Origin of the sequence: Microbacterium sp. 77mftsu3.1 (assembly GCF_900100525.1) — a bacterium.
Lineage (GTDB): Bacteria > Actinomycetota > Actinomycetes > Actinomycetales > Microbacteriaceae > Microbacterium > Microbacterium aquilitoris.
Map to the genome: position 1 here is coordinate 55,148 of NZ_FNCR01000001.1, position 905,492 is coordinate 960,639.

Consider the following 905,492-nt stretch of genomic DNA (forward strand, 5'->3'; position numbering starts at 1 on the left):
GATGCCCCTCCCCCGCCAGTCGATCGGGGATGCCGGCCACGCGCACCGCGTTGACGGTCACGTCCTCGCCGATGCGGCCGTCGCCTCGGGTCGCGGCCGAGGTCAGGACCCCGTCCTCGTATCGCAGCGAGATGGCGAGACCATCGATCTTGAGTTCGGTGAGCCAGCGCACCGGGCGTCCGGCCGAGGCCTCGGCCTTCGTGCACCACTCCCGCAACTCCTCCGGCGAGAACACGTTGTCGAGGCTCAGCATCCGCTCCGCGTGCTCGACGGGGGCGAACATCGACGATTCGGCCGCGCCGACCGTCTGCGTCGGCGAGTCCTGGCCCTGCAGCTCCGGATGCGCGCGCTCGATGGCCTCGAGCTCGTGCATCCACCCGTCATAGGTCGCGTCGTCGACGAGCCCGACGTCGCCGCCGTAATACGCCTCGCGCGCACCGAGGATCTTCTCGGTGAGGCTCTCGGCGGCGGCGCGCGCCTCATCGAGTGTCAGTGCGGGAAGTTCTGCGTCAGCCACATCGACAGTGTAGGGAGGGCGGCCGACACTCCCGAGCCGCTGTCGTCGTCGCGCACGATGCGGTAGGCGAACGATCCCGAGTACCGGAAGACCTCGCCGAGGAGAGGCATCCGGAGCCGGACGTCGACGCGCTGACGCCCGTCGCCGCCCTGGCCCGCACTCTCCCGCACGGTGACCGAGGCGACCCGGGGCAGAGGGACGCGGATGCCGCGCACCCGCCACGCGAGTCGTCCTGAGCGCAGCACCATACGGCGGTCCTCGATTGCGGGACGAAGGCGTACCTCCAGCCCGCCGCCACGGCCGAGCCGCTCGATGACCTCCCCGTCACCGGCACGCATCGTGTCGCGCATGACCCGGAGCCGGCCGGGGAACGCGAACCACCGCGATCCGGCGAGACCGTCCGCGACGGGACGGTTCTCGACCAGGAACGGCACCTGCTCACCCGCCTCGGGGAAGAGCATGTCGTGCCGCGTCGACCAGGCCAGCAGCGGCCACGCGATCAGGCGGTAGCGGGATCCGACGGTGTCGTACGTCCCCTCCCCGACCCCGACGTGCCCAGGAGGGATGGGGCCGAAGTACCGCGCCAGCACGGGCGGCAGATCGCCGTACGCGTCGCCGAGCACGCGTTGGTAGACGGATGCCGGGGCGTCCTCGGCGGCGGTGGTCATGCTCGGAATCTACCGCGGGCCGGGGGTGAGGGCGGGTGCCTGTACCGTCGAGGCATGAGCACCGACCGCCCCCGTGCCGTGGTCGCCGGAGCCGGCGGGTTCATCGGGGAAGCTCTCGTCGCCTCTCTCCGCGCCGACGGCTACGACGTCGTCGAGGTGGGGCGGACCTCCCGCGTGTCCTGGAACGACACGGAGGCACTCCGTGCAGCGATCGAGGGCGCGGACCTTCTCGTCAACCTCGCTGGAAAGTCCGTGGACTGCCGCTACACCGATGCGAACCGCGACGCGATCCTGGCCTCCCGGGTCGACACGACGCGGGCACTGCACGACGCGGTGGCGGCGGCATCCGTCCCGCCGGGACTCTGGGTGAACTCGTCGACCGCGACCATCTACCGCCACGCGATGGACCGGCCGAACACCGAGACGACCGGCGAGCTCGGCGCCGGGTTCTCGGTCGACGTCGCGAAGGCGTGGGAGCGCGCCTTCTTCGCCGGCGACCTCCCCGCGACGAGGCGCGTCGCGCTCCGCCTGGCGATCGTCGTCGGCGACGGTCCCGCGACACGCATGCTGCTCACCCTCGCCCGGACCGGCCTCGGCGGGCCGCAGCACGACGGCTGGGTTCCGCCGCACCGTCGCTATCGCGGCATCGGCGACGAGCCCACCGGCGGCCGGCCGCCCTGGTACCGCACGCGCGGCCGTCAGCGGTTCAGCTGGGTGCACATCGACGACGTGCTCGACGCGATCCGGTTCCTCGTGCGGCGCGACGACATCGCGGGGGTCGTGAACGTCGCGGTGCCCGAGGCGTCCGACAACCGGTCGCTCATGCGCTCCCTCCGGAGCGTCGTCGGGATGCCGGTGGGAATCCCCTCGCTCCGCTGGATGCTCGAGATCGCCATGTGGGTCCTCCGCACCGAGCCCGAGCTGATCCTGAAGAGCAGATGGGTCGCGCCCGAGCGACTGGTCGAGGCGGGTTTCCGCTTCTCGCACACCGACCTGCGCGAGGCGCTCGCGTCCGTCGAACGCGAGCGGAGGCTCAGGCGTCCTGCGGCACGGCGGACACGGTCCGCGCGATCGTGAACTGACCGATGACGCGCGTTCCGTCGTAGAGGACCGCCGTCTGACCGGGGGCGACCCCGTCGAAGGGCTCGTCGGGGACGACCGTCACCGAGCCTGCGGCCACCATGGCACGCGCCGGCACCGGGTCGGCGTGTGCCCGGATCTGGACGTGGCACGCGAACGCGCCGTCTTCAGGCGCACGGCCGGCCCAGCTGTGCCGTTCCCCGGAGATCTCCGCCGTCGCGAGCGCCTCCTTGGGGCCGACGACGACGGTGTTCGAGACGGGACGCACCTCGAGGACGAAGCGCGGCTTGCCGTCCGCGGCCGGCACGCCGAGCTGCAGGCCGCGACGCTGACCGACGGTGAAGGCGTGCGCACCCTCGTGGCGGCCCACGACGGCGCCGTCCCGGTCGAGCACGTCGCCCTGCTCGGCGCCGACCTTCTCGGCCAGCCAGCCGCGGGTGTCGCCATCGGGGATGAAGCAGATGTCGTGGCTGTCTGGCTTCTGGGCGACGGTCAGGCCGCGCTCAGCGGCCTCAGCGCGGACGACCGCCTTGGACGGGGTCGTGCCGAGCGGGAAGTACGTGTGCGCGAGCTGATCCGCCGTCAGCACACCGAGGACGTAGGACTGGTCCTTCGCCTCATCCGACGCGCGGTGCAGCTCGCGGCCCTCGGGGCCGTCGACCAGGGTCGCGTAGTGGCCCGTGCAGACGGCGTCGAATCCGAGCTCGATCGCGCGCTCGAGGAGAGCCGCGAACTTGATCTTCTCGTTGCAGCGCATGCACGGATTCGGGGTGCGCCCCGCCCGGTACTCGCTGATGAAGTCGTCGATCACGTCGTCACGGAAACGCTCGGAGAAGTCCCACACGTAGAACGGGATGCCGAGCAGATCCGCCGCGCGCCGCGCGTCGAGGGCGTCCTCGATCGTGCAGCAGCCCCGGCTGCCCGTGCGCAGCGTCCCGCCCGCACGCGAGAGCGCGAGGTGGACGCCGACGACGTCGTGTCCGGCGTCGACGGCTCGGGCCGCGGCAACCGCCGAATCGACCCCACCGCTCATCGCTGCCAGTACGCGCATCTTTCCAGTCTACGAGCGGGCGGCCGCACGGGCGCTGGATGCCGCGGCTCGCCGGTGCGCATCCGGGAGCGCCGCGAGGAACGCGTCGACGTCGTCCGCCGTGCTCGATCGCCCGAGGGTGATCCGCAGGACCGAGCGCGCTTCGCGGTCGCCGTATCCGAGCGCCATGACGACGTGGCTCGGTTCCGCGATCCCGGCCTGACACGCGGACCCCGTGGAGACCTCGACGCCGGAGTGGTCGAGCAGGAACAGCAGGGTCTCGCCCAGCGCGTCGGGGAACAGGACGTGAACGTGGCCCGGCAGCCGCCGGTCCGGCGAGCCCAGCAGGCGCGCCCCGGGGACGATGCGACGGATGCCGTCGGCCAGCCGACCCGCGAGCGCCGTCAGTCGCGGCGACTCGGCGTCCCGCTCAGCCGCTGTGAGCTCGAGGGCGACGGCGAGGGCAGCGGCACCCGCGACGTCGGGGGTGCCGGAGCGGAGACCTCGCTGCTGTCCGCCGCCGTGGAGGACGGCGCCGATCCGGGCGAACCGAGAGACCACGAGTGCCCCCGTACCGACGGGAGCGCCGACCTTGTGACCCGAGACGCTGACGGCGACGAATCCGTGCGGCGCATTCCCCGTTCCGCGGAGCGCGGCGAAGTCGATCGGTGTGTGGGCGATCGCGCCCACCGCGTCGAGGTGCAGCGGCACGGCGGCATCCGCTGCGGCCGCGGCGAGACGCGCCACGTCGGACACCGTCCCCACCTCGTTGTTCGCGACGAGCGCCGTCGCGAGGGCCGCACCCGGCAGCACCGCGGCGAAGGCGTCGGCGTCGATCGCCCCCTCCGGGTCCAACGGCACCGGGCGGACCTGTGCCCCCTGGGCTGCGGCGAGCCACTCGACCGTGTCGAGGGTCGCATGGTGCTCGCCGTCGGGCAGGACGATCGCCGAGCGGTCGGGCTCCCGCGCCCACCACAGGCCCTTCACGCCGAGGTTGACGGACTCCGTGCCCCCCGAGGTGAAGACGACCTCGATCGGATCGCAGCCGAGGACCGCCGCGATGCGCTCGCGCGCATCCTCCAGGACGCGGCGTGCGGCTTGCCCCGCACCGTGCACCGAGGACGCGTTCCCGGTCAGCTCCGCCGCAGCGAGCCACGCCTCGCGCGCTTCGGGCCGCAGCGGCGTGGATGCCGCGTGGTCCAGATAGACCCCCATCGCCCTCCGCCTGCCGCTGTCGTCCATCACCTGCTCACTACTGTAGAACGCATGATCTCCGCCCCGGCCGACCCGACCACCGCGGCATCCGTCTCCCCCGCCGCAGACCTCCTCTCGGACACGCACGACCGTCTCGGGGTACGTCTGCACGACGGCGTCGCCACCCTGCGCATCTGGTCCGGCGACGCGAGCGCCGTCGAGGTGGTCGTGTTCGACGACGACGACCCCGACTGGATCGTCGAGACTCTGCCGCTCTCGCCCGCGGGCGGCGGCGTCTGGGAGGTGACGACACCCGTGCTCCGCCCGGGCGTCCGATACAGCGTGCGCGTCGACGGACCGCACGGCCCGGGGATGACGTTCAATCCCGCGACCCTCCTCATCGACCCGTACGCGCGCGGGCTGGCGGTGCCCGGCATCCATTCCTGGAGATCGGTCGTCGTGGACGAGTGCTTCGACTGGGGTGGCGTGCGCAAGCCCGAGACGCCCCTCGACCGCACCGTCGTCTACGAGGCGCACGTCAAGGGGCTCACCAAGCGGCATCCCGGGGTCCCGGCGGCGCTGCACGGCACGTACGCCGGCATGGCGCACCCGGCGATGATCGAGCACTACCAGCGCCTCGGCGTGACCGCCGTCGAGCTCCTCCCGATCCACGCCTTCGCCAGCGAGCCGCGCCTGCTGCAGCTGGGCTTGACCAACTACTGGGGATACAACTCGGTGGGGTTCTTCGCGCCCCACGCCCCGTATGCGACCGCGGCGGCGCAGGCCGAGGGCGCAGGCGCCGTGCTCCGCGAGGTCAAGGGCATGGTCAAGCTGCTCCACCAGGCCGGCATCGAGGTGATCCTCGACGTGGTCTACAACCACACCTCCGAGCAGGGGCTCGGGGAGCCGCGGTCGAGCTTCCGCGGCATCGACAACCGCGCCTACTACCGGCAGGCCGAGGACGGTACCTACATCGACGTGACCGGATGCGGGAACTCCGTCGACACCTCGACGGACGCCGCGGCCCGATTGGTCCTCGACTCCCTCCGCTACTGGGCGAATGAGGTGCAGATCGACGGGTTCCGATTCGATCTGGCGCCGACCCTGGGACGGGATGCCTCGCACACGTTCACCGCTGACCATCCGCTGCTGCGCGCGATCATCGACGACCCCGCGCTCACCGGCGTGAAGAAGATCGCCGAACCGTGGGACGTCGGCCTGGGCGGATGGCAGACCGGCGGATTCGGCACGGGGTGGAGCGAGTGGAACGACCGGTACCGCGATCGGGTCCGGAACTTCTGGCTGAGCGACATCGATTACTCGCGGCGCGCGGACGTGACGCCCGTCGGCATCGGCGGATTCGCCACCCGCCTGGCCGGCTCCGCCAACACGTTCAGCGCCGAGCGGGGACCCCTCGCGAGCGTGAACTTCGTCACCGCGCACGACGGCTTCACGCTGCACGACCTCGTCTCCTACGACGTCAAGCGCAACGATGCCAACGGCGAGCACGGACGCGACGGCGCGGACACCAATCGATCCTTCAACCACGGCTTCGAGGGCCCGACCGACGACGAGGCGGTCTTGCGCACGCGGCGGCGGGCCATGCGGAACCTCATGGGCACGCTCCTGTTGTCCGCAGGTGTCCCGATGATCACCGCGGGCGACGAGATCGGCCGGAGCCAAGACGGCAACAACAACGCGTACTGCCACGACTCGGACCTGACCTGGTACGACTGGGACCTGAGCGGCTGGCAGGAGGAGCTCCGCGCGCACGTCGAGCTGCTCACGCGCATCCGCCGCGAAAACCCCGCGCTCCGCCCCGTGCGGTTCGCGCATGCCGACAAGACGGTACCGAGCGCCTCGGTGATCGACTGGTACGACGAGCACGGCCAGACGATGTCGGTGGAGCAGTGGACGGATCCGTCCCACCGGACCCTGCAGTACGACGCCCAGTCGACTCCGGAGCACGAGGCGCCGAACCGCATCCTCCTGGTCGTCCACGGTCGCGAGCGGGGGACGGACATCACGCTGCCCGCGCTGGAAGGGGTCACCAGGTTCGTCCCGCTCTGGTCGAGCGTCGACGAACGGCCGTCCGATCACGCGGACGTCCGAACCCCCGGCGAGACGTTCCCGGCGGCGGGGACGTCAATGTACCTGTTCCGGGCCGAGTGATCCAGGGCCGTTTCCGGGTCCGCCCGGCAACGGTAGGTTCGGAACGTGGCCTCACCGATCTCCCCCGCTTCCGTCCGCAGCTCCGCAGAGATCCCCCTTCGCCCGGCGAAGGCGACGAAGAAGGATGCCGGAATCCGCAACGGCCGCATCCCGATCGCCTCGCATCGTCCGAGCGTTCCCGGCGGCAGGTTCGCCCCGTCGGCCTTCGTGGGCGAGGCGGTACCCTTCACGGTCGCCGCGTTCCGTGAAGGACACGACCGGATCGGGGTGCACCTGCGGCTGACGTCACCCTCCGGCGCTGCCAGTCTGCACCGGCTGCATCCGCTGGACGACGGCTTCGACACCTGGCAGGTGCACGTGGCACCCCTCGAACAGGGCACCTGGCGCTTCCGTTTCGAGACATTCGCCGATGACTACGCAACGTGGCGGCATGCCGCGGAGGTGAAGATCGCGGCCGGAGTCGACCCGATCCTCATGCGCGAGACGGGTGCTCGCCTGTTCGAACGCGCAGCCGCGGAGAAGACCCGACCGGCAGACGAACGAACCGCCCTCGCGGCCGCCGCCCGCGCGCTCCGGGACGACTCCGTCGATGACGCCGCCGCACTCATCGTCGTCCGCGACCCGGGACTCGCCGACGCCTTCGCCGACCGGCCCGCCGTCTCGCTCCACACCGTCCACGAGGAGAACACGCTCCTCGTGGAGCGCGAGCGCGCGGGTGTGGGCGCCTGGTACGAGTTCTTCCCCCGCTCCGAGGGCGCCGAGCGGATGCCGGACGGCACCGTCCGCAGCGGCACCTTCCGCACAGCGGCGAAGCACCTTCCCGGCGTCGCGGCCATGGGCTTCGACGTCCTCTACCTCCCCCCGATCCACCCGATCGGCGAAGTGAACCGCAAGGGTCCGAACAACACCCTCGATGCCGGTCCTGGCGACCCGGGTTCCCCCTGGGCCATCGGCTCCGCCGCCGGCGGCCACGACACGGTCCACCCCGACCTCGGCACGCTGGAGGACTTCCGCGCGTTCGTCGACGCGGCCGCCGCCCAGGGACTCGAGGTCGCGCTCGACCTGGCCCTCCAGGCCGCGCCCGACCACCCGTGGGTCACGGAGCACCCTGAGTGGTTCACGACCCTCCCGGACGGATCCATCGCGTTCGCGGAGAACCCGCCGAAGAAGTACCAGGACATCTACCCGGTCAACTTCGACAACGACCCGGAAGGCATCCGCGCCGAGGTCCTGCGCATCGTCCACCACTGGATCCGCCAGGGCGTACGCATCTTCCGCGTCGACAACCCGCACACCAAGCCGTTGCAGTTCTGGGAGTGGCTCATCCGCACGGTGAACGCGGAGCACCCCGACGTCATCTTCCTCGCCGAGGCCTTCACGCGCCCGATGCCGATGCGCGCGCTGGCTCAGAGCGGCTTCCAGCAGAGCTACTCGTACTTCACCTGGCGCAACACGAAGACCGAGATCGAGGAGTTCTTCGCGTCGATCTCCGATGAGACAGCCGACTTCATGCGGCCGAACCTCTTCGTGAACACCCCCGACATCCTCACCGAATACCTCCAGTTCGGCGGTCGGCCGGCCTACCGCATCCGTGCGGCGCTCGCCGCGACCGCGGGCGCCAGCTACGGCGTCTACGCGGGCTACGAGCTCTACGAGAACGTCGCGCGCCCCGGCTCGGAAGAGAACATCGACAACGAGAAGTACGAGTACAAGTTCCGCGACTGGGAGGCCGCGGAAGCCGCGGGCGACTCGCTCGCGCCGTACCTGCGCCGGCTCAACGAGATCCGACGCGCGCATCCCGCGCTCCGGCAGCTCCGCGGGCTCCACGTGCTCGGGTCCGACGACGATGCAATCGTGGCCTACGCGAAGCACCTGCCGGCTCCCCTGTCACCGACCGGCGAATCCGACACGATCATCGTCGTCGCCAACGTCGACCCGCACTCGGCGCGCGAAACGACGGTCCACGTCGATTCGGAGCTCTGGGGTCTGCCCCGCGGCCACGATTACGACGTCGAGGACCTCGTCACCGGCGCCCGCTGGACCTGGAACGAACACAACTACGTCCGCCTCGACGCGTTCGCCGAACCCGTCCACATCCTCCACGTGAAGGCACGCTCATGACCCGTCCCGACGATTCGATCCTGGATGCCGTCGGTGCCGGCTCCTACCACGCCCCGCACGACGTGCTCGGCCCCCACCAGGACGGCGACGAGTGGGTGGTGCGTGCGCGCCGTCCCTTCGCGCAGACCGTGACCGCCGTCCTCTCCGACGGCGCCCGCGTCGAGCTCCGACACATCCGCGCGGGCGTCTGGGAGGGCGAGACGACGGTCCAGCCCACCGCCTACGACATCGTCGCCACCTACGAGGGGGCGCCCGACTACCGTGTCGACGACCCCTATCGCCATCTGCCGACGGTCGGCGAGGTCGACCTCCACCTCATCCGCGAAGGACGCCACGAGCAGCTCTGGAAGGTGCTCGGTGCGCACGTGCGCCACTACGACGCGCTGAGCGGCGTGTCGTTCGCCGTCTGGGCTCCCAACGCCCGGGCCGTCCGCGTCGTCGGCGACCTCAACGGGTGGGACGGCACGCAGCACGCCATGCGTTCCCTGGGCTCCACCGGCGTCTGGGAGCTGTTCGTCCCGGGCATCGGGGTGGGATCCGCGTACAAGTTCGAGATCCTCACCGCCGACGGTCAGTGGGTCATGAAGGCCGACCCGATGGCGCGTCGCGCGGAGGTCCCGCCCGCGACGGCATCCGTCGTCACCGAGAGCGAGTACACCTGGTCGGACGACGAGTGGCTCGCCGACCGCGCGAGCGGGTCGGTGCACGACCGGCCGATGTCGACGTACGAACTCCACCTCGGGTCCTGGCGTCCGGGACTCGGCTACCGCGAGGCCGCCGACGAACTCGTCGACTACGTCGGCGGGCAGGGCTTCACGCACATCGAGTTCCTGCCGCTCGCCGAGCACCCCTTCGGCGGCTCCTGGGGCTATCAGGTCACCGGCTACTACGCCCCGACGAGCCGCTTCGGTACGCCCGACGAGCTCCGCTACCTCATCGACCGCCTCCACCAGGCGGGCATCGGCGTCATCATGGACTGGGTCCCGGGGCACTTCCCGAAGGATGCGTTCGCTCTCGCCCGCTTCGACGGAGCGCCCCTGTACGAGCACCCGGATCCGCGCCGCGGTGAGCACCGCGACTGGGGCACGTACATCTTCGACTACGGCCGCAACGAGGTGCGGAACTTCCTCGTCGCCAACGCGCTGTACTGGTTCGAGGAGTTCCACGTCGACGGGCTGCGGGTCGACGCCGTCGCCTCGATGCTCTACCTCGACTACTCCCGCGAAGAGGGCGAGTGGGAGCCGAACATCCACGGCGGCCGCGAGAACCTCGAAGCGATGCGTTTCCTGCAGGAGGTCAACGCCACGGCCTACAAGCGCTACCCCGGCATCGCGATGATCGCCGAGGAGTCGACGAGCTTCCCGGGAGTGACCGCGCCGACCAGCCAGGGCGGTCTCGGCTTCGGCTTCAAGTGGAACATGGGCTGGATGAACGACTCGCTCGTCTACATCGGCCGCGACCCGCTGTACCGCGCTCATCACGAGGGTGAACTCTCGTTCTCGTTCGTCTACGCCTTCAGCGAGAACTTCGTCCTGCCGATCAGCCACGACGAGGTCGTGCACGGCAAGGGATCGCTGTTCACCCGGATGCCGGGCGACCACTGGCAGCAACTCGCCAACATGCGCGCCTTCCTGGCGTACATGTGGGGGCACCCCGGCAAGCAGCTGCTGTTCATGGGCCAGGAGTTCGGGCAGATGTCCGAGTGGTCCGAAGGACGCGGTCTCGACTGGTGGATGCTGGACCAGCCCGCGCACCAGCAGCTGCAGCACTTCGTGTCAGCCCTCAACCACACCTACCGTGCTGAGGCGCCCCTGTGGTCGCGGGACAGCGACGGTGAGGCGTTCTCCAGGGTCTGGCCGCACTCCCCCGACAGCAACGTCCTCGGGTTCGCACGGCGCGACCACGACGGCGGAACGGTCGTGGTGCTGTGCAACTTCGCCGGGTCACCGCGTCACGACGTGCGACTGACGCTGCCCGAGACCGGTGCATGGGCCGAGGTGCTCAACTCCGACGCGGCCGAGTTCGGCGGTTCGGGCGTCGGCAACTTCGGAGGCGTGACGACGGATGCCGACGGCACCGCGCACGTGACTCTGCCGCCGCTGGGCGTCCTCTGGCTCCGCCACCGCCGGGACGCATGAGAAACCGCCGCGAGGCGTAAGAAACAGCCGCGAGTCGTGAGAAAGGGGTCCGGGGCTCAGCCCCGGACCCCTTCTCCGTCGTCTCCGGAAGCCGTCAGAACAGCAGACTCGCCAGACGACCGCGCGCCCGGATCACCCGCGCATCGGCGTCTCCGACGACACCGAACAGCTCGAGCAGGCGCTCCCGCACGGGAGCACGCTCCTCGGCGGGAAGAGCCGCGAACAGGTCCAGCAGGCGCGCGAACGCGTCGTCGACGTGACCACCCGCGAGATCGAGGTCTGCGACCGCGAACTGCGCGTCGACGTCGGTCGGCGCTGATGCGGCAGCCGCGCGGGCCTCGGCGAGATCGAGGTGCTGCACGCGGGCGAGCAGGTGGACCTGCGCCAGCCCGGCTTTCGCATCCTCGTCACGGGGATTCTCCGTCAGCGCCTGTTCGTACGCGGTCGCGGCAGCGGCATAGTCGCCGGCCTCGATCGCATCGAACGCCGCCTGATGCAGGGGCGGGAGCGCGGGAGCAGCGTCATCGCCCTCGGCCGCCGGTGCCCCCTCCATCGGAATGGTGCCGGTGACGCCGTGCTGGGCGGCGAGCTGCAGAAGCTGCGTGAACACCTCGCGCACCTGCGCCTCGGGGACCGCACCGGTGAACAGCTGCACCGGCTGCCCCGCGACGAGCGCGACGACGAGCGGGATCGACTGGGCACGGAAGCTCTGGGCGAGCTGAGGATTCGCGTCGACGTCCACCTTCGCGAGCACGAGTCGACCACCGAGCTCGGTGACGAGCTTCTCGAGCACGGGACTCAGCTGCTTGCACGGACCGCACCATTCGGCCCAGAGGTCGACGACGACGGGAACCGTCTTCGACAACTCGAGCACCTGCCCGAAGTCCGCATCCGTGACGTCGAAGACGAGGCGGGATGCTGGTGCCTGCCCGTCCGGCGAGGGCGCGGTGCCGCCGGCGGGCGCCGGGCCGGCGGGCCGGTTGCGGAGGGACGAAAGGTCGACGGCGCCGCGCAGGACGGCACCGGGGGCGGGGGTACTCACTCTTTCTCAACCACCTTGGCGTCGAGGACGTTGGAACGGGAGGCGAGCAGCTGGATCTTGTCGTTCGACCCCTGCGCGGGGACGAAGAAGTACAGCTGATCGGTGTAACGGGTGCGGAATCCGGTGCTCGATTGCGAGACGCCGGACAGCGCCTTCACGACGACGTTGTCGCCGAGCTTGATCACGGCGTCCTCGTCGGTCGGCACGATCGTCTCATTCTCCGTCACCGTGACCGCGACGATCGCGCCGCTGTCGAGCGTGACGAGTGAGAGTGGCTCGGACGGGCCGGGCTCGGCGAGGAAGGAGACGCGGCCGGTCTTCTCACCGGTCTCGTTGAAGTTCTTCAAGAGCGTCGCGCGGTTCTCCGCCACCAGCGGGCGGAAGGTGTCGCTCTTCTCGTCGAACATGCCGGCGAAGTCGCTCTTGGCACCCTTGTCGAGAACGTCCGCATACGCGGCCGCGAGGTCCTTGGGCGGCATGAGGAGGAACGGCGAGTTCGGCTCCACGGCGACGGCGCCCACGTACTTGGCCGCGAGGTTCATGCTGGCGTCGGCCCGGAGACTGGAGATGTAGGCGACCTTGTACTCGGCCCAGGGATTCTCCTGCGTGGCGGTCAACACCGTCCCGACTCCGTCGGCGTCCTCGACGACGGCGAGGAACATGCGGGGCCAGTCGTTCTGGGCCTGCGGGAGGAACGCCGTCATGTCACCGGAGGGGATCGCCGGGAGGGCCTCCGCCTTCGGAAGTGCCGTGCGCAGGCGGTAGTTGGTCTCCCGTTCCACGAGGGCGGGGCCTGTCAGCCTGGCCGCCGCCGCCTTCGGGTCGTTGGCCTTGTCGGCGGCTTGCACCTGCTCGGAGATCCTCGTCAGGATCCGTTCGGCCTGCGTCTGGGTGACGGCCGGAGCACCCTGACCTTCCGGGACGATGACCGACGGAGTCGGAGAGGGCGTCGTCCCGGGCTGCAGATCGGGCCATGCCTCGGGCGAGCAGCCGGTCAGAGCGATGCCCCCTGCCACGAGAGCAGACAGCGCGACCACGCTGCGCCGACGGCCGATCATCAGGCGCCGCCGGGTGGGGGCTGAGGTGATCACGCCCTTCTCCGCTTCTTCGACCGCGAGGTCGATCGGCTGGGTCTGCGTGAGCGGCAGACCCTTCCGGCGGGGACCGCGGGAGCGCCGTACATGACGGAGAGCGAGGATGTAGAGGACCAACCCCACGACGGCCATTGCGATGCCGCCCGCCAGGAGAGGACCCGCCCAGGGGGTTGTCGCGCCCGTAGGCCAGGAGACACTCATGGCGGAGGGGGCGGCCGCCGAGCCGTCGGAGGCGACCAGGACGCTCATGTCCTCGGGCAGCCGCAGCGTCGTCGCCAGCGAACCGTCCTGCTGGAACTCGTCCAGCCACAGGTCGGATCCGGCGGGAGACGCCGTCGGCGACGCACCTTCGACCGGAGCCGAGGCGGGGACCGTTTTCGACGTCGGTTCGCCGTCCTTCCCGAGGGTCACGTGCACGTACGGCGTCGGTGCGAGCCACGCCGTGACATCCTGGGTCCGCCCGTAGGCGGCAAAGACCTGACCGGTCCCGTCGATGCGAACGGTCTGCGCACCGGGATGACTCGCGAGCACGGCCCCGTCGATCAGAACGTACGGCTCTGCACCATCCGTCGAGATCTTCGCCGTCTCGGTCGTGGGAGCCTCGAGGATCGTGCGCTGTGCGATGCCGGCACCGATCATCACCGTGGCCAGTACGAAGGCGATGATCGCCCACACGAATCTCACGAACCGCCGCCCTCCTCCGACCTGCATCAGGGGGTGCATGGCCGATCGACATTCCAGCCTAGCGAACGGCGCTGGCAAACGCGTGGGAGCGTGTGTCTGCTCATGAGGTCGCTATGAGAGAACTAGGGTGAGTGCAGACCTGGGAAAGGGCCGACGTGAAGATCCAGCATCCGTTCCGTACTGCACTGATCGCCACGCTCGGCGTGGGCGTGGGCATCCTCATCCTGACCGGTGTGCAGACGCTGTCGACGGTGTTCCTCTACATCGGCACGGCATTGTTCCTCGCTCTTGGACTCGACCCCGTCGTCTCCTTCTTCGAGCGCCGCGGCCTCCCGCGCTGGGGAGCCCTGGTGGCGACCTTCGCAGGGCTCCTCGCTATCGCGTCCGCCCTCGTGCTCATCGTCGTGCCCGTCCTCGTGGACCAGATCGCCAAGCTCGTCCAGCAGACTCAGCGCCTCGTGGACAGCGCGATCAACGGCGAGTGGAACCCGATCACGGTCGTCAGCAAGTGGCTGGCCGACACCTTCCCGCTCCTGCAGGTCGACATGGTCCTCAACTACGTGAACGACTGGTGGAACGGACTCGATTTCACCGACATCGGCGCGTCCCTCGGATCCGGCCTGCTGTCCTTCGGCGCGGGGATCGTCGCCTTCGCCACCGGGACGATCATCGTCCTGATCCTCACCATCTACTTCACCGCGTCGATGCGGTCGCTTAAGCGCTCCGTCTACCAACTCGCCCCGGCATCCAAGCGGGAGCGGTTCGTCGACCTCTCCGAGCAGATCACCGCCTCGGTGGGCTACTACGTCATGGGGCAGGTCATCCTCGGTGCCATCAACGGCATCCTGAGCGCCGTCTTCCTCTCGATCATCAAGGCGCCGTTCCCGGCCGTTCTGGCCGTCATCGCCTTCTTCTTCTCTCTGATCCCGCTCGTCGGTACGCTCACCGGATCTGCCATCATCGTGATCGCATGCCTCGGGCTCGCCTCTCCCCTGACCGCCCTCGTGGCACTCATCTGGTACCTCGTCTACATGCAGGTCGAGGCGTACTTCATCTCGCCGCGCATCATGAGCCGCGCGGTCTCGGTCCCCGGCGCCGTCGTCGTGATCGCGGCGCTGGCGGGCGGTTCGCTCCTCGGCCTGTTGGGCGCCCTCATCGCCATCCCGGTCGCCGCGAGCGTGCTGATCATCTACCGACAGGTCCTGATCCCGCGTCAGAACGAACTCTGATCAGGCGATCCGCCAGCAGGCGGTGTGCCAGTGGCGCCGCGCCGCCAGATCCGCGGCATCCCCCAGCACACCGTCGGCACGCCAGACGACGACGTGCGCTGTTCCCCGCGGCACCGTGCGGCCGCAGCCGGGGCAGGTGTACTCCTTCTGCGCCTGGACGGCCGACACCGGTTGAACGGTCCATTCCACACCGCGTCGCTGCTCGGTCCGTTTCCAGCCGGCCAGCAGGCGATCGAAGGATGCGTCGGAGCCGGTGGGCTTCCGGCGGTGCGAGCGGGGCATCGGCTCAGTACCAGCCCGAACGCTGCGACTTCCCCCACGCGCCGCACGGGGTGCCGTACCGGCCCTGGATGTAGCCGAGTCCCCACGTGATCTGTGTCGCCGGGTTCGTCTGCCAGTCAGAGCCCGCGGACGACATCTTGCGTCCGGGAGTGGCCTGGGCGATCCCGTAGGCACCGCTCGAGGCGTTGTACGCGTTGACGCGCCAGCCCGACTCCTTCTTCCACAACGCGACCAAGCAGGCGAACTCCGAGTCGCCCCAGCCGCGCGCGGTCACCATGTCGTAGGCGATGGCCTGCGCGCTCCCGGGATTCGGGGTCACGAACGGCGGGCTCCACCCGGATGACGAGCCCGAGCCGGACTTCTTCGCGGGGGTGGGAGTGGGCGTCGGAGTGGGGGTCGGCTTGACGTACACCGTGTACTCGGTCGCACGGTCGAGTTCGAGGACCGGGGCCTCGCCGGCGTGATACTGCTGCGCGTCGTGGACCGTGGAGGCGTAGAGCGACATCGGGTCGAGTTCGGTCGCCTCAGCGGTGTTCGGGAACGAGACGAGCGGGACAAGGGATGCCGCCACGAACCCCGCCGTCGCCATCACCGCGAACGCCCCGAGCACACCGCGACGACGCGACCAGCGGGAAGCAGGTGCGACGCGTGCCGAGTGCCGGCCCGACCGCGCGGCGACGCCGGTGCGGGACGGGAGGATCTCGTTGCCGGAAGTCACAGTGCACCGATCATATCCGCGGCGGGGAACCGCCGCCACGCGGTCATCCGACGGACTGCATCACGTCGACCACCGCGTCCAGCACGGCATCCACCTGCGCCTCGTCGTAGCCACGGAGCTGCATACGGAACGCCACCGTGCGCACCTGCTCGATCGTGAGCCCGTCGCCTGCCTCGAGGTACCGCGCGACGCGACCCGCGACGAGGTCGACCTCGTCGACGCGATACCCGAAGCGAAGGGGCGAGACGCGCCGGAACTTGTGGTGGGCGGGGCGGGACAGCCTGTCGAGGATCTCCTGGGCGAGTGCACGGGACGCGCCCACCCACGCGCGCGCGCCGCGCTGCGACATCGCCGCGGCCCGCTCCCGCTGCGCGAACGCATCCTCGATCCGTGCCAAGGCGGCGTCGACGGCCTCGACGGCGTACCCGTCCCGGACGATCGGGAAAGCCGCGCTCCGGATGTCCTCGGACGTCACCGTCGTGCCCTCGGTCTCGAACGCCGCGCGGGTCGACGAGAGGAACTCGTCGACGGGCTGACGCGCGTAGCCCTTGCGACGGCCGGAGGCGGGGAAGGCAGCGGGCGAAGTCAGTTCGGTCATGTCAGTGCGCTCAACGGATTCAGGAGGATGTACAGGGCGAGGCCGGGGACGAGCGACGGGAGGATCGAATCGAGGCGGTCCAGCACTCCCCCGTGGCCGGGGAGGAACGAGCTCATGTCCTTGATGCCGAGGTCGCGCTTGATGAGGGACTCGCCGAGGTCGCCCACCGTCGCGGAGACGAGGATGGCGAGTCCGAGGATGAGGCCGGCCCAGAGCGGGATCTGCAGCATCAGGACACCGAGCAGCCCGCCGGCGACGAGGCTCGCGACGACGGCGCCGCCGAACCCCTCCCAGGTCTTGTTCGGGCTGATCCGAGGGGCCATCGGGTGCCGACCGAGCGCGACTCCGCTGGCGTACGCACCCGTGTCCACCGCCACGGCGATGACGAGCACGGCGAGCAACCACAGCTCGCCGTGATCCTGACGCAGGATCACCAGTGCGAGGCTGCCGTGGAACACGACGTACACCTGGATCAGACCGCTGGCGAGGACGTCGCTGACCACATCGCCGTACCGCCGCCCGTCATGAGCCGCCATCTGGGCGACGAGACGCCACACGACGACGAGGACGACGGCGGCGAAGATGACGAACCACTGCGTCAGGTAGCCCACGAACGCTGCGCCGAGGACCAGGACACCGCCCGACAGCTGGGCGGCGAGGTCGATCCGACGCCCCGCGGCCTGGAGAGCACGGGTGAACTCGAGCGCTCCCATGAGGCACAGCGGCACCGCGAAGGCGATGAACGCCCACTTCCAGAACAGCAGCGACCCCAGCACCACCGCACCGATCGCAAGACCGATCAGGGTGGCGACGAGGAGATTGCGCCCGGAGCGCGCGTTCAGACGCTCGTTGGCCTCTTCGAACTCGACACGGGCACGTTCGATCTGGCTCTCGAACTCGCTGCGCGCCGCACGCACGTGAGCTTGGAACGACGACGAGTCCGCTGTGGCATCCCCGCCACGGCGCGAGTCGGATCGGCTCGGGGAGGCGTCCGGTCCGGGCGCCTTCCCCGATGCGTCTTCGGACATGACGATCTCAGACCTCGAGGAGTTCTGCCTCTTTGCGCTTCAACGCCTCGTCGATCAGGTCGACGTGCGTCTTGGTCACCGCGTCGAGCTCCTTCTCGGCACGAGCGAGGTCGTCGTCGCTCACTTCGCCCTTGAGGGCGTCGAGCTCGTCCTTCGACTTGCGACGGATGCCGCGGACATGCACCTTCGCGTCCTCCGCCTTGGTCTTGACGAGCTTGACGTACTCCTTGCGGCGGTCAGCCGTCAGCTCGGGCATCGTGACGCGGACGACGTTGCCGTCGTTCGACGGATTCGCGCCGAGGTTGGGCATGTCGCGGACGGCCTGCTCGATGCCCTTCAGCGCGGACTTGTCGTACGGGGTGATGACGAGCGTGCGAGCCTCGAGCGCGTTGAGCGATGCGAGCTGCGCCAGCGGGGTCGGGGTGCCGTAGTACTCGACCATGACCTTCTGGAACAGCTGCGGGTTCGCGCGCCCGGTGCGGACGGTCGAGAAGTCCTCTTTCGCGGCCTCGACGGCGCGGTCCATGCGGGTCTTCGTGTCGGCCAGGATCTCGGCGATCACGGTCTCTCCATTCGTCGGTACGTCCTGTTGAGTCTAGTCGTCGGCCGGGGTGGACCTCAGACGCTGACGAGCGTGCCGATCGATTCTCCGAGGAGTGCACGGGTGACGTTGCCGGCCGGCTCCATACCGAACACGCGCATGTCCATGCCGTTGTCCATGCACAGGCTGAACGCCGTTGAATCGACGACTTTGAGGCCACGCTGCAGAGCGTCGCGATAGGTGATCGTGTCGAGCTTCTGCGCCGAGGCATCCGTCTTCGGGTCGGCGGTGTAGACGCCGTCGACGCCGTTCTTGGCGACGAGGACCTCGACCGCTCCGATCTCGAGGGCGCGCTGCGCGGCCACCGTGTCGGTCGAGAAGTACGGAAGTCCGGCGCCGGCGCCGAAGATGACGACGCGGCCCTTCTCGAGGTGACGCTCGGCGCGGCGCGGGATGTAGGGCTCGGCGACCTGTGTCATGGAGATCGCGGACTGCACGCGTGTGGCGGCGCCGGCCTGCTCGAGGAAGTCCTGAAGGGCGAGCGCGTTCATCACCGTGCCCAGCATGCCCATGTAGTCGGCGCGGCCGCGGTCCATGCCGCGCTGGCTCAGCTCAGCGCCGCGGAAGAAGTTCCCGCCGCCGACGACGACGGCGACCTCCACGCGGTCGACGGCCGCCGCGATCTCTCGGGCGATCTGGCTGACCACGTCGGGGTTGACGCCGAGCTGGCCGGCACCGAACGCTTCGCCGGAAAGTTTCAGAAGGACGCGACGGCGTCCGGTGTTCTCATCGATCACGCGGGGATCCTCTCGTCTAGGGGGAGACTATCGAACGGCACGGAAAAGGGGTCCGCATCTTCCGATGCGAACCCCTCGTCCATCTGCTTACGCGCCGACCTTGAAGCGGGCGAAGCCGGTGATCGTGATCCCGGCGTCGGCCGCGACCTTGGCGACGGACAGCTTGTTGTCCTTCGCGTAGTCCTGGTCGAGCAGGGCGACCTGCTTGAAGAACGCGTTCACGCGACCCTCGACGATCTTGGGAAGGGCGGCCTCGGGCTTGCCCTCGTTGCGGGAGATCTCGGTGACGATCTCACGCTCCTTGTCGACGTCGGCCTCGGGGACCTCGTCGCGCGAGAGGTACGTCGGGTTGGCGAACGAGACGTGCTGCGCGATCGAGCGAGCGGTCTCGGCGTCGTCACCCGAGTAGGCGACGACGACGCCGACCTGCGGGGGCAGGTCCTTGCTCGTCTTGTGCAGGTAGACCTGGAACGCGTCACCGGACAGGGTGCGGACGCGGCGCAGCTCGACCTTCTCGCCGATGATCGCGGCCTCGTCGGAGATGAGGTCGGCGACCGTCTTGCCACCGGCGTCGGCGGCGAGAGCAGCCTCGGCCGAGTCGGCACCGGCTGCAGCAGCCGCGTCGAGGACCTTCTCGGAGAGCGCGATGAAACGCTCGTTCTTCGCGACGAAGTCGGTCTCGGTGTTCAGCTCGATGAGCGTGACCTTGCCGTCCTGCTCGCGCGCGGCGATCAGGCCCTCGCTCGTGGAGCGGTCGGCACGCTTCGCGTTGCCCTTCGCGCCCTTGAGGCGGAGGATCTCGACGGCCTTCTCGAGGTCGCCCTCGGCCTCCTCGAGCGCCTTCTTCGTGTCGACCATTCCCGTGCCGAGCTGCTCGCGCAGCGCCTTGATGTCGGCGATGGTGAAGTTTGCCATGGGTGGCGGCTCCTCAGTAGTTGGGTGGTTGTATCCGGACGTCGGCGCCCCGCGGGTGGCGGGGCGCCGACGGGAAGATCACTCGGCGGACTTGGCCTCGGCGGGAGCCTCGGTCGCCTCGGCGGCCGGAGCCTCCTCGGCAGGAGCCTCGGCAGCGGGAGCGGACTCCTCCGCAGCCGGAGCGTCGGCCTGCTCGGCGGGAGCGGACTCGAGGAGCTCGCGCTCCCAGTCGGCCAGCGGCTCGGCCTCGGCCGACTCATCGGTCGGGTTGTGGCGCTGGATGAGACCCTCGGCGGCGGCGTCGGCGATGATGCGCGTCAGCAGGCTGACCGAGCGGATCGCGTCATCGTTGCCCGGGATCGGGAACTGGAACTCGTCCGGGTCGGCGTTCGTGTCGAGGATGCCGATCACGGGGATGCCGAGCTTCTGCGCTTCGCTGACCGCGAGGTGCTCGCGCTTCGCGTCGACGATCCAGATGGCCGACGGCGTCTTGGTCAAGTTGCGGATACCGCCGAGCGACTTGTGCAGCTTGTCGAGCTCGCGCTTCTTGAGAAGCAGCTCCTTCTTCGTGAAGCCGCTCTCCGAGGGGTTGTCGAAGTTGAGCTCCTCGAGCTCCTTCATGCGAGCGAGGCGCTTGGAGACCGTCGAGAAGTTGGTGAGGAGGCCACCGAGCCAGCGCTGGTTGACGAAGGGCTGGCCGACGCGCGTCGCCTGCTCGGCGATGATCTCCTGCGCCTGCTTCTTGGTGCCGACGAAGAGGACGGTGCCGCCGTGGGCAACGGTCTCGCGGACGTACTCGTACGCCTTGTCGATGTAGCCGAGCGACTGCTGCAGGTCGATGATGTGGATGCCGCTGCGCTCGGTGAGGATGAAGCGCTTGACTTTCGGGTTCCACCGGCGGGTCTGGTGTCCGAAGTGGACGCCGCTGTCGAGCAGCTGGCGAATGGTGACGACGGCCATGGCCGTTCTCCTGTTCTATGTGGTTGATCGCGCCGGACCGTTGGTCGCGACGAGCCTGGTGCCCGGCACGCACCCGCTCCCGGAGGAGACCGTTGGGTGGGATGCCGCGATGTCGATCGACGTGGTCGGATCGAGCCGCTCAGGGCACGCGTAGTCACCCCGACGAGCGAGGTGCCCCATCAGCATAGCAAGAACGGGGCTTCTCCCCCGCGCCGCGGAACGACGGATCATCCCCCGGATGGCGAACCCGTCGTCGCGCGGTTGTCGCACCCGTCGACGATCGGGGGATGCACCGCATCCTTCGCTCCCCCGCGTCGACCGCGGCTCTCGCCCTTCTGCTCGCTCTGGCGCCCTGGGGCGCGGCTGCCGCGGAGGACCCGCCGCCCTCCTGGCGGCTGCCGGTGAGCGGAGCCCGTGTCCTCGTTCCTTTCGAAGCCCCCGCGCACGACTACGGACCCGGGCATCGGGGCATCGACATCGGGCCCGCCGACGACGTGGTCGCGGCGCCCGCGGACGGGGTCGTGGCGTTCGCCGGCACCGTCGTCGATCGCGGGGTGGTGAGCATCGATCACGGGGGCGGATGGGTCACGAGCGTCGAGCCCGTGACGCCGACCGTCGCCCCCGGTGACGTCGTGCGTGCCGGCGACCCCATCGGCCGGATCTCCGAGGGCGGTCATGCAGGGCCGGGCTCCCTCCACGTCGGCGTACGGCACGACGGTGAGTACGTGAACCCCCTCGCGCTGATGGGTCGCGTCCCACGGGCCGTGCTGCTGCCCTGCTGCTGAGCGCCCTAGGCGCGCGGGTGGGCCAGCCGGTAGGCAGCGGTCAGTCGTTCGGTGGATACGTGCGTGTAGATCTGCGTCGTCCCGAGGCTCGCGTGCCCGAGGAGTTCCTGCACCGCGCGGAGGTCGGCACCGCCGTCGAGCAGGTGCGTGGCAGCCGAGTGGCGGAGGGCGTGGGGGCCGACGGCATCCGCTCCCACGACGGGGCCGACGATGCGGCGGACGACGTCGTACGCGGTGCGCACGCCCAGGCGGCCGCCGCGCGCGCCGAGGAAGAGCGCGGATGCCTCCGTACCGGCGAGGAGGGCGGGGCGTCCACGGACGATCCAGGCGTCGAGCGCGAGAGCTGCGGGCGCCCCGTAGGGCACGACGCGTTCCTTGCCCCCTTTCCCGAACACCCGGACGGTCGCCGCTCCGCGGTCGAGTGAGTCGAGATCGAGGCCGCAGGCTTCGGACACCCGCAGGGCCGACCCGTAGAGGAGTTCGAGGAGCGCGGCATCGCGGAGGACGATCGGGTCCCCCGCGGCGTCAGCCTCGACGCGCAGATCGTCGAGGGCGTGCTGAAGCGACGACGACGACGCGACGGCGGGGAGGGTGCGGCCGCGCTTGGGGGTCACGAGCCGTAGGGTCGGGTCGTCCTCGCGCAGCCGCTCTCCCGCCGCCCACGCGAAGAAGCCGCGCACGGATGCGGTGCGCCGAGCAAGGCTCGCCCGCGCAGTGCCGCGCTGGGTCGCCGCCCACAGCCACTCCCGCAGGTCTTCCACGTCGATGCGATCGAGCTCGGGGTCGCCCAGGAAAACGGCGAGGTCCGCGAGGTCGGAGCGATACGCCCGCACCGTGGCCGCGGAGAGCCGGCGCACGCGTTCCGCGTGCTCCGTGTAGAGCAGGACCGCCGCCGACATACGCACCTTCCCAGGATGCCGCGCGATGACCGTGTCGGCGAGAGGCGTGCCGATGCGCGGCGGAGGCGCCGCCTCATCCCGGGGACGCTGAACGCCGCCATCCGTCCGGACCGCGCCGAGCCCGCCCCTCGAGCTCGAGCACCGCGAGGAGCCCTCGGGCCTCTTCGGGCGCGAATCCCGCCCGGAGCGCGACATCCTCCGGCGTCCTCGGACTCCGGAAGCTCAGGGCGTCGAGGACGCGCGTCCGATCGTCCGTCCTGTCCGGCGACGTCGATCCGGATGTCTCTGCGCCGCCGTACAGTTCCGCGGCATCGTCCGCCGACGTGATGCAGCGCGCGTCGTACTCCCGCAGCAACCGGTGACATCCCGCCGACGCCGCGCTCGTGACCGGTCCCGGGACGGCCCCGAGCGGTCGGCCCAGCGCCGCTGCATGACCTGCGGTGTTGAGCGACCCGCTGCGCCAGCCCGCCTCCACCACGACGGTCGCGCGGCCGAGCGCAGCGATCAGCCGGTTGCGCTGGAGGAACCGCCACTTCGTCGGCGCCGTCCCGCACGGGACCTCGGCAACGACGACCCCGGGACCTCCGGCGATGCGCCCCAGCAGATCGGCGTGACCGGCTGGATATGCTCGGTCGACGCCCCCTGCGAGCACGGCGACGGTGACTCCGCCCGCTGCGAGGCAGGCGCGATGCGCCATGCCGTCGATGCCGTACGCGCCCCCCGACACGATCGACGCGCCCCGGTGGGATAGTTGTGTGGCGAGCTCAGCGGTGACGTGCTCCCCGTAGGCGGTCGCCGCACGGGCTCCGACGAGGGCGAGGGCGGAACCGCCTCGGCGCAACGCCTCCGCGTCGCCCCGGGTCCAGAGTGCATGAGGCGAGTGGATGCCGAGATCCTCCACCGCCGCGGGCCATTTGGCGCTTCCCGGCACGATGAGCGACGCGCGGACGCGCCTCGCGCGGTCGAAGGCGTCGTCGACGGTCCCCCAGCGCGCACGCCAGCGGCGTCGCCCGGCGTCGACAGCCGCGTTCCCGGTGTCGGCGTCCCTGACGGCGACATCCAGTGCCTCGACCGCCCCCATCTCCGAGATGAGGGCGCCGGCCACGCCGTCGCCGGGCTCGGTGAGACACGACCACACTGCGGCTGCGTGATGTCGGGCGACGGCCTGGGCGTCCTCGAGCACCGCGGCGGGCACGAGGCCCGCCAGACGACCGCGCCAGGCGGTGACGTCGGAGCTCATCGCGGCGACGCTCCTCTCTTGAGGTACAGCGCACCGCCGATGTCCGCAGCATTCGGACGGCCCCGACCGGCGAGGTCGGCGAGCGTCCACGCCACTCGGAGGACTCGGTCGTAACCCCGCAGTGTGAGAGAGCCACGGTGCAGCGCGTCGTCAAGGGGGCGCGTGATCGACGGCTCTGGGCGAAGCGGTCCGGCTCGGAGCCACGTTCCCTCCACCTCGCTGTTGGTGCGCCAGGGGGTGTCGGACAGCCGGTGACGTGCGCGGTCGCGTGCACCCGAGACTCGCTCGCGCGCCTCGTCCGTCGTCATCCCTGCGACCACGCTCTGCGTCGCGGACACGCGCTGCAACCCCAGTTCGATGTCGATCCGGTCGATGAGGGGACCCGACAGTCTGCCGAGGTAGCGCCGGATGGCGAGCGAAGGGCAGGAGCAGGCACCTCCCGGGACGCCGTAGTTGCCGCAGGGACACGGGTTCGTCGCCACCACGAGTTGGAACCGCGCGGGCAGAACCGCGCGGAAGCCGACCCGGTGGATCTCGATGCGGCCCGACTCGAGGGGCTGGCGGAGGGCGTCCAACGCATGCCCGCTGAACTCTCCCGCTTCGTCGAGGAACAGGACTCCCCCACTCGCTCGAGCGATCGCCCCCGGCTGCAGGATCCGACTCCCCCCGCCGACGAGAGCAACGGCCGACGCGGTGTGATGAGGCGCTTCGAACGGCGGTCGACGACGAAGCGTCGTGACGGGCAGACCTGCGAGCGAGCGGATCGACGCCACTTGCAGGGCCGTCTCGTCGTCGAGGTCGGGCAGGAGGCCTGGCAGACGCTTGGCCAACATCGTCTTCCCCGCCCCCGGCGGGCCGCTCATCAGCAGGTGATGGCCGCCGGCCGCGGCGACGATGAGGGCTTCGACGGCGTCGCGCTGGCCGATCACGTCAGCGAGTTCGGGCGTCGCCACCTCATCGGTCTCGACGTCGCCCGGGCCTGCGACCGGCTCGGTCTCGACGTCGGGCACGTCCAGCCCGTGCGCCCGAGCGACGTCGCGCAGGCTGGCGGCGCCTCGCACCTCGATCCCCTCCACGAGCGCCGCCTCGGCGAGGTTGCCGTGGGGGACGATGACCCGGCGGAAGCCGGCCCGCGCGGCCGCCAGGACGGCCGGGAGGATCCCCGAGACGGGGCGCAGCCTGCCGTCGAGACCCAGTTCGCCCAGGTGGACCGTCTCGGCGAGCGACTGCCGATCCAGCGGGGCCTCGGTCGCCACTGCCGCGATGGCCACGGCGACGTCCAACGCCGAACCCCGCTTGGGAAGGTTCGCGGGCGACAGGTTCACCGTCACATGGCGACGAGGCAGCGCGAGGTCGCTGTTGGCGCAGGCGTTGTGGACCCGCTGCTGCGCCTCGCCGATCGCCTTGTCCGCCAGACCGATGATGGAGAAGCCGGGGATCTGGTTCGAGAGGTCCGCTTCGACCTCCACGATGTCTCCCACCAACCCGGTGAGGACGACGGACCACGTACGGCCGAGGCTCATCGGAGGTCCTCCAGGTGCTCCACGACCGCCGACTCGGGATCGGGGCCCGTGACGCCGATCACATCGAGCCGCAGTCGCCTCCCCCGAGCTGCGTCAGGGTGCGCGACGACCCAGGCGACGCCCAGGCGCCAAAGGCGATCCCGCTTCCTCGCATCCACGGCGGCGAAGGGATGGCCGAACCATTCGCCGCGTCGCGTCTTCACCTCGACGACGACGAGGTCCCTTCCGCAGGCGGCGACGATGTCGATCTCGCCGCTGCGGCTTCGCCAGTTCCGATCGAGGATGCGGTAGCCGAGGGTGCGAAGGTGCCTCTCGGCACGCTCTTCGCCCGCTCGGCCGAGGTCGTCTTTCGCTGCCATTCCCCCACTGTCGAGGGCGCGCGATCCGTTTCCCGCCGCCACTGCCGGACCCGTGGAGCCACGCGACGGAACCCGACCTGGGGAGGAGGCTCAGCCGTCGAGCGAGAGCTCTTCAGGGAGCTGGAAGTCCCGACGCTGCAGTTCCTCCACGTTCACATCCTTGAAGGTGAGGACGCGGACCGACTTGACGAAGCGATCGGCACGGTAGATGTCCCACACCCAGACGTCGGTCATCGAGATCTCGAAGTAGAAGTCGTGCTCGGTGTCCCGGCGGACCACGTTCACATCGTTGGCGAGGTAGAACCGTCGCTCGGTCTCGATCACGTATTGGAACTGACCGACGACGTCGCGGTACTCCTTGTACAGAGCCAGTTCCAGCTCGCGGTCGTAGTCCTCGAAGACTTCGTCATCCATGGTGATTCCATCCTAGGCGGGCGCTCGGCGCGCGCGGACCTAGAACAGCGTCGGCGCCGACGCGATGGCCCACGACGCTCGATGATGCACGCTCAGACCGTGGGTCTCGATGGCTGCGCGATGCTCTGCGCTCGCGTAACCCTTGTTCCGCGACCAGCCGTAGACGGGAGCGTCTCCGTCGAGTCCGCTCATGTACTCGTCGCGTGAGACCTTCGCGATGACGGATGCCGCCGATGCCGACGCGCAGTCCCGGTCCGCCTTGATGACGGGCCGGACACCGCGACCCACCGCGGAGACGGGGGTGATGTAGTCGTGGTTGCCGTCGAGGATCACCAGGGCGTCGTCGATGTCGACCCCCTGGGCACCCAGTCCTTCGATCGCCCTCACCGCGGCGAGGCCGAGCGCCCGGATGATGCCGACGTCGTCCACCTCGGCCGCCGACGCCCACCCGACGGCGTGCGCGGGAACCCATGCGCGCGCCCGCTCGGCGATGCCCGCGCGTCGGGGTTCGACGATGAGCTTGGAGTCACGGAGCCCCTCCGGTATCCGGCGGCGGCTGAAGGCGGCATCCGCTGCCACCGCCCCGACGGCGACCGGTCCTGCCAGCGCGCCCCGACCGACCTCGTCGCACGCGATGACGAGCGAGTGCTCTTTCAGCAGGCGGCGCTCCAAGGTCAGCGTCGGCGCGACCGCCGCCATCACGGCGCCGGGACCCCTCTGAACACCTCGTGGTGGAAGTCGATCGTCCCGAACCGGTCGAACGGCCAGGTGATGAGGAATGCCCGCCCCACGATGTTGTCGATCGGGACGAAGCCGTGACCGGGCTGATCCTGCTGGTATCGGGAATCCTGAGAGTTGTCGCGGTTGTCGCCGAGAACCCAGACGGAGCCCTCGGGGACCGTGACGTCGTAGTCGAACTCCTCGGGGGCGGACTGCGAGGGGCCGAGATCGAGGTACGGGGTCTCGTCGATCGGCACGCCGTTGACCGTGACCTGCCCCAGTGCGTTGCAGCAGATCACGTGATCGCCGGGTAGGCCGATGATGCGCTTGATCAGGTGATCCTCGCTGTCGGACGCCGTCAGGCCCACGAGGGATCCCAACCAGTCCAGCGCAGCCGTCAGCGGGGGCTGCTCGGGCTCGTAGGTCGTCGGAAGCCACCCGCCCGGGTCGCGGAAGACCACGACGTCGCCGCGCTCGTACGCACCGAAGCGGGGCGTCAGCTCATCGACGAGGATCCGGTCGCCCTTCAGCAGCGTTCGCTCCATCGAGCCCGACGGGATGTAGAACGACCGCACGAGGAACGTCTTCACCAGGAAGGAGACGAGCACCGCGACCAGCAGGATCACGAGGAGGTCGCGGATGAAAGGCCACGGTCCGCGACGGGGACGCGTGTCGCTGTCGACGGCGGGCGACGAGGAGTCGGTGGTCATGCTGTCCTTCACCGGCGCCGGGGTTCGGCGACCATCCACCAGCGTCGCACATGACGGCTGGACCGGGCATCGAAACACCCGGGAACGACGGATGCCCCGGGACAGTGTCCCGGGGCATCCGTGGAAAAGCGCTCAGCGGTCGCGCTTCTCCTTGATCTTCGCCTTCTTGCCGCGCAGCTCGCGCAGGTAGTACAGCTTCGCGCGACGCACGTCACCGCGGGTGACGACCTCGATGTGGTCGATCACGGGGCTGTGCACCGGGAAGGTACGCTCGACGCCCACCTGGAAGCTGATCTTGCGAACGGTGAACGTCTCGCGGACGCCGTCACCCGAGCGACCGATGACGACACCCTGGAACACCTGGATGCGCGAGCGGTTGCCTTCGGTGATGTTGACGTGGACCTTCACGTTGTCGCCGGCGTTGAAGACGGGGATGTCGGACCGCAGCGAGGCTGCGTCGACGGAGTCGAGGATCTGCATGATCGTCACTTCCTGCGACCGCCCCAGGTCGATCGCGAGAGTTAGAGGAGAAAGGATGCGGTGCCCTGTCGGCGCCGATGCGGCTCCGAACTCCCCCGAGGCAGAGATCTGTCAGGGCACAAGCGTCCATTCTGCCATGGATGCCGACCCCCTCCAAACGCGCCCGGATCAGACGAGGGGGTCGCCCTTCTCCTCGAGGACGACCACCGAAGGATCGCGACGTCCTGCCGTGGCCGGGGCCGTGTAGCGACGGAGGATCACCGAGGGGCGGGCCTCCTGGAACAGCTGCCGGAGCGAGGACCAGAAGACGGCGAGGTACACAACGGTCGCTGCGATCAGGAGCGGCCAGAACCAGGTCTGGTTGAACAAGCCCACCGCAATGGTCAGGACGTGCCAGAGGCCGACGCCGGCGGCATCCCACCATGACACCGTCCGCGTGTGCCGGACGGTCCCTCGGGAGCGGATGAGGAGGGTCAGGATGAGCTGACCGACGAGTACGGACGGGATCGCGATCACGAGGACCCAGGCGAGCGCCCACCCGCCGGCGTCCGAGACGATCCAGCCCACCAGGAGCCAGAGCGGCAGGATGGCCGCGCTCGGGAGGAGCCAGAAGAAGAATCCACGACGCAGGGGCATCCTCCGATGCTACGCCGACGAGGACCGACCGGCCTCTGCGGGTTCCGGCTACTCGGGCAGGAGGTCGGGGCGACGCGTCCTGGTGCGCTCGACCTGCTGGTCGCGACGCCACTGCGCGACACGTCCGTGGTGACCGCTCAGCAGGACGTCGGGAACCTCGTACCCTCGCCACGACGCGGGCTTCGTGTAGGAGGGGTATTCGAGCAGCCCGTCCTCGTGCGACTCCTCGACGAGACTCTCGGGGTTGCCGACAACGCCCGGGACGAGCCGCCCCACGGCTTCGATCATCGCCATGGCCGCGACTTCACCGCCGTTCAGCACGTAGTCTCCGAGGCTCACCAGGCGCACGCGGCCGATCGTCGCGGCGTACGAGAAGACGCGCTCGTCGATACCCTCGTACCGTCCGCAGCCGAAGACGATGTGCGGCTCGTGGCTCCACTCGCGGGCGAGGGACTGCGTGAACCGTTCCCCCGCAGGCGACGGGAAGACGAAGAGCGGTCCGGATGCCGCATCCTCGGCGTCGTGACCTGCGGCGGCGATCTCATCCAGCGCCAGCGCCCAGGGTTCGGGCTTCATCACCATCCCGGCGCCACCGCCGTAGGGCGTGTCGTCGACGGTGCGGTGACGATCGGTCGCGTGCTCGCGGAGATCGTGGACGCGGATGTCGAGGAGGCCGGCTCCGCGCGCTCGACCGAGCAGCGAGACCTCCAGGACGTCGAAGAATGCGGGGAAGATCGTGACGACGTCGATGCGCACGTCAGGCTCCGCGGACGTCCTCATCGGCGACCTCGTCCAAGGATCCCTCGGAGTGGTCGTCGTCGGCGGGAAGCTCTTCGAACAAGCCTGGCGGCGGGGTGACGATCAGCCGGCCGGCAGCCATGTCCACCTCGGGAACGATGGCCTTCACGAAGGGGACGAGCACCTCGCGGTCGCCGTCCTGCGTCAGCTGGACTCCGAGGAGATCCTGGGCCGGGAAGTGGTCGACACGGACCACTTTGCCGACGACATCGCCGTCACGCACGACGTCGAGCCCGACGAGCTGGTGGTCGTACCAGGCGTCGTCTTCGACGACCGGAGCGGAGGCATCCTGCTCGATCCACAGGATCGCCCGCACGAGGGACTCGGCCGCGCTGCGATCGTCGATCCCCTCGAGGAAGACGACGGGGTGCGAGTTCATCCATTTGAACTCGCGGACGGTCACGGTCTTGCCGTGCCAGGGCGAGGACTCCGGGACCTGCAGCGTGAAGACGGCACCGGTGACGAAACGCCCGTCCGGGTCATCCGTGTAGAGCTCGAGCTTGAGGGCGCCCTTGAGACCATGCGCCTTGACCAGGCGCCCGACACGCAACTGCGTTCGGGCCGATTTCGCCGACATCTCAGTCGTCCGCAACGTCGACGCGGACGCGCGAGCCGTCGGCCAGCGCGGAGATGAGGGTGCGCAGGGCTTTCGCCGTGCGTCCGCCGCGCCCGATCACACGACCCCGATCATCGGGGTGCACACGCACTTCGAGCACCTCGCCGCGAGGCGAGGAGCTGGAGGCGATGGTGACGTCATCCGGGTGATCGACGATCCCCTTGACGATGTGTTCGAGCGCGGCGGCCAGCAAGGTCTTACTCGGACTCGGTCGCGTCGGCGGCCTCGGCGTCGGCGGCGGGCGCCTCGGCCTTCTTCTCGGCCTTCGGCTTGACGACCGACTTCTTCGACGAGTCGAGCTCGAAGGGAGCCTTCGGCTCGGCGGTCTTCACGGTCGAGACCGCGTCCTTGTCGCCCTTGAACTTGCCCCAGTCGCCCGTGAGCTTGAGGATGGCGGCGACCTGCTCGGTCGGCTGCGCGCCGACGGAGAGCCAGTACTGCGCGCGCTCCGAGTTGACCTCGATGAACGAGGGCTGCTCGGTGGGGTGGTACTTGCCGATCTCCTCGATCACGCGACCGTCGCGCTTGGTGCGCGAGTCGGCGACGACGATGCGGTAGTACGGCGCACGGATCTTGCCCATGCGCTTCAGACGGATCTTGACAGCCACAATTCTCCTGAATGGTGTTGCGAATGATGATGAACGTCGCCTGGAGCGTGGGGTGCACACCCGGCGGGAGCTCTGCGGTGGACCTCCGAGCCGGATAGAGGGTCGGGCAAGGCGGTCCAACCGTCCATTCTGCCAGATGGAGAGGGATGCCGCGAACCGCCGGATCGGCGTGCCACACTGGGCCGATGACGGTGACCTTCGCCACATCCGCCCGTTCGTCCGTCGGTATCGAATGGGAGATCATGTTGGCCGACAGGTCGACCGGTGATCTCGTCCCGGCGGCCCCCGGCATCCTCGACCAGGTCGAGGAGCAGACGCGGCACGAGCGTCACACGGTCACGGGCGAGCTCCTGACGAACACCATCGAGGTGACGAGCGGCGTCGGCGACACCGTCGCGGCGGCGGTGGACGACATCGGGGATGCGATCGATCTCGTCCGCACGGTCACCGATCCCCTGGGCGTCGAGCTCCTCTGCGCAGGCAGCCACCCGTTCGCACGCTGGTACGACCAGCAGGTCACGGACAAGACGCGCTACCACAAGCTCATCGAGCGGACCCAGTGGTGGGGGCGCAACATGATGATCTGGGGCATCCACGTCCACGTCGGGGTGGAGGACGTGTCGAAGGTCTTCCCCATGATCAACGCGCTCTCGGCGTATCTCCCCCACCTCCAGGCGCTGTCCGCCTCGAGTCCGTTCTGGGCCGGCGACCGCACGGGGTACGCGTCCAACCGCGCTCTCGTCTTCCAGCAGCTCCCGACTGCGGGGCTCCCCTGGCCGCTGGAGTCGTGGGCCGAATACGAGGCCTACCTGGGCGACATGGAGCGCACGGGGGTCATGGCCGATGCGACCGAGGTGCGGTGGGACATCCGCCCGGCACCACGGTGGGGCACCATCGAGATCCGCGCGTGCGACGGCATGTCCACGCTCCCCGAGCTCGCGGCGGTCGCCGCCCTCGTGCAGGTCCTCGCCGAGCACTTCTCGCGGATGCTCGACGAGGGACGGGCCCTCCCGACGATCCAGCCGTGGTTCGTCCGCGAGAACAAGTGGCGGGCCGCACGCTACGGACTGCAGGCCGACGTCATCGTCGACCGCGAGGGACGCCAGCGCCCCGTCGCGGACCATCTCCGTGAGATCGTCGACTCGCTCTCGCCCATCGCCGCGGAGCTCCACTGCGCGAAGGAATTCGCCGGCGTCGCCCAGATCCTCGACCAGGGTGCCAGCTACGAGCGACAGATCCGGGTGGCGGATGCCGCCGACGGCGACCTGCGCGAGGTGGTGCACCACCTCATCCGGGAATTCCGCGGCGGACCCAGCCTCCGGGACGTCGTCTCGGTCGGCTGAGCCGGTTCAGCCCTTGCCGAAGAGCTTCTGGATCTCGGCGAGATCGGCCTCGCTCGGCTGAGCGGGTGCGCCGAGCCCGAACCCGGAGCCGGATGCCGTGGTGCTCGACGACGTGATGCCCGCGTTCTCGGCCGCGCGCTTGGCGGGATTGCCCGAGCGCGATCCGCCACCGCTCTTCTGCTTCTTCCCGCGCTTGCTCGAGGCGCCCGGCTTGCCGCCGACAGCACCCATCCCCGGCATCGAGGGGACGCCGCCGCGAGCCACGGTCTTCATCATCTTGGCCGCCTGGTCGAAGCGCTGCACGAGCTGGTTCACGTCGGTGACCGTCATGCCCGAGCCGCGGGCGATGCGGAGGCGACGCGAGCCGTTGAGCACCTTCGGATTGCGGCGCTCTCCCGGCGTCATGGAGCGGATGATCGCCTCGGTCCGGTCGATCTCGCGCTCGTCGAAGTTCTCGATCTGCTGCTTCATCTGCCCCATACCGGGCAGCATTCCGAGCATCTTCTTCATCGAGCCCATCTTGCGGACCTGCTGGAGCTGCTCGAGGAAGTCCTCGAGGGTGAACTGCTCGGTCGCGAGCTTCTCAGCGACGCGCTGCGCCTCCTCCTCATCGAAGGCCTGCTGAGCCTGCTCGATGAGGGTGAGGATGTCGCCGAGGTCGAGGATGCGGCTCGCCATGCGGTCGGGGTGGAAGGGCTCGAGGTCGTCGAGGCCTTCACCCGTCGACGCGAAGATGATGGGGCGACCGGTCACGGAGGCCACGGACAGCGCGGCACCACCGCGTGCGTCGCCGTCGAGCTTGGAGAGCACGACACCGGTGAAGTCGACGCCGTCCTGGAACGCCTTGGCCGTGTTCACGGCATCCTGACCTATCATCGCGTCGATGACGAAGAGGACCTCGTCCGGCGCGGTCGCCTTGCGGATGTCGGCGGCCTGCTTCATGAGCTCGGCGTCGACGCCGAGGCGGCCGGCCGTGTCGATGATCACGGTGTCGAACTGCTGACGTCGCGCGTGCTCGACGCCATCGCGGGCGACCTTGACCGGGTCACCGACGCCGTTGCCCGGCTCGGGCGCGTAGATGGCCGCGCCGGCACGCTCCGCGACGACGGTCAGCTGGTTGACGGCGTTGGGGCGCTGGAGGTCGCACGCGACGAGGAGCGGAGTGTGACCGTCCTTCTCGAGCTGCTTGGCGAGTTTTCCCGCGAACGTCGTCTTACCGGACCCCTGGAGACCGGCCAGCATGATGACCGTGGGGGGCTGCTTGGCGAACTGCAGACGGCGCTGCTGCCCGCCGAGGATGGCGACGAGCTCCTCGTTGACGATCTGGACGACCTGCTGAGCCGGGTTCAACGCCCGGCTGACCTCGTCACCGAGTGCGCGCTCGCGCACCTTGCCGGTGAACTCCTTGACGACCTGCAGTGCGACGTCCGCGTCGAGCAGTGCGCGACGGATCTCGCGCACGGTGCCGTCGATGTCGGCGGGCGACAGCTTCCCCTTCGTGCGGAGGTTGCGGAAGGTCTCGGTGAGACGATCGGAGAGCGTGCCGAAGGTAGCCATGATGGATCGAGTTTAGTCGAGAGAGCGGGAGTCCCCCGCCCGGCTCCACGGGAGAGTGACCTCCGCCACCACCAGGGCGTGCGCCAGCTCCATCGCCAGCGTCGCGCGGGCCACCCCGCCGCGCGCCCATCGTTCGATGGCGACCATCACGGCTCCGGCGTGCGCCGCGCCGCACACTGCAGCCTCGACCTGATCGGCGCCGTGTGCGATGACGGATGCCGCGACGGCTCGCGCGATCCTGGCGTGGCGCACCGCGGCGCCGCGCTCGAGCTCGTCGGTCAGCCCCATGGCCTCGGTGTTGACCAGAGCGAGGGCGAGACTGTCGGGCTCGAGGTCGCGGCACAGCGTCGTGAGAGCAGCGGCCGGGTCGATGAACGGGACGTCGCCGCGAAGGCGGTCGATGCGCTCGTCCAGGGACGACCAGAGGATCGCTTCCTTCGACTCGAAGTAGTTGAAGAAGCTGGACCGGCTCACGCCCGCGCGACGGGAGATGTCGGTGATCGAGGTCGCGTCGAAGCCGCGCTCGAGGAAGAGCTCGCAGGCCGCCTCGGACAGGACTTCCCGAGACGACGCGCGGGGCCGGCCGGACGTCATGCGACGAGCTTACCGGGGGCGTATTGTTGCACGCAGTCCAACAACCCCTGAGGAGGCTCACGTGATCGAGATCCGGACGGTCGGCTTGTCGCCCGACCTCGTGCCCTACCGAGAGGGCTGGGCGCTGCAGCGTCAGCTGCATTCCGAAATCGTCGATGGCCGCCGCGGAGACACCCTGCTGCTGCTCGAGCACGACGCCGTCTACACCGCGGGCGCGCGCACCGCGGCCCACGAGCGGCCGATCGACGGCACGCCCGTCGTGGACGTGGACCGAGGGGGCAAGATCACGTGGCACGGTCCTGGCCAGTTGGTGGGCTATCCCCTCGTTCGCCTGACGGAGCCCGTCGACGTCGTGGCTCACGTCCGTCGGCTGGAGAGCATCCTGATCCGCGTGACCCGATCCTTCGGCGTCCCGGGGATGCGCGTGGACGGCCGCAGCGGGGTGTGGGTCGAACACCGGGGAGCTGTCGAGAAGATCGCGGCGATCGGGGTCCGGGTGCAGGCCGGCGTCACGATGCACGGATTCGCCCTCAACTGCGACAACACGCTCGAGCCGTTCAGCCGCATCATCCCGTGCGGGATCGCGGACGCCGGCGTCACGACCCTCAGCACGGTCCTCGGTCGGGACCTGACCCCCGCCGAGGTGCTGCCGACCGTCAGCGCGGCGTTCGCCGAGGAGTTCGGGGCGGAGGTCGCCGCATGAGCGGGTCCGCGTCGCCGGAGGGCCGTCGGATGCTCCGTCTGGAGGTCCGCAACGCGCAGACCCCGATCGAACGCAAGCCCGAGTGGATCCGGACGAAGGCCCGCATGGGCCCTGAATACCAGGCCCTGCAGACACTGGTGAAGGACGAAGGCCTGCACACCGTCTGCCAGGAGGCGGGCTGTCCGAACATCTTCGAATGCTGGGAGGACCGGGAGGCGACGTTCCTCATCGGCGGCTCCCAGTGCACGCGCCGCTGCGACTTCTGCCAGATCGACACCGGCAAGCCGGCGGACTACGACACGGATGAGCCTCGGCGCGTGGCCGAGAGCGTCAGCCGTATGCGATTGAGGTACGCCACCGTGACCTGCGTGGCGCGCGACGACCTCCCCGACGGCGGCGCCTGGCTGAACGCCGAGACCGTCCGCCGTATCCACGCGGACAATCCCGGAACCGGGGTCGAACTGCTCGCGACGGACTTCAACGGCGATCCGGGACTCCTCGACGTCGTGTTCGAGGCTCGGCCGGAGGTCTTCGCCCACAACGTGGAGACGGTGCCGCGCATCTTCAAGCGGATCCGACCGGCATTCCGGTACGACCGGTCGCTGGGAGTCCTGACCCGGGCACGGGATGCCGGATTGATCACGAAGTCGAACCTGATCCTCGGAATGGGTGAGGAGCGACACGAGATCGAAGAGGCCCTCCGGGACCTCCACGCCGCCGGAACCGACATCATCACGCTGACCCAGTACCTGCGCCCGACGCCCCGGCACCTGCCCGTGGACCGTTGGGTCACGCCGCAGGAGTTCGTGGAACTCCGCGAACTCGCCGAATCGATCGGTTTCCTGGGCGTTCTGGCAGGCCCGCTCGTGAGGTCGTCCTACCGGGCGGGCCGGCTGTGGGCACGATCGATGCGATCGAAGGGGCGAGAGATCCCGGCCGCCCTGGCGCATCTGGCCGCGGAGGCCGACGAGGCCGGCTTCGCCCAGGCGGTGTGACCCGCTTCCTCCACAGCTGCCCTCAGCGCGACGGTGTCCGCCGGGTCGGTACCGGCAGGACGTGGTGGAGCAGGGCGCCCGTACCTTCATCGGGATGCCGGACCTCGGCATCCCGATGAAGGAGAATCATGCGCACACCCCTCACCGTCACCGCCGCCCTCGGGCTGGCCCTCTCGGCGGCAGTCCTCCCCCACGTGACGGCCTCGGCGCCCACCGCGGAACCACCCGCCGACACCGTGGTCTCGGTCACCGGCGACGCGGAGAACGGCTTCGAGATCCACTACTACGACGGCTCAGCGGAGTACCCGCCCACCGATTCGGAGGCACTCGCCGAGTGCGGTGAGTACGACACCCGCATCGAGCGGGTGCGATGCCGTGTCGAAGTCCGCACGTGGTACCGCGACCTCGCGACGCTGCGGGACGCCCTCGAATGGGCCCACGCGTCGAAGGGGTGACGGGGTCAGTCGGCGCTGGTCACCGACTGCACCGCGCCGGAGACATCGAGGTTCACGAGAAGCACATCGTCGGTCGAGTCGGGGTCGAGCGCGTACTCGAGGACGGCGAACGGATCCTTGCCCCCGTGCTCGTCGGCGAGGATCGTCATGCTCATCAGCTGCAGGGAACGAATGACGTCCATGTGCGTGTCGCCGGAGACGTCCACGAGGAAGTCCTCGATGTCCTCCCCGAGGATCTCCTGCTGTTGCAGGATGAACTCGGTCACCTCGCTCGTCCGGTCGTCGAGCTCGGACACCATCGCGTTACGGGCACGGAGGTCGATCGACTCGAGCGCGGCGATCATCGCGGCGGCCACGTCGAGGGCGTCGATGGAGACGTCATCTTGATCGGGCGCGGTCAGGTCGACGGTGACCCGCTGATCACCGAAGTCCACGACCTCAGACCAGAAGATCGACCCGTCGGGTCCGGACTCGAGGAGTCCGAAGTAGTCGTGCTCGATCGCCATGTCTCAATGAAACCAGCCTCGGGGCCCGCGCGCGACCGACTCGCTCAATCCACGAGCGCCGAAGCGAACACGTGAGGCGTGAATCCGGTCAGGTCGCCGACCCCCTCACCCTGCCCGAGGAGCTTCACCGGGATACCGGTGCGCTCCTGCACGGCGAGGACGAAGCCACCGCGAGCCGACCCGTCGAGCTTGGTGAGCACCAGGCCTGTGACACCCGCGTGCTCGAGGAACGCCTCAGCCTGCATCAAACCGTTCTGCCCCGTCGTGGCGTCGAGCACGAGCAAGACCTCGCTGATCGGAGCCTGCTTCTCGATCACCCGACGGATCTTCGTGAGCTCGTCCATGAGACCCGCCTTGGTGTGCAGCCGACCCGCCGTGTCGACCAGGACGATCTCGGTCCCGGTGCGGATCGCGTAGTCGATCGTCTGGAACGCGACGGATGCCGGGTCCTGCCCCTCCTGCTGAGGCCGCACGATCGCCGCCCCGCCGCGCTCGGCCCACGTGGCGAGCTGGTCGACGGCCGCAGCGCGGAAGGTGTCGGCTGCGCCGACGACGACGCTTCGGCCGAAGCGCCGGAGGTAGTGGGCGAACTTGCCGATCGTCGTCGTCTTACCGACCCCGTTCACGCCGACCACGAGGACGACGGCCGGACGCTCGCTGAGGCGGAGGGTCGTGTCGAACTTCGCGAAATGCTCCTCGAGGGTCTCGCGCAGCATCCGCTGGAGGTCCTTCGGATCCGTGGTCCGGAACCGTTCCACCTTCTCGCGGAGCTCGTCGAGGATGCGCTCCGTGACGTCGGGACCGAAGTCAGCCGTCAGGAGAGCCGTCTCGAGGTCCTCCCACGTGTCGTCATCGATCGTCGGCTTGACGAACAACCCGCGCAGTGCGCGACCAAGGGACCAGGAGCTCTCCGCCATGATCCCAGGCTAGTTGACAGGGTCAGCCCTTCTCGCAGGCGATGCCGTCCTTGTCGCGGTCCATCTTCTTGTTGGCGTTGTACAGCACCGTCGAGAACGTCGGCCGCACCCCGAAGGCCCGCTTCTTCCCGTTGACCTTGTTGTGCGTGACGCCGGCCTTCGCGACACCGCCCCGATGCACCTTGTTGAGCGCCGTGCAGTTCTTGTAGGTCTTCACGACGGGCTTCGCCGCCGGGACCATCCGCGCCGCCGTCACCGACGCCGCCGGCCCCGGTGCTGCGACGGCTGCCGTCGCCGGTGCTCCCGCCAGCCCGACGGCCAGAACCGCGGTCATCGCCATCCGGCGCACGCTCGTACGAACCTTCATTCCCACCCCTGTCGATCGTGTGGGATACGTCGTGTTCCCCCGCTCACAGGCTACACACAGGACGCGGTCGATCACGCCGTCGCGCGCTCGCGCACCCGCTGTCCCACGACGGCCGAGACGCCGTCCTGCCTCATCGAGACGCCGTAGAGCGCATCAGCGATCTCCATCGTCCGCTTCTGATGAGTGATCACGATCAGCTGGCTCGACTCCCGTAGCTGCTCGAACACCCCGAGCAGTCGACCCAGGTTCGCGTCGTCGAGCGCCGCTTCCACCTCGTCGAGGATGTAGAAGGGACTCGGACGCGCTTTGAAGATGGCGGTGAGCAGGGCCACGGCGGCGAGAGAACGTTCACCGCCCGAGAGGAGCGAGAGTCGTTCGATCTTCTTCCCGACGGGGCGCACTGCCACATCGATCCCCGTCGTCAAGGGGTTGTCCGGATCGGTCAGGGAGATCGATCCCGTGCCTCCCGGGAAGAGGATGGGGAAGACCTCGCCGAACGCGACCTTCGTGTCCTCGAATGCCGCGAGGAAGATCGTCTGCATCCGCTCGTCGAGCTCGTCGATGATCATCAGCAGATCCGTCCGGGTACGGACGAGATCGTCGAGCTGAGCAGTGAGGAAGGAGTGCCGCTGCTCGAGCGCCGCGAACTCCTCCAACGCGAGCGGGTTCACGCGTCCGAGCTGCGAGAGCTTGCGTTCCGCCTCCTGGAGTCGGCGTCGCTGAGCGGCCCGATCGAACGATTCAGAGGCCCCCTCGTCCGAGGTGGGGATGGGGACATCCGGACCGTATTCCGCGAGGAGAATACTCTCGTCGAGACCGAGTTCAGACTGGACCCGCTCGAGGAGGCTCTGCACGTGAAGACGCTTCTCGTGCATCTGCAGCTCGAGACCGTGCACCGACTCGGTGACCCGCGACAACCGCTCGCGGACCCCCGCATCCTCCTTGCGGAGCTCCGCCAGTTCCGCCGTCAAGGCCGTTCTCGTCTGCTCCGCACGCTCCAGCTCGACCCGTGCTTGCGCTGTTGATCGATCGATCGAGTCGAGGACGGGCGGCAACGCGGCCACGACCTCCGATGCAACGGCGCGCTGCGCCCGTCGGACCACGGCACGCCGTGCCGCGGCTTCGGCGGCTGCACGCTCGCGCTCACGCTGGCGCTCGAGCTGGGCGACGCGCGACTCGGCCGCGCGGACACGCTCGCGAAGGGTCTCGACGTCGAGGCGCGTATCCATCTCACGCGTCCGAGCCGACTCGAGCGCGTCGAGCAGGCCATCGCGAGCCGACGCGTCGAGGATCGGCCGCGGTGACTCCTCGGCGGCGCGATACGCCTCCCCCGCGGCCCGGGCGGCCGTCTCGGCGTCCCGGGCCGCGGCCTCGGCTTGGCGGAGCCCGGCGTCGAGACGTTCGCACTCGGCGGCGGCGGATTCGAGGCGGACGGTGGCCCGGTTCATCTGCTCCGCGTGAGCTGCGAGGGCGGAGTCGTGCTCGCGGAGCGCGGTCAGCGTCTCGCGGGTGCGCTGGCGCGCGGCATCCCACGCGGCCTGGGCGTCGGTGAGGGCCTCCCGCAGCGAATCGGCGACCACCGTGACCTCGGTGAGCCTCTCGCTCGCGGCATCCCGCTCGGCCCCGAGTTCGATGCGCGACCGGGACTGTCCGGACCCGGCTTGGACGGTGCTGGCCGTGACGGTCTCGCCTGCGCGCGTCACGACGATCACGTGGACGCCCGAGTCCGCCGCGGTCCGCGCTGCGACATACGCGTCTTCGAGGTCTGCGGTGATCGCCACCCCCGCGAGGGCGGCGCGAACACCCGAGGGCGCGTCGACCACGTCGGCGGCCCAGGTCCATTCCCCGGGCACCGCTGGTCCGGGCGCGGCGGCGCCGTCCGCCACCGCGATGTCGACCACGCCGAGGTCGTGCTCGCGGACAGTCTCGACGACGCCGCGGGCGGTCTCGAGGTCGTCCACCAGGACGCCGTCGGCAAGCGCACCGAGCGCTGCGGCGACCGCCGCTTCGAAGCCCGGCGTGACCCGGATGGCATCGCTGACGATTCCACGGATGCCGGGGCCTCCGCGGTCGACGACCGCGGCCGCCGCATTCCGTATGTCGAGGGCTCGACCGAGCGCTGCCGTCTCTGCGAGGAGGGACTCCCGTTCGCGTTCGGCGGCGTGGAGCCGTTCACGGATCCCGCCCACCCCGCTCTCGGCCTCCGTCGCCTCCCGCTGCGCGCGATCGTATGCGGCCGCGAACTCCGCTGCGGAGTCCGCAGGTCCTTCCGACGCGGGCTCGATCTCGGCGAGAGCCGCTTCGGCCTCGTTCCGACGTTGCTCCGCGGCATCGAGCGCGCGCTGCTGACGTTCCACCGCGGCGCGCAGTGCCTCCGCTTTCGATGTGGCGGCCTCGAAACGCCCGCGCAGGGATGCGAGCCGCATGTCGTGTTCCGAGACGAGGGCGCTCTGGGCGGCGATGTCCGTGTCGAGGGCATCGAGCTCGGCGCGGGCGCGGATGACCTCGCGAGCAGCGGCAGCAGCGGCATCCTGCGCAGTGCCCAAGCCGGAGCCGATCTCATCGATCTCCGCGCGCGCCTCGTCGATGACCGCTTGGGTGACCGTCGCGCCGGCCTCGGCGGGCTGCGTGTCGTCCTCGAGAAGCGACAGACGCTGTCCTGCCAGCGAATAGAGCCCGCGGAGCCGCTCCTGAACGCGGCCGAGCTCGAACGTGATCGCGCGAGCGCGGTCGACCGCTTCGGCACGCTGGTCGTTCTCGAGCTCTTCGATGCGGCGGCGGAATCCCTCGGCGCGGTCCTGCAGCACCAGTCGCTCGGCGTGACGCTCCTGCTCGTTCTGCGAGTGATCGGCCAGTTCGGCGCGGAGCCGCGCGAGCTCGTCCGCGTGCAGTCGTGCCTTCGCATCGCGGACGACGGCGGCGATCGTCGCGGCTTCACGGGCGATCTCGGCCTGCTTGCCGAGCGGTTTGAGCTGTCGGCGGAGTTCACCGGCGAGGTCGCTGAGCCGCGTGAGATTGGCCTCCATGGCATCGAGCTTGCGGAGGGTCTTCTCCTTGCGGCGGCGATGTTTGAGGATGCCCGCCGCCTCTTCGATGAAGCCACGTCGATCCTCGGGGCTCGCCTGGAGAACCGTGTCGAGGCGCCCCTGACCGACGATGACGTGCATCTCACGGCCGAGACCGGAGTCGCTCAGGAGCTCTTGGACGTCGAGAAGCCGGCAGGTCTCGCCGTTGATGGCGTATTCGCTCGACCCGTTCCGGAACAGCGTCCGGCTGATCGTCACTTCGCTGTACTCGATCGGCAGGACACCGTCGGAGTTGTCGATCGTCAACTGCACTTCCGCACGACCGAGGGGACCACGGGTCGCCGTGCCCGCGAAGATGACGTCCTCCATCTTGCCGCCGCGGAGCGTTTTCGCCCCCTGCTCCCCCATCACCCAGGCGAGCGCGTCGACGACGTTCGACTTACCTGACCCGTTGGGGCCGACGATGCACGTCACCCCGGGCTCTAGGGCGAACGTCGTGGGCTGCGCGAAGGATTTGAACCCCTTGAGCGTCACGCTCTTCAGGTGCATGAGGGGCCTCCGGTGTCGTCGTCGCGTCCACGCTAGCGGACGAATCGTCGCCGTCTCTTGACGGCGCGCCCGGGGCGACGCTAGTGTCGGGGCTCGCGTCAGAAGTCTGAGAAAGGAGGTCCTCGACATGATTATCGACATGATGCCCACTGGAGAAGCGTTCATCGCGTTCCCGTTCGCCTCGGGGACCGTCTCCTTCGGCGCCGCTGCGGACACCCGCGCTCACACCGGCCACTAACCGCCGCCTCACGTGAGCTCCGTCTTCGGACGGAGTGCGCCTCCCTGCCCCCGGACGTTCCGCGTCCTCACCACCCCGTGTTCGCCGGGCCACCGGCCGCGGACACGGACGTGCTCCTTCGTGCTGCGGCACGATACTCCGCCGCGCTCGCGGCACCTCACTGCAACGATCGAAATGAGATCACCTCATGCGCACTCTCACCGCGCCGCAGCGCACCTCGGCGGTCATCGCCGCGCTGCAGCATCCCACCCCGACGGGCATCACCGCCCGTCAGACGATCATCGACCGACTGGCCCTGCGGCTCGCGTTGGCACTGCTCCTGTGGAGCACCCGTCCCGGCGCCGATCGCGAACAGATCGACTCCCGCCGCCGAGAGCGGCTCGCCCGCGATGCGCGCGAAGCCGAATGGGACCGCCGCCGTGCGCTCCTCGCCCCGCGTCGATGACCCTCTCGGGGGCTGCGACACCGTCGCAGCCCCCGACCACACTCCGTCCCGGAAGAAGACCATGACGACCGCACCCTACGAACTCCGTCCCCTTACCGTTCCCGCATCCGTCAATGCGCCCGACGCCGCCGACTTCCTCGCGATGGTCGACGTCCGTAACGAGATCTATCGAGAGATCAGCGACAACGACGACGAAGCCGCGACCGCGGCGCAGCTGTTGCCGCACTTCCAGGAGAACCCCGACAACGACAAGCGCAGCTGGATCGTCATCGTCGGCGACGACGTCGTCGGCCGGGTCATCGTCGACATCCCCGCAGAGGAGGGGTCGCAGGTCGCCTACTGGATCATCGAGCTCCTCGAGCGCGTCCAGGGTCGCGGCATCGGCAGCGAGCTTCTCGGCGTCGTCGAGGACACCGCGCGGAAGGCGGGTCGCACCGTCCTCGAGTCCTGGGCGGAGCATCCCGAACCGCACCCCGGGGCCCCGACGGAACGACTGGCCGCTCCCACCGGCTTCGGGACCATCCCGCTCGATCGTCCGGCGCGCTACTACCGGCGCCACGGCCACACCCTCGAACAGGTCGACCGCAAGAGCATCCTCGAGATCGAGCCGTCGTTGTCGACGGTCACGGCGATGCAGGCAGAGGCGTTGGTTCACGCGGCCGACTACCGGGTCGAGCAATGGACGCTGCCCGTGCCGGACCGGTATCGGGAGAGCTTCGCGTGGGCGAAGTCCCGCATGTCTACGGATGCTCCGGCCGCCGGCCTGGAGGTGGACGAGGAGGTATGGGATCTCGAACGCCTCGGACGGCACGAGGCTCGCTACCTCGAGGCCGGACAGACCGTGCTGGTTACCGCGGCGGTCCACGAAGCCTCCGGTCAGGTGGTCGCCTTCAACGAGCTGTGTTCCGGCGCGGACCCGACCGCGACAAGCCAGCAGATGGACACCCTGGTGCTCCGCGAACACCGGGGACACCGACTCGGGCAGCTCATCAAGTGCGCCGGGATCCTCCGCTGGCGGGAGATCGCACCCCAGTCACCGAGGATCATCACCTGGAACGCCGAGGAGAACCGTCCCATGCTCAGCATCAACGAGGCGATCGGGTTCGCACCCGCCGCGTACATCGGAGCGTGGAAGAAGGTGCTCGGCTAGCCCCGGCGCTGACACCTGGGGCAGTAGTGGCTCGAGCGGTTGGTGAAGCTCACGCGGACGATCGGTGTGCCGCAGCGGGGACAGGCTTCGCCGGTGCGGCCGTACGCGTTGAGGGAATGGGCGAAGTAGCCCGCCTGCCCGTTGACGTTCACGTACTGTGCGTCGAAGCTGGTCCCCCCTTCGGCGAGGGCTCGGTGCAGCACTGCCCGAACCTCGTCGAGGAGCCTGCGCACCACGCGTGACGAGAGGTCGTCAGCCGAGCGCTCCGGGTGGATCCGCGCCGCCCAGAGCGACTCGTCCGCGTAGATGTTCCCGATGCCGCTCACCACGGTCTGGTCGAGCAGCACCCGTTTGATGGCCGAACGCGTGCGTGCCAACCGGGCACGGAACACGGTCTCCTCGAAAGCGGGGTCGAGGGGGTCCCGCGCGATGTGCGCCACCTGAGTCGGGACCAGGGGTGCCTCGCTCCCCCAGCCGCCGGCCGCGGCGTCAGGTGTGGGGATCAGCCGGTCCAGGGCCAGCGAGCCGAAGGTGCGCTGATCGACGAAAACCACAGCGACATCGGCATGGGTGGGATGCCGGATGTCGAACCGGATCCGTTCGTGGCGGAGCTCCGGCGTGCCCCAGGAGCGCAGCAGCATCTGCCCGCTCATGCCCAGGTGACCGACGACCGCCTCGGACTCGGCCCGGCCGTCGCCGTCGCCGAGCGGCATCCACAAGAACTTGCCGCGACGGACGACGGCGTCCACCCTCCGCCCGGTCAGGCGGTGCTCGAAATCTGCTGCACTGCCATCGTGTCGGGTCAGCGATCGCGGATCGAGGACCGTGACGGCCTCGATCCACGAGCCAGCCAGGGCGGGGGCGAGGCCCGCGCGGACGACCTCGACTTCGGGGAGCTCGGGCACGTCTGCTCAGGACCGAGCCGACAGCTCGCGCCAGACGGCGAGAGCAGCCGCCATCTCGGCCTGCTTCTTGCTGGAGCCGCGGCCGCTTCGTGACACATCGCCGACGGCGACGGTCGCGGTGAACACCCGGTGGTGATCGGGCCCCTCGGCCTCGACGCTGTACGAAGGGACCGGACGCCCGGATCGTGCCGCGAGCTCCTGGAGCGCCGTCTTCGGGTCCATCGCCGCACCGTAACGCTCGGGATCCGCCATCAGCGGCGACACCAGGCGGAGGACGAGTGCGGTGGCCTCCTCGATTCCCGCAGACAGATAGGCGGCGCCGATGAGCGCCTCCGTCGTGTCGGCGAGGATGGAGTCTTTGTCGCGTCCGCCGGTCTGGTCCTCACCGCGGCCGAGCCGCAGATGCGTTCCGAGCCCCATTCCGCGGGCGACCTCCGCCAAGGCGACCGTCGACACCACGCTCGCACGACGCTTGGCCAACGACCCTTCGTCGAGGCCGGGGTGCGAACGGTAGAGATGGACGGTCACCGCCATCCCGAGGATGGAGTCGCCGAGGAACTCCAGACGCTCGTTGTGAGCGATGCCCCCGTGTTCGTAGGCGTACGACCGGTGGGTGAGCGCGAGCGACACAAGCTCGGGGTCGATGTCGACCCCGAGCTTGTGTGTGAGCACCGAGTGATCGGTGGTGGCGTCTGTCACGACGCGCCGATCAGATGTCGGCGACCTTGCGGCCCTTGTATTCGAGGAACAGCTCCGTGCCCTGCGAGTCGGTGACGACCTTCGCCTGGTGGGGACGGCTGTAGACGACCTTGCCGTTCTCGATGGTCTTGACGAGCGTGGGGGCCTCGGCCTTCCACTGCGCGCGACGCGAACGGGTGTTGGAGCGGGAGACCTTCCGCTTCGGGGGGTTACCTGCCATGGTCAGCTCTTCTCTGTGTCGTCGGCGGCGGGGCGTGATGCTTCGCCGTCGTGGTCTGTGGGTGGGGCCGACAAGGCGGCCAGCGCAGTCCAGCGCGGGTCGATCTGAGTCTCCGTGACCGGTGCTTCGGTCAGCTTCTCACCCGTGGACGGATCAAGTCCGGGGCAGTCCGGCTGACACACCGGCTGGAACGGAAGCGACAGGACGATCGCATCCCTGACTCCTGTTTCAAGATCCACGTGGTCGTCTTGAACCTCGAAGTCAGTCGCTTCGTCCCCAGAATACCCGAAGAGCTCCTGAAACTCGACTTCGAGGGGGCGTGTCAGGTCCGTGAGGCACCGGCTGCACTGTCCGTCGTAGGTCGTGGAGATCTCCGCGGTGACGAGGATGCCCTCGTGGACGGATTCCAGACGAGCGTCGACATGGACGTCTTCACCCGCCGGAACCCAGGCGAGTCCCTCGCCCCATTTCTCGGCGACAGGCACCGTCAGCTCGAATTCGCGCATCTCGCCGGGAGCCCGGAGGATGTCGCGGACGGGAAGGACGAAGGGACCGCTCACACGCTTTCTGACCACGGTCGTCCATCGTACGCGGGACGGGGAGCTCCCGGGCCGGATCAGCCTTCGCGAGCACCGGTGTCGAGGAATCGAGCCACCGGCGCGGGCACGAACGGCGACACATCCCCGCCGAGCGACGCCACCTGACGCACGAGCGAACTGGACACCAGGGCGTGAGCGGGGTCGGGCAACAGGAACACGGTCTCGATGTGCGCAAGATGCCGGTTCACGATCGCCATCGGGGTCTCGTAGGCGACGTCGACTTGGGAGCGGATCCCCTTGACCAGGACTCCGGCGCCGACGTCGGTCGCATAGTCGACGAGGAGGCCGACGCTCCAGGCGGCCACGATGACGTCGCCGTCGATGTCGCTCTCGGAGATCGACTGTTCGAGGAGCGACAGTCGCTGAGCGATCGGCAGCATCGCCTCTTTGCCGGGGTTGTGCACGACGAGCACGTGCAACTGGTCGTAGAGGGCTGCGGCGCGCCGGATGACGTCGAGATGCCCGAGCGTCGGCGGGTCGAACGAGCCCGGCACCACGGCGATCCGGTTGTTCATGCCGTCGAGCCTAACGACAGAGAGCCCGCGCCGCGCCCCGGCTCAGTTCTTCGCGAGCGCCGCGCGTTCCCGCTGACTCACGCGACCGGCGATCGCCGCAGCGAGTCCAGGGGCTCCGTCGAGGGTCGGGTCGTCGGCGAGAAGACGCTCCGCCTCGGCGCGGGCCGTCGCGATCAGGTCCGCATCGGCGACGACGCGCAGCAGCCGCAGCGACGACCGCACGCCGGATTGCGCGTCACCGAGGACGTCACCCTCGCCGCGCAGCTCGAGATCGACCTCGGCGAGTTCGAAACCGTCCGTCGTCGCGGCGACGGCCTCGACGCGCTGTCGTGCCGGCGTGAACGGGTCGGCCTCGGTGACCAGCAGGCAGAGCCCGGGAACTGAGCCGCGGCCGACACGCCCGCGGAGCTGGTGGAGCTGCGAGACGCCGAATCGATCCGCCTCGAGGATCACCATGGTCGAGGCGTTCGGGACGTCGACACCGACTTCGACCACCGTCGTGGCGACCAGCACGTCGATGTCGCCTCGCGCGAAGGCCTGCATGACGGCATCCTTCTCGTCACCGGGCATCTTGCCGTGGAGGATCTCGACGCGGATGTCCCGGTAATCGGGATGCCCCGACAGCAGCGCGGCCGCCTGCACGACTCCCCAGCGCGTCCGGGCGGGCTCCTCGGTCTCGGGCCTCTCCTCGTCGGTCGCGTCGGTCGCAGCGTCGATCGCCGGACACACCACGAACGCCTGCCTCCCGAGTCGGACCTCCTCGGCAACGCGCTCCCAGACGCGCGCGAACCACGCGGGCTTCTCCCCCACGGGCGCGACGAAACTCGAGATCCCGGCACGGCCCCCGGGCATCGTCCGAATCGTCGACACGTCGAGGTCACCGAACACGGTCATGGCGACCGTACGAGGGATCGGGGTGGCGGTGAGGACGAGGACGTGCGGCGAACTCCCTTTGGCGCGCAGCGTCTCGCGCTGGTCGACCCCGAAGCGATGCTGCTCGTCGACCACGACGAGACCCAGATCCGCGAACGTCGTGGACTCGCTCAGCAGCGCGTGGGTTCCCACGACGATGCGCGATTGCCCCGAGGCGACCCGCAGGGCCGCCCGTCGCCGCTCGGCCGCGCCCAGCTGCCCGGTGAGCAACGTGGGCATGAGTTCGGGTGCGAGCTCGGGTCCCAGCATCCGAGCCATGGAACGCACGTGCTGGGCGGCCAGGACCTCCGTCGGGGCAATCAGCGCGGACTGCCCGCCCGACTGGGCGACCTGGAGCATGGCTCGGAGCGCGACGAGGGTCTTGCCGGACCCCACCTCGCCCTGCACGAGGCGGTTCATCGGCCACGGGGCGACGAGGTCCGCGGCGATGCGGTCACCGACGCTCAGCTGGTCGGGTGTGCGCTCGAACGGCAGCCGTGCGTCGAATCGGGCGAGAAGGTCGCCGGGTGGCCGGGCGGTCGCGGACATCATCCGGACGAAGTGACGCTGTTGCAGGAGGGCTGCCTGAAGGACGAACGCCTCGTGCATCCGGAGGGTCTCGCGTGCCGGATCGATCTGGTCGAAGGACTCCGGATCGTGGATGCGGGTCAGCGCCGTGCGGGCGTCGAGAAGGCCCTGAGCGGCGCGGAAGGCGTCGGGGAGAGGCTCGGGCACGCCCGTCAGCGCAGGGAGCACCAGGTCCACGCACTTCTTGACCTGCCAGCTCGAGAAGGTGCTCGTCGCCGGATAGATCGGGATGGGGCGATTCCGCCACGCCTCCGCGGTGAGCCGCGCCGTTCCCTCGTCGTCGAAGAGCTGGTAGTCGGGATGCGTCAACTGCTTCTGACCGCGGTACTCCCCCACCTTGCCGGAGAAGATGCCCTGCCGGCCGGCCGTGAGGTCCTTCACGCGCCAGGACTGCCCGAAGAACGTGAGCGACATGGTCCCCTCGCCGTCGCCGATGACGACCTCGACGAGTTCCCCCCGGCGGCCCCTCATTGGCCTCGTCGACGCGGAACGGACCTCGGCCACGATCGTGACGAGCTCGCCGACCGGAAGAGCGGCGATGTGTGTCAGCTCCCCGCGGTTGGCGTACCGCCTCGGGTAGTGCCCCAGCAACTCCCCTACTGTCGTCATGTGGAAGGCGCGCTTCAGCCCCTTCGCCAGGTTGTCGCCGACCGCCTCGTGCAGGGGCGTGTCGAGCGAGTACGAGGCCATGCGATGAGTCTACGAGCGACCGCCGACGCGGATATCGTGTGGGGGTGACGAGGATCATCGCCGGGGCCGCCGGATCGCTGCCGCTCGCCGTCCCGAGCGCCGGGACGCGGCCGACGAGCGAACGTGTGCGGGAGTCGCTGTTCGGCGCTCTGGAATCCGCGAACCTCATCGAGTCCGCCGCCGTCCTCGATCTCTACGCCGGGTCGGGTGCGCTCGGGCTCGAGGCCGTGAGCCGCGGGGCGTCGTCGGCCGACCTCGTCGAGCGGGCGCCGCGCGCGGCATCCGTCATCGAGCGGAACGTCCGAGCCGTCGCCCGCAGTCTCCCGGATCGGCGGGTGACGGTGCACCGGTCCTCCGCGGATGCGTTCCTCCGCGCCGGCGGACCGTCTTTCGACCTTGTGTTCGTGGACCCGCCCTACGACATGACGGATGCCGAGGTGTCCACGACGCTCGCACTCCTGACTCCTCGGCTCACCGACTCCGCGGTCGTCGTCGTCGAACGGGCCACGCGCTCCGGCGAGCCCGATCTGCCCGCAGGCCTCGTCGTGGACCGCGTGAAGAAGTACGGCGACACGACCCTCTGGTGGCTAGCCCCCGCCGATGCCGCGGACGCGGGTCAGCCGAGCGCCGAGTCCCAGTCGGCGTAGGGATCCCAGCCGCCTCGCGCCGAGGGGACGGCGCCCTGCACGAGGACGGCGGCGTCGCCGCGCACCCGCACGTGGCCGATGACCTCGAAGCCGGTCGGCGTGGACCCGGCCGGGAAGCAGGCGAGGAGAGCGTGGTCCTCGCCGCCCGAGAGTGCGTCGTCATCGAGATCGACATCGATCGACAGCGTCACGCGCGAGGCGTCCGCGATCCGTGAGGCATCGAGCAGGAGCCCGTCGGAGACGTCCATGAGCGCCGTCGCTCCCGCCCGCGCGGCGAGAACGCCGAGTTCGATCGGCGGACGAGGGCGCAACTGCGCGTCGAGGTCGTGCTGCTCGGCAGGCGCGAGGACGTCGCGATCGATCGGGACGGGTGTGCCGGCGGCATCCCGGAACCGGTCGAACAGGATCCGAAGGCCCCGCGCCGCCGCGCCCAGCTCACCCGCCACCGCGATCTCGTCTCCGGGACGCGCGCCGGACCGGCGGACGGGTTCCACTCCGTCGAGCACGCCGAGGGCGGTGACGGCGACCGTGAGCGTCTCGGAGACGGCGAGGTCGCCCCCCTCGACCGCGCAGCCCGGCGCGAGTTCGGCGAGGGCGTCGCGGAAGCCGGTCGCGAGAGCCTCGACGAAGGTCGCCGGCAGCCAGTCCGGCAGCGCCAGGGCGACGAGCAGCGCTGTGGGCCTCGCGCCCATCGCAGCGACGTCGGCGATGTTCACCGCAGCGGATTTGTAGCCGAGATCGTAGGGCGAGGTCCAGGCGAGGCGGAAGTCAGGCCCGTGTACGAGGGTGTCGGTCGTGGCCACGATCCGCCCGCCGGCAACGGCGAGCACGGCGGCGTCGTCCCCGGGGCCGATCTCGGCACGCGACGCCGGTCCCAGCACACCGAGGATGCGGGCCAGGAGCTCCTTCTCGGACACATCGCGCACACGGAGCTCACCCATGCGTCCACGGTAGCCTGGAGCGATGCCCCGGACCCGCTCGACCACCGCGCTCGCCCTGCTCGTGGCCGGGGTCGCCGCCTTGTCCGGCTGCTCCTCGACCGTCGCCGTCAATGCCGCTCCGAACGCCGACGATCCGCGCTGCGCACAGGTGATGGTCCTCCTCCCCGACGTCCTGGGAGATCAGTCGCGGCGCTGGACCGACGCGCAGTCCACCGCGGCGTGGGGCGACCCGACGACCGTCCAGTTCACCTGCGGCACACAACCGACGGGACCGACGACGCTCCCGTGCTTCACGGTCGACGGCGTCGACTGGGTCGTGGACGACTCGCGCGCGCCGTTGTACCGGATCGCCACCTACGGGCGGACGCCCGCAGCGGAGCTCATCCTCGACTACGACGCCGTCTCGTCGAGCGGTCCCGTCTCGGCGCTCAGCCGACTGATCACGAAACGGTTCGAGGTCACCGGTAAGTGCGTGGCGCCGACCGAGGGGCAGCCCTGACCCGGTTTACCGCGCCAGTTCGATGAGCTCGGTGATCAGGTCGGGATAGCTGAGCCCACTCTGGATCCAGCACGTCGGGAACATTGAGATCGGGGTGAACCCGGGCATCGTGTTCACCTCGTTCACGAAGAACTCGCTGCCGGTGTAGAAGAAGTCGACGCGCGACAGCCCCTGTCCCCCGACCGCCTCGAACGCCTGCGCCGCGACCCGCTGCATCTCGCGCAACTCACCGTCGTGCAGCTCGGCGGGACAGACGAGATCGATCCCGGGAGCGCCGAGATACTTCGCCTCGAAGTCGTAGAAGTCCCGCCCGCTGACGACGATCTCCCCCGCCACGCTGACGCGCGGCTCGGCGCCGTCTCGGCCCTGCAGGACGCCGCACTCCACCTCGCGCCCCGTCACGGCCTGCTCGACGAGAACGCTGGAGTCTTCGGCGAAGGCGGTGTCGAGGGCGGCATCCAGGCCCTCCCATTCGGACACCTTCGACACGCCGACGCTGGACCCGGCGCGGGCCGGCTTCACGAAGACCGGAAGACCGAGGGCACGGATGCGGCGTCGCCACAGGTCATCGTCGCGCTCGAGCGCTGCGCGGGTGACGGTCACCCACGGCACGACGGGAACGCCGGCCGCGCGGAGGACGCTCTTGGTCGTGTGCTTGTCCATGCCGATCGCCGACATGAGCAGGCCCGCTCCGACGTAGGGCAGGTCGAGGAGCTCGAGGAAGCCCTGGACGGTGCCGTCCTCGCCGAAGCGGCCGTGGAGGATGGGGAAGACCACATCGATCTCACCGAGGGACTCGACCGCCCCGTCGGGGCGACGCACCGACAGCGTCCGGTTCGCCGTCGACTCCGGCCAGACGATCCGCGTGCCGTTGTCGACGACCTCGGGGAGCCGCTCGGGATTCAGCGCGAACTTGTCGGGATCGTCGTCCTCGAGGACGTACGCTCCCTCGCGCGTGATCCCGACGGGGATGACGCGGTACCGCTCACGATCGATCGCGCGCAGCACCCCGCCCGCCGTGGCGGAACTGATCGAATGCTCGCTGGAACGCCCTCCGAAGAGAAGAACCACTACCGCCTGAACCATTCTGAGTCCTCTCCTCCGTGGGCTCATCGTCATCCGTTGTGAGGTGCGGTGCGATGTCACGGGGGTTCATCGTGCCGTCGAGCACCATCTTGACCTGCTCGACGATGGGCATCTGGACGCCGGCTTCCTTGGCGAGCTGGAGGACGGGGGCGACGGAGGCGAGGCCTTCGGCCGTCTGGTCCATCTGCTTCACGACCTCCGTGAAGCTGTAGCCCTGTCCGAGCAGGCGGCCGGCGGTGTTGTTGCGGCTGAGGGGCGACTGGCACGTCGCGATCAGGTCGCCGAGTCCGGCGAGTCCCTGCAGCGTCTCGGGCTGCGCCCCCTGGGCGACGGCGAAATCCGTCATCTCGACGAGGCCTCGCGTGATGATCGACGCCTTCGTGTTCTCGCCGTAGCCGACACCGTCGACGATGCCGATCGCCACCGCGATCAAGTTCTTCAGCACACCGCCGAACTCGGTGCCGATGACGTCCGTGTTGACGAACGTGCGGAAGTAGGAGTTGCGGGCGATGCGCGCAACGGCTTCGGCTGTCTCCTGGCTCGACGACGAGATGACCGCGGCGGTCGGCTGCTCGCGGGCGATCTCGAGGGCGAGATTCGGGCCGGATGCCACGGCGATGCGGTCGGGGTCGCAACGGAGCTCCTGCTCGAGGACCTGACTCATCCTCAGTCCGGTCTTCTTCTCCACGCCCTTCATCAGCGACACGATGGGCGCGTCGCCGGCGGCGAGGATGGGGCGGACGGCCTTGAGGTTCTGGCGGAGCGCTTGGCTGGAGATGGCGATGTAGACCTGCGTCGCCCCGTCGAGGGCCTCGGCGAGGTGGTGGGTCGCGGACAGACCGCGCGGCAGGTTGATGCCCGGGAGGTACTGCGAGTTCCGCTTGCCCTCGCGGATCTCGTGAGCGAGCTCGGCGCGTCGCGCCCACATCATGACGTCCGCGCCGCCGTCGGCGAGGACCTTCCCGAACGTCGTTCCCCAGCTTCCGGAACCGAGGACCGCGACCCGGGGAGCCGCGGCGTCGCGGCGCGACGATTCCCTAGGAGTCAAGACGTCCCGTTTCGTTCTGCCCGTGCTTGGCCGGATTCCAGCGCTCGGCGGGCGGCTCCTCGCCGCGGAGGCGACCGAGGAGGATCGAGATGTCCCGCATGACCGCATCCGTCGCCGCGACGAGCGTGGCGGGGGTCGTGTCGGTGAACGCGGACAGGTCGACGGGAGGACCCACGAGCACGCGCACCCGGCGACGCGGCGGCCACAGCCGCAGGCGCCCGTACCGCGGCAGGATCTCCTGCACACCCCACGTCGCGACAGGGATGACGGGGAGTGTCTCGGCCGCGGCGAGGGCGAGGCGCACGGCGCCCGTCTTGCCCCGCATCGGCCACATGTCGGGGTCGCGGGTCAGCGAACCCTCGGGATACACGATGACGCCGCGCTGCTCGGCGACGAGGGCGTTCGACTGCGCGAGCGTCTGCGTCGCCGCCGCCGAGTTCGAGGCCCGGGCCACGGGGATCATGCCCGTCGCCCGCAGGAGGGCACCCAGGACCGGGACCTTGAACAGACTCTCCTTGGCCATGAACCGAGGCGCCCGGCCCATCCGCCAGGTCGCGACGGCGACGATCACCGGATCGAACTCGCTGTAGTGGTTCGGCGCGAGGACGTAGGCGCCCTCGAGCGGCAGGTTCTCGGCGCCCTCGATCTCGATCTTCGCGAACCATCCCGTGGCGGGGATGACGATCATGGCGGCGGGCCAGAAGACGCTCGGGCGGGTCTTCTCAGCCGACGCGTGACGACGAGGGCTCACCCGGGTCACTCCGTGACGTCGAAGTCGGCGCCGAGGTCCGTCAGCTTCTCGAGGAACTTCTCGTAGCCGCGACGGATGATCCCGATGTTGCGAACGGTCGACTCGCCCTCGGCCGCCAGCGCGGCGATGACGTAGGAGTAGCCGCCGCGGAGGTCCGGGACCACGACGTCGGCACCGTGGAGGGGCGTCGGACCGTTGATGACAGCGGCCTGCTCGAGGGCGCGGCGGGGAACGCGTCGCTCGGAGCTCGCGATGCCGTCGGGGTGCACGACGATGTCGGCGCCCATCTGGACCAGAGCGCGGGTGAAGCCGAGCCGGTTCTCGTACACGGTCTCGTGGACGACGGACTCACCCTCGGCCTGCGTCAGGGCCACGATGAGCGGCTGCTGCCAGTCGGTCATGAACCCGGGGTGCACGTCGGTCTCGACCATGACGGGCTTGAGCGGACCGCCGCGGCGGAAGCGGATGCCGTCCTCGGCGATGTCGAAGTCGCCACCGACCTTGCGGAATACGTTGAGGAAGGTCAGCATCTCCTGCTGCTTGGCGCCGCCGACGAAGATGTCGCCGTCGGTGGCCAGGGCGGCGGCGGCCCACGAGGCGGCCTCGTTGCGGTCGAAGATCGCCCGGTGGTCGTAGCCGCGGAGAGATTCGACGCCCTCGATGAAGATCACTCGGTTGGGCTCGTAGGAGATGATCGCGCCCATCTTCTGCAGGACGGCGATCAGGTCCATGATCTCGGGCTCGATGGCCGCGTTCCGAAGCTCGGTCGTCCCCTTCGCCCGGACCGCGGTGAGCAGGACCTGCTCGGTCGCGCCGACGCTCGGGTAGGGCAGCTCGATGTTGGCGCCGTGAAGGCCGCCGGGCGCCGACAGCCGGATGCCGCTCGGGAGCTTGTCGACGATGGCGCCGAACGAGCGGAGCGCGTCGAGGTGGAAGTCGATCGGGCGGTCGCCGATGCGGCATCCGCCGAGGTCGGGGATGAACGCCTGGCCGAGCAGGTGCAGCAGAGGTCCGCAGAAGAGAATCGGGATGCGGGACGCACCGGCGTGGGCGTCGATCTCCTCCATGTGAGCCGAGACCGCTCCGCTCGGGTCGAGCCGGAGGACGCCGTCCTCGAGGTCCTCGACGTGGACGCCGTGGACCTCGAGGAGCGAACGCACGACATGGACGTCGCTGATGTCCGGCACATCCCGGAGGATGCTGGCGGTCTCACCCAGGAGGGCGGCGACCATCGCCTTCGTGGCGAGGTTCTTCGCCCCCTTCACTTCGACCCGGCCGCGCAACGGTCGTCCGCCGCGGATCCGGAGCGTCTGACCCGTATTACCGCCGCCGGCGGGGGTGGACGCGGAGTCGCTGAGAAGTGTGTTCATGGGTGGGACCTCATTACTGGTGTCGAGGAAGCGTGGTCGGCCCCGTTGTGCGGGGCGCTGGCCGATCAGCGGACGGGGAGCGTCCGCGGCCGCCACGCCTCGCGGCGCGCCTCGAACTGCGCGATCTGATCTTCGCTGCGCAGCGTGAGCCCGATGTCGTCGAGCCCTTCGAGAAGCCGCCACCTAGTGTAATCGTCGATCTCGAACGAGGCCTGGAGGTCGCCGACCGCCACCGTTCGTGTCTCGAGGTCCACGGTGATCTCGCGGCCGGGGTCAGCCTCGAGAGCCGCCCAGACGGCCTCGAGGACGTCTTCGGTGACGACGCCGGTGACGAGGCCCTGCTTGCCGGAGTTGCCGCGGAAGATGTCGGCGAATTTCGTGCTGAGGACGACGCGGAATCCGTAGTCGCGAAGAGCCCAGACGGCGTGCTCACGGCTCGATCCCGTCCCGAAATCCGGGCCGGCGACGAGGACGGACCCGCCGCGGTAGGCATCCTGGTTGAGGACGAACTCGGGGTCCTGTCGCCAGTTCGCGAAGAGCGCGTCCTCGAAACCCGTCTTCGTGACGCGCTTCAGGTAGACGGCCGGGATGATCTGGTCCGTGTCGACCGCGGAGCGCTTCAGGGGCACGCCGACGCCGGTGTGGCGGGTGAACTTCTCCATGTCAGGCCTCCGTCAGGGTCAGTGCGTCGAGGTCGCTCGGGCTCGCGAGGCGGCCCAGGACCGCCGTCGCCGCAGCGACCAGCGGCGACACGAGGTGGGTGCGGCCGCCCTTGCCCTGGCGGCCCTCGAAGTTGCGATTGCTCGTGGAGGCGCAGCGCTCCCCCGGGGCGAGCTGATCGGGGTTCATCCCGAGGCACATCGAGCATCCGGCGAAGCGCCATTCGGCACCGAAGTCCGTGAAAACCTTGTCCAGGCCCTCGGCTTCGGCTTCGAGGCGGACGCGGGCGGAACCCGGGACCACCATGACGCGGACGCCCGGGGCCTTGGTGCGACCCGCCACGATCGATGCGAACTGGCGGAGATCCTCGATGCGGCTGTTCGTGCACGAGCCCATGAAGACGGCATCCACCGCGACGTCCTTCAGGGCGGTGCCCGGCGCGAGATCCATGTACTCCAGAGCCCGCTCCGCGGCCGCGCGTTCGTTCGGGTCGGCCATCTCGGCGGGTTCGGGGATGACGCCGTTCAGCGAGACGCCCTGGCCGGGGTTTGTGCCCCACGTGACGAAGGGTTCGAGCTCGTCGGCATCGAGGTAGACCTCCGCGTCGTAGACGGCTCCCTCATCGGAGGGCAGCGTCCGCCAGTAGGCGACCGCCTCGTCCCAGTCGGTCCCCTGCGGGGCGTGCGGCTTGTCCTTCACGTACGCGAAGGTGGTCTCGTCCGGCGCGATCATCCCCGCGCGGGCGCCCGCCTCGATCGACATGTTGCAGATCGTCATTCGCCCCTCCATAGAGAGGGAGCGGATGGCGGAGCCGCGGAACTCGAGGACGTAGCCCTGCCCGCCGTTCGCGCCGATCTTCGCGATGATCGCGAGGATGATGTCCTTCGCGCTCACGCCTGGCTTCAGGGTTCCCTCGACGGTGATCGCCATGGTCTTGAAAGGCTTGAGCGGCAGCGTCTGCGTCGCGAGGACGTGCTCGACCTCGCTCGTGCCGATGCCGAATGCCATCGCCCCGAACGCGCCGTGGGTCGAGGTGTGGGAGTCGCCGCAGACCACGGTGATGCCCGGCATCGTCAGACCCAGCTGGGGTCCCACAACGTGCACGATCCCCTGCTCCTTGTCGCCCAGCGAGTGCAGGCGGACGCCGAACTCCTCGGCGTTGCGGCGGAGGGTCTCGATCTGCGTGCGGCTCGTGAGGTCGGCGATCGGCTTGTCGATCTCGAGCGTCGGCGTGTTGTGATCCTCCGTCGCGATCGTGAGGTCGAGACGGCGCACCGGTCGTCCCTCCGCGCGGAGACCGTCGAAGGCCTGCGGGCTCGTCACCTCGTGGACGAGGTGCAGGTCGATGTAGATGAGGTCGGGGCTGCCGCCCTCGCCCTTCACGACGAGGTGGTCGTCCCACACCTTCTCAGCGAGGGTCCGGGGACGGTCGGGAATCGTACTCATGTTGTCTCCTGATGTCGGATGGCGCCCGCGACAGCCTCCGCGACGAGAGAGGGCTCAGAACGAGGTCTCGTCGCGGCCGATAAGGAGTCGAGCGGTCCGCACGGCGTCAGACTATCACCGGCCTCCCGGCGACGTGCGCGACCGCGCCCCGGCCAGGGACGGACGCGCGGCGATCCTCACCGGGCGTCGTCAGAGGGACGCGTCTCGACCGTGGGAGGGGTCCCCTGTTCGGCGGCGACGTCCTCCGCGTGGCGGACGGGCGTCGGCCCGGTTGCGGGGAGCGGTTCCCGCAGCCCCTCGCGGCGCGCCGCGATGAGACTGGCGATCGTCGCGACCGCCATTGAACCGACGATGACCCCGAGAGACACCCAGGTGGAGATCTCCGGAGCCCACTCCACGTGCTCACCGCCGTTGATGAACGGCAGCTCGTTCTCGTGGAGGGCGTGGAGGACGAGCTTGACGCCGATGAACGCCAGGATGAACGCGATGCCGAAGTGCAGGTACTTCAGCCGGTCCAGGAGTCCGCCGAGCAGGAAGTAGAGCTGGCGGAGCCCCATCAGCGCGAAGATGTTCGCCGTGAAGACGATGAAGGCGCTCTGCGTGATGCCGAAGATCGCCGGGATCGAGTCGATCGCGAACAGCAGATCTGTCATGCCGAGAGCCGCGAACACGATGATCATCGGCGTGAAGACCTTCTTGCCGTCGATCACCGTCCGCACCTTCGCACCGTCGTACTCCTCGGACACCTTCATCCGGCGCCGGAGGAGCCTGACGAGGAAGCTCTCCTTCTTCTCCTCGTCCTCGTCGTCCTCCCCGTCGAAGGCCTGCTTCCAGGCCGTGTAGATGAGGAAGGCGCCGAACAGGTAGAAGACCCAGCTGAACTGCTCGATGATGGCGGCGCCCAGCAGGATGAAGATGCCCCGTAGGACGAGCGCGATGATGATCCCGACCATCAGCACCTTCTGCTGCGCCGCCCGCGGCACCGAGAACTGGCTCATGATCAGCACGAACACGAAGAGGTTGTCGATGGAGAGGCTGTACTCGGTCAGCCAGCCCGCGACGAACTGCCCGGCGTACTCCCCGTTCGTGACGACGAGCATCAGGAGCGCGAACAGCAGGGCGAGCGCCACGTAGAACACGACCCAGAGGGTGGATTCCTTGGTCGACGGGACGTGCGGGCGCTTGATGATCAGCAGCAGGTCGGCGACGAGGATGAGCGTCAGACCGACGAGCGAGCCGACCTCGAACCAGAGGGGGAGCTCCATGGGGGCCTTTCGTGCGGGGGCGACCCTAAGAGTACCTTTCGAGTTGTCTGAGACGATCCCTCACGCGGCGACACTCCCCCATCGACAGGACGAACGAGGATGCCATGGCCGACCCGCTCGCACGGCGTGACGCGGACCTGGTGGCAGCCGCCGCACGGGGCGACCAGCAGGCCTTCCGCGAGCTGTATCGCGCCTACGCGCGGCCCGTGTACTGGCTCGCCCATGGGCTCCTGGGCGACACATCGGATGCGGAGGACGTCATGCAGGAGACCTTCCTCGTCGCGTGGCGACGCCTGCCGACGCTCGATCTCGTGAGCGATTCGCTCCTTCCGTGGCTCGTGACGATCTGCCGGTTCCAGAGTGCGAATCGGATGCGGCGACAGCGGCGCGACCGGCTGAACACCGCCGCGGGGGTCGATGAGACCATCCCCGGCACGGTCGACGTCGAGGATCAGGTCATCGGCTCGGCGTTGGCGGAGCGCGTCGTCGCGGAACTCGGGACCCTGTCGCCGCTCGATCAGCAGATCTTCCGCTTGTGCGCCACCGAGGGATACGCCTACGCGACGGCGGCCGAGGAACTGGGGATCTCGCACGCCGTCGTCCGCAACCGCCTCTCGCGGGTCCGAACCCGCCTGCGCACGGCCCTGAGAACGGAAGGATCATGACCACGGAGGACATCGCACTGCCGGAACTGACCCGCTCGCGTCAGGACGACATCGAGAGGGCGCTGTTCGCCGAGATCGCTGCGACGGAGAGCCCCGCCCGCAACGGAGCGACGCGGCGTCGTCGACGCGGATGGGCCTATGCCGCCGCAGCGGCTGCGGTCCTCGTCGTGGCCGGGTTCGTCGGCCCGGCCCTCGGGAGCGGCGCCGGCGCCGGATCCATCGCCGACGGCACCGGGTCGCAGGAGTCGATGGCACGACCGGATGCCGAGGGCACCGAGATGAGCGGTGGCCTGCAGGATCTCGGCGACGCCGGCGCGGCCGCAGCGCCCGTCGACGAGCGAGCCGTGATCGCCCGCGCCGAGGCGCGCCTCGAGGCCGACGACCCCGCCGATGCCGCCGATGAGATCGGGGCGAGAGCCCAGGCATCCGGGGGGTACGTCGAGTCCTTGACCGTCAGCGACGCGGCGACGGATGACGCTGCAGCCACCGGGGATGCCCGCATCACGGTGCGCGTCCCCGCGACGGGCCTCACGGACTTCCTCCGCGACCTCGACGACCTGGGCGCCGTCCGAGCCACCGACATCTCACGGGACGACGTCACGGCCGAGACGACGGACCTCCGCGCACGGATCGCGTCGCTCGAGACGTCCGTGGAGCGCCTCCGCGGACTGATCGCGGATGCCGCGAGCACGGCGGACGTCCTGGCGGCCGAGGACGCACTCGCCCAGCGTCAGGCGGATCTCGACGCCTTGCGCGCACGGGAGAAGACCTTCGCCGACGATGTCGCGCTGTCGAGTGCGACCATCACGATCTCGCGCCACGGCCAGGCGGTGACCGACGAGCCGGACGGGTTCGGTGATGGGTTCGCCACCGGCTGGAACGCCCTGCTCGTGACCCTCAACGGGGTCGTGATCGGCCTGGGGTTCCTCCTCCCCTGGCTCGCCGTCGCTGCGGTGGTCATCCTCATCGTCCGGGTGGCGCGGGGTGCGCGTCGGCGGCGACGCACCGACGCCACCGCCGACGACGCCTGAGAACGCATCGGAAACGACGAAACCCCCGACCTGTCGGTCGAGGGTTTCGTCATGTGGTGACCCCAGCGGGATTCGAACCCGCGTTACCGCCGTGAGAGGGCGGCGTACTAGGCCGCTATACGATGGGGCCGTACTTTTTCGTTCCCTCCCTGCGGAGGCAACCGTTCAATTATGCACGACGTTCACAGTCGTGCAAAATCGGCGCGCCCTTGCCAACCTCGCGGCGTCGTGGGTTGACTGGACGCATGCGCGTTACGAAGCACGAACATGCCTGCCTCCGTCTCGACAGCGAGGGCAGGACCCTCCTGATCGACCCCGGTTCCTTCACCCTCCCCCTCGACGACCTCGGCACCCTGGTCGGCGTCGTCCTCACGCACGAGCACCCCGATCACTGGACACCCGCGCAGCTCGACGCGATCCGTTCGCAGGCGCCGGCAGTGCCGGTGTTCGGCCCGGCCGGCGTCGCGGCTGCGGCATCCGACTACGACGTCACCACGGTCGGCGTCGGGGACGAGGTCGAGGTCGGCCCGTTCCGGATGCGGTTCTTCGGCGGGACGCACTCCGTGATCCACGAGTCGATCCCCGTCATCGACAACCTGGGTGTGCTCGTCAACGACGAGTTCTACTACCCCGGTGACTCCTACGCCGTCCCCGAGGGCGTCGATGTCGGCCTCCTCGCCGCACCCGTCGGGGCGCCCTGGCTGAAGATCGGCGAGGCGATCGACTACGTCCTCGCGGTGAAGCCTCGTCGTGCGTTCGGAACTCACGACATGACGCTGTCGCGCGCGGGTCTCGCGATGCACCGCGACCGCCTCAAGTGGGCGACCGAGCAGAACGGCGGCGAGTTCCTGGAGCTCGAGCCGGGCGAGTCCGCCGACACCTGAGCACCTCGACGGAATGACGGATGCCGCGGGGCTTTCGCTCCGCGGCATCCGTCATTTGTGAGGGTCGAGACTCACTCGGCGTCGTGGTCCGTCTCGATGAAGGCGACGAGCTTGTCGAGCGCCTCGTCGGCGCCCTCGCCCTCGGCCTTGAGCGTGACGACGGTGCCCTGCGTGGCACCCAGACCCATGAGGGTGAGGATGCTGCCGGCGTTCTGGTCAGGACCGCCGGGGACGGCGATCGTGACGGGCACACCCGTCTCCTTGACCGCCTGCACGAAGAGCTTGGCGGGGCGGGCGTGCAGTCCGGAGCTGCTCGCGACGGTTGCGGTCCGTTCGGCCATGGTGATTCTTCCTCCTTGAGTCGGTATGACGAGACTATGCCGTGACGGCCACGGCGGGCGCATCGACCTCGAGGGGGCGACGGCGCGCGTAGCGCTTGAGCAGGACCACGGCGACCGCGCTGACAACGGTGCCGACGGCGATCGACAGCAGCCACAGCCAGAAGTTGTCGATGGCGAAGAAGACGAAAACGCCGCCGTGCGGGGCACGCGATGTGACGCCGAAGAACATCGACAGCGCGCCCGTCACGGCGCCGCCCAGCATCGCCGAGGGGATGACGCGGAACACGTCGGCCGCGGCGAACGGGATGGCACCCTCCGAGATGAACGCGGCACCGAGCAGCCACGCCGCCTTGCCGTTCTCACGCTCCGGGGCGGTGAAGAGCCCGCGTCCGAGGACGGTCGAGGCGAGCGCCATCGCGAGGGGCGGGACCATTCCGGCTGCCATGACGGCGGCCATGATCTGGAGGTAGCGCTCGTCGCCGGCGATGCCCTGCGCGAGGTTCGCCGTGGCGAAGCCGTAGGCGACCTTGTTGAGCGGCCCACCGAGGTCGAAGCACATCATGAGCCCGAGGATGACGCCGAGCAGGATGACGCCGGCGCCGGAGAGTCCGGACAGCCAGTCGTTGAGGAGCCTCGTCAGCGCCGCGATCGGACCGCCGAAGACGAACAGCAGCAGCCCCGACGCGAAGATCGAGCCGAGCAAGGGGATGATGACGACCGGCATGAGGCCGCGCAGCCAGCGAGGGACCGACAGGCGGTTGAGCCACCACGCGGCGAGACCGGCGAGCAGACCGCCGACGATGGCGCCGATGAAGCCCGCACCCATGAAGGTGGCCGCGGCACCGGCGACGAAACCGGGGGCGATACCCGGCCGGTCCGCCAGGCCGTACGCGATGTAACCGGCCAGGGCGGGGACCAGGAACGCGAACGACAGCTGACCGATCTGGAATGCGGCGGCGCCGAGGTAGTAGACGAGACCCTCGGGCGGCAGGTTCCAGAGGGTGAAGTTCTGGAGCGTGAAGATCGCGTTGTTGACGGTGTGACCGTCCGCGGTGTTCGCGATCTCGTACCCGGCGAGGGCGAATCCGAGGGCGATCAGCAGACCGCCACCGGCGACGAACGGGATCATGTAGCTCACACCGGTGAGCAGCGCCCTGCGGATGGCGCCGCCGAGCGAGGTCGGCGCGGCTTCGCTGGCGGTCGCGGCACCCGACGCGGCGGGAACGCGGGGAGCGTTCGGGTTCTTCGCGGCGGCGACGGCTTCGCGGAGCATCTGAGCAGGCTGCTCGATGCCGCGCTTCACACCGGAACGGACCACGGGCTTGCCGGCGAACCGCGCCTGCTCGCGGACGTCGACGTCGACGGCGAAGATGACGGCGTCGGCCTCGTCGATGATCCGCTGGTCGATGGCCTTGTAGCCGCTCGAGCCCTGCGGCTCGACGGTCAGGTCGACGCCTTCCTTCTGACCGGTCGCCGTGAGTGCGTCCGCCGCCATGAAGGTGTGGGCGATACCCGTGGCACAGGCCGTGACGGCGACGATTCGCGCCGGGCGCCCGTCGATCATCAGTCCGTCGTCGGTGGCCGACGCGGACGGGCCAGCGGCGCGAGCCTCGGCGCGCGAAGCGGGTGCCGGTGCATCGGCGGCTGCGGCGGCCGGAGCGTCCGAGATCGCGTCGCGGACGATCGCAACGACCTCGTCGGCGGTCGTCGCGGCGCGAAGACCGGCGGTGAAGTCGTCGCGCATGAGGCTGCGCGCGAGCTTCGAAAGCACGGCGAGGTGCTCCTCGGCCGCGGTGTCGGGAGCCGCGATGAGGAAGACGAGGTCCGCCCCGCCGTCCTCAGCGCCGAAGTCGACACCCGGGTTCAGCCTCGCGAAGGCGAGCGATGCCTGGGTGACGGCGGCGCTCTTCGCGTGCGGGATGGCGATGCCGCCGGGCAGGCCGGTCTCGTCCTTCTCCTCGCGGGCCCAGGCGTCGTCGGCCAGGCGGGCACCGTCGGTGGCCCTCCCCTGCGCGGCGACGCGCTGCGCGAGCGCGTCGATGACGGCGCGCTTGTCGGCGCCGAGCGGCTCGTCGATACTGACGAGTTCCGCGGTGATGATCTCAGTCACGGTGACCTCCAGTGGTCGGGTTGTCCTGCTGCAGGAGTCGTCGGACCGGCACCTCGCCGGTCGACAGGTCGTTCGGGGTCGGGGGTTGCGTGCCGGGCAGGGCCGCGGCGGCGGATCCGTAGCGGATGCCGGAGCGCAGCCGCTCCTCGGGTGCGGCGCCGGCCGTCTCGGCCAGCAGGTAGCCGGCGAGGGAGCTGTCGCCCGCGCCCACCGTGCTGCGGACGCGGGTCGGCGGCGGCGTACCGTGCCAGGACCCGTCGTCGGTGACGAGGACGGCGCCGTCACCACCGAGGGTGACGAGTGCGGCGCCTACCCGTGCGGGCACGAGGCCGGCGGCGATCGCGGCGACGGCGTCGGCGAGGGCGACCGTGGTGTCGAGGTCTCGCTCCGCGAGCTCGACGAGTTCCTCGTCGTTCGGCTTGATGAGGTCGGGGTGTCCCGAGGCGACGGCGGCCGCGAGCGCCGGTCCCGAGGTGTCGACGGCGATGCGAGGAGCCGCGGCGCCCCACGCCGAACGGACGGCCTCGATGACGGTGACGTAGTAGTCGTCCGGCAGTCCCGGGGCGAGCGAGCCCGCGAGGACGAGCCAGGAGGCGCCCTGCGTGGCGGCGACGACCGCGGCGGTGAGGGCCGCGGCATCCGCTTCGGTGAACGCCGCACCCGGCAGGTTGAGCTTCGTCGTCGTACCGGCCTCGTCGGCGATCGTGACGTTGGCGCGGGTGGCGCCGTCATGCGGAACGATCCTGGCGGGGATGCCGGTGGCTGCCAACGCGACGGCGAAGGGGTCGGCTGCGTCGAGCGGTAGGACCGCGAGAGTGGGGCGGGATGCCGCGGCGACGACGCGTGCGACGTTGATGCCCTTGCCGCCCGCATCCTCCCGTGCGCCGAGCGCCGCCTGCACCTCGCCGACGCGCAGCGGCTCGCCGAGGGCGATGGTGCGATCGAGCGAGGGGTTGGTGGTCAGGGTGACGATCATGCGAGCTGGACCTCCACATCGGCCTCACGCAGGGCGCCCGCGAGATCTCCCGTGGGCGCGGTGTCGGTCAGGAGGACGTCGACGTCCGAGAGCGACGCGAACGACACGAGCAGCTCGGCGTCGAACTTGTCCCCGTCGGCGACGACCACGACGCGACGCGCGGAAGCGACGATCGCGCGCTTCACGGCCGCCTCGTCGGGGTCGGGGGTGCTGAGGCCGAACCCTGCCGCGACGCCGTTCGTCCCGATGAAGGCGATGTCGGGCCGCAAGCGTCCGATCGCCTCGACCGTCTGGGCTCCGACGGCTGCGGCGGTGAGTCCGCGGACCCGTCCGCCGATGGCGGTCAGTCCGATCCCCTGCGCACCGGCCAGGATGTGGGCGACGGACATGGAGTGGGTGACGACTTCGAGGTCGCCCGCGGGGTGGGACCCGGTCGCGAGAAGCTGGGCGATGGCGCCCGTCGTGGTGCCGGCATCCAGGTACAGAGCACCGTCGAGCTCCTCGCCGAGCAGGTCCACGGCGGCGCGGGCGATGGTCTGCTTGGAGCCGCTACGCTGCGACGCGCGCTCCGCGACGGAGGCCTCGGCAGTGCTGGCCCGGGTGCGGTGGACCGCTCCGCCGTGGACGCGTCGGACCACCCCGGACCGCTCGAGGGCTGCCAGATCACGGCGGACCGTCTCGGTCGTGACCCCGAAGCGATCGGCGAGGTCGACCACGGCGACACGACCGTCAGTGGCGATCAGCTGCTCGATCTGCTGCTGGCGCTCCGTTGCGTACATGTGGTCCTCCTCGAACAAGACCACACGTTACAACAGAAACCAACACGAAACAAGAATGGGATACAGCACGACGCCCCCGGCCGGAACCGGGGGCGTCGTCGAGGTGGAGGAAGGCTCAGGCCTCGCTCATGGCGAGGACCTCGCGCTGACCACGGGCAGCGAGCGCGGCGGCACGAGCGGCGATGCGGCGCTCCTGCTCGGCCTGGCCGGCGTCGATGGTCTCCTGGTCGAGCGGGACGCTCTCGACCTTGTTCACACCGTTGTACTTCTCCATGTAGGCGTCGAGCTCGGGACCCGACTCCCACGACGTGATGAGGCAGTACCGGGGCGCGTCGCCCGGGTGGTAGGCGGCGTGCCAGAGACGCTGCGTGTCGATGACGAGCTGCGCCCCGGCAGGAAGGGCGATGCGGGTCTCGCCGTTCGGGTCGGTGCGGTTGTCGCGAAGGACGAAGAAGCTGTCCTTGTCATCGGTGAGGTTGAAGAAGCTGCGGACGACCCACCCGGTGCCGTCGGGGTTCAGCCGGTTGTTGTCGTCCTGGTGCAGGTTGTACAGCGCGTCGGCGTACGTGTTCGGCTGCAGCTCGATGATGCGGCAGCGTCCGACGTTCGAGCCGGGCTCGAGGGCGCGCTCGGTGAGAGTGGGCGCCTTCTCGGTCTGCGACGGGATCCAGACGCCGTCCTTGTCGGTGCGCGGCGGCTGGTGGTTCCAGAAGCCGTTGCACTCGATCTCACCCTTGGCGGACGCGAGCGGCGCGAACCGGGTGTCGCCGGAGGACTTCCAGTCGACGTATTCGATGTCGAGCCATTCCTTGGGATCGATTTCCTTGCCGTACATGTCGAGGACGACGTATCCGGTCTCCTCGAGTAGAGCACTCTTGATGTAACCCATGCGGATCAACCTTTCTGTCGGACGAGCGAAGTTTTTACAGGCCCGACTTAGGTCAGCCTACCTAGCAGCTCTGAGACCGTCAGTAGACTCGACCGGGGAAATTCGAGGAGCGATTCGAGGAACATGAGCAGCGCCACGAACGTCGATGCGACCGCCGTCAACACGATCGAGTGGCTCTCCGCCTCGGACACCACGATCGTCGTGCCGGTGTACCAGCGGCAGTACCGATGGGACATCGGAGGGTGCGAGCAGCTCCTCGGCGACATCCGCGCCGTCGCCGCCAGCGAGGACGGTCAGACGCACTTCATCGGGTCGATCCTGTCGACGGCGAGCACCACGGTCGATGACGACGCGCATCTCGTCCTCATCGACGGACAGCAGCGGGTGACGACACTGATGCTGCTCATCGCCGCTCTTCATCACACGCTCCGCACCGACGATCCGGCACTCGCGAAGGAGCTCGAAGCCGTCCTCGTGCGCCGCGACGATCCCCTCCGGACGAAGCTCCGTCCGCACCGGGCATGGGCGGACGTCTTCGAGAGCGTGGTCCTCGACCGCCGCTCCCCCGCCGACACCGACCGTACGTCACGGTTCGACGACAACTACGCGTTCTTCCGCAGCCAGATCCGTCCCGACGAAGCGGCGGGCATCTGGCGCGGTCTGCGCAAACTCGAGCACGTGTCGATCACCCTGGGCGCTGGCGCCAACGCCCAGCAGATCTTCGAGAGCCTCAACTCGACGAGTGAGCCCCTCCGCGACCACGAACTCATCCACAACTACGTCCTCATGGGACTCTCGCACGCCGAGCAGAGCGAGATCGAGAACGAGTACTGGCTCCCCCTCGAAGCGAACACCGGCGAGCAGATCGGCGCGTTCTGGAGGGACTACCTCGTCATGCTGACCGGCCGCGAGGTCCTCGTCGAAGGCGAGCGCGGTGTCTACGACGCGTTCCGGCACGAGTTCCCCCGCCTCGACCGCGCCACCCTCCTCGAGAACGCGACGCAGTGGCGGGAACTGTCGGAGATCTATCGGCTCCTGCTCGAACCCGCCACGGCGACGGATGCCGCCATCGCCCGCCACTTCGGGGCGATCAACGTCCTCGGTCGCGGCATGTACCCCATCGCGATGCGTCTGTACCGCGACCACCTGCGGGGTGAGCTGTCGGCATCCGATCTTTCCCTGGCTCTCACCCACGTGGAGTCGCTCCTGCTGCGCCGGACCGTCGTCGGCCTGCCGATCGACCGTCTCGTCGCCCGGTTCTGCCGGGCCGCGGACGAGGGCATGGAGTCCCTCGTCCTCGCGATCGCGCGCATCACGCCGTCCGACGAGCGCACGCGGGTCGGCCTCCGCTACGGCGAGCTGCCGCACGCGGCCTTCGTCCTCGAGCGACTCGCGGGGATCGACGCCGATGCGGGCCTCGTCCTCGATCACGTGCTGCCCGCGGCTCCCTCAGACGACTGGAGCGGCGACGGGGTCCGCCGATGGGCGGATCTCACCGACGACGAGCAGAACGCGCACCGGGCGCTCGTGAACACCCTCGGGAACCTCACGCTCCTCGAGGAGGACCTCGCGGACCGCGTGTTCGACGCGTCGTTCCCCGCGAAGCGCACGGCGTACGCGACGAGCTCGCTCCCGCTGACCCGTGAGGTGGCGGATTCCGCGGCGTGGTCGACGGCGCAGATCGCCGCGCGCACCGAGCAGTTGACCGCCCGTTTCATGGATGCCTGGCGCCGCCCCGCCGTCGTGGGCATCGACGACGACAACCTCACGCCGATCCTCGACGCCAAGAAGCGCCGCGGGTGGCCCCGTGGGTGGCAGCGGGAGTTCGACTACGTCGAGTACCGCGGTGAGCACTGGGACGTCCGGGACGTCCGCTACCTGTTCAACCGCGTCTTCGCCCGGCTGTGGGCGGACTCGCGTCAGAGCGTCGTGGATTACAGCGCCCGCCAGGGCGGCCCGGTGTATCCCGAGATGGCGTGGAACGGCCAGTGGGACGAGCTGGGCGAGGGTCAGTACCTTTACCTCGGGTGGGATTCCAAGTACATGCTCTCCGCGGTCCAGGGCGTGCTCGAAGAGGCCGGCTGGGCGTCGGAGGTCTTCGTGAAGTACTCCTACATCGGCGACGCGATGCGCTGAGACTCAATCGCCGTCGGCGCCGCCATCCGCCTCGGGTGCGGGATCGACCGGGATCTCGATCCAGGTCGCCGTCACGGGTGCCTGCGACAGCAGGTCGGGCGTCCACCCGCCGAGCGCCGGGCCCTCACCGAGACGGTCGACCGGGTTCGTCGGCTCCAGAGGTTCGGAGGGAAGACCGCCCCATTCCGACGGTTCTTCGGGTCGCTGCGTGAAGAGTCCCATGGGACCATTGTGCGCCTGCGCGGCGAGCCGCGACAGCTCTCGCAGGAAAAGCAAAACCCCCGCCGGAGCGGGGGTTTTTCATCTTGCTGGGGTACCTGGACTCGAACCAAGAACAACGGAACCAGAAACCGCCGTGTTGCCAATTACACCATACCCCACTGGATCCGGCCGGAACCGTTCCGAGGGTCAAGCTTAGCCCACGGCGCGGTCCCGGCCAAACCGAGGCATCAGCCGCGTGTCGCCCTCAGCTTCTCGAGGCGGGCGATCGACACGTCCTTGCCCAGGAGCTCCATCGACTCGAACAGCGGCGGCGAGACACGCCGGCCGCTGAGCGCGACGCGGGCAGGGCCGTACGCGACACGAGGCTTGAGCCCCAGTCCGTCGATGAGCGAGCCCGCGAGCGCCGCTTGGACGGCCTCCGCGTGGAACGCGTCGGCGGGCACACCCTCGAGAGCCTCGATGGATGCGGCGAGGACCTCCGCCGCGTTGGCGGGAAGCCCCTTGAGAGCGTCCTCGTCGTACGTCTCGACGTCGCGGAACAGGAAGCCGAGAAGGCCCGGTGCCTCACCGAGCATCTGCATGCGCTCCTGGACGAGCGGTGCGGCCTTGGCGAGCATCTCGCGCTGCGCGTCGGTGGGAGGCGTGCTGACGACGCCGGCGCCGACAAGGTAGGGCACCAGACGCGACGCGAAGTCGTCGGGCTCCAGCATCCGGATGTGGTCGCCGTTGATGGACTCGGCCTTCTTCTGGTCGAAACGGGCCGGGTTGGGGTTGACGTTCACGATGTCGAACGCCTCGATCAGCTCCTGACGCGTGAACACGTCGCGGTCGGAGGCGATGGACCAGCCGAGGAGGGAGAGGTAGTTGAGCAGACCCTCGTGGATGAAGCCCTTCTCGCGCTGCAGGAAGAGGTCGGCCTTCGGGTCGCGCTTGGAGAGCTTCTTGGTGCCCTCCTCCCCCAGCACCAGCGGCATGTGCGCGAAGCGCGGCACGAAGTCCGTCACGCCGGCGTCGATCAGTGCGCCGTACAGGGCGAGCTGGCGCGCCGTCGAGGGCATCAGGTCTTCGCCGCGGAGAACATGGGTGATTCCCATGAGCGCGTCGTCGACGGGGTTGGTGAACGTGTAGAGCGGGATGCCGCCGGCGCGGACCACCACGAAGTCGGGGAACGACCCGGCGGGGAAAGTGACCTCGCCGCGGATGAGGTCGACGTAGGTCACGTCCTCCTCGGGCACGCGCAGGCGCCAGGCGGGCTCGCGTCCCTCGGCGCGGAAGGCGGCCTTCTGCTCGTCGGTGAGTGTGCGGTCGTAGTTGTCGTACCCGAGCTGCTTCGCGCGGCCCGCCGCGGCGTTCCGAGCGTCGATCTCCTCGGCCGTCGAGTAGGACTCGTAGACGGCGCCCGAGGCGATGAGCTTGTCGAGGACCTCGCGGTAGATGTCGTGGCGCTGCGACTGGCGGTACGGCTCGTGCGGTCCACCCTTCTCCACGCCCTCGTCCCAGTCGATCTCGAGCCAGGTGAGCGCGTCGACGAGCTGACGGTAGCTCTCCTCGCTGTCGCGTGCCGCGTCGGTGTCCTCGACGCGGAAGATCATCTTGCCTCCGGTGTGCCGCGCGTACGCCCAGTTGAACAGGGCGGTGCGGACCATCCCGACATGCGGGAGGCCGGTCGGCGAGGGGCAGAAGCGGACGCGGACGTCCGAGCCGGAAGCGGTCGTGGTGAGGGGGTGCGGTGCAGTCGACATCACCGTCCAGTCTACGGCCGCGCCTTCGACCGGCCCGCTCGGTCAGCGACGCGCGTAGGGAGAGAGCACGGTGATCGCGATGACGACCGCGAGAGCGACGAGCGCGAGCCCGCCGTACCCGATGAGACTGAGGATGCCGCCGGCCAGCACGGACCCGATGGCCGCCGACAGCGTCATCGCCGTGTCGCTGCGCCCCTGCCGGCGAGGCCGGAGCTCGGTCGGCGTGGCCTCGGTCAGCAGCGCCGCGCCGCCCACCGTCGCCGCGCTCCACCCGAGTCCCAGGAGCAGGAGAGCGATGAGCACCGCGGTGGGCGAGTTCGGAGCGATCGCCGCGGTGACGAGCGACGCGGCGAGGATCGCCTGTCCGAGGAGGATCGTCTGCAGCCGACCCCAGCGATCCGCGAGGATGCCGAAGACCGGCGACAGGCCGTACATCCCGAACACGTGCAGGGCTATGGTGACGCCGACGATCGTGGTCACGTTCCGAGGGTCGAGGTGCGACAGGTGGACGGGGGTCATGGCCATGACCGACGCCATCGTCACGTGCGAGCCGGCCACGGCGAACACCGCGTAGCGGGCCACGATCGGTCGGTCCACTTCCGCGACGCGGGTCGCACCGGCATCCCTCGTGCGAGCGAGCTGCTGCGCGACCTTCAGGGGGTCGGGCCGGAGGGCGACGAGGTAGAGGATGAGGGCGAGCGTCTGCGCGACGATCGAGAACGCGTACGAGCCGGTGAGGGGCGGCATCCCGAGCCACTGACCGACCGCCTCGCCGGGCGTCAGCATGAGCGGGCCGACGACCCCGCCCACGGTCGTCGCCCACACCACGGTGCCGAGGTCGCGTCCGCGACGCCCCTGACCCGAGAGGTCGGTCGCCGCGAACCGGGACTGCAGGTTGCCCGCATTGCCGGCACCGATGAGGATGACGCCGACGAGGAGCAACGGAAAGAGGCGGAGCGCCGCCGCGGTGATGACGACCGCGATCCCGACGAGGGCCAGCAGGTTCCCGAGGGTCAGCGCACGCCGGCGCCCCTGCGCCGAGGCGAGTCGTGCGAGCGGGATCGCGCACAGGGCGGCACCGAGGGTGACGGATGCCGTCGCGAACCCCGACAGCGACTCCTCACCCGACAGGTCGGCCGCCAGCAGCGCCCCCAGTGAGACCGTCGAGCCGAAGGCGACGCCACCGAGGACCTGCCCCGCGGCGAGGACGCCGACCGTCCGCCGCTGGATGCGGGCAACGTCGGTGGAGGAGAGGGTGGGGTCTGTCCCGTCAGGCATTCCGCGCCGTGTTGCGCAGGATGCCGAGACCCGTGATCTCGACCTCGAGCACGTCACCGGCGTGGAACTCGCCGATCCCCGCCGGCGTGCCCGTGAGGATCACATCGCCCGGGAGGAGCGTGAAGGCCGCCGACGCATAGGCGATGATGTCGGGCACGGAGTGCACCATGTCGGAGATCGGACCGTCCTGACGGACCTCGCCGTTCACCCGGGAGACGATGCGCGCGCCGCCGTCGAGGTCGAACTCGGTCTCGATGATCGGACCCAGCGGGCAGAAGGTGTCGAAGCCCTTGGCACGCGACCATTGACCGTCGGAGCGCTGCAGGTCGCGCGCCGTGATGTCGTTGCCGATCGTGTAGCCGAAGACGTAGTCGAGGGCCTTCTCAGCGGGGACGTTCTTGGCGACGCGGCCGATGACCACCGCGAGCTCGCCCTCGTAATCGGTGCGCTCGGACTGCGGCGGGCGGACGACGGCGTCATCGGGACCGATGACCGACGTGTTCGGCTTCAGGAACAGCAGCGGTTCGCCGGGGGCCTCGCCGCCCATCTCGGCGGCGTGGTCCCGGTAGTTCTTGCCGACGCAGACCACCTTGGAGCGTGGGATGGACGGGGCGAGGAGGGTGATCTCGGCGAGAGGGATCCGCTCCCCCGTCGTCTCGAACCCGGCGAACATCGGGTCGCCGGCGAGCTCGACGACCTCCTTCTCGTCGATGATCCCGTAGCGGATGGCCTCGTTGCGGCGGTAACGGACGATGCGCACGGCTCAGCCGTCCAGCCGCGTCAGCCAGCCGTGCACGTCTTCGGCGCGACCGTACTGGATGTCGGTGAGGTGCTGACGGAGCTCGAGCGCGAGAGTGCCCGTGGGCTGCACATCCTCGAACCCGGACGCCTTCAGCGCTCCGATCGGGGTGACGACGGCGGCGGTTCCGCACGCGAACACCTCGACGATGTCACCCGAGGCGACGCCCTCGCGCCAGTCGGTCAGCGAGACGGGACGGCGCTCGACGCGGTGCCCGCGGTCCTCCGCGAGCTGCAGGATCGAGTTGCGGGTGATGCCGGCGAGGATCGATTCCGACTCGGGCGTCACGAGCGTCCCGTCCTTCATGACGAACACGACGTTCATGCCGCCGAGTTCTTCGACGTTGCCGTCCTCGTCCAGGAACACGACCTGGTCGCAGCCCTTCTCGTAGGCCTCGGCCTGAGGCAGGAGGCTCGCGGCGTAGTTGCCGCCGGTCTTCGCCGCTCCCGTGCCGCCCTTGCCGGCACGCGCGTAGTCCTCGCTCAGCCAGATCTTGACGGGGGTGACACCGCCCTTGAAGTAGGCGCCCGCGGGGCTGGCGATCACGTAGTAGGCGACCTTCTCGGCCGGGCGAACCCCGAGGAAGGCCTCCTTGGCGAACATGAACGGACGCAGGTACAGGCTCTGGTCGTCACCGGACGGAACCCAGGCGCCGTCGACGGCGATCAGCTCGCGGAGCGACTGCAGGAAGTACTCGGCGGGGAGTTCGGGCAGAGCCATCCGTCGCGCCGACCGCTGCAGGCGGGCGGCGTTCTCGTCGGGCCGGAACGTGTGGATGGAGCCGTCCGCGTGGCGGTACGCCTTGATGCCCTCGAAGATCTCCTGGCCGTAATGCAGCACGGAGGCCGCCGGCGACAGCGAGATGGGTCCGTAGGGCGAGACGCGCGGGCGGTGCCAGCCGCCCTTCGAGGACCAGCAGATGTCGACCATGTGGTCGGTGAAGTTCGTGCCGAACCCGGGGTTCGCGAGGATCTCCTCGCGGGCGGACGGCGACGCCGCAGCCAGGTTCTTCGTCACCGAGAAGGTGAGCGGGGCGGCGGTCGAGTCGGTGAGGGTCATGTCATTCCTGTTCCTCGCGCGGTGTCTGCGCGACGCGCATCCCCTCAGATTACGCCCGGAGGCGTGCGGTGATGGCGTCGCCGACCTGCGCGGTCGTGCGGGCGGAGCCGTCCCTCGCCTCGATGTCCTCTCGGGCCGCGCGGGTGACGCGCTGGGCCTCGTCACCCAGCCCGAGGTGCTCGAGCAGGAGGGCGACGGAAAGGATCGCGGCGGTGGGATCGGCGATCTGCTGTCCGGCGATGTCGGGCGCGGAACCGTGCACGGGCTCGAACATCGACGGGAACGCGCCGTCGGGGTTGATGTTCCCCGAAGCGGCGAGGCCGATGCCTCCGGTGACGGCGCCGGCCAAGTCGGTCAGGATGTCGCCGAAGAGGTTGTCGGTGACGATCACGTCGAAGCGGCCCGGGTTCGTGACCAGGAAGATCGTCGCCGCGTCGACGTGCAGGTAGTCTACGGCGACGCCGGGATGCTCCTGCGCGACCTCGTCGACGATCCGCTTCCACATCCCACCCGCGTGGACCAGCACGTTCGTCTTGTGGACGAGGGTGAGCTTCTGGCGACGCTTCTCGGCCTGCGCGAAGGCGAACCGGACGACCCGTTCGATGCCGAACGCCGTGTTGACCGACGTCTCGTTCGCGATCTCGTGCGGGGTCCCCGTGCGGATGGAACCGCCGTTGCCGACGTACGGCCCCTCGGTCCCCTCACGGACGACGACGAAGTCGATGTCTCCGGGATCAGCGAGCGGTCCGGACGCCCCCGGGTACAACACCGACGGGCGGAGGTTGACGTAGTGGTCCAGGGCGAATCGGAGCTTGAGGAGGAGGCCCCGCTCGATGTTCGCGTCCTTCAGGCGCGGGTCGCCCGGCATCCCGCCGACGGCCCCGAGGAGGATCGCGTCGTGCGACGCGATGGCAGCGAGGTCCTCGTCGGTGAGCGTGTCGCCCGTCTCGAGGTAGCGCGCGGCGCCCAGCGAGAATCGGGTCTTCTCGAAGGCGACATCGGCACCGTCCGTCACGGCGTCGAGGACCTTCTCGGCCTCTGCGACGACCTCCGGACCGATGCCGTCTCCGGGGATGACGGCCAGCTTCACGACGCGCGACATCGCTCTCCTCGTTGTCGGGGTGGACCGCGCGTCGTCAGTGCTCGACGTGCGCGGTGCGGGTCCCCTTCAGCGTAGTGGCCGCGATCACGGCGGCGCAGACGACCAGCACCGCCCCGATGATCGAGGTGACTCCGACGCCGGAATCGAAAGCGGATGCCGCGGCCTCGAGCACGCGCTCGCCGAGACCCGCCGGCAGCCCGTCGGCGGCGGTGACCGCTCCGCCCAGGGTCTCGCGCGCCGCTGCCGCCGTCTCAGCGGGCACCCCGTCGGGCAGCACGATCCCGGAACGGTACAGCGCGGTGAGGATGCCGCCCAGCACCGCCGTGCCGAGAACGGCCCCGAGTTCGTAGGCCGTCTCGGACACGGCACTCGCCGCGCCCGCCTTGGCCGGCGGAGCCGTCGCCAAGATCAGCTCGTTCGACACGGTCTCGGCCGCGCCGATACCGAGGCCGAGCAGCCCGAAGGCGGCGATGAGCGTGCCGAGGGCCGCGGCATCCGTCGACATCGCGATGATGAGATACGCCGCGACAGACAGCGACAGCGCCACCGGCACGACGACGCGCGGCGATACCCGGCGCGAGACCGGGACGACCGTGAGCCCCGAGACGATCATCAGCACGAGCCCGGGGACGAGCGCGAGGCCCGCCTGCAGCGGGCTCAGCCCGACGATGAGCTGCAGGTGCTGCGTCACGAAGTACAGGAACCCGACGAGGGCGACGACGCTCAAGAGGTTGACGAGGAGCGCGCCGGTGAACGCGCCCGTCCGGAACAGTCGCATGTCGAGCATCGGCGCGTCGGACCGGAGCTGACGACGCACGAAGATCAGCCCGAACGCCAGACCCGCGACCACGAGGACGACCGGCAGGATGCCCGGACCGTGAACGGCGAACTCCTTGATGGCGTAAACGATCGGCACCATGGTCGCCATGCTGAGGGCGATGCTGACGGGGTCGATGCGGCCCGGCTTCGGGTCACGACTCTCGGGGACCAGGATCGGCGCGAGGACGAGCAGCGGGATGAGGACGGGGACCGCGAGGAGGAACACCGACCCCCACGCGAAGTGCTCCAGCAGGAGTCCTCCGACGATGGGTCCGAGAGCGGAGCCCGCAGAGAACATCGACGCCCACACCGCGATCGCGAGTCGGCGCTGGTCGCGGTCGGTGAAGATGCTCCGCAGCAGCGACATCGTCGACGGCATGAGCATGGCACCGAAGAACCCCATGGCGGCGCGGGCGGCGATCAGGAGCTCGGACGAGGGGGCGAAGGCAGCGACGGCGGAGATGCCCGCGAAGCCGGTCGCTCCGATCATGAGCAGCCGGCGGCGTCCGAATCGGTCCCCGAGGGATCCCATCGTGACGAGGAGCCCTGCCAGCACGAGCGGGTAGACGTCGATGATCCAGAGCTGCTGCGCGCTCGTGGGGGTCAGGTCGCGTGCGATCTCGGGCAGCGCGAAGCTCAACACCGTGTTGTCCACCGACACCAGCAGCACCGGCAGCATGAGCACCGCCAGCGCAGCCCAGCCGCGCCACCCCTGTCGCACACCCGCCGCGTCGGCGACGCGGATCTCTTCCGTCAACGTCATGATTTATACACCGTCCAGCCGGTATAGTAACAGAGTCGACCGACGAGAGGGAAGAGACGTGAGCAGACCACCGCGGGCGCGAGAGAGCGTGCTGGACGCGTTCGAGGCCGCCTTGATCGACGGCGGTGCCCGCGGCGCGACGATGGATGCCGTCGCCGCAGCGGCGGGCGTCTCGAAGGGCGGTCTGCTCTACCACTACGCCTCGAAGGAAGCGCTCGAGTCGGCGCTCATCGAGCGGATGCGGCGCCTCGTCGACCTGGACGTCGAGGAGATGCTGCGCTCCCCCGACGGGATCGTGGCGGTGTTCGTCCGCACGTCCGTGCAGTCCGACACCCCGCTCGACCGCGCGATCGTCGCCACGTCACGTCTGGCGCAGACGGGCCACGACGCGGCGTCCGTCGCCCTCCGTGACGCGCGACGCGTCTGGGAGGATGCGCTCCGTCCCCACACTCGCGACGAGAGCGCGCTGCAGCTCGTCCTGCTCGTGAGCGACGGGCTCTACTTCAACAGCGCGCTCGCCACGCAGGGCGTCCCGGGCCCCATCCCGCAGGGCGACGACCTCGACGCGCTCATCGCGCTCGTCGAGCGCGCGGCACGCTGACCCGCTCCCCTGTCACGAACGACCGCCGCACGCGGCGTGATGCGACAGGGGAACGAGGGATGCCGGTGCGTCAGACCTCGGTGAGCTCGATCTGGCGGAACAGGTCGGCCTGGACCGAAGCGCGGAGCTCGTCGAGCATCGGCTCGGGGATCGGCGAATCGACGGTCAGGACCGACAGTGCGCGGCCGCTCGCGTCGGGCCGCGCGACCTGGAGCCCCGCGATGTTGATGCCCGCTTCGCCGAGCTTCTGACCATAGATCGCGACGATGCCGGGCCGGTCGGCGTAGCGCATCACGACGTGGTACCGGTTGATCGGCACCTCGACCTCGTAGCCGTTGATGCCGACGACCTTCGGCACCATGCGCGTGCCCGCGAGGGTGCCCTCCACGGTGAGCACCGTGCCGTCGGACAGCGTGCCGCGGAGGATCGTGATGTTCCGGTATAGCGGGCTCTCGGACTCGACGATCAGTCGGGTCTCGATGCCGCGCTGCTCGGCGAACAGCGGCGCGTTCACGTAGGAGACGTTCTCGCTCACGATGTTCGTGAAGATGCCCTTCAGCGCCGCCAGGCGGTAGACGCTGACGTCGTAGTCGGCGAGCTCTCCGCGGACCTCGATGTCGAGGCTCGTGAGGGCGCTGGGCGCGAGCCCCGTGAAGATCTGACCCAGCTGCTCGACGAGCGCGATGCCGGGACGCACGAACGGGTCGATCACGCCGCCGGCGACGTTCACGGCGTCCGGGACCAGGTCGCCTTCGAGCGCGAGCTTGACGGACTTCGCGACCGAGACACCCGCCTTCTCCTGAGCCTCTTCGGTCGAGGCGCCCAGGTGGGGCGTGACGATGACGTTCGGCAGGGACAGCAGGGGGAACGCCGTGCCGTCCTCCTTCGGCGGCTCGCTCGTGAAGACATCGAGTCCAGCGCCGGCGATCTGGCCGGTGGTGAGCGCCGTGTGCAGCGCCTCTTCGTCGATGAGACCACCGCGGGCGACGTTCACGACGTACGCCGTATCCTTCATCATCTCGAACTGCGCGGCGCCGATCATGCCGGTCGTCTCGGGGGTCTTCGGCATGTGGATCGTGACGAAGTCGCTGGTCTTCAGCAGCTCGTCGAGCCCGAGGAGCTGCACGCCCAGCTGCTGCGCGCGGGTCGGCGTGACGTAGGGGTCGTACGCGACGACCGAGACGCCGAACGCCTGCAGTCGAGCGGCGATGAGGGCGCCGATGCGGCCGAGGCCGATGATGCCGACCGTCTTCTCGAACAGCTCGGTGCCCGTGAAGGAGGAGCGCTTCCACGCGCCGGCCGCGAGCGAGGCGTGGGCCGCCGGGATGTGGCGCGCGAGGCTCAGGATGTGACCGACGGTGAGTTCGGCCGCGGAGATGATGTTCGACGTCGGGGCGTTGACCACCATGACGCCCGCGCTCGTGGCGGACTTGATGTCGACGTTGTCGAGACCGACGCCGGCACGGGCGATGACCTTGAGCGACGGAGCCGCGGCGATCGCCTCGGCATCCATCTTCGTTGCGGAACGGATGAGGACGGCGTCCGCATCGGCGAGGGCCGGGAGGAGGGCGGCACGGTCGGCACCGTCCACGGATCGGACGTCGAAATCGGGGCCCAGGGCCTCGATCGTGGCGGGAGAGAGTTCTTCGGCGATCAGGACGACAGGCTTGGGCACGGCAGACCTTCGGGTACGCGAGTGTGGATCGCCACGCGGCCGGCCGGGCTGGGACCGACGACGGTACGCGGCACGGCCAGCCTAGCGAATCCGACCGCACGGCCCCGACCGTGTGACGGACCTCAGGAGCCGAAGAGCGAGTTGCCGTTCGTGATCGCGAACGTGAGGACGTTGAGCCAGAAGACGCCGACCAGCCCGAGCCCCACGAGCAGAATCGCGGCGAGGTGCAGCAGCGGACGCCGACGGCCGAGGACCACCCCCGCGACGAAGACGATGATCGGGAAGACGACCGGGAAGAGGAGGAAGGCCCAGCCGGCGCCGGTGAGACCCTCGACCGCGGTGGCCTGCGCGACGAGGAAGGCCACAGCGGTCCACACGGCGTAGGCGTAGAAGAGCCCGAACACGCCGGCGACCGTGGCCCGCAGCCACGACGGTGCGCGGCGAACGGTGGGGGAAGACGTCGTCACGGGGTCACACTCCGCTCACGAAGGGCCAGGGCACGAGCAGGAACGCACCGACGATGAGCCACACGAAGCGCACCCACGTCGCCGAGGCGCGCGTGAGGAGCATCGACACCCCGAACCAGAGGACGGGAGCCGCGACCGCCGCCCATTGCGCCGGGACGACAGCCCAGGGCGCGAGGAACGCCGAGATCACGAGCGCCGTACGAGCGCCACCCAGCGCCCAGCCGACCGTGTACAGCAGGTAGATCCCGCCGAGGAGACCGAGCGTGACGAGCGCGACGTTCCCGAGGGATGCCGGCGGTCCCGCCTCGGCGCGGTCCTCCCCCGCCCCCTGCTCCTCTGCCGGCGGCACGGGATCCTGCTCGGCCGCCGGAGCGGCCGGCTGCGGCGCACTCCCCTTCCCGACCGCGCGGAAGCCGCGCGGCAGGGACGTCTCGCTCCGCTCGGGGCGGGGTGGACGGGTCGGCGAATCGTCGCCCTCCCAGCGGAAGGCGTCCTCGTCGTCTCGGGGCTCGGAAGGCACGGATCGAGTCTACCGACGCCGAAGGCCCGACCCCTTGTAAGGGCCGGGCCTCCGTGGCTCATATCAAGCCGGTCTCGGCGGATGCGCCGAGGGCGGGATGCCGAGGGTCAGCGCGCGGCGGAGCCTTCGGTGTAGTCCGAGTCCTGCTGCTTCCACGCGAAGAGGGCGCGCAGGTCCTTGCCGACGGCCTCGATCGGGTGTGCGGCGGCCTTGGCACGGAGCTCTTGGAACTCCACGGCGCCGTTGTCCTGGTCGTCGATGAAGCGCTTGGCGAAGGCACCCGATTGGATGTCGCCGAGGACGGCCTTCATGTTCTCCTTGACGCTCGGGTCGATGACGCGCGGGCCAGAGACGTAGTCGCCGTACTCCGCCGTGTCGGAGACCGACCAACGCTGCTTGGCGATGCCGCCCTCCCACATGAGGTCGACGATGAGCTTCAGCTCGTGGAGCACCTCGAAGTAGGCGATCTCGGGCTGGTAGCCCGCTTCGGAGAGAGTCTCGAAGCCGTACTGGACCAGCTGCGACACGCCACCGCAGAGGACGGCCTGCTCGCCGAACAGGTCGGTCTCGGTCTCTTCGGTGAAGGTCGTCTTGATGACGCCCGCACGGGTTCCGCCGATGGCCTTCGCGTACGAGAGCGCGACGCTCCAGGCCTGGCCCGAGGCGTCCTTCTCGACGGCGATGATGTCGGGGATGCCGCGGCCCGCGACGAACTCGCGCCGCACCGTGTGGCCGGGGGCCTTCGGGGCGACCAGGATGACGTCGACGTCGTCGGGGACCTCGATGTAGCCGAAGCGCACGTTAAAGCCGTGCGCGAAGGCGAGCGTCTTGCCGGCCGCGAGGTGAGGCTTGATCTCGTCGTTGAAGATGCCGCGCTGGTGCTGGTCGGGCGCGAGGATCATGATGAGGTCGGCCCACTCGGCAGCATCCGCGACGGACTTCACCTCGAAGCCGTCCTCTTCGGCCTTCGGAGCGGACTTCGAGCCGTCCTTGAGGGCGATGACGGCCTCGACGCCGGAGTCGCGGAGGTTCTGGGCGTGGGCGTGGCCCTGCGAGCCATACCCGACGATGGCGACCTTCTTGCCCTGGATGAGCGAGATGTCGGCGTCGGCGTCGTAGAGGATCTCAGCCATGTTCGTGTGTGTCTCCTTGTAGATGTCGGTAGAGAAGTTGTGGGGTCAGCCGCGCAGGACGCGCTCGGTGATGCTCTTGCCGCCGCGGCCGATGGCGACCATGCCGGACTGCGCGAGCTCCTTCACACCGAAGGGCTCGAGCGCCCTGAGGAAGGCGTCGACCTTGCCGCGATCGCCGGTCACCTCGACCACGAGGGCGTCGGTCGCATAGTCGACGACGGACGCGCGGAAGAGGTTGACGACCTCGATGACGTTCGAGCGCGTCTGGTTGTCGGCGCGGACCTTGACGAGCATGTGCTCGCGCTGGACCGAGGTCGAGTAGTCGAGCTCGACGATCTTGATGACGTTCACGAGCTTGTTCAGCTGCTTCGTCACCTGCTCGAGCGGCAGCTCCTCGACGTCGACGACGACCGTGATGCGGGAGAGCCCCGGCACCTCGGTGACGCCCACGGCGAGCGAGTCGATGTTGAAGCCACGTCGGGCGAACAGGCCCGCCACGCGCGTCAGCAGACCGGGCTTGTCCTCCACGAGGAGGCTCAGGACGTGCTTGCTCATCGTCAGTCCCCCTGCTCGAATGCCGGCGCGTGTTCGCGCGCGTACTGGATGTAGCTGTTGCTGACGCCCTGCGGCACCATCGGCCACACCATCGCGTCGGCGCTCACGACGAAGTCGATGACGACGGGACGGTCGTTGGTCTCCAGTGCCAGCTGGATGGCGGCATCCACGTCCTCGGCCTTCTCGACCCGGATGCCGAGGCAGCCGTACGCCTCGGCGAGCTTGACGAAGTCCGGGATGCGGATGCTGTCGTGACCCGTGTTGAGGTCGGTGTTCGAGTGGCGGCCGTCGTAGAAGAGGGTCTGCCACTGGCGCACCATGCCGAGGGACGAGTTGTTGATGATCGCGACCTTGATCGGGATGTTGTTGATCGCGCAGGTGGCGAGTTCCTGATTGGTCATCTGGAAGCAGCCGTCGCCGTCGATCGCCCACACCGCCCGGTCGGGCTGGGCGACCTTCGCCCCCATCGCGGCGGGGACGGCGTAGCCCATCGTCCCGGCGCCGCCGGAGTTCAGCCACGCGTTGGGGCGCTCGTAGCCGATGAACTGCGCGGCCCACATCTGGTGCTGACCGACACCCGAGGCGAACACGCCCTCGGGTCCGGTGATCTCGCCGATGCGCTGGATCACGTGCTGCGGCGACATCAGACCGTCCGTCGTCGGCGCGTAGCCGAGCGGGAACTCGGTCCGGAGGCCGTCGAGGTACGACCACCACTCCGAGATGTCCGACCCCTCGACTCCGGCGAACGCGGCATCGAGGTCGACGAGGACGTCCTTCAGGTCGCCCACGATCGGAACGTCTGCGGCGCGGATCTTGCCGATCTCGGCGGGGTCGATGTCGACGTGGATCACCTTGGCGTCGGGGGCGAACAGCGCCGCCTTGCCGGTGACACGGTCGTCGAACCGTGCGCCGAGTGCGATGAGCAGGTCGGATTCCTGGAGCGCGAGGACGGCCGGAACCGTGCCGTGCATGCCCGGCATGCCGAGCTGCTGCGGGTGGGAGTCGGGGAACGCTCCCCGTGCCATGAGGGTCGTGACGACAGGGGCTCCGGTGGCCTCCGCGAAACGGCGGAGCTCAGCGGCAGCTCCCGCGCGGACCACGCCGCCGCCGACGTACAGGACGGGCTTCTTGGCCTCGGAGATGAGCTGCGCCGCGGCCTGGATCTGCTTGCCGTGGGCTTTCGTCACCGGCCGGTACCCGGGGAGGTCGACCTTCGGCGGCCAGATGAAAGGCGCCTTGGCCTGCTGCGCGTCCTTCGTGATGTCGACGAGGACGGGGCCTGGGCGACCGGTCGAGGCGATCTCGAACGCCGCGGCGATCGCGCCGGGGATCTCGGCGGGGTCCTTCACGAGGAACGAGTGCTTCGTGATCGGCATGGTGATGCCCACGATGTCGGCCTCCTGGAAGGCATCCGTCCCCATCAGGGTCGAGTACACCTGCCCGGTGATGCAGACGATCGGCATCGAGTCCATGTAGGCGTCCGCGATCGCGGTGACGAGGTTGGTCGCGCCCGGGCCGGAGGTCGCGATCGCGACGCCGACACGACCGGATGCCGCGGCGTACCCCTCGGCGGCGTGACCGGCGCCCTGCTCGTGACGGACCAGGATGTGGCGGAGGTCCGTGGAGTCCATCAGGGGGTCGTAGACCTCGATGATGGCTCCACCCGGGAGGCCGAAGACGTCGGTGACGCCCAAGAGCTCCAGTGAGCGGACGACGGCCTGCGCTCCGGTGAGCACGGGGTGGGACGCGCCTCCGGCGGGTGGCCGGGGCACAGCGGCAACGGTGTCAGAAGACATGAGAGAGACCTCTGTGGTGATGGATGACGAGTGTGTGGGGCCTAGCCCGTCGTCGCGCCCTCCGCAGCGGAGCGCACGAGCTTCGAGTACTTGGCCAACACGCCACGGGTATAGCGCGGGGGAAGGGGCTCCCAGCCCTCACGGCGGGAGTTCAGCTCAGCTTCGTCGACGAGTAGGTCGAGAGAACGAGCCGCGATATCGACCCGTATCAGATCACCATCGCGCACGAAGGCGATGGGACCAGCGTCCACCGCTTCGGGTGCTATGTGGCCGATGCACAGGCCGGTTGTGCCGCCTGAGAATCGTCCGTCCGTCAACAGTAGTACATCTTTTCCGAGGCCAGCGCCCTTGATGGCGGCGGTCACCGCGAGCATCTCGCGCATGCCCGGACCGCCCTTGGGCCCCTCGTATCGGATGACGACGACGTCGCCGGCGGCGATGCGTCCCTCCTCGAGGGCGTCCATCGCGGCGCGCTCGCGTTCGAACACCCGGGCGGGTCCCTCGAAGACGGCGGCATCGAACCCCGCGGTCTTCACAACGGCACCTTCGGGCGCCATCGAGCCGTGCAGGATCGTGATGCCGCCGGTCGCGTGGATCGGGTCGTCGAAGGTGTGGATGACGGTGCCGTCGATCGGGTCCGGGTCGAGGTCGCGCAGGTTCTCGGCGAGCGTCTTGCCCGTGACGGTGAGCGCATCGCCGTGCAGGAGGCCCTCGTCGAGCATGGCCTTCATGATGACCGGGATGCCGCCGTGCCGGTCGACGTCGTTCATGACGTAGGTGCCGAACGGCTTCATGTCGGCCACGTGCGGGACCTTGTCGCCGATGCGGTTGAAGTCGTGGAGCGTCAGGTCGACCTCGGCCTCGCGCGCGATGGCGAGCAGGTGCAGGACGACGTTCGTCGAACCGCCGAGGGCCATCGCGAGCGCGATCGCGTTCTCGAAGGACTCCTTCGTGAGGATGTCGCGGGTCGTGATGCCCTGGCGGAGCAGGTTGACGACGGCCTCGCCGGAGCGGTGGGCGAAGTAGTCGCGGCGACGGTCGGCGGAGGGCGGCGCCGCGGAGCCGGGAAGACTGAGCCCCAGAGCCTCGGCGACCGATGCCATCGTGTTGGCGGTGTACATGCCGCCGCATGCGCCCTCGCCGGGCGCGATCGCGCACTCGATGCGCTTGAGGTCGGCCTCGCTCATCTTGCCGGCCAGGCACGCCCCGACCGCCTCGAAGGAGTCGATGATCGTGACGTCCTTCTCGGTGCCGTCGCTGAGCTTGACCCAGCCCGGCGCGATCGAGCCCGCGTAGAGGAAGACGCTCGAGAGGTCGAGGCGGGCGGAGGCCATGAGCATGCCGGGGATCGACTTGTCGCAGCCGGCGAGCAGGACCGAGCCGTCGAGGCGCTCGGCCATCATGACCGTCTCGACCGAGTCGGCGATGACCTCACGGCTCACGAGGGAGAAGTGCATGCCCTCGTGGCCCATGGAGATGCCGTCCGAGACCGAGATGGTGCCGAACTGGAGGGGGTAACCGCCTCCGGCGTGCACGCCTTCTTTGGCTCCCTGCGCGAGCCGGTCGAGGCTCAGGTTGCAGGGCGTGATCTCGTTCCAGCTCGAGGCGATGCCGATCTGGGGCTTGTCCCAGTCCTCGTCGCCCATGCCGACCGCGCGGAGCATTCCGCGGGACGTCGTGGCTTCGATGCCGTCGGTGACCGCGCGACTGCGGGGCTTGATGTCGATGTTCTCGTCGGGAGAGGGCATTCTCGAAGTCTATTGCCGCGAAGCGACGCGCTCGTGTGCGACAGTCGACAGCACTGCGGCGAGTTCTTCGATGTCTGCCACACGGACGGATGCCGCGGTCTCCCCCGCACCGACACGGATGCCGAGATCGTCGGGTCCGAGCGAGCGGAGGGCGTCCTCATCGGTCAGGTCGTCCCCGGCGAAGACGACGGCGGTCGCGCCGACGACCTCGCGGAGGTGGGAGACGGCGGCATCCTTCCCGGCGTCGGTGAACGCGTACTCGACGATGTCGTGGCCCTGACGCCGGCGCCAGTGCGGGGCGGCATCCGCCATCAGCGCCTCGACGGATGCCCGGAGCCGCTCCGCAGCGGCCGCGTCGGTCACGGTCCGCAGGTGCACCCCGAAGCCGAACGTCTTCGGTTCGATCCAGGAGCCGGGGGCTCCCTCGGCCAGCTTCTCGACGTCAGCTCGCAGCCGGTCCCGCACCTCGATGTCGGCGGGGTCCAGGGCCTCGTCCGCGGGCGCGCCGGGGATGAGGTACTCCGCACCGTGCGAGCCGGCCAGCAGAATCGGCGAGTCGTCGGAGTGCTCGGCGATGATCCGCAGGTCGCCGAGCGACCGGCCCGACACGAACGCCACGGCGGTGTCGGGCGCCGCGAGCAGCGCCTCGACGGCGGAGCGGGCCGCCGGAGCCATCCGCGCGCTCATCGGGTCGTCGACGAGCGGCGACAGGGTTCCGTCGAAGTCCAGCGCGACCAGCAGCCGATGGGCACGTGCGATGTCGGTGAGATCGGTCACGGGTGTTCCTTCCGGGCGGCGTTCAGATCCGAGATGAACCTCTCCGACCATTTCGCGACGTCGTTCTCACGGACCCGACGGCGAAGAGCCCGCATCCGGCGGTCCTTCTCCTTCTGCGGCATGTCGATCGCCTGCATGATGGCGTCCTTCAGTCCGGTGATGTCGTGCGGATTCACCTTGATGGCCTGCGTGAGCTCGTCGGCCGCCCCGGTGAACTCGCTGAGCACCAGCGCCCCGCCGCCGTCGACGCGACTCGCGACGTATTCCTTGGCGACGAGGTTCATGCCGTCGCGGAGAGCCGTGACCAGCATGACGTCCGCCGCGAGGAAGAGCGCGACCATCTCCTCGCGCGGGTACGAGTGGTGGAGGTATTGGATCGCGCTGTAGCCGAGTTCATCGGCATCGCCGTTGATGCGCCCGACGGTGAGCTCGATCTCGTCGCGGAGCTCCATGTAGGTCTGCACGCGCTCGCGGCTGGGACTCGCGACCTGGACGAGGATGACGTCGTGCACCGACAGGCGGCCGTCCGCCAGCAGTTCGCCGTACGCCTTCAGCCGGTGTCGGATGCCCTTCGTGTAGTCGAGCCGGTCGACGCCCAGCAGGATCGCCTTCGGGTTGCCGAGACTCGAGCGGATCTCCTCGGCCCGAGCCCGGATGTCGGGACGCTTCGCGAGCTCCTCGTACTCGGCCGCGTCGATCGAGATCGGATAGGCGCGGGCGACGGCGGTCCTGACGCCCCCGTCTTCCGTCGGGACGGCGATCGCGCCGGCCTTGGTGTCGAACCCCAATTGGCGGCGCACGGCACGAGCGAAGTTCCCGGCATCCGCCACCCGCTGGAAGCCGATGACGTCCGCACCGAGCAGGCCCTCGAGGACCTGGCGTCGCCACGGCAGCTGCGCGTACAGGCCGTATGCGGGGAACGGAATGTGGTGGAAGTAGCCGACGGTCAGGTCGGGACGGAGCTCGCGGAGGAGCTTCGGGACGAGTTGCAACTGGTAGTCGTGGACCCAGACCGTCGCGCCCTCGGCGGCGTGGGTCGACGCCGCCTCCGCGAATCGCTTGTTGACCCTGACGTAGGCGTCCCACCACGTGCGGTGATACGTCGGCGCCGCGATGACGTCGTGGTAGAGCGGCCAGATCGTGTCGTTCGAGAAGCCCTCGTAGTAGAGCTGCATGTCGTCGGCCGACAGCGTGACGGGGACGAGCTGGAGGCCGTCGAACTCGAACGGCTCGAGCTCCATGTCCGCTTGTCCCGGCCAGCCGACCCAGGCACCGTGGGTGCTCCGCATCACGGGATCGAGCGCCGTCACGAGGCCGCCGGGCGAGCGCCGCCAGGGTTCGTTCTCGTCGTCCGTCCGGTCGACCGGAAGGCGGTTGGACACGACGACGAAGTCAGAAGCCACGGTCACGCTGTTCCTCTCGATGGATGACTTCAGGCTAACAACCGCCACGCCATGCGTCGGGCGCACTAGCGTGGGTGGTATGCGCAAATACCTGTTCGGAACCGGTCTTCTCTCGGCCCTCACAGGAGGCGTCACTCTCTTGCGCTCCGCGCGCAGCCCCGAGCCGTTCACCTGGCGCACCGCGCTCGCCTGGCTCAGCTGGGGCATCACCCTCGCTCTCGCGGTCGGATCGGTCGTCGACACCCGTCGCGCGTCGCGCGGCAAGCTCATCCCGATGGACTCGCCGCGCGACGGCGAGAAGAAGAAGCTGCTGAAGCGCCGCCTCTCGCGCTGATCTTCCGTTAGCGGGTCAGGATGAGCGCCTCGCCCTGACCGCCACCGCCGCACAGGCCCACCGCGGCCGTGCCACTCCCCCGTCGCTGGAGCTCACGCACGGCGTGGACGACTAGGCGCGCACCGGACGCTCCGATCGGATGCCCGATGGCGATCCCGCCACCGTGGACGTTGACGATCGACTCGTCGATGCCGAGTTCCCGCTGCGATTGGGCGACCACGGCGCCGAAGGCCTCGTTGATCTCGACCAGGTCCAGAGCGGATGCCGCGATGCCCTGACGTCCGAGCGCCTGCGCGATCGCGCGCGCGGGCTGGGAGTGCAGGGAGTTGTCGGGTCCGGCTACCTGACCCGCCGCACCGACCGTCGCGAGAATCGCCCACCCCTCCGCTTCGGCGCGGGACCGCGTGGTCACGACGACCGCGGCGGCGCCGTCGGAGATCGGCGAGGCGTTGCCTGCCGTGATGTCGCCGTCGGTGGAGAACGCGGGGCGCAGCCGGGCCAGGGTCTCGACGGTGGTGTCCGGGCGGACGCCTTCATCGGCGACCACACGGACCGGGTCGCCTCGCCGCTGCGGCACCTCGACGGGGACGATCTCGTCGTCGAAGACACCCTGCTCGGCCGCGGCAGCGGCACGCTGGTGGGACAGCGCGGCGACGTGGTCCTGCGCCTCGCGCGTGAGCCCGAGCGCGGGGTTGTGCTGCTCGGTCGACAGACCCATCGAGATCCCCTCCGCGGCGTCGGTGAGACCGTCGAAGGCCATGTGGTCGAGCACCTCGACCGAGCCGTACGTCCAGCCGTCGCGTGAGCCGGTGAGGAGGTGGGGCGCGCGCGACATCGACTCCATCCCGCCGGCGACGACGACCGCGGCATCCCCGGAAGCGACCAGCCGCTTCGCATCGATGATGGCGGTGAGTCCCGACAGGCAGACCTTGTTGACAGCGGATGCCGGGACGTCCCACCCGATGCCGGCGCCGAGAGCCGCCTGCCTCGCCGGATTCTGGCCCGACCCGGCCGGGAGCACCTGGCCCATGATCACGGCGTCGACCGCGGTGGGATCCACTCCGCTGCGCTCCAGCGCACCGCGGATCGCGATGGCCCCCAGCTGCGGGGCGGACAGGGACGACAGGGCGCCCATGAGCTTGCCCTGCGGCGTCCGGGCGGCACCGACGATCACGATCTCTTCACTCATGACTCCACCTTCGCATCGCTCGGGACGATCAGTTCGGGCTCCGTCGCCTCGCGGACCTCGGACACGCTCACTCCGGGCGCCGTCTCGACGAGAACGAGCCCGCGCGGCGTGACGTCGATGACAGCGAGGTCGGTGATGATGCGATCGACCACCCCGCGGCCCGTGAGGGGAAGCGAGCACTCGGCGACGATCTTCGGCGACCCGTCGCGAGCGACGTGCTCCATCAGGACGATGACGCGTCCGGCACCGTGGACCAGGTCCATGGCCCCGCCGGGCCCCTTGACCATCTTCCCCGGGATCATCCAGTTCGCCAGGTCTCCGGCGGCGGACACCTGCATCGCACCGAGGATGGCGGCGTCGATCTTGCCGCCCCGGATCATGCCGAAGCTGAGCGCGGAGTCGAAGAAGGCCGCTCCCGGAAGGGTCGTCACCGTCTCCTTGCCCGCATTGATCAGGTCGGGGTCGACGTCGGCCTCCCGCGGGTACGGACCGACGCCGAGGATCCCGTTCTCGGATTGGAGGACGACGGTGACGCCTTCCGGGACGTGGTTGGGCACGAGGGTGGGCAACCCGATGCCGAGGTTCACATAGGAGCCGTCGCTGAGCTCCGCGGCAGCACGGGCCGCCATCTCATTCCTGGTCAGCGCCATGTCACTGCCCTTCCGCCGTGATCGTCCGTCGTTCGATGCGCTTCTCGATGCCGGTGCCGACCTCCACGACCCGATGCACGTAGACGCCCGGGAGGTGAACGGCATCCGGATCGAGCTCGCCCGGCTCGACGAGCTCCTCGACCTGCGCGATGCACACCCGCCCGGCCATGGCGGCGAGCGGGTTGAAGTTGCGGGCCGCTTTGGCGAAGACGAGGTTGCCGTGCCGGTCGCCGCGGCGCGCGTGGACGAGCGAGAAGTCGGTCGTGATGGCCTCCTCGAGGACGAACTCCTTCGCGGAGCCGGCCACATCGAAGACCCTGACGTCCTTCGGTGCGGACGCCACAGCCACCCCGCCGGCGCCGTCGTAGCGGCGCGGCAAGCCGCCCTCGGCGACTTGCGTCCCGACTCCGGTCTGGGTGTAGAACGCGGCGATGCCGGCGCCGCCCGCGCGGAGCTTCTCGGCCAGCGTGCCCTGCGGCGTCAACTCGAGTTCGAGCTCGCCGGAGAGGAACTGGCGCTCGAACTCCTTGTTCTCGCCGACGTAGGAGGAGGTCATCTTGCGGATGCGATGTGCGCGCAGCAGCACGCCGAGCCCCCAGTCGTCCACGCCGCAGTTGTTCGAGACCACCGAGAGGTTGGCCGTCCCCTGTTCGAGAAGGGCCTCGATCAGGGCGGTCGGATTGCCGGAGAGTCCGAATCCGCCGACGGCGATGCTCGCTCCGTCCGGGATGTCCGAGACCGCCTCAGCCGGTCCGGCCACGCGTTTGTCGATCACTGCGCACTCCTTCGTGTCGTCTCCCTCGAGCATCGCCGCACCCGCGTCCCCGGTCGAGGATGTCGTTGCCATGTGGACCGCTCGACCCGTAGGGTCCACGATGTGGAACGACCCACGGCATCCGTCCCCGGCGCACAGGCGATCGCCCGTGCCGCGCTCCTCCTGCGACTCGTGAGCGCAGCCGGCATGACCGGCAAAGGACTTCGCGAACTGGCCGCGGATGCGGGGCTCACCCGGACGACGGCGCACCGGCTGCTCTCGGCCCTGCGCGCGGAGGGGCTCGTCGACCAGGACGACCGCACCGCCCGCTGGCTCGCCGGCCCGGAGCTGTTCCTCATGGGGGCCGCAGCCGCACCTCGCTACGACATCACCCACATCGCCGCGGACATCGTCCGCTCCCTCGCGGTGAAGACCGAGGAAAGCGCGTTCCTCTCCGTGCGCCGCGGCGACGAAACGGTCTGCCTCGTGCGGGAGGAAGGATCCTTCCCCATCCGGTCCTTCGTCCTGAGCGAGGGTGTCCGCTTCCCGTTGGGCGTCGCATCCGCGGGCCTCGCGATCCTGTCCTTCCTTCCGCAGGGCGACGTCGACGCGTATCTCGACCGCCATCCCGACCTGCCGGGACGATGGGGCGGTGCCCACGATGCGGCAGCGCTCCAGATGCGCATCGCCGAGACGCGTGACCGGGGCTACGCCGTCAATCCGGGGCTCATCGTCCCCGGTTCGTGGGGCATCGGTGCGGCCGTCTTCGACCACGCCGGACACCCCGCATGGGCGCTGAGCCTGACCGGCGTCGAGTTCCGCTTCGGCCCCGATCGGCTCGCCGACCTCGGGCGCCTGCTCCTGGCCCACGCGCATCAGCTGACGACGCGCGTCCAGTCGGCCCGGCGGGCGTGAGGCGCCTCAGAGCCCGGCCGACTCCAGCCAGCGGAGCCAGACCTCGCTCACGGTCGGGTAGGCCGGGACGGCGTGCCACAGTCGGTGCAGCGGGACCTCGCCGACGATCGCGATCGTGGCGGCGTGCAGGAGTTCGGCGACGTCCGGGCCGACGAAGGTGGCACCCACGAGCACTCCGCGCTCGGCGTCGATGATGGCCCTCGACATCCCCTCGTACCGGTCCGAATGCGTGCTCGCCCCGGCGACCCACGACAGGTCGTAATCGACGATCTTCACGTCGATCCCGGCCGCACGAGCGGATGCCTCGGTGTGCCCGACGGCGGCGACCTCAGGCTCGGTGAACACGACCTGCGGGACGGCGGCGTGGTCGGCCGTCGCCGCGAGGGGACCCCACGGGGAGGTGTCGACATCCGTCGAGGCCGCGCGCCGGGCGATGACATCACCGGCGATCCTCGCCTGATACTTGCCCTGATGCGTGAGCAGGGCGCGGTGGTTGACGTCGCCGACGGCGTACAGCCAATCGCTCCCGGGGACCCGCAGCGTGTCGTCGACCTCGATCCAGGCGCCCGCCTTCTGGCCGATGACGTCGAGACCGACATCCTCGGTCCGGGGCACGCGCCCCGTCGCGACGAGGATCTCCTCGGCGCGGACCGACGACCCGTCGTCCAGCGACACGGTCACGCCGCCGTCCGAGCGCTCGACGCCCGTCACGCCGACCCCGGTGCGTACGGTCGCGCCGGCCGAGGTAAGCGACTTCTGCACGGCTTCGCCGGCGAAGCCCTCGAGCCCGCTGAGGAGCGACGACCGGGCGATCACCGTGACGTCCGTTCCGAAGGCGGTGAACGCCGTCGCCATCTCGACGCCGACGACGCCCCCGCCGAGCACGACGAGGGACGAGGGAACGTCAGTCACGCCGGTGGCCTCGCGGCTCGTCCACGGCGCGGCATCCCGAAGACCGGGGATGTCGGGAAGGAGTGCGGCCGACCCGGTGCACACGGCGACCGCGTGGCGTGCCCGCAGGACCGTCGTCGAGCCGTCGGCCGCTTCGACCGTTACCTCCCTCTCGGCAGACAGTCGGCCGTGGCCCCGCACGAGATCGATGCCCGCGCCCTGCAGCCACTCGACCTGGGAGGTGTCCTGATAGTCGTGCACCATGCGATCGCGCCTCGCGAGGACGGCCGCGACGTCGACGCCGCCGTTCACCGCCTCGGCCGCTCCCGCGACGTCCCGAGCCGCGCGCAGTGCGGCGGGTGCGCGCAGAAGCGCCTTCGACGGCATGCACGCCCAATACGAGCACTCGCCGCCGACGAGCTCGCTCTCGACGATCGCGGCGGTCAACCCGCCGCGGACGGCCCGGTCCGCGACGTTCTCGCCGACGGGGCCGGCTCCGATGACGATGAGGTCGTACTCGCGTGTGCTCATGCCGACACCGTAGCGAGCGCCCGGCCGTAATGTCCCGCCCTTGCCATACCCGGGGAAAGACGTCAATGGACGCCGGAGACTGCCGGGATGTCGGGGGTCTGTGGTTTGCTGAAGCACCGGCCGAAAGGACGCCCATGGCCATCGAATTCCGATCCGTCACCAAGCGCTTCGGCGACGGCCCCGCCGCCGTCGACGACGTCTCGCTCGAGATGCCCGCGCGCAAGACGACGGTCCTGGTCGGATCCTCGGGCTGCGGCAAGACCACGCTGCTGCGGATGATCAACCGCCTGATCGAACCGACGTCCGGTGACATCATGATCGACGGCGAGTCGATCCGCTCCCGTGACGCCGTCCAGCTGCGGCGCAGCATCGGGTACGTCCTGCAGAACGCCGGACTCCTGCCCCACTACACGGTGGCCGACAACATCGCGACCGTGCCCGTGCTCACCGGCCAGACCCGCGCGACCGCGCGTCGGCGCGCGATGGAGTTGATGGAGGTCGTCGGCCTCGACACCGCGTTCGCCGATCGCTACCCCGCTCAGCTCTCCGGCGGCCAGCAGCAGCGCGTCGGCGTCGCACGTGCGCTCGCTGCGGACCCCAACATCCTGCTCATGGACGAGCCGTTCGGCGCCGTCGACCCCATCGTCCGCAAGGAACTGCAGGCCGAGGTCATCCGACTGCAGCGAGAACTCGACAAGACGATCGTGTTCGTGACCCACGACATCGACGAAGCCTTCCTGCTGGGTGACCAGGTGGTCATCCTGCAGAAGGGCGCCCGGATCGCCCAGCACGGAACGCCCTCGGAGATCATCGAAGCCCCCGCCGACGAGTTCGTCGCGAGCTTCATCGGCGCCGATCGCGGCGCGCGTGCCTTCCACGCGAAGCAGACCGACCGCGGGACGGTGCTCGTGGACGGATCCGGTCGGACCCAAGGCGTCCTCCTGCCGGGGTCGCCGGAGGACGAGGGGTGACGGCTCCATGAACTGGGTCGTCGAGAACCTCGACCTGATCGGGCAACTCACGCTCGCCCACCTGCGGCAGAGCGCCATCGCGATCGTGCTCGGTTTCGTCCTCGCGATCCCGCTCGGCTGGGCGGCGTTCCGATTCACGCGCCTGCGCGGCACACTCCTGGGCGTGGTGGGCATCCTCTACACGATCCCCTCGTTCGGTCTGTTCGCCCTCATCAGCGCGACGACGGGCATCGGCCTCCTGTCGGAGACCAACCTGGTCGTCGCGCTCACGATCTACGCCGTGGCGATCATGACGCGTTCCGTCACCGACGGTCTCGCGTCGGTGGATGCCGCGGTCCGCAGCGCCGCGGTGGCTGTCGGCTTCGGCCCGGTCAGGCGATTCTGGACGGTCGACTTCCCCCTCGCCGGGCCGGTCATGCTGGCGGGTCTGCGCGTGACGGCGGTGTCGACCATCTCCCTGGCCACCGTCGGAGCCCTCATCGGTGTGCAGAACCTGGGATACCTCTTCACGAACGGGTCGCAGCGACGCATCATCCCCGAGGTGCTGGCGGGCGTCCTCGCCGTCGTCGTCATCGCCCTCGTGATCGATCTGGCGCTCGTCCTCGCGGGACGCGCGCTGATGCCGTGGACCCGACGGATCCGCGTGCCGCGGCAACGCGCCCGTGCGGCGGAGGTGACGGCATGAACGTCTTCCTCGACGCGTTCGCGTGGATCTTCTCCCCCGACCGCACCACCGGGTACCTCCCCCTCTGGGAAGCGATCCTGCAGCACCTCGGTTTCACCTTCGGGTCGGTCGCGATCGCGGCTGTCATCGCCATCCCCGCCGGGTGGGCGATCGGTCACACCGGGAAGGGCCGCGAGATCGCGGTGTTCCTGTCCGGCGCCGCCCGCTCCCTGCCATCCCTCGGTCTCGTCGTCCTGCTCTACCTGGTGATCGGCGTCAACTTCAAGGAGCAGGCCGCGGTCGTCGCCTTCGTCCTCCTCGCGATCCCCTCGATCCTCGCCGGCGCGTACGCCGGTATCGAGGCGATCAACCGCTCCACCGTCGAGGCGGGCCGCGCCGTCGGGATGACTCCGATGCAGATCCTGTGGAAGATCGAAGTCCCCCTCGGTCTGCCGCTTCTCATCGGCGGCATCCGCTCCGCAGTCCTGCAGGTCGTGGCCACCGTCACCATCGCCGCGTACGTGGGGCTCGGCGGACTGGGGTTCGCCCTCATCCAGGGCATCCAGACCCGCAACGCCGCACAGATCCTCGGCGCCTCGATCGTCGTCGTCATCCTCGCCCTCGTCCTGGACGGCGCTTTCGCACTGTTCCAGCGCATCGTCGTTCCCCGCGGCGTCGCCGTGCAAAACTCTTCCCCCACGCGTCGTCGCACCCGGCGCGCCCCCGTCCCGGCCACCTGAGACCGGGCATCCTGACCACCACCCCATCCGGAGGCATCCATGTCCATCACACGCACCCGCATCCTTCCCGTCGTCGGCCTCGCCGCCGCGGCCGTTTTCGCGCTGTCCGCCTGCGGCTCGAGCGATTCCCTCCAGGGCAGCGGTTCGAGCAGCAACGAGGGCGGCGGCGAGCAGTCCAAGACGATCGTCGTCGGCTCGCAGTCCTACCCGTCGAACGAGATCATCGCCGAGATCTACTCCCAGGTGCTGGAGAAGGACGGCTTCTCCGTCGAGCGGAAATTCGCCATCGGCCAGCGCGACGCCTACATGCCGTCGCTCGAGGACGGGTCCATCGACCTCTTCCCCGAATACACCGGCAGCCTGCTGCAGTACTACGACAAGTCGGCCACCGCCGGGTCGTCCGACGAGGTCTACGACGCAATGGTGAAGGTCCTTCCGGACAACCTGAAGGCTCTCGACTACTCGCCGGCGACCGACCAGGATTCCTACAACGTGACGGCCGCCTTCGCGAAAGAGAACAACCTCACCGAGATCGGCGACCTGGCCAGCATCAAGGACCTGACGTTCGGCGGCGCCCCCGAGCTCGAGCAGCGACCGTACTTCACCGACCTGAAGAAGGTCTACGGCGTCGACGCCAAGTTCGAGGCGACGGCCGACACGACCGTCGACGAGCTCGTCGCGGGGAACATCCAGGTCGCCAACGTCTACAGCGCGGACCCGCGGATCAAGACGGAGGATCTCGTCACGCTGGAGGACCCGAAGGGACTGTTCCTCGCTGCGAACGTCGTGCCGATCGCGAACGCCGACAAGGCCGACGAGATCGCGGATGCGATCAACAAGGTCAGCGAGGCGATGAGCCCCGAGGAGCTCGTCGCGATGAATGTCGAGTCCACTGTCGACCAGCGTTCGAGCGCTGACATCGCCAAGAAGTGGATCGCCGACAACCTCGGCTGACACATGACAGCTCTGGGCCCGCAGCCCACCGTCGAATCCGTCACCGTCGTCATCCCCGTGAAGGACGACGCCGACGGACTCCGGCGGTGCTTGCGGGCCCTTGCGCTTCAGACCCGTCGGCCCGATGAAATCGTCGTGGTCGACAACGGCTCGTCGGACGATTCGGCCGGTGTCGCGCGCGAGGGCGGGACGCGGGTCGTCTCCTGCGACCAGCCCGGCATTCCCGCAGCGGCGGCAGCCGGGTACGACTCCGCGGAGGGCGACCTCATCCTCCGCCTCGACGCGGACTGCATCCCGGCGGCGACCTGGGTGGAGGTCATGAGCGCACAAGCCCGCGAGCGCCCCGAGGTGGATGTCTTCGCGGGCGCTGCTCGGTTCATCGACGGCCCGCGCTTCCTCCGGTCGCCGTTGGCGGTCGCCTACCTCGGCGCCTACGCCGCCGTCCTCACGCCGACCCTCGGACACCTCCCCCTCTTCGGGTCCAACCTCGCCATGCGCCGGTCAGCCTGGCGGCGGGTGAGCACGGTCGTCCACCGCACGGACCCCGAAATCCACGACGACCTCGATCTCTCGTTCCATCTCGGAAGGGAACATCGGATCCGGTTCGTGCCCTCAGCGGCGATGGGCATCTCGATGCGCCCCTTCGCGTCTGCATCCGCTTTCCGCCGCCGTGTGCGCCGCGGCATCCGAACCGTCGTCCGGCATTGGCCGGAGGAGTTCGCACCGATCCGGTGGGCGCGGTCCGCACGTCGACGCGCGGACCGCCGCAGCACAGCATCGAGGATGTCGGCATGAACCCCGTCCTCGGCGAGGTGGGCGGTGATCTCCTGCACGTGGCGACGCTGAACGTGCGCAGGCCGCTCCCGCGCGGGCTCTCCCGCGGTGCCGATCGATGGGAGCGGCGCCGCCCCGCGCTCCTGGCGTCGCTCTCGAGGGAATCGCCCTCGGTGATCAGCCTGCAGGAGGTGCTTCCAGGTCCCGCTCGTGACATCGCCCGGGCATTAGGAGGCGAGTACGGGCGCATCGGCGTGGGACGCGGACGCGGCGGACGCGGCGAGGGGTGCCCGATCTTCTTCGATCGATCGCGGCTCGAGCTCATCAATCATCAGCAGCTCGCCCTATCGGCCTCGCCCGAGGTCGCCGGTTCCCGGTCGTGGGGCAACCCGCTGCCTCGGGCGATGGTGATCGGAGTCTTTCGGGACCGACGCGCACGAGCGTCCTTTGCCGTGATCAACACGCACCTGGATCCGTTCTCGTCGCGGTCTCGCGTCCGCGCCGCCGAGCAGATCCGTCAGGTGGTGCGACGGCGAGGGCTCCCCACCGTCGTGATGGGTGACATGAACGCAGCCGAAGGTTCGCCCGCGCTGGAGGCCCTCACCCGCGGCAACCTGCTGACGGATGCCTGGACCACGGCGGCCGAGCGGGTGACGCCGCCCTGGGGCACCTACAGCGGGTACCGCCCCCCGGTGCGCGGGGGTAAGCGCATCGACTGGATCCTGACGACGCCGGATGTCGCTGTGGAGCGCGTAGGCATCGACGCCCGCCTGGAGGACGGACGGGCGGGGTCCGACCACCTCCCGGTCCATGCCGCCATCGAGGTGCCGCGATGAGATCGGATTTCCTGCGGCCGCCTCGATCGACCGCCGAGTGGGCGGCCGACGGTATCCGGGTCCTGGGTCTGCTGAGCGTGGCAGCGGCTTTTCTCTGGTGGACGCCGACGGACGCCGGGATCCTGGCGCTCGCTCTGCCCGCCCTCCTCGTGCCCCGAGCGATCGGCGCACGGCCCGGTCTCGATGTCCTGTACGGCGTCACGGTCACCGTCGCGGCATGGAGCAACGTCCTGGACCTGTACCGTTCCATCGCGTGGTGGGACATCGCCGTCCACTTCGTGGCCACCGGTGTGATCGCGACCATCGCCTTCCTCGTCCTCCGGCGCTTCGAGGTCGTTCCGGCACGCGCCGACCGGCGATCGAGCGTCGTCCTCGTCCCGACGATCGGCCTCGCGATCAGCGCGCTGTGGGAGATGGTCGAGTGGGCCGGCAAGACGTTCCTCGCGCCGGACATCTTCGTCACCTATCAAGACACCATCGGGGACATGGCCGTCGGCGGGCTCGGTTCTCTCGTCGCCGGCATCCTGATCATCCGAATCCCCATCGAGAGGACCGCGCTCGTCGCGGCAGACAGGAAGGAACAATCATGGCGGACCTGAAGAAAGGCGATCGCGTCAGCTGGAACACGTCGCAGGGACGCACCCAGGGCAAGATCACGGAACGCAAGACGAGGGACTTCACCTTCGACGGGCAGGACTTCACCGCGTCGACGGATGAGCCTGCATTCATCGTCGAGTCGGAGAAGACGGGGGCGAAAGCCGCCCACAAGGGTTCGGCCCTGAACAAGCTGTCGTCCTGAAGGGACGCCGCACACCCCGCTGCCGTCCTTCTCACCGGATCCGGCGAGGGTGTGCGGCGCGGCGCGCGGCATCCGCTCATCCCGCAGGGCGCAGAATCTACGCATGCCCATCGTCGACAACGCCGTGTACGTCCACGGCCGCCGTATCCAGGACCCCTCGAATCTGAGCGAGACGTTCGAGCACATGCGCGATCACAATGGCATGGCGTGGATCGGTCTGTACCGCCCCACCGAGGCGGAGGTGGCCGCGGTGGCGGCCGAGTTCTCGCTGCACCCGCTCGCCGTCGAGGACGCTCTCGCCGGCCACCAGCGGGCGAAGCTCGAGCGTTACGGCGACGTGTTGTTCGCGGTGCTCCGTCCGGCCCAGTACGACGACGAGAAGGAGTCCGTGGTGTTCGGCGAGCTCCACGTCTTCGTGGGCCCGGACTTCGTGGTCACGGTCCGACACGCCGACTCCCCCGACCTCGCGCGGGTCCGCGGCCGCATGGAGGAGCAGCCCGAACTGCTGGGCATGGGACCCGAGGCGATTCTTTACGCGATCCTCGATCAGGTCGTCGACGAGTACGCGCCGGTCATCGCGGGCGTCGAGAACGACATCGACGAGATCGAGGAGAAGCTCTTCAGCGGCGATGACGTCGGTCTGTCGCAGCGCATCTACGCCCTCGCCCGCGAGGTCATCGCCCTCCACAAGTCCACCCTGCCGCTCGACGACATGCTGCAGCGACTGCTGCAGGGGTCGGACAAGTACGGTGTCGACATCGAACTCCAGCGCTCGCTGCGGGACGTGTTGGACCACGTCATCCGCGTCAACGAACGGATCGCCGCCTTCCGTTCCATCCTCGACAACGCCCTGACGGTGCATTCGACGCTCGTCACGCAGCGGCAGACCGACACCTCGCTCGAGCAGAACGAGCAGGTCAAGAAGATCTCGGGGTGGGCGGCGATCCTCTTCGGACCGACCCTCGTCGGCACGATCTACGGCATGAACTTCGACAACATGCCCGAGCTCCACTGGACGTTCGGATACCCCATGGCCCTCGGCCTGATGGTCGCGAGCTCGGTCGTCCTGTACGCCGTCTTCAAGCGCAAACACTGGCTCTGAGGCCGCCTCTGCGCCCAGGAAAAGCAGAAGGCCCCGATCACTGGCGAGAGTGATCGGGGCCGTCCGTGCACCCCCCGGGACTCGAACCCGGAACCCACTGATTAAGAGTCAGTTGCTCTGCCGATTGAGCTAGAGGTGCGTGATTCGAAGAACTCGAACCGAGGGTCAACACTAGCATCACGATCGCGCGCTGCGCCAATCGAGGCCCCCAGGCACACGCCGTATCCTGGACAGCGTGACGCCCCCTCCCTCTTCGACGCCCTGGCTCGCGCCGTACGACGGTGACCTCCGCGACGATCTCGCCTTCGCGCTCCGCCTCGCGGATGCCGCGGACAGCGCATCGATGGAACGCTTCGACGCCCCCGATCTCGAGGTCAGCACGAAGGCCGACGCGACGCACGTCACCGAGGCCGATCTGGCGACGGAGCGAGCGATCCGCGATCTCCTCGCACGCGAGCGTCCCGAGGACGGGATCCTCGGCGAGGAGTACGGCACGAGCGGAGACACCCGCCGCCAGTGGATCATCGACCCGATCGACGGCACCGCGAACTACCTCAAGGGCATCCCCATGTGGGCCACTCTCATCGCCCTTGTGGTCGACGGCGTTCCCCGGGTCGGGGTCGTCAGCCAACCGGCGATCTCGCGTCGATGGTGGGCCGCCACCGGTGCCGGCGCGTGGACCCGGGGCGCCGACGGCACGACGAGGCGCGTCCGCACGTCGGACGTCGCGACCGCCGCAGACGCGAGCATCAGCTTCCAGAGCATCGGTCAGTGGGATGCCGCGGGCCGCACAGACTCCCTCCTCCGTCTCACGCGGGCCGTGTGGCGCGACCGGGGGTACGGAGACGCCTGGCCCTACATGCTCCTGGCGGAGGGCCGTCTCGAGATGGTCGCGGAGTTCGACGTCCGCGAGTACGACATCGCCGCCCACGTGCCGATCGTCCTCGAGGCGGGTGGCCGTTTCACCGACATCGACGGCGTCGAGCGCCTGGACGCCCGTTCGTCGCTGGCGACCAACGGCATCCTGCATGACACGTTCCTCGGGATGTTGCGAACGTGAGGTCGAACCTCTCGCACCGGAAGCGGACCGCGGTCGCCGTGCTCATCGCGGCCGTCGTGGCGGTGACGACGGCGTGCGCTCCGACGTCAGGCTCGGGTGGTGATCCGAGCGGCGCTGCGGCACCCGGGGCATCCGGGTCGTCACCGTCCGCTGCGGCCACGATCGTCCCCGAGGACGTCACGTGCGAGAACATGCTCTCCTCGGACACCATCGACACCTTCACGTCGACGGGCTGGACGGTTCGCGAGGACCCGTTCGTGATCCTCGACCTCGAACTCCCGAAGGGGATCTCCTGCACGTGGGGAGACTTCGCCTCGCCGACGAACGATGATCTGGTGCTCTTCGGATGGTCGCCGATCAGCGAGGCCGACGCGTCCGCGACCCAGGCGGCGCTGCAGGCCGAGGGATGGATCCGAAAGGACGATCCTCGGGGCGTGCTGATCACCGAGGATCCCGCGGGCGCCCTCCGTCTGGATGACGAGGGGTACGGGATGACCTACCTCTTCCGCAACGGCTGGGTGGAGGTCTCGGACACGAGACAGGGCCTCGACCTGATCGAGCTCGGCTGAAGAGACGACGAAGCCCCCGCATCCGCGAACGGACCGGGGGCTTCTGCTCCGTGACAACGGTTCGTGGAGATGGGGGGAATCGAACCCCCGTCCATCGCTGAGAGACGGCGTCTTCTCCGGGCGCAGTCTGTAAATGGCGTTCTGCTCGGCCCCGACCCTTAGTACAGACACGTGAGTCGACGAGCCCAGCCTGAAAAAGTCCCGCGTGACGCTCAGGCGACGCCGCGCAGCGAGATCCCTTAAATGACGCCAGGGACCATGAGGGGATCACTCACGGACTGACGGACTCGAGCTGGCTGCTTACGCAGCGAGGGCGAAGTCGGACTGCTTCTTATTGGCAGTTATTGGTTCGCAGAGATCGTTTACGAGATAACCCTGCATCCTCGGCCCGCTTCTCGCAGAGTCACAGGCGATGTCGAAACCGATCATCCCCGAGACACCTGGCGGTGTGTGGACCGTTGTCACTCTGTGGAGTTGTCAACACTCGGATGCCGGAGCGTCCGAGCATCCCAGACTACCACCGACCGGGGCGGTGTCACCCGCGGAGGAAGTACTCGACCGCCAACGGCGCGACCTCGAGGGCCCCCGCCTCCTCCGCCGCGACCCACCGGATCTCGGCGATCTCGGCAGCCGCAGCGGGTTCCTGACCGGCGATCGAGACGTCGAACACGTGGGCGACGACCACGTGCCCGGGTTCGTTGGCCGCGGCGGCGTGGAACACGCCGAGCGATCGGAGTGCAGTGACCGACACGATCACTCCCAGCTCTTCCGCGAGCTCGCGCACGAGCGTCTCGTCCGGCGTCTCGCCGGGCTCAGGCTTGCCGCCGGGCTGCATGAACGCGGTCGTCCCGGCTTTGCGCACGAGGAGCAATCGGCCCGTGTCATCCCGGATGACCGCGGCCGCGACGCGGATGGACGGTACGGATGCGGCGTCAAGCGGGGTCACGCGAGAACGCTAACAGGCGACCCGACGTACAATCTCATGTGCTTCCCGACATCTCCCCCGACGACCAGGGGATCGATCCCGCCGACCTCGCCACGACGCTCCGCGTCCTCTCAGAGCTGTCGTCGCTCCCCCGGACGCACCCCGATTTCATCACCGTCCGTCAGGCGACCGCCGCGATGTTCAAGGCGGCGAAGAAGGAGCGCCGTCGCGAGATCCGCGCCGCGATCGCCGACGCCGACCGCGCCGTCGTGCACGCCACGGCGACGGGCGCCCCCGACCGCATCGACGACGAGACGCGCGGCATCCCGATCGCGACACGCACCGCCGCGCCGATCGCGGGCGTCCTGCAGAAGGCGCGCGGCTGCTACATCTGCAAGGAGCCGTACACGGTCGTGGACGCCTTCTACCACCAGCTCTGCCCCGAGTGCGCGGCCCTCAGCCACGCCAAGCGTGACGCACGCACCGATCTCACCGGACGACGCGCGCTGCTGACGGGCGGACGCGCCAAGATCGGCATGTACATCGCCCTTCGGCTCCTCCGCGACGGAGCCCACACGACGATCACGACCCGCTTCCCCCGCGACGCCGTGCGGCGCTTCCGCGCCCTGCCGGACTCGCCGGAGTGGATCGATCGGCTGAAGATCGTCGGGATCGACCTGCGCGACCCGGCCCAGGTGATCGCCCTCGCCGACGACGTCGCCGCATCCGGACCGCTCGACATCCTGATCAACAACGCGACGCAGACCGTCCGGCGCTCCCCCGGCGCCTACCAGCCGCTGGTCGACGCCGAGCTGGCGCCCCTTCCCGACGGTCCCCTCCCGGCGCTCGTCACCTTCGGGCACACGAACGACCGGCACCCCGAGGCCCTCGAGCGCTCTGTGAGCGCCCACCCGATCCTCGCGGCGGCCGCGGACCGCGCCGACACCCTGACCCGCGAGGCGATGGCCGCCGGATCGACCTCGCTCGACCGGCTTGCCGCGGGAACCGCGATCGACGCCGGCGGACTGATCCCCGACCTCGACCACTCGAACTCATGGGTTCAGCGGGTGGAGGAGGTCGATCCGCTCGAGATGCTCGAAGTGCAGTTGGCCAACACCACGGCACCCTTCCTCCTCGTCTCCAAGCTCCGCCCTTCGATGTCTGCGAGCCCTGCACGCCGCACCTACATCGTGAACGTGAGCGCGATGGAGGGCGTCTTCGAGCGCGGATACAAGGGTCCGGGGCATCCGCACACCAACATGGCCAAGGCCGCCGTCAACATGCTGACCCGCACCAGTGCGCGCGAGATGTTCGAATCGGACGGCATCCTGATGACGAGCGTCGACACCGGCTGGATCACCGACGAGCGCCCCCACCCGACCAAGGTCCGTCTCGCCGAGGAGGGCTTCCACGCCCCGCTGGACCTCGTTGACGGCGCTGCGCGCGTCTACGACCCGATCGTGCGCGGAGAAGCGGGCGAGGACGTCTTCGGGGTGTTCCTCAAGGACTACGCCCCCAGCCGATGGTGACGCGGTTCCCAGCCCCGGGGACCCGCGTCGTGGTGCGCTACCTGTTGCCCGATGGCCGCGCGACCGACGCGCTGGGCGAGCTGATCTCGATCGATGTGGATCTCGTGGTCGTCGACGGCAAGCGCGGCGTGGAACGCATCCCCCGAGCAGCCGTCATCGCGGCGAAGGCCGTTCCCCCGCCGCCGGAACCCCGACGCCGGACCGGGTCCGCCTGAGCGTCACTCGCCGAGGCGGTTGCGGCCGCGCATGGCCCGCTCGGCCTCGCGCTTGTCTTCGCGTTCGCGGATCGTCTGCCGCTTCTCGAACTCGCGCTTGCCCTTCGCAACGGCGATCTCGACCTTGGCGCGACCGTCCGAGAAGTAGAGCTTCAGGGGGATGAGCGTGTAGCCGCCTGCGGAGATCGCGTGCGAGAGCTTGACGATCTCCTCCTTGTGCAGCAGGAGCTTGCGCGTGCGCTTGGTCGAGTGGTTCGTCCAATGGCCCTGCGAGTACTCCGGGATGTGCACGGCGTCGAGCCATGCCTGTCCCCCGTCGATGAACGCGTAGCCGTCGCTGAGGTTCGCGCGCCCCTGCCGGAGCGACTTGACCTCGGTGCCGGTGAGCACGAGGCCCGCCTCGTAGGTCTTCTCGATGGCGTACTCGTGGCGCGCGCGACGGTTGGTCGCGATGACCTGTTCCCCGCGTTCCCTGGGCATGATGACTCCTCGACACGACGGCGCTCCGCGCGCAGCCGGTCTGCCAGTCTAACGGAGCAGGGTCGCCGCGTGGGCAGGGCTCAGGTGCGCAGCCATCTGCGGATCGCGAAGCTCGCCGACAGTGCAGCGAGGACGAGCCCCAGTCCGACGATCACCGGGATGACCAGGAGCGCGTCGCTTCCGTCGATCCAGGTGGTCACGAAGTCGATCTCGTTCACGAGGTACCCTCGGACGCCGTACTGCACCCCCAGCCAGATCGTCACGCTCGCGAGCGCCGAGCCGAGGAGGGCCGCGAACACGCCTTCGAGGATGAAGGGGGTCTGGATGAAACGATTGGATGCCCCGACGAGACGCATGATGCCGAGTTCCTTACGTCTGGCATACGCGGACAGCCGGATGGTGGTGGCGATCAGGAGGACGGCCGCGACCAGCATCAGCCCGGCGATGGCGACGGCGAAGTAGGTCGCGATGGTCAGCGCCGAGAAGAGCGGCTGCAGGTACTCCATCTGGTCCTTCACCTGCTCGACACCGTCCATACCGCTGAACGCTTCGTCGATGACCTCCGTCTGAGTGGGGTCGACGAGGTTGACCCAGTAGGTCTCGTTGAGCTGGGCCGGGGTGATGAAGTCCTTGTAGTCCTCGCCCATGAGGTCGAGCACGTTCTGATAGGCCTCGTCCCGGGTCTCGAAACGGACGCTCCGGACGATGCCGTCGAGGGCGGGGCTCTTGAGCTTGTCGGCCACGGCCGCGAGCTGGTCCTTGGAGGCCTCGCCGCCGCTGCACGTCGTCTGCGTCGAACCGTCCCGGCACATGAAGACCGCGACCTGGGCGCGCTCCGCCCAGTACCCCTGCATCTTCGCGATCTGCATCTGCATGAGCATCGCGGCACCGACGAAGGTGAGCGAGACGAAGGTGACGAGGATGACCGAGATCACCATCGAGGCATTGCGGCGAAGGCCGGTGAGCGCTTCACCGAGGACGAGACGAGCTCTCATGCGGTGGGCCCCACTTCGTCCTCGTCACGGCGCCCGAGCCCGAGTCGGTCGGCCGCCCCCAGTCCGTCGATACCCGCCAGGTCGATCTCGGCAGGCGCGATCGGGATGCCGCGGGTGCCGGTGTCGGGCTCCGATGCGGCTGCCGGGGTCGCGGCATCCTGCGTCTGCTGTTCGTTCGGAGGCGAGTCCGCAACCGGCGGGTCGTTCACGACCGGGACAGCGGGGAGCACCGCCTCGGGCTGCGGCGCCGGGGGCTCCACGACCTCCGGCAGCGGCTCGACGGCTCCGGTGTCGCCCGAGGAGACGATCTGCTTCTGCAGCTCGAGGACCGCCGTCAGCGCCGCGGTCGCCGCAGCGCCCTTGACGGTCTCCGGCCGGAGGACGGGAAGACTCGAAGTGTCACCGTAGCCGCCACCGCGCTCGTCGCGGACGATGACGCCGCCGCGGAGCTCGATGACGCGGCGCTGCATCTGGTCGACGAAGCCGGCTTCGTGGGTGGCCATGACGACCGTCGTCCCGCCGGCGTTGATGCGAGCGAGCAGCTGCATGATGTCGATCGAAGTGCCGGGGTCGAGGTTTCCGGTCGGCTCGTCAGCCAGGAGGATCTGGGGGCGGTTGACGATCGCGCGCGCGATGGCGACGCGCTGCTGCTCACCGCCGGAGAGTTCGTGCGGAAGGCGCTTCTCCTTGCCGTCGAGACCGACGAGGGCGAGCGCCTCGGGCACCGACTGCTGGATGAACGCGCGGCTGGACCCGATGACCTGAAGCGAGAAGGCGACGTTCTGGAACACCGTCTTGTTGGGGAGCAGGCGGAAGTCCTGGAACACCGACCCGATGTGGCGGCGGAAGTACGGGACCTTGCGGGTGCTCAAACCCCGCACGTCGCGCCCGAGGACGACGACGCGTCCGTCGGAGGCCGTGTCCTCTCGGAGGATGAGACGGAGGCACGAGGACTTCCCCGAGCCGGAGGCGCCGACGAGGAACACGAACTCACCGCGCTGCACATCGAATTCGACGTCGCTGAGGGCGGGTTTGCTCGTACCGCGGTAACGCTTGGAGACCTTTTCGAACCGGATCATGGCCAGATGAGCCTAAGCGCGATGCCCGCGGCATCCGTCAGCGACACTCCCGGGCACTCAGGGGGCTGACAGGGTTCCCCGCACGATGGAGTCCCCCGAGTGTCCCGGATCGCCGTCGACGTTCTCCTGCGAGATGTCGACGACGGTGAACTTCGAGAGGTCGATGTCATCGGGGATGTCGAACGTCCCGGACGAGCCGTCCAGGATGCCGAGACTCACCAGGTCGCTGGCGTCGCCCGTCAGGAGCCAGACCTCGCGGTAGCCGTCGTCGGGGACGGATGCGTCGAGGTCGACACTCACGCGGTCGTGCCCGTCCACGCGTTCGAGGAGAGCCTCCCCCACAGCGCCCGACCACGACGGGAACCCGTCCAGTCGAGCCTCGGAGATCACCTGCGGACGCGGCACGATGCCCCCGGACGCCCACACGGCGGTCACGATCGCGACGACCGCCGCGACGGCACCGGCGAGGACGAAGAACACGGGGCGCCGACTCATCCGCCGACGTCTCGGTGCGACGTGCGGGCGAGCGGGGGCGGCGACGGATGCCTCTCGCGGGTGAGCCGCGGGCTCGGCCGTGTCGTCCGGCAGGGAGAGCTCGGAACGGATGGACTCCCACACGCGATCGGGAGGCGTCAACAGGGCTTCGCCCTCGCCGGTGGCGCGGCCGGCGAGGACGGCGCGCGCGAAGGAGGCGACCTCCGCCGCGCAGTCGGCACAGGCATCCAGGTGGCGGCGGTCCTCGTCGGACGCCTGCTCACCCATCGCGAGGAGAGCGGCGACCTCGGGGTCAAGATGTGACATGGTGCGCCTCCAATCGGCTTCGCAGACGGGTGAGACTTCGGCGGATGTGACTCTTCACGGTACCCAGCGGCATCCCGAGCCGTTCGGAGATCTGCTGATGGGTGAGGTCCTCGTAGAACGCGAGGGCGAGCACCGCACGGGCGTCGGGTTCGAGCTGGGCCACCTCGTCGGCGACGAGCATCGCATCCGAGAGGTCGTGCTCGACCGTGGACTCGGGCACGACCGACTTGAGGGCCTCCTCGAGGCGCGCCGCGCGCGCACGGGCCTCGTGGGCGTCGGCGATGCGGCGCCGGGCGATCGTGATGAGCCACGCGCCCAGCGGTGCCCGGCCCGGCCGGAACGACGAGCGCGAGGTCCAGGCCGACACGAAGGTCCGCTGCGTGACGTCCTCCGCCTCGGCGGTGTCGCCCAGAGAGCGCACCGCCAGGGTGTAGACGATCCTCGACCAGCGGTCGTACATGGCCTTCACCGCCGTCTCGTCGCCGGTCGCGAACCTCTCCGCGAGCTGCATGTCGTCGTCTACGGCCTGCTCCTTCCGTGCAGCGAGCCGGGGCTCGGTGGTCAGACTCATGACCGGGCCCGTGCAATGAGCACCACGTTATCGCTGTAGGTCCGGGTCTGCTGGTCGAAATCACCACCGCAGGTGATCACGGCGAGCATGCGGGGTCCGTCGCGGGTGAACAGCCGGTCGACCGGAAGCTCGGCCCGAGGGATGTAGGTCACGGACTCGGTGACGTAGTCGGTGGCGGCACCGTCGGCATCCGTCACCGTGACGACGTCACCGGCACGGGCTTCGCGGAGCTTCGCCAGCGGACCGATGCCGAACTCCCGGTCGTCGACGTGCGCGGCGATCACCGTGGTCCCTGCGTCATCGGCCGGCGCGACACCGAAGCGGTACCACCCGGCTGTCGACGGCCGCTCCGGGATCTGCATCTCGCCGCCGGCTTGGACGCCGACGGGCTCGACCGGCATGTCGACGCCCAGAGCGTCCAGCCTGAGGCGCTCGGGCGCAGGCACCGGGTCGAGGGCTACCGGGGTGGCCGGTGCGACCGGGACGGAGACCTCCGGCGTGGGGGTCGCCGGAGTCGGGGAGACCGTCCCGGTCGCACCGGTGCCGGTCCCGGAGGAGGGATCCGCCTCCGGGACCGGCGCGCAGGCCGCGAGCATCATGACCGTCAAGACGACGGTGGGCGGGAGCAGGCGGCGCATCTCGGTGACCTCAGCGGCGAGCCTTGGCGGCTCGGGTCGCGTAGACGCCACCGGCGAGCAGCCCGGCGATGAGCGCGGCACCGCCGGCGAACACCCAGCCATTCGTACCGTTCTCGGCGACCAGCCCGGCCGAGCCGGTGTTGACCCCACCGGGGCCCGAGTGCAGGCCGTCGATCGTCTGCGTCGCGAGCGCGAGGTTGCCGGCCTCAGCCGATCCCCACGCGTAGACGACCGTCAGCTCGCCCTCCGCGACGTCGACGTCTGCCGGCCCGATAACAGGGTCGGTCGTGCCGGCGAGGGCGACGGACGCGCTGACCGTTCCGGCGGGCAGGTCGAGCGACTCCTCGTTCGGGTTCTCGAGCCCGCTGATGACCGCTTCCCCACCGGCCAGCACATCGACGGCCGGGGCGGCGGCGACGTGCCGGACCGTGAGCCGGCCTTCGCCGGCGGCGGTCTTCGACGTGTCGTTGGTGAAGAGGTTCGCCGCGGGCTGGCCTGCGGCGTCGAGGTGCGCGACCGCGGTGTAGTTCTTTCCCGCCTCGAGAGTGAGGTCGATGGGTCCGAGGACGGGCGCGGAGTCATCCGTCGCGTCCGCCGCCGTCAGGGCGACCGAGTAGGTGCCGCCGGGCAGCTGCAGCGGACCACCGAGGTCGCCGGGCTGGAAGTCGTCGATCGTCAGCTTGCCGTCGACATAAACGTCGACCGGGGTGTCGGGGATCGCGTGCAGCACCGCGAGGTCTGCATCGTCCGACGTCGCGGCCGATGCGGGGACGAAAGCGGCGAAGGCCACGGCGGCACCGAGAGCCACGCCCGCAGAGAGTGTCTTGCGCATGAGGAACTCCTTCTGATCCGGCGCGAGCTGTTCGCGCTGTCACAGAGGTATTCCGGCTGTCCGCCCCGTATGGATGCAGGTGGATGAAAATTCTTTCAGCCCACCCGGCGTGGATCAGTCGTCGTCTTTGCGCTTGCGCCAGCGGATGCCGGCCGCGATGAACCCGTCGAGGTCTCCGTCGAAAACGACGGCGGGGTTTCCGACCTCGTGGCCGGTCCGAAGGTCCTTGACGAGCTGCTGGCCGTAGAGGAAGTAGGAGCGCATCTGGTCGCCCCAGCTCGCCGTGATCGTACCGGCGAGTTCCTTCTTCTTCGCCGCCTCCTCTTCCTTCTGGAGGAGCATGAGCCGCGTCTGCAGCACGCGCATGGCTGCGGCGCGGTTCTGGATCTGGCTCTTCTCGTTCTGCATCGAGACGACGATGCCGCTCGGGAGGTGCGTGAGGCGGACCGCGGAGTCCGTCGTGTTGACCGACTGACCACCGGGGCCCGACGAGCGGAAGACGTCGACGCGGATGTCACCTTCGGGGATGTCGACCTCCTGGGCCTCCTCCATCACCGGGATCACCTCGACGGCGGCGAAGCTCGTCTGACGCTTATCGGCTGAGCCGAACGGGCTGATGCGGGCGAGACGGTGCGTGCCGGCTTCGACCGACAGCGTTCCGTACGCGTAGGGGGCGTCGACTTCGAACGTCGCGGACTTGATGCCCGCGCCCTCGGCGAAGGACGTGTCCATCACCTTGACGGGGTACTTGTGGCGCTCGGCCCACCGCAGGTACATGCGCATGAGCATCTCGGCGAAGTCAGTGGCGTCGTCGCCACCGGCACCCGAGCGGATCGTGACGACCGCGCCGCGATCGTCGTACTCGCCGTCAAGGAGCGTCTGCACCTCGAGCTGGCTGATGACCTTCTCGAGGTCGACGATCTCGCGGCGAGCCTCTTCGGCGGATTCCTCGTCGTCCATCTCCTGGGCGAGCTCGACGAGCACCTCGACGTCGTCGAGTCGCTGCTCGACCTCGGTGACGCGCTTCAGCTCGGACTGACGGTGGCTCAGGGCGCTGGTGACCTTCTGCGCCTTCTCCACGTCGTCCCAGAGATCGGGAGCGCCCGCCTCGTCGGAGAGACGGGCGATCTCGGCGGTGAGCGCGTCGACATCGACGACCGCCTTGATCTCACCGAAGGTGGAACGGAGGGCCTGGATCTGCACAGACGGATCGAATTCAAGCATGACACTCCAGAGTAACGTGGATGGCGATGACCGACCGACCCGACTCCCCCACTGCCCGGGAGGTGCTCTGGCGTTTCGGCCCCATGGTCTACGCGCCGACCGTCCTCTTCGCGATCGGCGAGGGAGCGGTGCTCCCCCTCATCCCGATCCTCGCAAGCAACCAGGGGGCGGATGTCGCCCTGTCGGCCCTCATCGCCTCGTTGCTGGTCGTCGGGCAGCTCGTCGGCAATCTGCCCGCGGGCTGGGCGGTCGCCCGGTTCGGCGAGCGAGTGACGATGATCGCCGCGGGCTCTCTTGCACTCGTCGTCTCGCTGACCGCCGCCCTGGTGCCGTCCCTGCCGGTATTCGCCGGTGCGGTGTTCCTCATCGGCTCCTGCGCCGCCGCGTTCGGCCTGGCGCGCCACTCCTTCATGACCACCCGTGTGCCGGTCATGTTCCGCGCTCGTGCGCTGTCGCTTCTGGGCGGGACGTTCCGCCTCGGGATGTTCACGGGTCCCTTCATCGCGGCGGCACTCATCGGACTGTTCGGCGACGAGCGGTCGACGATCTGGTTCTTCGCCGTCTGCCTCGTCGCCCTCATCGTGCTGGTGACCTTCGGACCCGACCCCGAGAAGCAGTTCGTCGCCGAGACGGTCCGCAGCCACGAGGCCGAGGACTCCGGTGAACCCGTGACCGGCTCGATCCCCATCGCCGGGCGGGTGGGCGTGTTCCGCACAATGTGGCTGCACCGTCGGGTGCTGTCGCGTGTCGGACTGGCTGCGGCGAGCCTCTCGGCGGTCCGGTCCGCACGTCAGGTCGTCCTGCCGTTGTGGGGCGTATCGATCGGGCTGGACGCACAGTCGATCGCCCTCGTCGTCGGCATCTCCGGCGCGCTCGACTTCGCCCTCTTCTACGCGAGCGGGCAGGTGATGGACCGGTTCGGACGACTCTGGGCCGCACTTCCGGCGATGGTCCTGATGGGGAGCGGCTTCCTCGCCCTCTCGGTCACGCACGACGGCGCGAGTGCCGAGATGTGGTTCGCGATGTTCGCGGCGGTGCTGGGCGTGGGCAACGGCCTGTCCAGCGGCATCCTGCTGACGATCGGTGCAGATCTCGCACCGAAGGATGATCCGGCGCCCTTCCTCGGGTCGTGGCGCACATTGACGGATGCCGGCGGTGCCACCACCCCGCTGATCGTCACGGGCATCACGGCCGTCTCGTCGCTGTCGTTCGCGGCGGGGGCCGTCGGCGTCATCGGGCTGCTCGGAGCCCTCGCCTTCATCCGCTGGCTGCCGCGGTTCCTCCCGCACGTGAACCGCTGACCGCTCGCCCTTCTCGTCCGCAACTTGGGTACAGACCTCGAGAGCGTCATCCAATCGGTCGACGACAAGGGCCAGCGACCATGAGCGCGTGGAACACGAACCGTTCGTCGAACCTCCAGCAGCTCGTCGACATCGCCACAGACCCCGCCGACATCGTCAACGTGCCATGACGGGCCGTTCCCTCGAGATCGCGGTGCGCCGCGGGGAGGAGACCGTTCCGGCGACCATCGGCTGGCGGCGCGAGGGGTGGCGGTACGCCGTCACGATCTCGAGCGCCCGGTTCGACACGATCGACGAGATCGCCGACGACGCGTTCGAGGCGCTCTGCCGTGTACGCGGACACCTCGAACCGCTCGGGTGGCGCATCAGTGTCGTGGGTGCGCAGATGGATGTGTGGCCGAGCGGGATGGTGCGCGACCAGGGCGGCGGGCTCCGCGCCTACCGCGTCGGAACGGACCGGATCGGTGATCTCGTCGACGTCTTCGAGCCGGCCGACCCGGAGACCGTGACGACCGTCGAGGCTCAGCGAGCCGAAGCCGATCGGCGGTTCGAGCTCATCCGGAACGCGGACGCGCACTGACATCCGGACTCCCGCGGCCGCATGCGGCTCAGTCGAGCGCCGTCCGGCTCGTGGCGGTCGCGTCGAGCACCACCCCGGCGGGAACGAAGAGCGAGGATATCGGCGGATGCCACGTCGTCGACACCGTCACTCGCGCGGATACTCCGTCCGGTGAGCCCGCGGTCACGAGCGTCACGTCGTCTTCGACCGCGACGATCGCCCCAGCCTGTTCCCGCACCCCTTCATCGGTGAGCTGCGCGCGCGGCTGATCAGCCACGACGTCGAGCGTGAACCCGTCCGCGCCCGCGAGAGCCGCGGCATCCGCTGCGGCCTGCGTGCGCTTGTGCGCGAGGTACAGACTCGTGGCGTCCACCGAGACGAACACGAGGACGAGCGCGAGAAGCGCGTAGCCGATCGTGAGCAGGAGCACGCTTCCTTCTTCGTCGCGGCGGATCATCCGTCTCTCCAGTAGCGCGAGACCTTCTGGACCGACGACGACTCGACGCCCACACGGGCCGCCTGGTCGAGGCCGAGGACCGGCGGCACGAGAGGCAACGGGACGGACGAGGCGACGGTCACCCGGACGATCGCGCCTGCGGCCGGGCACGACGCAGCAGTTCCGACGCACGAGACGTCGACAGCGAGCGAGTCCCTCGGGATGTCGTACTCGCGCGCCAGGGCGTCCAAGATGGTCGCGGCACGGTCGTCGGCGTCCTCCGCGCTTTCGGCGGATGCCACGGCCCGCACCACGTGCCTCGACGCCGCTTCGACTCCCAGCGCGTGCGACTGGATGAGCCCGAGGGTCACGACGAGATAGACGATGGGGACGAGCAGGACGACGCCGCCGACGATGAACTCCAGTGCCGCGGACCCGCGCTCGTCCTCCGCGAAACGCTCAGTCGAAGCTCTCGGCCGGAGCATGGACGGTCACCTCCCACCCGTGCGGAACGCCGAGGAGGCCGACGAGCGGGAGCGCGGTCGTCACCGTCACGGAAACGGTGTCGTATCCCAGACCCCGTGAATCCGTCGCCGTCACGCTTTCCAGGAAATCCCCGCCCACGGTGCGCTCGACGATGTCGCGCGTGCGGGCCGCTCCCGCTTGCGTGTCGACGTCGGCCAGGGCGGCGTAATAGGCGCCCTCGACAGCAGCATCGTGCACGACGTTCCGGACGTAGACGGCGAGCCCCAGCTGCAGGACACCGAGGGTCAGGACGGTCAGCAACACGCCGACGAGCACGAACTCGACCGGAGTCGAGCCGCGTTCATCGGAGAGCAGCCGCCGCATCCTTCGCCCTCAGAAGCTGGAGACCTGGTCGATCGCCTGCTGGAACAGCTGCGACAGGGCAGGTCCCGCGAGCGCCCAGATCACGACGACCAGGCCGGCGGTCATGAGGGTGATCAGCACCCAGCCGGGGACGTCGCCGCGTTCGTCATCGCGGAGGCGGGTGAGGACGGCACCCCACGCGGTGCGGAGTCTCGCCAGAGAGGGACGGATCATGATGTTCTCCTTTCGGATCAGGTGGTCAGCCGACCCCGAGGCGCAGCATGACGATGCCGGGGAAGACCGCGAACAGGACGCTCATGGGGAGGAGGAGGAAGACGATCGGGAAGAGCATCGCGATCTCCTTCTTCCCTGCCTGCTCGATGAGCGATCGTTTGGCGTCCTCGCGCGCGTCGCCGGCCTGTGCCTGCAGCACACCCGCCAAGGGCGCGCCGCGGTCGATCGCCGCGACGAGGTGCTCGATCGCACGGGAGAGCGTGGGAACGTCGAGGCGCCGCCCGAGATCGAGGAGCGCGTCGGACAGGTTCGAGCCGGTGCCGCTGTCGAGGACCGCGCGGCGGATCTCGACCGTGAGCTCGCCGGTGCCGATCTCCCCCACCCGCCTGAGTGCGTCGCGCAGACCCTCGCCCGCCGCGAGGCAGAGGGACAGGAACTCGAGAAGTGTCGGGAGCTCCTCCTCGACGCGCGCACGCCTGCGGCGGGCCGCGGACGTGAGCCGCAGATCGAGCACCGCGGCGGCCGAGAGCGCCAGGACGGGCGGCAGGAGCGCGGACCCGGGAGTGAGCCGGCCGGCGAGGGCGAGGACGACCAGCACGACCCCGCCGAAGAGCCCGCCGAGGAGGACCCAGGTGAGCTGGCGGGCGCGGAATGCCGCGGCATCCTGCGTCCACCCGGCCTGACGGAGACGGTGCTCGAGTCGGGCGGCGCCGCCGAAAGAGGAGATGACACGGTCCCGGCGGGTGCGCCAGTCGCCGCGGGCGGATGCCAAAGGGGTGAGGCCCCGCGGATCGGCGATGTCGCGCAGATACGGTGCGATCCGACGTGAGAGCGTCGGCGCCGCCAGACGCGGGATCCGGGTTGAGACCAGGACGAGGCCGGCTGCGAAAGCGCCCCCGAGCACGATGGCGAGCGCGAGTTCGGTCAGCCCGCTCATGCGAACCACCGCCGCGGCTCCGGGAGGCGGCCGATGCCGACCATGAGGCGGAAGGCGACGACGGACACCGCCGCTCCCAGGAGGATGACCGCGACGCCTTCGGGACTGCTGTATGCGGCGGCGCCCTCGGGGCGCAGCGCGAGCAGACCGAGGATCACCCATGGCGCGACGACACCGAGAACCGCAGCGCCGCGGATCCAGGACTGCCGGGCTTCGATCTCGGCCCGGAGCGCGGCCTCGGCGCGCACGGACGCCGAGAGGGCGCGGAGGACGCTCGTGAGCTCCGTGCCTCCGACCTGGCGCGCCATCCGCAGGGCTTCGATGATGCGGTCGGCGACGGGGTCGGCGAGCCGCGCCTTCAGGCGGAGAGCGCTCGAATCGAAGTGACCGGAGGCCGACACGTCCGAGGAGAACGCGCTGAACGCGGGACGCAGCGACGGCGGACCGACCTCCCCCAGCGCCGACACCGCGTCGGGCAGGGACATGCCCGACCGGACGGAGGCGACGAGGAGGTCGCACACATCCGGCCACATCTGACGGCGGCTCTTCTGCAATCGCCGCGCGCGCCCGCGGAGCCATCCCGCAGGCGCGAAGAATCCGGCCACCGCGGCGACGGCGGCGAAGGCGGGGAGTGCGGTGATCAACCAGATGATCGCCCCTGCGACGGCGGCGGCGGCCAGACTGATCGAGGCGAGGTGGCCCGTCGTCGCGTGGCCGAATCCCGCGGCTTGCAGGAGCCGGGCGACGGTGCCATCGCGCTGCGGCGCCTCTGCACGGCGCGCACGCGGAGGCCAGAGCCAGGGTGCGAGCGTGAGCAGGATGCCGGCGGCCAGGGTGAGCCCCAGGATGGTCGTCACACGCCCTCACCCCCGAACACGCGACGCGTCTCGACGGCGCCGTCGACGACCCGCCCGGTGGGCGCAATGATCTCGACGACGGCTCGCCGACCGGCGACATCCCGTCGGCAATGCACGACCAGGCCGACGGACGCGGCGATGGCCGGCAGGAGGAAGTCGCGGTCGATGTTGCGACCGGCCAGGAGCGGCAGCGATGCCAGCTTGCGCAGCGCGTCGCCCGCGGAGTTCGCGTGGATCGTCGCCGCGCCGGGCACGCCGGTGTTCAGCGCGAGCAGCAGATCGAGCGCCTCGGCATCGCGGACCTCTCCCACGACCAGGCGGTCGGGCCGCATACGGAGAGCCTCCTTGACCAAGCGGCGGAGCGGCACCTCACCCGTTCCCTCGAGGCTCGGCTGACGACCTTGGAGGGCGACGAGGTCGGGAGCCTGGGCGTTGAGCTCGAACGTCTCCTCGACCGTGACGATGCGGTCCTCGGCAGGAGCGGACGCGATGAGCGCGCCGAGTAGGGTCGTCTTCCCTGCGTGCGTGGCTCCGGAGACGATGACGCTCGTGCCGTCGCGCATCGCGGCTCGCAGCACCGAGGCCGCCTCGGGGCGGACCGACCCGGCTGCGACCAGATCGTCCAGGGTGCGGAAGCGGGTGAGGAACTTCCGGATGTTGACGGCCCAGTGCCGACGGGTGATATCGGGGATGACGACGTGCACGGTGTATCGCGAACCGATATGAGCCCGGAACGACGAAACGCCCCGCCATCCCAGAAGGGCGGCGGGGCGTGAAGGGGCGGGTCAGGCGATGCGCTGAGCAGCGCGGCGTCGCGAGTCAGCGCGATCGCGGAGACGTCGAAGCCGGTGAGTCAGCATCGGGTCGAGGTTCGCAGCTGCAGGGTCATCGACGACCCGGCCGAGCAGTTGGTAGTAGCGCGCGGCTGTCACGCCGAACTCGCGCTCGATGGCGGTCTGCTTGTCGGGCGGATGGTTCGGGTGGCTGGCCTCGAACGCTAGGAGTTCGCGGGTGGATGGGACTGACATGAGGCGAGGTTCGCACGTGCCTCCGACACTCCCGCTGGGCGCCGGCCTAGTTTAGATAGTCGACAGTCGTCGTCGCGGTGTTCGTTTCCTCATTGAGGACCACAGTGCATCCGAACGATGAGCGAATCATCGCGCCGAATCCATTCTCGGAGTCGACAGTCCCGGTCACCTTGAGCGTTCCACTGCCCGAGGCGGACGAATTGAAGCGCGCTGTGGATGGTGATTTCAGCAACCGCTCGATGCGGTTCTCGCACTGAGCAATCGCCTCGGCCGAGTCGCGTGATCCGCCGCCCGAGTTAGCGCCGGTGATCCCGAAGACTACGACTGCCACGAGGACAACCCCGAGGCATCCGAGGCATCCCCAGAACCCGGATCCTTTGCCCTGCTTCTGCAGATCAGGTGCGGCGGCTTTGTCCATCGCGGCGTTCCACTCGGTCCCGGGTGTGGGGGGTGGAGGCGTGGATGGTGGCGGTGGCGTGGTGCCAGGCTTGTCTTTCCACGAGTCCGTCCACCGCTTGCCGTCGTACCAGCGGAGACGGCCAGAGCCGTCCTCGTACCACCCAGGTTTCGCTTCCCCCATGCTGGGACTCTAGCGATAGGTCGAGCGCGGAGGGCACCGGACCGGTGCTCGGGCGAGATGTCGGCGTACCATGGCAGTCTCTCGGCCGGAGGAAGGATCATCCGGCTTTGGGAACGAACAGGCGCTACGCCACCGCGGTCGACGCACGCATGAACGATCGCGCACTGCAGGTAGCAGCGAGAGACGCTCCCCTGCAGACGCTCACTCCGCTCGAGCTACGCCTCGACGAGGTGCCACTGACCGTCGACCCGAAGCCGCGCCGCAAGGTGAAAGCGTGGGTGCGGTTCGGGGACACGCCCGTCCGTGTCGATGCGATCGCCGCGCGCTGGACCCCGTCCGCGGTTGGCATCACGTTCACCGTTGAGGGGCAGGAGCACCGCTGCTGGGTGTGGGTCGGGGCCGTCGACGAGCAGCTATGAGGTGAGCGTCGGCGGGTCGTGTTAGCGTCAGCCCTCCCAGCCAGGGGGGGTCGTCCCAAACAGAGAGAAGATCCCCGATGGATTTCCGCATCATTCCGAGTATGTCCCCCGCCGAGCTTTACGCCCAGGAACGAGCGATCAAGGCCGACCCGGACTCGTTCGACCCGTCTTTCACGTTGCTCCTCACCGAGGCCCTCGACCGTCATGAGACCGAGCAGCTACCTCCCACCCAACGGGTCTTGGAGATCCCGCCCCGCTCGTAGGCTGGTGGTCATGTACATCGGCACGATCCGCCCCGACGAGACCCGCACCGCTGACCTGACGGGGAACTCGCTCGAGGAGATCCACGCCGCCGCAGTCGCGCAGCTCCCCACCGGGTTCGAGCTCGTGTCCGCACCCGTGCGGATGATCAAGGGCAGCACCGCGCTCACCGCAACCGCGACGTTCCGCCGAGTCGACGGCATCCGCGAAGTCGAAGCCGACACCCGGGACGGGCTCGACACCATCGTCCCCGCCGGCTGGCAGCTCCTCACCGTCCGCACCGTCTAACGACGAAACGCCCCCGGCCACCTCGTGAGAGGCGCCGGGGGCGTTCTGTACATATGCGTTCGTTCGAGCGGAATCGCTAACTGGGCCGAACCCCGCGCGGCGTGGGTTCCGTGTTCTTGCTCCAGGAATCCCCACAGTCCAAGCATCCGACGTCGCCGGTGTGCGCGCTCAAGGCGTACTCCCTGTCCGTTCGCGGATGCTCACAGTACGGCTTTCCGTCCTCGACCCATCTCTTCTCGATCTCAGCGAGCTCTTTCATCTGCACCATGCGCGAAACGTACACCCTCGGGCCTCGGATAGGATCGCGCGCATGGGTCATCGGGGGAAACGACGTCGCCGGAACGCCAACGCTTGGTGGCGTCAGCAGTACGGCGGCATGCCCGTCTGGGGTATCGGTGCCGCGCTGGCGTTCCTGGTCGTCGCGGCGGTTGCCGCTATCCCGGCCATCGTGTCGCAGCCGACGACGTCCTCGGCGGTCGAGCTCCGGCCCGTCGCTCCTCTGTCGACCGGGGTGGCCTCGCCATCATCGTCGCCCGTCGCGGCGGATGGCGCGCTCGGAGAGGTCCAGGCGCTCCTCGCTGGCGATGATCCGATCGTCATCAGCGTCCTCGGCGACTCGACAGGCAACGGCCCCAACGAATGGGTAGCTCGCTGGGCGAAGCGCATCGGCGAGACCGGCAGCACCGTCACCGTCCACTACTGGGATGACGTCGACGAGACGTACGCCGAGGACGTCACCTACGGGAGCGGGTCGCGGGCCGTCGAGATCTGGAACGGGTCGATGCCCGGGAAGAACGCGATGAACGCGCTCGAGATCCGCGATCAGTTGCAGCCCGCCGAACCCGACCTGATCGTCTACAACTTCGGGCACAACATCGGCCCCGAGCCGGTCGACGTGACCTACAGCAAGATCCAGAAGGCCGCCGAAGAGCAGTGGGGCGGACGGATCCTCCGCGTGGCGATGCTGCAGAACCCTGCGCACGGGACCCGTGAGGCACCGACCGAGGGCTCTCAGCGGCGCGTGTCGGCTTGGGCGTCCCGCAACGGTGTCCCCCTCGTCAACATTCGTGACGCGTTCACCGCGAACCCGGAGTGGGTGGCCGACTACATGCTCGACGAGGTTCACCCGAACGACGCCGGCTCGCAGGTGTGGGTCGAGCAGGTCATCAAGACCCTCGGCCCCTGATACCCGGAGGCACCAGGGGCCGGTCAGGTCAGCTCGAGCGGAAGACGACCGCGGGAGCCTTGTAGCTTCCCGTGCCGCCGATCACGACCGTCTCCGGAAGCGGGAACGCTCCCGAGATGAGACGGACGTAATTGCTTCCGTCCTTCATCTTCAGCAGCGACATGAACCCGGAGTTGCCCGCCGCGAACCCGCGTGGAGCGCCCGTCGTGTTGTCCGCGGTGAACGCGAGCCAGTACCGGGTACCGGCGAGCATCGCGACCGCAGGGCTCACGGTCTCGACCTGGCCCGCGTTCGCAGCCGGGAACGCCGACGATCCCTTCGACCAGACGCGGGCGCCACTGTCGTCGTAGATGCCGATGTCGTAGTTCCCGGACTGGACAGCGCAGACCCATTCGAGGAACGCGACGCTGATATCCGTCGACGGCTTCACCGGAACCAGGATCGCCTGATTCGCCGACAGCATCGTGACCGACCCTCCCGCCAGTGCGGTCAGGAACGGGTCCGTGCCGATCGTCGACATATGCGGCACCGCCGACGGGTCGCCCGAGCCGGCCGGTCCTGCAGGGCCGGGAGATCCCTGCGATGCGAGTCGCGGCAGGACGCCCTCGACGACAGAGATGATGTCGATCGTGATGTCGGCGGCGGCGGACGCCGCCGTGTCGCCGTAGACGATCGCTCGCAGATACGCGGCGTTGTCCGCCACCTTGATCGTGAGGATCTTGTGGTGGAAGCCGTCGCGCGCGTGCGAGAGCGCCGAGGATGAGGTCACGTTCGTGACGCCATCGGTGAGACTGATCCGCCCTCGCGTGCCGCCGGCACCAGCAGGGAGGCGCATCTTGACCGCGAGGGTGACGTACTTACCCCGCAGCGGAGCGACCGGGATGTCGCCTCGGATGAGAGACTGCGCCGGCCCCGTTGCCTGAAGGCGAAGCGCATACCCGTTCGGCGACTCGAAGTAGCCCGCCCGCGTGTCTTTCGACACGGTCGCGCCCGAGACCACGAATCCGTCTGGCACCGCCCCGCCGAAAGCGGCGAAGTTGCCGTTGCTGAGCAGCTGCGGGGCGGACGAGGTCAGCGACGACGTCTGCTGCGCGTGCACGGCGCCCGTGCGGATGTCGAGCTGCATCGCGGCGAGCAGGCACTCGGCCATGAGCTGCGACCCATTCGGGGCGGGAGCGTCAGCGGAGGTGGTGGGGTGGATGCCGTCCGCCTTGATGTAGGCGTTCGGATTCCCGGTGGCGAGGAACGCGTCGTGCGTGTTCACGACGCCGTAGCCGCGGAGCTGCGCGATCTCCTCGTAGACACGGTTCTTGAGCGCCATGTCATTGTCGCCCGTGTTGGGCGGCTCGAGGACGAGGACAATGCCCGCGTACGGAAGCGCGGCGGAAAGAGCTTCGGTGAGCGCGAGGTACTGACCGCGCCACATGATCGGACCCGCCGCCGCGAGGGACCCTTCGTTCTTGCCGTGCTCAACGAATACAAGATCGGCATTCGTCGCGACGACCGCGGCCTGCCAGCGTGAGCCGAGCAGGTAGTCGGTGCGCATACCGGCGGCGCACGCTCGCCAGATGTGGACGGTGCGCGGTCCAGTTCCGACCTGGATCGTCGTCGCCGGGCCTGCGGAACCGGTGTCGTAGGCCGCGCCACCGGTCTCATCCCACCCGTGAAGGATGAAGGTGTGCGACGGGAATCGTGGCGCGAACTGCGTCCAGAACAGGTTGACGTACTCGATCGGCTCGTTGCCCAGCGACGTGCCGGGATGCAGGACGTTCGCGTCCTCGACGCCGCGGTAGAGCTTTGTGAGGAACCGCTGCGTGTTCGCCGCGGTGGCCGCCGGACCCGGGACGATCTTGGCGGTGAGTGCAGAGTCGGCGAGGCGATCCGGGAGATTCGCATCGGGGACCTTCTTGTCGGATCCGATCGGAGCGACCCCGCCCGGCGCGTCCCGCCTCTGCTCGATCCGAGCGTCCATCGCCTCAACCGTCGGCGCCTGAGCGGCCTCCGCGGCGGCGACAGCGAGGTCACGGGCGGACTCTGCGCCGCCCTTCGCCGCCACAGCGTCCGTGACAGCACCCTCGGCGGCAGTCGCAAAGTCGCCCGCAGCGGTGGCGGAAGTCGAAGCTTCCCCCGCCGACGTAGCGGCGTCGTCCGCGAGACCAGCGACATCCGACGCAGCCTGCAGCACCTCGGCGACGACCTCAGGGCCCAGCCCGGCATCCGCGACAGCCTGCTTCGCCGCACCGAACACGGAACGCAAACGCACCTCGAACTGCCCCGACTTCAGGATCACGTACTCGGGGTCGCCCTCCACCCGGAACTGCGGCAGCTGGCCGATACCCGACGAGCGCAGCGTGCTGATCTCTGAACCTGAGACGGCCTCGTAGACCGCGAGGGGTGTCGTGAAGGACAGGTCGTCCCCTGCGAACACCTCGAACTCCGCGCTGGCGACGAGAGCGCCCTCCCCGTCGTTCGCAGTCGGGTCAACCGCGATCGGCTGATCGAAGTAGTCGACCATCAGACCCCCTTGGAGATGTAGGCCGTCGTCGAGAGCACACGGGTCTCGTTCGGCACGATGTACACACCGATGGCAGCGAGAGACGCGATACCGATCTGCATCCACTCGACCAAGGAGATGCCGTCTGTGAGGAACGAGATCGCCAGGAGGATGCCAGCGGTCGCCGCGGTCGCGATGGTCTTCGCATACTTGCCCACGGCAGTCGAGAAGTTCGGGACGAGGTAGACAACGACCGCGCCGATCACGGCCACAGCGAGGTTCAGAAGCTCCTCGACGGAGAGGGCGTCGTCCGAGAGGGCGGTGACGAGGAACATCACCGCGGTCAGGGCGATGTAGACGATGGACTTTGCGTAGCGCGTGATCATGACGGCTCCTTGGGTGAGTGGGGGTTGAGGGTGTCCTCGAGGCCGTCTGGAAGCGGGTCCGGGACGACGCCGTTGACGCGCAGCTGGTAGCGGAGCACGCCCGAATACTCCTGGAAGGCGATGCGCCGGTCGCGCTCCGCTTCGGCGGCTCGAACAGCGGAGTCGCGCTGGGCGATGATGTCGTTCTTCCGGTTCGTCTCCTTCGTGGAGACGCCCCGCTTCACCTTCGAGATGATGTCGACGATCTCTCGCGCAAAAGCACCGAGACCACCAGCCCCCAGGAAGGCGACGATGATGGGGACGAGGTCGAGATCGGCCACGCCTACTCCTCTCCAGGAGCGACGTTCCCCGTCCGTCTCCGTAGGGCTTCTGCGATGCGATCGGCGAAGCCGTGCACATCGGGGTCCGTGCCGAAGATCTGTAGTTCGACGTACCGGCGGAGCATCTGGATGCCGGCGTAGAACACCAGCGATGTCGCGACGCCCGCGGTGACCGACTCGAAGAGGGTGTTGCCGAGGACGATGAAGTAGATCGCCACCCCGGCGATTCCGAGGACCAGTGCGGGCGGTTCGAGGATCCAGATGCGGGTGATGCGCCCTACGGCCCCACCGACCCCGCCAGCGAGCAGGAACGTCGCCCACATGGGGACGAGCCATTCCGCGCTGGCCAGGCCCTCCACGACGCTCGTCGGGGTGAACAGCGCCGCGTACAGACCGCCGATGATGACGATCCCGTACGCGACGATGTCGATGATGCGGATGAACGCCTCCAGTACGCGCCGCTTGTTGGGCGGCACCGGGTGGCGCTCCATCACTTCGCTCGCGTCGGGATCGCGTTGACCTGCTCGACGGTCAGCTTCTCGCTCGAGTAGGGAAGCTTCCAGCCGGCGGCCGCGAACGCCGTCTTGATCGCCGCCCACTCGGGCACAGACAGCTGACGCTTGAACCCATCCTTGACTTCGTAGACAGGGTCCGACTTCTTCGCCTTCACGTACACGGTGGCGGCCATTTCGATCTCCTCAGGGTTCGGGGTGCGTGCCGGCTTCCCGGCGGGCTTGGGGGTGGGCTTGGACTTCTGCTGCGCGGCGATCGCACGGCGAATGAACGGGACCGGGTCGATGACCTTGCGGCTCGTGTTCCACGCACCGTCGCTGTAGTACGAGAAGACGAGATGGTCGTGCATCCCGTCCCACGTGATCGACAGCCCGGGGCGCTTCACGCGTCGACCGGTCCACTTCTCGTCGTCACCCCAGGACGCGTTGCGGCCGAGGCGCTGCCCGGATCGGACCTTGTCCCCGACCTTCACGGCCGGGAGCGTGTGCGAGTGGAACTCGTAGACGGTGCGGAGGAGGTAGCGGCCCTTGATGACGACGGTCCCGCCGAGCGCGCCGCCCGGGGCGGTGCCCGCGTAGACCACGGTCCCATCGAGGATCGCGACGACGTCGGTGACGACCGATGCCGTCTTGGACGCGTTCTGCTCGCGGTAGTCCGCGCCGCGGTGGTAGCCGCCGGAGTAGCGCGAGCTCTTCTTCCAGAAGACGTTGGAGCTGGTACGCGCGGGTCCGTAGACCTCGGCGAGGTCAAGCGTGGTGGGGGTCATCGGTGCTCCTCGGGGACGCAGGAGCCCCCGGTGGTTAGCCGGGGGCTCCGTGACTGATGGGGTTACGCCGCGGCCTCAAGGGCTGCCACGCGCGCCACAAGGTCGGTGTGACTCGACTCGAGAGCACGGACGCGTTCGATGGCGCGCTGGAAGGGCGGGAGCATCGCGAGCCACGCACGCTCGTAGTGGATGCCCTCGACCTCGCCGTCCTCGTTGTAGAAGACGGCCCAGCCGAGACCCGCCGCGTCGAGCGCGTCGGCGATCATTCCGGCATCCACCGGAGCGGCGTCACCGTGCTGGGCGACCTGCTCCCGATACCGGTACAGGACGAACGCGATCGACAGGATCTGCTCGTCCGAGATCTCCATCTCGGCGATGTCCTGCTTGTACTTCGCAGCCGACGACTGGTGGCCCAGGTAAGTCGGCTCCGCACCTTCGTTCGTGATGTACGCGGCGCGGCGGGTGCCGGTGAGGTTCCGGTTCCAGACGTCCCCGTTGAACCCACCGCTGCGAACGGCGGGCAGGTCGGCCGTCTTCTGGTCGACGTACCGCTTGTTGGCCCCGTTCTCCGGGGTAGCGGGGTCGGCCATGTCGAGGCGCCCGCCCGAACTCCACCGTGCGAGTTGCCCCCCACCGGACGGTCCCGACGTGGAACCGGCCGTGGCGTTGTCGACGTAGCGCTTGTTCGCGCCGTTCTCAGGTGTCGCGGGGTCGGCCATCTCGATGCGTCCACTCGCGGACCACCGAACCAGCTTGTTCCCACCCGACGGGCCGGAGACGGATGCTTCGGTCGAGCTGTCGGTGTACGCCTTCGCGACGGCCGCGGCGACGTCCGTGTAGGCCTTCGCTGCGGCGGCGGCTGTGTCCACGGTGCGCTTGTTCGCGGCGCTGTCCTGGTCGGTCGGGTCGGCGACGATGAGGCGGCCACCGCCCGTGAACCGGGCGAGCTTCCCCGGCCCTGTGAGGCCCGAGGTGGACGAGTCGGTCGCGTTGTCGACGTACCGCTTCGTCGCGCCGTGCTCGAGCGCGGTGGGCTCGGACATGCCCAGGCGACCCTCGGGGGTGTACCGGGCGAGCTTCCCTCCCCCACCGCTGGCACCCGACGTCGTCGAGTCGGTGAGGTTGTCGACGTATCGCTTCGTCGCGCCGTGGCCCAGCTGCGTCGGGTCGGCCATCAGCAGGTTCCCGGTGGGGCTCCACTGGACGAGTTTCCCGCCGCCCGTGCCCGTCCCGATCGCGGTCGCCTTCGTGACGGCGTCTGCGGTCGGCTTCAGGGTCGCATCCACGTACCGCTTGTTGGCGACGTGCGCGTTGATCTCCGGGTCAGCGACCGCGAGACGACCCTCCGGGGTGAACTTCGCCAGCTTCCCGCCGCCGCCGTCCGTACCGGTGGTCGTCGCCTCGGTGATCTCCGCGCGCGCGTCCACCCACGTCGGGACGCCAGCAACGATCTGCCGCACCCACACCGCCGAGCCGACGGTGACGCGAGTACCGATCCGCTCGAGGAAGAGGCGGACGGAGTCGCTATTCGCTGCAGCGCCGCCGTCGCCGTTCCACACACGAAGGTCGACGACCTCCTGTGCGGACGCCTGGCCGGCGGTGAACCGCACCAGCGCGAGCGGGTGGTCATCGATCACACCAGGCACGGTCTGCCGCGTCGACGCGAGCGCCTTCGTCGAGTTGCCCTTGAGCACCATGACGGTCGTCGTCTTGTCCGCCCAGTTGCGGCGGAGCACGACAGTATCCCAGCGGCTGCCAGAGGCCACCGCGGCGCCACCGACGATCTCGACGTCGTAGGACACATCGACGATCCCCCGCCCGGAGGCGCGGCCCGGCTGGACGTTCAGGGTCCGGTCGGCGGGGTTCGGGACCACCTCGAACGAGGACGCACCGAACACCGAGAAGGATGCCCCTGCGTACGTGAGAAGCTCGCCGAGCTCCGCGTAGGTCAGAGCACGCTCGTACCCCTTGGAGACGATCGCCATGATTACCTTCTTTCCAAGCTGCGCACGGACTTCGCGATCGACGCGACGTACTTCGTGAGGCGGGTCTGCGGTTCCATGTCGGCGAAACCGAATCGGGGCGTGACGGTGAAGCCCGCTTCGTTCGTGTGCGCGACCGTGATCTCGCTGACGATGTCGTGAATGGCGGCGGGCCCGACCTGCACAGGCACGCGGGTGCCGAGGTCGTAGGAGGTCGGGTAACGGAACCAGGACGTCTCACGTAGCTCCGCGGCCACGCTCCCCTTCTCAGCGTTCGCTGCGAGCGCCTCCAGCCCGTACGGGGTGAGGTCAGCGCCCGGCTCAGCGTCGGAAGCGTCCACGTACACCTCGAGCACACGGCCGAGCTCAGCTTCCAGCGCCGAGTTGATGACCGTCTTGTACTCGCGCGCGACGCCTTGGCCGGCGCCGCCGACGACCACGCGTGTCGCGGTCGCCGGCTGCCGCGCGATCCTCCAAGAGGAGATCACTCCGGACAGAGCGGTGAGCGCTCGGGTGTAGACGGCGCCCGTGCGGATCTCGACCACCCACCTACCGGTCTCCCGGTTGCGTTCGATGGTGAGCTGCAGGCGGGCGTCTGTGAGCATGTCGACCACGGTCGCGACCTGGTCCATCCGGAACCGGCTCACACCGACCGGGCCGCGACCCTCCGATGCGGGCACGTCCACCGGCAGGTTGAGACGGTCCACGGCCGCAGCGATCACGGCGAGTGCCCGCGTCTCCGCCGGACCGGTGTAGGTCGCGAACTCGGAGGTCTGCGCGGTCACGGCGGCGTCAGGCTTCTGCCACGCGAGCATGCTCGTGAACCACGAGAAGTCGTCGACCACGCTCGCTGTCAGATTCCCGTAGGGTCCTGCGCTCTCGATCTGCCCGACGCGACCCTCGACCAGCCGGCGCTGAGTGAGCAGGCCCTCGTCGAGGGTGATCAGCCAGACCGTCGCGCGGGCGCCTGGTGCAATTAGTGCGGGAACGGCGGGGTCGGAGTCGCGGACGGTGATGCTCGCGGTTGACGCCTTGTTGTAGCGGAGGGTGCACGTCGTTGCCGACGGCAGCAGCTGCTTCACGAAGGACGACGACGCTGTCTGCAGCTCGACGAGGATATGTTCGAGCTGCATCAGTAGGCCCGCCAGTACAGAGGTGTCAGCTCCGCCACGACCGACCCGGTGCCTTCCGCCTGGATGACCAGCGGCGAGGTCCCACCCGCGGGGACGGGTCCGAAGAGCTGGAACCCAAGCTCCGCGGTCACGTCGTCACCATCGAGGGTCGCGAACTGTGCGGCCGGGTCCGTGTCGATCGTGAGAGCCGACCCTTCGGGCACCGGGATCGCGACCTCGATGATCGCGCCGTCGACCCCGAGCTGGATGCTCGTGAGCGGGCCGTTCACCGTCCACGTGAGGTAGGCCGGCTCGTTCCCGGGGTTGTCGATGTTCGCCAGGGCGAACGACGAATCCGAGGAAAGGTAGTAGACGTCGCCCGGCTCGTCCGGGATGAAGTCGACGCCGGCTTCCGCGCCGAGGAAGGTCTGCCGGACCGCCTGGCCCCGCCACAGCGGGCGGGGCGCAGACAGCTCGAGCCCGATGTTCGCGTAGCCCGTGAGGAACGGGTCGACCTGGAACACGTGGTTGCCGTCGAAGACGCCGACGAGCGCGAGGGTCCGCGCGTCATCGCCCTCCCCGACGGTCCACGTGCCCGGGACGATGGGGTGGAACGAGTCGAAGAACGCGGCGTGCTGTGTGCGCCACTCGCTCGCCGACCGCGCCTGGAACATCAGCGGCCAGAACACCCGACGGGACGGGATGTGGTAGCTCCGCAGGTCCTCACCGTGCACCAGAGGCGACGACGACGACCGGACGTCCATCTGCGGCATGTGCAGGCCCTGCACGCCCGGGAGCATCGAGGGGAACGTGCCGTACGACAGGACGAACGTCTCACCGTTCACCCCGGTCCACGACATGAACCGGCCCTCTGCGACCTCACGCGGATCCGGCTGAACCGCTGGTGCGGCGAAGACGATCCCCATTCACGCCTCCTCAGAAACTGGCATCCATCGCCCGCTGAAGCGCGAGCGCGTTCTCCTTGGACACCTGGGTGGGGTCGTAGGAGTAGTAGGTCGCGCCGCGGTTATCGACGTGGATCGGGGCGCGCTCCGAGGAACCCCTCTGCGCACCGAGTCGCATGAGCGCGTTCTCCGCGATCGCGATGTTCCGCTCACGCTGATCCGGCTTCCCCGATACGTACGCCTCCCAGACCGTCTCCGGCTCAGCGAACTTGTGGATCCCGGCGGCTCGACCCGCGTAAATGCCTGGCTCGAACCCGCCGTTGGCGAACGCCTTGTAGTCGTACAGGCCACCGTTGGCGTTGTACGCCGCGGCGACCTCGCCTCGTGCGGCGCCGGTCTGCTTGACCATCTGGTTGATGACCACGTCCCTGCGCCCCGGGATGTCGCGGATGGCCTGAGCGACCTCGCGCGCGTTGTCCATCGCCGCTTCCCACCCGTTGAGAGTTACGGCGGTGCCGATGTTCTTCGGGATCAGGCCTAGGTCGTCGGCGTAGTCCTCCGCGGCGTCGCCCGTGATGTTGAACGCGCCGAGCATGTCGATGACACGCCTGCGTCCCTCGGCGAGGACCTTCGCGGCGTCCTCTTCCGAACCTGTCCGGATGGCCGTCGCTGCCGCGTAGTCGAGGGCGCTCTTCGCGGCGGAGTCGATTGCCGCCTCGTTGTCGCGCCCCTTCTGGGTCGTGTTGTCGAGGGTGGAACCGTTCTTCTTCGCGGACTCAGTGAGGTCATCGAGCGCTTGCTCGAACTCGCGCGCTGCTGCACGCGAATCGAGCTCCACGGACCCGAAGCCCCGGATCTGGTCCGCGAGCTTGTCGACCTCGGTCCCCGTGCCTTGCGCGGCGCCCTCAAGCTCCTGCAAGGCTGCAGCGTTGTCGAGCGCGCCTGCCGATGCTTCGTCAGCGGAGGGCTTGATCTTGCCGAGCGCGATGTCCAGGAGGACGTTGTCGTCGGCCGCGAGGCCCGCGACATCCGCCTGTTGGATGAGCGCGTTGCGCAGATCCGAGGAGCTGTTGATCAGCGTGAGGATGTCTTCGTCGGTCAGGTCGTACTGCTCGCGGATGGCCGCCAGTGCGCCGACGAGCTCATCCGGCGAGACGCCGGCGAGGGCGTCGCCGAGGTTCGTGACGGACGCGCTGAGCTGGTCGAAGTAGATGTCGATCGGGTCGTCGCTGTTCGACGACGGAGCGCCCTGACGGATCTGGTCCAGGACACCGCCGAGGTCCTGCAGGGTCTCTTTGACCCGCTCTACCTCCCACGGGAACGAGGTTCCCTCGACGGACTGCGCGAGCGCCTTGTCGAGGCTGCCCTTCGTGAGCGTGTTCTGCAGCTCCGTCGCGTCGGCCTCTACGCCACGCAGCGCCCCGCCGATCGCCTCGAGGCCCGCCACAGCGGCGCCCGCGACAGCGAAGGCTCCGAGGAGTCCGCCGAGAGTGCTGAGCCCGCGAGAGAGCCGCTGGACGCCGGGGGGCATGCCGTCGAGCGCCGACCGGAACTCTGCGATCTTCGGGACCGCGGTGAAGAAGAGCCCCCCGGCGATCGACACGGCCGCCCCGGCAGCGCCGATCCAGAAGACCGCCGACTGCCCGGCGTCGGGCATCTCGTTGAACCCGTCGACCAGGCCGGTGAGGAACTGGACGAAGAAGCGCCCGGGACCGTTCGCGGACTCCCCCATCTGGATGAGGCCGGTGTCGATCGCTCCGCTCAGACCCTCGACGTCACCCTTCAGGTTGTCGAGTCGCTTCGCAGCGGTCTCCGCGGCGTACCCCTGGTCGTCGACCATCCGGGTGTACTCCTGGATGCCACCCTTACCCTCCTGGAGGAGGATCGAGGCGCCACGGATCGCGTCCTGACCGAAGATCATGGCCAGGTTGGACTGCTTCTGCTCCTCGGTCATCCCGGCGAACGCAGTCTCCAGCTCGCCCGCGAGACCGGCGAGGCCGATGAACTTGCCGGTGGAGTCGTAGGCGTTGATGCCCAGCGACTCCATCAGTTGGGCGTTCTCCTTCGTCGGGTTCGCGAGACGCAACAGCATGGTGCGGAGCGACGTGCCCGCGTCCGAGCCGAGCATGCCGGCGGAAGCGAACGCGGACAGCGTGCCGACGGTCTCCTCTACGGGCACCTGGAACTGGTGCGCGACGAGGCCGGCCTGGTTCAGGGCCTGCGCCATGTCCTCGACGTCACCCATCGCCTTGCCCGCGCCGGCAGCGAGGAGGTCGGCGACGTGGGAGGCGTCCGTGCCGTCGAGCTTGAACTGCTGCAGCGTGGTCGACATGACCTCCGCCGACCGGGCGACGCCGAGGCCACCAGCAGCAGCCAGGTCGAGCGACCCGGTCAGGCCGCCGCCGAGGATGTCCTTCGCGCTGAGACCGGCCTTCGCCATCTCCTCGATGGCGTTCGCGGACTCCGTCGCGGAGAACACCGTCGCGGCGCCCGCCTCGATCGCGGCGTCACGCAGGGCGACCTGGTTCTCCGTCGCGTCGTCGCCTGTCGCGATGACGTTCGACATGGCCTGGTCGAACTCGACGAACTTGCCTATCGCCAGGCCGACGCCAGCGGCCATGACGCCACCCGCGACGAGCATCCCGCGGCCGAGGAGCTCGAACTCCTGCTTCTTCTGGGAGAGCCGTTCGACCTCGGACCCTGTGTCCCGGACCGACTTCTGCGCGGTCGCGAACGCCTGGTTCCAGTCGTTGACCTGAGCGGAGAGGGAGACACCCACGGGACGGTTCGACAAAGGGACCTCCGTGGGTGTGTCCTGTGGCTGCTAGCCGCCGTTCGCGGGCTCGCCGAACGCCTCGTAGCGGACGACCCACAGGAGGGGCCAGTCGTCGTCGCCGACGGCGTCTCGACGCGCCTTCTGCGCCTTGTTGAGCGCGTCCTGCGCGAAGTCCGAGAACGGTTCCGCGACGAAGTGCCCGGTCGACTCGGTCGAAGCCGGGTTGTTCAGCGGGTTCGTCGCTTCCGCGATGGGGACGCCGTGGGATCCGCGGGGCGTGTGCTCACGCTCGTAGTCCGCGAGGATCAGTGCCCGGTCGCGGTCGTTGAACTCCGGTTCCCGGGTCGTGATCGACGTGCCGGTCAGCTGGCCTTCCGCGTCGTAGTGGCGCGTGACTTCCGCGGGCTCCCAGCCTTGGAAGCGGCGGGGCGAGATGCCGAGGGAGCGGGCGAGCTTGACGCCGAGCCCGCCGCCGCTTTTCCCAGCTCACGCAGCTCCTTGACGGCCGCGTAGTGGTTGAGGCCCCAGATGACAGTGCCGACATTGTTGCGGTGCACGGATTCGAGCACGGACCAGAGGTCGGCCCACTCCTCGCTCGTGACGGGTTCCCCCTGAACGCGGAGATGCTCTGCGGGGTAGAGGCGAGGGAGCATCGCCTGGTCGTAGCCGATGTTCGAGTCGCCGGGAACGGCGGTGCGAGGCGGGCAGCTCGCGACGAGCTGCTGCCAGGCGTCGGGGAGGAGCTTGACGGCGGTGACCGTGACGAGCTCACCTCCGAGCACGATGTCGACGGTCGCGATCTTCTCCTGCGCGAGCTCGGCGCGCTGCTTCTTGATCAGTTCCTGGATGTTCACGTTCTGCTCCTCACCATGTCTCACCATGCGGAAGGGGGGCCGGGGTGGGGCCTGGTGAGGGAAACCCCACCCCGGGGTCGGTCAGGCCGCCTGGACCGTGATCTCGTGCTCGCGGCGCACCTTGTCGCGGACGTTGAGCTTCTGGATCTTCATCAGCTCGCTGTTCGCGGTCGGGGGCACATCGCGAGGGATCGACGTGGTGACCGGGATGATCGCGTTGATCTTCGTGTCCTCGTCGATCTCGTGGTCGTTCGGGTAGCCGAGGATGTGGACGATGTTGCCGTCGACCCCCGGGGTGCCGAGCACCGTCTCGACCTGGGTCGGGGTGGTGCGGTTGTAGACCCAGCGGACCTCGACGGTGTCGGTGACGGTGCCGTCGAGCTCGAGCGCCTGGTCGAGGGTGTACCGGCCGGCGGTGATCGTTGCGATGGTCATCGAGTGGTTGAACCCGTCAGGCGCGAGCCCGTAGGTCAGCCGCTTGACGCTCGCGGCGTTGAGCTCGGCGACGGTGGGCTTCGTGGGATCCGCGATGGTCGGTGCCCACAGGACGATTCCACGCCCATCGGCGGCCTGGCCGCGCTGCACTGCTTCCTGCAATGCGTCCTCCTAAGAGTCGGCCCCCGCGGGGGCGGTTGATGTGTCCTCACCAGGACGGTTCGAGGTGCGCTTCTTCGCGGTCCTCGTCGCGGTGCGCTTGCGCGCGGGCCGCGGGGCCTTCACCACTCCGGCGACGAAGGTCGCGGCGCGGGCGTTCTGGACTGGGATCGGGTCGATCACCTCGTAGATGTCGGGGTTCGCTGCCGCCTCGGGGACGGCGACGTCGTACTCGTGCAGCGGGTCGCCGGGCTTCTTGCCTCGGACGCGAACGAACGGCATGGGGCTCCTCACGCGAGGTCGGAGACGACCTCGAACGCGAGATCGCAGAAGTACAGGTCGGCCTTCGGGTCGTAGTCGACGTCGTTGCCCTCATCGAGCCGGATCGGCCACACGTACCGGCCATCGACCGCGAGGTCCTGGCCGACGATGGCGAGCGCGGTGTCGGCGATGAGCGCGCACCCGGTCGCGTCCACAGCGACGGCGCGGAACTGGAAGATGTACGTCGCGCGCGAGTTCGCGGTGACGCGTTCGCTGTAGCGCGACTGCGTGAGGGTGTCCGGTGTGGACGGCCACAACACCCAGTAGTTGTCCTGCACGAAGTCACCCGGCCCGCGCAGGCGGACCGCGTCGTGCCCCGATCCGGTGAGGATAGGGAACGAGTCCAGAAGCGCCTTCATCGCGGCGTGGTGGGCCTGAGAGGTCATCAGTAGATCCCTCCGCGGAGCAGGCCGGACACGGCGCCGGACAGGGTGGACTGGAACCGGGTGCGGGCGAGGGAGCGTTCGATCGCGACCTCTATCCCGCGGATCAGGTCCTCCGCGGCGAACTTCTCCGCCTCCCGGCGGGACCGGTCGGGCCGGGCTCCCATCGGCGTGACGAGGGGGTCGTCGAAGATGCCGGCGGACGGGACCAGGCCGCCCTTTCCGGTCTTGCCGCCGTAGCGTTCGAGGTTCGGGCCGATCTCGACGTAGAGGACGCCCTGCCCGAAGGCACCGACGCCCCGCGTCTCGTAGTCGATCGTTGCCGTGTACTGGCGGCCGAGCGGGTTCCTCGCGGCCAACTCGATCCACCGGGCCTTCGTGCGGGCTCCGACCTGCTGCATCACCGCCGGCACCTCCGCCGGCACGAGGTCGGCGAGCTCGGTGAGGTCACGTTCGAGGTCCCGCAGCTCGGAGATGTCGAACGCGTCCGCCACCGCTCACCCCCTGTCAGCTGAGGATCTGCACCGGGTATCGCGCGGCCGAGGTCTGGCCCGCCTGAGGCTTGCCGGACACCCTGTAGCGGGTGCCGACGAGCGACTGATCCACACGAGAAGCGTTGACGAGCACTTCGGCGTCCCGGGACACGACCGTGCCCGACGGCAGCTTCACCACGGGCGACTGGTCGGCGAGGTCCTGAGCGACGACGTCCCTGTCGGAGACCGCGAGAGTGGCGAGAGCGATCTGCGCCGGCCCCTCGTACTCGACCGTCGCTGGGACTCGCTCCGCCTTCCCCGTGGTCGGGTTCGTCTGGAGCTTGAACGTCCCGACGACGACGTCCTCGGTGAACCGTGTCTCCGCGGTGCGTGCTCGGGCGCGAGCGAGGATCGATTCGACACTCACGACGACCCCAGCACGATCGAGAACGCCCCACGCTTCGGCCGGCGCCGCGGGACCAGCTTGTCGATCTCCGCATCGGTGACGTACACCGCGCCGGACGATACGGCGCTGTCACGGCGTCGCGTGATCCGGTAGTCGTCGATGCCCTCCGACTCCTCGAGCCACCCTTCGGTGTTGACGAGGTAGCGGCGGACCATCTCGACGACGGTCGAGGTGTAGAGCGTCTTCCACAGGTCATCGGTCGGCGGGACGAGGATGCCTCGCTGCTGCAGCTGGTACTGCACCTCAGCTTCGGCGTCCCCGATCCGCGTCTCCGCGACCGGCTTCTCGTCGTCGGTGAGCGCCCGCCACCGCGACTCGAGATCATCGACGGTGACGGGCGGCCACACGGTCAGGCCGTCGCGATCTTCGCGTCTTCGAGCGCCTGGATGATGTCGCCGCGCTTCGCGTCCTCGGCGAAGTCGACGTTCAGCCCTGCGGCCTTCGTCGCCTTCACCGCGTAGTCGCGCCACGCGTCGGCACCCGAGCCAGCGCCCACCTTGGGCGGAGGAGTCAGCGAACCGGCATCCTCCGACTCCGTGGAGCCCGCTGCCGGTGGTTCCGGCGTCGCGGCGGTGCCGGTGCCGCTCGGGTTCTCCGGCGTCTCCTGCGAGTCGCTGTCCTCATCCGGGCTGGTGGTCCAGACGTTCGGGTTCGTGATCTTGTCCTTCGCCCACTTGGGGAGCTTGTCCCCGGGGCCGAAAGTGTGGGCCGCGAAGTCCTCGTCGTGGACCGTGACGAAGGTGTTCAGCTTCTTGCTCATGCTCTTCTCCTCTGATGAGGGAGGGAGACGACCGAAGCCGCCTCCCTCCCAATCGGTCACGCGGTGACGACGGCCTGGAAGGTCAGGTCGGGGTTCGCGAGGACCGGGAGCGCGATGCCCGCGGCCTTCGTCCACACCGCGACCGGGTCCTTCGTGGAGTAAGCGCCCGCGACGATCCCCGGCTCTTCGCCGGTCAGCTCGTACTCGGGCTCGAGGGACTCCGCCGTGGTGCCCCAGAACGTGCCACCGAGCTGCGTGTCGCCGGCGGCGGGCAGCAGGATGACGTTCGACTCCGGGATGACACGCGACGCCGTGACGACGCCGGAGCTCGAGTTGCGGACGTTGATCTGCGCGTCGTTCAGGACGATCGGCGGCAGGTTGTACGCGGCGAGCAGCGTGTTCAGCGCGGCGGGCGACACGATCGACGGCGCCGTGGCACCGACCGACACCAGGTTGCGCACCTCGGCGGCACGGAGGATGTGCGCGAGCACGGTCTCCGACGTGAGGATGGCGCCCGGGTTCGTGCCGCCGTTGTTCGCCCGGTACGTCTTGCGCCAGGCGATCAGGTCCGCGATGGGCGTCGCGGATGCCGCGACGGACCAGAGGGTGCCGGGAGCGACGTTGGTGTGAGCGGACCGACGACCGAAGTCGACCTCACCGATCACACCGTCCTCGTTCAGCGTCACCTTGCCGGTCGCCAGGGCCGCGCCTCGGGCGAGCTCGATGCGGGCCGCGACGGCCTGCACCATCCGGTCGGTGTCGTTGAAGATCGAGTTGCGGATCGACTCGTCCAGCGAACGCTGCCGCAGACGGTCGTACTCCGACAGCTTGATCTTGCGCGACACCGGGGGCAGCTCACCCGTAACGCGGGTCGCACCGGGGCGGCTCGCGATCGACGACTCAGCGTCATACGACCGGAACGAGGCCGCCTCCGCGAGACCCTGGCCACCGCGGGTGAATCGGTACTGCAGGTCGTCGACGGGCTCCGAGGGGAGGAACGCCGACAGGGTGAACTGGTTCTGCTCGATGTCGGCGAGGGCCGCGCGAGCGTACCCCGTCAGCTCAGCAGGAGTGATGTAGTCCGTGGTGATGAGCATGGCTCACTCCTCTCAGATGAACTGGATACGGCCGGCAACGTCTGCCTTGCCGTTCGCGTCGACGGTGAACGGGAGAGCGGCCTCGTTGATCCGACCGTGGACGAGGAGCGGGCCGACGACGTCGTTGCTCCCGATCTTCTGGGCGGTCAGCAGGAAGCCGACGAGGGTCTGGCGGCCATCGGTCGCCGTGTCGTCGTACAGGCCGTACTTACCCGACGCGGTGATCTTGCCGAGCTTCGTGCCCGACGGGAGGTGACCGACGGGGTAGTGCGTGCCGGAGGTGAAACCACCACCGGCACCGGGGACGATCGTGACGCTGATCGCAGCGTCCTGACCGTGCGCCGAGTCCAGCCAGGACTGGTCGTCCCCGCCGAACGTCTCGGTCTTGAGTCCGAGATCCATGAGGTATTCCTTTCGTGAGGGTCAGCCCCGGCGCTTGCCGGCGACTAGTTCTTCTTGGGGTGTCGCTTCTCGTACGCGGACTTCCCGCTTTCGAGGCCGCCGTCCGCATCGCCCCGTTCTCCCTGGCCGGGGAGTCGACGGTTCGGTGCGGCACCCTCCTCCGAGTTCTCGTCGACCCAGCTCTGCAGCTTCACGGTGTCGACGGACTTGCCGTCTTCCGCGACGAACTGGGATCGATCGAGAGTGAGGAGCTTCGAGGCGGTGTACTTGCGGCCTTCGAGGGCCTTGTCCAGCTGGTCCGCAATGCGCTCGATGGCGAGCTCGCGGTCCTTCGCTGCGAGGGCATCCTGAATGCGCTTGTCGACGTCCTCCTCGGATACTCCCGAGGCATGGTCACCGGCCTTCTCGTCGCCCGGCTTCGGTGCGTCACCCGGCTTGGGGTTCGACTTCGACTCTTCGAGCTTCCGACGCTCGTCGGCCCGCGCGCTACGGTCCGCTCGAGCAACGCGAGCAGCGACAAGCCGCTCGAACTCTTCCTGCGATGCCGGGGGCTTGAATCCGGTGTCTCCACCGTCGCCCCCATTCGCACCGTCGCCACCGGCTCCGTCGCCGCCCCCGCCGGCCGCGTCGTCGACCGGCGCGAAGTAGCGCAGGAAGGGGCGGTGGAAGGTGGGGGCGAACCCGGTACCGGTGATCTGTCCGAAGGCGTTGCTCTTCATGATGTCCTCTCCCGTTTAAGGCCCGTGCGGCCACCGTTTAAGGCCCGGACGGCCGCCGCGACACGCTCGCGTAGCGCCTCCACCGCAGCGGTGGGAAGAGTGAGGGGGTGTGATCGGACCGGATTCGAACCGGTGTTACCGCGCCGGGGCCACTGCCGCTGAGGGCTTCGGCGAGTGTGATTACTCGCTCTGGGGACTCGAACCCCACGGATCGCAGCGTCCTCGGCCGCTAGACGACCGATCGCACCTCAGCCGAGCCCGAGCGCGCGCGCCAACCGGCGGACGCTGTCGGGGGTGCCTGAACGATTCAGGCCGTTGAGCTGCACCTGCAGCGCCTGCCGAAGCTCGGCGATCCGCTCAGGTGTCGCAGGGATCGTGTTCGCGAACCGGTCAGCCGACGAAGGCCCGATCGAGCGAGGAACCGTCCCGGTCCGGAGTGCGTAGTCCAGCCGGTACTTCGCGTCGTACAGGTTCCGCTCCGCGACGGTCATCGTCGAACGATTCAGGACATCGCGCTGGCCGGTGGCCGCGGCGTCGAACCGTGCAGCGCGGGCCGTGGTGACCCGCTGTCCGCCGATCGTGACCGCTCCCCTACCGCGACCCGCGGCGAGGATCTGGGCGTCAGTGCGGACCCCAGGAGACAGCGGGACGACGACCTGGCCACGGTCCCGGATGAAGCCCCGATCGCGGAGAGCGCTGATCGCTTTCGACCGGGTGCCGGCCGTGCGATAGATCTGATCGATCTGCGACTTCGCGGTCGGGAGCTTCCGGACCTGCTGGTTCACGACACCGTAGATGTCGGCGCCCTCACGGATCGCGCGCGCCTCGGACCGGCCGAACGTCTTCTCCTGCTGCTCGGGGGTGAGCGACTGAAAAGCCTCGTACGGGTCGGTGCGCATGTCGCCGGCGATGTCCTCGCGCGCAGGGATGTGCGAGCAGTCGCAGCGCGGGTGCCGCTGGAAGCCTTCGTTCCACCGGAACCACTTCCCCGCGAGGATGACGCACCGGCTGCACGAGGGCGGGTTCAACATCCGCACGTACCCGGTGATCGAGGGGCGCTGGATGATGTCGGCCTGGTAGACCATCCGCCGCGTGTCGGCGAGGACCGTCAGCGTCGTCATCGTGAGCCAGCGGCCCGACTGCGCGAGCGCTTCAGGGGCCGTCGCGCCGCCCGCGACCGCGCTCTTCGCCTTGATCACCGACTCGTCGAACAGCGACCCGAGGTCGCGGCCGTCCGGCGCCGTAGCGAGGAATGCGGCCGGGACGAGCGAGCCCGTCGCCGGAGCATCCTGGCCCGTGTCTCGCAGCACCGCCGCGGTGTACGGGACCGCCTGCGTCACCGCGGCCAGTCGTCCACGGTCCACGACGTCGAGGAGCGTGCCGCGAGTGCCCGCCCACGAAGCGTCGAAGTCGTCGCTCATGCGACGCCACACCCGGCCGACCGCGGCCGCCGTCGTGGCCGCTACGCCCTGCTGGAGCCGGTACTGCTCACTGGCCGACCTGGGCAGCATCATCGAGACCCCTCATCGCCGCGTTCAGCTGCGAGTCCTGGATCGCCGTGTCATCCCAGTCCCGCATCCGGTCCTGCTCGACAGCCGTGTACCCGAGGTCCTCACGTGCCTGCTCGATCGGGAGGATCGACCGACCCGAGTTGTCCTTCGCCTGCACGAGCTTCACGATCGCGTCGGCCTTCTGCGCGATCGTCGGAGTCGACGCGTCACGCCAGGACGTCTCGATCATCCGCGGCCGAGCATCGGCGCCGCGGCCGAGCTCCATGAGCACCAAGCGCTGCACCTGCTCCCACCGGGTCGACAGGGTCGTCTGCTTCCGCTCCGCCCGCTTCACGAGCTCCGACTCCGAGGAGCGGATCGCGTCGGCCGAGGGCGGGTTATCGCCCTGGAAGAGCAGGTAGTGCGCGGGCAGGCCGAGCTGCATCGCCACGATCTGCATGAGCAGCTTGATCGTGTTGTGGAAGTTGGTGAGCTCCGCTTCGGGGAACTGCCCGAACTTCGCATCCTTCTGCACCGTGCCCCACATGCGGCCGGCAACGAGGGAGAACGTGTCGATCGGGTTGCCGGTCTCGTCCATGAAGTCGTTCTCATCGAGACCGGTTGCCCAGCGCCGCGGGAGGGCGTGGAACTCGGCGGACACCATCATGTCGCTGGCGATCTTGTTCAGCGCGTCGAGCGGGCTGATGATCGGGTAGAAGACGGAGCGGCCGAAGCGCTGGTCGACCTTCCCGTTCCGGTACCGGCCGAGGACACGCGGGTCGTTGATGAGCGGGACGAGCGCGCACAGGCGCTGCTCGTTCGGCCCAGTCGCGTCGCCCTCCTCCTCAAGCCACTCGCTGCCCTTCTGCCGCCAGGTGATCGACGAGCCGTCAGAGCGGAGGTAGGTCATCCACTTCGTCTTGTCGAGGTCCGTCCAACGCTTCAGACCGTGACGCACCTGATGCGTGCGGGGGTCGTCCTCGTGGATCGCGTCGAACGGGGACTCGATCGTGATCACCGGAGCGTCGTCCGCGGCTTCCCCGCCGCCGACCATCGCGTACGCACGGCCGAGGGCCAGCGACTCGCGGTGCGCCTGCTGCGAGATGAACGGGCCGTCGTTCTCCTGCCACACGTCCCGCACATCCGCGTCCGCTGACGTGTTCCCCACGACCTCACGCACGAACGAGCCATCCGCGCTGACCACGGTCCGCTGCGCCGACTGGACCCGAAAGTCCTCGATGTCGAGCCGGTTGTCGTACACGTCGACCGCGAACAGGGCGAGGTTCAGGACGATCGGTGACAGCCGGTAGCCGAGCTGCTCCTCGAGCTGCTGCGACACGAACCGGAGAGGCTGCTCACCATCGAAGTACAGGTCGTTCTTCGCGAGCGGCTTCTGCTCACGGGACAGCAGTCGCGCCAGCCGGCGAGCCTCGTCGAGATCGGTCACAGCCCGTCTCCTCTCAGCGCCACACGCGCACCTTCGGTCGAGCTTTCGGGGGTTCCCACCCAGCGGCGAGCGAGTCACGGACGGCAGCGTTCGCGAGGATGGTCGTCATCGCGAGGTCGATCTTCTGCGTCTCGTTCGGCTTGCCGAGGATGTACTTCTGTCCGGGCTTCGCGACCTTCTTCGCGTGGCCCATGTGCGCCTCGGTGACGGGGCACCCGTCCTGGGTGATCAGGCCCTCGCGGAGGTCAGCCTCGAACCGGCGGATCTCCGGGTACATGCGCGAGACCTGGTTCGTCGGCCAATCGATGACCTTCTCCTCGCCGTGCTTCGCGGCCCACGCTTCACCGTCGGTCGTCCAGTCCTCGGGGTCGTAGTAGAACCGCGCGACGACGAACCGGTCGAAGATCTCGTCGATCGCGAGAGCGACCTCGCTGTGCGGGATGCGGTCGCCGTGCTCGCGCGGGTTCCAGATCGTCGGGGTGTTCGGGTTCGGTCCCCATCGAGGGGTGAACGAGAACCCGGTCATGGTCTGCGCTCGGATGACGGTGAAGTCGTTGTTCACGCTGCCGTCGAACGCGAGCCCGATCGGTGTCCCATCGGGAGGGTTCGGGAGCCACGTGCGATCCACGTCGACCTCCTCGGGAACTGCTGGGAGGGGCGCAGATCCGCCTAACCGTTGGAGCCGGCATCATGAGCGGTCTTCGCGCACACAGCAGAGACGCGTTGACGCCCCTCCCACATCTCTTCGCTGAAAGCCGCTACGCTCGCGCCGTGAATCCCGACTTGATCATCCAGGCTGGCGTGTTCGTCGCAACTGCAGTGGCGACAGCTATCGCCTGGGGTCAAGCGATCATCGCGGGACGGCGCCAGGAGGCGGCTGAAGAGGCGAGTGTCACAGCTGTCGCCGCTCGCGACGCCGCTGTGCTGGCGCAGCAGAAAGCCGCCGAAGCACTAGAAGAAGCCAACGAAATCGCGCGCGACGCTCTCGAGGCGCAACGGAGCCTCCGCCCGCCAAGCTGGGGTGAGATCCGCGAAATCGATCAAGGCATCTACGCCGTGGCCAATACCTCCGGACGTACGGTCGAGGTCACCGCTGTTAAGCCGCTAAGCAGGTCGCTACCGATCTTCGATCCCGGCGATCTTCCTATAAAACTGCAGCACGGCGAATCACTAACGTTCTTCGCGATCATTGGCCACAACAAGGAGATGACTGGCAACCGTGTCGCAATAACCTGGCGGTCCTCCGACAACCCGTCAGCGGTCCCCGCTACGGATGAACGTCGGTTCTGAGCGTCACGCTGCGAGCGCTGCAGGGGCAGCGTAGGCCGATTCCCAGAGACCGTCCGGAAGCCACGTTCCCATGCCACGGACTAGCTTGTTGCCGTAGAACCGTTCGGCCTGCGCCGGGTCTTGCTCGAGCAGCTCGGCGGCCTCCGCTTCGATCGAGTCGAGGTCGACGTGGCCGGCGCCGAAGTAGACGTACTGGTGGATCTTCCGCCGGTCGCGCTTGTTCTTGTAGCTGAGGTTCTTCGGCGGCTGCCGGTAGAAGCGGAAGATGTCCTTCGCGCGCGACTCGTACGTCGCCCGCGCCGTCGACTCCTCAGCGGGATCCCACGTGTTCGTGAGCTCGACGCCGCGGCCGCCCATGCCCGACGTGCCTCGACGCATCGTCTGCGCCGTGCCCATCAGGCCGTTCGTCTTCGTGTAGATCCCAGTCTCGTCCTGCACGAACCCGGTCGTCGGGTTACCGAGGCGGGATGACTCCGCCGACGTGACCTTCTCGATCACACCGTCGTCACCGATGCGCATCAGCTTCTCGCCGACACGCACCCGCTCAGCCAGCGGCCCGCGGAGCACCATCTGCTGCAGCGGACGCCACGTGTTGTTCACCTGATCCTCTGACGTCGCCATCAATTGGATCAGCGGAGTCGGCCACGGCATGCCCATCGGCTCGCCCTGCTCGTACTCGTACACGAACCCGCACATGCATCCGTACCGGGCGCAGTCGTACACGTCGTCGTCGCCGGCCCACCCGGCGAACAGGTCCGGGCCGAGCGCCATGACCGTGGTTGTCGCCGCAGCCCATGGGCTCTTCCCGTACTTCTGCGGCCCCACGATCAGCGAACGCCGGTACTCGAACGCCTGGTTCTTGATCGGGTCGTCCGGGCGCCACGGTGTCTCCGGGCGGACACGGCCGTGGTTCGCGGTGCACCAGAGCTGCCAGTCCGAGAGGACGAACGGCTGGCCCTTCTTGAACCCGTCCGGGATCGGCAGGTGCCACGCAATCCAGTCGGCCTGCAGGTATCCGAGCGTCGGCCATGCGACGTCGAACTCAGGGGTGATCGTCTCCGACATTCGGCAGCGCCCTCAGCCTTCCCCTCGATGACGGCACCTGCCGCTTCGCGGCCGTCGGCTTCGACGACGCGACGGTCGGCGCCGCGACGGGGTTCGTCGAGATCCGGAAGCCAGCGCGCAGCAGCGCCGCGTGAGACAGCATCAGGTCGTTCTCCTGCCGGAGCAGCAGGCCACGCAGCGCCGCGGTCGCGCCGGGCTCCTCAGCCTCGACCGAGGTCCGCACATACATCGCGACCTGCCGGTGAGAGGACTGCTCCTCCCAGATGATCGCCTGCGGTCGCTTCCACATCTGACCCCACACGGTCCGCTCACGCGCCGACGCCTTCGACAGCGGCCATGCCGGCGCCGCACCCGTCCGCGCTTTCGGGAGAGTCCGGATCGCGCCGGCCTCGATCCGCAGCGCCTCAGCGAGCGACCCCGGGTCTGGCGGGCGACCAGCGCCCGTACGCGCACCACCTCGAGGCATCCGTCATCCTCTCGTCAGCGAGCCGACCCTGACGATCGGAGCCCGATTCTGAGCACAATGCTCGTCGCCGCCGATTCCCGCCGGTGGGGAAAGCTCACATCTGCACAGCCGAGAGACCCGATCCCGAGCAGAACGACTAGCCCAGACCCAGCGAGCAACACCCCGGGGCGAAGTCTTTGATTCCGCCGCGCATCGGAGCCACCTCCCCGGCGGTCCGGTCGGGTTGTGTGGCTGGGGGTCCCTCCCCACCCCTGTTGTCCAGCTGTGTGGGGCTCGGGGGCGGGTGTTCGTGTTGTGGGTGGGGCTCGGTGCCTACAGGCTGTCGAGGTCGGCGAGGAGGGCGGGTGTGTGCACGTAGGTGGGGTCGGTGTGGGAGGGGTGTGGGTGGTCACCGAGCGTCGCGCGCTGGGGTTCGGTGAGGTAGTCGAGGAGTTGTACTCGCTGCTCGTCGGTGAGCTGGAGGGATCCGGGGGCGTCGAGGGTGGCTTCGTGGGCGATGATGCTCGCGGCTCCGGTCTCGTGTCGGAGGATGTCGAGCATCATGTCCGACCAGTCCTCGGTGGTTCGGTCCACCTGGTCGAGGATGAGGATGAACGGGGTGTGCTCGTAACCGTTCGCCTTCAGGGTGGGGATCGGGAGGACCTGGATGCGTGCCACGGTTCAGCCCTCCGTCACGGCCGGGTGGTTGTCGAGCCATTCCATGAGCGCGAGTCGGTGGCGTTGCAGCTCTCCGCGCGCCTGAGCCTTCTGGTCGATCTCCCGCGTGAGCAGGTCGATGCGGTCAGTGGTGTCAGCCAGCGCGAGCTCGACCTGTTCGCGGACGTCCTTCTCGACGTCGGAGACGCTCTTCGCGGGCCGGTCGATCGGGCTGTTCAGGATGGGCGTCAGGGACATGCCGTGTTCTCCTCACCTGTGGGCGGCGCGGCCGCCGGCTGCTCGGTTGCAGCGGTTGGCGTGCTCGGGTCCGCGGTACTTCGTGCGGTCGTGGTCGTCGTGACCCAGGTCCCATGGCTCTGTGGCCGTGATGATCCCGCGGCAGCGAGCGCAGCGTATGGTGCCGGTCGCTACTTTCGGCGCCCACTCGGCGCGGAGCCGGTCGTGCTCGGCGTTGTAGCCGCGGGCTTGCCTGCTGCCGCGCGCACGGTCCCGTTCGCGTTCGTGCGCGGGGCAGCGGGACCCTGATGGGACGAGGGTGGGGCATCCGGGTTCGAGGCACACCTTCATGCCCATCGCCTGGCACCTCTACTCTCGGATAGTGCTCGCGTTCCTGGCTGCCCTCGTCCCGACGATCACCTCACTCGGTGTTGCCGTCTGGTACCTCACTGATGCGATCTCACATCGGGCGTTGCGTCGGCGGCGGTACGAGCTCAGCGAGAAGCTCGAGGAGGCGTCCGCGGCGTCGCGCCGTCGCAATGACCCGAACCTCAACATGGACCAGCGGATGAAGGATCTCGCCGAGGAGCAGAACCGACTGCGCCGGGAAGCTGGACTGCCCGCCGGGCTCAGCATCCGGGACCACCAGATCGATGCGGAGTTGGGGCGTGCGCTTCCTGTCGCGGAGATCGTGCGGCAGCTCGTCCTCATCGGCGGCGCCGTTGCCGGGATCATCCTGCTCGCAGCGGATACCGCAGCCGCCTGACGACGAGTGGGGGGCTGGGAGGAGCGGCGCAGCACTTGGCTCCCCGCGGGGTGCTGCTGATGCTCGAAACTCCCAGCCCGGTCTAATCGGCGTCGCCGTTCGCCGTGGTGTCGCAGCAGATGCCGAGGAGCAAGCTCCACGTGTACTGCGTCCCGCAGACGGGGCAGGTGACGACGCTCAAGGTTCGCTCCGGCGGTAGTGGCAGACGCTCGTCCTGGCGCACCGTTCCAGAAACGAGGGATGCGCCTGGTAGATGACGAGCGCCGCGATCATGGAGTCGAAGCCGCAGCTTGGGCACGTCTCGCCAGTGAGGAACGGTTCCCCGATCACGATGCGGACGCTCAGTGAGGCCTGACCATCGCTCATGTGCGCTTCCGTCCGTACAGTTGCGGGTCTGACCGGCGGACGTCGGCGAGCCAGATCCAGCGGACGAACCGACGGTACGTGTGGGTCCGGGTGATCGCGGCCAAGAGGAGCGCGATCGCGAGGCCGGTGAGCAGTCCGAGAAGGAACATCACAGCAGCGCGATCCGTGCGGTCGTGAGGTGCTCGTCCTGGTCGAACTCGGGATGCTCGAGGAGGAACGCGCCGATCTCGTCGAGCGCGTTCTCCATGCACGTGTTCTGCGCGCTGATGTGGTCGAGCGCACCGTCGAGGACCACGGCTCGGGTGATGCCGTACGCCATGACTACACGAGCGCTCTCGTGACGAGGGCGGCCAGGATCTCCGGGCCCGTGGTGAGGCCGAGGCCATGGGGACTGTCCGTCCACCGGGGGTAGGTCGGCCGCTTCGGCGCCTTGTAGAACGGGACGCCGGCGCGCTTGCGGGCCTTGCGAGCTGCGTTGCCCATGACCGTGTCCCATCTCGAGGTGTGCGTCCCGGTCGGGAGGAGATGTCGTCTCGCGCGTCGCATGGGTGGTGTGTGCGCGGCGTCTCGACTCCCGACCGGGACGAGGTGCGGCCGGACTGCTACTCCCCCGCCAGGAGTCGGGGTGTGTTCGCGTCCGGCCGGTCATGCCGAAGGCCCCTGACCACTGGGAGGTGGAGGGGCCTTCGCTGTTCGGAGAACTGTCTGATCTTGAAGTTAGGGCTGGAAACCACTCTGTCGAAGACATTCGCGAGAAACCGGGCGTGTCGCGCCCTCTGAGCCTCGTGAATGCGAACATGAGCGGTCCCGGGAGTCAGGGTGCCCGATCCGCGGAGCCCCTCCTCAGATCGCCCTGAGCGGCCTCGGCATTCCGCTGCGCCCGTAGCCGGTACTGGTGGGCGGGGTCGTTCTTCATGCGCTCGCGCCACCACTTCAGGAGGACGCTTTTCTCGACGACGCGGCATCGTTGACCGTCGCGGATCTCCCACCCCATCGGCATCCCGTGCTGCCGCCAGTAGCGCACAGCTCTGGGGGTGCGGTGAACGAGCTTCGCCGCTTCCCTGTAGGTGAGAGTGGGCACCGTTCAGCCGTTCGCGATCTCGAGAAGCACGTCGGCGTGGCAGGGCTGGTCCAGAGGGCAGAAGCACATGAGGTTCTTCCCGGCGAGCTCGGCACGAACTTCATCCGCGGCCGGGCCGATGGCTATGCGGTAGAGCTCGACCGCGAGCACTGCCGTGACGGGCACCTCTCGCACCTGGACGGGGGTTCCCGTCGGCGCGGCGTAGGGCCACTCAATGAGCGCTGACTGGCCGACTCGCCACGGGTTCCCCCACGGGCCCGGGCGGGCGACGCTGACGGTGTTCTCCGGCTTCCGCCACCCAGCGGTGCGGCGCTGCTGAATGCGTTCAGGCATCAGGTGTCCTTCCTGATCGGGATGAGACGGGCCGGGCACTGGGTGCAGATGGTTGTCGTCGGGCCCATGAAGTCCTGGAGGGTAGCGACCAGGTGGCCGACGTGCTCAGCCTCGACGAACGGGGCGTGCTCGAACGTGCGGGCGACCAGCGACCGATACTCGCGTTCCCACCAGGCGGGCGTCTGATCCAGCTCGGCGCGGATGGGCACCGGGATAGATGCCGTCCGCGAGGGATGGGGCTCGAAGGGTGGGTCAGCACGGCCGCTCATCGAGGGATCCTGTTGGCGTAGTGGTTCTGGATCATCCGGTCGATGTCCTCGTCTGTGAAGCCGTGCGCGATCATCCGGGCTCCGACCATGAGCGCCGGCTCCGCGTCCTCAACGCTCGCGAACCCGGATTGCATGGCGATCGTGCCGAGACGAGTGTGATCTGCCCGGGTCCAACCTTGTGCGCTCACTGCTCCCCCTCTCCGGCGTACCCCGTGGCAGTGTCCCAGAGGGTGCGTGGCACGTTGTCGGCCTTGTTGGCGCGTCTGCGGCTAGGCGTGTCCCATCCGGGCCGCGGTGGGCGCTGGGCCACGACGCGGAACCCGGCCGCTCTGAGGCTGGCGCCCGTCTCATCGGCCTGTGTGTAGGTGATGAGGCGGTCGTAGCCAAGAGCGAATGCCGCCCGCCGAGCAGCGCCGTAGAGCATGCTGTTCGCGTTGCGTGTCCCGTCCGTGGCGGTTCGGATCACCTCGAGGGTTGCTCCCTCCGACTGGATCACGCGCGACACGGGACGACCGACGATCGCGACGCCGACCAAACTGTCGCCATCGGCGACGCCCACGGAGAACTTGTGCCCGATGGGCGGCTCGTTGTGGCGGTGGTGCGCGGCCACGAATGCCCGTGCGGCCTTCAGGTCGACAGGGACGATGCGCAGGCTCACTGCTCCCCCTCTCCGACAGGCACGTGGCGCGGGCAGTAATCGGGCTCGTCCGGCTTCAATCCGGTAACCCATCCCTCTGCGGCCGCGGCCTCGCGCGTGGTCCTCAGGTTGGTGGTTCCGTATCCGAACGATCCCCGACAGATGGGCGGGGGCGCGTCGCAGTGGAGGACCACAGACCGGTCGACGCTCATCAGGTCACCGTCCGCAACGTGACTTCGGTCCCGCACTCGCACCTCACGACATTGCCGTCCGGGTCCAGTTCGATCCCGTCGTACAAGGCACCGCACTCCGGGCATTCCCATGAGTACGTGGCGTACACGTCGGCTTCGGCGGTCACGGCTGCTCCCCCTCTCCGACAGGCATCCACGGGCCAGCGGGTACGCCCTTCGTTCGCGCCCGGAGCAACGGGTTCCGCGCCACGGCGGCGAACTCGCGCGCCTTGGCCAGGTCGGTCATCACGCCGGAGGTGCGTCGTAGCGCGTACCCGTCCACGCTCGATGCGTTCGCCGAGGAGTAGGTGACTTCGTACTCCATCTCGGGTTCCGAGTGCTTCCGGGCGAGCACGTCGAGCACGGTGGGCACCAGCCATTCGGCCAGCGTCTCGACCTGGACCTCGTGCATGAACGTCTCGTACTCGCCGCTGTCCGCGGTCTCGTGGTTGCGGGCACGGGGATGTTCACCGAGCCGATCCGCCAGAGCCTCGAAGATCGCGCGTGCCTCGCGTTCGTCGTCTCGTGCTTCCTGTCCGGTCATCGCTGAACCTCCTTCGCTTCTGCGGCTTCCTTGGCGACGGCGCGGGCTAGACCAACGCTCATCGCTTGATGCATTCCTGTGACAGCAACAGCGGCCGCTGCTCCGATCGCGGAAAACTTCTGCGAGAGCGTGCGCATCTGGCGCCGCTTCTTGCGGATTGCACGCCCACGGCGGCGTCGGTCTGGGCTGGTCATGGTGTTGTCTCCTTGCAAGTTGGGTGGTGGTCAGGTGTCGGTGGGTTCGCCGTTGAGGTAGGTCTGCCCACAGCCGCGGCACACACCCACCCGGGCAACGGTCCCGTCTGCGAGGTCGGTGTAATCGTTCTCGACCTTCCATTTCCCGCACGTGTCGCACCGTTCCCGGCGCGGGTGCGGGTGGATGCCGTGGACGGTCTTCAGCCGGCGGACGGTGCGGAAGAGCTCTTCGACGTCGAGCTCGAACTCGTCGAGCGTGTAGATCGTGGCGGCGTGACCGATGAGCCATCCGACGGTGACGAGCGCCGTGTCCCTGGCGGTCGTGGCCGTCGACAGGGCGCCCGTGGGGAGCGTGGGCGCGTCCTCCCGGGTCTGCTCCGCCTGCTCCCAGACGGTCGCCGCGTATCCCGCGAGGAGGCCCCACAGGTGCTCCGCGTCTCGGCTCATCGCGTCGTCGATCGTGTCGGACAGGTCGCGGTGGTCGTTGCCGCCCGTGATCTGCAGTCGGTCGAACGCGGACCCGCCGCGGGATACACCGATGCGGGGTTGGGCGAGGGTGACGAGCATGCTGAGCACGTCGGGGATCTGGCCGAGGTGGTGTTCGAACGAACGCTCCCAGGCGTGGAAGTTGATCTCCGGGTGGATCGCGTCGAGAGGGATAGTCATCGTCTCGTCTCCTTGCTCGTAGACTCCGGCGCATGGCTACCGTGTATCCGCTTGATCCCCCGCGCTCCGGCGAGACCGCTGCGTTCGCGATTCACCCCGACGGCCCGCGCCGGACCCTCACCGCCCAGGACGACGACTGGTGGACGACTGACACCGTGGGCGGCGTCCAGTCGGAAGTGCGACGGACCGAGAACGGCTTCTCCGTCCTGACGACCACCGGCAAGGCCAAGGTCGAAAGCGAGTGGGGTACATGGCGGGAAGCGATGATCCACGGTCTCGTGTGACCTCATGACGCCACCGCCAGGAGGAACTCGGCGACCGCGTGGCCGAGGTCGCGCGCGGCGGGCGGCGTGACGGCGTTGCCTGCCTGCTTGACCTTGTCCCGCTTCGATCCGACGAGATGGTAGTCGGCGGCGAAGCCCATGCCCATCTGGATCTCGTGGGGTTCGAGCATCCGGAAGCCGGCGTCATCGACGTCGAGCGAGATCGGGGCGGACGGTTCGAGCAGCGACTGGTGCCCGCCGGTCGTGAGGGTGCGGATCGGCTCGGTGATGGGCGTCGTCATCTCGGCGCCGCCTTGGTTGTTCCGCATGACGAGCGCGTGGTGGTTGCCCTCCGCGCTTACCGTGTCGATCGGGTGTGAGGTCGGCTTCGCGACACCGTGGTTGCGGAGCGGGACGACGAGCCCGTCTGCCTCGCGCGTCGTGAGGGCCGACATCGGCGCCGCAAGAGGCGATGCCTCGGAACGCCACGTTCCGCCCGCCGGGACAAGCAGGCCGGTCTCGTTGCGCGTCGACTGGGTGCGCAGCGGCTCAGCGGTGGATGCCGCGCTCTTACCGTCGCGTCCCTCGACGGGGATGAGGAGCGACGCGTGCGTGCCGCCAGCGACGAGGGACGGTAGCTCTCGCGAGATGGGCTGCGATCGGGAGTCGTCTGCGCCGCTGACATGGTTGACGATGAGCGGCGGGATCGCGAGGCCGTGCTCGGCGGAACCGGTCTGCACTGGCATCGGCTCGTCGACCCCGTTCACACGGAGGTAGTTGGATCCGGTCGTGATGCCGTCGTAGGTGTTCCCCGCAGCCTTCGCGATGATCGGCGCCCAGTGACGCTCGATACCGCGGCGGATCCGCTCGCGCGTCTTCTCCGCGAGGGGCTTCGCACGGTCTCCGATACGCTGCGCCGGGATCGACCAGTCGATGATGCTCGACGCCGGGAGCCAGCCAGGCTCGACGACGGACCAGCACTGGGGGCACCGGTAGAGGTACTGCGCCCGGTACCGGCCCCATTCCTCGCGCTTCTTGAACGCCTGCACGGCCTGGATCTCGCCGTGCTCGAGGCAGAGCGCCATCGGGCGGGTCCACTTCGCAACGTCGGGCGCCGGGTTCTCCTTCGTGGCGAGGTCCTTCCGCCACATGACGATGTACATGCGGTCGCGTGACTGCGGCGCCGGGAGACCGCCGACCTGAGCGTGCATCGAGTTGAGCCACACGATGCGCAGGTGGTAGCCGAGGGACTCCATGGCGAGCTGCCAGGCGGGGAACTGGTCCCACCGGGCCGCGTCCACGACGTTCTCGAGGATGATCGCCATGTACCGGTGGTGCTCTGCGAAGCGGGGGATGTCCCACATCGTCGCGCGGGATCGATTCGCGGCCTCGTCGTCCTGCGGGCGGGTGCCGTCGAGCTCGAACAGTGCGAGCTCGCGCGCCTGGTGCCGCTTGACGCCCTTCGCGATCGAGTGGTTCGTGCACTCCGGGCTGCCCCAGAGGACGTGGGTGCGGGGGAAGTATCGCGGGTCGACCTGCGAGATGTCGGCCTGCGAGTGGTCGGTGTCAGGGTGGTTGATCTGGTGTGACTCGATCGCCTTCGCCCAGTGGTTGGCCGCGATCACGACCCGGTAGCCAGCTTCGACGAGGCCGGAGGAGGATCCGCCGGCACCGCAGAACAGGTCCGTGACGGTCAGCCCGTTCCAGGGGACGGCGGGGTGCTGGTATCCGACGGCGGGACGGTCGAGCAGTGCGGGGGTCATGCTGCTGCGCTCCTCATGGTTCGGCGTTCACGGGCGGACTTCCCGCCCCAGATGGACTCCGTCTGGTTCGTGCGGAGTGCGTATGCGAGGCACTCGGCCTGGACGGGGCAGTCGGCGCAGATCTTCTTCGCTTCCTGGCTGGACCCGCCGACCGGTGGGTGGAAGAGTTCGGGATCGGTCTCGGCGCAGCGTGCGTCGGCCACCCACGGTTCGGGGGTGATGAGACTGGCGATCCCGGTCCACCGGGTGCTGGCGGGTGATGCGCTGACGGCGACGACCCTCTCCCCCGCGCTCACGATGCGACTCGCTTCCACCACGGCTGCTGTGCCTTGAGTTGCTCGTTCTCCGTGCGGAGCCGGCGGATCTCGTCGTGGTTGCGGCGGATCTCATTGGCGTAGTCGTCGAGGATCTGCTCGTTCGTCTCCTCCCGGGCACTCGCGCTCTCGAGCAGTCGGGTGTGCATGTTGAGGGATGCCCTCATCACCCGGGTGGCCACTCTCTCGCCACGCAATTCCCGGACCGACTCGTCCCACTTCCGCAGCGTGAGTGCGAGCGCAGCTTCGGCGGTGTCGCGTTCCCGGATCAGCGCCATGATGTCGACGGCCTGCTGAGGGTCAGCCTGGATCGAGATGTCTGCACCTACCGCGGTCAAGCCGACCTGCGTCCAGTCAATGGCAACCTCGCCCACGAAGACCGACGCCAAGCCGTCCTCTCCGACCGCGTGCGCCTCGTCCTCAGGCGTTCCTGTCTCCTGCGGCTCATCGGTCAACTCGGCGGGCTCGGGTGCCTCAGCGGGCGTCTCCTGGCGGCCTCCCGGAAGGAGGCTCGCGTCTTGCTTCAGGAACGCGTATGCCACCTGGTCGGGCAGTCGGCCGCGGGAGCCGATGTTGACGCCGTTCTCGCGGGCCCATGCGCGTGCCTCGTCGCGGCGACGCTTCTCGTACTGCGCCGTCGTCTCGACCGTGTCCCGCTGCTGGGCGGGCTTCTTCGGCGGGGCGGGCTTCGGTGCTGGCTTCTTCGCCTTCGGCTTCTCCGCGGGCGTCGGCTTCTGCGTGATGGTGCTCATGGTCGGTTCCTCCGGTTCGACGTCCACGACGTCATCCGTGTCGTCCTCCTGGACGGCGGGCTTCCTCTTCGGGGGTTGATGGGTTTCGGGGGCCAGGCCGAGCTGGTCGGCGATCTGCCCCGGGGTGAGGTCCTGCTTCACGAGCCGCTGGTACCGGTAGTCGCCGGCCGCGAGCTGCTTCGCCCGCTTGCAGGACAGGCCGTGCGCGTTGCCCTCGGGGCACCAGCCGCCACGGCATCCCTGCTCGTAGCCCTGCGTGGTGCCGTGGGGGAAGCCGTCCTCAAGACGGTCAGCGCCGCTCATGGTCGGGCCTCGATCCCCTTCGGGTAGAACCCGAGGTACCCATCGCCGTGCGGGGCGAGCTCTCCGGCTACGTCGTCGATGTCGCCGTCCTGGTTCCAGATGGTGACCCTCAGGCCCCAGCGCCAATCACCATCGGGCAGTTCGCCGTCCTCCGGGTTGACGAAGGCGAGGACCTCGTCGACCTTGTCCGCGATGTGGCGGAGGTCGGATGAGGTGAGGGGGTAGTCGCGTCTCATCGCTGCTCCTGGTCTGCTCGTAGCGCCGCAGCGCAGTCCTGACACGTGACCCGGTCCGGGGCCTCGGTCGTGTTCGTGGTCTTCCGGCCGCAGTACGCGCGGCCCGTGGTCTCGTTCAGCGCCTTACCCGTGGCGTGGACGATGTCAGCGGCGGCCATCAGAGGGGCCTCAGTTCCACGGCCTCGTCGAACGACCAGCCGCTGATGTCCGCCTTGCAGAAGCCGCACACGACGAGCGCGTGCCGTGCGAGGAACCTCTGCGATACCTCGATGTGGTGCTGGCAGATCGGCCGCGACGTCTTGCAGCAGCGAGTAGTCGCAATCGCTACCGCCGGCTGCTCGCAGCCCTGGCACGTCACCTCGGCGTCGGCGTGCTCCGAGATCTCCCGGAACGCTTCCTCGTCGTGGATGCCGAACCGGGTAACCTCCTGCTGCTCAGCCGGCGACAGACCGACGCTCACGATGCGTCCTCCGGCCAGATGCGACGACCCGCAGTCGCATGGTCCACGTCGGCTCGTCGTCCGTCCATGTGCGAGGCGAGACCGGGACGGAATGCGACCGGGCTCTCGTCGCCATCGATGGTCAGGATCCAGACCTCGCCGATCTTCGCGTCGTGCCACGGCTTCGACTCCGGGTGAGCATCGAAGTAGGCCGCGGCGGCCTCCGTCTCAGCGGTCTTGAAGCGGTCATCTTGCTCACCGCGGTCTCGGTACGACGCGGTTCCCGCAGCTTCGTCGATGACCAGGACGCGATCGGGGTTCTGCTGGATCGGATAGACGACGATGTGCCGATTGCCCTCATAGGGCCACCGCCACCGTCCGAGGCGTTCGTCCTCCTCAGCCCGGAAGAACTCACGAAGGGCCTGAACGTCGTCGCCCGCTGCTGCCTGCGTCGGGTACGTGCCGTCAGGCATCGACGTGAACAGGCGGATCGCGCCGCTTTCTTCCTCGTGGATGTGGACAGGGATGCCGTTGCTGGCGACGAAGTCGGTCATGACGCCACCGGCCCGTCCGAGTCGAACCCGTGCCGACGCATCGGGCTCACCCGACCTCCCACCGACTCGCTCAGCGCGTCCAACGCCGCCTTCTGCGCCTTCGAGATCTGGTCAGCGAGCTCCGCGCTGTCCGCGAGGCTGAAACCCACCTCGACCGACGCGTGCGTGTTCGGGTCCGTCAGCTTCACGACGACCTTGAAGTCGTCCGTCCAGTCGACCTCCGCGACCGTGGTCGTGTGGGTCTGTTCGATGGTGCCCATCAGGCACCCCCTTCCAGGTTGAGGCGGTCGCGGATCTCCGCGCGGACCGCGTTCCGGCGGTCCTTCCGTTCGATCGCGGCCGGCGTCTTCGCAGGCGTACGGTCGTCGTGCTCGAGGGCGCTCACACCCATCGCGACCGCAGCGAGGAGGTTCGCTGTGCGCTGCTCGTACGCCACCTCACGCATCGCAGCGGCGAGATCGTCGAGCGCCTCGACCTGCGTGCGCCGCCTCGGCGTCGCCGCGGCCATCAGAAGTCACCGCCCGTCGACCACGGCTGGCCCGCGGACTGCTGCTGCCGCGGCGCATCCCGGACCACGGTGCCGACGGTGCGCGCCCGGAGGATGATGCGGCTGACCTTCTTGCCCGTCTGCCGGTCCTCGTACGAGCCGTCGCGCTCCTCGCCCTCGACGATCACGAGCGTCCCCTGAGCGAGCTGCGCGATCGCGTCCGCGTTCTGCCACGACTCGACGTTGTGCCAGATCGTGAAGTCGTCGACCCACTGGTTCGAGTCGCGGTCGAACTTCCGCTTCGTCTCCGCGACGCTGAAGTTCACGACGTGCTTGTCGCCCGCCGCGCGAACCTCCGGGACCTGCCCGAGCCGGCCCACCACTGTCTTGCTGGTCATTGCTGTACTCCTCCGTTGTCGTCGATCAAGGTCGTTGGTGACCATGTGCGTGACACCACGCGGGAGAAGGTGCCCTCCCACTGCAGCGACACACGCCCTTGCTGCCCTTGCCGGTTCTTCGCGATGTCCACGTCGAGCCGGTTCGGTGCGTTCTTCTCGTCCCGGTGCAGCAGCAGCACCGAGTCCGCGTCCTGTTCGATCGCGCCCGACTCGCGCAGATCCGCGAGCGTCGGCCGGTTCGACTTCCTCGTCGTCGACCCGCGGTTGAGCTGCGACAGAGCGATCACCGGAGTCCCGAGGGACTGTGCGAGGAGCTTCAGCGACCGGGAGAACCCCGACACCTCCACCTGGCGGGACTCGACCCGCTCCCCCGACGACAGGAGCTGCAGGTAGTCGACGACCACCCCAGCGAGCCGTTGCCCCTTCGGAGCCTTCCGTGCCACCGACCGGGCGAACGCCCGCACCTGCGTGATCGTCGACACCTGGTCCGACGTGGACACGTAGATCGGCATCTGCTCGATCTGCTGCCGGACCATCGCGATGTTCTGCCAGCCCGCCTTGGTCACCTCGTGGTTCACGAGTGAGTGCAGTGACACCTGCCCGAGTTGCGCGACCATGCGCGCCATCAGGTCGTCCCGCGACATCTCGAGCGAGATGAACGCGACCGGACCTTCCTTCGCGAGGCGCATCGCCGCCTGCAAGCCGACGATTGACTTGCCCTGTCCGGGACGCGCGCCGACGACGTAGAGCCCGCCGGCACGGAACCCACCTAGGTGGTTGTTGATGTCCCACCACGGGGTCGGCACGTACTTCGGTTTGTGCTCGAGGCCTTCGACGAACGAGGTGAACGCTGCGCGCCCGAACGTTTCGATCGCGGGTGCCGTGGTCGCGCCGATCCCGTCGACCCGCTCCCGTGCCATCTCGACCGCTTCTAGGGGTGCGACCGCGGTGTTCGATGCGATCTGCGCGATCGCTGTCGACGCTTCGAGAAGCTGCCGGCGGACCGCGTGCTCGTGGACGATGGTGCCGTGGTAGGCGCCGTTCGCCGCCGTCGCGACCATCGATGTCAGCCCGTGCAGGTACGCCGGGTCGATCGCGCCCCGCAGCTCGCCGGCCGCGGCAAGCTCGTCACCGACAGCGACGACATCGGTCGGGGCATTCTGGTCGTGGAGGCGCCGCACGGCGGAGTAGATGGTGCGGTGCTTCGGGTCGTACATGTCGTCGGGTTCGACGATCGCGAGCACCTGGTCGAGCACGTCGAGGTCGGTCATGATCGCGCCGAGGACCGCCTGCTCCGCTTCCAGGTCGAACGGCACCAGAACCTCAGACATCGCTCGTCACCCCCAGCTCGCGCAGCACACGGGCCGGACGCTCCCCCGCCTCGATACGGGCCTGAAACTGCTCCGGGTCGACACCGTTACGCCGGAGCCATTCGGGGCCGTCTGTGAGGCGCACACGGTCGGGCGTGACCGCATCCGCGACAGCGACGATGTCGGCGGGCATGACGGGGCGGGTCTCATCCCGGTAGTGCTGCTGCAGCGCAGCCATCCCGACCTGCAGAGGAACGTCGCTGAGGATCTGAGCCCACGCCGTCGCCATCTGCGCGCGCTCCTCCGGCTCACGACGGAGCCGGGCGTCCAAGAGTGCCGCGTTCGTCAACAGCACGTTCACTTCGCGGGGGCTCATGCGCCGACCGCCCGCTGCTCGTGCTGCGCGAGAAGCATGTCTGCCGCGCGCCCAGCGTCGACCACGGACAGACGACCGCCGCTTCGAGGAAGGGGACGAGCGCCGCTCCATCGCTCCTGGTTCAGCCACGTGCTCAGCAGAGGGACGAAGTTGATGTCACCCGCCGGCCACGTCTGCCAGACCAAAACGTGATCCCGCGCAGCAGACTCGATGGTCGACCATGAGGCAGCCTTCAGCGCCGCACGCAGGCTCTTCTCGACGACCTTCCTCGTCGAGCGTCGAGGTGTCGGCCACAGGTTCCACAGCGCCTCGAACGCTCTATCTACCTGAGAGTTATCTACCTCTAGGTTCTCTACCTCTATAAGAGGAGTGATCTGCTCGCTGGTGCCGGAACCGGCGGCACCACGTGCCGGAACCTCGGTCGTGCGTGCCGGAACCGAATAGGTACCGGCAGGAGATGCCGGAACCCCAGGAGGGCGACCATTCGGGTGCAACGTGTACCCGTTCGACGCCCGCCCGACACTGCTCGTCCGGCGCTCACGACGGATCACACCGAGCTGCTCGAGCTCGTTCAGCGCATCCCGGACCTTCCGCTCCGAGCACCGCGCCTCAGTCGCGAGCGTCGTCTGCGACGGGTGGATCTCCTCGAACCCTGCCCTCGACGCCAGCGACGCGAACACTGCGATCGCGTGCACACTCACCCGGGTGTCGCGGATCATCCACGTCGGCACCGCTGCGAAACCTTCTGCCCTGCTCACCAGGACGCCTCCACTTCTCGTGCCTGGCCGCGCTCCGTGAGCAACCACCAGGTTTTGTCCTCCCGCCGCACCCGCACCCGGGCCGGCTCGTACTCCTCAGTCGTCGCCAGCCGGCGGATCGCGAGGCCCAGCTCGAACGCCTCCTCCGGGTGCTCCGTCACCCACCCGTGGCATCCGGTCGTCCCGGTGCCGCACAGGATCAGCGCGTTCGGGTACGAGGTGTCACCCGCACGGCGTCCCTTCCTGTGGTGCAGGGACCATCCGCCCGCGAGCATCGATCCCCGCAGCGACCAGGACAGGGACCGTCCGCAGTAGAAGCAGCACTGCCCCTCCCGGTCGAAGAACAGGTAACGGACCTGCTTCGGCGTGTACTCGGCACCCATCAGGCACCCCCGCCGAAGCCTTGCGACGCGGCACGGTCCACCGCGCGCGCGTCCGCACGGTCTGTCCGGTGGTTCTCGAGCGCCGCGTCGAGCGCGTCGAGGAACTTCCTCATCGCCCGTTCACGCTGCTCCGCCACCAGGTAGGTGAGCTTCTGCTCGTACGCGTCCTTCTCCGCCATCGCCTGAGCGAGACCGAGCGACACCCGCTTCTCCTGCGCGACCGCGGTCTCCGAGATCTCCACGACCCGCACCGCGACAGCGTGCTCGTAGTTCGCCTTCGCCTCGCCGTACACACGGCCGGCGTCACGCAGCTCCCACGCGAAGTCGAACCGGAGCGCCACGATCCGCTGCCCGTACGACGCCGCAGGGCCGAGGTTCGTGATCGTCTCCGCGAGCTTCAGGTGCAGCGCATCCGACGGGTCGACCTCGAGGCCGATCATCTGACGCAGCACCGCGCGGACGGGCGTGGGGATCTCGGTGACCATCAGGCGTCGTCCCCGTTCGGGATCTTCGCCGTCGTCCACTCCGTCACCGGGGTGTCGTCGTCGACCACGACAGCGTCGACAACGTCCTCCGACGGGGTGTGGTCGGGCAGGCTGTCGCGCAGCTCCCACAGGTAGGCACCGAGCTCGCGGCCGTCACCGAGTGCGACGTTCAGGTCGCCCGCCGCCTGCGCCTCCTGGAAGATCGGCCGCAGTTCGTCCTTCGACTTCGCCGCGTTCGCGAGCTTCAGCCAGTCCTTCTGCGGGGCGCGTGCCTCCGGAGCCGGCGCGTCAGCCGACGGCGGATTCACCGCAGCAGCACCACGGGCGTCCGACGAGACCGGCTGCTCCTGCGCAGCGGGCGGTGTCGCCTGCGCCATCTCCTCGGACGAGTACAGACCCGACAGGTCCTGCGGGAATGCCTTGCGGAGCGCGAGCATTTCGGCGCACTTCGCCAGCATCAGCGGGCCCATCTTCTGCCACATGTCGGAGACGATGACCTTGCCCGTGCGGGAACCGTTCTCCCACTCGTCCTTGGTCTGCACGTACGCGTCCCACAGGGCCACCGCGTACAGGGCCTCCCGGAACCCGCGACGGTAGACGCCGACACGGGCTGCCTTCGGCGGCTCCGAGCTCAGCCACACCTGCGTCCACGTGATGCCGTCAGCGGTGAACTCCGGGGTCGTCTGTCCCTCGTACTGACCGGTCCGCTCAGCGACGAGGCGGGCGCCGTCGATGCTGATCTGGATCTGCCACTTCAGCTGCCCCTTCGACTTGCGAGCGATCGAGTAGATCTGTCGTGCGATCGGGTCCAGCCCGGTGCGGGCGCAGTGCTGCAGGAACGCCGCGACCGTGGCGCGCTCCGCGAGCGTCTTCGTCCCCGACCGTGCGTCCGTGTGCACGAGACCCGCGGCCTCGACGAGCGCCTTCTCCTCCTCGGTCCAGAGGCTGACATCGCTGCTCTTCGGCAGCGTCGCGACGACGTTGCTCACTTCTTCGTCCCCTTCCCGGCCGTCACGGTCACCCGTGCCGGTGTTCCCTTGCTGGTCGCGATGACCGTCTTCTTGTGCGCGGACGCGAGCGCATCCCAGTCGGCCTGCAGTTTCACTACGCGCGCCTTCGCCCGCTCGAGCGCGGCGGTCTCCTTCGGGTGAGCGGCAGCCGCCGCCTCGAGGTCGATCACCTCGTCCTTGAACTCCCCCGCGGGCGCGCCCGGCGTGAACGTCACCCGCGCCAGCGGCGACTCCTGCGATACCCCCGCGGCGACGAGCGCCCGGTACGCGGACTCCTTGAGCGCCTTGCCCTCCTTCTCGGCAGCGAGGCCACGGAGGTAGTTGATGGCGTGCGTGTCCACGTCCTCATCGATCACCGGGCCGTCGCCGTCACGCTGCCGGTCGAGCTCGGCCAGGAACTCGTCAGCGATCGCGACGAGCTCAGCGATAAGGGCGTCATCCCGTTCGATCCAGTGACGGTGCAGGGTGCCCGGCTCGAACGAGCCATCCGGCATCTCGATCCGCTCCTCGACCGCGAGGCGACCGCGGACACCGCCGAGGACGAACATCACCCACTGCATCTGGGCGACGTACCCCTTCTTCGCCAGACGCGGCGAGCCCGGGGGAAGGTCGTACGCGGCGGTCTTGATCTCAGCGATCTCGACCTCCTCGTCGAACGAGAGGCGGATGCCGTCGGGTGACGCGAGGTACCGCGAGTTGCTGGCGGCGTGGATGACTCGCGACTCGGCGACGAACCCCTCACCAGCGAGCACGGCGGCGACGATCGGCTCCCGAGCGTTTCCCCAGTCCGTGTACCGGTTGCCGGAGAACGTGTCGACCTTCCGGCCGAGCTTCAGATCGACGAGGTCCTGCACGGTGATCGTGCGCAGGTACAGGTCGCGGACCTCCGTCGCGGTGACACCGCTGCGGCGTTCGGCGAGCCACTGCTCACGGTCCTCGTCGGAGGCGCCGGCACGGGACTCGAGGTCTGCGAGAACCGGCGACGTCGTCAGGGCGCTCATCGGCTGACCGCCCGGTACTTCCGGTGGAGATCAGCGCGGCGGATCGACGCCGTCTTGCCGGCACGGTGCGGGTGTGCGTCGTTCCGGATGATGAGGTAGTTCACCGGCGACGACAGGGTCGGGCGGCCGATGAACTCGATGACGCGCACCTTGCTCGAGCCATCCTGGAAGCGGGCGAACTGCTCGAAGCGCTGCCCGACCTTGATCGCGGGTTCGATGATCTCGGTAGCCATCACTCGCCGTCCTCGTCGCCGAGGTCCAGCGCGTCCTGCGAGGTGCGCGACTTGTACTGCTCGTCGCGGAGCTGTAGCGCGGTGGCGATCGCCTTCGCGTCGTGGAGGGGTTCGATGTGCAGCGCCTTCACGACGGGCCAGGTCTCCCCCGCGTTGCGCTTCTCCATCACCTCTTCGACCGAGTAGGTGACGATGGCGACGATCTGCTCGCCGCTGGGACGAGCGATCAGCTCCTCCTCGATGCCGTAGAAGCCGTTGGCCTGTTCGGCGGGCACTCCGCGCTGGAACGCGGTGGGCTTGATTTCGGTCATGCTGTTCTCCGTTTCTGGACCGCTCAGGCGGCGGTCTCGGTGGGCCACGGCACCTTCGAGTGCGCGAGGGTCTGCTTCTTGGACATGGGGACCGGCCACGGCATCCCGAGCCGGTGGGCGCCGGCCGCGGCGAGGACCGCGGCGTCGGCGACGTCGTAGCGTCCAGCGCCGGTCGCGGGGATCTCGGCGGCGGGGAAGAGCTGCAGCGCAGCGGCGTGCACGGATGCCTTGTCGGCGTTGCCGTTGTCGGTGGCGAGGATCGTGCGCGTCTTCGGTGAGGCGAGGACCACGGGACCGCGCGGCAGCAGCTGATCGATGAGCATCCACCGGAGGCCGGCGCGCTCGTCAGCGAGTCCCGAGTGCTTCCCGTACGACATCGCCGCGCCCTCGACGACGGCGAGGTCGAATGTCTCGGGGACGAGCGCGAGGATCTCGCGGAGCATCTGCCGCTGCCGACGACGAGTCGTCAGGACCGTGCCGTCCTCGACGACAGTCGTGCGGGGACGTGCCCACAGCCACTGGACCGGCTCGATCTGACCGTCCGCGCCGACGCCGAGGTCGATCTGCGCGACGCCCGTGATGGTGAGGCTGGTGTCGAACCCCATGACGACGCTCACGACATCACCGCGATTCCGACGGCAGCGAACACCAGGGTGATGACGCAGAGGATGCCGGTGACGATGGCGAGGGTCTGGTCGTTGCGGGTCATGCGGACCACGCCCGTCCGGTGTCGGCGCGGTGCAGGCCGGGGTGAGCGGGCGGGAAGATGCACGCCTGCTGGTGAGCGTTGACCGACTGGCACCGTGTGATCACGTACGTGCCCGAGAGGGGAACGACCTTGCCGTCATGCAGCGCGTGCCCCGCGGGGATCTCACCCGATGCGGGGAGGTCGAGCTGGTTCGGTATGGCGTTTAGGTCGCCTTTCGCTCGCTGACGCAGCGCTTCAACGCCCCACGAGTTGCGGCCTAGCTCGAACGCGGCGACGTGCTCGGGGTAGATCGTGGCCAGGCGGTCGAGCTCGTCCTGCGTCGCCGCGGAGAGCAGCTGGAAGAGACGACGCTCGAAGTGGTCCGGCTGGACGCCGAGGTTCGAGTCGCCGAAGAAGTAGAGCGCGTGCTGGACGACCTTGAACGAGATCCGCGTGCGCGGCTTCGTTGCGGCCTGCGTGGTGGTCATCGGTTCGTCTCCTCGGGTGAGAGACCCGCCGGGTGAGCGACGAGGGGGGAGGTCGTCGCAGCGTTGGGGGGAACGGTGTCCCCGGCGGGAGGTGTGTGTCGCGGCCAGAGCAGCGCGACGAAAGTGATGGGGCCGAACATGACGATCAGGTCGGCGGCGTTGATGCCAGGCGTGAGCATCGGTGGGACGCAGAGGACGGTGGCGGCGGCGACTGCGACGGCAGCGACGGCACGGCGCGCGCTCATGCGGCGGCCTCGTGTTCTGCGTGCTCGGTCGCTTCGGCGATCGCGCGTTCCGTCTCGATGCGGATCTTTGCCTCGAGGTAGATCTCCGCGGCGGCGCCGATGGCTTCCCCGCGAGTGGGCTGAGTGCTCATGATGCGAGCGCCTTCTCGCCGGCCTCGGACTCCGCAGCCTCGATGACCTGAACGACCTCTCCGAGGCCCAGACCGAACGCCGTCGCGATGCCGATAACCGATCGAAGCGTCGGCTCCTCCCCCGCACGAAGTCGCTGGAGAGTCGGGCGGCTTACGCCGATCAGACGGGCGAATGCCTCATCGCTCTTCACACCGGACTGGAGACGGAGACGGTCGATCAGACCCGGGCGAATCATCGCCGTCTGGATCGCCTGCTCACCACTTGGAATCTGCATGCACCAAATGTCACCCCAGCGTTCCAATCTGTCAAGCCTGCGTTCAAATTGGTTTGCGTGCGTTCCGGAAATGGTTCATAGTTGAGCCATGAACGACTCGACGAAGTGGCTTGACGACGTGCGCGGGAAAGACTCGATCCGCGAAGTGGCGCGCAAGGTGGGCACTACCCACGCCACCTTGAATCGACAGGCGGCCGAGGATGCGATGTCCTTCGAGATCGTCCGAGCGATCGCTCGCGTCTACGAACGTCCCGTGCTCGCCGACCTCGTCCGACTCGGACACCTCGACCCGAGTGACCTGGGTGCGAGCGACGCCACCACGGCGCTTCGGGCGGCTCGCGAAGAGGACCTTGTGGCAGAGGTCGGACGCCGGCTTGGGCTGAGCGGCTCGATCCTCCTCGACCTACCGATCACCAGAGCTATCGCGACCTCCAATGTCGTTCAGGGGCCGTTCGGTGTCGGTGCCTCCGACGAGGATGAGCCTTCGATCAAGCAGCCCCCGGCTAAGCAGCGCACGGCGGCGAAAAAGGGCACCCGCAAGGGAGACGCTGCGCCGCACGCCGACTGAACTGAGGATGGGGGGATCGTGAAGGAACTGCTGAAGCTGGCCGCCCGGATGGGAATCTCCGTCCACGGTGCCCACCTCGAGCCGGGGGTGTTCGGCGAGTGGTACGAGGACGAGCGAGAGATCTACTTCGACCTCAAGCTGTGCCCATCGGAGCGCGACACCACGATCGCCCATGAGCTCGGCCACGCGCACTTGGGCCACGCCTGCGAAGACGACCCACGCGCCGAGGAACAGGCAGACGTCTTCGCCGCTCGGCTTCTCATCGACCCTGCCGCCTACGCGCAGCTAGAGCGGAGCGGTCTGCTCCCCCACGACATCGCCGACGAGCTCGGCGTCACGCTCGACCTGGTGAACGTGTTCATGCAGCACTGCATCGTGAAGCTCCGGGGCGTCACGTACGTCGGCTCCCGACTCGGAATGGGCATGTGGAGGCACCGGGAGTGGGTCGCATGACCCTTTCTCCGACTGCGTGCGCCTCGCTCGCGACCGCTCTCGCCCGACAGGTGTCACGATGAGCCCCCGGCCCGTCGCGCGCCTCAACCGCCGCCGAGCGGTTCTCTACCTTCGGCAGTCGACCTACCGGGAAGAGTCCATCTCGCTCGAGCTGCAAGAGGCCGCCGGGCGGGACTACTGCGCACGGCAGGGCTATGACGTCATCGCGGTCGAAGCCGACCCGGGCATCTCCGGGCGAACCTGGCAGCGTCCAGCAGTGCAGCGCGTCATGGGCATGATCGACGACGGTTCAGCCGACGTCGTCGTGCTGTGGCGATGGTCGCGCCTATCCCGCTCACGGAAGGACTGGGCGCTCGCGGCAGACCGCGCCGACCTCGCAGGCGGCAGCATCGAGTCCGCGACGGAGCCGAATGACGCGACGGCCGCGGGTCGGTTCGCTCGAGGCGTGATGACCGAGCTCGCAGCGTTCGAGTCCGAACGCATCGGCGAGCAGTGGAAAGAAACCCACGACCGGCGCCGACGTCTCGGGCTGCCCTCCGACGGCGCAGATCGTTTCGGCTACGAGAAGCGTGACGGCTGGTACCACCCCCACCCCGTGCAAGCACCACTCCTCGCTGAGATGTACCGGCGGTACCTCCGCGGCGAGGGATTCACCCGCATCGTGAAGTGGCTCAACGAGTCAGGGCATACGACCCGCCGCGGTGGGACATGGTCGCGCGTCACGCTCACCCATCTCCTCGACGCTGGCTTCGGCGCAGGCAAGATCATCCAACGGCCGACGACGAAGGATCGACGGGACTGGCGCATCAGCGAAGCGACCTTCCACCCCGGAGCGCAGACGCCCGTCATCACGCCCGCCGAATGGGACGAATACGTCGCGCTCCGACTCGACGCCCCGAAACCCGCGACCGTCGTCGAACCGAAGTACGCACTCACCGGGCTGATCGTCTGCGGCGACTGCGGCGCACCGATGCACGTCGGGAATCAGGGACTCAAGGACTACAAGTGCTCACGAGCGGCGCAAGTCCGCGATGTCTCAGGCATGTACATGACACGAGCGCTCGTCGAGCAACGGGTCCGCGAGTGGGTGGAAGAGATCGCTGCCGATGTCGACGGTGAGATGGAACGCCGTGCGAAGCAACGAGAGAGACGAGTCGTGCAGCTCGACAACGCTGGCACCGTCGATCGGAAGATCGCGGACCTCACTGACCGGATGGGTCGTATCACCGTCCGCTGGTCCTCAGGTGACCTCCCAGACGCCGCGTACACGTCGTCGATCGCTCTCCTCGACGCTGACCTCGCCGCGCTGAGAGAACGTCGCCGACGGGCCGCGCCCATCCCCCGGATCGAGATCAACCCGCAGCGAGTCGCCGCCGACCTCGCGGGCGACTGGGAAGCCCTCACTGTCATCGAGCGACGCAACCTCCTGCGCGCGCTCATCCACCAGGTACGGATCGTGAAACCCACCCGGCCAGGCACAGGGGTCTGGCGCGAACGCGTGCAGATCATCCCGTCGTGGGCGGCTCCTATCGGTTGACGCACACGCATGTGCAGACGCGAGCCGTCGGGCAGCGACGCGTCGACGAACGGCTGGCTGAGGTCGACGCGTCGGCCGGTCGCGTGCAGCATCCGTTCGACGAGGTCACGCACCGCCGTGTCGCTGAGCACGATCGGCGCCCGCTCACTCCGCCCTTCTCGCGCGATGAAGACCTTGTCGGGGGCGTTGATCCAGATCTCTTCGATGTCGGGGTCGTCCAACAGCGCCTGGAGGGGGCCGTACCCGGCGACGGTCGAGAGGATGTCGCGGACGGATGCCGCTTCGTCCTCGATGACGTCGACTCCCCGCGCGAGGGCGAAGTCGTTGTGACGGCGCACCTCGGCCCGGGCGATCCGGGCCGCGCGGTCGGGGTCTCGGGAAGGATCAACGTCCTCGCTGCGCAAGCGTTCCCGCACCCGCTCCGCGACCGCGGCGAGACCGCGGGTCGGCGCAAGGGGGGACGCGATGCTCATGGCCTGGGATCATCGCAATCCCCCGCACCTCGGCGTGGGAGTTATCCACATCGCCGGCAGTCCTCAGAGATCGAGGAAAGCGAGCGCGACGCTGACGAGACTGTCCTTCGTGAGCCGGCCGTCCTGCCCCCAGCGCGAGTCGCTGATGACGATGTCGACGCCGGGCACCAGGACAGAGCCCGTTCCCCCGCCGACGGCGGCGGAATCGGCATCCATCCAGAGCCCCACGCCGCCGACCTTCTCGAGACGCGGGTCGTCGAAGTACATGTCCATGCCGAGGCCGGCAGCCTCATCCGCATCGGGCACCTCGTCCATGCCCTCCGAGATGTCCACGGTGAAGGATTGGATGTCGGAGAGCTCGCTGACCGCGTCCGCAGGGGTCACCCAGGCGCAACCGATGGCATCCGGCTGGACGTAGGAGTTCTCCTGGTCGAGCGGGATGCCGTCGATGTAGTCGCCGACGACGGCGGCGACCTGATCGCAGCTCGAGATGCCGGGAAGATCCCGGACGGCCGCCGTCCCGCCGTCGCCCGCAGCGGCGGGTGCGGTCGGCCTTGCGGATCCCTCGCCGGAGACGGCGGGGGCGGCGGGCGCGCATCCGGCGAGGAAGCCGGCGAGGGCGAGGAGCGGGATCACGGGGATGAGAGATCGAGGCGCAGTCACGCGACAGAGGTTACCGATTCGGGGGTTATCCCTCCCAGGTCCCTCCCACCCGGCGCCCTAGACTGAACCCACCAGCGGGAGTGGTGAAATCGGCAGACACGCAGGATTTAGGTTCCTGTGCCTTCGGGCGTGGGGGTTCAAGTCCCCCCTTCCGCACGAGGCACCGTCGTGTCTCACACCTTGCGCCCATTCCGCCGGCCGGCCAGCCGTCGCGACCTGAAGGACCTACGTGCACCCCTTCGCACTGATCCCCTGGCTGGATCCCGAGACCATCATCAACGCCGCAGGTCCGTGGGCGCTCGTCGTGGTCTGCTTCATCATCTTCGCCGAGACCGGCCTGCTCGTCGGGTTCCTCCTCCCGGGCGACACCCTCCTGATCATGGCGGGGCTCCTGTCCAACCCGGTGACGCACGCCCCCAACGGCGTCTTCGGCATCAACGTGTGGATCGTGGGCCTGCTCATCGGCCTCTCGGCCTTCCTCGGCGGCGAAGTCGGGTACCTCATCGGGCGCAAGGGCGGCCCCGCGGTCTTCGAACGCAAGGAATCCGGACTCTTCAGCCGGAGCAACGTCGATCGCACGAACGCCTTCTTCGAGCGCTACGGCGGCGTCACCGTCATCCTCGCTCGCTTCGTGCCGATCGTCCGCACCTTCGCGCCGGTCGCTGCAGGCGTCGGCAAGATGGCGTGGCACAAGTACTCGCTCTACAACCTGATCGGTGCGGTCATCTGGGGCTTCGGCCTCACCGTCATCGGTTACCTCGTCAGCCTCATCCCCGGCGTCGGCGAGTTCGTCGCCTCGTACATCGACGTGATCCTCCTCGCGGCCGTCGCCGGGACCCTCGTCTTCATCGTGTGGCACTACTTCGCCGAGAAGCGCAAGGTCAAGCGAGAGATGGCAGCGGGCTCGGACGGCGTCATCGACCCGAAGGAAGCACGCGACCTCGTCCTCGAGCCCGAGGCGTTCGACGAGAAGCAGGACGGCTCCCGCGGGGACGCTCCCCGGCTCTGATCAGGACGCCTTCTTCTTCGCGGGCTTCTTCTTCGCCGGCGCCGACCCCGTGTCGGCGCCGGCGTCCTTTTTCGCGGGGTCCGACCCCGACCGCGCGGCACGGCTCTTCTCGACGCTGGCGCGGAGGGCCGCCATCAGGTCGATGACCTCGCCGCCCTCGGCATCCGCCTTCTCCCCGAAGGTCTCGGTGGTGTCGAACGCCTCACCCTTGTCGAGCTTCGCCTCGATGAGGGTGCGCAGTTCCTTCTGATAGTCGTCGGTGAACTCGGTCGGATCGAAGTCGCTCGAGAAGCTGTCGACGAGGGATGCCGAGAGCTCAAGCTCCTTGCTCGAGATCTTCACCGGCTCGTCGAGCACGGGGAAGGATGCCTCGCGCACCTCGTCCGCCCACAGGAGCGTCTGCAGCACGAGGACGTCGCCGCGCACGCGGAGTGCCGCGAGGCGCGTCTTCTGCCGCAGCGCGAACCGCACGATCGCCGTGCGATCGGTCTGCTCGAGCGTCTGACGCAGGAGGACGTACGCCTTCGGACTCTTCGAGTCGGGTTCGAGGTAGTAGGCCTTGTCGAGGGTGAGCAGATCGATCTGCTCGGTGGGGACGAACTCGACGACCTCGATCTCGCGACTGCGCTCGCTGGGCAGCGCCGCGAAGTCATCGGAGGTGAGGACGACGGTGCGCTCGCCGTCGTCGTAGGCCTTGTCGATGTCGGAGTACGGCACGACCTCGCCGTCGATCTCGCAGATGCGCTGATACCGGATGCGGCCGCCGTCGGCCGCGTGCACCTGGTGGAGGGACACGTCGTGGTCCTCCGTCGCCGAGTACACCTTGACGGGCACATTGACGAGCCCGAAGGTCAGCGCGCCTTTCCAGATCGATCTCATGCCCCCAGTAGACACCCGCGCTGCGGTGGCGTCATAGGGGTTGCACACTAATCTGGCCCCATGCCAGCCGCACCGCAGGAGGTCGTCGTCGACGGCCGCAGGCTGCGGTTGACCAACCTCGAGAAGGTGATGTACCCCGAGACGGGGACCACCAAAGGCGAGGTCATCGACTACCTGACGCGGATCGCTCCGGCGATGCTGCCGCACCTCGATGGTCGCCCGGTCACCCGCATCCGCTGGCCAGACGGCACCGGCGAAGGCTCGTTCTTCGCGAAGCACCTCGAGGCGGGCGCGCCGTCGTGGGTCGCTCGGAGGCCCATCGAGCATTCGACCGGGGCGAAGGACTATCCGCTCGTCGACGGGGTCCCGACCCTGGTGTACCTCGCACAGGTCGCGTCGATCGAGCTGCACGTGCCGCAGTGGCGCTTCGACGCGGACGGGGCGAGACGGAACCCCGACCGTCTCGTGCTCGACCTCGATCCTGGCCCCGGCATCGGCCTCGCCGAGTGCGCCGAGGTCGCGCGATGGGCGCGCGCGATCCTCACCGATCTGGGGATGGAGCCGCTTCCCGTGACGAGCGGCAGCAAGGGCATCCACCTCTACTCCCCGCTCGACGGCAGCCGGACCAGCGACGAGATCAGCGCCTTCGCGAAGGAACTCGCCCGAGTGCTCGAGACCGACCATCCCGACCTCGTCGTGAGCCAGATGTCGAAGGCGGCCCGGCCCGGCAAGGTGTTCCTCGACTGGAGCCAGAACAACGGCAAGAAGACGACCATCGCGCCCTACTCGCTCCGTGGACGCGAGCGGCCCACGGTCGCTGCTCCCCGCACGTGGGCAGAACTCGGCGACCCCGACCTGCGGCAGCTGCTCGTCGACGAGGTGCTCGATCGGGTCGCGGCGGACGGCGACCTCCTCGCCGCACTCGCACCGACGGATGCCGGTCCCCTGCGCTCCTACATCGCGAAGCGGACGGCTGCGAAGACGCCGGAGCCGGTCCCCCCGTCGCCCGCGGGCTCCGCCGTCCCCGCGGGCTCCCGGTTCGTGATCCAGGAGCACCACGCTCGGCGGCTGCACTACGACCTGCGACTCGAGCACGACGGCGTTCTCGTCAGCTGGGCCGTGCCGCGCGGCATCCCGGAGTCACCCTCGACCAACCACCTCGCCGTCATGACCGAGCCGCATCCGATGGAATACCTCGAGTTCTCGGGCGTCATTCCCGCCGGGGAATACGGTGCGGGCTCGATGTCGATCTGGGACTCGGGCACGTTCGAGCTCGAGAAATGGCGCGCCGACGAGGTGATCTTCACCGCCACCGGGCGCGGCGACGGGCCGCTCGGAACAGCGAGGCTCGCCCTCATCCGCACGAGCGGCGACGGTGAGAAGTCGCAATGGCTGCTGCACCGCATGAAGGCGAAGGCCCCGGGGCCTGCCGCCACCCCGCCGTCATCCGCACCCGCACCCGCACCTGCACCGATGCTCGCGACGTCGTCGAACGCGGCGCTCGCCCGGCATGCGGCCACCCGCTGGGGTCCGTGGGTCGAATTCAAATGGGACGGCGTCCGCGCCCTCGGCATCTGGGACGGCCAACGACTGAAGCTCCGCGCGCGAAGCGGCGCCGACATCACCGCGCGGTATCCCGAACTGACCGGCGGCGACCCCGGGTTCGGCGCCGCCCCCTGCGTCGTCGACGGCGAGATCGTCGCGCTCGACGATCGGAACCGGCCGAGCTTCTCGCTGCTCCAGCACCGCATGCACCTCACGAAGGCCGGCGAGATCGACCGCGAGTCGGCCCGGATCCCCGTGCAATTCCTGCTGTTCGACGTCCTCGAGGTCGACGGGACGGATGCCGCTCCACTCCCTCTGTCGCAACGACGAGAGCTGCTGGAGGGCGTCGCCAAGGGCACGATCGATCCCATCGTCGTACCTCCCGTCGCGAGCGACGTGGACGATGCCCTCGCGACGGCGCAGCAGCTCGGACTCGAGGGCGTCGTCGTGAAGGACCCCGCGTCCACCTACCGCCGGGGGGTGCGCAGCGAGCAGTGGCTCAAGGTCAAACTGACCCTGATGCAGGAGGTCGTGATCGGAGGCATCCGACCGGGCAAAGGCGGCCGCACCGGCGAGATCGGTTCGCTGCTCATGGGAATCCCCACCGACGGCGGGCTGCGCTACATCGGTCGCGTCGGGTCCGGTTTCAGCGAAGCGACGCTCGCACGTCTGGATGCCGAGCTCTCACCCCTCCGCACCGCCGAGAACCCTTTCGTCGACATCGGTCGTGCCGAGGCATCCGATGCGCTGTGGGTCAGGCCCGAGGTCGTCGGCGAGGTGGAGTACGCCGAGGCGACGCCGAGTGGGACCCTCCGTCATGCCCGTTGGCGAGGGCTCCGCCCAGACAAGGCTCCGACGGAAGTCCGCGCCGAGGGCTGACGACCACCGTCACCGGTTCTCGACTCAGGCGTGGGCTTCGTGCTCGACGTGCCCCGCCGGTTCGAGCTGGAACGTCGAGTGCTCCACGTCGAAGTGGCGTGCGAGGCAGGACTGCAGCTGGGACAGAAGCGCACCGGCGCGATCATCCGCGAAGTAGTCCGTCGCGACGACGACGTGCGCCGTGAAGACCGGCGCGCCGCGCGTGAGCTGCCAGACGTGGACGTCGTGCACGTCCACGACCCCCTCGGTGCCGAGGATGTGGTCGCGGATGTCGGTGACCTTCGTCCCCGCCGGTGCGCGCTCCCCCAACACGGCGAACACCTCTTTCAACAGGGTGATGGCGCGCGGCACGATCAGGGCGGCGATGACCAGCGAGGCCACGGCGTCAGCCGGCATCCATCCCGTCACCCAGATGACGCCGGCCGCGATGATCACGACCACCGACCCGAGCAGGTCGCCGAGGACCTCGAGGTAGGCGCCGCGCACGTTGATGCTCGTGCGCTGCGCGACGCTCAGGACGTAGAGCGAGACGCCGTTGGCGATGAGGCCGATGACGGCGACGACGAGCATCGGCAGGCCCTGCACCTCGGCGTCCGCGGGTCGCATCAGTCGGCCGACGGCTTCGACCGCGATCCACGCTCCGAGGGCGATGAGGATCACGGCGTTCAGCAACGCGCCGAACACCTCGGCGCGCTGGTAGCCGTAGGTCTGCCGTTCGTCCGCGGGGCGCGCCGCGACCGACGCGGCGATGAGCGCGATCACAAGTCCCGAGCTGTCGGTGAACATGTGGCCGGCGTCGGCGAGGAGGGCCAGCGACCCGGTGAGGATCGCACCGACGAGCTGGACGACGAGCACCGTCGCGGTGATCCCCAGGGAGACCGCGAGCAGACGCCGCGGGTGTCCTCCCCGGATGCCGGTGGGTGCGTGATCGTGCATACCTACGAGGTTAGGACGGCACGCCGGGGCGGGCGGCCTCATCCCGCAACTCGGGAATGAGTCCGATTCTCAGCCTCAGCGGAAGAGCCCGCGCGGCGTCACAGTGCCGTCAGCAGGGGGCCGAGCGCGTCGAACGCCCGCGCTCGGTGTGACGACGCGTTCTTCTCCGCCGGCGTGAGCTCCGCCGCGGAACGGCCTGCGGCGTCGTCCGGCAGGAACACGGGGTCGTAGCCGAAGCCGTTTTCTCCCGTCGGTGCGGTCGCGAGACGACCGGGCCAGACTCCGGTCACGACGTGCTCCTCGCCACCGGGGACGACGAGCGCGATCGTCGAGACGAACTGCGCCGTCCGGTGCGGATCGGCGATGTCGGCGAGCTGATCGAGCAGGAGCTCGTAGTTCGCGACGCCGTCCTTCTTGTGCCCCGCCCAGTACGCGGAGAACACCCCGGGGGACCCGCCCAGCACATCGACGGCGATCCCGGAGTCGTCCGCCATCGCCGGGAGGCCGGTGTGGGCGGCCGCGGCGCGCGCCTTGATCAGAGCGTTCTGCGCGAACGTCACACCGTCCTCGACGGGCTCTGGGCCGTCGTATCCGACGACCTCGAGATCGGGACGGGTCGACGCGACGATCGCTCCGAACTCCTCGACCTTGTGCGCGTTGTGCGTGGCGAGGACGATGCGGCGCGTCGTCACGCGAGTTCCTGCGCCAGCGCGGCGAGCTGCGCCTCGCGGAGGTCGCCGCAGCCGTTCACGCCGAGCTCGAGGAGGGCGTCGAGCTCGCGCTTGTCGAAGGGCGCACCCTCGGCGGTGCCCTGGACCTCGACGAACAGCCCGCGACCGGTCACGACGACGTTCATGTCGGTCTCGGCGCGGACGTCCTCGACGTAGGCGAGGTCGAGCATCGGCTCGCCGTCGATGATGCCCACCGACACTGCTGCGACGGAGTCGTGGAGGGCCTTGGCGTTCTTGCCGACGAAGCCTTTCGCGCGACCCCACTCGATCGCGTCTGCCAGGGCCACATACGCGCCCGTGATCGCGGCGGTGCGGGTGCCGCCATCGGCCTGCAGGACGTCGCAGTCGATGACGATCGTGTTCTCGCCGAGGGCCTTCGTGTCGACGACCGCCCGGAGCGCACGGCCGATGAGGCGCGAGATCTCGTGGGTGCGACCGCCGACCTTGCCCTTGATCGACTCGCGGTCGTTGCGGGAGTTGGTCGCGCGCGGGAGCATCGCGTACTCGGCGGTGACCCACCCCTTGCCCTTGCCGGTCAGCCATCGCGGGACGCCGTTGGTGAAGGATGCCGTGCACAGCACCTTCGTGCCGCCGAAGGAGATCAGCGCAGACCCTTCGGCGTGCGCACTCCAGCCGCGCTCGATCGTGATGGGGCGGAGCTGGTCGACGGCACGGCCGTCGGCGCGGGTGGTCTCGGTCATGGGGTCCCCTTCGGTAGGTCGATGGCACCGGTCTGGACGAGACGCACGGCGCTGACGCCGCGTCCCATCAGCCGGTCGGCGAGTCGGAGGAAGTCGTCGGCGGAATCGCCGGTGGCCTCGTAGACGTGGGTCGCGGTCGCGTCGTGCCCGGCGAGCAGGTCGCGCGAGACGAGCTGGCGGTAGACGTCCTTGGCGGTCTCGGTGTCGCTCGAGACGAGCGACACATCGGGACCCATGACGTAACTGATCGCGCCCTCAAGGAACGGGTAGTGCGTGCATCCGAGCACGACGGTGTCGACGCCGGCATGGCGAAGGGGCGCGAGGTACTCCTCCGCGACCCGGAGGACATCCGGGGAGTCGGTCACCCCCGCCTCCACGAAGTCGACGAACCGCGGGCACGCCTGAGCGAACACGCTGAGGCGCTCGTTGACGCCGAGCATGTCCTGGTAGACGCCGGATCCGATCGTCCCCGCCGTCCCGATCACGCCGACGCGGCCGTTGCGGGTGGTGGAGATCGCGGTGCGGACAGCAGGACCGATGACCTCGACGACGGGCACGTCGTACCGTTCGCGGGCATCGCGCAGGAGCGCGGCGGATGCGGTGTTGCAGGCGATGACCAGCATCTTCACGCCCTGGTCGACGAGGGTGTCGAGCACCTCGAGACCGTACCGGCGGACGTCCGCGATGGGCTTCGGCCCGTAGGGCGAATGCGCCGTGTCGCCGATGTAGAGGATCGACTCCCGCGGCAGGAGCTGCGAGACGGCACGGGCGACCGTGAGCCCGCCCACTCCGGAGTCGAAGATCCCGATCGGTGCGTCCGTCACGATCGACCAGCCTAGTCTCGGTCAGGCCCTCGTCCGCGCCTGGATAGAGTGACCGCATGGGCATGTCCACAGCATTGCTGACCGACCGCTACGAGCTCACGATGCTGGATGCCGCCCTGCGCGACGGCACCGCGAGCAGGCGCTGCGTCTTCGAACTGTTCGGGAGACGCCTGCCCGGCGGCCGTCGTTTCGGCGTCGTCGCCGGCACGGGCCGGCTGCTGTCGGAGATCGCCGACTTCCGTTTCGACGATGCCGAGCTCGCCTACCTCCGCGACAACGACATCGTGAGCCCGGCCACGGTCCGCTACCTCGAGGGGTACCGGTTCGGCGGAACCATCAGCGGCTATCGCGAAGGTGAGCTGTACTTCCCCGGCTCCCCCATCCTCACGGTCGAGGGCACGTTCGCCGAAGCCGTGATCCTCGAGACCCTGGCCCTCAGCATCCTCAACCACGACTCGGCCGTCGCCACGGCCGCGGCCCGCATGAGCATCGCCGCCGGTGACCGCCCCCTCGCAGAGATGGGCTCGCGCCGCGCCGCCGAGCGCTCCGCCGTCGCGGCGGCCCGCGCCGCCTACATCGCGGGGTTCTCCGCCACGAGCAACCTCGAGGCCGGCCGCTCCTGGGGCATCCCGACCATGGGAACCGCCGCCCACGCGTGGACCCTGCTGCACGACAGCGAGGAGGACGCATTCCGCAGCCAGATCGACGCGCTCGGAACCGACACCACCCTGCTCGTGGACACGTACGACATCCGCCAGGGCGTAGAGACCGCGATCCGCGTCGCCGGCACCGGGCTCGGCGGCGTCCGACTGGACTCCGGCGACCTTCCTACCGTCGCCGCCTCCGTGCGCCGGCAGCTCGACGAACTCGGGGCGACCGAGACCAAGATCACCGTGACGAGCGATCTCGACGAGTTCGCGATCGCGGCACTGGCGGCATCCCCCGTCGACGCCTACGGCGTCGGTACCTCCGTCGTCACCGGGTCGGGTACGCCGACGGCCGGCATGGTCTACAAGTTGGTCGCCCGCCAGGGTGTCGACGGCGGCTGGGTCCCGGTCGCGAAGGCCTCCACGTCGAAGGCGTCCATCGGAGGCCGGAAGGCCGCGTTCCGGCGACGGGCGGACGGTGTGGCGACGGCGGAGGTCGTCGCCGTCGCCGATGGGTTCGACGAGGTGGACGCACCTTCCGCGCACCCCGACGCCCGGCCGCTGCAGACCGTGCTCGTCGATCACGGTGACGCGGATGCCGCCCACCTGGGTGCCGACGGTGTCGCCGCTGCTCGGGCCCACCACCTGCGCGTGCGGGAAGAACTCCCGGTCACGGCGCTGGCGCTCAGTCGCGCCGACCCCGCCCTGCCGACCGTTTACGAGGTCAGCGAGGCGTAGATCTCCTTGCACGTCGGGCAGACCGGGAACTTCTCCGGGTCGCGACCCGGCGTCCACTTCTTGCCGCAGAGTGCGCGCACGGGCTTGCCCGTGATGGCCGACTCGAGGATCTTGTCCTTCTTGACGTAGTGCGAGAACCGCTCATGGTCGCCCGGCTCGATCGCCTCCTCGCGGATGAGCTCCTCGAGCTCACGGTCGAGTGTGGCGAGGCCGCCCTGATCCGGGCTGTCGATCGGCGTGCTCATTCCCCCGAGTGTACTGCGACGCGGCGCCGCGTGGTCGGGTCAGAGCGTCTCGGCGAATTCCATGGTGCGGCTGGTGCGACGCTCGAAAAGGGCGCCTCCGACGCCCACGCCCACGACGAGGACCGTCGTCCCGACGCCGACACCGCTCCAGAAGGACGTCCACGCCTCATCCTCGTCGCCGGTGAGGGACAGCCACCCCCACCAGAGCGCCGGCGCGGAGAGCAGGATCGCACCGAGCAGGACGAGCGCCTGCGTCATCGAGCCGCCCGTGCGCTGAGGCTGCTCGAACGGTCCCTCCCCCGGTCGTGAGACCGCGTACGGGGCGGCCACCGATGAGATGGAGCTCAGACCCAAACCGGTGGCGAACAGGCTCACGCACACTCCGACGAGCGCCGGCAGCACGGCCCATCGCCCGTGGATCCAGATCGACGCGGTGATCGCCAGCGCCAGGAGCGGGACACCCACCAGGACGATGGGGACGAGGCGTCCGAGGCGATCGGCGACGCCGCGGACTCCGGCCGAGATGTGCAGCCAGACGCCCGTCGAGTCGTAGGCGAGGTCGTTGTGCACGAGCCAGCCCAGGAACAAGGCGAGGATCGGGGGTGGGATCAGCGCGACGGTCTGCAGAGGGACGCCCACTACCAGGAGGGGTGTCACGATGAGGACCGAGGCGACCGGGACGACGATGACATTCGCGAGGTAGCGAGGATCGGAGAACCAGTAGACGATGCTGCGGGCGGCGATGGCTCCGCCCGGCGTGCCGGGCATGACGGCGAACCAGCCGAGTCCGCGACGTTCCCCGACCGGCACGACGCGCTCGGTCGAGGTCATGAGAGTCCGGACGAGCACCTGCCACAGCGCCGCCAGGGCGAGGAGTGTGCCGACCGCGACGAGCATCGATGCGACGAGTTCGCCCCCGCTACGGACCGCGATGGCGGATGCCGCACCGAACGGGGTGACGGCGAGCACCTGCGCCGCCTCCGTCAGTTGGGACGGCAGTCCGCCGGACCACTCCAGTGAGAATGCGAAGGCGGCGACGGGGATCGCGACGACACCAGCCGCCGTCACCATCAGGCCGGTGAGCTGAGGCGACCGCCGGTCGCGAAGGGCCACGGCCGACACCGCCATCGCGCACCGGGCCGCGAGCACAGAGGTTCCGACGAGCAGGAGCGCTGCCAGAACGGCGAGACCGGCCGGAGAGCCGTGGCCGGTCCACGCCGCGATCATCGCCGCCGCGATCGCGACGACGACCAGACCCGGGATGCCGAGCGGCGATGCGAGCGCGACCGACCAGGCCACCCGTCCCGGCTCTTCACCCGTGACCACGAACCGACGCGGATCGAGCGGGTCCTCGACGCCGCTGAACAGCGGAATCAGGAAGAAGCCCGCGACCAGGAGGGAGCTTCCCACCACCGTGAGCGTCGCCGCCTCGCCGTCGGGAACACGGTCGAGTCGGATGAGGGCCACGCAGACGGCCGCCACCGCGAGGGCGAGGACGGCGAAGCCCGCGAGCCGTCGCAGCAGGACCAGAGGCCGCGCGTTGAGCGCGCCGACCAGCAGCGCGAGCCTCAGTCGGAGTACGTGTGCAACCACTCCAGCCCCTCCACGTCGCTGAGGCCGCCGGAGAGCTGCATGAAGCGCTCCGCGAGGGTGTGATCCCCGCGCACCTCGTCGACGGTGCCCTGCGCCAGCACCTGACCCGAGACGATGACCGCCACCCCGTCGCAGACGCGCTCGACGAGCTCCATGCCGTGACTCGAGAGGACGACCGTGCCGCCTCGGGCGACATAGGCGGAGAGGATGTCGAGGATGACCTCGCTCGAGACCGGATCGACCGCTTCGAAGGGCTCGTCGAGCACCAGCAGACGGGGGGCGTGGATCATCGCCCCCGCGAGCATGATCTTCTTCGTCATGCCGGCGGAGTAGTCGGAGACGGGACGGGCGAGGGCGGCCGTGAGGTCGAACGCCCGGCCGAGGTCTTCCGTGCGCTCGGCGACGACGGCTCCGCGAAGACCGCGGAGGACCCCGTAGTAGTGGAGGAGCTGTCGCCCCGTGAGCCGCTCGAAGGTGCGGAGTCGATCGGGCAGGACCCCCATGAGCGCCTTGGCGCCCCGGGGGTCGCGTCGCAGATCGATCCCGCCGACCTCGATGGTCCCCCCATCGGGACGCAGGAGGCCCGCGATCATCGAAAGGGTCGTCGTCTTACCCGCACCGTTGGGCCCCACGATCCCGTAGAAGCTCCCCGCGGGGATCTCGAGGTCCACCGCATCCACCGCGCGCGTGCGGCCGAACGACTTCGAGACATTCGTCATCCGCAGGGCGGGCGTCGGCCGCGTCGTCTCTTCGGAGGCCTCGGTCTCGACCTCCGCCTCCATCTGCGGCATAACGGCGGTCGCGGGCGCTTCCGGAGCGAGCTCCTCCGCCTCCTCGACCTCGAACGCGACGGTGGGAGCGTCCGCGTCCGTCGGGCCGGGACCTTCCTGGGGGTCGACCGTCACGTCCGACGGCTCTTCGACCTCTGCGGCATCCGCAGGCACGGAGACACCAGCGACATTCGAAACCTCGATGTCCTCGGTCTCCTGGGGGACCTCGATCACCTCCGGATGCGTATCCGCGGGCGACTCGGGCTCAGGCTCGATGACGGGCTCGGGCTCGCCCTCCGGCTCGGGTTCGGGCATCGGCTCGGGCTCGGCTTCCCTCACCGGCTCGGGCTCTGCCTCGGCGACCGACTCTGTCTCGGGGATCGGGTCCGAGTCGCCGTTAGCGACATCCGTTCCCTCATCGAGGTCCTGCGGCTCCTCGTCGGGGACGATCGGCTCTTCGAAGCGTGCCGCCGCAACGGATGCCGGGATCTCGGGCTTCGGCGGAACCCCGGGAGCGTCGGCATCCACAGGCGTCCCCGGCAGCTCGGCGGCGGCCACGGCGGCGGGAACCTCGGGCGGCGGCGGGACGGCGGTGCCGGCGCCGGACACGGGCGCCTTTTTGCGGGGCGGTCGTGTCTTGGGAGGCGTCACCGGATAAACCTATCAAGCCGACATGCGCCGCTCCTGAGGGAGTGTCACGCTGCGTGAGTTATCACGAATGCGCAACGTCGGACCTGGATACGGGCCCTTTTCAGGCACCCCGGATAGCATTGACCCGGCACGAAGATGTGTCTTTCCGATGAACGGACATTGACCACATCGTCAGGAGCACCACGTGACCAAGATCGTCATTCTCGCAGCCGGCATGGGCTCGCGGCTCGGCCGCAGCCTGCCCAAGCCGCTGACGACCCTGAACGACGGCCGCAGCATCATGGGGCAGCAGCACGACAACATCCACGCTGCATTCGGACCTGCCGCCCCCATCACGACGGTCGTCGGCTACCGCGCCGAGACCATCGTCGAGGCGTTCCCGGACGTCGACTACGTCTACAACGACCGGTACGACCAGACGAACACGTCGAAGAGCCTTCTTCGCGCACTCAAGGCCACCGGCAAGTCGGGCGTGCTGTGGATGAACGGCGACGTCGTTTTCGACCCCCGCGTACTCGGGCGCGCGCTCGCCCTGGTCGAGGCCGAGCAGTCCTTCGTGACCGTCAACACCTCGAAGGTGAGCGACGAAGAGGTCAAGTACACCGTCGACGCGGAAGGCAACATCGCCGAACTGTCGAAGACGGTCGTCGGCGGCCTCGGCGAAGCCGTCGGGATCAACTACATCTCCCGTGCCGACAAGCCTGCGCTCATCGCGCAGCTCGGCAACGTCGACAACCAGGACTACTTCGAGCGTGGACTCGAGCTCGCCGTGGCCGAGAACGGCCTGAAGCTGCGCCCTCTCGACATCTCCGACCTCTACGCCGTCGAGGTGGACTTCGCCGAAGACCTCGAGCGGGCCAACTTCTACGTCTGACGCGCCGCGCGAGCGGCCGAGGGCCGCGAGCACACACATGACCGACGTTCCCCGCATCCACTCGCTCCCCGAAGACGCCGCCTGGGTGGGGGGTCTCCCGCCGGTCGGCTCGCCGGAGCACCCCTGGCTCATCCGCGTCCTCGATCGGGTGCTCGCTGTCCAGCAACCGGCGGTCGGAGCGCACCTCCACGCGATCCGGTCACGTCATCCGGAGGCGACTCCCGCCGACGTCATCCGGATACTGGAACGGCGCTACCTGGCAGCCGTGACCACCGGTGGGGCCGCTGTCGGAGCGACTGCCGTCGTCCCCGGTATCGGCACGGCGGTCACCCTGGCGCTGAGCGGAGCCGAGACCGTCGGGTTCCTCGAGACGACCGCGCTGTTCGCACAGTCCCTGGCGGAGGTGCACGGCTTCCGCGTCACCGATCCCGACCGCGCCCGCGCTCTCGTGCTCACGCTGATGGCGGGCAAGGAGGGCGTCGATCTCGTCAGCCAGTTTGCCGGCCAGGTGCAGGGCGTCGGCCCAGGACGCGACGCCTACTGGGGCAAGCTGGTGACCACCTCGCTGCCGAAGGCCATGGTCGGCCCCCTCATCGATCGGCTCAAAGCCTCCTTCATCCGACGGTTCGCCGCGCAGGGCGGTGCGTCGCTCATCGGACGGGCGCTCCCGTTCGGCGTCGGGGCGGTCGTGGGGGGCAGCGGCAACCACATCCTCGGCCGCCGCGTCGTCGTGGGCGCCCGACGCGCCTTCGGCCCGCCGCCCCTCGCCTTCCCGAGCGAACTCGCCCCCCGTCCTCGCGACGCCGTGCGCCCGCCGTCGGTCCGACGCGGTCTCCGCGGCCGACGTCGGCGTGGAGACGGCGGCGCCGGGGCCCCGGACAACGAGTAGCGTGGCCGCGTGCTCCCCCTTCTCGTCACGTTGTTGATCCTGAACGCCGCCTTCAACGTGATCGTCTGGCCGACGTTCTACCGCCGTGTCTCCCGCGATCCGCGGGCACGTGACGCGAACGGCCGTCCCACGAGGTTCCTCACCGTCCATGCGATCCTCATCGGAGCGGCGCTGCTGCTCGCGGCGGCATCCCTCGTCGCCGCCATCGTCGCGGCGACCGGCACGGGGAACTGACGACGTCCGGTCCTGCACACGGCCCCGCCCCGGCGCAAGTGGTGTGGGGCTCTGTTCGACAGTGACTACCGTTGTCGAGTGGTCACGACTCCCCCGAAGCAGCCGACAGGCCGAATCCAGAGCCTCGACGGGCTGCGCGGGGTCGCCGCGCTGGTCGTCCTTCTGCACCACTGGCTGCTGATCGCGGAACCCCTCCTCGAGGGAACCGTCAGCTGGGCGGTCATCTCCGAGTCCCCGGTGAAGCTCCTCACCGCCGGCAATGAGGCGGTCCTCGTCTTCTTCGTGCTGTCGGGTCTCGTCGTCGTCCTCCCGGTGTTCCGAGAGAACTTCTCCTGGATGGGCTTCCTCTCGGCTCGCGTCGTCCGCCTCTACGGGCCGGTGATCGCCTCGCTGGCGCTGAGTGCCCTCCTCATCTTCCTCGTCCCCCGCGATCGCTCCGCGATGCCGGCCGGATCATGGATGGCCGAGACGCACGCCGAGTCGGTATCGGTCGGTTCCTTCCTCGCGCAGGCATCGCTCGTGCCGCGCCAGTACCCGCTCAACAATCCCCTGTGGTCGTTGCACTGGGAACTGCTGTACTCGATCGTCCTGCCCCTGGCGACGGCGCTCGCCCTCCTCGTGCGGCGTCACGCGCTCGCAGCGGTGATCGTCTGCTGCGGCCTGAGCGTCGCTGGTCGCATCTTCGAGCAGAGCGAGCTGCTCTACTTCCCGGTTTTCATCGTCGGCACGATCATGGCGGCGCGGATGCCGGATCTGCTGGCGTGGGTGGAGCGTCCGCGGCCCCGATGGTTCATGCCCCTGTTCACGCTGGTGAGCGTCGCGATGCTCATCGCGAGCTGGCTGGCCCGGCCGATCGTGCCCAGCGGGACAGACCTCAGCACCGTGCTTTGGGCCTTCGCGGCTCCGGGTGCCGCGGGCATCGTCCTGGTGGCGCTCGCCTGGGGCCCGGCCATCCGACTGTTCGAGACGCGACCCATCCAATGGCTCGGGAAGATCTCGTTCAGTCTCTACCTCGTGCACGTGCCGGTGCTCGCGACCCTCGCATTCGCCTTCGGTTCGGAGGCCTGGCTGCTCGTCGGAGTGCTCGGGATCCCGATCAGCCTCCTAGTCGCCTGGGGGTTCTACGAGGGAGTCGAAGCTAGAATGCATACGTTGGCGCGACGCGTCCACCGAGCTGTCGCGGCGCGAGCGCGTCGCCGGGCGGGTGAAGTCGCGCCCTGATCTGCCGTCGACGAGAGCACAGCACACCTACATGCGTTCGCCCCTTCCGCCTGCCGTCACCCGCGCCGTCCGCTGGGCCCTCACCCGCGCGAAGCGCATCCCGACGTCCGAGCAGATCGCGTGGGCTCGCTCGCTCCCGATCCGTCGCCGCACCGTCGTCTACGAGTCGTTCGCCGGCAACGGCGCCCTCTGCAACCCCGAGGCGATCTTCCGTGCGCTCCTGGCGGACCCGGAGTTCGCCGACCTGACGCACATCTGGGCGATCAGTGACACGGATGCTGCAGCCGCCGTGCGTGCCGAGTTCGCCGGTTCGTCGAACGTCGTGGTCGTCCGCCGCGGCAGCGGCGCCTATTGGCGGGCCCTCTCGACCGCGGGCTACCTCGTCAACAACGCCACGTTCCCGCCGGCGTTCAGCAAGCGCACGGGTCAGGTCTACCTGAACACCTGGCACGGCACACCGTTGAAGCTGATGGGGTTCGACATGCCCGGCGGCGCGCGCGAGTCGGCGAACACGCTTCGCAACCTGCTGAACGCCGACTACCTGCTCGCTGCCAACCCCTTCATGGCCGAGACCATGTACGAAGACGCCTACCAGCTGCGGAACGTCTATCGCGGATCGATCATCGAGGAGGGCTACCCGCGCATCGACCGGCAATGGATGTCGGACGTTGAACGCGCACAGCGAGTCGCCGAACTGGGCTCCGCGCTCGGGACGGACCTGACCGGGAAGCGGATCGTCCTGTTCGCGCCCACCTGGCGCGGATCGTCTTTCCAGGCGCCGGACGCCGACCTCGCGCACCTCGCCGAGCAGGTCGCCGGCATGCAGCGAGAGCTGGGCGACGACACGGCCGTCCTCCTCAAGACGCACCAGGTGGTGCACCGCGCGGCGACGCGGATCCCCGCTCTGAAGCGTCTCCTCGTCCCCAACACCACGGCGACGAATGTCCTGCTCGGACTCGCGGACGCCCTCGTCACGGACTATTCGTCGATCTTCTTCGACTACCTCGCCACGGGCCGTCCCGTGGGCTTCCTCGTCCCGGACGGCGACGACTACTCGGCTGTCCGCGGCACCTACATGCCGCTCGACGAGCTGCCAGGCCCCGTCCGCACCGACCCCGTCGAGCTCGGCCGCGACCTCGCCGGACTGATGGCGGACGACGCGACGCCGCACCCCCGCTACGCGGAGTGGGCCGAGCGCTTCGTCCCCTTCGACGACGGTCGGGCGACCTCACGGGTGATCGACATCGTCTTCCGCGGACTGACGGACGGTCGCCGCGTGCGGCCGGTCCGCCGCGACGACCGACCTCGGTTGCTGTTCTACCTCGGCGGGATGCGGCTGAACGGCATCACGACCGCCGCGGTCAACCTCCTCAACTCGCTCGACACCCAGCGGTACGACGTCACCGCTCTCATGGCCTACCCGCGCGGCGCGACGACGCAGCACAACCAGTCCCGGCTCGACTCCGGCATCCGACAGGTCTTCCGGGTCGGCGGCATGAACGGGCTCAAGGTGCGCCAGGTCCTGCGCCGCGTGGCGGACGTGAGCACCGATCCGCTCCGGGCGCACCGGCGACTCGGCCACAAGTCCCTGTGGCACGACGAGTGGACGAGGATCTTCGGGTCCGCGAAGTTCGACTGGGTCGCCGACTTCAGCGGCTACAGCCCGTTCTGGGCACACCTGCTGCTCCACTCGCCGCGGGCGACCCGTGCGATCTGGCTGCACAACGAGATGGCCGCCGACCGGGATCGGACGGTTCACGGCAAGCAGGCCTTCCGCCGCTCGCTCGGACGCGTCTTCGCGATGTACCGGGCCTACGACCAGCTCGTCTCGGTCTCCCCCGCCCTCACTGACCTCAACCGCGCCGAACTCGCGGAGTTCGCCTCCACCGACCGGTTCGTCACGCTCCGGAACCTGCCCGACGTGGTCTCGACGGCACCGACAGCGGACAGCGGCCCGGAGAGCGAGGATGCCGGACTGGGCGAGGCCGTCGACACCGCGCTCGCCGTGCCCGGCATCCGCCGATTCGTCACCGTCGGACGCCTCTCAACGGAGAAGAACCACGCGCGGTTGATCCGGGCGTTCGCGCGCCTGGCGGACACAGCCCCCGACACGCAACTGTTCATCGTGGGCGGCGGGCCGCTCCGGAACACCCTGGAGCAGCAGGTGCGCGACGCCGACCTCACCGGACGGGTGTTCCTGACCGGGCCGTTGCGCGACCCGGTCTCGGTCATGCAGCGCTGCGACTGCTTCGTCCTCTCGAGCGATTACGAGGGGCAGCCCATGGTGCTGATCGAGGCGGCTCAGCTGGCTCTGCCGATCGTGTCGACGGCCTTCGGCTCGGCCCGGGGCGCGCTCCCGGGCGACGACATGCACATCGTCGACCGAGACGATGACGCCCTCGCCGACGGGATGCGGGCGTTCCTCGAGGGCCGTGTGACCCCCGCATCCCTCGACGTCGACGCCTATACGGCGGAGGTCCTCGCCCAGTTCGACGCGCTCGTCCCGCGGACGGCGCCGGCCCAGCCTGCCCGACGATCGCCCGGAGCACGGTGACTCTCGACGCGCCGGTGCCCGCTCCCGGTGCGGGGGTCACGTTCGTGATGCCCGTGCTCAATGAACGGGACTACCTGGAGCGGGCCGTGGAGACGGTCCTCCAGCAGGACGTCGACGGCCCGGCCGAGCTCGTCCTCGCCCTCGGACCCTCCACCGACGGCACGACCGAGCTCGCCCATCGCCTGGCCGACGCCGACCCGCGGATCCGCCTGGTCGACAACCCCCGCGCCGATATCCCCGTGGCCTTGAACCTGGCGATCCGCAGCGCCCGGCATCCGACGATCGTCCGCGTCGATGCGCACTCCGAACTCGCGCCGGGATACACCCGCCAGGCTCTCGCGACCCTCGATCGGGTCCGCGCCGCCAACGTCGGAGGCGTCATGCGGGCGGACGGCCGGACGCCCTTCCAACGCGCCGTCGCCATCGCCTACAACTCCCCCATCGGGCTCGGCGGAGGGGCGTACCACGGCGGCGCGCCCGAAGGACCCGCAGAGTCGGCCTACCTCGGGGTGATGCGCCGCGCGGTCCTGGAGGAGGTCGGACTCTTTGACGAGACCATCCGACGCGGCGAGGACTGGGAGCTCAACCTCCGGATCCGCCACGCGGGATATCGCGTGTGGTTCGATCCGCGCCTGTCCGTCACGTACTGGCCGCGCGAGAGCTGGGCTCGCTTGGCGCGTCAGTTCGTCGCCACGGGGACGTGGCGCGGAGAGCTCGTCCGGCGCCTCGGACGGCAGAACTCGCTCCGCTTCTTCGCCCCGCCGGCTCTCGTCGTCGCCGTCGCCGCGAGCATCGTCCTCGGGATCCTGCAGGTGACGGGCCTCCTCACGGGCGTCGCGTCCGCGATCCTGTCCGTCGTCCACCTGCCACTGGCGCTCTACGTCCTCGGCATCCTCGGCTTCAGCGTGACGGCCGGCCGCAGCGTGCGGGAGCGCGCGTGGCTCGCCCTCGTGCTTCCGACGATGCACCTGTCCTGGGGCGGCGGGTTCCTCAGCGGCCTGCTCCGCGGGGCGAAGGACACCGTCGACACCTCCCGGTTGGACCGCAACACGCCGCTCCCGTGACGAGCGGATGCCGCGGCCTCAGTCGCGGGCGATCATCCCCTGATCGAGCAGACGGGCGACGACCCGCTCGGCCGCTCGGCCATCGTCACGCGCGTTGAACCGCGCGACCCACGACGCGTACCGCTCCGCGTGACCCTTCGTCGCCCCGGGATCCGCCAGCGCCGCGGTGAGCTCGTCCTGCGTCGAGGTGAGCGGGCCGGGCGCCCGCTCGATGAGATCGAAGTAGAACCCACGGAGCTTGCCCCGATAATGCGCGAGGTCGGGGACGAAGAAGTAGATCGGCTTGCCGGTCGCCGTGAAGTCGAACATGACGGACGAGTAGTCGGTGATCAGGGCGTCGGCGGCCAGCAGCAGCGCCGAGATGTCGGGATACGCCGTCACATCGATGACGCGCGACCCGCCCGTGTCGGCGCCGGGCAGGAGCGTACGGGAGTGCCCGCGCACGAGGATCACGGCACCGGCATCCGCTGCCAGCCGCTCGAGGTCGAGGTAGTCGACCATCTGCTCGCGATCGTCCCGCCAGGTCGGCGCGTACAGGAGCACCCGGTCATCGGGCTCGAGCCCCAGACCCCGGCGAACCGCGTCCCGGTCGCCTGAGGCGAGCACGTCGTTCCGCGGGTAGCCCTCCACCCACACCGGACGGCGCCAGAATCCGTACGCCTTCGACAGGATGCGGGCCGCGTACGGATTCTGTGCGAGGAGAACGTCCCAGCGCCGGCTCTCACGGATCACCGCGAGCGCGCGGCGCGGGTCGAAGCCAGGCCGATCGAGGGCCAGACGCTTGAGCGGCGTTCCATGCCAGGTCTGCAGGATGCGCTGGCCGGGGCGGCGGACGAAGCGGCGCCGCAGCCAGTCGTTGACGACAAGGAGACGGGAGACCCCCCGGGCGTGCCACCACTCCGGCGAGCCTTCGACGACGGCGACGGCACCCTCGGGAACCTCCACCGAGAGGTCGACGACGCTCCAGTACCTCGTGACGGCAGGCGCGACGCGGGAGATCTCCGCGTCGATCGCCCGCGGGTTGCAGCTGGCGTTGCGCCCGTAGAAGCTCTCGAAGAACACCGCGTTCTCGAGCGGTCCGCGAACGGTCGCATAGTCACGCTCGAGCGCCGCTTGGCCCGCCGGCGACGTGTCTGCGTCCCGCAGCGGCGGCGAGACGACCACCGCACCATCGGCGAGCTCCACCGCCAGCGACTCCCCCGTCGACCGCCCGAGGTCCACGACGTCGCCCCGGCTCTGGACCCGACCGTCGACCTCGAGGCGGTACCGACCGCGGGGAAGAGCGAGGACCGGCCCGCCCCACCGAGCGACCCGAAGGGGCAGGACAGCCCGCCACCCGGCATCCGTCGTCGAGATCACGGCTGTCACCGTCGCACGGGGACCGATGGCGCGGATGTCCGAGGGAGCGGCCCCGGATGCGTTCAGGACGAGGCCGTCGCCCGCCTGCAGGGCGGCGTGGATCATTCGTTCCCCCTCGACGGATGCGCCGACGCGAGCGCGCGCCGGATGGCACGATACACGCGCTCGGCACTTCGGCCGTCCCGGTAGGCGTGCACGCGGCGGCTCAGCTCCTCGGCGCGGGAGAGGCGCCGGGCTCGTTCGGAGTCGTCGTGCAGCACGCCGTCGAGGTGGCGCATCACCTCGGCCCAGCTCGTCGCGACGTCCTCCCCGGCGACATCGCGGTACCGGCCGTAGAAACCGCGCTCCGCGGCGTACTGCGCCTCGTCCGGGGCGAAGAAGACGACCGGCAGCGGGATCAGCGCGGTGTCGAACACGAGCGAGGAGTAGTCGGTGATGAGCGCATCGAACGCGCGGAGGACGGGGGTCACGTCGGGGAGCAGATCCGCCCCGAGGAGGCGTACCCGTCCGTCCGCGTCCGGCGGCGAGTATTCGCCCGCGCCCAGTGGGTGCGAGCGGATCACCAGCACGGCATCCTGCGCGGCCAGGGACGCTGTGATCGCGTGCCTCTCCTCCGCCGTGGGGACGGCGGGGTCGGGTGCGCCGTCGCGCCACGTCGGGGCGTACAGCACGAGGCGGGAGGACCCCACGGAGCCGACGAGGGACTCGACTGTGCTCCGGGCCTCCGCTGCCGAAGGGCCCGTCGAGAGCACGTCGACGCGCGGTTCGCCCGTGACCACGATCCGGTCGTACCCGAGCCCGAACGCGGACTCGAGGCGGCCGCGGACGAGGTGCGACGCGGCGGGCAGGAGCCGGATGCGGCGCTGGGTCCGCTCGTAGGCGACCCGGAGGAGCCGCGCCAAGCCCGGGATCGGGAGCGGAGCGCGCGCGGTCACCGGGGAATCCAGACCGAGCCGCTTCAGCGGGATGCCGTGCCAGAGCTGCACGAGGAAGGATCCCGCCGTCGCGTATCGGTTGACGTCACCGGCGCCGTGCGTGACGACGACCACTCGTGCGCGCGCCGTGAGCCAGAAGCCGCGGAAGCCCTGCTTGCGGGCCGAGGGGATGCCGGCACGCCGAGCCATCTCGTCGTCACGCGCCGACCCGGTCAGCCAGACGGCTCGCTCACCCTGCTCCGCGGCGACCTGCCAGAGCGCCCACGCACCCTCGCCGACGCCGGCAGCCGAACCGAACACCCACAGGTCGGTCGACCTCGGGATGATCCGCGTCGCCACGAGGCCCAGCACATGGAGCGGGAGCCGGGCCACCTGCGCGCCGTTGCCCGACGAGAACGAGAACGACCCCATCCCGCGAGCCTATCGCGGGGTGGGGTCGTGACTCGGAAGGTCGCGTCGGAGCGGTCAGTCGGTGAGCTTGCCGAGCGTCACGTCGGCGGTGAAGGACTTCCCGCCGCGGACGTAGACGACGCTCGCGTCGGAACCGGCGGCCAGGGCGCGCACCTGAGCGGTCAGGTCGGTCGCGTCGCGGACCGGCACGCCGTTGAACTCGGTGACGATGTCGCCGGCCTTCAATCCCGCCTTCGCCGCTGCCCCACCCGAGGTCACATCGCTGACGAGGGCACCGGCCACGGTGCTGTCCTTCTGGTCCGCCGAGTTGCCGACCATGGCGCCGAGCAGACCGTGCGTGGCGGAACCGTCCTTGATGATCTCGTCGGTCACGCGCTTGACGACGCTCGAGGGAATCGAGAAGCCCACGCCGATGGACCCGGCTTCGCTGGAGGACGACGACCCGCCGCCGGCGGTGGCGATGGCGACGTTGATGCCGATCAGCTTGCCCTCGTCGTCGACGAGCGCGCCGCCGGAGTTGCCCGGGTTGATCGCGGCATCCGTCTGGATCACGGCGATGGAGATGGTCCCGGCCGATCCCGAACCCTGCTGCTGGCCCTGACCGAAGTCGAACTGGAACGGGGACTGTCCGTTCTGCCCCTGATCCTCCTGCTGCTCGCCCGAATCGGGCACCGCCGACGAGGCGATCTGGATCGAGCGGTTGAGCGCACTGACGATTCCGGTCGTGACGGTGTTGGACAGGCCGAGCGGCGCGCCGACCGCGACGGTCGTGTCGCCGACGTTCAGCTTGGTCGAGTCCGCGAAGTCGATCGGGGTCAGTCCGGTCGCGCCCGTCAGCTTGATGACGGCGAGGTCGTAGATCGGGTCGGTGCCGACGACCTTCGCGTCGTAGACGCGACCGTCGGAGGTCGTCACCCGCAGGGCGACGTCCGAGCTCGCACCGTCGAGGGTGACGACGTGCGTGTTGGTCACGACGTAGCCGTCCTCGCTGAGGATCACGCCGGAGCCGGTGCCGCCGCCGTTCGACGATGTCGCACTGATGGTGACGACGCTCGGCAGGGTCTTCGCCGCGATTCCGGTGGTCTGGTTGACGTTGTCGGGGTCGTTGACGGTGACCTGGGTCGTGCCGTTCGAGGACGCGACCGTGCCGTTCTGGTGGAACACGTCGCTGCCGATCGCCGCGCCGCCCAGGCCCGAGACGGCGCCGACGATCGCGGCGGCCACGAGGACGGCGACGATCTTGCCGGAGCCGATCTTCGCGTCGTGCGGACGCGCGTGGCCGTCGTCGGCGACCGCGCCAGCCGGCTGCGACGAGAACGCCGCGCCCGGGGCGTGCTGTCCGCGCGAATCCGCGCCCTGGGGGTGCTGGCCGTGCGGCTGCGCGTACCAGCCCTGACCGGCCGGCTGCGCGAGGGGCGTCGTCGGTGCGGTGGGCTGCGAGGGCGCGCCGGAGTCGGGCATCGGCGGACGCGGCGGCACCGCTGCGTCAGGCGTGTGGGGGTCGGGGGTGTTCGAATCGCTCATGGGACTGCTCCTTTTCCGAGGCGTCTTCAGAGTGCTCCCGGAGTCTGTGGACCAGCTATGCCGACCCTCCGATCAGCCTATGGGAGCAGACGCCGCCGCGGGTCGCCCACGAGGGCGTCCCGCGAGGCGGAGCGTTACGCTGGCCCCGTGCTGCACATCCCCGGCGCCTGGCAACGCGCGGCGCGCGGCGCAGGCCTCCTCTCCCCCGCCGGCGAACTCGCCCCGACGATCTTCGCCGAGATCACCGCCGCCGCCGTCCGCCACGATGCCGTCAACCTCGGCCAGGGGTTCCCCGACGAGGACGGACCGCCCGAGGTGCTGGATGCCGCGATCGTCGCCATCCGGGACGGAGTGAATCAGTACCCGCCCGGACGAGGGATGCCGGTCCTCCGGGAGGCGGTCTCCGATCATCAGCACCGCTTCTACGGCATCGACGTCGACCCCGAGCGCGAGATCCTCGTCACGGCCGGCGCCACCGAGGCGTTGACCGCCGCCCTCCTCGCCCTGCTCGATGGGCCGGACGACGAGGTCGTGGTCTTCGAGCCGTACTACGACTCGTATGCGGCCGCCGTCGCCCTGGCCGGTGCACGCCTCGTGCCCGTGCCGCTGCGCTGGCCGTCGCTCGAACCCGACCTCGACGAGTTGCGTGCCGCCGTCCGCGACCGAACCCGGATCATCCTCGTCAACGACCCCCACAACCCGACCGGAACGGTGTTCTCGAACGAGGTCCGCGACGAGATCGTCCGACTCGCCGAGCGTCACAACGCGCTGATCGTCACGGACGAGGTGTACGAGCACCTCGTCATGGACGCCGACCACGTCCCCCTCGCGACGCTGCCCGGCGCCGCCGAGCGGACCCTCACCATCTCGTCGGGCGGCAAGACGTTCCGAACCACGGGGTGGAAGGTCGGCTGGGTGAGCGGGCCGGCAGACCTCGTCGACGCGGTGCTGGCCGTCAAGCAGTACCTGACGTACGTCAACGGAGCACCCTTCCAACCCGCCATCGCCGTCGGTCTCGGCCTGCCCGACACCTTCTTCGACGACCTCGCCGCGACCCAGCGTGAGCGCCGCGACCTGCTCGGCGCGGGCCTGCGCGCCGCCGGGTTCGAGGTGTCCACGCCCGCAGGGTCGTACTTCACGGTCGCCGATGTGCGTTCGATGCTCGCCCCCGGCGAGGATGCCGCCGCGTTCTGTCGCGCCCTCCCCGAACGCGTCGGTGTCGCCGCGATCCCGCTCACCGCGTTCGCGACGCCGGAGCACCGGGAGCGGTACGAGACCCTGGTCCGATTCGCGGCCTGCAAGCGGACGGACGTCATCGCCGAGGCGGCGCGGCGGCTGGCGGCATCCGCGTCGTGACCCTCCGGAGGCGGCTCACTCGCGCGGAGCGACCGTGTACCGCCGAAGGGCCAGCGCAGGATTGACACGGCGGACGCGGGCGACGGTCGCCGCGTCGACGTGGGCGACGGCGACATCCGTGCCCGTGCCGATCGTCACGACGGGCACTCCCTGCGGGTCGATGACGACCGAGTGCCCCACGCCCAACGGCGGCGGGTGATCGGCACCCGCGACGTAGAGCGTGTTCTCGATGGCCCGAGCCTGGAGGAGCGTTCGCCAGTGATCCTCCTTCAGAGGCCCGCGCACCCACTCCGCGGCGACGAGGAGGACGTGCGCTCCCGTGTCGGCGAGCACGCGGGAGACCTCGGGGAACCGCAGGTCGTAGCAGGTCATGAGGGCGAAGCGGATGCCGCCGGCCTCGAACGTCTCGGGTTCCTCCAGCGCTCCCGGCTCCACCCAGTCCGACTCGCGCTGTCCGAACGCGTCGTAGAGGTGGAGTTTGCGGTAGCGCGCGATGAGCCCACCGGCATCCACCGCGACGACGGTGTTGCGCACGAGCCCGTCCGTGTCGGAACGTTCGACGAGCCCCGCGACGATCACGACGTCGTGGTCACGCGCCAGTGCCGTGAGGGCGGTCACGAACGCGCCGTCAAGGTCCTGCGCGTGCGCGGCGAGCGACGCGTCGAACGGGTCGACGAAGTAACTGGAGTACTCGGGGAACAAAACGACCCGCGCACCTCGGCCGCGGGCGCGGGCGACCAGTTCCGAGATGGCCTCGAGGTTGGCGGTCTCGTCGGCGGACGGCGCGAACTGCGCCACTGCGACGCCGAGGGGCGAGTCGGTCATGGGGTCCTTTCCGACCGCAGGCGGGTGATGACAGGGACGACGAGCCAGAGGGCGACGATGACGATCCCCAGAGCGACGCCTGCGATCCAGGATGCCGCACCCCCCACCACCACGTCGAAGACGAACGCGACGACCCCCACCAGGAGCGCGGAGACGAGACCGAGGGCGGCGAGCATGCAGCCGTGGCCGAAGCGGACGATCGTGGACTTCGCACGGCGTGCGAACAGGATGCGGTGCACCGAGACGGGCGCAAGGGCGACGACGGCGCTGAGGGCAGACAGGAGGACGAGGACGAGATAGCCGATGCGCTGCGCCCCGGCGAGATCCCCGAACGACGGCTGGAACGCGAGCGCGAGGAGGAAGCCCGTGAGGATCTGAGTCCCGGTCTGCAGCACGCGGAGCTCCTGGAGAACCTCGTTCCAGTTGCGGTCGGCCCGCTCGTCTCGCGTCTCGTCGCGCCCGTCCGTCTGTGCGTCGGCGGCGGCGTCGATCTCACGCGGAAGCATGTCCTCATCCTGCCGAACTCGGGGCTTTCCGGCACCGATTCGCGTCCGCCTGAAACGCGTGCTAGTGTTTTCTCTTGTGCCGCGGGGTGGAGCAGTTCGGTAGCTCGCTGGGCTCATAACCCAGAGGTCGCAGGTTCAAATCCTGTCCCCGCAACGAAAAGAAGAAGGCGTCCCCTCTCCGGAGGGGGCGCCTTCTTCGTTGTACGGCTCGGTCAGGCCGGCAGCATCGCGCGCTCGATGTCGGCGAGGAAGCGCACGATCGCGCGCAATTCGTCGTCGGTGTAGGCGTCTGCAGCGTCACGCATCCGCTGGAGCCGCTCGCCGAAGTGGCGACGGAAGGTGACTCGCGCTTCATCCGTGAGCGCCACGATGCGGGCGCGGCGGTCATGCGGATGCGGCTTGCGGACGAGGTAACCGGCGGCCGTCAAACGGTCGAGCAGCTTCGTGGTCGACGCCGTCGAGATGGCGAGGTGGGTGGCGAGATCGTTCGGCTTGACCACCTCCCCGTGCTGCTCGCGGATGATGAGCATCCGGAGCGCGGCGAGGTCGGTCGTGTTCATGTCCATGTCACCGCGCATACCCGCGTACATTCGATCCAAGGAGTCGGAGAACGCGCGGATCGCTTCGAGGGCGCTCATCACGATGGCATCGCGCTCACTGCCCGGAACCCATGGATTGGCCACCATTGGACACCTCCTCGCTCGATAGGTAGCATGACGATTGATTGCTAGATAATCTAGCAAAGTACGGAGGACCTGTGTCAGACATCGAGTACGTCATCCTGCTGGACGACGACGGACGCGACATCGGCACCGCTCCGAAGGCAACGGTCCACGGTACCGACACGCACCTCCATCTGGCGTTCTCCTGCCACGTCTACAACTCGCGCGGCGAGCTCCTCGTCACCCGCCGCGCCCTGAGCAAAGCCGCCTGGCCGGGCGTGTGGACGAACTCGTTCTGCGGGCACCCGGGCCCTTCGGAGTCGATGGTGGATGCCGTCCACCGCCGCGCGGCCCACGAAGTGGGACTCACCCTCCGCGACGTCACCCTCACGCTGCCGCAGTTCCGCTACCGCGCCGTCGACGCGTCGGGAATCGTCGAGAACGAGATCTGCCCGGTGTACGTCGCCTACACGGACGACGAACCCCGCCTCAACCCCGACGAAGTCGCGGAGGCGCGCTGGGTCGACCCCGCCGACCTGGACACGTCGATCAGTGCCGCCCCCTGGGCCTTCAGCCCGTGGCTCGTCCTCCAGGCGCAGCAGCTCGAGCTGGTGCCAGACGCCCGCAGGAGAGCCTCGTGATCGCCCTGTCATCGATCGCCCGACGCGAGATCGATGACGCTCTCGCGGTCGCACTCGACCGCCTGCGCATCCGATCGGCCGCCCTCGGCGAAGCCTCCGCGGCGCTCGGCGAGGCGACCGCGGCATCGGCCACCGGTGGCAAGCGCCTGCGGCCCGCGCTCGTGGTCGCCGCGTTCGAGGCGTTCGGCGGCGACATCCGACACTCCCCCGGGCTCTGGCGCGTCGCCGCGGCCTTCGAGCTGCTCCACGCGGCGTTCGTGGTCCACGACGACCTGATCGACGGCGACGTCGAACGGCGCGGCATCCCGAACGTCGTCGGACGGTTCCGTGAACGCGCACACGCCCTCGGCGGCGACCACGACGATGCGAACCTGCTCGGCGCAGCCGCGGCCGTCCTCGCCGGCGACCTGCTGCTGTTCGAGGCGACGAGGCTCATCGCGACCGCGCCCGTCACCGCCCCCCATCGGGCTGCCCTCTTCGTCCTCCTCGACGACGCTCTCCTCGTCTCCGCGGCGGGCGAACTCGCCGACGTCGAGCAGACCATCGGTGCCGACCTCCCCCCGGCCGACTCGCTCATCCGCACGGCACGCGACAAGACGGCGTTCTACTCCTTCCAGGCTCCCCTCGCCGCAGGCGCACTGCTGGCGGGGGCGAGCGACGACGAGCGGGCCGCCCTCGAATCGGCCGGCTCCGCGATCGGGGTCGCCTTCCAGCTCGCCGACGACCTCATCGGCACCTTCGGGTCGCGCGCCGAGGCGGGACGCGAACCGGGGGCGGACCTCCGTGCGTCCAAGCGCACCCCGCTCATCGCCATGGCGGCCGAGACCGAGGCCTGGCCTCGCATCGCCTCCGCCCTCGCGATGGCGCCGACCGGGCCGATCGCGATCGCCGAGGCACAGCGCGAACTGGCCGCCAGCGGCGCGCGCGAGCGAGCGGTCGAATTGATCGCCGACACCCTCCGTTCGGCGCGCGGCCGTGCGGCGGACGCCTCGCTCCCCCGCGACGCCGTCGTCCTCCTCGCCGCACTGGCCGCCGCCGTCGAGGACCGCATCCCCCGATGACCGACACGCTCTACGACGAGACCGCGACGGTGGCGGCGGCATCCGTCATCCGTGCCTACTCGACCTCGTTCGGGCTCGCGACGAATCTCCTCGGCGGACGCGTGCGCCCGCACGTGCGGAACGTGTACGCCCTGGTGCGCGTTGCCGACGAGATCGTCGACGGAGCGGCCGAGGCGGCCGGCGTCCCGCTCGACGAGCAGCGGAACGTCCTCGACGCACTCGAGGCCGAGACCTACGCCGCGATCGCGCGGGGGTTCAGCGCCAACCTCGTCGTCCACGCCTTCGCGCGGACCGCCCGCCAGTGCGGGATCGCCCGCGTGCACATCGAGCCGTTCTTCACCTCGATGCGCACCGACCTTGAGCAGGCCCAGCACGACGACGCCTCGCACGACGACTACGTCTACGGTTCCGCCGAAGTCGTCGGGCTCATGTGCCTCCAGGTCTTCGTCAACGCGGGATCCGCCGCGCCGCGCGACCCGGACCCGGCCCTGGTGTCCGGCGCGCGCCGCCTCGGGGCCGCCTTCCAGGACATCAACTTCCTGCGCGACCACGCCGACGACGCCGGCCGCCTGGGCCGGGACTACCTCGGCGTCGACGGGGGCGCCGCGCGACGCGAGCAGGTCCTCGCACGCATCGATGCCGACCTGGATGCCGCGGCCGCGACGATCCCGCTCCTGCCCGCGGACTGCCGCGTCGCGGTCGCGACCGCGCACGGCCTGTTCGCCTCGCTCGCCGACCGCCTGCACCGCACCGCCGATCTGGACACGAGGGTCCGCGTCCCGAACCCCGTGAAGGCGGCGATCGCGGTCCGCGCGGCCGTCGCCCACCGCACCGTCCTCCCCGCCCGACGACCCTCCCGGAGGTCCCCCGCATGACCCGCCGCATCGCGATCATCGGAGGAGGCATCACCGGTCTCGCCACCGCTGCGCTCCTCGCCGACCGAGGCGACGAGGTCACCGTCTTTGAGGCGCTCGACGACGTCGGCGGGCGCGCCGGCAGCTGGGAGAAGGACGGCTTCCGCTTCGACACCGGCCCCAGCTGGTACCTCATGCCCGAGGTCTTCGATCACTTCTTCGCTCTGCTCGGCACCACGGCCGCCGAGCAGCTCGACCTCGTGCGGCTGGATCCCGCCTACCGCGTGTACCACGAGGGCGAGAGCGAGCCCTTCGACGTCGTCTCGGGACGGGATGCCGCCGTCGCCGCGTTCGAGGCCCGCGAGAGCGGCGCCGGCGAGAAGCTCGCGACGTACCTCGACTCCGCCGGCGAGATCTACGACCTCGCGGTCTCGCGCTTCCTGTACGACCCCTACGTCTCGCTGAAGGGGCTGACCCACCCCGACGTGCTGAGCAAGCTCGGCACGCTGCTGCCGCTCCTCCTGCGCCCCCTGTCGACGCACGTCGAGAAGCGGTTCGCCGACCCGATCCTGCGACAGGTCCTCGGCTATCCGGCGGTCTTCCTCGGGGGCTCGCCGTACGACGCGCCGAGCCTGTACCACCTGATGAGCCACCTCGACCTCGACGACGGCGTGCTCTACCCCCGCGGCGGCTTCGTGCAGATCATCCGGGCGATCGCCCGCCTCGCCGAAGAGCGCGGCGCGGTCATCCGCACCGGCAGCCGCGTCGAGCGGATCATCACCGTCGGCGATGTGGCCACCGGCATCCGTCTCGCCGACGGCACCCGCATCGAGGCGGACCACGTCATCTCGACCGCCGACATGCATCACACCGAGACCGCGCTGCTCCCGCCGGAGCTGCGGTCTCGCAGCGACGCGTGGTGGGACAAGCGCGTGCCGTCCTTCGGAGCTCTCCTGATCCTCCTGGGCGTCGAAGGCGAGCTTCCCGAGCTCGAACACCACACCCTGCTGTTCACGAAGGACTGGAAGGCGAACTTCGACGCGATCTTCGGCGCGGAGCACGCCGGTGCGATCCCCGACCCCGCCTCGTTGTACGTCTGCCGGCCGAGCGCCACCGATGACGACGTGGCGCCCGCCGGCCACGAGAACCTCTTCGTCCTCGTCCCCATGCCCGCCGCTCCCGAGCTCGGACACGGCGGAGTCGACGGCGCCGGCGACCCGGCGATCGAAGCCGCTGCGGATGCCGTCATCGCTCAGATCGCGTCGTGGACCGGTGTCGCCGATCTCGCCGATCGCGTCCGTGTGCGCCGCACCATCTCGCCCGGCGACTTCGCCGCCGACTTCGGTTCCTTCCGGGGCGGCGCGCTCGGCCTCGCTCACACCCTCGGGCAGTCGGCGATGTTCCGCCCGGGGCTGCGCTCGAAGGTCGACGGCCTTCTCTACGCCGGTCAGACCGTGCTCCCCGGCGTCGGCCTCCCGATGTGCCTCATCTCGGCCGAGCTCGTCGTGAAGCTCCTCGACGGGGACGTGTCCACCGGACGGCTTCCCGAGTCGCGCGCCTCGGAACGCTGACGGCGGTGCCCGGGCTGTACCTGGGCGCCCTGATCCTCTCGGCGCTCGGTGTGATCGCGATCGACCTGAGGCACCGCCTCGCAGTGGCCGCCGACCCCGGTCGCAGCCTGTTGCTCATCGCGTGCGGTACGGCCTTCCTTCTCGTATGGGACCTGGTGGGCATCGCGACCGGCGTCTTCGTCCGCGGCGACAGCCCTCTGCTCGTCGGCATCGATCTCGCCCCCCACCTGCCTCTCGAGGAGCCCGTCTTCCTGGCGTTCCTCTGCCACCTGACGCTGGTCGTCCACGCTCTCGTCACGCGGAGACGCACGCGAGCACGAAGCCGGGACGCCGCATGACCTACCCGCTGATCGTCCTCCCGTTCGTCGTCGTCACCGTCGTCGTGACCCTCTTCTCGCTCCGCCGCCCGCAGCGACGAGAGCGCCTGGTCGCGTCGCTGTGGACCGCCGGCATCCTCGTCCTCCTGACGGCGGTGTTCGACAACGTGATGATCGCCGCCGACCTCTTCACCTACCCCGAGGAGCACATCAGCGGCATCCGCATCGGCCTCGCCCCGATAGAGGACTTCGCCTACCCGCTGTGCGTCGCCTTCCTCCTCCCGGCGATCGGTGCGCTGCTGCCCGAGAGGAGGGATGCCGCGTGACGCCCCTCCGCTTCGCCCGCCAGCTCTTCGTGTCCTCCCGCCCCGTGAGCTGGATCAACACGGCATATCCGTTCGCGGCGGCGTATCTGCTGGCCGCACGCGAGATCGACCTCGTCCTGGTCATCGGGACCATCTTCTTCCTGATCCCGTACAACGTCGCGATGTACGGCATCAACGACGTGTTCGACTACGAGTCCGACCTGCGGAACCCGCGCAAGGGCGGAGCGCACGGAGCGATCCTCGAGAAGAGCCTGCACGCCCCCACCCTGTGGGCGTCGGGTCTGCTGGGTCTCCCTTTCGTCGTCTTCCTCGTGCTGTCGGGCCCACCGTTGTCGTGGCTCGTCCTGGGGCTCAGTCTGCTCGCGGTCGTCTTCTACAGCGCGCCGCCCCTGCGCCTCAAGGAGCGCCCCTTCGCGGATTCGGTGACGAGCAGCATCCATTTCTTCTCGCCCGCCGTGTACGCCCTCGTCCTGACCGGCGCGACGTGGACGCCGCAGCTCGTGCTCATCATCGTGGCGTTCGCGCTGTGGGGTGTCGCGTCGCACGCATTCGGCGCCGTGCAGGATGTCGTCGCCGACCGCGAGGCGGGGATCTCATCGATCGCCACCGCGCGCGGCGCGGCGTGGACGGTGCGGTTCTCGCTCGTCGCCTACGCGGCGTCGGGCGTCGCTATCCTCGGGACCGCGTGGCCGGGACCGCTCGCCGCGATCGTCGCGCTACCGTACCTCGCCACCGTGTGGCCCTACCGCTCGGTGACCGACGCGGATGCCGCCTCCGCCACCCGCGGCTGGGACCGGTTCCTCTGGCTCAACCAGTTCGCCGGATTCGTGGTGACACTGCTGGTGATCTGGTGGGGGCTGTTCCTGTCGTGAACCGCCCCCACCAGATCAGCGGGATCACTCCCCGTCGAGCTGGATGAGCCTGTTGATGATGTCGGTGAGCGCCTTGTCCTGCTCGCCGTAGGCGGCCCAGTCACCCTTCTGCATGGCGTCGTCACGCGCCATCATGACCTGACGGGCCTGCTGCAGGAGACGCGCGATCTCGTCGCCGACACCCGCTGGGGGCGTCTCGTTCTGTCCGCCGCCGGGCGTCGCGCTGGGGCTCGGCGACCCGCTCGGCGAAGGCGACGGCGTCGTTCCCTCATCGCCGGTCGTCGCGCCGGAGTCACCGCCGAACAGCTTGTCGAGCGCTTCCTGCAGGGTGTCCTCGAAGGCGACCTCGTCACCGAACGCGACGAGGATCTTGCGGAGCGCGGGCAGCTGGGTTCCGCTCGACGCCTGCACGAAGATCGGCTGCACGTACAGCAGACCGCCACCGACGGGGAGCGTCAGCAGGTTGCCGTTGCGGACCTCGGACTGACCCTGTCGCAGGAGGTTCACCTGCTGCGCGATGGTCTCGTTCGAGCTGAAGGTGTTCTGCACCTGACCCGGGCCGGGGACCGAGACATCCGCGCTGATCTCCAGCATGCGGAGCTTGCCGTAATCGGGGTTCTTCTCGCCCTTCGTGCTGCCGGCGTTGGCGTCGACCGCGAGGTAGCCCATGAGCACGTTGCGCTCTTGGTCGCCCTCTGCCGCCGGAATGAAGGACGTGAACATCGAGTAGGTCGGGTCCTGCTGGCCCGGCATCTGCATCGTCAGGTAGTACGGCGGCTGCAGGTTCGACTGGGTCACCGGGTCCTGCGGCGTCCGCCACGCGTTGTCGCGGCGGATGAAGGACTGCGCGTCGTCGACGTGGTAGGTCCCGAGCATGGCGCGCTGCACCTTGAACAGGTCCGTCGGGTAGCGCACGTGGCTCATCAGGTCGCCGGACATCTCGCTGATGGGGCGGAGGGTCGACGGGTAGATCTTCTGCCAGGCCTTCAGCATCGGGTCCTGGTCGTCCCAGGCGTAGAGCTTGACCGAGCCGTCGTACGCATCGACGGTCGCCTTGACCGAGTTGCGGATGTAGTTCACGTCGTCGAGCGCGACGCTCGGGGCGCGGTTCGTGGTGTCGGAGATCGCGTCCCGCAGGCTCACGATCGACGAGTACGGGTAGTTGTTGCTCAGCGTGTAGCCGTCGATGATCCAGACGACGCGGCCGTCCACGACGCTCGGGTACGGATCGCTGTCGAGCTCGAGGTAGGGGGCCACCTTCTGGACGCGATCGCGCGGGTTGCGATCGTAGAGGATCTGCGAGTCGTCGTTGATCCCGTCGGAGAACAGGATGTCGGTCGACTGGAACTTCAGCGCGTACAGCAACCGGTTGAACGGGTTGCCGATGTTCGGGCCGCCGTTGCCGGTGAACGTCGTCCGGGTCTGACCGGCGCCGTCCTCGCCGCGCGGGTAGTCGAGTTCGACCGGGTCGCTGCCCTTCGGGGCGCCGACGATCGAGTAGGGCGGCGACGACTCGCCGAAGTAGATGCGGGGCTCGTACTTCGACTCGTTGGTGAGGTCGCCGGAGGTCGGGATGCCGCGCTCGAGGAAGACGGGGTCACCGTCCGCGGTGCGGTCGTTGCCCTTCGCCGCCACGACGCCGTAGCCGTGCGTGTAGACGAGCGTGTTGTTGTACCAGGACTGGGCGTTGCCCAGCTGGTCGAGGTTCAGCTCGCGCACCGACACGACGGCATCCTGCATCTTGCCGTCGATCTCGTACCGGTCGACGTCGAGCGGGTTCTGGAATTGGTAGTACGAGCGGTACTGCTCGAGCTGGCGCACGGTCGGTCCGATGATGGCGGGGTCCATGATGCGCAGCGACGCGGTGGTCTCGGCGTCAGCCCGGAGCTGCCCCTTCTCGGCCGTGGTGACCGCCTCGTACTCGGTCTTCTCGAGCCCGTTGATGCCGTAGGCGAACTTCGTCGCCGCGAGGTTGCGGTCGACGTAGGGCGCCTCGTAGGTCTCGAGGTTCGGCGCGACCTGGAATTGGCTGACGGCCCACGGGTAGGCGACGCCGACGACGAGGGAGGAGACGATGAGCAGCGCGGTTCCGATGAGCGGGAAGCGCCACCGGCCGATGATGGCCGTCACGACGAACAGCGCGGCGACGATCGCCGCGGCGATGGACAGGATCGCGAGACCCGGGATGACCGCGTTGACGTCGACGTAGCTGGCGCCGGTGAACCGGTCGCCCTGCGTCGTGAGCGTCTTGAACCGGTCGAACCAGAGGCTGACCGCCTGTACGGCGAGATAGAGCGCAGCGACGATGGCGAGCTGGATGCGGGCGGCCTTGGAGATGCGGAGTTCGCGCTGACCGACGCGCACCGAGCCGTAGAGGTAGGCGACGACGACGGTCACGAGAAGGCAGATCAGCAGCACTGCGGACGTGAAGCCGAGCACGACGCTGTAGAACGGCATCTGGAACAGGTAGAAGCCGGTGTCGAGGCCGAACTGCGGATCCTTCTGACCGGTGGTGACACCGTTGGCCCACAGCCAGGCGGTCTCCCACTGCGCCGAGGCGGCGAAGCCCGCGAAGAAGCCGAAGAAGACGGGGATGCCCCACATGGCCAGGCGTCGGAGAGGCTCGACGACCTCCTGGTAGTGATCGAGCTGGGAGCTCAGTCGGGCGTAGACCGGCCGAAGTCGGTACGCGAGCTGGATGGCTGCGAAGACGGGGGCCGCCATCGCGACGAACCCGATGACGAACATGACGACACGGGCCGTCCACTGCGTCACCAGCACACTGTCGTAGCCGAGCTGCTTGTACCACTGCCAGTCCGTGTACAGGCTGGCGAACGCGAAGAACGCGATCACCAGCACCACGAGGACTCCGACCGTGATGGCGATCGTGCGGCGAACGGGGTTCGGAGGGGTGGACGTGGCCGGTCCGGCAGGTGTCGAGGTCACCCTCTCATCCTAGGCGGGGCCGACTCGCGGACGGCGGCGGCGGGATGCGCTCTGGGCGGAATCGCAGGGGCGCTGCGGACTCAACCGGCGGCGCACACGGGGAGCTTGTCCACGCCCGTGCCGGTACGGATCGCGTCGAGGGCTGTGAGCGAGTCGTCGAGGGTCGAGACGGGGACGACGCGCAGGCCGTCCGGGACGTGGCCGACGACCTCGTTGCAGTTCTTCTCCGGGGCGAGGAAGTAGGTGGCCCCGGCATCCTTCGCGCCGTAGAGCTTCTGACGGATGCCGCCGATCGGCCCGATCGTGCCGGTGGCGTCGATCGTGCCCGTTCCGGCGACCTGCTTGCCTCCGTTGAGCTCGCCGGGAGTCAGGGTGTCGATGATCCCGAGCGCGAACATCTGGCCGGCGCTGGGCCCGCCGATCCGGTCGAGCTGGATCTTCACGTCGATGGGGAAATCGAAGTCCCGCGAGGTCGTGATCCCGATGATCCAGACCGTGCCGTCCTTCGTGGTGGTGCGCGAGGGCGTCACGGTGACCGTGCGCTCGGCACCGTTCCGGCGGATGACCAGTTCGACGGGCTGACCTCCCCGCTCGTTGATCAGGGATCGCAGCTGCGCGGTGTCCTCGATCGGCGTGCCGCTCGCCGAGACGATCTCGTCGCCGACCTCGAGGATGCCCTTCGCGGCGGAGTCGTCGCTCAGTGCGCCGACGCCGACGTGGGCCCGGACCTCGTACCCCAGTTCGGTGAGCGCGGCGGCCGTGGCCTCCTTCTGGGAGTCGACCATCAGCGCGGCGTTCTCCTCGTTGCGCTGCTCGGTCGTCGTCCCCGCCGGGAACACGTCGTCGATCGGGAGGACGGCTTCGCCGGGATCGAGCCACGCCTTCGCGAGCTCGAACCAGGACGGCGTGGTCTCGCGGTTGCCGACGACCTGCACGGTGGTGAGGTCGAGGGCGCCCGCGGTGGGGTACGTCTTCGCACCGCTCACAGAGATGAGGGGGACGTCGTCGCCGGACGCGTTCTCGGCCGACCCCAAGGTGTTGACGACCGGTCCCTGCCGCTGGATCACGAAACCGGTGGGGAGGAAGCTCAGGATGAGCAGGGCGACGAGCGCCACGACGAGAGCCCAGACCCCCGCGGAGAAGCGACGGGAACGGCGGGACGGCGGGGCGGCAGCCGGCTCGGCGGCGTTGTCGAAGAGCGACACGCGGGTCCTTCCTCCGGCGCTCGTTCGCGGCCGGCGTACACGGGACGTCTCCCGCTCGGACCGGGCGGAGAAAACCTGCCACTAGCGTAGAACGAGACGTCTCCCCCCTGCTGAAAGGCGCCTGACATGACCGATCCCTCGGACGACGATCTGCCCGGCGACGACGACCTCGCCGAGATGCTCCGACGCATGCTGAGCGGTCAGGGCGGAATCGACCCCGAGCAGCTCCGCCAGCTGTCGGGCATGGGCATCGACCCCGCGATGATGCAGAACATCATGCGCCAGTTCCAGGCGGCGATGGCCGGTGACGGGGACGACGACGGCCTCGACTGGTCCGCCGCGAAGACCCAGGCCCTGCACATCGCGAATCAGGACGGGCTGGGGATCACGGCAGGGTCGCGGACCGAGTTCGATCAGGCCTTCGCCCTCGCCGCGCTGTGGCTCAGCGAGGTGACGGCGATCGCCGAGCTCGCGCAAGCTCCGCAGCCGATCACCCGCGGCCAGTGGGTGGAGGCGACCCTCCCGGTGTGGCAGGAGCTCGCCGAGCCGATGGCGACCTCGATCAGCGACGCGCTCATGGCAGCGCTCGAGTCGCAGACGCCCGAGGAGATGCGTTCGGCCATCCAGGGCGCGGGACGCCTCATGCGCCGCGTGGGCGGCGCCCTGTTCGCGTCGCAGCTGGGTGCGGTGATCGGACGCCTGTCGCTCGAGGTCGTGAGCGGTGGCGACGTCGGCATCCCTCTTATGCCCACGGGGGACGCGGCGATCCTGCCGCAGAACTTCGCGGACTTCGGCCGCGACCTCGAGATCGAGGAGGACCAGCTCGCGCTCGTGCTGGCCACCCGCGAACTCGCCCACGCGCGACTGTTCCGTCACGCGAAGTGGCTGCGCCTGCATGTCATCTCGCAGGTGACCGACTTCGCGCGCGGCGTCCACGTCGACACGGACGCCCTCGAGGACCTCGCCTCGCGGTTCGATCCGTCGGCCCCCGAAGAGCTGAAGGCGGCCATCGAGAGCGGCGCCCTCCTCCCCCAGCGCTCTGAGGCTCAGGTCGCCGCCCTGACGAGGCTCGAGAACCTCCTCGCGACCATCGAGGGCTGGGTCGACGTCGTCACCGCCGACGCGACCGCGCGCGTGCCCTCCGCCGACCGCATCGCCGAGGCCGTCCGCCGCCGCCGCGCGGTCGGCGGGCCCGGCGAACAGGCGATGGCCTCCCTCGTCGGCCTCGAACTGCGTCCCCGTCGACTGCGCGAAGCCGCCGCCATGTGGCGCGCGGTGACGGATGCCGTCGGTCCGACGGTCCGCGACCGCCTCTGGGATTACCCCGACCTGATCCCGACGGCTGAGGACATCGACGATCCGGCCGCGCTGGTGGCACGGCTGCAGGCGAGCGAGCGCGGCGAGGAGCCCGAACGCGATGCGTTCGACGACGCCCTCGCGGCCCTCTTGGACGAGGAGGCAGCCGCGGAGCATCCGACGGATGCGGCTCCTGCCGACGACGAGCCAGACGAGCCGGATGCGCCCGGCGAGGACGGCCCGACGGGACCGCGGCCCGTCTGATCCCCGAGCCTCCTCCACAGCGGCTCTGAGGCCTGTCCTCAGCGTTCGCCTGTGGACGGCCCCGGCGGAGGCGGGGACGCGACGTCAGAATCGCGGCATGCTGCGTCTCGCCCCCTCTCATCCCCCGCTGTGGCGGACCCCGACCAGCGTCCAGCTCGGGATGGACGACGAGCGACCGCTGACCGGTCTGACGCCGTGGCAGGAGCGTCTGCTCGATGCCCTCGTGAGCGGCATCCCGGATGCACGCCTCGCCCCGCTGGCGCGGGAGCTCGGTGCGACCGACGACGAAGCGGATGCGTTCCTGCGTCGCATCGAGAAGGCCCTCGCTCCCGAGGTGGCGCCGGCACCGGCCGTCCGGGTCGAGCTGCCGGCCGATCTGCGCCACGAGGACGAGACCACGCTCGTCGGCGGGATGCAGGCCGCGGGACTGGACGTCGTCGACACCGCGCGATGGCCCCTGCCAACGGCGCCCGAACCGATCGTCGTGGTCGCGTCGCGCCTGGTCGATCCGCATCGCGCGGCGCGGCTCACCGCGAAAGACATCCCCCATCTTCCGATCGAGCTCTCGGGCGACCGTGTCGTCGTGGGGCCGTTCGTCGTCCCCGGAGAGAGCGCCTGCATCGCCTGCGTCCACGCGTATCGGCGCGATCGCGACCCCGATTGGCCGCTCGTGGCGGCGCAGCTGCTCGCGCGACCGTCGGTCCCCACCGACCCGCTCCTGCTGGTCGAGGCGGCGACCCTCGCGGCCCGGATGCTGCGCAGCGGCGCGGTAGGACGCTCCGTCGTCCTCAGCGCCGCGGACGGGGTGGGCGAGAGCCGCGAACACCGCCCTCACGCAGGGTGCCTCTGCCGATCTCCTGAAGGAATCTGGAGCGCTGACGCTCCCGGTTCCCCGACCGCTGCGCCCACGACAGCGACAGCGTTCGCGCGGCCCGCGTGACGCCCACGTAGGCGAGACGCCGCTCCTCGTCGATCTGCTCGAACGTCGTCGCGTACGAGATCGGGAGGAGCCCTTCGCTGAGACCCATGAGGTGGACGTGGGGCCATTCGAGGCCCTTTGCGGCGTGGAGCGTCGCCAGGGTCACGGTGCGCATCGCGGGTTCGTGCTGCGCCTTGGCGCGGGCGGTGAGCTCGTCGGTGAAGCCGCGCAGAGTGGTCCCCTCCGGGGCTTCCTCGGCGAGGCGGAGCACCGCCGCCCGCGCTTCCCAGGCCTCGCGCAGCGCGCCGCCGGCGGGGGGCGCCTCGTCGGTCAGTCCGAGCGATCGCAGGACGTCGCGCACCGTGGCGATGAACGACCCCGACAGCGGCGCGACGGAGGCACCGCGGAGGGCCATGAGCGCCTGGCGCACCTCGGGCAGGTCCCAGAACCGCTTGCCCCCGAGGACCGTCGCCGGGATGCCGCGGCTCGAGAGGGCCGCCAGGAGCGGGGCCGACTGCGCGTTCAGCCGGTAGAGCACGGCGACGTCGTGCGGGTCGACACCTTCTCGGAGCTGCGCGGCGATCCGATCCGCGATGCCGTTCGCCTCGGCCGCGTCGTCCTCGTAGGACGTCACCTCGGGAGAGGGGCCGGCGGGCGCCGGTGTCACGAGCTGCAGGGCGCCGGGTCGCCCGCGCATGAGCTCGTTCGCGACGGCGAGGACCGCGGCATCCGATCGGTAGTTGCGTTCGAGGCGCACCACGGTGACGTCGTCGTCGCGCTCGGCGAACTCGAGCAGGTAGCGGGGGTCGGCGCCGGCGAACGAGTAGATGGTCTGGCTCGCGTCGCCGACGACGCACAGATCCTTGCGATCGCCCAGCCACAGCTGCAGCAGGCGGTGCTGCACGGGCGAGACGTCCTGGTACTCGTCGACGGTGAAGTGGCGGTACTGCTCGTGCACAGCCGCGGCGACGCGCGGCTCGGATTCGATCATCCCGGCGCAGGCGAGCAGGACGTCCTCGAAATCGAGCTGGCGTCGTTCGTCCTTCAGCTTCTCGTAGGCGCGCTGGAGGCCCACGAGGGGGTCGATCGACAGACCGGGGATGCCGCCGGCCCGGACGTCGGCGTAGTCCTCGATCGAGCGCATCGTGACCTTCCGCCACTCGATCTGGGAGGCCACATCGCGCAGCGTGGAGGCATCCAGTCGCAGACCGATCCCGTCCGCCGCGTGCGAGAGGAGCTTCACCTTGCTGTCGACGATCGCCGGCGCGGTGTCGCGCGCCACCTGGGGCCAGAAGAAGTTCAGCTGGGCGAGGGCCGCGGCGTGGAAGGTGCGGGCCGCGACGCCCTCGACGCCGAGTGCCCGGAGCCGGCCCCGCAGTTCGCCGGCTGCCTTCGTCGTGAAGGTGACCGCCATGACGCGCTGCGGCGAATAGGCGCCGGTGTCGACGCCGTGCGCGATCCGGTGGGTGATGACGCGCGTCTTCCCCGTGCCGGCGCCGGCGAGGACGCACACCTGACCGCGGAGGGTGCTCGCCGCCTCGCGCTGGCGGTCGTCGAGGTCGGCGAGCGGGTCCGCGCTCACTCCCCGACCCATCGGACGATGAGGCTCCGGGCGATGGAAGCCGGCCCGGGGAGACGGATGTCGCCGCCGCCCGCCAGAGCCTCGCGGATCTCCGCCCGGGTGAACCATCGCACGTCGAGGATCTCCTCGCCGTCGGGGCGGGCTTCATCGTCGGCGACGGCGAAGGCGGTGAAGCCGAGCATGAGCGAGCGCGGGTACGGCCACGCCTGCGATCCGCGGTAGACGATGCGGTCGAGGCGGACGCCCGCCTCCTCGGCGACCTCGCGCTCGACGGTGGTCTCGAGCGACTCGCCGGCCTCGACGAACCCCGCGAACGTGGAATAGGTCGGGATGTCGCCCCACGCGGCGTTCCGCCCGAGCAACAGACGCTCCCCGTCCGAGCTCGCGACGGCGACGATCACGGCGGGGTCGGTCCGGGGGAAGTGCTGGCGACCGCAGACGACGCACCGTCGGGACCAGCCCGCCTGCCGGATCTCGGTCGCCCCGCCGCAGGCCGGGCAGAACGGGGCGTCGAGCAGCCAGCGACCGAGGCTCAGCCCCTGCACGAAGCGGCCCGCCTCGTCGGCGTCGAGATCGCCTCCGACGACGCGCAGACTCCCCCACCCCGCGGCATCCACCGTCGGCTCGTCGGCTTTCGGCGACACGGCCGCCACGGCGACCGCGCGGTGCTGGGAATCGCGGCCGAGGAACGCCCAGACGGCGTCACCGGGAACGGCCTCGGGGGTGAGCCAGCGCAGCGCCGAGTTCTCGTCGAGCGGCGCGCGGTCGCCGTGAAGCAGCAGCACGCGCGTGTTGCGATCCGCTCGGATGCGGGTGAGCAGACCTTCGTCGAGCCGCTCTTCGGCTGCGCGGTCGATGACCGCTCGCGCCAGGGGCGGCGGGACGTCCTTCGTCGTCATCGAGGACCTCTCTTGCGGGCGTGGCGTGGGGGCGCGGGGCCGTGCCCCGCCTACCCTGGGGGGCATGGCACGCTCTCCTCTCACTCTAGCCGCGGCCGCCACGGCGGCTCTCTCGCAGGCGTCGGGTGTGCGCACGAGCATCACGGGTGCGGCTGCACTCAGCGAAGACGTCGGCCACCGTTACGACAGCGCGCTCCTCCACCTCGACGACGGCACCCGGCTCGTCGTCCGCGTTCCCGAGAGCGACGAGGCCGAGGCGGACGCCGTCCGCGAGACGACGGCGCTCGGCGCCCTCACGCCCGGAGTCCGGGCCATGTTGCCCTTCCGAGCCCCCGAGACCCTCGGGACCTCCCGCGTCGGCGGCCGCACGGCGCGCGTGCAGACCTACCTCGCCGGTTATCGGGTGGACGCCGCCCACGTCCCGCCGGGGCGCGGCGTCGCAACCGCCATCGCGGCCGCCATCGCCGGCATCCACGAGCTCCCCACCTCCATCGTCCACGGCGCGGGCCTGCCCGCCCGCACGGCCGCGCAGGTGCGGGCGGACACCGAGCGTCTCCTGGACCGCGCCGAGTCGACCGGACGACTGCCCTTCGGCCTCCTGCGACGGTGGAGCCGGGCTGTCGCGCTGGATGCGCTGTGGAACCTCGAACCCACCGTCATCCTCGGCGGCGTCGATCCGGCATCCTTCACCCTGACCGACGTCGAGGGGGTTCCCACCGTCGCCGGGCTGCTCCACTGGGGCGGGCTGAGCGTCGGCGACCCCGCGGAGGATCTGCGCTGGGTCGCCAGCGCACCCGACGCCGCCGCGGACGTCGTCGTGGCCTACGCCGCGGCGAGCGGGCGCGCCCCCGACGCGATGCTCGCCGAGCGCGCCCGGCTGCACGCCGAGCTCGAGTTCGCCAAGTGGCTCGTGCACGGTCACGACACGGCGTCGGAGTCGGTCATGACGGATGCCGTGGCCCTCCTCGAGTCCCTCGACGAGAGCGTCCGCGACGAGGCGCCGATCGGATCGGGGACCGTCAGCATCGACGACGCCCTGGCCGCACTGGGGCGCGTGCCGGCCAGCACCACGGGGGCCATCGACACCTCCATGCAGACCGATGCCTACGACCCCGGCATGCTCGACGGGTACGAGGACGACGATGCGGCGCCGGCGGCATCCGTCGTCGACCAGGAGACCGAGGCCCTCGAGTTCGGCGACTGGGCGGGTGCACAGGCGGAGACCCCCGCCGAGGAGAGCGACCCCGACGACGCCGCGAAGAACGCGCTCCGTCGCTGGACGGGGACCGCCTGACCCGCCGTCGCTTCGTCAGCCGCGGAGGATCAGACCGTCGGCGACGTAGAACAGCACGACGTCGATCCGGTCCATCGGAACCCCGTGCTTGGCGTGGTAGGCCCTGCGGTACAGCTCGAGCTGCAGCATCCGCTCGGTGCGCTCGGCCGGGGTGCGCGGCGGGCGACCCGTCTTCCAGTCCACGATCTCGATCCGGTCGCCCCGGCGGTACACCGCATCCAGCTTGCAGATGACGATGTGGGGACGGCCGTCGCCCAGCGCGTCGGGATCGACGAAATCGATCTCCGTCTCGACCTCGATCGGTTGAAGGGGACCCCACTCCGACGCCAGGAACGCGTCGCGCAGCCGGTCGAGCGCATCCGCGTCGGCCGGTGACATCGAGACCGATTCGTCGTCGTCCCAGAGGACGTCGTCGACCGAGCGCGACCGACCGACGAGACCGGACCGCTGCTCGACCCACGCGTGGAACAGCGTGCCGAGTCGCGTCTGCCGGTAGGGCCGTTCGGGCAGGGGGCGGGCGACCGCCGTCGCCGCCGCGTCGTAGTCGGCGACGAAGTCCTTGAACCGGGATGCGGGGATGCGGGTGGGCGCGACCCTCTCGCGGCCGGCCGCGCGCGCCGCACGCTCGGCGAGGAGCAGGTCGAGGTCGCGTGTCGGGGTCGCCGCCGGGGCGTTCATCGCCGCCTCGACCCGGGCCGCGGCCTCCCGCACCCGGGGTGCGCGCGATCCGAGGGGGTCGATCGGCCAGTCGAGCGTCGCCCGGGCACCCTCGTACGGGTTCTCGGCGACGTCCGCGTCGGGAAGCGCGATCCCGAGTTCCTCCGCGATCTCGCGGACGAACCGGCTGACCTCACGGGGCTTCTTGGTGCCGGCCCACGGCGAGGCGGAGATCAGCAGGTGCTCGCGGGCGCGCGTGACCGCGACGTAGGCGAGACGACGCTCCTCAGCGAGGTGGCGCTCCCGGATGCCGTCGGTGAACGACCCGAACGCCGTCTTGAGGTCCTGCTGGGAGGGGGCGTCGGGTGCGCGCCACCGCAGATCGGGCAGCCACTCCCGGTCGCCGCGGAAGGAGTACGGCAGCACACCGAATCCGAGCCATCCCTTCGAATCCTGCAAGCGGGCAGGCAGCTCCTCCTCGACGCCTCGGACGACGGCCACGGCATCCCACTCGAGGCCCTTCGACCCGTGGATCGTGAGCAGCTGGACCACGTCGTCCTCGGGCGGCTCGGTGCGCGGGGCGAACTCGTCGATTCGCTCCGCCCTATCGAGCCAGGCCAGCAGGCTCGGGAGCGAACCTCGCTCGTCCGTCTGCAGGAAGCCGTGGAGCTCGTCGATGAACGCCCGGAGCTGATCGGATGCCGTCCGTGCCGGACCGCGCGATTCGTTCGCGGCGAGCTCGATGTCGAGGCGCAGCTCGTTCTCGATGAGACGCACGAGTTCGGGGATCGGCAGACCCGCGGCTCGCCGGAGCCCGGCGAACACCGCTCCGGCATCGCGGAGGCGTTCCCGCGCCGCGGGGGTGAACCCGGCGAGCCAGCCGTGGTCCGGCTTCTGACGGGCCACGAAGTCGAGAGCGGCGACGAGCGAGCCGCCTTCGTCCCCCGCCGACGAGCGGATCGTCTCGGCGAGCTCCGGAGGCAGGGGCTGCAGGGCGGTGTCGTGACGGACGAGACGCGCGGCGACCTGGGCCAGCTCCCGCAGGTCGGCGAGACCGATCGCCCAGCGCGGCCCCGAGAGCAAGCGGATGAGAGCGGACCCGGCCCGCGGGTCGCTGATCACGCGGAGGGCCGAGACGACGTCGACCACCTCGGGCGTCGAGAGGAGTCCTCCCAGTCCGAGGATCCGATGCGGGATGCCGCGTCGCCCCAGCGCGTCCGCGAATCGGAGCATGTGCTTCTTGCTGCGGACGAGGACGGCTGCCGTCGTCGACCGTCCACCGCGGTGCCGCTCGTCCCGTACCGCTCGGAACCATTCGGCGACGGCATCCGCTTCCGCATCGACGTCCGTCTCGACCACGATGTCGACGCGACCCGTCGGCGCGCCCTCGCGAGGTCTCAGAGTCCCCACCTCGACGGGTGCCTCCAGCGGCGCGAGCACGGCGCCCGCCGCGCGGAGGACGTCGACGCCGTTTCGCCAGCTCGTCAGGAGCGAGTAGGTGCGGGCCCCGGCATCCGGGTCGAACGAGCGCGCGAAGTCGCCGAGGTTGCCTGCGCTCGCGCCGCGCCAGCCGTAGATGGACTGGTGCGGGTCGCCGACGGCCATCACCGCCGTGTCGCGGAAGAGGGTGGCCAGCAGGTCGGTCTGCACGACGGACGTGTCCTGGTACTCGTCGAGGAGCACGACCCGGTAACGCTGGCGGAGCTCCTCGGCGACCGACGGGTGGGCGCGGACGACCTGGAGGGCGCCGGCCACCTGGTCGGAGAAGTCGATGAGGCCACGCCGCCGCTTCTCGGCTTCGTAGGTGCGGGCGAGCGAGGTGAGGACGGCGAGCCCGGACACTTTCTCGGCCGCCGTCCGCACGTCGGCGTACACGGTGGTGGCGGCTCGCTGACTGGGCCGCTCGAGGACGCCCTGGAACTCCTCCGCGAAGGCGTCGAGGTCATCGAGGTCGGCGAGGTTGTCGACGCTGTCGCGTGCGATCCGCAGCGCCGCATCGATGATCGTCGACGGCCGCTCGATGCGATCGGGCAGGCGCGTGTCGTCGGAGGAGAGCACCACCTGACGCATGAGCAGCCACGCGGCGGACTCGCTGAGCACGACCGCCTCGGCGTCGCGCCCGATGCGGACCGCGTTCTCGCGCACGATGGCGTCGGCGAAGCTGTTGTAGGTCGACACGGCGGGGCGCTCCAGCATCGCATCGCCCGCTTCGGGAGTGGTCGGCTCGGGAGCCAGCGCGTCGAGCGCCGCGCGGCGCGCCGATTCGGGCGCGCCGGCTCGCTCCAGCTCGCCGAACACGGCCAGGCGACCCTCGTCGTTGAGCCGCTCGAGGTGCGGAAGCAGACCGCGCCGCTCGAACTCGGCCAGGCGGCGCAGGCGCGAGCCGATCCGCTCCGCGAGCTCGCCCGCGGCCTTGCGCGTGAAGGTCAGGCCGAGCACCTCGTCCCGGCGGACCAGGCCGTTCGCGACCAACCACACGACGCGCCCCGCCATCGTCTCGGTCTTGCCGCTGCCGGCACCGGCGACGACGAGAGCCGGGGCCAGGGGGGCGGAGATGACGGCCGACTGCTCGGGCGTCGGCGGGAACTGTCCGAGGGCCGCCGCGACGGTCTCGGGACTGAGGAGTGCGGTGCTCACGCGGAACTCACCGGACCGATCGTGTGGATGCGGCAGAGGCCACGGGTGTGGTCGTCACGGCAGTGCTCCTCGAACGGGGCGACGAACGAGGTCCCCCGCATCACGCGGACGGCCTCGTCGACGCGGCCGAGGAACGCGGCGCGCGTCTCGTCGTCGAAAGGTTCCTGGCGGGGTTCTGCGTACGGCGCGTTCCGGGTGCCTTTCAGGACGAGCAGCTTCGCTCCGCCCGGCGCGGCGCCTGCCACCTCGGGGATCGCACCCCGCTCGAACGCGAGCTGGTAGGCGGCGAGCTGCGGATTGTCGACCGCGGCGCGGTCGCTCGTCGCCTCGCTCCGGCCGGTCTTGAGGTCCACGATGACGACGCGTCCGTCCCTCGTCCTTTCGACCCGGTCGATGTAGCCCGAGAGGATCGCGGGATGCGCGGCATCCGCCACCGGCAGCGGCACCTCGAAGTGGGGCTCGGCGCCGACGAGGGTCGTGCCGGCTCGCTCGGTGTCGCGGAGGTAGGCGGCGAGGCGCGTCACGAGGTCGCGGGCGCGGCGGCGTTCGGCCTCGTCGATCCAGGCCGCCTCGAACTCGAGCTGCGACCAGCCTTCCTCGACGAACGCCCACAGCGCCTCGGGGTCCGCCGCGTCGGCATGCTCGAGCGCGGCATGCAGGAGGGTCCCGAGACCCGCCACGGCGCCGCCCGGATCGCCGCCGAGATCACCGATCACCCAATCGAGCTGACACTGCTCCAGTGCGTGGATGCGGGAGGGCGAGATGCGCAGGGGTTCGGCGTCGAGGTCGCGGATCGGGGCTGTCGAGGTCGGCTCGGCGAGGCCGTACCACTGGGCCGGGTCGGCACCCGGCACGCCCGCCGCCGCGAGCAATGCGAGCTGCCCGGCGGCATCCGTCCGATCGGATTCGGTGGTGCGCGGGTCGGTCAGACGGCGTCGGTGGCTCGCGACCAGCCCTCGGAGGGTCAGGGGGTGCTCCGCAGCACGCGGAGCCGGCGCCGCGGGAGGCAGGAGCTCGAACAGCACGCTCGGGCCGGAATCGTCGTCGTCGACCGCGGTCACGACGAGACGCGACCGGGCCCGCGAGACGGCGCGCGCGAACAGCCGCAGCTCGTCGTGCAGCACGCCCCGTCGGCGGTCGGCGGTGTCGACGTCGGCGTCCTGCTCGGCGAGCCGCGCCGTCTCGAGCAGACTCCCCCGCAGGCGCAGGTTCGGCCAGACGCCGTCCTGGACACCGGCGACGACGACGGTGTCGAACTCGAGCCCGAGCGCGGCCGCCGGCGTGGAGATCTGGACGCCGCTGGCCACCGTCCCGGTCCGCAGGCGGTCCTCGGCGACCTCGGACGACAGCAGCGCGCGGAGGTGATCGATCGGTGCCGTGCCGTCCTCCCGCTCGCCGTGACGCTTCGCGGCTTCGAAGAGGGCGACGACGGCGTCGAGGTCGCGCCGCGCCTGATCGGCGAGCGGACCCTGGCCGTCGGCGAGCGTGCGCAGCTGGCGCTCGAGCCCCCGCTGCTCCCACACCGTCCACAGCAGCTCGTGCGCGGTCGCACCCGACTGGAGCTGCTCGCCCACCTCGGCGAGCGTCCGCGCGAGCCGAGCCGCGCGTCGCGCCTCGGGCGTGTCGATGATGTCGAACTCGATCGGATGCCGCGCCCCCGCCGCCAGCAGTTCGCGAGCCGACCTCTCCCCACCCGACCGCAGCTCGGCGTGGCGGAGGGCGGCGCGCAGCCTCCGCAGCTCGACGGGATCGAGTCCCCCGCCGACGAGCACGTCGAGCACGTCGTCGTCGGTGCGGAGCTCGGTGGCGACGGCGGCCAGGTCGACCGCGCGCAGGAGGTCGCGCACGATCGGCGTCTCGGCGAGGGCTCGCGCGGGGCCGACGGCGGCGGTCGGGACGTCGCGCGCAGACAGCTCCGCCTCGAGCGCCGTCACCTGACGCGAATCGTGGGCGATGACCGCGCACTGCTCCCACGGGACGCCGTCATGCACGTGCCGCTCGCGCAGGAGCCGGGCGATCAGATCGAACTCCTCCGCCCCCGAGCGAAGCGCGAAGGCGCGCACGCTGTCGTCTGCCTCGAGGCCGACGGGCGGATGCCGGTGCGCCACCAATCCCGCCGCGCCGATGCGGGACGTGACCTGGGCGGTGAGGTCGCGCTGGGCGGCGGTCCCCCGGTGCACGCTGCCCAGGACGTACGTGCTCGTGGCGAGACGGGCGAAGTTCTCGGGGCGGGCGCCGCGGAAGGATCCCGATCCGACGTCCGGGTCGCCGAACGCCAGCACCGCGACGCCCCGCATCCGGCACGCCTCCAGCAGTTCGACGCCGCCCAGGGTGACCTCCTGCGCATCGTCGACGAGGATCGCGCGCAGTCCCGCGACCGCGCCGAGAGCGGGCGAGCCCGCGGGAGCGTCGCGGAGGAGCCCGACCGCTTCGCGCACGAGACCCGCCGCGTCACGGTGCGCGCCGCGCATGCGGGCGCGGACGGCGCGGTACTCGTGCGCGAAGGATGCGAGCGATGCCCAGACGGGGCGGTCGGTCGCCGCGGCGCGCGCCGCGAGCTGCTCGGGTTCGATGCCGAGGGTGGTCATCTCGGCGAGGAAGGCGCGGATCTCCGCGCGCAGACCCGCGCCGGAGCGGATGTCGGCGGGCAGCCATTCCGGCCATCGCGAGGGCCCGCTCTGCTCGTCCTCCGCGTCGCCGGCGAGGAGGTCGCCGATGATTCGGTCCTCGTCGGGGCCGGTGAGCAGCTGCGGCGGCTCGTCCCCGCGGTGGACGGCGTGCGCGCGGACGACCTGATAGGCGAAGGCGGCGACGGAGCGGGCCAGCGGGCCGCTCGTCGCCACGCCCACGCCGACGGCGAGCCGGTCGCGGAGCGCTGTGGCCGCCGTGCGCGTGGGGGTGAGCACGAGGATCTGCTCGGGCGGCATCCCGCCGTCGACGAGCGCGACGACGCGACGGACCAGGGTCGATGTCTTGCCGGTGCCGGGAGCTCCGATCACGACACCGGACGCGTCGGAGGGGAGGGAGGTCACCGCATCCTGCGCCGGGTCGGAACGGAGGGGCGCGGCGGGCATGCGCTCCACGCTAATCGGCGTCGCCGACACCGGTGCACCACCCCTCCCGCGCGCCGGCCGCAGCCGCGTTCGCCGACAGCGAGCGCGGGCCCGCGGCCACGGCGGGAGCGGGTGTCGTAGGCTCGAGAAGCGCCCGGAGACCCGGGCCGGGAAAGGCAGGCATCACCGTGGAGATCCGCATCGGCATCGCGAACTCGCGCGAGCTCGGCTTCGACTCGAACGAGACGGCCGACGCCGTGAAGCAGACGATCATCACCGCCCTCGACAGCGGTGCGAGCTACGTGACCCTCGCCGACGCGAAGGGCGCGACCTACCTCATCCCCACGGCGGGCATCACGTTCGTCGAGGTCGGCACCGACCAGTCCCGGCGCGTCGGCTTCGTCGCCTGACATGCTCGTCGTCCTGGCACTGGTCTTCGGGGCGATCGCCGGGGCGGCCGCGCACTACGCGCTGCCGCTGCGCTCCCTGCGCGGCGTGGCCCTCGGCCCCCTGCTGGGGAGCCTGTTGGGTGCCGGCACCTGGACGGCCATGACGTGGGCCGGGGTCGGTCCGGATCAGGGATGGATCTGGCTCGTGAGCATCGCCGTCCCCGTCGTGGTGACGCCCACCGCTCTGCTCGCGCTGTCGCGGCTGCGCGCCGCACACGACGCGCGGACGCGCACCGAACTCGGCATCGCCTAGCCCGCGCCTTCTCGGGGGGCCCGCGCCCTCTCAGGCGTCGAGGCCGATGCCGGTCATCCGTCGCGAGTGCGCGCCGAGCAGTTGCGTGAACACGGGCTCGACCTGCTTCTCGTCGTCCCGATCGAGCGCACCCGGGCGCTCTGCGGCGCCCGAGCGGAGTGCACCCCGGGCGACCAGGAGCGTGTCGCCCACGAGTCGGCGCCCCCACATGCTGAGAAGCGACCGCAGTTCGTCGTCGGCCGCAATGGCGTCGGTGATGATGCCGACGAGCGGTGACCGGTCGGCATCCGCTCGGAGGATGGCGGCGGCGCGGCGGCCCGTGTCGCCGTAGCTCCCCGACAGCGACAGGTAGAAGTCGTCGAGCAGGCCCGCGGTGACGTGCACCGTCAGCATGGTCTCGAGGGGACGGATGCCGTGGGTCGCCCGACGGAACGCGTCGAGCGGTTCGCGGAACGGCAGCATGAGCTCGAGCGGATCCTCACCGCGGTCGCGGATGAGCGCCACGAGGGCCTGATGCTTGAACAGCGCCGCGCCGGCGGCACGGGAGAGCGACTCCTTGTGCGCGAGCTCGGGACTGCGTTCGATGACCGAGCTCAGCGTCTCGACGTAGCCGAGCTGCAGATAGGCGGCCTGACCGAGGTACGTCGCGACGTCGGGGGCGAGCTGCTGGAAGTCGACACGGCGAACGTCGCTCGCCTCATCGCGCGAACGCAGTCGAAGGATGCGCCCGGGGGGCCGTCGTCGCTGCCAGAACCACCTCACCACGGGGCCAGCCTACGGGGCGGGAGGCACCCCTCCGGTAGGGTGGATCCGTCCCGGCGTCGGATCGGGACCCCGCGCCTGGGGCTGAGTGAAGGGCGTGGACCCACATCACGGCGGCATCTCACCGCCAGACAGGCACGGAAAAGCATGACCACGTTCGCAGAGCTCGGCGTCGACCAGGACATCGTCGACACCCTCGCCGCCAAGGGGATCGTCGACACGTTCCCCATCCAGGAGCAGACGATTCCGCTGGGCCTTCCCGGCCAGGACATCATCGGCCAGGCGAAGACCGGTACCGGCAAGACCTTCGGCTTCGGCATCCCCGTCGTCCAGCGCCTCGGCCTGAACCCCGAGCCCGGCGTCAAGGCCCTCATCGTGGTCCCGACGCGCGAGCTCGCCGTCCAGGTCTACGAGGACATGGACATGCTGACCTCGGGCCGCGCCACGAGCGTGGTCGCCATCTACGGCGGCAAGGCGTACGAGGGTCAGATCGACCAGCTCAAGGCCGGCGCGCAGATCGTCGTCGGCACACCGGGCCGACTCATCGACCTCAACAACCAGCGTCTGCTCGACCTGTCGCACGCGACCGAGGTCGTGCTCGACGAAGCAGACAAGATGCTCGACCTCGGCTTCCTCCCCGACATCGAGAAGATCTTCCAGAAGGTCGCGCCCGTCCGTCACACGATGCTCTACTCGGCGACCATGCCCGGACCGATCGTCGCGCTCGCCCGCCGCTTCATGTCGAACCCGATCCACATCCGCGCGAGCGACCCCGACGAGGGCCTCACGCAGGCCAACATCAAGCACCTCGTCTACCGGGCGCACTCGCTCGACAAGGACGAGGTCATCGCACGCATCCTGCAGGCCGAGGGTCGCGGCAAGACCGTCATCTTCACGCGCACCAAGCGCGCCGCCCAGCGCCTCGTCGACGAGCTCAGCGACCGCGGCTTCAGCGCCGGCGCCGTCCACGGCGACATGAGCCAGGAGGCCCGCGAGCGCTCGATGGCCGCCTTCAAGGCGGGCAAGCGCGACGTCCTCATCGCGACCGACGTCGCCGCGCGCGGCATCGACGTGGACGACGTGACCCACGTCATCAACCACACGATCCCCGATGACGAGCAGACGTACCTCCACCGCGCCGGCCGCACCGGCCGTGCCGGCAAGACGGGCATCGCGGTGACCTTCGTCGACTGGGACGACCTGCACAAGTGGGCGCTCATCAACCGGGCGCTCGACTTCGGCCAGCCCGAACCCCTCGAGACCTACTCGTCGAGCCCTCACCTGTTCGAGGAGCTCGACATCCCCGTCGGCACCAAGGGTCGCATCACCGCCGCCCCCAAGGCCGCTCCCGCGCGCTCGTCCGCGGCGCCCGCCCGGGCTGCAGACGCCGCCGCGGACCAGTCAGCGGATGCCGGCATCAGCCGTCGTCGCCGTCGCCGCCGCGGGGACGACGTCAGGGTCGGTTCGACGTTCGAGCAGGAGCCCGGCGCCGCGGCATCCGCCTCGGCGAACTCGACGTCGGATTCGGCGGACCGTGCCGTGGACGGCGCCGGCACGCATGACGGGGCCGGCAAGGAGCACCACGACGGCAAGCCCGCCCCCGCGCGGCGCCGTCGCCGCCGCCGTGGCGGATCCGGCGGCGCAGCACCGATCGCCGGCGCCTGAGCCGGGTCGTCGCGCTACGGCGTGACGACCGCACTCCCCGTCCCGAGGGCGACGATCCGCGCGATCGCGTCCTCGGACGTGGTGTTCTCCCCCGGCACGTTCGGCTTGCCGCGACCGTGGTAATCGCTCGACCCGGTCGCGATGAGGTCCCGCTCCGCGACCAGGCGCCGCAGCTCCCCGAGCGCGGGCTCGACGTTCTCGCGGTGGCCGAGCTCGAACCCGGCGAGGCCGGCGTCGAGCATCCCGCGGACGACGCGGTTCGGCAGGAGTCCCGCCCGCCCGGCGGGGTGCGCGATCACGGGGACACCCCCCGCGCCGGCCACGGCCGCGACAGCGGTGACCGGATCGGGCGCGTACAAGGCCACGTAGTACCCGCTGGCCGGCGAGAGGATGCCGCCGAACGCTTCGCCGCGATCGCGGACGTGCCCCCGGGCGACGAGGGCGTCGGCGATGTGGGGACGCCCCACGGTCGCTCCCTCCGCCGTCTGCGCCTCGATGTCCTCCCACGTGAGGTCGTAGTCGCGTCCGATGCGCTCGGCCATCGTCCGCGCACGGGTGAGCCGCGACCGCCGGATGCGATCGGTGAGGGCTCGCAGGCCCGCGTCCTCGGGGTCGATGAGATAGGCGAGCACGTGGACGCTCCGCCACTCGTGCCGCGCCGACAGCTCCATCCCCGGCAGGAACGACATCCCGAGAGAGACGGCGGCATCGGCTGCCTCCGCCCACCCCGACGTGGTGTCGTGATCGGTGAGGGCGGCCGTCCGGATGCCGTGGCGGTGAGCGGCGGCCATGACGACCGCGGGCGGCTCGGTGCCGTCGGAGTGGTCCGAGTGCAGGTGGAGATCGCCGGGCCCGTGCGGGGCCGATGGAGCGGAGGACCCTGCGGACATGGTCACGAGCGTACCGCGCGCAGAAAGTCCCCAGCCTGCCCGCTTAGTGTCGTGATGTGCTGCGACTGACGGGGATTCTCTTCACGATCGCCGCCGCCGTCGGCGCAGCGATCCTGACGTGGCCTCAGTTCTTCCGCCTCGAGCAGACCTTCCCGATCGCGCAGCTCGTGTCGCTGCGACCCGTCGTCGCCGTCGGTTTCGCCGTCCTCGCGCTCATCGGTCTGCTGGTGTGCCTCGGGCGCCGCACACGCGGCTTCGGAGCAGGTCTCGCGATGATCGGCATCCTCGCCTGCGCGGCGAACGTCGGGATCCTCGCCTTCCGCGGCCTCGGGACGTCCGGGCTCCCCGAGCCGACCTCCGACAGCGTCCGCGTCATGACGTGGAACACCGCCGGCGAGGCCACGGACGTCGACGCGATCGTGACGACGGCCATCGCGATGGACGTCGACATCGTCGCTCTCCCCGAGACCACCGACGAGACCGGCAAGGCGATCGCCGTGGCCATGCGCGAGCGCGGCAACCCCATGTGGGTGCACGAGGAGAACTACCAGGGGTGGGATGCCACCTACACGACGCTCCTGATCTCCCCCGACCTCGGCGACTACGCCGTGGTCGAGTCGGACTCCTCCGGGACGAAGAACACGTCCGTCGTGCCGAGCGTGGTCGCGATGCCCGTCAACGGGGAGGGCCCCACCGTCGTCGCCGTCCACGCCGTCGCGCCGAGGCAGAACGACATGGCGCACTGGCGCAGCGACCTCCGCTGGATCGCGGACCAGTGCGCGAGTGCGAACGTCATCCTGGCGGGCGACTTCAACGCGACGATCGACCACATGAGCCGGCTCGGCACCCACGGCGGCACCCTCGGACGCTGCCAGGACGCCGCTTCGACGACGGGCAACGGCGCGGTCGGGACCTGGGACACGGCCTGGCCGGCTCTGCTGGGTGCGCCCATCGACCACGTGATGACGACGGATGCCTGGCGCGCCACCGGCTCGGTCGTGGTGACCTCCCTCGACGGGTCCGGCGGAGACCACCGCCCTGTCATCGTGCAACTGGAGCCGTTGGGCTGACGAGGTCGACGGTCGGTGCGAGACTGGGAAGATGACCACCGACGAGCGCGACACCATCGCCCAGGAGACCACCGAGACCCCGGCGGCAGCGACCACGAACCGCAAGCAGCCCTTCCCCGCGGGCTTCCTCGAGTCGATCTCGACCGGATGGGCCGAGCGGCCCGCCTCCCTGCCGCCGCAGCGAGCCGAAGCCCCCTACGCCGCCGCACGTCGAGCCGCCGTCTCGGCCGCGTTCCCGGGGTCGCGCCTGGTCATCCCCGCCGGCTCCTTCAAGCAGCGCTCGAACGACACCGACTACCCGTTCCGTGCCCACTCCGCCTTCTCGCACCTGACCGGCTGGGGCGCCGACGCCGTGCCCGACTCCGTCCTGGTCTTCGAACCCGTCGAGGGCGGTCACGACGTGACCCTGTACCTGCGCGAGCGCGCCGATCGCACGACGACCGAGTTCTACGCCGACGCATCCATCGGCGAGTTCTGGATCGGTCCGCGCCCCTCCCTCGAAGCGGTCGCCGCCGACCTCGGACTCGCGACGGCCCACGTCGATGCGTTCACGAGCACCGACGACGACCTCACCCTCGAGGCCGATGACGAGCTCACGCGCTTCGTTTCCGAGCTGCGCCTGGTGAAGGACCCGTACGAGATCGCCCAGCTCCGCCTCGCCGTCGAGGCCACCGGTCGCGGCTTCGACGACATCGTCGCCGAACTCCCCCGCATCATCGACACCCCTCGCGGCGAGCGTGCCATCGAGGGCGTGTTCCACCTGCGCGCCCGCACGGACGGCAACGGCGAGGGGTACGACACGATCGCGGCATCCGGTCCTCATGCCTGCTACCTGCACTGGACGCGCAACGACGGCGCCGTGGTCCCCGGCGATCTGGTCCTCATCGACGCCGGCGTCGAGGTCGACAGCCTCTACACCGCCGACATCACGCGGACCCTCCCCGTGTCGGGCACGTTCTCGCCCGTGCAGCGCCGCATCCACGAGACCGTGCGGGAAGCAGCGGACGCGGCGTTCGCGGCAGCCCGCCCGGGCGTGAAGTTCCGCGCGATCCACGAGGCCGCGATGGAGGTCATCGCCGCGCGGACCGCCGAGTGGGGCTTGCTCCCGGTCACCGCAGAGGAGGCGCTCGACGCCGACCGCGGCGGCCAGCACCGCCGCTACATGGTCCACGGGACGAGCCACCACCTCGGGATCGACGTGCACGACTGCGCAGAAGCGCGACGGGAGATGTATTACGACGGCGTGCTCGAGGCGGGCATGGTCTTCACGATCGAGCCGGGCCTGTACTTCCAGATCGACGACCTCACCGTGCCCGAGGAGTACCGCGGGATCGGCGTGCGCATCGAAGACGACATCCTCATGACCGAGAACGGGCCGGTGAACCTCTCCGCCCACATCCCGCGCACCGCCGACGACATCGAGGCCTGGATCGCCCGCGCCCGCGCCTGAATCGATGACCGCGTCCGCCTACACACCGCCGCCCGCTTTCACGACGCGACCCCAGCTGACAGGGACGTTCGGCATGGCCGCGTCGACCCATGCGACGGCGACCGCGGTCGCTCAAGCCGTGCTCGAGCGCGGCGGCAACGCGTTCGACGCCGCCTGCGCGGGTGGGTTCGTGCTGCACATCGTCGAGCCGCACCTCAACGGTCCCGGCGGCGATCTCGTCGGACTCTTCCAACCGGCGGATGCCGCGGCCCCCACGGTCCTCATGGGTCAGGGCGCGGCACCCGCCGGTGCGACGATCAGCCATTTCCGAGGTGAGGGACTCGATCTCGTCCCCGGTGCCGGCGGCCTCGCGGCGGCGATCCCGGCCGCCGTGGACGCGTGGCTCCTCGTCCTCCGCGACCACGGCACGTGGTCGGTGGCCGACGTCGTGGCGTACGCGATCGACTACGCCGACAACGGGCATCCGCTGCTGCCGGCGGCCGCAGCCACCATCGGCCGGGTCGCCGACCTGTTCCGGGACCACTGGACGTCATCGGCCGAGCTGTGGCTCGTGGACGGCCGCGTCCCGGCGGCAGGCGACCTTCATCGCAACGCCGCGTACGCGGACGTCCTCCGCCGCGTCGCCGCCGCGGCCGGACAGGCGGAGGACCGGACGGTCGGCATCGACGCGGCGCGAGCCGAATGGCGGCGCCTGCTCACCGACGCCTGCGCCTTCCTCTCGCGCCCGCATCGCCACTCCAGCGGCACCGATCATGTCGCCGTCCTGACCCCCGACGACCTCATCGACGCACCGGCGCGCTACGAGACGCCGATGTCGGTGCCGTTCCGCGGTCGGACGGTGTTCAAGGCGGATGCCTGGTCCCAGGGACCCGCCCTGCTCGAGGCGTTGCGCATCCTCGAGCCCCTTCCGGAGGCCGACCTGGACCCCTCGACCCTCACGGGTGCGCATACGGTCATCGAGGTCCTGAAGCTCGTCCTCGCCGACCGCGACGCGTACTTCGGCGAGGGTGCGGACGCCGGCCCCCTCCTCTCGGACGCCGTCATCGCCTCCCGGCGCGCGGAGATCGGCGACCGCGCGTCGTCGCGGTGGCGGCCCGCCACACTCCCCGGAGCGGGACCGTGGGAGCCACCGCTCCGGCAGGAGGGTGCGTCCGCCGCAGGGACGGGCGAGCCTACGGTCGACCGCACCGGCGCCACCCGCGGCGACACGTGCCACATCGACGTCGTGGACCGGTGGGGCAACATCGTGTCCGTCACCCCGTCCGGCGGTTGGCTGCAGTCCTCCCCCACGATCCCCTCACTGGGTTTCTGCCTCGGGACGCGACTGCAGATGTGCTGGCTCGACGACGCCTCCCCCGCCGCGCTCCGGCCGGGCGATCGCCCGCGGACGACCCTGTCCCCGACGCTCGTCCACGACGGGACCACCCGCATCGCGATGGGCACACCCGGCGGCGACCAGCAGGACCAGTGGCAGTTGCCGATGCTGCTGCGGATGCTCGTCGGCGGGTACACCGCGCAGCAGGCCATCGAGGCTCCGACGCTGCACACGGCGGCGATGGTCGACTCGTTCTGGCCGCGCACGAGGGACCCGATCGGCCTCGTCGCCGAGGAGCGGTTGGATGACGCCGTCCTGACCGGACTCGCCGAGCGGGGCCACCGCGTCACGAGGGCGGGCGAATGGTCGCTCGGCCGGCTCTCTGCGGTCGGGATCGACCGGGGCACCGGCATCCTGTGGGGCGCCGCCAACCCCCGGGGTATGCAGGGCTACGCGGCGGGGCGCTGAAGCCGGGCGGTCAGCCACGGGACGGCCGACCGCGCCGTCGCGGCACCCACCTCGTCTGCGGGGAGTTTCCGACCCGCGACCTCGAACGAGTGGCCGCCGCCCTCGAACCAGCGGATCTCCGCATCGTGGCATGCGGCGACGGCGGCTTCGAGGTCGACGAGCGGCTGCAGGAACGGATCCTTGGTGCCGGCCAGGAAAAGCTGCGGCGCGGTCACCGCGGGCAGATGGGCCGTGCGCGCGTTCTCGGGTCGACCGGGCGGGTGCAGCGGATACCCGAGGTACACCAGCGCGTCAGCCCCGATCCGTGCCTCGGCCGCGGCCATCGACGCCATGCGACCGCCGTACGACTTGCCCGCCGCGACGAACGGGCGGCCCGGTGCCGCCTCGCGGCAGAACATCTCGACCGCGGCCCACGTCTCAATGGCGTGTGCGGCGGGGCCCGGCATCCGTCGCCCGGCGTGCCGGTAGGGGAAGTCGAAGCGGACCGTCGTGAAGCCGGCGTCCGCCCACACCCGCGCGGCACCCACCAGGAACGGATGCTCGTGACCCGCGCCCGCGCCGTGAGCGAGAGCGATGACGGCTCTCGGATCGTCCGCCTCGTCCATCCAGGCGTCGAGCTCGACCCCGCCCGAGGGCAGGGCGACGACGATCATCGCGGAGCGTCGGGGGCGGCCTGCCCGGTCGGCTGGCCGGGAGTTCCCTGACCGGGAGCGGTCTGGGGCGGCGTCGCGGGAGGCGCCGGCGCAGGATCGACACGCTCGCCGTACTGCGGTGGCGCGGCCGGGTCGACGCGTTCGCCCGCGGCGGGGGACGGCGCCGGATCGACGCGTTCCCCGGACTGCGGAGCGGCAGCGCCGGGCTCGATCCGTTCGCCGTACCGCGGCGGGTCGGTCAGATCCACGGGCGGCGCGGGACGCGGTGCCGACGTCCGCGACCCGCCGAGCAGCTCGGTGGCCCGACCGAAGCTCCGCGACAGCACGGTGACGTCGTAGTGGTCGGCGATCACCTGCGTGACCGAGGTGAAGTCGCGTCGCCGACGGAGGATCGAGTAGCTGATGATGCTCAGGAGCATGCCGATCGCGATGCCGACGAGCATGACGCCGACGAAGAGCTGCAGGACGGCTCCCGGGCTCCCGAGCACGAAGATGGCGGCGAACAGCAGGCCGAGCAGGACGCCGTTGATCGCACCGGAGCGGGCGGCCGTCGCGTACCCCAGACGCCCCGTCACGCGCTCGACCGATCGCAGTCCGCGCCCGACGATGGCGATGTCCGGGGCGGGCACGTCCGAGGCGATCAACGTCGACACGGCTTTCTGCGCCGCTTCGTACGACGTGTACTCCGCGACCGTCGCACCGTGCTCTTTCGGGGCCCCGCCCATCATGCTCATGGTGTCAGTCTCCCACGAGCCCCTTTGCGTCGGCGCAGGAACCGTGAGGTATCCGCCGACTACGCTGGTCGGGTGAGTACGCAGCGGGTCTTCGTCGCGCGCCTGACCGGGTGCGCCGTCTTCGACCCGTCGGGCGACCGGCTCGGGCGGGTCCGCGACGTGGTTGTCATCTACCGGAAGGACGACCCTCCGCGGGTCGTCGGACTCGTGGTCGAGATCCCCGGCAGGAGGAACGTCTTCCTCTCCATCGGCCGCGTGACCTCGATCGCCAGCGGTCAGGTCATCACGACGGGCCTCATCAACGTGCGCCGCTTCGAGCAGCGAGGCGGTGAGGTGCGCGTCATGACCGAGCTCATCGGCCGCAGCGTCCACCTCACGGACGGGTCGGGCTCCGCCGTCATCGAGGACGTGGCGATCGAACGCGACCGCCTCGGCGAATGGCACGTCGGTCAGTTGTTCCTCCGGCGCCCCAAGACGAGCGCCTCGCCCTTTGCCAAGGGGCCGACGACGTTCGCGCAGTGGAACGACGTCCGCGACGAGCAGGTGGCCGGCCAGACGCAGTCCGCCGAGCTGCTGGTGGCCTCGTACTCCGAGCTGAAGCCTGCCGACCTCGCCAACACCCTTCTCGATCTCCCCGAGGACCGCCTCCTCGAGGTCGCCGAGGAGCTCCCCGACGATCGACTCGCCGACGCGCTCGAAGAAATGCCCGAGGACGATCAGGTGCACATCCTCGAGGCCCTCGGCGACGAGCGCGCCGCCGACGTCCTCGACGCGATGGAGCCCGATGACGCGGCCGACGTGCTGGGGCAGCTCTCCGACGCCCGCGCCGGCCAGCTTCTCGACCTGATGGAGCCCGAGGAGGCGGAGGACGTCCGGGCCCTCCTCGAGCACGGGCCCGACACGGCCGGCGGTCTCATGACGAGCGAGCCCATCGTGCTGTCCGCCGACGCGACCGTCGCCGAAGCCCTCGCCCTCATCCGTCGTCACGAACTGCACCCCGCGCTGGCCGCGGCGGTGTTCGTCACGCTGCCCCCGTACGAGACCCCGACGGGGCGTCTCCTCGGCGTCGTGCATTTCCAGCGGATGCTGCGTTACCCGCCGCACGAGCGACTCGGCGCCATCATCGACGACAGCGTGGAGCCGGTCACCGTCTCGGCCAGCGCCGCCGAGGTGGCTCGTCTGCTCGCGAGCTACAACCTCGTCTCGCTCCCCGTCGTCGACTCGGCTCGGCACCTCGTCGGCACCGTCACCGTCGACGACGTCATCGACTACCTCCTGCCCGATGACTGGCGTTCGCAGGATGCCCCGCGGCAGACCCCGGGGGTGCGGCGATGATGGCGCGCGCACCGAAGTCGGGGTTCGAAGCACCGCGCGGTCGCCGGGCGAGCGTCCTCAGCCGCACGCCGCAGCCGTCGCGTGATCGGTTCGGACGCTTCACCGAGTGGATCGCCCGGGCGATGGGCACCCCCGTCTTCCTGCTGATCCTGTCCCTCTTCTGCGTCGCGTGGATCACCTGGAACACGATCGGCCCCGAGTCGCTCCGCTTCGACGACGCGGCGCTCGGCTACACCGCCCTCACCCTCGTGCTCTCGCTGCAGGCCTCGTACGCGGCTCCGCTCATCCTCCTCGCGCAGAACCGCCAGGACGACCGCGACCGGGTGCAGATCGAGCAGGACCGTCAGCGGGCCGAGCGGAATCTCGCCGACACCGAGTACCTCGCCCGTGAGGTCGTGGCCTTGCGGATGGCGCTCACCGACATGCAGAGCGAGGTGGTGAGCCGCGACGTCCTCCGCCAGGAGCTGAGGTCGCTGCTGGATCGTCTCGACGAGCGCGACCACGATCGCCCCGGCGACGAGCACTCGACGTCGTGAGTACGCACGCGACCGCCGAGCAGGTCCGCGCCGCGGTGTCGGCCGTCATCGACCCCGAACTGCGCCGCCCGCTCGGCGAACTCGACATGGTGCGCGATGTGGCCGTCGACGGCGACATCACTCGTGTGGGCATCGCCCTGACGATCGTCGGCTGCCCCGCGGCGGACCGCATCGAACGCGACGTGCGGGATGCCGCGGCATCCGTCCCGGGCATCGCCGACGTCGCGGTCGACGTCGGCGTCATGACCGCGGCGGAGCGCTCCGCCCTCGTGGAACGGATCCGCGGCACCAAGCGCATGCCCTTCACCGCGGACTCGCTGACCCGGGTGATCGCCGTCACGAGCGGCAAGGGCGGTGTGGGCAAGTCCACCGTCACCGCGAATCTCGCGGCCGCCTTGGCCTCCCGCGGACTCGCCGTGGGGCTCATCGACGCGGACGTCCACGGGTTCTCGATCCCCGGGCTCCTGGGCCTCGTCGACGAGGATGGCCGGCCCCCGCAGCCGACCCGTCTGAACGACCTCATGCTGCCTCCCGTGGCACACGGCGTGAAGACGATCTCGATCGGCATGTTCCTGCCCCCGGATGCGTCCCCCGCTGTCGCCTGGCGCGGTCCCATGCTCCATCGCACGGTGCAGCAGTTCCTCACCGATGTGCACTTCGGCGACCTCGACGTGCTCCTGATCGACATGCCGCCGGGAACGGGGGACGTCGCCATCTCGGTGGGCCAGCTGCTCCCCCACGCGGAGGTCCTCGTCGTGACCACTCCGCAGGCGGCGGCGGCCGATGTCGCTGTGCGCAGCGGTGTCGTCGCCCGTCAGACGGGCCAGTCGGTCATCGGGGTCATCGAGAACATGACGGCGTTCATGCTTCCCGACGGCAGCGTCCTCGACCTGTTCGGTCAGGGCGGCGGCGAGGCCGTCGCGGCCGCCCTCTCAGTCGGCGGACTCACGGTGCCGCTCCTCGGGTCCGTCCCGCTGAGCGCCGCGCTCCGGCGGGGTGGCGACGTGGGCGTCCCCGTCGTGATCGGCGAGCCCGAGGACACCGCGGCGCGGGCGATCTCCGCGATCGCCGATGCGATCGCCACGACGCGGCGCTCGCTGGCCGGGCGGTCGCTGCCCGTCTCGCGCTCCTGATCCGACGACAGACGGCGGATGCCGCCCGTCAGGTCGCCTCGGAGTCGAACGGCACCGTACGCAGGTCCGCCGGGGTCTCGTCCGCGCTCGCCTCGACGGCGGGCGGCTCGGCCAGCGCGACCGCCGCTGCCGGAGTCGTCGCGACGGGCTTCACCGGGGCGTCGTCGATCAGCGCCTCGCGGATGATGCGCCGCGGGTCGTACTGTCGCGGGTCGAGCTTGCGCCACTCGATCTCGTCGAAGTCATCGCCCATCTCCTCCTTGACCCGGGTGCGTGCGCCATCGAGCCACTGACGAACCCGGCGAGTGAGTCTCGCGAGGGACGCGGCGTAACCGGGCAGGCGCTCGGGGCCGAGCAGGAGGGCGGCGATGAGTCCGATGAGGAGGATCTTCTCCAGATCGAGCCCGAATGACATGGTTCCCAGGTTACCCGTGCGCCTGGGGGTTGCGGGGTGCCGACCCGCCTAGGCTGACGCGTGGAGGTTCACGACATGGGAGATCACGAAGCGGTACGCCGATTCGCCGCCGAGGCGACGGTCGAGCCCGAGGCCATCGCCCGCGCCCGCGCTCACGCCCTCGAGATCGGCGCGAACCCGATCAGCCCCGAGGTCGGCGCCCAGTGCGCCGTCATCGCGGCGGCCGGCCGCGCGCTCAACATCGTCGAGATCGGCACGGGCGGCGGGGTCTCCGGCCTCTGGCTCATGCACGGGTCGCCGCGCGCGACACTGACGACGATCGACAAGGAACCCGAGCACCTCGCCGTGGCCCGGAAGGCGTTCACGGATTCCCGCATCCCGCCGGCTCGGGTGCGGTTCATCACCGGCCGCGCCGCGGACGTCCTGCCGCGGATGAACGAGGCGTCCTACGACATCGTCCTCATCGATGCCGACCCCGAGGGGGTCATCGAGTACGTCGAGCACGGGCTGCGTCTGGCTCGCGCCGGCGGCACGGTGCTCGTGCCTCGGGTGCTCGCCGGCGGCGCCGTCGCCGATCCCGTCAAGCGCGGCCCCCTCGAGAGCGCCTACCGGTCGTTGATCCAGGAGACGCAGGACTCCCCCGCCGTCCTCGGCGCGCTGTCCATCGTCGGGGAGGGCCTGCTCCAGTTGACGACGGTCGCCGACCAGAGCTGATCGCTCTGCCGCGGCATCCGAGAACGCCGAAAGGCCGGCCCCGAGGGGCCGGCCTTTCGTATCGATCCGGGGTCAGGCGGCGCCGACGACCCCACTGAGAACGCTGTGGAGTTCCTTCGCCTCGTCATCGTTCACCGAGACGACAAGTCGACCGCCCCCCTCGAGCGGGACACGCACGATGATGAGACGGCCCTCCTTGACGGCCTCCATAGGTCCGTCTCCGGTGCGCGGCTTCATGGCTGCCATTGTGGGGCTCCTTTTCGTCTTCGGCCTACCCCATTAGTCTACCCAATGGGGTGATCGCCGATGGCGCGCGCGAGTCTCAGCGCACGCATATCGTCATGGAATCCGGAAGAACGTGTCCCCGAGCGCGAGCATCTCGTGGATCCAGACCCACTGTCCGGCCACGCAGAGGACCAGGATTCCGATCCGCCACCACCGCGAGCTCGGGACCGCAACGCCCGCCGCAACGGGGGTGAGCGGGAGGAGGAGTCGGAAGATGCTCGACTGCGGGAAGAACACCGCCAGGAGGTAGACGAGGTAGCTCGCGCCCCACAGCCGGATCTCCGGCCCGAGCCGGCGGACCTGCGGCGACCGGGCGAGAAGGACACCGGCGCCCACGATCAGTACGACGAGGAGGACCGGTCCGAGCGCCGACGGCAGCCCCCACAGTCCGAACCAGATCGCCGCCGCCTGGAAGAAGGCGATGAACGGCACGAACTGCTCCTCGGACCCCACCCAGCTCCGCCGCCAGGCGAGCTCGGTCTCGAGGTACGCCGACGGGTCGCCCGTCGCGATCCCGGCGATGACCTGCCAGGCGAAGCCGACGATCACGGCGAGGGCGCCGAGGGCGACGATGTGGACGATGTGGCACACCGGGAGCGGATCGTCACGTCGTCGGAACCAGCGGAAGATGCCGTAGAGCCCGAGCAGCAGGGCGAACGCGAGGACGCCCGGTCGCGTGAAGCCCATGAGGACGACGAGCAGGTACAGCCACCCGAACCGCCTCTGCACGAGCGCCCACAGCGCGAGGAAGAGCCAGAGCAGTCCGAGCGATTCCGCGTACCCCATCTGGAAGAGCGCCGCCAGCGGACCGTTCGCGAAGAACACGACGGCCCACAGCGCCGCCGTCTCGCCGATCCGGCCGCGAAGCAGCAGGAAGAGCACGACGGATGCCGCGTACCCCGCGACGAGCGCCAGCACGATCGCACCGGCGGGGTAGCCGCCCAGTACCGTCCCGAGCGCCCGAGCCAGCCAGGGATACAGCGGCAGGAACGCCCACGCGTTCTCGGTGACCTGACCGGCATCCGTCACCGGAAGGGTCGACGGGTAGCCCTGGTCGGCGATGACCCAGTACCACTGGGAGTCCCAGCCCATCGCGAGGGAGGGGATGGAGGCGTCCGCCCCGAACCGCGAGGTCGGGCCCGACAGCTCCGCGGCGATCCAGAAGAACAGCGTAGTGAGGAGGCGGGCCGAGACGTAGACGGCGGCGACGGTGCCGGCGACGGAGGCTGCGGTCCTCAGTCGCCGCTCAGCCATGCCCGCAGGCCCCGCTCGACGTCCTCGATCTGCGAGAGCGGCACCCGCTCCTCGTCGTGGTGGGCGAGGGACGGGTCGCCCGGGCCGTAGTTGACGGCGGGCACACCCATCGCGGAGAACCGGGCGACATCCGTCCAGCCGTACTTGGGCTTGGGCACTGCCCCGACCGCGGCGACGAATTCCTGGGCGAGCGGCGCATCGAGCCCCGGGCGGGCGCCCTCGGAGAGGTCGACGATCTCGACCTCGAAGCCGGCGAACACGTCCCGCACGTGCGCCGCGGCGGCCGCGGCATCCTTGTTCGGGGCGAAGCGGTAGTTGACATCGATCTCGCAGGCGTCGGGGATGACGTTGCCCGCGATGCCCCCGCGGACGGCGACCGCGTTGAGCCCCTCGCGGTAGAGCAGCCCGTCGACCTCGATCTCGCGGGACCGGTACTCCGCCAGCCGAGCGAGGACGGGCGCGGCCTTGTGGATCGCGTTCTCGCCGATCCAGGCGCGGGCGCTGTGCGCGCGCACGCCCGTCGTGCGGATGACCGCGCGGAGCGTGCCGTTGCACCCGCCCTCGACCTGACCGTTCGAGGGCTCCCCCAGGATCGCGAAGTCCGCCTCGAAGAGATCGGGACGGGATGCCGCGAGTCGGGTCAGCCCGTTGAGGTCGGCAGCGACCTCCTCGTGGTCGTACCACATCCAGGTGATGTCGACCCGGGGGTCGGTGAGCTCGGCGGCGAGCTTCAGCTGCACCGCGACGCCCGCCTTCATGTCGACCGTGCCGCGGCCCCACAGGTACCGCTCGCCGTCGATGTCGACGTTCCGCGTCGGTACGTTGTCGTTGATGGGGACCGTGTCGATGTGCCCGGCGATCGCGACGCGCTGCGCGCGTCCGAGGGACGTGCGGGCCACGATCGTGTCGCCGTCGCGGTGGACGTCGAGGTGCGGCAACGCGGACACCGCCTCGAAGATCGCGTCGGCGAGGACGGTCTCGTCGTCGGAGACGCTGGGGATGTCGCAGATGGTGCGCGTCAGGTCGACGGCGCTGGAGCGGAGGTCGAGCCGGGGCATGACGTCGAGTCTAACGACGGCCCGATAGCCTGGAACCATGAGTGACGCGCGGTGGGTATGGGGTATCGGTCTGGCCACGACGAGTGAGAACGGCACGGTGCTCGACGCCTGGTTCCCGGCTCCCGCCACAGGCCGCGCCCCTGCCGACGTCGACACGAGCGAGCTCGCCGCCTTCGCCGGACCCGACCCGCGCCGCGCCGTCACGGTCGATGTGATCGTCGTCGAGGTAGACCTCGACGCCCCACCGGCGAGCACCCCCGATGCGTACCTGCGCCTTCAGGCCCTCTCGCACCTCCTCGTGGCCCCGAACGAACTGGATCTCACCGGCATCTTCGGTCACCTGCCGAACGTCGCGTGGACGAGCGCCGGCCCCGTACACCCCGACGACCTCACCCGCCTCCGCGCCGGACTGCAGCGGGCAGGCATCCAGGTGAACGGCCTGGACAAGTTCCCCCGCCTGACCGACTACGTCGTGCCCGCCGGCGTCCGGATCGCGGACGCCTCGCGCGTGCGCCTGGGCGCTCACCTCGCGCCCGGTACGACGGTGATGCACGAAGGTTTCGTCAACTTCAACGCCGGTACGCTCGGCGCGTCGATGGTGGAGGGCCGCATCTCGCAGGGCGTCGTCGTCGGCGACGGCAGCGACGTCGGCGGAGGCGCCTCGATCATGGGCACCCTCTCGGGTGGCGGTGAACACCGGGTCTCCATCGGCCGGCGCACACTCCTCGGCGCGAACGCGGGCATCGGCATCTCGCTCGGTGACGACTGCATCGTCGAAGCGGGCCTGTACGTGACCGCTGGGACCAAGGTCGCCCTGGCAGGCGAGCCGCCGCGCCACGACGGCACGCGCCCGACGGTCAAGGCCGCCGAGCTCTCCGGGCAGAACGGCATCCTCTTCCGGCGCAATTCGCTCACCGGGACGGTCGAGGCGGTTCGGCGCGAGGGCGTCGGCGCGACGCTGAACGCCGACCTCCACGCCTGAGGTTCAGCCCTTCAGGACCGCCGCGCGCGCCTCTCGGTGTTCGTCCTCGCTGATGACGCCGCGGGCGCGGAGGTCGTCGAGCTCCGCGAGGCGCTTCTCGATCGACGGCGCGACCTGCGCTGCCGGTGTCGAGGGAGCGAGCAGGTCGCTGCGGAGGACCTTGGCGGCGATCGCCGCATCCACCGTGAACGGATCGATGCCGGCATCCCGGAGGATCCGACGCTTCCGCGCCGCGACCACGACGGAGAACACCGCTCCGGCGATCACCAGGACGACGGCCAGTCCGAAGAACGCAGAGAACGCGTCTCCGGCACCGCCCATGTCGGGCCCCGGCATCCCCGGGCCGAAGAAACCGCTGTCCCCGTCATCCGGGATCGGCATCACCGGTGCCGACAGAACGTGCGCGACAACTCCCCCGTGGACCATCATGGGCACACTTTAGCGGGCGATGACCGCGTCAGTGGGAGGTCGGGTAATCCCGTTCGGTGGCACCCGTGTAGAGCTGCTGCGGACGGCCGATCTTCGTCTGCGGATCGTTCTGCATCTCGCGCCAGTGAGCGAGCCAGCCGGGCAGGCGACCGATTGCGAACAACGGCGTGAACATGCGCGTGGGGAAGCCCATCGCCTTGTAGATGACGCCCGTGTAGAAGTCGACATTCGGGTACAGGCGACGCTCTTTGAAGTAGTCGTCGCTGAGCGCGATCTCCTCGAGCTCGTTGGCGAGCGCCAGAAGCGGGTCGACGACGCCGAGCTCGCGCAGGACTTCGTCAGCCGACTCCTTGACGAGCTTCGCGCGCGGGTCGTAGTTCTTGTAGACGCGGTGCCCGAAGCCCATGAGCTTCACGCCGTCTTCCTTGTTCTTGACCCGCTCGACGAAGCGCTGCACGCTCTCGCCGGAGTCGCGGATGCGGCCCAGCATGTCGAGGACGGCTTCGTTCGCGCCGCCGTGAAGCGGCCCGTACAGGGCGTTGATGCCGGCGGAGATAGAGGAGAACTGGTTCGCCCCGGTCGAACCGACGAGGCGGACCGTCGAGGTCGACGCGTTCTGCTCGTGGTCGGCGTGGAGGATCAGCAGGCGCTCGAGCGCCCGCGACATGACGGGGTTGATCTCGTACGGCTCGGCGTTGTTGCCGAAGTTCAGCTTGAGGAAGTTGTCGACGAAGCTCAGCGAGTTGTCGGGGTACAGGAAGGCGTGCCCGATGCTCTTCTTGTGCGCGTACGCGGCGATGACCGGCAGCTTCGCGAGCATGCGGATCGTGTTGAGCTCGACGTGCTCGGGGTTGTGCGGGTCGCTCTGCCCCTCGTAGTAGGTCGAGAGGGCCGCCGTGGCCGCAGACAGCACCGACATGGGGTGCGCGGTGTGCGGCAGCGCCGAGAAGAAGTGCTTGAGGTCTTCGTGCAGCAGCGTGTGGCGACGGATCTTCTCGTCCCACCCGGCGAGTTCGTCCTCCGTCGGCAGTTCGCCGTACAGAAGGAGCCAGGCCACCTCGAGATACGTGCTGTGCTGCGCGAGCTGCTCGATCGGGTACCCGCGGTAGCGCAGGATGCCCTGGTCGCCGTCGATGTACGTGATCGACGACTTCGTCGACGCGGTGTTCACGAACCCGTAGTCGAGGGACGTGTGCCCGGTCTGCTTCGTGAAGGTGGAGAAGTCGACGCTCGGCACCCCTTCACTTCCCGAGATGAGCGGGAGTTCTGCCTTCGTGTCACCGATGGTCACGGTGGCGATCTGAGGGGTGTCCGCGTTGGTCACGAAGCCTCCTTGCGGTCGTCGGAGCGGTCTTTACAGCCTACTGGGCAGTGAGCACATGTGCTGTCGCGCTCAATGGATAGCGGAATTCGTAGGAGGAAGCCTACGAAGGGTCAGGCCTCGACGGATGCCGCGAGCCTCCGCGCGGCTTCGGCGATGCGCTCGTCGGTCGCCGTGAGCGAGAACCGCACATGCTGGGGGAAATGGGATCCGTAGAAGTGTCCGGGCCCGGCGAGGATGCCGAGGTCGGCGAGGCGCGCGAGGGACTCCCACGCGTCCTCCCCCGCCGTCGCCCAGAGGTAGAGGCCGCCCTCGCTGCGGTCGATCCGGAAACCGGCGGCTTCGACGGCCGGCTTCAGGATGTCGCGGCGGGCACGGTAGAGCTCGCGCTGGTGCTCCACGTGCGCATCGTCCTCGAGCGCGGCGATCATGGCGGCCTGCACGGGCCCGGGCACCATCAGCCCGAGGTGCTTGCGGGCGGTCACGAGGCGCTCGATCAGGTCCGCTTCGCCGGCGACGAACGCCGCGCGGTAGCCCGCGAGGTTCGACTGCTTGCTGAGCGAGTAGACCGACAGGAGGCCGGTGAGGTCGCCGCTCGCGACCCGGGGATCGAGGATGCTGGGCACCGGGGCATCCGCCCACGGCCCTTCCCAGCCCAGCTCGGCGTAGCACTCGTCCGAGGCCAGGACGGCACCCAGCTCGCGAGCGCGCTCCACGGCGTGTCGGAGCTCGGCGACGTCGAGGACCCGACCGTCGGGGTTGCCGGGCGTGTTCAGCCACACGAGCCGCGTGGTCGTGGGCCACTCGTCGGGATCATCCGACGCGAAGGCCTGCGCATCCACGAGACGTGCTCCCACCTCGTAGGACGGGTAGGCCGCGCGCGGGTGAACGACCGTGTCGCCGGTGCCGAGGCCGAGAAGGAGCGGCAGGAGGGCGACGAGCTCCTTCGAGCCCACGGTCGGGATGACCTGGGAGGGCGTGAGGCCCTGCACCCCGCGCCGGCGGCCGTACCAGGCCGCGATCGCCTCGCGCAGCGCCGGAGTGCCGACGGTCTGCGGGTAGGCGTGAGCGTCCGTGGCACGTCGGAGCGCCTCGGCGACGACACCGGGCGTCGGATCGACGGGGGAACCGATCGAGAGGTCGACCAGCCCGCCGGGATGCTGCCGTGCTCGCGCAGCGTAGGGGGCGACGGCGTCCCAGGGGTAGTCCGCGAGGTCGTGGACGCTCATGTCGGCTCAGCGAGTCTCAGTGGGCCTGCGGAGGAAGACCCGCGATGACGGGGTGATCCTTGGCGATGACGCCGACCTTCGCGGCGCCGCCCGGCGAACCGAGATCCTCGAAGAACTCCACGTTCGCCGTGTAGTAGTCCTGCCACTCGGCGGGGAGGTCGTCTTCGTAGTAGATGGCCTCGACGGGGCACACCGGCTCGCAGGCGCCGCAGTCGACGCACTCATCGGGGTGGATGTAGAGAGAGCGTTCGCCTTCGTAGATGCAGTCGACGGGACATTCGTCGATGCAGGCTCGGTCCTTGACATCCACGCACGGGAGAGCGATCACATACGTCACAGGACGAGTCTAGTTCGTGGATCGGACGCGGGATGCCGTCGGCCACGCGACGACGAGTGCGACGGCCAGCGGGACGACGAACGTCCAGATGAGCCCGGGCGTGACGACGGTCCCCTCCGGGGGCGCCGGCACCACGACGGACCCGCCGGGACCTTCGTTGGCGAACAGGAGCGTGGCCACGAGGGCGCCGAGCCCGCAGGCGAGCGCGGAGGCGCGCTCCCCAGTCAGCGTCCGCACCGCGATCAGCAGGGCGACGAAGCCGACCGAAGCGACGATCAGACCGACGGGGACGACACCCCAGGTCGCCGCCTGGCCGATCGTGCCGGCGACGCCGTAGACGACGCCGATGACGGCGGCCAGCACCCAGGTGGCGATGCGGGCGAAGAGGGCATTCACCTGCACAGTCTAGGCGGGCACTCCTTGACCGATCAGGTCGCCCAGCCCCACAGACGCAGGAGTGCCGCGACCGCGGCGGCTGCCGCGACCACGACGAGGAACGGCGCTCTGACGACGAGGAGACCCGCCGCGACGAGGAGACCGGGAACGCGTGCGTCGAGCACGATCGCCTGGCCCACGCCGAGCGTCTGCACGACGACCAGCGCCGAGAGGAGCGCGACGGTGAGGAGGTCGATCGTCCGAGAGGGGCGAGGCGCCTCGAACCATGCCGGTGGCACGAGGTAGCCGGCCGTCTTGAGCGCCACGCACACGATGGCCGCGAGCAGGATCGTGTGCCACAGCGTCATGCGGGGTCCCCTGTCGACGTCGTCGGCCGGGAGCCCAGCCAGTTCGTCCAGCCCACGACGATCGCCACCAGCGCCGCGACGAGGACGGGGAGACCCGGCATGAGCGCCGGCGTGAGGACGGCCGCGACGACCGCGGCGGCGGCACCCACCGCGATCGCCTGACGGTTCCGCAGCCGCGGCCACAGCAGCGCGAGGAACGCGGCGGCGGCAGCGGCATCCAATCCGTAGGCCTTCACATCGCCGAGAACGTCGCCGAGCAGCGCGCCCGCCAGCGTCGTCAGGTTCCAGCCGACGTAGATGCCGACGCCTGTCACCCAGAAGCCGATGCGGCGAGCCGCGGCATCCGTCTGCGCGAGGGCGACGGCCGTCGATTCGTCGATCGTGAAATGGGATGCCGCGGCCCGCCGCCAGAACCCGTCGCCGACGACGGACGACATCCGCAGACCGTAGGCCACGTTGCGGATGCCGAGGAGCCCCGCCGAGGCGATGGCGGCACCCGGCAGGCCTCCGCCCCCGATGACACCGACGAACGCGAACTGCGATCCGCCGGTGAACATCAGGAGGCTGAGGACGCAGGTCTGCCAGACGTCCAGACCCGAGGTCACCGAGAGCGCGCCGAACGAGATGCCGTAGGCACTCGTCGCGAGCACGACACCGAGGGAGTCGCGCCAGGCCCGACGAATCGGCGGCTGCTCCCCCGTCACCGTCAGGAGCCGGCGTCCTGGCGCTTCAGCCGCGATGCCGCGCGGCCGCGCTCGGTCGCGTCGAGCACGACCTTGCGGATGCGCACCTTCTCGGGCGTGACCTCGACGCATTCGTCGTCGCGGGCGAACTCGAGGCTCTCTTCCAGCGTCAGCACACGCGGCGGCGTCATGGACTCGAAGGAGTCGGAGGTCGACGAACGCATGTTCGTGAGCTTCTTCTCCTTCGTGATGTTGACGTCCATGTCGTCGGCGCGCGAGTTCTCGCCGATGACCATGCCCTCGTAGACCTCTTCGGTCGGCTGCACGAAGAAGCTCATGCGCTCCTGCAGGGCGATCATCGCGAACGGCGTCACGACACCCGAGCGGTCGGCGACGATCGAGCCGTTCTGACGCGTCGAGATCGCGCCGGCCCACTCGTCGTAGCCGTGCGAGATCGCGTTCGCGATGCCCGTGCCGCGCGTGATCGTGAGGAACTCGCTGCGGAAGCCGATGAGACCGCGCGACGGGACGATGAACTCCATGCGCACCCAGCCGGTGCCGTGGTTCGTCATCGTCTCCATGCGGCCCTTGCGGCTCGCCATCAGCTGCGTGATCGCACCGAGGTGCTCCTCGGGGGCGTCGATCGTGAGGTGCTCGAAGGGCTCGGTGAGCTTGCCCTTCTCGTCGCGGCGCGTGACGACCTGCGGCTTGCCGACCGTGAGCTCGAAGCCCTCGCGGCGCATGTTCTCGACGAGGATCGCCAGCGCGAGCTCGCCGCGGCCCTGGACCTCCCACGCGTCGGGCTGGCCGATGTCGACGACCTTGAGCGACACGTTGCCGATGAGCTCGCGGTCGAGGCGGTCCTTGACCATGCGCGCGGTGAGCTTGTGGCCCTTGACCTTGCCCATGAGGGGCGAGGTGTTGGTGCCGATCGTCATCGAGATGGCCGGGTCGTCGACCGTGATGGCCGGGAGCGGACGGATGTCCTCGGGGTCGGCGATCGTCTCGCCGATCGTGATGTTCTCGAAGCCCGCGATGGCGACGATGTCGCCGGGGCCGGCGGACTCCGCCGGGTAGCGCTCGAGGGCGCGGGTCTTCAGGAGCTCCGTGATGCGGGCGTTGCTGGTCGAGCCGTCGGCGCGGACCCACGCGACCGTCTGGCCCTTCTTCAGCGTGCCGTTGAAGACGCGCAGGAGTGCGAGACGGCCGAGGAACGGCGACGAGTCGAGGTTCGTGACCCAGGCCTGGAGGGGCGCCTCGTCGTCGTACGACGGAGCCGGGACGTGCTCGAGGATCGCGCCGAAGAGCGGCTCGAGGTCGTCGTTGTCGGGGAGCGAGCCGTTCTCGGGGCGGTTCCGCGAGGCGGCACCGGCGCGACCGGACGCGTAGACGACGGGGACGTCGAGGAGTGCGTCGACATCGAGGTCGGGCACGTCGTCCTGGAGGTCCGAGGCGAGACCCAGGAGCAGGTCGTGGGCCTCCTCCTCGACCTCGGCGATGCGCGCATCGGGGCGGTCGGTCTTGTTGACCAGGAGGATGACGGGGAGCTTGGCCTCGAGCGCCTTGCGGAGGACGAAGCGGGTCTGCGGGAGCGGGCCCTCGGAGGCATCCACCAGCAGGACGACACCGTCGACCATCGACAGACCGCGCTCGACCTCGCCACCGAAGTCGGCGTGGCCGGGGGTGTCGATCACGTTGATCGTGACGGGCTCGGACGAGTGGGCGCCGGAGTACGTGATCGTCGTGTTCTTCGCGAGGATCGTGATGCCCTTTTCGCGCTCGAGGTCGTTCGAGTCCATGGCACGTTCTTCCATGTGCTCGTGCGAGCCGAACGAACCGGTCTGGCGGAGCATGGCATCGACGAGCGTCGTCTTGCCGTGGTCGACGTGCGCGACGATCGCGACGTTACGGAGGTCAGGACGAAGGGCGTGCGCCATGAAGGGGGTTCCTTGCAGAGAGGGTGATGCCGGGATGCCGGCAGTCCACTTTACCGCAGGTGTCGACACGCCGACGGGGCGAGGACCTTTCGGTCCCCGCCCCGCCGCTGCTGTGCGTCTTGCTGCTTACTCGGCAGCCCAGCCGACGATCGTCCAGTCGATGGTCTCGAACTGGGTGGCACCCCAGTTGACGAGGCCGTCCTTGACCGCGTAGACGTTCGGGAGCGGCGCGATCGGGAACATCGGCATGTAGTTCCAGATCACATCGTTGATCTCCTTGGCGATCTCGATGCGCTTGGCGGGGTCGAGCTCGGAGTTCGACTTGTCGTACAGGTCGCCCAGCTTCTCGTCCGTCGTGCCCGTGAAGTTCGACTCGGAGTCGATCGGGTAGTACAGCGCCTCCGACGACGAGATCGGGAACGGCGTGCCGACCCACGAGAACGACACCATCTCGAAGTTGCCGGGGATGACGTAGTCACTGAAGTACGTCGCGGCGGGGACCGTGTCGAGCGTCACCGGAATGCCGAACGCGTTCAGGTCGGCCTGGACCTGCTCGGAGCGCTGGATGTTCGTCGCCGTGTCGGCGGGGACGGTGACGCTCAGCTTGAGAGGCGTGCCGTCCTTCGTCCAGCTCTTGCCTTCGGTGCCCTCGTAGCCGGCCTCCTTGAGGTACTCCGCCGCCTTCTTGGTGTCCGTCTTGGGAGCCTTGTCCTCGTACCCGTTCTGCCCAGGCATGAAGATGTAGTCGCCCTGGGTGATGGCCGGCGCGTCCACGGGCGTGTTCGCCGACGCGGCGATCTGCTCGCGGTTCACGATCGCCTCGACGGCCTTGCGGACGTTGACGTCCGCGAGCGGGCCCTTCTTCGCGTTCATCGTGACGTGCGTCCAGGTCGTGCCACCGGAGGTCTCGATCTTGGCGTCGGAGCGCGTCTTGGCCGTCTGGTACAGGTCGGCGTTCGCCGAGATGTACAGCGCATCGAGCTCCGAGTTCGCGAACGACGCGCCCTGCTGGTCCTGGCTGACCGCGCGGAACAAGACCGTCTCGAGCTTGGGGGCCTCGCCCCACCACTGCGGGTTGCGCTCGAGGGTGACGACCTGACCGGTCGTGTCGATCTTCGAGATCTTGAACGGACCCGAGGACGGGACGGCCTTCGTGCGGTAGCCGTCGTTGTAGGCGGCCGGGTCGCTCGAGATGGACTCGGGCAGCAGTCCGCCCGTGAACATGGCCTGCCAGTCGGCGTAGACCTTCGAGAAGGTGATCTTGACGTCGAACTCGTCCGTACCCTGCTCGACCGACGAGACGTCTTCCCAGCCCGCCGTGGATGCCGGGGTGTAGGCCTTGTTCGTGCCGTTCTGAGCCTTCCAGTAGGCGACGTAGTCCTTGACCGTGATGGGCGAGCCGTCTTCCCACTTCGCCTCGGGGTTCAGCTTGATCTCGACGACCTGCGGGTCGTTGCTCGTGACCTCGGCCGAGGCGGCGTAGTTCTCGTCGACGACGGGCGTGCCGTCTTCCTTGATCTTGAAGGGACCACCGGTGGTCGGCGCCATGATGCTGTTGGTGTCCGACTCGTTGCCGTCGACCTGGCTCGTGTTGAACTGCACGGGCAGCGATCCGACCGCGAGGGTCAGCGTGCCGCCGTCCTTGACCTTGGCCGCGTCAGCGCGAGTCCACGCCGTGGCGGGGAGCTCCGGGGCTGCTGACTCGCTCTGGGTGGGCGCACCGGTGTTTCCGGCAGCACAACCAGAGATCACGAGTGCGGCGACGCCGAGCAGCGCCAAAGACCCGAACGGCTTTGCACCTCGAATCTTCATGTGATTGTTCCTCTCGTTTACCTTTTGGTGACCACCGGCGGAATGGTGCGCCCGCCGGAGGGGGTTCAGGATGCGGTCGACAGCGCGACCTCGTCGACCAGCGTCGAGTCCTCGACGTGGTGGCAGGCGACGCGCGCACGACCGTGGGCGATCAGTTCCGGCTCGGCGGAACGGCACAGCTCCTGGCGCGTCTCGTCGAGGAGCTTGTACAGGGGGCAGCGGGTGCGGAACCGGCATCCGCTGATCTCCTGCGTCGGGCTCGGCAGGTCTCCCTGCAGGAGCACCCGGGCACGACCGCGCTCGATGCGCGGGTCGGGGATGGGAGCCGCCGAGATGAGCGCCTTCGTGTAGGGGTGCTGCGGGTTGTCGAAGACCGTCGACACCGGCCCCTGTTCCACGACGGAGCCGAGGTACATCACGGCCACATCGTCGGCGATCTGCCGGACGACGGCCAGATCATGAGCGACGAAGAGGTACGACAGCCCCAGCTGCGCCTTGAGGTCCTCGAGCAGGTTGATGACACCCGCTTGGATCGACACGTCGAGCGCCGAGACCGGCTCGTCGAGCACGATGACCGAAGGGTTCGTCGCGAGGGCCCTTGCGATGCCGATGCGCTGGCGCTGTCCGCCCGAGAACTCGTGCGGATAGCGGTCGGCCATGGAGGGATCCAGGCCGACGAGATCGAGCAGCTCGAGAGCGCGCTCGTCGCGGTCCGACTTCTTGGCACCGATCGCCCAGAGGGGCTCGGTGATGACCTCGCTGATGGGCAGGCGCGGGTCGATCGCGCCCATGGGGTCCTGGAAGACGATCTGCACATCGCGACGGAGCGCGTGGCGTTCGCGCGGGCTGAGCGTGCCGACATCCTTGCCGTTGATCTTGATGGATCCGGACTGCGGTGCGGTCATCTCCATGATCTCTAGGATCGTCGTCGTCTTGCCGCAGCCCGACTCCCCGACCAGGCCCATCGTCCGACCCGGCTTCAAGGAGAACGAGACGCCGTCGACGGCGCGGACAGTGCCCACCCGGCGAGGGAAGACCGCGCCCTTCATCAGCGGGAAGTGCCGACGCAGGTCGGTGACCTCGACGACCGGCTCGGCACCGGAATCGACGAGCTCGCCGTCGATGATCGGGTCCGCCACCGTGAAGACCTCACCTCGCGAGATCTCGCCCCGGGCGATCTCCCCACCGCGGATGCAGGCGGCGACGTGATCGGGACCGGATGCCGGATCGTGGGCGATCAGGTCGGGCTCGACCTCGCGGCACGCGTCCACGGCGATCGGGCAGCGGGCCGCGAAGGGGCATCCCTTCGGCAAGGCCGCGAGGGACGGCGGGCGCCCCTCGAGAGGAACGAGCCGCTGCGTACCGGCGGTGAGCATGTTCGGCACGGACCGCAGCAGCCCGATGGAGTAAGGCATCTGCGGCTCGTGGAAGACCTGATCGGTGGTGCCGAGCTCGACGAGCTTGCCGGCGTACATGACGCCCACCCGGTCGGCGTGACCCGCGACGACACCGAGGTCGTGAGTGATGAGGACGACGGCGGCGCCGGTGATCTCCTTGGCCTTCTCGAGGACCTCGAGGATCTGCGCCTGGATGGTGACGTCGAGTGCCGTCGTGGGCTCGTCGGCGATGATCACCTTCGGGTCGTTCGCGATCGCCATCGCGATCATCGCGCGCTGGCGCATCCCACCGGAGAACTCGTGCGGGAACGCTTTGGCGCGCCGATCGGGATCGGGGATGCCGACGGTCTTGAGCAGCTCGACGGCCCGCGCGGCCGCAGCCTGGGACGACAGCTTCGAGTCGTGGAGGCGGAGCGCCTCGGCGATCTGGTCGCCGACGGTGTAGACGGGAGTCAGTGCCGACAGCGGATCCTGGAAGACCATGGACAGCTGCTTGCCGCGGATGCGGGACAGCTTCTTGTCATCCATGCCCAGAAGCGACTTGCCTTCGAATTCGATCGCGCCGGTCACCTGCGCGTTGCTGGGCAGGAGACCCATGACGGCGAGCGAGGACACGGACTTGCCCGAGCCGGACTCGCCGACGATGCCGAGGAACTCTCCCGGGTGGACGTCGTACGAGATGCCGCGGACGGCCTGCACGTCGCCCGAACCGCGCTGCGGGAAGGTGACGCTGAGGTCGCGGACCGACAGGAGAGGCGTGCGACGGGACTGCGTCGGAGTGGGGAGGGATTCAGGCACGGTTGGCCCCCGAGGTCGGGTCGATCGCATCGCGCAGGGCGTCGCCGATGAGACTGATGGCGAAAAGAAGGACGACGAGGACGCCGGCCGGGAAGACGAACAGCCACGGGCGGGTCAGCGCAGCCGACGTGCCGTCCGCGAGCAGGGTGCCGAGCGAGACATCCGGCTTCTGCACGCCGAAGCCGAAGTAGCTGAGCGACGTCTCCGACATGATCATCGAGACGATTCCGAGGGTCACGTCGATGATCAGGAGCGACGCGATGTTCGGGAGGATGTGGCGGCTCAGGATCTTCCGGGTGGGGAGCCCCATATAGCGCGCGGCGCGCACGAAGTCGCGGTTGCGCAGGGAGCGCGTCTGATTGCGCACGACCTGCGCCATGATCATCCAGCTGAAGATCGCCAGGAAGAACGTCAGCGCGATCCACGACAGGCTTTTGAACAGCGGGCTGAGCAGGATGAGGATGAAGAACGATGGAACGACGAGCAGCAGGTGGGTGAACCAGCTGATGACCTTGTCGGTCACGCCTCCGACGTAGCCGGCGACGGAGCCGATGACGGCAGCGAGCAACGTCCCGAGGATGCCGGCGACGAGACCGATGATGAGGGACTTCTGCAGGCCCGCCATCGTCTGGGCGAAGATGTCCTGTCCGATGCTGTTGGTGCCGAACCAGTGGCGGAGCGTCGGCCCCATCCCCATGTTGTACACGTCGCGATCGGTGATGGACCACGGCGTGAGGAACGGCCCGACGATCGACAGGACGACGATCAGGCCGAAGGCGATGGCACCGACCCAGAACCGCGGCATTCCGCGCAGCCGCTGCCAGACGAGCCCGTTGCGGGAGAGCGGTCGCCGCTGACGGGTGATTGTCTTCTCCTCGTCGAGGCCCGCTTCGACGGCTTCTTGTTGAGCGATGACCATGTCAGCTCCTCACACGGGGATCGAGGGCGGCGTAGATGATCTCCGAGAACGTCGAGGAGAGCAGCACGAGGATGGCGACGAACAGGGTGCTTCCCGCGGCCGCGTTGACGTCGTTCGTGTTCACGGCCTGAAGCAGGAACTGCCCCATGCCGCGCCAGCTGAAGACGATCTCGAGCATGGCGGACCCGGCGACGAGTGTGCCGAAGTTGTACGCGAAGAAGGTCGACATCGGGATCAGCGCGATGCGCACGCCGTGTCGGAAGAGGGCCGGCCCGCGCTCCAGGCCCTTGGACCGGGCCGTTCGGATGTAGTCGGCGCCAAGGACGTCCAGCATGACGCTGCGCTGGTAACGCGAATAGCTCGCGGCGCTGGTGAGGATGAGCGCCAGCGTCGGCAGAAGGAGGTGGACCGCTCGGTCGAGGGTCAGGTCCCACCAGCTTCCGTTGATGCCGGCGCTGTACTCGCCTGTGAAGGTGATGAGCTGCACGCCGACTGCGTTGTTCAGAGCAGTCGCTCCGATCATCAGCAGGACGCCGATGACGAAGGTCGGCGTCGCGAAGATCAGGAAGGACGAGTAGGTGACGATCTGATCGCTCGCCCGGTACTGCCGGACGGCGCCCCAGACGCCGAGGAGGACGCCGACGATCGCGCCGATGATCGATCCGATGAGCAGGAGCCGAAGGCTCGCACCCGAGCGCGCGATGATCTCCTCGACGACCGGCTGCTTGCCGATCGTGATGCCGAGAGATCCCTGCGTGAACAGGCCGACGAGCCAGTGCCAGAGTCGGACGACCACGGGCATGTCCGGGCTCTGCCCGAGTTGCGCGAGCGAGGCATCGATGGACGCCTGCGGGGGGCGAGGGTTACGTCCGTAGAAGGCGTCGCCGGGCCTGAAGATCGCGCTGGCCAGGACGTAGGCCATACACGTGGCGATCAGGCTCAGGATCGCGTAGTTGACGAACCGGCGGAGGACGTACAGCGTCACCGGGAGATCCCGGTGATTCGGGTCGCTGGCACAGACATGGTGGTGCTCTTTCTCGGGCTTACGCGCTCTTGCGTTGCGTTCGAAGTGCCGGAACCGGGTCCGGCCTCAACGACCCTAACTCGCTCATCAACGCTGACAAGACCGTCTGGAGAACTGTTTGTATGAACGTAACATTGCGTGACCTGCTCGCAAAATGCCTGTGAACGCGCCGCAAAACCGCCAGTACGCTCAGCCCGCAGCGCCGCTGATGATCACGGCGCCCAGTGCCCAGAGCGCCAGTAACAGCAACACGCCGAGAGTGGGGAGATCCCACCTGCGCGAGACCTGTGTGGTGGAACCGGTTTCGGCGGCCGCCAGCCACTGTTCGCGGATCAGCTCGAGGTCACGGAGCGCGGGAGGGATGCGCGCGCGGGGGTTGTCCGCGGCCCGGACGCCCGGGCGGGCCGGGCGACCCGCCACCGGGCCGCCGAACGCATTGACGATCCGCCCGTCATCCAGGGTGAACCTGACCTGGTAACGGACGCCGACGTCGCTCACCCGGGCCCACGGGATGCGCACGATGCGCAGGAGATTCTGCACGGTCGCGCCGTCAGCGTCGATGGAGACATGTGACGCGAACGTCGCGACGTAGATGAACCAGACCACCAGCAGGAGCCAGGGGGCCAGCAGGAGCATCTCGGCCCAGCCCGCGCGCACGACCGCGTCGCCCAGGAGCAGGAACGCGGCGATCGACGCCAGGATGAGCGCGGCCACCCCCGACGCGGCGCGGAACACCCGCGGCGAGGCGGCCGGGGATGATCCCGAGCCCGCCTCGCCGTGTCGAGGGGTGTTGCTCACAGGTTTCCGCCGAGCGGGATCTCCGCACCCGGGATGGCGGCGAGGAGCCGCTTCGTGTAATCCTCCGCCGGCGACGCGAAGATCTCGTCGACGGTGCCCTGCTCGACGACGCGACCCTGCTCCATGACGCAGACGAGGTCGGCGGCCACACGCACGACGGCGAGGTCGTGCGTGATGAAGAGGTAGGTCAGGTCGAGCTCGGACTGCAGCTCGGCGAGCAGGCGCAGGATCTGGTCCTGCACGAGCACGTCGAGCGCCGAGACTGCTTCGTCGAGGACGACGATCGACGGCTTGAGCGCGAGGGCGCGCGCGATGGCGATGCGCTGACGCTGGCCACCGGAGAGCTCGTTCGGGTAGCGCCAGGCGACCTCACGCGGGAGCGACACCTGGTCGAGCAGCTCGAACACCCTCTCGCGACGCGACTTCTCGTCGCCCACGCCGTGCACGCGCAGCGGCTCGGCGATGAGGGCGCCGATGCTGCGCAGGGGGTCGAGCGAGCCGTAGGGGTCCTGGAAGACGGGCTGCATACGGCTGCGCAGTCCGAAGACCTCCTTGCGGCTCATGCCCGACGTGTCCGCGCCGTCGACGAGCACGGAGCCGCTCGTCGGCTTCTCGAGCTGCAAGACCATCTTGGCGACGGTCGACTTGCCCGAACCGGACTCCCCCACCAGTGCGAGGGTCTTGCCGCGCGGGATCTGGAAGGACACACCGTCGACCGCACGGAACGTTTCGCTGCGGAACCCGCCTGAACGGATCTTGTACTCCTTGACGAGATCGCGGACCTCGACGACGGGCTTGGCGTCTACGACCTCCTCGAGGTGCTCGACACCGCGACGCTCGGCGACCGCCTGGATGCGCTGCGAGGCGATGCTCGGGGCGGCCGCGACGAGGCGCTGCGTGTACGGATGCTGCGGAGCCTCGAGGATCGCTCGGCTCGGACCGGACTCGACGATCTCGCCCTGGTTCATGACGATGATGCGATCGGCACGCTCTGCGGCGAGGCCGAGGTCGTGCGTGATGAACAGGACGGCCGTCCCCTTCTCGCGGGTCAGCGAGGCCAGGTGGTCGAGGATGACGCGCTGCACGGTGACGTCGAGCGCACTCGTCGGCTCGTCCGCGATCAGGAGCTTCGGGTCGGCTGCGAGGCCGATGCCGATGAGCGCCCGCTGACGCATCCCGCCGGAGAACTGGTGCGGGAACTGGTGCATGCGACGCTCGGCATCGGCCAGCCCCGCCTGCTTCAGGACCTCGATCGCGCGGGCGCGGGCCTCCTTGCGGTTGGATGCCAGGCCGTTGGCGCGGACCGCCTCCTCGACCTGGAATCCGATCGACCAGACCGGGTTCAGGTTGGACATCGGGTCCTGCGGGACGTAGCCGATGTCGCGGCCGCGGATGGACTCCATCTCACGGCGGCTGGCACCGAGGAGGTCCACGCCGTCGAGCGTGACGGATCCGCCCGTGACCGCTCCCGTGCCGGGGAGCAGGTTGATGACGGCCGCTGCCGTCGTCGACTTGCCCGATCCGGACTCCCCGACGATGGCGACGGTCTCGCCCGGGAAGACATCGAGGTCGACACCGTGCAGGACCTCGCGCGCCTTCTTGCCCGTGCCGAACGACACGGTGAGGTCACGGATCTGCAGAAGGGGCTGCGACACGACGCTCTCCTTGGTGCTGCTGCGCAGACGCGCGCGGCTGGTGGGGTTCTCGATATCGCTCATCGCTGGGCCCTCGACTTCGGGTCGACGGCGTCGCGGAGGAGCTCACCGAGGGTGATGAACGCGAGCACCGAGATCGTGAGCGCGAGAGACGGCCAGAACAGCGCCATCGGCGCCGACCTGATCTGGTTCTGCGCCTGGCTGATGTCGAGGCCCCAGGAGACCGTCGAGCCCCCGAGACCGACGCCCAGGAAGGACAGCGTCGATTCGGCGACGATCGCCGTGCCGAGGCTCAAGGTGGTGACGACGATGACGGGTGCCATCGCATTCGGCAGGACGTGCGTCACCATGGTGCGGAACCGCGACAGCCCGATCGAGATCGACGCGGTCACGTAGTCGGACTGCTTGACCCGAAGGACCTCGGCACGGGCGATGCGCGCCGTGCTGGCCCACGAGAATCCACCGATCGCGAGGGCGAGGACGAATTCGTTCCGGTAGTCCGCCAGGACGGACATGACGACGACGGCCGCGATGATGTAGGGGATCGTGAAGAAGACGTCGCCCACGCGGGAGAGCACCGTGTCGAGGAATCCGCCGTAGAAGCCGGCGAGAGCGCCCATGATGACACCGATGACCGTGGAGATCAGCGTGGCCATCACACCGACGATCATCGACGTGCGCGTTCCGTGGACGACGCGCGACCAGATGTCGCAGCCCTGTCGATCGAAGCCGAGCGGGTGTCCCGCCGTCGGATCGCCGTTGCTGTTGTCGAGGGTGCAGACACCGCCGGACGGCGCCACCGAGGTGAAGAGTGTCGGTGCGACCGCCATGGCGACGATGATCGCGCACAGCACGACCGAGATCCAGAACGTCGGACGGCGGCGCAGGTCGCGCCACGCGTCGATCCAGAGATTGCTCTTCTTCTCGCTGAGGCGGAGCTGGTCGACCGGGACCGATTCCGTGTTCGTCGGTGCGACGTAGTGTGCGGAGTTACTTGACATAGCGGATCCTCGGGTCGAGCAGGCCGTAGAGAAGGTCGACGACCAGGTTCACCAGAACGTAGATCACGACGAAGATCGTGACGAAGGAGACCACCGTCGGCGTCTCGCGCTGCGTGATAGCCGTGAAGAGCGTGTTGCCCACACCCGGCACATTGAAGATGCCCTCGGTGACCGTGGCTCCGACCATGAGGATGCCGAACTGGGTGGCCGTGTCGGTGACCATCGGGATCATCGAGTTGCGCAGGACGTGCACGGGGATGACACGACGGCGCGAGAGGCCCTTCGAGTAGGCAGTGCGGACCCAGTCCTGACCGAGCGTCTCGATCATGGAGGCACGCGTCAGTCGCATGCTGGACGCGTAGATGCTGAGACCCAGCACGATCGCGGGAAGCCACAGATCGCCCCAGTCGTTGCGTCCACCCACCGTCGGCCGGAACCATCCCAGCTGCACGCCGAGGAAGTACTGCGCGAGGAAGCAGAGGACGAAGATCGGGATCGCGATGAAGATGAGCGCCGTCACGAGCGCGCCGTTGTCGAAGATCGACCCCTTCCAGATCGCCGACAGCGCGCCGATGATCAGGGCGAGCACGAAGGCGATCGCGACGGACATGACCGCCAGGCGCATCGTGACGGGGACCGTGCGGGCGAGCACGTCGTTCACGCTCTGGCCCGAGAACGTCGTCCCGAAGTCGAGGCGGAAGATGCCGCCGAGGTAGTTCGCGTACTGGACGATGAACGGCTCGTTGAGCTTGTACTGCTCGCGGAGCGCATCGATGACGGCCTGCGGCGGCTGCTTGTCGCCGAACAGCGACGCGACCGGGTCTCCTGGCAGTCCGAAGACCATGAAATAGATCAGCAGTGTGGACCCGAGGAACACGGGAATCACCTGCAGGATCCGTCGGAGGATGTAATAGGCCACCCTCGGCCCCCTTTCAGGGAAAAGACGTGATCAGTGCTCACGCACGAAGAAGGGCCCCGCAACGCGGCGCCCCTGAGTGTCCCATCCTCAACCTCGTTTCCTGAGAGAAAGGTGAGATGGACGGGTCACGCCACGAGGCGGTGACGGGTGACCGTCACCGCCTCGTGTGAGGTGATGCTGAGAGCAGATTACTTGGTGATCTCGTAGTACAGCGGCACCGAGTTCCAGCCGAACTCCACGTTCTTCACGCCGTCGGCCCAACCGCCGTTGACGTTGGAGTACCAGAGCGGAATGGCGGGGAGGTCCTCGAAGAGGACCGACTGGGCCTCGAGGAGGGTGGAGTTGCGCGCAGCCTCATCCGTCTCGCTGATGCCCTTGGCGAGCAGGTCGTCGAACTTCTTGTCCGAGTACTTGCCGTCGTTGGAGCCTGCACCGGTCGCGTAGAGCGGGCCGAGGAAGTTGTACAGACCGGGGTAGTCCGCCTGCCAGCCGGAGCGGAAGGCATCGACCTTCTCGTTGTCGCGGGCGTCGAGGTAGGTCGCGAAGTCCGGGAACGGCTTGCCGACGGCCTTGATGCCGAGGACCTTCGAGACCGAGTTCGATACAGCGTCGACCCAGGCCTGGTGCGGACCGTCAGCGTTGTAGGAGATCGTGAACTCCTTGCCGCTGTACGGCTTGATCGCGTTCGCCTGGTCCCACAGCTCCTTGGCGAGCTCCGGGTCGTAGTCGAGGACGTCGTTGCCGGGGACCGAGTCGCTCCAGCCGTCGATGACCGGCGACGTGAAGTCCTTCGCGGGCGTACGGGTGCCCTTGAAGATCACGTCGGTGATCTGATCGCGGTTGATGGAGTGCGAGATCGCGGCGCGGCGGAGCTTGCCCTCTTCGTCGGTCTGGAAGCCGTCGAGCCACTCGGGGATCGTCAGCGACTGGAAGATGGCGGCCGGCTGGTTGACCGAGCGACCGTCGAGGTCGGTCTTGTAGTTCTCGAGAGCGCTGTCCGGGATGGAGTCGAGCACGTCGAGGTTGCCGCCGAGCAGGTCGGTGTAGGCACCGTCCGGGTTGGCGTAGAAGACGATGTCCAGGCCGCCGTTCTTCGGCTTGCGCGGTCCGTCGTAGTCCTCGTTGACGACCAGGTCGATGCGGACGTTGTGCTGCCACGCGCCGTCCTTGGCCAGCTTGTACGGGCCGTTGCCGATCGGGTTCTCACCGAAGGCCTTCATGTCGTCGAACGCGACGGACGGAAGCGGTGCGTAGGCCGAGTAGCCCAGACGCTGTGCGAAGTCGGATGCCGGCTTGTTCAGCGTGATGGTGAAGGTCAGGTCGTCGACCTTCTTCAGACCGGTGAGCTCGGAGTCCTTCTCATAGCTGAAGCCCTCGATGTCCTCGAAGAAGTAGGAGGAGTTCTGCTTGTTGGATGCCAGTGCACCGTAGTTCCACGCCTTGATGAAGCTGTCAGCGGTGACGGCTTCGCCGTTGGTGAACTTCAGGCCATCGCGGATCTTGACCGTCAGCTGGGTGGGCGAGTCGGTGGTGATGGACTCTGCGGCGTCGTTCTCGACCGAGCCGTCGGCCTTGTACGAGATGAGGCCGGCGAAGATCGAGTCGACGACCTTGCCGCCCCCGGTCTCGTTCGTGTTGGTGGGGATGAGCGGGTTCTGGGGCTCCGAGCCGTTGGTCGTGATGACCTCGGTCGTGGTGCCGCCGGACGAGTTGTCGTCCGTGTTGGTGTCGCCACCGCTGCTCGCGCAGCCTGCGAGAACCAGGCTGGTGGCGCCGAGCAGGGCGAGGCCCGCCACGCCGATCTTGTTGCGCTTCAAAGTGTCCTCCATGAGACCTAATGAAAGCCCGGGTCGAGGCTTAGCGACCCAGGCGTGATGAGAAGCACACTAAGCAGGCTGAGCGCAATGCGACAAATCCCTCACAAGACCGTTACACAGCCTTTACTTGGGAACCTCTGGATAAAGCAGTCTGATCGGTGGGGCCCCGCAGCATCCCGCACTCGTGCGGACGTGGCATCCTGACCGGATGGCCGCTTTCACGGACTCCCCCGCCGCCACGTCCACGCCGTCACGCGCGCGTCTGTGGTGGGAGATCGGGATCGTTCTCGCCCTTTCGCTGGGCCGGTCGGCGGTGTATTCGGTGCTCGCACTCATCGAGGCGCTGACCCGCGCGCCCCTCGGCGATCAGCAGACCTCGCTCAATCCGGGTGCGGCGCCGTCCGCGGTGTGGGACGTCATCGGCCAGTTCCTCGACGCGTTCTTCGCCTTCGCGCCCGTGGCGCTGGCGATCTATCTGCTCTGGGAGCCGGCCCGTTCCGGCTTCGCCAAGATCGGCCTGACCTTCGAGCGGTTCGGACGCAACCTCGGTGGTGGCGCGCTCCTCGTCCTCGTGATCGGCGTGCCGGGTCTCGGTCTCTATGCGCTCGGCCGCGTCATGGGCATCACCGTCCAAGTGGATGCCTCGCCGATCGATTCCTCCTGGTGGACGGTGCCGCTCCTGCTTCTCGCCGCGCTCCGAGCCGGCCTTCTCGAAGAGGTCATCATGGTGGGATACCTGTTCGACCGGCTGCGTCAGCTGGGCTGGAACACGTGGGCGATCATTCTGTCGACCGCCGCGCTGCGGGGCTCGTACCACGCGTACCAGGGCTTCGGTCCGCTCATCGGGAACATGGCGATGGGGGTCGTGTTCGGCTGGGTCTACTCGCGGTGGGGTCGGGTCATGCCCCTCGTCGTCGCGCACGTGCTGATCGACATCGTGGCGTTCGTCGGGTACCCCCTCGCCGCCGCGTGGTGGCCCGGGGTGTTCGGACCGCCGGCGTAGGGTTCCGGGGTCGGGTTCCGGGTTCCGGGAGACTGCACGCTCGCGCCGAGACTGCAGGCGCGCGCCGAGACTGCACGGTCGCGCCGAGACTGCGGCGTGGGGCCGCGGTCTCGTGGGCCGCGTGCAGTCTCGCGGAGGGGACCGGGGGCGGCGGGCGGTTCCTCCACCGCGAGGGCGGCGGGCGGGGTGTCCACGGGGCGTGCTGCTGTGGCGGTCAGGACGGTGACGGCTCGGGACCATCGGGGCCATGCCCGTGATCGCCGATCCCCTGCCCGTCGTCCGTCGCGCTCCCGTCGCGTGCCCCGTTCCGCTCCTGCGGGCGCGGGACGTGCCCCACGCCGCCCGCATCGCGGCACGCGGCGAGCTCGTGTCCGTCGTGCGCGGCGTCTACGCGCCGACCACGGAGTGGCGACCGCTGGCCCCGTGGCACCGATACGTGGCCCGCATCCACGCCACGATCCTCGTGCACCCGGGGCTCGTCCTGAGCCATGAGTCGGCCGCGGCGATCTGGGGGATGCCGATCCTCGGCGATCCCGGCGTCGTCCACGCCCTGGGCGATCCGACCCGAACCTCGCGCCTGCACGCGGGCCTCCGCATGCACACGACGACGGGCGCGCGGGACGTCGTGGACCTCGGCGGGTTCGCCGCCATCTCGCCGTCGGACTGCGCCGTCGATCTCGCGCGAGCTCGGCACGTCGTGGTGGGGCTCATCGCAGCCGACGCCGCACTACGACTGGATCCGGCGGCATCCGTGGAGTCGCTCGTCGAGCAGAACGAGCAGCGACCGAGTTCGCGGGGGCGCCGCATCGCCCGGTGGCCCTTGCATCGTGCCCGGGCGGAGGCGGAGTCCACGCTCGAGTCCGCGAGCCGGGCGATCATCGAGCTGCTCGGCTACGAGGAACCCGAGCTGCAGACGGAGTGGAGCGGACCGGGCGCGACCGATCGCTCCGACTTCTGGTGGCCCGGATCGGAGATCGTCGGTGAGGCGGACGGCGACCTCAAATACGACGGCCGGTTCGGTGACCCAGCGTCGTTGTTGCGCGCGCGCCGTGAGCGGGACCACAGACTCCGGTCACGCGGCATCCGTTCGGTCCTGCACTGGGGCTGGTCGGACCTCGTCGACCCCGATGCGCTGGACGGGATCCTCCGCGGCGCGGGTCTTCCGCGCATCGCGCTCCCCGACCCGTACCGTCTCGCGACGGCTCGCGCCGCGCTCGCGCCGCGTCTCCCCGCCGCGAGACTGCACGCACGCGCCGAGACCGGGGCCTGAACCCGAGGTCTCGTGCGCTGCGTGCAGTCTCGGGGGCGGGCCGGGCTCGTGCGGCGACGCTCCGGGGTCCGCGGGGGCGGCAGCATCCCTCGCCGCGAGACTGCACGGACGCGTCGAGACCGAGGGGTTAACCCACGGTCTCGGCGTCAGCGTGCAGTCTCGCGAAAAGGGGCCCGGCGCCCGGCCGCCTCAGGCGAAGGCCTCGATCGGGGGGCAGGCGCAGACGAGGTTGCGGTCGCCGTAGGCGTTGTCGATGCGGCGGACGGGCGGCCAGTACTTCGTGCGCACGATGCCGGGTACGGGGTACACGGCGATCTCGCGGGGGTACGGATGCGCCCACTCGCTGGTGATGACGGATGCCGCGGAGTGCGGCGCGTTCACCAGCGGGTTGTCGTTCGCCGGCCACTCCCCCGCGGCCACGGCATCCGCTTCGGCCCTGATCGCGATCATCGCCTCGACGAAGCGGTCGAGCTCGGCGAGGTCCTCGGACTCCGTCGGCTCCACCATGAGCGTCCCCGCGACCGGGAACGACATCGTCGGGGCGTGGAAGCCGTAGTCGATGAGCCGCTTGGCGACGTCGTCGACCGTGATGCCCGTGGCCTCCTTGAGCGGACGCAGGTCGAGGATGCACTCGTGCGCGACGAGCCCGCCCTCACCCGCGTACAGCACCGGGTAGTGGCCCTCCAGGCGACGCGCGACGTAGTTCGCCGCGAGCACCGCGGCGGCGGTCGCCTGCCGGAGTCCGTCGGCGCCCATCATCCGCACGTACGCCCACGAGATCGGCAGGATGGATGCCGAGCCGTACGGCGCGGCCGAGACCGGACCGCCGTCGAACACGTGACCGCCGGCGTGCTCGGCTCGCTGCGCCATCGGGTGGGAGGGCAGGAACGGGGCGAGGTGCGCCTTCGCCGCGACGGGGCCCACACCGGGTCCGCCGCCGCCGTGCGGGATCGCGAACGTCTTGTGCAGGTTCAGGTGCGACACGTCGCCGCCCAGGTCGCCGAAGCGGGCGAACCCGAGCAGCGCGTTGAGGTTCGCACCGTCGACGTACACCTGACCGCCGGCGGCGTGGACGGCGCCGGTGATGTCCATGACGTCGTGCTCGTAGACGCCGTGCGTCGACGGGTACGTGATCATGAGCGCCGCGAGGCTGTTGGCGTGCGTCTCGACCTTGGCTCGTAGATCCGCCAGGTCGACGTTGCCGGCCTCGTCGCACGCGACGACGACGACCCGCATCCCCGCGAGGACGGCGGATGCCGCGTTGGTGCCGTGCGCGGACGACGGGATGAGGCAGACGTCCCGGTGCAGGTCGCCGCGCGAGTGGTGATAGCCGCGGATGGCGAGGAGCCCCGCGAGCTCGCCCTGCGACCCGGCGTTCGGCTGCAGCGAGACCGCGTCGTACCCGGTGACCTCGGCGAGCCACGCCTCGAGCTGCTCGATCATGACGAGGTAGCCCGCGACGTCGTCGGCCGGCGCGAACGGGTGGACCCGCGCGAACTCGGGCCACGACACCGCCGCCATCTCGGTCGCCGCGTTGAGCTTCATCGTGCACGAGCCGAGCGGGATCATGCCGCGGTCGAGCGCGTAGTCGCGGTCGGCGAGCTGCTTCAGGTACCGCATCATGGCGGTCTCGGAGCGGTGCGTGTTGAACACCGGATGCGTCAGGTACTCGTCCACGCGACGGAGAGCCGCCGGCAGGTGGGCGTTCCGGTCCCGGAGGGGAACGAAGACCTTCGACGAGTCGACGCCGAAGACGGATGCCACGGCCTGCAGGTCCGCGACGGTCGTCGTCTCGTCAACCGAGATCCCGACCGAGTCGCTGTCGCGGAACCACAGCTGGTAGCCGCGGCGGCGCGCATCGGCGATGACGTCCTCCGCGCGTCCCGGAGTGCGGACCACGAGCGTGTCGAAGTACGCCTCGTGCAGGACCTCGGCGCCCGACCCGACCAGCCAGTCGCGCAGGAGCGACGCCTTGGCGGTGGTCTCCTCGGCGATCCGCTTGAGCCCGTCGGGGCCGTGGTAGACGGCGTACATCGCGGCCATGACGGCCAGCAGCACCTGGGCGGTGCAGATGTTCGACGTCGCCTTCTCGCGGCGGATGTGCTGCTCCCGGGTCTGCAGCGACAGACGGTAGGCGGGCTGGCCCGCGGCATCCATCGACACGCCGACCAGGCGCCCCGGCAGCTGACGCTCGAGACCGGCGCGGACGGCCATGTAGCCGGCGTGCGGTCCGCCGAAGCCCATGGGCACGCCGAAGCGCTGCGTCGTCCCGACGGCGACGTCCGCGCCCATCGATCCCGGGGAGCGCAGGAGCGTGAGCGCGAGGAGGTCGGCCGCAACGACGACGAGTCCCCTCTGCGCCTGCACGGCGGCGATGACGTCGGACGGGTCCCAGACCCGACCGGTCGCGCCGGGGTACTGCACGAAGGCGCCGAACGCCTCGGGGACCTCGGAGAAATCGGTCTCGAGGATCTCGACGCCGACGGCGGCGGCGCGGTGGTGCAGCAGCGCTTTCGTCTGCGGCATCGCGTCGGCGTCGACGAGGAACACGTTCGACGCGGACTTCGAGGCGCGGCGGGCGACCAGCATCCCCTCGACGACGGCCGTCGACTCGTCGAGCATCGACGCATTGGCGGTCGCGAGTCCCGTGAGGTCGGTCACCATCGTCTGGAAGTTGATGAGCGCCTCGAGGCGGCCCTGCGAGATCTCGGGCTGGTACGGCGTGTACGCCGTGTACCAGGACGGGTTCTCGAGGACGTTCCGCTGGATGACCGACGGGGTCAGCGAGTCGTAGTAGCCGAGGCCGATCATCGCGCGCGCGGAGCGGTTCTGCGACGCGAGTTCGCGGAGCTCCGCGAGTGCCTCCGCCTCGGTCGCCGCGGGCGGGATGATGCTGTCGCGCTCGGCGACGTGGATCGCATCGGGCACAGCCGTGTCGACGAGACCCTCGACCGAGTCGCGGCCGAGGACGCGGAGCATCTCGGCCTGCGCGGCCGAGTCGGTGCCGATGTGGCGGTCGCGGAAGGTCGAGCTCACGCGTCGCCGCCCGTCAGTGCGACGTAGGCGTCGCGATCGAGGAGGTCGCCCGAGGGCGCCCCGTCGACCTTGATCTTGACGAGCCACGCGTCGAAGGCACCGGCGTTGACGGAGGACGGGTCGTCCACGACGGCGTCGTTGACCTCGACGACCTCTCCGGTCAGCGGCGCGTAGAGCTCGCCGACGGACTTGGTCGACTCGATCTCGCCGCAGGTGTCGCCCGCGGTGACGGCGGTGCCGACGGCGGGGAGCTCGACGAAGACGACGTCACCGAGCTTCTCGGCGGCGTAGTCGGTGATGCCGACGGTCGCGACGTCGCCGTCGAAGGCGATCCACTCGTGCTCGGCGGTGTAGGACAGGGCGGTGAGGTCGGTCATTTCTGTCTCCGGTAGAAGGGGAGGGCGGTGACGGTCGCGGGGATGCGGGTCCCCCGGACGTCGATGGTCAGGACGGTGCCCTCAGCGGATGCCGAGGGGTGGACGAGGGCCATCGCGACGGGATGGCCGAGGGTCGGGCTGAGGGCTCCCGAGGTGATCTCGCCGACGGTCTCGTCGCCGGAGAGCACGGCGTAGCCGGCACGACCGGCGCGGCGGCCCTCGGCGGCGAGACCGACGAGGACGGAAGCGCCGTCGAGGTCGCGGGTGGCGAGACCGTCCTTGCCGACGAACTCCTCCTTGTCGAGGGCGACGACGCGGCCGAGCCCGGCCTGCGCGGGGGCGATGTCCCGCGAGAGCTCGTGGCCGTAGAGCGGCATCCCCGCCTCCAGGCGGAGCGTGTCGCGGGCGGCGAGGCCCGCGGGCACGAGCCCGTGCGCGGCGCCCGCCTCGGAGACGGCTTGCCAGAGGCCCTCGGCGGTCTCGTTCGGCACCATGAGTTCGAAGCCGTCCTCGCCGGTGTACCCGGTGCGGGCGACGAACAGGCTCCGACCCTGGAACGACCCGAGCGCCCAGGAGTAGTAGGTCATGTCCGCGAACGCGGGATCGACGTCCTCGATCCCCGCGGTGGCTTCGAGGATGCCGCGGGCCGCCGGGCCCTGCACGGCGATGAGCGACATCCGGTCGGTGATCTCCTCGATGCGCGCGTCACCGGCCTCGACGGCGGCGAAGGCGGCCGCGACCTCGGCACGGTTGCCCGCGTTGGAGATGACGAGGAACTCGTCCTCGGTGATGCGGTACACGATGACGTCGTCGACGATGCCGCCGTCGTCCGCAAGGACGAGGGAGTACTTGGCCTTTCCCACCTTCATCGTCGAGAGCCGACCCGCGAGGGCACGGTCGAGGAAGTCCGCCGCCCCCGCACCCTCGATGCGGAACTCCGCCATGTGCGAGATGTCGAATAGTCCCGCGCTCCCCCGCACGGCATGGTGCTCCGCGAGGTCCGACGTGTAGCGGACGGGCATCAGCCAGCCGCCGAAATCGGTGAAGGATGCGCCGAGCCGCTCGTGCAGCTCATGCAGCGGCGATCGCCGCGGCTCGGTCGTGGTCTCGGTCATGCCGTCTCCGCTCAACATTCCACGACGCTGACCGCGAGGCCGCCGAGCGCCGTCTCCTTGTACTTGCTGCTCATGTCCCGCCCCGTCTCGCGCATGGTCACGATGACCTCATCGAGCGAGACGCGATGGGTGCCGTCGCCCCACAGCGCCATCTTGGCGGCGTTGATCGCCTTCGCCGCGGCGATCGCGTTACGTTCGATGCACGGGATCTGCACGAGACCGCCGATCGGGTCGCACGTGAGGCCGAGATTGTGCTCCATCGCGATCTCGGCGGCGTTCTCGACCTGCCGAGGCGTCCCTCCCAGGACCTCCGCGAGTCCCGCGGCCGCCATCGACGACGCGGAACCGACCTCGCCCTGGCAACCGACCTCGGCACCCGAGATCGAGGCACGCGCCTTGTAGAGGACGCCGATCGCGGCCGCGGTGAGCAGGAAGGGGATGACGACCTCGTCGCGAGACCGCCCCTTCGCCGCGTAATGGGTCGCGTAGTGCAGGACGGCGGGGATGATCCCCGCGGCGCCGTTCGTCGGTGCGGTCACGATCCGCCCGCCGGACGCGTTCTCCTCGTTGACCGCGAGGGCGACGAAGTTCACCCACTCCTGCCAGAGGGCGGGATCGTCGCCCGTCGGGTCGTCGAGGCGCAGCCTGTTGCGCCAGGCGGGCGCGCGGCGCGGGACCCGCAGGCCGCCCGGCAGCATCCCCTCGCGCGAGGCACCTGAGACGACGCTCTCGCTCATGACATCGGCGAGATGCAGGATGCCGCCGTCGATCTCGTCGCCGGTGCGGGAGACGAGTTCGTTGCGGCGCTGGATCTCGGCCATCGACAGGTCCTCGCGGTCGCAGTGGGCGAGGAGCTCCGCCGCGGTCTCGAAGGGGAACGGGACGGATGCCGTCGCCGCCGCCTGCGCCTGCTCGCCGTCGCGCACGATGAAACCGCCGCCGGTCGAGTAGTAGACGGCGTCGTCGAGGAGGACATCCGCGGCATCCCAGGCCCGCAGCCGCAGCCCGTTGGTGTGCCCCGGGAGGATCGTGAGGGGGTGGAGGATGACGTCGTCCTCGCACAGCGGGACGGCGCCCGTGCCGCCCACCCGCACCCGACGCTCGTCGGCGATCGCGGCCGTCCGTTCCTCGACCTGGGCGGGCAGGACCACGTCGGGCTCGAGGCCCTCGAGCCCGAGCAGGACGGCGGTCAGCGTGCCGTGTCCGCGACCGGTCGCCGCGAGGGAGCCGTAGAGATCGACCTGCACGCGGGTCGCCGCGTCGGCATCGATACGGGAGACGAAGTCCGCGGCGGCTCGCATCGGTCCCACCGTGTGCGAGCTGGACGGCCCGATACCGACGGTGAAGAGATCGAAGACGCCGATGCCCGGAGTCATCGCGATGATCGAGCGGGTGGGTGTGACGGTGGGAACAACGGAACTCCTGACGGCGCAGCGGGATGCGGGTGAGTTCCTCCCCCTCTGTCATCGGCCTGAGAGATTTCACGGGCGATGCCCGCTTGCCCCGTCGGCGGGCATCCGAGGATGCCGCTTTTCAGAGTGACCATGTCGGCTCGGTACGGGGGCCTGAGAGATTCCGGGGAGGGATTGCTCCTTCGGCAGCCACGAGGGCTTCTCCCGAGCAGACGCGATGGTCCGGTGTGCGATTGTGAGCGCGAGCCTATCATCGGGGCCCGCTGCGCCGATACGGCGTCAGTCGCTCGTGCACTCCCCCGACGAGACCGTCGCCGCGTCGGGTGAGACCTCCAGCGCAGGGCGGAGCTCGTCGGTCGTCATCGCGTAGCCGCGCGACGCGTCGTCCTGCCCTCGGGCGAAGACCACACCGGTCACTTCGCCCGCTTCGGTGAGCAGCGGTCCGCCCGAGTTGCCGGGCCGGACGTCCGCCTGGAGCGCGTAGATCTCGCGGGGCTGCGAGCTCTTCTCGTAGATGTCCGAGACGATCGCGTCGCCCACCGACAGCACGTATGCCGCACTGCTGGTGAACGGACCGCCGAGGGGGTACCCCTGCACGGCGACCGGTGTGCCGGCCGCCACGTCGCCCACGATCGGGAGCGGGCGGGCGTCGAGCCCCGAGACGCTGATGACCGCGAGGTCGTCGATCGGGTCGAAGTAGACGATGCGCCCCTCCTCGGCATCGCGACCGGGAAGCTCCACGAGCGGGGTATCGACACCGGCCACGACGTGGGCGTTCGTGACGACGAGGTCGGTCGCCACCACGAAACCGGATCCCGTCAGGGACGCGCCGCACGCGTACGCGTTGCCGCTGATGCGGGCGACGGATGCCCCGGCCCGCTCGAGCTGCGGATCGTCGAGCGCGACCGGGGGCGCCGTCGGCTCGACTTCGGGGGCGAGCAGTTCGCCGACGCGCGGGATGCCCTCGTCCACGATGAACCCGCGGAACTCGGCGAGCGCCGAATCGACCGCCGGCGGAGTGAGAGCGTCGATGGCGCCGAGCACGCGCGAGGAGGCGACGGCGGGGGCGACCACCGGCATCCCGGATCCGACGATCGCCCCGCTCGCGAGGAGGAGGACGAGGGCGGCTGCGGCGGTGTTGACGAGACCGCCCAGGATGCGGTCGATCGGGGCGAGTTTGACCCGATCGACCCGTCGGCGCACGCGAGCGCCCACCGCCGTGCCGAGGGAGGCGAGGAGGACCACGATGGCCAGCGCGATGATCGCGAGCACGAGGCTGCGGTACTCCCACCCCGCGAAGGTCGGAGCGATGACGGGCGTCAGCCAGACAGCGAGGACGGCGCCGAGCACGACGCCGATCAGCGTGCCCGCCGTCGCGACGAGACCGCGCAGGAGTCCGCCGAACAGTGCGGCGATGAGCACGAGCACGACGATGATGTCGACGACGAGCACGGCGGCCTCCCTTGACGAGTCCGCCCGGGAGAGCCGGCGGTCACTCGTGATCAGCGTAGGACGCGGCTGCTGGGAAATCGGTTCGTGTCATCGTCCATGTTGCGGTTCGTGTCGAAGTGACCTTAAGATCGGTCCCGTACTTAAGGTCACCATGACAAGAACAACTCCCCCCGCTTCCATCGGCGTCGCCGTGTCGACGGTCATCTTCCGCCTGCGCCGCGAGGCCGACGACGCCCGCATCGAGCTGCCGCTCGTGCGCCGGACGCGCGACCCGTACGAGGGTCAGTGGGCTCTGCCCGGCGGGTGGGTGGACCCCGCGGAGAACCTCGAGGCCACGGCATCCCGCACCCTCGCAGAGACGACCGGGCTCTCACCGAGCTATCTCGAACAGCTCTACGCGTTCGGCGACCTCGGCCGCTCCCCCGGTCGGGTCGTCTCCATCGTGTACTGGGCGCTCGTGCGCGAGGACGTCACCCAAGCGACCGAACAGCACAATGTCGCCTGGTTCGATGCGACGGCCCTCCCCGCGCTCGCCTTCGATCACAACCACATCGTCGACTACGCCCTGTGGCGACTGCGCAACAAGGTCGGCTACAGCCGCATCGCCCACGGCTTCCTCCCGGACCGCTTCACCCTCGCCGAGCTGCGCGAGGTGTACGAGGCGATCCTCGGCAGGCGCCTCGACCCCGCCAACTTCCGCCGCCAGGTGGAGGGATCCGACACCCTCATCCCCACCGACGACTTCCGCACCGGAAGCCACCGGCCCGCCCGCCTCTACCGCTACAACCAGGACGTCGAGTTGGCCGACCGCGGCCCGCTCCCGCAGTGAAGGACCCGAACCGACATGAGCGCAACCCCCGTCACCCTGCAGCCGCGACCGATCGATACCCGACCGATCGATCCCAGCGTCGATCACGAGATCCAGGCGATCGTCGCCGGCGAGACCACCGCCGAGACCTGCAACACCGACCTCGCGGCCGGCCCGTGGACCTTCGACACCCGCCCCGGTTACGGACCCGGCTCGTCGATGGGCGACGTCATCCCGACCGGTGCTCCGCGACAGGGGCAGCTCCCGGCCGAGTACCGCGAGGCGGATGAGGCCGAGCTCGCGGCCCGCATCGTCGCCGCGAAGCACACCCTCGGCGAGCGCGTCGTCGTGCTGGGCCACTTCTACCAGCGCGAGGAGGTCGTCACCCATGCGGACTACGTCGGCGACAGCTTCCAGCTCGCCAACGCCGCCCTCGAGCACCCCGACGCCGAGGCGATCGTCTTCTGCGGTGTGCACTTCATGGCCGAGACCGCCGACCTCCTCTCCCGCCCCGAGCAGGCCGTCATCCTCCCCAATCTCGCCGCCGGGTGCTCGATGGCCGACATGGCCGACATCGACCAGGTCGAGGAGTGCTGGGAGCAGCTCTCCGACGTCTACGGCGACATGGATGCTCCGGATGCCGAGGGGCTGCTCCCCGTCATCCCCGTGACGTACATGAACTCCTCCGCCGCGATCAAGGGCTTCGTGGGCCGACACGGCGGGATCGTCTGCACCTCGTCCAACGCGCGGACGGTCCTCGAGTGGGCGTTCGCCCGCGGACGTCGCGTGCTCTTCTTCCCCGACCAGCACCTCGGCCGCAACACGGCGAAGGCCATGGGCGTCCCCCTCGAGCAGATGCCGATGTGGAATCCGCGGAAAGCGCTCGGCGGATCGAGCGAGGCGGAGCTCGCCGCCGCCCGGGTCATCCTCTGGCACGGCTTCTGCTCGGTCCACCGCCGGTTCACGGTCGACCAGATCGCCGCCGCGCGGGCGGAGCACCCCGGCGTCCGGGTGATCGTGCACCCCGAATGCCCGATGGACGTCGTGGACGCGGCGGACGAAGCGGGATCGACGGACTACATCCGCAAGGCCATCGCCGCCGCCACCGAGCCCACGACGTTCGCGATCGGCACCGAGATCAACCTCGTCCAACGCTTGGCGGCGCAGTTCCCGCAGCACGAGATCTTCTGCCTGGACCCGGTCGTCTGCCCGTGCTCGACGATGTACCGGATCCACCCGGGCTACCTCGCCTGGATCCTCGAGGGGCTCGTCGCCGGAGAGGTCCGCAACCGGATCACCGTGCCAGCCGATGTCGCCCAGCCGGCGCGCGTCGCCCTCGAGCGGATGCTGGCGGCCAAGCCGTGACCACCGTCGTCGTGGTCGGCTCGGGCATCGCCGGGTTGACCGCCGCACTCCACGCGGATGCCGGTGGCTCGACGGTCACGATCGTCACCAAGAGCGAGCTCGCCGAAGCCAACACACGGTACGCGCAGGGCGGCATCGCGGGCGCGCTCTCCCCCGGCGACCGGACGATCGACCACGCGCACGACACCCTCGTCGCCGGGGCGGGACTCGCCGATCCGGGCGCCGTCGACGTCCTGGTCACGGAAGGCCCCGATCGCATCCGGGACCTGATCGCCGCCGGCGTCCGGTTCGACCGGGACGCCGACGGGACGCTCCGCGCGGGCCTCGAGGGAGCGCACTCGTTCCCCCGCATCCTGCACGCCGGGGGCGACGCGACCGGGGCGGAGATCGAGCGCGCCCTCGTCGAGCAGATCCGTCGGAGCGGCATCCGCGTCCTCGAGCACACGTACGTGACCGACCTGGTCCGCCGGGAGGGTCGCGTCGCCGGTGTGGAGACCCTGGGCGGCGGGCGCATCGAGGCGGACGCCGTGATCCTCGCGACCGGTGGCGCAGGCCGGCTGTTCGCCCACTCCACCAACCCTGCTGTGGCGACCGGTGACGGGATCGCCCTCGCCGCCCGGGCGGGCGCTGCCGTCCGAGATCTCGAGTTCGTGCAGTTCCACCCCACGGTGCTCGCCACGGGCGACGCCTTCCTCGTCTCGGAGGCCGTGCGCGGCGAGGGCGCTGTCCTCCGCGACGAGAGCGGACGCCGGTTCGCCCTCGACGTCCACCCGGACGGCGAGCTGGCGCCCCGCGACGTCGTCGCCCGTGCGATCACCGCCGCGATGGCGCGCCAGGGCGGGCGTCCCGTCCTCCTCGACGCCATCGCGGTGCACAGCTCCGACCCCGACGAGCGATCACGGTTCCTCGCCGCCCGGTTCCCGACCATCGACGCCGCCGTCCGCTCGCGCGGGCTCGACTGGGCGCGCGAGCCGATCCCCGTGACGCCGGCCGCGCACTACCTGATGGGCGGCGTGGTCACCGACCTCGACGGCCGCACCGACGTCCCGGGCCTGTACGCGGTCGGAGAGGTCGCGCGGACCGGCGTCCACGGGGCGAACCGTCTCGCCTCGAACTCCCTCCTCGAGGGCGCCGTGTTCGGCGCCCGCGCCGGTGATGCCGCGGCCACGGCGGGCGCGGCGTGGCCGGTGCCCGCCGGCACCCCCGCCGTCGTCGTGTCGGCACCCGACGGCATCCCGCACCCGCCCTTCACCCGGCGCGCGCTTCAGGAGCTCATGTGGGCGGATGCCGGGGTGACGCGTGACGGCGACGGCCTCCGCCGCGCGGCCCGCACCCTCGCGGCCTGGCGCACCTCCGCCACCCCGCCGGTGTCCCTGGCGGAGCACGAGGACGCCAACCTCCTGCTCGTCGCGGAGCTCATGGTCGCCGCCGCGCTCGCGCGGACCGGCTCGGTGGGTTCCCACCAGCGCACGGACGACCCGGCCTCCGCCGATGCGCGCGTCCGACCCGACCTGGAAGGGGCTGCGTGATGCTCTCACCCGCCGTCATCGAGACCACCGTCCGCGCAGCCCTCCTCGAGGACGCCCCGTGGGGTGACATCACGAGCGAGGCGCTGATTCCGGCATCCGCCACCGCGACGGCCGAACTCGTCGCGCGCGAAGCCGGCGTGTTCAGCGGGGGCGCCGTCTTCTCCGCCGCGTTCACCCTCACGGACGACCGGGTCGAGGTGGACGTGCGTGTGACGGACGGCGCCCGCTTCGCGCGGGGCGACGTCCTCGCGGTCGTTACCGGCCCCGCCCGCGCGATCCTGACCGCGGAGCGGATCGGCCTGAACTTCGTCCAGCGCATGTCGGGCATCGCGACCGTGACCGCCGCCTATGCGGACGCGGTGGCCGGGACGGGCGTGCGCATCGCCGACACCCGGAAGACGACACCGGGCCTGCGCGCCTTCGAACGCCACGCGGTCCGCAGCGGCGGCGGCGCCAACCACCGCCATTCGCTGTCGGACGCCGTGATGGCCAAGGACAACCACCTCGCCGTCCTCACCCGCTCGGGGCTGTCGGTCACCGAGGCGATCCTCGACGCCAAGACCCGCCTGCCCCACACCGCCCACATCGAGGTCGAGGTCGACCGTCTCGACCAGATCGAGGCGGTGCTCGCCGCCGGCATCGGCACGATCATGCTCGACAACTTTACGCTCGAGGGCCTCCGGACGGGAGTCCTCCAGGTGGCGGGGCGGGCCACCGTCGAGGCGTCCGGCGGGGTCACGCTCGACACCGTACGTGCGATCGCCGAGACCGGGGTCGACGTCATCTCGGTCGGTGCGCTGACACATTCCGCGCGGGCTCTCGACCTGGGACTCGACGTCCGCATCGACGAGGCCTGAGGTGCTCTACCTCGATCACGCGGCGACGGGCCCCGTCCGTCCCGAGGTGCGGGAGGCGATGCTGCCCTTCCTCGGCGAGCGCTACGGCAACCCGTCGAGCCACCACACGGTCGGCGAGGACGCCGCCGCCGTCCTCGCCGATGCGCGACGTCGCGTCGCGTCCGTCCTCGGGATGCGACCGGGCGATGTGATCTTCACCTCGGGCGCGACGGAGGCGAACAACCTCGCGATCAAGGGTGTCGTCCTCGCGGGACTCCTCCGTCACGGTCGCGCCGGGCACGTCGTGACGAGCGCTGTGGAGCACGAATCGATCCTCGCCTCCGTCGACTACCTCGAACGGGTCCACGGCACGGCGGTCACGCGACTCCCGGTCGATGCGGACGGCCTCGTCTCCCCCGAGGTCCTCGCCGACGCGCTGCGCGACGACACGGCGCTCGTGTCGCTCGGCTACGCGAACAACGAGATCGGGACGGTGCAGGATGCCGCCGGCCTCGCCGCCGTCACGGCGAACGCACACGTCCCCTTCCACCTCGACGCCGTTCAGGCCGCCGGTTGGCTCCCCCTCGCGGGAACCGGCGCCGACGCCCTGTCGATCGCCGGCCACAAGATCGGCGCACCGCAGGGCATCGGAGCACTCGCGATCCGCGGCCGCATCCCCCTGGAACCGCTCCTCCACGGGGGCGGCCAGGAGCGCGATCGCCGCAGCGGCACGCAGAACGTCGCGGGCGCCGTGGGACTGGCGGTCGCCCTCGAGCTCGCCGAACGGGAACGCGGAACGTCGTCGGAGCGGGTCTCGGCGCTCCGACAGGCTGTCACCGAGCGCGTGCTCGCCCTCGTCCCCGAGGCCCGTCTCACGGGGCATCCGTCGCGCCGGCTCCCCGGGACGGCCAGCTTCACCTTCGCCGGGGTCAGCGGAGAGGCGGTCCTCCTCGAGCTCGAGCGTCGCGGTGTCGTCTCTTCGAGCGGATCCGCGTGCGCGGCCGGCAGCGACGAGCCGTCGCACGTCCTCCTCGCTCTCGGCGTCGCTCCCGAGGTCGCGCAGGCGTCGGTCCGGTTCAGCTTCGGGCACCGCGCCGAGATCGATCCGGGGCCCCTCGCCGACGCGATCGCCGCATCGATCGCGGCGGTACGATCGCGATGATGAGCACCCCGACCGTCACCGTGATCGTGCCCGGACGCGACGTCGGCGCGTTCGCCGAGGAAGCCCTCGCCTCCCTGCGCGCACAGACGCGTACGGATTTCCGCGCCCTCCTCGTCGACGATGCCTCCCGCGACGCGACGGCGGAGATCTTCGCCGCCACCGCCGCCGACGACCCGCGCTTCACGCTCGTGCGCCACGAGGTCGCGCAGGGACTCGGCGCCTCGCGCAACGAGGCGCTCGCGCTCGTCGACACCCCCTACGTCGGGTTCTTCGACGCCGACGACGTCATGACCCCCGGGGCGCTGGACCTGCTCGTCGGCAGCCTCGAGGACTCCAGCAGCGACATCGCCGTCGGCGCCTACGTGCGGTTGCGCGCGGATGCCGCCGGTCACTACTCCCCCGGTGTCGTCCAGCCGTGGGTCGCAGCATCCACCTCCCCCGGCCGGCGACGCACGACCCTCGCAGACCACCCCGACGTGTCGGGGAACATCGTCGCCTGGTCGAAGGTGAGCCGCACCGACCTCTGGCGTCGCGCGGGACTCCGCTTCACCGAGGAGCGCGCCTACGAGGACCAGGTGGTCGCGCAGCAGATGTACGTCGCCGCCTCAGCGATCGACGTGATCCCCGACGTCGTCGTCCATTGGCGCGAGCGCGCCGACGGCACCTCGATCACGCAGCGCCGTCACGCCGTGTCGGTGCTGCGGGACTACCTCGACGGGATGCGCGGCGGGATCGACGTCCTCGACACCGCCGGCCACCCGGGCGCCGCTCGCGCTCGCGTCCGCCTCATCCTCGACATGGACGTCCCGGGCCTCGTCCGGGTCGCCGAGCATCACCCCGACGACGCGTACCGGCAGCTGCTCGGCGCCTTCACTCGCGATCTCGCCGATCGCGCCGCGCGCGAGGGCGTGACGCTCGACGAGGCATCCGCTCCGCTCGTGACCGCCGCGAGCGGGTGGTGAGCGCGCTCTAGCCCGCGCCTTCGATCCTGCCCGCGGCGACCTGCTGCGCGGCCAGCTCTGCGTAGAGACCGCCGGCGGCCAGCAGCTCGGCGTGGGTACCGGATTCGACGATGCGCCCCGCCTCGACGACGTGGATGACGTCGGCGGCGATCACGGTGGACAGTCGATGCGCGATCGACAGTGTCGTCCGGCCCCGCGCCGCTTCGTCGATCGCCTCTTGGACGACCCGCTCCGAGACGGTGTCGAGCGCGGAGGTCGCCTCGTCGAGCAGCAGCACCGGCGGGTCCTTCAGCAGCACGCGGGCGATCGCGATCCGCTGCTTCTCGCCGCCCGACAGGCGGTATCCGCGCTCGCCCACGACGGTGTCGTACCCGTCCTCGAAGCCGGCGATGACGTGGTGGATGTTGGCGGCGATGCACGCCGCCTCGATCTCGGCATCCGTGGCGTCAGGCCTCGCGTACCGCAGGTTGTCGCGGATCGTCGCATGGAAGAGGTAGGTCTCCTGCGACACGATCCCGATGCGGTCGATCACCGACGCCTGTGCGAGCGAGCGCAGGTCGGCGCCGGCGAACAGGACCGTCCCCGCGGTGGGCTCGTAGAGCCGCGGCGCCAGGTACAGGATCGTCGTCTTGCCGGCACCGGACGGCCCCACGAACGCGACGTGCTGCCCCGGATCGGCGACGAAGGACACGCCGTCGAGCGTTGCCGGGCTGTCGGGCCCGGCATCCGGATACCGGAACGAGACGCCCCGGAACTCGATCCGGCCGACCGGACCGGGGGCGTCCGCGACGTCGACCGCGGCCGCGGTGTCGGCGATCGCCGGCCGCAGGTCGAGGTACTCGAAGATGCGGGCGAACAGCGCGCGCGAGGTCTGCACGTCCAGCGCGACGCGCATGAGCCCCATGAGCGGCATGAGCAGGCGCGCCTGCACCGTCGTGAAGGCGACGACCGCGCCCGCGGTGATGGGCACGGCGTCCCCAGTGATGAAGAAGCCCGCGACGAGGTAGATGATCGCCGGGACCGACGACATGATGATCTGCACGACGGCGAAGAAGCCCTGCCCGCTCATCGCCTGCCGCACCTGCAGTCCGATCTGCGTGCGGTTCTCGGCGGCGTAGCGGTCGGACTCGGCCCGCTGGCGGTTGAAGGACTTCGACAGCAGGATGCCGGAGACGCTCAGGGTCTCCTGCGTGATGGCGCTGAGCTCCGACAGGGACTCCTGCGTCTGTCCGGCGATGCGGGCGCGCACCTGCCCGACGCGTCGCTGCACGAGGATCAGCACGGGCATCATGACGACGGCGATGAGGGTCAGCCGGACGTCGATGAGGAGCATCGCGACGAGCGCGGAGATCACCGTGACCGTGTTGCCGAGGATGCTCGTGACCGTGTTGGTGAGGACGCCGGACACCCCGCCCACGTCGTTCTGCAGCCGCGACTGGATGACGCCCGTCTTCGTCCGTGTGAAGAAGCCGAGGTCCATCGCCTGCAGGTGGGCGAACATGCGCACCCGCAGGTCTCCCGTCACCTGGTTGCCGACGGTCGAGGTGAGCCAGGTCTGCGCGATCCCGAGCGCCGCGCCGAGGACGAACAGCCCGATCATCGAGAGGACGAGGACGCCCAGGAGCCCAAGCTGCGGCGCGGACCCGTCGACGGGGAAGAGCGCGTCGTCGAAGATGCGCTGGACGAGCAGCGGCGGGATCACCCCGACCGCCGCACCGAGGACCACGAGGATCGCCGTGACGACCAACCGGCGACGGTAGGGACGGAAGAGGGCGACCACGCGTCGACCGAGATCCGGGATGCGGGGAGCCGACGCGTTGCGCTCTCGCTGCGCCGCCTCGTCGACAGCGCGGAACCCGCCGCGACCGCCTCCGGGTCCGCCCATGCTCATCCCGTCACCCTAGCCCCGCCGCGACACCACCGGCCGCGCGGGAATGCGCGGCGGTGCGCGCCGGTTAGGCTGAACGACCCGCGTCGCATGCGCTCTCTCGCGCCAGCTGCCCCGCCCCTCTGTCGAAGGACTCACGTGCCCCTGTCGGACACCGCCTCCACGCCCACCCTCTCGTCCGAGTCGGCTCCGCGCCGGACCGGGCCGGTCATCGCCCTGCTCGTCGTCGCCGCCTTCGTCGTCATCCTGAACGAGACGACCATGAGCGTCGCCCTGACCGACATCGTCGCCGACCTCGGGATCACCGTCGCCACCGGCCAGTGGCTCACGACGGGCTTCCTCCTGACGATGGCGGTCGTCATCCCGCTGACCGGTTTCCTGCTCGAGCGCTTCCCCCTCCGCACGGTCTTCTTCACAGCCATGAGCCTGTTCGCGGCGGGCACTCTGATCGCCGCCCTCGCCCCCGACTTCGGGTTCCTCCTCGCGGGGCGCATCGTGCAGGCGAGCGGCACCGCGATCATGATGCCGCTGCTGTTCACGACGGTCCTCAACATCGTCCCGCCGTCTCACCGCGGCCGGATGATGGGCACCATCACCGTCGTCATCGCCGTCGCCCCCGCGATCGGACCCACGGTCTCGGGTCTGATCCTGTCGACGCTGACCTGGCACGCGATCTTCTGGGTGATGCTCCCCATCGCCCTCATCGCGATCGCCGTCGGCGCGGTCTGGGTGAAGAACGTCACCGAGACACGCGCCGACGCCCGCTTCGACGTCCTCTCCGTTCCGCTGTCCGCACTCGGCTTCGGCGGGCTCATCTACGCCTTCAGCGCGATCGGCGAGTCCGCGTCGGGGCACGCTCCCATCCCCGTCGCGATCCCCCTCGCGGTCGGCGCCGTGGCCCTCGTCCTGTTCGTGCTGCGTCAGCTTCACCTGCAGAAGACCGACAGTGCACTCCTCGACCTCCGCACGTTCCAGACCCGGACCTTCTCGCTGGCGGTCTTACTGGTGGTCGTGGTCTTCGCGGCGCTGTTCGGCTCCATCGTCCTGCTGCCGATCTACCTGCAGCAGGTGCTCGGCCTCGACGTCCTCGGCATCGGGCTCATGCTGCTTCCCGGCGGCATCCTGATGGGTGTCATGGCGCCGTTCGTCGGCAACGCCTTCGACCGTTTCGGCCCCACGCCCCTCGTGATCCCGGGCATGATCATCGCGGCCGCCGCCCTGTGGGGCATGACGCTGTTCGACGTGAACACCGGGGTGCCCTTCGTCATCGCGGTGCACCTCGCCCTGAACCTCGGACTCGGCCTGACGTTCACGCCACTGCTGACCTCGGCGCTCGGCTCACTTCCCCGCCGGTTCTACCCGTACGGGTCGGCGACCGTGGGGACGCTCCAGCAGGTCGCCGGCGCTGCCGGGACCGCGCTCTTCGTGACGATCATGACCGTGACCACCGCCGCGCGGATGGCGGACGGGACCGATGAGGTGCTCGCGAAGGCGGACGGCGTCCACGCGGCGTTCGTGGTCGGGGCCATCGTCGCGACCGCAGCGGTCGGGCTCGCCCTGTTCGTCCGCAAGCCCGCCGAGACCGACGCGGACGGAGCCCCTGCGCTCGCGCACTGACCGCGGCGAAGCGACGCCTCAGGCCGCCTCAGGCTGAGGCAGCGCGGGTCAGTTGGTGCTGCAGCAGCCCCCGCCGCAGCACGATGCGCCCTCGTCCAGGAGTTCGAGGGCGTCCGTGTCCTCCGTCGCGTTCGACAGCGTCGAGATCGGCTGCAGGGACGGGGTCGGCAGGTTCGAGGTGGCCATGCCGTCCATGCTACGCCGCGTAACCGGCACCGGCTCAGGGGTCAAGGGCCTGAACCTCCCGCGCCGCACCGCTTAGCGTCGAGGGCATGAGCACCCTCACCGGAAAGCGCGTCGCCTTCCTCGCGACCGATGGATTCGAAGACAGCGAACTGACCTCCCCCTGGCAGGCCGTGACGGATGCCGGGGCCGCAGCGATCATGATCGCTCCCGACTCGGGCAGCATCACCGGCAAGAACGGGCACGAGCAGCGCGTCGACGTCACCTCCGACGACGCCGACGCAGCCGAGTACGACGCGCTCGTCCTCCCCGGAGGCGTCGTGAACGCCGACGACCTCCGCCTGGATGCCTCGGCCGTGCGCTTCGCCCGCGACTTCTTCGCCCAGCACAAGCCGGTCGGGGCGATCTGCCACGCGGCGTGGCTGCTCGTCGAGGCGGACGTCCTCGGGGGTCGCACGCTCACGAGCTACCCGAGCCTGCACACCGACCTCGTCAACGCCGGGGCCACCTGGCACGACGAAGAGGTCGTCGTCGACGCCGGGCTCGTCTCGAGCCGCACGCCCGACGACCTGCCGGCCTTCAACGCCAAGCTGGTCGAGGAGATCGCCGAAGGACGTCACGCGGCGCAGACCGTCTGATCCCCCGCGCTCGACGCCCCCGGCCGCGACTCAGTCGCGCGACGGGGGCGTCGTGCGTCGACGGGCCACCGCGATCGCGACGACCACCGCGACGACGACCACGACCACGATGCCGCCCACGACGAACGGCACCACAGAGATGCCGTCACCACCGGCATCCGGGGTCGCCTGCGAGGACTGCAGGGGCGTCGCGTCGCCGACCGCGAAGGGGATCGTCCCGCTGATCGGGTGACCGTCGCTGGAGACGACCCGCCACTCCACGAGGTACCCCGCCTCGGGCAGGCCCGAGGCGACGGGGACGGTGAGCGTGTTCGTGTCGATGACGGGGTCCCCGTCGGTCCAGTCCTTGCCGGAGGCATCCACCACGACGATCTCGGCCCCCTCGTGCAGGATCGCGGCGGAGTAGGTGAGCACGACGGATGTGGGGGCCGTGCTCAGCTGCTCGTTCGGCGAGGGCGTGCTGCCGAGGAGTTCGTCATGCGCGGACGCGGGGCCGGCAACCGTGAGGATGAGGAGTGCCGCGAGACCGGCCGAGAACGCGGCGATACGGGACCACGCGGATCGAACGGACGTCGGAGGCGGCGAGGCGACGGGCATGCGTCCAGCCTGCCATCCCCGCCTGTGCGTCGCCTGCCTCGCGGCGGCTTACCCGGGGTCCCGGTCCGGAGCAAGCCCCGAGCACCGCCTCGGCGCGGCATCTATCGTGACGACCGAACCCACCGGAAGGACACCGAGATGGACACGACCGACAGCGGACCCGCAGACCTCGCCCCCGACGTGGAGGGTCCCGAGGACCGGGGCGCCCCCTCCGCCGAAGCGCATTACGTGGTGACGGAGCACGATGGCGTCACCCGGGTCGACATCGCCGACGATGCCGCGTTCCGTCCGGGACCCGGACAGGGGCAGCCCGAAGCCGACGCGGAGTAGGGCTGGAGCGTCAGACGCCGAGCAGATCCTCGGGGCGGGTGCCGTACGCGGCCAGGTGATGCCGACGGAGCCCTTCCTCCGTGAACCCCCACCGCGACGCGATCTCACTCAGATCGCCGACCGACCCGATCGCGGTTCCGACGATGTCTGCGCGGGCGGCGTCCAGTCGGACGGCCGTGAGGTGTTCCAGCGGAGAGCGCCCCGCGACAGAGTGCGCCCGGAATGCGCGTCGGAGCGCACCGCTTCCGACACCGGCCGCCGCCGCCGCGTCGTCGACCGTGATCGGGAGTGAGGCGTTCTGCTCGAAGAACGACACCGCAGCGCGGTAGGCCCGCTGCTGCTGGGCGACGCTCTCCACGCGCTGGGCGCGATCGCCGATGAGCGGGAACGCTTCGAGCGTCGACACCGCGATCGAGCGGAACATGGAGGCGCGCGCGAGATCGTTGTCGAGAGTCGCCTCAGTGGAGAACGCCAGAGCGGACGCCGATCGCCAGGCACGCAGGAGCGTCGGGTCGGCGGGACGCGTGCCGTCGAAACGTACCGTGAGGGTGTCATCGTTGTAGACGGTCCGGGCGAGGTCCGTCAACGCGTCCATCGGCAACGCGACCACCTGCACGCGAGTGTCCTGGAGGCGGCAGGCGAGGGTCGATCCGGGTTGGAAGAGGACGGGATCCGCCGCGTCGCCGCGTTCGCCGTCGATCTCCCACTCGTACCGTGCGTCGCTGTGCACCACGATGATCGCGTCGAGGTCGCACTCCGCGCTGTACCCGCCGCCGATGTTCAGCCGCCGCAGCGCGAATCGCTCGTCCCCGACGCTCGATTCCTCGAACGTGAGGTCTTGTGCGTCGAGATCGACGCTCCCGTAACTGCGGGTGATGTAGGCCTCCGCCTCACCGAGATCGGCGGAGCGGAAATGCTCACGGAGCGCGGGCACGCTGTCCTTCTCTCCCTGTCGACTGCGGTCCGACGGGACCCTCGTTCCCAGGGTACGTCCCGCGGTGCCTCTCGGGACGACTCTGATACTGCGTATTACGGATGATGTGCGCATAATGGATATCAAGAACGCCGAAAGGACCCCGTGGGCAAGTTCATCTACAACGACCGCATCCGAGCCGACTTCGAGGATCGCCTGCTGGCGCACCTGCAGCTGGTCATCACCACGAAGCTGCGCCGCGGCGAAGCGTTCACCTTCATGTGGCGGAACGATCAGAGCCTCGGCGACGGGCGTCAGGTCGTGTGGCTGCATCCTGGTGCAGACCTGCACTGGCAGTACTTCGGCAGCCGACAGCCTTCGCTCAACCCCGCCTGGCTCGACGCGCTGAGCCACGTCGCGAACTCCCCGACGGGCCTGTACGTCGTGCCCGAGCCGCAGGGCGCCTCGGTGCCGGCATCCAGCGGATCCATCTGATGAGGTCGAGAAGATGAGGCATGCCAGCTGACGGCGCCTCCCGCGTCCTCGACACGACGCGCGAGGCGTTCGACATCAAGTCCGCCGGAGAGGCGCTCCGTCATGTCGCCTCGGGCGTAACCATCCGCGAGGCGGATTCGGCTTTCTCCCTGCATCAGCGGACCCTCGGGGACGACAGGCTCAGGCTCACTCGGCTCCGCACCACGGGCTTCCTCCACGCGCACGTCGACGTGTCGGGATACGTCGCCGTCGGTCGCGTCGCCAGCGGCGGGGTCCGCGCCGTGAGCAACGACTCGCCTCTGGACGTCAGCGCCCCCTTCCTCCTGACGCCCGGCTCAGCCGAGACATGGTCCTCGACGGCCGATGCGGAGGCCATCGGCCTCGATCTCGCGGCGCTCGGAGCGTTCTCGGGCCGTGACCTCAGCTCCGCCGGACGCTTCCCGCATCGGGGCGCCCTCACATCGGACCTGCAGGACCACTGGGAGGCGACGATCGCTCATGTGAGTCGCATCTTCGACGACGAGACCCTCCTTCGCAACGACCTCATCCGACAGGCCGCCGTCGACGCGGTCTTCGCCGCGACGGTCAGCACCTTCGGCATCGACGCCGAGACGGGCGAGTCGACTGGCGGCTCCGCGGCCGTCACCCGTGCGACGGACTTCATCGACGACCACCTCGGCGAGCCGCTCAGCGTTGCCGACATCGCCGCCGCGGCCCGTCTCAGCGTCAGGGGCCTCCAAAGCGCCTTCCAGCGGACGCTGGGCGTGACGCCCGCGTCGTACGTCCGTGCGGCTCGGCTCGTGGCAGTGAACCGCGACCTGACGTCAGCGGATGCCGAGGCGATCACCGTCGCAGAGATCGCCCGACGGTGGGGGTTCGCCCACCTCCCGAGGTTCGCTCAGCATTACCGGGCGGAGTTCGGGGAACTCCCCCACGAGACGCTTCGCCGCTGACCGGCGCCGCGGGCGTCAATCCCAGCCGAGGTAGTCCTCGATCTGGAACGCCGTCTCACCGGGATGCGTCATCGGGAACAGGTGTCCCGCATCCGGCAGACGGACGACGCTCGTCCGGTCTGCTGCGGTCGCCTGGAGGTCATCGCCGTTCGCGGGCGGCGTGATCGGGTCTACGGCGCCCTGGATGATGAGGATCGGCAACGACGACGCGAGGCTCGCCCATTCGGCGACCGGCGTCGAGGCGAGCGCGGCGCTCTGGAGTTCCTCGACGTCGAGGTCGCGCGACCGCGCGAAGACATCCCAGGCCACCGGGATGGAGATCCCGGGCCCAACCAGGGCGCGGACGGCGTCGGTGTCCGGCGCGTCCACGGGGGCGGAGAAGGCGCTGTGCAGGGCACGGGCCGCGTCGTCATCGAGGGCGCGGGCCGCTTCGACGCCGAGCAGGAGCACGCCGCTGGCGCGACCGGGGTGGTCGAGCGCCACGGTGCGCGCGACGGCGCCGCCGAAGGCATGACCGCCGATCCACGCGGAGCCGACCCCGAGGTGGTCGAGGACGTCGACGACATCCTGCGCGAGATCGTGCATGGATGCCGCGGCGCCGCCGGGGCGGCGCGAGCCGATGCGGACGATCCGGAACCCCTCCTCCTCGAGGATGCTCGCGAGGCCGCCGAGGTAGGCGACGTCGAGACCCTGCGCGGGGATGAGGACGAGGGCGGGGCCCTCTCCCTCGTCGATGAACGGGATGGCACGAGCCTCGGCGTCGAACACCTGGCGCTGAATCTGTGTCATGGGAGAATCCTCAGTTGTTGAAACGGAACTCGACGACGTCGCCGTCCTGCATGACGTAGTCCTTGCCCTCGAGGCGCGCCTTGCCCTTGGCGCGGGCCTCTTGGACCGAGCCGGTCGCGACGAGGTCCTCGAACGAGATGACCTCCGCCTTGATGAAGCCCTTCTCGAAATCGGTGTGGATCACGCCAGCAGCCTGCGGCGCCTTCCAGCCCTTGCCGATGGTCCAGGCTCGCGCTTCCTTGGGGCCAGCGGTCAGATACGTCTGCAGGCCCAGGGTGTCGAACCCGACACGGGCGAGCTGGTCGAGACCCGACTCCTCCTGACCGGTCGACGCGAGCATCTCCGCGGCGTCCTCCGGGTCGAGCTCGGCGAGCTCCGACTCGATCTTCGCGTCGAGGAAGACGGCCTGAGCGGGCGCGACCAGGGCGGCGAGTTCCGCCTTGCGGGCGGCATCCATCAGGACGGCCTCGTCCACGTTGAAGACGAAGATGAACGGCTTGGCGCTGAGCAGGCCGAGCTCGCGGATGGGGGCGAGGTCGATGCCGGATGCGGCGAGGAGTTCGCCGCGCTGGAGGGCGTCCTGCGCGGCCTTCGCGGTCTCGAGCACCGAGGGGTCGAGCTTCTTGCCGCGGACCTCCTTCTCGTACCGCGTGATCGCCTTCTCGAGCGTCTCGAGGTCGGCCAGCTGGAGCTCCGCGTTGATCGTCTCCATGTCGTTCTTCGGGTTCACGGCCCCGTCGACGTGGACGACGTCGTCGTCGGCGAAACCGCGGACCACCTGCGCGATGGCGTCGGCCTCGCGGATGTTGGCGAGGAACTTGTTGCCGAGGCCCTCCCCCTCGCTCGCACCGCGGACGATACCGGCGATGTCGACGAACGAGACCGTCGCGGGGAGGATGCGCTCCGAGGAGAAGATCCCGGCGAGCACGTCCAGACGCGGGTCCGGAAGGTTCACCACGCCGACGTTCGGCTCGATCGTCGCGAACGGGTAGTTCGCCGCGAGCACGTCGTTCTTGGTGAGAGCGTTAAAGAGGGTGGACTTGCCGACGTTGGGCAGTCCGACGATTCCGATGGTGAGAGCCACGGGCATCCACTCTACGCGGCGGGCGGGCCGCCGCTGTGCGGTCCGCCGGTCCGGACCGGCGGCGGCGCGCCTCCGCTTCCTCGTCGGGATCGCCGGTGAAGGTGGATCCCATGGGCCTGGACTTCACCGCGATCGACTTCGAGACGGCGAACTCCTCGAACGCCTCGGCCTGCGCGGTGGGGCTCGCCCGGGTCCGCGACGGCCGCGTCGTCGCCTCCGAGGGCTGGCTCATCCGCCCTCCCGCGGGTCACGACCGGTTCTTCGAGATCAACGTCGGCATCCACGGCATCCGAGAGAGCGACGTCGCATCAGCCGAGACGTGGGTCGAGCAGTTGCCGCGCCTCCTCGACTTCGTCGGCGAGGACATCCTCGTCGCCCACAACGCCGGGTTCGACATGCGGGTGCTGCGCAGCGCCTGCGAGGTGACGGGACACGTCGCCCCGCCCGCGCGCTACCTGTGCAGCCTGCACGTCGCACGGAAGACCTACGACCTGCCGTCCTATCGCCTGCCGTTCGTCGCGGCGGCCGCCGGTCACCTCGACTTCGCCCACCACGACGCGACCGCCGATGCCCTGGCGTGCGCGCAGATCGTCATCGATGCGGGCGCGCGGGCCGGCGCAGGCGACATCGTCGAGCTCGCGATGCTGCTCGGTGTCCGCATCCCGCAGATCCCGCAGCCGGTTCCCGCCTCCGCGTCCTGAGGCCCTGCCGCCGCGCGGCGACGGGGCGATGTCCGACCCCTCGGGCACGATGAACGTCATGGATGCCGCTTTCGCCACCGTGCTCGCCGTGATCTGCCTGATCGCCGGCGCCCTGGCCGCCGGCGCGTTCGTCGCCGCTCGTGAAGCCAACCGCCGCACGGACCTGCAGGCGCGCGCCTCGGCCGCCGAGGCGGCCCGTGACGCGTTGCAGACCCAACTGGACCAGCAGCGGGCTCTTCATCGCGAGGTCACGAGCCGCGTGCACGCCGAGCAGGCGGCTCGGGACGAGCGGGAGCGTCGCGAGCAGACGGTGCTCCGCGCCCTCGCCCCTGTGCAGGAGACCCTGACGGCGATGCAGCAGAAGGTGGATCACCTCGAACGCGACCGGCAGGAGCAGTTCGGCTCGCTCGCCGAGCAGCTGCGGCGGTCGCAGGAGTCGGACGAGGCGCTGCGAGCCACGACGGAGTCGCTGGCGGGCGCCCTCCGCTCCAATGGGACGCGCGGTGTCTGGGGCGAAACGCAGCTGCGCCGCATCGTCGAGTCGGCCGGCCTCACCCGCTACGTCGATTTCGACACGCAGGCCTCGATCTCCTCCGACGCCGGCAGCGGTCGCCCCGACCTCATCGTGCGCCTCCCCGGCGAGAAGGCCCTGGCCGTCGATGCGAAGGCGCCGTTCGACGCCTATCTCGAAGCCAGCGCGATCCCCGTCACGGCGGTGGGCGAAGAGGGTGCACGGCGCAGCCGCCTGCTCGCGAAGCACGTCGCCGCGGTCCGCGCCCACATCGACGCTCTCGCGAAGAAGCGCTATTGGGCGGGGATGCCGTCGAGCCCCGAGTTCGTCGTCTGCTTCATCCCGAGCGAGTCCCTCCTCGCGGCGGCCCTCGAAGAGGATCCCGCCCTGCTGGAGTACGCGTTCGGACGGAGGGTCGCGCTCGCGTCCCCCGTGAACCTCTGGGCGGTCCTCAAGACGGTGGCTTACACGTGGACGCAGCAGGACGTTTCGACCGAAGCGCGCCGGCTGTTCGATCTGGGCAACGAGCTGTACCACCGGCTCGGCTCGCTCGCCGGCCACGCCGACGATCTCCGCCGCGCCATCGAACGGACCGTCGACAGCTACAACCGCTTCGCAGGCTCCCTCGAGACGCGGGTGCTCGTCAGCGCACGGCGGTTCCCCGGCATCGACGACACCCAACTCGACACGCTGTCGACACCGCGTCCCATCGAATCCACGACGAGACGACTGACCGCTCCCGAACTCCTCGACGGAGTCGAGCGCGGTGACGGTTCCGAGCACACGGCTGCCGACCTCGGAGCTATCCGCGACCGGCTGACCGACGAGGGTGAGCTCAGGAGGGGAAGAACGTCATGAGGCCGACGACGCCCAGCGACACCGCCACGAACGCGCCGATCATCCACCATGCGCTGATCTCGTGCCCGGGAGGCATCCGTCGACGCAACAGCACATCCGGACGACGTGCGGGGTCGTCGATCACCGGGATCTGAGCCGTCACCGGACGCGGCCCCGCTGTCGTCTGCCCCACGACCGGGATCTGTCCCGTCGGCGTGACGGGCAGGTGACCGGTGAGCGAGAGCTGACCCGTGCGCGGATCGCTGGATGCGGTGGACATGTGGACTCCTGAGGGGCGGTGGCGAGTGCCGGGGATCTCTGACACCACGGCCCATTGTGCCAGAGGCCTCGTCCGTGATCCTGGGTTGACGCCCGGCGCGTGTCTGCTATCCGGTCGCCCGGCGAGCGATCCGACTCAGAGCCACTTCGAGGTGAGGTGCTCCGACGAGATGCGGCGAAGCGTCCCGGATGCCCCGCGGAGCACGACGCTCTCGGTGTAGACGAAGTCACCCGCGCGACGCACCCCCGCCACGAGTTCGCCGTTGGTGACGCCCGTCGCGACGAAGAGCGTGTTGTTGCCGCGGACGAGGTCATCAGCTTCGTAGACGTGGTCGTCGAGCTTCAGGCCCGCGTCGATCCCGCGCTGCTTCTCGTCGTCGTCGCGCGCCCACAGGCGACCTTGGATGTGGCCGCCGAGCGCCTTGATGGCGCACGCGGTGACGATGCCCTCGGGGCTGCCGCCGACACCCACGCACATGTCGGTGCGGGCGTTATGGCGCGCGGCGTTGATGCCGCCCGCGACGTCGCCGTCGCTCATGAGGCGCGTGCCGGCACCGGCATCCCGGATCTCCTCGATCAGCCGGGCGTGCCGGGGACGGTTCAGAACCGAGACGACGAGCTCGTCGACGGGCTTGTCGAGCGCCTGCGCCAGGCGGCGGATGTTCTCCGCGATCGGCAGGCGGATGTCGACCACTCCGACACCCTCGGGACCCGTCACGATCTTGTCCATGTAGAAGACGGTCGAAGCGTCGAGCATCGCGCCGCGATCGGCCACGGCGATCACCGAGAGGGCGTTGTTGCGTCCTTCCGCGGTGAGTGTCGTGCCGTCGATCGGATCGACCGCGATGTCGCACTGCGGCCCCCGCCCCGTGCCGACACGCTCGCCGTTGAAGAGCATCGGGGCGTTGTCCTTCTCCCCTTCGCCGATCACGATGACACCGTCGAAGTTCACCGTGGTGAGGAACGCCCGCATGGCGTCGACGGCGGCGCCGTCGGCGAGCTCCTTCTTCCCTCGTCCGATGAACGGAACGGATCGGATCGCGGCTGCCTCGGTCGCGCGAACGAGCTCCAGCGCGAGGTTGCGGTCGGGATGCAGCGGACTCATGTCGGCAGTCAGGCTCACCATGGGCTCAGCCTAGGACCGTTGCCGCCGCCGACCACGTGTTTCCCGGCCTCGCCTGATGAAGGAATGCGGAATCTTTCCGATCCGGAAGGGAGGCTGTCTTCTGGGCGAGCGTGCCGGCTCGGGAGGGAGCGGCATCCCTTCGATAGAGTTGCGGGGAATCACTGACTTTCCCGAGGAGCTGACATGCCCGTCGCCACACCCGACCAGTACGCCGACATGCTGGACCGCGCGAAGGCAGGCGGCTTCGCCTACCCCGCGATCAACGTCTCGAGCTCGCAGACCATCAACGCCGTCCTCCAGGGCCTGACCGAAGCCGGCTCCGACGGCATCCTCCAGGTCACCACCGGCGGCGCGGACTACTTCGCCGGCCACACGGTCAAGGGTCGTGCGACCGGCGCCCTGGCGTTCGCCAAGTACGTCACCGAGGTCGCCAAGAACTACCCGATCACGGTCGCCCTCCACACCGACCACTGCCCGAAGGACGCCCTCCCCGGCTTCGTGCTGCCGCTCATCGAGGCCTCCGAGGCCGAGGTCAAGGCGGGCCGCAACCCGATCTTCCAGTCGCACATGTGGGACGGCTCGGCGGTTCCCCTCGACGAGAACATCGAGATCGCACGGGACCTGCTCCCCCGGATGAAGAACATCAACGCGATCCTCGAGATCGAGGTCGGCGTCGTCGGCGGCGAAGAGGACGGCGTCCAGCACGAGGGCTCGAACGACGCGCTCTACACGACCGTCGCCGACGTGACCAAGGCCGTCGAGGCCCTCGGTCTCGGCGAGAACGGCCGTTACATCTCGGCCCTCACCTTCGGCAACGTGCACGGTGTCTACAAGCCGGGCGGCGTGAAGCTCCGCCCCGAGCTCCTCGGTGAGATCCAGGAAGGCATCGCCGCGCACTTCGGTACCGGCCCGAAGCCCCTCGACCTCGTCTTCCACGGCGGCAGCGGCTCGTCGGACGATGAGATCGCCACCGCGGTCGCCAACGGCGTCGTGAAGATGAACATCGACACCGACACGCAGTACGCCTTCACCCGCTCGGTCGCCGGCTTCATGCTCGCCAACTACGAGGGCGTCCTGAAGCTCGACGGCGAGGTCGGCAACAAGAAGCAGTACGACCCGCGCGCGTGGGGCAAGGTCGCCGAGTCGGCGATGGCGCAGCGCGTCGTCGCCGCCACGCAGCAGCTCGGCTCGGCGGGCAAGTCGCTCGGCGTCTGACCTCCCTCGTACGACGAAGCCCCGGTTCTCTGCGGACCGGGGCTTCGTCGTGCGGAGCGTCAGTAGGAGGCGGTGCCCAGGACGTCGCGCGGGTAGAGCTCGTAGCGCACCCCGTCCACGGCGAACGCCGTGTGGAGGTGCGGCCCGGTGGAGCAGCCCGTCGAGCCGACCGAACCGATCCGCTGCCCGGCCGCCACGGACTGGCCGGTCTTCACCGAGAACGCGCTGAGGTGGGCGTACACCTGCTCGAAGCGGTGGCCGTCGACGGTCGAGGTGACGACGACCTCCTTCTGCTTCGTCTTGTTCGGAGCCCACGAGGGGCATCCGCTCGTGATCCACACCTCGCGCACCGAGACCGTGCCGCCGCGCATTGCGTAGATCGGCGTCCCCGTGGGAGCGGCGATGTCGTCGCCGCTGTGGCCGGCGTAGGTGGTGAACTTCCCGTTCGGGCGCAGCGGGTACGCCCAGCCGTAGCGCCCCGGGACGGATGCCGCGGCTCCCGTCGCGTCCGGCAGCGCCGCCATCTTCTCGCTCGTCCACACATCGTCGCCGTTGCCGTCGACCAGGCGCAGGACACCGTCGTTGCCGAGCACGGCGCCCGTGGCTCCGAGGCCGGCCGTCCGCGAGCTCCAGAGCACGACGTCGTACTGGTTCAGCAGGAGGAGTTCGCCGTCCTTGGTGAACGAGAGCCGGCCGTCGAAGGCGAACGTGGTCCTCGCGGTCCTCGTCAGTGCGTATCCGCGGGTGAGGCCGACGTTGCCGTCGCCGAGGATGCCGAAAGCGGAGCGACCGTCGGGAGAGGTCAGCTTCACTCCGGGCCGGAGCATCGTCCCCGGGGTCATGGATGTCCCGAGCGACCACGACACGGACCGCGCTGCGGACGTCTTCGTGACCGGCCGATGGTTCGCGCGGTACGCCGTCACCGAGACGGACACCGACCGCCCGGCGACCCCGGTCGGCACTTCCCAGCTCGTGCCCGTCGCACCGTCGACGGGGTTGCCGTCGACGCGCCACTGGACGCCGAACTGCGTCGGCGCAGGCTGCCAGGTGCCGGTGTTCACCCGGAGCACACCGCCCGCGGTCGCGGAACCGGAGATCGTCGGCGTCGGCGTCGTCGTGAAGGAGGCGAGGACAGCGACCCCGCCTGACGTCCGGGACGCGGTCGTGTACCCGGACTTCACGCCCGTCACGCGGACGGACACGGTCGTGCCCGCATCGGCGGCCACCATCCGGTAGGTGCGAGCCGTCGCTCCCGGGATCACGCCGCCGTTGCGCAACCACTGATACCCGACGGTCACGCCCGCGGGCGTCCACGTCCCCGGGTTCGCCGTCAAGGTTCCCCCGACCGTTCCGGCCCCCGAGATGGTGACGCCCGACGGCGCGCCGAGGACGCGCTCGACCGTGACGCCGCTGCTCGAGCGGACGAGCGACGTGTATCCCGCCTTCGACACGGTCACGCGGACGGAGACCGAGGCCCCGGCATCCGCGGAGACGAGTGCGTAGGTCGACGCCGTGGCTCCCGGGATCGCCGCCGTGCCGCGCAACCACTGATAGGTCAGGACGACCGGGGCGGGCCCGAAACCGGCGACCGCGGCGGTCAGCGTGCGGCCGACGGCGGGAGCACCCGTCACGGCCACGGTGCCGGGCGTCAGCGCGGCGGCTGTCGCTGCGGGGGTGGCGATCGGGGCCGGCGTCGCCGCCGTCGCCGCCGCCGACGGCGAGGCGAGCAGCATCCCGACGGTGCAGGCCACGGCGATGGCGGTGGAGGCGAACCTCCGGTGTGTGCCGGTCACAGTTCCCCTCCCGAGATGAGCGCGCGAGGGAGAACCCGCAGCAGCCGTAAAAGTATCAGGCAGGGAAGGCGTTCTCCAACCGTCCGGAGCGGCGGTCGGGGCCGCCGGCCTCAGGAGGTGAGCGCCAGTCCGCGGACGAGCCCCGGGTCGCCGAACAGCGGCACGACGAGGCAGACGCTGACGATGACGAACGTCACGATCGCTCCCACGAGCGGGATCCACCAGCTCACTCGGCCGCGTGCGAGCGACCACCACGACAGAACGGCGGTGAGCACCCACCCGACGGCGAACACCGTCGCGCCGACGCCGCCCCACAGCGCGCCCTGCGCCGTATTGGTGAACTCGCCCTCGACGCCCGCGACCTCCATCCACGTCTTCGCGAACGCGGTGAAGTCGACGAGTTGCGGGATCGCGCTCACGACGGTGACGAGCCCGTACACCAGGAGCGCGACGGTGATGATGCGGTCCGCCGTCCGGGTCGGGCGCGCCGCGACAGTGGTGGCGGGAGCCGTCGGCGGATGCGGGGCGTCGACGGGTGCCGGCGCTGCCGGCTCGGGCTGACGGATCGCCGCCCGCTGCTGCTCGGGCGTCGCGTACTCCCCGTACTGCGGTCGCGGTCGGGGTTCCTCGCTCACGAGCGGTTCCGTCCCCCGAGAGCGCGCTCGTCACGGCGACCTTCGAGGTCCTGACGCAGTTCCTTCGGGAGCGAGAACATGAGGTCCTCCTCTGCGGTCTTCACCTCGGCGACGTCGCGATAGCCCGCTCCGGCGAGATCCTCGAGCACCTCGGTCACGAGGACCTCGGGAACGGATGCGCCGGACGTGACGCCGACCGTCTCGACACCGTCGAGCCACTCCTGCTTGATCTCGTGCGAGTAGTCGACGCGGTAGGCCGCCTTCGCGCCGTACTCGAGGGCGACCTCGACGAGACGGACGCTGTTCGAGGAGTTCGCCGAGCCGACGACGATCACCAGGTCGGCATCCTGAGCGACCTTCTTGATCGCGACCTGGCGGTTCTGCGTCGCGTAGCAGATGTCGTCCGACGGCGGGTCCTGCAGGTTCGGGAACCGTTCGCGCAGCCGGCGGACGGTGTCCATCGTCTCGTCGACCGACAGCGTCGTCTGCGAGAGCCAGACGACCTTGTCGGGGTCCTTCACGACGACGCGGTCCGCCTCGTCGGGCGAGTTCACGACGGTGACGTGATCCGGCGCCTCCCCCGCGGTCCCTTCGACCTCTTCGTGGCCGTCGTGTCCGATGAGGAGGATCTCGAAGTCGTCGCGGGCGAAGCGCACGGCCTCACGGTGGACCTTCGTCACGAGAGGGCAGGTGGCGTCGATCGCCTGCAGTCCGCGGTCCGCGGCGGCGTTGACGACGGCGGGCGACACCCCGTGCGCGCTGAAGACGACGTGCGCCCCCTCGGGGACTTCGTCGACCTCGTCGACGAAGACCGCGCCCATCGACTCGAGCTCGGTCACGACGTGGATGTTGTGGACGATCTGCTTGCGGACGTAGACGGGGGCGCCGTACCGCTCCAGCGCCTTCTCGACGGCGATGACGGCACGGTCGACACCCGCGCAGTACCCGCGGGGTGCGGCGAGGAGGACGCGCTTGGCGCCCTGGACGGGAAGATCGACGAGCCGCCCGCGGGCTCCCGGGATCCGGGGCATCGGCAGCGAAACGGCAGGTGAGGTCACCCCTTGATTGTACGAACCCCGGGCTGGGTGGGGGACGTGTGCGCCAAGATGGGTCACCGTGACGACTTTCCAGACCGAGGCGGGTGCCGTCCCGCCGCCGGATGCGGTGCACCCGCGGGACTCCTCCCCCGACACCCCGACTTCGGTCTCCCGTCTGAACGAGACCATCCGCGACTTCGTGCAGAAGTGGGGCGCGGTCTGGGTCGAGGGCGAGATCACCGCGTGGAACCTCCGCGGTGGTCACGTCTTCGGGCGATTGAAGGATGCCTCGGGCGACGGCATGCTCTCGTTCCGCATGTGGTCCTCCACGCTGCAGCGCACCCCCGGCGACCTGAAGATCGGCGACCGTGTGGTCGCGTGCGTCAAGGCCGACTACTTCGTGAAGACGGGCGATTTCAGCTTCACCGTCTCCGCCATGCGTCACACCGGTCTCGGGGATCAGCTCGAGCGGCTCGAGCGACTGCGCGCGACGCTCCGCGCAGAGGGTCTCTTCGACCCGGCACGCAAGCAGCCGCTTCCGTTCCTGCCCCACGTCATCGGGTTGATCACGGGTGAGCGCAGCGACGCGGAGAAGGACGTCCACCGCAACGCGGAGCTGCGCTGGCCGCACGTCCGGTTCCGGACGATCCATGCGGCCGTACAGGGCGACCGCTGCGTCCCCGAGACGCTTGCCGCTCTCCGCGAGCTGGACGCCGATCCCGAGGTCGACGTCATCATCATCGCCCGCGGCGGCGGCGATCCGCAGACCCTGCTCGGCTTCAGCGACGAGAGGCTCGTCCGCGCGGTGGCCGCGGCATCCACCCCCGTCGTCTCCGCCATCGGACACGAGAACGACCACCCCCTTCTCGACGAGGTCGCCGATCTCCGGGCCTCCACGCCGACGGACGCCGCCAAGCGGGTCGTGCCGGACGTGTCCGAGCAGCGGGCCCTCGTGCAGCAGTTGCGGAGCCGCGCTCGCACCCGGCTGACCCAGCGTGTCGGCCACGACATCGCCGCGCTCGCCCAGCTGCGCTCGCGCCCGGTCCTGCGGGATCCGGAGTCCCTGCTGACCGGCCGCGCGCAGGAGATCGTCGCGCTGGCGTCCCGCGGTCGCGACGTGATGACCCGCAGATGGGATGCCGCGGCCCGCTCGACCGCTGAGCTCCGGGCATCCCTCCGCGCCCTCTCCCCCGGCGCCACCCTCGACCGCGGCTACGCGATCGCGCACCTCCCCGGCGGCGGCATCGTCCGCGACGCGGAGCAGGCGCCCGCGGGGACCGACGTCGTCGTGACGGTGGGGCGCGGCTCGTTCGCGGCGCGCTCGGCGGGCGAGATCGCCGAGACGGGGGCGGATGCCGCTCCCTCCGCGATCTAGGATGGGAGCCATGACGAGCGACGCGGGTGATGTCTCGAGCCTCACTTTCGAGCAGGCCCGCGACGAGCTCGTCCAGGTCGTCGCGAAACTCGAGCAGGGGTCGCCCACGCTCGAGGAGTCGCTCAGCCTGTGGACGCGCGGCGAGGCCCTCGCGGCGCGCTGCGAGGAATGGCTGCTGGGCGCCAAGCGGCGGCTCGACGAGGCGCGTCCCGACGGCGGGACCGCGTCCTGATGGCCAAACCCCGCGTCGTCGCCGAGCTCGGCCGACCCGAGACACCGGACGAGACCGCAGCCCGCAAGGCCGCGTCGTCGCAGCGCTACCGCTCCAGCAAGACCTTCCGCAACCTGATCGCCGCGCTCATCGTCTGCCTCGGCATCATGGCCGTCGTCTACCTCGGCGTGCCACGGGGCACCCCCGCCGACACTCCCGAGGCGAATGTCCCCGCCGCGGCGGCGGCGGCCGAGAAGACCGTCGGACGCGGTGTGATCGTCCCCGAGGTGCCCGGATCGTGGCGCGCCAACTCCGCGCTCGTCGACGGCGGTGAGTGGCGCATCGTCTACGCCCCGTCGAGCGGCTACGTCGAGGTCACCCAGGCGTTCGACCCGCCCGCGCAGTGGGTGTCGCGAGAGCTGGGCGGCTACGCACCGACCGGCACGTCGACCATCGACGGCATCGAGTGGGACGTCTACGACCTGCCGTCGTCGGTGGAGAAGATCACCTACGCCCTGTCCACGACCATCGGCTCCGACACGGTCGTCATCGGCCTGGCCGAGTCCACCGACCAAGGCGCCGCCACGACGGTCGCCGAGAGCCTCGGCGATCAGATCCGCACCCTGCGAGAGGAAGCGCGATGAGCGAGAACCCCCGCCCGTCCGACGTCTGGTCCGCCATGCTCGCCGGCAACCGCCGATTCGTCGCCGGAGAGCCCCAGCACCCCCGACAGGATGCGGAGCGTCGCCATGAACTGGCGCACGTGCAGCGTCCCACCGCAGCCCTGTTCGGCTGCTCCGACTCCCGCCTCGCGGCGGAGATCATCTTCGACGAGGGACTCGGCGACCTGTTCGTCATCCGCAACGCCGGGCAGGTGATCTCCGACTCCGTGGTCGGCAGTCTCGAGTACGCCGTCGCCGTGCTGGGTGTGCCGCTGATCGTGGTCCTCGGGCACGACGAGTGCGGCGCCGTCCGCGCCGCCATCGAATCGACGGCTCCCGACGCCCCCGCCCTCCCCGCCGGCATCTGGCGCCAGGTCGCACCCATCGTCCCCGCCGTCCGCCGCGTCCTGCAGGCCACCCCCGGCTCGAGTGCAGCGTCGGTGGATGCCGAGGAGGTCGGCCGCGAGCACCTGCGCGACACCGTCGCCGGCATCCTGCACTCCTCCGAGCTCATCAGCGACGCCGTGGCAGAGGGACGCGTGGCGGTGGTCGGGGCGAACTATCGCCTGGCCGACGGCACCGCGATCCCCGACGTCGTCGTCGGCGAAGCCGGCTGACGCCCCCATCCCCCTTCCGCAGACACGTGAAACGAGGACGTGAACGACATGACTGACGAGACCGACTACCGCATCGAGCACGACACGATGGGTGAGGTGCGCGTGCCGAAGGACGCGCTCTACGCCGCGCAGACCCAGCGCGCCGTCGAGAACTTCCCCATCTCGGGCTCGGGACTCGAGTCGACGCAGATCGCGGCCCTGGCGCGCATCAAGAAGGCCGCCGCGCTGGCCAACAAGGACCTCGGCACCCTCGACGGCTCGATCGCCGACGCGATCGCCTGGGCCGCGGACGAGGTCGTCACCGGCGCCTACGACGCGCAGTTCCCGGTCGACACGTACCAGACCGGTTCGGGCACCTCGTCGAACATGAACATGAACGAGGTCCTCGCGACCCTCGCGACCCGCAAGCTCGGTTCGAGCGTTCACCCGAACGACCACGTCAACGCGTCGCAGTCGTCCAACGACGTGTTCCCCACGTCGGTGCACATCGCCGTCACCCAGGCCCTCATCGACGACCTGATCCCCGCCCTGGACCACCTCGCCGTGGCCTTCGAGGAGAAGGCGCAGGCGTGGAAGAGCGTCGTCAAGAGCGGCCGTACGCACCTCATGGACGCCACACCGGTCACCCTCGGTCAGGAGTTCGGCGGCTACGCGCGTCAGATGCGTCTCGGTATCGAGCGCGTCCAGGCCGTCCTCCCGCGCGTCGGCGAGGTCCCCCTCGGCGGCACCGCCGTCGGCACGGGCATCAACACCCCCCTGGGCTTCCCGCAGAAGGTCATCGAGCTCCTGGCCGCCGAGACCGAGCTGCCGATCACCGAGGCCAAGGACCACTTCGAGGCGCAGGCCAACCGCGACGGTCTCGTGGAGGCATCCGGGGCACTGCGCACCATCGCCGTCTCGCTCACGAAGATCAACAACGACATCCGCTGGATGGGGTCGGGACCGAACACCGGCCTTGGAGAGCTGCACATCCCCGACTTGCAGCCGGGGTCGTCGATCATGCCCGGCAAGGTCAACCCCGTCGTCCCCGAGGCGACCCTGATGGTCGCCGCCCGCGTCATCGGCAACGACGCGACGGTCGCCTGGGCCGGGGCATCCGGCTCGTTCGAGCTCAACGTCGCGATCCCCGTGATGGGTACGGCGCTGCTCGAGTCGATCCGGCTGCTCTCCAACGCCATGCGGGTCCTCGCCGACAAGACGGTGAGCGGGCTCGAGGCGAACGTCGAACGCGCCGCCGCGTACGCGGGGATGTCGCCCTCGATCGTGACCCCGCTCAACAAGCTGATCGGGTACGAGGCCGCCGCGAAGATCGCCAAGCACTCCGTCGCGAAGGGCATCACCGTCCGCGACGCCGTCATCGACCTCGGCTACGTCGAGCGGGGCGAGCTGACCGAGCAGCAGCTCGATGAGAAGCTCGACCTCCTCTCGATGACCCACCCGGGTTGATAATCGGAGCGTGAACAGCGCCGCCGCACCACCGCGACGGGGCACGCCGGGACTCGGGATCCTTCTCGCGGTCGCCGCAGCGGGCCTCGTCGGCGTCGGCGCGGCGGCGTTCGTCGTCGTGCTGCTGGTCGCCCCGGCCGCCGCCGGGTGGACCGCGCTGATCTGGGCGATCGCCACGGTCCCCGCCCTGGCGGGCGTGGGTGTCGTGGGCTGGGCGGTCCTCGAGCGCCGAGGGCTGGCCGCACTGGCCGCCGGCGACACGGTGGAAGGCGCGTTCGAGGCCCAACAGCGGTTGCTCGACGATGTGCGTCACGAACTGAAGACGCCCATCACGATCGTCCGCGGCCACCTCGAGATGATGGATGCCGCGGACCCGGACGACGTCGAGGCGATCCGCGCGCTCGGCATCGCCGAGCTCGACCGTATGACCCGCCTCATCGGCGACATCGACGTACTGGCGGCCGTCGAGGGCGGACAGCTCTCCACGGGCGAGGTGGACCTCGCCGCGCTCACCCAGCGGGTCTTCGAGATGGTCGGGGTGATCGGCGACCACGACTGGCGCGTCGAGCAGGGTGCGGATGCGGTGATCCGCGCCGACGGCGATCGTCTGCTGCAGGCGTGGGTGCAACTCGCCGACAACGCCGCCAAGTACTCCCCCACCGGCACGGTGATCGAGATCGGAAGCGCCGTCCACGCCGCCGGAGCGCAGCTCTGGGTGCGCGACCACGGCCCCGGCATCCCGCCCGCCGTCCGACACCGGATCTTCCGCCGCTTCGACCGCGGAACGGGCAAACGACATGTCGGCGGCTCGGGTCTGGGCCTGGCGATCGTCGACGCGATCGCGAAGGCCCACGGCGGGTACTGCGCCGTCGCCGACACCCCCGGTGGCGGTGCTACGTTCACCCTGGAGATACCCATCGGCACCCGGGGGGCGCTGCCGTCACCCATCCGCGCCGGCGATGTTCTGCTGCAGCGAGAGGCCACTGAATGACCCGCATCCTGATCGTCGACGACGAACCGCACATCGTGTCGCTCGTCTCGCGCGCCGTGCACGCGGAGGGATTCGAGGCGGTCGGCGCCGAGGACGGACCCGACGCCCTCGAGATCGCGCTCTCGGGCGACGTCGACCTCATCGTGCTCGACGTCGGACTGCCCACCATGGACGGGTTCGACGTCCTCCGCGAGCTCCGCGGCGCGGGCCACACGACGCCGGTGATCATGCTCACCGCGCGGAGCGGGACGAACGACACGATCGAAGGATTGGATGCCGGGGCCAGCGACTACGTCCCGAAGCCGTTCGCGGTGGCCGAGCTCATGGCACGCGTGCGGTCCCGGCTGCGCGACAGTGCCGCGAGCGCTCCCACCTCGCTCACGCGCGGAGACGTCACGCTCGACATCCTGTCGCGCCGAGCCACCGTGGCCGGCCGTGAGGTGGAGCTGTCGTCGCGCGAGTTCGCCCTCGCCGAGCAGTTCGTCCGGAACGCGGGCGAGGTCCTCACGCGGGAGGTCCTGCTGAGCCGGGTGTGGGGCTTGGACTTCGACCCGGGATCGAACGTCGTCGACGTCTACGTGCGGTATCTGCGCGCCAAGCTCGGCGCCGACCACATCATGACGGTGCGCGGCGAGGGCTACCGCTGGGAGTGACCTGTCCGACACACGACGCCCCCGGTCCGTCGGCCGGGGGCGTCGTGGCGTGCAGGATGCGGCTCAGCTGAGTTCGCCGGCTTCCAGCAGGTCCGTCACGAGTGCGGCGATCGCCGAACGCTCCGACCGCACGAGCGTGACGTGGCCGAACAGGTCGTGGCCCTTGAGGGTCTCGATGACCGATGCGATGCCGTCGTGGCGTCCCACCCGCAGGTTGTCGCGCTGTCCCACGTCATGGGTGAGCACGACGCGGGAGTTCTGCCCGATGCGGCTGAGCACGGTCAGCAGGACGTTCCGCTCGAGCGACTGCGCCTCATCCACGATGACGAAGGCGTCGTGGAGGGAGCGGCCGCGGATGTGCGTGAGCGGCATGACCTCGAGCATCCCCCGCGCGACGACCTCCTCGAGGACGTTGCCGGTGACGACGGACCCGAGGGTGTCGAACACCGCCTGACCCCAGGGGTTCATCTTCTCCTGCTGGTCGCCGGGCAGGTAACCGAGCTCCTGTCCGCCGACCGCGTAGAGCGGGCGGAAGACGATGATCTTCTTCTGCTGCTGCTGCTCGAGGACCGACTGGAGACCTGCGCAGAGGGCGAGCGCGGACTTGCCGGTGCCGGCGCGTCCGCCGAGCGAGACGATGCCCACCTCGGGGTCGAGGAGCAGGTCGATCGCGATCCGCTGCTCGGCCGAGCGGCCGTGCAGACCGAACACGTCGCGATCACCGCGGACGAGCTTGTACGAGCCGTCGCCGGTGACCCGGCCGAGCGCGGATCCGCGCTCGGAGTGGATCACGAGGCCCGTGTTCACGGGGAGACCGCGCACGTCCTCGCTGACGCCGATCTCGCTGTCGTAGAGGTCGCTGACCTCGTCGCCCGACAGGTCGATCGACGCGATCCCCGTCCACCCGGAATCGACCGCCTGCTCGGCGAGGTACTCCTCGGCGTGGAGGCCGAGGGAGGCCGCCTTGACGCGCATCGGCAGGTCCTTCGAGACGACCGTGACGGACTGCCCCTCCTGGCTCAGGTGCATGGCGACCGAAAGGATGCGGGTGTCGTTGTCGCCCAGCCGCATCCCCGCGGGGAGGACGGTCGGGTCGGTGTTGGTCAGCTCGACCCGGAGTGTGCCCTCGTCGCCGACGGGGACGGGGAAATCGAGCCGACCGTGCTCGACGCGCAGCTCGTCCAGGTGACGCAGCGCCTGGCGGGCGAAGTACCCGATCTCGGGATCGTGGCGCTTGCGCTCCAGCTCGGTGATCACGACGACCGGCAGCACGACGGAGTGCTCGGCGAACCGGAACAGTGCCCGCGGATCGCTCAGGAGGACGGAGGTGTCCAGCACATAGGTGCGGAGGTCCTGATCCTCGGCCCCCTCCATGGACTCGTCCTGGTAACGCTGCTTCTCAGGTGCTCGTGTGGCCACAACCCACTCCCGCCCCGGGTGGGAACCCACCCGGCAGTCACGAGTCGACCAGGGGTCACGAGTCGTGAGAGGCCGACCCGAACGGACGCTCTGCCCGTTGGGATGAACGTAGGCTCCCCCGGCGACACTCCGGGGCCACGACACGCCGCCTGATGTGTCCGACGTGTGAACTCTCCGTGTCAAGTGCACCGGCGGCATCCGCCCGTGTCGATCTCAGCTGCCGAAGCGCCGATCCCGGTCGCCGAAGTCGCGGATCGCGCGGAGGAAATCGACCTCGCGCAGGTCCGGCCCGAGCGCCTCGACGAAGTAGAACTCGCTGTGCGCGGACTGCCACAGCAGGAAGTCGCTCAGGCGCTGCTCCCCCGAGGTCCGGATCACGAGGTCGGGGTCCGGCTGACCACCGGTGTACAGGTGCTCGCCGATCTGCTCGGGGGTGAGGCTCTCGGCGAGCTCCTCCAGGGAGCCGCCCTTCTCGTTGTGCTTCGCGATGATGCTGCGGACGGCGTCGACGATCTCACCGCGGCCGCCGTAGGCGACCGCGAGGTTCACGTGGAGTCCGGTGTTCTCCCGGGTGCGCGCCTCCGCCGTCCGGAGGCCGTCGGCGAGGTCGGACGGCAGCACCTCGGCGCGACCGACGTGCTTCACGCGCCATCCCGGCTCGTGCGAGAGGGTCTCGGCGAGGTCGGCGATGATCTCGATGAGGTCCGTGAGCTCCTGCGAGTCGCGCTTGACGAGGTTGTCCGTCGAGAGCAGGTAGAGCGAGACGACCTGGATGCCGAGCTCGTCGCACCAGCGCAGGAACTCGTGCATCTTCGCGGCACCGGCGCGGTGGCCGTGCGACACGGTCGTGTACCCGAGCTGGCGAGCCCATCGGCGGTTGCCGTCGATCATCATCGCGACGTGGTGCGGAACCGTGCCCGCCTCGATCTCCCGCCGCAGCCTCGAGCTGTAGAGGCGGTACAGCAGTCCGCGTCCTTGGGTCGAAGGGGCGCGGGTCACAGGGCTACGCTACTCCGGCCGGGCGATCGGAGTGGGAGGGGCGCGTATTCAGTCGCCGGTATGACGGCGCGCGTAGGCTCGGGGACGTGACCCGAAACCTTCCCGACGACGGAGCCGAGATGCCTCAGCTGCCCCTCCTCGAAGCGGCGGCGGTCGACGAGCAGGTCGAGATCAGACCCACCTGGCGCGGGTGGATCCACGCGGGCACATTCCCCGTCGCGATCGTCGCGGGAATCGTCCTGATCGCGCTCGCGCAGGGAGCCCCGTCGAAGTGGGCGGCCGCCGTGTTCATGGCGACCTCGCTGATGCTCTTCGGCAACTCCGCGCTCTACCACCGTTTCGACTGGGGCCCGCGGACCAAGATCGTGCTCAAGCGCATCGATCACGCGAACATCCTCTTGCTCATCGCGGGGACGTACACGCCGATCGCCACCCTCGCCCTCGCCCCCGGTCAGGGGACGCTGCTGCTCGTCCTGGTGTGGTCGGGCGCCCTGCTCGGCATCCTGTTCCGGGTGTTCTGGATCAACGCGCCGCGCTGGCTCTACGTCGCGCTGTACCTGCTGCTCGGCTGGGCCGCCGTCATGTACCTGGGCGACCTGCTGCGCGCGAGCGTCGCGATGATGATCCTCGTGATCGTGGGCGGACTGCTCTACACCGGCGGTGCGATCGTCTACGCCCTGAAGCGCCCCAACCCGTGGCCGGGGCACTTCGGCTTCCACGAGATCTTCCACGTCTGCACGGTGCTGGCGTTCCTCTGCCACTGGACCGCGTGTCTGTTGATCTCGCTGTCGCCGCTCAGCCCCTCGCTGGGCCTCCCGGCGTGAGGTCCCCGGGTCCGTCCTCGTCGCGGGGCGCGTCCTCTCCACGAGCGGCTGCCTCCTCGGCATCCAGCATCTCGTTGACGTCCGACCGGTACTGAGCACGGCGGATGCGGCGCAGCATGTCGATCGCCAGGAGGACGATCACGATCGCCACCACCGCGATGGCGACGAATCCCGCGATGCCCGGCGTCACCAGCTCGGCGGGCGGTCCGGTCGGGGTGGGAGACGGGGTGGCTGCGAGCCCTCGCAGATCCGGCATGTGACCTCATTCCTCAGCCAGAGCGAATAGCCTGGGATCCCAGCCTAGAACGGATGCCGCATGACCCTGACCGACGTCGACCGCAAGCTCGCCGAGCGGTACGGGCGCACCCGGTCGGCGGCATCCCGCCGCATGACCTGGGTTCTCGTCGGTGTCGTCGCCGTCGCCGCGACAGGTCTTCTCGGCTGGTCGACCGTGTCGAATGCGATCAACTCGGTGGACGCCGACTCGACCGGATTCGCCGTCGTCGACGAGCACACCGTCGAGGTCCGATTCCAGGTGTCGATCAGACCCGACACGAAGGTCGCGTGTGCGCTCGAGGCGCAGGACCCGGATCACGGCATCGTCGGGTTCAGAGTCGTCGAACTGGAGTCCTCGGACGACCACACCCGTGCCCTGACCGAGCGCATCCGCACCACGGCCGAAGCCACGACAGGTTTTGTCCGCTCCTGCTGGATCCTCTAAGCTGGGATTTCTCGCGCCCCGGTGACTTGCCGGGGCGTTTGGCTTACCCATCGACCGCACCGGGAGATCACGTGTCCGAGACGTTCCTGACCCAGGAGGCCTACGACCGCCTCGCCGCCGAGCTCGAAGAGCTCTCGACGACGGGCCGCGAAGAGATCGCCAAGCGCATCGAGGCCGCCCGCGAAGAAGGCGACCTCAAGGAGAACGGCGGCTACCACGCGGCGAAGGACGAGCAGGGCAAGCAGGAGGCGCGCATCCGCACGCTCCAGCAGCTGCTGAAGGACGCGAAGGTGGGCGTCGCGCCCGAATCCGACGGCACGGTCCTGTCGGGAACCGTCGTCACTGCGATCGTCGCCGGCGGCGAAGAGGTGTTCCTCCTCGGCAACCGCGAGATCGGCGCGAACAGCGAGCTCGACGTCTACAGCGAGGCATCCCCTCTCGGCGAAGCCATCATGGGCCTGCGCGAGGGCGAGAAGACGAGCTACACCGCCCCGAACGGCAAGGAGATCTCCGTCGAGATCGTGAAGGTCGAGACCTACACCGGTCAGTGACCGACTCCGGTCAGTTCGGGACGACCGTCGGCGCGTAACCGGCGTCCTGCAGGATCGCGAGAACCTGAGCGCGGTGCTCCTCGCCGCGCGTCTCGACGCTCAGCTGCAGGATGACCTCGCTGATCTGCAGGCCCTGTCCGTGGCGGGTGTGCAGCACCTCGATCACGTTCGCTCCCACGACCGACAGAAGCTCGGACACCCGTGCGAGCTGACCGGGACGGTCGGGCAACGGGATCTGCAGGGTCATGTACCGACCGGAGGCCGCCAGGCCGTGCGCGACGACGCGCTGCAGCAGCAGCGGGTCGATGTTCCCTCCCGAGAGGATCGCCGCGGTCGGACCCGACGCGACGACCTTGCCGGTGAGGATCGCGGCCACGCCCACCGCGCCGGCGGGCTCGACGACCTGTTTCGCGCGCTCGATCAGTACCAGGATCGCGCGGGCGATGTCGTCGTCGCTCACCGTGACGACCTCGTCCACGAGGTCCCGGATGATGTCGAACGGGATCGTGCCCGGACGCTTCACGGCGATCCCGTCCGCGATCGTGGGCGACGTGTGCTCCGCGTCCAGCGGACGGCCGGCCAGGAGCGAGCCCGGGTATCCCGCGGAGTTCTCCGCCTGCACACCGATGACCCGGATGCTGCGACCTTCGGCGGCGGCGCGCGCCTTCACGGCCGCGGCCACGCCGGCGGCGAGCCCTCCCCCGCCGATGCCGACGACGACGGTCTCGAGCCCGGGGATCTCATCCATGAGCTCGAGGCCCAGGGTCCCCTGGCCGAGGATGATGTCGTGGTTGTCGTAGGGAGGGATGAACACGGCGCCGGTGCGCTCGGCGAACTCCTGCGCGAGGCGGAGCGGCGTCTCGACCGTCGCCCCCTCGAGGATCACGTCCGCGCCGTATCCGCGCGTCGCGAGGAGCTTGGGTACCGGCACGCCCAGGGGCATGAAGATGGTGGCACGGATGCCGAGGGTCTGCGCCCCGAGGGCGACCCCCTGCGCGTGGTTGCCGGCGGACGCGGCGACGACGCCGCGGGCGCGTTCCTCCTCGGTGAGGCGGGAGAGCCGGTAGGTCGCACCGCGGATCTTGAACGAGCCGGTGCGCTGGAGGTTCTCGAGCTTCAGGTGCACGGGAGCGCCGAGGACTCCTGACAGGAAGTCGGAGCCCTCCACGGGGGTGCGCGAGACGACACCGGCGAGCTCGGTCGCGGCGGCCTCGAACTCCGCCAGGGTGGGGGCGGCGATCTTCGCCTGTTCGCTCACGCGGTCATCCTCCTGCTTCGCGGCACGGTGCTCCAGATGAGGTCGTCAGGACCGGCATCCACGGGCTTCTCCCACCCTCGCCGCGAGAGGTAGAGCCAGACCACGTTGACGAAGGCCGCCAGCGGGACGGCGAACACCGCGCCCGCGATCCCGGCGATCATCGCGCCCCCTGCCACCGCCAGCACGACGGCCAGCGGGTGGACCTTGACGGCTGCCCCCATCAGGAGCGGTTGCAGGATGTGGCCCTCTATCTGCTGGACGCCGAGGACGATGACGAGCATCCAGAGGGCGACCCACGGCCCGTTGTAGACGAGGGCGAGGAACACGGCGAGAGCGCCCGTCAGCACCGCTCCCACGAAGGGGACGAACGCGCCGAGGAAGACCAGCACGCCGATCGGGGCCGCGAGCGGCACCCCGAGGAGGGCCGCGCCGACGCCGATCCCGATCGCGTCGATCGTGGCGACGAGCAGCTGGGTGCGGGCATAAGTGATCACCGTGCGCCATCCGGCCCGGCCGGCGCCGTCGACGGCGTCACGGGCGCGCTGGGGGAACAGCCGCACGACCCAGCGCCAGATGCCGCCGCCGTCGGCGAGGATGCAGATGAGGATGAACAGCGTCAGCAGGATGCCGGTGGCCACATGCCCGATCGTCGACCCGATCGCCAGCGCACCCGACCACAGCAGCTGCGCTTGCTCCTGGAGCATCCCGAAGCCCTGCCGGACGGCGTCGTCGATCTCGCGCCCGGTGAGGTGGAGCGGACCGTCGATGAGGTAGTCCCGGAACTGCCCGATCCCCGCGATCGTGCGGTTGCGAACGGATGCCGCATCCTGCGTGATCTGCCAGATCGCCACCCAGAGGAGTCCGCCGATGATGGCGACCGTGACGAGCAGGGTGATGATGAGCGCGAGCCAGCGCGGTAGACGCCGCAGCAGGAGGGTGAACATCGGCCACACGAGAGCGGTGATGAGGATCGCGGCCAGGAGCGGGATGATCAGCAGCCGCAGCTGGATGACGATCCAGACCATGACGGCGATCGCCGCCGCCAGGACGAGGAAGCGCCACGCGTAGGCAGTCGCGATCTTCAGGCCGCGCGGGACCGTCCCCGACACGTCGGTGGACACCGTGCGTGCACGGAGGGAGTCGAAGAAGCCGTTGCGGGGCTTGTCGTCGGTGCCGCTCACTGGCTCATCCTAGGACGCCCGGCCATGCGGGACGGCGCGCCTCCGCCCGGCGTCGCAGTCAGAACTGGATCCTCGGCGGCTCGGCGATCGCCGCACCGTCGACGACCTCGAAGAACTCCCGCTCACCGAAACCGAGCCGGCGGGCGAAGAGGTTGTTGGGGAACACCTTGATCTTCGTGTTCAGTTCGCGGACGCCACCGTTGTAGAAGCGGCGCGACGCCTGGATCTTGTCCTCGGTGTCGACGACCGCCTGCTGGAGCTGGAGGAAGTTCTGGCTCGCCTGCAGCTGCGGATAAGCCTCCGCGACGGCGAACAGCGACTTGAGCGCCTGCTGCATGTGGCCCTCGGCCACACCCGCGTCCGCGGGCGTGGACGCCGTGAGCGTCTCGGCACGCGCCTGCGTCACGTTCTCGAAGACGGCCTTCTCGTGAGCGGCGTAGCCCTTGACCGTCTCGATGAGGTTGGGCAGCAGGTCCGCACGGCGCTTGAGCTGCACCGTGATGTCGCTCCACGCCTCATCCACCCTCACAGCCAGGGCGACGAGGGAGTTGTAGGTGGCCCACAGGTAGACGCCGACGATGACGAGGAGGGCGACGACGACGAGGACCGGGATGAGGTATTCCATGAATCTCCGATCGATAGCCTCATCATCCTAACGACGGGGACGTCTCCTGTGCGGACCGCGAGCGTCTGTTCCCAGGCGTTGCACACGGGATGCGGCTTGTAGGGTCGCAGGTGTGACGGGTCTGCAGACGCATCGCTCCCTCCGCCTCGCCCTCGTCGGGATCGTGGTGGCCATCGCGGCATCCGTCCTCTTCCAGGTGGCACAGGACGGCTGGGTGCCGCTCCCCTCGATCAGCGCCTACTTCTACTCCCCCGCCCGAGGCGTGTTCGTCGGCGGCCTCACCGCTGCGGCCGTCGCGCTGCTGGCACTGTCGGGACGCGATGCGGAGTCGATCCTGCTCGACGTCGCCGCCGTCTTCGCCCCGCTCATCGCGATCGTCCCGACCGGCTATCGCGGGAGGGCGTTCGTGCCCGACGACGTCCTGCCGACCGTCCGCAACGGCGTGGGCGTCTACATCGTGATGGTCGCGGCTGTCGCCGTCCTGGGGATCGTGCTCGCCGCCCGGGGTGGGATCGCACGGCGGCGGGTCGTGATCGTCGGGAGCATCGCGGTGGTCACCGCGGCCTCGCTGGGCGTCCTCGCGTTCACGCCAGGACTCTCCCGGGGCTTTCCCTTCGCCGGGGGCGTCAACCTGCACCTCATCGCGACCGTCTGCTTCTTCGCGATGTTCGCCGCCGTTCCGCTCGTCACCGTGTTCGGCGGCGGAGAGCGCCCCTCATCCGTCTATCGGCGGGTGTACACGGCCGTCGCGGTCGTCATGGTGGCGGCGCTCGTCCTGACGATCATCGCCGCGATCCGGCATCCCCAGACCGTCGGAGTGCTCATCGGCGAAGCGATCGCCCTCGGCGCCTTCGCCGTGTTCTGGACGACCCAGACCATCGAACGCTGGCGGGATGCCGATCCCCCCAGCATCCTGGCGGGATGAGACCGTACCCCCACTGGGACTCGAACCCAGACTGAAGCGATTTTAAGTCGCCTGCCTCTGCCATTGGGCTATGGGGGCCCGTGGCCAGGGTATCCCGGCCGCAACGAGAACGACCCACGGCCGGCAGGCGCCGGACGGGGGTCGTTCGAAGGGGTCGATCAGCTGGCGACCGTGCCGGTCTTCTCCGCGGCGACCGACTTCGGGTCGATCGGGGGCGTCTCGGGAGCCGCCGGGCGCGGACGCGACGCGAACCGCTCGAAGACCTCGCGCGGGTTCTGCAGCGTCTCGAGCGAGACGTTGTCGCGGCCGAGCCAGAAGTTCTGCCACCAGTCGCCGACGACGCGGAACTTGCGCTCGAAGGTGGGCATGGCCAGGCCGTGGTAGCCGCGGTGCGCGATCCAGGCGAAGAAGCCCTTGACCGCGATCTTGCCGGACTGGAACACGCCGTTGTAGAGACCGAGGCCGGCGACGGCGCCCAGGTTCTTGTGGAAGTACTCCTTGGGCTCCTCACCCCGCAGCACGGCGACGACGTTCTTCGCGAGAAGCTTGCCCTGGCGGACGGCGTGCTGTGCGTTCGGGACGCAGAAGCCCCCCACACCGCCACCGCTCAGGTCGGGCACTGCCGCGACGTCACCGGCCGCCCAGGCACCCTCAACGAAGGCCTCGGGCGTTCCGACGCGGAGGTCGGCCCGCGTGTTGATACGACCGCGCTCCTCGACGGGGAGGTCGCTGCCGCGGACGACGGTCGGGTTCGCCATGACGCCCGCGGTCCAGATGATGACGTCGGTCGGGATGACCTGGCCGGTGGAGAGCTCGACGTTGCCGTCGACGGCGCCCTTCACCTGGGTGTCGAGGTGCACGTTCGCGCCGCGCTTGGCGAGGTCCTTCAGGACCCACTCGCTCGTCTTGAGCGACACCTCGGGCATGATGCGGCCCATGGCCTCGATGAGGTGGAAGTGGGTCTCCTCGAACGTGATGTTCGGGTAGTTCTTCAGCAGCGCACTGGCGAAGGCGCGCGTCTCGGCGAACACCTCGATGCCCGCGAATCCGCCGCCGACGACGACGACCGTGAGCAGGCGGTCCCGCTCGGGGCCGGCCGGGAGGTTCGCGGCGCGGTCGAAGTTGGTGAGGATGCGGTCGCGGATCGCGACGGCCTCTTCGACGGTCTTCAGCCCGATGGCGTTCTCGGCGATGCCGGGGATCGGGAAGGTGCGGGAGACGGCGCCGGCGGTGACGACGATCTGGTCGTACTGCTCCTGCCAGGGCTCGCCGTCCTCGGGGGTGACCGTGGCGGTCTTGCTCGCGTGGTCGATGCCGGTGATCTTCGCCGTCACGACGCGCGTGCGCTTAAGGTGACGACGGAGGCCGACCACCACGTGGCGGGCTTCGATCTCGCCGGCCGCGACCTCGGGGAGGAACGGCTGGTAGGTCATGTATGGAAGCGGGTCGACGATCGTGACCTCGGCCTCACCCTTGCGGAGGTGCTTCTCGAGCTTCCACGCCGTGTAGAAACCGGCGTAGCCGCCTCCGACGACCAGGATCTTGGGCACAGTGGTAGTCACAGTCGGAAGAACTCCTTGATTCAACGGCTCGGCGGTCGCGGGGTGCGCGCCGATCGGATGCGCCGGGCAGCAGCGGTGACCCCGAGCACGACCAGTATAGTCCCCAGGCTGAGAACGACGAGCGGCACCGTACCGTAGCGCAGCGTGTCACTGCTCGGCAGCAAGGGGGACACGGCACCGCTCGGGGGCTCGGCTGCGGGAAGCGGCGCGACCTCGTACGGCGTCGGCGTGGCGCTCGGCGCGGGAGAGGACTCGGCGCGACGGTACAGGCGGATCCAGTCGCGCAGGTCGTCCGCGGGGTTCGCCGAGACCGGGGGGACGGATGCCGTCACCGCTTTGGCGGCGTTGATGAGACCGTATCCGTACAGCGCACTGGGTACCTTCTTCACCCGGTCGGAGGGGGTCGCCGTCTTGATGAGCCTGTTGATGACGTTGCCCGCGCTCAGCTCGGGGTGGGCCGAGCGGACCAGCGCAGCGACACCTGCCACGATCGGAGCGGCGCCGCTCGTCCCATCCCAGATGACGAGGTCGCCGTTGGCGGAGACGCCCAGCAGTTCCTCGCTGGGGGCGGAGATGCCGATCGTGATGCCCTGAGTGGATGCCGTGTTGCTGGCGCGACCCTCGCGATCGACACCGCCGACGGTGAGGACGCCCGGGATCGTCGCCGGGGCGCCGACCTCCTCGGTGCCGCTCTCGCGATTGCCCGCGGCGACCACCACGACCACGTCGTGATCGAACGCGTAGAGGAAGGCGTCGTCCCACGCGCGATCCCAGTCGAGGGTGTTCGTGGTGAAGGAGAGGTTGATCACGTCTGCGCCATGGTCGACCGCCCAGCGGATCGCTTCGGCGACCTGATCGACGAAGGGCACGCTCGCGTTGTCTCCGAAGCCGATGGACAGCGACAGGAGGTCGGCTTCCGGCGCGACCCCCGTCATCCCCTTGTCGGGAGCGGTGCCGCGACCGGCCGCCAGGGACGCGACCCAGCTGCCGTGGTTGCGGTCATCGTCACCGACGGGGGTGCGACCGTCGGCCGTGCCCACGCCTGAGAAGTCGGCCCCGCCGACGACGGCACCGTCGAGTTCCTTCGGGCCTCGTCCGATGCCGGTGTCGATGACGGCGATCGTCGTCCCGGCGCCCTTGGTCGTCTTCCAAGCGTCGGCGATACCGTACTCCTTCAGCCAATACTCCATGTTCCGCACCGGGTCGATCGGGGCGGGCGACGGGGACGGCGTCGGTGCGGGCGCGGGCGCGGCGGCGGTCAGGAGGATGGACACTCCCACGACCGCGGCGGCGAGGGCGGCGCGGGCTCCCCTCATCCGGTCGTCCTCGGCGTCGCGCAGGTGCAGCGCTCGGGCGACCAGGTGCCGCGGGCGAGGGCGAGGTCGCCGATCGGGTTGACCCCGGGCCCGGCGGCGAGCGAATGGGCCGCGAGGGCGTGGAGGCACTTGACGCGGGTGGGCATGCCTCCCGCCGACACACCGGAGATCTCCTCGACCGAGCCGTGGACCTCCCGATCGGCGAGGTACGCGGCGTGCGCGGCCGCGTACGCGGTTGCGAGATCGTCATCCGCGGCGAGGTCGTCGTTGAGCTCGCGCATGACCTGCGTGGCCTCCAGCGCCGACATGGCCGCCGTCGCCCCCGGGTGGGTGAGGTAGTAGAAGGTGGGGAACGGCGTGCCGTCGGGGAGCCGCGGCTCGGTGGCCACCACCGTCGGGTTGCCGCAGACGCAGCGCGCCGCGATGCCGATGACACCGCGCATGGGCCGGCCGAGCTGTTCACGCATGGTGTCGTGGTCGGCAGCGGAGGCGGGCGTGAGCGTCGGATGGGGCACCGCTCAAGGGTACCCGGCGTCGCGCGCGGGGGCTGGGCGTCAGCCCGGGGCGACGGTCTTGGCCAGGCCCGCCTCGGTCACCGACCGCAGGAACTGGGTCATCCAGTCGTGCCGGGTCTCCTGCACACTCCCGCTGACGGGGCGCTGCTCGGGCTGGATCGTGTCCGAGGGCAGATCGTCCGCCACGAGGTAGACGACCTCGCCGGGGCGCCGGTAGTACAGCCGCTCGCGCGCCTGCGCGACGATGTACGCCTCGTCACGCCAGCGCTCGCGTTCCGTCTTCAGCTGCGCGATCTCGTCCTGCGTCGCCTTCACGTCGTGCGTCAGCGCGGCGATCTGCTGCCGCTGATCGACGTAGGTGCCGATCGTCGGCACGAGCACGAAGGCCGCCAGGACGACGAGGCCGAGCATGATCCCCATGAACCCCGACATCCGGATGCCGCCGACCCAGTCCCGGACGTCCACGCGACGCGTCGTGGAGCCTGCGTCGCGGGCGCGCCGACCGCGGGAGACACGGGAAGGGGGAGCCAATGGCGTGTCCATGGCTCCCCCTTCTCGTGGATGTCGGTGCAGTGCGCTCGCGGGTCAGGCGGTGAAGCGCGGGAACGCGGCGGCGCCGATGAACTCCGCTGCCTCGCCCAGGTCTTCCTCGATGCGCAGAAGCTGATTGTACTTCGCGACGCGCTCGCTCCGAGCGGGCGCGCCCGACTTGATCTGACCCGAGTTCACCGCGACGGCGAGGTCGGCGATGGTGGTGTCCTCGGTCTCGCCGGAGCGGTGCGAGAGCATCGTGGTGTAACCGGCGCGGTGCGCGACATCGATCGCGTCGAGCGTCTCGCTGAGCGTGCCGATCTGGTTCACCTTGACGAGGAGCGAGTTGGCCGCTCCCCGCTTGATGCCGTCGGACAGACGCTGCGGGTTGGTGACGAACAGGTCGTCCCCGACGAGCTGCACCTTCTTGCCGAGGCGCTCGGTGAGAGCGGTCCAGTTGTCCCAGTCGTCCTCGGCCAGCGCGTCCTCGATCGTGACGATCGGGAACGAGTCGACGAGGTCGGCGTAGTAGTCGACGAGCTGCTCGGCGGACCAGTCCTTGTTCTCGAGGCGGTAGACGCCGTCGTTGAAGAACTCGGTGGCGGCGACGTCGAGGCCGAGGGCGATCTCGCGCCCGGGGGTGAAGCCGGCCTTCTCGATCGCCTTGACGAGGAAGTCGAGGCCCTCGCGGTTGCTGGGGAGATCGGGGGCGAAGCCACCCTCGTCGCCCAGGCCCGTGGCGTAGCCGGCGGCCTGCAGTTCCTTCTTCAGGACCTGGTAGACCTCGGCGCCCCAGCGGAGCGACTCGGAGAAGCTCTCGGCGCCGATGGGGGCGAGGAAGAACTCCTGCATGTCGATGCCGTTGTCGGCGTGCTCGCCGCCGTTGATGACGTTGAACAGCGGCACGGGCAGGACGCGCGCGTTGGGTCCGCCGAGGTAGCGGTAGAGCGGGAGGTCGGCGCTGTCGGCGGCGGCCTTGGCCACGGCGAGCGAGACGCCGAGGATGGCGTTCGCACCGGTGCGCGACTTGTTCTCGGTGCCGTCGGTCGCGATGAGGATCTCGTCGACGATGCGCTGCTCGCTGGCCTCGACGCCCTCGATGGCGGGTCCCAGCTCGTCGATGACGGCGTTCACGGCCTTGAGGACGCCCTTGCCGCCGTAGCGGCTCTTGTCGCCGTCGCGGAGTTCGTACGCCTCGAAGGCGCCGGTGGACGCGCCGGAGGGGACGGCTGCGCGCTGGACGATGCCGTCGTCGAGCAGAACCTCCACCTCGACGGTCGGGTTGCCGCGCGAATCCAGGATCTCGCGTGCGCCTACTGCCTCGATCAATGCCACGGGGGTTTCTCCTTGCTTGTGGAGGATGGAACGGGAGCGTCGTCGGTCCGTCCTCGAGTCTAGTGAGGCGAGGGATGCCGCACAGGACCGCGCGTCACACGAGGATCGCGATCGCCACGCCGTCCCAGCCCTTGCGGTCGAGGGTCTGGAGCGCCGTCGCCTCGAACCGCGGATCATCGCGGAGAACCGCGAGTCCCGCCCGGACTCCGTCGACCTGGGCCCCGGCATCCGTCTCGACGACATGACCGGAACGCACGACGTTGTCGACGACGACCACCGTCCCTGGGCGACCGAGCCGCGCGGCCCAGTCGAGGTACAGCGCGTTGGATTCCTTGTCGGCATCGATGAAGACGAGGTCGAAGGGCTCATCGCCGGCGAGGGTCGGGAGGACGTCCGCACCGCGCCCTTCACGCACCTCGACCCGGTCGGCGACACCGGCGCGAGCCAGGTTGCGGCGCGCGACCTCCGCGTTGTGCGGTTCGGCCTCGATCGTCACGACGCGCCCACCCGCGGGCAGAGCGCGGGCGAGCCAGATCGTGGAGTACGCGCCGAGGGTTCCGACCTCGAGGACGCGCCGGGCACCGGCGATCCGCGCCAGCAGGTGCAGGAGCTTCCCGGTCAGCGGCGCCACCTCGATCTCCGGCATCCCCTCGTCGGCCAGGGAAGCGATCGAAGCGGACAGCGCCTCGTCGGGGGCGACCAGGGTGCTCGTCAGGTACGCGTCGACGTCGTTCCACCGCTCGGCGGTGGGGTCGTGGGGAGAGGGATGCGCCATGCCGCCACTCAATCGCCCCGCCGCCCGGCCGTCAATGCGGCGTAGGCGTTCAGCAGGCCCGCGGCGGTGGCCGCGTCGTCGACGGTGACCGTGAGCGTCTGCCCGTCGTGGCGGTGCACGCGGACGCCCTCACCCGACCGGAGGACGACGCCGCGGCCCTGCGCCGACCGGCGGATGCCCCACCCGCCGAACTCGCCCATGGGCGACACCTGGACGACCTCGGCCGACATGACGTCGTCGATCGGGACATGGACGCGGGGCCATCCGGCGGCCGACACCGCGGTGAGACCTTCGGGGTCGACGCGCACGTGGTAGCGGAGCGTCACGGCGAACAGGACCGCGAGCACGACGACGACGCCGAGCGAGATCCACGACGCCGCGGGGTCCGCCAGGAGCACGACCGGCACCGCCGCGGCGACCCCGATGACGGTGACGACCGAGAGCACGACGACTCCCGCGCGGGCCAGCGAGACGCCCTGCAGCCAGACCACCCGCTCCCCCGGTCGGACGTCCACCTCGGCGGAGGTGCCGCCCGGGGTGGGGCGCCACGGTGCGTGGGGTTGGATCGCCCACCCCACGGCGCCGGCGGCGAGCGCGGCGATCATGACGCCGGGCAGCAGGAGCGGGGGCAGCACCGCGGCGGCATCCGCTCGTCCCGTCTGGATGCCGAGGGTCGCCGCCCCCAGCCCCGCCACGAGCACCGCGATGAAGACCGCCACGGCGCCGAGCAGCCGGTACGAGGAACCGTGATCGCCCCGACGGAGACCACCGACGCCCAGGGCGAAGACCGCCACAGGGATCGCGCCTCCGATGAGAGCGGTGACGAGGGGCATCAGCCAGGACGGCGAGAAGCCGTTGGCCCGCCCGGTCCACCCCCAGTGGGTGGCGATGGTCGGCGGGACCTGCGGCAGCAGGACGAGTTGCACGGCGATCGAGGCGACGACGACGACGACCGGGATCACGAGAGCGACGAGGGTGAACCGGCGGCGGACGACGGTCGGGCGGTCAGTGGTCACGAGCAGCCTCCTTGACGAGGGCGGACAGGGTGTCGGGCGAAACGCCGAGGGATCGTGCGCGGTCGACCAGAGCGGTGATCTCCGCCCCGAGGCCGGCGAGGGCCGCACCGGCAGGGGTCACGACGGCGCCCCTGCCGCGGCGGAGGTCGACGAGCCCTTCGTCGCGGAGATCCTGGTAGGCGTGAAGCACGGTGTGGAGGTTCACCCGGAGCGCGTCGGCCACTTCGCGTGCGGCCGGGAGCCGCTCGCCGTCACTCAACCGGCCGGCGGTGATGTCGGCGCGGAGGGCATCGGCGATCTGCGCGAACAGCGGCACCGAGCTCTGGGGGTCGACACGGATCAACATGCACTAATTATAGCGCAACTATAACTATCAAGATGTTCTCCTCGGTTCGGTACGCTCACGCCGTGTCCTCCCCCGCCCTCGCTCGTCGTCTCGGGCTCGCCGACGCCGTGGTCATCGGTCTCGGCGCGATGATCGGCGCCGGGGTCTTCGCCGCGTTCGTCCCTGCGGCGCAGGCGGCCGGGACGGGACTCCTCGTCGGGCTCGGGATCGCCGCACTCGTCGCCTTCGGCAACGCCACCTCGACGGCGCAGCTCGCGGCGGTGCATCCGACATCCGGCGGCGTCTACGCCTACGGGCGCGCGGAACTCGGACCCTGGTGGGGCTTCATCGCCGGGTGGGGCTTCGTGATCGGGAAGACCGCCAGCTGCGCGGCGATGGCCCTGACGTTCGCCGCCTATGTCGCTCCCGCCGGGTGGGAACGCCCCGTCGCCGCGGGGGCGGCCCTCGCCCTCGGCGCGGTGAACCTCTTCGGCATCACCCGCACCGCTCAGGTGGCACGCATCCTCGTGACCATCGTTCTGCTGGCGCTCGGCGTCACCGCCGTCGCCGGGTTCGCCTCGCCGCCTGCGCAGACGGCGGCGACGGCGTCGGGGTGGTTCGGCCAGGGGTGGTTCGCCTCGGGGCCGCTCGGCATCCTCCAGGCGGCCGGGCTCCTGTTCTTCGCCTTCGCGGGGTACGCCCGCATCGCGACCCTCGGCGAGGAGGTCAGGGACCCCGCGAGGACGATCCCGCGGGCGATCGTCCTCGCCTTCTGCGGCGCACTGGTCGTGTACGCCGTGATCGGCGTCGCCGCCCTCCGCGTCCTCGGCCCGGACGGCCTCGCCGCCGCGACCGCACCCCTCGTCGACGTCGTCCGCGCCGCAGGATGGGATGCCGCCGCCCCGATCGTCCGCGTCGGTGCGGCCGCGGCATCCCTCGGCGCCCTGCTCGCCCTCATCGCCGGGATCGGACGGACCTCGTTCGCGATGGCCCGGGAGGGCGACCTGCCGCGGTTGCTCGCGGCGGTCGACCCGCGGTGGCACGTGCCGCGGAACGCCGAGATCGCCGTCGTCGCGGTGGTCGTGGTCATCGTCATGCTGGGCGACGTCCACGGGGCGATCGGTTTCTCGTCGTTCGGCGTCCTGACGTATTACCTCGTCGCGAACATCGGGGCCTTCCGCCAGCGGGGCGGAGCGCGGCGCTACCCGCGCATCCTGCAGGTCCTGGGCGGGGCCGGATGCGTCGCGCTCGTGGTCACCCTGCCATGGCCGTCTGTCCCCGTCGGGATCGCCGTGCTGGTGGTGGGACTGGGATATCGGATGCTGCGCCTTCGACGCCGGGCTGCCTGAGGGCGTTCCTCACGACCGGGACGAGCGCCTCCGCCGTCCGGCGATATCCGAGGGCGCTCGGGTGGAAGCGATCCAGGCTGAACATGCCGTCGGGGTCGATGCGGAAGAAGGGTCCGACGGCGCGTCGCAGGGACACGACCCCCGCCCCCTCCGCGCGGGCACGGTCTGCCTGAGCCGCAGCGAGCTGCTGCGACGCGCGCGACCCGATCGTCCGCAGCGGCTGCGGAACGGCACGGAGCGCGCCGAGGTCGGGGCAGGTTCCCACGACCACCGCCGCACCCGTCCTCCGGAGGCGGCGGACGGCATCGGCGAGGTGCCCGGTCGCCACCGGCACCGGCACGCGGTGCGTGACGTCGTTGCCGCCCACGACGATCACGGCGACGTCGGCGCGGTAGTCCTTGGGGAGCGAGGCGAGCTGCCCGGCGAGGTCGGCCGATTCGGCGCCGACCACGGCGGCCGTCCGCAGCCGGACGGGACGGTCGAGCTCGCCGGCGAGGCCCTTCGCGAGTCGGCCGCCGAGCGTCTCCTTGCGGTGCTGGGCCCCGAGCCCGGCAGCGATGGAGTCGCCGAGGAGCAGGAGGTCGACCGGCTCACCGCCGAGACCCGGCCGCCACACGCGGTCGGCCTCGGGCGGAGCATCGCCGAGCGGCTTGCCGATGCGCCGCCGGGCGATCGCGGCTTGCCGCGCCAAGCCGGCACGGGCGCCCAGCAGCAGTGCGCCGGCGACCACTCCGGCGGAGGCGATCAGGGTGAGTCGGGCCGGAACCCGCGTCGATCGTGGCACCCGCTGAGCACACACCCCGACGGTGAACGTCGCACGACGTCCCGGTGACGAGTCGGGGACGTCAGGCGCTTCCCGGCGAGCGCAGCGTGTCGACGGCGCCGGCGATCCGCTTCTCGCGGGTCTCCGCCTTCTTCGCCTCGACGACGGAGCGCACCATCTCCTTCCGGCGCGACGGCGCCAGGGCCTCGAAGGCAGCGCGGACCTGCGGCTCGGCATCCAGGGCGCGTTCCAGGTCTTCCGGGACCGCGACGGCACGATCCTCGCCGTCGAGGTCGATCTGCGCATCGACCTCGTCCCCGATCTCGACGCCGAGCTCGGCGCGCGCGGCCTTCGACATGCCGATGAGGTTTCGCCCGCCCATGACGCTCAGCCGCAGGCGTGCACGTCGCCCCCCGATCGTGACGACGACCGCGGCGCGCTTGCCGCCGCCGAGGTCCTCGACCTGCTCGTCGGTCAGTTCGATCGCGGTCGCGGGCCCGTTCTTCGGCAACACCGTGCGGACGTGGAGGGTCATGGCCGCACGCTAGCAGCGCGGACCCGCCGTGTCACCCGAGGGGGCGCGTCTCGAGCGCCGACGATTCGGCGCCGGCCGATACGGTCGCGAACGTTGTGTAGCCGTCGGCCGCGGAGCGCTCCAGCAGACCCTTGAGGTTCTTCGTGCGCTGCTCGAGGCGCACGCGGGCACCCTGCGAGACGAAGAAGGCCTTGTGGGTCGCCAGTTCCACGAGCGGGACGTCGCGATCGGCGATGAGGACGACGGCAGCGGATGCCGCATCCTCGGCCGCTCCCACGAGATCGACGATCCGCTCGAAGCCGATCGAGAACCCGACAGCGGGCACGTCCTGCCCGAGGAAGCGTCCGATCATGCCGTCGTAGCGACCACCGCCGCCGAGCGAGTACGACACCGACGGGTGCGCGAGCTCGTAGATCGTGCCGGTGTAATACCCCATGCCGCGCACGAGGAACGGGTCGAAGCGCAACGGCACGTCCGTCTCGCCGCGGGCGGCGGCGACGGCCTCGCCGATGCCGACCAGGTGCGCGACCACGTCATCGGGGACCCCGGCGGGCAGCGCCTTGCGGATCTGCGCCTCGCCGAACGGGAGGTACTCGCGAGTCTGCGGGCGGGTCAGGAACGCCTCCAGGGCGGCGACGGCGGGCTCGTCCGCGCCCCGGCCGCGGAGCTCGGCGACGACGCCCTCGGCACCGACTTTGTCGAGCTTGTCGATCGTGATGAGGACACCCGCGCGGTCGGCGTCGGCGAAACCGAAGACCGCCAGCATCGCGTCGAGCGCTCGGCGGTCGTTGATCCGGATCGTGCCGCCCTCGAGGCCGAGCGCATCGAGGACGTCGAGGCTCGCGGTGAGGAGCTCCACCTCGGCGCGCGGCGTCGCGTCGCCGATGATGTCGATGTCGCACTGCACGAACTGGCGGTAGCGACCCTTCTGGGGGCGTTCCGCACGCCAGACGGGCGCGATCTGGATCGCGCGGAACACCGACGGGAGCTGAGCCCGGTTGGTCGCGTAGAAGCGCGCGAGCGGCACGGTCAGGTCGTAGCGCAGACCGAGGTCGGACAGCGCCGCCGGGTCGCCCGCGGCATCCCGGATCGCGTCGGCGTCGAGACCGCGGCGGAGGACGTTGAACGCGAGCTTCTCGTTGTCGCCGCCGATCCCCGCGTGCAGACGCTCGTAGTCCTCGACGACGGGCGTCTCGATCTCGTCGAACCCGTGGGCGCGGTAGCGGTCACGGATGACGGCCAGGACGCGCTCGCGGCGGGCCTTGTCGGCGGGGAGGAAGTCGCGCATACCGCGCGGCGGGTTCACGGAGGGCACGGGTCCATTCTTCCAGACCGCGACGAGACGTCAGGAGGACTCGGCCGCACGCACCGCGTCGGCGAGGGTGCGCAGGCGCTGCCGCAGGGCGCGCTCGGCATCCCATCCCTCCGAACGGGCGAAAGCCACGAGGGCGAGGAGCGCGTCACCGAGCTCGGCTTCGCTCGCGAGCGCCGCCGGGGCAGGGGCGGGGACCACGTCCACCTGCGCCGCCTTCCCCAGCATCTTCTGGGCGAGCGCGAGCGACGGCATGTGCGTCGACACCCCGTCGAGCACGCTCGTGCGCGTCTTCTTCTCGGCGGCCTTCGCGGCGTTCCAGTGGACGAGGACCTCCTCGGGCGTGGTGGCGATCGCGTCGCCGAACACATGCGGGTGCCGGCGGATCATCTTCTCGGCGAGCGCGTCCGCGACGTCGTCGATGTCGAAGGGGTCACTCTCATCCCGGGACGCGATCTCGGCGTGGAAGAGCACCTGCCAGAGAAGGTCGCCGAGCTCCTCCTTCAGGTCGCCACGCGTCCCCGTCTCGACGGCATCGACGAGCTCGGCGGCTTCCTCCTGCAGGTACGGGACGAGGTCGTCGTGGCCGATCCGCTGCGTCCAGACGCATCGGTCGCGGACGGCGTGCATCGTCTCGGCGGCCCGGCGCAGAGCGTCGCTCGAGGCGGGAAGGGGGTGCGACATGACCGCAACGATACGAGGGATGCCGGGCCGCGGCATCCGTGCACCGCCCGACGTACCCTGGTCCGATGACTTCTCCCGTCTCCACGGTGCCTGCGGCCGGCGGGACCCGCGTCTCGATGTTCACGCTCTCCACGTTCGTCGTGGGATCGATGATCGGCGCCGGGGTCTTCTCGCTCCCCTCGACCTTCGCCGAGTCGACCGGTGTCGCCGGCGCGCTCATCTCTTGGGCGATCGCGGGAAGCGGGATGCTGATGCTCGCCCTCGTCTTCCACCGGTTGGCGCTCCGCCGTCCCGACCTCGACGCCGGGATCTTCAGCTACGCGAAGGCCGGTTTCGGCAACTACCTCGGCTTCTTCGCGGCGTTCGGTTACTGGGCGAGTGCATGCGTCGGCAACGTCTTCTACTGGGTGTTCATCACCTCCACCCTCGGCGGCGCCTTCCCCGCCCTCGGCGAGGGCAACACGGTCCTCGCCGTGGCGGTCTCCTCGGTCGGCATCTGGCTGTTCTTCCTGCTCATCCGCCGCGGTGTACGGCAGGCGGCCTCGCTCAACCGCATCGTGACGGTGGCGAAGGTCCTGCCGATCGTCGTCTTCGTCGTGCTCTGCCTGACGGTGTTCGACCCCGCCGTCTTCGCCGCGAACTGGGGCGGCGGCGACATGACCGGTCTCGGCGAGCAGATCCGGGCGACGATGCTCGTCACGGTGTTCGTCTTCATCGGAATCGAGGGCGCGAGCGTCAACTCCCGCCACGCCCGCCGTCGCAGCGACGTCGGGCGGGCGACCGTCCTCGGGTTCCTGAGCGTCCTCGCCGTCTTCGCCTCCGTGACGATAGTGTCGTACGGCATCCTGCCCCGCAGCGATCTCGCCGGGCTGCGGCAACCTTCGATGGGTGGCGTGCTCGAGCAGGCGGTCGGCGGCTGGGGCGCGGTCTTCGTCGCCGTGGCGCTCATCGTCGCCGTGCTCGGCGCCTACCTCGCATGGACGCTGATGGCCGCCGAGGTCCTCCTGTCGGCGGCGCAGGCCGGCGACCTGCCGGCCTTCCTGCGCCGGACGAACCGGAACGACACGCCCATCGGCGCGCTGACCCTCTCGACCGTGCTCGCGCAGGTGATGCTCGTCGTCGTCCTGTTCGCGCAGAACGCGTTCGACGCCGCGCTCGAGCTCACCAGCGCGCTCGTCCTCATCCCGTTCTTCCTCTCGGCGGCCTACGGGCTGAAGCTCGCGATCCAGGACGGTGCGTCCCGCCGTGCGGGCGAACTGGTCGTCTCCGCCGCCGCGACGCTCTACACGGCCTACCTGCTCTGGGCGGCCGGGCTCACCTACCTGCTGCTGTGCCTCGTCATCATCGTGCCGGGCACCGTCCTGTACGTGATCGGGCGTCGCGAGCAGAAGGCCCGCGTCTTCACCCCCGTCGAGCTCGGGCTGTTCCTCCTCGCCGCGGCCGGAGCGGTGATCGCCGTCATCCTCATCGCCACCGGGGCGATCTCGATCTGATCCGACCGCGGGTCGGCGTCGTGCGCCGTCATGGTGTCAGGAAGCCGCGGGAACCCCCGCTAGCGTGAGACGGTGCACGAACTCACGAACACCGAAGCGATCGACCTCGTCGGACGGTACGAGGCGGAGCAGAAGATCCCCGAACAGATGCGCGCCGACGTGCGCGTCCTCGGCTCGCTCCTGGGCCGCGTGCTCCGTGAGAGCGGCTCGCCGGGCCTGTTCGAGGATGTCGAACGCCTGCGCGTCGCCACGATCCAGGCCTACACCGACGACACCCCCGAGGCGTTCGCGCGGGCGGCCGCGATCGCAGACTCCTACACGCTGGAGCGGGCGGAGGAGGTCGCACGGGCCTTCACCTGCTACTTCCACCTCGTGAACCTCGCCGAGGAGCACCAGCGCGTCCGCATCCTCCGCGAGCGCGGCGGCCGCGTCGAGGAGAAGGACGCGAGCGACTCGATCACCGCCGCCTACCGGAGCCTGGCCGAAGAGATCGGTGAGGATGCCGCCCGCGAACGCCTGCAGGGCCTCCGCTTCCACCCCGTCTTCACGGCGCACCCGACCGAGGCACGCCGCCGGGCGGTGTCCTCCAGCATCCGACGTCTCGCCGAGCTCCTCGCCGACCGCGACACGACCGAGGCGGACAGCGCCGACCGTCGCCGCGCGGAGCGACGCATGCTCGAAGAGGTCGACACCCTGTGGCGGACCGCGCCGCTGCGCGCCGAGAAGCCGTCGCCGACCGATGAGGTCCGCTCGGTCATGGGCGTCTTCGACGAGACCCTCTACACCGCCATCCCGCACGTGTACCGCCGCGTCGACGACGCGCTGCAGGGCGAGGATGCCGGGGCCCGCCCGCCGCTCGTCCGCCCGTTCGTGCGCATCGGCTCATGGGTCGGCGGCGACCGCGACGGCAACCCGTTCGTGACGGCGAAGACGACCCGCAAGGCCGCCGCCATCGCGAGCGAGCACGTGCTCCTGGGCCTCGAGCGGACAGCGGGCCGCGTCGGACGCACCCTGACCCTGGACGCGACGTCAACCCCGCCGACGGCCGCCGTCCGGGCGCTGTGGCAGAAGCTCAAGGACGCCGACGAGGATGCCGCGGCGGAGATCGCCAAGCGCTCCCCCAACGAGCCGTACCGCCGCATCCTGCTGCTGCTCGCCCGCAAGATCGCGGCGACCCGCACCCGGAACGCCGACCTCGCCTACGCCGACCCGGAGCACCTGCTCGCGGACCTGCGGACCGTGCAGGACGCGCTCGTCCAGGCCGGTGCGCCCCGCCAGGCCTACGGTCACCTGCAGCAGCTGATCTGGCAGGTCGAGACGTTCGGCTTCCACCTGGCCGAGCTCGAGGTGCGTCAGCACTCCGCCGTGCATGCGAAGGTCCTCGCCGAGCTCGAGCAGGGCGGGTCCGAACGGTCGGAGCTGGCCGAAGAGGTGCTCGAGGTCTTCCGCACGATCGCGTTCCTGCAGGAGCGCTACGGCCCCCGCGCCGCGGGACGCTACATCGTCTCCTTCACCCGATCCGCCGACGACCTCGCCGCCGTGCACACACTCGCGCGGCACGCCGTCGGCCCCGACGGCACTCCCCCGGTGCTCGACGTGATCCCGCTGTTCGAGACGTTCGCGGACCTGCAGGCGGCCCCCGGCATCCTGGCGGAGATCGTGGAGCACCCGCAGTTCGCGTCGCGCCTCGCGTCGACCGGCCGGCGACTCGAGGTCATGCTCGGGTACTCCGACTCGTCGAAGGACGTGGGGCCCGTCGCCGCGAACCTCGCGCTGTACGAGGCGCAGGCCGAGATCTCGGGGTGGGCGGTCGCACAGGGGATCGAGCTCACCCTCTTCCACGGTCGCGGCGGTGCCCTCGGGCGCGGTGGCGGCCCCGCGAACTCCGCGATCCTCGCGCAGCCGCCGCATTCCGTCGACGGACGCTTCAAGCTGACCGAGCAGGGCGAGGTCATCTTCGCCCGCTACGGCGACCGCGCGATCGCGATGCGGCACATCGACCAGGTCGCCGGAGCGATGCTCATGGCCTCGGCGCCGTCGATCGAGGAGCGCAACCGGTCGGCCGCCGAACGCTACGCAGACGTGGCCCGGGTGATGGATGCAGCATCCCGGGAACGGTTCTTCTCACTCGTCAAGGCGCCCGGGTTCGCGCCGTGGTTCGCGCAGGTCACGCCGATGGAGGAGATCGGGCTCCTCGCCCTCGGGTCGCGTCCTGCACGCCGCGGCCTGTCGGTCGAGTCCCTCGAGGACCTCCGCGCCATCCCGTGGGTGTTCGCGTGGACGCAGGCGCGCATCAACCTCGCCGGCTGGTTCGGCCTCGGCACGGCGCTCGACGCCGTAGGTGACGAGGATGCCCTCCGCGAGGCATACGAGCAGTGGCCGCTGTTCCGCACCCTCATCGACAACGTCGCGATGAGCCTCGCCAAGACGGACGACCGCATCGCGCGGCACTACCTCGAGCTCGGCGACCGCGACGACCTCGCCTCGCTCGTCCGCGACGAGATGGCGCTCACCCGCTCGTGGGTCGTCAAGCTCACCGGCGGGACCGGACTCCTCTCCAACCGTCCGGTCCTCGGCCGTGCGGTGAAGATGCGGAGCCCGTACGTCGACGCCCTGTCGCTCCTCCAGCTGCGGGCGCTCCGCGGCCTGCGCGACGCGGCGGGCGGCGAGGTCGACCCCGATCTGCAGCGTCTGCTGCTGCTCTCGGTGTCGGGGGTCGCCGCCGGCCTGCAGAACACCGGCTGACCCCCCTGCGATCGACGAACGCCCCGCTCCGACACGTCGTCGGGCGGGGCGCGTCGTTTCAGGCCGTGGCGTCGACGGTCGGCAGCGGGAAGATCTGGTCGAGCAGCGTGCTCGTCCAGGCCACGAGGTCGGCATCGGCCAGAGCCTCTCCCCCGGCGGTCGGCAACGGCACGACCATGGCCTCGCCGCCCGACACGACCTTCGACTTCGGATGCAGCCGCTGCAGGCGCACGCGGATCGAGTCCGCGAGGTGCGCGGGCGCGATCCGGAGGTTCGGTCCCATCGCGACGACGTCGGACAGCCCCGACTGGGCGGCGCGACGCCGCAGTCGTGCGATCGCGATCAGGCCGTCGACCTCCGCGGGCGGCGTGCCGTAGCGGTCGCGGAGCTCTTCGAGGACGAGGTCGATCGCGTCGGACGCCGCCGTGACGGATGCAGCGGCGGACAGCTTCTGGTACGCCTCCAGACGCAGCCGCTCGCTGTCGATGTACGACTCGGGGATGCGCGCCTGGACGGGCAGCTCGAGGCGGAGCTCGGTGGGTCCCTCGGTGTCCTCGCCGCGGAAGGTCGCGACGGCCTCGCCGATCATGCGGAGGTAGAGGTCGAAACCGACGCCGGCGATGTGGCCGGCCTGTTCCGCGCCGAGCAGGTTTCCCGCGCCGCGGATCTCGAGGTCCTTCAGGGCGACCTGCATGCCGGAGCCGAGGTCGTTGTTGACGGCGATCGTCTCGAGACGGTCCGCCGCGGTCTCGCTCAGCGGCTTGTTCTCGTCGTAGAGGAAGTACGCGTACGCACGCTCGCGGGCACGACCGACGCGGCCGCGCAGCTGGTGCAGCTGCGAGAGGCCGTACTTGTCGGCGCGGTCGATGATCATCGTGTTCGCGTTGGCGATGTCGAGGCCGGTCTCGATGATGGTGGTCGACACGAGCACGTCGGCCCGGCGCTCCCAGAAGTCGTCGACGACCTGTTCCAGCGCGTGCTCGCCCATCTGGCCGTGGGCGACGGCGATGCGCGCCTCGGGCACGAGCTCAGCCAGCTGCGCGGCCACCCGCTGGATCGAGGAGACCCGGTTGTGCACGAAGAACACCTGTCCCTCGCGCAGCAGCTCGCGTCGGATCGCTGCGGCGATCTGCTTGTCGCTGCGAGGCCCCACGTAGGTGAGGATCGGATGCCGCTCCTCCGGCGGCGTCGCCAGCGTCGACATCTCGCGGATGCCGGTGACCGCCATCTCGAGCGTGCGCGGGATCGGGGTCGCGCTCATCGCGAGGATGTCGACGTTGGTCTTGAGCTTCTTGAGGGAGTCCTTGTGCTCGACGCCGAAGCGCTGCTCCTCGTCGATGATCATGAGGCCGAGGTCTTTGAAGGCGACCTTCTCGGTGAGGATGCGGTGCGTCCCGATGACCATGTCGATCGTGCCGTCGGCGAGCCCGGCGAGGGTGTCCTTGGCCTCCTTCGCCGTCTGGAACCGCGAGAGCGGACGCACCTTGACGGGGAATCCGGCGAAGCGCTCGGAGAACGTCTCGAGGTGCTGCTTGGCGAGGAGTGTCGTCGGCACCAGCATCGCGACCTGCTTGCCCTCCTGGATCGCCTTGAAGGCGGCGCGGACGGCGACCTCGGTCTTGCCGAAGCCGACGTCGCCCGAGAGCAGGCGGTCCATCGGGATCGGCTTCTCCATGTCGGCCTTGATCTCGTCGATCGTCTGGAGCTGATCCGGCGTCTCGGCGAACGGGAAGGCCTCCTCGAGCTCGCGCTGCCAGGGCGTGTCGGGACCGAACGCGTAGCCCTTCGACGACATCCGCGCCGAGTAGAGCTTGACGAGCTCGACGGCGATGTCGCGGACGGCCTTGCGGGCCTTGCCCTTGGCCGCAGCCCAATCCGACCCGCCCATTTTCGAGAGCTGCGGCGCCTCGCCGCCGACGTACCGCGAGAGCAGGTCGAGCTGATCGGTGGGGACGTAGAGCTTGTCGCCGGGGTGCCCGCGCTTGGAGGGCGCGTACTCGAGGACGAGGTACTCGCGCTTACTCTTCACGGCGTTCCGCCCGCCCGACGACACCTCGCGCTGGACGAGTTCGACGAACCGGCCGATGCCGTGGGTGGAGTGGACGACGTGGTCGCCCGGCGTCAGCTGGAGCGGGTCGACGACGTTGCGCCGACGCGAGGCGAGCTTCTTCACGACGCGGTTGTCGCCGCCGATCGTCCGACCGTAGAAGTCGCTCTCGGTGAACACGGCCAGCTTCGCGTCGGCGAAGAGGAACCCGGCCTCGAGCGTCGCGACGGTCGACACGGCTATCCCCGCGTCGGGGACCTCGGTGATCGCCTCGGCGGTCCGCGCCGCGAGACCGCGCTCGGACAGGACGTCGCGCGAACGGTCGACGAGCCCCGCACCCGAGGCGGCGACGACGACGCGCCAGCCGGCACCGAGGAGGTTGCCGATGTGCTCGCTCGCCCCCTCGACGTTGCCCTGGAACGACGGGACGGCGGTCGCGGGGATCCGGACCGCGGCATCCGCACGTTCGACGAGGCCTTCGTCGGCCGCATCCGCCGCACCGGAGTCGAAGGTGCTGAGGCTCCACCAGACGCCGCCGCGGGCCGACGCCGCCTCGCGCAGCTCGGGCAGGGTCAGGAAGTCCCCCGCTCCGAGGTCGACGGGGCTGTCGGCTCCCGCCGTCGCGGCGCTCCAGGCGGCCTCGAGGAACTCGCGGTTCGTCTCGGAGAGGGTCATCGCGCGGGTCACGGCGCGCTCGGGGTCGACGACCGCGACGGCGGCGCCCTCGGGGAGGTAGTCCACGAGCGGCAGGACGGCGTCGGCGACGGCGGGGAGGAGCGATTCCATGCCCTCGACGGGGATGCCCTCGCTCATCTTCTCGAGCATGGTGCCGAGCCCCGGCATCCGATCCCGAAGGCCCGCAGCCCGCTCGCGCACGGCGTCGGTGAGGAGGAGTTCGCGACTCGGGAGCAGGGTCACGTCGCGCACGTCACCCGGCAGCGAGCGCTGGTCGGCGACGGAGAACGCACGGATCTGATCGATCTCGTCGCCGAAGAAGTCGACGCGGTACGGGTGATCGGCGACCGGGGGGAAGACGTCGAGGATGCCGCCGCGCACGGCGAACTCGCCGCGGCGCGAGACCATGTCGACCCGGTGGTAGGCGAGGTCGATGAGGCGGTGGACGATGTCGTCGAGCTCGAGGCCGCGCGAGCCGAGCTCGAGCCGGACGACACCGGCATCCGTCAGTCCCGCCGCGATGGGCTGCAGCGCGCCTCGGACGGATGCCGTGACGACGAGGGGCGTGCGGCCGTCCCAGTCCGCCGCCTCGCGGAGGACGCTGAGGCGCCGGCCGACCGTCTCGGCGCTGGGGCTCAACCGCTCGTGCGGCAGCGTCTCCCATGCGGGCAGGTGCCGGACGGCGGCGTCGGGGAGGAGGCACTGCACGGCGGCGCCGATGCTCTCGGCGCGGCGCCCGGTGGGTGCCACGAGGAGCAGCACGGGAGGCCGACCCGACGCCACGCGGCGTTCGAGCAGCGCGGCGAGGAGCGGGGCATCGAGGCCCGTCACCGCCGAGAAGTCGACATCCGAGTCGGCGCCGTCGAGGGCCTCCCGGAAGCTGTCAGCCTGTTCGAGGGCGCGCACGATCCCGGGAATTGTCACCGGGGAAGTCTACGCGGCGCATCGGACATCGGATCCGCCGCGGTCGAGGCGACTCAGGCGCGCGGTGCGTGGTGCCGCTGCTGCGCGGCGAGCAGGCCTTCATCGACGAGTTGCTCGACGGCATCCGCCGCATCCCCGATGGCGATGGGGAGGTTGGGCCGCTCGACGGCACCGAACGGGTCGAGCACCCAGTCCGCCGGATCCTGACGACCGGGCGGGCGACCGATGCCGACGCGGACGCGCGGGAAGTCGGGGGTGCCGAGCGCCTTCGCGACGTCCCGGACGCCGTTGTGGCCGCCGTGCCCGCCGCCGACCTTGAGCTTGAGCGAGTCGAACGGGATGTCGAGCTCGTCGTGGACGACGACGACGCGCTCCGGGGGCACGGAGTAGAACGCCGCGAGCGCCGACACCGGACCGCCCGAGACGTTCATGAACGAGTTCGGTTTGGCCAGCACGAGCTTCGCCGCCCCCGGACGCAGCCATGTCTCGGCCACCCGCGCGTTCGCCTTGTGCGACCGCAGGGACTCGGAGCGTCGCCGCGCGAGCTCGTCGATCACCATCTGCCCGACGTTGTGACGGGTCGCCTCGTAGCGGGGTCCCGGGTTGCCGAGTCCCACGATCAGCCAGGTGTCGGCCATGGAGAGTCCTTCCGACGACGAAGCCCGTCGCAGCGGATGCGGCGACGGGCTTCGAACGGTGATGTCTTACTCGGCGGATTCCTCGGCGGGGGCCTCGTCGGACGATGCCTCGGCACCCTCCTGGGACTCCTCCGCCTCGTCCTCGACCGGAGCCGGCGGCAGGGCGACACCGACGATGAGCGTCTCGGGGTCGGTCACCAGAACCGCACCACGGGGCAGCGTCAGGTCGGCGGCGGTGATGTGCGCGCCGTCCTCGAGGCCCTCGACCGAGACCTCGACGTTCTGCGGGATGTGGGTGGCCTCGACCTCGAGCGTCACCGTGGTGTTCTCGAGGTTCGCGATGGTGCCGGGGAACGGCTCGCCGGTCACCGAGACGGGGATGTCGACCTCGATCTTCTCGCCCTTCTTCACGACGAGGAGGTCGATGTGCTCGATGATCTGGTGCACGGGGTCCTTCTGGACGTCCTTGACCAGCGTGAGCTGCTGCTTGCCGTCGATCTCGAGCTCGAGCAGCGCGTTGGCGCGGCGGATGAGCAGCGCGACCTGGTGGCCGGGCAGCGCGACGTGGACGGGGTCCGTGCCGTGGCCGTAGATGACGGCGGGGATCTTGCCTGCAGCGCGCAGACGACGGGCGAAGCCCTTGCCGAACTGCTCGCGCAGCTCAGCGACGACCTTGGTGTCGGTCTCGGTCACCATGAGTGTTCTCCTTGCGGGCCTTCTCGGCCCAGTCGATCGGGGCCGGTACGGCCTCGTCTGTCGTCGGGGCCGATGCGGCCCAGACATGGTCTGTGGTTCGACTCGAACGCGTGCGCGTGAGGAAAGCCGCGAAGCCTGCTTCACCGCGTCGATCACGGATGCCGTGCATCCCTCGCCGAAGTTCGAACCGAGTCTACCAGCGCGGTGGATACGATGGAACGTCAGTCCCCCACGCCCGGAACACGGAGGAACCCATGGACTACGGATGGATGTCGCACGCACTGCTCTGGTTCGTCGGAGCTCTGAGCACCGCGACCGCCGTCTGCGTCGTCGGCGCCTTCTTCTCCCTCGGCCGCAGCTACAAGGACTGACCCCGTCACACGAGACTCCCCCTCCGGGCCAGCGGATACAGTGACCGGGAGGGGCTTCGCCGGTTCCGGCATCCACCCCTGATCCGCTCACACCTCACGCAGACCTGGAGCTACGCATGTCGTCGTCCCCCTCTTCCACCGGACACTCCAACGACCAGGACCAGGCTCCTCACGAAGCCACTCAGCAGCACGAAGGGGCTCCGCAGCCCGAAGAGGTCGACCGTCCCACGCACCCCGAGGCGTCCGCCACGGGCAGCGACTCCGGTGAGGCCAACATCGGCGTCGTCGGTCTCGCGGTCATGGGCTCCAACCTCGCCCGCAACCTCGCGTCGCGCGAGGGCAACACGGTCGCCGTCTTCAACCGTTCGCGCTCGAAGACCGACGAGCTGATCGAGGCCCACCCCGAGGCCGAGTTCGTCCCCGCTTTCACCTACGAGGAGTTCGCCGCGTCGCTGCAGAAGCCGCGCACCGCGATCATCATGGTCAAGGCCGGAAAGCCGACCGATGCCGTCATCGACGAGCTCATGCGTGTGTTCGAGCCCGGCGACATCATCATCGACGGCGGCAACAGCCTGTTCACCGACACCATCCGTCGCGAGAAGGCGGTCTCCGAGGCGGGCTACAACTTCGTCGGCATGGGTGTCTCGGGCGGCGAGGAGGGCGCGCTGAACGGCCCGTCCCTCATGCCCGGCGGTCCCGACGAGGCGTGGGTCACGCTCGGCCCGATCCTGAAGTCGATCGCCGCGGTCGCCGAGGGCGAGCCCTGCGTCACCCACATCGGCCACGACGGCGCCGGCCATTTCGTGAAGATGGTGCACAACGGCATCGAGTACGCCGACATGCAGCTCATCGCCGAGGCGTACGACCTCATCCGCCGCGGCACCGGCAAGACGCCCGCCGAGATCGCCGACGTCTTCGAGGAGTGGAACCGCGGCGAGCTCGAGTCCTACCTGATCGAGATCACCGCCGAGGTTCTCCGCCAGACGGATGCCACCACCGGCAAGCCCCTCGTCGACGTCATCGTCGACCAGGCCGGCGCCAAGGGCACCGGCGCGTGGACGGTGCAGACCGCCCTCGACCTCGGCGTCCCCGTCTCCGGCATCGCCGAGGCCACCTTCGCCCGGTCGCTGTCGAGCCACCGCGAGCAGCGCGACGTCGCCGGCGAGCTCCCCGGCCCCTCCTCCGAGGACTTCACCGTCCCCGACGCGGACGCCTTCATCGAGCAGGTCCGGCTCGCCCTCTACGCCTCGAAGATCGTCGCGTACAGCCAGGGCTTCGACGAGATCCGCGCCGGTGCCGCCCAGTACGGCTGGAACATCGACCTCGGAGCGGTCAGCAAGATCTGGCGCGGCGGCTGCATCATCCGCGCCCAGTTCCTCAACCGCATCGCCGACGCGTACGACGAGCAGGCCGATCTCCCCGTCCTGCTGACGGCGCCCTACTTCGTCGAGGCGCTCGGCCGCACCCAGGATGCCTGGCGCGAGATCGTGCGCGTGTCGGCGGCCGCCGGCATCCCGGCTCCCGCCTTCAGCTCGTCGCTGGCGTACTACGACGGCCTGCGCGCCGACCGCCTGCCGGCCGCCCTCATCCAGGGTCAGCGCGACTTCTTCGGCGCGCACACCTACAAGCGCATCGACAAGGACGGCACCTTCCACACCCTGTGGTCGGCTGACCGGACCGAGGTCGAGGCCGAGGACACCCACTGAGCCGCAGCGATACGGCGCTGCGGGTCCACCGCGTCGCCGCGCGCGTCGTCCTCGCGATCCTCACGGGCCTCTACGCCTGGATGGTCGCGTGGATGACGCTGCGCGCGGCGCCGTACGGCTCCGACATCGCCTCGGGTCTCAACCGGCTCCTGGCGTGGTTCGCCGAGCGGCCGTCGACCGCGTGGATCACGTTCGACCGCGTCGAGTTCGGTGCCAACGTGGCCATGTTCGTCCCGCTCGGGGTGATCGCGGTGCTGTGGTTCGGCGTGCGCGGCTGGTGGGCCGCTCCCCTCATCGGCGCGCTCGCGAGCGCGACGATCGAGACGCTCCAGGCTCTCCTGCTCGATGCGCGCGTGGCGGACGTGCGCGACATCATCGCGAACACCCTCGGGTCGGTCATCGGGATGTGCCTCATGCTGCTGCTCGCCTTCCTTCTCTCACCGCCGAACCCGCGTCGGTACGAGGAATCCCGAGCGTGACCGAAGCGAAGGCATAGCCCGCTCATAGATATGTCATGAGAATGGAATCATGACGATGCCTGCCCCCCTGCTCCAGCGCCCCGACGGCTCCCCTCTGCGCGTCCTCGTCGTCGACGACGAGCAGATGCTCACCGATCTGCTCTCGATGGCCTTGCGCATGGAGGGGTGGGAGGTCCGCACCGCCGGGTCGGGGTTCGACGCGCTGAACGCCGCGCGCGAGTTCGCGCCGGACGCGATGGTGCTCGACATCATGATGCCCGACCTCGACGGGATGTCGGTGCTGCAGCGCCTGCGCCAGGCCGGCGACGACGTGCCCGTCCTGTTCCTGACGGCGAAGGACTCGGTCAGCGACCGCGTCGCCGGCCTCACGGCGGGCGGTGACGATTACGTCACCAAGCCGTTCAGCCTGGAAGAGGTCGTGGCGCGGCTGCGCGGCCTCATGCGGCGGGCCGGGGCATCCGCCGGCACGGCCGACCCGATCCTCCGCGTCGGCGACCTGACCCTCAACGAGGACTCGCACGAGGTGTTCCGCGGCGACGACGAGATCGAGCTCACCGCCACCGAGTTCGAGTTGCTGCGCTACCTGATGCGCAACCAGCGCCGCGTCCTGTCGAAGGCGCAGATCCTCGACCGGGTCTGGAACTACGACTTCGGCGGTCGCTCGAGCGTCGTCGAGCTGTACATCTCCTACCTCCGCAAGAAGATCGACGCGGGCAAGGAGCCTCTGATCCACACCGTCCGCGGCGTCGGCTACATGATCAAAGCGAGCCAGTGAGCAGCAGCCCCCGCCGCCGTCGGCACCGGTGGAGTCTGCAGGCACGGCTGATCACCGCCGTCGTCTCGTTCGTCTCGGTCATCCTCATCACCGTCGGCCTCGGCACCGGGACGGTCCTCGAATCCGTCCTGCGCGAGAACCTCGACGCGAAGGTGACGCGCGCGCAGGACTCGCTCGTCATCGACTTGAACAGCCGCGCCGAGGCCATCCTCAGCCGCAGCCGGCAGGAGCGCGGCACCCTGCTCATCGTCAACAACATCGCCGGGCCGAGCGCGGCGTACGTCGACGACGAGGGCGACGTCCGCACCCTCAACATCGGCCGTATCGCCAGCACCCCGCTCGACGAAGCCGGCTGGGCGGACGCGAACGTCGAGGGACTCGGCGACTACCGCCTGCACGTCCAATCGGCACCGTATTCGAGCATGACCACCGGGCTGCCGACCTCCGAAGTCACGAGCGTGAGCGCACGGATCGTCACGACCGTGGCGCTGCTCACGACCGGCGGGCTGCTCGTCCTCGCCGCGATCATCGCGCTTCTCATCCGTCGCGCCCTCGCCCCCCTCCGTTCGGTCGCCGCGACCGCCTCCCGCGTGGCGGCGATGCCCCTCTCGGAGGGGACGGTGCGTATCTCCGAGCGCGTCCCCGACGAGGACACCGACACCCATACCGAGGTCGGCCAGGTCGGTCACGCCCTCAACACGCTGCTCGACCACGTCGAGACCTCCCTCGCCGCACGCCAGCGCAACGAGGAGCGCATGCGGGCGTTCGTCGCGGACGCGAGCCACGAGCTCCGGACACCGCTCGCCTCGATCCGGGGATACTCCGAGCTGTCGCTGCGCGGCATCCGTCAGGCCGAGTCGTCTGGGACGGCGGCTCCCGGCATCGTCGCCGAGACCACCCGGGAGTCGCTCGAGCGCATCCAGGCGCAGTCGCTCCGGATGACGGCGCTCGTCGAAGACCTCCTGCTGCTCGCCCGCCTCGACGAGGGGACGGAGCTCGTCTACAGCGCCGTCGATCTCACCCGCCTCGCCGTCGAGGCCGTCTCGGACGCCCGCGTCGCGGGCACCGACCACGAGTGGGTCCTGGACGTCGCGGACGAACCGGTCATCGTCGCCGGTGACACGGGGCGCCTGCACCAGGTCGCCGCGAACCTCCTGGCCAACGCCCGCGTGCACACCCCTGCGGGCACCCGCGTGACGACGACGGTGGAGACCCGCGACGGCGAGGCCGTCCTGCGCATCCACGACGACGGTCCCGGTATCGACCCCTCGATCGTCGACGACCTGTTCGAGCGCTTCAGCCGCGCGGATTCATCGCGCGCCCGCCAGACCGGCGGGACGGGCCTCGGTCTCTCGATCGCCCGGGCGATCGTCACCGGCCACGGCGGGCGGATCGTCGTGGCATCCGAACCCGGTTCGACGACCTTCGAGGTGCGTCTCCCCGCCCGGCCCGACTCCCCCGCCGACTCGTCGGCAGCGTAGCCCCCGCCCCTCAGGGGGGTAGCAACACGTGAGGTCCCACTCCGGCCGGGAATCGAGACGGCTTTCCCGGCCGGAGTGGGACCTCACGCACGCGCCGCGGGCTCAGTACCCGCTGAACGCGTCGGTCGTGATCGACTTCGCCCGCTCGAGTGCGGGGGTCAGCGTCGCGATGAGGGCGGGCGGACCCGACACGTACGCATGACGCCCGGCGATGTCGGGCACGAGGCGCAGGAGGCTCTCGGCGTCGAGTCGTGCCCCGCCGCCCCACGTCCACCCGACGGGCAGGTGAGCGGGCTCGTCGCGGGTGATCACGATGACCGGGATACCGGCCGCCTCGAGGTCCTCGCGGAACGCGAGCTCCTCGCTCGCAGACGCCACGTAGACGAACACGACGTCACGACTCTCCTGCGTGAGCCTGATGTGCCGCAGCTGCGACACGAACGGCGTCACGCCGATGCCGGCGGCGACCATGAGGACGGGCGCGTCGGTACGGCGCGGAAGCACGAAGTCCCCCCAGATGCCCGTGATCGCGAGCTCGTCGCCGGGCTCCACCGTGGCGATCGCCTTCTTATAGCTCGACTGGGATCCCTCGCGCATCGCGATCTTGACGAGCGGCAGTTCGGCAGGTGAAGAGAGGATGCTGAACTCCCGCCGCGTGCCACGGGAATCCGCACGCGCGTGCGGGACTTCGAGCTCGAGGTACTGACCCGGCGCGAAGCGAACGGGACGCTCGGTCCGGAAGCTGTACTCGCGGACGCTCGGCGTCACCGCCGTCCGCTCCACGATCGTCAGCCGGACAGCGGTGCGCATCGCGAAGACGAAGGCGACCAGGTTGCCGATGAGGAGCGCACGCTCCTGACCGAGCGTGATGGCACCCAGCGAGATCGGCCATCCCGCCAGCACACCGACCACCGCGGCGACGGTGAACTGCTGCCAGCGTCGCGGCGGCAGCGTGAGGGGCTCGGACAGCATGAACGCGCCGAGGAAGAGGAAGGGCGAGGACAGCACGAGGCTCGTGAACGTCATCCCCGGGTCGAGGGCGAAGCCTGCGGCCTGCGCCTGCACGATCGTGCGGACAAGCCCCACCGCGATCGCAATCACGAGGAACAGTCCCACGACGCGGACCTTCTCGGTGCGGACCAGGACCGCCAGTCCCAGCAACAGCACCGGTACGACAAGCGCGGGGCTCCCGACCCACCAGGCCGATGCACCGAGGTCGGGGGCCCAGATGCTGACGATGGTGAGTGCGGTCGCTCCGGCGGCGGCCGGGTTGAGGATGTGACGTCCCTGCCAGGCGATGACGTACTTCGACAGCGACGCGATCGCGCCGGCGATCACGAGGCCGAACAACGCCAGCGGCTCGAGCGAGGGCCGCAGGACGAACACCAGGATGAGTGCCGTGATGAGGGCCGACTCGATGCGCCACGGCCGACGGACGATCCGCTGGGCGATCGCGTCGACGGCCGCGATCGACACCGCGAGGACGGCGACCGACACGATGAGCGCGAGGGGGTCGACCGACACGGCGCCGGTGAACGAGAGCACCAGCGCGATGACGGCCAGCGCGGACAGCGCGAGGAGGACCAGGCGGTACATCGACAGCCGGCCGAGGACGCCGAGGAGACGATTCCAGGTGGCACTGAGAGACGAGATCACGAGAACAACTCCGCTTCGCATTGGGGGGACCACTCGACGGAGCCGTCGGTGCGCATCCGCACCCACCCGACTCCCCATTCAGCGGCCAGCTGGGGGCCGCCGTCGAAGAACAGCGCGGTGGCGGCGGCATCCGCCGTCATCGCATCGTGCGCCACGGCCCAGGTGGCCGCGTATTGCCGCACCGGCTGGCCGGTGCGGGCGTCGAGGACGTGATGGAGACCCTCGCCCCACGCGCGTCTGTTGACGGCGGAGGCGCAGAGGGCGGCATCCGTCACCGACCAGACCCCGATCGCCACGGAGGCGTCGTACGGGTGCTCGAGGGCGATCCGCTGGGTCGTGCCTCGGATCGCGATGTCGCCGCCCGCATCGACGACCGCAGCGCCGGCGGGCACCCGCGTCAGGACGAGGTCGGCGAGCCGGCCCTTGCCGAGCGCGCCGACGTCGAGCAGGGCGGGTTCGGCGAGGCGCAGGGTGCCGTCCGACCACGTCACCGATCGCCGCCAGTCGGGCGGAGCCGCCACGGCTCCACGGTCGACGAGCGAGTAGGTCGCGTCGTATCCGCGGCGGGCGAGGCTCTCCCCCACGAGGGGGTTCACCGCACCGGAGGTGGCGGCGTCGAGGGCGTCGTAGGCGTCGAGCATGGCGGCCGCGTCAGCGGGCGCCGGTACCCCTCCTCCCGTCTGCGACAACCGCGTCACGAGCGAGTCGGCACGGAAGCGCGACCAGTCGCGGTCGAACGCGCCGATGGCGTCCGTGATCTCATCACGGACGCCATCGTCGAGAGGGGAAGCGGCGTCGATGCGCCAGAGCGTCCCGATCGCCTCGAACGCCCAGGAATGGGCGAGGGGCGCGGTCGGGATCATGACGCGGCTTCGGTCCGGATCTCCTTGACCGCCGCGTTGAACCCGCCGCTGGTGAGCGACGAGCCGCCGACCTTGTCGACCGTAAGGTCGGCGAGCTTCTTGCCGACGGCGACATCCTTGATGCCCCCGATGAACTCGCCCTGGTACCTCTTGGATTCCTGAGCTTGCGGCTCACCGGTGACCTCGACGTCGGTCACCACGTCGGACGCGACCGTCAGGGTGACCGAGATCTTCTCGATGGTCTCGGGGGTCTGATAGGTGCCGTCAGCCGTGTAGGTGCCGTCCTTGAAGCTGGTGGACCCGGTCGACGAACCGCTGCCGGCGTCGGCCGAGGCGGCCGGATTCTGAGAGGCGGTGCCGGAATCGGCGGTGGACGTGGTCTGGCCCGCGCATCCGGCGAGCAGAGCGAGGCCTGCGACGGATGCGGCGGCTGCGCCGACGCGGAGCGGTCGGGGTACGGCTGTGGTGCGGATCATGAGTGGTCCTCCTCGGGTCGTGCCCGCCCGGTCTGGAGCGAAGGGCGATGACTCCAGGAAACCGATCCCGGACATGGCGATGCTTGCAGAAGCCTATGCATCGGCTGACAACGACGGCCGCCCGGTGAACGAGACGCTACCGGACGGCCGACGGATGAGGAAGATTCAGGCTGCGCCGTCGAACATGCTGGTGACGGACCCGTCCTCGAACACCTCGCGGATCGCGCGGGCCAGCAGCGGCGCGATCGGAAGGATCGTGAGAGCGGGGAACCGCTTCTCGACGGGCAGCGGGACCGTGTCGGTGACGACGACCTCATCGATGGAGGGGTCCTGCAGGCGCTCCACGGCGGGGTCGCTGAAGATCGCGTGCGTCGCGGCCACGATGACACGCTCCGCGCCGTTGGCCTTGAGGGCCTGCGCGGCCTTCACGATGGTGCCGCCGGTGTCGATCATGTCGTCGACGAGCAGGCACACGCGGCCCTCGACCTGACCGACGATCTCGTTGACCGTGATCTGGTTCGCGACGTTCGGGTCGCGACGCTTATGGATGATGGCCAGGGGCGCGCCGAGGCTGTCGGACCAGGTGTCGGCGACGCGGACGCGTCCGGTGTCGGGCGACACGACGGTGAGCTTCGCGCGGTCCTCGGTAGAGAGGGTCTTCTCGAAGTACTCGAGGAGGACGGGCTTGGCGAACAGGTGGTCGACGGGACCGTCGAAGAAGCCCTGGATCTGCGCGGCGTGCAGGTCGACGCTCATGACCCGGTCAGCGCCCGCGGTCTTGAACAGATCCGCCACCAGGCGCGCACTGATCGGCTCGCGCCCGCGGCCCTTCTTGTCCTGCCGGGAGTACGGGAAGTACGGCGCGACGACGGTGATGCGCTTCGCGGATGCCCGCTTGGCGGCATCCAGCATGATGAGCGTCTCCATGAGCCACTCGTTGACCGGCGGACCGAAGCTCTGGATGAGGAAGAAATCGCACCCGCGGATCGAGACCTCGAAACGGGTCAGGATCTCGCCGGAGGCGAAGGTGCGGTGCTCCGTGGGCACCAACTGGGTGCCGAGGGCTGCGGCGACTTCGGTCGACAGCTCCTCGTGCGAGCGTCCCGACGCGACGACGAGACGCTTCTTGGTCTTGGCCACCAGTCCCGGCGCGATTCCGCGCTCGGTGTCGAGGTCAACCGTGTGCTGCTTCTTGCGACCCATCGCCAGCTTCCTGTGCGGACCGGACACGAGCGGCGGCTTCTGCCGCTCCCGTTCCCGGTCGATTGTTCTCGACCCACCCGGCGATGTTCCGCTGGGGGGCGATGCTGAGGGCGAGGGCGCCGGCCGGGACATCCTTGCGGATCACGGCTCCTGCACCCGTCTTCGCGCCCTCACCGATCCTAACGGGCGCGACGAACACGTTGTGCGAGCCGGCGTGGACTTCGTCGGCGATCTCGGTGCGGTGCTTCGAGATGTCGTCGTAGTTCGCGGTGATCGCCCCGGCGCCCAGGTTCACGTTGCGGCCGATCGTCGTGTCGCCGACGTACGACAGATGCGGGACCTTGCTGCCCTCGCCGATCGTGGAGTTCTTCGTCTCGACGAAGGTGCCGATCTTGCCGCGTTCGCCGAGCTCGGTGCCCGGGCGGACGTAGGCGAAGGGACCCACGGTGGCTCCCGCGCCGATGACCGCGAGCGTCGCGTCGGTGCGGGTCACGGTTGCTCGCGCGCCGATCTCGCAGTCCACGAGGCTCGTGTCGGGCCCGATCGTCGCACCCTCCGACACGCTCGTGGAGCGGAGGATGTGGGTGTTTGGCAGGACGGTGACGTCGGGCGCGAGGGTCGCGGTCACATCGATCCAGGTGGTCGCCGGGTCGATGACCGTGACCCCTTCGAGCTGCCACCGGCGGACCGTGCGGGCGTTGAGGAGGCGTCCCACCTCGGACAGCTGCACGCGATCGTTGACGCCGTACGTGACGGTGACGTCCTTCGCGACGGATGCCGCGACCCGCCCGTCCGCGCGACGCAGGAGCGCGACGATGTCGGTGAGGTACTTCTCCTGCTGCGCATTGTCGGTGCCGACGTGGGGCAGGTGCTGGCGGAGCGCTGCAGCGGCGAAGACGTACATGCCCGCATTGACCTCGGCGACGGCGGCCTCGTCGGGCGAGGCATCCTTCTGCTCGACGATGCGGGCGACGCTGCCGTCGCTCTCGCGGATGATGCGGCCGTACCCGGTCGGGTCGTCGACGACGGCGGTCATGAGCGTCGCCCCCGCGCGGACGGCGCGGTGTTCGGCGACGAACGCGCCGAGCGTGTCGACGTCGGCGAGCGGGCAGTCGCCGCTCAGGACGAGGACGTCGCCGTCGAAGTCGCCGAGCGCGTCGAGGGCCACCTCGACCGCGCGGCCGGTGCCGGGGATCTCGTCCTGGTCGACGACGACCACCTCGGGCGCGACGCCGATCACGGCGTCGGCGACCAGGTCGCGCTCGTGGCGGACGACGACGACGACGTGCGCGGGAGCGAGGTCGCGGGCGGTGTCGAGCACGTGGCCGACGAGCGGGCGCCCCCCGATGCGGTGCAGCACCTTGGGGAGGGAGGACTTCATCCGCGTGCCCTGGCCGGCGGCGAGGATGACGACGGCGAGGCGCGGATCGAGGTTGTCGGTCATGCTCCGCCGCCAGGATTCGAACCTAGACCTCACAGCTCCAAAGGCTGTCGTGCTGCCATTACACCACGGCGGACCGCAGCCGACCGGGGGTCCGGCGGCCGCCTGACAAGTCTGCCATGCGGCCGCCGTCCCTCCGGGCGCGTCAGCGACGCACCGTCACCGTGAGCGGCGTGCTCGTGCTCGTTCCGGCGGCGTTGCGGAACTCCACCCTGTACGCGTGCGATCCGCGGCTGACGCCGGATGCCGCATAGGTCGCCTGCTGCGCCTTCGGCGTGCGCGCCGCGAGGTCGCCCTCCGCGACGACGCGGCCGTCCTCGAAGACCCGGTAGGAGGTCGCGTTCGTGCCCCACCACAGGTTGGCGGTGACCGTGAAGGTGCCGTCGCCGTCGTCGTTGTCGTGGCTGAGGACGGGGATGCCGGGGGCCGCGGCATCCACCACGACCGTCATCTCGGCGGTGCGGGTCTCACCGCGGGTGTTCGCCAGCACCGCGGTGTAGCGGTAGGTGCCGTCCGCGCGGCCCGTGACCGGGACTCGGGCGGTCTGCGCCCACGTGCCCCGGTACGCAAGGGGCACGGTGTCCAGGAGCCGGCCGTTCTCGTAGAACCGCACCGACGAGGCGTTCTCGCCCCACCACAGGTTCATGGTGAGCGTGTAGTCGCCGTCCTTGAGCCCCGTATCGTACCCGTTGTCGTTCGACAGGGTCGCCGTCCCGGGTCGCGCCGTCGCGGTGTCGGCGTCCGTCCGGACAAGGCCGGCGCGGACGTCGACGAGGAGAGCCCGGGCACGATCCACCTCGGCCGCGGTGGGCCAGGCGGCGGCCACGACGATGCGGGCCTTCTCGACGGCCGCCGGGATCCGCGCCGACGACCACGCGGCGTAGGGGGCGGTGTCGAGAGCCTCGAGGTCGGCGATCCCGGCGGCGAGCTCGCCGGTCGAGACGCGCTCGCCGGTGCGGACGACCCGGATCTGATCGACGGTGCCCCACGCCTCGGCGGGCAGGTCGGCGGCGACGCCGACCGTGAGGATCCCGTCGGCCCCGACCGTGACGGCCGGAGTCGTGCCGGTGCGGAACTGCTGCCAGCCCTCCAGCGGGACGGGAGCATCGACGGTGCGACCGCCGGTCGTCGCGGTCACCGTGAGGGCGCCGTTCCCTTCTCCGTCTCCCTGCTCACCGTCTCCCTGCGCGGTCGCAGAGACGGCATACGTGCCGGGCGTGACACCCGCGATGCGCTGCGTCACGGCGAAGCGGTACGCGGACCCGGACCAGAACGACACCGCACGCGCGCCGGCTGAGGCATCCGTCGTCGCGCCGATCGTGGCGCCGGTGCCGGTCACGGTCCACGGCGACGCGTCCGAGGATTCGAAGCCCCCGTCGCGCACCCAGGCGGCCGCCGTCACGGTGACGGCCGCGGTCACGTCCGTGCCGGCGGCGCGGCCTCTCACCTGATACTCGCCGGGGCCGGTGATCCACGAGACCGCGTCCGACCAGGTCGCGGGTGCGGTGCGGACCGCCCCGTCCCACGCGCGGACGGTCACGGAGGCGGGCAGTCTCACCGGCTCGCCTTCGCCGACCGTCACGGCGACCGGCAGCACGACCGGTGCCGGTGCCTCACCAACGAGCACGAGGCCGTCGAAGGCAGCCGTCAGCGCGGCCTCGGCGGCGGTGACGCGATCAGCGCTCGGCGCGGAGGACGACAGGACGAGACGCGCGATCCGAACGGCCTCGTCGAGCGTCTCGATCGATCCCGTGGTGGCGGCCGAGCGTTCGACGTCGTCCGCGCGGTCCACGAGCGCCCGCAGGCCCGCGGTGTCCACCGCGTCGGCCGCTCTGGTGAGCACGAGGTCGTCGAGCGTGCCCCAGGCGCCGGCAGGGAGGGATGCCGCCACCTCGACGGTCGCGCTGCCGCCCTCGGCGACCGTGACGGCGTCCGTCACGGGAGTCGACCAGGCACGCCAGCCGTCGAGCCCGAAGTCGGCCGAGGCCGCCGCATCCCCGGACGAGACGGTCAGTCGGACGTTCCCGTCGCTGCCCTCACCGTCGCCCTGCAGCGCCCCCGATGCGGAATAGCGACCGGCCGGGAGCCCCGACACGGTCTGACGGAGCGTGTAGGTGTAGGCCGATCCGGAGTAGAAGTGCGCCGATCGCTCCCCCGTGCGGGGATCGTCGGTGGCCCGCAGGGCCAGTCCCTCACCGGTGACGCGCCACATCGACACGTCCGCGTCCTCGAACCCCGGGTTCCGCAGTCCGTTCACGGGACGGATGACGACGGTCACCGTCGTCGCATGGCCGGACGACGTCGTGCCGCCGAGCGTGTACGTGCCGGGCCCGCCGATCCACTCGGCATCCCGCGACCATTCGACCGTCTCGTCGTCGACGGATCCGTCGTTGAAGGTGACGGCGACCGTGGCGGGGAGGACGATGTCGTCCCCATCGGTGAACGAGACGGTCGGGTCCTCGACGTCCACGACCTCGCGCGGGGCGACGGCGCCGGTCCGGGCGTAGGAGAACACGTTGAGGGATTCGAGCGGGGTGCCGTCGGCCGCGAAGAGCGCCTGGTTGTCCCAGGCGGATCCGCCGTACCAGTGCCCGGCGTCCTCGGGTTCGTACTCCCCCGCGAAGCTCGACGCCCACCCCGACCCGTCCCGCTCCCACAGGACCTTGTTCTGCGCGAGGCGGTCGGGCGGACCGACGGGGAGCCAGGCCGGCTCCCAGTAGAAGACGCCGATGCCGGCGTCACCGACGTCCACCACTGCCTGGATGACGTTCCGCACTGCGGTCGCCTGACCCTGCACCGAGACGGGGTACTGCGTCGCCTCGGAGGGGAGGTCGATGACGTTGCCGTGGCCGTCGGCGTCGTCGAGCGTGTGCGCCCACGACGTCTCGGCGACCATGACCTTCTTGCCGTAGGTGTCGGCCACCTGCCGGAGGACCGAGGTCAGATTCGCCGTGCTGCCGTGCCAGAACGGGTAGTACGACGAGGCGAAGACGTCGTAATCGACGCCGTACGTCTTCAGGTTGGCGGCGTACCCGGCGTACCGGCCCGCCGTCTCGGGGTTCGTGAAGTGCACGGCGACGAGGGCGTCGGGATACACGTCGCGGACGGCGGCCGACCCGGCCGAGAAGATCTTCGCCATCCCCGGCCACCCGGTGACCCCCGCGACGGCGTTGTTGGTCTCGTTGCCCACCTGCACCATGTGCACATCGACGCCGGCGTCGGCGAACTCCTCGAGGGCGTCGGCGGTGTAGTCCCTCGTCTGTGCGGCCTTCTCGTCGACGCCGAGGTCCCGCCAAGCCTTCGGAGCCTGCTGCTTCGCAGGGTCCGCCCAGAAGTCCGAATAGTGGAAATCGACGAGGACCCGCAACCCTGCCTCGGTGGCACGGCGACCGATCTCGACGGCACGGTCGACATCGACGTCGCCGCCGCCGTACCCGTTGCCGTCGGCGTCGAACGGGTCGTTCCACACCCGGACGCGGACGTCGGTGACGTCGTGGTCGGCGAGGACGTCGAACAGGTCAGCGGGCTCGCCCGCGTCGTCCCGGAACACGACGCCCGAGGCCTCGAGGGAGAGCACGGACGAGACGTCGACGCCGTTGATGAAGTCGGCAGGCAGGCCGTCGACCTTCGGGACGACGATGCCCGCGTCGACGGGTCCCTCGGCGGCCGAGGCGACCGGTGCGGTGATCACACCGGCGCTCAGCATGCCGAGGAGGAGGGCGGTCGTGGCGGTGGCGGCGGTCGTCCGCCGCGCGCGCGATGCAGGCATCGAGGTGATCCTCTTCGATCTCGGCGGTCACGTCGTCGCCCGCCTGTTACCGGTCACAGTAGCAGGCGCTCTGCGATGATGAGGAGATGGTCCCCGAACATGACGAGGTCGACCGGATCGTGAGCGCGTGGGTCGCGCAGCGACCCGATCTCGACTTCTCCCCCCTCGAGGTCCTCTCGCGCGTAGACCGGCTGTCGCGCCATCTCGACCGTGCCCGCCGCGACGCGTTCCACCGCAGCGACCTGGAGTCGTGGGAGTGGGATGTGCTCTCCGCACTGCGCCGCGCCGGCGAGCCGTACCGGCTGAGCCCGAAGCAGCTGCTCCAGCAGACCCTCGTCTCGAGCGGCACGATGACGAACCGCATCGACCGGCTCGTGGAGCGCGGCCTCGTCGTCCGCGCCGCCGATCCCGGTGACGGCCGCGGCGTGCTCGTCACCCTCACCGACGAGGGACGAAACCGGGTGGATGCCGCGATCACACGACTCGTCGATGCCGAAGCGGAGCTGCTGGGCCAGCTCTCGCGCGCCGACCGCGAACGCCTCGCAGGGCTCCTGCGCAAACTCAGCCTCGGCTTCGACGCCTGAGTCCGCGATGGCGATGCGCGCTCCGCTCCCCGTCCGCGACGGGGTGGGTCCCACCCGGCTCCGAGTACCCCGGACGGGACCATGGGCCACGATCGCGGAATACGTGACGGGACGGTTCTCGCACATCGACCCGGAGGTCCTCCTCGGCCGGTTCGATCGCGGTGAAGTGGTCGCGTTCGACGGCACGCGGCTCTCGCGCAAGACGCCGCTGGGAGCCGAGGACTTCGTCTGGTACTACCGCGAGCCGCCCGACGAGCCCGCCATCCCTTACGACGTCGCGGTCCGTCACCTCGATGACGACCTGCTGGTCGTGGACAAGCCGCACTTCCTCCCGACGACCCCGGGCGGCGGGTTCCTCATGAACTCCGCCCTCGTGCGACTACGGCAACGGTTCGACAACCCCGACCTGACGCCCATCCACCGACTCGACCGCGCAACCGCCGGTCTCGTCATGTTCTCGGTCCGCCCCGCGACCCGCGGCGCGTACCAGACGCTCTTCGCCGACCGCGCCGTCGAGAAGGTCTACGAAGCGGTGACGACGATCCCGGGCAGCGGGATGCCGCCGCTCCCCCTCGTCGTCCGCTCGCACCTCACGAGTACACGCGGAAGCCTCCGCGCGATCGTCCACGAGGACCGCGAACCGAACGCCGAGACGCTCGTGGAGGCGATCCGCGTCGGCGAGACGGCGGCTCACCTCCGGCTGCACCCGCGCACGGGACGCATGCATCAGCTGCGCTCCCACCTCGCCGGGATCGGGCTCGGCATCCTGGGCGACCGGTTCTACCCGGACCTGCTGGACGAGGCGCCGGACGATCCCGAGCGCCCGCTGCAGCTCCTGGCCCGCGAACTGCGGTTCGTCGATCCGCTCAGCGGCGAACAGCGCGAGTTCACCACCGGCCTCGCGCTGCGCGAGGCCGACCGCGTCTGATCAGCCCAGCTCTTCGCTGAGCTCGAACCAGCGGTCCTCCGCCTCGGCGACCTCGGTCTCCATGGCCGCGATGTGCTGCATCTTCTCGCCGAGACCGACGTAATCGCCCTGGTCGTGGTCGGCGAGGGCCGCCCGGGCCTTCGCGATCTGGTCCGACAGCTTCTTGATGCGACGCTCGAGGCTCGTGACCTCCTTCTCCGCCGTGCGACGATCAGCGCCCGACAGAGCGGATGCCGTCGGTGCCGCGGCATCCGCCTTCTGACCGCCGGGAGTCGCCGCACCCGTCGCCTGCGGCTGGCTGGCGCGCAGGCGCAGGTACTCCTCGATCCCTCCGGGGAGGTGGCGGAGACCGCCGCCCATGACGGCGTACTGCTGATCGGTGACGCGCTCCATGAAGTAGCGGTCGTGGGACACGACGATGAGGGTGCCCGCCCAGGAGTCGAGGAGGTCCTCGATGGCGGCGAGCATGTCGGTGTCGAGGTCGTTCGTCGGCTCGTCGAGGATCAGGACGTTCGGCTGGTCGAGGAGGATGAGCAGCAGCTGCAGGCGTCGCTTCTGACCGCCGGAGAGGTCCTTCACGGGTGTGGAGAGCTGCGCCGAGGCGAACCCCATCCGCTCGAGGAGCTGCCCGGGGGTGAGCTCCTGCGCCTTCGAGCCGGCACCGAACGTGTAGGTCGTCCGCAGGCGCGAGACGACGACGCGCACCGGCTCGTTCAGGTGCGGGTCGAGCTCGTCCATCCGCTGCGTGAGGGTCGCGACCTTCACGGTCTTGCCGTGCTTGACCCGTCCGCTCGTCGGCAGGACCGTGCCCGAGACGAGGCCGAGGAGCGTCGACTTGCCGGCGCCGTTGACACCGAGGATGCCAGTGCGCTCCCCCGGCGCGATGCGCCACTCGACGTCCCTGAGGATCTCACGGCCGTCGTAGGCGACACCCGCATCGAGGAGGTCGACGACGTCCTTGCCGAGACGCGCCACGGCGAGGGACTGCAGCGAGACCCGGTCACGGATCTCGGGGACGTCGGCGATGAGCTCGTTCGCCGCGTCGATCCGGAACTTCGGCTTGGTCGACCGCGCGGGGGCACCTCGCCGCAGCCACGCGAGCTCCTTGCGGGCGAGGTTCTGCCGCCGCGCCTCGATCGTGGCGGCCTGGCGGTCGCGCTCGACCCGCTGGAGGATATACGCCGCGTAGCCGCCGTCGAAGGGCTCGACGATGCGGTCGTGGACCTCCCACGTCTTGGTGCACACCTCGTCGAGGAACCACCGGTCGTGGGTCACCACCATCAGGGCACCCGATGACGGCGACCAGCGGCGCTTCAGGTGCTCGGCGAGCCAGGCGATCCCCTCGACGTCGAGGTGGTTGGTGGGCTCATCGAGGGCGAGGACGTCCCAGTCCCCCGTGAGCAGCTGGGCGAGCGCCACCCGGCGGCGCTGGCCACCCGAGAGCGTGCCGATGGCGGCATCCCAGTCGAGGTCCGACAGGAGACCCGCGATGACGTCGCGCACGCGCGCGTCCCGCGCCCACTCGTGCTCGGGGCCGTCGCCGACGACGGCGCGTCCCACCGTGAGGTCGTCGGGAAGGACGTCGCTCTGCTCGAGGACGCCGATGGTCACGCCGCCGCGCACGGTGACGCGTCCGGAGTCGGGGTCGCGGCGACCGGCGAGCATCGCCATGAGGCTCGACTTGCCGTCGCCGTTGCGGCCGACGATTCCGATGCGGTCGCCCTCGTCGACGCCGAGTGAGACGCCGTCGAAGACCACTTTGGTCGGGTATTCCAGGTGCAGGGCCTCGGCCCCGAGAAGATGTGCCATCACCTCCAGGCTACGCGGCGCCGCCTGACCGCTCGGCGTACGCCGCCCGACGGTTGTGCACGAGGATCGCCACGAGACCGACCAGAGCGCCCGCGAGGATGATGACGGCCGACCAGAGACCCGAACGACCCGCGAGGCTCAACGTCGAGAACACATACACGACGACGCCGAGGACGCGCGTCACGATCGACCCGGGTGGGACGACGTCCGCATTCCGCATCAGAGGGATGCGGCTGCCCGCATTGGCGCGGAGCGTCGCCCACAGGGACCAGAGCAGCAGGAGGCCGCCGACGAGGACACCCGCCCATGCGAGCGTGTCCACGGTCAGTACCAGAAGCTCAGCCGCGGCGGCGTCGTCGCCGCAAAGACCCGTGCGACGCGATGCGGGTCGTCGGTCTCGACGCGTCCCGCGCGAGCGAGAGTCACCGGGGACACGGCGCCGAGGAGCATCGCCGAGAGCTCTTCGACACCGAGACGCACGAGCGGGACCCCGAGGGGCGGGTCATCGACGACGTCGACGCCGGGCGTCTCGCCGGCCGTCAGGACGAAGGTGCCGTCGGCGATGCCGAGCGCATCGGTCACCTCCAGGGCGATGACGTCCTCGACGTCGTAGCTGCGGGCGGCCAGCGTCGCCGGGACGTCGAGCACGCGGAGATAGTGGTGGTCCCGGCTCGTGATCCGCGCGGCTCGCTTGTTGTCGATCATCCACCAGAGCGGCTCGTCGACCGACAGTTCGCTGGCCCGGACGGTGCCGACCAGGTCGAGGGTCAGCAGGAAGCGCCACAGGCCGGCGTAGGCGGCATCCGTCCCTGCCACCACTCGCGACACCGTGGCGATCGAGGCAGCCCAGTCGTCGTCATCCTCGGTGATGCTGTAGACGGCGACGCCTTCGACCTCGCCCGCCGGCGAGCGGTACTGGACGACGCGCAGCTTGTCGGCCTTCTCGGCGTCGGCGCGCGTCCCGAACGTGCGGTCCCAGTGCCCGCCGGGCATGGTGATCTCGCCCGGGGTGGACAGACGGATCCGCTCGTACAGGTCGGTCGCGGCATCCCGACCCTGCTCGCGCGTGATGTAGTCGATGCGCCCCGGGGCGACCGGGCCGATCCATCCGGTGCGGCGCGTGGAGATCTCCCACGACGTGGCGGTGACCGCGGGGGCGAAGCCGAAACGGCCGTAGATTCCGGACTCGCTGACGGTGAGGCCCGCGATCGGGAACCCGAGCGAGACCGCGGTGCGCAGTTCGCCGCGCATGAGGGCGCTCAGGATGCCGCGACGGCGGTGCGTGGGCGCGACGGTCACCGCGCTGACGGCGCACATCGGAACGGCCGACCCGCCGGGCAGGGTGAGCTCGGTCCCCCACGACGCGAAGGTCGCGACGGGGACGTCGGTCTGCACGCCGGCGGCGTCGTACACGCCGATCTTGCGGCGGTAACCGTTGCGGGCGAAGGACTCGGTGTACTGGGCCTCGGTGGGCTCCCCGCCCAGGAAGCCGCGGGCCACGGCATCCTGCCAGCGATGGGTGCCCTCCTGATCGTCGTCACCGACGCGCGCTGCGCGGAGGCCGCGCGCGTCCAAGGTGGCGGTCAGGTCGTCGTCGAGAGCGGCCGAGTGGAACTGGTCATCGAGGGAGCTCATCCCCCCAGGCTAGGGGGACGTGCCGACACGGGCGAGGTCAGACCACGCGCGCGCCGGCGACGGGACCCGTCACCGCGTGGACCTCGTGGCCTCGCGCCGCGAGCTGCTCGGCGATCCGCTTCGCGTGCTCCGAGTCCGCGGCGAGGAAGGCCGTGGTCGGCCCGGAACCCGACACCAGCCCGCCCAGCGCACCGGCGTCGAGCCCCTCGTCCAGGAGGACGGCGAGGTCGGGTCGCAGGTGGACGGCGGCGAGCTGCAGATCGTTGCGGATCGCGGTTCCCAGCGCCGCGGCATCCCCTGAGCGCAGCGCTCGGAGGACCGCGGGGTCGACCGACGGCAGGGCACGGTCGGGGGCGATGTCGGCCTCGGAGCGGAGGCGATCGAGCGTCCCGTAGACCTCGGGCGTCGAAAGTCCGCCGCCGTCGGCCACCAGCACCCACGCGAAGAACCCGCGCCCCAGGGCGGGGGCGAGCTCGTCGCCGCGCCCCGTCCCGACCGCGGTGCCGCCGAGCAGGGCGAACGGGACGTCCGCGCCGAGCTGAGCGCCCAGCGCGTGCAGTTCGGTCGAGCTGAGCCCCCCGTCGACGAGCTCGTTCACCGCGACAAGAGCAGCGGCGGCATCGGCCGACCCGCCTCCCATGCCGCCGGCGACCGGCACGCCCTTGTGGATCTCGAGACGGATGCCGCCCTCCCACCCGACGGCGTCCGTCACGAGGCGCGCCGCGCGGAGCGCGAGGTTCGACTCGTCGAGCGGGACGCCCGATACGTCGACGTCGCCGCTCACGGAGAGACTCGTGACGTCGGCATGCGACGCCCAGACGTCCTCGAACAGCGAGACCGCCTGGTAGACGGAGGCGACGTCGTGATAGCCGTCGTCGCCGACGGGGCCCACCTCGAAGAAGAGGTTGAGTTTGCCCGGCGCGCGCACGTGCACGCGCCGGGACGTGTCGAGGGACAGACTCACGCGTTGGCCGAATCGGCCCACAGGTCGACGTCGATCGCGCCCGACAGTTCGTCGATGCGGGCGAGCTCGTCGTCGTCGAACGGCGCACCGTCGACGGCGGCGAGGTTCTGGTCGAGCTGCTCGGGGCGCGAGGCGCCGATGAGCGCAGAGGTCACCACCTCATCGCGCAGGACCCACTGGATGGCCATCTGCGCGAGGGTCTGGCCGCGCTGCTGAGCGATGTCGTTGAGCGACCGCAACGTGTCGAGTGCCTTCTGATTCAGCTGACCGTCGGGCAGCGAGAAGCGGCTCTGGGCGCGTTCGGCGCGGCCGTCGCCGAGGTACTTGTCGGTGAGCAGGCCCTGCGCGAGCGGAGTGAACGCGATGGCGCCCATGCCGGCCGTCTTGAGCGAGTCCGTCAGGCCGTCCTCGACCCAGCGGTTGAGGATCGAGTACGAGGGCTGGTGGATGACGAGCGGCGTGCCGAGGCTCTTGGCCACGGCGACGGCCTCTTCGGTGCGCTCCGCACTGTACGAGGAGATGCCGACGTAGAGGGCCTTGCCCTGGCGGACCAGGGTGTCGAGGGCGCCGATGGTCTCCTCGATCGGCGTCACGGGGTCGGCGCGGTGCGAGTAGAAGATGTCGACGTAGTCGACGCTCATGCGCGTCAGCGACTGCTCGGCGCTGGCGATGAGGTACTTCCGCGAACCGTAGTTGCCGTAGGGGCCGGGCCACATGTCGTAGCCGGCCTTGGAGGAGATGATCAGCTCGTCGCGGTACGGTGCGAAGTCCTCGCGCATCATGCGGCCGAAGTTCGTCTCGGCCGAGCCGAACGGCGGGCCGTAGTTGTTCGCGAGGTCGAAGTGGGTGACGCCCCGGTCGAAGGCGTGCCGGAGCAGAGTACGCTGGTTGTCAAAGGGGATGTTGTCCCCGAAGTTCCACCAGAGTCCCAGCGAGATCGCCGGCAGATACAGGCCGCTCGAGCCGACCTGGCGGAAGGCCCCCGCATCGTAGCGGGAGGACGCCGCCTGATAGGGGCGGTGGGTGTCGCCATTGCGCGACGAGGGGAAACGGTCCGCGTAATCGGTCATCACCCCAGGCTAGCGATGCCGGACACCCGAAACGTCGGCGAAACGACCGCCACTTACTCTTGCTCGACCGAATATGCACAACAAGGAGAACATATGGCGCGACTGACTGCACTGCCGTCCGAGGGTGGTTCCTGGACCGCACTCCTCGAACGCGAGGACATCGTCCTCGTCGGAGGCATGCTTCATCTGCGCCATGACGACACCACTCCCGAACAGGCTCGCATCGACGACCTGCTGCTGATCGCCGATGCGTTGTCGGATGCCGGCATCCCACACCTCCTCATCCGTCACTCCCGCGCCGTCCCCGGTCTCGTCGTCGACCTCGCTCACCGCGACCGCGCCCTCGCGGCGCTGACGGACCAGGCCGTCACCGAACCGCTGTACGCGAAGGCCAAGGGCGGCACGCCCGTGCCCTTCGGCGAGCTGCGGCTGCGCGCGTCGGGCCCGTCGTCGCTGCGCGTGTTCCGTCCGCGCATCGCCGGCGAGCTGCGCTACGGCGCCGGCCACGGCGTTCGGGTCGAGTTCTGGCGCTTCGGCGAGGAGCTCGTCGAGGCTCCGCACGCCAACGACCTCACCCGGCGCGCCTTCGCGGCGGAGGACGTCGAGCCGGTGACCGTCGAGCGCTACGGCCGCACGTGGCAGACGCTGCACGGGATGTTCGACCCTCACCCGGGCGAGGTCACCCACGAGATCGACATGGTCTTCTCCTGGGTCGACGGATCGTCGTCCGAGTTCCAGCGCCAGCGCGCGGCCCAGCTGTCGGAGTACGTCGTCGGCGACGGCGACGACGGGCCCGCCCGGTACCGCCACGTCGACGAGCTGCGGTACGCCCTGCGCAGCGTCCACATGTACGCGCCGTGGGTGCGACGCATCTTCATCGCGACCGACTCCCCCGCCCCCGCGTGGCTGCTCGACCACCCGAAGGTGACGATCGTCCGGAGCGAGGAGTTCTTCGAGGACACCTCGGTGCTCCCCACGCACAACTCGCACGCCGTCGAGGCGCAGCTGCACCGCATCGAAGGGCTGTCGGAGCACTTCCTGTACTCGAACGACGACATGTTCTTCGGCCGCCCGCTGTCGCCCGAGCTGTTCTTCTCCCCCGCTGGCGTCTCGTCGTTCGTCGAGTGCGACGTCCGCATCGGCACCGGGCCCCGCCGCGTCGCACGGAGCGGTCACGACAACGCGCTGCGCCTCAACCGCGAACTCCTCAAGGAGCGTTTCGGACGCACGATCGTCCGCGACCTGGAGCACTGCGCGGCACCGCTGCGCCGCTCGGTGATGTTCGAGCTCGAGCGGGAGTTCCCCGAAGAGATCCGGCGCACCGCGGCATCCCGCTTCCGCTCCGCGACCGACGTGTCGGTGACCAACTGCCTGTACCACTACTACGCGCAGTTCACGGGGCGTGCGATCGCGTCGACCGCGCCGCGTGTGCGGTACTTCCAGACGACGCAGGCCGCGTCGCTGCGGCGGATGGAGCGCCTCGCCGAGCGTGGAGACGTGGACATGTTCTGCCTCAACGACGGCGGCGACCTCGAGGTGCCCGAAGCGGTGCGCGTGCGCGCGGTGACGGGTCTGCTCGAGCGGCTCTTCCCGGTCCGCGCGCCCTGGGAGGACCCTGCGGTCAGTGCAGCGCCGGCACGCCCGGTCGAGCTGCACGCGTGACGGAGCCGGTGACGCCCGCCTCGCGCAGGCGTCGCTGAGCCTCGGCGGGGTCGATGTACTCCAGCGGCCGCGGCACGTCGATCGGCACGACCGAGTGGACGACCGTGTCGTCGTAGACGTGCACGAGGTTGTACGCCTGCGCGCCGTCCTGCGGACGCGAACCGCCGACGGGGACGGTCAGATCCTGCGCGTAGCAGGTCGACGACGCGACGGACACGGGGATCCCCGCGAACGTCGCGAACGTCGAGTAGTGCAGGTGCCCGGCGATGATCGCGCGGACGTCCGTGCCGCGCAGGACGTCCGCCAGCCGGTTCTGGTCGCGCAGCTCGACGCTCGCCGCGAGCGGGAGGACGCTCGGGACCGGCGGGTGGTGCATCGCGAGGACCGTGCCGAGCGGCGCCGGCGTCGCGAGCACGCCGCGCAGCCACGCGAGCTGGGCGTCGCAGAGCTCGCCGTGGTGGTGCCCGGGCACGCTCGTGTCGAGGGTGACGATGCGGAGCCCGTCGAGCTCGTCGACCCGGTCGTAGGGTGCCGTCGGATCGGCGGGCGTCTGATCGAGCAGGTGCTCGCGGAAGGCGCCGCGGTCGTCGTGGTTGCCCATGACCCACAAGAGCCGTGCGTCGAGCCGCTCGGCGAACGGCTCGACGAGGGCGCGGATCGCGTCGTACGCAGCGGCCTCGCCGAGATCGACGAGGTCCCCCGTGAAGACGATCGCGTCGGGAGCGATGCCACTGGTTTCGATGGCGTCGAGCGCGGCGGTCAGCGATGCCTCCCCGTCGACGCTCTCGAACAGGCGAGGTCCCGGGCCACGCAGATGCGTGTCACTCAGGTGGAGCAGGATCCGTTCGGCGGCCGGATGCTCGGCGCGGCGCATGGTCACTTCTTCCGTCAGTGCGAGAGCTCGGGTGCCCCCGCCGTGCTCTGAAATGTTACCGGCATGTTTCGGGAACACGGGGTGAATGACGCGCGAAGTCTACGAGAACGGGTGTGGGTGTCGCTTCGAGAGGAGATGACGGATGCCGAGGGCTCAGGCGCGGGCGATGCGGACGAAGTCCTCGATCGTGAGTTCCTCTCCACGCGCGGTGGGCGCCACGCCGGCGCGTTCGAGCACCTCGCTGGCCGCGGCGGACGACCCGCCGAGGACGGCGGACAGGGCCTGGCGGAGCATCTTCCGCCGCTGCTGGAACGCCGCGTCGACGATCGCGAAGGTGCGGAGGCGCTCCTCCTCGGTGCCGCGAGCCGCGGCATCCCGTTCGAAGCCCACGAGGACGCTGTCGACGTTGGGGACCGGCCAGAAGACCTGACGGGAGACGGTGCCGGCGAGGCGCCAGGTGCCGTACCAGGCGGCCTTGACGCTCGGGGCGCCGTAGACCTTCGAACCGGACGGGGCCGCGAGGCGTTCGCCGACCTCGGCCTGCACCATGACGACGCCGCGCTGGATGGTCGGGAAGTGCTCCATGAAGTGCAGGAGCACCGGAACGCTGACGTTGTACGGCAGGTTCGCGACGAGGACGTCGGGGTCGCCCGGGAGCTCGCTCACGCGAAGGGCATCCTGCGCGACGACGATCAGCGCGCCGTCGGGGACGCCGTGCGCCGCGGCGGTGGCGGGCAGGCGCTCGGCGAGGCGGTGGTCGATCTCGACGGCGGTGACCGGGGCGCCGGTCTCGAGGATGGCGAGGGTCAGCGAGCCGAGACCCGGCCCCACCTCGACGACGCGGTCGGCCGAGGTCACGCGCGCGGCCGTGACGATCTTGCGGACCGTGTTGGCGTCGACGACGAAGTTCTGCCCGAGCTTCTTGGTGGGGGTGACGTCGAGGTCGGCGGCGAGGGCGCGGATCTCGGCGGCTCCGAGGAGGGTGACGGGCATGGGTTCCAGCCTAGTTGCCGGGCTCCCCGGACCCCGCCGCCGTCCGCGCTTCCTGATGATCGGCGGCTCAGCCGCCCTCGCCGCCCGGGTCGACGGGAGCGCCGTCCCCGTCCTCCGGAATGTCGCCGCGCTCGACGGGTCCGCCGCGATCATGGCGTCGTTGCACCTCGGCGAACATCCGATCGACCTCCGCGACGGTCGGAGCCCGCAGGCCCGCGGCGGCCTCTTCCAGATCATCCCGAGGTGCGCCGAGGCCGTCGCCGCCGACAATCACCACCGTTCGGCCCTCCTGGACGACGGCGAACTCGTCGATCCCCCCGGCCGACCGGTGCCACGTCGCGCCCTCCTGAATGCAGGTGGCCTCGCCGCCGCCCCACAACTGCTGAGCGGCGCAGCCGGCGGCATCCATCTCCCCCGGATCGGTGCGCACGGTGATCATGTCGCCCGTGCCGGGCTTCGCCCACGTCGCGGTCATGCCGCCCTCGTCCGTCTCGTTCACGGACTGCGGCGCCAGGTCGTATCCCTCGATCGTCGTCGTCACCACGAGCGCGGGGTCGACACCGAGGTGCGAGACCCGTTCGGCGATCTCGGCGGGCGTCGCCGCAGCCGCCGCGCCGCACCCCGAAAGTCCGATCGCCACGAGGGCCGCGGGCAGGGCGAACAGCAGGCGACGAGGCATGCGGCTCACCCTAGCCCCGCGTCCTCAGCCGCGCGCGGCCTTCGCGGCGGCGGGCAGCGCGTCGAGGATCCGGCCGATCGCCGCGTCGTCGTGCGCGGCCGTGACGAACCACGCCTCGAAGGCCGATGGCGGCAGCGAGACGCCGCCCTCGAGCATCGCGTGGAAGAACCGTCCGTAGGCGTCGGCATCCTGCGACGTCGCCGTCGCGTAGTCGGGCACGCCGTTCACGACGGACTCGCCGAAGAAGATGCTGAACAGGGTCCCCGCCCACTGCACGACGTGCGGCACCCCGGCATCCGTCAGCGCAGCGGATGCCGCGTCCGCGACGATGTGCGCGACAGAGTCGAGCGTGCGGTACACCGCGTCGTCGGCGTGCGTCAGGGTCGCGAGTCCCGCGGCGACGGCGACCGGGTTCCCCGACAGCGTGCCGGCCTGGTACACCGGACCGGTCGGGGCGAGGAGGTCCATGATGTCCGCGCGACCGGCGACGGCGGCGACGGGGAGCCCGCCGCCGATGACCTTGCCGAAGGCGATGAGGTCGGGGACGACGTGCTCCCCCGCGGCATCCAGCACGCCGGCGTAGCCCGAGCGCGACGACCGGAAGCCCGTGAGCACCTCGTCGCTGATGAGGAGCGCCCCGTTGCGGTGCGCGATCTCCGACAGGAACGCCGTGAATCCGGATGCCGGGGGCACGACGCCCATGTTGGCGCCGGCGGCCTCGGTGATGATCGCGGCGATCCGGCCTTCGTGAGCGCGGAAGACCTCCTCGACGGCGGCGCGGTCGTTGTAGCCGATGACGAGCGTCTGCGCCGCGATGGCCGCCGGGACGCCCGCCGATCCGGGCAGGGCGAGGGTCGCGAGACCCGAGCCGGCCTGCGCGAGCAGGCCGTCGGAGTGACCGTGGTAGTGCCCGGCGAACTTGACGAGCAGGTCGCGGCCGGTCGCGGCGCGCGCGAGGCGGATCGCCGTCATCGTCGCCTCGGTGCCGGTCGAGACGAGGCGGATCTTCTCCGCGGCGGGGACGCGCGTGCGGATCTCCTCGGCGAGCTCGGTCTCGGCGGCCGTCGGCGCGCCGAACGAGAGTCCGCGGCGGGCGGCCTCGACGACCGCGTCGATCACGGCGGGGTGCGAGTGGCCGAGCAGGGCGGGCCCCCAGCTGGCGACGAGGTCGACGTAGTCCCGGCCATCGGCATCCGTCACGTAGGCGCCCTGCGCAGACACCATGAACCGCGGCGTCCCGCCGACGGACCCGTAGGCGCGGACGGGCGAGTCGACACCTCCGGGGATCACTCCGCGGGCACGGTCGAACAGCTCCTGGTTGCGGCTCATGCGAGACCCTTCCCGGCGCGCAGCCAGTGCGCGACCTCGACGGCCCAGTAGGTGAGGATGACGTCGGCGCCGGCCCGGCGGATGCCCAGCAGACTCTCGCCGATGGCCCGCTCGCGGTCGATCAGGCCCGCCGCGGCGGCGTGCTCGATCATCGCGTACTCCCCCGACACCTGGTACGCCCACACCGGTACGTTCGAGCGGTCCGAGACGCGGGCGAGCACGTCGAGGTACGGCATGGCGGGCTTGACCATGACGACATCGGCGCCCTCGGCGATGTCGACGAGAGCCTCCTCGACGCCCTCCCGAGCGTTCGCGGGGTCCATCTGGTACGTCCGGCGGTCGCCCTGCAGCGTCGACTCGACGGCGTCGCGGAAGGGGCCGTAGAAGGCGGAGGCGTACTTCGCGGAGTAGGCGAGGATCGCGACGTGGGCGAAGCCGGCGGCATCCAGTCCTGCGCGGACCGCAGCGACCTGGCCGTCCATCATCCCCGAGAGGCCGAGCACGTCGGCGCCGGCGCGGGCCTGCGCGACGCCCATCTCGGCGTAGACCTCGAGGGTCGCGTCGTTGTCGACCGAGCCGTCGGCGGCGAGCAGGCCGCAATGGCCGTGGTCGGTGAACTCGTCGAGGCACAGGTCGGCCTGCACGGTGAGACGGCCCGCGGCGGCGCGCGCCGCGACGGCGATCGCCCGGTTCAGGATGCCGTCGGGGTCGGTCGCGCCGCTGCCGACCGCGTCGCGGACGGCGGGCACGCCGAAGAGCATGATCCCGCCGATGCCGGCGGCGGCCGCCTCGTCGACGACGTCGGCGATCGCGTCGAGCGGATGCTGCGACACGCCCGGCATGCTCGCGATGGGTTGCGAGGAGTCGATGCCCTCCTTCACGAACACCGGCAGCACGAGCTGCGAGGGGACGAGGTGGTGCTCGGCGGCCAGGCGGCGGAGCGCGGGCGTGCCGCGCAGGCGGCGGAGGCGGCGGGTGGGGAACGAGGTCATGAGGACTTCTCCGAGGGGACGCGGGCGTCGAGCTCGGCGATCAACGCGTCGATGCTCTGGCTCTGGGCGGTGTGGCCGACGGTGAAACCGAGGGCCGTGGCGTCGCGGGTCGTGCCGGGACCGATCGAGGCGACGAGAGTGGATGCCGGGAGGATCCCGACCTGCCTCCGGAGCTCCCGGCCGACGCTCAACGAGGTGAGGAGCACGACGTCGATCTCGCCGGAGCGGAGCCCGTCGGCGACAGCGGGGTCGAGGTCGACCCCGACCGTGCGGTAGGCGATGCAGACGTCGACGCCGAATCCGCGGACGTCGAGCTCGTCGCTCACGACGGCCTGCGCGAGATCGCTCCGGACGACGAGCGCGCGGCCCGTCGTCGACGGGGTCCGATCGGCGCACCATTGGGTGACAAGGGCGGTCGCCGAGGAGGCGCCGGCGGGGACGAAGTCGACCTCCCAGCCCGCGTCGGCGACGGCGCGGGCCGTCGCACGACCGACGGCGGCGATGCGGGTCGTCGCGGGGATCGCGACGGCATGCTGGCGGAGCTGCTCGACGCTCGCGGCGCTCGTGACGAACAGCCACGCGTAGGCACCGTCGGCGAGGGCCGTGAACGCGCGGTCTCGGGCGGCCGTGTCGCGCGGCGGCGCCGACGAGATGAGGGGGGCGACGACGGCCTCCGCGCCCCGGGCGTGCAGGTCGACGCGGACGCGTTCCCCCCACGCCCCGGCGCGAGGCACCAGGACGCGAGCGCCGTGCAGGCCGCCCGTCATCGGGACGACCCGGCCAGGTCGGCGAGGTCGGCGGCACCGCCCTCGAGCAGCTCGGCGACGACGTCGGCCGCAGCCGCATCGACGTCGACGTCCGGATCGAGGAGCCGCGAGGCGGCGACCGAGCGGCGGCCGTCCTCGGCGTAGACGTGCGCGATCAGTGTCACGGTGTCGCCGTGATGCTCTGCGTCGATCGCGACGGGGGCGGCGCAGCCGGCCTCGAGCCGGCGCAGCACGGCGCGTTCGAGGTTCGCGGCGAGGGCCGTGTCGGCGTCCTCGATGAGGCGCACGGCGTCGGCGACGGCGGCATCCCCGTCGCGGATCTCGACGGCCAGCGCACCCTGCGCGGCGGACGTCGGCCAGTCGAGCACATGCGTGATGGCGGCGTCGCGGCCGATGCGGCGAAGGCCGGCCTCGGCGAGGACGATCGCGTCGTACTGGCCGTCGGCGACCTTGCGCAGGCGGCTGTCGACGTTGCCGCGGATGCCCTCGACCACGAGATCCGGGCGCCGCGCGAGCACCTGGGCGACGCGGCGCGGCGAGCCGGTGCCGACGCGGGCGCCGGCGGGCAGCTCGTCGAGCGACAGCCCGTCGCGGGAGTGCAGGACGTCACGCTGCGAGGCGCGGACCGGCACGGCGCCCACGACGATGCCGGGGAACGGCGCCGTCGGCAGGTCCTTCATCGAGTGCACGAGGAAGTCGCACTCGTCCCGCAGCAGCGCGTCGCGAAGGGCCGTGGCGAAGACACCCGTGCCGCCCATCTGCGCGAGCGGCCCCGTGAGGACGTCGCCCTCGCTGGTGATGGGGACGAGTTCGACGTCTCGACCGGATGCCGCGGCCACGGCATCCGCCACTTGCTGCGACTGGGTCGTGGCCAGCAGGCTCGCCCGGGTCCCCAGGCGCAAGGTCACGGTGCCACGCCCGACAGCGCCGGCTGGAAGCCGAGCCGCTTGTTCTCGCAGCAGCCGGGACGGCAGACGTCGTACCAGGGACCGAGGTCCGTCACGGCGGGGCGCTCGGCCGCGGGCGTGCCCGCGAGGCGCTCCTCGACGAGGTCGACGAGGCCCGCGACATAGGTCGGGTGGGTGCTCGGGGTCGCGGTGCGGACGGCGACGAGGCCGAGCTCCTCCGCGGTCTCCATCGCCTCGGTGTCGAGGTCCCACATGACCTCCATGTGGTCGCTCACGAACCCGAGCGGAACGATGAGGACGGCCTTGCGGCCGCGGCCCGGCAGGTCCTGCATCGCGTCGTTGATGTCGGGCTCGAGCCACGGCACCTGCGGCGGGCCGGACCGGCTCTGGAAGACGAGCTGCCAGGCGCCGGGGAACCCGAGCCGCGAGACGATCTCCTCGCCGACGGCGAGGTGCTGAGCGACGTACGCGCCGCCCGGGCCGAATCCGCGCTCGGGCGGACCCGAGCGGTCGGCGTCGGAGGTCGGGATCGAATGGGTCGAGAACAGGATCTCGACCTCGTTCGCGAGGTCGGTGATGCCGCGCTCGGCGAGCTCGGCGATGCCCGCTCGGATCCCGTCGACGAAGGGCGCGACGAAGCCGGGGTGGTCGAAGAACTGGCGCACCTTGTCGATCTGCACGTCGGTCTGATGCCCGGTGGCCTCGACGGCGTCCGCGAGGTCCTCGCGGTACTGCCGGCACGAGGAGTACGAGCTGTAGGCGCTCGTGGCGATGGCGAGGAGCTTCCGCCGCCCGTCGGCGACGGCGGCGTCGATCGCGTCGGTGACGTACGGCATCCAGTTGCGGTTGCCCCAGTAGACGGGCAGGTCGAGTCCGCGGGCCGCGAGTTCGGCATCGAGCGCCGCCTTCAGCTCGCGGTTGTGCTCGTTGATCGGCGACACCCCGCCGAAGTGGCGGTAGTGGTGCGCGACCTCCTCGAGACGCTCGTCCGGGATGCCGCGGCCCGCCGTGACGTTGCGGAGGAACGGGATGACGTCGTCCTGACCCTCGGGCCCGCCGAAGCCCAGCAGCAGGATCCCGTCGTAGTCGACGGGGATCGTGGCATGCGGATCGCCCGCCCGCGCGCCCTCGGACGCATTCGGGATGACGGCGCCCTCGGCGACGACCACGCCGTGCGCGCGCGGCGGCTTGGGACGGAACTCCGGGTTCACGGATCCGATGTTCTCTGCACTCATGACAGGACCTCCGCCAGTTCGTCGATCTCCACGCGCCGCCCGGTGTAGAACGGCACTTCTTCGCGGACGTGACGTCGCGCGTCGGTGGCCCGGAGCTCGCGCATCATGTCGACGAGGCTGATCGGGTCGTCGCTCTCGAGCGGCAGCAGCCACTCGTAGTCGCTGAGCCCGAACGTCGACACCGTGTTCGCGACCACGTCGCGGAAGACGGCGCCCTTGCGGCCGTGCTCGGCCAGCATGCGCGAACGGTCCTCCTCGGGGAGCAGGTACCACTCGTAGCTGCGGACGAAGGGGTAGAGGCAGAGCCACCCGCGCGCGTGCTCGCCGCGGAGGTACCCGGGGACGTGGCGCTTGTTGAACTCGGCCTCGCGGTGCACGCCCATCGCACTCCACACGTTCGTGAAGGATGCGAGGACGGCGGTCCGACGCAGCTGCCGGAGCGCCTTCTGGAGGGCGGCGGGGTCCTCGCCGTGCAGCCAGACCATCAGGTCGGCTTCGGCCCGCATGCCGGTCACGTCGTAGAGCCCGCGCAGGGTCACGCCGTCCGGAGCGAGCCCGTCCGCGACGGCGCGCAGCGCGTCGAGGTCGCCCGCCGTCGGTGTGCCGATGCGCGGACGCGGTCCCGCGAGGATCGCGAACAGGGTGTAGCCGAGGCCGGGATCAGGCGTCTCGTCAGTGGACATGACGTACTCCTTCGGAGGGGGTGGGAGGGGTGGTGAGGCCGCAGGCGAGGGCGCGCGCGTGCGGGATGACCGAGGCGAGCCCGGTCCCGGCCGCGACGGCTCCCGCGAGACGGATGCCGCGCTCCGCCGCCGCAGCGGCGACCGCCTGGCGGACGGGCGGTGTCGCGACGGCGTCGGGCCACGAGACGGGGACGACACGGCGGACGTCCCCCGGCGAGACCCTGACCCCGGTCAGGGTGCGGATCGCGGCGGCGGCACCGGCGGCATCCGTCAGTTCGTCGTGACGGCCCTCGCGAGCGGACAGCCGCACGAGGTGAGACCCGGCGGGGAGCGCTGCGGCGGCCCATTGCCACTTCGCGTCGACGTGGGTCAGGGCCTTCGCGGCGCAGTCGATCTCGGGGGCCGCGATGACGCCCGACCCGACGGGGAAGGCGTCGAACCCGTCCGAGGCAACCTCGGCGACGACGAGCCCGACGGGCGGCGCCAGTGCGACGTCGACGCCCAGGAGTTCGGCGGCGGCGGTCGGCCCGGTCGCGATCACCACGGAGGCGGCCGACAGGGTCTCGTGGCCGAGGTCGACGGAGGTCGCGGTCACGGCACGCACCGGCGTCCCCGTGCGGATGACCGCGCCCGCGCGGAGCGCCACCGCCTCGAGCTCGGCGGCGAGACGCCACAGGCCACCCTCGACCCCGCGGACGGCCGACCCCGCACGGACGGCGGGCGCGAGCGCATCGACGGCGGCGGTCAGCGAACCGGCGGCCTGCGCCTTCTCCCACAGCACGGGGTGAAGCGAGGACAGCCGGACGGACTCCGCGCTCTGCGAGTAGACGCTCCGACACAGCGGCTCGACCAACCTCGCCGTGACACGTGCGCCGAAGCGGCTGGTCGTGAGCTCGGCGAGCGACGGTTCGGCGCCGACGGGCGTCGGCAGGAGGCGCTCCTGGGCCGCCCGTCGGGCACCGCGACGACCGAGGATGCGCACGACGTCGGCCGCGAGAGGCTCCGCGGGCATGCCCACGAGCGCCCGACGCGGCAGCGGCGCGCGGTCCACCCGGCCGGACCGGCGGCGGAAAGCGACGTGCGCTCCCCCGGGGGCGGGTTCGACCAGCTGCACGGGCAGCCGCGCGTCGGCGACGAGATCGGCGACGCCCGTCGTGCGTGTGGCAAAGGATTCGGCGCCGAGGTCGACCTCGAGGCCCGCGGCCACGCCGCGTCGCAGCATCCCCCCGGCGTCGTCGGATGCTTCGAGGAGGACGACGTCACGACCGGCCCGCGCGAGCTCCCACGCGATCGTCAGACCGGCGATACCGCCACCCACGATGATCACGTCGTGGGTCGCCTCGTGGGTCACGGCGCCCGCCAGTCGTGGACCGTCCGCACCACCGCCGAGATCGCATCGGGGTCGGCCTCCATGGGGACGCCGTGACCCAGGTTGAAGACGTGTGCGCGCGCGGCGAGGCCGTCCTCGAGGATGCGGTGGACCTCTGCCGTCCGCACGGCCTCGGGGGCGAACAGCTGCGCGGGATCGAGGTTGCCCTGCAAGGTCAGGTCGCGCCCGATGCGCTGACGCGCGTCGGCGAGGCGGACCCGGTAGTCCACGCCGAGCGCGTCGATGTCGGGGGTGGCCATGTCGGCGAGGATCTCGCCGGTGCCGACACCGAAGTGCACGAGCGGCAGGCGATCGACGCCCTCGGGGAGCGGGAGCGATCGCGCGTGCTGCAGCGCGGCGACGGATGCCGGGAGCACCGATGCGCGGTAGTCATCGGGGTTCAGGCCACCCGCCCACGAGTCGAACAGCTGGCCCGCGCTCGCGCCCGCCTCGATCTGGAGGGCGAGGAAGCGGCCGGTGACCTCGGCGAGCCACATCGTGAGGTCCCGCCATGCGGCCGGGTCCTCATGGATGAGGCGCCGGGCCGCGAGGTGATCCTTCGACGGACCGCCCTCGACGAGGTAGGCGGCGAGGGTGAACGGGGCCCCGGCGAACCCGATGAGCGGCAGCGGCTCACCGCGCTCTTCGGAGAGGTCGGCGAGCATGGCGGTCGTCCGGCCCACGGCATCCGCGATCGCCTCGCCGCGCTCGGTCACGAGCGCGGGATCGATCGCCGTGGTGCGGGCGATGTCGGCGGCGGTCCGCAGCGGCTGGGAGAAGACGGGACCGCGGCCCGCGGCGATCTCGACGTCAACGCCCAGGAGGGCGAGCGGCACGATGATGTCGCTGAAGAAGATCGCCGCGTCGACGCCGTGACGGCGAACCGGCTGCATCGTGATCTCACTCGCCAGGGCGGGGTCGAGACAGGCCTCGATCATCGTCCCCTGCGACCGCAGCGCACGGTACTCCGGCAACGAACGACCCGCCTGGCGCATGAACCAGACGGGGGTGATGTCGGGGCGGTCGCCCAGAAGTGCGCGGACGAGCCGCGACTCGCGGGTGCGTGCGGCGACGAGGGGGTGGCTGAGGCCGGGAATGATGAACTCCTCGAATCGGTTAATCGATATACTAGTCGCGATCCAAGGGGGTTCTCCGCACCGTGCTCGTCTGCCTGACCGCGCATCAGCGCTCCACACCGTTCGACTCACTCGAGCGGCTCTCGACGGTCGGCGACGACCTCGCAGAGCGTCTGTCCGCGGTCCACGACTCGGTGCGCGGCGCTGTGGTCCTCGCCACCTGCAACCGCTTCGAGGCCTACTTCGACCTCGCCGAGGAGCCCGACCTCGCCTCCCCCGTCCCCGCGATGGATGCCGCGATGGAGGCCATCGCCGGCGCCGCCGACATGGACTACCGGGCTCTCCGCGAGAACGTCGACTTCGCCCACGGCAATCAGGTCGCCCATCACCTCTTCACCGTCGCCTCCGGCCTCGACTCGGTCGCCGTCGGCGAGGACGAGATCGCCGGCCAGGTGCGCCGCGCGCTCGAGGCGGCCCGCGGGCGCGGACTGACCACCGCTCCCCTCGAGCACCTCTTCCAGCGCGCCACCGAGACATCCCGCGCCGTGAAGAACACGACGCGGCTGGGTGAATCCGGCCGCTCGCTCGTCCGTCTCGCGGTCGACCTGGTGAGCTCCCGCGTCGACTGGGACACCGCCCGCGTCCTGCTCGTCGGCACGGGTCGTTACGCCGCCGCTGCACTCGCCGCCCTCCGCGCGGTCGGGGCCACCGACATCCGCGTCCACTCCCGGTCGGGTCGTCAGCGCTTCGCGAACCGCGAGCACCTCGTCCACGTGAGCGTCGACGACTATGCGGCCGAGGCCGCCGCCGCCGATGTCGTCGTGACTTGCACCGCGACGACCGACACGTTCGCCCTCGAAGCCTTCTCGCACGCGACCGCCCGCGCCGGCAGTACGGCGGCGCAGGTCGTCATCGACCTCGGCCTCCCCCGCAACGTCGACCCCGAGGTGGCGCTCCTCCCCGGTGTCGAGCTCCTCGACCTCGAGACGATCCGCCTGCACGCGCCCGTCGACGAGGCCGAGACCGTCGGTCAGGCGCGCGAGATCGTCCAGGCCGCGGCTCAGCGCCACGCCGCGGCCCGACGGGTCCACGAGGTCGCGCCGTCGGTCGTCGACCTCCGCGGATTCGTCCACGGTGTCCTCGACGAGGAACTCACCCGAGCCCGTCGCCGCGGCGACTCCCCCGAGGTGGAGACGGCGCTCCGCCACTTCTCCGGCGTCCTCCTACACCAGCTCATCGCCCGCGGTCACACGCTCGCGTCGTCGGGGGCGGGTGCCGACTGGGCCGACGCGATCCGCACGGTGCTGCCGGGCACCCGCGAGGGCATCTCCCCGGACGAGGGCGAACAGCCGTGAGTCCGAGCGTCACGCTGAAGGACATCGCGCGCGCCGCCGGCGTGTCGACGGCGGCCATCAGCCAGGCGCTCAACGACCGCGGCAGCATGCGCCCCGAGACGCGCGAGCGGATCAAGGCGCTCGCCGCCGAACTCGGCTACGTCCCGAACCGTCACGCGGCCGCACTCCGGAGCGGGCGGACCATGACCGTCGGTTTCGTCATGGTCGACGACCCCCAGAGCGATCGACGCGGCGAGCTCCAGCGTGCCCGCAAGCTCATCTCGCTCGTCCGCGCCTCAGCGGAGCACGGGTTCACGGTCACAGTCCTCTCGGACTCGAACCCCGACCTCATCTCGGGGACGACCCTCGACGCGCTCTACGTTCCCGACGCCCGCGGCAATCAGCCCCTGCTGCACGCGGCGATCGCCCGCGGCATCCCGATCGTCGCGGACGACCAGTTCGTCGACGGCTCGCGGGGGCTCAGCATCCGCACGGGCTACGACGCGGCCGTCCGGGCGGGGCTCGACGAGCTCGAACGGGCGGGCGCCCAGCGCATCGTCTTCCTCACCGAGGACGGCCGACAGCCTCGAGACGAGATCGGCCGGGCCGCCTACGAGATCTGGAGCTCGGTCCGCGGGCGCGAGCCCCTCGTCCGGGCGGTGGATGCGTCCCGCCGCACTCTCCCGCGCCTGCTCACGGACGCCCTCGCCGACGGCGCCGACGCGATCTTCGCGGGCGCGGAGGACGGCCCCGACGTCTACCTGCAGCTCGAGGAGATGCGCCTCGTCATCCCCCGCGACGTGCAGCTCGTCGCCCTCTGCACGACCGACTGCGCGGTCAACCGCAGGCTCGGCGTGACGCACGTCTGCATCCGCCCGGACCTCGCCGCCGAGGCGATGTTCGAGACGTTGCCCGCGGCGCTCCTCGACGACGCACCACGGGTCGTCGACCTGCCCTGGGAACTCGTGCCGGGGTCGACGACGCGGCCGCCCCTCACGATCGACTCGAGGCGGAAGCCTCGGCCGAAGCGGGCTCAGTCGCTGAAAGCCCCGTAGACCTCGAGCGTGTTCTGCGCGAGCTGCGCGCAGAGCTCGTCGACCGGCATCCCCAGCTCGGCCGCCATGAAGCGCACCGTGACGGGCACCAGGTACGGCGCGTTGGGGCGTCCGCGGTGGGGCGTCGGCGTCAGGAAGGGCGCGTCGGTCTCGACCAGAATCCGCTCGCGCGGGGTCACCGCAAGGGCGTCGCGGAGGTTCTGAGCATTCTTGAACGTCACGTTGCCGGCGAAGCTCAGCCAGTACCCGCGCTCGGCGCTGTAGCGCGCCATGTCGGCGTCGCCCGAGAAGCAGTGGAAGACGGTCCGCTCCGGGGCGCCGACGCGCTCGAGGGTCTCGAGGACCGCCCCGTGGGCGTCGCGGTCGTGGATCTGCATCGCGATGCCGTGGCGCTTGGCGATGTCGATGTGCGCCTCGAAGCTCTCGATCTGCGCGGGGATGCCGCTCTCGTCCGTCCGGAAAAAGTCGAGACCCGTCTCGCCCACGGCCCGCACGCGCGGCTGCGCCGCGAGCTCGTCGATGACGGCGATCGCCTCGTCGAGACGGCCGGCCCGCTCGTAGGCGGGCGCTTCGTTCGGGTGGATGGCGACCGCGGCGAGCACGGCGGGGTGGGATGCCGCGGCCCACGCGGACCAGCGGGAGGAGTCGATGTCGCCGCCCGCCTGGACCACGCCGATCACGCCGACCGCGGCTGCGCGGGCGAGCTGCTCGTCGAGACCGCGCGGCTCGTCACCGTCTTCGATCTCGAGGTGCGCGTGGTTGTCGTAGACGGCGACCGGAAGGGGCTCCGGGGCGTCCGGCCAGCGCACGTCCCGGGCGGATTGCTCGCGCTGGCGGACGTAGCCGCTCGGGTCGGTGGGGTCGGTCGTCATGCCGTCTGCTCGACGCGCGGGAACAGCGGCGCGAGGGTCTTCACCCGGCTGCCCGCGGGGAGCTGGCCCCACGTGCCCGCCTCGCGGAGCGGCTGCGCGGTGAGCTCGCCGGGGGCGCCCAGGGCGTCCCAGAGCGTCGCGGTCGACTGCGGCATGACCGGCGACAGCAGGACCGCGAGGGCGCGGAGCCCTTCGGCGGCCGTGTAGAGCACGGTCGACAGCCGTTCGCGCTTCGCCTCGTCCTTGGCGAGCGCCCAGGGTTCGTTCTCGGTGATGTACCCGTTGAGGTCGTCGACGATCCGCCAGATGGCGGCGATGGCCTCGTCGGGGCGGAACGCGGTCATCGCGGCATCCGCAGCGGTCGCTGCTTCCGCCACCGTGCGCTGCACCCGGAGGTCGATCTCGGTGGGCTCGCCGGCGGTCGGCACGACGCCGTCGAAGTACCGGCCGATCATGGCGACGGTGCGCGAGGCGAGGTTGCCGAATCCGTTCGCGAGCTCGGCCTGATAGCGCGCCGAGAGGTCCTCCCACGAGAACGAGCCGTCCTGGCCGAAGGCGATCGCCGAGAGGAAGTAGTAGCGGTAGGCATCCGATCCGAAGACGTCGGTGATCTCGGTCGGCGCGATGCCCGTGAGCTTCGACTTCGACATCTTCTCGCCGCCGACGAGCAGCCAGCCGTGCGCGAAGATCCCCTTCGGGACCTCGAGCCCTGCGGCCATCAGCATGGCGGGCCAGATGACGGCGTGGAAGCGCAGGATGTCCTTGCCGACCACATGGTAGGCCGGCCAGCGGCGCTCGAACTGCTCGGGGTCGTCGCCGTACCCGACGGCGGTCGCGTAGTTCAGCAGCGCGTCGACCCACACGTAGATGACGTGCGAGTCGTCCCACGGCACGCGGATGCCCCAGTCGAACGCGGAGCGCGAGATCGACAGGTCCTTGAGGCCCGATCGGACGAACGAGACGACCTCGTTGCGCGCCGAGTCCGGACGCACGAAGTCGGGCTGTGTCTTGTAGAGCTCGAGGAGCCGGTCCTGGAACTCGCTGAGCTTGAAGAAGTAGTTCTTCTCCTGCAGGAGCTCGAGCGGCTTCGAGTGGATCGCGCACACCTTGAGGCCCTCGAACGGTCCGGTGCCGTCGACGATCTCGGCCTCGGGCTTGAACTCCTCGCAGCCGACGCAGTACAGCGCCTCGTACTCGCCCGCGTAGATGTAGCCGCTGTCGTAGAGCGCCTGCACGAAGGTCTTCACGCGCTCCTCGTGGCGGGGCTGCGTCGTGCGGATGAAGTCGTCGTTGGCGACGTCGAGGGTCCGCAGGAGCGGGAACCACGACTCCTCGACGAGCTTGTCGACCCACTGCTGCGGCGTGACGCCGTTCGCGGTCGCGGCCCGGAGCATCTTCTGCCCGTGCTCGTCGGTGCCGGTGAGCATCCAGGTGTCGTCCCCCGACTGGCGGTGCCAGCGCGCGAGAGCGTCCACCGCCACCGACGTGTACCCGTGCCCGATGTGGGGCAGATCGCTCGGGTAGTAGATGGGGGTGGTGATGTAGAAGGAGCCGCCGGAAGTCACCTGGAGATTCTACGGGCGGCGCGGCACCGGCCGTCGTTCATGACGGGTGCTCCGCCCTCGGAGGCTCAGGCGCTCGCGCGCGGCACGAGCGTCGTGGGCAGCACGATCGATCCGCCGGCGCCCCCGTCGACGACGTCGAGGAGGACCTCGACCATCCGGCGCGAGATCTCGGTCCACGGCTGACGCATCGTGGTGAGCGGCGGGTCGGTCGTCGCCGCGAGGCCCGAGTCGTCGAATCCCGCGACCGCGACGTCCTCGGGCACGCGCCGTCCGGCCTTGCGGAGAGCGGCGATCGCGCCCACGGCCATGACGTCGGATGCCGCGAACACCGCGTCGATGTCGGGAGCGCGCCCGAGGAGACGGGTCATGGCGGCCTCGCCTGCGACGCTGGAGTAGACGTCCTGCTCCACGAGGGCCGGGTCGAACTTCTCGCCCATCTCCTCGCGGAACCCCACCAGCCGGTAGCGACCGCCCGGGGTGTCGTCGGGTCCCGTGATGACGGCGATGCGCTCGTACCCGCGGTCGAGGAGGTGGCGGGTCATCTCCCGTGCCGATCCCTCCTCGTCGACCGACACCGTCGGGACGTGGGCGCGGTCCCCGAGCGGGACCCCCGAGCACACCGTCGGCACCCCGGCCGCCGTCAGCGAGGCGAGGAGCGGGTTGGACTCGTGCGACGAGATGAGGAGCACGCCGTCGACGTGCCCCGCGCGGACGTACCGCTCGATGTTGGCGTACTGCGAGGGGTGCTCCGCGATGAGCAGCACGAGGGTCATGTCCCGAGCGGCGAGGGCTTCGGTCGCGCCGCGCAGCAGCAACGCGAAGGTGGGGTCGGCGAACAGGAGGTGCTGCGGCTCCGTCAGGAGGAACGCGACTGAGTTCGCCCGGCCCGTGGCGAGGGCCCGCGCGGCATGACTGACGGTGTAGCCCGTGGCCTGGATGGCGGCCTCGACCGCGAGACGGGACTCCTCCGACACCCAGCGACCGCCGTTGATGACCCGCGAGACGGTGCCGTGCGAGACGCCCGCGACCTCCGCGACGTCGCGGATGGTGGGACGCCTGCGCTCGGAGGGGAGGACCACGCGCCGACTCTATACCCCGGGCGCCCTCCGCTCGGACGGGGACTGGGACCGGTCACAATCCGGTAACGGGGGCCGGTTGGGGCGCGGCATCCCGCATAGACTCCGTGACGAACCTGTTACCGGTCCCAGTCGCCTCTCGGAGGCGCGACGGGGACGGAGCCCGATCGATGAGGATGGCTCTCGCACCATGACGACCCCCGCTTGGCCGCATCTGGACGGCATCGCCTACGGCGGTGACTACAACCCGGAGCAGTGGCCCCGCGAGGTGTGGGACGAGGACGTGCGGCTCATGCGCGACGCCGGCGTCACGATGGTGAGCATCGGCATCTTCTCGTGGGGTCTCCTCGAGATCCGCGAGGGCGAGTTCGACTTCGCGTGGCTCGACGACATCATCGCCCTCCTCCACGAGAACGGCATCGCCGTCGACCTCGGCACCCCGACCGCCTCTCCCCCGGCGTGGTTCTTCGCGCAGTACCCCGAGGCCCGCACCGTCACGAAGGACGGCGTGCCGATGGGCTTCGGCGCCCGCGGCATGGTCTCGCACTCGGCGCCCGAGTACCGCGCAGCGATCGCCCGCATCGCCGGCGCTCTCGCCGAGCGCTACGGCGATCACCCGGCCGTCGTGCTGTGGCACATCCACAACGAGTACGGCGTGCCCGTCGGCGAGGACTTCTCCCCGCACTCCGTCCGGGCCTGGCGTCTCTGGCTGCAGGCGAAGTACGGCGAGATCGCCGGCCTCAACGCCGCCTGGGGCACCGCGTTCTGGGGGCAGCACTACGAGGAGTGGGACCACGTCGGCGCACCCGCCGCCGCCCCGTCGACCATCAACCCCGCGCAGAAGCTCGATTGGGCGCGGTTCACGGACGAGATGCTGCGGGAGTGCTTCCGCATCGAGAAGGCCGCGATCCGTGAGCACGCCTCGCAGCCCATCACGACGAACTTCATGGCCAACCAGCACCATGGCGTCGACCTCTGGGCCTGGGCGGACGAGGTCGACATCGTCTCGGACGACCACTACCTGTGGGCGGCCGACGAGGAGGGCGAGATCGGCCTCGCGATCGCCGCCGATCTCAGCCGCTCCGTCGGAGCCGGCAAGCCCTGGATCCTCATGGAGCACTCCACCTCCGCCGTCAACTGGCAGCCGCGGAACGTCGCGAAGCGCCCCGGTGAGATGACCCGGAACTCGCTGAGCCACCTCGGGCGCGGAGCCGACGGCATCCTCTTCTTCCAGTGGCGCGCGGGACGCTCCGGCGCCGAGAAGTTCCACTCCGCGATGCTGCCGCACGCCGGTACCGAGTCGCGTGTCTTCCGCGAGGTCGTGGACCTCGGAGCGAAGCTTGGCCGTCTGGCCGAGGTACAGGGCTCGCGCGTCGAGGCCGACGTCGCCGTCCTGTGGGACTTCGAGTCGTTCTGGGCGCAGGACCTCGAGTGGCGCCCGTCCGAGGATGTCAGCCACGACGAGCGCATCAGGGCTTTCTACGAGCGGCTCTGGCGCGACGACATCACCGTCGACTTCGCCCTCCCCGGGCACGACCTCTCGCGCTACCGTCTCGTCGTCGTCCCGTCGCAGTACCTGCTGACCGCAGCGGATGCCGCGAACCTCACCGCCTATGTCTCCCAGGGCGGGACGCTCGTCGTGTCGTTCTTTTCCGCCGTCGTCGACGAGAACGACGCCGTCCACCCCGGCGGCTACGGCGCCGTGCTCGCGGACGCTCTGGGCGTCCGCGTCGAGGAGCACCTGCCCCTGCGCGAGGGACACGTCACCGGCATCCGCGTCGACGATCACGTCTTCGCTGCCGACATCTGGCAGGAGGATCTCGTCGTCACCACCGCCGACGTCCGCGCGACCTACACCGCCGGGCCTGCCGAGGGCCGTCCCGCCGTGACGCGGAACGCCCACGGTGACGGTGTCGGCTGGTACATCAGCACCCGACCGGATGCCGACGGCCTCCGCGCGATCATGCGCGAGGTCTACGCCGACGCGGGTGTCGACGTGCCCGGCACGCCTGACGGCGTGGAGACGATCGTGCGCCGAGGAGCCGACTCCGACTACCTCGTCGCGATCAACCACGGCACCGAACAGGTGTCGCTCACGACCACCGGAACCGACCTGCTCACGCAGGCCGACGTCCGGGACACGCTGGTGCTGGCAGGAGGCGACGTCGCCGTCGTCCGCCTGGCGCACACAGCCCACCGGGGCGATCGATGACCGATCGACTCGCGACGGGACACCGTCGAACGCACTGAGAGAAAAGCCGTCGCAGCCACCCGGCCGCGACGATCACACACCGGTCGTGACGGCGCGACCTCGCCAGAGGCCCGCCGGATCGACCACACCCGGAAGGAAGATCCATGCGCAAGATGGGTATCGGCATCGCCGCATTGGCGGCGGGCTCCCTCCTGCTGGCCGGTTGCGCCGGCGGCAGCAGCACCACCACCCCGGCACAGTCGGAGTCAGCGGCTCCGATCGACGCAAGCGGCGTGACCCTCACCGTCTGGACCGACGAGAACCGCGAGCCCGCCATTAAGGCCGCCGCGAAGACGTTCGAGGAGGAGACCGGCGCGAAGATCGATCTCGTCCAGAAGAACTTCGGCGACATCCGCAACGACTTCACCAACCAGGTGCCCACGGGCAAGGGGCCCGACATCACGATCGGCGCGCACGACTGGCTCGGCGGTTTCGTGCAGGCGGGTGTCGTGGCGACCGTCGACCTCGGCGAGAACGCCTCCAAGTTCGAGAAGGTCGCGACCGACGCGTTCACGTACGACGGCCAGACCTACGGTCTGCCCTACTCGCTCGAGAGCGTCGCGCTCGTCCAGAACACCGACCTCGTCGGCGAGGACGCACCCGCGACCTTCGACGACATGATCGCGGCGGGCACCAAGTCGGGCGCCGAGCGTCCGTTCGTCATCAACACGGAGAGCTCAAAGGGCGACGCGTACACGATGTACGGGCTCCAGACCTCGTTCGGTGCGCCGGTGTTCGTGCAGGACTCCTCCGGGTCCTACACGAAGGACGTCGGCATGGGCGGCGAGCCCGGTACCGCATTCGCCACGTGGCTCGGCGAGCACGGCGAAAAGGGCTCGGGCGAGATCTCGACCACGATCGACTACGACACCAACAACGAGCTGTTCGCCTCGGGCAAGGCCGCGTACACGATCCAGGGTCCCTGGGCCGTCAAGGCGCTGACCGATCAGGGCGCGAAGATCAAGGTCAACCCGATCCCGTCGGCCGGGGGCGAGACGGCATCCCCGTTCGTCGGCGTGCAGGGCTTCTACATCAGCGCCGAGAGTGCGAACGCCCTCGTTGCGCAGGAGTTCGTCACCAAGTACCTCGCGACCTACGAGGCGCAGAAGGCCCTCTATGAGGCGGACCCCCGCATCCCGGCCTGGTCCGACCTGGCCGAGGAGGTCTCGTCCGACCCCGTGATCGCCGGTTTCGCCGCCTCGGCGAAGAACGGTGTGCCCATGCCGAGCATCCCTGAGATGGGTTCGGTCTGGGACCTCTGGAACGCCGCTCAGGTGCAGGTCATCAAGGGTGCGGACCCGAAGGGGACCTGGACCAAGATGGTCGCCGACCTCGAGAAGACCATCGGCTGACACGCTTCCGGGGGCGGGGCTGCGACGCCTCGCCCCCGGAGACCACTTTCCTCGAGAGGGAGATGACATGACGGCTCTGCAGAGCCCCACCCTGCCGGAAGACGCACCGCCGGCTGCGGAGTCCCACGCCCGGCGCTGGTCAGGCCTCGGCTGGGGCTTCCTGGTCAAGCTGGTGCTGATGGGCCTCATCAACGCGGTGGGCCTGCTGGGCATCATCGCCGCGTTCCAGGCACAGTCCTGGATCGTGTTCGGCGTCGCCCTGGCGCTGCTCCTCGCAGCCGACGTCGTCTACTTCACCAAGAAGGCACTCCCGCTGAAATACCTGCTGCCGGGACTGTCGTTCCTGCTCGTGTTCCAGGTGTTCATCTTCCTGTACACGGGGTACATCGCCTTCACGAACTACGGCGCCGGCCACATCGGCTCGCAGGAGCAGGCGGTCGCCGCCTCGCTCGCCCAGGGGGAGCGCCGCGTCGAGGGTGCCCCCACCCTCCCCCTCACCGTCGTCGAACGCGGCGGCGACCTCGGCTTCGCCGTCGTCGAGGACGGCCAGCTCCTGGCGGGCTCCGCCGACGACCCGCTCAGCGCGGTCGGCCCCGCTCCCGCCTCGGGCGCCGCGACCGAGGTCCCCGGCTGGTCCGTCGTCCCTCGCAACCAGATCATCGGCGACCAGGCGACGCAGCAGGCCGTCATCGACCTCCGCGTCCCCGTCTCGGACGATCCCAACGACGGCTCGATCCGCACTCGCGACGGGTCCAGCGGCGCGGTGTACCAGTCCACGATGACCTGGGATGCCGAGACGCAGACGATCACCGACAGTGCGACGGGTCTCGTCTACACCGCGAGCCCCACCGGCAACTTCGTCGCCGACGACGGGACGACACTCCCCACCGGGTGGGTCGTGAACGTGGGCTTCGACAACTTCGTGAAGCTGTTCACCGACCCGACGATCCTCGAGACGCTGGGACTCGTCACCGGCTGGACCTTCGTCTGGGCGGTGCTGTCGGTCCTCATCCCGTTCGCGATGGGGCTCGTCTTCGCACTCATCTTCAACGATCCGCGGGTGCGCGGCCGGAAGATCCTCCGGACCCTGTTCATCCTCCCGTACGCGTTCCCGGCGTTCATGTCCGCACTGCTGTTCCGCGGCATGTTCAACGCGGAGTTCGGCGTCATCAACGAACTCTTCTTCGGCGGCGCGAACATCGACTGGCTCGGGGATCCGTGGCTCGCGCGCGGCGCGGTGCTCTTCGTGAACGTCTGGCTCACCTACCCGTACTACTTCCTCGTGTGCACCGGCGCTCTGCAGGCTCTTCCGCAGGATGCGCTCGAGGCGGCGTCGATCGACGGGGCGGGCCGGTTCCGCCAGCTGCGGGCGATCATCCTGCCGCTCGTGCTCGTGTCGACGGCGCCGCTGCTGATCTCGTCCTTCGCGTTCAGCTTCAACAACTTCACGATCATCTACATGTTCAACGCCGGCGGGCCCGCGATCCCCGGCGCACCGTATGCACTCGGGTACACCGACATCCTCATCTCGGCGATCTACGACATCTCCGGGGTCTCGGGGGGCAAGGCCGACTACGGCCTCGCGAGCGCCCTGTCGATCCTCGTGTTCGTCGTGGTGGGCGCTGTGTCGGCCCTCGCATTCCGTCAGACCAAGAAGCTCGAGGAGTACCAGTGATGTCCGCTCCCTCCCCCGCCGCGACCACCGCGACGATCACAACCGGTTCGTCCGCGACTCGCACCGCCGCCCTGCGTCCCGCGCAGCGCAAGCGCTGGGTGCTCGAGGTCGGCTGGAAGTACCTGATCGCCGCGGGGCTCCTCTTCTACGCGATGTTCCCGCTCGTGTACGTCCTGTCGGCGTCGTTCAATCCGAACGGCACCTTGTCCGCGGCGAACGCGTTGTTCTCCGTCATCGACATCGGCAACTACGCCGCCCTCGCCGACACGAGCTACTGGGCCTGGTACGGCAACACGCTCCTCGTCGGCGGCGCGTCCGCGGCGGGAGCGGTCCTCATGGGCGCGGCGGCTGCTTACGCCTTCTCGCGATTCCGGTTCTCCGGCCGGCGGATCAGCCTGACGGCGCTCCTGATCGTCCAGATGTTCCCGCAGGCGCTCGCGTTCGTCGCGATCTTCCTGATGCTGCTGACCCTCGGCGAGGTGTTCCCGGTCCTCGGGCTCAACTCGAAGATCGCTCTCATCTGCGTGTACCTCGGTGGCGCGCTGGGCGTGAACACCTTCCTCATGTACGGCTTCTTCAACACGATCCCGATGGAGATCGACGAGTCGGCCAAGATCGACGGCGCCACCCACGCCCAGATCTTCTGGCGCCTCATCATGCCGCTCGTGACCCCGATCCTCGCCGTCGTCGGCCTCCTCGCCTTCATCGCGGCATTCGGCGACTACATCATCGCGAAGATCGTCCTCGTCTCGGAGGACAACTGGACCCTCGCCGTCGGCATGTTCCAGTGGGTCTCGAACCAGCTCGCAAGCAACTGGGGTCTGTTCGCCGCCGGGGCCATCCTCGCCTCGATCCCCGTGCTGGCACTGTTCCTGTCGCTGCAGCGCTACATCGTCGGCGGCTTGACGGCCGGCTCGGTCAAGGGCTGAGCGGCTTCTTCGCCGCGACGGCGGCACGGTAGAGGTCTCGCGAGGGGAGTCCCGTCTCTCGCGAGACCTCGCCGGCGGCATCCTTCAACCGGATGCCGGAAGCCACGAGCGCCTGCACCTGGGCGACGGCGTCGTCCTCGCTGACGGCTCGGACGCTCGCCCCCTCCACGACGACGACGATCTCGCCGCGGACGCCCTGGGCGGCCCACTCCGCCAGCTCGCCGAGCGGGCCGCGGACGACCTCCTCGTGCAGCTTGGTCAGCTCGCGGCAGACGGCCGCGCGACGGCCCACCCCGAACGCCTCGGCCATGGCCGCGAGCGTGTCGGCGAGACGGGACGGCGCCTCGAAGAAGACCATGGTGCGCGCCTCGGAGGCCAGGGCGCCGAAGACCGTCCGCCGCTCCCCCGCCTTGCGGGGCGCGAAGCCTTCGAACGTGAATCGGTCCGTCGGGAGGCCCGCGAGAGCGAGCGCGGTGATCACGGCGCTCGGACCCGGGAGCGCCGTCACGTCCACGCCCTGCTCGACGGCGGCCGCGACGACCGCATAGCCGGGGTCGCTGACCGTCGGCATCCCGGCGTCGCTCAGCAGCAGGACGTCCTCGGTCGCGGCGAGCGCGACGAGCTCCGCGGCGCGCTGCTTCTCGTTGTGGTCGTGCAGGGCGATGAGGCGCGGCCGATTCTCGATGCCGAGGGCCTGCAGCAGGCGCTGGGTGGTGCGGGTGTCCTCGGCGGCGACGATCGTCGCGTCCTCGAGGGCGGTGCGCAGGCGCCCGGTCGCGTCGCCCAGATTTCCGATCGGGGTCGCGGCGAGGATCAGCACCGCCCCAGCATAGGCTGGTCGCCGTGAGCTCGACCGCGGAACCGTTGCTGCCCGCGGCCCCGCTGCGGCCCCGCCTCGACGTCCGCATCGATGCCTGGCGCGGCCGGATCCTCCGTCATCCGGCGGCCCGCTGGCTCGCACCCCTGCTCGTGACGCTGCTCGCCGGCATCCTGCGGGTGTGGAACGTCGGCCACCCGCACGCGATCGTCTTCGACGAGACGTACTACGTGAAGGATGCCTGGAGTCAGTGGAACCTCGGCTACGCCGCCACGTGGCCCGACGGCGCCGACCAGCGCTTCGCCGACGGTGAGACCGGCATCTACACGCGGGAGCCGAGCTTCGCGGTGCATCCGCCGCTCGGCAAGTACCTCATCGGTGCGGGCATGGCCCTGTTCGGCCCGACCTCGTCGTTCGGCTGGCGCTTCGCCGTGGCCCTCGCGGGCACCCTCGCCGTCCTCGTCCTCTATCTGATCGCGTGGCAGCTGATCCGGTCGATCGCGTTCAGCACGGTCGCGGCGGGGCTGATGGCGATCGACGGGCTCGCGATCGTCATGAGCCGGGTCGCGATCCTCGACATCCTGCTCACGTTCTTCGTCCTCCTCATGGTGTGGTTCGTCCTCCTCGACCGGCGGCGTCACCTCGACCGCCTCGCCCGGGCCATGCTCCGACGGGATGCCGCGGGCCGCGTCTCGTGGTGGGGTCCGGTCCTGTGGGGCCGGCCGTGGCTGGTCGCCGCGGGCATCGCCGGCGGTGCGGCGTGCGGGGTCAAGTGGTCGGGGGCATGGGTCCTCGGGGCGCTCGGCCTGTACGTCGTCGTCAGCGACGCGCTCGCCCGGCGCCGCCTGGGCGTCTACTTCTGGCCGGCGGATGCCGTCCGCCAGGGCGCCGCGTCGTTCCTCCTGCTCGTGCCGGTCGCCGTCGTCGTCTACCTCTCGACGTGGATCGGGTGGTTGACCACCGACGGCGGGTACGGCCGTCACGACGTCGACGCGACCCCGGCGCAGGGCTTCTGGTCGTGGGTCCCGCCGCCCTTCCAGAACCTCTGGCACTATCACGAGACGATCTACACCGCGACGGCCGAGATCACCTCGACGCATCCGTACGCGAGCCCCGCCTGGCAGTGGCCGCTCCTGCTCCGCCCCACCTCGATGTACGTCGGGAACACCGCGAACACCGTCGACGGATGCGCGAGCGCCCGCGGGTGCATCGAGATCCTGTACTCGATGCCGAACCCGCTGCTGTGGTGGCTCGGCGTGCTCGCCGTCCTCTGGATCGCCGTCCACGGGGTCCGCACCCGCGACTGGCGCGCAGCCGTCGTGATCGTCGGCGTCGGCGCCTCGTACGTGCCGTGGCTGTTCTACCCCGATCGCACGATCTTCCAGTTCTACACGGTCCTGATCCTCCCGTTCATGGTGCTGGCGCTGACCTTCGCGCTGCGCGCCCTGTGGGGTTCGCCGGGCCGGATCGATGCGACGGGTCGGATCGTCGCGCGCCGGATCGTGCTCCTCGTCCTGGCGCTCGTCGTCGCGCTGTCGGTGTTCTGGTACCCCCTCTGGGCCGCCATCCGCGTGCCGTACGAGTTCTACTGGCTGCACAACTGGCTGCGCGGATGGGTCTGACCGCGCGCCGTCAGTAGGCTGAGCACGTGTTCCGATACCCCACCCCGACGCTCGCCGCCGAGTCGGGGTACGCCATCGCCGGCGATCGGTTCGCCATCCTCCTCGGATCGGGCGTCGCCGAGGGTGTCATCGCGCGGCTGTGGAACTCGGCCGTCGCCGACACGGCGGTCCTCGAGGACGTCCTGAGCGTGCTCGTGGCGGGCGGCATCCACGACCTGCCCGACTTCGCGATCGCGGAGTTCCCCGACGACGACGCGCAGCCGGTGCGCGTGGCCGTCCGCGGCGCCGCCATCGTCGAGACCTCCGATCGCACGCGCGTGTCCGGGGCCGATGCGCGGACCTGGATCGAGACGGCGCTCGCGGGGGCCGTCGGCATCCGTCTCGCCCTCGACGCCGGCGCGACGGGCGGCGACCTGCTGCCCCTCGGGCTCGGGGTCACCCGCGCCGACGAACTGTCGTGGGGGCGCCCCTTCCCCGCGGGCCGCGAGCCCGACGCCGAGGTGACGCCCGCCGCCGAGGGCGAAGAACCCCCCGGCACCCTTGCGCCCGTCACCGTCGCCGTCCCCACGATCACGCCGCCCGTCCGGCCCGCACCCGCAGCGCCCGCTCAGACTCCCCGCGACGAGGAGATCGACGTCCTCCAGACGATCTCGGTCGACCGCAGCCTGTTCGCCCGGCTCTTCGAGGACGACGACGAGCTCGAGCTGCCCGACTTCCTGCGCGAGGACGACCAGCGCCACGACGGCGGGGACCTCCCCGACGAACGCACCCTCTTCGGCTCGCGTCGCGCCGCAACCGGGGCGGTCTACGGCCTGCGCCTTCCCGGCGGGCGGACGGTCCCCCTCGACCGGCCCGTGATCCTCGGGCGCGGCCCGCGGCAGGCCGGTCACGCCGGTGCGCGCATCGAACGCGTCTCCTCGCCGCACAAGGAGATCTCGGGCACGCACCTCGAAGTGGTGCTCGACGGGACGACCCTCGTGGTCCGCGACCTCGACTCGACGAACGGGACGATCGTGCGTCCGCCGACGGGCGCCGCGGCGCTCCTGCGCGGCGGCGCGGCGTCGCGGGTGCCGCTCGGGACCGAGCTCGACCTCGGCGACGGCGTGACCGCGGTGTTCGATGTGCTCGACCCCTCGACGGCGGGATGACCGACCGCGTGTCCCACAGGCTTCCGTCCACGCCACCCGGTCTCTCGGGGTTCACGTACGTCCGTCCGCTGGGTGCCGGAGGTTTCGCCGACGTCTTCCTGTTCGAGCAGAACCTGCCGCGGCGCCCGGTGGCCGTGAAGGTCCTCCTCGAAGACGTCGTCGACGAGAACGTGCTGCGCATGTTCAACGCCGAAGCCGATGTCATGGCCCGCCTCAGCGCCCACCCCTCGATCCTCACGATCCACGAGGCATCCGTGTCGGCCGACGGACGCCCCTACCTCGTGATGGAGTACTGCCCGACCTCGCTCACCCACCGCTACCGGCGCGAGGAGATCCCCGTCGCCGAGGTGCTGCAGCTCGGGGTGAAGATCGGCTCCGCACTCGAGACCGCCCACCGCGCCGGGCTCCTGCACCGGGACATCAAGCCGTCGAACATCCTCGTCACCGCCTTTGGGTCGCCCGTCCTCTCGGATTTCGGCATCGCCGCCGCCGTCGAGGCCCGACCGGATGCCGAGGAGGTGTTCGCGATGTCGGTGCCGTGGTCGGCGCCCGAGATCGTCGACGAGCGGGTCTCGGGTTCCATCGCGGCCGAGGTGTGGAGTCTGGGCGCCACCGTGTACTCGCTGCTCGCCGGCCGCAGCCCCTTCGAGCGCTCCGGCCGCGGCCAGAACACCCGCGACCAGCTCAAGGCGCGGATCCGCAAAGCGGTGTACACGCCCGTCGGTCGCCCCGACGTCCCCGCCGAGGTGGACGCCGTCCTCGCCCGCGCCCTGAGCCGGGACCCCGCCGCCCGGCATCCGTCCGCCGCGGCCTTCGCTCACGACCTGCAGCTCATCCAGCACCGGATGGGGCTCCCCCACACTCCCCTCGAAGTCGCCGTCGACGAGTGGGCCGCAGCCGGGGCGACCGTCGACTTCGCCGATGACCGCCTGCGCGGTCCGGTGCGTCCGAGCGTCGCGTACGAGTCGGCCCGGCCCGCGCGTCGCAAGTCTGCCCCTCCCCGTCGCCCCGACGAGGGCACCATCCTCGCGGGCGCCGAGCCCGCGCCGCGGCTGAGTCGCACCGCCGCGATCGCCCTGGCCGTCGGCGCGGGCGTCGCGCTCACCCTGGCGGGCGCCGCCACCACGTTCTTCCTCCTCGGCGGAGCGGGCTGAATGGCAGGCCTGCCCCGGGAGCGACCCCGCATCCGCCGGTCCACGTGGATCGGCGTGGGTGCGGTCACCGCCGTCGTCGCGGTGGTCGGCACCCTCGCGGTCGTCTGGCCGGGATACGACGCGCAGCAGACGCCCGTCGACGATCCGACGGTCTGGGCGCTGCAGACCGGCGCCGGGAGCGGGTACGCCCGGGTCAACCTAGACCTCGGCGAGGTCGACACCGTCAAGCAGGTGGTCAACGGGACGCAGGTGGCGCAGACCGCCGACCGGCTGTTCGTCTTCAGCGAGGGCGGCTCGGCCTACTCCGACGTCGACCTCGCCCAACCCGCCGACCTCACCGGCGAGGATGAGGACGCCTCCTCCCCCACACCGGCCGGAACGGTCGACATCGTCTCGGCGGGCGACGCGATCGCCTACCGGACCGAGGGCGGCGGCGTCTTCGGCGCGACCCTGTCCAGCGGCGGCGCGGTCTCGCCGATCGATCCGTACGCCGACGTGGACCGGGACGCGAACGAGCAGGGTCCCCGCTTCTCGGCATCCGCGGTCGCCGTCGACGCCGACGGCGTCGTGTACGCCTACTCGGCGCCCGAGAAGGTCGTCGTCCGGGCCGAAGCGGCCACGGGGCGCATCCTCGGTCAGGATCCGACCCCGATCGCCCCCGTCGACGCGCAGCTGAGCGCGGTCGGCGGTCGCTGGGTGCTCTACGACGTCGCGACGGGTGACGTCGCCGTGGCGGATCGGGACGACGTCGTGTCGACGACGCCGGCGACCGGGGCGCTGCTGCAACGGGCCGCGACGAGCGGAGACGCGGCCGTCATCGCCGATCCGACCGGGATCACGCGCGTGCCGCTCGACTCCGGCGCCGCGGATCGGCCGCTCGAATCCCCCGGGCTCGGCACACCGGCCGTGCCGACTCCCTCCGGCGGGGCGGTCTCGGCTGCGTGGCTCGGCGACGGCACCGGCGGCGGGACGCTGTGGTCGAGCGCAGCCCCGACGCAGAGCACGCCTCTGGACTACGCCGGCGCCGACATCGGCGACGGCGTCGATCCCGTGTTCGTCGGCAACGGGTCGCGCCTGGCGCTGAACGACCGCGGATCCGGCTGGGTCTGGCGTGTCCCCGACGGTGCGCTCATCCCCTCTTCGCAGCAGTGGCGCGTCGAGGACACGAGCGAGGCCGTCCCCGACACCGACGACCCCGTCGAACGGGTGCTCGACCCCAAGCCGCCCGTCGCGGTCGACGACGAGTTCGGGGTGCGCGCCGGTTCCGTGGCGCTCCTGCCCGTCCTCCTCAACGATCACGACCCCAACGAGGACGTCCTCAGCATCGACGCGGGCGGATTCGACGGGGTGGACGCCGCCTTCGGGTCGGCGACGCTCACCGGCGCCGAGCAGCAGATCGCCCTCGACGTCGCCCCGGACGCGACCGGCACGACCACCTTCCGCTACCGCGTCACCGACGGCACTTCGGCCGGCGGGCGCCTCTCGGAGTACGCGACCGTGACGGTGCGCGTCGTGCCCGAAGAGGACAACGCGGCACCGGTCTGGTGCGGGGTGCCCGGATGCCTCGCCACCTGGCCCACGCTCTCGGTCGCCCCCGGCGGCACGGTCTCGGCCGACCTGCTCCGGGGCTGGGTCGACCCCGACGGCGACCCCGTCTACCTCTCCGGCATCGACGGAGCCCCCGCGGTGGGGACCGCGACGACGTCGCCGGAGGGCGAATTCACCTACCAGCATCCCGATCCGAGCGCGACGGACGCCGCCGGCATCCCGGTCGCGGTGGTCGTCTCCGACGCGCGGGGAGCGACGACGACGCAGACGGTGACGGTGCAGGTCACGCCCGCGCCCGAGCTGTCGGCCGAGTCGTTCGCGGTGAACGGTGTGGTCGGCGAGCCGCTCGACGTCGACCTCACCCCCTACGTCACCGGGGCGTCGGGACCCCTCACGCTCGGCTCGCTCGTGGCTCTCGACGCCGACCGCGTGAGCGCGACCCCCAACCCCTCCGCGCTGCGCATGAACGTCGTGGCGAACGAGCCGGGCTCCTACGTCGTGCAGTACTCGGTGCGAGACGGTGTCGGCGAGGCATCCGCCATCGCCCGCGTCACCGTCCGCGCACCCGAGGACACCGTCGTGACGACACCGCCGCTCACCGCGTTCGTCCGTCCCGGCGAGGACGCGACGATCGACGTCGCGTCGGCCGCGGCGAACCCGGCCGGCCTCGTGCTGCTCCTCGACGACATCCGACCCGACAGCGACCCGACCGCGTCGCTCAGCGTCGATCTCGTGGGGCAGAGCCTCCTGCGGGTCAGTGGGACGACCGACGACGGCACACCGGGACGCCTCGGCGTCGTGCGCTACCGCCTGAGCGACGGCGGGACGGATGCCGCCGGTGCCGAGGGCGAGCTGACCGTCATCCTCCTGCCGGCCGGCTCGGCCGAGCAGCCGATCGCCGTCGACGACGCCGTGACGGTCCGCGGCGGGACCCAGGTCGACATCCCCGTCCTCGACAACGACCACACGCCCACCGGGGCCCTCATCGCGATCGACCCGTCGTCGGTGGTCAACGAGACCGGCGGCGGCCTCGCGTTCGCCTCGGGACGCGTCCTGCGCTACCTGGCGCCGCGCGCGGCGGGTACGTACGCGCTGACGTACACGGTGTACCGGTTGGGCTTCCCCGAGGTGACCGACACGGCGCGGGTGACCGTCACCGTCACCGGCGGCGACGAGAACCGCGACCCGGTCCCGCGGACCCTCGTCGGGCGGGTCGTCGCGGGCCAGTCCGTCACGATCGGCTTCGACCGGTTCGCCGTCGACCCCGACGGCGACGACGTGTCGCTCGACGCCATCACGACCCAGCCCGCCGAGGGATCGGCGACCATCTCGGCCGACGGCCAATCGATCGTCTACACGAGTCGCGAGGGCGTCTCGGGTCAGGTGCGCTTCGGCTACCAGGTGAAGGATGCCCGGGGCCGGACGGGCGTCGGCGAGGTGCGCGTCGGCGTCATCGCCCGTCAGAGCGACCCGAGCCCGGTGACCTTCAGCGACTACGTGCAGGTGCAGGCGGGCGCCGAGAGCACGGTCGTCGTCCGGCCCGCGGACAACGACGTCGATCCTTTCGGCAGTCCCTTGGAACTCGGCGACGTCGTCCCGAACGCCCCCGCGGACAGCCCCGAGTACGCGGCGCTGGCCGGCCGGGTGAGCGTCGACGACGGCGCGGTGACGGTCACGGCGGGCACCGCCCTCGGCACCTTCTCGTACTCGTACGAGGTCTCCAACGCGGACGGCGACACCGCCATCGGTCTCCTCGTCGTCAAGGTCGTCCGTGACCCGGTGCCCGATCATCCGGTCGTCTCGGACACGGTGCTGACGATCGAGGACCGCGACCGGTTCACGACCGGCGTCGACGTGCTGACCGGCCATGTCGCGTGGGATGCCGGCGACGTCGCCGGGCTCACCCTGCGGCTCTGGGGCGACCCCGGCGACCTCGAGGTGTCGGGGCGGAGGATCTCGGGCGAGCTGCCGACGCGCACCCGCCTCATCCCGTTCGAGGTCAGCGGCACCGCCTACGACGGCAGCGAGGTGACGACGTACGGGTTCCTGCGCGTGCCGGGGACGGACGAGATCCGCCTCACCCTCCGCGCCGGCGTCGAGCAGCTCCGCGTCGCCGAGGGCGAGAGCGTCGAAGCGGACGTCGCCGACCTCGTGGTCCTGCCCGAGGACGGGGCCCTCGTCCTCGACCGCGACGGCACCAAGGCCGGCGGTGCGCGCAAGGACGCCACCTGCCGTGTCGTGTCGGGCACCGTCATCCGATACACCGCGGGGAAGGGCGCCCCCTGGTCCGATTCGTGCATCGTGGCGGCACGCCTGGCCGGCCAGGACGAGCCCACCTATCTGACGCTCGCTGTCGCCGTCGAGGCCGAGACGCCGCAGCCGTCGCTGCGGAGCGCGTCGCTCGGCGTCCGTCCGGGCCAGACGCAGACGTACGACCTCACCCGGATGGTGCGATGGGCCGGCGTCGCCGACGAGGACGCCCTCCGCTTCGACGTCGCCTACTCCGGCAACCAGTTCGAGGTGACCGCCGACGGCGCCGCCCTGACCGTCACCGCCGTCGACGAGGCCCGTCCCGGACGTGAGGAGGAGGTGACGGTGTCGCTGCCGAGCCACCCCGACGCGAGCGCGTCGAGCCTCGTGCTCACGGTCGGCCCCTCCCCCTCGTCGCTTCCCCGCGGCGGATCCGCGGTGAAGACCTGCTCGCAGTCGGACGGGCAGTCCTCGTGCACGATCGAGGTCGTCGGAGCCGACGGCGAGGTCAACCCGCTCCCCGGCACGCCGCTCCGGGTCGTGGCTGCGTCGAGCGCCGGCAACTGCGACGGCGTCCGGTTCTCCCCCGCCGGCGACCGCACCGTCCGAGCGAGCTGGAGTACGGATGCCGAGGGCGCGGCGCGCTGCGCGGGCACCTTCGTCGTCGAGGACGCGCAGGGGCGCCAGTCGAGCGGCGATCGCAACGGCTCCGTCGTCCTCGACCTGCGCGGTCTGCCGGCGAGCCCCACCCGCCTCGAGTGGACCTCGTACACCGACGACGCCGTGACCCTGCGGGTGACCTCGGATGCCGGTTCCTACCCGGGCGTCGAGGGGTACCGCATCACGACGGGAGGACGCGAGGTCGCCACCTGCCCGGCCTCCGGGGTGTGCGCGCCGATCTCCGCCCCGGTGGGCGAACAGCGCGTCTACGAGGCGCGTGCGGTCAACGAGGTGGGCGCCTCGCGCGGCACCGTGCGGACGACCGCGTGGGCCTACCGTCCGCCCTCCCGCCCCGCCGCCGCCACGTTCACGCCGGTCCCGAACGGACGCGACGGCGGAGTAGCGACCGTCACCGTGACCGGGCTCGACGACACGACCGGCAGCGTCCGCCTGGCCGGCGGAGTCGCCGGAAGCGCGACGCAGGCCGTCCGCGGCGGGACCGCCACCTTCACCGGCTACCGAGTCGGCTCGAACGACCCGAAGACGCTGACGGCGACGCCGCTGACGGAATTCGACCTCCCGCCCATCGCCGGAGGGTCCACCGAGGGGCGATCACTCGAGCTCCGCGCCCACGGCGTCGGTGCCCCGAGTATCGAGCTCTCGCAGACGACCACGACGGACTCGCTGACGGTGACCGCACGGGTGACGGCCGAGAGCGCCGGCACCGTGGCGCTGTTCGGCTTCAGCGAGGTGTCCGCCGCGGAGTGCAGCCCGGACTCGCGGGACGCCCGACGCACCTTCGCGGCGCGCGCGTTCGAACGCAAGACGGTCTACGTCTGCGCGACGAGCACCTTCGACGGCCAGGACGGCTTCGGCGTGACCTCCGACGCGATCACCGCCCGCCCGACCGGGAACGTCGCCGCGCCCGAGCCGATGACCTACACGGTGTCGACGACGCCACGCGGGGATCAGGCCTCCGGGTTCACGTACGCGGCGAGCGCGGCCAGCGACCCCGGCCGGCCGCCGTTCGAGGGAGCGACGCTGCGGTACCGACTGAATGATCAGCTTCGGGACTCCTTCGAGCCGCGCCCCAACAGGCCCGACGACCGGTGGACCGCGGAGTGGTGCGACACCTTCCTCGGCGTCGTCGGTGAGTGCTCCGACCGGACACCCATCGTCGCGGCACGCGGAAGCGCGGGTTGGCCGGTGTACGTGGCCACGGACGACGTGCCGCGGTGCCGGTCGGACGAAGAGGTGTCGGACTGGTTCCCGCGGAACATCGGCACCGACGTCGCGACGGTGCGGAAGACCGTGATCAACGGAGACCTCGGCCCGCAGCGTGTCGAGTACACCCTCGGGTGGACCGGCGCCCTCCGCGCGCTCGATCCGATCACCGTCAGCGTCGACTGCCGTCAGATCACGCCGCCGCCGCCCGAGACGGAGCCGCCGGCATCCCCCGACCCGACCGAGACCACCCCGCCGGCTCCCTGAGCGGCGCGGCCCCGAGACCCCTTCCCCGAGAGGAACACGATGACGATCACCCAGGAGCAGAGCGCCTGGTTCGCCGAGACCTTCACCACGCTCGTCGACAACGTGGAGCAGGTCGTGCTCGGCAAACGGCACGTGATCGAACTCGCGTTCACCACGATGGTGTCCGAGGGTCACCTCCTGCTCGAGGACTACCCCGGTACCGGCAAGACGTCGTTGGCGCGCGCGATGGGGCGATCGGTCCAGGGGACGGCATCCCGCATCCAGTTCACCCCCGACCTCCTCCCCGGTGACGTCACGGGCATCACGGTGTACGACCAGCGCCGGGGCGAGTTCGAGTTCCACCAGGGGCCGATCTTCGCGAACGTCGTCCTCGCCGACGAGATCAACCGCGCATCGCCCAAGACGCAGTCGGCGCTCCTCGAAGTGATGGAGGAGGGTCACGTCACGGTCGACGGCGTCACGCGGGACGTACCCGTCCCGTTCCTCGTCGTGGCGACGCAGAACCCGGTCGAGCAGGCCGGCACCTACCGGCTCCCCGAGGCGCAGCTCGACCGCTTCCTGCTGAAGACCTCGCTCGGCTACCCGGATCGCGCCGCCACGATCCGCATCCTCGAGGGCTCCGGCGATGCGACGCGGGAGGTCTCCCCCGTCATCACCCCGCAGGGGATCGTCAGCATGGCCGACATCGCCCGCGGCGGATACCTGAACCCGCTCGTCCTCGACTACATCGCGCGCGTGGTCGACGCCACCCGCCTCGCGCGCGAGGTGCGGCTGGGGGTCAGCGTCCGAGGAGCACTCGCGCTCACGAAGGCGTCGCGCACGTGGGCGCTGGCCCACGGCCGCACCTACGTCACCCCCGATGACGTCAAGGCGCTCGCCGTGCCCGTGCTCGCGCACCGTCTGATCCTCGACCCCGAAGCCGAGTTCGACGGCGTCACGGCCGAGGCGGTCATCGGGCAGGTCCTCCTCGACGTCGTCCCGCCGTCGGGCGAGCGTCTCGACGAACGCGGTCAGCGAGAGAACGTGTGAGTTCCTCCACCGAGTCCCGCCTCACCCGCACCTTCGCCGCGACGGGATACACGCGCACGGGCTACGGCTCGGCGCCCGCCACGACGCGCCTGGCGGTACGGGGGGTGCGCGGATGGCGGCGGCTCCGGCGCGCGAGCGCGCGGGCGGCGCGGGGGTTCGCCGAGACCGTGGCACCCGCGGGGTGGATCGTCCTCGCCGTCGCGGTCATCGGACTCGCGTGCGGCCTCGCCCTCGGCTGGCTCGAGTTCGCCGTGGCGGGCGGGGCGGCCGTTCTGCTCCTCGCGCTCTCGGTTCCGTTCCTGTTCGGTGCGCGCGCCTACGAGGTGACCCTCCGCCTCGAGCACGACCGCGTCGTCGCCGGGACGCCCGTCGAGGGTGCCCTCGTCGTCGCCAACGTCGGTCGGCGCGTCGCGCTCCCCGGCCGGGTCGACCTGCCCGTCGGCGACGGCCTCGTCGACGTCGCCGTGCCGCTGCTGCGCCCTGGCCACGAGACCAGCGAGGATGTCGCGATCCCGACCCTGCGCCGCGGCGTCATCACCGTCGGCCCCGCCCGCACCGTGCGCGGGGACCCCCTCGGCATCCTCACCCGTGAAGCGACCTGGCAGGAGACCCGCACGCTCTACGTGCACCCCGTGACGACGGCGTTGCGGAGCACCGCGACGGGACTCATCCGCGACCTCGAGGGGAGCCCGTCGAGGACGATCGTCGACGCCGACTTCTCGTTCCACGCGCTCCGGCCCTACGTCCCGGGCGACTCACCGCGCCAGGTGCACTGGAAATCCACGGCGAAGACCGGCGCCATGATGGTGCGTCAGTACGAGGAGACCCGCCGCTCCCGCATGATCCTCGTTCTCGGACTCGGCGGCGACGAGTACGCCGACGACGACGAGTTCGAACTCGCCGTCAGCGCGACCGCGTCGATCGGCGTCCGGGGGCTCCGCGACGGACGGGACGTCGACGTCGTCGCCGGCGCGGAGATCCCCGAATTCGCGCGAGGCCGCATGCGGACGTTCCGCACCCTGACGACGATCTCGTCGCGGACCCTCCTCGACGACCTCGCCGCCATCGGTCGGGGGGAGAACCCGAGCCCGCTCCGCGAGGTCGCCGCGCTCGCGGCCGGGCGCCATCCGGATGCGTCGATCGCCTTCCTCGTCTGCGGATCGACGCTGACGCCCACGCAGCTGCAGAGCGCCGCGCTCGCCTTCGGTTCCGAGGTGGCCGTCGTCGCCCTCGTGTGCGACCCGACGGCGGCTCCCGGCATCCGGCGCCTGGGGAGCATGACCGTCATCTCGATCGGGCTCCTCGACGACCTGCGACAGATGCTCGCGAGGGGTGGGCGATCGTGACCGTCCCCCTCCGCCGCGACGCCCGCCGCCCGCTCCCCGCACCGTCGCGGGCGGGCTTCTTCATCGGCCAGGCGATCGTCCTCGACCTCGTCCTCGCCGTGGGAGCGGTCGCCGCATGGCCGATCTACCGGAGCACCGCGTTCATCGTCGCGGTGACGGCCGGGATCGTCGCCGGTCACGTCGTCGCGGCCATCGGCACCCGCTGGCGCTGGTCGGGATGGTGGGTCGCCCTCACCGCGCTGGGCGCCTACGTCGCGCTGGGCGTCCTCGTCGCGGCATCCGGTTCGCTGGCTTCCCCGGGCGCGGCGCTCCGCGCCCTCGTCGACGTCGCGACGGCGCCCGTCACCGGGTGGAAGGACCTGCTCACCCTCGACCTGCCGCTCGGCGCCTACCAGGCGACCCTCGCGCCGACGCTCCTGCTCTTCCTCGCCGTCACCGTCACCTCCCTGTCGATCGCGTGGCGCGCGAAGACGGTGTGGATGCCGGCGGTCGCTGTGGCGCTCATCCCGACCGCGTTCGGCGTGGTCTTCGGCGCCCGCACCCTGGCCGCGCCGCTGCGCCTCGGCGCCGTCCCCCTCCAACCCGAGACGCTCGTCGGGGCGGCGTCCGTCGTCGCAGCTCTCGTCGCGGTCGTCTGGCGGACCGCCCACGACCGGCGCCGCGCTCTCCGGACCGCGGCCGACGCGACCGGGATGCGTCGCGGCCCGACCGCCCGGCGGCGCGGCACCGCCACCCGCGCGGCGACCGCCGCGGGGATGGTCGTCGTCGCGACCGCCGCTGCGGCCGTCTGGGGGCCGTGGGCACTCGCGGGGCAGCCGCGCGAGGTGGCGCGGGCGGCGGTGGCACCGATGCTCGAACTCGAGCGCGCGCCCAGCCCGCTCGCGGACTACCGCGCGTCGTTCGCGGACGATCGCTACGACCAGGTCCTGTTCACGGTCGCCGCTCCCGAGACGATCGACCGCGTGCGCCTCGCGACCCTGCCGTTCTACGACGGTCGCACGGTGCGCGCGATTGATCCGGATGCCGGCCCCACCGACCCGGCGACGGCGTTCACCCGCGTGCCCTCGAGCCTCGGCGGCGACGGCACGGCGAGCGTCTCGGTCCGGATGGGAGCGGGCGCGGGCATCTGGGTCCCGACCGTCGGCAGCCTCCGCGCCATCGCGTTCGACGGGACCCGGGCGACGGACCTGTCCGATGGGTTCTTCCACAACGCCGCGACGGGCGCCGCGATCGAGCTCGCCGACCCCGGTCTCGGCGAGGGCGACGCGTACCGGCTGTCGGTCGTCCCGGACGGCCGGGCCGAACCGGTGGCATCCCTCACCCCCGCCCGGAGCGGACCGTCCCTGCCCGCCGACGTCGTTCCCGCCTCGCTCGTGGAATGGATCGAGGCGCAGGACGCGGGCACCGGTGGCGCCGCTCTCGACACCCTGGTGGAGCGCCTGCGCGCCCGGGGCTATCTCAGCCACGCCCTGCAGGTGCCGACCGGTGACACCCCGTCCTGGCTGGCGGACCTCGGTGGCAGCGGGTTCCAGTCGTCGCGGGCGGGTCACTCGGCAGACCGCATCGGGACGATGTTCGCGCAGCTGCTGACGCGCGAAGCCGAGGCGCCGGGCCGCTCCGATGCGGAACTCGTCGCCGCCGTCGGCGACGACGAGCAGTTCGCCGTGGCTGCCATGCTGATCGCCGATCAGCTCGGCTTCGAGGCGCGGGTCGTCGTCGGCACCCGTCTCACCTCGGCCGAGGACCTGCCCGTCTGCGAGGACGGCTCGTGCCGCGTCGGCGATCTCGCTGCGTGGATCGAGGTGCAGGATGCCGCCGGCCGGTGGGTCCCCGTCGATGCGACGCCGCAGCACGACAGCTTCCCCTCGCCGGATGTGCAGCAGCGGCGGGACCCCGAGAACCCGACGGACGTCCGCCGCGACGAGGTGGACACGGTGCTCCCGGCCGATGCCTCTCCGTCCGACGGGGACCTGCCGGACGAGCAGGCGCCCACGGACGAGACCGACCTGTCGGCGGTGTGGGCTGCCGTCCGCATCGGTGGCGTGTCGCTGCTCGCGGTCATCGTCCTGATCGGGCCGCTCGTGACGGTCCTGGCGGTCAAGGCCGTCCGCCGACGCAACCGGCGGCGGCGCGGCGACGTCGCGGAGCGCTTCACCGGCGGCTGGGAGGAGTACGTCGACACCGCGGTCGACCACGGCTACCCCGCACCGGCCCACCTGACGAGGCAGGAACTGGCGAGCCTGTTCGCCGGCGGGGCCGACGAGGCGCCGGGCAGGCGGTTGGCCGGCTGGGCGGATCGGTCGGTCTTCGACGTCTCGCCGCCGAGCGCAGCCGAGAGCGAGGAGTTCTGGCGGATCGTGGCCGCCGAGCGCACCCGGTTCGCCGGGGAGAAGGGTTTCTGGGCGCGGCTCGGGGCGCGGCTGTCGCTGCGCTCCCTGCTGCCGCGCAGACGGGCCGCCCGCAGATAGGGTGTGCGATGCGGGACCGAGGGAAGTCGGAGAGGGACGAGGACAGATGTTGAGCGTGACGACGGCGAACCCGCTGGCCTCCATCGGCGATGCCGCCGGGACTGTGGGAGGCGCCCTCGCGGTGTCGCTCCTCGGCGTGCTCGTGCAGCTCGTCCTGCTCGCGGCCGTGTACGTCTGGACCTCGCTCGCCCTGGCCGCCGTGTTCCGCAAGGCCGGTCTCCCGAGCGGTCGCGCCTGGGTTCCGGTGCTGAACATATGGATGCTCTTCGAGCTCGCCGGCATGAAGGGGTGGTGGGCGGCGGTCATCGTGGGCGGCGGCCTCCTCACCGCCATCATCTCCTCGGTCGCAGGATCGCTCCTGCTGCAGTCCGCCCAGGAGGCCGCGTTCGGCGGCGGCGGCGATGGAGCGGGCGCGATCCTGGCGGCATCCGTCGTCCCGACCCTGCTGTTCCTCGTCTTCCTCGCCGGCGTCGTGATCCTCCTGGTGCGGATGATGGGCCCCCTGAACCGTGGTTTCGGTCGCGGCGGCGGGTTCGTCGCCCTCGGTGCACTGCTGCTGCCCGTCTGGGCCTCGGTGATCGGGTGGGGAGCGGCGCGCTGGCAGGGGCTGCCGCAGAAGGGCCTGCCCCCGACGCCGTTCGCGGCGGAACCTGTCCCCGTCGACACCCGCGGCGTTCCCGCCGACACGTCAGGGTTCGCGCCCCCGGCCCCGACCTCAGCACCGGGGCCCGGGACGCCGGCCGCGGCATCCGTCCCGGTCCATCCCTGGTCGCCGCCTCCGCTGGCTCCGGTCGCCGCCCCCGTGCCGGCGCCGGCGGCGCACGCCGCTCCCCCGGCGGCACCCGCCGCTCCCCCGGCGGCGCCCGCGGTGGCCCCGGGCGAGCAGACCGAGCTCGAGGAGCACACGGTCCTCGCGGCGCACCGCCGCCCGGCGGCGTCCTTGCGTCTGCCCACCGGACAGACCGTCGCCCTCACGTCCGACACCATCGTGCTGGGCCGCAACCCCGCACCGCCGTCCGATGCCCCCGAGGCCCAGCCGATCGCGATCGACGACACGACCCGGACGGTGTCCAAGACGCACGCGCTGCTGCGGCGGACCGGCGACGCCTGGACGATCACCGATCTCGCCTCGACCAACGGCGTGGTCGTCGGCACGAGCGACACCGAGATCACCGTGGGCACCCCCGTCCCCCTTGCCGGCCGCTTCCTCCTCGGCGACGCGGAGCTCACCCTCGACGCAGGATCGCGATGACCCCCACCACCGGACCGCTCCCTCCCTTCGACGTCATCAGCGGCGCTCTCACCGACACGGGCCTCCGCCGTCGCGTGAACGAGGACTCGCACCTCGCGAGCTTCCCCGTGTTCCTCGTCGCCGACGGCATGGGCGGCCACGAGGCGGGCGATCTGGCATCGGCCGCGGTCATCGACGCGTTCCGGGACTTCGTCGGTCGGAGCGACGTGGCACCCGAAGAGGTCGCCGAGGCCGTCCAGGGCGCGCACCGGTCGGTGCAGGAGATCGCCCGCGGCACGACGCGCGGCGCCGGATCGACGCTCACGGGCGTCATCGCCGTGCAGCAGAACGGTGAGAACCGGTGGCTCGTCGTGAACATCGGCGACTCCCGCGTCTACCGCCTCCTGTCCGAGCGCCTCGAGCAGCTCACGGTCGACCACTCGATCGCGCAGGAGATGGTGGATGCCGGTCGCCTCGCGCGCGAGGACATGGCGACCTTCGAGGGGCGCAACGTCATCACGCGTGCCGTCGGCGGCGAGCGCAGCCCGGCCGACTTCTGGCTGCTGCCGGTCGTCACGGGAGAGCGGCTCCTCATCTGTTCGGACGGCCTGTCGGGAGAGATCACCGACGAGGCGATCCGCGCCGGACTGTTGACGGGCGCCTCGCCCGCCCAGACGACGGGAGCGCTCATCGCGCAGGCGCTCGCGCACGGCGGCAGGGACAACGTCACCGCCATCGTCATCGACGTGGTGGGCGGCGGCATCCACCCCCGCCTGGAGGACACGACGGGCGGTCTCGTCACGAGCGAACCGGCCACGGGCACGATCGAGGTCGAGACGGTCCCCTCGCGCCGGAGGCGCCATGACTGACCCGATCGACGACCCCACGCGTCGCGCCGACCGGGCGGACCGACGGGGCGGGACACGCGTGCCGGACAGCGAGCCCGACGACCTGACGCTCTTCGCCGCGCGTCGGGTGCCGGACGACGAGACGCTCCTCGCGGCACGCCGCGCCGACGACGACGACGACACACGCCTCGCCGAGCGGCGGGCGGACGAGACGGTGGTGGCCGAACGCCGCACGGGCGAGGACACACGCGTGACCGAGCGCCGCGTCGTGCGGGATGCCGGGTCCCCGGCGGTCGCGCACGGGCGGGCCGACACGCCCCGCACGGCCTCGTCGCCGGGCATCCTGGTCTCCGGCGCCGTCTACGCACCCCGACGTTCGGAGCCGGCGCCGCAGGTCGTCCGCGCCCCGCTCTCGCCGCCGACCGGGCAGGATCGCAGGACGCGCCGACGTGCCCGACGGGGCGGCGTCGTCGCCGTCGTGATCGGCGGAGCCGCCGTGGTGGCGGGCGCCGTGTGGGGAATCATCGTGATCGTCCAAGGGGGAATGTGATGGCGGAAGACATAGAGATGACGGCCGAGACCGACGCCGCCGAGCTCGGCATCGAGTTCTGCGGCGAATGGTTTCACCCGACGCCCGGAGAGACCTTCTCGATCGGACGGGACGCCGACCTCGTCATCGACACGAACCCGTACCTGCACCGTCGCCTGCTCGAGATCGAGTCCTCGCAGGGCATGTGGTGGCTCACGAACACGGGCCGGTCGATCTCGGTGGCCCTCGCGACCTCGGATGGGGCGTACCAGGCGATGCTCGGACCGGGGACGCGCGTGCCGCTCGTCTTCCCCGAACTCGTCGTCATGTTCACCGCCGGCGCGTTCACGTACGAGTTCACGATCCGCAACGGCGCCGCGCGCTTCACGGGTCGCGCGGTGGAGCTGGACGGCGACAGCACGGACGGCGGGACGACGATCGGGGCGGTCCCCCTCACGGCCACCCAGCGCCTGCTCCTGATCGCCCTTTGCGAGCCGATCCTGCGCGGCGGGATGATGGGCTCGAGTCAGATCCCGACCTCCGCGAAGGCGGCGGAGCGGCTCGGCTGGCCGCTGACGACCTTCAACCGCAAGCTCGACAACGTGTGCGACAAGTTCGACCGCGAGGGGGTGCAGGGCCTGCGCGGCGGCGCCGGGAAGCTCGCCACCAACCGCCGCGCGCGCCTCGTCGAGCACGCGGTGCTCTCGCGTCTCGTGACCGCAGCGGACCTGCCGCTGCTCGACGAACCGCAGAACTCCGACCGCTGAGCCGCACCGCCGGCGGGGCCGGGCGACCGCCGGCATCCGCCCGCGCGATACCATCGAAGGCTGTGTCCGCACCCGCCCCCGTCATCTCGTATCCCCCGGAGCTGCCCGTCAGCGCCGCGCGGGACGAGATCTCGCGCGCCATCGCGGAGAACCAGGTCGTCATCGTCGCCGGTGCCACCGGCTCGGGCAAGACCACCCAGCTGCCGAAGATGTGCCTCGAACTCGGCCGCACCCGCATCGCCCACACCCAGCCCCGCCGCATCGCGGCCCGGTCGATCGCCGAGCGTCTCGCGCACGAGGTGCAGGTGCCCCTCGGCGGCGCGATCGGCTACAAGGTCCGATTCACCGACGAGGTGACCGAGGCCACGCAGGTCACGCTGATGACCGACGGCATCCTGCTCAATGAGATCCACCGCGACCGACTGCTCCGCCGCTACGACACGATCATCGTCGACGAGGCGCACGAGCGGTCGCTGAACGTCGACTTCCTGCTCGGCTACCTCGCCCGCATCCTGCCCGAGCGTCCCGACCTCAAGGTGATCATCACCTCGGCGACGATCGACCCCGAGAGCTTCGCCGCCCACTTCGCGGCGACAGGCCCGGACGGCGAGCGCGTCCCCGCCCCGATCATCGAGGTCTCCGGCCGCACGTACCCCGTCGAGATCCGCTACCGCGCGCACGACGAGGAGTCCGAGGACGACGTCGACGGCCTGCTCGCCGCCCTCCGCGAACTCGACCGGGAGCCCGACGGCGACGTCCTCGTCTTCCTCCCCGGGGAGGCCGAGATCCGCGACGCGATGGATGCCGTCCGGGGCCTCTACGCGAAGGACGCCCGCCCCACCGAGGTGCTGCCGCTGTTCGGCCGACTCTCCTCGGCCGAGCAGCACCGCGTGTTCGAGCCGTCCGCGGTCGCCGGCGTCCGGCGGCGGATCATCCTCGCCACGAACGTCGCCGAGACGAGCCTCACGGTCCCCGGCATCCGCTACGTCGTCGACACCGGCACGGCGCGCATCTCGCGCTACAGCGTGCGCTCGAAGATCCAGCGGCTGCCGATCGAGGCCATCTCCCAGGCCTCCGCGCAGCAGCGCTCCGGACGCGCAGGTCGAACGTCGGCGGGCATCGCGATCCGTCTGTACGGCGAGGACGACTTCGCCGCGCGCCCCGAGTTCACCGAGCCCGAGATCCTCCGCACCTCGCTCGCCTCGGTCATCCTGCAGATGCTGTCGCTCGGCTTCGGCGACGTCACCGAGTTCCCGTTCCTCACGAAGCCCGACAGCCGCGGCGTGAAGGCGGCCGTCGAGCTGCTCACCGAGCTCCGCGCCGTGGGCGGGCGCACCGGCGCCCTGCGCCTGACGAGCCTCGGCCGCCGCATCGCGCGGCTGCCGATCGATCCGAGGTTCGCGCGGATGCTGCTCGAGGCCGAGAAGCTGGGCGTCTCGCGCGACGTGCTCGCGATCGTGTCGGGACTGTCGATCCAGGACGTCCGCGAGCGTCCCGAGGAGCGCCGCGAGGAGGCCGACCGTCTGCACGCGCGCTTCGTCGACCCGACGAGCGACTTCCTCACCCTGCTGAACCTCTGGAACCACCTGCGCGAGCAGCAGCGAGAGCTCGGCTCGAGCGCCTTCCGGCGCCTGTGCCGCAGCGAGCACCTCAACTACGTCCGCGTCCGCGAGTGGTTCGACGTGCACCGTCAGCTCTCGACGCTCTCCCGTTCCGGTTCGCCGAAGGATGCCCCTCGTCAGGCGTCGGGAGCCGCCGACCCGGATGCGCTGCACCGCGCGATCCTGTCGGGACTCCTCTCGCACATCGGCATCCTCGACACCCGCTCGGTCACGACCGACCCCGCGAAGAAGAACGCGCGCAAGCCCCTGCCGCAGTACCGCGGCGCCCGCGGCGCGTCGTTCGCGGTGTTCCCCGGGTCGGGCCTGCGCAAGGCCTCCCCCGACGCCGTCATGGCCGCCGAGCTCGTCGAGACGTCGCGCTTGTTCGGTCGCACCGTCGCCGCGATCGACCCCGCGTGGGCCGAGGATCTCGCCGGCGACCTCGCGAACCGCAGTCTGAGCGACCCGCACTGGTCGAAGGATGCCGGCGCTGCCGTCGCGGCCGAGAAGGTGACGCTCTTCGGTGTCGAGATCATCCCGCGCCGCCGGGTGCAGCTGGCCCGACGGGACCGCGACCTGGCGCGGGAGCTGTTCCTGCGTCACGCCCTCGTCGAGGGCGAGTGGAACAGTCAGCACCTCGACAAGCGCCTCACCGCGTTCGAGCGACGCAACGGCGAGCTCCGCCGTCAGCTCGAGCGCATCGAGGAGCGGGAGCGACGCCGCGACATCCTCGTCGGCGACGAGGCCGTGTACGCCTTCTACGACGCACGCGTGCCGCACGACGTGTTCGACGTGCGCTCGTTCGAGACATGGTGGCGCGAGACGCAGCCCGCCACCCCGAAGCTGCTCGACATGACCGAGGCCGACCTGCTCGGCGAGTCCGCTCGGACCGACGAGCGCGACTTCCCGACGCGCTGGCGTCAGGGCGACCAGGTGCTCTCGCTCGCCTACCGCTTCGAGCCCGGCGCCCCCGACGACGGCGTCAGCGTCGTCGTCCCGCTCGCCCTGCTCGCACAGCTGCGCCCCGACGGCTTCGACTGGCAGGTCCCCGGTATGCGGGACGAGCTCGTCACCGGCCTCATCAAGGCGCTCCCCAAAGCGATCCGCAGGCACGTCGTCCCCGCCGCCGACTGGGCCACCACCCTCGGCGACGAGCTGCGCGGGTCGGGGCCCGAGGACACCGACGGGCTCCCGGCATCCACTCTCCGCGCAGCCCTCGCCGCACGCATCCAGCGCATCGCGCATCAGCCGGTCACCGAGCGCGACTTCGACCTCGAGAGGGTCCCCGCCCACCTGGGCGTCTCGTTCCGCGCCGTCGACCAGCGCGGACGCACCGTCGGGTCGTCCCGCGACCTGCGCGAGCTGCAGGACCGACTCGCCGGCCGTGCCCGCGAGTCGGTCGCCCGCTCGCTCGCGCCGAAGCGCGGGCCGCAGCCGGCGGCATCCCCGACCGCGGCCGTCGCCGCCGCGAGCGCTCCGATCGAGCGCACCGGCATCACGACGTGGGACGTCGGGGATCTACCCGAGGTCGTCGACACGAAGGTCGCGGGAGGTGTCGTCCGCGGCTACCCGGCCCTCGTCGACGCGAAGGACGGGGTGTCGCTGCGCATCGAGGCGACCGCCGAACGCGCCGCCGAGCTCACCCGCGCGGGCGCCCGGCGTCTGCTGCTGCTCGCGGTGCCCTCTCCCACCGCGTACGTCATGGACCACCTGACGGCGCCCGAAAAGCTCGCCCTGGCAGCATCGCCGTATCCGTCCGCCAAGGCGCTCATCGAGGATGCCCGGGTCGCCGTCGCCGACGCTGTCATGGGCGACGCGGTCATCCGTACCGAGGCTGCGTTCACCGCCGCTCGCGACGCGTTCTCCGCTCGGGTCGTCGACGAACTGTTCCAGACCGTGTCGCTGGCCGCCCGCATCCTCACCCTCCAGCGCGACGTCGAGCGCGCGGTGAAGAACCAGAACTCCATGACCCTGCTCGCCGCACTCGGCGACGTGAAGGGCCAGCTGGCCGGCCTCGTCCACCCCGGGTTCCTCTCGCGCACCGGGGCCGCACGCCTCGCGCACCTGCCCCGCTACCTGCAGGGTGCGAAGGAGCGCGTGGACGGACTCGCGGACAACCCGGGCCGCGACCGGCAGCGGATGACCGAGTACGAGCGCGCTGCGGCCCTGTTCGCGGATGCCGGGGGCACCCTCCCGTTGCCGGCCGGCGCGCCCGCACGCCTCGAGCACGCCCGCTGGCTGCTCGAGGAGTTCCGGGTGAGCCTGTTCGCCCAGCGCCTCGGCACCGCCGAGCCCGTGTCGCTGCAGCGGATCTCGAAGGCGCTGGCGGGCTGAGTCAGCTCTTCCGCAGCAGGTCGCGGTAGAACCCGATCCCCCGCAGCCACGAGCCCACGCGGATCCGCTCATCGTGCGAGTGCAGCGCCTCGCGCTCGCCGCGCGTCAGGTGGAACGGCGTGAAGCGGTACACGTGGTCGCTGATCGCCGTGAACCACCGGCTGTCGCTCGCACCGAGCTGGATGTAGGGCGTGGGGAGGACGTCGTCGCCGAGCGCCGAGCGGGTCGCAGCGACCAGCCGATTCCATGCGGGACCCGACCACGGCGACACCGGCGACGGATCGGATGCCGAGACCACCTCCACCTCGACGAGCGGATCGCCGACGACCCGGCGGATGCGGGCTTCCGCCGAGGCTGCGGTGTCGCCCGGAAGCAGGCGCACGTTGACGCTCGCCCGCGCCGACGTCGCGAGGACGTTCGCCCCCGTCGCCCCGGAGAGCTCGGTCACGACGGCGGTGGTTCGCACCAGCGCATTGAGCTCGGGCCCGAGACGCGGGAAGACCTTCACGAGCAGCCGCCCGGTCAGCCCGATGCTCGCGAACACCCGGCGGAGTGGCCCTGTCGTGTGCGGCGCGACCGTCTCGAACATCGCCCGCACCGGCGGCACGATCCGCGTCGGGAAGGGACGGCGGTGCAGGCGCAGCACGGCCCGCGCGAGTCGCGCGGTCGCGGGATCGCGGGGCGGCGTCGAGGCGTGACCGCCGAGCTCGCGGGCGGTGAGGTGCACGGTCATCACGCCGCGCTCGGCGACGCCGATGACGGCGGTCGGGACGGTCACTCCCGGCAGGGCTCCCTCCACGACGGCGCCGCCCTCGTCAAGGACGAGCGAGGGGCGGATGCCGCGGCCCCGCAGCACCTCGACGATCGCCTGCGCACCGTCGCCCGCGACCTCCTCGTTGTGCCCGAAGGCGAGGTAGACGTCGCGTTCGGGTGTGAACCCCTCGGCGACGAGGGACTCGACGGCTTCGAGGACGGCCACGAGCGAGCCCTTGTCGTCGACCGCGCCGCGGGCGTGGACCTCGGCCGCGTCGCCGGACCCGACGACCTCCGCCGTGAACGGGTCGTGCGTCCACTCCGCCGGGACGACGGGGACGACGTCGATGTGCGCCATGAGGACGAGCGGGGATGCCGCATCCCTCCCGCGCCAGCGGTACAGCAGGGAGTACTCGGCGACGACCTCGCGCTCGAGCGACGCGTGCAGGTGCGGATAGAGCCGCGCGACGGTGTCGTGGAAGTGCAGGAACGCCGTGCCGTCCGCATCGGGATCATCGGGGTCGAGCGACACCGTCGGGATCCGCAGGAGCTCGCGGAAGCGGTCGAGGGCGGCGTCGGGAGTCGTGACCACGAGTCGACTCTAGGTCGGGTGGACCCCACCCGCCGATAGGCTCGGGACATGACCGCACTTCGATGGGGAATCCTGGCCACCGGTGGCATCGCGCACGCCTTCACCGCCGACCTGAAGACAGCCGGCCTGACGGTCACCGCCGTGGGCTCGCGCCGCACGGAGTCGGCGCAGGAGTTCGCCGCGCAGTACGGCATCCCCCGCTCCTACGGGTCGTACGACGAGCTCGTCGCCGACCCCGAGGTCGACATCGTGTACATCGCGACGCCGCACAGTCACCACCTCGCGTGCGCGGCCCTCGCCCTCGAACACGGCAAGCACGTGCTCATCGAGAAGCCCCTCACCCTCGACGCCGACCAGGCCGTCGCGATCCGCGATCTCGCCGCCGATCACGGCCTGCTGGCGATGGAGGCGATGTGGACGCGGTACCTGCCCCACATGGTGCGCCTGCGAGAAGTCCTCGCTGCCGACGTCATCGGCGAGGTGCGGGTCCTCAGCGCCGATCACACGCAGAACCTCCCCACCGACCCCGATCACCGGCTCAACGACCTCGCCCTCGGCGGCGGTGCACTCCTCGATCTCGGGATCTACCCCGTCTCCTTCGCCTGGGACGTCCTCGGCGCGCCCGCCGAGGTCCTCGCGACGGCGCAGCTGGGTGAGACGGGCGCCGACACCGATGTGGCGATCGCCGTGCGTCACGCCGCGGGCGGGGTGTCCTCGCTCCTCACGTCCATGCGGGGTGCCGGCGCCAACGCCGCGCAGATCGTCGGGACGAAGGGTCGCATCGAGATCGACGGCGTCTTCTACGCACCGACGTCCTTCCGCGTCTTCGATGTCGACGGCGCACTCGTCGAGGAGTTCCGCACCGAGATCGACGGTCGCGGCATGCAGTTCCAGGCCCTCTACGCCGAACGACTCATCGCCGAGGGGCGCACCGACGGCGACCTGCTGCCGATCGACGAGAGCATCGCCATCATGGGCACACTTGACGAGATCCGACGTCAGATCGGCGTCGTCTACCCGCCTAGCTGACGCGGATCAGGCCGGGTCGCCGAGCTCCCGGCGACGTCGGGCGAGGTCGGCGCGCAACCGCTCCTCTTCGATCTCGCGTTCCAGGTCGGCGAGCTGCTGCTCGGTCGACCGGGCGTCGGACGCGCGCGTCGGCGCTGCGGGGGGCTCGGTCGCCCACGGCGCGAACTGCGGCGCCCGGCGCACCTCGCGCTGCGGGTACTCCCTGCCGATCGCGAACCACAGCACGGTGCCGAGGAACGGCAGCAGGATGACGACGAACAGCCACACCGTCTTCGGCATGTGCTTCACGAGGCTCTGGTCCCGCGTGATGATGTCGACGAGCGCGAAGATCATCCCCGCCAGGACGAGGAGCGAGATCACGAAAGGCATGGGCCAGAGTCTATGAGTGGGCGGTGAAACGCCGCATCCCCTCTTCCACGGGGGAGAGAGGGGATGCGGGTCGACGATCCGAACGGATGGATCAGCCGGTGGTCAGCGCACCGATCAGGCCGCTGACAACCATGTAGATCCCGACGGCGCCGCCGCAGATCCACATCGTGATGCGCGCCGTCGTGACGCGGGGCCGCTCGAGGTCGGACGCGGTGTTCGACGTCTTCGCCATGTCAGTGACCGGCCCGTCGCTTGTTGTAGACATCGAAGGCGACGGCGAACAGCAGCACGAGTCCCTTGACCGCCTGCTGCCAGTCGATGCCGATGCCCATGATCGACATGCCGTTGTTGAGCACACCGATGATGAGGCCACCGATGATGGCACCGCCGATGGTGCCGATACCGCCCTGCACCGCCGCGCCGCCGATGAAGGCGGCCGAGATGGCCTCGAGCTCGAAGCCCTCGCCCGCCTTGGGGCCGGCGAGGTTCAGTCGCGCCGTGAAGATGAGACCGGCGAGAGCGGCGAGGACGCCCATGTTGACGAACAGCCAGAAGTCCACGCGCCGCGTCTTGATGCCCGAGAGCTCCGCCGCGTGACGGTTGCCGCCGATGGCGTAGATGTGGCGGCCGAAGACGCTGCGGTTCATGACGATGCCGTAGACGAGGACGAGGACCGCCAGCACGATGAGCGTGACGGGGATGCCCTTGTACGAGGCGAGGGCGAACGTGAACCAACCGATCACCACGGCGATGAGAGCGAGCTTGACGATGAACCACAGCAGCGGGTCGACGTCCTGGTCGTACTTCTGTCGTCCCAGCCGGGTGCGCACCTGCTGGACGGCGAGGGCGATGATGGCGACGCCACCGACGACGAGCGTGAACACGTCGGGGTCGGACTCGCCGAACAGACCGGAGAGGAACCCGTTACCGAGCGAACGGTACTCGGTCGGGAACGAGCCGATGTTCTGGTTTCCGAGGACGACGAGAGCAAGGCCCCGGAAGATCAGCATGCCGGCGAGGGTCACGATGAAGGCGGGGATGCCGACGTAGGCCACCCAGAATCCCTGCCAGGCACCCACGAGGGCGCCGATGAGCAGCGACAGGATGATCGCGACGCCCCACGGGAGTCCCATGTCGACGGCCAGGACGCCGGATACGGCGCCGATGAAGGCCGCCACGGAGCCGACGGACAGGTCGATGTGACCGGCGATGATGATCATCACCATGCCGATGGCCAGGACGAGGATGTACCCGTTCTGGACGACGAGGTTCGACAGGTTCTGCGGGCGCAGCAGGATGCCTTCGGTCGTGATCGCGAAGAGGACGACGACGGCGATCAACGCGATGAAGATGCCGTTGCGGCCGAGATCGGACAGGACCGTCGTCACCCAGCGGGTGACCCGGTTCTCGGGCGGATTGATGCCGCCGCCGGCGGCGGTTTCCGGGGTTGTGGTGGTGTTCGACATGTGTGTCTCCTGCCCCGTCAGCGGGGCTTCTCCATGGTCATGAGCTTGAGGACGTGTTCGGGGGTGGCGTCACTGATGGGCACCTCGCCGGTGATGCGACCCTCTGAGAGTGCGTACACGCGGTCCGAGATACCGAGGAGCTCAGGCAGCTCCGACGAGATCACGATGACGCCCTTGCCTGCCGCCGCGAGCTTGTTGATGATCGTGTAGATCTCGTACTTCGCTCCGACGTCGATCCCTCGCGTCGGCTCGTCGAGGATCAGCACCTCGGGATCCGAGTAGATCCACTTCGAGAGGACGACCTTCTGCTGGTTGCCGCCCGAGAGCTTCCCCGTCTTGGCGAGCACGGTCGGCGCCTTGATGTTCATGCTCTTGCGGTACTGGTTGGCGACGGCGAACTCCTCGTTGTCGTCGACCAGCCCCGCTTTCTCGAGCTTCTTCAGGGATGCCACCGAGATGTTGCGCTTGATGTCGTCGATGAGGTTCAGGCCGTAGGTCTTCCGATCCTCGGTCGCATACGCGAGGCCGTTCGCGATCGCTTCCGAGACGGTGCGCGTCCGGATCTCCTTGCCGCGCATGAAGACCTTGCCCGAGATGCGGGTGCCGTAGCTGTGGCCGAACAGGCTCATCGCGAATTCGGTGCGACCGGCGCCCATGAGGCCGGCGATCCCGACGATCTCCCCCGCACGCACCGTGATCGACACGTCGTCGACGACGACGCGGCTCGGGTCCTGCGGGTGGTGGGCCGTCCAGTTCTCGACGCGGAGCAGCTCGTCGCCGATCTGCGGTTCGTGGTCGGGGTAGCGGTGCTCGAGGTCACGGCCCACCATGTCCTTGATGATCCGGTCCTCGGTCACATCGGTCTTCGCGATCGTCTCGATCGTCTTCCCGTCGCGGATGACCGTGACGGTGTCGGCGACCTTCTTGATCTCGTTGAGCTTGTGGCTGATGATGATCGACGTGATCCCCTCCTCGCGGAGGCTGAGGATCAGTTCGAGCAGGTGGTCCGAGTCCTCGTCGTTGAGAGCGGCCGTGGGCTCGTCGAGGATGAGGAGCTTGACCTCCTTCGACAGGGCCTTGGCGATCTCGACGAGCTGCTGCTTGCCGACGCCGAGCTGGTTGACCTTCGTCGTCGGGTTCTCGCGCAGACCCACGCGCTTGAGGAGCGCGGCGGCCTGGAAGTTCGTCTGGTTCCAATCGATCAGTCCGCCGGCTCCTCTGCGCTCGTTGTTGAGGAAGATGTTCTCGGCGATCGACAGGTACGGGCTGAGCGCCAGCTCCTGGTGGATGATGACGATGCCGCGCGCTTCGCTGTCACGCAGGTTCTTGAATTCGACGACGTCGCCGGCGTAGTGGATCTCGCCGTCGTAGGTGCCGTGAGGGTAGACGCCCGACAGGACCTTCATCAAGGTCGACTTGCCGGCGCCGTTCTCGCCGCAGATGGCGTGGATCTCGCCGCGCCCGACGGCGAAGTTGACGTTCGAGAGCGCCTTCACGCCCGGGAACGTCTTGGTGATGCCGCGCATCTCGAGGATGGTCTCGGTCACGATCTCCGACTTCCGTGGTGGGGGGATGGGATGCGTCGGCGGCGGGCGGACCCGCCGCCGACGCAGGTGGTGGTCAGACGAACCGGGTCACAGACCCAGCTCGGCCTCCGTCCAGTAGCCGGTGTCGACCAGCGCGGACTTCACGTTGTCCTTGACGACGGGGACCGGCGCGAGCAGGTACGAGGGAACGACCTTCACGTCGTTGTCGTACGTCTCCTCGTCGTTGACCTCGGGCTTCTCGTCGTTCAGCACGTCGACGGCCATGCCGGCGGCGACCTTCGCGAGCTCGCGCGTGTCCTTGAAGATCGTGGCGTACTGCTCGCCGCTCAGGATCGCCTTGACCGAGTCGACCTCGGCGTCCTGGCCGGAGATGATCGGCCACTCGTCACCCACGTCGTAGCCGGCATCGGCCAGCGCCGAGATGATGCCGCGCGAGATGCCGTCGTAGGGCGACAGGACCGCGTCGACCTTCGTGCCGTCGCTGTAGTTGGCCGTGAGGATGTCCTCCATGCGGCTCTGAGCGGTCTCGCCGTCCCAGCGGAGCGTCGCGGCCTGCTCGATGGTGGTCTGGCCCGACTTCACGACGAGGGTGCCGTTGTCGATGTAGGGCTTGAGCACCTCCATCGCGCCGTTGAAGAAGAAGAACGCGTTGTTGTCGTCGAGCGATCCGGCGAACAGCTCGATGTTGAACGGTCCCTTGGGCGGGTCGGCGACCGGCTTGCCCTCGAGGTCGGTCAGGCCCAGGCCGTTCAGGACGGTCCACGCCTGCTGGTTGCCGACGAGCTGGTTGTCGAACGTCGCGTAGTAGTCGACGTTCTCGGTGCCCTTGATGAGGCGGTCGTAGGCGATGACGGGGATGTCGGCGTCCGCCGCGTTCTGCAGCGCCTCGGTGAGGGTGGTTCCGTCGATCGAGGCGACGATGAGCGCCTCGGCGCCCTTCGTGATCATGTTCTCGATCTGCGAGACCTGCGTGGGGATGTCGTCCTCGGCGTACTGGAGGTCGACCTTGTAACCCTGGTCCTCCAGCGCCTTCTTGACGGCGTTGCCGTCCTGGATCCAACGCTCGGAGCTCTTGGTCGGCATGGCGACGCCGATCAGGCCGCCGTCGCCCTTGCCGCCTTCGGAGCCGCCGCCGGTCGATGCGGTGGAGCACGCGGAGAGCGCGAGCGCGCCGGCTGCGATGCCGACGAAGATGATCCTCTTGAGTTTCACTGTGGTCCCTTTCCCTGGACTTCGGTGTCGTGGTGTTCGGTTGTGCGCATTGCCCCTGGTGAGGGTCTTTCTGAGTGGCCGCGCCCGGTATCGGGCTACCGGCGGCCGTCGGTGATCGTGGACCGGCGTGCGCGAGCACGGCCGGAGAGGTCGGCGATGAGGTCCGCTTCCAGCGGCTCGGCCTCCGACGCGAGGCTCGCTGTCCGGGCGACGCCTTCCAGCACCTGGGCGAGACGCACCGCCTCGCGGGCGCTCGCCGCGACGCAGAGCGCGCCGAGGCCGGCGACGAGGATGGCCGGGGCATCCGCTTCACGGAGGGAATCGATGACCGCCGGCGCCGACACGTCCGGACCTGCGATGACGGGCACCGCGCCGCCGAATTCGCGTGCCGCCTGCGCCGTCAGACACGGGATCGCGGCGCCGCGGGCGGCCCACGCCGCCGCATGGCCGGCTTCGAGGTGCACGAGGGCGACGGCGCCGGCATCCTTCAGGATGGCCGCGTACAGCTCCACGTCGTCGGGCAGGACGCCGTCGTCACCGGGGGTGCCCGGGACGGACAGTCCGTCGAGCGAGACGACCATCATGTTCTCGGGAGCGAGTTCGTCGTCGGCCAGGACCGGCCGGGTCACGAAGAGGTCGGCGTCGGGGACCCGCTCGGACAGCGTCGTCGACGCGAGGCCGCGACCGGCGAGATCGACCAGGAGGGATGCCACCCGCTCGCGGATGCGCGCGACGGCGACCTCGGTCTTCACCCCGTTCACGTACCGCTCCGCGTCGTCCTTCGACACCACTTGCCCGACTCCTTCGTCTTGCGCGGTCACCGCCACCGTCATCGGGGGCGGTCATGTGACCGTTCACATCGGATGACTATGCACCTCGGACCCGGGCCGTGTCAACACGACGCGCGGACGGCGTCAGACGGACGCTGCGCGCGCCGTCGAGGACCGCACGATGAGGTCCGGCGTGAGCACCGGGGCCGCCGCGGCGGCCGACCCGTCGAGCAGGAGTTCGACGCAGCGCCGGCCGAGTTCGGCGAAGTCCTGGCGGACCGTCGTCAGTGGCGGCCAGAAGTGGCCTGCCTCGGGGATGTCGTCGAAGCCGACGATGCTCACATCGCGCGGGCAGTCCAGGCCCTCGTCGCGGATGGCGTGCAGGAGCCCCAGCGCCATCTGGTCGTTCGAGGAGAAGATCGCCGTGAAGTCCCGGTAACCCAGCAGTTCGCGCCCCGCGTAGTACCCGAAGTCCGCCGTCCAATCGCCGAGGATCGGCGCCGTCGTGGCGATGTCCCAGGCGCTCATCTCCTCCAGGAAGCCGCGCATCCGCGACTCCGCCTCCATCCAGTCCTGCGGACCGGCCAGGTGGTAGATCGAGCGGTGCCCGAGCTCGATGAGGTGGCGTGTCGCCAGGCGCGCGCCCGCGATCTGGTCGACCGCGAGGGTGTGGCCGGCGTCGACGTCGGTCGACTGCAGGGTCACGTAGGGCACGCCGACCGCCTGCGCGGCCAGGGCCCGGATCACCCGGACCTGTGGGGCGATGACGACGAGCCCCTCGACGGATTGCGCCATGAGGTACGACAGCCCGTCGGGAATCGACTGGGGGTCCGTCGGGTCGATGTTGGCCGTGGACACCCAGTAGCCCCGCGCCTGCGCGGCGGCCTCGATGGCCGCGATCGACGACGCCGGACCGTATTGCGTCGACGACGCCGCCAGGATCCCGATGGTCCTCGACCTGCTGGTGACGAGCGCACGGGCCGCGGGGTTCGGGCTGTACGACAGCTCTTGCATGGCCGCGAGGACCCGATCGCGGGTCTCGGGCCGGATGCTCGGGTGGTCGTTGAGGACGCGTGAGACCGTCTGGTGCGAGACGTCCGCTCGGCGCGCGACGTCGCGGATACTCGCCCTCCGGCCGCCGGCATCGTCGCTCATCGGTCCCCCTCGGGCCATGTTCACGGTCACACGGACCGAGGCCCATTATGCACGCCGACCCTTTCGCCGCAGCCGGACCGGCGCGCCGCACCTATGCTGACCGCTATGTCCGACGTGTCGCGCCACCTCCCCCTCAGCAATCGGGAACGCGTCGACGAAGCCGGTGTCACGGGCGATTGGCGCACCGCCCTCGCCGACGTCGTGCGACTCGCTGCTCCCCTGGCGCGCACCGCGGATGAGCGTGTCGCGTTCCTGGGGGCCGCCGGTCTCCCCGCATCCGACGACCCGGGGTTCGCCGATGTGGTCGAGGCCATCCTCGCCGGACGCCGCGTGCGCATCCGCTCCCTCGTCGCGGCGACGCGCGCCCTCCTGGAGCTCGCGGGCGACCGGCCGGTCGCCCTTTCTGCGACCACCAGTGGCGCCGTCGCGCTGTATGCCGTCACGCGCATGTCTTTCGACCGCCGCGCTGCGGTCGCGGGTTCTTCGCTCCGCGCGAGCGATGACGGCTGGACACTCGGTCGCGGCACCGTCCGCTCCGCCCCCGCACGCGACATCCTCGAGTTCGTTCTGGGCCTGCGCGATCAGGTTCCCGGAACATCGGCGGCACGCGAACTGTAAGACTGGGGGGATGCCGGATTCCTCCATCCCCCGCGTCGCGGTCTACCTCGATTTCGACAACATCGTCATGAGTTGGTACGACCGGGTCCACGGTCGCAACAGCTACTCGCGGGATCGGCAACGGATCGCGGCCGACCCCGACGAGAAGGAGATCTCGGAGCGCCTGGCCGCCGCCATGATCGACGTCGGCGCGATCATGGACTACGCGGCATCCTTCGGAACCCTGGTCCTGACCCGCGCCTACGCCGACTGGTCGTCGCCGGTGAACTCGCTCTACCGCCAACAGCTGGTCGCCCGCGCGGTCGACCTCGTGCAGCTGTTCCCCGCGGCCGCCTACGCGAAGAACGGCGCCGACATCCGTCTCGCCGTCGACACCGTCGAAGATCTCTTCCGCCTCGAGGACCTCACCCACGTCGTGATCGTGGCGGGCGACAGCGACTACGTCCCGCTCGCGCAGCGGTGCAAGCGGCTCGGGCGCTTCGTCGTCGCCGTCGGCGTCGCCGGGTCCACGGCCAAATCGCTCGCGGCGGCGTGCGACCAGTTCGACGCGTACGACGCCCTCCCCGGGGTCGCGACCCCCGAGCCCGAACCCGCCCCGGAGAGCACGCCCCAGGCGGGCCGCCGTCGGCGGAAGGCCGTCGACCCCGTCGAACAGCTCCTCTCGCGCGCGCTGCGCCTCGAGCAGGTCCGTACCGACGAGGAGTGGATGCACCTGTCGGCGGTGAAGAACCTGCTCAAACGAATGGACCCGTCGTTCAGCGAGAAGTCCCTCGGCCACCGCTCGTTCTCGGACTTCGTCAAAGCGCACCCGAAGATCGCCGAGCTGGACGAGTCGACGAACATCGTCCGCGTCCGCGCCGTCGACGCCTCCTGACCCGAAGAGCCCCGCCCGCGACACGCCGCACGGTAGGGTGGCCCCGTGGCTCGCCGGTCAACTCCGCCCGGCTCGCAGTCTTCACTGCGAGAGGCGAATCGTGCACGATTGCTCGATTCGCTCAGGCGGCATGGGCGCTTGACGCAGATCGAGCTCGCCGGCGCGACCGGGCTCTCCCCCGCGACGGTGTCGAACATCGTCAAAGAGCTCACGGCGACGGGGGTCCTTCACACCTCGTTCACCTCGCGCAGTGGTCGCCGCGCGACCCTCGTTTCGCTCGCCCGACAGGTCGGGCTCGTGGCGGGCGCGCATTTCTCCACGCGGAAGCTCCACGTCGCCATCGCCGACGCGACCCGCTCGGTCGTCGCCGAGACCTCGCTCCCCCTCGCCCCCGACCATCGACACGACGCCGAGCTGGACCGGCTCAGCCTGCTCCTCGGCGACATGGTCGAGGGTCTCGGCGGATCGCTGTCCGACCTCCTGGCGGTCGGTCTGGCGTTGCCGGCGCCCGTCGATCCCCGTACCTCGGTCATCTCCACGCCCGGTCTCCTCCCCGGCTGGGACGGCGTCGACATCGCCCGCAGCCTCTCAGCGCGGATCGGGCGTCCCGTCCACGTCGACAGCGAGGCGAACCTGGGAGCACTCGCCGAGGCCCGCGAAGGCGCCGCCCGCGGGGCATCCTCGTCCGTCTACGTGACCGTGGGGCATTCCATCAGCGCCGGGCTCCTCGTCGACGGTGAGCTTTTCCGCGGAGCCAGCGGACGCACCGGACAGATCGGTCACATGACGATCGACGAGAACGGCGGCCGCTGCCGTTGCGGCAACCGCGGCTGTCTCGAGACGGTGGCCGCCGGTCCTGCGCTCCTGGCCGGTTTCAGCGAGGCCGACGGCATCCATCGCCTCCGTGACCTCGTCACGGCCGCGGGTGACGGCGTCCCCGCCGCGCAGCGCACGATCGCGGATGCCGGCCGCCACATCGGCATCGCCGCGGCGAGCCTGTGCAACCTCATCGACCCCGAGCGCATCGTCGTGGGAGGCGAGCTGGCCCGCGCGGGCGAGATCCTCCTCGCTCCGCTCCGGCACGCCCTGGAGCGCGCGATCCTCGGCGGCGGGGTGCCCGAGATCGTCGCGTCCGCCTTCGCGGAGTGGGCCGAGACGCGCGGCGCGATCGCCCTGGCCCTGGATCACGTGGCCGTCGACGCAGATCTGGTCGCGTTCCCCGCATGAGACGGTTGCTCACGGCCGTCCTGCTCGTGGCGGCGTCTGCTGCCGCACTCTCGGGCTGCGCCCTCCCCGACAACTCGTCGCCGCGCACGATCATCGCGCTGCTCCTCCCCGACAAGAAGACCGCGCGCTACGAGACCTTCGATCGGCCCGTCTTCGAGAAGCGCATCGCGGAGCTCGGCGACGCGCAGGTGCTGTACACGAACGCCGATCAGGATGCCGCGCGGCAGCAGCAGCAGGCGGAGTCCGCGCTCGCCGCAGGAGCCGCCGTCCTCGTCCTCGACCCCGTCGACGGCCGGGCCGCGGCATCCATCCTCGCGGCGGCGACCGCCGAGGGCGTGCCGGTCATCTCGTACGACCGGATGATCATCGGCGGCGGGAAGCCCGCGTACTACGTGTCGTTCGACAACGAGCGTGTCGGCGAACTGCAGGCGGAGGCCCTCGTGGCAGGTCTCGAGAAGGAGGGTCGCAGCGACGGCGGCATCCTGATGGTCCACGGCGCTCCCACCGACAGCAACGCGGCGCAGTTCCGCGACGGCGCCCGCCGGGTGATCGCCGCGGCGGGTCTGCGCGTGCTCGCCGAGTACGACACCCCGGATTGGAGTCCCGACAAGGCGCAGGCGTGGGTCTCGGGTCAGCTGGCGCAGTACGGCGATGAGGTGGCCGCCGTGTACGCCGCCAACGACGGCACCGCCAGCGGTGCGATCGCCGCCCTCCGCGCTGCGGACGTCTCGCCTTTCCCCATCGTCACCGGGCAGGATGCCGAGCTCACCGCGCTCCAGCGGATCGTCGAGGGCGATCAGTACATGACCGTCTACAAGGCGATCCGCACGCAGGCCACGATCGCCGCCGACGTCGCCGTGCAGCTCGCCGCCGGCGACAAGCCCGCCGGCGACACGACGATCGACGGCATCCCGGCCACCCTGCTGACCCCCGTCGCTGTCACCGTGGACAACATCGCCTCCACCGTCGTCGCGGACGGCTTCTGGACCATCGCGGACATCTGCACCCCCACCTACGCCGAGGCCTGCGCCGCGGCAGGCCTGGAATGAGAGCACCGAGCGTGAGCGTCTCCCCCCGTCGCACCGGCGATCACGTCCTGTCGATGCGCGGCATCGACAAGCGCTTCGGCGCGGTCCGCGCCCTGAACGGTGTCGACTTCCGTGTCCGCGAGGGCGAGGTCGTCGCCCTCGTCGGCGACAACGGCGCCGGCAAGTCCACGCTCGTGAAGGTCCTCGCCGGCGTCCACCCCGCCGACGCCGGGACGATCGAGCTCGACGGCGAGCTCGTGCAGCTCTCGAGCCCGGCGGACGCGCAGGACCTCGGCATCGCGACCGTGTTCCAGGACCTCGCCCTCTGCGAGAACCTCGACGTCGTCGCCAACCTGTGGCTCGGTCGGGAGCTCATCGAGCGCGGTCGCCTCGACGAGGTGGGTATGGAAGAGCGGACCTGGATGCTGCTGCGCGAACTCGCGGCGAAGGTCCCGTCGGTCCGCGTGCCGGTCTCGACGCTGTCGGGTGGCCAGCGTCAGACCGTCGCGATCGCCCGGTCCCTCATCGGGGAGCCGCGCATCGTGATCCTGGACGAACCGACCGCTGCCCTCGGCGTGGCACAGACCGCCGAGGTCCTCAACCTCATCGAGCGCTTGCGCGACCGGGGCCACGGGGTCGTCCTCATCAGCCACAACCTCACCGATGTGCTCGCCGTCGCCGACCGCATCGTGGTCCTCCGCCTCGGTCGCAACAACGGCGAGTTCGACGCCGAGACGGCGACGAGCGAAGTGCTGATCGCCGCCATCACGGGAGCCTTCGACCCGGTTCGGCCGGTCAGCCCGCCCGACGAACCCCGGGCTCCCGTCATTCCGCTCGCGGATGCCCGGCGCCGCGTGGACGGCGACCGATGAACCGGGAGAGCGGCATCCTCAGCCTCGTTCTCACCCGGGTGCGATCCGGCGACGTCGGACGGATGCCGGTGGTGCTGGCTCTCGTCGTGATCGCCGTCGTGTTCCAGGCGCTCAACCCCGTCTTCCTGACCAGCCGGAACCTCAGCGACCTGCTGATGCAGTGCGCTGCGATGGGCACGATCTCGCTCGGGATCGTCCTCGTCCTCCTCATCGGCGAGATCGACCTGTCGGTCGGCTCGATGTCGGGGGTGGCGGCGGCGATCCTGACGGTGGGCGCCGTGCAGCTGCAGTGGCCCTTCGTGCTCGCGATCGGCGCCGCGGTCGCCGCCGGAGGCATCGTGGGAGCCGTCTACGGGCTCTTGCGCAGCACGCTCGGCCTGCCGAGCTTCGTCGTGACGCTCGCCGGGCTGCTCGGCCTGCTCGGCGTGCAGCTGTGGGTGCTGGGCGACGCCGGTTCGATCAACCTCCCCTTCGACTCGTGGATCGTGCAGTTCGCCCAGCAGATGTACCTCCCGCCCTGGCTGTCGTACGTGCTGTCGGCCGCGACCGCGCTGGCCTACACCGCCACGCTCCTCAGCCGGGCCCGGCGACGAGCGGCCGCGGAACTGGAGAGCACGCGCACGGCCATCATCGTGATCCGGGGCGCCCTGCTCCTCGTCGGTCTCGCCGGCGGATCCTGGTACCTCAACCTCTCCCGCGGCGTGGGACTCATGTTCGTCCTCTTCGTCGTCCTCGTCGTGGTCGCGCATCTGGCGCTGACGCGCACCCGCTGGGGCCGATCGGTGTTCGCGGTCGGCGGCTCGATCGAGGCGGCGCGACGGGCCGGCATCCGCGTCGACCGCGTCGTGGTCTCGGTGTTCGTGCTGTGCTCGGTGCTCGCGGCGACGGGCGGCATCCTCGCCGCGGCCCGGCTCGCGGCGGCCAACCAGAGCACCGGCGCGGCGGATACGAACCTCAATGCGATCGCGGCGGCCATCATCGGCGGCGCCTCGCTGTTCGGCGGACGCGGGTCGGCGTTCGCCGCGCTCCTGGGCGTCGTCGTGATCCAGGCGATCTCGTCGGGATTCACGCTCATCAACCTCAGCTCGTCGGTGCAGTACATGGTCACCGGAGCCGTGCTGGTCTTCGCCGTGGCGCTGGATGCCGTCACTCGCCGCAGCCGCCTCGGCACGGGTCGGACCTAGTCCGTACGCTCGCCGCGCAGCGCTTCCTCGGAGGGTTCGGGCCGACCGTCGACGGTGACGAAAGCGTTATGTTCACATCTTGACTTCATTTCGTGAACACATCAAGATCATCGTCAAGCGCGATGTCGCGCTCGCTCGATTTCACTGTCGAAAGGCGAACGATGAAGAAGTCCCTGTCCGTTGCCGCAGCCCTCGGGGCCGCTGCACTCCTGCTCGCCGGCTGTTCCAGCACGAGCACCCCGGCGCCCGCCGGTTCGAGCGGTGGCGCGGCTCCCGCTGAAGCCGGGCGCGCCTGCGTCATCCTTCCCGACGCCGCGTCGTCGCCCCGGTGGGAGAACTTCGACCGCAAGTACCTGGAAGAGGGGCTCACGGGCGCCGGCTTCGAGGTCGACATCCAGAACGCCGGTGGTGACACGTCGAAGTACACGACGATCGCCGACCAACAGCTCACCAAGGGCTGCGGCGTCATGATGCTCGTCGACTACAACGGCGCCGCCGTCGGCGTCGCCACCAAGGCGAAGGCTCAGGGCATCCCCGTCATCGCGTACGACCGCCCCTTCAAGGGCGCGGACTACTACGTCTCCTTCGACAACGTCGAGGTCGGCAAGCTCGAGGGGCAGACCGTCCTCGACGGCCTCAAGGCCGCGAACAAGGACCCGAAGACGGCCGCCGTCTTCTACATGGGCGGCGACCCGACCGACGGCAACGCCGCGATGTTCCTCAAGGGCGCGAAGGAGGTCATGGAAGCGGCGGGCATCAAGCCGGTCGCCGAGCCCCCGGGAGTCTGGGACGGCGCGAAGACCCAGACCAACTTCGAGCAGGCACTGACCGCGAACGGCGGCAAGGTCGACGGCGTCTGGGCCGCCAACGACACCAACGCCGACGGCGTCATCAAGGTGCTCCAGGACCGCGACCTCAAGGGTGTCGCCGTCTCGGGCCAGGACGCCAACGTGGAGGGCCTGCGCAACATCCTGACCGGATGGCAGACGGCCACCGTCTACAAGCCCGTCAAGGACGAGGCCGAGGCCGCCATCAAGGTCGCAACGGACCTCTTGAACGGGTCGACGCCGACGGCCGACCAGAAGCTCGACGACGGCACGCCGTACATCTCGGTCACGCCGCAGCTCGTCGGCCCCGACAAGGTCAAGGACGTCGTCGCCGCCGGTGACGCCTCCGCCTCGGACGTCTGCACCGGCGAGATCGCCGGCGTCAGCCTCGCCGACAAGTGCACCGAATTCGGCGTCGAGTGATCTGACGGGAGTGGGGATGCCGCGATCCTCGGCATCCCCACTCCCCTCTGTCTGCGCGACACCCCTCGACCTCCCTGGAGAACCCGCATGAGCGAACCCATCATCGAACTCCGCCGCGTCACGAAGTCCTTCGGACCGGTCAGCGTCCTCAAAGGCGTCGACCTCACGGTCCGACCCGGCATGGTGACCGCCCTCGTCGGCGACAACGGCGCCGGAAAGTCCACCCTCATCAAGGGCCTCGCCGGCGTGCAGCCCTACGACACCGGCGAGATCCTCGTCGACGGTCAGGAGCAGTCGCTCCGGACCCCCCGCGAAGCAGGCGCCCTGGGCATCGAAGTGGTCTATCAGGACCTCGCCCTCTGCGACAACCTCGACATCGTCCAGAATATGTTCCTCGGACGCGAAGAGGTCATCGGGGGCACGTTCGACGAAGGCCGCATGGAGAAGGACGCCTCGGACACGCTGCGATCCCTGTCGGTGCGCACCGTCAAGAGCGTCCGGCAGAAGGTGTCGAGCCTCTCCGGAGGTCAGCGTCAGACGGTCGCGATCGCACGTGCCGTCCTCAAGAAGGCGCGCGTCGTCATCCTCGACGAACCCACCGCCGCCCTCGGCGTCGCGCAGACGGAGCAGGTGCTGAACCTGGTCCGGCGCCTCGCCGATCAGGGCGTCGCCGTGGTCCTCATCAGCCACAACCTGGCTGATGTCTTCGCCGTCGCCGACGACATCGCCGTGCTGTACCTCGGCCAGATGGTCGCCCAGGTCCCGACGGCCGAGTCGACCCGCGACGAGATCGTCGGCTACATCACCGGAACCAAGATCCCGCCGGGCGTTCAGCTCGTGGGCACATCCACCATCCCCGTCGGAGGCGACGCATGAGCACCAGCACCCGGACCGCGGCGGCACCCGACCCCGTCGTGAGCGACCTCATCGGCAGCGGCGTCGAAGGGGGCGTCGGCGACCAGATCAAGGCGTGGCTCCAGCGCGTGCGCGGCGGCGAGATGGGCGCCCTTCCCGCCGTCGGTGGCCTCATCCTGCTGGTCATCCTGTTCAGCACGCTGAGCCAGTACTTCTTCACCCCCATCAACTTCGCGAACCTGATGAGCCAGGCGGCATCCCTCGTCGTGCTCGGCATGGCGCTCGTGTTCGTCCTCTTGCTCGGCGAGATCGACCTGTCGGCGGGTGTCACCGGCGGAGTCGGCGTCGCCTCGTTCGTCGTTCTGAACGTGAAATTCGACATCCCGTGGCCGCCCGCCCTGGCGATCGGGTTCGTGGTGGGCCTGGCCACCGGAGCGCTGATCGGATTCCTCGTGGCGAGGATCGGCATCCCGTCATTCGTCGTGACCCTCGGTCTGTTCCTCGGCTACCAGGGCCTCGCCCTGCTCATCATCGGTGCCGGCGGTCTCTACCCGATCGAGGCGCCGGAGCTGCTGGCGCTGCAGAACGGACGCCTGCCCGTCTGGGGCGGCTGGGTGATGCTGCTGGTCATGCTGCTGATCTCGGGCGGCCTGTCGTACTGGGATCGCCGACGCCGCACCCGCGCCGGCGTGCCCAACCGTCCGATCGCCCTCGTGTGGGCCAAGCTCGCCGTGCTCGCGATCCTCGGCGGAGTGGCCGTTTTCGTGCTGAACCTCAACCGGTCGCAGTCGATCATCCCGATCGAGGGCGTGCCGATCATCGTCCCGGTGGTGCTGACGATCCTCTTCATCGGCACGTTCGTCCTCGACCGCACCCGGTTCGGCCGGTACGTCTACGCCATCGGCGGCAATGCCGAGGCTGCTCGCCGCGCCGGCATCAAGGTGCGGTGGGTGAAGTGGTGGTGCTTCGTCGCCGCCTCGGGCCTCGCCGTCGTGTCACTGCTGTTCAACCAGGCGCGCGTCGGCTCGGTCGACGGTGCCGTCGGTCGCGACATCGTCCTCTCGGGCGTGGCGGCGGCCGTCGTCGGCGGCGTGAGTCTGTTCGGTGGTCGAGGACGCCTCATCCACGCAGCGATCGGCGCTCTCGTCATCGCGGTCATCATCAACGGACTGGGGCTCCTGCAGCTCGACGCGGGGTTCAACCTCCTCGTCACGGGTGGCGTCCTGATCCTCGCCGCCACCGTCGACGCGCTGTCGCGGCTGCGGACGGGCGGGATGCGCACCTGACCCCTCGGCACGAAACGATGCCCTCGACCGTTCACCGGTCGAGGGCATCGTCGTTCGCGGCCGGATCAGTCGCGCGTGGACCAGAGCGCCCAGGCGACGAGCACAGGCTGGAACAGCAGGCGACGCCAGCGCGCGGTGTCGCTGTCCAGCCGGAAACCGTCGCGCTTCTTGAGCGCCTGGTCGAGGTTGCCGGGGAAGATCGCGACGAAGAAGGCGGCGAGGATGACGCCGATGCGGCGCCGCTCCTTCGGGAGGACCACGAGCGCGGCGCCGAGCATCATCTCGACGGCCCCGGAGGCGACGACGACGCCGTCCTTGTCGATCGGGAGGGTGTCGGTCACGAGGTCGGGTACCTGCGCCTGGAACTCCTTGCGCGCCCAGAACAGGTGGCTGAGTCCGGCGAACACCATGGCGCCGGCGAGAGCCCAGCGAGCGATTGTCTTCATCCTCCGAGTATCCCCCCGCCGGGCGCCGGCGGCGCCCTCGCCTACGCTGGTGAGGTGCCGAGCCCCACCCCGTTCCCCTTCGACCGGCTCTCCCGTCGCCCCGACGTCGAAGGTCCCGACCTGGTGGCATCGGATGCCGCCGACCGCCTCATCCTGGATGAATCTGCCGGCCTCCGCGCCGACGCACCGGCCAGGTCGATCGTCGCGATCGGCGACACCCACGGCGCTCTCGCCCTGGCGGCCGCGCACGACGGCGCGCGGAACGTCCGTGTGCACCAGGATGCGCTGGCCGGTGAGCGGGCGATCTCCCGGAACGCCGAGGAGCTCGGGCTGAGCGATCGCATCCGGGTCGTCGGTCTCGACGCCGACGCCGTCAGCGACGCCCGGGTCGTGCTCCTCCGCCTGCCCCGCGCGCTCGACGCCCTCCGCGACGTCGCCGCGCTCGTCGCCGCGCACGCCTCCCCCGACGTCGTCGTCGTGGCCGGCGGCCGCCTCAAGCACATGACCCTCGCGATGAACGACGTGCTCGGCGAGCACTTCGGACGGATCGATGTCTCGCACGCCAGGCAGAAGTCACGCGTCCTGATCGCCCGCGACCCACGCGCGGGCCACGAGCCCGCACCGGCGGCGGGACGCGAGGGCGACCTCGAGATCCGCGCCTTCGGTGGTGCGTTCGCCGGGGCACGGCTCGACAACGGCACGCGGCTCCTGATCGCACATCTGCCGGAGGACCCTGCCGGCGGATCGCCGGAGGACCCGCTCATCGACATGGCGTGCGGGACGGGTGCGGTCGCCGCGCACCTCGCGACGCGGCATCCGGCGGCATACGTCTACGCCTCGGACCAGTCCGACGCGGCGGTCGCCTCGGCACGCGCGACGGCCGCCGCGAACGGTGTCGAGGGCCGGGTCGAGGTCGCCCGCGATGACCTGCTCGCGGGCCGGCCCGCGGCATCCGCGTCGTTCATCGCCCTCAACCCGCCGTTCCACAGCGGGGCGGCGCTGACCGAGCGGCTCGCGTTCCGCCTGTTCGCGGACGCGGCACGGGTGCTGCGTCCGGGCGGTGAGCTGTGGTGCGTCTGGAACTCGGGGATGCGGTACCGGGGTGATCTCGAGCGCCTCGTCGGGCCTACCCGTCAGGTCGCGCGCGACGCGAAGTTCACCGTGACGGTGTCGACGCGTCGGTGACGCTCACCGTCCTCCGGGAGGACCGACGAGCAGCAGGATGACGTAGAGGGCGACCACCGCCACCACGATGAGGGCGACCAGGATGCCGGCGTGGCGCAGGAACCAGCGCAGCAGGCGGTCGATCGGCCGCCGGTCGCGGGGGTCCGAGGTCTCCTCGAGCCGCCACGCACCGTCGAGGCGGCCGGTGCGGTGCAGCCACCTCTCGACGGGGAGCGTCGCGTACGGGATGACGGCCGAACCAACCGCGAGCACCGAGGTGCCGAGGCTCCACCGGTTGTTGAGAGCGACGAGGATGGCGGTCGCGCCGTATGACAGGAAGACGAAGCCGTGGATGCCGCCGCCGATCGTGACGGCGACGGCAGGACCTCCCACCGCACGGACGATGAGGGCGGCGATGAGGAGGGTCCAGGAGAACACCTCGGCGATGGCGAGGATGCGAAAGATCGAGAGAGGGGTGCGGAACACTCCTTCAGCCTACCTGAAGGAGGGCGTCGGTCGCGTCATCGCCGCGTGGCCCACAGCGCCCACAGCACGAGCACCGGTTGGAAGAACAGCCGGGCGAAGCGTTTGGCGTCGGAGTCCATTGCCGGCACGTCGCGACCCGATCGCCAGTGATGGACGTTGCCGGGGAACACGGCGACGAACAGGGCCGCGACGGCCAGACCCACGCGGCGCCGCTCACGCGGCAGCGCGATGAGGGCGACCCCCAACCCCGCCTCCACGACACCGGATACGACGACGATCGTGTCCTTGTCGGTCCGGAACAGGCGCGTCGCCCAGTCCGGAACGGCGATTCGGAACCCGCGCCGGAGCACCGTCAGGTGCGCGACGCCGGCGGCCGTCAACAGGACCGCGAGGCCGACGCGGGCGATGCTCCGCAGCGCGCCCTCGCGTCGACGGATCGTCGCGGCCCGCGCGCTCACTCGATCACACCCGCTCGGATGCCGCCGAGCGATTCGGCCACCCGCGGCAACGAGTGCGAGAGTGACTCGTCGAGCCGCTCCAGACGGTCCTGCGCGTCCCGCAGGACCTCAGCCCCACGCTCGGTGACGCTCAGGTCGCTCGCCGCTCCGGCCTGCGCCGTCGCGTCGGCGACCAGCCCGTCGTCGACGAGGGCGTGGACGGCGGCATGAGCCGACTGCACCGTGATGCGGGATCTGCGGGCGAGTTCCGAGAAGGAGATCCCGGGCTCCGCGCCGATGTGACCGAGCAGGCCGAACTTGCGCGTCGAGATCCCGAGATCACGCAGTTCTGCCGCCAATTGGGCCTCCCACGAGGCAGAAACGGCGAGGAGCGCGATGACGGGACTGAAGCGCGGTGCATCCTCTGCGGGGGTATCTGCCACGGCAGAAGTCTATGAGTCACGCCGCGTCGCGGTCAGCATCCGCGCCACCGCGATTCGGTAGCGATTTTCCGGCCAGGACGGAAGAGATGAACGAGTTCTCATCTGCGAAACATGTGAGATCCCGCGCGCCCGTATCATCAGCGGTATGCTTCGCGCGATCCATCTGCCGACGGCTGCGCTCGCCGCAGCCGCGATGGTGTTCGCTCTCGGCTCGCACGCCCCCTCCGCCGACGACGAGCGATCGGTCCCGCAGGTCCGCGCCGCCCTGGCGAGCTCCGCCCATCGGCTCACCCTCGATGACATCGCCACCCTCTCGCACGCGCAGTTGACGGCGGAGGTCGCCCACTCCCCCGCTGCCCTGCAGAGCATCCTCGACTCCACCGCGCCGACCGTCGCCTCGGCCTGGTGGGGCGGCCTCACCCTCGCCACGCGCGCACAGCTCATCCACGACGTCCCGGATCTCATCGGCGCGCTCGACGGGCTGCCCGCCGAGGTCCGTGTCGCCGCCAACCGTGTCGGAGCCCGGGAACGCCTGGGACGACTCGACGTCCTCCTGGCCGGACTCGTGACGCACGAGGACGCGCCCTCCGCCGGCGACCTCGACGCGCTGGAACGCGAACGTGCGTATCTCACGAAAGTCGCCCTCGGCCTCGTCCAGCTCTACTTGTACAACCCGGTCCGGGGCTCGATCGTCGAGATGGCGGGGGATCCGGCGGCGGCCACCGGCATCCTCTTCGTCGTGCCGGGGACCAATGCGTCGATCGCGACGTTCATGAACGACGACCCCGTCACGTCCTTCGCGAACTGGCAGGTCCAGCACGCCGATCCTTCGGCGCCGATCCTCGCCTTCACCGTCCTCGCGGCACCCATGCCGCAGATCTCGGTCGATCTCGCTTCGGGCCCGCAGAACAACACGATCGCCACCGCGGCGGGGGCGGACTACGCTCGCATCGTGAAGGGAATCGACGCCGCTTTCCCCGGACTTCCGACGCTGAGCTACGAGCACAGCGCCGGGTCCCAGGTCGGAAGCGCCGCCGAGATGGCCGGGGCACGATTCACCGCCCGGTTCCTCGCCGCGGGAGTCGGCGCCACAGACGGGTACACGACAATGCCCGGAACGGCTTATTACGCCACGCAGGCCAAGGACGACATCAACCGCTACTACGCCGGATTCCAGATGGGCGACATCGGCTACGGCATCGGCCCCGAGGAGTTCCCCGGCATCACGATCGTCGACCCGGGATTCTCCGAGAAGCCGACCGGCACCGTCACCGCGATGCTCGCCGAGGGCCTCACGCTTCACAACCGCCTCTTCAGCGGCGACGGGTCGGCGAACGGGACGGTGTTGAAGGACGTGCGACTGCTCCTCACCTCCCTCGCCGACGAGAGCAGCGGCTGATGCCCGCCCGGTCCGTCGCAGCAACGGTGCTGGTCGGAACCTTGGCCCTCAGCCTCACGGCATGCGCCCCCGCCGCAGGCCCGTCCTTCGACGCGGTGCGCGCGCAGTCCGAGGAGGCGGTGACCGAGGTCGTGGCCGCGATGCCGACGGGGTCGACGTACACGGCGTCGGGCGACCCGACTTCAACGCCCTGCGGAACGGGCTCGGCCACGGTCGACGGCCCCCGCGGGACCGCCTTCGCGACGATCCAGGGGCAGGTGACGCTGCCAGGCGCCGCGGACGCGGCATCCGTCATCGCGGACCTGCCCACCGCACTCGGCGACGGCTGGGCCGTCGAGCCCGTCGGGATCGACGTCGATCTCGCCACCGTGCGCCTCAACCGTGCGGGATCGGGCGTGTCCGTGGACATCACCGAGCTCGCTGCCGATGCGCCGGTGGCGCTCGACATCCTCGCCGTGTCCTCCTGCGGCCGCGTCGAGCGCTGAGGCGCTCACGCCCTGGAGGGCGTCAGAGCGCGGGGCAGGAGGATGCGCCCTGTGCGCAGGCCTTCAGCTCGCGGGCGAGCCAGGGGCCGAGGGTGCGCGAGTACGTCCCGCTCAGGTGAAGCCCGTCGAAGTACACCGACACCCCGCCCACGGCGGAGTAGCAGCGCTGGTCATCGCAGAACCGGTCCGTCGGATCGATCGTGAGGAGGTCCGGTACGCGCTTGGCGACCTCGTCGGTGACGCTGCGGGCGACGAGCGCCTTGCTGACGGGGTTCGAGCACTGGCCGTTGAGTTCGAGGCACTCGGGGCCGTCGCGTCGGGTGGTGATCCCGTCGGTCAGCGGGACGTCGCCGAGCCAGACCACCGTGGCGCCGGCCTCCCGCACGCGCGTGATCGCCTCGACGAAACCGTCGACGCTGCGAGCACCGTCGGCGTAGCCGGCGCGGAGGTCGGACATGACGACGAGGTCGACCTTCGGGGCGAGGGTCGAGACGACCCACTCGTTGCGCTCGGCGCACCCCTTCTGTTCTTCCTGGGACGTCTTGCGGATCTCGTTCGGCGGCGGGGTGCCCAGCGTCGCCGGGCAACCGGAGCGCGACGCCACGATGACGTTCCACTTGAGGCGCTTTCCCGCGGCGTCGATCGCGTCGCTCCACGCCGACGCGTGGGAGTTGCCCCACAGCAGCACCGTGCGGGCTCCGTTCGGATCGCCGTAGTGGCAGACGACCTCGCTGAACGGGCCGGTGTCGTCAGAGCAGCGCGGCTTGCGTGAGGCGATCGGCAGGTCGTTGTTGCCGGCGAGTGCTGCGGCCTCGTCGACCGGGGCGAAGGGATCACCGCATTTGTTGTCGAGCGCGGCGGCACCGAAGCATTCGTCGGCGGAGGCGACGGTCTGCTCGAACTCCGCAGCGGCGGCCTCGATGCGAGCCTGCCCGCTGGCGTCGAACCTGACGGCGCCGGCGACGATGATGAGAACCGCGACGGTTCCGAGCGCGAGGCTTCGAGGAGACGTCCGCAGCAGCCATCCACGTCGGAACGGCTGCTCGATGAAGCGGTAACTCGCTTCCGACACCACGAGGATGATGGCGAGCAGACCGAAGGCCTCGAGGATGCTCAGCTCGTGTCCGAGCGCGATCGGGACGATGATCAGCAGCGGCCAGTGCCACAGGTAGACCGAGTAGGAGATGTCGCCGAGGTGCTGGATCGGTCGGGCGCTCACGGCGCGGTCGAACGAGAATCGTCCGTCAGGCCCCCCGAGCAGCACGAGGCAGGCGCCGACCGTCGGGATCATCGCGGCGATGCCCGGGTAGGGCATGTCCACGTTCAGGACGAAGAACCCGACCCCGATCAGGGCGACACCGACCCACGGAGCGAAGCGGATGCCTCGTACGGCGACCAGGGCGACGAGACCGCCGGCGGCGAGCTGCCACATCCGGGTCGGCGTGACGAAGTACGCGGCGCCGGGATCGACGTTCGTGAAGATGAACGAGAAGCAGAGGCTCGCCACCAGGACGAGACCCATGACGATTCCCACGACGCTCCGGCGTCCCAGGCGACCGATCGGACCGAAGCGCCGCGCGAACAGGGTGGCGAGCAGGAGCAGCACCGGCCAGACGAGGTAGAACTGCTCCTCGACCGACAGCGACCAGAAGTGCTGGACGGGGCTCGGCGCGGCGCCTTCCGCGCCGTAGTCGACCGCGTCACCGGCAAGGACCCAGTTCTCGATCGAGAGGGCCGACGCGAGGACGTGCCGACCGATCTCGGGCCACTGGGAGGCAGGAACGATGAACCACGAGGCGACGAGCACGAATCCGAGCACAAGGAGTGCGGCCGGCATGATCCGTCGGACGCGGGCGGCCCAGAACCTGGCGGCGAAGCGGAGGGGGCGGTGACGGTCGACGTCGCGCAGGATCTGCCCGGTGATCAGGAACCCCGAGACGACGAAGAACACGTCGACACCCGTGAAGCCACCGGGGAGGAGGGAGGGCCAGAAGTGGTAGACCACGACGGAGGCGACCGCGATGGCGCGGAGGCCTTGGATGTCCGCCCGGACGCGGTGGCGCGGTGCTTCCGGCGACGATGCGGGCGGTGCGTTACGGGGCCCACCCGGGGCGTCGACGAGCTGAGTCACCACGCGAGTCTAAGCGGAATGCGCCGCCCGGCCTCACCGGCGGCCGGCGTCGGTGGCGGCCGCTCGGCGTCGCGCCATGAGCAGGACGCCGGCCACGAGGAGGATCATGGCGACCCCGGCCGAGGCGATGACGGCGGCGCGCGCTCCCCAGAGCGTCACCACGGCGGCCGCGCCGAGCAGCACCGCGATGCGCAGCAGGCTCTCGACGGCCGTGTCGAGACCCTCGACCCGCCCGAGGAACTGGTCGTCGATCGACGTCTGGAACAGGGTCGTGACCGCGATGTTGTATGGCGCGTTGACGAGGGCACTCAGGGCGACGCCGACGAGGAGCACCGTCACGTTCGGCGCGGCCCCCATCACGACCTGGGCGACGGCGAACAGTGCCAGGCAGACCACGAAGACCAGCGGCATCCGCGACCGCCGGACGACGAACCCGACCGTCAGCGCTGCGATGACCGCCACGATGCCGTTCCACGAGAGGACGAGACCCAGGACCTCGCTCGGTAGCCGTAGGTCGTCCGACACGAGGAAGATGAGCGCGTACGCGTTCGTCCCCGCAGTGATCGTCACACCGTACGAGGCGAGCAGCAGTCCCAGCGCGAAGCGGTGGCCGGCGAGGTAACGGGCGGCGGGTGGGATGCCGCGGACGGTCGACGCCAGCGCATCGACGCCGAGCCGGATGCGGGCCCGCCGCCGTGCGGGCGTCGACGACTCGGCATCCGTCGTCTTCGGGAGGATGCGCGCGAACAGTGCTGCGGTGACGAGGAAGGAGACGCCGTCCACGGCGAACGACGGCGCCGGCCCCCACATGGCGTACGCACCGGCGCCGAGGGCTGGTCCGACGCTCGCGAGCGCCCACGTCGTCGATTCGAGGATGCCGTTGGCTCGGGGAAGCATGTCTCGTTGCACGAGCCGCGGGACGAAGACGAACGCCGACGAGGCGAAGAAGACCCCGGCGATCGCGGCGGCCGCGACCAGGACCGTCGAGTGGATGCCGGGTCCCCCGGCCGCAGCGGCGGCAGCCAGCCCGAAGCTCAGGATGCCGCGCAGTGCGGTGGTGACGATGAAGACGGTGCGCAGATCGAACCGGTCGGCCACCGCGCCCGCGACGGGAGCGAGGAACAGGGCCGGGAGTACCGTCGCGAGCAGAAGCGTCAGGCGGGCGCCCTCCCGACCCGCCGTGAGCTCGAAATACCAGAGGTCGAGGGCGAGGACTCGGAACGAGTCGCCGATGTCGGAGAACGCGACCGCCGCCACGAACCCGAAGAACGTCGCAGGCAGACCGAAGAGGCCGGCGCGCGAGCGGGTGGGGATCACAATGCCCCACCGTAGAGGCGACGACGCCGCGGGACGATCGACTCGCCTCCGATCCGATCCGCCGTCCGCTCCGAAGGAGGAGATGGCGAGGTGCTCACTGCGGCTTGGGGGCCGCATCTCGCGTTGATCGTGAAGCTCACTGAGGGGATGAGCGAGCACCGTGCGTCCCCGACGTCCGCGCTCGCTCCGAGCCGGCATCGGGATCCCGGAACGCTCCGCACGCAACGGGCAGCGTGCGCCGTCGACCGGGACAGCGAAAGACCCCCGGCGATCGTTCGCGAGAACGGGTCGGGGGTCTTTCAGCGTCGGTGCAGGCCCCAGGGCCGCGACCGCGAGTCGATGCAAGGGATCCGAGACGACACCCCGTCGTACGCTGCCCCGCTCCCGGCGTGTCGCGAGGAACCCCTTGCATCCGTCACCGGGCGCGTGCACGAACGAAGACCCCCGGCATCCGCTCGTACGAGCAGTGCCGGGGGTCTTCGTCAGGGGCTCAGAAGTCCCAGTCGTCGTCCTCGGTGGCGACGGCCTTGCCGATGACGTAGGACGAACCCGACCCGCTGAAGAAGTCGTGGTTCTCGTCCGCGTTCGGCGAGAGCGCCGACAGGATCGCCGGGTTCACGTTGGTGACGCTGGCCGGGAACATGGCCTCGTAGCCGAGGTTCATGAGCGCCTTGTTCGCGTTGTAGTGCAGGAACTTCTTGACGTCCTCGGTCTGACCGATGCCGTCGTAGAGGTCCTGCGTGTAGTGCACCTCGTTGTCGTAGAGCTCGTAGAGCAGCGAGAACGTGTAGTCCTTGAGCTCGTCGCGCTCGGCCTGGCCGAGCGTCTCGAGTCCGCGCTGGAACTTGTAGCCGATGTAGTAGCCGTGCACGGCCTCGTCACGGATGATGAGGCGGATGATGTCGGCCGTGTTCGTCAGCTTGGCCTTCGACGACCAGTACAGCGGCAGGTAGAACCCCGAGTAGAAGAGGAACGACTCGAGCAGCGTCGAGGCGACCTTGCGCTTGAGGGGCTCATCGCCGCGGTAGTAGTCCATGACGATGCGAGCCTTCTTCTGAAGGTTCTCGTTCTCGGTGGACCAGCGGAACGCGTCGTCGATCTCGGGCGTCGAGGCGAGCGTCGAGAAGATCGACGAGTAGCTCTTCGCGTGCACCGACTCCATGAACGCGATGTTCGTGTAGACGGCCTCCTCGTGCGGGGTGATCGCATCGGGGATGAGCGAGACGGCGCCGACGGTGCCCTGGATGGTGTCCAGGAGCGTCAGACCGGTGAAGACGCGCATCGTCGTCTGGCGTTCTTCGGGGGTGAGCGTCGCCCACGACTGGATGTCGTTGGACAGCGGCACCTTCTCGGGGAGCCAGAAGTTGTTGACGAGGCGGTTCCACACCTCGAGGTCCTTGTCGTCCTGGATGCGGTTCCAGTTGATCGCCTGGACCGAGCCGAGGAGCTTGAGGGGTTCGGGGGTCATGTCTTTTCCTCTATCGAATCTCGGACCGGATCAGAGCATGCACGAGACGCACTCGGCCATGTCGGTGCCCTCGAGCGCCATCTGACGGAGGCGAATGTAGTAGATCGTCTTGATGCCCTTGCGCCAGGCGTAGATCTGAGCCCGGTTGATGTCGCGGGTGGTGGCGGTGTCCTTGAAGAACAGCGTCAGCGACAGGCCCTGGTCGACGTGCTGGGTGGCGGCGGCGTAGGTGTCGATGACCTTCTCGTAGCCGATCTCGTACGCGTCTTCGTAGTACTCGAGGTTCTCGTTCGTCATGAACGGAGCCGGGTAGTACACGCGGCCGATCTTGCCTTCCTTGCGGATCTCGATCTTCGACGCGATCGGGTGGATCGAGCTCGTCGAGTTGTTGATGTACGAGATCGAGCCGGTCGGCGGGACGGCCTGGAGGTTCTGGTTGTAGATGCCGTGCTTCTGGACGGATGCCTTCAGCTCGAGCCAGTCCTCCTGCGTCGGGATGTGGATGCCCTCGAAGAGCTCCTCGACGCGGGCGGTCGCCGGCTTCCACTCCTGCTCGGTGTACTTGTCGAAGAACTCACCGGAGGCGTAGGTCGAGTCCCAGAAGCCGTCGAAGACCTTGCCGCGCTCGATAGCGATCTTGTTCGAGGCCTGCAGTGCGTGGAACAGCACGGTGTAGAAGTAGATGTTCGTGAAGTCGACACCCTCCTCCGAGCCGTAGTGGACGTGCTCGCGGGCGAGGTATCCGTGCAGGTTCATCTGGCCGAGGCCGATGGCGTGCGACTTGTCGTTGCCGTCCTCGATGGAACGGACCGAGCGGATGTGGCTCTGGTCGCTGACCGCGCTGAGGGCGCGGATGCTGGTCTCGACCGTGCCGGCGAGGTTGCGGCCGTCCATCGCCAGGGCGATGTTCATCGAGCCCAGGTTGCAGGAGATGTCCTTGCCGATCTGGTCGTACGAGAGGTCCTCGTTGAACGTCGTCGGCGTGTTGACCTGGAGGATCTCCGAGCACAGGTTGGACATGTTGATCCGACCCTTGATCGGGTTGGCCTTGTTCACCGTGTCCTCGAACATGATGTACGGGTAGCCCGACTCGAACTGGATCTCGGCGAGGGTCTGGAAGAACTCGCGCGCCTTGATCTTCGTCTTCTTGATGCGCGCGTCGTCGACCATCTCGCGGTACTTCTCGGTGACGGAGATGTCACCGAAGGGCACGCCGTAGACCTTCTCGACGTCGTACGGCGAGAACAGGTACATGTCCTCGTCGTTCTTCGCGAGCTCGAACGTGATGTCGGGGACGACGACACCCAGCGACAGCGTCTTGATGCGGATCTTCTCGTCCGCGTTCTCGCGCTTGGTGTCGAGGAACTTCATGATGTCGGGGTGGTGGGCCGAGAGGTACACGGCGCCGGCGCCCTGACGCGCACCGAGCTGGTTCGCGTAGCTGAAGCTGTCTTCGAGCAGCTTCATGACGGGGATGATGCCCGACGACTGGTTCTCGATCTGCTTGATCGGGGCGCCCGCCTCGCGGATGTTCGAGAGGAGCAGGGCGACGCCGCCGCCGCGCTTGGAGAGCTGGAGGGCGGAGTTGATGCCGCGGGCGATCGACTCCATGTTGTCTTCGATGCGCAGGAGGAAGCAGGAGACGAGCTCGCCGCGCTGAGCCTTGCCGGCGTTGAGGAAGGTGGGGGTGGCGGGCTGGAAGCGGCCCGAGAGGATCTCGTCGACGAGCTTGTTCGCGAGGTCCTGGTCACCCGCGGCGAGCGCCAGGGCGGTCATGACGACGCGGTCCTCGAAGCGCTCGAGGTAGCGCTTGCCGTCGAAGGTCTTCAGCGTGTAGCTCGTGTAGTACTTGAACGCGCCGAGGAACGTGTCGAAGCGGAACTTCGCCGCGTACGCACGGTCGTGGATCTGCTGGATGAACTCGAACGGGTACGCCTCGATGACGGCGCCCTCGTAGTACTCCTTCTCGACGAGGTAGTCGAGCTTCTCCTTGAGGGAGTGGAAGAACACCGTGTTCTGGTTGACGTGCTGCAGGAAGTACTCCCGCGCGGCACGCTTGTCGGCGTCGAACTGGATCTTCCCGTCCTCGCCGTACAGGTTGAGCATCGCGTTGAGGGCGTGGTAATCCATGCCCTCGAAGCGAGCCTCCGTCTTGAAGGCCATATCGGTCACTGCAGCTTCCACCAGTCTTCCAATCCGCCGCTCACGCGGTCGACGTCCTCAGGCGTGCCGAATACTTCGATGCGATACAAGTGCGGCACACGACACTTGCGGCTGATGATCTCTCCGGCGAGACAGAAGGACTCGCCGAAATTGCTGTTACCCGCGGAGATGACTCCGCGCAGCAGGCTCCGATTGGCCTCGTCGTTGAGGAAGCGGATGACCTGCTTGGGGACCGCGCCCTTCTCCTCCCCCTTGCCCTGGCCTCCCCCGTAGGTGGGGGTGACCAGGACGTACGGCTCGTCGATACGAAGCGGGCCGTCGGAAGAGTGGATCGGGATGCGGCGGGCCGGCATCCCGAGCTTCTCGATGAAACGGGCGGTGTTACCCGACACGCTCGAGAAGTAGACGAGCAGCGGCACGTTCGTCATGACGGCCGCGCTCATCGGTCAGACCAGGCGAGACGCGAGCTCGTCGATCTTGTCGGGACGGAAGCCCGACCAGTGGTCCTCGTCGGTCACGACGACCGGAGCCTGGAGGTAGCCGAGCGACTTGACGTGCTCGAGGGCCGCCGGGTCCTCGGAGAGGTCGAGGACCTCGTAGTCGATGCCCTTGGAGTCCAGCGCGCGGTACGTCGCGTTGCACTGCACGCAGGACGGCTTCGTGTACACGGTGATCGCCATCAGTCGACCCTCTCTTTGCCTCTGGATCCCGCCGGTGCGGGGTCCGTGTGATTCGGTGAAATCTGTCTGCAGGTCGCGGGTGTGGGGTACCCGTCCGCCTGGTTCCGAGGGGTTGGGGCCCGCCGGGAGCTCAATACTACATATGGGTACGGACACCCGGAAGCACCACAAGGGGTAGTAGTTACATCCGTGTAGTTTTTCCGCATCTCTCCACAGATACAACACAGGTTGTCCACCGATTCATCCCCAATTCGGGAACCTCCGAGCGGAGACGAAAAGGCCAGGAATCCGGCCGAAACACCGCGGAGCTCGGCAGGTTGTCCACAGGTCGGACGATACGACGGGCCTCCGACATCGGATCGGGAGCGAATCCGGCGCCCCGGCGTGTCGTCGGCGTGTCGCCGCGAGACCTCACCCCCACATCTGGGATGTCGGTCGCCGACGGTAGATTGGAGGGGTGGCGGGATACTCGGAGCTCCTGCGCGCACCGGGTGTCGCGCGCATCATCGCGGCACAGCTGACGGCTCGGTTCCCCAGTGGGATGACGAGTCTCGCGGTGCTCCTCCACGTCGAGCAGTCGACCGGGTCCTACGGCTATGCGGGCATCGTCCTCGCCGCCGTCTCGATCGGCCAGGCGATCTCCGGTCCCGTCACCAGCCGGTGGATGGGCATCTGGGGCATGCGCCGCGTCCTCACCCTGACCGCGGCCGTCTGCGCTGCCGCCGTCCTCGCGCTCGCTGTCAATCCGTTCGGGATGCCGGGGTTCATCGTCTTCGGCTTCCTCGCCGGCATCGCCAATCCCCCGGTGCAGCCCGCCGTCCGGACGATCTACCCCAAGATCGTGACGTCGCGTCAGCTGACGCCGCTCTTCTCGCTCGATGCGAGCCTGCAGGAGATCATCTGGATCTTCGCTCCCGTGCTCATCACGATCGTCGCGACCCAGGCGGGCACCGTGCCGGCACTCTTCTTGATCGTCGTCATCCTCATCGGCGGATGCGCGTGGTTCATCGCCTCCCCCGAAGTCGGACGCGTCCGCATCCCCCGCAGCCGTCGTGGTTTCGGGCGCGTGCTCGGCAAGCCCGTCGTGCTGCTGTCGACCGTCACCGGCTTCCTGCTCATCGGGGCGTGCGCGGCCGTCGAGGCCGGCGTGGTCGCCTCGTTCGGACACGAGGGCCTCGAAGCGGGGATCGTCCTGGCCGTCTTCGCGGTCGGGAGCCTCGCCGGCGGCCTGGGCTTCGGCCACATCCCGATCGGACGCTGGGCGATGGCCCGCCGCCTCGCGATCGTCGCCGTCGGCGTCTCGCTCGTCATGATCAGCCTCAACGCCTGGTGGATGGGCGCCTCGCTCTTCGTCGCCGGCCTCGGCATCGCCCCGGCCCTCGCGGTCATGTTCGCGATCACGAGCGCGAGCGTGCGCTTCAGTGAGACGGCGGAGGCCTACGGGTGGATCGGCACCGGCCAGCTCATCGGCGCCGCCGCAGGATCGGCCGTCGCCGGCTTCCTCATCGACGGCGTCGGGTCGGTCGGCGCGTTCATCGCAGCCTCGGCCTTCGCCGCCGCCGGCACGATCGTCGCCATCGTCTTCGTCCGCGGGTTCCCCGACCTGCGGGGACGCGACGCGAGTCCGATCCCCGACACCGAGCCCGTCCCGCTCATCACCTGAGCGAGCGCGTCACGCGGCGCGGCGGAGCAGGAACAGGACGGCCTGCGCGTACGCGTCGGCGGGTTGCGGGTGCCGGAAGAGGTGGGGGGCGGCATCCACTTCGATCTCGACCTCGTGGATGTCGGGAAGACGACGGAGCGAACGGAACGTGCCGCGGAGCATCTCGCGCAGCTGCGCCTCGGACGGCAGCCACAGGGCGTCCTCGAGGGCGACCGAATCGAGCGCCCACTCGGTCGTCCCGTTGAAGGCGAGCAGATCGCCGGTGGGGTAGCTGCGAGCCTCGACGGTCATGTCGCTGACGGTGTAGACGTCGGCCTCGAACTCGGGTTCGTCGAGCTGGAACCGGTCGCCGGAACGGGGACGCCAGATCAGGCCGCTCGCGCGCAGCTCGCGTGCCAGGTCGGTGGAGATCATCCCCCCATCCTGGCCCTGCGCTGACCGGTGGGGCCCGTCCTAGGCTGAGAGCATGCCGTCACCCGTCACTCTCCCCCGGCTGAGCTGGGGCAATCCGCGCAGCGACCGCCGGGCACTCCTCGTCCACGGCGTCGGTTCGACCGGAGCGCTCATGTGGCGCTACGCCGTCGCCCTCGCCGACGCCGGCTGGCGTGTCGACGCGGTCGACCTGCGCGGCCACGGCACCGCCCCACGCGGCCTGGACTACACGATCGCCGCGTACGCGATCGACCTCGTCCACACGCAGCCCGGCGAAGACGTGCCGTGGGACCTCGTCCTCGGCCACTCGCTCGGCGGCGCGGCTGCGACCGTGGCCACATCGACGGATCCCGCCTGGACCCGTCACCTCGTCCTCGTCGACCCCGCGATCCACCTCCTCGACGCCGACCGCCAAGCCGTGCGCGCGAGCCAGGAGCAGGCCTTCGCCGACACCTCGGTCGACGCCGTCCGGGCCGCGCACCCCGAATGGCTCGAGCTCGACATCGAGTTGAAGGCGGTCGCCGCCCAGCAGGCGAGCCGCTTCGCCGTCGAGCAGACGGGGCTGCAGAACACGCCGTGGGACGTGCGGGAGGCGGCATCCCGTCTCGCCGTCCCCACCCACGTCATCGCGGGAGACCCGGTGGTCTACTCGATCTTCACGGGCGACCTCGCCGCCGAGGTGCTGCAGAATCCCCGGGTGTCGATGTCCGTCGTACCCGGCACGGGGCATTCGCCGCACCGCGACGCTCCGGATGCCGCGGCCGGGGCCCTGCTCGACGCGGTCCGGACATGGGGGCTGCCGTCATGACGTTCGATCCCGCCGCCCACCTGCCGGACGATCTGCTCGAGCGCATCCGCTCCCGCGCCGCCGCCGTCGACGCTGAGAACCGCTTCCCCGACGAGGACCTCGCCGAGCTCCGCGACGCGGGGTATCTCGCGATCCTCGTGCCGACCGAGCTCGGCGGGGCGGGGCTCGGGCTCCGAGAGGCATCCGTCCTGCAGCAGCGCCTCGCGGGCGCCGCTCCGGCGACGGCGCTGGCGATCAACATGCACCTCGTCTGGACCGGCGTCGCGAAGGTCATGGCAAACCGCGGCGACGACGCCCTCCGCTTCGTGCAAGAGGGCGCCGCGGCGGGAGAGGTCTTCGCGTTCGGCATCAGCGAGGCCGGGAACGACCTCGTCCTGTTCGGCAGTGACACGGATGCCGCGCCCCGCCCCGACGGCTCGTACGCCTTCACGGGCACCAAGATCTTCACGTCGCTCGCGCCCGTGTGGACCCACCTGGGGCTCCACGGCCTCGACACGTCCGACCCCGAGGACCCGCGACTCGTGTTCGCGTTCGTCCCCCGGAGCGACGCGGTCGTGACCCGCGACGACTGGGACACCCTCGGGATGCGGGGTACCCAATCCCGGACGACCGAACTGCACGGTGCCGTCGCCCCGGCGGAGCGGATCGTCCGCCGGCTGCCGGTCGGCCCGAGTCCCGATCCACTGGTCTTCGGGATCTTCAGCGCCTTCGAGATCCTGCTGGCCTCCGTCTACACGGGCATCGCCCGCCGCGCCCTCGACCTGGCCGTCCAGACGGCACGCACGCGCCCCTCGAAGAAGACGGGCCGCACCTACAGCCAGGACCCCGACATCCGGTGGCGCGTCGCCGACATGGCGCTCGCCTACGACGCCCTCCCGGTGCAGGTCGAGTCCCTCGCCGCCGACGTCGACCACCTCGCCGACCACGGCGCGATGTGGTTCCCGAAGCTGTCCGCGATCAAGCACCGCGCCGCGACGACGGCGAAGCAGGTCGTCGATGAGGCGATGCTCGTCGCGGGCGGGTCCTCCTTCTTCACCCGCAACGAGCTGAGCAGGCTCTACCGCGACGTGCTCGCCGGCGTGTTCCACCCCTCCGACCCCGAGTCGGTGCACAGCGCCCTCGCGAACGCCTGGCTGGGGCCGATCGAACCGTGAGTCGCCGGGTCGCTGAGGGCCTCCGTGGCAGGATGGCCGAATGGCCCGCATCCCGTACGACTCGCTGAGCGCCGCTGACCAGCAGCGGTACCGCGGGCTCCGCACCATGAAGGCGGTGGCCCTCGGCGCCCTGCTGTTCATGGCGATCGTCTTCGTCATCGCGTTCATCCTCGAGAAGGAACTCTCGGGCTGGGGCTACGTGCGCGCGGCGGCCGAAGGCGGCATGGTCGGCGCTCTCGCGGACTGGTTCGCCGTGACGGCGCTCTTCCGACACCCGCTCGGCATCCCGATCCCCCACACCGCGATCATCCCGAAGCGCAAGGACGAGATCGGTCGCACCCTCGGCGAATTCGTCGAGACGAACTTCCTCGAGGGCGGCGTCGTCCGCCAGAAGCTCGAGTCGACGAACATCGCGCAGACCGCGGGCGCCTGGCTGCAGGATCCCGCTCACGCGAAGACGGTGGCGGCCGAGGCGTCGACGATGGCCTCCGGCATCCTCACCGCCCTCAGCGACGACGAGGTGCAGGACCTGATCAGCGATCTCGCTCACGAGCACCTCCTCTCGCCCTCGTGGGGTCCCTCGCTCGGCACGTGGCTGTCACGGGTGGTGGATACCGACGCCCACCGCGGCGCGGTCGACCTGGGCGTCGACAGCATCGCCCGGTGGCTCGACGCGAACCGCGAAGCCTTCGACGGGCTCGTCTCTCGCCGTCTGCCGTCGTGGGTGCCGTCGGTCGCGATGCGCCTCGTCGATGACACGGTCTACCACGAGGCCACGAAGTTCGTCGCGGCCGTGCAGCGCGACCCGGAGCATCCGGCGCGAAAGGCCCTCGACCAGTACCTCGAACGCCTCGCCGACAACCTGCAGCACGACCCCGAGACGATCGGCCGTCTCGAGGGTGCGAAGAGCGCCGTGTTCGACAGCCCGCGCGTGCGCGCTCTCGCCGCCGACGCCTGGAACACCGCGAAGGCGGGTCTGCTGCGCTCGCTCGCCGACGAGGAGAGCCCTCTCCGCCGCCGCGTCACCGCCGCCCTCGGCGACCTGGGCGACCGTCTCGCGACCGACACCGCGTTGCAGGAGCGCGTCGACAAGCGCATCGCGGATGCCGCCGTCTTCCTCGTCGACCGTTACCGCCACGACATCGCGTCGATCATCACCGACACGGTGGAGCGCTGGGACGCCGACGAGACGAGCCAGAAGATCGAGCTGCAAGTCGGCCGCGACCTGCAGTACATCCGCCTGAACGGCACGATCGTGGGTGCCCTCGCGGGCCTCGTGATCTTCACCGTCGCCCACCTGCTGCTCCCCTGACATGGCGCTCTCCGCAGACTCCCCCCTCTCCGCAGACCCGCTCTGGCCGCGCGCCGGGGATTGGCCCGCGCCGGACGGACGAGTGGATGCCGCGATCCTCGGCCTGCCGGCTTTCCGCACCTCGCTGTCGCCCACCGGGGCGCACGCGACGCCGGCCGCCGTCCGCGAAGCGCTCCGACGGTTCAGCCCGACGCTGCTCGGGCCTCCCCCGGTCGACCTGAACGACGCGCTCCGGATCGCGGATGCCGGCGACGTCGACGATCCGGACGGTCCCGAGGGCGAGGATCGTGTGCGCGAGCGCGTCCGCGCACTGCAGGCCGACGCCGACCTCGTGATCGCGCTCGGCGGCGACAACTCGGTGACCTACGCGACCGCGCAGGGCGCGGGCGTCACGGGCCTCATCACCCTCGACGCGCACTTCGACCTCCGCGACGGCGTCTCGAACGGATCCCCCGTGCGCCGTCTCGTCGAGGACGGACTCGACCCCCGTCGCATCGTGCAGATCGGGATCGCCGACTTCGCCAATTCGGTCGCCTACGCGTCACGCGCCGCCGACCTCGGCATCACCGTCATCACCCTCGATGAGGTGCGCCGCCGCGGCGCCGAGGACGTCATGATCCAAGCCCTGGCCATCGCCGGGGCCGGAGGCGACGTGCACCTCGACATCGACGTGGACGTCTGCGACCGCTCCGTCGCGCCGGGGTGCCCGGCATCCGTCCCCGGCGGACTCGAGGCGTGGGAGCTCCGCGCCCTGGTCCGCGCGGCGACCGGCGACCGGCGCATCGTGAGCGCCGACGTCGTCGAGGTCGACGCGACAGCGGATGCCGCGGACGGCCGCACCGTCAGACTCGCCGCACTCTGCGTCCTCGAACTGCTCGCCGGAAGGGCACTCGCATGATCACCCTCATCCTCATCCGTCACGCCAAGAGCGACTGGGGCACCGGTCAGGACGACCACGAGCGTCCCCTCAACGACCGGGGCCGCCGCGACGCGCCGATCATGGCGCGTCGACTCGCGGCGACGGGTGTGCGGCCCGCCCGCATCCTGTCGTCGACGGCGGTCCGCGCCCGCACGACCGCTCAGGTCTTCGCCGACGCGCTCGGAGTCCCCGTCGAGACCGACGAGGGGCTTTACGGCGCGCCGGGTGCGAAGCTCCTCGCCGCCGCGGCCGCGAGTGGCGTCACCGACGTCGTGGTCGTCGCGCACGACCCCGGCATGACGGTGCTCGCCGAGCAGCTCTCGGACGGGGGCATCGGTGCCATGCCGACGTGCGCCGTCGCGACGTTCGTGTGGGACACCGACGACTGGGACGTCGCGACGGCGACCCCGCCGGCGCGCTGGAACATCGACACCCCGCGGGACGTCAGCGCGGACTGATCTCCTCGCCGCCGCGGTAGACGCGGTGCACGAGCGGTACGCCGGGGCGATAGGCCAGGTGCCGTCTGCTCGGTGCATCGAGCACGACCAGATCGGCGTGCGCACCCGGGCCGAGGTGTCCGACGTCGTCGCGCCGGAGGGCACGCGCTCCCCCGGCGGTCGCCGCCCACACCGCCTCGCCGACGGTCATTCCCATCTCGCGCACCGCGAGCGCGATCATGAGCGGCATCGAGCTCGTGAAGCTCGACCCGGGGTTGCAGTCGCTCGCGAGCGCGACGGTCACACCGGCGTCGATCAGCCGCCGTGCATCGGGATACGGCTGCCGCGTCGAGAACTCCACACCCGGCAGGAGAGTCGCGACGGTGTCCGACCCCGCGAGCGCCGCGATGTCGGCATCCGTCAGATGGGTGCAGTGATCGACGGATGCCGCGCCCAGCCGCACCGCCAGTTGCACACCCGGTCCCTCGCCCAGCTGATTGCCGTGCACGCGGATGCCGAGCCCCGCCTCCGCGCCGGCACGGAGGATCCGCTCGCTCTCGGCGTCGGTGAACGCACCGCGCTCGCAGAACACGTCGACCCAGCGCACGTGCGGCCGGACGGCGGCGAGCATCCCGCCGCAGACGAGGTCGACGTACGCCTCGCGCTCGGCCCCCTCGGGGATGACATGCGCACCGAGGTACGTGACCTCATCGGTGACCTCGGCAGCCAGCCGGGCGAGACGCTCCTCGCCGTCGACCGTCAGTGCGTAGCCGGTCTTCACCTCGAACGTGGTCGTGCCCTGCGCGTGCAGTTCGGCGACGAGGTCCGCCAGCCGAGCACGCAGCTCGTCATCGGTCGCCGCCCGCGTCGCCGCCACGGTCCGCCGGATGCCGCCCGCGGCATACGGGGTGCCCGTCATCCGTGCCTCGAACTCGTCGGCCCGGTCGCCGGCGAACACGAGGTGCGTGTGGCTGTCGACGAATCCCGGGATCACGGCGCGACCGCCGAGATCGACGCGCGTGACCTCGATCTCCGATCGCGAGACAGCAGCGGCGGCCCGAGACAGCGGCGACAGACCGCTGTCTCGGCCTGCGATTGCTGTCTCGGCGTCGGCGGCCGCACCCGACCACGCGACGCGCCCCCCGTCGACGAGGAGGGCGGCTTCGGCGATCGTCGCGGTCGGGGCCGCGGTATCCGCGTTCGTCGTCAGTTCGGAGATGCCGGTGAACAGCGTCGCCATGTCAGGCGTCCAGCATCGGGACGGTCAGGCCGCGTTCCCGGGCGACCTCCTTCGCCCGGTCGTACCCCGCATCGACGTGGCGCATGACGCCGGTGCCGGGGTCGTTGACGAGGACGCGGGCGAGCTTCTCGGCGGCCAGCGGCGTGCCGTCGGCGACCGTGACCTGGCCGGCGTGGATCGAACGCCCGATGCCGACACCGCCCCCGTGGTGGATCGACACCCACGCGGCTCCCGACGCCGTGTTGAGCAGGGCGTTCAGCAGCGGCCAGTCGGCGATCGCGTCGGACCCGTCGGCCATCGCCTCGGTCTCGCGGTAGGGGCTGGCAACCGAGCCGGCGTCGAGGTGGTCGCGCCCGATGACGATCGGACCGGACAGTTCACCCGACGCAACCATCTCGTTGAACTTCAGCCCCGCGAGGTGGCGCTCCTTGTACCCGAGCCAGCAGATGCGCGCCGGCAGCCCCTCAAAGTGCACCTTCTCGGCCGCCTTCTCGAGCCAACGGTGCAGGGCGGCGTCCTCGGGGAAGAGCTCCGCGACGGCGCGGTCGGTCTTCGCGATGTCCTCGGGGTCGCCCGAGAGCGCGACCCACCGGAACGGCCCCTTGCCCTCCGCGAACAGCGGCCGGATGTAGGCGGGCACGAATCCCGGGCAGGCGAACGCGCGGTCGTAGCCGCCGAGCTCGGCCTCGCGGCGGATCGAGTTGCCGTAGTCGAAGACCGCGGCCCCGGCATCCTGGAACCCGACCATCGCCTCGACGTGCCGCGCCATCGAGGCGCGGGACCGCTCGGTGAAGCCCTCCGGATCGGCCGACGCCTCGGCCTTCCAGTCCTCGAACGCGACGCCCGACGGCAGGTAGGCGAGCGGGTCGTGCGCGCTCGTCTGGTCGGTGACGATGTCGACCGGGATGCCGCGGCGCAGCAGCTCGGGAAAGACGTCAGCCGCGTTCCCCACGACACCGATCGAGCGCGCCTCGCCGGCGTCCTTCGCGGCGAAGGCTCGCTCGACGGCCGCGTCGAGGTCGGCGGTCTGCTCGTCGAGGTAGCCGTGCTCGACCCGGCGGCGCAGGCGCGACTCGTCGACGTCGACGACGAGCACGGCTCCCCCGTTCATCGTGACGGCGAGCGGCTGCGCGCCGCCCATGCCGCCGGCGCCGCCCGTCAGGGTGAGCGTGCCCGCGAGCGAGTTCCGGCCGAGCGAGCGGGCGACGGCCGCGAACGTCTCGTACGTACCCTGCAGGATGCCCTGCGTGCCGATGTAGATCCACGAGCCGGCCGTCATCTGGCCGTACATCGTGAGGCCGAGGTGCTCGAGGCGGCGGAACTCGGGCCACGTCGCCCAGTCGCCGACGAGGTTCGAGTTCGCGATGAGCACCCGCGGCGCCCACTCGTGCGTGCGGAAGACCCCGACCGGCTTGCCCGACTGCACGAGCAGGGTCTCGTCGGGCTCGAGCTCGTCGAGGGTGCGGACGATCGCGTCGTACGCCTCCCACGAGCGGGCCGCCTTGCCCGTGCCGCCGTAGACGACGAGGTCCTCGGGGTGCTCGGCGACCTCGGGGTCGAGATTGTTCATCAGCATCCGCTTCGCCGCTTCGGCGCCCCAGCTCTTCGCCGTTCTCTCGGCGCCTCGCTCCGCGCGGACCGTGCGAGTCGTGGTCGTGTCGGTCATGCCTGTTCTCCTTCGAACGGTGCGGCGCCCGAGCGGAGATCTGCGCTCGAGCGGACGGATCCGGGGGCATTCGTCCTCGCGGCGGCGGATGTCCGCTCGCCGGCCGGTCCGAACGCGGTGCGGGCGACCTCGCCCGTGACGACGAGCTGCGTCGCGGCCTCGAGATCCGGCGCGACGAACCGGTCGGGCCCGGGCCCCTCGACGACCGTGCGGACGAGATCGCGGACCGAGCCGGTGACCGGCGCGGGCTGCAGCGGGGCGCGCAGATCGAGGGCGCGGCATCCGGTCACCACCTCGATGGCGAGCACGCGGGCGAGGCCGTCGATCGCGCGGCGCAGCTTGCGGGCGGCAGCCCACCCCATCGAGACGTGGTCCTCCTGCATCGCCGACGACGGGATCGAGTCGACGGATGCCGGCACCGCGAGACGCTTGAGCTCCGAGACGATCCCCGCCGCGGCGTACTGGGCGATCATGAGGCCGCTGTCGACGCCGACCTCGTCGGCGAGGAACGGCGGCAGCCCGTTGCTGCGCGTACGGTCGAGCGCACGGTCGGTGCGGCGCTCCGAGATCGAGGCGACGTCTGCGACGGCGATCGCGAGGAAGTCGAGGACGTACGCGACCGGCGCGCCGTGGAAGTTGCCGTTCGACTCGACGCGACCGTCGGGCGTGACGACGGGATTGTCGACGGCCGAGGCCAGCTCGCGCTCGGCGACCATCCGGGCGTGGTCGAGGGTGTCGCGCGCGGCGCCGTGCACCTGCGGCGAACACCGGAGCGAGTAGGCGTCCTGCACGCGGGTGCAGATCGCGGGGTCACGGTGGCTCGCGACGATCGGCGAGTCGGCGAGCGCGCGGCGCAGGTTCGCGGCCGAGACCGCCTGCCCGGACTGGGGGCGCAGGGCCATGAGGTCCGCCGCGAAGACGGCGTCGGTGCCGAGCTGGCTCTCGACCGACAGGGCGGCGGCCAGGTCGGCGGTCGCCAGGAGGGTGTCGAGGTCGGCGAGGGCGAGCGACAGCATCCCGAGCATGCCGTCGGTTCCGTTGATGAGGGCGAGACCCTCTTTCTCCTCGAGGACGAGCGGACGGATGCCGCTGGCCGCCAGGGCGTCCGCGGCATCCATCCGCGCGCCGTCCGCCGTGCGGACCGGACCCTCGCCGAGCGCGGCGAGCGCGATGTGCGAGAGCGGGGCGAGGTCGCCGGAGCAGCCGAGCGAGCCGTATTCGTGCACGATCGGGGTTATGCCCGCGTTCAGCATCGCGGCGTACGTCTCGACGACCACCGGGCGGACGCCGGTGCGACCCGTCGCCAGGGTCTGCAGGCGCAGCAGATGGAGCGCCCGGACCACCTCGCGCTCGACCTCCGGCCCCGTGCCCGCCGCATGAGAGCGGATGAGGCTCGCCTGCAGCTGGCGGCGCCGGTCGGGCGCGATGAACGTCGTCGCGAGGGCGCCGAACCCGGTCGAGATGCCGTAGTGCGGCTGCGGGTCGTCGGCGAGCCGCTCGATGAGCGCGCGGGTCTCGGCGGTGCGGGCGAGCGCCGCGTCCGAGACGACGACGTGCGCGTCGTGGCGGGCGACGGCGACGACCTCCGCGGGGGTGAGCGGGGCGTCGCCGAGGGTGACGGTGGTGGGGACGGGCATGAGTCGATTCCAGCGCGCGGCGACCGTGCGCGGGAGGCGGTCGTGGCATCCTTTGTCTGTGATCTCAGACAAGCGGCAGGCGCCGGTCCCAGACAAGCCGAAGGTCCCCGCGGCGGACCAGACGCTCCGCATCCTGAGCTTCCTCGCGCATCAGCGCGGGCCCGTCGCGGCGCAGACGATCGCGACGCACCTCGAGTTGCCGCGATCGACGGTGTACCACCTGCTCGCGGCGATGGCGGCGCACGGATTCGTCGTCCACCTCGACGGCGACCGCCGCTGGGGCCTCGGCACCGCTGCGTTCGAGCTCGCCGGCGGGTACGCACGGCAGGAGCCCCTCGCCCGCCTCGGCCGGCCCATCGTCGCCCAGCTCGCCGACCGCGCGGGCGAGAGTGCGCACCTCGCCGTCATGACGGGGCGCGACGTGCTGTACATCGTCGAGGAGCGGGCGCCGCGACGGCCGACGCTCATCACCGACGTCGGCGTTCGCCTGCCCGCGCACCTGACCGCGACCGGCCGCGCGATGCTCGCCGCCCTTCCCCGTGAGCAGGTCCGCGCATTGTTCCCTGACGCGGCATCCCTCTCCGCCCAGCGCACCGGCCGCGGACCGGGGCGGCCCGGCGAGCTGCGGGAACTCCTCCGGCAGGCCCGAACCGACGGCTACGCGACCGAGGACGGCGAGGTCACACTGGGATTCCGCTCCGTCGGTGTCGCCGTCCGCGACCACGCCGACTGGCCCGCCGCCGCCATCGCCATCACCTGGCCCGACGGTGCCGACGTCGACCCCGACCGCCTCGCCGCGCTCGCGACGGACGCGGCGGCCGACCTCTCCCGCCGCATCGGCCGGCGGTAGCCACCCTCAGCCCGGCACCAACCTCGGAGATTCCGCCGTTCGCGGCGCGAGGAGGCCGGTTCCCGCCCGCAGCGACCGAGAACTCCGCGGTTGTCGCCCGGAGCCTCCGGTAGCCGGGCGTGCGCCAGCACCACTCCGGCTCCCGGCGGCGGCACCGATCCGATACCGCCCCCGGCGTCGAACGGCGGAGATCCCCGGCGACGCGCCCGGTGGGACGTCGCCACCCACGGCGTGTCGCCCGGATGTCCGCGGCTCGCACGGCGTTGCGGACCCGGCAGGCTCCGAACCGCCTCAGCGGACCACGAGACGCGGTTGCACGAGCACGTGCCCCTCGCCTGCCCCCGCCGCGCGCCGCTCGATGCGGGTCCCACCCGCCATCAGCAGGTCGAGGGCGCCGGCAGCGACGAGTTCGGGCAGCTGCTCGACGCTCGCGAGTCCCAGAGCCTCGGCCGCGGGGGTGTTGTCGAAGCCGATGATCGAGAGGTCCGCGCGCTGCGCGGCGACGGCCGCGACATGGGCTCCGACGGCGAGGGTGTCGCTCGCGCACACGACGGCGTCGACCTCGGTCGTCGCGAGCAGCTCGCGGACCTGCTCGCGCGCATCGGCGACCCGCTCCTCGGCCGACAGGCGCAGGTCGGGGCGGGCACCGGCATCCGTCATCGCCTCGCGCCACCCGCGCTCGCGGTCATCGCCCGTGGGCGAGCCCGCGGGCCAGCCGAGAAACGCGATCCGCGGGCCGACGGTGAGCGCGTGCTCGGTGGCGGCGCGCGTGCCCGATGCGCCGTCGACGTCGACCCACAGGTGCGCGGACTCCTCGGGCGACGCCGCATCCCACGGGCGTCCGAACGAGACGAAGGGCACGCCGCGCTCGGTGAGCCAGGCGAGTCGACGGTCGTCGTACCGGGTGCCCGTGACGACGACGGCCTCGACGTCGCCGGCGTGGACGAGGTCCGACATCCGCCGGATCTCTTCGTCCTGATCGGATGCCGCGTACACGAGCACGCGCAGGCCCCGGTCGCCGGCGCTCTCGGTGAGGGCGTGGACGAACCTGTCGAGCACGACGCCCGAGATCCCTCCGGCATACGGATCGAGGTGGATGCCGACGGTCGCGCTCCGCTGCGTACGGAGCCGCCGCGCGGAGGCGTGCGGCGAATAGCCGAGGCGGGAGATCGCCTCCTGCACCCGCTCGCGGGTCGCGGCCTTCACGATGGCGGGCGTGTTCAGCACGTTGCTGACCGTCTGGCGCGAGACGCCGGCAGCGACAGCGACGTCCTCGATCGTTATCGACTTCTCACTCATCGACGCCCCCGCCCCCTTGACAGTGATGGGACCACCCTCTTACCTTGGGCATCATTCCACAATTTGATCGTTCAAAGTCGACCGAGATCAGCACGGTCGGAACGATCGCAGCACCGGGATCGAAGGAGATACGGACATGCGACACAGCAGACGACTCATGGCGCTCGGCGGGGTCGGCCTCGCCGCCACACTCGCCCTCGCAGGATGCGGCGGCTCGGGCTTCGACGACGGCCCCGCGGCCTCGGGCGGGGCGAACGGCACCGACGGCGGTAGCGGCCTCACCTCGTCGGACGACGCCCTCACGATCATGATCGGCTCGTCGGGCGACGCCGAGACGGCCGCGGTCAAGGAGGCCGTCGCAGCGTGGTCGAAGGACTCGGGCGTCGACGCCGAGGTCATCGCCGCCACCGACTTGACCCAGCAGCTCTCGCAGGGCTTCGCCGGCGGCAACCCGCCGGACCTCTTCTACCTCGCGACCGAACTGCTCGCCGGCTACGCCGACAACGGCTCGGTCATCGCCTACGGCGACCAGCTCGAGAACAAGGGCGACTTCTACCCTTCGCTCGTGCAGAACTTCACCTACGACGACAAGTTCTTCTGCGCGCCGAAGGACTTCTCGACGCTCCAGCTGATCATCAACAAGAACCTGTGGGACAAGGCGGGCCTCACCGAGGCCGACATCCCGACCGACTGGGACTCGCTGGCCGCAGCGGCGAAGAAGCTGACCTCGGGCAACACGACCGGTCTCGTCTTCAGCGGCGAATACCAGCGGGTGGGCGCCTTCATGGCCGAAGCCGGCGGGCGCCTGGTGTCGGAGGACGGCACGACGGCCGTCGCCGACAGCCAGGAGAACGCCGACGCCCTCGCCTACGTGAAGGAGCACCTCGCCGACGGCACGTTCGCCTACGCCGCCGACGTGGGTGCCGGCTGGGGCGGAGAGGCGCTCGGCAAGCAGCTGGGCGCGATGACCATCGAGGGCAACTGGATCACCGGCGCCCTCGGCGACTACCCCGACGTCGACCCGCTCGTCGTCGAACTGCCCGCCGGCCCCGCCGGAAAGGGCACGCTGCAGTTCACGAACTGCTGGGGTATGGCCGCCGACAGCCCCAACCAGGAGGCAGCCCTCAGCCTGGTCGAATACCTGACGACCGCCGAGCAGCAGCTCGCCTTCTCGAAGGCGTTCGGCCCCATGCCGTCGGTGCAGTCGGCCGCCGAGCAGTGGACGACCGACAACCCCGACCTCGAGGCGTTCCTCTCGGGTGCGGACTACGCCCAGGGCGTGCCGACCAACGACGGTGTGTCCGACGTCTTCACCGACTTCAACGCGCAGCTGGCGACCCTCAAGGACGGCGACCCCGCCACGATCTTGAAGAGCGTCCAGTCCAACCTCGAGGCGATCGTCGGCTGACATGGCCTCGCCCGTCATCACAGAGCGGGCACCCGAGAAGACCCCTCGCCGAGACCACCGCTCACGCGGTCTGCGTCGCGGCGAGGGTGTCGCCGGGTGGCTGTTCGTCTCTCCCGTCGTCGTGATCCTCGGGGTGTTCCTCTTCCTCCCCGTCCTCATGGCGCTGTGGGTGAGCGTCTCGGACTGGGGCGGCCGTGGCAGCCCTCTCTCGCCGAACGTCAATTTCGTGGGGCTCGACAACTACGGCGAGCTGACCTCGGGGCAGGGGCTCCGCAGCCGCGACTTCGGCACAGCCCTGCGGAACAACGCCTGGTACGTCTTCCTCGTCGTCCCTCTCCAGACGGCGCTGTCGCTGTTCCTCGCGGTGCTCGTCAGCCGCCGGATGATGAAGGCGCGCGGCTTCTTCCGCACCGCCTTCTACTTCCCGTCGGTGACGAGCTCGGTCGCCATCACCGTGCTGTGGATCTTCCTCTTCAGCGCCGCCGGCCCCGTCAACGCGCTCATCGCCGCGGTCACCGGCGGCAAGGGACCGAACTGGTTCAACGACCCCCGCGGCATCGTGCACCTGCTCTTCGGCGTGGTCGGGGTGGATGCCGCGCCCGCCGCGATCTCGCAGCCCGGGTTCCTCGGCCTCTCTGGCTGGGACTGGATCGCGGGACCCTCCGTCGCGATGAGCGCGTTCATCATCATGGCGGTGTTCACGACGAGCGGCACGTTCATGCTCCTGTTCATCGCTGCGCTGCAGAACGTCGGCTACGAGCTGACCGAGGCGGGCATGATGGACGGCGCGAGCGCCTGGCAGCGCTTCTGGCGGATCACGCTCCCCCAGCTGCGCCCGACGCTCTTCACGGTCATCACGCTCGGCCTGATCGGCTGCTGGCAGGTCTTCGACCAGATCTACACCGGCACCAAGGGCCAACCGGGCAAGACCACCATCACCCCCGCCTACCTGTCGTATACGTCGGCGTTCAGCAATCAGGACTGGGGCATCGGCGCGGCCATCGCCTTCATCCTGTTCCTCATCATCATCGCGTTCACGCTGCTCCAGCGGTGGCTCCTGCGGGAGCGCCCCGTCTCGAAGCGCCGCATCCGCGCCTACACGCCGAAGGGGGCACGGTCATGACCGACAGCAGGACCCTCGCTCGCACGAAGACGCTCACCGACGAGCCGATCGACCGTGCACCGCGGCGGCGGGGCCGGCTCACCCCGGCATCCCGCCTCGGACAGATCGCGCTGTACGCGGTCCTCGCCCTGCTGGCCCTCGTCTACATCTATCCGTTCCTCGTGCAGGTGGCGACCTCCTTCAAGAGCGAGCAGGAGGCGGCATCCAACCCCATCTCGTTGATCCCGCAGACCTTCACGACGGCCGCCTACGAGCGGCTGTTCCTGAACAGCGACTTCCCGCTGTGGTTCGCCAACTCGGCGGTGGTCACGATCCTCGTCACGCTCGGACGCGTGTTCTTCGTCTCCCTCGCCGGGTACGCGCTCGCCCGCCTGCGATTCCGCGGGCGCGGTCTGATCTTCGCGCTCGTCGTCGGCGTCATGGCGGTGCCGTCGGTGGTGCTCCTGATCCCGCGCTTCCTCGTGCTCAACCAGCTCGGGATGTACGACTCGTACGCCGGTATGGTCCTGCCGCTGCTCGTCGACGCGGCGGGCGTGTTCATCATGAAGAACTTCTTCGAGTCCATCCCTCCCTCGGTCGAGGAGCAGGCGCGCATCGACGGCGCGGGCACCTTCCGGGTGTTCTGGTCGGTCGTCCTGCCGATGGCGCGACCGGCGCTGATCACGATCGTGATCCTCTCGTTCCAGGGGTCATGGAACGAGCTGACCCATTTCATCGTCTCTGTTCAGGACCCGGGCCTGTTCACCCTGACGCGCGGCGTCGCGAGCCTGTCGTCCGGGCAGCTGAGTCAGGGCACGCAGTATCCGTTGAAGCTCGCCGCCGCGGCGCTCATGACGATCCCCGTCGCCGTGGTCTTCTTCATCTTCCAGAAGCGCATCATGAACACCTCAGAAGGAGCAGTCAAGGGATGACCGCAGGCCTCCAGCCCTTCCTGTCCGACGCCGTCGTCGTCCTCCGCGCGCCCACCCAGGTGTGGTCCCGCGAGGACGGTGAGATCGGCCCCCATTCGCTCGACACCGCGTCGATCGACGGCGTCTTCCACGGCGACACGCGCTTCATCCGCGCGACCCGCGTCCGCTACGGGACGGATGCCGCGACCCACGCGCCCGAATGGATCTCCCGCTCGGCGGCGTCGGCATCCGATGCGCGCTTCGAGGCGTTGCTGCGACGCCTAGACGACCGCACGCCGGACCCGAAGATCCGACTGACGCGGCGTCGCGTCGTCGCCGACGGGCGGATGAGGGAGGAGTTCACCCTCGTCTCGCATCTGGAGGAGGCGGTGGAGCTCGTGCTCGAGGTCGCGGTGACTCCGGACGCGACGCCGATGCAGGACGTCAAATCCGGCACCGTCGGCGCAGCTCCGGTCGAACGGACCTTCTCGGGCGACGCCGTGGAGGTCAGTTCGGGCGACGCGTCGATGCGCCTGCAGGCGCCGGGCGCCGAGGTGACCGCAGCCGGCGACGACCTCATCCTCACGTGGCGCGTGACCTGCTCGTCGCGGTCCACCGCGACGGTGTCCTGGCACGTGGACCTCGACGACCCGTCGCTCGTCGTCCGGGGCACGACGCGGCAGGTCGACTGGGCGCTCGAGCCCGTCGACGGCGTCGATCCGCGGCTGTTCCGTTGGCTCCGGCAGGCGCTCGACGACCTGGACGCCCTGCGCCTGACTCTGCCCGGCAACCCCGACGAGTTCTTCGCCGCCGGCGCACCGTGGTTCTTCACCCTCTTCGGGCGCGATTCGCTGTGGGCGGCACGCCTGTTCCTCTCCGTCGACCCGGGGATGGCGGCATCCACTCTGCGCGCGCTCGGACGGCTGCAGGGTTCCACCGCCGACCCGGCGACCGCGGAGGAGCCGGGCAAGATCGTCCACGAGCTGCGCGCCGGCACGCTCACGATGCCCGGCGAGGGCATCTCGCTTCCGCCGCTCTATTACGGCACGGTCGACGCGACCCCGCTGTGGATCACGTTGCTCACCGAGGCGCACGAGGCCGGGATGCCGGAGGCCGAGGTGCGCGATCTCCTGCCGACGATGCACGATGCGCTCGACTGGGTGATCGCGTCGGCGAACGCGGACGGCTTCCTCGATTACGTCGACGAGACCGGCCACGGCCTTTCGAATCAAGGGTGGAAGGACTCGGGCGACTCGATCCAGTGGCGCGACGGGTCGCTCGCGGACGGCCCCATCGCACTCTCGGAGGTGCAGGGCTACGCCTACGAGGCCGCGGTCCGCGCCGCGGATCTCCTGGACGCTCTCGAAGAGGGCGGCGCCGAGCGGCTGCGGTCGTGGGCGGCGGACCTCCGCACGCGCTTCCGCGAGCGCTTCTGGGTCGAGACGTCGGAGGGCCGGTACCCGGCGATCGCTCTCGACCGCGACGGTCGGGCGGTCGACACCCTGACCTCGAACGCGGGTCACCTGCTGGGCACCGGCATCCTCGATCCCGACGAGGAACGCGACGTCGCCGATCTGCTCGTCGGCCCGTCCATGGCGTCCGGCTTCGGCCTCCGGACGATGTCGACGGATGCCGGGGGCTACTGGCCGCTCAGCTATCACGGCGGCAGCGTCTGGGCGCATGACACGGCGATCGTCGCGCGCGGCATGGCGCGGGCGGGCCTCACCGACCACGCACGCGTGCTGGTCGACGGAATGCTCGCCGCCGCCGAGGCGTTCGCCTACCGCATGCCGGAACTCCACGCCGGTGACGCCGCGAGCGACGTCACCGTGCCGGCTCCCTACCCCGCAGCCTGTCGGCCGCAGGCGTGGTCGGCGGCAGCCGCCGTCGTCTGTCACGAGATCGCCACGCGGACCGGCTGACAGAACCCCGCCGGTGGGTGGAGACTGACTTCCGACTCGACCCATCCCGGAGGATGCATGCCGCAGAAACTCGCCTCGATCGCGGACCACGTGGGCAGGATGGGCCGCACCCGGATGGGCGCGCTCCTGCTGCTGCTCGCGACCGTCGCCGCCGTCGTGTGGGCGAACATCTCCTCCGAGACCTACGCCGGATTCTGGGACACCCACCTGATGATCGGGCTGGGCGACATCCACCTCGACTTCACGCTGCACGCGCTCGTCAACGACGCACTGATGGCGATCTTCTTCTTCACCGTCGGGCTCGAGGTGAGGCGGGAGTTCGCGATCGGCGAGCTGACCAGCTGGTCGCGCGCCGTCGTCCCCGTGATCGCCGCCGTCGCCGGACTCGCCCTGCCCGCCCTCCTGTTCGTCCTCATCGCCGGTCCGAGCGGGAACGCGGATGCCTGGGGTGTCGTCATCTCCACCGACACGGCCTTCCTCGTGGGCGCCCTCGCGCTCATCGGGCCGCGCGGGTCGGGACGCCTGCGGGTGTTCCTCCTCGCCCTCGCCGTTGTGGACGACATCGGGGCGCTCAGCATCATCGCCCTCGTCTACACCGAGACGTTCACACCGATGCCGCTCCTGATCGCCGCGGTCGGCCTCGTCGGCATCTACCTCGTCCGCTACCTGCGCGGCGGACGCGGACCGATCTACGCCACCCTGGCCGTCATCGTGTGGCTCGCATTCCTGGCCTCGGGCGTGCACCCCACCCTGGCCGGCGTCGCGATCGCGCTGCTCGTGCCGGTCTACCGGCCCGACCGCCGCGACGTCGAGCATGCGCTCGAGCTCGCGCGCACGTTCCGGCAGTCGCCGAGCACCGAGTACGCCCGGGCCGCGGCGAACAGCCTGCGCGAGGCGATCTCGATCAACGAACGCCTGCAGACCGCGTACGCGCCGTACGTCGCATACGTCATCCTGCCGCTGTTCGCCCTCGCGAACGCGGGCGTCTCGCTCAGCCCCGACATCCTGGCCGCCGCCGCGACCTCACCTCTCACGTGGGGCGTCGTGGTCGGTCTCGTCGTCGGAAAGCTCGCGGGCATCTGGGGGTCGACCGCCGTCCTCAAAGCCCTCAAGATCGGCGACTTCGGTCCGGGACTCTCCCTCGACCGCATCGGCGGTGGCGCGGCCCTCGCCGGCATCGGCTTCACGATCTCTCTCTTCATCATCGACCTGGCGATCGAGGACCCCGACGCGCAGAACCAGGCGCGGGTGGGGGTGCTCGCGGCATCCGTCATCGCCCTCGGCCTCGGCGCGCTCCTGTTCCGGATCGCCGACGCCCGGAGCCCCGAGGAGGAGGTCGGCCAGACGCTCGTGCGTCCCGTCGACCCGCGCCGGGACCACATCTTCGGGTCCGCCGACGCTCCCTTCGAGATCGTCGAGTACGGCGACTTCCAGTGCGGGTTCTGCCTGAAGGCGTCCGGGTCGATCCAAGAAGTGATGGACGAGCTCGGACCGAACCTCCGCTACGTGTGGCGGCACGCCCCCCTCACGGTGCAGCACCCCAACGCCCTCGCCGGGGCGGAGGCATCGGAGGCGGCGGCGAAGCAAGGCAAGTTCTTCGAGTTCGAGCGGGGGCTGTTCGCCGACCAGGACAACCAGCTGCCGTCCGACATCGTGCGTCTGGCCGCGCGTCTCGGACTCGACGTGCCGAGGTTCGAGCGCGATCTCACCGCGCCCGACGTGGCGAGTCGCGTCCGCGACGACATGTTCGACGCCGAGGCGATGAACATCCACTCGGTGCCGACCTTCTTCGTCAACGGTCGCCGTCACACCGGCCCGTACGACGCGCAGTCGCTCATCCGGGCACTGCAATCGCAATCCGACGCACCGGTCTCGCCCGCGGGTCGATAGGTTGGGCGCCATGGCGCAAGAAAACGCTCCCATGATCATGGACGCGATGATGTCGCCCGACCTCTCCGACGCGCACTGGCGCCGGCTGGTGTCGGCCGCCGTCTCGCAGGACGTCGAGGTCGGCGACTACGTCTTCCGCACCGGCGAGGCGGGCTACGACCTGATCTTCGTCGAGTCGGGAGAGGTCGAGATCGTCCGCGACGCGCTCCGCTGGATCGGCGAAGCGGTCATCACGACGGTCGGTCCCGGGCGGTTCGCCGGCGAGCTCGGCATCCTGAACGGTCAGAGCGCGTTCCTGTCGGCCCGGGTGACGAAAGCCGGCCGCGTGCACCGCCTCTCGCGTGCGGCACTCCGCGAGATCATGAGCGAGGACGACGAGCTCTGCGACCTCATCCTGCACGCGCTGTGGGCGCGGCGCGAGTCGCTCCGCACCGGCCCCGCCGCGATGACGCTGAAATTCGTCGGCACGACGACCTCGAACGACTTCCTGTCGCTCCGGCGCTTCGCCGAACGGCTCGACCTCGTCCACAAGGCCGTGGCCCTCGCACCCAGCGACCTCGACACGCTCGACGTGCACGAGGTCGCCGCCGAAGACCTGCCGGTCGCCTACGTCCAGGGCGAGCCGATCCCCCGCGCCACCCCGGGGCTCGTCGCGGAACGCCTCGGTCTCAGCTACCGGGCCGAGTCCGATGAGATCGTCGACCTCGTCGTGGTCGGCGGCGGACCGGCCGGACTCGCGGCCGCCATCTACGGCGCCTCCGAGGGGCTGAGCACCGTGCTGCTCGACGCAGTCGCGCCGGGCGGGCAGGCGGCATCCACCTCGCGCATCGAGAACTTCCTCGGGTTCCCCTTCGGCGTGAGCGGCGGCGATCTCATCGGCCAGGCCGTCCTGCAGGCGCTGAAGTTCGGCGTCCGCGTGTACGCACCGTGCGAGGCGGTCGCGCTCGCACAGGTCGGCCCGGACCTGCTCGACGTCACTCTCTCCGACGACCGCGTCATCCGCGCGCGCAGCGCCATCGTCACCTCGGGGGCGGCCTACCGTCGTCTCGCCCTCGACCGGTGGGAGGACTTCGAGCGCTCCGGCGTCTACTACGCCGCGACCCCGCTCGAGCTCCGCCAGGTGCAGAACAAGCCGGTCGTCGTGGTCGGCGGCGCGAACTCCGCCGGGCAGGCCGCGCTCTACCTCGCGGCCCACGGCTCCCCCGTGCACCTCGTCATCCGCGGCACGGACCTCCGCACCCGGATGTCCAGCTACCTCGCCGACCGGCTCGCCGAGGATCCGCGCGTGCGGGTGCACACGGCATCCCAGGTCACCGCCCTCGACGGGAACGGCACTCTCGAGTCCGTCACGATCGACTCCGCCGGGGCCGTCGACGCGCGCGGGCTGTTCTGCTTCATCGGGGCGGACCCGGCGACGTCGTGGCTGCCCGGCATCGACCGCGACACCGACGGCTTCATCCGCACCGGCACCGACGTGACCGTGCAGTCGATCGGGCAGTGGCGCGACCTCGGGCGCGAGCCGTTCCCGTTCGAGACCTCCGCGCCGCGCGTGTTCGCTGCGGGCGACGTGCGTCGCGGATCGATGAAGCGCGTCGCCGCGGCCGTCGGCGAAGGATCGAGCGCCGTCGCCTCGGTGCACCGCGCCCTGGCCTACTGACCCATCGAGAGGATGAGATGAGCTCCGACATCGACACCAACGTCGCCCCCTCGGGCGCGGGCTGCGCCGAGTGCGATCAGCAGGACGGGTTCTGGGTGCACCTGCGCCGCTGCGCGGCGTGCGGTCACGTCGGATGCTGCGACACGTCACCCGGCCAGCACGCGACCGCGCACTTCCGCGAGACCGGGCACCGCCTCGTGCAGAGCTTCGAGCCCGGCGAGGACTGGTTCTGGGACTACGTCGACGAGACCATGTTCACCGGCCCCGAACTGGCCGAGCCCACCAGCCACCCCGCCGATCAGCCCGCTCCCGGCCCGCGCGGCCGGGTGCCCCTGAACTGGCGCGAGCTCATCCACACCTGAGCACGCGTCAGACGACCGAGACGACCCGTCCGCCGGTGAGCCGCACGAGCTCATCGAACGTCATCGGGAAGACGGTGTGCGGGGTGCCACCGGCCGCCCAGATCTCGGGGTAGCCGGCGAGGTCCTCGTCGACGAGCGTCTCGAGGGGAGCCGGATGGCCGGTGGGGGCGACCCCGCCGATGGCCTGGCCCGTCGCCTCGCGCACCTGCTCCGGGGTCGCGCGGCTGATCTTGCCTCGCCCGATCCGTGCGGCGAGGGCTGCGGTGTCGACGCGGTGGGCCCCGCTGGTCATCACCAGCAGCGGCCGCCCGTCGCACTGGAACACGAGGCTGTTCGCGATCGCGCCGACCTCCACGCCCAGGGCGTCGGCCGCGAGCACCGCGGTCGAGGCCGCGTCGGGCAGCACGACGATCTCGCCCGGGATGCCGGCTGCGCGCAGCGCGTCGTGGACGAGGCGGCTGCGTGCGCTGAGGTTCTCCGTCACCGGTCAGCCCCGCGCGAGGATCTCGCCGTGCGGCATGAGCAGCCAGCCGTCGGGAGCCGCGGCCCACTCGCGCCACCCCGCCGAGATCCGCTCGAGGTCGGCTCGGTCGGCGAGGCCCTGCTCGAGGGCGTGCTCGGCGTACGAGGAGTGCAGGGCGCGATCGGCCCACGACCCGCCCCACCACGCACGCTGCTCGTCGGTCTCGAACAGCCACGTCGACGCGCTCACGGCGACGTCGGTGAACCCCGCCTGGCGGGCCCACGCCTTGAGGCGCCGGCCCGCAGCCGGCTCGCCCCCATTGTTACGACCGATGCGCAGCAGCAGGTCGAGCCACTCGTCGAGCGCGGGGATGTGCGGGTGGATGATGATGCCCGCGTAGTCCACGTCGCGCGCGGCGACGAGGCCGCCCTGCCCGGCGAGGCGACGGAATTCGCGCAGGGCATCGACGGGCCGGCCGAGGTGCTGCAGGAGCTGGTGCGTGTGGACGATGTCGAAGGAGCCGTCCGGGGCGTCGACGGCGTAGGCGTCCGCCGTCTCGAAGGAGACGTTCGTGACGCCTTCGGCTGCGGCGTGGGCCTGCGCCTGCGCCACGACCTCCGCCGAGGAGTCGAGGCCGACGACCCGACCGGGATCGAGCCGGCGCGCGAGGTCGACCGTGATCGTGCCCGGGCCCGATCCGACGTCGAGGAGGGACGCGCCGGGGCGAAGATGCGGCAACAGGTACCCGACCGAATTCTCCGCCGTCCGCCAGCTGTGCGCCCGCAGGACGCTCTCGTGATGGCCGTGGGAATAGCGTTCGGTCTGCATGGGCCACAGCCTAGGCGGCGGCCGATATGCGAGGCAGAATGATGACGGATGCCGCAGATCGGCGGCATCCGCACCGCAGTGCCCACAAGGCCCGTCGACAAGGATCGCGATGACGCATTCTCTGCCCCTGCCCGATTTCACCCACGAGCGCGTGGAGGTGATCACGGGCCGGCGGAGCGGCCTCGTCGTCACCGTCGCCCTGCACTCGTCGACGCTCGGCCCCGCTCTCGGCGGCGCGCGCCTGTGGCGTTACCCGCACTGGTCCGACGCCATGGGTGACGCTCTGCGCCTGTCGGCGGCGATGACGCTGAAGAACGCGACGGCGGGATTGGATGCCGGGGGCGGCAAGTCCGTCATCGCCCTGAGTGAGGCGGACACCCTCGACGCCGACCGGCGCCGGGCGGCGTTCCTGGACCTCGGCGACGCCGTCGAGTCGTTCGGCGGCCAGTACCGGACGGCGGAGGACGTGGGGTCGACGACCGACGACATGCTCGTCGTCAGCGAGCGGACGGCGCACGTCGTGGGTCTCCCGGACTCGGTGGGCGGATCGGGGGAGCCCGCCGGCCCCACGAGCCGCGGTGTCTACGCGGCGCTCCGTGCGACCCTCGAGCGCGTCGCGGGTTCGCCCGAGGTCGCCGGTCGCCGCATCACGATCTCGGGACTCGGCCAGGTCGGCAGCCGCCTCGCCGTCCGGCTGTCGGGTGAGGGCGCGATCCTCACCGTGACCGACGTCAACCCCGCGAAGATGTCGCTCGCCGCCGAACTCGGCGCGACGTGGGTCGAGCCGGGCACCGAGCACCTCGTGCCCGCCGACGTGTTCGTGCCCGCCGGCATCGGCGGCGTCCTCACCGACGAGGTCATCGACGCCCTCGCGGCGAACGCGGTCTGCGGTCCCGCGAACAACCCGCTCGCCGAACGCTCCGGCGCCGTGCGCCTGGCGGATCGCGGCATCCTGTACGCACCCGACTTCGTCGCGAACGCGGGCGGTGTCATCTACCTCGACGTCGAGGCGCGCACGCCCGGGCACCGCGAGGAGATCGCGACCCGCATCGACGGCATCGGCGACACGCTGCGGCGGCTCTTCGACGATGCCGCCGCCCGCGGCGTCACCCCGCTCGACGCGGCTGAGGCCTACGCGGCCGAGCGCCTGTCGACCGGCGCCCGCGTCCCCGCGAGCGTCTGAGCGCGCTCCCGGGGCCCGCTGCGGCGGGTCCCGGGTCGCTCAGGCCGGAACGGCGGGCATCGGCATCCCGCGTCGCATCTCGACGGCGCACCCGATGAGCGCGGTGGCGGCGACGGCGGTCAGCAGGTGCACGGCGACGGCGATGACGCCGAGGAGCGGCGCGATGATCGTCCCGCCGACGACGCCCGTCGTCACTGCCGCCCACTGCGACATGCCGGCACGGCGAAGCAGCCGAGATCCGGCGACCGCGAGGAAGACCGCGAGTGCGACGATGCCGACGACGGCGAGGACCAGGGCGAGCACGTCCATTCCCGCGGTCGGCAGTCCGTCGTCGCTCCGTTGGAACGACACCCGGACCGTGGTGGCTGCGAGACCGCCGGCCACCCCTGCCAGCGTGGCTGCAGCGAGGAGCACCCCGGTTCCCCGCGCGCCGACCAGCCGGCCGAGGCGGGCGATCGAGGCGAGCGCGACGCCGACCGCGGCAGGGGCGACCCCACCCGCCACGAAGAGGAACGCGTCCGGTGCCCCGGGAGTGATCGATCCGACACCACCGGCGATCGACGCCGTCAAGGCGAGGGATGCCGCGACGATCGCCGCAGTCGCCCAGCTCCGTTCGCGGGGCTTCATTTAGGCCGCCTGGCTCAGGGCAGAGGGCACCCGTGCGCTCCGACGCCACGGCAGGACCAGGACGACGAGCGCCAGCACGGGAGCCGCGAAAGCGAGCATCGGCGTGAGGGTCAGACCGAGGACGAGCGTGTAGGCGAGCATGATCCCGAGACCGACGCCGATACGGATGCCGGTGGCGGAGCCGTGTCCCGTGCTCAGCGGCATCCGCACGACGATCCACCAGGCGAGTGCGAGACCGATCGCCGCTGCCGCGCCCACCCACGCGATCGTGAGGGAGCCGTTCCCGTCGGAGACCAGGTAGTCCGTGGCGGTCGCGGCGAACCCCGCAGCGGCGGCGGCCACCGGGATCCAGACATCGCGACCGGCGCGCCGCCGCGAACGGTCCAGCACGACGCCGAGGGCGATCAGAGCGGGGATCATGCTGACGGCGAGGATGACGATGCCCTCCCGCATCGCCACCGTGTCGTCGCCTCGCGCCGTGGGAGACCAGTCGGCTCCGGCGAACGCCCATGCCAGGCCCACCGCACCACCGGCGAAGGCGAAGGCGGCGAGGGCGCGGCTGAGAGCGGCCCCACCCGCCGAGGAGCGCGGCGCGCGAGGCGTGGGCGCCGGTGCGCCGACAGCGGGTGCAGCACGTCGCACGCCCCGAACGCGAGGCAGGGCTGCGACGACGAGCACGACGATCGCCACGACCGCCGTGGTCCCGGGTGAGAGGAAGACGAGCGCCCCCGTGACCGGGGCGGCGATGATCGCCACCGCGATCGCGAGAACACGGGCCGCAGGCCCGAGCCCCGCACGCCGGAAGGCGGGGGCGACGAGCAGCGCGAACGCGACCATCGTCAGCAGGACGCCCGCACCGGCGAGCGGCAACGTCATCGCCGCCAACCCCGTCTGCGGCAGACCGGCGTCCGCCGCATCGAAGCCCTGACTCCATGCGATCCCCCCGAACCCGCTGCAGACGCCGGCGACGGCGAGGCACACCGTCGCGGTCACCGCGGCTCCGTCCCCGAGGAGCGCGACCGCCCGCAGCAGGGCGACGAGAGCGACACCCGTCAGCGCGGGTGCTACACCGGTCATGACGAAGAGCACCGGCTCATGGATGGCCGGTCCGCCGCCCGTGAAGAACAGCAGGCCGACCTGTCCGACGGCGGTCGCGAGAACGGCGAGGGATGCCGCGATGATGGCCGCCGTGGCGCCGAGCCGCGCTCCGAGGCCGTGGATGATCGCGGCTCGCCTCTCGGCGCCGGAGGGACCGGAACGCCCGGTGCGCTCGGCGTCGTCGAGCATCATCGCGACGAGCACGTCGCCGTGATCACGGCGCCACGAGCGCGGATACCAGGCCAGCAGGCGACGGAACGGGCGGTCGTCGAGCCCGCTCACGCGATCGCCGTCCGACCGAAGCCCGGCTGGACTGCGGGCCGGCCTGCGGCGCGCAGCCGCTCCCGCGCCACGCGAGCCTGATGCTCGAGCGCCGCGACCTCCGCCTCGAGCGCCGCACCGCCGGCATCCTGGATCGCGAAATACCGCCGGGCGCGACCACCGACGACCTCCTCGCCGTCGGCTCGGATCAGTCCGTCGCGCTCGAGACGCTCGAGGGCGGCGTAGAGGGTCGTGACCTTCATCGCGGCGCGCCCCGATGAGGCCGCATCCACCTCCCGCAGGATGTCGTAGCCGTGCCGCCGCCCCCCGGCGAGCGCCGTGAGGATCCAGAAGCCCGTGGGGCCGAGAGTCGTCGCCATGAGTCATTCATACTCCATCGGCGGGAATATTCCCATGATTGATTCTTTACGCGGCGTCCGCGCATCGCCATACTGAGTGACCACCCGCACTTGTTCATCTGTACAACTTTCCTGGAGGCCCCATGCCCGGCGTGATCGTCATCACGGGAGCGAGCTCGGGGATCGGTGCCGGCTTCGCCCGGCGCTACGCCGCGCGCGGCCACGACGTCGTCCTGGTCGCCCGCCGCGCCGAGCGCCTCGAATCCCTCGCCGAGGAGCTCCGCGGGCTGCACCGCGTCGAGGCGACCGTGCTCGCCGCCGACCTCGCCGACCCGGCCGCACCGGCCGCGATCGCCGCCGAACTCGCCGAGCGCGGCATCCGTCCCGCAGGTCTCGTCAACAGCGCGGGTTTCGGGACGGCATCCGCTTTCGTCGACGAGGATGCCGCGCGCGTCGCCGCCGAGGTGCAGGTCAACGTCGCAGCCCTCACCCTGCTGACCCGCGAACTGCTCCCGCAGCTGATCGAGGCACGCGGGGTGCTCGTGAACGTGTCGAGCAACGCCGGCCACCAGCCGCTGCCGGGACTCGCGGTGTACGCCGCCACGAAGGCCTACGTCACCTCGCTCACCGAGGCGATCTGGCAGGAGACGCGCGGCACCGGTCTGACCGCCCTCGCCCTCTGCCCCGGTCCGACCGAGACGGAGTTCTTCGCCGCAGCGGGGTCCGAGACGTTCAAGGTCGGCGCGACGAAGACCGTCGACGACGTCCTCGACGAAGCGTTCGACGCGCTGGACTCGTCCCGCCCCTCCCCCGTCCGCACCGTCGGCGCCGCCAATCGCGTGCAGGGCTGGGTGGCGCGCGTCTCGCCGCGGCGCCTCCGCCTGCACGTCGCCGCACGCGCGGTGGGAGGCTCCTGATGCGACGGATGCCTCCCGAAGAGCGCCGCGGCGAACTCATCGCCGCGGCCATCCGCGTCATCGCCCGGCAGGGCGTGGCCGCCGCGACGACCCGAGCCATCACCGCCGAGGCGGGCATGCCGCTCGGAGCCTTCACCTACATCTTCGGCACGCAGGACGAGCTGATGACGGCCGTCATCGACACCGTCATCGAACAGGAGCGCTTCGCCGCAGAGTCCCGCGCGATCGACCCGACGTCCCTGGCATCGGCGATCCGCTCAGGCCTCGAGGGCTACATCGACATGCTCGAGCACGACCCGGCCGACGAGATCGCCCTGCTCGAGCTGGCCCTCGTCGCCCGCCGGCGCGACCCGCAGGGGCAGATGCGCGCGCAGTGGCAGACGTACTTCCGGGCCGCCGAGCAGATGCTGACCTACGCGGCCGAGATCACCGGCAACCGGTGGACCGAGCCGGTCGCCGACCTCGCCCGCCACCTCGTCGTCGTCGTCGACGGGATCACGACGACGTGGCTGGCGGACGGTGATTCGGATGCCGCGCGTCGTACGGCATCGTTCGCCGCCGCCGCGTTCGCCGCGGCATCCGCCCCGCTCGGGGCACCGACCGAAGGGAGTCCCCGTGCTGACGGAGATCGATGAGCGCGTCCTCGCGGCCGTGAACCTGCACGCCGTCCTCGGCGCCCTGCCGAAGCTGCCCGAGGTCGCGCCCGACGCGTCGCGCCTGCTCGCAGGGCTCGCGCAGCCGGTGCGTCTGACCGCTCGGGTGATCGGCGGCGAGTCCATGAGCCTCGTCTTCGCTGGGGACGGCATCCGCGCGGCGGCGGGCGACCATGGCGGCATGACGCGAGCGACCCTCGTGTTCCGCTCCCCCGCGCACCTGAACGCCGTACTCGACGGCACGGGGTCGCCCCTGCCGATCGCCGGGCCTGCCGGCATCCGCTTCCTCACGCAGGTGTTCACCCCGATCAGCGACCTGCTCGGCCGATACCTTCGCCCGGGCGACGCCGACCTCGCCGACCCGGCCTTCAGCGATGCGCACCGGGTGCTCCTCCTCGAGGTCGCCGTGGGAGCCATCGCGATCGTTGCGAACCGCGACCGCTCCGGCCGCTTCAGTGCAGGCCAGATGACCGACGGCGACCTCGACATCGCTGTCGGCGACGCGCTCCACCACCGGCTGCGGGTGCAGGAGCACCGGCTGTCTCGCGTTCCGGTGACGGATGCCGCGCCCCGCGCCGTCTTCCGGTTCGCCGACCTGCAGACCGCCGGCGACGTCCTCGCGGGCCGGGAGAGCGCGCTCGCGTGCGTCGGTGACGGGCGCATCGCCATCCGCGGCTACATCCCCCTCGTCGACAACACGAGCCGCATCCTCGACCGCGTCGGCCACTACCTCGGAAAGTGAGCTCCCCCGTGTACACCTTCGACAAGAGCCTCGCCGCCTTCCGCCGCGCGCAGCGGGTGATCCCCGGCGGCATCCCGGGGCACCTCGGTCCCACCGAGGGACTGCACCTTCCGAACGAGGGCTTCCCGAAGTTCGCGACCCGGGCCGAGGGCACCCGGTTCTGGGACCTCGACGGCAACGAGTTCATCGATTGGATGTGCGCGTACGGGCCCAACGTCCTCGGGTACAACGACCCGGACGTCACCGCCGCCGCTCAGGCGCAGGCGAAGAAGGAGGACGTCGTCTCGCTGCCGTCGACCGTCATGATCGACTTCGCCGAGCTGCTGGTCGACCAGGTCGCCAGTGCGGACTGGGCGATGTTCGCCAAGAACGGCGGCGACACGACGACGCTCGCGATCATGACCGCCCGCGCCGCGACGCTGCGCAAGAAGGTGGTCTTCGTGAAGGGGTTCTACCACGGGGTCGCGCCGTGGACGCAGAAGCTCGACTACCCCGGCGTCCTCGAGGAGGACGTCGCGAACAACCTCTACGTGCCGTGGAACGACCTCGACGCGCTCCGGGCGCTGCTCTCCGAGAACCGCGGGCAGGTCGCCGCCCTCATCTCGACGCCGTACATGCACGGCAACTTCGTCGACAACCAGCTGCCCGCCGACGGGTACTGGCAGGCCGTGCGGAAGCTCTGCGACGAGCACGGCGTCGTCCTGATCATCGACGACGTGCGCGCAGGCTTCCGCCTCGACCTCGCCGGCAGCGACCACTACTTCGGCTTCGAGGCCGACCTGATCTGCTTCTGCAAGGCGCTCGCGAACGGCTACAACGTCTCGGCGCTCCTCGGCCGCGAGTCCTTGAAGGAGGCGGTGAGCTCGATCACCTACACGGGCAGCTACTGGATGAGCGCCGTGCCATTCGCGGCCGGCATCGCGACGCAGAAGAAGCTCCGCGACCTCGACGCCCCCGCGCTGTTCGAGCGCCTGGGCCGGCGGTTGACCGACGGCCTCACCGAGGCGGCCTCCGACGCCGGCTACTCGCTCGTGGCCTCGGGCGCACCCGCCCTCTTCTACCTGCGGGTGGCCGATCCGGCGGACTCGCTCATGCTGCATCAGGACTGGATCGCCGAGTGCGTGCGCCGCGGCGCGTACCTCACCTCGCATCACAATCACTTCCTCAACGCCGCGGTCACCGAGGCCGACGTCGACCGCACGGTCGAGATCGCCGCCGACGCCTTCGCCGCCCTCCGGACGCGCCACCCCGCGGTGGTGTGAGGTGACCGCCACGACGGCACCATCCGCGACGACACCCCGCACCGTCGCCGCGACAGCCGCGGTGTACGGCCTGCAGGGTCTCGGATACTCCGTCATCGTGACGGCGCTCCCCGCTTTCCAGGAACGCACCGGACTGGATGCCACGGGCATCGCCGCGATCCTGCTGGGAGTCTGCGTGACCGCGGCGCTCGGCTCGCTCGTCGCCGACGCGATCGCCCGGCGTGCCAGCAGCCGTCGGGGTGTCGTCGTGGGCCTGTCGCTGCAGGCGGTGGGACTGGTCGCGACGGCGTTCTCGCCGGGAACCGCGATGCTCGCGGCATCCGTCCTGCTCTACGGCCTGGGGCTGGGGCTGATCGACGCGTCCTCGAACATGCAGGGCGTCCTCGCCCAGCGCGGGCGCGCGACCCCGCTGCTCGGACGCTTCTTCGCGACCCTCACGGCCGGGTCGATCGTCGGCGCGCTCGGGATGGCGGGGATCCTCGCCGCCGGGGCGCCCGCGGTCGCCGCGCTGGTCGCCGCCGCGGTCCTGCAGATCGCGTTCGTCGCCTTCGGGGCGCGTCTGCTCAGCCGCGAGCGCGCGGCGCGGAGCGCGGAGTGGAGCGGACCCCGAGGTCCGAGGCTCGACGGACGCGCGATCACCGTCGTCGGACTCGTCATCCTCGCCGCGTACACGGTCGACTCAGCGGTGAGCTCGTGGGGCTCGATCCACCTCGAGTCGATCGGCGCCGCCGTCGCGCTCGCCCCCGTCGGCCTCGCGGCCTACCAGGGCGGCGTGCTCATCGCGCGGATGGTGACGGATGCCGTCGTCCGCCGCATCGGTCGCGCCCGTCTGCTCGCCATCGGCCTCGTCCTCGGCGTCGCCGGTGCGGTCGTCGTGGCCGCGGTCCCCTCGCCGGTCGTCACGATCATCGCCTTCGCGGTGAGCGGTCTCGCCGTCGGAGCGCTGGTCCCCATCGCGTTCGGGCTGGCCGGGTCCATCGATCCAGCGCGCAGCGACGAGGTCATCGCACGGGTCAACCTCTTCAACTACGCGGGCGCCGTCCTCGGGGCGGTCGGCGTCGGGGTGCTCACCGACGTCACCGGCTCGGGGATCGCGTTCCTCCTGCCCGCGCTCCTGCTCGTCGCGGCCGTCCCGGCGTGGCGTCGGACCGCCGGCTGAGCAGCTGAGGTGCCCGGCGCTTCACGCACCCCGCTCTTCAGGTACCCAGCGAGGCGCGGAGCGCGCGTTCGAGCTCGGCGAGCAGCACGGCCCGCTCCGGCTCTGGCGCGGCGAAGGCGTCGTGCAGCACGGCGTCCGCCGACGCGAACGCGACCCGGGCGACGGCCGCGCCACGCTCGTCGTCCACGCCGTCGAGCACACCCGCTTCGCGCAGCAGCGTGTGGACGCGATCGGCCATCGCCCTCTTGTGGCGGCGACGCGCGGCATCGGCGTCGGCCGAGATCGCGACCGTGCCGAGCGACCTGGCGGACTGCTCGTCCTGGTAGACGGCGACGACGGCACGGAGCACGCCACCGACGGGGTCCTCGCCGCGCGGGTCGCTGCGGAGACGCTCGATCGCGTCGTCGAGCAGGCGCTCGAGGCGGTCGTGGTACCGAGAGACGATGGCGGCGAGGATCGCCTCACGGTCGGGCAGGTACTGGTACAGCGCCCCCACGCTGACCCCGGCCTCGGCCGCGACGCGCGGCAGCGTGATGACGTCGACGCCCTCTCGCAGCACGATGTCCTCGGCGGCGGCGATCGCCTGCGCGAGCTTCTGGCGCGACCGCTGCTGCGTCGGGGTCCGGCGCAGGCCGAGGGCGGCCCAGTCCTGAGGGGTGTCGTCCGTGGCGTCCATGAAATCAAACTTGACTTTGGTTAGGGGTGGCGGCAACGTTAGCAGCATGACGATGACGTCGCACCATCACGATCTCCGCGCGTCCGTGGCCGCGGCATCCCGCACCCTCGCCGGTCACGGCCTGCTCATCGGCACCGCCGGCAACGTCAGCGCCCGGGCGGGCGACGTCGTGGCCGTCACGGCGACCGGCGTTGTCCTGGGTGAGGCGTCCGCCGACGATGTGACCGTCGTCGATCTGGGCGGTGCCGTGGTCGAGGGAACGCTCGCCCCGACGTCCGAGCTCGCCCTCCATCTCGGGGTCCTGCGCTCCGCGCCGGCCGAGAAGGTGTCGGCGGTCGTCCACACGCACGCGCCCAACGCCACCGCACTCTCGCTCGTCCTCGACGAGCTGCCCGTCGTGCACTATCAGCAACTCGTCCTGGGAGGATCCCTCCGCGTCGTCCCGTTCCACGCGTTCGGGACGCCCGACCTGGCCGCCGCCGTCGGCGCGGCCCTCGACGGCCGTCTCGCAGCCCTCATGGCGAACCACGGCACGGTCGCGCTCGGCGCCGACCTCACGGCCGCCGTCGAGAACGCGCTGCTGGTCGAGTGGCTCGCGGAGCTCTACCTGCGCGCCGCGAGCGTCGGCACGCCGCGGGCACTCGACCCCGCACAGCAGCAGGAGGTCGTCGCGCACGCGATGCGCCTCGGGTACGGAACGACGAAGCCGGTGTCGGCGTGACCGCGGTCGGCGAGCTCGTGGCGCATGGCCGTTCCGCTGACGTCCACTCCCTGACGACGGCCACCGTCGTGAAGGTCTTCCACGACGACTGGCCCGATGAGGCGATCGGCCGCGAGGTCGAGGACGCCACGGCCGCGTTCGACCTCGGCCTCACCCCCATCCGCTGCCACGGCAGAGCGGATGCCGACGGCCGGCGCGCGGTCGTCTTCGACCGCATCGAGGGGGTCGCCCTGACCACCGTCGCCGAGAAGAACCCGTTGCGAATGGGGCGCGTCGCCCGCGCGCTGGCGCAGGAGCACGCGCGCATCCACCGGGTCGCGAGCGACCGCTTCCCCGACGTGCGCGACGTCGCGGCGGACCTCGTCGGGACTGCGCCCTTCGCCGGTCTCACCGCGCGCGAGCGCGCAGCGCTCCTCGATCACCTCGCGTCGCTCCCCGGCGGCGAGAGCGTCCTGCACCTCGACTTCCACCCGATGAACGTGTTCCGACACGGCGGCGGCATCGCGACGATCGACTGGCAGTCCACCGCCTGCGGTGATCCCGCGGCCGACGTCGCGATGACCCGGCTGCTGTTCACCGAGGCCGAGCTGTTCCCGGGGGCGACCAGGGCGCAGCTGCTCGTCTACGGGGCGGCGCGCGGGGCGATGGGACGCATGTATCTGAAGGAGTACCTCGACGTGACGGGGATGACGACGGCGCGCCTCGACCGGTGGGCGACGGCCGCGCGGGTGCTGCGGCTGGGAATGCTCGACATCCCGAGCGAGCGCGAGCGTCTGCTGCGCGGCATCCGGTCGGTGATCGCCCGATGACGACGACGGTCCGGCGTTCCCTGCCCGCCGAGGGTGAGGTCGTCGACGTCCTCGTCGTCGGCGGCGGCATCACCGGAGCGGCGATCGCCTACGAGGCCGCGAGTCGCGGGCTGTCGGTCGCGCTCGTCGAGAAGGGCGACTTCGGCGCCGCGACCTCGGCCGCGACGGGAAAGCTCATCCACGGCGGTCTCCGCTACCTGAAGAACTTCGAAGTGGGTCTCGTCCGCGAGTCCCTCGCCGAGCGGCGCACGCTGTCGCGCATCGCTCCGGGGCTCGTCTCCCCCATCGCGATGGTCCTCCCCGACCCGGGGCTCATCGAGCACGTCGGCCTCACGGCGTACGACGTGCTGTCGTTCGATCGCAACCGCGTACCGACGAGCCACCGCATCCCCCGTCATCGGAGCCTGAGCCGCGAAGAGCTGCGGCTGCGCGGGCTGGGGCATCTCGAGCACGGGATCCTCTTCCACGACGCGATGATGCTCTCGCCCGAACGGTTGACGTTCGCATTCGTGCGGTCCGCCGTCGCGCATGGCGCAAGGGTCGCGAACCACGTGCAGGCCGATGGCCTGATCTCCGCGGCCGGACGCGTTCGCGGGGCCCGCGTGACCGACCTCGTGACCGGCACGGCACACGAGGTGCGGGCCCGCGTGACGGTGAACGCGAGCGGACCGTGGGCGTACGACGTGCTCGCCGCCGAGGGCCTGCTGCAGCGCGCTGCCGGCCCCCGCCCCGAAGTGCGGTCGGAGGGCATCTACCTGATCACGAGGCCGATCACCGAGACGATGGTGCTCACCGTGTCGTCGGGCGGTCACTTCAGCTTCGCGCCGTGGCGCGGGCGGACGCTCATCGGTCCGACCGAGACGCCCTACACCGGCGATGTCTCGGACTGGCGGCTGACGCGGGAGTCGATCGAACGCTTCCTCGGCGAGATCAACGCCGCAGGTCGCCTGCCGGTGGAACTGTCGATGTCGGACGTCGTCGCCGCGTACGGCGGCCTCCGGCCGCTCACCGAGACGAGCGGGACCGACACCTACCGCGCCTCGCGCGCGTCCGAGCTCGTCGACCACGCCAAGGACGGCGTCCCCGGAATCGTCACCGCGACCGGCGGCAAGTACACGACGGCGCGCGCGTTCGCCGAGAAGGTCGTCCCCGCGCTCGCACGGTCGATCGGTCGCGTCGCCGCGCCGAGCCGCACCGCCGACGTGCCGCTCGACGGCGCGGACCTCGCCGACACGGGGACGACCGACCTGATCAACCGGCTGTACGGATCGGATGCCGGTGCCCTCCGGGCCGTGGCATCCGAGTCCGACGTCCTCTCACGCGAGGCGACGGATGACGGTGAACTGCTCGCCGGTGTCGCGTTCGCGGCCCGACACGAGGCCGCCGTGCACCTCACCGACATCCTGCTGAACCGCACCGGCATCGGCCGCCGCGGCGACCCCGGCGACGACATCCTGTCGGCGGCGGCGGATGTCGCAGGCGCCGAGCTCGACTGGTCGCCGGGGCGCCGTGCGACCGAGCTCGACGCGGCGCGCGCCGCGGTCGCACTCCCTCGATAACGGCGAAAGACCCCCGCGAACGGGGGTCTTTCCGGTGGTGGACCTGAGGGGATTCGAACCCCTGACCTCTTCATTGCGAACGAAGCGCGCTACCAACTGCGCCACAGGCCCGGAAGCCTCAACATTACCACGACCGATCGGGCCGCTCGAACGCGAGGCGGGCTCCTACTGGCCCGATGCGCGGCGTGCGAGCAGGTCGCGCACGTGCGCTTCGATGCGCTCGTCGTCAGCCGGTCCGGCGAAGGCGACCTCGGCGGCACGGGTGCGACGGGCGGTGTCGATCGACGGCGGGGCGGCCTGTGCCACCCGCTCGCGAAGAGCCTCTTCGACGGCCGCCTGGCGGAGCGCATCGCGGGCGTCCGAGGCGTCGAGCACGGCCGCTGCGCGCGACCCGGCCGACGCGGTGAGCGGACGCGGCAGCGTGCGCGGCGTCCATTCGACACGGTCCGACTCGAGCACGACGTCCTGGAGTGCGCTCGCCTCGCGGACGACCTCGATCTCGACCGAACGGGATGCCGCGCGTCTCGCGACCGTGTTCATCCGGCCGAGTACGAGCAGGCTCGAGAGGGCGACGGCTCCGCCCGCAACGAGCAGAGTCCAGCCGGCGCCGATGGCGCCGAGGTAGCCACCGGAACCGGTGACGCCGAGAGCCAGCACACCGACGACGGAAGCGGTGAGGCGCACCCGGCGACGCGTCCGTGCACGGCGGACGGCGGGAGTGGCGCGGGCGGCGGCGGCCTCGGCGATCGCGCGCTCGCGGGCGAGTGCGGCATCCGCTCGCGCCTTCTCGCGCCGGGCCGCGGCGTCGGCGGCAGCCTGACGCCGCTCGGCCTTGGCGAGTTCGCGGTCGACGGCGGCCTGCGCCTTCGCGGCGGCGAGTTCGGCGCGCGCGGCTTCGAGGCCGACACTCTCCTTCTCCGCCTGCACGCGGCGTGCGAGCTTCTGCTGGGCGAGGGCGGTGCGCGCGTTCAGCTCGAGGCGGACCTCACCGGGGGTCTCGCTCGTCTCGGCGAGGACGCGCAACGCCTGGTTGAGCCGGACCGCGTTCCGCTCGGCGGCCTGGTACTGATGACGGCTGTGCCACGACGGCAGAAGGTACAACAGCCACAATAGGACAGCGACGAGGACGATCACCCCGCCACCCATCACCTGCTCACCCATGTCGCTCACCGTATGTTCCCGAAGCGGTGCGGCCCGGCATCCGCTGGGCGTGTCTGAACCTTTGGTTGAGGGTTAACGGTCCGAGGGCGGGATGGATGCCGCATCCGCCGGCGCCCGCCCGGCCAGCCACCGGTTCAGGACGCCCTCACGGACCTCATCACGGACCAGCGCGAACGCGTAGTGGTCGCGCCAGTCGCCGTCGATGTGGATGTACCGACGACGCAGTCCCTCGTACCGGAAACCGAGCTTCTCGACGACTCGGAGGCTCTTCGTGTTCTCGGGTCGGATGCAGATCTCCATGCGGTGGAGGCGCAGATCCTCGAAACACACGTCGGTGGCGAGGGCGACCGACGTCGGGGTGATCCCCCGGCCGGCGAACCGCTCGCTCACCCAGTAGCCGATGGTGGCCGACGACAGCGAACCGCGAGCGATCCCCCAGACGTTCAGCTGACCGGTCACCTCGCCGTCGTACTCCATGACGAACGGCACGCCCGAGCCGTCACGGTACTGCTGCAGCAGTCGCCGCACCCCGGATCGCATGTCGAGCGAGACCGGACCGTCGGGGCTCGTCGCCTCCCACTGCCGCAGCCACGACCTGTTCTGTTCGAGCTCGGTCTGCAGCGGCTTCGCATCGCGGGGACGCACGAGCCGGATCGAGATCGGACCGTGCGCGCGCACGACCGGGCCCTCCATGCCCATCAGCGACCCGCCGGGCTCACAGGCCCGAGGCGAAGTCCTTCAGCCACGGGCGAAGCTCCGCCCCCAGGTCGTCGCGGTCGACGGCGAGCTGCACGATGGCCTTGATGTAGTCGGCGCGGTCACCCGTGTCGTAGCGCCGACCGCGGAAGACGACGCCCAGGACGCCCTCGGTCGAAGCGAGCTCCTGCAGCGCATCGGTCAGCTGGATCTCGCCGCCCTTGCCCGGCTCGGTGCGCTCGAGGATGTCGAAGACGCCGGGCGTCAGCACGTATCGGCCGATGATCGCGTAGTTGGAGGGAGCATCCTCCTTCTTCGGCTTTTCGACGAGACCCGTGACCTTGACCACGTCGGTCTCACCGGTCTCCTCGACGGCTGCCGCGCCGTACATGTGGATCTGGTCGGGCGAGACCTCCATCAGCGCGATCACGGTCAGGCCGGTCTTCTTGTTCTGCTCGAGCATCTTCTCGAGCAGGACGTCGCGCGCGTCGATGAGGTCGTCACCCAGGAGCACGGCGAAAGTGCTGTCGCCGACGTGCGAGCGTGCCCGGAGGACGGCGTGCCCGAGCCCCTTCGGCTCGCCCTGACGGACGAAGTGGATGTCTGCCATGTCGGACGAGTCCTGCACCCGCTTGAGCTTCTCGTGGTCGCCCTTCTTGGAGAGGTTGGACTCGAGCTCGGGGACCGAGTCGAAGTGGTTCGAGATGTTGTTCTTGTTGCGCCCGAGAATGATGAGCACATCATCAATACCGGCTGCCACAGCCTCTTCCACGACGTACTGGATCGCCGGCTTGTCGACGACGGGCAGCATCTCCTTGGGCATGGCTTTCGTGGCGGGCAGGAAGCGAGTCCCCAGGCCGGCGGCGGGGATGACGGCCTTGATGCGCTCAGCAGACATGCCCCTCACCCTACAGATGCCGCACGTCTCGCGGAGGACACGTCGGGGCGCGGGCGTGTCCCTTTAGAATCGGACCATGACCGGCCCGTTGGACACCGAGAAGCGCGCGCTGCGCGCCGAGCTCCGCGAACGCCGACAGCAGCGCTCCGCCGCCTCGCTCGAGGAGGCCGCAGCCGGGATCCGGGCCCAGCTCGACGCCCTCGTGACCGAGCACGGCGTCCGGTCCATGTCCTGCTTCCTCTCCACCCCGACCGAACCGGGCACGCGCGAGTTCATCGCCGCGGCGGTGGCGCGCGGTATCCGGGTCCTCCTTCCCGTCACCCGAGCGGACGGCCTGCTGGACTGGGCCGTCGCCGAAGAGGAGGGCGACACCGCCGAGGGCATGTTCGGGCTCCCCGAACCCGTCGGCGAACTCCTCAGCCCCGTCGCCGTCAACGACGTCGACCTGCTCGTCATCCCCGCGGCCGCCGTCGACACGACCGGGATGCGGCTCGGCTGGGGACGCGGCTACTTCGACAAGACCATCGGCTCGATGGAGAAGTGCCCGCCCGTCTACGCCGTCATCTTCGACTCGGAGCTCATCGACTCCGTCCCCCGCGAGGTGCACGACCAGCCCGTCTCGGGTGTCGTCACACCGACCCGCACCATCCTCCTTCCCACCCGCTGATCCACCGAGGTCTCATGCCCACCTATGCCTATGCCTGCACTTCGTGCGGCCACCGCTTCGACGCCGTCCAGTCGTTCTCCGACGCCGCCCTCACCGAATGCCCCGAGTGCGGCGGCGCACTCCGCAAGCAGTACGGCTCGATCGGCGTCACCTTCAACGGCTCGGGCTTCTACCGCACGGACTCGCGTTCGTCGAGCGGGTCGAAGCCCTCTGGCGAGAGCTCGTCTTCTTCGACATCATCGACATCATCCGGAGCGTCCGCTTCGCCCGCCCCCGCGGGTTCGTAACACCCGGCCGCAAGCCGGCATCGGAAGGAGTAGCCGTGATCAAAGGCTTCAAAGACTTCATCATGCGCGGCAACGTCATCGACCTGGCAGTCGCTGTCGTCATCGGCGGTGCCTTCACGGCGCTCGTGACGGCGATCGTGACCAGCATCATCAATCCGCTCATCGCCCTCGTCTACAAGCCCGACGAGAAGACGGGAGCGATCGGCCCGACTTTCGTCGGTCTCCATGGCGATGAAGTGACCTTTCCTCTCGGCGGCCTGCTCACTGCTGTCATCAGCTTCTTCGCCGTCGCGCTTGTCGTGTACCTCGTGTTCGTCGTCCCAATGAACAAGTGGAAGGAACGCCAGGCCGCGAAGGCGGGCGTTGTCGAGGAGGCGGCGAAGCTCCCCACGGAAGCCGAGCTGCTGATCCAGATCCGCGACCTGCTCGAGCAGCAGGGCAGTGCACCCGCGCCGGCGACCCGCCGGTCGGCCGAGCCGCCGTCGCCGTCGATCTGACGCGTCAGTAGTGCGGCGGGACGTCGTTCCGCAGGCGATCATCGTTCGGGCCGGATGCCGGGGGTTCCCCCGCGTCCGGCCCGTTCGTCGTCTCGGGGGTCGTGTCCGTCCCGGGCGCAGGCGTCAGCTTCGCGCGCCGGGAGCCCGGGACCCGCTCGACGCGCTGGCGCTCAGTCGACATCGATCGGCTGGGTGGAACCGGGGGCCGACGGCGTCTCGGGCTGCACGCCGATGACACCGGCGATGCGCAGAGCGACGGCGGCGGGGTCGTTGTAGACCTCGAAGGCGTGCACGCGAACGTAGTGCCACCCGAGGCGACGCAGCAGCTGGGGACGGCGACGGAGTGTCTCGCGGAGGCTGTCGTGCGTGCTCTCGGGGTCGAGGTCGGCCACGACGGCCTTGCCCTTGTACTGGGCGACGAGAGGCAGCTGACCACCGCGGTAGTGCACGTCGACCGAGACGCCGAGGCTTCGCAGGTGCTGGGCGAGCGTCAGCGTGAGCGGGTCGGCGAGGTCCTCGAGGCGAGCGTCGCGGCCGCGCGCGGCGATGCGTCCGAGGATCGACATGAGCGTCGCGGCGCCGTGCGTGAGGCGTCCCTCGTCGAACGCGGAGGGACGGATGGACGAGACGATGACCATCGACCGGCGGGCGCGCGTCATCCCGACTGTCAGCAGCCGCTCACCGTCGGGGGTCGACAGGTCGCCGAAGTCGCTGAGGACGCGCCCGTGCTTCGTGAGCCCGAAGCCGAGCGAGAAGATGACGCGGTCGCGGCTCTCGGCGACGGACTCCTCGAGGCCGAGCACGGCGAACGGTTCGGCCGTCTCGCGACCCACGAAGTTCGTGACGTCGGAGCGTCCCGCGAAGGCACTCGCGACGGCGGCGCGGATGCGATCGGCGTGGCGCGCCGACGCGGTCACCACCATGAGCGACTCGGCCGGGCGATTGATCGCATGTTCGACGACGAGGGTCACGACGCGGGCGACCTCGGCATCCGGACTCTCCACCGCTCCCGTATCGGGATCCGGCGCGCCCGTGCCGCCCTCGACGTAGTCGACGCTCAGGCTGCCTCGGCCGAGGTACGAACCGGCCCACGGCAGCGAGCTGATCGCTCCCCCGTAGAAGGCGTCGTTGACGAGCTCGGCGAGATCCTCTCCACCCGCGCGGTAGCTGCGGGTGAGTGTCTCGACGGGGAGGAGCTCGCTCAGTCGGTCGAACACGCTCCGGTCGTCGAAGGGCACCTCGGGCGCCTCGAACTCCTCGCCGCGACCCGACCAGAGTCGGAACGGAGTCGGCTTCTGCGTGACCGGATCGCCGAAGACGACGATCTGGCGTGCGCGTCGCAGCGCGGGCGTCGCCTCGGCGAGGCAGAGAGCCGCGGCATCCGCGATGATGACGACGTCGAAGTCGGGATGGTCGGGCACGTGCGGCACTTCGTACGGCGAGGCGAGCCACACCGGAGCGAGCACCCGCATGAGGGTCGGGGCCGCCGCGACGAGCTCGTCCGCCGACGCGGTCCCGCCGCGCAGCGCCGCCTTCAGCGATGCGGCCTCGCGCGGTTCGTCGACGATCGCGATGCGCCAGCGCTTGGCGAGCTCCGACGACAGGAGCGGTCCGGACGACGATGCGTGGGCTTCGTCGACGAGACGGAAGTCGCGCTCGAGTCTGTCCAGCACCTGCGTGTTCGCGCCGAGGAGGGCGCGGTCCGACCGCAGCATCGCCTCGAGGGCGGAGCGCCACCAGGCGTACTCGAATTCGCTCGCGACCTCGGATTCGGGCACGTGACGCGTCGAGAGCTCCATGAGCAGCGGCTCGAGCCCCAGCTGGGCGAGTTCGCTCCGCAGGGCCGCACGTTCGACGAGGTTGTCGAAGACGTCGGATGCCGCGGCGAGCCCGGCGAGCGTCCGGAGCAGCTGCGGGACGGGCAGCGACGCGAGCCCCTCCGTCCGCCCGAGCGCGCGGTCGAGGTCGGCGAGATCGGCGTTCACGCGCTGCCAGGCGGAGGCGACGTCGTCGAGCCCGATCGGGATCTCGGGCGTCACGCCCGCGTCGACGAGCTGCTGCCACTGCGCACGCTGATTCTGGACCCGCATCAGCGCCTCGTGCATGTCGGTGACGTGCATGCCGGGACGCACGTACTCCTTCGACAGGCGACGCAGCCGGCGCCGGTTCGCGGGGGTCATCTGTGCCGAGTCGCGACGCGACGAGTGGGCGGCGATGAGGTCGGTGAGGGGCCGCTCGAAGACCGTGGGGCTGAAGCGGTCGAGAGACGCGCGGATGCCCTGCAGCAGCTGGACGTACGTGCCCATCTCGGCGATCGTCGTGAACGGCCGCATCCGGGTCTGCCCGATGAGTTCGTACCCGCGCTCCAGGAGCCCGGGCACCTCGGTCCGGTGCAGCCGACCGGCGAGGGCGTGCGCGGCGCGCGCCTCTTCCGTGGTCGAGAACGCGACCCCGTACCAGGGTGAGTCGTCGGGTCCGATGCGGAACTCGCCGAGCCGAGCGGATGCCGCGAGAGCCTCGGCCGCCTCGACGCGACGGGTGGCGAGCCGCTGGACGGTGGCGAGGTCGAAACGGGTCGTCGCGGAGGGCTGCGGCTCGTGCTCGCCGATGCGCGTCAGTTCACGGAGTGCTTCGAGCGGCGAGACGCCGACCGAGGCGTGACGCTGCGTCAGCGCGGCGCGGTAGTCGCGGAGGACCGAGCGCAGGCGCACGAGCGCGTCGTCGACTTCGGCGACCTTGGGCTGCTCGGCCTTCTCGTTGCGACCGATCGCGCGAACGAGGTCGCGGTGAAGACGCGTGGGTGAGACGGCGAGACCCTGCAGTCCGATACCGGTCAGGCGGTGCCGCACCCCATCGAGGGTCGAGCGGCGCGCGCTGACGACGAGGACGCGCTTGCCCGAGCGGACGAGTTCGCCGACGGCGTTGATGACCGTCTGCGTACCGCCCGTGCCGGGGAGCGTGTGGACGGCGAGCGACTGCCCCTCCGTGATCCGAGCGAGGACGGCCTCCTGCTCGGCATCCGCGTCGAGGAGCAGCCGGTCGGCGGCAGGCGTGCGGTCGTCGAGACCGATCGACGCGGGCTGCGGCCGGACGAACGACAGGCGCTCGCGGTCGGCGGGGTGGCCGGCGAGGGCGTTGAGGACGGGATGGTCGAGGTCGACGGCATCCCGTTCCATGTCGGAGGCGACGTCGGCGAAGGTCGAGACGATCAGACGCGGCTGAACCGTGAAGGTGGGGACCTGCGCCGTGAGGGCGCGGAGGCGATCGATGACCGGCTGCGGCTGGAACACCCCGCCGTCGTAAGCGAGGGCCGCCAGTGCGTCGCCGTCGAGGTCGACACCGAAGTGGAGGCGCGCGGCGGTGACGAGTTCGGGGTTCACGCGGAACAAGCCGTGGAGGCGCAGGTCGAAATCGGTGTGGTGCCGGCGGATCGTCAGGGGGCGCAGCAGCACGGGGGCCATGCAGCTCGTGCTGCCGATGCGCCACGACGCCATGCCGATGGCCAGGTGCACGGTGTCGAGCCCGCGCGCGGTGCGCAGCTCGACGTCCTTCGAGGTGATGCGTTCGGCGGCCAACCGCGCGGTGCGCAGGGCGACCTCGTCGCGGAACATGTTGGACAGGAGCGTCGGCCGCCCCGTGATGAACTGGGGCAGGCTGCCCGGGTGCGCCTTGGTGATATCGATGCCGGCATCGCCGTCGTCGCGGTAGTGCAGCAGCGTCGACGCACCGCCGAGCTGCGCCGCTTCTTCGCGCAGACGCTTCCGCTCGGGCACCGCCGCGTGCATGACCAGCACCTCCGGGTCGGACAGCGTCACGTCCGCCGGGGTCACCGAGGGCATCTGCTCGGCCGTCTCGCCGCGCACAGCACCGCTCTCTGCTCGCCACACACGAGAAACACTAGGCGCGTCGCGCTGGGAAAGCGGGATCGACGGCCGAGTTTCGCGGATCAGCTGCCGTCTGTGCCCCGTTTCCTCCACATCCGGTCCGGGATGCCGCTCCTCCCCACCCGGCCGCTCCCCCGACGTGCGTCGGGTGACCCCGCGCCATGATGAGGGCATGACGAACGCAACCTACTCGGTGCACCCGACACCGATCGGCGAGGCCCTCCTGGTGACGACCGGCGAGGGCCTCGCCGCGCTGTCCGTCCTGGACGGCCCGGCCTACGCCGAGGTGGCCCGGCTCAGCTTGCTACTGCATGCCGTGCCCACCGAGGACGACGGTCCGTCCGCCGCCGCCGCGGCCGAACTCGACGAGTACTTCGCGGGCGAGCGTCGGGAGTTCACCGTTCCGCTGGATTGGGGACTCACCGCGGGCTTCACCCGACGCGCGCTCGAGGCGATCGCCGAGGTGCCGTACGGCGAAACGGCGTCCTACGCCGAGGTGGCGATCTCGGCCGGGGCGCCGCGGGCGCATCGCGCGGTGGGGACCGCGTGCGCCCGCACCCCGTGGTCGATCGTGCTTCCCGCGCATCGGGTGATCCGCAGCGACGGGTCGATCGGCGAGTACGGGGGTCGGCCCGAGCACAAGCGGTTCCTCCTCGATCTCGAGGAGCGGGTCGCCTCGGGGACGGGCTGAGCATGACGGAGGCGGGCAGGGACGTGTAGGCCGTCCCTGCCCGCCTCGTCGCGGCATCCGCTCGGTTAGTGATCGACCGCCTTCTCGGCGCCGTATCCGGTCAGCGAGCGGACTTCCATCTCGGCGGCCTTGGTGGCGTCCTCCGCCTTGCGCGAGGTCACCGACCCCAGCCAGCCGAGGAGGAAGCCCACCGGGATCGAGATGATGCCCGGATTGTTGAGCGGCCAGATCGCCGTGCCGACGTTCTTGAACACGCTCGTCTCGGTCCCCCAGAACACGGGCGACAGGACGATGAGCACGATCGCGGTGGCGAGACCGCCGTACATGCTCCACACCGCGCCGCGGGTGGTGAACTTGCGCCAGAACAGGGAGTACAGGATCGTCGGGAGGTTCGCCGAGGCGGCGACCGCGAAGGCCAGTGCCACGAGGAACGCGACGTTCTGGCCCTGCACACCGATGCCGCCGAGGATCGCGAGCACACCGATCACGATGACCGTGCGACGGGCGACCTTGACCTCGCCGTCCGGCGGGACGTTCCCCTTCTTCACGACGTTCGCGTAGATGTCGTGGGCGAAGGATGCCGCCGCCGTGATCGTCAGTCCGGCCACGACCGCGAGGATCGTCGCGAAGGCGACCGCAGAGATGAAGCCCAGCAGGACCGGTCCGCCCAGAGCCGCCGCGAGCAGCGGGGCCGCGGAGTTGACGCCACCGGGCGCCGCCTTGATCGTCTCCGACCCGACGATCGCGCCGGCTCCGTAGCCGAGTACCAGCGTCAGCAGGTAGAAGAGTCCGATCAGCCAGATCGCCCAAACGACGGAGCGACGAGCCTCCTTGGCGGTCGGCACCGTGTAGAAGCGCATCAGGACGTGCGGCAGGCCCGCGGTGCCGAGCACCAGGGCAATCGCGAGGGAGATGAAGTCCCACGGGTTCGCGCCGTACTGCAGGCCCGGACCGAGGATCGCCTCCTGCGGGTCGGTGGTCGACTTCTGGACGGCCGACTCGAGGAGCGTGTCGAGGCTGAACCCGTTGATCGCGAGCACCCAGATCGTCATGACGATGGCGCCGCCGATGAGCAGGAACGCCTTGACGATCTGCACCCAGGTCGTGCCCTTCATGCCGCCGATGAGGACGTAGACGATCATCAGGACGCCGACGACGGCGACGACGATCGACTGCCCGATCTGCTCGGTGATGCCGAGGAGCAGCGACACGAGTCCACCGGCACCGGCCATCTGCGCCAGCAGGTAGAAGAAGCAGACCGCGAGCGTCGTGATCGCGGCCGCGAGGCGCACGGGGCGCTGCTTCAGACGGAACGACAGCACGTCGGCCATCGTGAACTTTCCGGTGTTGCGCATGAGCTCGGCGACCAGCAGCAGCGCGACAAGCCACGCCACGAGGAAGCCGATGGAGTAGAGGAAGCCGTCGTAGCCGTTGATCGCGATGGCGCCGACGATGCCGAGGAAGGATGCCGCCGACAGGTAGTCACCGGCGATGGCGAAACCGTTCTGAGGGCCGGTGAACGAGCGACCGGCGGCGTAGTAGTCGGCCGCCGTCTTGTTGTTGCGGCTCGCCCGGATGACGATGAACAGCGTCACCGCGACGAACGCGCCGAAGATCGAGATGTTGAGGACGGGGTTGTTCTCCGCAGCGGTGGCGGGTGCGGCGGCGAGCAGGACAGAGGTCATCGCGCCTCCTGACGTTCGAGGTCGGAGCGGATCTCGGACGAGATCGGGTCGAGCGTGCGGTTCGCGAAGGCGACGTAGCCCATCGTGATCGCGAACGTCGTGACGAACTGGCCGAGGCCCAGGAGCAGGCCGATGGTGATGTGGCCGAAGACCTCCTGCGCCATGAAGTCGGGCGCGAAGGACGAGAGCAGGACGTAGACGAAGTACCAGACGAGGAAGAGCAGGGCGAGCGGGAAGACGACGCTGCGATGCTTCTTCTTCAGTTCGACGAAACGCGGCGATCCTTCGACCGCGACGTAGTCGATGGCACTCCCTTCCACGCCTCCGTGGGGGGACTGGGACGACATGTGGCCTCCTTGCCTCATGGGGTGAGCGACAGTGCTCTCACGGGCCGTTCCTGGGAATCAGCCGCGTGGTAGGTTCGACCGTACGAAGGCGGCAGAGGTGCCGTCACCCCCGGAAGTAGGTACGCGTGGGATCGTCGGCAGAGAGCGACGCGGACACGCGGCTCGTCTCCCGAGCCGTGTCGGATCTGGCTCGTCAGACCCGGTTTCCCGTCGTCTTCGGCGGACTCGAGCGCGGCGGCGCCGTCCATGTCACCGCGATCGCCGGGACCCGCACGCGCAGCATCGAGGGTCTCGTCGTCGAAGCGGGCCGGGGCCTCGGCGGAGCGGCGATGCTCGAGAAGCGTCCGCGCCTGGCGCTCGACTACCGCACCGCTCGCACCATCACGCACGACTACGACCGCGCGATCCTCGGCGAGGGCATCTCCACTCTCCTCGCCGTCCCCGTCGTGGTGACAGGCCGTCCGCGCGGCATCGTCTACTGCGGTTCGTGGACCCCGGGGCCGGTCGGCGACCTCGTCAGTCGCCCCGCCTTCCGCGCCGCCGACATGCTGGCGACCGAACTCCGCGTGCGCGACGAGGTCGACCGCCGCGTGGCAGCCCTCCTCCCCGCCGAGCCGGCTCTCCCGGCAGCCGCGCAGGAGGACCTCCGCGAAAGCTATGCGGAGCTGCGGAGCATCGCGGCATCCGTCGGCGATCCCGACCTGCGCGAGCGGATCGCCGCCGTCGAGCGACGACTCGCCGGAATCGCCCGGCCCGCCGCGGCCGACGCTCCGCTCGACGTCGCCCTTTCGCCTCGCGAGCTCGACGTGCTCGCCTGCTGCGCCCTCGGCGCCACCAACGCCGAGATCGCCGCCTCACTGTCGCTGCGGGAGGGGACGGTCAAGTCGTACCTGCAGGCGGCGATGGCGAAGCTGGATGCCTCGACCCGCCACGCGGCCGTCGCCAAGGCGCGCCGGGCCGGCTTGCTGCCGTAGCCGCCACCGGCGCCACTATGCTCAGCGCATGGCCCGCAAAATCGTGCATCAGCTCGTCGACGACCTGGACGGCACCGTCCTCGAAGTCGGCGACGGCGAGACCGTCCTCTTCTCCGTCGACGGCACCGCCTACGAGATCGACCTCACCCACGACAACGCGAACGCGCTCCGCGAGACGCTGGCACCGTACATCGACGCTGCCCGGCGCGTGTCGAACCGCACGTCCGCCGGTCGCCCGGCCGGCTCGTCCGGCGGCGGCCGCGTGCAGAAGCGCTCCGGCCAGCGCGATTACGCGCCGATCCGCGAGTGGGCCGCGAAGAACGGCTACCAGGTGTCGGAGCGCGGCCGTGTTCCCGCGCAGGTGCTCGACGCGTACGACGCCGCGCACTGACGCTCCTCCGCTCCCCTGACCTCACCCGAGGACGAGGGTCACGGCGATGACGAGCATGATCACGGCGATCCCGCCGTCGAGGATCCGCCACGCGCGTTCGGTGCGCAGCAGCGGCGCCAAGTAGCGCGCACCGTAGCCGAAGAGGACGAACCACAGCGTGCTGGCGGTGATGCCGCCGGCGAGGAAGAACCAGCGCGCATCGCCGTGCGTCGCCGCGACGGATCCCAGGACGACGGTGGTCTCGACGAGCGCGTGCGGGTTCAGCCAGGTCACGGCGAGGATCGTCAGGAGCGTCGCCGTCCGGGTGGCCGTGCGCGGCCGGGTCAGGACGGTGCCGCCAGCCGCCGCGGCATCCGTTGCCTGGTCGTCGGGGGCGGCGTCGAGGCTGCCCCCGCCGCGCCAGGCGCGACGCGCGCTGACGATCGCGAAGCCCGCGATGAAGACGGCTCCCGCCCACCGGGCCAGTGTCTCGAGCCACGGGTGAGCGGTCACGAGGGTCGCGACTCCTGCGACGCCGAGCGTCTGGAGGATCGCGTCGCTGACGACGCAGACCAGGACGACGATGCCCACATGTTCGCGGCGCAGCCCCTGGCGGAGGACGATCGCGTTCTGCGCCCCGATCGAGACGATCAGACCCAAACAGAGGCCCAGGGCGGACAGGAAGGCGGCGAGATCAGGAGACACGTCGTCCACGTTAGGGATCCGTGAGTGTGCAGTACAGCGAAAGATTCTTCAGGATCTGAAGCATTCCTTCAGTAGAATGTCGGGCGTGGACATCCCGTTCGAGCACCTGCGCACCCTCGTGGCGGCCATCGACGCGGGCACGCTCGACCGCGCGGCGGCACGCCTCGGCATCACGCCGAGCGCCGTGAGTCAGCGCATCCGTGTCATCGAGCAGCGCGTCGGCCGGCCGGTGCTGCGCCGGACCAAGCCGATCGCCGCCACCGAGGCGGGCGAGCCGCTGGTGCGCTTGGCGCGCCAGCTCGACCTTCTCGAGCACGACGCGCGGCGGGCGCTCGGCGACGACACAGACGCTCCTCTCGTGTCGCTCGCCGTCAATGCGGACTCGCTGATCACCTGGTTCCTGCCGGCCCTCGCCGCCGCCACCACGGTGAGGCCGGTCACGTTCGAACTGCACCGCGAGGACCAGGAACGGACTGCGCAGCTGTTGGCCGCCGGTACCGTCATGGCCGCCGTGACGTCGCAGCGGGAGCCCGTGGCCGGGTGCGTCGCCTCCCCGCTCGGACGGATGCGGTACACCGCCGTGGCGACGCAAGACTTCGCCGAGCGATGGTTCCCGCTGGGGCTCGACCGCGCGGCGCTCGAGAGCGCTCCCCGGGTCGACTTCGACCGCCACGACACCCTGCAGAGTTCCTTCGCACATCGCCACGGCGCACGGCGGGAGCCGCCACGCCACGTCATCAGCGCGTCGGCCGAGTTCGCGCAGGCGATCGTCCTGGGACTCGGCTGGGGGATGCTGCTCCCCGGTCAGTTCGAGGCGGGAGTCGCCGACGGATCCCTCGTCGTCCTCGCCGACGACACGATCGAGGTCCCGCTGTACTGGCAGCGGTGGAACCTGTCCTCCGAGCTTCTCGACACGGTGACGGATGCCGTGCGTCAGACGGCAGCCGACTCCCCCGTCCTCGCGTAGCGACCTCGCGGCATCCCGTCAATCCCCTCTGCACCGACCGGAGCCCGGGCGATGGTGGTCCCCTGGGGCAAGTGTCGGCCGGGTGCGAGGGACGAGGTGCGGAAGATGTATGTGGATCCTGAAACGCTGCGCGCGCTACCGGCCCGTCGACCGGCGGATGCCGCGACCCGGGCCTCGCGGATCCAGTGGGACCTGATCGGCGATGCTCGCTACGAAGTGCGGATCGGCGGCCAAGTGGCCGGATTCATCGACGTCGTCGGTGCCGTGTACGTCGTACTGTCCGGTTCTCGCTACGACCGAGCCGAAGAGGTCGTGCAGACCCTGGTCTGGTCGACCGCGACCGCCGCGCTCGATCAGAACCGCTCGCGCAGCTGATCATGTGGACGCCGCCTCAGCGGCCTTCTTCGCCCGACGTGCGGCATCGCGCGCGGCGGTGCGTTCCTCGGTGAGCTGGGCCGCCTTTTCCTGAACGGCGTCGAGATCGTTGGCCGTCCGGGCACGCTCGCGGTCGATCTCGGCGAGGCGCTCTTCGAGCGACGCGACCCGCGCCCGGGCGGCCGCCAGCCGATCCTCCGCGCGGGCGAGCTGCTTCTGGGTGGTCTCGGCGTGGCGGCGGGCCTCTGCCGCTGCTCGAGCGGCGTCGCGGGCGGCGCGTCGATCGGCGAGCTCGTCCCCTCCGTCCGGCTCAGCAGAGCCCGCGTCGAACGGACCCGACACCGCGTCGGTCAGATCGGGCCGGTCCATGCCGGTCGCCTCGATGGGACGCAGCAACCGCGCACTCGCGACGGCGGCCGCGGCATCCGGATCCCGCAGTGCTGCATCCAGGGTCTGCTCGACCGCGGCGCGGGCGGTGGCACCGACGTCCACGCCGTTGTCGGCCGCGAGGGTGAGGGCACGGTCGACGAGGTCGTGCAGGATGCCGCGGCGCCGCGCCGTGAGCTCCGCGAGCGCGCGTGCGTCACCGGCATCCGCGGCGTCACGGAACGCCTCAGCGAGCTCGACGGCGGGCGCCAGCGCCTGCGGGTCTTCGGCGGCGAGGAGGTTGACCACCCACGCGGCGAGGACGGGCTTCCGCAGGCCACGAATCGCGGCGGCGAGGTCTCGATCCTCGGCATCCTTCGCGGCGGCGGTCCGCTGCGCGACGAAAACACCGGCCGGGGCGACACTGAGCCGCGCGGCGACCTCGATCAGCCGCGTGTCGTGATCGGGAGCGGTCATTCGCCCATCCTCCCGCATGCCCGGCGCCTCGGATCGGCAGGATTCCTTCGACCTCCGGCATCCGTTCGCCTTCGGCGGCGATACCGGCACTCGTATCGTCGGAGGATGCTCGAGATGCGACCCGCCTGCGAATCGTGCGACCGCGCCCTGCCCGCGGCCGCCGAGGCCTTCATCTGCTCGTACGAGTGCACGTGGTGCGCGTCCTGTGTCGTCGGGTTCACGGATGCCGCCTGCCCGAACTGCGGCGGTGATCTCCAGCGCCGTCCCACTCGAGCGGTCCGCGCCTGATCAGTTCGCCCAGAAGGCGGCGGCTCCGAGAGCGAGGACGCAGACGACCAGCGGGGCGACAGCGCCGGCGCGCCGCCGTATCGCACCGACGACCGCCAGGCCCGCCGAGACCACCGTCACGGCGAGGAAGCCGATCGTCCTCGGCCACCCCGTGTGCGTGACGATGGCGTCGCCGCCCGACGCCGCCGCCCAGGTGCACTGGCGGCCCACGGGCACCAGGGTCGCCTCCGCGGAAAGGAGGGCCGTTTCGGACACCGCGACACCCGCCGGGTGATCGTCCAACCAGCACCGCGCGTCCGCGCTCTCCCGGGTGTCGAGGAAGAGGCCGCCGACGAGGATCAGTCCGGCCAGCACGGCAATGACGAACATCACCCCCGTGGCGATGCGCACACCGGACCTACAGTCCTTGAGCCACCGCGGCCGCGGCGCGCATCCATGCGTCCTTCGTTCGGGGCTGGAGCGCGTCGTAGCGGATGCGGCCCGCCTTCAGGGAGTCGTCGAAGGGGATGATCTCGACCGCGCGGACGTGGCCCTCGAAGCCCGCCGCGATGCGCTGCGCCGCGCTGATCCCGGCCCGCTCGGACTGCCCGACCACGACGACCGCTCCGTCGGCGAGGCGACGGGAGTGCTCGTCGCGCTTGCGGAGGGCGTCGAGAAGGAGCGCCGCCGACTCCGCCGACTCGGGAGCGGCGAGCGTCGGGACGACGAGCTGGTGGGCGGAGTCGATCATCCGCAACCAGCGATCGGCCGACTCGTCGTTGCCGGAGTCGAAGATCACCATGCGGTAGTAGCGGGCCGCGACCTGAGCGAGCAGATCGAAGTCCGCCGTCGTGATGCGCTGGTCCGCTGCGAGCAGCTCGGGGTTGGAGCGCAGCACGTCGTAACGGTCGACGGACTGGTGATGGACGAAGCGGGCGATGTCCGAGACGGATGCCGTCGCTTCGAGCAGTCTCGCCGCTTCGGGCAGCAGGTCGCGGATCGTCGTGTCGTAGTCGCCCTGCTCGGTGCGCCAGCCGAGCGTCCCGCGGGTGTCGTTGTTGTCCCACGCGAGGACATTGCCTCCGCCGTGGCGTGCGAAGACCGCGGACAGGACAGCGGTGGTCATCGTCTTGCCGACGCCGCCCTTGCCGTTGGCGACCGCGATGGCGCGGCATCCGGCCCACTGGCGGGAGACGGCCCGCTCGCGCTCGGCGCGCTCGAGCTCGGCCTTCGACGGGCGGATCGGGATGCCGAGGCGCACAAAGAACGAGCGCCACCCGGAGACGGTGGCGGGGTGTTCGCCGGCAGGTTCGATGAACGACGGACGCGACCCCTGGGAAGCGGATGCCTCGAAGGGCGTGTCGGCGGCGGGACCGGCGTCGGTCGTCGGCGGCGCATCGATGGGGGGCTGCTCGTCCGACTCGAACGATGCGCGCGCGACGTCGACCGGGTCGGTGCCGCTGTTGGCGGCGTCGGCCTCGATGGGGGCGGCCGGTGCTGCGGCGGGAATCTCGGCCACGCGGGCGGGGACCCACTCCGCGGGGGTGTCGACGACGTCGTCGTCCAGGTCGTCGTCGTCGCCGTCGTCGTACGCGGCGGGCGCCTCGGAGATCGCGGCGGCGTCGGAGCGGGCCGGCGGGAAGAACGAGGGCACCTCGGCGACGAGGGCGGGCTCGGCCGCGAATTCCGGCTCGACCTCGGGTTCGACCTCGGCCTCGACCTCGGGCTCAGCGTCGGCCTCCGGCTCCGTGGTCCACCAGGCCTGCTGTCGCAGTTCGGCACGCGTCACGGTGCGGTCGTCGACCTCGACGTCGATGTCGCCCGCCGGGTCTAGGAGCAGGTGGTGCTCGCCGCGGTCGCCGCTCGTGACGAGCTCGATGGGCGCACCGGAAGCGACGGCATCCGCTCGCACCCGGTCGATGAGGAGGCGACGGACGGCGTCGACGTCGGCGGCTTCGAGGGTCTCTTCGGCACCGTCGACCGTCGTGAACCGTGCGGTTCCGCCGGTGACGTGCGCGTACGCGCGTGCCGGTTCACTGCCAGTGCTCATGGGTTCCTTTCGGTGGACCGGCTGCGTGAGCGGACCGATCCGGGGGCCGGCGGCGCGAGCGACGAACTCAGACAGTCTCCGTGCGCCGACGGAGTGCGCCTCCCCACGCTATCGCGCGCGGCCCCGAAATCCCCGCTGGACGGGCATGAACAGCTCTCAGGGAGTCGGATCCGGCCGCGGCCCGGACAGCGCGGCGACGAGGACGGCGTTCCGGGCGCGGATGAGCCGCTGCAGATACGGGCGCAGCACGAGCGGTTCGACGATCGGGCCGAACAGCGGCGAGCGCAGCGTCACGACATCCGTCATCACGGTGCCGTCCCCGTCGCGCTCGAAGCGGTGCTCGTGGCGGAACGATCGGAACGGCCCCCGCACCTGCTCGTCGACGAACCCACGCGGGTGCTCGAGCGCGGTGATCCGGGACGTCATCGTCCACACGACACCGAAATGCCGCGCCCGCCAGGTGACCGTCTCTCCCAGCCCTATGGTCCCGCTCGTGACCCCGGCGACAGCGCGCTCACCGGAGCGCGCCATCGACGCGAGATGCGCGTCGATCGACAGCGAGAGGGTGAAGAGCTCCTCCGGCGCGCAGGCCGCGCGGGTGACCTCGGTGAACGTCGCTGTCATGAGGCTCACGCTAACCCCACGCGGCATCCGACCTGCCGCTACCGTAAGACCGTGCGGACGATGCTCGGGATGACGTGGCGCCTCCTCGTGCGCCACTGGCCCGCGCTCGTCGCGTGGTATCTCGCGGGAGTCCTCGGCCGATACATCGGGCTGGAGGCGGCCGGATACGTCGGCGGTTACACGGCGCTCGGCGGCATGCTGATCATCCCCCTCGCGATCCTCGCGAAGCTCGTGAGCCTCGTCGGGATGTTCCTCGTCTTGCGGGACGGGATGACGCGCCTCGGCGCGATCGCGCCGCCTCCGACCGATGGACCCGGCAGACGAGTCGCTTTCCGTGACGCGATGCTGTCGTCCGTCCTCCCCTTCCTGGCGGTGTATGCCGCCCTCGGCTTCCTCAACGAGGACGTCGCGACCTATCTCGACACCGCGCTTCAGGTCAAGATCGGGAGAATCGCAGAAGGGGCCGTCACCGGCGTGGACGCCGACGTCTCCGGTGCCGTCGACAAGCTCCCGTGGGATCCGATGACGATCACGGTGGTCGTGCTCGCCTTCGTCGGACGGTGGGCGTGGAGCCGTTGGCGTGGGCGACTGCCCCGCTGGAGCTCCCTCGTCGCCACCTACCTCGACGGTCTGTGGATCTTCCTCGCCGCCTACTTCGTCGGCAACGCGACAGGACAGCTGACCGCGTGGGTGCAGTCCCGCCGCGCGAGCGCGTGGGTGGGTCAGCTGCGCGAGTCGATCGGCGACTGGTTCGCCCCGTTGGGATGGGTGTGGGATGCCGTGGCCACGGTCACGGCAGAGGCTGTGGGGCTCGTCGCCGTCCCCCTCGCCTGGCTCACCGTCGCCGGCGTCGTCTACGGCCAGGCTGTGGCGCCACGGGGGGTCCAGTGGCGCGGCCGGATCGCCGAGCGGGCCCGGCAGCGGTACGGCAGCATCCCGCAGCGGCTGCGTCGCCGACTCGCCGACATCGGCGCGAGCCTCGGCTCGCGCTTCCAGCCGATCTGGCGCGCGGTCGTCCTGATGTGGCGCGGTGGCCCGGTGCTGATCGGCTGCTACGTCCTCGCCTACGTCCTCGTCCTGCTGGCGCAGGATCTCATCGATTTCGGGGTCACCCGCCTGGTCGGACCGCAGAGCCCCGACGATTTCTGGCGCGCCGGCGGGGCACTGTTCCTCCTCATCGCCCCGGTCATCATCGAACCGATCCGAACCGTGGTGATCGCCGGTGCCTACGACGCGACGGTGGGCGCGCTCATCGGGGCGCCCGTCGTCGCGTCAGGGCACGACGACGAGTCGGACGTAGCCCGGCAGCTCGTCCGGGATCACGAGCTCGACACCGAGCGGGCCCTCGACGTCGTCGGGGACGATGAACGGCACGTCGATCTGGAACGCCCCGCGCGGGAATAGGTCGCTCCGCCGGTCGTTCGGGCACGCCGTGTACCGGCGGTAGTCCCAGTCGACCGTCTTGGACTCGTCCCTCCAGAAGCGGCCCTGTCCGCCCAACTCACGCAACCCCGTGAGCGTGCAGCCGGTCGCCGCGCCGTGACGATCGACGGGAACGCGCACCCAGAGGATCTTCGTCCCCTCGGGAGCCGTCACGCCCAGCAGCGAGACCTCCGTCGCGGTGGCCGGGCCGAAGGTGATGTCGGCGAAGTCCGCGACACGGCCCTGCTCGGCCACCGTCGGGAAGGTGGGCTCGTACCGCGCGACCTTCCACCATTCCCACCCGAGGAACACTCCCGAGGTGAGCGGAACGAGGATGATCAGCGCGAGCAGGGCCCGCCGATTGCTGCGCCACCAGGCACTCACACGCCACCCCCCGCGAGCGGGGCGAGCTCGCGTTCGTCGTCCCAGCGCAGGCTGCCGAGATCGACGGTGAACTCGACGACGGAATCGAGGCGCCAATCGCGATCGCTCACAGTGAAGCGGATGACGGCGGTGCCGTCCCGCACCCCCGCCGGGAGCTCGAACGCGACGCTCCCCGTCTTCGGTACCCCCACCTGCAGCGCCTTGCCGAGCAGCGACACGGGTCGTTCGCTGGCGCGGTAGGTGTCGCCGTCGATCAGGAGGGTGGCGAGGCCGAGGACGGCGCCCTCCTCGGTGTTCACGGCCTCGACGCTGAGGTCCACGACGATCCACGTCCCGTCGGCGGACCAGCCGACCTCATCCGAGATCCGCTCGGCGGCGGCGACGTCTGTGATGGTCACGGCCATCTGCCGCCCGACGGCGCGGTCTCCGACGTCGACGGCCTGGACGAAGGACGCCTCCCTCAACGCTTGGCCTGCAGGGATCTGGGTGACTCCCCACGCCGCAACCAGCAGGACGATGCCGCCGGCCCACACTGTGACGCCTTTCACCGGGATGCTCCTTGGCTCGGCTGGTTCGCGCCGGCGCCGACATCGGTGAGCGGGACGTCCATCTCCGCGACGACCACCGGGCTGTCCCACCATTCCCCGTTCACGACCAACTTGCCCGTGATGAGTGAGAAGTCTCGGATCTCGAGCGACAACTCATCGGCATCCGTCAGGTCGTCCTTCTTGATGATCCACCCGACGACCAGCTCGACGGGGACCCCGGGCTGCAACCACGGGCCCGTGTTCCCGTCGTCGAGGCGAGCCACCGCGTCGGGATACCGCCCACCGAGATTGCTGGCGATGATCGACCCCGACAGCCCTTTCCCCTGGGCTGCCGCAGGCAGAGCGATGTCCCAGACGTTCTCCGCCCGCACCACGGCCGCCACGACACGCTCCCCCTTTTCCGGGTCCGCGTACAGGCCAGCGTCCCTCAGCGTGTCGATCAGCACGGCACGTTCGACCGTGATCGACAGCATGTCGTTCACGTGCGTCTCCCCCGGTTCCAGGGTCGCGACCGGCGGCGCGGCGACCGCCTCGAGCCCGCCGAACGCCGCGGCCGCGCCGAGGAACACCGCGGTGAGGATGCCGGGGATCCACGTCGTCGGCACCCGATCCGTCGCCGCGCGCAGCCACCGCGCGTCCCGCGCCCGGCGAGGGCTGCGGGGCTCGTCTACGGGGCCAGTCACGGCGACAGCATAGCGACGGGGCCGTCGTCACGCCGAGAGCGCGAACTCCTCCGCCGGCGCGACGGGCTCCCGCATCCGCGGAAGGCACAGCGTGATCGTCGTCCCCTCGCCGGGCTCGCTCTCGATGTCCACATCGCCGGCATGGGCGGACACGATCGACTTGACGATCGACAGGCCGACACCGATGCCCTGGACGGCGTCCTTCCGCACGGCGGTGGCCCGGTAGTACCGATCGAACACACGGCGCTTGTCGTCGGCCGTCATACCCATGCCGGTGTCGCTGATCGCGATGTGGACCTGGTCGCCGTCCGCCACGTGGGTGACCCTGACGGAGACCGACCCGCCGGACGGCGTGAACTTGACGGCGTTCGTCAGGAGGTTCTCGACCGCCTGCTCGATACGACGGGAGTCGAGCTCGGCGATGACGTTCTCGTCGCACTCCAGCGACAACGCGACACCGGCCTGTCGCGCGAGCGGCTCCATCACGGCGACCGTCTCCTCGACGAGCTCCGCGACGTCGACGACCGTCGGAGCGAGGACCATCTTCTTGTTGCCGGCGGTGAGCAGCTGCGACACCCGTTCGAGCAGCACTTCACTGTTGCGCGAGATCGCGCCCAGCGCCGTGCCGATGCCGAGGCGTTCGGCATCCTCGCCCAGGATGTCGATCACCTGCTCGGTGTACCCCACGACGGAGGTCAGGGGTGTCCGCAGCTCGTGCGAGACGGTCGTCAGGAACTCCTCGCGCGCCTCGATGGCGTCGGCGAGGTCGGTGACGTCGTAGGCCGCAACCACCGTGCCGAGCAGCTCGCCGTTCGAGCGGTGCACGCGACCCGAGGACGAGAGGATCGCGACCTGGTCGCCGGGCTGGCCGAACCATTCCAGGTGGTTGCGGATGGCGTCGCCACGGAGGGCACGCGGGATGATCTGCTCGGCGCACGGAACCGGGGTCTTCCGGTCGGCTTTGAACACATGCGGCCCCGCGTACGGCGCCTCGTCGAAGCGGAAGCCGACGACGCCGGTCAGCTTGTGTGCGGCGCGGTTGGCCAGCACAGGGCGACCCTCCGCGTTGTAGAACGCGACGGCCCCGTTCACCGTGTCGAGGACGGTCCGCAGGACCATCTCATCGTCGCGCGACTGTTCGAGGTTCGCCTGCAGGCGGCGCGCGGCATCCTCCACCTCCTGTCGGCTCTTGCGGAAGCTCTTCACGGCGAGGTGGATACCGACCGAGATGCCCGTGGTCAGGAACGGCAGTGTGAGGAGGTTGAGGACCATCAGCGGCGTCGACACGGTCTCGACCTGCAGGACCAGTGGCAGCCCCGCGATGAGCAGCCCACCCAGGAAGACGAGGGCGAGCGCCTGCCAGCGGTACCGCAGCGCGATCCACGCGAAGGGCATGAGGCAGAGGACGCCGACGGTCGGGATGTACGGGAAGAGCGATGCGCGCAGCAGGGCGAGCGCGACGATGTCGACGAGCGGCACCACGATCCCCCAGGGCGTCAGCAGCCATGCGCGCCGCGGCAGGAGGAAGAAGGCGGATGCCGCATACGCGAGACCCACGCCGGCGAGGACGGGTCCGGCGGACCACAGGCTCGGGACGGCGAGACCCGCCGCGATGACGACGAACGTCACCCCGGCGACGAACGGGAGCTGGAGCCGCGAGAACAACTCCTCGGGTCGCATCGGCTTCCACATCGGACGTTCACTCATGCTCGGGTCCCCCTCCCGTGCCGGGGACAGCCCCCGACGAGCCGGCGGCGGGGCTCGGATTACCCGCACCGCAGGATCGGTGTCAGAGTACGGGGGTGGCGATTTCGGTTCTTGTGGTTGACGACGACGACGACATCGCTATGCTCCTCGTCTCGAGTCTCGAGCGCGCCGGGATCTCGACCGCACGCGCGGGCAACGGTCGCGAGGGCGTCGAGCGGGTCCGCGCGGACCGGCCGCGGGTCGTCCTCATGGACTGGATGATGCCCGGGACGGACGGGATCCAGGCGGCCCGCGAGATCCGGCGGAGCACCGACATCCCGCAGCCGCACATCATCATGCTGACCGCGCGCGTCCACAGCTCCGACCAGGAGGACGCGATCCGCGCCGGCGTCGACGAGGTGGTGGCCAAGCCGTTCCGACCCCGCGAGGTCGTCGGCCACGTCAAGGAGCTCCTCGAACTCGCGAGCTGATGCCTACGCCCTGAGCGGACATCCGCCCGCAGGGGGACGCGGATGTCGGCGGGTGGTGGCACTCTGACAATATGCTCGGAACCCTTCTGGTCCGGTACCTCCGGACCTACCGCTGGCTGCTGATCGGCGTGCTGCTCTTCCAGTTCGCCTCCGCCATGGCTGCGCTGTACCTTCCCCGCCTGAACGCCGACATCATCGACAAGGGCGTCACGCAGGGCGACGTCGGCTACATCTGGTCGCACGGCGTGCTCATGCTCGTCATCGCCCTCGGCCAGATCGTGGCCTCGATCGTCGCCACCTTCTTCGCCGCGCGGGCCGCCATGGCGGTCGGGCGCGACATCCGCCGCGACATCTTCGACCGCGTCAGCGGCTTCTCGGAGCGCGAGGTCACCCAGTTCGGCGCGGGATCGCTGATCACCCGCAACACGAACGACGTGCAGCAGGTCCAGATGCTTGCGATGATGGGCGCGACCATGCTCGTCACCGCTCCGCTGCTCGCCATCGGCGGCATCGTCATGGCGCTGCAACAGGACGTCGGGCTCAGTTGGCTCATCGGGGTCTCGGTGCCGGCGCTGCTGGTCATCGGCATCCTCATCATCAGCCGGATGGTGCCGCTGTTCCGCAGCTACCAGAAGAAGCTCGACGCCGTGAACCGCATCCTCCGCGAGCAGCTCACCGGCGTTCGCGTCGTCCGCGCCTTCGTGCGCGAACCGATCGAGGAGGAGCGCTTCCGCGGCGCCAACACCGACATCCTCGTCGTCGGCCGCAAGGTCGGGTCGCTGTTCGTGCTGATGTTCCCGCTCGCGATGCTCGTGCTGAACATCACGGTCGTCGGCGTGATCTGGTTCGGCGGCATCGAGGTCAACGAGGGCAGCGTGCAGATCGGCACCCTCTTCGCCTTCATGCAGTACATCGGGCAGATCCTCATGGGCGTCCTGATGGCCACCTTCATGACGATCATGATCCCGCGCGCCGCCGTCTCGGCCGACCGCATCGGCGAGGTCCTCGCGGTCGAGGGCGGGCTGGCACGTCCCGAGAAGCCGGTGCGGGAGTTCCCGCGCCCCGGTGCGGTCGAGTTCGACGACGTCGCCTTCACCTATCCGGGCGCGGATGCGCCCGTGCTCGAGGGCCTCACCTTCGCGGCCGCGCCCGGCGAGACGGTCGCCGTCGTCGGGTCGACCGGTGCCGGCAAGACGACGCTCGTCTCGCTCATCCCCCGCCTGTTCGACGTCACCGGTGGGTCGGTCCGCGTCGCCGGTGTCGACGTCCGCGAAGCCGACCTCGACGAGCTCTGGAAGGGCATCGGCCTCGTGCCGCAGCGGCCGTTCCTGTTCACCGGGACCATCGCGTCGAACCTCCGCTTCGGGCGCGAGGACGCGACCGACGAGGAACTCTGGCACGCTCTCGAGATCGCACAGGGCCGCGACTTCGTCGAGGAGATGGACGGCGGGCTCGACGCCCGCATCTCGCAGGGCGGGACGAACGTCTCCGGCGGGCAGCGTCAACGGCTCTCGATCGCCCGCGCGATCGTGCACCGGCCCGACGTCCTCGTCTTCGACGACTCGTTCTCGGCCCTCGACCTCTCCACCGATGCCCGGCTGCGTCAGGCGCTCTGGCGCGAGCTACCGGAGGTGACGAAGATCGTCGTCGCGCAGCGCGTGTCGACGATCACCGACGCCGACCGCATCGTCGTCCTGGACGCCGGCCGCATGGTCGGCGTCGGAACGCACGAGGAGCTCCTGGCCACCAACGAGACCTACCGAGAGATCGTCGAATCGCAGCTGGGAGTGGACGCATGAGCGCGCCGGACACGCAGATGACCGACGAGGAGAAGCTCGAAGCCGAGCTCGCCGAGCAGGCGCGCCTGAACAGCGGATCGTGGGACTCGGTCGCGCCGGGCAAGGCGTCGCAGTTCGGGCCCAGCTTCATCCGCATGATCGGCCTGCTGGCGCCGTTCAAGTGGATGTTCGGCCTCGTGACGCTCGCCGGAGCGATCGGTGTCGTCCTCGCGGTGATCGCTCCGAAGGTGCTCGGCGAGGCGACGAACATCGTCTTCGAAGGGTTCCTGTCGAACATGCTCGGTGACAACCCCGCGTTCGCCGGGCTGAGCCAGGCTGAGACGGTCGCCGCGCTGCGCGGTCAGGGCCAGGACGACTTCGCCAACATCGTCGCCGCGATGCAGAACTATACCCCCGGCTCGGGCGTCGATTTCGACGCCCTCAAGGTGATCATCACGTGGGTGCTCGTCATCTACGTCGTGTCGGCGATCCTGACGTGGGCGCAGGGCTACGTCATCAACGTGATCATGGTCCGTACGATGTGGCGCCTGCGCGAAGACGTCGAGGCGAAGCTCAACCGTCTGCCGCTGTCGCACTTCGACCGTGTGCAGCGCGGCGAGCTCATCTCCCGTGTCACGAACGACATCGACAACATCACCCAGACGATGCAGCAGTCGCTGTCGGGTGCGCTGACGGCGGTGCTCACCGTGGTGGGCGTGCTCGTCATGATGTTCTCGATCTCGTGGCAGCTCGCGATCGTCGCCCTCATCGCCCTGCCGCTCATGGCGATCATCTTCGGCGTCATCGGCCCGAAGTCGCAGAAGGCGTTCGGGGTGCAGTGGCGCAAAGTCGGCCGCCTCAACGCCCGCGTCGAGGAGTCGTTCTCGGGGCACTCGCTGGTGCGCGTGTTCGGCCGCGAGGCCGATGCCCGTGCGAAGTTCCAGGAGGAGAACGAGGAGCTCTACCAGGCCGCGTTCAAGGCGCAGTTCCTCTCGGGGATGATCATGCCCTCGATGACGTTCGTCGGCAGCCTCACCTACGTCGGCATCGCCGTGCTCGGCGGGTTGCAGGTCGCGAGTGGTCAGCTGCGTCTCGGTGACGTGCAGGCGTTCATCCAGTACTCGCAGCAGTTCACGCAGCCGCTGTCCGAACTCGGCGGCATGGCCGCGGTCGTCCAGTCGGGCACCGCGTCGGCCGAGCGCGTGTTCGAACTCCTCGACGCCGACGAGCAGGAGCCGGATGCCGCTGACGCGCCGGCCCGCGGCGAAGGGCGCGGCGTGATCGAGTTCGAGCACGTGAAGTTCGCCTACGCACCCGAGCACCCACTGATCACGGATCTGTCGTTCCGCGTCGAGCCGGGGCAGACCGTGGCGATCGTGGGCCCGACGGGTGCGGGCAAGACGACGCTCGTCAACCTGCTGATGCGCTTCTACGAGCTCGACGGCGGACGCATCCTGCTCGACGGGCAGGACATCGCGCAGCTCTCGCGCGACGACGTCCGCTCGCGGACGGGCATGGTCCTGCAGGACCCGTGGCTGTTCGCGGGCACCATCCGCGAGAACATCCGCTACGGCCGCGCCTCGGCGACCGATGACGAGATCGTGGATGCCGCGGTCGCGACGCGCGTGGACCGGTTCGTCCGCTCGCTGCCCGACGGCTACGAGACGCTCCTCGACGAGGACGCCTCGAACGTGTCGGCCGGCGAGAAGCAGCTCATCACGATCGCCCGTGCCTTCGTGGCACAGCCGGCGGTGCTGATCCTCGACGAGGCGACGTCATCCGTGGACACGCGCACCGAGCTCCTGCTGCAGCACGCGATGGCGGCGCTGCGCGAGGGACGCACCTCGTTCGTCATCGCGCACCGTCTGTCGACGATCCGCGACGCCGACCTCATCCTCGTGATGGAGCACGGCGACATCGTCGAGAAGGGCACGCACGAGGAGCTCATCGGTCAGCAGGGCGCCTACTACCGCCTCTACCGCTCGCAGTTCGAGCAGGCGCACGACGACCTGGTCGACGCGGCACCGGCCGAGGAGGGCACTCCCCCGGCCGAGTGACAGTGGAGGGGAATACGACCGTGCTGACGTGTCGTTGCCCCTCACCATGAGCCTGTACGAATCCGCCGTCTTCGGCGCCCTCGATCTGTCCAACCGTGTCGTCATGGCACCCCTCACCCGCACACGGGCTGCGGAGGACGGTGTGCCGAACGATGTGATGGTCGAGTACTACCGCCAGCGCGCCGGTGTCGGCCTCATCGTCACCGAGGGCACCTGGCCCGTGGTCGCCGGCAAGTCCTACCCCGGCCAGCCGGGCATCGAGACCGATGAGCAGATCGCCGGCTGGCGTCGCGTCGCCGACGCGGTGCACGCCGAGGGGGGCACGATCGTGATGCAGCTGATGCACGGCGGGCGCGTCTCGCACCCCGAGATCTCGGGCGTCGACCTGGTCGTGGGCCCGAGCGCCATCGCCTCCCCAGGCCAGGGGCGCACGGTGACGGGCGAGAAGGTCGACCTCCCCGTCCCGCACGCCCTCACGACGGCGGAGGTCGCAGAGACCGTCGCGCAGTTCGTGCAGGCGGCGCGCAACGCGATCGCCGCGGGCATGGACGGTGTCGAGGTCCACGGCGCGAACAGCTACCTCGTCCACCAGTTCCTCTCCCCCGAGTCGAACGTCCGCGACGACGTGTACGGCGGATCTCCCGAGAACCGCGCGCGCTTCGGCATCGAGGTGACCCGCGCGGTCGCCGAGGCGGTCGGGGCGGAGCGCACCGGCATCCGTCTCTCGCCGCAGCACCAGATCCCCGGTGTCCTCGAGAGCGATGACGCCGACGCGCGTGCGACCTACACGGCCCTCGCCGAGGGCCTGGCCCCGCTGGGTCTGGCGTTCGTCGACATCCTGCACGCCGACCCGAAGAGCGACATCGTGCAGCACATCCGCCACGCGGCGGGCGCACCCACGATCCTCAACTCGGGCTTCGGGGTCGTCACGACGCGTGAAGAGGCCGAGGAGCTCGTGCTCGAGGGATGGGCGGATGCCGTCGCCGTCGGCCGCCCGGTCATCGCCAACCCGGATCTGCCGACCCGGTGGGAGCAGCGCGCCGAGCTGAACGAGCCGCGTCCGGAGTACTTCTACACCGGCGGAGCAGAGGGCTACACCGACTACCCGTCGCTCGCGGACGTGCGTTCGGAGCGCTGAGCGCCCCGCCCGCCCCGATCAGTCGCCGGCGACGAAGTCGAACTCTTGGAAGTCGCGGACCTCGTGACTCCAGCGGCTCTCGACGAAGGCGACATGGTCGGGGTGGGCGCTGTACGCGTCGTAGGCGGCCTGGTCATCGAACAGCATCGTGAACTGCCACCGCAGGTCGCTGCGCGGGCTGATCTGACGGTTGACGCGGAACTGCTGGACGCCGGGGATGGCCGAGAGGGACCGCTGCGCGTCCGTCAGGAACGTCTTCTCTTCGGAGGAATCCTCCGCGTGGTGCAGGGCGAAGATGACGGTGTGCTGGATGGTCATGGTGATCAAGGCTAACCCCGGGCCACCAGCACGTGCTCAGCCGGCGGCGATCTGACGGCGGACCTCGTCGATCGTGGCGAGCACCGACACGACCTCGTCGTGCGGGTGCAGCGGGGACTCGACGAGCCCGGCTCCCACGAACGAGGCGACCGCGGTCGCCTGATAGCCGAGCCCGTCGTGCACCTGCGGCAGGGTGTCGTCGCGCCACTCCTCGACCTGCCCATCGACGCTGAGGCGCAGCCCCGTCGGCCCGTAGAACGGGCTGAGGACATCGAGTCGGCCGCGGGAGCCGAAGACGGATGCCTCGATCGGCGTGACCGCTCCGAAGGTCGTCGTGAGGGAGGCTTGGGCCCCGGCATCCGTCTTCAGGGCGATCGTGGCGCTGTCGTCGACACCGGTCGGCGCGAGGGTGCCGACGGCGCGGATCGTCGTGGGCGGTCCGATCATCGACGAGGCGAACGCGACGATGTAGACGCCGAGGTCGAGCATGGCGCCGCCCCCGAGCGCTGGGGCGAACATCCGGCTCGCGGGGTCGAAGGGGACGAGCGACCCGAAGTCGGCGCGGACGAGGTCGATCTCGCCGAGGGTCCCCGCCTCGAGCAGCTGGCGGATCACGTCGGCCTGCGGCAGGTAGCGGGTCCACATCGCCTCGGCGACGAGCACGCCTCCTGCGCGTCCGGCATCGAGGATCTCGCGCGCGTCCGCCGCGGTCATCGCGATCGGCTTCTCGATGAGCACGTGCTTTCCGGCGGCGATGGCGGCGAGCGCCTGCTCGCGGTGGAGCGGATGCGGCGTGGCGACGTAGACGACGTCGACGTCGGGGTCGGCGACCAGCTCATCGACGGAGTCGTGCGTGCGCGCGATGCCGTGCCGCTCTGCGAAGGCGTGGGTCTTCGTCGTGTCGCGTGCCGTCACGGCCACCGCGCGCTGCGTCGTATGGGTGTGGATCGCGTGCACGAACTGGTCGGCGATCCCGGTACCGATGACACCCCAGCGCAGGGCGGGGACGGCGGCGGGGTCGATGAGGCGCGGGGCGGGGAGGAGAGGCATCCCGCCATCTTGGCGCAGGTCGTCAGCGCGTGGTCAGCAGACCCGCGGTGTCGAGCGCCTGCCGCAGCGCCGGCGCGATGTGCTCGGCGTATTCGACGGTCAGGTGGGTCTGGTCGTACTTCGTCGGGATCGACCCCGCGAAGGGCGGGCAGACGTCGTCGGCGCACGTGAACGCGAGCGACGACATGGCGTGGTCGCCGGCGTCCCTGGCGGCGCGCTCCGAGAGGGCCTCCATCGTGCGCCACGTCCCGTCGACCGCGCTGTCGCACGCGCGGGGCGACGACGTCGGTGTGTAGCAGGCGGCGAGGCTCACGCCCTGGGGCGGCGGGGCGAGGTGCAGCATCCGCTCGCCCATCCCGTAGGTGTCGGCCTCGCGTCGCTGTGCGGCGATGAGCGCGTCCGCCGACAGGTCGGTGCCGTCGACAGTCCGCCCGAGCGTGAACGCGTTGGACATGACGACGAGGTCGGGCGCATCGGCGAGGATCGCGGCTCGCACGGCGGCCTTGCGCGCTTGGCATCCCGCCATCACCTGCGGGTCGTCGTTCTCGACGAGGACGTCGGTGAAGCGGCATCCGTACATGCCCATGGCCGAGACGCGGATGCTGCCGGCGCTGTCGTCCGCGATGCGGCGGAATGCGGGCGCGTATGCCATGGCGGTCGAGTCGCCGACGAGCCAGATGTGCACGGGCGCATCGCCGCTCCCCCACCCGCAGGCCGTCGTCGCGCCGGGCGAGAAGCAGTCGTGCGCGGGGTTGGCTCCCGACGACGCCGCCATCACGCGGTCGAGCGACGGGGTGAGGTCGGGCCACGCGTCCGCCGTGACGGCGGCGGCCAGTTCCGCCTGCAGATCGGCGGTGGGGTCGCCCGAGACCGTGGGCGCCGACGCCGCGGGGGCGAGTTCGGGCAGGCCGAACCGGGGACCATGACCGGATGCCGTCACCGCGAGCGCGCCCGCGAGTGCGACGACGACGAGTCCGGCCGTCGCGAGGAAGACCTGCGCGGCGAAGCGCTCGCGCCATGCGGCGAGCGCACTCCCGCGCGGCTCGGTGGCCGGTTCGGCGACGACCGGCTCGGCGACGGGGATGGGCGCCGCGGCGATGGCGGCGGGTTCGATGCGCGGAGCCGCCGGCCGGGATGATCCCGGGAAGTATCGCGTCCCCGGCGTCCACCCCGCGGGGCGCGTCGTCGCGACCGCAAGGACCGGCACGGGGACGGGCTCCGGCTCCGGTTCGGGTTCACGGGCCTCGGCGCGTGGCATCCCGCCGAGGAACGGCGCGTAGCGCAGGGGCTGCTCGACGATCAGGTACGACGCGAGGCCGAGGACGACGCTTGCGCCCAGCACGATCCAGACATGCCACTCGGATGCCGGGAGCAGCGCTGCCGCGAAGACCACCACCGGGAAGTGCCACAGGTACAGCGAGTACGAGGCGTCGCCGACGAAGACGGACGCCGGGTTGGTGAGCGGGAACAGGTGTCGGTGGCGCGGGTCTCCCCCGACCCCGCCCGCGAGCGCGAGCGCCGTGGCGGTGACGGGCGCCGCCGCCCACGGGGCGGGGAAGCCTCCCCCGGTCGGGTCGATGAGCAGCAGCGACGCGACGATACCCGCGACGCCCGTCCACTGCATCACGCCTCCCAGCGCGCGCGGGATGCGGCGCAGCAGGGGGACGAGAACGGCGACGAGCGCGCCGAGGCCGAGCTCCCACGCGCGGGTCAGCGTGGAGAAGTACGCGATGGTCGCCTGCGAATCGGACTGGACGAGCGCCCAGCCGAAGGACCCGGCCACGACCGCTGCCGCGAGAACGCCCGCGACGATCCTGACCCGCGTGCGACCGACGAGGGCGACGACGATCAGGAGCAGCAGCGGCCAGACGAGGTAGAACTGCTCTTCGACCGACAGCGACCAGAAGTGCTGCAGCGGCGAGACCGCTCCGGTGTCGGCGAAGTAGTCGGTGCCTTGCGCAGCGAAGTTCCAGTTCGAGGCGAAGACGGCGGCCCAGGCGGCATCCCACAGCGTCTGCTCACCGCGGGTGCGGTTGAACAGGAACCAGCCGGCGACGGTCACGGCGATCAGCACGGTCAGCGCCGCGGGCAGCAGGCGGCGCGCTCGGCGCGCGTAGAACGAGCCGAGCGCGAGTCGGCCGGTGTCACGCGCTTCGCGCAGCAGCATCCCGGTGATGAGGAATCCCGAGATGACGAAGAACACGTCGACGCCCATGACCCCGCCCGCCGGCCACCCGGCGGCGTGTGCGCCGATGACCGCGAGGACGGCGAGGGCGCGAAGGCCTTGGATGTCGCGGCGCGGTGGGGCGGGGGTGTGGGTCGGGGAGTGCATGAGGAATGCCGACGAAGAGTCTATGGGATCGCTCCCACGCGGTCAGTCCCGGTCGACGACGACCTCGTCCCCCACGCGCACCGTGCCGCCGTCGCCGACCGGGAGCAGCAGGATGCCGAGGGTCGCCTCGCTCTGGCCGAACTCGGTCGTCAGCACGCGCAGCAGGCGCGCATCGCGCTCGCCCGTGTCTGGATTCGCGGTGATCGCGGCGCACCGACCGATGGGGCGTTGGACCTCGAAGTCGACGTCGCCGATGCGGACGCGGCCCGACCAGTCGAGCTCCTCCCAGGGCGCGGTGCCCGACACGACGATGTTGGAGCGGAAGCGGCGATCGTCGACGGGCGCGGGCACGGCGGCATCCACCTGCGCGACCGTCGACTCGCCGTGGAGCGAGACGTAGCCGCGCGCGCGATCCTGGAACCGTGATGTGACGCCGTCGCCGATGAGCCGGAGGGGCAGGACGCCCTCGCGGTGCAGGAGTCTCGCATCGGAGGACCGCGCGACGAAAGCGGTGGCGGCGTCCTCGAGTTCACGGCGACCCGTGTCGTCGAGCCTCGCCTCGACCAGCAGCGTGCCGTCGTCGGTCATGCGCACGATGCCGTCGGCGAACTCGACGCGCAGGCGGGCGATGGACGGGAAGTCCATGAGCGCGAGGCCGTGGCTCTTCGGCCAGGAGTCGAGGCCGTCGTCGTCCTCGGGAGCCGTGGCGTCGGCGAAGCGGAAGGCGAGCACGCGGTCGCCGGCGATACGCCCGTCGGCCTGCACGACGAGTTCGGTGCGCGGTTCGGGAGTGAAGCCCTTGATCGGATACCGGTAGAGCGACGAGACAGCAGCCATGGCTCTAGCGTGCACCACCGGCAGCCGTGGCCCCGATCAGACCTTCTTCTTGGCAGCGCTCCGTCGGATGAAGCCGAATACGAGGGTGCCGACGAAGAGCACGATGCCGATGAGGCCGAGCCAGAAGAGACCCTCGAACGCGAAACCGACGATCGACAGCACCACCCAGATGATCAACAAGATGATGAGAACTGTCCACATAGTGCTCACCGTACGCGGGATCGGGTGAAGAAGATACGGTCACGCCTGCCGATAGTGACGGACCCGCTCATCGCGTTCGATAAGGAACTCGTCGTCCTCCGGGTAGAACACCGCACGTTCGATGTCGTCGCCCGCGAAGGCCGCGATCACGGCGAGGTTCTCCCACCGCGACAGGGTCGTGATCTCCGTGCGGCCGCCGCCGAGATCGCGCGTCAGCAGCCACGCGCCGAGGTTGCCGGGGGTGGCGCGATACGCATCCATGCCGGTGCGCTCCACGTACCGGATGTAGCGGTCCGCATCCTCGGCGCGCACCACACCGGTCCACATCCGAACGACGGGTTGACCACTGAAATGCGTCACGCGCCCACCCTTGCAGAGGTGGACGCGTGACGCCAGGGATGTCGGGGCTCAGCTGCCGAGCTTCGAGAGCTCCGCGAACTCCTCGTCGGTCAGCTCGATGACGGCGCCCTGGAGGTTGTCCTCGAGGTGGGCGACGCTCGACGTGCCCGGGATCGGGAGCATGACGGGCGAGCGCTTGAGCAGCCATGCGAGGGCCACCTGGGCGGGGGTCGCGTTCTTGCGCTCGGCGATGTCGGTCAGCGGCGAGTCGGGGCCGGTGAGGCCGCCGGTCGCGAGCGGGAACCACGGGATGAAACCGATGCCCTGCTCCTCCGACCAGTCGAGGAGGTCCTCGGCGTCTCGGTGCTGCAGGTTGTAGAGGTTCTGAACCGTGACGATCTCGGCGATCTCCTGAGCGGCCTTGACCTCGTCGATGGAGACCTCGGAGAGGCCGATGTGGCGGATCTTGCCCTCGTCCTGCAGCGCCTTCAGCTCGCCGACCTGGTCCGCGAGGGGGACCTTCGGGTCGATGCGGTGCAGCTGGAACAGGTCGATGCGCTCGAGGCCGAGGCGCCGGAGGCTCATCTCCGCGCCCTGACGCAGGAACTCGGGGCGTCCGAGCGGGGGCCAGACGTTCGGGCCGGTGCGGGTGAGGCCGGACTTCGTCGCGATGACGACGTCGTCGGCGTAGGGGTGGAGGGCTTCCTTGAGGAGCTCCTCGGCGACGTACGGGCCGTAGGACTCGGCGGTGTCGAAGAAGTTCACGCCGAGTTCGATGCTGCGCCGGAGGACCCGGATGGCCTCATCGTGGTCCTTCGGCGGACCCCAGACGCCGGGGCCGGTGAGCTGCATGGTTCCGTAGCCGAGGCGGGTGACCTCGAGGTCTCCGCCGATGCGGAACGTGCCGGACGACTGTGCAGGCTTCGTGTTGTTCGTCATGGGGTGTTCCAGCGCACGAGCGCTCCGGAACATTCCCGTTCGTCAGCTTTTCGCGCCGGTGAGCGCGAGTGCCCCGCCGAGCCCGATCATCAGGAATCCGCCCGCGCCCGACAGCGTCGCCAGGCGTGCCGGCGAGCGCCCGAACCACGCGCGTGCGGTGCCTGCGGCGACCGCCCACGTGCTGTCGCAGACGAGGGCGATCGCCTGGAACACGAGGCCGAGGAACAACAGCTGCGCCCAGACCGGTCCGGCATCCCGAGCGACGAACTGCGGGAGCACGGCAACGAAGAACGCGATGGTCTTCGGGTTGGTGAGCCCGACGATGAACCCCTGACGCAGCAGGGTGACGACGGATGCCGATGCTCGCCCGTCCCGCTCGGCTCGGTGCTTCCGGTGCCGGATCGCCTGGACGCCCAGGTAGACGAGATAGATCGCGCCGATGATCTTGATCGCCGTGAACGCGACGACCGACGAGGCGACGATCGCCCCGACGCCGAAGGCGACGAGAAGGATCGCGGGGATGTTCCCGAGCGAGTTCCCGAGGACGCTGAGCACTCCCGCGCGGCGGCCGAGCGCGATGGAACGGCCGATGACGAACAGGACCCCGGGACCCGGGATGACGATGATCACCATCGACGCCAGGGCGAAGGCGAGGAGGTTCTCGATCGGGATCACGAAGGAACGCTATCGCGACCGGCGGCCGGCTTATTTAGCACAGTCGTGCTACTTTGATCGGACTCGTTCGGACGAAAGGAATCCCCGTGATCCTGGTGGCGATCATCGCCTGCGAAATCGGCTTCTGGCTCGCGATCATCGCGGGTCTCGTCGCCCGCTACGTCTTCCGTCGCCCGCGTCTGGGAGCGATGCTCCTGCTCGCGGCTCCGGTCATCGACCTGATCCTGCTCGTCCTCGTCGGGGTCGATCTCCTGGGGGGCGGTACCGCGTCGTGGCATCACGGCCTGGCCGCGCTCTACATCGGCGTCTCGGTCGCGTACGGACACCGGATGGTGGCGTGGGCCGACGCGAAATTCGCTCAATGGTTCCGGGGCGCGGCGCCGCGCCCCGGACGGTACGGCTGGGACTACGCACGCGCCTGCTGGAAGGACGTGCCCCGCACCCTGCTCGCCGCCGCCATCGCGGCGGCCGTGCTGGGCGGGCTGATCCTGCTTGTCGGGGCTCCCGAACGCACGTCGGAGCTGCTGCGGTTCTTCCCGATCCTCGGGGTCGTCATCGGCATCGACGTCCTATGGGCGCTGGGCTACACCGTCTGGCCGAAGAAGGCACCCGCCGTCGCGGCATGATGGAAATATGCCGCGACTGATCGACCACGACGAGCGCGACCGTGCGATCGGGGACGCCGCGATGCGCGTCCTCGCCCGTGACGGACTCGCCGCACTCTCGGTGCGAAAAATCGCTGACGAGGCGGGGCTCGCGACGGCATCCCTCCGTCGCGCGTTCCCGACCCAGCTCGCGCTCCGCCGGTACTGCGTCGACCGGATCCACGACGCCGTCGCCGCACGCGTGACGGGCTTGACGGGCGAGGGGATGCCGCTGGCGATCGCCCTCCTGCTCGAGCTGCTGCCGCTCGACACGACCCGCCGGGTCGAGCTGATCGCGCAGCTGCAGCTGGGGAGTCTCGCACTGACGGACGCGACCCTGACCGAGAGTGTGCGCGACCTGCATGACGGTGTCGGGTTGATCTGCGGCGTCGCACTGGGTCAGCTCGACCTGCCCGACGAGATCGACATCGCGCTCGAGATGCTCCGTCTGCAGGCGCTCCTCGACGGGCTCGCGCTGCACCTGCTGTGGGCCGATCCGGCGGATCCCGAGACGCACGCGCGCCGTCTCCTGGAGCACCATCTGACGAGCCTGACCGCCCGGCATCCGCTCTGATCTGCGACCATCGAGGTATGCACTCCATCACGACGGCGCAGCTGGCCGAGGCCTCCCCCGCGAACATCATCGACGTCCGCGAACCCGACGAGTTCGCGGCGGGTCACGTGCCCGGCGCGCGCAACATCCCCCTCGCCACGGTGCCCGACCACCTGGACGAGCTGCGCGAGCTCGACGACCTGCACCTCATCTGCCAGGCCGGCGGACGCAGCGCGCGCGCGGCGGCGTTCCTCGAGCACCACGGTCTCGAGACGACCAACGTCGAAGGCGGCACGGGTTCCTGGATCGCGGAGGGCCGCGCGGTCGAGAAGTGACCGGGCCTTGCGTCAGCCGCGCTGCATGAGGCGCTCGGGCGTCGGGTACGGCTCGAACCCGAACTGCTCGTAGAGTCCGTGCGCGTCGGCGGTGACGAGGAGCGTGCGCTTCAGGCCCATCGGCTCGAGCGTGGCGACGACGGCGCCGACGAGCGCTTTGCCGACGGCCTGCCCGCGCGCGGCCGGGTCGACGTAGACGTCGCAGAGCCACGCGAACGTCGCGGAATCGGTGACGACGCGGGCATAGCCGAGGGGCGTCCCGTCGTCGGCCCGGGCGAAGAAGTTCAGGGAGTTCTGCGCGGCGCGCTCGACGACGTCACGGCTGCGGCCGAGCGCCCAGTACGCGCCCTCGGACAGCCAACGGTGCACGACGTCGAGATCGATCTCGGCGAGGTCGGTCGCGACCCTCATGCGCGCGCTCCGCTGGCCGGCCAGGTAACGGATGCCGCCGGCCAGGACGACCTGCGAAGGTCGGCGAGCGCGTCGCGCTGACTCTGGACGGCCTGCAGCGAGTCGGTGCGGAACGCGGTGGCGATGATGACCTCGCGCCAGTACTCGTCCCAGCTGCGGTAGGTGGCGAACGCCTTCTCGGCGAGCGGCTCGAGCAGGGTCCAGGTCTCCTCCGCAGTCAGGTAGCCGGCGACATACGCATAGCGGATGCCGCCGATGCCGCGTTCGATGTCGGCGGCCAGCAGCAGCCGGGCGGGGTGCTCCTCGGTGCCGCGGGCGAGGTCCTGGATGTCGAAGACGGGCATCTCGGTGAGCCCGGCGACGCGCGTCATCATGTGCTCGCCGCCGTCGCTGTGGACGACCTCGGCGAAGCGCTGCGAGTTGAGGCCCATGGCGAGCGTGTCGGCGACGAGCAGCTCGGCGTCGGCCTTGGTGACGATCTTGAACTGCTCGTCGAGGGCGCCGCGCAGCTGCTTGAGCGACGCGACGGGCAGCGAGAACCAGGGCGACCCCTTCTCACCGTCCTGGTGCTTCGTGCGCAGCTCCTGCGGGAGTTCGGCGTACGTGGGAGTGAACGCGAGCGACCCGTTCCAGCCGCGGGCGGCGAAGTCACTGGCGCAGTCGAGCGCGAGGATCTGCTGCTGCCGCGTAGTGAGCGGCTGTCGACCGGATGCCGCGATGTAGGCGAGCTGGGCTCGGCGCGGGGCACCGGCATCCCGGCGCGCCAGGATGATCGAGGCGACGAGGAGACCGACCGCCATGCCGACAGCGAAGGCGAAGAAGTTGACGATGACGTCGTCGACCTGCCACACGAACGAAAGGACGAAGCCCGCGATGCCGAACGGGGCGGCGATGAGGGTGACGGGCAGAGCGCGTCGGCGCATCTCGGCGGGGTCGGCCTTGCGCTTGGCTTCGAGGACGCGGGCGTACCTGCGACGGGACCGGACCGGGTATTCGACGTCACCGGGATGGTTCTGGAGCGCGTTCACGTCAGGGGCCACCGCACCATCCTGGCACCGCAGCGGAGCCGGTCGTGTCAGGGTGCGTCGGCGACGATCTCGGCTTTGGCTCCGGCCGAGTTCTCGAGCCACCCCGCGTAGTTATCGGGGCCGCCGGCGTGCGGGTACCGCTCCTGGTACAGGGGGTGCCAGCCGTGGTCAGGCGCGGCGGCGATGATCGCGTCGACGTCGGCGCGCGATCCGCCGGAGAAGGCGATGTGGTTCACCCCGGGAGCGCGCCGGTCGTGCACGGTCGTCGACAGGTTCGGCGACGTCGTGAGGGTCAGGTAGGCACCGCCCGCTGCCCACGACTCCCCCTCGGTCCATACGCTCTCGCGGGCGAACCCGAGCTCGGAGAGGAGCCATCCCCATTCGGTCTGCGCAGCGGAGAAGTCGGCGACCCAGAGTTCGACGTGATGGAAACCGGCCATGTCGACAGTCTCGGGCATCTCAGGCATCTCAAAAAACTCAGGCAGGAGCGAACGCCGGTGTCGGTGCGTCTTCGCGATACGTTCTGCCGAGGGGTGAGGTCCATTCGAGGACGCCACCCCCGAGTTGTCGCACCCGCCATTTGGTGAACTGCTTCATCGAATGGTGCCGTTGGCAGAGGTGACCGAGGTTGGTGACCTCGGTCTTGCCGCCTAGGGCGTGATCGTGGGTGTGGTCGACCTCGCAGCGGATGGCGGCCATGCGGCATCCGGGGAATCGGCAGTGCTGGTCGCGGGCCTGCAGGTAGCGACGCATCGCGAGCGGCACACGGTACGTGTCGACGGCGAGGACGGTGCCCGAGATCGGGTCGGTGACGAGGCGTTCCCACGATGGGGTGCCGCCGGCGAGGCGCCGGGCGGTGTCGGCGTCGATGGGCGAACGCCCGACGAGGTCGCACGCGGCGTCTTCGCCGGCGAGCGCGGTCGCGGGGACGACGACCTGCACGCGTGCGCGGATCGCGCCGAGCGGGCCGGCGGTCGTGTCGCGGGTGTCGTCGAGCGCGGGCGTTCCCGCGAGCAGCAGGTCGGCGAACACGTCGGCGCGCACCTGATCGGTGGTCCGCTCGTCTGTCGCCATGTCCTCGATACCGCCGCGCTCCTTGCGGGTGTCGATGATCGCGCGGGCCTGCTGGGTGAGCCGGTCGTGGATACCCTCGGCGAGCACTGTGGGCAGGTTCGCGATCAGCTCGGACATGCCGTCCTGGCCGGGCACGATGCGCACGGACCGGCGGGCCGCGGCATCCTGATGCCGGTCGGTGAAGGAGCGCGGGTGCATCCGGTGCGCGAGGATCTCGATCTCGGCGCGCACCCGGTTGGGGGTGTCATGGCGGCACCGCTCGACGGCGATCGCCTCGAACATGGGGCGGACGTCGCCCGGCAGGTTCGCCCCGGCATCCGTGATCACACGGACGTGCGCACGCGTGATGCGACCCAGTTCCCACGCCTTCAGGGCCGCCGGATAGTCCTCCACGATGGTCCGGGCTTCATCGATGCGACGCTGCATGACCCGATCGGATGCCGCGACTGCTCCCCCGAGCTCGGCGGCGATCTCGCGCAGGGCCATGTCACGCTCGTTCGCACTGCCCGCGGCGTTCGCCTCGGCGAGCGCGCTGGCCCGGGCGAGGACCTTCACCTTCACGACCTCGAGGTGCGACAGCAGCCGCTCGACGCTGACCGCGTCGTGCACGACACCGGCGAGCAGCGTCACGTGCTCGTCGATGCTGATGCGGGGCCGTTCGGTCATACCTCCATTGTGGTGAGGGCCTCCGACATCGGTTCCGGCACCGCTTCGACGTCAGGCGGGGATGACGAGCGTGTTCAGCGAGTCCGCCGGCAGGACGACGTCGAGCGCCCGACCGTCGATCATGAAGGTCATCGGCATCTGATCGCCGAGGTCGTTCTGCACGACGATGACGAGGCTGCCGTCGGGGTTCTGGAACACCAGCTGGTTCTCATGGCCGGTGTAGCTGAGCGTCGGGATGCGGCGCGCCCCCGCCCGCACGAAGTGGGAGACGTGCTTGAGCATGAGGTGCTCGTGCGTGAAGGCGTACGAGCCGCTGTCGGGGTCGACGGTCACGAGCGAGTTCTGCGCCCAGCCCCAGCGGCTCACCCCGCCCTCGAGCAGCGACATGTTCCAGTACATGTAGGCGGTCGCCCCGTGGAACAGGAAGTGCTTCATGAGCGACCAGGCGTGGCGGGCGAGGCGCCAGTCGTTGCGGCCGTCGCCGCACTCCTGCTCGGTCTGGTAGATCGCCAGCTCCGGGTGGTGTCGGTGCAGATACGGGACTGCTCCCTTGCCCGCCCACTGGGCGCCGATGCCGCGGATGAAACCGGCGGCAGTCTCGTCGGTGAGCACCCGCTCGACGAGACCGTCGTCGGCGCGTTCGAGCGTGCCGAGGAAGACATCGACGCCGCGGGCGGCCATCGCGGGACCGAGGTGGCGGATGAACGAGGCGAGTCCTTCGGGGGTCCAGGTGCAGCTCGGGAAGATCTGCGCGGAGTTGAACTCGTTCTGCGGCATCACCATCGTGATAGGGATACCGAGTTCGGCATATGCGTCGACGAACCGCCCGAAATAGGCGGCGTAGGCGGCGAGCGTGTCGTCGTCGAGGCGCATCATGTCGGTGCCCTCGGCGCCGAGCTGGTCGTCGCGGATGCCGTTGTCGACTCCCGCCGCGAGCGGGCTCGCTTTGGCGGCGGCGTAGTGTCCGTTGGTCTTCATCCACGTGGGCGGGCTCCACGGCGAGGCCCACAGGGTGAGTCCGGGCTGATGCCGTTGCGCCGCTTGGATGAAGGGCACGAGCGTCGCGTGGTCGTGCTCGATCGAGAAGTGCTCGAGCACGAGGTCGCCGGGGGTCTCGTCGTAGCTGTACCAGTCGGTCGAGAAGTCGTTGGCCCCGACGGGCATGCGGCACCGGGTGAGGTTCAGACCGGTTCCCGGTTCGAAGAGTTCTCGCATGACGGCATCCCGGTCCTCTTCACTGAGGTGCGCGAGAGAGGTCCAGCCGAGTTCGTTGAACGAGGCGCCGAAGCCCTCGATGGTCTGCTGCGGGTCGTCCGTCTGGACGATGACCGACGGCATGCTCTTGATCTCGCCGAGGGCGGGCGCCTCACGCTCCTGCCAGGGCTGGTCCTGAGTGGTGCTCGTCCAGCGGATGGGTGCGGCCATGTGCTCTCTCCTCTGGGTCGCGTCCGCCTACGGTAGTGCAACCTCCAACGGGCGTTGAACTTTCGCGATTAAGCTGAAGACATGACCTCTTCGACCAGGCGCGGCCCGTATGCGAAGAGCGTTGCGCGTCAGCGCGAGATCCTGGATGCCGCCGGCGATGTGTTCGCCACGCACGGCTACCGGGCGGGGTCGCTGAAGGAGATCGCGGATCGGGTCGGTATCGACGCGTCGACGATCCTGCATCACTTCGCGAACAAGAGCGTCCTGCTGCAGCGGGTGCTCGAGGACCGCGACACCCGGAGCCTCGCCGACGCCGACCCGAACCCGGCCGCGGGACCTGCCGACACCCCCGCCGCGTTCCTGCGCCTCGCGCGGGCGAACGAGAAGATCCCCGGCATCGTCGAGCTGTACACGCTGCTCGCGGCGGAATCGGCGACGCCGGACCACCCCAGCAACGAGTACTTCGTGCTGCGCTATTCGCGGGTGCGTAACGAGTTCACGACCGCGTTCCGCGAGATGGCGGATGCCGGCCTGCTCCGCCCGGGTGTGGACCCCGAGTTCGCGGCCGTATCGACGCTCGCACTGTGGGACGGCGTGCAGGTGCAGTGGATGCACGATCCGGATGCGGTCGACGTCACCGAGACGTTGCGGAAGCACCTGCAGCTGCTCACCACCGTCGACCTGGCCTGACCGCCGGCGCCGCGCGGTAGCGTGATCGAAGGCATCACCGCTCACCTTCCGACCGACGGGGGAACCATGTCCGACGCACCGATGAACCACCCGGCGACGGCTCGCCCGAAGAACACCCTGGCCGTCGCCGCCCTGGTCGTCGGGATCGTCGCGTTCCTCACCGGAATCGTCCCGTGGGCCGGGCTTCTCCTCGGTCTGACGGCGTTCGGCCTCGGGATCTACGCGCTGACGCGCGGCCAGTCGAAGGTGATGGCGCTGGTGGGCGGTTCGCTCGGATCGATCGCCGGGGTCACCGGCTTGATCTCGACGAGCGCCCTCATGATGTGGCTGCTCAGCGGCAACGCCTGACGCACTTCTGCCCGCGGCATCCGCACCGCTACCGTGACCGCATGAGCGACACGGCAGCAGGGTGGTACGACGATGGTTCCGGCACGATGCGGTGGTGGGACGGCACCGCATGGACCGAGCGGACGCAGCCGCCTCCTCCCCCGCAGCCGGGTTTGGGCGGCTTCATCGCGCAGGCGCAGGCCGACGCGGTCGCCGGTGCGCAGCCGCGTCCGGCGCAGGCGGGGATGAGCTACGTCGTGCTGCAGGTGGTGCTGAAGGAGAAGTTCTTCGGCAGCGGTTCTGGCAACCTGACCGAGCTCGAGCGGGCGATCAACGCGCAGGCGTCGCTCGGCTACCGGCTGCACACCATCACGACGGCCTCGTCCGGCAGCACGGGCTTCGGTGGCGGCGACCGGATCCAGGCGACCCTCGTGTTCGAGAAGCTGGTCTGACCCGGCGGCGACGGATGGGGATATCTCCCCATCGCGCCGTTTCGGGCGCGTCCGTAGGCTGGCAGAGTTCGGTACACCGGATCGACGCCGCGCGGTGCGACTGAGGGGGACACCTCGCACCGCACGCGTCGATCGTCCAAGGGGGGACAACGGCCGTCGCCGTCCCGACGTTCTTTCAGAACGAGGGATGCCGCGCGGCGTGTCCCTGGGGAGGGCCACGCCGCGCCGGCCTCACCATCTGCGCATTCGACCCCCACCCGAAACACACCTCGGGCAGGATGTCTCGCGTGACATCTGATCGACCGAATTCGGAGGAGAGCGCGTCGGCGAGCTTCATCCGCGCGCGCCGCGCCGCGTTGGCTCCGGATGCCGTCGGCACCTCTCCGATGCGCTCCCACCCCGACGAGGTCGTGACGGTCATCACCGACGCGATCGCCGACCTCGGCTGAACCGCCCCACCCACATAAAGGAGACACGACCATGCCCTTCATCACCACCGACGACGGCGCCGAGATCTACTTCAAGGACTGGGGCGACAAGGACGCCCAGCCCATCGTCTTCCACCACGGATGGCCGCTCTCGTCCGACGACTGGGACGCGCAGATGCTGTACTTCCTCGGCAGGGGGTTCCGCGTGATCGCGAGCGACCGTCGGGGACACGGGCGGTCGTCGCAGATCGCGACGGGTCACGACATGGACCACTACGCGAGCGATGTGAGCGCGGTCGTCGAGCACCTCGACCTGCGGAACGCCGTGCACATCGGGCACTCGACGGGTGGCGGTCAGGTCGCGCGGTACGTCGCGAAGTACGGCGAGCCGCAGGGCCGGGTGGCGAAGGCGGTGCTGGTCGCGGCCGTGCCGCCGCTCATGCTCCAGACCGACTGGAACACCGAGGGCACTCCCCTGTCGGTGTTCGATGGGTTCCGCGAGGCGCTCGCGGCGAACCGTGCCGAGTTCTTCGAGGCCGTGGCATCCGGTCCGTTCTACGGCTTCAACCGCGACGGAGTCGAGCCGTCGCAGCCGGTGATCGACAACTGGTGGCGGCAGGGCATGACGGGCAGCGCGCTCGCTCACTACGAGGGCATCAAGGCGTTCAGTGAGACGGATCAGCGCGAAGATCTGGCGGCGATCACGGTGCCGGTGTTCGTGATCCAAGGCGACGACGATCAGGTGGTGCCGTACAAGGCGGCGGCGCTGCAGCAGGCCGAGATGCTGCAGAACTCGACGCTGAAGATCTACGAGGGCTACCCGCACGGCATGCTGACGACGCATGCCGATGTGCTGAACCCCGACATCCTGGCGTTCATCCAGAGCTGACGGATGCCGCGCGGCGTGGCCCCGGGTGGGTCACGCCGCGCGCGTCTGCGGCGGCCGGTCAGGTGCCGCTGTGGATGAGCCTGACCTCGACGCCGCCGTCGCCGCGGATGGCGGGATTCGTCGCCGCGATCGCGAGTGCTGCGTCCTCGTCGTCCGCCTCGATCACGTACACACCGGCGACGACCTGGGCGGAGTCGACGAACGGGCCGTCGCTCACGCCGTCGACGCGGACGGATCGGGCGAGCGCGCGCGGCGTGAACGCGTAGGCGGCGCGCAATGCTCCCGACTGAGCGAGCTCGTCACCGTGCGCGTTGGGCTCGGCGAGTTGCTGGTACGACGCATCGAGCGCGTGCGCGGAGTCGTCGGCGTAGATCAGGACGGCGTACTGCGGCATGGCGGCATCCTTTCCGTGGCGGCGCTCAGCCGAGCTTCACCATCTCGACGCTGCGGTCCCACAGTTCGCGCGCGAGCTGCTCGTCGGTGGCGAGCTTGTGCGTCTTCGTGACGCGATCGTTCTCGTAGTAGGCGCCGGGCAGCCAGTCGGTGCCGGGGGTTCCGTCGGCGAGGAACACGAGGCGCTTGCCGCCCTCGTCGGTCGTCGTCAGCAGTCGCTTGGCGAGGGGGTTGTGGTACATGAACCGGAACGGTCCGGTCAGGTTGCCCGCGAAGCCGGTCGCGACGACGCCGGGGTGGAACGCTCCGGCCGAGATGCCCTCGCTTCCCCACCGGCGCTGCAGTTCGCGGGTGAAGAGGATGTTCGACAGCTTGGCGTTGCCGTAGGCGACGCGTCCGGAGTAGCGGCGCGCAGCGTTGAGGTCGTTGATGTCGAACCGCGAGAAGATGCGGGCCGCAGCACTGGCGGTCTGGATGATGGATGCCTCGCTCTCGACCAGCCGCTCACGCAGAAGGTTCGTCAGCAGGAACGGGCCGAGGTGGTTCACCTGGAACGTCTGCTCGAACCCGTCGGTGGTGAGCTTGCGAGGACCGAAGATGCCGCCGGCGTTGTTCGCGAGCACGTCGATGCGCGGGTACGCCGCGAGCAGTTCGTCCGCGAGCCGGCGCACCTGCGCCAGGTCGGAGAAGTCGGCGAGGTGGTGCGGCATCCCGACGTCATTCGCAACGGCGCGGGTCTTCTCGGGTGAGCGTCCGACGAGGACGACCTGGTGGCCGCGGGCGACGAGCTGACGGGATGCCGCGGCTCCGATACCGTCGCTGGCGCCGGTGATGACGATTGTTCGCATGACGTGAGTGTCACACCCTTCGCTATGCCCACGGCGGCTCTTGACGATGAGCGCCAGCTGTGGCCGGGGAGCGCGCTAGCCCTCCAGCCGCCGCAACCGCAGTCGCGCCATGTCCTGCGCGCGGGGTCCGGACCCGAGCGCGCGCTCGGTCACACGCAGGATGAGGCGGGTCGCCGTCTTCACCGGTAGCCACGAGCGGTGCAGGCCCAGCATCCGCCTGATCCGCGGCGGGAAGGTCGCAACCGCGGCGGCGAACAGCACGCGGTAGGCGACGCCCATGAGCCCGGTGAACGGCGGCTTCTTGAGGAACCGCACGACGTCGTCGACGCGCTCGTCGCGGCGCAACTCGCCGCGGTCGAGGAAACCGTCGATCTCGGCGCGGAGGGCGGCCTCGGTGAGCGGCGGATCGGGCACGCGCATGAGACGACCGGCGGTCGCCCAGTCGGCGACGTACGCATCGGGCCCGCCGGGGATCGAGCCGCCGTACGCCTCGTGGCTGCGCAGGAACGCGTCGGTGAAGGCGAGGTGCACCCAGCGCACGAGGTCGGTGGCTTCGGCGGTGTACGTCCGCGCGGAACCGTCGCCGGCGACGTACTCGCCCTGCACGCGCTGGTGGAAGCGCCCGACGCGGGCGGTCTCGGCATCCGCTTGCGTCGTCGATCCGTAGGTGAGCGTGATGACCCAGCGGACGGTGCCGGTGAGGCGCCCGATCGGGTCGTCGCGGTAGCGCGACCAGTCGTGCACGCCGGCGAGGGCGCCCGGATGCAGGGCCTGAAGGAGAAGGGCACGGATGCCGGCGACCAGGGTGCCCATGCCCGCGTGAACGGTCCACGCCGGGCCGTTCTCGGCGAAGTATCCGGTGTCGTCGCCGTCAGCGAGCGCGCGGACGTACGGCGCCATCCCGGTGGGGTCACCGGCGAGGGCGGTGAGCAGCCGGGCGCGGAGCTGGCTCACGAACGGCGGGGCGGAGGACGTCACGGATTCAAGCGTGCCACCGGTGCAGTGAGGCAGGGTCGGTTCGCGCTTCTCAATCGGCCGAGGCAAATGCGGCGGGACAAGTGTCGCTCGGTGGCTCCCCCAGACGGCCGATGTGACCCCGCGTCTCGCGCGTCTAGTCACCGCAGTCCCGCGAACTGGACCCGACGAAGCGTACCCACCAACAGGGCTGCGGCAATTTACCCGCAGGCTTGCGATAGCCGCGAAGGCCCCGCAGGAATATACGGCTGTTGCTCCGAGCGGTTGGGCAATTGGCGCGCAGGCGGTTCTGGCGTCACACCTGGGCAGTCACCGCCGAGATCGCATCAGGCTCGCCCCAGCAACGACGAGACCCACAATGACGAGAAAAACGCCAACCCAGCCCCCCGGTACGTTCTCCGTGTCGTCGTCTTGAGTTTCGGAACCCGCCGAACTTGCCCAGTCGACCAACCCGACCACTGCCGTCACAGCTAGGCTCACTCCGCCCATGACGGCCACCGGCGCCAACTCTTCGGCTGGTATGCCTCCGGATAACGCGAAGGTCAAGTTCACGAATCCGGCCGTGACACCGATCAAGAGCACCACTAGAGCTAAGAAACGCACGCGCCGGCCGAGGTCGTGGAGCGCCGGGATATAGCAAGTGAGAACGATAGCTGGCAGCGTGGTCAACAACGGGCTCGCCCATTTTGGTGCCGAACCCGCCCCGTTGATGAGCCAGAATGCGAGCGTAAAGCTGATGATTGTCGCAAGCAGGGCCGCCACAATCCACCCGACAGCGATCTTGTTACTCCTAGAAATAGCCATGCGCAGTTCCCCCCCCCCGACGCTCTGGACCGATTCCCCACGTTGGAACCGACCCTTTGAAACACACCCTTTCACGTTCGCGCGTCGACCCGTCCGATAGACGGACCACGGCGCTGGGTACCGCTTCTCACCCGTAAACCCGCCTGAGCACCACCCGCTGCCCCAGCGTCCACGTCACCGTCGTCAGCAGGTAGATCCCCGCCGCGAGCGGCACGAACACCGCGACGACTGCGGTCATGAACTGCAGCGCCCCGAGCATCGCCACCGGAACCCCCGGCACTCCCTCCACCGGCGTGATCCGAAAGGCTCGCCGCGTGATCTCCCCCACTGCCGCGATCGCGAGGACGAGGCATCCGATCACGAGCCAGGCCGCGGGGTCGGCGGTTCCGGTGGTGGCGGCGTGGAGCAGGCTCGTGCCGAGCGGGACGCCGAGCAGGGTCTGCGACAGCAGCTCGTTGGTGTGCCCGGCGAGGTTCGGGTGGATGAACACGGAGTACAGCAGGCCGACGATCGGCGCCTGGATGAGGATCGGCAGGCAGCTGGCGAACGGCGACACGTTTTCCGAGCGGTAGAGCTCCATGGTTTCGCGTTGCAGGCGTTCCCGGTCGCCGCGGTAGCGGGTCTGGAGTTCGCGCAGTCGCGGCGCGAGGCGGATGCGCGCCTGGTCGGCTTTGGCTTGGGCGATGCCGGCGGGGATGAGCGCCGCCCGCACTACGAGGGTCACGAGCACGATGGCGAGGGCGCCCGCGAACGCTCCCGTCCACGGGGTGAGGAGCGAGGTCAGGCCCAGGAGGCCGCGGGAGGTGAGGTCGAACAGGGTGGAGATGACAGGCAGGGTGGTGATGTCCACGAGGGTTCCTTTCGTCGGAGCGATCAGGGTCGGCTGATCGGCCGCGAACGGATGCCGGGTCACACGGTGCCCAGACGGTTCGACGCTACGCGGCCGCAGACACCTGGCCGGGCCCACGACGGCGGATATGTCCCGGCGCATCAGGATCGCTCTGCGCGAGCGGCGCGGTGAGCTCGATGCGGCGAGTGGGGTGCGGGGTGGAACCGCGACTGGCCGCGTGGAGCACAGTCGCGATGAGCGCGAGTGTGAGGACGGCGAGTGTGAGCAGTGCGATGGTGAAGGCCGAGCCGCTCGTGAACGGGTCGACGGCGAGCAGCCCGAGGACCTCGAGGACGACATGCAAGAAGCCGTGGATCATGCTCGCCTCCCCTGCTCGTCGCGCCGTGTGAATGTCAGGCTAACGGATGCCGCGGCTTAACCAGGGAAGCTCTGACCAGCGGATCGTCTGTGACGAAGTCACCTACGCAGCAAGAGCCTGTGGATGAAGGCCCCGGGCCGGGCTCGGAGCGTTGTTGCGCCACCTACTCTCCCTCGCATTGTCCATCGATGAGTGCATCAGAGCGCGCCCGTCGCAAGCTCGGTAGGAGCCCAGACCTTCATCCGAGATGGTCAACACCATGCTCTCGAGGTCGCCGCTGACCTCCGATTCCGACCAGGACGTCGGCGGTAGCACCGCCGGTCCGCGCACCGGCGCAGGGGACGTCGGTTCCGCAGCTGGTCCTGCCGCGCGTTCAAGTTTGGCGCGCGCCTTGAACTCGTGCGACACCAGCTTAGGCAACCGGGAGGAGAGGTATTGGGCGGTTCAAACGCCTATTGACGTTCGCTAGCCGATAGTTTGGCGGCTAGAACCGCAAGGTGATTGGGGGTGGGCCGCGGTGTCAACGACGCTCGAGGCGGACACATTCGATGATCTCCTCCACATGGTGTTTGAACGTCTTATCGCCGCCGGTCAGCGTATCCGTCCTTCGAGGGGTCCGGCGCTGGAGGAGACCGCAGTATTGCTGCGTCTAACCAATCCTCGCGCACGGCTTAGCCGTAGTGCTGGACGTTCCACGGTCGTCAGCGCGCTAGGAGAGCTGTGTTGGTACCTCCACGGCAGCGATGATGTAACTCATGTTGCCTACTACGTCCCGCAGTACCGGCGGGAGGCGGTCGATGGGCGGCTGATTGGCGCCTACGGCCCTCGGCTATTCGGAGCAGCCGGCGAGGGGCAGCTTCACCGAGTGATCGAGATATTGAAGCGCAAGCCGGACAGCCGCCAAGCAGTGGTGCAGCTATTCGACGCCGACGACCTGAGCCGGACGAAGGACGTGCCGTGCACCTGCACGCTGCAGTTCTTGCTGAGGGGTGGCCGGTTGGAGCTGGTTGTGCACATGCGTTCGAACGACGCCTTTCTCGGCTTACCCCACGATCTGTTCGCCTTCACGATGCTCCAGGAACTCGTGGCGCGTAGCCTCGCTGCAGAGCTCGGCACGTACTCTCATTTCGTCGGCAGTCTGCACCTGTACGACGAGCGGCGAGCAGAGGTCGACGCCTACCTCAGCGAGGGCTGGTTTGCTCAAAGTACGGCTGTCATGCCGTCGATGCCTGTTGGGGACCCGTGGGCTGCGGTAACTGAGTTGCTCGAGACGGAGCGGCAGATTCGATTGACTCCGGCCGACGGGTATGAGGCCGAGGGATTGGCGGACGGCTATTGGGGCGACTTGGCAAAGTTGCTCGCCGCGTTCCGCCTACGGCGGCGCCCGGAGCGACTCCCGGCTATCGCCGCGTCCCTGGCGAGTCCGTTCTACGGCATCTACGTGACCGATCGAATCCATAAAGGGGGAGCAACATCTTGAGGGCGAACTACGCGGCCGCGGCAGTCAGGATTGGCGCGGGTCTGGCCGCCTACGAGGCGACCAACGGCCCCCTGTTAGGGATAGTCGCCGACGAGGCGAGGGAGACCTTGATCGAGCAGATCATCGACTCGGAGCAGCGCGTGCGCTACTTCCAGCACCTCCAGTCCCGCGCGCTCGATCCTGCGAGCGCTGATCCCGCGGGTGTTGCCTTCGACCCTTTGAAGGCTGCGATCATTCACCGCTCCGCAGGGAACTATGACGAGGCTGTTTGGATGGTGTTTTTGTTCGTCCACTTCGGTCACCACCGGACTGCTGGCTGGCAATACGCTCGCGACGTCTATGGCAGGCTCGGGGACGGACAGCGGTGGACGTGGACGGAGACAGCCGGGGATCCGACCTCATTCCGGCTGTGGCTCGCGGCGCATCAGGATGCGATCCGGGCGGGCACCGGTCGCTTCGGAAACCACCGCAAGTACGAGAGCCTGGATGCATGGTCGGATGGAGGCACCGGCGCCGCCGTGCAGTCCTATGTCGAGTGGGTGCTAGAGGCGGGCGGCGATCACGAAGAGCGATTCGCGGGTCTCTCTCAACTGGATCCGGAGGCGCGGTTCGATGCGCTATTTCGACAGCTACGTGCGGTTCGGCGCTTCGGCAGGGTCGCCCGCTTCGATTATCTGACCACGCTGCAGAGGCTCGGATTACTGGAGGTGCGGCCTCCGCACTCCTATCTGGTGCCCAATGGTGGCCCCTTACGCGGCGCATGCTTGCTTATCAACGGCGATCCGAATGTCGGTAGCGCGCGAGATATGCAGCGGGCGCTTGTGCAGATCGGTGGCGTGGCGGGTATTGCGCCGGATGTGTTTGAGGATGCGGCCTGCAACTGGCAGAAGAGTCCTATCGTCTACGAGAGGTTCTCAGGGTAACGCCGTCCCACCGGTAGCGCCGTTTGAGCCGATTGAGCTGGTGGTGCCCGATGACACCGGCGTGCTGGAGCTGGCCGACGATTATTCCAGCGGCGATGCCGGCTTGAGAGGCGGCAGCTATGACAGCTCGCATCGTCGGGTTACCAGAGCGATCGTTCGACAGAGCCGCGACGACCCCACTGGCGAGTGCGTGGGCCGCAAACTCGTTGGCTTCGTGTTCTGAACTACCCTCGGATGGGCCGTCTAGATCATCGATCACAGGTTCCCGCACGTCGTGTAGCAGCAGGTGGCCAAGCTCGTGGAATAGCGAGAACCAGAAGTGGTCATCGGCCAAGTGCCTCACGCTAAGCACGACTGCGGATCCACCGGATCGCGTGCGGAATGCGGCGCCGCTGATAGGGCAGCCTTTTGGCGCGCGCACGATCACGGCTGCAACGCCAGCGGCCCCGAGGAGGCTCTGCAATTCGGGGATGAACCGCTCAGGATCTGGCTGGCGGCTGAGGGCGCGCAAGGCCGGGATCGCGCCGCGCACCTTCGCGCGGTCCCATGTCTGCACAGGTAGTGCCTCGGCCTGGATCTCCGCCTGCCGTAACCAGGCCGCCACGGCCGCCTCATCGGACTCGAACGTCTCCGAGGCGCGATACTTTGCCTGCTCGACGGCCGCGCCGTAACGGGTGTTCCAGTCTTCGGCGTCGACGACGTCGAAGAACGCCGAGCAGGCAGCGACGCGATCGCGCCAATCGCGGCCCGGCGCATCGATCCAGCCGAAGTCGACCATCTGATCGAGTGGCATTCGCTGGAAGATGTCATCCAGACGTAGCGCGTGAAGCCCATCACGATATCTCTGCTCCCGAGTGAGCCAGAAGTCGCGGGACCCGCCGAGGGCCGCCGCGAGCTGACCAGCGAGATCAGCGCTGATTGCGCGTTCACCGACCACGATTCGCCGTACCTCGGGGTCGGGCAAGTTGAGCCGGTCGGCGAGATCTTCAACCGACCACAGTCGCCGTTGTAGCGCAGTGCGAATGGTTTCGCCGGGCGCGGAGACCCAGCGCGGCTCGAAGGAGATGTTCGTCAGGATGCACCACCTATCTTGTCTATCGAGACTAGCTGGACTCGGGTGACCCTAGACAGATCGACTCGGTCGCTTCGGATGAGGACCCGCGCAGCGTCCACAAGGCAGGTGATCGTGACACCTCCGCCGGTATCGAAGGTCACTGTGCCAGCGTCATAGCCGATGTCGTATAGGAACCGGAGATCCTCGAGTGAGCCGGCCGCAACGAGATCCTCCAGGGCGTGCTTGGCCGCCTCGATTGCGCTCGCGTACTTATCGCTGGGCGATGGCTCGGTCCAGTATGCGCGCAAGGCCGGAGACAGAAAGCTCAGTTCCATATCCACCCGCTCGCCACGATGAGCCCGCACCGCATAGGAGGCTCATACTGCCCCCGGGCATCGTATCCGCTCCGTCCCCAGCAATGCTCGAACGGATGCCGAACCGCCTTCAGATGTCGTCGCACGCAGAAGCGCGATTAGGCTGCTCGGGCTCCGGCCTCCCCAGGGAGACGGCCGTAGCTCGACCGCGTTCGGAAGATGCTGACCCAGGCATCCTGTTTGTCGTTGAGGAACAGTCGCGGCCAGTTGCTCACACATACTGGCGGCCGCTCGCGCGGTCTGTATGCGCCGGGCTATATCGCCCGGCGGGTGCCGTCGGCGGGGACGCAGACTTCCATAGCCCGCCCTCTGACCCCTATGTGGACAAGCGCACCGTCCAGCATCGTCGCTACGAGTTGCTTTCGCTCCTCCTGGATCAACCGGTTTTTCGAGGTCGGCACGCCGGCGACGAACGCAGTACCAAATGAGATCGCGAACCAAGCGATCTCGGAGGTGGGCGTGAGCAACCCGGAGAGGTCGCGAAAGACTGCGATTGCAATCGCCATCATCCCCGCCGGCTAGGTGTGTCAGGGCGATCACCACCCAATCCGCCCGACTAATTCGCCAAGGTACGACGCTGATAGCGGCGACCCTGTAGGCGTCCAACGTTGACGCTGTTCGAAGCGCTCACTCAGCGTAGCCGGGATCGAATCCGGCCTCAGGCATCAGAGTCGAGGACGATCGGCCCCGTTTCGGTGCTCGATGAGTACCTCGCTGTCGGTCTCGCGGTGACGATCAAGCGCGTCATCAGAAGGCGGGCAGCTTTCGCTGGAGGTCTGCGATCGTGGCTCGATCACGCGCCGATGGCGGGGAAGCGTGACCGCGAGGCGGTCCCTCGTGCATGCTGGCGTACGCCGAAGCGGGTGTGCTCTCTCTGGCGTCCGGCATGCTAGAGAGATGCCAGCGTGGAGAGACTATCAAGAGCAATCTGCAAGCCTCTTTCGCGAGCTTGGATTCACCGCAGAAACGGACGTTGCCGTGGAGGGTGCTCGGGCGTCCCACGATGTCGACGTGCTCGTCACCTACCGACACGCTGGTTTAGAACTCGTGTGGATCGTTGAATGCAAGGCTTGGAAATCACGCGTCACGAAGGAAAAGGTGCTCGCGCTTCGAAGCGTTGTTGAGGATGTCGGCGCGGACAAGGGCGTCCTGCTCGCAGAGGGCGGTTTTCAAAGCGGCGCAGTCAAAGCCACAACCAAGAGCAATGTGATCGCGAGTTCCTTGGCAGAGTTGCGAGTGCGAGCGAGTGACTCGCTGGTCGAGCAGCGCCTCTTGTCGCTTCCGGAACGCATCGGTCATGCGAACGCGCGCTACTGGAACATACCGAAGAGCTATCGCGAGGAAAAGGGGCTCCGTCCTGACGGTCCGTTAGCTGGCGGCTATAGCGGCGGAAGCATCCTCAATCTGCTTCCGGTGCTAGTCGCGAATGCCCTCGGTGGCGTTCTGCCTCCTCGCGGAATGATGGGCCCGGATCTCCCGGTGCACACGCGTGAAGAAGCGGCTGACGTAGCCGAGTTGCTCCTCGAGGACCTTGAGTTCAAGTTGAAGGCGGCCGAGCTAGACATGCCTGAGTCCGTCGCCGCTCAGGTAGCGCACAACGAGAACAGTCGAGTGACGCGTGAACTACCGAGCGACCGTGACCGAATCATGCTGCAGATGAGTGTGGCCATGCTCTTGGGTCAGCCGATAGAGGCGATCGTCCAGAGCCTGCACGGCAAAAACTCACCACCCGACGTGGCGCCCGGTGAGGAACGGGCGTTGTAAAGCGATTAGCCTGGGTCGCCCGCGAGGCCAGCCGTATTGGGGTCGCTCAGTGTCCGCTGGTTTCGGTGCCGGCGGTCTGCCCTTGACCGGTGTCGCGGCGGGCGGCTTCGTTCACTACTCCGAAAGGCACGTGAACGCTCGGGATCACATCGGCTGCACTTTCGAGGTGCCCGAGCTGATCGTCGAAGAAGATGTGCGGTTTGAGAACACGGAGGATCCTCGCCTTTTCAATGCCTCCCAGAAAGAATGCGTCGTTGACGCGGACGCCCCAAGACAGCAGCGTCTTCACGACGCGTTCATGGGAAGGCGCATTGCGAGCAGTGACGATGGCTACGTGGACGCGACGGTTGTAGCTCGGGTCGTGCGAGACCCGCGCTTCCTCAATGTCTTGGATGCGGTTGATACCGCGAAGAAACTCGAAAAGCCTTCCTTCGGGCAGGGGTTCTTCCAGATGTTCAGTTTCGTGGGCATGGAATGCGGGCAGCCCCTCTGCTTGCATCACGCGTTCAGAGGAATCGTCGGCGAGCACCCCATCGAAATCGAATGCGATCCTCAAATCAGTGCCATCGGGGTCCATCGCAGGCGATCCAAAGACCTGGCCGGCAGCGAAACCCATCCCCAGCGCGATACGCACGTCGGCCTCATTCTGTGACAGAAATAGAGACATGTTGAGGGCACCCATGTACTCGTAGGGAGACCGGCCCTGCATGAAGATTGCGCGGGAGATGTTCAGTCCATGGGATTCCACCGACCTCATGACGCGCAGGCCCGTCTCCGGGTCGTTGCGGGAGAGCACGATCACCTCGACTAGGGGCGCGCCATCTGACAGATTGTTCAGCGAGAGCAGGCGCTTAATAAATGGAAAGGCAACGCCCGGTTGCAACGTGTCCGCGAGGTGCTCCTCTTGATACTGCCTATAGCGGGCTTCTCCGTGCTCGCGGAACACTGCATCAGCCTCCGCCAGGTCGAACAGTGCGCTAGAAGCGACTCCGACAACGAGCATGTTCTCAAGGTCGGAGGGCATTTTGCTCCGGGGTCGGCGGGCGTTCTCCTGAACGATATAGGTCCGCGCCGCCCCCGCGTTGGGCGACCGTGGGGACAACTCCGGGCAGAATACGCCGCCCCGCAAAATGTGGTCCCCGCGTGCTCGTTGAGCCGTCCTGCCCTAGGCACTGCACGAAGGTGGAAGGTCGAGTAGGCGGTTGTGACGTGCGTGGGGCTCCGCCACCGTCTAGGGGCGAGGCGCTTTAAATCGAGCCGAAAAGTCACTCAACCTGCCGCCGCTCGTGCACCGGATCACGGCAGAATGAGTTGCTGTGCGCTCATGGCGCAGCGGATGAATGGCGGGTGCGACATGCAAGCGTTCTTGAGCTACCCATACGGTGTCGACGTTTCGCTCGTGGCGATGGCCACTCGAGATGCGAACTGGGATCTCGTGGATCCGGTCACTACATCGGGGCTAATGCTCGCCTCGATCAGGAACACGATTGCCAGTGCTGACGCTGTGATCGTGGCAGGTGGCGTGCCAGGCTCGCATGATTCGGCAGCATTGCTGGTTGAAGTTGGAATCGCGCTCGGACTAGGGAAGCCAGTACTCGTGGTCTGGGAGGAATCGTCGGCGCCGCCCAGTGGGCTACCGTCCGAGCTCCGAGTGTCGCGACTGTCGCTTCGTAACCTGGACGCGCTCAGATTCCACATCGGAGTGTTTCTTGCAGACGTTGTGGCCGGATCGCGAACCCCGCGTGCCAAGGTCCCCACCCGTGCCACGCAGGGCGATCTCAACCGTCTCGCTACCCAACTCGATCGCCTACAGGCCCGGCCGTCCATCACAGAGACCGACTTCGTTCGCTGGATTGAAGACCTGTTCAGGGCGGTGGGGTCCAAAGCAGTCCCTTCACCTCGTCCCAACGATCGTGGCTTCGATTTGGTCGTTTCAGCCCCACCATCCTCGGAGCTCGACGGTCCCGTGCTCGTGGAAGCAAGGACGCACTGGCCCCCCGGGGATCAGCTCCGACGCGTCACGGACCGACTTGCGAACGCTGTGGCGAGCGAGCGTGCGGGTCTTGGCATCGTTGTGGTGTTGTCGAAGCCCGCGAAGCCGGGAGGCGCCTGGTTGGGCCCGCCTTCATCGAGTGTTTCGATATTCAGCGCGAACGAGCTACTTGAAGGCATCTCTTCAATGGGGCACCTCCCGGGCCTCCTTCCAACCGGATCACCCCCGGAGCCTGACGAATGAGTCAATTCCGGAGGGACGTCGCGCGAATGCTCCTTGAGGCCGAGGATCCCGACTTGGATCCGCAGGCTCGCGGCCGAAAGTTCGAAGAGCTTCTCATCTACATGTTCGACTCAGTCAACGACTCGTTGGTCGCGGGGAATGTGAGCAGCGACTTCGCGGCGGAGCAGATTGACATCGCAGTCTCCAACAGGGGTGGGTTCCCTGGTTTGCCGTCCCAGTTCCTTGTGGAGTGCAAGAACTACAGTTCACCTCTGGACAGTAAGAGCGTTGGCTACTTCCTATTTATTTGCCTCTCTCGTAGGGCTGAACTCGCCGTGATTGTTGCCAAGTCCGGACTCACCGGTAACGCCGCAGAACAGAATCACGCGTTGTCGCTCGCCAAGGCTGCATCGCCGATGGGGTGTCGGATTGTCGTGATAACTCGGGAAGACATCGTGTCGCTGCGCTCGCCCAGCGACCTAGTGGACTTGATGGAGACGCGATACCTGATCGCCTTCGCCAGTGGAGGAGTCGGCCAGTAGCACGGCGGGTGGCAGCTGACGCCGTTGCCAGACTCGGGCGAGGCCCGGTCGGCAAGGATCCGACCGACTGGACCAGCGGGCGCATATCGGCGCGACCAGATCGCAGCTGAGAGCCACACTATCCGGGCTCGATAGCCGGTCGTCGAGCGCACCGATTCGTAATTATTCGGCGGCACCGCGATGCCGGGTGACCACGGCTCTCGGCGCGCCACCATCGTGACGCGCCGAGAGCATGACAAGTGGTCTTACGCGGCCGCTTGGCTCTTTGGCGCCGATCCATCCTCATGGTCTACGCAGACCCCAGCGGGATCCGCGAACGACCGGTCCGGCAGGTACCAGTGACGCCCGACCTCGCAGTACTCGGGGACCGTCTGTCGGACGATTCGGTAGCGGAAGGTGGATCGGAATACTCGGCGCATTGGTGCTCCTTCGGTGTTGGAGCGGCGGAGTCTAGGGCAGGGCTGCGGGTCGATGCACAATCTCGGCGAAACTGCGCCCGGCAGCCGGTCGCTCGGCGCCTCAGAGCACCGTGCGGATGGAGCGTCGATCCGCGGTTGTCGTTTCCGAGCGGCTCGGACACGCAAGGCCCGTTCGACCTGTTGCTCGCGGCAGGAGCGCTTAACGCTCGCTCGCCGCCCTACCGAGACGCGCTCTCGCAACGTCCAACAAGACGTTGTGACGTGCCCTCTTCCTTCATGGGTGAGTGGCCCGAAGATGTGGTGCCCCTGGAGGGACTCGAACCCCCAACCGTTTCCTTAGGACGGAACTGCTCTTCCATTGAGCTACAGAGGCTGGCCCGTCGAGTCTACCGATCCCCCGGCGTCCGGTAGGTTCGCGACATGACCGTCCAGCCCGCACTCGCCCTGCTCGCCGCGGTGACGTTGCTCCTCGCCGGATGCGTCGGCCGATCACCGCCGCCACACGACCCGCCCGCTGGGCTAAAGCTGCCACCCGCCGGAGGCCAACTCGACTACCAGCTCGGCGGCTCCTACGACCCACCCGACGGCGTCGACATCGTCGTGCGCGACCGGGCCGCGGCATCCGTCGATGACCTCTACTCCGTCTGTTACGTCAACGGATTCCAGACGCAGCCGGGCGAACTCGACGCCTGGCCAGATGACCTTCTGCTCCGCGATGACGACGGCGAGCCGGTCATCGACCCGGACTGGCCGGACGAGGTCATCCTCGACACCCGCAAGGCGGACGAGATCGCGAAGATCGTCGGGCCGTGGATACGCGACTGCGCGTCTGACGGCTTCGACGCCGTCGAGTTCGACAACCTCGACACCTACACCCGCACCGACGGCACCCTCACCCGTGACGACGCACTCGACCTCGCGACCTTGCTCGTCGACACCGCGCACGACGTCGGACTCGCGGCCGGACAGAAGAACGCCGCCGAGGATGCCTCGCTCCTCCAGTCGCGCGCCGGCTTTGACTTCGCCGTCGTCGAGGAGTGCGCGGCCTACGAGGAGTGCTCCGCCTACGCCGAGGTCTACGGCGATCACGTCCTCGCCATCGAGTACACCGACAACCTTCCCCGCCCGTGGGATGAGGTCTGCGCCGACCCGGAGACACCGGCATCCGTCGTTCTGCGAGACCGGGATCTCGTCACGCCGGACGACCCGGCGTATGTGTTCGAAACCTGCGGCTGACGCAGCCTCCCGTTACGTTGGGATGGAAGAGCGCGCGGTCGTCAGCTTGCCCGGCGCCCGTTCACCCACCGACCACACCGGCGGAAGCACCTCGCCACCAGGAGGCCACCCCACCATGAGCACGGACCCCACCCCCGCGGCATCCACCACTGCGGACACGCGAGGGACCACCACCGTCCCCTGGATCGCGGTCATCGCGTTCACCGTCCTCGCGTGCGGACTCGCGTGGCTCGTCACGCTCCCCCTCTGGATGGGCGACGGCCTCGCCACCCCGATCGCGCCACTGATCCTGCCGGTGATGATGTTCACACCGGCCGTCGCCGCGCTCATCGTCACCTTGTTCCTGCGCCGCACCGCCGGACGCCGCGCGTGGCGCATGCTGGCCCTCGTCCCGATCAAGCCGCTCGGCCGCTTCTTCGGCCTGCTCGGCATCGGGCTGGGCATCGCCGTGCTCGTGCCGGTGCTCGCCACGTTCATCGCCGCCGCGACCGGAACACTGCAGCTCGACCTCGTGAACTTCTCGGGCTTCGCCGCAGCCCTCCAGGCGCAGCTCGACGCCGCCGGAACGCCGGACCTTCCGATCCCCGTCGCCACGCTCGTCGTCACCCAGCTCGCCTTCATCCCCGTCGGCGCGGTGATCAACTCGTTCCTCGCGTTCGGCGAAGAGCTCGGCTGGCGCGGTTGGCTACTCTCCGCGCTCCGGCCCCTCGGCACCTGGCCGGCGCTGCTCATCAGCGGCGTCATTTGGGGCCTCTGGCACGCGCCGATCATCCTGCTCGGCTACAACTTCGCCGAACCCAACCTGTTCGGGCTCGCCCTCATGGTGATGGGATGCCTCAGCTTCGGCATCCTGCTCGGCTGGCTGCGCCTGCGATCCGGCAACGTATGGCCCGCCGTCCTCGGCCACGGCGCGTTCAACGCCGCCGCCGGCTTCGCGTTCCTCGTGTCGACGCCCGAGCTGCAGCCCCTCGCCGCGTCACCGCTGAGCTGGCCGGGCTGGCTCGCCTGCGCGGCGATCATCCTCCTGCTGCTGGCGCTCGGTCAGTTCAAGAAGTCGCGGCTGCCGCAGACCGGCGCCTGACGGACGCGATCACGCGTCGTTCGACGGTGCCGGGGGCGACGGCGGATCCTCACCGGTGGGCTTGTCGCCCCACCCGGCCTCGCGTCGCAACTGCACGAACCCGGCCACGATCAGCGCGAGCGCGATCCCGAGGAACAGCAGCCGCATCCACAGTTCGACACCACTGAAGAACATCGAGGGCGCCACCCCGGCGAAGGTCGCGCCGATGAAGTACCAGACCGCGACAGGGGTCTCATTCTTCTGCTCCGTCATCCCGTGCTCCTTTCTCGTGAGTAGACGGTAAGCCGCGGGCACAACGTCACGCCTCCCCCGCGTGACGGACATCGACGGAGCTCTGTTGCTCGAGACTCCGCTCGGTAGGTGCGATCCGCGCGCCGTCGCCGAGGGATGCAGGTCGCTGACGCACGACGGCGGGATCAGCTTCTTCATCCCATCGGTGGAAGCGCCCAGGCCTCCTTTATGACAGGCTCCCCTCATGCGCCGAGCCACGACGATCACCGCCCTCGCCGCGACGGCGCTTCTGCTCGGCGGTGCGATCAGCGGATGCACCACCGTGGAGATCGTCGCGACGAGCGACAAGCCCTCCCCTGCGGCAGCGCAGCCCGCCGACACGAGTGGCGACAACCTCTCCGGCTGGGAAGGGCTGCCGTCAAAACCCGCGTCCCCCGCGGAGTACGCCGACACCTACATGCAGGCGAACCCGAATCACATGCTGCATCGTGAGCTCGACGGCATCCTCGAGTACTACCGCGATGCGGCGACGGCGTTCCCCTTCCCTCTGCCCGAGGGGTACTCGTTCCCCGCCGACCCCGGCTACTACGACCGTCCCGAGGACGGGCCGAACTGGGCCGAGGTCACGACCGCCAACCGGATCTGGGCGTACTTCGAGTTCGCGAACGTCCAGGCCGCGAAGGCCGCATTCGACCGGGGCGATGAGGATGCCGCGACCGGCTACCTCGATATCGTCCGCGACGCCTACCTGTCCGAGGCATTCCCCAACAACTGGGAAGGCACGTCACCGCAAGACTGGTACGACGGCGTCTTCAGCGGCATGCGCCTGGGCGACTTCACTCTCGAGACGAACTTCATCTACAACCCGTTCCCATGGGAGCCGGGGCAGTCCTGATTCGACGGCTATCCCAGCAGGAACGCGGGCTACGGACCTGAGAGCTCTCATTCACGAGAGCATCTGAACGACAGTGCTGAGATCTGCGACGAGCTCGGCCCGTTTGCCGGACTGATTCATCGCCTGCGGGCCCGGATGCCAGGTCTCGACGGTCCGCACAGCCGGCCGGTGAGGAGACTGCTCGATATTCGCGAGCCATCCTTTCTGGGCGAACCGCCCGGAGAGGACGACGATCTCCAAACGCGGCAGCAGCTGCATCACCTCGACGAGCGCGTTCGCCCCTTCGGCGACCTCCGCGGTCGTCGGCTTTACTGACGCGGGACCGAGATACCAGGGGACGATGTTCCACGCGAGGAAATCGCCGTGAAGGCCCGCGGTGTCCCGCGCGTTCCACAGGTTGGCAGCCGTCGCATCATCGTTGTCCACAGAGATAAAGCCCGACCCGGGACGAGCATTTCCGCTCGCTGCATTGGTCATCGGCCCGGGTGCCTCAAGGACGAAGAGAACGCGCGCGTCGGCCCCAGCCTCGGCAGGGTCGAAGTGCGGCACGACGCGACCGGAAGTTCGGCCCTCGAAGGCCGCAGCCCACTCGCGAAGGGGCTGAACGGTGTCCGCCGTCGCCAGCATGTCAACACGTTCGTCGCGGATCACCGGGGACCGTAAGCCTCTCGGCGCGGGGAGGAACATCCTCTCAGGCTAGCGAAGCGATCGCTCCGAGTAGCGTGGCTTGTGAAGTCATTCAAGAAAACCTAAAGGGTGTAGGTTAACTCCTCGTGCCCCGCGCGAACCTCTCCCCCGACGCTCTCACCCGAGCAGCGCTCGACCTCATCGACGCCGACGGACCCGACGCGCTCTCCATGTCGGCGCTCGCCCGCCGCGTCGGCGTGCAGACCGCCAGCCTCTACGCGCATGTCCGCGATCTCGCCGCGCTCCGCAGTGCTGTCCAGGCCGCCGTGTTCGACGAGCTCGCCGACGCGGTCGGCGACGCACCCACGCTTCGCGACCTCGCGAACGCGCAGCGCTCCTACGCCTTAACGCACCCCGCGCGCTGGGCGATGATCTCGCAGCCGGTCGAACGCAACGAGATCACCGGGCCGGCGGCATCCCGCATCTCAGCGCTCGTCATCGGCTCGCTCCGCGACTACGAAGTGCCCGAGAGCGAGACCGTCCACGCGGTCCGCTTCGCGAGCGCCACCGTCGCCGGCTACCTCGCCCTCGAATCCGCCTCATCGTTCGCCCACCGCGACGAGACCACCGACACCTCCTGGAACCGCGCCCTCGACGCCCTCGACCGCGCCCTCCGCACCTGGACCACCAAGGACCCCGCATGATCGACATCACCCTCGACACCACCACCATCCGCGGACTCGCCGAGCTCGAACCCACCGAGCGAGGCCAGCGCCTGCACCGCCTACCCGCCTGCGTCCGCACCCAGTACCCCGAGCCGCAGCTCCTCGGCGTCGAGGCGCAGCCCGCCGGCGCACGCATCGCGGTGCGGACCGCGGCACCCCGCCTCGAACTCGACCTGCACGCCACGCGCGCCACCCTGCGCGGCCTCTCCCGCCCGCGCGGGCGCGTCGATGTCCGCGTCGACGGCGCCCTGCACGACAGCATCGAGCTCGACGGCGGCGACACCGTCGACACCGATCCGGCCACCGGCATCCGTCAGCTCGTCGAAGGACCGGTGCAGCGCATCACCATCGACGGACTCGACCCGAGCGACAAGCTCGTCGAGCTCTGGCTGCCGCACAACGAGACGGTCGAACTCGTCGCACTGCGCGCCGACGCCCCCGCCTCCGCCGACACGACCAAGCGCCCGCGCTGGGTGCACCACGGCAGCTCGATCAGTCAGGGCTCCAACGCGACGCAGCCGAGCTCGACCTGGGTCTCGCTCGCCGCCCGCCGCGCCGGACTCGACCTGCGCAACCTCGGCGTCGGCGGCAGCGCGCAGGTCGACCCGTTCATGGCCCGCGTCATCCGCGACACCACCGCCGACGTCATCAGCGTCGCCCTCGGCATCAACGTCGTCAACGCCGACGCGATGAGGCTGCGCGCGTTCGTCCCCGCGGTGCACGGCTTCCTCGACACGATCCGCGACGGCCACCCCCACACGCCGCTGCACCTCATCACGCCGATCTGGTGCGGCATCCACGAGCAGACCCCCGGCCCCGGCACCATCGATCCCGGGTCGTTCGCCACCGGCACGCTGCTCTTCGGCGCCGCGGGAACCCCCGGCGACACCGCCGGCGGACGCCTCACCCTCGAAGTCATCCGCGACGCCCTCGCCGATGTGTTCGCGCACCGCGACGACCCGAATCTGCACCTCGTCGACGGTCTCGCTCTCTACGGCGAAGCGGATGCCGCCACCCACCCACTCCCCGACCGGCTGCACCCGAGCCCCGAGGCGCACCGCCTCATCGGCGAGCGCTTCGCGGCGATCGCCCTGCCGTCAGTCGGAGTACGTGGACGCTGAACGGGTACCCCGCTGTGCCGAATGACCGCTCGCTTGCCGAGTCACCATCCGACACCGTGCCTTCCGCGTCCGACTCGGTATTCGGGTGGTGACTCGGCGCAAGTTGGGCCGAGAGACCGGCGCACCTCAACCCTCATGCAACGGAGGCGAGAGTGATGGGAATCCTCATCCGTCGCTAGTCTTATGCGAAACCTATGAGATCGGGGAGGGTGCGATGGCGCGCCGACGGGGGCTACTAGCTGAGTTCCAACACCAACAACGTCTGGCCCAGTCTCGGGCTAATGCCGAACACAGAGCCCAGATGGCGGCACAGGCACAGGCGCTCCGGTTGCAAGCTGCGCAATCGCGAGCGGTGGCAGCCGCCACGCGTGCTTCGGAGACAGAACAACGTCGGTACGAACGTGAGATGTTGGCGGAGCACGTCGAGTCTCGCCGGCAAGAAGTCGAGGAACTGAACGAGGACCTGGCGTGGCAATACGCCCAGATCGACGGCATGCTCGCAGCGACGATCGATGTCGACGATTGGGTGGACCTTGAACAATTGAAGCGGACCGCCGAGCACCCGCCGTTCCCCCGGTGGGACCTCGAGAGTTCGGTACCGACACCTGAACGCATTCAGGTGCCCCCGCCTCCGCTCGCACCGCAGCCCGAGCCGGTGACGGGACTTTTCGGCCGGAAGCGGAAGGCTGAGGAAGCGCAGCAACGAGCAGCTGCTGCGCACCAGTACGCGATGCAGCAGTGGGCTGCATATCGAGATTCCATCCCCGCAACTCAGGCGCGTCTCGACGAGGAGCACGCGGCGACTGAGCAAGCCCGCGTTGCGACGCTGGAGGCAGAGCGGAAGCGTTACGACGAACAGTGCCGCTTGCGAGAGCAGGAAGTCGCAGAGCACAACGCAACTGTCGATGCTCTGATCGCCGGCGTCGCCTACGGGGCTGAAGACGCGATTCAAGAGTATGTCGGCATCGTCTTGGCCAACTCGGTATATCCGATCAACTTCGACGTTGAACACGAAGCCACATTCGATCCGACAACGGCAGAGCTTCAGGTGAGGGCCATTGTCCCCGCGCCCGACTCAGTACCCACGATCAAGGCATATCGATACGTGAAAGCCAGCGACGAGGTAACAACTACTCAGCTATCGAAGAAGGACGCAGCGGACCGATATGCGGGAGCCCTCCAGCAGGTCGCTCTTAGGTCGCTCCACGAGATCTTCGAAGCCGACCGACACGGCGTGATTCAGGCAATCTCACTTCAGGTTGGACCGCAGACGAAGGACCCGGCGACTGGGCGGGAAACCTTCATTCCGCTAGTGGCTGTCACCTCTTCGCGCGATACGTTCATGGAATTTGATCTTGCGGGCGTCGTCCCGGCCGCGACGCTGCAACTGCTGGGTGCGGCGATCTCGAAGAACGCGATCGGCCTCAGCGCCATCGATCCAGCTGGCGTGCGTCGGTCGTGACGTCGGAAAATAAGCGGTTCAATCCCCCGCCCGGCTGGCCGCCCGCACCTCCGGGCTGGACGCCGCCTGCCGGGTGGACTCCGCCGCCCTCGTGGGCGCCTGCCCCTGAGGGGTGGCAGCTCTGGATACAAGACGACGAGAACTCGATGTCGCCTCCCGTAGAAGCTGTCTGTGGCGACGTCGACCTGGCGGAGGCGAGCACAGAGTCTCCGCCGCCAGCGTCAGATCCAATTGATGAGGTCGCACGTCTGCGCTCGGAGGTCGCGATCCTGCGGGCGCAGATTTCTGTGCCACCTGGAGATGACAGCCCGGTACCTCTGGACGACCGGCAGGTGCTTCAGGAGGTGGGGATTTACCGGTATCACCATCCTTTAGAGAACGCTGCCGCGTATCAGGAAAGACTCGATCAGATCGAGAGGCGTATCGCAGATCTCATCAGGGAGGATCGCGCGATCGAACGCTCGAACCTCTTTACTTTCGACAATTCGCTGGCCAAGGGTCGAAAGATGGCTGGGGACCTCTCGAAGTTGATGTTGCGTGCCTACAACGCCGAAGCCGACAACTGTCTCCGAAGCCTGCGGGCCGGCAACGTTCTCACAGCGAAACGACGCCTCCAGCATTCACGTGATGTGATCGCGCGGCTCGGCGTCATGATGCAGATGCGAATCAGCGATCAGTTTCACGAGCTGAGGCTTGAGGAGCTCGAGCTGACATCCGACTGGTTGATGAAGAAGCAGGAGGAGAAAGAAGCCGAGCGCGAAGAGCGAGCTCGGCTTCGTGAGGAACGAAAGGTCGCTGCGGAGCTGGCTGAGCAGCGTGCGCGACTAGATAAGGAACGAGCCCTCCTCCTGCAGACACTGCAAGCCCTCCAAGCTGCGGGGGCCATGGACGAGGGGCTGAACGCACGACTGGCGGAGGTCGACGCAGCTATCGCCGATAACGACTACCGTGCCGCGAACATCCGAGCCGGTTACGTGTACGTCATTTCGAACCGCGGCGCATTCGGCGAGGGCGTCGTAAAGATCGGCCTCACTCGACGCCTTGAACCAACGGATCGCGTAAACGAACTCGGCGGCGCATCAGTGCCGTTCCGTTTTGACATTCACACGATCTACTTCTCTGAGGACGCTGTAACGCTAGAAGCCGAACTCCACCGCCACTTCGCGGGAAGAGCTCTCAATCAAGCGAATCGGCGCAAGGAGTTCTTCTTCGCTACTCCCGCGGAAGTGCGAGATGTCCTCGCTGAGAAGGTCGGTAACCTCCTAGAGTTCGCCGAAGATGCCGAGGCACACGAGTACTACCAATCCTTGAGCATGTGGCCTCCGCAGTTCCGCAACTGATCGCGCCACACACGCCGTTGCGGCACCTCAGGCGAAGGCCGCGATCTGCAACAGGTTCCCGACGGTGTCGCTCAGCACCGCAGTCACCACCGGTCCGTGGTCGATCGGCGCCTGCGTGAACTCGACCCCGAGCCCCTGCAGCCGCTCGTACTCGGCCTGCACGTCGTCGACGCCGAGGACGAAGAACGGGATGCCGTCCTCGAGCAGTGCGTCGGCGAACGGCGGCACCGCGGGGTGGGCCTTCGGCTCGAGCGACAGCTGGGTGCCCTCGGGCGCCGCGGGGTCGACGACCGTCAGCCACCGGAACTCCCCCATCGGCACGTCGGCGGCCACGGCGAAGCCGAGCTTCTCGGTGTAGAACTCGAGCGCGCGCTGCTGGTCGTCGACGAACACGCTGACGGTCTGGATCTTCATGACTCTCCTGCGGGAAGGGGCCAGCGCTCCGAGATCTGAGCGAGCGGCCGGGTGTCGATGATGTGGAACTTGAACTTGCCGCGACGCTCACTGTGCACGAGGCCCGCCTCTTCGAGGACCGCCAGATGCTGCGACACCGCCTGTCGCGAATGCGTCACGCCGCGATCGGCCAGCCGCACGCACAGCTCGAACAGCGTCTGCCCATCGCGCTCGGCGAGGTCGTCGAGGATCGTCCGACGCGTCTCGTCGGCGAGAGCCTTGTAGACGTCGCCCATGCGGGAAGTATAGGCAAGCACCCACTTGCCTATCAAGACTGCGACTGGCGAGCGGCGTCCCTCGTCGATAGCGTGCGGGGATGAGCGCTTTCCCGCCCCCGTCCGGACGGCGCTCCGCGTCGGCGAGAAGCACGACCGCCCTCCTCCTGGCTCTTCTCGGAGCGGCATCGCTCGCCGGCTGCACCGTGAACACCGCGGAGCCCTCTCCGCCGCCCGCGCCGACGGTGGAGACGGCACCAGTCGAGGAGACCGATCCTGCGCCGGCGCCGGCCCGTCTACCCGAGGCCTGCGCGTCCTCCCCCGCACGCGCTGATCTGGGCTCGCGCGACGGTGCGAACGGCGAGGTCTATGAAGAGGACGCGAACGGCCTGGCCACCGTCTACGCCGTCGCGTACAACGACACGTTCCAGGACATCGCAGGCCGCTTCTGCCTCGACAAGGATGAGTTGCGCCTGACCTACAACCACGGCGACGAGCTCATCGCCGACGAATACATCGCCCTCCAGCCGGAGTCGCGCGCCGACGCGCGCCGCGCCTCGGGATACAACTTCCCCGCGTGCCCGGTCTCCACGAACGACAATCCGCTCGTCGCTTCGATCAGCTGGTGGGCCGACGACGAGTCGGACGAGACGTATCAGGCGAGCGTCCAAGGGTCGCCCCGCGACACCGGCGCCGCCCGCGGTGCAACGGGCGACGCTCGCACGGATGCCTCGGGCGACCTGGTCGACTACACCGTCGCCTCGAACGACACCTGGCGCGGCATCCGCGACCGGTTCTGCTTCGACTATTACTTCATGTGGTCGCTGACCGGGACCGACGAACCATCCGTTCTCCACCCCGGCGATGTCATCCCGTTGAAGCCGCAATTCCTCGAGCGCCCCGTGGACTGAGCCCTATCAAGGCCCCACCGGATAGTCGACGTACGCGAAGCGCGATCCGTCCGAAGTCCAGCTGTTCACGTTGATCGTGCCCTGACCGCCGAACACCGTAGCCACCGTCTCGGGGTGGTGCCAGTGCCCGTTCCGCACGAGGCGCAGCTCGACCTCGACATCCGCCGGGTGCCCGTTCGTTCCGGGCGGGAAGCTGATGTAGACGGCGTCGCGGCCCGCCGGCGAAGGGTGCGGAAACCAGTTCACCCGGTCGTCGAACGTCAGCTGCTCGAGACCCGAACGGTCGCGACGCATCCGCGCGATCTGCGCATGCCCCGGCGTCTGGGAGAACTCCTCGGTGTTCAGGTAGATCCACGACCCGCCCGGCGACCACTCGCTGCCGTCGGCGACCTGACCTGTCGTCAGAGGGACGTCCTCCGAACCGTCGATCCGCGCGGTCCGCAGGTCGGCCGACAGCACCTCGCCGTCCTCGATCGAGAGCGCCGTGTACGCGATCCACGCGCCATCCGGGCTCACCCCGTGGAGGAAGTGCATGAACGGGTCGTCCGGATTCGTGATCCGCACGCCCTCACCGCCGGTCCGCGGCGCCCGGTAGATCTGTCCGTCATTCGCGGACAACAGGATGTCGCCCGACTTCGGCACCAGCACGTGATCGTTGTTGATGGGCGGGATGCCGGTGAACGGCACTTCGACGAAGTCAGCACCGCCGGCATCCGCGTCGATGGACCACAGCAGCCCGCCGCCGTTGAGCAGCAGACCTTCCGGCGCCCAGTTCGGCGCCTCGAGCAGGACCTCATCGGTCTCGAAGATGACCCGGTCGGTGCCGGTCACGACGTCGTAGACGTGGACGCGGCATCGCTGCCCGTCGAGGGCGAAGTCGCGCGGCGGGAAAACGGTGATGGCCATGCCTCACCGTATCCGGCCGTCAGTGGTCGGCGTCGAACTCTTCGTTCTGCGTGCGCATCTGCTGGATGTGCGCCTTCGTCATCTGATCCTTCGGCGTGCCCTGCGTCAGCGACCACTCCGGGGTGCTCTCGGGCCCGCCGAGCACGCACTCCTGGTAGTACTGGCCGAACTCGTTCTCGGCGAGGATCGTGACGTACCAGTGCGGCGAGACGGACCGCTCGTACACGGTCGGCTGGCCGATCTGCGTGTCACCCGCGCTCTGACCCGTGCGGTGCTCTTTGGCGCACAGCGTTCCGGCCTGACCGGCGGTCATGCCCGCGGCATCCGGATCGCCATCCGGATCGGTGCCGTTCGGGGGTTCGACGGGACGCGTCGCGGGCGGACCGGCAGGCGGCGTCGTCGGCGAGACGCCCAGACTCGGGGTCCCCGGCGTCGGTGTACCGCTCGGCGTCGGGCTGGGAACCGTCGGGCTCGGCGACGACGCACTCGGCGACGGCGATGAGATCGTCGGAGTCGGGGACGGCTCGGGAGCGCACCCGGCCAGCATCAGCGCCGCGATCGCCAGCGCACCCGCCACCAGAGTCGTCTTGCGTGCCACGGTGTCCTCCGTCTCGTCGACAGGACAACCATCTCACCCGCGGCGGGCCGCCGACGACCGCACCGCCGATCACCCCACCCGCGCCGCCACGATCCCGCCGTCGATGCTGACCACCTGACCGTGCACGTACGCGGACTCGTCCGACGCGAGAAAGCGCACGGCGTGCGCGATGTCGACCGGCCGTCCCGGCTCCCCCGCCGGCGAGACCGCCGTCATCATCTTCAGGATCTCGAGCGCCGCCGCGTTGCCGGGGGTCAGGATCGCGCCCGGCGCGACGGCATTGACCCGCACGCCGCGGGGCCCGAACTCCGCCGCCCACGCCTGCGTCAGATGCTCGAGCGCCGCCTTCGTCGCCGGATACAAACCGACGTTGGGCGTGCCGATGTGCGCCATCCACGAGGTGATGTTCACGATGACACCCGACCCCTGCGCGACCATCCCGGGAGCGAGCGCGCCCACCAGGTCGTGCGGCACCCGCACGTTCGTCGCGAGCAGCGCGGCCACGTCGTCGTCCGACAGATCCGGCGTCGGACCGATCGGGAAGATCCCCGCATTGTTCACGAGCACGTCGACACGGCCGCCCAACGCCTCGGTCGCCTGCGCCGCGAACGCCCGCGCGGCGGCGGGACTGTCGGCCAGGTCGCCCGTGACGACGGATGCCGCGCCCCCGCCGTCCGCGATGGCCGCGGCCACGGCTTCGGCACGACCGACGTCGCGACCGTGGACGACGACGTGCGCGCCCGACGCGGCGAGCACATGCGCGATCGCCTCGCCGATGCCGCTCGAGGATCCGGTGACGATGGCGGTGCGACCGGCGAGGCGCTGGTCGCGAGGAAGGGTGAGGAGGTTCGTGGTCATTCCTCCACCGTGACGGCCGGGCGCCCGACCGGGTTGCCTGATCCGGTCGGATGCTTGCCGGTTCCCGGTCACGGCGCCCCTGCCCGAGCCGGGAGGCCCGGCATCCGCTTCAATGGGCACATGGACGAGCGGACCCGGACGAGCCTCGACCGCGCCGCGGACCGCGTGCGACGGCACATCGACCGCGTCGCCGCGGCCGAGTCGCTCGGGCTGATCCTGGGTCGCACGACCGCTCCAAGCCCGACGATGTTCGTGCAGTACAAGCCGTGCGTCTCGGTCGTCCTCACGGGGCGCAAGGTCTCGGGCGACGACTCCGCGGCGGGTGGGGAATGGGGTCCTGAGCGCTTCCTCATCACGCCCGTCGACCTGCCCCTGTTCGCCCGGGTGAGCGAGACCGGGCCGGCGGGCGACTTCGTGTCGGTCAACTGGCGGATCGACCCCGCCGTCGTCGCCGAGGTCGCCGGACAGCTGCCCCTCCCCGCTGCGTCCGAAGCGTCGGAGCGGCTCGGCACCATGACGGCGGAGATCGCCGACGTCGTCGACCGGATGCTCGCGCTCCTCGACGCCCCCGCCGAAGCCGGCGTCCTCGCGCCGCTGCTGAACCGCGAGCTCATCGTCCGCCTCCTGCAGAGCGACCAGGCCGCGCGCGTGCTTGCCGCGGCGACCCACGCGAACGCCGACATCGTCACCGCGGCGATTACCACACTGACCCGCCGGTTGGCCGAACCGTGGACGCTCGACGCGATCGCGGCATCCGTCGGCGCCAGCCCGACCACGGTGAGCCGTCGCTTCCGCGAACTCACCGGGCTCACGCCCATGCGGTACCTCAAGCGACTGCGCCTCGGCGAGGCGCGACGCCTGCTGATCACCGACGGCGACACCGCCGCGCAGGCCGGCGCCGCCGTCGGGTACGTCAGCGCATCGCACTTCTCGCGCGACTACCGCTCCGCGTACGGACGCTCCCCGGCATCCGACGCGACCGACCTGCGGGAGCGGATGCGGGCGAGCTGACGTTCACGCATCGGCGGGCGTCTGCCCCTTCTCGGTCGCGGTGAACCAGCCCAGCCAGCCGGCGTCGGTCCTCACGACCTCGTACGGTCCGCAGACGAACACGGTCGACGGCAGCGGCTCGCCGAGGCTGCCGTAGCGGCTGTCGAAGGGCAGACCGCGGCGGTCCATCTCGGCGCAGTCCTCGAGTTCTCCGCCCTCGACCGCGATGACGGCGTTCGTCTCGTCGGTCGTCGCGGTGTTCTTCACGGATGTCGCGTCGGCGGGGATCCACGCGGGCATCTCGACGCCGACCCACCCCTTTGCGGCGGCGGCGCGATCGGCGAACTCTTCGGAGTGCACCTTCTCCAGGGCGTCCATCGGGTTGCAGGCGGCGAGCGCGAGCACGAGCAGAGGGGTGACGAGGCCGGCGGCGGCGGCGAGACGGAGACGAGTGTGGGTCATGACTCGAGTCAAGCCGCGCGGCGTCCGGGTCGAATCGGCCCGCGTGATGATCCGGGGTACGCCGCGGGAATGATGTGCGAACCTCCGTAAGCCGTGTGAGTGCACCCCAATGGTGTGTCATCGGTTGCGGCGGCATCCGATTCTCGGCATCGTTGCCCGCTCACGCCCGCAATCCACGGAAGGGAGCATCATGCTCACTCTCACCGAGAACGCCAGCACCGCCGTCAAGAGCCTCGCCACGCAGATCCCCACCGAGACAGGTGGACTCCGGATCGCCGAGGCCGCAGACCCGCAGAACGGGTACGCCCTGTCTCTCGCCCCCGCTCCGGTCGACGGCGACACCGTCGTCGAAAGCGATGGAGCTCGCGTGTTCGTCGCGCCGACGGCGAGCGTCGCGCTCGACGACCGCATCCTCGACGCCCGTCTCGAAGAGGACGGATCGGTCGGCTTCGCGCTCGCGCAGGCCGTCTGACACAGACGCTTCCCGAAAGCCTCGGACCTTCGCGGTCCGGGGCTTTCGTGGGTTCAGGGGCCTGGTCCGCGCGTCAGGCCATGCGCTCGACGCGCTGCTTCGCCTTCGCCGGCGCGCGGAGCGTTCGTACCGACGCGGCGATGCACAGACCCGACAGGACCAGCACGGCCACCGCACCGATCAGCATCAGCACGCCGAGCACGACGACCGGCATCGGGTTCGTGATGAACAGCACTCCGAGGATCGCGAAGCCCGCCGCGACGACGAGGAACACGAGGCTCATGAAGATCGCGATGAACGCGCCCGAGCCCATCTGCTTGCGCTGGACCGCGTCGTTCCGCTGCGCCTGGTTCGTCATGATGTCCTCCGACCGGTGAAAGTCCTCCCACGGTAATCGCGCCCATCGGCTTCTCCCCAGGGCTTGCGCAGCGCGGTCCACCTCGCAAGGGCACCTGCCCCTGCCACAATGGAGCCGTGCGTCCGTCCCGAGTCTCCCGCGTCGCGCGCGGTGCACTCGCGGCATCCGTCGCCACCTGGGCGGCACTGCTCTCGCACGTCGCCGGCGGCGGACAGGTCCCCGGCTGGCTCGGCATCGCCGTCCCCTTCGCCCTGTCGCTCTTCGTCTGCACGGCCCTAGCAGGGCGACGCCTGTCGCTCCCCCGCCTGGCGCTCGCGGTCACCGGCAGCCAGCTGCTGTTCCACACGCTCTTCGTGCTCGGCACGATCACCCCGTCGGCGACGCCGCACCAGCACGGGATGCCCCTGATGACGGATGCCGGGGGCACCGCCGCGGCCATCTGCGCCGATCCGCTCATGTGGGCCATGCACGGCCTCGCCGCCGTCCTCACCATCGCGCTGCTGCACCGCGGCGAGCGCGCGGTGCAGGGCCTGATCGCCCTCGCGGCCGAGATCGCCGGGTGGGTGCGCGGCCGCATCCTCACCGCCGTCCTCGCTCTCGAGGCCGTCGACCGCCCGACTCCGGCGCCCGCGTCCACCGACGTCCCGGTGCTGCGATCGGTCGCCGTCCGTGTCGCGGCCGGCCGCGGTCCCCCGCGCGCACTCGCGATCTGACGCGCACCGCCGGTCCGCTCTCGACGAGGGATGCCGCGGTGCGCCGCGCCGTGTCATCGGCGCGCCCTCTTGCCGCACCCTTCTTCTCGAAAGCGATCATGACCGCCACCCTGCCCACCCCACCCGCCACCGCCCGACCCGCCCGACGACCGGGCTGGTTCGGCGCCTTCCTCGTGCGTCTGCACTTCTACGCCGGCATCCTCGTCGGACCGTTCATCCTCGTCGCCGCGCTCAGCGGCGCCCTCTACGCCCTGTCCCCGACGATCGAGCAGGCCGTGTACGCGCGGCAACTGCATGCGCCGGTCACCGACACGCAGCTCAGCCTCGGCCAGCAGGTGGAGATCGCCGAAGCGCACGTCGGCGACGCTGCGACGCTCTCTGCCGTCCGACCGGCTCCCGAGCCGGGCGACACGACGCGCGTCATGTTCGCGCAGGACGGCCTCGGCGAGAGCGAGTCCCGTGCCGTGTTCGTCGACCCCGGCACCGGTGAGGTCCGCGGCGACGAGACCGTCTACGGCACGAGCGGATCGCTGCCACTGCGCACCGCGATCAGCAACATCCACCGCAGCCTCGGCCTCGGCGACCCGGGCCGCCTGTACAGCGAGCTCGCCGCATCGTGGCTCGGCATCGTCGTCGTGGCCGGCGTCATCATGTGGGTCATCCGCATCCGCACGGCACGCGCGAAGAAGGACTTCGTCCGGCCGGTGCGCGCCTACACCGGGTACCGTCGCTTCTTCAGTTGGCACACCTCGCTCGGAATCTGGATCGCGCTCGGAGCGGTGTTCCTCTCGGCGACGGGCATCACGTGGTCGACCTACGGCGGACAGAACGTCACGGACCTGCGCGCCGCGCTCGACTGGACCACGCCCGCCGTGTCGACGAGCCTCGGCGAAGCCGCCGGCGGCGGGAATGAGCACGCGGGGCACGGCGCGGCATCCGCTGCACTCACCGTCGACCCGAACACGTTCGACGACGTGCTCGCGGCGGCCCGCAAGGTCAACATCGATACGGGGATGGTGCAGATCACGCCGCCCGCCGCGGCCGATCAGGCGTGGAAGGTGCAGGAGATCGACCGCGGCTTCCCCGGCCATCTCGATGCCGTCGCGATCGACGGCACGACGCTGCAGACCGTCGACCGTGTCGACTTCGCCGACTTCTCGCTGCCGGCCAAGCTCGCCTCGTGGGGCGTCGCGATCCACATGGGCGTCATGTTCGGACTCGCGAACCAGATCGTCATGTTCCTGCTCGCCCTCTCGATCGCCGGCATGGTCGTGCTCGGCTACGTCATGTGGGTCAAGCGGCGACCCACCAAGACCGCACGGGTCGGAATGCCGCCGCGCCGCGGCGTGCTCGACGGTGCCCCGTGGTGGGGTGTCACGGCTGTGGTCGCGGGCGGCGTGCTGCTCGGACTCGCGTTGCCGCTCGTCGGCTGGACCCTCGCCGCGTTCGTCGTGGTCGACGTGATCGTGGATGCGGTGCAGCGGCGGCGCGCCGCGGCGGGGTAAGGCGCGGCCCCGAGATCAGCGGGTCAGTACCAGGCGACGTCGGCCCAGCACGTCGGGCCGGCGTCAGCCTTGGCGGCCCTTGAACCGCGGGTTGAGCTTGTTGATGACGAACACCCGCCCGCGTCGGCGGACGACCTGCGCGCCGGGTTGCTTCTTCAGGGACTTAAGGGACGCTCGGACCTTCATGACACACTCCTAATTGAGAACAGTTATCATCAAGGCTACACACGCCGGGATGGAATGAGGTGTCGGATGATCGAGACGGACGTGATCGCCGTGATGGGAGCATGCGGTCCCGAGCGGGCGCGCTACGCGGCGCGATTGAGCCAGGCGACGTCGAGGCCCCTCCTCGCGGCATCCCGACTCGCCCCGCAGGACCCGGCGTCGAGCGCAGCAGCCTTTCTGCCGTGGCTCGACGTCGGGAGCGGTGTCGTGGCCGAGTTCCCGTCGGATGCCTCGATTCTCGACGTCATCGGGACGCTCGCCGAGCGCGGCAGCGGGCTGCGCCTGCGCGGCGTCGTGTGCGTCGTCGATGCGCCCCACCTCCTCGACGACCTCCGACGCGAGACCTACGCGGGATCTTCCGAGGTCGACGACAGCGGGATGCCGCGCACCCGCTACACGGCTCACGCCCTGCTCGCGGTGCAGCAGCTCGAGTACGCGTCGACGATCATGCTCGTGAATTGGTCGGGACTGTCGACTCCGGACCTCTCGATCACGATGGCGCTGGTCAGCCACCTCGCCCCGTCCGCGCGACTGCGTCTGCATCAGCCGGCCGTCGATCTGCTGCCCGTCGCACCGATCCCGATTCGCTCCCACCAGGACGCGCCCGGATGGGTGCAGCTGCTGAACGGGGAGTTCGCGCCGCACATGACCGACCCGCGGATCAGCGCCCTGCGGTACGAGAACGTCCGCCCGCTGCATCCCGGACGTCTGAACGCTCTGCTCGACGAACGGATCGAGAGCGGGGAGTTCGGCTCCGTCATCCGCTCGGCGGGGTTCTGCCGCTTCGCGACCCGATCGAACGTCATCGCGCAGTGGGATCACGTCGGGTCGATGATCGCCTTCTCGCCCGTCCAGGTGGACGACGGGATGCCGGAGGCTGAGGGGCTCCTCGCCGTCGGCGAGGACATCGCCTTCATCGGCCTGGACCTGCACCACCGCGCGCTTCGCGCCGCCCTCGACGACACCGCGCTCACCGACGACGAGCTCGCGGCGGGACCGTCGGCATGGGCGACCTTCGAGGATCCGTTCCCGACGTGGCAGGTCTCCCGCAGCAGGGAGTGATCAGACAGCCCGTCGCTTGTCACGCTCGGCCTCGACGACTGCGCGACTGCCGACGCGCGCACGGCTTAGGCAGGTCACTGGAAGTCCCTCGACCGGTGCGTCACCCCCACCCGCAGGTCCTCGAACCCGTCGGCGACGAGGTTCGTCACACCCTCGGGCGAGCGCTCGAGCATGCCGCGCGCGATGAGCGCGGGACTGTCGCGCAGGATGCGCCGGTATCTGTTCCATACCCCGACCGAGCAGATCACGTTCATGACGCCGTGCTCGTCCTCGAGGTTCAGGAAGGTGATCCCGGATGCCGTCGCCGGTCGCTGCCGGTGTGTCACCAACCCCGCGACCTCGATGCGCCGGCCGATCTCGTGCTCGCGCATGCCGCGCGAGGTGATCACCCCGCGCGCGTCGAGCTGCGAGCGGTAGTGCGTCAGCGGGTGGTCGTCGGCCGACACCCCCGTCGCCCACAGATCGGCGGCGAGCACGTCGTAACTCGACTGGTCGGGGAACAGCGGTGGCTGCACCGACACCAGCGATCCCTCGAGGAACTCCTGCCGGTCCTGCGCGGCATCCCCCGCCAACCAGATGCCCTCGCGCCGCGTGATCCCGAGGCTCTCGAACGCGCCCGCCGTCGACAGCGCCTCGAGCTGCGCCGCCGTCGCGCCGGTGCGCCGCACGAGGTCGCGCAGGTCCCGGTACGGACCGGATGCCTCCCGCTCCGCCACGATCTTCGTCGCCAGCGGCACCCCGATACCCGTGACCGAGGCGAGCCCCAGCCGCACCGCGAAGTTCCCGTCGCGCCGATGCGCCGCCGATTCGTCAGGCAGCGACCGGTCGAACTCCGGCACGGGCGGCTGGATGCGGTCGGTGCACGAGTCCCGGCCCGTCGGGGCGCGACGGTGTCCAGCCCCGGGCTCGGCAGTGGCTGGCCCCGATCCGGCATCCCGGCCCCCGAGCGGAGATCTGCGCTCCCGAGGAGGAATCCCGCCCGAAACTTCCTCGCGACGGCCGATCCCCGCGGCAGCGCCGCGCTCGGCGCCCGCGCCCCCGGCCTCCCGAGCCCCGGCATCCGCCCCCGTCGAGAACCGAGGAGATGACGCGTCCCGAGGAGCGAAACCCCGCAAACCCTCCTCGAGAACCGACATCTCCTCGCGAACCGACACCGCCATGCCGTCCACCGGCTCCAGCCCCGCCTCCACCCCCGACGCGTGCAGGTCGGGCCGGCGCACCTCGACCCCGTGCCGTCGCGCGTCGGCGGTCAGCGTCGCGGGCGAGTAGAACCCCATCGGCTGCGCACGTAGGAGCGCAGCGAGGAACGCCGCCGGGTAGTGCAGCTTCAGCCACGACGACGCGTACACGAGCAGCCCGAACGACAGCGAATGGCTCTCGGCGAAGCCGAAGTTCGCGAACGCCTGGATCTTCACGTAGATGTCGTCGGCGGCCTTCCCCGTCAGGCCGTTCCGTTCCATCCCCTCGTACAGCTTCTTCTTCAACGAATCGATCCGCTCGATCCCGCGCTTCGATCCCATCGCGCGGCGGAGCAGGTCGGCATCCTCCCCTGACAGATCGCCGATCGCCATGCCCATCTGCATGAGCTGCTCCTGGAACACCGGGATGCCGAGCGTCCGCTCCAGCACCGGCTTCAGCTTCGGGTGCGCGTAGGTGACCTTCTCGTCGCCGAGCTTGCGACGCACGAACGGATGCACCGCGCCGCCCTGGATCGGCCCCGGCCGGATGAGGGCGATCTCGACCACGAGGTCGTAGAACTTCCGCGGCTGCAAACGGGGCAAGAGCCCCATCTGCGCGCGGGACTCGACCTGGAACACCCCGATCGAATCGGCGCGGCACAGCATGTCGTAGACCGCCGCCTCCTCCTTCGGCGTCGCATCGAGGCTCCACCGCTCCCCCGTCGCGGCCTCGATCATGTCGAAGCAGTACTGGAGTGCGGCGAGCATCCCGAGCCCCAGCAGGTCGAACTTCACGAGCCCCATCCACGCGGCATCGTCTTTGTCCCACTGGATGACGGTGCGGTTCTCCATGCGCGCGTGCTCGATCGGCACGACCTCGCCGACCGGACGATCGGTCAGCACCATGCCGCCCGAGTGGATGCCGAGATGTCGCGGCGCCTTCAACAGCTCACCCGCGTACGCGATCACCCGATCCGGGATGTCGTGATCGCCCGGGGTGTCGAGCGTCGCACCCCAGCGCTCGACCTGCTTCGACCAGGCATCCTGCTGACCCGGCGAATGCCCGAGCGCCTTCGCCATGTCGCGGATCGCGTTCTTCGGCCGGTACTGGATGACGTTCGCGACCTGCGCCGCCCGCTCCCGCCCGTAGGTCTCGTAGACCCACTGGATGATCTCCTCGCGCCGGTCCGAGTCGAAGTCGACGTCGATGTCGGGCTCTTCATCGCGGAGGGCCGAGAGGAACCGCTCGAACGGCAGATCGTAGAAGATCGAGTCGATCGCCGTGATGTCGAGCAGATAGCAGACGGCACTGTTCGCGGCGGATCCCCGCCCCTGACACAGGATGCCGCGGCGCCGCGCTTCTTGCACGATGCCGTGCACGATGAGGAAGTACCCCGGAAAGTCCTTCTGCTCGATGACGCCGAGTTCCTTCTCGATGCGCGCACGGTTCGCATCGGTGGCATCCGGGTACTTGCGAGGCACGGCCTCCCACACCAGGTGCCGGAGCCACGTCATCGGCGTGTGCCCCTCGGGCACCTGCATCTTCGGCAGCGCGGGCTTGGCCCGTCGCAGCGGGAACGCGAGCGCGTCGGCGAGCTCGACGGTGCGCTCGACCGCGCCCGGATACCGCCGGAACCGCCGCGCCATCTCGGCCCCCGACCGCAGGTGCGCGCTGGCGTGCGACGGCAGCCACCCGTCGAGCTCGTCGAGCCCGCGGTTCGCCCGCACCGCCGCGACCGCCGCCGCGAGGTGCACCTTCTCGGGCACGGCGTAGTGCACGTTGTTCGATGCGACGACCGGAAGCCCCCGCTCGGCGGCGAGCGCGGCGAGCACGTCGTTGTCGCGCGAATCCGTCGGTGCGCCCTGATCGATGAGCTCGACGTCGACCCGCTCGGGCCCGAACAGGTCGACGAGCCGGTCGAGCTCGTACGCCGCCGCGGCCGGCCCGTCGACGGCGAGCGCCTGCCGGACGGCGCCCTTGCGGCATCCGGTCAACACCTGCCAGTGCCCGCCGGCCCGGTCGGCGAGGTCGTGCAGGTCGTAGACCGGGCGCCCCTTCTCGCCGCCCGACAGCTGCGCGCGCGTGATGGCGGCGGCGAGCCGGTGGTAGCCCTCCTCACCGCGGGCGAGCACGAGCAGGTGCCGCCCGTGCGGGTCGGGCTCGCCGTTCTGCGGACCGGGGAGGCCCAGCGACAGCTCCGCCCCGAACACGGTCTGCAGCTGCAGGTGCTCGGCCGCCTCGGCGAAGCGGACGATGCCGTAGAACCCGTCGTGGTCGGTGATCGCGAGTGCGTGCAGGCCCAGGCGCTCGGCCTCTTCGACGAGGTCCTCGGGCGAGGACGCCCCGTCGAGGAAGGAGAACGAGGAGTGCGCGTGAAGTTCGGCGTACGGCACGGCGTCGCGCGGCCGCTCGATCTCGGGCGTGCGGTACTTTCCGCGCTTGTGCGACCACGCCGGACTGTCGCCGCCGTCGGTGCCCGCCGGTGCCCCCTCGGGTCGCCGTCGGTCGCTGAGGATCCGTTCCATCTCCGACCACGAGACCGACGGGTTGTTGCCCCACCCCATCAGTCGTACCTACCCTCGGCGTGCCAGACGCCCTCCTCGCACACCAGCAGCCACGCGGTCTCGGCCTCGTCGACGACCTGGAACCGGTGCGCGCGACGGGTGCGCGCGGCATCCCACCCCCGCTCCATGACGGGCCAGGGTCCTGCCCACGAGGCGATGCGACGCGGATGCCGGGGCCTCCGCGCCCCCGATGCGTCCGGCGCTCCCGGCAGGATCAGCGCGATCGGCTCGGCCGTCAGCTCGCCGCGCCCGTCGACGGCGACCATGTCGTCGTCGCGATCGATGACGGCGACCGGGACCGGCTCGGGGAAGACGGTCGCTGGCAGCGGGTCGGGCAGGCTCCCCGGCCACGGCCGCGCCCGCTCGGCGATGACGGCGCGGTCACCCCACGGCACGAGCACCTGCCGTTCGGCGAGCCACCGTCCGCCGCCGACCTGCGGCGTCACGACGCCGGTGTGTCCGAGCATCGCCTGTACGCGCGAGAGCGCCGAGTGCACGCGCTCCTCGGGCCCCGAGCCGAACAGACCTGTCACGTGATGGGATGCCGCGTCCACCTTCTCGGGCACGATCCGCACCTTCGCGACGGCGCTCTTGAGCCCTCGCTCCGCGAGCTGCCACCGCACCCGGTCGACGACCGCGGCCGCATCGAACGCCCCCGGATGCAGCCACACCCGCTCACTGTGGTCGCCGCGATCCCCCGTCAGCGCGACGCGCAGCTCGGTGCAGACGAGGTCGACGGCGCCGAGCCCCGAGATGAACTGCTCCGCGGCGAGACGGATGCCGAACGCCACCTGGTCGGCGATCTCGAGCGGTGGCTCGAAGCCGACCTCGCGCTCGAGCTCAGGCGGCGGCGTGCGCGGCTGCACGGGCTGCGAGTCGAGCCCCGACGCGAGCGCGTGCAACCGCGCCCCACGGGGTCCGAGCCGTTCGACGAGCCGCGCGGGCGGCAGCGCGGCGAGCTGACCGAGGGTGTGGATGCCGAGACGCGCGAACAGGCTCGCGACCGACTCGTCCTCGAGCGCCGTCACCGGCAGCGGCGCGAGGAACGCGGCCGCCGTCCCCGGCGGCACGATCCGCATCGGGGCGTCCGGGTCGGTGGCGCGGGCGGCCTGCTCCGCCGTGAACGGACCATCCCCCACCCCCGCGCGCACATCGTTCACGCCGAGCTCGGCGAGCGCGCCGGTGAGCGCCGTCGCCGCACCCGCCTCGCCGCCGTAGAACCGCGCGGGGCCCTTCACGCGCAGGGCGCACAACCCCGGCTCGCGCAGCTGCACACCCGGGGCGATCTCCTCGAGCCGGGCGATGAGCGGGGCGAACGTGCGGTGGTCGCGCGCGTCGTCGGCGTCGACGACCTGGAGCTGCGGGCATCGCGCCTGCGCGTCGCGGCGCCGCATCCCCCGCCGCACCCCGTCCGCCCGCGCAGCCGGCGAGGTCGCGGCGACCATCCCCTTCGCGAAGACGGCGATCGGCCCCTCGGCCTCGGCGAGTCCTTCGCGGGCCAGCGCGACGACCGGCCAGTCCGGCACCCACACGACGAGGCTCCGGACCGGCTCGATCCCGGTGTCGACGAGTGCGGGATCCATCAGCTCACCGCCCGCATCGGGAGGTCGACCACCGGGGCGATGGGCTGCTCGCGCACCGCGATCGCCCCGTCGGGGGCGGGCAGCAGCATCCGCGACGACCGCGGCACCGGAAAGCGCCGGCTCGTGACCGTCACGGTCAGCTCCCGATCCGACAGCACGCCGTAGCCGTCGCCGAGGCCCGACCACCGGGCATCCGTCACATCGATCATCGCCTCGGTCTGCGGCCACGGCCCCTGCACGAGCAGCACCACGCCGCGCTCGCGCATGCGCGCCGCGAGCCGCGAGATCTCGGCATCCTTCGCCCGAGTCGGCGGCCGCACCGCGACGACCGGCAGCACGTCGGCGATCGTCGCCGTTACGGCAAGCCAGCGCGGACCCGGCTCGGGGATCAGCACGAGGTGCGACAGGTCGACACCCGCCTTCTCGGCCGCTTCGGCGCCGAACCCCGGCATCCCGACCACCCCGCACCAGCTGCCGGTCTGCGACGGCTGCGCCAACAGGCCGAACAGCAACGACATCGAGCCGCCGATCGAATACGACGATCCCGGCCGCAGCCCCCCGCCCGGCAGCAGTTCGGCCAGGGCAGGATGGGTGGGAAGGGGCGGCGCCTCGAGCTTGCGCCCCTGGATTTGAGCCATCTGCGCGCGCAGCCGCTGCACCTCTTGGGCGGTAGCGGTGTCGCGCACGATGGATCTCACCTCGACATGGTAGAAGCTTTGTTCGAACGACTCAAGCCGTCTACGTCGAAGATACGCACGGGTTCCGACATCGCCCGCGCCCGCTTTCCCCACTCCGAACGAGCGGATGCCGAGCCTCAGTCCACCTGCTCACCCTGAACGGCGTCGAGAACGCTCTGCCACTCCTCGGCGTACGCACCGACGCCCGTCGCATCCGTCGCCATCGAGGCCAGGCCCGGCGCGAGTCGCTCGATGAGGCCCGGTCCGATGCGACCGGGTCCGAGCGCGCCGAGGTGGGCGCGCATACCCGCGGTATCGAAGACCGGGGTGTACGGCGTCCGTGACGGTGCCCCCTTCCGCGGCGTGAAGAGTCGGACGCTCTTGTGCGAGTAGAAGACGCAGGCGTCGATGCTGAGGTCCTCACCGGTCCTGGCCTCGATGAGCCGGCGCAGCGCGAAGGCCTGCCTTCGGACCTGCACGCGCGGAGCCACGGAGTGCTTCTCCGAGGTACCGCTCGGGTCCGGGTGCCGTGTGATCGAGAGCCCCGTTCCCTGATCCTCTCGCCGCACCTGGATGGCGAACTCGCCGTCCGAACCGGCGTCGATCAGCGCGCCGAACGCCGCGTGCACGGACGACGGAGCGACCCCGTCGAACACGACACCCTTCCAGTTCTTCGCCTCGATCACGATCACGCGGTCGTCCATGAGCAGCACATGATCGAGCTGCGTCACATATTTCGGCTGCTCCCGGCCACCCGTGGCGAAGACGATCCCCGAGAACAAGACGCCGTCCAGTCCGTGCGCCGACACCATCTCCAGGAGCTTCGCCCGACTCCCCACCTCCCACTTGAGGGACGCCGTGTAGGCCTGGTGGTAGCGAGCGACGAGAGCCTGGGATTCCTCCTTCTCCCGCCGTTCGGCCGCGACATCGGCGAGATGCGCTGCCGTACCCTCCTGCACGACCTGCTGCAGATGCATCTCCCACTGCTGGCGCTCGGCGGAAGCCGTCTCGGCGAGACCCGCCAATCGACGCGTGTGCCGGCGGTGCGAGAACACCACCCAGGTAGCCAAGCCCACCACGAGGAATCCCAGAATCAGGAGTATTACCACCGTCGTCGTATCCATGAAGCTCCTACGGGGCATCGGTCTCGATCGAGCCCTTCACGCTACGCGAGCGGTCTCCTGCGCAGGCGCACTCCCCACAACCCGCGTCAACGCGCAGACCGGATGCCGGGGCTCAGCCCGCGTCGCGGGCGAACGCTCCCGGCGCTACACCGAACCGGCGCCGGAACGCGCGCGCGAAGGTGTCCGGATCGCGGAAGCCGGCACCGTACGCCGCGGCGGCCACCGGCATCCCGTCGCGGAGCAGCCCCTGCGCGCTCCCGAGCCGGTACTCGCGGATCAGCGCCGCAGGGCTCTCCCCCTCGCGCCCCAGCACGGCCTGCGCCGTCCGCACGGACACGTGCGCATCCCGCGCGAGCACGTCGACGCAGAACTCCGGGTCGCGGTGCCGCGCGGCGATCTGCGCACGCAGAGCGGATGCCGACGGCACCCCGCGCATCGCCGGAACCTGCGCCTGCGGCTCGAACGACAGCAGTCGATGCTCGGGCAGGGGCAGTTCCGCCACCCGCCACGCGACGTCGAGCGGCCGTCCCGCGCGGGTGACGAACACCTCGTTGCCCCGCGGGTCACCGCCGTGATCTGCCGCGTGGACGATCGGGCACTCGTGCGCGGGGTAGGCGGAGCCGTCTGCGCGATGCCCGTGCAGCACCTCGTGGCTCGGACCTCCCACGACCCGGCGGGGATCGGAGTATCCGAGCAACCGCCCGGCGGCCTCGTTCAGGTGGGCGACGGCGCCACCGGGTCCGATGACCCACAGCGGCTGCGGGACGGCATCCACCACCGCCTGCATCCACCGCTCGATCGCCGCCATGGGCCCACGCTAGGCACCGAGGTTTGCCCTGGCGCGTCGCGCGCGTTTCGACCGTGTCACACGTGCGCACAACGACGGCATCCGTGCGCGTTCTTCCTGCCGCCTCACGCTCCGGGACTGGTCCGATGGAACGAACCGACGAGAGGACACGTCATGACGCTCCCCCAGATCATCAGCAAGCAGGCCGCCGGTGCCGCCATCGACGAGGTGCGACGCAAGAGCGGACTCTCGTGGGACGCGGTGAGCGAGCTCATCGGCCGTCCGCCGGTGTGGACCGCCGCGGCCGTTCTCGGGATGCACGCCCTCCCCCCGGCCGAAGCGGAGCGCCTCGGCGACGCCCTCGGACTCGACGCCGCGCTCGTCGACGCCCTCACCCGCCAGCCGAACCGCGCCGCCGAGGCAGATCTCTCTACCGACCCGACGATCTACCGCTTCCACGAACTCGTGCAGGTCTACGGGCCCGCGCTCAAAGCCCTCATCCACGACCGTTTCGGCGACGGCATCATGAGCGCGATCAACTGCAGCATCTCTCTCGACCGCGTCGCACACCCCGACGGGGACCGCGTCGTCATCACGATCGACGGCAAGTTCCTGCCCTACGCCTGGGTCGAGTCCGGCGTCTGACCTGGGCGCTACGCCGCGAGCGCCAGGTACGGCTCCCACGCCGGATCGGCGCGCTCGGTGCCGCGAACCCGCCAGCCGGCTCCGCGCGGGGGCTGCGGCATCCATCGCAGCTCCCAGTTCATCTCCTGCGGGGTGCGGTCGCCCTTTACGTTGTTGCAGCGCAGGCACGCCGCGACGAGGTTCTCCCACGAGTCGGCTCCGCCGCGCGACCGCGGCAGCACGTGATCGATCGTCGAGGCGCTCTTGCCGCAGTACGCGCACCGGTGACCGTCGCGGCGCAGGACGCCCCGGCGGGTGACCGGGACCCGCCGGCCGGCCGGGATCCGCACATAGCGCGTCAGCACGATGACGGCCGGACGGTCGTACACGTCGCGGGTCCCCCAGACGGGGTCCTCTTCGACGCGTTCGATGATGGTGGCTTTCTCGGTCATGACGAGCACGAGGGCTCGCTTGAACGAGATGACGGCCAGGGGTTCGTAACCTGCATTCAGCACCAGGGTGCGCATAGGGGTGTCCTCTCGAACGGCCGAGACGGCTTCACGGCCTTCCGTTTCGTCGACGCGGTGCGGGTCGAGAGGGGTGCGGGTACGAAAAAAGGCGCCGTCATGAAGACAGCGCCTTATTCGCACGACCGACGTCGTGGCAATCGTGCACACGATGCCGCAGCACATGCCGACCCAGCGCATTCCGGTTGCGAATGCGGGGTTGGATGTCCATACGGCTCCCCTCGGCTCGAACGAGCGTCGGGGTCAGGGTATTACACGCCGGGATGCCCCAGGGCGAACAACAGCAGAACGATGACTGTGTGTCTCGTCAGCCGGCGTTGGCCTGCAGCCAGGACTCGGCGTTCGTGTACCCGTTGTTGATGCGGATCTCGAGGTGGAGGTGGGTGCCGTTGGCGCGGCCGGTGGAACCGACCTGGCCGATGAGCTGGCCGACCGTGACCTTGTCGCCGACGGAGACGCGGCGTGTGCCCCAGTCCATGTGCGCGTAGAGCGAGGTGACCCGCACACCGCCGATGTTGTGGGCGATCTTGACGTACACGCCCCAGCCCGGCCCGGACTCGGACGATGCGACGACGGTGCCGTCGGCGACGGCGTAGATCGGCTCGCCGCGGCCGACCATGTAGTCGGTGCCCTTGTGGCCCGCGTAGGGCGTGCCGAAGTTGTCGAAGTGCGCGAGCGGACGGCGGACCGTGCCCGATCCCGGCGACACGAGCGGAACCGAGGACGAGAAGCTCGACGAGCTGCGCGACGACGATGACGAGGACGAGGCTGACGCGAGTCGGGCTGCGAGGGCGGCCTTGGCGGCCTTCTCTGCGGCCTCCTTCGCCTTCGCTGCCTCGATCTCCTCGGGAGTCGTGGCGGAGTACCCGCCGCGCGCGAGGGTCTCGGGGCTGCCTTCGGATGCGACGACGAGCGATTGTGCATCGTCGGCCGAGACCTGCTGCAGCGTGCGCGCTTCGGCGACGTCGCCCCGATCGGCGGCGGCGAACGCCGGGATCGCGACGGTCGCGACCATGCCGGCGACGGCGGCGACGGTCAGGAAGCTGCGGACGGGGTGAGGGCGCGGGGACGTCGAGCGGGTGGCGGGCGCCGTGGCGGCGACACGTTTGCTCAAGCGACCTTTGCGGGGGGCCGTCGATGCCTCAGAAATCTCGTTCGACGGGTGGAACTCTTCAGCCAAGCTGTCCTCCAGCGCCTCCGCATCCGCGGGTGAGGATGCTGGCTCGTCGGCACTCCGTGTCGGGCACGGATGTAGGGGACACCAGGCGAATGACGAGCCGGAGAGGCAACTCGCGAGGCGGTCCGTGGCGGGCTTCTCGCCTATGGACCCTCCGAGGCTACCGGAAGGTAACGAATAAGTCACGCTCCCGCTCTTGCGAGCGGCGCCGCGACGACGGCTCAGATCTCGCGCGCGTCGACGATGAAGATGTGCGAGGCGACCTCGACGGGGAGTTCGAGTGCCTCGTCGACGCCGTCCATCTCGACGAGGACGTACCCCTCGTTGAAGCGGAACGAGCCGGTGCGCCCGGGGACGACACCCGCGTCGCGCAGCTGCGTCAGGAGCTCGGGATCGACCTGCATCGGCTCCGCCAGACGACGGATGCTGCCCGTCACCGGCCCGCCGGCGTCGTTCAGCCGACGCACGAGGCCGACTACGCCGTTGTCGAACGCGTTGGCCGGAACGTCGCCCAGCTGGTCGAGGCCCGGAATGGGGTTGCCGTACGGGGACTCGGTCGGGTGGTCGAGGAGTTCGATGAGCCGACGCTCGACGAGCTCGCTCATGACGTGCTCCCAGCGGCACGCCTCTTCGTGGACGTACGCCCAGTCGAGGCCGATGACATCCGACAGCAGGCGCTCGGCGAGACGGTGCTTGCGCATGACGTCGACGGCCTTCTGCCGGCCCGGGTCGGTCAGCTCGAGCTTGCGATCCTCCGAGACGACGACGAGACCGTCGCGCTCCATACGGCCGATCGTCTGCGACACCGTGGGGCCGGAGTGGCCGAGGCGCTCGGAGATGCGCGCACGAAGGGGCGTGATGCCCTCTTCCTCGAGTTCGAGGATGGTGCGCAGATACATCTCGGTGGTGTCGATGAGGTCGGTCATGAAGGCCTTTTCGCGCGGGAGACAGTGCCTTCCCAGCCTATCCGGCATCCGGTCGCGGAGCGTCATGGAACCGGAGCCGTCGGGGCCTGCGCCTTAGACTTCTCGCCATGGCGACTGTGACCCTTCCCCGCGAGATCCTGCCCGTCGACGGACGATTCGGCTGCGGCCCGTCCAAGGTCCGTGCCGAGCAGCTCGAGGCGCTCGTCACCCAGGGGGCATCGCTCTTCGGCACCTCGCACCGCCAGGCACCCGTGAAGGACCTCGTCGGCCGCACCCGCTCCGGTCTCGCCGAGCTGTTCCGACTTCCCGAGGGGTACGAGATCATCCTCGGCAACGGCGGATCGACCGCGTTCTGGGATGCTGCGGCCTTCGGGCTCATCGAGAAGCGGGCGCAGAACCTCGTGTTCGGCGAGTTCGGCGGCAAGTTCGCCGCGGCTGCCGCCGCCCCCTGGCTCGAGGCCCCCGATGTGCGCCGCGCCGAGCCCGGCACGAGCGCGAAGCCCGAAGCCGTCGACGGCGTCGACGTCTACGCCTGGGCCCACAACGAGACCTCCACAGGTGTCGCGACGGCGATCTCGCGCGTCCACGGCGACCCGGGCGCCCTCACCGTGATCGACGCGACGAGCGCCGCCGGCGGCATCGACATCGACATCGCCGAGGCCGACGTCTACTACTTCGCGCCTCAGAAGAACCTCGGCTCCGACGGCGGCCTCTGGTACGCCGCGGTGTCGCCGGCCGCCATCGAGCGGATCGAACGCGTCGCGGCATCCGGTCGGTACATCCCCGAGTTTCTGAGCCTGAAGAACGCGCTCGACAACTCGCGCCTGCAGCAGACGCTCAACACCCCCGCCATCGCGACACTGCAGCTGCTCGACAGCCAGCTGCAGTGGATCAACGGCAACGGCGGCCTCGCCTGGGCGGGCGCCCGGACGGCGGAGTCCTCGGGCGCCCTGTACGAGTGGGCGGATGCCGCGTCCTTCGCGACCCCGTTCGTCGCCGACCCGGCCGACCGCTCCCCCGTCGTCGTCACGATCGACTTCGACGATTCGGTCGACGCGGCCGCCGTCGCGAAGAGCCTCCGCGCGAACGGCATCGTCGACACCGAGCCGTACCGCAAGCTCGGTCGCAACCAGCTGCGCGTCGCGACGTTCGTCTCGATCGAGCCCGACGACGTCCGTCAGCTCATCCGCGCCATCGACTACACGGTCGAGCACCTCGCCGATTGACCACGCACGACGAACGCGGCCCCGAGGAGTGATCCCCGGGGCCGCGTTCGTGTGAGAGCGGATGCCGCGCGTCAGTACTCGCGCAGCACCTCCGCATTCTCGTCGTCATCGTTCTCGTCGTCATCGTCATCGTCGTCGGATTCGTCCTCGTCGGACTCGTCGTCGTCCTCGTCGGACTCGTCATCGTCTTCCGACTCGTCGAGCTCGTCGATGTCGACGCCGTCGACGTCGCCGGCGTGAAGGATCGGAGAACCGTCGCTCTCGAAGTCGCCGGCATCGAGGTCCTCGCCGTCGGCGTCATCCTCGTCGGCGTCTTCGTCGTCGTCGTCCACGTCATCGTCGTCGTCCTCGTCGGACGTGTCTTCGCCCGACGCGGCCTGAGCCGCCTGGTACTCCGCGAGCCGCTCGGCCCACGGCAACCACTCGGGAGCGAGCAGCGCGCCGTCGCCGGGCATCAGCTCCACCTCGAGGACGGTCGGGTCGGATCCCTCGACGACGGCGACGCTCACCGTCCAGAACCAGCCGGGGTAACCAGCCATCCGGTTCGCGAAACGGAGCGAGACGACACCCCCGTCTTCGAGCTGATACCCCGCGGCATCGCCCACGGTCGCCTCGGGAGTCACCTCGAGAAGCGCCGCGCGCGCGAGGTCGTGCGCCTCGAACAGGCGCGGGTCGGTGGGGGCGGATGCCTCCGTCAGCTCGACAGGGGCGTCAGCCGACTCGACGGACGCGGTGTCCGGTTCTGCCGGTTCGGTCGATTCAGGCATCGAGGTCATCGGCGACCTTGCGGAGCACAGCGGCGACCTTCTTGCCGTGCGCGCCGCTCGGGTACCGCCCGTGGCGCAGATCGCCGCCGATGCCGTCGAGGAGCTTCACGAGGTCTTCGATGATGACGGCCATGTCGTCGGCGGGCTTGCGGTTGCGCTTGCTGAGGCTGACAGGGGCATCGAGCACCCGGACGGCGAGCGCCTGCAGACCACGGCGACCGTCGGCGACGCCGTACTCCAGCCGGGTGCCGGGCTTCATCGTCGTGGTGTCGGCGGGGAGCGCGGTCGCGTGCAGGAAAACGTCCTGACCGTCGTCGCCGGTGATGAAGCCGAATCCCTTCGCCTCGTCGTAGAACCTGACCTTGCCGGTGGGCATGTGTCGAACCTCGCTGCTCGAGCCCGCGTGCGGGCATGGAAAAGTGGGACCGTCTCAGCCCCACCCACCACCCTAAGCCACCGCGGCGAGCCGCTACTCTGATCGGATGAGCACTCCGCCCCCGGCCGGCGACCTTCCCGTCCGTCGCATAGACCGCATCCTGGCGTTCATGTCCTTGGGACTGCTGGTGCTCTCGGTCGTCTGCTTCTTCTCGATCATCATCGCGTCGGGTCCGGGTGGACTGGAGCAGGCCGACTTCGCCTCGGGCATCTGGCCCGTGGTGAGCCTCATCGTCTACGTCGCGCCGCCGGTCGCCTTCGCACTGCTGCTCGCGCTGCTGATCATGACCTTCGTGCGACGGGGACGGGCCAACAAGGGCCGTTGACGTGACAGCTTCCGATGCTCGTGCCCTCGCGACCCGCCTCGCGACGCTCGATCCGGATGCCCTCGCCGCGGTGTTCGATGCCCGCCGCATCGCCCCGAACACGTCGTGGACCGACTTCTTCGACGCGGCCGACGCGCTGCTCGACCCCGCGCACCTGAGCCGGGCTCTCGCCGACGTCTCCGACCTCGAGGCGGCCGCGCTCCGTGACGCCGTCGAGGCCGATGCGGCAGTGACCCCCGGTCTTCGCGCCGGTCTGGTCTCGCGCGCCCTCGCCGACGAGGAGGGCCGGCCCTACGCCGCCGTGGCTGCGGCCCTCGGCGGAGCCTCCCCCGTCGAGTCGCCGGTGATCTTCGAGGGCGGGCCCGAATCGGATGCCGCGAGCGCCGAGCGCGCCTTCGACGCCGTGGCCTCGCTCGCCGACATCCTCCACGTGGCCACCCGCACCCCGCTCGGCCGCATCGGCTCCGGCGCCCTCGGAGCCGGTGACCGACGACGACTGGTCGAGGCGGGAGCGGCGGCGACCTCCGACGCAGCCGACATCCTCGTCGCGATCGCCGCCGAGTCCGGCCTGCTCGCGGGGTCGGAACGCAACTGGAGCGTCACCGAATCGGGAACGGCGTGGCTCGGCATCCGCACCGTGGAGCGGTGGATCGAGGTCGCCCGTCGCCTGCGCGACCGTCTGCCCGCCGCGCTGCGGGACGCCTCGGGCGGATGGCGCGACCCGTCGCAGTGGCCCGGTGCGTACCCGTTCGATCCGGCCTGGCCCGATCGCGTCCGCCGCCTCGCCGCGATGCTCACGCAGTGGGCCGTGCTCACCCCGGCGGGCACGACGCCGCAGTGGGCCGCGGGTCTCGCGGCCGGGAAGGACGTCGATGTCGCCGCGCTCCGCTCCCTGCTGCCGCACGAGGTGGACAAGGTCTACCTGCAGAACGACCTGACGGCCATCGCCCCCGGCCCCCTCGAACCCCAGCTCGACCAGCGCCTGCGGACCACCGCCCGCCGCGAGTCCCGCGCGCAGGCGGCGACGTACCGCTTCACCGCCGACACGATCGGCGCGGCCTTCGCGGGCGGCGAGACCTCGGCATCCCTCACGGCGTTCCTCACCGAACTGTCGCTCACCGGCGTGCCCCAGCCGCTCGCCTACGAGATCGAGCGTGCGGCCGCCCGACACGGCACCCTGCGGGTCGGCGTCGACCGTCTCGGATACACCCGGGTCTCGGGCGACCGCGACCTGCTCGACGCCATCAACGTCGATCAGGCGCTGCGCCCCCTCGGACTCGTGACCGACGGCGACGACCTCGTCACCCGCACGAGCGCCGACACGACCTTCTGGATGCTCTCCGACGCGCGCTACCCCGTTCTGGCGGTGGATGCCGACGGTGCCCCGCGGGCTCCGGGCCGCAACGAGGTCACCGAGAGCGCGGCGCCGGAACCGACGGCATCCGATCGATACCGCCCGCTGATCGAGACCCTGCGCGCCAGCCTCTCCGACGACGCGGATGCCGCCTGGCTCGAACGCGAGCTCGACCAGGCCGTCCGCACGCGCGCGACGATCGAGATCACGGTCCGCATGCCCGACGGATCGAGCCGGGACGTCACCCTGGAGGCCGCGGGTCTCGGCGGTGGTCGCCTGCGCGGTCGCGACCGCGCCGCCGACGTCGAGCGGACTCTGCCGCTGTCGAGCATCGTCAGCGTCCGGCCGGTGTGACCGGCGGGCCGGTAGACTTGCCCGTTATGGCTGACGGCCCCCTCATCGTCCAGAGCGACCGAACCGTGCTGCTCGAAGTGGCGCATCCCGACGCGGAGAACGCGCGACACGAACTCGCGATCTTCGCCGAGCTGGAGCGCGCCCCCGAGCACATTCACACCTACCGCGTGACGCGGCTCGGGCTGTGGAACGCCCGCGCCGCCGGGCACGACGCTGAGGACATGCTCGCCACCCTCGAACGCTGGGCGAAGTTCCCCGTCCCGCCGTCGGTCTCGATCGACATCCGCGAGACCGTCGGCCGTTACGGCCGCCTCATCATTGAGCGCGATGACGAGGGGACGCTGATCCTCCGCTCCACCGACAAGCCGGTGCTCGCCGAGATCGCGCGGAACCGCCGCATCCAGCCCCTGCTGATCGCCCACCCAACACCCGATACGTACGTCATCGACGCGTGGGCGCGCGGTCAGATCAAGCAGGAACTGCTGAAGATCGGCTGGCCCGCCGAGGACCACGCCGGCTTCACCCCGGGCACCCCCCACGAGATCGAGCTGCACGAGGACGGCTGGTCGCTCCGCCCCTACCAGCGGAAGGCCGTCGACATCTTCAGCGAGGGCGGCTCCGGCGTCGTGGTTCTCCCCTGCGGCGCGGGCAAGACCCTCGTCGGCGCGGCGGCCATGGCAGACACGAAGACGACGACCCTCATCCTCGTGACGAACACGGTCAGCGCGCGCCAGTGGCGAGACGAGTTGCTCAAGCGCACCTCGCTCACCCCCGAGGAGATCGGCGAGTACTCCGGTCAGTCCAAGGAGGTCAAGCCGGTCACGATCGCGACCTACCAGATCCTCACGGCGAAGCGGAAAGGCGAGTACGCGCACCTCGCTCTCCTCGACGCGCTCGACTGGGGCCTCATCGTGTACGACGAGGTGCATCTGCTGCCCGCACCGGTGTTCAAGCTGACCGCCGACCTGCAGGCGCGGCGCCGCCTCGGCCTCACGGCGACCCTCGTGCGTGAGGACGGCCGTGAGGGCGATGTCTTCAGCCTCATCGGCCCCAAGCGTTTTGACGCCCCGTGGAAGGAGATCGAGGCGCAGGGCTTCATCTCCCCCGCCGTCTGCTACGAGGTGCGCATCGACCTGCCGGCATCCGACCGGCTCGAGTACGCGGCGTCGGCGGACGACGAGCGCTACCGCCTCGCGGCGACCGCGCACGCGAAGATCGACGTCGTCCGCGACCTGGTCGCCAAGCACGAGGGCGAGCAGATCCTCGTGATCGGCCAGTACCTCGACCAGATCGACATCCTCGCCGAAGAGCTCGGCGCGCCGAAGATCACGGGGTCCACTCCCGTCGATGAGCGCGAAGTGCTGTTCGACGAGTTCCGGCACGCACGCATCCCCGTGCTCGTCGTCTCGAAGGTCGCCAACTTCTCGATCGACCTACCCGACGCGTCGGTCGCGATCCAGGTCTCGGGATCGTTCGGGTCGCGACAGGAGGAGGCACAGCGCCTCGGCCGTCTGCTCCGCCCGAAGTCCAACGGGCACAAGGCGAGCTTCTACACGCTCATCGCACGCGACACCGTCGACCAGGACTTCGCGCAGAACCGCCAGCGGTTCCTCGCCGAGCAGGGGTACAGCTACACGATCCTCGACGCGGACAACCTGCTCGCCGCCTGACGAGCGTCAGTCGGACGAGGACGATCCGGACGAGCCGCCGTCCGATCCGCCGGTGCCCCCGGCGTCCGATCCCATCGACCCGGAGCCGCCGTCGGACGGCGACGGCGACGGGGAGTCGGGCGTCGGGGTCGCGTCGGGAGCGGGCGCGTACTCGCCCCACCGCGGCGCCTGGTGCGGCTGCAACGGCGGTCCGTCGTACGGCGCGGGCGTCGGTGTCGGATCGACGAGCGGCTGTCCATACACAGGGGGCTGCCCGTAGACCGGCGGCTGACCGTACACCGGCGGCTGCCCATACACCGGCGGCTGGCCGTAGACCGGCGGCTGGCCGTAGACAGGCGGCTGGCCGTACACCGGCGGGTATGCGTAGGCGGCGGGAACGTGCACCGGCTCCGGCGGCGGCGTGAGGCGCACGGTGCGGCGCCCGTCACCGCGGCGCCACAGCCACTCGACGACACCGACGAATGCGGCGATCATCACGGCGGAGGACACCAGGCTGACGATGCTCGTGTCGGTCGCCGCCGCATCGCTGAGCCCGAAGACCGAGAACCCGAAGGCGGCGAGGTTGTTCACGATGTGCAGGGCGATCGCCGCTTCGAGCCCGCCGGTCCGCCAGGTCAACCAGCCGGCGGCGATCGCGAACACCGCCACGCTCGCCTGCCCGGCCCAGTCGTAGATGTGCCCCAGGACGAACAGCGGGACGGGGAGCAGGATCGCCCATGCGGGGTGCTTCAACCACCGCCCGACCGTCTGCATGAGGTACCCGCGGAAGATGTACTCCTCGGCGGCCGCCTGGAAGGGCACCAGCAGGAGGACGACGAGAAGGGATGCCACGAACGCCGGGTTGTCCGCGGGCGCGACCACGTTGCCGCTCCCCTCCTCTGCCGGGAGCAGGAAGGACAGGGCCGAGATCACGATGTAGACGACCACCGCGGCACCCGCGCACAGGAGGAGCCACTTCCATCGGAGCCTTCCGGCGACCGAGGAGATGTAGCCGACCCGTCGACCGTTCACGACGAAGGACGACAGCAGGTAGATCGGCCACATCACCGCGAGCGACAGCAGGATGATGGCGAGTCCGATCGGGTCGCTGACGTCGATCGTGAGGAGCCGGTCCGTCAGCGCGAAGATGTCGACGGAGGGATCGGTGGCGAGGACGACCAGGCCGAAGACGAGACCGATGATGGTGCTGACGACGAGGTAGAGGACGACGCCCATGGCACCGGTCGCCAGCGGCGTCCACCACCCGCGGCGCTGCCGTGCGAACACCAGCCGATGGAAGGCGGCACCCGGACCGGTGACGTCGGCCGGCAGTGCCGGCGCGGGTCGGGGCGGAACGGGGGCGGGATGCGGGACGGTCACCGTTCCATCCTGTCTCACCGCGCGCGGGGATCGTACTCCGGAGCGACCCGGGAACGGAATGTCCAGCAAACCGATGGATTCCGGTGCCAGTATGGGCTCATGACCGCTGCGCGCATCCTCGTCGTGGACGACGAGCCGAACATCCGGGACCTGCTGGTCACCAGTCTCCGGTTCGCCGGATACCAGGTCCGTGCCGTCGCGAACGGCGCCCAGACCATCTCGGCCGTCCTCGAAGAAGAACCCGACCTGATCATCCTCGACGTCATGCTGCCCGACATGAACGGGTTCAGCGTGACCAAGCGGCTGCGCGGTGCGGGCTACACGGCCCCCATCCTCTTCCTCACGGCGAAGGATGCCACCGAGGACAAGATCGAGGGCCTCAACGTCGGCGGCGACGACTACGTCACCAAGCCGTTCAGCCTCGACGAGATCGTCGCTCGCATCCAGGCCATCCTCCGCCGCACGATGCAGGCCGACGAGGACTCGATCATCAAGGCCGGCGAGATCACGATGGACCAGGACACCCACGACGTCCAGGTCGGTGATGTCTCGATCGACCTCTCGCCCACCGAGTTCAAGCTCCTGCGGTACCTGATGCTCAACCCCAACCGGGTGCTCAGCAAGGCGCAGATCCTCGACCACGTGTGGGAGTACGACTTCAACGGCGACGCCGGCATCGTCGAGAGTTACATCTCCTACCTCCGCCGCAAGATCGATCCGCACTCCTCCGAGCCGCTCATCCAGACCAAGCGCGGGTTCGGATACATGCTGAAGGCCGACCGCACCGCCTGAACGGAGGCGCCCCCTGGGCCCGACGGCATCGCAGGACCGCGTCACCCATTGGTGGCGCGGTCTCAGCCTGCGCACGAAAGTCACCGGCGTGACGGTGAGCATCCTGGCATTCGGGATGATCGCCGCCGGCGTCGGCACCATGATCTTCCTGCGGAACGCCCAGCTCGGCGCCGTCGATCAGTCGCTGACCCAGACGGTCACGACCGACATCGCGAGCAACCTCATGAACGTCACGCTCGACGACGGTGGAGCCACCTTCACCCCGATCGCCGCGGCGCCGACCGACTTCTCGGTCGCGGTGTACAGCGGTAAGGGCAAAGGCGAGCGTCTTGCCGTGGCGGGCGGTGACGACACCCTCTCGCCGCCTGCCTTCCCCGAGACGTTCTCGCTCGATCAGACGGTGCTCGACGGAACGGCGCCGTTCGATCTGCCGTCGGCCGACGGGACGGTGCGCTACCGCGCCAGTGTCGACACCCTCCCTATCCCGGGCTCACGGGAGTACTACACGCAGCTGGTTGCCCTGCCGCTCAACGACGTGAACCGGACGGTCGCCAACTACATCGGCATCTACACGGCCCTCGCCCTCTTCACGATCGTCTGCAGCGCGATCCTGACCCGCGGACTGGTGACCCTGGCGTTCCGCGGCCTCGGCCAGGTCGAGTCCACCGCCATGACCATCGCGCAGGGCGATTTCAGCCAGCGCATGAGCGACATCGCGCCGGGCACCGAGGTCGGCCGCCTCAAGACCGCGATCAACGTCATGCTCGAGCGGATCGACGAGGCGCTGGGCGAGCGGGACTCGACGGTCGATCGGATGCGTCGGTTCATCGGCGATGCGAGCCACGAACTCCGCACGCCGCTCGTGACCGTCCGCGGCTACGCCGAGCTCTACCGCATGGGCGCCATCCAGGACCCGGAGCAGACGGCGCAGGCGATGGAGCGCATCGAGAAGGAGGCGATCCGCATGGGCGCCCTCGTCGAAGACCTCCTCGCCCTGGCGCGGCTCGACGAACAGCGCGACGTCGCCGTGGTGCCGGTCGACCTGCGCCCGATCGCCCGCGATGCCGCACTCGACGCGCGCGCGGCATCCCCCGATCGCGACGTTTCGTTCCTGGGTCAGACCTCGACCTCCCCGGTCCCGATGGTGGTCTTCCCCGCGCAGGACCCCTCGCCGAAGCGGCGAGGCGGCGCCATCGCGGGAGCCGGCCGTCTCCTGCGCCGTCGGAATCGAGCGGATGCCGCGTCCCCCGATCAGGCGACCGAGCCCATCCTGCTGCACCTGCCGCAGCCGGTCGTGCCGATCGTCCTCGGTGACGAGAACCGCATCCGGCAGGTCGTCGCGAACCTCCTCGGCAACGCCCGCCGGTACACTCCGGCAGGATCGCCGATCGAACTCTCCGTGGGGGCGGACCTCGAGACCGGACGCGGCTGGATCTCGGTCGCCGACCACGGCGAGGGCGTCCCCGAGCAGATCCGCAGCAAGATCTTCCAGCGCTTCTGGCGCGCCGACTCCTCGCGCACGCGCGAGACGGGCGGCTCCGGCCTCGGTCTGTCGATCGTCGCCTCCATCGTCGCGACGCTGCAGGGCACGATCGAGGTCACCGACACCGCCGGCGGCGGGGCGACGTTCACGGTGTCGCTCCCGCTCGCGACGGATCGCGCGACCGCCGGGGCGGCTCTCGACGTCGCGACGCAGCCGCTCCCGCGGACACCGCGCAGCGAGAGCTGAACAGCCTCCTCCCCAGCGCACGACGGGACGGATGCCTCTCCCCAGGCGGTGAGGATGCCCGAAGGCCCCGGCGCGGGTCTTTAGCGTGGCGGCATCCCATTCGAAAGGAACCGTCATGACCGCCTTCACCGTCGACAGCGACGCCGTCCTCGCCGCCACCACCACGATCCGCGCCACGGGCGACCGTGTGCAGTCCGAGACCGCCGCGATGCTCGGTCATCTGACCCAGCTGCAGGGTTCGTGGACGGGCAGCGCGTCGGTCGCCTTCCAGGGCGTGGTCGAGCGCTGGCGCGCCGCACAGCGGGAACTGGATGCCGCCCTCGGAGACATCAGCACCGCGCTCGCCACCGTCGGCCAGCAGTACGCGCAGACCGAGATGGCCGCCGCGGGCATGTTCCGCTGACGCGTCCGCGAACGACGAAGGGCCCCTCCCGGAGGAGGGGCCCTTCGTGCTGGCTGTCAGCGCTGGATCAGAAGTCCATGCCGCCGGTCGGGTCGCCGGCCGGAGCCGCCGCCTTCTCGGGCTTGTCGGCCACGACGACCTCGGTGGTGAGGAACAGGCCGGCGATGGACGCCGCGTTCTGCAGCGCCGAGCGGGTGACCTTGGCCGGGTCGATGATGCCGGCGGCGAACATGTCGACGTACTCGCCGGTCGCCGCGTTGAGGCCCTGGCCCGCGGGGAGCTCGGCGACCTTGTTCGAGACGACACCCGGCTCGAGGCCGGCGTTGAGGGCGATCTGCTTCAGCGGAGCCTGGATGGCGACCTTGACGATGTTCGCACCCGTCGCCTCGTCACCGACGAGCTCGAGCTTTGCGAACGCCTTCTCGCCGGCCTGGATGAGCGCGACGCCACCACCGGGGACGATGCCCTCCTCGACGGCTGCCTTCGCGTTGCGGACGGCGTCCTCGATGCGGTGCTTGCGCTCCTTGAGCTCGACCTCGGTCGCGGCTCCGGCCTTGATGACGGCGACGCCACCGGCGAGCTTCGCGAGGCGCTCCTGAAGCTTCTCGCGGTCGTAGTCGCTGTCGGTGTTGTCGATCTCGCGGCGGATCTGGGTCACGCGACCCTCGATCTGCGCTGCGTCACCGGCACCCTCGACGATGGTGGTCTCGTCCTTGGTGATGATGACCTTGCGCGCGCGGCCGAGCAGGTCGAGGGTGGCGTTCTCGAGCTTGAGACCGACCTCCTCGGTGATGACCTGGCCACCCGTGAGGATCGCGATGTCCTGCAGCTGGGCCTTGCGGCGGTCGCCGAAGCCGGGAGCCTTGACGGCAGCCGACTTGAAGATGCCGCGGATCTTGTTGAGCACGAGCGTCGCGAGAGCCTCGCCCTCGACGTCCTCGGCGATGATGAGGAGCTCCTTGCCGTCCTGGATCACCTTGTCGACGACGGGCAGAAGGTCCTTGATGTTCGAGATCTTCTGGTTCGCGATGAGGATGTAGGGGTCCTCGAAGACGGCTTCCTGACGGTCGGCGTCGGTGACGAAGTAGGGGTTGATGTAGCCCTTGTCGAAGCGCATGCCCTCGGTGAGCTCGAGCTCGGTGCCGAAGGTGTTGGACTCCTCGACGGTGACGACGCCTTCCTTGCCCACCTTGTCGATGGCCTCGGCGATTAGGGCGCCGATCTCGGGGTCGGCAGCCGAGATGGATGCCGTCGCCGCGATCTGGTCCTTGGTCTCGATCTCCTTCGCCCCGGCGAGCAGCTCGTCGGAGAGAGCCTTGACGGCCTTCTCGATGCCCTTCTTGAGCGAGATGGGGTCGGCGCCGGCTGCGACGTTGCGCAGACCTTCACGCACGAGCGCCTGGGCGAGGACCGTAGCGGTCGTCGTACCGTCACCGGCGACGTCGTCGGTCTTCTTGGCGACCTCCTTGACGAGCTCCGCGCCGATCTTCTCGTACGGGTCGTCGAGCTCGATCTCCTTGGCGATCGACACGCCGTCGTTCGTGATCGTGGGGGCGCCCCACTTCTTCTCGAGCACGACGTTGCGGCCACGGGGGCCGAGCGTCACCTTGACGGCGTCGGCCAGGGTGTTGAGGCCGCGCTCGAGGCCGCGGCGGGCCTCTTCGTCGAAAGCGATGATCTTTGCCATAAGTGTGTCGTCCCTCCCGGACGTGAGGTTCAGTACCGTGCCCCCAGGGACTGGGAGCGGGATCGTTCTGGCACTCAGGATGAGTGAGTGCTAAATCATTCTGGCACTCGACCATAGGGAGTGCAAGCCGCGCGGCCGCGACCCGCGCTACCGTGGTCGGCGCCGCGCCGATGCCTGCGACGGCGCCCGATGCCCGGGGTGTCGAACGGGTCCAGCCCTACGAGAGGAGATCGTTCCGTGAACCGTGACGACGCGCGTCGAGCGCTGCGGGAAGCCACTGTCGCCGCCTTCGACGAGACGATCGAGACCCTCACCGGCGAGCGGGTGTACGCGGTCACCCTGACCACGGACGACGGCGCGATGAGCGCGGGGCTCTGCATCACCACCGTCGAGCACTACGAGTCGAAGAGGTCGCAAGCGGATGCCGCCGGCGACCTCGCCTCCCCCGGGTACGACGCCTACCTGCGGTGGGACACCGCCGAGTGGCGCGACGAGCTGGCGGGCTGGGAGCACTTCTCGCCGATCTCCCGGCTGCTCGAGGAATCGTCGGACGACACCGACGGCTGGTTCGAGGAACACATCGATGCGCTGATCGCCGCCCTCGCGCACCTGCGGGCCGAGCGCGCAGAAGCGCTTGCCGGAGTCACCCTCTTCGTCTCCGTCACCGACAGCGACGAGACGGAGGCCATCGAGAACCGCTCCGCCCGAGAGCTGAATCCGCCCGAGCTGAGCGGACGCTTCCTGAGCCGATACGAGACCTGACAGGCGTCAGGCGACGACGCGGACGGACTCGGCCTGCGGGCCCTTCTGCCCGGTGCCGACGGTGAACTCGACGGCCTGCCCCTCCTCGAGGACCCGGAAGCCCGACATGTCGATGTTGGAGTAGTGGACGAAGACGTCCTGTCCGTCACCGAGGGTGATGAAGCCGAAGCCCTTCTCGGCGTTGAACCACTTGACGGTTCCCTGGGTCATGCGAATCTCCTGAAGCTGTGGGACATCGAAATGCTAGCCACGGCTCCGCGCTCGCAGACGCCGTTCGGGGCTTTGTTGACACCCCCGAACCGAAGTGTTTACGGCGTCGAAACACGCCGCCGGGGGGCGACGTGTGCTCCGTCATTCGCTGCCGAAGTCGAGGCCGACCACGACGACCAACTGGGGCCGACTCGCGCCATCCGCCGCCGTCGTCTCGGGCGGGGCGACGACCTGATACGTGTCGTCGAGCGACACCTCGGCGCCGCCGATCGCGTCCGCCAGTCCGCGGGCGGCCGCTTCGTCCGCGGGTTGCGCGTAGTAGACCGTGGTCGTCGGGAAGTCGGTGGAACTCGCGTTGCTCACCTCGACGTCGGCATCGGCCCAGCCCGCCGCGATCACCTGATCGCGGATCCGGGCACCCAGCCCCGTCTCGGCCGTCGCATTCAGCACGAGGACCTGGTACGAGGTGTCGACCTTGGGAGCGACGACCTGCGAGGTGCCGCTCGGCCCGGCCGCCGGCCCGAAGGAGAGGCGTCCCGTGGAGAGCAGCGTGCCGAAGACACCCGCGGCGACGATCGCGACGGTCGCGACGGCGGACCAGAAGACGATGAGCCCGATCCGGAGTCGGGGGTTCTCGGCGCGGTGGGCGCCGACCCGCGACACGTTCGGGGAGACGTCGTCGAAACGGTCGGTGGCGGCGGGACGACCCGTCGAGGCGGAGAGGGCCGTCGGGTCGGGCTGCTCTTGCTCAGGCGGGGATGTCGGAGACGGCACCCGAGGATCCTATCGGGCGGAGGCCGGGAGGATCCTGGCGCGGCTGCGGCGCTCGCGCTCCTGGTCGGCGTGGAGACGCCGGAGGCGGTGCACCAGGACCGGATCGTGGGCCACGGCATCCGCGGACTCGAGGATGCGTCCGAGGAGCTGGTAGTACCGCGCGGGCGTCAGCGAGAGCTCCGCGCGGAGCGCTTCCTCCTTGGCCCCGGAGTGCCCGTGCCACCGCGCCTCGAAGTCGAGGACGGCTCGGTCGCGGTCGGAAAGGGGCACTCCCCCACCGTACGACCGTCATCGGGCGACACCGCGGAACATCCGGGCGGTTCGTCCGGTTGAATAGGACGAGGGAAGGAAGAACACATGAGCTATCGCGTGGAGAAGACCGACGAGCAGTGGCGTGAGGAGCTGACGCCCGAGCAGTACGCCGTCCTGCGCCAGGCCGGCACGGAGCGCGCCTGGACCGGTGAGCTCCTCGACGAGGAGCGGGCCGGGTTCTACACCTGTGCCGCGTGCGGGTCGGAGTTGTTCCAGAGCGGCACGAAGTTCGACTCGCACTGCGGGTGGCCGAGCTTCTACGAGTCCGTGCGCCCCGAGGCGGTCGAACTCATCGAGGACAACAGCCACGGCATGGTGCGCACCGAGGTACGCTGCGCCAACTGCGGATCGCACCTGGGGCACGTGTTCCCCGACGGGTTCGGCACGCCGACCGGTGACCGCTACTGCATGAACTCGCTGTCGCTGTCGTTCACCCCGAAGGGCGACGGGGCCTGATCCGTCGCGGCGCTCAGCGCCGCACGCGCCAGAACGCTGCGACCGACACCGACGCGAGACCGATCACGACCGTGATCGCCTCGACGAGGAGACCGGGCCCGGCGGGCGCAGGCCAGAGGGCGTCGAGGACCAGCGAGGCGACGAGCTGGCCCGAGACGGCCGCCAGGCCGAACAGCAGGACACCGGTCCGCGCCACGATCGCGGCCGACATGACGATGTACGTCACACCCAGGACGCCCCCGAGGTAGAGCCACGGCTCACCCGGGGGCGTTGCGGGTGGTCCGCCTACGAGGGTAACGATGACCGCCAGTACCGTGAGGATGACGGTGCCGACGACGAAGTTGACGAGCGTCGCTGTCAGGGGCGTACCCACGCGGGCGCGCAGCCGGCCGTTGGTGGCCTGCTGCCACGCGAGGCCGACACCCACGAAGACCGGCAGGATCACCATCCACACCGGTACCCCGGCCAGTCCGTCCCCGGCGATCAGCATGACGGCCACCGCACCGAGCGCGAGCACCCCGCCGACCAGGCGCGGTACTGTGACGGCCACGACGCCTCCCGGGCCGAAGCCGATCCGGTCGAAGACCAAGCCGCCCACCGTCTGTCCGGCCACGATGCCGACGGTGAACAGCGAGACGCCGACGATGCCGACCGCGAAGCTCTGCGTCCCGACAGTGAACGCACCGGCCGCGCCGCCCACCAGCATCCACCAGGGGATCGTGTGATCCCGGATGCCGCGGGCCAGGGCGGCGGCGCCGCGCCTGCCCGCGGGCGTCAGCACGCTGATGAGCGCGATCAGGAGCAGTCCGCTCGCGAACGAGACGACGGCGGCGGCCATCGCGTGCTCGAGGCGCACGCCGAGCTGCCCGTTGATGCGGGCCTGAACGGCGGTGAGCACACCGACCGACACCGCCCCCAGAAGGGCGGGAGAGACGGATGCCGGGGCTGAGGGAGTCGCAGTCGTCACGCCGATCGGCTCAGCCGAACAGCGCGGCGGCTTCTTCGTAGCGGTGCGGCGGGACCGTGTGGAGAGATCCGAGGGCCTCGGCGAAGGGGACGCGCACGATCTCGGTGCCCTGCATCGCGACCATCTGGCCCCACGCGCCGTCGACGATCGCGTCGGCGGCGTGCAGGCCCAGGCGCGTGGCGAGCACGCGGTCGAAGCCCGACGGCGATCCGCCGCGCTGGATGTGGCCGAGGACGGTCGAGCGGGTCTCGATGCCCGTGATCCGTTCGATCTCGGGCGCGAGGATCTCGCTGATGCCGCCGAGACGCGGGCGGTTGAACGCGTCGAGGCCCTTGTCGCTGAAGGCTTCGTCCATGCCGGTGAGCTTGAAGCCCTCCGAGACGACGACCAGCGGCGCGCGGCCACGGTCGTGGGCCTTCGTCACCTGCTCGGCGATGTCGTCGATCGACATGGGCTGCTCGGGGATGCAGATGACATGGGCGCCCGCCGCGATGCCCGAGTGCAGGGCGATCCAGCCGACGTGGCGCCCCATGACCTCGGCGACCATGCAGCGCTGGTGGGAGTCGCCCGTGGTCCGCAGCCGGTCCATCGCCTCGGTGGCGATGTTCACGGCGGTGTCGAAACCGAAGGAGTAGTCGGTGGCGTGCAGATCGTTGTCGATCGTCTTCGGGACGCCGAGGACGTTGATCCCGTCCTTGTGCAGGCGGTCCGCCGCGGCGAGCGTTCCCTCGCCGCCGATCGCGACGATGCCGTCGAGACGGTGCCCGTACATCGTCTTGGAGATGTTCTCGGCGCCGCCGCGCGGCCCCTCGTAGGGGTTGGTACGGCTCGTGCCGAGGATCGTGCCGCCGACCTTCGACAGCCCCTTCACCTCGTGACGGGTCAGGGGGAAGAAGTCACCGTCGACCACGCCGCGCCACCCGTCGCGGATGCCCACGAACTCGATGTCGTAGGTCGTCGTGCCCTTCAGCACGATGCCCCGGATGACGGCGTTCAGTCCGGGACAGTCGCCGCCGCTCGTGAGGATACCGATCTTCATGGGTGGTCCTTTGGGTGATATCGGGTTGGTGCTGGGGGCGACGGTGCCTCCACGACACTAGCGTCGCGGCGGCATCCCTTGCCAGCGGAGCGACCTCAGGCCGCGCCGAGGGCCTGCCGCAGGAGGTGCATCAGCGCCGACAGCTGCACGGAGTCGCTCGAGGTCGGGTCGACCGCGTCGCCGTCGAGGGCGCGCTGAGCGAGCCCCTGTTTGCTGTCGATGAGCTCGGCGATCTTCGTGTCGATCGTGTGCGCCGCAATGATGCGCCACGCGGTGACCGGCTCGCCCTGGCCGATGCGATGCACGCGGTCGATCGCCTGCGTCTGCTCGGCCGCGGTCCAGCTGAGCTCGGCGAGGACCACGTTCGAGGCGGCCTGCAGGTTGAGGCCGACACCGGCGGCCGTCAGCGAGCACACCGCGATCGCGACGTCCGGCTCGCCGTTGAAGGCATCGATGGCCTGCTGGCGGACGGGCGTCGTCTGGTCGCCGCGGATCGAGACGGTGCGGAGCCCCGCCGACGCGAAGTGCGCCTCGGCGGCATCCATCACGTCGATGTGCTTCGCGAAGAAGACCACCTTGCCGACCGAGCGCTGCAGCTGCACGGCGTAGTCGGCGGCGAGGTGCGCCTTGGCCTGACCGATGCGGCGGACCATCGTGAAGACGTTCTCGGAGCCGCTGCCGGCGGCCTTGGCCTCTTCGAGCTCACCGTGGGCGACGAGTCGCACGATGTCCTCGTCGGCCTCGCCGCGGAGAACGCGGTCGCCGCGGGCCTCGATGATCCGGCGGTACTTCGCCGCCAGACGATCGCCGAGCTCGCGCTCGGCGGCACGGATCGACCGGCCGTATTCATCGTCGAGCTCGACGGGGAGGTCGGCGACGAGCTTGTCGGGCAGGTCGGCGGCGACGTCCTTCTTCTTGCGTCGGACGATCCCCATCGAGATCACGGCGGAGCGCGCCTCGGGGTAGAACGCCTTGTCGGCCGGGGTCAGGCCGGTCTCGTCGAGGCGCGCCATGAGCTCGGGGCCCGGCTTCTCACCGTTCGTCCAGCCGAGGAAACGCCAGATGGCGTCGAAGTCCTCGACGTCGTTGATGAGGGGCGTACCCGTCAGCGCCAGCAGGAGCGGGTCGCGCACCTGCTCGCGGATCCGCGACCCGAGGGCGAGCACGTTCCGGGACCGCTGCGAGGTCAGGTTCTTGATGAAGTGGGCCTCGTCGACGACCATGCCCTGCAGCCCGATCGAGCTCAGCCAGGCGAGGTGACGGTCGAGAATCTCGTAGTTGACGATGAAGACGTCGGCGAAGGCGTCCATCGTCTCGCCGTCGCCCTGGATGACGGTCGCGCGTCGCTGCGGCGTCCACCGCTCGACCTCGCGCGCCCAGTTCATCTTCACGACGTTGGGGACGACGACCAGGAGCGGGTAGGCGTCGGCGACGGATGCCGCGAGCACCGACTGCGCCGTCTTGCCGAGACCCGGCTCGTCGGCGAGCAGGAAGCTGCGGTGTCCGGAGCGCACGGCTTCGAGGAACCGCGACTGGTGTTGCATGACCTCGAGGCCCTTGGGCGAGAGGCGGTCGAACTCGGGCACCGGAGGCAGATCCATTGACGCGGCGCCCCCGCCGGCGCCCGTCTCGAAGGCTTTGTACAGCGGGCCCATGAGCTCCCAGCCGTCGAGTCGGCGACGCGGCGTGGGTGCGACGGCGCGGAGCGCGGCGTCCGGGGACAGGAAGGGGTTCGACTCCTTGCGCGCCTCGACCTGCGGCGGCACGACCTGACGGTCGGCGACGCCCTCGGGCACGACGGGGGTCTGCGCGGGCTTCGCATCGGTGATGATCAGCTCATCCTCGGGCAGGTCGGCGCCCGACTCGATGAGCCAGTCGCGACGCATGCGACGGGCGACCGGCGACGTCGCCTGGTCGACCTCGAGCAGCTGGATGAGCGAGGTGTCGCGCGCGGCGGTCTTGGCGAGGATCGTCGCGACGCCGTCGAGCCGCTTGAGCAGCTCGGCGCGGGCGCCGTCGGCGATGTCGGTCGCGGCCTTGACGCGGGCGCGCTCCTCGCGGACGAGGAACGCGATCACCTGGAACTTGACCCGATTGGTCGGCCCCAGCTTTCCGCGCTGCGCCTTGGCTTCGACCTCGCGTACCTTGCGGGCGAGGATCGGGATGAGGGGTGCTTCGTCGTCTCGACGCGACGACGATTCCCGGCGACGCCGAGCGGCGGTCTTGGGGGCGGTGGCTGCCGTGGTCGGCATGCTCCTCCTGAGCGTGACACCGGCGGTGCCGGCGGTGGCCGTCGATGACGACGGTCTTACGAGACCGCGACGGTGCAGTCGCGGTGCGATATGGTCCCCGGATCCCCCGGCTGCGGGCACTCGCTTCTGCGAGCTGCGGCGACGGAAGGATCCTTCTCCCCCAGTCTAGCGTGTCCTCGCGACCCCGAACGTCGCCTCGCGGGTGGGCGCGTACGCTGGGAACCATGCCCACCGAACGTGAACTCGCCGCCACCATCGACCACGCGATCCTGAAGCCCGAGCTGACCCGGGCCGACGTCGACGCGGAGCTCGACATCGCGGCCGAGTGGGGCGTCTTCAGCGTCTGCGTGCGCCCGAGCGACATCCCCCACGCCGTCGAGCGCCTCGCCGGCACCGGTGTCGCGGTCGGCACGGTCATCGGCTTCCCGCACGGCACCACGTCGACGGTCGCGAAGGTCGCCGAGACCCGTCAGGCCATCGCCGACGGCGCCGCCGAGGTCGACATGGTCGTCAACATCGCCGCCCTCCGCTCCGGGTTCGACGACGTCGTCGTCAGCGACATCCGCGCGGTCGTCGAGGCGGCCGGCGGTCGCGTCACCAAGGTCATCCTCGAGACGGCACTCCTCCACGACGAGCAGATCGAGCGCGGCAGCCGCCTCACCGAAGCGGGAGGCGCGCACTTCGTCAAGACCTCCACGGGCTTCGCCGGCGGCGGCGCGACGGTCCCCCACGTCGAACTCATGCGGCGCACCGTCGGCGCGGGCGTCGAAGTGAAGGCATCCGGCGGTGTCCGCAGCTACGCCGACGCGCTCGCCATGATCGAGGCCGGCGCCTCGCGCCTGGGCACCAGCGGCAGCGCCGTCATCCTCGGTGAAGCACGTCGAGTGGATGCCGGGGCCGCAGCCACCGGCGCCGTCGACGACTCCTCGTACTGAGTCGGTCCGTCAGCGTCGGTTCGTCACCCGCCGGACCGCAGCGCGGCACGGACGTCGGTGACGTCGGCATCCATCTGAGCGATCAGCTTGTCGATGCCTTCGAAGGCCACCATGCCGCGCACACGGGCGACGAACTGCACTTGGACGATGTGCCCGTAGAGGTCGAGGCCGGTCTCGTCGAGGACGTACGCCTCGACCTGGCGGACGGGGACGTCGTCGAACGTGGGGTTCGTGCCGATCGAGATGGCCGCGGCGTATCGGGTCGCGGGGGCGTAACCGCCGGCATCCGTCCCCTCGTCGACGAGCCAGCCGGCGTACACGCCGTCGGCGGGGATGAAGCCCTCGGCGTCGGTCGCGAGGTTCGCTGTCGGGTAGCCGAGCTCGCGGCCGCGCTTCAGCCCGTGCACGACCTCGGCCCGGACCGCGTGCGGGCGGCCGAGCAGCCGCGCGGCGTCCTCGACCTGGCCCGCGGCGAGCAGCTCGCGCACCCACGTCGACGAGACGCGACGTCCACCGCCCTGCACGTCGCCGACGATGTCCACGGTGAAGCCGTGCCCGCGGCCGAACTCGACGAGGAACTCCGGCGTACCGGCTCCCCCGCGACCGAAGCGGAAGTCCGCGCCCACCATGACGCAGACGGCACCGAGCGCATCGACGAGGATCCGCTCGGCGAACGTCTCGGGCGCGAGGGCCGCGAGCGCCTCATCGAAGCGGAGCACGAGCACCGCGTCGACCCCCGCGTCGCGGAGCAGGGCGATCTTCTGGTCGACGCTGACGAGGGCCTCGGGGCAGAGCTCCGGGCGCAGCAGGCTCAGGGGGTTGCGGTCGAAGGTCACCGCGACGACGCGGGCCCCGGCATCCGTTGCCGTCACCCGGGCACGGTCGATGACGGCGCGGTGGCCGGAGTGGACGCCGTCGAACTTGCCGATCGCGACGACGCTCGGGCCGAACCCCGCGGGGATCTCGGCGGGGTCGCGGAAGACGATCACGCCGCGCCGCCCGTCGTCCGTCCGCGGCGGTGCCCGATGAGCCACCAGAGGCCCAGGAACGGCAGCACGAGCGGGATCAGCACGTACCCGATGCCGTAGCCGGACCAGACCGTCGGGTGGTTGAAGAGCTCGGGGTGGGTCAGCGACAGCGTGCCGACGACGAGGACGCCGACGAGCTCGAACACGATGGCCGCCCAGGCGACGCGGTACCACCGCTCCGATGCGCTGAAGATGAGGGCGAGGGTCGCCAGGATGTAGACCAGGGCCGACAGCGCCGAGAGCGAGTACGCGACGGGGGCGTCGTCGAACTCCCGGACGATCTGGACGAACGAGCGTCCCGTCGCGCCCAAGGCCATGATCGCGTAGACGACGACGAGAACACGGCCGACACCGGTCATCCGACGCGGGGATGAGGATGCGGCCGACGGAGCGGGCGGGGTCGGCGCGGTCTCAGGCATGGCATGTCAATCCTACGGCCGCGGCGGGCCGGCCTCGCCGTCGGAGGCGGCGGGGCTCAGGCGACCTGGATCGTCCAGATGACGTTCATCCGCCACACCATGATCGCGATCGCGAAGGCGGCGACGCCCATGATGACGGTGCTCCAGCGGCTGCGCTCGATGAGGGCCCAGATGACCGCGGCCGGCGGGATCAGGACCGCCGAGACGAGGTACACCCAGAACTCCAGCAGATCGCCCGACGGCGGGTTGCCCACGAACGGCGCGATGATCGAGATCACGACCTGGACGACCAGGAGGACGAGGATGAGCGCCTGCGTACCGACCGACAGATCGCTCGGGCGTCGGCCTGCGAGCCCCAGCACCGTGCACAGGAGGCCGGCGATGCAGGCGACGGCGATGAGGACGACGGTGAACCACGCGATCACGGCTGCTCCTCGGGCATGTTCATGAGGCTCTTCACATCCGCCCCGCGCCGTCCGACGATCCCGACGAGCACACCGTCGGGATCGATCGCCGCCGGATTCTCGCCGGTCAGGCGGTCCGCGGCGCCCAGCAGGCGCTTGCCGTGGCGCAGGTCGCGCGCCTCGTCGGCGGTGACCGGGAAGGCGCCGAGAAGGGATGCCGCGACCTCGGCGGCATCCTTCAGCGGCACCTGGGGAGTCAGCTCCACGACGGCTTCGGCGACGTCGAACGGGCCGACGCGCGTGCGGCGGAGAGCGGTCAGGTGGCCGCCGACGCCGAGGTCCGCGCCGAGGTCCCGCGCGAGCGCGCGGATGTAGGTGCCGCTCGAGCAGTCCACGACGACGTCGACGTCGATGACGCCGTCACCGCGGCGGATCTCCCGCACCTCGAACCGGCTGACCACGACGTCGCGGGCCTTCAGCTCGACCTGCTCCCCCGCGCGCGCCAGGTCGTAGGCGCGGCGCCCGCCGACCTTGATCGCCGACACCGTGCTCGGCACCTGCGCCATGGGCCCCGTCAGTGAGCGGATGCCGCGGTGGATCGCCTCATCGGTGACGCCACCGGCATCCGTCGTCGAGGTCTCGACGCCGTCGGCGTCATCGGAGTCCGTCGTGACGCCGAGGCGGATCGTGGCTTCGTAGGTCTTGTCGAGCCCGACGACGTAGGTCAGAAGGCGCGTGGAGTGACCGATCCCGAGGACGAGCAGGCCCGTGGCCATGGGGTCGAGAGTGCCGGCGTGGCCGATCTTGCGCGTGTTCAGCGCGCGGCGGGCGCGCGCCACGATGTCGTGGCTGGTGACGCCGCCGGGCTTGTCGACGAGGAGGATCCCGCCGCTCCCCTGACTCTGGTGCATGGCTTCCAGCCTAGGCTGGAGCGGTGCCCGACCTCGCCCCGCCGCTGATCGCGTGGTACCGCGACAACGCCCGGGACCTGCCGTGGCGACGCGAGGGGTTCTGTGCCTGGGGCACGCTCGTGAGCGAGTTCATGCTCCAGCAGACGCCCGTCGCCCGGGTCATCCCCCGCCTCGAGGAGTGGCTCTCGCGCTGGCCGACACCGGCCGACCTCGCCGCCGCTCCCCCGGCCGACGCCGTCCGCCTCTGGGCGAACCTCGGCTACCCCCGCCGCGCCCTCTGGCTGCACCGCGCGGCGACGGAGATCCGCGACCGGCACGACGGGATGGTCCCCCGGGACGTCGATGCCCTGCTCGCGCTCACCGGGATCGGCGACTACACCGCCCGGGCGGTGGCAGTGTTCGCGTTCGGCGACCGGCATCCCGTCGTCGACACGAACACCCGACGCGTCCTCGCGCGCGCCGTCGAGGGACGCTCGCAGCCGAGACCTCCCGCGAAGGCGGACCTCGCCGCGATGGCCGCGATCCTGCCCGAGGACGACGGCGACGCCGCGGTCGTCAACGCGGCCGCGATGGAGCTCGGCGCCGTCGTGTGCACGGCACGCACCCCGCGATGCGAGGCGTGCCCCCTCGCCGACCTCTGCGCCTGGCGCGCCGCCGGATACCCCGACACGGGCGACGACCGTCGCAAGCAGGCGCGCTACGAGGGCAGCGACCGTCAGGCGCGCGGAGCGGTCCTGAAGGTACTGCGGGATGCCGACGGCCACGTCGCGCCCGCCGCCGCGGTGATCGCCGAATGGCCCGACCCGCAGCAGCGGGACCGGGCCATCGACTCACTCATCGTCGACGGCCTGGTCGAGGCCGTCGACGGGATGCTGCACCTGCCGCGCTAGCGCGCGGCGGGAGAGGACGTCTCAGTCCTCGTCGCCCTCTTCGCGGGGCTTCACGTACGGGTCCTCGTCACCGGCGTACGAGCCGGATGCCGCGATCCCCGCCACCTGTGCGTCACGCTCGCGCGCCTCGCGCAGAAGCTCCTCGATGTGACCCGCGTTCTCGGGGAGCGCGTCGAGGATGAACTCGAGGGTCGGGGTCAGACGCGTGCCGAGCTGACGCCCGACCTCGCTGCGCAGCATCCCCGTTGCCGCCTTGAGGGCAGCGGCCGAGTCGGTGCGCGCGTCGTCGTCGCCGTAGACCGTGTAGAAGACGGACGCGTGCTGCAGGTCACCCGTCACACGGACGTCGGTGATCGTGACGAATCCGAGCCGCGGGTCGCGCAGCCCCTTCTCGAGGCGCTCCGCGATGAGCACGCGGATGCGGTCCGCCAGCCGTGCCTGCCGTTCTCCGGCCATGTCCTTCTCCTTCTCTACCCGGCCCGCGATACGGCGGGCCGGAAACTGCGGAGGACTCGGATGTCCGTCCGAGGCAATCGGGGCAGGGGCCCCGCTCTTGCCGAGGACGGACATCCGAGTCCGTAGCAACCTGAGGATCAGCCGCGCGGCTTCTCCACCATTTCGGTCGTCTCGATCTCGTCACCGATCTGGATGTCGTTGTACTTGCCGAGACCGATACCGGCCTCGAAGTCCGTACGGACCTCGGTGACGTCGTCCTTGAAGCGGCGCAGCGACTCGATGGCCAGACCGTCGGCGAGCACGACGCCGTCGCGAATGACCCGCGCCTTGGCGTTTCGCGTGATCGTTCCCGAGCGGACGATGACACCGGCGATGTTGCCGAACTTCGAGGAGCGGAACACCTCGCGGATCTCGGCGACACCCGACTGGACCTCTTCGAACTCCGGCTTGAGCATGCCCTGGAGGGACTGCTCGACGTCGTCGATCGCGTTGTAGATGACCGAGTAGAACCGGACGTCCACACCCTCGCGGGCGGCACGCTCGCGGGCCTTCGTGTCGGGGCGGACGTTGAAGCCGATGACGATCGCGTTGTCGATCGTCGCCAGGTTGATGTCCGACTCGGTGACGGCACCCACACCGCGGTGGATGATGCGCAGCTGGACGCTGTCGTCGACCTCGATCTTGAGGAGCGACTCCTCGAGGGCCTCCACGGCACCCGAGACGTCACCCTTGATGATGAGGTTGAGCGACTCGACCTTGCCCTCTTCGAGAGCGCGGGTGAAGTCCTCGAGCGAGATGCGCTTGCGGGCCTTGGCCAGCTGGGCGTTGCGCTCGACCGCTTCACGCTTCTCAGCGATCTGGCGGGCCATGCGGTCCTCTTCGGTGACGATGAACACGTCACCGGCGCGGGGCACGGAGTTCAGACCCTGCACCTGCACGGGACGCGAGGGGTAGGCCTCGTCCACCGCATCGCCGTTCTCGTCGATCATGGCGCGGACACGGCCGTAGGCCGTGCCTGCGACGATCGCGTCGCCGACGCGGAGCGTTCCAGACTGGATCAGCACCGTGGCGACCGAACCGCGACCCTTGTCGAGCTTCGCTTCGATCGCGACACCGCGAGCCGCCTTGTTCGGGTTGGCCGTGAGGTCCAGACCCGCGTCGGCGGTGAGGAGGACGGCATCCAGCAGTTCCTGGATGTTGGTGCCCTGACGAGCCGACACGTCGACGAACATGACGTCGCCGCCGTACTCCTCGGCGACCAGGCCGTACTCGGTGAGCTGCTGACGGACCTTCGCGGGGTTCGCGTCGGGCTTGTCGACCTTGTTGACCGCGACCACGATCGGGACGTTCGCCGCCTGAGCGTGGTTCAGCGCCTCGACCGTCTGCGGCATGATGCCGTCGTCGGCCGCGACCACGAGGATCGCGAGGTCGGTCACCTGCGCACCACGGGCACGCATGGCGGTGAACGCCTCGTGACCCGGGGTGTCGATGAAGGTGATCGCACGCTCGATGCCCTCGTGCTCGGTCCAGACCTGGTAGGCACCGATGTGCTGGGTGATGCCACCCGCCTCACCGGCGACGACGTTGGTCTGACGGATCGCGTCGAGCAGTCGCGTCTTACCGTGGTCGACGTGGCCCATGACGGTGACCACGGGAGGACGGATCTCGAGGTCGTCCTCGCTCTCCGCCTCCAGCTCGGCCTCGAGGTCGAGACCGAAGCCCTCGAGGAGCTCTTTGTCCTCGTCCTCGGGAGACACCATCTGGATCTTGTAGCCGAGCTCCTCACCGAGGATCTCGAACGTCGCCTCATCCAGCGACTCGGTGGCCGTGGCCATCTCGCCGAGGTTGAAGAGGATCGTCACCAGGGTGCCGGGCTGGACGTTGTACCCGCGCAGGGCCTCGAGCTTGTCGGCGAAGTCCGAGATCGACGCACCGCGACGCAGGCGGATGATCTCGCCGTTGCCCTTGGAGACGTTGACGCCGCCGACGACCGGCGCCGACCGCATCTCGAATTCCTGCCGCTTCGCCCGACGCGACTTACGCTGCTTGGACTTGCCGCCACCCTTACCGAAGGCACCTGCGGTACCACCGCCGGGACCACGGCCACGACCGCCACCACCGCCGGGACGACCGGCGAAACCGCCGGCGGGAGCACCCGGACGCGCGGCGCCGAAGCCACCGGCGCCGCCGGGACGACCGGGGCCGCCGGGACGCTGTTGGAAGGGTGCACCGGGACGGCCGCCGCCACCGGGACGACCCGCACCGCCGGGACGCGGGGCGCCGGGGCGAGGGGCACCGGGACGCGGCGCCTGGGGACGCGGGATGTTGCCCGGGTTGGGTCGCTGACCCATGCCCTGAGCCGATGCGAACGGGTTGTTACCCGGACGCGGGCCGGCGGGACGCTGGCCCATGCCCTGCGAGCTGGCGAAGGGGTTGTTGCCGGGGCGCGGCGCACCACCCGGACGGGGCGGCTGTGCGCCCGGCTTGCCGGGGGTTGCTGCGGGAGCAGCGGCGCCCGGTGTCGGAGCGCCGGACTCGGCCGCGGCCGGAGCGGGCTTCTCAGCCGCCGGCTCGGCGGGAGCTGCGGGTGCTGCCGGCTCGGGAGTCGGAGCGGGCTTGGGTGCCGACGGGCGCGGTCCGGGCGTTGCGCCGGATGCCGGTGCCTTGGCGGCGGGCTTCGCGGGCGCGGCGGCGGGTGCCTTCACGCCTTCCGCCTCGAGGGCGGCGCGGAGCTTGCGAGCCACGGGGGGCTCGATGGTGGATGAAGGGCTCTTGACGAATTCGCCGAGCTCCTTCAGCTTCGCGAGGGCGACTTTACTGTCGACGCCGAGCTCGGAAGCGATCTCGTGCACGCGTGGTTTTGCCACAATTCTCCTGTCTGGGGCCCGCCCCGGACAGGGCGGACCGTCATTCGCGGACGGGTCTCATTTCGAGCCGTTCACTTTGTGTCCATAGCCGTTCAGCCGTTTCGCTGGAGGGATTCTCTGGTGGTCCGCGCATCCAGCTCCGCTGTGTCCAGCGGAGTGGATGCCCGTAGTGCGCGTCCGAATGCGCGCCGCTTGAGTGCGGTGCTCACGCATCTGTCCGTGTCATGCACCCACGCGCCCCGACCCGGGAGGACGGCCTTCTCGTCGATGACGAGGGCACCGTCCCTGGCCACGATGCGGAGCAACGAGGACCGGGGGGCACGCGCGCGGCATCCCACGCACGTTCGAACAGGTTCCATCCTACCGCGTCAGGACTCGTCGAGAATGCTGTCGGGCTGGATGTCGATCTTCGCGCCGGTCAATTTCGCCGCGAGCCGGGCGTTCTGACCTTCCTTGCCGATCGCGAGGGAGAGCTGGTAGTCCGGGACGAGCGCGCGCACGGCCTTGGTGGCCTGGTCGAGCACGAAGCTCGAGGTCACCTTCGCGGGCGACAGCGCGTTCGCGACGAACTTCGGCAGGGTCTCGTCGTAGTCGACGATGTCGATCTTCTCGCCGCCGAGCTCCTCGGTGACGGCGCGCACGCGGCGGCCGAGTTCGCCGATGCAGGCGCCCTTCGCGTTGACGGCCGGGTCGTTGGCCTTGACCGCGATCTTGGTGCGGTGGCCGGCTTCGCGGGCGAGCGAGATGATCTCGACGACGCCCGAGGCGATCTCGGGTACCTCGAGGGCGAAGAGCTTGCGGACGAGGCCCGGATGCGTGCGGGACACGGTGATCTGGGGACCCTTCATGCCCTTCGAGACCGACGTCACGTAGACGCGCAGGCGCGAGCCGTGCGCGTAGCTCTCGCCCGGCACCTGCTCCTCGGGGGGCAGGATCGCCTCGATCGTGCCGAGGTCGACGTGCACCATGCGGGGGTTCGGCCCCTGCTGGACGACGCCGGCGACGATGTCGCCTTCCTTGCCCTTGAACTCGCCGAGCACGGCGTCGTCGGCGATGTCGCGGAGGCGCTGGCTGATGACCTGCTTCGCGGCGAAGGCGGCGATGCGGCCGAAGTCGTCGGGCGTCGATTCCTCTTCGCCGATGATGACGTCGTCCTCATCGCGCAGCGGGATGTACACGGCGACGTGTCCGCTCTTGCGGTCGAGGTGGGCGCGGGCGCCGTCGGGGAGTTCACCGTCGGGAGACGTGTGCTTCGCGTAAGCGGTCAGGATGGCCTGCTCGATGATCCGGATCAGTTCCTCGAACGGAATCTCCCGCTCGCGTTCGACGGTCCGCAGCAGCCCCAGGTCGATGTCCATAGGTGCCTCCCTTTTTCAGTTGCTCAACACGGCGCCGCTCGCACCCGGTGTTCCGGTGCGTCGCGGCATCCCGTCAACGTTACCCGATCCGCAGTGGGGCGACCTGAGAAGATCGAGGGATGACCGATGCCGTGGAGGACGCTGCGCAGAGCGTGCGCCGCTCCCCCATCGCACGCGGACTGGCGCGAGGCGGCTACGCGGCCAACGGCGTCGTCCACCTGCTCTTCGGCGTGATCGTCATCGTCATCTCCTTCGGCGGGCGCGGCGAGTCCGATCAGGCGGGTGTGTTCCGCGCCATCCTCGACGCCCCGCTCGGCCTGGCGCTCGTCTGGCTGCTCGCCCTGCTGCTCGGCGCGCTGGGCCTGTTCCAGGTGCTGCGCGCCTTCCTCGCGAAGGGGACGGATGCGGCCGCCTGGGGACGGCGATCGTCGGCGGCCGGGCAGGCCGTGGTCTATCTCGCGCTCGCGGCCATCGCCGTCACGGTCGCCCTCGGCGCCCGCCTCGACGGCGACCGGAGTGCACAGCAGGTCGCGCACTGGCTGCTCGAGACCCCCGGAGGGGTGTTCGTCGTGGCGGCGGCGGGCCTCGGGCTCGGCATCGGCGGCCTCGTGTTCGCCTCGATCGGGGTGAGGCGCTCGTTCGACAAGCAGGTCCGCATCCCGCGGGGTCGCATGGGGATCGCCGTCACCGCCACCGGCGTCGTCGGCTACCTCGGCAAGGGCCTGTCCGTCGCGATCGTTGGCGTGCTGCTCATCGTCGCGGCCGTGAAGCAGGAGGCGGCCGCGGCGGGCGGGTTCGACGCCGCGATCGAGGCACTCCTCGAGCAGATGCTCGGCCCGTTCCTCGTCTTCCTCATCGGGTTCGGCCTCGTGGTCTACGCCGCCTTCAGCTTCCTCCGCGCCCGCTACGCGAAGCTCTGACTCACCCGCCGAAGTCGCACCGTGCGGCGACCCAGCTGAGGATCCGCCCCCGCTCCTCGTCGGAGACGGGCACGTCGACGACACCGCTCCTGCCGTCGACCTCGACGTCGAGGGCGAAGACCGTGCCGCGTTTGTCCTCTTGGACGACGTGGGGGTCGCAGCGCTGCGGCTCGATCGGGACCTCGACGAGCGCCGAGCCGTCGGGAACGGCGAATCGTGTCAGCCGGCTTCCGAACTGCAGGAGAGGCGTGGACTGCACCGCGACCACGCGCGCGTCGCGCCCGGTGCCCGTCGGCGTGATCTCCAGAGGGAGGATGCCGAAACCGGATGCCGGGAGCACCGCGTCGCCCCACGACACGCGCAGCGACCCCGCCAGCGCCTTCTCGAGGCAGTCCCGATCGTTCAGGCCGTCGAGGAATCCGAGGGCGTCGGTCAGGATGCCGGTTCGGTCGGCACCGTCGGCGAGGTCGAGCTCCCAGCGACGCTCCGGCGCGCCTCCGTCGCAGGTCGATGCGGGCAGGGTGAAGGGGAAATCGAACGACTCCCCCGCGGCGACCCGTCCGCCCTCCACGACAACGACTCCGCTCAGCCGGTCGTCGATGAGGCGGATGCCGGAGATCTCGAGCGCCTGCGGCGAGTCGTTCTCGACGCGCACGGACGCCCGGCGGCGCTGCTCGTCGCCGCGCTGCTGGTGGATCCAGACCTGGATGCCCGCGTCCGACGAGCTCGGCGTCGGCCCTGGCGCCGGCCCGGGTGACGGAGCGGAACAGCCCGACGCCGCACCCCCGAAGGCGATCAGCGCGGCGACGAGCGTCGAGAGCGCCGACACCCGTGCCCGGCTGTGGGGCCCCGGCGTCCGGCTCATGCGCTCACGATACGGCGTGCGGTTCGATCGGCGGGGTGGCCGGCGGCGCGGATTCGAGCTCGTTGACGGCGCGGATGAGGTGATGGAGCTCGCCGACCCGGTGCCGGTCGAAGTCCATGAGCAATCGCGGGAGGTCGAGGCGATCCGCGTCCTGCCGCTCACGCCGAAGGGGCGCCGTGCGCTCGATGCGGCCACCGGTGAGCAGGTGCGCGAAACGTGCGGACAGGTCTGCCACCTCGGCATCCGTCGGCTCGGCGCACAGGCGCAGCACGAGTCGCGACCCGATCCAGCGGAGCGAGTCGTAGTTCCGCCAGAAACCGGTGATCTCGGCCTCCGCCGCCGCCACCGAGTCCGTCACCAGGACGCGGTCCAGGTCGTCGGGTGAGATGACGCCGGACGGGATGAGGTGGTCTTCGGCGAAGCGCTCGAGCCCTTGCCAGAACGAGCCGCCCGGAGCGTCGAGGAGGACGATCGGGGTGGGCTCGGCCTTGCCGGTCTGCTGAAGCGTCAGCAGCTCGAAGAGTTCGTCGAGCGTGCCGAACCCGCCCGGGACGCAGACGAACCCGCGGGATTCCTTGACCAGCATGAGCTTGCGGGTGAAGAAGTACTTCATGGCGACGACGCGGTCGGCTTCGGCGATGACCGCGTTCGGCTTCTCCTCGAACGGCAGCCGGATCGAGACGCCGAGGGAGTGATCGGGCCCCGCCCCCTCGGCGGCGGCCTGCATGATGCCCGGTCCCGCCCCCGTCACGACCATCCAGCCGCGGTCGGCCAGCGCGCGTGCGATGTCGGCGGCCGCGCGGTAGAGCGGATCGTTCGGCCGGGTCCGCGCCGATCCGAAGATGGTCACCTTCGGCGACGTGCGGTACGGCGCGAAGAGCGAGAACGCCGAGCGCATCTCCGACAACGCGGCCGACGCGATCTTCAGATCGAGCCGGTCCGTGCCGTCGACGCCGAGCCCCACGCCCGTGACGAGGATCCGCGCGACGAGGTCGGCATCCTCCTCGACACCCGCATCGGACAGGAGCGTACGGATGGCGTCGGTGACGTCACCGTCGAGGGAGGTGGTGGAACTCGGCGACATGCCTCCAGGCTGTCACGATCCGGCATCCGACGGGTGAACGGCGGGGTTTCCGCCGGTGACGGATGCCGCCGCTCAGGCGGTGAGCGCGGCGACGGCCTCCGCGGCGGCGAGAGTGGTGCGCTCGCCCGAGCGGCGGTCCCAGAGCTCGACCTGCCCCTCGGCGGCGCCGCGGCCGACGATGAGGATCCGCGGGACGCCCACGAGTTCGGCGTCGCCGAACTTGACGCCGGGCGAGACCTTGGGCCGGTCGTCGAGGAGGACGTCCCGCCCCGCCGACTCGAGGTCGGCGGCGAGCTTCTCGGCGAGGTCGAAGGCCGCGGCATCCCGCCCCGTGGCGACGACGTGGACGTCGAACGGCGCGATCGACTCGGGCCACATGAGCCCGCGGTCGTCGTTGTTGAGCTCGGCGAGGATCGCGAGGATGCGCGTCACGCCGATGCCGTACGAGCCCATCGTGACGGTGACGAGCTTGCCGTTCTCGTCGAGGACCTTCAGCCCGAGCTTGTCGGCGAAGAAGCGGCCCAGCTGGAAGACGTGGCCGATCTCCATGCCGCGGGCGAGCTCGACCGGGCCGGAGCCGTCGGGGGCGGGGTCGCCGGCGCGGACGTCCGAGACGTCGACGACGCCGTCGGCGGTGAAGTCGCGGCCGTAGACGACCGAGTGCGCGTGCTTCTCGTGCTCGTTGGCCCCCGTCACCCACGCGGTGCCCTCGACGACGCGGGGGTCGACGAGGTAGCGGATGCCGGTGGCCGATTCCTCACCGAGGACCGCACCGTTCGGCGACCAGGGTCCGATGTAGCCCTTCACGAGACCGGGGTGCTTCGCGAAGTCCGCCTCGGTGGCGGCCTCGACGTCTGCGGGCGCGAAGGCGACCTCGGCGCGCTTGTCGTCGATGTCGCGGTCGCCGGGGAGCCCGACGACGACGAGTTCGCGGGTGCCGTCGAGGTGCGTCAGGGCGAGCACGACGTTCTTGAGCGTGTGCGCAGCGGTCCACTGCGTCGCACCCTCGGTCGCGGGGCCGGCGATGCCGAGCGCGGGCGCGTCGAGGTGCGCGTTGCTGTGGGTGACGAGGGTCTCGATCGTCGGCGTGCCGGGCGAGTCGAAGACGACAGGGGCACCGCCCGGGATCGGCAGGTTCTCGGGGACGACGGTCGTGAACGCCTCGACGTTCGCGGCGTACCCGCCGGCCGAGCGGACGAAGGTGTCCTCGCCGACGGCGATCGGGTGGAGGAACTCCTCGCTGCGCGCACCGCCCATGAGGCCGTTGTCGGCCGCGACGATGACGTACTCCATGTTCAGACGCGTGAAGATGCGCTCGTACGCGTCGCGCTGCGACTGGTACGAGACGTCCTGGCCCGCGTCGGTGTAGTCGAACGAGTAGGCGTCCTTCATCGTGAACTCGCGACCGCGCAGCAGGCCCGCGCGGGGGCGCGCCTCATCCCGGTACTTGTCCTGGATCTGGTAGATCGTCAGCGGCAGGTCCTTGTACGACGAATACAGGTCCTTCACGAGGAGGGTGAACATCTCCTCGTGCGTCGGCGCGAGCAGGTAGTCGGCGCCCTTGCGGTCCTGCAGACGGAAGATGCCGTCGCCGTAGGAGGTCCAGCGCCCGGACTCCTCGTAGGGGTCGCGCGGCAGGAGCGCCGGGAAGTGCACCTCGAACGCTCCCGCGTTCGCCATCTCCTCGCGGATGATCTGCTCGAGCTTCGCCTTCACGCGCAGACCCAGCGGCAGCCACGTGAAGATGCCGGGTGCGGCGCGGCGGATGTAGCCGGCGCGCACCAGCAGGCGGTGGCTGGTGACCTCGGCGTCGGCCGGGTCTTCGCGGAGCGTGCGGAGGAAGTATGTCGAGAGACGGGTGACCACGAGCGTCAAGTCTAGGTGCGCGGAGCCGTCGCGCGTGGCGGCAAGCGGCTTAGCCTGGAGGGATGCCTCCTGTGCTGCTGACCGGATTCGAGCCCTTCGCGGGTGACGGCACCAATCCCTCGGGCGACGCGGTCCGCGCCGTCGGCGAGCGGTGGACCGGGCCGGCGCGCCTCGTCACCGAGGTGCTGCCCGTCACGTTCGACGGTGCGATCGCGCGGCTCGCGGTGCTGCTCGATGAGCACCGACCCGACATCGTCGTCGCCACGGGGCTCGCCGGCGGCCGAACCGCCGTCACCCCGGAGCGGATCGCGGTGAACCTCGCCGACGCCCGCATCCCCGACAACTCCGGACATCGACCGCAGGACGCCGCGGTGGTGGAGGGCGGGCCGGCCGCCTACTTCGCCACGCTCCCGGTGAAGGCGATCAGTGCAGCCCTCGGTGCCGCCGGCATTCCTTCCACCGTGTCGCACTCGGCGGGCACGTTCGTCTGCAACGCGACGATGTACGCCGCGCTGCATGCGACCGCGGGGACGCCGACGCGCGCCGGGTTCGTCCACGTTCCGTGGGCCGCCCGTACGGGTCCCGTCGGCGCGTCAGCCCTGCCGTTCGAGCAGATCGTGGACGCCGTCGAGATCGCCGTCCGCGTCTGCCTCGACGCCGACGCGGATCTCAGCATCGCCGGCGGCGATCTGTCGTAACAGGTCGATCTGTCGCGACAGGTCGATCCGTCGTGAGAGGGCGACCTCAGCGGCCGAACAGGTCACCGAGGCCCGGCAGATCGAACCCGCCGAGGTTCTCCCCGAACCCCGCGACCTGATCGCCGACGCCCGCGATCTGCTCGCCGACACCGCTGACGGCGCCCTCGGCGAGCGCATCGACGTCGAGGCCCTGGGCGAGCGCGTCGAAGTCCACGCCCATGCCCGCAGCCTGGGCCAGAAGCGGGCCGGCGACGGACGTCACGATGGCTCCGCCGGCGACCGCGCCGAGGATCCCGACACCGGCACCCAGGGCGGCGCCGCCGGCGACGCGGGATGCGCCCCCGCCGCGGCTCGCCCGCGACAGCAACCCGGTCATCAGCCCCGGCCGTGAGGCCTCTCCGCGCGCCGCCGCGCGGGCGAGATCGGCCGGAGCCGCGGAGCGGGGTCGTTCGTGGGTCGGCAGTTCCGCCACCATCCGCGCCTGGACCTGCGCGCGCTGATCGGGAGTCAGCCTCGCGAAGGCCTCCTGGTGGATCTGCTCGATCTGCGCGGGATCGGCGGTCTGCATGAGGTAGTCGTAGCGAGCGATCGCCCGACGATCGGCGTCCGTAGCCGGGTGGGCGGATGCCTGCCCGCGGGATGCGGGCGGAGGCGTGAGCGACGCCGACGAAGGGCCCAGCGTCGCTGCCGGTGCGCCGGCAGCGGGGGTGGCGGGTGCAGGAGCCCGCCCGTCGCCCGTCAACGCATCGGCGGCCGAGCGGACGATCCCGCGCCAGTCGCCCGTGCGGGAGGAACTCGGCGAGCCCGACGGCCCGGTGCCACCGGGTTTCGCGTCGAGCGCTTTCGTGGCCATGCCGATCAGTCGGGAGAGCTTGCTCATGCCGCCGACGGTATGCGCCCGCGTTATGGAGCGCCTGGACAGGACCGACGAGTCCGCTGACCGGTCGTCCTACACTGACGGCGTGCCCATCCGTCGCGCGCGTCTCGTCTCCCCCGCCCAGTCGGACCTCCGCGACGCGCTCGCGGCCCTCCGCGTCGAGTTCGATCTCCCCGCGGACTTCCCCGCCGACGTGCAAGCCGAGGCCGAGCACGCCGCCCGCACCGTCCCCGTCGATCCTGCGGCCGCAGGGCTGGCGGACCTCCGCGGCATCCCGTTCCTCACGATCGATCCGGAGGGCTCGACCGACCTCGACCAGGCGCTGCACCTCGAGCGGACCGCCGACGGCGGCGGCATCCTGCACTACGCCATCGCCGACGTCCCCGCCTTCGTGCCCCTAGGCGGGGCGGTCGACGCGGAGGCCCGCCGTCGCGGCCAGACGATCTACGCACCCGACGGGAGGATCCCGCTGCACCCCGCCGTCCTCAGTGAGGATGCCGCCTCGCTCCTGCCGGACCGCGACCGCCGCGCCTACGTGTGGCGCTTCGAGCTGGATGCCGGAGCCCGCCCCACCTCGACGTCGCTGACCCGCGCGGTCGTCCGTTCCCGCGCCCAGTGGTCCTACGTCGATGCGCAGGCCGCGCTCGAGAAGGGTGACGCGCCCGATTCGATCCGACACCTCGTCTGGTTCGGCGAGGAACGCGCCCGCCGGGAGATCGAGCGGGGCGGAGCGAGCCTCAGCCTCCCCGAGATCCGCATCGTGACGACGCCGCAGGGATACGCACTCGAGGCCGACGAGGGCGTGCCCCTCGAAGACGCCAACGCGCAGGTGTCACTCCTGACCGGCATGGCCGCCGCTGAGATCATGATCAGCGGCGGGGTGGGCATCATCCGCACGATGCCCCCGGCATCCGATGACGACGTCGCGGCCTTCCGGGCGCAGACGATCGGCTTCGGCCTGCCGTGGCGGGAGGCCGTGCCGTACGGCGACTACCTCCGCGACCTGCCGCGGACGCCCGTGGGGCGTGCGGTCCGGGAGCACGCCGCCGCTCTGTTCCGCGGCGCCGGATACGCGGCCTTCGACGGCGACCTCCCCGAGCTGACGACGCAGGCCGCGATCGCCGCGCCGTACGCGCACGTCACCGCGCCGCTGCGACGGCTCGTCGACCGCTGGGCGCTCCTCGTCTGCGATGCCCTCGCCAACGGCCGGCCCGTTCCGGATGACGTCCGCTCCTCGCTGACCGACCTCCCCGAGACGATGGAGCGGTCCGCACGCATCGCATCCCAGATGGATGCTGCGGCCATCGAGCGCGTCGCCGCAGCAGTCCTCACGGGTCGCGAGGGCGAGGAGTTCGACGCCGTCGTCCTGCGGCAGCGGGAGGGCGGGGCGCGCGTGGCGCTCACCCTCCCGCCGCTCGAAACCGTCGTCGCCGACGTGGACGCACAGCCCGGCGACGTGGTCCGCGTCCGCCTCGTCGCCACGGACGTCGCCCGAGGGAAGAGCGAGTTCGTCGCCGTCTGACCGCGGCGCGTCGATTTGCACGAGCCGGGCTCCTCGTGTGCAATATATTGCATGCCGGTCCCCGCCACCTCCCTCCCTCCCCGCGGCCTCCTCCGCGATGACGTCCGCGCCAAGCTGCGTGACGCGATCGTCGACGGCACGCTCGCCCCCGGCGAGCAGCTGCGCGATGCGGAACTGTCCGCGTGGCTCGGGGTCTCACGCACCCCGGTCCGCGAGGCGCTCCTCGACCTCGCCCGCTCGGGTCTCGTCCTCGCTCAGCCCGGTCGCTCCACGATCGTCGCGCCGATCGATGGGCGCGCCGAACGCGATGCCGCCTCGGTCGTCGCCTCGATGCACCGCATCGCTGTCGTCGAGTCGACACCGCTCCTCACCGACGACGACATCGATCGGATGCGGCGGGCCAACGAGGCGTTCGTGGCCGCCCACGCCGCCGGGGACACCGCCGCAGCCCTGCGCGCCGATCACGACTTCCACGCGGTCGCCGTCGATCGGGCCGGCAACGAGGCCGTCCGCACCGTGCTGGCCCTCTACGGTCCGGTGCTCGAGCGCGCCGAGCGTCTGCGCTTCTCGTCGGATGACGCGGATGCCTCGGCGGCGCGCCACGCCGAGCTCATCCGGCACTGCGCCGCCCGTGACGCCCAGGCCGCGGCATCCGTCGCCGAAGGCCTCTGGCTCGACCTGCTGACCGACACCACACCCCAGGAGCCCGCATGATCCTCGACCAGTTCCCCCGGCATCCGCTCACCTTCGGGCCGAGCCCCATCCACCAGCTGAAGCGGTTGACCCAGCGCCTCGGCGGCGCGCAGGTCTGGGCCAAACGCGAAGACGTCTCGAGCGGGCTGGCCTTCGGCGGGAACAAGACGCGCAAGCTCGAGTACATCGTCCCGGACGTGCTCGCGAGCGGTGCCGACACGATCGTGTCGATCGGCGGCTACCAGTCGAACCACACCCGCCAGGTCGCGGCCGTGGCCGCCCACCTCGGCCTCAAGGCACGGCTCGTGCAGGAGAAGTGGGTCCCGTGGGACGAGCCGGTGAACGACAAGGTCGGCAACATCCTGCTCTCCCGCATGATGGGCGCGGACTCCCGCCTCGACGACGCCGGCTTCGACATCGGCATCCGCGATTCGTGGAAGCAGGCCCTGCAGGAGGTGGAGGATGCCGGTGGCACCCCCTACCCGATCCCCGCCGGTGCGTCCGAGCACCGTCTGGGCGGTCTCGGGTTCGCGAACTGGGCGTTCGAGGTCGCCGAGCAGGAGAAACAGTTCGGCGTCTTCTTCGACACGATCGTCGTCTGCACCGTGACGGGGTCCACCCACGCGGGCATGATCGCCGGCTTCGCCGCGCTCGAAGAGCTGACCGGCGTGAAGCGGCGCGTCATCGGGATCGATGCGTCCGCCACGCTGCAGAAGACGCGCGATCAGGTTGCGCGCATCGCCCGGAACACGGCGGAGCTGATCGAGCTCGGCCGCGACCTGCGCGACGACGAGATCCAGGTGCTGGAGGGCTGGGCGGGCGACCTGTACGGCATCCCGGTCGACTCCACGATGTCGGCGATGGCGCTCGGCGCGCAGCTCGAAGCGATGATCACCGACCCGGTTTACGAGGGCAAGTCGCTCGCCGGACTCATCGACCTCGTCCAGAGCGGCGACATCCCGAAGGACTCGACGGTCCTGTACGCGCACCTCGGCGGGCAACCCGCGATCAACGCGTACCACTCCCTCTGGAGCTGACGAGAAGCGGATGCCGGGGGCCCGGCCCTCGGCATCCGTGTCGTGTCAGGAGGTGACGACCTGCGCGGTCCCGAGCGGCGCGTCCGGACCCATCTCGTCGGCGAGACGGTTGGCCTCGGCGATGAGGGTCGCGACGATGTCCTCCTCGGGGACGGTCTTGACGACTTCGCCCTTGACGAAGATCTGGCCCTTGCCGTTGCCCGAGGCAACGCCGAGGTCGGCGTCGCGCGCCTCACCGGGACCGTTGACGACGCAGCCCATGACCGCCACGCGCAACGGCACCGTCATGTCCTTGAGACCCTCGGTGACGTTGTCGGCGAGCGTGTAGACGTCGACCTGGGCGCGTCCGCAGGACGGGCACGAGACGATCTCGAGCTTGCGCTCGCGAAGGTTCAGCGACTGAAGGATCTGGTGGCCGACCTTGACCTCTTCGGCGGGGGGCGCCGACAGCGAGACGCGGATCGTATCGCCGATGCCCTCGCCGAGCAGGATGCCGAACGCCGTCGCGCTCTTGATCGTCCCCTGGAAGGCGGGGCCTGCCTCGGTCACGCCGAGGTGCAGGGGCCAGTCGCCCCGCTCCGCGAGCATCCGGTAGGCCTTCACCATGACGACGGGGTCGTTGTGCTTGACCGAGATCTTGAAGTCGTGGAAGTCGTGCTCCTCGAAGAGGGATGCCTCCCACACGGCGCTCTCGACGAGTGCTTCCGCCGTCGCCTTGCCGTACTTGTCGAGGATCCGCTTGTCGAGCGACCCGGCGTTGACGCCGATGCGGAGCGAGACGCCGGCGGCCTTGGCCGCGGCGGCGATCTGGCCGACGTTGCCGTCGAACTCGCGGATGTTGCCGGGGTTCACGCGCACGGCGCCGCAACCGGCGTCGATGGCGGTGTAGATGTAGCGCGGCTGGAAGTGGATGTCGGCGATCACGGGGATCTGGCTCTTCATCGCGATGATCTTCAGCGCGTCGGCGTCGGCCTGGTGCGGCACGGCGACGCGGACGATCTCGCAACCGGACGCCGTGAGCTCGGCGATCTGCTGGAGGGTCGCGTTGATGTTGGTCGTGGGCGTCGTCGTCATGGACTGGACGCTGACGGGCGCGTCGCCACCGACGAGGACCTTGCCGACCCTGATCTGACGGCTCTTGCGACGAGGCGCGAGGACCTCCGGCACGCGGGGCATCCCGATGTTGACAGCTGGCACGTCTCCAGCCTAAGCCGCCGGAGACCGCTCGGCACGGAAGGAGACCCCCAGGATGCCGCCAAAGCCGCCTGTGGTAGGTTCACCCCATGTTCGTGAACCGCACGTGGTGGCGCTCCGCCTGAGGCGGACGCTGCGAGCATCCCGACGACCGCCTGAGCTGAGAGCCCGGCGGTCGTTTCTCGTTTCACCGGCGACCGCCCTGAACGGAAGAACCCCATGTCCGGTAACGCCCCGATCCTCCTCGCCGACCTGGCCGCCCGCGGCATCCCCTTCGCCCTTCTCGCCCGCGACGGCGAGACCGTCGAGGTCCTCACGGGCGACGTGGTCGACGTCGCCCTCCTCGCCGACATCCCCCTCACCGATGCGACCGGTGCGGCGCGCGAGGTCCTCGCGCTCGTCCCCTTCCGCCAGGTCGTCGAGCGCGGCTTCGCCTGCCACGACGATGCCGCGCCGCTGCGGTGCCTCGTCGTCGGCGAGCGTCACGCGCTTCCGCTGGCCGATGCTCTCGCGCAGCTGGCGACGGATCGCATCCCCCTCGAGGATGCCGGGTTCGACATCGACGACGAGGCCTACGCCGACATCGTCCGCCGCGTCATCGCCGACGAGATCGGTCGCGGCGAAGGCGCCAACTTCGTCATCCGCCGCGACTACGTCGCCGGCGTCGGCGGCGACCCGCTCACGGCCGGGCTGACCTGGTTCCGTGCGCTCCTGGAGCACGAGCGCGGCGCCTACTGGACCTTCCTCGTCTCGACGCCCGGCCACCTCGCCGTGGGCGCGAGCCCCGAAGCCCACGTCAGCGCCCAGGACGGCGTCGTCACGATGAACCCGATCTCGGGGACCTTCCGCCACCCGGCGGGCGGGGCCACGGCCGAGACCCTCACCGAGTTCCTCTCCTCCACGAAGGAGACGGAGGAGCTGTTCATGGTGGTCGACGAGGAACTGAAGATGATGTCGGCCGTCTGCAGCGACGGTGGCCGCATCACGGGGCCGCACCTCAAGGAGATGTCGCGTCTCACGCACACCGAGTACATGCTGCGCGGTACGAGCACGATGGACCCGCGCGACATCCTCCGCGAGACGATGTTCGCCCCCACGGTCACCGGCTCCCCCATGCAGAACGCGTGCACCGTCATCGCCCGGCACGAGCAGAGCCCGCGCGGGTACTACTCCGGTGTCGCGGCACTCTTCACGCCGCGCGCCGACGGAGGGCACGACCTCGACGCCCCCATCCTGATCCGCACCGCCTACGTCGTCGACGGCCGCCTGCGCGTCCCCGTCGGAGCGACGCTCGTGCGGCACTCCGACCCGCACGGCGAGGTCGGCGAGACGCACGGAAAGGCCGCCGGCGTCCTCGGTGCGATCGGTGCGATCCCGCGCGACGTCGTCGCGGCTCCCGCCGATGAGGACGCCCCCGCCGCATCGCGCCCGCTCGGCGACGATCCGGTGATCGCCGAGCTCCTCTCCTCGCGCAACGCGCGCCTGGCTGCTTTCTGGCTCAACCCGCAGGGCGAGCCCGCCCGCGGACCGTTCGCCGGCACGCGGGCCCTGGTGGTGGATGCCGAGGACCGCTTCACCACGATGCTCGCCCACCAGCTGCGCCACCTCGGTGTCGACGTGACGATCGCGCACTGGTCCGAGGCATCCCGTGACGCCGTCGCCGCCGCGGACCTCGTCGTCTCCGGGCCCGGGCCCGGAGACCCCCGCGACATCGACAGCGAGCGGATCGCCCGCATCCGCGAGGTCGTCGCCGCGCGCCTCGACGCCGGAGCGCCGCTCCTCGCCGTGTGCCTCAGCCATCAGGTGCTCGCCGACCGTCTGGGTCTCGACCTGGCTCCGCTGGCCAGCCCTCACCAGGGACTGCAGAAGACGGTCGACGTGTTCGGAGCCGCGGCATCCATCGGCTTCTACAACACCTTCACCGCGCGGGTCGCCCCCGGCATCGACCACGTGGGTGCGACCGAGATCGCCGCCGATCCCGTCACAGGCGACGTGTACGCGCTGCGCGGGCCGGCGTACGCGTCGGTGCAGGGGCACCTCGAGTCGATCCTGTCCCGCGACGGGCTCATCACGCTCGAGCGTCTCGTCGCCCACGCGCTCGGCACGACGGCGGCGTGACCGCGCCGCTCAGCCGAAGAGCTGCACCGGGTTGACGATGTCGGCCAGGATCAGCGTCCCGCCCATGAGGACCAGCGCGATCACCACGATGTAGGTGACCGGCACCAGCTTGGTCGCGTCGACCGGTCGCGGGGCACGCCGACCCGTCAGCCGCGACCAGACGCGCTTGAGGCCGTCCCACAGGGCGACCACGATGTGTCCGCCGTCGAGCGGCAGGAGCGGCACCAGGTTGAAGACGAACAGGGCGATGTTCAGCGAGCCCAGCAGGGCGAGCATGCCCGAGACACGGTTGAGGATCGGCGCCTCAGTAGCCGCGACCTCTCCCGCGAGACGGCCCGCACCGACGACCGACAGCGGGCCGTTCGGGTCACGGCCCGCGCCCGTGAACGTGTCGACCGCGGTCTGGTAGACCCGCGCCGGCAGCTGCCAGATGATCCCGACGACACGTCCGGTCTGCTCGAGGGCGGCCTGCGGGCCCTCCCAGATCGGCTGCGGCACGAAGCCGACCGTGGCCGACATCCCGACGAATCCGACCTCGGCGGTCTTCGTGGTCCCGTCGGCTGCCGCGACCTCGCGCGTCGCGAGGACGGGCGTGACCTGCAGCGTCTCCCGCGCGCCGCCCCGTTCCACGACGATCGGGATGGTGGCATCCGGCGTCTTCTGGATGATGGCGGATGCCTCGGCGAAGGTGTCGACGGCAGTCCCGTCGACCGACACGATGACGTCCCCCGGGCGGATGCCGGCAGCGGCCGCCGGCGAGGCGGGGTCGCCCGCGGTGCACGACGTTTGGGACGTGCCGGCAGGAAGGACGCACTCGTTGACGGAGGCGATCGTGGTCGTGGCGGTCTGCACCCCGATACCGGAGAACATGATGGCGAACAGGATGATCGCCAGGATGAGGTTCATCGCCGGGCCGCCGAGCATGATGATGACCCGCTTGTAGACCGGCAGGCGGTAGAAGGCGCGCTCGGCGCCGTCGCCCTGCAGCGTCTCGTCGTTGACGCTGCGGGCGTCCTGGATCATCGTCTCGAACAGCCGACGACGGCGCGGCGGACGCCCCTCCGCCGCAGCCTTCTCGGCGGCCTCCGAGGGCGGGTACATGCCCGCCATCGAGATGTAGCCGCCGAGCGGCAGGAGCTTGAAGCCGTACTCGGTCTCGCCGACCCGGCGCGAGAAGACGGTCGGACCGAAGCCGATCATGTACTGGCCGACGCGGACGCCGAACGCCTTGGCGGGGGCGAGGTGGCCGACCTCGTGCAGGGCGATGGATACGGCGAGCCCGACCACCAGCACGACGACGCCGATGATGAATGCGAGAACGGTCACGAGCCCACACGCTACCCGTGCACGCTATGAACCGGCGATGACCTTCCTCGCCGCCGCCGACACCCGGCCGATCTAGGCTGGGAGGGTGATCCCCCGCCTCCTCGACTCGCGCCGCGTGCGGGTCGTCCGCGCGGGCGGGGCTTCGGCGGTCGCGACGCTCTCGGCGGCCACCGCCCACACCCTCGGCGGGGGGACCCCACCGGCCGCGTGGCTCGTGCTCACCGTCACGTTGCTCGCCTGGCCCGTCGCCCTCGTGATCGTCGGCTCGCGCCCGTCCGCCCTCCGCACCGGTCTCGCTGTCGCCGCCGCGCAGGCGCTCCTCCACGGCGCGTTCGCGCTCGTCGGCGACACCGCCCCCAGCGCGGGCGCGCTCACGGGCCACCACCACGATCTCCTCGCCCTCGGACCGGTCGCCGGTTCCGCCATGACCCCGGACGGGTCGATGCTCGCCGGTCACGTCGCGGCGGCGATCCTCACCGCCGTGGCGGTCTGTCACGGCGAGCGGATGCTGCGCGCCGTGGCCCGCGGCATCCGCTCCCTCCTGCGACCCACCGTCCTGCCCCTTCTGCCGCTCGCCCCGGTCGCACCGGCCGTGGCCGCCGCCCTTCCGGAGCGTTTGCGCCCGCGACTGCTCCTCGCCGATCTCTCCCGCCGCGGCCCTCCCCGCTGAGCCGGCCGCTCCCGCAGCGGCACGACGCTCACCATCCACCCGCGGACACCAGTCCGCACCTTTCAGGGAGACCTCGCTCATGACCCTTCGTCCCGCGCGCCGTTCGGCGCTCACCCTCACCGGCCTCGCCCTCGGCGGCGCCCTCGTGCTCGCCGCTCCGCTGGCGGCATCCGCTCACGTCCACGTCCACTCCGACGATGCCTCCGCCGGCGCGACGTCGCGGCTGGAGTTCTCGTTCAGCCACGGCTGCGACGGCGCGGCGACCTCCGCGCTCGTCTTCGACATCCCCGAGGGCGTCGACAACGTCACGCCCGTCGTCGACGGCGTGTGGAAGGTCAGCCGCGTCCTCGGGCAGAACAACGTGCCCACCCAGCTGACCTACACCGCGGTCACCCCGATCGAAGACGGCTTCGCGGCCTCGGCGTCCTTCGACGCGCTCTTCTCGTCGAAGGTCGGCGGCACCGACATCGCCTTCCCCGTGACGCAGAAGTGCGTGACCGGGCAGACCGACTGGAACCAGATCGCGAAGGACGGCGAGGACCCCGAGACGCTCGAGTCGCCCGCCCCGGTCGTGGCGGTCGCGCCCGCGTCGGCGGCGACCGCGTCGGACCACGACGACGACGGCGACCACGACGAGCACGCGGCCGCGGCTCCCGCGGCGGCCGAGACCTCCACCGAACCGATCGCGACCTGGCTCGGCGGTGGTGCGCTCATCCTCGGCGCCGCCGCACTCGTCGTGGCGATCCTCAACCGCCGCCGGGCCTGACGCGCGTCCGGACCCGAGCCGGTCGGAGGCCGGGTGCGATGATGGAGGGACCATGCAGAACCCCTCCGCTTTGCCACCCGTCCTCCGGCCGTCGGATCCCCCGACCGTGCCCCTCGTCGACGTCGCAGCCCACCTGGGCATCGCGGCACGGGACGAGCTCGACGGTGTCTTCGCCCGCGGAGTGACCCTCGCCACGGCCGACCTCCGCGCCGGCGAGCTGTTCGTCGCCGTCCGCGGCGTCCACCGCCACGGCGCCGAGTTCGCGCCCGACGCGATCGCGAAGGGCGCCGTCGCCGTCGTGACGGATGCCGACGGTGCCGCCGTGCTCGCCGGCGCGGACGTCCCCGTCCTGGTGGTCGACGACCCGCGGGCGGTCCTCGGCGACCTGTCCGCCCTCGTCTACGGGACGGGAGCGGATGCCGCTCTCCCCCCGCTCCTGGCCGTCACCGGCACCAACGGCAAGACCAGCGTCACCCACCTCATGGAGGGGATGCTGCAGGGGCTCGGCGTCGTGACGGGGCTGTCCTCGACGGCCGAGCGGCACATCGCCGGCGAGGTGATCCCGTCGCGGCTGACGACCCCCGAGGCATCCGAGATGCATGCCCTCATCGGGCTCATGCGCGAGCGGAACGTCGACGCAATCCTCGTCGAGGTGAGCGCCCAGGCCCTCACCCGTCACCGAGTGGACGGGCTGCACTTCGATGTGGCCGGATTCACCAACCTGTCGCACGATCACCTCGACGACTACCGCGACATGGCCGAGTACCTCGCCGCCAAGGCCGCGCTCTTCACGCCCGCACGCGCGCGGCGGGCCGTGATCTGCGTCGATCAGCCGTCGGGCGTCGAGATCGCGGCGACCGCGGACATCCCGGTGACGACGGTCGTCACGCCGGCGATCGCGGAGGATCCGTCGGTCTCCGCCGACTGGAGGGTCGAGATCGTGTCGGAGACCCCCACGGGCACGACGGTCACCCTCGCGGGACCTGCCGGCCGGCTCACGACGACCGTCCCCGTCATCGGCCCGCACATGGCCTCGAACGCGGGACTCGCGATCGTGATGCTGCTCGAGGCGGGGTGGCAGTGGTCCGCACTCGTCGACCTCATCGACGGGGAGCGCATCGACGCCCACCTGCCCGGCCGCATCCAGCGCCTGTCGGGCGACCGGGGGCCGGCGCTGTACCTCGACTTCGGCCACTCCCCCGACGCGTTCGCCAAGACCCTCGACGCCGTGCGACGCGTCACACCCGGGCGCGTGATCATGGTGTGCGGCGCGAACGGCGATCGCGACACGACCAAGCGCGCCGACATGGGCGCGGCCGCGGCGCTCGGGAGCGACATCCTGGTCGTCACCGACCAGCATCCCCGCTCCGAGGATCCGGCGACGATCCGTCGCGCACTGATCGACGGCGCCCGCGCGTCGCGGCCCGATGCGGTCATCCACGAGGTCACCCCACCCGAGGACGCGATCGCCGCCGCCGTCTCGCTCGCGGGAGACGGGGACGCGATCCTCTGGGCTGGACCCGGCCACCAGCACTATCGCGAGATCGCCGGCATCCGCACCCCGTTCGACGCGGTCGGAGCCGCGCAGGACGCGCTGCGTCGCGGCGGCTGGCCCGTCCCCGACTGACGCGGCTCAGCGCGCGGCGATGAGCCGGTCCGCCGTGTCGCGGGCCCACCGCTCGGCGGCGGCGAGCGACTCCCGAGTCAGTTCGCTCGGGCGCTCGTGCGCGTCGACGACCCGCGCGACGGTCTCCACGATCCCGAGGAACGACAGGGCGCCCTCGTGGAAGGCGTCGACGGCCTGCTCGTTCGCGGCGTTGAACACGGCCGGATACGTGTCGCCGGCCACACCGACCTGCTTGGCGAGCGCGACGCTCGGGAAAGCATCCTCGTCGAGCGGCTCGAACGTCCAGGTCGACGCGGTCGTCCAGTCCAGCGGCTCCCCGACCCCGGCGACCCGGTGCGGCCAGTCGAGCGACAGCGAGATCGGCAGACGCATGTCGGGCGGGGACGCCTGGACGATCGTCGACCCGTCGACGAACTCGACCATCGAGTGGACGATGGACTGCGGGTGGACCGTGACGTCGATCCGGTCGTACGGGATGCCGAAGAGCAGGTGCGCCTCGATGACCTCGAGTCCCTTGTTGACGAGGGTCGCGGAGTTCGTCGTGACGACGCGGCCCATGTCCCACGTCGGGTGAGCGAGCGCTTCGCGCGGTGTGACGTCCTGCAACCGGTCGCGGGAGCGACCACGGAAGGGGCCGCCCGACGCGGTGAGGACGAGACGTCGCACCTCGGCCGCATCCCCCGCCCGCAGGCACTGCGCGATGGCGGAGTGCTCGGAGTCGACGGGGACGATCTGGTCCGGTGCCGCGAGCTTCGTTACGAGCGGCCCGCCCACGATGAGCGACTCCTTGTTGGCGAGGGCGAGGACCGCTCCGGATTCGAGGGCCGCGAGGGTCGGACCGAGACCGACGGAACCCGTGATGCCGTTGATGACCACGTCGGCCTCGACGCTGCGTACCAGGCGTTCGGCGTCGACCGCGCCGAGCGCGGTCTCGGTGACCCCGAACTCGTCGGCCTGCGCCTGCATCCCGTCGCGGTCACGACCCGCGGCGAGGCCGACGACTTCGAACCGGTCGCGGTTCGCGCGGATGACGTCGAGCGCCTGCGTCCCGATCGAACCGGTCGAGCCCAGGATCAGGATGCGTCGCATGGCCTTCACCCTACCGGCGGGCGCCGAAGCGCCCGCCGCGGGGTCATTCGGTTGCGGCGCCGGCGGTCGCCGACTGCGCTCCGAGGATGTCGACGACGAAGACCAGCGTCTCGCCCTTCAGGTCGGCCTCGTTGATCTTGCCCTCGCCGTATCCCTCGGCGGGCGGGATGACGACGAGCACCTGCGATCCGACGGTCTGACCCTCGAGCGCCTTCTGGAAGCCCTTGACGACCTGGGTCGTGGTGAGGGTCGCCGGAGTGTTCTTCTCCCAGGTGGAGTCGAACGTCTTGCCGTCCGACCAGCGCACGCCCGTGTACTGGATGAGCGTGTAGTCGCCCTGCTGGACCTTGTAGCCGTCGCCCTTCTTCAGGGTCGCGACCTCCGTCGCAGTGGGCGGGTCCTGGCCTTCGGGGATCGTGATGGTCGGGGCGCCGTTGTCGGCGAGCTTCACCTTCGGGAGTCCCGCGGGTTCGGCCTGGGGCTCGCCCCACGCTGCGGTCGGCACGGTGCCGAGCAGGTCGAGGACGTAGACCTCGGACTGGGCGGTGTCGCTCGCGGGGAAGGCGGCGACGACGCGCTCGCCGATCTTGCCGCACCCGAAGACCTGTCCGAGGACAGTTGCGGCCGACAGCTGCGAAGGCAGGAACTCGCCCGGCTTGTAGCCGACCGTCGCGAGCTCTTCGCCCGTCTTGGCGTTGTAGGCCGTCATCGCATACGAGACGAAGTCGCCCGGCTTGACGGCGTCGCCCGTGCCCTCGTCCAGGACGCTCACCTGCAGCGCCTTGGGCTCGAGCGGCTTCTCGAACGTCGCCTTGGACGGCTTGCCGACCTCGCCGTCGACCTTGACGGAATCGGAAGCCTTGCCCGGCTTGGCTTGCGCGGCGCAGAGATCGGCAGCCGCCGTTCCGGTGGGCTGCGCGGTGCCCTGGCCGGATGCGCACCCGGCCAGCAGGAGGACGGCCACGGCAGCGGCGGAAAGGGCGGCGATGGGACGAAGACGCACGAAAGAACCTCACAGAGATACGGGGTGTCCGTCCATACTCCCCCATGATCTTTTGTCCGGGGTGTGAGTCGGGCGCCGAATCCGGTCGCGACCTGCTGCTCCGTCATGTCCTGACGCGTATGGGTTTGGCAGTACCCTCTTCTGGTGACCGAAGCGCAGACTCCCCCCGAGCCCTCTGCCGAGTCATCTGTCGATGAACTCGCGCGCGCCGGGGCCCTCTACTACCTGGTCCGCTGGGGTTTCGGTCCCCTGGCGCGACTCATCTACCGGCCGCGGATCGAGGGTGTCGGGAACATCCCGCGCACGGGTCCCATCATCCTGGCCAGCAATCACCTGAGCTTCATCGACTCTTTCGTGCTCCCGTTGTTCGCGCCGCGCCCCGTGTACTTCCTCGCCAAGTCGAGCTACTTCGACGGCACCGGCCTGAAGGGCTGGTTCAGCAACCGGTTCTTCCGCGCCCTCGGCGCGACGCCCGTTCAGCGCGGTGCCGGCCAGGCCGCCCTCGATGCGCTCGATCAGCAGCGCCGCATCCTCCAGTCCGGGAAGGCCATCGCGCTTTACCCCGAGGGGACGCGGTCGTTGGACGGGCGTCTGTACAAGGGCCGCACCGGCGTCGCCTTCCTCGCTCTCGAGACGGGCGCCCCCGTCGTGCCCGTCGGCATCGTCGGCACGAACGCGGCGATGCCCGTCGGCGCCAAGTGGCCGCGCCTGTCCCCCCGGGTCACCATCCGGTACGGCGAACCCATCGACCTCTCCCACCACGGCGCGGCATCCTCCGGTCGCGCCCGCCGTCAGGCGACGGACGACATCATGACCGCGATCCACGCGCTCTCCGGTCAGGAGCTGGCCGGAGCGTACAACGAGGTCCCCGCGCAGAACCCGGTCGAGCGGCTCAAACAGGTGCTCCCGCACGAGCGACGCTGAGCGGGACCGGTCGGCGCAGCCGGGTCAGGACTCGTGAGGTGCGGCAGCAGTCACCGTCGCCTCGTGATGCACGGGGAAGTTCACGGAATTCGCGATGAAGCACCATTCGCGTGCCTGTCGGTGCGCCGCCTCCGCCGCGGGGATCATCGCAGGGTCGGCGACCGTGACCCGCGGGTGCAGGGTCACTTCGCGGAACGCTCCCCCGCCCTTCCCGTCGAGCCCCATCGTCCCGGCCGCGTCGTCCTCGTAGGACGTGACCACGACGCCCGCCGTCACGCACGCGTGCAGGTACGAGAGCAGGTGGCACTCCGACAGCGCCGCGAGCAGGAGGTCCTCGGGGTTCCAGCGCGTCGGGTCCCCGCGGAACGGCCTGTCGCTCGAGCCCAGGAGGTCGGGCTTCCCCTCGACGCGGAGGGTGACGGCCCGGTCGTAGTCGCGGTACCCGCTCGTGCCGGTACCGCGGTCGCCGGTCCACAGGGTGCTCACTCGGTAGTGGTGTTCGTCGCGCACACCGCCAGTCTCGCACCTTCGGACGGCGGTGGCCCCGAGCCCGCTGGGTAGGCTGAACGGGTGCCTGAGACCTTCGCTGTGACGGATGCCGTCGAACTCGCCGTCGTCGAACGCAGCGGATTCGTGGAATCCCGTCACGCAGGATCGGCGATCGTGCTGGATCCCGACGGCGTCGTCGTGTCGACACTGGGCGCGGTGGAGGCGCCGATCCTCCCCCGCTCGTCCCTCAAGCCGATGCAGGCGTTGGCGAGCGTCTCGGCAGGAGCCGCGCTCGAAGGCGCTCATCTCGCCGTGGCCACGGCCAGCCACTCGGGGACAGACCGTCACGTCGCGCTCGTGACGGACATCCTGAACGCCGCCGGCGTCGGCGAGGACGCGCTCCTGTGCCCGCCGGCCTGGCCCGGGGATGCGGCAGCGCGCGACGAGATGACCCGAGAGCTCATCGGCCCGCAGCGCGTGAGGATGAACTGCTCGGGAAAGCACGCGGCGATGCTGTTGGCCTGCCACGCGAACGGGTGGGACATGGCCACGTACCTCGAGCCGCAGCATCCGCTGCAGGTCCACACGCGCGAGGTGGTCGAGCGCCTCACCGGCACGAAGATCACGGCGACGGCGGTGGACGGATGCGGCGCCCCGGTGCACGCGATGACGCTCGCCGCACTGGCGCGCGCGATCCATCGCATCGGGGCGTCTTCGGAGCGCTCGCCCTTCGCCCTGCACCGGAGCGCCGGCATGCTGGTGCGCGCCGTCCGCGAGCACCCGTGGGTGATCCAGGGCCCGGGGCTGCCGGACTCGATCGTGACCGAGCGGCTCGGCGTGTTCGCCAAGCACGGTGCCGAAGGGGTCATGGCGATGGTCGCCCCCGACGGCACCACGGTCGTCCTCAAGATCCTCGACGGGAGCAACCGGGCGGGTGTCGTCACCGCCCTCACCCTGCTCGTGCGGGCGGGGGCGTTGCAGGCGGCCGACGTCGCCCGCACCCTGGGCGATCTGCCGCTGACGGTGACCGGCGGCGGCCGCGATGTCGGGGTCATCCGACCCACCGTCTGAGCCCTGTCAGCCGGCCCCCTCCCCCTCACCGGCAAGCAGCACTCGGCGCACGGGCCGGTCGGGAGAGTGCACCCAGGCCCGCGACGCCCCCGGGACGGCGAACGGCGGCAGGTCACGCGTACCGACGAGCGACCGGTACTCGGCGGCGCACGCGGCATCGATGACGAGGTCGCCGTCGGCACGCGCTGCCGCGAGCAGGCGCCACTGTGCGAGCCAGGCGTCCGGTGATCCGATCACGACACCGCCGCGGGCCAGGCGAGCCTCGCCGTCGACCGAATCGACCCGGATCCCCATCCGCTCCCACGCCTCCGTCAACCGACGCGATCGTGGCCCCGCGGGCACCACCACCGCTGCGGGACGCCGGCCCGGCTGCCACACCGGCGGCCCCTCGCTGGGCCCGTGCAACGGCAGCTCACCGGCATCCGCCACCTGGACGAGCGTGCGACCGAGCCTTCCGCGTCCGGGTGGCGGGTCCACGACGAAGTCGGCCGATTCCCCTCCCGCCGCGACATGGTCGGCGCGGGATGCCGTTGCCAGGATGAGCCGCCGAGGCACGAGCTCGAGGATCCGCCCCACGCCGCCGCCGACGCGCTGCGTCGTCAGCACGATCCGGATGCCGCGGGCCCGGGCCGCGCGCAGCGCGCTCTCCAGTGCCTCCGCCGCGACGGCGCCGTACTCCCCCGGCAGGGCCGACAGCACCACGTCGAGATCGTCGACGAGGAGCGTCGTGCCGGCCGGCATCCCCTCGATACCGGTGAGGGTGTCCCACGCTCCCTCGGGGTCCGGCGGCACCACCCGCACGGTCGACTGCGCGGCGACGGCGCGCAGGACGCCGGTCCTGCCGCTGCCGGGGCCGCCGATGACCACCAGGGCGGGATCCTCCCAGATGACCTCGCGCTGGCGCTGCTGCTCGGGCTCATCGGCGACGCCGAGCAGCACCCCGTCACGGCCCGGCGACGGCGACAGCGGAATCCGCTCGGGGAGCGCGGGAAGCCACGGGCGCCGCGCACGGTCACCACGACGGCTCTCGACCGTCTCGGCGATGACCGCGCCGTCGCACAAGGCCACCCGGACCGCCTGCGGCGCCGTGTCGCGGCTGCGGCGGACGAGTGCGGTGCCGCGCGCCTCGGGCCGCCCGGAGAGTCGACAGGCGTCGTCGACGCCCAGCACGGCGCGCGAGTCGGATCCGTCAGCCACCCGGAGCGCGATGCGGAGCGGCGCGTTGGCGAGGACCGCATCCCGGAAGACACCGTTCGCCCGCTGCGCCGCGAGGATCAGATGGATGCCGAGCGCCCGGCCGCGCGCCGCGAGGTCGCCGAACACATCGTGGAGGACGGGATGCGCAGCGACGAGCGCCGCGTATTCGTCGACGACGATCACGAGGCGGCCGAGCGCGTCGCCCGCTTCGTCGATGTCGCGGGCGCCTCGCGCGGCGAGGGTCCGCTCCCGATACCTCACCTCGGCGCGGAGGCTCTCGATCGCGCGGACGGTCGTCGGCTCGTCGAGGTCGGTCAGGACCCCCGTCACGTGCGGCAGCGACGCGAGATGGTCGAACGTCCTCCCTCCCTTGAAGTCGACGAGGAGGAGCCCCACCTGCGAAGCCGTGTGCGCGGCGCACAACGACACCACCCACGATGTGAGGAGCTCGCTCTTGCCCGCTCCGGTCATCCCGATGACGACGGCGTGCGGACCGTCATGGACCAGGTCGATCGGGAACACGGCACCGCCGGCCCCGGCGAAGGCTGCGGGAAGCGACCCCGGCCCCGCCGAGGGGGCGCTGCGCATCGCGTCGCGGAGCGTGAGCGGCAGGTCGACCGTGTTCCCCAGTGCTCGGGTCGCCCGCTCGGACAGCAGCTCCGCCGCCCGTGCCGCCTGGTGCTCCGACACGACCTCGACGGTCACGTCGCGGGATCGACCGTCGAGGTCGAGGCGTGCCGTCGTGGGGCCGGTGAGCCTGAGGACCGCCCCGCACCGCGGGGGCGGCGGGGCGCCTTCGGGGACGACGACGAGCGGGACGTCGACATCGCCGCCCACCAGACCTCCCTCTTCCAGAATCTGGAGGAGGGGTCCCACCACCGCGGCGCGGTGGGGAGCGGCATCCGTCCACGCCGGCCCGCCGTCGCCCAGCCGCACCCGACCGGGAGCCAGGCACAGGAGGATCTGCAGGGCGAGGGCGCGCGTCACGGCCGCAGCCAGTCGGGGCGGTCCGATGACGGCGACCCCGGTCGTCAGGGGGATCGGCACGGGGACGTCGCTGAGGACGCCGGCGCTGCGACGCAGCGCGGTCGCCGCGTCATCACCGTCGCCGCCCGTGACGCGGAGAGCGCTGGCGTCATCACCGGACCCGACGACCAGCATGGCCTCGCGTTCGGCCACGGAGCGCCAGATCGATTCGGGCCTCGCGAGGAACCGTTGAACGTCCGGATGCGTCGCCCACCGCTGCTCGCGTTCGTCCTCGTGTCTGCGGGCCACCTCGACCTCGGCCTGCGCGAGCTCGCGCCTGAGGGCTGCGGCATCCTTCTTCGCGGTCCGCCTCGACGTGCGCGCGGCGTCCGCGACCGAGGCCACCGCGATCAGAGGTCCGAGCGCTGCGAACAGGAGGGCGTAGGCCGATCCCGTCACCGCCCAGAGGACGACCGCGCCGATGACCGGCACGACAGCGGTCATCACCGGAAGCGGCGGACGCGGTGTCGGCGCGGGTCGACGCGGGAGGGTCAGCGGGTCATCGGGAGCGAGAGTGGACACGCATCCACTCTCGTCAGACGACACCACCCGCAGACGCGGGAGACGACGGCCTGTGGAGGGAATCGGTCAGGAGGCGACCGGGGAGGAGATCTCGACGGTCGCGGTGTCGTCGTCCGCCGAGAGGAACCGCGCACCCACGACGATGATCGAGACGTTGTCGCGGCCGCCGTTCTCGAGCGCGGCTTCGAGCATCGCGTCGACTGCGGCGGCCGGATCGTGGTGCTGCAGAAGGAAGTGGAGGATGCCGTAGTCGGTGAGTTCTTTGGTCAGCCCGTCGCTGCAGACGACGAAGCGATCGCCGTCGACCACCTCGAGACGGACGTAGTCGGGAACGACACCGTCGCTGGGTCCCACGGCACGGGTGATGACGTTCCCGTAGGGGTGGTTCTCGGCCTCTTCGGGGCTGAGGCGACCGGCGGCGATGAGTTCCTGGACCACCGAGTGGTCGGTCGTCACCTGAGCGAGGGCGCCGTCGCGGAGGAGATACACGCGCGAGTCGCCGATATTGAGAGTCACCCAGGTCGGCTCGTCACCCGTGAGGTCGAGGTAGACGCCGGTCACGGTCGTGCCGGTGCCGTCGTCCGTCGTCTCGGAATGCGACGCGATGTCATCGACCGCGCGCTCGAGGGCGTCCTCGATCACTTCGGGAGAGACGGTTCCACGATCGACCGCGGCCGACAGTCGCTCGACGGTCCGAGAGCTCGCGATCTCGCCGCCGATGTGACCGCCCATGCCGTCTGCGACGACGAAGAGGGGGAACGCGGAGAGGACGGCGTCCTGGTTGTTCTCGCGTCGCCGGCCCTGGTGGGTGACCTCGGCCCAGCGCACCTCGACGGAACCCGTGCCGGTGGTGACGACGCGGGATGAGGTGACGACTTCGGGCACGCTCCGCCTTCTTTCCTGATCGGTGCAGCGTCTTCACACTCTAGTGGACACAACCCCCGTCATCTCGCGGCACAAGCCGTTGCCCTGCACTGGTGGAGGGCACTACGGTTTCGCTGAACCGGCGCACGCGCGCCGGTCGCCGCGCCCGCGGCGACCCCGACAGGAGGACACAGCGATGTCAGATCCGAATCCCCCGCAGAACGGCGGGCCCACTCCTCCCGCTGGTGGTCCGACGCCGCCCCCCGGGCAGGCGCCCAACGACCACCCGGCACCGCCGCAGCAGCCCTACTCACCGCCACCGCAGCAGCCCTACGGGCAGCAGCCTCCGTCGCAGCCCTACGCCCAACCGGCGCCCTCGGGTCCACTTCCGCCCGACCAGGACAAGCAGTGGGCATCCTTCGCGCACTTCGGCGGCGTCATCGGATTCGTTCCCGCCCTCGTCATCTGGCTGATCTTCAAGGACCGGGGACCCCGGACGAACGCCGAAGGCAAAGAAGCGCTCAACTGGCAGATCACGTTCACGATCGCGATGGTCGCGGCCTGGATCCTCACGCTCGTGCTCGGCTGGATCCCGGTCATCGGCCTGCTGATCGGACTTCTCCCCGTCGCCCTGTGGGTCGTGAACATCGTGTTCTCGATCCTCGGCGGGGTGCGCGTCAACGCCGGCGGAAGCTACCGCTACCCGGTCACGCTCCGCCTCATCTCGTAACGGGAGGCACGACGAGCTCCAGCTCTCCGGCCCCCGATGGGCGCAGGACGATCCCCTCGTCCTGCGCCCATCGCATGAGCCCGGCCGGATCCGTGGTGTGGGGCCGGGTCGAGGCGAGGCGGCGGACCAGCTCCCCCTTCGCGTGCTTGTTGAAATGGTTGAGCGCGCGGACAGCGCCGTCGGGCCCCTCGGAGACGACCCGCACATAGGCCTGCGGGATCTCCGCCGGCACGGGCCCCAGCGTCACATACGCCTCCGACCGCAGGTCGAGCACGAACGACGGCGCCGTAGCCGCGATCGCGGCACCGACGGCATCCGCCCACACCGACCTCATCGACGGCAGACCGGGGAGGCGGATGCCGGCACCCAGCCGGTAAGCGGGAAGCGGGTCGAGTGCCCCCACGACGCCGAAGGGCGCCGAGTGGATCGCGACACGGGTCCGCAGCCACTCCCGGGCCGCGTCATCCAGGGTCGACGCGTCGAGGGCGTCGAACAGCACGCCGGTGTACCGGTCCGCGGCGGGGACCGTGGGCGAGGTCCGGAGCGCGGCGTTCACGGCGACCTCCCCCCGCTGCCGGGCGGACAACTTGAGCACCCGGGCCGCGGTGTCCTCGTCGTCACTCAGCGCGACGAGCGCATCGACCACCCGATCGCGTTCGGCGCGGAGGCCCGGGAACGAGAGAGCGTCCGCATGCCACGGCGGTCCGTCGCCGCCGGGGCGCTTCGTCTCGGATGGCGGGAGCAGGATCAGCACGACGCGACCTCCAGGGAAAAGCGCAGCGCCGCCCGGCGAACCGGGCGGCGCTGCGTGAAAGGGGTGTCAGGACTGCAGGGCTGCGTTCCCGGCCACGATGGTGAGCTCGTCGTTCTCCATCGAGAGGAAACCGTCCTCCGCCGTCGCGACGATCTTCTCGCCGTTCGACTGCGTGATGCGGACCTGTCCTTCGGCGAGGATCGCGAGCACGGGCTCGTGACCGGCCATGAAGCCGATCTCGCCCTCGACCGTCTTGGCCACGACGAGGCTCGCCTCGCCGTGCCAGACCTCCGCCTCAGCGGAGACGAGGGTGACGGTCAGCGCCATGTCAGCCGTTCTCCTTCTGGATCTGAGCCCACTTCTCTTCGACGTCGCCGATGCCACCGACGTTGAAGAAGGCCTGCTCGGCCACGTGGTCGAAGTCACCCTTGACGATCGCGTCGAACGACTCGATGGTCTCCTTGATCGGGACCGTGGAGCCCTCGACGCCGGTGAACTTCTTGGCCATGTAGGTGTTCTGCGAGAGGAACTGCTGGATGCGGCGTGCGCGCGACACGACGATCTTGTCCTCTTCGGAGAGCTCGTCGACACCGAGGATCGCGATGATCTCCTGCAGTTCCTTGTTCTTCTGAAGGATCTGCTTCACCGACGTGGCCACACGGTAGTGATCCTCACCGATGTAGCGCGGGTCGAGGATGCGGCTCGTCGAGGTCAGCGGGTCGATCGCGGGGTACAGACCCTTCGATGCGATCTCACGCGAGAGCTCGGTGGTCGCGTCGAGGTGCGCGAACGTGGTCGCCGGAGCCGGGTCGGTGTAGTCGTCGGCGGGGACGTAGATCGCCTGCAGCGAGGTGATCGAGTGACCACGCGTCGAGGTGATGCGCTCCTGGAGCACGCCCATCTCGTCGGCGAGGTTCGGCTGGTAACCCACGGCGGAGGGCATGCGGCCCAGCAGCGTGGAGACCTCGGAACCGGCCTGCGTGAAGCGGAAGATGTTGTCGATGAAGAGGAGCACGTCCTGCTTCTGGACATCGCGGAAGTACTCCGCCATCGTCAGCGCCGACAGGGCGACACGGAGGCGCGTCCCCGGCGGCTCGTCCATCTGGCCGAAGACGAGGGCGGTCTTGTCGAAGACACCCGCCTCTTCCATCTCGGCGATGAGGTCGTTGCCCTCACGGGTGCGCTCACCGACACCGGCGAACACCGACACACCACCGTGGTCCTGCGCGACGCGCTGGATCATCTCCTGGATGAGGACGGTCTTTCCGACACCGGCGCCACCGAACAGACCGATCTTTCCACCCTGCACGTACGGGGTGAGCAGGTCGATGCTCTTGATGCCGGTCTCGAACATCTCGGTCTTGGACTCGAGCTGGTCGAAGTTCGGCGCCTGGCGGTGGATGCCCCAGCGCTCGGTGACCTCGATGGTCTCGCCCGGTGCGGCGTTCAGGACGTCACCCGTGACGTTGAAGACCTTGCCCTTGGTGACGTCGCCGACGGGAACCGTGATGGGACCGCCGGTGTTGCGCACCTCCTGCCCGCGGACCATGCCGTCGGTCGGCTTCAGCGAGATGGCGCGGACGAGGTCGTCGCCCAGGTGCTGGGCGACCTCGAGGGTGATCTCGGTCGACTGGTCGCCGATTACGATCGTGGTCTTCAGAGCGTTGTAGATCTCGGGGATCGAGTCGTGCGGGAACTCGATGTCGACGACCGGGCCGGTGACGCGCGCGACGCGGCCGACGACGGGGGTCTCCGTCTTCTCAGCGGTGAGGCTCATGGCTTCTCTTCTTTCGTGTGGTCTATTTGCCCGACGCCAGCGCGTCGGCGCCGCCGACGATCTCGGCGATCTGCTGCGTGATCTCCGCCTGACGCGCGTTGTTGCGCAGGCGGGTGTAGTCGGTGATGAGCTTGTCGGCGTTGTCGCTGGCGGACTTCATCGCCTTCTGCGTGGCGGCCTGCTTCGCGGCGGACGACTGCAGGAGCGCGTTGAACACGCGGCTCTGCACGTACACCGGCAGCAGCGCGTCGAGCACCGTCTCGGCATCCGGTTCGAACTCGTAGAGCGGGTAGACCTGGCTCGATGCCGTGTCCTCCGCCTCGACGACCTCGAGAGGCAGCAGACGGACCGTCTCCGGCGTCTGCGTCATCATGCTGACGAAGCGGTTGTAGACGAGATTGATCTCATCCACGCCGCCCTCGCCGCCGCCGAGCTCGTACGCGGCGATCAGCGCCGCCGCGATCTCCTCGGCCGTCGAGAACGCCGGGGTGTCGGTGTCACCGATCCACTCCCCCGCCGTCGCGATGCGACGGAACTGGAAGAATCCGACCGGCTTGCGGCCCACCAGGAAGTAGACCGGCTCGACACTCTGGCTGCGCAGCAGCTCGCCGAGCTGCAGAGCCTCGCGGATGACCTGCGAGTTGAACGCGCCGGCGAGGCCGCGGTCGGAACCGAAGACGACGACGGCGGAACGACGGATCTGCTCCCGCTCGGTGGTCAGCGGGTGCTGCACGTTGGAGTGCGTCGACACGGCGGAGACGGCACGCGTGACGGCCCGCGCGAAGGGGTTGGACGCGCGGACGCGAGCCATCGCCTTCTGGATGCGCGAAGCCGCGATGAGTTCCATCGCCTTCGTGATCTTCTTGGTCGTCTGAGCAGAAGAGATCTTCTGCTTGTAGACCCTGAGTTGTGCGCCCATAGGTTATGAGTCTCCCGTCGGCGTCAGCCGCGGCGGCCCTTGACGATCTTCTCCTGGTTCACGTCATCGACGTCCGCAGCAGCGACCTCTTCGTGACCCGGCGTGCCGAGTGCCTGACCCTTGCCGCCCTGGAACTCGAGGACGAAGGCGTCGACGGCCTTCTCGAGCTCGCCGGCGGTGTTGTCGTCGAGCACGTTCGAGTCGCGCAGGGTGTCGAGGATCGACGTGTTCCGCTTCAGGTGGTCGAGCAGTTCGCGCTCGAAACGGAGGACGTCCTCCACCTCGATCGTGTCGAGCTTGCCGTTCGTTCCGGCCCAGATCGAGACGACCTGCTCCTCGACGGGGTACGGCGAGTACTGCGGCTGCTTCAGGAGCTCCGTCAGACGTGCACCACGGGCCAGCTGTCGACGCGACGCGGCGTCGAGGTCGGATGCGAACATCGCGAAGGCCTCGAGCGAGCGGTACTGGGCGAGCTCGAGCTTGAGCGTTCCCGAGACCTTCTTGATCGACTTCACCTGGGCGTCGCCACCGACACGCGAGACCGAGATACCCACGTCGACCGCGGGACGCTGGTTGGCGTTGAAGAGGTCGGACTGCAGGAAGATCTGGCCGTCGGTGATCGAGATCACGTTGGTCGGGATGTACGCCGAGACGTCGTTGGCCTTGGTCTCGATGATGGGCAGACCCGTCATCGAACCGGCACCGAGCTCGTCGGACAGCTTCGCGCAACGCTCGAGCAGACGCGAGTGCAGGTAGAAGACGTCACCGGGGTACGCCTCACGGCCCGGCGGACGACGCAGGAGCAGCGACACGGCGCGGTAGGCCTCGGCCTGCTTCGACAGGTCGTCGAAGATGATCAGGACGTGCTTGCCCTCGTACATCCAGTGCTGACCGATGGCCGAGCCGGTGTAGGGAGCGAGGTACTTGAAGCCGGCGGGGTCGGATGCCGGGGCCGCGACGATCGTCGTGTACTCCATGGCACCGGCGTCCTCGAGGGCGCCCTTCACCGAAGCGATGGTCGAGCCCTTCTGGCCGATCGCGACGTAGATGCAGCGGACCTGCTTCGTGACGTCGCCCGACTCCCAGTTGGCCTTCTGGTTGATGATCGTGTCGATCGCGATGGCCGTCTTGCCGGTCTGGCGGTCGCCGATGATCAGCTGGCGCTGACCGCGGCCGACGGGGATCATCGCGTCGATGGCCTTGATGCCGGTCTGCATCGGCTCGTGGACCGACTTGCGCTGCATGACGCCGGGCGCCTGCAGCTCGAGGGCGCGGCGGCCGGTCGTGGCGATCTCGCCGAGACCGTCGATCGGGTTGCCGAGCGGGTCGACGACGCGGCCGAGGTAGCCCTCGCCGACACCGACCGAGAGGACCTCGCCGGAGCGGGTGACCTTCTGGCCGGCTTCGATGCCCGAGAAGTCACCGAGGACGACGACACCGATCTCGTGCTCGTCGAGGTTCTGCGCGAGGCCCTCGACGCCGTTCTCGAAGCGCACGAGCTCGTTCGCCATCACGCCGGGCAGGCCCTCGACGTGGGCGATGCCGTCCGCGGCGTCGACGACGGTGCCGACCTCGGTCGCCGCTGCCCCGGTGGGCTCGTAGGCGGCGACGAAGTCTTTCAGCGCGTCACGGATGACGTCGGGGCTGATGGACAGTTCTGCCATGGTCTTCCTTCTTAGTGAGGTCTTGTGGCGGGCACCTGGCCTGCCGGGTCCGCTCCTCGGTGGAGCGGGAAGAGTCAGCCCGCCAGACGCTGGCGGAGGTCGCCCAGTCGGGACGAGACGGTGGCGTCGATCACGTCGTCGCCGATCTCGATGCGGACACCGCCGACGACCGTGGGGTCGAGGACGACGTTCAGCGAGACCTCGGTGCCGTAGCGCACCGCGAGGGTGCGCTGGAGGCGGGACGTCTGCTCGTCGGTGAGCTCCGCGGCCGCGAAGACGGTGGCCACGGCGCGTCCGCGCTGGTCGGCGACGACACGCAGCGCACGGCTGAGCATCGAGCGGACCCGTCGTTCCCGCGGTACCTGGACGAGAGACGACACGATCGCAACCGTCGATGCGGCGGCGCGGCCGTTCAGCAGGGTCTCGATGAGCGCGCCCTTGGCGGATGCGTCACCGAGCCGGCTGCCCAGCGCGAGCTCGAGCTCGGGGTTGGCGGCGATCGTACGCGCCACGGAGAAGAGCTCGGCCTCGACGTCGACCTGCGGCTCGGCCATGGCGGCGGCGCGGACGCCGGCCTCCTCGATCCCCGAGATCAGGTCCGCCGACGACGACCAGCGCTCGGCGACGGCCGCGTCGAGGACCGACCCGGTCGCAGCCGAGTACCCGCCGAAGACGCGCGAGACGAGCGCACGTCGAGCTTCGGCGGGCACCGAGGCATCCGAGAGCGCGCCGCTCAGCTGCGACGAGCCGGCCAGGGTGCGCACCGCGGCGAAGAGCTCGCGGGCGACACCGAGGTCGACGCCCGGCGCGGCCGTGAGGGCCGACGTCGTCGCCGCGAGGGCTTGAGTGGTCGCGCTGCCCATTACTTCGCTGCCTTCTCGGAGGATTCGAGGTCGGCCAGGAAGCGGTCGACCACGGCCTTGGCCTTGGCGTCGTCGGACAGCGTCTCGCCGATGACACCACCGGCGAGGTCGAGGGCGAGGGTGCCCACTTCGCTCCGCAGCGAGACGAGCGCGGTCTGGCGCTCGGCCTCGATCTGGTGGTGCGCGGCGGAGGTCAGGCGTGCGGCCTCGACCGACGCGTTGTCCTTGGCCTCGGCGACGATCTTCTTACCGTCCTCGCGGGCGGTCTCGCGGATCTCGCCGGCCTCCTTGCGAGCCTCGGCCAGCTGGGCCGTGTACTCCTCGAGGGCGGCTTCCGCCTTGCGCTGAGCCTCGTCGGCCTTCGCGATGTTGCCCTCGATGGCAGCGGCGCGCTGGTCGAGCAGGACCTGCATCTTCGGGAGGGCGACCCGCCAGAAGACGAACAGGATCACGACGAAGCAGACCCCGGACCAGATGATGTCGTACCAAGCCGGGATCAGCGGGTTGTGAGACCCGCCCTCTTCGGCTGCGTACGCGACAAGAGCGTTCAGCATCCTGTCTCCTTAGTGATCTGAGTCGCGGTTTACTGGAAGATGAAGTAGGTCGCGATGCCGATGAAGGCGAGCGCCTCGGTGAAGGCGATACCGATGAACATCAGGACCTGCAGGCGACCGGCCAGCTCGGGCTGACGGGCCACGCCCTCGATCGTCTTGCCGACGACGATGCCCACACCGATGGCGGGGCCGATGGCGGCGAGGCCGTAACCCATCGTCGCGACGTTGCCCTCGAGGGCGGCGAGAACCGTAGTTGCGTCCACGGAGGTGTTTCCTTTCGGTTGGATGGCTCGGCGTGCGCCGGACCGCTTAGTGCTCTTCTGCCACCGCGAGCTGGATGTAGACCGCGGTGAGGATGGCGAAGACGTATGCCTGGAGGAAGGCGACGAAGATCTCGAAGATCGTGAAGGCGAACCCGAACGCGAGCGTTCCGGCCGCGAGCGCCGAGAACCAGCCGCCCAGGGTGATGAGGAAGAACTGCGTCGCTGCGAAGAACAGGACGAGCATGAGGTGCCCGACGATCATGTTCATCAGCAGTCGGAGCGTCAGCGTCACGGGCCGGATGATGAACGTCGAGAGGAACTCGAGCGGGATGATCAGGATGTAGAGGAACCAGGGCAGCCCGGGAGGCATCAGCGAGTTGCGGAAGAAGTTCCCGGGGCTCGCCTTGATACCGGCGTAGATGAAGGTGACGTACGCGACGAGCGCGAGGAGGAGGGGCACCGCGACGATCGACGAACCTGCGATGTTCAGGAACGGGATGACACCCGTGATGTTCATGAAAAGCACCATGAAGAAGATCGTGGTGAGGATCGGCAGGAACCGGCGTCCGTCCTTCTTGCCGAGCAGGTCTTCGGCGATGTTGACCCGGACGAAGTCCAGGCCCATCTCGACGACGCTCTGGAAGCGGCCGGGGACGACCGTCATGCGGCGGGTGCCGAGCCAGAAGATCAGGACGATGGCGATCGTCGCGAGGATCTGGATGAGGTGGATCCGGTTGACGACGAGGGGGCCGATCGAGAAGACCGCATCGGGGAAGAACTCCGAGATCGACGGTCCATGGAACTCGTCAGGGGCGTCTTCGGCGGCAGTAGCGATCAGGGTCGCAGCTTGAGTAAACAGCGCTGGCTCCAGCTTCGGGGCGTCGATCTATCGATCGGGCGACGATGGTCGGTGAGCTGACTCCGCAGGCGTTCCCGTCGGGGTTCAGGCGGGCTCGTAAACAGCCTATCAGGCCTCTGGGGTGCTGGTGTCCCCGTGCCGACGCTCCCCCGCCTCCACCTCTGCGGCCTCGACCTCTGCGGCGGTGGGCAGCGTCGTGTCACTGACTGCCGGCATCCGCATGCGCATCATGACGACGACGTCCACGACGAGCGAGGCGATGATGCTCACGATCAGGGAGATGAGGAACACCATCGGCGTGAGCCAGGGCTGGTCGCGGAGGACGAAGAGCACCACGAGGAAGACGACGAACTTCAGGATCCATCCGCCCATGACCGACCCGAAGAAGATCGGGACGAACAGCGGGTCGCCGTAGAAGCGGTTGGCGATGAGGATCGAGACGATCGTGAAGGCGAGGAAAACGGCCGCCATGAGGACCGCCACGAGCGCGCTCGACAGTCCCGAGACGCCGGCCACGAGCAGACCCACGACTCCCCCGACGACGGCGAGGACCAGGGTGACGATGCCCGACCACACCAGAGCGGTGCGGAGCATACGGGTGGAGGACAGGGCGCTCATGAGAGGGCCTTTCGCTCGGGCGCGACCGGACGGGCACGGCGCGCGGGGGGAAGGGTGACGAGGACGCACGCCACGCATCCGATGATCAGGAAGGCGACACCGGGCCAGTACCGCCCCGGCCACCCCTTCGTCGTGCCGATGTACATCAGGAGGACGGAGAGGGAGACGACCGCGGTCCATGCGTAGAACACGAACACGGCGTTGCGGTCGGTGTGACCCATGTCGAGCATCCGGTGATGGAGGTGCTTGCGGTCGGGTGAGAACGGGGACTTGCCCTGCGCCATGCGGCGGACGACGGCGAGACCGAAGTCGACGAGGGGGAGCAGCACGATGACCACGGGGAGGATGACGGGGATGAAGGCACCGAGTAGCTGCGAGCGGCCGAAGAGATCGTTGTCGCTCAGCAGGTTCGGCGGCAGATTGCCCGTCACGACGATCGCGGACGACGCCATCATGAGCCCGAGCAGCAGCGCACCGGCATCCCCCATGAACATCCGCGCCGGGTTCCAGTTGAACGGGAGGAAGCCCGCGCACATGCCGAGCAGCACGATGGCGATGAACACACCCGTGTTGCTCTGCTCGCTGTTGTCGAAATCGCGCACGAGCATGGCGGAGTAGGCGAAGAACACCGCGTTGGCGATGAGGCAGACACCGGCGACGAGGCCGTCGAGACCGTCGATGAAGTTGACCGCGTTCATGACGATCACGATCAGGAGGATCGACAGGCTGATGCTCACCCAGCTCGACACGACGACCTGCTGGCCGAAGGGCAGATAGAAGATCTGGATGCCGCCGAGGAACACGACGATCCAGGCGGCGACGAACTGGGCGCCGAGCTTGATCATCCAGTCGAGGTCCCAGAGGTCGTCGGCGACGCCCACCACGACCATGAGCGCGGCGGCCCCGAGGAGCGACCACACCATCGACGGCTCCTGCCAGACGATCGCGAAGGCGGGGAGCTGCGAGGACAGGACGAAGAAGCCGAGCATCCCGATGAACATCGCCACGCCGCCCAGCCGCGGCGTCGGGGTCTTGTGCACGTCCCGCTCGCGGATCGCCGGGTGGAGCCCGAATCTCATCGCCACGCGCCACACGACCCACGAGAAGACGAAGGTGAGGGCGCCGGTGATGACGAACGCGAGCAGGTAGTCCCTCACGCGGCGTCGGATTCTTCGGGGTCGACCGGATCGGGCTCGAGGAGGTCGCCGAGGACGTCGCGGAGGTCCTGGCGCGAGACGGCGCCGTCGCGGAGGACCGTCACCGGGCGCCGGTCGCGACCGACGAGGCCGGTCGCATCGATGATCGTCGAAGCGACACCGGTCTCGACGAGGCCGCCGTCGAGGTACACCGAGACGCTGTCGCGGAGCATCTGCACGGCCGAGTCGATCCCGAGCGCGGCGGGCTTGCCCGTCAGGTTCGCGCTGGACACCGCGAGCGGGCCGGTCTCCTCGAGGAGCTCGAGGGCGAAACGGTCGTTCGGCATCCGCACCGCGACGGTGCCGCGCGTCTCGCCCAGGTCCCACCGCAGCGACGGCTGGGCCGGGAGCACGATCGTGAGTCCGCCCGGCCAGAAACGCTCGACGAGACGCTCGACGGGTTCGGGGACCTCGGCCACGAGAGCGCGCATCGTGTCGGGTCCCGAGACGAGGACGGGGGGCGGCGACTGCCGCCCGCGACCCTTCGCGGCGAGCAGGCGAGCCACCGCCGACGCGTTGAAGGCGTCCGCGGCCACACCGTAGACGGTGTCGGTCGGCATCACGATGAGTTCGCCGCGGCCGATCGCTTGCCGTGCCTGGCGGAGAGCGGGCAGCAGCTGGTCGGCGTCACGGCAGTCGAGAACGGGAGACATATCCGCAGCATTCTACGAGGAGCGCCCCTCCTGCACCTGCGAGAACACGGGAGGAGGGCGTCAGAGGGACGTGGTCGAGGTCAGGGGCGGAGGGCGGTCGTCGCGCGGTCGCGCAGGGTGAGGTCGGGGTGGGTGGCGGCGCCGCGCCACCCGTCGGCGCTCAGGATCTCGCGGATGCCGGGGCCCTGCCACTCGCCGTGCTCGATCACGAGGGTGCCGCCGGGGTGCAGCAGGCGCAGCGCGACGCCCGAGAGGACGCGGACGACGTCCAGACCGTCGGCGCCGCCGTAGAGGGCCGCGGGCGGATCCCAGAAGCGAACCTCGGGGTCGCGCGGGACGGCGTCGTCGGGAACGTACGGAGGATTCGAGACGACGACCGAGACGGTGCCGTCGAGCTCGCGGAAGGCGTCGGCGAGGTCGATGAAGGCGAGCCGGGCGTGCGGTGCCTGCTCGGCGAAGTTCTCCTTGGCCCAGATGAACGCCTCGACCGAGTTCTCGGCGGCGTGCACGCGCGCGTGCGGCACCTCGGTGGCCAAGGCCAGGGCGAGGGCTCCGCTTCCCGTCCCCAGGTCGACTGCGACGGGCTCGGGGCCGGGAGCCTCGCGGAGCGCGTCGATCGCGAGCTGGGCGACCATCTCGGTCTCGGGACGCGGGACGAACACGCCGGGACCGACCCGCAGCTCCATGTGCCGGAACGGCGCCCGGCCGGTGAGGTGCTGAAGGGGTTCGCGCGCCGCGCGGCGTTCGACGAACTCGGCGAAACGCGTCGCCTCGAGCTCCGGCATCCGATCACCCCGCATCATCGCGGCAGCCAGCTCGCCACGGCCGAGCCCGAGGACATGGGCCGCGAGGAGTTCGGCGTCCACATCGGCCGACGGGACGCCCGCGGCGGCGAGGCGCGCCGCCGCGGTGCGGACGAGGGGTGCGAGGTCGCTGCCGGCGGGCGCGTCGGAGATCCGTGAAGTCGACATGGGAAAGCCCAGGATACCGCGCGCCGCATCGTCACACAGGGCCACCGGCCGCAGGCGCGCCTTAGGCTGGGGGACGCATCGCGGGCACCTGAACCGCGACCCAGATCTCCATCCGCACGGAAGGCATCCCATGACCGGCATCCACTCCGACATCACCAGCGCATTCGGCAACACTCCCCTGGTCCGACTGAACCGCGTATCGGAGGGCCTGCCCGGGACCATCCTGGCCAAGCTCGAGTTCTACAACCCGGCATCCTCGGTCAAGGACCGCCTCGGCATCGCCATCGTCGACGCCGCCGAAGCCTCGGGCGAGCTGAAGCCCGGCGGCACGATCGTCGAAGGCACGAGCGGTAACACCGGCATCGCCCTGGCGATGGTCGGCGCAGCCCGCGGGTACAAGGTCATCCTGACGATGCCCTCGTCGATGTCGGTCGAGCGCCGGATGCTGCTGCGCGCCTACGGCGCCGAGCTCGTTCTCACCGACCCCTCCCTCGGCATGAAGGGCGCGGTCGGCGAAGCCGAGCGCATCGCCGCCGAGACCCCGGGCGCCGTGCTCGCCAAGCAGTTCGCCAACCAGGCCAACGTCGAGATTCACCGGAAGACGACCGCCGAGGAGATCCTCCGCGACACCGACGGCGCCGTCGACTACTTCGTCGCCGGCATCGGCACGGGCGGCACCATCACTGGTGTCGGTCAGGTGCTCAAGGAGCGGGTACCGTCCGCGAAGGTCGTCGCCGTCGAGCCCAAGGACTCGCCGCTGCTGACCGAGGGCAAGCCCGGTCCCCACAAGATCCAGGGCATCGGCCCGAACTTCATCCCCCCGATCCTCGACCAGGGCGTCATCGACGAGGTCCAGGACGTCACGTTCGACGACGCGATCGAGACCGCGAAGAAGGTCGCGACGACCGAAGGCATCCTCGTCGGCATCTCGTCCGGTGCCGCCATCTGGGCCGCGCTTCAGGTCGCGGCTCGCCCCGAGGCCGAGGGCAAGAACATCGTCGTCATCATCCCCTCGTTCGGCGAGCGGTACCTGTCGACCGCGCTCTTCGAGGAGTTCCGCGACTGACCCGCACGCCGACACCCGGAAGGTCCGCCGTGCCCCCCACCGCCCCCTCGTTCGTCCGCAGCGTCGCCGCCGCGGCGCGGTCCGTCCGTGAGGACGTGGCCTCCGCGAAGCTGCGCGACCCCGCGGCCCGCGGCGGCGCCGAGATCGCGCTGCTCTACCCGGGACTCCACGCCGTGTGGAGTCACCGGGTCGCGCACGCGCTGTGGCGGCGCGGCAGGCGGTTCCCGGCGCGCGCACTCTCGCAGGTGTCCCGCTGGCTGACCGGGATCGAGATCCACCCGGGGGCCACCATCGGGCGACGGTTCTTCATCGATCACGGCATGGGTGTCGTCATCGGCGAGACCGCCGAAGTCGGGGACGACGTCATGCTGTACCACGGGGTGACGCTGGGCGGCCGGACCCGGGACGGCGGCAAGCGGCATCCCACCCTCGAGGACGGCGTCGCCGTCGGCGCGGGCGCGAAGATCCTCGGGCCGATCGTGATCGGGGCGCACTCGGTGATCGGGGCGAACGCCGTCGTGACGAAGGATGCCCCCGCGGACTCCGTCCTGGTGGGCGTACCGGCACGCGCGCGTCGGCGCACGGCGAACGAGGACACCCGGGCGATCCTCATGGCGCCCGAGTACCACATCTGACCCGGCTCAGGCCTCCGAGCCGACCGCGGCCAGCTGCGCCTCTTCGTCCGCGGCGATCGCGGAATCGATGAGGGGGCCGAGCGCGCCGTCCATCACCTGGTCGAGGTTGTAGGCCTTGTACCCGGTGCGGTGATCCGCGATGCGGTTCTCGGGGAAGTTGTAGGTGCGGATGCGCTCGGAGCGATCCATGCCGCGGATCTGCGACCTGCGCGCGTCGGAGGCCGCGGCATCCCGCTCCTCCTGCTGCTTGGCGAGCAGGCGTGCGCGGAGGACGCGCATACCGGCTTCGCGGTTCTGCAGCTGGCTCTTCTCGTTCTGCATCGAGACGACGATGCCGGTCGGCACGTGCGTGATGCGGACGGCGGAGTCCGTCGTGTTGACCGACTGCCCACCCGGTCCGGACGAGCGGAAGACGTCGATCTTGAGGTCGTTCGGATCGATCTGGACCTCTTCGGGCTCGTCGACCTCGGGGAACACGAGAACACCGGTCGTCGAGGTGTGGATGCGCCCCTGCGACTCGGTCGCGGGCACGCGTTGCACGCGGTGCACGCCGCCCTCGTACTTCAGGTGCGCCCAGACGCCCTGCGCCGGGTCGCTGGACGAGCCCTTGATCGCGATCTGGACGTCTTTGTACCCGCCGAGGTCCGATTCGTTGCGTTCGAGGAGCTCGGTCTTCCAGCCGCGGGATGCCGCGTACTGCAGGTACATGCGAAGGAGGTCCGCCGCGAACAGCGCGGATTCGGCGCCGCCCTCGCCCGCCTTGATCTCGAGGATCACGTCGCGGGCGTCGTCGGGGTCGCGCGGGATCAGCAGGCGCCGGAGCTTCTCCTGCGTCTCGGCCAGGCGCTGCTCGAGCGCCGGGACCTCCTCAGCGAAGGCGTCGTCCTCCTTGGCCAGCTCCCGACCGGCGGCGAGGTCCTCCTCCGCTCCGTGCCACGCATCGTACGCGGCGACGATGCGGGAGAGCTCCGCGTACCGCCGGTTGACGCGCTTGGCGCGCGACGCGTCGGCGTGCACCGCGGGGTCGGAGAGTTCCTCCTGGACCGCGCGGTGCTCGTCGATCAGCGTCTGGACGGATTCGAACACGGCTCGAGGCTCAGCGGATGCTGTTCTCGTGCGCGTGGCCGCCGGCGGCGGGGGCCGGCATCGACTTCTGCATCTGCACGAGGAACTCGACGTTCGACGTCGTCTCCTTCAGCTTGCCGAGGACGACCTCGAGGGCCTGCTGCTGGTCGAGGCCGGCGAGGGCGCGACGCAGCTTCCACGTGATCTTGACCTCGTCGGCCGAGAGGAGCATCTCCTCGCGACGGGTGCTCGACGCGTTGACGTCGACGGCGGGGAAGATCCGCTTGTCGGCGAGCTGACGCGACAGGCGCAGCTCGCTGTTGCCGGTGCCCTTGAACTCCTCGAAGATGACGTCGTCCATCTTGGAGCCGGTCTCGACGAGAGCCGTGGCGAGGATCGTGAGCGATCCGCCGTTCTCGATGTTGCGCGCCGCGCCGAAGAAGCGCTTGGGCGGGTAGAGCGCCGAGGCGTCGACACCACCGGTGAGCACGCGGCCCGAGGTGGGCGCCGAGATGTTGTAGGCGCGGCCGAGGCGCGTGATCGAGTCGAGGAGGACGACGACGTCGCGACCGAGCTCGACGAGACGCTTCGCACGCTCGATGGCGAGCTCGGCGACCGTCGTGTGGTCCTCGGCGGGGCGGTCGAAGGTCGAGGCGATGACCTCGCCCTTGACCGTCCGCTGCATGTCGGTGACCTCTTCGGGACGCTCGTCGACGAGGACGACCATGAGGTGGACCTCGGGGTTGTTCGTCGCGATCGCGTTGGCGATCTGCTGCAGGACGATCGTCTTACCGGCCTTGGGAGGCGCGACGATGAGGCCGCGCTGGCCCTTGCCGATGGGAGCCACGAGGTCGATGATGCGCTGCGTCAGCTTCTCGGGCGCGGTCTCGAGGCGCAGGCGCTCCTGCGGGTAGAGCGGGGTCAGCTTGCCGAACTCGACACGCGTGGCGGCGTCCTCGACCGACAGGCCGTTGACGGCGTCGACCTTGACGAGCGCGTTGTACTTCTGGCGGCTCGACTGCTCACCCTCGCGGGGCTGCTTGATCGCGCCGACGACCGCGTCGCCCTTGCGCAGGTTGTACTTCTTGACCTGGCCGAGCGAGACGTAGACGTCGCTCTGCCCGGGCAGGTAACCCGTGGTGCGGACGAAGGCGTAGTTGTCGAGGACGTCGAGGATGCCGGCGATCGGGATGAGGACGTCGTCCTCGCCGATCTCGGTGTCGAACTCGTCGCCCGTGGACTGCCCGCGGCGCTTGTTGCGCTGGCGGCCGCGGCCCTGGCCCTGCTCGTCGTCGGAGACCGACTCGGCGGCGGGCTTGTCGGCCGGCGCGTTCTGAGCGTTGCCGTTCTGAGCGTTGCCGCCCTGGCCGTTGCCGCCCTGGTTGCCGTTCTGGCCGTTCTCGCCCTTGTTGCGGTTGCGGCTGCGGCTGCGGCTGCGCGACCGGCTGCGGCCGGTCCCCTCGCTGGAGCCCTCGGAGTCGTCTCCGGATGCCGCGGTGTTCGCGTCGCTCGATGCGGACGCGTTCGCGTCGTCGGATGCCTGCTCGGCGGGTGCCTCGGCTGCGGCCGGGGCGGCGCTGGCCTCGGTCACCGGAGCGTCCGCCGGCGTGGCGTCAGCGGCAGCCGGAGCGGCGTCGGCGGCAGCAGCGGCGTCGGCGGCAGGCGCTGCCTCGGCAGGAGCGTCACCGCTCTTGGCACGACGCGGCGCACGCTTGCGCGGCGCCTTCGCCGGCTTCTCGTCGGCCGGCTTCTCGTCAGCGGATGCCTCGACTGCGGGTGCAGCGTCCTGGCCGACGGTCTCGTCTGCGACGGCCTCGTCTGCGACGGGCTCGGCTGCAGCAGCGGCCTTCTTCGCGGAGGTCCTCCGTGCGGGGCGCTTCGCCTGCACGGGCTCCTCGGCGGGCGCGGCGGCCTCGTCGGTGGACGGCTCGGTCGCCTCGTCTGCGGCGGGCGCGGCTTCGACGGCAGTCGAGTCGGCGGTGTCCGCAGCGGCATCCGTCGTCGCGTCCTGCGCGGCGGCCGTGGTGGTCTCGTCGGCGGCAGCGCCGCCGGTGGCGACGTCGTCGCCGGTCTGGATCTCGGAGATGGACTCCACGAGTTCTCCCTTTCAGATGTGGAAAGTCATAACCGCAGGTGGTTCCGTCCACGACGGATCCGAATCCTCAGCGGGGTGTTCGCGCAGGCACAGAGTTGCGCAGGCCCGTCAGGAGGGGTGTGCGGTGGTTCGCAAATTGCGAGTGGAGGGCAGATTCACGTGATTACGTGGCATCCTCCGTATGGTCCCTCACTGTACCACCCCGCACATCGACGGCCAGCAGCAAGGGTTTCCATGGCGTGTCCGTCGACGTGGCGGCGAAATCGACCGCTTCGAGTCGTCGACCCGGCCCGTCGGCGAGGACGAGGACGCTGGGTCCTGCGCCCGAGACGACGGCGGCGAACCCGGCGGCACGCAGGCCCTGCACGAGTGCATCCGTCGCGGGCATCGCCTGCGCCCGGTACGACTGGTGGAGCTTGTCCTCCGTCGCCGCCATGAGCAGTTCGGGGCTCTGCGTCAGCGCCGCGATGAGCAGGGCCGACCGCGACACGTTGAAGACGGCGTCCTCGCGCGTGACGTGGAGCGGCGCGAGACCGCGCGCGACCGAGGTCGACATCGTGAACTCGGGGACGAAGACGAGCGGTGAGACCCCGCGGTGGACGGCCAGCTTCTTGTGCTGCGGCCCCGTGGAGTCCATCCACGCGATGGTCAGCCCGCCGAATAGCGCCGGCGCCACGTTGTCGGGGTGCCCCTCGAGCTCGGTCGCCAGGCGCAAGAGGGTCTCGGGGCCGAGGGTGACGTCGCCCTCGAGCAGTCCCTGCGCCGCGAGCAGTCCCGCCACGACGGCGGCACCGGAGGATCCCATCCCGCGGCCGTGAGGGATCACGTTGTGCGCGCGCAGACGGATGCCGGGCATCGGCCGGCCGGCCGCCTCGAACGCGTACGCCATCGAGCGGACCACGAGGTGCGAGGCGTCCGTCGGAACGTCGGCGGCCCCCTCCCCCGAAACCTCGATCTCGAGGCCCGGACCGTCGAGCGCGGTCACGACGAGTTCGTCGTGGACGCTCAGGGCGAGACCGAGCGTGTCGAAGCCGGGCCCGAGGTTGGCGCTCGTCGCGGGGACGCGAACGGCGACGGAGCGCCCCGCGAGCGTCATCCCGCCACGCGGGTGAGGTCGAGCGCGGAGGCCACCTCGCTGGTCGCCGCGTCCACGACGATGGGCTCGACCTGCGAGCCGTCGGGGTTGCGGAGCGCCCACTGCGGGTCCTTCAGGCCGTGGCCGGTGACGGTGAGGACGACCTTGGCGCCGTTCGGGATGACACCCGCCTCGGCACGGTCGAGCAGACCGGCGACGCTGATCGCCGACGCCGGCTCGACGAAGACGCCGACGGTGCCGGCGAGGAGCTTCTGCGCCGCGAGGATGCGCTCGTCGTCGATCGCGCCGAACCAGCCGTCGGTGGCTGCGCGGGCTTCGAGGGCGAGGTCCCACGACGCGGGGTTGCCGATGCGGATGGCCGAGGCGATCGTCTCGGGGTTCTTCACGACCTCGCCGCGCACGAGCGGCGCGGAGCCCTCGGCCTGGAAGCCGAACATGCGGGGCACGCGCGTGGCGACGCCGCGCTCGGCCTCTTCGCGGTAGCCGCGCGAGTAGGCGGTGTAGTTGCCGGCGTTGCCGACGGGGATGAAGTGGAAGTCGGGGGCGTCGCCGAGCTGGCTGACGACCTCGTACGCGGCCGTCTTCTGTCCCTCGATGCGGTCGGGGTTGACCGAGTTGACGAGGTGCACCTTGTACCCGCCGGCGAGCTCGCGCGCGATCTCGAGGCAGTCGTCGAAGTTGCCGCGGATCTGGATGAGCTGGCCGCCATGGGCGACGGCCTGGCTGAGCTTGCCCATGGCGATCTTGCCCTCGGGGACGAGGACGGCGGCCGTGATGCCGGCGTGCGCGGCGTAGGCGGCCGCGGATGCCGAGGTGTTGCCGGTCGACGCGCAGATGACGGCCTCGGCTCCGTGCTCGACGGCACGGGAGAGGGCGACGGTCATGCCGCGGTCCTTGAACGAGCCCGTCGGGTTCATGCCCTCGAACTTGATGTAGACATCGGCTCCGGTGATGCGCGACAGCGACGCCGCCGGGATGAGCGGGGTGCCGCCCTCGCCGAGCGTCACGACGGTCGAGGCGTCGGTGACGCCCAGTCGATCGGCGTACTCGCGGAGGACTCCGCGCCAGACGTGTGCCATGTCAGTCTCCTTCTACCCGCAGGACCGAGACCACCCGACGCACCGCGCTGGTGGCAGCGAGGCGCTCGACGGTGTCGGCCAGGTCCTGCTCCCGGGCCGTGTGGGTTCCGATGACGAGGTGCGCGACGGCATCCCCGCTGTCCTGGGCGACGGCGCCGCCCGAGGTGGTCTGTTCGACGGTCGCGATGGACACGTTCCCGTCGCTGAGGATGCCGGCGACGGTGGCGAGCACACCCGGCCGGTCATCGACTTCGAGCGTGATCTGGCAGCTCGTCCGGATACGGCCGATCGGCACGATCGGCAGGCCGCCGCGCGTCGACTCGCCGACTCCGGGTCCGCCCGCGACGTGGCGCCGCGCAGCCGAGACGACGTCGCCGAGGACGGCGGACGCGGTCTGCACTCCCCCGGCACCCGCGCCGTAGAACATCAGGTCACCGGCGGCCTCGGCCTCGACGAACACGGCGTTGTTCGCGCCGTGCACCGAGGCGAGGGGGTGCTCGCGGGGAACCAGGGCGGGGTAAACGCGGACCGAGATCGCCTCGCCGTGCGGCGCGGCGTCGGGCTGGTCGACGAGACGTTCGCACACGGCCAGGAGCTTGACGACGTAGCCGGCCTTGCGGGCGGCCTCGATGACGCCGGCATCCACGGCCGTGATGCCTTCGCGGTGCACGGCGTCGAGCGGCACGGTCGTGTGGAAGGCGAGGCTCGCGAGGATCGCCGCCTTCTGCGCGGCGTCGTACGCCTCGACATCCGCCGTCGGGTCGGCCTCGGCGTAGCCGAGCCGCTGCGCTTCGGCGAGCACCTCGTCGAAGCCGAGACCTTCGCGGTCCATGCGGTCGAGGATGTAGTTCGTCGTGCCGTTGACGATGCCCATGATCCGTCGCACCCGGTCGCCGGCGAGCGAGTCGCGGAGCGGCCGGATGATCGGGATCGCGCCGGCGACGGCCGCCTCGTAGGCGACGGTGGCCCCGACCTGGTCGGCGGCGTCGAAGATCTCGCTGCCGTGGGTCGCAAGGAGCGCCTTGTTCGCCGTGACGACGTCGGCGCCGGAGGAGAGGGCGTGGAGGATGCGGGTGCGGGCGGGCTCGAGCCCCCCGGTGACCTCGATCACGATGTCGGCGCCCGCGATGAGGGTGTCGGCGTCGGTCGTGAACAGGTCGCGGGGAAGGTCCGCTTCGCGCGGGGCGTCGACATCGCGGACGGCGATCCCGACGAGGTCGAGCGGTGCTCCGGCTCGGTCGGCGAGCTCGTCGGCGTGCGTCAGCAGCAGCCGGGCGACCTGGGATCCGACGGCGCCGGCTCCCAGGAGCGCGACGCGCAGGCGGCGGGGTTCGATCATGTGGACTCCTCGGAGGTGCGGGATGCCGGTGCGACGCCGAGGTCGCGCGCCAGCAGGTCGCTCTCGTCCTCGCCGCGGACGATCAGCCGAGCTGTGCCGGCACTCACGGCCACGACGGGAGGTCGGGTCAGGTAGTTGTAGTTGCTCGCGAGCGAGAAGCAATAGGCGCCCGTCGCCGCGACGGCGACGAGGTCGCCGGGCTCGACGTCACCGGGGAGGTACTCGTCCGACACCACGATGTCGCCCGCCTCGCAGTGGCGCCCCACGACGCGCGTGAGAGCGGGGGCGGAGTCGCTCCGGCGGCTCGCGATGCGCGCGCTGTAGTCCGCGCCGTACAGGGCTGTGCGGGCGTTGTCGCTCATGCCGCCGTCGACGCTCACGTAGAGCCGTTCGAGGTCGTCCGAGACGCGCACCGGCTTCACCGTGCCGACCCGGTAGAGGGTCACCCCGGCGCGTCCGACGATGGTGCGGCCCGGCTCGAAGGCGAGCTCGGGCATCGGGATGCCGCGGCTCTCGCACTCGCGCCCGACCGCCGCGACGATGCCGTCGGCGAGCTTCGCGATCGGGGTCGGGTCGTCCTTCGAGGTGTAGGCGATGCCGAAGCCGCCGCCGAGGTTCAGGAGGGGAACGTCGCCTCCCTCGCGGAGCCGGGCGTGCAGCTCCACGACACGAGCGGCGGACTCGGCGAAGCCGGCGGTCCCGAAGATCTGCGAGCCGATGTGGCAGTGCAGTCCCGCGAAGCGCAGCGACGGAAGTTCTCGGATGCGTGCGACGGCGGCCTCGGCATCCGTCAGCGCGAAGCCGAACTTCTGATCCTCGTGGGCCGTCGCCAGGAAGTCGTGGGTCTCGGCGTGCACGCCGCTGTTGACGCGGATGAGGACGGTTTGGACGCGCCCTTGGGACTCGGCTTCGGCGGCGATCCGCTCGATCTCGACGAGCGAGTCGATGACGATGGAGCCGACGCCGACCCGAACCGCGCGGCTGATCTCGGACGGCAGCTTGTTGTTGCCGTGGAGGCCCAGGCGGGCAGGGTCCGCTCCCGCCGCGAGCGCGACGGCGAGCTCGCCGCCGCTGGCGACGTCGACACCGAGGCCCTCGGCGGTGACCCAGCGCACGACGTCGGTCGTGAGCAGAGCCTTGCCCGCGTAGTAGACCCGGGCCGTGCCGCCGTGGCGGGCCGCGGCATCCCGGAACGCCGTCAGCACCTCGCGGGCGCGAGCGCGGACGAGGTCCTCGTCGACGACGTACAGCGGGGTGCCGAACCGCTCGGCGAGCTCCGCCGCGGACACTCCCCCGAAGACGATCGCCCCGGCGTCGTCACGGACGGCTCCCTCGGGCCACACGGCCTCGACGAGCGCGTTCGCGTCATGCGGCTGAGTCAGCCACTCGGGCACGGCGGGACGGTCGGAGGTGGTGGACACGCAGGGGCACCAATCGGGGTGGGAACGGGTACGTCGGGCGGTGTGGCCACGCCCCGACGGTGCCCACAGTCTAGGGCACCGGGGCGGAGCACCCCGGCTCCGTGACGCTAGCGGTCGCCGTCGCAGGAACCGGGTTCCTGCGCGGCCTTGTCGCGGAGGATGGCACTGTCGATCTCGAAGTCCGCGACGATCCCGCGCTCCGCGACGGAGACACCCGTGAGGGTCATCGCCTTCGGCAGGTACTGAGACACGCAGACCGGCAGCTCCTCCAGCATCGAGCCGACGAGCGGACCGAGCTGCTGGCGGAGCGCGTCGGCCGACACATCTGCGCCGCCGAGACGGAACGTCGTGGGCGACAGGACGATCTGGCCGTCGCGGGCGGCGGGCGACAGGGTCACCCCCACGGGGACCGACGTGCCGAGGATCGGGAACGCGGTGTCGAGGGCGACGTCGGGCGGATCGAGCGTCACCGACTCCGCGGGGAAGCCGTCCACCTTCGACAGCAGGGCGCGGGTCTGAGCCTGATCCAACACGACCGTCGCGTTCGCCGACGACCAATCGGCACCGGTGTACATCGGAACGTCGTCCGCTGTCACGTCGACGTCCGCCGTGATGCCGTTGAGCTCGACATCGTCAGCGCTCAGCCTGATCTCGGGCAACTGTCCGACCACGACGAGAGGCAGCAGGAGCGGCGCGGGGATGTCGACGTCGATCTTCTGGTCGGCCGGGAGGCCGACGTTCTGGACGATCTGATCGCGGATGATCTGCGGCGTGACGATGCGTGCCGCGACCTCCGCCGCGACGAGGAGTCCGACGACCGCGAGGACGATGACGACCGCCCAGGTGACCCCTCGACGGGGACGACGGCGAGCAGGCCGGACCTCGGTCACAGTTGCCACGTCACATCCGTTCGGGCGCGCTGACGCCGAGCAGGTCGAGTCCGTTGCGCAGGACCTGACCCGTCGCGTCGTTCAGCCACAGGCGCGTGCGGTGCACGTCCGTGACCACCTCGTCGCCGAGCGGGGTGACGCGGCACGAGTCGTACCAGCGGTGGTAGAGGCTCGCGAGCTCCTCGAGGTACCGGGCGATGCGGTGCGGTTCGCGCAGCTCCGCCGCGAAGGCGACGAGGCGCGGGAACTCCTGCAGCGCTCCCAGGAGCGCGGACTCGGTCTCGTGCGTGAGCAGCTCGGGAGCGAACGCGTCGCGCGCGACGCCGGAATCGGCGGCGTTGCGGGCCACGTTGTGCGTGCGCGCGTGGGCGTACTGCACGTAGAAGACCGGGTTGTCGTTCGTCCGCTTCTGCAGGATCTCGGGGTCGAGCGTGAGCGGCGAATCGGCCGGGTAGCGCGCGAGCGAGTAACGCAGCGCGTCGGTCCCGAGCCATTCGCGCAGGTCGTCGAGCTCGATGATGTTGCCGGCGCGCTTGGAGAGGCGCGCCCCGTTGATGGAGACGAGCTGCCCGATGAGGACCTCGATGTCCTTCTCGGGGTCGTCGCCGGCCGCGCCGGCGAGCGCCTTCAGGCGGTGCACGTAACCGTGGTGGTCGGCGCCGAGCAGGTAGATCTTGTGCGCGAAACCGCGGTCGCCCTTGTTCAGGTAGTAGGCGGCGTCGGCGGCGAAGTACGTGTACTCCCCGTTCGAGCGGCGGATGACGCGGTCCTTGTCGTCGCCGAAGTCGGTGGTGCGCACCCACACGGCGCCGTCGGCGTCGAAGACGTGACCCTGCGCACGCAGGCGGTCGACGGCCTCGTCGACGAGGCTCGGGCCACCGTCTGCGCTCTTCGCGTGCAGCGTCCGCTCGCTGAAGAAGACGTCGAAGTGGACGTTGAACTTCTCGAGGGATGCCTGGAGCTCCGCGAGCTGCAGTTCGTAGGCCTTGTCGCGGGCCGCGGCCACGCGTGCGTCCTCGGGCAGGTCGGCGATGCCGGGCTCGGCCTCGGCGACACGCGCCGCGAGGTCGTCGATGTAGGCCCCGGCGTAGCCGTCCTCGGGAGCCGGCTCGCCCTGCATGCGGGCGAGCACCGAGCGACCGAACCGGTCCATCTGCGCGCCGGCGTCGTTGATGTAGAACTCGCGGACGAGGGTCGCGCCGCTCGCGAGCAGCAGACGGGCGATCGCGTCGCCGAGAGCGGCCCAGCGCGTGTGCCCGATGTGCATGGGACCGGTCGGGTTCGCGCTGACGAACTCGAGGTTGATCGTGTTGCCCTCTTGCGAGCGCCCGTGCCCGAAGGCCGTGCCCGCCTCGACGATCGTCTTCGCGAGCGCGCCGGCAGCGGCGGCATCCAGTCGGATGTTGATGAACCCGGGGCCGGCGACCTCGACCGAGGCGATGCCGTCGACGGCAGCGAGCGCGTCGGCGACCTCGGCCGCGAACTCGCGCGGGTTCGCACCGACCTGCTTCGACAGCTTCAGCGCAGCGTTGGATGCCCAATCGCCGTGGTCGCGGTTCTTCGGGCGCTCGACGGGGAAGTCGGCGAGCGTCAGAGCCTCACCGGAGCCGGGTCGTCGCGCCTCCACGAGCGGGGAGACGACGGCGAGAAGGGCTGCGGAGAGGGCTTCTGGAGTCATAGCCCGTCAAGTCTACGTTTCAGGGGGTCCTCACGCCGACGGCAGGACCACCCAGACGCGGGCACCGCCGGAGGGCGACTCGTCGATGCCCATGCGGCCGCCGTGGGACTGGACGATCCGATTGCACGTGGCGAGGCCGATGCCGAAGCCGGGGACGTCGACGTTCGATCCTCGCTCGAGCGGCTCGAACACGAGGTCCCGCTCGGCGACCGGGACGCCCGGGCCGTTGTCGTCGACCGTGATCCGTACACCCGCGGCCACTGTTCCGACCGACACCGTGATCGCCGGCGCGCGTCCGCCGGCGCCCGCGAACTTCACGGCGTTGCCGACGAGGTTCTGCAGCAGGACGCCGAGGAGGGTCGGATCGGCGGGCACGGGGACGGATGCGTCGACCGTCACGTCGGCGCCGTTGTCGAGGCCGGCGGTCCTCAGGTCGTCCATCGTCGAGGCGATCAGCGGACCGACCTCGACCGCGGTGCGGCGGATCGGCGCACCGCCGACGCTCGCGTAGTCGAGGAGACGGGCGATCATGCCGGACATGCGGTCGGCGACGGACTCGGCGCGAGCGAGTGCGCGAGACGCCGCGGGGGTCTCGGCGACCTCGGGCACCTCGGAGGCGAGCTCGATGTACCCGGTCAGGGCCGTGAGAGGGTTCCGGAGGTCGTGCGCGACCTGTGCCGCGAAGTTCTCGAGCTGCTCGTTCGACTCGCCGAGTTCCCGGGTCAGGCGGCGCAGCTCGAGGACGTCGACGATCTGATGGGCGATGAGGGCGAGGGCGGCGCTCTCGTCCTCCGGCATCTCGCGGGGTACGTCATCGAAGATGCAGATGGTGCCGATCGGGACGCCCATCGGGGTGATGAGGGGGCTCGAGGCGTAGAAACGCACGTTGGCGACCTCACCGGTCACGAACGGGTTGGCGGCGAAGCGCTCGTCGAGAGCCGCGTCGCTGACGACGGTGTGCCCCGGCTTGCGGAACACGACGGCGCACATCGAATCCTCACGGCTGCAGACAGCCGGCTCGATCCCGACGGCAGCGATCTGATGCTGGAAGCGATCGTCGATGATGTTGATCACGGCGGTGGGGACCCCGCACACCGTGGCGGCCAACTGGACGAGGCCCTGCAGGTCGGGCTCGGGGGCTCCCCCGAGCACGCCGTACTCCTCGATGATGGCGCGTCTGATCGCATCGTCGGCGGTTGTCACGTTCAGCTCCCCCATGTGTTGTGCCCCACCCTAATCATCAGAACGGCCCGAGCCACCGTGCGGCGATGTCCCATGACGCTCAGGCCAGCGCGACGAGGCTCGCGCGATCGTCCCGGAGTGGATCGGATGCCGCCTCGGGGTCCGCGTCGTCCGCTTCGACGCGTGCGTCGACGAACATCCGTCGGAGGCCCAGATTGGCGCCGTAGTAGCTGAGGAACGCGCAGTCGGCGGCATCCCTTCCCGTCGAGATCCGGACCAGGCCCCGACGGTTGGACAGTCGTGTGGCGTCGACGACCAGCCAGCGCCCGTCGATCCACGCCTCCGCGACCGCGTGGAAGTCCATCGGCACGAGGCCGGGCGCGTAGCAGGCGACGTACCGGGCGGGCACGTCCATCGCCCGCAGGAGCGCGATCACCAGGTGCGCGTAGTCGCGGCAGACGCCCGTCCCGCTCGCAAGCGTGGTGACGGCCGAGTCCGTGCCGAGCGACAGCCCCGGCGAGTAGGTGACGGTCTCGGCGACGAACGCCTCGACGGCGACGAGGAGGTCCGTTCCCCGAAGCCCCCCGAACTGGCGGCGCGCCTGCGCGAACACCGAGTCCGACGGCGCGTACCGGCTGGGGCGGAGGTAGACCGCGGTATCGAGAGCGCTGGCGGGCTGCGGCGCCGCGCTCCCCACGACGCGGGCGTCGTAGGACACCCGAACCGGGCCCGCGTCGACCCGGAGGCGGTGGAGGCGTGTGCCTGCGGCATCCGTCATCACCGTCGGGACGAGCACGCGACCGTCCCGCTCGAGGCGGAGATCCTCGTGGACGACCGGCACGCCGTCGGCCACGGCGATCGAGAGGATGAGGTCGAGCTCCCCTTCGACGTCGAGATCGAGTTCGGCTCGGACGACACGCTGCACCGGGCAATCCTCGCACGCGGACGACATGTGTCGGCCAGGTGAACAGTGGCACAGACACCGCCGATGATCGCTTACCCTCGTCGCATGGGGTCTGATCGTCGCGCGCGTAACTGGGGGCTGAGCATCGTCGCCGGCGGCGTGGCGGCGATCGTCGCTCTCGCCGCATGGCAACCCTGGCGCACGACGCCGCGCGTGGAGGCAGCGACCTCTGTCGGCGCCGTCGCCGAGGTCGAGCCCCTGTCCATCCCGGCCGACGCCGACGTGCTCGTGTTCGGGGATTCCTGGACATACGGATCGGCGGCGACTCTTCCGACCGAGGGCTACGCGTACCGCCTGGGCTGGCTGAGCGGCTGGAACGTCACGGTCGACGGCGTCCGCGGATCGGGATACATGAGACCCGGCTACGACGGACCGGACTTCCGCCGCCGCGCAGAGGCGCTCGATCCCGCCGCTGACTACGACCTCATCATCATCCAGGGGTCCATCAACGACCGCCTTCAGGGCGAGCGCGGGTACCGCGAGGCCGTGGATGCCACGTGGGACACCTTCGAGCGTCTCTACCCCCGCGCGCAGATCGTGATCTTCGGCCCGACGCCCCACGAGTTCCCCGTCGACGAAGGGACCGCCCGCATCGACGCCGACCTCGAGGCCGCCGCGGACGCCCGCCACTGGTGGTACGTCTCGCCCCTGCAGGAGCAGTGGCTGACCCCGGCGAACTACCTCGAGATGATCGACACCGGCGCGGGCCGCAAACACCCCTCCGACCGGGGCCACGAGTACCTCGCCGAGAAGCTGTTCGCGGCCCTCACCGAGCGCAGTGCGACGACGGATGCCGGTGCGACCCGCGACGACGCACCGGAACCCGTCGGCCCCTGACCGCGGTGCGGCTCAGGCCCGGATCGCCTCGGCGATCCGCTGGTCGCCGCTGTTGAACGAGATCGTCCGGCCGATCGTGGTCGGATCCGCCAGGGCGGCGGCAATCACGGCGGCGACGTCCGCCCGCGACACCGACGTGCCCTTGTCGGCATCTGCGTCGATCCGACCGGTGGGGTCGTCGAGCGTCAGAGCGGACGGGGCGAGGATCGTCCAGTCGAGGTCCGCACCGCGAAGGTGCTCATCGGCCGCGGCCTTCGATTCCGCATACGCGAAGAAGTCGTCGGAGGGGTCGACGCCGTGGTCGGGTCCGGCGCCGAAGTACGACACCATGACGTACCGGCGCGCCTCGGCGGCGACCGCCGCGTCGATGGAACGGATCGCGGCATCCCGGTCGACCGCATAGGTCCGCTCCGGCGAGCCGCCACCCGCGCCCGCCGACCACACGACCGCGTCGCTGTCGGCGAGGAGTTCCGTGATGGCGTCGGTGTCGGATGCCGCGACATCGGCGACGAGGGCGGTCGCGCCCGTCCGCTCGACGTCGTCGCGGTGGTCGGGGTTGCGGATGACGGAGGTCACCTGGTGCCCCGCGTCGACGAGGAGGGGGGCGAGCAGCAGGCCGACTTTTCCGTGTCCGCCGATGATCGTGATGGTTGCCATAGGGAGGTTCCTTTCGTCAATCCCCGACGCTACGGTGGACGGCCGCAGATGCTCGTCCCCTTGCGCTTGTACCCTCGACGTGGAAGGCGGCACCGTCCGCGTTCCGTTCGCATCGACGAGGGGGATCCAGACGTGAGCGAGACGACGCCAGCCGGCTGGTACCCGGCACCGCATGCCGGCAACGAACTGCGCTATTGGGATGGATCGGCCTGGCACGCGGCGCCCGCCTACCTGCCCGCCTCCCCCGCTCCCGGCGCGCCTGTGCCTCCGCCCGCGGTCCCGCCGTATGCGAACTCGGCGCCCGGCACGCCTCCGGTGTATTCGGGGTATCCGGGCTACTCGACGGCGCCGTATGCGCCGCCGAAGCAGCAGGGGCTGGCCATCGCCGCGCTCTCGATCGGCATCGCGGCGATGATCTTCGCCTGGATCCCCTTCTTCGGGCTCCTGGTCGCGATCACGGGATCGGTCTTCGGGATCATGGCCCTCGTGCGGCGTCAGCCGAAGGGGCTGTCGGTGACGGGGACCGTCCTGTCGGGGCTCGCCCTCGTCTGGTCGGCGCTCGTGACCTTCTCGATCGCGGCGCTCATCTGGTTCCCGGCGACCTCCTCCTCCGAGGACGACTACGGCACCGCGGACCCCCTCCCCGAAGCGTCTCCCTCGGCCCCCGGCATCCAGCCCTACGCGCCCGAGAGCGGTCCCGGTTCGATAGACGATCCCCTCCCGCTCCCCTACGTGTCGGAGTCCTCGATCGGCGAGGAGTACTCGGCCGACATCCGGATCGTCAACGACGACGCGACGAACGAGGTCCTGTCGTGGAACTCGTACAACGGCGCCGCGATCGACGGGCAGCGGTACGTCCTCGTCGAGATGACGGTGACCGGACTCGACCCGTACGGTGTCTCCGCCACCTTCCCGACCTATGACCTGGCCCTGGCCACACCCGACGGGGCGGTGTACCCGAACGCCTTCGTGGTGGGTGACGACGACACGACGCTCCTCCGGGATTCCGGGATGATCGACGAAGGCGAGAAGGTGACCGGCCTGGTCGCCTACCTCGTCCCCGAGGACGCGACCGATCTGCTGCTGACGGACTACGCGAACTACTACGCGTTCTGATCCGGCAGGAGGATCACCCGGTCGCGGTCCCAGGGCTCCGTCCACCCGAGGCGCGAGAACAGGCCGTCGAGGATCATCGCGGTGAACCCCCACACGAGCCTCTCGCCGCGCGCCGTGGGGATGAGGAAGGCGGGGCCTCGGAACTCGCCGCGATCGGTCCTGATGACGGTCACGCCGCGGTGCGCGGGGTCGAGCAGGTCGGCGACGGGTGCGCGGAACACGTCCGCCGACTCGGCTTCGTCGACGACGCCGACGGCGGACGGGCGACGCCACCAGGCGAGCACCGGAGTGACGAGGTGCCGGGAGAACTCGAGCGGGATCGGGTCGAGCGCGCCGAGGATCTCCACGCCGTCGACGTCCAGGCCGGTCTCCTCCCGCGCTTCGCGGAGGGATGCCGCGATGACGTCGGCGTCGCCGGGATCGACGCGTCCGCCCGGGAACGCGACCTGACCGGGATGCGCGCGCAGGGTCTCGGCGCGGGAGAGGAGCAGGACGTCCAGGTCGCGGGAGATCGCACCGACGGGATGTTCCCGATCGGCGGGGACGTCGTCGAGGACGCCGAAGAGGATCAGGACGGCGGCGGGCCGCGCTCCCGGCACCGCCGGCATCCCGCGGAGGACCTCGAACCCGGGCTGCGGGGCGCCGCTCGCGACCGATGCGACCAGGTCGATCAGCTGCGCCCGCGCGGCGGGGACGGGCGCGGAAGACGTCATGCAGCCAGGCTATGCGACGGGTCGACGGTGGGCGCGAGGGCCGCCGCACCGGTGATAGTCTCGATCGGTACGCCTCCGTAGCTCAGGGGATAGAGCGTTGGTTTCCGGTACCAGAAGTCGGGGGTTCGAATCCCTCCGGGGGCACAGTGAATCGAAGGGGACTCGGCATCAGCCGGGTCCCCTTCGACGTTCCCGCGTACGGATCAGTCGGTCTCGTCGGCGTCGGGATCGACAGGATGACCGAACGGCGGGATGCCGCCGGGCACCGCGCCGTCGTGGGTGGGGAGCTCCACATCGGGCCCCTCGTAGGCGTTGTCGTCGGTGCTGCGCTCGTCGCCTGACATGTCGTCCTCCGTGGTCGGTGTCGTCTGCGTGGAGCCGACGCTAACGTCCCGCGCCGCGCGATCGCTCGGGGTTGACAGCTCGGGGCTTCAGTCCGAGACGAGCTTCAGTCCGACGATGCAGGCGACGAGGCCGAGGACCAGCAATACCTTCACGAGGGAGACCGATTCCGCCCCGGTCACCATCGCCCAGACCACGGTGAGGGTCGCGCCGATGCCGACCCAGACGGCATAGCCGGTGCCGGTCGGGATGTCGCGAAGCGCGAAGGCGAGGCCGCCCATGCTGGCGACGAGAGCCACGGCGAAGACGACGGTGGGCCACAGCTTGGTGAAGCCTTCGGAACGGCCGAGTGCCGTCGCCCACACGGCTTCGAGGACCCCGGCGATGATGAGAACGATCCATGACACGATCACTGACCCCCTGGCCAGTCTTGTCGCTCACCGGGTACTGAACCCTCGTCCGGGGGCCATGTCGTGGCCCGCTGCGAGTCTACCGATCGACGCTGGACAGGTCCGGTGCCGGTGCGACGGTGCCGCGCCAGGTCGTCACCACCTCGACGGCGCGAGCGTCGAGGTGAGTGCGCAGCCAGGGGTCGAGGTCGAGTCCACGCCACATGGCGCGGAACGCCGATTCCGGGGTGTGACCGAAGCGGGCCAGCACGGCGCGGCGCTCGTCGACCTCGAACGAGCGGGCGTGGAGGTCGGCCATCGTCGGGGCGTTGGCGAACGACGCGAGGTAGTCGCCTGCCGCGGCATCCTCCGTCGCACCGACAGCCTTGAGGAGGACCGCCGCGACCAGGCCGGTGCGATCCCACCCGGCGCCGCAGTGGAACAGCACCGCTCCGTCAGGCGCCTGCGCGATCGCGTCGAGGACACCGGCGAGCCGATGCGGCAGCTCGGCGAGGTGGTCCGCGTAGTAGAGCGGGGTCCCCCACTGACCGTCGCTCTCGCGGGACGCCCAGAAGTCGCGCTCGTCACCGTCGAGATCGACCTGGTGACGGACGATGTCGGCGGGAACCTCGCCGCTCGTCTCTTCGGGCCGGCGCAGGTCGATGACCGTCCGCACCCCGTGAGCGCGCAGGCGATCCCACCCCGCGTTGCTCACGCGGTCGAGCGTCTCCGCCCGGATGAAGACCCCCGTCGGGGTGCGCGAGCCGTCTCGGCGTTCGAGGCCGCCCAGCTCCCTCGCGTTGGCGAGCCCATCGATGTCGAGTCGTGTCGGCATGGCCCGATCCTGCCATGATGACGCAACATCATCCCGAAGGATGACGCCCTCGAACCCCAGGGCTGATGCCGACGAACGCGCCGGTTCGTAGCGTCGAGACATGGCTACCGCGACACTCTCGACCACCCCGCACTCCCGCTCGCACGGAGCAACCACGACCCGCGCCGCCGTGCTGTCAGTGCTCGGCACCATCCTCGCGATCGGGATCGCGGCGACGAGCCTGCTCATCGTTCCCGTCGCCCTCGCGGTCGCCTTCGGCCCGTCACTGCTCTCGCACTTCTGATCAGCTGGCAGGATGCCGGAGATGCCCATCCTCCTGCGCCCCTGGACCCCCGACGATGCCGACGACCTCAGCCGCGCCGCTCGCGCCGGCCACGATCTCGCGTCGCAGTTCGGCGGCACCGACCTGACCGATGCCTCTGCGGCGCGGAGCTTCATCGAGCGCATCCTGCGCTTCGATGACGCCGCGAAGAACTGGGCGATCGAGGTCGACGGCCATGCGGTCGGGAACGTCGCGGCCACCGGCATCGAGTTCCGCCACCAGACGGCGTGGATGTCGTACTGGCTCGCCCCCGCCGCCCGCGGGCAGGGGGTCGCGGCCCGCGCTCTCGTCCGCGTCAGCGAATGGGCGTTCGACGCCGGGCTCCACCGGCTGGAACTCGGTCACCGGGTGAACAACCCGGCATCCTGCCGCGTCGCGCATGCCGCGGGATACCTCGCTGAGGGTGTCGAGCGCGAGAAGCTCCGCTACGGCGATGAGCGATACGACGTCGAAACCCACGCCCGGTTGGCCACCGACCCGCGCCCGCCGGAACGAGGAACCGCCGTCGCGCTGAGGACCGAGGTCCCCGCACGACGGCGGTCCTGACGTCGGGAGGCTCAGCCGCCCGAGGGGTTCTCGATGGGAGTCCCGTCCTCGTCCGTCGTCACCGGCGGGTTCTCATCGGGCGAGCCGCCCGATGCGGTGTCCGCCTCGGACTGGTCGTCGGGGACACCGTGGGTGTTGTGCTCGTCCGAGCCGTTCGTGTCGCTCATCGCGGTCCTTCCGGTCGCTGTCGGTCACGTGAGGACGACGGTACGCAGGCCGCCGCCGCGGGCAGAGGGCCTTGACAGCCGCATCCGATCAGAGATCGACGGTGTCGTTGCGACCCTCGTAGGGCTCCCCCGTCACCTTCGACTTGACGAGGCTGATGATCGAGGCGACCGCGCCGCCCGGGCTGCTCCAGTACTCCCCCGACGCGGCGTCGATCTTCAGGAGCGTCACGTTCGGGTCCTCCGGACCGTCGGGGAACCACGCCTCGACGGCGGGCGACCAGTACTCGCGCAGACGCTCGAGGTCGTCCACGACCTCGGCGTCGCCGGCGAGCGACACCCAGGCGTCGTTCGTGCTCAGCGCGACGCCGACCGAGGGGCGCGCCGCGACGTGCGCCACGACCGACGAGTCGCGACCGACGATGAACCACAGGTCTCCGTCGAACTCCCGGTCCTGCACCGTCAACGGGCGAGCGACGTGCGCCCCCTCCTCGTTCATCGTCGTGACCATCGCGAAGCGGAACTTCGGCAGCAGGTCGATGAGCGTCGCGTGCGGATCCTTCTCGGTGGCCATGGGGCCCTCCTTCGTCTCCGCGTCAGGCTCGCACCGGCGCGGGCCGCGCCCGCGGGGCTTGACAGCCGTGTCGTCTGGGAGGACGGATGCGGCGTCGCGGGGGATGTGCCAGGTTTGCCGTATGTCGCTGTCACCGCACCGTACCCTCGTCGCTGCCGTCGGCACGGCCGCCGTCGCGGCGTACGCCGTTGTCCTCGTGCTGCAGATCTGCGTCTGGAACCCGCTGGCCGCCGTCCCCGGGTCATCCCTCGCCGAAATCGGCTCGCAGGCCGCGACGCGAGGTGAGTCGGTCTTCACGCCCGCACCCTGGGTCTTCGCCGCCATCGGGGTGGCCCTCGCCGTCGCCGTCCTGGTCCTCTCCGTCGTCGCGCGCCGCACGTCGACCGCCGGTGTCGCCGCGGGCTACCTCGCCCTCATCGCCGCCGGCGCGCCTGCATACTTCGTGGCGTCCTTCGGTCCGGGGATGGCCTTGGCCGACGCGTTCGGGATCAGCGGTGGCGATCACGCTCCCGGGGGTTCCGTGCTCATGGTGGCGAGTGGAACCGCCGCGGTCGTACTCGCCGTGTGGGGCGTCGCGCTCGCGACCTCGTCGCGCACCGTCGCGCCCGCGATCAGGGTCTGAGCGCCGACGCGATCAGGGCGCGGGAACCAGGAAGATCGCGTCGAGCAGCCCCGGGTTGTGGGCGTGGACCAGGACGGCGAAGACGACCGCGTCGAACAGCAGGTGGACCGTCACGACGTACGCGAGGGACTTCGTCCGTAGGAAGATGATCGCCTGCAGGAGGGCGAACGGGATCGTCAGCGCCGGCCCCCACGCGCGGTAGCCGAGCTCCCACAGGAACGAGACGAAGACGATCGCCTGGAAGACGTTCGCGGTCGCATCCGCGAAGTGTCGCCGCAGCAGTGCGAAGCAGGTGCAGATGAAGAACAGCTCGTCCCAGATGCCGACGGCCCCGACGCCGACGAACAGGCGGGCGATGAGGTCGGGGGTGTCGACGACGGGCCAGTTCTCGTAGACGCCCGAGGTGATGAAGTAGAACGGCAGCAGCAGCCACCCGAGCACGAGGACGGCGACGAGCCACGCCCACTGCCACCCCGTCCAGCGACCGCCGCCCCGCCACGGGAACCGGATGGCGTGGTCGCGGTAGACGAATCGCGACACCAGATACGGCACCAGCACCGCCCCGCCGAGGGCGAGCGTGAACCGGATCATGGCCGCGTTGTCGAGCTCCGCCTTCAGTGGGATGACGCTGACGATCAGCAGGCCGAGGGCGATGAGCGAGAGGTCGCGGGTGATCGACGGGCCGGATGCCGCGGCATCCCGTCGTTCGATGATCACCGCGACGGCGAGGCCCGTGGCCAGGAGCAGCCAGCCGAGCCAGGGCGTCAGCAGCACGAAGAAGGCGGGCGCCGCGAGGCACACGAGGAGCGCCGGCACGACGCGCACGTCGACGAGCGGTCGCGCCCCCGTCGCCGCGCGCACCATCACGCCGACCGCGGGCGGCGGCGGTAGGTCAGGTCGCGGATGTCCCGGCCCTTCGCGATGCCCTTCCGCTCGAACGCGGTCATGATGCGGCCGTCGAAACGGTCGGCCCACTCCCCCTCGAACGACGCCTCGAAGTCGGCGGCATCCGCGAGCACGTCGCGCATCTGCAGCGCGTAGTCCTCCCAGTCGGTCGCCAGCCGCAAGATCCCGCCGTCGCGCAGGGCGCGGGCCGCGAGCGCGGGGAAGCCGTCCGCGATGAGGCGGCGCTTGTTGTGCTTGTTCTTGTGCCACGGGTCGGGGAAGAAGATCCAGACCTCGTCGACGGATGCCTCTGGCAGCAGGTGCTCGAGGACCTCGGGCGCGTTCGCCTCGACGAGTCGGAGGTTCCGGACCCCCTCACGATCCGCGTCGAGCATCGTGCGGGCCAGTCCCGCCCGGAACACCTCGACCGCGATGAAGTCGCGCTCCGGCGACTGCCCGGCGGCGTGCACGATCGCGTGCCCCTGACCCGAGCCGATCTCGACGACGAGCGGCGCGTCCCGACCGAACTCGGCGACCGGGTCGATCGTCGAACCGGGACGAATGCTGGTGGCCGCGGCATCCCGTTCCACCTCGAGCAGATATGTGCTCGAGAGGTCGTCCCAGGCACGCTCCTGCGCATCGCTCATCCGGCCGCTCCGACGCACGAACGAGACCGGCTTGTCGCGGAAGCGCGGCGCGGACTCGGGCGCGTCGGGATCGGGCATGCGACCAGGGTATCCCGCGGTGTCCGGGGTCCCCGCGGGCCTGCCTCGACGTCGCCCGCTCATGAGGTCACGAAATCGATGAGTTCCTCGACGCGGCCGAGAAGGGCGGGGTCGAGGTCGCGGAAAGTCGTAACCGAGGCGAGGATGCGCTGCCAGTTCTCGGCGATGTCGGTCTGGTCCTCGGCCGGCCAGCCGAGGGCGCGGCTGACGCCCTTCTTCCACTCGATCCCCCGCGGGACCTCGGGCCAGGCGGCGATGCCGAGGGCGCGCGGCGTGACGCACTGCCACACGTCGATGTAGGGATGGCCGACGATCTTCAGGTGCGGGCCGTGCGGCCCACGGAGGATCTGCTCGGCGATCCGCGTCTCCTTCGAGCCGGGGACGAGATGGTCGACGAGGACCCCGTAGCGACGCTCGGCACTCGGCGGCTCGGCGCGGAGCAGGTCCTCGAGCAGGTCGACGCCCTGCAGGTACTCGACGACGACGCCCTCGATGCGGAGGTCGGCGCCCCAGACCTTCTCGACGAGTTCCGCGTCGTGACGCCCCTCGACGAGGATCCGCGACGCCCGTGCGACGCGGGCGCGGGCCTGCGGGTCGGCGAACGAGCCGGATGCTGTGCGCGTGCGGCCGGCGGGAGCGGCGGCGCGCGGGGGGACGAGCTGGACCGGCTTGCCGTCGACGAGGAAGCCGCCGCCGATCGGGAACAGCCGCACGCGGCCGTGCCGGTCCTCGAGCTCGACGTGTCCCGCGGTCACGCCCGTCACCGCGCCGACGAAGTCGTCGAGGGCGACCTCGACGACGAGGCCCCTCTCGGCGGGCACCGTCGTCACCGTCGGCCGTCCCTTGTCGCGCCATCCCGCAGCGAGCACGTCGCCGCCGTACCGATCGTCCACAGGTTCCTCCAAACGCCCGGATACCTCCCGAAACCTCGGGAAGCCTAGATGAGCAACGCAAAGGGAACGCACAGGCGCTCCGACGGCAACCCGGTATCGAGACATACGAGCCGCGGCATAGACTCGCGACAAGCGGTTACGACCGCCGAGTGACTCACCGAGCGACTCCCGGAGGACCCACCGATGCGATCTCGACTGACGTCCGTCGTCGCGGTCTCGCTCGCGGTCCTGGTCGGCTCCCTGGGATTCGCGGTGCCGGTGTCGGCGACCGAGCCCGTCACCCTCGGCGACGGTCGCGTGTGGGATCAGGCCGACGTCCTGACCGACGCGCAGGAGGCGAACCTCGACGCTCACCTGGAACGACTCACGGCTGACACGGGCCTCGACCTCTGGGTCGTCTATGTCGACAGGTTCACCAGCCCGACCAGCGCCGAGAAATGGGCCTCCGACACCGCCGAGCTCAACAACCTCGGTCCGGACCAGTACCTCCTCGCGGTCGCCACCGAGGGTCGCGCCTACTACCTCTCCTCAGATTCGTCCGGCCCCGTCTCCGACGACCGGATCACGGCGATCGAGCAGGACCGCGTGCTCCCCGCTCTGCAGCAGGAGGACTGGGCCGGTGCGGGCATCGCCGCAGCGGACGGACTCGCCGATACCCGCTCCGGCGGGGGCGGAGGCGTCATCTGGGTCGTGGTGATCGTCGCCGCGATCCTCGGTGCGCTTCTCGTGTGGGCGCTCGTGCGCAGACGCCGCGCCGCCGCGGGTGGATCGTCCGGCTCGCGACCGGTCCCGCTCGAGGAACTCGAACGGCAGGCCGGTGCCGCCCTCGTCCAGACGGACGACGCAATGACCACGAGTGCACAGGAACTCGGCTTCGCGAAAGCGGAGTTCGGAGATGCCGCGACCGCCGAGTTCGAGCAGGCGATCGCGGCGGCGCGCACCTCTCTGGACCGCGCCTTCGCGCTGCAGCAGCAGATGGACGACGACGTCCCCGACTCCCCCGAGCAGCGCCGCGCCTGGTACGGCGAGATCCTCGACCTCTGCCGGAGCGCCTCGGCGACCCTCGCCGAGAAGTCCGACGCGTTCGACGCGCTGCGCGATCTCGCGAAGAACGCACCTGAGGCCCTCGCGCGCGTTCAGCAGCTGCGGGCCGATGCGGGCACCCGACTCGAGGGTGTCGACGCCCGTCTCGCGCAGCTGCGCGCGAACTACCGAGCGGACGCCCTCGCCGCCGTGGCGGACAACGCCGCGCAGGCCCGCGATCGACTGAGTTTCGCCGATGCCCGTCTGACGGAGGCCCAGAGCGAGGTCGCGGCAGGCGACGGTGCGGCGGCGGCCGTCGGCATCCGTGCCGCGGAGCAGGCCGTCGATCAGGCGTCGCGCCTGCAGGAGGCGATCGAGAAGCTGGCCGCCGACCTCGCCGACGCCGAACGGGGCGGGGCCGCCCTCGTCACCGAACTCGACGCCGACCTCGCCGCGGCAGCCGCGACCCCCGACCCGGACTCGCGCCTCGCACCGGTCATCGCGTCGACGCGCCAGAACCTCGACGCCGCCCGCGAGAGGCTGACGGGCAGCGCGCGCGACCCGCTGTCCGCCGTCGCCCTCCTCGAACACGCGAACGCCGCGATCGACGGCGCGCTCGGCGAGGTGCGCGACGCGCAGCAGCGCGCCGACCGTGCCCGCAGCGTCCTGTCGCAGACCCTCCTGCAGGCGAAGGCCCAGGTCTCCGCCGCCGAGGACTTCATCAGCGCCCGCCGAGGCGCCGTCGGCGCGACCGCGCGGACCCGTCTCGCCGAGGCGGGTGCGGCCCTCGTCCAGGCGACGCAGCTGCAGCAGAGCGATCCCGAGCGCGCCCTCGATCTCGCGCATCGTGCCGCCGCGCTGGCCGGCGAGGCGATGCAGCGCGCACAGGGCGACGTCGGATCGTTCGCCGGCGGCGGAAACACTGGCGGCGGGGGCGACTTCGGCGGCATGCTGGGCGGCATCATCCTCGGCTCCCTTCTGGGCGGCGGCGGATCGGGACGCTCCTCCGGTGGATTCGGCGGCGGCTTCGGCGGTTCGTCGTCGCGGCGCAGTGGCGGATTCGGCGGCGGCGGGTTCGGCGGCGGCTCGATCGGACGCAGCAGCGGCGGATCCCGTTCGCGACGAGGCGGAGGCCGATTCTGATCTTCCGGCGCCGCACCTCACAGACCTCGACAGCACGACCTCTCGTATCGAAAGGAAACCCGATGGCAAAGCAGTCCATCTTCGGCCGCATCTCCACCCTCATGAAGGCGAACATCAACGCCCTCCTCGACTCCGCCGAGGACCCGCAGAAGATGCTCGACCAGCTCGTGCGCGACTACACGAACAACATCGCCGACGCCGAGACCGCCATCGCCGAGACCATCGGCAACCTGCGCCTGCTCGAGCGCGACCACGACGAAGACGTGAAGGCCGCCGCCGAGTGGGGCAACAAGGCCATCGCCGCCAGCCGCAAGGCCGACGAGCTGCGCTCCGCCGGGAACACGACGGATGCCGACAAGTTCGACAACCTCGCCAAGATCGCCCTGCAGCGACAGATCAGCGAGGAGAACGAGGCCCGGGCGATCGCCCCGTCCATCGCGTCGCAGACCGAGGTCGTCGACAAGCTCAAGGACGGCCTCAACGGCATGAAGCAGAAGCTCGACCAGCTTCGCTCGAAGCGCTCCGAGCTGCTCGCCCGCGCCAAGACGGCCGAGGCCCAGAACAAGGTGCACGACGCCGTCAAGTCGATCGACGTGCTCGACCCGACCAGCGAGCTCGGCCGCTTCGAGGACAAGGTCCGCCGCCAGGAGGCCCTCGCCGCCGGCAAGGCCGAGATCGCCGCCTCGACGATCGACGCGCAGTTCAACCAGCTCGAGGACCTCGGCGAGCTCACCGAGGTCGAGGCGCGCCTGGCCGCACTGAAGACCGGCGGCAACGCCGGCGCGATCGAGCAGTAAGCACCGCACGCGAGACGCGGCGCCGGGCCCACGGGTCCGGCGCCGCCGTGCTCCCCCCGGAGGTACGCATGACCCGATTCCTCGTCGTCCCGCAGTGGCAGGGTTCGCCGTCGTCCCGCGCGATGCGTTTGATCGACGGGGCCGAGGCGATCGCCGAGGATCTGCCGCGCTCGGCCGTGACCCGCGTCGAGGTCCCCGCCGAAGCGGGTGAGGCGGTGGGAACCGGCATCCGCCGCTTCAGCACCCTCAGCCGCGTCCGCGACGCGATCGGCGAACTCCTGCAGAGCACGGACGAGCCCGCCGTGATCATCGGCGGCGACTGCGCCGTCGCTGTTCCGGCGATCGCCGCGGCGGCCGCGCGGCATCCGTCCCTCGCGGTGGTCTGGTTCGATGCCCACGGCGACCTCCACACGCCCGACTCGTCGCCCTCGGGAGCCCTCGCGGGCATGGCCCTCCGCGCCGCGATCGAGGCGGGTCCCTTCGCCCCGACACCGCCTGCCACCCCCGCGCGCACGGTTCTCGTGGGTGCTCGCGCCTTCGACGATGCCGAGGCGGACGCCCTGGCCGACTCGCCCATCACGCGGATGACCGCGGACGCCCTCGCCGACACGGAGGCCCTCGCCGACGCCGTCGCGGCCACCGGAGCGGACGCCGTGTACGTGCACATCGACCTCGACGTCCTCGACCCGGCCGCCATCGTGGGCCTCCTCGAGCCCGTCCCGTTCGGTGCCGACCCGGCTCACGTGACCGCCTCCCTCGCACGGCTGCGCGAGCGGATGCCGCTGGTCGGCGCATCGATCTCCGGTTTCGCGCCGGCGACCCGCGACGCCGCAGTCGAGGACCTCGGCACGATCCTCCGTCTCGTGGGAGCGGTCGCGTGAGCCCTGTACCCCCGGCGGGATGGGAGGCGCACGCCGCGCGCGCCGTCGAGCGCGGCCGCCGATTCGATCGGTGGATCCCCGGCATCCTCCTCGACTCCCCGATCAGCCGGCTCGGCTACCTCGCCGGGACGGCGTTCGGGTTCGTGTGGGGGACGCTCTGGTCGACGGGCCGCGTCGAGCGGCGCGCGGGACTGTGGGTGTTCCGGGGGATGCCGGGGGTCACGTTCGGCCGCGGCGGTGTCTGCGTCGGGGGGTGCTTCCTCACCGGCGACGGCCCGATCGACGATCGGCTGCTCGCGCATGAGGGCGTCCACCGCGAGCAGTGGCGCCGCTACGGCATGCTGATGCCGCTCCTCTACGCGCTGGCGGGGCGCAACCCACTGCGGAACAGGTTCGAGATCGACGCGGGGCTGGCCGACGGCCGGTACATCCCGCGCTGACCGGGAGCGTCACTCCACCAGCGCACGACGCAGTCCGCCGATCTCCGCCTCGGTGAGCCCGTGCGCCTGCAGGTAGTCGACCGGTCCGCCGTAGCGCAGTCGCAGGTCCTCGAACACGGCGCGCAGCTCGGCCGCGGGCGACCGGGTGACAAGGTCCTCCAGGTGCCGGGCGTCCGGGTACCTGTGGCGGAGGAAGCGCAGGACGCTCTCGTTCCTCCCGAGCGGCAGGAGCTGTTCGGTGCGCGCGTAGTCGGCGATCACGGCGTCCTCGTCCACGCCCGCGGCGGCGAGGACGAGCGCGACCGACAGCCCGGTGCGGTCCTTGCCGACCGTGCAGTGGACGAGCACGGGCTGCACGTCGAGCACGGCGCGCGCCGCCTCGACCAGGCGCGCCGCCGAGCCGTCGATGAGTGCTCGGTACAGATCGGCGAGCGAGAGGTCGTCGTCGAAGAACGACGCGACCGATCCGGCGTACATGGGCAGATGCACGGTGTCGATGCCGAGACCGTCGAGGCGCGACGGTTCGCTGCGACGTTCGTCGTCGTCCCGCAGGTCGACGACGCGACGGATGCCGAGGGCCGCGACCCGCTCCCTCCCCGCCGCCGTGAGGTGACCGAGATTCCCCGAGCGGAACAGGACTCCGGATCGGGTCCGCCCCGCCCCGGCGGGGAGCCCGCCGACGTCCCGGAAGTTGAAGGCGCCGGGGACGTCGTGGAGGTTCACGTCGTCGGCGGCGCGCCGCGCCGTTCGGGCACGGGGTAGCGTCCGGCGATCGCGATGCGGTTGAACGCGTTGATCGACACGAGGAGCCAGCTGAGCGCGACGTACTCCTCTTCGGACAGGATGCCGCCGACACGGTCGTAGACCTCGTCCGAGACGCCCTCCTCGTGGATGAAGACGAAGGACTCGGTCAGTTCGAGCGCCGCCCGCTCACGCTCCGTGAACACGCTCGATTCCCGCCACACCGGGATCTGAGCGAGGTGGTCGAAGCTCACGCCGGCCTTCGCCGCCCGATCGGAGTGGACCCGGACGCAGTACGCGCAGCCGTTGAGCTGCGAGGCGTGGATGAGGGCCATCTCGCGCAGTCGGGCGTCGATGCCCGCCTCGGCGGCGAGGTCACCCACCGTCGTCGCGAACGCCTCGAGGGCGTCGTAGGCCGGGCGGGCCGCACGGGCCAGGTGCACGCGGTGCTGATCGCTCATGCCGTCACCCTATCCGCGCCCGTCGTGGTCGGCGTCGGAGAGAATGGTCTGCGTGAGCGACGCCGCCTTCGACGAGTTCTCCTACCTCCCCGCGCAGGCCGATGCCCTCGGCATCCCGGTGCCACCGGTGCGCCGGCTGACGCATCGGCTCGGCGACGGGCGCGTGATCAGCGCTCTGCGCTTCGGCGACTCGGGCTCCGCTCCCCCGGTGACGTTCCTCCACGGTGCGGGGCTGAACGCGCACACGTGGGACACGACCGTCCTGCATCTGGGCCTGGACGCGCTCGTCCTCGACCTTCCCGGCCACGGCGACTCCTCGTGGCGCGATGACGCCCGCTACACGGGCCGGACCCTGGCCGCTGACATCGAACCCGCGATCCGCGAATGGACCGGTGGCGTGCCGCAGGTGCTCGTCGGACACTCGCTCGGCGGCCTCACGGCGGCGGCGCTCGCGGCGCGGCATCCGGACCTCGTCCGCTCCCTCGTCCTCGTCGACATCTCCCCCGGGATCGACCCGGACGGCGCGGCGTCATCCATCCGCGCGTTCTTCGCCGGCCCCGTCGATTGGGCGAGCCGGGACGAACTCGTCGAACGCGCGCTGAGCTTCGGACTCGGCGGTTCGCGCGACGCCGCCGCACGCGGCGTCTCACTGAACTCGCGGGTCCGCCCCGACGGCCGCGTCGAGTGGAAGCACCACTTCGCCCACCTCGCGAACCGGCTCGCCGCCGACCCTGCGGGGGCCGCCGCGGTGGACGAGGCGCAGCGGGCGAACGCCGGCATCCTCTCCGCCGCAGGGTGGGACGACCTCGCGGCCGTCACCGCACCGGTCACCCTCGTCACCGGCACACGCGGCTTCCTCACCGAAGCCGATCGCGAGGAGTTCCTCCGACGGATGCCGCGAACCCGCCGCATCGAGCTCGATTCGGCCCACAACGTCCAGGAGGAACGGCCCGCCGAACTCGCCGCGAGCATCCGCACGGCGCATGACGACCGGTGACCGAACTGCGCGCGCGGGACTCTAGGCTGTAACGCGCACCGAGCACCGCGATGGGCCGGCGTCAGTGACGACGCCCATCGACGCCGAAAGGACCCCCCACTCACATGCTTCGCCGCACCGCTTTGGCCGCCACGGCGCTCCTCGCCGCCGGAGCCCTGCTCCTCTCGGGCTGCACCGGTTCGCAGCCCGCTCCGTCCCGATCCGAGGGAACCCCCGACCCCGACGCGACCGTCAACGTGCGTCTCGTGCTCGAGCCCGGCAACCTCGACATCCGCGAGACGGGGGGATCGGCCCTCGACCAGATCCTGATCGACAACGTGTACCAGGGGCTCATCGCCCGCACGCCCGACCAGAAGATCGTGCCGGCGCTCGCCAGCGACTACGAGGTCTCCGGCGACAAGCTCACCTACACGTTCACCCTGCGCGAGGGCGTCACGTTCCACGACGGGCAGCCCCTCACGCCGCAGGACGTCGTCTGGTCGCTCACGCAGGAGCGCGACACCCCGACCTACCGTGACTCGGCACGCCTCGCCAATGTCGCGACCATCGCCGCCGAGGGCCAGAAGATCACGCTGACCCTGAAGGCGCCCGACTCGACGCTGCTGTGGAGCCTGACCGGCCGCGCCGGCCTGATCCTCAAAGAGGGCGACACCATCGACCGCAAGACCGCGGCCAACGGCACCGGTCCCTTCCGCCTCGCCGACTGGCGCGAGGGCGACAGCATCGTCTTCGAGCGGTTCGCCGACTACTGGGGCACGCCGTCGTCCGCCGCCGAAGTCGTCTTCTCGTACGTCAGCGACAACCAGGCAGCGCTCAGCGGCGCCCTCGCGGGTGAGTTCGACGTGCTGACCGGGTTCGATGCGAACCTGAAGGACCAGGTCGAGGCGAACGGCGACTTCACCCTCGAGATCGGCGACTCGACCGACAAGGGCACGCTCGCGTTCAACCAGACCTCGGGTCCGCTGGCGGACGTACGCGTGCGCAAGGCCATCCGACAGGCGATCGACAAGAAATCGATCGTCGAGGCGCTCGGCGCCGGCAAGACGATGTACGGCCCGATCCCCTCGCTCGACCCGGGCTTCGAGGACCTGTCCGAGGTCGCTCCGTTCGACCCCGAGGCGGCACGGAAGCTGCTCGCCGAAGCGGGCGCGGAGAACCTCTCCCTGACCCTGACGATCCCCTCCGCGTACGGCACGACGATCCCGCAGATCCTCGTCTCGAACCTGCGCGACGTGGGCATCACCCTGAAGGTGAACCCGGTCGAGTTCCCGACGTGGCTGAACGACGTCTACGGGAACAAGGACTACGAGCTGAGCTTCGTCCTCCACACCGAGGCGCGCGACTTCGAGAACTGGGCGAACCCGGACTACTACTTCACGTACAACGATCCCGAGGTCCAGAAGCTCTACGCCGAGGCCGTCGCCGCGACGGACGACGCCGCAGCCGCCGACCTGCTGAAGCAGGCCGCACGCATCGTGTCCGAGGATGACGCGGCGGACTGGCTCTACAACGGTCAGTCCGTCCTCGCGGTCGCGTCGGACGTCAGCGGGATGCCGACGGTCAACGTGAACGAACGCCTCAACGTCGCCGAGCTGGCCAAGAGCAAGGGGTGATCCGGTACGCGCTGACGCGACTGGCCCTGCTGGTGCTGGGCCTGTTCGTCGCCAGCGCGCTCATCTTCACCACCCTCCGGATCCTGCCGGGTGACATCGCGCAGCTGATCGCCGGGGTGAACTCCACCCCCGAGCAGCTCGCGGACATCCGAGAGCGCCTGGGCCTCGACCGGCCGCTCCCCGTCCAGTACGGCGACTGGATCGGCGGCATCCTCAGCGGCGACCTCGGGTCCTCGCAGCTCACCGGCACCCCCGTCGTCTCGGAGCTGCTGCAGAAAGCGGAGGTGACGGTGCCCCTCGGCATCCTCGCGTTCGTCGTCGCCCTGCTGGTCGCGCTCCCCTTCGGCGTGCTCGCGGCGGTGCGCCGGCATCGGCCGGACGGCGTCGCCGTCTCGGTCGGCGCGCAGGCCCTCGCCGCCGTACCCGTCGTCTGGGCGGGCATGATGCTCGTCGTCGTCTTCGCCGTGACCCTGGGATGGCTGCCCGCCCAGGGTTTCCCCCGGGCCGGCTGGTCCGACCCGGCGGCGGCGTTCCGGGCGCTCGTTCTCCCCGCCGTCACGATCGGCGTCGTCGAGGGAGCCGTGCTGCTGCGGTTCGTCCGGTCGGCGACCCTCCAGGCGATGGGACAGGACTTCGTGCGGACCGCCGCGGCGAAAGGGCTCACGCGCACGCAGGCGCTCCTGCGCCACGGGCTCCCGAGTGTCGGCCTGTCGGTCATCACGGTGCTGGGCGTCCAGGTGGCCGGGATCATGGTCGGGGCGGTCGTCATCGAACAGCTGTTCAGCCTGCCCGGGATCGGGCGCATGCTGGTCGAGGACACCGGCAACCGCGATCTCGTCAAGGTGCAGGGGGAACTCCTCGTCCTGACGGGTCTCGTCCTGATCATCGGGTTCGTCGTCGATCTCGTGCACCGCGTCCTCGATCCGCGCCAGCGAGAGGCCGAGTGATGCGGCGACTGCAGTGGGCGAGGCGCGTCTGGGCGTCGGGGACCGGCCGCTTCGGGGTGATCGTGGTCGTCGTCATCGCGGCGACGGCGCTCGTCTCGCTGTTCTGGACGCCGCTCGACCCGCAACGCGTCGACATCGCGAACCGCTGGGCGGCACCTGGGGCCGCGCACCTGCTCGGGACCGACGGGTCGGGACGCGACATCCTGAGTCTCTTGATGGCAGGCTCGCGCACGACGGTGCTCGTCGCTGTGGGTGCCGGGGTCATCGCGACCGCCATCGGCCTCGTGCTCGCCGCGCTCGGTGCGCTCACTCCGCGGCCGGTCCGCGAGGGGGTCACGGTCATCGTCGACATCCTCATCGCCTTCCCGGTGCTCCTCATCGCGATGATGATCTCGGCCGTCTGGGGCGGCTCGCTCCTGGTCGTCATCGTGTCGGTCGGGATCGGGTTCGGCGTCAACATCGCCCGCGTCACGCGCCCCGAGCTGCGCCGCATCCTCCGGAGCGACTTCGTCCTCGCGGGACGCGCCGCGGGACTGTCGCCGTCGCAGAACCTCTGGCGTCACCTCCTCCCGAACGTCGCGCCCGTCTTCATCGTGCAACTGTCGTGGGGCATGGCCGTCGCCGTGCTGGCCGAAGCGGGCCTGTCGTACCTCGGTTTCGGCGCCCCCGTGACCCAGCCGTCGTGGGGGCTGCTCCTCGCCGATCTGCAGCGCTTCATCAGCGTCCACCCGCTGTCGGTGCTGTGGCCGGGGCTCGCGATCACGCTCACCGTCCTCGGCTTCAACCTCCTCGGCGACGCCCTGCGCGACGCCACGGATCCGACCCTGTCCCGCGGATCCGCTCCGCGCGGCACCGAGCCTCCCGCGGCGGTGACGGCATGACGCTCTCGATCACCGGTCTGACGATCGACATCGCCAGCCGCCGCGTCGTCGACGGAGTCGACCTCGAGGTCGCCGACGGCGCGCGCGTCGGGCTGATCGGCGAGTCCGGATCGGGCAAGTCGCTGACAGCCCTCGCCGTCCTCGGACTCCTGCCCGACGGCGCGCGGGTCGACGGCAGCATCCGCTGGGAGGGCCGGGAACTGATCGGGATGCCGGATCGCGACCTCGCGCGCCTGCGCGGTGACGAGATCGGCATGGTCTTCCAGGAGCCGCAGACGGCGCTGAACCCCATCCGCACGGTCGGGCGGCAGATCGCCGAGTCCATCCGCATCCACCAACGCGGCGTCTCCCGCGCCGAGGCGTGGGCACGGGCGGTCGAGGAAGCGCGTCGGGTGAAGCTGCCCGACCCCGAGGCCATCGTCCGTCGCTATCCGCACCAGCTCTCGGGCGGGCAGCGTCAGCGCGTCGCGATCGCGATGGCCCTCGCGTGCCGTCCCCGGCTGCTGATCGCGGACGAGCCGACCACCGCGCTCGATGTCACGATCCAGGCGGAGATCCTCGAGCTCCTCCACCACCTCGTCGACGAGGACGGCATGTCGCTCGTGTTCATCACGCACGACCTCGCGGTGCTGTCGCAGATCGCGACCGACGCCGTCGTGCTCGAATCGGGTCACGTCGCCGAGTCGGGGCCGCTTCGGATGCTGCTGCGCTCCCCCGCCTCCCCCGTCACCCAGGCACTGCTCCGCGACGCGACCGCCACCCTCTGGCGACCGGGAGGCCGCGCGTGAGCGACCTGATGCGGGCACGTGGTCTGACGCGCCGATACCGGATGCCGCGGTCCCGGCCGTTCGAGCCGGCCCGGTGGACCACTGCGCTCGTCGACGTCGACGTCGACGTCCGGGCGGGAAGCGCCCTCGGGATCATCGGCGAGTCGGGCTCGGGCAAGTCGACGCTCGTGCGACTGCTCCTCGGTCTCGACGTACCGAGCGCGGGCTCCGTCGAGTTCGATGGACGCCCCGTGGACGGATCGGCGTCGGCGCGCTCGCTCCACTGGTTGCGGCGGCGCACCGGCATCGTCTTCCAAGACCCCTACGGGTCCCTCGATCCCCGGATGAGCGTCGGGCGGATCGTGGCCGAGCCGCTCTCGGCCCTCGACATCCCGGGCGATCACCGGGCCCGCGTCCGCGAGGTCCTGGACGACGTCGGGTTGCCCTCCGACGCCGCCGAGCGGTTCCCGCACGAGTTCTCCGGCGGACAGCGGCAGCGGATCGCCCTGGCGCGGGCGCTCGTCCATCGCCCCGACGTCCTCGTCGGGGACGAACCTCTGTCGGCCCTTGACGTGACCGTCCGGGCGCAGATCCTCGACCTCATCCGCGAACTCCGCCGGCGTGACGGCCTCACCCTCGTGATGGTCTCGCACGACATCGGCGTCGTGCAGAACCTGTGCGACGACGTGGTCGTCATGACGGAGGGACGCGTCGTCGAGGAGGGCCCGACGGAGAAGGTGCTCCTCGAGCCGCAGGTCGCCTACACGCGGCGCCTCCTCGCCTCGATCCCGATCATCGACCCACGCGATCGGTGAGACCGCCCGTCACCGTGTCGGCGGAGGGGACTAGCGTGGCGGCATGCACGCCATCGTCCCGCCGTACCTGCTCGCCCGCCTCGCGGCCGCTCCGGCCGAACGATTCCCGCACGCCGTCGCCGCGGCCCGTGCCACCCTCGCCGTCCCGCGCGCCTACGCGCCGATGCGCGCCCACCTCGACCTGTCGGTCGACGGCGACGCGCTCGTCGTCTCCGCCGCACCCGACTCCGATCGTCTGATCTCCGACGCGGAGAACCGCGAGGAGTTGCCCGGCACACCCGCGCGCGCCGAGGGCGCCGCTCCGAGCGGCGACGCGGCGGTCGACGAAGCGTACGACGGGCTGGGCGCGACCTTCACCTTCCTGTGGGACGCCTTCGAGCGGGTCGGCCTCGACGGGCGGAGCGGCTCCCTCGCCGCTACGGTCCATTACGGTCGCGCCTACGACAACGCGTTCTGGGACGGCGAGCGCATGGTGTTCGGCGACGGCGACGGCGAGGTGTTCGCCGGCTTCACGCGATCGCTCAGCGTCATCGCGCACGAGTTGGGCCACGGCGTGATCGAGTCGGCCGGCGGTCTCGACTATTCGGGACAGTCGGGCGCCCTCAACGAGTCGATCGCCGACGTCTTCGGTGCGCTCGCCGACCAGCACCACCAGGGTCAGACGGCGGATGCCGCGACCTGGCTCATCGGCGCCGGGATCTTCACCGACGCGGTCACGGGATCGGCGCTCCGCTCCCTCGCCGCCCCCGGGACGGCGTACGACGACGACGTCCTCGGCAAGGATCCGCAGCCCTCGCACATGCGCGATTTCGTCGAGACCTCGGGCGACAACGGCGGCGTGCACATCAACTCCGGCATCCCGAACAAGGCGTTCCACCTCGTCGCGACGGCTCTCGGCGGCTACGCCTGGGAACGCGCCGGGCGCATCTGGTACCTCACCCTCGTTTCGGGCACCCTCTCGACGGCGGCGACCTTCGCGCAGTTCGCGGCCGCCACCGCCGAGACAGCGGTGTCGGAGTACGGTGAGGACTCTGAGGAGGCCGTCGCCGTCCGCACCGCGTGGGCGAGCGTCGGAGTCGTGGAGGATGCCGCATCCCGTTGATCCGCTGACGATCACCGTCGTCCGCACCGGTGGATTCGCCGGGCTCCGTCGCGCGTGGCGCGTCGAGCTCGCGGGAACCGACGCCGACGCCTGGATGCCGCTCCTCGACGCGTGCCCGTGGGAGGAGCCTGCGGCATCCGCTCCCGGCGCCGACCGGTTCTCGTGGGAGGTCGCGGCCATCCACGGCGCCGACGATCGCCGAGCGGTCGTGGGTGATGCCAGCGGTCCGTGGCGCGCGCTCATCGACCGGGTGCAGGCGGACGGCGCGGCCGTCCGGCCGGCCGACCTCAGCGGGAACGCAGACGCGTGAGGAGGGAGTCCTTCTTCTTCGGGGTCAGGTGCTTCTGCAGGTAGATCGTGCCGAGCGAGCGCCCGAACTTGAACCCGACCTTGCCCATGCGTCCGACCTCGACGAACCCGAGCCGTTCGTGCAGGGCCATGGAGGCCTCGGCGCCCTTGTCGCTGACGACGGCGACCATCTCGCGGATGCCCTTCTCCTCGCACGCGGCGATGAGCCCCTCCAGCAGCGCCCGACCGAGGCCTTTGCCCGTCGCGGCCTGTCCGAGGTAGATCGAGTTCTCGACGGTGTAGCGGAACCCGCTCTTGCCGGTCCACGGTGAGACGAGGCCGTACCCCAGGATCTGCCCGCTCGGCGACACCGCGACGAGGAAGGGCAGTCCGAGCTTCGCGAGGTAGTCGAACTTCTCGACCCACTGCTTGTGCGTCCACCGCTTCTCGTCGAAGGTCACGACCGAGTTCGCCACGTAGTGGTTGTAGATCTCGCGCACGTCGGCCATGTCGGTGCGGACAGCGGGCCGCAACTCGAACGAGAACTCGCGCTCGGGCTCGGGGCGACGGCGGAGATGACGGGGAAGGCGGCGGCGATCGCGCTCGTACTCGTCCTCCAGCATGCCGCCAGCATACGGCTCAGTCGGGCAGTCGCCAGTCGACGGGAGCAGCCCCCTGCGCCTCGAGCAGGGCGTTCACCCGCGAGAACGGGCGCGAGCCGAAGAAGCCGCGCCGCGCCGACAGCGGGGACGGATGCGCCGACTCGACGCGCGCGGTCTCGCCGAGCATCGGGAGGAGGGTCGCAGCATCCTTCCCCCAGAGCACCGCGACGAGCGGCTCGGACCGGGCGACGAGCGTCGAGATGGCGTGGGCGGTGACACGCTCCCAGCCCCAGCCGCGGTGCGAGCCGGCCTCACCGGGTGCGACGGTCAGGACGCGGTTGAGCAGCATGACGCCCTGGTCGGTCCACGCCGAGAGGTCGCCGTGCGCCGCCGGAGGGATGCCGAGATCGGTCGACAACTCGGCGTAGATGTTCCCGAGGCTCCGCGGCAGCGGTCGTACGTGGCGATCGACGGCGAACGAGAGCCCGATCGGGTGTCCCGGCGTCGGGTACGGATCCTGGCCGACGATCAGCACGCGGACGGCCGAGAGCGGCCGGCTGAACGCACGCAGGACGTGGTCGCCCGCGGGCAGGTACCCGCGCTCGTCCGCGCGGAGCCGGTCGCCGAGCGCGGCGATGTCCTCAGCGACGGGAGCGAGGGCGTCCGCCCACTCGGGGTGGATGTGCCCGTCGGCCGCGAGGGCATCGAGAGAGCGGCCGCTCATGCCCCAGCGGGGAGGCCCGCATCCTCCTGGACGACCGTCCCGCGGAACGACCACGGGAAATCGATCCAGCGGTCGGTCTCGCGCCACGAGTAGTCGGGCATCGCGATGGAGCCGGGCTTCGTGTAGATGCAGACCGAGCGGACATCCGCGCCGGCGTCGCTCAGGAGCTGAACGGCGAGGGCGAGGGTGCGGCCGCTGTCGGCCACGTCGTCCACGAGGAGCACGCGCTTGCCCGGCAGCGCGCTGAGGTCGAGGTCGGGCGGGAGGATCTCGGGCGCGTCGAGGACCGTCCCGATCCCGGTGTAGAACTCGACGTTCAGCGCTCCGCAGCTCTTGACGCCGAGTCCGTACGCGATGGCCCCGGCCGGGAGGAGACCCCCGCGGGCGATCGCGACGACGATGTCGGGAGCGAACCCGTCCGCGACGATGCCGCGCGCCAGGTCGCGGGTCGCCCCGCCGAAATCATCCCAGGTCAGCGTCTCGCGTTCGGCGGCCACCGGCATCCCCTCGTCCATGGATTCCCAGACTACGACCTGCGGGACGGCGGGCTGCTCCAGCGCTAGGCTCGCGCTCGTGACCGGGATCCCGCCCTCCTCCGCGCCGTTGCTGCGCTCATCCGCCACGCGCTCGTCGCGGTTGGGTTCGTCCACGCTGGGCATCACGGCGGGACTCATCGGGTGGTTCATCGTCGTCGAGCTCGTCAGCGGCATCCTGCAGGGGTTCTACGTCCCCCTGTTCAGCGACATCGTCGTCCAGCTCGGCATCCGCGACGCCGACGTGAACTGGTTCGAGGCCGGGCAGCTGCTGCTGAGCGCCCTCGTCGTCCCGATCCTCGCCAAGCTCGGCGACATGTTCGGGCACAAACGGATCCTGCTCGTCGCCGCGGTCCTCACCGCCCTCGCCTCGTGGGGCCTCGTCTTCGCCGACTCGTTCTGGACCTTCCTGCTGTTCTGGTCGCTGCAGGGGTTCTACGTCGTGTGGCTGCCGCTCGAGGTCGCCCTCATCTTCGAGCGCGGGCGGGAGCAGAACCGCGGCGTCTCGCTCACCCGGCGTGCTGCGGGGCTGCTCGTCGTCGGGCTCGAAGCGGGGGCGATCATCGGCGCCCTCGCCGCGGGACGCATCTACGCGGCGACGGGCGACCTCGGGCTCACCCTCATGGTCCCCGCCATCGCCGTCTCGCTCGTCGTGATCGTCATCTGGCTGTGGGTGCCCGAATCGACCCCCAGCGGCGAGCGCCGCCTCGACACCGTGGGAGTGATCCTCCTCGCCTGGGGACTGCTGCTGGTGACCGGCGCCCTCGCCTGGATGCGGCTCATCGGCGAGCTCGGCCTCGGCGCGGGCACGTGGGCGGGGGTCGCGGCGCTGTTCGTGCTCGGCGTCGGCGTGCTCGTCTGGTTCGTCCGCCACGAGCTGCGCCACCGGCATCCCGTCGTCGACATGCGGGTGCTCGCGCGCCCCGACATGTGGCCCGTGCAGGCGACGGCGTTCCTCATCGGCATCAGCCTGCTCGGTGCGCAGGGGCCGCTGTCGACCTACGCCGGCACCGATTCGTCGCTCGGCTACGGCCTCGGGCTCGACGCCACCGAGCGCTCGTACGTGATCGGCCTCTACCTCGTGTCCCTGATCGTGGGCGCGGTCCTGTTCGCGGTGACGTCGCGGCGGGTCAGTCCGCGTCTCGCGCTCATCGCCGCAGCCGTCCTCGTCGGAGTCGGCTACGCGCTGTTCCTGCCGTTCCATCTCGAGGTCTGGCAGGTGCTCCTGAACCTGTCGATCGCGGGCATCGGATGCGGCGCCCTCGTGGGCGCGATGCCCGCTGCCGCCGCGGCGGCGGCGCCGTTCGGCAAGACGGGCGAAGCGTCGGGCATGACGAACACCACGAAGACGATCGGCGGCGCGTTCTCCTCCGCCGTCTTCGGCGTCGTCCTCGCGGCCGGCGCGGGCGCCGTCGCGGGGCAGACGGCGAGCTCGCTGGGCGGCTACCTCACGGTGTGGGCCATCTGCGCCGCGGGAGGATTCCTCGCCGCGCTCCTGCTGCTCCTCGTCCCGAAGGTCGCCTTCGCCGACGCCCCGCCGGAGGCGTGAGCGCGCTCAGCCCTCGATCGTGCGGGGCCGGAGCGGACCGCGCGCGAGCAGGTGCTGCGCGGACTGCGCGACCGGTCGCATCGTGACGAGGTCGAGGTTCACGTGGCCCGGCGCGTTCAGCGCGTAGGCGATGACGCCCGCCACGTCGCCGGCGGTCAGCGGCTGGTCGACGCCGTCGTAGACCTTCTCGGCCGCGGACCGGTCGCCGCCGAGACGATTGAGCGAGAACTCCTCGGTCTGCACCATGCCGGGAGCGACCTCGACGACGCGGATGGGCTCGCCGTTCAGTTCGAGCCGCAGGGCGTGCACGAGCATCGCCTCGCCCGCCTTCGCCGCGTTGTACCCGGCACCCCCCGGGTAGGCGGTCTGCGCGGCGGTCGAGGTGACGTAGACGGTGTCGGCGTGGCCGTCGACCTCCGCCGCGCGGCGCAGAAGCGGGAGGAGGGCGGCGGTCACGAGCTGAGCCGAGAGCACATTGACCTCGAACATCCAGCGCCAGTCGTCGGGGTCGCCGTTCTCGACGCGCTGCGTGCCTCGCGCGCCGCCGGCGATGTGGACGAGCGCGTGGACCGGGCCGGTGTCCTCCAGGTGCGCGGCGAGCGCCGCGACATCCGCTTCGCTCGTCAGGTCGGCCGCGTAGGACTGCGATCCGATCTCGGCATCGAGGGCCTCCAGTCGGGCCGCTCGACGCGCGACGCCCACGACGTCCCACCCCGCCGCCCTCAGCGCGCGGACGGCCGCCTCGCCGATCCCCGAGCTCGCACCGGTCACCACTGCACGTCGATTCGCCATGCGCTCAACGCTAGTGACTCCGCGGGGGCCCGCGGACCGCGTCACGTTACGCCGCGTGTCCCGTTCCGTTGTCCCCGTCGGGCGCGACTCGTAACGTCGGTGTCGGGCCCGCGGCATCCGTCGCAGACCACCACCCGACCACACACGCAGGGAGCCATGTCATGTCCGCACCCGAGAACTGGCGCTTCGAGACCAAGCAGATCCACACCGGCGCCGCTCCGGACCCGGTGACCAAGGCCCGCGCCACGCCGATCTACCAGACGACGTCGTACGTCTTCGACAACGCCGACCACGCCGCGAACCTGTTCGCCCTGGCCGAGTTCGGCAACATCTACACGCGCATCCAGAACCCGACGCAGGACGTCCTCGAGCAGCGCCTCGCGGGCCTCGAGGGCGGCACCGGCGCCCTCGTCCTCGCGAGCGGCCAGGCCGCCTCGACCTTCGCGGTCCTCAACATCGCGCAGGCCGGCGACCACATCGTCTCGTCGAGCTCGATCTACGGCGGCACGTACAACCTCTTCAAGTACACGCTCGCCAAGCTCGGCATCGAGACGACGTTCGTCGAAAACCAGGACGACGCCGAGGAGTGGCGCCGCGCCGTCCGCCCGAACACGAAGCTGTTCTTCGCCGAGACGATCGGCAACCCGCAGATCAACGTGCTCGACGTCCGCACCGTCGCCGACGTCGCCCACGCCGCCGGCGTGCCGCTCATCGTCGACAACACGATCGCGACGCCGTACCTCATCCGCCCCTTCGAGCACGGTGCCGACATCGTCGTGCACTCGGTCACGAAGTTCCTCGGCGGTCACGGCACGACGATCGGCGGCGTCATCATCGACGGCGGCTCGTTCCCCTGGTCCCAGCACTCGGACCGATTCCCCGGCCTGACGACGCCGGACGAGTCGTACCACGGGGCGGTGTACACGGATGCCGTCGGTGACGGCCTCGCGTACATCATCAAGGCCCGTGTCCAGCTGCTGCGCGATCTCGGCTCCGCCATCTCGCCGCAGAGCGCGTGGAACCTCATCCAGGGCGTCGAGACGCTGTCGCTGCGCATCGAGCGCCACGTGCAGAACGCGCAGGAGATCGCCGAGTGGCTCGAGAACCACTCCGACGTCGCCTCGGTGAACTACTCGGGCCTGCCCACCTCGCCCTGGTACGCCGCGGCGAACCGCTACGCCCCGAAGGGCGTGGGCGCAGTCCTGTCGTTCGAGCTCAAGGGCGGCGTCTCCGCCGGCCGCGAGTTCGTCAACGCCCTGACCCTGTTCAGCCACCTGGCGAACATCGGCGACGTGCGCTCGCTCGTGATCCACCCGGCATCCACCACCCACTCGCAGCTGACCCCGGAGCAGCAGCTCACCTCGGGTGTCACCCCGGGCCTCGTCCGGCTGTCGGTGGGCCTCGAGAACATCGAGGACCTGAAGGCCGACCTCGAGCAAGCCCTCGCCGTCGCGCGCCGTCACTCCGAGGCCGCCCGCGCCTGACCTCCCCTCCTCAGGAGACCGACACCCCGCCCGGCCCCGGCCCGGCGGGGTGTCGTGCGTCCGGGCCGATACGCTCGAGACACGACCATGAAACGCTACGGACCTCTTCACGCTGTGCCCGACGGGCTCGCGATCGGCGACCCCGGTCGGCGTCACCTGGTGCTCGGCGCACACACCGTCAGCCACCGAGACGGCGTCACCGTGACGCGGGACATCGGCTGGGCCGAGCTCCGCGGCGCCACCCTGGACCTGCAGACCACCCGCTTCCCCTTCCCCGGAGCGTTCGCGGGCGCGTGGAGTTCGCTCCTGGTCATGATCACCCAGACCGATCCGGAGCTCGACCTGAAACCCGGCACGGCGGTGCTCACGACAAGAGACGAGTCCGTGCGCCTGGAGCTGGACCGACACCATCCCGGCGGCTACTGGCACCCCATCGTCTCGCGGACCCAGCTACTCATGGAGCGTCTGATCGAGGATGCCGCGTCCCGCTCGTTGCTGCGTCAGCCGGACGTCGTGCTGGCCTCGATCGTCTCTTCGGTACGCCGCGCGCGCGTCGCCTAGCGGTCCGCGCGACGAAGGAGCGCCCGCCGCTTGCGGTGGAGCCGCCACCAGCTGAACGAGCTGCGGGCCTGGATGCGGCCGAGCTCGACGAGACTCGGGAGCCCTCGAGAAGCCAGTTCGCGCGAGATCGCGTCGGAGTCGTCCGTGCTCCCATGCGCCTCGATGACAGCGTGGGCCTGCGTGACGGGTTCGCTCGACAGCGGGTGGGCCGCTATCTGCGCATCCACCTCCGCGATCCGACGAGACAGTTCCTCATGTCGCACGGTGATCACTTCCCCAGGGCGCAAGCGAGCGCGGCGGCGCCGAGGCCGCCCCAGATCGTACCGGTCGCGAAGGCCTGAGTGATCTGCGGCCCCTTGAGGCCGAGTCCGAGGAGGCACTTGAACACCCAGGGAGCGATCCAGATCGGATCCGCCACCACGGGGTAGGCGACCCCCGCCGCACGATGATCGACGAACTGGATGAGAGTCGAACCGTCCACCTCGTAGTGCGTCGCCACGGGGTCGCCCTCGGCGTCGAGTGCCCACGCTCTCGCGACCACGGCGACGACGGTACCGTCAGCGGCGACGACGACGGCGCCGTCCTCAGTCGATCGCATCGTCTCGCCGGCCCCGAGAGCGACCCTGTATTCGAGATACTCCGGTGCGTCGGCGGAGGCGATCGTCGTCAGCATCTGCACACCCGCATCGCCGACGATCACGGTATTGGTCACGGACTCCCCCGGGTAGGTCACCGCACCTTCCGGGAGGAGGACGGCCTCGCCCGCCGCATGCGCCTCGGGAAGATCGATCGTCAGCGGCGACCGCCCGGGATGATGTATCGACACCCCATCGACCAACCTCGACGGAACACCGACGTCGCCGTGGCTGGTCTGCACCTCCCCCGGACCGGATCCCTCGGCTGCTTCGAGCAGCAGCGAGTCATCCAGGTTCGCCAGCGATTCTGCAGCGACGGCCAGCGAAGCCGAGTCGACGTCGTCGTCCGCCGAAGCGATATTGGGCGCTGCCACGACACTCGACGCAAGGAGCGCTGTGACCAGCGTGAAGGAAGCGGCGTTGCGCCAGGAACGTGTCATCGAGGTCTCTTTCGCGGGGAGCGATCCGGTCGCCGAATGGCGATTCCCCCGACGCTAGCGAGGGTTCGAAAGACCCCGCGCCCACCTTTCGGTGGAAACTTTCGACGGTGCCGAGCGCGCACGCACCGCGTCCCACGCCCGGGGCCACACACTCCCGTAACACTGCGCTGGCCCTCACCCTCGCCCGGGACAATAGAGGTATGGATTGGCAGACCTCGGAGGACACGGTGCCCTCGGCTCCGGTGACCGAGGCCGACGCCCGGCTGCTGCTCGGGCGCCCGCCGGCGACCGGCGCCTGGCGCGACGGCGACCCGGTCGGCGAGCGGAGGTTCGCGCAGTTCGGCGCGTTCGCCACCGAGAGCGGAGCGAGCCTGCCCGGCATCCGCCTCGCCTACGAGACATGGGGCGAGCTCTCGCCCGCCCGTGACAACGCGGTGCTGATCCTGCACGCCCTGACCGGCGACAGCCACGTCCGCGGCGACGCCGTCCCCGGTCACGCGACGGACGGCTGGTGGGGCGACATCGTGGGCCCCGGCGCCCCGATCGACACCGACCGCTGGTTCGTCGTCGCACCGAACATGCTGGGCGGATGCCAGGGCTCGACCGGCCCCGCGAGCATCGCCCCGGACGGCTACGAGTGGGCGTCCCGGTTCCCGTTCCTCACGATCCGCGACCAGGTCGCCGCGCAGGTCATGCTCGCGGACGCTCTCGGCATCGACGTCTGGGCCGGAGTGATCGGAGGCTCGATGGGCGGCATGCACGCCCTCGAGTGGGCCGTGACGCACCCGCAACGGGTCGAGCGCCTGGGCGTGCTGTGCTCGCCGCCGACGACGACCGCTGATCAGGTCGCGCTGAACTCCGTGCAGCTCGCGGCGATCCAGATGGACCCGCGCTTCGCCGGCGGCTCCTACTACGACGCCCCCGACGGCGACGGACCCCACCGTGGCCTGTCGCTCGCGCGGCGCATGGCGCTGTTGAACTACCGCACGCCCACCGAACTCAACCAGCGGTTCCAGCGGTCATGGCAGTCCGACAAGAGCCCCTTCGGCGAGGGTGGACGGTACGCCGTCGAGAGCTACCTCGACTTCCACGGCAACCGCTTCACGCGGCGGTTCGACGCCAACTCCTACCTCACCCTCGTCGAGGCGATGAACTCGCACGACGTCGGCCGTGACCGCGGTGGCGTCGAGGACGCCCTCGCCCGCGTGACGGCGCGCACCCTCGTCCTCGGGGTCGACAGCGACCGGCTGTTCCCGGTCGAAGGGCAGCACCGGATCAGCCGCGGCATCCGGACCACCATCGACGACGACACGGTCGTCCTCGCGAGCGATTTCGGTCACGACGGGTTCCTCATCGAGACCGAACCCGTCGGACGCCACCTGCGACGCCTGCTCGAGAGCTGACGCCCGCTACCTCGGCGACAGGTCGGGCGAGATCCGCGTGCCGAACGTGTGGCGGAGCGCCGACCGCGCCGCGTGCCAGCCGGCGAGGCCGTGCACGCCCGGACCGGGACTCGTCGACGCCGAGCACAGGTAGACCCCGTCGAGAGGGGTGCGCCATGGATCCGGCGACACGACCGGCCGCTTCAGCAGCTGCCACAGCGCGGGCGCTCCCGCCGCGATGTCGCCGCCGGGGTAGTTCGGATTCTCGGCCTCGACCTCGACGGCGTTCCGGGAGTTCACCCCGACGATCAGGTCGCGGAAGCCCGGGGCGAACCGCTCGATCTGCCGGATGACGGCCTCGGCGCGGTCGGCGGTGCTGCCGGACGGCACGTGCGTGTACGTCCAGAGCACGTGAGCGCCCGCCGGCGCGCGGGACGGGTCGAACCCCGACGGCTGGGCCACCAGGACGTAGGGCGCATCCGGCAGTCCGCCGCGCGAGATGAGGTTCTCGGATGCCGCCATCTCGGCGCGCGTGCCGCCGACGTGCACCGTGCCCGCCGAGCGGACCCCCTCGTTCGCCCACGGGACCGGTCCCGACAGGGCGAAGTCGACCTTCGCGACCGCCCCGCCGTAGCGGAAACGCTCGAGAGCGCCCCGGTACCCGCTGGGCACGTCGTCGCCCGCGATCCGCAGGAAGTCGCGCGGGACGACGTCGAGGAGCACCGCCCGGGCGGCGGGGAGCTCCCGCAGCGACCCGACCTCGTGGTCGATGACGATTTCACCGCCGTGCGCGCGCAGGTCGTCGGCCATCGCGTCGACGATGCTCTGGCTGCCGCCGATCGGGATCGGCCAGCCTCGCGCGTGACCGTAGGTCGAGAGCGCGAGACCCGCGCCGGCGGCGGCGAGACTCGGCAGGGCGAGGATCGTGTGCGCGGCGACGCCCGTGAGCAGGGCGGGTGCGGCATCCTCCCGGAACCGGGCGTTCCACGCTCCGCTCCCCTGCTCCAGGGTCCGCAGGCCGAACCACACGGCCGCGACGGGATCGGCGGGCACGCGGATGAGCGCGTGGCCCGTGAAGTCCGCGACACCGGACGCATGGTCCACGAGCGGACGCATCAGGCGGGCGTACGCGTCGCCGTCGCGGCCCAGCGTGGCGGCTGTGCGGTCGAGGTCGCGGTAGGCGATCGCCGCGCGTCCGCCGTCGAGCGGCTGCGCGAACGAGGCATCCGGGACGGCGAAGTCCACCCGCTGCCGCAGCCCGAACTCGCGGAAGAACCGACTCTCGAACGCGAGCGGGTGCACCGCCGAGCAGACGTCGTGCCGGTACCCGGGGAGCGTCATCTCCATCGTCCGCGCGCCGCCGCCGATGGTGCCGCCCTTCTCGTACACGCGCACGGCGAGGCCGGCACGGGCCAGCGTGACTGCGGCGGCGAGCCCATTCGGGCCCGCCCCGACGATGATCGCGTCGAGGTCGCTCACTCGCCGACGCCCTCGTCCTCGGCGGTGGTCTCATCGGTCGGTCGCGCGGCACGCCCCTCGGCGAGGTAGGCGAGGCGGTGCAGGGTCTCGGCGTTCCGCAGCTGCAGAGCGACGTCGAGGAGCGCCGTCGGGATGAGGCTTCCGGGTCCGGCGACGGCCTCCTCCTGGATTCGCACGACAGCACCGTCCGGGTGCGGCCTCACCTGGATGTCGACCTGCGCCTCGCCCATCGGCCACCCCTTCGCGCGGAGGAGGATGTGACGCGGCGGGTCGTAGGCCAGCACCTCGGTCTCGTCGTCGATGAGGACCGGCCACACACCGAACGAGTGGTGCAGGTGCGAACCCACCCGAGGCCAGGTCTCGGCGACCTCGCGCATCCGCGACGCGCCGACGACCCACGAGGGGAAGAGCCACCCGTCGGCGAGGACGGCGAAGACGTCGTCAGGGGTGCAGGCGAACACACGCGAGTTGCGGGACATGCCTCGACGCTATCGACTCGCGGTGCGCGCGACGGACGGGGTTGCGCCCTCCCCCGGAGCGTGTCAGCGAACGGCCGGCGTTCGCGCCGCGGTGCGGCGCTCGACCGTGACGCTGACGATCCCGATCACGAGTCCGCCCAGGGCGAGCAGCAGGCCGACCCAGACGGGGGCGGTGTAGCCGAGCCCTGCGGCGATGACCGCACCGCCGAGGGCGGCGCCGACGGCGTTGCCCGTGTTGAACGCGGAGTGGTTGAGGGCGGCGGCGATCGACTGGTTGTCGCCGGCGACGTCCATGAGCCGTGTCTGCACGGTGGGGCTCACGGCCGACGACGCGAATGCCACCGCGAAGACGAAGACGATCACGGTCACGATCCAGCCCGACGTCAGTGCCAGCAGGAGCTGCGTGACCACGAGGAGGCCGAGGAGCCCGAGCATCGATCGGACGAGGTTGACGTCGGCGAGATGACCGCCGACGAGGTTCCCGGCGGTCATCCCGAGTCCCAGCACGACGAGCACGATCGGAACGAGCCAGGCGGGCGCGCCTGCCGCCTCGGTCACGAGCGGCGAGACGTACGTGTAGACGGCGAAGAAGCCGCCGAAACCGATCGCGCCGATCCCGAGCGCGAACCAGACCTGCGGGATGCGGAACACCTTGAGCTCCGCGCGCAGCGTCCGCGACGGCTCACCGGCTCGGTGCGGCACGGTGAGGGCGATCGCGACCGTCGCCGCAGCGAAGATGACGACGACCATGACGAACGCCCAGCGCCAGCCGAGGTTCTGGCCGAGGAACGTGCCGAGCGGTACACCGACGACGTTGGCGACCGTCAGTCCCATAAGGACGAAGGCGACGCCCTTGGCACGGTTGCCCGGCCCCATGACGTCGGCGGCGACGAGGGCGCCGATCCCGAAGTAGGCGCCGTGCGGAAGACCGGCCAGCAGACGGGATGCCGCGACCAGCTCGAACGTCGGCAGGATCAGCGTCAGCGCATTGCAGAGCGTCAGCGCACCGGCGAGGAGGATCATGACCCGGTGTCGCGGGTATTTCGCGACGGATGCCGCGATGGTCGGGGCGCCGATCACGACACCCAGCGCGTAGAGCGTGATCAGCCAGCCCGCCTGGGCGATGGCATCCTCCTGCGATGCGGCCCACGCCGTGGGCAGCAGTTCGCGTGCGATCTCGGGGAGGAGCCCCATGACGACGAACTCCGTCATCCCGATGGCGAAGCTGCCGATGGCGAGCGCCAGCAGCGCACGGCGGAGGCGGGTGGGAGCGGACGTCACTCCGGGATCGTAGTCCCGCTCCCCTCCTGGGGACGAATCGATTCGAGCGCGGACTCGAGCCGCTCGATCTTGCCGTCGATCTCCCCCGTGTAGCCGGGGCGGATGTCGGCTTTCAGGACGAGCGAGACGCGGGAGCCGAACGGCTGCACGGCGTCGACGGCGCCCTTGACGACGGCCATCACCTCGTCCCACTCCCCTTCGATCTCGGTGAACATGCTCGTGGTCCGATGCGGCAGGCCCGAGGCGCGGACGACGGCGACGGCGGCCGCGACCGCGTCGTGGACGGAACCGTCCGGGTTGCCGTTCCCGGACGGGGCGACGGAGAAGGCGACGATCATGGGGACCTCCGGATCAGGGGATGGAGCGGACGGGGAGACGACACAGGCGCACGACCATCCACACCATCAGCACGACCAGTGCGAGGTTCCGGAGGGTCAGCACACTCACGGCGACGATCTCGGGCGAGACGATGCCGTTGTAGAGCACGGGATAGACGAGCTGCGTCAGCGCGGCGGACACGAGGACGAGGATGCCGGGTGCCATCCACCGGCGACGGTCCACCACGAGCCCGAAGACGACGATCGCGAACAGCCACGTCTGGAACTGCGGCGAGCCGACCTTGTTGACGACGATGAGGACGGTCGTGAGCGCCAGCCCCAGGGCGGGGAAGAGCCGCACGAACGGGACGTTCCTCCGGACCTTCACGACGCCGATGGTGAGGACCCCGGCGGCGGCCAGCACGAGAGCCGGGGTCATGAGCGCCGACACGACGCTCAGGAGCGGCCCGGTGACCTGGAAGGTGAGGATCCCCTGGTCGTAGTAGACCGTCCACCCGTCGGCTCCGAGCAGCGCGCCCCACAGGTACACGGCGCTCACCGGCGCCTCGACCTGGAGCCCTCGCCCGGTCTGCCCGCTGACGAAGCCGAGCGCGTGGTCGGCACCGCCCGCGGCGACGACGATCCCCAGGATGAGCGCACTGACGAGGGCGCCGGCCCCGATGATGACGCTCCGTCGACGCACGGCGACGACGGCCGCCCCGATGAGCGCCGCCGGCCAGATCTTGATCCAGGTCGCTGCGGCGAGCAGCGCTCCGGCGATACCCGGCCGGCGCAGCAGCCACAGGCATCCGAGGATCGCGAGCGGAACCGACACGCCGTCGATCCGGTACATCCCGACGGGCCCGAGGGCGACGATCGCGGCGAGCCAGAAGACCGCGGCCGTGAGACGACCGCGCGAGCGTCCGGCGCCGATCAGCACGGCGAAGGCGACCCCGTCGACGGCTGTCACGAGGATCGCCCACCCGACGGTGTAGCTCCCGACGAGCGCTCCGGGCAGGTGTGCGAGGAGCATCGGCAGGAGCGCGAGGTGCGGATAGACCCAGTCCTGCGTGACACCGACGATCCCGCCGCCCGAGAAGACGGCGCGCGACCAGGGTTCGTAGACCCGGTAGACATCGCCCATGGGCTCGTTCGGCAGCAGGAAGCCGAGAGCGCCGACGAAGAGGTGGACGAGGGCGAACGCGGCCCAGAGCAGCACGCGGTTCGTCACGCCCTCCAGCCTAGGGCGACGCGCCGGTGTCACCCCGCGAGAGCCGCCGCGACGGCGTGCGGCAGGTGCTCGGCGACGTCGAGCGCGACGATCGGTCCGCCGCCGTGCGCTGCGACGGCGAGCGCGGCCGCGTGCCCGTGCAACCAGACGGCGGATGCCGCGGCCCGCTGCAGTGCGCCGAGGTCGGCCGGCGACGTCCCGTGCCCGATGACACCGGCGAGCACGGCGCCGACGGTTCCCGCGAGGACGTCGCCCGTCCCGGCGGTCGCCAGCCACGAGGTCGGCGCGGTGATCTCGATCGGCGCGATCCCGGGTGCGGCGACGACGGTGGTCGCCCCCTTCCGGACGACGACACCGCCGAGCGCGGCGGACGTCTCCGCAGGGTCGTCGACCTCTGGGTCGAGTGCCAGCATCTGCCGCAGCCGGGCGTGCTCGCGTCCGTGCGGCGTCGCCACGACGGGCGCCGATGCTCCGGCGGCCAGGTCCAGGGCTCCCGCATCCACGACGACCGGTGCCTCGCCGGAGAGGATGCCCCGGAGCGCCGCACGTTCGCGCGCGGAGCGGTGCGCGGCATCCGTCCCGGACCCGACGACCCACGCCTGCACGCGGCCGTCCGCCGTCACGGTCTCGGGCCGACGGGCCAGGACGTGATCGGCTGCGCGCTCGGGCCCGAGGTAGCGCACCATGCCGACGCCGGTGCGCCAGGCGGCCTCGACGCCGAGCACCGCAGCTCCCGGGAACGCGGCCGATCCGGTCCGCATCCCGACCACACCGCGGGAATACTTGTCGTCGTCGGCCGTTGGCTCGGTGAGGACCGCTGCCGTATCCGCACCGTTCCACCCCTGCGCCGTCATGGCGCCCACCCTATGCGACGGAGTCCGCTCATGACCCTCCTCTTCCGCCCGCTCGAGCTGTCCGGTACGACCGCCCGCAACCGCCTCTGGGTCTCGCCCATGTGCCAGTACTCCGCCGTCGAGGGCGTGCCGAACGACTGGCACCACGTGCACCTCGCGCAGTTCGCCAACGGCGGCGCCGGGGTGGTCATCGCCGAGGCGACGGCCGTCGTACCGGAGGGACGGATCACCCCGTCCGACACCGGGCTGTGGAACGACGCGCAGCGGGATGCCTGGGCCCCCATCGTCGCGGCGATCCACTCCCGCGGTGCCCTCGCGGGCGTGCAGCTCGCGCACGCGGGGCGGAAGGCCTCGACGCACCGTCCGTTCGACGACGCCCGCGGCAGCGTCGCCCCCGCCGACGGCGGCTGGACGACCGTCGCCCCCTCCGCCGTCGCGTTCGACGGCTACGCCGAGCCGGTCGCCCTCGACGCGAGCGGCATCGACGCCCTCGTGGTCGCGTTCGGCGACGCCGCCCGCCGCGCGGACGAGGCCGGTTTCGACCTGCTCGAGGTGCACGCGGCGCACGGCTACCTGCTGCACCAGTTCCTCTCGCCGCTGTCGAACGAGCGCACCGACGAGTACGGCGGGTCGCTGGAGAACCGCGCCCGCCTCCTCCTGCGCGTCGTCGACGCGGTCCGGGATGCCGCGCCCCGCCGCACCCTCGCGGTGCGCTTCTCGGCGACCGATTGGGCCGACGGCGGCTGGGGCGTCGACGAGACCGCGACGGTCGCCGGCTGGGTCGGCGAGCGCGGCGCGAGCGTCATCGACATCTCGACGGGCGGACTGGTCGCGCACCAGAAGATCACGACGGGACCGGGGTACCAGGTCCCGTTCGCGGCGACCGTCCGCGAACGGACCGGGCTCCTCGTGACGGCGGTCGGCGAGATCCTCGATGGCCCGCAGGCCGAGGCCGTCCTCCAGGACGGCCTCGCCGATGCGGTCATGATCGGCCGCGGCTGGCTGCGGAACCCGAACTTCGCCCTGCAGGCCGCGGACGACCTCGGCGACGCGGAGGCTGCGACGCTCTGGCCGCCGCAGTACCTCCGCGCCCGCCGGCGCTGAGCCTGGTCAGAGGCGGCGCGTCGCGTCGTGCACTTCGCCGACGAGCTCCTCGATGATGTCCTCGAGGAACAGCACCGCGGTCGTCTCCCCCGCCGTGTCGCGGACCTGAGCGAGGTGCCGACTCGAGCGACGCATGAGCGCGAGCGCGTCCTCGAGGTCGGTGGTCTCGCCGATCGGGATCATGTGGTGGATCCGCTTGGGTTTGATCGGCTGCGCGACGGTGTTCTCGGAGTCGTCCCCCTCGGCCGCGCGCAGCACGTCCTTCAGGTGGACGTAACCGAGCGGCATCCCCTCGTCGTCGACGATCACGTACCGCGAGAACCCGTGCCGGGCGACGGCCCGTTCGATCTCGTCGGGCGTGGTGTTCTCGGGCAGGGTCACGAGCTCCGAGAGCGGAACCGCGACATCCTTCGCCTTCTTGTCGGTGAACTCGACCGCCATCGCAACCGCGCCCGACGCATCGTCGAGCACGCCCTCGATGCGGGACTGGTTGACGATCGTCGCGACCTCGTCGAGCGTGAACGTCGAGGCGGCCTCGTCCTTCGGCTCGACGCGGAACAGCCGCACGATGTGGTTCGCGATCCAGTTGAGCGCCACGATGATCGGGTGGAAGACCCGCGAGACGAACACGAGCGGGGGTGCGAGCAGGAGCACGGCGCGATCCGGCAGCGAGAACGCGAGGTTCTTGGGGACCATCTCGCCGAACACGACGTGCAGGTACGACACCAGCAGCAGCGCGATGACGAAGCCCGTGACGTCGACGACCGCGTACGGCAGGCCGATGGCTTCCAACGGCACCGCCAGCAGGTGGTGGATCGCCGGCTCCGAGACGTTCAGGATGAGCAGCGAGCAGATGGTGATGCCGAGCTGACACGTCGCCAGCATGAGCGTGGCGTGCTCCATCGCCCAGAGCGCGGTCTTGGCCGACCGCGACCCCTTCTCGGCCAGTGGCTCGATCTGCGATCGTCGCGCCGAGATGACGGCGAACTCCGCGCCGACGAAGAAGGCGTTCGCCACGAGGAGGACGGCGAGCCACGCGATTCCAGCCCAGTCGTTCATCGCCGCTCACCCCTCTCCGTCTCAGCGCCGACCGGCACGGGAGCGGGCACGAACTTCACGCGGTCGACTCGGCGGCCGTCCATCCGCTGCACGGTGATGGTCCCGTCGTCGAGGGTGATCTGGTCGCCCACGGCGGGGATGCGTTCCAGTGTGGCCATGATGAAGCCGCCGACCGTGTCGTAGACGTCCCCCTCGGGGACGCGGATGCCGGTGCGGTCGAGCACCTCGTCGGGCCGGAGGTCACCGGGGAAGATGATGGACCCCTTGCCGCGGACGACGCCCGCACGGTTGCGATCGTGCTCGTCGAGCACCTCCCCGACGATCTCCTCGACGAGGTCCTCGAGGGTGACGACGCCGGCGGTGCCGCCGTACTCGTCGACGACGATCGCCATCTGGTAGCCGCGGGAGCGCAGCTCCGACATCAGCCCGTCGAGGTGCACCGCTTCGGGGACGCGCAGCGGCTCCTCCGCGATCGCGGCGGCCGGCACGTCGGCGCGTCGCTCGCGCGGCACCGAGACGGCCTGCTTCAAGTGGACGATGCCCGTGATGTCGTCCATCGACTCGCCGTAGACGGGGAACCGGCTGTGGCCGGTGCGCCGGGCGAGCTGGACGACCTCTTCGACGCTGTCGTCCGCGGCGACGGCGTGGACGCTCGGCCGCGGGGTCATGACGTCGGCCGTCGTCAGGCGCGAGAAGGTCAGCGTGCGATCGAGCAGCGACGCGGTGTCCTTCTCGAGGACGCCCGCGCTCGCCGAGCGCCGGACGAGGCTTGAGAGCTCCTCAGCCGTGCGCGCGCCGGAGAGCTCCTCCTTGGGCTCGACGCCCATGGCCCGCAGCACCGCGTTCGCGCTGCCGTTGAGCAGCTGGATCGCGGGCTTGAAGACGGTCGTGAAGACGGTCTGGAACCCCATGACGAGCTTCGCCGTCTGGCGGGGAACCGCGAGCGCGAAGTTCTTGGGCACGAGCTCGCCGATGATCATCGAGAAGATCGTGGCGGTCGCCATGGCGATCACGGTCGAGATGGGGCGGGATGCCGCTTCGGGAAGACCCCAGACGCGGAACACCGGATCCAGCAGGTTCGACAGCGCCGGTTCCATCGTGTAACCGGTGAGGAGCGTGGTCAGCGTGATGCCGAGCTGCGCGCTCGAGAGGTGCGTCGACGTGATCCGGAGCGCGTTGATCGTGAGAGAGAGTCGGCTCTCACCGGCCGCGCGGCGCGCTTCGAGGTCGGCGCGATCGAGGTTGACGAGTGCGAACTCGCTGGCCACGAACAGGCCGGTTCCCACGGTCAGGAGCAGCCCCACGCCCAACATGACGTAGTCCATCACACGTCACCCCCGATCATCGGGGAGCAGGGTCGGTGGGGCGAAGGTCTACTGGGAGGGTCGTCCATTGTGGGGACGATTCTACGGCACCGCGAGCCTCGCGCGCGTGCGCTCTTTCACCAGCTGACCGGCAGAGCCTTGCCTTCTTCGTACCCGGCCGCCGACTGGAAGCCGACCGTCGCCCGCTCGTGGAAATCGGGCACGGTCGCCGCGCCCGCGTAGGTAAAGGACGACCGGACCCCCGAGGTGATCATGTCGAGCAGGTCCTCGACGCTCGGCCGGAGCGGGTCGAGGTAGATCCGCGACGACGAGATGCCCTCGGCGAACAGTTCCTTGCGCGCGCGCTCGAACGGGTCGAGGCGGCCGAACCGGCCCTGGACGGCCTTCGTCGAGGCCATGCCCCACGACTCCTTGAACACGCGACCCTCGGCGTCGACCCGGAGGTCACCGGGCGCCTCGATCGTGCCGGCGAACCACGACCCGATCATGACGGATGCCGCGCCCGCCGCCAGGGCGAGGGCGACGTCGCGGGGGTAGCGGACGCCGCCGTCCGCCCACACGTGCGCGCCAACCGCGGCGGCGGCCTCGGCCGTTTCGAGCACCGCCGAGAACTGCGGACGCCCCACGGCCGTCATCATGCGGGTGGTGCACATCGCGCCGGGACCGACCCCGACCTTCAGAATGGTGGCGCCGGCCTCGACGAGGTCGCGGACGCCCTCGGCGGTCACGACGTTCCCCGCGACGATCGGGAGGCCGAGGTCCTCCGCAGCGACCGCGCGGAGGGCACGGATCATGCTCTCCTGGTGCCCGTGCGCGGTGTCGACCACGAGCGCGTCGACGCCGGCGGCGGCGAGCGCGCGGGCCTTCGCCGCGACGTCGCCGTTGATCCCGACGGCGGCCGCCACGATGAGGCGCCCGTCGGCGTCCACGGCGGGACGGTAGAGCGACGAGCGCAGGGCGGTCCGCCGCGACAGGGTTCCCACGAGGTGGCCGTGCTGCAGCACGGTGACGAGGTCGGCATCCGCCGCGATGAGCAGGTCGAAGGCGGCCCGGGCGGAGTCGACGTCGTCAGCGTCAATGGATGCCGCGCGCCCGCGCACCAGATCACCGAGGCGCGCATCGGGTAGAGCGGTGCCGAGCCGCTCGGCCGGGACGATGCCGAGGATGTCGTCGACGTGGATCCGCCCCGTGGCGGACGCCACGACGACGCCGTGCCCGGAGGACGGCGGGAGCAGGGCGGCCGCGTCCGAGACGAGCGCGTCGGGCGACAGGACGAGCGGCGTGTCCCAGCTCACCGGCTGCTCCTTCACCCAGCGGATGCCGGCATCCACGTCCTGCAACGCCATGTCCTGCGGCAGGACGGCGAGACCGCCTCGCCGGGCGAGCGTCGCCGCCAGCCGCGGGCCGGTGACGGAGTTCATGTTCGACGCGACGATCGGGATCGTGGCGCTCGTGCCGTCGCCCGGCGAGAGGTCCACGTCGAGTCGACTCGAGACATCCGATCGTCGGGGGACGAGGAACACGTCGGAGTAGGTCAGGTCGCCTGCGGGTCGCTCGCCGGAGAAGTGCATACACCCACGCTAGGCGACGCGGAACCCCCGTGTCCGGGCCGTCGGCGCGGGTCGGAGGGGGGACAACCTGGGATACCCTTGACGTCTGTGCGCGAGGCCGCGCGAGGCCCGCACAATTTCGAACGTCGACGACGAAAGCAGGCGGAACCGTGTCCAGTCAGGCGACCGGCGTGGGAACTACGAGCGACGGGGAGTTCGGAGCCAACGAATGGCTCGTCGCAGAGCTGTACGAGCAGTACAGCCGGGACAAGAACTCGGTGGACAAGGAGTGGTGGCCGATCCTCGAGGCCTACACCCCCGACGCCCCGTCGACGGGCGCTCCCGCCGAGGCTGCGGCACCGACGGCATCCGCCCCCGCCGCCCCGACGCCTGCGGCATCCGCTTCCGCCGCCGAGGCCCGCCCCGCCGCCACCGGCGCGCAGCCCGTGGCACGCACCACCGCACGCCCGGCGGCACCGCAGCCGATCCCCGCCGAGGCGCCCAAGGCCGCCCCGTCCGCGGAGAAGGCGACCCTCGAGGACACGGTCACCCCGCTCCGCGGCCTGCCCAAGACCCTCGCCGCGAACATGGACGAGTCGCTCACCGTCCCGACGGCGACGAGCGTTCGCACGATCCCCGCGAAGCTGATGATCGACAACCGCATCGTCATCAACAACCACATGTCGCGCACGCGCGGCGGCAAGGTGAGCTTCACCCACATCATCGGGTGGGCGCTGATCCAGGCGCTGAAGGCCTTCCCGACGCAGAACGTCTACTACGCCGAGGTCGACGGCAAGCCGTCGGTCGTCGCCCCCGCTCACATCAACCTGGGCATCGCGATCGACCTTCCGAAGCCGGACGGCACGCGTGCCCTCATGGTGCCGAGCATCAAGCAGGCCGAGACTCTGACCTTCGGCGAATACCTGACCGCCTACGAGGACCTGGTCCAGCGCGCCCGCAAGAACAAGCTGACCGCCGCCGACTTCCAGGGCACGACGGTGTCCCTCACCAACCCCGGCGGGATCGGCACGGTGCACTCCGTGCCGCGTCTGATGAAGGGTCAGGGCTGCATCATCGGCGCCGGCGCCCTCGACTACCCGGCCGAGTTCCAGGGCGCGAGCGAGAAGACGCTGGGCGAGCTCGGCATCGGCAAGACCATCACCCTCACGAGCACCTACGACCACCGCGTCATCCAGGGTGCCGGCTCGGGTGAGTTCCTGAAGATCGTGCACCAGCTGCTGATCGGCCAGGAGGGGTTCTACGACGACATCTTCGCGGCCCTCCGCATCCCGTACTCCCCCATCCGCTGGTCGAGCGACATCAAGGTCGACATCGCCGAGCGCGTCGACAAGACGGCACGTGTCCAGGAGCTCATCAACTCCTACCGCGTCCGCGGTCACATGATGGCCGACATCGACCCCCTCGAGTACGTGCAGCGCACGCACCCCGACCTCGAGATCGAGAACCACGGGCTGACCTTCTGGGACCTCGACCGCGAGTTCGTCACGAACGGGTTCGGCGGCAAGCGCACGATGAAGCTCCGCGACATCCTCGGGATCCTGCGCGACTCGTACTGCCGCACCGTCGGTGTCGAATACATGCACATCCAGGACCCGACGCAGCGCAAGTGGTTCCAGGACAACCTCGAGGTCAAGTACCAGAAGCCCGGCCATGACGAGCAGCTGCGCGTCCTCGGCAAGCTGAACGAGGCCGAGGCCTTCGAGACCTTCCTGCAGACCAAGTTCGTCGGCCAGAAGCGCTTCAGCCTCGAAGGCGGCGAGTCGCTCGTGCCGCTGCTGGACCAGATCCTCCAGGGCGCTGCATCCGAGGGTCTCGACGGAGCCGCCATCGCGATGGCGCACCGCGGTCGCCTCAACGTCCTCACCAACGTCGCCGGCAAAACCTACAGCCAGATCTTCCGCGAGTTCGAGGGATCGGTCGCCGTCGGCTCCAAGAGCGGCTCGGGCGACGTCAAGTACCACCTGGGCACCCAGGGCACCTTCGTCGCCGACGGCGGCGAAGAACTCCCCGTCTATCTCGCCGCGAACCCCTCGCACCTCGAGACCGTCGACGGCGTCCTCGAGGGCATCGTCCGCGCCAAGCAGGACCGCCTCCCCATCGGATCGTTCTCGTGGCTCCCGATCCTCGTCCACGGCGACGCGGCCTTCGCGGGCCAGGGCGTCGTCATGGAGACGCTGCAGATGTCGCGCCTGCGCGGCTACCGTACCGGCGGCACGGTCCACGTCGTGGTCAACAACCAGGTCGGCTTCACGACCCTCCCGCTCGACGCCCGCACGTCGATCTACGCCACCGACGTCGCCAAGACGATCCAGGCGCCGATCTTCCACGTGAACGGCGACGACCCCGAGGCCGTCGTGCACGTCGCCGAGCTCGCGTTCCGCTACCGCCAGGAGTTCAACCGCGACGTCGTCATCGACCTCGTCTGCTACCGGCGCCGCGGCCACAACGAGGGCGACGACCCCTCGATGACGCAGCCCCTCATGACGAACCTCATCGAGGCGAAGCGCTCGGTCCGCAAGCTCTACACCGAGGCCCTCGTCGGACGCGGCGACATCACCGAGGAGGAGTACGACAAGGCGAAGCAGGACTTCCAGAACCGCCTCGAGATCGCCTTCGCCGAGATCCACGCGGCGCAGACCGGCACCTCGCCCGTCGTCAGCGCCGACGCCCCGGCGGAGCCCGCCGTCGGCGAGCCGGACTCCACCGCCGTCAGCCGCGACGTCATCGAGCGCATCGGCGACGCCTTCGTGAACAAGCCCGAGGGCTTCACGGTGCACACGAAGCTCCAGCAGCTGCTCGACAAGCGCCAGGACATGAGCCGCAACGGCAAGATCGACTGGGGCTTCGGCGAACTGCTCGCCTTCGGCTCGCTCCTCGTCGAGGGGTCGAACGTGCGCCTGGCCGGCCAGGACGTCCGTCGCGGCACGTTCGTGACGCGTCACGCCGTCATGCACGACCGGGCGAACGGCCAGGAATGGCTGCCGCTCGCCAACCTGAGCGACAACCAGGGCCGTTTCTACGTGTACGACTCGCTGCTCAGCGAGTACGCGGCGATGGCCTTCGAGTACGGCTACTCCGTCGAACGAGCCGACACCCTCACCCTGTGGGAGGCCCAGTTCGGCGACTTCGCCAACGGGGCGCAGTCGGTGATCGACGAGTTCATCTCCTCCGCTGAGCAGAAGTGGGGCCAGCAGTCGAGTGTCGTGCTCCTGCTCCCCCACGGCTACGAAGGCCAGGGACCCGACCACTCGTCGGCCCGCATCGAGCGCTACCTGCAGATGTGTGCGCAGGACAACATGACGGTCGCCCGTCCCTCGACGCCCGCGTCGTACTTCCACCTGCTGCGTCGCCAGGCCTACGCCCGTCCGCGCCGGCCCCTCGTGGTCTTCACGCCGAAGGCCATGCTGCGCCTGCGGAACGCGACGAGCTCGGTCGACGACTTCCTCGAGGGCAAGTTCGAGCCGGTGATCGACGACCACCGCTCCCTCGACCGCGAGTCCGTCACCCGCGTGCTGCTGCACGCCGGCAAGATCCACTGGGACCTCGCTGCGGAGCTCGAGAAGAACCCGAACGAAAAGGTTGCGCTGGTCCGGCTGGAGCAGTACTACCCGGCCCCGATCGAGCAGCTCAACGCGGTCCTCGACAGCTACCCGAACGCGGAGCTGTATTGGGTACAGGAGGAGCCGGAGAACCAGGGCGCCTGGCCGTTCATCGCCCTCGAGGTCGTGAAGCATCTGCACGGGCGCACGATCAAGCGGATCTCGCGGTCTTCGGCGGCATCCACCGCCACCGGATCGCCGAAGGTCCACGCGCGCCAGCACGCCGAGATCATGGAGCAGGCGCTCGGCTTCTGATCCCGAGTATGAAGAAGGCCCCGCCTCGGCGGGGCCTTCTTCATATCGACGGTCGAGACGTCAGTGGTGGGTGGCCTGCTCTGCACGCAGACGCGCCAGAACCTGGTCACGCAGATCCTCGGGCGCGGCCTCCTTGCAGGCACGCGCGACGACGGCCGTCAGGGTCGTCGCCACGAGGGCTTCGTCCCGGCAGGCGGCGCAGTTCTCGAGGTGCTCGGTGATGTCGGCGTGACGGGTGTTGCAGACCTCGTTGCGCAGGTACTCCTCGAGATCCTTCTGGGCTTTGTCGCAACCGCAGTCGGTCATTTCGCACTCCTTGTGGCGGGCACGTCGATGCCACGCTCCTTCGCATAGTCGGACAGCAGGTCGCGGAGCTGACGTCTGCCTCGGTGCAGACGGCTCATGACCGTGCCGATGGGGGTTTTCATGATGTCCGCGATCTCCTGATACGCGAACCCTTCGACGTCCGCGAGGTACACGGCCAGTCGGAAGTCTTCGGGAAGGGACTGCAGCGCATCCTTGACGACGGATGCCGGCATGTGGTCGATCGCTTCGGCTTCAGCCGACCGCGCCGAGGACGCCGTCGTCGACTCCGCCCCGCCGAGCTGCCAGTCCTCGAGGTCGTCGATGGTGCCCTGGTAGGGCTCGCGCTGCTTCTTGCGGTACGTGTTGATGTACGTGTTCGTGAGGATCCGGTACAGCCACGCCTTGAGGTTCGTGCCCTGCGTGAAGGACGCCCAGGCGGCGAAGGCCTTGACGAAGGTCTCCTGCACCAGGTCCGACGCATCGGCGGGGTTGCGGGTCATCCGCATCGCCGCTGCGTAGAGCTGATCCATGAAGGGGAGCGCCTGCTCCTCGAACTGGGTACGCGGGTCTTCGACCGCCTGATCGTTCATCGCCCGCAAGTCTACGTCCGCCCATTCGGCGAGTTCGGGCGCATCCACTGTTGCGATCATCGCGCTCCTCTCCCCTGGCGTGCACGTCACCGACATGAAGCTCCAACGAGCACGGGGCTGGGGCTATTCCCAGCTTTCCGTGGAGCTACGGCTCAGCCGACGCCGACGGGGAGCTCGATGCTCACCCGCGTCCCCCGTCCCTCGTGCGAATCGACCGTGACGGTTCCGCCGTGTCGGTCGACGATCGTGCGGACCAGGGCGAGCCCGAGCCCGCTCCCCGGACGATCACGTGCGTTCGAGGCGCGGGCGAGTTCCTGAAGGACGGACGCCACGTCGGCGGCAGGGATGCCACGACCCGTGTCAGCGACTTCGACGACGACGCGACCGGACCGCTCGATGCCGCGGATCTCCACGGTGTCCCCGGGGTCGGAGTACTTCACGGCATTGGCGACGACGTTGTGGACGGCGGTGAACAGGAGATCCGGATCGCCGGTCACCGACGGCAGCGGCCAGGGCGCCGACGGGAGGGTGACGCGGATGTCCCTGCCGTGCGCGTCGCCGACCGTCGCGGCGACATCGGTGACGATCGTGCCCGGGTCGACGGGAACGCGCTCCATCGGCGCGGTCTGCAGTTCGCCGAGTTTCCGGAGGTCCCCGACCAGACGCGCCATCCGCGTGGTCTGCGCGTCGATCGACGCGAGCTGCGGCGTCGCGGCGTCGCTCACCGCGACGGCGGCGCGGATCGCCGTGATGGGGTTCTTCAGTTCGTGGTCCAGCCGGTCGAGGAACCGGCGGTGCTCCGCGGCCGCGGATCCGGTCGCGTCCTCCTTCGCGCGTGACACCGCCCGACGCACATGCGCGCGCCAGACGAGGGCGACCACCGTGACTGCGGCGACGATGACGGCCGCGACGAGGAGCATCGTGCCGAGCGGCGCCGACACGACGACCGTCCGTCGGTCGACGACGAGCAGGACGACGGCCGCGACGAGCACGACGGCCGTCGGGAGGGCGGCGACGATGACGCGACGCCGATTCACGCGCGGCGCACCGATCGCGTGAATCGGTAACCGACCCCCGAGACGGTCTCGATGTAGGTGGGCGCAGAGGCGTCATCCCGCAGAACGGATCGGAGCTCGGCGATCCGGTTGTCGACGGCGCGCGTGTGGGCGGCGAAGTCGAACCCCCAGACGACGCTGAGCAGCCGTTCCCGGGCGTGCACCTCGCCGGGGCGGGTCATGAGGAACTCGAGCAGCTGGAACGCCTTCGGCGTGAGCGAGACCTCGACGCCGTCCCGCCACACGCGCCGGGCGGGGCGATCGAGTCGGAGCCCCTCCGCCTCGACGAGTTCGGACGAGACGAGGCCGCCGGCGCCCGCCGCGACCCGGCGGAGGACCGCACGAGCACGGGAGACGAGCTCCTGCGGATCGAACGGCTTGTTGAGGTAATCGTCCGCCCCCTCGTCGAGCGCCGCCGAGCGCTCCCCCGATTCGCCGACGTGGGTGAGCAGGATGACGGGAGTCGCGTCCCCCGACCGCCGCAGCCGTCGCAGCAGCTCGCGTCCATCGACCATGGGCATGACGACGTCGCTCACGACGATGTCGGGATGCCGGGAGGCGATCACCCGCAGCGCCTCCGCCCCGTCGGCGGCCACCGCGACGTCGAAGCCGCTGCGGCTCAGAAAGGGCGCGAGGCTGTCGGTGATCGACTGCTCGTCGTCGACGAGGAGCAGTCGCGGCGCCGCTTCGGAGGACATACCGGGATCGTAGCGATCAGGACAGGGGCGTCGTGATGTTGGCGGTGCCCGCGTACGCGATGTCCGGGTTACCGCTCTCCCAGCCCACGACGTTGATATCGGCGCTCTTGTCGAACACGATCTGCGTCGCCGAGGTCATGACGACCGTGGCGCCGTCGCCCTCGATCGTGAGCGTCCCGACGTCGGGGAGGAGGACCCCGCCCGCGCTCGCCAGGATCGTCACCGTTGCGCAGTCACCGGTCAGCTCGACGTACATCCCGTCGAGGTCGCGGCCCACGGTGGCGGAACCGTCGACGCAGGTCAGGTTCTGCGTCACCAGGTCGCGCAGGCGAGCGCGGTCCAGCTTCGCGCGGACGTCGGGGTCCACCTCGGCGCTCCAGCCCGCGTCCGGTGCGGGCGAGGCCTCCGGCGCCGCCGACGCGTCCGGAGCGTCCGGCACCGAACTGCGCGGATCGGATGCCGCGGGCGACGAACTCGACGCGGGATCGGTGACGGCCACGGAGCACCCAGCGAGCAGGAGGGGCGTGAGAAGGGCCGCAGCGAGGACGACGGATCGGATGCCGGTGCGAGAAGTCTGGTGCATGGGAATCACGCTAGGGGGTCGATGTCGCCGTCGTGTCGCGTCGGTGTCGCAGATTCGAGACACCGTCGTGACACCGCCCTCGTCGGCGGCGACGCCCCGTTCAGTAGGCTGGACGCGATGAGCGACGCCCCTTCCTCCCCCGCCACCACCGCCGCGTCCGGGTCGTGGCCGGCTCCCATGCCGACCGAGCCGGTCCATGCGCGCGTCTCCGTTCCGGGGTCCAAGTCTCTGACGAACCGCGAGCTGGTCCTCGCGGCGATCGCCGACGGCCCGAGCCTTGTGACGGGCGCGCTCCATTCCGACGACTCCGCGCGCATGATCGAGGCGCTGCGCGCCCTCGGCGTCTCGATCGAACCCGTTCCGGGGGACTCGCCCTTCGGTCCCGACCTCGACGTCACCCCGCCCGCCCGCTTCACGGGGGGAACGACGATCGACTGCGGTCAGGCCGGGACGGTCATGCGTTTCATCTCCCCCATCGCCGGTCTCGCGGTCGGGGACGTGCACGTGACGGCGCACCCCACCGCGATGCACCGCCCGATGGGCGCGATGATCCACGCCCTCCGCGAGGTCGGCGCCGACATCGATGACGCCGGAAGCTGGTCGCTCCCGTTCGAGGTCCGTGGCCATGGCCACATCCGCGGCGGCGAGGTGACGATCGACGCGAGCCAGTCCAGCCAGTTCGTCTCGGGCCTGCTCCTGGCCGCGGCCCGGTTCGACGTGGGACTCCGCCTGATCCACGACGGCGAACGCCTCCCGAGCCTGCCGCACATCGAGATGACGGTCGAAGCCCTCGCCCGCCGGGGTGTCCATGTCGAGCACCCGACTCCGAACGAGTGGGTCGTCCCCGCCGGGCCCGTCCGCGGCAAGGATGTCGCGATCGAACCCGACCTCTCGAACGCCGCGCCGTTCCTCGCTGCGGCGATCCTGACGGGAGGGTCGGTGACCGTGCCCGGATGGCCCGCCCACTCGACGCAGCCCGGTGCCCTGCTGGCCGACATCCTGCCCGTCATGGGCGCCCACGTCTCGCGCCGTGCGGGCGCGCTGACCGTCACCTCCGGCGACCGCATCGCGGGCGTCGACCTCGACCTCTCGGCCGCGAGCGAGCTCACCCCGACCCTGTTCGCCCTCGCGGCGTTCGCCGATGCTCCGACGACCTTCCACGGCATCGGGCACATCCGCGGTCACGAGACCGATCGCATCGCCGCTCTCGTCGCGAACCTCCGCGAGCTCGGTGGCGAGGCGGAGGAGCGGGAGGACGGCATCCACATCGTCCCCCGTCCGCTCCACGGCGGCGTCTGGCGCGCACACCACGATCACCGCATCGCGACAGCCGGAGCCGTCATCGGACTCCGGGTGCCGGGAGTCGTGGTCGACGACATCAGGACGACGGCGAAGACCATGCCCGAATTCCCCCAGCTGTGGGCGGACATGCTCGCGTGAGCTGGCTCAACGACGACGACGATGACGACCTCGATTTCGACGAGGCCGACATCCGGATGCGCCCCAATCCGAAGGCCAACCGGCCTCGCACCAAACGCCGACCCGCTCACGCCGATGCCCGGATCGCCCGCGTCCTCGGCGTCGACCGTGGCCGCTACACGGTGCTCGTCGACGAGGACGGCCCCGACGAGCACCAGATCCTCGCCTCCCGGGCGCGGGAGCTCCGCAAGCAGCCGATCGTCAACGGCGACCGCGCCCGCGTGGTGGGCGACACGTCCGGAGACGACGGCACGCTCGCGCGCATCGTCGGCATCGAAGAGCGATCCTCGCTCCTGCGCCGCAGCGCGGACGACACCGACCACATCGAGCGGATCATCGTCGCCAATGCCGACCAGCTGCTCATCGTGGTCGCCGCCGCCGACCCCGAGCCGCGGCCGCGGCTGGTGGACCGCTATCTGATCGCCGCGTTGGATGCCGGGATGCATCCCATGCTCGTCGTCACCAAGACCGACCTCGCCGATCCGACCGCGTTCCTCGGCCATTTCGAAGGTCTCGACGATCTCGAGGTCTTCACGAGCGGTCGCGACGCGATGCCCGTGGATCTCATCGGCGAACGGCTGTCGGGCCACTCGACGGTCTTCGTCGGCCACTCCGGCGTCGGCAAGTCCACGCTCGTGAACGCCCTGGTCCCGGATGCGCTCCGCGCGATCGGACACGTGAACGAGGTCACCGGACGCGGGCGTCACACCTCGAGCTCGGCGGTCTCGCTGCGATACGCGGGTGAGAACGGCCGCGGATGGGTCATCGACACCCCGGGGGTCCGCTCGTTCGGCCTCGGACACGTCGACCCCGCCAACATCCTCCGCGCCTACACCGATTTGGCCGCCATCGCCGAGGAGTGCCCGCGCGGGTGCACGCACCTGCCCGACGCTCCCGATTGCGCGATCGCCGAGGCGGTGGCGGAGGGACGCCTGGGCGAGCGCGGACCGGCGCGGCTGGATTCCCTGCAACGGCTGCTGGCGACGTTCGCGACCTGATCGCCGCGCCTAAAATGGACGGATGCCGCGACTGACCACCGGATCCCCCGCCCCCGACTTCTCCCTCGTCGACCAGGACGGCCGCACCGTCGCCCTCGCCGACTTCCGCGGGACGCGTCTCATCGCCTTCTTCTACCCCGCCGCGATGACGCCGGGCTGCACGACCGAGGCCTGCGATTTCCGCGACAGCGTCGCGCCGCTACAGGCCGCCGGCTACACGGTGGTCGGGATCTCCCGCGACGAGCCCGCCAAACTCCAGGCCTTCCGCGAGCGCGACGCGCTCCCCTACGACCTGTTGAGCGACCCCGACCATGCCGTGCACGAGGCGTACGGGGCCTGGGGCGAGAAGATGAACTACGGCAAGGTCATCGAGGGCGTCATCCGCTCGACCTTCGTCATCGACGAGGACGGCTCCGTCGCGCACGCGCTGTACAACGTCAAGGCGACCGGGCACGTCGCCCGCGTCCGCAGTCTGCTCAGCGTGTGATCAGACCTCGTCGACGGGGGTGTCGCGGGCCCTCCGGCCCGCCGCTCGTGCGGCGGCGATGAGGACGACGAGTCCGACGATGGCGGGGACGGCGATCGTCGCGGCGAGACGCGTGTCGGCTCCCTCACCCGTGAGGGTGCCGAGGGCGATCGACAACACGAGGAGTTGAGCAACGACGCCGCCGGATCGCCCCCAGGAACCATCGCGCCAGACAGCGACGGCGAACGCCCCGAGGGCCGCCGCGCCGACCGCGGTGAGGACCAGGAGGGCGATCGAACTGCCCACGCTCCCGCTGTCGCCTCGAAGGAGGGCCACGAGCTCCCAGACCACGAGGATCAGGATGCCGAGTGCCTCGAGCGCGAGCCAGCCGGCCGCGATCCTCTCGATGCGAGTGGTCCGCACGATGACTGCTCCTCCTGGCCGCCGGGGCACGGCGAGGCGCCGAAATACTCCGTTAACCCTTGATTCACATGCCCGAGCATGGGAATATTGACGGGCAAGTGTGCTCCCACAGCGGCGTGGGGCGAGCATCTGCTCGCACACCACCCAGGTTAGTCGACGTCGCCCGGCGTCGCATCCCGACTTCCGATCCCCTATTAGGAGCACCGCTATGGATTGGCGCGACAAAGCTGCCTGCCTGACCGTCGACCCCGAACTGTTCTTCCCCGTGGGGAACACCGGGCCCGCCGTCGACCAGATCGAGAAGGCGAAGTCCGTCTGCGCCCGGTGCACCGTCACCGAACTCTGCCTGCAGTACGCCCTCGAGACCGGCCAGGACTCGGGCGTCTGGGGCGGCCTCTCCGAAGACGAGCGTCGCGCCCTCAAGCGCCGCGCCGCCCGCGCCCGCCGCGCGTCCTGACGTCGCCGCGCGCGGGCGTCAGGCCCGCGCGCGCTCGATGTATCGCATCGGGATCTCGATCGTCACTTCGGTGCCACTGCCCATCAGGGTGTGCCAGTCGATCGTTCCGCTGAGCTCTCCCTGGATGAGCGTGCGCACGATCTGCGTACCGAGACCGCGGCCGACCTGACCCTCGGGAAGGCCGACCCCGGTGTCGCGCACGCGCACCAGGAGCTGGTCCTCATCGCGCTCGGCGATGATCTCGACCTCGCCCTCCTTGTCGGCGAGGCCGTGCTCCACCGCGTTCGTGACGAGCTCGGTCAGTGCGAGCGCGAGCGGCGTCGCGTACTCGCTGGGAAGAGTCCCGAACGTGCCGGTCTTGACGGTGCGCGCCCTCGTGTTGGGGGCAGCCGCCACCTCGGCGACGAGCTTCAGGACGCGCTCGAAGACGTCGTCGAAATCGACGCTCTGCATCAGCCCTTCCGACAGGGTGTCGTGGACCACCGCGATCGCGCTCACGCGCCGCATGGCCTGCGTGAGGGCGTCGCGCCCCTCGTCGGAGTGCGTGCGACGCGCCTGGATGCGCAGGAGCGAGGCGACCGTCTGCAGGTTGTTCTTCACCCGGTGGTGAATCTCGCGGATCGTCGCGTCCTTGGTGATGAGCTCCTGCTCCTGGTGCCGGATCTCGCTGACGTCGCGGCACAGGACGATGGCGCCGATGCGGTTGCCGTTCTCGCGCAGCGGGATGGTGCGCAGGGACACCGTCACCCCCCGGGCCTCGACATCGGCACGCCAGGGGGCCCGACCGGCCATCACGATCGGGAGCGACTCGTCGAACTGACGGGATGCCGGCATGATCGTCGTCGCCACCTGCATGAGCGACTCGCCCTCGAGTTCGTCGTCGAAGCCCAGACGGTTGAACGCCGACAGGGCGTTCGGGCTCGCGAAGGTCGTGATGCCGTCGACATCGAGGCGGATGAGGCCGTCCGATGCGCGGGGAGCGCCGCGGCGCGGCGAGGTCGGCGCGGTGAGGTCGGGGAAGTCCGCCGACGCGATCATGCCGAACAGGTCGTCGGCGCAGTCGTTGAACGTGATCTGCTGGCGCGAGGGGGTGCGCGCCTCGCCGAGATTGGTGTGACGTGTCACCACGCCGATGACGCGCGTCTCGCGACCCTCCCCCGCGCGCTCGCGCACGATCGGCACGGCCCGCACCCGCGTGGGAGTCTCCTCGAACCAGTCCGGGGATGCAGAATCGACCATCCGGATCTGCGTGAACGCGTCCTTGACCTGCGTCCGCCACTGCGGGCGCACGGCGTCGCCGACGATGTCCCGATAGAAGAGGGTGGCGGCGCCGCTCGGCCGCGTGTGCGCCACCGCGATGAACGAGTCATCGGGTGTCGGCACCCACACGACGATGTCCGCGAACGCCAGGTCGGCGAGCAACTGGCCATCGCCTGCGAGGCGGTGGAGCCATTCGACGTCCTCCGCGGTGGAACGGCCTTGGGCGTAGACGAGGTCGCTGAGGGTGGACACGCCTCCACCCTAATCCTCCGCCCGACCTCTCTCCGGTGGCCGGGTCAGGCGGTCCGCGCCAGACGACGCAGCGAGTGACGCGTCGTCGCGGGTTCGTCGGCGGTCCGGGGTGCGAGGGACTCGGCGACGAGTCGACGCACGGCTGCCGGCACCGCCGAGCGCGGTGCGACGTGGGCGATGGGCCGCGCGGCGAGCATGGCGGCATCCGTTCCCCGGGCATCCCACGGCACGAAGGACACCTCCGTCACGCCGGTGTAGCGCTCGAGCGTGCGCCGCACCTGCCCGCGTGCGTCGACGCCGAGAGCCGCGGCGCGGATCTTGTTCACCACGACGCGGACGGGGGTGGTGCCCGACGCCGCACGCAGGTCCGGCCAGGCGCGGACGAACCGCGACACCCCGACGGGGTCGGCGGCGACGACGGCGACGACGACATCGGCGGCCTCCAGCGCGGCGTGCGTCGCGGCGTTCCGGCGAGGAGCGTCGAACAGGTCGCTCACGATCTCCTCGTCCCGCTCCAGCGGCGCGGCGATGTCCACCACGGTGTCGTCCGCCCACCCTCGACACGCCTCGAGCGCGGAAAGGACGCGGGGGTGTGAGAGCTCCGGCCATCGGCCGGGCCGGTTGAGTCCCGTGAGGACGTCCACGTCCCCGAGAGTGGAAGAGATGCGGCTGAGTTCCGCCACCGTCAGTCCTCCGCGTTCGGCTTGACGGCACGCCGCCGCGAAACCCGGGCCCTCGTCGGCCAGCCCTGTGGCCAACGCCACCGAGGGGGCGTGCGAGTCCGCGTCGATCAGAGCCACCTTGCGCGTCGGGCCCGACAGCGCGCACGCCAGCTCGACGGCGATCGTGGTCCGCCCCGGTGCTCCGTGCGCACCCCACACCGTGACGACGCGGCCGCGGACGGGCTCGACCGGTACCGATGACGACGGCGCGGCAAGGAGCTCGGCCGCCGGCGCATCGGGCTCGTGCGGCAGGAGCCCCAGGGAGGCGGCGAGGCGGCGGTCCGACGTCCGGGCCGACAGCGGCACGATCCGGACGGACATCCGATCGCACGCAGCGACGAGCTCGGTGGTCAGTGCTGACGGCCGGCCGTCGACGATGAGGATGTCGGCGCGCGCCAGCTCCGCGAGGAGCTCCGCCGCCTCCGGCGCGGACATGGCGTCGAACGCCGCATTCGCGGGCGCCGAGGCGGGGACGACCGCCCGCACATTGGCATCCTCCTCCCGCAGTCGACGAGCGAGGTCCTCGCCGCGGCGTCCGTCGACGGCGACGACGACTCTCACTGCGCCTCCCCTGCGACCGGCACGACCGACATGTTCGCGCCGTCGGCGAGCGCCGCGAGGCTCTCGGCGACGTCGGCGCGCGGGATGACGATCTCGAGAGACACGTCCGTGCCCGACACGACGGCATCGTCGCGCGTGACGCTGACGACGGTCGCCGATGGGACGAGGATGCGAGGCTCCCCGAAGGTGCCGCCGTCCTCGGCCGGGGCCGCCCACACCTCGACGACCGATCCCGCCACCACCGAGGCGGAGACATCGCCCGAGGTCCGGATGACGATGGTGGTCGTCGTGGCGGCGTCCGCGTCGTCCACGGCCGCCTGCGGGACGAGCTCCCCCTCGAGGATCGTCCGCGTGGCGATGACACCCGGCGGCAGGGATGCCGGTGACACATAGGTCTCGCCGGCGGATCCCAATGCGACGTCGACCACCCGGAGGTCGTCGGCCGTCACGGTCTGTCCCGGGACGATCGTCCGGGCAGCGGCGAAGACGGGGCCGGTCTGCCGGGCCGACGCGACGACGAGCCAGACGCCTGCGACGGAGGCGATGATTAGCGCGATCCCGAGCAGGAATCGCGCGTCGGCCCAGAATGCGCGCGGCGCGGGCCGGACGGTGTCGGGAGTGGTCATGACGTCATGGTGACCGAGCCGACACCGCCGCTGCCGGGATTATCCACAAGCCGGACAGGCTCCGGATGGGTTCCGCCATCGGGCCCATAATGGCCTCATGCCCGAAGGAATGCCCGCGCGTATGCTGACGCCCTCCCAGGTGGCGGAGATGCTGCAGCTGGAGGTCGACGAGGTCGTCGCCCTCGTGCTCGACGGCCGCCTGCGGGGCGCCCGGCTCGGCTCGCCCGCCTCCTGGCGCATCGAGGCTGCGAGCGTCGAGGACTACCTCGACGACCAGGCGGAGGATGCCCGTCTGCACGCGCTGTGGCGCGAATCGAACGCGGCGAGCTTCCCCGAGCTGTGGGGGCGCGGACGCCGCGGCGGCGAGTAGATCCGCACCCGTCAGGCGAGCGCCACGGGCGATTCGAGTCGGATGCCCGCGATCGCCGCGAACGGCACGATCCGGTGGCCGCTCACGAGATCGGCACGCCGCGGTGCGCCGCGATCGTGGAGCGCGAGATCGAGGTGGTCGGATGCCGCCCGGTCCACCGTGCCGCCGTACTCGCGACCGTCCACGGAGTGGATCGTGACCGGGACGCGACGCCGGGCGAGGTCGCGCATGATGAAGCCCAGCGTCATCCGCTCCCGCAGACGACCGGGCGTTCCCCCACGCGCGCTGCGGAGGAGGTCGGCGTGCGAGGGGCCGAACGCGATGACGGCCGCCAGCGGGACGAGGAGTGCGCCCCGTGGAGCGCCGTCGTCGAGGGCGACCCAGTCCGGTCCGGTGGCCATTGGTGTACCGGTGACGGCGGACCCGCCGAGGAGGTCGACGACGATGTCGCCGTCCGTCGAACCGGTCAGAGCGGTCAACCGCTCGAAGAGCGAGAGGCGGGCCAGACGCAGTCTCTCGGCCTCGGTGTCGAGGGCAGCACGCTCGGCCTCCCATTCGGAGTCCAATTGGTCCTCGAGGTCTTCGAAGAAGCGATCCCAGCGCACCCGGCCGACGGTAGACCACCTCGCACACCCGGGCGCACTTTGTCCACAGGTTGGAGTATTCTCATCCACCCGCAGGCGGGGGTGTGCTGTACTCATGCCGTTCACCGCTCCGCAGACACCTGTCGCCCGAGAGGAATCGACATGGCCCTCGCCGTCTCTGAAGACCACCGCATCCCGCGGTCGGGAAGCTCCCTCGAGGTAGCCGAGTACTTCGCGCCGCAACGCACGTCGTCGGACGACCTCCCCGATCCCCTCCCGCTCGTGAAGAACCTCACGATCGGGGTCCTGGAAGTCCTCGCCGGCGTCCGCGACGTCGACCAACTCGCCCGGTGGCTGGGTGAGGACGCCTATCGGGCGCTCGTGACGCGAGCGAATCTGTCGGCCCGGGCACGAAGCGCACGCGGGATCGCCGCCGTCCGCCCCGCCCACCGCATCCTCACCGAACGCACCTGCGTCCCCGCAGACGGCGTCATCGAGGCGGTGGTCGTGGTGAGCGGGCCGGTCCGCACCCGCGCCGTGGCGATGCGACTCGAGGGCTGGGACGGGCGCTGGCGCGCGACGTCGCTCGCGCTCCTGTGAGACGCGTTACTGGCGGTACGAGGCGAGGAAGTTGCCGAGTCGCTCGATCGCTTCGGTGAGCACCCGCGCTTCGGGCAACGTGACGATGCGGAAGTGGTCGGGCGTCGGCCAGTTGAAGCCGGTTCCCTGCACCAGCAGGACATGCTCTGCAACGAGGAAGTCGTAGACGAACTTGGCGTCGTCGTGGATCTCGTGGACTTCGGGGTCGAGACGGGGGAAGGCGTACAGGGCGCCGTGCGGCTTGACGCAGGTGATGCCGGGGATCGCGGTCAGGCCCTCCCAGGCCGCATCCCGCTGCTCATGGAGCCGACCGGTGGGGGCGATGAGGGCGTCGATCGACTGCACGCCCGACAGCGCCGCCTGCACGGCGAACTGCGCGGGGACGTTGGGGCAGAGGCGGGTGGAGGCGAGGAGCTGGATGCCCTCGAGGAAGCCGGAGGCGTGCTTCTTGGGCCCGGTGATGACCATCCACCCCGAGCGGTAACCCGCGACGCGGTAGGTCTTCGACAGGCCGTTGTAGGTGAGGCACAGCAGGTCAGGGGCGAGGGTGGCGAGCGGGATGTGGGTCGCATCGTCGAACAGGATGCGATCGTAGATCTCGTCCGAGAGCAGCAGGAGCTCGTGTTCACGGGCGATCTCGACGATCCCCTGCAGGGTCTCTCGCGTGTAGACGGCGCCGGTCGGGTTGTTCGGGTTGATGACGACGATCGCCTTGGTGCGCGGGGTGACCTTCGCCCGGATGTCGTCGAGGTCGGGCTGCCAGCCATTGTCGCTGTCGGCGAGGTAGTGCACGGGAGTGCCGCCGGCCAGGCTCGTCATCGCCGTCCAGAGCGGGTAGTCCGGAGCGGGGATGAGGACCTCGTCGCCCTCGTCGAGGAGGGCCTGCATCGTCATCGTGATGAGTTCGGAGACCCCGTTGCCGAGGTAGACGTCGTCTGGATCGAACTTGGGGAAGCCCGGCTCCTCCTCGTACCGCGAGACGATGGCGCGGCGCGCCGACATGATGCCGCGGGAATCCGAGTAGCCGTGCGCCTGCGGCACCGCCTCGATCATGTCGCGCACGATCTGGAACGGCGCCTCGAAGCCGAAGACGGCCGGATTCCCGGTGTTCAGCTTGAGGATCGTGTGACCGTCGTCCTGCAACCGGTCGGCCTCGACCAGGGCGGCCCCGCGGATCTCGTACAGGACGTCCTTGAGCTTGGATGACTGGTCGAGGGTGCGCGGGGTCATCGGTTCAGGATAGCGAAGGCCGACGGGGCCAATGACGAGTCCGTGGACCGCCCGACGCCCGTCGGCTCGCCGTCACTTCTTCTTGCCGGACGCCCGTCGCTGCGCGCGGTTGCCCGCGTCCGTCGGTGCGGAACCGGCATCCATCTGCTGCCCGAAAGCCCCCCGCGGCGCGTCGGCCGGAGCTTCCTGCTCGGCCTCGCGCTGACGGGCCTTGCTGGTCGCGGCCTGCTGCACCTGACCGCGCTCGTTGCGCACCTCGACCTCGCCGGCGTCGTTGGGCGCCGTGTACTGGAGCTTCTGCGCGTCGATGTCGGGCGAGGCGAGACCCTTGGCCTCGATGTCGCCGCCCTCGGTCTGGCGCACCTCGACCTCGAGGTTGAAGAGGAAGCCGACGGACTCCTCCTTGATCTGCGCCATCATCGACTGGAACATCTGGTACCCCTCGCGCTGGTACTCGATGAGGGGGTCGCGCTGGGCCATGGCACGCAGGCCGATGCCGTCCTTCAGGTAGTCCATCTCGTAGAGGTGGTCGCGCCAGCGGCGGTCGAGCACCTGCAGCACGACGCGACGCTCGAGCTCGCGCATGGCCGGCTCGCCGAGCGTCTCCTCGCGCGAGCGGTAGGCGATCTTCGCGTCCGAGAGGAGTTCGCGCTTGAGGAGCTCGGGCGTCACCTTGCCCTTGCTGCCGCTTTCGGCGACGACCTCGTCGATCGTCACCCCCACGGGGTAGAGCGTCTTGAGTTCCGCCCACATGGCGTCGAAGTCCCAGCTCTCGTTGTGCCCCGAGCCGGTGTGCTCGTCGATGATCGCCGCGATGGCGTCCTCGATGAAGTGCTCGACGCGGGACGAGAGGTCGTCACCCTCGAGCATCTGGCGACGGTCGGCGTAGATCGCCTCGCGCTGACGGTTGAGGACGTCGTCGTACTTGAGGACGTTCTTGCGGATCTCGGCGTTGCGGGCCTCGACCTGGGACTGCGCGCTCTTGATCGCCCGCGAGACCATCGTCGACTCGATGGCCACGTCGTCGGGGAAGTTCGTGCGGGCGAGGATGGCCTCTGCCGCGCCGGACTGGAACAGGCGCATGAGGTCGTCGGTCAGAGACAGGTAGAAGCGGCTCTCGCCCGGGTCGCCCTGACGTCCCGAGCGACCGCGCAGCTGATTGTCGATGCGACGGGACTCGTGGCGCTCGGTGCCGAGCACGTAGAGCCCACCGGCCTCGACGACGCGGTCGGCCTCCTCCTGGACCTTCTCCTTGACGGCGCCGTAGACGTCCTCCCAGGCGGACTGGTACTCGTCCGGCGTCTCGACGGGGTCGAGGCCCTTCGCCTTCATCTCCGACACGGCGAGGAACTCGGCGTTGCCGCCGAGCATGATGTCGGTCCCACGACCGGCCATGTTGGTCGCGACCGTGACGGCGCCGTACCGGCCGGCACGAGCGACGATCTCGGCTTCGCGCGCGTGGTTCTTCGCGTTGAGGACCTCGTGCTTGATCCCCTTCTTCGCGAGGAGGCGCGACAGGTACTCGCTCTTCTCGACACTGACGGTTCCCACGAGCACCGGCTGGCCCGACGCATGCCGCTCGGCGATGTCCTCGACGACCTGCGCGAACTTCGCCTGCTCGTTCTTATAGACGAGGTCGGACTGGTCCTTGCGGATCATCGGCTTGTTGGTGGGGATCGGGACGACGCCGAGCTTGTAGGTCGACATGAACTCGGCGGCCTCGGTCTCGGCGGTCCCGGTCATGCCCGAGAGCTTCTCGTACAGACGGAAGTAGTTCTGCAGGGTGACGGTCGCGAGGGTTTGGTTCTCGGCCTTGACCGCGACGCCCTCCTTCGCCTCGATGGCCTGGTGGATGCCCTCGTTGTAGCGACGACCGACCAGGATGCGGCCAGTGTGCTCGTCGACGATCATGACCTCGCCGTTCATCACGACGTAGTCGGTGTCGCGCTTGAACAGGGCGAGCGCCTTGATCGAGTTGTTGAGGAAGGAGATGAGGGGCGTGTTCGCCGACTCGTACAGGTTGTCGATGCCGAGGTAGTCCTCGACCTTCTCGATGCCGGGCTCGAGCACGCCGATGGTGCGCTTCTTCTCATCGACCTCGAAGTCCACGCCCGCCTCGAGGGTGCGTGCGATCTTCGCGAATTCGGTGAACCAGCGGTTCGCCTCGCCCGACGAGGGGCCCGAGATGATGAGCGGCGTACGCGCCTCGTCGATGAGGATCGAGTCGACCTCGTCGACGATGCAGTAGAAGTGGCCGCGCTGGACGAGGTCTTCGCTCCGCCACGCCATGTTGTCGCGCAGGTAGTCGAAGCCGAACTCGTTGTTGGTGCCGTAGGTGATGTCGGCCTCGTACTGCTGCCGGCGGACCTCGGGGTCCTGGCCCGACACGACCGTGCCTGTGGTCATCCCGAGGGCTCGGTAGACGCGCCCCATCAGCTCGGACTGGTATGAGGCGAGAAAGTCGTTCACCGTGATGACGTGCACGCCCTTGCCGGCGATGGCGTTGAGGTAGGCGGGCAGCGCCGCGGTCAGCGTCTTGCCCTCACCCGTCTTCATCTCGGCGATGTTGCCGAGGTGGAGGGCCGCGCCGCCCATGACCTGAACGTCGTAGGGACGCTGGCCGAGGGTGCGACTCGCGGCCTCGCGGACGGCGGCGAAGGCTTCGGGCATGAGCTTGTCGAGGCTCTCCCCCGCTTCGTAGCGGGCGCGCAGCTCGGCGGTCTCGCCGCGGAGCTCCTCATCGGTGAGGTGCGCGTAGTCCTCTTCGAGGGCCGACACGGCCTTCACGACCTGCTGCAGCCTGCGCAGAACGCGGCCTTCACCGGCACGAAGCAGTTTCTCGAGGGGGTTCGCCACGGAGGATCTCCATCTGTCGATTCGGCATTCCGACGAGCGATGTCGGGATGCCGGTGCGCGGGACGCGCAGACATACACCGCCATGTTATCCGCCCGTGACCTACGAGGTTGCTGGAGGTCGCGGCATCCCCCGCCGAACGCCGCCGCAGGCGCCCCGGCCCGTAAGATCGGGCGCATGGCGGGATTCTGGGGAAGACGCAAGCGCGAAGACGCGGAGATCGAGGCACAGGATGCCGAACTCAGTCGGAAGGCCGGCGCTGCCCTCGTCGCCGCCGACGAGCGCATCCGCGTGACGGACGACGAACTCGCGTACGCCGAGATCGAGCTGGGTCGCGACGCCACCAAGGACCTCCGAGACGCACTGGCCGCCGTGCGTCAGCACATGGGTGAGGCGTTCCAGCTGCATCAGCTCAACCACGACGAGATCCCCGACACCCCCGAAGAGCTCCGCACCCGCAACGCCCGCATCGTGCAGCTGTGCGAGTGGGCCGAGGACCTGCTGGACGACCGCACCGAATCTCTCGCCGAAGCCATCGCCCGCGCCCGTCGCGCACCCGAGATCATCGCGGGGATCCGCAGCGACGTGGCTCGACTGCGCGAGCGCCTCCCGGCCCTCACGGCGAGCCTCGAGCGCCTGTCGACGCGCTACTCGGATGCCGCGATGCGGACGGTCCTCGGCAACGCCGCGGAAGCAGCCCAGCTCCTCGACTTCGCTGAGCACAGCTCGGAGGTGTCGGAGCGTCGCCGCGACGCCGGCCAGCGCGAACAGGCCAACCTCGCACTCGAGACCGCGATCGAGGCGTCACGCCGTGCCGGCACCCTCGTCGAGGCCGTCGACACCTTCGAGATCGAGGCGCTGCGCGCGGAGTCGACGCTCGCCGCGATCGTCGACGACTCCCGGGACGACCTGATCGTGGCGCAGCCGCTGCTGTCGACACCCGCCGTGGCTGCGGCCGCCGCCGACCTCGAGGCGGCGCTCCGGTCGCTGACGCCCGCCGGCAGCAAGCCCGACCCGTTCGCCGAACTCACCCGGCTGCGCACGGCCAATGCGGCGCTCGACGCCGCCGTCGACAAGGCGCGCGAGCGCGCGGCGCGTCCCGTGCCCTCCGAAGCCCACGTGCACCACGCCATCGACGACGCCGACCGGCAGATCGGCGTCGCGCGCAGCGTCATCTCGGGCCACCGCGGCTGGATCGGCGCGGACGCGCGCACGCGCCTCGCCGAAGCCGAACGCGTCCGAGGCGATCTCGTGCGCTACGCGGGGCCGATCGACGAGGACGACCGCGACGAGGCGATGTCGCTCGCCCGCCGCGCCGCTCACCTCGCCGGCGAGGCCCTGCAGCTCGCCCAGCGCGACATCGACTCCTCGCGACCGGACGACTGGGGCTCCGGCGGCGGGTACGGCGGCCGCGGCATGGGCGGTGGCATGGGCGGGGGCAGCCTCGCCGGCGGCCTGCTCGGCGGGCTCGTGATCGGCGGCCTGCTCGACGGCATGTTCGACTGATGACGGCGCTCGACGAGGCGGTCGCCGCCTCGCAGGACTGGGACGTCCCCCACGCCTCGGTCGCGGTCGTCACCGCGGACGGTGCCGTCGCGGCATCCGCCGGCGATCAGGATCGCGTCTACCGACTCGCCTCCGTCACGAAACTGCTGAGCGCCTACGCGGCGCTGGTCGCCGTCGAAGAGGGCGCCCTGGCGCTCGACCAGCCCGCGGGGCCCCCTGGAGCGACCGTCGAGCACCTTCTGGCCCACACGGCCGGGTACGACTTCTCGTCGTCGGAACTCCGCGCCGCCCCCGGCGAACGACGCCTCTACTCGAACACAGGCTTCGAGGTGCTCGCCGACCTTCTCGAATCCGAGACCGGCATCGCCTTCGACGCCTACGCGCACGAGGCGGTGTTCGCACCGCTCGGGATGTCGCACACGACGATCGGCGATTCCGCCGCGGCGGGCGGTTCCTCGACGAGCGCGGACCTCGCCCTCTTCGCCGCGGAGCTGCAGCGGCCACGCCTCCTCGATCCCGCGACGCTCGACCGCGCGACGGGGGTGTCGTTCCCCGGCCGACGCGGCGTGCTGCCGGGCTTCGGACAGCAGGCGGAGAACGACTGGGGCCTGGGACTCGAGATCCGCGGGACCAAGAGCCCGCACTGGACGGGATCGCACAACTCCCCCGAGACGTTCGGGCATTTCGGTCAGGCCGGGACGTTCCTGTGGGTCGACCCCCGCGCCGGCGCGGCGCTCGTGGCGCTCACCGATCGCCCGTTCGGCCCCTGGGCGGCCGACGCGTGGCCGCCGTTCAGCGACGGCGTGCTGGCTGCGCTCGCGGCCGACTGAGACTCCCTCCGCACGGAACGAAGAGAGGGTGGATGCCGCGCGGCATCCACCCTCTTCCGTCAGGTCGTGTCAGGTCAGGAGGCGAGCTCCGCCGGTGCGGCCGTGGTGGTCAGGGAGATGACGCCGTAGTCCCAGCCCTTGCGGCGGTAGACGACGCTCGGCTGGTCGGTGCGGGCATCGATGAAGAGGAAGAAGTCGTGACCGACGAGTTCCATCCGGTCGACGGCGTCTTCCACCGTCATCCACTCGGGGTCGAACCGCTTGGTGCGGATGACGACGGGCGTGTACTCCTCTTCGTCCTCGGCGCCCGTGATGATCGGCACTTCACCGGTCGCCACGGCGCGGATGACGTCGACCGAGGCGGGCTGCACGTCGATGCCCTGGAGCGTCCCGGTGCCCTTCTCGAGCTTGGCGCCGCGGGGGTGGTTGCGGAGGTCGACGCGCTTCTCCTTCGCCCGGCGGATCTGCTCGCCGAGCTTGGTCATGGCGAGATCGAGAGCGGCGAACTTGTCGCCGTCCACCGCCTCGGCGCGGACGACGGGACCCTTGCCGGTGAGGGTGACCTCGACGGTCTCGTCCTCACGACCACCGTTGTGATAACTGCGATGCGTCACCTTGATGTCGAGCCGCTGGGCCCGGGGGGAAAGGTGCTCGATGCGGGCGGACTTCTCCTCGACAACGGAGCGGAATCGGTCGCTGACGCTCACTCCCACGCCGACGATACTGATCTCCATCGTGACCTCCTTGTTCCGGTCCACCCGGTCAAGGGCGGACCTCGGTTCGCCTTGTGTCCCCCCACCGTAGTGCCGCACCCGCCGCGTGTCACGACCTGATCACGATGAATCGCCACTCAGCCGCCTATGGCGCGGCGGAGGGGCGTCGCGGCGACCGTCACCGCCCCCGCCACCGTGATCCCCCGCACCCTGAGGGCCCGAGCCGCCTCGTCCAGGGTCGCCCCCGTCGTCACCACGTCGTCGATCAGCACGACGGACCGGCGTTCCAGTCGACGCGCCGCACCCACCCGCACGTTGATCGCGCCCGCCAGGTTCGCCGCGCGCTCGGCGCGGCTGAGCACGCGTTGATCCGCCGTCGCCCGTGCAACCGAGAGCAGAGGGAACGGCCGCCAACCGGCCCGGCGGCAAAGGAGATCCACCGGCGCGTACCCGCGTCGGCGGAGCGACGCCCGGCTCGCGGGGACCGCCACCGGCACCGCGTCGACGCCCGCCGGCCACGCGCTCCGCAACGCCGCACCGAGCGGCCGGGCGAGCCCGGTCCTGCCGTCCTCCTTGAACGCCCGGATGACGCGGGCAGGGATCCCCTCGAACACGAGGGCGCTCCGCACCTCGAGTCCGCTCGGGAGCCGTCGCGACCGCGGGACGGGGTTCACCTCCTCCCGGCATCCCTCGCAGAGGGTCTGATCGGGCAGGTCGCACCCTGCGCACAAGACCGGGAAGACCACGGAGAGCGCCTCGTCGAGGGCGAGACGCAGGCGCGACGGCGAGCCGGAGACGGCGGGATGCGGCATCCCGCCATCGTGCTCCGGTGCCGGAGCACGGGGGGTCCTCCCATCGTCACCCGCGGACACGGGTGGCACTGCGGGCGCCTGGGGAGGAGGAGGCGTCAGCCGGGCTGACCCTGCTGCACCGCCAGCACGCTCACGTCGGCGGCGAGCACCTGCCACGATCCACGCTGCACGTACAGGCTGCCGTCCTTCGTGAGCAGCCGGACGCTGCCGCTCTGGTTGCCACCGGCGATCGCGACGACGCCGTCGGGCGCACGCACCTCGGTGCCCAGCCCGCCGACCGTCTGCTCGCGCACGACGCGCTGTTGACCGTCTGCGAAGACGAGAGCCACCGTGGAACCGTCGATCCAGGTGAGATCGATCCCCCGCCCGCCGATGTTCGCGACGACCAGGGGGTCGCCGATGGAGGTGGGAGCGCCGTCCTTGTCGCGGATGATCCCGGCGGCCCAGACCGACCACCGCCCTCCGGCGCGGACCAGTGCCGCCACGCGGGCGCCGTCGCGCGAGACCCGCATCGCCGTCACCCCGGCGGCGCCGACCCAGCCGGCGGGGATCTTCTGCGCACTGCCGTCCCGGCCGTACGCGACGACCTCGGTCGGCTGATCACCCGGGACGGTCCAGATGTATCCGTAGGGGTCGATCGAGGGCGCGGTCATCCCCGCGCGCGTGTCGAGTTCGGTCCGGGTGCCGTCGGAGTCCACGCGGAGGATCGCCCCCGAACGGGTCCGCACCGCCGCCGTCGTGCGCGCGGCATCCGTCTCGACAGCCTCGGCCTCGACCTCGGAGAACGCCTCGCCGAAGCCGGCCACCTCGTCGATGTCACTGCCGGAGAGGAACCCGAACGTGCCGTTCTTCAGGACGAGGGGGCGGGTGTCGACCGCGGTCGACCGGGTCGTGCGTGCCGTCACGTCGAGGGGTTCGTCGCCGACGAGCATCTGCACATCGAGGATGCCGGCCCCCGCCAGACTCGCGTCGAGCTGAGCCTTCATGCGGGCCAGGGTCTCGCGGGAGAGGTCGCGGATGGACGGATCGAAGGAGATCTGCGCGATCCCGGACTCGACGGGCACGGACGGCTGGGTGAGGGTCACCTCGCCCGTGAACGCCGAGCGCACGGACTCGCCGAGCCAGGGACTCTGCGTGCCGGAGACGAGCGCCGCGGTGATGCGCGTGGCCGGATTGGTCGAGGGGAACCACCGCACGTCGGGGATCAGCACCCGCCAGGACGGATCGAAGTACGACAGGTCGTAGCTCTGGAACACCGACCCGAAGCGGTTCGCGTCGAGGACGATGCCGTCGGGCGCCTGCGAGATGCGCCACTGCCCCCGCTCCTTCTCGAGCGAGAAGGTGAACGGGATGCGCCCCTCCTCGGCGGGCTGGTACGAGCCGGTGGCGTCGACGTTGGCGACGGGCTGCACCGTGAAGACGATCTCGTCGTCGGCCGGCGAGGAGATCGAGCTCTCCCCGGGGGTGTACACGGTGACGCCCGCCTGCGGCTGCCACTTCTGCTTGAACGAGCTCGTGAGGAACTCCTGGGCGACCTCCCAATTGCCCCGAGGTCCCGAGCCTGCCGCGATGAACCCCTCGACGATCTGCTGGGGCGTCGCGTCGCGCCCGGGCCCGTCGGGGACGTAGGAGAAGTCCGGCGGGCCCTCGACCTCGTCGATCGCCTTGCCCACGTGGACGGGGCCGCCGACGGGCAGACCGGCGCAGGCAGACAGGGCGAAGGCGAGGACCATCGCGATCGCAGTGGCGAGTCCGCGACGAACGGTCATGGGGTCTCCTCCCGCGGGGGCAGGGTGATCGGCTGGGTCAGTCCGAGGTTCCCGAGCGCTGCGTCGTCGCGCGGATCGAGCTCGATCGGCGAGGTGCCCGAGAGGTGCTCCCCCACTCGGCGCGGCAGGGTGAGGACGAAATGGCTCCCGCCGCCGAGCTCCGACCACACCTCGAGGGTGCCGCCGTGCAGGCGAGCATCGCCGAGAGCGATCGACAGGCCGAGTCCGGTTCCGCCGATCGTGCGGCGTCGCGAGGGATCCGCACGCCAGAAGCGGTCGAAGACGCGCTCGGTGTCGGCCTCGCTCATGCCGAGTCCGAAGTCGCGCACCCCCAGCGCCACGGCGCGCTGATCGCTGTCGACGGTCACCACGATCGGCCTGCCCTCACCGTGCTCGATGGCGTTGCCGAGAAGGTTGCGGACGATCCGGCGGATGCGGCGCGGGTCCATCTCGACCGGCGAGTAACCGCCGGGGGCCACGAGTCGGACGTCGCTGCCGTGCTGCTCGGCGAGCTGGGCCATCGACTCGATCGTGTCCTCGGCCAGGTGGGCGAGGCTCGTCGGCTCGACCTCGAGCTGCACCGACCCCGCGTCGTAGCGGCTGATCTCGAGGAGGTCCGCGAGGAGGACCTCGAACCGCTGCACCTGGGCGTGGAGGAGTTCCGCCGCCCGCGCGGTCGACGCGTCGAAGTCGTCGCGCTGATCGTTGATCATGTCGGCCGCGAGACGGATGGTCGTCAGCGGCGTCCGCAGCTCGTGCGAGACGTCGGACACGAACCGCTGCTGGACGAGGGAGAGCTCGGCGAGCTCCTTGATCTGGCCCTCGATGCTGTCGGCCATCGCGTTGAAGGAGCGGCCGAGCGTCGCGAACTCGTCCTCGCCCCGGACGGGGAGTCGCACGGCGAGGTCGCCCGCCGCGAGCTTCGCGCTCGTCTCCGCCGCCTGCGCGATGGGGACCGTCACCGACCGGAGGACGAAGAGCGAGATGCCGCCGATCAGGACGAGGAGCGCGAGCCCGACCACCCAGAGGGTGACCTGGACGAACTGCAGGGTCTGCGCCTCCGAGCCGAGGTCGTACGCGAAGTAGACTTCGTACGCGCCGGCTTCGGGAACGATGAGCTGCTGCCCGACGATGATGCCGGGCGTCTCGCCGCCGTCGGATTCGGGGATGCCGATCGACTGCCACCACTGCCGGTCGGCCGACAGCCGCACGCTCTCGCGCAGCTCGGGCGAGATCATCGACTCCTCGAGCCCGCCGGACTCGAAGTTCTGCGGCGCGATCGCCGAAGGTTCGTCGTCGATGCGGAAGACCGCGAGCATCGACGTCCCCGCCTGGCGAGACAGGATCTCGCGGCGCACCTCGTCCATGAGCACCTGGAGCGCCACCTCGTCACTGTCGACGACGGCCGCGTCGAACGTGCTCTGCGCGGCCTGCGTGGCGCGCTGCGCGGCATCCTGCACCTGCTCGGCGCGGGACTCGTACAGATCGGTGAGGATGGCGAGCGACATCCACACGAGCGCGACGAGGATCGTCAGGGCCGTGAGCGTCAGGGTGACCGACAGGGTGCGGAAGCGCAGGGATCGGCGCCACAGGAAGCGGATGCGGCGTTGCCACGACTTCCAGTCCCGCCAGGGCGGGACGACCGTGTGGGTGCCGGTGCGCGCCGTCACCGACACGATCGGATGCTCCGCCCGGTCACACGGCCGCGCCGGCGCGATACCCCACGCCGCGCACCGTCGTCACGATCTGCGGGTTGTCGGGGTCGCGTTCGACCTTCGCCCGCAAACGCTGGACGTGGACGTTCACGAGACGCGTGTCGGCCTTGTAGTGGTATCCCCAGACCTGCTCGAGCAGCATCTCGCGGGTGAAGACCTGCTGCGGCTTCGAGGCGAGGGCGACGAGCAGCTCGAACTCGAGCGGGGTGAGGGCGATGACCCCGTCCGCGCGGCGGACCTCGTGAGCGGCGACGTCGACCGTGAGGTCGCCGATCCGCAGATTCTCGGACTGGGCTTCTGCGGTCGGCCGCAGCCGGGTGCGGATGCGGGCGACGAGTTCCTTCGGGTTGAACGGCTTGACGATGTAGTCGTCGGCGCCCGATTCGAGCCCTCGCACCACGTCGGCGGTGTCGGTGCGAGCGGTCAGCATGATGATGGGCACGCCGGATTCGGCGCGCACCCGCGTGCACACCTCGATGCCATCCATCCCCGGCAGCATGAGGTCGAGCAGGATCAGATCGGGGCGTTCGTCGCGCCACGCGTCTACGGCAGCCGCACCGTCCGCGCAGAAGGCCACGTCGAAGCCTTCGGTGCGCAGCACGATGCCGATCATCTCTGCCAGGGCGGTGTCGTCGTCGACCACCAGGATGCGCGATGTCATAGAGCCGATGTCGTCCTTCAAGGGTGGCGGATGCCGGTGCTCCGCCCACGGGTGAGTCCACAGTAACCGACGGGCGGCCGGTCCCGCCCGGACGACGCACGGCCCCTCCCGTGAAGGAGGGGCCGTGCGTCGTGACGGCAGCGCCGGTCAGGCGTGCAGGTCGAACCGGTCGAGCTCGGTGACCTTCGTCCAGGCGGCCACGAAGTCGCGGACGAACTTCTCGCCGGCGTCGTCCGAGGCGTAGACCTCGGCGATCGCGCGGAGCTCCGAGTTCGAGCTGAACACGAGGTCGGCGCGGGTGCCGACGCCGATCTGCGAGCCGTCCGCCGTGGTGCCGCGGAAGGCGTGCGAGCCGGGGTCGAGCGGCGTCCAGGTCGAGCCGAGGTCCAGCAGGTTCACGAACACGTCGTTCGTGAGCACGCCCGGTCGGCCGGTGAACACGCCGTGGGACGAACCGTCCCAGTTCGCGCCCAGTGCGCGCAGGCCGCCCACGAGCACCGTCATCTCGGGAGCGCTGAGGGTCAGCAGGTTCGCCTTGTCGATGAGGTGGTGCTCCGCCGGGAGGAACGCGTTCGGTCCGTAGTAGTTGCGGAATCCGTCGGCGACCGGCTCGAGGTAGCCGAACGACAGCTCGTCGGTCTGCTCCTGCGACGCGTCGGTGCGGCCCGGACGGAACGGCACGGTGACGTCGACTCCGGCATCCTTCGCGGCCTTCTCGACGCCCGCGTTGCCCGCGAGCACGATGAGGTCGGCCAACGAGACCTTAGTGCCGCCGGTCTGCTCGGCGTCGAAGGCGGCCTTCACACCCTCGAGCGCGGCGATGACGTGCCGCAGCTGCTCGGGGTTGTTGACCTCCCAGTCCTTCTGCGGCGCGAGGCGGATGCGGGCTCCGTTGACGCCGCCGCGCTTGTCGCTGCCACGGAAGGTGGATGCCGCGGCCCACGTCGTCGAGACGAGCTGGGCGACCGTGAGACCGGTGGCGAGGATGCGCTCCTTGAGCGCAGCGGCATCCGCGTCGTCGATCAGCTCGTGGTCCACGGCGGGCACCGGGTCCTGCCAGATGAGCTCCTCCTGCGGAACCTCGGGACCGAGGTACCGCGCGACGGGGCCCATGTCGCGGTGCGTCAGCTTGAACCAGGCGCGGGCGAACGCGTCACCGAAGGCGACGGGGTCGTCCTTGAAACGGCGCGAGACCGCGTCGTAGGCCGGGTCCATCCGCAGGGCCAGATCGCTCGTCAGCATGCGCGGCTCGCGACGACCGTCGGAGTGCGCCAGCGGCACCATGTCGGCACCGGCACCGTTCTTCGGGCGCCACTGGTGACCGCCGCCGGGGCTCGTCATGAGCTCCCAGTCGTAGGCGTACAGGATGTGGAAGAACTCGTTGTCCCAGCGGGTCGGGTGGTAGGTCCACGTGACCTCGAGTCCCGACGTGATGGTGTCGTCGCCCTTGCCCGTGCCGTGGTTGTTCTTCCAGCCGAGACCCTGCTGCTCGAGGCCGGCGGCCTCGGGGTTGTCCTCGACGTTCGTGTCGGGGGCGGCGCCGTGGGTCTTGCCGAAGGTGTGGCCACCGGCGATGAGGGCGACGGTCTCCTCGTCGTCCATGCCCATGCGGCCGAAGGTCTCGCGGATGTCGCGAGCGGACTTCAGCGGGTCGGGCTCGCCGTTGGGACCCTCGGGGTTCACGTAGATGAGACCCATCTGGACCGCCGCGAGGGGCTTCTCGAGGTTGCGGTCGCCGCTGTAGCGCTCGTCGGCGAGCCATGTGGTCTCGGGGCCCCAGTACACGTCGTCGTCCGGCTCCCAGACGTCGGGGCGTCCGCCGCCGAAGCCGAAGGTCTCGAAGCCCATGGTCTCGAGCGCGACGTTACCGGCGAGGATCATGAGGTCGCCCCACGAGAGTGCCTGACCGTAGGTCTTCTTGACGGGCCACAGCAGGCGCCGCGCCTTGTCGAGGTTGACGTTGTCGGGCCAGCTGTTGAGGGGCGCGAAACGCTGCTGGCCGGTGCCGCCGCCGCCGCGACCGTCGGTCGCACGGTAGGTGCCGGCGGAGTGCCAGGCCATGCGGATCATGAGCGGGCCGTAGTTGCCGAAGTCGGCGGGCCACCAGTCCTGCGACGTGGTGAGGACGGCGGCGATGTCGGCCTTCACGGCGGCGAGGTCGAGGCTCTCGAAGGCGGCCTTGTAGTCGAAGTCCTCGCCGACGGGGTTGCCGACGGACGGGTTCTTCTTGAGGATGCGGAGGTTCAGCTGGTTCGGCCACCACACCTGGTTGGCGGTGCCGACGGTGGGATGCGGCTGGCCGCCGTGGTTCGCACGATCGGCGCCGGGTGCCGCGTGGATGACGGGGCAGGCGTCGGCGGTGTTCTCCCGCGGCCGCGTCTCGCCGTCGCCGCGCTCATCGACCGGGGTGTCGATGGGGGTGACGGCGTGGTCGACGTCGGTGGCCTCGGCGCCGAGGGGCTCGGCCTGGGGGTCACGGTCGCTCATGGTGATCCTTCCGTTCGGGGTGGTGAAAGAGGGCGGATGGGTTCAGGCGGCGGCCTCGGCGGCGCACGCGCCGCAGAGACCCCAGTAGGTGACCTCGGCGGAGGCGATCCGGAAGCCGTGATCGTCCGACGGATGCAGGCAGGGCGCGGCGCCGACGGCGCAGTCGACGTCCTGGACGCGGCCGCAGGACGTGCACACGAGGTGGTGGTGATTGTCGTCGACGCGCAGCTCGAACAGCATGGGCTGACCGGCGGGCTCGATGCGGCGGACGAGCGCGGCATCCGCGAAGTCGTTCAGCGCGTTGTAGACCGACTGACGGCTCGCCTTGGGGAGTTCGCCCGCCACGTCGGCGAACACCGCGTCGGCGCTCGCGTGCGGATGGGCGGCGAGGGCGGCGAACACCGCGAGCCGCGATTCCGTCACCCGGAGCCCGGCATCGCGGAGCGCGACGGCAGGGTCTGCGGCGAGGTCGGTCATGCGATCAGCCTACGCGCTCTTTTGATCCATTCAAAAGAAAATGCGCTCGGGCGTGTCGGCGTCAGTATCGGTAGTGGTCGAGCTTGTAGGGGCCGTCGACGGGTACGCCGATGTAGGCGGCCTGCTCGTCGGTGAGCCGCGTCAGCCGCACGCCGAGAGCCGACAGGTGCAGGCGGGCGACCTTCTCGTCGAGCGCCTTGGGCAGGACGTACACACCCGTCGGGTACGCGTCGGTCTTCGTGAAGAGCTCGATCTGAGCGAGAACCTGGTTCGTGAACGACGCACTCATGACGAAGGACGGGTGCCCCGTCGCGTTGCCGAGGTTCAGCAGGCGCCCCTCGGACAAGACGAGGATGCTGCGCCCGGTCGGCAGCCGGAACTCGTGCACCTGCGGCTTGATCTCGATCTTCTCGACGCCGGGCAGAGCCTCGAGGGCGGCCATGTCGATCTCGTCGTCGAAGTGGCCCACGTTGCCGACGATCGCGAGGTGCTTGAGCGAGAGGAGGTGGTCCACCGTGACGACACGGGTGTTGCCGGTGCCCGTGATGACGATGTCGACCTGGTCGGCGACGTCCTCGAGGCGTGCGACCTGGTAGCCGTCCATCGCCGCCTGCAGCGCGCAGATCGGATCCACCTCGCTCACGATGACGCGGGCGCCTTGGCCGCGGAGCGCCTCGGCGGCACCCTTGCCGACGTCGCCGTAGCCGACGACGAACGCGACCTTGCCGCCGATGAGGACGTCCGTGGCCCGGTTGATGCCGTCGGGCAGCGAGTGGCGGATGCCGTACTTGTTGTCGAACTTCGACTTCGTGACCGAGTCGTTCACGTTGATGCCGGGGAAGAGCAGCTTCCCGGCGGCGTGGAGCTCGTAGAGGCGGTGGACACCGGTCGTCGTCTCCTCGGTCACACCGAGCAGGCCCCCGGCCAGGCGGGTGAAGCGCTGCGGATCGCGGGCGAGGCTCTTCCGGAGCGTGTCGAGGACGATGCGGTACTCGCCCGAATCGCCCGTCGTGGCATCCGGAACAGCACCGGCGGCTTCGAACTCGACGCCCTTGTGAACGAGGAGGGTGGCGTCGCCGCCGTCGTCGAGGATCAGGTTCGGCCCGTCGAAGCCCTCGTCCGACCAGTCGAAGATGCGATCGGCGAGCTCCCAGTACTGTTCGAGGGTCTCGCCCTTGAACGCGAACACCGGCACGCCGGCGGGCTCGGCGACGGTGCCGCCCGGACCGACGACGACCGCTGCCGCCGCCTCATCCTGGGTGGAGAAGATGTTGCAGCTCGCCCACCGCACCTGCGCGCCGAGGGCGACGAGCGTCTCGATGAGGACCGCCGTCTGCACCGTCATGTGCAGCGAACCGGCGATCCGCGCTCCGGCGAGGGGCCGGGAGTCGCCGTACTCCTCGCGGAGGGCCATCAGACCCGGCATCTCGTTCTCGGCGAGGCGGATCTGGTGACGACCGGCTTCCGCGAGCGAAAGATCGGCGACGACGTGTTCGATGGTCTTCACGGGAGTGGGCACGCGCCCATCCTGCCACGCAGGGTCAGACGCGGAGGGTCTCGTGACGGACGACGACCCAGCCCTTCGGGACCGACATCCGACCGGTGTGGATGGCGCAGAGATCGTGGGCGTGCGGGTCGTTCCCGCCGCCGAGCGGACCGAGGACGGCCATCTGGTCGCCGTAGTCGTAGGTCAGCGTCGTCACGGCCTCGCGGGCACAGCCCACCTTGGAACACAGTCTCTCTCGCATCGCGTCCACGCTAGCCGTGGAGGCGGGCCGCGACACGGAGCCGCGCCGGGCTCAGCGCACCCCGCGGGCGGTGAGGGCGTCGCCGAGATCGTCCGCATGGCGGAGCGCGAGGACGAGGAACGGCACAGCGAAGACACGGATGCCGCGGGCTCCCCGCGCCCGCTGCGCCGCGCGGACCTCGCCCGCGAGGCGCGCGAGGGTGGGAACCGTGCCGAGTGCGACGACGAGCAGGAGCGCCGCGCGGGCGGCATCCACCCCGATCACGCGCAGCGGGCCGAGCGCCCGTTCCGCCACGTCGAGGAGGGCGGTCACCGGGGTGGTCGACGCGAGGAGCCCAGCGAGGGCGACCGCGGCCACGATGCGGACGGTGCCGACGGTCGCCGCCTCGACGCCGAGGAAGATGCACGGGATGCCGAAGGCCACCACGACGAGCCACCGGAGCGACCAGACCTGGCGGGCGAGTTCACGGAGTCCGACTCCCGGCACGAGATAGCAGACCGCGCACACCGCCGCGGTGATCGCGGCGGTCGGCCACGCCGTGGGGAGGAGGGAGACGGCGAGGACGAGGGCGAGCAGGATCGCCGCCTTCGAGCCCGCGGGTATCCGGTGCCACGGCCCCTTCCCGGGCCGGTACAGCGTCAGCATCGCCAGCTCGCGGCGTGGGCGGCCACGATGTCGGGCGCGGGCCCCACCCGGGCGACCTTTCCCTCGTGCATCCGGACCGCGACGTCGCACCGCGCCGCGAGGTCGAGGTCGTGCGTCACGACCACGAGCCGGTGGCCGGAGTCGGCGAGCAGGTGCGCCGAGATCAGGTGGGCGTTCCGTCCGTCGAGGAACGCGGTCGGCTCGTCGGCGACCACGAGGTCCGGCTCGCGGACGAAGGCGCCGCACAGGGCGAGCAGCTGCTTCTGCCCGCCGGACAGCTCGTACGCCGGCCGGTCGGCGAGGGGGGCGAGGGCGAACCTCTCGAGCGCGGCGGCGACGCGGGCATCCCGCTCGGCGCGGGGCAGCCGATCCGCACGGAGCGAGAACGCGACGTCCTCGGCGACGGTCGGCATGATGATCTGGGCGTCGGGATTGCTGAAGACGATCGCGACGCGGCGGCGGAGGGCGGCGGCATCCTTCTCGGCATCGAGGCCGAGCACCTCGACGCGACCCTGCGTGGGCCGGATGAGTCCGCCGATCAGCCGCGCGAGCGTCGACTTGCCGGAGCCGTTGTCGCCCACGACGGCGATGCTCCGGGCGTCGAGGGCGAGGTCGACCCCCTGGAGGACGTCGACGTCGCCCAGGCGTACCGAGACGTCGGCGAGCCGGAGGGCGCTCGTCACCGTACCGGTGCCGCCTCACGCGCAGCGCCGCGCGGCGCCCACGTGCGACGGAAGGCGCGCGGGTACCCCCGGACCAAGGCGCCCACGACGAGTGTCGCGATCACGGCCTTGACCAGGTCGCCGGGGACGAAGGCGAGGTTCGCGATCAGCGCCTGATCCATTCCGATGCGCATGATGAGACCCTGGACCGGGATGCCGCAGGCGTAGACGACGAGGACGCCGCCGATGACCACGCCGATGAAGGTCCGCCACCACACGGGCCGGCGTCCGCCGAGGTGCACGATCAGTCCGATCACGACGGCGCCCACCAGCCATCCGACGAGGTAGCCCGCCGTCGGCCCCACGAACACCGCCGCTCCCCCGCGACCGCCCGCCAGCAGCGGGAGTCCGATCGCGACGAGCGCGAGGAGGGCACCGACCGAGACGGCACCCACGAGAGGGCCGAGCACGGCGCCGGCCAGCATCACCCCGAGCGTCTGGGCGGTGATCGGCACGCCGCCGAAGACGGAGAAGGAGCCGGGAAGGCCGAGGACGGCGATCACCCCGGCGAAGACGGCCGCCCGGGAGAGGTCGGTCGTGTCGAGCCGGGGTGTCGGGCGCGAGCGGGTCATCTCATCCTCCTGAACAGCGTTCACGTGAACACCGTTCAGGTAGGGTAACGCCATGATTGCGCGCGATCCAAACCCGCCCTCCCGGGGTCTCCGGCGCACCAAGGACGACGTCGTCGACGCCGCTCTGTCCGTCCTCGATCGCGTGGGCCTCCCCGACCTGTCGATGCGGCGCCTCGCGGAGGACCTGGGTGTCCAGCCGAGCGCCCTGTACTGGCACGTCGCAAGCAAGCAGGAGCTCCTCGCGGCTGTGAGCGCGCGCATCCTCGCCCCCGTCGCGCTGCGCCCGGGTGACCCGACCGACCTCGGCCGGGCGGCCGTCACCCTGGGGCACCGCCTGCACGACCGGCTCCTCGCCCACCGCGACGGTGCCGAAGTGGTGTCGAGCTCCCTCGCCCTCGGCCTCGTCGACTCACCCGTCCACGACGCGCTGCGCACCGTCGAGGACTCCCCCGCCGCCCGCGTCGTCGCCGACGCCGTGACCCACTACGTCGTCGGCGTCACCTTCCACGAGCAGCAGCGTCGGTCGGCGGATGCCTGGGGCACCGCGGCGTCCGAGGTGTCCCTGACCGCGGCATCCGTCGACTCCACCGACGACGGGGGCTTCGCCGCCGCGCTCGCACTGATCGCGGCGGGGATCGCGGCATGGCAGGAGAGCGCCGGGCGCCCGCTCGACGCCTAGGATGGCGTCATGCTCAGCAAGGTGGACCCGTGAGGCGACGCGTGCGCACGAGTGTCCGCCCCGACCGGCACGGTCGACACGGCCGCCTCGACCGGAGCTCCGTCGTCCGGCCCCCGCTTCCCGCGATCGAGACGCGCGCCGAGAAGTTCGATCTGACGGTCACGACGGCGGTCGAGTTCCTCCGGAGCGCATGGCCGGAGCTGCGTGAGGTCCGTTTCGACATCGGCTGGATGCCGGACGCCGCGGACGACGACGGCATCCCCCGGTGGGCGGTGCAGACGGAGCAGAAGCGCATCGTCCTGTTCCGACTCCCCATCGAACGGCTCGCGAGACTGCACCGCAACGACGAACTCCACCGCCGGATGATGATCGAGAGCTGCGTGTTCCGCGCCGCCGCCGAATACCTCGACCGCGACCCGTGGGACCTCGGGCCCGACCGGTTCCGATTCTGAGGCGCGAGCGCTTCTGAGCTTCTGCTCGCGCGACGCACTTCCGTGCGCGATCAGCGCGGACGGACGACCACGGGTGCCGCGGCGGCGTCGGCAGGGGCCACGGCGTAGCCGGCAATCGCATCGGATGCCGTGAAGGTCACGCCCGCGCGCAGTGTGCCCCCCGCGGGGTCGAGCCGGTAGAGCTCGCCGGCGCGCAGGTCGACCGAGACCGAACCGCCCGCGGGGACGCGCACCTCGCGCGGCTCGCCGGCGCCCGCATCCTCGGTCAGGACCGCGGCCACCTCGGAGGCACCGGGGTTCACGAGCGCGAGCTGCGGACTCGGCCCGTCGGCGACTGCGAGGAGGGAGGGCACGCGGATGTCGTCCGCCGTGCCGTACCAGGCGAAGTCGGACCCGGCATCCGATCCCGTCGAGGTGTGGACGGAGGCGACCACCGGTGCACCCGCGTCGACCTCCACGCGATAGCGGCCCTGGGGAAGCGTGTCCAGATCCACGTCGACGGGCACGCCGGCCGTGAGGGCGAGATCGGGGAAGGAAGCTGCGGTGGTGCGTCGCCCGACGGGCGACACCGTCACGGTCGCGGTCGTGTCGTCCGAAGGGGCGAGCAGCCGCACCACCGTGTCGGTGGGCTCGTCACCTTCCGCGACGCTCGAGAACGCGGGGATCGTCTGCTGAGCCCTCGGGAGCCCGGTCGCGCCGCCCTGGTCGACGCCGACCGGGACGAGCGTCCGGGTGAGGCTCGACTGCAGGACGGCCTGCACGGGTGCCTGCGTCGCCGAGACGAGCACGACGGGGCTCGCTTCGCCGAGCGCGAGCGAGGCGAGGGGCACGACGCGCTGCTGGCCGGCGGGGATCAGGATGTCCGCACCCGCATCGGGGGCCACGCGGCCGCCCGAGGCGAAGACCGTCAGATCCACGCGGGCCGCGACATCGCCGGGGTTGGCGAGGATGACGAGATCCGCCGCGCCCGTGAGGCCGCTGCCCCCGGCGAGCCAGGTCTCCATGGCGGGCGGGGTGCAGGCGGATGCCGCGAACCCGGCGAGATCGTCGGCGTCGACACGCGACGACCCCGCCGCGGCCAGGTCGGTGCGCATGCGATCGACCGGCTCCGCCGAGAACGACGCGATCGGCGGGGCATCCGGGACCGCGGAGGCGATCTCGCCCGCGACGGGTGCGGGCGCACCGGCGACGGTTCCCGACACCACGTTCTGCGGGGCGGCGACCTGCAGCGCGCCGACGTCCTCGGTATCCCGTCCGACGGCGAGCACCGGGCCCGCGCACGAGAGGAGGGAGGTCGCGGCTTCGGGCCGCGTCGTCAGCGAGAGCGTCGACCGCTCGACGGTCGGCAGGGTAGCGGTCGCGATGAGGAAGGTCCCCGCCACGACGGCGAGGCTCAGGGCGGCGCCGACGCCGCGGCGGATCCGGCGGGCGGTGGTCACGAGGCCGACCTTTCTGCGAGCCCGTCCCGCTCCCCGATGATGCGGGGGTGACGCCTGCCGGCCCGGAGGCTGGCGCGCGTCGGGACTGCGAGCAGCAGCGCGACGGCGATGACGCCGAGCTGCAGCAGGGCGACGCGGACCGAAGTGGGCCCCGAGGCGTCGTCGACGGTGCGCTCGGCGATGGTCCCCTTGACGCCCCACAGGACGCCGCGGGCCGTCTGCCCGACGCTCACGAGATCGGCTCGCTGATTGAGGAGGTTCTGCGCCCCGAGCCGCGCCGCACGGGCGCGGTCGCTCTCGCGGGGGGCCTGTTCGAGGAGGACGTACGCGATGCCGTGCCGACCGAGCTGGGCGACGACGTCGCCGGTCACCGTGGAGACGAGGTCGGCCGTCACGTGGGCCAGCTCGCGGTCACCGGCGGTCAGCTCGGGGCGCGTGGACTGCAGCGTCGTCTGCCCGCCGAGGGTCTCGCTGGCGCCCCAGACCACGGAGGCCGAGTAGGCGGCATCCGCCTGCACGGTCAGGACGAGGGTCGCCGTCTGCTCACCGTCGCGCTCGCCCTCGCTACCGGCGGTCTGGACGTACGCGGGGAGTGTGCTGGACGGCCCGTCCTGCAGGGCGGAATCGCCGCGGACGACGGCAGTGAGCGCCGGAACGGCGCCGACGGCGAGGAAGGCGATCACGACGGATGCCGCGACGGGGACGAGGGCGTCGACCCGGCGGAACCCGTCGAGGCCGGTGACGGCGGCGAGGATGAGGCCCGCCCACGCGAGCGAGAGCGCGCTTCCCGCCCAGATCGAGACGGGCCCGGACATGCCGGCGGTGAGGGCCACACCCGATCCCAGGGCCGCGGTGGCGACACCGAGGACGGCGGCGACGAGCGCCACGGATGCCGGGAGCAGCCGCCCGACGACCGGCGCCAGCAGGGCGAGCAGCACGACCGGCGCCGTGAAGGCGGCGACCCACCAGGCCCGCCCGTCCTCACCGAGGAACTGCGTCCAGCCGACGCCGTCGGTCGACGGGTAGCCGAACGCGAAGAGGACCTTCGGCAACAACCCGTCGGGGTTCCCGCTCAGAGCGAGCGGCCGGCCCGGGTCGGCGAAGATCGCGAGGGGGTCGCCCGTCGTGAGGTGGTACCACCCGAGGGGCAGGAAGACCGCGACGGGCGGGATCATCAGCCAGACGATGCGTCCGGCTCCCCGCCCGCGTCGCATCGATACGGCCAGGACGATGGCCACGAGCCACAGCACGACCAGAGCGGGTGCCAGCGAGGGCGCACAGGCGAGCACGACGACGAGGATGATCGAGGCGAGCCCGGCGCTGCTCCACGACCGTCGCGCGGCCGCGGCCGTGTAGATGAGCCACGGCAGCGCGAGGTGCAGGATCACCGCGGTCGGTCGCCCCTCGATCAGTGCCGCGAGGAAGGGAGGTGCCACCGCCCACGCGAAGGCCGCGGTGCAGCGGAGCACGGACCGCTCGGTGACGCGGGTCGCTGCGAACCATCCGCCGAGAGCGGCGAGCGGCAGTGCGAGGAGCCAGAGGATGACGATCGCGCGCGACGGGGCGAGGGGCGACAGCGAACCGACGAGGGCGACGACCGACGCGAAGGGGTCGGCCGGCCCGACGGTGTCCCAGCCCAGCGCACGCGGACCGTACGCGGCATCCGTCCACAGCGCCACGACGCCGCTGCGCAGCGGCGCGAGTCCCCCTCCGCCGAGCACGGGCCACGCCAGGAGCGCGCTGAACGACAGGGCGGAGGTGGCGAGGGCGCCGAGGACGACCCAGGCGCCGCCGCCGCTGAAGAAGCGGAGGTCCTCGCGCGGAGCCGCTGCGGCATCCGCTTCGTCCTCGAGCCGCTCACGCAGGTCCCGTCGGCCGATCCGCAGCTGCGCCAGGGACAGCCACGAGGCGGTCCGGTTCCGCCGGATGGTGCGGCGCGCGCGCACGACGGCCGCGAACGACACGAGCACCGAGAACGACGCCGCCCACTCGGGTCCGATGCGTCCCGGAGTCTTCGCGACCAGATGGCCGAGGGTGCGCCACAGGGCGAGGGGCAGGAGGGTCAGCCAGTGCAGCAGGACCACGGGAGCCGGGGCATAGGCCAGGCGACGGTGGAGCTCGGCCTTCCGCGCGGCGTAGAGACGCCGGCCGCGCGCGCCGGCCGAGCGTCCCGCCGGGGTTCCCGCGACGCCGTCACCGGCGACGGCGACGAGCGCGGAGGGCGTCAGAGCGACGCGACCGCCGGCGAGGCGGGCGCGGATGCCGAGGTCGAGACCCTCGTCGGCGCCGGCCAGACCCTGGTCGATGCCCCCGAGGGCGTTCCAGACCTGCGAGCGGACGAGGACGCCGCGGATGTCCGATCCGAGGACGTCCTCGGAGGCGTCGTGCTGCCCCTGGTCGAGCTCGCCGTCGGCGAGACCGACCGTGCGCCCCGTGTGGGTGAGCGTGACCCCGAGCGAGACGATCCGGCTGGGGTCGTCCCAGGAGATCAGCTTGGGCGCGGCGAGCGCCACCGAGGGGGCGGTCTCGAGCGCTCCCGTGAGCCGTGCGAGCGCGTCCGGAGCGGGCGCGGTGTCCTGCGCGAGCAACCAGACGGCGTCGCCGGTGATGCGCCGGCTCGCCAGGCGGAGGGCTTCGGCGAAGCCGGTCCCCCGGCCTGCGACGATGACCGCCTCGGCTCCGGACTCGGACGCGAGCTTCTTGAGGGTCTCGTCGGGTCCGCAGAGGACGACGGTGAGCGCGTCGGCACGCCGCGTCTGGGCGGCGAGCGCGCGCAGGGTGCGGCTCAGGTGGAGATCCGTGGGGCCTCGTCCGTGGGGGCGGACGACGAGGATCGCGTGTACTCGGGCGGGCATGGCCAGGTCAGCCTAGGTCGCGACTCGGGCGACGCGGGGAGGACGGGCGGGGTGGCGCGGATCGCGTCAGGAAGCGCGCCGCTTGAGCTTGCGTCGCTCGCGCTCGCTCAAACCGCCCCAGATGCCGAAGCGCTCGTCGTTCTGGAGGGCGTATTCGAGGCATTCGCCTCGGACGTCGCACGAGGTGCAGATGCGCTTCGCGTCACGCGTCGATCCGCCCTTCTCCGGGAAGAAGGCCTCCGGATCCGTCTGTGCGCACAGGGCGTCGGCCTGCCATGCCAGCGCGGTGTCCTCGTCGGTGTCGACGCGGCGACGGACGCCGGGGACACCGAGGTTCACCGGATCGACGAACCAATTCTCGGGAACGCCGGAACGGTAACCCGTCATCTTGCTCTCCCACCTGTAGACACTCGCCGCGGTGCGGCCGATGCCTAATTACACCCGTGTGATTCGCTCGGGTCAAGTCGCAGATCGTAAACCCTCAACCCGATATTGAATCTTCTTGAGGCTCCCCGGCGTGTCGCGACCTCAGCCCTGCACACCCGGCCGGGCCAGGTAGGCGACCCCGGAGCCGTCCAGCGCGAGCTCCGTCTCGTCCTGAGCGTAGGCGGCGGTCCCCGGCGTGAGATCGATGCGCCGCCCCCCGGCGGACACGATCACGCGGCCTTCGGTCGCCAGCACGATAGCGGGTCCGTCGAGCCCGACGTGCAGCGGCGTGCCGGTCGGTGCGTACCGGGCGAGGCGGAAGTCCGCGACTCCGGCGTCGAACAGCTCCCCCGCATCGGCGGGCACCGGGTCGAGCAGCGGCGCCGCGCCGGGCTCGGTGTCGACGATGCGCATGAGCTCCGGGACGTCGATGTGCTTCGGGGTCAACCCGCCGCGCAGGACGTTGTCGCTGGCCGCCATAAGTTCGACGCCGAGACCGTCCTGATACGCGTGGAGCACCCCGGCAGGGGCGAACACGGCCTCACCGGTGCGGAGCACGACGAGGTTCATGAGCAGGGCGACCACGATGCCGGCATCCCCGGGGAAATCGCGCACGACGGCCCGGAGGACATCGACCTCTTCGGCGAAGTCCGGCACGACGGCGTCGGCGAGCGCCGCGGAGACGTCCGAGACGATGTCGTCGGCGCGCCCGCTCAGCACCTCCTCGATCACGGCTCGCAGTGCATCGGCAGGGGCGGCGGCGTCCAGTGCCGCGCGAAGACGTCGGACACCGGATGCCTCGCCGAGGCCGCCGAGCAGGCGCTGCGTGTCCTCGACCGGCCGCAGCCCGACGAGGGCGCGGAACCGCTCGCTCAGGGCGACGATGATCTCGGGCTTGTGGTTGTCGTCGCGGTAGATGCGTTCGGCGGCGTCGCGGGGGACGCCGGACGCCTCCTCCGCGGCGAAGCCGGCCCGCGCCTGCTCGAGGTCCGGGTGCGCCTGGATCGACAGCGACGACGACGCCGCGAGGATCTTCAGGAGGAACGGGAGCGGCGGCGCCCCGGCATCCGTCCTCGCCTGCATCAGCGAGCGGCCGTCACCGAGGACGGCGGGACTGCCCGGGTGGTCGCCGAACCAGACCTCGGCCTCGGGCGCTCCGCTGGGGGTCCGCCCCTGGAGGGACGGGATGGCGGTGGGGGAACCCCACGCGTAGTCACGGGGTTCGTTCGAGAGCGTCTCCAGCACGCGAACAGCCTAGGGCGTGGGGCGGAACGCACGGGGCCGCGCGATACCCTTCTGTCACCATGGCCGTCCACTCCTCGCACCCGGTCTCGGCGCCCCCGGCAGCCCCGCCGCGTGAGCGGACGAGCCACATCCTGCTGCGCGGCTGGTGCATCGTCCTGCTGGTCGTCACCCTGTCGGGGACTGCCCTGCCGCTCGCCTTCGGAGTCGGCGTCGCCGCCGCCATCGGCGTCGCGAGCTTCCTCGTCTCGGTGACCCTCTGGCTGACGACGCGGCCGCGGGTGCAGTGGCCCCGACTCCCCTGGTACGCGCTCACCTATCTCCTGTGGGCCGTCGCCTCGACGATCTGGACCCACTGGATCAACGCGACCCTGCTGACCGTCGCGCTCCTGATCGTCACGACGGTGGGCGCCCTCTTCGTGGGGGCGGTCCTCACCTGGCGCGAGATCGTCCGCGCCCTGGCATCCGCCCTCAAGTGGATCCTCTCGCTGTCGATCCTCTTCGAACTGTGGGTGAGTCTCGTCTGGGACGGCCCGATCCTGCCGCAGTTCGTCCGCCCCGAGGGCCGGGTCGCCGACCCCATCGTGCTGTGGTCGCGCGACAACCTGTTCGACGGCGGCCGCATCCAGGGGATCTTCGGTAACTCCAACGCGCTCGCGTACGTGGCGCTCCTCGGGATCGTGGTCTTCGCCATCCGCATCGCGTCCCAGGCCCCACGTCGCCCCGTCCTGGTCCTCTGGACGCTCCTGGCCGCGTTCCTCTTCGTCCGCGCCGGATCGGCGACCGCCACCCTGTCGGCCGTCGCGGTCGTCGTCGTCCTCATCACGGTCCTCGTCATGCGGACGACCACGCGCGCCGGTGAGAGGACTCGCTACTACGTCCTCTACGGCGTCGTCGCCGTCGGCGGCCTCGTGGCGGCGTGGGCACTGCGCGACCGGGTGTTCACGGCACTCGGCCGCTCGAGCGACCTGACCGGGCGCGAATCGATCTGGCAGAAGGTCCTGGAACGCGCCGTCGAACACCCCGTGATCGGATGGGGCTTCTCGACGCCGTGGATCCCGACCGACCCCGCCTTCGACGGCTGGATCATCGACCACGGGCAGACGGTCATGCAGGCCCACAACATGTGGGTGGACGTCTTCCTGCAGCTGGGCGTCGTCGGGATCGTCCTCATCGCGGCGGCGTACGTCGCGTTCATCTGGCGTTCCTGGTTCTTCGCCGTCGACCGCCCGCGATGGGACCTCGTCGCGGACCGGCCGTACACGGCGGTCACCCTGCTGCCGACCCTCACCGGCGCCATCCTCCTCGTGCAGGGCCTCGCGGAATCGACACCCCTCCTGAACTGGGGGTGGTTCCTGCTCATCCTGTTCGCCTTCAAGATCAAGCAGGCACCGCTGGTGGGACGCGGCCCGTCCGAAGAGCGCCTCATAGGCGAACAGGGCGACAGGCCGTCCGAGCGATGAGCACCCCCCGCGCACTCCCGCGACTGTCGACCGCCCTGCAATCCACCGAGGTCGCCGCCGTCTACTCCCTCGTGACCATCGGCGCGCTCTTCTCGACGCACGCCCTGCGTCAGCTGATGGGCGACGCGGGCTACGGCGCGATCCTGACCGGGCTGTGCGTGATCGGCGCGGGGATGATGCTCGCCCGTCGGGCGGAGCTCCGGGTCATCCATCTCATCCCCACGACGCTGCTGGTCCTGCTGGCCTGGCTGCTGATCACCGTCGGGTGGTCGGGCTCACCCGAGGCGACCCTCTCCGGATGGCTCCAGCTCGCGGCGCCCACCTTCCTCGCCGTCGTCGTCGCGCAGTTCCGCGACACCCTGCAGACCGTGCGCGCCACCGGAGACGTGCTGCGGATGCTGCTCGCCGCCTCGCTCGGACTCGAGATCCTCAGCGGCATCCTCCTCAACCTCCCCATCAGGTTCCTCGGCATCGCGGGCAACATCGCCTACGGCGGCCCGATCCAGGGGATCTTCGGCACCCGCACGGCACTCGGGCTCGTGACGATCATCGCCCTGCTCACCTTCCTCGTGGAATGGCGGACCCGGTCGGTGAGCGCCGGCGTGGCGATCGGCTCCGTCGCCCTCGCCGCGACCCTCGCCGTGTTCACCGCGTCGCCCATCGTGCTCGGCATGGTGCTCATCTCGGGGACGGCCACCGGCGCCCTCGCGATCCTCCGGCGCGTCCGCCCCAGCGTCAGGCCGGTCCTTCAGTGGGTCCTGTCCGCCGTCGTCGTGGTCGGGCTCATCCTCGTCTACCTCTTCCGCCGCCCGCTCGTGTACTGGCTGAACGCCGAACCCGACTTCTTCACGCGGTCACGACTGTGGAACGTCATCCTCGACATGTCGGCACTGCGGCCGGTGCAGGGATGGGGCTGGGTCGACACCTGGCCCGACCACCTCTCCCCCTACACCTACATCCGCATCGTCACCGGCCGCTCGCACGCCTCCGCGCTCAACGCGTGGATGGATGTGCTGATCCAGGCGGGCACGGTCGGCGTCGTCCTCCTGGTCGTGTTCGTCGGTCTCGCCCTCGCCCGAGCCTGGACGTCGGCGAGCGAACGCAGGTCGACCGTCTACGTATGGCCCGCCCTCGTCATCATCGTCCTCCTGACGGACTCGATCGTGACCAGCTCGCTGCTCGGCGGCTCGGGGTGGTTCCTCCTGGTGCTCTGCGCGACGCGGGCATCGCTCGTGCGGGGGTGGCGACGCGAACGCCCGCTCGCCCCGGACGCCTCCATCTCCCCGGACGCGTTCGGGCCAGGCGCACCCGCTTAGAATCGACCGATACCCGCCACGATCCAGGAGGTTCATCCGTGCGATTGCTTCGCAGGCGTCTGCGAGGGAACGCCTTCCTGCAGAGGTGGCGGTTCGGGCTGTGGATCGCTCTCTACGCGGTCGCGTCCCGGCTCGTCCGCGTGCGGGAGGGCCGCACCCTCTTCCTGTCGGATTCCCGCACGGACTTCTCCGGCAACATCGCGTTCCTGCGCGACGAGATCCGCCGACAGCGACCCGACGCCCGCATCGTGGGGATCTTCAAAGCCGGCCTCGCCGACCGCCGTCCGCTGCGGGACTCGCTGCGCCTGCCGTGGGAGCTCGCCCGGGCGCAGACGATCGTGCTCGACGACTACTACCCGATGATCTACCCCCTTCATCTGAGGCCTGAGACCCGCCTGCTGCAGGTCTGGCACGCCGCCGGCGCGTACAAGAAGGTCGGATGGAGCCGGGCCGGCCTCCCGGGCGGACCCCTGCCCGGCTCCGTCGCGCACCGCAACTACACGGATGCGACCGTCAGCTCCGAGGCGATCCGCCCCGACTACGCCGAGGCGTTCGCGATGGATGTCGCCCGCGTGCACGCACTCGGAGTCCCCCGGACGGACGTGTTCTTCGACACCGAGCTGATCGAGCGCAGCCGTCGGGACGTACGGGCGCGGCTCGGCATCCGTCCCGACCAGCGCGTCGCGGTCTTCGCCCCCACCTTCCGCGGCAACGGGCAGCTCAGCGCCCACTACGACATCGACGCGGTCCCGTGGTCAGAGCTTCCGGACGACCTCGGCGAGGAGTGGGTCGTCCTCGTCAAGCTGCACCCCTTCGTCGCTCGCAAGGGCGCGGACATCCCCTCGCACGAGCGGATCATCGACGTCTCCGCGGAGCGCGAGCTCAACGAGCTGATGATGGCGGCCGACGTCCTCATCACCGACTACTCCTCGGCCATCTTCGAATTCTCGTTGCTCGGTCGGCCCATGGTGTTCTTCTGCCCCGACGTCGAGGTGTACGCCGCCGAACGATCGTTCTACCACCCGTTCGAGGACTACCTCGCCGGCCCGCTCGTGACCGACGGCGCCGATCTGGCGGCCGCGATCCGCGACGCCCGTGCCGGCGACGACCTCGAGGCGTTCCGCGAGCGCTTCATGTCCGCCTGCGACGGCCACTCCACCGAGCGCATCGTGCGCGAGATGATCCTCACCCCGCGTCAGGTCGACGAGCGCCCGAAGCTGCTCGACGATCCGCCCGTGCAGCCCACGCGCATCGACGGTCCCGTCGGTCGTCACCTGCTCGCCGCGCACGTGCTGCGCACCGCCCTGCGCGCCTGCTACGCACCGCTGAAGCTGCTGCCCACGCGCCGCAAGGTCGTCATGATCAGCCGCGAGCACCCCGAGGAGACCGACGACTTCATCGATCTGCGCACCGCGATCGCCGAGATGGAACCCACCGTCAGGGTCGTCTCGCTCGTCAGGATGGTGCCACCCGGACTCGTGAGAAAGCTCGGCTACGCCGCACACCTGCTCGTTCAGCTGTTCCACGTAGCGACCGCTCGGGTCCTGATCGTCGACACCTATTCGATGGTGGCGAGCATGCTGCGCCACAAGGACGACCTCGTCGTCATCCAGATCTGGCACGCCCTCGGCGCGTTCAAGAAGTTCGGACTCAGCATCCTCGGCACGGGCGAGGGGCGCGACGAGCGGCTGGCCAACGCGATGCGGATGCACGCGGGCTACGACCTCGTGCTCGCCAGCGGCGACGCGTGCCGTGAGCCCTACGCCGAGGCCTTCGGAACGGACGACAGCCGCATCGTCGTGGCCCCGCTCCCCCGGGTCGACCGGCTGCGCGACGACGAGCTGACCCGGCAGACCCGCGAGCGCATCTACCGCCGGCATCCGCACCTGCGCGGCGCGAGGATCGCGGTCTTCGCACCGACCTTCCGGATCGAGGACACCGCGATGGCCGCGCCCGACGACGTCGTCGCCGCCCTCGAGGCGGTCGGTGTGCACGTCGTCGTGAAGCTGCACCCCCTCATGACCCTGCGCGGCAGCGACGTCGACACCGCCGAAGGCTTCTCGACCCAGGAGATGCTGACCGTCGCCGACGTCTTCATCACGGACTACTCCTCGACGCTGTTCGAGGCGGCGGTGCGGGGGGTCCCCACGTACTTCCTCGCCCCCGACCTCGACGAGTACCTCGCGACCCGCGACTTCTACCTCGACTACCGGCGCGACCTGCCCGGCCCCGTCTGCACGACGGTCGACGAGCTCGCGACAGCAGTCGAAGCGGGTGCCGCGAAGGCGACGGATGCCGCAGCCTTCGCGCGTCGCTGGGTCGCCGAGTCCGAGGGGACCACCGCCCGTCCGTGCGCCGACCGGATCGCCCGCCTGGTGCTCGACCGGATCGACGGACCCGGCCGAGCCGGCGCCCTCTCATAGGAGCAGGGGCCCTCGCATAGGATGGTGCGGGCGTGTCAGCACACGTCCGCACCGACTCACGAGGAGCTCTCGCCGTGACCACACCCCGCACTGTCGCCGTCGTCCTGGCCGGTGGCATCGGAGTCCGGGTGGGCCTCGGCATCCCGAAGCAGCTCATCAAGATCGCGGGCAAGGCGATCGTCGAGCACACCCTCGAAGCCCTCGAGGGCAGTCCGCACATCGACGAGATCGTCATCATGATGAACGCGGCAGCCATCGGCGAGCTCGATCATCTGCTCGACAGCGAGCGCTTCGCGAAGCTGACCCGCATCCTCCCCGGCGGCGAGACCCGCAACGACACGACCCAGCTGGCGATCGCCGCGCTCGAGGGCGACGACACGAAGGTCCTCTTCCACGACGCCGTCCGTCCCTTCATCGACGACCGGATCATCGAGGACTGCGTGCGCGCGCTCGACACGTACGAAGCCGTCGACACCGCGATCCCCTCGGCCGACACGATCATCCAGGTGGATGCCGACCGTCTCATCACCGGCATCCCGGACCGCTCCTTGCTGCGACGGGGCCAGACGCCGCAGGCCTTCCGCCTCGGCACCATCCGCAAGGCGTACGAGATCGCGGCGACCGACCCGTCCTTCCGGGCGACGGACGACTGCGGTGTCGTCTTCGCCTACCTTCCCGAGGTCCCCATCTACGTCGTGGACGGGACCGCCGAGAACATGAAGGTCACCGAGCCGATCGACGTGCACATCGCCGACAAGCTCTTCCAGCTGCAGTCGGCGAGCCTGTCCCTCGAGAGCATGACGACCGTCCCCGACCTCTCGGGCAAGACGGTCGTGGTCTTTGGCGGCAGTTACGGCATCGGCGAGAGCATCGTCCAGCAGGCGACGGATGCCGGGGCCACCGTCCACGAGTTCAGTCGGTCCTCGACGGGGACCGACATCCGCTCCGGCAAGGCCGTCCGTGCGGCGCTCGGAGAGGCCTATCAGCGCAGCGGCCGGATCGACGTCGTCATCGTCACGGCCGGGGTCCTGCGCATCGCGCCGCTCGTCGAGAGCCGCAAGCGCGACCTCAAGGACACGATCCAGGTGAACCTCATCGCGCCGGCCATCGTGGCCCGCGAAGCCCACCCCTACCTCGCCGAGACGGGCGGACAGGTCGTCCTGTTCACGTCGAGCTCGTACACGCGCGGGCGGGCCGGCTACAGCGCCTACTCGGCGACCAAGGCCGGCGTCGTGAACCTCACGCAGGCCCTGGCCGAGGAATGGGAGCTGTCTCGGGTGCGGATCAACTGCATCAACCCGCAGCGCACGCGCACGCCGATGCGGACGCAGGCTTTCGGCGAGGAGCCCCTCGATAGCTTGCTCGACCCCGCCGATGTGGCGCGGGTCACCCTGAACGTGGCGGCATCCGATCTGACGGGTCAGATCGTGACCGTCAACGTCGCCGCGATGCGCAACGCGGCGGGCTGACCCGCCGCGTCACAGCCCGCCTCAGCGGGCTCAGCCGCCGATCTGATTGCGCTCGATGACGTCGAAGAACGCGCGGCAGATGTAGTAGTCCTCCGCCGTCGTGATCTTGATGTTCGAGCGGGGCCCGTCCACGCGGAACAGGGTGTGCCCGTAGCGTCGGAGAAGGCTGCAGGTGTCGATGGAGTCGTTCTCCCCGTCGGCGACGGCCTGGTCGTAGACGCCGAGGACGGTGTCGAGCCGGCCGCTCTGCGGCGCCTGGGCGACGTAGAGGTGGTCGCGCGGGATGACCTCGTCGACCGCGCCGTCTGCGGAGGTGATGATCGTCTCGTTGAACTTCGTGCTGGTGATCGCGGGGCCGTGGGCGCGGACGGTCTCGATGTTCGCCGAGATGACGTCCGCGTTGATGAGCGGACGCACGCCGTCGTGGAGCAGCACGACGGTGTCGGCGGGCGCCTCGTTCGCCACGGCCCGCAGCGCCCGGTGGCGCGACTCCTGGCCGGTGGCGCCGCCGTCGACGATCCAGTTCACCTTCGTGAGCTCGTACCGTGCGACCAGCCGCGCGAACCGGTCCCGCCACTCGGGCAGGATCGACACCGCGATGCGGTCGATCTCGGGGTGGTCCTGGAAGTGCTGCAGCGTGTGCACGATCAACGGAGTCCCGTGGATCTCGAGGAACTGCTTCGGCAACGTCGCCGACGACATGCGGGAACCGATCCCGCCGGCGAAAATGATGGCGATGTTCACGCGATCTCCTCTTCTGGAACGTCCTTCTCACTGGACTCTGCGGTGTTGGACGAGGACTGCGCTGTCGGCACCGGGCTCTCGGTGATCTTCTCGGTGTCGGGGTTGCCGATGATCAGCCAGTCGATGACGCGATCGGCCGCACCGGTGTCGACCCGGTCGAAGTTGAGGCGTCGGAACTCGGCGACCTTCTCCTGCTCGAACTCCCCCGTGCGGAGCGCGTCGATCACGTCGTCGAAGGTGTCCGCGACGCGACCGGGGGCGGTCTCGCCGTAGTCCCGGTGGAATCCTCGCGTCGCGGCGTAGTTCACCCGGTCGGGAGCGAAGAACAGCATGGGACGGTCGAGGAGCGAGAACTCGTAGATGATCGACGAGTAGTCGGTGATGAGCACGTCCGTCGCGTGCAGCAGGTTCAGCCCATCGGGGTAATGGGTGAAGTCGAAGAACCGGTCGCGGTACTGCTCGGGGATCTCGATCGGGTTCTTGACGAAGTGGTGCATGCGGAAGAGGACGACCGTGTCGTCGCCGCAGGCGTCGTAGAGCGCCTCGAAGTCGATCTGGCTGTAGTCGTAGAACGCGGTGTAGATCGAGCGGCCGCGGAACGTCGGCGCGAACAGCACGACCTTCTTGCCGGCGATCTGCGGGTACTCGGCGGCGAAGTCCTCGAGGAACTGGTCACGGCGCTGCGGATCGAGGAACCAGTCCACGCGCGGCAGGCCGGTCGGGATGACGGCGGCCTCTTCGATGCCGAACGCCTCGGCGTACACGTGTCGGAGGTGTTCCGACCCCGTGATGGCGAAGGTGTACTGGCGGTGCGGGTGCCACAATTTCGGCGATCCCAGATTGCCGAAACGGCTGTAGCCGACGGATTTGAATCCGCTGCCGGCGTGCCAGAGCTGGATGACCTTGGTCCGTGGATCCATGCGCAGGCTCTTGAGGATGCCGAAGTAGTCGTCGAGCAGGACGATCTCGCTGGTCGCCAGCAGGTAGATGATCCGAAGGGTCGTCCCCCACCCACCCGAACGGGGGAGCCGGAACGAGTACTTCATGTCGAAGCGGTCCTGCAGCCCGCGCTCGACGATGCGCTCCTGCACGCGCCGGAGATTGCCCTCGATCCGGACGCGCTGGTCGGAGGCGAAGAGGATGCGGCCGGGCTTGACCCCGACGGTGCGCGTGATGGCCTGGTAGATCAGCCCGGCGTAGCGCTGCTTCGAGGGCGCACCGAGCAGCAGGGCCTTGAGCCGCTTGATCGGCCGGAATTTCTTCGGCTTCGGACGGGAGCGGAACAGGTGGTAGCTCCGCATGAGGAAATCGAGGCGCTCGAGGTCGACCGAGTTCTCCGCTATGCCGAACGACACGGTCGTGACGGCGCGGTTGCCGTCGTACAGGAAGACCCGTGAGCCTTCGTCGAGTTCGCGCAGGGATCGTCCGTCGAAACGGGCGGGCGCGACGCGCTCACCGTGGGCGAACATCACGATCCGCCAGGTGCCGTTGGGGATCGCCTGCCGGTCGCGGAACGTCGGGACGTCGACGTGCAGCTCGAACGAGCCGGGGGCCACCTCTGTGAACGGCACGGGGATGCGACGCCTGCCGTCGATGAGGCGGAAGTCGACGGCGGGCGGCGGGATCTCGCCCCACTCGGGCTCGAGGGGGGTCCACGGTCCGACCTGCTCGACGCTGAGGCGGATGGTGAGCTTGGCGCGCTCCCAGCTCAGCGAGTCGACCGTCACGTCGAACGGCGGCCGCGGTCGCACGACCTGCTCCGCCTCGACGGGTTCCACGGATGCCGCGGGCACAGCTGCGTCGGTCACGACCGGTTCCCCTCTCCGCGCTCCTCGTGCCATGCGATGGTGCGGTCCAGGCCGCGGCCGAGTCCCACGTGGGGCGCCCAGCCGAGGCTGCGGAGGCGGGTGTCGTCGAGCCCTTGACCCTTCACCGAGTTGTAGCGACTGTGGTCGACGCCCTCGGCGAAGCGCACCGTGAGGTCCTTGTCGGGCCGTGCCCGGGTGAACGCCTCGGCCAGTTCCCGGATGCTGATGAAGCCGTCGCGGTCGGAGACGTTGTAGGCGGTGTCCTCGCCCTGGAGGATCGCAGCGAACATCCCCGAGACGGCGTCGGCAAGGTACGTGTATGTGCGCCGCGCACTGCCGTCGCTGTTGAGCGTGATGTCCCGACCCGCGAGCACGTCGGCGGTGAAGTCGGCCTGGACGCGTCCGTCGTCGAGGGCCATCCCGGGCCCGTAGATGTGGCCGAAGCGCGCGATCGTGATGGGGACGCCGTGCTGCGCGTGGTAGCTCACCGCGATCGTCTCGGCGGCCCGCTTGCCTTCGGTGTACGAGGCGCGCGGGTTGAGGATGTCGACTGAGCCGTACTCGTCCTCGGCGACGAGCGAACCGTCGGACACCCGCTGGCCGTAGACCTCCGCGGACGACATCAGCACGAAGCGCGCTCCCGGCGACGCGACGCAGAGGTCGAGGAGCCCGAATGTGCCGGTGACGTTGGCGCGGATGGTGTCGACCGGGCTCGCGGCGTGGAGCGACGGCCGAGCCGGCGACGCGCCGTGGATGACGAGGTCGACGGGGCGGTCGATCTCGATCGCGTGGCGGACGTCACCGCGGACGAAGAGGAGATCTTCGCGGTCGGCGGCGTCCGCGAACTGACGGCGGGCCCTGTCGACGTCGCGGACGAGGGCGAGGACCGTGATCCCGGCATCCCGCACATCGTTGAGACCGAGGAGCGTGTAGACGGCGTAGGCGGGGATCATCCCGGCCGCGCCGGTCACGAGCACCGTTTTACCCGCGAGATCGTCCCACGGGAGGGGCTGCCCGATGATCTCGGCGACGTCGCCGTCGATGGTCGCACTCCCGGTCACGTGAGGAACCGGCGCGTGGGGTGTCGGTTCGCCGCCACGGGCTGTCTGTTCAGGCATTTTGCCGATTCTACGTCACCGGGCCTGCGAGGCCCTGAGCGACGGACGCCCTCACCGGAGTCCGAACCGGCGGAGGACGCGGCCCACGGTGCGGCGCAGGGTCGGGGTCGGAGTCGGGGCGGGCGCCGGCTTGGACGCCGGGGTCGAGTCCGTCGACGGTCGGCTGCTGCGCTCGAGGATGCGGCGGTCCTTGTCGGCACGCACGGTCCACGCGCCCGGCCCTCCCGGAGCGCGGTCACCGACGCGGACGTCGATCGTGCCGGCGCCGACGCCGGGCACGATGAGCTGCGCCGCGCCGTCGGCGATGCGCAGGCGAGCCGGGCGATCGGAGAGCTTGGACGCCCCCGCGGCCCACACGCCGACGACGGTCTCCACCTCGCCGGCGCCGTCATGGTGACCCGCGAGCTCGAGCACGAGGTCGCCGTCGACGAGAGCGGCGCTCTCGGGCGTCAACCGACGCACCGCTTCACGCTGGCCGCCGGGGATGATCGTCGCGTTCGTGCTGTCGTTCGGGTAGACGAGGTGCAGCCGGCCGTCGGTCAGCGTGACGGAGGCCGGGATCGTCGACTTCAGAGGACGATCGGTGGAGCTGTTGCCGAAGCGAGCGTGCACGTGGAGGTCCCAGTGCGTGGCCTCCTCGAGCGGGGCGCCCGAGGCGGCCGCGGCGGGGTCGACGGTGAACGACGCCGTCGCCGAGACGCGGACGGTGCCGTCGGGAAGGTCCTCGACGCGCACGTCGCTCTCGAGGGGCAGCGCCCAGGCGATGCGCGAACGACGCGAGCGCACGAGCCCCGAGACGGTGATCCCGTCGACGTCGGCCGTCATGTCGGTCGCCTCGGCGCTCACGAGGTCGCGGACCTCGGTCGGGAGTCCCTTGCGGATCCGGTCGCCGTCCCTCACCAGAGCGGGGACGGTCCCCTTGGAGTCCGCCCAGGTCACGTCGCTCGAGACGTGCAGGATGCCGCCCCGCCACTCCACCGTGGTCGCACGCGCCCACCCGGGAACGGCGGCGTCGGAGACGCAGATCTCCTCGAGAAGGTCCTGGCGATCGGCGCGGAGGAGCTCCGCGCGCACCCGCTTGGAGGAGTTCATGCGTCCCTCGAGACGCGCGAAGTCGAAGTCCCGCTGCAGCTTCTGCGCCTGCTCGAACATGAACCGCCGCTGCTTGGGCGTGCGCGTGACGTACTTGGAATCGAAGACGCCCACGAGACGGTTGCCGTACTGGTGCAGCTCGAGCTGCTCGCGCTGCAGGCGGTTCTCCTCGCCAGGGAGCTCGTCGATGATCGATTGGCAGACCCGCGGCAGCCACCGCCAGAAGTCCTCGCCGTGCTTGACGAAGGTCGAGGACCCGCTCCCCTTGGTCGTCACCCAGTGGTAGTAGGGGACGGAGGTCAGCGTCGAGATCACGCGGGCGTGGCGGGAGACCAGGACGTTGAAGAAGATGTCCTCCCACAGCACACGGGCACCCTCGATGAACCGGATGCCGTGTTCGTTGAGGAATGCGCGACGGTACATCTTGTGCGGGTTCATCGGGATCAGCGGGTGCACGTCCGTCCGGCCGATGGACTGCGGCCGGTCCTCGTCGTACGTGCCCATCCCCCACGACGCCGACGTCGTCCGCGCCTCCTTGCCGTTGACGGCGTCGGCGTTGTTCGCGACTCCGAACTCGTATGCCGCTCGGAGCGCGTCCGGGTACAGCTCGTCGTCGTGGTCCATGAACGCGATGTACTCACCCTGGGCCAGCTCGATCCCGACGTTGCGGGGCTTGGAAGGCCAGCCTGAGTTCTCGATCGCCTCGACCCGGACGTTGCTGTGCGTCTCCGCGAGCTTCCGCAAGCGCTGCAGGGTGTCGTCCGGGGAGCCGTCGTCGACGAAGATCACCTCGAACTCCGACGCCGGCATCGTCTGCCGCTCGAGCGAGCCGACGAGTCGGGCGAGGCCCTCGACGGACGTCTTGTACGTGGGCACGACGACGGAGACCTTGATCACCCGTTCATTTTAGGGGCGGGTCCGCCGCCGACCAGGATTCGCCGTCCGGGTTCTCCGTGTCCCTATGGGACGATGGGTGCCATGAAGGGCATCATTCTCGCGGGGGGTTCGGGGACGCGACTGCACCCGATCACATTGGGCGTGTCGAAGCAGCTGATCCCGGTGTACGACAAGCCGATGATCTACTACCCGCTGTCGACGTTGATGCTGGCCGGCATCCGCGACATCCTCATCATCACGACGCCGCACGACGCGGAGCATTTCGAGCGCCTCCTGGGGGACGGGTCGCAGTTCGGAGTACGGCTCTCGTTCGCTCAGCAACCGTCGCCGGACGGGCTGGCCCAGGCGTTCACGATCGGCGCGGACCACATCGGCGACGACAAGGTCGCGCTCGTCCTGGGCGACAACCTGCTCTACGGTCCGGGCCTCGGATCGCAGTTGGCCCGGTTCGACGACGTCGACGGAGGTGCGGTGTTCGCGTACTACGTGGGCGAGCCCCAGGCGTACGGCGTGGTCGAGTTCGACGAGGACGGCCGCGCGATCTCCCTGGAGGAGAAGCCTGCGGAGCCGAAGTCGAACTACGCGGTGCCCGGGCTCTACTTCTACGACAACGACGTGGTGCAGATCGCGAGGGACCTGAAGCCCTCGCCGCGCGGCGAGTACGAGATCACCGACATCAACAGCGCCTACCTGGCCGCGGGCAAGCTGCAGGTCCAGGTGCTCCCGCGAGGCACGGCCTGGCTCGACACGGGGACGTTCGATCAGATGCTGGATGCCGGTGAGTACGTCCGCACGATGGAGCGCCGCACGGGGCTGAAGATCGGGGTGCCCGAAGAGGTCGCGTGGCGGCAGGGATTCCTCACCGACGACGAGCTCCGCGCCCGTGCCGAGAAACTCGTCAAATCCGGATACGGCACGTATCTCCTCGACATCCTGAACAGGGGCTTCTGACCATGGCACACCTTCTCGTGACCGGGGGCGCCGGTTTCATCGGGTCCAACTTCGTCCACCACGTCGTCGCGCACACCGATCACACCGTGACGGTGCTCGACAAGCTCACCTACGCCGGCAATGAGGCGTCGCTGGCCGGGCTCCCCGAGGATCGGGTCGACCTGGTCGTCGGTGACATCGCCGACGCCGAGCTCGTGGACGGACTGTTCGAGAAGGCGGATGCCGTCGTCCACTACGCCGCGGAGTCCCACAACGACAATTCGCTGCACGATCCCCGTCCGTTCCTGGACACCAACATCATCGGCACGTACACGCTGCTCGAGGCCGCTCGTCGCCACGACACCCGGCTGCACCACATCTCCACCGACGAGGTCTACGGCGACCTCGAGCTCGACGACCCGGCGCGGTTCACGGAGCACACCCCGTACAACCCGTCGTCGCCGTACTCGTCCACCAAGGCCGGCAGCGACCTTCTCGTGCGCGCCTGGGTCCGCTCGTTCGGGGTCCGGGCGACGATCAGCAACTGCTCGAACAACTACGGGCCGTACCAGCACGTCGAGAAGTTCATCCCGCGACAGATCACGAATGTGCTGCGCGGCATCCGTCCCAAGCTCTACGGCAAGGGCGAGAACGTCCGCGACTGGATCCATGCCGACGATCACTCCTCCGCCGTGCTGACCATCCTCGACAAGGGTGAGATCGGCGAGACCTACCTCATCGGCGCCGACGGTGAAAAGGACAACAAGACCGTCGTGGAGCTCATCCTCCAGCTCATGGGGCACTCCCCCGACGCGTACGACCACGTCACCGACCGCGCCGGCCACGACCTCCGCTACGCGATCGACTCCACCAAGCTCCGCACCGAGCTCGGCTGGTCGCCCACCTACCGCGACTTCGAGGCGGGTCTTGCCGCCACGATCGACTGGTACCGGGCGAACGAGGCGTGGTGGGCGCCCGCCAAGGACGGCGTCGAGGCCTTCTACGCCAGCAAGGGTCAGTGAGCGTGACGGATTTCGGTAAAGCGCTCGCGCCCGTCGAGACCGGCATCCCCGGGCTCGTCCTGTGGGATCTTCCCGTGCACGGCGACAGCCGCGGATGGTTCAAGGAGAACTGGCAGCGCGAGAAGATGACCGCCGCCGGCCTCGCCGACTTCGGTCCCGTGCAGAACAACATCTCATTCAACGACGCCGTGGGGACGACCCGCGGCATCCATGCCGAACCGTGGGACAAGTGGGTCTCCGTCGCGACCGGCCGCATCTTCGGAGCATGGGTCGATCTGCGCGAGGGACCCACCTTCGGCACCGTGTTCACGGCCGAGCTCGACCCCTCGCGGGCGATCTTCGTCCCCCGCGGCGTCGGCAACTCGTACCAGACCCTCGAGCCCGACACCGCCTACACGTACCTCGTGAACGACCACTGGTCGCCGGAGGCGTCCTACTCGTTCCTCAACCTCGCCGACGAGACCGCGGCGATCGACTGGCCGATCCCCCTGGCCGAGGTGGAGATCTCCGCGAAGGACCTGGCCCACCCGAGGCTGTCCGACGTCGTCCCGATCCCGCCGAAAAAGACGCTCGTCGTCGGCGCCAACGGTCAGCTCGGACTCGCGCTGCGCGCCGCGTACGACGGCGACCCGAGCGTCGACTTCGCCGGTCGAGCCGAGCTCGACCTGACGGGCGACCTCTCCCACGCACGCCGGTGGCGCGACTACGGCACGATCGTCAACGCCGCCGCCTATACGGCCGTCGACGCCGCCGAGACCGATCGCGCCGGCGCCTGGGCGGGCAATGTCTCCGCCGTTTCGCAGCTCGCGCGGATCGCGACCGACAACGGCATCACGCTCGTGCACGTCTCGAGCGACTACGTCTTCGACGGCGCAGCGGATGCCCCCTATGCCGAGGACGCGCCGGTCGCTCCCCTGGGCGTGTACGGGCAGACCAAGGCCGCAGCCGATGCCATCGTCGCGACCGTCCCCCGCCACTACGTCATCCGGACGTCCTGGGTCATCGGCGAAGGCAAGAACTTCGTGCGCACGATGGCGACCCTCGCCGAGCGAGGCGTCGCACCCTCAGTCGTCGACGACCAGATCGGACGTCTGACCTTCACCGACGACATCGCCCGCGGCATCCGCCACCTGGTCGAGACCGGCGCCCCGTTCGGCACCTACAACCTGACGGGGGCGGGAGGTCCCGCCTCGTGGGCCGAGATCGCGGGCGAGGTGTTCGAGCTCACGGGACACGATCGCGACATGGTCACCGGTGTCAGCACCGACGAGTACTTCGCCTCGGCGACGGGGCCCGTGGCGCCACGGCCGCGCTGGTCGGTGCTCGATCTCGCGAAGATCGAGGCCACCGGTTTCGCGCCGCGCGAATGGCGCGACTCGCTGCGCGACCTCCTCGGCTGAGCCGGACGGTCGCGCGGCGGATCAGCCCCGTTCGAGTTCGGCGAAGGCGTCGTCGATGGGACCGTCGAACACGACGTTGCCCTTGCGGATGACGACGCCGCGCGAGCACAGGTTCTTCACGATGTTCTTGCTGTGACTGACGATCATCATCGTGACGCCCTGGTCGGCCAGTTCGCGCAGCTTCGCCTCGCACTTCGCCCGGAAGGGCGCGTCACCGACGGACAGCACCTCATCGACGAGGAGGACGTCGAGCTCCACGTGGATCGCGACGCTGAAGGCCAGGCGCATGAACATGCCGGAGGAGTAGTGCTTGACCTCCTGCTCGATGAAGTCGCCGATGCCGCTGAACTCGACGATCTCGTCGTAGCGCTCCTTCGTCTCCTTCTCGGTCATCCCGAGGATGGCGGCGTTCAGGAAGACGTTCTCGCGGCCCGTGAGGTCGGGGTGGAAGCCGGCGCCGACCTCGATGAGACCGGCGACACGTCCGCGCGTGAACACGCGGCCTTCGTCGGGCTCGAGGACTCCGGAGACGAGCTTCAGAGTCGTGGACTTGCCCGAGCCGTTGAGGCCCATGATTGCGACGGACTCGCCCTCCCCGATCTGGAAGGAGATGTCGTTCAGTGCCTGGAACTGGCGCGAGCGCGTCGACTGCCGCTTGACGACGCCGATGAAAGCGTCCTTCAGCGACCGCGCGGAGCGCTTGTTGAACCACTTCGAGACGTGCTCGACGATGATGCGGGGCTGAGCTTCGGTGGCGTTACGAGTCGACATCACAGGTCCTGGGCGAAAGTGCGCTCGGCGCGACGGAAGACGAACTGACCGGCGAACAGCGTCACGAGGATGACACCGACGGAGGCCACGACATGCCACTCGAACTGCGGCGGCCACCCGAGGTTGTCGGGCACCGGCGATGCGGCGTTCACGACGGGGAGCGCCCCCCAGAACGCGTGGTGGAACATCTCCACCGCGACGGCGAGCGGGTTGGACAGCCAGACGTGGAAGAGCCAGCGGAAGTTCTCGGTCCGGTGGTAGACCATCGCCCACGTGTAGAGGACGGGCACGGACCACGTCGCGATCGTCCGGATGATGTCGACCGTGTTGCTCGCATCGCGGAAGCGGACGTTCACCGCCGCGAAGAAGAGGCCGAGACCGGTCACGAAGAGGAGGACGAGCAGCATGCCGAGCAGGACCAGCCCGACGGCGGCGAAGCTCGGCAGCCATCCGAACAGGAGGCTCACGATGATGAGCACGGCCAGCTGCGGGAGGAAGTGCGTGAAGGCGCCGATGATCGCCGCCAGCGGGAAGAGCTCGCGCGGGAGGTAGATCTTGCGCACCAGGGCGCGATTGCTCACGATCGACTGCGTCGCGGCCCCGAGGGTCTCGTTGAACAGGTTCACGAGCACGAGCCCGCTGAACAGGTACAGCGGGAAGGCAGGGACGTTCTTGTGGACCTGGAGGATCTCGCCGATGACGATGTAGTAGACGAGGAACTGCACCGTCGGTCGGACATACGACCAGAACCATCCGAGGACGGAATTACGGTAGCGGAGCGCCGTGCTCTTCCCGATCAGCAGCCGAAGCAGGTAGCGGTACTCGAAGACGTCGAGGAGTCCGCGACCACGTCCGGGCGTGTCGAAGGCGCTGTAATCGATCTGTGTCACGGGGTTCCTTGCGAAGGCGGGTACCGCGGAGCGGCGGATGCCGTTCAGGCCGTCGATCATCCTATCCGACGGTTCCTGAGCACCCTCGGATCATCAGCGCAGGAAGTCGCCGCTCACCCAGCCCGTCCTGCCCTGGTAGGTGACCTTGCGCCAGACACCCGAGGTGCCGGTCACGGTCAGTTTCGTCCCCTTCGGGATGACGCTGATCTTGGTTCCGGACGCCGACGGGGTCGCCCGGAAGTTGAGAGCGGCCGTGGTCGTCTTCACGACCGCCGCCGGCGTCGACGACACCGCCTTCAGCTCGGAGTCCCGCATCCAGCCCTTTTTCGTGCCGGCGGTGACCGCGCGCCACGCACCGAAGGTGTCGTAGACGGTGACCTTCGTGCCCGCCTTCAGCGTCGTAAGGACCTTGCCCGAGGCGGACGCCGTCGCCCGAAGCGGCGTGGCCGCGATGCTCTGCTTGCTCTGACCGGAGACCGCCCCCGGGTTTTTCGCCGACAGCTTCGACGTGAACACCCAGCCCGTCAACCCGTCGACGGTGATCTTCGTGCGATCACCCGAGGCAGACAGCGCCTTGACGGTCGTCCCCTTGCGGAGCGTCGCCTGGATCGTCGCCGACGACACCGACGGCGTCATGTTCGTCGTGGTCGCGAGGTACATCGTCTTCGCCGCCGGAGCGATCGCGCCGAGCTCGGAGTCCCGCATCCACCCCTTCGTCGTGCCGGCGGTGACGGCTCGCCACGCACCGAAGGTGTCGGAGACGGTGACCTTCGTGCCGGCCTTCAGCGTCGTCAGGACCTTGCCCGACGCGGACGCCGTCGCACGAAGCGGCGTGGCCGCGATGCTCTGCTTGCTCTGACCGGAGACCGCCCCCGGGTTCTTCGCCGACAGCTTCGACGTGAACACCCAGCCCGTCAACCCGTCGACGGTGATCTTCGAGCGATCACCCGAGACAGACAGCGCCTTGACGGTCGTCCCCTTGCGGAGCGTCGCCTGGATCGTCGCCGACGACACCGACGGCGTCATGTTCGTCGTGGTCGCGAGGTACATCGTCTTCGCCGCCGGAGCGATCGCGCCGAGCTCGGAGTCCCGCATCCACCCCTTGGTCGTGCCTGCGGTGACGGCACGCCACTGCCCGTACGCGTCGTAGACGGAGACCTTCGTGCCCGCCTTCAGCGTCGTCAGGACCTTGCCCGAGGCGGATGCCGTCGCACGAAGCGGCGTGGCCGCGATGCTCTGCTTGCTCTGAGCGGCCGCGGCGCCCGGGTTCTTCGCCACCAGCTTCGACGAGGTGACCCAGCCCGTGATCCCGTCGACCGTCACCTGCGTGCGGTTCCCCGAGACCGACGAAGCCTTGACCGCCGCGCCCTTCCGGAGCGTCGCCACGATCACCGTCGACGTGGCCGTCGAGGCCACATTGTCGGGCGCCGAGAGGTACTTCGTGGTCACCACGGGCGTGACTGCGCCGAGCTCGGAGTCCCGCATCCAGCCCTTCGTCGTGCCGGCGGTCACCGCGCGCCACGCACCGAAGGTGTCGTAGACGGTGACCTTCGTGCCCGCCTTCAGCGTCGTCAGGATCTTGCCCGAGGCGGATGCCGTCGCACGCAGCGGCGTGGCCGCGATGCTCTGCCGATCCTGGCCGGAGGTCCCGCCGGGGTTCCCGACCGAGAGCTTCGACGAGTACACCCAGCCCGTCATGCCGTCGACCGTGATCTGGGTACGGTCACCCGACACCGTCAGCGCCTTGACGGTCGTCCCCTTGCGGAGCGTCGCCTGGATCGCCGTCGACGAGACCGACGGCGTCATGTTCGTCGTCGTCGCCAAGTACATAGTCGACGCCGGAGGGGCATCGTTCTTGACGGTCATGTAGTCGCTGTGGGACCAGTAAGTGGCTCCCGAGACCTGGATGCGCCACCAGACGCCGTACACACCGGTGCGCTGGTAGGTCTGCCCCCGGGTGATCGCACGCACGCCGGTCTGGCACTGCGTCGAGGGGGCCTTACGGGCATTGAGGCTGTCGGTGACGACCGTGATCGTGCCGGTCGCCTTCGTCACGCTCGACTCGGCGGGGACCGCACACGCGCCGCCGGCGGGCGCCGGCGTCGACAGGGCGGACTTCGCGACCCACAGGGAGGTGGATCCGCTCGTCACCCGCGCCCACGAGCCGTAGGTGCCCGTGAGGGTCACCTTCGCTGAGGCCTTGAGCGAGGTCGCGCCGGTGGTGCAGCCGCTGACCGGGGCAGTGCGCCCCGTGGTCGCGGTCGTGACCGTAGCGGGGCCCGATGCCGGGAGGACGTCGGGGGCCGCCGGCGCGGTGCACGCCTTGACGAGTGCCGCGGCTCCGCCGGGGTTCTTCGACACCTCGGGGGCGAACCACTGCACGTAGTAGTTGTAGAAGTTGCGGTTGCCGTAGCTCGAGCACGAGTCGCCCTGCGCGTACCCGGCGGCGAGCGCCGCCATGTTGGGGCGGTACGGCGTGTAGATGTACAGGTTCGCCGTCGCCTGGTTCTTGATGAGCACCTTGGAGCTGCCGCACGCACTGTTGGGGTGCCACTTGATCGAGTTCACCTGCCCCTTGCGGTAGCTGTACGACCCGGGGTTCTTCGCGTAGACCTGCTGCTGGCGGGCACCGAGGTAGACCTGGTTGACGAACCCGGCGGATGCCGCGCTGCACGGCGCCGTGTCGGGGCAGTTCATGCCCATCGCGGCGCGGTAGCTCCACTCGGTGGGCTTGGTGGAGGTGACGAGGCCCTGCTCCTTCTGGAGCATCACCAGGATCACCTTCGGGCTGATGTTGCACGCCTTGCCGATGGTGGCGATGATCTCCGAGGCGCGGACCTTCGTCTTCGCCGCGACCGCGTTGCAGTAGGCGTCCTTCGACTTCGGCTGCAGGTCGGCGGTGAAGTTCCGCAGGCAGGTCGGCCCTGAGGTCGCCTTGCACGAGGGGACGCGCTTCTCGAGGAACGACTGCGCCTGCGCGGCGGTCATCGATCCTCCGTTGAAGAACTCCGCGTCGCTGATGATGAAGCCGCCATCGGTGATCGACGAGGGCAGGCGGGGATCGGCCGCCTGAGCCGCCGTCGTGGGGACGACGGCCATGAGGACGCTGAGCGACAGCACGGTCGCCAACACCATCGCCATGCGCCGAAGGGGGTGTCGGGGCACGGAAGATGTGAGGCGCATGTGAACAGTGTTACTGAAGTCACGCTCTGATACCAGTCGAGACGGAAGATGTCTCGTGCGACACGCCGCTGCCACGGCGTTCACAGCCGACGTCAGAGTTCCGCGTGGAGTTGCCAGACGCGTTCCGCCGCGCCCGCCCAGCTGAACGCGCGACCCCGATCGGCTGCCAGGACGGCGAGCCGCTCGACCGTCGACGTGGACGACAGCGTGGCGGCGAGTTCGTCCCCCAGCGAGCCCGGATCGCCGGCGGCGAAGGTCGCCCCGTCGAGCAGAAGCTCTCGGTGGGTCGCACTCTCGGCCGCGACGATCGGGAGACCCAGTCGGAGGGCGTCGAGCGTCCGCCACGGGAACGCGCGCGAATCCGCGGGGGCGAGGTATGCGACGGCGCCGGCCATCACGGCGGCACGGTCGGGCGCTCCGAGGTGACCTCGCACGTGCAGGCGTCGTTCGGGCAATCCGGCCGCAGCGGCGAGCTCGGCGATCGCGGGCTCCTCCCCTTCGGGCGCGTCGATGACGACGACGGCGGTGTCCCGTCCGGACCGCACGACCGCCTCGAGCCCCGTCCGGAGCCGATCGGATGCCGCTGCCGAGCCGGCGAGCAGGACGTAGCCGTCGGGGAGGTCCAGCTCGCGGCGACGCCCGACCTCATCCGTGGGGACGCGTAGATCGTCCGAGGGCGCGCCCGCGATCACCCGCAGGCGATCACCGAGCGGGGCGAGCTCGGCCACTCGACGGGCGAGCTCGTGCGTGGGGACCACGACGGCGTCCGCGTGGCGGACAGCTCGGCGCAGCATGGCCCGGGACCAGGCGGCATCCGCTCGCGGAAGCTCGTCGGGGTCGTCCCACGGCCGCACGTCCCAGAGGGTCACGACGGTCTGATCGTGATCGTGGACGCGGTCGTGTCGGACGAGCGGGGCCGCGAGGGTCGCCGAGTGGATGAGCCCGTCGCCGGCTCCCGCCCGGAGTCCGCGGCGCCAGAGAGCGGATGCCGCGGCCGATCCGACGGGCAGTCGGTCGGCGGCGGCGACCCCCTGATCCGCCAGCGTGTCGTCGCCGGCGTCGCTCGGGACGATGGCGCGCACCTCGCACCCGCTGGGGGCTGTGGCGACGAGCCCCGCCGCGAGCTCACGGGAGGCGACGACGAGGTCCGGCCCCGTCGCCGGGGCGGACGGGTCGAACACGACGCGGAGCGTGGTCGTCATCGGTGATCCCTCTCGGCCGTCACGGCGCGGTGCTCGGTGCCGGTGTCGGCGGGTGCAGGAGTCCGTCGGCCATCCCCCGGATCTTCTGCCAGTCCGCGGAGGTGGGGTTGTCGGGGTCGATGTTGACGCCCTTCGGGGTGAGCTCGAGGTCCTGGACCTTCTGATCCTTCGCCTTCGCGCCGAGGTCGACGAGGAACGGCAGCAACGAGTCGGGAATGTCGGTCTGCACGAGGTTCTTGCCCGCCGCGACGATCTCACTGAACCGGGTCACGACGGTCGACGGGGTGGCCTGGGCGAGGATCGCGGTCTGAAGTTCGCGCTGACGGCGCATGCGGTCCCAGTCGCTCGTCGTGTAACGGGAGCGTGCGTACCACTGCGCCGTCTGCCCGTCCATGTGCTGCTTCCCCTTCTCGATCCAGCCCGTCGCCCACTCCTCGGCGGGCTGGTCGTGGTACCGGGGACCCGGCCCCTCGGGAAGGCGTTCCTTGACCGTGATCGTCACTCCGCCGAGCGCGTCGACCAGGTCGGCGAAGCCGTGCATGTCGATGAAGACGTGGTACGGGATCTTGATGCCGAGGATCCCCTCGGCGGCGTCCTTCGTCGCCTCGACGGCTGGGGTGGAGTTCTGCGCCGCGGCATCCGGGTAGAGGCTCTTCCCGCGATCATCGCGGCATGTCTCGACGGCGTTCATGAGCTGGTTGATGCCCGAGGACCATCCGCAGGTCTGCCCCGCGTGCCCCTCGAACCCGTTCGGGTAGAGGTCGTGCATCGGGCCGTCGGAGAACGGCACGTGGCGCAGGTCGCGCGGGATGCCGAAGATCGTGACGGCTCCCGATTCGGCGTTCACGGAGACGACCGAGATGCTGTCGAAGCGCATGGAGTCGCGTCCCTGACCGCTGTCGGCGCCGAGGAGGAGGAAGTTGTAGTAGCCGTCCGACGGGGGGACGCTGGGGCCCGACGCGAAGATCGACAGGCCCGATCGCAGCGGCGCGATCACCGACTGCGCCGTGTACGCGGCTGCGGAAGCGGGCACGAGGGCCAGGACGAGCGCCACGACCGTCGCCGCAGCGCGGGTCCGACCGGGGACACGGGACAGCCGGACGAGGCGGAGCGTGTCGATCGTGAGCACGACCCACAGCGCCGCATAGATCCAGAGCAGGATCTGCGCTCCGGTGAGCGTCCACGCCGAGGCCACGATCGACGTCAGCAGCGACCGCCACATCAGCCCCAGCAGCACGGCCGCCGCGAGCAGCCCCCACATCACGATCGTCGCCACGAGGCCGACGCGACCGAGGCGTCGGTTGCCGGCGAGGGTCTGCGCCGAGCCGGGAAGCAGGAAATTGGAGGCCACGAGCCACCACGCGCGCCGCGACATCATCGCGGGCGCCGAGTCGTCGGGGTGACGGAGCGGCCGCTCCTCGACGACGGAGCGTCCGCGCGTCGGACCCGAGGTCGATCGCGGCGGGCTCATGACACTCATCGGAGTACCTCCGCCGCGGTCCGGCTCACAGGGAGTCCTTGAGTCGTCGGTTCTTCTCCTCGACCTGCGACTCCAGGTCCCGGGCGTAGGCGGCGACGCGGTCGCCGACCTCCGCGTCCGTGGCGCCCAGCAGCCGCACAGCGAGAAGTCCGGCGTTCTTCGCGCCGTTGATGGAGACGGTGGCCACCGGGATGCCCGCGGGCATCTGGACGATGCTGAGAAGCGAGTCCAGGCCGTCGAGTGTCGAGAGCTGCACCGGGACGCCGATCACCGGGAGCGTCGTGACCGAGGCGAGCATGCCGGGCAGGTGAGCGGCGCCGCCCGCACCCGCGATGATGGCCCGCAGACCCCGCTCGCGCGCCTCACGCCCGTAGCGGAGCAGCTTGTCGGGGGTGCGGTGGGCGGAGACGACCTCGACTTCGTGCGCGATGCCGAAGTCCGTCAGGATCTGCGAGGCGTCGGACATGATGCGCCAGTCCGAGTCGGACCCCATCACGACGCCGATCAGAGGGGCGGAGGATGAGTGGAGGGGGCGATTCACTCGACCAGGCTAGGCGGGAGAGCTTGGAGAAGCCCGGAACGGCACGGGTCAATCGAGGAAGTAGGCCGCTGCCGCTCGCGCCTCGTAGACGACGGTGTCGAGATCGTCGCCGGCGACGTTGACGTGCCCCACCTTGCGGCCCGGACGGGGGTCCTTGCCGTAGGTGTGGATCTTGGCGGCAGGATGCGCCTCGAGGGCGGCGGGCAGGCGCTCACCGAGCGTCCCCTCGGCCGGCCCGCCGAGGATGTTCACCATTACGGCGTGCGGCGCGCGCAGCGCGGTGTCGCCCAGGGGCAGATCGAGGACGGCGCGCAGGTGCTGCTCGAACTGGCTCGTCACGGATCCGTCCTGCGTCCAGTGGCCGCTGTTGTGCGGACGCATCGCGAGTTCGTTGACGAGGAGCCGCTCGTCGCCCGTCTGGAAGAGCTCGACCGCGAGCATCCCGGTCACCCCGAGGCCCGTCGCGATCGCCTCGCCGATCTCGGCGGCGACGTCGGCGAGTCGGCCCGCCGAGTGGGGGGCCGGCGCGATCGCCTCGGCGCACACCCCGCCCTCCTGAACGGTCTCGACGACCGGGTAGACGATGAGGTCGCCCGACGGGCGCCGCGCGACCTGCTGGGCGAGCTCACGGCTGAAGGAGACGAGCTCCTCGGCGAGGAGCGCCCCGCCCTCCTCCAGCGCATCCAGCCAATCGGCCGCGTCGGCCGCGTCGGCGACGACGCGCACGCCCTTGCCGTCGTACCCGCCGCGCGGGGTCTTGACGACGGCGCGCCCGCCGTGCTCGGCGATGAAGGCGTCGAGGGATGCGGCATCCGCCACCGCGGCCCACTCGGGCTGCGGCATGCCCAGCTCGGCGAGCTTCGTGCGCATGTCGATCTTGTCCTGCGCGAAGGCGAGCGCATCGGGGCCGGGGTGCACGGCGACGCCGGCGGCGACGAGACCGCGGAGCACGTCCTGCGGCACATGCTCGTGATCGAAGGTGATGACGTCGACGTCCTTCGCGAAGGCGAGGACCGTCTCGAGGTCGCGGTAGTCGCCGACGGCAGAGGCTGCGAGTCCCGCCGACATCCCGGGCTCCTCCGCGAGCACCCGGACGTCGATGCCCATCTCCACGGCGGGCGCGATCATCATCCGCGCGAGCTGTCCGCCTCCGACGATTCCGACCTGCAGTGCCATGCCGCTCCTCCTGTCGTCTCCATCCTCGCGCATACCGGTGCCCGGTCGCAGACGGTCAGTCTTCGAGACCCGCGATCGGGATGCTGTGGGAGTCGCGGTGGGCGAGGATCTGGCTGACCTCGACCTGGTCCGACAGCGTCTCGTGCACGAGACGGACCGAGGGGATGTCGATCAGTCGGAGCGGCTCGTCCACACCGTTGGCGAGGGTCAGCGTGCCGCTCCCCCACATCCGCTGCAACGGACCACGGCGCTCCGAGATCGTGTAGCCCCGGGCGTGCGGGATGTCGGTGCGACGCCGGTTGAGGAGTCCGGCCCGCTCGATGACGCGCCGGGTCGTGACCGTATAGGTGTGGGCGAGCCAGCGGAGGTACGGGAGGACCACGAAGAGGAGGACGACGGCGGATGCGGCGCCCCACAGCATCCAGTCCTCCCACGGTTCGGGGAGGTTCCCGCTGAAGTACCCGGTCGCCCCGGCGGTGACGATGAGGACGAGCGCGGACCAGGCCAGTCGACGGGCGTGGCGGTGCAGCCGGGCGATGACGAGTTCGGGCGCGGCGGTGCCGGGCGCAGGCGTCCGGGGACGTCCCGGATACGCGGTCGGCTGGCTCACGGCACCATCATGACGCGCCCGGCGCACCGGTCCGCGCCGACGCGCCCGGAGCGCATCGGACGGAGGTCATCGGACGTGCACGACATCGCCTGCGGAGACGACGTGCGTCACGCCGGCGGCCTCGACGACGAGGCGCCCCTCGTCGTCGATCCGCTGCGCCGTGCCGATGAGGGTCGAGCCGTCCGGGAGCGAGACCGAGACGTCCGAGCCGAGCGTGGTGCACACCTCACGCACCGCCTGCATCGCGGCATCCGCGACCGTCCCCCCGACGGCGAGCGCCGCGACGGCGTCGCGGAGGCCCGTCAGGTAGTCGGCCAGCAGGCGATCCTCGTCGGCCGTGCGGGCGAGGGCGGCGAAGGACGTCGCGGTGGGGACGGGGAGCTCGGCGGCGGTCATCCGCGTGTTGACACCCGCACCCACGACGACCGTGTGGGGGTCTCCGGGCATGACCTCGGCGAGGATGCCGCAGATCTTGAGCCCTCCGACGAGGACGTCGTTCGGCCACTTCAGTCCGACCTCGCGGCCCTCCAACTGGTCGCGGACGGCGGAGGTCATGGCCGCGCCCGCCACGAGCGGGATCCATCCGCGGGCGGACGTCGGAACCGCCTCGACGCGGAGGAGCACCGAGACGGCGAGCGCGGAGTCCGGCGGGGTCACCCAGGTGCGGTCGAGGCGACCGCGTCCCGCGCGCTGATCACGGGTGAGGACGACCGAGAGGTGGGGATGCCCCTCGGGATCGTCGAACGCATCGGTCAGGAGCTTCTTGTTCGTCGAGTCGACGCTCGGGGCGATGTGGAGGCGCGGGCTGACCGCGGCGGCGCGGGGGTAACCGTTCTCGGGGATCGACATGCCGCCACCCTAGAGCGCGGCGACGGTCAGGCCCCGCGGGTTGACAGGCGGGGCTCTGAGGGATGCCACAGCGGATCCGCCGTGCCGTTGTCGCCGGTATCCAACGCCGCCGCGGGCGCGCTCGCTAGGGTGGAACCCGTGACCGATCAGCCCGACCTGTTCACGACCGCCGGCAAGATCGCCGACCTGCGTGCACGCTATGAAGAAGCCGTCGTCTCCGCCGAGGAGACCGCCCGCACCAAGCAGGGCGCGAAGGGGAAGCTCACCGCCCGCCAGCGGATCGAGCTGCTCGTCGACCCCGGTTCGTTCGTCGAGCTCGACGAATACGTGCGGCACCGCACCACCGCGTTCGGCATGGACCGCTCCCGTCCCTACGGCGACTCCGTCGTGACCGGCACGGGCACGATCCACGGTCGCACCGTCGCGGTGTACTCGCAGGACTTCACGACCTTCGGCGGCTCTCTCGGCGAGGTCGCCGGCGAGAAGATCATCAAGGTCATGGAGCTGGCGCTGCGCAGCGGCATCCCGATCATCGGCATCCTGGACTCGGGCGGCGCCCGCATCCAGGAGGGTGTGGTCGCCCTCGGCAAGTACGGCGAGATCTTCCGCCTGAACACCGCGGCCTCGGGCGTCATCCCGCAGATCTCCCTCATCATGGGCCCGGCCGCCGGCGGCGCCGTCTACTCCCCCGCCCTCACCGACTTCGTCATCATGGTCGACAAGACCAGCCAGATGTTCGTCACCGGCCCCGACGTCATCAAGACCGTCACCGGCGAGGACGTCGGCATGGAGGAGCTCGGCGGTGCGCACACGCACAACACCCGCTCGGGAGTCGCCCACTACCTCGCCGAGGACGAGGACGACGCGATCGATTACGCGCGCACCCTCATCGGCTACCTGCCCGACAACAACATGTCGGATGCCCCCGGGTACGAATCGGGCTTCGAGTTCGAGACCACCGATTCCGATCGAGCGCTGAACACGGTCATCCCGGATTCGGCGAACCAGCCGTACGACATCCACGAGGTCATCTCGCACATCGTCGACGCCGGCGACTTCCTCGAAGTGCAGCCCCTGTTCGCCCCGAACATCGTCATCGGCTTCGGTCGCATCGAGGGACGGACGGTCGGCATCATCGCCAACCAGCCGTCGCAGATGGCCGGCACGCTGAACATCGACGCGGGCGAGAAGGCCAGCCGGTTCGTGCGCTTCTGCGACGCGTTCTCGATCCCGATCCTCACCCTCGTCGACGTCCCCGGCTACCTGCCCGGAACCGACCAGGAGTGGACCGGCGTCATCCGCCGCGGGGCGAAGCTGCTCTACGCCTACGCCGAGGCGACCGTCCCCCTCGTGACGGTGATCCTCCGGAAGGCCTACGGCGGCGCCTACATCGTCATGGGGTCCAAGCAGCTCGGTGCGGACATCAACCTCGCCTGGCCCACGGCGGAGATCGCCGTCATGGGCGGCCAGGGCGCGGTCAACATCCTCTACCGCGGCGAGATCAAGCGCGCGGAGGAGGCCGGCGAGGACGTCGCCGCCGTCCGCACCCGCCTCGCGAACGAGTACACCTACAACGTCGCCTCGCCGTTCCTCGCCGCCGAGCGCGGCGAACTCGACGGCATCATCGAGCCGGCGCAGACCCGCGTCGCCGTCGCGAAGGCGCTCCGCGCCCTCCGCGGCAAGCGCGCGAGCCAGCCGGCCAAGAAGCACGGGAACATCCCGCTGTGAGCCTGCCCGACGACGCCCCGACAGCCGCCCCACTGCAGGTGCGGCGCGGCGACGCGAGCCCTGAGGAACTCGCCGCGGTGATCGCCGTCGTCAGCGAATCGCTCGCCCGCGAGGAGCAGACGGCCGTCGTGGACGAACCGACCGTCTCGGCATGGCAGGTGTCGGCTCGCGGCGTGCGAAGCGGCCTCCGCCGCGACGTGCCCTGGGGTCGCTGGGCGGGCTGAGCGGCTGCGGTCGGCTTTGTCCCCCAAAGTACCTACAGACACGCTTTTCGCGACCAGGAAGACTAATACCGCTGGAACGCTTCTGCGTTCTGTCGATCCGTATCCCTCAGAGCGCGGATCGGCATGTGCAGGTCGGTTTTCGGGTAACCACCTGCATGGCGAGGGGCGGGCGGCTTCGCCGCCCCTCGCCTCTTCCCTCACCGGGACATCGGCGCGTCAGCGCATGACTCCGCGTCGCGCGTCAGCGCTCGATGGGCGAACGCGGGTGGGCGATCTCGTGCCAGAGGTCGACGACCTCGTCCCCGTCGGGATCGTCGCGCCGACGCGAGCGGCCGACGACCGTGACCGCCACGCGCGGGTGCGGTGACGTGCGGATGTAGATGCGCTCCGACGACGCCCCCTTGAGCGCCTCGGCCAGGTCGGCGCGGATGCGGTCGAGCGCGCCCGGGGACACGGCATCCAGCCCGCCCTCGTCGAGCACCGTCACGGTGCTGCCGCGCAGACGCGCCTCCTGGAGCCGCCCCCGGACCGCCTCGTCGAGAAGGCGGGGACCGCGGAGTTCGTCTCGGAGCGATCCCTCGGCCAGGCGCGCGCGTTCGCGCTCCTCCGGCTCGAGGTCGCCTTCGGATTCGATCGTGCGGATGAGGAGCGGCCCCGCGACGGCGAGGGCCTGCTGCACCCGGACACGGCGCTCACGGCGCCTGCCCTCCTGGCTCGCGAGCCACTCGAAGGAACGGCGTTGGATGCCGGTGAGTTCGGCGGTGTCGACCGCCGCCCGATCGACGAGTGCCGTCAGCAGCTGCGCGGCGACGACCCAGACGGCCGCCCCCACGAGGCCCAGCGCGAGCGAGGCGAGGACGCCGATCCACAGGGACGAGGACACGCCGAGGAGCACGACGCCGATCCAGGCGATGAGGGGTCGCCGGCGCACGGTGACGATCGTGAGCAGCGCACCGATGCCGCCGAGACTCCAGGTGGCGAACGGCTCCTGGCGTGCGCTCTCGGCGACGGCGGACCACGTCGCAAGCGGGACGAGGATCGTCGTGGCGAGAACAAGCGCACACAGCCACAGCGGGAGCCCGCCCACGCGCGGCGCGGCGCCGCCGGGGGCGGGCTCCACCTGCGGCGCGTCACCGCCCGGCCGTGGGGTGAACCCCCAGAACACGCAGAGCCACGTGGTCACGAGGTACAGCGACAGGGCTGCGATGAACAGGGCGGGCTGCGGCACCGGGGCGGTCCAGACGAGCCCGCCCACCGCCAGGTAGGCGGTGAAGACGACCGCCACGATCGACAATCCGGTCTGGACGCGCACGTTCATCGCGTGTACTCCCATCGCAGCTCGACCGCGGTGCCGCGGCGGGTGCTGCGCACGCGCGCCTGCCCTCCGACGGCGGCGACGCGGGCGACGATCGACCCGCTGATCCCGAGGCGATCCTCAGGCACCGCCTGCACGTCGAACCCGTCGCCGGCATCGACGATCCGCACGACGACGCGGCGGTCGTCCGCCGTCACTTCGGCGTGAAGGCCGGCGCCGCCCGCGTGCTCGATCGCGTTGACGACCGCCTGCGCCGCGGCCAGAGCGAGGGCGCGCGCGACACGACCGGGGAGCGGCTGGGCGCGTTGGTCGACCGCGATCCGCACGTCGATGTCGACGTCGTGCTCGGCGGCGGCGGCGCGGATCCCATCGACGATGAACGTCGGCTCGACGGGTTCGTCGGGTCCTTCCTCGGCCTCGCGATCGGCGTTCGCCAGCCTCGTGAGGGCGTCGCGCGCCATCCCGACGGCCAGGTCGCGCTCGCGGGGGGTCGAGGCACGCTCGGCGGCGATGAGGGCGGCCAGCACGCTGTCGTGCATGAGAGCGGCGACGGAGATCCGTTCCTGCTCGACGGCGTCGGCCGCCGCTGCCGCGGCGTAGGAGCGGACGGCATCCTCGCGGGTGCGATCCAACCGCTCCGCCAGCAGCCGCAGCATCCAGCCGATCATGATCATGACGACGGCGAGGATGATGGCGTACACGACCTGACGCGACACCTGGATGACGCTCGTGACGTCGGCGCCGATCTGGATCAGCCGCACGACGCCGTAGAGCACCGGCACCAGCGCGCACCAGAGGTACTGCAGCAGCAGCGGGAACGCCAGGGCCGTCGCCACGGTCGCCACGTTCAGCAGGTACCAGATCCACGGTTCGGCGGTGGCGGATGCCTCGCGGCCCGCCGTCGCGATCGGCCAGCAGATCAGCACGAGGGGGAAGATGATCGCGAACGCCGCGGCGAGCGGCCGGTAGAACCGCCCCGCGACACCGGCGGCGATCATGAGCACGAGGGGTCCGAACGTGACGAACGTGAGGACCAGGTTCCAGCCGTGGTCCTCCTGGGTCGACCCGATCGCGTGGAACAGGGACTGGAGCCCGAGCACGGCGCACCCGACGGCGATGACGAACGCGAGGATGCGCTCGACGCGCTCGCGGGAGAAGAAGGTCGAATCGGGCGGGATCGTCAGCATCCCGGTCGTCGCGACCTCAGCTGCCACCGGAGTCCTCGTCGACCAGGCCGTCCTCCATCGCTCGGCGGAGAAGATCCACCTTCGTCGGGGCGGGACGGCCCACCTCGACGTACTTGACCCGCACGCGGGTGATGTTCTCCTTCGCCGTCGAATAGGCGACCCCGAGCCGTTCCGCGACGGACTTCAGCGGCAGACCTGCAGCGTAGAGACGCAACACGTCGCGCTCGCGTGACGACAGCTGCGCATCGGCGAACGCCCGGTCGCCGTCGATCGCCGACGCCCATTCGACGTTGTCGAGCGACTCGCCACGGGCGACCGTGTCGACGGCGGAGATGACCTCGTCGATCCGGGAAGCCTTGCTCACCACGCCGGCGGCCCCGGCGACCAGCGCCTCGCGCACCGCGGCGGGGCGGTCGGCCACGCTGTGGATGATGACCGGTGACCCGTCGTGGACGAGGCGCCTGACGTTCTCGGTCACGGTGGCCCCGTCGCCGAGGGTGAGATCGAGCACGACGACATCGGCAGGATGCTGCTGCGTGAGGGTCCGCCAGTCGAGGTATGCCGCGACGCTCTCTCCGGAGAAGACGACGCGCATCGTCTCCGTACGACTGCAGGCGGCCTCGAGGCCGAGTCGCACGGATTCGTGGTCGTCGATCAAGGCGACGCGGATCATGCGCTCACCCTATCCGTCAGCGCGTCAGCACGACGATCGCCTCGACGTGATGCGAGTGCGGGAACAGATCGAAGGCCCGCACCGACGGCGTCGTGTAGCCGTGCTCAGCGAAGGTGCCGAGGTCTCGGGCGAGCGCGACCGGGTCGCAGGCGACATAGACGATCCGCTCCGGCGAGAGGGCCACGAGCCGTTCGACGGCGTCCTTGCCCGCGCCGGCGCGCGGCGGGTCGAGGACGACGGTGCCGCGCGCGAGACGTGCGCGCTGAGCGGGCGTGGCGGTGTCGACGAGGTGGCCGAGCCAGCGGTCCACCCGCGCGGTCTCGGCGCGCGCGCCTATCCACGCCGCCAGGTTCTCGCCCGCGTGCTCGGTCGCCCGCGAATCGGATTCGACCGAGGTGATCCGGGTGCCGGGGCCGCCCGCATCCGCGACGGATGCCGCGAGGAGCCCGACGCCGCCGTACAGGTCGAGGTGCCAACCCTCCGGATCCACCGATCCGGCCACGGCATCGGCGACCGCGTCATGCAGGGTTCCCGCGGCGAGGCGATGGACCTGCCAGAAACCACCGGCATCCACCTGGAACTCGCGATCGCCGACCGTCTCGACCACGACCTCGCGAGCCGCGGGGTCGACGGGACCGGGGCGGCGCGAACGGGTTGACTCGGGCCGGGAGATGACACGCACGCGGCCGTCCGCCGGCTGGACGAGGTCGAGCCGGCCGGGCGAGCCGCCCTGGCGCCTCGCCATGGCGCGGGTGATGCCGGGGGTCGCCAGCGGAAGCTCCTCGACCGGGATGACGCGGTGGCTGCGCGCGGCGAAGGGTCCGATGCGGCCGTCCTCATCGACGTGCAGGCTCACCCGCGTGCGCCATCCGGTGCCGTCGGGAGACTCCTCGACGACACGGTCGCCCTTCATCTGCGCCGTCGGCGGCTCGATGGTGACGGGCGCCGAGGAGCCCGCGAACCGCGCGAGGGCGTCGCGGAGGACCTCGGCCTTCAGCTCGCGCTGGTGGCCGAGAGCGATGTGACCGAAGTCCGCTCCGCCGGGGCGATCCTCGGGCGCCGTCGCGACATCGGCGGGCGTCCACACGTGGGGGCGCCGGTGCGGGGAGGCATCCAGGACCTCGACGGTGTCGCCCCGCCAGAACGACGACTTCTTCGTGTCGGTGAGGGCGACGCGCACGCGTTCCCCGGGAATCGCGTCCGAGACGAAGACGACCCGGTTCTCGTGGCGGGCGACGAAGACGCCGCCGTGCGCGACGGCCGTGATGTCGAGGTCGAGGAGGTCTCCGGGTTGCATCCTCCGATGCTGTCACACCGCTCGCGGCTAGCGTGGTCCGCATGCGCGTCTGCCTCGCCTCCACCTCCCCCGCCCGCCTCATGCTCCTGCGCCAGGTAGGCATCGAACCCGCGACGCGGGCGCCGCAGGTGGACGAGGAAGCGGTGATCGCGACGACCGAGGCGGCGGAGGGCCGGACCCTGCCCCCAGAGGAGCACGTCCTCCTGCTCGCTCGGCGCAAAGCCGCCGACGTCGCGCAGACACTCGCTGCCGAGGAGTTCGAGGGGCTCGTCATCGGGGGCGACTCGATGTTCGAGCTCGACGGAGAGATCCTCGGCAAGCCGTACACGCCCGAGGCGGCGCGCGCCCGCTGGCAGTCGATGCGCGGACGCACCGGCATCCTGCACTCGGGACACAGCGTGTTCCTCGTCGGTCCGGAAGGCGCCCTGACCGAGGCGTTCGCGGTGGCCGCGGCATCCGTCTCGTTCGCGGCGGATGTGACGGATGCCGAGATCGACGCCTACGTGGCGACGGGAGAACCCCTGCTGGTGGCCGGTGCCTTCACGGTCGACAGCCTGGGCGGAGCCTTCATCGAGCGCGTCGAAGGGGACCCGTCGACCGTCGTCGGGATGTCGCTGTCGACGCTGCGGCGGCTGGTGCGCGAGCTCGACGTGGAATGGACGACGCTGTGGAACACGGCGGGGACAACCCCGGCGTCGTGGAACACGGCGGGGACAACCCCGGCGTCGCGGAACACGGCGGGGACAACCCCGGCCTAGTGGACTCCGCCACATGAATCCCGCATGACTTTGTGCGAGTGATCCAAAGAGTCCGGCAGTCACGTGGGTAGGCTCGAAGCCATGCCTGAGAGCGTGAACACTGGAATCTCGAAAGTGCTGATCGCCAATCGTGGCGAGATCGCGGTGCGCATCATCCGCGCCGCACGTGACTCGGGGAAGACCTCGGTGGCGGTCTACGCCGACCAGGACCGCGACGCGATGCACGCGCGCCTCGCCGATGAGGCCTACGCCCTCGGCGGAGCGACGAGCGCAGAGACGTACCTCTCGATCGAGAAAATCCTCTCGGTCGCCCGCCGCTCCGGCGCCGACGCCGTCCACCCCGGCTACGGCTTCCTGGCCGAGAACGCGGAATTCGCGCGCGCCGTCATCAGTGCGGGCCTCATCTGGATCGGACCGTCGCCCGAGGCGATCGAGGCACTCGGCGACAAGGTCACGGCCCGCCACGTGGCCGAGAAGGTCGGTGCTCCCCTCGCTCCCGGCACGCCCGGCCCCGTCTCCGGTGCAGAAGAGGTCGTCGCCTTCGCCCGCGAGTTCGGCATGCCCATCGCCATCAAGGCGGCCTACGGCGGCGGCGGCCGCGGCCTCAAGGTCGCCCGCGAGTTCGACGAGGTCGAGGAACTGTTCGAGTCGGCGACCCGTGAGGCGATCACCGCGTTCGGACGCGGCGAGTGCTTCGTCGAGAAGTACCTCGACAAGCCGCGTCACGTCGAGACGCAGTGCCTGGCGGATGCCGAGGGCAACGTCGTCGTGGTCTCGACGCGCGACTGCTCGCTCCAGCGCCGCCACCAGAAGCTCGTCGAAGAGGCCCCCGCACCCTTCCTCACGGCGGAGCAGAACGAGATCCTCTACTCGGCGTCGAAGGCCATCCTCAAGGAGGTCGGCTACGTCGGCGCGGGCACGTGCGAGTTCCTCATCGGGGCCGACGGCACCATCTCGTTCCTCGAGGTCAACACGCGCCTGCAGGTCGAGCACCCGGTCTCCGAAGAGGTGACCGGGATCGACCTCGTGCGCGAGCAGTTCCGGATCGCCGAAGGCGGCACGCTCGACTACGCCGACCCCGAGCCGGTCGGCCACTCGATCGAGTTCCGCATCAACGGCGAGGACCCGGGCCGAGGCTTCCTGCCCGCCCCCGGCGACATCCACGTCTTCAAGACGTTCGGCGGCCCCGGTGTGCGTCTGGACTCCGGTGTCACCGCCGGCGACAGCGTCTCGGGAGCGTTCGACTCGCTGCTCGGCAAGCTCATCGTCACGGGCCGCACCCGCGAAGAGGCGCTGGAGCGCTCTCGTCGCGCGCTCGACGAGTTCGAGGTCGCCGGGATGCCGACGGTGCTGCCGTTCCACCGCAAGGTCGTGCGCGACCGCGCCTTCACGGGCGAGGACGGCACGTTCGGCGTCTTCACACGCTGGATTGAGACCGAGTTCGACAACGACATCCCCGCGTGGGACGGCGAGGCGGGACCCTCGGCCGAGCCGGAGGGACGCCACACGGTCGTCGTGGAGGTCTCGGGCAAGCGTCTCGAGGTCAGCCTCCCCGACCGCCTCTCCCACGCCCCTGCCGCGGTCGGGCGCCCCGTCGCCGTGCCGCCGTCGCGGCGTTCGCACGCGCCGTCCGCCGTCTCAGGCGCGAGCGGTGACGCCGTCGCGTCCCCCATGCAGGCGACCGTCGTGAAGATCGCCGTCGAGGAGGGGCAGCAGGTCGTCAAGGGCGATCTCGTCGTCGTCCTCGAGGCCATGAAGATGGAGCAGCCCATCCAGGCGCACAAGGACGGCGTCGTCGGCGCGATCAACGCTCAGGCCGGTGCGACCGTCTCGGCGGGGCACCAGCTGCTCACCATCTCCTGACGGAGTGAGGCCTCGAGGGCCGGAGGCGACCCGATCGGGTCCGCCTCCGGCCCTCAGCTGTAGGTGTCCTCGTCGCGGGCGACCTGGTGCATCGCCCGCGTCGCGTCGGTGATGCTGCCGGCGAGCGAGGGGAACACCGCGAAGACGCGGGAGAGCTGGTCGACCGTGAGCCGCCGCTCGACGGCGATCGCGATCGGGTAGATCAGCTCGGAGGCGCGCGGAGCGACGATGACACCGCCGATGACGGTCCCCGATCCCTCGCGCGCGATGATCTTCACGAAGCCGTCCTTGACGCCCATCATCTTCGCCCGGGCGTTGGCCGCGAGCGGGAGCTTGTACACGGTGCCGTTGACGGCGCCCGACTCGATGTCGCGCTCCTGGCTACCGACGGTCGCGATCTCGGGTGCGGTGAAGATGTTGGCGGTGACGCGCTCCTTCTTGAGCGGGATGACGGTGTCGCCGAGCGCGTGGAAGACCGCCATCCGCCCCTGCATGGCCGCGACCGAGGCGAGCGGCAGGAACGTCGTGCAGTCGCCGGCTGCGTAGATGTTGGGCACCGAGGTCCGCGCGACGCGGTTGACCTGGATGTGGCCGGAGCCGGTGAGCTGGACCCCGGCATCCTCCAGTCCGATGCCTGCCGTGTTCGGGATCGATCCGACCGCCATGAGGCAGTGGCTCCCCTCGACGGTGCGGCCGTCCGAGAGGGTCGCGACGACGCCGTCCTTCGTGCGCTCGACCTTCTCGGCGCGCGACTTGGAGAGCACCTCCATACCGCCCCGGGTGAACACCTTCTCGATGACCGCGGCGGCGTCGGAGTCCTCACCCGGGAGGACCTGGTCGCGGCTCGAGATCAGCGTGACCTTCGAGCCGAGGTTCATGTACGCGCCGGCGAACTCGGCTCCCGTGACGCCGGACCCGACGACGATGAGGTGCTCGGGGAGGCTCGTCATGTTGTAGAGCTGCGTCCACGTGAGGATGCGCTCCCCGTCGGGCTTGGCGCTGTCGAGCTCGCGGGGCGACGCGCCGACCGAGACGACGAGGGTGTCGGCCTCGACGCGGTCGAAGTCGGTGCCGCCGGGACCGGTCGAGACGACGACGGCGTGCGTGCCGTCGAGGCGGCCGTGGCCCGAAATGATGCGGACGCCCGCGTCCACGAGCTGGGCCCGCTGATCGTCGGACTGCTGGCGGGCGAGGGAGAGGAGTCGCTTGTTGACGGCGCCCAGGTTGATGGCGATCTCGGGCTTGAGCGGCTTGCCGCTGTCGCCGCGGGCGAACAGCTGCACGCCGAGATCCGACGCGCCGCGGATCGCGACGGCGGCGTCCGCCGTGGCGATGAGGGTCTTGGACGGGACGACGTCGGTGATGACGGCGGACCCGCCGATGCCCGCGCGCTCGACGAGCGTCACCTCGGCTCCCAGCTGGGCCGCTGCGAGAGCCGCCTCGTATCCGCCGGGGCCGCCACCGATGATCGCGACACTCTGGGTGGTCTCGAAGCTCACAGACATGTGGATCATTCTTTCAGGCTGACGGGGGTTCGTGCGCCGCGCCGCGGAACGCATCGTGTGGCCGAGCGCGTCGGCGCTTCCTAGAGTGGGAGCATGCACGAGGAGACCCACCCGCTCGACGATCCCGCCATCGACCCGTTCGAGGTCGCTGACACCGCCGCCGCTGACATCGCACGCCTCACCGGTGTGGAACGCCATGACATCGCCCTGACCCTGGGCAGCGGATGGGGGAAGGCCGCCGAGCTCATCGGCGAGACGACCGCGACGCTCGACGCGACGGAGGTCACCGGCTTCAGCAAGCCCGCCCTCGCCGGGCACGTCGGGTCGATCCGCAGCATCCTGACACCCGACGGCAAGCGCGTCCTCGTCATCGGAGCGCGCACCCACTACTACGAGAACCACGGCGTCCGCCGCGTCGTCCACAGCGTGCGGACCGCCGCCGCGACCGGCGCGAAGATCATGGTCCTCACCAACGGCGCCGGCGGGATCAAGACGTCGTGGACGCCGGGACAGCCCGTCCTCATCAGCGACCACATCAACCTCACCGCGGACTCGCCGCTCGAAGGCGCGACCTTCATCGACCTGACCGACCTCTACTCGTCGCGCCTGCGCGACCTCGCGCGCACTATCGATCCGAGCCTCGACGAGGGCGTCTACTGCCAATTCCGCGGGCCGCACTACGAGACCCCGGCCGAGGTCCAGATGGCGAAGGCCATCGGCGGACACATCGTCGGGATGTCCACGGCCCTCGAGGCGATCGCCGCCCGCCAGGCGGGCATGGAGATCCTCGGCTTCTCGCTCATCACGAACCTGGCCGCCGGCATCCAGTCGACCCCGCTCAGCCACCAGGAGGTCCTCGAGGCCGGGCGCGACGCCGAGCCCGTCATCTCGGACCTGCTGGCCCGCGTGATCGGCGTCCTGTGAGCGAGGCCGTGCTCGAGACCGCCCGTGAGTGGCTCGCGCAGGACCCGGATGAGGCGACCGGGGCGGAGCTCTCCGACCTGATCTCGCGCGCCGAAGGGGGCGACTCCGCTGCGACAGCCGACCTGCACGACCGCTTCGACACCCGCCTCGCCTTCGGCACCGCGGGCCTTCGCGGGGCGCTCGGTGCGGGCTCGAACCGCATGAACCGCGTGCTCGTGAGCCAGGCGGCCGCCGGCTTCGCGGCCTACCTGCGTGACCGTGCCGGCGCCGAGACGCCGTCGATCGTCATCGGCTACGACGGACGTCGAAACTCCGACGTGTTCGCCCGCGACAGCGCCGAGATCTTCGCCGGTGCAGGACTCCGCGCGATCCTCCTCCCCCGCCTCCTGCCGACGCCCGTCCTCGCCTTCGCGGTGCGCCACCTCGGCGCCTCGGCCGGCGTCATGGTCACGGCATCCCACAACCCGCCGGACGACAACGGGTACAAGGTCTACCTCGGCGGTGACGACGACGGCGCGCAGATCGTGTCGCCGGCGGATGCCGAGATCGCGGCGCGCATCGACGAGGTCGCGGCGCGCGCGGACCTCGGATCGATCCCGCGCTCGGACGACTACGAGATCGCGGATGAATCCGTCGTCGACGCGTACGTCACCGCGACCGCCGTCGTCGCCCCCGCCCCGGCGGGCGCGGCAGGACTCAACTGGGTGTACACGGCGATGCACGGCGTCGGATACGAGACGCTCTCTCGCGTCCTCGAGACCGCCGGCTACCCCGCGCCGACGGTCGTGGCGGCGCAGATCGAGCCGGACGGCCGCTTCCCGACCGTCGCGTTCCCGAATCCCGAAGAGCCCGGCGCGATGGACCTCGCGTTCGAGACCGCCCGGGGCGCGGACGCCGAGCTGATCATCGCGAACGATCCCGACGCCGACCGGCTCGCCGTCGCGATCCCGGATGCCGCGGCCCCCGGCGGCTGGCACCGGTTGACCGGCAACGACGTGGGGCTCCTGCTCGGCTGGCGTGCCGCTCGCACCGCGACCTCGGGAACCCTCGCGTGCTCGCTCGTCTCGTCGCCCGGTCTGCAGACGATCGCCGAGCACTACGGCCTCGACTTCACGGCGACCCTCACCGGATTCAAGTGGATCTCCCGTGCCCCGGGCCTCGTCTACGGCTTCGAGGAGGCGCTCGGCTACCTCGTCAACCCGGGCACGGTCCGCGATAAGGACGGCATCTCGGCGGCGGTCGCGATCCTCGGCCTCGTCGCGGAGGCCCGCGAGGAGGGCAGGACGCTCGGCGACCTGCTCGACGAGTCCGCGGCGACCTTCGGACATTTCGCGAGCGGCCAGGTCTCGCTCCGTGTCGACGACGTCTCGGTGATCGGCCGGATCATGACGGCCCTGCGCGCGGCGCCCCCGGCATCCATCGGCTCGGTCGCCGTGGAGCGCATGGAGGACCTGCTCACGGCGCCCGAAGGCTCGCCGCGCGGCGATGTCCTGCGCCTCTGGCTCGAGGACGGGTCGCGCGTCATCGTGCGCCCGAGCGGCACCGAGCCGAAGCTGAAGGCCTACCTCGACGTACGCGGCGAGTCCGCCGAGGATGCCGCTGCGCGCCTGAGCGGGGTCGACGCCGGTGTGCGCTCCGTGCTGGATGCGGCGCAGGCATGACGACCGCACTGATCGAACCGGTCACCCTCCGACACGGCCGGGTCGAGCTCGTGCCGCTCGACCCCTCGCACGCGGATGCGCTGGCATCGGCACGCGACGGGCTCGAGTACGCCTGGTACACGGCGATCCCGGCATCCGTCCCCGATGAGATCACGCGGCGCCTCGCCGAGCGGGACGCGGGCCGGATGAATCCCTTCACGGTCGTCGTCGACGGTCGCCCGCAGGGCATGACGACGTTCTGCGAAATCGACGCCGAGAACCGGCGCGTCGAGATCGGATACACGTGGCTGTCACGCGACGTGCAGCGCACCGAGGTGAACACGACGGCGAAGCGGCTGCTGCTCGGCCACGCGTTCGAGGCGTGCGACGCGATCGCGGTCGAGTTCCGGACCTCGTGGCACAACCGGCAGTCCCGAGCGGCGATCGAACGGCTCGGCGCCCGTCAGGACGGCGTGCTCCGCAACCACCGCATCGGACCGGGTGGGACGATGCGCGACACCGTGGTGTACTCGATCCTCCCCCACGAGTGGCCGGGTGTCCGGATGGGACTCGACGCGCGCCTCGTGGGCTGATCAGCCGTCGACGACCGCGACGAGCTCGTCGAGGAAGCCGGCGAAGCTCGTGCCGCGGCGGAGGATCCGCTGCACGCTGTCGCGCTCGCTGAACACCTCGACGAATTGCTCGAACACCGTCTGGAACGCCTCGCGGTCCGACTCCGAGAACGCCACCATCGCGACGACCTGCACGCGCCCGTCGCCCCAGCGGATCGACGGGTCGGCGAGGCCCACGGCGATCGCCGTCCGCGTCGCGGTCATGCCGATCGCGTGCGGGACGGCGAGCGCATCGGTGAACGCGGTCGACGAGATGCGCTCCCGCTCGAGCGTGCGATCGACGTAGTCCTCGGTGATGACACCCTGGGCGGCCAGGAGCCCGCCGAGACCGCGGATGACCGTCTCCTCGTCGGCGTCGGCGGGCAGCCGTGCGACGAACGCATCGGGCGAGAAATAGCGCTCGAGCTCGGCGCGGAGCCCCGCGAGGCGTCGCGCCCGGCGGGCACGTGCCGCGGCCTGCTGCACGCGCTCGACGTCGGGCTCGGTGAGGAACGGCTGGATCCGCACGAGCCGGTCGGAGGGCGTGGGGGGATCGATCGTGGTCAGCACCAGGTCGGTGTCGAGCCCTGACCAATCGGGATCGACACGCGTCTCGACCGCGACGACCTCGATCTCGCGACCGAGGGCGCGATCGATGCTCGTGCGCAGCAGCTCGTGCATCTCGTAGTAGCCCGGGCAGACGAGCGTCGCCGTCAGCAGACGAGCGGACTGACGCGAGCGCTCCAGTCGGCCGCCGACGTGCATCGCGATGTACGCGATCTCGTCCTCGTGCAGCGGCGCGCCGACGACGACGCGGAGCTGCTCGGCCATGAAGACCGCCACGTCGAAGATCATCGGGTAGCTCGACTTCAGCGACCGGGTGAGGGCGTTGCGCGACCACGCCCGATCCTGGGCGCGCTGCCGCAGGTTCTGGACGTGCAATGCGAGCCTCAGGATGAAATCGTCGTGGTCGATGTCGACGAGGAACTCGGATGCCGCTCGCGCGACGACCGCTCGCACGGCCTCCTCGACGTCGGCATCCAGTCGGTCTCGGATGACCGCGTCGGGCTCCGCGGCACCCGGAGCGACGACGCGGGTCTGCACGAGCGCGGCCAGGTGGTCCCGGTCGCCGTCGCCGAGGTGGACGCCCAAGTGGGTCACGGCGAGCCGATCGAGCAGATCGGCGATCTCGCCGCGCGCCGCCGAGTCCCCGACCGGCTCGCCGTCGAGCCCGCGGCCGCGACCGACGCGGTCGGCGGCGATCGCGATGTGCATCATCACGTCGCCGATGCCGAACTCGTTCACGAGGTAGCCGAGTTCCCCGAGACCGTCGACCAGCTCGGCTTTGAACGCACCCAGGGCGGAGGTCTCGGCGGTGCTCTCGCCGAGGGCACGTCGGAGTGCCCGCAGATCGAAGGCGCCCTGCTCCATCTCGTCGTGGACGAGACGGCTGAGCAACCGGCGTTGGGCCATCTCGGTCCCCGACAGCCGCACGCGTTCGGCGGACCGTTCCAGCGTGAGCTGCGTGCCGCTCAGGAGCGCGCGCACCCGGCCGAGGTCTGCCTCGAGCGTCGCTTCGCTCACGTGGAAGTGCTGCGCCGCGTCGTAGACGTCGATTCCCGCGGGCGCGTCGAGCAGGTCGCGGACGAGTCGGTGCAGGCGATCCCGCGGTGTCTCCTCTGCGACCGTCCGCAGCGCCCCTGGGGCTCCGGGCCCCGGGCGGTACCCGGAAGGACCCGACTCGATCGCGTCGCCGCCGGGGACGCGGGCGTTGAGCGCCGCGACGTAGGAGCGGATGCTGCGGGGCGTGACGCCCACGACGTCGGCGAGCTCGCCGGCCGTCCGCCACGCGGCATCCCGGATCAGGAGCGCCATGACCTGGTCCTGTCTCGCCCGGCTCACCCGTCCAGTCAACCATCTGTGCGACCAGGGGGTTTCCTCCCCCGCGGAAGAACGGCTGGTTGTCGCTTCCTGGGAGTCGGATGAGAATAACAAGGAGACAAGGAGGCGGATCGATGAAGATCCTCGTCGTCTGCGGCGCCGGTGCGTCGAGCACGTTCGTCGCCCAGCGTCTGCGGCACGCCGCACAGCGCGAAGGCAGGGACCTGTTCGTCCGCGCCGGAGTGCCCGGCATGGTCGCCACGGAGGCCGACGCCGGCGACGTGGTGCTCGTGGGTCCGCACCTCGCCTCCGCCCTCCCCGACATCGAACGGGATGCCGCCACCCGACAGGCGCGCACCGTGCTGCTGCCGGAGGACGTCTTCGACGACCGTGACGGAATCCGCACGCTCGCCCTGGTGAACGCCGCGACAGCGGCAGACCGCAGTGAAAGGACCCCGCGATGAGCGCACCGGCCAGCCGGACCGTGAGGATCGGCTCCTCCAACGGCCTGCACGCCCGCCCCGCGAAGATGTTCGCGCAGGCCGCGAAGGATTCCGGCATCCCCGTCACGATCTCGAAGGGATCCGGCGGAGCGGTCAACGCCGCCAGCATCCTCAGCGTGATCTCGCTCGGTGCTGAGAACGGCGACTACGTGACGCTCACCGCAGACGGCGCGAACGCCGAAGGGGTGCTCGACGCCCTCACCGAACTTCTGACCACCGACCACGACGCCTGAGGGACACATGACTGAGCTTCGAGGAGTAGGAATCGGCCTGGGCGTGAGCCACGGCCCCATCGCGCGGATGGCGGAGCCGCTGCCCGCGCCGAAGGACGAGAAGAGCGCACGGAGCGCCGACGAGGAGACCGCGCGCGTCCGTGCCGCGATCGAGGCGGTCGCGCGCGAGCTCGAGCAGCGCGGCGAGACCGCGGGAGGTGCCGCGCAGGAGGTCCTCGAGGCGCAGGCCATGATGGCCGAGGACCCGGCGCTCGAAGAAGAAGTCACGAACCGCATCGGCGCCGGCAAGACCGCCGAGTTCGCCGTCTTCGACGCTTTCGCGTCGTTCCGCGACACGCTCTCCGCGATGGGCGGCTACCTCGGCGAGCGCGCCGCCGACCTCGATGACGTCGCTCAGCGCGTCATCGCCCACCTCCGGGGCGTCGCCGCTCCCGGAGTGCCCGACCCGGGGCATCCGTTCGTCCTCGTCGCGAAGGACCTCGCTCCCGCCGACACCGCGCTCCTCGACCTCGACAAGGTCCTCGCGCTCGTGACGACCGAGGGCGGCCCGACGTCGCACACCGCGATCCTCGCCCGCGAGAAGTCCATCGTCGCCGTCGTCGGCGTCCGCGGTGCGGCCGGTCTCGCCGAGGGCGAGACGGTCGTCGTCGACGCCGCGGCCGGTGTCGTCACGACCCAGCCGACCGACGACGACATCGCCCAGGCGGAGCGCCGCGAGGCCGACCGCGCCGCCGCGGCGGACGCCCCCGTCACCCCGGGGGCGCTCGCGGACGGTACCGCCGTGCCGCTGCTCGCGAACCTCGGCAAGCCGCAGGACGCCGCGAAGGCCGTCGAGCTCGGCGCCGAGGGTGTGGGCCTGTTCCGCACGGAGTTCCTCTTCCTGAGCTCCTCGCAGGCCCCGACCGTCGAGGAGCAGACGAAGGCGTACACCGAGCTGCTGCAGGCGTTCCCCGGCAAGAAGGTCGTCGTCCGTGCGCTGGATGCCGGCGCCGACAAGCCGCTCGCCTTCCTGAACGACGCGCACGAGGAGAACCCGGCCCTCGGACTCCGCGGCCTCCGCGCCCTCCGCGCCAGCGAGGACATCCTGCGCGAGCAGCTCACCGCCCTCGCCAACGCGGATGCCACCACCGAAGCCGACCTCTGGGTCATGGCACCGATGGTGTCGACCGTCGAGGAGACCGAGTACTTCGTCACGCTCGCGAAGGAGTACGGCATCAAGACCGCCGGCGTCATGGTCGAGGTCCCCTCCTCGGCTCTGCTGGCCGACAAGGTCCTCGCCCACGCCGATTTCGCCTCCATCGGGACCAACGACCTGACGCAGTACACGCTGGCGGCCGACCGCCTGCTCGGTTCGGTCTCGTCGTTCCAGGACCCGTGGCATCCCGCCGTCCTGCAGCTCGTCAAGGCGACGGGCGACGGCGGACGCGTCAACGGCAAGCCGATCGGCATCTGCGGTGAGGCCGCGGCCGACCCGATGCTCGCGGTCGTCCTCGTCGGCCTCGGCGCGACCACGCTCTCCATGGCACCGACGGCGCTCGCAGATGTACGCGCCACCCTCTTGCACCACAGCCTCGACGACGCGAAGCGCATCGCCGAAGCAGCCCTCGCCGCATCCGATGCGGCATCCGCCCGAGCCGCGGCCCAGGAAGCCGCAGCACAGCACACCGCCGCATGAACCGCGGCACACAAAAGGAGACACAGCACATGTCAACGGCGACAACAGCCACACGCGGCGCAAGCCGCGCACGCGTCGGCGTGCAGCGATTCGGAACGTTCCTGTCGGGCATGATCATGCCCAACATCGCAGCGTTCATCGCATGGGGCTTCATCACGATGCTCTTCATTCCCGACGGGTTCTTCGGCGCCAACAGCCCCTTCGGCTGGCACTGGTTCCCGGTCGCGGAGATCCTCGGCGGCGGCGGCGACGTCTCCGCAATCGGGTGGGAGGGTGCACGCACCGCGCTGACCGCAAGCGACAACGGCACCTACACGGGCTACGTCGGCATCGTCGGGGCGATGGTGACCTACCTTCTGCCCCTTCTGATCGCGAACACCGCCGGCCGCATGGTCTACGACGCCCGCGGTGGTGTTGTGGCGACGATCGCCGTCATGGGTGTCATCGTCGGCACCGACCAGCCGATGTTCCTCGGCGCCATGATCATGGGCCCGCTCGCCGCGTGGGTCACGAAGCAGATGGACAAGCTGTGGGACGGCAAGATCAAGCCCGGCTTCGAGATGCTCGTCAACAACTTCTCGGCGGGCATCCTCGGCATGCTCCTCGCGATCTTCGGCTTCTTCGCATTCGGTCCCCTCATGCTCGGAATCGGCCGACTGCTCGGCGGGATCGTCGACTGGCTCGTGTCGCTCAGCCTGCTGCCGCTGCTGTCGATCTTCGTCGAGCCGGCGAAGGTGCTCTTCCTCAACAACGCCATCAACCACGGTGTGTTCACGCCGCTGGCTCTCCAGCAGGTCGAGGATGCCGGTAAGTCGATCCTCTTCCTCATCGAAGCGAACCCCGGCCCGGGCCTCGGCCTGCTGCTCGCGTTCACGTTCTTCGGCGTCGGACAGGCGAAGGCATCCGCACCGGGCGCCGCGATCATCCAGTTCGTCGGCGGCATCCACGAGATCTACTTCCCGTACGCACTGAGCAAGCCCGCCACGATCCTCGCGCTGATCGCCGGTGGCGCAAGCGGTGTGACCGTCAACATGCTGTTCAACGGCGGACTCCAGTTCCCCGCCGCTCCCGGCAGCATCATCGCGGTCACGGCCGCGGCGATCGGTGCCGGCGTGCCGAACCTGCTCGTCGTCTACGCATCCGTCGTCGTCGCAGCCGTCGTCACGTTCCTCATCACCGCTGTCATCCTGCGGGCGTCCCGCAAGCGCGACCTCGCTGCCGAGGGTGACACCTTCGACGCCGCGATCGCGCAGACGGAGGCCAACAAGGGCAAGTCCTCGTCCGCGATGGACGCCCTCCGCGGCTCGGGTACGGCGACAGCCGCCGCATCCGCCCCCGCCGGCACCGCCGTCGCCGAGCGCGAGATCACGAACGTCGTGTTCGCCTGCGACGCCGGCATGGGCTCGTCCGCGATGGGCGCGAGCGTGCTCCGCAACAAGTTCAAGAAGGCGGGCGTGGAGGGCGTCACGGTCACCAACAAGGCGATCGCGAACCTCGACCCGTCCGCCGACCTGGTCATCACGCAGCAGCAGCTGACCGACCGCGCGCGTGGAGTCACCCCCGACTCCCTGCACGTCTCGGTCGACAACTTCATGAACTCGCCGAAGTACGACGAGGTCGTCGAGATGGTGCGTCGCCAGCGCGGCGACGTCTGATGCACGCCGCTGCGGGGTCGGGAACAATGGTCCCGACCCCGCAGCATCCTTTTTCCCACCCCCTCAGAAGGAGAACGTCATGGCTCGCGAAGTCCTCACCCTCGGCCAGATCCGCATCCACTCCGGCTCCGTCAGCCAGGAACAGGCCATGAAGGAGGCCGCCGACATCCTCGAGGCCGCCGGCGCCGTGACGAGCGCCTACTTCGACGCGATGCAGCAGCGCGAGGTCGCTGTCTCGACCTACATGGGCAACGAGCTCGCGATCCCCCACGGAACGAACGAAACCAAGGAGGCGATCCTCGACTCCGCACTCTCGTTCGTCCGCTACGACGGCGGCGTCGACTGGGGCGGCGAGCACGTGTCGTTCGTCGTCGGCATCGCCGGCAAGGGCGACGAGCACCTCGAGATCCTGTCGCAGATCGCCCTCCTGTTCTCCGAGGACGAGGAGGTCGCGAAGCTCAAGGCCGCGCAGACGCCCGAGGAGCTCTACCAGCTGCTCGCCACGGTGAACAACGCATGAAGGCCGTCCACTTCGGCGCCGGAAACATCGGTCGCGGCTTCGTCGGACTGCTCTTGCACGAGGGCGGGTACGAGCTCGTCTTCTCGGACGTCGCCCCGACCCTCGTCGAGACCATCAACGCGGCATCCGAGTACACGGTCCACGAGGTCGGGCCGGGCGGAGGCGACAAGACCGTCACCGGCTTCCGGGCGATCAACAGCCAGGCCGACCCGGATGCCGTCGCCGACGAGGTCGCTGCGGCCGACGTCGTGACGACCGCCGTGGGACCCAACATCCTGCCGTTCGTCGCACCGCACATCCTCGAGGGACTCGCCCGTCGCTCCGCCGACGCGAAGCCGCTGCAGGTCATGGCGTGCGAGAACGCGATCGGCGCGACCGACACCCTCCGCAGCGAGATCGAGAAGCTCGCCGGTGATGCGTGGGGCGATCTGTCCACGCGCGCCGTGTTCGCCAACACCGCCGTCGACCGCATCGTCCCCGGCCAGCCAGAGGGCGCAGGCGTCGACGTGACGGTCGAGCCGTTCTTCGAGTGGGCTATCGAGCGCGGACCGTTCGGCGACGACCTGCCGAACATCCCCGGCGCGCACTTCGTCGACGACCTCGCCCCCTACATCGAGCGGAAGCTCTTCACGGTCAACACCGGCCACGCCGCCACCGCTTACTTCGGTGCCGCCGCGGGGATCACCCGGATCTCGGACGCCCTGGCGGACCCCGGCATCCGGGGCAAGGTCGAGCAGGCACTCGGGGAGACCTCCGCGTTCCTCGCGGCCGCGCACGGGCTCGACCCCGCCGAGCTCGCCGAGTACCGCGCGACGATCCTCGAGCGGTTCTCCAACGAGGCCCTGCCCGACACCGTGCAGCGCGTCGGCCGTCAGCCGCTGCGCAAGCTGTCGCGTCACGAGCGCTTCGTCGGCCCCGCCTCGGCGGCCGCCGAGCGCGGTCTCGGCGTCGACGGACTCATCGCCGCGATCGCCGCCGCACTCCGCTTCGAGGACGCTGCAGACCCGCAGGCCGTCGAGTTGCAGGAGCGCATCCGAACCGAGGATGCCGCGGCCTTCACGGCATCCGTCACAGGTCTCGAGCCTGCCCACCCCCTGTTCGCACGCATCCAGGAGCAGGTCGCCCAGCGGCAGACCGAGCTCGGCCTCTACAGCGCGTGAGCGCGTCGAAGCGGCCCCGCTCCCGGGCACGGCGCATCGTCTCGATCGTGCTGCTGTCCGTGGCGGGGCTGCTCGTCGCCGGTATCCTCGGCATCGTGATCTGGAGCCAGGTCGGCGTCATGGGCGCCGAGGCCGGCCCGCTCGCCTCGGTGCGCGAGGACGACCGGATCGCCGTGGCCGACACCGGCGGCAACGTCGTGATGTCGCCGTCCTCCGGAGAGAGCACCGTCGGGCTCGTCTTCATCCCCGGGGCGAAGGTGGACGCCGAGTCGTACGAGGCGAAGCTCGCGGGGCTCGTCGCGGAGGACGGGATGACGGTCGTCATCACCCGACCGTGGCTGAACCTCGCTTTCTTCGACCCCCGGCCGCTGTCGACGTTCACCGATGCCGCGCCCGACGTCGACACCTGGCTCGTCGGCGGCCACTCCCTCGGCGGGGTGCGCGCCTGTCAGCTCGCATCGGATGCCGGCGGCCTCGTACTCTTCGCCTCGTACTGCGCGAACGACCTGTCCGGTTCCGGGCTTCCCGTGCTGAGCATCTCGGGCTCCGAGGACGGGCTGTCCACCCCCGAGAAGATCCAGGATGCCCGCGGCATGCTGCCCGCCGACGCCGAGTTCGTCGAGATCCCCGGCGCCTCGCACGCCTCCTTCGGCGACTACGGCCCGCAGGCCGGCGACGGCACCCCCACGATCGACGACCCCGCCATGACGGCCGAGATCACGGCATCCGTCGCGGAACTCCTCCCCCGCCTCTGACTCGCGGTCGAAGTCCCCCTTTGGCCGGGTATGCGCCCGCGATACCCGGCCGGATGGGGACCTCGGCGGGTCACGGCGTCCATCCCGCCTCCCGGAGCGCGCCCTCGACCATGCGGACCGCAGTCCGTCCGTCGCCCTGCAGATGATGGCGCAGGATGCGGATCAGCACCCACCCCTGTTGACGGATGTCAGCCCACCGGTCGGCATCGCGCTCGAACTGCGCGCGGTCCTCGGCGTGCTGGCGCCCGTCGTACTCGACAGCGACTCGCCACTGTTCATACGCCAGGTCAAGCCGTGCGACGAACCGACCGTCCGGCGCACGAATGACGATGTTGAGTGCAGGCTCCGGGAGTCCTGCGGCGCGCACGACCAGCCGCAGCCGCGTCTCCTGGGGCGACTCGGCACCGACGCGCACGTCGGAGAGCGCGGCTTCCAGCGCAGCCTGTCCCCGCCCCACTGCCCTGGCGACTTCCGCGGCGAGATCGTCCAACGTGAGCAGACCGCCGCGCACACCCACGAGGAAGTCCCCCGCCGCCACCAACTCCTCGTGATTCCACCAGGAGGCGACGTGGCGCCATGCCCTCGCCGGCCCTTTGACGCGCAGCCCCTCCACCACCCGCACGTCGGTGACACCCGGACCGAGCCGATGACCTACGACACCTGCGACCCTCGGCTCCCGATCCGGGCGGTGCGCCGCGACGTGGAGCCGCTGCGAGGCTCGATCCGCCGGAAGTGGCGCCCCGTAGAGAGCCAGCGCTGTGCTGTGGCTGAAGAACTGCCACGGCCGCATCCGCTGGGCGAACTGACGAGCCTTCGCCTCGAGCGACTCGAGGTCGTGGCCTGTGGGCACTCGGACGCCGGGATACGGGATCGCCAGATCCGCGGCATCCAGTCGACCGGTGGTTACCCCGGCACGACGGGCTTCATCGACGTGGAACTCTCGGTCGCGCAGGTTCTCGGGAAGGGGACGCGGTCGCCGCATTCCTGCAGGATGTCGCGCGGGGGCAGCCGGTCAGGCGCCCATCCCGCGCGCCGCGGACAGCCCTCACACGACCGGCCCTGGGGAGAAAGGATGAGGTCCCGATCGGGCCGGGTATGCGCGAGCCGTACCCGGCCCGATCGGGACCTCGAAATTAATGTCAGGCCGAGAAGCCCTCGCCGATGAGCTCGATGAGCTCCTCGCGCTCCTCGATCGTGAGGAAGGCCGCCGCCGCAGCGTTCAGCTGGAAGGCCTCGAGGTCGTCGAGCGTGTACTCGAACGCGTCGGCGAGGAGCTTGAGCTCGCGGGTCAGCGAGGTGCGGCTCATGGTGCGGTTGTCGACGTTCACGGTGACAGCGAAGCCGAGCTGGTACAGCAGGTCGAAGGGGTGATCCTCGAGCTGCGTTCCCCACGCCGCGATCGCGCCGGTCTGCAGGTTCGACGAGGGCGACAGTTCGAGGGGGATCTCGCGGTCGCGGACCCAGCGCGCCAGGTCGCCGAAGCGGACCTGCACCTCCTCGCCCTTCTCCGCGACGACGTCGAGGTCCTCGGCGATGCGCACACCGTGTCCGAGGCGCAGTGCCCGCCCGTCGATCAGCGCGGAGCGGATCGAATCGAGCCCCGCGGCCTCACCGGCGTGCACCGTGGCGGGGAAGAAGGCGGATGCCAGGTAGTCGAACGCCGGCCGCAGGTTCGACGGCGGGAAGCCCGCCTCCGGACCGGCGATGTCGAACCCGACGGCGCCGCGACCGCGGTGGCGGACGGCGAGCTCGGCGATCTCGAGCGACCGGTCGGTGTGACGCATGGCGGTGATGAGCTGGCCGACACGGATGTCGCGGCCCGATCCCTCGACCGAGTCCTCGCCCTCCTCGATGCCCTCCTGCACGGCTTCCACGACCTCGTCGAGGCTCAGGCCGCCGCCCAGGTGCTGCTCGGGCGCCCAGCGCACCTCGCCGTAGATGACGCCGTCGGCTGCGAGGTCCTCGACGAACTCCTTCGCGACGCGGCGCAGCCCGTCACGGGTCTGCATGACCGCGATGGTCAGGTCGAACGTCTTCAGGTACTCGACGAGCGAGCCCGAATCGGACTGGTCCTCGAACCAGTCGGCGAGGTCGTCGGCCGCGGCTTCGGGAACCTCGACGCCCGCCTCGTCGGCGAGCTCGATGATCGTCTGCGGCCGGAGCGCGCCGTCGAGGTGGTCGTGCAGCGACACCTTGGGGAGCGAGCGGATCGAGACGCCCTCGAGGTTCGCGTCACCGTGCTGATCGATGGCCATTGTGCAGTCCTGTCGTGAGGGGTTCAGGCGGTGATGCGCTCGAGGACGAGCGGGGTGGATGCCGGGGCTTCCGCACCGATCTCCCAGGCGCCCTCGAGCGCCTCGGCGGCCCGCGCGAAGCGGTTCTCATCGTCGGCCAGCAGTGTGAACAGCGGCTGTCCGGCGGTGACCGTGTCGCCCGGCTTCACGAGCAGGTCGATGCCGGCGGCGTGGATGACGGGGTCCTGTGCACGGGCGCGTCCGGCGCCGAGGCGCCAGGCGGCGATCCCGAACGGGAGGGCTTCGAGCCGCGTGACGACGCCGGACTCGGTCGCCGTGACGGTGTGGGTCTCGCGCGCGGTGGGCATCGCGGCATCCGGGTCACCGTCCTGCGCGCGGATCATCCGGCGCCACGAGTCCATGGCGCGCCCGTCCTTCAGGGCGGCCTCCACGTCGGCGTCGGGCTGGCCGGCGAGGGCGAGCATCTCTCGTGCGAGCGCGACGGTCAGCTCGACGACGTCGGCGGGTCCGCCGCCGGCGAGCACCTCGACGGACTCGCGGACCTCGTTGGCGTTGCCGATGGCGAGGCCGAGGGGCGTGTTCATGTCGGTGAGCAGCGCCGTGGTCGCGACGCCCGAATCGGTGCCGAGGGCGACCATCGTGCGGGCGAGCTCGCGGGCCTTGTCGACGTCCTGCATGAAGGCGCCGGAGCCGAACTTCACGTCGAGGACGAGCGAATCCGTGCCCTCGGCGATCTTCTTCGACATGATGCTCGAGGCGATGAGCGGGATCGCCTCGACGGTGCCGGTGACGTCGCGGAGCGCGTAGAGGCGCTTGTCCGCCGGTGCCAGGCCGGAGCCGGCGGCGCAGATGACGGCGCCGACATCCCGCATCTGCGCGATCATCTCGTCGTTGCTGAGGGCTGCTCGCCAGCCGGGGATGGCCTCGAGCTTGTCGAGCGTGCCACCGGTGTGCCCCAGTCCGCGGCCCGACAGCTGCGGCACGGCGACGCCGAAGGCGGCGACGAGCGGTGCGAGCGGGAGGGTGATCTTGTCACCGACGCCGCCGGTGGAGTGCTTGTCGACGGTCGGCTTGCCGAGCCTGCCGAAGCTCATCCGCTCCCCCGAGGCGATCATCGCATCGGTCATGACGCGGATCTCGTCGCGGTTCATCCCGTTGAGGAGCACCGCCATCGCGAACGCGGCCATCTGCGAGTCGGCGACGTACTCGCGGGTGTACGCGTCGATCATCCAGCGGAGCGCATCCTCAGGGACGGCGCCGCCGTCGCGCTTGGTGCGGATGACGTCGACGGCGTCGAACGCCTCGACCGCGCTCATCGGGCGGCCTCCAGGTCGCGGGGGCCGAAGGCGTCGGGCAGGACCTCGTCGATCGTGCGGATGCCCGAGACGGTCTCGAGCAGCATCCCGGGGATCGCGAACTCGTTGAGCAGCTGTCGGCACCGGCCGCACGGCATGATCGTCTCGCCGTCGTTGTTGACGCAGACGAACGCGACGAGCTCGCCGCCGCCGGTCATGTGGAGGTTCCCGACCAGGCCGCATTCGGCGCACAGGCCGACCCCGTAGGAGGCGTTCTCGACGTTGCAGCCGGTCACGATCCGCCCGTCGCTCACGAGCGCCGCGGCGCCCACTCGGTAACGGGAGTACGGCGCGTACGCCTTCTCCATGGCCTCGACGGCTGCCGAACGCAGCTCGTCCCAATCGATGTCGGTCACGACTTCTTCCTCTGTAGATGAGCGGATGCCGCGGGTCGCGGCATCCCGTGTCAGCCCTTGATGTAGGGCTTGCCCGCTGCCGCGGGACCGCGGATCTGCCCGGCGAAACCGGCGACCGCGAGGATCGTCACGACGTACGGCAGCATGAGCATGAATTCGCTCGGGATGGGGGTGTCCAGCACGGTGAGCTGGTTCTGCAGGTTCGTCGCGAAGCCGAACAGCAGCGCGGCGAGCGTCGCGCGGATCGGGTCCCACCGGCCGAAGATGACGGCCGCGAGAGCGATGAAGCCGAGCCCGGCGGTCATCTCCTTGCCGAACTGCGGCACCGACACGAGCGTGAAGTACGCGCCGCCGATGCCGGCGATCGCTCCGGCGAGCGAGACGTTCCAGAATCGCGTCGTGTTGACCTTGATTCCCACGGTGTCGGCGGCCTGCGGGTGCTCACCGACGGCGCGAAGGCGCAGACCCCAGCGCGTGCGGTAGAGGCTCCACGAGACGACGGCGACCGCGACGTACATGAGGTACACGATGAAGGTCTGGTTGAACAGGACCGGACCGATGATCGGGATCTCGCTCAGCAACGGGATCTCGATGCGGCCGAAGCGCTCCGGACGGTTGAGGGTGTCCTCGTTGGGGACGAGCAGCGCCCCGTACAGGAAGCCCGTCAGGCCGGTCACGAGGACGTTCAGGACGACGCCGACGATCACCTGGTCGACGAGGTACTTGATGGCGAACGCCGCGAGGACGAAGGAGACCAGCACGCCGCCCACCATCGCGCCGATCAGGCCGATGAAGGGGCTGCCCGTGATGCTCGACAGGAGTGCCGCCGAGAAGGCGCCCAGCAGCAACTGACCCTCGATGGCGACGTTGACGACGCCGACGCGTTCGCCGATGACCCCGCCCAGCGCACCGAACACCAGCGGGACCGACAGCGACACGGCTCCGAAGAGCAGGCTCGTAACGGGGAAGGTTCCTCCGGCGGCGGCCCACACGATGAAGGCGACGACCGCAACGACGGCGAAGACCGAGGTCAGCCACAGCGGCGTCCGGCGGTAGTTCCATGCGTTCCATGCCGCCAGTGCCGCGAGGAGGACGAGGACGACGACCATCGCCCAGCTCGTGGCGCCCGTCGGCACCTCGATGTTCGGGACGGCGATCGACGAGGTCGCGTCGCCGAGGCGGAACGTCGTGACGGCGCCGCGGGGGACGAGGCCGAACAGGAGCGCCATCAGCACGACGACGACGCCGAAGACGATCGGCACCTTGACGTGACGCGCCTTGACGACGGTCAGCTGGATGGTGCCGTCGGATTCGAGTGCGGGAGCCGGAGCGCTCATGCCGCCACCGCCTTCTTCGCGGCCTTGGCTCGCGCCTTGTCCGCCTTCTCGATCTCGGTCTTGGGAAGGAAGAACACGGCGCGCAGCAGAGGCGGCGCCGCGATGAAGAGCACGACGAGCGACTGGACGACGAGCACGATGTCGACCGGGATCCCCTGCGCCTGCATCGAGAACGACCCCGCCTTGAGGGCGCCGAACAGGATGCCGGCGGCGAAGGTCCCCCACGCGCGGCTGCGCCCGAGGAGTGCCACGGTGATCGCGTCGAAGCCGATGCCGGCGTCGATGGTGGCGGCGAAACCGGTCGTGACGTTGCCCTGGATCTGGTTCATGGCGGCGAGACCGGCGAGGCCGCCGGCGAAGACCATGGCGTAGATGTAGATGCGCTCGACGTTGATGCCGCCCGCACGCGCGGCGTGCGGGTTCTCGCCGACGGCCCGCATCCGCAGTCCGAGGCTGGAGCGCTCGATGAGCCACCAGACGAACACGGTCGCGACGACGACGATGACGAAGCCCCAGTCCAGCTGCGGGAACGTCGGGCCGAACAGGTCGGGGAACTGAGCTGTGGCCGGCGTCGGCTGCGACTGCGGCTGGTTGCTGCCCTCTGCCTGCAGGAGACCCGGGGTGCGCAGCATCCACAGCAGCAGGTAGTACGCGACGTAGTTGAGCATGATCGTGAGGATCACCTCGTGCGCACCGGTGCGCGCCTTCAGCAGACCCACAAGACCGCCCCAGATCGCTCCGCCCAGGATGCCGGCGAGCAGGGTGAGCGGCAGGTGCACGAGCAGCGGCAGGTCGAGGTTGAACGCGAAGAAGCCTGCGAACAGGGCACCGACGAGCATCTGGCCGCGCGCACCGATGTTGAACAGGCCGACGCGGAACGCCAGGGCGACGCCGAGGCCGGCGGCGATCAGCGGCGCGGCGAACCCGAGGGTGTTGGTCAGCGGGCGGATCTGCGCCGAGAAGTCGCCGACGCGCGGGTTAAAGACGGCGCCGCGGAAGAGGGCCTCGTACCCGGTGTAGATGGCGTTCCACGCCGCGACGAGGGTGTCGGTGGGACGCGCGAAGAAGTATCCGCTCGTGCGCTGCACCTCTTCGTTGGTCACCGCGATGAGCACGCCGCCGACGATCATGGCGAGCACGAAGGCGAGGATCGTCGTGACGGCGCTGCCGCGCACGAGCTCACGGAAGAAGACGTCGGTGCGCGAAGGCTGCCCCGGCTCCTTCTCCCCCGTCAGCGGGCCGCTCGCGGTGGGCAGCTGTGCAGCGGGATGCGCCGCGTCGGCGGCGCCGGGCGTCGTGCCGCTCATGCAGCCACCTCCGGGTCGGTTGCGCCGGCCATCATGAGGCCGAGGGTTTCGCGGGGGGTGTCACCGGGGACGATGCCCACGACGCGCCCGCGGTACATGACGGCGATGCGATCGGCGAGTGCGGTGACCTCGTCGAGCTCGGTCGACACGACGATCACGGGGATCCCCGCGTCGCGCGTCTCGACGATGCGCTTGTGGATGAACTCGATGGATCCGACGTCGACGCCGCGGGTCGGCTGGGCGGCGACGAAGAGCTTGAGGTCGCGGCTCATCTCGCGAGCGATGACGACCTTCTGCTGGTTTCCGCCGGACAAGGTGCCTGCAGGGGTCTCGGGACCCCGCGTGCGGATGTCGTATTCCTCGATGCGGGCACGCGCGAACGCGTCGAGTTCGGCGCGGCGGATGGTGCCCGCGCGCGAGAACGCCGGGTCGGTGGTGCGGTCGAGGATGAGGTTCTCGGCGACGGAGAAGCCGCCGACGAGCCCGTCTTCCTTGCGGTCCTCGGGGACGAAGCCCACGCCGGCATCCAGGATGCTGCGGACGCTCTTTCCGACGAGCTCCGTGCCGTCGAGGCTGATGGAGCCCTCGGTGCGGGCGGCGAGGCCGACGATGGCCTCGACGAGCTCCGTCTGGCCGTTGCCCTGCACACCTGCGACGGCGAGGATCTCGCCAGGACGGACGTCGAACGACACCTCGTCGACGACGATGGCGCCGCCGGGGGTGAGGACGCGCAGGTCTCGCACCTCGAGTCCGCCGGAGCTCGGCTTGGCCGGCTCCTTCTGTACGGTCAGCTCTACGGCACGACCGACCATGAGGGAGGCGAGCTCGGCGTTGGTCGCCGTCGGCGACGCGGTGCCGACGATCTTGCCGAGGCGCACGACCGTGATCCGGTCGGCGACCTCGCGCACTTCGCGCAGCTTGTGCGTGATGAAGACGATGGACGTCCCCTCGTCGCGCAGCTGTCGCATGATCCCCATGAGCTCGTCCGTCTCCTGGGGGGTGAGGACCGCGGTCGGCTCGTCGAAAACGAGGACCTTCGCGTCGCGGGAGAGAGCCTTGATGATCTCGACGCGCTGCTGGACGCCGACGGGGAGGTCGCCGACGAGGGCGTCGGGGTCGATCTGGAAGCCGAACCGGTCGGCGACGGCACGCACATGGGCGCGGGCCTGCGCGAGGTCGAGCTTGCCGAGGCCGGTCGTCTTCTCGTGGCCGAGCATGACGTTCTCGGCGACGGTGAACACGGGGATGAGCATGAAGTGCTGGTGCACCATGCCGATGCCGGCCGCCATCGCGTCACCGGGACCCCGGAAGTTCTGGACGGCGTCGTCCAGCAGGATCTGTCCCTCATCGGCGCGGTAGAGGCCGTAGAGGACGTTCATGAGAGTGGATTTGCCGGCGCCGTTCTCGCCGAGGAGAGCGTGGATCTCCCCCGGCTCGACCACGAGGTCGATGTGATCGTTGGCGACGAGGCTGCCGAATCTTTTCGTGATTCCGCGGAGCTCGAGCTTCATACGAGAACCCTAACCGGCGGGTGTCTGGAAAGTACCCGCCATAAAACGTTGAGCGAACGGCACTCGGGGCGGACAGCTCTGCGCTGCCCGCCCCGAGTGGATGTCGTTCAGATCACGGCGAGTTCTTGGACTCCACCGTGATGTCACCGGAGATGATCGACTTCTGGAGCGTGTCGAGCTCGTCGGTCAGACCGGCGGGCAGCTTCGACTCGAAGTCGTGGAAGCTCGAGAGCTTGACGCCCTCGTTCTCGAGGGTGCCGACGTACGGCGCGGCGTCGAACTTGCCGGTCGATGCGGCGACCGTGGTGTCGTAGACGGCCACGTCGATCGCCTTCATGATCGAGACCAGCGTGATGTCGGAGACCGTGTCATCGGCGACGGCGAGGTCGCTGTCGACGCCGAGGATGAGGGTGTCGTCACCGCTGTCCTTGATCGCCGCTGCGGCGCTCGTGTAGATCGGACCGCCGACGGGGAGGATGACGTCGACGCCCTGGTCGAGGACCGACTGAGCGGTCTGCTTGGCGGTGTCGTTCGCGTCGAAGCCGCCGGTGAAGGCGCCCTTCTGAGCGGCGACGTCCCAGCCGAAGAGCTTGACGTCGGCACCCTTGTCCTCGTTGTACTTCTCGACGCCGAGGGCGTAGCCGTCCATGAAGACCGCGACCGAGGGGATCTGGAGGCCACCGAAGGTGCCCACCTTGTTGACGCCGGCCTCAGCGGACCACGCGGCGGCGGCGTAGCCACCGAGGTACGCGGCCTCCGCCGTGTTGAACACGAGGGGCTTGATGTTGGGGGCGTCGGTCTTGCCGTCCTGGTCGGTGTCCGCGTAGTCGTCGATGATCGCGAACTGCAGTTCCGGGTTGGCCTTGGCCGCCTCGACCGTCGCCGCGGCGAGCTTGAAGCCGACCGAGACGATGAGGGTGCAGCCCTCGGAGATCGCCGTGGTCATGTTGGGCTCGTAGTCGTTGTCGTTGGTCGACTCGAACTCGAGGGGCTTGATGCCCAGCTCGTCGGCGGCCTTGTCCATGCCGTTCTTGGCCGACTCGTTGAACGACTTGTCGTTCCAGCCACCGGCGTCGGAGACCAGGCAGGGCTTGAAGCCGTCGACGATGTCGCCGCCACCGGCGCCGGCGGACGACGTCGGGTTGGCCTCGGGTGCGGTACCGCAGCCAGCCAGCGCGGCGATGAGAAGCGCGGCACCGGCGATGCCGGCGAGCTTCTTCGGGTTCGAGATGGTCAAGAGTGCCTCCACGGAAGAGAACCCGCGGACTTCGCGGGTGTGCGCAACCGAAGTTACCTACTGTGACGACGACCGGTCACCCTGATGAGCCCGTTCGTCCGAATGGTTACAAAGCCGCAATGAACCCGTCACAGGAGCGGCATCCTGCTCAACGGACGGGGCGTCAGAGGACGTCCCCGCGACCGGTCACCTTCAGCGCGTCGACGACGCTCTTGACCCGCTGGGCGTGCTCGGCAGTGGTCACCAGAAGCGCGTCGTCCGTGTCGACGACGACGATGTCCTTGACGCCGATGATGCTGATCACGCGACTCGTCTGCGAGACGACGATGCCGCTCGCGGCATCCGAGAGCACCCGGGCGTTCTGTCCGAGGATCGCGAGGTCCGTGCGGCCGCCCGAGTTGAGCTTGGCGAGGCTCGCGAAGTCCCCCACGTCATCCCAGTCGAAGTGTCCGGGGACGACGGCGAGCTTGCCCTTCTCCGCCGCCGGCTCCGCGACGACGTAGTCGATCGCGATCTTCTCGAGGGTCGGCCAGATGCGGTCGACGGCGGGGCCCCGGAGATCGCGGTCGTCCCACGCTTCGGCGAGCTCCATGAGCCCGGCGTGCAGGGTGGGGTTGTTCGCCTCGATCTCGGCGAGCAGGACGTCGGCCCGCGAGATGAACATGCCCGCGTTCCAGAGGTAGGAGCGATCGGCGACGTAGGCCTTCGCCGTCTCGAGGTCGGGCTTCTCGACGAAGCGCTCGACCAGGGAGGCATCCCGAGCGCCGTCGACGATCAGCTCGCCGCCCCGCTTGATGTAGCCGAACCCGACCGCCGGCTCGGACGGGCTGATGCCGATCGTGCAGATGTAGCCCTCGCGTGCGACCTCGACGGCGTCGCGCACCGCGAACTCGAACACGCGCGAGCCGCGGATGACGTGATCGGCGGCGAAGGATCCGATGACGACGTCCGGATGCCGCCGGTGCAGGATCGCCGCAGCGAGGCCGATCGCGGCCGCGGAGTCACGCGGCTCGGATTCGAGGATGACGTTCTTGTCGGGGATGCCGGGGAGCTGCGCCTCGACGGCGGCGCGGTGCGCGCGGCCGGTGACGACGGCGATCCGATCGGGCCCGGTGAGGGGCTCGAGCCGGTTCCAGGTGTCGCGGAGGAGGGAGTGCCCCGACCCGGTCAGGTCGTGGAGGAACTTCGGGGCATCCGCTCGCGACAACGGCCACAGGCGGGATCCGACGCCCCCGGCGGGGATGACGGCGTAAAAGTCCTCGATGTGTTCGACCATGGTCGGAACCCTACCGGCCGATTAAGGCTCGCCTTCCTCGCCCACCCCTCTCGAGGCCGCTTAGGATGGTCGATGCGCCCGCTTGCGACGATGGGCGACATTCCCTGGGATGCCGCGATCTCGCCGCACGCGCGCGATCCATCTCACTCAAGGGAGGACGACCGTGTCTGCACCAGCACGCGTCACGCCGTCGATCGCTGAGACCACGTCCAAGACCCCGCGCGGCACGCTGTACCGCGGCAACGAGGGCATGTGGTCGTGGGTCCTTCACCGCATCACCGGCATCGCCATCTTCTTCTTCCTGCTCGTGCACGTCCTCGACACCGCACTCATCCGGGTCTCCCCGGATGCGTACAACGCGGTCATCGGCACGTACAAGAACCCGATCATGGGCCTCGGCGAGGTCGCCCTGGTCGGCGCGATCGTGTACCACGCCTTCAACGGCCTCCGCATCATCGCGGTGGACCTGTGGCCGTGGGCCACGCGTCACCAGCGGCAGCTGTGGTGGGGAGTGCTGGCCGTCTGGGCCGTCACCCTCGTCGGCTTCGCCGCGCGCCACCTTCCGAACGTCTTCTCGCACATGGGAGGCGAGCACTGATGACCGCCGACACCCTCGCCGCTCCGCGCACCCCGCAGGGCAAGGCCGCCGTCCGCAAGAAGGGTCCTAACCTCGAGAAGTGGGGCTGGGTCTTCATGCGCGTCTCGGGCGTGCTGCTGCTCGTCCTCATCTTCGGTCACCTCTTCGTCAACCTCATGCTCGGCGAGGGCATCTCGGGCCTGGACTTCGCGTTTGTCGCGGGCAAGTTCGCCACGCCGTTCTGGCAGTGGTGGGACGTCCTCATGCTGTGGCTGGCGTTCATCCACGGCACGAACGGCATGCGCACGATCGTCAACGACTACGTCACCAACGCGAAGGTCCGCCGGGTCCTCGTCACCAGCCTCTGGGTGGTGGCCGGCTTCATGATCCTCCTCGGCACCCTCGTGGTCTTCACCTTCGATCCCTGCATCCCCAACCTCGACGGCAGCGTTCTCGCCGAGGTCTGCAAGGCACAGGGCTGAGCCGGCCGCGCCGGCACGCAAAGCAGAGAACAGAGGCATTCGTCACGTGAGCACTCAGACCGCGGACTCCGTCGTCAAGGACGGCGTCCACTACCACCAGTTCGACGTCGTCATCGTGGGCGCCGGCGGCGCCGGCATGCGCGCCGCGATCGAGGCCGGTCCCGGCGCGAAGACGGCCGTCATCACCAAGCTCTACCCGACCCGCAGCCACACCGGCGCGGCACAGGGCGGCATGGCGGCAGCGCTCGCCAACGTCGAAGAGGACTCCTGGGAGTGGCACACCTTCGACACCGTCAAGGGCGGCGACTACCTCGTCGACCAGGACGCAGCCGAGATCCTCGCGAAGGAAGCCATCGACGCGGTCATCGACCTCGAGAACATGGGCCTGCCCTTCAACCGCACGCCCGACGGCAAGATCGACCAGCGCCGTTTCGGCGGGCACACCGCTGAGCACGGCAAGAACCCGGTCCGTCGCGCCTGCTACGCCGCCGACCGGACGGGTCACATGATCCTTCAGACGCTGTTCCAGAACTGCGTCAAGCTCGGCATCAACTTCTTCAACGAGTTCTACGCCCTCGACCTCATCACGGTGAAGGATGCCCTGGGTCGCACCGGCATCGCCGGTGTCGTCGCGTACGAGCTCGCCACCGGCGACCTCCACGTCTTCCACGCCAAGGCCGTCATCTTCGCGACCGGCGGCTTCGGCAAGATCTTCAAGACGACCTCGAACGCCCACACCCTCACCGGTGACGGCGTCGGCATTGTCTGGCGCAAGGGACTGCCGCTCGAGGACATCGAGTTCTTCCAGTTCCACCCGACAGGTCTGGCGGGCCTCGGCATCCTTCTCACCGAGGGTGCCCGCGGCGAGGGCGCGATCCTCCGCAACGCCTCGGGCGAGCGGTTCATGGAGCGCTACGCCCCCACCATCAAGGACCTCGCGCCCCGCGACATCGTCGCCCGGTGCATGGTCAAGGAGGTCCTCGAAGGCCGCGGCGCCGGCCCGAACAAGGACTACGTCTACCTCGACTGCACGCACCTGGGCGCCGAAGTGCTCGAGACGAAGCTCCCCGACATCACCGAGTTCGCCCGTACCTACCTCGGCGTCGACCCGGTCGTCGAGCCGGTGCCGGTCATGCCGACCGCGCACTACGCGATGGGCGGCATCCCGACCAACATCAAGGGCGAGGTCCTCGCCGACAACGACACCGTCGTCCCCGGCCTCTACGCCGCGGGCGAGTGCGCGTGCGTGTCGGTGCACGGCGCGAACCGCCTCGGCACGAACTCGCTCCTGGACATCAACGTCTTCGGGAAGCGCTCCGGCCAGAACGCGGTCGAGTACGTCCAGACCGCCGAGTTCATGCCGCTCCCCGAGGACCCCGCGAAGGAGGTCCGCGAGCTGATCGAGGGCCTGCGCAACAACGCGGGCACCGAGCGCATCTCCACGCTCCGCAAGAAGCTGCAGGAGGAGATGGACGCCAACGCCCAGGTCTTCCGCACCGAAGAGACACTCACGAACGTCATGGGCACGATCAACGACCTGCGCGAGCGGTACAAGAACGTCCACGTCGACGACAAGGGCAAGCGCTACAACACCGATCTCCTCGAGGCCGTCGAGCTGGGCTTCCTCCTCGACATCGCCGAGATCGTCGCCTACGCCGCGCGCAACCGCAAGGAGAGCCGCGGCGGTCACATGCGCGAGGACTACCCCGACCGCAACGACGACGAATACATGCAGCACACGATGGCCTACCTCACGGGCGACCCGCACTCCGCGAACCCCGAGGACCACATCCGCCTGGATTGGAAGCCGGTCGTGTTCACCAAGAACGAGCAGGGCGAGTACAACTACCCGCCGATGGAGAGGAAGTACTGATGACGATCGTCGACAGCGGCGCCCCGGCGCAGACGCAGGAGACGAACGACTCCGGCATCCAGTCGTACCTGGTCACCTTCATCATCCGGCGCTTCGACCCCGAGGTGGACGCTGAGCCGCGCTGGGTCGACTACGACGTGGAGATGTACCCGACGGACCGCGTGCTGGACGCACTGCACCGCATCAAGTGGGACGTGGACGGCACGCTGAGCTTCCGCCGCTCGTGCGCCCACGGCATCTGCGGCTCGGACGCCATGCGCATCAACGGCCGCAACCGCCTCGCCTGCAAGACGCTGATCAAGGACCTCGACATCTCGAAGCCGATCTACGTCGAGGCGATCAAGGGACTGCCGCTGGAGAAGGACCTCATCGTCGACATGGACCCGTTCTTCGAGTCCTTCCGCGACGTGCAGCCCTTCCTCCAGGCGAACAGCGCCCCGGAGCCCGGCAAGGAGCGCATCCAGTCGATCAAGGACCGCGCCGTCTACGACGACACCACGAAGTGCATCCTCTGCGCCGCGTGCACGTCGTCCTGCCCCGTGTTCTGGACCGACGGTCAGTACTTCGGCCCCGCCGCGATCGTCAACGCGCACCGCTTCATCTTCGACTCGCGCGACGACGCGGGCGACGTGCGCCTCGACATCCTCAACGACAAGGAAGGCGTGTGGCGCTGCCGCACGACCTTCAACTGCACCGAGGCGTGCCCCCGCGGCATCGAGATCACCAAGGCCATCGCCGAGGTCAAGCAGGCGGTCCTCCGCAGCTGATCCGGCCGGATAGCCTCGAGGCGTGACCTCGGACGACACGACGCCTCCCCTGCGCGAGCGGTGGGAGGCGTCTCGTCTGCGCGAGCGCCTCGATCAGCCGATCGAGCGGGCCACCGAGCTGACGCAGCGGACCATCGGCTCGTTCCCGGTGCGGGTGTGGCGCCGCTTCCTGCGGCGGAACGGGTTCCTGCTCGCGGCATCCATCAGCTATCAGTCCCTGTTCGCGATCTTCGCGACGCTGTACACCGCGTTCGCCGCGGTCGGCCTCTGGCTGGGCGGTTCGCAGACCGCCATCGACGGACTCATCGCGGTCGTGAACTCCTACCTGCCCGGATTCATCGCGGTCGGGGGAACGCTCGATCCGGTCGACGTGGCGGGTATCGCGCGCGACAGCGGCAGCCTTCTCGCGGTGACGGGTGCGATCGCCGTCGCCGTCGCGATCTGGACGGCGATCGGATTCGTCACCTTCACCCGGCGCGCGGTGCGCGACATCTTCGGTCTGCCGTTCGACACGAGGAGCTTCGTGCTCCTCAAACTCGGGGACCTGCTCGCCGCCCTCCTGTTCGGGCTCGCCCTGGTCCTCGGCGCGGTGTTCGGACTCGTCGCGGGCGGTGTCGTCGCGATCGTGCTCGACTGGGCCCAGGTGCCGTACGAATCCACCGCCGTGGACGTGTCGAGCCGCATCGCGTCGGTCATCGTCAGCATCCTTCTGAACACCACCGCTCTCACCGGACTCATCCGGTTCCTCACCGGGACCTCGCTGCCGGTGAGGTCGATCATCCCGGGCGCCGCCGCCGGCGGGAGTGCCCTGGCGCTCCTGCAGCTCGGCGCCGGATTCCTCGCGGTCTACTCCCCCACCAACCCGCTCCTGGCGACCTTCACCGTCGTCGGGCTGCTGCTCTGGCTCCGCCTCGCGGGGATCGTGATCCTCGTCGCCGCGTCCTGGATCGCCGTCGCCGCGGATGACGCCGACATACCGCTCGTGGAGATGACCGCCGAGGAGCGACGGGAGCAGGAGCGCCGCGCGCTCCGCGTCGTGGCCGAAGCCGGTGTCCGCGAGGCGCGGCAGGCGCTCGCGGACGCCTCGTGGTGGCGGAAACCCGGCGCACGGCGTGATCTGCGGCACGCCGAGGACCTCTGGGAACGCACCCGGCGGTGAGTCGATGTCCGCCGCCCTGGATACGCTGGAAGGCGTGCCACGAACACTCCGCATCGCCTCTGTCAACGTCAACGGCATCCGCGCCGCCGCCCGGAAGGGGATGCACGACTGGCTCGAGACCGCGGGGGTCGACGTCCTGACCCTGCAGGAGGTGCGGGCCGAGGCATCCGATCTCGCCGCCGCCCTTCCCGGATGGCACCTGGTGAACGACGAGGCCCTCGCGAAGGGCCGCGCCGGTGTCGCGATCGCGACCCGCGAGCCGTTCGACGTCTGGCGCGTCGAGCTCGGCGACGACACGCTCGATTCGAAGGGCCGGTGGGTCGAAGCCGACATCGAGGTCGACGGCGAGCTGCTCACCGTGGTCAGCGCCTACGTCTTCACGGGCGAAGCGGGCACCGAGAAGCAGGTCGCGAAGTACGCGTTCCTCGACGCGATGGAAGAGCGGATGCCGCACCTCGGCGACCTCGCGCTCATCACCGGCGACCTCAACGTCGGGCACCGCGAGTTCGACATCCGCAACTGGAAGGGCAACGTCAAGAAGGCCGGCTTCCTGCCGCGCGAGCGCGCGTACTTCGACCGCTTCACCGGGCCCGCGGGCGAGACCGTCACGACCGTCGAAGGCGACAGCGGTACCGGACTCGGTTGGGTCGACGTCGGGCGCAGCTTCGCCGGCGAGGTCGACGGGCCGTACACGTGGTGGTCGAACCGCGGCAAGGCGTTCGACAACGACACCGGCTGGCGGATCGACTACCACCTCGCAACCCCCGAGCTCGCGACGCGGGCGACCGACTACCGGGTCGTCCGGGCACCGTCCTGGGACACCCGCTGGAGCGACCACGCGCCCGTCGTGGCCGACTACACGCTCGGCAGCTGAGGCACGGACGCGGGGGCGCGGCATCCGTTCGCGCCTAGGATCGTAGGGTGAGCAAACCCCGCCTGTACTCCGGAATGCAGCCCTCCGCCGATTCCCTCCAGATCGGCAACTACATCGGGGCGCTCCTGCAGTGGCGGGACATGCAGGAGTCCTACGACGCGTTCTTCTCCGTCGTCGACCTGCACGCCCTCACGCAGCCGAACGATCCCGCGGAGCTGCGCGAGAAGACCCGCCGCACCGCCGCGCAGTACATCGCCGCCGGCATCGAGCCGTCGAAGTCGACGCTGTACGTGCAGTCGCACGTGCGCGCGCACGCCGAGCTCGCCTGGGTGCTGTCCACGGTCACCGGCTTCGGCGAGGCCGGCCGGATGACGCAGTTCAAGGACAAGTCGGCGCGCTACGGCACCGACGCCACCAACGTCGGGCTCTTCACGTACCCGATCCTCATGGCCGCCGACATCCTGCTGTACCAGACGGATCTCGTCCCCGTGGGCGACGACCAGAAGCAGCACGTAGAGCTGACCCGCGACCTCGCCGAGCGCTTCAACAGCCGCCACGGTCAGACGTTCGTCGTGCCGAAGCCCGTCATCCAGAAGGAGACGGCGCGGATCTACGACCTGCAGAACCCGACGTCGAAGATGTCGAAGTCCGCCGAGTCGGATGCCGGTGTCCTGTGGCTTCTCGACGATCCGGCGAAGTCGGCGAAGAAGATCATGCGGGCCGTCACCGACTCGGAGGGCGTCGTCCGCTACGACTCGGAGAACAAGCCCGGCGTCTCGAACCTCCTCGTGATCTACGCCGCCCTCACCGGTCGGCAGGTCCCCTCGATCGAGGACGAGTACGCAGGTCGCGGCTACGGCGACTTCAAGAAGGGGCTCGCCGAGGTCGTCGTCTCGGAGTTCGGTCCCGTGCGCGAGCGCACGCTCGAGCTGCTCGACGACCCGGCCGAGCTCGACCGGGTGCTCGCGACGAACGCCGCCCGCGCCGAGGAGGTCGCCGACCGCACCCTGGGCGACGTCTACGACAAGCTGGGGCTGCTGCGTCGTGCCTGATCAGCCGACTCCCGAGCTCGGGCCCGCCCCCGAGACCGTCGCGGCGATCGACGCGGCCGCTGCGGTGTCGATGGCCGCCCCCGACGACCGCGACGCGCAGGAGCGCCTCTGGCGCGCCGTCTTCGCCCTCGAGCGGTGGATCTTCATCGCGCGCGGAACCGATGAGAAGCCCTCCCCCTTCGCCGCCACCACCGAGCAGGGCCCGGCGATCTTCGCCTTCTCGACGCCGGAGCGTGCCGCAGAGGCGGCGGCGGGGTTCGGCATCCCGCCCGAAGAGGTCGACCGGCTGCTCGCGGTTCCGATGCCGGATGCCGCGGGCTGGGTCGCCTCCTACGCCGAGGTCGGCGTGGAGTCCATCGTGTTCGACGCGCCGGTGACCGGCGCGATGGCCCCGCTGGCCAACCTCGCCGCCATGGCCGTCTGGATCCAGCAGCACCCCGAGGGCTGAGCCCGCTGCTACGCGTTCCGTATTCAGTCTGCGGACGCATCCGGCCCTGAGCACCCCGCAGAACCACGCTCCGCCGTCCCGTTGTCGCATCCTTCGGGACTGAATTCGGTTCTGCAGGATTGCTCAGCGGCCGGAACGATGCGAGTCCAGGAGCCCTCGGAGCGCAGCAACGACGAGGTCCGGGCGATAGAGGATGTCTTCCGCCATGAGGCGAAGAACGCTGTACCCGAGTGCAGCCAGCGCGCGGTCGCGGCGGTAGTCGGTCCGCTGCTGATCCCATGAGGAGTGGAACTGTCGACTGTCGCACTCGATCACCAACCACCCGTCGACCAGCAGGTCGACGCGCCCCACGCCTTCGAGGGTGACCTGGAGTTCGACGGAATGCCCAAGGCTCCTCACCATCAGTCGGACCAGAGTCTCGGGACCGGACTCCGCGCGTCCGTCCAGGAGAGGCGCCAGCGCACGATAGCGACGGGGTAGCACTCCGAACAGGTCCCGGATCTCTGCGAGAGTGATCAGCCCGACGTGCGCGGCGCTGTCGAGTGTGGCGATGGCGTGTCGTGCGTCCTGACACCGAACGGCGTCGAGAAGCGCGTCGTAGATGTGAACTGCCCCGGAGCCCGGTGCCTCCAGCCATCTCCGCCAGTGCAGGCTCACCCCAGCGCGGTCACCGACAGGCGCGAGGATGGGGCCCGTCGATCCCCGCATCCTGCTGTCGCCTCGTTCCATGTGGATATGGACCTTCGCGTCGTCAAAGGTGAACACGCCGAGGGCGGCCAGCAGGGAGATGCAACCGAGTCGCCCACCGACTCGTGCCGCCGTGACGAGCGCCGGAGGTGCGTCGCCCGACACGTAGTGCCCCTTGCGCGCTCGGATCAACCGCCCGTCGCGGACAGCATCAGTGATCTGTCGCGCTGACGCACCGCTCGACACGAGCTCAGCTCTCGTCCATACCTCGAACATCCCGCCACTGTGGGCCTGCCGCCCCGACTGACGACAGCGACAGCGCCACCTGTGGACGATGCGGCCTTTGCCCAGAATCTGGAGACGACGGTGAAGTTGTCGTCGTTCAGTATCCAGTCTCGGGCGTCGACGCGAGGCGCTCGCGCCACCGAGTCGCGCGAGGGGTGCTCGCGCGTCCGAGTGCCGAGACTGAATACGGCACGCGCGGCCGCCGCTAGGGTCGGGGCATGGAACCGGTGACTCTGCGGACCGAGCGGCTCGAGCTGTCCGTCCCGACGGCAGCCGACATCGACGCGATCACGGCTGCAGCGCAGGATCCCGAAGTGCCGCGGTGGACGACGCTTCCGTCGCCGTACGACCGGCGGCACGCGGAGGAATTCGTCGCCAAGGCGACCGGATGGTGGGGCGACGAGAGCGAACTCACCTGGGGCGTCCGCCGCGAGGGCCGCTGGATCGGCATGGTCGGCCTCCACCGCGTCGAGAAGCAGGGCTCGGCAGAGATCGGGTTCTGGATGGATGCCGCGGCCCGCGGCCACGGCTACCTCACCGAGGCGGCTGCCGCCGTCGTGGACTTCGGGTTCGCGGAGCCCCTCGCTCTCACCCGGATCCAATGGCGCGCCGTCGTCGGCAACCACGCATCTGCGCGGGTCGCGCAGAAGCTGGGGTTCCGGTACGAAGGCCTCCTGCGCCAGGGTCTCAGCGATCCGCGCGGCCGCCACGACGGCTGGATCGCCGCGCTCCTGCGCACGGACGACCGCTCGCCGCAGACGTGGCCGGTGCTCTGACAAGCCGGTCCCGTGACAACCCCCTGACCGCCGTCGCCGCCGGATGACAGGATGACCCCATGCCTGAGATGCCCGAGGTGCAGGGACTGGTCGACTTCCTCCGCGAGCGTGCGACGGGACTCACCGTCACGAAGGTGTCGGTCGCGAACATCGCCGCCCTGAAGACGTACGACCCGCCGATCGACGCGATCACCGGCGCGACGGTCACCGGTGCGGAGCGTCACGGCAAGTTCGTCGACCTGCAGACGGATGCCGGTGCCCACCTCGTCTTCCACCTCGCCAAGGCCGGCTGGCTGCGCTGGTACGACCAGCTGCCGGCCACGGTCATCCGGCCGGGGAAGACCCCGATCGCCCTGCGAGTCGGCTTCGACGACGGCTCCGGGTTCGACCTGACCGAGGCCGGCACCAAGAAGTCCCTGGCCTACTACGCCGCCCGCTCCCCCGCCGACGTGCCCGGCATCGCGCGCCTCGGCCCGGATCCCCTCGACGCCGCGTTCACGCGCGACACCCTCGCGGAGCTCCTGGCGGGGCGCCGCACGCAGATCAAGGGCGTCCTGCGGGACCAGTCGATCGTCGCGGGGATCGGCAACGCCTATTCCGACGAGATCCTCCACGCCGCGAAGATGTCGCCGTACGCATTGGCTGCGGGGCTGACGGATGCCGAGATCGACAGACTCTACGCCGCGTTGCGGCAGACCCTCGCCGAGGCGGTGGCCGCGGCATCCGGCAAACCTCCGGCCGACCTCAAGGACGCCAAGCGTCGCGGGATGGCCGTCCACGGCCGACGCGGCGAGGCGTGCCCGGTGTGCGGCGATGAGGTGCGATCGGTGTTCTTCGCCGACAACAGCCTCGAGTACTGCCCCACGTGCCAGACGGGCGGCAAGATCCTCGCGGACCGCCGCCTGTCGAGGCTCCTGAAGTAGGTCAGACGGTTCCGGCGAGGACCCGGGCGTCGTCGTCGACCCAGCCCATCGACTTCGAGACGGCCTTCTCCCACAGCCGGCATCGGCGGTCGCGCTCGTCGGGGTCCATCTGCGGCTCGAACCGGCGGTCCTCCTGCCAGTACCCGCGGAGCGCGTCCTTGTCGGACCACACGCCGACGGCGAGACCGGCGGCGTAGGCGGCGCCGAGAGCCGTCGTCTCGACGACCTTGGGGCGGATGACGGGGATGCCGAGGATGTCGGCCTGGAACTGCATGAGCGTGTCGTTGCGGGTCATGCCGCCGTCGACGCGGAGCTCGTCGAGGTCGCGGCCGGTGTCGGAGATGACGGCGGCGATCACGTCGCGCGTCTGGAACGCGGTCGCCTCGAGGGCGGCGCGGGCGATGTGGGCCTTGGTGACGTAGCGGGTGAGGCCGACGAGGGCGCCGCGCGCGTCGGGTCGCCAGTACGGGGCGAACAGTCCCGAGAAGGCGGGCACGAAGTAGGCGCCGCCGTTGTCCTCGACGCTGCGGGCGAGCCGCTCGACCTCGCCCGAATCGGAGATGATCCCGAGGTTGTCGCGCAGCCACTGCACGAGCGAGCCGGTGACGGCGATGGAACCTTCGAGCGCGTAGTGGGCGGGCTCGTCGCCGATGCGGTAGGCGACCGTCGTGATGAGACCCGCCTCGGAGCGGACGAGCTCGGTGCCGGTCCCGACGAGCAGGAAGTTGCCGGTGCCGTACGTGTTCTTGGACTGCCCGGCGTCGAAGGCGGCCTGCCCGAAGGTGGCGGCCTGCTGGTCCCCGAGGATGCCGGCGATCCGGATGCCGCGCGCCACCCGCGGCTGCGCGACCTCGCCGTAGACCTCCGAGGAGGAGCGGATCTCGGGCAGCATCGCGCGCGGGATGTCCCAGATCTCGAGCATCTCGTCCGACCAGTCGAGGGTCTTCAGATCCATCAGCAGCGTGCGGCTCGCGTTGGTGACGTCCGTGATGTGGATGCCGCCGTCGCTGCCACCCGTGAGGTTCCAGACGAGCCACGTGTCCGGCGTGCCGAACATCAGGTCGCCGTTCCGCGCCGCGTCGCGCGCCCCGTCGACGTTGTCGAGGATCCACGCGATCTTCGACGCGGAGAAGTACGACGCGAGCGGCAGCCCCGTCACGTCGGCGAAGGCGTCGACGCCGTGCGTCTCGATCAGCCGGTCGATCGCGGGCTGCGTGCGGGTGTCCTGCCAGACGATCGCATTGTGGATCGGCCGGCCGGTGCGGCGGTCCCAGACGATCGCGGTCTCGCGCTGGTTGGTCACGCCGATGGCGGCGACGTCCGACGGCGCCAGCCCCACCTGGTTGAGGACGCGGGCGAGCACCCATTCCGTGTTCGTCCAGATCTCCACGGGGTCGTGCTCGACCCGCCCGGCCCGCGGGAAGATCTGCTCGTGCTCCCGCTGCGCGGTGGCGACGAGCGCCCCTTCGCCGTCGAACACGATCGCGCGTGTCGAGGTGGTTCCCTGGTCGATGGCGATCACGTGTTCGGCCACGTCTCGTCTCCTCTTCGAGTGCTCGTCGCTGATCGCGACGCGGATGCCGGTGTCAGACAGCGACGGGATCGGCGGCGTGCACCGCGGCGAGCGTCCGGTCGATCTCCGAGCGGCGGGTCGCGGCATCCCAGCCCATCACATCCGAGACGGCGTAGGCCACCTCTTCGACGACCTCGCGGGTCGCCTCACCGCGGAAGCCGATGTTCGTGCGGCGCAGGAAGATGTCGTCGAGGTGCACGACCGACTCGCGGGTCGCCATGTAACGGAACTCTCCCGAGCTGAATCGCGGCAGCGTCGACAGGGGCGCGTCGTCGTCGTCCTGGCGGAGCGCGGTGGCGACGGCCAGCGCGTGCGTGCCGTAGCGGTGCAGCAGACGCGTACCGCGCTCGAGTCCGAAGTCCGAGAGGTGCTGGTGCACCCATTCGTCGCGGTCGGCGTCGGTGCGGGGGAACCCGACGGCGCCGCCGATCGGCAGACCCTTCGTGGAGCGGACACGCTCGCGGCCGATCCGGGTCATCAGCTCGTCTGTCAGTCGTGCGGCGACGGCGCGGAACGTGGTCCACTTGCCGCCGACCAGGCTGAGCACCGGCACGCGGTCCGACCCGGGGAGGATCGCCTCTTCGATGCGGTAGTCGCGCGAGACGAAGCCCGCGGCCATGTCGCCGTGCCCGGGGAGGGGACGGACACCCGAGTAGCGGTGGACGATCTGCGAGCGGTCGACGGGGATCGTCGGGAAGACGTGACCGATGAGGTCGAGGAAGTAGTCGACCTCCTCCTCGGTGCAGACAGCCGGCTCGGACATGTCGTGCTCGAGGTCGCTCGTTCCGACCAGGACGCGACCGTTGAGGGGGTAGATGAGGACGATGCGTCCGTCGGAGTGCTCGAAGAACAGCTCGCGTCCTCCGGTGGCCTGCATGAGCTCGGGGTGGTCGAGGACGATGTGCGACCCCTTGGTGCCGCCCATGTAGCGGGTGGCGTCGCCGAGCGCGCGGTTGGCGAGGTCGGTCCACGGCCCCGCCGCGTTGAGGACGACGGATGCCGCGAACGGAAACTCCTCGCCGCTCTCCTCGTCGCGGAGCACGACCTTGCCATCCTGGACGCCCGCGGCCGAGACGTAGTTCGCGGCGCGAGCGCGGCTGCCGCCGACGGCGATGCCGTCCCGGACGAGATCGAGACCGAGGCGCTCGGGGTCGCGGAGCGAGGCATCCCAGTACGTGGCGGTGTACTTGACGTCGGGGTTGAGGTCGGGCAGGGCGCGGAGCGACCGGCGGCGACCGTGGAACGTGTGGCGGGGGACCTTGCCGCCGCCGCGCGAGAACGAGTCGTAGATGATGAGCCCCACCTTGATGAGGAGGGCGCCGCGTTCGGTCGAGGCCGTCTTGCGATGCAGCACCATGCGGAGCGGTGCCGACAGGAGGCCCGAGAAGGTCGAGAAGATCGGCACGGTGGTGCGGAGCGGTCGGACGTAGTGAGCCGCCGTCGTGAGCAGGTCGTTGCGCTCGGTGACGGCTTCGTGGACGAGTCGGAGCTCGCCGTTCTCGAGATAGCGGATGCCGCCGTGGATCATGTGGCTCGACGCGGCCGACGCTCCGGAGAGGAAGTCGCTCTTCTCGACCAGGGCGACGTCGATGCCCTGGAGGGCCAGGTCGCGGAAGGTCGCGACGCCGTTGATGCCGCCGCCGATGATGAGCACGTCCGCCTGGGGCCGCTCCCGCAGCGCCGCTGTCGTCGATCGGATGTCCGCGTCCACGTCACACACTCCCACTTCTGCCGGGTGTCGACCCGGTCGCCTCAGACCGCCACCGCAGTGGCTGATGGGACCAATGATGACATTCGTGGACGGGATTGCAGTCGCCATGCACATACGTGCACACTGTCATCCGTGGAAGAGACGCTCGATCCCGACGACATCCGTCGCGCCCTCACGGCCGCGCACCTGTACTACGTCCAGGACCGCACGATGGAAGCCATCGCGCGCGAACTCGGGACCTCCCGATCGACCGTGTCGCGCCTGCTGTCGCGTGCCCGCGCGACCGGGATCGTGGACATCCGCATCCGCTCCCCCTTCGCCGCGCCGCAGCTGCTCGAGCAGAACCTCGCGGACCGCTACGGCATCACCGCGCATGTCGTTCCGGTGCCCGACGACGCCAGCGACGTGGAGCGACTCGAGCGCGTCGCGACGGCTGCCGCCCACCTGCTCGGCGACCTCATCGTCGCGGACACCACCGTGGGGATCGCCTGGGGGTCGACGACGGCGGCGGTCAGCCGGCGCCTCGTCCCGAAGTCCGTGCACGGCACGACGTTCGTGCAGCTGAACGGCTCGGGGAACACGCGGACGACGGGCCTGCTGTACGCCAGCGACATCCTCAGCCGCTTCGCCGAGGCCTACGGCGGAAACGCGCAGCAGTTCCCGGTGCCGGCGTTCTTCGACGACCCGCGCACGAAGCACGCGATGTGGCGGGAACGCAGCACCACCCGCATCCTCGCCATCCAGGCGGCGATGGACCTCGTCGTCTTCAGCGTCGGCGCCGCCGACTCGCGCGTCCCCAGCCACGTCTACTCCGGCGGCTATCTCGAACCCGAAGAGCTCGCCGCGCTCGACGGCGAGGGGGTGGTGGGCGACGTCGCGACGGTGTTCTACCGGCTCGACGGCTCCACGCGCGGGATCGAGCTCAACGACCGCGCGACGGGCCCGCGGTTCGACGTGCTCCGCCGCGTGCCGAGTCGCGTCTGCATCGTCTCGGGCGTCGACAAACGCGACAGTCTGCGCGGGGCGCTCGCCGCCCGCCTCGTCACCGAGCTGGTCGTCGATGAGGCGACCGCCCGCGCGCTGACCGAATGACCTCGGAAGTCAAGAGATGACGCGGGAATGAAACCGGCGAAGAGCGGTTGATTACACTGCAAGAGCAAGAAACGTGCTCCGGGGTCGGTGGGAATCCGAACCGGCGGTGACAGTCCGCGAGCGGGACCCAGGTCCTGCTGATCCGGTGGAAATCCGGAACCGACGGTGATGCGACGAGAGTCGCTAGTCCGGATGGGAGGAAGCACGGTGGATGCGGCGACGCCGTATCCACCTGTCGCGCCCGCGCCCCGGAGAACCCCATCGTGAGGATCCGGATGAGTGTCACCGACGCGGAGCGCAGCGCGCTCCGTCACGCGTTCGCGCTCGCGACGAACGGGCCTCGCGGCCTGAACCCGCAGGTCGGGGCCGTCATCCTCTCGCCCGAGGGCGCCGTGCTCGCCGAGGGCTGGCACCACGGCGCCGGCACCCCCCATGCCGAGATCGACGCGCTGTCGAAACTGGGGCCGGATGCCGCCCGCGGCGCCACCGCCGTCGTGACCCTCGAGCCCTGCAACCACACCGGCCGCACCGGCCCGTGCGCCGTCGCCCTCATCGAGGCCGGGGTCGCTCGCGTCGTCTACTCGGCCGAGGACCCGGGCGCCGTCTCGTCCGGAGGCGCAGAGCGCTTGCGCGCCGCCGGTCTCGACGTCGAGGGGGGCGTGCTCCGCGAGGAGGGCGAAGACCTCATCTCGTCGTGGCTGACCGTGCAGCGCCTGGGGCGACCGCATGTCACCGTCAAGTGGGCGCAGTCGCTCGACGGTCGGGCCGCGGCATCCGACGGCACCAGCCAGTGGATCACGGGACCCGACGCGCGCGCGGACGTGCACCGCCGCCGCTCACGGGCGGACGCGATCGTCGTCGGCACCGGCACCGTCCTCGCGGACGACCCCGCGCTCACCGCACGCACCGCGGACGGATCGCTCTACGAGGACCAGCCGCGGCCGGTCGTCGTCGGAATCCGCGCAGTCCCCCAGGAGGCCGCGCTCCGGCGCCACCCGCGGCCGTTCATGCAGGACGAGGGCGAGGATCTCCGCGACCTGCTCGACAGGCTCCGCGAACTCGGCGCTCACCGCGTGTTCCTCGAGGGCGGCCCGACGCTCGCGGCGTCGTTCCTGCGCCAGGGACTGGTCGATGAGCTCCTCGTGTACGTCGCGCCGACCCTAATCGGAGGAGACCGCGTCGCGGTCGGCGACATCGGAGTCACGACGATCGCAGAGCAGCGCCGACTCGAGATCCTCGGTCTCGACCGACTCGGTGACGACATCCTCGTCACCTTGACCCCCAAGGAGGGCTGATGTTCACGGGCATCATCGAAGAGCAGGGCGTCATCACCGCCATTGATCCGTCCGGCGACGGCGTACGCCTCGCGGTCCGCGCACCGCTCGCGGTCTCGGACGCGCAGCGCGGCGACTCGATCTCCATCAGCGGGGTCTGCCTCACGGTCACCGACCAGACGCCGGAGGGGTTCACCGCCGACGTCATGAAGCAGACGCTCGACATGTCGACGCTCGGCACGCTCGCCGTCGGCTCCCCCGTCAACGTCGAGCGCGCCCTGGCCGCGCACACCCGGCTCGGCGGGCACATCGTGCAGGGACACGTCGACGGCACCGGCGAGGTGCTCGAGGTGCGCCCCGGCGAGCAGTGGCGCGTCATCCGCGTCTCGCTGCCCGCGGACCTCGCCCCCCTCGTCGTCGACAAGGGATCGATCACCGTGCAGGGCGTCTCGCTCACCGTCTCGGACGTGTCGGACGCCGACGCGTCGTCGCAGTGGTTCGAGATCTCCCTCATCCCCGAGACCCTCGAGGTGACCACACTCGGCGCGCTGACGCCCGGCGACCGGGTCAACCTCGAAACCGACATCCTGGCGCGGCACGTGCAGCGCCTGCTCCGATTCGCCTCACCCGACGGCATCCCGTCCACAGAAGAAGGAGGCTCCCGATGAGCCTTTCGTCCATCCCCGACGCCCTGGCAGCCCTCAAGGAAGGCCGACCGATCCTGGTCGCCGACGACGAGAGCCGCGAGAACGAGGGCGACATCATCATCTCCGCCGAGCTGGCCTCGCCGGAGTGGCTCGCCTGGACCATCCGGTGGTCCAGCGGCTTTCTCTGCGCGCCGATGCCGGCGGACTGGGCCGACCGGCTCGACCTGCCGCCGATGGTCGAGGTCAACCAGGACGCCCGCAGCACCGCGTACACCGTGAGCGTCGACGCCGCCGACGGCGTCACGACCGGCATCAGCGCGTCGGACCGCGCCCGGACGGCCAACGTCCTCGCGGACCCGACGTCGGTCCCCGCCTCCCTCATCCGCCCCGGCCACGTGCTCCCGCTCCGCGCCGTCGACGGCGGCGTGCGCGAGCGCGCCGGGCACACCGAAGCCGCGGTCGAGCTCATGCAGCTCGCCGGCCTCCAGCCCGTCGCCGTCATCGGCGAAGTGGTCGCTGACGACGGCAGCATGATGCGGATGCCGGGCCTGCTGGAGATGGGCGAGCGCGAAGGCATCCCCGTCATCACGATCGAACAGCTCATCGCGCACGTGAGCGCAGCCGACGGCGACAGCGCCGCCGCACACACCGACCACATCGGCAAGCGTCGCGTGAGCCTGCGCGCGGAGGCGAAGGTCCCGACCTCGCACGGGGAGTTCCGCTTCCTCGCGTACAAGGACCGCATCACCGGCACCGACCACATCGCCGTCGTCTCCGGCGAACTCACCGAGGAGGCGCCGCTCGTACGGGTCCACTCGGAGTGCCTGACCGGTGAGGCCTTCGGCTCGCTGAAGTGCGAGTGCGGTCCGCAGCTCGAGGCGGCCCTGGACGCCATCGAGCAGGACGGCGGCGTCGTCATCTACATGCGCGGCCATGAGGGTCGCGGCATCGGTCTCATCAACAAGCTGCGGGCCTACAGCCTGCAGGAGCGCGGCCTCGACACGGTCGACGCGAACCTCGCACTCGGGCTGCCGGCCGACGCTCGCGACTACGCGGCGGCCGCCGGCATCCTCACCGACCTCGGCGTCAAGCAGATCCGCCTGCTGACCAACAACACCGACAAGGTCTCGCAGCTGCGCGCACTCGGCCTGACGATCGTCGACCAGGTGCCGCTGCTCGTCGGGGTCGGCGCGAACAACCACCAGTACCTGGCGACGAAGGCCGACCGCATGGGTCACATCATCGACGCCGACGAACTGCGCGAAGCACTCGCGCACAGCGAGGAGCACAAGGCATGAGCGGCCACGGAGCACCCCAGACCGAGATCGTCGACGCGAGCGACCTGTCGGTCGTCGTCGTCGCCGGCCAGTGGCACGATGTCATCACCGATGGGTTGATCGCCGGCGCGAAGCGCATCCTCGACGCGTCGGGCGCCTCGTGGCGACTCGTCCGCGTGCCGGGATCGTTCGAGCTGCCGGTCGCCGCCAAGGCGGCACTCGACGCCGGCGCCGACGCGGCCGTCGCGCTCGGGGTCATCATCCGGGGCGGCACTCCCCACTTCGATTTCGTGTCCTCCGCCGCGACCGACGGCCTCACCCGCGTCGCGCTCGACACCGGCAAGCCCGTCGGCTTCGGCGTCCTGACGCTGGACGACGAGCAGCAGGGACTCGACCGGGCGGGCCTGGAGGGCTCGAAGGAGGACAAGGGTGCGGAAGCAGCGGATGCCGCGATCCGCACCGCGCTCGTCCTCCGCGACCTCCGCGTCTGAGAGCTCGAGCCGATGCTGCGCGGGATCTCCACCTTCAGGTAGCCTGAGGGCATGGAGACCCTGCGCAGCATCGTCGTTCTCGTCCACCTCGTCGGATTCGCGACGCTCTTCGGTGCGTGGGTGGTCGAACTCGTCGGTCAGCGCCGCGTGACCCGCATCATGCACTGGGGACTCGGCATCGCCCTCGTGGCCGGCCTCGCACTGTCGGCGCCCTGGGGACTCGACCACGACCTCAACTACGCGAAGATCGGCATCAAGCTCGTCATCCTGGTGATCATCGGCGGGCTCCTCGGCGCGGGCGCGGGACGTCTGCGGAAGTCGGGCTCCGTCCCCGCGGGGATCTTCTGGCCCATCGGCATCCTGACGCTCGTCAACGCCGGCCTCGCCGTCATCTGGCGCTGACCGGGACTTCTCGCGCGACGCGCGGGAGTAGGGTGGAGGTTTGCGTCGACCACTCCGTCGACGCATCGGTGATCCCAGTGCTGTGATGCCCTCGCGTCACCCCTGCGAGCGCATCCGCCGCCGACACGTCCCATGAGGACCCACCGCTTCGTTCCGAAGGTCCCCCGCATGTCATCCGCAGCACCCGCGGCATCCGCCGCACCCGCCAATCCGCGCTCCCGCGTCATCACGGCGAGCCTGATCGGCACGACGATCGAGTTCTACGACTTCTACGTCTACGCGACCGCCGCCGTCCTCGTCTTCCCCATCCTCTTCTTCCCGGCCGGCAACGACACCGTGAACCTGCTGCTGTCGTTCAGCATCTTCGGCGCGGCCATGGTCGCGCGCCCCGTCGGCGCCGTCATCTTCGGCCACTTCGGCGACAAGTTCGGTCGCAAGGCCACGCTCGTCGGATCGCTCCTGACGATGGGCGTCGCGACGTTCCTCATCGGCTTCCTGCCGACCTACGGCCAGGTCGGCATCGTCGCCCCGATCCTGCTCCTGATCCTCCGCCTCGCGCAGGGCTTCGCCCTCGGCGGCGAGTGGTCGGGCGCTGCGCTCGTCGCGACCGAGAACGCTCCGAAGGGAAAGCGAGCCTGGTACGGCACGTTCCCGCAGCTCGGTGCGCCGATCGGCTTCATCATCGCCAACACCGTCTTCCTGGTGATCTACTTCCTCCTCCCCCACCCGGACGGACCCGCGCAGCGCAGCGAGGAGTTCCTCGCCTGGGGCTGGCGCGTGCCGTTCCTGTTCTCGGCGGTCATGGTCATCGTCGGTCTCTACGTGCGCCTGAAGCTCGTCGAATCGGCGACGTTCGCGAAGGCCGAGAAGACCGGGGCGATCCGCAAGTTCCCGCTGGGTGAAGTCGTCCGACGCCACTGGAAGCAGCTCATCCTCGGCACGTTCATCATGCTGGCGACCTACGTGCTCTTCTACCTGATGACCAGCTTCACCCTGGCGTACGGCACCAAGGCCACCACCGACGGTGCCGCCGCGGCCGCCCAGGCCGCCGGGACGCCCTTCGACGCGGCCACCTATGTGCCCGGCCTCGGGTTCGGGTACACGGACTTCGTCATCATGCAGATCGTCGGCGTCATCTTCTTCGGCGTCTTCACACTGCTGTCCGGCCCCGTCGCCGACTCGATCGGACGTCGTCGCCTGCTGCTGTGGATCACGGGACTCATCGGCGTCTTCGGCCTGCTGTTCAACGTGTTCCTGCTGCCCCAGCTCGACCCGAAGTTCAGCGGTGCACTCGTGCAGGCGTTCCTCATCCTCGGGTTCATGCTCATGGGCGCGACGTTCGGCCCGATGGGGGCCCTGTTGCCCGAGCTCTTCCCGACGAACGTCCGCTACACGGGGTCGGCGATCTCGTACAACGTGTCGTCGATCCTCGGTGCCGCTCTCGCTCCGATCGTTGCGACCGCGCTGTGGGCGGCCGCGGGCGGCTCGCCGTGGCTGGTCGGCATCTACCTGTCGGGCTCCGCCGTCCTCACCTTCATCGCCCTGTGGCTGTCGAAGGAGACGAAGGACGTCGAGTACGAGACGAACATCGGACACGCGGACCTCGGCATCCGCTGACCTCCGCTGAACCGACGGATGCCGCGGCCCACCCCATCGGGAGGGCCGCGGCATCCGTTCTGTCAAGAGTTCCCCTCGGGCACGAGGCGGGTCTATCGTCGGCCTCACAGGCACACGAGGGAGTGGACCATGGCTATCAAGAAGGTCACCCAGGCATCGGTCGTCGAGTACGACCAGACCGGCGGGCCGGAGGTGCTGCATCTCGTCGACCGCCCCCTCGCCGAGCCCCGCCAGGGCGAGGTGACCGTCGAGGTCATGACGATGGGCCTCAATCACATCGACGGTTTCGTCCGCTCGGGCGCCGAGAAGGAATGGAACGACGAGTTCCCGCGCCGTTCGGGCAGTTGCTTCGCAGGCACCGTCATCGCAGTCGGGCCCGAGACGTCCGGCTTCCCCGTGGGCAGTGACGTCGTCGGCCACCTCCGCTCGGGCGCCCAGGCCAGCCACCTCACAATCTCGGTCGACCGCCTGGTCCGCAAGCCCAAGAACGTGACCTTCGAGACGGCGGGCGGGCTGTACCTGGCCGGGACGACGGCCCTCGACATCCTCGACGAACTCAAGGTCGGCGCCGGGGACACCGTCGTCATCTCGGCTGCCGCCGGCGGCGTCGGCAGCGTCGAGGCGCAGATCGCGATGCATCGCGGCGCCCGCGTGATCGGAACGTGCGGCGCCCGCAATTTCGACTATCTGCGACAGCTCGGCGTGAAGCCGGTGCAGTACGGCGATGGGATCGTCGACCGCATCCGTGCGCTCGCCCCCGACGGAGTGAGCGCCTACATCGACAACTTCGGCCAGGACGGACAGGACATCGCCGAGGCGCTGGGCGTCCCGGCAGGCAAGTTCCGCTCGAGCGCCGACCGGCGTGACCGCGAGGTCGCCCTGCTCTCGGACGAGCCCGATGCGGTCGCGCACGGGACGGATCAGCTTCGGAAAGTCGTGGATCTCGCCGAGAAGCGCGCCGTGAACGTGCTCGTCTCGGGCTTCTATCCGCTGGCCGACGTCGCCGAGGCGTACGACGACCTGCTGAAGCTGCACTCCCGAGGCAAGGTCGTGCTCGCGACGCATCCGGTCAATCCCCGCCGCATCCGCAAGGCGCGCGAGGTCATGGAGTCCGGCCGCTGAGCCTCAGTCGAGGAACAGCGCGCGCAGCCGCTTCGTGGTGAAGACGAGCCCGACGGCGATCATCACGACGTAATACAGAACGTGCCACAGCATGTCGACCGACAGGATGCCGAGGGTCAGCCCGCGGATGAGTTCGACGCCGTGCCACAGCGGCAGCGCCATGACGATCGACTGCACCCAATCCGGGTACACCGTGATCGGGTAGAACGTCGCCGAGAAAAGGAACATCGGCAGCAGCACGAAGTTGATCCAGTCCATGTGCTGGAACGTCTTCATGTAGCTCGTGATCGCCATCCCCAGGCTCGCGAAACCGAACGCGATCAGGAGTACTGCCGGAATCGCGAGGATCGCGGTCCAGGCGAGGTTCAGCCCGAGCACCTGCATGACTATCATGAATCCGGTCGCGTAGAGCAGGCCCCGCAGGAGCGCGTAGAGGATCTCGCCGAGGGCGACGTCGAGAGGCCCGAGCGATGTGGCCAGCATCCCCTCATAGAGCTTCCCGTAGTTGAGTTTGAAGAAGACGTTCCACGTGGAGTCGTAGATCGCGCCGTTCATCGCCGAGACGGCGAGCAGTGCGGGCGCGATGAACGCCTTGTAATCGACGTCGATGCCCTGCGAGGTCTCGACGGTGCCGATGAGCGCGCCGAGGCCGAGCCCCATCGACAGCAGGTAGAAGACCGGTTCGAAGAACCCGGAGAGCACGACCGCCCAGCTCGACGAGCGCGCGGCGAGGAACCCGCGCTGCACGACGGCGCCGGGGTTGCCCGCCCAAAGGGCACGCACTCCCCCGCGGCGGGCGGCGGTGTCGACGGCGACGGCGCTCACTTGGCGAGCCTTTCGATGAAGACTTTCCGGCCCCAGAGGTACCCCACTCCTGCGAGCACGACGAGATACGCGAGGTGGACGACGATCATCAACGGCGGCACTGCGGCACCGTACGTGCCCAGGCGACCGAGCTCGGCGCCGTGCCAGAGCGGCGAGATCCAGCCGATCCACTGCAGCCAGACGGGCAGCGTATCGAGGGGGTAGAACGTGCCCGAGAACAGGAACATCGGCATGAAGATGAAGCGCTGGACGAGCGCGAACTGCCCCCTGTCGTCTTCGATCGAGCCGGCGTACGCCATGAGCGGGATGCCGAACGCGAGGCCCGCGAGGATGCCCGCCGGGATCGCGATCCACCCGGTCTCGGGGTTCGGCACCGTCGTCCACCCGATGCCGAGGGCACCGAGGAGCCAGATGAAGAGGTAGTACGCCGCGACCGCGAACGTCATGCGGGCGGCCGCGCCGATGATGACGCCGTTGGCGATCTGCGGGCTCGACAGGGCGGACGCGTTGAACCCGAAGAAGTACCGTCGCCACTTGAACCCGGCCATGACGGGGTACGTCATCTCCTCGGAGGCGACGGAGATCGCCGCCGTGACGAGGAGCGCGGGTGCGACGAAGACGAGGTAGTCGACCTGCACGCCGCGGTCGTCGATCGGCGTCCGGATGAGCGCGGCGAGGCCGGCGGCCAAGCCGAGCAGATACAGAACCGGCTGCCCGAGCGCTCCGACCACGATGGTCCAGCCGTAGGCGCGCATCGCCCGGACCATGTGCTCCGTGACGTACCAGCTGCCGAATCGACGGGGCTTGCGCCCCCACTCCATCGCTTCTGCCCGCAGCTCGTCGAGCGTCGGCTGCGCTGCCTGTGTCGTCTCGCTCATTCGATGAGCGACCGTCCCGTGAGGCGGAGGAACACGTCCTCCAGGCTGGACCGACGGACGAGGCTCGTCATCGGCTGCAGGCCCGACGAGGTGACCCGTTCGAGGGCGGCCTCACCGTCGTGGGCATAGACGAGGATGCGGTCCGGCAGCACCTCGACGCGGTCGCCGATACCCTGCAGCTGGGCGGCGACCTGCTCGTTGCGGTCGGAACCGAAGCGCACCTCGAGCACCTCGCGGCTGGAATATTCGCGGATGAGGGAGGCTGGGCTCCCCTCGGCCATGATGCGCCCCTTGTCGACGACGACGAGCCGGTCGCAGAGCTGTTCGGCCTCGTCCATGTAGTGGGTCGTGAGGACGAGCGTCGTGCCCCGCTCCTTGAGGCGGAACAGGCGGTCCCAGAGCACGTGACGCGCCTGCGGATCAAGGCCCGTCGTGGGCTCGTCCAGGAGCAGGATGCGCGGGTCGTTGATGAGCCCGCGAGCGATCGTCAGGCGGCGCTTCATCCCGCCGGAGAGCTGGTCGACCTTGTTCTTCGCCTTGTCCTCGAGCTGGGCGAACGCCAGCAGCTCATCGGCCTTCTCGGCGCACACCTTGCCCGGGAGGCCGAAGTACCGCCCGTAGATGTAGAGGTTCTCGCGCGCGTTGAGCTCGCCGTCCAGGTTGTCCTGCTGCGGGACGACGCCCAGGCGCGAACGAATCTCGGGGCCGTGCCGGTCGGGGTCCAGCCCCAGGATCGACAGGTTCCCGCTCGTCCGGGTCGACACGGCGCCGATCATCTTCATCGTCGTCGATTTACCGGCGCCGTTCGGGCCGAGCAGACCGAAGGACTCCCCCGGTGCGACCTCGAACGACAGTCCGTCGACGGCGACGAAGTCGGGCTTGCTCTTGCTCTTGTAGGCCTTCACGAGCTTCTCGGCGCGGATCACGGGTTCTGGCACCGGACCACACTATCGACGGGCGGGGACACGGTCAGGACGGAGGAAGATAGAGGGATGTCCACGCCTCGCCGCGGTCTGCGCCGCCCCTCGAAGGACGACGGCCCCCGCGCCAGCCTCCGTCAGCTCGTCCCCTTCCTCCTCGAACACAAGCGTGTTCTCGTGGTGGTCGGCGTCCTCAGCGTGCTCGAAGCGGTCGCCACCCTCATCCAGCCGCTCCTCGTCGGGAACGTCATCGGCCGGGTGCAGGCGGGCCAGGCCCTCGGCATCCTCGTCTGGGTCCTCGTCGGCCTCGTCGTCGTGTCCTCGCTCATCGGCGGATTCCAGCACTACCTGCTGCAGCGCACCGGCACCGCGGTCGTCTACTCGAGCCGTCGCCGACTGATCGCCAAGCTCCTGCACCTGCCGGTGCAGGAGTACGACGCTCGGCGCACCGGCGACCTGGTGTCGCGGGTCGGCACGGACACGACCCTGCTCTACGCCGTCCTCACGCAGGGGTTCGCGGACTCGATCGGGAACGCCCTCATCTTCGTCGGCGCGATCATCGCGATGCTCATCATCGACCCGATCCTGCTGCTGCTGATCGTCGTCGTCATCGGCGCCTCGGCGACGGTCGTCGTCGTGCTGAGCGGCCGCATCCGTCGGGCCACGCTCGAGCAGCAGGAGAAGGTGGGCGCGCTCGCCTCCGGCGTCGAGCGGGCGATCGGCTCGATCCGCACGATCCGCGCCTCGGGCGCGGAGGCCCGTGAGCAGGACACCATCTCGTCGACAGCCAGCGAGGCCTACGACGCCGGCGTGAAGGTCGCGAAGGCCTCGGCGGTCGTCGTCCCCGTCGCGGGAATCGCCCTGCAGGTCTCGCTCCTCGTCGTGCTCGGCGTGGGCGGGTTCCGCGTCGCATCCGGCGCCATCGAGATCGCTCAGCTCGTCGTCTTCGTGATGTTCCTCTTCTTCCTCGTGCAGCCCCTCGCCTCGTTCTTCGGCGCGATCACCTCGGTGAACCAGGCGCTCGGCGCGCTCGGCCGCATCCAGGAGGTCCTCGACCTGCCGGACGAGACGGCCGAGGATGCCGCGATCGCCGCATCCGCCGCCTCATCGTCCGCCGACTCGACGGCCGCCGACTCGACGGCCGCCATCGAGTTCCGCGACGTGCACTTCTCCTATCCCGAAGCGGTCGTCCGCGCCCGCCGGAGCGCGCAGGATGAGGCGATCAAGACCCTCGCCGACGCCCGCGCGCCCCTCCCCGAGGAGTCGGAGCCCGAACCCGAGGCGACCGTGCTCCGAGGCGTCTCGTTCGAGGTGCCGCGCGGAGCCCGCGTCGCACTCGTCGGCCCGTCGGGGGCCGGCAAGTCGACGACCCTCTCGCTCATCGAGCGCTTCTACGACCCGACCGCCGGCGCGATCCTCATCGACGGGATCGATGCCCGCGCGCTCGACCGCCTGTCGCTGCGCGCCCGACTCGGGTACGTGGAGCAGGACGCCCCCACACTGGCGGGCACGATCGCCGACAACCTGCGCCTCGCATCCCCGAACGCGACCGACGCGGACTGCGAACGCGTGCTCGACGCCGTGAACCTCACCGAGGTGCTCGAGCGCTCGCCCCTGCGCCTGGAAGCACCGGTGGGAGAGGCGGGCGTGATGCTCTCCGGTGGTGAGCGTCAGCGTCTGGCGATCGCGCGGGCCCTGCTGGCCGCTCCGCCAATCCTGCTGCTCGACGAATCCACATCGTCCCTCGACGGCCTGAACGAGCAGCGGATGCGCGACGCGATCGACGCGGTCGCCGCGGGTCGCACGCTCGTCGTCATCGCACATCGGCTCTCGACGGTCGTCGACAGCGACCTCATCGTCGTCCTCGATCACGGCCGCGTTGTGGGTCAGGGCACGCACGACGAGCTCGTGCGCGACGTGCCGCTCTACCGCGACCTCGCCGCCCGCCAACTGCTGGTCTGAAGGCTCCCCCGAACGCACCGCGACCCGACGCGAACTGCGACTCCCGGCATCCGGGAACAGCAGTTCTCGTCGGGTCGACGCCTGGTGCGGGAGGCTCAGGCCTCCTGCTGCGCGCGCTGCAGGCGGTAGCGCAAGGCGGCGAGCTCGGCGTAGAGGGCCGGCGGGACCTTGCCCTCGAACGTCCGGTAGAACTCCTCGGTGAGGTCGGCTTCGGCGAGCCAGGATGCCGGGTCCACCGCGAACAGCTCGTCGAGATCGGTCTGCGGCACCTCGATCCCCGCGAGGTTCAGGTCGTCGGTCTTCGGCAGGCGCCCGACGGGGCTGTCCACGGCGCCGACCGACCCGTCGATGCGGCGGATGATCCAGTCGATGACGCGGGCGTTGTCACCGAAGCCGGGCCACAGGAAGCGCCCGTCCGAGCCCTTGCGGAACCAGTTGACCTGGAAGATGCGCGGAGCCCGGTCGAAGCGCAGCTTCTGACCGACCTTCAGCCAGTGGCCGAAGTAGTCCGCCATGTTGTAGCCGCAGAAGGGCAGCATCGCGAAGGGGTCGCGGCGGAGTTCGCCGACGAGCCCCTCGGCGGCGGCGGTGCGCTCGGACGAGATGTTCGAGCCCATGAAGACGCCGTGGGTCCAGTCGGTGGCCTCGACCACCAGCGGGACGTTGGTGGCACGGCGTCCGCCGAACAGGATCGCGTCGAGCGGGACGCCCTCGGGGGCATCCCAGTCCGCGGCGATCTGCGGGCACTGGCCCGCGCTGACGGTGAAGCGCGAGTTCGGGTGGGCGGCGGGACGACCGGATGCCGGGGTCCAGGGCTTGCCCTCCCAGTCGGTGAGCTCGGCCGGCGCCTCGTCGGTCAGGCCCTCCCACCACACGTCGCCGTCGGGACGGAGCGCGACGTTCGTGAAGATCGTGTTGCCCCAGAGAGTGTCGACCGCCGTCACGTTCGTCGATTCGCCCGTCCCCGGCGCGACGCCGAAGAAGCCGGCTTCGGGGTTGATGGCCCAGAGGCGGCCGTCCTCACCCGGACGCAGCCAGGCGATGTCGTCGCCGAGCGTCTCGACCCGCCACCCGGGGATGGTCGGGCGGAGCATGGCGAGGTTCGTCTTGCCGCAGGCCGAAGGGAACGCTGCGGCGACGTGGTAGGCCTTGCCCGCGGGGTCGATGACGCGGATGAGCAGCATGTGCTCGGCCAGCCAGCCCTCGTCGCGGCCGATCACCGAGGCGATCCGCAACGCGAAGCACTTCTTGGCGAGGATCGCGTTACCGCCGTAGCCGGAGCCGAACGACCAGACCTCGAGCGTCTCGGGGAAGTGGACGATGTACTTCTCGTCGTTGCAGGGCCACGCCTCGTCCTGCTGTCCGGGAGCGAGCGGCGCGCCCACCGAGTGCACGGTCTTGACCCAGGGCTTGCCGTCGGCGATCTGCTGCAGCACCTCGGCGCCCACGCGCGTCATGATGCCGATGGACGTGACCGCGTAGGCGCTGTCGGTCACCTGAACGCCGATGTGCGAGAGCGGGCCGCCCACGGCGCCCATCGAGAAGGGCACGACGTACATCGTCCGGCCGCGCATGCTGCCCTCGAAAAGGGGCGTGATGGTCGCGCGGATCTCGTCGGGCGCGATCCAGTTGTTGGTGGGCCCGGCATCCTCTTCACGCTCCGAGGCGATGAAGGTGCGACCCTCGGTGCGGGCGACGTCGCTCGGGTGCGAGCGGGCGAGGTAGGACCCGGGACGCCACTCGGGGTTGAGCTTGATGAGCTTGCCCTCATCGACCTGCTGGCGCAGCAGCGCGTCGTTCTCGGCGGCCGAGCCGTCGACCCAGTGGATGCGGGCGGGCTGCGTGAGCGCCGCGATCTCGTCGACCCACGCGTGGAGGGCCGCCATGCCCTCTCCGGTGACGGCGGGACGGATGCCGGTGGGCGCCGGCGTCGAGCGGGCGACGATCGGCGTCGAGCCGGTACGGGTGGGGCGGGTGAACAGGTCTGCGATGGCCATTCGGCGCTCCTCGGTCGGGGTGGGGTATCTCCACTGTGCGCCCAACAACCCACTCTTTTCGCAATTCTCTGCGTCAAGAAATGCGATTCTTTCGATAGCATCAAGTTCATGGCGACGCCCCTCCAGCTCTCGACCCTCGGCCACCGCATCCGGCATCAGCGGACCGCCCACGGCTTCACGCTCGACGAACTGGGGGCGCTCGTCGGCATCGCCGGGAGCCAGCTCAGCCTCATCGAGAACGGCAAGCGCGAGCCGAAGCTGTCGGTCCTGCAGGCGATCGCGACGGCGACGGGCACGGACGTGACCGACCTGCTCTCCACGGAGCCCCCGAACCGCCGCGCCGCCCTCGAACTCGACCTGGAGCGCGCGCAGCGGAGCCCCGTGTTCCGCCGCCTCGGCGTCGCCCCGGTGAAGGTCACGAAGACGATGTCGGATGAGACGATCGAGGGCATCCTCGCCCTCCACCGCGAACTCGAGCGGCGCGAACGCGAATCGATCGCGACACCCGAAGAAGCCCGCCGCGCCAACACCGAACTGCGCCTGCGGATGCGGGAGCAGAACAACTACCTGCCCGACATCGAGAAGCTCGCCGAGAAGAAGCTCAAGGCCGCCGGGCACTCCACCGGCGCCCTGACGCACCGCACGGTCAGCATCATGGCGGAGCAGCTCGGGTTCGAACTCATCTACGCGAGCGACCTCCCGCACTCCGCGCGATCGGTCACCGACCTCGAGAACGGGCGGATCTACCTGCCCCCGGCATCCATCCCCGGCGGCCACGGCCTGCGGTCGATGGCGCTCCAGGCGATGGCGCACCGTCTGCTCGGGCACACCCCGCCGACCGACTACGCCGACTTCCTGCAGCAGCGCCTGGAGATCAACTACTACGCGGCGTGCTGCCTCATGCCCGAGACCGCGTCGGTCGCCTTCCTGACCCAGGCCAAGAAGGACCGGAACCTCGCCGTCGAGGACTTCCGCGACGCATTCGGCGTGACCCACGAGGCGGCCGCGATGCGGATGACCAACCTCCTGACGCAGCACCTCGGCATCCCGCTCCACTTCCTGCGCGTCGACGGGGCGGGCGCGATCAACCGCGTCTACGAGAACGACGGGCTGCCGTTGCCGATGGATGTGACGGGATCGGTCGAGGGGCAGGTGGTCTGCCGCAGATTCGCGGCGCGGTCCGCGTTCGCGGAGCAGAACCGGACGACCGAGCACTACCAGTACACCGACACCCCCGGCGGGACGTTCTGGTGCTCGAGCCAGACCGGTTCGACCGCGGAGGGCGAGTTCTCGATCACGGTCGGGGTGCCCTTCGACGACGCTCGCTGGTTCCGCGGGCGCGAAACGCCGAAGCGGGCGGCCTCGACGTGCCCCGACGAAGCCTGCTGCCGGCGACCCGACGCCGATCTCACCGAACGGTGGAAGGGCAAGGCATGGCCGAGCGCCCGCGTGCACATGCAGATGTTCTCGCCCCTTCCGCGCGGGATGTTCCCCGGCGTCGACGACGGCGAGGTCTACGCGTTCCTGGATCGACACGCCTGAACGCCGTGTTGAGCGCCGCCGCGCGGCGGGTGTACGCTCTCGCGAGTGAGGTTCGCCTAACCTAATCTGCGACGACGTGCAGCAGGTCCCGCGGACGGGCTGCGACGGGGCAGCGGGCACCGGCCTCACTCCCGAACACCCGAAGAGATCCCGTGCTCGCCTCGCTCCTCCCTCCCTTCCTCATCGGCCTCCGCGAAGGCCTGGAGGCCGCGCTCGTCGTCGGCATCCTCGTCGCCTACCTCGTCCGGATCGACCGCCGCGACGTCCTCCCGAAGCTCTGGGCCGGAGTGGGACTCGCGGCAGTGCTCGTCCTCGTCATCGGCGCCGTCCTCACCTTCGGCGCCTACGCCCTCACCTTCCAGGCCCAGGAGCTCCTCGGCGGCCTCCTCTCCCTCCTCGCCGTCGGCATGGTGACCTGGATGATCTTCTGGATGCAGCGGACCGCGCGCACCATGCGCTCCCATCTCGAGAGCGGCATCGATCGCGCACTCGCGATGGGCGGCTTCTGGGGGATCGTCCTGATCGGGTTCGTGTCGGTGGCTCGCGAAGGCATCGAGACGACGCTCTTCCTCTGGTCCATGGTGCAGACCGCCGGCCAGGAAGGCCCGGGCTGGCTCGGCGCCGTGCTCGGCCTCGCCGTCGCCGTCCTCCTCGGATGGCTGCTCGCCCGCGGCGCCGTGCGTCTCGACCTCCGCCGGTTCTTCGCGTGGACGGGCGGCTTCCTCGTCGTCGTCGCCGCAGGTGTGCTCGCCTACGCCTTCCACGACCTGCAGGAGGCGGGCGCCCTCCCCGGACCCTTCTCGGATGCCGCGACCATCGACCCCGTCACCGGTGGCGTCGGCGTCGGCGTCGCCGGGTTCCCGTTCGGCTGGGCCTTCGACCTGAGCGCGCAGCTCCCTCCCGGCAGCGCGATCGCCGCGCTCCTCCAGGCGACCGTCGGCTTCATGCCCGAGATGACCTGGCTGCAGGTGATCGCCTGGGGGCTGTACCTCGCCGTCGTCGGCACGTTCTTCGTCCGAGGCCTGTTCCCGCGCCCGCGCCCTGCGCCTGCGGCATCCGCCGGCACCTCCGCATCCCGTCACGCATCCCAAGGAGCATCATGACCCGCCCCCGCCTGACCACGGCGCATGCCGCCCTCGCCCTCGTGGCCGTCAGCACCGTCGCCCTCTCGGGCTGCGTCGCGAAGACCGACGCGACGAGCACGGACGCCCTCACGGTGACCTCGACGGATACCTCCTGCGACGTCTCGACGGCGACGGCGAAGAGCGGAACGCTGACCTTCGCGGTGTCGAACAAGAGCTCCCAGGTGAGCGAGTTCTACCTGCTCGCCGAGGACGGGCTGCGCATCATCGGCGAAGTCGAGAACATCTCACCCGGCGCCGAGCGGACCCTGACCGTCGTCGCGCAGCCGGGACAGTACAAGACGCTCTGCAAGCCGGGCATGGTCGGCGAGGGCGTCGGGCGCGCTGATTTCAGCGTCACCGGCGGGGCGGTCGCCGCCACCGGCGACGACGCCGAGCAGAAGCAGAAGGCCGTCGACCTCTACGCCGCGTTCGTCAAGGACCAGGTCGAGCAGCTCGTCCCCGCCGTCGACGCCTTCACGACCGCCTACGAGTCGGGGCGGGACGACGAGGCGCGCGCGCAGTTCCCGATGGTGCGCGCGTTCTACGAGCGCATCGAGCCGGTCGCCGAATCCCTCGGCGACCTCGACCCGCGCATCGACTACCGCGAAGTGGATGCCGTGGCCGAAGGCATCGAATGGACCGGCTTCCACCGCATCGAGAAGGACCTGTGGGTCCCGGAGAAGGACGCGCTGAACGCCGACGGCGAGACGCCGGCGTGGCAGGACTGGTCTCCGTCGACCACGAAGGAACGGGCGACGTACGGCGACAAGCTGGTCGCGGACGTCGGCGAACTCAACGACTACGTCCACTCCGACGCGTTCCAGAAGGCGCTCGACGCCCAGGGCATCGCCGGGATCTCCAACGGCGCGATCGCCCTGCTCGACGAGGTGGCGACCGGGAAGATCAGCGGCGAGGAGGACTGGTGGTCGGGCACGGACCTGTCGGACTTCGCCGCGAACGTCGAGGGCTCGAAGATGGCGTTCTCGCTCGTGCGTGAGTTCGCGTCGGCCGCCGGATCAGACGGGAAGACGCTCTCGACGGAGATCGCGCGGCGCTACGACGACCTGAACGCCGCCCTCGCCGCCCACGGCTCGCTCGAGAAGGGCTTCGTCGCCTACAAGACCCTCACCGAGGACGACAAGCGCGAGCTGACCGACCTGATCAACGCGCTGGCCGAGCCGCTGTCCCGCCTGACCTCCACCGTCCTGCAATGAGCACCGAGGACTCGCCCTCAGAAGAGACCGCCCGCCCGTCGCTCAGCAGGCGCGGCCTGTTCGGTCTCGCCGCCGGGGTCGGCGCCGCGGGCCTCGCGCTCGGCGCGGGTGCGGGCTCCGCGATCGGCGTCGCGGTCGGGCGCGAGCGCGCGGAGCAGGAGGGGGCGGCATCCGTCCACCCCTTCTTCGGGACGCACCAGGCGGGCATCACGACCCCGATGCAGGACCACCTGCACTTCGCTGCCTTCGACATGATGGCGGGCTCGAGCCGAGACGACCTGCAGTCGCTCCTGAAGGACTGGAGCTACGCGGCGGCACGGATGACGCAGGGTCTCGACGTGAGTGCCAGCGGCGCCGTCGGAGGGTCGCCCGAGGCGCCGCCGGACGACACCGGTGAGGCGCTGGGGCTGCCGGCATCCGGCCTGACGATCACCTTCGGCCTGGGCCCGACCCTGTTCTCGACCGACAGCGGCGAGGATCGGTACGGGCTCGCCCGGCTGCGCCCGGCGGGCCTCGCGAAACTGCCCGCGTTCCTCGGCGACGACCTCGACCCGTCCGTCTCGGGGGGCGACCTCTGCATCCAGGCGTGCGCCGACGATCCGCAGGTCGCCGTGCACGCGATCCGCAACCTCAGCCGGATCGCCTTCGGGCGTGCGCGGCTGCGCTGGTCTCAGCTCGGCTTCGGAAAGACCTCGAAGACGACCGCCGCGCAGGCGACGCCGCGGAACCTCTTCGGCTTCAAGGACGGTACGGCGAACATCCTCGCGGACGACACGAGCGCCCTCGCCGACCACGTGTGGGTCGCCGAGGACGACGCTCCGGCGTGGCTCGCCGGCGGCTCGTACCTCGTGGCCCGCAAGGTCGCGATGCTCATCGAGACGTGGGACCGCGTGCGACTGTCGGAGCAGCAGCGGATCATCGGACGCGACAAGGCGCAGGGCGCTCCGCTCTCGGGCGGCGTCGAGACGACCGCGCCCGACTTCGGCACCACGGATGCCGCCGGTGCCCCCGCGATCGACCGGGCCTCGCACGTGCGCCTCGCCCATCCCGACCTGAACAACGGCATCCGCATCCTGCGGCGCGGCTACAACTACGTCGATGGCAACACCGACCTCGGCCGCCTCGACGCGGGACTGTTCTTCCTCTCGTACCAACGGAGCCCGGACCAGTTCGTGACGCTCCAACGCGCCCTGTCGACCGACCTCATGAACGAGTACGTGCGTCACATCGCGTCGGGCATCTGGGCGGTGCCCCACGGCGCGGGGGCTGGCTCGTACGTGGGCGCGGAACTGTTCGCCTGACCCGGGCACACGAAAGCGGGGAGCACAGTCCCCGTGTGCTCCCCGCTCGACTCGCGCGCCCGAACAGCGCGAGTGGTGAAGGTCAGTCCTTCTTGAAGGCGTCCTTCACGTTCTCGCCGGCCTTCTTGGCGTCGGCCTTCGTCTGGTCGGCCTTGCCTTCAGCAACGAGCTTGTCGTTGTCGGTGGCCTTGCCGATCGCTTCCTTCGCCTTGCCGGCGATGTCCTGAGCGGCGTTCTTGATCTTGTCGTCGAGTCCCATGAGGGTCTCCTTTCTCTATCGGTGGTGGGGGGGAAACCGGTGCCTGGACCGGTGGTTCGATCGGTGGATCAGCTGACCCGCGCGGCGTCCGAGGCGAACCTGCTGCGCAGGCCGCCGTGGATCGAGATGTAGGCGGCGGTGTCTGCGCCGGTCACGGCTGCCAGGCCGTCCATCAGCCGATCGACGTGATCGACGACGCGACGGGGGTCGGCTCCCTGACGGGCCGTGATGCTCACGTGGAGCACGGGCTCGTCGCGGACCGTGTGCGCAGTGACGGATGCCGCGACCACGTCGCCCTCACGGGCGAGGGAATTCTTCACGGCGTCCGCCGCGAAGCCCTCGGTGATCGTGACCCGGCCGAGCGGCGTCTGCGAGCCGCTCGAGCGGAGGACGGTGCGGGAACGCCGGCTCACGAGAGTCGTGAGACTGGCGAAGAGGACGACCGCGATCACGATCGCGATGACCGCCGCACCGATGACCGCCCAGCTGAGCGCGGTGCCGGGGATCGCGGTGGCGTCGCCCGCGGCGCGGAGTGCGTCGACGGCGGCCTTTCCGGAGGAGGTCCACACGTCGCCGACGGCCGGGAGGGCCGCCGCCGTGGCCGCCGCGCCCCCGCCGATCAGCAGGATCACGCCGACGATCATCAGGACGGTGCGGTTGAGTGCACGGTTGGTGTCGTTCATGCCGCCTTCTCCTCATCGTCGGGGCGCGCGATCCGCACGCGGGTGCGAACAGGGCGCGCCAGCTTCAGCGCGGCGATCTCCGCATCGGCCAGCGAGGTGACCTGGGTCTTGTCGACCGGGATGCCGGCTCCGGGACGGACGGTGACGTCGACGCTCCGGTGGGCGACCCCGACCGTCACACGGTCGCGGGCGACGCCGATCTCGTCGCTCACACGCTGGGCGAGCGCCGCGGCGAGGACGCCGTTGTCGATGACGGCGACGCGGCCACCGGCATCCACTTCGTGCTTGGACAGACGGCCCGGCGCGACGGCCAGGACCACGAGCCACAGCCCGATCGCGGCCACGACGAGCCCCCCGGCGACACCGGCCGCCACCGGGGCGTTGCCGGGGAGTCCGGCCAGCCACTCCAGCGCCGCCACAGGGCGCACCAGAAGTGCGGGCTGGGCCGCGAGGGCCAGCACGAGCTCGACGGCGACGTACAGGGCCAGGATGATCGCGACCAGGACGACGAGGGCGAAGGCGACGCTGCGCGGCGAGTGGGTCTCGCGGCGCACAACGCGACGCAGCACAGGGGTGGTCATCGCACACGCTTCCTTTCCGGGGTCCGGGCACCGGTCACGGTGACGTCGATTCGGGCGATGTCGCGCCCGAGGAGGTGGGTCAGTCGCTCGCGCAGCTGCTCCTGCATCTGCGAGGCGCGCTCGAGGACGGGGACGGTGCTCCGCACCGCATCCAGATCATCGAGATCGGGGACGGGGAGAGGGCTCGATACCTTCAGAGCCATGCCGTCCCGTCGGTCGGCGACACCCACGGAGATCTCGCCCCGCGGGACGCCGATGACATCGGCGGACACCGCCCGTGCGATGCCGACGAGCACACGCTCGGCGACCTCGGTACGGCCGGCGACGCCGGGGGCCGCGGCGGCGGGTCGCGAGGACCCGCCGCCCGCCGTTCCGTCGGTGTCGGTACGCATCAGGAGGTGCGCCGTCCCGTGAAGGCGTCGGTCACGGCCCGCACGTCGAGCTTGCCCGAGGCGATGCGGCCCACGACGGCGCCGATCGCCATGAACAGGGCGGTGAGGAGGAATCCCCAGAACCCGAACGCGAGGCCCACGACGGCGAGGATGGCGCCGGTCAGGGCGCCGATCAGCGTGGTGCTCATGAGACGCGCGACTCCTCGTGCTGCTCGTCCTCGTCGCCCGGGATGTGGACGTCGTCGACGGTGACGTTGACCTCGACGACCTCGAGTCCGACGAGGCGCGTGATGGCGCCGGCGACGGCGTCACGGACCTGCGAGGCGACCTGGTGGACGGGGGTCGGGTACTCGACGACGATCGTCAGGTCGACGGCGGCCTGGGTCTCGCCGACCTCGACCTTGACGCCCTGACCGAGGTCCTGGGCGTTGATGGCGTTGCGGATCGCGCCGAGGGCACGGGCTCCGCCGCCACCGAGAGCGTGGACGCCGGGGATCTCACGAGCGGCGATGCCGGCGACCTTGGCCACGACGCCGTCGGAGATGACGGTCGTGCCGGCGGTGGACGACGAGGTCTCGTCGGCCTTCGGCAGCGAACGGTCGACGCGTGCGCCGGGCACGGCGGGGGTGGTCGCGGGGGTCTCGGTAGCCATGATTCTCCTCTTTCTCGAACGATCTTCCGACGCACCGTGGGTGCGTCGCGGGCCGTTGCTTTCGGCCTCGTACATAAGAGGGCCGGGCGTCCCGATTCGTCACAAAAAAGTTCGGAGAAGTTCTGCGACCGCTCTCGGCGTCAGTGGATCCGGGCGATCTGGATGCTGATCCGCGCGTCGTCCGGGGTGTTCGCGATCAGCGCGTCGGCCACGCGGCGGGCCGCATCCGGGGTGTTGTCCCGCGACGCGGTTGCGATCCGCGCGGCGACCAGCGGCATCCCATCGCGAACGGTCACGGCGACCTCCGCCATGCGATCCCCGTCCGCGCCGGCGGCGGCGGCGATGAGACCGGGGATGCGAGCGACGGTGGAGCGGGGCGAGTAGACGTCGGTGACGCCGTCGACGGCGCGGATGCGGGCGACGAGATCGGGCTGGCCGGCGGACGCGTCGATCGGCTCGTCGGAGGGTTGCCCGATGGGGGGCTGGCCGATGGAGGGGACCCGGGTCATGGCGTCACTCCTTCCCTTCTGTGCCGTGGAGCTCCTCGACGGCGACGTTGACAGCGGTGACGTTGAGCTCGGTGTGCTCGGCGAGGACGCGGTAGACGAGCTCGCGAAGGCTCGCCGTGAGCTCGGGGATCGACTTGCCCCAGGCGACGGAGGCGGTGAGTTCGATGCGCACCGGGGCGCCCGGGGTCTCGGCATCGCCCACGATCTCGGTGCGCCCGAGGTAGATCCCGTCGAGCTCGTCGGCACTCGAGCGCACGAGCGAGCGGACGGCCCCCTCGGTGACCGTGATCGTCACGCGGGGGTCGGGGTGGTGGATGGGGAAGCTGCGACCCGCGCGCAACTCGGAGTGGATGACCGAGAGGATCCCCTCGAACCAGCTCTCGGGGGGTCGCGGCATCCGCTCGGCATCGTCGGCGACCAGGTCCCGGGAGAGCTGGCCGACCCGCTCCAGGGCCTCGATGACGTTCAGGCAGTCGGGGCACGACTCGATGTGGGGGTCGCGGGGCGTGCGACCGGACTCGACGTAGCTGCTGAGCTCGTCGACGGAGCGGCCGCACTCGAGAGTGTCGTCGTCGTTCATCGCCACCCCTCCATCTCGATCGCGATGCTCGCCCGGGCCCGTGCGAGCAGTCCCCGGACGGTGCTGTCGGTCATGTTCATCTCTTCTGCGATCTCGGCGTAGCTGAGCTCTGCGACTTCGCGCAGCAGCCAGCATCGGCGTTGATCCTCCTTCAGTCGGTCGAGCGCCCGCGAGAGGGCCGCGAGGCGGTCGTTCTGGATCGCCGCGCGCTCGGGCTGCGCATGCGAGGACGGCGGAAGGACAGCCTCGTCGAGAGCATCCTCTCGCGATCTCCGGGTCGCGAGGGCGAGTGCCTCCCGGCCGGCGATCCGCATCAGCCACGATTTCACGGCCGACGGGTCGCGGAGCGTCGGGAGCTGCTTCCATGCCGTCACGAACGCGTCCTGCACGACGTCGTCGGTGTCGGCGACCGACCCGACGATGCGGTAGACGTAGGCGCGCACGAGAGAGGAGTGACGCCGGAGGATCTCTCCGAAAGCTGCCGTGTCGCCGTCGACGGCACGCTGGACGAGGATCCGGTCGGGTGCATCGCGAAGCGACGAGGTGTCGCGCCGGGGAGAATCGCGCAGCGGGGAGTCGATGATGCACTCCCTCCGACACGGCCGCCAGGATCAGCGGGCTCGAGAGGACGCTAATCGGGCGGAACGGCACGAAGAACCGCTTGCGCCACGGCTCCGCACTCGCTATTGGCGCCCGAAGAAGCCACCCACGCGTGCGAGCGCGTCACCCACCCCGGCATCCGACTCCCCGTCGAACAGGGTCGCGGCGGGGATGCCGGAGCTCCCCACCGCGAGCGAGAGGCTCCAGGTGCCGACCGCGACACCACCGCGGAGGATGACCGGACGCACCATCCCGTTGGCGGTGGGGCCGACGCTCGTGCGATCGCCGGCACCCATCCCGATCGAGCGGTCGGCGTACGAGAGGACGTATTCGTCGAAGGCCGGGAGCGCGATCGTGCCCGGGAGGGCCGGGGCGGGCACGGCGGTGGTCGGCTCGTCGGGCACGTCGAGGAGCTCCCCGCCGAGGGCCACGACGCGGTCGCCCGCACGCTCGGCGGCTCCCCGGGCCTGCCCCGCCGGAAGCCCCGCCCACCAGACGAAGTCCGCACCGGTCGCGGGCCCGTGTCCGCGCAGGTAGGCCACGAGGAGATCGACGGCCGGGTCGTCGCCGGCCGGGCCTCGGGGTGGGAGGGCGACGAGGTACTGCTCACGGGCGACACCCTCGTCGCGCGGGACGACAGGGCCGAGCGCGAGCACCCCGCGGATCGACAGGGCGGTGAGGATGCGCGTGCCCGCGGTGACGGACCCCGCGACGCCGTCGCGCTGCAGGGCGTCGACGAACGCGGCCCTGGTCAAGGGCGCCTCTGCGGCGAGGGCGGACCGGAAGACGCGTTCGCCACGATCGAGCACTCCCGGGTCGATGCCGTACGCCCGCGTCTGCCGCTCCCCCGTCACGTCGAGGATCGCCCCCACCGAGCCCGGCTCGACGATGTGGAGGGTGCCGCGCTGCGTCCACGCGCGCACCAGGAGCCCCGCGTCGAACGCGCGGTCGACGTCGCCGACGGCGGGGCCGCCGGAGGTGCGGATGCCGAGCGCCCAGCGACCGGCCGCGAAGTCCTGCGCCTGCACGGCGAACAGCCGGCGCGCGACGTCGGGGACGGTCGCGGCGGGCTCGACGAGCAGGTGCGAGCGGAGTCGACGGAGTCGGATCTGCGCGGCATCCATCTGCGGTTCAGTCGGTCGCGTAGGGCTGGAGCGCATCGACGACGCTCGCGGCGAAGTCGGCGCTCGCCCCCCAGTCGAACCGGAACAGGGCGCCCTCCCCTCCCCCGGATCCCCGGAAGACGGCCTTCGTGCGACCGGCGAGGTTCTCGAGCAGGACCGTCAGCGACGCCCGGCTGCTGGTGCGCATGTAGTACTTCTCGAAGATCAGGAGCGCGGTCTGATGCCCGGCCTCCGTCGCGGTCGCGTGCTGACCCACGCACTCCACCGTCATCCCCGACGACTGCACGTGGTCGAGCACGATCCGGGCGGCGTCGAACGGCGTGAGGCTGATCTCCATCGTCTGCAGCATGACCGCAGTGTGCCACGGACGTCCCCGTCCGCGCGCCTATACTGATCCCGTCCGGGACCGCGAAGGTCCTGGTGCTCGGAAAAGGGGCACGCAGCCACCCGCATCGCCGCGGAGCGCGAGACATATACGGCATCCGTCGTCATCGTCTCCAGGAGCTCTCATGCCCACCGTCGCCGCCCAAGTCGCCTCCGCCCTCGCCGCCCACGTCGATCACGTCTTCGGCGTCATGGGCAACGGCAACGCGCTCGTCCTCGACGCCCTCGAACGACGCGATGACGTCACCTTCACCGCCGTCCGTCACGAAGCCGGCGGTGTCGTCGCCGCCGATGCGCACCACCGCGCCGGGGGCGGCCTCGCCGCGGCGACCTCGACCTACGGTGCGGGCTTCACGAACACCCTCACCGCGCTCGCCGAGGCCGCGCAGGCGCGCGTGCCGCTCGTGCTCGTCGTCGGTGACGAGCCGACCTCGGGCCCGCGGCCGTGGGACGTCGACCAGCTCTCGCTCGCGTCGGCCGTGGGGGTCCGGACCTACACGGTGGGACGGACGGATGCCGCGGCCACGACGGTCATCGCGATCGAGCACGCCCTGTCGTTCCGCATCCCCGTCGTGCTCGCGATCCCCTACGACGTGGGCGGGCGCGACGCGGGCGAGATCCCGGCGACGCCCGATCCCGTCCTCCCCGCCCCGCTCGCCCCGACCGGCCCGCACGCCCTCGCGACGGTGTCCGCCGTCGCGAGGGCGCTCGCGTCAGCCGAACGCCCCCTCCTCCTCGCCGGCCGCGGCGCGTGGACGGCGGGCGCCGGTGGGCAGCTCGGACGCCTCGCCGACGCGGTCGGGGCACTGACGGCATCCACCGCGCTCGGCCGCGGCGTCTTCCCGCGCGGCGAGTACGATCTGGGGGTCACCGGCGGTTTCGGGGCGGAAGGCGCGATGGCCGCGATCCGCGAGGCCGACGTCGTCGTCGTGTTCGGGGCGTCGCTCAACCAGTTCACGATGCGCTTCGGCGAGCTCTTCTCGCCGGGCGCCACGATCGCGCAGGTCGACGTGGCGGCCGCGGCGACGCATCCGCAGGTCGGCCGGTACCTGCGAGCGGATGCCGCCCTCGCGGCGCGCGCGATCGCCGACGAGCTCGAGCGGCTCGAGGCGACGCCGTCGGGCTGGCGGGAGGCGGTCGACGTCGCCGGGCTCCGGACCTACGACGTCGGCGACGCTCTCGCACCCGACGGACGACTCGACCCGCGGAGCGCGGCCGCGGCGATAGCAGGACTGCTGCCCGAGGATCGCGTCGTCGTCTCGGACGGCGGGCACTTCATCGGCTGGGCCAACATGTTCTGGCCGGTGGCCTCGCCCGACCGGATGATGATGATCGGCACGGCGTACCAGTCGATCGGCCTCGGGTTCCCGTCGGTACCGGGCGCGGCGCGGGCGCGGCCCGAGTCGACGATCGTCCTCACGACGGGCGACGGCGGCGGCCTGATGGCGATCGCCGACCTCGAGTCGGCCGTCCGGGTGGCGCGCGGTCGCGGCCTCGCCGTGGTGTGGAACGACGGTGCGTACGGCGCCGAGGTGCACCTGTACGGGGTCATGGGTCTCGCGCGGGGGCCGATGGAGATCCCCGAGGTCGACTTCGCCGGCCTCGCGCGAGCCGTCGGCGCGGCGGGGGTCATCGTGCGGACGCTCGACGACCTGCAGGCACTCGCGCGCTGGCGCGATCTCCCCGCCGACGAGCGCCCGTTCCTGCTGCTCGACCTGCGGGTCTCGGGCGCCGTCCGCGCCCCCTACCAGGAGGAGATCCTGCAGGTGAACCTGCGGCGGTGACGTTCGCCTGGGGAGGGCTACCACGTGGCATCGCCCCGCGCTACGGGAGGGGAGAAGCGCGGTGCGCGCACTACTGTTGCCCTCAGCCAAGCGGCGTGAGTGGAGCGCGATGAACGGTAACGATGTGACCCCTCGGGTCGCGCGGCACGACGCCCGAAGAGTCCTCGCCATGTTGCGGCGCTACCGCGTGGCCGAGTCCGACATGCTGACCCGCGCCCGGCGCTCACTCGGTATGAGCGAGAACGAGTTCGCGGCACTCCGTTTCCTGATGCAGCAGCGCGATCACGCCGCGAGGCCCCACGCGCTCATCCAGCATCTGGGGATCTCGTCCGCATCGGTGACCGCCATGATCGACAAGCTCGAACGCACCGGCCGGATCGTGCGGCACGAGGTCGCCGGCGACCGACGGGCCGTCTCGGTCACGGCGACGCCGCTCGCCAAACGGGAGATGCGCACCACGTTCGAGGAGTTGGACGAGCTCATGGAGGCCGCCGTGGAGCGTCTCAGCCCGTCCGAGATCAACCACATCGAAGCGTTCCTCGAAGTGGTGACCGATGCCGTCGAGGGAAGCATCGCAGCCTGACCTCGTTCCTCGCAGGCGCTCTGCGGAGCGGTGATCACTCCGCCGAGGATGACTCGGTCTCCGCGGCGGGTTCCGGCTCGGAGTGCCCGAGGGACTTCTCCTGGAGGAAGGCGCACAGCTCGGCTGCGATCTGAAGTTCGTGCGTGAGGGCGTTGAGCTCGAAGCTGGTCAGCTCCAGGGTCCGCTCGGCGGGTTGGATGAACACGTGCCAACTGAGATCGTCGCCCTCGTCGCGAGGTTCGATCCACACCTGGTTCGGTGCGTTCTCCAGCGGGATCAGAACCAATCCGGTGTCCTCTCCGCCCGACCCGTCCTGCACGACGACGCGGATCTCCTCCCCGGCGCTTCGGGCTTCGATGAACTCGGCCACCCAGTGCTCGAGCGTGGCCTTGCTGTGGAACACCATGGGTCGTCCTCGGGTAGGTGATACAGGCGATGCCGGGGCGAGACCGCTCGCTCGATTATCGCGCTCCGGAAGCGCGACTCACGCCTCGCGGCGCGGCATCCCTGCTCGTCGACCGATCGCGAGCCACGCGGCGGGACCCGCCACCGGGACCAGCAGCACCACGAGGACCCACACCAGCGCCTGCCTCGAGGTCAACCGCCGCGTCGACCGGGCGAGCGAGACCAGGGCGACGACCATGAGCACGGCCGCGATCAGCGCGATGACGGACCAGACGATGTCGTATCCGGACGGGACCAGCGGGTTCAGGGCGCTCACACCCCGACCCTAGCGGCGCTCGAGCCGACGGTGGGAGCGCCGAGACGTCGCAGATGGTCGGCGGGATGCCGCGCAGGCGACCATCTGCGACGCCTCGGCACCTCGGCGCGTCAGCCGGCGGGGCGGAAGGCTCCGGCGAGGAACTCCCCCAGCTCGGCGGTGGCGGTCAACGGCAGGACGGCGGCGACGTACTGGTCGGGGCGGACGACGACGACCGCGCCACGCGGCGAGATCCCGCGCTCGGAGAAGACGTCGACATCCGTCCAGGTCGACGGTCCGGTCGCGTACACCTTCTCCCAGTCCATGAGCCCGAGCGGCCCCGAGTGGGGTCGGAACACGGCGGGCACCGCCGCCATCTCGACGTCCTCGTACCGCCGCGGGTAGATCACCTTCGTGTCGAAGACGGCGTCGGGATCGGCCCCGGCCGGCGTGTGCCGGGCGATCGGGCCGGATGCCGAGGCGAACCACTCCGCCCAGGCCGAGAGGTCTTCGCCCGACGCATCGGCGAAGGCGTACACGCGCCACCGCCCGTCGGCCTTGGCATGGTGACCGAGGTGCACGACGTTGCCGTCCGCGACCCGGACGACCTCCGCGGACTTCAGCCGCTTGCCGACGGGGAACCCCGTCGCGAGGTCCTGATGCTCGGCGCCTGCGACGATCGCCGAGGCGCCGTAGTGCGTCATGAACCCCGACGGGAACTCGGCGGTCGCGAGGTAGTACGTCGCGAGGTCTTCAGGGTCGGTGATCTCCTCGGGCTTGCGCGCCATCAGCGACGACCACTCCTTGTCGAAGTCGATCAGCTGCTGCGCGACGGGTCGTCGCTCGGCGCCGTAGGTGGCGAGGAGGGATGCCGGGGCCAGCCCGGTCAGCACGTGCCCGAGCTTCCACCCCAGGTTGAACCCGTCCTGCATCGAGACGTTCATGCCCTGCCCGGCCTTGGCGCTGTGGGTGTGGCAGGCATCCCCGGTGAGGAAGACCCGCGGATCGCGGTCGACGCCCTCGGGAACGTCGTCGAACCCGTCGGTGACACGATGGCCGACCTCGTACACGCTGTGCCAGGCGACCTGCTTCACCTCGATCGTGTAGGGGTGGAGGATCTCGTTCGCGCGGCGGATGACCTCTTCGATGGGGGTCTCGCGGACGCGGTGGTTGTCGTCCGCGGCGACCGCGCCGAGGTCGATGTACATGCGGCTGAGGTACCCGCCCTCGCGCGGGATGTGGAGGATGTTCCCCGCCGAGCTGTTGATGGCGCACTTGATGCGCCAGTCGGGGAAGTCGGTGTCCACGAGGACGTCCATGACGCCCCAGGCATGCTTCGACGCATCGCCGACGTGAACGCGCCCGATCGCCTGTCGCACACCGCTCCGGGCACCGTCGCATCCGACGACGTACCGCGCCCGGATGACGCGCTCCTCCCCCGCGCGGGGGCCGCCGACGTGGCGGACCGTGACCGCGACGGGGGCCGCGGCATCCTCGGGCACCTCGAGGCCGACGAACTCGATGCCGTAATCGGGCACGATCCGTCCGGGGCCGTGGGCGGCGGCCTCGGCGAAGTAGTCGAGCACGCGCGCCTGGTTGACGATCAGGTGCGGGAACTCGCTGATCTTCAGCCCGTAGTCATCGGTCCGCGATGTGCGGCGGATGCGGCTCGGGTCGGCCGGGTCGGGGCCCCAGAAGTTCATGTAGCCGATGTTGTACGCCTCGGCGATGATCCGCTCGGCGAACCCGAACGCCTGGAACGTCTCCACCGATCGCGGCTGGATGCCGTCGGCCTGACCCAGTTCGAGCCGACCGGTGCGCCGCTCGATGAGACGTGTCGAGACCTGCGGGAACTGCGACATCTGGGCGGCCAGCAGCATCCCCGCCGGACCCGAGCCGACGATGAGCACGTCGGTCTCGTCGGGTAGCTCCTCGGGGCGGTCGACGCCGGTGCCGGCGGCGGGAAGGATCCGCGGGTCGCCCGAGACGTAGCCGTGGTGGTGGAACTGCATGGTTCTCCTCGAACGGTCAGGCGCGGGTGAGGCCGCGGACCGGGCTGACCGCCTGCTCCGCCTCGTGATCGGGGTCGAGCGGGATGCCGCTGCGATCGCGCAGCAGCAGCGTCGCCACGAGGCCCAACACGGTCATGCCGGCCAGGTACCAGGTGACGGGGGTGGTCGACCCGAAGGCGGCGACGAGCGCGGTCGCGATCGTCGGGGCGAACGCGCCGCCGAGGATCGCACCGATCGCGTACGAGATCGAGACGCCCGAGAAGCGGATCGAGGCGGGGAACAGCTCGGCGTAGAGCGCGGCTTGGGGGCCGTAGGTGAAACCGAGACCGATCGTGAGGATCGCGAGCCCGAGGAAGAGGACGAAGACGTTCCCCGTGTTGACCAGCGGGAAGAGCGCGAACACACCCACGAGCTGCATGATCCAGCCCGCGATGTACGTCGTGCGGCGCCCGAACCGGTCCGAGGCGAAACCGGCCACGAGGGTGGAGAGCAGCCACGTGACGGCCGACCCGGTCACCGCCCACAGCACCGGGCCGCGGTCGAGACCGAGGGGGCCTTCGGGGTTCGTGGCGTAACCCTGGATGTACCCGCCGGTGGTCATGTAGCCGACGGCGTTGTTCCCGGCGAAGACGAAGGCGGCGACGATCACGAGCACCGCGTGCTTGCGGAAGAGCTCGACGATCGGCATCCGGCTGTGCTCTTTGCGCTCGGCGAGCTCGAGGAAGACGGGGCTCTCCTCCACGCGGCGACGGACGTACCAGCCGACGAGGATGAGGACGACGCTGAGGAGGAACGGTACGCGCCAGCCCCACTGCAGGAACTGCTCCCCCGGCGCGATCGCCGACATGAGCGCCATGACGCCCGATGCGAGCAGCAGGCCCAGCGGCACGCCGATCTGGGGCGAGGCGCCGAACGCGCCGCGACGCGTCTTGGGGGCGTGCTCGACGGCCATGAGCACCGCGCCGCCCCACTCGCCGCCGGCGGAGATGCCCTGCAGGATGCGCAGGAGCACGAGGAGGATGGGCGCGGCGAGGCCGATGGACTCGTAGCTCGGCAGGACGCCGATGAGCGCCGTCGCCAGGCCCATCAGGATGAGCGTCCACATGAGCACGACCTTTCGGCCGTACTTGTCGCCGAGGTGGCCGGCGAGGAACGCGCCGAGGGGCCGGAAGAGGAAGCTCACGCCGACGGTCGCGAATCCGATGAGGACGCTGTCCTTGCCGAGCGGCGCGAAGAAGAGCTGTCCGAACACGAGCCCGACGGCGGTCGCGTAGATGAAAAAGTCGTACCACTCCACGGTGGTGCCGACGACGGTGGCGAACACGACGCGGCGGCGGTCCGCGGCGGTCGCGATGGTCCCGGTCGGGGTGAACCCGCGAGGGGTGGGGGAAGTGCTCATGCTGACTCCTGTGTCATCCGACGTCTTCGTCGATTCCCGGTTGTCCGGTGCAGCCCGATCATATACGATTTGAGATACGACGCAAGAGCGAGGGAGCTCATGAGATGCAGAACGACGACACGGCAACGGATGCCGCATCCCGCGACCCGCGCTTCGCCGCCCTCCCGGGCCGCCCCGGCACGATCGTCGCCGTCCACCTGAACTACCGGTCGCGCGCCGCCCAGCGCGGACGCACGCCCTCCGCGCCGTCCTACTTCTTCAAGGCGTCGAGTTCCGTCGCCGCCTCTGGCAGCACCGTGGAACGCCCCGTCGGCACCGAGCTGCTCGCCTTCGAGGGAGAGATCGCCCTGATCATCGGTGCCGCGGCCCGACGCGTGGGAGTCGACCGAGCCTGGGAGCACGTCGCGGGCGTGACCGCAGCGAACGACCTCGGCCTCTACGACCTGCGGGCGAACGACAAGGGGTCGAACGTCCGCTCCAAGAGCGGCGACGGCTTCACTCCCCTCGGCCCTGCCGTGCTCGACGCCCGCCGCGTCGACCCGACTCGACTGCGCGTCCGCACCTGGGTCAACGGGAAGCTTGCTCAAGACGGGTCGACCGACGACCTCCTCTTCCCCCTCCCGCAGATCGTCGCCGACCTGTCGCAGCACTTCACACTCGAACCCGGCGACGTCATCCTCACCGGCACGCCCGCGGGCTCGTCGGTCATCGTCCCCGGCGACGTGGTCGAGGTCGAGGTCGACGCCCCCGACACCGGGGCGTCCACCGGCCGGCTCACGACGACCGTCGTCGACGGCCCCGACATCGCGTTCGACCCTGCACTCGGCTCGCTCCCCCAGGTCGACGACACGCAGCGTGAAGAGGCCTGGGGCTCCCGCGAGGCCGCCGGGCTCGCCGCGGCATCCGCTCTCTCGCCCGATCTCCGCGCGAAGCTCGAGCGCGTCCCGGTCGCGGGGCTGTCGCAGCAGCTGCGCAAGCGCGGTCTCGACAACGTCACCATCGACGGCGTCGCCCCGCTCCACCCCGATGCGAAGCTCGTCGGCGTCGCCGCGACGCTCCGCTTCGTACCGAACCGCGAGGACCTGTTCCAGAGCCACGGCGGCGGTTACAACGCACAGAAGCGCGCGTTCGACACGGTCCGCGAAGGCGAGGTCATCGTGATCGAGGCGCGTGGCGAGGCCGGTTCCGGCACGCTCGGCGACATCCTCGCCATCCGTGCGCACGCGCAGGGCGCGGCCGGCATCGTGACCGACGGCGGCGTGCGCGACATCGCCGCGGTGGCCGCGGTCGGCATCCCGGTCTACACCGCGGGCGCGCACCCGGCGGTCCTCGGTCGCAAGCACGTGCCGTGGGATGCCGGGGGCACGATCGCCTGCGGCGGCACGACCGTGCAGCCGGGCGACATCATCGTGGGCGACCGCGACGGCGTCATCGTGCTGCCGCCCGCGCTCGCCGAGGAGATGGCCGACGCGGCCCTCGCGCAGGAGGACGAGGACGCCTGGATCGCCGCCCGCGTCGCGGAAGGCGAGCCAGTCGACGGGCTCTTCCCGATGAACGCCGCGTGGCGGGCGCGCTACGAAGCCGAACGGGGCTCCCGATGAGCGACGTCGCGGCCCCGAGCAAGTCGCAGCAGGCGTACGCGTGGATCAAGGAGCGCATCGTCAGCGAGGCGTTCACCCCCGGCTACCGCCTGGTGCTCGGCAGCATCGCGGGCGAGCTCGATATGAGCGTCGTCCCGGTGCGCGAGGCGATCCGCCAGCTCGAGGCCGAGGGGCTCGTCACCTTCGAGCGCAACGTCGGCGCGCGCGTCGCGATGGTCGACGACTCGCAGTACCGCTTCAGCATGCAGGCGCTGTCGATCCTCGAAGGCACCGCCACGGCACTGTCCGCCCGCGCCCTCACCGAGTCCGACGTCCGGCGAGCGCGCGACATCAACGAGCTCATGATCGAGACGCTCGACCACTTCGACCCACGCGCCTTCACCCGGTTGAACCAGGAGTTCCACGCGACCCTCTTCGAGCGCTGCGCGAACCCGCGGATGCTGGAGCTCGTCCAGGTCGAGTGGGCACGGCTCGGGCACCTCCGCGATTCCACGTTCAGCTTCGTGCCGGGGCGCGCGCAGGAGTCGGTCCGCGAGCACGAGCAGATCCTCGTGCTCATCGAGCGGAGCGCTCCCCTCAGCGAGATCGAGCACGCCGCGCGTCGACACCGTTCGGCGACCCTCGACGCCTACATGACCCACGAGCACCCCGACCAGGCCCTCGGCCTGCCGAACTTCTGACCCCTCGAGCAAGGACGCACGACATGACGGATCCCACGCTGACGGCGCCGCACACGCCCGCCGACCTGCCCACCCGCATCCAGCACTACATCGACGGTGCCTTCCTCGACTCGGCGGACGGCGACACGTTCGACGTCCTCGATCCCGTGACGAACCGTGTCTACCTACAGGCCGCGGCCGGCAAGAAGGCCGATGTGGATGCCGCCGTCGCCGCCGCGCGCCGCGCGTTCACCGACGGCCCGTGGCCGCGGATGCTGCCGCGCGAGCGCTCGCGCGTGCTGCACCGCATCGCCGACATCGTCGAGTCCCGCGACGCCCGGCTCGCGGAGCTCGAGTCGTTCGACTCGGGGCTGCCGATCACGCAGGCGCTCGGCCAGGCGCGGCGCGCCGCCGAGAACTTCCGCTTCTTCGCCGACCTGATCGTCGCCCAGTCAGACGACACGTTCAAGGTGCCCGGTCGCCAGATCAACTACGTCAATCGCAAGCCGATCGGCGTCGCGGGTCTCATCACCCCGTGGAACACGCCGTTCATGCTCGAGTCCTGGAAGCTCGGTCCCGCGCTCGCCACGGGCAACACGGTCGTGCTGAAGCCCGCCGAGTTCACTCCCCTGTCGGCATCCCTCTGGGCGGGGATCTTCGAAGAGGCCGGCCTCCCGCAGGGCGTCTTCAACCTCGTCAACGGCCTCGGCGAGGACGCCGGCGACGCGCTCGTGAAGCACCCCGACGTGCCGCTCATCTCCTTCACCGGCGAGAGTTCGACCGGGCAGCTCATCTTCGCGAACGCCGCGCCGTGGCTGAAGGGCCTGTCGATGGAGCTCGGCGGCAAGAGTCCCGCGATCGTCTTCGCCGACGCCGACCTCGACGCGGCCATCGACGCGACGATCTTCGGCGTGTTCTCGCTCAACGGCGAGCGCTGCACGGCGGGCAGCCGCATCCTCGTGCAGCGCGACGTGTACGACGAGTTCGTCGAGCGCTACGCCGCGCAGGCGGCGCGCGTGAAGGTCGGCTACCCGCACGATCCCGCCACCGAGGTCGGTGCCCTCGTACACCCGGAGCATTACGACAAGGTCATGTCGTACGTCGAGATCGGCAAGGGAGAAGGGCGTCTCGTGGCCGGCGGCGGTCGCCCCGACGGTTTCGCGGAGGGCAACTTCGTCGCCCCGACGGTGTTCGCCGATGTGCCCCCGACCGCGCGGATCTTCCAGGAGGAGATCTTCGGTCCCGTCGTCGCGATCACCCCGTTCGACACCGATGAGGACGCACTCGCCCTCGCCAACGACACCAGATACGGCCTCGCCGCCTACGTGTGGACGAACGACCTGAAGCGAGCCCACAACTTCTCGCAGGCCGTCGAGGCCGGCATGGTGTGGCTGAACTCGAACAACGTCCGCGACCTGCGTACGCCATTCGGCGGCGTGAAAGCCTCCGGACTCGGCCACGAGGGCGGCTACCGCTCGATCGACTTCTACACCGACCAGCAGGCCGTGCACATCACGCTCGGCGCGGTCCACAACCCCACCTTCGGCAAGAACTGACTCCGCCCACGACCAGCAAGGACGCTGACATGAGCCACCGCGACGGCATGACCAAGACCTCCTCCGGGTTCTTCGTCTCGCAAGAAGCCCCCATCCGCACCGACGACCCGGTGCGGACGCCTACCTCCCCTGCCCCCGACATCCTGCGCTGCGCGTACATGGACCTCGTGGTCACCGACCTCGCGGCATCCCGCCAGTTCTACGTCGACATCCTGGGGCTCCACGTCACCGAGGAGGACGACGACGTGATCTACCTCCGTTCGACGGAGGAGTTCATCCACCACAACCTCGTACTGCGGAAGGGGCCCGTCGCCGCCGTCGCCGCGTTCTCGTACCGTGTCCGCACGCCCGAGGACCTCGACCGGGCGGTCGCCTTCTACGAGGAGATCGGATGCCGCGTCGAGCGCCGCCCCGACGGCTTCACGAAGTGCATCGGCGACTCGGTTCGCGTCGAGGACCCGCTCGGCTTCCCGTACGAGTTCTTCCACCAGAGCGAGCACGTCGAGCGGCTGTCGTGGCGGTACGACCTGCAGACCCCGGGCGAACTCGTCCGCCTCGACCACTTCAACCAGGTGACGCCCGACGTGCCGCGCGCCGTGCGGCACTACCAGGACCTGGGGTTCCGGGTGACCGAGGACATCCAGGACGAGGACGGCACGGTCTACGCGGCGTGGATGCGGCGGAAGCCCACCGTGCACGACACTGCGGCGACCGGCGGCGACGGTCCGCGCATGCACCACGTCGCCTTCGCGACGCACGAGAAGCACAACATCCTCGCGATCTGCGACAAGCTCGGCGCACTGCGGCGCTCCGACGCGATTGAGCGGGGACCGGGCCGGCACGGCGTCTCGAACGCCTTCTACCTGTACCTGCGCGACCCCGACGGCCACCGGGTGGAGATCTACACGCAGGACTACTACACCGGCGACCCCGACAACCCGGTCATCACGTGGGACGTGCACGACAACCAGCGACGCGACTTCTGGGGCAACCCCGTCGTCCCGTCCTGGTACACCGAGGCCTCTCTCGTGCTCGACCTCGACGGCAACCCGCAGCCCGTCCGCACCCGGGAGGACCGCAGCGAGATGGCGGTGACGATCGGCGCCGACGGCTTCTCGTACACCCGTGAGGGCGATGACGAGGCGATGCCCTCGTGGAAGCAGGGCGAGTACAAGCTCGGGAACCAGCTCTGATGCTGTCCACCGAGGACGTCTCGCGCATCGCGGACGAGCTCGCCGAGGCCGATCGCACGCACGGCGTCATCCCACGGATCACCGCACGCCACCCCGAGGCGACGGTCGAGGACTCCTACGCGATCCAGGGTGTCTGGCGCGACCGGATGGTCGCGTCGGGCCGGCGTCCCGTCGGCCGCAAGATCGGGCTGACCTCCAAGGCGATGCAGCAGGCGACCGGGATCACGGAGCCCGACTACGGGGTCATGTTCGACGACACCGTCTACCGCTCGGGCGACAGCATCCCGGTCGACCACTTCTCGAACGTCCGGATCGAGGTCGAGCTCGCCTTCGTCCTCGCGAGCCCGCTCGAAGGCCCCGACTGCACGCTCGAGGACGCCCTCGCGGCGATCGACTACGCCGTACCCGCGCTCGAGGTGCTGAACTCGCACATCGAACTCGAGGGCCGCACGATCGTCGACACGATCAGCGACAACGCCGCCTACGGTGCAATGGTTCTCGGCATCGAACACCGCCGCCCCGACGAGATCGACCTGCGCTGGGTGCCGGGGGTGCTCTCACGCAACGGCGAGATCGAGGAGACCGGTGTCGCGCAGGGGGTCCTCGGCCACCCCGCGACGGGCGTCGCGTGGCTCGCGAACAAGATCCACCAGCACGGCGCACGTCTCGAGGCGGGCGAGATCATCCTCGCCGGCTCGTTCACGCGGCCGGTGTGGGTGTCGCGGGGCGACGAGGTGCGCTGCGACTATGGGCCGATGGGAGTGATCGAATGCCGTTTCATCTGAACCCGACGTTCCGCGAAGCGCTGACGGATGCCGACCGTCCCCTCGCCGGCATATGGGTGTGCTCCGGGTCGCCGCTCGTCGCCGAGATCTGCGCAGGCGCCGGCCTCGACTGGCTGCTGATCGACATGGAGCACTCCCCCAACGGGCTCGAGTCGGTGCTCGCGCAGCTGCAGGCCGTCGCCGCCGCCGCCGTGACGGCGGTGGTGCGCGTTCCGATCGGCGACGTCGTGACGATCAAGCAGGTGCTCGACCTCGGCGCGCAGAACATCCTCGTGCCGATGGTCGACACGGCGGCGCAGGCGGCGGAGCTCGTCGCCGCGGTGCGGTATCCCCCGCACGGACGCCGCGGCGTCGGGTCCGCGCTCGCCCGCTCCGGCCGGTGGAATCGCGTCGAGGACTACCTCGCCGACGCCGACCGCCACGTCTCCCTGTTCGTGCAGGTCGAGACGGTCGAGGGTGTCCGGAACGCCGCCGAGATCGCCGCGGTCGACGGGATCGACGGGGTCTTCGTCGGCCCGAGCGACCTCGCGGCGTCGATGGGGCTCCTCGGCGCTCAGACGCATCCCGATGTCGTCGCGGCGGTCCTCGACGCGTTCGCCGCCGTCCGCGCGTCGGGAAAGCCCGTGGGCGTCAACGCCTTCGATCCGGATGCCGCGCAGCGCTACCTCGACGAGGGCGCGTCCTTCGTGCTGGTCGGCGCCGACGTCGCCCTCCTCGCCCGCGGGTCCGAGGCGCTCGCGGCCCGATGGGGTCGCGCCGGCGGCTGAGCCACCGCGCGGTCGTCAGCGGGCGGCATCCCACCACTGGAGGACCCGGAGCGCGAGGAAGGTGAGCCACCGCGACGGCTGACCCTCGGGTGCGTCGATGTCGAACCAGCGCCTGCCCTCGAGCGTGCGTCCCTGGTGCCACGTGCCGTCGGCGTGCCGCGCCGCGCGGACCATCTCGATCGCCTCGGCGAGCCGCGGGTCCGGCGGGGTGCCGGCCTGGAGAGCGGCATCCCGGAAATGATCGAGCGCCGCGAGCGCGCTGTAACGGTGCCGGTTGGGATACACGAAACCCGTGACGAAGGCGCCGACGACCTCTCCCGTCGACAGCCGGTACGCCAGGCGCCGTTCGAGGAGGTACTCCTCGCCGCGGTGCCGGCTGTCGCGCAGCGCCGTGTCGCCGGTGAACTGCTCGTAGGCGAGCATGCCGCGGACGGCATTGAGCGTCGAGTGGAACGACCCGCGCACCGAGTCACCCTCCTCGGCCTCGCAGTTCCAGCCGCCGTCGGCGAGCTGATGCTCGGGGAACCACGCGGCGAGCGCCGAGACGTCGGCGCCGAGCCACGCTCCCGTCCCGAGCGTGAACGCGTTGATGCAGACGTCCACCTCCCCACCCCAGTACGGCAGGTCATCGTACTCCCAGCGGCTGTTGCGGTCGAGCTTCGCCGCGGTGTCCCCGAGAGCGGATGCCGGCACTCCCCACTCGCGCAGATCCTTGAGCGTCCAGGTCGTGGCCGTCCACGGCTGGCCGGGCATCTCGGACTCGGGGCTGCCGAAGAACCCGGCCGGGAAGTACGCGCCGCCCTCCCACTGCCCGTCCTCCCCCTGCTGCGCGAGGAGCGTGGCTCCGTTCCCCTCGGTCGTCACGCGTGCCCGCGTGGCCTTCCACTGCTCGGGCGGCGCGCCGAGGAGATCCCGCTCGACCTGCCACCGCAGTGACGAGTCCGAGTCCCGCAGCCAGTCGAGGATCTCCTGTGTGCGCGTCATGTCCGCATCCTCGCGCGGGCCGCCGACATCCGCCAGGGCTCAGCCGCGCTGCGCGAGCATCTCGTCGTAGCCGTCCTCGAACGTCGGGTAGGCGAGGCCGTCGACGACCTCGGTGAGGCGGGTCCCGTCGAGGATCGTCCCGCGCCGCTCGGCGGGTTCGCCGCGAGGCGGCACCGGCACGCCGAGGCGCTCGGCGAGGAAGGCGACCACCTCGCCGAGCGTCGCCGGTCGACGGTCGACGGCGTGGAGGACGGCGGGCACCTCGTCTGCCTGCAGCAGCGTGAGGATCGTGCGGACGACGTCGGTCTCGTGGATGCGGTTGGTCCGACGGTCGTGATCGACCGGGGTGCCGGCGAGCACCTGGCGGATGAGCCGGTCACGTCCCGGTCCGTAGATGCCCGCAGGTCGCAGGATGGTCGCGCCGAACAGCTCGACCGCGCGCTCCTCCCCATCGACGAGCTGCTGGGCTCGGTCGCTGCGCGGCCGCGGCTCGTCGTCCTCGTCCAGCGGCCGCTCGTCGCCGTACCCCTCGAACACGCGCGTCGACGACACCCAGATCGTGCGTGCCGGCCGCTCGGGCAACGCTTCTGCGACGCGGCCGATCGCGCCGGCGAGAAAACCCTGCTCCTCGCCCGGCGGCAGCGTCACGACGACCGCGTCGACCGCCGGCAACGACTCGGTGAGCGACCGGGACAGGTCCGCGGCGATGTGTCGCCAGCCGTCCGAATCGGATGCCGCCGACCGCCGCAGCGTGACGACCTCGCCGCCCGCGCGCCGGAGCTCCTCCGCCACCCGCGTCCCGATGCGACCGGAACCGACGAGGAGCGTGCGCGCAGGGATCATCCCCCCATCCTCTCAATCAGCCGGGGGTGACGGGCGTGTAACAAAGCGTCGCCGCAGGACCCGCGGCATCCGTCTGCGCGCGAGAATGATCAGCGGCTCTCCGCGATCACGCGGCGACGCCCACCCGACCCCCTCGTCCGAGCACCCTCGGCGCCCCCGGAGGCCCTCATGTCCCGTCGTCCCGCTCTGCGCACCGCACTCGTCGCGTCCGCCGCGGCCCTCGCCCTCCTCCTCGGAGGCTGCGCGTCGAACGCGGCCCCGGGCACCGGATCGTCTCCGGGCGCCACGCCGTCGGCCGACGATTACGTCACCCCCGGCAAGTTCACCGTCGCCACCGGCGAGACCGCCTACGAGCCCTACGTCTACGACGACAAGCCCGAATCGGGCAAGGGCTTCGAGGCCGCCGTCGCCTACGCCGTCGCCGACAAGCTCGGCTTCGCGAAGGACGACGTCGAGTGGGTCCGCACGAGCTTCGAGGCGGCGATCGCGCCCGGCCCCAAGAGCTTCGACGTGAACCTGCAGCAGTACACGATCACCGACGACCGCAAGAAGGGCGTCGACTTCTCGTCGCCGTACTACTCCGCGAGCCAGTCGATCATCGCCCTCAAGGGCGGCAAGGCCGACGGCGTGACCGACCTCGCCGGGCTCAAGGACATCACGATCGGCGCCATGGCGAACTCGACGAGCGCTCTGACGCTCGACGCGCTCGACCTCGGGCTCACCCCGAAGCTCTACAACTCGAACGAGGACGCCACCGCGGCCCTCAGCGCCGGACAGGTGGATGCCGTCGTCCTCGACACCCCGACCGCCTACGTCGCGGTCACCGCGTACATCACCGACTCCTTCATCGTCGGCGAGCTCCCGAAGGTCGGCGTCGAGGACCAGTGGGGCCTGCTGCTCGCCAAGGACTCGCCGTTGACCCCCGCGGTGAGCGCGGCCGTCGACGCCCTCCGCGAGGACGGCACTCTCGCAGAGCTCGAGAAGGAATGGCTGTCGGGTCTCACCGAAGGCGTGACGAAGCTCCAGTGACGAAGCGCCCGTGAGGACGCGCTAGCGTCGATCCGTGAGTACCAGCATCCCGAGTGCACTCGAGCTCGACCGTCGCGCCTATCGGCGCGGGCGGGAGCGACGGTCCGTGCTCATCGCGATCCTCTCGACGGCCGCGTTCGCGGTGATCGTGTGGGCGTTCGTCATCAACACGGAGGGCTGGGCGAAGGTCCAGCGGGCCTTCTTCGACCCCGCTGTTGCCATCGAGGCGCTGCCGAAGGTGTGGGAGGGCTTCCTCCTCAACCTGACGGTGCTCGGCATCTCGATCTTCACGGTCGGCGGCGTCGCGCTCGTGATCGCACTCCTGCGCACTCTCCGGGGCCCGGTCTTCTTTCCCGTGCGGACCCTGGCGGCGGGCTACACCGATCTGTTCCGCGGGCTGCCGTTCATCATCGTGCTCTACCTCGTCGGGTTCGGGCTGCCGACGATCGTCGGCGAGCGGATCGACGAGCTGTTCCTCGGCATCCTCGCCGTCACGCTCACATACTCGGCCTACGTCGCCGAGGTGATCCGCGCCGGCATCGACTCGGTGCACCCCTCTCAGCGCCTCGCCGCCCGCGCTCTCGGCCTGAACCATGTGCAGACGCTCCGCCGCGTCGTTTTGCCGCAGGCTCTCCGCAAGATGACACCCGCGCTCATGAACGACTTCATCTCGATGCAGAAGGACGTCGGGCTCATCTCGATCATCGCGGGCCTCGACGCGATCGCGCGGGCGAAGGGCGTCGTCGCGACGACCTACAACTTCACGCCGTACGTCGTGGCAGGCATCCTCTTCATCCTCCTGGCGATCCCCACGATCCGCCTGACGGACTGGTACACGGCGAGGCTCCGCGAGCGCGAGCAGTCAGGATCGGTGCTGTGAGCGGGATCTTGACGGCGACCGGCATCCGCAAATCCTTCGGCGACCGGGACGTGCTGAAGGGCGTCGACGTGACGCTCGGTGCACATGAGGTCGTCGCGCTCATCGGCGCGAGCGGATCGGGCAAGTCGACGCTGCTGCGGTGCCTGGGATTGCTGGAGCCCATCGACGACGGGCAGATCTTCCTCGGCGACGAGGACATCTCCGACCCGCGGGTCGACGGCAACCGCGTGCGAGCGCGCCTGGGTGCCGTGTTCCAGAGCTTCAACCTCTTCCCGCATCTGTCCGTGCTCGACAACGTCACGCTCGCCTCGCGCGTGGTGCATCGGATGCCGCGCCGCGACGCCGAAGCCCGCGCCGTCGACCTGCTGGCCCGCGTCGGGCTCGCCGACAAGGCGAAGGATCACCCCGACCGGCTGTCGGGCGGTCAGCAGCAGCGCGTCGCCATCGCCCGCGCGATCGCGACCGACCCCGAGGTGCTGCTCCTCGACGAGATCACCTCGGCGCTCGACCCGGAGCTCGTCGGCGAGGTCCTCGAGCTCGTCCGCGACCTGGCGTCGGAGGGCGCGACGATCCTCATGGCGACGCACGAGATGGCGTTCGCGCGCGACGTCGCCGATCGCGTCGTGTTCCTCGACGCCGGCACGATCGTCGAGCAGGGCCCGCCGTCGTCCGTGCTGCGGCATCCGCAGGAAGCACGCACCCGCGCCTTCCTCGCCCGCTTCACCGCCTGACGCCCCGGCGCGCGCTTCTCCTGTCACAACACGCCGCGCGCCACCGCACATCGCGACAGGCGAGCGGCGGCGCAGCGCCCCCGCGGGCTTCCCCGGCGCAGGGCCCCCGCGGGCTTCCCCTGTCACAACACGCCGCACGCCACCGCACATCGCGACAGGCGAGCATCACGGCAGCGCCCCCGCTGGCTTCCCCCAACACAACACGCCGCACGCCACCGCACATCGCGACAGGCGAGCGGTGCCCGTCAACGAAGGCGAGGGATGCCGGGCGGCACCCGGCATCCCTCGTTCACAAGCACACGTCAGACGCGCAGGCCCGCAGCGCGCTCGGCGACCTCGACGACGTTGGTCATCAGGAGCGCGACCGTCATCGGGCCGACGCCGCCGGGGTTCGGCGACACCCAGCCCGCGACCTCCGCGACGTCCGGGTGGACGTCGCCGTAGACGCGGCTCTTGCCGGTCTCGGGGTCGTCCTCGCGGGTGACGCCGACGTCGAGCACCGCCGCGCCGGGCTTCACGTGCTCGGCCGTGACGATGTGCTTCACGCCCGCTGCGGCGACGATGACGTCGGCCTCGCGCAGGTGCGCGCCGAGGTCGGTCGTGCCGGTGTGGGTGAGCGTGACGGTCGCGTTGTACTCGCGGCGCGTGAGCAGCAGGCCGATCGACCGGCCGATCGTGACACCGCGACCGACGACGACGACGTGCTTGCCCGCCAGGTCGTAGCCGTTCCGCACCAGCAGCTCGATGACCCCGCGCGGCGTGCACGGCAGCGGCGAGGTGATCGGGGTGTTGACGTTCAGCACCAGGCGACCGAGGTTCGTCGGGTGGAGGCCGTCGGCATCCTTCTCGGGATCGATCCGCTCGAGGATGCGGTCGGTGTCGAGGTGCTTCGGCAGCGGCAGCTGCACGATGTACCCGTGGCAGGTGGGGTCGGCGTTGAGCTCGTCGATCAGCGCTTCGACCTGCTCCTGCGTCGCGTCGGCGGGCAGCTCGCGCTGGATCGAGTTCATCCCGATCGCCTCGGACTGGCGGTGCTTCATCCCGACGTAGAGCTGGGATGCCGGGTCCGCGCCCACGAGGACGGTGGCGATGCCGGGCGTCACGCCGTGCTCCTTCAGCACCGCGACGCGCTCTGCGAGCTCCGTCTTGATCGCCGCCGAGGCGGCCTTGCCGTCGAGGACCGCCGCGGTCATGATGTCTCCTGTCGTCGCCCCTCGCCCGCGAGACTGCGCGGGGAGCTCGAGACTGCGGTCAAGAACCGCTGTCTCGAGGCGTGCGTGCAGTCTCGCGGTCGGAGGAGGGGCCGGATGCCGGCGGTCACTGGTGCAGGCCGGGGTAGAGCGGGAACGCGTCGGCGAGCTTCGCGACGCGCGCGCGGAGCGCCTCGTGGTCAGCACCCGGCAGCAGCGCGAGCGCGATGACGTCGGCGACCTCGGTGAACTCGGCGTCGCCGAAGCCGCGGGTCGCGAGCGCCGGCGTGCCGATCCGCAGCCCCGAGGTGACCATCGGCGGACGCGGGTCGTTCGGGACCGCGTTGCGGTTGACCGTGATCCGGATGTCGTGCAGCAGGTCTTCGGCCTGCTTGCCGTCGATCGCCGCGTCGCGCAGGTCGACGAGCACGAGGTGCACGTCGGTGCCGCCCGAACGCACCGCGATGCCGGCGCCCGTGACGTCGTCCTGGGTGAGGCGGTCGGCGAGGATCGCGGCTCCCCGGAGCGTGCGCTCCTGGCGTTCCTTGAACTCCGGGGTCATCGCGAGCTTGAACGCGGTCGCCTTCGCCGCGATCACGTGCATCAAAGGCCCGCCCTGCTGGCCGGGGAAGACCGCGGTGTTGATCTTCTTCGCGATGTCGGCGTCGTTCGAGAGGATGAGGCCCGAGCGGGGACCGCCGATCGTCTTGTGCACGGTGGTCGAGACGACGTGCGCGTGCGGGATGGGCGACGGGTGCAGGCCCGCGGCGACGAGACCGGCGAAGTGCGCCATGTCGACCCAGAGGAGGGCGCCCACCTCGTCGGCGATCGCGCGGAAGGCGGCGAAGTCGAGCTGACGGGGGTAGGCCGACCAGCCGGCGATGATGACCTTCGGCTTGTGCTCGATCGCGAGACGGCGGACCTCGTCCATGTCGACGAGCGAGGTCTCGGCGTCGACGCCGTACGCGACGATGTCGTACAGGCGGCCCGAGAAGTTGATCTTCATGCCGTGGGTGAGGTGGCCGCCGTGGTCGAGCGAGAGGCCGAGCAGCGTGTCGCCGGGGCGGGCGATCGCGTGCAGGACGGCGGCGTTGGCCGACGCACCCGAGTGGGGCTGGACGTTGGCGAACCCGGCGCCGAAGAGGGCCTTGGCGCGCTCGATCGCGAGCTCCTCGGCGACGTCGACGACCTCGCAGCCGCCGTAGTAGCGGCGGCCGGGGTATCCCTCGGCGTACTTGTTGGTGAGGACGGAGCCCTGCGACTGCAGCACCGAGACGGGAACGAAGTTCTCGGAGGCGATCATCTCGAGGAACCCGCGCTGACGGTCGAGCTCCCGCTCGAGCACATCGGCGATCTCGGGATCGACCTCGGAGAGGGGGGCGTTGAACAGCGAATCGGTCATGACGATCTCCTGACGACGGCTTTCGGGATGAGGAATCTCGCATCGGCCCAGGCGCGCGGTCGAATGCCGTGTCAATCGCTCCCCGGTGGTAGCCCACCTCAACGCCAGTCGCGACACTGCGAGCATAACGGATGGGGCCGCTGATAGGCTGGCCCGATCGGTTTTGTTAGGACACCTTACAGAACGGCGGTGGCTCCGGTGCCCCTCCCCCTCGTCCCCTTCCCCGCGGACGTCGCCGTCCAGAACGGGCCCGCCTTCGACCTCGCCGGGGCCGGCCTGACGGGCGAGACGGATGCCGCGACCGCCCTCCGCTCCCTCGTCGCCGCGCGCACGGGCCTCGACCTGCCGGACGGCGACGGCATCGTGCTCGACGTGCGGGACGGCGGCCCCGCGGAGTCGTACGTCCTCGAGGCGGCGGCCACCGGCATCCGGATCACGGGAGCGGATGCCGCGGGCCTCTTCTCCGGCGTGCAGACGCTCGGCCAGCTCGTCCGTCGTGACGGCGAGCGCTGGGTGGTGCCGGCCGTCCGCATCGCGGATGCCCCGCGGTTCGCGTACCGCGGGGTCATGCTCGACGTCGCGCGCCACTTCCACGGAGTCCACACGGTGCGGGCGTACATCGACCGCGCCGCATCGCTGAAGCTCAACGTCCTGCACCTGCACCTCTCGGACGACCAGGGCTGGCGGCTCGAGCTGCGCTCGCGTCCCGAGCTCACCGAGAGGGCTTCGACGACCGCGGTCGACGGGGCTCCCGGAGGCTTCTACACGCAGGACGAGTACCGCGAGATCGTCGCGTACGCGGCATCCCGTCACATGACCGTCGTCCCCGAGTTCGACATGCCGGGGCACACGCACGCCGTCGCCCTCGCCTACCCGGAGATCGCCGAGGCGCCGGTCACGGACGTGATCACCGAGGGCGCGATCCCCGTCGAGGGCGAGCCGTACACCGGCACCGCGGTCGGCTTCTCGTCGCTCCGCGTCCACGACGACGCGACGTATGCCTTCGTGCGCGACGTCTTCGCCGAACTCGCCGGGCTCACCCCGGGACCCTGGCTGCACTTCGGCGGCGACGAGTCCCACGGGACGACCCCCGAGGACTTCGCGCACTTCGTCACGCGTGCGAGCGCCCTCATCGCCGACCTCGGCAAGACGCCCATCGCCTGGCATGAGGCCGGCGCCGTCGCGGGTCTGGCTCCCGGCACGATCGGCCAGTACTGGGGCTTCGCGACGCCGACGGATGCCGCGCCCCAGCACGCCCGCGCCTTCGCCGAGCGCGGCGGCCGCGTCATCCTCTCGCCCGCCGACGCGATCTACCTCGACATGAAGCCGACCGACGACGCGCCCCTGGGTCTGATCTGGGCGAACGGCGCGACGAGCCTCGAGCGCGCGTACTCGTGGGAGCCGACCGCCGTCGTCGACGGTCTCGCCGAGGACGCGATCCTCGGCGTCGAGGCTCCGCTGTGGACCGAGACCGTCGCGAGCCTCGCCGACATCGACGCACTCGCCTTCCCGCGCATCGCGGCCGCGGCCGAGATCGCGTGGTCCGCCGCCACCGGACCCGAGCGCACGTGGGACTCGTTCCGCGCGCGGGTCGGCGGGCTCGGGCCGCTCTGGACTTCGCTCGGCATCCGCTTCCCCGCCCTCGCGGAGGTCCCGTGGACGACGTGACCCGCATCATCCACTCCGCCCGGCTGATCGACGCCGGCGCGGAGACCCCGGACGCGTGGATCCGCATCGAGGCCGGCCGGGTCGCGGCATCCGGCACCGGGGAGTCGTGGCGCTCGCTCGGCGCCGACGAGGTCGTCGATGCGTCGGGCGCGGTGCTCACGCCCGGTTTCGTCGACCTGCACGGGCACGGCGGAGGCGGTCGCGCGCACGAGGACGGCATCGAGGCGATCCGCGTCGCCCGGGCGGCGCACCTCGCGTACGGCACGACGCGCGCCGTCATCTCGCTGGTCGCCGGTTCCCCCGCCGACCTCGCGACCCGTCTCGGTGCGATCGCCGAGCTCGCGGAAGCGGATGCCTCGGTCCTCGGCGCGCACCTGGAGGGCCCGTTCCTCGACCCGGCGCACCGCGGTGCCCACGATCCTGCCCTTCTCCTCACCCCCACGCCCGAGGCCGTCGCCGCGCTGATCGAAGCGGCGCACGGCTCGCTCGTGCAGGTGACGCTCGCGCCCGAACTGCCCGGCGGGCACGACGCGATCGCCCAGTTCGCCGCGGCCGGCGTCGTCGTCGCGGTCGGTCACACCGATGCCGACGTCGAGGCCACGCGCCGCGCGTTCGACGCAGGCGCCACCCTCCTCACCCACGCCTTCAATGCGATGCCGGGACTCCACCACCGCGCCCCGGGACCGGTCGGCGCCGCGACCGGCGACCCCCGCGTGACCCTCGAGGTCATCGCCGACGGCGTGCACCTGCACCCCGACGTGATCCGGATGCTGTTCGCCGCCGCCCCGGGCCGGATCGCACTCGTGACCGACGCGATGGCCGCCGCCGGCGCCGCGGACGGGACCTACCGTCTCGGGTCGCTGTCGGTCACGGTCGACGCGGGTGTCGCGCGCCTGGCCGACGGGACGATCGCAGGTTCCACCCTGACGCAGGATGCCGCGCTCCGCACCGCCGTCGCGGCGGGCGTGGCACTGCCCGACGCCGTCGCCGCGCTCACCGCGACGCCGGCGCGCACGATCGGTAGGCCGGAGCTCGGCTCCCTCGCCGTCGGCGCCGTCGCCGACGCGGTGCTCCTGAGCAGCGATCTGCACGTACGGCGGGTCTTCTCCGGGACGGTCTGAGCCGCGGCTCCCTCCGACCGCCAGCCAGACGCCGCATTCGGTATTCAGTCCCGATCGGTGCGGCCGCTGAGCTGACGCCCGGGGATCCGCCCCCGCACTCCCAGCGGACTCGCGTCGAGACTGAATACCGACCAGCACATCGATCAGAGTCCCGGCGCGACCCCGACGGGCGACCCCGCCAGCAGTGCGGCACCGACCGCGCCGACGGGCTCGCCCGCGGGCACCGGGGCGAGCCGTTCCGCCAGATCGAGCGAGGCGAGGAAGGCCGACCCGGATGCCGCGGCCCGAAGCGCCGTGCGCACCGGCGCGAACACCCGCTCACCCAGACGCGACACCCCGCCGCCGAGGACGACGAGCTCGACGTCGGCCGTGAGCACGAGCGCCTGCACCGCGGCGGCCACGCCACGGACCAGATCCGCCCGCAGCGACCGGGCGAGCGGGTCGCCCGCATCCGCGCAGTCGAACACCTCGGCGACGGGGAGCGGCGACGGCTTCCCCCACCGCGCGGCGACCCCGGCGCCGCCGGCGAGCGCCTCGATGCATCCGCGCTGCCCGCAGGGGCAGACCGGCCCCGCGGGGTCGACGCTGAGGTGCCCGATCTCGCCGGCGGCGCCACGCGCGCCGCGCCAGGGCATCCCGCCCCGGACGATCCCCGCGGCGACGCCCGTCCCGAGGTTCAGGTAGGCGAGCGAGTCCGTTGCCGGCAGGAGGGCGGCCGCGCCCATGGCGGCGGCGCGCACGTCGTTCTCGACGACGGGCCGCACACCGATCCGGGCGGCGACGGCCTCGGCCAGGTCGACGCTCCCGATCCCGAGGTTCAGCGCGTGCCGGACGACGCCGCCGGGCGAGACCTGCCCCGGCATGCCGACTCCGACGGGGCCCGGCGGCGCGTCGCCGAGCACGGCGTGCACGGCCGCGCAGATCCCGTCGACGACGGCCTCGGCTCCCCGCCCGGTCGCGCGGCGGTCGGTCGCGACGACGCGACCGCCGTCATCCACCGCGACGGCGAGCGTCTTCGTGCCGCCGACGTCGATTCCGACGCGCATGTCAGCCCTTCACGGCGCCCGAGACGAGCCCGCCCGACATCCGCCCCTGCACGATGAGGAAGAAGACGACGACGGGGATGGAGATGAGGGTGGATGCCGCCATCACCGCGCCCCAGTTGGTCGCCTCTGTCGCGGACTGGAACGACAGGAGCCACGGCGGCAGCGTCAGGTTCTGGCCCCGCAGCAGCAGGAGCGCCATCGTGAACTCGTTCCACGACTGGATGAACGCGAAGACGCCGGTGGCGACGAGGCCCGGAGCGAGGAGCGGGAAGGTGACCTTCCAGAACGCCTGCGAGCGCGTGCACCCGTCGATCATGGCCGCCTCTTCGAGGTCGACCGGGACCCCCGCGACGAACCCGCGCAGGGTCCAGATCGTGAACGGGACGACCGCGGCGACGTAGACGATGCCGAGCCCCACGAGCGTGTTCATGAGCCGCCAGTCGTCGATCATCCCGTAGATCGTGAACATCATCGCCTCACCCGGGATCATCTGCACGATGAGGACCGAGACGATGAACGAGCGGCGTCCCCGGAAGCGGATGCGGGCGACCGCGATCGAGGCGAGGAACGCGACGAGGAGGGTGACCACGAGGACGCCGACCGTGACGAGACCCGAACTGATCAGTCCGTGCACGAAATCGGTCTGCCCGGGCGCTGCGGGTCGCGTCCACGCCGTCTCGTAGTTGCGGAGCGTGAAGTCCAGCGGCAGGAAGCTCGGCGTGCGGCTGATGATCGATTCGCCGCTCGTGAACGACATGTTCAGCATCCAGTAGACGGGGAACACCGAGCACGCGAAGACGACGAGCGCGGCGACGTTGAGCACCACGCGGCCGAGCGGTGAGCGGCGACGACGCCGTGCGGCGAGCGATCCCGCGACGGGCGTCCGCGCGTCGCCGACCCGGCCGGCGACCTCGTCGACGCCGACGGTCGCCAGCTGCGCGGCAGGCGTGATCTGCGTGCTCACAGCTCCTCCTCCTTGAGGGTCGTCCGGACGTAGCCCCAGGACAGGGCGAGCAGGAGGATGACGGTGAGCACGCCGATCGCGCTGGTCACCCCGAACTCGCCCACCCCCTGACGGAAGATGTAGGTGCCGAGGACGTTCGTCTCCGAGACGAGCCCACCGCGCTGCTGCAGCGTGTACACCTGCGTGAAGATCCGGAGGTTCCAGATCACCTGCAGGACGACGACGACGGTCACCACGTTCCGCAGGTACGGGTAGACCACGAGGCGGAACCGCTGCAGCCCGGTCGCGCCGTCGAGCGACGCCGCCTCGAGGACCTCGCCCGGAACCTGCCCGAGCGCGGCATAGAGGGTGAAGGCGGCGAAGGGGACCCCCTGCCACACGACGATGATCGTGAGGACGGCGAAGAACGACCAGGGGTCGAGGAGCCAGGAGTGGTTCGTGAAGTCCGTGGACCCGGTGACGGAGTCGAGCAGCCAGTTCACGAGGCCGTACTGCGCGTCGAAGATCCACCCCCAGACGGTGGTCGCCGCCAGCGGCGGCATCGCCCACGCGAGGAGCAGCCCGATCGACACCAGCAGGCGCCAGCCGCGGGTGAGTCGTGTCATGAGCACCGCGACGAGTGCGCCGAGCCCGACGATCAGCACGGTCATGACGAGCATGAGCCCGAGGCTGCGCACGAGCACCGCCGGGAAGTCGGACGCGGTGAACACCTCGAGGTAGTTGTCCAGGCCGACCACGTCGGGAAGAGTCCCCTGCACCTTGTCGCGGATCGAGTAGTCGCTGAACGACTGGACGACCATGAGGACCGCGGGGTACCCGACCATCACCGCGAGGATGACGAGGGAGGGGCCGAGCAGGGTGAGCGCCGCCGCGCCGTCCTTGCGACGTCGGCCGCGCTCGCGGGCCGCGGTGGCGAGGCGATCGCGGGGCGGCGCCGGAGGGGCGGCGCGTGTGAGGGTTCCGGACATCATCGTCTCCGTGCAGGGTGAGGGGGCAGCCGGGGTGCGACCGCCCCCTGCACAGGTCGGTCAGGAGTTGAGGATCGCTTCGATCTGACCGTCGAGGGCGGTGGCGATCTCGGTGACGTCGCCTCCCTGCGCGATCTTCACGAGCGCGTCCTTGATGACGCCGGCCGACTCGACCTCGGCCCACTTGGGGCTCGCCGGGACCGCCTTGGAGGATGCCGCGGCCTTGGCCGCCTCGGCGGTGATGGCGTCGTCGGGCAGGTACTGCGCGAACGAGGTGCGCGCGGGGATCAGCCCGTTCTCGGCGAGGATCTTCTGGTACCCCTCCGACAGGATGATCTCCAGCGCCGCCTGCGCCTTGTCCTGCGCGTCCGACTTCGCGGCGACCGCGATGTTCGAGCCGCCCGCGAAGACCGGGGCGACCTCACCCGCGCTCATGCCGGGCAGGGCGAACGCCGCCAGGTCCTTACCGGCCTCGTCGGGGCATCCGGGCGCTTCGGCGTCGGCGGCCGCGAGGATCGACCACTTCACCCACGCCGGCGCCGAGAGGAACCCGACCTCGCCGGCGCAGAACGGCACCTGCGGGTCGGTCTCGTCGGAGTCGGCGGGGGCGATGGTCGCGTTCGCGTAGACGTCCTGCAGCATCGTGAGGCCCGCGATCCCGCCTTCGCTCGAGAATCCGCCGACCCATTTCTCGCCGTCGAGGGTGGCGATCTCGCCCCCGTTGGCCCAGATGTAGGGCAGGGCGTTGTACCAGTCCTTGCCGGGGGCGTAGATGCCCGACTTCGTCGCGGTGGTCCCGTCGATGCCGGCCTTCACGTAGTCGGCGAGCGTCGTCGGGACCTCTCCGGAGTAGCTGGCGGGCGAGTAGAACACGACGCGCGATCCGGCGTAGTACGGCGCTGCGTAGAGCGTGCCGTCCTCCGACCCGAGGTCGACGAAGCTCGTCAGCATGTCGTCGCCCCCGAGGTCGTCCTGGATGCCGGAGAGGTCGGCGAACAGGCCCTGCGAGATGAATCCCGGCGCCTGCGTGTTGCCGACCTCGACGATGTCGGGCGCGTCGTTGGACGAGAGCGCGGCGACGTACGCCTCACCGGTGTCGGCCCACGTCTTCTCCTCGATCGAGAGGGTCCAGCCGTCGTTCTGGTCTTCGAACGTCTTCTTCAGATAGTCGCGCGCGTCCTGGGGCGTGTCGGTGCCGACCAGCCAGACGGTCAGGTCGCCGGTCTCGGCGCTCCCGCCGGTGGGCGTCCCGCCACCGGCGCAACCGGAGAGGACGAGGGCTGACGCGCCGAGGAGCGACAGTGCTCCGAGGGTCTTCTTCATAGCGGTTCCTTCACTGTGTGGGGATGCGGCGGCCCGGACGGGTCGTCGCGGATGCGGGTGGTGCGGGTGGTGCGGGTCAGGACACTCCGAGGCGACCGGAGAGGACCATGACGGCCGCACCGCGCAGGACGATGTCCTCGCTGTGGGTCGACATCCGCACCTGGAGCCCGTCGTGGAACGTGGCGAGGGTGCGGGTGCGGACCGTCTCGGCCGCGGCCTCGGCGAGCGCCCCTCCGAGCAGGTCGGCGGGGCCGGAGAGCGCGATCTCCGACAGGTCGAGCGCTCCGACGATGGGCGCGAGGGCGATGCCGAGCCGCTCGCCGGCGTCGCGCAGGACGCTGTCGGGGTCGCCGGCGGCGGCGATGCGCTCGGTGAGGGCGGGGACGGCGAGCCAGGCTTCGAGGCATCCGATCTTGCCGCAGGCGCAGGCGGGTCCGCCGTCGGTGCCGACGGTGACGTGGCCGATCTCGCCGGCGGCGAAGCGGGCACCGGCGAGCGGCTCTCCCCCGGTGAGGAGGCCCGCGCCGACACCGCGGCCGACGCGGACGAGGATCACGTCGTCGCCGGCGCCGCCGAACGTGTGCTCGGCGAGGACCGCGGCGTTCGCGTCGTTGGCGACGAGCACGGGGAGTCCGAGGTCGCGCTCGAGGGTCCCGGCGAGGTCGAGATCCGCCCACCCGAAGCCGGGCGCCGCGAGGACGACGCCGCGGTCGTCGACGACGCCCGGTGTCCCGACGCCGAGACCCAGGACCGGGGCATGGGCGTCGGCGACGACCGTGCGGGCGAGGGCGACGATCGCGTCGAGGACCTCGCTCTGCCGGGCGGGGACCGGGACGCTGTGGCGTGCGACGATCTCGCCGTCGAGGGTGAGCACCGCGCCGACGAGGCTCTCGCTGCCCGACAGGTCGAGTCCGACGATGCGATGACCGTCGCGCGCGATGTCGACGAGCATGGCGGGCTTGCCGGGGCCGGATGCCTCCCGCACACCCTGCTCGACGACGTACCCGTCCTCCATGAGCGACCCCACGAGATCCGAGATGGTGACCCGGGTGAGTCCGGTCTCGCGCGCGAGGTCGGCGCGGCTCATCGCCCCAGCAGAGAAGAGCGACTGCAGCACCAGTGCGCGATTGTGGGCACGTGCGTGCTCGGGGAGGATCTTGCCCGCGGCACGTCGGGAGCGGGTCACGGCTGCGGATCGGGTCGGGCTCGGCATGTTTGTTAGTAAGCCTTACGAATACGGATGCCGCAAGAGAGCGACCCGCTTTTGCAAGCAGTCTTAACAAACTCGTTACACTCCGGCCGTCACGACGGCCCCCGTAGAATCGAGGCATGTCCGAGCTCCCCCACGTCCGCCCCGAACGACCCGCGGAGCCCGCACCCGCCGCCACGGCACCTGCCGCCACTGGGACCACCGCGACCGCCGAGCGGCTCTCGGCCCTCGACCTCCTCAGCTTCCTGTGCATCCTCTTCGCGGTCGCATCGCTCGCGATCTGGGGCTTCACGGCGTGGGACCTCCCCTGGAACATCGTCTTCGGAATCGCCGCGCCCCTGGCGACGCTCATCGTGTGGGGCCTGTTCGCCTCGCCGCGCGCCGTGATCCGCGTCCACCCCTTCGTGCGCGGACTCGTCGAGCTGCTCATCTACCTGTCGGCGACGATCGCCTGGTGGAGCGCGGGGCAGGCCTGGATCGGTCTCGGCTTCGCCGTCGTCGCCGTCGTGGTCGGCGTCCTGGCGGGGCGCCGCCGCCTGTCGTGACCGACGTCGTCGCTCTGCTGCGCGAGGCGCTCGGGGAGCGCGTCGACACCTCCGATCCGGCCGTCGACGCGGCCCGCGCCGACAAGTCGGGGCAGCGCGCCGCCGGGCGACCGCTCGCCGTCGTGCACGCGGCATCCGTCGCAGACGTCCAGACCACGATGCGGATCGCCACCGCGACGGGCACGCCGGTCGTGACCCGCGGTGCCGGGACGGGCCTCGCCGGAGGAGCGAACACCGGCGCCGGCGAGATCGCCCTGTCGGTGCGCGGCATGGACCGCGTCCTCGAGGTCCGCCCGGACGACCTCCTCGCCGTCGTGGAACCCGGCATCCTCAACGCCGACCTCGGGCGCACCCTCGCCCCCTATGGTCTCTGGTGGCCACCAGACCCCGCCAGCCGCGAGATCTCGACCGTCGGCGGCAACATCGCGACGGGCGCGGGCGGGTTGCTGTGCGCGAAGTACGGAGTCGTCCGCGACGCCGTCCTCGCACTCGATGTCGTCCTCGCCGACGGGCGGCTCATCTCGACGGGTCATCGCAGCGTCAAAGGCGTCACGGGCTACGACCTGACGGCACTCATGATCGGCTCGGAGGGCACCCTGGGCGTCGTGGTCGGCGCGACCCTGAAGCTCCGTCGGCTCGTGCCCGGCGAGACGCGGACCCTCACCGCCCGCTTCCCCGACGTCCGCGCCGCCGCCGCCGGAGCCGCCGCCGTGACTGCGGCCGGCATCCAGCCGTCGATCATGGAGCTGATGGATGCCGTGAGCCTGACGGCCGCGCATGCGCTCCTCGGTCTCGCCCCGCCGACGCCCGGCGCGACGCAGCTGACCGTGCAGACCGACGGAGCCGCCGCGGCACACGAGCAGACCGAGATCGCGGACATCCTCGCCGCGAGCGGCGGAGCCGTGCGGCTCGCCGCGGACGACGCGGAAGCCGCGCAGCTGTGGGCGGTGCGGCGGGCGATGCACCCCGCGATGGAGACGCTGGGAACGGCGTTGATCGAGGACGTGTCCGTGCCGCGGAGCGCGCTGCCGGCGATGTTCGACGAGATCGCCCGCATCGAAGCCGCCTACGGGCTGACGATCCCCACGGTCTGTCACGCCGGCGACGGCAACCTGCACCCCAACTTCATCTTCGAGGGCGACGAGGTGCCCGCCGAGGTCTGGCGCGCGGCCGACGACCTGTTCCGCGCGGCGATCGCCCTCGGCGGCACCCTGACCGGCGAACACGGCATCGGCGTCCTGAAGAGCCGCTGGCTCGCGGACGAGCTCGGCGAGGATCAGTGGTCGCTGCAGCGCGGGATCAAGTCCGTCTTCGACCCGGCCGGGATCCTCAACCCGGGCAAGGTCTTCTCTCCTCAGCCGTGACGGACGGCGGCGCCGGCCGATGAAGCCGACGGCCGCGCTGGCGACGGCTGCGTCGTGACCGCCAGGACGATCGAGATGATCCCGACGACACCCGGGATCGACGCGGGGAGCACCCCGACGGGACCGCCGGCACCCGGCGCCACGAGTGTCGCCACGGCGAACATGGTGGCGAGGCCGAGCCCCAGACCGATGGCGGCAATCGGGATCCAACTCCACGGCCGCGGGATCACCCCGATGCGGAGGATCGAGATCGCGCCCCCGATGGCCAGGAGGAAAGCGACGATGACACTCAGCGCCGCGGTCGGCTCCGCACCGACGGCGTACCCGGTGGGGCCGGCCCACCACGCGGCGCGCACCAGGACGAACCCGCCCAGCGAGAGCAGCATGACCACACCCGCCGGCCGGCGGGCGACGACGCTCTCCTCGGGCCGTAACCCGAACGCATAGACGACGCAGGCGGCGGCGACCAGCACGGCGGCGCCGAGTTCGAGCGGTACCGAGGCGGCGTCTCCCGCGCGGGCGGCGAGGGCGGAGAGCACGCCGAGCACGCTCTGCCCGACGAGCAGGAGACCGCCGATGAGCCACGACCACACCGTTGTGCGCTGCATGGCCACACCCTACGACCCGCGGTGCGGGGCTGCCACCCGCTCGGCCGGAGCCCGGGGTCCACCGTTCCTCCAGCGGAGACGTGACAGGCTCGAACGGTCCCGACCCGAGGAGGCCCGACGTGTCCGCATCCCGCCCCGCCCGCGCCGCGGGCACCCTCCTCGTCGCCACCACGATCGCCGCCGTCGCCGTCGCGTGCACGCCGGCGGCCCCGCGGCGCGACACGCAGACCGTCGCCGCCGCGTGTGCGACCCTCTCCGGCGCCGTCGACGGTGCGATGACCGACTTCGCCGAAGCGGATGCCTCCGACCCGGCCGCCGCCGCGACGGCCACCGCCGCCGTCCGCACGACGCTGCGCCAGGTCTCCGGATCGATCGACAATGCACGCGTCGAGGCGATCGTCGCCGACCTCCGCGCCGGATTCGACGTTCTGGCGGACGCCTCCGCGGATGCCGCGGCGGGCGACCTCGACGGCGCCACGGGCCTCGCCGACGCCACCGACCGCATCCGCACGGCGGTGTCCGATTATCACGATCTGTGCGGTCGGTGAACCGGATTCAGCCCACGTCGCGTACCCTTTTCGGAAGCGACATTCGCCCTGGCGACGAGACCCCGGATCCCCGTGGAGTCGGGAACGCCGGGCCGCAGCTCGGGGGAGATCGATGTCCGAGACCATCACACGCCAGGACGCCGACGGCACGCCCGCATCGGGTGGGCACGTCGACGTCCGCTGGGCACCGGCCGAGCCGGCGCCTAGGCCTCGCCGTCTGTGGCTGAAGATCGGGCTGCCCGTCGCCGCTGTCGTCGCCGCCGCCACGGTGTGCTCGCTCGTGCTGATCGCCCCGGGGACGACCGCCGCCGGAGTGCCGGTGGGCGGACAGACCGCGGGAGCCGCTGCCGACTCGATCTCGTCGCGCCTCGGGTCCATCGAGGTCTCGCTGGGTGACGGCGGCCCGACCGTGTCGGCTGCCGATCTCGGTGCCTCGGTCGATGCCTCCGCCGTCGCCGATGCCGCTTTCGCGGGCAGCCCCATGTGGAACGTGACCGCGTGGTTCGCCGAGTACGGCACGCCTGAGGTCACCCTCGACGCCGACCGGGCGGCATCCGCTCTGCGCGCGGCACTGCCCGACGCGTACACCGATCCGACGCCTGCGGCCGTCTCGTTCCAGGACGGCGCGTACACGGTGACCCCGGCGGTCGACGGCACCGGGGTGTCGATCGACGCCGTCCGCGCCGCCCTCGAGACCGCCCTCGCCGACGGCGCTAGCACCGCCAGCGTCGACCCGACGCCCGAGCCGGTCGCGTCGGCCGTCACGACGGCGGAGGCCGAGGCGACCGCGACCACCCTCAACGACATGATCGCCGAGGCCGGCTTCTACGTCGGCGACGACCGTGCCGTGCCTGTCGCACCCGAGACCCTCGCGTCCTGGCTGCAGGTCTCGGCCGACGAGTCCGGCACGTTCGGCTACACGGCCGACGCCGCGGCGATCCAGGCGGCCGTCGACGCGCTGCCGACGAAGGTCAACCAGGACCCCGAGAGCGCCAACGTCCTCACGAGCGAGGCGGGCACCGTGCTGTCGACGGTCGTCGCGGGCCAGGACGGCCGCGTCCTCGGTGAGACCTCGGGCATCGCCCGCGACTTCGCCGACCAGCTCGCCACCGGCGATGCGTCCTACGACCTGCCCGTCGATGTGACGCCGCGCGACACGGTGAGCACCGTCCGACTCGCCGAGGTCGACCTCGGCGAGCAGCGGCTCTACCTGAAGGAGAACGGCAAGGTCGTCGACACCTGGCTGATCTCCAGCGGCCGCGACGGCGCGGTGACGTACACCGGTCACTACTCGATCGGCTGGCGCACCCCCCTGCAGGACATGAAGGGCACGTCGCGCGACACCGGCAACAAGTACACGCAGCCCGACGTCCCGTGGGTCATGTACTTCAACGGCAACCAGGCCTTCCACGGCGCGTACTGGCACAACAACTTCGGCAACCAGATGAGTGCCGGCTGCGTCAACATGCCTCCGGCCCTGGCCAAGAAGCTCTACGACTGGATGCCCGACGGCGGCGACGTCTGGATCCATTCCTGACGCGAAGCGCATCGATCGTTCGGATGCAGTCCGTAGCGATCCCGGTTAGCCTGTGCTCATGGCTGACCTCCGCGTAGAAGAACTGTCGGCGACGACGATCGTCGGTGTGAACACGCTCTCCCTCAAGCCGGGCCAGGAACGGTTCGTCACGCCCGAGAGCTACGCGATCGCGGCGACCGTGGTCGATCCCGCCACCTCGTGGCAGCGCGTCATCCTCGACGGCGACGAGGTCGTGGGCTTCGTGAGTGCCGGGTTCGATGCGGACGCCCCCCATGAGCACTTCCGTTCGGTGCTCTGGCGCATCAACGTGGATGCCGACGACCAGGGCCGCGGCGTCGGCCGTTACGCCGTCGACCAGCTCATCGACGAAGCCCGTGCGCGCGGTTTCGACCACGTCAACGTCATCTACGAAGCGGGCGAGGGCGGGCCGGACGCGTTCTTCCAGCGCGTCGGTTTCACTCCCGTCGACGAGACCGAGTACGGCGAGGTCGTCGCGCAGATCAAGCTCTGACACTCCCCCGAACGAACGGATGCCCCGGCCCGCTGACGCGGCCGGGGCATCCGTTCGTTCGGATCAGAGCCCGTCGATGATGCCGTTCAGCGTCGCCGAGGGGCGCATGACCTTCTCGACCAGCGCAGGGTCGGGACGGTAGTAGCCGCCGATCTCGGCGGGCGCACCCTGCACGGCGACGAGCTCGGCGACGATCGTCTCCTCGTTCGAGCTCAGCGCCTCGGCGACGGGGGCGAAGGCCGCCGCGAGCTCGGCGTCGACGGTCTGACGAGCCAGCTCCTGCGCCCAGTAGGTTGCGAGGTAGAAGTGGCTGCCGCGGTTGTCGATCGTGCCGAGGGCGCGTCCGGGCGACTTGTCCTCTTCGAGGAAGGTGCCGGTGGCCGCGTCGAGGGTGTCGGCGAGGACCTTCGCGTGCGCGTTGCCGGTGTAGTCAGCGAGGTGCTCGAACGAGGCAGCCAGTGCGAAGAACTCGCCCAGCGAGTCCCAGCGCAGGTAGTTCTCACCGACGAGCTGCTGCACGTGCTTGGGGGCCGAGCCGCCCGCACCGGTCTCGAACAGTCCGCCGCCGGCGAGCAGCGGGACGATCGAGAGCATCTTGGCGCTCGTGCCGACCTCGAGGATCGGGAACAGATCGGTGAGGTAGTCGCGGAGGACGTTGCCGGTGACCGAGATGGTGTCCTCACCGCGGCGGATTCGCTCGAGCGAGTACCGGGTCGCGTCGGCCGGCGCGAGGATCTCGATCGTGAGCCCCTCGGTGTCGTGGTCGGCGAGGTAGGTCTTCACCTTCGCGATGAGGTTCGCGTCGTGCGCGCGGCTCTCGTCGAGCCAGAACACGGCGGGGACCCCGGTCGCACGGGCACGCGTGACGGCGAGCTTCACCCAGTCGCGGATGGCGACGTCCTTGGTCTGCGTCGCACGCCAGATGTCACCCGACTGCACCGCGTGCGAGAGGAGGACCTCGCCCGCCGCGTTCACGACCTCGACCGTGCCGGCCGCGGGGATCTCGAACGTCTTGTCGTGCGAGCCGTACTCCTCGGCGGCCTGCGCCATGAGTCCGACGTTCGGCACGGAGCCGATGGTCGCCGGGTTCAGCGGACCGTTCGCGATGACGTCGTCGATGGTCGCCTGGTAGACGCCCGCGTAGGAGGAGTCGGGGATGACGGCGATCGTGTCGTCCTCACCGCCGTCGGCACCCCACAGCTTGCCGCCGTTGCGGATGAGGGCCGGCATCGAGGCATCCACGATCACGTCGGAGGGGACGTGCAGGTTGGTGATGCCCTTGTCGGAGTTGACGTACGAGAGCCGGGGCCCGTTCGCGATGGCCGCATCGAACGCCGAGCGGATCTCGTCGCCGCCCTCGACGTGGCCGAGACCGGCGAGGATCGCGCCGAGACCGTCGTTCGGGGTGAGGCCGGCCGCGGCGAGCTTGTCACCGAAGCGCGAGAAGACGTCGGCGAAGAAGGCGCGGACGACGTGACCGAAGATGATCGGGTCGCTGACCTTCATCATGGTGGCCTTGAGGTGCACGGAGTAGAGCACGTCCTCGGCCGCAGCCTGAGCGATCGTGTCGGTCAGGAAGGCGTCGAGGGCCGCCGCGGAGAGGAAGGTCGCGTCGACCACCTCGCCGGGGAGGACCTTGAGTCCCGACTTCAGCTCGGTGACGGCGCCGTCCTCGGCCGTGAAGCGGATCGTCAGGACGTCGTCACCTTCGATGACCGTCGAGGTCTCGTTGGACTTGAAGTCGTCGTGGCCGAGCGTCGCGACGCGGGTCTTGCTGCCGTCGGCGAAGGGCTTGTTGCGGTGCGGGTGCTTGCGCGCGTAGTTCTTGACCGAGAGCGGGGCACGACGGTCGCTGTTGCCTTCGCGCAGGACGGGGTTCACGGCGGAACCCTTGATGCGGTCGTAACGGGCGCGGATGTCCTTCTCGGCCACGTCCTTCGGCTCGTCCGGGTAGTCCGGGATGTCGTAGCCGGCGGCCTTCAGCTCGGCGACGGCCGCCTTGAGCTGCGGAATGGATGCCGAGATGTTCGGCAGCTTGATGATGTTGGCCTCGGGGAGGGTGGCGAGACCGCCGAGTTCGGCGAGCGCGTCGCCCACCTGCTGCTCGGGGGTGAGGTTCTGGGGGAACGCCGCGAGGATGCGGCCCGCGAGCGAGATGTCGCGGGTATCGATGTGGACTCCGGCCTTTCCGGCGAACGCTTCGACGATCGGCAGGAAGGACGCCGTCGCCAGCGCGGGAGCCTCGTCGGTGTAGGTGTAGATGATGGTGGAATCAGGCACGTGTCGTCTCCAAGAAAAGGGCGTCGCGGATGCTCCTCAGCGTATCGCACGACCCCGGTTTCTCTCGATGTCGAGATATCTCCGCCGGGGCTCGCCCGGACGCTAGGGTGAGGCCGTGCCGCGCTTCGATCTGCCTCTGCCCGACCTCCGCGACTACCGTCCCCAGATCCGCATCCCCGCCGACTTCGACGACTTCTGGTCGAGCACGATCGCCGGCGCGCGGGAGGCCGGCGGGTCGCCGGTGGTCACCCCGGTCGAGACGCCCCTGCGGGGCATCGAGGCCTTCGACGTGACGTTCCCCGGCTTCGCGGGCGACCCCGTGAAGGGCTGGCTGCTCCTGCCGACCGCGCGCGACGGCGCGCTGCCGGCCGTCGTCGAGTTCAACGGCTACGGCGGGGGCCGGGGTCTGCCGGTGGAGCGGCTCGGGTGGGCGGCATCCGGCTACGCGCACTTCTTCATGGACACCCGCGGTCAGGGCAGCGCCTGGGGATCGGGCGGGGCGACCCCCGACCCGCACGGCTCCGGCCCCGCCTTCCCGGGATACATGACCCAGGGCGTCGACGACCCCGAGACCTACTACTACCGCCGCGTGTTCACCGACGCGGTGCGGGCGATCGACGCGGTGCGTTCGTTGCCCGAGGTGGATGCCGCCCGTGTGGCCGTGTGCGGCGGCAGCCAGGGCGGCGGCATCGCCATCGCGGCGGCAGCCCTCAGCGACGATCTCGTCGCGGCGATGCCCGACGTGCCCTTCCTCTGCCACTTCGAGCGCGCCGTCGGGATGACGGGCCGCGACCCGTACGAGGAGGTCGCGCGGTACCTGGCCGTCCACCGCGGAGCGGAGGAGCGCGTCTTCGAGACCCTCTCGTACTTCGACGGGGTGAGCTTCGCCGCGCGGGCACAGGCGGCATCCCTCTTCTCGGTCGCCCTGCTCGACCCGATCTGCCCGCCGTCGACCGTGTTCGCGGCCTTCAATGCATGGGCCGGGGCGGACAAGGAGATCGAGGTCTTCCCCTTCAACGAGCACGAGGGCGGCCAGGCGTACCAGTGGATGCGGCAGGCCGAGTTCCTCGCGGCGCGGGTCTGAGTCCGCTCAGTCGACCGGCGGACGCTCGCCGGTGCCCCGCTCGATGATCCACGTCGGCAGGGTGATCTGACGCACGAAGCCGGAGGGGTCGCCGATGCGCTCCATCGCGAGGGTGGCCGCGCGTCGCCCCAGTTCGAGCGGGTCGTATGAGATGACCGAGACACCGAGCACGTCCGCGGTGTCGAAGTCGTCGAAGCCGATGAGCGCCGTCCGTTGATCGTCGCGCGCCTTCAGCGCGCGCAGTGCGCCGACCGTCACCCGGTTGTTGCCGGCGATGATGGCCGTCGGCGCGGCATCCTGCTGCCAGAGGCGCTGCACGAGTTCCCGCGGCGGGATCGACAGATCGTCGCCCAGCATCTCCCACCGCCCTGCCTCGATGCCCGCCTCGGCCATCGCCTGGCGGTAGCCGGCGAGACGCTCGGACTGCGTCCAGACGGATGCCGGGTTGCAGACGTAGGCGATGCGCCGGTGACCGAGCGCCGTCAGCCGACGGGTCGCCTCGAGGACGGCCGCGCGGTTGTCGAGGACGATCGAATCGGCCGCGAGGTTGCGGGCCGGGCGGTCGATGGCGATGACCGGGGTCCCGAGCTGACGCTCCCCCTCGAGGTAGGACTGGTCCTCGCCGACGGGGATGAGCAGCAGCGCTCCGACGCGCTGCGCCAGGAGCGCATCGGCGACGCGCCCCTCGCCCTCTTCGGTGTCGTCGGTGGTGGCGACGACGAGGCTGAACCCGTGCGCCGAGAGCTCCTTCTCGATACCGGCGGCGACCTTGTAGTAAAACGGGTTGCTCAGCTCGCCGATGATGAAGCCGACCGTGCGGCTGCCCCCACGGCGCAGCCCCTGCGCGAGGCTGTTGGGCCGGAAGCGCAGCCGCTTCGCCGAGGCGAGGACCCGCTCGACCGTCTGCGGTGCGACGAGCTCCCGCTGCGCGAAGACCCGTGAGACCGTCTTGGAGCTGACTCCGGCCAGCCGCGCGACGTCGTCGAGCGTGGCCCGTTGCTGCACCGTCATCGTGCCTCCCGCCGCCCACGATAGCAGTCCGGACAGAAATGACGACGATAGACATTTCTCTGACATCGGATGCCTCACAAAGACGCATCCGAAATGATAAACCCCAGCCCAGGGCTATTTCGCGGATGTGCATCGTCATCCGGACAAGTCCAGACAGCGCTGTCATCGAAGCCTTGTGAGAGGTCGGTCGGGGGTCTAACGTGAGCCGCGTCGGCGCCGTTGCCGACCCGCACCCGAGTGGTTTCGAAGACGAACCTGACAGGAGACGCACACATGGCACGCACACGGATCGGCGTTGCTGCCGCGACGCTCACGCTCGCCGGCATCGCCCTCGCCGGTTGCGCCGGCGGTGGCACACAGCCCGCCGGCGACAACACGATCGACGGAAAGGTGGCCGGCGACATCAAGGTCGTCACCTGGCGCACCGACCTTGTCGAGGACGGCACCTTCGAGAAGTACGCGAAGGAGTTCACCAAGAAGTACCCCGACGTCACCGTGACCTTCGAGGGCATCACCGACTACGCCGGTGAGATGCTCACCCGGATGTCGACCACGAACTACGGCGACGTCATCGGCATCCCGGCGATCAAGCCCGACCAGTACGAGCAGTTCCTCGAGCCGCTCGGCAAGACCTCGTCGTTCGAGGACACGTACCGCTTCCTGCCCGCCGCGAGCTTCGACGGCACGCAGTACGGCATCGCCTTCGGCGGCAACGCCAACGGCATCGTCTACAACAAGAAGGTCTTCGACGCGGCGGGGATCACCGACCTGCCCACCGACGAGGCCGGCTGGCTCGACACGCTGCAGAAGGTGAAGGACAACACCGACGCGATCCCGATGTACACCAACTACAAGGACGGCTGGCCGCTCACCCAGGCCTTCGGGAACCTCGGCTCGATCACGCACGACCCCGACGCCCCCATCACGATGGCGGAGAACCCCGCGCCGTGGACCGAGGGCACCGACACCTACGCGGTCGACTCCTTCCTCTACGACACGGTCGCGGCCGGACTCACGGAGGAGGACCCGCTCACCACCAACTGGGAGCAGTCCAAGGTCGACCTCGGCACCGGCAAGATCGCCACGATGCCGCTCGGCTCGTGGGCCATCTCGCAGATGCAGGCGGCCGCCGAGGCGAACGGCGGCTCGGCCGACGACATCGGTTACATGGCCTTCCCGGCCAACGTCGACGGCACCCAGTACGCCGTCATCGGCGGCGACTACAACCTCGCCGTGAGCAAGCACTCGAAGGCGAAGGCCGCCGCGTGGGCGTGGATCCAGTGGGTCGCCGCCGACTCCGGCTACACGGAGGCGCAGGGCATGCTGTCCCCCGTCATCGACAAGCCGCTCCCCGCCAACCTCGCCGGGTTCGAGGACTCGGGAGTCGAGCTCATGGAGATCAATCCCGCCCCCGCCGGCAAGGAGGGTCTGATCAACGCGATCGCCGACGACTCGCAGATCGACCTCTACGGCCCGCTCTACCGCCAGAAGCTCGTCGACATCGCCCGCGGCGCCGCCGACGGCGACAAGGACAGCTACTTCGCCGAACTCAACGAGCGCTGGGGCGCATCGGCGAAGAAGCTCGGCTGAGAGAGGCATCCACGATGGCGATCGCAGCTTCCGGCTCCGCACCCGCGGATGCCCCTGCGGTCCTGTCCGCACCCGCCCGAGGACGTCGGATGCACGGCACACGCCGCGCATCCGGCGCCCCCGGCAGCGGGTCGCGCCGGGCGGGACGCGGGATCGTGCAACGGCTGACCCCCTGGCTGTTCCTCTCCGGGGCCGTCGGCCTCCTCCTCCTGTTCACCTACTGGCCGGCGCTGAACCTCTTCTACTACTCGGTCACCGACTGGGACGGCATCGACCTCGAGAAGAACCTCGTCGGCATCGACAACTACGTGCAGGTCTTCACCGATCCGCGCATCTTCAGCGTCTTCTGGGTGAGCCTCTACTACTTCGCCGCCTCCTTCCTGCAGATGGCCATCGCGCTCTACTTCGCGGTGATCCTCAGCTTCTCGACCCGGTTCTCGAACCTGTTCCGCGGCATCCTCTTTTTCCCGTACCTGATCAACGGCGTCGCGATCGGGTTCGTCTTCCTCTACCTGTTCCAGCCCGGAGGCACACTCGACACCGTGCTCGGATGGGTCGGCCTCGCCGACCCCCCGAAGTGGCTGGGCGACCCCGACGTCGTCAACTGGTCGCTCGCCGGCACATCCGTCTGGCGCTACACGGGACTGAACTTCGTGCTCTTCCTCGGCGCGATCCAGTCGATTCCCCGCGAGCTCTACGAAGCCGCGGAGCTGGACGGCGCCAACAAGTGGCAGCAGTTCTGGTCGATCATCGCCCCCGGCATCCGTCGCATCATCGGGCTGTCGTTCATCCTCGCCATCGCCGGCAGCCTGTCGGTGTTCGAGGTGCCGTTCATCATGACCGGCGGGGCCAACGGGTCGGCGACCTTCGTCATCCAGACCCTGCAGACCGCGTTCTCCTTCCGCCAGGTCGGACTGGCCTCGGCCATGGCCGTCGTCCTGCTGGCGATCGTGCTGGTCGTGACGTGGATCCAGCGCCGCGTGTTCCCCGACGAGAAGGTGGACCTGACATGACCGCCACCCTGATTCCGCCCACGAAGCCCACGCCCCTCCCCCGGCGCCGGTCGGGCCGGACGCCGCTCCAGCGTCTCGGCAGCATGAGCGCCACCGCGGCGAAGTACACGAGCCTCGTGATCGCCGCGATCGTCACCCTGCTGCCGCTGTCGGTGCTGCTGTTCGCCTCGATGAAGAGCTCGAGCGAATACGCGGCGACGGGGCCGTTCGATCCGCCGTCGAACTGGCTGAACTTCGACAACTTCGTAACGGCGTTCACGAGCGGCAAGATGCTCGAGGGATTCGTCAACACGACGATCGTGCTGGCCGTCTCGCTCGTCGGCACGATCGCACTCGGCACGATGGCCGCGTACGCCCTCGACCGGTTCGCCTTCCGGGGCAAGAAGCTCGTCATGGGCCTGTTCCTGCTGGCCACCCTCATCCCGGGCGTGACGAGTCAGGTCGCGACCTTCCAGCTCGTCAACGGGCTCGGCCTCTACGACACCAAGGCCGCGCTGATCCTGCTCTTCATGGGCACCGACATCATCGCGATCTACCTCTTCATCCAGTTCATGCAGTCGATCCCGATCTCGCTCGACGAAGCCGCGATGATCGACGGCGCCAACCGGTGGACGATCTACTGGCGTGTGATCCTCCCGCTGCTGCGCCCCGCGATCGCCACCGTCGTCATCATCAAGGGCATCGCGGTCTACAACGAGTTCTACGCCCCCTTCCTCTACCTGCCCTCCGAGGGCATGATCTCCACGTCCCTCTTCCGATTCAAGGGGCCCTTCGGCGCGCAGTGGGAGGTGATCGCGGCCGGCACGCTCGTCGTGATCATCCCGACGCTGGTCGCCTTCCTCGTCCTGCAACGATGGATCTACCAGGGCCTCACCTCAGGAGCCGTCAAGTGACCCACCTCTCCCGCCGTCCCCTCCACGACGGATGGACCGTCCGCGCCACCGCGGGTCCCGTACCCGACGTCGTCGGCGGTCTCACCGTGCCCGCGACGGTGCCCGGCAGCATCCACGTCGATCTGCTCGCCGAGGGCCTGATCCCCGACCCGTTCCACGGCGACAACGAGTCGCTGCTGGCGTGGATCGGCCTCGTCGATTGGACGTATCGGACGACGTTCGCCTGGACGCCCGACGGCAGCGAGCGCCACGACCTCGTGTTCGACGGTCTCGATACGGTCGCCGTGATCCGCCTCAACGGCACGGTGATCGGCGAGGTCGCCAATCAGCATCGCTCCTACCGCTATGACGTGGCCGCGCTCCTGCGCGACGGCGACAACGACCTCGAGGTCGCCTTCCGGGCACCGGTGCCGTACGCGAACCAGGCAAGCATCGAGCTCGGTGCCCGGCCGCGTCCGTACCCGCTGCCCTACGAGGCGATCCGCAAGTCCGCCTGCAGCTTCGGCTGGGACTGGGGCATCGCGACGTACACGAGCGGCATCTGGAAGCCGGCGCGCCTCGAGTCGTGGTCGACCGCGCGACTGGCCGAGACCCGCGTCGTCGCGATGCCGGACGGCGACGGCGGACGCGTGTCGGTGGACGTCCGCATCGACCGGACGGATGCCGCTGACACCCCGCTCGAGCTGCGTGCGGTGGTGCGGGGTCCGGGCCTGGACGGCGACGCGACCGTGGTCGCCACCGCCGTCGGCGAGAACGGGCACGTCGAGGTCGACCTCCCCGTGGCCCACCGCTGGTGGCCCGTCGGTCACGGCGGCCAGCCGCTCTACACCGTCGAGGTCTCCCTGCACGCCGAGGGCGGGACGGTCGACGCGACCACCCGTCGGGTGGGGTTCCGGACGGTCCACTGGAACACCGAGCCGGATGCCGCGGGCACGCCGTACACGCTCGTCATCAACGACCGGCCGATCTTCGTGAAGGGGGCCAACTGGATCCCCGACGACGCGCTCCCCGTGCGCGTCGACCGCGACCGCTACGAGCGCCGCTTCCGCCAGGCGATCGACGCGAACGTGAACCTCATCCGCGTGTGGGGCGGCGGCCTCTACGAGTCCGACGACTTCTACGACCTCGCGGACGAACTCGGCCTGCTCGTCTGGCAGGACTTCCTCTTCGCGTGCGCCGCCTACCCCGAGGAGGAGCCCCTGCGCTCCGAGATCGAGGCCGAGGCGCGCGAGAACATCGTCCGACTCGCCTCGCACGCCTCGCTCGCGCAGCTCGTCGGCAACAACGAGAACCTCTGGGGCTTCGAGGACTGGGGCTGGAAGCTGAGCCTCGACGGCAAGAGCTGGGGTGCGACGTACTACTACGAACTCTTCCCCGCCCTCATCGCCGAACTCGCCCCGCACGTCCCGTACGCCCCCGGGAGCCCCTTCAGTCCGGAGACGGGCTGGGACGCGGCATCCGGTCGTCAGACAGGGCCGCACCCGAACGACGAGCAGCACGGCAGCATGCACCTGTGGGAGCAGTGGAACCGGCGCGACTGGACCACGTATCGCGACCACACGCCGCGCTTCGTCGCCGAGTTCGGCTGGCAGGCGCCGCCGGCGTGGACGACTCTCGTCGAGTCCGTCGACGATGCGCCGCTGACGCCCGAGTCGCCGGGCATGATCGTCCACCAGAAGGCCATCGACGGCAACGTGAAGCTCACGAACGGTCTGCTCCCCCACTTCCGGGTGCCGGCCGATATGGAGACCTGGCACTGGGCGATGCAGCTGAACCAGGCCCTCGCCGTCGGCGCTGCGCTCGACCACTTCCGCTCGTGGGCGCCGCACACGATGGGCGCCGTCGTCTGGCAGCTCAACGACTGCTGGCCGGTCACCTCGTGGGCCGCGATCGATGGGGCCGAGCGGGTCAAGCCGCTGTTCCACGCGCTGAAGAACGCTTTCGCGCCCCGCGTCGCGACGGTGCAGCCGCGCGACGGCCGGCTCGTCGCGGTCCTCGGAAACGACACCGATGAGGCGTGGAGCGTTCCGGTGCGCACGCGACGCGTCTCGTTCGGCGGTGACGTGCTCGCCGACACGGCGGTGGACGTCACCGTCGAGGCCCGGGGAACACTCGTCATGTCGATCGATGCCGAGCTCGCCACGGCGGCGGATGCCGCGTCCGAGGCGCTCGTGGTCGATGCCGACGGCGCGCGCGGAGTCTGGTACTTCGCCGAGCCGCGCGACTCGACGCTCGGCGATCCCGGTCTGACGGTCTCGACGCGCGCGGTCGAGGAGGGCACCGAGGTCAGCATCACGGCTGCCCGCTTCGCCCGCGAGGTCTCGCTGCTCGCCGACAAGGTGCATGCCTCCGCGCAGCCCGCCGACGGCCTGCTCACGCTGCTCCCCGGCGAGACCGGACGCATCGTCGTGCGCCATGACGCCGGCGTCGCGCTCGACCCCGACGCGCTCGCGGACCCCCGCGTGCTCCGCTCCGCCAACCAGCTGGTGACCGGATGAGCCTGCCCGGCGGATTCGTCTGCGGGATGACGTGGGGGTGGACGGGCGTCCGGGGGACGTGGACGACACCTGCGGCCGCGGCATCCCTCGACGCGATGGTCGACCACGGCGTCACGTGGACGGCGCTCTCGTACGCCGCGCTGCAGACGACCGCGTTCTCGACCGAAGTCCCGTTCCGCGACGAACCGACGGTCACCGAGGACGAGATCGTCCACGCCATCCGCGCGGCACACGACCGCGGCCTGAAGGTCTGTCTGAAGCCGGTCGTCAACGTCGCCGACGGGACCTGGCGCGCGTTCATCGGCTTCTTCGACTGGGACGTGCCCGGCGAGCCGAGCTGGACGGAGTGGTTCGCCTCGTACCGGGAGTTCATCCTCGACGCCGCCCGCATCGCCGAGGCCGAGGGCTGCGCGATGCTCTGCATCGGGTGCGAGATGGTGCGCGCCGACGGGCAGGAGTCGCACTGGCGTGACCTGGTGCGGGCCGTGCGAGAGGTGTACTCCGGACTCGTGACGTACAACTGCGACAAGTACCAGGAGGACCGGGTCGGCTGGTGGGACGCGGTCGACGTGATCTCCTCGAGCGGCTACTACCCGATCGACGCGTGGCAGGAGAACCTCGACCGGATCGAGGCGGTCGTCGCGGCATCCGGCAAACCGTTCGTCTTCCTCGAAGCGGGATGCCCCTCGCGCGAGAACTCCCCGATGCGACCGAACGACTGGGCTCTCGAGGGCGCGCCGTCGGGACAGGCGCAGCTCGACTACTACCGCGTCATGTTCGACGCGTGCGCGGAACGCGAGTGGATGTCGGGGTTCTTCCTCTGGGACTGGCCGGCCGAGCTCTACGACCCGGACGTCGCCGACCGCAACGACGACTACTGTCCATATGGCAAGCCGGCGGGAGAGTTCCTGCGCGAGCGGTACCGGGCGCTGGCAGGCGCCACCACCGGAGGAGGACGATGAACGCGCGCCGAGTGCTCGCCATCGATGCGGGACAGAGCGACATCAAGGTGCGAGTCGACGACGGCACCCGCCGCGAGGACCTGACGTTCCGCGGCATCCACACCGGCATCCCCCTCCTGCCGCAGCTCGCCGACGTCGTGCGCGAGACCCTCGCGCGGACCGGCACCGACCTCGACGTCGTGACGGCGGGGATCTCGGGACTCACCGACCGCGACGCCGATGCGGATGCGCTGCTCGCGCTGGTCCACGCCGACGGCGTGCAGGCGACGATGCTCGCGCACGATTCGACGACGTCGTTCCTCGGTGCGCTGGGCGATCGGCACGGCGCCGTCGTCGCAGCCGGCACCGGAGTCGTCACTCTGGCCGTCGGCGAGACCGAGACGGCGCGGGTCGACGGCTGGGGCTGGATCATGGGCGACGCCGGCAGCGGCTACTGGATCGGGCGCGCGGCCCTCGATGCCGTGATGCGCGCCTACGACGGACGCGGCCCCGCGACGGTTCTGACCGAGGCCGCGCTGTCGCGCTGGCCGGACCTGACGCAGGCCTACATGGCGCTGCAGGCCGACCACGACCGCGTGCGCGTCGTCGCCTCGCTCGCTCGCGAGGTCGCTGCAGCCGCGGATGCCAGCGACGCGGTGGCGCAGGACATCTCGCGTCGCGCGGCGCACGAGCTCGCCTCATCCGCCCGGACCGCGGTCCGACGCGTGCGCACCGACGAGCCGGCGTTCGACGTCTGCGCCATCGGCGGGGTCTTCGCCTCGCGAACGCTGCACGACGCCTTCGAGTCCGAACTCGGCGAGGACCTCCGCCTCGTCTCGCCCCGCGGCGTCGGGATCGACGGCGCCCTCGCCCTGGCGGAGATCACCCCCGCGCATCCGCTCGGCGCCGCCGTCCACCGCGCCGGCGCGATCTGACCCGCACGCGACGCGCGGCGACCGTGCCGAGTGCAGGTTCAGACGGCTCCGATGGTGCCCTGAGCGCGGTGAACACCCCCTGAACCTGCATCCGGCACACTCGGCCGCCGCGAACGACGGATGCCGGGGCCCCGACATCGGGCCCCGGCACCCGTCAGCGGACCAGGATCGACTCAGACGAGCGACTCGCGCCAGGCCCGGTGCAGCTGGGCGAACTTGCCCGTGCCCGCGATGAGGGCGTCGGGGGTGTCGTCCTCGATGATGCGGCCGTGCTCCATGACGAGCACGCGGTCGGCGATCGCGACCGTCGACAGGCGGTGCGCGATGATGATCGCCGTGCGGTCGGCGAGCAGGGTGCCGAGGGCCTCCTGGATCTGCCGTTCGCTCGGGATGTCGAGCGACGCCGTCGCCTCGTCGAGGATCAGCACGGCCGGGTCGGCGAGGAAGGCGCGCGCGAACGAGATCAGCTGACGCTGCCCAGCCGACACGCGGCCACCGCGCTTGTTCACGTCGGTGTCGTAGCCGTCGGGCAGCTTCTGGATGAAGCCGTCCGCACCCACGGCGCGCGCCGCCGCACGGATCTCGTCCATCGTCGCGTCGGGCTTGCCGAGGGCGATGTTGTCGGCGACGGTCCCGCTGAACAGGTAGGCCTCCTGCGTGACCATGACGATCGCGCGGCGCAGATCCTTCGGGTGCAGCTCCCGCAGGTCGACGCCGTCGAGCGTCACCGCACCCTTCGTCGGGTCGTAGAACCGTGCGACGAGCTTGGCGAGCGTCGACTTGCCGGCACCCGTCGTCCCGACGAGGGCGATCGTCTGCCCGGCGGGTATGTCGAGGCGGAAGTCCGGCAGGATGATCTTCGTCTCGGAGTACCCGAAGGTCACGTCGTCGAAGCTCAGGTGGCCGCTGGCCTCGCGGAGGTCGACCGGCTTCGCCGGATCCGGGACGGTCGGCGACTCCTCGAGGACGCCCGACACCTTCTCGAGCGCCGCCGTGGCGGACTGGTAGGAGTTCAGGAAGAACGCCACCTCCTGCATCGGCGCGAAGAAGTTCCGCACGTACAGGACGGCCGACAGCAGGAAACCGAGCTCGAGAGCCCCGCTCACCACGCGCAGACCACCCCAGAGCAGCACTGCCGCGAGGGCGAAGGATGCCAGGGCCATCATCGCGGGCTCGAACGTGCCGAACAGGCGGATCGAGCGCATATTGATGTCGCGGTAGTCGCTCGCCAGACCGCCGAACTCGCGGTCGTTCGCCGGCTCCTTGCGGAACGCCTTGACGGCGCGGACACCGGTCATCGTCTCGACGAACTTGACGATCACCTTGGCGCTCACGACGCGGGACTCGCGGTAGACGACCTGCGAGCGCAGGTAGAACCAGCGCATGAGGAAGAACAGCGGGACGCCCATGGCTGCGAGGACGAGACCGGACTGCCAGTCGAGCAGGATCAGCGCGACGAGAGTGAACCCGCCGTACAGCAGGCCCGAGACGAGCTCGTTCAGACCGCCGTCGAGCAGCTCGCGGATCGTGTCGAGGTCGCTCGTCTGTCGCGAGATGATGCGACCCGACGTGTACGACTCGTGGAACTCGAGGCTGAGCTTCTGCGTGTGCAGGAAGATCCGCTTGCGGAGGTCCAGCATGACCGCCTGGGTCAGGCGCGCCACGACGACGGCGTACCAGCCGATGAGCGCGGCGCCGCCGATCGCGGAGATCAGGAAGATGATGACGACGACGATCGTCGGCATCCAGTCGGCTTCCTTCTGGACGGCCGGGAGCGCGTTCGCGATGCCCCAGCCGACGAGGGCGGGACCGGCGACGCGGAGGACGGTCGAGATGACCAGCACGATCCCCGCGAGGACGAGCTGCATCTTCAGCGGCGTGACGAGCGACCCGAGGAGTCGCAGCGAGCGACGCCGGATCTGCCGGCTCTCTTCGCGGGTGTAATCGGAGCGGTCTTCGCCGCTGGTGCCCGTGACGGTGCTCACAGGGACACCTCCCTCTTGTGCTGACGTTCCTGCTCGTCCTCGAGACTCGAGATGACGTGCCGGTAGTGCTCGCTGGTGCGCAGGAGCTCGGAGTGCGTGCCGACGGCGGTGATGCGTCCCTCTTCGAGGAGCGCGACGCGGTCGGCGAGTGTGACGGTGGAGGGCCGGTGCGCGACGACGAGCGCCGTCGTCTCGGCCAGGACCACACGGAGGGCGTCCTCGACGAGCGCCTCGGTGTCGACGTCGAGCGCCGACAGCGGGTCGTCGAGGACGAGGACGGCGGGACGCGCCGCGACGGCGCGCGCGAGCGCGAGGCGCTGACGCTGACCGCCCGAGAGGCTGAGCCCCTCTTCGCCGATGACGGTGTCGACGCCGTCGGGCAGGTCGTCGACGAACGCGGCCTGCGCGACCTGAAGGGCCTCGCGCATGACGCGCTCCCCCTCGGCGCTCTGCGGGTCGAGGTCCTCGCGCCCGAGCAGGACGTTCTCACGCACGGTCTGCGAGAACAGCGTCGCGTCCTCGAAAGCCATGCCGACGTGACGGCGCAGCTCGGTCAACGGCAGGTCGCGGACGTCGACGCCGTCGATCAGCACGCGACCGCCGGTGACATCGTAAAGGCGCCCGGGCAGGGTCGTGAGCGTCGTCTTGCCCGACCCCGTCAGACCGACGAGAGCCATGGTCTCGCCGGGTCGCAGCGACAGGTCGATGCCGTCGAGCAGGTCGCGCTCGGTGGCCGCGGCATCCTGATACCGGAACCGCGCCCCCTCGAAGACCAGCTCGCCGCGGGGCTCCGCGATCGAGACCGGGTTCTCGGGGTCGACGATCGTGTTCTGCTCGTCGAACACCTCGAAGATGCGGTCCGTCGCGGTGCGTGCGTCGACGAGGAACGAGAACAGGAACCCGATCGACTCGACGGGCCAGCGGAGGATCGTCGCCATCGCGAAGAAGGCGATGAGCGCGGCGGTGTCGATCTCGCCGACCGAGACGAGGTAGATGCCCGCGCCGAGGCACAGCGCGAAGGCGATGTCGGGCAGCAGCACGAGCCAGAACCAGATCCAGCCGACGGCCTTGGCCTTGCTGATCTCTGTCTCGCGCAGCGTCTCGGCCTGGCGGGTGAACTTGCGCAGGGCATGGCTGCCGCGCCCGAAGGCCTTGAGGACGCGGATGCCGTGCACCGACTCCTCGACGGCGGTCGCCAGGTCGCCTGCCTGATCCTGACTCTGCCGTGACAGCATGCCGTATCGGTTCTCGAACACGAAGCCCGCGATCCACAGCGGTGCGGAGACGATGACGAAGATCGTGCCGAGCAGCCAGTGCCAGCTGAACAGGATCGCCGAGCCGACGACGATCGTGATCATGTTCACGACCAGCAGGACGACGCCGAACGCCATCCACCGGCGGATGAGGCCGATGTCCTGCATCATGCGGCTGAGCAGCTGGCCCGACTGCCACCGGTCGTGGAAGGCGACGGGCAGGCGCTGCAACCGTCCGTAGAAGTCGGTGCGCAGCTCGTACTCGACGGCGGTGGCGGGAGAGAGCACGAACCAGCGGCGCGCCCAGACCATGAGCGCTTCGAGCAGGCCGAGCAGCAGCACGGCGCCGCCGCCGAGGGCGATCAGCCACGGGTTGCCCGAGGCGATGGGACCGTTCGTGCCGACGATCTGCTCGAGGACGAGCGGGATGGACAGGCCCAGCAGGCTCGCGATGAGCGCGCTGAGGGCACCGAGCCCGAGACGCGGGAGCACGGGCTTCGCGAACGGGATCAGGCGGGCGAGGGAGCGGGCGGTGGACAGACGGGGATGCGTCGAGGAGGTCATGATCCTGCACAGGTGAGGAGCGGATGCCGAGGCGGCGAGGAGCGCGGCGTGGCGCGGACGATCAGGGTCGCGGTGACCCGTCGAGGGAGAACGAAGAGGTGCGCGGGAAGCTTCCGCGCGGGATCAGATCCTCGGTGTCATCCCTGACGGACGGGGCGTCCGGCGACGAGGAAGGCGGCGGACTTCGTGTAGACGATCTCCGTGGACATGGCTTCCTCCTTGATGGGGCCGGACGAGGCGCCCGCATCGCGCGGGAGCCCTCCAGGATATCCCTGTGATTTCGCCGCAAGCAAGCGCTTACTCGAAAAAATCGAGTCAGATCGCCGCTTCGCGCTCCAGCAGCCGCATCTTGACGTCGAGACCCCAGGCGAATCCGCCGAGGGCTCCCCCGGTCCGCAGCACCCGGTGGCAGGGGACGAACAGGGCCGGCGCGTTCCGCGCGCAGATGGATGCCGCGGCCCGGACCGCGGTCGGTGAGCCGAGGTGGGCGGCGAACTCGGCGTAGGTGAGGGGCTTCCCCGCCGGGATGCCGCGCAGCGCGCTCCACCCCGTGAGCTGCATCGCTGTGCCGTGCTGGCTGACCGGCACGTCGTCGATCGCCGCGAGGTCGCCCTCGTAATAGGCGGCGACGGCGTCCGCGGACCGGACTCGACCCGTCGTCACGTCGGCGGGCACGCGGTCGGCTCGTAGCCTGCCGAGGATCGCGTCGGCATCCGAGGTCCATCCCGACGCCAGCACGCGACCGTCCTCTTCGAGGATCGTGAATGCGCCGTCGGGAGTGGCGAGGGTCTGCAGGACCGCGCTCATCGGTCGTCCTTTCGGGATGGGGTGTCGGGGGTTTCCGCGCGCCACGCCTGCGTGACGGGGGCGGCGTACCAGAGGTGCGCCATCAGGTAGCTGCGCCACGGCGCGACCCTGGTCGACCAGGTCGTGAGGCCGGTGGCATCCGCGGGGATGCCGGCCGCTGCGGCTCCCGCCCGGGCGGCGACGTCGCCGGGGAGCAGGACGTCCGGGTCGCCGAGGACGCGCATGCGGACGTAGTCGGCCGTCCAGGGACCGATCCCCGGAAGAGCCAGCAGCCGCTCGCGCTGCTCGAGGGTGTCGTCGCCGGGGCTCAGGCGGAGCGACCCGTCGGCGAGCGCGGTCGCTGCGCCCACGATGGCGCGGATCCGGGCGCCGGGCCCGCGCAGCACCTCTCCCCCGCGCTCGGCGATGACGGCGGGTGTGGGGAAGAGGACGGACGGCCCTGCGGGCGAGTCGATCGGTTCGCCAAGTGCGGCGGCGAGCCGCCCCATCACGGTGCGCGCGGACGCGACGCTGATCTGCTGCCCGATCATGGCGCGGATGAGCATCTCGTCGGCATCCATGGCTGCCGGCAGTCGAACTCCGGGAATGCGCTCGACGAGAGGACGCAGTTCGGGATGCCGCGACAGGGCGGCATCGATGGCGGTCGGGTCGGCGTCGAGGTCGAACAGCCGACGCACCCGCGCGATCAGCGGTGCGAGGTCTCGCAGCGAGGCGAGCTCGGCGCGCAGCCGTAGGCGACCCGCGGCATCCTGTCGCACCTCGAACCAGGCCGGGCCGCCGCTGAGACGGATCGTGCGCGCGAACGTCGCGGCGTCACCGGTCTCGACCCCGGGGATGGCGTGCGCCCGCATCCATCCGAACAGCCCGACCGCGTCGAACGGTCCGCGCACCGGGAGGACGAGGTCGATCCGCCCGGGAGCCGCGGTCGTCCCGCGCCGACGGGCCCGGAGGTCGGACGGCGACAGGGAGAACACCTCGGTCATCGTTTCGTTGAACTGACGGATGCTGCCGAATCCGGCGGCGAACGCGACGTCGGCCATCGACAGATCGGTGTCGACGAGCAGGGTGCGCGCCGTATGAGCGCGATGCGCACGCGCCAGGGCGAGGGGGCCGGCGCCGAGCTCGGTCGTGAGGAGCCGCGTCAGGTGACGATCGGAGTACCCGAGCCGCGCGGCGAGCCCGGAGACCCCGTCCCGGTCGACGACCCCGTCGGCGATGAGACGCATCGCCCGCCCGGCGACATCGCCCCGCAGATTCCACTGCGGTGAGCCGGGGGTCGCCTCGGGCAGGCAGCGCTTGCACGCCCGGAACCCGGCCTCGTGCGCGGCGGCGCTCGTGGCGAAGAAGCTGACGTTCGCCGCCTTCGGGGTCCGCGCCGGACAGCTGGGACGACAGTAGATCCCGGTCGTGTGCACCGCGGTGACGAATTGCCCGTCGAAGCGGGCGTCGCGCGCGTCGATCGCGCGATACCGCTCGTCGAAGGTCATCGCTGCGATCGTCATGACCTCAGCCTGACACGACCGCCCGACATCGACTCGCGGAAATCGGACACGACGGCGGGATGCGGCGGCTCACCCCGAGGGCGTCCACCCCGAGATCCCGGAGAGCACCGGAGCGTCGTCGCCGTCGCGCACCGTGACGCCGGTCACGCGGGGCGCGGAGATCGTCAGACGCGGGACCGCGGCCAGCGGTCGGGCGACCGCGTCCGACACGATCGTCGACTCGATCTTCGCCAGCAGGTCGCGCGCGTCGTAGACGTCCACCGTCTGCTGGAGTGTGGCGATCAGCTCGTCGCGCTTCGGATCGACCCGACCGACGAGGCTCGAGGAGCCCGTGGTGCTCCACTGGCTCGCGATCTGCTGGGGTGTCTGGGGAACGCGGACGCGCCGGATGACGGCATCCCATCCCGACGCCTTCTGCGCGGCATCCAGGTCATCCGTCGCGCAGTCGACGGCGTTCCAGCCGGCCTCGGCGATGCCGGCTTTCAGGGCTGTGAAGGCGCCCTTCGCGAATCCGCTCTTTCGGTCGTAGAGCACGCACACCCGGGCACCGCCGCGGACACCGGCGGCAGCACGATCGACGGCGGCGTCGTCCGCGGGAGTGCCGATCGTCTTCGCGAAACCGGAATCCTCAGTGACGATCTCGAACGCCCGCGAACCCGGGGCCGTGACCATCGACGTCGTCTTCGGATACGACTGCGACCACTCACCCGCGCCGGCGGCGACCATGTCGTCCGCGGGGATGGCGCGCAAGAAGGCCGCGCGGGCGTTGCGCGAGGAGAAGACCGCGTCGGTGCTGAGGAGGACGGTCCAGATCGTGCCGTCGTTCGTCGTCTGCGCCCCGAAGTCTCGCCGCTCGAGTTGCTTCACCGGCGTGCGGTCAGCGGGAGTCGGCGTGAACGAGAGGATGTCGAGGGATTTCCCGACGGCAGCGAGAGGGTCGTCCCCGCGAGGGACGAGCGCGACGTCGGCGACCTGCGGCACCGCCGCTCCGCGGTATTGAGGGTTCGGCGTCAGCGTGACACTCGCCCCCTCGTCGGAGACCTTCGAGACGACGTACGGGCCGCTCGAGAGCGCCATCGTCGGCGAGAGCTTGCCGTCCGTGAGAGCGAAATCCGTGTTCCATACGTCCGAGATGGCGGCGAGAGCCGTTGTGTCCCGGTCGAGCACCGCCCGGATGACGGCCTGCTTCGCCTCCATCGGGTCGTCGAGATCGAAGGCGCGCATCCCCACGGTGTGCGCCGGCACGTCAGCGGCGATCGCGGTCTGCCACGAGATGGTGGGGGCGGGGTAGGTGACGTCGATTGCGCGAGCGAACTCGTCGACCTTCGGCCGCGCGGCTTTCAGCGCCGCATCCGTGGGGCCGTCCTTCGTGAGAAGACCGACGGATGCCGCCCATCCCAGCACGAGGTCGGCGGCGTCCAGCGGGATGCCGTCGGACCAGAGCGGCTCCTTCAGGTCGTACCGGACAGTGAAGGAGTCCTTGCCCACGATCTTCGCCGTGCCGAACGACTCGTCGGGGACGACTTCCCCGTCGACCGTGTGACCGAAGGCTGAGCGCGTCGCCGCGGCGATGTCTCGGTTGCCTGCCGTGGGATCGGTCGCGGCGTTGAACGAGGTGAGCCGGCCGCCCCATCCGAGGGTGACGCTGCTGTCGTTGACCACCGACGGAGGCAACGCGGGTGCGCAGGCGCTCAGGGCGAGGGCGGCAGCAGCGAGAACGGCGACCGCTCCGCGGCGGGAAGCACGCATGCGCGCGTCAGGCGCGATCGATGTCGTCGTCGAGTTCCGCCGCCATCTGACGATACGGCTCGCTCTCTTCGCTCTCGAGCCAGCTCTTCGCATACTCGATGAGCACGGCGGGCGAATCCTCTGCCTCTGCCGCGGTGGCGAACGGGCCCAGGCAGTCCTCGGACGGGCGCTGATCATCGCGCACCACGGACTGGGTGGAGAGGTTGTACCAGTAGGTCTGCGAGGTGGTCATCGTCGCGACACTCCGTTCGTCATCCTGATCCTAATCATCGTGAACACAGGCGACGGGCCGCGATGCGGATCATGAGATCGCATCGCGGCCCGTGAGCGTGTGGAGGGATCAACCGCCGGCGAGCTCGGCGTCCGTGTCGCGGATGCGGTCCGCCATGCGGTCGAGCGCCTGAGCCATGTCGTTGACGGCCTCAGCGGCGTCGTCGAGCGACGTCGTGAGCTCCGAGTAGGCGGTCGAGTAGGCCTCGGACGCGTTCTCGGTCTTGAAGCCGTCCTGCACCAGGTCATCGATGATGCCCTGGAGTTCCTTCAGCGTGTCGGTGACAGTCTGACGACCATCGCGCAGGCGCTGCGCCGCGCTCTCCATCTCGCTGTATGTTGCACCAAAATCGTGAGCCATGAACCCGCCTCCCAGCGTTTCGTCGTGGTACGGAGAACCCGTTTCCTCCCCCGCGTGAACGATGCTAGCGAAGAGGTCTCTCCCACCCCATGGGGAGAAGTCCCCTCTTGACAATCGCTCGTCGGGCCGGTCGCTCCCCCGCGCCGAAGCGCTGATCGACAGCGCAATTCCGAGCGTGCGCTCAGTGCCCGATGGGGCCTTGTAGGTCGACCATCATCTGGATCGCTGAGAGGGTCGGGCGTTTCTGAAGTGTGTCGACCGTGCCCGGGCCGCCCAGGGATGGCAAGGGAACGAAGATGAACGACTCGTCGAAGTCCGGTGCGCCCTGCGTCGCAACCGCTTCGGGGAAGACGCCCCAGTTGAACTCCGCGGCCAAATGGTCCACGCCCACCGCCTCGGTGAGAAGAAGGAATGAATCCACGTCCCCCAGGCCGACGCCTCTGTTCTCGCGGAAGATGAGACCCACAAGTCCACCCAGACTGGGTTCCCAGGTGATGAGATCTCCCAGCCCAGTGACCATGACGGGGATCGCCACACCGTCACCCTGGGTCTTGCCGATTCGGTCGCCGAGTTCAGCCTCGTAGACCGCGGGATTGATCACTCGAAGAAAACCGTGAGCGAAAGTGCCGTACCCGTACGTGTCCCAGATCTCGACGATCTCTGCGGGAACCCTCTCCCGGTAGGCCGCGATGACCTCGGGCTCGACCGGCGCGTGCGGAACAAAGTCAGCAATCTCGACCATGTCCCTCAAGCTAACGGAATACCACCGTCATCGAGGCGCCACTCCGCGGTGTTCGCGCGCGGTGTCCGGGCGCTGCCCGGCGCGGATCGGCGAGGCGAACAGCTTCCTCCATCCGACTGTGGCCGATCAGTGCCCGATGGGCCCCTGCAGGTCGACCATGACCTGGATAGCCGACAGCGTCTGACGCTTCTGCAGGGTGTCGACCGTGCCAGGTCCACCCAAGGAAGGAAGGGGAACAAAGATGAACGACTCGTCGAATGCGGGCGCCCCCTGCTGCTGGACCGCCTCAGGGAAGACATCCCACCCGAACTTCTCCGACAAGTAATCCGAGCCGTCCAGCTTCAACAGACCGAGGAAAGTAGCGGCTTTGCCCATCCCCGTCCCGCGGTTGCTCCTGAACATGAGTACGACGAGCCCGTTGAGACTCGGCTCCCACGTGATCAGGTCACCGAGACCGGTCACCATGACGGGGATCGCTATCCCGTCACCCTGTGTCTTACCGATGCGGTCGCCGAGCTCCGCCTCGTACACGCCAGGGTTGATGACGCGGATGAAGCCTTCCCCGAACGTGCCGTAACCGTACTGCTCCCAGATCTCGACGATCTCTGCGGGAACCCGGTCACGGTACGCAGCGATCACTTCCGGCTCCACCAGAGCATGCGGGACGAAATCTGCGATCTCTACCATGGTTTCCAACCTAGGGAAGAACCCAGGTGTGGTCGATCAGTGACCGATGGGCCCTTGGAGATCGACCATGACCTGGATGGCGGAGATCGTCGGCCGCTTCTGCAAAGTGTCGACTGTGCCCGGACCACCCATGGAAGGCAGCGGCACGAAGATGAACGATTCGTCGAAGTCCGGTACGCCCTGCGTCGCAACCGCTTGTGGGAATACACCCCAGTCCAGAACACGGGCAAGGTGACGCGCGCCGCCTGCACGCGTCAAGGTCAGGAAGCTGGACACCTTACCCAAACCCGCGCCTCGATTGCTACGGAACATCAGCGCGATCAGGCCGCCCATACTGGGTTCCCAGGTGATCACCTCGCCAAGACCGGCGACCATGACGGGGATCGCGATACCGTCGCCCTGGGTCTTGCCGAGCCGGTCCCCCAGCTCCGCCTCGTAGACGGCGGGATTGATGACGCGGATGAAACCCTCACCGAACGTGCCGTATCCGTACTGTTCCCAAACCTCGACCAGTTCCGGGGGTACCCGATCGCGATACGCGGCGACAACGTCGGGTTCGACAGGTGCATGCTCGACGAAGTCAGCGAACTCGATCATCCCCACAACCTATCGACGATGACGATGGTGGTTTCGTCGCCGACTCGAGCCAGCGGACAGCCTCGACCCGGGGCGGTCGACTTCAGTGGCCGATGGGACCCTGCAGATCGACCATTACCTGAATAGCCGAGAGCGTGGGGCGTTTCTGCAGAGTATCGACCGTGCCCGCACCACCCAACGACGGCAGCGGGACGAAGATGAATGACTCGTCGAACTCCACGGCCCCATGACGGGCGACTGCCTCCGGGTAGGGGTCCCACGCGAATTCTTCTTCCAGGTGCTCCGCCCCGTCGAGGCGAGTTAGGCCGAGGAAGGTCTTGGGCGAACCCAGACCCACCGTTTCGAACTTCCGGAAGAGAATCGCAACGAGTGAATCGACGCTCGGCTCCCAGGTGATGAGATCGCCCAGGGCGGTCACCATGACGGGGATCGCGATGCCGTCGCCCTGAGTTTTCCCGATCCGATCACCGAGCTCAGCCTCGAACACTGAAGGGTTGATCACGCGGATGAACCCCTCACCGAACGTGCCGTAGCCGTACTGCTCCCAGATCTCGACGATCTCCGAGGGAACTCGGTCGCGATACGCGGCTATGACTTCCTGCGAGACCGGCGAGTGCGCGACGAAATCTTCGATCTGGACCATGGTTTTCAACCTATCTGAAGGTGACATTCATGTAGACATCGGAGAGGTCCGCCCCCGGATGAGATTGGATGAACCGGACGACGGCGGCGTCGATGTCACCCACGCGAGACCGCCATTGAGACCCCAGCGACGAGTTGATGCGAGCGTCGCCGACACCGGAGATGTCAGTGACGTTGCCCCCCGCGATGCCGTCCAGCCTGTGAGTGGCAGCTTGCGTCGCAAGCCATGATGACGCATTCTCCGCAGCTTCGGATCGGCTCTGGCCCTGCTCACGAAGCTCCAAGATCTTTGCCTTGAGCGCAGCCGCGCGAGCGTTCTCCTGCGCCCGGAGCGAGTCGGGCGTGCGGCCGTTCTGCAGGTATTCGGTGCGGTTGCGGAGCCAGTCGGACAGCGGCATCTGCTGCAGGGCGTCCATCTGCTCGTTGTACTGGCGGTCGTACTCGACGGGGTCGTGCTTCCTGTTCCGCTTGAAGGGCCGCAGCGTGACATCGAACGTGTCGATGTCCTCGATCCCGTCGCGGTTGCGTCGCTGCTTGCCACGCAAGCCTCGCACCATGTCGCCGAGCTGCCGGCCGTGGACCGGGATGTCGTCCAGCGCCCGCAGCATCGGCTTGATGAGTTCGTCTCCGACTCGAGCCATGTGTCAGTCCCCCGTGATGTTCAGTCCGGCGAGGTCGGCCATGAGCCGGTCCATCAGCGATTCGATGTCGGCCGCGCGCAGATCGAGCTCCTCCTCGGATTGCTCGAGCGCCTGCAGGTCGGCGTAGAACTCGTCCGGGTTGCCGGCCACGGCCTCGACGACCGGAGCGTTCAGCGCGGCCATGACGACGGCGGGTAATTCATCGGCGAGCGGCTCGATGACGGTCGGCAGGATCTGGTTCAGCGCCTGCTCGATCGCGATGTCGACCGCGGCGTTCAGGAGCTTCTTCTTGATGATGAGCATAGGGCCGGCACCGACCGCGGTGACCGGGTTCGTGAGCATGCCGACCAGCGCGATCATCGTCGTCGTGACGTCGGCGATGACCTTGATCTTGAGTCCCAGCACGACGCCGGCGGCGATGTCCATCCCGGGCGGAACAGGCCCCAGCAGGTCGACGAGTTTCTGCAGATTCTGCGACCGGTTGGTGTTCCACGCCGACACGAACGCAGGCCCCGCCTGGCCCCGCATCGCCGCGGCCAGGTCCCCGTTCACCTTCCGGTCGATGGCCTGCAGGGAGTCCTCGAGGTCGTCCCGGAAGTGGGAGACGATCTGCGCACCGCGTCGCAGTTCGTCCTCGTCGACGTCGGGCCATTCGAATCCGAGCTTCTCCATCACCCAGATCAGTTCGTTCGGCAGCATCATGCCCACAGCGCATCACCTCCCTCTCGAGAGTAGAAAAGACTCGTCGCCACGTACATGGGGAGAAGTCCCCGTTTCGATCGAGGGTTATGCCCCCAGCGTCGCGCCCGCGGCATCCGCTGTCACCGCTTCGCGAGCCGCGGCACGCGTCGTCGGCACGCTGACGACCGGTTCCGCGGCAGGCGCGACGTCGGCGACGAGCGGCATCTGCACGGTGACGGCGCGACCCGCCTGCACGAAGATGCCGCGGCCGACGGGGAAGTCCGACCGCTTGACACGACCGAACGGCGTCTTGAAGATCGCCTCGCCGTCGTACGTGTCGGGCTTGAGCACGATGCCTTGCCTGCCGGCCTTCCACTCGCCGAGGACGCCGATGCTGCCGCTCGCGCGGGAGATCTCGGCCTCGCCGATCAGCATGTGCTCGCTGTCGTTCATGGCCTGCAGGAGCGCTCGCATAGGGCGGTCCGCCGGTCCGTCCGACAGGTGAGGCATGTCCTCGATGACGATCAGGATGCGACCCTCCGACAGCTCCCGCGTGACGAGTTCCGTCAGCTCGGTCGCGAGCTCCTTCTCGTCGTCGGGGCGCGTGGCGCTCTTCACCCAGGGACGGAAGTCCTTGAGCTCGGACCTGCGGCTGCCGAAGTGGTACATCTGCACGCCCGGGTCGAAGCGCTCCATCGCCATGACGAGCGACTTGAGGCCGTTGGTGCGACCGGATGCCGGGGGCCCGGAGATCACGAACGAACCGATCGGCTCGAAACCGTGCGCCGACAGCGTGTCGTCCGCGACGCCGAACACCGGCATCCCGTCGACCCGCCCCGGCATGTCGGACGCCGGCACCGCCGTCGGCAGCGCGCCGATCTCGGGCAGATCCCGCACGCCCTCGGCGCGGAGCTTCTCGCCCAGCAAACCGAGCGCCTTCGTCTGCTCCACCGCGTTCGAGGTGCCGCCGAGGACGGCGATCTGCGCTTCGTGGCCGTCGATCACCGCGCGACCGGGGGCGGACTGCTCGTCCAGCACGTCACGCGGCGTGCCCAGCAGCATGTACTGCGAGGGGTCGCCCATGCGCAGCACGACCTTGCGCGGGATGTTCGAGGCGACCGCGCTCGGTACTGCGTTGCCGCGGTCCGCCGTCAGCACCGTGTGGACGCCGAGCGTGCGGCCTTCGCCGAGGATCCGCATGAAGGTGCGGTAGAACGGCCCGCGCCCGGGGGCGACCTCCCAGTCCTTCTTGAACTCGGGGAAGTTGTCGATGAGGAGGATGATGCGCGGGAGGTTCGGATCCGCGATCTCGCGGTATTCCTGCAGCGTCGCCGCGCTCGCGGCCGAGAACGCCGTCGCCCGCCGGTCCATCTCGCTGTCGAGGGTGCGGAACAGACGCTGGATACGCTCCACGTCGGACCCGTCGACGACCGATCCGACGTGCGGCAGCGCCGACAGCGCGCCGAGGGCACCGGTGGCGAAGTCGAGGCAGTACACGTTCACGCGGCCGCGGTCGGGACGCATGCCCGCGGCGGTGCCGATCGTCTTGAGGACGGTCGACTTGCCGGACCCCGACGTGCCGTAGACGACGAGGGAGCCGTCGCGATCGGGGACGAAGGCCGCCGACTCCTGCATCTGCTTCTCGGGGACGTCCATGAGGGCGATCGGGATGCGGGTGTCGCCGCCGTTCTCGAGATCGGCCAGATCGACGAGCGGAGAGAGGTCGTCGAGCCACGGACGTCGCGGGAGCGGCAGCTCGGCGAGCTCCCGCGCGGCGACGAGCGTCGAGACGATGCGCTTCTGGTCGTTGGGGCCGAGGTCCTCCTCGTGGGAGTCCGACTCGGCGGGGCGATCCGGCTCCCACTCGGGGGCCGCACCGAAACGCAGCTCGGCCACGCGCACCTCGGCGACCGTCGTCTCCTCCTGGCTGGTCCACCCGCCGGTGTACGCGGACTGGAAGGGGACGAGCCGGCCGGGACCGGTCTTCGCGATCGCACGACCGGGGACGGATGCCGGGAAGCTCGCCGCGACGTCGTCGTCGACCACGTCGCGCGAGTCGGCCTCATCCGCCATTCGGAGCGCGATGCGCAGGTTCGTGTTGGCGCGGAGGTTGTCCTTGATGACGCCGGCGGGACGCTGGGTCGCCATGATGAGGTGGATGCCGAGGGAGCGGCCGCGCTGGGCGATGTCGACCACGCCGTCCACGAACTCCGGCATCTCCGATGCGAGCGCGGCGAACTCGTCGATCACCAGGACGAGCGAGGGCGGGCATTCGGGGTCCTGGCGCTTCTCGAGTTCGAGGAGGTCCTTGGCCTTCTTGCGGTTCAGCAGGTGCTCGCGGTGCTGCAGTTCGGCCCGGAGGCTGGTGAGCGCGCGTCGCACGAGGTGAGGGTTGAGGTCGGTCACGAGGCCGACGCAGTGCGGCAGGTCGACGCAGTCCGCGAATGCGGACCCGCCCTTGTAGTCGACGAAGAGGAACGTGACGCGGTCGGGGCTGTGCGCCGCCGCCATACCGAGCACCCACGCCTGCAGGAACTCGGACTTGCCCGAGCCGGTCGTACCACCGACGAGGGCGTGCGGGCCCTGCGTCCGGAGGTCGAGCGCCATCGCGTCGCTCGGGCCCTGGCCGATGATGGCGCGGAGCGTGCCCGCCTTCTTGAGCCGTGGCCGCGGCGTGGGCGTGCGGTCGAGGATCGTGTTGTTCTGCCGCCAGCGCTCGATGGCGGCGTTCGGGTTCTCGGCGATGGCCGGGTCGATGAGCTGGAGGAACATGACCGCGTTCGGGATGTCGGATGCGTCGTGCACCACGGTGCTCGCATCGACGACCGGAGCCAGCCGCCGCGCGAACATCTCCATGTACGCGTTGGAGACGCCCTCCACGGCGACGTGCTCGAAGCTCTCGCCGTTGCGCACGAGACCGACCCGAGCGTCACCGAGATCCGACGTCAGTTCGATGAAGCTGCGGCAGACGGCGGGAAGGGATTCCACGGTCTCCGAGATGAAGATGGCGTGGACCCCGTGGTCGGCGCCCCTCTCGAGCACATCCGTCAGCCGACCGCGGTCGACCGGTGCATCCCCGGTGACGAACACGATGACGGACACGGGAGGTGTCTTGGTTCGATCCTCAGCGGCGCGAGCCACATCGGTGCCGTAGAGGAGCGGGTTCCAGTCGTCCTTGAAAGGTCCGCGGGGCGCTCCGGTGCCACCGCCTGCGGCGCGCCGCACGTACTCCTCGAGCGAGTTGAGAAGGGCCGCGCCGCTCGGGGCGGAATCGGCGAGCGCCGCACCGCGGAACGGGCTCCGCTCGGCGGATGTGTGCGGCAGCCATTTGAGCCATTCGAGCTCGGGGGTCCAGGAGGAATCCGAGAACGCCACCGTGACGACGTCGTTCGGGGCGTGCAGCCCGAAGACCTGCACGGCGACGCCGCGCATGACGTCGGCGACGAGGGCGCGTGGGCCGGCGATGCCGATGGATCCGGCAGTGGGGAAGGTCTCGAAGACGGGGACGTTGTCGACCGTCGCGTAGCGCAGCCGCAGCCGATCGACACGGTCGATGTACTCGGGGAGTCCGTCGGGGGTCTCGGCGTCGTCGATCCCGTTGCGAGCCGGAAGCGAGCAGGTGCCGAGACGCAGCGCGAGGAAGTTCCAGTGCTCGGGACGCCTGGTCCACAGGAGCGGACCGAGGCGCATGGCCTCTTCGAAGACGTCGGCCACGGCCGGCACCTCCGCGTCGCGCGCTGCTTCCTCCTCAGGCTTGCCGCGGAAGAGATCCTCTTCGAGCTGCTCGAATTGACGCTCGAACAGCAGCCGCTCGTGGTCCTCGCTCTTGCGGCTCTGCACCGACTGGTTGATCAGGTTGCCGAACGCCATGAGCGGGGTCATGACGATCAACAGCAGGGAGCGGGGGTTGCCGTTGAGCGCGAAGAGGGCAGCACCCATGAGGATGGGCGCGACCATGATCGGCCACGGGAAGATCTTGCCGATCTTCTCGGTGGGCAGGCGCGGGGGCTTGAAACGGGTCCCCGGGTACCGCACCTCGACGCGAGGGCTGCGGTTGAAGAGCAGGCCTCCGCCGCGCTCGATGACCGGATCCTCGGTCGCCGCCCCGTCCCACGAACGGGTCAGGTACACCGCGAGGGTCGTGTTGCCGATGACGAACGGACGACCGTCCTCGACGCGGACACGCTGCACCTCGACGCCTTCGACGAGCACGCCGTTGGCGGAGTTCAGGTCGACGACCTCGGCGTACGTCCCGACCTCGAGGCGGGCATGCCGCTTGGAGACCAGCGGGTCGGCCAATACGACGTCATTGCTCGGGTCGCGGCCGATGGACACGTGACCCGCTGACAGCGCGAACTCCTGCCCGGCGAGCGGCCCCGCGAGAGCTCTGAGGATGCCGACCGTCTCGCCGCGACCGGCCTTGATGTACCCGGCCCCGTAGTTGACGATGGATGCCGCGAATCCCGACCCGATGGGCGCTTCACCGATCGGCAGGTCGTGCGGCAGCTCCACGGCGCGCGAGGCCGTGGGCGGCGCGACCGACAGAGTGAGGACGTCGTCTTCTGCGAAGGTCGTGGTCCGCATCGGATCGGATGCCGCGATGTAGCGGGCGACGTCGCCGACCGTCGCGGTCGAGTCCGCCGTCACGACGATGTCGACGGGGTCGTTGCCCTGCCGGTGCAGGGTGAGCTTCAGCCGCATGAGTCTTCTCCGAAGGGATGGGGTCGCGTTCGTTCGACGGGGGCGGGCAAGACGATCACAACACGACGATCTCAGCGAGGCGGTCGCCGAGACGGACGGTGTCTCCGACGGCGGCAGGCAGGGCGACACCGGGGACCGCCGGCGTCTCCGCACCCGCATGGATGACGGCGCTGCCGTTGGTCGACCCGCGGTCGATGAGCTCGAGGCCGTCTCGCGTCGGGACGAGCAGTGCGTGGGTCTTCGACAGCGACCGGCTCTCGTCGGTAAGCCTGGTCGGTTCGGCCCCGGGGGTGGACGCGGGGTCGGGATCGCGTCCGACGAGGAGCGCCGCCGACAGGACGACGGTCTCCCCCGTGTCGAAGCGAAGGCCGATCCGGGACGCGGGCGCAGGCGCAGGTTCCGGCTGCGACGGCGATACGGGCGCAGGCGCGACAGCCGGAGCCGGGGCTTCGGCGGGGGCGGACGTCGGCACGGCGACAGCCGCCTCGGGACCACCGACCGGTTCCGCGGGTACGAAGGTCCCGCGATCCGGCAACGGGGTGCGTCGCGATTCGTCGACACCGGGGGCGGCGTCGATGACCGGGGCCGATCCTGCCGCAGGCGCAGGCGCGGCATCCTTCCCCGCATCGGGGGTGCCGTCCTTCGACCGAACGACGCCGAGGACACCGGCGCTGATGCGGTTGCCCGGCCGGTACTCGGGAGTGGTGCCGGGACGCGTCGAGGTGGCCAACGAGGGGCGCTCGGCGCGCTCGCGCACGGGTTCCGCCTTCACCGCCTTCCGGGCGATCCGCATCCGCTTCTCGTCGTACGGGTTCAGCCCGAGCTTGACGTCGACGAGCCACATCCGTGCAGCGCGGTCGTGGAAGCCCCGCCCGCGCTCCGTCGAATCGAAGGTCGGCGAGGCGAGGATGACGGCCGTGCCGATGACCGGGATGATGCCGGCCGCCCCGACGATGAGAGCACGGAGGAGGACAGGACCCGCGCCGGGTCGCTCCAGGGTGCGGACGTTGACGCTGCGAAGTCCCATGAACCCCTTGCCGATCGTCAGTCCGCGGCGCGCCTGCAGGATCCACTGGACGATCGTGAGCGCGAGCGAGAGAGCGACCGAGACGGCCGCCATGACAGCGGCCAGCACGAAGTCGGGATGGTTGACGAGGCCATAGGGCGAGATCGAGCCGGTCGCGAGCTTCATCAGCAGGGGCAGCGCCCCCAGCCACAGGGGAAGCTGCAGCACGACCCAGACGAGCATGTCGATGACGTACGCCATCGACCGACGGCCGAACGGGGCACGGATGAGCCCCAGGGCCGCGGCGTACGCCGGATCGGGCCGTCCGAGGGCGTCAACGCCGTCGGGTCGGTCCTCGGGCTGATCGATCTCCCAGATCATGCCTGCGAGGAGTCCGGTTCGTCACCCGGCACGAAGTAGCGAGCGGGTGACAGTCCGGTCCGGATCACCGCATCGCCGGCGGCGTCGAGGAACTCGGTCATCGTCGCGACGCTGAGGGTGCCGGCGGGGTCGGCGATGATGACGTTGTCGACCACGGGGAGCAGTGTCGCGGTGCCCTGCGGCCATGCCGCGAAGGTCGTCGTCACGCCGGACTCGAGGACCTGGATCTTCGCGGGAGCGATGTGAACGTCGGGTCGCTGCAACGCGGCCGTCTGCACGTCGTATGCGCGCACCGAGAACAGGCGCAGCACCCGCTCGAAACGCATCTCCAGCTCGGGCAGACGCTCGCGCCACGGGAACGGCGCCCAACCGTCGTCGGTCAGGACGATGGGGTGCGCGCTGACGAGCGGCTGCTCCGCTTCGTACAGCTGCTCGGCGACGTCGAGAACGCGCCCGATCGCGGTGTCGTCGTCCGCGCCCACGATGATGACGCGATCCCGCGCATAGGGGAACGCCACCGGCGCCCCGGACAGACCCGCACCCGCGAGTCGCGAGGGGTCGAGAAGCATGGCGGCGGCGAGCGCCTCCTCGGTGATGACGAGTGAGCTCGCTCCCTCGACGGGGCTGTCGCCCGCAGCGGAGATCGCCGAACGCACGGCATCGCGGAAGTCCGCATCCGCCCCGTCGGTCTCACCCTGGGTGACGGGGGCGTTGCCGTCGCGGTGATCGAGCCCGACGAACACCTCGCCGCCGACGTACTCCACGCGGGGGTGGGCGGCGCCGGGAGCGGTCTGCGACAGCACGCCGAGCTCGCTCGCACCGTAGATCCGAAGGGTCACATCGGTGGCGATTCCGTCGACAGCACTCATTGGTCCAGCCCTCTCATCAGCTTGCTCACAGACTAAATCCTCGGTCGTGCTCGAAAAGTCCGACGACGTCGTGCCACGACCATCGCACGTCGATGTTCTTCACCGGTTTGCCTGCACGCGGCTCGGACACCCACGACGCCGGGACGACGTGGAGCGCGAGCGACGCCGTGCCGGCATCCGCTCTCCCCGCCCAGACGAGCGAGAGCCCCACCTCATGCGAGTACGTCCAGCAATCCACCCGGGTCGCCCCCGCCGTGCGGAGGGCGTCGGCGTATGAGCCGATGCTGTCGCTTCGCCGCTCCACGAGCTCGAGCAGGCGCCAGTTGCCGGCCCAGTGCATGCCGGCGGCGAGCATCTGCTCGGCGAGGGCATCGATCTCGGCCGTGTCGACGGTACGGACGGATGCCGTCGGGTCGCCGGACCACGCGAGCGGCAGGATCTTCGCTCGTCCGCGGACGAGGACCGGCGTGGACGGGGTCGCCCACCCGTCGACATCCGCGCGGAAGACCGCGGCCGGAAGCCCGTCGGGCGCCTGCAGTGCGGTTCTCCCCTCGTAAGGGAGAACCGCGCCGCCGACGGCGGACGCCGGCCCGAAAGCTTCGGACCGGCCCCGCCAGAGGTCGGTGTCATCACGCATGAGGGTGTCCGCCTACAGCTCGAAATGACGCGGGGTACCCGGCCAATAGGACGGGTCGAACCCGCCGTTGTTGAGGCCGGTGGCCGTCTCCGGGATATCGATCACGGCTTCGGGGATACCGCTGGGCAGGTAGCCCCCAGGAATCCACTTTTCGAGATCCGTTCCACCCTCGTTGCCCGTGGGGACCGTTAGTCCGTCGAGTTCGTGCGGCGCGAAGTCGCGAAGCTCCACTTCCGCACCGACGAAGAAGTCCTTCGGCAATCCCAGCGCGTCGCTCAGCTTGACGGGGTCGCCATCGGCCGCGCGGATGACGTCGCCCAGCTTGTCGGTCGGGAACACGTAGGTCGTGTTCCTGCCGTCCGGCCCGGAGTTGTTACCCGGCCCATAGCCGTCGAGGCTGGGCTTCTTGTAGATGCGGGTCGCACCGTCGGAGAACTGATCGAGATGCTGACGGATGTACTCCGCGTCGAGGTACTCGGACGGATGCGGTCGCTGCCCCTGAGGCACTTTGACGACGTCGCTCGGCGTCCAGTCGCCCTTCCACCCGTTCCGGAGGGCCTCCGGGACATCGGTGGCATCGAGATCGGTCACGCGAGCGGTGTTGTCCCCCTGCCTCTGACCGTGCTTGCGGAACATCTCGGCGAGCTGCCGAACGTGAACGGGAACCCCGTCCAGCGAGTTCTTGAGCGGCCGGATGACTTCTCCGATTCCCATGTATCCCCCCTGCTGAAGATGCTAACCACGCCCGTTGGAGAGCACATAGGTCTTGCGTATCAACCGGCTGCCCGTCTAGAAGGGCCCGCTCCATCCGACATCGACCTCCAGCACCCGCCGTGCGGGCCGCGCGTCGGAGACCCAGCCCAGCGGAACGACGTGCAGGGCGGCAGCCGACACGGGCTCGGGAACGGGGGCACCGTGCACGACGAGGACGAGAGCCTTGCCCTCCGTCGCCCACCACCCGGCGAACCGCGCTCCCTGACGTCGGAGCTCTCGGAGGTAGGGGTTGGCGGGAGGAGCTTTCTCGAGGTCCGCGACGATCCCGAAACCGTAGCGGAACTCGCATGCCGATCGGATGCTCGAACGCAGGTCCTCGGAGCGGCGTCGCAGGGCGCTGCCAGGGGCACTGGCCGCGGGCGGCTGCCACGACAGCGGGATGATCCATGCTTCCCCTCGACGGATCACGGGCACTCCCGGGAGCAGTTCCCCCTCCTCGAGCTCCGCTCCAGGACGAACGAGAAGCTCCTCGGCGGCGCCGACGATGCGCTCGCCCGTCATCAGGACGCCGTCACCGTCAACCGCCACGCCGGCGGCCACGCGCGGGTGTCCGGTGATCCACCCGCTTCCTCCCGACGGGGCGGCGGTCACCCGGCGATCTCCGCCCGCGACCAGCGAAAATCGGTCGGCGCGCGCCCTGTCGGCGTCCCGCTCCGCCCCGAGACCCACCTCGCCGGGACCAGGTGGACGGCGAGCGCCAGGTCACCGGCATCCTCGTCGCCCGAACGCACGACCACGACACCTGTCTCGTTCAGCGTCCACCACTGGGCGGTTCGCGCATTCGCGTCACGAAGGGATGCCGCGTACTCCGCGACCGGGCCGTCGCCCCGCTGGTCGAGCGGGAAGGCGATCGGCCGTCCCGCCGCATACTCGAGCGCGCCGGCAAGGTCGGACGCCAGGTCGTCGACGCGCCGCTGCTCCTCGCGGGCGTCAAGGCCCGACTGCCGAGGGGATGCCCCCTGCACGAACACCGGGACGATCTTCGCCGCGTCGCGCTCGATGACCGGCACGAGCGACGGCGTCGGCTCGAAGGCGGTGAGAGCGGTCACGGTGCCCAGGACCGTCGACGCGGAAGCGGGGAGACTCCACCGGCCGGGAACGGCGAGAGGTTCACCGGCGGCGATCGCGGCCCGCACGTACTCCTCCGCGGCCTCGATCGCGTCCAGATCGAAGCGGCTCACATCGGACGGAGCGGATGCCGCGATCAGCGCCGACCACGCACCGAACTCGGGGACGTCGATACGCTCCTGCTCGCTCACGGTGATCTCCGCGAACACATCCGCGTCGATCGGCGATGACCGCTCGATGCGCGCGACCCCGTCGGCGTACCCGTGCTGATCGACCGTCAGGAGCTGCGAGTACGGGACTCGACGCTTCGGGTCCCCTTCGGGGTAGAAGAGGTCGAGCGCGCGTCGCCGGACAAGGCGGCCGGCCGTCGCCTCCCACACGACCTCGCGGATGGGGGTCTTGTAGGACGAGTAGAAGGTGACCGTGAACCGCTGCTGCCCCGGCAGGATGTCGAGGTACCAGGTCGGCGGGGAGCCGGCATCCGTCACGGCGAGCCGACGGCCCTGGTCGTACTCCCCCCGTGCGTCCTCATCGGTGAAGAACGGGGCGTCGCCCAGCGCTTCCAACCGGAAGATCTCGAACCGACGGGGGTAGCGGACGTCGCCGGAGGCGGCCGTAACGCTCACAGCCCGAACGGCGTGTACGTACCCCACGTCCCGCCGGCGGACGGGTCGCCCTTGACGGCGTCGGGGTGGGTGCTCAGCACCGCCTCGGGGATGCCTTCAGGCAGATAACCACCCGGGATCCACGCCTCGTTCGCGCCCGCCTCGTTTCCGCGCGGCATCCGGAGGTTGCCGTTGACGATCTCCTCGTAGTTGAAGTCCGCGCGGGTGATGTCGACCGCTTTACCGTCGGCGTCGACGAAGAAGTTCTCGCCGAGGCCGAGCATGACGCCGAGCTTCTTCGGGTCGCCGTCCGCCTGCGTGATGATGTTGTCGATCTCGGAGGTCGGGAAGACGAACGTCGTGCCCTGGTTGCCGGGGCCGTAATTGTTCAGGCTCTCGGTCCGGTAGAACCGGGTCGCACCGCCCTCGAAGCGCTGCAGGTGCTGCTGAATGTAGTCCGCGTCGAGGTACTCCGCCGGGTAGGGGCGGTTCGGCTTACCCGAACCGACCACGCGGTCCGGGGTGTGCCAGGAATCCTTCTTCCAGCCGTCGCGCAGCGGTTCGGGAACGTTCGTCGCGTCGAGGTCGTCGACCCGACTGGTGTTGCGGTTCTGCTTCTGCCCGTGCTTGCGGAACATATCCGACAGCTGCCGGACGTGCACCGGCACACCGTCCAGCGAGTCCTTCAGCGGACGGATGACTTCGCCCATCTTCATGATCTGTTCAATCCCGTCGAATCGTTCATCGCCAGTCGTCTGTGTTCGGCGGCATCCGGCTCGGGATGCGAGGTCGCAGCAACCGGCACCGTCAATCGCCTCCGATGTTCAGGCTCGCGAGGTCGGACATGAGCCGGTCGGTGAGACTCTCGACGTCGGCCGCGTGCTGCTCCATCTCGCCCTGAGCGGATTCGAGCGCCTGAAGGTCGGCGTAGAACTCGTCGGGGTCGCCGGCGACCGCTTCGACGATCGGCGAGTCGAGCGCCGCCATGATGACGCCCGGGAGTTCGTTCGCCAGCGGCTCGATGACCATTGGCAGGACCTGGTTGAGCACCTGCTCCACCGCGATGTCGACGGCCGCGTTCAGCAGCTTCTTCTTGATGAGGAGCATGGGGCCGGCGCCGACGGCGGTCACGGGGTTCGTCAGCATGGCGACGAGGGTGATCATCGTAGAGGTCACGTCGGCTATGACCTTGATCTTGAGCGCGGTGACGCCGCCGGCCGCGATCTCGACACCCGGCGGGACGGGCCCGAGGATGTCCATGAGCTTCTGGAGGTTCTGGGAACGGTTCGTGTTCCAGGCGCTGACGTAGGCCGGGCCCGCCTGACCGCGCATAGCGCCGGCGATGTCGGTGTTGACCTTGCGGTCCATCACCTGGATCTTGTTCTCGAGCTCGTCCCGGAACGTCGAGATGATCTGGCCGCCGCGGCGCAGTTCGTCCTCGTCGATGTCGGGCCAATCGAACCCGAGCTTCTCCATCACCCAGATCAGCTCGTTCGGCAACATCATTCCCATAGCGGAACCTCCCGCCAAGAGAGTAGGTGATCAGAGCGATCGATTTCGATGGGGAGAACTGCCCTCCCCCTCACCCGCTATGATTCGTGGCCAACCGACCCGCTCAGTGGAAGAAGTGCCGCTCGCCCGTGAAGTACATCGTCACGCCGGCGGCCTGCGCGGCGTCGATGACCTCCTGGTCGCGCACGGATCCGCCCGGCTGGATGATCGTCGTGATGCCGGCATCCAGCAGAACCTGCGGTCCGTCGGCGAACGGGAAGAACGCATCGGATGCCGCGACCGACCCGGCGGCACGCTCGCCCGCACGCTCCACGGCCAGGCGGCACGAGTCGACGCGGTTGACCTGCCCCATGCCGATCCCGACCGTCGCCGAGTTCTTGGCGAGCACGATCGCGTTGGATTTCACGGCGCGGCAGCTCTTCCACGCGAACGAGAGGTTCTCGAGCTCGCTGTCCGCGGGGCGCTCCCCCGACACGAGCTGCCACGAGTCCACGAGCGATTCGATCTCGTTCGGGAAGCGGTCGGCATCCTGCAGCAGGAGGCCGCCCGAGACGAGGCGGACGTCCATGGGCTCCTGACGCCAGTCGGCGGGGAGCTGCAGGACCCGGAGGTTCTTCTTCAGCCGGAACACCTCGAGCGCCTCGGGCTCGAAGTCGGGCGCGACGATGACCTCGGTGAAGATGTCGCGGAGGTTCTCGGCCATCTTGAGCGTGACGGTGCGGTTGGCGGCGATGACGCCACCGAAAGCCGACACGGGGTCGCACTCGTGCGCGCGCAGGTGCGCGGAGGCGATCGGGTCGAGCGCCTGGGGCGCGCCGATCGCGATGCCGCACGGGTTCGCGTGCTTGATGATGGCGACCGCCGGCTTGACGAGGTCGAACGCGGCACGGAGCGCGGCATCCGCGTCGACGTAGTTGTTGTAGGACATCTCCTTGCCCTGCAGCTGCGTCGCCTGCGCGATGCCGTGACCGCCGACGCGCGAGTAGATCGCGGCGCGCTGGTGCGAGTTCTCGCCGTAACGGAGGGTCGCCAGGCGCTCGGCCTTGATCGTCAGGTGCTGCGGCAGGTCGCCCTCGGCGTCGAGCGTCTCCTCGGCGAACCAGGTCGCGACCGCGCGATCGTACGCTGCCGTGTGCGCGAACGCGCGGGCGGCGAGCTCGCGGCGCTGCGCGAGGGTCGTGCCGCCCTGCCCGAGGGCATCGACGATCGCGGGGTACGACTCGGGCGAGACGGCGATCGCGACGTTGGCGTAGTTCTTCGCCGAGGCGCGCACCATCGCGGGGCCGCCGATGTCGATCTGCTCGACGACGGCATCGCCCTGGGCGCCCGAGGCGACCGTCTCGACGAAGGGGTACAGGTTCACGACGACGAGCTCGAAGGGCAGGATGCCGAGCTCGCCCAGCTGGCTCTCGTGGTCCTCCAGGCGGAGGTCGGCCAGGAGCCCCGCGTGCACGCTGGGGTGCAGCGTCTTGACGCGTCCATCGAGCGACTCGGGGAAGCCGGTGACCTCGGACACGTCCTTGACGGCGATGCCGGCGTCGCGCAGGAGCGCTGCCGATCCGCCCGTCGAGACGATCTCGACATCGGCGGCTGCGAGAGCCTGACCGAGCTCGAGCAGCCCGGTCTTGTCGCTCACCGAGACGAGCGCGCGACGGACGGGCACGACGTCGCGTGCGCGGTAGAGGGACGGGTCGATCTGCGGGCCGGCCATGCGGGAACTCCTCGAGTCGGGGGCGTTCGGGTGTCGGTTCAGGGGGTGGTGCGGGTCAGGAGGTAAGGGCGAGTTCGCCGGTCGCGATGCGACGGACGACGTCGATGAGCAGGCGCCGCTCCACCGGCTTGATGCGCTCGTGCAGAGTGTGCTCGGTGTCGTCCGGGAGCACCGGGACCCGCTCCTGCGCGAGGATCGGACCTGTGTCGACGCCGTCGTCCACGACGATGACGCTTGCACCGGTCTGCGATGCTCCCGCGGCGAGCGCATCGCGGACGCCGCGGGCGCCGGGGAACTCCGGCAGGTACGCGGGGTGGGTGTTGATGAGCCGAGGAGCCCACGCGGCCACGACGGCGGCCGGCAACAGTCGCATGAGGCCGCTCAGCACGACGAGGTCGGGCTTCCACACGCCGAGGTGTGCGAGCAGTTCGTCGCCCCACGCCTCGCGACTGTCGAACTCCTGGAACGGGACCATGAACGTCGGTATGCCGTAGGCCTCGGCGTGGGCGAAGCCATCGGCCTGCCGGTCGGCTCCGACGACGATCACGCGGGCGGGGAAGTCGGGCTCGCTCGCGGCGTCCAGGAGAGCACGCAGATTGGATCCCGTGCCCGAGATGAGAACGGCGACCGTGAGCACCGGGTCAGTCTAGCGGGGCGGTGGGGAACTCGTCGGGCGAGACCGCCCCGGCGGGCTCACGACGCGTCTGCGCCGTCGACGTCGGCGTCGCGGGCGTGGACACCGCGGGCGCGTCGCGCGGGACGGATGCCGCAGCCGGCCGATCGGATTCCGCACCGCGCGGCGAGAGCAGCATGACGGCAGCACCCACTCCGACCTCGACCGCGGCGACGAGGGCGACGAGCCACGGTTCGGGTCCGACCTCGGCGAGCCGGCCGGGGCCGATCGATCCGCGCGCGGCTCCGGCGAACACCCCGACGACGAGCCCGGTCCCGACGACCGTGACACCGAGGGCGACCAGGCGCGGGCGGAGGGGCTCGGCATCCGCCGTCGATCCGACCAGCAGCGAGGCGCGTGCGACGGACCCGGCGACGACGCCCAGTCCGACGACCGCCAGCGCCAGGAGCAGGAGCCAGGGCGAGGTCGAGTCTGGGATGACGCCGAGCACGGGGATGCCCGGCACGACTCCCAGGCTGGTGGCGGCCGGTGACACCGCCGTGCCGCTGCCGATCGCGAATCCGGGACCGACGGCGAACCCGGCGAACCACACGACGAGGGTGGGCAGATAGAAGAGGCTCCCGAGGGCGAGGACGATCACACCGGGCAGATCGACCTGGGCCGCCTGGGTGAGCGAGATCACCTCGCCGCCGCGGACGAAGAAGAGGACGGCGAGCACGAGGGCGCCGAGCCCCACGATGCCGGCCGCCGCCATCACGATGCCGCGGGCACCGGCATCCACCGCGTTCTGGACGTCGTCGGGAAGGCGCTCGCTGACGGCGTCGACGATGCCGTCGTCGCCCTCGCTCCATGCCCGGACCAGCGCGCCGAGCAGAGCGGGGACGGCGAAGACGAGCGTGGGCCCGGCGACCGCTGCGCCGAGATCGACCGCGGCGACACCGGTCCGCCCGGTGAGCGCGATGATCGTCGAGAGCACCGCGACGGCGACCGTTCCTGCGGCGACGCCCGTCAGCCATGCCCCGGACCGCGCGGCACGACTGCCGGAGCGCGACGCCGAGATCGCGGTGAAGACGGCGAGCAGCGTCGGGGCGAGCGACACGGTGAAGTCGGCAGCGCCCGAGGGCAGGCCGCCGAGGGCGACGAGCTCCGCCGGAAGCGACACCGCGACGGGCGCGAAGTGGCCGAGCTGCCAGATCGTGGCGGCCGCCGGCCAGAGCGCCGCCCAGTCGGCATCCCCACTCACTCCGAACACCCAGACGAGGGTCACCGGCGCGAGGACGACGCCGACACCGACCGCGACGGTCACGAGGGCGTCGACGGCGGCGAGGAGGGAGACGAGGAGGCGATTCACAACGAACCGACCTTACCCGCGGTCCGCCCGGGCGCCCGGCTCCCGCACCGGAGGCACGAGCGATCGGCCACCCTCAGCGGGTGCCCCGGCGACCCACTACCCTCGGAGGGTGAACAGCACGACATCCCGCGCGTCCCGCGGTGCCGCAGCCCCGGCATCCCCCTCGTTCCTCGACCGCTACTTCGACATCACCGGCCGCGGCTCGACCGTCGGCACGGAGGTCCGCGGCGGCATCGTCACCTTCGTGACGATGGCCTACATCGTCATCCTCAACCCGATCATCCTGTCGACTCCCGACGTCGCCGGCACGGTCCTCGACGGCACCGCCGTCGCGACCTCGACCGCCCTGACCGCCGGTGTCATGACGATCCTCTTCGGTCTCGTCACGCGCCTGCCGTTCGCGTTCGCGGCGGGGCTCGGCATCAACGCGTTCCTCGCCTTCTCGGTCGTCGGCCAGGTCACGTGGGGCGAGGCCATGGCGCTCGTCGTCATCAACGGTCTGATCATCGTGCTGCTGGCCGCGACGGGCCTGCGGAAGATGATCTTCGACGCCGTCCCCGTCCAGCTCAAGCTCGCGATCACGGTCGGCATCGGCCTGTTCATCGCCTTCATCGGCTTCGTCAACGCCGGCTTCGTCACCGCGACGGGCAACGCCTCTCCCCCGCTCGACCTCGGCGTGGGCGGCTCGATCACGACGATCAGCACCGTCATGTTCGTCGTCACGCTGTTCCTCTCCGGCATTCTGATGGCCCTCCGCGTCAAGGGTGCGCTGCTGATCGGCCTCGTCGGCGGCACGGTCATCAGCTACATCGTCAATGCGATCTGGCCGACGGCGCTGGGCCTCAAGCTCGACGGGCTGAAGATCGTCGCCCTGCCCAACTTCGAGCTCGTCGGCAAGATCGACTTCGGCTTCGACTGGGCGAAGATCGGGATCGTGTCGGTCGTCATGATCGTCTTCACGCTCGTGTTCTCGAACTTCTTCGACGCGATGGGGACCATGACGGGCCTCGCGAAGGAGTCGGGTCTCGCGAACGACAAGGGCGACTTCCCGCGCATCAAGTCGGCGCTGATCGTCGAGGGCGTCGGCGCGATCGCCGGTGGTGCGACCTCGTCGTCGTCGGCGACCGTGTTCGTCGAGTCCGGCTCGGGCATCGGCGAGGGAGCGCGCACCGGGCTCGCGAACGTCGTGACGGGTGTGCTGTTCCTGCTGGCGATGTTCTTCACGCCGCTCACCTCGATCGTCCCCGGCTACGTCGCCGCGGCGGCGCTCGTGCTCGTCGGTGCGCTCATGCTCGCGCAGATCAAGAACATCGACCTGTCGGACTTCAGCATCCTGCTGCCGGTGTTCCTCACCGCGACCGTCATGCCGCTGACCTACTCGATCGCCAACGGCATCGGGGCGGGCTTCATCAGCTGGGTCGTCGTGAACGTCTTCGCCCGCAAGGCCAAGCAGGTCCACTGGCTGCTCTGGGTCGTCGCGGCGGGCTTCGTCGTCTACTTCGCGCGCGGCCCGATCGAGGCGCTCATCGGCGCCTGACCGCGTTCGCTGCCCCGAGGTCCCGATCGGGCCGGTTATGCCTCGCGCATTCCCGGCCGGATCGGGACCTCGGTCGTTGCGAGGGGGTTCCGTGGACGACGAAGGGGCGGATGCCGCAGCATCCGCCCCTTCGCTCTGTCTGGCTTAGAGCGCCTCGATGATGGCGCGCATCAGGTCGGCGGTCTCGGACGGGGTCTTCCCGACCTTGACGCCGGCGGCCTCGAGGGCCTCCTTCTTGGCCTGCGCGGTGCCCGCCGAGCCCGAGACGATGGCGCCGGCGTGGCCCATGGTCTTGCCCTCGGGAGCGGTGAAGCCGGCGACGTAGCCGACGACCGGCTTCGTCACGTGCGCCTTGATGTAGTCGGCCGCCCGCTCTTCGGCGTCGCCGCCGATCTCGCCGATCATGACGATGGCCTTGGTCTCGGGGTCGGCCTCGAACGCCTCGAGGGCGTCGATGTGCGTCGTGCCGATGACCGGGTCGCCGCCGATGCCGATGGCGGTCGAGAAGCCGAGGTCACGGAGCTCGAACATCATCTGGTACGTCAGGGTGCCCGACTTCGACACGAGGCCGATCGGTCCCTTGCCTGTGATGTTCGCGGGCGTGATGCCGACGAGCGCCTCACCGGGGGTGATGATGCCGGGGCAGTTCGGACCGATGATGCGGGTCTTGTTGCCCTTGCTCTTGGCGTAGGCCCAGGCCTCGGCGGTGTCGCCGACGGGGACGCCCTCGGTGATGACGACGAGCAGCGGGATCTCGGCGTCGATCGCCTCGATCATGGCGTCCTTCGTGAAGGCGGGCGGCACGAACGCGATGGAGACGTCGGCTCCGGTCTTCTCGATGGCCTCGGCGACCGAGCCGAAGACGGGGAGTTCGACCTCGCCCTCGTGCGGCTTCTCGTGGGTGACGGTCGTGCCGGCCTTGCGGGCGTTGACGCCGCCGACGACGTTCGTCCCGGCCTTCAGCATGAGGGCGGTGTGCTTGGTGCCCTCACCGCCGGTGATGCCCTGGACGATGACCTTGGAGTCCTTGTTGAGGTAGATAGACATGTCTGTTGTCCCTGTGTCTCGGTAGTCTTCGCGCGGCTCAGGCGTTCGCCAGCTCGGCGGCCTTGTCGGCGCCCTCGTCCATACCGGCGGCGAGCGTGACGAGCGGGTGATTGGCCTCGGCGAGGATCGCACGACCCTCGTCGACCTGGTTGCCGTCGAGGCGGACGACGAGCGGCTTGGTGGCCGCGTCGCCGAGGATCTCGAGGGCCTTCACGATGCCTTCGGCGACGGCGACGCACGACGTGATGCCGCCGAAGACGTTGACGAAGACGCTCTTGACCTGCTCGTCGCCGAGGATGACGTCGAGACCGGACGCCATGACCTGCGCGTTCGCGCCGCCACCGATGTCGAGGAAGTTGGCGGGCGTGACGCCGCCGTGGTTCTCGCCGGCGTAGGCGACGACGTCGAGGGTCGACATGACGAGCCCTGCGCCGTTGCCGATGATGCCGACCTGGCCGTCGAGCTTGACGTAGTTGAGGCCGGATGCCTTCGCCTTCGCCTCGAGCGGGTCTGCGGCGCCCTTGTCCTCGAGCTCTTCGTGCTCGGGGTGGCGGACCTCGCTGGCGTTCTCGTCGAGCGAGACCTTGCCGTCCAGGGCGACGATGTCGCCGGCGCCCGTGCGGACGAGCGGGTTCACCTCGACGAGGGTCGCACCCTCGCCCTTGTAGACGTCGTAGAGCTTGACGAACACATCCGAGACCTTCTCGACGAGGTCCTCGGGGAAGTTCGCGGCCTTCGCGATCTCGACGGCCTTGGTTTTGTCGATGCCCTGCAGCGGGTCGACCTCGACGCGCGCGAGCGCCTCGGGGCGCTCGACGGCGAGCTCCTCGATCTCCATGCCGCCCTCGACCGAGCAGAGGCTCAGGTAGGAGCGGTTCGAGCGGTCGAGCAGCACCGAGAAGTAGAACTCCTCGGCGATGTCGGCGCCCTGGGCGACCATGACGCGCTGGACGACGTGGCCCTTGATGTCGAGGCCGAGGATGGCCTCGGCTGCCGCGTAGGCCTCGTCGGGGGTCTTGGCGACCTTGACGCCGCCGGCCTTGCCGCGACCTCCGGTCTTGACCTGAGCCTTGACGACGACCACGCCGCCGATCTTCTCGGCAGCCGCCTTCGCCTCCTCAGGGGTGTCGGCGATGATGCCGGCGAGCACCGGCACCTCGTGCTTCTCGAACAGGTCTCGTGCCTGGTACTCGTAAAGGTCCACTGCAATCCTTCGCTGGGCGACGGCGGGGTTACGGGCGCGGAATTATCTCGATGTCGAGAGATCGCCCGGTCGAAAAGCCTACTACCCGCGCCTGAGTGCCCCGCGCTCCGATCCCCTCGTTCGGCAGGGTCGGGCTCACTCCCGCAGCACCCTCGCCCAGATCTCGCGATGGCGCTCGACGTACGCGGTGACCCTCCGCCAGTGGTCCCCGTGCCCCTGCACGAACATCGACGACCACGGCTCCGTTCCGGTCCCGTGGGAACGGCGGAGGAGCTCGTGCATGGCCGCCGTGCGCTCGACCATCGCCTCCGGCAGCCCGTAACGCAGCGCGGTACCGGCGCCGTACCCGTCCACGAGGGCAGCCAATCCCCGGGCGGCGTCGTCCGGCGGCACCGAGGTGTCGTTGAGCGCGAAGGACTGCGCGGCGTACGCGAGGTCCCACAGCCGGGTGCTGGGGGCTGCGGCATCCCAGTCGATGAACACCCACCGCTCCCCCTGCACGAGATTCCACGGTGCGAGGTCGTTGTGGCAGACGAGCTCGGCCCCCGGGGCAGCGATCGCGCTCTGCCACACGCTCCCCGCGGGGACGACGTAGGCGGCGCTCGCATCGTGGATCGCGCGCACCATCATCCCCACGCGGTGGAGGTCGTCCGGCGGCATCGGCCCCCGCTCGATCGCGAGCTCGCCGGGGACGAACTCGATCACCTGGCGTCCCTCCTCGTCGCGTCCCCGCGGCTCGGGCGCATCGATCCCGGCGTCGCGGAGTGCGCGGACGTATGCCGTGGCGCTCGCCGTCGACGCCGTCCAGGGCTTGCGGACGGTGTCGCCGATCCGGACGACGGCGCCGCTCGCGTTGCCGCCCGACAGTGCTTCTTCGTGCGGTGCTTCCTCGTGCGGTGCGTCCTCGTGCGGCATCCGTCAGATCCAGCCGCGTTCGCGCGCCGTGATCGCCGCCTGCTGCCGTGTCGCGAGCCCGAGCTTGCCGAGGATCGACGACACGTGGTTGCGGACCGTCCCAGAGGACAGATGGAGGGATGCCGCGATGTCGGCGATCGTCTCGCCGCGGGCTCCGGCGCGCAGGACGTCGAGCTCGCGGTCGGTCAGCGGCGAGCGCTCGTCGCTGAGCGCATCCGCGGCGATCTCGGGGTCGACGTAGCGGCGCCCGGCGGCGACCTCGCGGATCACGGCGGCGACGTCGCCGGCGGGACGGGACTTCGGCACGAAGCCGTCGACGCCGGCGCTGAGGGCGCGCCGCAGGACTCCGGGACGTGCGTGCCGGGTGACGACGACGCAACGGGCAGGGATCCGCTGGCGGATGCGGGCGGCCGCCTCGACCCCGTCGATCCCGGGCATCTCGAGATCGAGCAGGCAGACGTCCGGGCGCAGTTCGAGCGCACGGGAGACGGCCGTCTCGCCGTCCGCACACTCGGCGACGACCTCGAGGTCCTCCTCGAGCGCGAGGAGCGTCGCCAGAGCCGTCCGGATCATGTCCTCGTCGTCGGCGATGAGCACCCGGATCATCCTGCCTCCTCCCTCACCGATGCCGCCTCGGCCGGAACCGTGACGACGACGTCGAACCGATCGTCGCCCCGACGCGATGCGACGTCACCGCCGGCCACACCGACCCGGTGCGCGATGCCGTCGAGCCCCGCGCCCGACCCGATGGTCGACCCCGCCCCGGGGTCGTTCGCCATCGTCAGACGCCACACGTCGCCGACCCGCTCGAGCCCGAGCCACGCCCAGGTCCCACCGCCGTGCTTGAGCACGTTCGTCGTGCACTCTCGAATCACGGGTCCCAACAGATCGGCGGGAGCGGATGCCGCGTCTGCCGCGACGTCGAGCGTGACCGTCAGCCCGGCGGCGCGCAGCAGGTCGGCCGCGTTCGCGAGCTCGTCGGGCAGCGGCACGCCACGGAAGCGCCCGGCGAGCGCGCGCGTGCCGTCGCGGGCCTCGTCGACGGACGTCCGCGCCAGCGCGATCTGGCTGGCGGCGGCATCCGGATCGCGGTGGATCATGCGCTCGGCGAGTTCGAGCTGCAGTGCGATGACCTGCAGGTGGTGCCCCTGCAGATCGTGGAGTTCGCCGGCGAGCCGCAGCCGCTCCTGCACGGCGGCGAGGCGGGCTTCGGTGCGGCGTGCGCTGTCGAGCTCGAGGACGACGTCCCACGACCAGAGCGACAGCGCCTGCGTCATCGGGAGCGCGACGGAAAAGAACACGAGCACGAACGCGTCGCTCCGAGGCATCGGCGCGGCCTGCTCGAGCAGCCAGAGCACGACGAGGGCGACTTCGAGCAGCACAACACCGCGCCACCGGATGCCGGGGCCCCAGCGGACGAGGCAGAGGGTGGCGCCGACCAGCGCGGCGCCGAGCAGCGGCGACCCGGCCACGACGCCGAGGACGGCCGAGGCGAGGACCGCCGCGACGACCGGGAGCGAGAGGAACCGGCGCCGCCAGGACGGGCGGTCGCCGTCGTCGAGGTCGCCGTCCCTGCGATAGCGCGTGAGGAGCAGGATCGTGCAGGTCACGACGATCACCGCCGCACCGACGTAGGCGACGAGAGCGACGGGGCTCCGCCATCCCTCGCGGGCGACGAGGACGACGAGCCCCCACACGACGACGGTGCCGAGGAGGAAGAAGACCATCGACGTGGCGATGTACCACCCGGTCGCCGTCACGCCTCGCGCGAGCGACGCGGCAGTCCGCGTCGGGGTCGGGTCGGGCGTGGTCACACGGCCACAGTACGACCATGACGAATGTCACCCCTCGGCCCGTCGAACCTCCCGCAGGAAGGTGACGGGGCGGCACTGCCGCGCCCCGGCCCGGGACGGTGGACTGGGATCACGGCGATACGAGATCCGGTCGCCGACTCCGAGAGGACACCATGTCGAACCCCGTCTCCGACCTCGTCGCCGGCTTCCAGGACCTGGTGGCGCAGATGCCCGACCTCGTGCAGCCGCTCGTCGTGGCCCTCGCCGGCGCGGTCCCCTTCATCGAGGGCGAGGGCGCCGCGGCGATCGGGATCGTCGGCGGCATCCATCCCGTCGTCGCCGCCGTCGCCGGCGCCGCGGGCAACTTCCTCTGCGTCGCGATCGTCGTCCTCGCGGCCGCCCGCGTCCGCACGGCCGTGACCTCCCGCGCGGGGGCATCCGAGAAGACGCCGTCGGCGCGCTCCGAGAAGTTCCAGAAGGCCTACCACCGCTATGGGACGCCCGGCGTCAGCCTCCTCGGTCCCCTCATCCTGCCGACCCAGTTCACGGCCGCGGCGCTCAAGGGGACGGGCGTGCCGACCCGGACCGTGCTGTTCTGGCAGGGCACGGCGATCGTGCTGTGGACGACCGTCGTGACGCTCATCATCACGGGCGTCATCGCCGCGGCATCCTGACTCAGTCGACCGGCCGGAGGCCTCTGGTCGCGGGGCCTTCGATGCGTTCTCCGGATGCCGTGAAGCGCGACGCGTGCAGTGGGCAGTCCCACGTGCACTCGAGGTCGTTCCACTCGAGGATCCCGCCGAGGTGCGGGCAGACGGCGCTCACGGCGCGCGTCTCGCCGTCGGTGGTCGAGATGGCGACGGGCCGGCCCGCGCGCTGCGCGACGACGCCCTCCCCCTCGGCAGGCTGCGGCACGGGCACGGCCTGCGCCTCGGCGCCCGCCCAACCCGTTGCGGCGGCGAGGCCGACCTTCGCGTTCTCCGCCGCTCCCTTCGCGATGTCGGCGGGCATCGTGAGACGTGTGCCGATCTGCGTCATCCACCGCGGGCGTTCGCTCATCTTCTCGCCGCGCAGCTCGCTGACGATGCGCAGCGCGGCCGCCGGCGCGTTCGTGAGTCCCCACTTTGCATAGCCCGTCGCGAAGCGCACGCGCCCGAGCGTCCGGGGCATCGTGCCGATGAAGGGGATGCGGTTGTGCGACGTGTAGTCCTGCGCCGACCAGCGGTGGGTCTCCTCCCCCACGGGCAGCGTCTGCTGCGCCCAGCGCGACAGCTCGTCGAGCATCGCGCGCTCCGACTCGGCCCGCCCGACGGGGTGCCCCGCGCCTCCGACGACGATCTGCGCGACATCGGCCGGGCCGTCCTCGGGGAGGATCGTGCGCACCGAGCGCGTGGGCTCGTCGGCTGAGAGGTACATGCCATCAGGCAGCGGCGCGGTGAGGGTGAACGAGACGCAGGCCGACCGCATCCCGCTCACCTTCGCCCAGTAGAGGCCGCGGTCGAGGATCGGGATGCCGGTGGCCACCACGACCCGCGACGCGAAGATCGGCCCGCGATCGGTCTCGACGCGCGGCTCGGGGAAGACCTTCACGCCGCTGACCTCGACGCCCAGATGCAGCGTGCCGCCGGCGGCGACGAACGCGTCGGCGAGCGCTGCGAGCATCCGCATCGGGTCGACCGCGCGCTGGTCGTCGAGCGCGACGGCTGCCGCCATGGGCACGGCTGCGGCGCGCAGCTCGTCCTCGCCGACGAGGCGTACGGCGAGCCCCGCCTCGCGGGCCGCCTCGTACTCCTGCGCGACGGAACGCCGCCCCTCGCCGGCCTGGGCGTAGGTGTAGGCGGTGCGCGAGGTGAGCGGCACGCCGAGGTGCTCTGCGGTGTCCGTCATCCACGCGAAGCCGTCGCGGTTGGCGTCGACGTAGGCGCGGACGAGGGATGCCGGGTGCCCCGACCGCAGCGTCGAAAGCGTCGTCCCCTGCAGGAGCGACACCTTGCCGGTGTTCGATCCCGAGGCGAGCTCGCCGATGCCGCCGCGTTCGAGGAGGGCGACGTCGACCCCGGTCCGCGCCAGTTCGTAGGCCGTGGCGAGGCCGGTGAGCCCCGCGCCGATCACGACGACGTCGTGACGTGCCCCGGGCTCGAACGGGGTGTCGGCGGACTCGGTCGGGTGCTGCTTCCACAGGGAGGACATGGGGTGAGTCAAGGCGCGCCGACCAGATCAGGCACAGGCCTTGACAGGACGGCCTTCGCATTAGGCTTCCCTCCATGGCCGACGACCTCCGTCCCACGGGCAGCACAGTGGTGGCCGCCGCGCTCGCGCTGTTCGCGGAGCACGGCTACGAGCAGACCTCGGTCGAGCAGATCGCCCAGTCCGCGGGGGTGTCCAGGTCGACGTTCTTCCGGCAGTTCGGCGGGAAGGACGACGTCGTCTTCGCCGACCATGAGCTGCTCCTCGATCGCCTGCGGGCCTACCTCTCCGAGGCGCACGAGAACCCGTGGTCGGCGGTGTGCGAGGCATCGGTGCAGATCTACCGCCACTTCGCATCCGATCCCGAGGTCGCTCGCCGTCGATACGCCGTCGTACGCCAGGTGCCGTCGCTGCGCGACCGCGAGATCGTGACGGTCTTCCGCTACGAGCGCGCCTTCGACGAGTACCTGCGCCGCTCGGTCCCGGGGCTCGACCCCGTCGACGCGGTGGCGTTCGCCGCCGCCGTGACCGCGGTGCACAACCACGTGCTGCGCCGCCTGCTGCGCAGTTCCACGCGGGTCCCCGCCGCCGTCCTCGAGACCGCCTACGACGAACTGCTGCGCCGTTTCGGCGTGCACCCCGACCCGGAACCCGCCGCCGACGACGACATCGTCGTGGCGACCTTCCCCCGGCGGATGCCGCCCGCCGAGGTCGCCCGTCGGCTCGGCGCCCTACGCGACTAGCCTGGAACGGCGTTTCACCTCGAGTGGAACCGAATTCCAACCGGGCGTATCCTGGCGCGATGACCTCTGACCTGCCCGGCGGCGCGTCCGGCCGCTACGACGTGCTCGGCCGGCTCGACACCGACTACTACGCCGTCTTCTCCGACATCCCCGACGCCGACCGCGACGCGTGGGAGCGGACGCAGGGCTTCGTCGACGAGGTCGGCGACCGGATGCGGGAGGCGTGGGATGCCGCGGAGTACCCGCTCGACATCGCCCGACGCTTCGGCGAGCTCGACCTGCTGAACGACGGCATCGACCACCCGCGACTCACGCGCTTCTCCCCCCTGGCCGCGGGCCTCGTGAACATGGAGATCTCGCGCGGCGACGGGTCGCTCGGCACCGTCCTCGCCGTCCAGGGCGGGCTGGCACTGCGCACCCTCGCCCTCTTCGGCAGCGACGCCCAGCAGGAGCGCTGGCTGACCCCGGTCGCGCGCTTCGAGGTCCCGGCAGCGTTCGCCCTCACCGAGCCGGACCACGGCTCGGACTCGGTCTCGCTCGAGACCTTCGCGCGCCGCGACGGCGACGAGTGGGTGCTGCGCGGGGCCAAGAAATGGATCGGCAACGGTGCCTCCGGCGGCATCACCTTCGTCTGGGCCCGCGTCGACGACGAGGGCGACGAGCACCACGGCAACGTCCGCTGCTTCCTCGTCGAGCAGGACCGCCCCGGCTACACCGGCACCGTCATCGGCGGCAAGGCGTCGTTGCGCGGCATCCACCAGGCCCACATCGCCCTCGACGACGTGCGGGTTCCCACCGACGCGGTCCTGCCGGGGACGCGGACCTTCAAGGATGCCTCGACCGTCCTCTACGCAACCCGTTCCGGTGTCGCGTGGTCGGCGCTCGGCCACGCGACCGCCTGCTACGAGGCGGCGCTGCAGTACGCGCAGCAGCGCGTGCAGTTCGGCAAACCGCTCGCCCGCTTCCAGATGGTGCAGGAGCGCCTCGCGCACATGCTCGAGGACCTGACCGCGATGCAGTTGTACTGCCGTCGCCTGGCCGACCTCGAGGCATCCGGCGGATTGCGCCCGACGCAGGCGTCGCTGGCGAAGTTCCACAACACCCGCGCCGCGCGCCGCGTCGCGGCGACCGCGCGCGACATGCTGGGCGGCAACGGCATCCTGCTCGAGAACGGCGTCATGCAGCACATGTCCGACATCGAGGCGATCCACACGTACGAGGGGACCGAGTCGGTGCAGGCCCTCCTGCTCGGGCGGGACATCACCGGCGTGAGCGCCTTCGCCTGACCCGCAAGCCCGTTCCGCAGCGTCTGACCGCCGGGCAGGATGGGCGCATGTACGAGATCCCCGCGCCGATGCTCGCGAAATCCGTCCCCGCCGTCCCCGATCCGGCCAAGACGGCCGGCGGACTGCTGTACGAACCGAAGTGGGACGGGTTCCGCGCGCTGATCGGGTGGGACGGCTCGGAGGTCGAGATCGGGTCCCGCGGGTCGAAGCCCCTCACCCGGTACTTCCCCGAGCTGGTCGACGCGATCTCGCGTCTCGTGCCCGAACCGTCCCTGCTCGACGGTGAGATCGTCGTCGCCGACGGCGAGCCCGGGTCGCAGCGGCTGCAGTGGGAGCAGCTGTCGCAGCGCATCCACCCCGCGGCATCCCGCGTCGCCCTCCTGAGCGAGACCACCCCCGCGATGTTCGTGGCGTTCGACCTGCTCGCGCGGGGCGATCGCGACCTGCGCGACGAGCCCTTCTCCGAGCGGCGCGCACAGCTCGAGGATCTGCTGCGCGATGTGCCGCATCCGATCCATCTGACCCGGACGACGACCGATGCCACCCTCGCCGAGCAGTGGCTCGCCGAGTTCGAGGGGGCCGGGCTCGACGGCGTCGTCGCGAAACCGCTCGCCCTCCCCTACGCGCCGGGGAAGCGCACGATGTTCAAGATCAAGCACGCGCGGACCGCCGACGTCGTGGCGGTGGGCTACCGCGTCCACAAGAGCGGTGAGGGCGTCGGGTCGCTCCTGGTCGGCCTCCACGACGACGACGGGAACCTCCGCCAGGTCGGCGGGGTCGCCGCGTGGAGCAACGCGCGGCGACTCGAACTGATCGACGAGCTCGCGCCGCTGGTCGTCCGGGGCGACGACGGCGACGCGGTCACGGGGCAGTCGGACCGCTCCCGGTTCACCGCCTCAAAGGACACCTCGTTCGTGCGCCTCCGCCCCGAGCGGGTCCTCGAGGTCGCCTACGACCAGCTCGAGGGCGACCGGTTCCGCCACACGGTGCAGTTCCAGCGATGGCGTCCGGACCGGGATGCCGCGTCCTGCACCTTCGACCAGCTCGAGACCGTGTCGGCCTACGACCTGGCCGACGTGCTCGACTGAGTCAAGGGGCCTCGCCCGGAAAGACGGATCGGTAGGGTCGCACCATGGGCCTCTTCTCGTCATCTCCCCGCTCGGTGCGTCTCGACGACGGACGGCCCGTCCGCATGGCCGCGACGGGCAAGCCCGCGAGCATGTGGTCCGACGGCTTCGGCACCCTCGCGACCCGGTCGTTGCAGGTGATCATCGTCGCCGTCATCGTGACGGCCCTCATCCTCGGGATGCTGCAACTCACCGTCGTCGTGATCCCGGTCCTGCTCGCGCTCATCATCGCCTCGGCCGCCGCGCCGCTCATGGCATGGCAGCGCCGCCACGGCGTCCCCTCCGTGTTCGCGACCATCCTGACGCTGCTGGCGTTCGTCGTCGTGCTGGGCGGAATCGGCTGGCTCGTGGTCAACGCCGTCCGCGATCAGTTCGACGACCTCTCCACGAAGGCGCAGGACGGGTTCCAGAGCGTGCTCACGTGGGCGGAATCCCTGCCGTTCGACATCGACCAGAAGCAGATCGACGAGTGGGTCGGCACAGCGACCGACTTCCTCACCAGCGCACAGTTCGGTTCCGGCGCCCTGGCCGGCGTGAGCGCGGTCGCGAACTTCCTGACGGGGCTCGTCCTCATGATCGTGACGCTGTTCTTCTTCCTGAAGGACGGCCCGAATCTGTGGGAGTTCCTCATCCGTCCGTTCCGCGGATCGAACTACGACCGCGCCGTGCGCGTCGGCCACAAAGCCGTCCAGACCTTCGGGGCCTACCTCCGTGGCACCGCGGCCGTCGCGGCCGTGGACGCGATCGGCATCACGATCGGTCTGCTCATCCTGCAGATCCCGCTCGCCCTCCCGCTCGGCGCTCTCGTGTTCGTACTGGCGTTCATCCCCATCGTGGGCGCGACCGTCGCGGGCATCCTGGCTGCGTTGGTCGCCCTCGTGACGAACGGTCTGGTCGCGGCGATCTGGGTGGTCGTGATCGTCGTGGCGGTCAATCAGCTCGAGGGTAACTTCCTGCAGCCGTTCCTCATGGGCCGGTCGATGAAGCTGCACGCGTTCGCGGTGCTGATCGCCCTGACGATCGGCACCGTCCTCGGCGGCATCGTCGGCGCGATCCTCGCGGTTCCCCTCACGGCGGCGGCCTGGGGCATCATCCAGGTGTGGGACGGACCGAATACGCCCGCCCGCTGGGCTCGACGTCGTCCGCCCGTCGAGGAGAAGGTCGACACCGTCACGGCCGGCTGACGGCGGTCAGTCCTTCTTCGCCCTCGACGGCTGCACTCGCGGCGGCTCCCCCGGCATCTTGGGGAACTCCGGCGGGAACGGCAGTTCGCCGAAGCCTGCGTCGAGGTCGCGCTGCCACCACTCCAGCAGGGTGTCGATGCGTCCCGGGACGGCTTGCAGCTGCTCCCAGGGGTCGCCGATCGTCGCGAGTCGATCCGGCACCGTCCGCACCGTGAACGCGGCGGGGTCGACGCCGTCGGCGAGTTCGTCCCACGTGATCGGGGTGGCGACCGTTGCACCCGGAAGTGCCCGCGGACTGTAGGCGCCGGCCATCGTGCGGTCCCGGTTCGCCTGGTTGAAATCGATGAAGATGCGCTCACCGCGCTCTTCCTTCCACCAGTTCGTGGTGACCTTGTCCGGCATCCGTCGCTCGAGCTCGCGTCCCGCGGCGATCACCGCGTGCCGCACGTCGAGGAACTCGTGCGACGGCTCGATCGGGCAGAAGACATGGATGCCGCGATTGCCGCTCGTTTTGAGCCACGACTCCAGCCCCGCCTCGCGGAGGACCTCTCGCAGCGCGGGCGCGACCGCGGCGGCATCCGTGAAGTCCGTGCCGGGCTGAGGGTCGAGGTCGATGCGCAGCTCGACGGGGTTGTCGGTGTCGGCGGCGAGAGACGCCCACGGATGGAAGACGACCGTGTTCATCTGCACTGCCCACACGATCGCGGCGGCCTCGTTCAGGACGACCTGGGGATGCCGCCGGCCGCTGTTGTACGTGCAGACGACCTCGTCGACGTAGTCGGGCGTGCCCTTGGGCGGGTTCTTCGAGAAGAAGCTCTCGCCGTCGACTGTCGCGGGGAACCGCTCGAGCGAGACGGGCCGGTGACCGTTGGCGCGCAGGAACGGGTCGGCGACTTCGAGGACGTACTCGGCGAGCTCGTGCTTGGTGATCCCGGGCTCGGGGAACACGACGCGGTTGGGGCTCGAGAGCGAGAGCTCTCTGCCTCCCGGCAATTGCAGGGTGATCCGCTCCGACGTCATGCGCCCACCCTAGGGGCGGGCCACCGGCACGACCAGGGGCTTGCCCCGCGCGGGCTCAGTCCTCGTCGGCGGCCGCCGCGGCGTCGACGGTCTCCGCGGCATCGGCGATCGTGACGAGCGGCTCGAGCTGCTCGCGTTCGAGCCGGATCCATGGGCCTGCCGCGTCGACGAGGAAGCCGCTGAGCTCGGGCTCGCTCCTGAGCGCCTCCCCCAGCTGCGCCGCCGTCAGCGGCATCGGCTGATCCTCCCGGCGGAGCGTGAGGATCTCGAGCGGGTGCGAGAACACCTGGAGGTAGCGGGTCCCCTCGGCGGACCGTGCCTCGGCGACGCCCATGCTGCCGTCCGGTCGGGTGCCGGCTGCGATCCACGCGCCGCGGGTGACGAGCGCATCGACGACGGCGCGAGCGGTCTCATCGGTCCGCGGGCCGGCGAGGAGGTTCTTGATGGTGAACTCGGGGTCGGCCTGATCCATCGCGCGCGAGATGAGACCCGTCGGCAGGACGATGCGCCGGCCGGGGCCTGCGTGGTCGAAGACGATGCCGTCGTAGCCCGCGTCGACGACGTTGCGGAGCACGTTCTGAGCGGGCTGGCCGAGGACCGACGTGTTCGCCGCCTCGGGGTCATCGCTGAGACCCGCTTGGATCGCCGCAGCACCCGTGTACGCGAGCAGGAACTTCTTGTCGTTCATGATCGAGATCGCCAGGCGCAGCGGCTCGCCCGCAGCGACCTGCGCCTGCGCGTCGCCCATGATGCGCAGGTACAGCGTGCCCTGCAGCGCCTGGCGCGTCACGCCCAGGATCGCGGCGTTATCGGGCTCTTCGGGCGCCTCCACGAGCGCCGCGAGCAGAAGCGTGTTGTCCGGCATCCCGGGTCGACCCTCGGTGCGCTCGGGGGCGGTCTCCTCGACCTGCGGCAGGCGGGGCTGCTCGGGCCGCGGGGCGGGCTGCCCGTAGGTCGACATCGAGATCGGCACGAACGGCACGTCCTCGGCATCCGCCTGCTCGGCGGCGACCGCCGCGCTCACGTCCTGCTGGACGTCGGCGAGATCCGCCTGCGCGTCGACGGGCACCTCATCGGACCCGTCGGAGTTCTTCTTCGGACGGCGGGAGAACAGAGCCATGCCCTCAGCGTACGCGCGATACGACGCGGGTCGCGCGACGCTCAGAGCTTCGTGATCGGGGCGACCTTGATGAGCAGCTTCTTCGGGCCTGCGGTGTCGAAGCGGACGTGAGCGACGCGCTTCGCGCCCTCACCGGTCACCATGTCGACCTTGCCCTCGCCGAAGTCGTCGTGACGGATGCGGTCCCCCGCCGCGAGCTCCATGTCACCGTTGTCGCGGATCTTCGCCGGGATGCGGTTGGCGAACTTCGCGAGGGCATCGGACTTCTCGCGCTTCGGCAGCGGGACGAGGTCGTCGCCGTACCGATTCGATCCGGATCCGCCGAACCGGGAGCCGCCTCCGGGCCGGCCGTTCAGCGCACGCGACGGCGTCCCGCCGCGCGAGTTCACGTCGCCGGGCGACTGGCGCCAGTCGATCAGCTCGTGCGGGATCTCCTGCAGGAACCGGCTCGGCATCGCGGCCGAGACCTCGCCGAACTGCGCGCGGGTCATCGCGAGCGAGAGGTGCAGACGCTTGCGCGCCCGGGTGAGCGCCACGTAGAACAGACGCCGCTCCTCCTGCGGTCCGCCAGGCTCCCCCGCCGAGATGCGGTGCGGGATGAGGTCCTCTTCGACGCCGGTCACGAAGACGGCGTCGAACTCGAGGCCCTTGGCCGTGTGCATCGTCATGAGCGAAACCGAACCGCTGGCGTCGTCGAGGTCGTCGGCATCCGACACCAGCGTCACCTCGGTGAGGAAGTCCAGCAGCGTGCCGTCGGGGTTGTTGCGGGCGAACTCGCGCGTCACGGCGACGAGCTCGTCGAGGTTCTCGACGCGCGCCTCGTCCTGCGGGTCCTTCGAAATCCGCAGCGCGTCGTAGTAGCCGGACTTGTTGAGCAGGACGCGGAGCCCCTCCGTCACCGACGTCGACGGCGCGATCTCACCCGAGCTCGGCAGCATGATCTCGGATGCCTCGACGAGGACGGCATCCAGTTCGGCGATGGCCTTCTGCACCTTCGCGCCGACACCGAGCGCCGATGCGTTCGCGAGTGCGTCGCGGAAGGTGATGCCCTCGGATGCCGCGTACCGGGCGATCGAGGTCTCGGTGACGTCGCCGATGCCGCGACGGGGCCGGTTCAGGATGCGGCGCACCGCCATCTCGTCCGCGGGGTTCGCCACCGCGATGAGGTACGCCATGGCGTCCTTGATCTCGGCGCGGTCGTAGAACTTCGTGCCGCCCATGATCTTGTACGGGACGGCGGAGCGGATGAAGATCTCCTCCAGCGCACGGGACTGCGAGTTCGTCCGATAGAACACGGCCACCTGCGAGTAGTCGACGCCCTTGCGATGCAGAGCCTCGATCTCGTCGGCGACGAACTGCGCCTCATCGTGCTGCGAGTACCCGGTGAACCCGATGATCGGGTCGCCGTCGCCGACGTCGGTCCAGAGCTTCTTGTCCTTGCGGTCGAAGTTGTGGCCGATGACGGCGTTCGCGGCCGACAGGATGTTCTGGGTCGAGCGGTAGTTCTGCTCGAGGAGGACGACCTTCGCGCCCGGGAAGTCCCGCTCGAATTCGCTGATGTTGCGGATGTCGGCGCCGCGGAAGGCGTAGATCGACTGGTCGGAATCGCCGACCACGGTGAGCGACGCGCCCTCGATCTCAGGGGCCTCGTCGGGCTCGAAGATCATCATCCCGCCGCTCGAGAACGCGTCGCCCGCCTTGCCCACGACGGGCCGGGTCAGCTCGTGGATGAGGGCGTACTGAGCGTGGTTGGTGTCCTGGTACTCGTCGACGAGGACGTGCCGGAACCGCTTGCGGTACACGTCGGCGACGTGCGGGAAGGCGCGGAAGAGGTAGACGGTCTGCGCGATGAGGTCGTCGAAGTCGAAGGCGTTCGCCTTCTGGAGCAAGCGCTGATAGTCCGCGAAGATGTCGACGAAGACCCGCTCGGCGGGATCGCTCATGTTCGCCTGCCGGGCGTAGGACTCGGCGTCCGCCAACTCGTTCTTGAGCTTCGAGATGCGCCCCTGCACGGCGGCGGGGGTGAACCCGAACGAGTCGCCCTCGTGCTCCTTGACGAGACGCTTGATGAGCGCGCGCGAGTCGCCGGAGTCGTAGATCGTGAAGCTCTTCGTGAACCCGAACTGGTCGGCCTCGCGGCGAAGGATGCGCACGCACGCGGAGTGGAACGTCGAGATCCACATGCCCTGGGCGTTGTCGCCGACGAGCTGACGCACGCGTTCGCGCATCTCGCCCGCGGCCTTGTTGGTGAAGGTGATCGCGAGGATCTGGCTCGGGTAGGCCTCGCGCGTGCGCATCAGCGACGCGATGCGTCGGGTCAGCACGCTCGTCTTGCCCGACCCCGCACCCGCGACAATCAGCAGGGCAGGGCCCCGATGCGTGACCGCTTCGCGCTGCGGCGGGTTGAGGCCGGCGAGGAGGTCCTCGTCGGGGCGGGAATCGCCCGCGGGACGGGGCGCTCCGGCGCCGACGATGACGGGCTTGATGGAGTCGCTCATGTCCCCACGAGTCTACGTTCGACTGCCGACATCGACTCCCGGCATCCGTCCGCAGCGCGATCAGGCGAGCGCGTCGGACACCCGTCGCGAGATGTCGGTGATGCGCCCAAGCGTGGCGGCGACCCACAGACCGGGCTGATCATGCGGGTCCTCGGCGGCATCGGGGGCGGGTAGGGATGCCGCATAGGCGTCGACGGCGCGCCACGCGGCATCCGTTCTCGCGGTCATCTCGTCGTCGACGGGTGGGGTCGCCATCAGCTCCGCGACCCGGCGGAGCGCGTCCTCGAGCCGAGCGGGGTCGCCGTGGCGCGCGTCGAGCCGCTCGTGCTGGGCGAGCACGTCGAGCAGGTCGCGGGTCAGGTACGTCGCCCGTTCGAGCCCCCACCACCGCTGCGCGTTCTCGTCGTGCACACCGCCCACGCCGCGGGCGCGGAGGTTCGCCCGCTCGGAGCGGGATGCCTCGTCCACATCCGCCGCGACGGCGATGGCCATCTCGGCCAGCGCCTCGCCATCCTCCTTCAGACTCGCCGCGTCCGGCGCCCCTTTCGCCGCGGAGTCCGCCGCGCGGTCGAGTGCGGCGGCGACGGCGGCGCGCAGCTCGGACAGCCGGTCGCGCGCCGACTGCAGGTACAGCGGCGGCACGAGGACGAAGTTCGCCACGACGCCGATCAGGACGCCGAAGGCCATCGTCGCGAGGTAGGACGTCGAGAAGCCGTCCGGGTCGTTCTTGCTCAGCAGCAGCACGAACAGCCCGGCGAGGGCCACCCAGTCCCGGCCGACGCCGAGGGCACGGATGCCGCCGAGCGCCACACCGACCAGGACCACGACGCCGAGCGCGACGATGCCGGGCGCTCCCGCCGCCACGATGGCGAGGCCGCCGAAGCCGATCGCGATGCCGCACGCGAGCCCGATGAGGGACTGGAGGCCGGCGCGCGCCGAGTCCGCGACGGTCGGGTACATGCTGACCAGGACGCCGAGGGGCGCGTAGTAGGAGTAGTCGGCGTCGGCGAAGGGCACGATGGGCGCGAAGAACCAGGCGATCGCCGCCGCGACCGCCGTCTTCAGCGCGAGGATCAGCCGTCGCGACGTGAAGACGTCACCGCCGGCCCTGCGGAGGCGCAGTGCCAGCTGCGCGGCGGTCAGGCGCGGGGTGGTGCGGGGCATCCCGGCACGGTAGCCGCGGCGAGGTCGTGCGCGCCGCCCCCTTGCATCCGCGCGTGCGAGGTCGTACGACGCGGGTCAGCTGGCGAGGGTGCGCGACCGCGTCGGGAGCGCCGGTCGCGGCGCGGCCGACAGCGTACGGTGCGGCACGGCCGCCAGGTGACGCGCCGACACGATCGGGGCGAGGGTGCGGTCCGCACGGGAGCGGGGCCGCAGCATCCCCACCGCGAAGACCGCGGCGAGCGCGGCGGGACCGATCGGACCGGCGACCGCGACGAGCGATCCCGAGACGAGGACGGCGCTGACCGCGAGGAGCGGGACGAGGACGAGCTCATCGCGCAGCAGGCCCGCCGTCGCGCCGATGCCGCGCTGCGAGGTCGTCTTCGGCGTGACCCAGAAGGTCGCGCGCCGGCCGAGGGCGGTGCGGATCACGGCGGCGAGCACGACGAACGTGGTCGAGGCGTAGAGGAGACCTGCGGTCAGGGCGAAGGCGACGCCGGCAGCGACCCGTTGCGCGCGGGCGCGGCGGACCGCCTCGGGAAGCAGCGGAGCGGATGCGGCGGACGCCGACACGAGCATCACCCAGAGCGGCGGGGGCGTGCCGGTGCCGGCGAGCGCGGCGCCGGTGACGAGGGTCGCCGCTCCCGCCAGGGCGGTCACCGGGACGAGGGCCGTCTCGAGCGCGAGGTCGAGGCCTTCCCGGATGCGGAGCCCCCGCATCCGGCCCGGGCGGCGCAGGAACTCGACCGCCCCCTCGGCGGTCTTCCGCATCTGCACACGGAACGCGGCGTAGTCGATCGGGTAGTCCTCCGTGAACGCGACATCGGCGTCGACGATCCGCCACCCGCGGCGGCGGAGCCGCACGGTCATGGCGAGGTCTTCCGCGACGGCCTCGGGGAACCCGCCGACATCCTCGACGGCCGCCGCACGCACGAGCGCACCGCGCCCGAGGAAGGCGGTCACCCCGTGCGCTCCTCGACCGCGCCGAGTGACGCCGAGGTGGGTGGCCAGCAGCGGCCCGAAGTAGCGGGCGAACCGGGTCCGTCCGACGGATGCCGCCGGCGACGCCTGCGCGACGGCCACCGTGGGGTCGGCGAGCGCGGCTCCGCAGACCCGCGCCACCCCGGCGTCGAGGACGACGTCGCTGTCGCAGATCAGGTACGCGTCGTAGCGGCCACCCAGGCGCGCGAGCCCGGCGTTCAGGTTGCCCGCCTTGAAGCCGGAGCGCTCGGTGCGGCGGATCACCTGCCAGCCGTGAGCCGCGGCGAGCGCATCGACCCGCGCCACCGTCGCGGCATCCCTCGAGTCGTCGAGGAGGACGACGTCGACCGGGACGTCCTGGCGGGAGCTGCGGACGACCGCCCGCTCGTCGAGGTCGTCGCAGATGCAGACCAGCAGGGCGATGCGCTCCGCCCCCCGCCCGGTCGCGGGCGGCGGGACCAGCGCGGGCGGCGATGAGCGCAGCCACAGCGCGACCGCTCGCCCGCCCGCGATCCAGGTGAGGGCGCTCGCAGCCGCGAACGCGATCGACAGGGGCGTCCCCTGGCCGACGGCCCAGAGGAAGAGCGGCACGCCGAACCCGATCCACGCCGCCACGACAAGCATCGTCGATGCGCGACTGCGGAGACGAGAAATCACATACGGAGTATATGTATACGAAGCATTGATTTCCCCAGGAGTTTCCGCGAACCGTCGCATCCGGTCGGAGACGTGCACGGGGAAATACATGACCACATCCCATCATCGGGGACATCCGGCCGGCATCATCCGAAAGAGGTATCAAGAAACGAAGCACCAAACCCCGACGGAGTCAACCCGCCAGACCTGAGACTCTCGGAGCCCTACGTTCGACGGTGTCGTCGTACCCGGGCGACGTGTGGACGGACGCGCAGCGTCCGCAGTAGCAGCAGGAGTCGCCGTGACCGAACCCTCCGACGAGCCTGTGACCACGGGCATGCTGGATGGGCGGTACGTCCTCGGTCCGTGCGTCGGTCAGGGCGGGATGGCCCGTGTGTATCGCGCCGAGGACGTGATCCTCGGGCGCACCGTCGCGATCAAGATCATGCGCACCGAAGCGGAGAACCCGGCGATCCTGCCGCGAGCCCGCACCGAGATGTCTCTGCTCGCCTCGTTGAATCACCCCTCGCTCGTGACCCTGTACGACGCGAAGATCGTGCCCGGCCAGCCGGAGTACCTCGTGATGGAGTTCGTCGAGGGCGAGTCGCTCGCCGCAGCTCTGCACGAGGGCCCGCTGGATGCCGCCGAGACCGCCGGCCTCGTCGGCGAGCTCGCCTCGGCGCTCGACGTCGTGCACCACTCAGGCATCGTCCATCGCGACGTGAAGCCGTCGAATGTTCTCCTCGCACCGTCGCCCGTGCCCGGCCGCAGGCACTGGGCGAAGCTCGCCGACTTCGGCGTCGCCTACCTCGCCGACAGCACGCGCCACACGACCCCCGGCACGGTCATCGGGACGGCCGCCTATCTCGCCCCCGAGCAGGTCCGCGGTGAACCGGCCGGCCCGCCCGCCGACGTGTACGCGCTGGGCCTGCTCACCCTCGAGACGATCACGGGCGAACGGGCGTTCCCCGAGGCGTCGGGGATCGGCCGGGTCATGGCCCGCCTCGTGCAGACGCCCGAGATCCCCTCGTGGCTCGGTCCTGACTGGTCCGGCCTCCTGGGCGACATGATCGCGCGGGACCCCGCCGATCGTCCGACGGCGGGACAGGTGGCGTATCGCGCCCGGTCCCTGCCGACCGACATCGTCCGGATGCCCCGCCGTCATCCACCTCATCGCCTTCGGGGCGTGGTGGGCGGACGGCACGCCGGGCGGTCGCCCCGCCCCCGAGGAGACGATCAGCGAGCCGACGGCGCCCGCTCCCGCTGAACTCGTCTCGGACGAGGGCGAGACCGCGGTCGTCACCCTCGACGCGACAGATGAGGTGATCCCGCAGGCCACGCCTGCGGCGACCGATCCGGCCACGGCGACCACCGAGACGACGACAGACACGACGACGACCACCTCCGAGACGTCCGGCTCGGCGAAGGGCAACTCCGGCTCGGCGAAGAAGTCACCCGGGCAGGCCGCTCAGGAGAACGCGAACCCGAAGGCCAAAGAGCACGCGAACGAGAACTCCGCGGTGCACGGCGAGAAGACGAAGGACAAGGGCAAGGGCAAGAAGGACTGACCTTCGTCACGCGACGACACGTCGCGTCATCTCCGGTCATCCCCCATGGTGATGTCCGCCGTCCGGGTTAGCGTGACTCCATCGCGACGGTCCGGGTGGTCCCGGGCACCGGGTCATACCGGATGTGCAGCGGGTTCGACTCCCGCCGTCGCGTCGACTCCCAAGGGGCCCCGATCCCAGTGTTTTCAAGGGATCGTAACCGCTCAGTCAGCGTCAGAATGCGCTAGTGGACGCGGTTTGGACACAATCGCGGTCGTACGAGCCTGGTCGAGCGCTGCCGAAACGGCATCGACGTCGTCATCAAAGAGGTCTGCGTACACGTCCAGCGTCATGGCTGCGGAGGCGTGTCCGAGCATCCGCTGGACCGCTTTCACGTTCGCTCCCGACGCAATCGCGAGCGACGCCGCGGTGTGCCTCAGATCGTGCACCGTCATCCGAGGCAAGCCGGCATTGGCGAGCGCACGCATGAACCATGAACGCGACGTGCCGGAAGAACGTGGCCGCTGCAAGTACTCGTCGCCTTCGCCGAACAGCAGGGCGCGAGGTTTCTTGCCTTCGGTCAGCGCGCCGAGCGGCTCTGCGAGGAAGTTGGGGTAGCCGACGGAGCGCAGCTCGTGGGTCTTCGGAGTTCCGACGTGCAGCTCGGAACCGACCCGCACAGCGTTCTCGTTGACCGAAAGTCGGCGGCGGTCAAGGTCGAGATCACGCACGCGGAGCGCCGAAAGCTCACCCCACCGCAGGCCTGTGTATGCCGCTGCGTAAACGATGGTCGCGTGCGCCGACCCGGCAGCGCGGGCGAGTCGGTCGACTTCGTCGTGACGTCGAGACGACGATCGAAGCGCACTACAGCGCGACCCGCGGCCGCTACGTCATCACCACGATCGTCAACCGGGCGATCGCTGACGACTTCAACGAAGACCGTTTGAAGCACGCAGCGCCGCAGGCGATTCTGCAGGTCGCGATCCCCCACTGCATCGCGCTCCAGCTCGACGATGATCCGAATGTGCCGTGGACGACAGTCGCGGACCTCACCACCGCGGAAGGCCGCATCATCCCGCCATGGATGGCGCAGGCCGTCGTGAAGCGAGGGATGAAGGGCGAGCGATGGGAGGTCATCGAGATTCTCTACGGCACGGCCGCGCTGGCCGACCTGCCACCCGTGAAGCTCATCGCGCTGGAACTAGATGTTCCCGAACGCACCGCATCGGATTGGGTCCAGAAGGCGAGGGCCGCTGGGTGGCTCGTCGGGATGACATCGAACGTGGGCCGACCCGCCGGCGTGTAATGACGCGGGATGCGCTTGGCACGCAACCACTTGCCAGCCGAGGCGCCGAGGGCATCGTCGGGCGAGTTGCCCGCTTGAACTGGTGCGCTGGCCGCCTGCCATTTCGCCGAGCTGCGGGCTCCTCAATCCGCTAGAGGCTCGATGCGTTTAGCTCGCATCAGTGGGGGCGTCGCCATGCAGAGCCTTAGCGCGGGGTTCTTTGCCGGCGGCCGTTACGATCGGGATCTGGAGAGGACTGCTTTGATCCTGAATGAAATGCGTGTTCGCAACTACCGAACCGTCGGCCCCGAACAGAGGCTGTCGCTGTTGCCGGGCACGACGCTGGTCGGCCCCAACAACAGTGGAAAGACGAATCTGCTTCGAGCCGTACAGATGTTCTTCACCGGCTACGAGAACGTCCTCAACTACCGGCGCGCGAGCGATCTGACGTTCGGTGCGGGGTCCCAGCAGACGAGCCTGGTGGCTAGCTTCACCGCTGACGGACACTCGCGCGACACTGAGATTCTTACGCTCCTCGACGAACTTCACGCCATCGTCGGAACCACTCGCGACTCAGACACGTTCACTGTCAACCTGTACTTCACCGGCGCAAACGACACCCCCGTGTACCGGGTCTTCGGCAACGTGAAGGTTCCGGTGGCTGATCGGCCGACATTCAGCCGGAAACAGAAGCAACTCGTTGAGCTGCTTCTCGGCACGTTCCGCGTGCATTACGTTCCCTCTGCGAAGAGCATCACGAGCCTCTACGACGATCTGTTGAAGCCTTTCGTCACTCATGCAGCGTTCCAGGCGATTGCGCCGCATCTCGACGGTATCCAGGCAGAGCTCGATAGCGTCGCACAAAGCCTGAACGACGAGCTGAATGCTGTCGGACTTTCCGCGATTCAGTCGAGCTTTCGACTACCCGCGCGTTCTACGGATCTACTAGCAGGCTTCGAGCTGATGCTCGCCGATCCCGGCAGCACAACGCTAAGCGAGAAGGGTCAGGGGATTCAGTCGACTGTGTTGTTCGCGTCCTTCGCCTGGATTACCGAACAAGAGAAGCTTGTCGATGGAGTTCCAATCTGGCTCATTGAGGAACCCGAGTCATATCTGCATCCGGAGCTCACGAAAGCGCTGTACTCCGTCTTGGAGACATTGTCTAGCTCGAGCACTGTAGTCACCACTACCCATTCGCTCGCTTTTGTTCCCACCGATCATAGGCTCGCCCAAGGCGTCGATCTCGACGCGGTCAGTCGGCGCACCGTGGTCAGCGACTTCCGGTCGCACGCTGAAGCCACCCAACGCATTCGGCGATCCCTCGGCGTGCAGTTCTCTGATTACTACAACTTGGCCGAGGCTAACGTCTTTGTGGAGGGGCCCAGCGATAAGGAACTGATCCGGTGGGCGCTGTCTTTGCTCGACCCAGAAGGACACACCTATCCGATGTTGCGTTCGAGCCTCCTGGAGGACTTCGGCGGCGTGAAACAGCTGGAGGGGTTTCTAAAGGCAACCTATGCTCCGATCCGTGACGAGCGCGCTCTCGTTGCCGTGTTCGACGGGGATGCTGCTGGCCAACAGTCACGCCAGAATCTCCAGCAATACTTCGGCCAGAAGGACGTCCCCTTCGACCCGAATCGAGATTTCGTATCGGTGCGCAATGGTTTTGCTGTCGAGGGGCTCTTCCCGGACGCCGCGGTGAAGGAGATGCACAACCAGCACTCGAGTTGGTTTCAGACATACTCCGTCGATTCGTCGGGCGACCTCGAGCCATTCCGAATCAAGGATGACCGCAAGTCAAATGCGATTGACTTTCTCAGGGCGGTTTCTCCTGAGATTGATGATTGGGAACATCGATGGTTGTCGTTCCTGTCTGCGATCGAGGGTGCCCTCGGCCTTCAGATGAAGCGACTCGCGGGATAGCCCCACCTCGCGGACCTCGGAATCCTCTCGATGTAGTACGTCCTCCACTCCACCGGATGGGATCAAGCGACGCGACCTGCTTGCCGAACCTAATCGTCGCGCCGGAATGAGTCCACGCTCTCAACAGGCACGTGGACACCATGTGGACACAACCCGCGCAGATCCAGACCGGTTCCACTGATCAGAACCGAACGACACCAGACTCGAGCGCAGCCCGCACTCCCCTGACTTTCCGCGGCAGGACGGCCCAACCCGCGTGATTCCGCGCTCCTCCGGCAGCGCCGAAATCATCGCAACCGAAGTTTCGACTCCCGCCGTCGCGTCCAGTCCGAGAGCGCCCCCGCAGGGCCCGATCTCGCTACGCTCGATCCGTGAGCGCACCGAGAACGATCACCCGTCTGCTGCTCGGGGCGGGGCTGGTCTTCACCGGCACCGCTCACCTGACCTTCGCGCGCGACGACTTCGTCGCCCAGGTCCCGCAGTGGCTGCCGCTCCCCACGGACGTCGTCGTCGTCGCCTCCGGGATCGTCGAGATCGCGCTCGGTCTCGCCCTGCTGATCGGACGGTATCGCGTCGCGGTCGGATGGATCGTCGCAGCGTTCTTCATCGCGATCTTCCCCGGGAACATCGAGCAGTTCGTCCGGGGCACCGATGCCTTCGGGCTCGACACCGACCTCGCCCGCGGCATTCGCCTGCTCTTCCAACCGCTCCTCGTCCTCGCCGCCCTGTGGTCGACCGGCGCGTGGGCAGCCTGGCGCGCCCGACGCCGAGGTCCGGACGACCGGGATCAGACGCCCGCGTAGCGTTCGCCGACCGGGACCTCGACCGCCAGGACGTTGCCGGGCTGAGCGAGCGGGCAGGCCCACGCCGGGTCGTAGGCGCAGGACGGGTTGTAGGCGAAGTTGAGGTCGAGCACGATCGTGCCGGCCTCGGCATCCGTCCCGAGGTCGGCTCCCTTGATCGTGTCGATCAGGTACCGACCTCCGCCATAGGTGCCGTCCGGCTTGCCCGCCAGAGCGTCACGCACAGGGATGAACAGCCCGCCGCCGTACGTCGTCAGGCGCCAGACGTCGAGCGTCCCCACGTCGGGCAGGTCGACGATGGCGACCCGCTCGAAGGGAACCACCCCGTCCGTCCCGGTTGCGAACTCGAACCCGCCGGGCTCCGTGGGCAGCAGAGGCAGCTCGAACCGCCACGCCGGGTCGTAAGGGGCGACCGGGACGGAGTCGAAGTCCGCCCGGTGCTCCGGCAGGATCGGCGTCGCGGGGTGGTGCGCGAGCAGCTCGTTACGCCCGTGCTGCCACAGTTCGTGGCCCGCCTCGGGATGTGGCGCTGCCCGGACGTCTGCGTAGAGGGCGAAGACGCGTCGGCGCCAGTCGACGACGTCCAGGGCGGTCCGAGCGGCCGAAGGGATCATCGGCTCAGGTTACGCGCATCACGGGGCAGGCGACCCCCTCCCCCGAAGCGCGGGACGCGCGTAGCCTCGGCGCAGGAGGTCTCCTCATGCGCACATCTCGCTCAGCCGCCGCGGTCACCCTCCTGTGGGCAGCCCTCATGCTCACCGCGTGCGCGACGGAAGGACCCGCCATGCCCGCCCCCGGCGAGAACCCGACCTCGAGCCGCCCGCCGTTCCGCACGGCGAGCCCCGCACCTCTCGGGCCGACCGGTTCGGCCGCGGACCTGCCGCCGGCGAAATGGGACGCCCTCCTGGCCGATCTCTCGGCCCGCGGCGTGACGGGCGAGCCGGACGTCGTCTCCGCCGAGCGCGTCCAGTTCTCGAGCGGCGCCCTGGGCTGCCCCGCCCCCGGCATGTCCTACACGCAGGCGCTCGTGGACGGGTACCGCGTCGTCGTCCGAGTGGACGACCGCACTTTCGACTACCGTTTCGGCACCGGCGACGAGCCTCGACTCTGCGAGCGCTGACGACGGATGCCGAAGAGGGCGGCGCGTCCATCGACGCACCGCCCCCTCCGTGACCTTCGCGATCGCTACTGGGTCTTCACCAGCAGCGCCTCGTCGGCGCCCGACTCGTTGTCGACCACGACCACCATCGCGCCGAGCGGCTTCTGCGCGGCGTAGGCCCCTGCATTCGTCCGCACCGTCACCGAGGCGGTGCCGCCCTTCGGCACGACCTCGTACTGGCCGTTGCTGATGGCGGGCTTGCTCGGGTCGTACGTGGCCGTTCCGGCGAACGAGTCGCTGCCGTCGGTCGTCCCGCTGAAGGACTGCACCGTGTAGGCGAACGGCCCCGTGATGCCGAGGTCGGCGAGGTTCACCGGCAGCAGGATCGTGCTGCTGTCGGTCGGAGCCTGAGCGAGGTACCCGCTGGGTGCCAGCTCGCCGGTCTTGACGTTCTGGACGAACACCTCGGCCACCCCGTCGACGTCTCCGGCGCGGACCGCGCCCGAGTCGTATGACAGGACCACCCAGTCGGGTTTGCCGTCGCGGTCGGAATCGATCACGACGTCGAACTCGTTGGATGCCGCATTCGACCAGCGCGAGTGCGTGTTGACCGCGAAGACGGCCAGCTGGTCGCCACCCGCCGTCGCGAACGACTGCACGCCGGCGGCCCGGAGGTCGTACCCGGTGTCGGCGATCGCCTTCGGGGCATCCTTCTTGTCCGACAGGCCCCACGTGTAGACGTCGGCCGCCGCATCCAGAGCACCCTTGGCGTTGCGCAGCTCAAGGGTCCGGTCGGCGTCGGTGACCCGACCGCGCGACGTGAGCGAACCCTTCACCGTCACGTCGCTGTTGGAGCGCGGGACGAGCAGGTACGGCACGCGGAGGGTCGAGCCGGGCGCCGTCAGGACGACGTCACCGGAGACCTCCGAGAACGAGAACTGGTCGTCGCCCGAGAGCGAACCCGGGATCGAGGATGCCGGGATCGAGACCGCGACGCGCACGGACGCCGTCTTGCCGGCGGCGACGGTGACCTTCTTCGAGCTCACCGTGAGCTTCGCCTTCAGCGACTGCGCGGACGGCGCGGTCGAGACGGCGAACGTCACCGGCTTCTTGCCGTCGTTGCGAACCGTGACCCGCTTCGAGCCGGTGATGGTGCCGTCCGACTCGTCGAAACCGAAGCTCAGCGCCGCCTCGCGGACCTTGCCGCTCTCGGTCGTGAAGCTGTCACCGGTCGCCGTGACCTTCGTGGCGACCGCCTGCGCCGTGTCGATGAGGCCCACGCCGCCGCGGGTCGGATCGATGCCGTCCACACCCTCCGGGTTCGCGGTCGACACGAGCGCTGCCGAGATCTGCTCGGAGTTCCAGCTCGGGTGCGCCTGCACGGTGAGCGCGGCGACGCCGGCCACGTGCGGGGCAGCCATCGACGTGCCCGACAGGACGCTGGGGGCACTTCCGGTGCCGACGGCGACCGACGAGATCGACACGCCGGGGGCCGCCACATCGGGGCTGATCGAACTGTCGCCGCTGCGCGGACCCGACGAGCTGAACGACGCGTACTTGCGGAAGGCCGGGTTCGCGATCGTCTTGCCCTTGATCGTCACGGCCGCGCCGTTGACGAAGGCCGCGCCGCTGGAGGAACGGACACCCAGGAACGGAATCGTCACGTCGTAGGGCGTGCCGTCGTCCGGGTTCTCGTCGATCGTTCCTTCGTAGGGCGGGAGGTCGTCGGTCGAGTTGACCATGACAGCCGCCTTCGCACCCGCCTGCTGGGCGAAGATCGCCTTCGCCGCACGCGCACACGTGCCGCGCTGGGAGACCGCGATCTGGTTGCCGCCGCTCTTCACGCCGACGCGGGTGTAGTCGGATGCCGCACACCCGAGCGCCTCGTTGGCCGTGGTCGCGGGGTCGTCGGTGAGTCGGACGACGGTCAGCGTGCCGAGACCCTTGAGCGAGGCGCCGTTGGCGTTGATCGCCTCGACCGCCTTGCCGCCGACGGTCAGCTGCGCGCCGGGGAAGGTCGCGGTGCTGTCGACCGCCGAGACGGCGATCACACCGTCGCCGCTGCCGGGCGAGCCGGTGAGGTACGGGCTCGGGCCGGAGTTGCCGGCCGAGGCCACCACGACGACGCCGGCGCCGACGGCGTTGGCCGCAGCCACCGCGCTCGGGTCGTCGCCGCGTCCGAACGAGGAGCCGAGCGACATGTTGATGACGTCCATGCCGTTGTCCACGGCCCAGTCGATGGCCTGGATGGTCATGTCCGTCGAGCCGTCGCAGCCGAAGACGCGCACGGCGTAAAGGTCGGCCTGGGGGGCGACGCCGGGGCCGATGCCGAAGTCGACGGACGGGGTCGACGCGTCGTACGGGCCCTTGTAGGTGGACCCGTCGGGCAGAACGCCCGAGCCGGCGGTGGTGCCGGCGACGTGCGAACCGTGGCCCTCGCAGTCGAGGGGGTTCGCGTCGGGCTTGGGGACGAGCGCGTCGCCCGTGCCGCCGGCGTCGTAGGCGTC

General features: G+C 70.1%; 901 protein-coding genes, 11 tRNA genes, 1 other RNA gene, 2 pseudogenes and 5 riboswitches (2 of these 920 running past the window's edge). Of the genes and pseudogenes, 351 read left to right on the forward strand and 564 right to left on the reverse strand.

Features of this window, described 5'->3' with window-relative positions; genetic code table 11:
• Together ligA and BLR68_RS00325 are read right to left on the reverse strand one after the other, a co-directional pair.
• Positions 1–517, reverse strand: the 5' end (the start) of a protein-coding gene (gene ligA / locus BLR68_RS00320) for an NAD-dependent DNA ligase LigA (protein ID WP_018188013.1). It extends 1,808 nt beyond the left edge of the window; the window shows 517 of its 2,325 coding nt (coding positions 1–517); the start codon lies at positions 515–517; the stop codon falls past the left edge of the window.
• Positions 490–1,185 carry a DUF4166 domain-containing protein gene (locus BLR68_RS00325; RefSeq protein ID WP_018188014.1) on the reverse strand — a complete coding sequence of 232 codons (696 nt, stop codon included), beginning with the start codon at positions 1,183–1,185 and terminating at the stop codon, positions 490–492. The genes ligA and BLR68_RS00325 overlap by 28 nt, the downstream gene beginning before the upstream one ends.
• A 54-nt stretch (positions 1,186–1,239) precedes the next feature.
• Between BLR68_RS00325 and BLR68_RS00330 the strand changes: the two genes are divergently transcribed.
• Positions 1,240–2,262 (forward strand): epimerase, encoded by a 1,023-nt coding sequence (locus tag BLR68_RS00330; protein WP_018188015.1) that lies wholly within the window; start codon positions 1,240–1,242, stop codon positions 2,260–2,262.
• On the opposite strand, the gene mnmA is transcribed toward BLR68_RS00330, so the two are convergent.
• Complete coding sequence (mnmA, locus tag BLR68_RS00335; RefSeq protein WP_081626465.1) at positions 2,219–3,316, reverse strand: tRNA 2-thiouridine(34) synthase MnmA; 1,098 nt, start codon at positions 3,314–3,316, stop codon at positions 2,219–2,221. The genes BLR68_RS00330 and mnmA overlap by 44 nt on opposite strands.
• 9 nt (positions 3,317–3,325) lie before the next feature.
• Positions 3,326–4,510, reverse strand: coding sequence for a cysteine desulfurase family protein (locus BLR68_RS00340; protein ID WP_018188017.1), 1,185 nt, complete (start codon positions 4,508–4,510; stop codon positions 3,326–3,328).
• 51 nt (positions 4,511–4,561) lie between these two features.
• On the opposite strand from BLR68_RS00340, the gene glgX reads away from it, so the two are divergent.
• The 3 genes from glgX to glgB are packed head-to-tail and all read left to right on the forward strand — an operon-like array spanning position 4,562 to position 10,920.
• The gene (gene glgX, locus BLR68_RS00345; RefSeq protein ID WP_018188018.1) at positions 4,562–6,661 is read left to right on the forward strand and encodes a glycogen debranching protein GlgX; all 2,100 of its coding nucleotides are present in this window, start codon (positions 4,562–4,564) and stop codon (positions 6,659–6,661) included.
• A 45-nt stretch (positions 6,662–6,706) separates the two neighbouring features.
• Positions 6,707–8,782: an alpha-1,4-glucan--maltose-1-phosphate maltosyltransferase gene (locus tag BLR68_RS00350; RefSeq protein ID WP_018188019.1), complete on the forward strand. Its 2,076-nt coding sequence runs from the start codon at positions 6,707–6,709 to the stop codon at positions 8,780–8,782.
• Positions 8,779–10,920 carry a 1,4-alpha-glucan branching protein GlgB gene (gene glgB, locus BLR68_RS00355; RefSeq protein ID WP_018188020.1) on the forward strand — a complete coding sequence of 714 codons (2,142 nt, stop codon included), beginning with the start codon at positions 8,779–8,781 and terminating at the stop codon, positions 10,918–10,920. The genes BLR68_RS00350 and glgB overlap by 4 nt, the downstream gene beginning before the upstream one ends.
• Positions 10,921–11,014: 94 nt before the next feature.
• Here glgB and BLR68_RS00360 read toward each other — a convergent pair whose 3' ends face one another.
• On the reverse strand, positions 11,015–11,962 hold the full coding sequence (locus BLR68_RS00360) for a tetratricopeptide repeat protein (protein WP_018188021.1): 948 nt from the start codon (positions 11,960–11,962) through the stop codon (positions 11,015–11,017).
• A complete protein-coding gene (locus tag BLR68_RS00365) occupies positions 11,959–13,740 on the reverse strand; it encodes a DUF8094 domain-containing protein (RefSeq protein ID WP_256335280.1) in 1,782 nt (593 codons plus the stop codon). Before BLR68_RS00365 ends, BLR68_RS00360 begins: the two co-directional genes overlap by 4 nt.
• A 155-nt stretch (positions 13,741–13,895) precedes the next feature.
• Here BLR68_RS00365 and BLR68_RS00370 point away from each other — a divergent pair, with 155 nt between their 5' ends.
• Positions 13,896–14,969, forward strand: a complete 1,074-nt coding sequence (locus tag BLR68_RS00370) for an AI-2E family transporter (RefSeq protein WP_018188023.1) — start codon at positions 13,896–13,898, stop codon at positions 14,967–14,969.
• Here BLR68_RS00370 and BLR68_RS00375 read toward each other — a convergent pair whose 3' ends face one another.
• The 8 genes from BLR68_RS00375 to rpsB form a co-directional block, all read right to left on the reverse strand.
• A complete protein-coding gene (locus tag BLR68_RS00375; protein WP_018188024.1) occupies positions 14,970–15,251 on the reverse strand; it encodes a hypothetical protein in 282 nt (93 codons plus the stop codon).
• 4 nt (positions 15,252–15,255) lie between these two features.
• Positions 15,256–15,969 carry an aggregation-promoting factor C-terminal-like domain-containing protein gene (locus tag BLR68_RS00380; RefSeq protein WP_018188025.1) on the reverse strand — a complete coding sequence of 238 codons (714 nt, stop codon included), beginning with the start codon at positions 15,967–15,969 and terminating at the stop codon, positions 15,256–15,258.
• A 43-nt stretch (positions 15,970–16,012) separates the two neighbouring features.
• Positions 16,013–16,567: a DivIVA domain-containing protein gene (locus BLR68_RS00385; protein ID WP_018188026.1), complete on the reverse strand. Its 555-nt coding sequence runs from the start codon at positions 16,565–16,567 to the stop codon at positions 16,013–16,015.
• Entirely contained in the window at positions 16,564–17,595 is a 1,032-nt protein-coding gene (locus BLR68_RS00390) for a phosphatidate cytidylyltransferase (RefSeq protein ID WP_018188027.1), read from the reverse strand. The genes BLR68_RS00385 and BLR68_RS00390 overlap by 4 nt, the downstream gene beginning before the upstream one ends.
• Before the next feature lie 7 nt (positions 17,596–17,602).
• Positions 17,603–18,157, reverse strand: coding sequence for a ribosome recycling factor (frr, locus tag BLR68_RS00395; RefSeq protein ID WP_018188028.1), 555 nt, complete (start codon positions 18,155–18,157; stop codon positions 17,603–17,605).
• Positions 18,158–18,213: 56 nt separating this feature from the next.
• Positions 18,214–18,933: a UMP kinase gene (gene pyrH / locus BLR68_RS00400; RefSeq protein ID WP_018188029.1), complete on the reverse strand. Its 720-nt coding sequence runs from the start codon at positions 18,931–18,933 to the stop codon at positions 18,214–18,216.
• An 87-nt stretch (positions 18,934–19,020) separates the two neighbouring features.
• Entirely contained in the window at positions 19,021–19,848 is an 828-nt protein-coding gene (gene tsf / locus BLR68_RS00405) for a translation elongation factor Ts (RefSeq protein WP_018188030.1), read from the reverse strand.
• A gap of 78 nt (positions 19,849–19,926) precedes the next feature.
• Entirely contained in the window at positions 19,927–20,808 is an 882-nt protein-coding gene (gene rpsB, locus BLR68_RS00410; RefSeq protein WP_018188031.1) for a 30S ribosomal protein S2, read from the reverse strand.
• Here rpsB and BLR68_RS17840 point away from each other — a divergent pair.
• Both BLR68_RS17840 and BLR68_RS00415 read left to right on the forward strand, forming a co-directional pair.
• Positions 20,807–20,962, forward strand: coding sequence for a hypothetical protein (locus BLR68_RS17840; protein ID WP_018188032.1), 156 nt, complete (start codon positions 20,807–20,809; stop codon positions 20,960–20,962). The genes rpsB and BLR68_RS17840 overlap by 2 nt on opposite strands.
• Before the next feature lie 133 nt (positions 20,963–21,095).
• Positions 21,096–21,593 (forward strand): murein hydrolase activator EnvC family protein, encoded by a 498-nt coding sequence (locus BLR68_RS00415; protein ID WP_018188033.1) that lies wholly within the window; start codon positions 21,096–21,098, stop codon positions 21,591–21,593.
• A 5-nt stretch (positions 21,594–21,598) separates the two neighbouring features.
• Here the strand turns inward: BLR68_RS00415 and BLR68_RS00420 are convergent, their stop codons facing one another.
• The 13 genes from BLR68_RS00420 to rpsP form a co-directional block, all read right to left on the reverse strand.
• Positions 21,599–22,492 carry a tyrosine-type recombinase/integrase gene (locus tag BLR68_RS00420; RefSeq protein WP_018188034.1) on the reverse strand — a complete coding sequence of 298 codons (894 nt, stop codon included), beginning with the start codon at positions 22,490–22,492 and terminating at the stop codon, positions 21,599–21,601.
• 73 nt (positions 22,493–22,565) lie between these two features.
• Positions 22,566–23,732, reverse strand: coding sequence for a DNA-processing protein DprA (gene dprA, locus BLR68_RS00425; RefSeq protein ID WP_018188035.1), 1,167 nt, complete (start codon positions 23,730–23,732; stop codon positions 22,566–22,568).
• Positions 23,729–25,255, reverse strand: a complete 1,527-nt coding sequence (locus BLR68_RS00430) for a YifB family Mg chelatase-like AAA ATPase (RefSeq protein WP_018188036.1) — start codon at positions 25,253–25,255, stop codon at positions 23,729–23,731. The genes dprA and BLR68_RS00430 overlap by 4 nt, the downstream gene beginning before the upstream one ends.
• Entirely contained in the window at positions 25,252–25,614 is a 363-nt protein-coding gene (locus tag BLR68_RS00435) for a YraN family protein (RefSeq protein ID WP_018188037.1), read from the reverse strand. Before BLR68_RS00435 ends, BLR68_RS00430 begins: the two co-directional genes overlap by 4 nt.
• A gap of 90 nt (positions 25,615–25,704) precedes the next feature.
• Positions 25,705–26,028 (reverse strand): DUF2469 domain-containing protein, encoded by a 324-nt coding sequence (locus tag BLR68_RS00440; protein ID WP_018188038.1) that lies wholly within the window; start codon positions 26,026–26,028, stop codon positions 25,705–25,707.
• Positions 26,029–26,067: 39 nt separating this feature from the next.
• The gene (locus tag BLR68_RS00445) at positions 26,068–26,727 is read right to left on the reverse strand and encodes a ribonuclease HII (protein ID WP_018188039.1); all 660 of its coding nucleotides are present in this window, start codon (positions 26,725–26,727) and stop codon (positions 26,068–26,070) included.
• Positions 26,727–27,458, reverse strand: a complete 732-nt coding sequence (gene lepB, locus BLR68_RS00450) for a signal peptidase I (protein WP_026302965.1) — start codon at positions 27,456–27,458, stop codon at positions 26,727–26,729. Before lepB ends, BLR68_RS00445 begins: the two co-directional genes overlap by 1 nt.
• A 132-nt stretch (positions 27,459–27,590) precedes the next feature.
• Positions 27,591–27,938, reverse strand: coding sequence for a 50S ribosomal protein L19 (gene rplS, locus BLR68_RS00455; protein WP_018188041.1), 348 nt, complete (start codon positions 27,936–27,938; stop codon positions 27,591–27,593).
• Positions 27,939–28,106: 168 nt separating this feature from the next.
• Complete coding sequence (locus BLR68_RS00460; RefSeq protein ID WP_018188042.1) at positions 28,107–28,574, reverse strand: hypothetical protein; 468 nt, start codon at positions 28,572–28,574, stop codon at positions 28,107–28,109.
• 48 nt (positions 28,575–28,622) lie between these two features.
• A complete protein-coding gene (gene trmD, locus BLR68_RS00465) occupies positions 28,623–29,330 on the reverse strand; it encodes a tRNA (guanosine(37)-N1)-methyltransferase TrmD (RefSeq protein ID WP_026302966.1) in 708 nt (235 codons plus the stop codon).
• Position 29,331: 1 nt separating this feature from the next.
• Entirely contained in the window at positions 29,332–29,949 is a 618-nt protein-coding gene (gene rimM / locus BLR68_RS00470; RefSeq protein ID WP_018188044.1) for a ribosome maturation factor RimM, read from the reverse strand.
• Between the two features lies 1 nt (position 29,950).
• On the reverse strand, positions 29,951–30,181 hold the full coding sequence (locus tag BLR68_RS00475) for an RNA-binding protein (protein ID WP_018188045.1): 231 nt from the start codon (positions 30,179–30,181) through the stop codon (positions 29,951–29,953).
• A gap of 4 nt (positions 30,182–30,185) precedes the next feature.
• Complete coding sequence (gene rpsP, locus BLR68_RS00480; protein ID WP_018188046.1) at positions 30,186–30,596, reverse strand: 30S ribosomal protein S16; 411 nt, start codon at positions 30,594–30,596, stop codon at positions 30,186–30,188.
• A 185-nt stretch (positions 30,597–30,781) separates the two neighbouring features.
• Here rpsP and BLR68_RS00485 point away from each other — a divergent pair, with 185 nt between their 5' ends.
• On the forward strand, positions 30,782–31,939 hold the full coding sequence (locus BLR68_RS00485; protein WP_018188047.1) for a glutamate--cysteine ligase: 1,158 nt from the start codon (positions 30,782–30,784) through the stop codon (positions 31,937–31,939).
• A 6-nt stretch (positions 31,940–31,945) separates the two neighbouring features.
• On the opposite strand, the gene ffh is transcribed toward BLR68_RS00485, so the two are convergent.
• Together ffh and BLR68_RS00495 are read right to left on the reverse strand one after the other, a co-directional pair.
• Positions 31,946–33,496, reverse strand: a complete 1,551-nt coding sequence (gene ffh, locus BLR68_RS00490; protein WP_018188048.1) for a signal recognition particle protein — start codon at positions 33,494–33,496, stop codon at positions 31,946–31,948.
• A gap of 12 nt (positions 33,497–33,508) precedes the next feature.
• Positions 33,509–34,090, reverse strand: a complete 582-nt coding sequence (locus BLR68_RS00495) for a TetR/AcrR family transcriptional regulator (protein WP_018188049.1) — start codon at positions 34,088–34,090, stop codon at positions 33,509–33,511.
• Between the two features lie 61 nt (positions 34,091–34,151).
• On the opposite strand from BLR68_RS00495, the gene lipB reads away from it, so the two are divergent.
• From lipB to BLR68_RS00510, 3 genes are all read left to right on the forward strand, one after another.
• Positions 34,152–34,793 (forward strand): lipoyl(octanoyl) transferase LipB, encoded by a 642-nt coding sequence (lipB, locus tag BLR68_RS00500; RefSeq protein ID WP_018188050.1) that lies wholly within the window; start codon positions 34,152–34,154, stop codon positions 34,791–34,793.
• Positions 34,790–35,788 (forward strand): lipoyl synthase, encoded by a 999-nt coding sequence (gene lipA / locus BLR68_RS00505; protein ID WP_026302967.1) that lies wholly within the window; start codon positions 34,790–34,792, stop codon positions 35,786–35,788. Before lipB ends, lipA begins: the two co-directional genes overlap by 4 nt.
• Before the next feature lie 128 nt (positions 35,789–35,916).
• Positions 35,917–36,243: a hypothetical protein gene (locus BLR68_RS00510; RefSeq protein ID WP_018188052.1), complete on the forward strand. Its 327-nt coding sequence runs from the start codon at positions 35,917–35,919 to the stop codon at positions 36,241–36,243.
• A gap of 5 nt (positions 36,244–36,248) precedes the next feature.
• On the opposite strand, the gene BLR68_RS00515 is transcribed toward BLR68_RS00510, so the two are convergent.
• The 4 genes from BLR68_RS00515 to smc all read right to left on the reverse strand — a co-directional run bounded on the left by BLR68_RS00515 (position 36,249) and on the right by smc (position 41,608).
• On the reverse strand, positions 36,249–36,749 hold the full coding sequence (locus tag BLR68_RS00515) for a DUF2004 domain-containing protein (RefSeq protein ID WP_018188053.1): 501 nt from the start codon (positions 36,747–36,749) through the stop codon (positions 36,249–36,251).
• A gap of 44 nt (positions 36,750–36,793) precedes the next feature.
• Positions 36,794–37,666: a signal recognition particle-docking protein FtsY gene (gene ftsY, locus BLR68_RS00520; RefSeq protein WP_026302968.1), complete on the reverse strand. Its 873-nt coding sequence runs from the start codon at positions 37,664–37,666 to the stop codon at positions 36,794–36,796.
• A gap of 22 nt (positions 37,667–37,688) precedes the next feature.
• Complete coding sequence (locus tag BLR68_RS00525) at positions 37,689–38,033, reverse strand: excalibur calcium-binding domain-containing protein (RefSeq protein ID WP_256335281.1); 345 nt, start codon at positions 38,031–38,033, stop codon at positions 37,689–37,691.
• Positions 38,034–38,104: 71 nt separating this feature from the next.
• Positions 38,105–41,608 (reverse strand): chromosome segregation protein SMC, encoded by a 3,504-nt coding sequence (gene smc, locus BLR68_RS00530; RefSeq protein WP_018188056.1) that lies wholly within the window; start codon positions 41,606–41,608, stop codon positions 38,105–38,107.
• 425 nt (positions 41,609–42,033) lie between these two features.
• On the opposite strand from smc, the gene BLR68_RS00535 reads away from it, so the two are divergent.
• Positions 42,034–42,291, forward strand: coding sequence for a hypothetical protein (locus tag BLR68_RS00535; protein WP_018188058.1), 258 nt, complete (start codon positions 42,034–42,036; stop codon positions 42,289–42,291).
• Positions 42,292–42,352: 61 nt separating this feature from the next.
• Positions 42,353–43,441, forward strand: coding sequence for a GNAT family N-acetyltransferase (locus tag BLR68_RS00540; RefSeq protein WP_026302969.1), 1,089 nt, complete (start codon positions 42,353–42,355; stop codon positions 43,439–43,441).
• Here the strand turns inward: BLR68_RS00540 and mutM are convergent.
• Genes mutM through BLR68_RS00570 form a run of 6 tightly spaced genes read right to left on the reverse strand, consistent with a single transcriptional unit; the run spans position 43,438 to position 48,569 of the window.
• Complete coding sequence (mutM, locus tag BLR68_RS00545; RefSeq protein WP_018188060.1) at positions 43,438–44,346, reverse strand: bifunctional DNA-formamidopyrimidine glycosylase/DNA-(apurinic or apyrimidinic site) lyase; 909 nt, start codon at positions 44,344–44,346, stop codon at positions 43,438–43,440. The two genes, BLR68_RS00540 and mutM, sit on opposite strands and share 4 nt — an antisense overlap.
• A gap of 6 nt (positions 44,347–44,352) precedes the next feature.
• Entirely contained in the window at positions 44,353–45,045 is a 693-nt protein-coding gene (rnc, locus tag BLR68_RS00550; RefSeq protein WP_018188061.1) for a ribonuclease III, read from the reverse strand.
• Between the two features lie 10 nt (positions 45,046–45,055).
• Entirely contained in the window at positions 45,056–45,265 is a 210-nt protein-coding gene (rpmF, locus tag BLR68_RS00555) for a 50S ribosomal protein L32 (protein ID WP_018188062.1), read from the reverse strand.
• Positions 45,266–45,267: 2 nt separating this feature from the next.
• On the reverse strand, positions 45,268–45,825 hold the full coding sequence (locus tag BLR68_RS00560; protein WP_018188063.1) for a YceD family protein: 558 nt from the start codon (positions 45,823–45,825) through the stop codon (positions 45,268–45,270).
• A gap of 56 nt (positions 45,826–45,881) precedes the next feature.
• On the reverse strand, positions 45,882–46,379 hold the full coding sequence (gene coaD / locus BLR68_RS00565; protein WP_018188064.1) for a pantetheine-phosphate adenylyltransferase: 498 nt from the start codon (positions 46,377–46,379) through the stop codon (positions 45,882–45,884).
• A 42-nt stretch (positions 46,380–46,421) separates the two neighbouring features.
• Positions 46,422–48,569 carry an ATP-dependent DNA helicase RecG gene (locus BLR68_RS00570; RefSeq protein WP_018188065.1) on the reverse strand — a complete coding sequence of 716 codons (2,148 nt, stop codon included), beginning with the start codon at positions 48,567–48,569 and terminating at the stop codon, positions 46,422–46,424.
• A 38-nt stretch (positions 48,570–48,607) separates the two neighbouring features.
• On the opposite strand from BLR68_RS00570, the gene rsmD reads away from it, so the two are divergent.
• Positions 48,608–49,216 carry a 16S rRNA (guanine(966)-N(2))-methyltransferase RsmD gene (gene rsmD / locus BLR68_RS00575; RefSeq protein WP_018188066.1) on the forward strand — a complete coding sequence of 203 codons (609 nt, stop codon included), beginning with the start codon at positions 48,608–48,610 and terminating at the stop codon, positions 49,214–49,216.
• Here rsmD and thiL read toward each other — a convergent pair.
• Entirely contained in the window at positions 49,186–50,157 is a 972-nt protein-coding gene (gene thiL, locus BLR68_RS00580; RefSeq protein ID WP_026302970.1) for a thiamine-phosphate kinase, read from the reverse strand. The two genes, rsmD and thiL, sit on opposite strands and share 31 nt — an antisense overlap.
• A 22-nt stretch (positions 50,158–50,179) precedes the next feature.
• Here thiL and BLR68_RS00585 point away from each other — a divergent pair, with 22 nt between their 5' ends.
• On the forward strand, positions 50,180–50,656 hold the full coding sequence (locus BLR68_RS00585; protein WP_018188068.1) for a DUF3515 family protein: 477 nt from the start codon (positions 50,180–50,182) through the stop codon (positions 50,654–50,656).
• A 6-nt stretch (positions 50,657–50,662) separates the two neighbouring features.
• On the opposite strand, the gene BLR68_RS00590 is transcribed toward BLR68_RS00585, so the two are convergent.
• From BLR68_RS00590 to BLR68_RS00620, 7 genes are all read right to left on the reverse strand, one after another.
• A complete protein-coding gene (locus BLR68_RS00590; protein ID WP_081626466.1) occupies positions 50,663–51,742 on the reverse strand; it encodes a D-alanine--D-alanine ligase family protein in 1,080 nt (359 codons plus the stop codon).
• Positions 51,642–52,790, reverse strand: coding sequence for an NAD(P)H-dependent glycerol-3-phosphate dehydrogenase (locus tag BLR68_RS00595; RefSeq protein WP_018188070.1), 1,149 nt, complete (start codon positions 52,788–52,790; stop codon positions 51,642–51,644). The genes BLR68_RS00590 and BLR68_RS00595 overlap by 101 nt, the downstream gene beginning before the upstream one ends.
• Positions 52,780–53,550, reverse strand: coding sequence for a lysophospholipid acyltransferase family protein (locus BLR68_RS00600; protein WP_018188071.1), 771 nt, complete (start codon positions 53,548–53,550; stop codon positions 52,780–52,782). The genes BLR68_RS00595 and BLR68_RS00600 overlap by 11 nt, the downstream gene beginning before the upstream one ends.
• Positions 53,547–54,911: a UDP-N-acetylglucosamine 1-carboxyvinyltransferase gene (gene murA, locus BLR68_RS00605; protein ID WP_018188072.1), complete on the reverse strand. Its 1,365-nt coding sequence runs from the start codon at positions 54,909–54,911 to the stop codon at positions 53,547–53,549. The genes BLR68_RS00600 and murA overlap by 4 nt, the downstream gene beginning before the upstream one ends.
• 65 nt (positions 54,912–54,976) lie before the next feature.
• Positions 54,977–55,573, reverse strand: a complete 597-nt coding sequence (leuD, locus tag BLR68_RS00610) for a 3-isopropylmalate dehydratase small subunit (RefSeq protein ID WP_018188073.1) — start codon at positions 55,571–55,573, stop codon at positions 54,977–54,979.
• Between the two features lies 1 nt (position 55,574).
• On the reverse strand, positions 55,575–57,017 hold the full coding sequence (gene leuC / locus BLR68_RS00615; RefSeq protein ID WP_018188074.1) for a 3-isopropylmalate dehydratase large subunit: 1,443 nt from the start codon (positions 57,015–57,017) through the stop codon (positions 55,575–55,577).
• A 176-nt stretch (positions 57,018–57,193) separates the two neighbouring features.
• On the reverse strand, positions 57,194–58,282 hold the full coding sequence (locus tag BLR68_RS00620) for a TerC family protein (protein WP_018188075.1): 1,089 nt from the start codon (positions 58,280–58,282) through the stop codon (positions 57,194–57,196).
• A gap of 104 nt (positions 58,283–58,386) precedes the next feature.
• On the opposite strand from BLR68_RS00620, the gene BLR68_RS00625 reads away from it, so the two are divergent.
• Both BLR68_RS00625 and BLR68_RS00630 read left to right on the forward strand, forming a co-directional pair.
• Positions 58,387–58,947: an RNA polymerase sigma factor gene (locus BLR68_RS00625; protein ID WP_018188076.1), complete on the forward strand. Its 561-nt coding sequence runs from the start codon at positions 58,387–58,389 to the stop codon at positions 58,945–58,947.
• Entirely contained in the window at positions 58,944–59,978 is a 1,035-nt protein-coding gene (locus BLR68_RS00630; RefSeq protein ID WP_018188077.1) for a DUF4349 domain-containing protein, read from the forward strand. The genes BLR68_RS00625 and BLR68_RS00630 overlap by 4 nt, the downstream gene beginning before the upstream one ends.
• A gap of 54 nt (positions 59,979–60,032) precedes the next feature.
• Here BLR68_RS00630 and BLR68_RS00635 read toward each other — a convergent pair.
• Positions 60,033–60,108, reverse strand: a tRNA-Glu gene (locus BLR68_RS00635).
• Positions 60,109–60,223: 115 nt separating this feature from the next.
• Here BLR68_RS00635 and BLR68_RS00640 point away from each other — a divergent pair.
• A complete protein-coding gene (locus BLR68_RS00640; RefSeq protein ID WP_018188078.1) occupies positions 60,224–60,862 on the forward strand; it encodes an MBL fold metallo-hydrolase in 639 nt (212 codons plus the stop codon).
• 71 nt (positions 60,863–60,933) lie between these two features.
• Here BLR68_RS00640 and BLR68_RS00645 read toward each other — a convergent pair whose 3' ends face one another.
• The 5 genes from BLR68_RS00645 to BLR68_RS00665 all read right to left on the reverse strand — a co-directional run bounded on the left by BLR68_RS00645 (position 60,934) and on the right by BLR68_RS00665 (position 65,957).
• Positions 60,934–61,203 (reverse strand): HPr family phosphocarrier protein, encoded by a 270-nt coding sequence (locus tag BLR68_RS00645; protein WP_018188079.1) that lies wholly within the window; start codon positions 61,201–61,203, stop codon positions 60,934–60,936.
• A 34-nt stretch (positions 61,204–61,237) separates the two neighbouring features.
• Complete coding sequence (locus BLR68_RS00650) at positions 61,238–63,313, reverse strand: PTS fructose transporter subunit IIABC (protein WP_018188080.1); 2,076 nt, start codon at positions 63,311–63,313, stop codon at positions 61,238–61,240.
• Entirely contained in the window at positions 63,306–64,289 is a 984-nt protein-coding gene (locus tag BLR68_RS00655) for a 1-phosphofructokinase family hexose kinase (protein WP_018188081.1), read from the reverse strand. Before BLR68_RS00655 ends, BLR68_RS00650 begins: the two co-directional genes overlap by 8 nt.
• Positions 64,286–65,068: a DeoR/GlpR family DNA-binding transcription regulator gene (locus BLR68_RS00660; RefSeq protein WP_018188082.1), complete on the reverse strand. Its 783-nt coding sequence runs from the start codon at positions 65,066–65,068 to the stop codon at positions 64,286–64,288. The genes BLR68_RS00655 and BLR68_RS00660 overlap by 4 nt, the downstream gene beginning before the upstream one ends.
• Positions 65,069–65,183: 115 nt before the next feature.
• A complete protein-coding gene (locus BLR68_RS00665) occupies positions 65,184–65,957 on the reverse strand; it encodes a hypothetical protein (protein ID WP_018188083.1) in 774 nt (257 codons plus the stop codon).
• A 123-nt stretch (positions 65,958–66,080) separates the two neighbouring features.
• On the opposite strand from BLR68_RS00665, the gene BLR68_RS00670 reads away from it, so the two are divergent.
• On the forward strand, positions 66,081–68,093 hold the full coding sequence (locus BLR68_RS00670) for a DUF262 domain-containing protein (protein ID WP_018188085.1): 2,013 nt from the start codon (positions 66,081–66,083) through the stop codon (positions 68,091–68,093).
• A 3-nt stretch (positions 68,094–68,096) separates the two neighbouring features.
• Here the strand turns inward: BLR68_RS00670 and BLR68_RS00675 are convergent, their stop codons facing one another.
• The 8 genes from BLR68_RS00675 to BLR68_RS00710 all read right to left on the reverse strand — a co-directional run bounded on the left by BLR68_RS00675 (position 68,097) and on the right by BLR68_RS00710 (position 75,877).
• Positions 68,097–68,315, reverse strand: a complete 219-nt coding sequence (locus tag BLR68_RS00675) for a hypothetical protein (protein WP_020097183.1) — start codon at positions 68,313–68,315, stop codon at positions 68,097–68,099.
• Between the two features lie 86 nt (positions 68,316–68,401).
• Positions 68,402–68,473: transfer RNA gene (locus tag BLR68_RS00680), tRNA-Gln, on the reverse strand.
• A gap of 69 nt (positions 68,474–68,542) precedes the next feature.
• On the reverse strand, positions 68,543–70,057 hold the full coding sequence (gene gltX / locus BLR68_RS00685) for a glutamate--tRNA ligase (protein ID WP_018188087.1): 1,515 nt from the start codon (positions 70,055–70,057) through the stop codon (positions 68,543–68,545).
• Positions 70,058–70,099: 42 nt separating this feature from the next.
• Positions 70,100–71,335: an MFS transporter gene (locus tag BLR68_RS00690; protein WP_018188088.1), complete on the reverse strand. Its 1,236-nt coding sequence runs from the start codon at positions 71,333–71,335 to the stop codon at positions 70,100–70,102.
• Positions 71,328–72,095 carry a fumarylacetoacetate hydrolase family protein gene (locus tag BLR68_RS00695; protein WP_018188089.1) on the reverse strand — a complete coding sequence of 256 codons (768 nt, stop codon included), beginning with the start codon at positions 72,093–72,095 and terminating at the stop codon, positions 71,328–71,330. Before BLR68_RS00695 ends, BLR68_RS00690 begins: the two co-directional genes overlap by 8 nt.
• A 3-nt stretch (positions 72,096–72,098) precedes the next feature.
• Positions 72,099–73,193, reverse strand: coding sequence for a branched-chain amino acid aminotransferase (locus tag BLR68_RS00700; RefSeq protein WP_018188090.1), 1,095 nt, complete (start codon positions 73,191–73,193; stop codon positions 72,099–72,101).
• Between the two features lie 49 nt (positions 73,194–73,242).
• Positions 73,243–74,295, reverse strand: coding sequence for a 3-isopropylmalate dehydrogenase (locus tag BLR68_RS00705; protein ID WP_018188091.1), 1,053 nt, complete (start codon positions 74,293–74,295; stop codon positions 73,243–73,245).
• A gap of 34 nt (positions 74,296–74,329) precedes the next feature.
• Complete coding sequence (locus BLR68_RS00710) at positions 74,330–75,877, reverse strand: MFS transporter (RefSeq protein WP_018188092.1); 1,548 nt, start codon at positions 75,875–75,877, stop codon at positions 74,330–74,332.
• A 58-nt stretch (positions 75,878–75,935) separates the two neighbouring features.
• On the opposite strand from BLR68_RS00710, the gene BLR68_RS00715 reads away from it, so the two are divergent.
• Positions 75,936–76,478: a TetR/AcrR family transcriptional regulator gene (locus BLR68_RS00715; RefSeq protein ID WP_026302971.1), complete on the forward strand. Its 543-nt coding sequence runs from the start codon at positions 75,936–75,938 to the stop codon at positions 76,476–76,478.
• A gap of 70 nt (positions 76,479–76,548) precedes the next feature.
• On the opposite strand, the gene serA is transcribed toward BLR68_RS00715, so the two are convergent.
• The 9 genes from serA to BLR68_RS00760 all read right to left on the reverse strand — a co-directional run bounded on the left by serA (position 76,549) and on the right by BLR68_RS00760 (position 86,558).
• A complete protein-coding gene (gene serA, locus BLR68_RS00720; protein WP_018188094.1) occupies positions 76,549–78,153 on the reverse strand; it encodes a phosphoglycerate dehydrogenase in 1,605 nt (534 codons plus the stop codon).
• Between the two features lie 122 nt (positions 78,154–78,275).
• A complete protein-coding gene (locus tag BLR68_RS00725) occupies positions 78,276–78,620 on the reverse strand; it encodes a hypothetical protein (protein WP_018188095.1) in 345 nt (114 codons plus the stop codon).
• Between the two features lie 4 nt (positions 78,621–78,624).
• On the reverse strand, positions 78,625–79,140 hold the full coding sequence (locus BLR68_RS00730; protein ID WP_018188096.1) for a hypothetical protein: 516 nt from the start codon (positions 79,138–79,140) through the stop codon (positions 78,625–78,627).
• Positions 79,141–79,247: 107 nt separating this feature from the next.
• Positions 79,248–80,273: a ketol-acid reductoisomerase gene (ilvC, locus tag BLR68_RS00735; RefSeq protein WP_018188097.1), complete on the reverse strand. Its 1,026-nt coding sequence runs from the start codon at positions 80,271–80,273 to the stop codon at positions 79,248–79,250.
• Between the two features lie 45 nt (positions 80,274–80,318).
• Entirely contained in the window at positions 80,319–80,828 is a 510-nt protein-coding gene (gene ilvN / locus BLR68_RS00740) for an acetolactate synthase small subunit (protein WP_018188098.1), read from the reverse strand.
• A 2-nt stretch (positions 80,829–80,830) separates the two neighbouring features.
• Complete coding sequence (locus BLR68_RS00745) at positions 80,831–82,624, reverse strand: acetolactate synthase large subunit (protein ID WP_026302972.1); 1,794 nt, start codon at positions 82,622–82,624, stop codon at positions 80,831–80,833.
• A gap of 41 nt (positions 82,625–82,665) precedes the next feature.
• Positions 82,666–84,372: a dihydroxy-acid dehydratase gene (gene ilvD / locus BLR68_RS00750; protein WP_018188100.1), complete on the reverse strand. Its 1,707-nt coding sequence runs from the start codon at positions 84,370–84,372 to the stop codon at positions 82,666–82,668.
• A gap of 9 nt (positions 84,373–84,381) precedes the next feature.
• Entirely contained in the window at positions 84,382–85,149 is a 768-nt protein-coding gene (otsB, locus tag BLR68_RS00755; RefSeq protein ID WP_018188101.1) for a trehalose-phosphatase, read from the reverse strand.
• Positions 85,146–86,558, reverse strand: coding sequence for an alpha,alpha-trehalose-phosphate synthase (UDP-forming) (locus BLR68_RS00760; protein ID WP_018188102.1), 1,413 nt, complete (start codon positions 86,556–86,558; stop codon positions 85,146–85,148). The genes otsB and BLR68_RS00760 overlap by 4 nt, the downstream gene beginning before the upstream one ends.
• Positions 86,559–86,631: 73 nt before the next feature.
• Here BLR68_RS00760 and BLR68_RS00765 point away from each other — a divergent pair, with 73 nt between their 5' ends.
• A complete protein-coding gene (locus BLR68_RS00765; RefSeq protein WP_018188103.1) occupies positions 86,632–86,886 on the forward strand; it encodes a hypothetical protein in 255 nt (84 codons plus the stop codon).
• Positions 86,887–86,893: 7 nt separating this feature from the next.
• Here BLR68_RS00765 and BLR68_RS00770 read toward each other — a convergent pair whose 3' ends face one another.
• The 3 genes from BLR68_RS00770 to BLR68_RS00780 are packed head-to-tail and all read right to left on the reverse strand — an operon-like array spanning position 86,894 to position 89,533.
• Positions 86,894–88,075, reverse strand: coding sequence for an acetyl-CoA C-acetyltransferase (locus BLR68_RS00770; protein ID WP_018188104.1), 1,182 nt, complete (start codon positions 88,073–88,075; stop codon positions 86,894–86,896).
• Positions 88,072–88,725, reverse strand: coding sequence for a CoA transferase subunit B (locus BLR68_RS00775; RefSeq protein WP_026302973.1), 654 nt, complete (start codon positions 88,723–88,725; stop codon positions 88,072–88,074). Before BLR68_RS00775 ends, BLR68_RS00770 begins: the two co-directional genes overlap by 4 nt.
• A gap of 1 nt (position 88,726) precedes the next feature.
• Positions 88,727–89,533: a CoA transferase subunit A gene (locus tag BLR68_RS00780; RefSeq protein WP_020097170.1), complete on the reverse strand. Its 807-nt coding sequence runs from the start codon at positions 89,531–89,533 to the stop codon at positions 88,727–88,729.
• A 69-nt stretch (positions 89,534–89,602) separates the two neighbouring features.
• Here BLR68_RS00780 and BLR68_RS00785 point away from each other — a divergent pair, with 69 nt between their 5' ends.
• Positions 89,603–90,394 (forward strand): IclR family transcriptional regulator, encoded by a 792-nt coding sequence (locus BLR68_RS00785; RefSeq protein WP_020097169.1) that lies wholly within the window; start codon positions 89,603–89,605, stop codon positions 90,392–90,394.
• A gap of 6 nt (positions 90,395–90,400) precedes the next feature.
• Here the strand turns inward: BLR68_RS00785 and BLR68_RS00790 are convergent, their stop codons facing one another.
• On the reverse strand, positions 90,401–91,816 hold the full coding sequence (locus BLR68_RS00790; RefSeq protein WP_018188108.1) for a dihydrolipoyl dehydrogenase family protein: 1,416 nt from the start codon (positions 91,814–91,816) through the stop codon (positions 90,401–90,403).
• Positions 91,817–91,950: 134 nt separating this feature from the next.
• Between BLR68_RS00790 and BLR68_RS00795 the strand changes: the two genes are divergently transcribed.
• The 9 genes from BLR68_RS00795 (at position 91,951) to corA (ending at position 98,656) form a co-directional block, all read left to right on the forward strand.
• Positions 91,951–92,787 carry an ABC transporter ATP-binding protein gene (locus BLR68_RS00795; RefSeq protein ID WP_018188109.1) on the forward strand — a complete coding sequence of 279 codons (837 nt, stop codon included), beginning with the start codon at positions 91,951–91,953 and terminating at the stop codon, positions 92,785–92,787.
• 7 nt (positions 92,788–92,794) lie between these two features.
• The gene (locus BLR68_RS00800) at positions 92,795–93,472 is read left to right on the forward strand and encodes an ABC transporter permease (RefSeq protein ID WP_018188110.1); all 678 of its coding nucleotides are present in this window, start codon (positions 92,795–92,797) and stop codon (positions 93,470–93,472) included.
• Entirely contained in the window at positions 93,469–94,191 is a 723-nt protein-coding gene (locus BLR68_RS00805; protein ID WP_018188111.1) for an ABC transporter permease, read from the forward strand. The genes BLR68_RS00800 and BLR68_RS00805 overlap by 4 nt, the downstream gene beginning before the upstream one ends.
• A gap of 39 nt (positions 94,192–94,230) precedes the next feature.
• The gene (locus tag BLR68_RS00810) at positions 94,231–95,145 is read left to right on the forward strand and encodes an ABC transporter substrate-binding protein (RefSeq protein ID WP_018188112.1); all 915 of its coding nucleotides are present in this window, start codon (positions 94,231–94,233) and stop codon (positions 95,143–95,145) included.
• 3 nt (positions 95,146–95,148) lie between these two features.
• The gene (locus BLR68_RS00815; protein WP_018188113.1) at positions 95,149–95,940 is read left to right on the forward strand and encodes a glycosyltransferase family 2 protein; all 792 of its coding nucleotides are present in this window, start codon (positions 95,149–95,151) and stop codon (positions 95,938–95,940) included.
• A complete protein-coding gene (locus tag BLR68_RS00820; protein ID WP_256335282.1) occupies positions 95,937–96,755 on the forward strand; it encodes an endonuclease/exonuclease/phosphatase family protein in 819 nt (272 codons plus the stop codon). Before BLR68_RS00815 ends, BLR68_RS00820 begins: the two co-directional genes overlap by 4 nt.
• Complete coding sequence (locus tag BLR68_RS00825; RefSeq protein ID WP_018188115.1) at positions 96,752–97,354, forward strand: DUF2238 domain-containing protein; 603 nt, start codon at positions 96,752–96,754, stop codon at positions 97,352–97,354. The genes BLR68_RS00820 and BLR68_RS00825 overlap by 4 nt, the downstream gene beginning before the upstream one ends.
• Complete coding sequence (locus tag BLR68_RS00830) at positions 97,342–97,554, forward strand: hypervirulence associated TUDOR domain-containing protein (RefSeq protein WP_018188116.1); 213 nt, start codon at positions 97,342–97,344, stop codon at positions 97,552–97,554. Before BLR68_RS00825 ends, BLR68_RS00830 begins: the two co-directional genes overlap by 13 nt.
• A 103-nt stretch (positions 97,555–97,657) precedes the next feature.
• Positions 97,658–98,656 carry a magnesium/cobalt transporter CorA gene (gene corA, locus BLR68_RS00835; protein ID WP_018188117.1) on the forward strand — a complete coding sequence of 333 codons (999 nt, stop codon included), beginning with the start codon at positions 97,658–97,660 and terminating at the stop codon, positions 98,654–98,656.
• Between the two features lie 66 nt (positions 98,657–98,722).
• Here the strand turns inward: corA and BLR68_RS00840 are convergent.
• Positions 98,723–98,795: transfer RNA gene (locus BLR68_RS00840), tRNA-Lys, on the reverse strand.
• A 96-nt stretch (positions 98,796–98,891) separates the two neighbouring features.
• On the opposite strand from BLR68_RS00840, the gene BLR68_RS00845 reads away from it, so the two are divergent.
• The gene (locus BLR68_RS00845) at positions 98,892–99,716 is read left to right on the forward strand and encodes an inositol monophosphatase family protein (RefSeq protein WP_018188118.1); all 825 of its coding nucleotides are present in this window, start codon (positions 98,892–98,894) and stop codon (positions 99,714–99,716) included.
• Complete coding sequence (locus tag BLR68_RS00850) at positions 99,713–100,285, forward strand: hypothetical protein (protein WP_018188119.1); 573 nt, start codon at positions 99,713–99,715, stop codon at positions 100,283–100,285. The genes BLR68_RS00845 and BLR68_RS00850 overlap by 4 nt, the downstream gene beginning before the upstream one ends.
• Positions 100,286–100,346: 61 nt before the next feature.
• On the opposite strand, the gene ssrA is transcribed toward BLR68_RS00850, so the two are convergent.
• Positions 100,347–100,718: a transfer-messenger RNA gene (ssrA, locus tag BLR68_RS00855) on the reverse strand.
• A 102-nt stretch (positions 100,719–100,820) separates the two neighbouring features.
• A complete protein-coding gene (locus BLR68_RS00860) occupies positions 100,821–101,231 on the reverse strand; it encodes an NUDIX hydrolase (protein ID WP_018188120.1) in 411 nt (136 codons plus the stop codon).
• Between the two features lie 38 nt (positions 101,232–101,269).
• Here BLR68_RS00860 and BLR68_RS00865 point away from each other — a divergent pair, with 38 nt between their 5' ends.
• The gene (locus BLR68_RS00865) at positions 101,270–102,739 is read left to right on the forward strand and encodes an SDR family oxidoreductase (RefSeq protein WP_018188121.1); all 1,470 of its coding nucleotides are present in this window, start codon (positions 101,270–101,272) and stop codon (positions 102,737–102,739) included.
• Positions 102,733–102,954 carry a putative acetyltransferase gene (locus BLR68_RS00870; RefSeq protein ID WP_026302976.1) on the forward strand — a complete coding sequence of 74 codons (222 nt, stop codon included), beginning with the start codon at positions 102,733–102,735 and terminating at the stop codon, positions 102,952–102,954. The genes BLR68_RS00865 and BLR68_RS00870 overlap by 7 nt, the downstream gene beginning before the upstream one ends.
• Positions 102,955–102,957: 3 nt before the next feature.
• Here the strand turns inward: BLR68_RS00870 and smpB are convergent, their stop codons facing one another.
• The 8 genes from smpB to prfB form a co-directional block, all read right to left on the reverse strand.
• A complete protein-coding gene (gene smpB / locus BLR68_RS00875; RefSeq protein ID WP_018188123.1) occupies positions 102,958–103,434 on the reverse strand; it encodes an SsrA-binding protein SmpB in 477 nt (158 codons plus the stop codon).
• Between the two features lie 80 nt (positions 103,435–103,514).
• Positions 103,515–104,429: a permease-like cell division protein FtsX gene (ftsX, locus tag BLR68_RS00880; protein WP_018188124.1), complete on the reverse strand. Its 915-nt coding sequence runs from the start codon at positions 104,427–104,429 to the stop codon at positions 103,515–103,517.
• Positions 104,426–105,508 (reverse strand): cell division ATP-binding protein FtsE, encoded by a 1,083-nt coding sequence (gene ftsE, locus BLR68_RS00885; RefSeq protein ID WP_018188125.1) that lies wholly within the window; start codon positions 105,506–105,508, stop codon positions 104,426–104,428. Before ftsE ends, ftsX begins: the two co-directional genes overlap by 4 nt.
• A 57-nt stretch (positions 105,509–105,565) precedes the next feature.
• A complete protein-coding gene (locus tag BLR68_RS00890; RefSeq protein WP_018188126.1) occupies positions 105,566–106,309 on the reverse strand; it encodes an anti-sigma factor in 744 nt (247 codons plus the stop codon).
• Positions 106,296–106,880, reverse strand: a complete 585-nt coding sequence (locus tag BLR68_RS00895; protein WP_018188127.1) for an RNA polymerase sigma factor — start codon at positions 106,878–106,880, stop codon at positions 106,296–106,298. The genes BLR68_RS00890 and BLR68_RS00895 overlap by 14 nt, the downstream gene beginning before the upstream one ends.
• A complete protein-coding gene (locus BLR68_RS00900; protein ID WP_018188128.1) occupies positions 106,877–107,518 on the reverse strand; it encodes a class F sortase in 642 nt (213 codons plus the stop codon). Before BLR68_RS00900 ends, BLR68_RS00895 begins: the two co-directional genes overlap by 4 nt.
• Positions 107,519–107,528: 10 nt before the next feature.
• Positions 107,529–108,350, reverse strand: coding sequence for a DUF4397 domain-containing protein (locus BLR68_RS00905; protein ID WP_018188129.1), 822 nt, complete (start codon positions 108,348–108,350; stop codon positions 107,529–107,531).
• Between the two features lie 114 nt (positions 108,351–108,464).
• Positions 108,465–109,574 (reverse strand): peptide chain release factor 2, encoded by a 1,110-nt coding sequence (prfB, locus tag BLR68_RS00910; protein WP_020665420.1) that lies wholly within the window; start codon positions 109,572–109,574, stop codon positions 108,465–108,467.
• 26 nt (positions 109,575–109,600) lie between these two features.
• Here prfB and BLR68_RS00915 point away from each other — a divergent pair, with 26 nt between their 5' ends.
• Positions 109,601–110,875, forward strand: a complete 1,275-nt coding sequence (locus BLR68_RS00915; RefSeq protein WP_018188131.1) for an MFS transporter — start codon at positions 109,601–109,603, stop codon at positions 110,873–110,875.
• A gap of 166 nt (positions 110,876–111,041) precedes the next feature.
• Positions 111,042–111,455: a hypothetical protein gene (locus BLR68_RS00920; protein ID WP_018188133.1), complete on the forward strand. Its 414-nt coding sequence runs from the start codon at positions 111,042–111,044 to the stop codon at positions 111,453–111,455.
• Between the two features lie 28 nt (positions 111,456–111,483).
• On the opposite strand, the gene BLR68_RS00925 is transcribed toward BLR68_RS00920, so the two are convergent.
• The 9 genes and pseudogenes from BLR68_RS00925 to BLR68_RS18125 form a co-directional block, all read right to left on the reverse strand.
• Positions 111,484–111,891, reverse strand: coding sequence for a pilus assembly protein TadG-related protein (locus tag BLR68_RS00925; RefSeq protein WP_018188134.1), 408 nt, complete (start codon positions 111,889–111,891; stop codon positions 111,484–111,486).
• On the reverse strand, positions 111,888–112,355 hold the full coding sequence (locus BLR68_RS00930; RefSeq protein ID WP_018188135.1) for a TadE/TadG family type IV pilus assembly protein: 468 nt from the start codon (positions 112,353–112,355) through the stop codon (positions 111,888–111,890). Before BLR68_RS00930 ends, BLR68_RS00925 begins: the two co-directional genes overlap by 4 nt.
• Positions 112,330–112,719 (reverse strand): TadE/TadG family type IV pilus assembly protein, encoded by a 390-nt coding sequence (locus BLR68_RS00935; RefSeq protein ID WP_018188136.1) that lies wholly within the window; start codon positions 112,717–112,719, stop codon positions 112,330–112,332. The genes BLR68_RS00930 and BLR68_RS00935 overlap by 26 nt, the downstream gene beginning before the upstream one ends.
• Positions 112,720–112,728: 9 nt before the next feature.
• A complete protein-coding gene (locus tag BLR68_RS00940; protein ID WP_018188137.1) occupies positions 112,729–112,932 on the reverse strand; it encodes a hypothetical protein in 204 nt (67 codons plus the stop codon).
• A 25-nt stretch (positions 112,933–112,957) separates the two neighbouring features.
• Entirely contained in the window at positions 112,958–113,869 is a 912-nt protein-coding gene (locus BLR68_RS00945; RefSeq protein ID WP_018188138.1) for a type II secretion system F family protein, read from the reverse strand.
• The gene (locus BLR68_RS00950; protein WP_091362287.1) at positions 113,866–114,726 is read right to left on the reverse strand and encodes a type II secretion system F family protein; all 861 of its coding nucleotides are present in this window, start codon (positions 114,724–114,726) and stop codon (positions 113,866–113,868) included. The genes BLR68_RS00945 and BLR68_RS00950 overlap by 4 nt, the downstream gene beginning before the upstream one ends.
• Positions 114,723–115,445, reverse strand: a pseudogene (locus BLR68_RS00955) (CpaF family protein); the annotation flags it as partial. The gene BLR68_RS00950 and the pseudogene BLR68_RS00955, both read right to left, overlap by 4 nt.
• Positions 115,446–115,511: 66 nt before the next feature.
• A complete protein-coding gene (locus BLR68_RS00960) occupies positions 115,512–115,754 on the reverse strand; it encodes a DUF3263 domain-containing protein (protein WP_018188141.1) in 243 nt (80 codons plus the stop codon).
• A gap of 46 nt (positions 115,755–115,800) precedes the next feature.
• Positions 115,801–116,172, reverse strand: coding sequence for a hypothetical protein (locus BLR68_RS18125; RefSeq protein WP_256335284.1), 372 nt, complete (start codon positions 116,170–116,172; stop codon positions 115,801–115,803).
• A 311-nt stretch (positions 116,173–116,483) separates the two neighbouring features.
• Here BLR68_RS18125 and BLR68_RS00970 point away from each other — a divergent pair, with 311 nt between their 5' ends.
• From BLR68_RS00970 to BLR68_RS00985, 3 genes are all read left to right on the forward strand, one after another.
• Positions 116,484–116,753, forward strand: coding sequence for a hypothetical protein (locus BLR68_RS00970; protein ID WP_256335285.1), 270 nt, complete (start codon positions 116,484–116,486; stop codon positions 116,751–116,753).
• 273 nt (positions 116,754–117,026) lie between these two features.
• Positions 117,027–117,302 (forward strand): hypothetical protein, encoded by a 276-nt coding sequence (locus BLR68_RS00980; protein ID WP_026302977.1) that lies wholly within the window; start codon positions 117,027–117,029, stop codon positions 117,300–117,302.
• A 310-nt stretch (positions 117,303–117,612) separates the two neighbouring features.
• Complete coding sequence (locus BLR68_RS00985; RefSeq protein ID WP_176770662.1) at positions 117,613–118,488, forward strand: SGNH/GDSL hydrolase family protein; 876 nt, start codon at positions 117,613–117,615, stop codon at positions 118,486–118,488.
• Between the two features lie 28 nt (positions 118,489–118,516).
• On the opposite strand, the gene BLR68_RS00990 is transcribed toward BLR68_RS00985, so the two are convergent.
• From BLR68_RS00990 to BLR68_RS01100, 24 genes are all read right to left on the reverse strand, one after another.
• Positions 118,517–121,003: an SGNH/GDSL hydrolase family protein gene (locus BLR68_RS00990; protein ID WP_026302978.1), complete on the reverse strand. Its 2,487-nt coding sequence runs from the start codon at positions 121,001–121,003 to the stop codon at positions 118,517–118,519.
• Positions 121,003–121,368, reverse strand: coding sequence for a hypothetical protein (locus BLR68_RS00995; protein WP_018188146.1), 366 nt, complete (start codon positions 121,366–121,368; stop codon positions 121,003–121,005). The genes BLR68_RS00990 and BLR68_RS00995 overlap by 1 nt, the downstream gene beginning before the upstream one ends.
• On the reverse strand, positions 121,365–121,688 hold the full coding sequence (locus BLR68_RS01000) for a hypothetical protein (RefSeq protein ID WP_018188147.1): 324 nt from the start codon (positions 121,686–121,688) through the stop codon (positions 121,365–121,367). Before BLR68_RS01000 ends, BLR68_RS00995 begins: the two co-directional genes overlap by 4 nt.
• Before the next feature lie 2 nt (positions 121,689–121,690).
• Entirely contained in the window at positions 121,691–122,179 is a 489-nt protein-coding gene (locus tag BLR68_RS01005) for a hypothetical protein (RefSeq protein WP_018188148.1), read from the reverse strand.
• Complete coding sequence (locus BLR68_RS01010) at positions 122,179–122,967, reverse strand: M23 family metallopeptidase (RefSeq protein WP_018188149.1); 789 nt, start codon at positions 122,965–122,967, stop codon at positions 122,179–122,181. Before BLR68_RS01010 ends, BLR68_RS01005 begins: the two co-directional genes overlap by 1 nt.
• A 62-nt stretch (positions 122,968–123,029) precedes the next feature.
• The gene (locus tag BLR68_RS01015; protein WP_018188150.1) at positions 123,030–124,952 is read right to left on the reverse strand and encodes a tail fiber domain-containing protein; all 1,923 of its coding nucleotides are present in this window, start codon (positions 124,950–124,952) and stop codon (positions 123,030–123,032) included.
• 2 nt (positions 124,953–124,954) lie between these two features.
• Positions 124,955–126,082: a Gp37-like protein gene (locus tag BLR68_RS01020; protein ID WP_018188151.1), complete on the reverse strand. Its 1,128-nt coding sequence runs from the start codon at positions 126,080–126,082 to the stop codon at positions 124,955–124,957.
• Positions 126,082–126,987, reverse strand: a complete 906-nt coding sequence (locus tag BLR68_RS01025; RefSeq protein WP_018188152.1) for a hypothetical protein — start codon at positions 126,985–126,987, stop codon at positions 126,082–126,084. The genes BLR68_RS01020 and BLR68_RS01025 overlap by 1 nt, the downstream gene beginning before the upstream one ends.
• Before the next feature lie 10 nt (positions 126,988–126,997).
• On the reverse strand, positions 126,998–129,745 hold the full coding sequence (locus BLR68_RS01030; protein WP_018188153.1) for a phage tail tape measure protein: 2,748 nt from the start codon (positions 129,743–129,745) through the stop codon (positions 126,998–127,000).
• Positions 129,746–130,104: 359 nt separating this feature from the next.
• Positions 130,105–130,596 carry a hypothetical protein gene (locus BLR68_RS01035; RefSeq protein WP_018188154.1) on the reverse strand — a complete coding sequence of 164 codons (492 nt, stop codon included), beginning with the start codon at positions 130,594–130,596 and terminating at the stop codon, positions 130,105–130,107.
• A gap of 81 nt (positions 130,597–130,677) precedes the next feature.
• The gene (locus tag BLR68_RS01040; protein ID WP_143015711.1) at positions 130,678–131,193 is read right to left on the reverse strand and encodes a phage tail tube protein; all 516 of its coding nucleotides are present in this window, start codon (positions 131,191–131,193) and stop codon (positions 130,678–130,680) included.
• Positions 131,194–131,202: 9 nt separating this feature from the next.
• Positions 131,203–131,472, reverse strand: a complete 270-nt coding sequence (locus BLR68_RS01045) for a hypothetical protein (RefSeq protein WP_018188156.1) — start codon at positions 131,470–131,472, stop codon at positions 131,203–131,205.
• A gap of 8 nt (positions 131,473–131,480) precedes the next feature.
• Positions 131,481–131,897, reverse strand: coding sequence for a hypothetical protein (locus tag BLR68_RS01050; RefSeq protein WP_018188157.1), 417 nt, complete (start codon positions 131,895–131,897; stop codon positions 131,481–131,483).
• A complete protein-coding gene (locus tag BLR68_RS01055) occupies positions 131,897–132,388 on the reverse strand; it encodes a hypothetical protein (RefSeq protein WP_018188158.1) in 492 nt (163 codons plus the stop codon). The genes BLR68_RS01050 and BLR68_RS01055 overlap by 1 nt, the downstream gene beginning before the upstream one ends.
• A gap of 13 nt (positions 132,389–132,401) precedes the next feature.
• Positions 132,402–132,794 (reverse strand): DUF6093 family protein, encoded by a 393-nt coding sequence (locus BLR68_RS01060; protein ID WP_018188159.1) that lies wholly within the window; start codon positions 132,792–132,794, stop codon positions 132,402–132,404.
• The gene (locus BLR68_RS01065) at positions 132,791–133,180 is read right to left on the reverse strand and encodes a hypothetical protein (RefSeq protein WP_018188160.1); all 390 of its coding nucleotides are present in this window, start codon (positions 133,178–133,180) and stop codon (positions 132,791–132,793) included. The genes BLR68_RS01060 and BLR68_RS01065 overlap by 4 nt, the downstream gene beginning before the upstream one ends.
• A 2-nt stretch (positions 133,181–133,182) precedes the next feature.
• The gene (locus tag BLR68_RS01070; RefSeq protein WP_018188161.1) at positions 133,183–133,593 is read right to left on the reverse strand and encodes a hypothetical protein; all 411 of its coding nucleotides are present in this window, start codon (positions 133,591–133,593) and stop codon (positions 133,183–133,185) included.
• Between the two features lie 56 nt (positions 133,594–133,649).
• Entirely contained in the window at positions 133,650–134,690 is a 1,041-nt protein-coding gene (locus BLR68_RS01075) for a major capsid protein (protein ID WP_018188162.1), read from the reverse strand.
• A 12-nt stretch (positions 134,691–134,702) separates the two neighbouring features.
• The gene (locus BLR68_RS01080) at positions 134,703–135,092 is read right to left on the reverse strand and encodes a head decoration protein (protein ID WP_018188163.1); all 390 of its coding nucleotides are present in this window, start codon (positions 135,090–135,092) and stop codon (positions 134,703–134,705) included.
• Between the two features lie 44 nt (positions 135,093–135,136).
• Entirely contained in the window at positions 135,137–135,811 is a 675-nt protein-coding gene (locus BLR68_RS01085) for a hypothetical protein (protein ID WP_018188164.1), read from the reverse strand.
• Between the two features lie 109 nt (positions 135,812–135,920).
• Positions 135,921–136,055: transfer RNA gene (locus BLR68_RS17845), tRNA-OTHER, on the reverse strand.
• A gap of 4 nt (positions 136,056–136,059) precedes the next feature.
• Positions 136,060–137,325: a hypothetical protein gene (locus tag BLR68_RS01090; protein ID WP_018188165.1), complete on the reverse strand. Its 1,266-nt coding sequence runs from the start codon at positions 137,323–137,325 to the stop codon at positions 136,060–136,062.
• Positions 137,300–138,748 carry a phage portal protein gene (locus BLR68_RS01095; protein WP_018188166.1) on the reverse strand — a complete coding sequence of 483 codons (1,449 nt, stop codon included), beginning with the start codon at positions 138,746–138,748 and terminating at the stop codon, positions 137,300–137,302. The genes BLR68_RS01090 and BLR68_RS01095 overlap by 26 nt, the downstream gene beginning before the upstream one ends.
• Before the next feature lie 13 nt (positions 138,749–138,761).
• A complete protein-coding gene (locus BLR68_RS01100) occupies positions 138,762–139,376 on the reverse strand; it encodes a hypothetical protein (RefSeq protein WP_018188167.1) in 615 nt (204 codons plus the stop codon).
• Positions 139,377–139,519: 143 nt separating this feature from the next.
• On the opposite strand from BLR68_RS01100, the gene BLR68_RS17675 reads away from it, so the two are divergent.
• On the forward strand, positions 139,520–140,038 hold the full coding sequence (locus BLR68_RS17675) for a hypothetical protein (protein WP_143015712.1): 519 nt from the start codon (positions 139,520–139,522) through the stop codon (positions 140,036–140,038).
• Between the two features lie 3 nt (positions 140,039–140,041).
• Here the strand turns inward: BLR68_RS17675 and BLR68_RS01105 are convergent, their stop codons facing one another.
• The 4 genes from BLR68_RS01105 to BLR68_RS01120 all read right to left on the reverse strand — a co-directional run bounded on the left by BLR68_RS01105 (position 140,042) and on the right by BLR68_RS01120 (position 142,463).
• Positions 140,042–141,103, reverse strand: a complete 1,062-nt coding sequence (locus BLR68_RS01105) for a hypothetical protein (protein ID WP_018188168.1) — start codon at positions 141,101–141,103, stop codon at positions 140,042–140,044.
• Complete coding sequence (locus BLR68_RS01110) at positions 141,081–141,569, reverse strand: hypothetical protein (protein ID WP_018188169.1); 489 nt, start codon at positions 141,567–141,569, stop codon at positions 141,081–141,083. The genes BLR68_RS01105 and BLR68_RS01110 overlap by 23 nt, the downstream gene beginning before the upstream one ends.
• Before the next feature lie 312 nt (positions 141,570–141,881).
• Positions 141,882–142,226 carry a hypothetical protein gene (locus tag BLR68_RS01115; protein ID WP_018188170.1) on the reverse strand — a complete coding sequence of 115 codons (345 nt, stop codon included), beginning with the start codon at positions 142,224–142,226 and terminating at the stop codon, positions 141,882–141,884.
• Between the two features lie 3 nt (positions 142,227–142,229).
• Entirely contained in the window at positions 142,230–142,463 is a 234-nt protein-coding gene (locus tag BLR68_RS01120; protein ID WP_018188171.1) for a hypothetical protein, read from the reverse strand.
• Between the two features lie 328 nt (positions 142,464–142,791).
• On the opposite strand from BLR68_RS01120, the gene BLR68_RS01130 reads away from it, so the two are divergent.
• Complete coding sequence (locus BLR68_RS01130) at positions 142,792–143,208, forward strand: hypothetical protein (RefSeq protein WP_018188172.1); 417 nt, start codon at positions 142,792–142,794, stop codon at positions 143,206–143,208.
• Between the two features lie 362 nt (positions 143,209–143,570).
• Here the strand turns inward: BLR68_RS01130 and BLR68_RS17850 are convergent, their stop codons facing one another.
• The 12 genes from BLR68_RS17850 to BLR68_RS01165 form a co-directional block, all read right to left on the reverse strand.
• Positions 143,571–143,726, reverse strand: a complete 156-nt coding sequence (locus BLR68_RS17850; RefSeq protein WP_155904728.1) for a hypothetical protein — start codon at positions 143,724–143,726, stop codon at positions 143,571–143,573.
• On the reverse strand, positions 143,723–143,893 hold the full coding sequence (locus BLR68_RS17855; protein WP_018188175.1) for a hypothetical protein: 171 nt from the start codon (positions 143,891–143,893) through the stop codon (positions 143,723–143,725). Before BLR68_RS17855 ends, BLR68_RS17850 begins: the two co-directional genes overlap by 4 nt.
• A 2-nt stretch (positions 143,894–143,895) precedes the next feature.
• Positions 143,896–144,057: a hypothetical protein gene (locus BLR68_RS17860; protein WP_018188176.1), complete on the reverse strand. Its 162-nt coding sequence runs from the start codon at positions 144,055–144,057 to the stop codon at positions 143,896–143,898.
• 331 nt (positions 144,058–144,388) lie between these two features.
• Positions 144,389–144,655 (reverse strand): hypothetical protein, encoded by a 267-nt coding sequence (locus tag BLR68_RS01140; RefSeq protein ID WP_018188177.1) that lies wholly within the window; start codon positions 144,653–144,655, stop codon positions 144,389–144,391.
• Between the two features lie 3 nt (positions 144,656–144,658).
• Positions 144,659–144,988, reverse strand: coding sequence for a DUF4326 domain-containing protein (locus BLR68_RS01145; RefSeq protein WP_018188178.1), 330 nt, complete (start codon positions 144,986–144,988; stop codon positions 144,659–144,661).
• A complete protein-coding gene (locus BLR68_RS01150) occupies positions 144,988–145,257 on the reverse strand; it encodes a hypothetical protein (RefSeq protein ID WP_026302979.1) in 270 nt (89 codons plus the stop codon). Before BLR68_RS01150 ends, BLR68_RS01145 begins: the two co-directional genes overlap by 1 nt.
• Entirely contained in the window at positions 145,254–145,391 is a 138-nt protein-coding gene (locus tag BLR68_RS17865; RefSeq protein WP_018188180.1) for a hypothetical protein, read from the reverse strand. The genes BLR68_RS01150 and BLR68_RS17865 overlap by 4 nt, the downstream gene beginning before the upstream one ends.
• A gap of 50 nt (positions 145,392–145,441) precedes the next feature.
• Positions 145,442–145,915, reverse strand: a complete 474-nt coding sequence (locus BLR68_RS01155) for an XF1762 family protein (RefSeq protein WP_018188181.1) — start codon at positions 145,913–145,915, stop codon at positions 145,442–145,444.
• A 190-nt stretch (positions 145,916–146,105) separates the two neighbouring features.
• Positions 146,106–146,252 (reverse strand): hypothetical protein, encoded by a 147-nt coding sequence (locus BLR68_RS17870; protein ID WP_018188182.1) that lies wholly within the window; start codon positions 146,250–146,252, stop codon positions 146,106–146,108.
• Positions 146,249–146,668: a hypothetical protein gene (locus BLR68_RS01160; RefSeq protein WP_018188183.1), complete on the reverse strand. Its 420-nt coding sequence runs from the start codon at positions 146,666–146,668 to the stop codon at positions 146,249–146,251. Before BLR68_RS01160 ends, BLR68_RS17870 begins: the two co-directional genes overlap by 4 nt.
• Entirely contained in the window at positions 146,665–146,862 is a 198-nt protein-coding gene (locus BLR68_RS17875) for a hypothetical protein (protein ID WP_155904733.1), read from the reverse strand. The genes BLR68_RS01160 and BLR68_RS17875 overlap by 4 nt, the downstream gene beginning before the upstream one ends.
• A 30-nt stretch (positions 146,863–146,892) precedes the next feature.
• Positions 146,893–147,528 (reverse strand): hypothetical protein, encoded by a 636-nt coding sequence (locus tag BLR68_RS01165; RefSeq protein ID WP_018188184.1) that lies wholly within the window; start codon positions 147,526–147,528, stop codon positions 146,893–146,895.
• A 32-nt stretch (positions 147,529–147,560) separates the two neighbouring features.
• On the opposite strand from BLR68_RS01165, the gene BLR68_RS01170 reads away from it, so the two are divergent.
• Positions 147,561–147,812, forward strand: coding sequence for a hypothetical protein (locus BLR68_RS01170; protein ID WP_018188185.1), 252 nt, complete (start codon positions 147,561–147,563; stop codon positions 147,810–147,812).
• Between the two features lie 2 nt (positions 147,813–147,814).
• Here the strand turns inward: BLR68_RS01170 and BLR68_RS01175 are convergent, their stop codons facing one another.
• The 24 genes from BLR68_RS01175 to BLR68_RS01280 form a co-directional block, all read right to left on the reverse strand.
• Positions 147,815–149,554: a DNA cytosine methyltransferase gene (locus BLR68_RS01175; protein ID WP_018188186.1), complete on the reverse strand. Its 1,740-nt coding sequence runs from the start codon at positions 149,552–149,554 to the stop codon at positions 147,815–147,817.
• Positions 149,551–149,871 carry a WhiB family transcriptional regulator gene (locus BLR68_RS18245; protein WP_081626469.1) on the reverse strand — a complete coding sequence of 107 codons (321 nt, stop codon included), beginning with the start codon at positions 149,869–149,871 and terminating at the stop codon, positions 149,551–149,553. Before BLR68_RS18245 ends, BLR68_RS01175 begins: the two co-directional genes overlap by 4 nt.
• Positions 149,847–150,923 (reverse strand): Lsr2 family DNA-binding protein, encoded by a 1,077-nt coding sequence (locus BLR68_RS01185; RefSeq protein WP_018188188.1) that lies wholly within the window; start codon positions 150,921–150,923, stop codon positions 149,847–149,849. The genes BLR68_RS18245 and BLR68_RS01185 overlap by 25 nt, the downstream gene beginning before the upstream one ends.
• Positions 150,920–151,159, reverse strand: a complete 240-nt coding sequence (locus BLR68_RS01190) for a hypothetical protein (RefSeq protein WP_018188189.1) — start codon at positions 151,157–151,159, stop codon at positions 150,920–150,922. The genes BLR68_RS01185 and BLR68_RS01190 overlap by 4 nt, the downstream gene beginning before the upstream one ends.
• Complete coding sequence (locus BLR68_RS17885) at positions 151,156–151,317, reverse strand: hypothetical protein (RefSeq protein ID WP_018188190.1); 162 nt, start codon at positions 151,315–151,317, stop codon at positions 151,156–151,158. Before BLR68_RS17885 ends, BLR68_RS01190 begins: the two co-directional genes overlap by 4 nt.
• Positions 151,317–151,619, reverse strand: a complete 303-nt coding sequence (locus BLR68_RS01195) for a hypothetical protein (protein ID WP_018188191.1) — start codon at positions 151,617–151,619, stop codon at positions 151,317–151,319. The genes BLR68_RS17885 and BLR68_RS01195 overlap by 1 nt, the downstream gene beginning before the upstream one ends.
• Positions 151,616–152,152, reverse strand: coding sequence for a hypothetical protein (locus BLR68_RS01200; RefSeq protein ID WP_018188192.1), 537 nt, complete (start codon positions 152,150–152,152; stop codon positions 151,616–151,618). Before BLR68_RS01200 ends, BLR68_RS01195 begins: the two co-directional genes overlap by 4 nt.
• Entirely contained in the window at positions 152,149–152,412 is a 264-nt protein-coding gene (locus BLR68_RS01205; RefSeq protein WP_018188193.1) for a hypothetical protein, read from the reverse strand. Before BLR68_RS01205 ends, BLR68_RS01200 begins: the two co-directional genes overlap by 4 nt.
• On the reverse strand, positions 152,412–152,660 hold the full coding sequence (locus BLR68_RS01210; RefSeq protein WP_018188194.1) for a hypothetical protein: 249 nt from the start codon (positions 152,658–152,660) through the stop codon (positions 152,412–152,414). The genes BLR68_RS01205 and BLR68_RS01210 overlap by 1 nt, the downstream gene beginning before the upstream one ends.
• The gene (locus BLR68_RS01215; protein ID WP_018188195.1) at positions 152,660–153,037 is read right to left on the reverse strand and encodes a single-stranded DNA-binding protein; all 378 of its coding nucleotides are present in this window, start codon (positions 153,035–153,037) and stop codon (positions 152,660–152,662) included. The genes BLR68_RS01210 and BLR68_RS01215 overlap by 1 nt, the downstream gene beginning before the upstream one ends.
• Positions 153,034–154,368: a replicative DNA helicase gene (locus BLR68_RS01220; RefSeq protein WP_018188196.1), complete on the reverse strand. Its 1,335-nt coding sequence runs from the start codon at positions 154,366–154,368 to the stop codon at positions 153,034–153,036. The genes BLR68_RS01215 and BLR68_RS01220 overlap by 4 nt, the downstream gene beginning before the upstream one ends.
• Positions 154,361–154,723 (reverse strand): hypothetical protein, encoded by a 363-nt coding sequence (locus BLR68_RS01225; RefSeq protein WP_143015713.1) that lies wholly within the window; start codon positions 154,721–154,723, stop codon positions 154,361–154,363. Before BLR68_RS01225 ends, BLR68_RS01220 begins: the two co-directional genes overlap by 8 nt.
• Positions 154,720–155,481, reverse strand: coding sequence for a helix-turn-helix domain-containing protein (locus BLR68_RS01230; protein WP_143015714.1), 762 nt, complete (start codon positions 155,479–155,481; stop codon positions 154,720–154,722). Before BLR68_RS01230 ends, BLR68_RS01225 begins: the two co-directional genes overlap by 4 nt.
• The gene (locus tag BLR68_RS01235) at positions 155,478–155,864 is read right to left on the reverse strand and encodes a hypothetical protein (RefSeq protein ID WP_018188199.1); all 387 of its coding nucleotides are present in this window, start codon (positions 155,862–155,864) and stop codon (positions 155,478–155,480) included. The genes BLR68_RS01230 and BLR68_RS01235 overlap by 4 nt, the downstream gene beginning before the upstream one ends.
• A complete protein-coding gene (locus BLR68_RS01240; protein WP_018188200.1) occupies positions 155,864–156,349 on the reverse strand; it encodes a hypothetical protein in 486 nt (161 codons plus the stop codon). Before BLR68_RS01240 ends, BLR68_RS01235 begins: the two co-directional genes overlap by 1 nt.
• A complete protein-coding gene (gene bet / locus BLR68_RS01245; RefSeq protein WP_018188201.1) occupies positions 156,349–157,338 on the reverse strand; it encodes a phage recombination protein Bet in 990 nt (329 codons plus the stop codon). The genes BLR68_RS01240 and bet overlap by 1 nt, the downstream gene beginning before the upstream one ends.
• Positions 157,335–158,360, reverse strand: coding sequence for a YqaJ viral recombinase family protein (locus tag BLR68_RS01250; RefSeq protein ID WP_018188202.1), 1,026 nt, complete (start codon positions 158,358–158,360; stop codon positions 157,335–157,337). Before BLR68_RS01250 ends, bet begins: the two co-directional genes overlap by 4 nt.
• Positions 158,357–158,593 carry a hypothetical protein gene (locus BLR68_RS01255; protein WP_018188203.1) on the reverse strand — a complete coding sequence of 79 codons (237 nt, stop codon included), beginning with the start codon at positions 158,591–158,593 and terminating at the stop codon, positions 158,357–158,359. The genes BLR68_RS01250 and BLR68_RS01255 overlap by 4 nt, the downstream gene beginning before the upstream one ends.
• Entirely contained in the window at positions 158,593–158,904 is a 312-nt protein-coding gene (locus BLR68_RS01260) for a hypothetical protein (protein ID WP_018188204.1), read from the reverse strand. The genes BLR68_RS01255 and BLR68_RS01260 overlap by 1 nt, the downstream gene beginning before the upstream one ends.
• Positions 158,905–158,927: 23 nt before the next feature.
• Entirely contained in the window at positions 158,928–159,521 is a 594-nt protein-coding gene (locus BLR68_RS01265) for a hypothetical protein (protein WP_018188205.1), read from the reverse strand.
• An 88-nt stretch (positions 159,522–159,609) separates the two neighbouring features.
• Entirely contained in the window at positions 159,610–160,080 is a 471-nt protein-coding gene (locus tag BLR68_RS01270) for a hypothetical protein (RefSeq protein ID WP_018188207.1), read from the reverse strand.
• A complete protein-coding gene (locus BLR68_RS01275; RefSeq protein ID WP_018188208.1) occupies positions 160,077–160,325 on the reverse strand; it encodes a hypothetical protein in 249 nt (82 codons plus the stop codon). Before BLR68_RS01275 ends, BLR68_RS01270 begins: the two co-directional genes overlap by 4 nt.
• Positions 160,322–160,456 carry a hypothetical protein gene (locus tag BLR68_RS18145; RefSeq protein WP_018188209.1) on the reverse strand — a complete coding sequence of 45 codons (135 nt, stop codon included), beginning with the start codon at positions 160,454–160,456 and terminating at the stop codon, positions 160,322–160,324. Before BLR68_RS18145 ends, BLR68_RS01275 begins: the two co-directional genes overlap by 4 nt.
• On the reverse strand, positions 160,453–160,758 hold the full coding sequence (locus tag BLR68_RS01280; protein WP_256335286.1) for a helix-turn-helix domain-containing protein: 306 nt from the start codon (positions 160,756–160,758) through the stop codon (positions 160,453–160,455). The genes BLR68_RS18145 and BLR68_RS01280 overlap by 4 nt, the downstream gene beginning before the upstream one ends.
• A 61-nt stretch (positions 160,759–160,819) precedes the next feature.
• Here BLR68_RS01280 and BLR68_RS01285 point away from each other — a divergent pair, with 61 nt between their 5' ends.
• The 3 genes from BLR68_RS01285 to BLR68_RS01295 are packed head-to-tail and all read left to right on the forward strand — an operon-like array spanning position 160,820 to position 163,289.
• Complete coding sequence (locus BLR68_RS01285; protein WP_018188211.1) at positions 160,820–161,299, forward strand: hypothetical protein; 480 nt, start codon at positions 160,820–160,822, stop codon at positions 161,297–161,299.
• Positions 161,300–161,317: 18 nt separating this feature from the next.
• The gene (locus BLR68_RS01290; RefSeq protein ID WP_018188212.1) at positions 161,318–161,752 is read left to right on the forward strand and encodes an ImmA/IrrE family metallo-endopeptidase; all 435 of its coding nucleotides are present in this window, start codon (positions 161,318–161,320) and stop codon (positions 161,750–161,752) included.
• 58 nt (positions 161,753–161,810) lie between these two features.
• Positions 161,811–163,289, forward strand: coding sequence for a recombinase family protein (locus tag BLR68_RS01295; protein ID WP_018188213.1), 1,479 nt, complete (start codon positions 161,811–161,813; stop codon positions 163,287–163,289).
• 11 nt (positions 163,290–163,300) lie between these two features.
• Here BLR68_RS01295 and BLR68_RS01300 read toward each other — a convergent pair.
• Both BLR68_RS01300 and BLR68_RS01305 read right to left on the reverse strand, forming a co-directional pair.
• A pseudogene (locus BLR68_RS01300) lies at positions 163,301–163,762 on the reverse strand (CpaF family protein); the annotation flags it as partial.
• A 63-nt stretch (positions 163,763–163,825) separates the two neighbouring features.
• The gene (locus tag BLR68_RS01305) at positions 163,826–164,425 is read right to left on the reverse strand and encodes a hypothetical protein (RefSeq protein ID WP_256335287.1); all 600 of its coding nucleotides are present in this window, start codon (positions 164,423–164,425) and stop codon (positions 163,826–163,828) included.
• Positions 164,426–164,499: 74 nt separating this feature from the next.
• On the opposite strand from BLR68_RS01305, the gene BLR68_RS01310 reads away from it, so the two are divergent.
• A tRNA-Leu gene (locus BLR68_RS01310) sits at positions 164,500–164,581 on the forward strand.
• 73 nt (positions 164,582–164,654) lie between these two features.
• Positions 164,655–165,434: a DedA family protein gene (locus tag BLR68_RS01315; protein WP_018188216.1), complete on the forward strand. Its 780-nt coding sequence runs from the start codon at positions 164,655–164,657 to the stop codon at positions 165,432–165,434.
• Here the strand turns inward: BLR68_RS01315 and BLR68_RS01320 are convergent, their stop codons facing one another.
• On the reverse strand, positions 165,435–166,313 hold the full coding sequence (locus BLR68_RS01320; RefSeq protein ID WP_018188217.1) for a non-homologous end joining protein Ku: 879 nt from the start codon (positions 166,311–166,313) through the stop codon (positions 165,435–165,437).
• Positions 166,314–166,373: 60 nt separating this feature from the next.
• Here BLR68_RS01320 and BLR68_RS01325 point away from each other — a divergent pair, with 60 nt between their 5' ends.
• Entirely contained in the window at positions 166,374–168,737 is a 2,364-nt protein-coding gene (locus BLR68_RS01325) for an ATP-dependent DNA ligase (RefSeq protein ID WP_018188218.1), read from the forward strand.
• 24 nt (positions 168,738–168,761) lie between these two features.
• Here the strand turns inward: BLR68_RS01325 and BLR68_RS01330 are convergent, their stop codons facing one another.
• The 4 genes from BLR68_RS01330 to murI form a co-directional block, all read right to left on the reverse strand.
• Positions 168,762–169,673: a cation diffusion facilitator family transporter gene (locus BLR68_RS01330; protein WP_018188219.1), complete on the reverse strand. Its 912-nt coding sequence runs from the start codon at positions 169,671–169,673 to the stop codon at positions 168,762–168,764.
• Between the two features lie 98 nt (positions 169,674–169,771).
• Positions 169,772–170,365, reverse strand: coding sequence for an RdgB/HAM1 family non-canonical purine NTP pyrophosphatase (gene rdgB / locus BLR68_RS01335; RefSeq protein WP_018188220.1), 594 nt, complete (start codon positions 170,363–170,365; stop codon positions 169,772–169,774).
• Entirely contained in the window at positions 170,362–171,105 is a 744-nt protein-coding gene (gene rph, locus BLR68_RS01340) for a ribonuclease PH (protein WP_018188221.1), read from the reverse strand. Before rph ends, rdgB begins: the two co-directional genes overlap by 4 nt.
• Complete coding sequence (gene murI / locus BLR68_RS01345) at positions 171,102–171,929, reverse strand: glutamate racemase (protein WP_018188222.1); 828 nt, start codon at positions 171,927–171,929, stop codon at positions 171,102–171,104. The genes rph and murI overlap by 4 nt, the downstream gene beginning before the upstream one ends.
• 56 nt (positions 171,930–171,985) lie before the next feature.
• Between murI and BLR68_RS01350 the strand changes: the two genes are divergently transcribed.
• Positions 171,986–173,314: a nicotinate phosphoribosyltransferase gene (locus BLR68_RS01350; RefSeq protein ID WP_018188223.1), complete on the forward strand. Its 1,329-nt coding sequence runs from the start codon at positions 171,986–171,988 to the stop codon at positions 173,312–173,314.
• On the opposite strand, the gene BLR68_RS01355 is transcribed toward BLR68_RS01350, so the two are convergent.
• Genes BLR68_RS01355 through BLR68_RS01365 form a run of 3 tightly spaced genes read right to left on the reverse strand, consistent with a single transcriptional unit; the run spans position 173,293 to position 176,573 of the window.
• The gene (locus BLR68_RS01355; RefSeq protein WP_018188224.1) at positions 173,293–173,559 is read right to left on the reverse strand and encodes a DUF3039 domain-containing protein; all 267 of its coding nucleotides are present in this window, start codon (positions 173,557–173,559) and stop codon (positions 173,293–173,295) included. The genes BLR68_RS01350 and BLR68_RS01355 overlap by 22 nt on opposite strands.
• A 39-nt stretch (positions 173,560–173,598) precedes the next feature.
• Positions 173,599–175,152, reverse strand: coding sequence for a hypothetical protein (locus tag BLR68_RS01360; RefSeq protein WP_018188225.1), 1,554 nt, complete (start codon positions 175,150–175,152; stop codon positions 173,599–173,601).
• On the reverse strand, positions 175,128–176,573 hold the full coding sequence (locus tag BLR68_RS01365; protein ID WP_256335289.1) for an ABC transporter ATP-binding protein: 1,446 nt from the start codon (positions 176,571–176,573) through the stop codon (positions 175,128–175,130). Before BLR68_RS01365 ends, BLR68_RS01360 begins: the two co-directional genes overlap by 25 nt.
• A gap of 184 nt (positions 176,574–176,757) precedes the next feature.
• On the opposite strand from BLR68_RS01365, the gene BLR68_RS01370 reads away from it, so the two are divergent.
• The 6 genes from BLR68_RS01370 to BLR68_RS01395 all read left to right on the forward strand — a co-directional run bounded on the left by BLR68_RS01370 (position 176,758) and on the right by BLR68_RS01395 (position 183,409).
• A complete protein-coding gene (locus BLR68_RS01370) occupies positions 176,758–177,447 on the forward strand; it encodes a phosphocholine cytidylyltransferase family protein (RefSeq protein ID WP_018188227.1) in 690 nt (229 codons plus the stop codon).
• Between the two features lie 37 nt (positions 177,448–177,484).
• Positions 177,485–178,336 (forward strand): hypothetical protein, encoded by an 852-nt coding sequence (locus tag BLR68_RS01375; protein WP_018188228.1) that lies wholly within the window; start codon positions 177,485–177,487, stop codon positions 178,334–178,336.
• A 9-nt stretch (positions 178,337–178,345) separates the two neighbouring features.
• Complete coding sequence (locus tag BLR68_RS01380) at positions 178,346–178,570, forward strand: SCO4848 family membrane protein (RefSeq protein WP_018188229.1); 225 nt, start codon at positions 178,346–178,348, stop codon at positions 178,568–178,570.
• 78 nt (positions 178,571–178,648) lie between these two features.
• Positions 178,649–179,791 (forward strand): acyltransferase family protein, encoded by a 1,143-nt coding sequence (locus tag BLR68_RS01385; RefSeq protein ID WP_018188230.1) that lies wholly within the window; start codon positions 178,649–178,651, stop codon positions 179,789–179,791.
• 31 nt (positions 179,792–179,822) lie between these two features.
• Positions 179,823–182,345: a glycosyltransferase gene (locus BLR68_RS01390; protein WP_018188231.1), complete on the forward strand. Its 2,523-nt coding sequence runs from the start codon at positions 179,823–179,825 to the stop codon at positions 182,343–182,345.
• Positions 182,342–183,409 carry a glycosyltransferase family 2 protein gene (locus BLR68_RS01395; RefSeq protein WP_018188232.1) on the forward strand — a complete coding sequence of 356 codons (1,068 nt, stop codon included), beginning with the start codon at positions 182,342–182,344 and terminating at the stop codon, positions 183,407–183,409. Before BLR68_RS01390 ends, BLR68_RS01395 begins: the two co-directional genes overlap by 4 nt.
• An 18-nt stretch (positions 183,410–183,427) precedes the next feature.
• Here BLR68_RS01395 and BLR68_RS01400 read toward each other — a convergent pair whose 3' ends face one another.
• The 3 genes from BLR68_RS01400 to BLR68_RS01410 are packed head-to-tail and all read right to left on the reverse strand — an operon-like array spanning position 183,428 to position 187,638.
• The gene (locus BLR68_RS01400) at positions 183,428–184,873 is read right to left on the reverse strand and encodes a CDP-glycerol glycerophosphotransferase family protein (protein WP_018188233.1); all 1,446 of its coding nucleotides are present in this window, start codon (positions 184,871–184,873) and stop codon (positions 183,428–183,430) included.
• Entirely contained in the window at positions 184,870–186,114 is a 1,245-nt protein-coding gene (locus tag BLR68_RS01405; RefSeq protein WP_018188234.1) for a CDP-glycerol glycerophosphotransferase family protein, read from the reverse strand. The genes BLR68_RS01400 and BLR68_RS01405 overlap by 4 nt, the downstream gene beginning before the upstream one ends.
• Positions 186,115–186,168: 54 nt before the next feature.
• Positions 186,169–187,638: a S1C family serine protease gene (locus BLR68_RS01410; RefSeq protein WP_018188235.1), complete on the reverse strand. Its 1,470-nt coding sequence runs from the start codon at positions 187,636–187,638 to the stop codon at positions 186,169–186,171.
• A 147-nt stretch (positions 187,639–187,785) separates the two neighbouring features.
• Between BLR68_RS01410 and BLR68_RS01415 the strand changes: the two genes are divergently transcribed.
• Positions 187,786–188,994 carry an aminotransferase class I/II-fold pyridoxal phosphate-dependent enzyme gene (locus tag BLR68_RS01415; RefSeq protein ID WP_018188236.1) on the forward strand — a complete coding sequence of 403 codons (1,209 nt, stop codon included), beginning with the start codon at positions 187,786–187,788 and terminating at the stop codon, positions 188,992–188,994.
• Positions 188,995–189,009: 15 nt separating this feature from the next.
• Here the strand turns inward: BLR68_RS01415 and BLR68_RS01420 are convergent, their stop codons facing one another.
• Together BLR68_RS01420 and BLR68_RS01425 are read right to left on the reverse strand one after the other, a co-directional pair.
• Entirely contained in the window at positions 189,010–189,819 is an 810-nt protein-coding gene (locus BLR68_RS01420; protein ID WP_018188237.1) for a carbon-nitrogen hydrolase family protein, read from the reverse strand.
• Entirely contained in the window at positions 189,816–190,325 is a 510-nt protein-coding gene (locus BLR68_RS01425; protein WP_018188238.1) for a DUF6328 family protein, read from the reverse strand. Before BLR68_RS01425 ends, BLR68_RS01420 begins: the two co-directional genes overlap by 4 nt.
• Positions 190,326–190,405: 80 nt before the next feature.
• Here BLR68_RS01425 and BLR68_RS01430 point away from each other — a divergent pair.
• Positions 190,406–190,479: transfer RNA gene (locus BLR68_RS01430), tRNA-Met, on the forward strand.
• A gap of 58 nt (positions 190,480–190,537) precedes the next feature.
• Here the strand turns inward: BLR68_RS01430 and BLR68_RS01435 are convergent.
• Complete coding sequence (locus BLR68_RS01435) at positions 190,538–190,963, reverse strand: MarR family winged helix-turn-helix transcriptional regulator (RefSeq protein ID WP_371129969.1); 426 nt, start codon at positions 190,961–190,963, stop codon at positions 190,538–190,540.
• Positions 190,964–191,082: 119 nt separating this feature from the next.
• On the opposite strand from BLR68_RS01435, the gene idi reads away from it, so the two are divergent.
• From idi to BLR68_RS01470, 7 genes are read left to right on the forward strand one after another with little or no spacing between them, the layout of a single operon-like run.
• Positions 191,083–191,628, forward strand: a complete 546-nt coding sequence (gene idi, locus BLR68_RS01440) for an isopentenyl-diphosphate Delta-isomerase (RefSeq protein WP_018188240.1) — start codon at positions 191,083–191,085, stop codon at positions 191,626–191,628.
• Entirely contained in the window at positions 191,625–192,689 is a 1,065-nt protein-coding gene (locus BLR68_RS01445) for a polyprenyl synthetase family protein (RefSeq protein ID WP_018188241.1), read from the forward strand. Before idi ends, BLR68_RS01445 begins: the two co-directional genes overlap by 4 nt.
• Positions 192,686–193,564 carry a phytoene/squalene synthase family protein gene (locus BLR68_RS01450; protein ID WP_018188242.1) on the forward strand — a complete coding sequence of 293 codons (879 nt, stop codon included), beginning with the start codon at positions 192,686–192,688 and terminating at the stop codon, positions 193,562–193,564. Before BLR68_RS01445 ends, BLR68_RS01450 begins: the two co-directional genes overlap by 4 nt.
• Complete coding sequence (crtI, locus tag BLR68_RS01455; protein WP_018188243.1) at positions 193,561–195,114, forward strand: phytoene desaturase family protein; 1,554 nt, start codon at positions 193,561–193,563, stop codon at positions 195,112–195,114. Before BLR68_RS01450 ends, crtI begins: the two co-directional genes overlap by 4 nt.
• 5 nt (positions 195,115–195,119) lie before the next feature.
• On the forward strand, positions 195,120–195,452 hold the full coding sequence (locus BLR68_RS01460) for a lycopene cyclase domain-containing protein (RefSeq protein ID WP_018188244.1): 333 nt from the start codon (positions 195,120–195,122) through the stop codon (positions 195,450–195,452).
• On the forward strand, positions 195,449–195,757 hold the full coding sequence (locus tag BLR68_RS01465) for a lycopene cyclase domain-containing protein (RefSeq protein WP_018188245.1): 309 nt from the start codon (positions 195,449–195,451) through the stop codon (positions 195,755–195,757). Before BLR68_RS01460 ends, BLR68_RS01465 begins: the two co-directional genes overlap by 4 nt.
• Entirely contained in the window at positions 195,754–196,629 is an 876-nt protein-coding gene (locus BLR68_RS01470; protein ID WP_018188246.1) for a prenyltransferase, read from the forward strand. The genes BLR68_RS01465 and BLR68_RS01470 overlap by 4 nt, the downstream gene beginning before the upstream one ends.
• Before the next feature lie 24 nt (positions 196,630–196,653).
• Here the strand turns inward: BLR68_RS01470 and BLR68_RS01475 are convergent, their stop codons facing one another.
• Together BLR68_RS01475 and BLR68_RS01480 are read right to left on the reverse strand one after the other, a co-directional pair.
• The gene (locus tag BLR68_RS01475) at positions 196,654–199,575 is read right to left on the reverse strand and encodes a UPF0182 family membrane protein (protein ID WP_018188247.1); all 2,922 of its coding nucleotides are present in this window, start codon (positions 199,573–199,575) and stop codon (positions 196,654–196,656) included.
• 80 nt (positions 199,576–199,655) lie between these two features.
• Positions 199,656–200,780, reverse strand: coding sequence for a YlbL family protein (locus BLR68_RS01480; RefSeq protein WP_018188248.1), 1,125 nt, complete (start codon positions 200,778–200,780; stop codon positions 199,656–199,658).
• Between the two features lie 126 nt (positions 200,781–200,906).
• On the opposite strand from BLR68_RS01480, the gene BLR68_RS01485 reads away from it, so the two are divergent.
• Positions 200,907–202,340 (forward strand): zinc-dependent metalloprotease, encoded by a 1,434-nt coding sequence (locus BLR68_RS01485; RefSeq protein WP_018188249.1) that lies wholly within the window; start codon positions 200,907–200,909, stop codon positions 202,338–202,340.
• Between the two features lie 788 nt (positions 202,341–203,128).
• Here the strand turns inward: BLR68_RS01485 and BLR68_RS01490 are convergent.
• Together BLR68_RS01490 and nudC are read right to left on the reverse strand one after the other, a co-directional pair.
• Positions 203,129–204,841, reverse strand: coding sequence for an ATP-dependent helicase (locus tag BLR68_RS01490; RefSeq protein ID WP_018188250.1), 1,713 nt, complete (start codon positions 204,839–204,841; stop codon positions 203,129–203,131).
• Positions 204,838–205,740 (reverse strand): NAD(+) diphosphatase, encoded by a 903-nt coding sequence (gene nudC, locus BLR68_RS01495; protein WP_018188251.1) that lies wholly within the window; start codon positions 205,738–205,740, stop codon positions 204,838–204,840. Before nudC ends, BLR68_RS01490 begins: the two co-directional genes overlap by 4 nt.
• 64 nt (positions 205,741–205,804) lie before the next feature.
• On the opposite strand from nudC, the gene BLR68_RS01500 reads away from it, so the two are divergent.
• The gene (locus BLR68_RS01500) at positions 205,805–207,034 is read left to right on the forward strand and encodes a phosphotransferase (protein WP_026302981.1); all 1,230 of its coding nucleotides are present in this window, start codon (positions 205,805–205,807) and stop codon (positions 207,032–207,034) included.
• 15 nt (positions 207,035–207,049) lie between these two features.
• Here the strand turns inward: BLR68_RS01500 and BLR68_RS01505 are convergent, their stop codons facing one another.
• Together BLR68_RS01505 and BLR68_RS01510 are read right to left on the reverse strand one after the other, a co-directional pair.
• On the reverse strand, positions 207,050–210,328 hold the full coding sequence (locus tag BLR68_RS01505; RefSeq protein ID WP_018188253.1) for an ATP-dependent DNA helicase: 3,279 nt from the start codon (positions 210,326–210,328) through the stop codon (positions 207,050–207,052).
• Complete coding sequence (locus tag BLR68_RS01510; protein WP_018188254.1) at positions 210,325–213,402, reverse strand: ATP-dependent helicase; 3,078 nt, start codon at positions 213,400–213,402, stop codon at positions 210,325–210,327. Before BLR68_RS01510 ends, BLR68_RS01505 begins: the two co-directional genes overlap by 4 nt.
• Before the next feature lie 167 nt (positions 213,403–213,569).
• Between BLR68_RS01510 and BLR68_RS01515 the strand changes: the two genes are divergently transcribed.
• Together BLR68_RS01515 and BLR68_RS01520 are read left to right on the forward strand one after the other, a co-directional pair.
• Complete coding sequence (locus tag BLR68_RS01515; protein ID WP_018188255.1) at positions 213,570–213,791, forward strand: DUF3107 domain-containing protein; 222 nt, start codon at positions 213,570–213,572, stop codon at positions 213,789–213,791.
• 1 nt (position 213,792) lies between these two features.
• Positions 213,793–214,083, forward strand: a complete 291-nt coding sequence (locus BLR68_RS01520; protein ID WP_018188256.1) for a hypothetical protein — start codon at positions 213,793–213,795, stop codon at positions 214,081–214,083.
• Positions 214,084–214,113: 30 nt separating this feature from the next.
• Here BLR68_RS01520 and BLR68_RS01525 read toward each other — a convergent pair whose 3' ends face one another.
• Positions 214,114–214,848, reverse strand: coding sequence for a ferritin-like fold-containing protein (locus BLR68_RS01525; protein ID WP_018188257.1), 735 nt, complete (start codon positions 214,846–214,848; stop codon positions 214,114–214,116).
• 144 nt (positions 214,849–214,992) lie between these two features.
• On the opposite strand from BLR68_RS01525, the gene BLR68_RS01530 reads away from it, so the two are divergent.
• Complete coding sequence (locus tag BLR68_RS01530) at positions 214,993–216,510, forward strand: DEAD/DEAH box helicase (protein ID WP_018188258.1); 1,518 nt, start codon at positions 214,993–214,995, stop codon at positions 216,508–216,510.
• Between the two features lie 14 nt (positions 216,511–216,524).
• Here the strand turns inward: BLR68_RS01530 and BLR68_RS01535 are convergent, their stop codons facing one another.
• A complete protein-coding gene (locus tag BLR68_RS01535; protein WP_018188259.1) occupies positions 216,525–217,400 on the reverse strand; it encodes a PHP domain-containing protein in 876 nt (291 codons plus the stop codon).
• A gap of 56 nt (positions 217,401–217,456) precedes the next feature.
• Here BLR68_RS01535 and BLR68_RS01540 point away from each other — a divergent pair, with 56 nt between their 5' ends.
• Genes BLR68_RS01540 through BLR68_RS01550 form a run of 3 tightly spaced genes read left to right on the forward strand, consistent with a single transcriptional unit; the run spans position 217,457 to position 221,703 of the window.
• On the forward strand, positions 217,457–218,470 hold the full coding sequence (locus BLR68_RS01540; RefSeq protein WP_018188260.1) for an endonuclease/exonuclease/phosphatase family protein: 1,014 nt from the start codon (positions 217,457–217,459) through the stop codon (positions 218,468–218,470).
• Between the two features lie 31 nt (positions 218,471–218,501).
• Positions 218,502–219,920, forward strand: a complete 1,419-nt coding sequence (locus BLR68_RS01545; RefSeq protein ID WP_018188261.1) for an aminopeptidase P family protein — start codon at positions 218,502–218,504, stop codon at positions 219,918–219,920.
• Between the two features lie 4 nt (positions 219,921–219,924).
• Positions 219,925–221,703 (forward strand): gamma-glutamyltransferase family protein, encoded by a 1,779-nt coding sequence (locus tag BLR68_RS01550; RefSeq protein ID WP_018188262.1) that lies wholly within the window; start codon positions 219,925–219,927, stop codon positions 221,701–221,703.
• Here BLR68_RS01550 and BLR68_RS01555 read toward each other — a convergent pair.
• Together BLR68_RS01555 and BLR68_RS01560 are read right to left on the reverse strand one after the other, a co-directional pair.
• Positions 221,685–222,356, reverse strand: coding sequence for an alpha/beta hydrolase family protein (locus BLR68_RS01555; RefSeq protein WP_018188263.1), 672 nt, complete (start codon positions 222,354–222,356; stop codon positions 221,685–221,687). The two genes, BLR68_RS01550 and BLR68_RS01555, sit on opposite strands and share 19 nt — an antisense overlap.
• Complete coding sequence (locus BLR68_RS01560; protein ID WP_018188264.1) at positions 222,353–223,090, reverse strand: YflT domain-containing protein; 738 nt, start codon at positions 223,088–223,090, stop codon at positions 222,353–222,355. The genes BLR68_RS01555 and BLR68_RS01560 overlap by 4 nt, the downstream gene beginning before the upstream one ends.
• 72 nt (positions 223,091–223,162) lie before the next feature.
• Between BLR68_RS01560 and BLR68_RS01565 the strand changes: the two genes are divergently transcribed.
• The 3 genes from BLR68_RS01565 to BLR68_RS01575 are packed head-to-tail and all read left to right on the forward strand — an operon-like array spanning position 223,163 to position 226,094.
• The gene (locus BLR68_RS01565; RefSeq protein ID WP_018188265.1) at positions 223,163–224,425 is read left to right on the forward strand and encodes a magnesium transporter MgtE N-terminal domain-containing protein; all 1,263 of its coding nucleotides are present in this window, start codon (positions 223,163–223,165) and stop codon (positions 224,423–224,425) included.
• Positions 224,425–224,961 (forward strand): DUF1003 domain-containing protein, encoded by a 537-nt coding sequence (locus BLR68_RS01570; RefSeq protein WP_018188266.1) that lies wholly within the window; start codon positions 224,425–224,427, stop codon positions 224,959–224,961. The genes BLR68_RS01565 and BLR68_RS01570 overlap by 1 nt, the downstream gene beginning before the upstream one ends.
• A complete protein-coding gene (locus tag BLR68_RS01575) occupies positions 224,958–226,094 on the forward strand; it encodes an Mrp/NBP35 family ATP-binding protein (protein WP_018188267.1) in 1,137 nt (378 codons plus the stop codon). The genes BLR68_RS01570 and BLR68_RS01575 overlap by 4 nt, the downstream gene beginning before the upstream one ends.
• Positions 226,095–226,122: 28 nt before the next feature.
• On the opposite strand, the gene BLR68_RS01580 is transcribed toward BLR68_RS01575, so the two are convergent.
• Entirely contained in the window at positions 226,123–226,509 is a 387-nt protein-coding gene (locus BLR68_RS01580; protein WP_018188268.1) for a twin-arginine translocase TatA/TatE family subunit, read from the reverse strand.
• Between the two features lie 75 nt (positions 226,510–226,584).
• Between BLR68_RS01580 and BLR68_RS01585 the strand changes: the two genes are divergently transcribed.
• Positions 226,585–227,223, forward strand: coding sequence for an O-methyltransferase (locus tag BLR68_RS01585; RefSeq protein ID WP_018188269.1), 639 nt, complete (start codon positions 226,585–226,587; stop codon positions 227,221–227,223).
• 72 nt (positions 227,224–227,295) lie between these two features.
• On the opposite strand, the gene BLR68_RS01590 is transcribed toward BLR68_RS01585, so the two are convergent.
• From BLR68_RS01590 to dapE, 3 genes are all read right to left on the reverse strand, one after another.
• Entirely contained in the window at positions 227,296–227,469 is a 174-nt protein-coding gene (locus tag BLR68_RS01590; RefSeq protein ID WP_064506455.1) for a DUF3117 domain-containing protein, read from the reverse strand.
• Between the two features lie 93 nt (positions 227,470–227,562).
• Complete coding sequence (locus BLR68_RS01595) at positions 227,563–228,762, reverse strand: hypothetical protein (protein WP_018188271.1); 1,200 nt, start codon at positions 228,760–228,762, stop codon at positions 227,563–227,565.
• Complete coding sequence (gene dapE / locus BLR68_RS01600; RefSeq protein WP_018188272.1) at positions 228,744–229,820, reverse strand: succinyl-diaminopimelate desuccinylase; 1,077 nt, start codon at positions 229,818–229,820, stop codon at positions 228,744–228,746. Before dapE ends, BLR68_RS01595 begins: the two co-directional genes overlap by 19 nt.
• Positions 229,821–229,857: 37 nt before the next feature.
• Between dapE and dapD the strand changes: the two genes are divergently transcribed.
• Entirely contained in the window at positions 229,858–230,802 is a 945-nt protein-coding gene (gene dapD / locus BLR68_RS01605; protein WP_018188273.1) for a 2,3,4,5-tetrahydropyridine-2,6-dicarboxylate N-succinyltransferase, read from the forward strand.
• Positions 230,803–230,805: 3 nt separating this feature from the next.
• Here dapD and BLR68_RS01610 read toward each other — a convergent pair whose 3' ends face one another.
• From BLR68_RS01610 to BLR68_RS01690, 17 genes are all read right to left on the reverse strand, one after another.
• The gene (locus tag BLR68_RS01610; protein ID WP_231370876.1) at positions 230,806–231,231 is read right to left on the reverse strand and encodes an SHOCT domain-containing protein; all 426 of its coding nucleotides are present in this window, start codon (positions 231,229–231,231) and stop codon (positions 230,806–230,808) included.
• A gap of 28 nt (positions 231,232–231,259) precedes the next feature.
• Positions 231,260–232,555, reverse strand: a complete 1,296-nt coding sequence (locus tag BLR68_RS01615) for a citrate synthase (protein WP_018188275.1) — start codon at positions 232,553–232,555, stop codon at positions 231,260–231,262.
• Between the two features lie 110 nt (positions 232,556–232,665).
• Positions 232,666–233,781: a succinyldiaminopimelate transaminase gene (gene dapC, locus BLR68_RS01620; RefSeq protein WP_018188276.1), complete on the reverse strand. Its 1,116-nt coding sequence runs from the start codon at positions 233,779–233,781 to the stop codon at positions 232,666–232,668.
• 16 nt (positions 233,782–233,797) lie between these two features.
• Positions 233,798–234,118 carry a ferredoxin gene (gene fdxA / locus BLR68_RS01625; protein WP_018188277.1) on the reverse strand — a complete coding sequence of 107 codons (321 nt, stop codon included), beginning with the start codon at positions 234,116–234,118 and terminating at the stop codon, positions 233,798–233,800.
• A gap of 9 nt (positions 234,119–234,127) precedes the next feature.
• Positions 234,128–234,514 (reverse strand): DUF6113 family protein, encoded by a 387-nt coding sequence (locus tag BLR68_RS01630; protein WP_020665418.1) that lies wholly within the window; start codon positions 234,512–234,514, stop codon positions 234,128–234,130.
• Positions 234,515–234,546: 32 nt separating this feature from the next.
• A complete protein-coding gene (locus tag BLR68_RS17890) occupies positions 234,547–234,861 on the reverse strand; it encodes an AzlD domain-containing protein (RefSeq protein ID WP_026302984.1) in 315 nt (104 codons plus the stop codon).
• The gene (locus tag BLR68_RS01640) at positions 234,858–235,565 is read right to left on the reverse strand and encodes an AzlC family ABC transporter permease (RefSeq protein ID WP_018188280.1); all 708 of its coding nucleotides are present in this window, start codon (positions 235,563–235,565) and stop codon (positions 234,858–234,860) included. The genes BLR68_RS17890 and BLR68_RS01640 overlap by 4 nt, the downstream gene beginning before the upstream one ends.
• A 2-nt stretch (positions 235,566–235,567) precedes the next feature.
• Entirely contained in the window at positions 235,568–237,481 is a 1,914-nt protein-coding gene (gene typA, locus BLR68_RS01645) for a translational GTPase TypA (RefSeq protein WP_018188281.1), read from the reverse strand.
• A 126-nt stretch (positions 237,482–237,607) separates the two neighbouring features.
• On the reverse strand, positions 237,608–239,293 hold the full coding sequence (locus BLR68_RS01650) for an ABC transporter family substrate-binding protein (protein ID WP_196800912.1): 1,686 nt from the start codon (positions 239,291–239,293) through the stop codon (positions 237,608–237,610).
• Between the two features lie 65 nt (positions 239,294–239,358).
• Positions 239,359–241,488: an ABC transporter ATP-binding protein gene (locus tag BLR68_RS01655; protein ID WP_018188283.1), complete on the reverse strand. Its 2,130-nt coding sequence runs from the start codon at positions 241,486–241,488 to the stop codon at positions 239,359–239,361.
• Positions 241,481–242,407 carry an ABC transporter permease gene (locus BLR68_RS01660; RefSeq protein WP_018188284.1) on the reverse strand — a complete coding sequence of 309 codons (927 nt, stop codon included), beginning with the start codon at positions 242,405–242,407 and terminating at the stop codon, positions 241,481–241,483. The genes BLR68_RS01655 and BLR68_RS01660 overlap by 8 nt, the downstream gene beginning before the upstream one ends.
• A gap of 1 nt (position 242,408) precedes the next feature.
• Positions 242,409–243,392, reverse strand: a complete 984-nt coding sequence (locus tag BLR68_RS01665; protein ID WP_018188285.1) for an ABC transporter permease — start codon at positions 243,390–243,392, stop codon at positions 242,409–242,411.
• Between the two features lie 228 nt (positions 243,393–243,620).
• Positions 243,621–244,229, reverse strand: a complete 609-nt coding sequence (locus BLR68_RS01670; protein ID WP_018188286.1) for a PH domain-containing protein — start codon at positions 244,227–244,229, stop codon at positions 243,621–243,623.
• Positions 244,226–245,947, reverse strand: a complete 1,722-nt coding sequence (locus BLR68_RS01675; RefSeq protein WP_018188287.1) for an ABC transporter ATP-binding protein — start codon at positions 245,945–245,947, stop codon at positions 244,226–244,228. Before BLR68_RS01675 ends, BLR68_RS01670 begins: the two co-directional genes overlap by 4 nt.
• Positions 245,944–246,885: an ABC transporter permease gene (locus tag BLR68_RS01680; protein ID WP_018188288.1), complete on the reverse strand. Its 942-nt coding sequence runs from the start codon at positions 246,883–246,885 to the stop codon at positions 245,944–245,946. Before BLR68_RS01680 ends, BLR68_RS01675 begins: the two co-directional genes overlap by 4 nt.
• On the reverse strand, positions 246,875–247,804 hold the full coding sequence (locus BLR68_RS01685; protein ID WP_018188289.1) for an ABC transporter permease: 930 nt from the start codon (positions 247,802–247,804) through the stop codon (positions 246,875–246,877). Before BLR68_RS01685 ends, BLR68_RS01680 begins: the two co-directional genes overlap by 11 nt.
• 188 nt (positions 247,805–247,992) lie before the next feature.
• Positions 247,993–249,633 (reverse strand): peptide ABC transporter substrate-binding protein, encoded by a 1,641-nt coding sequence (locus tag BLR68_RS01690; protein WP_256335291.1) that lies wholly within the window; start codon positions 249,631–249,633, stop codon positions 247,993–247,995.
• Between the two features lie 196 nt (positions 249,634–249,829).
• Here BLR68_RS01690 and BLR68_RS01695 point away from each other — a divergent pair, with 196 nt between their 5' ends.
• Complete coding sequence (locus tag BLR68_RS01695; protein WP_018188291.1) at positions 249,830–250,624, forward strand: CPBP family intramembrane glutamic endopeptidase; 795 nt, start codon at positions 249,830–249,832, stop codon at positions 250,622–250,624.
• Positions 250,625–250,871: 247 nt separating this feature from the next.
• The gene (locus BLR68_RS01700) at positions 250,872–251,894 is read left to right on the forward strand and encodes a hypothetical protein (protein WP_018188292.1); all 1,023 of its coding nucleotides are present in this window, start codon (positions 250,872–250,874) and stop codon (positions 251,892–251,894) included.
• Positions 251,895–252,083: 189 nt separating this feature from the next.
• Here BLR68_RS01700 and gcvP read toward each other — a convergent pair whose 3' ends face one another.
• The 5 genes from gcvP to BLR68_RS01725 form a co-directional block, all read right to left on the reverse strand.
• Positions 252,084–254,930, reverse strand: coding sequence for an aminomethyl-transferring glycine dehydrogenase (gcvP, locus tag BLR68_RS01705; protein ID WP_018188293.1), 2,847 nt, complete (start codon positions 254,928–254,930; stop codon positions 252,084–252,086).
• Positions 254,927–255,307: a glycine cleavage system protein GcvH gene (gene gcvH, locus BLR68_RS01710; RefSeq protein ID WP_018188294.1), complete on the reverse strand. Its 381-nt coding sequence runs from the start codon at positions 255,305–255,307 to the stop codon at positions 254,927–254,929. The genes gcvP and gcvH overlap by 4 nt, the downstream gene beginning before the upstream one ends.
• Positions 255,304–256,422, reverse strand: a complete 1,119-nt coding sequence (gene gcvT, locus BLR68_RS01715; RefSeq protein WP_018188295.1) for a glycine cleavage system aminomethyltransferase GcvT — start codon at positions 256,420–256,422, stop codon at positions 255,304–255,306. The genes gcvH and gcvT overlap by 4 nt, the downstream gene beginning before the upstream one ends.
• An 11-nt stretch (positions 256,423–256,433) precedes the next feature.
• Entirely contained in the window at positions 256,434–257,798 is a 1,365-nt protein-coding gene (locus BLR68_RS01720) for an L-serine ammonia-lyase (RefSeq protein WP_018188296.1), read from the reverse strand.
• A 74-nt stretch (positions 257,799–257,872) separates the two neighbouring features.
• Positions 257,873–257,965, reverse strand: a riboswitch (glycine riboswitch).
• A riboswitch (glycine riboswitch) is annotated at positions 257,966–258,051 on the reverse strand.
• A 62-nt stretch (positions 258,052–258,113) separates the two neighbouring features.
• Entirely contained in the window at positions 258,114–259,286 is a 1,173-nt protein-coding gene (locus BLR68_RS01725) for a MarP family serine protease (protein ID WP_018188297.1), read from the reverse strand.
• Between the two features lie 151 nt (positions 259,287–259,437).
• Between BLR68_RS01725 and BLR68_RS01730 the strand changes: the two genes are divergently transcribed.
• From BLR68_RS01730 to BLR68_RS01755, 6 genes are read left to right on the forward strand one after another with little or no spacing between them, the layout of a single operon-like run.
• Positions 259,438–260,115, forward strand: a complete 678-nt coding sequence (locus tag BLR68_RS01730) for an NUDIX hydrolase (protein WP_026302985.1) — start codon at positions 259,438–259,440, stop codon at positions 260,113–260,115.
• A gap of 15 nt (positions 260,116–260,130) precedes the next feature.
• A complete protein-coding gene (gene nadA / locus BLR68_RS01735; RefSeq protein WP_018188299.1) occupies positions 260,131–261,459 on the forward strand; it encodes a quinolinate synthase NadA in 1,329 nt (442 codons plus the stop codon).
• Positions 261,456–262,988 (forward strand): L-aspartate oxidase, encoded by a 1,533-nt coding sequence (gene nadB / locus BLR68_RS01740; RefSeq protein WP_018188300.1) that lies wholly within the window; start codon positions 261,456–261,458, stop codon positions 262,986–262,988. The genes nadA and nadB overlap by 4 nt, the downstream gene beginning before the upstream one ends.
• Positions 262,988–263,845: a carboxylating nicotinate-nucleotide diphosphorylase gene (gene nadC, locus BLR68_RS01745; RefSeq protein WP_018188301.1), complete on the forward strand. Its 858-nt coding sequence runs from the start codon at positions 262,988–262,990 to the stop codon at positions 263,843–263,845. Before nadB ends, nadC begins: the two co-directional genes overlap by 1 nt.
• A gap of 1 nt (position 263,846) precedes the next feature.
• On the forward strand, positions 263,847–264,986 hold the full coding sequence (locus BLR68_RS01750; RefSeq protein ID WP_018188302.1) for a cysteine desulfurase family protein: 1,140 nt from the start codon (positions 263,847–263,849) through the stop codon (positions 264,984–264,986).
• Positions 264,986–265,948 (forward strand): glycosyltransferase family 2 protein, encoded by a 963-nt coding sequence (locus BLR68_RS01755; protein WP_018188303.1) that lies wholly within the window; start codon positions 264,986–264,988, stop codon positions 265,946–265,948. Before BLR68_RS01750 ends, BLR68_RS01755 begins: the two co-directional genes overlap by 1 nt.
• A 7-nt stretch (positions 265,949–265,955) precedes the next feature.
• Here the strand turns inward: BLR68_RS01755 and BLR68_RS01760 are convergent, their stop codons facing one another.
• Positions 265,956–267,833, reverse strand: coding sequence for an ABC transporter ATP-binding protein (locus BLR68_RS01760; RefSeq protein WP_018188304.1), 1,878 nt, complete (start codon positions 267,831–267,833; stop codon positions 265,956–265,958).
• Between the two features lie 141 nt (positions 267,834–267,974).
• Here BLR68_RS01760 and BLR68_RS01765 point away from each other — a divergent pair, with 141 nt between their 5' ends.
• Positions 267,975–269,453 carry an MDR family MFS transporter gene (locus BLR68_RS01765; RefSeq protein ID WP_018188305.1) on the forward strand — a complete coding sequence of 493 codons (1,479 nt, stop codon included), beginning with the start codon at positions 267,975–267,977 and terminating at the stop codon, positions 269,451–269,453.
• Positions 269,454–269,501: 48 nt separating this feature from the next.
• Here BLR68_RS01765 and BLR68_RS17895 read toward each other — a convergent pair whose 3' ends face one another.
• Positions 269,502–269,639 (reverse strand): hypothetical protein, encoded by a 138-nt coding sequence (locus BLR68_RS17895; RefSeq protein WP_020097077.1) that lies wholly within the window; start codon positions 269,637–269,639, stop codon positions 269,502–269,504.
• An 86-nt stretch (positions 269,640–269,725) separates the two neighbouring features.
• Here BLR68_RS17895 and BLR68_RS01770 point away from each other — a divergent pair, with 86 nt between their 5' ends.
• A complete protein-coding gene (locus BLR68_RS01770) occupies positions 269,726–270,274 on the forward strand; it encodes a type 1 glutamine amidotransferase domain-containing protein (RefSeq protein WP_018188307.1) in 549 nt (182 codons plus the stop codon).
• 30 nt (positions 270,275–270,304) lie between these two features.
• On the opposite strand, the gene BLR68_RS01775 is transcribed toward BLR68_RS01770, so the two are convergent.
• Positions 270,305–270,871, reverse strand: a complete 567-nt coding sequence (locus BLR68_RS01775) for a copper resistance CopC family protein (RefSeq protein WP_018188308.1) — start codon at positions 270,869–270,871, stop codon at positions 270,305–270,307.
• 138 nt (positions 270,872–271,009) lie between these two features.
• Here BLR68_RS01775 and BLR68_RS01780 point away from each other — a divergent pair, with 138 nt between their 5' ends.
• Positions 271,010–271,201 (forward strand): hypothetical protein, encoded by a 192-nt coding sequence (locus BLR68_RS01780; protein WP_018188309.1) that lies wholly within the window; start codon positions 271,010–271,012, stop codon positions 271,199–271,201.
• 10 nt (positions 271,202–271,211) lie between these two features.
• On the opposite strand, the gene BLR68_RS01785 is transcribed toward BLR68_RS01780, so the two are convergent.
• Positions 271,212–272,135 (reverse strand): helix-turn-helix domain-containing protein, encoded by a 924-nt coding sequence (locus BLR68_RS01785; protein WP_018188310.1) that lies wholly within the window; start codon positions 272,133–272,135, stop codon positions 271,212–271,214.
• A gap of 144 nt (positions 272,136–272,279) precedes the next feature.
• On the opposite strand from BLR68_RS01785, the gene BLR68_RS01790 reads away from it, so the two are divergent.
• Positions 272,280–272,609 (forward strand): DUF7882 family protein, encoded by a 330-nt coding sequence (locus BLR68_RS01790; protein WP_018188311.1) that lies wholly within the window; start codon positions 272,280–272,282, stop codon positions 272,607–272,609.
• Positions 272,610–272,629: 20 nt separating this feature from the next.
• Positions 272,630–273,562: a helix-turn-helix transcriptional regulator gene (locus tag BLR68_RS01795; protein ID WP_018188312.1), complete on the forward strand. Its 933-nt coding sequence runs from the start codon at positions 272,630–272,632 to the stop codon at positions 273,560–273,562.
• A gap of 15 nt (positions 273,563–273,577) precedes the next feature.
• Here BLR68_RS01795 and BLR68_RS01800 read toward each other — a convergent pair whose 3' ends face one another.
• A complete protein-coding gene (locus tag BLR68_RS01800; RefSeq protein WP_018188313.1) occupies positions 273,578–274,351 on the reverse strand; it encodes an alpha/beta fold hydrolase in 774 nt (257 codons plus the stop codon).
• Between the two features lie 10 nt (positions 274,352–274,361).
• A complete protein-coding gene (ychF, locus tag BLR68_RS01805) occupies positions 274,362–275,435 on the reverse strand; it encodes a redox-regulated ATPase YchF (protein ID WP_018188314.1) in 1,074 nt (357 codons plus the stop codon).
• Positions 275,436–275,545: 110 nt separating this feature from the next.
• Here ychF and BLR68_RS01810 point away from each other — a divergent pair, with 110 nt between their 5' ends.
• Together BLR68_RS01810 and rmuC are read left to right on the forward strand one after the other, a co-directional pair.
• Positions 275,546–276,136: a 3'-5' exonuclease gene (locus BLR68_RS01810; RefSeq protein ID WP_018188315.1), complete on the forward strand. Its 591-nt coding sequence runs from the start codon at positions 275,546–275,548 to the stop codon at positions 276,134–276,136.
• A 28-nt stretch (positions 276,137–276,164) separates the two neighbouring features.
• The gene (gene rmuC / locus BLR68_RS01815) at positions 276,165–277,505 is read left to right on the forward strand and encodes a DNA recombination protein RmuC (protein WP_018188316.1); all 1,341 of its coding nucleotides are present in this window, start codon (positions 276,165–276,167) and stop codon (positions 277,503–277,505) included.
• Here rmuC and BLR68_RS01820 read toward each other — a convergent pair.
• Both BLR68_RS01820 and glpX read right to left on the reverse strand, forming a co-directional pair.
• Positions 277,483–277,764, reverse strand: a complete 282-nt coding sequence (locus BLR68_RS01820) for a hypothetical protein (RefSeq protein ID WP_018188317.1) — start codon at positions 277,762–277,764, stop codon at positions 277,483–277,485. The two genes, rmuC and BLR68_RS01820, sit on opposite strands and share 23 nt — an antisense overlap.
• 135 nt (positions 277,765–277,899) lie before the next feature.
• Entirely contained in the window at positions 277,900–278,889 is a 990-nt protein-coding gene (gene glpX, locus BLR68_RS01825; protein ID WP_018188318.1) for a class II fructose-bisphosphatase, read from the reverse strand.
• Between the two features lie 183 nt (positions 278,890–279,072).
• On the opposite strand from glpX, the gene fbaA reads away from it, so the two are divergent.
• The gene (fbaA, locus tag BLR68_RS01830; RefSeq protein ID WP_018188319.1) at positions 279,073–280,104 is read left to right on the forward strand and encodes a class II fructose-bisphosphate aldolase; all 1,032 of its coding nucleotides are present in this window, start codon (positions 279,073–279,075) and stop codon (positions 280,102–280,104) included.
• 59 nt (positions 280,105–280,163) lie between these two features.
• On the opposite strand, the gene BLR68_RS18250 is transcribed toward fbaA, so the two are convergent.
• From BLR68_RS18250 to BLR68_RS01845, 3 genes are all read right to left on the reverse strand, one after another.
• Positions 280,164–281,897 carry a peptidoglycan DD-metalloendopeptidase family protein gene (locus BLR68_RS18250; protein WP_018188320.1) on the reverse strand — a complete coding sequence of 578 codons (1,734 nt, stop codon included), beginning with the start codon at positions 281,895–281,897 and terminating at the stop codon, positions 280,164–280,166.
• Between the two features lie 110 nt (positions 281,898–282,007).
• The gene (locus BLR68_RS01840) at positions 282,008–282,532 is read right to left on the reverse strand and encodes a DUF6264 family protein (protein WP_018188321.1); all 525 of its coding nucleotides are present in this window, start codon (positions 282,530–282,532) and stop codon (positions 282,008–282,010) included.
• On the reverse strand, positions 282,529–283,563 hold the full coding sequence (locus BLR68_RS01845) for a 4-hydroxy-3-methylbut-2-enyl diphosphate reductase (protein WP_018188322.1): 1,035 nt from the start codon (positions 283,561–283,563) through the stop codon (positions 282,529–282,531). Before BLR68_RS01845 ends, BLR68_RS01840 begins: the two co-directional genes overlap by 4 nt.
• Positions 283,564–283,648: 85 nt before the next feature.
• Between BLR68_RS01845 and xseA the strand changes: the two genes are divergently transcribed.
• The 7 genes from xseA to BLR68_RS01880 are packed head-to-tail and all read left to right on the forward strand — an operon-like array spanning position 283,649 to position 289,524.
• A complete protein-coding gene (gene xseA, locus BLR68_RS01850; RefSeq protein ID WP_018188323.1) occupies positions 283,649–284,944 on the forward strand; it encodes an exodeoxyribonuclease VII large subunit in 1,296 nt (431 codons plus the stop codon).
• A gap of 10 nt (positions 284,945–284,954) precedes the next feature.
• Positions 284,955–285,176 (forward strand): exodeoxyribonuclease VII small subunit, encoded by a 222-nt coding sequence (locus tag BLR68_RS01855; protein ID WP_018188324.1) that lies wholly within the window; start codon positions 284,955–284,957, stop codon positions 285,174–285,176.
• The gene (locus BLR68_RS01860; protein ID WP_018188325.1) at positions 285,176–285,799 is read left to right on the forward strand and encodes a DUF4245 family protein; all 624 of its coding nucleotides are present in this window, start codon (positions 285,176–285,178) and stop codon (positions 285,797–285,799) included. The genes BLR68_RS01855 and BLR68_RS01860 overlap by 1 nt, the downstream gene beginning before the upstream one ends.
• Positions 285,796–286,434 (forward strand): carbonic anhydrase, encoded by a 639-nt coding sequence (locus BLR68_RS01865; RefSeq protein WP_018188326.1) that lies wholly within the window; start codon positions 285,796–285,798, stop codon positions 286,432–286,434. Before BLR68_RS01860 ends, BLR68_RS01865 begins: the two co-directional genes overlap by 4 nt.
• Positions 286,435–286,482: 48 nt before the next feature.
• Positions 286,483–287,880, forward strand: coding sequence for a class II fumarate hydratase (locus BLR68_RS01870; protein ID WP_026302988.1), 1,398 nt, complete (start codon positions 286,483–286,485; stop codon positions 287,878–287,880).
• A 10-nt stretch (positions 287,881–287,890) separates the two neighbouring features.
• Positions 287,891–288,871, forward strand: a complete 981-nt coding sequence (locus tag BLR68_RS01875; protein WP_018188328.1) for a sensor histidine kinase — start codon at positions 287,891–287,893, stop codon at positions 288,869–288,871.
• Positions 288,868–289,524 carry a response regulator transcription factor gene (locus BLR68_RS01880; RefSeq protein ID WP_018188329.1) on the forward strand — a complete coding sequence of 219 codons (657 nt, stop codon included), beginning with the start codon at positions 288,868–288,870 and terminating at the stop codon, positions 289,522–289,524. The genes BLR68_RS01875 and BLR68_RS01880 overlap by 4 nt, the downstream gene beginning before the upstream one ends.
• 63 nt (positions 289,525–289,587) lie before the next feature.
• On the opposite strand, the gene BLR68_RS01885 is transcribed toward BLR68_RS01880, so the two are convergent.
• A complete protein-coding gene (locus tag BLR68_RS01885) occupies positions 289,588–290,898 on the reverse strand; it encodes a PhoH family protein (RefSeq protein ID WP_018188330.1) in 1,311 nt (436 codons plus the stop codon).
• A 258-nt stretch (positions 290,899–291,156) separates the two neighbouring features.
• Positions 291,157–291,942, reverse strand: a complete 786-nt coding sequence (locus tag BLR68_RS01890; protein ID WP_018188331.1) for an isoprenyl transferase — start codon at positions 291,940–291,942, stop codon at positions 291,157–291,159.
• A gap of 119 nt (positions 291,943–292,061) precedes the next feature.
• Here BLR68_RS01890 and BLR68_RS01895 point away from each other — a divergent pair, with 119 nt between their 5' ends.
• Positions 292,062–292,766 (forward strand): PAQR family membrane homeostasis protein TrhA, encoded by a 705-nt coding sequence (locus tag BLR68_RS01895; RefSeq protein ID WP_026302990.1) that lies wholly within the window; start codon positions 292,062–292,064, stop codon positions 292,764–292,766.
• Here the strand turns inward: BLR68_RS01895 and BLR68_RS01900 are convergent.
• Positions 292,738–293,022, reverse strand: coding sequence for a hypothetical protein (locus BLR68_RS01900; RefSeq protein WP_018188333.1), 285 nt, complete (start codon positions 293,020–293,022; stop codon positions 292,738–292,740). The two genes, BLR68_RS01895 and BLR68_RS01900, sit on opposite strands and share 29 nt — an antisense overlap.
• Positions 293,023–293,082: 60 nt before the next feature.
• Between BLR68_RS01900 and BLR68_RS01905 the strand changes: the two genes are divergently transcribed.
• Complete coding sequence (locus BLR68_RS01905; protein ID WP_018188334.1) at positions 293,083–293,487, forward strand: DUF4307 domain-containing protein; 405 nt, start codon at positions 293,083–293,085, stop codon at positions 293,485–293,487.
• Positions 293,488–293,558: 71 nt separating this feature from the next.
• Positions 293,559–294,038, forward strand: coding sequence for a transcription elongation factor GreA (gene greA, locus BLR68_RS01910; protein WP_018188335.1), 480 nt, complete (start codon positions 293,559–293,561; stop codon positions 294,036–294,038).
• A gap of 10 nt (positions 294,039–294,048) precedes the next feature.
• On the opposite strand, the gene ilvA is transcribed toward greA, so the two are convergent.
• Genes ilvA through BLR68_RS01925 form a run of 3 tightly spaced genes read right to left on the reverse strand, consistent with a single transcriptional unit; the run spans position 294,049 to position 297,102 of the window.
• A complete protein-coding gene (gene ilvA / locus BLR68_RS01915) occupies positions 294,049–295,296 on the reverse strand; it encodes a threonine ammonia-lyase (RefSeq protein ID WP_018188336.1) in 1,248 nt (415 codons plus the stop codon).
• Positions 295,293–296,477, reverse strand: a complete 1,185-nt coding sequence (locus tag BLR68_RS01920; protein WP_018188337.1) for an AI-2E family transporter — start codon at positions 296,475–296,477, stop codon at positions 295,293–295,295. Before BLR68_RS01920 ends, ilvA begins: the two co-directional genes overlap by 4 nt.
• Positions 296,478–296,535: 58 nt before the next feature.
• Positions 296,536–297,102, reverse strand: a complete 567-nt coding sequence (locus tag BLR68_RS01925) for a LemA family protein (RefSeq protein WP_018188338.1) — start codon at positions 297,100–297,102, stop codon at positions 296,536–296,538.
• A 112-nt stretch (positions 297,103–297,214) separates the two neighbouring features.
• Between BLR68_RS01925 and BLR68_RS01930 the strand changes: the two genes are divergently transcribed.
• Entirely contained in the window at positions 297,215–298,027 is an 813-nt protein-coding gene (locus tag BLR68_RS01930) for a hypothetical protein (RefSeq protein ID WP_018188339.1), read from the forward strand.
• A gap of 5 nt (positions 298,028–298,032) precedes the next feature.
• Here BLR68_RS01930 and BLR68_RS01935 read toward each other — a convergent pair.
• From BLR68_RS01935 to BLR68_RS01975, 9 genes are all read right to left on the reverse strand, one after another.
• Positions 298,033–298,105 (reverse strand) — tRNA-Leu (locus BLR68_RS01935).
• Between the two features lie 80 nt (positions 298,106–298,185).
• On the reverse strand, positions 298,186–299,589 hold the full coding sequence (locus tag BLR68_RS01940) for an NAD(P)/FAD-dependent oxidoreductase (protein ID WP_371129970.1): 1,404 nt from the start codon (positions 299,587–299,589) through the stop codon (positions 298,186–298,188).
• A 20-nt stretch (positions 299,590–299,609) separates the two neighbouring features.
• On the reverse strand, positions 299,610–300,905 hold the full coding sequence (locus BLR68_RS01945; RefSeq protein WP_018188341.1) for a S8 family serine peptidase: 1,296 nt from the start codon (positions 300,903–300,905) through the stop codon (positions 299,610–299,612).
• Positions 300,902–301,372, reverse strand: coding sequence for a DUF501 domain-containing protein (locus BLR68_RS01950; RefSeq protein WP_040570636.1), 471 nt, complete (start codon positions 301,370–301,372; stop codon positions 300,902–300,904). The genes BLR68_RS01945 and BLR68_RS01950 overlap by 4 nt, the downstream gene beginning before the upstream one ends.
• Positions 301,373–301,459: 87 nt before the next feature.
• Entirely contained in the window at positions 301,460–301,963 is a 504-nt protein-coding gene (locus tag BLR68_RS01955) for an FtsB family cell division protein (protein ID WP_256335294.1), read from the reverse strand.
• A 42-nt stretch (positions 301,964–302,005) separates the two neighbouring features.
• Positions 302,006–303,286 carry a phosphopyruvate hydratase gene (eno, locus tag BLR68_RS01960; protein WP_018188344.1) on the reverse strand — a complete coding sequence of 427 codons (1,281 nt, stop codon included), beginning with the start codon at positions 303,284–303,286 and terminating at the stop codon, positions 302,006–302,008.
• A gap of 94 nt (positions 303,287–303,380) precedes the next feature.
• Positions 303,381–304,061, reverse strand: a complete 681-nt coding sequence (locus BLR68_RS01965; protein WP_018188345.1) for an O-methyltransferase — start codon at positions 304,059–304,061, stop codon at positions 303,381–303,383.
• Positions 304,062–304,069: 8 nt separating this feature from the next.
• Entirely contained in the window at positions 304,070–305,077 is a 1,008-nt protein-coding gene (locus BLR68_RS01970; RefSeq protein ID WP_018188346.1) for a DUF1648 domain-containing protein, read from the reverse strand.
• Positions 305,067–305,423 carry a GntR family transcriptional regulator gene (locus tag BLR68_RS01975; protein ID WP_018188347.1) on the reverse strand — a complete coding sequence of 119 codons (357 nt, stop codon included), beginning with the start codon at positions 305,421–305,423 and terminating at the stop codon, positions 305,067–305,069. Before BLR68_RS01975 ends, BLR68_RS01970 begins: the two co-directional genes overlap by 11 nt.
• A 32-nt stretch (positions 305,424–305,455) precedes the next feature.
• Here BLR68_RS01975 and BLR68_RS01980 point away from each other — a divergent pair, with 32 nt between their 5' ends.
• A complete protein-coding gene (locus BLR68_RS01980) occupies positions 305,456–306,751 on the forward strand; it encodes an APC family permease (RefSeq protein WP_143015715.1) in 1,296 nt (431 codons plus the stop codon).
• Here BLR68_RS01980 and BLR68_RS01985 read toward each other — a convergent pair.
• The 4 genes from BLR68_RS01985 to BLR68_RS02000 form a co-directional block, all read right to left on the reverse strand.
• A complete protein-coding gene (locus tag BLR68_RS01985) occupies positions 306,657–307,535 on the reverse strand; it encodes an SGNH/GDSL hydrolase family protein (RefSeq protein ID WP_371129971.1) in 879 nt (292 codons plus the stop codon). The genes BLR68_RS01980 and BLR68_RS01985 overlap by 95 nt on opposite strands.
• Positions 307,536–307,596: 61 nt before the next feature.
• Positions 307,597–308,049: a YdeI/OmpD-associated family protein gene (locus BLR68_RS01990; RefSeq protein ID WP_018188350.1), complete on the reverse strand. Its 453-nt coding sequence runs from the start codon at positions 308,047–308,049 to the stop codon at positions 307,597–307,599.
• Positions 308,050–308,080: 31 nt separating this feature from the next.
• Positions 308,081–309,337 (reverse strand): histidine--tRNA ligase, encoded by a 1,257-nt coding sequence (locus tag BLR68_RS01995; protein ID WP_018188351.1) that lies wholly within the window; start codon positions 309,335–309,337, stop codon positions 308,081–308,083.
• A gap of 57 nt (positions 309,338–309,394) precedes the next feature.
• The gene (locus BLR68_RS02000) at positions 309,395–310,045 is read right to left on the reverse strand and encodes a nucleoside triphosphate pyrophosphohydrolase (protein WP_018188352.1); all 651 of its coding nucleotides are present in this window, start codon (positions 310,043–310,045) and stop codon (positions 309,395–309,397) included.
• A 65-nt stretch (positions 310,046–310,110) separates the two neighbouring features.
• On the opposite strand from BLR68_RS02000, the gene BLR68_RS02005 reads away from it, so the two are divergent.
• Together BLR68_RS02005 and BLR68_RS02010 are read left to right on the forward strand one after the other, a co-directional pair.
• On the forward strand, positions 310,111–311,538 hold the full coding sequence (locus BLR68_RS02005; protein WP_018188353.1) for a basic amino acid/polyamine antiporter: 1,428 nt from the start codon (positions 310,111–310,113) through the stop codon (positions 311,536–311,538).
• Positions 311,539–311,610: 72 nt separating this feature from the next.
• A complete protein-coding gene (locus BLR68_RS02010) occupies positions 311,611–314,283 on the forward strand; it encodes a phosphoenolpyruvate carboxylase (RefSeq protein ID WP_018188354.1) in 2,673 nt (890 codons plus the stop codon).
• 58 nt (positions 314,284–314,341) lie between these two features.
• Here the strand turns inward: BLR68_RS02010 and mfd are convergent, their stop codons facing one another.
• The 3 genes from mfd to BLR68_RS02025 form a co-directional block, all read right to left on the reverse strand.
• Positions 314,342–317,929 carry a transcription-repair coupling factor gene (gene mfd, locus BLR68_RS02015; RefSeq protein ID WP_026302992.1) on the reverse strand — a complete coding sequence of 1,196 codons (3,588 nt, stop codon included), beginning with the start codon at positions 317,927–317,929 and terminating at the stop codon, positions 314,342–314,344.
• A gap of 53 nt (positions 317,930–317,982) precedes the next feature.
• Positions 317,983–318,567, reverse strand: a complete 585-nt coding sequence (pth, locus tag BLR68_RS02020; RefSeq protein ID WP_018188356.1) for an aminoacyl-tRNA hydrolase — start codon at positions 318,565–318,567, stop codon at positions 317,983–317,985.
• Between the two features lie 66 nt (positions 318,568–318,633).
• Complete coding sequence (locus BLR68_RS02025; protein WP_018188357.1) at positions 318,634–319,263, reverse strand: 50S ribosomal protein L25/general stress protein Ctc; 630 nt, start codon at positions 319,261–319,263, stop codon at positions 318,634–318,636.
• Positions 319,264–319,750: 487 nt separating this feature from the next.
• Here BLR68_RS02025 and gndA point away from each other — a divergent pair, with 487 nt between their 5' ends.
• The 4 genes from gndA (at position 319,751) to BLR68_RS02045 (ending at position 324,075) form a co-directional block, all read left to right on the forward strand.
• On the forward strand, positions 319,751–321,340 hold the full coding sequence (gndA, locus tag BLR68_RS02030; RefSeq protein ID WP_018188359.1) for an NADP-dependent phosphogluconate dehydrogenase: 1,590 nt from the start codon (positions 319,751–319,753) through the stop codon (positions 321,338–321,340).
• 80 nt (positions 321,341–321,420) lie between these two features.
• Positions 321,421–321,819: a VanZ family protein gene (locus BLR68_RS02035; RefSeq protein WP_081626473.1), complete on the forward strand. Its 399-nt coding sequence runs from the start codon at positions 321,421–321,423 to the stop codon at positions 321,817–321,819.
• A 49-nt stretch (positions 321,820–321,868) separates the two neighbouring features.
• Positions 321,869–322,594 (forward strand): response regulator transcription factor, encoded by a 726-nt coding sequence (locus BLR68_RS02040; RefSeq protein WP_018188361.1) that lies wholly within the window; start codon positions 321,869–321,871, stop codon positions 322,592–322,594.
• Entirely contained in the window at positions 322,591–324,075 is a 1,485-nt protein-coding gene (locus tag BLR68_RS02045) for a sensor histidine kinase (protein ID WP_018188362.1), read from the forward strand. Before BLR68_RS02040 ends, BLR68_RS02045 begins: the two co-directional genes overlap by 4 nt.
• A gap of 102 nt (positions 324,076–324,177) precedes the next feature.
• Here the strand turns inward: BLR68_RS02045 and BLR68_RS02050 are convergent, their stop codons facing one another.
• The 7 genes from BLR68_RS02050 to BLR68_RS02080 form a co-directional block, all read right to left on the reverse strand.
• Entirely contained in the window at positions 324,178–325,731 is a 1,554-nt protein-coding gene (locus BLR68_RS02050; protein ID WP_018188363.1) for an FAD-dependent oxidoreductase, read from the reverse strand.
• Positions 325,728–326,594: an FAD:protein FMN transferase gene (locus BLR68_RS02055; RefSeq protein WP_018188364.1), complete on the reverse strand. Its 867-nt coding sequence runs from the start codon at positions 326,592–326,594 to the stop codon at positions 325,728–325,730. The genes BLR68_RS02050 and BLR68_RS02055 overlap by 4 nt, the downstream gene beginning before the upstream one ends.
• Positions 326,591–327,070: an FMN-binding protein gene (locus BLR68_RS02060; protein ID WP_018188365.1), complete on the reverse strand. Its 480-nt coding sequence runs from the start codon at positions 327,068–327,070 to the stop codon at positions 326,591–326,593. The genes BLR68_RS02055 and BLR68_RS02060 overlap by 4 nt, the downstream gene beginning before the upstream one ends.
• 165 nt (positions 327,071–327,235) lie before the next feature.
• Positions 327,236–328,273: a ribose-phosphate diphosphokinase gene (locus BLR68_RS02065; protein WP_018188366.1), complete on the reverse strand. Its 1,038-nt coding sequence runs from the start codon at positions 328,271–328,273 to the stop codon at positions 327,236–327,238.
• Positions 328,245–329,717 carry a bifunctional UDP-N-acetylglucosamine diphosphorylase/glucosamine-1-phosphate N-acetyltransferase GlmU gene (gene glmU, locus BLR68_RS02070; protein ID WP_018188367.1) on the reverse strand — a complete coding sequence of 491 codons (1,473 nt, stop codon included), beginning with the start codon at positions 329,715–329,717 and terminating at the stop codon, positions 328,245–328,247. The genes BLR68_RS02065 and glmU overlap by 29 nt, the downstream gene beginning before the upstream one ends.
• A 1-nt stretch (position 329,718) precedes the next feature.
• A tRNA-Gln gene (locus tag BLR68_RS02075) sits at positions 329,719–329,790 on the reverse strand.
• Between the two features lie 69 nt (positions 329,791–329,859).
• Positions 329,860–333,483: a glycosyl hydrolase 53 family protein gene (locus tag BLR68_RS02080; protein ID WP_018188368.1), complete on the reverse strand. Its 3,624-nt coding sequence runs from the start codon at positions 333,481–333,483 to the stop codon at positions 329,860–329,862.
• 86 nt (positions 333,484–333,569) lie between these two features.
• Between BLR68_RS02080 and BLR68_RS02085 the strand changes: the two genes are divergently transcribed.
• Both BLR68_RS02085 and BLR68_RS02090 read left to right on the forward strand, forming a co-directional pair.
• On the forward strand, positions 333,570–334,067 hold the full coding sequence (locus BLR68_RS02085; protein ID WP_018188370.1) for a MarR family winged helix-turn-helix transcriptional regulator: 498 nt from the start codon (positions 333,570–333,572) through the stop codon (positions 334,065–334,067).
• Positions 334,068–334,170: 103 nt separating this feature from the next.
• The gene (locus BLR68_RS02090; RefSeq protein WP_018188371.1) at positions 334,171–334,995 is read left to right on the forward strand and encodes a pseudouridine synthase; all 825 of its coding nucleotides are present in this window, start codon (positions 334,171–334,173) and stop codon (positions 334,993–334,995) included.
• On the opposite strand, the gene BLR68_RS02095 is transcribed toward BLR68_RS02090, so the two are convergent.
• From BLR68_RS02095 to mgrA, 5 genes are read right to left on the reverse strand one after another with little or no spacing between them, the layout of a single operon-like run.
• Complete coding sequence (locus tag BLR68_RS02095; protein ID WP_018188372.1) at positions 334,996–336,804, reverse strand: ABC-F family ATP-binding cassette domain-containing protein; 1,809 nt, start codon at positions 336,802–336,804, stop codon at positions 334,996–334,998.
• Positions 336,805–336,814: 10 nt separating this feature from the next.
• Positions 336,815–337,126: a hypothetical protein gene (locus BLR68_RS02100; protein WP_018188373.1), complete on the reverse strand. Its 312-nt coding sequence runs from the start codon at positions 337,124–337,126 to the stop codon at positions 336,815–336,817.
• 2 nt (positions 337,127–337,128) lie between these two features.
• Positions 337,129–338,439 (reverse strand): GNAT family N-acetyltransferase, encoded by a 1,311-nt coding sequence (locus BLR68_RS02105; RefSeq protein WP_018188374.1) that lies wholly within the window; start codon positions 338,437–338,439, stop codon positions 337,129–337,131.
• 37 nt (positions 338,440–338,476) lie between these two features.
• A complete protein-coding gene (locus BLR68_RS02110; RefSeq protein WP_018188375.1) occupies positions 338,477–339,403 on the reverse strand; it encodes a 4-(cytidine 5'-diphospho)-2-C-methyl-D-erythritol kinase in 927 nt (308 codons plus the stop codon).
• Positions 339,400–340,473 carry an L-glyceraldehyde 3-phosphate reductase gene (gene mgrA, locus BLR68_RS02115; RefSeq protein ID WP_018188376.1) on the reverse strand — a complete coding sequence of 358 codons (1,074 nt, stop codon included), beginning with the start codon at positions 340,471–340,473 and terminating at the stop codon, positions 339,400–339,402. The genes BLR68_RS02110 and mgrA overlap by 4 nt, the downstream gene beginning before the upstream one ends.
• A gap of 93 nt (positions 340,474–340,566) precedes the next feature.
• On the opposite strand from mgrA, the gene BLR68_RS02120 reads away from it, so the two are divergent.
• Positions 340,567–342,135, forward strand: a complete 1,569-nt coding sequence (locus BLR68_RS02120) for a stealth conserved region 3 domain-containing protein (protein WP_018188377.1) — start codon at positions 340,567–340,569, stop codon at positions 342,133–342,135.
• On the opposite strand, the gene BLR68_RS02125 is transcribed toward BLR68_RS02120, so the two are convergent.
• The 11 genes from BLR68_RS02125 to hemE form a co-directional block, all read right to left on the reverse strand.
• Positions 342,095–343,009, reverse strand: a complete 915-nt coding sequence (locus BLR68_RS02125; RefSeq protein WP_018188378.1) for a phosphodiesterase — start codon at positions 343,007–343,009, stop codon at positions 342,095–342,097. The two genes, BLR68_RS02120 and BLR68_RS02125, sit on opposite strands and share 41 nt — an antisense overlap.
• 153 nt (positions 343,010–343,162) lie before the next feature.
• Positions 343,163–344,002 (reverse strand): 16S rRNA (adenine(1518)-N(6)/adenine(1519)-N(6))-dimethyltransferase RsmA, encoded by an 840-nt coding sequence (gene rsmA / locus BLR68_RS02130; protein ID WP_018188379.1) that lies wholly within the window; start codon positions 344,000–344,002, stop codon positions 343,163–343,165.
• 67 nt (positions 344,003–344,069) lie between these two features.
• On the reverse strand, positions 344,070–344,681 hold the full coding sequence (locus tag BLR68_RS02135; protein ID WP_018188380.1) for a hypothetical protein: 612 nt from the start codon (positions 344,679–344,681) through the stop codon (positions 344,070–344,072).
• 24 nt (positions 344,682–344,705) lie between these two features.
• Positions 344,706–346,010, reverse strand: coding sequence for a glutamate-1-semialdehyde 2,1-aminomutase (gene hemL / locus BLR68_RS02140; protein WP_018188381.1), 1,305 nt, complete (start codon positions 346,008–346,010; stop codon positions 344,706–344,708).
• On the reverse strand, positions 346,007–347,002 hold the full coding sequence (gene hemB, locus BLR68_RS02145; RefSeq protein ID WP_018188382.1) for a porphobilinogen synthase: 996 nt from the start codon (positions 347,000–347,002) through the stop codon (positions 346,007–346,009). The genes hemL and hemB overlap by 4 nt, the downstream gene beginning before the upstream one ends.
• Positions 346,999–347,769 carry a uroporphyrinogen-III synthase gene (locus BLR68_RS02150; RefSeq protein WP_018188383.1) on the reverse strand — a complete coding sequence of 257 codons (771 nt, stop codon included), beginning with the start codon at positions 347,767–347,769 and terminating at the stop codon, positions 346,999–347,001. Before BLR68_RS02150 ends, hemB begins: the two co-directional genes overlap by 4 nt.
• Positions 347,766–348,677, reverse strand: a complete 912-nt coding sequence (hemC, locus tag BLR68_RS02155) for a hydroxymethylbilane synthase (RefSeq protein WP_026302994.1) — start codon at positions 348,675–348,677, stop codon at positions 347,766–347,768. The genes BLR68_RS02150 and hemC overlap by 4 nt, the downstream gene beginning before the upstream one ends.
• On the reverse strand, positions 348,674–349,912 hold the full coding sequence (locus tag BLR68_RS02160) for a ferrochelatase (RefSeq protein ID WP_018188385.1): 1,239 nt from the start codon (positions 349,910–349,912) through the stop codon (positions 348,674–348,676). Before BLR68_RS02160 ends, hemC begins: the two co-directional genes overlap by 4 nt.
• On the reverse strand, positions 349,909–350,595 hold the full coding sequence (hemQ, locus tag BLR68_RS02165) for a hydrogen peroxide-dependent heme synthase (protein WP_018188386.1): 687 nt from the start codon (positions 350,593–350,595) through the stop codon (positions 349,909–349,911). The genes BLR68_RS02160 and hemQ overlap by 4 nt, the downstream gene beginning before the upstream one ends.
• Positions 350,585–351,946 carry a protoporphyrinogen/coproporphyrinogen oxidase gene (locus tag BLR68_RS02170; RefSeq protein ID WP_018188387.1) on the reverse strand — a complete coding sequence of 454 codons (1,362 nt, stop codon included), beginning with the start codon at positions 351,944–351,946 and terminating at the stop codon, positions 350,585–350,587. Before BLR68_RS02170 ends, hemQ begins: the two co-directional genes overlap by 11 nt.
• A complete protein-coding gene (hemE, locus tag BLR68_RS02175) occupies positions 351,943–353,064 on the reverse strand; it encodes a uroporphyrinogen decarboxylase (protein ID WP_371129973.1) in 1,122 nt (373 codons plus the stop codon). The genes BLR68_RS02170 and hemE overlap by 4 nt, the downstream gene beginning before the upstream one ends.
• Positions 353,065–353,123: 59 nt before the next feature.
• Between hemE and BLR68_RS02180 the strand changes: the two genes are divergently transcribed.
• Together BLR68_RS02180 and BLR68_RS02185 are read left to right on the forward strand one after the other, a co-directional pair.
• The gene (locus BLR68_RS02180; protein WP_018188389.1) at positions 353,124–354,395 is read left to right on the forward strand and encodes a glutamyl-tRNA reductase; all 1,272 of its coding nucleotides are present in this window, start codon (positions 353,124–353,126) and stop codon (positions 354,393–354,395) included.
• Complete coding sequence (locus BLR68_RS02185; protein WP_018188390.1) at positions 354,392–355,429, forward strand: LacI family DNA-binding transcriptional regulator; 1,038 nt, start codon at positions 354,392–354,394, stop codon at positions 355,427–355,429. The genes BLR68_RS02180 and BLR68_RS02185 overlap by 4 nt, the downstream gene beginning before the upstream one ends.
• Here BLR68_RS02185 and BLR68_RS02190 read toward each other — a convergent pair.
• From BLR68_RS02190 to BLR68_RS02200, 3 genes are all read right to left on the reverse strand, one after another.
• Positions 355,408–356,301, reverse strand: coding sequence for a TatD family hydrolase (locus BLR68_RS02190; RefSeq protein ID WP_018188391.1), 894 nt, complete (start codon positions 356,299–356,301; stop codon positions 355,408–355,410). The genes BLR68_RS02185 and BLR68_RS02190 overlap by 22 nt on opposite strands.
• Positions 356,298–357,866 (reverse strand): methionine--tRNA ligase, encoded by a 1,569-nt coding sequence (gene metG, locus BLR68_RS02195; protein ID WP_018188392.1) that lies wholly within the window; start codon positions 357,864–357,866, stop codon positions 356,298–356,300. Before metG ends, BLR68_RS02190 begins: the two co-directional genes overlap by 4 nt.
• Before the next feature lie 65 nt (positions 357,867–357,931).
• Positions 357,932–358,945 carry a LacI family DNA-binding transcriptional regulator gene (locus BLR68_RS02200; protein WP_018188393.1) on the reverse strand — a complete coding sequence of 338 codons (1,014 nt, stop codon included), beginning with the start codon at positions 358,943–358,945 and terminating at the stop codon, positions 357,932–357,934.
• Positions 358,946–359,132: 187 nt separating this feature from the next.
• Between BLR68_RS02200 and BLR68_RS02205 the strand changes: the two genes are divergently transcribed.
• From BLR68_RS02205 to BLR68_RS02220, 4 genes are all read left to right on the forward strand, one after another.
• The gene (locus BLR68_RS02205; protein WP_018188394.1) at positions 359,133–361,154 is read left to right on the forward strand and encodes a beta-galactosidase; all 2,022 of its coding nucleotides are present in this window, start codon (positions 359,133–359,135) and stop codon (positions 361,152–361,154) included.
• Positions 361,155–361,297: 143 nt separating this feature from the next.
• Positions 361,298–362,545 carry a sugar ABC transporter substrate-binding protein gene (locus BLR68_RS02210; protein ID WP_018188395.1) on the forward strand — a complete coding sequence of 416 codons (1,248 nt, stop codon included), beginning with the start codon at positions 361,298–361,300 and terminating at the stop codon, positions 362,543–362,545.
• A gap of 67 nt (positions 362,546–362,612) precedes the next feature.
• Positions 362,613–364,220, forward strand: coding sequence for an ABC transporter permease subunit (locus BLR68_RS02215; RefSeq protein WP_018188396.1), 1,608 nt, complete (start codon positions 362,613–362,615; stop codon positions 364,218–364,220).
• Entirely contained in the window at positions 364,220–365,149 is a 930-nt protein-coding gene (locus BLR68_RS02220) for a sugar ABC transporter permease (protein ID WP_018188397.1), read from the forward strand. Before BLR68_RS02215 ends, BLR68_RS02220 begins: the two co-directional genes overlap by 1 nt.
• Here BLR68_RS02220 and rsmI read toward each other — a convergent pair.
• Entirely contained in the window at positions 365,139–365,969 is an 831-nt protein-coding gene (rsmI, locus tag BLR68_RS02225; protein WP_018188398.1) for a 16S rRNA (cytidine(1402)-2'-O)-methyltransferase, read from the reverse strand. The genes BLR68_RS02220 and rsmI overlap by 11 nt on opposite strands.
• A 23-nt stretch (positions 365,970–365,992) precedes the next feature.
• Here rsmI and BLR68_RS02230 point away from each other — a divergent pair, with 23 nt between their 5' ends.
• The 12 genes from BLR68_RS02230 to hrpA all read left to right on the forward strand — a co-directional run bounded on the left by BLR68_RS02230 (position 365,993) and on the right by hrpA (position 387,992).
• Positions 365,993–367,588, forward strand: a complete 1,596-nt coding sequence (locus BLR68_RS02230; protein ID WP_018188399.1) for a dolichyl-phosphate-mannose--protein mannosyltransferase — start codon at positions 365,993–365,995, stop codon at positions 367,586–367,588.
• 26 nt (positions 367,589–367,614) lie between these two features.
• Complete coding sequence (locus BLR68_RS02235; protein ID WP_018188400.1) at positions 367,615–368,736, forward strand: FHA domain-containing protein; 1,122 nt, start codon at positions 367,615–367,617, stop codon at positions 368,734–368,736.
• A complete protein-coding gene (locus tag BLR68_RS02240; RefSeq protein ID WP_018188401.1) occupies positions 368,733–369,890 on the forward strand; it encodes a serine/threonine-protein kinase in 1,158 nt (385 codons plus the stop codon). The genes BLR68_RS02235 and BLR68_RS02240 overlap by 4 nt, the downstream gene beginning before the upstream one ends.
• Positions 369,891–375,839 carry an Ig-like domain-containing protein gene (locus BLR68_RS02245; RefSeq protein ID WP_051082851.1) on the forward strand — a complete coding sequence of 1,983 codons (5,949 nt, stop codon included), beginning with the start codon at positions 369,891–369,893 and terminating at the stop codon, positions 375,837–375,839.
• A gap of 39 nt (positions 375,840–375,878) precedes the next feature.
• Entirely contained in the window at positions 375,879–376,868 is a 990-nt protein-coding gene (locus BLR68_RS02250; protein WP_018188402.1) for an AAA family ATPase, read from the forward strand.
• The gene (locus tag BLR68_RS02255) at positions 376,865–378,214 is read left to right on the forward strand and encodes a DUF58 domain-containing protein (RefSeq protein ID WP_018188403.1); all 1,350 of its coding nucleotides are present in this window, start codon (positions 376,865–376,867) and stop codon (positions 378,212–378,214) included. The genes BLR68_RS02250 and BLR68_RS02255 overlap by 4 nt, the downstream gene beginning before the upstream one ends.
• On the forward strand, positions 378,211–380,682 hold the full coding sequence (locus tag BLR68_RS02260; RefSeq protein WP_018188404.1) for a transglutaminase domain-containing protein: 2,472 nt from the start codon (positions 378,211–378,213) through the stop codon (positions 380,680–380,682). The genes BLR68_RS02255 and BLR68_RS02260 overlap by 4 nt, the downstream gene beginning before the upstream one ends.
• Before the next feature lie 55 nt (positions 380,683–380,737).
• A complete protein-coding gene (locus BLR68_RS18155; protein WP_256335295.1) occupies positions 380,738–381,934 on the forward strand; it encodes an FHA domain-containing protein in 1,197 nt (398 codons plus the stop codon).
• On the forward strand, positions 381,931–382,782 hold the full coding sequence (locus BLR68_RS02270) for a PP2C family protein-serine/threonine phosphatase (RefSeq protein ID WP_018188405.1): 852 nt from the start codon (positions 381,931–381,933) through the stop codon (positions 382,780–382,782). The genes BLR68_RS18155 and BLR68_RS02270 overlap by 4 nt, the downstream gene beginning before the upstream one ends.
• Complete coding sequence (locus BLR68_RS02275) at positions 382,775–383,311, forward strand: hypothetical protein (RefSeq protein WP_018188406.1); 537 nt, start codon at positions 382,775–382,777, stop codon at positions 383,309–383,311. Before BLR68_RS02270 ends, BLR68_RS02275 begins: the two co-directional genes overlap by 8 nt.
• A gap of 17 nt (positions 383,312–383,328) precedes the next feature.
• Positions 383,329–384,057 (forward strand): FHA domain-containing protein, encoded by a 729-nt coding sequence (locus tag BLR68_RS02280; RefSeq protein ID WP_018188407.1) that lies wholly within the window; start codon positions 383,329–383,331, stop codon positions 384,055–384,057.
• 62 nt (positions 384,058–384,119) lie between these two features.
• A complete protein-coding gene (gene hrpA / locus BLR68_RS02285) occupies positions 384,120–387,992 on the forward strand; it encodes an ATP-dependent RNA helicase HrpA (protein WP_018188408.1) in 3,873 nt (1,290 codons plus the stop codon).
• A gap of 1 nt (position 387,993) precedes the next feature.
• Here the strand turns inward: hrpA and BLR68_RS02290 are convergent, their stop codons facing one another.
• Positions 387,994–389,337 (reverse strand): M20/M25/M40 family metallo-hydrolase, encoded by a 1,344-nt coding sequence (locus BLR68_RS02290; protein ID WP_018188409.1) that lies wholly within the window; start codon positions 389,335–389,337, stop codon positions 387,994–387,996.
• A gap of 48 nt (positions 389,338–389,385) precedes the next feature.
• Between BLR68_RS02290 and BLR68_RS02295 the strand changes: the two genes are divergently transcribed.
• Positions 389,386–390,366 carry a Gfo/Idh/MocA family protein gene (locus BLR68_RS02295; protein ID WP_018188410.1) on the forward strand — a complete coding sequence of 327 codons (981 nt, stop codon included), beginning with the start codon at positions 389,386–389,388 and terminating at the stop codon, positions 390,364–390,366.
• Positions 390,367–390,372: 6 nt separating this feature from the next.
• On the opposite strand, the gene BLR68_RS02300 is transcribed toward BLR68_RS02295, so the two are convergent.
• The 7 genes from BLR68_RS02300 to BLR68_RS02325 form a co-directional block, all read right to left on the reverse strand.
• Positions 390,373–390,735 (reverse strand): PLD nuclease N-terminal domain-containing protein, encoded by a 363-nt coding sequence (locus BLR68_RS02300; protein ID WP_018188411.1) that lies wholly within the window; start codon positions 390,733–390,735, stop codon positions 390,373–390,375.
• Positions 390,736–390,826: 91 nt separating this feature from the next.
• Positions 390,827–390,967 (reverse strand): hypothetical protein, encoded by a 141-nt coding sequence (locus BLR68_RS17905; protein WP_018188412.1) that lies wholly within the window; start codon positions 390,965–390,967, stop codon positions 390,827–390,829.
• Position 390,968: 1 nt separating this feature from the next.
• Positions 390,969–392,201 carry a multiple monosaccharide ABC transporter permease gene (gene mmsB / locus BLR68_RS02305; RefSeq protein WP_018188413.1) on the reverse strand — a complete coding sequence of 411 codons (1,233 nt, stop codon included), beginning with the start codon at positions 392,199–392,201 and terminating at the stop codon, positions 390,969–390,971.
• A 17-nt stretch (positions 392,202–392,218) separates the two neighbouring features.
• A complete protein-coding gene (gene mmsA / locus BLR68_RS02310) occupies positions 392,219–393,748 on the reverse strand; it encodes a multiple monosaccharide ABC transporter ATP-binding protein (protein ID WP_018188414.1) in 1,530 nt (509 codons plus the stop codon).
• Positions 393,749–393,835: 87 nt separating this feature from the next.
• A complete protein-coding gene (gene chvE / locus BLR68_RS02315; RefSeq protein ID WP_018188415.1) occupies positions 393,836–394,960 on the reverse strand; it encodes a multiple monosaccharide ABC transporter substrate-binding protein in 1,125 nt (374 codons plus the stop codon).
• Between the two features lie 95 nt (positions 394,961–395,055).
• On the reverse strand, positions 395,056–395,781 hold the full coding sequence (locus tag BLR68_RS02320) for a class II aldolase/adducin family protein (protein ID WP_256335296.1): 726 nt from the start codon (positions 395,779–395,781) through the stop codon (positions 395,056–395,058).
• A 93-nt stretch (positions 395,782–395,874) separates the two neighbouring features.
• Complete coding sequence (locus tag BLR68_RS02325) at positions 395,875–396,885, reverse strand: LacI family DNA-binding transcriptional regulator (RefSeq protein ID WP_018188417.1); 1,011 nt, start codon at positions 396,883–396,885, stop codon at positions 395,875–395,877.
• A gap of 105 nt (positions 396,886–396,990) precedes the next feature.
• On the opposite strand from BLR68_RS02325, the gene BLR68_RS02330 reads away from it, so the two are divergent.
• From BLR68_RS02330 to BLR68_RS02370, 9 genes are all read left to right on the forward strand, one after another.
• Positions 396,991–397,503 carry a hypothetical protein gene (locus BLR68_RS02330; protein ID WP_018188418.1) on the forward strand — a complete coding sequence of 171 codons (513 nt, stop codon included), beginning with the start codon at positions 396,991–396,993 and terminating at the stop codon, positions 397,501–397,503.
• A 10-nt stretch (positions 397,504–397,513) separates the two neighbouring features.
• Complete coding sequence (locus tag BLR68_RS02335) at positions 397,514–398,377, forward strand: NYN domain-containing protein (protein ID WP_018188419.1); 864 nt, start codon at positions 397,514–397,516, stop codon at positions 398,375–398,377.
• A 45-nt stretch (positions 398,378–398,422) separates the two neighbouring features.
• Positions 398,423–399,604 carry an ROK family transcriptional regulator gene (locus BLR68_RS02340; RefSeq protein ID WP_026302997.1) on the forward strand — a complete coding sequence of 394 codons (1,182 nt, stop codon included), beginning with the start codon at positions 398,423–398,425 and terminating at the stop codon, positions 399,602–399,604.
• Positions 399,601–400,653 (forward strand): sugar ABC transporter substrate-binding protein, encoded by a 1,053-nt coding sequence (locus BLR68_RS02345; RefSeq protein ID WP_040570613.1) that lies wholly within the window; start codon positions 399,601–399,603, stop codon positions 400,651–400,653. Before BLR68_RS02340 ends, BLR68_RS02345 begins: the two co-directional genes overlap by 4 nt.
• Before the next feature lie 11 nt (positions 400,654–400,664).
• Positions 400,665–401,504, forward strand: a complete 840-nt coding sequence (locus tag BLR68_RS02350) for an ATP-binding cassette domain-containing protein (protein ID WP_018188422.1) — start codon at positions 400,665–400,667, stop codon at positions 401,502–401,504.
• Complete coding sequence (locus BLR68_RS02355) at positions 401,501–402,688, forward strand: ABC transporter permease subunit (protein WP_018188423.1); 1,188 nt, start codon at positions 401,501–401,503, stop codon at positions 402,686–402,688. Before BLR68_RS02350 ends, BLR68_RS02355 begins: the two co-directional genes overlap by 4 nt.
• Before the next feature lie 161 nt (positions 402,689–402,849).
• Positions 402,850–403,938, forward strand: coding sequence for a sugar ABC transporter substrate-binding protein (locus tag BLR68_RS02360; protein ID WP_018188424.1), 1,089 nt, complete (start codon positions 402,850–402,852; stop codon positions 403,936–403,938).
• 87 nt (positions 403,939–404,025) lie between these two features.
• A complete protein-coding gene (locus BLR68_RS02365) occupies positions 404,026–404,814 on the forward strand; it encodes an ATP-binding cassette domain-containing protein (protein WP_018188425.1) in 789 nt (262 codons plus the stop codon).
• A complete protein-coding gene (locus BLR68_RS02370) occupies positions 404,811–406,079 on the forward strand; it encodes a sugar ABC transporter permease (RefSeq protein ID WP_018188426.1) in 1,269 nt (422 codons plus the stop codon). Before BLR68_RS02365 ends, BLR68_RS02370 begins: the two co-directional genes overlap by 4 nt.
• 65 nt (positions 406,080–406,144) lie before the next feature.
• Here BLR68_RS02370 and BLR68_RS02375 read toward each other — a convergent pair whose 3' ends face one another.
• Positions 406,145–406,525 carry a DoxX family protein gene (locus tag BLR68_RS02375; protein WP_026302998.1) on the reverse strand — a complete coding sequence of 127 codons (381 nt, stop codon included), beginning with the start codon at positions 406,523–406,525 and terminating at the stop codon, positions 406,145–406,147.
• Between the two features lie 54 nt (positions 406,526–406,579).
• Here BLR68_RS02375 and BLR68_RS02380 point away from each other — a divergent pair, with 54 nt between their 5' ends.
• Positions 406,580–407,710: a class I SAM-dependent methyltransferase gene (locus tag BLR68_RS02380; RefSeq protein WP_018188428.1), complete on the forward strand. Its 1,131-nt coding sequence runs from the start codon at positions 406,580–406,582 to the stop codon at positions 407,708–407,710.
• Positions 407,711–407,713: 3 nt separating this feature from the next.
• On the opposite strand, the gene BLR68_RS02385 is transcribed toward BLR68_RS02380, so the two are convergent.
• The 3 genes from BLR68_RS02385 to BLR68_RS02395 are packed head-to-tail and all read right to left on the reverse strand — an operon-like array spanning position 407,714 to position 409,055.
• Positions 407,714–408,175: a DUF3817 domain-containing protein gene (locus BLR68_RS02385; protein ID WP_018188429.1), complete on the reverse strand. Its 462-nt coding sequence runs from the start codon at positions 408,173–408,175 to the stop codon at positions 407,714–407,716.
• A gap of 35 nt (positions 408,176–408,210) precedes the next feature.
• Entirely contained in the window at positions 408,211–408,633 is a 423-nt protein-coding gene (locus BLR68_RS02390) for a DoxX family protein (RefSeq protein ID WP_018188430.1), read from the reverse strand.
• Entirely contained in the window at positions 408,630–409,055 is a 426-nt protein-coding gene (locus BLR68_RS02395) for a MarR family winged helix-turn-helix transcriptional regulator (RefSeq protein ID WP_026303000.1), read from the reverse strand. Before BLR68_RS02395 ends, BLR68_RS02390 begins: the two co-directional genes overlap by 4 nt.
• Positions 409,056–409,200: 145 nt before the next feature.
• On the opposite strand from BLR68_RS02395, the gene BLR68_RS02400 reads away from it, so the two are divergent.
• Both BLR68_RS02400 and BLR68_RS02405 read left to right on the forward strand, forming a co-directional pair.
• On the forward strand, positions 409,201–410,454 hold the full coding sequence (locus BLR68_RS02400; RefSeq protein WP_018188432.1) for a hypothetical protein: 1,254 nt from the start codon (positions 409,201–409,203) through the stop codon (positions 410,452–410,454).
• The gene (locus tag BLR68_RS02405; RefSeq protein ID WP_018188433.1) at positions 410,454–410,939 is read left to right on the forward strand and encodes a hypothetical protein; all 486 of its coding nucleotides are present in this window, start codon (positions 410,454–410,456) and stop codon (positions 410,937–410,939) included. Before BLR68_RS02400 ends, BLR68_RS02405 begins: the two co-directional genes overlap by 1 nt.
• A 22-nt stretch (positions 410,940–410,961) precedes the next feature.
• Here the strand turns inward: BLR68_RS02405 and BLR68_RS02410 are convergent, their stop codons facing one another.
• From BLR68_RS02410 to nrdH, 6 genes are all read right to left on the reverse strand, one after another.
• Positions 410,962–413,070, reverse strand: coding sequence for an acyltransferase family protein (locus BLR68_RS02410; protein WP_256335297.1), 2,109 nt, complete (start codon positions 413,068–413,070; stop codon positions 410,962–410,964).
• Positions 413,071–413,103: 33 nt separating this feature from the next.
• On the reverse strand, positions 413,104–414,387 hold the full coding sequence (locus tag BLR68_RS02415; RefSeq protein ID WP_018188435.1) for an MFS transporter: 1,284 nt from the start codon (positions 414,385–414,387) through the stop codon (positions 413,104–413,106).
• A 490-nt stretch (positions 414,388–414,877) separates the two neighbouring features.
• A complete protein-coding gene (nrdF, locus tag BLR68_RS02420; RefSeq protein ID WP_018188436.1) occupies positions 414,878–415,855 on the reverse strand; it encodes a class 1b ribonucleoside-diphosphate reductase subunit beta in 978 nt (325 codons plus the stop codon).
• Positions 415,856–415,885: 30 nt separating this feature from the next.
• Positions 415,886–418,018 carry a class 1b ribonucleoside-diphosphate reductase subunit alpha gene (nrdE, locus tag BLR68_RS02425; RefSeq protein ID WP_018188437.1) on the reverse strand — a complete coding sequence of 711 codons (2,133 nt, stop codon included), beginning with the start codon at positions 418,016–418,018 and terminating at the stop codon, positions 415,886–415,888.
• A 5-nt stretch (positions 418,019–418,023) separates the two neighbouring features.
• Positions 418,024–418,461 (reverse strand): class Ib ribonucleoside-diphosphate reductase assembly flavoprotein NrdI, encoded by a 438-nt coding sequence (gene nrdI, locus BLR68_RS02430; protein WP_018188438.1) that lies wholly within the window; start codon positions 418,459–418,461, stop codon positions 418,024–418,026.
• Positions 418,462–418,464: 3 nt separating this feature from the next.
• On the reverse strand, positions 418,465–418,698 hold the full coding sequence (nrdH, locus tag BLR68_RS02435) for a glutaredoxin-like protein NrdH (RefSeq protein WP_018188439.1): 234 nt from the start codon (positions 418,696–418,698) through the stop codon (positions 418,465–418,467).
• A 457-nt stretch (positions 418,699–419,155) separates the two neighbouring features.
• On the opposite strand from nrdH, the gene BLR68_RS02440 reads away from it, so the two are divergent.
• The gene (locus BLR68_RS02440; protein WP_018188440.1) at positions 419,156–420,361 is read left to right on the forward strand and encodes an MFS transporter; all 1,206 of its coding nucleotides are present in this window, start codon (positions 419,156–419,158) and stop codon (positions 420,359–420,361) included.
• A 9-nt stretch (positions 420,362–420,370) separates the two neighbouring features.
• On the opposite strand, the gene BLR68_RS02445 is transcribed toward BLR68_RS02440, so the two are convergent.
• On the reverse strand, positions 420,371–420,775 hold the full coding sequence (locus tag BLR68_RS02445; RefSeq protein WP_018188441.1) for a hypothetical protein: 405 nt from the start codon (positions 420,773–420,775) through the stop codon (positions 420,371–420,373).
• Between the two features lie 52 nt (positions 420,776–420,827).
• Between BLR68_RS02445 and BLR68_RS02450 the strand changes: the two genes are divergently transcribed.
• From BLR68_RS02450 to BLR68_RS02470, 5 genes are read left to right on the forward strand one after another with little or no spacing between them, the layout of a single operon-like run.
• The gene (locus BLR68_RS02450) at positions 420,828–421,601 is read left to right on the forward strand and encodes an alpha/beta fold hydrolase (RefSeq protein ID WP_018188442.1); all 774 of its coding nucleotides are present in this window, start codon (positions 420,828–420,830) and stop codon (positions 421,599–421,601) included.
• Positions 421,583–422,755 carry an acyl-CoA dehydrogenase family protein gene (locus BLR68_RS02455; protein ID WP_018188443.1) on the forward strand — a complete coding sequence of 391 codons (1,173 nt, stop codon included), beginning with the start codon at positions 421,583–421,585 and terminating at the stop codon, positions 422,753–422,755. The genes BLR68_RS02450 and BLR68_RS02455 overlap by 19 nt, the downstream gene beginning before the upstream one ends.
• Before the next feature lie 40 nt (positions 422,756–422,795).
• On the forward strand, positions 422,796–424,067 hold the full coding sequence (locus BLR68_RS02460) for a DUF445 domain-containing protein (protein WP_020411043.1): 1,272 nt from the start codon (positions 422,796–422,798) through the stop codon (positions 424,065–424,067).
• Between the two features lies 1 nt (position 424,068).
• Positions 424,069–424,965: an agmatinase family protein gene (locus BLR68_RS02465; protein ID WP_026303002.1), complete on the forward strand. Its 897-nt coding sequence runs from the start codon at positions 424,069–424,071 to the stop codon at positions 424,963–424,965.
• Positions 424,962–425,444, forward strand: coding sequence for a SixA phosphatase family protein (locus tag BLR68_RS02470; protein ID WP_018188447.1), 483 nt, complete (start codon positions 424,962–424,964; stop codon positions 425,442–425,444). The genes BLR68_RS02465 and BLR68_RS02470 overlap by 4 nt, the downstream gene beginning before the upstream one ends.
• Here the strand turns inward: BLR68_RS02470 and hutI are convergent.
• Genes hutI through hutH form a run of 3 tightly spaced genes read right to left on the reverse strand, consistent with a single transcriptional unit; the run spans position 425,431 to position 429,966 of the window.
• The gene (gene hutI, locus BLR68_RS02475) at positions 425,431–426,663 is read right to left on the reverse strand and encodes an imidazolonepropionase (RefSeq protein ID WP_018188448.1); all 1,233 of its coding nucleotides are present in this window, start codon (positions 426,661–426,663) and stop codon (positions 425,431–425,433) included. The genes BLR68_RS02470 and hutI overlap by 14 nt on opposite strands.
• A gap of 1 nt (position 426,664) precedes the next feature.
• The gene (gene hutU / locus BLR68_RS02480) at positions 426,665–428,329 is read right to left on the reverse strand and encodes a urocanate hydratase (RefSeq protein WP_018188449.1); all 1,665 of its coding nucleotides are present in this window, start codon (positions 428,327–428,329) and stop codon (positions 426,665–426,667) included.
• On the reverse strand, positions 428,326–429,966 hold the full coding sequence (gene hutH, locus BLR68_RS02485; RefSeq protein WP_018188450.1) for a histidine ammonia-lyase: 1,641 nt from the start codon (positions 429,964–429,966) through the stop codon (positions 428,326–428,328). The genes hutU and hutH overlap by 4 nt, the downstream gene beginning before the upstream one ends.
• A gap of 58 nt (positions 429,967–430,024) precedes the next feature.
• Between hutH and BLR68_RS02490 the strand changes: the two genes are divergently transcribed.
• Complete coding sequence (locus BLR68_RS02490; RefSeq protein WP_018188451.1) at positions 430,025–430,816, forward strand: IclR family transcriptional regulator; 792 nt, start codon at positions 430,025–430,027, stop codon at positions 430,814–430,816.
• A gap of 291 nt (positions 430,817–431,107) precedes the next feature.
• On the opposite strand, the gene BLR68_RS02495 is transcribed toward BLR68_RS02490, so the two are convergent.
• Positions 431,108–432,115, reverse strand: a complete 1,008-nt coding sequence (locus BLR68_RS02495) for a LacI family DNA-binding transcriptional regulator (protein ID WP_018188452.1) — start codon at positions 432,113–432,115, stop codon at positions 431,108–431,110.
• Positions 432,116–432,251: 136 nt separating this feature from the next.
• Between BLR68_RS02495 and BLR68_RS02500 the strand changes: the two genes are divergently transcribed.
• Genes BLR68_RS02500 through BLR68_RS02530 form a run of 7 tightly spaced genes read left to right on the forward strand, consistent with a single transcriptional unit; the run spans position 432,252 to position 441,367 of the window.
• Complete coding sequence (locus tag BLR68_RS02500) at positions 432,252–433,523, forward strand: sugar ABC transporter substrate-binding protein (protein ID WP_040570614.1); 1,272 nt, start codon at positions 432,252–432,254, stop codon at positions 433,521–433,523.
• A 1-nt stretch (position 433,524) separates the two neighbouring features.
• The gene (locus BLR68_RS02505) at positions 433,525–434,646 is read left to right on the forward strand and encodes a carbohydrate ABC transporter permease (protein WP_018188454.1); all 1,122 of its coding nucleotides are present in this window, start codon (positions 433,525–433,527) and stop codon (positions 434,644–434,646) included.
• Entirely contained in the window at positions 434,643–435,557 is a 915-nt protein-coding gene (locus BLR68_RS02510) for a carbohydrate ABC transporter permease (protein ID WP_018188455.1), read from the forward strand. The genes BLR68_RS02505 and BLR68_RS02510 overlap by 4 nt, the downstream gene beginning before the upstream one ends.
• Positions 435,554–437,458: a glycogen debranching N-terminal domain-containing protein gene (locus BLR68_RS02515; RefSeq protein ID WP_018188456.1), complete on the forward strand. Its 1,905-nt coding sequence runs from the start codon at positions 435,554–435,556 to the stop codon at positions 437,456–437,458. The genes BLR68_RS02510 and BLR68_RS02515 overlap by 4 nt, the downstream gene beginning before the upstream one ends.
• A 57-nt stretch (positions 437,459–437,515) precedes the next feature.
• Complete coding sequence (nhaA, locus tag BLR68_RS02520) at positions 437,516–439,348, forward strand: Na+/H+ antiporter NhaA (protein WP_018188457.1); 1,833 nt, start codon at positions 437,516–437,518, stop codon at positions 439,346–439,348.
• A 10-nt stretch (positions 439,349–439,358) separates the two neighbouring features.
• Entirely contained in the window at positions 439,359–441,005 is a 1,647-nt protein-coding gene (locus BLR68_RS02525) for an FAD-dependent oxidoreductase (RefSeq protein WP_256335298.1), read from the forward strand.
• A 17-nt stretch (positions 441,006–441,022) separates the two neighbouring features.
• Entirely contained in the window at positions 441,023–441,367 is a 345-nt protein-coding gene (locus tag BLR68_RS02530) for a UBP-type zinc finger domain-containing protein (protein ID WP_018188459.1), read from the forward strand.
• A gap of 7 nt (positions 441,368–441,374) precedes the next feature.
• On the opposite strand, the gene BLR68_RS02535 is transcribed toward BLR68_RS02530, so the two are convergent.
• Both BLR68_RS02535 and BLR68_RS02540 read right to left on the reverse strand, forming a co-directional pair.
• On the reverse strand, positions 441,375–441,851 hold the full coding sequence (locus tag BLR68_RS02535; protein ID WP_018188460.1) for a YbaK/EbsC family protein: 477 nt from the start codon (positions 441,849–441,851) through the stop codon (positions 441,375–441,377).
• A 3-nt stretch (positions 441,852–441,854) separates the two neighbouring features.
• On the reverse strand, positions 441,855–442,658 hold the full coding sequence (locus BLR68_RS02540) for a methyltransferase domain-containing protein (RefSeq protein WP_018188461.1): 804 nt from the start codon (positions 442,656–442,658) through the stop codon (positions 441,855–441,857).
• A gap of 109 nt (positions 442,659–442,767) precedes the next feature.
• On the opposite strand from BLR68_RS02540, the gene BLR68_RS02545 reads away from it, so the two are divergent.
• Positions 442,768–443,841, forward strand: a complete 1,074-nt coding sequence (locus BLR68_RS02545) for a Glu/Leu/Phe/Val dehydrogenase family protein (protein WP_018188462.1) — start codon at positions 442,768–442,770, stop codon at positions 443,839–443,841.
• A 39-nt stretch (positions 443,842–443,880) separates the two neighbouring features.
• Here the strand turns inward: BLR68_RS02545 and BLR68_RS02550 are convergent, their stop codons facing one another.
• From BLR68_RS02550 to BLR68_RS02560, 3 genes are read right to left on the reverse strand one after another with little or no spacing between them, the layout of a single operon-like run.
• Entirely contained in the window at positions 443,881–444,468 is a 588-nt protein-coding gene (locus tag BLR68_RS02550) for a hypothetical protein (protein ID WP_018188463.1), read from the reverse strand.
• Positions 444,469–445,848, reverse strand: a complete 1,380-nt coding sequence (locus BLR68_RS02555) for a hypothetical protein (protein WP_018188464.1) — start codon at positions 445,846–445,848, stop codon at positions 444,469–444,471.
• Complete coding sequence (locus tag BLR68_RS02560) at positions 445,845–446,207, reverse strand: PadR family transcriptional regulator (RefSeq protein WP_018188465.1); 363 nt, start codon at positions 446,205–446,207, stop codon at positions 445,845–445,847. Before BLR68_RS02560 ends, BLR68_RS02555 begins: the two co-directional genes overlap by 4 nt.
• A 122-nt stretch (positions 446,208–446,329) precedes the next feature.
• On the opposite strand from BLR68_RS02560, the gene BLR68_RS02565 reads away from it, so the two are divergent.
• Genes BLR68_RS02565 through BLR68_RS02585 form a run of 5 tightly spaced genes read left to right on the forward strand, consistent with a single transcriptional unit; the run spans position 446,330 to position 450,919 of the window.
• Positions 446,330–447,103, forward strand: coding sequence for an SDR family NAD(P)-dependent oxidoreductase (locus BLR68_RS02565; RefSeq protein WP_018188466.1), 774 nt, complete (start codon positions 446,330–446,332; stop codon positions 447,101–447,103).
• Entirely contained in the window at positions 447,103–447,738 is a 636-nt protein-coding gene (locus BLR68_RS02570) for a TetR/AcrR family transcriptional regulator (protein WP_256335299.1), read from the forward strand. The genes BLR68_RS02565 and BLR68_RS02570 overlap by 1 nt, the downstream gene beginning before the upstream one ends.
• On the forward strand, positions 447,719–448,498 hold the full coding sequence (locus BLR68_RS02575) for a hypothetical protein (RefSeq protein WP_018188468.1): 780 nt from the start codon (positions 447,719–447,721) through the stop codon (positions 448,496–448,498). The genes BLR68_RS02570 and BLR68_RS02575 overlap by 20 nt, the downstream gene beginning before the upstream one ends.
• Positions 448,495–449,760: an aminotransferase class III-fold pyridoxal phosphate-dependent enzyme gene (locus BLR68_RS02580; RefSeq protein WP_026303003.1), complete on the forward strand. Its 1,266-nt coding sequence runs from the start codon at positions 448,495–448,497 to the stop codon at positions 449,758–449,760. Before BLR68_RS02575 ends, BLR68_RS02580 begins: the two co-directional genes overlap by 4 nt.
• Position 449,761: 1 nt before the next feature.
• A complete protein-coding gene (locus BLR68_RS02585) occupies positions 449,762–450,919 on the forward strand; it encodes an MFS transporter (RefSeq protein WP_018188470.1) in 1,158 nt (385 codons plus the stop codon).
• Positions 450,920–450,956: 37 nt separating this feature from the next.
• Here the strand turns inward: BLR68_RS02585 and BLR68_RS02590 are convergent, their stop codons facing one another.
• Positions 450,957–451,595, reverse strand: a complete 639-nt coding sequence (locus tag BLR68_RS02590) for a TetR/AcrR family transcriptional regulator (RefSeq protein ID WP_018188471.1) — start codon at positions 451,593–451,595, stop codon at positions 450,957–450,959.
• Between the two features lie 46 nt (positions 451,596–451,641).
• Here BLR68_RS02590 and BLR68_RS02595 point away from each other — a divergent pair, with 46 nt between their 5' ends.
• The 3 genes from BLR68_RS02595 to BLR68_RS02605 are packed head-to-tail and all read left to right on the forward strand — an operon-like array spanning position 451,642 to position 454,684.
• Positions 451,642–452,316 (forward strand): class II aldolase/adducin family protein, encoded by a 675-nt coding sequence (locus BLR68_RS02595; protein ID WP_018188472.1) that lies wholly within the window; start codon positions 451,642–451,644, stop codon positions 452,314–452,316.
• Positions 452,313–453,125 carry an aminoglycoside phosphotransferase family protein gene (locus tag BLR68_RS02600; protein ID WP_018188473.1) on the forward strand — a complete coding sequence of 271 codons (813 nt, stop codon included), beginning with the start codon at positions 452,313–452,315 and terminating at the stop codon, positions 453,123–453,125. The genes BLR68_RS02595 and BLR68_RS02600 overlap by 4 nt, the downstream gene beginning before the upstream one ends.
• Positions 453,122–454,684: a glycerol-3-phosphate dehydrogenase/oxidase gene (locus BLR68_RS02605; protein ID WP_018188474.1), complete on the forward strand. Its 1,563-nt coding sequence runs from the start codon at positions 453,122–453,124 to the stop codon at positions 454,682–454,684. The genes BLR68_RS02600 and BLR68_RS02605 overlap by 4 nt, the downstream gene beginning before the upstream one ends.
• A gap of 35 nt (positions 454,685–454,719) precedes the next feature.
• Here BLR68_RS02605 and BLR68_RS02610 read toward each other — a convergent pair.
• The 4 genes from BLR68_RS02610 to galU form a co-directional block, all read right to left on the reverse strand.
• A tRNA-Ala gene (locus BLR68_RS02610) sits at positions 454,720–454,795 on the reverse strand.
• A gap of 54 nt (positions 454,796–454,849) precedes the next feature.
• Entirely contained in the window at positions 454,850–455,845 is a 996-nt protein-coding gene (locus BLR68_RS02615; RefSeq protein ID WP_026303005.1) for a hypothetical protein, read from the reverse strand.
• 72 nt (positions 455,846–455,917) lie between these two features.
• Positions 455,918–456,538: a GNAT family N-acetyltransferase gene (locus tag BLR68_RS02620; protein WP_018188476.1), complete on the reverse strand. Its 621-nt coding sequence runs from the start codon at positions 456,536–456,538 to the stop codon at positions 455,918–455,920.
• A gap of 22 nt (positions 456,539–456,560) precedes the next feature.
• Complete coding sequence (galU, locus tag BLR68_RS02625) at positions 456,561–457,439, reverse strand: UTP--glucose-1-phosphate uridylyltransferase GalU (protein WP_018188477.1); 879 nt, start codon at positions 457,437–457,439, stop codon at positions 456,561–456,563.
• A 76-nt stretch (positions 457,440–457,515) separates the two neighbouring features.
• On the opposite strand from galU, the gene BLR68_RS02630 reads away from it, so the two are divergent.
• Genes BLR68_RS02630 through mscL form a run of 3 tightly spaced genes read left to right on the forward strand, consistent with a single transcriptional unit; the run spans position 457,516 to position 458,890 of the window.
• Entirely contained in the window at positions 457,516–458,106 is a 591-nt protein-coding gene (locus BLR68_RS02630) for a 5-formyltetrahydrofolate cyclo-ligase (RefSeq protein WP_018188478.1), read from the forward strand.
• A 14-nt stretch (positions 458,107–458,120) separates the two neighbouring features.
• The gene (locus tag BLR68_RS02635; RefSeq protein WP_018188479.1) at positions 458,121–458,393 is read left to right on the forward strand and encodes an FmdB family zinc ribbon protein; all 273 of its coding nucleotides are present in this window, start codon (positions 458,121–458,123) and stop codon (positions 458,391–458,393) included.
• Between the two features lie 35 nt (positions 458,394–458,428).
• Positions 458,429–458,890, forward strand: coding sequence for a large conductance mechanosensitive channel protein MscL (gene mscL / locus BLR68_RS02640; RefSeq protein ID WP_018188480.1), 462 nt, complete (start codon positions 458,429–458,431; stop codon positions 458,888–458,890).
• Positions 458,891–458,894: 4 nt separating this feature from the next.
• On the opposite strand, the gene BLR68_RS17910 is transcribed toward mscL, so the two are convergent.
• A complete protein-coding gene (locus BLR68_RS17910; RefSeq protein ID WP_018188481.1) occupies positions 458,895–459,071 on the reverse strand; it encodes a hypothetical protein in 177 nt (58 codons plus the stop codon).
• Positions 459,061–462,753 carry a DEAD/DEAH box helicase gene (locus BLR68_RS02645; protein WP_018188482.1) on the reverse strand — a complete coding sequence of 1,231 codons (3,693 nt, stop codon included), beginning with the start codon at positions 462,751–462,753 and terminating at the stop codon, positions 459,061–459,063. The genes BLR68_RS17910 and BLR68_RS02645 overlap by 11 nt, the downstream gene beginning before the upstream one ends.
• A 193-nt stretch (positions 462,754–462,946) precedes the next feature.
• On the opposite strand from BLR68_RS02645, the gene BLR68_RS02650 reads away from it, so the two are divergent.
• The gene (locus tag BLR68_RS02650) at positions 462,947–463,465 is read left to right on the forward strand and encodes a methylated-DNA--[protein]-cysteine S-methyltransferase (RefSeq protein WP_018188483.1); all 519 of its coding nucleotides are present in this window, start codon (positions 462,947–462,949) and stop codon (positions 463,463–463,465) included.
• Between the two features lie 65 nt (positions 463,466–463,530).
• On the opposite strand, the gene BLR68_RS02655 is transcribed toward BLR68_RS02650, so the two are convergent.
• Entirely contained in the window at positions 463,531–465,150 is a 1,620-nt protein-coding gene (locus BLR68_RS02655) for a solute symporter family protein (RefSeq protein WP_018188484.1), read from the reverse strand.
• On the reverse strand, positions 465,147–465,497 hold the full coding sequence (locus BLR68_RS02660) for a DUF485 domain-containing protein (RefSeq protein ID WP_176770663.1): 351 nt from the start codon (positions 465,495–465,497) through the stop codon (positions 465,147–465,149). Before BLR68_RS02660 ends, BLR68_RS02655 begins: the two co-directional genes overlap by 4 nt.
• Positions 465,498–465,622: 125 nt before the next feature.
• On the opposite strand from BLR68_RS02660, the gene BLR68_RS02665 reads away from it, so the two are divergent.
• Positions 465,623–466,471 carry a helix-turn-helix transcriptional regulator gene (locus BLR68_RS02665; RefSeq protein WP_018188486.1) on the forward strand — a complete coding sequence of 283 codons (849 nt, stop codon included), beginning with the start codon at positions 465,623–465,625 and terminating at the stop codon, positions 466,469–466,471.
• A gap of 28 nt (positions 466,472–466,499) precedes the next feature.
• Entirely contained in the window at positions 466,500–466,862 is a 363-nt protein-coding gene (locus BLR68_RS02670; protein WP_018188487.1) for a histone-like nucleoid-structuring protein Lsr2, read from the forward strand.
• 21 nt (positions 466,863–466,883) lie between these two features.
• Here the strand turns inward: BLR68_RS02670 and BLR68_RS02675 are convergent, their stop codons facing one another.
• Positions 466,884–467,555: a LysE/ArgO family amino acid transporter gene (locus tag BLR68_RS02675; protein ID WP_018188488.1), complete on the reverse strand. Its 672-nt coding sequence runs from the start codon at positions 467,553–467,555 to the stop codon at positions 466,884–466,886.
• A 67-nt stretch (positions 467,556–467,622) separates the two neighbouring features.
• Between BLR68_RS02675 and BLR68_RS02680 the strand changes: the two genes are divergently transcribed.
• A complete protein-coding gene (locus BLR68_RS02680; protein ID WP_018188489.1) occupies positions 467,623–468,513 on the forward strand; it encodes a LysR family transcriptional regulator ArgP in 891 nt (296 codons plus the stop codon).
• A gap of 105 nt (positions 468,514–468,618) precedes the next feature.
• Positions 468,619–468,888, forward strand: a complete 270-nt coding sequence (locus tag BLR68_RS02685; RefSeq protein WP_018188490.1) for a hypothetical protein — start codon at positions 468,619–468,621, stop codon at positions 468,886–468,888.
• On the opposite strand, the gene BLR68_RS02690 is transcribed toward BLR68_RS02685, so the two are convergent.
• Positions 468,889–469,731, reverse strand: a complete 843-nt coding sequence (locus BLR68_RS02690) for a hypothetical protein (protein WP_018188491.1) — start codon at positions 469,729–469,731, stop codon at positions 468,889–468,891. It lies immediately after the preceding gene.
• 105 nt (positions 469,732–469,836) lie between these two features.
• Between BLR68_RS02690 and BLR68_RS02695 the strand changes: the two genes are divergently transcribed.
• Positions 469,837–470,019 carry a DUF1272 domain-containing protein gene (locus BLR68_RS02695; RefSeq protein WP_018188492.1) on the forward strand — a complete coding sequence of 61 codons (183 nt, stop codon included), beginning with the start codon at positions 469,837–469,839 and terminating at the stop codon, positions 470,017–470,019.
• On the opposite strand, the gene BLR68_RS02700 is transcribed toward BLR68_RS02695, so the two are convergent.
• From BLR68_RS02700 to BLR68_RS02710, 3 genes are all read right to left on the reverse strand, one after another.
• A complete protein-coding gene (locus BLR68_RS02700; protein ID WP_018188493.1) occupies positions 470,020–470,409 on the reverse strand; it encodes a hypothetical protein in 390 nt (129 codons plus the stop codon).
• Between the two features lie 7 nt (positions 470,410–470,416).
• Positions 470,417–472,048 (reverse strand): ParA family protein, encoded by a 1,632-nt coding sequence (locus BLR68_RS02705; RefSeq protein WP_018188494.1) that lies wholly within the window; start codon positions 472,046–472,048, stop codon positions 470,417–470,419.
• Positions 472,049–472,204: 156 nt separating this feature from the next.
• Positions 472,205–472,672, reverse strand: coding sequence for an SRPBCC family protein (locus BLR68_RS02710; protein ID WP_018188495.1), 468 nt, complete (start codon positions 472,670–472,672; stop codon positions 472,205–472,207).
• A 60-nt stretch (positions 472,673–472,732) separates the two neighbouring features.
• Here BLR68_RS02710 and BLR68_RS02715 point away from each other — a divergent pair, with 60 nt between their 5' ends.
• On the forward strand, positions 472,733–474,076 hold the full coding sequence (locus BLR68_RS02715) for a hypothetical protein (protein ID WP_256335316.1): 1,344 nt from the start codon (positions 472,733–472,735) through the stop codon (positions 474,074–474,076).
• Positions 474,077–474,474: 398 nt separating this feature from the next.
• Here BLR68_RS02715 and BLR68_RS02720 read toward each other — a convergent pair whose 3' ends face one another.
• The 3 genes from BLR68_RS02720 to BLR68_RS02730 are packed head-to-tail and all read right to left on the reverse strand — an operon-like array spanning position 474,475 to position 477,416.
• Positions 474,475–475,026 carry a DUF4352 domain-containing protein gene (locus tag BLR68_RS02720; protein ID WP_018188497.1) on the reverse strand — a complete coding sequence of 184 codons (552 nt, stop codon included), beginning with the start codon at positions 475,024–475,026 and terminating at the stop codon, positions 474,475–474,477.
• Positions 475,023–475,709 (reverse strand): hypothetical protein, encoded by a 687-nt coding sequence (locus BLR68_RS02725; RefSeq protein ID WP_026303008.1) that lies wholly within the window; start codon positions 475,707–475,709, stop codon positions 475,023–475,025. The genes BLR68_RS02720 and BLR68_RS02725 overlap by 4 nt, the downstream gene beginning before the upstream one ends.
• A 27-nt stretch (positions 475,710–475,736) precedes the next feature.
• Entirely contained in the window at positions 475,737–477,416 is a 1,680-nt protein-coding gene (locus BLR68_RS02730; RefSeq protein WP_026303009.1) for a PAS domain-containing sensor histidine kinase, read from the reverse strand.
• Between the two features lie 95 nt (positions 477,417–477,511).
• Between BLR68_RS02730 and BLR68_RS02735 the strand changes: the two genes are divergently transcribed.
• The 4 genes from BLR68_RS02735 to BLR68_RS02750 all read left to right on the forward strand — a co-directional run bounded on the left by BLR68_RS02735 (position 477,512) and on the right by BLR68_RS02750 (position 482,859).
• Entirely contained in the window at positions 477,512–477,886 is a 375-nt protein-coding gene (locus BLR68_RS02735) for a response regulator (protein WP_256335300.1), read from the forward strand.
• Between the two features lie 71 nt (positions 477,887–477,957).
• Positions 477,958–479,685, forward strand: coding sequence for an ABC transporter ATP-binding protein (locus BLR68_RS02740; RefSeq protein ID WP_018188501.1), 1,728 nt, complete (start codon positions 477,958–477,960; stop codon positions 479,683–479,685).
• On the forward strand, positions 479,682–481,721 hold the full coding sequence (locus tag BLR68_RS02745) for an ABC transporter ATP-binding protein (RefSeq protein WP_018188502.1): 2,040 nt from the start codon (positions 479,682–479,684) through the stop codon (positions 481,719–481,721). The genes BLR68_RS02740 and BLR68_RS02745 overlap by 4 nt, the downstream gene beginning before the upstream one ends.
• A gap of 46 nt (positions 481,722–481,767) precedes the next feature.
• Complete coding sequence (locus BLR68_RS02750; RefSeq protein ID WP_026303010.1) at positions 481,768–482,859, forward strand: alkene reductase; 1,092 nt, start codon at positions 481,768–481,770, stop codon at positions 482,857–482,859.
• Between the two features lie 18 nt (positions 482,860–482,877).
• Here the strand turns inward: BLR68_RS02750 and BLR68_RS02755 are convergent, their stop codons facing one another.
• From BLR68_RS02755 to BLR68_RS02785, 8 genes are read right to left on the reverse strand one after another with little or no spacing between them, the layout of a single operon-like run.
• Positions 482,878–483,177, reverse strand: a complete 300-nt coding sequence (locus tag BLR68_RS02755; protein WP_018188504.1) for a Dabb family protein — start codon at positions 483,175–483,177, stop codon at positions 482,878–482,880.
• Between the two features lie 36 nt (positions 483,178–483,213).
• Positions 483,214–484,227, reverse strand: a complete 1,014-nt coding sequence (locus BLR68_RS02760; protein ID WP_018188505.1) for a Gfo/Idh/MocA family protein — start codon at positions 484,225–484,227, stop codon at positions 483,214–483,216.
• Positions 484,228–484,249: 22 nt separating this feature from the next.
• Positions 484,250–486,559: an acyltransferase family protein gene (locus BLR68_RS02765; protein WP_018188506.1), complete on the reverse strand. Its 2,310-nt coding sequence runs from the start codon at positions 486,557–486,559 to the stop codon at positions 484,250–484,252.
• A 42-nt stretch (positions 486,560–486,601) separates the two neighbouring features.
• On the reverse strand, positions 486,602–487,396 hold the full coding sequence (locus tag BLR68_RS02770) for an MOSC domain-containing protein (protein ID WP_018188507.1): 795 nt from the start codon (positions 487,394–487,396) through the stop codon (positions 486,602–486,604).
• Between the two features lie 36 nt (positions 487,397–487,432).
• A complete protein-coding gene (locus BLR68_RS17915) occupies positions 487,433–487,597 on the reverse strand; it encodes a hypothetical protein (protein WP_018188508.1) in 165 nt (54 codons plus the stop codon).
• Positions 487,598–487,636: 39 nt separating this feature from the next.
• The gene (locus tag BLR68_RS02775) at positions 487,637–487,957 is read right to left on the reverse strand and encodes a hypothetical protein (RefSeq protein ID WP_256335301.1); all 321 of its coding nucleotides are present in this window, start codon (positions 487,955–487,957) and stop codon (positions 487,637–487,639) included.
• 48 nt (positions 487,958–488,005) lie between these two features.
• Complete coding sequence (locus tag BLR68_RS02780) at positions 488,006–488,875, reverse strand: aldo/keto reductase (protein WP_018188510.1); 870 nt, start codon at positions 488,873–488,875, stop codon at positions 488,006–488,008.
• Between the two features lie 42 nt (positions 488,876–488,917).
• Positions 488,918–489,550, reverse strand: a complete 633-nt coding sequence (locus BLR68_RS02785) for a LysE family translocator (RefSeq protein WP_018188511.1) — start codon at positions 489,548–489,550, stop codon at positions 488,918–488,920.
• 86 nt (positions 489,551–489,636) lie between these two features.
• Between BLR68_RS02785 and BLR68_RS02790 the strand changes: the two genes are divergently transcribed.
• The 3 genes from BLR68_RS02790 to BLR68_RS02800 are packed head-to-tail and all read left to right on the forward strand — an operon-like array spanning position 489,637 to position 491,082.
• A complete protein-coding gene (locus BLR68_RS02790) occupies positions 489,637–490,176 on the forward strand; it encodes a hypothetical protein (protein ID WP_018188512.1) in 540 nt (179 codons plus the stop codon).
• A 7-nt stretch (positions 490,177–490,183) separates the two neighbouring features.
• The gene (locus tag BLR68_RS02795; RefSeq protein ID WP_018188513.1) at positions 490,184–490,768 is read left to right on the forward strand and encodes a TetR/AcrR family transcriptional regulator; all 585 of its coding nucleotides are present in this window, start codon (positions 490,184–490,186) and stop codon (positions 490,766–490,768) included.
• Positions 490,769–490,785: 17 nt separating this feature from the next.
• Positions 490,786–491,082: a rhodanese-like domain-containing protein gene (locus tag BLR68_RS02800; protein ID WP_018188514.1), complete on the forward strand. Its 297-nt coding sequence runs from the start codon at positions 490,786–490,788 to the stop codon at positions 491,080–491,082.
• Between the two features lie 12 nt (positions 491,083–491,094).
• Here BLR68_RS02800 and BLR68_RS02805 read toward each other — a convergent pair whose 3' ends face one another.
• Genes BLR68_RS02805 through BLR68_RS02825 form a run of 5 tightly spaced genes read right to left on the reverse strand, consistent with a single transcriptional unit; the run spans position 491,095 to position 495,686 of the window.
• Positions 491,095–491,493 (reverse strand): GNAT family N-acetyltransferase, encoded by a 399-nt coding sequence (locus BLR68_RS02805; RefSeq protein WP_018188515.1) that lies wholly within the window; start codon positions 491,491–491,493, stop codon positions 491,095–491,097.
• Entirely contained in the window at positions 491,490–492,533 is a 1,044-nt protein-coding gene (locus BLR68_RS02810; RefSeq protein ID WP_018188516.1) for a DUF1266 domain-containing protein, read from the reverse strand. Before BLR68_RS02810 ends, BLR68_RS02805 begins: the two co-directional genes overlap by 4 nt.
• 35 nt (positions 492,534–492,568) lie before the next feature.
• A complete protein-coding gene (locus tag BLR68_RS02815) occupies positions 492,569–492,961 on the reverse strand; it encodes a VOC family protein (RefSeq protein ID WP_026303012.1) in 393 nt (130 codons plus the stop codon).
• A 37-nt stretch (positions 492,962–492,998) separates the two neighbouring features.
• Positions 492,999–494,261: an HNH endonuclease signature motif containing protein gene (locus BLR68_RS02820; protein WP_018188518.1), complete on the reverse strand. Its 1,263-nt coding sequence runs from the start codon at positions 494,259–494,261 to the stop codon at positions 492,999–493,001.
• Positions 494,262–494,312: 51 nt separating this feature from the next.
• Positions 494,313–495,686 carry a glycoside hydrolase family 30 protein gene (locus tag BLR68_RS02825; RefSeq protein WP_018188519.1) on the reverse strand — a complete coding sequence of 458 codons (1,374 nt, stop codon included), beginning with the start codon at positions 495,684–495,686 and terminating at the stop codon, positions 494,313–494,315.
• Positions 495,687–495,767: 81 nt separating this feature from the next.
• Here BLR68_RS02825 and BLR68_RS02830 point away from each other — a divergent pair, with 81 nt between their 5' ends.
• The 5 genes from BLR68_RS02830 to BLR68_RS02845 all read left to right on the forward strand — a co-directional run bounded on the left by BLR68_RS02830 (position 495,768) and on the right by BLR68_RS02845 (position 498,472).
• On the forward strand, positions 495,768–496,376 hold the full coding sequence (locus BLR68_RS02830; protein ID WP_018188520.1) for a TetR/AcrR family transcriptional regulator: 609 nt from the start codon (positions 495,768–495,770) through the stop codon (positions 496,374–496,376).
• Between the two features lie 66 nt (positions 496,377–496,442).
• Positions 496,443–496,724, forward strand: coding sequence for a hypothetical protein (locus BLR68_RS02835; RefSeq protein WP_176770664.1), 282 nt, complete (start codon positions 496,443–496,445; stop codon positions 496,722–496,724).
• Positions 496,725–496,765: 41 nt separating this feature from the next.
• The gene (locus BLR68_RS02840) at positions 496,766–497,155 is read left to right on the forward strand and encodes a DUF2510 domain-containing protein (protein ID WP_018188522.1); all 390 of its coding nucleotides are present in this window, start codon (positions 496,766–496,768) and stop codon (positions 497,153–497,155) included.
• A gap of 287 nt (positions 497,156–497,442) precedes the next feature.
• Entirely contained in the window at positions 497,443–497,604 is a 162-nt protein-coding gene (locus BLR68_RS17920) for a hypothetical protein (RefSeq protein ID WP_018188523.1), read from the forward strand.
• Between the two features lie 31 nt (positions 497,605–497,635).
• On the forward strand, positions 497,636–498,472 hold the full coding sequence (locus BLR68_RS02845) for an alpha/beta fold hydrolase (RefSeq protein WP_018188524.1): 837 nt from the start codon (positions 497,636–497,638) through the stop codon (positions 498,470–498,472).
• Between the two features lie 58 nt (positions 498,473–498,530).
• Here BLR68_RS02845 and BLR68_RS02850 read toward each other — a convergent pair whose 3' ends face one another.
• The 6 genes from BLR68_RS02850 to BLR68_RS02875 form a co-directional block, all read right to left on the reverse strand.
• Positions 498,531–498,866, reverse strand: coding sequence for a YciI family protein (locus tag BLR68_RS02850; RefSeq protein WP_018188525.1), 336 nt, complete (start codon positions 498,864–498,866; stop codon positions 498,531–498,533).
• A 25-nt stretch (positions 498,867–498,891) separates the two neighbouring features.
• Positions 498,892–499,713 carry an SDR family NAD(P)-dependent oxidoreductase gene (locus BLR68_RS02855; RefSeq protein WP_018188526.1) on the reverse strand — a complete coding sequence of 274 codons (822 nt, stop codon included), beginning with the start codon at positions 499,711–499,713 and terminating at the stop codon, positions 498,892–498,894.
• Between the two features lie 75 nt (positions 499,714–499,788).
• Positions 499,789–500,691, reverse strand: coding sequence for an oxygenase MpaB family protein (locus tag BLR68_RS02860; protein WP_018188527.1), 903 nt, complete (start codon positions 500,689–500,691; stop codon positions 499,789–499,791).
• Between the two features lie 306 nt (positions 500,692–500,997).
• Positions 500,998–501,492, reverse strand: a complete 495-nt coding sequence (locus BLR68_RS02865; protein ID WP_018188528.1) for a hypothetical protein — start codon at positions 501,490–501,492, stop codon at positions 500,998–501,000.
• 127 nt (positions 501,493–501,619) lie between these two features.
• Positions 501,620–502,342 (reverse strand): YidC/Oxa1 family membrane protein insertase, encoded by a 723-nt coding sequence (locus BLR68_RS02870; RefSeq protein WP_026303014.1) that lies wholly within the window; start codon positions 502,340–502,342, stop codon positions 501,620–501,622.
• 85 nt (positions 502,343–502,427) lie between these two features.
• The gene (locus tag BLR68_RS02875) at positions 502,428–502,700 is read right to left on the reverse strand and encodes a DUF6412 domain-containing protein (RefSeq protein ID WP_018188530.1); all 273 of its coding nucleotides are present in this window, start codon (positions 502,698–502,700) and stop codon (positions 502,428–502,430) included.
• Between the two features lie 517 nt (positions 502,701–503,217).
• On the opposite strand from BLR68_RS02875, the gene BLR68_RS02880 reads away from it, so the two are divergent.
• Together BLR68_RS02880 and BLR68_RS02885 are read left to right on the forward strand one after the other, a co-directional pair.
• Positions 503,218–504,180 (forward strand): thymidylate synthase, encoded by a 963-nt coding sequence (locus tag BLR68_RS02880; RefSeq protein WP_081626475.1) that lies wholly within the window; start codon positions 503,218–503,220, stop codon positions 504,178–504,180.
• The gene (locus BLR68_RS02885; RefSeq protein WP_018188532.1) at positions 504,177–505,103 is read left to right on the forward strand and encodes an alpha-glutamyl/putrescinyl thymine pyrophosphorylase clade 3 protein; all 927 of its coding nucleotides are present in this window, start codon (positions 504,177–504,179) and stop codon (positions 505,101–505,103) included. The genes BLR68_RS02880 and BLR68_RS02885 overlap by 4 nt, the downstream gene beginning before the upstream one ends.
• On the opposite strand, the gene BLR68_RS02890 is transcribed toward BLR68_RS02885, so the two are convergent.
• Positions 505,075–506,181, reverse strand: coding sequence for an ImmA/IrrE family metallo-endopeptidase (locus BLR68_RS02890; protein WP_026303015.1), 1,107 nt, complete (start codon positions 506,179–506,181; stop codon positions 505,075–505,077). The genes BLR68_RS02885 and BLR68_RS02890 overlap by 29 nt on opposite strands.
• Positions 506,175–506,498, reverse strand: coding sequence for a hypothetical protein (locus tag BLR68_RS02895; RefSeq protein WP_018188535.1), 324 nt, complete (start codon positions 506,496–506,498; stop codon positions 506,175–506,177). Before BLR68_RS02895 ends, BLR68_RS02890 begins: the two co-directional genes overlap by 7 nt.
• A 930-nt stretch (positions 506,499–507,428) precedes the next feature.
• Here BLR68_RS02895 and BLR68_RS02905 point away from each other — a divergent pair.
• Positions 507,429–508,295, forward strand: coding sequence for a restriction endonuclease (locus tag BLR68_RS02905; protein WP_081626477.1), 867 nt, complete (start codon positions 507,429–507,431; stop codon positions 508,293–508,295).
• 46 nt (positions 508,296–508,341) lie between these two features.
• Here BLR68_RS02905 and BLR68_RS02910 read toward each other — a convergent pair whose 3' ends face one another.
• Positions 508,342–509,319 (reverse strand): 5'-nucleotidase, encoded by a 978-nt coding sequence (locus tag BLR68_RS02910; protein ID WP_018188538.1) that lies wholly within the window; start codon positions 509,317–509,319, stop codon positions 508,342–508,344.
• Between the two features lie 438 nt (positions 509,320–509,757).
• Here BLR68_RS02910 and BLR68_RS18265 point away from each other — a divergent pair, with 438 nt between their 5' ends.
• Entirely contained in the window at positions 509,758–510,531 is a 774-nt protein-coding gene (locus BLR68_RS18265) for a restriction endonuclease (protein ID WP_371129974.1), read from the forward strand.
• 26 nt (positions 510,532–510,557) lie between these two features.
• The gene (locus BLR68_RS02915) at positions 510,558–511,052 is read left to right on the forward strand and encodes a restriction endonuclease (RefSeq protein WP_026303017.1); all 495 of its coding nucleotides are present in this window, start codon (positions 510,558–510,560) and stop codon (positions 511,050–511,052) included.
• 717 nt (positions 511,053–511,769) lie between these two features.
• On the opposite strand, the gene BLR68_RS02920 is transcribed toward BLR68_RS02915, so the two are convergent.
• Positions 511,770–511,844: transfer RNA gene (locus tag BLR68_RS02920), tRNA-Arg, on the reverse strand.
• A 47-nt stretch (positions 511,845–511,891) separates the two neighbouring features.
• Here BLR68_RS02920 and BLR68_RS02925 point away from each other — a divergent pair.
• Together BLR68_RS02925 and BLR68_RS02930 are read left to right on the forward strand one after the other, a co-directional pair.
• Positions 511,892–512,707: an endo alpha-1,4 polygalactosaminidase gene (locus tag BLR68_RS02925; protein ID WP_018188540.1), complete on the forward strand. Its 816-nt coding sequence runs from the start codon at positions 511,892–511,894 to the stop codon at positions 512,705–512,707.
• A 115-nt stretch (positions 512,708–512,822) separates the two neighbouring features.
• Complete coding sequence (locus BLR68_RS02930; protein WP_018188541.1) at positions 512,823–513,788, forward strand: CPBP family intramembrane glutamic endopeptidase; 966 nt, start codon at positions 512,823–512,825, stop codon at positions 513,786–513,788.
• Positions 513,789–513,797: 9 nt separating this feature from the next.
• Here the strand turns inward: BLR68_RS02930 and BLR68_RS02935 are convergent, their stop codons facing one another.
• A complete protein-coding gene (locus BLR68_RS02935; RefSeq protein ID WP_018188542.1) occupies positions 513,798–514,040 on the reverse strand; it encodes a hypothetical protein in 243 nt (80 codons plus the stop codon).
• A gap of 223 nt (positions 514,041–514,263) precedes the next feature.
• Between BLR68_RS02935 and BLR68_RS02940 the strand changes: the two genes are divergently transcribed.
• Positions 514,264–514,914, forward strand: a complete 651-nt coding sequence (locus BLR68_RS02940) for a hypothetical protein (protein WP_018188543.1) — start codon at positions 514,264–514,266, stop codon at positions 514,912–514,914.
• Positions 514,915–514,965: 51 nt separating this feature from the next.
• Here the strand turns inward: BLR68_RS02940 and BLR68_RS02945 are convergent, their stop codons facing one another.
• Positions 514,966–515,565, reverse strand: a complete 600-nt coding sequence (locus BLR68_RS02945; protein ID WP_018188544.1) for a uracil-DNA glycosylase — start codon at positions 515,563–515,565, stop codon at positions 514,966–514,968.
• 122 nt (positions 515,566–515,687) lie between these two features.
• Here BLR68_RS02945 and BLR68_RS02950 point away from each other — a divergent pair, with 122 nt between their 5' ends.
• The 4 genes from BLR68_RS02950 to BLR68_RS02965 all read left to right on the forward strand — a co-directional run bounded on the left by BLR68_RS02950 (position 515,688) and on the right by BLR68_RS02965 (position 520,189).
• Complete coding sequence (locus tag BLR68_RS02950; RefSeq protein ID WP_018188545.1) at positions 515,688–516,245, forward strand: TetR/AcrR family transcriptional regulator; 558 nt, start codon at positions 515,688–515,690, stop codon at positions 516,243–516,245.
• Positions 516,242–517,387 (forward strand): GDSL-type esterase/lipase family protein, encoded by a 1,146-nt coding sequence (locus tag BLR68_RS02955; protein WP_018188546.1) that lies wholly within the window; start codon positions 516,242–516,244, stop codon positions 517,385–517,387. The genes BLR68_RS02950 and BLR68_RS02955 overlap by 4 nt, the downstream gene beginning before the upstream one ends.
• 301 nt (positions 517,388–517,688) lie before the next feature.
• The gene (locus BLR68_RS02960; protein ID WP_256335302.1) at positions 517,689–518,849 is read left to right on the forward strand and encodes a hypothetical protein; all 1,161 of its coding nucleotides are present in this window, start codon (positions 517,689–517,691) and stop codon (positions 518,847–518,849) included.
• Positions 518,846–520,189, forward strand: coding sequence for an SNIPE associated domain-containing protein (locus tag BLR68_RS02965; RefSeq protein WP_026303019.1), 1,344 nt, complete (start codon positions 518,846–518,848; stop codon positions 520,187–520,189). The genes BLR68_RS02960 and BLR68_RS02965 overlap by 4 nt, the downstream gene beginning before the upstream one ends.
• A gap of 27 nt (positions 520,190–520,216) precedes the next feature.
• On the opposite strand, the gene BLR68_RS02970 is transcribed toward BLR68_RS02965, so the two are convergent.
• Entirely contained in the window at positions 520,217–520,603 is a 387-nt protein-coding gene (locus tag BLR68_RS02970; protein WP_018188549.1) for a VOC family protein, read from the reverse strand.
• A complete protein-coding gene (locus BLR68_RS02975) occupies positions 520,600–520,878 on the reverse strand; it encodes an ArsR/SmtB family transcription factor (protein ID WP_018188550.1) in 279 nt (92 codons plus the stop codon). Before BLR68_RS02975 ends, BLR68_RS02970 begins: the two co-directional genes overlap by 4 nt.
• Before the next feature lie 80 nt (positions 520,879–520,958).
• On the opposite strand from BLR68_RS02975, the gene BLR68_RS02980 reads away from it, so the two are divergent.
• The gene (locus tag BLR68_RS02980) at positions 520,959–521,768 is read left to right on the forward strand and encodes a hypothetical protein (protein WP_018188551.1); all 810 of its coding nucleotides are present in this window, start codon (positions 520,959–520,961) and stop codon (positions 521,766–521,768) included.
• Positions 521,769–521,774: 6 nt separating this feature from the next.
• Here the strand turns inward: BLR68_RS02980 and BLR68_RS02985 are convergent, their stop codons facing one another.
• Both BLR68_RS02985 and BLR68_RS17930 read right to left on the reverse strand, forming a co-directional pair.
• Positions 521,775–522,674, reverse strand: a complete 900-nt coding sequence (locus BLR68_RS02985; RefSeq protein WP_018188552.1) for a TolB family protein — start codon at positions 522,672–522,674, stop codon at positions 521,775–521,777.
• 19 nt (positions 522,675–522,693) lie between these two features.
• Positions 522,694–522,987: a hypothetical protein gene (locus BLR68_RS17930; RefSeq protein WP_026303020.1), complete on the reverse strand. Its 294-nt coding sequence runs from the start codon at positions 522,985–522,987 to the stop codon at positions 522,694–522,696.
• Between BLR68_RS17930 and BLR68_RS17935 the strand changes: the two genes are divergently transcribed.
• Complete coding sequence (locus BLR68_RS17935; protein ID WP_026303021.1) at positions 522,986–523,390, forward strand: hypothetical protein; 405 nt, start codon at positions 522,986–522,988, stop codon at positions 523,388–523,390. The two genes, BLR68_RS17930 and BLR68_RS17935, sit on opposite strands and share 2 nt — an antisense overlap.
• Here BLR68_RS17935 and BLR68_RS03000 read toward each other — a convergent pair.
• The gene (locus BLR68_RS03000) at positions 523,342–524,130 is read right to left on the reverse strand and encodes an SDR family NAD(P)-dependent oxidoreductase (RefSeq protein ID WP_018188553.1); all 789 of its coding nucleotides are present in this window, start codon (positions 524,128–524,130) and stop codon (positions 523,342–523,344) included. The two genes, BLR68_RS17935 and BLR68_RS03000, sit on opposite strands and share 49 nt — an antisense overlap.
• Before the next feature lie 120 nt (positions 524,131–524,250).
• Between BLR68_RS03000 and BLR68_RS03005 the strand changes: the two genes are divergently transcribed.
• Positions 524,251–525,141: an AraC family transcriptional regulator gene (locus BLR68_RS03005; protein ID WP_018188554.1), complete on the forward strand. Its 891-nt coding sequence runs from the start codon at positions 524,251–524,253 to the stop codon at positions 525,139–525,141.
• Between the two features lie 3 nt (positions 525,142–525,144).
• Here BLR68_RS03005 and BLR68_RS03010 read toward each other — a convergent pair whose 3' ends face one another.
• Positions 525,145–525,582: a hypothetical protein gene (locus BLR68_RS03010; RefSeq protein ID WP_018188555.1), complete on the reverse strand. Its 438-nt coding sequence runs from the start codon at positions 525,580–525,582 to the stop codon at positions 525,145–525,147.
• A gap of 190 nt (positions 525,583–525,772) precedes the next feature.
• On the opposite strand from BLR68_RS03010, the gene BLR68_RS03015 reads away from it, so the two are divergent.
• A complete protein-coding gene (locus BLR68_RS03015; RefSeq protein ID WP_018188556.1) occupies positions 525,773–526,054 on the forward strand; it encodes a hypothetical protein in 282 nt (93 codons plus the stop codon).
• A gap of 73 nt (positions 526,055–526,127) precedes the next feature.
• Here BLR68_RS03015 and BLR68_RS03020 read toward each other — a convergent pair whose 3' ends face one another.
• On the reverse strand, positions 526,128–526,412 hold the full coding sequence (locus BLR68_RS03020) for a hypothetical protein (protein WP_018188557.1): 285 nt from the start codon (positions 526,410–526,412) through the stop codon (positions 526,128–526,130).
• Positions 526,413–526,528: 116 nt separating this feature from the next.
• Here BLR68_RS03020 and BLR68_RS03025 point away from each other — a divergent pair, with 116 nt between their 5' ends.
• Together BLR68_RS03025 and BLR68_RS03030 are read left to right on the forward strand one after the other, a co-directional pair.
• Complete coding sequence (locus tag BLR68_RS03025; protein WP_018188558.1) at positions 526,529–527,125, forward strand: hypothetical protein; 597 nt, start codon at positions 526,529–526,531, stop codon at positions 527,123–527,125.
• Positions 527,126–527,163: 38 nt separating this feature from the next.
• On the forward strand, positions 527,164–528,630 hold the full coding sequence (locus tag BLR68_RS03030; protein WP_018188559.1) for a PepSY-associated TM helix domain-containing protein: 1,467 nt from the start codon (positions 527,164–527,166) through the stop codon (positions 528,628–528,630).
• Between the two features lie 63 nt (positions 528,631–528,693).
• Here the strand turns inward: BLR68_RS03030 and ykgO are convergent, their stop codons facing one another.
• Positions 528,694–528,816, reverse strand: coding sequence for a type B 50S ribosomal protein L36 (gene ykgO / locus BLR68_RS03035; protein WP_018188560.1), 123 nt, complete (start codon positions 528,814–528,816; stop codon positions 528,694–528,696).
• 66 nt (positions 528,817–528,882) lie between these two features.
• Here ykgO and BLR68_RS03040 point away from each other — a divergent pair, with 66 nt between their 5' ends.
• Complete coding sequence (locus BLR68_RS03040; RefSeq protein WP_018188561.1) at positions 528,883–529,917, forward strand: GTP-binding protein; 1,035 nt, start codon at positions 528,883–528,885, stop codon at positions 529,915–529,917.
• A gap of 74 nt (positions 529,918–529,991) precedes the next feature.
• Here BLR68_RS03040 and BLR68_RS03045 read toward each other — a convergent pair whose 3' ends face one another.
• From BLR68_RS03045 to BLR68_RS03065, 5 genes are all read right to left on the reverse strand, one after another.
• Positions 529,992–533,660: an error-prone DNA polymerase gene (locus tag BLR68_RS03045; protein WP_018188562.1), complete on the reverse strand. Its 3,669-nt coding sequence runs from the start codon at positions 533,658–533,660 to the stop codon at positions 529,992–529,994.
• Positions 533,660–535,243, reverse strand: a complete 1,584-nt coding sequence (locus BLR68_RS03050; protein ID WP_018188563.1) for a DNA polymerase Y family protein — start codon at positions 535,241–535,243, stop codon at positions 533,660–533,662. Before BLR68_RS03050 ends, BLR68_RS03045 begins: the two co-directional genes overlap by 1 nt.
• Complete coding sequence (locus BLR68_RS03055) at positions 535,243–535,929, reverse strand: hypothetical protein (RefSeq protein ID WP_018188564.1); 687 nt, start codon at positions 535,927–535,929, stop codon at positions 535,243–535,245. The genes BLR68_RS03050 and BLR68_RS03055 overlap by 1 nt, the downstream gene beginning before the upstream one ends.
• 128 nt (positions 535,930–536,057) lie before the next feature.
• Positions 536,058–537,044: a nuclease-related domain-containing protein gene (locus tag BLR68_RS03060; protein WP_176770667.1), complete on the reverse strand. Its 987-nt coding sequence runs from the start codon at positions 537,042–537,044 to the stop codon at positions 536,058–536,060.
• Positions 537,045–537,156: 112 nt separating this feature from the next.
• Positions 537,157–537,852, reverse strand: coding sequence for a helix-turn-helix transcriptional regulator (locus BLR68_RS03065; protein ID WP_018188566.1), 696 nt, complete (start codon positions 537,850–537,852; stop codon positions 537,157–537,159).
• Between the two features lie 153 nt (positions 537,853–538,005).
• Between BLR68_RS03065 and cynS the strand changes: the two genes are divergently transcribed.
• Positions 538,006–538,476 (forward strand): cyanase, encoded by a 471-nt coding sequence (gene cynS / locus BLR68_RS03070; RefSeq protein ID WP_018188567.1) that lies wholly within the window; start codon positions 538,006–538,008, stop codon positions 538,474–538,476.
• An 8-nt stretch (positions 538,477–538,484) separates the two neighbouring features.
• Here the strand turns inward: cynS and BLR68_RS03075 are convergent, their stop codons facing one another.
• From BLR68_RS03075 to BLR68_RS03085, 3 genes are all read right to left on the reverse strand, one after another.
• Positions 538,485–538,982: an HNH endonuclease gene (locus BLR68_RS03075; RefSeq protein WP_018188568.1), complete on the reverse strand. Its 498-nt coding sequence runs from the start codon at positions 538,980–538,982 to the stop codon at positions 538,485–538,487.
• Between the two features lie 307 nt (positions 538,983–539,289).
• A complete protein-coding gene (locus tag BLR68_RS03080; RefSeq protein ID WP_020096865.1) occupies positions 539,290–540,096 on the reverse strand; it encodes a M23 family metallopeptidase in 807 nt (268 codons plus the stop codon).
• Between the two features lie 284 nt (positions 540,097–540,380).
• Positions 540,381–541,085 carry an iron-dependent transcriptional repressor DtxR gene (locus BLR68_RS03085; RefSeq protein WP_018188570.1) on the reverse strand — a complete coding sequence of 235 codons (705 nt, stop codon included), beginning with the start codon at positions 541,083–541,085 and terminating at the stop codon, positions 540,381–540,383.
• Positions 541,086–541,192: 107 nt separating this feature from the next.
• On the opposite strand from BLR68_RS03085, the gene serC reads away from it, so the two are divergent.
• Positions 541,193–542,311 (forward strand): phosphoserine transaminase, encoded by a 1,119-nt coding sequence (serC, locus tag BLR68_RS03090; protein ID WP_018188571.1) that lies wholly within the window; start codon positions 541,193–541,195, stop codon positions 542,309–542,311.
• A gap of 71 nt (positions 542,312–542,382) precedes the next feature.
• On the opposite strand, the gene BLR68_RS03095 is transcribed toward serC, so the two are convergent.
• Positions 542,383–543,078, reverse strand: coding sequence for a DUF3027 domain-containing protein (locus BLR68_RS03095; RefSeq protein ID WP_018188572.1), 696 nt, complete (start codon positions 543,076–543,078; stop codon positions 542,383–542,385).
• Positions 543,071–543,454, reverse strand: coding sequence for a cold-shock protein (locus BLR68_RS03100; protein WP_018188573.1), 384 nt, complete (start codon positions 543,452–543,454; stop codon positions 543,071–543,073). The genes BLR68_RS03095 and BLR68_RS03100 overlap by 8 nt, the downstream gene beginning before the upstream one ends.
• A 106-nt stretch (positions 543,455–543,560) precedes the next feature.
• On the opposite strand from BLR68_RS03100, the gene BLR68_RS03105 reads away from it, so the two are divergent.
• Genes BLR68_RS03105 through BLR68_RS03115 form a run of 3 tightly spaced genes read left to right on the forward strand, consistent with a single transcriptional unit; the run spans position 543,561 to position 547,217 of the window.
• Positions 543,561–543,839, forward strand: a complete 279-nt coding sequence (locus BLR68_RS03105; protein WP_018188574.1) for a hypothetical protein — start codon at positions 543,561–543,563, stop codon at positions 543,837–543,839.
• Position 543,840: 1 nt separating this feature from the next.
• Positions 543,841–545,547: a helicase-associated domain-containing protein gene (locus BLR68_RS03110; RefSeq protein ID WP_018188575.1), complete on the forward strand. Its 1,707-nt coding sequence runs from the start codon at positions 543,841–543,843 to the stop codon at positions 545,545–545,547.
• 26 nt (positions 545,548–545,573) lie between these two features.
• Entirely contained in the window at positions 545,574–547,217 is a 1,644-nt protein-coding gene (locus BLR68_RS03115; protein ID WP_018188576.1) for a DNA repair helicase XPB, read from the forward strand.
• Between the two features lie 6 nt (positions 547,218–547,223).
• Here the strand turns inward: BLR68_RS03115 and BLR68_RS03120 are convergent, their stop codons facing one another.
• Positions 547,224–548,576 (reverse strand): CPBP family intramembrane glutamic endopeptidase, encoded by a 1,353-nt coding sequence (locus tag BLR68_RS03120; RefSeq protein ID WP_018188577.1) that lies wholly within the window; start codon positions 548,574–548,576, stop codon positions 547,224–547,226.
• Positions 548,577–548,675: 99 nt separating this feature from the next.
• On the opposite strand from BLR68_RS03120, the gene BLR68_RS03125 reads away from it, so the two are divergent.
• The 3 genes from BLR68_RS03125 to BLR68_RS03135 all read left to right on the forward strand — a co-directional run bounded on the left by BLR68_RS03125 (position 548,676) and on the right by BLR68_RS03135 (position 551,500).
• Positions 548,676–549,368 carry a response regulator transcription factor gene (locus tag BLR68_RS03125; RefSeq protein ID WP_018188578.1) on the forward strand — a complete coding sequence of 231 codons (693 nt, stop codon included), beginning with the start codon at positions 548,676–548,678 and terminating at the stop codon, positions 549,366–549,368.
• Positions 549,369–549,456: 88 nt separating this feature from the next.
• Positions 549,457–551,097 (forward strand): sensor histidine kinase, encoded by a 1,641-nt coding sequence (locus BLR68_RS03130; RefSeq protein WP_018188579.1) that lies wholly within the window; start codon positions 549,457–549,459, stop codon positions 551,095–551,097.
• A 115-nt stretch (positions 551,098–551,212) separates the two neighbouring features.
• Positions 551,213–551,500, forward strand: coding sequence for a WXG100 family type VII secretion target (locus tag BLR68_RS03135; protein ID WP_018188580.1), 288 nt, complete (start codon positions 551,213–551,215; stop codon positions 551,498–551,500).
• A 67-nt stretch (positions 551,501–551,567) separates the two neighbouring features.
• On the opposite strand, the gene groL is transcribed toward BLR68_RS03135, so the two are convergent.
• On the reverse strand, positions 551,568–553,187 hold the full coding sequence (gene groL / locus BLR68_RS03140; protein ID WP_018188581.1) for a chaperonin GroEL: 1,620 nt from the start codon (positions 553,185–553,187) through the stop codon (positions 551,568–551,570).
• Between the two features lie 237 nt (positions 553,188–553,424).
• On the opposite strand from groL, the gene BLR68_RS03145 reads away from it, so the two are divergent.
• Entirely contained in the window at positions 553,425–553,949 is a 525-nt protein-coding gene (locus tag BLR68_RS03145; protein WP_018188582.1) for a DUF4303 domain-containing protein, read from the forward strand.
• Between the two features lie 6 nt (positions 553,950–553,955).
• On the opposite strand, the gene BLR68_RS03150 is transcribed toward BLR68_RS03145, so the two are convergent.
• From BLR68_RS03150 to BLR68_RS03160, 3 genes are all read right to left on the reverse strand, one after another.
• The gene (locus tag BLR68_RS03150; protein WP_018188583.1) at positions 553,956–554,159 is read right to left on the reverse strand and encodes a cold-shock protein; all 204 of its coding nucleotides are present in this window, start codon (positions 554,157–554,159) and stop codon (positions 553,956–553,958) included.
• A 141-nt stretch (positions 554,160–554,300) separates the two neighbouring features.
• A complete protein-coding gene (locus BLR68_RS03155) occupies positions 554,301–554,933 on the reverse strand; it encodes a LytR C-terminal domain-containing protein (protein ID WP_018188584.1) in 633 nt (210 codons plus the stop codon).
• 9 nt (positions 554,934–554,942) lie between these two features.
• Entirely contained in the window at positions 554,943–555,203 is a 261-nt protein-coding gene (locus BLR68_RS03160) for a DUF3263 domain-containing protein (RefSeq protein ID WP_018188585.1), read from the reverse strand.
• Positions 555,204–555,290: 87 nt separating this feature from the next.
• Between BLR68_RS03160 and msrB the strand changes: the two genes are divergently transcribed.
• Positions 555,291–555,701 (forward strand): peptide-methionine (R)-S-oxide reductase MsrB, encoded by a 411-nt coding sequence (msrB, locus tag BLR68_RS03165; RefSeq protein WP_018188586.1) that lies wholly within the window; start codon positions 555,291–555,293, stop codon positions 555,699–555,701.
• A 13-nt stretch (positions 555,702–555,714) separates the two neighbouring features.
• Here msrB and BLR68_RS03170 read toward each other — a convergent pair whose 3' ends face one another.
• From BLR68_RS03170 to BLR68_RS03180, 3 genes are all read right to left on the reverse strand, one after another.
• The gene (locus tag BLR68_RS03170) at positions 555,715–556,668 is read right to left on the reverse strand and encodes a DMT family transporter (RefSeq protein ID WP_018188587.1); all 954 of its coding nucleotides are present in this window, start codon (positions 556,666–556,668) and stop codon (positions 555,715–555,717) included.
• A gap of 10 nt (positions 556,669–556,678) precedes the next feature.
• The gene (locus BLR68_RS03175; RefSeq protein ID WP_018188588.1) at positions 556,679–557,707 is read right to left on the reverse strand and encodes a 6-phosphofructokinase; all 1,029 of its coding nucleotides are present in this window, start codon (positions 557,705–557,707) and stop codon (positions 556,679–556,681) included.
• A 95-nt stretch (positions 557,708–557,802) separates the two neighbouring features.
• On the reverse strand, positions 557,803–559,959 hold the full coding sequence (locus BLR68_RS03180) for a DEAD/DEAH box helicase (protein WP_018188589.1): 2,157 nt from the start codon (positions 559,957–559,959) through the stop codon (positions 557,803–557,805).
• A 224-nt stretch (positions 559,960–560,183) separates the two neighbouring features.
• Between BLR68_RS03180 and deoC the strand changes: the two genes are divergently transcribed.
• Positions 560,184–560,894, forward strand: coding sequence for a deoxyribose-phosphate aldolase (deoC, locus tag BLR68_RS03185; RefSeq protein ID WP_018188590.1), 711 nt, complete (start codon positions 560,184–560,186; stop codon positions 560,892–560,894).
• Positions 560,895–560,917: 23 nt separating this feature from the next.
• Here deoC and BLR68_RS03190 read toward each other — a convergent pair whose 3' ends face one another.
• The 4 genes from BLR68_RS03190 to truB are packed head-to-tail and all read right to left on the reverse strand — an operon-like array spanning position 560,918 to position 563,656.
• The gene (locus BLR68_RS03190; RefSeq protein ID WP_018188591.1) at positions 560,918–561,883 is read right to left on the reverse strand and encodes a bifunctional riboflavin kinase/FAD synthetase; all 966 of its coding nucleotides are present in this window, start codon (positions 561,881–561,883) and stop codon (positions 560,918–560,920) included.
• A complete protein-coding gene (locus tag BLR68_RS03195) occupies positions 561,880–562,341 on the reverse strand; it encodes a hypothetical protein (protein ID WP_018188592.1) in 462 nt (153 codons plus the stop codon). The genes BLR68_RS03190 and BLR68_RS03195 overlap by 4 nt, the downstream gene beginning before the upstream one ends.
• Positions 562,342–562,397: 56 nt before the next feature.
• The gene (locus tag BLR68_RS03200) at positions 562,398–562,766 is read right to left on the reverse strand and encodes a hypothetical protein (protein ID WP_018188593.1); all 369 of its coding nucleotides are present in this window, start codon (positions 562,764–562,766) and stop codon (positions 562,398–562,400) included.
• Positions 562,763–563,656: a tRNA pseudouridine(55) synthase TruB gene (truB, locus tag BLR68_RS03205; RefSeq protein ID WP_018188594.1), complete on the reverse strand. Its 894-nt coding sequence runs from the start codon at positions 563,654–563,656 to the stop codon at positions 562,763–562,765. The genes BLR68_RS03200 and truB overlap by 4 nt, the downstream gene beginning before the upstream one ends.
• A 23-nt stretch (positions 563,657–563,679) precedes the next feature.
• Between truB and BLR68_RS03210 the strand changes: the two genes are divergently transcribed.
• Positions 563,680–564,546, forward strand: coding sequence for an HhH-GPD family protein (locus BLR68_RS03210; RefSeq protein ID WP_018188595.1), 867 nt, complete (start codon positions 563,680–563,682; stop codon positions 564,544–564,546).
• Between the two features lie 21 nt (positions 564,547–564,567).
• Here BLR68_RS03210 and rbfA read toward each other — a convergent pair whose 3' ends face one another.
• The 4 genes from rbfA to nusA form a co-directional block, all read right to left on the reverse strand.
• Entirely contained in the window at positions 564,568–565,002 is a 435-nt protein-coding gene (gene rbfA, locus BLR68_RS03215) for a 30S ribosome-binding factor RbfA (protein WP_018188596.1), read from the reverse strand.
• A gap of 137 nt (positions 565,003–565,139) precedes the next feature.
• On the reverse strand, positions 565,140–567,869 hold the full coding sequence (gene infB / locus BLR68_RS03220) for a translation initiation factor IF-2 (RefSeq protein WP_026303023.1): 2,730 nt from the start codon (positions 567,867–567,869) through the stop codon (positions 565,140–565,142).
• Between the two features lie 92 nt (positions 567,870–567,961).
• A complete protein-coding gene (locus BLR68_RS03225) occupies positions 567,962–568,228 on the reverse strand; it encodes a YlxR family protein (RefSeq protein ID WP_081626480.1) in 267 nt (88 codons plus the stop codon).
• 9 nt (positions 568,229–568,237) lie between these two features.
• Entirely contained in the window at positions 568,238–569,227 is a 990-nt protein-coding gene (nusA, locus tag BLR68_RS03230; protein WP_018188598.1) for a transcription termination factor NusA, read from the reverse strand.
• Between the two features lie 119 nt (positions 569,228–569,346).
• Here nusA and BLR68_RS03235 point away from each other — a divergent pair, with 119 nt between their 5' ends.
• Positions 569,347–570,147 carry a DUF1206 domain-containing protein gene (locus BLR68_RS03235; RefSeq protein ID WP_018188599.1) on the forward strand — a complete coding sequence of 267 codons (801 nt, stop codon included), beginning with the start codon at positions 569,347–569,349 and terminating at the stop codon, positions 570,145–570,147.
• A gap of 1 nt (position 570,148) precedes the next feature.
• On the opposite strand, the gene BLR68_RS03240 is transcribed toward BLR68_RS03235, so the two are convergent.
• The 3 genes from BLR68_RS03240 to BLR68_RS03250 form a co-directional block, all read right to left on the reverse strand.
• On the reverse strand, positions 570,149–571,012 hold the full coding sequence (locus BLR68_RS03240; protein ID WP_256335303.1) for a hypothetical protein: 864 nt from the start codon (positions 571,010–571,012) through the stop codon (positions 570,149–570,151).
• Positions 571,013–571,016: 4 nt separating this feature from the next.
• Positions 571,017–572,096: an LOG family protein gene (locus BLR68_RS03245; protein ID WP_018188601.1), complete on the reverse strand. Its 1,080-nt coding sequence runs from the start codon at positions 572,094–572,096 to the stop codon at positions 571,017–571,019.
• A gap of 72 nt (positions 572,097–572,168) precedes the next feature.
• Entirely contained in the window at positions 572,169–573,962 is a 1,794-nt protein-coding gene (locus tag BLR68_RS03250; protein WP_018188602.1) for a proline--tRNA ligase, read from the reverse strand.
• Between the two features lie 71 nt (positions 573,963–574,033).
• Between BLR68_RS03250 and pcp the strand changes: the two genes are divergently transcribed.
• Entirely contained in the window at positions 574,034–574,660 is a 627-nt protein-coding gene (gene pcp, locus BLR68_RS03255; protein ID WP_018188603.1) for a pyroglutamyl-peptidase I, read from the forward strand.
• Between the two features lie 46 nt (positions 574,661–574,706).
• Here pcp and BLR68_RS03260 read toward each other — a convergent pair whose 3' ends face one another.
• On the reverse strand, positions 574,707–575,540 hold the full coding sequence (locus tag BLR68_RS03260; RefSeq protein ID WP_018188604.1) for a hypothetical protein: 834 nt from the start codon (positions 575,538–575,540) through the stop codon (positions 574,707–574,709).
• 82 nt (positions 575,541–575,622) lie between these two features.
• On the opposite strand from BLR68_RS03260, the gene BLR68_RS03265 reads away from it, so the two are divergent.
• The 3 genes from BLR68_RS03265 to BLR68_RS03275 are packed head-to-tail and all read left to right on the forward strand — an operon-like array spanning position 575,623 to position 578,789.
• On the forward strand, positions 575,623–577,059 hold the full coding sequence (locus BLR68_RS03265; protein WP_256335304.1) for an RNB domain-containing ribonuclease: 1,437 nt from the start codon (positions 575,623–575,625) through the stop codon (positions 577,057–577,059).
• A gap of 51 nt (positions 577,060–577,110) precedes the next feature.
• The gene (locus BLR68_RS03270; RefSeq protein ID WP_018188606.1) at positions 577,111–577,773 is read left to right on the forward strand and encodes a GntR family transcriptional regulator; all 663 of its coding nucleotides are present in this window, start codon (positions 577,111–577,113) and stop codon (positions 577,771–577,773) included.
• A complete protein-coding gene (locus BLR68_RS03275) occupies positions 577,770–578,789 on the forward strand; it encodes a 1-aminocyclopropane-1-carboxylate deaminase (RefSeq protein WP_018188607.1) in 1,020 nt (339 codons plus the stop codon). The genes BLR68_RS03270 and BLR68_RS03275 overlap by 4 nt, the downstream gene beginning before the upstream one ends.
• Positions 578,790–578,834: 45 nt before the next feature.
• Here BLR68_RS03275 and ispG read toward each other — a convergent pair whose 3' ends face one another.
• Complete coding sequence (ispG, locus tag BLR68_RS03280) at positions 578,835–579,965, reverse strand: flavodoxin-dependent (E)-4-hydroxy-3-methylbut-2-enyl-diphosphate synthase (protein ID WP_018188608.1); 1,131 nt, start codon at positions 579,963–579,965, stop codon at positions 578,835–578,837.
• Between the two features lie 237 nt (positions 579,966–580,202).
• Here ispG and BLR68_RS03285 point away from each other — a divergent pair, with 237 nt between their 5' ends.
• A complete protein-coding gene (locus BLR68_RS03285; protein WP_018188609.1) occupies positions 580,203–582,101 on the forward strand; it encodes a chorismate-binding protein in 1,899 nt (632 codons plus the stop codon).
• A gap of 9 nt (positions 582,102–582,110) precedes the next feature.
• On the opposite strand, the gene BLR68_RS03290 is transcribed toward BLR68_RS03285, so the two are convergent.
• On the reverse strand, positions 582,111–583,427 hold the full coding sequence (locus BLR68_RS03290; protein WP_018188610.1) for a M50 family metallopeptidase: 1,317 nt from the start codon (positions 583,425–583,427) through the stop codon (positions 582,111–582,113).
• 85 nt (positions 583,428–583,512) lie between these two features.
• Between BLR68_RS03290 and BLR68_RS03295 the strand changes: the two genes are divergently transcribed.
• The 3 genes from BLR68_RS03295 (at position 583,513) to BLR68_RS03305 (ending at position 586,490) form a co-directional block, all read left to right on the forward strand.
• A complete protein-coding gene (locus tag BLR68_RS03295) occupies positions 583,513–584,097 on the forward strand; it encodes a hypothetical protein (protein ID WP_018188611.1) in 585 nt (194 codons plus the stop codon).
• Between the two features lie 79 nt (positions 584,098–584,176).
• Positions 584,177–584,863 carry a DUF1775 domain-containing protein gene (locus tag BLR68_RS03300; RefSeq protein WP_018188612.1) on the forward strand — a complete coding sequence of 229 codons (687 nt, stop codon included), beginning with the start codon at positions 584,177–584,179 and terminating at the stop codon, positions 584,861–584,863.
• Positions 584,864–584,915: 52 nt separating this feature from the next.
• On the forward strand, positions 584,916–586,490 hold the full coding sequence (locus tag BLR68_RS03305) for a Mur ligase family protein (protein ID WP_018188613.1): 1,575 nt from the start codon (positions 584,916–584,918) through the stop codon (positions 586,488–586,490).
• Positions 586,491–586,496: 6 nt separating this feature from the next.
• Here the strand turns inward: BLR68_RS03305 and dxr are convergent, their stop codons facing one another.
• Positions 586,497–587,579, reverse strand: coding sequence for a 1-deoxy-D-xylulose-5-phosphate reductoisomerase (dxr, locus tag BLR68_RS03310; RefSeq protein ID WP_026303025.1), 1,083 nt, complete (start codon positions 587,577–587,579; stop codon positions 586,497–586,499).
• A 43-nt stretch (positions 587,580–587,622) separates the two neighbouring features.
• Positions 587,623–588,582: an FKBP-type peptidyl-prolyl cis-trans isomerase gene (locus tag BLR68_RS03315; protein WP_018188615.1), complete on the reverse strand. Its 960-nt coding sequence runs from the start codon at positions 588,580–588,582 to the stop codon at positions 587,623–587,625.
• 144 nt (positions 588,583–588,726) lie between these two features.
• On the opposite strand from BLR68_RS03315, the gene BLR68_RS03320 reads away from it, so the two are divergent.
• Positions 588,727–589,506 (forward strand): lysophospholipid acyltransferase family protein, encoded by a 780-nt coding sequence (locus BLR68_RS03320; protein WP_018188616.1) that lies wholly within the window; start codon positions 588,727–588,729, stop codon positions 589,504–589,506.
• A gap of 24 nt (positions 589,507–589,530) precedes the next feature.
• Here the strand turns inward: BLR68_RS03320 and BLR68_RS03325 are convergent, their stop codons facing one another.
• A complete protein-coding gene (locus tag BLR68_RS03325) occupies positions 589,531–590,016 on the reverse strand; it encodes an OsmC family protein (RefSeq protein WP_018188617.1) in 486 nt (161 codons plus the stop codon).
• A 60-nt stretch (positions 590,017–590,076) separates the two neighbouring features.
• On the opposite strand from BLR68_RS03325, the gene BLR68_RS03330 reads away from it, so the two are divergent.
• On the forward strand, positions 590,077–591,066 hold the full coding sequence (locus tag BLR68_RS03330; RefSeq protein ID WP_020096832.1) for an asparaginase: 990 nt from the start codon (positions 590,077–590,079) through the stop codon (positions 591,064–591,066).
• Positions 591,067–591,072: 6 nt separating this feature from the next.
• Here BLR68_RS03330 and BLR68_RS03335 read toward each other — a convergent pair whose 3' ends face one another.
• On the reverse strand, positions 591,073–593,811 hold the full coding sequence (locus BLR68_RS03335) for an FtsK/SpoIIIE domain-containing protein (RefSeq protein WP_026303026.1): 2,739 nt from the start codon (positions 593,809–593,811) through the stop codon (positions 591,073–591,075).
• A gap of 66 nt (positions 593,812–593,877) precedes the next feature.
• Entirely contained in the window at positions 593,878–594,696 is an 819-nt protein-coding gene (locus BLR68_RS03340) for a PP2C family protein-serine/threonine phosphatase (RefSeq protein ID WP_018188619.1), read from the reverse strand.
• 175 nt (positions 594,697–594,871) lie between these two features.
• Here BLR68_RS03340 and BLR68_RS03345 point away from each other — a divergent pair, with 175 nt between their 5' ends.
• Complete coding sequence (locus BLR68_RS03345; protein ID WP_018188620.1) at positions 594,872–595,405, forward strand: DUF4870 domain-containing protein; 534 nt, start codon at positions 594,872–594,874, stop codon at positions 595,403–595,405.
• Here the strand turns inward: BLR68_RS03345 and BLR68_RS03350 are convergent.
• From BLR68_RS03350 to prmC, 13 genes are all read right to left on the reverse strand, one after another.
• Entirely contained in the window at positions 595,395–596,159 is a 765-nt protein-coding gene (locus BLR68_RS03350; RefSeq protein WP_018188621.1) for a YaaA family protein, read from the reverse strand. The two genes, BLR68_RS03345 and BLR68_RS03350, sit on opposite strands and share 11 nt — an antisense overlap.
• Positions 596,160–596,225: 66 nt before the next feature.
• Positions 596,226–596,486 carry a F0F1 ATP synthase subunit epsilon gene (locus tag BLR68_RS03355; protein ID WP_018188622.1) on the reverse strand — a complete coding sequence of 87 codons (261 nt, stop codon included), beginning with the start codon at positions 596,484–596,486 and terminating at the stop codon, positions 596,226–596,228.
• Position 596,487: 1 nt separating this feature from the next.
• The gene (gene atpD / locus BLR68_RS03360; RefSeq protein WP_018188623.1) at positions 596,488–597,936 is read right to left on the reverse strand and encodes a F0F1 ATP synthase subunit beta; all 1,449 of its coding nucleotides are present in this window, start codon (positions 597,934–597,936) and stop codon (positions 596,488–596,490) included.
• 22 nt (positions 597,937–597,958) lie between these two features.
• Positions 597,959–598,855 carry a F0F1 ATP synthase subunit gamma gene (locus BLR68_RS03365; protein ID WP_018188624.1) on the reverse strand — a complete coding sequence of 299 codons (897 nt, stop codon included), beginning with the start codon at positions 598,853–598,855 and terminating at the stop codon, positions 597,959–597,961.
• 23 nt (positions 598,856–598,878) lie between these two features.
• Positions 598,879–600,519, reverse strand: a complete 1,641-nt coding sequence (gene atpA / locus BLR68_RS03370) for a F0F1 ATP synthase subunit alpha (protein ID WP_018188625.1) — start codon at positions 600,517–600,519, stop codon at positions 598,879–598,881.
• 74 nt (positions 600,520–600,593) lie between these two features.
• Positions 600,594–601,382, reverse strand: coding sequence for a F0F1 ATP synthase subunit delta (locus BLR68_RS03375; protein WP_018188626.1), 789 nt, complete (start codon positions 601,380–601,382; stop codon positions 600,594–600,596).
• A complete protein-coding gene (locus tag BLR68_RS03380) occupies positions 601,382–601,936 on the reverse strand; it encodes a F0F1 ATP synthase subunit B (RefSeq protein WP_018188627.1) in 555 nt (184 codons plus the stop codon). Before BLR68_RS03380 ends, BLR68_RS03375 begins: the two co-directional genes overlap by 1 nt.
• Positions 601,937–601,965: 29 nt before the next feature.
• Entirely contained in the window at positions 601,966–602,199 is a 234-nt protein-coding gene (gene atpE / locus BLR68_RS03385) for an ATP synthase F0 subunit C (protein ID WP_018188628.1), read from the reverse strand.
• Between the two features lie 46 nt (positions 602,200–602,245).
• Positions 602,246–603,037 carry a F0F1 ATP synthase subunit A gene (gene atpB, locus BLR68_RS03390; protein ID WP_223247006.1) on the reverse strand — a complete coding sequence of 264 codons (792 nt, stop codon included), beginning with the start codon at positions 603,035–603,037 and terminating at the stop codon, positions 602,246–602,248.
• A 129-nt stretch (positions 603,038–603,166) separates the two neighbouring features.
• Positions 603,167–603,676: a Cg1360 family ATP-synthase-associated protein gene (locus BLR68_RS03395; RefSeq protein ID WP_020096826.1), complete on the reverse strand. Its 510-nt coding sequence runs from the start codon at positions 603,674–603,676 to the stop codon at positions 603,167–603,169.
• Positions 603,673–604,833 (reverse strand): MraY family glycosyltransferase, encoded by a 1,161-nt coding sequence (locus BLR68_RS03400; RefSeq protein ID WP_018188632.1) that lies wholly within the window; start codon positions 604,831–604,833, stop codon positions 603,673–603,675. The genes BLR68_RS03395 and BLR68_RS03400 overlap by 4 nt, the downstream gene beginning before the upstream one ends.
• Complete coding sequence (locus tag BLR68_RS03405) at positions 604,830–605,525, reverse strand: L-threonylcarbamoyladenylate synthase (RefSeq protein WP_018188633.1); 696 nt, start codon at positions 605,523–605,525, stop codon at positions 604,830–604,832. Before BLR68_RS03405 ends, BLR68_RS03400 begins: the two co-directional genes overlap by 4 nt.
• A gap of 80 nt (positions 605,526–605,605) precedes the next feature.
• Positions 605,606–606,496, reverse strand: a complete 891-nt coding sequence (prmC, locus tag BLR68_RS03410; RefSeq protein WP_018188634.1) for a peptide chain release factor N(5)-glutamine methyltransferase — start codon at positions 606,494–606,496, stop codon at positions 605,606–605,608.
• 130 nt (positions 606,497–606,626) lie between these two features.
• Here prmC and cysK point away from each other — a divergent pair, with 130 nt between their 5' ends.
• A complete protein-coding gene (gene cysK / locus BLR68_RS03415) occupies positions 606,627–607,562 on the forward strand; it encodes a cysteine synthase A (RefSeq protein WP_018188635.1) in 936 nt (311 codons plus the stop codon).
• Between the two features lie 29 nt (positions 607,563–607,591).
• Positions 607,592–608,197 carry a serine O-acetyltransferase EpsC gene (gene epsC, locus BLR68_RS03420; protein WP_018188636.1) on the forward strand — a complete coding sequence of 202 codons (606 nt, stop codon included), beginning with the start codon at positions 607,592–607,594 and terminating at the stop codon, positions 608,195–608,197.
• 6 nt (positions 608,198–608,203) lie between these two features.
• On the opposite strand, the gene prfA is transcribed toward epsC, so the two are convergent.
• The 10 genes from prfA to BLR68_RS03470 all read right to left on the reverse strand — a co-directional run bounded on the left by prfA (position 608,204) and on the right by BLR68_RS03470 (position 620,967).
• On the reverse strand, positions 608,204–609,283 hold the full coding sequence (prfA, locus tag BLR68_RS03425) for a peptide chain release factor 1 (protein ID WP_018188637.1): 1,080 nt from the start codon (positions 609,281–609,283) through the stop codon (positions 608,204–608,206).
• 10 nt (positions 609,284–609,293) lie between these two features.
• On the reverse strand, positions 609,294–611,357 hold the full coding sequence (gene rho, locus BLR68_RS03430) for a transcription termination factor Rho (protein WP_018188638.1): 2,064 nt from the start codon (positions 611,355–611,357) through the stop codon (positions 609,294–609,296).
• 163 nt (positions 611,358–611,520) lie between these two features.
• On the reverse strand, positions 611,521–612,453 hold the full coding sequence (thrB, locus tag BLR68_RS03435) for a homoserine kinase (RefSeq protein ID WP_018188639.1): 933 nt from the start codon (positions 612,451–612,453) through the stop codon (positions 611,521–611,523).
• Positions 612,450–613,532, reverse strand: a complete 1,083-nt coding sequence (gene thrC / locus BLR68_RS03440) for a threonine synthase (RefSeq protein ID WP_018188640.1) — start codon at positions 613,530–613,532, stop codon at positions 612,450–612,452. Before thrC ends, thrB begins: the two co-directional genes overlap by 4 nt.
• Position 613,533: 1 nt before the next feature.
• A complete protein-coding gene (locus tag BLR68_RS03445) occupies positions 613,534–614,871 on the reverse strand; it encodes a homoserine dehydrogenase (RefSeq protein ID WP_018188641.1) in 1,338 nt (445 codons plus the stop codon).
• The gene (lysA, locus tag BLR68_RS03450; protein ID WP_018188642.1) at positions 614,868–616,292 is read right to left on the reverse strand and encodes a diaminopimelate decarboxylase; all 1,425 of its coding nucleotides are present in this window, start codon (positions 616,290–616,292) and stop codon (positions 614,868–614,870) included. Before lysA ends, BLR68_RS03445 begins: the two co-directional genes overlap by 4 nt.
• Before the next feature lie 107 nt (positions 616,293–616,399).
• On the reverse strand, positions 616,400–617,191 hold the full coding sequence (locus BLR68_RS03455) for an LmeA family phospholipid-binding protein (protein ID WP_026303028.1): 792 nt from the start codon (positions 617,189–617,191) through the stop codon (positions 616,400–616,402).
• A 1-nt stretch (position 617,192) separates the two neighbouring features.
• Positions 617,193–618,860 (reverse strand): arginine--tRNA ligase, encoded by a 1,668-nt coding sequence (locus BLR68_RS03460; protein ID WP_018188644.1) that lies wholly within the window; start codon positions 618,858–618,860, stop codon positions 617,193–617,195.
• A 30-nt stretch (positions 618,861–618,890) separates the two neighbouring features.
• Entirely contained in the window at positions 618,891–620,063 is a 1,173-nt protein-coding gene (locus BLR68_RS03465; RefSeq protein WP_256335305.1) for a sensor histidine kinase, read from the reverse strand.
• Between the two features lie 79 nt (positions 620,064–620,142).
• Positions 620,143–620,967 (reverse strand): transglutaminase-like domain-containing protein, encoded by an 825-nt coding sequence (locus tag BLR68_RS03470; RefSeq protein WP_018188646.1) that lies wholly within the window; start codon positions 620,965–620,967, stop codon positions 620,143–620,145.
• 84 nt (positions 620,968–621,051) lie between these two features.
• Between BLR68_RS03470 and BLR68_RS03475 the strand changes: the two genes are divergently transcribed.
• Complete coding sequence (locus BLR68_RS03475) at positions 621,052–621,843, forward strand: SGNH/GDSL hydrolase family protein (protein ID WP_018188647.1); 792 nt, start codon at positions 621,052–621,054, stop codon at positions 621,841–621,843.
• Positions 621,844–621,855: 12 nt separating this feature from the next.
• On the opposite strand, the gene BLR68_RS03480 is transcribed toward BLR68_RS03475, so the two are convergent.
• Positions 621,856–622,500, reverse strand: coding sequence for an SDR family oxidoreductase (locus BLR68_RS03480; RefSeq protein ID WP_018188648.1), 645 nt, complete (start codon positions 622,498–622,500; stop codon positions 621,856–621,858).
• Between the two features lie 132 nt (positions 622,501–622,632).
• Here BLR68_RS03480 and BLR68_RS03485 point away from each other — a divergent pair, with 132 nt between their 5' ends.
• Positions 622,633–623,616 (forward strand): DUF2510 domain-containing protein, encoded by a 984-nt coding sequence (locus BLR68_RS03485; protein WP_018188649.1) that lies wholly within the window; start codon positions 622,633–622,635, stop codon positions 623,614–623,616.
• Here the strand turns inward: BLR68_RS03485 and BLR68_RS03490 are convergent.
• Positions 623,604–624,329: an NUDIX hydrolase gene (locus BLR68_RS03490; RefSeq protein ID WP_018188650.1), complete on the reverse strand. Its 726-nt coding sequence runs from the start codon at positions 624,327–624,329 to the stop codon at positions 623,604–623,606. The genes BLR68_RS03485 and BLR68_RS03490 overlap by 13 nt on opposite strands.
• Positions 624,330–624,400: 71 nt before the next feature.
• On the opposite strand from BLR68_RS03490, the gene BLR68_RS03495 reads away from it, so the two are divergent.
• A tRNA-Arg gene (locus BLR68_RS03495) sits at positions 624,401–624,473 on the forward strand.
• 59 nt (positions 624,474–624,532) lie between these two features.
• Here BLR68_RS03495 and BLR68_RS17940 read toward each other — a convergent pair.
• From BLR68_RS17940 to BLR68_RS03505, 3 genes are all read right to left on the reverse strand, one after another.
• Positions 624,533–624,673, reverse strand: a complete 141-nt coding sequence (locus BLR68_RS17940; RefSeq protein WP_018188651.1) for a hypothetical protein — start codon at positions 624,671–624,673, stop codon at positions 624,533–624,535.
• An 87-nt stretch (positions 624,674–624,760) separates the two neighbouring features.
• The gene (locus BLR68_RS03500) at positions 624,761–625,078 is read right to left on the reverse strand and encodes a DMT family transporter (RefSeq protein ID WP_026303029.1); all 318 of its coding nucleotides are present in this window, start codon (positions 625,076–625,078) and stop codon (positions 624,761–624,763) included.
• 12 nt (positions 625,079–625,090) lie between these two features.
• Positions 625,091–625,154, reverse strand: a riboswitch (guanidine-III (ykkC-III) riboswitch).
• A 6-nt stretch (positions 625,155–625,160) separates the two neighbouring features.
• Entirely contained in the window at positions 625,161–625,895 is a 735-nt protein-coding gene (locus BLR68_RS03505) for a tyrosine-protein phosphatase (protein ID WP_018188653.1), read from the reverse strand.
• 100 nt (positions 625,896–625,995) lie between these two features.
• Here BLR68_RS03505 and BLR68_RS03510 point away from each other — a divergent pair, with 100 nt between their 5' ends.
• Together BLR68_RS03510 and BLR68_RS03515 are read left to right on the forward strand one after the other, a co-directional pair.
• The gene (locus tag BLR68_RS03510) at positions 625,996–626,178 is read left to right on the forward strand and encodes a hypothetical protein (RefSeq protein WP_018188654.1); all 183 of its coding nucleotides are present in this window, start codon (positions 625,996–625,998) and stop codon (positions 626,176–626,178) included.
• Positions 626,179–626,199: 21 nt separating this feature from the next.
• Positions 626,200–626,763: a GNAT family N-acetyltransferase gene (locus tag BLR68_RS03515; RefSeq protein WP_018188655.1), complete on the forward strand. Its 564-nt coding sequence runs from the start codon at positions 626,200–626,202 to the stop codon at positions 626,761–626,763.
• Positions 626,764–626,774: 11 nt separating this feature from the next.
• On the opposite strand, the gene BLR68_RS17945 is transcribed toward BLR68_RS03515, so the two are convergent.
• On the reverse strand, positions 626,775–626,930 hold the full coding sequence (locus BLR68_RS17945; RefSeq protein ID WP_018188656.1) for a hypothetical protein: 156 nt from the start codon (positions 626,928–626,930) through the stop codon (positions 626,775–626,777).
• Between the two features lie 88 nt (positions 626,931–627,018).
• Positions 627,019–627,501 carry a pyridoxamine 5'-phosphate oxidase family protein gene (locus BLR68_RS03520; RefSeq protein WP_018188657.1) on the reverse strand — a complete coding sequence of 161 codons (483 nt, stop codon included), beginning with the start codon at positions 627,499–627,501 and terminating at the stop codon, positions 627,019–627,021.
• 121 nt (positions 627,502–627,622) lie between these two features.
• Here BLR68_RS03520 and BLR68_RS03525 point away from each other — a divergent pair, with 121 nt between their 5' ends.
• The gene (locus BLR68_RS03525; RefSeq protein WP_018188658.1) at positions 627,623–628,123 is read left to right on the forward strand and encodes a hypothetical protein; all 501 of its coding nucleotides are present in this window, start codon (positions 627,623–627,625) and stop codon (positions 628,121–628,123) included.
• 12 nt (positions 628,124–628,135) lie between these two features.
• On the opposite strand, the gene BLR68_RS03530 is transcribed toward BLR68_RS03525, so the two are convergent.
• From BLR68_RS03530 to BLR68_RS03540, 3 genes are read right to left on the reverse strand one after another with little or no spacing between them, the layout of a single operon-like run.
• On the reverse strand, positions 628,136–628,987 hold the full coding sequence (locus BLR68_RS03530; protein WP_018188659.1) for a CPBP family glutamic-type intramembrane protease: 852 nt from the start codon (positions 628,985–628,987) through the stop codon (positions 628,136–628,138).
• Positions 628,987–629,733 (reverse strand): tRNA (guanosine(46)-N7)-methyltransferase TrmB, encoded by a 747-nt coding sequence (gene trmB, locus BLR68_RS03535; RefSeq protein WP_018188660.1) that lies wholly within the window; start codon positions 629,731–629,733, stop codon positions 628,987–628,989. The genes BLR68_RS03530 and trmB overlap by 1 nt, the downstream gene beginning before the upstream one ends.
• Positions 629,734–629,792: 59 nt before the next feature.
• On the reverse strand, positions 629,793–630,626 hold the full coding sequence (locus BLR68_RS03540) for a DUF3097 family protein (protein ID WP_018188661.1): 834 nt from the start codon (positions 630,624–630,626) through the stop codon (positions 629,793–629,795).
• A gap of 183 nt (positions 630,627–630,809) precedes the next feature.
• On the opposite strand from BLR68_RS03540, the gene BLR68_RS03545 reads away from it, so the two are divergent.
• From BLR68_RS03545 to BLR68_RS03560, 4 genes are all read left to right on the forward strand, one after another.
• The gene (locus BLR68_RS03545; protein ID WP_018188662.1) at positions 630,810–632,792 is read left to right on the forward strand and encodes a TPM domain-containing protein; all 1,983 of its coding nucleotides are present in this window, start codon (positions 630,810–630,812) and stop codon (positions 632,790–632,792) included.
• Positions 632,793–632,854: 62 nt separating this feature from the next.
• The gene (locus tag BLR68_RS03550) at positions 632,855–633,589 is read left to right on the forward strand and encodes a PspA/IM30 family protein (protein WP_018188663.1); all 735 of its coding nucleotides are present in this window, start codon (positions 632,855–632,857) and stop codon (positions 633,587–633,589) included.
• A gap of 68 nt (positions 633,590–633,657) precedes the next feature.
• Positions 633,658–634,470: an arginase family protein gene (locus tag BLR68_RS03555; RefSeq protein WP_018188664.1), complete on the forward strand. Its 813-nt coding sequence runs from the start codon at positions 633,658–633,660 to the stop codon at positions 634,468–634,470.
• Positions 634,467–634,910, forward strand: coding sequence for a hypothetical protein (locus tag BLR68_RS03560; RefSeq protein WP_018188665.1), 444 nt, complete (start codon positions 634,467–634,469; stop codon positions 634,908–634,910). Before BLR68_RS03555 ends, BLR68_RS03560 begins: the two co-directional genes overlap by 4 nt.
• 9 nt (positions 634,911–634,919) lie before the next feature.
• Here the strand turns inward: BLR68_RS03560 and BLR68_RS03565 are convergent, their stop codons facing one another.
• A complete protein-coding gene (locus BLR68_RS03565; RefSeq protein WP_018188666.1) occupies positions 634,920–635,633 on the reverse strand; it encodes a tyrosine-protein phosphatase in 714 nt (237 codons plus the stop codon).
• Positions 635,630–636,112, reverse strand: a complete 483-nt coding sequence (locus BLR68_RS03570) for a carboxymuconolactone decarboxylase family protein (protein ID WP_018188667.1) — start codon at positions 636,110–636,112, stop codon at positions 635,630–635,632. Before BLR68_RS03570 ends, BLR68_RS03565 begins: the two co-directional genes overlap by 4 nt.
• 43 nt (positions 636,113–636,155) lie before the next feature.
• Between BLR68_RS03570 and BLR68_RS03575 the strand changes: the two genes are divergently transcribed.
• From BLR68_RS03575 to BLR68_RS03610, 8 genes are all read left to right on the forward strand, one after another.
• On the forward strand, positions 636,156–637,109 hold the full coding sequence (locus BLR68_RS03575; RefSeq protein ID WP_018188668.1) for an alpha/beta fold hydrolase: 954 nt from the start codon (positions 636,156–636,158) through the stop codon (positions 637,107–637,109).
• 104 nt (positions 637,110–637,213) lie between these two features.
• Complete coding sequence (locus tag BLR68_RS03580) at positions 637,214–638,722, forward strand: ABC transporter substrate-binding protein (protein ID WP_018188669.1); 1,509 nt, start codon at positions 637,214–637,216, stop codon at positions 638,720–638,722.
• Positions 638,719–639,669, forward strand: coding sequence for an ABC transporter permease (locus tag BLR68_RS03585; RefSeq protein WP_018188670.1), 951 nt, complete (start codon positions 638,719–638,721; stop codon positions 639,667–639,669). Before BLR68_RS03580 ends, BLR68_RS03585 begins: the two co-directional genes overlap by 4 nt.
• Positions 639,669–640,550, forward strand: coding sequence for an ABC transporter permease (locus tag BLR68_RS03590; RefSeq protein WP_018188671.1), 882 nt, complete (start codon positions 639,669–639,671; stop codon positions 640,548–640,550). Before BLR68_RS03585 ends, BLR68_RS03590 begins: the two co-directional genes overlap by 1 nt.
• Positions 640,547–641,338 carry an ABC transporter ATP-binding protein gene (locus BLR68_RS03595; RefSeq protein WP_018188672.1) on the forward strand — a complete coding sequence of 264 codons (792 nt, stop codon included), beginning with the start codon at positions 640,547–640,549 and terminating at the stop codon, positions 641,336–641,338. The genes BLR68_RS03590 and BLR68_RS03595 overlap by 4 nt, the downstream gene beginning before the upstream one ends.
• Before the next feature lie 41 nt (positions 641,339–641,379).
• Complete coding sequence (locus BLR68_RS03600) at positions 641,380–642,132, forward strand: ABC transporter ATP-binding protein (protein WP_018188673.1); 753 nt, start codon at positions 641,380–641,382, stop codon at positions 642,130–642,132.
• 43 nt (positions 642,133–642,175) lie between these two features.
• Entirely contained in the window at positions 642,176–643,234 is a 1,059-nt protein-coding gene (locus BLR68_RS03605; protein ID WP_018188674.1) for a M4 family metallopeptidase, read from the forward strand.
• Positions 643,218–643,544: a protealysin inhibitor emfourin gene (locus BLR68_RS03610; RefSeq protein WP_018188675.1), complete on the forward strand. Its 327-nt coding sequence runs from the start codon at positions 643,218–643,220 to the stop codon at positions 643,542–643,544. Before BLR68_RS03605 ends, BLR68_RS03610 begins: the two co-directional genes overlap by 17 nt.
• Here BLR68_RS03610 and BLR68_RS03615 read toward each other — a convergent pair.
• Genes BLR68_RS03615 through BLR68_RS03625 form a run of 3 tightly spaced genes read right to left on the reverse strand, consistent with a single transcriptional unit; the run spans position 643,522 to position 645,351 of the window.
• A complete protein-coding gene (locus BLR68_RS03615) occupies positions 643,522–644,145 on the reverse strand; it encodes a GNAT family N-acetyltransferase (protein ID WP_018188676.1) in 624 nt (207 codons plus the stop codon). The two genes, BLR68_RS03610 and BLR68_RS03615, sit on opposite strands and share 23 nt — an antisense overlap.
• Positions 644,146–644,161: 16 nt before the next feature.
• Positions 644,162–644,848 carry a uracil-DNA glycosylase gene (locus BLR68_RS03620; protein ID WP_018188677.1) on the reverse strand — a complete coding sequence of 229 codons (687 nt, stop codon included), beginning with the start codon at positions 644,846–644,848 and terminating at the stop codon, positions 644,162–644,164.
• The gene (locus tag BLR68_RS03625; protein WP_196800915.1) at positions 644,845–645,351 is read right to left on the reverse strand and encodes a phosphoribosyltransferase; all 507 of its coding nucleotides are present in this window, start codon (positions 645,349–645,351) and stop codon (positions 644,845–644,847) included. Before BLR68_RS03625 ends, BLR68_RS03620 begins: the two co-directional genes overlap by 4 nt.
• 133 nt (positions 645,352–645,484) lie before the next feature.
• On the opposite strand from BLR68_RS03625, the gene BLR68_RS03630 reads away from it, so the two are divergent.
• Positions 645,485–646,930 (forward strand): MFS transporter, encoded by a 1,446-nt coding sequence (locus BLR68_RS03630; RefSeq protein WP_018188679.1) that lies wholly within the window; start codon positions 645,485–645,487, stop codon positions 646,928–646,930.
• 6 nt (positions 646,931–646,936) lie between these two features.
• Here the strand turns inward: BLR68_RS03630 and BLR68_RS03635 are convergent, their stop codons facing one another.
• Complete coding sequence (locus BLR68_RS03635) at positions 646,937–647,722, reverse strand: SDR family oxidoreductase (protein WP_176770668.1); 786 nt, start codon at positions 647,720–647,722, stop codon at positions 646,937–646,939.
• A 161-nt stretch (positions 647,723–647,883) separates the two neighbouring features.
• Between BLR68_RS03635 and BLR68_RS03640 the strand changes: the two genes are divergently transcribed.
• Both BLR68_RS03640 and BLR68_RS03645 read left to right on the forward strand, forming a co-directional pair.
• Positions 647,884–649,206 carry a bifunctional o-acetylhomoserine/o-acetylserine sulfhydrylase gene (locus BLR68_RS03640; protein WP_018188681.1) on the forward strand — a complete coding sequence of 441 codons (1,323 nt, stop codon included), beginning with the start codon at positions 647,884–647,886 and terminating at the stop codon, positions 649,204–649,206.
• Between the two features lie 87 nt (positions 649,207–649,293).
• Positions 649,294–649,767 (forward strand): hypothetical protein, encoded by a 474-nt coding sequence (locus BLR68_RS03645; protein WP_256335306.1) that lies wholly within the window; start codon positions 649,294–649,296, stop codon positions 649,765–649,767.
• Here the strand turns inward: BLR68_RS03645 and BLR68_RS03650 are convergent.
• Both BLR68_RS03650 and BLR68_RS03655 read right to left on the reverse strand, forming a co-directional pair.
• The gene (locus tag BLR68_RS03650; RefSeq protein WP_256335307.1) at positions 649,764–650,030 is read right to left on the reverse strand and encodes a hypothetical protein; all 267 of its coding nucleotides are present in this window, start codon (positions 650,028–650,030) and stop codon (positions 649,764–649,766) included. The genes BLR68_RS03645 and BLR68_RS03650 overlap by 4 nt on opposite strands.
• Before the next feature lie 5 nt (positions 650,031–650,035).
• On the reverse strand, positions 650,036–650,842 hold the full coding sequence (locus BLR68_RS03655; RefSeq protein WP_018188684.1) for a hypothetical protein: 807 nt from the start codon (positions 650,840–650,842) through the stop codon (positions 650,036–650,038).
• Positions 650,843–651,042: 200 nt separating this feature from the next.
• Here BLR68_RS03655 and BLR68_RS03660 point away from each other — a divergent pair, with 200 nt between their 5' ends.
• On the forward strand, positions 651,043–652,245 hold the full coding sequence (locus BLR68_RS03660) for a homoserine O-acetyltransferase MetX (protein ID WP_018188685.1): 1,203 nt from the start codon (positions 651,043–651,045) through the stop codon (positions 652,243–652,245).
• 6 nt (positions 652,246–652,251) lie between these two features.
• Here BLR68_RS03660 and BLR68_RS03665 read toward each other — a convergent pair whose 3' ends face one another.
• The 6 genes from BLR68_RS03665 to BLR68_RS03690 form a co-directional block, all read right to left on the reverse strand.
• The gene (locus tag BLR68_RS03665) at positions 652,252–653,703 is read right to left on the reverse strand and encodes a phytoene desaturase family protein (protein WP_018188686.1); all 1,452 of its coding nucleotides are present in this window, start codon (positions 653,701–653,703) and stop codon (positions 652,252–652,254) included.
• Positions 653,700–654,182, reverse strand: a complete 483-nt coding sequence (locus BLR68_RS03670) for an SRPBCC family protein (protein ID WP_018188687.1) — start codon at positions 654,180–654,182, stop codon at positions 653,700–653,702. Before BLR68_RS03670 ends, BLR68_RS03665 begins: the two co-directional genes overlap by 4 nt.
• A 63-nt stretch (positions 654,183–654,245) precedes the next feature.
• On the reverse strand, positions 654,246–655,463 hold the full coding sequence (locus tag BLR68_RS03675) for an MFS transporter (protein ID WP_018188688.1): 1,218 nt from the start codon (positions 655,461–655,463) through the stop codon (positions 654,246–654,248).
• Positions 655,460–655,801, reverse strand: coding sequence for a thiamine-binding protein (locus BLR68_RS03680; protein ID WP_018188689.1), 342 nt, complete (start codon positions 655,799–655,801; stop codon positions 655,460–655,462). The genes BLR68_RS03675 and BLR68_RS03680 overlap by 4 nt, the downstream gene beginning before the upstream one ends.
• 13 nt (positions 655,802–655,814) lie before the next feature.
• Positions 655,815–657,011 carry a glycosyltransferase 87 family protein gene (locus BLR68_RS03685; protein ID WP_018188690.1) on the reverse strand — a complete coding sequence of 399 codons (1,197 nt, stop codon included), beginning with the start codon at positions 657,009–657,011 and terminating at the stop codon, positions 655,815–655,817.
• Between the two features lie 29 nt (positions 657,012–657,040).
• Entirely contained in the window at positions 657,041–657,874 is an 834-nt protein-coding gene (locus tag BLR68_RS03690; protein WP_018188691.1) for an ADP-dependent NAD(P)H-hydrate dehydratase, read from the reverse strand.
• 21 nt (positions 657,875–657,895) lie between these two features.
• Between BLR68_RS03690 and BLR68_RS03695 the strand changes: the two genes are divergently transcribed.
• Positions 657,896–658,969, forward strand: coding sequence for an NADH:flavin oxidoreductase/NADH oxidase (locus BLR68_RS03695; protein WP_018188692.1), 1,074 nt, complete (start codon positions 657,896–657,898; stop codon positions 658,967–658,969).
• Positions 658,970–658,975: 6 nt separating this feature from the next.
• Here BLR68_RS03695 and BLR68_RS03700 read toward each other — a convergent pair whose 3' ends face one another.
• From BLR68_RS03700 to BLR68_RS03710, 3 genes are all read right to left on the reverse strand, one after another.
• Positions 658,976–660,028: a hemolysin family protein gene (locus BLR68_RS03700; RefSeq protein ID WP_018188693.1), complete on the reverse strand. Its 1,053-nt coding sequence runs from the start codon at positions 660,026–660,028 to the stop codon at positions 658,976–658,978.
• Positions 660,025–661,353: a hemolysin family protein gene (locus tag BLR68_RS03705; protein ID WP_018188694.1), complete on the reverse strand. Its 1,329-nt coding sequence runs from the start codon at positions 661,351–661,353 to the stop codon at positions 660,025–660,027. Before BLR68_RS03705 ends, BLR68_RS03700 begins: the two co-directional genes overlap by 4 nt.
• 116 nt (positions 661,354–661,469) lie before the next feature.
• On the reverse strand, positions 661,470–662,924 hold the full coding sequence (locus BLR68_RS03710) for a GMP reductase (RefSeq protein WP_018188695.1): 1,455 nt from the start codon (positions 662,922–662,924) through the stop codon (positions 661,470–661,472).
• 149 nt (positions 662,925–663,073) lie between these two features.
• On the opposite strand from BLR68_RS03710, the gene BLR68_RS03715 reads away from it, so the two are divergent.
• The gene (locus BLR68_RS03715; RefSeq protein WP_026303033.1) at positions 663,074–666,778 is read left to right on the forward strand and encodes a multifunctional oxoglutarate decarboxylase/oxoglutarate dehydrogenase thiamine pyrophosphate-binding subunit/dihydrolipoyllysine-residue succinyltransferase subunit; all 3,705 of its coding nucleotides are present in this window, start codon (positions 663,074–663,076) and stop codon (positions 666,776–666,778) included.
• Between the two features lie 60 nt (positions 666,779–666,838).
• Here the strand turns inward: BLR68_RS03715 and BLR68_RS03720 are convergent, their stop codons facing one another.
• The 5 genes from BLR68_RS03720 to BLR68_RS03740 all read right to left on the reverse strand — a co-directional run bounded on the left by BLR68_RS03720 (position 666,839) and on the right by BLR68_RS03740 (position 670,010).
• Entirely contained in the window at positions 666,839–667,084 is a 246-nt protein-coding gene (locus BLR68_RS03720) for a zf-HC2 domain-containing protein (protein ID WP_018188697.1), read from the reverse strand.
• Positions 667,081–667,734, reverse strand: a complete 654-nt coding sequence (locus tag BLR68_RS03725) for a sigma-70 family RNA polymerase sigma factor (RefSeq protein ID WP_026303034.1) — start codon at positions 667,732–667,734, stop codon at positions 667,081–667,083. Before BLR68_RS03725 ends, BLR68_RS03720 begins: the two co-directional genes overlap by 4 nt.
• 92 nt (positions 667,735–667,826) lie before the next feature.
• The gene (locus BLR68_RS03730) at positions 667,827–668,711 is read right to left on the reverse strand and encodes a sensor histidine kinase (RefSeq protein WP_018188699.1); all 885 of its coding nucleotides are present in this window, start codon (positions 668,709–668,711) and stop codon (positions 667,827–667,829) included.
• Positions 668,708–669,427, reverse strand: a complete 720-nt coding sequence (locus BLR68_RS03735) for a response regulator transcription factor (protein ID WP_018188700.1) — start codon at positions 669,425–669,427, stop codon at positions 668,708–668,710. The genes BLR68_RS03730 and BLR68_RS03735 overlap by 4 nt, the downstream gene beginning before the upstream one ends.
• 16 nt (positions 669,428–669,443) lie before the next feature.
• The gene (locus BLR68_RS03740) at positions 669,444–670,010 is read right to left on the reverse strand and encodes a hypothetical protein (protein WP_018188701.1); all 567 of its coding nucleotides are present in this window, start codon (positions 670,008–670,010) and stop codon (positions 669,444–669,446) included.
• Between the two features lie 117 nt (positions 670,011–670,127).
• Between BLR68_RS03740 and aroA the strand changes: the two genes are divergently transcribed.
• Genes aroA through bcp form a run of 3 tightly spaced genes read left to right on the forward strand, consistent with a single transcriptional unit; the run spans position 670,128 to position 672,974 of the window.
• Positions 670,128–671,450, forward strand: coding sequence for a 3-phosphoshikimate 1-carboxyvinyltransferase (gene aroA / locus BLR68_RS03745; protein WP_018188702.1), 1,323 nt, complete (start codon positions 670,128–670,130; stop codon positions 671,448–671,450).
• Positions 671,447–672,487, forward strand: a complete 1,041-nt coding sequence (gene rsgA / locus BLR68_RS03750) for a ribosome small subunit-dependent GTPase A (protein ID WP_020665408.1) — start codon at positions 671,447–671,449, stop codon at positions 672,485–672,487. Before aroA ends, rsgA begins: the two co-directional genes overlap by 4 nt.
• A 22-nt stretch (positions 672,488–672,509) precedes the next feature.
• Entirely contained in the window at positions 672,510–672,974 is a 465-nt protein-coding gene (bcp, locus tag BLR68_RS03755) for a thioredoxin-dependent thiol peroxidase (protein WP_018188704.1), read from the forward strand.
• On the opposite strand, the gene BLR68_RS03760 is transcribed toward bcp, so the two are convergent.
• Positions 672,975–673,376: a hypothetical protein gene (locus BLR68_RS03760; RefSeq protein ID WP_018188705.1), complete on the reverse strand. Its 402-nt coding sequence runs from the start codon at positions 673,374–673,376 to the stop codon at positions 672,975–672,977.
• A gap of 208 nt (positions 673,377–673,584) precedes the next feature.
• On the opposite strand from BLR68_RS03760, the gene BLR68_RS03765 reads away from it, so the two are divergent.
• Positions 673,585–673,833 carry a WhiB family transcriptional regulator gene (locus BLR68_RS03765; RefSeq protein ID WP_018188706.1) on the forward strand — a complete coding sequence of 83 codons (249 nt, stop codon included), beginning with the start codon at positions 673,585–673,587 and terminating at the stop codon, positions 673,831–673,833.
• A gap of 18 nt (positions 673,834–673,851) precedes the next feature.
• Here the strand turns inward: BLR68_RS03765 and BLR68_RS03770 are convergent, their stop codons facing one another.
• Genes BLR68_RS03770 through BLR68_RS03780 form a run of 3 tightly spaced genes read right to left on the reverse strand, consistent with a single transcriptional unit; the run spans position 673,852 to position 677,254 of the window.
• Positions 673,852–675,345, reverse strand: coding sequence for a sensor histidine kinase (locus BLR68_RS03770; RefSeq protein WP_018188707.1), 1,494 nt, complete (start codon positions 675,343–675,345; stop codon positions 673,852–673,854).
• A 44-nt stretch (positions 675,346–675,389) separates the two neighbouring features.
• Positions 675,390–676,628 (reverse strand): CpaE/TadZ family protein, encoded by a 1,239-nt coding sequence (locus BLR68_RS03775; protein WP_018188708.1) that lies wholly within the window; start codon positions 676,626–676,628, stop codon positions 675,390–675,392.
• A complete protein-coding gene (locus tag BLR68_RS03780; RefSeq protein WP_018188709.1) occupies positions 676,625–677,254 on the reverse strand; it encodes an SAF domain-containing protein in 630 nt (209 codons plus the stop codon). Before BLR68_RS03780 ends, BLR68_RS03775 begins: the two co-directional genes overlap by 4 nt.
• A 121-nt stretch (positions 677,255–677,375) precedes the next feature.
• Between BLR68_RS03780 and BLR68_RS03785 the strand changes: the two genes are divergently transcribed.
• Positions 677,376–677,624: a helix-turn-helix domain-containing protein gene (locus tag BLR68_RS03785; RefSeq protein WP_018188710.1), complete on the forward strand. Its 249-nt coding sequence runs from the start codon at positions 677,376–677,378 to the stop codon at positions 677,622–677,624.
• Positions 677,625–677,635: 11 nt separating this feature from the next.
• Here the strand turns inward: BLR68_RS03785 and BLR68_RS03790 are convergent, their stop codons facing one another.
• On the reverse strand, positions 677,636–678,229 hold the full coding sequence (locus tag BLR68_RS03790) for a hypothetical protein (protein ID WP_018188711.1): 594 nt from the start codon (positions 678,227–678,229) through the stop codon (positions 677,636–677,638).
• A 141-nt stretch (positions 678,230–678,370) separates the two neighbouring features.
• Here BLR68_RS03790 and BLR68_RS03795 point away from each other — a divergent pair, with 141 nt between their 5' ends.
• Positions 678,371–678,808, forward strand: coding sequence for an Rv3235 family protein (locus tag BLR68_RS03795; protein WP_018188712.1), 438 nt, complete (start codon positions 678,371–678,373; stop codon positions 678,806–678,808).
• 6 nt (positions 678,809–678,814) lie between these two features.
• On the opposite strand, the gene BLR68_RS03800 is transcribed toward BLR68_RS03795, so the two are convergent.
• Together BLR68_RS03800 and secA are read right to left on the reverse strand one after the other, a co-directional pair.
• Positions 678,815–680,038: a pyridoxal phosphate-dependent aminotransferase gene (locus BLR68_RS03800; RefSeq protein WP_018188713.1), complete on the reverse strand. Its 1,224-nt coding sequence runs from the start codon at positions 680,036–680,038 to the stop codon at positions 678,815–678,817.
• A 72-nt stretch (positions 680,039–680,110) separates the two neighbouring features.
• Positions 680,111–682,894, reverse strand: a complete 2,784-nt coding sequence (gene secA, locus BLR68_RS03805) for a preprotein translocase subunit SecA (RefSeq protein WP_018188714.1) — start codon at positions 682,892–682,894, stop codon at positions 680,111–680,113.
• 175 nt (positions 682,895–683,069) lie between these two features.
• Here secA and BLR68_RS03810 point away from each other — a divergent pair, with 175 nt between their 5' ends.
• Both BLR68_RS03810 and BLR68_RS03815 read left to right on the forward strand, forming a co-directional pair.
• Positions 683,070–684,398, forward strand: coding sequence for a coiled-coil domain-containing protein (locus BLR68_RS03810; RefSeq protein WP_018188715.1), 1,329 nt, complete (start codon positions 683,070–683,072; stop codon positions 684,396–684,398).
• Positions 684,398–685,228 carry a serine hydrolase domain-containing protein gene (locus BLR68_RS03815; RefSeq protein ID WP_018188716.1) on the forward strand — a complete coding sequence of 277 codons (831 nt, stop codon included), beginning with the start codon at positions 684,398–684,400 and terminating at the stop codon, positions 685,226–685,228. Before BLR68_RS03810 ends, BLR68_RS03815 begins: the two co-directional genes overlap by 1 nt.
• 74 nt (positions 685,229–685,302) lie before the next feature.
• Here the strand turns inward: BLR68_RS03815 and hpf are convergent, their stop codons facing one another.
• The 12 genes from hpf to BLR68_RS03875 all read right to left on the reverse strand — a co-directional run bounded on the left by hpf (position 685,303) and on the right by BLR68_RS03875 (position 697,549).
• Positions 685,303–685,962: a ribosome hibernation-promoting factor, HPF/YfiA family gene (gene hpf / locus BLR68_RS03820; protein WP_026303037.1), complete on the reverse strand. Its 660-nt coding sequence runs from the start codon at positions 685,960–685,962 to the stop codon at positions 685,303–685,305.
• A 116-nt stretch (positions 685,963–686,078) separates the two neighbouring features.
• Entirely contained in the window at positions 686,079–686,753 is a 675-nt protein-coding gene (locus BLR68_RS03825; protein ID WP_018188718.1) for a ComF family protein, read from the reverse strand.
• 95 nt (positions 686,754–686,848) lie between these two features.
• Positions 686,849–688,522: an LpqB family beta-propeller domain-containing protein gene (locus BLR68_RS03830; RefSeq protein WP_018188719.1), complete on the reverse strand. Its 1,674-nt coding sequence runs from the start codon at positions 688,520–688,522 to the stop codon at positions 686,849–686,851.
• The gene (gene mtrB / locus BLR68_RS03835; RefSeq protein WP_018188720.1) at positions 688,519–690,198 is read right to left on the reverse strand and encodes an MtrAB system histidine kinase MtrB; all 1,680 of its coding nucleotides are present in this window, start codon (positions 690,196–690,198) and stop codon (positions 688,519–688,521) included. Before mtrB ends, BLR68_RS03830 begins: the two co-directional genes overlap by 4 nt.
• Positions 690,199–690,217: 19 nt before the next feature.
• On the reverse strand, positions 690,218–690,898 hold the full coding sequence (mtrA, locus tag BLR68_RS03840) for an MtrAB system response regulator MtrA (protein ID WP_018188721.1): 681 nt from the start codon (positions 690,896–690,898) through the stop codon (positions 690,218–690,220).
• A 147-nt stretch (positions 690,899–691,045) separates the two neighbouring features.
• On the reverse strand, positions 691,046–693,385 hold the full coding sequence (katG, locus tag BLR68_RS03845; protein WP_018188722.1) for a catalase/peroxidase HPI: 2,340 nt from the start codon (positions 693,383–693,385) through the stop codon (positions 691,046–691,048).
• 42 nt (positions 693,386–693,427) lie between these two features.
• Complete coding sequence (locus BLR68_RS03850) at positions 693,428–693,862, reverse strand: Fur family transcriptional regulator (protein WP_018188723.1); 435 nt, start codon at positions 693,860–693,862, stop codon at positions 693,428–693,430.
• A 61-nt stretch (positions 693,863–693,923) separates the two neighbouring features.
• Positions 693,924–695,381, reverse strand: a complete 1,458-nt coding sequence (gene ahcY / locus BLR68_RS03855; protein ID WP_018188724.1) for an adenosylhomocysteinase — start codon at positions 695,379–695,381, stop codon at positions 693,924–693,926.
• A gap of 22 nt (positions 695,382–695,403) precedes the next feature.
• Positions 695,404–695,610 carry a DUF3499 family protein gene (locus tag BLR68_RS03860; protein WP_026303039.1) on the reverse strand — a complete coding sequence of 69 codons (207 nt, stop codon included), beginning with the start codon at positions 695,608–695,610 and terminating at the stop codon, positions 695,404–695,406.
• Positions 695,611–695,661: 51 nt separating this feature from the next.
• Positions 695,662–696,255 (reverse strand): CbiQ family ECF transporter T component, encoded by a 594-nt coding sequence (locus BLR68_RS03865; protein WP_018188726.1) that lies wholly within the window; start codon positions 696,253–696,255, stop codon positions 695,662–695,664.
• Positions 696,249–696,938, reverse strand: coding sequence for an energy-coupling factor ABC transporter ATP-binding protein (locus BLR68_RS03870; RefSeq protein ID WP_018188727.1), 690 nt, complete (start codon positions 696,936–696,938; stop codon positions 696,249–696,251). Before BLR68_RS03870 ends, BLR68_RS03865 begins: the two co-directional genes overlap by 7 nt.
• Complete coding sequence (locus BLR68_RS03875; protein ID WP_018188728.1) at positions 696,935–697,549, reverse strand: biotin transporter BioY; 615 nt, start codon at positions 697,547–697,549, stop codon at positions 696,935–696,937. The genes BLR68_RS03870 and BLR68_RS03875 overlap by 4 nt, the downstream gene beginning before the upstream one ends.
• Before the next feature lie 52 nt (positions 697,550–697,601).
• Here BLR68_RS03875 and BLR68_RS03880 point away from each other — a divergent pair, with 52 nt between their 5' ends.
• Complete coding sequence (locus BLR68_RS03880) at positions 697,602–698,228, forward strand: TetR/AcrR family transcriptional regulator (protein WP_018188729.1); 627 nt, start codon at positions 697,602–697,604, stop codon at positions 698,226–698,228.
• A 41-nt stretch (positions 698,229–698,269) separates the two neighbouring features.
• Positions 698,270–698,680 carry a metallopeptidase family protein gene (locus BLR68_RS03885; RefSeq protein WP_018188730.1) on the forward strand — a complete coding sequence of 137 codons (411 nt, stop codon included), beginning with the start codon at positions 698,270–698,272 and terminating at the stop codon, positions 698,678–698,680.
• Between the two features lie 50 nt (positions 698,681–698,730).
• On the opposite strand, the gene BLR68_RS03890 is transcribed toward BLR68_RS03885, so the two are convergent.
• From BLR68_RS03890 to manA, 4 genes are all read right to left on the reverse strand, one after another.
• Positions 698,731–700,119: a DUF5719 family protein gene (locus BLR68_RS03890; protein WP_018188731.1), complete on the reverse strand. Its 1,389-nt coding sequence runs from the start codon at positions 700,117–700,119 to the stop codon at positions 698,731–698,733.
• Entirely contained in the window at positions 700,116–702,974 is a 2,859-nt protein-coding gene (locus tag BLR68_RS03895) for a glycosyltransferase (protein WP_018188732.1), read from the reverse strand. The genes BLR68_RS03890 and BLR68_RS03895 overlap by 4 nt, the downstream gene beginning before the upstream one ends.
• 66 nt (positions 702,975–703,040) lie before the next feature.
• Positions 703,041–703,361, reverse strand: a complete 321-nt coding sequence (locus BLR68_RS03900; protein WP_018188733.1) for a WhiB family transcriptional regulator — start codon at positions 703,359–703,361, stop codon at positions 703,041–703,043.
• A 141-nt stretch (positions 703,362–703,502) separates the two neighbouring features.
• Positions 703,503–704,645: a mannose-6-phosphate isomerase, class I gene (gene manA / locus BLR68_RS03905; protein WP_018188734.1), complete on the reverse strand. Its 1,143-nt coding sequence runs from the start codon at positions 704,643–704,645 to the stop codon at positions 703,503–703,505.
• A 59-nt stretch (positions 704,646–704,704) separates the two neighbouring features.
• On the opposite strand from manA, the gene BLR68_RS03910 reads away from it, so the two are divergent.
• From BLR68_RS03910 to BLR68_RS03925, 4 genes are all read left to right on the forward strand, one after another.
• A complete protein-coding gene (locus tag BLR68_RS03910) occupies positions 704,705–706,105 on the forward strand; it encodes an O-antigen ligase family protein (RefSeq protein WP_018188735.1) in 1,401 nt (466 codons plus the stop codon).
• Positions 706,102–707,421: a hypothetical protein gene (locus BLR68_RS03915; protein ID WP_018188736.1), complete on the forward strand. Its 1,320-nt coding sequence runs from the start codon at positions 706,102–706,104 to the stop codon at positions 707,419–707,421. Before BLR68_RS03910 ends, BLR68_RS03915 begins: the two co-directional genes overlap by 4 nt.
• A gap of 38 nt (positions 707,422–707,459) precedes the next feature.
• The gene (locus tag BLR68_RS03920) at positions 707,460–709,844 is read left to right on the forward strand and encodes a CDP-glycerol glycerophosphotransferase family protein (protein ID WP_026303041.1); all 2,385 of its coding nucleotides are present in this window, start codon (positions 707,460–707,462) and stop codon (positions 709,842–709,844) included.
• Between the two features lie 74 nt (positions 709,845–709,918).
• Positions 709,919–711,313 (forward strand): bifunctional cytidylyltransferase/SDR family oxidoreductase, encoded by a 1,395-nt coding sequence (locus BLR68_RS03925; RefSeq protein WP_018188738.1) that lies wholly within the window; start codon positions 709,919–709,921, stop codon positions 711,311–711,313.
• Positions 711,314–711,343: 30 nt separating this feature from the next.
• Here the strand turns inward: BLR68_RS03925 and BLR68_RS03930 are convergent, their stop codons facing one another.
• Genes BLR68_RS03930 through BLR68_RS03945 form a run of 4 tightly spaced genes read right to left on the reverse strand, consistent with a single transcriptional unit; the run spans position 711,344 to position 716,972 of the window.
• Positions 711,344–712,057, reverse strand: a complete 714-nt coding sequence (locus BLR68_RS03930) for an IspD/TarI family cytidylyltransferase (RefSeq protein ID WP_018188739.1) — start codon at positions 712,055–712,057, stop codon at positions 711,344–711,346.
• Positions 712,054–713,865 carry a CDP-glycerol glycerophosphotransferase family protein gene (locus BLR68_RS03935; protein ID WP_018188740.1) on the reverse strand — a complete coding sequence of 604 codons (1,812 nt, stop codon included), beginning with the start codon at positions 713,863–713,865 and terminating at the stop codon, positions 712,054–712,056. The genes BLR68_RS03930 and BLR68_RS03935 overlap by 4 nt, the downstream gene beginning before the upstream one ends.
• Complete coding sequence (locus BLR68_RS03940) at positions 713,862–714,983, reverse strand: NAD-dependent epimerase/dehydratase family protein (RefSeq protein WP_256335308.1); 1,122 nt, start codon at positions 714,981–714,983, stop codon at positions 713,862–713,864. Before BLR68_RS03940 ends, BLR68_RS03935 begins: the two co-directional genes overlap by 4 nt.
• A 51-nt stretch (positions 714,984–715,034) precedes the next feature.
• On the reverse strand, positions 715,035–716,972 hold the full coding sequence (locus tag BLR68_RS03945; protein ID WP_018188742.1) for a glycosyltransferase family 2 protein: 1,938 nt from the start codon (positions 716,970–716,972) through the stop codon (positions 715,035–715,037).
• Positions 716,973–717,053: 81 nt separating this feature from the next.
• Here BLR68_RS03945 and rfbA point away from each other — a divergent pair, with 81 nt between their 5' ends.
• From rfbA to BLR68_RS03960, 3 genes are read left to right on the forward strand one after another with little or no spacing between them, the layout of a single operon-like run.
• A complete protein-coding gene (gene rfbA, locus BLR68_RS03950; protein WP_018188743.1) occupies positions 717,054–717,923 on the forward strand; it encodes a glucose-1-phosphate thymidylyltransferase RfbA in 870 nt (289 codons plus the stop codon).
• A gap of 2 nt (positions 717,924–717,925) precedes the next feature.
• The gene (rfbB, locus tag BLR68_RS03955) at positions 717,926–718,924 is read left to right on the forward strand and encodes a dTDP-glucose 4,6-dehydratase (RefSeq protein ID WP_018188744.1); all 999 of its coding nucleotides are present in this window, start codon (positions 717,926–717,928) and stop codon (positions 718,922–718,924) included.
• On the forward strand, positions 718,921–720,324 hold the full coding sequence (locus BLR68_RS03960) for a sugar nucleotide-binding protein (RefSeq protein ID WP_018188745.1): 1,404 nt from the start codon (positions 718,921–718,923) through the stop codon (positions 720,322–720,324). The genes rfbB and BLR68_RS03960 overlap by 4 nt, the downstream gene beginning before the upstream one ends.
• 21 nt (positions 720,325–720,345) lie before the next feature.
• Here the strand turns inward: BLR68_RS03960 and BLR68_RS03965 are convergent, their stop codons facing one another.
• The 9 genes from BLR68_RS03965 to BLR68_RS04005 all read right to left on the reverse strand — a co-directional run bounded on the left by BLR68_RS03965 (position 720,346) and on the right by BLR68_RS04005 (position 731,026).
• Positions 720,346–721,095, reverse strand: coding sequence for an ABC transporter ATP-binding protein (locus BLR68_RS03965; protein WP_018188746.1), 750 nt, complete (start codon positions 721,093–721,095; stop codon positions 720,346–720,348).
• Positions 721,095–721,985: an ABC transporter permease gene (locus BLR68_RS03970; protein WP_026303043.1), complete on the reverse strand. Its 891-nt coding sequence runs from the start codon at positions 721,983–721,985 to the stop codon at positions 721,095–721,097. The genes BLR68_RS03965 and BLR68_RS03970 overlap by 1 nt, the downstream gene beginning before the upstream one ends.
• A 93-nt stretch (positions 721,986–722,078) precedes the next feature.
• Complete coding sequence (locus tag BLR68_RS03975; protein WP_081626482.1) at positions 722,079–725,168, reverse strand: SH3 domain-containing protein; 3,090 nt, start codon at positions 725,166–725,168, stop codon at positions 722,079–722,081.
• Positions 725,169–725,260: 92 nt separating this feature from the next.
• Complete coding sequence (locus BLR68_RS03980; protein WP_018188749.1) at positions 725,261–726,370, reverse strand: glycosyltransferase; 1,110 nt, start codon at positions 726,368–726,370, stop codon at positions 725,261–725,263.
• Between the two features lie 19 nt (positions 726,371–726,389).
• Positions 726,390–727,850, reverse strand: a complete 1,461-nt coding sequence (locus BLR68_RS03985) for an LCP family protein (RefSeq protein WP_018188750.1) — start codon at positions 727,848–727,850, stop codon at positions 726,390–726,392.
• A gap of 25 nt (positions 727,851–727,875) precedes the next feature.
• Entirely contained in the window at positions 727,876–728,343 is a 468-nt protein-coding gene (gene purE, locus BLR68_RS03990) for a 5-(carboxyamino)imidazole ribonucleotide mutase (protein ID WP_018188751.1), read from the reverse strand.
• Positions 728,344–728,439: 96 nt separating this feature from the next.
• A complete protein-coding gene (locus BLR68_RS03995) occupies positions 728,440–729,567 on the reverse strand; it encodes a 5-(carboxyamino)imidazole ribonucleotide synthase (RefSeq protein ID WP_018188752.1) in 1,128 nt (375 codons plus the stop codon).
• A gap of 55 nt (positions 729,568–729,622) precedes the next feature.
• Positions 729,623–730,177, reverse strand: a complete 555-nt coding sequence (locus tag BLR68_RS04000; RefSeq protein ID WP_018188753.1) for a PH domain-containing protein — start codon at positions 730,175–730,177, stop codon at positions 729,623–729,625.
• 66 nt (positions 730,178–730,243) lie between these two features.
• A complete protein-coding gene (locus BLR68_RS04005) occupies positions 730,244–731,026 on the reverse strand; it encodes a biotin--[acetyl-CoA-carboxylase] ligase (RefSeq protein WP_018188754.1) in 783 nt (260 codons plus the stop codon).
• Between the two features lie 129 nt (positions 731,027–731,155).
• On the opposite strand from BLR68_RS04005, the gene BLR68_RS04010 reads away from it, so the two are divergent.
• Positions 731,156–732,754: an acyl-CoA carboxylase subunit beta gene (locus BLR68_RS04010; protein WP_091362289.1), complete on the forward strand. Its 1,599-nt coding sequence runs from the start codon at positions 731,156–731,158 to the stop codon at positions 732,752–732,754.
• Entirely contained in the window at positions 732,751–732,978 is a 228-nt protein-coding gene (locus BLR68_RS04015) for an acyl-CoA carboxylase subunit epsilon (protein WP_018188756.1), read from the forward strand. Before BLR68_RS04010 ends, BLR68_RS04015 begins: the two co-directional genes overlap by 4 nt.
• A 241-nt stretch (positions 732,979–733,219) precedes the next feature.
• Here BLR68_RS04015 and BLR68_RS04020 read toward each other — a convergent pair whose 3' ends face one another.
• The 4 genes from BLR68_RS04020 to BLR68_RS04035 are packed head-to-tail and all read right to left on the reverse strand — an operon-like array spanning position 733,220 to position 737,450.
• The gene (locus BLR68_RS04020; RefSeq protein ID WP_018188757.1) at positions 733,220–734,296 is read right to left on the reverse strand and encodes a hypothetical protein; all 1,077 of its coding nucleotides are present in this window, start codon (positions 734,294–734,296) and stop codon (positions 733,220–733,222) included.
• Complete coding sequence (locus tag BLR68_RS04025) at positions 734,293–735,507, reverse strand: ATP-binding protein (RefSeq protein WP_018188758.1); 1,215 nt, start codon at positions 735,505–735,507, stop codon at positions 734,293–734,295. The genes BLR68_RS04020 and BLR68_RS04025 overlap by 4 nt, the downstream gene beginning before the upstream one ends.
• Positions 735,497–736,153, reverse strand: a complete 657-nt coding sequence (locus BLR68_RS04030) for a response regulator transcription factor (RefSeq protein ID WP_018188759.1) — start codon at positions 736,151–736,153, stop codon at positions 735,497–735,499. Before BLR68_RS04030 ends, BLR68_RS04025 begins: the two co-directional genes overlap by 11 nt.
• 16 nt (positions 736,154–736,169) lie before the next feature.
• Positions 736,170–737,450, reverse strand: coding sequence for a class I SAM-dependent RNA methyltransferase (locus BLR68_RS04035; protein WP_018188760.1), 1,281 nt, complete (start codon positions 737,448–737,450; stop codon positions 736,170–736,172).
• Between the two features lie 41 nt (positions 737,451–737,491).
• Between BLR68_RS04035 and BLR68_RS04040 the strand changes: the two genes are divergently transcribed.
• Both BLR68_RS04040 and BLR68_RS04045 read left to right on the forward strand, forming a co-directional pair.
• The gene (locus BLR68_RS04040) at positions 737,492–738,208 is read left to right on the forward strand and encodes a Maf family protein (protein ID WP_018188761.1); all 717 of its coding nucleotides are present in this window, start codon (positions 737,492–737,494) and stop codon (positions 738,206–738,208) included.
• Between the two features lie 81 nt (positions 738,209–738,289).
• Complete coding sequence (locus tag BLR68_RS04045) at positions 738,290–740,071, forward strand: acetyl/propionyl/methylcrotonyl-CoA carboxylase subunit alpha (RefSeq protein WP_018188762.1); 1,782 nt, start codon at positions 738,290–738,292, stop codon at positions 740,069–740,071.
• 53 nt (positions 740,072–740,124) lie between these two features.
• Here the strand turns inward: BLR68_RS04045 and BLR68_RS04050 are convergent, their stop codons facing one another.
• Entirely contained in the window at positions 740,125–741,576 is a 1,452-nt protein-coding gene (locus BLR68_RS04050) for an NAD(P)H-quinone dehydrogenase (protein ID WP_026303045.1), read from the reverse strand.
• Positions 741,577–741,669: 93 nt separating this feature from the next.
• Here BLR68_RS04050 and BLR68_RS04055 point away from each other — a divergent pair, with 93 nt between their 5' ends.
• The 3 genes from BLR68_RS04055 to BLR68_RS04065 are packed head-to-tail and all read left to right on the forward strand — an operon-like array spanning position 741,670 to position 744,733.
• A complete protein-coding gene (locus BLR68_RS04055) occupies positions 741,670–742,500 on the forward strand; it encodes a purine-nucleoside phosphorylase (RefSeq protein WP_018188764.1) in 831 nt (276 codons plus the stop codon).
• Complete coding sequence (locus tag BLR68_RS04060; RefSeq protein ID WP_018188765.1) at positions 742,497–744,161, forward strand: phospho-sugar mutase; 1,665 nt, start codon at positions 742,497–742,499, stop codon at positions 744,159–744,161. Before BLR68_RS04055 ends, BLR68_RS04060 begins: the two co-directional genes overlap by 4 nt.
• A complete protein-coding gene (locus BLR68_RS04065; RefSeq protein ID WP_018188766.1) occupies positions 744,158–744,733 on the forward strand; it encodes a GNAT family N-acetyltransferase in 576 nt (191 codons plus the stop codon). Before BLR68_RS04060 ends, BLR68_RS04065 begins: the two co-directional genes overlap by 4 nt.
• Here the strand turns inward: BLR68_RS04065 and BLR68_RS04070 are convergent, their stop codons facing one another.
• A complete protein-coding gene (locus BLR68_RS04070; RefSeq protein WP_018188767.1) occupies positions 744,734–746,626 on the reverse strand; it encodes a BglG family transcription antiterminator in 1,893 nt (630 codons plus the stop codon).
• Between the two features lie 140 nt (positions 746,627–746,766).
• On the opposite strand from BLR68_RS04070, the gene BLR68_RS04075 reads away from it, so the two are divergent.
• The 7 genes from BLR68_RS04075 to BLR68_RS04105 all read left to right on the forward strand — a co-directional run bounded on the left by BLR68_RS04075 (position 746,767) and on the right by BLR68_RS04105 (position 753,133).
• Positions 746,767–747,096, forward strand: coding sequence for a PTS sugar transporter subunit IIB (locus BLR68_RS04075; RefSeq protein WP_018188768.1), 330 nt, complete (start codon positions 746,767–746,769; stop codon positions 747,094–747,096).
• Entirely contained in the window at positions 747,093–747,368 is a 276-nt protein-coding gene (locus BLR68_RS04080; RefSeq protein WP_018188769.1) for an HPr family phosphocarrier protein, read from the forward strand. The genes BLR68_RS04075 and BLR68_RS04080 overlap by 4 nt, the downstream gene beginning before the upstream one ends.
• Positions 747,369–747,375: 7 nt before the next feature.
• Complete coding sequence (gene ptsP, locus BLR68_RS04085) at positions 747,376–749,043, forward strand: phosphoenolpyruvate--protein phosphotransferase (RefSeq protein WP_026303047.1); 1,668 nt, start codon at positions 747,376–747,378, stop codon at positions 749,041–749,043.
• Between the two features lie 29 nt (positions 749,044–749,072).
• Entirely contained in the window at positions 749,073–750,698 is a 1,626-nt protein-coding gene (locus BLR68_RS04090) for a PTS mannitol transporter subunit IIBC (protein WP_026303048.1), read from the forward strand.
• Positions 750,699–750,777: 79 nt separating this feature from the next.
• Positions 750,778–751,218 (forward strand): PTS mannitol transporter subunit IIA, encoded by a 441-nt coding sequence (locus tag BLR68_RS04095; protein ID WP_018188772.1) that lies wholly within the window; start codon positions 750,778–750,780, stop codon positions 751,216–751,218.
• The gene (locus BLR68_RS04100; protein ID WP_018188773.1) at positions 751,215–752,378 is read left to right on the forward strand and encodes a mannitol-1-phosphate 5-dehydrogenase; all 1,164 of its coding nucleotides are present in this window, start codon (positions 751,215–751,217) and stop codon (positions 752,376–752,378) included. The genes BLR68_RS04095 and BLR68_RS04100 overlap by 4 nt, the downstream gene beginning before the upstream one ends.
• Complete coding sequence (locus BLR68_RS04105; protein ID WP_018188774.1) at positions 752,375–753,133, forward strand: alpha/beta hydrolase; 759 nt, start codon at positions 752,375–752,377, stop codon at positions 753,131–753,133. The genes BLR68_RS04100 and BLR68_RS04105 overlap by 4 nt, the downstream gene beginning before the upstream one ends.
• A gap of 70 nt (positions 753,134–753,203) precedes the next feature.
• Here BLR68_RS04105 and BLR68_RS04110 read toward each other — a convergent pair whose 3' ends face one another.
• From BLR68_RS04110 to BLR68_RS04150, 9 genes are all read right to left on the reverse strand, one after another.
• Complete coding sequence (locus BLR68_RS04110; RefSeq protein ID WP_018188775.1) at positions 753,204–754,115, reverse strand: endonuclease domain-containing protein; 912 nt, start codon at positions 754,113–754,115, stop codon at positions 753,204–753,206.
• A 157-nt stretch (positions 754,116–754,272) separates the two neighbouring features.
• Positions 754,273–755,388: an adenosine deaminase gene (locus tag BLR68_RS04115; protein WP_018188776.1), complete on the reverse strand. Its 1,116-nt coding sequence runs from the start codon at positions 755,386–755,388 to the stop codon at positions 754,273–754,275.
• A gap of 23 nt (positions 755,389–755,411) precedes the next feature.
• Positions 755,412–756,704: a thymidine phosphorylase gene (locus BLR68_RS04120; protein WP_018188777.1), complete on the reverse strand. Its 1,293-nt coding sequence runs from the start codon at positions 756,702–756,704 to the stop codon at positions 755,412–755,414.
• On the reverse strand, positions 756,701–757,126 hold the full coding sequence (locus tag BLR68_RS04125) for a cytidine deaminase (protein WP_081626489.1): 426 nt from the start codon (positions 757,124–757,126) through the stop codon (positions 756,701–756,703). Before BLR68_RS04125 ends, BLR68_RS04120 begins: the two co-directional genes overlap by 4 nt.
• A gap of 23 nt (positions 757,127–757,149) precedes the next feature.
• Positions 757,150–758,436, reverse strand: coding sequence for an ABC transporter permease (locus BLR68_RS04130; RefSeq protein WP_018188779.1), 1,287 nt, complete (start codon positions 758,434–758,436; stop codon positions 757,150–757,152).
• On the reverse strand, positions 758,433–759,743 hold the full coding sequence (locus tag BLR68_RS04135) for an ABC transporter permease (RefSeq protein WP_018188780.1): 1,311 nt from the start codon (positions 759,741–759,743) through the stop codon (positions 758,433–758,435). The genes BLR68_RS04130 and BLR68_RS04135 overlap by 4 nt, the downstream gene beginning before the upstream one ends.
• Entirely contained in the window at positions 759,740–761,254 is a 1,515-nt protein-coding gene (locus tag BLR68_RS04140) for an ABC transporter ATP-binding protein (protein WP_018188781.1), read from the reverse strand. Before BLR68_RS04140 ends, BLR68_RS04135 begins: the two co-directional genes overlap by 4 nt.
• A 112-nt stretch (positions 761,255–761,366) precedes the next feature.
• Positions 761,367–762,491 carry a BMP family lipoprotein gene (locus tag BLR68_RS04145; RefSeq protein ID WP_018188782.1) on the reverse strand — a complete coding sequence of 375 codons (1,125 nt, stop codon included), beginning with the start codon at positions 762,489–762,491 and terminating at the stop codon, positions 761,367–761,369.
• A 163-nt stretch (positions 762,492–762,654) separates the two neighbouring features.
• Positions 762,655–763,767: a mannose-1-phosphate guanylyltransferase gene (locus BLR68_RS04150; RefSeq protein WP_018188783.1), complete on the reverse strand. Its 1,113-nt coding sequence runs from the start codon at positions 763,765–763,767 to the stop codon at positions 762,655–762,657.
• 163 nt (positions 763,768–763,930) lie between these two features.
• Between BLR68_RS04150 and sdhC the strand changes: the two genes are divergently transcribed.
• The 8 genes from sdhC to BLR68_RS04190 are packed head-to-tail and all read left to right on the forward strand — an operon-like array spanning position 763,931 to position 770,999.
• A complete protein-coding gene (sdhC, locus tag BLR68_RS04155) occupies positions 763,931–764,365 on the forward strand; it encodes a succinate dehydrogenase, cytochrome b556 subunit (protein WP_018188784.1) in 435 nt (144 codons plus the stop codon).
• Positions 764,365–764,826, forward strand: a complete 462-nt coding sequence (locus BLR68_RS04160; protein WP_018188785.1) for a succinate dehydrogenase hydrophobic membrane anchor subunit — start codon at positions 764,365–764,367, stop codon at positions 764,824–764,826. The genes sdhC and BLR68_RS04160 overlap by 1 nt, the downstream gene beginning before the upstream one ends.
• A gap of 46 nt (positions 764,827–764,872) precedes the next feature.
• Positions 764,873–766,699, forward strand: a complete 1,827-nt coding sequence (gene sdhA / locus BLR68_RS04165; RefSeq protein WP_018188786.1) for a succinate dehydrogenase flavoprotein subunit — start codon at positions 764,873–764,875, stop codon at positions 766,697–766,699.
• The gene (locus BLR68_RS04170) at positions 766,699–767,466 is read left to right on the forward strand and encodes a succinate dehydrogenase iron-sulfur subunit (RefSeq protein WP_018188787.1); all 768 of its coding nucleotides are present in this window, start codon (positions 766,699–766,701) and stop codon (positions 767,464–767,466) included. The genes sdhA and BLR68_RS04170 overlap by 1 nt, the downstream gene beginning before the upstream one ends.
• Positions 767,467–767,488: 22 nt before the next feature.
• The gene (locus BLR68_RS04175; protein ID WP_018188788.1) at positions 767,489–768,625 is read left to right on the forward strand and encodes a YihY/virulence factor BrkB family protein; all 1,137 of its coding nucleotides are present in this window, start codon (positions 767,489–767,491) and stop codon (positions 768,623–768,625) included.
• A 4-nt stretch (positions 768,626–768,629) separates the two neighbouring features.
• Complete coding sequence (locus BLR68_RS04180; protein WP_018188789.1) at positions 768,630–769,499, forward strand: exodeoxyribonuclease III; 870 nt, start codon at positions 768,630–768,632, stop codon at positions 769,497–769,499.
• Positions 769,500–769,546: 47 nt separating this feature from the next.
• Positions 769,547–770,551 (forward strand): tryptophan--tRNA ligase, encoded by a 1,005-nt coding sequence (trpS, locus tag BLR68_RS04185; RefSeq protein WP_081626483.1) that lies wholly within the window; start codon positions 769,547–769,549, stop codon positions 770,549–770,551.
• On the forward strand, positions 770,544–770,999 hold the full coding sequence (locus BLR68_RS04190; protein ID WP_018188791.1) for a hypothetical protein: 456 nt from the start codon (positions 770,544–770,546) through the stop codon (positions 770,997–770,999). Before trpS ends, BLR68_RS04190 begins: the two co-directional genes overlap by 8 nt.
• A 123-nt stretch (positions 771,000–771,122) precedes the next feature.
• Here the strand turns inward: BLR68_RS04190 and BLR68_RS18270 are convergent, their stop codons facing one another.
• Entirely contained in the window at positions 771,123–771,401 is a 279-nt protein-coding gene (locus BLR68_RS18270; protein WP_371129972.1) for an endonuclease domain-containing protein, read from the reverse strand.
• 788 nt (positions 771,402–772,189) lie between these two features.
• On the opposite strand from BLR68_RS18270, the gene BLR68_RS04200 reads away from it, so the two are divergent.
• The gene (locus BLR68_RS04200; RefSeq protein WP_018188793.1) at positions 772,190–772,747 is read left to right on the forward strand and encodes a GNAT family N-acetyltransferase; all 558 of its coding nucleotides are present in this window, start codon (positions 772,190–772,192) and stop codon (positions 772,745–772,747) included.
• A 59-nt stretch (positions 772,748–772,806) separates the two neighbouring features.
• Positions 772,807–773,670 carry an Fpg/Nei family DNA glycosylase gene (locus BLR68_RS04205; RefSeq protein ID WP_018188794.1) on the forward strand — a complete coding sequence of 288 codons (864 nt, stop codon included), beginning with the start codon at positions 772,807–772,809 and terminating at the stop codon, positions 773,668–773,670.
• 1 nt (position 773,671) lies between these two features.
• Here the strand turns inward: BLR68_RS04205 and glpK are convergent, their stop codons facing one another.
• Both glpK and BLR68_RS04215 read right to left on the reverse strand, forming a co-directional pair.
• Positions 773,672–775,204: a glycerol kinase GlpK gene (glpK, locus tag BLR68_RS04210; protein WP_026303052.1), complete on the reverse strand. Its 1,533-nt coding sequence runs from the start codon at positions 775,202–775,204 to the stop codon at positions 773,672–773,674.
• A 52-nt stretch (positions 775,205–775,256) separates the two neighbouring features.
• Positions 775,257–776,954, reverse strand: a complete 1,698-nt coding sequence (locus tag BLR68_RS04215; protein ID WP_018188796.1) for a glycerol-3-phosphate dehydrogenase/oxidase — start codon at positions 776,952–776,954, stop codon at positions 775,257–775,259.
• 132 nt (positions 776,955–777,086) lie between these two features.
• Between BLR68_RS04215 and BLR68_RS04220 the strand changes: the two genes are divergently transcribed.
• The 8 genes from BLR68_RS04220 to BLR68_RS04255 all read left to right on the forward strand — a co-directional run bounded on the left by BLR68_RS04220 (position 777,087) and on the right by BLR68_RS04255 (position 784,876).
• Positions 777,087–778,046 (forward strand): sugar-binding transcriptional regulator, encoded by a 960-nt coding sequence (locus tag BLR68_RS04220; protein ID WP_018188797.1) that lies wholly within the window; start codon positions 777,087–777,089, stop codon positions 778,044–778,046.
• A gap of 69 nt (positions 778,047–778,115) precedes the next feature.
• Positions 778,116–778,256, forward strand: a riboswitch (FMN riboswitch).
• A 65-nt stretch (positions 778,257–778,321) separates the two neighbouring features.
• A complete protein-coding gene (gene ribD, locus BLR68_RS04225; RefSeq protein ID WP_018188798.1) occupies positions 778,322–779,341 on the forward strand; it encodes a bifunctional diaminohydroxyphosphoribosylaminopyrimidine deaminase/5-amino-6-(5-phosphoribosylamino)uracil reductase RibD in 1,020 nt (339 codons plus the stop codon).
• A complete protein-coding gene (locus BLR68_RS04230; RefSeq protein ID WP_018188799.1) occupies positions 779,341–779,988 on the forward strand; it encodes a riboflavin synthase in 648 nt (215 codons plus the stop codon). The genes ribD and BLR68_RS04230 overlap by 1 nt, the downstream gene beginning before the upstream one ends.
• Positions 779,985–781,265 (forward strand): bifunctional 3,4-dihydroxy-2-butanone-4-phosphate synthase/GTP cyclohydrolase II, encoded by a 1,281-nt coding sequence (locus BLR68_RS04235; RefSeq protein WP_018188800.1) that lies wholly within the window; start codon positions 779,985–779,987, stop codon positions 781,263–781,265. The genes BLR68_RS04230 and BLR68_RS04235 overlap by 4 nt, the downstream gene beginning before the upstream one ends.
• Positions 781,262–781,735, forward strand: coding sequence for a 6,7-dimethyl-8-ribityllumazine synthase (gene ribH / locus BLR68_RS04240; protein ID WP_018188801.1), 474 nt, complete (start codon positions 781,262–781,264; stop codon positions 781,733–781,735). The genes BLR68_RS04235 and ribH overlap by 4 nt, the downstream gene beginning before the upstream one ends.
• 51 nt (positions 781,736–781,786) lie before the next feature.
• Entirely contained in the window at positions 781,787–782,137 is a 351-nt protein-coding gene (locus tag BLR68_RS04245; protein ID WP_018188802.1) for a hypothetical protein, read from the forward strand.
• A gap of 168 nt (positions 782,138–782,305) precedes the next feature.
• On the forward strand, positions 782,306–783,754 hold the full coding sequence (locus BLR68_RS04250; protein WP_026303053.1) for an MFS transporter: 1,449 nt from the start codon (positions 782,306–782,308) through the stop codon (positions 783,752–783,754).
• A gap of 129 nt (positions 783,755–783,883) precedes the next feature.
• Positions 783,884–784,876 carry an NADP-dependent oxidoreductase gene (locus tag BLR68_RS04255; protein ID WP_018188804.1) on the forward strand — a complete coding sequence of 331 codons (993 nt, stop codon included), beginning with the start codon at positions 783,884–783,886 and terminating at the stop codon, positions 784,874–784,876.
• Positions 784,877–784,879: 3 nt separating this feature from the next.
• On the opposite strand, the gene BLR68_RS04260 is transcribed toward BLR68_RS04255, so the two are convergent.
• The 3 genes from BLR68_RS04260 to BLR68_RS04270 are packed head-to-tail and all read right to left on the reverse strand — an operon-like array spanning position 784,880 to position 787,517.
• The gene (locus BLR68_RS04260; RefSeq protein ID WP_018188805.1) at positions 784,880–785,701 is read right to left on the reverse strand and encodes an ABC transporter permease; all 822 of its coding nucleotides are present in this window, start codon (positions 785,699–785,701) and stop codon (positions 784,880–784,882) included.
• On the reverse strand, positions 785,698–786,579 hold the full coding sequence (locus BLR68_RS04265) for an ABC transporter permease (RefSeq protein ID WP_018188806.1): 882 nt from the start codon (positions 786,577–786,579) through the stop codon (positions 785,698–785,700). The genes BLR68_RS04260 and BLR68_RS04265 overlap by 4 nt, the downstream gene beginning before the upstream one ends.
• Positions 786,576–787,517, reverse strand: coding sequence for an ABC transporter ATP-binding protein (locus BLR68_RS04270; protein ID WP_026303054.1), 942 nt, complete (start codon positions 787,515–787,517; stop codon positions 786,576–786,578). Before BLR68_RS04270 ends, BLR68_RS04265 begins: the two co-directional genes overlap by 4 nt.
• A 54-nt stretch (positions 787,518–787,571) precedes the next feature.
• On the opposite strand from BLR68_RS04270, the gene BLR68_RS04275 reads away from it, so the two are divergent.
• Entirely contained in the window at positions 787,572–789,461 is a 1,890-nt protein-coding gene (locus tag BLR68_RS04275) for an ABC transporter ATP-binding protein (RefSeq protein WP_018188808.1), read from the forward strand.
• Between the two features lie 95 nt (positions 789,462–789,556).
• On the opposite strand, the gene BLR68_RS04280 is transcribed toward BLR68_RS04275, so the two are convergent.
• Positions 789,557–791,458, reverse strand: coding sequence for a phosphoenolpyruvate carboxykinase (GTP) (locus BLR68_RS04280; protein WP_018188809.1), 1,902 nt, complete (start codon positions 791,456–791,458; stop codon positions 789,557–789,559).
• Between the two features lie 108 nt (positions 791,459–791,566).
• Here BLR68_RS04280 and BLR68_RS04285 point away from each other — a divergent pair, with 108 nt between their 5' ends.
• From BLR68_RS04285 to efeB, 4 genes are all read left to right on the forward strand, one after another.
• The gene (locus BLR68_RS04285; protein WP_018188810.1) at positions 791,567–793,000 is read left to right on the forward strand and encodes a helix-turn-helix transcriptional regulator; all 1,434 of its coding nucleotides are present in this window, start codon (positions 791,567–791,569) and stop codon (positions 792,998–793,000) included.
• A gap of 152 nt (positions 793,001–793,152) precedes the next feature.
• Complete coding sequence (efeU, locus tag BLR68_RS04290; protein WP_018188811.1) at positions 793,153–794,103, forward strand: iron uptake transporter permease EfeU; 951 nt, start codon at positions 793,153–793,155, stop codon at positions 794,101–794,103.
• On the forward strand, positions 794,100–795,338 hold the full coding sequence (gene efeO, locus BLR68_RS04295; RefSeq protein ID WP_018188812.1) for an iron uptake system protein EfeO: 1,239 nt from the start codon (positions 794,100–794,102) through the stop codon (positions 795,336–795,338). Before efeU ends, efeO begins: the two co-directional genes overlap by 4 nt.
• Complete coding sequence (gene efeB, locus BLR68_RS04300; protein WP_018188813.1) at positions 795,335–796,639, forward strand: iron uptake transporter deferrochelatase/peroxidase subunit; 1,305 nt, start codon at positions 795,335–795,337, stop codon at positions 796,637–796,639. Before efeO ends, efeB begins: the two co-directional genes overlap by 4 nt.
• Before the next feature lie 82 nt (positions 796,640–796,721).
• Here the strand turns inward: efeB and BLR68_RS04305 are convergent, their stop codons facing one another.
• The 11 genes from BLR68_RS04305 to BLR68_RS04355 all read right to left on the reverse strand — a co-directional run bounded on the left by BLR68_RS04305 (position 796,722) and on the right by BLR68_RS04355 (position 802,368).
• A complete protein-coding gene (locus BLR68_RS04305; protein WP_018188814.1) occupies positions 796,722–796,898 on the reverse strand; it encodes a CsbD family protein in 177 nt (58 codons plus the stop codon).
• A 68-nt stretch (positions 796,899–796,966) separates the two neighbouring features.
• A complete protein-coding gene (locus BLR68_RS04310) occupies positions 796,967–797,581 on the reverse strand; it encodes a hypothetical protein (RefSeq protein ID WP_018188815.1) in 615 nt (204 codons plus the stop codon).
• Entirely contained in the window at positions 797,578–798,162 is a 585-nt protein-coding gene (locus BLR68_RS04315) for a DUF6286 domain-containing protein (protein WP_018188816.1), read from the reverse strand. The genes BLR68_RS04310 and BLR68_RS04315 overlap by 4 nt, the downstream gene beginning before the upstream one ends.
• Positions 798,159–798,554, reverse strand: coding sequence for a hypothetical protein (locus tag BLR68_RS04320; protein WP_018188817.1), 396 nt, complete (start codon positions 798,552–798,554; stop codon positions 798,159–798,161). Before BLR68_RS04320 ends, BLR68_RS04315 begins: the two co-directional genes overlap by 4 nt.
• A complete protein-coding gene (locus BLR68_RS04325) occupies positions 798,554–798,742 on the reverse strand; it encodes a DUF2273 domain-containing protein (protein WP_018188818.1) in 189 nt (62 codons plus the stop codon). Before BLR68_RS04325 ends, BLR68_RS04320 begins: the two co-directional genes overlap by 1 nt.
• On the reverse strand, positions 798,739–799,206 hold the full coding sequence (locus BLR68_RS04330; protein WP_018188819.1) for an Asp23/Gls24 family envelope stress response protein: 468 nt from the start codon (positions 799,204–799,206) through the stop codon (positions 798,739–798,741). Before BLR68_RS04330 ends, BLR68_RS04325 begins: the two co-directional genes overlap by 4 nt.
• Positions 799,207–799,346: 140 nt before the next feature.
• Positions 799,347–799,715, reverse strand: coding sequence for a hypothetical protein (locus BLR68_RS04335; RefSeq protein ID WP_018188820.1), 369 nt, complete (start codon positions 799,713–799,715; stop codon positions 799,347–799,349).
• Between the two features lie 4 nt (positions 799,716–799,719).
• Complete coding sequence (locus tag BLR68_RS04340; RefSeq protein WP_256335309.1) at positions 799,720–800,295, reverse strand: Asp23/Gls24 family envelope stress response protein; 576 nt, start codon at positions 800,293–800,295, stop codon at positions 799,720–799,722.
• On the reverse strand, positions 800,292–800,879 hold the full coding sequence (locus tag BLR68_RS04345) for an RNA polymerase sigma factor (RefSeq protein ID WP_336126414.1): 588 nt from the start codon (positions 800,877–800,879) through the stop codon (positions 800,292–800,294). Before BLR68_RS04345 ends, BLR68_RS04340 begins: the two co-directional genes overlap by 4 nt.
• 99 nt (positions 800,880–800,978) lie before the next feature.
• On the reverse strand, positions 800,979–802,055 hold the full coding sequence (locus tag BLR68_RS04350; protein ID WP_091362290.1) for a winged helix DNA-binding domain-containing protein: 1,077 nt from the start codon (positions 802,053–802,055) through the stop codon (positions 800,979–800,981).
• Positions 802,027–802,368: a DUF6054 family protein gene (locus BLR68_RS04355; protein ID WP_018188824.1), complete on the reverse strand. Its 342-nt coding sequence runs from the start codon at positions 802,366–802,368 to the stop codon at positions 802,027–802,029. Before BLR68_RS04355 ends, BLR68_RS04350 begins: the two co-directional genes overlap by 29 nt.
• 160 nt (positions 802,369–802,528) lie before the next feature.
• Between BLR68_RS04355 and BLR68_RS04360 the strand changes: the two genes are divergently transcribed.
• Both BLR68_RS04360 and BLR68_RS04365 read left to right on the forward strand, forming a co-directional pair.
• The gene (locus BLR68_RS04360; RefSeq protein ID WP_018188825.1) at positions 802,529–804,187 is read left to right on the forward strand and encodes a thiamine pyrophosphate-binding protein; all 1,659 of its coding nucleotides are present in this window, start codon (positions 802,529–802,531) and stop codon (positions 804,185–804,187) included.
• A 169-nt stretch (positions 804,188–804,356) separates the two neighbouring features.
• Positions 804,357–804,770, forward strand: a complete 414-nt coding sequence (locus tag BLR68_RS04365; protein WP_018188826.1) for a MarR family winged helix-turn-helix transcriptional regulator — start codon at positions 804,357–804,359, stop codon at positions 804,768–804,770.
• A 34-nt stretch (positions 804,771–804,804) separates the two neighbouring features.
• Here BLR68_RS04365 and BLR68_RS04370 read toward each other — a convergent pair whose 3' ends face one another.
• From BLR68_RS04370 to BLR68_RS04385, 4 genes are all read right to left on the reverse strand, one after another.
• Positions 804,805–805,176 carry a hypothetical protein gene (locus tag BLR68_RS04370; RefSeq protein WP_018188827.1) on the reverse strand — a complete coding sequence of 124 codons (372 nt, stop codon included), beginning with the start codon at positions 805,174–805,176 and terminating at the stop codon, positions 804,805–804,807.
• A 78-nt stretch (positions 805,177–805,254) separates the two neighbouring features.
• Positions 805,255–805,491, reverse strand: coding sequence for a PLDc N-terminal domain-containing protein (locus BLR68_RS04375; RefSeq protein WP_018188828.1), 237 nt, complete (start codon positions 805,489–805,491; stop codon positions 805,255–805,257).
• A 110-nt stretch (positions 805,492–805,601) separates the two neighbouring features.
• A complete protein-coding gene (locus tag BLR68_RS04380; RefSeq protein WP_018188829.1) occupies positions 805,602–807,482 on the reverse strand; it encodes an FAD-dependent monooxygenase in 1,881 nt (626 codons plus the stop codon).
• Between the two features lie 16 nt (positions 807,483–807,498).
• On the reverse strand, positions 807,499–808,881 hold the full coding sequence (locus BLR68_RS04385; RefSeq protein WP_018188830.1) for an MFS transporter: 1,383 nt from the start codon (positions 808,879–808,881) through the stop codon (positions 807,499–807,501).
• A 104-nt stretch (positions 808,882–808,985) separates the two neighbouring features.
• On the opposite strand from BLR68_RS04385, the gene BLR68_RS04390 reads away from it, so the two are divergent.
• From BLR68_RS04390 to BLR68_RS04415, 6 genes are read left to right on the forward strand one after another with little or no spacing between them, the layout of a single operon-like run.
• Complete coding sequence (locus BLR68_RS04390) at positions 808,986–810,482, forward strand: fumarylacetoacetate hydrolase family protein (protein ID WP_018188831.1); 1,497 nt, start codon at positions 808,986–808,988, stop codon at positions 810,480–810,482.
• Positions 810,479–811,162, forward strand: coding sequence for a GntR family transcriptional regulator (locus tag BLR68_RS04395; RefSeq protein WP_018188832.1), 684 nt, complete (start codon positions 810,479–810,481; stop codon positions 811,160–811,162). The genes BLR68_RS04390 and BLR68_RS04395 overlap by 4 nt, the downstream gene beginning before the upstream one ends.
• A 23-nt stretch (positions 811,163–811,185) precedes the next feature.
• Positions 811,186–812,697, forward strand: coding sequence for a 5-carboxymethyl-2-hydroxymuconate semialdehyde dehydrogenase (gene hpaE / locus BLR68_RS04400; RefSeq protein ID WP_018188833.1), 1,512 nt, complete (start codon positions 811,186–811,188; stop codon positions 812,695–812,697).
• 29 nt (positions 812,698–812,726) lie between these two features.
• Positions 812,727–813,890: a 3,4-dihydroxyphenylacetate 2,3-dioxygenase gene (gene hpaD, locus BLR68_RS04405; protein WP_018188834.1), complete on the forward strand. Its 1,164-nt coding sequence runs from the start codon at positions 812,727–812,729 to the stop codon at positions 813,888–813,890.
• A complete protein-coding gene (locus tag BLR68_RS04410; protein WP_018188835.1) occupies positions 813,890–814,675 on the forward strand; it encodes a 2-keto-4-pentenoate hydratase in 786 nt (261 codons plus the stop codon). Before hpaD ends, BLR68_RS04410 begins: the two co-directional genes overlap by 1 nt.
• Complete coding sequence (locus BLR68_RS04415) at positions 814,660–815,442, forward strand: HpcH/HpaI aldolase family protein (RefSeq protein ID WP_018188836.1); 783 nt, start codon at positions 814,660–814,662, stop codon at positions 815,440–815,442. Before BLR68_RS04410 ends, BLR68_RS04415 begins: the two co-directional genes overlap by 16 nt.
• Before the next feature lie 15 nt (positions 815,443–815,457).
• Here the strand turns inward: BLR68_RS04415 and BLR68_RS04420 are convergent, their stop codons facing one another.
• Both BLR68_RS04420 and BLR68_RS04425 read right to left on the reverse strand, forming a co-directional pair.
• The gene (locus BLR68_RS04420) at positions 815,458–816,426 is read right to left on the reverse strand and encodes a hypothetical protein (protein ID WP_018188837.1); all 969 of its coding nucleotides are present in this window, start codon (positions 816,424–816,426) and stop codon (positions 815,458–815,460) included.
• A gap of 39 nt (positions 816,427–816,465) precedes the next feature.
• Entirely contained in the window at positions 816,466–817,269 is an 804-nt protein-coding gene (locus BLR68_RS04425) for a sugar nucleotide-binding protein (protein ID WP_018188838.1), read from the reverse strand.
• A 168-nt stretch (positions 817,270–817,437) separates the two neighbouring features.
• On the opposite strand from BLR68_RS04425, the gene BLR68_RS04430 reads away from it, so the two are divergent.
• Genes BLR68_RS04430 through BLR68_RS04440 form a run of 3 tightly spaced genes read left to right on the forward strand, consistent with a single transcriptional unit; the run spans position 817,438 to position 819,909 of the window.
• Positions 817,438–818,298, forward strand: a complete 861-nt coding sequence (locus tag BLR68_RS04430; RefSeq protein ID WP_018188839.1) for an ABC transporter substrate-binding protein — start codon at positions 817,438–817,440, stop codon at positions 818,296–818,298.
• A 34-nt stretch (positions 818,299–818,332) separates the two neighbouring features.
• Positions 818,333–819,178, forward strand: a complete 846-nt coding sequence (locus BLR68_RS04435) for an amino acid ABC transporter permease (RefSeq protein WP_018188840.1) — start codon at positions 818,333–818,335, stop codon at positions 819,176–819,178.
• Positions 819,175–819,909 carry an amino acid ABC transporter ATP-binding protein gene (locus BLR68_RS04440; protein WP_018188841.1) on the forward strand — a complete coding sequence of 245 codons (735 nt, stop codon included), beginning with the start codon at positions 819,175–819,177 and terminating at the stop codon, positions 819,907–819,909. The genes BLR68_RS04435 and BLR68_RS04440 overlap by 4 nt, the downstream gene beginning before the upstream one ends.
• A 302-nt stretch (positions 819,910–820,211) precedes the next feature.
• Here BLR68_RS04440 and BLR68_RS04445 read toward each other — a convergent pair whose 3' ends face one another.
• Positions 820,212–821,102: a bifunctional methylenetetrahydrofolate dehydrogenase/methenyltetrahydrofolate cyclohydrolase gene (locus BLR68_RS04445; RefSeq protein WP_018188842.1), complete on the reverse strand. Its 891-nt coding sequence runs from the start codon at positions 821,100–821,102 to the stop codon at positions 820,212–820,214.
• A gap of 124 nt (positions 821,103–821,226) precedes the next feature.
• Positions 821,227–822,501 (reverse strand): serine hydroxymethyltransferase, encoded by a 1,275-nt coding sequence (gene glyA / locus BLR68_RS04450; RefSeq protein WP_018188843.1) that lies wholly within the window; start codon positions 822,499–822,501, stop codon positions 821,227–821,229.
• 38 nt (positions 822,502–822,539) lie between these two features.
• A riboswitch (ZMP/ZTP riboswitch) is annotated at positions 822,540–822,623 on the reverse strand.
• 67 nt (positions 822,624–822,690) lie between these two features.
• On the opposite strand from glyA, the gene BLR68_RS04455 reads away from it, so the two are divergent.
• Both BLR68_RS04455 and nagA read left to right on the forward strand, forming a co-directional pair.
• Positions 822,691–824,169 carry a family 20 glycosylhydrolase gene (locus tag BLR68_RS04455; RefSeq protein WP_018188844.1) on the forward strand — a complete coding sequence of 493 codons (1,479 nt, stop codon included), beginning with the start codon at positions 822,691–822,693 and terminating at the stop codon, positions 824,167–824,169.
• Entirely contained in the window at positions 824,157–825,290 is a 1,134-nt protein-coding gene (nagA, locus tag BLR68_RS04460; RefSeq protein ID WP_018188845.1) for an N-acetylglucosamine-6-phosphate deacetylase, read from the forward strand. The genes BLR68_RS04455 and nagA overlap by 13 nt, the downstream gene beginning before the upstream one ends.
• A gap of 143 nt (positions 825,291–825,433) precedes the next feature.
• On the opposite strand, the gene BLR68_RS04465 is transcribed toward nagA, so the two are convergent.
• From BLR68_RS04465 to BLR68_RS04485, 5 genes are all read right to left on the reverse strand, one after another.
• Positions 825,434–826,336, reverse strand: coding sequence for an ROK family protein (locus BLR68_RS04465; RefSeq protein ID WP_018188846.1), 903 nt, complete (start codon positions 826,334–826,336; stop codon positions 825,434–825,436).
• A 1-nt stretch (position 826,337) separates the two neighbouring features.
• The gene (locus tag BLR68_RS04470; RefSeq protein ID WP_018188847.1) at positions 826,338–827,300 is read right to left on the reverse strand and encodes a carbohydrate ABC transporter permease; all 963 of its coding nucleotides are present in this window, start codon (positions 827,298–827,300) and stop codon (positions 826,338–826,340) included.
• Positions 827,297–828,268 (reverse strand): carbohydrate ABC transporter permease, encoded by a 972-nt coding sequence (locus tag BLR68_RS04475; protein ID WP_026303055.1) that lies wholly within the window; start codon positions 828,266–828,268, stop codon positions 827,297–827,299. Before BLR68_RS04475 ends, BLR68_RS04470 begins: the two co-directional genes overlap by 4 nt.
• Positions 828,269–828,328: 60 nt before the next feature.
• Entirely contained in the window at positions 828,329–829,591 is a 1,263-nt protein-coding gene (locus BLR68_RS04480) for a sugar ABC transporter substrate-binding protein (protein ID WP_018188849.1), read from the reverse strand.
• 76 nt (positions 829,592–829,667) lie between these two features.
• Positions 829,668–830,804 (reverse strand): ROK family transcriptional regulator, encoded by a 1,137-nt coding sequence (locus tag BLR68_RS04485; RefSeq protein WP_040570620.1) that lies wholly within the window; start codon positions 830,802–830,804, stop codon positions 829,668–829,670.
• Positions 830,805–830,920: 116 nt separating this feature from the next.
• On the opposite strand from BLR68_RS04485, the gene BLR68_RS04490 reads away from it, so the two are divergent.
• Together BLR68_RS04490 and BLR68_RS04495 are read left to right on the forward strand one after the other, a co-directional pair.
• Entirely contained in the window at positions 830,921–831,346 is a 426-nt protein-coding gene (locus tag BLR68_RS04490) for a YrdB family protein (RefSeq protein WP_018188851.1), read from the forward strand.
• Complete coding sequence (locus BLR68_RS04495) at positions 831,343–832,710, forward strand: FAD-binding oxidoreductase (RefSeq protein ID WP_018188852.1); 1,368 nt, start codon at positions 831,343–831,345, stop codon at positions 832,708–832,710. Before BLR68_RS04490 ends, BLR68_RS04495 begins: the two co-directional genes overlap by 4 nt.
• On the opposite strand, the gene BLR68_RS04500 is transcribed toward BLR68_RS04495, so the two are convergent.
• Entirely contained in the window at positions 832,701–833,318 is a 618-nt protein-coding gene (locus BLR68_RS04500; RefSeq protein WP_018188853.1) for a hypothetical protein, read from the reverse strand. The two genes, BLR68_RS04495 and BLR68_RS04500, sit on opposite strands and share 10 nt — an antisense overlap.
• 119 nt (positions 833,319–833,437) lie before the next feature.
• Between BLR68_RS04500 and BLR68_RS04505 the strand changes: the two genes are divergently transcribed.
• The 3 genes from BLR68_RS04505 to BLR68_RS04515 all read left to right on the forward strand — a co-directional run bounded on the left by BLR68_RS04505 (position 833,438) and on the right by BLR68_RS04515 (position 835,914).
• Positions 833,438–833,866: a hypothetical protein gene (locus tag BLR68_RS04505; protein ID WP_018188854.1), complete on the forward strand. Its 429-nt coding sequence runs from the start codon at positions 833,438–833,440 to the stop codon at positions 833,864–833,866.
• Positions 833,867–833,978: 112 nt separating this feature from the next.
• Positions 833,979–835,403: a L,D-transpeptidase family protein gene (locus BLR68_RS04510; protein WP_018188855.1), complete on the forward strand. Its 1,425-nt coding sequence runs from the start codon at positions 833,979–833,981 to the stop codon at positions 835,401–835,403.
• A 58-nt stretch (positions 835,404–835,461) separates the two neighbouring features.
• Positions 835,462–835,914, forward strand: a complete 453-nt coding sequence (locus BLR68_RS04515) for a GNAT family N-acetyltransferase (protein ID WP_018188856.1) — start codon at positions 835,462–835,464, stop codon at positions 835,912–835,914.
• A 63-nt stretch (positions 835,915–835,977) separates the two neighbouring features.
• Here BLR68_RS04515 and BLR68_RS04520 read toward each other — a convergent pair whose 3' ends face one another.
• Positions 835,978–838,194 carry an NADP-dependent isocitrate dehydrogenase gene (locus tag BLR68_RS04520; protein WP_018188857.1) on the reverse strand — a complete coding sequence of 739 codons (2,217 nt, stop codon included), beginning with the start codon at positions 838,192–838,194 and terminating at the stop codon, positions 835,978–835,980.
• A gap of 115 nt (positions 838,195–838,309) precedes the next feature.
• On the opposite strand from BLR68_RS04520, the gene BLR68_RS04525 reads away from it, so the two are divergent.
• Positions 838,310–839,278 (forward strand): acetylxylan esterase, encoded by a 969-nt coding sequence (locus BLR68_RS04525; RefSeq protein WP_018188858.1) that lies wholly within the window; start codon positions 838,310–838,312, stop codon positions 839,276–839,278.
• Between the two features lie 6 nt (positions 839,279–839,284).
• Here BLR68_RS04525 and BLR68_RS04530 read toward each other — a convergent pair whose 3' ends face one another.
• The gene (locus tag BLR68_RS04530) at positions 839,285–840,289 is read right to left on the reverse strand and encodes a LacI family DNA-binding transcriptional regulator (protein ID WP_018188859.1); all 1,005 of its coding nucleotides are present in this window, start codon (positions 840,287–840,289) and stop codon (positions 839,285–839,287) included.
• A gap of 273 nt (positions 840,290–840,562) precedes the next feature.
• On the opposite strand from BLR68_RS04530, the gene BLR68_RS04535 reads away from it, so the two are divergent.
• From BLR68_RS04535 to BLR68_RS04560, 6 genes are read left to right on the forward strand one after another with little or no spacing between them, the layout of a single operon-like run.
• Entirely contained in the window at positions 840,563–841,879 is a 1,317-nt protein-coding gene (locus BLR68_RS04535) for an ABC transporter substrate-binding protein (RefSeq protein WP_018188860.1), read from the forward strand.
• Between the two features lie 14 nt (positions 841,880–841,893).
• Positions 841,894–842,892: a carbohydrate ABC transporter permease gene (locus tag BLR68_RS04540; protein ID WP_026303056.1), complete on the forward strand. Its 999-nt coding sequence runs from the start codon at positions 841,894–841,896 to the stop codon at positions 842,890–842,892.
• Positions 842,889–843,785: a carbohydrate ABC transporter permease gene (locus BLR68_RS04545; protein WP_018188862.1), complete on the forward strand. Its 897-nt coding sequence runs from the start codon at positions 842,889–842,891 to the stop codon at positions 843,783–843,785. The genes BLR68_RS04540 and BLR68_RS04545 overlap by 4 nt, the downstream gene beginning before the upstream one ends.
• Positions 843,782–846,283, forward strand: a complete 2,502-nt coding sequence (locus tag BLR68_RS04550) for a glycoside hydrolase family 2 protein (RefSeq protein WP_018188863.1) — start codon at positions 843,782–843,784, stop codon at positions 846,281–846,283. Before BLR68_RS04545 ends, BLR68_RS04550 begins: the two co-directional genes overlap by 4 nt.
• 26 nt (positions 846,284–846,309) lie before the next feature.
• On the forward strand, positions 846,310–847,245 hold the full coding sequence (locus tag BLR68_RS04555) for a glycoside hydrolase family 113 (RefSeq protein ID WP_018188864.1): 936 nt from the start codon (positions 846,310–846,312) through the stop codon (positions 847,243–847,245).
• Positions 847,242–848,159: an N-acetylglucosamine kinase gene (locus tag BLR68_RS04560; RefSeq protein ID WP_018188865.1), complete on the forward strand. Its 918-nt coding sequence runs from the start codon at positions 847,242–847,244 to the stop codon at positions 848,157–848,159. Before BLR68_RS04555 ends, BLR68_RS04560 begins: the two co-directional genes overlap by 4 nt.
• Positions 848,160–848,332: 173 nt before the next feature.
• Here the strand turns inward: BLR68_RS04560 and BLR68_RS04565 are convergent, their stop codons facing one another.
• The 25 genes from BLR68_RS04565 to BLR68_RS04685 all read right to left on the reverse strand — a co-directional run bounded on the left by BLR68_RS04565 (position 848,333) and on the right by BLR68_RS04685 (position 875,889).
• Entirely contained in the window at positions 848,333–850,144 is a 1,812-nt protein-coding gene (locus BLR68_RS04565; protein ID WP_018188866.1) for an ABC transporter ATP-binding protein, read from the reverse strand.
• Positions 850,141–851,961 (reverse strand): ABC transporter ATP-binding protein, encoded by a 1,821-nt coding sequence (locus BLR68_RS04570; protein WP_018188867.1) that lies wholly within the window; start codon positions 851,959–851,961, stop codon positions 850,141–850,143. Before BLR68_RS04570 ends, BLR68_RS04565 begins: the two co-directional genes overlap by 4 nt.
• A gap of 315 nt (positions 851,962–852,276) precedes the next feature.
• Positions 852,277–852,768 carry a methylated-DNA--[protein]-cysteine S-methyltransferase gene (locus tag BLR68_RS04575; RefSeq protein ID WP_018188868.1) on the reverse strand — a complete coding sequence of 164 codons (492 nt, stop codon included), beginning with the start codon at positions 852,766–852,768 and terminating at the stop codon, positions 852,277–852,279.
• Positions 852,765–854,270 carry a DNA-3-methyladenine glycosylase 2 family protein gene (locus BLR68_RS04580; RefSeq protein ID WP_018188869.1) on the reverse strand — a complete coding sequence of 502 codons (1,506 nt, stop codon included), beginning with the start codon at positions 854,268–854,270 and terminating at the stop codon, positions 852,765–852,767. Before BLR68_RS04580 ends, BLR68_RS04575 begins: the two co-directional genes overlap by 4 nt.
• A gap of 69 nt (positions 854,271–854,339) precedes the next feature.
• The gene (locus tag BLR68_RS04585; RefSeq protein WP_018188870.1) at positions 854,340–856,019 is read right to left on the reverse strand and encodes an ABC transporter substrate-binding protein; all 1,680 of its coding nucleotides are present in this window, start codon (positions 856,017–856,019) and stop codon (positions 854,340–854,342) included.
• Between the two features lie 7 nt (positions 856,020–856,026).
• Entirely contained in the window at positions 856,027–856,251 is a 225-nt protein-coding gene (locus BLR68_RS04590) for a hypothetical protein (protein WP_018188871.1), read from the reverse strand.
• 108 nt (positions 856,252–856,359) lie between these two features.
• On the reverse strand, positions 856,360–856,650 hold the full coding sequence (locus tag BLR68_RS04595) for a WXG100 family type VII secretion target (RefSeq protein WP_231370862.1): 291 nt from the start codon (positions 856,648–856,650) through the stop codon (positions 856,360–856,362).
• A 181-nt stretch (positions 856,651–856,831) separates the two neighbouring features.
• Positions 856,832–857,392 (reverse strand): GAD-like domain-containing protein, encoded by a 561-nt coding sequence (locus BLR68_RS04600; protein ID WP_018188873.1) that lies wholly within the window; start codon positions 857,390–857,392, stop codon positions 856,832–856,834.
• Positions 857,393–857,518: 126 nt separating this feature from the next.
• Entirely contained in the window at positions 857,519–858,079 is a 561-nt protein-coding gene (locus BLR68_RS04605; protein ID WP_018188874.1) for a GAD-like domain-containing protein, read from the reverse strand.
• A gap of 36 nt (positions 858,080–858,115) precedes the next feature.
• Positions 858,116–858,676 (reverse strand): GAD-like domain-containing protein, encoded by a 561-nt coding sequence (locus BLR68_RS04610; RefSeq protein WP_026303058.1) that lies wholly within the window; start codon positions 858,674–858,676, stop codon positions 858,116–858,118.
• Between the two features lie 82 nt (positions 858,677–858,758).
• The gene (locus tag BLR68_RS04615; RefSeq protein ID WP_018188876.1) at positions 858,759–859,319 is read right to left on the reverse strand and encodes a GAD-like domain-containing protein; all 561 of its coding nucleotides are present in this window, start codon (positions 859,317–859,319) and stop codon (positions 858,759–858,761) included.
• 10 nt (positions 859,320–859,329) lie between these two features.
• Positions 859,330–859,926 carry a polymorphic toxin type 15 domain-containing protein gene (locus BLR68_RS04620; RefSeq protein WP_256335311.1) on the reverse strand — a complete coding sequence of 199 codons (597 nt, stop codon included), beginning with the start codon at positions 859,924–859,926 and terminating at the stop codon, positions 859,330–859,332.
• A gap of 36 nt (positions 859,927–859,962) precedes the next feature.
• The gene (locus BLR68_RS04625; protein ID WP_018188878.1) at positions 859,963–860,661 is read right to left on the reverse strand and encodes a WXG100 family type VII secretion target; all 699 of its coding nucleotides are present in this window, start codon (positions 860,659–860,661) and stop codon (positions 859,963–859,965) included.
• A gap of 84 nt (positions 860,662–860,745) precedes the next feature.
• Positions 860,746–865,341 carry an FtsK/SpoIIIE domain-containing protein gene (locus BLR68_RS04630; RefSeq protein WP_018188879.1) on the reverse strand — a complete coding sequence of 1,532 codons (4,596 nt, stop codon included), beginning with the start codon at positions 865,339–865,341 and terminating at the stop codon, positions 860,746–860,748.
• A 55-nt stretch (positions 865,342–865,396) separates the two neighbouring features.
• Positions 865,397–866,728, reverse strand: a complete 1,332-nt coding sequence (locus BLR68_RS04635) for an RDD family protein (RefSeq protein WP_026303059.1) — start codon at positions 866,726–866,728, stop codon at positions 865,397–865,399.
• Positions 866,725–867,597 carry a hypothetical protein gene (locus BLR68_RS04640; RefSeq protein ID WP_018188880.1) on the reverse strand — a complete coding sequence of 291 codons (873 nt, stop codon included), beginning with the start codon at positions 867,595–867,597 and terminating at the stop codon, positions 866,725–866,727. The genes BLR68_RS04635 and BLR68_RS04640 overlap by 4 nt, the downstream gene beginning before the upstream one ends.
• A gap of 25 nt (positions 867,598–867,622) precedes the next feature.
• Positions 867,623–868,234, reverse strand: a complete 612-nt coding sequence (locus BLR68_RS04645; protein WP_018188881.1) for a hypothetical protein — start codon at positions 868,232–868,234, stop codon at positions 867,623–867,625.
• A 12-nt stretch (positions 868,235–868,246) separates the two neighbouring features.
• The gene (locus tag BLR68_RS04650; protein ID WP_018188882.1) at positions 868,247–868,948 is read right to left on the reverse strand and encodes a hypothetical protein; all 702 of its coding nucleotides are present in this window, start codon (positions 868,946–868,948) and stop codon (positions 868,247–868,249) included.
• A gap of 75 nt (positions 868,949–869,023) precedes the next feature.
• Positions 869,024–869,599, reverse strand: coding sequence for a hypothetical protein (locus BLR68_RS04655; RefSeq protein ID WP_018188883.1), 576 nt, complete (start codon positions 869,597–869,599; stop codon positions 869,024–869,026).
• Complete coding sequence (locus BLR68_RS04660; protein ID WP_018188884.1) at positions 869,596–870,702, reverse strand: hypothetical protein; 1,107 nt, start codon at positions 870,700–870,702, stop codon at positions 869,596–869,598. Before BLR68_RS04660 ends, BLR68_RS04655 begins: the two co-directional genes overlap by 4 nt.
• A complete protein-coding gene (locus BLR68_RS04665; protein WP_018188885.1) occupies positions 870,699–871,397 on the reverse strand; it encodes a hypothetical protein in 699 nt (232 codons plus the stop codon). Before BLR68_RS04665 ends, BLR68_RS04660 begins: the two co-directional genes overlap by 4 nt.
• A gap of 91 nt (positions 871,398–871,488) precedes the next feature.
• Entirely contained in the window at positions 871,489–872,193 is a 705-nt protein-coding gene (locus tag BLR68_RS04670) for a WXG100-like domain-containing protein (protein ID WP_256335313.1), read from the reverse strand.
• Between the two features lie 103 nt (positions 872,194–872,296).
• Positions 872,297–873,904, reverse strand: coding sequence for a bifunctional phosphoribosylaminoimidazolecarboxamide formyltransferase/IMP cyclohydrolase (gene purH, locus BLR68_RS04675; RefSeq protein WP_018188887.1), 1,608 nt, complete (start codon positions 873,902–873,904; stop codon positions 872,297–872,299).
• Positions 873,905–873,959: 55 nt separating this feature from the next.
• On the reverse strand, positions 873,960–874,541 hold the full coding sequence (gene purN, locus BLR68_RS04680; RefSeq protein ID WP_018188888.1) for a phosphoribosylglycinamide formyltransferase: 582 nt from the start codon (positions 874,539–874,541) through the stop codon (positions 873,960–873,962).
• A 4-nt stretch (positions 874,542–874,545) separates the two neighbouring features.
• A complete protein-coding gene (locus tag BLR68_RS04685; protein WP_018188889.1) occupies positions 874,546–875,889 on the reverse strand; it encodes a cell division protein PerM in 1,344 nt (447 codons plus the stop codon).
• A 109-nt stretch (positions 875,890–875,998) separates the two neighbouring features.
• On the opposite strand from BLR68_RS04685, the gene BLR68_RS04690 reads away from it, so the two are divergent.
• The gene (locus BLR68_RS04690; protein ID WP_018188890.1) at positions 875,999–877,426 is read left to right on the forward strand and encodes an NCS2 family permease; all 1,428 of its coding nucleotides are present in this window, start codon (positions 875,999–876,001) and stop codon (positions 877,424–877,426) included.
• A 144-nt stretch (positions 877,427–877,570) separates the two neighbouring features.
• On the opposite strand, the gene sucD is transcribed toward BLR68_RS04690, so the two are convergent.
• The 5 genes from sucD to BLR68_RS04715 all read right to left on the reverse strand — a co-directional run bounded on the left by sucD (position 877,571) and on the right by BLR68_RS04715 (position 882,406).
• On the reverse strand, positions 877,571–878,473 hold the full coding sequence (sucD, locus tag BLR68_RS04695; RefSeq protein ID WP_018188891.1) for a succinate--CoA ligase subunit alpha: 903 nt from the start codon (positions 878,471–878,473) through the stop codon (positions 877,571–877,573).
• Positions 878,474–878,510: 37 nt separating this feature from the next.
• Positions 878,511–879,677, reverse strand: coding sequence for an ADP-forming succinate--CoA ligase subunit beta (gene sucC / locus BLR68_RS04700; protein ID WP_018188892.1), 1,167 nt, complete (start codon positions 879,675–879,677; stop codon positions 878,511–878,513).
• A 135-nt stretch (positions 879,678–879,812) separates the two neighbouring features.
• Positions 879,813–880,592 (reverse strand): phosphotransferase, encoded by a 780-nt coding sequence (locus tag BLR68_RS04705; RefSeq protein WP_018188893.1) that lies wholly within the window; start codon positions 880,590–880,592, stop codon positions 879,813–879,815.
• 3 nt (positions 880,593–880,595) lie between these two features.
• Positions 880,596–881,198, reverse strand: a complete 603-nt coding sequence (locus BLR68_RS04710) for a response regulator transcription factor (protein WP_018188894.1) — start codon at positions 881,196–881,198, stop codon at positions 880,596–880,598.
• Positions 881,195–882,406, reverse strand: a complete 1,212-nt coding sequence (locus BLR68_RS04715) for a sensor histidine kinase (RefSeq protein ID WP_018188895.1) — start codon at positions 882,404–882,406, stop codon at positions 881,195–881,197. The genes BLR68_RS04710 and BLR68_RS04715 overlap by 4 nt, the downstream gene beginning before the upstream one ends.
• Before the next feature lie 152 nt (positions 882,407–882,558).
• Here BLR68_RS04715 and BLR68_RS04720 point away from each other — a divergent pair, with 152 nt between their 5' ends.
• Positions 882,559–883,059 carry a hypothetical protein gene (locus tag BLR68_RS04720; protein WP_018188896.1) on the forward strand — a complete coding sequence of 167 codons (501 nt, stop codon included), beginning with the start codon at positions 882,559–882,561 and terminating at the stop codon, positions 883,057–883,059.
• A 1-nt stretch (position 883,060) separates the two neighbouring features.
• Here BLR68_RS04720 and BLR68_RS04725 read toward each other — a convergent pair whose 3' ends face one another.
• Positions 883,061–884,575: an FAD-dependent oxidoreductase gene (locus tag BLR68_RS04725; protein WP_018188897.1), complete on the reverse strand. Its 1,515-nt coding sequence runs from the start codon at positions 884,573–884,575 to the stop codon at positions 883,061–883,063.
• Positions 884,576–884,649: 74 nt separating this feature from the next.
• Between BLR68_RS04725 and BLR68_RS04730 the strand changes: the two genes are divergently transcribed.
• Genes BLR68_RS04730 through BLR68_RS04745 form a run of 4 tightly spaced genes read left to right on the forward strand, consistent with a single transcriptional unit; the run spans position 884,650 to position 888,912 of the window.
• The gene (locus BLR68_RS04730) at positions 884,650–885,315 is read left to right on the forward strand and encodes a TetR/AcrR family transcriptional regulator (protein WP_018188898.1); all 666 of its coding nucleotides are present in this window, start codon (positions 884,650–884,652) and stop codon (positions 885,313–885,315) included.
• A gap of 59 nt (positions 885,316–885,374) precedes the next feature.
• Positions 885,375–886,601, forward strand: a complete 1,227-nt coding sequence (locus BLR68_RS04735; RefSeq protein ID WP_018188899.1) for an acyl-CoA dehydrogenase family protein — start codon at positions 885,375–885,377, stop codon at positions 886,599–886,601.
• A gap of 47 nt (positions 886,602–886,648) precedes the next feature.
• The gene (locus BLR68_RS04740) at positions 886,649–887,689 is read left to right on the forward strand and encodes an ATP-dependent DNA ligase (protein WP_018188900.1); all 1,041 of its coding nucleotides are present in this window, start codon (positions 886,649–886,651) and stop codon (positions 887,687–887,689) included.
• 44 nt (positions 887,690–887,733) lie between these two features.
• Positions 887,734–888,912 carry an AI-2E family transporter gene (locus BLR68_RS04745; protein WP_018188901.1) on the forward strand — a complete coding sequence of 393 codons (1,179 nt, stop codon included), beginning with the start codon at positions 887,734–887,736 and terminating at the stop codon, positions 888,910–888,912.
• A gap of 6 nt (positions 888,913–888,918) precedes the next feature.
• Here the strand turns inward: BLR68_RS04745 and ligD are convergent, their stop codons facing one another.
• From ligD to BLR68_RS04770, 5 genes are all read right to left on the reverse strand, one after another.
• Positions 888,919–889,932 (reverse strand): non-homologous end-joining DNA ligase, encoded by a 1,014-nt coding sequence (gene ligD, locus BLR68_RS04750; protein ID WP_018188902.1) that lies wholly within the window; start codon positions 889,930–889,932, stop codon positions 888,919–888,921.
• 55 nt (positions 889,933–889,987) lie between these two features.
• Complete coding sequence (locus tag BLR68_RS04755) at positions 889,988–891,052, reverse strand: SseB family protein (RefSeq protein WP_018188903.1); 1,065 nt, start codon at positions 891,050–891,052, stop codon at positions 889,988–889,990.
• Between the two features lie 41 nt (positions 891,053–891,093).
• Complete coding sequence (locus tag BLR68_RS04760) at positions 891,094–893,550, reverse strand: ATP-dependent helicase (RefSeq protein ID WP_018188904.1); 2,457 nt, start codon at positions 893,548–893,550, stop codon at positions 891,094–891,096.
• 60 nt (positions 893,551–893,610) lie between these two features.
• Positions 893,611–894,714, reverse strand: coding sequence for an FUSC family protein (locus BLR68_RS04765; protein ID WP_018188905.1), 1,104 nt, complete (start codon positions 894,712–894,714; stop codon positions 893,611–893,613).
• A gap of 75 nt (positions 894,715–894,789) precedes the next feature.
• On the reverse strand, positions 894,790–896,349 hold the full coding sequence (locus BLR68_RS04770; RefSeq protein WP_256335314.1) for a glycosyltransferase family 2 protein: 1,560 nt from the start codon (positions 896,347–896,349) through the stop codon (positions 894,790–894,792).
• Positions 896,350–896,629: 280 nt separating this feature from the next.
• Between BLR68_RS04770 and BLR68_RS04775 the strand changes: the two genes are divergently transcribed.
• Both BLR68_RS04775 and BLR68_RS04780 read left to right on the forward strand, forming a co-directional pair.
• Positions 896,630–897,595 (forward strand): serine/threonine-protein kinase, encoded by a 966-nt coding sequence (locus tag BLR68_RS04775; protein WP_051082861.1) that lies wholly within the window; start codon positions 896,630–896,632, stop codon positions 897,593–897,595.
• A 55-nt stretch (positions 897,596–897,650) separates the two neighbouring features.
• Positions 897,651–897,896, forward strand: coding sequence for a hypothetical protein (locus tag BLR68_RS04780; protein WP_018188907.1), 246 nt, complete (start codon positions 897,651–897,653; stop codon positions 897,894–897,896).
• A 203-nt stretch (positions 897,897–898,099) separates the two neighbouring features.
• Here the strand turns inward: BLR68_RS04780 and BLR68_RS04785 are convergent, their stop codons facing one another.
• A complete protein-coding gene (locus BLR68_RS04785) occupies positions 898,100–898,663 on the reverse strand; it encodes a tyrosine-type recombinase/integrase (protein WP_256335320.1) in 564 nt (187 codons plus the stop codon).
• Here BLR68_RS04785 and BLR68_RS04790 point away from each other — a divergent pair.
• From BLR68_RS04790 to BLR68_RS04800, 3 genes are all read left to right on the forward strand, one after another.
• On the forward strand, positions 898,645–899,181 hold the full coding sequence (locus BLR68_RS04790) for a hypothetical protein (protein WP_018188909.1): 537 nt from the start codon (positions 898,645–898,647) through the stop codon (positions 899,179–899,181). The two genes, BLR68_RS04785 and BLR68_RS04790, sit on opposite strands and share 19 nt — an antisense overlap.
• Positions 899,182–899,355: 174 nt before the next feature.
• Positions 899,356–901,083, forward strand: coding sequence for an ATP-dependent nuclease (locus BLR68_RS04795; protein WP_018188910.1), 1,728 nt, complete (start codon positions 899,356–899,358; stop codon positions 901,081–901,083).
• Between the two features lie 371 nt (positions 901,084–901,454).
• A complete protein-coding gene (locus tag BLR68_RS04800; RefSeq protein ID WP_018188911.1) occupies positions 901,455–901,886 on the forward strand; it encodes a DoxX family protein in 432 nt (143 codons plus the stop codon).
• On the opposite strand, the gene BLR68_RS04805 is transcribed toward BLR68_RS04800, so the two are convergent.
• Positions 901,871–902,500, reverse strand: coding sequence for a DUF1684 domain-containing protein (locus BLR68_RS04805; protein ID WP_018188912.1), 630 nt, complete (start codon positions 902,498–902,500; stop codon positions 901,871–901,873). The genes BLR68_RS04800 and BLR68_RS04805 overlap by 16 nt on opposite strands.
• A gap of 86 nt (positions 902,501–902,586) precedes the next feature.
• Between BLR68_RS04805 and BLR68_RS04810 the strand changes: the two genes are divergently transcribed.
• Positions 902,587–903,006, forward strand: coding sequence for a hypothetical protein (locus BLR68_RS04810; protein WP_018188913.1), 420 nt, complete (start codon positions 902,587–902,589; stop codon positions 903,004–903,006).
• 65 nt (positions 903,007–903,071) lie between these two features.
• On the opposite strand, the gene BLR68_RS04815 is transcribed toward BLR68_RS04810, so the two are convergent.
• Positions 903,072–905,492: the 3' portion of a S8 family peptidase gene (locus BLR68_RS04815; RefSeq protein WP_018188914.1), read on the reverse strand. Its footprint extends 678 nt past the window's final position; the window shows 2,421 of its 3,099 coding nt (coding positions 679–3,099); the start codon falls outside the window, past its right edge; its stop codon occupies positions 903,072–903,074.

Bases quoted from the DNA above. Each gene is read 5' to 3' on its own strand.
- BLR68_RS00325 (WP_018188014.1), bottom strand. From the start codon at position 1,185: ATGACCACCGCCGCCGAGGACGCCCCGGCATCCGTCTACCAACGCGTG.
- BLR68_RS00330 (WP_018188015.1), top strand. From the start codon at position 1,240: ATGAGCACCGACCGCCCCCGTGCCGTGGTCGCCGGAGCCGGCGGGTTC.
- mnmA (WP_081626465.1), bottom strand. From the start codon at position 3,316: ATGCGCGTACTGGCAGCGATGAGCGGTGGGGTCGATTCGGCGGTTGCC.
- BLR68_RS00340 (WP_018188017.1), bottom strand. From the start codon at position 4,510: ATGGGGGTCTATCTGGACCACGCGGCATCCACGCCGCTGCGGCCCGAA.
- glgX (WP_018188018.1), top strand. From the start codon at position 4,562: ATGATCTCCGCCCCGGCCGACCCGACCACCGCGGCATCCGTCTCCCCC.
- glgB (WP_018188020.1), top strand. From the start codon at position 8,779: ATGACCCGTCCCGACGATTCGATCCTGGATGCCGTCGGTGCCGGCTCC.
- BLR68_RS00375 (WP_018188024.1), bottom strand. From the start codon at position 15,251: ATGCCCCGCTCGCACCGCCGGAAGCCCACCGGCTCCGACGCATCCTTC.
- BLR68_RS00385 (WP_018188026.1), bottom strand. From the start codon at position 16,567: ATGACCGAACTGACTTCGCCCGCTGCCTTCCCCGCCTCCGGCCGTCGC.
- BLR68_RS00390 (WP_018188027.1), bottom strand. From the start codon at position 17,595: ATGTCCGAAGACGCATCGGGGAAGGCGCCCGGACCGGACGCCTCCCCG.
- tsf (WP_018188030.1), bottom strand. From the start codon at position 19,848: ATGGCAAACTTCACCATCGCCGACATCAAGGCGCTGCGCGAGCAGCTC.
- BLR68_RS17840 (WP_018188032.1), top strand. From the start codon at position 20,807: ATGGCCGTTCTCCTGTTCTATGTGGTTGATCGCGCCGGACCGTTGGTC.
- rpsB (WP_018188031.1), bottom strand. From the start codon at position 20,808: ATGGCCGTCGTCACCATTCGCCAGCTGCTCGACAGCGGCGTCCACTTC.
- BLR68_RS00415 (WP_018188033.1), top strand. From the start codon at position 21,096: ATGCACCGCATCCTTCGCTCCCCCGCGTCGACCGCGGCTCTCGCCCTT.
- BLR68_RS00420 (WP_018188034.1), bottom strand. From the start codon at position 22,492: ATGTCGGCGGCGGTCCTGCTCTACACGGAGCACGCGGAACGCGTGCGC.
- dprA (WP_018188035.1), bottom strand. From the start codon at position 23,732: ATGAGCTCCGACGTCACCGCCTGGCGCGGTCGTCTGGCGGGCCTCGTG.
- BLR68_RS00430 (WP_018188036.1), bottom strand. From the start codon at position 25,255: ATGAGCCTCGGCCGTACGTGGTCCGTCGTCCTCACCGGGTTGGTGGGA.
- BLR68_RS00435 (WP_018188037.1), bottom strand. From the start codon at position 25,614: ATGGCAGCGAAAGACGACCTCGGCCGAGCGGGCGAAGAGCGTGCCGAG.
- BLR68_RS00440 (WP_018188038.1), bottom strand. From the start codon at position 26,028: ATGGATGACGAAGTCTTCGAGGACTACGACCGCGAGCTGGAACTGGCT.
- BLR68_RS00445 (WP_018188039.1), bottom strand. From the start codon at position 26,727: ATGGCGGCGGTCGCGCCGACGCTGACCTTGGAGCGCCGCCTGCTGAAA.
- lepB (WP_026302965.1), bottom strand. From the start codon at position 27,458: ATGACCACCGACTCCTCGTCGCCCGCCGTCGACAGCGACACGCGTCCC.
- rplS (WP_018188041.1), bottom strand. From the start codon at position 27,938: ATGCAGATCCTCGACTCCGTCGACGCAGCCTCGCTGCGGTCCGACATC.
- BLR68_RS00460 (WP_018188042.1), bottom strand. From the start codon at position 28,574: ATGCCCCTGCGTCGTGGATTCTTCTTCTGGCTCCTCCCGAGCGCGGCC.
- rimM (WP_018188044.1), bottom strand. From the start codon at position 29,949: ATGTCGGCGAAATCGGCCCGAACGCAGTTGCGTGTCGGGCGCCTGGTC.
- BLR68_RS00485 (WP_018188047.1), top strand. From the start codon at position 30,782: ATGACGGTGACCTTCGCCACATCCGCCCGTTCGTCCGTCGGTATCGAA.
- ffh (WP_018188048.1), bottom strand. From the start codon at position 33,496: ATGGCTACCTTCGGCACGCTCTCCGATCGTCTCACCGAGACCTTCCGC.
- BLR68_RS00495 (WP_018188049.1), bottom strand. From the start codon at position 34,090: ATGACGTCCGGCCGGCCCCGCGCGTCGTCTCGGGAAGTCCTGTCCGAG.
- lipA (WP_026302967.1), top strand. From the start codon at position 34,790: ATGAGCGGGTCCGCGTCGCCGGAGGGCCGTCGGATGCTCCGTCTGGAG.
- BLR68_RS00510 (WP_018188052.1), top strand. From the start codon at position 35,917: ATGCGCACACCCCTCACCGTCACCGCCGCCCTCGGGCTGGCCCTCTCG.
- BLR68_RS00515 (WP_018188053.1), bottom strand. From the start codon at position 36,749: ATGGCGATCGAGCACGACTACTTCGGACTCCTCGAGTCCGGACCCGAC.
- ftsY (WP_026302968.1), bottom strand. From the start codon at position 37,666: ATGGCGGAGAGCTCCTGGTCCCTTGGTCGCGCACTGCGCGGGTTGTTC.
- BLR68_RS00525 (WP_256335281.1), bottom strand. From the start codon at position 38,033: ATGAAGGTTCGTACGAGCGTGCGCCGGATGGCGATGACCGCGGTTCTG.
- smc (WP_018188056.1), bottom strand. From the start codon at position 41,608: ATGCACCTGAAGAGCGTGACGCTCAAGGGGTTCAAATCCTTCGCGCAG.
- BLR68_RS00535 (WP_018188058.1), top strand. From the start codon at position 42,034: ATGCGCACTCTCACCGCGCCGCAGCGCACCTCGGCGGTCATCGCCGCG.
- BLR68_RS00540 (WP_026302969.1), top strand. From the start codon at position 42,353: ATGACGACCGCACCCTACGAACTCCGTCCCCTTACCGTTCCCGCATCC.
- rpmF (WP_018188062.1), bottom strand. From the start codon at position 45,265: ATGGCAGGTAACCCCCCGAAGCGGAAGGTCTCCCGCTCCAACACCCGT.
- coaD (WP_018188064.1), bottom strand. From the start codon at position 46,379: ATGAACAACCGGATCGCCGTGGTGCCGGGCTCGTTCGACCCGCCGACG.
- BLR68_RS00570 (WP_018188065.1), bottom strand. From the start codon at position 48,569: ATGGCCTCGTACTCGCTCGACACGCCCCTGCACGAGGCGGTCGGCGAC.
- thiL (WP_026302970.1), bottom strand. From the start codon at position 50,157: ATGGGTGAGCTCCGTGTGCGCGATGTGTCCGAGAAGGAGCTCCTGGCC.
- BLR68_RS00585 (WP_018188068.1), top strand. From the start codon at position 50,180: ATGCCCCGGACCCGCTCGACCACCGCGCTCGCCCTGCTCGTGGCCGGG.
- BLR68_RS00590 (WP_081626466.1), bottom strand. From the start codon at position 51,742: ATGGTTCAGGCGGTAGTGGTTCTTCTCTTCGGAGGGCGTTCCAGCGAG.
- murA (WP_018188072.1), bottom strand. From the start codon at position 54,911: ATGAACACACTTCTCAGCGACTCCGCGTCCACCCCCGCCGGCGGCGGT.
- leuD (WP_018188073.1), bottom strand. From the start codon at position 55,573: ATGGAGAAGTTCACCCGCCACACCGGCGTCGGCGTGCCCCTGAAGCGC.
- leuC (WP_018188074.1), bottom strand. From the start codon at position 57,017: ATGAGTACGATTCCCGACCGTCCCCGGACCCTCGCTGAGAAGGTGTGG.
- BLR68_RS00620 (WP_018188075.1), bottom strand. From the start codon at position 58,282: ATGGAGCTCCCCCTCTGGTTCGAGGTCGGCTCGCTCGTCGGTCTGACG.
- BLR68_RS00625 (WP_018188076.1), top strand. From the start codon at position 58,387: ATGGCCGACCCGCTCGCACGGCGTGACGCGGACCTGGTGGCAGCCGCC.
- BLR68_RS00630 (WP_018188077.1), top strand. From the start codon at position 58,944: ATGACCACGGAGGACATCGCACTGCCGGAACTGACCCGCTCGCGTCAG.
- BLR68_RS00640 (WP_018188078.1), top strand. From the start codon at position 60,224: ATGCGCGTTACGAAGCACGAACATGCCTGCCTCCGTCTCGACAGCGAG.
- BLR68_RS00645 (WP_018188079.1), bottom strand. From the start codon at position 61,203: ATGGCCGAACGGACCGCAACCGTCGCGAGCAGCTCCGGACTGCACGCC.
- BLR68_RS00655 (WP_018188081.1), bottom strand. From the start codon at position 64,289: ATGATCGTCACCCTGACCACCAACCCCTCGCTCGATCGCACCATCGCC.
- BLR68_RS00660 (WP_018188082.1), bottom strand. From the start codon at position 65,068: ATGTACGCAACGGAGCGCCAGCAGCAGATCGAGCAGCTGATCGCCACT.
- BLR68_RS00665 (WP_018188083.1), bottom strand. From the start codon at position 65,957: ATGGGTTACATCAAGAGTGCTCTACTCGAGGAGACCGGATACGTCGTC.
- BLR68_RS00670 (WP_018188085.1), top strand. From the start codon at position 66,081: ATGAGCAGCGCCACGAACGTCGATGCGACCGCCGTCAACACGATCGAG.
- BLR68_RS00675 (WP_020097183.1), bottom strand. From the start codon at position 68,315: ATGGGACTCTTCACGCAGCGACCCGAAGAACCGTCGGAATGGGGCGGT.
- gltX (WP_018188087.1), bottom strand. From the start codon at position 70,057: ATGTCGACTGCACCGCACCCCCTCACCACGACCGCTTCCGGCTCGGAC.
- BLR68_RS00690 (WP_018188088.1), bottom strand. From the start codon at position 71,335: ATGCCTGACGGGACAGACCCCACCCTCTCCTCCACCGACGTTGCCCGC.
- BLR68_RS00700 (WP_018188090.1), bottom strand. From the start codon at position 73,193: ATGACCCTCACCGACTCGACCGCCGCCCCGCTCACCTTCTCGGTGACG.
- BLR68_RS00705 (WP_018188091.1), bottom strand. From the start codon at position 74,295: ATGTCGCGCGTCGTGAAGCTGGCCGTCATCCCCGGAGACGGCATCGGT.
- BLR68_RS00710 (WP_018188092.1), bottom strand. From the start codon at position 75,877: ATGACGTTGACGGAAGAGATCCGCGTCGCCGACGCGGCGGGTGTGCGA.
- ilvC (WP_018188097.1), bottom strand. From the start codon at position 80,273: ATGGCTGAGATCCTCTACGACGCCGACGCCGACATCTCGCTCATCCAG.
- ilvN (WP_018188098.1), bottom strand. From the start codon at position 80,828: ATGAGCAAGCACGTCCTGAGCCTCCTCGTGGAGGACAAGCCCGGTCTG.
- BLR68_RS00745 (WP_026302972.1), bottom strand. From the start codon at position 82,624: ATGTCTTCTGACACCGTTGCCGCTGTGCCCCGGCCACCCGCCGGAGGC.
- ilvD (WP_018188100.1), bottom strand. From the start codon at position 84,372: ATGCCCTCTCCCGACGAGAACATCGACATCAAGCCCCGCAGTCGCGCG.
- BLR68_RS00765 (WP_018188103.1), top strand. From the start codon at position 86,632: ATGCGCAAATACCTGTTCGGAACCGGTCTTCTCTCGGCCCTCACAGGA.
- BLR68_RS00770 (WP_018188104.1), bottom strand. From the start codon at position 88,075: ATGAGTGAAGAGATCGTGATCGTCGGTGCCGCCCGGACGCCGCAGGGC.
- BLR68_RS00775 (WP_026302973.1), bottom strand. From the start codon at position 88,725: ATGGCGCTGACCAGGAATGAGATGGCGGCCCGTGCTGCCGCGGAGCTC.
- BLR68_RS00780 (WP_020097170.1), bottom strand. From the start codon at position 89,533: ATGCTCGAGGGAGACGACACGAAGGAGTGCGCAGTGATCGACAAACGC.
- BLR68_RS00790 (WP_018188108.1), bottom strand. From the start codon at position 91,816: ATGAGCACACGCGAGTACGACCTCATCGTCATCGGAGCCGGCCCCGTC.
- BLR68_RS00795 (WP_018188109.1), top strand. From the start codon at position 91,951: ATGGCCATCGAATTCCGATCCGTCACCAAGCGCTTCGGCGACGGCCCC.
- BLR68_RS00800 (WP_018188110.1), top strand. From the start codon at position 92,795: ATGAACTGGGTCGTCGAGAACCTCGACCTGATCGGGCAACTCACGCTC.
- BLR68_RS00805 (WP_018188111.1), top strand. From the start codon at position 93,469: ATGAACGTCTTCCTCGACGCGTTCGCGTGGATCTTCTCCCCCGACCGC.
- BLR68_RS00810 (WP_018188112.1), top strand. From the start codon at position 94,231: ATGTCCATCACACGCACCCGCATCCTTCCCGTCGTCGGCCTCGCCGCC.
- BLR68_RS00815 (WP_018188113.1), top strand. From the start codon at position 95,149: ATGACAGCTCTGGGCCCGCAGCCCACCGTCGAATCCGTCACCGTCGTC.
- BLR68_RS00820 (WP_256335282.1), top strand. From the start codon at position 95,937: ATGAACCCCGTCCTCGGCGAGGTGGGCGGTGATCTCCTGCACGTGGCG.
- BLR68_RS00825 (WP_018188115.1), top strand. From the start codon at position 96,752: ATGAGATCGGATTTCCTGCGGCCGCCTCGATCGACCGCCGAGTGGGCG.
- BLR68_RS00830 (WP_018188116.1), top strand. From the start codon at position 97,342: ATGGCGGACCTGAAGAAAGGCGATCGCGTCAGCTGGAACACGTCGCAG.
- corA (WP_018188117.1), top strand. From the start codon at position 97,658: ATGCCCATCGTCGACAACGCCGTGTACGTCCACGGCCGCCGTATCCAG.
- BLR68_RS00870 (WP_026302976.1), top strand. From the start codon at position 102,733: ATGGTGACGCGGTTCCCAGCCCCGGGGACCCGCGTCGTGGTGCGCTAC.
- smpB (WP_018188123.1), bottom strand. From the start codon at position 103,434: ATGCCCAGGGAACGCGGGGAACAGGTCATCGCGACCAACCGTCGCGCG.
- ftsX (WP_018188124.1), bottom strand. From the start codon at position 104,429: ATGAGAGCTCGTCTCGTCCTCGGTGAAGCGCTCACCGGCCTTCGCCGC.
- ftsE (WP_018188125.1), bottom strand. From the start codon at position 105,508: ATGATCCGGTTCGAAAAGGTCTCCAAGCGTTACCGCGGTACGAGCAAA.
- BLR68_RS00890 (WP_018188126.1), bottom strand. From the start codon at position 106,309: ATGTCACATCTTGACCCCGAGGTCGCCGCTCTCCTCGCGATGGGTGAG.
- BLR68_RS00895 (WP_018188127.1), bottom strand. From the start codon at position 106,880: ATGAGTCTGACCACCGAGCCCCGGCTCGCTGCACGGAAGGAGCAGGCC.
- BLR68_RS00900 (WP_018188128.1), bottom strand. From the start codon at position 107,518: ATGCGCCGCCTGCTCCCGCCCACCGTCGTCTTGACGGTCATGATGCTC.
- BLR68_RS00905 (WP_018188129.1), bottom strand. From the start codon at position 108,350: ATGCGCAAGACACTCTCTGCGGGCGTGGCTCTCGGTGCCGCCGTGGCC.
- prfB (WP_020665420.1), bottom strand. From the start codon at position 109,574: ATGCTTGAATTCGATCCGTCTGTGCAGATCCAGGCCCTCCGTTCCACC.
- BLR68_RS00915 (WP_018188131.1), top strand. From the start codon at position 109,601: ATGACCGACCGACCCGACTCCCCCACTGCCCGGGAGGTGCTCTGGCGT.
- BLR68_RS00920 (WP_018188133.1), top strand. From the start codon at position 111,042: ATGACGGGCCGTTCCCTCGAGATCGCGGTGCGCCGCGGGGAGGAGACC.
- BLR68_RS00925 (WP_018188134.1), bottom strand. From the start codon at position 111,891: ATGATCCGCCGCGACGAAGAAGGAAGCGTGCTCCTGCTCACGATCGGC.
- BLR68_RS00930 (WP_018188135.1), bottom strand. From the start codon at position 112,355: ATGCTCCGGCCGAGAGCTTCGACTGAGCGTTTCGCGGAGGACGAGCGC.
- BLR68_RS00935 (WP_018188136.1), bottom strand. From the start codon at position 112,719: ATGCGGCGGCTGCTCTCCGATGAACGCGGCTCGACTCCGGTCGAGTTC.
- BLR68_RS00940 (WP_018188137.1), bottom strand. From the start codon at position 112,932: ATGATCCGTCCCTCTCTGGCGAGACTCCGCACCGCGTGGGGTGCCGTC.
- BLR68_RS00945 (WP_018188138.1), bottom strand. From the start codon at position 113,869: ATGAGCGGGCTGACCGAACTCGCGCTCGCCATCGTGCTCGGGGGCGCT.
- BLR68_RS00960 (WP_018188141.1), bottom strand. From the start codon at position 115,754: ATGTCAGTCCCATCCACCCGCGAACTCCTAGCGTTCGAGGCCAGCCAC.
- BLR68_RS18125 (WP_256335284.1), bottom strand. From the start codon at position 116,172: ATGGACAAAGCCGCCGCACCTGATCTGCAGAAGCAGGGCAAAGGATCC.
- BLR68_RS00970 (WP_256335285.1), top strand. From the start codon at position 116,484: ATGAACGATCGCGCACTGCAGGTAGCAGCGAGAGACGCTCCCCTGCAG.
- BLR68_RS00980 (WP_026302977.1), top strand. From the start codon at position 117,027: ATGTACATCGGCACGATCCGCCCCGACGAGACCCGCACCGCTGACCTG.
- BLR68_RS00985 (WP_176770662.1), top strand. From the start codon at position 117,613: ATGGGTCATCGGGGGAAACGACGTCGCCGGAACGCCAACGCTTGGTGG.
- BLR68_RS00990 (WP_026302978.1), bottom strand. From the start codon at position 121,003: ATGGTCGACTACTTCGATCAGCCGATCGCGGTTGACCCGACTGCGAAC.
- BLR68_RS00995 (WP_018188146.1), bottom strand. From the start codon at position 121,368: ATGATCACGCGCTACGCAAAGTCCATCGTCTACATCGCCCTGACCGCG.
- BLR68_RS01005 (WP_018188148.1), bottom strand. From the start codon at position 122,179: ATGGAGCGCCACCCGGTGCCGCCCAACAAGCGGCGCGTACTGGAGGCG.
- BLR68_RS01010 (WP_018188149.1), bottom strand. From the start codon at position 122,967: ATGACCCCCACCACGCTTGACCTCGCCGAGGTCTACGGACCCGCGCGT.
- BLR68_RS01015 (WP_018188150.1), bottom strand. From the start codon at position 124,952: ATGGCGATCGTCTCCAAGGGGTACGAGCGTGCTCTGACCTACGCGGAG.
- BLR68_RS01020 (WP_018188151.1), bottom strand. From the start codon at position 126,082: ATGCAGCTCGAACATATCCTCGTCGAGCTGCAGACAGCGTCGTCGTCC.
- BLR68_RS01025 (WP_018188152.1), bottom strand. From the start codon at position 126,987: ATGGGGATCGTCTTCGCCGCACCAGCGGTTCAGCCGGATCCGCGTGAG.
- BLR68_RS01045 (WP_018188156.1), bottom strand. From the start codon at position 131,472: ATGCCGTTCGTTCGCGTCCGAGGCAAGAAGCCCGGCGACCCGCTGCAC.
- BLR68_RS01050 (WP_018188157.1), bottom strand. From the start codon at position 131,897: ATGACCTCTCAGGCCCACCACGCCGCGATGAAGGCGCTTCTGGACTCG.
- BLR68_RS01070 (WP_018188161.1), bottom strand. From the start codon at position 133,593: ATGAGCAAGAAGCTGAACACCTTCGTCACGGTCCACGACGAGGACTTC.
- BLR68_RS01075 (WP_018188162.1), bottom strand. From the start codon at position 134,690: ATGCTCATCACCACGGACTACATCACTCCTGCTGAGCTGACGGGGTAC.
- BLR68_RS01080 (WP_018188163.1), bottom strand. From the start codon at position 135,092: ATGGATCTCGGACTCAAGACCGAGACGTTCGGCGGGGACGACCAGTCC.
- BLR68_RS01085 (WP_018188164.1), bottom strand. From the start codon at position 135,811: ATGAAGAGCAACGCCTTCGGACAGATCACCGGTACCGGGTTCGCCCCC.
- BLR68_RS01090 (WP_018188165.1), bottom strand. From the start codon at position 137,325: ATGATGCTGCCCAGGTCGGCCAGTGAGCAGTACCGGCTCCAGCAGGGC.
- BLR68_RS01105 (WP_018188168.1), bottom strand. From the start codon at position 141,103: ATGTCGGAGACGATCACCCCTGAGTTCGACGTCGCATGGCCGACGCTC.
- BLR68_RS01110 (WP_018188169.1), bottom strand. From the start codon at position 141,569: ATGCCTCGAGGTGGTGCGCGTACGGGCGCTGGTCGCCCGCCAGACCCG.
- BLR68_RS01120 (WP_018188171.1), bottom strand. From the start codon at position 142,463: ATGTCCCTGACGCCCATCCTGAACAGCCCGATCGACCGGCCCGCGAAG.
- BLR68_RS01130 (WP_018188172.1), top strand. From the start codon at position 142,792: ATGCCCATCGCCTGGCACCTCTACTCTCGGATAGTGCTCGCGTTCCTG.
- BLR68_RS17855 (WP_018188175.1), bottom strand. From the start codon at position 143,893: ATGGCGTACGGCATCACCCGAGCCGTGGTCCTCGACGGTGCGCTCGAC.
- BLR68_RS17860 (WP_018188176.1), bottom strand. From the start codon at position 144,057: ATGGGCAACGCAGCTCGCAAGGCCCGCAAGCGCGCCGGCGTCCCGTTC.
- BLR68_RS01145 (WP_018188178.1), bottom strand. From the start codon at position 144,988: ATGCCTGAACGCATTCAGCAGCGCCGCACCGCTGGGTGGCGGAAGCCG.
- BLR68_RS01150 (WP_026302979.1), bottom strand. From the start codon at position 145,257: ATGAGCGGCCGTGCTGACCCACCCTTCGAGCCCCATCCCTCGCGGACG.
- BLR68_RS17865 (WP_018188180.1), bottom strand. From the start codon at position 145,391: ATGCAATCCGGGTTCGCGAGCGTTGAGGACGCGGAGCCGGCGCTCATG.
- BLR68_RS01160 (WP_018188183.1), bottom strand. From the start codon at position 146,668: ATGACCGGACAGGAAGCACGAGACGACGAACGCGAGGCACGCGCGATC.
- BLR68_RS17875 (WP_155904733.1), bottom strand. From the start codon at position 146,862: ATGACCAGCCCAGACCGACGCCGCCGTGGGCGTGCAATCCGCAAGAAG.
- BLR68_RS01165 (WP_018188184.1), bottom strand. From the start codon at position 147,528: ATGACTATCCCTCTCGACGCGATCCACCCGGAGATCAACTTCCACGCC.
- BLR68_RS01170 (WP_018188185.1), top strand. From the start codon at position 147,561: ATGGCTACCGTGTATCCGCTTGATCCCCCGCGCTCCGGCGAGACCGCT.
- BLR68_RS01175 (WP_018188186.1), bottom strand. From the start codon at position 149,554: ATGACCCCCGCACTGCTCGACCGTCCCGCCGTCGGATACCAGCACCCC.
- BLR68_RS01185 (WP_018188188.1), bottom strand. From the start codon at position 150,923: ATGAGCGGCGCTGACCGTCTTGAGGACGGCTTCCCCCACGGCACCACG.
- BLR68_RS01190 (WP_018188189.1), bottom strand. From the start codon at position 151,159: ATGAGACGCGACTACCCCCTCACCTCATCCGACCTCCGCCACATCGCG.
- BLR68_RS17885 (WP_018188190.1), bottom strand. From the start codon at position 151,317: ATGGCCGCCGCTGACATCGTCCACGCCACGGGTAAGGCGCTGAACGAG.
- BLR68_RS01200 (WP_018188192.1), bottom strand. From the start codon at position 152,152: ATGACCGACTTCGTCGCCAGCAACGGCATCCCTGTCCACATCCACGAG.
- BLR68_RS01205 (WP_018188193.1), bottom strand. From the start codon at position 152,412: ATGGGCACCATCGAACAGACCCACACGACCACGGTCGCGGAGGTCGAC.
- BLR68_RS01210 (WP_018188194.1), bottom strand. From the start codon at position 152,660: ATGGCCGCGGCGACGCCGAGGCGGCGCACGCAGGTCGAGGCGCTCGAC.
- BLR68_RS01215 (WP_018188195.1), bottom strand. From the start codon at position 153,037: ATGACCAGCAAGACAGTGGTGGGCCGGCTCGGGCAGGTCCCGGAGGTT.
- BLR68_RS01220 (WP_018188196.1), bottom strand. From the start codon at position 154,368: ATGTCTGAGGTTCTGGTGCCGTTCGACCTGGAAGCGGAGCAGGCGGTC.
- BLR68_RS01225 (WP_143015713.1), bottom strand. From the start codon at position 154,723: ATGAGCCCCCGCGAAGTGAACGTGCTGTTGACGAACGCGGCACTCTTG.
- BLR68_RS01235 (WP_018188199.1), bottom strand. From the start codon at position 155,864: ATGGGTGCCGAGTACACGCCGAAGCAGGTCCGTTACCTGTTCTTCGAC.
- BLR68_RS01240 (WP_018188200.1), bottom strand. From the start codon at position 156,349: ATGGTCACCGAGATCCCCACGCCCGTCCGCGCGGTGCTGCGTCAGATG.
- BLR68_RS01250 (WP_018188202.1), bottom strand. From the start codon at position 158,360: ATGAGCGCCCTGACGACGTCGCCGGTTCTCGCAGACCTCGAGTCCCGT.
- BLR68_RS01255 (WP_018188203.1), bottom strand. From the start codon at position 158,593: ATGGCTACCGAGATCATCGAACCCGCGATCAAGGTCGGGCAGCGCTTC.
- BLR68_RS01260 (WP_018188204.1), bottom strand. From the start codon at position 158,904: ATGACCGAAATCAAGCCCACCGCGTTCCAGCGCGGAGTGCCCGCCGAA.
- BLR68_RS01270 (WP_018188207.1), bottom strand. From the start codon at position 160,080: ATGACCACCACGCAGGCCGCAACGAAGCCGCGCACGCGGATCTCGTTC.
- BLR68_RS01275 (WP_018188208.1), bottom strand. From the start codon at position 160,325: ATGAGCGCGCGCCGTGCCGTCGCTGCCGTCGCAGTCGCCGCCGCCACC.
- BLR68_RS18145 (WP_018188209.1), bottom strand. From the start codon at position 160,456: ATGAGCACTCAGCCCACTCGCGGGGAAGCCATCGGCGCCGCCGCGGAG.
- BLR68_RS01285 (WP_018188211.1), top strand. From the start codon at position 160,820: ATGAACGACTCGACGAAGTGGCTTGACGACGTGCGCGGGAAAGACTCG.
- BLR68_RS01295 (WP_018188213.1), top strand. From the start codon at position 161,811: ATGAGCCCCCGGCCCGTCGCGCGCCTCAACCGCCGCCGAGCGGTTCTC.
- BLR68_RS01320 (WP_018188217.1), bottom strand. From the start codon at position 166,313: ATGAGATCGATCTGGAAAGGCGCGCTGACCTTCGGGCTCGTCAATGTG.
- BLR68_RS01325 (WP_018188218.1), top strand. From the start codon at position 166,374: ATGCCAGCCGCACCGCAGGAGGTCGTCGTCGACGGCCGCAGGCTGCGG.
- BLR68_RS01330 (WP_018188219.1), bottom strand. From the start codon at position 169,673: ATGCACGATCACGCACCCACCGGCATCCGGGGAGGACACCCGCGGCGT.
- rph (WP_018188221.1), bottom strand. From the start codon at position 171,105: ATGACCGAGACCACCCGCGCCGACGGCCGTGCCGTCGACCAGCTCCGC.
- BLR68_RS01350 (WP_018188223.1), top strand. From the start codon at position 171,986: ATGGGCATGTCCACAGCATTGCTGACCGACCGCTACGAGCTCACGATG.
- BLR68_RS01355 (WP_018188224.1), bottom strand. From the start codon at position 173,559: ATGAGCACGCCGATCGACAGCCCGGATCAGGGCGGCCTCGCCACACTC.
- BLR68_RS01375 (WP_018188228.1), top strand. From the start codon at position 177,485: ATGACCGACGTTCCCCGCATCCACTCGCTCCCCGAAGACGCCGCCTGG.
- BLR68_RS01390 (WP_018188231.1), top strand. From the start codon at position 179,823: ATGCGTTCGCCCCTTCCGCCTGCCGTCACCCGCGCCGTCCGCTGGGCC.
- BLR68_RS01400 (WP_018188233.1), bottom strand. From the start codon at position 184,873: ATGATCCACGCCGCCCTGCAGGCGGGCGACGGCCTCGTCCTGAACGCA.
- BLR68_RS01405 (WP_018188234.1), bottom strand. From the start codon at position 186,114: ATGGGGTCGTTCTCGTTCTCGTCGGGCAACGGCGCGCAGGTGGCCCGG.
- BLR68_RS01410 (WP_018188235.1), bottom strand. From the start codon at position 187,638: ATGAGCGATTCGAACACCCCCGACCCCCACACGCCTGACGCAGCGGTG.
- BLR68_RS01420 (WP_018188237.1), bottom strand. From the start codon at position 189,819: ATGACCGACTCGCCCCTCGGCGTCGCAGTGGCGCAGTTCGCGCCGTCC.
- BLR68_RS01425 (WP_018188238.1), bottom strand. From the start codon at position 190,325: ATGCTTCCGCGTGAGATCGACGCCGCCGCCGACGCACAGACGGACGGG.
- BLR68_RS01435 (WP_371129969.1), bottom strand. From the start codon at position 190,963: ATGAGCGCCCTCGAAGCGATCCGCGCGTTCTCCGACTCCTTGGATCGA.
- BLR68_RS01450 (WP_018188242.1), top strand. From the start codon at position 192,686: ATGACCGACACGCTCTACGACGAGACCGCGACGGTGGCGGCGGCATCC.
- crtI (WP_018188243.1), top strand. From the start codon at position 193,561: ATGACCCGCCGCATCGCGATCATCGGAGGAGGCATCACCGGTCTCGCC.
- BLR68_RS01465 (WP_018188245.1), top strand. From the start codon at position 195,449: ATGACCTACCCGCTGATCGTCCTCCCGTTCGTCGTCGTCACCGTCGTC.
- BLR68_RS01485 (WP_018188249.1), top strand. From the start codon at position 200,907: ATGACCGATCCCTCGGACGACGATCTGCCCGGCGACGACGACCTCGCC.
- nudC (WP_018188251.1), bottom strand. From the start codon at position 205,740: ATGACGACGAAGGACGTCCCGCCGCCCCTGGCGCGAGCGGTCATCGAC.
- BLR68_RS01500 (WP_026302981.1), top strand. From the start codon at position 205,805: ATGGCACGCTCTCCTCTCACTCTAGCCGCGGCCGCCACGGCGGCTCTC.
- BLR68_RS01510 (WP_018188254.1), bottom strand. From the start codon at position 213,402: ATGCCCGCCGCGCCCCTCCGTTCCGACCCGGCGCAGGATGCGGTGACC.
- BLR68_RS01520 (WP_018188256.1), top strand. From the start codon at position 213,793: ATGCTCGTCGTCCTGGCACTGGTCTTCGGGGCGATCGCCGGGGCGGCC.
- BLR68_RS01530 (WP_018188258.1), top strand. From the start codon at position 214,993: ATGACCACGTTCGCAGAGCTCGGCGTCGACCAGGACATCGTCGACACC.
- BLR68_RS01535 (WP_018188259.1), bottom strand. From the start codon at position 217,400: ATGTCCGCAGGGTCCTCCGCTCCATCGGCCCCGCACGGGCCCGGCGAT.
- BLR68_RS01545 (WP_018188261.1), top strand. From the start codon at position 218,502: ATGACCACCGACGAGCGCGACACCATCGCCCAGGAGACCACCGAGACC.
- BLR68_RS01550 (WP_018188262.1), top strand. From the start codon at position 219,925: ATGACCGCGTCCGCCTACACACCGCCGCCCGCTTTCACGACGCGACCC.
- BLR68_RS01555 (WP_018188263.1), bottom strand. From the start codon at position 222,356: ATGATCGTCGTCGCCCTGCCCTCGGGCGGGGTCGAGCTCGACGCCTGG.
- BLR68_RS01560 (WP_018188264.1), bottom strand. From the start codon at position 223,090: ATGAGCATGATGGGCGGGGCCCCGAAAGAGCACGGTGCGACGGTCGCG.
- BLR68_RS01570 (WP_018188266.1), top strand. From the start codon at position 224,425: ATGGCGCGCGCACCGAAGTCGGGGTTCGAAGCACCGCGCGGTCGCCGG.
- BLR68_RS01580 (WP_018188268.1), bottom strand. From the start codon at position 226,509: ATGTCATTCGGGCTCGATCTGGAGAAGATCCTCCTCATCGGACTCATC.
- BLR68_RS01585 (WP_018188269.1), top strand. From the start codon at position 226,585: ATGGGAGATCACGAAGCGGTACGCCGATTCGCCGCCGAGGCGACGGTC.
- BLR68_RS01590 (WP_064506455.1), bottom strand. From the start codon at position 227,469: ATGGCAGCCATGAAGCCGCGCACCGGAGACGGACCTATGGAGGCCGTC.
- BLR68_RS01595 (WP_018188271.1), bottom strand. From the start codon at position 228,762: ATGGCTGAGCGGCGACTGAGGACCGCAGCCTCCGTCGCCGGCACCGTC.
- dapE (WP_018188272.1), bottom strand. From the start codon at position 229,820: ATGCCCCGGCTCGACCTCCGCTCCAGCGCCGTCGACCTGACGCGCACC.
- dapD (WP_018188273.1), top strand. From the start codon at position 229,858: ATGAGTGACGCGCGGTGGGTATGGGGTATCGGTCTGGCCACGACGAGT.
- BLR68_RS01610 (WP_231370876.1), bottom strand. From the start codon at position 231,231: ATGATGGTCCACGGGGGAGTTGTCGCGCACGTTCTGTCGGCACCGGTG.
- dapC (WP_018188276.1), bottom strand. From the start codon at position 233,781: ATGAGCGTCCACGACCTCGCGGACTACCCCTGGGACGCCGTCGCCCCC.
- BLR68_RS17890 (WP_026302984.1), bottom strand. From the start codon at position 234,861: ATGACGCTGTGGCACACGATCCTGCTCGCGGCCATCGTGTGCGTGGCG.
- typA (WP_018188281.1), bottom strand. From the start codon at position 237,481: ATGGCGCACGCCCTTCGTCCTGACCTCCGTAACGTCGCGATCGTCGCG.
- BLR68_RS01650 (WP_196800912.1), bottom strand. From the start codon at position 239,293: ATGAAGATTCGAGGTGCAAAGCCGTTCGGGTCTTTGGCGCTGCTCGGC.
- BLR68_RS01660 (WP_018188284.1), bottom strand. From the start codon at position 242,407: ATGGTCATCGCTCAACAAGAAGCCGTCGAAGCGGGCCTCGACGAGGAG.
- BLR68_RS01675 (WP_018188287.1), bottom strand. From the start codon at position 245,947: ATGAGCGATATCGAGAACCCCACCAGCCGCGCGCGTCTGCGCAGCAGC.
- BLR68_RS01680 (WP_018188288.1), bottom strand. From the start codon at position 246,885: ATGTCAAGTAACTCCGCACACTACGTCGCACCGACGAACACGGAATCG.
- BLR68_RS01690 (WP_256335291.1), bottom strand. From the start codon at position 249,633: ATGGAGGACACTTTGAAGCGCAACAAGATCGGCGTGGCGGGCCTCGCC.
- BLR68_RS01695 (WP_018188291.1), top strand. From the start codon at position 249,830: ATGGCCGCTTTCACGGACTCCCCCGCCGCCACGTCCACGCCGTCACGC.
- BLR68_RS01700 (WP_018188292.1), top strand. From the start codon at position 250,872: ATGCCCGTGATCGCCGATCCCCTGCCCGTCGTCCGTCGCGCTCCCGTC.
- gcvH (WP_018188294.1), bottom strand. From the start codon at position 255,307: ATGACCGACCTCACCGCCCTGTCCTACACCGCCGAGCACGAGTGGATC.
- gcvT (WP_018188295.1), bottom strand. From the start codon at position 256,422: ATGACCGAGACCACGACCGAGCCGCGGCGATCGCCGCTGCATGAGCTG.
- BLR68_RS01720 (WP_018188296.1), bottom strand. From the start codon at position 257,798: ATGACTCCGGGCATCGGCGTCTTCGATCTCTTCACCGTCGGTATCGGG.
- BLR68_RS01730 (WP_026302985.1), top strand. From the start codon at position 259,438: ATGACAAGAACAACTCCCCCCGCTTCCATCGGCGTCGCCGTGTCGACG.
- nadA (WP_018188299.1), top strand. From the start codon at position 260,131: ATGAGCGCAACCCCCGTCACCCTGCAGCCGCGACCGATCGATACCCGA.
- nadC (WP_018188301.1), top strand. From the start codon at position 262,988: ATGCTCTCACCCGCCGTCATCGAGACCACCGTCCGCGCAGCCCTCCTC.
- BLR68_RS01755 (WP_018188303.1), top strand. From the start codon at position 264,986: ATGAGCACCCCGACCGTCACCGTGATCGTGCCCGGACGCGACGTCGGC.
- BLR68_RS01760 (WP_018188304.1), bottom strand. From the start codon at position 267,833: ATGGGCGGACCCGGAGGCGGTCGCGGCGGGTTCCGCGCTGTCGACGAG.
- BLR68_RS17895 (WP_020097077.1), bottom strand. From the start codon at position 269,639: ATGGCCACCTCGAACCTGCCGACCCCGTCCCTGCAGCCGATCTCGACG.
- BLR68_RS01770 (WP_018188307.1), top strand. From the start codon at position 269,726: ATGAGCACCCTCACCGGAAAGCGCGTCGCCTTCCTCGCGACCGATGGA.
- BLR68_RS01775 (WP_018188308.1), bottom strand. From the start codon at position 270,871: ATGCCCGTCGCCTCGCCGCCTCCGACGTCCGTTCGATCCGCGTGGTCC.
- BLR68_RS01780 (WP_018188309.1), top strand. From the start codon at position 271,010: ATGGACACGACCGACAGCGGACCCGCAGACCTCGCCCCCGACGTGGAG.
- BLR68_RS01795 (WP_018188312.1), top strand. From the start codon at position 272,630: ATGCCAGCTGACGGCGCCTCCCGCGTCCTCGACACGACGCGCGAGGCG.
- BLR68_RS01800 (WP_018188313.1), bottom strand. From the start codon at position 274,351: ATGACACAGATTCAGCGCCAGGTGTTCGACGCCGAGGCTCGTGCCATC.
- BLR68_RS01810 (WP_018188315.1), top strand. From the start codon at position 275,546: ATGGGCCTGGACTTCACCGCGATCGACTTCGAGACGGCGAACTCCTCG.
- rmuC (WP_018188316.1), top strand. From the start codon at position 276,165: ATGTCCGACCCCTCGGGCACGATGAACGTCATGGATGCCGCTTTCGCC.
- BLR68_RS01820 (WP_018188317.1), bottom strand. From the start codon at position 277,764: ATGTCCACCGCATCCAGCGATCCGCGCACGGGTCAGCTCTCGCTCACC.
- glpX (WP_018188318.1), bottom strand. From the start codon at position 278,889: ATGGTGAGCCTGACTGCCGACATGAGTCCGCTGCATCCCGACCGCAAC.
- fbaA (WP_018188319.1), top strand. From the start codon at position 279,073: ATGCCCGTCGCCACACCCGACCAGTACGCCGACATGCTGGACCGCGCG.
- BLR68_RS01845 (WP_018188322.1), bottom strand. From the start codon at position 283,563: ATGCCCCGGATCCCGGGAGCCCGCGGGCGGCTCGTCGATCTTCCCGTC.
- BLR68_RS01855 (WP_018188324.1), top strand. From the start codon at position 284,955: ATGACGAGCGACGCGGGTGATGTCTCGAGCCTCACTTTCGAGCAGGCC.
- BLR68_RS01860 (WP_018188325.1), top strand. From the start codon at position 285,176: ATGGCCAAACCCCGCGTCGTCGCCGAGCTCGGCCGACCCGAGACACCG.
- BLR68_RS01865 (WP_018188326.1), top strand. From the start codon at position 285,796: ATGAGCGAGAACCCCCGCCCGTCCGACGTCTGGTCCGCCATGCTCGCC.
- BLR68_RS01870 (WP_026302988.1), top strand. From the start codon at position 286,483: ATGACTGACGAGACCGACTACCGCATCGAGCACGACACGATGGGTGAG.
- BLR68_RS01880 (WP_018188329.1), top strand. From the start codon at position 288,868: ATGACCCGCATCCTGATCGTCGACGACGAACCGCACATCGTGTCGCTC.
- BLR68_RS01885 (WP_018188330.1), bottom strand. From the start codon at position 290,898: ATGGAGGGGGCCGAGGATCAGGACCTCCGCACCTATGTGCTGGACACC.
- BLR68_RS01895 (WP_026302990.1), top strand. From the start codon at position 292,062: ATGCCTCAGCTGCCCCTCCTCGAAGCGGCGGCGGTCGACGAGCAGGTC.
- BLR68_RS01900 (WP_018188333.1), bottom strand. From the start codon at position 293,022: ATGCCGGATCTGCGAGGGCTCGCAGCCACCCCGTCTCCCACCCCGACC.
- BLR68_RS01905 (WP_018188334.1), top strand. From the start codon at position 293,083: ATGACCCTGACCGACGTCGACCGCAAGCTCGCCGAGCGGTACGGGCGC.
- BLR68_RS01925 (WP_018188338.1), bottom strand. From the start codon at position 297,102: ATGGAATACCTCATCCCGGTCCTCGTCGTCGTCGCCCTCCTCGTCATC.
- BLR68_RS01945 (WP_018188341.1), bottom strand. From the start codon at position 300,905: ATGAGGGGAGCCCGCGCCGCCCTCGCCGCCGCGGTCGTGGGAGTGTCC.
- BLR68_RS01950 (WP_040570636.1), bottom strand. From the start codon at position 301,372: ATGCGTGAACAGCTCGGCCGGCCCATGCGCGGTGTCATCGGCATCGCG.
- BLR68_RS01955 (WP_256335294.1), bottom strand. From the start codon at position 301,963: ATGGACACGCCATTGGCTCCCCCTTCCCGTGTCTCCCGCGGTCGGCGC.
- BLR68_RS01965 (WP_018188345.1), bottom strand. From the start codon at position 304,061: ATGGCGCATCCCTCTCCCCACGACCCCACCGCCGAGCGGTGGAACGAC.
- BLR68_RS01975 (WP_018188347.1), bottom strand. From the start codon at position 305,423: ATGTTGATCCGTGTCGACCCCCAGAGCTCGGTGCCGCTGTTCGCGCAG.
- BLR68_RS01980 (WP_143015715.1), top strand. From the start codon at position 305,456: ATGTTCTCCTCGGTTCGGTACGCTCACGCCGTGTCCTCCCCCGCCCTC.
- BLR68_RS01990 (WP_018188350.1), bottom strand. From the start codon at position 308,049: ATGACCCTCCACGTCCGCACGGTGTTGCCGAAGAACGGGCCCGCGACC.
- BLR68_RS01995 (WP_018188351.1), bottom strand. From the start codon at position 309,337: ATGCGCGACTTCCTCCCCGCCGACAAGGCCCGCCGCGAGCGCGTCCTG.
- BLR68_RS02000 (WP_018188352.1), bottom strand. From the start codon at position 310,045: ATGTCGCACCCCCTTCCCGCCTCGAGCGACGCTCTGCGCCGGGCCGCC.
- BLR68_RS02005 (WP_018188353.1), top strand. From the start codon at position 310,111: ATGACTTCTCCCGTCTCCACGGTGCCTGCGGCCGGCGGGACCCGCGTC.
- pth (WP_018188356.1), bottom strand. From the start codon at position 318,567: ATGGCCGACACCTGGCTGATCGTGGGACTCGGCAACCCGGGACCCCGC.
- BLR68_RS02025 (WP_018188357.1), bottom strand. From the start codon at position 319,263: ATGGTGACCGAGACCGACACCAAGGTCGTCGCTGAGCTGCGCGAGCAG.
- gndA (WP_018188359.1), top strand. From the start codon at position 319,751: ATGTCGTCGTCCCCCTCTTCCACCGGACACTCCAACGACCAGGACCAG.
- BLR68_RS02035 (WP_081626473.1), top strand. From the start codon at position 321,421: ATGGTCGCGTGGATGACGCTGCGCGCGGCGCCGTACGGCTCCGACATC.
- BLR68_RS02040 (WP_018188361.1), top strand. From the start codon at position 321,869: ATGACGATGCCTGCCCCCCTGCTCCAGCGCCCCGACGGCTCCCCTCTG.
- BLR68_RS02055 (WP_018188364.1), bottom strand. From the start codon at position 326,594: ATGATCCCGACCGCGCCCCTCGCCCATTCCTGGGCGTTCGAGGCGATC.
- BLR68_RS02060 (WP_018188365.1), bottom strand. From the start codon at position 327,070: ATGATCCGCACCACAGCCGTACCCCGACCGCTCCGCGTCGGCGCAGCC.
- BLR68_RS02065 (WP_018188366.1), bottom strand. From the start codon at position 328,273: ATGGGTCGCAAGAAGCAGCACACGGTTGACCTCGACACCGAGCGCGGA.
- glmU (WP_018188367.1), bottom strand. From the start codon at position 329,717: ATGACCGACAACCTCGATCCGCGCCTCGCCGTCGTCATCCTCGCCGCC.
- BLR68_RS02080 (WP_018188368.1), bottom strand. From the start codon at position 333,483: ATGCCTGCATCGCGCGCGCGGCGGACGACCGCCGCCACCGCCACGACC.
- BLR68_RS02085 (WP_018188370.1), top strand. From the start codon at position 333,570: ATGGTCCCCGAACATGACGAGGTCGACCGGATCGTGAGCGCGTGGGTC.
- BLR68_RS02095 (WP_018188372.1), bottom strand. From the start codon at position 336,804: ATGGCACATCTTCTCGGGGCCGAGGCCCTGCACCTGGAATACCCGACC.
- BLR68_RS02105 (WP_018188374.1), bottom strand. From the start codon at position 338,439: ATGAGCTCCCTCGATGACCAGTTCCACTCGGCCGCTCTCGACGACGAC.
- mgrA (WP_018188376.1), bottom strand. From the start codon at position 340,473: ATGACCGATTACGCGGACCGTTTCCCCTCGTCGCGCAATGGCGACACC.
- BLR68_RS02120 (WP_018188377.1), top strand. From the start codon at position 340,567: ATGGCGCGACTGACTGCACTGCCGTCCGAGGGTGGTTCCTGGACCGCA.
- BLR68_RS02125 (WP_018188378.1), bottom strand. From the start codon at position 343,009: ATGCGCCGCGCCGAGCATCCGGCCGCCGAACGGATCCTGCTCCACCTG.
- rsmA (WP_018188379.1), bottom strand. From the start codon at position 344,002: ATGCCCGTCACCCTCCTCGGAGCCGCCGAGATCCGCGCCCTCGCCGCC.
- BLR68_RS02135 (WP_018188380.1), bottom strand. From the start codon at position 344,681: ATGCCTCGTCGCCTGCTGTTCGCCCTGCCCGCGGCCCTCGTGGCGATC.
- hemL (WP_018188381.1), bottom strand. From the start codon at position 346,010: ATGAGCCGCAACCAGGAGCTGTTCGACCGTGCCCGCGGAGTGATCCCC.
- hemB (WP_018188382.1), bottom strand. From the start codon at position 347,002: ATGACCTCGTTCCCCACCCGCCGCCTCCGCCGCCTGCGCGGCACGCCC.
- BLR68_RS02150 (WP_018188383.1), bottom strand. From the start codon at position 347,769: ATGACGGGCGGCCTGCACGGCGCTCGCGTCCTGGTGCCTCGCGCCGGG.
- BLR68_RS02160 (WP_018188385.1), bottom strand. From the start codon at position 349,912: ATGAGTGCAGAGAACATCGGATCCGTGAACCCGGAGTTCCGTCCCAAG.
- hemQ (WP_018188386.1), bottom strand. From the start codon at position 350,595: ATGTCCACTGACGAGACGCCTGATCCCGGCCTCGGCTACACCCTGTTC.
- BLR68_RS02190 (WP_018188391.1), bottom strand. From the start codon at position 356,301: ATGACGACCGACCCCACCGACCCGAGCGGCTACGTCCGCCAGCGCGAG.
- BLR68_RS02205 (WP_018188394.1), top strand. From the start codon at position 359,133: ATGACGACCCCCGCTTGGCCGCATCTGGACGGCATCGCCTACGGCGGT.
- BLR68_RS02210 (WP_018188395.1), top strand. From the start codon at position 361,298: ATGCGCAAGATGGGTATCGGCATCGCCGCATTGGCGGCGGGCTCCCTC.
- BLR68_RS02215 (WP_018188396.1), top strand. From the start codon at position 362,613: ATGACGGCTCTGCAGAGCCCCACCCTGCCGGAAGACGCACCGCCGGCT.
- BLR68_RS02220 (WP_018188397.1), top strand. From the start codon at position 364,220: ATGTCCGCTCCCTCCCCCGCCGCGACCACCGCGACGATCACAACCGGT.
- BLR68_RS02240 (WP_018188401.1), top strand. From the start codon at position 368,733: ATGACCGACCGCGTGTCCCACAGGCTTCCGTCCACGCCACCCGGTCTC.
- BLR68_RS02245 (WP_051082851.1), top strand. From the start codon at position 369,891: ATGGCAGGCCTGCCCCGGGAGCGACCCCGCATCCGCCGGTCCACGTGG.
- BLR68_RS02250 (WP_018188402.1), top strand. From the start codon at position 375,879: ATGACGATCACCCAGGAGCAGAGCGCCTGGTTCGCCGAGACCTTCACC.
- BLR68_RS02270 (WP_018188405.1), top strand. From the start codon at position 381,931: ATGACCCCCACCACCGGACCGCTCCCTCCCTTCGACGTCATCAGCGGC.
- BLR68_RS02275 (WP_018188406.1), top strand. From the start codon at position 382,775: ATGACTGACCCGATCGACGACCCCACGCGTCGCGCCGACCGGGCGGAC.
- BLR68_RS02280 (WP_018188407.1), top strand. From the start codon at position 383,329: ATGACGGCCGAGACCGACGCCGCCGAGCTCGGCATCGAGTTCTGCGGC.
- BLR68_RS02295 (WP_018188410.1), top strand. From the start codon at position 389,386: ATGACCGCACTTCGATGGGGAATCCTGGCCACCGGTGGCATCGCGCAC.
- BLR68_RS02300 (WP_018188411.1), bottom strand. From the start codon at position 390,735: ATGCCTTTCGTGATCTCGCTCCTCGTCCTGGCGGGGATGATCTTCGCG.
- BLR68_RS17905 (WP_018188412.1), bottom strand. From the start codon at position 390,967: ATGGCGAAGACGTCGAACACCGCGTCCGACCTCGAGCGGCCCCGCGTC.
- mmsB (WP_018188413.1), bottom strand. From the start codon at position 392,201: ATGTCGAACACCACCACAACCCCGGAAACCGCCGCCGGCGGCGGCATC.
- BLR68_RS02325 (WP_018188417.1), bottom strand. From the start codon at position 396,885: ATGAGCGACGATGCCGGCGGCCGGAGGGCGAGTATCCGCGACGTCGCG.
- BLR68_RS02330 (WP_018188418.1), top strand. From the start codon at position 396,991: ATGTCCGACGTGTCGCGCCACCTCCCCCTCAGCAATCGGGAACGCGTC.
- BLR68_RS02335 (WP_018188419.1), top strand. From the start codon at position 397,514: ATGCCGGATTCCTCCATCCCCCGCGTCGCGGTCTACCTCGATTTCGAC.
- BLR68_RS02345 (WP_040570613.1), top strand. From the start codon at position 399,601: ATGAGACGGTTGCTCACGGCCGTCCTGCTCGTGGCGGCGTCTGCTGCC.
- BLR68_RS02355 (WP_018188423.1), top strand. From the start codon at position 401,501: ATGAACCGGGAGAGCGGCATCCTCAGCCTCGTTCTCACCCGGGTGCGA.
- BLR68_RS02360 (WP_018188424.1), top strand. From the start codon at position 402,850: ATGAAGAAGTCCCTGTCCGTTGCCGCAGCCCTCGGGGCCGCTGCACTC.
- BLR68_RS02365 (WP_018188425.1), top strand. From the start codon at position 404,026: ATGAGCGAACCCATCATCGAACTCCGCCGCGTCACGAAGTCCTTCGGA.
- BLR68_RS02370 (WP_018188426.1), top strand. From the start codon at position 404,811: ATGAGCACCAGCACCCGGACCGCGGCGGCACCCGACCCCGTCGTGAGC.
- BLR68_RS02375 (WP_026302998.1), bottom strand. From the start codon at position 406,525: ATGAAGACAATCGCTCGCTGGGCTCTCGCCGGCGCCATGGTGTTCGCC.
- BLR68_RS02400 (WP_018188432.1), top strand. From the start codon at position 409,201: ATGCTTCGCGCGATCCATCTGCCGACGGCTGCGCTCGCCGCAGCCGCG.
- BLR68_RS02405 (WP_018188433.1), top strand. From the start codon at position 410,454: ATGCCCGCCCGGTCCGTCGCAGCAACGGTGCTGGTCGGAACCTTGGCC.
- nrdF (WP_018188436.1), bottom strand. From the start codon at position 415,855: ATGACCCCCGAACCCCTCAAGCTCCTCGGCTCGGTCCAGGCGATCAAC.
- nrdE (WP_018188437.1), bottom strand. From the start codon at position 418,018: ATGGCCTTCAAGACGGAGGCTCGCTTCGAGGGCATGGATTACCACGCC.
- nrdI (WP_018188438.1), bottom strand. From the start codon at position 418,461: ATGAGCGCGGCCGTCATGACGAACGTGCCGCTGCTCGTCTACTTCTCG.
- nrdH (WP_018188439.1), bottom strand. From the start codon at position 418,698: ATGGCGATCACCGTGTACACGAAGCCGTCCTGCGTGCAGTGCAACGCG.
- BLR68_RS02445 (WP_018188441.1), bottom strand. From the start codon at position 420,775: ATGATCTCCACCGACCTGGCACGCGAGCTGCGCGCGAGCGGCCTGATC.
- BLR68_RS02450 (WP_018188442.1), top strand. From the start codon at position 420,828: ATGCCGTCACCCGTCACTCTCCCCCGGCTGAGCTGGGGCAATCCGCGC.
- BLR68_RS02455 (WP_018188443.1), top strand. From the start codon at position 421,583: ATGGGGGCTGCCGTCATGACGTTCGATCCCGCCGCCCACCTGCCGGAC.
- BLR68_RS02460 (WP_020411043.1), top strand. From the start codon at position 422,796: ATGGCCCGCATCCCGTACGACTCGCTGAGCGCCGCTGACCAGCAGCGG.
- BLR68_RS02465 (WP_026303002.1), top strand. From the start codon at position 424,069: ATGGCGCTCTCCGCAGACTCCCCCCTCTCCGCAGACCCGCTCTGGCCG.
- BLR68_RS02470 (WP_018188447.1), top strand. From the start codon at position 424,962: ATGATCACCCTCATCCTCATCCGTCACGCCAAGAGCGACTGGGGCACC.
- hutI (WP_018188448.1), bottom strand. From the start codon at position 426,663: ATGGCGACGCTGTTCACCGGCATCTCCGAACTGACGACGAACGCGGAT.
- hutU (WP_018188449.1), bottom strand. From the start codon at position 428,329: ATGACCGACACGACCACGACTCGCACGGTCCGCGCGGAGCGAGGCGCC.
- hutH (WP_018188450.1), bottom strand. From the start codon at position 429,966: ATGCCCGTCCCCACCACCGTCACCCTCGGCGACGCCCCGCTCACCCCC.
- BLR68_RS02495 (WP_018188452.1), bottom strand. From the start codon at position 432,115: ATGAGTGAGAAGTCGATAACGATCGAGGACGTCGCTGTCGCTGCCGGC.
- BLR68_RS02500 (WP_040570614.1), top strand. From the start codon at position 432,252: ATGCGACACAGCAGACGACTCATGGCGCTCGGCGGGGTCGGCCTCGCC.
- BLR68_RS02505 (WP_018188454.1), top strand. From the start codon at position 433,525: ATGGCCTCGCCCGTCATCACAGAGCGGGCACCCGAGAAGACCCCTCGC.
- BLR68_RS02510 (WP_018188455.1), top strand. From the start codon at position 434,643: ATGACCGACAGCAGGACCCTCGCTCGCACGAAGACGCTCACCGACGAG.
- BLR68_RS02515 (WP_018188456.1), top strand. From the start codon at position 435,554: ATGACCGCAGGCCTCCAGCCCTTCCTGTCCGACGCCGTCGTCGTCCTC.
- nhaA (WP_018188457.1), top strand. From the start codon at position 437,516: ATGCCGCAGAAACTCGCCTCGATCGCGGACCACGTGGGCAGGATGGGC.
- BLR68_RS02525 (WP_256335298.1), top strand. From the start codon at position 439,359: ATGGCGCAAGAAAACGCTCCCATGATCATGGACGCGATGATGTCGCCC.
- BLR68_RS02530 (WP_018188459.1), top strand. From the start codon at position 441,023: ATGAGCTCCGACATCGACACCAACGTCGCCCCCTCGGGCGCGGGCTGC.
- BLR68_RS02540 (WP_018188461.1), bottom strand. From the start codon at position 442,658: ATGCAGACCGAACGCTATTCCCACGGCCATCACGAGAGCGTCCTGCGG.
- BLR68_RS02545 (WP_018188462.1), top strand. From the start codon at position 442,768: ATGACGCATTCTCTGCCCCTGCCCGATTTCACCCACGAGCGCGTGGAG.
- BLR68_RS02550 (WP_018188463.1), bottom strand. From the start codon at position 444,468: ATGAAGCCCCGCGAACGGAGCTGGGCGACTGCGGCGATCGTCGCGGCA.
- BLR68_RS02560 (WP_018188465.1), bottom strand. From the start codon at position 446,207: ATGGCGACGACTCTCGGCCCCACGGGCTTCTGGATCCTCACGGCGCTC.
- BLR68_RS02565 (WP_018188466.1), top strand. From the start codon at position 446,330: ATGCCCGGCGTGATCGTCATCACGGGAGCGAGCTCGGGGATCGGTGCC.
- BLR68_RS02570 (WP_256335299.1), top strand. From the start codon at position 447,103: ATGCGACGGATGCCTCCCGAAGAGCGCCGCGGCGAACTCATCGCCGCG.
- BLR68_RS02590 (WP_018188471.1), bottom strand. From the start codon at position 451,595: ATGGACGCCACGGACGACACCCCTCAGGACTGGGCCGCCCTCGGCCTG.
- BLR68_RS02595 (WP_018188472.1), top strand. From the start codon at position 451,642: ATGACGATGACGTCGCACCATCACGATCTCCGCGCGTCCGTGGCCGCG.
- BLR68_RS02605 (WP_018188474.1), top strand. From the start codon at position 453,122: ATGACGACGACGGTCCGGCGTTCCCTGCCCGCCGAGGGTGAGGTCGTC.
- BLR68_RS02615 (WP_026303005.1), bottom strand. From the start codon at position 455,845: ATGGGTGAGCAGGTGATGGGTGGCGGGGTGATCGTCCTCGTCGCTGTC.
- BLR68_RS02620 (WP_018188476.1), bottom strand. From the start codon at position 456,538: ATGGAGGGCCCGGTCGTGCGCGCGCACGGTCCGATCTCGATCCGGCTC.
- galU (WP_018188477.1), bottom strand. From the start codon at position 457,439: ATGTCTGCTGAGCGCATCAAGGCCGTCATCCCCGCCGCCGGCCTGGGG.
- BLR68_RS02630 (WP_018188478.1), top strand. From the start codon at position 457,516: ATGACCGGCCCGTTGGACACCGAGAAGCGCGCGCTGCGCGCCGAGCTC.
- BLR68_RS02635 (WP_018188479.1), top strand. From the start codon at position 458,121: ATGCCCACCTATGCCTATGCCTGCACTTCGTGCGGCCACCGCTTCGAC.
- BLR68_RS17910 (WP_018188481.1), bottom strand. From the start codon at position 459,071: ATGTCGACTGAGCGCCAGCGCGTCGAGCGGGTCCCGGGCTCCCGGCGC.
- BLR68_RS02650 (WP_018188483.1), top strand. From the start codon at position 462,947: ATGACGAACGCAACCTACTCGGTGCACCCGACACCGATCGGCGAGGCC.
- BLR68_RS02655 (WP_018188484.1), bottom strand. From the start codon at position 465,150: ATGACCTCTGTCCTGCTCGCCGCCGCACCCGCCACCGCTGCGGAGAAC.
- BLR68_RS02660 (WP_176770663.1), bottom strand. From the start codon at position 465,497: ATGTCGTCCCAGTCCCCCCACGGAGGCGTGGAAGGGAGTGCCATCGAC.
- BLR68_RS02670 (WP_018188487.1), top strand. From the start codon at position 466,500: ATGGCCCGCAAAATCGTGCATCAGCTCGTCGACGACCTGGACGGCACC.
- BLR68_RS02680 (WP_018188489.1), top strand. From the start codon at position 467,623: ATGTCGGGCGTGGACATCCCGTTCGAGCACCTGCGCACCCTCGTGGCG.
- BLR68_RS02685 (WP_018188490.1), top strand. From the start codon at position 468,619: ATGTATGTGGATCCTGAAACGCTGCGCGCGCTACCGGCCCGTCGACCG.
- BLR68_RS02690 (WP_018188491.1), bottom strand. From the start codon at position 469,731: ATGACCGCTCCCGATCACGACACGCGGCTGATCGAGGTCGCCGCGCGG.
- BLR68_RS02695 (WP_018188492.1), top strand. From the start codon at position 469,837: ATGCTCGAGATGCGACCCGCCTGCGAATCGTGCGACCGCGCCCTGCCC.
- BLR68_RS02705 (WP_018188494.1), bottom strand. From the start codon at position 472,048: ATGAGCACTGGCAGTGAACCGGCACGCGCGTACGCGCACGTCACCGGC.
- BLR68_RS02710 (WP_018188495.1), bottom strand. From the start codon at position 472,672: ATGACAGCGACGTTCACCGAGGTCACCCGCGCGGCCTGCGCGCCGGAG.
- BLR68_RS02715 (WP_256335316.1), top strand. From the start codon at position 472,733: ATGCTCGGGATGACGTGGCGCCTCCTCGTGCGCCACTGGCCCGCGCTC.
- BLR68_RS02730 (WP_026303009.1), bottom strand. From the start codon at position 477,416: ATGAGTGAACGTCCGATGTGGAAGCCGATGCGACCCGAGGAGTTGTTC.
- BLR68_RS02740 (WP_018188501.1), top strand. From the start codon at position 477,958: ATGCTCGGAACCCTTCTGGTCCGGTACCTCCGGACCTACCGCTGGCTG.
- BLR68_RS02745 (WP_018188502.1), top strand. From the start codon at position 479,682: ATGAGCGCGCCGGACACGCAGATGACCGACGAGGAGAAGCTCGAAGCC.
- BLR68_RS02750 (WP_026303010.1), top strand. From the start codon at position 481,768: ATGAGCCTGTACGAATCCGCCGTCTTCGGCGCCCTCGATCTGTCCAAC.
- BLR68_RS02755 (WP_018188504.1), bottom strand. From the start codon at position 483,177: ATGACCATCCAGCACACCGTCATCTTCGCCCTGCACCACGCGGAGGAT.
- BLR68_RS02760 (WP_018188505.1), bottom strand. From the start codon at position 484,227: ATGCCTCTCCTCCCCGCCCCGCGCCTCATCGACCCCGCCGCCGTCCCC.
- BLR68_RS02765 (WP_018188506.1), bottom strand. From the start codon at position 486,559: ATGCACTCCCCGACCCACACCCCCGCCCCACCGCGCCGCGACATCCAA.
- BLR68_RS02770 (WP_018188507.1), bottom strand. From the start codon at position 487,396: ATGGCTGCTGTCTCGTCGCTCTACCGGTATCCGATCAAGGGCTTCACT.
- BLR68_RS17915 (WP_018188508.1), bottom strand. From the start codon at position 487,597: ATGTGGACAGTTCTCATCATCTTGTTGATCATCTGGGTGGTGCTGTCG.
- BLR68_RS02780 (WP_018188510.1), bottom strand. From the start codon at position 488,875: ATGACGAACAACACGAAGCCTGCACAGTCGTCCGGCACGTTCCGCATC.
- BLR68_RS02795 (WP_018188513.1), top strand. From the start codon at position 490,184: ATGCCGCGACTGATCGACCACGACGAGCGCGACCGTGCGATCGGGGAC.
- BLR68_RS02800 (WP_018188514.1), top strand. From the start codon at position 490,786: ATGCACTCCATCACGACGGCGCAGCTGGCCGAGGCCTCCCCCGCGAAC.
- BLR68_RS02805 (WP_018188515.1), bottom strand. From the start codon at position 491,493: ATGAGGGTCGCGACCGACCTCGCCGAGATCGATCTCGACGTCGTGCAC.
- BLR68_RS02815 (WP_026303012.1), bottom strand. From the start codon at position 492,961: ATGGCCGGTTTCCATCACGTCGAACTCTGGGTCGCCGACTTCTCCGCT.
- BLR68_RS02820 (WP_018188518.1), bottom strand. From the start codon at position 494,261: ATGACCGAACGGCCCCGCATCAGCATCGACGAGCACGTGACGCTGCTC.
- BLR68_RS02825 (WP_018188519.1), bottom strand. From the start codon at position 495,686: ATGGCCGCACCCATCCGCTGGACGAGCACCACTCAGGACCAGCCCTGG.
- BLR68_RS02830 (WP_018188520.1), top strand. From the start codon at position 495,768: ATGACCTCTTCGACCAGGCGCGGCCCGTATGCGAAGAGCGTTGCGCGT.
- BLR68_RS02835 (WP_176770664.1), top strand. From the start codon at position 496,443: ATGTCCGACGCACCGATGAACCACCCGGCGACGGCTCGCCCGAAGAAC.
- BLR68_RS02840 (WP_018188522.1), top strand. From the start codon at position 496,766: ATGAGCGACACGGCAGCAGGGTGGTACGACGATGGTTCCGGCACGATG.
- BLR68_RS02845 (WP_018188524.1), top strand. From the start codon at position 497,636: ATGCCCTTCATCACCACCGACGACGGCGCCGAGATCTACTTCAAGGAC.
- BLR68_RS02850 (WP_018188525.1), bottom strand. From the start codon at position 498,866: ATGCCGCAGTACGCCGTCCTGATCTACGCCGACGACTCCGCGCACGCG.
- BLR68_RS02855 (WP_018188526.1), bottom strand. From the start codon at position 499,713: ATGCGAACAATCGTCATCACCGGCGCCAGCGACGGTATCGGAGCCGCG.
- BLR68_RS02865 (WP_018188528.1), bottom strand. From the start codon at position 501,492: ATGGCTATTTCTAGGAGTAACAAGATCGCTGTCGGGTGGATTGTGGCG.
- BLR68_RS02875 (WP_018188530.1), bottom strand. From the start codon at position 502,700: ATGATCCACGGCTTCTTGCATGTCGTCCTCGAGGTCCTCGGGCTGCTC.
- BLR68_RS02905 (WP_081626477.1), top strand. From the start codon at position 507,429: ATGCCAGCGTGGAGAGACTATCAAGAGCAATCTGCAAGCCTCTTTCGC.
- BLR68_RS02910 (WP_018188538.1), bottom strand. From the start codon at position 509,319: ATGCCCTCCGACCTTGAGAACATGCTCGTTGTCGGAGTCGCTTCTAGC.
- BLR68_RS18265 (WP_371129974.1), top strand. From the start codon at position 509,758: ATGCTCGCCTCGATCAGGAACACGATTGCCAGTGCTGACGCTGTGATC.
- BLR68_RS02915 (WP_026303017.1), top strand. From the start codon at position 510,558: ATGCTCCTTGAGGCCGAGGATCCCGACTTGGATCCGCAGGCTCGCGGC.
- BLR68_RS02925 (WP_018188540.1), top strand. From the start codon at position 511,892: ATGACCGTCCAGCCCGCACTCGCCCTGCTCGCCGCGGTGACGTTGCTC.
- BLR68_RS02930 (WP_018188541.1), top strand. From the start codon at position 512,823: ATGAGCACGGACCCCACCCCCGCGGCATCCACCACTGCGGACACGCGA.
- BLR68_RS02935 (WP_018188542.1), bottom strand. From the start codon at position 514,040: ATGACGGAGCAGAAGAATGAGACCCCTGTCGCGGTCTGGTACTTCATC.
- BLR68_RS02940 (WP_018188543.1), top strand. From the start codon at position 514,264: ATGCGCCGAGCCACGACGATCACCGCCCTCGCCGCGACGGCGCTTCTG.
- BLR68_RS02955 (WP_018188546.1), top strand. From the start codon at position 516,242: ATGATCGACATCACCCTCGACACCACCACCATCCGCGGACTCGCCGAG.
- BLR68_RS02960 (WP_256335302.1), top strand. From the start codon at position 517,689: ATGGCGGCACAGGCACAGGCGCTCCGGTTGCAAGCTGCGCAATCGCGA.
- BLR68_RS02970 (WP_018188549.1), bottom strand. From the start codon at position 520,603: ATGAAGATCCAGACCGTCAGCGTGTTCGTCGACGACCAGCAGCGCGCG.
- BLR68_RS02975 (WP_018188550.1), bottom strand. From the start codon at position 520,878: ATGGGCGACGTCTACAAGGCTCTCGCCGACGAGACGCGTCGGACGATC.
- BLR68_RS02980 (WP_018188551.1), top strand. From the start codon at position 520,959: ATGAGCGCTTTCCCGCCCCCGTCCGGACGGCGCTCCGCGTCGGCGAGA.
- BLR68_RS02985 (WP_018188552.1), bottom strand. From the start codon at position 522,674: ATGGCCATCACCGTTTTCCCGCCGCGCGACTTCGCCCTCGACGGGCAG.
- BLR68_RS17935 (WP_026303021.1), top strand. From the start codon at position 522,986: ATGCCCGCGGCATCCGGATCGCCATCCGGATCGGTGCCGTTCGGGGGT.
- BLR68_RS17930 (WP_026303020.1), bottom strand. From the start codon at position 522,987: ATGACCGCCGGTCAGGCCGGAACGCTGTGCGCCAAAGAGCACCGCACG.
- BLR68_RS03000 (WP_018188553.1), bottom strand. From the start codon at position 524,130: ATGACCACGAACCTCCTCACCCTTCCTCGCGACCAGCGCCTCGCCGGT.
- BLR68_RS03005 (WP_018188554.1), top strand. From the start codon at position 524,251: ATGGACGAGCGGACCCGGACGAGCCTCGACCGCGCCGCGGACCGCGTG.
- BLR68_RS03010 (WP_018188555.1), bottom strand. From the start codon at position 525,582: ATGACCCACACTCGTCTCCGTCTCGCCGCCGCCGCCGGCCTCGTCACC.
- BLR68_RS03015 (WP_018188556.1), top strand. From the start codon at position 525,773: ATGCTCACTCTCACCGAGAACGCCAGCACCGCCGTCAAGAGCCTCGCC.
- BLR68_RS03020 (WP_018188557.1), bottom strand. From the start codon at position 526,412: ATGACGAACCAGGCGCAGCGGAACGACGCGGTCCAGCGCAAGCAGATG.
- ykgO (WP_018188560.1), bottom strand. From the start codon at position 528,816: ATGAAGGTCCGAGCGTCCCTTAAGTCCCTGAAGAAGCAACCCGGCGCG.
- BLR68_RS03040 (WP_018188561.1), top strand. From the start codon at position 528,883: ATGATCGAGACGGACGTGATCGCCGTGATGGGAGCATGCGGTCCCGAG.
- BLR68_RS03045 (WP_018188562.1), bottom strand. From the start codon at position 533,660: ATGGGGTGGGGCAACAACCCGTCGGTCTCGTGGTCGGAGATGGAACGG.
- BLR68_RS03050 (WP_018188563.1), bottom strand. From the start codon at position 535,243: ATGGATCCCGCACTCGTCGACACCGGGATCGAGCCGGTCCGGAGCCTC.
- BLR68_RS03060 (WP_176770667.1), bottom strand. From the start codon at position 537,044: ATGGATACGACGACGGTGGTAATACTCCTGATTCTGGGATTCCTCGTG.
- BLR68_RS03065 (WP_018188566.1), bottom strand. From the start codon at position 537,852: ATGGCGGCGATCGAGCGGTGGATGCAGGCGGTGGTGGATGCCGTCCCG.
- cynS (WP_018188567.1), top strand. From the start codon at position 538,006: ATGACGCTCCCCCAGATCATCAGCAAGCAGGCCGCCGGTGCCGCCATC.
- BLR68_RS03075 (WP_018188568.1), bottom strand. From the start codon at position 538,982: ATGCGCACCCTGGTGCTGAATGCAGGTTACGAACCCCTGGCCGTCATC.
- BLR68_RS03085 (WP_018188570.1), bottom strand. From the start codon at position 541,085: ATGACCGACCTCATCGACACCACCGAGATGTATCTGCGCACCATCCTC.
- serC (WP_018188571.1), top strand. From the start codon at position 541,193: ATGGCGACTGTGACCCTTCCCCGCGAGATCCTGCCCGTCGACGGACGA.
- BLR68_RS03095 (WP_018188572.1), bottom strand. From the start codon at position 543,078: ATGCCTGAATCGACCGAACCGGCAGAACCGGACACCGCGTCCGTCGAG.
- BLR68_RS03100 (WP_018188573.1), bottom strand. From the start codon at position 543,454: ATGCCCACCGGCAAGGTCAGGTTCTACGACGAGGCGAAGGGATTCGGC.
- BLR68_RS03105 (WP_018188574.1), top strand. From the start codon at position 543,561: ATGAGCACTCCGCCCCCGGCCGGCGACCTTCCCGTCCGTCGCATAGAC.
- BLR68_RS03115 (WP_018188576.1), top strand. From the start codon at position 545,574: ATGGCTGACGGCCCCCTCATCGTCCAGAGCGACCGAACCGTGCTGCTC.
- BLR68_RS03125 (WP_018188578.1), top strand. From the start codon at position 548,676: ATGACCGCTGCGCGCATCCTCGTCGTGGACGACGAGCCGAACATCCGG.
- BLR68_RS03135 (WP_018188580.1), top strand. From the start codon at position 551,213: ATGACCGCCTTCACCGTCGACAGCGACGCCGTCCTCGCCGCCACCACC.
- groL (WP_018188581.1), bottom strand. From the start codon at position 553,187: ATGGCAAAGATCATCGCTTTCGACGAAGAGGCCCGCCGCGGCCTCGAG.
- BLR68_RS03150 (WP_018188583.1), bottom strand. From the start codon at position 554,159: ATGACCCAGGGAACCGTCAAGTGGTTCAACGCCGAGAAGGGCTTCGGC.
- msrB (WP_018188586.1), top strand. From the start codon at position 555,291: ATGAGCTATCGCGTGGAGAAGACCGACGAGCAGTGGCGTGAGGAGCTG.
- BLR68_RS03175 (WP_018188588.1), bottom strand. From the start codon at position 557,707: ATGAAGATCGGTATCCTCACGAGCGGCGGCGACTGTCCCGGACTGAAC.
- BLR68_RS03180 (WP_018188589.1), bottom strand. From the start codon at position 559,959: ATGCCGACCACGGCAGCCACCGCCCCCAAGACCGCCGCTCGGCGTCGC.
- deoC (WP_018188590.1), top strand. From the start codon at position 560,184: ATGCCCACCGAACGTGAACTCGCCGCCACCATCGACCACGCGATCCTG.
- BLR68_RS03195 (WP_018188592.1), bottom strand. From the start codon at position 562,341: ATGCCTGAGACCGCGCCGACCCCGCCCGCTCCGTCGGCCGCATCCTCA.
- truB (WP_018188594.1), bottom strand. From the start codon at position 563,656: ATGCACCAGAGTCAGGGGAGCGGCGGGATCCTCCTCGTCGACAAGCCC.
- rbfA (WP_018188596.1), bottom strand. From the start codon at position 565,002: ATGGCCGGAGAACGGCAGGCACGGCTGGCGGACCGCATCCGCGTGCTC.
- BLR68_RS03225 (WP_081626480.1), bottom strand. From the start codon at position 568,228: ATGGAACCTGTTCGAACGTGCGTGGGATGCCGCGCGCGTGCCCCCCGG.
- nusA (WP_018188598.1), bottom strand. From the start codon at position 569,227: ATGGACATCGACCTGGGGCTGCTGCGGACCGTCGAACGCGAGCGGGAG.
- BLR68_RS03235 (WP_018188599.1), top strand. From the start codon at position 569,347: ATGACCGATGCCGTGGAGGACGCTGCGCAGAGCGTGCGCCGCTCCCCC.
- BLR68_RS03240 (WP_256335303.1), bottom strand. From the start codon at position 571,012: ATGAGCCGGACGCCGGGGCCCCACAGCCGGGCACGGGTGTCGGCGCTC.
- BLR68_RS03245 (WP_018188601.1), bottom strand. From the start codon at position 572,096: ATGTCGCCGAGTTCCACCACCTCCCTCGACGGTGACGTCACCGACGCC.
- BLR68_RS03260 (WP_018188604.1), bottom strand. From the start codon at position 575,540: ATGAGCAAGCTCTCCCGACTGATCGGCATGGCCACGAAAGCGCTCGAC.
- BLR68_RS03270 (WP_018188606.1), top strand. From the start codon at position 577,111: ATGCCGGTCCCCGCCACCTCCCTCCCTCCCCGCGGCCTCCTCCGCGAT.
- BLR68_RS03275 (WP_018188607.1), top strand. From the start codon at position 577,770: ATGATCCTCGACCAGTTCCCCCGGCATCCGCTCACCTTCGGGCCGAGC.
- ispG (WP_018188608.1), bottom strand. From the start codon at position 579,965: ATGCCCCGCGTGCCGGAGGTCCTCGCGCCTCGTCGCAAGAGCCGTCAG.
- BLR68_RS03285 (WP_018188609.1), top strand. From the start codon at position 580,203: ATGTCCGGTAACGCCCCGATCCTCCTCGCCGACCTGGCCGCCCGCGGC.
- BLR68_RS03300 (WP_018188612.1), top strand. From the start codon at position 584,177: ATGACCCTTCGTCCCGCGCGCCGTTCGGCGCTCACCCTCACCGGCCTC.
- BLR68_RS03305 (WP_018188613.1), top strand. From the start codon at position 584,916: ATGCAGAACCCCTCCGCTTTGCCACCCGTCCTCCGGCCGTCGGATCCC.
- dxr (WP_026303025.1), bottom strand. From the start codon at position 587,579: ATGCGACGCATCCTGATCCTGGGCTCGACCGGTTCGATCGGGACGCAG.
- BLR68_RS03345 (WP_018188620.1), top strand. From the start codon at position 594,872: ATGTCAGATCCGAATCCCCCGCAGAACGGCGGGCCCACTCCTCCCGCT.
- BLR68_RS03355 (WP_018188622.1), bottom strand. From the start codon at position 596,486: ATGGCGCTGACCGTCACCCTCGTCTCCGCTGAGGCGGAGGTCTGGCAC.
- atpD (WP_018188623.1), bottom strand. From the start codon at position 597,936: ATGAGCCTCACCGCTGAGAAGACGGAGACCCCCGTCGTCGGCCGCGTC.
- BLR68_RS03365 (WP_018188624.1), bottom strand. From the start codon at position 598,855: ATGGGCGCACAACTCAGGGTCTACAAGCAGAAGATCTCTTCTGCTCAG.
- atpA (WP_018188625.1), bottom strand. From the start codon at position 600,519: ATGGCAGAACTGTCCATCAGCCCCGACGTCATCCGTGACGCGCTGAAA.
- BLR68_RS03375 (WP_018188626.1), bottom strand. From the start codon at position 601,382: ATGGGCAGCGCGACCACTCAAGCCCTCGCGGCGACGACGTCGGCCCTC.
- BLR68_RS03380 (WP_018188627.1), bottom strand. From the start codon at position 601,936: ATGCTGAACGCTCTTGTCGCGTACGCAGCCGAAGAGGGCGGGTCTCAC.
- BLR68_RS03395 (WP_020096826.1), bottom strand. From the start codon at position 603,676: ATGAGCGCCCTGTCCTCCACCCGTATGCTCCGCACCGCTCTGGTGTGG.
- BLR68_RS03405 (WP_018188633.1), bottom strand. From the start codon at position 605,525: ATGTCTCCCGTTCTCGACTGCCGTGACGCCGACCAGCTGCTGCCCGCT.
- prmC (WP_018188634.1), bottom strand. From the start codon at position 606,496: ATGTCGACTTCACGGATCTCCGACGCGCCCGCCGGCAGCGACCTCGCA.
- cysK (WP_018188635.1), top strand. From the start codon at position 606,627: ATGACCGGCATCCACTCCGACATCACCAGCGCATTCGGCAACACTCCC.
- thrB (WP_018188639.1), bottom strand. From the start codon at position 612,453: ATGACGCTCGCGGGGCGCTCCGTCGCCGTTCGCGTCCCCGCGACGAGC.
- thrC (WP_018188640.1), bottom strand. From the start codon at position 613,532: ATGGCACACGTCTGGCGCGGAGTCCTCCGCGAGTACGCCGATCGACTG.
- BLR68_RS03445 (WP_018188641.1), bottom strand. From the start codon at position 614,871: ATGATCGAACCCCGCCGCCTGCGCGTCGCGCTCCTGGGAGCCGGCGCC.
- BLR68_RS03460 (WP_018188644.1), bottom strand. From the start codon at position 618,860: ATGACTCCAGAAGCCCTCTCCGCAGCCCTTCTCGCCGTCGTCTCCCCG.
- BLR68_RS03475 (WP_018188647.1), top strand. From the start codon at position 621,052: ATGGGGTCTGATCGTCGCGCGCGTAACTGGGGGCTGAGCATCGTCGCC.
- BLR68_RS03480 (WP_018188648.1), bottom strand. From the start codon at position 622,500: ATGGCAACCATCACGATCATCGGCGGACACGGAAAAGTCGGCCTGCTG.
- BLR68_RS03490 (WP_018188650.1), bottom strand. From the start codon at position 624,329: ATGACGTCTTCCGCGCCCGTCCCCGCCGCGCGGGCGCAGCTGATCGAC.
- BLR68_RS17940 (WP_018188651.1), bottom strand. From the start codon at position 624,673: ATGTCAGGCGACGAGCGCAGCACCGACGACAACGCCTACGAGGGGCCC.
- BLR68_RS03505 (WP_018188653.1), bottom strand. From the start codon at position 625,895: ATGCCGACACGACTCGACATCGATGGGCTCGCCAACGCGAGGGAGCTG.
- BLR68_RS03510 (WP_018188654.1), top strand. From the start codon at position 625,996: ATGGCTACCGCGACACTCTCGACCACCCCGCACTCCCGCTCGCACGGA.
- BLR68_RS03515 (WP_018188655.1), top strand. From the start codon at position 626,200: ATGCCCATCCTCCTGCGCCCCTGGACCCCCGACGATGCCGACGACCTC.
- BLR68_RS17945 (WP_018188656.1), bottom strand. From the start codon at position 626,930: ATGAGCGACACGAACGGCTCGGACGAGCACAACACCCACGGTGTCCCC.
- BLR68_RS03520 (WP_018188657.1), bottom strand. From the start codon at position 627,501: ATGGCCACCGAGAAGGATCCGCACGCGACGCTCATCGACCTGCTGCCG.
- BLR68_RS03525 (WP_018188658.1), top strand. From the start codon at position 627,623: ATGTCGCTGTCACCGCACCGTACCCTCGTCGCTGCCGTCGGCACGGCC.
- BLR68_RS03530 (WP_018188659.1), bottom strand. From the start codon at position 628,987: ATGGTGCGCGCGGCGACGGGGGCGCGACCGCTCGTCGACGTGCGCGTC.
- trmB (WP_018188660.1), bottom strand. From the start codon at position 629,733: ATGCCCGATCCCGACGCGCCCGAGTCCGCGCCGCGCTTCCGCGACAAG.
- BLR68_RS03545 (WP_018188662.1), top strand. From the start codon at position 630,810: ATGCGATCTCGACTGACGTCCGTCGTCGCGGTCTCGCTCGCGGTCCTG.
- BLR68_RS03550 (WP_018188663.1), top strand. From the start codon at position 632,855: ATGGCAAAGCAGTCCATCTTCGGCCGCATCTCCACCCTCATGAAGGCG.
- BLR68_RS03555 (WP_018188664.1), top strand. From the start codon at position 633,658: ATGACCCGATTCCTCGTCGTCCCGCAGTGGCAGGGTTCGCCGTCGTCC.
- BLR68_RS03570 (WP_018188667.1), bottom strand. From the start codon at position 636,112: ATGAGCGATCAGCACCGCGTGCACCTGGCCCGTGCGGCCCGCCCGGCC.
- BLR68_RS03575 (WP_018188668.1), top strand. From the start codon at position 636,156: ATGGTCTGCGTGAGCGACGCCGCCTTCGACGAGTTCTCCTACCTCCCC.
- BLR68_RS03580 (WP_018188669.1), top strand. From the start codon at position 637,214: ATGCTTCGCCGCACCGCTTTGGCCGCCACGGCGCTCCTCGCCGCCGGA.
- BLR68_RS03590 (WP_018188671.1), top strand. From the start codon at position 639,669: ATGCGGCGACTGCAGTGGGCGAGGCGCGTCTGGGCGTCGGGGACCGGC.
- BLR68_RS03595 (WP_018188672.1), top strand. From the start codon at position 640,547: ATGACGCTCTCGATCACCGGTCTGACGATCGACATCGCCAGCCGCCGC.
- BLR68_RS03600 (WP_018188673.1), top strand. From the start codon at position 641,380: ATGCCGCGGTCCCGGCCGTTCGAGCCGGCCCGGTGGACCACTGCGCTC.
- BLR68_RS03605 (WP_018188674.1), top strand. From the start codon at position 642,176: ATGCACGCCATCGTCCCGCCGTACCTGCTCGCCCGCCTCGCGGCCGCT.
- BLR68_RS03610 (WP_018188675.1), top strand. From the start codon at position 643,218: ATGCCGCATCCCGTTGATCCGCTGACGATCACCGTCGTCCGCACCGGT.
- BLR68_RS03615 (WP_018188676.1), bottom strand. From the start codon at position 644,145: ATGCTGGAGGACGAGTACGAGCGCGATCGCCGCCGCCTTCCCCGTCAT.
- BLR68_RS03620 (WP_018188677.1), bottom strand. From the start codon at position 644,848: ATGAGCGGCCGCTCTCTCGATGCCCTCGCGGCCGACGGGCACATCCAC.
- BLR68_RS03625 (WP_196800915.1), bottom strand. From the start codon at position 645,351: ATGCCGGTGGCCGCCGAACGCGAGACGCTGACCTGGGATGATTTCGGC.
- BLR68_RS03635 (WP_176770668.1), bottom strand. From the start codon at position 647,722: ATGGCGAATCGACGTGCAGTGGTGACCGGTGCGAGCTCGGGGATCGGC.
- BLR68_RS03640 (WP_018188681.1), top strand. From the start codon at position 647,884: ATGTCCGCACCCGAGAACTGGCGCTTCGAGACCAAGCAGATCCACACC.
- BLR68_RS03645 (WP_256335306.1), top strand. From the start codon at position 649,294: ATGAAACGCTACGGACCTCTTCACGCTGTGCCCGACGGGCTCGCGATC.
- BLR68_RS03655 (WP_018188684.1), bottom strand. From the start codon at position 650,842: ATGACACGTTCCTGGCGCAACGCCGCTTCCTTCACGCTGGTCACAGCG.
- BLR68_RS03660 (WP_018188685.1), top strand. From the start codon at position 651,043: ATGGATTGGCAGACCTCGGAGGACACGGTGCCCTCGGCTCCGGTGACC.
- BLR68_RS03670 (WP_018188687.1), bottom strand. From the start codon at position 654,182: ATGTCCCGCAACTCGCGTGTGTTCGCCTGCACCCCTGACGACGTCTTC.
- BLR68_RS03680 (WP_018188689.1), bottom strand. From the start codon at position 655,801: ATGATCGTCGCCTTCTCCGTCGCCCCGTCCGGGAACGGCAACCCGGAC.
- BLR68_RS03695 (WP_018188692.1), top strand. From the start codon at position 657,896: ATGACCCTCCTCTTCCGCCCGCTCGAGCTGTCCGGTACGACCGCCCGC.
- BLR68_RS03700 (WP_018188693.1), bottom strand. From the start codon at position 660,028: ATGAACGACTGGGCTGGAATCGCGTGGCTCGCCGTCCTCCTCGTGGCG.
- BLR68_RS03705 (WP_018188694.1), bottom strand. From the start codon at position 661,353: ATGGACTACGTCATGTTGGGCGTGGGGCTGCTCCTGACCGTGGGAACC.
- BLR68_RS03710 (WP_018188695.1), bottom strand. From the start codon at position 662,924: ATGCACTTCTCCGGCGAGCGACCCGCAGGCGACCTGACCTACTCCGAC.
- BLR68_RS03720 (WP_018188697.1), bottom strand. From the start codon at position 667,084: ATGACCGACTGCGGTTGCGACAAAGCCCAGAAGGATCTCGAGGAGTAC.
- BLR68_RS03725 (WP_026303034.1), bottom strand. From the start codon at position 667,734: ATGATCGCAACAGTGGATGCGCCCGAACTCGCCGAATGGGCGGACGTA.
- BLR68_RS03735 (WP_018188700.1), bottom strand. From the start codon at position 669,427: ATGTCCTCCGAAGCGGCGCCGCGACTGCTCCTCGTCGACGACGAGCAG.
- BLR68_RS03740 (WP_018188701.1), bottom strand. From the start codon at position 670,010: ATGCACCAGACTTCTCGCACCGGCATCCGATCCGTCGTCCTCGCTGCG.
- aroA (WP_018188702.1), top strand. From the start codon at position 670,128: ATGAGCGACGCCCCTTCCTCCCCCGCCACCACCGCCGCGTCCGGGTCG.
- bcp (WP_018188704.1), top strand. From the start codon at position 672,510: ATGCCGCGACTGACCACCGGATCCCCCGCCCCCGACTTCTCCCTCGTC.
- BLR68_RS03765 (WP_018188706.1), top strand. From the start codon at position 673,585: ATGGATTGGCGCGACAAAGCTGCCTGCCTGACCGTCGACCCCGAACTG.
- BLR68_RS03780 (WP_018188709.1), bottom strand. From the start codon at position 677,254: ATGACCACTCCCGACACCGTCCGGCCCGCGCCGCGCGCATTCTGGGCC.
- BLR68_RS03785 (WP_018188710.1), top strand. From the start codon at position 677,376: ATGCTGACGCCCTCCCAGGTGGCGGAGATGCTGCAGCTGGAGGTCGAC.
- BLR68_RS03795 (WP_018188712.1), top strand. From the start codon at position 678,371: ATGGCCCTCGCCGTCTCTGAAGACCACCGCATCCCGCGGTCGGGAAGC.
- BLR68_RS03800 (WP_018188713.1), bottom strand. From the start codon at position 680,038: ATGACCCCGCGCACCCTCGACCAGTCATCCAAGCTCAAGGACGTCCTG.
- BLR68_RS03810 (WP_018188715.1), top strand. From the start codon at position 683,070: ATGGCGGGATTCTGGGGAAGACGCAAGCGCGAAGACGCGGAGATCGAG.
- BLR68_RS03815 (WP_018188716.1), top strand. From the start codon at position 684,398: ATGACGGCGCTCGACGAGGCGGTCGCCGCCTCGCAGGACTGGGACGTC.
- hpf (WP_026303037.1), bottom strand. From the start codon at position 685,962: ATGGAGATCAGTATCGTCGGCGTGGGAGTGAGCGTCAGCGACCGATTC.
- BLR68_RS03825 (WP_018188718.1), bottom strand. From the start codon at position 686,753: ATGCCGCATCCCGCCGTCTCCGGCTCGCCGTCGCGCCTGCGTCTCGCC.
- BLR68_RS03830 (WP_018188719.1), bottom strand. From the start codon at position 688,522: ATGACCGTTCGTCGCGGACTCGCCACTGCGATCGCGATGGTCCTCGCC.
- mtrA (WP_018188721.1), bottom strand. From the start codon at position 690,898: ATGACATCGCGCATCCTGGTGGTCGACGACGACACCGCCCTGGCAGAG.
- katG (WP_018188722.1), bottom strand. From the start codon at position 693,385: ATGAGCGACCGTGACCCCCAGGCCGAGCCCCTCGGCGCCGAGGCCACC.
- BLR68_RS03850 (WP_018188723.1), bottom strand. From the start codon at position 693,862: ATGACCGACCTCGCCGCAGACCCTGCCGTCGCGCTCCGCGATGCCGGG.
- BLR68_RS03860 (WP_026303039.1), bottom strand. From the start codon at position 695,610: ATGCGAGAGAGACTGTGTTCCAAGGTGGGCTGTGCCCGCGAGGCCGTG.
- BLR68_RS03865 (WP_018188726.1), bottom strand. From the start codon at position 696,255: ATGCTGACGCTGTACCGGCCCGGGAAGGGGCCGTGGCACCGGATACCC.
- BLR68_RS03875 (WP_018188728.1), bottom strand. From the start codon at position 697,549: ATGACCCGCTCGCGCCCGACACCCCGGCTCGACACGACCGACCTCTCC.
- BLR68_RS03880 (WP_018188729.1), top strand. From the start codon at position 697,602: ATGATTGCGCGCGATCCAAACCCGCCCTCCCGGGGTCTCCGGCGCACC.
- BLR68_RS03895 (WP_018188732.1), bottom strand. From the start codon at position 702,974: ATGCCCGCCCGAGTACACGCGATCCTCGTCGTCCGCCCCCACGGACGA.
- BLR68_RS03900 (WP_018188733.1), bottom strand. From the start codon at position 703,361: ATGACGGGTTACCGTTCCGGCGTTCCCGAGAATTGGTTCGTCGATCCG.
- BLR68_RS03910 (WP_018188735.1), top strand. From the start codon at position 704,705: ATGGCCGTCCACTCCTCGCACCCGGTCTCGGCGCCCCCGGCAGCCCCG.
- BLR68_RS03915 (WP_018188736.1), top strand. From the start codon at position 706,102: ATGAGCACCCCCCGCGCACTCCCGCGACTGTCGACCGCCCTGCAATCC.
- BLR68_RS03940 (WP_256335308.1), bottom strand. From the start codon at position 714,983: ATGCCTGAACAGACAGCCCGTGGCGGCGAACCGACACCCCACGCGCCG.
- rfbA (WP_018188743.1), top strand. From the start codon at position 717,054: ATGAAGGGCATCATTCTCGCGGGGGGTTCGGGGACGCGACTGCACCCG.
- rfbB (WP_018188744.1), top strand. From the start codon at position 717,926: ATGGCACACCTTCTCGTGACCGGGGGCGCCGGTTTCATCGGGTCCAAC.
- BLR68_RS03965 (WP_018188746.1), bottom strand. From the start codon at position 721,095: ATGTCGACTCGTAACGCCACCGAAGCTCAGCCCCGCATCATCGTCGAG.
- BLR68_RS03975 (WP_081626482.1), bottom strand. From the start codon at position 725,168: ATGCGCCTCACATCTTCCGTGCCCCGACACCCCCTTCGGCGCATGGCG.
- BLR68_RS03980 (WP_018188749.1), bottom strand. From the start codon at position 726,370: ATGACGACCACGCTCCGCGTCGTGTTCGACCCGTCCGCCCCGGCGACG.
- BLR68_RS03985 (WP_018188750.1), bottom strand. From the start codon at position 727,850: ATGAGTGTCATGAGCCCGCCGCGATCGACCTCGGGTCCGACGCGCGGA.
- purE (WP_018188751.1), bottom strand. From the start codon at position 728,343: ATGGGGTCCGACTCGGACTGGCGCATCATGTCCGACGCCTCGCAGATC.
- BLR68_RS03995 (WP_018188752.1), bottom strand. From the start codon at position 729,567: ATGGCACTGCAGGTCGGAATCGTCGGAGGCGGACAGCTCGCGCGGATG.
- BLR68_RS04005 (WP_018188754.1), bottom strand. From the start codon at position 731,026: ATGTCGATCCCCGAGAACGGTTACCCCCGCGCCGCCGCGGTCAGCCCG.
- BLR68_RS04020 (WP_018188757.1), bottom strand. From the start codon at position 734,296: ATGAACGTGCGCGTCCAGACCGGATTGTCGATCGTGGCGGTCGTCTTC.
- BLR68_RS04030 (WP_018188759.1), bottom strand. From the start codon at position 736,153: ATGATCCGCGTCGCCTTGATCGACGACCACGAATCCGTGCGACTCGGC.
- BLR68_RS04035 (WP_018188760.1), bottom strand. From the start codon at position 737,450: ATGCAACCCGGAGACCTCCTCGACCTCGACATCACGGCCGTCGCGCAC.
- BLR68_RS04040 (WP_018188761.1), top strand. From the start codon at position 737,492: ATGCGCGTCTGCCTCGCCTCCACCTCCCCCGCCCGCCTCATGCTCCTG.
- BLR68_RS04045 (WP_018188762.1), top strand. From the start codon at position 738,290: ATGCCTGAGAGCGTGAACACTGGAATCTCGAAAGTGCTGATCGCCAAT.
- BLR68_RS04050 (WP_026303045.1), bottom strand. From the start codon at position 741,576: ATGTCTGTGAGCTTCGAGACCACCCAGAGTGTCGCGATCATCGGTGGC.
- BLR68_RS04055 (WP_018188764.1), top strand. From the start codon at position 741,670: ATGCACGAGGAGACCCACCCGCTCGACGATCCCGCCATCGACCCGTTC.
- BLR68_RS04065 (WP_018188766.1), top strand. From the start codon at position 744,158: ATGACGACCGCACTGATCGAACCGGTCACCCTCCGACACGGCCGGGTC.
- BLR68_RS04070 (WP_018188767.1), bottom strand. From the start codon at position 746,626: ATGGCGCTCCTGATCCGGGATGCCGCGTGGCGGACGGCCGGCGAGCTC.
- BLR68_RS04075 (WP_018188768.1), top strand. From the start codon at position 746,767: ATGAAGATCCTCGTCGTCTGCGGCGCCGGTGCGTCGAGCACGTTCGTC.
- BLR68_RS04080 (WP_018188769.1), top strand. From the start codon at position 747,093: ATGAGCGCACCGGCCAGCCGGACCGTGAGGATCGGCTCCTCCAACGGC.
- ptsP (WP_026303047.1), top strand. From the start codon at position 747,376: ATGACTGAGCTTCGAGGAGTAGGAATCGGCCTGGGCGTGAGCCACGGC.
- BLR68_RS04090 (WP_026303048.1), top strand. From the start codon at position 749,073: ATGTCAACGGCGACAACAGCCACACGCGGCGCAAGCCGCGCACGCGTC.
- BLR68_RS04095 (WP_018188772.1), top strand. From the start codon at position 750,778: ATGGCTCGCGAAGTCCTCACCCTCGGCCAGATCCGCATCCACTCCGGC.
- BLR68_RS04100 (WP_018188773.1), top strand. From the start codon at position 751,215: ATGAAGGCCGTCCACTTCGGCGCCGGAAACATCGGTCGCGGCTTCGTC.
- BLR68_RS04110 (WP_018188775.1), bottom strand. From the start codon at position 754,115: ATGCGGCGACCGCGTCCCCTTCCCGAGAACCTGCGCGACCGAGAGTTC.
- BLR68_RS04115 (WP_018188776.1), bottom strand. From the start codon at position 755,388: ATGGCCATCGATCAGCACGGTGACGCGAACCTCGAGGGCGTCTCGATC.
- BLR68_RS04120 (WP_018188777.1), bottom strand. From the start codon at position 756,704: ATGAGCGCGGTCGAGGCGTTCGACGCCGTCGACGTCATCCGCACCAAG.
- BLR68_RS04130 (WP_018188779.1), bottom strand. From the start codon at position 758,436: ATGAGCGCTCCGGCTCCCGCACTCGAATCCGACGGCACCATCCAGCTG.
- BLR68_RS04135 (WP_018188780.1), bottom strand. From the start codon at position 759,743: ATGAGCGGCACGACGCCCGGCGCCGCCGACGCGGCGCATCCCGCTGCA.
- BLR68_RS04140 (WP_018188781.1), bottom strand. From the start codon at position 761,254: ATGAAGCTCGAGCTCCGCGGAATCACGAAAAGATTCGGCAGCCTCGTC.
- BLR68_RS04150 (WP_018188783.1), bottom strand. From the start codon at position 763,767: ATGGTCGAACACATCGAGGACTTTTACGCCGTCATCCCCGCCGGGGGC.
- BLR68_RS04160 (WP_018188785.1), top strand. From the start codon at position 764,365: ATGACCGCCGACACCCTCGCCGCTCCGCGCACCCCGCAGGGCAAGGCC.
- BLR68_RS04170 (WP_018188787.1), top strand. From the start codon at position 766,699: ATGACGATCGTCGACAGCGGCGCCCCGGCGCAGACGCAGGAGACGAAC.
- BLR68_RS04180 (WP_018188789.1), top strand. From the start codon at position 768,630: ATGTCCGCCGCCCTGGATACGCTGGAAGGCGTGCCACGAACACTCCGC.
- BLR68_RS18270 (WP_371129972.1), bottom strand. From the start codon at position 771,401: ATGGTGAGGAGCCTTGGGCATTCCGTCGAACTCCAGGTCACCCTCGAA.
- BLR68_RS04200 (WP_018188793.1), top strand. From the start codon at position 772,190: ATGGAACCGGTGACTCTGCGGACCGAGCGGCTCGAGCTGTCCGTCCCG.
- BLR68_RS04205 (WP_018188794.1), top strand. From the start codon at position 772,807: ATGCCTGAGATGCCCGAGGTGCAGGGACTGGTCGACTTCCTCCGCGAG.
- ribD (WP_018188798.1), top strand. From the start codon at position 778,322: ATGAGTGTCACCGACGCGGAGCGCAGCGCGCTCCGTCACGCGTTCGCG.
- BLR68_RS04230 (WP_018188799.1), top strand. From the start codon at position 779,341: ATGTTCACGGGCATCATCGAAGAGCAGGGCGTCATCACCGCCATTGAT.
- BLR68_RS04235 (WP_018188800.1), top strand. From the start codon at position 779,985: ATGAGCCTTTCGTCCATCCCCGACGCCCTGGCAGCCCTCAAGGAAGGC.
- ribH (WP_018188801.1), top strand. From the start codon at position 781,262: ATGAGCGGCCACGGAGCACCCCAGACCGAGATCGTCGACGCGAGCGAC.
- BLR68_RS04245 (WP_018188802.1), top strand. From the start codon at position 781,787: ATGGAGACCCTGCGCAGCATCGTCGTTCTCGTCCACCTCGTCGGATTC.
- BLR68_RS04250 (WP_026303053.1), top strand. From the start codon at position 782,306: ATGTCATCCGCAGCACCCGCGGCATCCGCCGCACCCGCCAATCCGCGC.
- BLR68_RS04255 (WP_018188804.1), top strand. From the start codon at position 783,884: ATGGCTATCAAGAAGGTCACCCAGGCATCGGTCGTCGAGTACGACCAG.
- BLR68_RS04265 (WP_018188806.1), bottom strand. From the start codon at position 786,579: ATGAGCGAGACGACACAGGCAGCGCAGCCGACGCTCGACGAGCTGCGG.
- BLR68_RS04275 (WP_018188808.1), top strand. From the start codon at position 787,572: ATGTCCACGCCTCGCCGCGGTCTGCGCCGCCCCTCGAAGGACGACGGC.
- BLR68_RS04280 (WP_018188809.1), bottom strand. From the start codon at position 791,458: ATGGCCATCGCAGACCTGTTCACCCGCCCCACCCGTACCGGCTCGACG.
- BLR68_RS04285 (WP_018188810.1), top strand. From the start codon at position 791,567: ATGGCGACGCCCCTCCAGCTCTCGACCCTCGGCCACCGCATCCGGCAT.
- efeO (WP_018188812.1), top strand. From the start codon at position 794,100: ATGACCCGCCCCCGCCTGACCACGGCGCATGCCGCCCTCGCCCTCGTG.
- efeB (WP_018188813.1), top strand. From the start codon at position 795,335: ATGAGCACCGAGGACTCGCCCTCAGAAGAGACCGCCCGCCCGTCGCTC.
- BLR68_RS04305 (WP_018188814.1), bottom strand. From the start codon at position 796,898: ATGGGACTCGACGACAAGATCAAGAACGCCGCTCAGGACATCGCCGGC.
- BLR68_RS04310 (WP_018188815.1), bottom strand. From the start codon at position 797,581: ATGAACGACACCAACCGTGCACTCAACCGCACCGTCCTGATGATCGTC.
- BLR68_RS04315 (WP_018188816.1), bottom strand. From the start codon at position 798,162: ATGACCACCCCTGTGCTGCGTCGCGTTGTGCGCCGCGAGACCCACTCG.
- BLR68_RS04320 (WP_018188817.1), bottom strand. From the start codon at position 798,554: ATGCGTACCGACACCGACGGAACGGCGGGCGGCGGGTCCTCGCGACCC.
- BLR68_RS04325 (WP_018188818.1), bottom strand. From the start codon at position 798,742: ATGAGCACCACGCTGATCGGCGCCCTGACCGGCGCCATCCTCGCCGTC.
- BLR68_RS04330 (WP_018188819.1), bottom strand. From the start codon at position 799,206: ATGGCTACCGAGACCCCCGCGACCACCCCCGCCGTGCCCGGCGCACGC.
- BLR68_RS04335 (WP_018188820.1), bottom strand. From the start codon at position 799,715: ATGACCCGGGTCCCCTCCATCGGCCAGCCCCCCATCGGGCAACCCTCC.
- BLR68_RS04340 (WP_256335309.1), bottom strand. From the start codon at position 800,295: ATGAACGACGACGACACTCTCGAGTGCGGCCGCTCCGTCGACGAGCTC.
- BLR68_RS04350 (WP_091362290.1), bottom strand. From the start codon at position 802,055: ATGCGCTCCAGCCCTACGCGACCGACTGAACCGCAGATGGATGCCGCG.
- BLR68_RS04355 (WP_018188824.1), bottom strand. From the start codon at position 802,368: ATGCTGCAGACGATGGAGATCAGCCTCACGCCGTTCGACGCCGCCCGG.
- BLR68_RS04360 (WP_018188825.1), top strand. From the start codon at position 802,529: ATGCCCACCGTCGCCGCCCAAGTCGCCTCCGCCCTCGCCGCCCACGTC.
- BLR68_RS04365 (WP_018188826.1), top strand. From the start codon at position 804,357: ATGTTGCGGCGCTACCGCGTGGCCGAGTCCGACATGCTGACCCGCGCC.
- BLR68_RS04370 (WP_018188827.1), bottom strand. From the start codon at position 805,176: ATGGTGTTCCACAGCAAGGCCACGCTCGAGCACTGGGTGGCCGAGTTC.
- BLR68_RS04380 (WP_018188829.1), bottom strand. From the start codon at position 807,482: ATGCAGTTCCACCACCACGGCTACGTCTCGGGCGACCCGCGGATCCTT.
- BLR68_RS04385 (WP_018188830.1), bottom strand. From the start codon at position 808,881: ATGAGCACTTCCCCCACCCCTCGCGGGTTCACCCCGACCGGGACCATC.
- BLR68_RS04390 (WP_018188831.1), top strand. From the start codon at position 808,986: ATGCAGAACGACGACACGGCAACGGATGCCGCATCCCGCGACCCGCGC.
- BLR68_RS04395 (WP_018188832.1), top strand. From the start codon at position 810,479: ATGAGCGACGTCGCGGCCCCGAGCAAGTCGCAGCAGGCGTACGCGTGG.
- hpaE (WP_018188833.1), top strand. From the start codon at position 811,186: ATGACGGATCCCACGCTGACGGCGCCGCACACGCCCGCCGACCTGCCC.
- hpaD (WP_018188834.1), top strand. From the start codon at position 812,727: ATGAGCCACCGCGACGGCATGACCAAGACCTCCTCCGGGTTCTTCGTC.
- BLR68_RS04410 (WP_018188835.1), top strand. From the start codon at position 813,890: ATGCTGTCCACCGAGGACGTCTCGCGCATCGCGGACGAGCTCGCCGAG.
- BLR68_RS04415 (WP_018188836.1), top strand. From the start codon at position 814,660: ATGCCGTTTCATCTGAACCCGACGTTCCGCGAAGCGCTGACGGATGCC.
- BLR68_RS04420 (WP_018188837.1), bottom strand. From the start codon at position 816,426: ATGACGCGCACACAGGAGATCCTCGACTGGCTGCGGGACTCGGACTCG.
- BLR68_RS04425 (WP_018188838.1), bottom strand. From the start codon at position 817,269: ATGATCCCTGCGCGCACGCTCCTCGTCGGTTCCGGTCGCATCGGGACG.
- BLR68_RS04430 (WP_018188839.1), top strand. From the start codon at position 817,438: ATGTCCCGTCGTCCCGCTCTGCGCACCGCACTCGTCGCGTCCGCCGCG.
- BLR68_RS04445 (WP_018188842.1), bottom strand. From the start codon at position 821,102: ATGACCGCGGCGGTCCTCGACGGCAAGGCCGCCTCGGCGGCGATCAAG.
- glyA (WP_018188843.1), bottom strand. From the start codon at position 822,501: ATGACCGATTCGCTGTTCAACGCCCCCCTCTCCGAGGTCGATCCCGAG.
- BLR68_RS04465 (WP_018188846.1), bottom strand. From the start codon at position 826,336: ATGCGCGTCGGAATCGACGTCGGCGGCACGAAGACGCTCGCCGTCGCG.
- BLR68_RS04475 (WP_026303055.1), bottom strand. From the start codon at position 828,268: ATGTCCGGAACCCTCACACGCGCCGCCCCTCCGGCGCCGCCCCGCGAT.
- BLR68_RS04480 (WP_018188849.1), bottom strand. From the start codon at position 829,591: ATGAAGAAGACCCTCGGAGCACTGTCGCTCCTCGGCGCGTCAGCCCTC.
- BLR68_RS04485 (WP_040570620.1), bottom strand. From the start codon at position 830,804: ATGCCGAGCCCGACCCGATCCGCAGCCGTGACCCGCTCCCGACGTGCC.
- BLR68_RS04490 (WP_018188851.1), top strand. From the start codon at position 830,921: ATGTCCGAGCTCCCCCACGTCCGCCCCGAACGACCCGCGGAGCCCGCA.
- BLR68_RS04500 (WP_018188853.1), bottom strand. From the start codon at position 833,318: ATGCAGCGCACAACGGTGTGGTCGTGGCTCATCGGCGGTCTCCTGCTC.
- BLR68_RS04510 (WP_018188855.1), top strand. From the start codon at position 833,979: ATGTCCGAGACCATCACACGCCAGGACGCCGACGGCACGCCCGCATCG.
- BLR68_RS04515 (WP_018188856.1), top strand. From the start codon at position 835,462: ATGGCTGACCTCCGCGTAGAAGAACTGTCGGCGACGACGATCGTCGGT.
- BLR68_RS04530 (WP_018188859.1), bottom strand. From the start codon at position 840,289: ATGACGGTGCAGCAACGGGCCACGCTCGACGACGTCGCGCGGCTGGCC.
- BLR68_RS04535 (WP_018188860.1), top strand. From the start codon at position 840,563: ATGGCACGCACACGGATCGGCGTTGCTGCCGCGACGCTCACGCTCGCC.
- BLR68_RS04540 (WP_026303056.1), top strand. From the start codon at position 841,894: ATGGCGATCGCAGCTTCCGGCTCCGCACCCGCGGATGCCCCTGCGGTC.
- BLR68_RS04545 (WP_018188862.1), top strand. From the start codon at position 842,889: ATGACCGCCACCCTGATTCCGCCCACGAAGCCCACGCCCCTCCCCCGG.
- BLR68_RS04555 (WP_018188864.1), top strand. From the start codon at position 846,310: ATGACGTGGGGGTGGACGGGCGTCCGGGGGACGTGGACGACACCTGCG.
- BLR68_RS04560 (WP_018188865.1), top strand. From the start codon at position 847,242: ATGAACGCGCGCCGAGTGCTCGCCATCGATGCGGGACAGAGCGACATC.
- BLR68_RS04570 (WP_018188867.1), bottom strand. From the start codon at position 851,961: ATGACCTCCTCGACGCATCCCCGTCTGTCCACCGCCCGCTCCCTCGCC.
- BLR68_RS04575 (WP_018188868.1), bottom strand. From the start codon at position 852,768: ATGAGCGCGGTCCTGCAGACCCTCGCCACTCCCGACGGCGCATTCACG.
- BLR68_RS04580 (WP_018188869.1), bottom strand. From the start codon at position 854,270: ATGACGATCGCAGCGATGACCTTCGACGAGCGGTATCGCGCGATCGAC.
- BLR68_RS04585 (WP_018188870.1), bottom strand. From the start codon at position 856,019: ATGCGTGCTTCCCGCCGCGGAGCGGTCGCCGTTCTCGCTGCTGCCGCC.
- BLR68_RS04590 (WP_018188871.1), bottom strand. From the start codon at position 856,251: ATGACCACCTCGCAGACCTACTGGTACAACCTCTCCACCCAGTCCGTG.
- BLR68_RS04595 (WP_231370862.1), bottom strand. From the start codon at position 856,650: ATGGCTCACGATTTTGGTGCAACATACAGCGAGATGGAGAGCGCGGCG.
- BLR68_RS04600 (WP_018188873.1), bottom strand. From the start codon at position 857,392: ATGGTCGAGATTGCTGACTTTGTTCCGCACGCGCCGGTCGAGCCCGAG.
- BLR68_RS04605 (WP_018188874.1), bottom strand. From the start codon at position 858,079: ATGGTAGAGATCGCAGATTTCGTCCCGCATGCTCTGGTGGAGCCGGAA.
- BLR68_RS04610 (WP_026303058.1), bottom strand. From the start codon at position 858,676: ATGATCGAGTTCGCTGACTTCGTCGAGCATGCACCTGTCGAACCCGAC.
- BLR68_RS04615 (WP_018188876.1), bottom strand. From the start codon at position 859,319: ATGGTCCAGATCGAAGATTTCGTCGCGCACTCGCCGGTCTCGCAGGAA.
- BLR68_RS04620 (WP_256335311.1), bottom strand. From the start codon at position 859,926: ATGCTGCGGGCGCTGGACGACATCCCGGTCCACGGCCGGCAGCTCGGC.
- BLR68_RS04625 (WP_018188878.1), bottom strand. From the start codon at position 860,661: ATGATGCTGCCGAACGAACTGATCTGGGTGATGGAGAAGCTCGGATTC.
- BLR68_RS04630 (WP_018188879.1), bottom strand. From the start codon at position 865,341: ATGCGGCTGAAGCTCACCCTGCACCGGCAGGGCAACGACCCCGTCGAC.
- BLR68_RS04635 (WP_026303059.1), bottom strand. From the start codon at position 866,728: ATGATCTGGGAGATCGATCAGCCCGAGGACCGACCCGACGGCGTTGAC.
- BLR68_RS04640 (WP_018188880.1), bottom strand. From the start codon at position 867,597: ATGAGTGCTGTCGACGGAATCGCCACCGATGTGACCCTTCGGATCTAC.
- BLR68_RS04645 (WP_018188881.1), bottom strand. From the start codon at position 868,234: ATGCGTGATGACACCGACCTCTGGCGGGGCCGGTCCGAAGCTTTCGGG.
- BLR68_RS04650 (WP_018188882.1), bottom strand. From the start codon at position 868,948: ATGGGAATCGGAGAAGTCATCCGGCCGCTCAAGAACTCGCTGGACGGG.
- BLR68_RS04665 (WP_018188885.1), bottom strand. From the start codon at position 871,397: ATGAAGATGGGCGAAGTCATCCGTCCGCTGAAGGACTCGCTGGACGGT.
- BLR68_RS04670 (WP_256335313.1), bottom strand. From the start codon at position 872,193: ATGGGAATGATGTTGCCGAACGAGCTGATCTGGGTGATGGAGAAGCTC.
- purH (WP_018188887.1), bottom strand. From the start codon at position 873,904: ATGGCCGGCCCGCAGATCGACCCGTCCCTCTACCGCGCACGCGACGTC.
- sucD (WP_018188891.1), bottom strand. From the start codon at position 878,473: ATGTCTATCTACCTCAACAAGGACTCCAAGGTCATCGTCCAGGGCATC.
- BLR68_RS04705 (WP_018188893.1), bottom strand. From the start codon at position 880,592: ATGCCGCACGAGGACGCACCGCACGAGGAAGCACCGCACGAAGAAGCA.
- BLR68_RS04710 (WP_018188894.1), bottom strand. From the start codon at position 881,198: ATGATCCGGGTGCTCATCGCCGACGACGAGGACATGATCCGGACGGCT.
- BLR68_RS04720 (WP_018188896.1), top strand. From the start codon at position 882,559: ATGTCGAACCCCGTCTCCGACCTCGTCGCCGGCTTCCAGGACCTGGTG.
- BLR68_RS04725 (WP_018188897.1), bottom strand. From the start codon at position 884,575: ATGTCCTCCCTGTGGAAGCAGCACCCGACCGAGTCCGCCGACACCCCG.
- BLR68_RS04730 (WP_018188898.1), top strand. From the start codon at position 884,650: ATGGCCGACGACCTCCGTCCCACGGGCAGCACAGTGGTGGCCGCCGCG.
- BLR68_RS04735 (WP_018188899.1), top strand. From the start codon at position 885,375: ATGACCTCTGACCTGCCCGGCGGCGCGTCCGGCCGCTACGACGTGCTC.
- BLR68_RS04740 (WP_018188900.1), top strand. From the start codon at position 886,649: ATGTACGAGATCCCCGCGCCGATGCTCGCGAAATCCGTCCCCGCCGTC.
- BLR68_RS04745 (WP_018188901.1), top strand. From the start codon at position 887,734: ATGGGCCTCTTCTCGTCATCTCCCCGCTCGGTGCGTCTCGACGACGGA.
- ligD (WP_018188902.1), bottom strand. From the start codon at position 889,932: ATGACGTCGGAGCGGATCACCCTGCAATTGCCGGGAGGCAGAGAGCTC.
- BLR68_RS04755 (WP_018188903.1), bottom strand. From the start codon at position 891,052: ATGGCTCTGTTCTCCCGCCGTCCGAAGAAGAACTCCGACGGGTCCGAT.
- BLR68_RS04760 (WP_018188904.1), bottom strand. From the start codon at position 893,550: ATGAGCGACTCCATCAAGCCCGTCATCGTCGGCGCCGGAGCGCCCCGT.
- BLR68_RS04765 (WP_018188905.1), bottom strand. From the start codon at position 894,714: ATGCCCCGCACCACCCCGCGCCTGACCGCCGCGCAGCTGGCACTGCGC.
- BLR68_RS04790 (WP_018188909.1), top strand. From the start codon at position 898,645: ATGCCGCTGCGTAAACGATGGTCGCGTGCGCCGACCCGGCAGCGCGGG.
- BLR68_RS04795 (WP_018188910.1), top strand. From the start codon at position 899,356: ATGCAGAGCCTTAGCGCGGGGTTCTTTGCCGGCGGCCGTTACGATCGG.
- BLR68_RS04805 (WP_018188912.1), bottom strand. From the start codon at position 902,500: ATGATCCCTTCGGCCGCTCGGACCGCCCTGGACGTCGTCGACTGGCGC.
- BLR68_RS04810 (WP_018188913.1), top strand. From the start codon at position 902,587: ATGCGCACATCTCGCTCAGCCGCCGCGGTCACCCTCCTGTGGGCAGCC.